The following is an 828987-nucleotide window of genomic DNA, read 5'->3' on the forward strand; positions in this document are numbered from 1 at the left end:
GACGCCTACTCGGCCATCTTCATCCAGGCGGCGGCACAGGGCATCTCGGTGCTGTTCTCCTCCGGTGACTACGGCGACAACACCAACGGTGACCAGAGCACGACGCCGCCCTCGCCGGACTACCCGGCGGCCAACCCGTGGGTGACCGCGGTCGGCGGCACCTCGCTGGCCACCGGCAATGCCAAGGGTTCGAAGGTCTCCTTCGAGCAGGCGTGGAACACGTCATACAACCTGCGGCAGGACGACACCTGGAGCGGCTGGCAGTACCGCTACGGCGGTGGTGGTGGCGTGAGCCAGTACCACGCGGAGCCCTACTACCAGCAGGGTGTCGTGCCGACCCGCTTCACCGGAGTCGACCCGCACCGGGCCTACCCGGACATGGCAGGTGCCGGTGACCCCTACACCGGTTACCTGATCGGTTACCACGACGGCGACGCCGGCAACAACTTCGTGCTGCAGAAGATCGGTGGCACGAGCTGGTCGTCGCCGTGGACCGCGGGCACCCTGGCCCTCGTGGGGAAGCGGGTCGGCTTCCTCAACCCGGCGATCTACGCCAAGGGCCACGCCGGCCTGACCGACGTGAAGGGCAACGCCCTGAAGCACGGGTTCGAGTACAAGACGTCGGGCACGATCGCGACGGTCGGCATCAATTCCCAGCAGGTCCAGAACCAGACACTGGTGTCGGAGCGCGGGTACGACAACCTGACCGGTTTCGGCGTGCCGAGTTCGACGAAGGACTTCGTCACGGCGCTGCGCAAGTACTGACACTGCCGCAGCGACGAGAAGGCGCCACCCGGTTCGTCCGGGTGGCGCTTTCGCGCGCGTGCGGCGGGCGAGACGCCCGGAGTATGCCGATCGCGGTGTATGCCGCGCGCTGGGCATACTGCGGATCCGGCCAGACGCCGGGAGTATGCCGATCGCGGTGTATGCCGCGCGCTGGGCATACTGCGGATCCGGCGAGACGCCCGGAGTATGCCGATCGCGGTGTATGCCGCGCGCTGGGCATACTCCTGATCCCGCGAGGCGCCAGCAGTATGCCAATCGCGGTGTATGCCGCGCGCTGGGCATATTGCGGATCCGGCCAGACGCCGGGAGTATGCCGATCGCGGTGTATGCCGCGCGCTGGGCATACTGCGGATCCGGCCAGACGCCGGGAGTATGCCGATCGCGGTGTATGCCGCGCGCTGGGCATACTCCTGATCCCGCGAGGCGCCAGCAGTATGCCAATCGCGGTGTATCGCGCGCGATGGGCATACTCCTGATCCGGTCAGTCGGCCTCGGCCGCCCCCGTCGAGGCCGTCTTTGTCTCCGGCGTCAGCCAGACCGCTGACAGGGGCGGGATGGTGACCAGCGCGGAGTACGGCTGGCCACCGGCCGGTGTGCCCGACGCATCCACGCCGCCGAGGTTGCCGCGGTTGGCGCCGCCGTACCGCTCGGCGTCGGTGTTGACCAGCTCCGTCCAACGGCCTTCGCGGGGCAGCCCGACCCGCACGTCACGGGCTTCGACGCCGCTGAAGTTGAGCACCGCCGCGACCACGTCGCCGTCGTGCTCGGAGCTGTCGAAACGGAGGTAGGAGAACAGGTTTGCGTCCGCGGCATTGGCGTCGATCCACTGGAAACCGTGCGGGTCGTGATCGAGCTGCCAGAGCGCCGGGTGTTCCTTGTAGAACCGGTTGAGGTCCGACACCAGGTGCGCGACACCCAGGTGCTCGGGGTGGTCCAGCAGCCACCAATCCAGGCTGCGTCCGTCGGCCCACTCCGACTCCTGACCGAACTCGCAACCCATGAAGAGCAGTTGCTTGCCGGGATGGCTCCACATGTTGGCCAGGAACGCGCGCACGCCGGCGAGTTGCTCCCACCGGTCGCCGGGCATCTTGCGCAGCAGCGATCCCTTGCCGTGCACCACCTCGTCGTGGCTGATCGGCAGCACGAACTGCTCGTCCCACGCATAGACGAGCGAGAACGTCATCCGGTTGTGGTGGTAACGGCGATAGATCGGTTGCTGTGCCACGTAATCCAGCGAGTCGTGCATCCACCCCATGTTCCATTTGAAACCGAACCCGAGGCCGTCGTGGCTGGTCGGCCTGGTGACTCCCGGCCAGGACGTGGATTCCTCGGCGATCATCACCGTGCCGGGCATCCGGCGGTATGACGTGGCGTTGGTCTCCTGCAACAACTGCACCGCTTCGAGGTTCTCCCGGCCGCCGTGTTTGTTGGGCAGCCACTCGCCGTCGTTGCGCGAATAGTCGAGGTAGAGCATCGACGCGACGCCGTCCACCCGCAGGCCGTCGACATGGAACTCCTGCATCCAGTAGACGGCGTTGGCGACCAGGAAGTTGCGCACCTGAGGACGCCCGAAATCGAAGATGTACGAGCCCCATTCGGGATGCCAGCCCCGACGCGGGTCGGGGTGCTCGTAGAGCGCCGTGCCGTCGAAGCGCGCCAGCGCCCACTCGTCGGTGGCGAAGTGGCCCGGCACCCAGTCCAGGATGACGCCGATGCCCGCCTGGTGCAGTCGGTCCACCAGGAACCGGAAGTCGTCCGGGTGGCCGAGCCGGGAGTTGGGTGCGTAGTAGCCGGTGACGTGGTAGCCCCAGGACGGGGGATAGGGGTGTTCCATCACCGGCATGAACTCCACGTGCGTGAAGCCGAGCTCGCTGACGTAGGAGACGAGTTCGTCCGCCAGCTCGCGCCACGACTTGCCCTGTCGCCAGGACATCGGGTGGACCTCGTAGATGCTCATCGGGCGCCGGTGCGCGGCGCTCTCGGCACGCTGCTGCAACCACGCGCCATCACCCCACTCGTAGCTCGACGTCGTGACGACCGATGCGGTGGCCGGCGCGGTCTCCGCCTGTCGCGCCAACGGGTCAGCCTTCTCCCGCCAGATGCCGTCCGGTCCGAGAATGTCGTATTTGTAGCGGGTTCCGGCGCCGACGCCCGGCACGAACAACTCCCAGACGCCGCCGCTGAGCCGTCGCATCGGATGGGCCTGCGCGTTCCAGGTGTTGAAGTCGCCGACCAGACGCACGCCACGCGCGTTGGGTGCCCACACCGCGAACGAGGTGCCCTCGACCGCGCCCTGCGGACTGTCGTAGCGATGCAGGTGCGAGCCGAGCACGGTCCACAGCTGCTCGTGCCGCCCTTCGCCGATCAGGTGCAGGTCGATCTCGCCGAGGGTCGGCAGGAAACGGTAGGGGTCGTCGCTGACGTGCTCGACACCGTCGTCGTACGTCGTCACCACGCGGTAGTCGGGCACCTCCGCGGTCGGCAGCGCGCCGCTCCACAGCCCTTCGTAGTCATGCTGCAGGTCGGTGCGGGTCCCGTCCGGTGTCTGGATCTGGACGGTGCGGGCCAAGGGACGGAAAACCCTGACCAGTGCGCTGGATTCGCCGGTGTGCGGGCCGAGCAGGCGGTGCGGGTCACCGTAGCGGCCGGCCAGCAGTTCGTCGGCTACCTCGCGACGTAGGGCGGTGTCCTGTGTGCCGGTGCCCTCAGTGGCGCCTCGGTCATCGGTCATGACGTCGCTTCTCCTCGTCGGCAGTAATCGCAGGATCGCGCTGCGGGGGATGTCGAGCCAGTCCGGCCGGTTGCGGACCTCGTAGACCACTTCGTACCCGGCCTTGTCGATCTCGAACAGCTCGATCAGCCGGCGGTATGACGCCAGGTCGACACCGCTCTGGGCGGCATACCCGTCCAGGAACGCGGTGCGGGCCTGAGTGGCCCAGTCACGGCGGTCGGTGCCCGGCTGGTGGTGCTCCACCGATCCGGCCGCGTAGTCGAAGGACCGCAACATGCCGGCGATGTCGCGCAACGGCACATCGGGTTCGTTGCGTTCGGCCAGTGGCCGCAGCGGCTCGCCCTCGAAGTCGAGCAAGATCCAGCCGCGCTCGGGTGCGTCGAGCGCCTGACCCAGGTGCAGGTCGCCGTGGATGCGTTGCAGCGCAGGCCAATCGGCTTCGGCCGCGGACTCGAGCAGGGCGTCGAACTCGGCTTGCCGGTGATGCAGCTCGGGTACCGCTTCGGCGGCGACGGCGAACCGCCGCCGGATGGCGTCGAGCTGCCGGGCGACCGACTCCGGGCCGCTCGGCGCGACCGGCATGACTTCGGCGAGCTGGTGGTGCACCTCGGCGGTCGCCGCGCCCAGCGCGTAGGCCGACGCGGCGAACGACTCGTTCTCGGCGGCCGCCTCCACGGCCACGCGCCAGGCGTCCCGCACGCCGGGAAGGAACTCCTGGGCGAAGGCCAGATCGCCCTGCGCGCGGCTGCCGTCGGCGAGCGGCCAGTCACCCCGCAGCGAGGCGACCATCTGCGGCACGCGTTCGCTGCCGACCTCGCTGAGCGCCGCCTGCAGGGTGACGTCCGGGTTGTCTCCGGGGTGGATCACCCGGAAGACCTTGATGATCAACGGTTCCTCGTCGGACTCCACGATGATCGAGGTGTTGGACTGCTCCCCGGAGAGAACCTTCGCGGAGCGCACCCGCGGCACCGCGGCATGCCTAAAACCGCTGCCGCGCACCGTGACCGGCGACTTCCGCTGACCGACCGCTCCGCTGTCGACGTCGTGCGTCTCCAGCGCCGCCTGCTGTCCGCCGGTGATCATGGTGCGCAGCAGTGCGTTCACGAAAACCGGGTCGTGGCAGCCGTCGTAGACCCACCGATGACCCAGCGCCGAGTGCTCCATCTCGCCGACGAGGGCGGCCTCCGCACCCGGCAGCGGTGCGGAACGGTAGGTCGTCGGCACCTGGTAGACCACCGGTGCCGGACCGGACTGGTCGAGCACGATGTGGACCTCGACGCCTACCTCGCCGGCCGAGTCGTCGAAGCGGTAGCTGCCCAGCATGGTCAGTTGCGGGTCGCTTCCCTTGCCGACATACCAACGGCGTTCGCCGATCCAGGCGCTGAGCAGTTCGAGTTTCGACGGCACCAGTGAAGCGCCCGCGTGGAGGATCGCCATCGTCTCAGTCCCTCACCGGCAGTTGCAGGGCGAGCCAGAAGAAGTCGCGCGAGCCGAGGGTCAGGGTGAGGGTCGCGTCGTCGTCGACCGGCGGGAAGTGCCCGCCGCCGAACAGGTCTCGCACGCGCACGCCGGCGAACTGCTCCGGCAGCGACACCGTCACCGACTGCGGCCGGCTGGACACGTTGTTGACGCACAGCACCGTGCGCGTCTCGATCTCGTCATCGGGGTCGTCCTCGTCGTGGACGGTGCGGGTGAACGCCAGGATCGCATCGTTGTCCGCCGCCACGGCGCGGTAGTCGCCGATGCCGAAGACGGGATACTGCTTGCGGATGGCGAGCATCTCGCGCACCCAGTGCAGCAGCGAGGAGGTCGACTCCATCTGCGCCTCGACGTTCACGTTGTTGTAGTGGTAGACGAGGCTGGAGATCACCGGCAAGTAGAGCTTGCCGGGGTCGGAGGTGGAGAAGCCGGCGTTGCGGTCCGGCGACCACTGCATCGGGGTGCGCACCGCGTCGCGGTCGGCCAGCCAGATGTTGTCGCCCATGCCGATCTCGTCGCCGTAGTAGAGGCACGGGGAGCCCGGCAGCGACAGCAGCAGCGCGTGGATCAGCTCGGTCTCGGCACGTGAGTTGTCCAGCAGGGTGGCCAGTCGCCGACGGATGCCGACGTTGGCGCGCATGCGCGGATCAGGGGCGTACCAGCCGTACATCGCGGCGCGCTCGTCCGGCGTCACCATCTCCAGGGTCAGCTCGTCGTGGTTGCGCAGGAAAGTGCCCCACTGCGCACCGCGCGGTATGGCGGGCGTCTCCTCCATCACTTCGTTGATGCGGGTGGCCTTCTCGTCCCGCAACGCGTAGTAGAGCCGCGGCATGATCGGGAAGTGGAAGCACATGTGGCACTCGGGTCGCTCCTCGGTGCCGAAGTAGTCCACCACCTCGTCGGGCATCTGGTTCGCCTCGGCGAGCAGCATCCGTCCGGGGTACTCCTCGTCGACCATCGCCCGCAGCTTGGCGATGAATTCATGTGTCTTGGGGTGGTTCTCGCCGTTGTGGCCCTCCTCGATGTAGAGGTAGGGGATCGCGTCCAGCCGGAATCCGTCGATGCCCAGGTCCATCCAGAAGCGGACGATGTCGAAGATCTCCTCGTGCACCTTCTCGTTCTCGAAGTTGAGATCGGGCTGGTGGGAGAAGAAGCGGTGCCAGAAGAACTCCCGGCGGACCGGGTCGAAGGTCCAGTTGGACACCTCGGTGTCGACGAAGATGATGCGCGCGTCGGCATACAGCTCGTCGGTGTCGGACCACATGTAGTAATCGCCGTAGGGCCCCTCGGGATCGGAGCGCGAGGCCTGGAACCACGGGTGCTGGTCGCTGGTGTGGTTGACGACCAGGTCGGTCACGATGCGTATGCCGCGGGCGTGTGCCTGGGACACCAACTCGGTGAACTCCGGCAGCGTCCCGAACTCCGGCAGCACCGCCTTGTAGTCGGCGATGTCGTAACCGCCGTCGCGCAGCGGTGAGGCATAGAAGGGCGGGATCCACAGGCAGTCGACACCGAGCCACTGCAGGTAGTCCAGCCGGTTGATCAGGCCACCGAAGTCACCCGAGCCGTTGCCGGTGGAGTCGCCGAAGGCGCGCACCAGCACCTCGTAGAAGACCGCCTTGCGGAACCACTGCGGATCGTGGCGCAGACCGGGTTGCGGGAGGTTGAAACCTGTAGCGGGCACGATGGATCAGAACCTCCTGAGATGGACGATGTGCAGTGGTTCGGTGTCGGGGCCGAGTCGGACGTAATTGTCCGCACCCCATTGCCAGTCGGCGCCGCTGAGCAGGTCATGGGCGACGAAGCGGTCCCCCGGCGACATACCCAGCGCACCCATGTCCAGTCGCACCGTGGACTCGCGGGTGGCGTGCGGGTCGGTGTTGGCGACCACGATGATCACGTCGTCGCCGTGCTTCTTGGAGTAGGCCAGCATCTGCTCGTCGTCGACGTGATGGAAGGTGATGTTGCGCAGCCAGTGCAGCGCCGGGTGGTCGTGCCGGATCCGGTTGAGCCGGGTCAGGAACGGTGCGAGCGACTGTCCCTCACGGTCACCGCCGGCCTCATAGCGCGACCACTGCCGGTCCTTGTACTGGTACTTCTCGTTGTCGATCTGTTCCTCGGCGCCCGGGCGGGCGACGTGCTCGATCAGCTCGTAGCCGGCATAGATGCCATAGGCCGGCGACAACGTCGCCGCGAGCGCGGCGCGCAGCTTCCACGCGGTCGGGCCGCCGTACTGCATGTACGGCGTGAGGATGTCGTGCGTCGTGGGCCAGAAGCTGGGCCGCATGTACGGCGCCGAGTCGCGCGCGAGTTCCTCGACGTACTCGCGTAGTTCGGCGGCTCCGTTGCGCCACGCGTAGTAGGTGTAACTCTGCTGGAAGCCGACCTTCGCCAGCGTCGCCATCATCGCGGGCCGGGTGAACGCCTCGGCCAGCCACACGACGTCGGGGTGGTCACGGGCGACATCGGCGATCAGCCACTGCCAGAACTCCACCGGCTTCGTGTGCGGATTGTCGACCCGGAAGATGCGCACGCCGTGGTCGATCCACACCTGGACGACCCGGCGGACCTCGGCGTAGATGCCGTCGGGGTCGTTGTCGAAGTTGACCGGATAGATGTCCTGGTACTTCTTCGGCGGGTTCTCGGCATACGCGATCGAGCCGTCGGCGCGCGTGGTGAACCACTCGGGGTGCTCGGCGACCCAGGGGTGGTCGGGGGAGCACTGCAGCGCCAGGTCGAGTGCCACCTCGAGGCCCTGCCCGGTGGCGGCGGCGACGAATGCGTCGAAGTCGTCGAAAGTGCCCAGATCGGGGTGGATCGCATCGTGGCCGCCGTCCGCGCTGCCGATGGCGTAGGGCGACCCCGGGTCCTCCGGTCCGGCCGTGAGGGTGTTGTTGGGGCCCTTACGGTTGGTCTGGCCGATCGGGTGCACCGGCGTCAGGTAGACCACGTCGAAGCCCATCGCGGCGATCGCCGGCAGCCGCTCGGCGGCCGTGCGCAGCGTGCCGGAGACCCAGGTGCCGGTCTTCTCGTCCAGCTGGGCGCCCTCGCTGCGCGGGAAGATCTCGTACCAGGCGCCGGTGAGCGCCCGGTCGCGCTCCACCCACCAGGTGTATGACGCGCTCGGGCTGACCCAGTCGCGCAGGGGTGCGGCCGCCATCACTCGCCGGACCTCGCCGGAGGTGCCGGCCGAGATCCGCGTGCCCGCCGGCTGCTCGCCGTCGCGCAGCCCGGTGACCGCGGCCGTCAGGACGGCAGCGTCGGCGCGGCCGTGGCGCACCTCGCGCAGCGCACGCTCCAGCAGGCGGGCGCCCTCCTCGAGCATGACCTCCACGTCGACCTCGGCTGCGATCTTGATCACGGCGTCGTGGGTCCAGGTGGCGTACGGATCCGACCAGCCCTCGACACAGTAGGACCACACCCCGGGACGGTCGGCGCTCACCTCGCACCGCCAGGCATCCAGCCCGGGGTTGGTGCACGTCATCGGCACGTGATGCACACCGCCGTCGGGGTCGGTCAGCGCCGCTGTCGCGTTCACCGCGTCGTGTCCCTCGCGGAACACCGTCGCGGTCAGCGGAAAGCTCTCACCGACAACGGATTTGGTGGCGAACGCACCGCCGTCGACGGCTGGTCGCACATCGACGACCGGGATGCGCCCGACCGGTCGGAGGGGACCGCCCGACGGCGCCGTGGCTCGGCTGGAGGTCGGCCGCACTGCAGCGGCCGGCTGCTGATCAGTCACCTGAGCGACGCTACACAATGGGCAGCCGTTGCGGACACCTGTCGCGCAGTGACCGCCGGCCGGCGCGCGGCAGGGCCGGAACACCGCGCAGTGAAATTCGCATGCGGGGCGTGCGCCCCTACCATCGGTGACGTGAGAGCCATTCGTCGTTTCAACGTCCGCACCGCTCTGCCCGAGCAGCTGGCCCCGTTGTCGGACCTCGCGACCAACCTGCGCTGGTCGTGGCACCGCCGCACCCGTGACCTGTTCCGGGACATGGACCCGATCGTCTGGGAACGCGTCCACGGCGATCCGGTCGCGCTGCTCGCCGGGCTGAGCCCGCAGCGGCTGGCCGCCCTGGCCGCCGACGCCGAGTTCGTCGCCCGGGTGCGCGCCGCGGCGGACGGCCTGACGACATACCTGACCGCACCCGCCTGGTACGACGAGTTCGGCCAGGAGTGCGGACGCCAGGACCAGCAGGCGCCGGCGTCCATCGCCTACTTCAGCGCCGAGTTCGGCATCACCCACGTGCTGCCGCAGTATTCCGGGGGCCTGGGCATCCTGGCCGGTGACCACCTGAAGTCGGCCAGCGATCTCGGCGTGCCGATCGTGGGCATCGGGCTGTTCTACAAGGAGGGCTACTTCAGTCAGAAGTTGTCCGCCGACGGCTGGCAGTTGGAGACCTACCCGCTGCTGGACCCCGACGACCTGCCGCTGACCCTGCTGCGCGAGGCCGACGGCACTCCGGTGGACATCACCCTCGCCCTGCCCGAGGACCGCATCCTGCACGCCCGGGTCTGGCGCGCCCAGGTCGGCCGGGTCCCGTTGCTGCTGCTGGACTCGGACGTGGAGGCCAATGATCCGTCCGCGCGCGAGCTCACCTCCCGGCTGTATGGCGGGGGCGGCGACCAGCGACTGCAGCAGGAGATGCTGCTGGGCATCGGCGGCGTACGCGCACTGCGTGCGTGGAGCCGGTTGACCGGCGCCGCGGAGCCGGAGGTCTATCACTGCAACGAGGGTCACGCCGGCTTCCTGTCGATGGAACGGATCAGCGAACTGGTCACCTCCCGCGGTCTCGACGTGGACCAGGCCCGCCGCGCGGTGCGGGCCAGCAACGTCTTCACCACCCACACCCCGGTGCCGGCCGGCATCGACCGCTTCGACGCCCAGCTGGTGCGCTCGCACTTCACCGGGTCGGCCGAGCTGGCCGGGGTGCCGGTCGAGCAGATCCTGCCGCTGGGCGCCGAGGACTACGAGGGCGGCCAGGACGGCATCTTCAACATGGCGGTGCTGGGCCTGCGGATGGCGCAGCGCAGCAACGGCGTCTCGCAGTTGCACGGCGTGGTCAGTCGCTCGATGTTCGACCAGCTGTGGCCCGGTTTCGACGACGCTGAGGTCCCGATCACCAGTATCACCAACGGTGTTCACGCCCCGACCTGGATGGATCCCAAGGTCATCGAGTTGGGTCGCAAGTACCTCGGTGAGACCGACGTCCGCGAAGCGATCGGTTGGGACCGGGTGGGCCGCGTGCCGCGTGCCGAGCTGTGGGCCGTCAAGCGTGAGCTGCGTCGACAGCTGGTGCTGGACGTGCGCGAGCGGGTGCGTGCCTCTGCGCAGTTCCGCGGTGCCAGCGACGCCGAGCTGGGTTGGGTGGAGACGCTGCTCGACCCGGACGTGCTGACCATCGGTTTCGCGCGGCGGGTGCCGACATACAAGCGACTGACGCTGATGCTGCGCGACCCCGAGCGGCTGGCCACGCTGCTGCTGGACCCCGAACGCCCCGTGCAGCTGGTGATCGCCGGCAAGTCGCACCCGGCCGACGAGACCGGCAAGAAGCTCATCCAGGAGATGGTGCAGTTCACCGACGACCCCAAGCTGCGGCACCGGATCGTCTTCCTGCCCAACTACGACATGCAGATGGCGCAGGTGCTGATGCCCGGCGTCGACGTGTGGCTGAACAACCCGCTGCGGCCCTACGAGGCCTCCGGCACTTCCGGCATGAAGGCGGCGCTCAACGGCGGCCTCAACCTCTCGATCCTGGACGGCTGGTGGGACGAGTGGTTCGACGGCAGCAACGGCTGGGCCATTCCCTCCGCGGACCCGGCGCACGACACCGGCAGCTCACGGATGGACCCGGAGCGACGGGACGACCTGGAGGCGGCCGCGCTCTACGACCTGATCGAGCACCAGGTCGCGGCCCGCTTCTACGACACCGACACGCAGGGCGTCCCGCAGCGGTGGCTGGAGATGGTCGAGCACACGCTGGCGGTGCTGGGTCCGAAGGTGCTCGCCACCCGGATGGTCCGTGATTACACCACCAGGCTCTACACCCCGGCCGCGATCGCCGGACGCGCCGCCGCCGCGGACGACTTCGGCCTCGCGAAGGACCTGGCGGCATACAGTGCGCGGGCGCGCGAGGCGTTCGAGAACGTGCAGATCGAGCACGTCGAGGCGGACGGCGTCACCGACACCCCGCTGCTCGGCGAACGGCTGACCGTGCGGGCGTATGTCGCCCTCGGTGGGCTACGTCCCGAGCAGGTGCTGGTGCAGGTGGTGCACGGCCGGGCGACCGACACCGACGACCTGCACGACATCGACCTCACCGAGCTCTACCCGGTGGAGGACCTCGGCGACGGCCGGGCCCGCTTCGAGGGGGCCGTGACGCTCAACCGCACCGGTGCCTTCGGCTACAGCGTGCGGGTGCTGCCGCGCCACGCGGGTCTGGCGGACGTCGCCGAGCTCGGCCTGGTCGTCAACGCCTGACGCCGCCCGACCGAGAGGAGCACCCAGCGACCGAGAGGAGTACGCAATCGAGCCGATTTCGTACTCCTCTCGGTCAGTCCCTACTCCTCTCGGTCAGGTCGGCCGGCTCAGGCCGACCGTCCTTCCCCGGCGCGATAGGTGGACAGCTGCGGACTGAAGCTGTCGGCGCTGGCGGCCTGCCAGTCCGCGGCCCACGAGTGCGGCGCACCCTGCAGCAGCTCACCGGGCTGCAACCAGGTGAACAGCTCGGCGTAGCTGCGACTCTCCTGCGGTGAGATGTTGTGCCGCAACATGTGCGGGCTGAGCTCGTGCGGCTCCCGCACGCCCAGCGTCGCCATGATCTGGGCGGCCTGCTCGACGGTCGCCCGATGGTAGCGGTGCACGCGCTCGCTCTTGGTCGGCACGTCGAGCCCACGGGCGCGCCGTTTGCTCTGGGTCGCGACACCGACGGGGCATTTGCCGGTGTGGCACTCCTGCGCCTGGATGCAACCCACGGCCATCATCATGGCGCGCGCCGAGTTGGTGTAGTCCGCACCCTGGATGAGGCGCTTGACGATGTCCGCGCCACCGGCGATCTTGCCGCTGGCGCCCAGCTTGATGTCGTCCCGCAGGCCCGTGCCGACCAGTGCGTTGTGCACCGTCATCAGGCCGTGGGTGAGCGGCATACCGACGTGGTCCTCGTATTCGAGCGGTGCGGCACCGGTGCCGCCCTCCGAGCCGTCCACGATGATGAAGTCGGGCGCGGTGCCGACCTCGCGGATCGCCTTGCAGATCGCCAGCACGTCCCGTCGCGAACCGACGCACAGCTTGAAGCCGGCGGGTTTGCCGCCGCTCAGCTCGCGCATGCGGGCGATGAACTCGATGAGTTCCACCGGCGTGTCGAACACCTTGTGCCGCGCCGGACTGACGCACTTCTCGCCCTCGGGCACGCCGCGGAACTGCGCGATCTCGGCGGTGACCTTGGCCGCGGGCAGCACCCCGCCGATGCCCGGCTTGGCACCCTGGCTGAGCTTCAGCGAGACGCACTTCACCTGGTCGTCGGACGCCTTGTCGCGGAACTGCTCGGGGTCGAAGTCACCGTCCTTGGTCCGCGTGCCGAAATAGCCTGAACCGATCTCCCAGACCAGATCGCCACCGAACTCCTGGTGGTATGGCGTCAGGCCCCCCTCGCCGGTGTCATGTGCGAAGCCGCCGAGCTGCGCACCCTTGTTGAGCGCCCGGATCGCGTTGGCCGACAAGGCGCCGAAGCTCATCGCCGAGACGTTCAGCAGGGACATGTCGTAGGGCTTGGCGCAGTCCGGTCCACCGACCCGCACGCGCGGTGGAGCGTCCGGCTTCTCCAACGGAGCGGTCGAGTGCACCAGCGCCTCGTAACCGGCCTGGTCGACATCGCGCTCGGTGCCGAACGGTTGCTCGCCGTGGGTGCCCTTCGCCCGCTGGTAGATGATCGAGCGGGTGTCGCGGTCGAACGGCCGGCCGTCCCAGTTGCGCTCGATGAAGTACTGCTGGATCTCCGGACGGATGTCCTCGAGCAAGTAGCGCAGATGGCCGACCACGGGGTAGTTGCGCAGGACCGCGTGCTGCCGCTGCGCCAGGTCACGCATCGCCAGCCCCACGATCGATCCCGCGGTCGCCGCGGCCGTCACTTGCTGCCATCGCACCATTCGTGTGCTCCTCGTGTCGTTGTCTTCGGTCATGGTGCCGGGTGACGCTCGAATGTCGCTCGATCGCCCTCCGGCGCCGGACGGCTGCCTCCGTCATCATGGTCGGACTCGGCTGCGTCGTGGGCGACGCCGCCGGGTCCGTACGATGTTCGGGTGCTGCTGCCCCTCACCACTGTGCTTATCGCATTGCTCGCGGTGTTGGCCATTGACGCGGCGTACCTCACCGTGCGCGGCCGCGCGGTCGACAACCCGATGTTCTACCTCGCCTGCGCGGCCGAACTGGCGGTCATCGCGCAACTGGTGGTCGGGATCGTCCGCCTGGGGGACGCCGATGCGCACATGTCCAAGGGGCTGTTCATCGCCTACCTGGCCGGCCTGGTGTGTGTGCTGCCGGTGGCGGGATTCTGGGCGATCGCCGAACGCGAATCCCGGTGGGGGACCGGCGTGCTGCTGGTGGCGACGCTCGGCCTGCTGGTGATGGTCGCCCGGCTGCTGCAACTCTGGAACGGATCATGAACACACTCGACAAGCTCGCAGCGCGCTCCACGAAGCGCGCGGGCGGGAGGACCGGGATCAACAGCGGTCCCGGCCGGATGCTGGTCGCGGTCTACGGCCTGCTCGGTCTCGCCGCGACCGGCCGCTCGATCATGCAGATCGCGCAGACGTGGCCCGACCAGCACCTGCCCTACTGGCTCTCGGCCGTGGCCGCGGTCGTCTACCTGGTCGCGACGGTCGCACTCGCCCGTGGCGACCGGGCCAGCGCGCGGGTGGCCCTGGCCACGATCAGTTTCGAACTCTTCGGCGTCCTCGCCGTCGGCATCTGGTCGTATGCCGACCGGGCCGCCTTCGTGGCACAAGGCAGCGCCGGTGACACGACCGTCTGGTCCAGGTTCGGCCAGGGCTACGGCTACGTGCCGTTGATCCTGCCGATCCTCGGCCTGTGGTGGCTGCGCCGGAACAAGACGCACTGACCGGGCCGGACGATGCAGGAGCGTATGGCGCACAAGGCGACGATGGCCGACATCGCCCGACGGCTCGGCATCTCGCGTGCGGCGGTCTCCTATGCGCTCAACGGTCAGCCCGGTGTCGCGGCCGAGACCCGTGCCCGGGTGCTGGACCTCGCGGTCGACCTGGGCTGGCACCCGAGCGCGAGCGCCCGTGCGCTCAGCGGATCGGGGATCAAGGTCATCGGTCTGGCACTGTCGCGTGCCGCGGAGTCCTTCGCCGTCGACTCGTTCTTCTTCGAGTTCCTGGCCGGGGTCGAGAGCGTGCTGGTCGAGCATGGCTGGAGCCTGCTGCTGCGGGTGATCGGGGACGCGCCGGCGGTCGAGGTGGAGACCTACCGCCGGTGGTGGGGTGAGGGACGGATCGACGGGGTCATCCTGGTCGACGAACGCTATCGTGACGAGCGAATACCGGCGGTCCAGCAGATCGGCCTGCCCGCGGTGCTCTGCGGTGGCCCACGGCAGAGTGGCTCGATGCCGTGCATCTGGACCGACCAGGCCGCCGACAGTGCGCTCATCGTCGACCATCTCGCGGCGCTCGGCCACCGGCACCTGGCGCACGTCAGCGGCCCGCGGGCGTTCGCGCACGAACGGGCCCGCCAACGCGGCATACGCACCGCCGCCCGCCGGCACGGCATCCGCGTCGAGACCGTCGAGGGCAGCTACGCGCCCGACTCCGCCACCGCCGCCGTGCGCCGGCTGTTCGCGGCGCCGGACCGCCCCAGTGCGCTGATCCTGGGCAACGACCACATGGCGGTCGCCGCACTCCGCGCGCTCCGCGAGACCGCGCTGTCCGTTCCCGGCGACGTCTCACTGGTCAGCTGGGACGACTCGCCGTTGACGCGAGCCGTCGACCCGCAACTGACCGCGCTGTCCCGGGACAACCAGGCCTACGGACGGCAGGCGGCCACGGCGCTGCTGGACCTGGTCGCCGGAGCAGACCCGGGACAGGTGCAGGTGCCGCGCTCGCGGCTGGAGGTTCGCGGCAGCAGCGCACCCGTCCGGCCGGCACCCTGACGAAGAGCTGACGAACGAGACTCTTCCCGGCATACACTTAACCGCGTAAGTTGCGACAGCAGAGGAGCATCCCGTGACCGTGCAGTTTCCTGCCGACTTCGTCTTCGGAGCGGCGACGGCGTCCTACCAGATCGAGGGCGCGGTGGCCGAGGGCGGCCGGCGGCCGTCGATCTGGGACACCTTCAGCCACACACCCGGCAAGGTGGAGCGCGGCGAGACCGGCGATGTCGCCTGCGACCACTATCACCGGGTCCCCGAGGACGTGGCGCTGATGCGGCAACTGGGCTTGGACAGCTACCGCTTCTCACTCGCCTGGCCGCGCATCAAGCCGGACGACGGTCCCGTCAACCCGGCGGGCCTGGCGTTCTATGACGAGCTGGTCGACGAGCTGCTGGCCGCCGGCATCGAGCCGGCGGTGACCCTCTACCACTGGGATCTGCCCGAGGCGCTGGAGGACCGCGGTGGCTGGCGCGAGCGCGACACCGCCGAACGCTTCGCCGCCTACGCGGCCGTCGCTGCCGACCACCTCGGCGACCGGGTGAAGCGGTGGATCACCCTCAACGAGCCGTTCTGTTCCTCGATCCTGGGGTATGCCGACGGCGTGCACGCTCCGGGCGCCCAGGAGGGCGAGGGCGCGCTCAAGGCGGCACACCACCTGCTTCTCGGCCACGGGCTCGCGGCGCAGCGGATCCGCTCGTCGGTCCCCGGGGCGCAGGTCGGCATCACGCTCAATCTGGCGTCGGTGCAACAGGTTTCGGAATCGCCTGCCGATCTGGAAGCGGCCCAGCGCAACCTGCTCATCGGCAACCTGATCTTCACCGACCCCGTTCTCGCCGGCAGTTATCCCGAGCTCGGCAAGCAGGTGTGGTCGCCGATCACCGACTTCTCCTGGATCGCCGGTGACGACATGAGCACGATCGCCCAGCCGTTGGACTTCCTCGGCGTCAACTTCTACTTCCCGAGTCGTCCCCGTGCGGTCGCCCACCAGGTGGCGGATCCGGCGCAGCGGGTCGCGTCCGACCTCGGCTTCGAGTCGGTGCTGCACGAGGGTGAATACCTCACCGAGATGGGCTGGCCGGTCGACGCCGGCGCGTTCACCGCGCTGCTGACCTGGCTGCAGGACCGCTACGGCGATGCCCTGCCCCCGATCCACATCACCGAGAACGGCATCGCCTGTCCGGACGTCGTCGGCCCCGACGGGCGGATCGACGACCAGGATCGCATCCGGTATGTCGGGGACCACCTCAAGGCGGTCAAGGACGCGATGGACAAAGGCATCGACATCCGCGGTTACTACGTCTGGTCACTGATGGACAACTTCGAGTGGGCGCGTGGTTACCAGCCCCGCTTCGGGCTGCTGCACGTCGACTACGACACCCTGCAGCGCACTCCGAAGGCCAGCTTCGACTGGTACCGGAACGTCATCGCCACCCACCAGATCCCCTGAGCGAGAGGACCCCATATCGACCGAGTGGACCCGGAAATCGGCCTGATTTCCGGGTCCACTCGGTCATCAAGGGGTCCTCTCGATTGGCTGCTCACGCGCCGACGAGTATGGCGAACGACCCGGCCCGCACCGGCAACTCGTCACCGACGGGGACCGAGGTGCTCGGCAGCTGGTCGGGCCTTTCGTAGCTGCTGTCCCAGGTCAGCTGCCACGTGCTGACGCCGGTCTGCGCGGGCAACCGGACGGCGGTGTCCTGCGCTTGGCCGCCCAGCACCAGCAGGATCCGGTCGTCGTCCACGTCGGAGCCGTCGAAGACGACCTGCAGGACGCGGGTGCGCCCGTCGTTCCACTGAGCCGCGGTCATGATCGAGCCGTCGGCGGCGTGCCAGTGCAACGCTGCCGGTGCGTCGCCGTCGATGGGGTCGCCGGGGAAGAAGTTGCGCTGACGCAGCACCGGGTGTGCGGCACGGAACTGTGTCAGGAACGCCGTGGTGTCGGCCAGGTCGCGCTGCGCGTCGTCGAGATCCCAGTCGTACCAACTGATCTCGTTGTCCTGGCAGTAGGCGTTGTTGTTGCCCTGCTGGGTGCGCCCGAACTCGTCGCCGCCGAGCAGCATCGGCACGCCGGCGGAGACGAACATCGTTGCCAGCAGGTTGCGGACGGCCCGTCGTCTGCCGGCCTCGACGTCCGCACCGGCGGATTCGTGGCCCTCGACGCCGAAGTTCCAGGAGCGGTTGTTGTCGTTGCCGTCGCGGTTTCCTTCGCCGTTGGACTCGTTGTGCTTGCTGTTGTATGCCGTCACGTCGGCCGCGGTGAAGCCGTCGTGCGTGGTGACGATGTTGATCGAGGCCAGGGGCGACCGGGGCGCGAAGAGGTCCCTTGACCCGGCCAGCCGGGTGCCGAGGTCGCTCACGCCGTGACCGGCCTGGCCGTTCCGGTCGGCTGCCAGGTCGGTCAGCCAGAAGCTGCGCACGGTGTCCCGGAAGCGGTCGTTCCAGTCGGCGAACGGCGCCGGGAACTGGCCGGTCCGCCAACCGTGCGAACCGACGTCCCACGGCTCGGCGATCAGCTTGACGCGGGAGAGCACCGGGTCGGTGCGCAACGCCATCAGGAAGGGATGGTCGGGGTGGAACGCATCGTCGGAACCGCGTGCGAGCGCGGGCGCCAGGTCGAAGCGGAAGCCGTCGACCCGCATCTCGGTCGCCCAGTAGCGCAGCGAGTCCAGCACCATGCGAATGGTTTCCGGGTGTCGCATGTCGAGGGTGTTGCCGCAGCCGGTGACGTCGACGTCGTTGCCACGCTCGTCCAGCCGGTAGTAGCCGGCCGACGACAGTCCGCGCCAGGACAATGTCGCGCCGGCATCGCTGCCCTGCTCGCAGGTGTGGTTGTAGACGACGTCCAGGATCACCTCCAGGCCCGCCTCGTGGAGCAGCTTGACCATGCCCTTGAACTCGTGGATCGCGTCCTGCGGAGTGTGCGCCGACGCGTATGCCGGATGCGGGGCGAAGAAGCCGAGTGTGTTGTAGCCCCAGTAATTGGTCAGCCCCCGGCGCACCAGTTCCGGCTCGGAGGTGAACGCGTGCACCGGCAGCAGCTCCACGGCCGTCACGCCGAGTCTGCTCAGGTGCGCGACGGTGGTGGGATGCGCCACTCCGGCATACGTGCCGCGCAGGTGTTCGGGCACGTCCGGCAGCTGTTTGGTCAGCCCGCGCACATGGGTCTCGTAGAGCACCGTGCGGTCCCACGGTGTGTGCGGCGGTCGGTCGTCCCCCCAGTCGAAGCCGTTGCCCACCACCACGCTGCGCGGGACGTATGGCGCACTGTCGCGGTCATCTCGCACGCCATCGTCGCCGGACAGGTCGGCACTGACCGCGTGCCCGAAAACCTCCGGGCGCCAGTCGACTTCGCCTACGATGCCGCGGGCGTAGGGGTCGAGAAGCAGCTTCGCGGAGTTGTAACGGTGGCCGCGGACCGGGTCCCAGGGACCGCGTGCCCGGTAGCCGTAGAGCTGACCCACCCCGATGCCCGGGACGTGGCCGGCCCACATCCCGTGAGCGTGCTCGATCAGCGCCACCCGCCGCTCGGCGCCGATCTCGTCGAAGAGACACACCTCGACGCCGGTGGCGGCGCCGCCATACACGCTGAACTCCACGCCCGCGTCGTCGGCGGTCGCGCCCAGCGGTGGTGGGGCGTCGGGGGAGGTGCGTGCGGTGGCGGTCGGTGTTTCGGGCACCCGCAGAGGTTAGTCGCCCAGCCCGCCGTGACCCCGGGAAGTGCTGGTCGCGTGGCCGGTGAAGTAGCGTGGGTCACATGACAGATCCGACTTCTCTGCCCAACTTCGCCCCGCCCGCCTCGGCGCCGGCCGCGCCCGCCGGCGACGGTCAGCTGCAGGCCCGCGTGATGGCTGCACTGCAGGAGGAGGGCTTCCGCCCCGAGCTCGACGCCGACGGCGACGTCAGCTACAAGGTCGAGGGCCAGCAGCTCTTCGTGCGCTGCGTCGACGGTGAGCCCGCCATGATGCGCGTCTTCGGTCAGTGGCAGATCACCGACGACCTCCCGCAGGACATCACCAAGCAGCTGCTCGCGGCCAACGACGTGTCGTTGAGCCTCAACATCGTCAAGACCGGTCTGGCCAACGGCAACCTCATCGTCACCGGCGAGCACCTGGTCTCCGCGGCCGACGACGTCAAGACGCTCGTGCAGTCGACGACCCAGATGGTGCTGACCGCGGTGCAGCTGTGGCACCAGGCCGTCACCAGCGACGGCCCGCACGCGGCAAACTCGGCCGAGGCTCCCGCCGTCGCCCAGACGCTGGCCAACGCCGCACAGGGCGACGCGTCCACCCAGCAGTAGGACCGCACTGCGCAGGTCAGATCCTCCCGCCGGGGCCGGTGGTGGCGCTAATGTCGGCGTCACCACCGGCCCCGGTGGTATGACACCGAGACAGTTGAGAGCTGGTGAGCGATCCATGAGTACCGATCACGTGCCGGTGGCGCCGGGCAGCGCCGCTGCCGAGCGCAGCCGCCTGGTGGCGATCGCGGTTGCCGTGGTGGGACTGGTGGGCATGTTCGTGGCCCTCCTCGGCTGGACCGGCATCGCTCAGGGTGTCGACAGCACGGCCGGGGCCCCGCCGTGGGTGATCTTCGTGATCGGAGCGGTGATCGTCATCGGCGCCGCTGTCTTCGACCTGGCCGCCGGGTCGCGGTCGGACGTCTACGTGGTTGCCCCGGGGCAGCAGCTGACCGCACTGCAGTTCGTGCTCAACAAGCTCGCGCCGTGGATCATCGTGGCGCTCACCGTCGTGGGCATGATCGCCATCTGGTTGCGGCACCACTGACCGATCGCTCCCACCCGCTTCCGGGTCACTCGCGACCGGTTTGTTACTCACCGGTAGCATGCGGTACGTCACCGGGCAGACGGCCCGCGGCATACGATCGCCGCAGGAAAGGGCGCCGCGTGCGTCCGCCCACGAACGCTGACTCACGTCAGATCTCGCACCCTGAGGGAAGAGGACGATAGACGCATGAACATCGTGGTCTGTGTCAAGTACGTGCCGGATGCGCAAGCGGATCGCACGTTCACCGAGGACAACACGACGGATCGTTCGAACGTGGACGGTTTGTTGTCGGAACTGGACGAGTATGCCGTCGAGGAGGCCCTGAAGATCGTCGAGGGCAGCGACGGTGAGGTCACTGTCGTGACGGTCGGTCCCGAGGGTGCCGCCGACGCGATCAAGAAGGCGCTGCAGATGGGTGCGCACAAGGGTGTGCACGTGCTGGACGATGCGATCCACGGCAGCGATGCACCGGCCACGTCCCTGGTGTTGGCCGAGGCGGTCACGAAGGCCGCCGGCGGCACCCCTGAGTTGGTGCTGATGGGTCTGGCCTCCACAGACGGCACGATGAGCGTGGTGCCGGCGATGCTGGCCGAGCGGCTCGGCCTGCCGCAGGTGACGCAGTTGTCGACCCTGGAGGTCGGCGACGGCGTGGTCAAGGGTCGTCGCGACAGCGACACCGCGTCGGACTCCTTCGAGGCGCCGCTGCCGGCGGTGGTCTCGGTGACCGACCAGATCAACGAGCCGCGCTACCCCTCCTTCAAGGGCATCATGGCGGCCAAGAAGAAGCCGGTGGAGACGTGGTCGCTGGCCGACCTGGGCGTCGACGCCGGGCAGGTCGGCCTGGACAAAGCATCCACCAAGGTCGTCTCGTTCACCGCGCGCCCCCCGCGTGAGCAGGGCGAGATCGTGACCGACGAGGGCGACGGCGGCACCAAGCTGGCTGAGTTCCTCGCCAAGGCCAAGCTCGTCTGAGCCACCGTTCCCGACCGACTTTCTGGAGCAGGTATGACGCTGCGGGGACGGACGAGCCCGCGGGTCCGGCCGGAGCCGGAATACCTGCCAACGACATTGAATTGCAAGGAGTTTCAACATGGCTGAAGTCCTGGTTCTGGTGGATCACACCGACGGGCAGGTCAAGAAGAACACCGCGGAGCTGCTGACGCTCGCCCGTGCGCTGGGTGAACCGGCGGCGGTCTTCGTGGGCGGCAACGTGGAGGCGGCGCGTCCGCGGCTGGCGCAGTTCGGTGCCGGCAAGGTCTACGTCGTCGACAACCCCGACGTGACCGGTCAGGTCGCGGCGCCGTTGGCGGAGGCGCTGGCCGCCGTGGCCGAGCAGGCCTCCCCGGCGGCCGTCCTGCTGCCCACGGGCGGTGTGACCAAGGAAGCGGCCGGCCGGCTGGCGGTCAAGACCGGCGGCGGCCTGATCACCGACGCGACCAACGTGACGGCCGGCGACGACGGTGTGACCACGACGCAGGCGGCGTTCGCCTCCAACTACACGGTGACCTCGGTGGTCACCAAGTCCCCTGCGATCGTGACGGTCAAGGCCAATGCGACGCCCCCGCAGGCATCGCAGGCCGGCGCAACGGTCGTGCCGGTCGAGGTGACGGTGTCGGACGTGGCGAAGGCGGCGAAGATCACCGGCACCGAGGCCAAGGCCAAGTCCGGTCGCCCGGAGCTGACCGAGGCACAGATCGTGGTCTCCGGTGGTCGCGGCACCGGCGGTGACTTCTCGCCGGTGGAGGCCTTCGCCGACACCCTGGGTGCCGCGGTCGGCGCCTCGCGTGCGGCGGTCGACGCCGGCTGGTACCCGCACGCCAACCAGGTGGGTCAGACCGGCAAGCAGGTCAGCCCCCAGCTGTATGTCGCATGCGGCATCTCGGGTGCGATCCAGCACCGTGCCGGCATGCAGACGTCCAAGACGATCGTGGCGATCAACAAGGACGAGGAGGCGCCGATCTTCGAGCTGGTCGACTTCGGCGTCGTGGGTGATCTGTTCACCGTGCTGCCGCAGGCCGACGAAGCGGTCAAGCAGGCCAAAGCCTGACGATCGACCGGCATACCGACGCACTGAGCGGCATACGGATCCAACCTGGATCCGTATGCCGCTCAAGGCATTCCTGCGCCGCTCAGTCCGGGAGGGGCTTGAGGACGAGCCTGCCGCCGGTCCACACCGACTGCGCCTTCGTCCCGCCGGGTTCGGCCAGCTGCACCAACCGCAGGCCGTGTATGGCGCTGCCCTTCGGCGCCCAGAAGACGATCCGGTAGTCGTGGGAGTGCCCCTTCTTCACCAGTGCGCTGGTGAGGGTCTCGCCCTGGCTGCCGAGTCCGGTGTTGCTGCGGCACCGTCGTCCGGAGCCGTCGATGAGCACGAAGGAACGGCGGTCGACATACGCGTCGGCGCCGGTGGCCGTCACGTGCAGCGTGATGTCGATCGCGTCCATGTCGTTGGGCTGGGTGGGCCCGGGCGTGAAGGCGCGGCGTTTCGGGGTGCTCGCCCGCACCGATTGGGAGACGACGCTGTCGCCGTGGCTGATGGTCGCCCCGAACTCCTTGCGGGTGCTGCCTGAGGCCGACAGCTTCGACGCGGCCCCGTCGCAGCCGGTCGCGGGTGCCGTCGCGGACGGGGTCGCCGCGCCAGCCTTCCAGGCCAGGCTGGCCGAGCCGGCCCCGGCGGCGGGCAGGTACCGGACGCTCAGCCGGGTCAGCATCGTGCTCGAGGGCACCAGGAACGCCACCGATCCGGCTGCGGCGTGCGACTCGTCGACCGTCAGCGCCACGAAGCCGTTGTCCAGCGGGTTGATCGGCGGTTGAGCGCAGCTGCGCCCGGCGCGGTCCACCAGCAGGAACTGCGAGTGGTCGACCGCGAAGGTGCCGTTGGTGCGCACGCTCGCCCGGATCGGCACCCGGACCAGCCGGTACCCGGGCTCGTCGGACGGTATGGCGCTGAACTGCGGTGCCCCCGCGCCGACCTGCAGGGCCGACGAGGGGCCGGTCGGCGCGGCCGTCCCGAAGGGCACGGTGTCGCCGGTCAGGGCCGGCGCCGCGTGGGTGGAGCAGGCGGTCGGCGTGGTGGAGGCGGGCGCGGACGGGCTGCTGGTGCCCTGGCCGCCGGAGCCGCAGCCGGTCAGAGCCAGGGCGGCTCCGCACAGGGCCGCGGCCACGGCGCTGCACCGTGCGGACAGGTGGCGGACGGGAACGGGCACGCCGCACAGTCTCGCAAACGCCGCTCCGCGGCGGGTTCACCGGAGGCCGTCGGCCGCCGCGACCGCGCGTACCCTTGACGGGTGAAGTTTTCGGCATACCTCGACCACGCGGCCACCACACCGACCCGGCCGGAGGTCATCACCGCGATCGCCGAGCAACTCGCCACCGGTGGCAACGCGTCCTCGTTGCACACCGTCGGCCGAGCCGCCCGCAGAGTCGTCGAGGAGTCCCGCGAAGACGTGGCGAAGGCGCTCGGCTGCGGTCCCTCGGAGGTCGTGTTCACCTCCGGCGGCACCGAGTCCGACAACCTGGCGATCAAGGGCACCTGGTGGCAGCGCCACGGCGACGACCGGCGACGCAATCGGCTGCTGGTCGGTGCCACCGAGCACCACGCGGTGCTGGACGCCGTGGAGCACCTGGCCCACCACGAGGGCGCGGTCGTCGACTGGATCGAGGTGGACGCCTCGGGCCGCAGTGACGCCGCCCAGGTCCGTCAGCTGATCGAGCGCGACCCGGGTTCGGTGGCGATGGTGTCGCTGATGTGGGCCAACAACGAGGTGGGCACCGTGCAGCCGGTGGCCGAGGTGGCCGCGGTGGCGCACGAATACGGCATACCGATGCACACCGACGCGGTGCAGGCGATCGGGCAGTTGCCGGTCGACTTCGCGGCGTCCGGCGCCGACCTGTTGACGGCGAGCGCCCACAAGTTCGGCGGTCCGCAGGGCGTCGGCGTGCTGCTGGCCCGCCGCGACGCGTCGCTGACGCCGCTCACCCACGGCGGGGGACAGGAGCGCCAACTGCGCAGTGGCACGCTCAACACCGCCGGGATCAGGGGTATGGCGCTCGCGGCGACCCTCGCCACGGAGCAGCTGTCCCAGGAGCAGGAGAAGCTGGCGGCGTTGCGGGACAAGCTGATTCGCGGCGCCCTGGACCTGGGACTGGACATCCGGGTGACCGGTGCGCACGAGGTGGGCGACGTCTCGGCCCGGCTGGCCGGCAACGCGCATCTGCGGATCCCCGGCTGCGACGGGGACTCGCTGCTCTACCTGCTCGACGCCGCGGGGATCGAGTGCTCGACCGGGTCGGCGTGTCAGGCGGGCGTCCCGCAGCCCAGCCACGTGCTGCTGGCCATGGGCATCAGCGAGGACGACGCACGGGGTGCGCTGCGGCTGACCCTGGGGCACAGCTCCACCGACGCGGACGTCGCAGCGTTCCTCGAGACGCTGCCGGCCGCCGTCGACCGGGCCCGCCGAGCACGCTCGGCCAGCAGGGGCGGTCGCTGATGCGGGTGGTGGCCGCGATGAGCGGCGGTGTCGACTCGGCGGTCGCGGCGGCTCGGATGGTCGACGCCGGCCACGAGGTCGTCGGCGTACACCTCGCGCTGTCCCAATCCGCGGCGACGCTACGCGAATCCGCGCGCGGCTGTTGCACGATCGAGGACGCCGGCGACGCCCGCCGGGTGGCCGACAAGGTCGGCATACCGTTCTACGTCTGGGACATGGCTCAGCGGTTCCAGGAGGACGTCGTCGAGGACTTCGTCGCCGAATACACCGCCGGACGCACCCCCAACCCGTGCCTGCGGTGCAACGAACGCATCAAGTTCGCCGCGTTGCTGGACAAGGCGCTCGCGCTGGGCTTCGACGCCGTGGCGACCGGTCACTACGCACAGATCGTCGACGGCCCCGGCGGGCGTGAGTTGCACCGCGCGGTCGACATGGCCAAGGACCAGTCCTACGTGCTGGGTGTGCTCGATGCCGACCAGTTGGCCCGCTCCTTCTTCCCGCTGGGTGACACCACCAAGCCGCAGATCCGCGACGAGGCCGCGGCCCGCGGCTTCTCGGTCGCCAAGAAGCCGGACAGCCACGACATCTGTTTCATCGCCGACGGCGACACCAAGGGCTGGCTCACCCGGCGCCTCGGTGAGCAGCCGGGGGACATCGTCGACACCGACGGGCAGGTGGTCGGGCAGCATGAGGGCGCCTTCGCCTACACCGTCGGCCAGCGGCGCGGGCTCGGCCTGAAGGTGCCGCGTGAGGACGGCGCGAAGCGCTACGTCATCGACGTGCGGCCCGGCACCAACACCGTGGTCGTCGGCACCGAGGACCTGCTCGGCATCGACGTCGTGGTCGGCGATCATGCCCGCTGGTGCGGCCCGGCGCCGGCCGGTGCGCTACACGTCGGTGCCCAATTACGAGCTCACGGTGAGGAATTCGCCGCTACCGCGGTGGCCGACGGAGACCGGGTGACGGTGCGGTTGGACCGCCGCGCGCGCGGCGTGGCGCCCGGCCAGTCCGTGGTGCTGTATGACGGGACCCGCGTCGTCGGATCCGCGACGATCACCGGGACCGACCGCGCCTGAGCGGTCCACCGACGCCGGCGGGGTGTGCGGATCCGGTGCAACCGATGCCGCCCGGGGACCGTCAGGGTGGGGAGGGCGGACACGCCACCGGCTATCGTTGCCGCGGATCGAAGGACCACAAGGGGATCACGCCATGGCTTTGACTGACCACCGCACGATGCGACCGCTGCTGGCGTTCGCCACGATCGGCACCCTGTGTCTCGGACTCGCCGCCTGCGGCGGCAGCGATTCGCCCACGGTCGTCGCGCCGACGGCGGACGGCACCAGCGCGACCTCGACCGCCGACCCGACGTCGCCCAGCACCTCGGCGTCGTCCAGCAGCGACACCTCGCCCGGGTCCTCGAGTGCTCCGTCGAGTCCGTCATCGACCGACACCACCAGCGCCGTCGCGTTCGCGCCCGGACAGTGCATCGACGACACGACCGACTGGCAGGTCATCCCGTGCAGCCGGAAGCACGAGCTGGAGATCATGTCGGTCGTCAAGACGACCAAGGACGCCGACGACATCGTCAAGCGTGGCGTGCTGCGCACCTGGACCTGCAACAACGAGGTGGCGGCATACGTCGGCAGCCCGAGTGGTGCCTTCTCGCGTATCCTCGACCAGGCGGTGCCCGCCGCGGCGGACCCGAATGCGGCCGAGCAGATCGTCTGCGCCATCGGCGTGGCCAAGCCGGACGACTCCGGCTACGAAGAGATCACCTACGGCCTCAAGAACAGGCTCAAGCAGACCGGCTATACCGACTACCGGATCTGCACCAGCGATCGCCCGAGCAAGACCGACTCGCCGCACATCGTGCCGTGCAGCCGGCCGCACAAGGCCGAGACCATCGGCGGCTACGTGATCGGCGCGGCGGACGGCACATACCCCGGCAGCGCGGAGGTCGACAAGCGGGCACTGAAGAAATGTGTGCCGCTGGCCAAGAGCTACCTCGGGGGCACGCGCGGCGACGTGATCGCCGCCGTCAACAGCACCGGCAGGGAAGGCTGGAAGCGGGGTACGACGCTGACCGCGTGTTTCGTGGAGGCCACCCAGGGCACGTTCGGCAAACCGTTGCAGGGCATCAAGAACAAGCCCTTGTCGCAGTACCGCTGACTTCCGTTCCGACCTCGCGAGGCACCACACATGACTGACGCAGTGCCGGCCAGCGGCATCGGCTCGCTCCCCGGCAACGACGTCGAGGGTGCGGCCCGCGCCGTGCGCGAACTGTACGACGGTGACGGCATCCCCTATGTCGTGGAGCTGCCCGGCCGCGGACCGGGCGCGGACCTGATCGGCCGCACCGCGGCACAACTCATCGGCCTGGCAATCGACCTGCAGCCCGCCGGCTGGCGGCTCACCGACGGTGCGGGCCGCGACGCGTCGCGGGCACGCGCCTTCCTGCGCCAGGACCTGGACGTGCTGGCCGAGGTGTATGACGGCTATGCCGGGCCGCTGAAGCTGCAACTGTGCGGTCCGTGGACGTTGGCGGCCACCCTGGCACTGCCGCGGGGCGAGCGTGTGGTCAGCGATGCCGGCGCGACGCGGGACATCGTGCAGTCGCTGGCGGACACTGCGGCAGAACACGTGGCACAGGTGCGCCGGCTGGTGCCGGGCGCCGTACCGATCGTGCAGTGGGACGAGCCGGCGCTGCCGGCTGTGCTGGCCGGCCGTCTGCCGACCGTGTCCGGCTTCGGGCGGATTCGCTCCGTCGACGCCAACGTGGCGCGTGACGGTCTGCTGCACTTGACCGAAACCGTTGCCGGACAAGCAGATTCCCAGGTGCTGCACTGCTGTGCGGCGGATGTGCCGGTTCCGCTGGTGCGTCAGGTAGCCGGCCTGGATCTGGCGCTCGACACCTCGCTGGTGCGGTCCGCGCAGTGGGATGGCATCGCGGAGCTGGTCGAGTCCGGGCGCCGTCTGTGGGCCGGACTGGTCCCGACGGTCCCCGCCCCGGACCGGGCCCGGCCGTCGTTCCAGCAGGTGACCGCACCGTTCACCGAGCAATGGCACCGGGTCGGACTCGAGATGGCGCTGCTCGAACGCGTGATCGTCACGCCGGCCTGCGGACTGGCCGGTGTCACGCCCGCCGACGCCTCGCGGATCGGACGGCTGACCGTCGATGCCGCGCACGCCCTTCGCGACCTGGCGGCACGCTGATCGATTAGGCACGCTGATCGATTAGGCACGCTGATCGAGTAGGCACGCTGATCGAGTAGGCACGCTGATCGAGTAGGCACGCTGGTCGAGTAGGCACGCTGGTCGAGTAGCGACGAAGGAGCGTATCGAGACCAGTGCCGTCTGCGCCATACGGCAGGATGGCAGCCGTGACCGAGATCGACGGCATACCCACAGACGTGCGGCACGAGTGGACCGAGCTCGCCGAGGAGGCGCGCGGTCACCAGTTCGCCTATCACGTGCGCGACGCGCCGACCATCAGCGACGGTGAATACGACGCGCTGATGCGGCGGCTGGGCGACATCGAGGATCGATACCCCGCGCTGCGCACACCCGAGAGCCCGACCCAGCAGGTCGGCGGCGCGATTTTCACCACCGATTTCACCGCGGTCAAGCACGCGGAGCGGATGCTCAGCCTGGACAACGTGTTCAGCGCGGAGGAGCTGGACGCCTGGATCGGCCGCGTTCAGCGCGACGTCGGCGATCAGCCGTTGCATTTCCTGTGCGAGTTGAAGATCGACGGGCTGGCCATCAACCTGACCTACGAGAAGGGCCGGCTGGTGCGTGGCGTCACCCGCGGCGACGGCACCACCGGCGAGGACGTCACCTCCAATGTCCGCACGGTCGAAGGCATTCCGCACAAACTCGCCGGCGACGACATCCCGGACCTGGTCGAGGTCCGCGGCGAGATCTTCATGGGCATATCCGACTTCGAGCAGCTCAACGCCGCGCTCGTGGAGTCGGGCAAGGCGCCGTTCGCCAACCCCCGCAACACCGCTGCCGGTTCGCTGCGGCAGAAGGATCCGCGGGTGACCGCGAGCCGGGCGTTGCGGATGCTGGTGCACGGGATCGGCGCCCGGCGCGGGTTCGACATCCAGCGTCAGTCACAGGCCTACGACCTGCTCCGGGACTGGGGGCTGCCGGTGTCGACCCACTACCGGGTGGTCGACACCGCCGACGCGGTCCAGGCGTATGTCGCCTGGGCCGGCGCCAACCGGCACTCGGTGGAGCACGAACTCGACGGTGTCGTGGTCAAGGTCGACGAGGTGCCGGTGCAGCGCGCGCTCGGTTCGACGTCGCGTGCCCCGCGCTGGGCCATCGCCTACAAATATCCGCCGGAGGAGGTCAACACCAAGCTGCTCGACATCGAGGTCAATGTCGGCCGCACCGGCCGGGTGACACCGTTCGGGGTGATGGAGCCGGTGGTGGTGGCGGGCTCCACCGTCGCCAACGCCACGCTGCACAACGCCTCCGAGGTGAAGCGCAAGGGCGTGCTGATCGGCGACACCGTGGTGCTGCGCAAAGCCGGCGACGTCATACCCGAGATCCTCGGACCGGTCGTGGACCTGCGCGACGGCAGCGAGCGTGAGTTCGTGATGCCGACGCACTGCCCCTCCTGCGGCACCGAGCTGGCCTACGAGAAGGAGGGCGACAAGGACATCAGGTGCCCCAACTCGCGCACCTGCCCGTCGCAGCTGCGCGAGCGACTCTTCAGCCTCGCCGGCCGGAGCGCGTTCGACATCGACGCCCTCGGCTGGGAGGGCGCCGTCGCGCTGCTGGAGTCCGATGTGATCACCGACGAGTCGACCCTCTTCCGGCTCACCCGGGAGCAGCTGGTGCAGGTGCCGGTCTACACGCGGGCCGCCAAGAAGTCCGATCCGGTCGACACGGTCGTCGACGGGAAGGTGTTGTCCGCCAACGGTGTCCGGCTGCTGGACAACCTCGCGAAGGCCAAGGATCAACCGCTCTGGCGGGTCATCGTCGGGCTGTCGATCCGGCACGTCGGGCCGACGGCGGCCCGCGCGCTGGCGACGGAGTTCGGCTCCATCGAGGCGATCCGCACCGCGAGTGTCGAGGAATTGGCGGCGTCCGAGGGCGTTGGCGGAGTCATCGCCCAGGCGGTCGTCGATTGGTTCGATGTCGACTGGCACCGTCAGATCGTCGAGCGCTGGGCCGAGGACGGCGTCCGGATGGCCGACGAGCGCGACGCGTCGATCCCGCAGACCCTCGCCGGGCTGACGGTGGTGGTCACCGGCTCACTCGAGGGTTACTCCCGCGACTCGGCCAAGGAGGCGATCATCGCCCACGGCGGCAAGGCGGCCGGTTCGGTCTCCAAGAAGACCTCGTATGTCGTGCTCGGCGCCAACGCCGGGTCCAAGGCCGACAAGGCGGAGCAGCTCGGCGTGCCCACGCTCGACGAGGACGGGTTCGTCGCGCTGCTCGAGAACGGACCGCCGGGCTCCGAGGACGACGCCCGCTGATCGAGCGTCGTCCTGAGTAGCCCGAGGCGCCGGCCGAGGACGTATCGAAGGGTGCCGGAGCAGGCTGGTCGAGCGTCGTCCTGAGCAGCCCGAGGCGCCCGGCCGAGGGCGTATCGAAGGGTGCCGGAGGAGCGAGGTCGAGCACGCTGGTCGAGTGCCGGAGGAGCGAAGCGGGGGAGGTGTATCGAGATCGAGTGCGCTGGTCGTCTGGGTCGGTGTCGAACGAGCCGCCCGCCCGGACGCACTCCACTGCACTCCGCTAGCGCTCCGTTCCGCTCCATAGGTCCGTTCGGACGACCCGCTCGGCACCGTGGTCGTCGGGTCGGTCTGTGGTCGCGTTTGCATCGTCTGTGGTTGCCTGGATCACGGTCGCCGGCCGTGGGCATATCGGGTGCCGGAGGAGTTCAGTTCAGCACGCTGGTCGAGTGCCGGAGGAGCGAAGCGGGGGAGGTGTATCGAGACCAAGTGATCGATGCTCCGAACCAACCGATGTCACAAGGAGTTTCAGATGAGCGAAGCTGTTCCACTGGACGTGGTACTCGTCCACGTCGACCGCGCGCTGGACGGTATGACGGCAACCCTGCGGGACCTGGGTGACGACCTCGCCAATGCCGAGACGGGCCTGCCTGGTGGCAACACGGCATACCAGATCGTCCGGCACTGCTGCGGTGTCCTGGAGTTCTGGGGCGGTCAGGTGCTCGCCGACCGGCCGATCACGCGGGACCGCCCCGCGGAGTTCACGTCGTCGGGGACGGTCGAGGAGTTGATCGATCTGGTGACGCGGCAGCGCGCGTCGTTCGGTGCCGATTTGCGCGGGTTCGACGGCGACTCGCTGCCCCGCGGGCCGCTGGAGGAGCGCAACATGGACCGCGACGAGGTGCGCACGCAGGGTGGGGTGCTGCTGCACGTCTACGAGGAGCTGGCCCAGCACCGCGGGCATCTCGATCTCACGGCCGACCTCGTGCGTGGTCGCTGAAGGCACCGGACTACTGTCGGGCACGTGAAAGCGCCTGACCTGTGGCCCAGTTCGGCGACTGCCCGGGCTGCCACGCCGTTCGTCGTCATCGGTCTCGCGCTGGTGATCGCCGCAGGGCTGGTGTCCGCGGCGGCAGCACCGACGGCGAGCTATCACAGCAGCTGGGCGGTCGCCTACCTGGTGCTAGTCGCCGGTGTCGCGCAGGGCGTGCTCGGTCTCGGCCAGGCGGTGCTGACCGCAGGCACCGTGCCGCTCGGCATCCGTTGGGCACAGCTGTGCTGCTGGAATCTCGGCAACGCGGCCGTGGTCGCGGGGACCTTGACCGACGTGCGGCCGCTCCTCTATCTCGGATGCCTGCTGCTGGTGGTGACCTTGGTGTTGCTGCTGCGAACCACGACGCACGTGCCGTCGAACTGGCTGGTGTGGACGATGCGCACGGTGGTGATCGTCCTGGTGGTCAGTGTGCCGACCGGTATCGTCCTGCAGGCCCTCACGCACTGACTGCCCCGGCGCGGGCGCTGCGGCGCACCGGGTCACTGCTCCGGATCGACGAGCTTCCCGCTCTTGGCGACTTCGGGGTCAGTGCACGAGGACAGGTCGAAGCAGCACGGGCGCCGCTTGCCGGAGCGCAGCTTGGAGATGCCCACTTCGACGCGACGGTCCCGGGTGACCGGATTCTTCGTCGCGTTGATCCAGCGGACCCATTCCCACCGCGCCATCGGCGTGATGTCCTGCCACGTCTCGGTCAGGTCCGTCGCGTCGGCCAGTGCGGCCGAGAAGTCCTCGGGAACATCGGGTTCCGGCCAGGTCTTGGTCGGCTCGATGCTCAGGCGTACGGCGTCGCCCGCCGCCAGGTCGAGCTCACTGCGCAGCCCCTCGGCGATCGGGATCCAGTGGCCGCGGCGCCCGTCGGGTTCGATCACCGTCGGGTACGGCGCGTCGTTCACCGTGACGGTCGCGGCGATCTGGCCGCGCGACGGCAACTCGGCGCTGGCCTGCGCCGGCAGCCGGACGATCATCCGGTCGCCGATGAACTCGGTCGGAGCAGTACACGTCACAGTGATCGGGTGTGCGTTGGTCGCCATACATCAAGGTTAGGAGAACCGGAGCGGCGGGTCGTGCCGAACGAGCGCACCGCAACCGCACGATGCGCAGAACAGAGTGCGGCCGACGCGGCCTCGACCACGTCTCAGTCGGCGTCGGGGCCGTATGTCGGCGCGTCGCCGGCGGCGCCTGGGTCCACGGCGAAGGCGCGGTAGGCGTCGATGATCATCGAGACGCACTGGTCGAGCTCGAGCAGCGGTGTGTTGAGCTGCAGGTGGTAGAGCGTCGGGTCGTCGATGTCACGGCAGTAGAGGTGCTGCACGTACTTCGCGCGGGCGGTGTCGACCTTCTCGAGGTTCTGCTCCGCCTGCTCGGGGGTGACCTTGCCCTCGCCGAACTTCTCCGCGGCCTTGATGCGTTCCTCGGGGCTGCCGTAGAGACGGATCCGCAACACGTCGGTGCGGTCCTGCAGGGCGGCCGCACCGCCCCGGCCGAGGATCACCGCGCCGTCGGCCAGCGCCTCGCGCATGATGGAGTCGGCTTCGTTCCGGAACTCCTCCGCCGCGGCGCCGTCGGCCGCGGCGATCGCGGCACCACCGCTGATGGTGTCGGCCAGCGGTGCCAGGTTGCGGAAGAACCGATCGGCGAAGCTCAGTTTGCGCTCGCCCTCCTGCGCCTCCTGCAACGACACGTCTAGGTCCGCAGCGACCCGGGCGCTGATCGCCCGGTCCAGCATCCGGAAGCCGAGTCGCTCAGCGACCCGCGGGGCGACGACCCCGCCGCCTGCGCCGTATCCGGACGAGATGGTGATGCCTGGCATGACAGCCTCCTGTGCCTCGGGTGAGAGGACCTGGGTCGACTTCGGGAAGAAACTTTGATTTGCTATCAAGTTGTATCACTGCAGGTGATCAGTGTGGTCCCCGAAGGTATCGGGCGACCTGCCCGAGCCGGGCGAAATGCGCCGAGTGGCGCGAAATAGACTGGCCACCATGTCTGACCTCTCCCGCGACGAGGTGGCCCACGTCGCCATGCTCGCCCGCATACAGCTCACCGACGACGAGCTCGACCGGTTGGCCGGTCAACTCGACCAGATCGTCGGGTTCGTGGCCACCGTCGGCGAGATCACGACCGAGGACATTCCGCCGATGTCCCACCCGCTGCCGCTGGAGAACGTCACCCGCGACGATGAGGTCCGACCGAGCCTGACGCCCGAGCAGGCACTGGCCGCCGCCCCGCACGCGCAGGCCGAGCGGTTCGCCGTGCCGCGCATCCTGGACGAGGAATGAGAGCCGAGAAGATGACCGACTACACCCGGCTCACGGCTGCCGAGATCGCCGACGCACTGGCCGCCGGAGACACCACCTCGGTGGAGGTCACCCAGGCACACCTGGACCGGATCGCCGAGATCGACGGGGACATCCACGCCTTCCTGCAGGTAGACGCCGACGGCGCGCTCGCCACGGCGCGGTCGGTGGACGCCGCGCGCGCCGCGGGGGAGAAGCTCGCCCCGCTCGCCGGTGTCCCGATCGCGGTCAAGGACGTGCTCGCGACCCGGGGGCTGGAGACCACGGCCGGCAGCAAGATGCTGCAGGGCTGGATCCCGCCGTATGACGCCACGGTCGTCGCCAAGCTGCGGGCCGCCGGTATGCCGATCCTGGGCAAGACCAACATGGACGAGTTCGCGATGGGCAGCTCGACCGAGCACTCGGCATACGGCCCCACGCACAACCCGTGGGACCTGGACCGCACGCCCGGCGGTTCCGGCGGTGGCTCCTCCGCGGCCGTGGCCGCGTTCGAGGCGCCGCTGGCGATCGGCACCGACACCGGCGGCTCGATCCGCCAGCCCGCGGCCGTGACCGGCACGGTCGGGACCAAGCCGACGTATGGCGGCGTCTCCCGCTACGGCCTGATCGCACTGGCGAGTTCGCTGGACCAGGCCGGCCCGTGCACCCGCTCGGTGCTCGATGCCGCCCTGCTGCACGAGGTCATCGGCGGGCACGACGTGATGGACTCCACGTCCATCGACGCACCCGTCCCCGCGGTGGTCGAGGCCGCCCGCCACGGCGACGTGTCCGGAATGCGGATCGGTGTCATCAAGGAGATCTCGGGCGACGGCTTCCAGCCCGGCGTCAAGCAGCTCTTCGAGGAGTCGGTGCAGCTGCTGGTCGACCGGGGAGCCGAGGTCGTCGAAGTGAGCTGCCCGAGCTTCGAGAAGGGCCTGGCCGCCTACTACCTGATCCTGCCGAGCGAGGCGAGTTCCAACCTCGCCCGCTTCGACGCGATGCGCTACGGGCTGCGAGTCGGTCCGGAGGGTGTCGACAGCCCGAGCGCGGAGCAGGTCATGGCCGCGACCCGCGAGGCCGGGTTCGGCGACGAGGTCAAGCGCCGCGTCATCCTGGGCACCTACGCCCTCTCGGCCGGTTACTACGACGCCTATTACGGCCAGGCGCAGAAGGTCCGTACGCTGATCGCGCGCGACTTCGCCGCCGCCTACGAGAAGGTCGACGTGCTGGTCACCCCGACCGCGCCGACCACGGCGTTCAAGCTCGGCGAGAAGCTGGACGACCCGATGGCGATGTACCTCAACGACGTCGCGACGATCCCGGCCAATCTGGCTGGCGTTCCTGGCATTTCGATCCCCAACGGACTTGCCGCCGAGGACGGTCTGCCCAGTGGTTTCCAGATTCTCGCGCCTGCCACGAAGGATGAGCGGCTCTACCGTGCGGCCGCTGTCCTCGAGGCGGCACTGCACGACAAGTGGGGAGCACCGATCCTGGCGCAAGCGCCGGCCCTGACAGCAAAGGTGGTGGGCTGATGACCGACGCAGTCGTCGACTACGACGAGGCTCTGGCGACATACGACCCAGTGATGGGCTTCGAGGTCCACGTCGAGCTCAACACCGCGACCAAGATGTTCTGCGGATGCGCGACCGGTTTCGGTGCCGATCCCAACTCACAGGTCTGCCCGGTCTGCCTCGGCCTGCCCGGCGCGCTCCCGGTCGTCAACGGCAAGGCCGTCGAGTCCGCCATCCGGCTCGGCCTCGCGCTCAACTGCGACATCGCATCCTGGTGCCGCTTCGCCCGGAAGAATTACTTCTATCCGGACATGCCCAAGAACTTCCAGACCAGCCAGTACGACGAGCCGATCTGCTTCGACGGCTACCTCGACGTCGAGGTGCCGGCCGCCTCCGGCCAGGGAACGGAGACCTTCCGCGTCGAGATCGAACGCGCCCACATGGAGGAGGACACCGGCAAGTCGCTGCACGTCGGTGGTGCCACGGGCCGCATCCAGGGCGCCGAATATTCGCTCGTCGACTTCAATCGGGCCGGCATCCCGCTCATCGAGATCGTCACCAAACCCATTGAGGGCGCAGGGGATCGGGCACCGGAGATCGCCCGGGCGTATGTCGCCACGCTGCGCGACCTGGTCAAGGCGCTCGGCATCAGCGACGTGAAGATGGAGCAGGGCTCGGTGCGCTGCGACGCCAACGTGTCGCTGCGCCGCAAGGGCGTCGAGCAGCTCGGCACCCGCACCGAGACCAAGAACGTCAACTCATTGCGCTCCATCGAGCGGGCCGTCCGCTACGAGATCAGCCGGCAGGCGGCCATCCTCGACGACGGTGGCTCGATCACCCAGGAGACCCGGCACTGGCACGAGGACACCGGCGTGACCACCGCCGGCCGTCCGAAGTCCGACGCCGACGACTACCGCTACTTCCCCGAGCCGGACCTGGTGCCCGTCGCGCCGTCGGCGCAGCTGGTGGAGGAGCTGCGCGGCACGTTGCCCGAGCCGCCCGCCCAGCGCCGTAAGCGGCTGCAAAGAGACTGGGGCTACAGCGATCTGGAGATGCGTGACGTGATCAACGCCGGCGCGATCGACCTGATCGACGAGTCCGTGGCCGCCGGCGCAACACCCGCCGGCGCGCGCAAGTGGTGGACCGGCGAGTTGGCCCGCCGCGCCAACGCAGAGGGCAAGTCGGTCGAGGACTTCAACGTCACCCCCGCGTATGTCGCCGAGCTCGACGGCCTGATCAAGGGCGGCCGGCTCAACGACTCGATGGCCCGGCAGGTGTTGGAGGGCGTCATCGCCGGTGAGGGCTCGCCGACCGCCGTGGCCGACGCCCGCGGCCTGGAGCTGGTCCAGGACGACAGCGCCCTGGAGGCTGCGGTCGACAAGGTCATCGCCGCCAACGAACCCATCGCCGCCAAGGTCCGGGACGGCAAACTCAACGCTGCCGGCGCGCTGATCGGGCAGGTCATGAAGGAGCTGAAGGGGCAGGCCGACGCCGCCAAGGCGCGCGAGCTGATCCTCACCAAGCTCACCTGACCGGCGAGCGACGCATTTGACGCCGAGTGACGCATTTGCACGTGCGTCACTCGGCGTCAACTGCGTCAGTGGACATCGATTAGGTTCAGGGACATGACTGTCGTGTCGTTGCCCGAGGAGCACTGGATCACCGAACTCGCGGATGTCGACGGGGTGCAGTTCGCCCTGTGGGACATGAAGGATGCTCCGCCGCGGGACGACATCGAGCTGGTGGTGCCGCCGTACATGGGCAATCCGCAGCGGCTGGCTCGGCTGGCCGAGCTGCCGAAGCTGCGGGCGGTGCAACTGGTGACCGCCGGCTTCGAGCACGCGGTGCCCTATCTGCCGGCAGGCGTCGCGCTGGCCAACGGACGCGGCATCCACGACACCTCGACGGCGGAGCTCGCGGTGGGCCTTGCCATCGCCGCGCAGCGCGGCATACCGCAGGCGGTGCGCGCGCAAGAGGACGGTGAGTGGCTGCGGTTGGCGGGTATGCCGTCCCTCGCCGACCGGCGGGCGCTGATCGTCGGTTACGGCTCGATCGGCGTCGCCATCGCGAAACGGCTGATGGCCATGGAGACCGCGGTGACCGCCGTGGCCTCGAAGGTTCGGGACGGTGACGAGCTCGTCACACACGTCCACGGCATCGACGAGTTGCCGCAGCTGCTCCCGGAGCACGACATCGTCTTCCTGATCCTGCCGCTGACCGACCGGACCCGGCACCTGGTCGACGCCGACTTCCTGTCCCGTATGCCGCCGAATGCGTTGCTGGTCAACGTTGCTCGTGGCGGCATCGTCGACACCGACGCGCTGGTGGACGCGTGCGCATCGGGTCGGGTGCGTGCTGCCTTGGACGTTACCGACCCGGAGCCGCTCCCACCGGAGCACCCGCTGTGGCGCACCGAGGGTGTGCTGATCACTCCGCACGTGGGCGGCGCGTCCACCGCGTTCGAACCACGTGCCCTGCGACTGCTGCGCGAAGAGTTGGCCCGCTTCGCGACGGGCTCGCCGTTACGCAACGTCGTGACGACGGGATAGAGGTGTAATGCTCGGTGGCATGAGCCCCGCGACACGTCAGCTGATCCTCGTCCGGCACGCCAAGGCAGCCGACCCCGACAGCGCCCGAACCGACCACGACCGCCCGCTCACCGATCGTGGCCACGCCGACGCGGAGGCGCTGGGGCGCTGGTTCAAGGAGCAGGGCCTGCGGGTGGACCTCGTGCTGTGCTCGACCGCGGTGCGCACCCGGGAGACGTGGGCCGACATCGTCGCGAGCAGTGGCCTGGGTGCGCTCGTCGTCAACGACCAGCGCATCTACAACGCCTCCGTCGACCGGCTGGTGGAGGTCATCGCGGAGGAGGGCGGCCCCTCCCGGTCCATTGCGGTCGTCGGGCATGCGCCCGGTATGCCGGCGCTGGCGGCAACACTCACCGAAGGCTCCACCGCCGATTCGGCCGGGCCGACGCTCGAGGCCGGCTACCCGACCTGCACCGCCGCGGTCCTGGAGGTGGACGCGAAGTGGAAGGCGCTCGCACCGGGCACCGGCCGGCTGGTGGCTGTGCACACAGCCCGGTCGTCGGAGTAACCACGAGCACTCGTCCACGCAGTGGGATCACCGTCCCAGTCCGTGGACGGCGGCGTAGACTGTGGCGATGCCAGCTCTGAGGTCACGGACAACCACTTTCGGTCGTGCTGCCGCGGGCGCCCGCTCGCTCTGGCGCGCGACCGGTATGACGGACAGCGACTTCGGCAAGCCGATCGTCGCGATCGCCAACTCCTACACCCAGTTCGTCCCGGGTCACGTGCACCTCAAGGACGTCGGCGAGATCGTCGCCGAAGGCGTACGCGCCGCCGGCGGCGTGCCGCGCGAGTTCAACACCATCGCGGTCGACGACGGCATCGCGATGGGTCACGGCGGCATGCTCTACTCACTGCCGAGCCGCGAGATCATCGCGGACTCAGTGGAATACATGGTCAACGCGCACACCGCGGACGCGCTGGTGTGCATCTCCAACTGCGACAAGATCACCCCGGGCATGCTCAACGCCGCGATGCGGCTCAACATCCCGGTCGTCTTCGTCTCCGGTGGCCCGATGGAGGCCGGCAAGACCGTCTCGGTGGACGGTGTCGTGCACCCGTCCTCGGACCTGATCACCTCCATCTCGGCCTCGGCAAACGACAATGTCGACGACGAAGCACTCGCCGCGGTCGAGAACTCCGCCTGCCCGACCTGCGGCAGTTGCTCGGGCATGTTCACGGCCAACTCGATGAACTGCCTGACCGAGGCACTCGGCCTGGCGTTGCCCGGCAACGGTTCCACGCTGGCCACCCACTCGGCGCGTCGCGCGCTCTTCGAGCGGGCCGGGCGCGTCGTGGTCGATCTGGCGCGGCGCTACTACGAGCAGGACGACCATTCGGCACTGCCGCGCAACATCGCCACCTCGGCCGCCTTCCGCAACGCGATGTCGCTCGATGTCGCGATGGGCGGTTCGACCAATACCGTGCTGCACATCCTGGCCGCGGCGCAGGAGGGCGAGGTCAAAGACTTCGATCTGGCCACCATCGACGAGATCAGCCGGCGAGTGCCGTGCCTGTCCAAGGTTGCCCCCAACTCGTTCTTCCACATGGAGGACGTGCACCGGGCGGGCGGCATACCGGCGATCCTGGGGGAGTTGCGCCGCGCAGGGCTGCTCGAGCGTGACGTGACCACGGTGCACACCTCGTCCTTCGACCAGTGGCTGGACGACTGGGACATCCGCTCCGGCAAGGCGACCGAGGAGGCCGTCGAGCTCTTCCACGCCGCCCCGGGTGGCGTGCGCACCATCGAGCCGTTCTCCACGGACAACCGCTGGGCCGACCTCGACACCGACGCCGCGAACGGCTGCATCCACGACAAGGAGCACGCCTACACCGCCGAGGGCGGGCTGGCGATCCTGCGCGGCAACCTCGCCGTCGACGGGGCGGTCATCAAGACCGCCGGCGTCGAGGAGGAGCTGTGGCACTTCGAGGGTCCGGCGCGCGTCGTGGAGTCGCAGGAGGAGGCCGTCGAGGTCATCCTCAACAAGATCATCCAGCCCGGAGAGGTGCTGGTCGTGCGTTACGAGGGCCCGGCCGGCGGGCCCGGCATGCAGGAGATGCTGCACCCGACGGCCTTCATGAAGGGCACCGGGATGGGCAAGAAATGCGCCCTGGTCACTGACGGCCGCTTCTCCGGCGGCTCGAGCGGTCTGTCCATCGGTCACGTGTCCCCGGAGGCGGCGGCCGGTGGCGTCATCGGCCTGGTCCAAGACGGCGACCCGATCCTGATCGACGTGGTGAGCCGCACCCTGGAGGTGCAGGTCGACGACGCCGAACTGCAGCGCCGCCGCGCCGAGATGGAAGCGTCCGACCAGCCGTGGCGACCCGTCTCCCGTGACCGCGTGGTCACCAAGGCACTGCAGGCGTATGCCGCCATGGCCACCTCCGCGGACCGCGGCGCGGTCCGTGAGGTGCCGACGCACTGACGGCAGCTCACCGGGCCGGCGCGGACCGGCAACGTCTCAGAGGTCCAGCTTCATCAGCCGGTCGGTGGTCTCGAATCCCATGGACTCGTAGAGCGTGATGGCGACATCGTTGCCGCCGAAGACGTGCAGGGCGAGGCTGCGGTAACCGTTGTCCCGGGACCACTGCTGCGCCTCGCGCATCAGCTGCCGGCCGTATCCCTTGCCGCGTGCATGCTCCTCGACCTGGACCTCGTAGACGAACGCGACGTCCGTGCTCTCGCCGCGCGGTGCCATCCAGAGCCGCCCGAGGCGATGACCGTCGTCGTCCTCGGCGATGAGCACCGCGTGCCCGGGTGAGAGTCTGCCGCCGGGGAAATAGTGCTCGGTCTGCCGATCGAGGTCCTCGGCAGGTCCGCCTCCCATGGTGCGCATCTGCTCGGCATACTCCCGCATGGAGATGGCGATGAAGTCGGGCCGTTCGTCGTCGGTGATCGGTCGTACACGCATGGGCGCACCTTAACCCTGTGCCGGCTGTGATCCACGACACAGATGAGGGCGAAAACCGGCCCGAACGTCTCGAAGTGATAACGAAGATTGAGGGCGGACGACCGCCTGCAGCGAGTATCGTCTACTTGTCGACAATGTGTCGTTCCCGCTGGTCAGAGCCTCAGAAAGGACGATATTGAGCTGTCGAACAGCAGCCGGTCAGGCTGCTTTCGCGTCGTTGGAATGTTCTGCGGTCACGACATAGCCTCGAAAACCCGTTCACCCGGAGGTGCGCTCGGCGTGGCTCCCCATGTGTCGAAAGGCCCACAACATGACGCTGCGATCACGACGCGCAACCGCCGTTGCCGCTGTACTCACCGCGGGTGCGCTGGCCCTCGCCGGCTGCGGCTCGAGCTCGAAGGACGACAAGGGCGCCACCGTGGACTCGCTGAAGAAGGCCGGCAAGGTCGTCGTCGGCATCAACGGTGAGAACCCCTACAGCTTCATCAACAAGGACGGCAAGCTGGACGGCGCGACGATCGCGTTGGACCGCGCGGTCTACAAGGAGCTGGGGATCAACAAGGTCGAGGGCAAGAAGGTCGAGTGGGACGCCCTCATCCCGGGTCTGAACTCCGGTCAGTACGACGAGGTCAGCGCGGGTATGTCGATCCTGCCGAAGCGGTGCGAGAAGGCCGCTTTCAGCTACCCGGAGATCACCTACGAGACGGCCTTCTTGGTGCCCAAGGGCAACCCGAAGGATCTGCACACCATGCAGGACCTCAAGGCCAAGAAGGTCAACCTGGTGACCGAGAACGGCGCCATCGAGCAGGGCTACGCCAAGACGATGGGCATTGCGACCCAAACCGTGGGATCTCCCGAGGAGGGGTTGCAGGCGGTCGAGAGCGGGCAGGCGGACGTCTTCGCGCTGACCGCGATCTCGTTGCGCACACTGGTCAAGACGCAGAACGCCCAGGACAAGGTGGAGGTCACCAAGGCGTTCACGGCGACGGTCGATGGCAAGCTGCAGATCGGTGCCGGCGCGGCAGTCTTCCGCAAGGGCGACACGGAACTGCTGAAGGCCTACAACAAGGAACTCAAGAAGATCATCGACGACCCGAAGCGGTTCAACGAGATCGTCGGCAAGTACGGCTTCACCGAGGCCGAACGGCCCAAGGGCAAGACCACCGACACCGCCTACCTGTGCTCCGGCAAGCTGCCGGATGCCAAGTAGATGATCCGACGGCCGGAGCCCGTCGATCGTGTCTGAGTTCTCGTCGATCGCACCCACGGGTGTCGTCGACACGTTGCAGAACAACTGGTCGGATCTGCTGAGTGGTCTGCGCATCACGTTGGAGTTGTCGGTCTTCGGCGGCATCGTGGCGTTCATCGTCGCGGTGCTGCTGGGGCTGGCCTCCCTGTCCCGATCTGCCGTGCTGCGCGGCGTCTCCCGGGTCATCGTGGAGTTCTTCCGCGGCACGTCCCTGGTCGTGCAACTGTTCTTCTTCGCCTACGTCACCCCGCAGATCTTCGGCTGGGGCTCCCATCTGCTGCTCTTCGGGATCTTCGCCCTCGGGCTCAACTACGGCGCCTACGGTTCCGAAGTCGTGCGCGGGTCGATGAACGCCGTGCCGCCGGGTCAATGGGAGACGACCACGGCCTTGTCGATGCCCTGGATCCTGAAGGTGCGACGGGTGATCTGGCCGCAAGCATGGGCGCTGATGCTGCCGGGGCTGAACAACCTGATGGTCATGCTGGTCAAAGGCACCGCGATCGCCTACTTCATCGGGCTCTACGACCTGACGTACGTCAGTGACGAGTTGCGCAAGGGTGGCGCCGACATGTGGACCGTCTACGGGATCGCCTTCGTCATCTACTACTTCGTGGCGCTCGCCTTCTCTGCAGCCCTGCGCGGACTGGAAGCCCGCGCGCAGCGCAGACTGGGCATCCGGCCATCCCGCACCAAGACCACCCGCGCGACGGCGGAGGCGGTGGCCTGATGCAGTCATCTGTGACGTGGGACTGGAGCATTGCGCACGAAGCGTTCCCCGACCTACTCAAGGCATTCCTGCAAGTGACGCTGGTCGTCACCGTGGCCGCGTCGATCCTGTCGGCCATCCTCGGGCTCGTGTGGGCGGTGGCACTGCGCGAGTTGCCGCGACCCGTGAGCGCGTTGCTCGGCTGGGTGCTGGGCGTCATACGTATGACGCCGCTGCCGCTGCAGTTGCTGATCGTCACCTACGGGATCGTGACACCGTGGGGCTGGCTCGCCCACACCAGCGGACCGGATCAACTCCGACACCGACTGATCATGATCGGGATCGCGGTCTTCTCGGTGCACTACTCGACCTACATGGCCGAGTCCTACCGGGCGGGCATCGAGTCCCTGCCCAAGGGGCAGTGGGAGGCGGCGACCGCGCTGTCCCTGCCACAGCGCCGCACCTGGCGCGCGGTGGTGATCCCACAGGCGCTGCGCGCCACCTTGCCGTCGTTGGGCAACTGGGCGATCGCGATGTTCAAGGACACCCCGTACCTGCTCGCGATCAGCGTGCCGGAGATGGTGTCCGAGGCCAAACGGGTCGGCGGGGCGCACTTCAGCTATCTGGAGGCGTTCACCATCGCCGGTCTGATCTTCCTGGTGGCGAGCTACCCGACCGCCATACTCATGCGCCGATTGGAGAAGAAGCTTGCCTACTGAGATGACCGACGGTCCGGGCGCACCGGACCTGTCCAAGGAGGCGGACCGCCGTCCGCAGGCCCGTCCCGCCGGCAGCGGTGCGGGCACCCCGAGGGTGGCGTTCGACGACGTCGAGAAGCGGTTCGGCAAGAACGTCGTGCTCAACGAACTCAACTTCCAGGTCGCCAAGGGCGAACGGGTGACCCTCATCGGCCCGAGCGGATCGGGCAAGACCACGATCCTGCGCCTGCTGATGACACTGGAGGAGTTGTCCGGCGGCTACATCTACGTCGACGGCGACCCACTCACGCACCGGAAGAACGACGCCGGCAAGCGCGTCGCGATGAAGCCCAAGGAAGTCTCCGCCATCCGCAAGCGGATCGGCATGGTCTTCCAGCAGTTCAACCTGTTCCCGAACATGTCGGTGATCGAGAACATCACCGAGGCGCCGATCCATGTGCTCGGTCAGTCCAAGGACGAGGCGCGGGCGAAGGCCAAGGGGCTGCTCGAGCAGGTCGGCCTCGGTGACAAGGCCGACGAGCACCCGACGCGCCTGTCCGGCGGTCAGCAGCAGCGGGTCGCGATCGCGCGTGCGCTCGCGATGGAGCCGGAGATCCTGCTGCTGGACGAGGTCACCTCGGCGCTCGACCCGGAACTCGTCGGGGACGTGCTGGGCGTACTGCGGGACGTTGCCAACACCACGGACATCACCATGCTGCTGGTGACTCACGAGATGCAGTTCGCCCGTGACGTGTCACATCGCGTGATGATGTTCGACTCCGGCCACATCATCGAGGAGGCCACGCCCGACGCGATGTTCTCCGACCCGCAGCACGAGCGCACCAAGAAATTCCTCCAAGCGGTGCTCTGACTCCTTGGCCAGGTGCTCCTCCTCCGGCTGAGCTCGCGGGCTCGCCCAGCCGGCATCGTCGTACCTGCGTCACGACACCATGACGTCAGCGTCCTCCCGGCTGAGCTCGCGGGCTCGCCGGCCGGGAATCGTCGTTCCCGCGATCCCGACACCATGACGTCGGCGTCCTCCCGGCTCGCTCAGTTCAGCGTGTCCTACGTCACTGTCCGCACTTTGAGACTGCAATCTCAGAATATTGACGCTCCGTGGCGGTCGCACGACACTGGAGCGGTGGCACGAATTCTCGTACTTCCAAGGCGCGCAAGCTGATTCATTCGGCTCGCGCGCTGACCCTCACTGCCCGGACTCCGGGATGAGGGTTTTTTTATGCGCGAGGGTGCTTTCCGACAGTTAAGGACGACAAGGTGACAACGCATACGCCCACCCCGGCAGACATTGCGCCGACGGTCAAGCAACCGGCTGCGCCCCAGGATGTGACCGGTGCGCAGAGTCTCGTGCTCGCGCTCGAGGCGGCCGGCGTCGAGGTCGTCTTCGGGTTGCCGGGCGGGGCGATCCTGCCGGCATACGACCCGCTGCTGGACTCCACCAAGGTGCGCCACATCCTGGTCCGTCACGAGCAGGGTGCCGGCCACGCGGCCGAGGGCTATGCCTCGGCGACCGGCCGCGTCGGCGTCTGTATGGCGACCAGCGGCCCCGGCGCAACCAACCTGGTCACTGCCATCGCCGACGCCTACATGGATTCGGTGCCGATGGTCGCGATCACCGGCCAGGTCAGCTCCAGGACGATCGGGACCGACGCCTTCCAGGAGGCGGACATCCGCGGCATCACCATGCCGATCACCAAACACAGCTACCTGGTGACCGACCCCGCCGAGATCGCCGGTGCGGTCAAGGAGGCGTTCCACATCGCCTCCACCGGACGTCCCGGTCCGGTGCTGGTCGACATCACCAAGGACGCGCTCGTCGGCAAGACCGTCTTCGAGTGGCCCGCCGACATCGGTCTGCCCGGCTATCGCCCGGTGACGCGACCGCACCACAAGCAGATCCGCGCCGCCGCCAAGCTCATCCGCGACGCCAAGCGCCCGGTCTTCTACCTCGGCGGCGGCATCGTCCGCGCCGAGGCCGCGGACGAGCTGCGCGAGCTCGTCGACCTGGCAGGCATCCCGCTGGTCACCACGCTGATGGCTCGAGGCGTCGTGCCCGACAGCCACCCGCTGCACCTGGGCATGCCCGGCATGCACGGATCGGTCGCGGCCGTGACGGCACTGCAGAAGGCCGATCTGCTGATCGCCATCGGCACCCGCTTCGACGACCGGGTGACCGGACACCTGCCGTCGTTCGCCCCCGGTGCCAAGGTGATCCACGCCGACATCGACCCGGCCGAGATCTCCAAGAACCGCGTCGCCGACGTCCCGATCGTCGGCGACGCCAAAGCCGTCATCACCGACCTGATCACCGCCCTGCGTGCCGACCACGAGTCCGGTCGCGCCGGCGACTTCACCGCCTGGCAACAGCGCACCCGCGGCTGGGCGGACACCTACCCCCTGGGCTACAGCCCCGCCGAGAATGCGACGGCGATCCCGCCGCAATACGTCATCGAGCGGATCGGCGCGCTCACCGGGCCCGACGCCGTGTATGCCGCAGGCGTCGGCCAGCACCAGATGTGGGCCGCGCAGTTCGTGCAGTACGAACGCCCGAACGCGTGGCTCAACTCCGGCGGCCTGGGCACCATGGGCTACTCGGTGCCGGCCGCGATGGGTGCCAAGGTCGGCGAACCCGACCGGGTCGTCTGGGCGATCGACGGAGACGGCTGCTTCCAGATGACCAATCAGGAGCTGGCCACCTGCATGATCAACAAGATCCCGATCAAGGTCGCGATCATCAACAACTCCAGTCTCGGCATGGTGCGGCAGTGGCAGACGCTGTTCTACAACGAGCGCTACTCCAACACCGACCTGCACACCGCCGTCGGATCGCGCATCCCCGATTTCGTCAAACTGGCCGAGTCCTACGGTTGCGTCGGACTGCGCTGCGACAAGACCGAGGACGTCGACGCAACCATCGCAAAAGCGTTGGAGATCAACGATGTTCCGGTCGTGATCGACTTCGTGGTCGAGCGCGATGCAATGGTGTGGCCGATGGTCCCGGCCGGCGTCAGCAACGACCTGGTCACCACGGCACGGGCGATGACGCCCGTGTGGGACCGCGACGACGACGCAGAGGGGAGCCGCTGATGGCGCGTCATACCTTGTCGGTGCTGGTGGAGGACAAGCCCGGTGTGCTCGCGCGCATCTCCGGGCTGATCTCCCGGCGCGGCTTCAACATCGACTCACTCGCGGTGGGACCGACCGAGAACGACGAGGTCTCCCGGATGACCATCGTCGTCGACGTCGACGAGACCGCCCTGGAGCAGGTGACCAAGCAGCTCAACAAGCTCATCGAGGTGCTCAAGGTCGTCGAACTGGAGCAGACCGGGTCGGTGCAGCGTGAACTCGTGCTGATCAAGGTCCGCTGCGACGCGGCCACGCGTGCCGAGATCGTGCAGATCACCCAGATGTTCCGTTGCAACGTGGTCGACGTCGGTCTCGACGCGGTGGTCATCGAGGCGACCGGCACCCCCGGCAAACTGGATGCGTTGCTCGAGGTGCTCGACCCCTACGGCGTGCGCGAGATCGTCCAGTCCGGACTGGTCGGTGTCGGCCGGGGCGGCAAGTCCATCACCGACCGCGGCCGCCGCAGCGCTTGACGCCAGCTCGAGCAACGCGCCATACAGTCCTCGAAATACTTTCTGTAGCAATTGAATTCAACATTAGGAGATTCCAGTGGCCGAGATGTACTACGACGACGACGCCGATCTGTCGGTGATCCAGGGCCGGAAGGTCGCCGTCATCGGCTACGGCAGCCAGGGTCACGCTCACGCGCTCAACCTGCGTGACTCCGGGGTCGACGTCCGGATCGGCCTGCGCGACGGTTCCAAGTCCACGCAGAAGGCCGAGAACGAAGGCCTGCGTGTGCTGCCCGTCGCCGACGCCGTCAAGGAGGCGGACGTCGTCGTCATCCTCGCGCCCGATCAGGTGCAGCGCACCCTGTATGCCGAGGAGATCGAGCCCAACCTCAACGCCGGCGCCGCACTCGTCTTCGGCCACGGCTTCAACATCCGCTACGACTACATCAAGCCGCAGGCGGACGCCGACGTGCTGATGGTCGCACCCAAGGGTCCCGGGCACATCGTGCGCCGCGAATACGTCGACGGTCGTGGCGTCCCGGTGGTCGTCGCGGTGGAACAGGACGCCTCGGGCACTGCCTGGGACCTGGCGAAGTCCTACGCCAAGGGCATCGGCGGCCTGCGCGCCGGTGGCATCAGGACGACCTTCACCGAAGAGACCGAAACCGACCTGTTCGGCGAGCAGTCGGTCCTGTGCGGTGGCGCGTCGCAACTGGTGCAGTACGGCTTCGAGGTGCTCACCGAGGCCGGCTACCAGCCCGAAGTCGCCTACTTCGAGTGCCTGCACGAACTCAAGCTGATCGTCGACCTGATGATCGAGGGCGGCATCGCCAAGCAGCGTTGGTCGATCTCCGACACCGCCGAGTTCGGTGACTACGTCTCCGGCCCACGCGTCATCGACCCGCACGTGAAGGAGAACATGAAGGCCGTGCTGGCCGACATCCAGGACGGGTCCTTCGCCAAGCGGTTCATCGACGACCAGGACGCCGGCGCACCGGAGTTCAAGGCGTTCCGGGAGAAGGCCGCCCAGCACCCGATCGAGACCACCGGCAAGAAGCTGCGTGGCCTGATGAGCTGGCTGAAGGACAGCGACACCGACACCGACTACGTCGAGGGCAGCGCGGCCCGCTGAGTCTCTGCTTCGACTCCTCGCAAGGCAACGGGCGGTGGTCGACGAACCAGTTCGTCGACCACCGCCCGTTGCATTGCTCGTCGTCGCCGCGCAGGTCGGCTTGTCGTTCGGCCCGGTGGAGGTGCGCTGTCGCCCGCGTCTCGAACGGCGGGCGTGCGCCGTACGCCGCTGAAACCGCGCTGAAACCGGCGCGAAGCCGGCGCCGCCCACGGTGGCGTCATGAACGAAACCACGACCACTCTCGCCGTGGACGCGACCGGGCTGGTGAAGAGGTTCGGCACACTGCGCGCCGTCGACGGCATCGACCTGCACGTCCGGCCCGGCGAGGTGTATGGCGTCCTCGGTCCCAACGGAGCCGGTAAGACCACCACCCTCAGCATGCTGGCGACGCTGCTGCGGATCGATGCCGGTTCGGCGCGCATCTTCGGCGTCGACGTGCACGACGAGCCGCACAAGGTGCGCCAGCTCATCGGCCTCACCGGCCAGTATGCGTCGGTCGACGAGAAGCTCACTGCCAGAGAAAATCTCGTTCTCTTCGCGCGCATCCACGGACAGCGCAGCGGTATGGCGCGGCGTACTGCCGGGCACCTGCTGGACCGGTTCGCGCTCACCGACGCCGGCGACCGCCTGCTGGAGAAGTTCTCCGGTGGGATGCGTCGGCGGCTCGACCTGGCGGCCAGCCTCATCTCCTCCCCGCCGTTGATCTTCCTGGACGAACCGACCACCGGACTGGACCCGCGCACCCGCGGGCAGATGTGGGACACCATTCGCGATCTGGTGCGGCAGGGGTCGACGATCCTGCTGACGACGCAGTACCTCGATGAGGCCGATCAGCTCGCCGACCGCATCGCCGTGATCGACAAGGGCCGCAAGGTCGCGGAGGGCACCTCGGGGGAGCTCAAGGCGTCGGTGGGCCGGTCGACCCTGGCGGTGCGGCTGGCGGACCCGGACGACATGGACCGCGCCGGTCGCGCGGTCGCCACGGTGCTCGGCCGGCCGACGAGCCGGACGCCGGAGGCCGCGCGGCTCACGGTGCCGATGGAGCGTGCCGACGACGCGGCCGAAGCACTGGTCGCCCTGCGGCACGACGGCATCAGCGTGCAGAAGGTCACGGTGGAGGAGCCCACTCTGGACGAGGTGTTCCTGGCCCTGACCGGTGCGCCGGCCACCGACGACAGCGGCATCGGCAGCGCCGGCGACGACCGCCCGGACGACACCGGGATCGGCACCGACACGGCTGCCCCGCAGCTCGACCGCATGGAGGCCACCCGATGACCATGCTGACCGCCCACGAGGCCTCGCTGCCGGAGCTGCACGCACACGTCAGCACGGGGGAGACGCTGCGGCAGATCCTGCTGATGGCCGGCCGCGCGCTGCGCAAGATGCGGCGCAACCCCGAGCAGTTCTTCGACGTGACGCTCCAACCTCTGCTGTTCACACCGATGTTCGGCTACATCTTCGGTGGCGCGGTGGCAGGCGGCGTCTCGAAGTATCTGCCGCTGCTGATCCCGGGGATCCTGGTGCAGACCGCCCTGACGACCTGTATGGCGACCGGCGTGACGTTGCGGGAGGACATGGAGAAGGGCGTCTTCGACCGCTTCAAGTCGCTGCCGATGTCCCGGGTCGCGCCGCTGGCCGGACCGGCGCTCGCCGACACCCTCCGCTACACCATCGCCACCACCTTGACCGTCCTTGTCGGGCTGGCGATGGGCTACCGGCCCGGTGGCGGTGTCCTCGGCGTGCTGGCCGCCGGCCTGTTGGTGATCGTCGCCGCCTGGTCACTGTCCTGGGTGTTCACCTTCCTCGGCACCATCATGAAATCGGCGCAAGGGCTGCAGGGCATCTCGATGATGGTGCTCTTCCCGTTGACCTTCCTGTCCAACGCCTACGTGCCGACGTCGACGCTGCCGGGCTGGCTGCAGGGATTCGTCCAGGTCAACCCGGTGTCGCACATCGTGTCCGCGTTGCGTTCCCTGGCCAACGACGGCACGGTCGACGGTGAGGTGGGCTGGGCGTTGCTCGCCTGCGCTGCCGTGGTCGCGATCTTCGTGCCGCTCGCGGTCCGGGAGTATCGCCGTCAGCTCTGAGGCAGGCCGGCCAGCCACTCGCGCATCCGCGTGAGCAACGCGTCGCGTCCGGCGCCGGCATACAGCTCCCGACCGGAGGTGTATGCCGGCGCATCGGTCTGTATGGCGAGCGCGGTGGCCCGCTCGCGCGACATGGCCGGAGAGGTGCGCGACACCGCGAGAGCGTCGGACAGGGCGACACCCCGTGCCGCGTGAGCGCGCGCGTCGGCGGTGGTCGCGCGAGCGGCCAGGGCATAGCTCAACCCGAGCACCGCGCAACCGCAGACCGGCAGGTCCACCCGGATCACCAGTGACGCGGGCTGTGCGTTCTCGGGAATCTCGCGCAGGGACGTGATCAGTTTCGTCGCAAGGTCCGGCACGTCGTCGAGCCGGTCGTGCACCGCGTGCCGGATGAGACTGCCGGCCCGGGCCACGGTGACCCACGGTGTCGTGGTCTCCTGGCCCACGAACGGCGCCAGGTGCGAACGCTTCTCGGCGTGCTCCACCGCGGCGCGGTAGCGGCGCAGTCCGGAGTCGACCTGGCCGTTCGCCAGATCCAGTTCGGCGCGGATGGTGAGACCGGTGGTGCCCTCGCCGAAGGAGTCGTCCGCGGCTTCCAGACCGGCGGACTGCAGTTGCGCGGAGGCGCCGGCGAGATCGCCGCGGTGCAGGCGCAGCATCGCGAGGATCCCGCGCATGGAGCTGACATCGCCCTGGGCCCCGAAGCGTTCCAGCAGCGGCAGGAGGCGTTCGGCGCTGGCCTCCGCCTCGACGTATTCGCCTGCGGCCGCTGCGAGTTCGGCAACACGCGACTGGTTGACCAGGCTGCCCCAGAGGCTCTGTGTCATGGCAGGTTCCCCCAGTGCCCGCCGCGCGAGCTGCAGTGCCTCCTCGCCACGCCCGTCGTTCTCCAGGATGTGCGAGGCGAGCAGCATCGCCGTGACGCGCAGCATGGGGTCCGCCGAGTCGGCGAGTTCGAGGGCGTGTTCGGCGTCCAGCACGCTGCCGCCGACGGGGGAGCGGCCGCCGGCGTCCGTCATCAGCCGGCCGAGGGCTTCGACGATGCCGGGATCGGTGGACGGCGGCAGGCGCCGCAACAGCACGAGGGCGCGCAGGCCGCCCGGGCTGCCCACGATGTTGAGGTTGACCGCACCCAGCACCAGGGCCTGGCGGGTGATCTCCAGGTCCGCCGATCCCGGGCGGTAGTGGCTCAACACCCGGATCGCCTCCGCTGCCGGTCCTAAGACCAGTTCGTGGCGTGACTGGACCGACCAGAGTGCACCCAGCGCGCCGAAGAGTGCGGCCACCGCCGGCTCGTCCTCGGCGTCCACGGCGGTGCGCAGCGCAGCGGTGAGGTTGTCCTCCTCGGCGAGCAGGGAACGCAGCGCGGCATCCGGGTCCCGGCCGAACAGCAGCGGTCCGTGCACCCGGCCGGCCTCCGCCGCCCAGGCGGTGACGGCTCGGGCGGCGCTGTCGGTGCGTCCGGTGCGTGCCAGCTGCTCGGTGCCGAACTCCCGCACCGTCTCCAGCATCCGGAACCGCGGCCGCCCGTCACGGTCGGCCCGTCGCAGCAGCGACTGGTCGACGAGGTGCTCGACGATCGTCACCGGGTCGGCATCCGCGCCGTCGGGGCCCAGGTCATCGGCGCCGAGGTCATCGACGCCGAGGTCATCGCCGCCGTTCGGTATGGCGGCGAGCACCGCCGAGGCGGCATCCAGGTCGAAGCCGTCGGCGAATGTCGAGAGGGTCGCGAGTGCCTGCTGCTCGGGCGCGCCGAGCAACTGCCAACTCCAGTCGATGACCGCTTGCAGCGTCCGGTGGCGGTCCGGGGCGTCGCGGGCGCCGCGGTTGAGCAGCGCGAACCGGTCACCGAGGCGTTGCTCGATCTGTTCCACCGACAGCACGTTGGTGCGGGCAGCCGCCAGTTCCAAGGCCAACGGCAGCCCGTCGAGGCGGGCGCACAGGCGCCGGACGACGGCATCGGGCAGCTCGATGTCAGGGCGCACCGAGCGCGCGCGCTGGCCGAAGAGCTGGACGGCGGTGTCCGGGGTCAGCTCCGCGAGCGGATAGACCGTCTCAGAGGACAAGCCGAGCGGCGCCCGGGTGGTGGTCAGGATCCGCAGGTCGGGCAGCAGGGCCACCAAGGCGCGGACGAGTTCGACCGCGCCGTCGAGCACGTGCTCGCAGTTGTCCAGGACCAGCAGGGCCGAACCGCCGGCCAGGCTGCGGGCGATGGCCGTGGTCAGGTCGGTGGGTCCCTCGGTGGTGCGTCCGGCCCGAGTGCTGGCGCCCGTGACACCGAGCGCCGAGGCCACCTCGGCCGCGACGTCCGCGGGATCGGTGACACCGGCCAGGCCGACGAACTGCACCGAACGCTGCAGCGCTCGGCGGCATACCGCGTGCGCCAGCCGCGTCTTGCCCAGCCCGCCGGGCCCGAGCACCGAGGTCACCCGCGAGGTGGTGGTCAGTGCCGTCACGGCGGCGACATCCTGGTCGCGGCCCAGCAGCGGATTGGGCTCGTGCTCGACACCGGTGCGCAGCTGCGGACGGTCGCTGTCCAGCAGTTCACGGTGCACGGCCTGCAGGGCCGGCCCGGGATCGGTGCCGAGCGTGTCGCGCAGCCGGCGGCGGTGCCGTTCGTAGCGATCCAGCGCAGCGGCCCGCGCACCACTGGCCGCGGCCGCGCGCAACAGCGCGGCGAGCACGGTCTCGTCGTCGGCCGCCTCGTCAGCGCATGCCTCGAGTTCGTCCAGGGCCTCCCCGTGGCGGCCGAGCGACGCCAGCGCGAGACCCCGCTCGCGGTGCAGGACGGCGACCAACGGCAGTGTCTCCTGCCGCACGCGATGGACCGGGTCGTCCGTGGCGACGAGGTCCTCGCCGGCGGTCGCGGCCCCGGGCCACAGGGCCAGGCCTGCGTCGGCGTGTTCCAGTGCGGTGGCCGGGTCGCCGTCCCGCGCGGCGCGGCGGGCCGCGGTGGCCCGCAGCCGGACCGCGGTCGCGTCAATCTCGTCCTCGGCGAGGGAGAGCCGGTAGCCGGCCCGCGTGTTGGCGATCGCTGCGTGGCCGAGGGTGGACCGCGCCCGGGAGACCAGGACCTGCAGCGCCTTGTGGGGGTGTTCCGGACGCTGCCGCGGCCACAGATCGTCGATCAGCCGGGCGCTGCTGACGCCCACCCGCGGGTCGCAGCTGAGGGCGCAGAGGAGGCGGCCGATCGCGACGCTGGTGACCGGGGCACCGTCGAAACAGATCTCGGGCAGCACGACCAACCGGACACTCACCCCCGCGAGCCTAGTCGGCGTCGCGGACCGTCCGTGGGTCGATCGCAGCCATCCACATGTTGAGATATGGGTATCGGTGGGCGGACAGCGCAGCGTAGCTTTGGCGGTATGACGCGGAGCCTCTTCATCCTCATCGGCTGCCGCGGCGAGTTCTAGGTCAGCGTCTCGCCGCGGAGAACCCGCGCTGCGCTGACCACTCGCCCACCTTTTGATTTCCGCCTGGCCCGGTTCCATACGGGGGAACACCGGGACCACGCATTCTCGTAAAGGACCGCATCATGACCGAAGAACAGCTGGAAGCCCGTCGCGCCCTGCAAGAGTCCATGGACCTGAGGGACTGACGACCGCCACAGTCGTGTGGATCGGTCGGGGTCGACCCATCCGCGCACGCATCGTGTTCAGCGCTCGATGCGTTTCTCCTGAAAAGGGCCCCGGCTGCGATCCAGCCGGGGCCCTGGTGTGTCCGCGACCGAGCGTGGTGTCCGACATACAAGATTCGAATATCGAATAACGAGACGTCCACTTACGCTGGCGGTATGACGCCAGCTCCCACGCAGACCATCAATCTCGCCGTCATCGGTGGCGACGGCATCGGGCCGGAAGTCGTCGCCGAAGGGCTCAAGGTGCTCGACGCGGTGTCCGAGACCAAGGTCGATCGCACCGAGTACGACCTGGGCGCCCAGCGGTGGCACGCCACCGGCGAGACGCTGCCGGACGGCGTGCTGGCCGAGTTGCGCGGCCACGACGCGATCCTGCTGGGTGCCATCGGCGACCCGTCCGTGCCGAGTGGGGTGCTGGAGCGGAACCTGTTGCTCCGACTGCGTTTCGAGTTGGACCACTACATCAATCTGCGACCTGCCAAGCTCTTCCCGGGCACGTCCTCGCCGCTGGACGTGCAGAAGGTGGCACCCGAGGGCATCGACTTCGTCGTGGTGCGCGAAGGCACCGAGGGCCCCTACACCGGCAACGGCGGTGCGCTGCGCGTCGGCACACCGCACGAACTGGCGACCGAGGTCAGCGTCAACACGCGGTTCGGTGCCGAGCGTGCGGTGCGTGACGCCTTCGCGCGCGCCCAGGCGCGTGACCGCAAGAAGCTCACGCTGGTCCACAAGCACAACGTGCTGACCCACGCCGGCCACCTGTGGCGCCGGACCGTCGAGGAGGTCGGTGCGGAGTTCCCCGACGTGACCACCGATTACGCGCACGTGGACGCGGCCACCATCTACCTGACGACCGATCCCGGCCGGTTCGACGTGATCGTCACCGACAACCTCTTCGGCGATATCATCACCGACCTCGCCGCCGCGGTGACCGGCGGCATCGGGCTCGCCGCGTCCGGCAACATCAACCCGGACCGCACCGCCCCGAGCATGTTCGAGCCGGTGCACGGTTCTGCGCCGGACATCGCGGGCAAGGGGATCGCCGACCCGACCGCGGCGATCCTGTCCGTCGGTCTGCTGCTGGCCCACCTCGGCCACGACGCGGCCGCGCAACGGGTGCAGGATGCCGTCACGGCGGACCTGGCAGCGCGCGGCACCGCACAGCGCTCCACCAGTGAGGTCGGCGACGCCATCGCGGCGCGGCTCTGACGCCAGTCGGTAGGAGGCGGCCCGCCTCGGCCGACCTGTCCACTTTCGGCGACCGTTGCCGGTTGTGCACGCCGGAAGTGCGCCGACCCGTCCACTTTCGGCGACCGTTGCCGGTTGTGCACGCCGGAAGTGCGCCGACCCGTCCACTTTCGGCGACCGTTGCCGGTTGTGCACGGCGAACTCGCCGGCGTGCGTGATGTTCCGGCGACCGTTGCCGATTGTGCACGGGAAACCTGCCCGGACGGGCCGACGGATCGGTCGAGCGGGAAGCTGCCTCGTCGGCATGTGGCCCACGTCACCGCCCGCCGCTGCGCGGCCGGTGGCGTGGGCCTACGCTATTGCTTGGAAGTCCAACCAAACTGAAAGTCACCCGGAGGAAGTCATGGGACTGGAGTTCACGGTCACCGAGCGGACCGACCGCGCGAGCGAAGCAGACCGTGCCAAGGTCCTGGCCGACCCGGGCTTCGGCAACTACTTCACCGACCACATGGTCCGCATCGAGTGGGACGCCGAGAGCGGTTGGCACGACGCGAGCGTCGCGGCATACGGCCCGTTCCAGTTGGACCCGGCAGCGGCCGTCCTGCACTACGCGCAGGAGATCTTCGAGGGCATGAAGGCCTACCGGCACGCCGACGGCTCGGTGTGGACCTTCCGCCCGGAGGCGAACGCCGCTCGATTCGCCCGCAGTGCAACACGGTTGGCGCTCCCGGTGCTGCCCGAGGAAGACTTCGTCCAGTCACTGAAGGAGCTCGTCGCGGTCGACAAGGCGTGGGTGCCCGAGGCCGGCGACGGCGGCGAGGCCTCGCTCTACCTGCGACCGTTCATGTTCGCGTCCGAGGCGTTCCTCGGTGTGCGTCCCGCCCGGAAGGTCACCTATTCGGTGATCGCCTCGCCCGCCGGCGCCTACTTCGGTGGCGACGGCGTCAAGCCGGTCAACCTGTGGATCTCCACCGACTACGCGCGCGCGGGCGAGGGCGGCACCGGCGGTGCCAAGTGCGGCGGCAACTATGCGTCCTCGCTCGCCGGACAGCTGGAAGGCATCGCCGCCGGCTGTGACCAGGCGGTCTTCCTGGACTCCTCGACGCACACCTACATCGAAGAGCTGGGCGGCATGAACCTCTTCCTCGTCTACAAGGACGGACGCATCGTCACGCCGGAACTCACCGGCACGATCCTCGAAGGCGTCACCCGCAGCTCGATCCTCGAGCTGGCCAAGGACCTCGGCCTGTCGCCGGAGGAGCGCCGCATCCCGATCCAGGAGTGGAAGGACGCCGCAGCCGCCGGCGAACTCGCCGAGGTGTTCGCCTGCGGCACCGCCGCGGTCGTGACGCCCGTCGGCGACCTGCGCTGGGACGGCGGCTCCTGCGACCACCGGCGCGAGGGTCACGTCGACGAGGTCGCCGGCAAGATCCGCTCGACCCTGCTGGACATCCAGTACGGCCGTGTCGAGGACACTCACGGCTGGCTCACCCGACTGGCCTGAGCCGCAACGCCGTTCGCACTGCCCCGTGACGCGCCCCCGCCTGGTCGCCAGCGACCTCGACGGCACCCTGCTGCGCCCGGATGCGACCGTATCGCCTCGAACTGCTGCGGCGTGGTCGCGTCTGCCTGAGCTGGGCATTGCGTCGGTCGTGGTGACGGCCCGGCCACCTCGGTGGCTGCACGCGCTCGAAGCCGTCGTCGGAGAGCACGGCGTCGCGATCTGCGCCAACGGCGCGTTCGTGTATGACGTGCCGGGCCGGGCCGTCCGCCAGGCCCATGCGATCGAGCACGAACAGGTGCGTCAGATCGCCGCGCTGTTGCGCGAACACGTCCCGGGTGTCGGTTTCCTGGCGGAACTGGCGACAGGAGTACAGGTCGAGCCCGACTATCCCGGGCTGGACGTCGAGTGGACGCCCGGCGAGGGCAACGAGTGGTTCCCGGACGGTACGGTGCGTGCCCCGCTCGAAGAGCTTGCACCCGACGCGGTCGTCGGCAAGCTGCTCGCCCGGCGCGAGGCGCTGGACGACGAACGCTTCGTCGAGGCCGTCGCCGACGTGCTGGGGGACCGGGCCGTCGTCGTCCAGTCGCACTACGGCGGGCCGGCCGAGATCTCGGCCCCGGGTGTCACCAAGGCCAGCGGTCTGCAGCGCTGGTGCGACGAGCTCGGGATCGACGCGACACAGGTGTGGGCGTTCGGGGACATGCCGAACGACCTGCCGATGTTGCGCTGGGCCGGCACGTCATACGCGATGGCCAACGGGCACCCGGAGGTGCTCGCCGCCGCGGACGAGGTGTGCCAGAGCAACGCCGACGACGGCGTGGCCCAAGTGCTGGAAACGCTGTAAGGACAGCCTTTTCGACGGCCGGTCGAGCGGCGCAGCGCTGTGCCGGGTCCCAGCGCCGTACCGAAGTCTCCCCAGGGTGGGGTTCGGTACGGATCTGGCCCGTTTCTTGTACCGAAGTCTCCCCAGGGTCGGGTTCGGCACGGATCCGGCCGGTCTCCTGTACCGAAGTCTCCCCAGGGTCGGGAAGGGTCCGGGTATGCCGCCGTGGCCTGTACCGAAGTCTCCCCAGGGTCGGGTTCGGCACGGATCCGGCCGGTCTCCTGTACCGAAGTCTCCCCAGGGTCGGGTTCGGCACGGATCCGGCCGGTCTCCTGTACCGAAGTCTCCCCAGGGTCGGGTTCGGTACGCGCGCCCGGCACGCCGCGCCGCCGCCCCCTCAACGCCATCCCGTATGACGAGACGCCGGTGTCATGCCTCGGACGATCGGTGGCAAGCTGTGCACGTGGCACTTCGAGTGACCGCGGTTACCCCCGCATCGGTCATTATCAGCTAGCGCGTCGGACCCGGTCCGACGCGCAACCTCCCGTTACCCCGGGAGGTTTTTTCGTGTCCGGCCCCATCACGGACGGCGCGAGCGAAGGACCGGCCCGGCGTGGCCACCGGAACACCGACGACCCGCTGCACAGCACCGCCTCGAAAGGCGCACCGCATGAACGAACACCCCGCGAAGTTTCTCCCCCGCTTCGCTCCGCCGAATACTTCGCGGGGGCCCCGTAGCGAGTTCCACGTCTACGACACCACCCTGCGCGACGGCGCGCAGCAGGAGGGCCTGAACCTGTCGGTGACCGACAAGCTCGCGATCGCCGCCTACCTGGACGAACTGGGCGTGGGTTTCATCGAGGGTGGGTGGCCCGGCGCCAACCCCAAGGACACCGAGTTCTTCGCCCGGGCCCGCACCGAGCTGCAGCTGCAGAACGCCACCTTGGCCGCGTTCGGCTCGACCCGCCGCGCCCACACGGTCGCCGCGGACGACCCGCAAGTCCGCGCCCTGCTGGACGCGCACACCGACGTCATCACCCTGGTCGCCAAGTCACACTCCCGGCACGTCCGGGAGGCATTGCGCACCACGCCGCAGGAGAACCTCGCGATGATCGAGGACACCGTCAGTTTCCTGACCCGGGAAGGGCGTTCGGTCTTCCTGGACGCCGAGCACTTCTTCGACGGCTACCGCACGGACCCGGCATACGCCCTGGAGGTCGTCCGCACCGCGGCAACCGCCGGTGCGCAGGTCATCGCCCTGTGTGACACCAACGGCGGCATGCTCCCGCCACAGGTGACCGACGTCGTGGGCGAGGTGCTGGCCGGCACCCAGGCCCGGCTGGGCATCCACTGTCACAACGACACCGGGTGCGCCGTGGCCAACTCACTGGCCGCCGTCGCGGCCGGCGCCGACCACGTGCAGGGCACCATCAACGGGTATGGCGAACGCACCGGCAACGCCGATCTGGTGACGGTGGTCAGCAACCTGCAGTTGAAGCTGGACCGTGAGGTCGTCGCACCGGACCGGCTGCGCCGCGCACTACACCTCAGCCACGCCATCAGCGAGGTCACCAACGTCGTGCCCTACGGTCGCCAGCCGTATGTCGGCGCCAGCGCGTTCGCACACAAGGCCGGCCTGCACGCCTCCGCGCTCAAAGTGGACCCCGACCTCTACCAGCACACCGACCCGGCGCTGGTCGGCAACTCCATGCGCACGCTGGTCTCGGACATGGCCGGCCGCGCCAGCATCGAGCTCAAGGCCAAGGAGCTCGGCTACGACCTCACGCACGACCCGGACCTGGCCGCCCGCACCGTCAAGCGGGTCAAGGAGCTGGAGCAACAGGGATGGACCTTCGACGCCGCGGACGCGTCGTTCGAGCTGTTGTTGCGCCAGGAGGTCACCGGCGAGCCGCTCCGCTACTTCGACACCGAGTCGTGGCGCGTGATCATGGACTCCTCGAGCGCGAACGGGCCGTCCCTGTCGGAGGCCACCGTCAAGTTGCACGCGGCCGGTCGCCGCGTCGTGGCCACCGGTGAGGGCAACGGTCCGGTCAACGCCCTCGACCACGCGCTGCGCGAGGCGCTCGCCGATGCCTATCCCGAGCTGGCGGCGTTCGAGCTGATCGACTTCCGGGTGCGCATCCTGGACGCCTCGCACGGCACCGACGCGACCACCCGGGTGCTGATCGAGACCAGCGACGAGCAGGGCAGCTGGCAGACCCTCGGTGTCGCCCCCAACATCGTGCACGCCAGCTGGGTCGCCCTGGTCGACTCCTTCACCTACGGGCTGCTCAAGCGGGGGGTCGACCCGCGCCGGTGAGCGCCGCCGCGTCCTCCACCTGCTCGCACACCGTGTGCAGACGGGTCCGCAGGCGCTGTCCGCGGTCGGCGAATTCCCTTTGCCGACGGACATATTCGGCTTTGCCCTCCGGTGTCTCGATCGGCACGGGCCGATAGCCCAGCTCGGACAGGTCGTATGGCGAGGCCTGCATGTCCAGGGTCCGGATGTCACGAGCCAGTTCGAAACAGTCGAGCACCAGATCGCCCGGCACGGCCGGTGACAGCTTGTACGCCCACTTGTAGAGATCCATGCCGACGTGCAGGCAACCCGGCTGCTCCAGCGCGAGCTGTTGTTCGCGGGTGGGTTGCAGGGTGTTGTGCGGCCGGGCCTCGTCGGTGAAGAACCGGAACGCGTCGTAGTGCGAGCACCGCACCGTATGGCGCTCGACGACCTCGTCGGTGCCCGCGTTGCCCAGCCGCAGCGGCCAGTCCTCGTGCCGTATGTCGCCGGACCGGTAGACCATCGCCCACTCGTGCAGCCCGAAGCAGCCGAGCGTGGCCGGCCGGCCGGCGGTGGCGGCCAGCAACGAGCGCACGAACCGCAGCGTCGCTCCGCGCTTGGCGACAAAGAGGGACGCGTCCAGGGAGGTGACGCCGTCGACCTCGCGGTAGAAGCCGGCGCCGGCATGGTCCGGTGCGTCGTGCAGTCCGACTCCGACACCGGGGTGCCAGCGCCGCAACCGGCTCGGACGGTGGGAGTAATAGGTGAAGAGGAAGTCCTCGACCGGGTGCACCCGACCGCCTCGGCGACGTTGCCGATGACCGGCGGTCAACTCGTCCGCCCGGCGTTCGTGCGCCGCCGCGAGCGGCGCCCAGGCGGCATACGACAGGCAGGTGGACATTCGGCCGATCCTATCTTCGGCGAAGTCGGCGGCCCCGGGCCGCTCGGCTGACTAGAGTGAGCCTGCTCAGTCACCGGGTCCGAGGAGCCACACATGCGCCGCCAGTTCTCCGTCGCCGCAGCCGTCGCGGTGGCCGCCGCGGGCGCCTTGCTGCCGATCGCGGCAGCAGATGCCACCGCACGCCCCGCCACCGCCGTCCGTGCCGCAGCGACGACCACCCCGCCGTGGTACCTCGCGCTCGGCGACTCCCTGGCGGCCGGTTATCAGCCCGGCGCGGGCGACGACAAGACCGGCGGGTATGTCGGAGGGGTGCTGGCACACCTGAAGCAGACCGAGCCCGGCGTGCAACTGGAGAATCTCGCGTGCTCCGGTGAGACCACGATCACCATGCTGAACGGCGGCAGATGCCGCTACCCCGAAGGCAATCAGGTCGACGCAGCCGTCGCCTTCCTCAAGGCCCACCCGCACATCAGCCTGGTGACACTCGACATCGGCGCCAACGACGTGCAGACCTGTGCGACCCAGACCGGCATCGACCTGAAATGCGTCACGCAGGGCATGCAGGACATCACGAAGAATCTGCCGAACATCATGGCCAAGCTGCGTGCCGCCGCACCGCACGCCCGGATCGTGGTGGCCAACTACTACAACCCGTTCCTCGCGGCATGGCTGCTCGGAAACGACGGGCAGACCCTGGCCAAGGCGTCGGTGACGTTGCAGGAGCAGCTGAACGGCATCATCGACGCCGCGGGCAAGGCCGTCGGAGCGCCGAGGGCCGACGTGGCGACCACCTTCTCCAGCACCGACTTCACCGACCTGGTGGAGGTCAAGCCGTATGGCGAGCTGCCGCTCAACGTCGCGCGGATCTGTGAGTGGACCTGGATGTGCTCCCAGCAGAACATCCACGCCAACGACGCCGGCTACGCCGCGATGGCCACGTCCGTCATCGCCGCGATCCCCGCGGCGCCTCCGACGACTCCGACCTCTCCTGCGACGTCGCCGTCCAGCCCGACTTCGCCACCACAGTCCACGACGACCGGCACGGCGACGACCGGCACGGTCACGTCGACAACCACCGGTCCGCCGATCATCACCGACGGCGGGACGGGCGCCAGCAACGACGCGGTGCTGATCGGTGCCGGTGTCGCGGCGGTCGGCGCAGCGGCGGTGGCCGGTGGCGCCTTCGCCCGCACGCGACGTCGGCGCGACTGACGTCCGGCGCCCCCGTAGGCTGGGCCGGTGCGCATCGCGAGATACACCACTGGTGAGGACCCGACCTTCGGACTGGTCGACGGTGCCGGCGAGAAGATCGCCGAGATCTCCGGGGACCCCCTCTACACCAAGATCCAGCTAACCGGCGTCACCACGACCGTCGACGAGGTGCGCCTGCTGTCGCCGGTCATCCCGCGCTCGAAGGTGATCGGCATCGGCCGCAACTACGCCGAGCACGCGGCCGAACTCGGCCACGACGTGCCCGAGCAGCCGCTGATGTTCCTGGTGCCCAACACCGCCGTCGTCGGCCCGGGCGACCCCGTGGTGATGCCCCCGCAGTCGCAGCGGGTGGACTACGAGGGCGAGCTGGCGGTCGTCATCGGCCGGATGTGCAAGGACATCGAGCCGGACGAGGCACGGTCGGTGATCTTCGGCTACACCTGCGCCAACGACGTCACCGCCCGTGACCTGCAGCAGACCGACAAGCAATGGGCGCGGGCCAAGGGCTTCGACACCTTCTGCCCGCTCGGGCCGTGGATCGAGACCGACCTCGACCCGACCCGGCAGCGGGTGGTCACCCGGCTGGACGGCGTGGCCGTGCAGGACGGCACGACCGCCGACATGATCTTCGACGTCGCGTCTTTGGTCTCCTACGCCTCCAAGGCGTTCACCCTGCTGCCCGGCGACGTCATTCTCACGGGGACTCCCGAAGGGGTCGGCCCGGTGCAGCCGGGGCAGCGGGTCTCGGTGGAGATCGCCGACATCGGTGTCCTGGACAATCCGTTCGTGCGGCACGAACCTCACGACGAAGCGGATGACGCCGCCGGCAACGGGGACGCCGCACCCGCGGTGTGACGCGTCCGACGCTGCATCCGGTCGAAGCGACTCGTGCGAGACCTTAGGCTGGAATTCGTGCCTGCTCCGCCGACCCGACCGTCATCGCCGGGTGGACCCGTGCCCGCAGCGGCCTGTGCCGCCGAGGCGCCGATCGGCATCTTCGACAGCGGGTACGGCGGACTGACCGTCGCCCGCGCCGTGCTCGATCAGCTGCCACACGAATCCATCGCCTACCTCGGTGACACCGCGCACGCGCCCTACGGGCCGCGTCCGATCGGCGAGGTGCGGGCGCTCGCGCTCGACTGCCTCGACCGGTTGGTCGACCACGGCGTCAAGGCCCTGGTGATCGCCTGCAACACCGCCTCGGCCGCGGTGCTGCACGACGCGCGGGAGCGGTATGACGTGCCGCTCGTCGAGGTGATCCGCCCGGCCGTGCGCCGCGCGGTGCGCGCCACCACCCACGGCAGGGTCGGGGTGATCTCGACCCGGGGCACGCATCAGTCGCGCGCCTACCCGGACGCGTTCGCGGCCGCACCGGACCTCTATGTCAGGAGCGTCCCGTGCCCGCGGTTCGTGGAGTTCGTCGAGGCGGGCGTCACCGGCGGGCCGGAGCTGCTGGAGTGCGCACGCTCCTACCTGGAGCCGTTGAAGCAGGACGACGTCGACACCCTGGTGCTCGGCTGCACCCACTACCCGCTGCTGACCGGGGTGATCTCCTACGTGATGGGCGACGGGGTGACGTTGGTGTCCTCGGCCGAGGAGACCGCCAAGGATCTCTACCGGGTGCTCGCCGACACCGGCCTGTTGCGGCCGGACACCGCCGGTGCGCCCGGACACTCGTTCACCACCACCGGCGATCCGGACGAGTTCCGCCGGTTGGCAAGGCGATTCCTCGGGCTCGGTCCAGAGTTCGATCACGTTTTCACCGGCAACTTCCGTCGCGGTGTGAAAGTAGAGGAAGTCTCATGAAGCTGACCGTCGTGGGCTGCGCCGGCTCGTACGCCGGCCCGGATTCGCCCGCCTCCTGCTACCTGGTGCAGGCCGAGCGCGACGGTCGCACCTGGAACCTGCTGCTCGATCTGGGCAATGGCGCGCTCGGCACCCTGCAGCGTTTCATCGACCCGCTGTCGATCGACGCGATCGTGCTGTCGCACCTGCACCCGGACCACTGCGCCGACCTGTCCGGGCTGCACGTGGTGCTGCGCTATCACCCCACGCAGCCACAGTCGGTCACCGTCCCCGTCTGGGGGCCCAAGGGGACCGGGTTGCGCGTGGCCCGCGCCGCCGGTGTCACCGACGACGAGGCGAACGACCCCGCGCTGCTGGAGCCCGAGTACGACTTCCGCGATCTCACCGACCGCGGGGCGTTCACCGTGGGCCCGTTCACGGTCACCGCCGTGCGGGTCAACCACCCGGTCGAGGCCTACGGGCTGCGCGTCGAGGCAGACGGCACGGTGCTGGCCTACACCGGTGACACCGACAGCACCCCGGCGCTCGGCCCATTGCTGACCGGCGCGGACCTGGCGTTGACCGACGCCGCGTTCTGCGACGACCGCGACGACGCCGAGGGCATCCATCTGTCCGGCCGTCGCGCGGCCGAGGCCGCCGTCGCCGCCGGTGGCGTGCAGCGGCTGATGCTCACCCACATCCCGGCCTGGAACGACCCCGAGGTATGTCGCAAGCAGGCCGCCGGGGTCTGGCCCGGGGACGTCGAGGTCGCCGAGCCGTTCGCGTCATACCAGATCTGAGCGACTCCCGGCCCGTCAGGCGCTCCGGCGGGCGTCGGTGATTCCCGTGGCGTCGGTGATTCCAGGGCGTCCGTCAACCGCCGCCCTTGGTCTTCTTCACCACCAGCACCACGATCACGACGACGATGATCGCCAGCAGCACCGCGCACGTGATCTTGACCTTGCTCCACGGCCGCCGGCCCTGCACCTCACCGGTCACGCCGTTGATGAAGACCTGGAACGGGCGGCCTTCGAACGTCACGGTCAGTAGCCACACCGGCAGCAGGAGCTGGGCGAAGGTGAGCGTGCGGAACGACGTGCTGACCTGACCGACGCGTTGTTCGTCGCCGCCGATGTCCTGGCGGATGGTCGAGCGGATCTCGTCGTCCATCTGGCCGCGTGCGCCGTCCTCGAACCGCTGCTGTGCGTCCTCGTCATACGTGCGGCTGAGGTGGCCGGCGATGTACTGCGGCGAATAGGGCTGCGCCGACGGGATCGGCCACGGCTCGAGTGCGACGACCTTCTTGTGGTCCAGGCCGGTGTTCGCCGGTTCGAGCACGTCGCGGAAATCGTTGGCCACCCGTCCCGATACCGGCCACCAGTTCGTGCGGGTCTCGGTATGGCGGTTCTCGCCCTCGCCCACCACCACGGTGTAGTGCTCACCGCGCTGACCGGTGTAATCGGTGACGGTCTGCGCGTCATACGTGAAGTAGCTCAGGTAGATGCTGGTGAACGACCCGACCTCGCGGTAGGTCTTGAACTCGCGCGGCGCGAACCACCGACTGTTGATCCACTCGTTGACGGCGCGGTGCGCGGCGGATTCGTCGACCTGGAAGGGGAGCACTCCGTCGATCGGCAGCCGCTCGGGTGCCTGCTGCAGGTCGTTGCGCTGGATCGGTGTCGCGCAGTAGGGGCACTTCGTCGCGGTCAGCGTGCCCTCGAAAGACGTTCTGCCACCACAGTTCTGGCAGACCACCTCCCGGGTGAGTGACCTGGGCCGGTCGTGCTCATCGGCCGCGATGCGCTGCGCCAGGTCGTGCATCGCCGTGCCGAGGTCACGCTTGGTGACGGTGCCCTGCGGCGCCGTCAACGGCTCGGTGTGCCCGCAGGCACGGCAGGCCAGTCGTTGATGGCCGGGGTCGTAGAACAGGTTCGCCCCGCACTGCGGGCAGGGGTAGGTGCGGGTCTGCTCGCTGCGTTGTATCTGTGCCGGGTCGCGCAACGCACCGGGGTCCGGCAGGCGCGCGGGTTGCGGCAGCGGCGGTGGCGTCGGCAGCGGCGGAGGCTGCGGCTGGTCGTCCGTCATCGGTATGACGTCACTCCGCCGGTGGAGCCGGGGGAGCGGGTGGAGCGGCGTCCGGCAGGGGCGGCGGCGTGGGCGCCAGGAGTGGCGCGAGATCGGGCACGGCGGAAGCAGCCGACCACTGCGGCATACCGGCCGTCCACACCAGCGACTCCGGGGTGACGTGACCCGAGGAGCGCAACTCATCGAGCGTGAACGGGCCCTGTTGCTGGCCGTTCACGGCGAGGTAGAAGGTCTTTCCGCCGGGCAACGGCGGGGGAGTGCCGGCCGGTTGCCCGCCCAGCGCGCCGGCCGTCTGACCGGCCATCTGGGCGCCCATCGCCGCACCCATCCCGGCGGCCATCAGCTGGCCCATGGGGCCGCCGCCGGGGTTGCCTGCGGCGGTGACCATGGCCTCGGCAGCCATCGCCTGCTGGTAGCGCTGCATGTCGCCGACATTGCCGGCCCAGCCGGACGCCTCAACGCCCTTGGCGACACCGCGGGTCATCGCATTGGTGATCTCGTCCGGCAGTGAGATGTTCATGGTGATCGCGTCGATGCCCAGGCCGTATTCGTCGTCGACGCGTTCGGCGACGAACTGCCGCAGTTTGTCGGACAGCTCGACCTGCTTGCCCTGCAGGTCGATCACGCCCAGCTTGGTCTCCATGACCATGTCGGAGAAGGCGAGGGTGATGACGCGGCGCAACAGCTCGCCGATCTCGTCGATCTGCACCTGGGAGTCGGTGCCGATGACCTGGCGCAGGAAGATCGCCGGGTCCACGACCCGCACCACGCACAGCCCGTTGGCGCGCAGTTGCACCATCTTGAAGTCCGGATCCCGCACGGTCACGGGATTGGCCGTGCCCCAACGGAAATCGGTCACCGGACGGGTGTTGATGAAGTAGACCTCGCTGCGGAACGGGCTGTTGAAGCCGTGCTGCCAGCCCTGCAGCGTCGCCATGATCGGGAGGTTCTCGGTGGTCAACTCGTACATGCCCGGCCCGAAGCGGTCCGCCAGCTTGCCGGTGTGCACGAAGACCGCTTCCTGGCCCTCGCGGACGATCAGTTTGGCGCCGTTCTTGATCTCGTTGTGGTAGCGCGGGAAGCGCCACGCGAGTGCGGAGTGCGAGTCATCGATCCACTCGATGATGTCGACGAGTTCGCCCCTGATCTTGTCCATGAGTCCCATGCCCACAGCTTAGGTATGGCGGGCGGCCTCCGGAGCCGGGACGCCGTCATCGGGGGCCGGGATCGCCCGGCGCAGATTGCGGCTGCCGCGGCCCAGCAACGGTGCCAGGGCACAGCAGGCCAGGACCGTCGCGCACCCGCCGATCACCGGCTTCACGCCGTACCAGCCGGTCAGCGGCCCGGCCAGGGCGTTGCCCAGCGGCATGCCGACGAACGACACGAGGCTGTCCCAGGAAGCGACCCGGGCCAGCAGATGATGCGGCACCTCGTCCTGGATGGCGGTCTCCCACATGACGCTGAAGAACATCAGCCCCGCGTAGCCGATGAGCCCGGTCACGATGACGGTGTCGAGCCGGCCGGGCCAGACATAGCCCGCCGCCCACAGCGGCATCAGCGCGCAGGCCAGCCAGCCGATGCGCAACGGATGGCGTGGCCGCGCGCGCAGCGCGATGGCGCTGCCGATCAGGCCCCCGGCGCCTTCCGCTGCGGTGATGAATCCGAAGGCGTGCGGTCCGCCGAGATCACGCAGCGCCACCACCTGCACCAGCACCAGCAGCACGCCGTTGGCCACGTGGTAGATCCCCGCGGCGGCGATGCCGGCGAAGAGCCAGTCGCGTTCGCGGATGGTGCGCCAGCCGGCGGCCAGGTCGGCGCGGAAACTGACCCGGACGCCGGTCCGGACGACGGTGCTGCGGATCCGCCATACGGTCGCGCAGGAGGCGAGGTAGGTGAGTGCGTTGATGACGAAACCGGTGGGGGCACCGGCGAATCCGACGACGATCCCCGCCAGTGCCGGCCCGGCGATCATGCTGACGCCCTGCAGCACGCTCAGCAGCGCGTTGGCGTGTTGGCGTTGATCGGCCCGCACCAGAGTGGGCTTGAGCGACTGCATCGCGGGCTGGAAGAACGCGCCCGCGCCGCCGGAGACGATCGTCAGCGGCGCCAGCATCGCGAACGAGGCGTGTCCGGTCGCGAAGACCGCCCCGGTCAGCGCGGCGGTGACGGCGCGCACCAGATCCGACCAGAGCATCACGGTGCGCGGCGACAGCCGGTCGCTCCACACGCCGCCGGCCCGGGTGAATGCGGTGCGGCTGACCATCAGCACGGCCATCAGGTAGCCGAGCTCGCCGACCGATCCGCCGTGCAGCAGGATCCCGACGGACAGTGCGATCGGCTGGAACGCGTTGCCCAGCCAGGACATGCCCTGGCCGACGGCAAGCAGCCGGAAGTCGGGCGAGAGCGCGCCGGCTTCGCGGGATCGGAGCCTCACATCGTCGACGATAGTTTGATGCCAAACAGTCAGTCAACGAACAATTAACCGACGTACTAATCTGTGGGGATGAGCAGGGCGCAGGACTCGGTCGATCTGCATGTCGCGCGATGGGCGGCGTTGTGGGACGGCAACCCGTCCTTCGACGGTGAGGTCGAGGCGGCCATGACGCGGATGCAGTTCCTGCTGCGCCTCAAGGCCCGGCGCGACGCCGCGGCGTTCGCAGGGCACGACTTGACCATGGAGGACTACGGCACACTGCACGAACTGATGGTGCAGCCCTATCCCACCGAGGCGACGCCGACGCAGCTGGCCGAGGCGGTCGGTGTCACCAAGGCGTCGATGACCGGCCGGCTGGATCGTCTGGAGCGCTCCGGACTGATCACCCGCGAGACCGACAGCAAGAACCGTCGCCGCGTCCTGGTCCGACCGACCCGGGCGGGCCGGGAGGCGTGGGACCGTTACGTGCACGCCGGCATGCGCCGCGAGCAGGAGATCCTCGGCGCGCTGAGCGACCGCGAGATGGTGCAGCTCAACGCGTTGCTGCGCAAGGCGGTTCGCGCCCTGGAGTGATGCTTCCTCGGGGCGGCGCAGATCCGCGCGCCGCCGCACGCCGTCCTCCTCCTACCCTTGCTTGCATGAGTGACGACGTGACCCGACATGACGGCCGTGCCCCCGACCAGTTGCGCGAGGTGCGGATCACCCGCAACTGGCTGGACCACGCCGAGGGCAGCGTGCTGGTGGAGTTCGGCAAGACGAGGGTCCTGGTCGCGGCGTCGTTCACGGCGGGCGTGCCGCGCTGGCTGGCCGGGCAGGGCACCGGGTGGGTGACCGCGGAGTACGAGATGTTGCCGCGCTCGACCAACACGCGCTCGAGTCGTGAGTCGCGCAAGGGCAAGGTGGGCGGTCGCACCCACGAGATCTCCCGCCTGATCGGGCGCTCGCTGCGCGCCGTCATCGACACCAAGGCGCTCGGCGAGAACACGATCGTGCTCGACTGCGATGTGCTGCAGGCCGATGGCGGCACGCGCACCGCCTCGATCACCGGCGCGTATGTCGCGCTGGCCGACGCCATCGCCGATGCCCGCGACCGCGGTTTGCTGGCGCCGAAGGCGCAGCCGCTGACCGGGTCGATCGCCGCGGTGAGCGTCGGGATCGTCAAGGGCCGCCCGGTGCTCGACCTGGACTACCCGGAGGACTCGACCGCCGAGACCGACATGAACGTCGTGATGACCGGCGAGGGCGGCTTCGTGGAGGTGCAGGGCACCGCCGAGGGCAAGCCCTTCGACCGTGGCGAGCTCGACACGCTGCTCGCGCTGGCCGAAAAGGGCATCGGGGACCTCACGTCCCTCCAGCAGCAGGCGCTGGCCGCCCCGGCCCGGGAGCGCCGGCGATGAGCGACCGCACGCTCGTCCTGGCCACCCGCAACGAGGGCAAGCTGCGCGAGATGCGGCAACTCGTCGCCGAGACGCCCGAGCTGATCGGTGTCGAGGTCGTCTCGGTCGCGTCGTTCCCGGACGTCGGAGAAGTCGTCGAGAGCGGCGTCACCTTCCTGGAGAACTCCTCGCTGAAGGCGCAGGCCGTGGCAAAGGCGACCGGACTGCCCGCCATCGCTGACGATTCGGGTCTCGCCGTCGACATACTCGGCGGCTGCCCGGGTGTGTTCTCCGCGCTCTGGGCCGGCACGCACGGTGCCGACCAGGCCAACATCGACCTGCTCCTGGCGCAGACCACCGACGTCGCCGTGGAGCGGCTGACCGCGAAGTTCGTCTGCTGCGTCGTGCTCGCACTCCCGGACGGCACGCAGCGTTCGCGGTTCGGCGAGGTTCACGGACGGCTGACGCGAGACCAGCGCGGGGACAACGGATTCGGCTACGATCCGATCTTCGAGTTGCCCGACGGGCGGTCGCTTGCCGAACTGACCGATGCGGAGAAGAACGCCATCTCGCACCGTGGCAACGCGCTGCGTGCGCTGCGGGCCGACCTGACCGAATTGTTGACGCGCTAGGGCTTCACAGCGGCCGGTGCGACGATGGACACGTGGTCAAGGAATACGTCGAAACGATGCAGCCGGCGCAGCCGGGGTCGTCCGGCCGCGGCCGGCTCTCGGCCCTGGGCGGCTTCATCGCCGGTCTGGTGACCGTCGGGTGCGCCGAGTTCCTGGCCGGGGTGTTGCTGCGTCAGGGCTGGAGTGACGGCACGCCGTCACCGGTGCTCGCCGTCGGCGGCGCCTTCATCGACCGGACGCCGCCGTGGCTGAAGACCTGGGCCATCGACACGTTCGGCACCAACGACAAGCACGTGCTCCTCGGCGGGATCGCCGTCGTGCTGGTACTGCTCAGTCTCCTCATCGGCTGGCTGCTGCCGCGTCGATTCACCGCCGCGCTCGTGCTCTTCATCGTGCTGATCGGGGTCGCTGCGGCGGCCGTCACCTCCCGCCCGCACGCCGGCGCCGCCGATCTGGTGCCGTTGCTGGTGGGTGCCGTGGCCGGTCTGGCGACGCTGCATCTGTGGCGCGAGCGGGTGTTGCTGCCGGCGGCCGCCGCCGGCGGTGCTGCCGCCGCGGGCCCGGGGGATCGGCCGAGGTCCGGAGCAGGCCGTCGTCCGGTGCTGCTCGGTGCCGGAGCCGCCGTTGTCGCGGTCCTGCTCGGGTCGGTCGGTCGGGCATGGGGCAACGGCGCCCGGGCCGTGCAGGCAGCCCGCGATGCATTCGTCGTGCCCCGGGTGCCCCAGCCGGTGACGCCGCCGCCGGGTGCGTCGGTGGGTGTGTCCGGCGTGACGCCATACATCGTGCCGAACAGCGACTTCTACCGCATCGACACGGCGTTGGTGGTGCCGCAGGTGGACCCGAACTCGTGGCGGCTGCGGGTCACCGGGATGGTCGACCACGATCTCGAGATCGACTGGCAGACCTTGTTGTCCAAGCCGATGCAGCAGGCGATGGTCACCCTGATGTGCGTCTCCAACGAGGTCGGTGGCCACCTCAACGGCAACGCCGTGTGGACCGGTTGGCCGGTGCGCGAACTGCTCGCCGAGGCGGGCGTGCGCGACGGTGCGGACATGGTCCTGTCGCGCAGCGTGGACGGATTCACCGCCGGTACGCCGATCGAGGCGATGACCGATGACCGCAACGCCCTCATCGCGGTGGCGATGAACGGGCAGGCCCTGCCGGCCGAGCACGGTTTCCCGGTGCGGCTCGTGGTGCCCGGTCTCTACGGCTACGTCTCCGCGACCAAGTGGCTCACCGAGCTGAAGGTCACGACCTATCAGCAGGACCAGGGCTACTGGACTCCCCGTGGTTGGTCGCCGCGGGGACCGGTGAAGACGTCCTCGCGGATCGACGTACCCCACGGCGGCGCCAAACTCGACGCCGGCACCGTCGCGGTCGCGGGCGTCGCCTGGCACCAGCACGTGGGTATCTCGAAGGTGCAGGTGAAAGTCGATGACGGCGCGTGGCAGGACGCCCGGCTCGGCGCCGCCGCCAACGCGGATGTATGGCGCCAGTGGGTCTTTTCGTGGCAGGCGACCTCCGGTCACCACACTCTTACCGTGCGGGCGGTGGACGGTGACGGCAAGGTGCAGATCGCTGCCTTCGCCCCGCCGGCACCGGACGGGTCCACCGGGTACCACTCGATCTCGGTGACCGTGCGCTGAAGTCACCGAGAGGTCGACGGATGTCGCGGGATGACCGTCCGGCGGCATCCGTTGACCACTCGGTGCGATCCGTAGGTCTCGGTCAGCCGCGCAACACGTCGACGAAGTGGTCGACGGCCGGCACCGGGTCGTAGAAGTGGTGCAGCGACGCGCGCCACAGCTGGTAGTCGTCCGACTCCCGGAACCCGACGGTGTGATCGGTGAGCTGCCCCCACTGCACCTGGAGCAGGTATTCGTTCGGTCGCTCGACGCAGCGCGTCAGTCGAAGGTCGCGAAATCCCTTCTGCCTGCTGATGATCGGCACCGCGGCGGCGAAGGCCCGCTCGAACTCTTCCTCCTGGCCTGCCCGCACCGGTAGGACGACCGCCTCGAGGATGGGGGAGACGTCGCGCGGGCGGTCGATCGGTGTGCTCATGGGGGCGCACTCTACGTGCAGCGGTCGCGGTACGGCGCCGGCTGCTGCATGGCACGCTGGTCCCATGACCTCCATCTCACTTCCCGACGGCCGCTCCCTCGACATACAGGTCAGCGGGCCCGATGACGGCCCCGTCCTCATCTTTCATCACGGCACTCCGGGCTCGGTGCTGCCACGGCGGAAGATGGTGGAGCAGGCTGCCGAGCGCGGGCTCCGGCTGGTGACGTATTCCCGCGCTGGGTATGGCGATTCGTCGCGACGCCCAGGACGCACCGTCGCCGACATCGCGGGCGACGTGGCAGCGATCCTGGACCATCTGGGTGCCGAGAAGGCGATGACGGCCGGCTGGTCCGGTGGTGGCCCGCACGCCCTCGCAACCGGCGCCCTGCTGCCCGAGCGCATCACCGGCGTGCTGTCCATCGCGGGTGTGGCGCCGTACGACGCCGCGGGGCTGGACTTCCTCGCCGGTATGGGCGAGGGCAACATCGAGGAGTTCGGAGCGGCCCTCGACGGCGAGCCCGAGCTGCGGCCGCTGCTGGACGGTATGCGCGAGGAGTTGAAGAACGCCACCCCGGCGGCAATCCTCAGCGAACTGAGTACGTTGCTGCCGGAGGTGGATCGGCAGCAGATCACCGACGAGGCCGGCGAGGAGATGGCCGCCAACTTCCGCGAGGCGCTGAAGAACGGCGTCGACGGCTGGGCGGACGACGACCTGGCGTTCACCGTCCCGTGGGGCTTCGACCTCGGATCGATCTGCGTGCCGACGTTCGTCTGGCAGGGGAGTGCCGACCTGATGGTGCCGTTCGCGCACGGCCAGTGGCTGGCCGCGAATGTGCCGGACGCCACGGCGCACCTGCTCGAAGGAGAAGGGCATCTCTCGATCGGCATGGGTGCGATGCCGCAGATGCTCGACGAGCTCCGCGCGACGTGCGGCCGATGAGATTCGAACTCACACTGTCGGGTACCTAAAACCCGTGCCTCCTGCCAGTTGGGCTACGGCCGCTCGGCGCACGAGTCTAGGGTGTCGGCCCCGTCATGCCGCGCGCAGTATCCCGACGAAGAATTCGTCGTCACCCGGCTCGGGTCGCAGGTCGTAGGTCGCGTAGCGCGACTCGAGCCGCCAGCCACCGGCCTCCGCGTCGGCGATGAACTCCTCGGCAGGGTAGCTGCGGCGACCGGAACCACCGTCCTGGTGGAAGCCCACGAGCAGGCGACCTTCGGGTGTCACGACGGTGCGCAATGCCGCCAGGACGGCGCGTTCGGAGTCCTCGGCGAGGAACGTCAGCACGTTGCCGACACACACGATGAGGTCGTATGACGAGGGAAACTCCTGGGCGGCAAGGGAATCGGGACTGACGTCCTCCAGTCGCACCTGCGCCACGGGCAGCGCCGGGTAGGTCCGGCCGGCCTGGGCGAGCAGTTCGGCATCGAGGTCGACCCCATAGGCGTCGTGTCCGGCCGCCTCGAGGGCGGCGGCGATCCGGCCCATCCCACAGCCGGCGTCCAGCACCGTGCCGGACCGGGGCAGCAGGACGTCCGCCAGCCGTGCCTCACCGGTGATGTCGACACCGTCCTTGAGCAGTTGTGCGAACCGTGCGCCGTAACCGTGGTGCCCCTGCTCCCAACGGGACAGATTGCTCATGCAGCTGCCTCCTGCCTCGGGTGCTGCATCCGGCCTGTGCCCATCGATCGCTCGCCACGCCCGCTCATCCGAGCTTCAGCGCCTTGGACAGCGACGCGACGTGCCCGGTGGCCTTGACGTTGTACCGGGCCAGCTCGACCGTGCCCTCCGGGTCGACCACGATCGTGGACCGGATCACACCCACGACGGTCTTGCCGTAGAGCTTCTTCTCGCCATACGCCCCATAGGCCTCCAGGACCGCTTTGTCCGGGTCGGCGAGCAGCGGGTAGGTGAGTGATTCCTTCTCGACGAACTTCGCGAGCTTCTCGGGCTGGTCGGGGGAGATGCCGATCACGTCGTAACCGGCACCCTGCAGGGTGGACAGGGAGTCACGGAAGTCACACGCCTCCTTGGTGCAGCCGGGCGTCATCGCGGCCGGGTAGCAGAAGATCACCAGGTGTGTGCCACGGAAGTCGCTGAGCGAGACCTCCTTCCCGCTGTCCGAGGTGAGTGTGAACTCCGGCGCCTGGTCGCCGATCTCGAGTCGAGCCATCCCTATGACCTCCTGGAAGCTTCCGCCCACGTGTGGGCCGGTGCGAATGTCGTTCGTCATCCGTTATCGTCTCAGGCGAGCCCGACACACGCGGCGCGACCGTGCCGAACGAACTTCGAGCCGAGGAGACACCATGGCTGACAAGGCCCCCGCGAAACCCGCCACGCGTTCCGCCAAGGACATCGAGGCGGACCTCGCGGCGACGCGCGAGCGGCTGGCCGGCACCATCGACGAGTTGGCGTTCCGCGCACAGCCCAAGGAGCTCGCCAAGCGCCAGGTCGAGGACGTCAAGCTCAAGGTCGGCGGCTTCACCCACACTCCGGACGGTCAGCTGGACACCCACAAGCTCGGTATGGCGCTGGGCGGCGTCGCCGTGGTGCTGCTCACCCTGGGCATCCTGCGCCGCGCACGTGGCTGAGCCCGCAGCGGGCAATCTGCCCATCAAGATGCTGCACGACCGGGTGCTGGTGTCCGCCGACGGTGACGGCGGCGAACGCAAGTCCGGCGGCGGCATCGTCATACCTGCGACCGCCTCGGTGGGGAAGCGGCTCGCCTGGGCCGAGGTCGTCGCGGTCGGCCAGCACGTGCGCCAGGTCAAGATCGGCGACCGGGTGCTGTTCGACCCCGAGGACCGGGCCGAGGTCGAGCTGCAGAGCCGCACCTACCTGCTGCTGCGGGAGCGTGATCTGCACGCCGTCGCGGCGCAGCGGGTCGAGACCGGCTCGACCGGGCTCTACCTCTGACCGGCGCACAGGTCTCGATACGCTCCCCCGCTTCGCTCCTCCGCTACCCGTCGATACGCCCGCTCGTCCCTCGCGGGCTACTCAGGACGACGCTCGACCAGCGTGCGGGCTAACTTCCGCGCGGGCTTCCTCGAACGCTCGCACGCAGGCCCGCACGTCGTCCTCGCTGTGCGCCGCGGACAGCTGCACACGGATGCGCGCCCTGCCCTGCGGCACCACCGGGTAGGAGAACGCGATCACGTAGACGCCGCGGCGGAGCATGGCATCGGCGATCTGCGCCGCCTGCCGGGCACCGTCCTCGCCGGGGAACATGATCGGGGTGATCGGGTGACTGCCGGGCAACACCTCGAAGCCGGCCTCCGTCATCATGGTCCGGAAGAGCACCGTATTGGCGTTCAGCTTCTCGCGCTGCTCGCGCGAGTTGCCAGCGATCTCAAGGGCTTTCATCGAGCCGGCGACAACCGACGGGGCGACCGCGTTGGAGAACAGATAGGGCCGTGACCGCTGCCGCAGCAGGTCGACGATCTCCTGGTGCGCCGCGACGTAGCCGCCGGAGGCGCCGCCGAGCGCTTTGCCGAGCGTGCCGGTCACGATGTCGACCCGGTCGATGACGCCGCAGTGCTCGGGTGTCCCGCGGCCGTCCTCGCCGACGAAGCCGACGGCGTGCGAGTCGTCCACCATCACCAGCGCGCCGAACTCCTCGGCCAGATCACAGATCTCGGCCAACGGCGCGTAGTAACCGTCCATCGAGAAGACGCCGTCGGTGACGATCACCGTATGGCGCGCGCCCGCGGCCTGCGCTGCCTCCAGCTGCGCGCGCAGATCGGTCATGTCGGCGTTGTGGTAACGGAAGCGCTTGGCCTTGGACAGTCGTATGCCGTCGATCAGCGACGCATGGTTCAGTTCGTCCGAGATGATCGCGTCCTCTGCCCCGAAGAGCACCTCGAAGATGCCGCCGTTGGCGTCGAAGCAGGACGAGTAGAGGATCGCGTCGTCGGTGCCGACGAAGTGGGCGATCTGTCGCTCGAGGTCCCGGTGCTGGGTCTGCGTGCCGCAGATGAAGCGCACGCTCGCCATACCGAAACCCCACTGCTGCAGGGCATCCCGGGCCGCGGCCACGACGTCGGGGTGGTCGGCGAGGCCGAGGTAGTTGTTGGCGCAGAAGTTCAGTGCGTCGGTGCCGGCGGTCTGCACCTTCGCCGACTGCGGCGTGGACAACTCGCGCTCGTGCTTGGTCAGTCCGGCGTCGTCGATCTCCTGCAGCGTCGCGACGAGCGCGTCCTTGTTGGCGTACATCTCCTAGCTCCAATCCATGACGACTTTGCCGCACTCGCCCGACCGGGCGGCGTTGAACGCGTCCTGCCACTGCTCGGCGGGGAAGCGGTGGGTGATGACCGAGTGCACGGCGTCGGCCAGCGCCGGCGAGGACTGCAGCATCGCACTCATGGCGTACCAGGTGTCGTACATCTCGCGGCCGTAGATGCCCTTGATGGTCAGCATGTGAGTGATCACCCTGCCCCAGTCGATGGCGAACGGGTCACCGGGCAGGCCGAGCATCGCGATGCGGCCACCGTGGTTCATGTTGTCGATGAGTTCGCTGACCGCGGAAGGGTTTCCCGACATCTCCAGGGCAATGTCGAAACCTTCGCGCATGCCCAGGTCGGCCTGCGCGTCGGCGATGCGTTCGCGGGCGACGTTGACCACCCGGTCGGCGCCGGCCGCCTTGGCCAGCTCGAGCCGGTAATCGCTGACATCGGTCACCACGACATACCGGGCACCGACGTGCTTGGCGATGGCTGCGCCCATGACGCCTATCGGCCCGGCTCCGGTCACGAGCACGTCCTCGCCGGCGATCGGGAAGGACAGCGCGGTGTGGGTGGCGTTGCCGAACGGGTCGAAGATCGCACCGACGTCGGGATCCAGGTCGGCCGGCTGCACCCACACGTTGGAGGCCGGTATGACGACGTAGTCGGCGAAGGCGCCGTTGCGGTTGACACCCACCGAGCTGGTGCGGATGCACAGCTGGCGGCGGCCGGCCCGGCAGTTGCGGCACTCGTTGCACACGACGTGCCCCTCCCCGGAGACCCGCTGGCCGACCTCCACGCTGGTGACCCCGGGGCCGACGTCGACGACCTCACCGAAGAACTCGTGTCCGATGATCAACGGTGGCTCGACGGTGGCCGCGGCCCAGTCGTCCCAGCCTTCCAGGTGCAGGTCGGTGCCGCACAGGCCCGCCCGCCATACCTTGATCTTGACCTCGCCGGGCCCGGCGGTCGGCTCCGGTGCGTCGATCAACTCCAAGCCCGGTCGGGCTCCTGTCTTCGCAAGTGCACGCACGCCGGACAGTCTGCTACGCGGCCCTGTCCAGCATGTGAGCGGGGTAACAGGGTGTCGGGTCGGCGGACAACGAAACACTCCGGACCGCAATGCGATCCGGAGTGTGCTGGTGCGCCATCAGGGACTCGAACCCCGAACCCGCTGATTAAGAGTCAGCTGCTCTGCCAATTGAGCTAATGGCGCCCGGTGTCACCGGGCATGAGCGCCTCGGTGCGTGGAAAAACATAGCAGGGACGACCGGCAGAAATGAAATCGAGGGTTGCAGCCGCTAGGTTGCCAAGTCGATGCAGTTGTCGACGCTGTCTGTCGATGCATATTCGTCGATGCACGTCTCTGGCCCCGACCGAAGGACTCCACGGATGTCACTGCTGCTGTTGGAAGACGAAGAAATCGAGCGTCCGAAGGACATACCGGACGTCACCGCGAAGGCGGACTGGAAGATCGCGCTGAAACGCGCGGTCAGCAAGTTCGGCATGGACGGATGCACCGATCTGGCCGCGGCGCTGACCTACCGGTCGATGCAGTCGCTGTTCCCCGGGATCATCGCGGTCCTGTCGCTGCTGAATCTCTTCGGCAACGGGAAGGAGACGGCCAACAACGTCGTCGACAAGCTGGCCGCCATCGTCGGCAAGTCGCCGCACGACAAGTCGCTCGGCACGATCAAGACCTTCATCGAGCACATCACGACCCAGGGCGGCGGCGCGATCGCGTTCGTCGCCGGCGTGCTGCTCGCCCTGAACTCCGCATCGGGTTACGTGCAGGCGTTCAGCAAGGCCGCCAACAAGATGTATGACGTCCGCGAGGGCCGCTCGACGATCAGGCTCAAGGCGTCCCTGCTGCTGGTCACCGCCATCGAGGTGGTGTTGATCCTCGTGGTGATCTTCGCCATCGTCACGACGGGCTCGGTCGCCCAGCAGGTGGGCGACGCCGTCGGGCTCGGCCAGACCGCGGTCACCGTGTGGGACTGGGCCAAATGGCCGTTCGTGATCTTCATCGTCGTGCTGATCATCGGCATGCTCTTCTGGGCAGCGCCCAACGTGCAGAAGACCAAGAAGGACCTCTTCACCTGGGGTGCGCTCATCGGCTTCGTCGTCTGGCTGCTGGCATCGATCGCGCTGGGTGTTTACATCACTCTCAGCCACGGTGCCAGCTACCAGAAGACCTACGGCATCTTCGCCAACGCGATCATCTTCCTGTTGTGGCTGTGGATCACCAACCTCGCGGTGCTGTTCGGTGCGGAGGTCGACGCCGAACTGTTGCGCACCCGCCAGCTCAAGTCCGGTCTGCCGGCGGAGGACATCATCCTGTTGCCGCCCAAGGACGACTCGCAGTTCGCCAAGCTCGACCTCAAGCTCGCCAAGCAGTACGACGCAGCGCACGAACTGCGACTGGAGTCGATGCGCGAGGCGGCCGACGACCCCTACCTCTACGGACGCCCCGCGCTGGCCGCCGGGCGCGCGGCCCAGCTGGTGGGGGAGGCCAGCACGTCACAGCGATCGGGTAGTACTGGACTGGTGGGGCCGCGTGATGCGACGGTGCCACGCGACGAGATCACCAGCGATGAAGAGGTGGGTGCGATGGCCGTGGACGCCGAGGAACAGGCCGCCATCGAGGAGGCGCGCTTGCGGCGCCGCGATACGTGGCTGCTGAAGTCGCAGAAGGCGCGCCGGGTGCGCGACCGACTCGACCGGCAACGGGCCAAGGCAGCGCGCCGCGCGGCGCAGCGCGAGGCCGAGGCCGCCCGGGAGATCAAGATCAAGGAGTCCTACGTCACCCGCGAGCAGCGGTGGGCGTCGGTGGCGAAGGTGCGTGCGAAGTTCGCGTCGCCCGAGACGCCGCAGCGGGACGAGGTCCTCGCCGAGCGTCAGGCGCGGCGCGCGGCATACGAGGCGGAGCTGGCCGACAAGCACGCCGAGGCGGTCCGGTCGCCCCAATCGACCGACCGACCCGCGCCCAAGCATCACCGCAGTGCCACGTCACCCGGACCGTCGGCGCTGCGCACCGAGATCGAGCAGGACCAGCAGGATCGGCGTGATCGGTGGTTCACGCTGCATCCGAGACGACGCGCACAGTGAATCGGCCCTCCGCAGCCCTTTTTGACTCCGGGTCAGTTGGGGTAGACAGGAGGTGGCGGCGTCGGCCTGACGCCGCCGCGAGCCGGTGCTCGCACGCACACGGCCCCAGCGCGGGCCGCGAGATTCGCAGGAGGATGCATGACTGATTCCACGCAGGATCCGTTCCAGGAGGGCCCCGCCGACGGTGGTGCCGACGGCCGACCGGGTGTGCAGGACGGTGGCGCTGACGGTGGTGCGGGCCAGGAGGGTCCGGCCGACGGTGGCGCGTCGGGCACCTCGGGTGTGCAGGACGGTGGCGCTGACGGTGGTGCGGGCCAGGAGGGTCCGGCCGACGGTGGCGCGTCGGGCACCTCGGGTGTGCAGGACGGTGGCGCCGACGGCGGGGCGGGCAACGACAGTTGAGCACTGCCCGCCGCCATGACGACGACCCCGGCACCGGTCTCGGTGCCGGGGTCGCTCAGACCCGTTTGCTCGGCATACCGTTGCAGGAGTTCGCCGAGGAGCACTGGTCGCGCAAGGCGCTGCTGACCCGCGGCGCGAGCGACTTCGGCGACCTCTTCTCCACCGCCGCGGTGGACGAGCTGCTGTCCCGCCGCGGGCTGCGCACGCCGTTCCTCCGGCTCGCCAAGGACGGTGGCACGCTGCCCGAGCGCAGCTTCACCGGTCCGGCCGGTGTGGGCGCGACGATCGCGGACCAGGTCGACGACACCGCCGTATGGCGACAGTTCGCCGACGGGGCGACCATCGTGCTGCAGGCGCTGCAGCGCACCTGGGGACCGATCGGCGACTTCACCCGCCGGTTGGCGACCGAGCTGGGCCACCCGGTGCAGGCCAACGCCTACATCACGCCGCGGCAGAACCGCGGTTTCGACGACCACTACGACGTCCACGACGTCTTCGTGCTGCAGATCGAGGGCAGCAAGCGCTGGATCATCCACGAGCCGGTGCACCCGGCCCCACTGCGTGACCAGCCCTGGACCGACCGCCGCGCCGAGGTGGCCGAAGCGGCGCGCCGCGAGCCGGTCATCGACACGGTGTTGCAGCCCGGCGACTGCCTCTACCTGCCGCGCGGCTGGCTGCACGCCGCCGAGGCGCAGGACCAGGTCTCCGTCCACCTCACCCTCGGGGTGCACGTGTGGACCCGATACGCCGTCGCCGAGCAACTGATGCAGGACGCGCTCGCCCGGCTGCGCGACGACCCGGACGCTCGCCAATCCCTACCGCTGGGTGTCGACGGCCCGGACGACGTGGTGGCGGCGGTGCGCACACAACTCCTGGCCGCACTCGACGAAGCCGACCCGCGCCCGGCCTTCCGGCGTGCCCGCCAAGGGCAGGGACGGCCGGCGCCACTGGGGCCGCTGGCCCAGCAGGCCGCGATCGACTCGCTGGACGAGCGGTCGGCGATCCGGTTACGGCCCGGACTGGCCACCGCACTCGACGGCACCCGACTGCACACCCGCGTGGGATGGCTGGACCTGGACGAAGCCGAGCTGGCGGCCGTCCGCACCCTGCTCGACGGGCAGCCGCGGACCGCATCGGAGGTCGGTCTCGGCCTGGCGCAGCGGCTGCTGCGCGCCGGGGTGGCGCTGCCGACGCAGCCGTGAGCCGCCCGGCGGCGTTCCGTTGCGCGACCGCCGCTCGAGACCGGCACGACGACCCGGCCGGCACCGCGGCACGGGCACACGGCTGGGTGCTGGTCGAGCACCCGGGACCGTGGCCCTTCGGCGGCTTCGCCGAACTCCCGCTGCCCGGCGACGTGATCGGCGAGGTCCGGCAGGCGGCGCTGGCCGCCGGCCTGCGCATCCTGCTCATCCGCCGGCACGGACGCCGCCCGCGCCCGCCTGAGCTCGCCTGGGCCGTCCTGCGGTATGACGCCGACGGCCGCCACCGACAGCAGTGGGGCAGCTGGTCCGACCCGTCAGGTCTGCGCGGCATCGTCGCGGCCATCGATCGCGCCGGCACGGTCGGGCTGCCGCCGGTCTACCTGGTGTGCACGCACGGCATCCACGACGCCTGCTGCGCGATCCGCGGCCGGCCCGTGGCCACCGCCCTGGCTGCCGAATGGCCCGACCACACCTGGGAGTGCAGCCACGTCGGCGGCGACCGTTACGCGGGCAACCTGCTGGTCGCGCCGGACGGCATCTACTTCGGTGAGGTCACCGCGACCACGGCGCCGGCCACCGTCCGCCAGCTGCGCGACGGCCTGGTCGCGGCCGACCATCTCCGCGGCTATTGCGACCTGTCCGCGCCCGCGCAGTACGCCGTCGTCGTGGTGCTGCGGCGGTGGGGCCCGGCCGGCAGGCACGCCATACAGGTGACGTCGGCGCGGCGTGACCGAGACCGATGGACCGTCACGCTGGAGTGCGCGGCGCCGTTACCGGCCCGGGTGACGGCCGTGGTGCGTTCCTTCGCGCAGCCTGCCGCCCGCCTGACCTGCCTGGCGCCGACCGAGACCCGGGGCGTCGCGTGGGAGACGGTGTCCCTGACGTCTCACTGACCAGCCGACCGGGCCGTCGGTCGATCACCGGCCCGGAACAGGCAAGGACCCCGGCCTGCACAGGCCGGGGTCCTTCCGGATGGGGTGAGTGACGGGACTTGAACCCGCGACATTCGCGACCACAACGCGACGCTCTACCAGCTGAGCTACACCCACCATGACCGCCTCTCGGAGGCAGCGCGGACTATCGTACCTGCTCCCCGGGAGTGGTCGTGACAGGGTCAGTCACCGGCGCGGTACTTCGCCGCGATCGCCTTGGCCGTGTCACTGTCCGGGCCGGGCTGCGGCACGAAGACGGCCTCCCGGTAGTAGCGCAGTTCCTCGATCGACTCGCGGATGTCGGCGAGCGCCCGGTGGCCGCCGGACTTGGCCGGCGCGTTGAAGTAGGCGCGCGGGTACCACCGCCGCGACAGCTCCTTGATCGAGGACACGTCGATGATCCGGTAGTGCAGGTGCGACTCCAGCTGCGGCATGTCCCGGGCGAGGAAGCCGCGGTCGGTGCTGACAGTGTTGCCGCCGAGCGGCCACTTGGCCTCCTCGGCGGCGAACTGCCGCACGTAGTCCAGCACCTGTTGCTCGGCCTCGGTCATCGACACCCCGCCGGCCAGCTCCTCGAGCAGACCGCTCCTGGTGTGCATCTCCCGGACGAAGTCGTTCATCTGCTCCAGCGCCGCCTGCGGCGGTTTGATGATGACGTCCACCCCGTCGCCGAGTTGGTTCAGCTCGAAGTCGGTGACCAACGCGGCGACCTCGATCAACGCGTCGTCGGTCAGGCTCAATCCGGTCATCTCGCAGTCGATCCAGACGATCCGGTCGGTGCGTGCCTTGTCTTCGCTCACCCGCTCACTGTAGGGATCGACAGCGGGCGTCGGTGGGCGAGGCCGCGCTGTCGGCATACAGTGCCCCCGTGCTGCCCGCTCCTCGCCCCGATCGGCGTCCCACGCTGCGTCGGTGGCTGATCGTCGCCCTGATCGCGATCTGCTTCGCGCTCGGCGGCCTGGGGATGCTGGTGCTGATCGACGACCAGTCGGGTGTGGTCGCAACAGGCGTCGGGCTGGTGCTGTCGCTGGTCGTGCTCGGTGTGGTCGTCCCGGTCTTCCTGTGGCTGGACCGCTTCGAACGGGAGCCGGCCGGAATGCTGGTCTTCGCGGTGCTGTGGGGCGCGTGCATCGCGACCTTCAGCGCGGCCGTGCTCAACAACGTCGGCTCGATGCTCATCGACCCGGTGACCAGCACCCATCCGTCGGCCGCGGTGTGGGTGGCACCGGTCGTCGAGGAGTCGATGAAGGGCCTCGGACCGTTGTTGTTGCTGCTGTTCCGCCCGCGGGAGATCGACGGTGTCGTCGACGGCATCGTGTATGCCGGCCTCACCGCGGCCGGCTTCGCGGCGGTCGAGGACGTGGTCTATCTCGCTTCCGGTTATGCGCATTCGGGTGACCAGGGGTTGCTGGCGACGTTCGTGGTGCGGGTGGTGATGAGCCCGTTCGCCCACCCGATGTTCACCGTGTGCACCGGCATCGGGATCGGCATCGCCGCCACGACGCCGCACCGGCGGCTGCGGGTTGCCGCGCCCGTGGCCGGATGGTGTTGCGCGGTGACCCTGCACGGCGTGTGGAACCTCGGCGCCGTGCTGTCCCAGCACGGCTGGCTGGTCTTCTACCTGTTGCTGCAGCTGCCGCTCTTCGTCGCGTTCGTGACGCTCATCGTGCTGGCGCGCAAGCACGAGGCCACGCTGATCCGCCGTGAACTCGGTGTGTATGTCGATGCCGGGCGGCTCTCGATGCCCGAAGTCGTCATGTTGTCCTCGATCAAGGAACGCCGCTATGCGCTCGCCTGGGCCGACCGTCACGGTGGGCGGCAAGCACGCCGGGAGATGCACCCACTCCAGGACGTCGCGAGCGAACTGGCGATGGTCCGCGCCCGGATCGACCGCGGCGACTCCAGCGCAGCGGTCGCCGAGTCCGAACGTCACCTGCTGGAACTCGTGGATCTGCTGCGGGTGCGCTTCCTGGACACCGCGCTCTACCGTTATTACGAGGACCGGGGATTGACGGTCTCGTGACGTCTCGCGGCAGGAGTGGTTCGTGGCCGGCTGGAGCAGGCACCCGCACCCGCCGTATGCCGATCGGGTGGCGGCCGGGACGGATCTCGCCGGCCGGCTGACCGCGTATGCCGGCCGTCCGGACGTCGTCGTCCTGGGGCTGCCGCGTGGTGGGGTGCCGGTCGCAGCCGTCGTCGCGGAACGGTTGGGCGCAGCGCTGGACGTGCTGGTGGTCCGCAAGCTCGGGTTGCCCCGCCGCCCGGAGGTGGCGATGGGCGCCATCGCCGGCGCTGGTGCAGGCGTCGAGACCGTCCGCAACACGGCGGTGATCCGGCGGGCCGGCGTGGCGGACATGGAGTTCGCTGCCGTACACGACGCCGAGACGGCGGAGCTGCGCCGCCGGGAGCAGGCGTATCGGGGGAGTCGCCGTCCGGTGGCGGTGGCCGGCCGCACCGTGGTCCTGGTCGACGACGGCCTCGCGACCGGCGCCACCATGCGGGTGGCGGCTCGCGTCATACAGCGGCAGGGGCCGGCGCGGCTGGTCCTCGCCGCTCCGGTCGGACCGCCGGAGGTGTGCGCCGCGCTCGCGTCGGAGGCCGACGAGCTGTGCTGTCCGTGGCAGCCGCGGGACTTCACCGCCGTCGGAGCGGCCTACATCGCCTTCGATCAGACCTCGAACGAGGAGGTGCGGCGGTTGCTTGCCGGAGCAACAGATCGCGGCCCCGCCGGAGGTGTCCGGTAATCTGCGGACCCTTGCCCCCGTAGCTCAGCTGGATAGAGCAAGAGCCTTCTAATCTCTAGGTCGCAGGTTCGAGTCCTGCCGGGGGTGCCAAAAAATGCCGCAGCTTGCTGCGGCTTTTTGGCACCCCCGGCAGAAGTAACAGACGCATCGGACGACCGAGGAACGAGGTCGGACGAGGCGACGACGGGGGTGCACACAGCAGCTTGCTGCGGCTTTTTGGCACCCCCGGGCAGAAGTAACAGACGCATCGGACGACCGAGGAACGAGGTCGGACGAGGCGACGACGGGGGTGCACACAGCAGCTTGCTGCGGCTTTTTGGCACCCCCGGCAGAAGTAACAGGCGGTTCGGGCGGCCGAGGCACGAGGGCGACCGCGGCGCCGACGGGGGTGCACACAGCAGTTTGCTGCTGGTTTGCGGCCGCGGCAGAGCAGTGATCCGGCGCACCGCGGCGGGCCAAGTTGAGTCGCGGACACGGCCACGAAATGATGTGGACGTGTCGGACGACGTCGATGGTGCGCGATTGCTGGCCGCGTTGCAGTCTCTGCGGCGCGGGGTCGATGCGACGGCATACCCCTTGCAACTGACCGGCGTCGATCAGGTCCGTCGGGAGCGGGCGGAGTTGCTCGCCCAGCTGGACGACTACATCCTGCCGCGCGCGTCGGCGCTGGACGCACCGCTGCTGGCGGTCGTCGGTGGTTCGACCGGCGCGGGCAAGTCCACGCTGGTCAACTCGCTGGTCGGCGAGGTCGTCACCAGAAGCGGCGTGCTGCGGCCCACGACGCGGGCGTCCACGCTGATCCACCACCCGGCCGACGCCCGGTGGTTCACCGGGCCGCGGGTACTGCCCGGGCTGGCCCGGCTGACGGGTGAGCAGGCGGAGGACAGCGATCCGGGCACGCTGCGCCTGGTCGCCGGTGACGTGCCCCAGGGGCTGGCCCTGCTGGACGCACCCGACATCGACTCGGTCGTCTCCGCCAACCGCGACCTCGCCCGGCAATTGCTGTCGGCAGCCGACCTGTGGATCTTCGTGACCACGGCGATGCGGTATGCCGACGCCGTGCCGTGGGACCTCCTGCACCAGGCGATCCGGCGCGGCACGTCGGTCGCGGTGGTGCTGGACCGGGTGCCGCTGGACGCGATGGAGGAGGTGCGCGCCGACTTCGCCACCATGCTGATGGAGCAGGGCCTGGGCCAGTCGCCGGTCTTCGCGATCGCCGAGTCCGAGCTCGGGCCGGACGGCCTGTTGCCTGCCGTGGAGGTGGAGCGCATCAACGGCTGGCTGGCGTCGCTGGCGGCCGATCAGCACGCGCGCAGCATCGTGATCCGCCGCACCCTGCAGGGTGCGCTCGAGTCGCTCGACAGCCGCGCCGCGGACCTGGTCGCGGCGCTCGGTGCCCAGGACGACGCGCGCGACGAGCTGCACACCATCGCCCGGGACGGGTATGCCGCCGCCCTGGCGGGCGTTGCCGAGGGTATGGCGGACGGCACGCTGCTGCGCGGTGAGGTGCTGGCCCGGTGGCAGGAGTTCGTCGGCACCGGTGAGGTGTTCCGGCAGCTCGAAGCCGGTGTCAGCCGGCTGCGCGACCGGGTGGGTTCGGTGTTGCGCGCTCGCACGCGGCAGCCCGCCGACGACCTCGGTGCGGCCCTGCAGACCGGGGTGGCCGCGCTGTTGCAGGCGCACGGCGAGAGCGCCGCGATCACCGTGGCGCGGCAGTGGCGCCATACACCCGGGGGAGCGGAGCTGGTGCAGGCACATCCCGAGTTGTCTTCGGTCCCAACGGGTTTCGCCGCCGACACGGAGAAGCTGGTGCGGGCCTGGCAGGACGACGTGTTGGCGATGGTGCGCGAAGAAGCCGGTGGCAAGCGCACCACGGCGCGATTCCTGGCCTTCGGCGTCAACGGGATCGCCGTGTTGCTGATGCTGGTGGTCTTCTCGGCGACTGCCGGATTGACCGGTGCGGAGGTCGGCATCGCCGGCGGCTCGGCGGTGCTGGCGCAGCGGCTGCTGGAGGCGGTCTTCGGCGACCAGGCGGTGCGCACCCTCGCGCGCAAGGCACGCACCCGGCTGCTGGCTCGCGCCGAGGAACTGTATGACGGCCAGCGCGACCGCTTCGACGACGTGCTGACCGAGATCGCGCCGAGCGGCGCATCGGCCGGCGAGCTGCGCGCGGCCATGGTCGAGGTCCGGGCGGCGGACGGCCGCCCTGTTCACCAGAAGTCGGATCGATGATGAGGAGCGAGTCGTTGCGCGGGGCGACCATGCCACCGAAGGTCAGCTGGGCGGATGTCACCGCACGCGCGGACTCCCTCGACGAGGCGTTGACCGTCGGCGGCGCCCACCTGCCGGCCACCGATGTCACCGCGGCACGGCAGGTGCTGGACAAGATCCCGGCGCGACGCGCCATGGTGGGCGGGCGCACCGTCGTGGTGCTCGCCGGGGCCACCGGCAGCGGCAAGTCCAGCTTGTTCAACGCGTTGGTCGCGGAGCCGGTGTCGCGGATCGGCGCACGCCGGCCGACGACCTCGGTGCCGACGGCGGCCATGTGGGGCGACAAACCCAGCGGCGACCTGCTGGACTGGCTGGGTGTCGGCACGCGCCATCAGGTGCCGCGCACGACGCGGCGCGCGGAGCTGCTCGACGGGCTGGTGCTGCTCGACCTGCCCGACTTCGACTCCCGGGTCGCGCAGCACCGCGCGGAGGCCGACCGGGTCATCGAGCTGGCCGACGTCTTCGTGTGGGTCACCGACCCGCAGAAGTATGCCGACGCGGTGTTGCACGACGACTACGTCAAGCGGTTGTCGGGCCACGACGCGGTGTCGCTGGTGGTGCTCAACCAGGTCGACCGGCTCGATCGGGCGCAGATCTCGCAGTGCATCGACGACCTGCACCGGCTGCTGGCCGCCGACGGTCTGGCCGACGTGCCGATCCTGCCGACGTCCGCCGTCCGGGGCTACGGCGTCGACGATCTGGCGGGCACGATCGGGTCGGTGGTGGCCGAGCGCAACGCGGCCGAACAACGGCTCCTGGCCGATGTGCGGGCGGCGGCCACGGCGTTGCGTCACGGCGTCGCGCCGTCCGAGGCCGACCTCGATTCCCAGGACGACTCCGCACTGACCGACGCGTTGTGCCGCGCCGCCGGTGTGCCGGCGGTGGTGGACGCCGTACGCCGTGACTACCGCCGCCAGGCCGAGCATCACGGTGGCTGGCCGTTCACCCGGTGGGTGCATCGGCTGCGCCCCGAGCCGCTGCGGCGGCTGCGCCTCGACGAGGCACACACCATGAACCGCTCGGGCGCCAAGCTGGCGCTCGGCCGCTCGTCGCTGCCCCCGCCCGGTCCGGCCGCGCGTGCCGCGGTCGACGTGGCGACCCGCCAACTGGGCCGGCGCGCTGCCGAGGGTCTGCCCGCTGCGTGGGCGGAGGCCGCGCAGGAGGCGGCGACGCCCGGGGACGAGCACCTGCACGACGCGCTGGACCAGGCCGTCATCGGCACCGAGCTGCACGACAAGCCGCCCGCCTGGTGGTCAGTGGCCTCCGCCCTGCAGTGGGTGTTCGCCGCGGTCGCCCTGGTCGGCCTGGTCTGGCTCGGTCTGCTCGTCGTGCTCGGTATGACGCACGTCGACGCATCCGCGCCGCAATGGTTCGGACTGCCGATCCCGCTGCTGATGCTCGTCTTCGGCGTCCTCGCCGGCGTGCTGCTGGCGTTGATCTCCCGGTGGGCGGCGGCCCGGGGAGCCGAACGCCGCGCGGATCGGGTGCGATCACGGCTGCGCGCGGCGATCGCCGGCGTGGGCGCAGAGCAGATCATCGAGCCGGTCGCGCAGGTGCTTCGATGCCATCGGCGGACCCGCGAGGCGCTGGACGCCGCGGTCCGCTGAGCGGCTGTCCACATCCCGGCGGCAATCCACGCCTCCTCCACAGCGGTCCGCGGGCGGTCTTCCTGCCGACGCGTCGCGAGCCCACTCTGAAGGTCCACATCGACGCACGCGCAGGGCGTGCATCGGCAGACCGGGCGAGCACGCCGGACAGGGGTTCGACATGAACGAGACAAAGGTGACCATCTGCGGCAACGTGGTGGCCGATCCGGACCGGATCACCAGTGGCAAGGGCGACTTCACGACCTTCCGGGTCGCGGTCAACGAGTTCTACCGCGACCAGGCCGGCAACGGTTATGTCGACGGCCGCAGCTCCTTCTACAAGGTCGTGGCGTTCCGCGCGGTCGGGTCCAACGTGCAGCAGTCGCTGAAGAAGGGGATGCCCGTGCTCGTCCACGGCATCTTGCGGATGAGCCAGTGGCAGACGTCCACCGGCGAAAACCGCTCCGCCCCGGAGATCGAGGCGATCAACGTCGGGCCCGACCTGCGCTTCGGCATCTCGACTTATCAGAAGGTGCCCGGCCAGCACCAGCGGTCCGGCTTCGCCGCGACCGCGGGCAGCGGGGAGCGGCCCAGCTGGCGCACGGACGACGCGGTGGCGATGACCGACCCGTGGGGTGGCGCAGCCGGCGACGTGGCCGACGCCGGTGACCCGGCGGACGGCGACGACCTGCCGGCCGCCTCGACCGGGCCGCTGGTGGAGCAGCATGCGAGCTGACTGACGGAGCGGCACGCTCCGGCACGACGATTTCGGTGGCGCGGCCTTGCCCCGATAGCCTGACCCGCATGCCCGAGTTCATCTACACCATGACCAAGGCGCGCAAGGCTGTCGGGGACAAATTGATCCTCGATGACGTCAGCATGTCCTTCTACCCCGGCGCGAAGATCGGCGTCGTGGGGCCCAACGGTGCCGGTAAGTCCACGATCCTGAAGATCATGGCCGGCCTCGACCAGCCCTCCAACGGCGAGGCCCGCCTGTCGCCCGGCTTCAGCGTCGGGATCCTGTTGCAGGAGCCGCCGCTGAACGAGGAGAAGGACGTGCGCGGCAACGTCGAGGAGGGCCTCGGGCAGATCAAGGCCGACCTCGACCGGTTCAACGAGATCTCCGAGGAGATGTCCCAGCCGGACGCCGATTTCGACGCCCTGATGGGCGAGATGGGCAAGCTGCAGGAGAAGATCGACGCCGCCGACGCGTGGGATCTGGACTCCCAGCTGGAGCAGGCGATGGACGCGCTGCAGTGCCCGCCCGGAGACGCCGACGTCACCGTGCTCTCCGGCGGTGAGCGCCGCCGGGTCGCGCTGTGCAAGCTGCTGCTGTCCAAGCCCGACCTGTTGCTGCTGGACGAGCCCACCAACCATCTCGACGCCGAGTCGGTCAACTGGCTCGAGCAGCACCTGGCGTCATACCCCGGCGCCGTCCTGGCGGTCACCCACGACCGCTACTTCCTCGACCACGTCGCGGGGTGGATCTGTGAGGTCGACCGCGGCCGGCTCTACCCCTACGAGGGCAACTACTCCACCTACCTGGAGAAGAAGCAGGAGCGCCTGCAGGTCCAGGGCAAGAAGGACGCCAAGCTGGCCAAGCGGCTGAAGTCCGAGCTGGAGTGGGTCCGGTCCAACGCCAAGGCCCGCCAGACCAAGAGCAAGTCGCGTCTGGCGCGCTACGAGGAGATGGCGGCCGAGGCGGAGCGCACCCGGAAGCTGGACTTCGAGGAGATCCAGATCCCGCCGGGCCCGCGCCTGGGTTCCCAGGTCATCGAGGTCAAGGACCTCCGGAAGGGTTTCGGCGACCGCGTGCTCATCGACGGGTTGTCGTTCACGTTGCCCCGCAACGGCATCGTCGGTGTCATCGGTCCCAACGGTGTCGGCAAGACCACGCTGTTCAAGACCATCGTGGGTCTGGAGGAGCCGGACGACGGTTCGGTCAAGGTCGGCGAGACCGTCGACATCTCGTATGTCGACCAGAGCCGCGCCGGCATCGACCCGGAGAAGACGCTGTGGGAGGTCGTCTCCGACGGGCTGGACCACATCCAGGTCGGCCAGGTCGAGATCCCCTCTCGGGCTTACGTCTCGCAGTTCGGCTTCAAGGGCCCGGACCAGCAGAAGAAGGCCGGTGTGCTCTCCGGTGGTGAGCGCAACCGCCTCAACCTGGCGCTGACGCTGAAGCAGGGCGGCAACCTCCTGCTGCTCGACGAGCCGACCAACGACCTCGACGTCGAGACCCTCGGGTCCCTCGAGAACGCCCTGCTGGACTTCCCGGGCTGCGCCGTCGTCATCAGCCACGACCGGTGGTTCCTGGACCGGGTCGCGACGCACATCCTGGCCTACGAGGGCACCGACGAGAACCCCTCGAACTGGTACTGGTTCGAGGGCAACTACGCGTCCTACGAGGAGAACAAGGTGGAGCGCCTCGGCGCTGACGCCGCGCGCCCGCACCGCGTCACCCACCGACGCCTCACCCGCGACTGAGCTGAGCCTCTGGTTCGATTCTCCGCACGACAGGCACGGGCCCGGCGATTGCTTGCGATCGCCGGGCCCGTGCCTGTCGTGGTCGTCGACGCACCCGGCTCGTGGACTGTCGGCCGCCGAAAGGTCAACGGATGTCGTGAGATGCACGCTTCACGACATCCGTTGACCTTTCGCCGTTGGCACGCGAGCCCGATTGCGGGTTATCCACAGGCCGTCAGCGGGACGCTGCGTGACCCGGGCACTCTGACGGTCATGCACCGTCCACCTGCGCCGCTGCCGGAATCGCTGGGGCCCGCCTTCACCTACCGCGAGGCGGTCGCGCTCGGCGTCACACCTGGCAGGTTGCGGCACCGATCGCTGACCACGCCGACCCCCGGGATTCGACTTTCCGAGGATGACATGGAGGTGAAGGTGCGGGCTGCGGCACTCTGCGGATTACTGCCACCCGGCTCGGCGTTCTCCCACTACACGGCGGCGGCGCTGCTCGGTCTTCCTGCGCCGAACGGCGACCGGCTGCACGTGACGGTGCCGGACGGCATGCGGGTTCGTCGTCGCGGCGTCGTCGAGCACCGCGGCATGCAGCGCCGACAGATGGGATTCGTCGACGGCATACCCAGGACGTCACCTGCCCAGACCTGGCTGGATGTAGCCGCGAGCGCCTCGGTACAGGATCTGGTCATCCTGGGCGACGCGATCACGTATGCCTTTCCCGAGCACGGGGGGAGGCTGCAGCCGCTGGTCGCGAACAACCCCGGTGCGCGGGGGATCCGGCGAGCCCGCGAGGCGGTCGCACTCATCCGCGCCGGGGTGCGGTCCCCGCAGGAGACATTGTGGCGCCTACGTTTTCGGTCCGCCGGGTTCACCGAGCCGAAGCTGAATGAAGATGTGCATGATCTGCACGGACACTGGTTGGGGATGGCCGACTTCGTATGGCGAGCCCAGCGCGTCGTGGTGGAGTATGACGGCGATTACCACTTCACCGTGGAGCAACGTCGCCTGGATCAGGTGCGTCGACGCGCCATGCGGGGCGGCGACTGGAACGTCATCGAGATCAACGGCGCGGACAACCACCAGCCCGCTCCGGCTATGCGCACGATCGGTCGGACTCTCGGCCACGGAAGCTGGCAGAACGAAGCGAGAGGTCAACGGATGTCGTGAGCGCCGGATCTCGCGACATCCGTTGACCTTTCGGTGTGGAAGCCGCTGAAGCCGAGGCGGCTCAGGAGTTCTGGCGGGCGGCGAGCTCCTGGTCCGACAGCAGCACGCAGAATTCGTTGCCCTCGGGGTCGGCGAGCACCGCCCAGCCCCGGTCGGGCTTGCGCAGGTCGTCGACCATGGTGGCCCCGAGGGCGAGCAGCCGGTCGACCTCCTCGTCGCGGGTCAGGTCCGTCGACCGCAGGCAGAAGTGCACGCGGTTCTTGATCGTCTTGGCCTCGGGCACCTTCAGGAACAGCAGGAACGTGTTGTCCGGCCCGATCAGTCCGGCCTCCTCATCGCCCGGCCGCGACGGGTCGTCGTCCTCCAGGTGATAGTCGCCCAGCACCTGGCTCCACCACATCATCTGGGCGTAGGGGTCGGCGGCGTCGAAACAGAAGTTGGCAACTCGTGAAGTCATGGCCGCCATCGTTGCTGCCGGCACCGGCACCGGGCAACCGAGTTTGGGCGCCGACCTCAGCTCTCGGGTCCGTCGGGGTAGACGCAGGTAGCCGGGCCCTGGCCCCATGAGGTCCGGTGACCGCTCGACCGAGGAACTCCATGCACGCTCCATGGACGCTCCGTGGGAATCAGCGGTGCCGCAGCCGGTGCTCCAGGTTGGCCTTCACCATCGGCCAGGTGCGCGCCACGACGCTGTACTGCGCGGTGTCACGCACGACGCCTTGCTCGTCGATGGAGTCGGCGCGCAGCAGCCCTTCCAGCTCCGCGCCGAGTCGCTCGATCGCCGCGCGGGACTGCAGGTTCATCTTGTGTGTGCGGTAGCGCACCGCCTCCACCTGCCAGGTCTCGAAGGCGTGCGTCATCAACAGCAGCTTGCTCTCGGCGTTGGTGCCGGTGCCGTGCACGGACTGCCTGTTCCAGGTCGAGCCGATCTCCACCCGGGGGACCGACGGCACGATGTCCATGAAGGTCGTCATACCGATGACGGCGTCGTCGGCGACCCGGATCGCGGTGAAGGGAAGCATCGTGCCGGCATCCTGCAGCGCCAGCCGCCGGTCGATCTCGGCGCGCATCTGCTGCGGGCGCGGGACCGTGGTGTACCACCGGTCCCACATCTCGCCGTCCGCGGCCGCGGTCACCAAGTCGTCGTGGTGGTCGGGCTGCAGGGGCTCGAGACGGACCAGCCGCCCCGCGAGGGTGACCGGGACGAGAGGGTTCGGGATCGTCATACGCCGATCTCAGCACATCGGACGGGTCACTCCGCGGTGGCGGTGACCGACGAGTCGATGGAGGACGTCGCGCCGCTGCCGGGCGAGTCGCCGGTCATCTGCTCCGTGGCCCGGGTGTCGTCGAAGACGATCATGCTGCCGCCGTAGCACGCGACCCACACCTGGTGGGTGGCGTCGTCGTAGGTGATGCCGATCGGCGACGGGTCGGTCGGCACGCGCTGCACGACCTTCATGTCCGCCGTGCTGATCTTGCTCGCCGACTTGCCGTAGTAGTTGACGACATACAGTGCGGTGCCGTCCTGCGAGATGGTCATGCTGCGCGGCTCCGGACCCGAAACCACTTGCGCCACCACCTTGTCCGTCCCGGTGTCGATCTTGTAGACCCGGTTGGTGCCGCTGGCCGCGAGGTAGAGCGTCCTGCTGTCCGGGGAGAGCACGAGATGTCGCGGGCGGTCGACGGCCAGGATCACATGGTGTTCGCCGGTCTCCATGTCGACCCGGAAGACCTTGTTGCCGTACATCGCGGCCACGTATGCCGTCCTGTTGTCGGGCATGATCACGATCCCGCGCGGCTGCGCAGCCAGCTTGATCACCTTGATCTGATGGGCGGTCGCCCGGTCGATGATGCTGATGGTGAAGTCACACCAGTTACTGATCACGACCTTGGACTGGTCGGGGGTGATGGCCACGAACTTCGGCACGGCGCCGACCTCGATCGCCTGATCCCAGCTCATCGTGGTGGCGTTGAAACGGTAGACGAACCCGCGGTCGAAACCGCTCTTCGGTGAGCACTCGTCCTTGGCGAATCCGCGGAAGCCGGGACCGGACATGACGTAGTTGGACACGTAGGCGTATTTTGCGTCCTTGGTCCACGCCGCCTCGACCGGTCCGCCCTTGGCGATGCCCTTGTGCTCGGGGAAGCCGAACTTCGACAGGTCGATCGAGTCCGGCAGCCGCTTGACGAGCTGGTGTGTCGTGCTGTCGTAGACGGTGATCGAGTGGCTGTAGATCATGTTGTTCGCCAGCACCAGGCCGTGCCCGCTGGCATCCACCGACTTGGGGGTGATGCCGCCGGTGAAGCGGTCGACCCGCCGTAGCCTGGTCTCGGCCGAGGGCCGGTGCTGGACGACCTCCGGCGTGGCGACCCTCGGTCCGGGCGCGGGAGTTGCGGTGGTGGAGCTGACCGCCGGCGCGGTGCCCTTGGCGTCGGCCGCCGACTCCGGGCTGAGTGCCTGCCACACCATGATCACCGAGGTCACCAGGGACACACAGACCAGTGCGGTCAGCGCGAGAGCGATGCGCCGGCGGCGCACGTAGACGCGCTCCTGGCGCCAGTGGGTTCGTTCCCCCATGAGGCCCTTACTCCGTGTCGAGGTCGCGGGTCACTGGACCCATGCGAAAAGCGTATGGCGCAGCCACGCCGATTCCCGGCACTTCGTGCCCACCGGCGAGCCGTCCGATGCGGCCCGCCGCGGGCGGCATACCCGGTCCTAGACTGGTGGACGGCCCGGAGTGAGCCGTTCCCGAGCGGAGAGTCAGTGATGCGAGCAGCCAGCTATTCGTCCTACGCACAAGACAATTCGACGCTGACGGTCGGCGATCTGCCCGACCCCAAGGTCGCGCCGGGGTCGGTGCTCATCGAGGTCCGGGCGGCCGGTGTCAACCCGGTCGACTGGAAGGTCATGGCCGGCTACCTCGACGGACTGATGGACGCGGTCTTCCCGGTGATCCCCGGCTGGGACGTCGCGGGTGTGGTGCGGGCGGTCGGCCCGGACACGCCGGAGTTCGCGGCCGGCGACGAGGTCTACGCCTATGCGCGCAAGGACTCGGTGCACGCCGGCACCTTCGCCGAACTGGTCGCGGTGCCGGCGACGTCCGTGGCGCACAAGCCGGCATCGCTCAGCTTCGAGCAGGCCGGCGGGCTGCCACTGGCCGGGTTGACGGCGTTGCGTGCGCTGGAGGCGACCGGCATCAGCCCGGACGGCGCCGGCCGCACGGTCCTGGTCCATGGCGCATCCGGCGGTGTCGGCAGCTTCGCCGTGCAGCTGGCGGTCGCCGCCGGTGCGCGCGTGATCGGCACGGCGTCCGAGCGCAATCACGACTATCTGCGCTCGCTCGGCGCCGAACCCGTCACGTATGGCGAGGGCCTCGCCGACCGGGTGCGTGCCCTCGCCCCCGAGGGCGTCGACGCGGCAGTGGACTTCGTCGGCGACGTGGAAGACACGACGGTCGCGGTGCTGGCCGAGGACGGCCGGCACGCCTCCATCGCGGATCCGTCCGTGACCGACCACGGTGGCCGGTATCTGTGGGTGCGGCCGGACCACGACGGCCTGGTGACGCTCGCCGAACTCGCCGACGCGGGCAAGCTCACCGTCGAGGTCGCGCAGACGTTCGGGCTGGACGGTGTCGGAGCGGCCTTCGACCGCAGCCGGGAAGGTCACACCCGCGGCAAGCTGGTGATCGTCCCCTGAGCACGGCCGGTCCGGCTACTCCTTGACCCGGACCATGCCCTCCTGGGCGACGGAGCAGATGAGCTTGCCGTCCAGCGAGAAGATCTTGCCCAGGCCCAGCCCCCGCCCGCCGGACGCCGACGGCGACTCCTGCTCGTAGAGCACCCACTCGTCGATCCGTCCCGGCCGGTGGAACCACATCGCGTGGTCCAGGCTCGCCGGGCGCAGCCGCGGGTCGGCCCACACCAGCCCGTGGCGGCGCAGCACCGACTCCAGCAGCGAGTAGTCCGAGGCATAGGCGAGCACCGCGGCGTGCAGCAGTGGGTCGTCCGGCAGCGCGTCGACGGCCTTCATCCAGACGTTCTGGTGCGCTGCATGCTGCCGGCCAGGCACCAGGTAGATGGCGCCCTCGACGGTGCGCACGTCCAGCGCGCGGCGCTTCCAGTGATCCACCGCGGGGTGGTCGATGCCGGCGAGTTCCTCGGCGGTGGTGCGGACGCGGTCCGGGTCGGGGACCGAGGGCATCGCGGCCTGGTGGTCCAGGCCGTCGGCCGGTTCCTGGAAGGACAGGGTCGCCGACAGCAGCGTCTGGCCGTACTGCATGGCGTAGACCCGGCGCACCGAGAAGGAGTTTCCGTCGCGCAGGTTCTCGACGCCGAACTCGATCGGGTGGGTCGAGTCGCCGGGGCGGATGAAGTAGGCGTGCAACGAATGGATGGGACGGGTCGCGAAGCCCGCCGTGGCAACCGTGCGGCCCGCCGCGATGACGCTCTGCGCGAGCACCTGACCACCGAACGCCCGCCCGTGCGGCGTGCGCTGGCTGCGGCCACTGAAGAGTTCGAGGGAGCGTTCGCTCAGGTCCATCTCGGGCGCGCCGTCGGGCGCGGTGATCACCGAGTTGGAACGCGCTTGGCCCACCGACCGCAGGTCGAGCACGTCCAGCAGGTCGTCGACGGGCGGTAGCTGAGGGGTCGTGTCGTCGGAGGTCACCCGGTGAGCGTAACGATCCACCTGGGACGATGACGGCATGGCTGCCAGTCCTCGCCCCTATTACGTCGACGTCCCGCTGCGCTGGTCGGACATGGACTCGCTCGGTCACGTCAACAACGTCCAGTTCCTACGGTTGCTGGAGGAAGCCCGGGTGATCGCGTTCGCCCAGTGGTTCGCGGGGGTCGAGACCGGCCCCGACGGCCGCCCGCCGCTGCTGGTGGCTCGCGCCGAGATCGACTACCTGCAGCAGCTGCACTGGCGCAAGGAGCCGATCGTCGTCGCGATCTGGGTCTCCCAGCTGGCCGGCGCGTCGTTCGACACCAGCTACGAGGTGCGCTCCACGCGCGGGGACGACGCCGTGGTGTACGCCGTGGGGGAGACGACCCAGGTGGTCTTCGACATGGACACCCAGCGTCCGGTGCGCGTCGCGCCGGAGCACCGGGAGATCCTGGCCGCGCACGCGGGGCCGCCGGTGCGGATGAAGCGACGCCCCAAGGGCCACGCATGATGCTGCGGCTGGCGGACGCCGAGGCACGGGCCGACCTGGTCACCTATGTCGGGCGGGCGCGTCAGCTCGACGCGGGCGGCGCGGTGCGGCTGCAGGCGGCCGGAGCCGTGCTGGCGGTCTGGGTGGGGGTGCTGCCCGGTCAGGGGCTGACCGGGGCCGGCACGACCCTCGGGCTGCGGGTGTTGCCGCTGGCCGCACCGGCGCAACTCGACGTGGTCGTGCCGCTCGCCGGGCTCACCGACCGGTTCGCACGCGAGCCGCAGGGCACGGACGTGCCGGTGCCGCCCACGCAGGTGCGGGCCGCCTGGGCGGCCGTGTCGCCACCACAGGCCGGTTGGCGACCCGTCGGCGAGATTCGCGTGCAGGACCTGAACACCGTTGCCGCCCAAGGCATTGCCGAGATCGCGTCGGGTGCGCCGGAAGGGTCCGGCGCCCACGCGGTCGACGCGCTGCGCCGTTCGGTGTGGTCGCGGCCGATGCCCACGGCGGGCGACGTGGAGGGTATGCCGGCAGCGGCGGCCTTCGCGTCATACACGCTGGGTTTCGCGGTGGGCACCACCGCGCAGGTGTATGCCGCCGGCAACTGGCACCGGCTCACCACACCCGTCGGCCACGTGCTGCTGCGCTGATCAGCCGCGGATCCACACCGCCGTATCCGTCGGGACCGCACGCTGCTCGAGTGCCCGGGGGGCCGCAGCGGAGGAGGGTGTATCGAGACCACCTGCACTGTTCACGAGAACCTCGGCGCCCGAAGGCAGTTCGATGTCCGCAGTACCCAAGTTGAGGATCACGCGCACGGTGTTGTCGCCACTCGCGACGTCATACGCCACGACGTCCGGGCCGAGGTCGACCTTCGTCAGCGAGCCCTCGCCGAGGTCGAGCTCACGGCGCAGGCGCAGGAGCTGCCGGTAGAGCTCCAGGGTCGACCCGGCGACGCCGTCTTGCTGGTCGACGGCCAGCTCGCCGTACGACGCCGGCTGCGGCAACCAGGGATCGTCGGTCGGTCCGAATCCGTAGGAGGCGGAGTCCTTCTCCCACGGCATCGGGATGCGGCAGCCGTCGCGGCCGGCCTCCCGGTGGCCGGTGCGCAGGTAGGTCGGGTCCTGGCGGACCTCGTCCGGCAGAGTCGTGTGCTCGGGCAGGCCGAGTTCCTCGCCGTAATAGACGTAGGCGCCGCCGGGCAACGCCAGCATCACGGTGGTCGCCGCGCGCGCCCGGCGCAGCCCGAGGGCGGCGTCCGGCTGCGGATCGCTGGCGAAGATGCCGTTGGGGCGCGGTGCGCCGACCGGCAGCGCCAGCCGGGTCGCGTGCCGCACCACGTCGTGGTTGGACAGCACCCAGGTGGTGGGCGCACCCACCTCGTCGTTGGCCCGGTAGGACCGCGCGATGGCAGCCGTCAGGTCGGCCGCACGCCACGGGGTCACCAGGAAGTCGAAGTTGAACGCCTGCTGGAACTCGTCGGGGCGCACGTAACGGGCCGCCCGCGCCGGCGGCTCGACCCAGGCCTCGGCGCACATCGCGCGATCGCCCGGATAGGAGTCGAGCACCTTGCGCCAGTCGCGGTAGATCTCGTGCACGCCGTCCTGGTCCCACATCGGCGGCGGCGTGTGGTCCTGGGTCATGTCGAGCATGTTCATCGGTCCGCTCCAGTCCGGCAGACCGGCGGCCTTGACCAGCCCGTGTGCCACGTCGACCCGGAAGCCGTCGACGCCGCGGTCCAGCCAGAAGCGCAGGATCTCCTCGAACTCCTCCCGTACGACGGGATTCTCCCAGTTGAGATCCGGCTGCTTGCGGTCGAAGAGGTGCAGGTACCACTGGCCGGGTGTGCCGTCGGGCTCGGTGATGCGGGTCCACGCGTCGCCGCCGAAGACGCTCTGCCAATTGTTAGGTGGTCGTTCGCCTTCCGCGCCGCGGCCGTCGCGGAAGAGGTAGCGCTCGCGCTCCGGCGACCCGGGCGCGGCGGCCAGTGCGGCCCGGAACCACGCGTGCTCGTCGGAGGTGTGGTTGGGCACCAGGTCCACGATGACCCTCAGGTCGTGGTCATGGGCCGCGCGGATCAGCTCGTCCGCGTCGGCGAGTGTCCCGAACAGCGCGTCGATGTCCCGGTAGTCCGCCACGTCGTACCCGGCGTCGGCCTGCGGCGAGGTGTAGAACGGGGAGAGCCACACGGCGTCGACGCCGAGCGCGCGCAGGTAGGGCAGGTGGGCGGTGATGCCCGGCAGGTCGCCGACGCCGTTGCCGTCTGCGTCCGCCCACGACCGCGGGTAGATCTGGTAGATCACCGCACTGCGCCACCACTCGCCGTCCGGGTGGGCGGCGTGCACGAGCTGCGAAGAAGATCCGGTCGAGACAGTCACCCGATCAAGTGTGAGGGCTGCTGTCGCCGGAGAAAAATCCGGGCGATCACTCGTCCCAGGCGTTGACCATCGAGTAGGCAGCGCGGGTCATGTAGTCGCGCAGCATGCCGTCATGGGTGGCGTCCAGCTCCAGGGTGTCGATGGCGTTCATCATGTGCAGCAGCCAGCGGTCTCGCTGGGTCGGTGTGACGGCATACGAGACGTGCCGCATCCGCAGCCGCGGGTGACCGCGTTGCTCGCTGTAGGTGGTCGGGCCGCCCCAGTACTGCTCGAGGAACATCCGCAGGCGGTCCTCCGCCGGGCCCAGGTCCTCCTCGGGATACAGCGCCTTCAACGGCTCGTCCTTCGCCACGCCGAGATAGAACTCGTGCACCAACCGCTGGAAGGTCTCGTGCCCCCCGACCTCGTCGTAGAAAGTGGTCACCAGCGCATCCTCTCAGGTGCCGATCGACGGACCGTAGGGCGGCAGCTGCGGCCCGCGCACCCCGGCCGCGTCGAGCGCCATCTTGGCCCGCTCGCGGATCTCGCGCGCGACGCCGTACTGCTCGTTCGGCACGCAGGTCGCCATGATCCGCAACGTCACCGATCCACTGGTCATGTCCTGTACGCCGGCGACCGTCGGCTCCTCGAGCAGCCGCTCCTTCCAGGGCGACTCGTCGTCCACCTCCGCGGCAACCCGGCGCAACACCTCCAAGGCCTTCTCGACGGGCTGATCGATCGCGATGGGTATGTCGACATACGTCGTTGCGTAGCTCTGCGACTTGTTACCGATGCGCAGGATCTCACCGTTGCGGACATACCAGACGACACCCTCGTAGTCGCGGAGTCGGGTGACACGCAGGGTCACCTCCTCCACCGTGCCGACGGCCTCGCCGGTGTCGATGACGTCACCCACGCCGTACTGGTCCTCCATGATCATGAAGATGCCGGACAGGAAGTCCTTGACCAGGCTCTGCGCGCCGAAGCCGAGGGCGACACCGCCGACCCCGGCCGAGGCGAGCAGCGGCGCCAACGGCACCCCCAGGCGTGCCATGACGGTCAGCGAGGCGATCCCGTAGATGACGATGGTCGCGACCGAACGCAGGATCGAGCCCATCGTCGCGGCCCGTTGCTTGCGGCGCTCGGAGTCGAGGCCGGCCGCCTGCCGCAGCACCCGGCTCGCCCGGTTGGACCGCACCGGCCGCGGCCGGTTCTCCATCGCGTGCACGGTGCGGTCGATCGCTCGCACCACCACCCACCGCAGCACGATGGCACCGACGATGATGCACAGGATCATCAGCGGCGCACCCACGGCCCACTCGGCGGTCGATTGCTTGTCGGCAGCAGCGAATCGGGTAGCGAATCGGAACGGCATGCCTCCATCCTTACGGCCCGGCGTCACGGGGTGGCAAATCGCCTCTGACAGACTGCTCCCATGCCCGAAGCCCCCTCCGAAGCACTCGCTCGTCTCGCCCGCGCTCACGGTGTCGCAACGGAATATTGGGACTGGCGTGGCAATCACGTCACGGTCGCGACGGACACCATCCGGGCGGTGCTGGCGGCGCTCGACGTCGACGCGTCGGACGAGAGCGCCACCGAGCAGGCGTTGGCCGACAAGGAGCTGGAGGCCTGGCGTCGCGTGCTGCCTCCGGTCATCGTGATGCGCGACGGCTGGACGCCGTGGGTTCCGGTGCACGTGCCCGAGGACGACCCGGTGGATGCGCGAATCACCTTCGAGGACGGCACTGTTCGTGACGTGGAGGTCAAGGAGCCGACCGCCGCCGCCCGCGAGGTGGACGGGTTGCCGACCCACGAGGCGACCATCGAGCTCCCCGGTGATCTCCCGCTCGGCTATCACCGCTTGGAGGTCACGTATGGCGCCGGGCGTGACGCCGTGGCCACCGTGATCGTGACACCGGAGCGCCTGGAGTTGCCGGACGCTCTGGCACACGACCGCGCGTGGGGCCTGACCGCACAGCTGTACTCCGTGCGGTCCGAACACTCCTGGGGCCTGGGTGATGCCGCCGACCTGGCCGAGCTGGGCACCTGGGCGGTGCGCCAGGGCGCCGATTTCGTGCTCATCAACCCGGTGCACGCCGCGGAGCCGGTGGCGCCGATGGAGCCCTCGCCATACCTGCCGACGACGCGGCGGTTCGTCAACCCGCTCTACATCCGTGTCGAGGAGGTCCCCGAACTCGGCTATCTGTCGGCGGCCCAGCATCAGCTGGTCGAGTGGCACAGCGACGACGCCCGCCGGCTCAACAAGCTGGATCATCTGGACCGGGACGGCAGCTGGCAGTCCAAGCAGGCCGCGCTGCGGATGATCTATCGCACCGACAGCACCCACCGTCGGCGGCGCGACCTGGAGAGCTTCTGCGAGCGGGAGGGGCAGCCGCTGCTCGACTTCGCCACCTGGTGCGCGATCACGGCCGACCGCGGCACGGCATGGCCGGACTGGCCGGCGGAGCTGCGCGATCCGCGCAGCGAGGCCGTGGCGGCCGAGCGTGAACGACTGGCCGAGGACGTCGACTTCTACTGCTGGTTGCAGTGGATCGTGCAGTCGCAGTTCGTCGACGCACAACGCGAACTCCGTGCCGCCGGAATGTCACTCGGCGTGATCCACGACCTCGCGGTGGGCGTCCACCCACGCGGGGCGGATGCCTGGGCGCTGGGTGACGTGCTCGCCGGCGGTATGTCGGTCGGTGCGCCGCCGGACGACTACAACCAGCTCGGGCAGAGCTGGAGCCAGCCGCCGTGGCGGCCCGATCGGCTGGCCGAGACCGGCTACCAGGCCTACCGCGACCTGTTGCGCACCAGCCTGCGGATGGCCGGCGGGCTGCGCGTGGACCACATCCTCGGGCTCTTCCGGTTGTGGTGGGTGCCGGACGGCAAGAAGCCGCTCGACGGCACCTACGTCCGGTACGACCACGAGGCGATGGTCGGCATCCTCGCGCTCGAAGCGCATCGCGCCGGCGCGGTCGTGATCGGTGAGGACCTGGGCACCACCGAGGACTGGGTGCGCGAATACCTTGCCGACCGTGGGGTGCTCGGCACCTCGGTGCTGTGGTTCGAGCGCACCGACGAGGGCGGGCCGCGCCCGCCGGAGACCTATCGCAGCCTGGCGTTGGCGAGTGTCACTACCCACGATCTGCCACCGACGGCCGGCTACCTGCAGGGCGAGCACATCAGCGTCCGCAATGATCTCGGCCTGCTCACCCGTCCGGTGGAGGAGGAGCGCACGATCGACGCCGAGCAACGTGAGGCGGTGCTGGCGGAGCTGCGCTCGCGCGCGCTGCTGCGTCCCGGTGCGTCGGTCGACGACCAGGTCGACGCCCTGCACAAGTTCCTCACCTGGTCGCCGAGCAAATTGCTCGGCGTCTCCGTCAACGATCTGGCCGGTGACGTCCGCACGATCAACCAGCCGGGCACCGACGAGGAATACCCCAACTGGCGGCTGCCGCTCAGCGGACCGGACCGCAAGCCGACCACGCTCGACGACCTGATGGTGTCGCGGCGCGCCAAACGCTTGATCCGCGCGGTGACTCGGCGCAGCGCGACGAAGTAACGACCCTCGCCGGCTCGGACCCTGGCATCAGTCGGCGGGTGGTGTGAGTGGACCTGCGGGACCCGCACACAACTACTGTCGTCACTTCCTCGCCGAAATCCGACGAAATCAGCGAGGAAGTAACGACAGTAGTGAGTGCAGGGCGCGGTGGCCCCAGCTGACTCAGTCCTCGTCGCGGGCCTGCGCGGTCAGTGCGACACGCACCAGGTCACGGTTCTCGGCGACCAGCCGCACCAGTCCGGCCGGGGCGTCCTGGTGGGCGGCCAGCCAGGTCTCGGTGGCGTCCAGCAGCGCCCGGTCCGACAGCGCGATCGGGTACAGCACGGTCACGTAGTTGGACGCCATCGCGTAGGTCCGGGCGTCCCACACCTCGCGCAGTGCCGCGTGGTAGCGCTCGACATACGGCTCCAGCAACGCGGTGTCGTGCACCCGCCCGAAGCCGAGCGCGACCGCCCGTGCGGTCTCATTCGGCAGCGAGTCGGCCTCCACCAGGTCGTGCCACGCCTTCGCCTTGGCCTCCGCCGTCGGGTATGCCGCGCGGGCACCGGCCGCCCGGGCGATGCCGGTTGCGGTGTTGTCCGTCGCGAGCTGGGCGTCGATCTCCTCGTCCGTCGCCGCACCGGCCGCTGCGAGCGAGGTCAGCAGTGTCCACTTCATGTCGGTGTCCAGCGGCAGACCCTCCAGCACCGTCTCGCCCTGGAGCAATTCGCGCACGTAGGCGACGTCCTCGTCACGGCGGGCGAACCGCGCGAACGCCTGGGTCAGCTGCAGTTGCGCGTCGCTGCCCGGCTCCGCGGCGGACATCAGCTTGCGCAGCGCCGCGGCGACCTCGTCGGCCGCCTCGGCACGATGCTCGGGCCGCAGGAATGACGTGGTGTGACCGAACGCGCCCGAGGTCAGGAACGCGGTCGTGGCGCCGGTGACCTGCGAGATCAGCGTCTGCCGGACGGTGGAGTCGGTCTCGGTGGCGAGCGCGTCGACGCCGTAACGGATGTACTGGCGCGGCGGCAGCTCGCCGTCGCGGGTCATGTCCCACAGGGCGCCGAAGACGACGGCCCGGGTCAGCGAGTCGGTGATCGCCGTCGGGTGGGCCAGCACCGTCTCCAGTGAGCGCGGGTCGAGCCGGACCTTGGCGTAGGTCAGGTCCTGGTCATTGACCAGCAGCAGGTCCGGCATCGGCCGGCCGACCAGCTTCGGGACGTCGGTCAGTGCGCCGTCCAGGTCGACCTCGACCGACTCCTGCGCGGTGAGTGTGCCGTCGGCCAGCGTGTAGCAGCCGATCGCCAGCCGGTGCGGCCGCAGCGTCGGATAGCCCTCGGGCGCGGTCTGCTCGATCTGCAGCGAGGTGATGACGCCGGCGTCGTCGAGCTGGATGACCGGGCGCAGGATGTTGGCGCCCGAGGTCTTCAGCCACAGCTCCCGCCAGGTCGACAGGTCACGGCCCGAGGTCGTCTCGAGCTCGCCGAGCAGGTCGTCGAACGTGGTGTTGCCCCACTTGAACTTCGCGAAGTAGGAACGCAGTCCGGCGACGAACGGCTCGACCCCGACATACGCCACGAGCTGCTTGAGCACCGAGGCGCCCTTGGCGTAGGTGATGCCGTCGAAGTTGGCCTCGACGTCCTCCAGGTGGCGCATGTTGGCGTAGACCGGGTGCGTCGAGGACAGTTGGTCCTGCCGGTAGGCCCACGTCTTCTCCGAGCTGGAGAAGGTGGTCCACGCGGTGTCCCACTCGGTGACCTCCGCCTGGCACCAGGTGGAGGCCCACTCGGCGAACGATTCGTTCAACCACAGGTCGTCCCACCAGCGCATGGTGACCAGGTCGCCGAACCACATGTGCGCCAGCTCGTGCAGCACGGTCAGCGCGCGGCGCTCGATCAGCGCCTCCGACACCTGGGTGCGGAAGATGTAGGTCTCGGTGATGGTGACGCAGCCGGCGTTCTCCATCGCGCCCGCGTTGTACTCCGGGGTGAAGATCTGGTCGTACTTCGCGAACGGGTAGGGCTCGCCGAACTTCTCCTCGAAGAACGCGAACCCCTTCTTGGTGATCGCGAAAAGGTTGTCAGCGTCGAGGTGTTCGCGCAGCGACTTGCGGCAGTAGACACCCAGCGGCACGGTCCCGTTCGCGGCCTGCACCTCGTCACGCACCACGTCGTACGGCCCGGCCACCAGGGCGGTGACGTATGACGACAGACGCGGCGTCGGCTCGAAATGCCAGGTGGCGGCGGGCTCCTGGGTGCCGGTCGGGCCGGTGTAGGTCTGCTCGGCAGCCTCCGGCTCGGGCGTGGGCTGGTTGGAGATCAGCTTCCAGCGGGCCGGCGCGGTGACGGTGAAGGCGAAGGTCGCTTTCAGGTCCGGCTGCTCGAACACGGCGAAGACGCGGCGGCTGTCGGCGACCTCGAACTGCGTGTAGAGGTAGACCTCGTCGTCCGCGGGGTCCACGAAACGGTGCAACCCCTCGCCGGTGTTCATGTAGGCGCCGGTGGCCACGACGGTGAGGTCGTTGGACTCGGCCAGTGCCGGCAGGCTGATCCGCGCTCCGTCGAAAGCCGTTGCCGGGTCGAGGGATTCGCCGTTGAGGGTGATCGATTCGACGGACGGGCCGAGGAAATCGATGAACGTCCCCTGGCCGGCTGCCTCGGTGTCGGTCGCGGTGAACCGCACGCGGGATGTGGTGCGGAACGTCTCGGGCCCGGTGGTGAGGTCCAGGTCCACGTCATACGACTCGACGTGCAGTGAGGCGGCGCGACGCTGCGCTTCCTCACGGGTGAGATTGGTGTTGGGCACTACGAAAGCTCCATCAAGAAAGCTGGGATCGGATGTGCGTCATCCTCGCACGAGCCGGGTGGCAGGATTGAGGCCGTGACCAAAGACGACACTCAGCAGCAGGACCAGCAGCGGCAGCCGGCCGAGATGTTCTTCGACCCGTTGTGCCCGTGGGCGTGGATGACGTCCCGGTGGCTGATGGAGGTCGAGAAGGTCCGCCCGGTCGACCTGACCTGGAGCGTGATGAGCCTGTCGGTGCTCAATGAGGGCCGTGACGACCTGCCGGAGAGCTACCGCGAGATGTTGGACCGTGGCTGGGGCCCGGTGCGCGTGGTCATCGCCGCCGCGCGGGACCACGGCGACGAATACAAGAAGCAGCTCTACGACGCCATCGGCACCCGCCTGCACCCGGGCGGCATGGGCGGCACCGACGAGGGCCAGCGCCGGGCCGTGACGGAGTCGCTCGAGGAGGTCGGGCTGCCCGCCGGGCTGATCGACTTCTACGGCAACGTCCCGGGCGACGAGATCGACAAACTGCTGCGGGCCTCCCACGAACGCGGCATCGGCCTGGTCGGCGAGGACGTCGGCACGCCCGTGGTGTCGTTCGGTGACACCGCCTTCTTCGGTCCCGTCGTGACGCCCGCGCCGAAGGGCGAGGCGGCCGGAAAGCTCTGGGACGGCTGCCTGCTCGTGGCGGGCACCCCGGGCTTCTACGAGATCAAGCGCACCCGCACCGCGGGTCCCGACTTCAGCTGAGGAGCAGCAGGATGCGAGTGCACATCGGCGGCGACCATGCGGCCTACGAGATGCAGCGGGCGCTGGTGAGCTGGTTGGCCGACGAGGGCCACGAGGTGATCGACCACGGTGCGACGACGTATGACGACCAGGACGACTACCCGGTCTTCGTGCTGCGCGCAGCCGAAGGGGTTGCGGCCGACCCGGGTTCGCTCGGCGTCGTCCTCGGCGGGTCCGGCAACGGCGAGCAGATGGCCGCCAACAAGGTGCAGGGCGTGCGCGCAGCACTCTGCTACAACGCCGAACTCGCCCGGTTGGCCCGCGAGCACAACAATGCGCAGGTCATCTCGATCGGCGGACGGTTCAACACCATCGAGGAGGCCCAGGAGATGGTGCGGGTCTTCCTGGCGACGCCGTTCTCCGGCGCCGATCGGCATCAGCGCCGCATCGACATGGTCGCGAAGTACGAGCAGAGCGGTGAACTGCCCGCTGCGAAGTGATCGCGAACCTTATCTCATGGATTTGGCATGGGAGCGGTAAGAAGTCAGTAAATTGTGTCGATCGCCGCGTTGGCCGAGGGTCAGGATTCCCGCATGGCCATCGATCTCTCGCTTGCACCGCGGCGGTTCGCCCGTCCGACGCCGGCGACAGCTCGGCCCGGATCCGACGCCGCCACCGGCGCGCTGGTGTGCCTGGTGCTGCTGCTCGGGCTGGCGACGGTCGTCTGGCCCCATGACGTCACCTACGCGTTGTTCATCCCGGTCGCGGTCGGTGCCCGGATGGTGCTGTCGACGCGTCGCACCGGTGTGGTCTTCGGGGCGATCGGCGCCGTCTACCTGATCAGCGTGGTCGACAGCGGCCGACCCGAGGCGGTCTCCCTGGGACTGGTCCTGGCGGCGACCATGGTCGTCGTCTCCGTGGTCGACCGGCGGCATACGCGGGCAGGTGTGACCGCTGCGGTCGGCGGCTCGATGCTGATGGATCTGCGCGAACGCCTCCGCGTCCAAGGACAATTGCCGATCCTGCCGCAGGGCTGGAACGTCGAGTCCAGTGTGCAGCCGGCGTACGGCGATGCGTTCTCCGGCGACTTCGTGGTCGGCAACTGCCCCAGCCGCGACCGGTTCGATCTCGCCCTCGTCGACGTCTCGGGCAAGGGGTGGACGGCCGGCACGCGGTCGCTGCTGCTGGGCGGCGCGTTCGCCGGGCTGCTCGGCGCCATGGAGCCGGACCGGTTCCTCCCGGCGGCCAACGACTACCTCATGCGACAGGGCTGGTCGGAGGGGTTCGCGACCGCGGTGCACGCCTCGGTCGACCTGGCGACCGGTGCCTACAGCATCGGCTCGGCAGGTCATCCGCCCGCCATGCACTTCCACGCCGGCTCGGGGCGGTTCGCGCCGATCGACGGCGCGTCCGGTGTGGCGCTCGGCATCCTGGACGGGCAGACGACCGACGACTTCGCCCGGGTTGGCGGCCGACTCGAACGCGGGGACGCGCTGCTGTTGTTCACCGACGGTGTCATCGAGCAACCCGGTATGGACCTCATGCAGGGTGTCGACCGGATGCTCGGCCACGCCGACCGGGCGCTCGCCGTCGGTGCTCGTGGCGCCGCGACCCGCATCTGCACCATGGGCAGCGGGGGACTGGCCGACGATCGTGCCGTCGTGGTCATCTGGCGCGACTGACCTCGCACTTCCCAACAGGACCACCGTCGGGACCCCGTCAGGAGACGAGGAAGGGTCCGGGCTGGTGCCCGGACCCTTCCTCGTGCGTACGGCGATCAGAGGTCGCCGAGTCGCTCCTTGGCGGCTTCCTGCGCGCTGTCGACCTTGTCGGCGTACTTGCCGTCGGTCTTCTCGTCGACGGCGTCCCCTGCCTTCTCGACGCCCTCGTCGATCGTGTCCTGGTGTTCCCCTGCGAGTTCGGAAGCCTTGTCCTTCGCGCTGTCGAACAGACCCATCGGAATCTCCTTCGGATTGACGCCGGCAGCCCTGACGCCGACGGCGTTGACCTTTGCACCATGGCACACCCGACGGGCTGCGTCGATACCGGGCGCCGTGTTTCCTACGGATCGGTAACCATGGGAGCGCAGCCCACAAAGCATGGAGCTCAACAGGAGAGGCCGGCGCTGCAGCGCCGGCCTCTCCTGTGGAGCGGGCGACGAGAATCGAACTCGCGTCATCAGTTTGGAAGACTGAGGCTCTACCATTGAGCTACGCCCGCGTGGTCCGCGCGACCGCCGATGTGCGATCCCGTCAACCGAGGCGTTAGCCTACTGCCCGCCCGCAGGCCGACCAAACCGGCTCCGTCCTGTGGGCGGTGATGACGGGGTATGGCGCAGCTTGGTAGCGCGTCCGCTTTGGGAGCGGAAGGCCGCCGGTTCGAATCCGGCTACCCCGACAGCTAGCATGATCTGTTAGTGCGGCGGATGACGTATGTCGCCGCAGCGATGACGGGCTCCGTGTGGCGGAGCCGAACCACCACCATTTTGGAGTCCCTGCAGTGAAGAGTGCCGTCGAGAAGTTGGGTCCGACCCGCGTCAAGCTGACCGTGGAGGTTCCCTACGAGGAACTGAAGCCGAGCGTCGACGAGGCGTACAAGGCGATCGGCGCGCAGATCCAGGTGCCGGGCTTCCGCAAGGGCAAGGTGCCGGCCCGCATCATCGACCAGCGCATCGGCCGTCCGGCGGTGCTGCAGGAGGCGATCAACGAGGCGCTGCCGGGCTTCTACAGCCAGGCGCTGATCGAGAACGAGCTGCGTCCGATGGGCCAGCCGGAGGTCGAGGTCACCGAGGTGCCCGTCGACGAGCAGCAGCCGCTGAAGTTCGACGCCGAGGTGGACACGGCGCCGGAGTTCGAGTTGCCCGATTTCTCCCAGATCACCGTCGAGGTCGACCCGCTGTCGATCACGGACGAGGACGTCGACAAGGAGTTCGAGGCGCTGCGCGAGCGCTTCGGCACGCTGGCCGGTGTCGACCGCGCGGCTGCCGACGGCGACTCGGTCACCATCGACCTGAAGGCCACCATCGGCGACGAGGACATCGACGATGTCTCCGGCATCAACTACCTGATCGGCTCGGGCAACATGCTCGAGGGCCTGGACGAGGCGCTGACCGGGCTGTCGGCCGGCGACAGCAAGACCTTCACCGCGCCGTTGGCCGGCGGGGAGCACGAGGGCGAGGACGCCGAGGTGACCGTCACGGTGCAGGCGGTCAAGGAGCGTCAGCTGCCCGAGCTGGACGACGACTTCGCCCAGATGGCCTCCGAGCACGACACGATCGAGGAGATGCGCGCCGAGGTCTCCGAGCAGGTCGAGCGCGCCAAGCGGTTCGAGCAGGGTGTGCAGGCGCGCGACAAGGCGCTGGACCACCTGCTGGAGACCCTGGACCTTCCGCTGCCGGAGAAGGTCATCGAGGACGAGGTGCACCAGCACCTGGAGAACGAGGACCGCCTCGAGGACGACGAGCACCGTGCGGAGGTCGACGAGTCGACCCGCAAGGCGCTGAAGACCCAGCTGATCCTGGACAAGCTGGTCGAACGCGACGAGGTGCAGGTCGGCCAGGAAGAGCTCATCGAGTACATCGTCATGTCGGCCTCGCAGTACGGCATGGACCCCAACCAGTTCGCGCAGGCGCTGGACCAGCAGGGCCAGGTGCCGGCCATCATGGGTGAGGTCGCCCGCCGCAAGGCGCTGGCATCCGTCCTGGACGAGATCACGGTCGTCGACACCGACGGCAACACCGTCGACCTCAGCGAGCTCGACGACGAGGACGAGGACGAGGCAGTCGACGCCGCCGACGAGGCCGCCGCCGACTCGGACGAGGCGAAGTCCGACGAGGCGAAGTCCGATGAGCCGGAGAAGGACGAGGCGGAGAAGGACGACGCCACCGTCTGAGCCACCTCGGCCACTCGGCGCACGCCGACCCTGGACACCCTGGACCCCTCCCACGCTGCACGCGTGGGAGGGGTTCCGTCATACGGCCTCCTCCGGCGGGTCGACAATTGCGCCGTGGGCGAACATCGCCTGGACCGGGGAGTGAGTTGGGTGCCGCGGGCGTTAGGGTCCAGTGAGATCACACAGCACCACGATTGTCACGACGACGTGTCGCGACCTACGACCAATGCGACCAACGATGGAGACGCGGTGAGCAACGCACAGGAGGTGTCCATGGCCACCGAAGGACAGATGGGCCTGGACGATCAGATCTACAACCGGCTGCTCAAGGAACGGATCATCTTCCTCGGCTCCGACGTCCGCGACGACAACGCCAACGCGATCTGCGCGCAGTTGTTGCTCCTCGCGGCAGAGGACCCCGAGAAGGACATCTGGCTCTACATCAACAGCCCCGGCGGTTCGATCTCGGCGGGTATGGCGATCTTCGACACCATGAACTGGATCCCCAACGACGTCGCCACCGTCGCGATGGGTATGGCGGCCAGCATGGGGCAGTTCCTGCTGTCGGCGGGCACCCGCGGCAAGCGCTACGCGACGCCCCACGCCCGGGTGATGATGCACCAGCCGTCCGGCGGCATCGGTGGCACGGCCTCGGACATCAAGATCCAGGCCGAGCAGCTGGTCTTCATCAAGAAGCAGATGGCGGAGCTGATCGCCGAGCACACCGGCCAGACGGTGGAGCAGATCGAGAAGGACTCCGACCGCGACCGCTGGTTCTCCGCACAGGAAGCCCTCGAATACGGTTTCGTCGACCACGTCTTCGAGCGGTCCACCGACGCACCGAGCCGGAGCAACTCATGACCAACAGCATGGGAGCACAGATGAATTCGCCGTATGCCGGGGTGAGTGCCCCGCAGCCGAGCAGCCGCTACATCCTGCCGCAGTTCGAGGAGCGCACCTCCTACGGCATGAAGCGCTCGGACCCCTACAACAAGCTCTTCGAGGACCGGATCATCTTCCTCGGCGTGCAGGTCGACGACGCGTCGGCGGACGACATCATCGCCCAGCTGATCGTGCTGGAGAGCCAGGACCCCGACCGGGACATCCTGATGTACATCAACTCGCCGGGTGGCTCGTTCACCGCGCTGACCGCGATCTACGACACCATGCAGTACATCCAGCCGGATGTGCAGACGTTCGTCATCGGCCAGGCGGCGTCGGCCGCCGCGGTGCTGCTGGGTGCCGGTGCGCCGGGTAAGCGGTTCGCGCTGCCCAACGCCCGCATCCTGATCCACCAGCCGGCGATGGAGGGTGCCGGCGGCACGGCCTCGGACCTGGAGATCACCGCCAACGAGGTGTTCCGGATGCGCGAGTGGCTGGAGCACACCTGGGCCAAGCACACCGGCCGCACGCCCGAGCAGGTCAAGCAGGACATCGAGCGCGACAAGATCCTGACCGCCGAGGAGGCCAAGGAGTACGGCCTCATCGACCAGGTGCTGAGCAGCCGCAAGGCGTCGGCGCAGTAGACGGCGCGGCAGGGGCGGCGAGCGGGCGAACTTCCGCGGCACGCCGCCGGCCTGCAAAATGTCACATGACGGCTCTCTCGGTGAGCGACGGTGTCTTCGCGCCGTCACTCGCCGAGGGAGCCGTCATTCGCGTCCGGAAGCGTGTGCGACGAAGGGATTGCGCTGTCAGCGGACAGACGTGACTTGATGCGCGACACCGGGTTTCAATGGAACCTGCGACGGCCCGTGCGCGGTAGCGTCGGCCGGACACGGAGCACCACCGATCCGCATCCGCGCGACGGATGCCGGGTAGGACGCCCGCACGACATACAGGCACGACACGCAAGCACGACACACGACTGGAGGGCACGTGGCACGCATCGGAGAAGGCGGCGACCTGCTGAAGTGCTCTTTCTGCGGCAAGAGCCAGAAGCAGGTCAAGAAGCTCATCGCCGGGCCGGGTGTCTACATCTGCGACGAGTGCATCGACCTGTGCAACGAGATCATCGAGGAGGAGCTCGCCGAGACCTCCGAGCTCGGCCTCGAGCAGTTGCCCAAGCCTCGGGAGATCTTCGACTTCCTCGAGCAGTACGTCATCGGGCAGGACGCCGCCAAGCGAGCCCTGTCGGTGGCGGTCTACAACCACTACAAGCGCATCCAGGCGGCCGACCAGCCGGCCGCGACCAAGAAAGACGGTCCGCCGGTCGAGATCGCCAAGTCCAACATCCTGCTGATCGGCCCGACCGGGTGCGGCAAGACCTACCTGGCGCAGACGTTGGCCCGGATGCTCAACGTGCCGTTCGCGATCGCCGACGCGACCGCACTCACCGAGGCGGGGTATGTCGGTGAGGACGTCGAAAACATCCTGCTGAAGCTGATCCAGGCCGCCGACTTCGACGTCAAGAAGGCCGAGACCGGCATCATCTACATCGACGAGATCGACAAGGTGGCCCGCAAGAGCGAGAACCCGTCGATCACCCGCGACGTGTCCGGTGAGGGCGTGCAGCAGGCGCTGCTGAAGATCCTGGAGGGCACCACCGCGAGCGTGCCGCCGCAGGGGGGCCGCAAGCACCCCCACCAGGAGTTCATCCAGATCGACACGACCAACGTGTTGTTCATCGTGGGCGGTGCCTTCGCCGGCCTGGAGAAGATCATCGAGGGACGCACCGGCCGGCAGGGCCTGGGCTTCGGCTCCGACCTGAAGTCGGCCAAGGACCCGATGACCAGCTTCTCCGACGTGCTGCCGGAGGACCTGATGAAGTTCGGGCTGATCCCGGAGTTCATCGGCCGTCTGCCGGTCATCACCACCGTGGAGCCGCTCGACCGGGAGGGCTTGGTGTCGATCCTGACCGAGCCGCGCAATGCGCTGGTGAAGCAGTACGAGAAGATGTTCGACATCGACAACGTCGAGCTGGAGTTCACCACCGACGCCGTCGAGGCCGTCGCCGAGCAGGCGATGCTGCGCGGCACCGGCGCCCGAGGGCTGCGCGCCATCCTCGAGGAGGTGCTGCTGCCGGTGATGTTCGACGTCCCGAGCGACGACGACATCGCCCGCGTCGTGGTCACCCGGGAAGTGGTGCTCGACAACGTCAACCCGACGATCGTGCGCCGCGACGCGACGCCGGCCCGCAAGCGCACCCAGCGCAAGGAATCCGCCTGACGCTCAACGCGACGCGCATCCCGACGCCCGGCCCGGTCCTTGACCGTAGCCGGGCGTTTCGCTGTCCCGGTGGACGGTGAAGCGGACCGCTCGCGAGAGGTCGATGGATGTCGTGAACGCCCGATCTCGCGACATCCGTTGACCGCTCGGCAGCTGACGACGCATCCCGCCCGCTATTTCGGCGCGGCGCCTCGCGTCGTAGTACCCGAATCGCCAGTGAGCCGGATCAGCACCAGGACCGCGACGATCAGCCCGCCCAGTGCGAACGCCGCACCGTAGGGCAGGCTCCGGTCGTTCGTGGGTGCGATCGTCAGCGCCACGACCGCCACCGCGGTCGTGGCGAGGCCGACCGTGATCGTGCGGGCGAGCCACACCGACACGACGGTCCGGTCGATCGGCGCCTGGTCCGGCCCGCTGGCCACCAGTGCAATCGTCACGTGCGCCACGAGCACCAGCCATGCCGCCGGGATCACCCACCACGAGTCGGCCGCCATACCGCTCGTGAGCCACTGCAGGGCCATCGCGACGAGCAGCAGCAGGCCGGCGAAACTGTCGCTGTCGGCCAGCACGACGACGCCCGCGAGCAGGGTCGCGGCCAGGCCGTACCACGACATGCTGCCGACGACATCGGTCACGGCCAGCAGCGCCAGTGCCGCCAGCAGGGCGGTGGCGATGGCAATGGCCCGGTCGCGGTGCAGCTGGACGATGCGCTCCATGCGGGGCAGGAAGTTCATCGGCGCACCACCCGTGGCCGTGGTCGGGCCGACAGGCGGCCCAGCACCGGGTCCAGGCTGCCCGGCCCGCGCCACCGGGTGACGGGCACGCCGAGCCGTTCGATGGCACGGATCTCGCGCTCGCGCTCCAGCAGCCGCAGCCGGGTGGCGACGGCCAGTCCGGCGTCGTCCTGCGGGATGTCACCGGGGAAGCAGTCGATGACGACGACCGTCATACCGCGCTGGGCGAGCTTCGCGGCCAGCGCCAGCGGCATCTGGCTCAGCAGCGGGCTGATCAGCAGCAGCACCGCGCCGGCGCGGAACGGGGTGCGGACGGCAGTGGTGTGGAAGCCGGTGCCGATCCCGCGTTCGATGCCGGCGAGGCAATCGATGATCCGGCGGCGGTGCAGCGCACCCATGCCGACCGGGACACGGACGGGTCGCATCCCGCCGACCGCCTCCAGGCCCACTCGGTCGCCACGGCCCAGGAAGTATGACGCGAGCCCTGCCGACGCGCGCACGCCCAGGTCGAGGGAGCTGGCGGCGTCCGCCTCCGGATCGGCGGTGCTGAAGTCGGCGGACGCGTCGAGCACGATCAGCACTTCGCTGTCCTGCTCGGCGAAGGACGTGCGCACGTGCAGTCGACCGGTGCGTGCGGACACCGGCCAGTGGATGCGCCGGAGCCGGTCGCCGACCTGGAACTGCCGGATGTCGGCGAACTCGGTGCCCTCGGCCTTGGTGTTGCTGCGGTTGAGCCCGATCAGGCCCTGCGGGTGCGGCAGCCCACGGGTGGCATCGAAGGCGGCGGTGTCGGGCAGCGTGCTGACGACCGGACCGGGGAGGCGCACGGTGCCGTAGCGGTAACCGCCCCACGCCCCGAACACGGCGATGCGGGTGCTGAGGAGCTGGTGGGTGCCCCACCGGTCCGGCCGCCAGCGCAGCGTCGACACAGCGTGGCCGGACTCGAGCGGCCCGCAGACGGCACCGGACGCCGGAGTCGTGGTGAGGCCGCGCCGGTCGGCGACATACGCCGCGAACTGCTCGGCACCGTCGGCCTCATCGATCCGTAGCGTCCACGCCTCGGTGCTGCCTTCGACCGGCGAGGTGGTCGAGACCGTGCCGCGGATCTGCGGTCTGCCGCCCGGCCGGGTCGCCAGCGTCCACACGGTGATCACGGCGAGTGGCGTCCCGAGAACGAGCAGGTCCGGCCGACCGAAGCCGACCGCCGCGCCCAGCAGCACGGCCCCGACCAGCGCAGCGCGCAGGAAGGCCGGGGTGATGCGCCACCCCGGATCCGTCTGCGGCGAGAAGGTGCGGTTCGCCACCGGCGTTCAGCCCTTCGCCGTCGCCGGCGCAGGCACGCTGCCGAGCAGTCCGCGGACCACGGACGACGCGGTGACGCCACTCATCCAGAGTTCGGGCTTGATGGTCACCCGATGCGAGAGCACGGCCAGCGCCACGGCTTTGACGTCCTCCGGGGTGACGAAGTCACGGCCCCGGACGACCGCGAGCGCGCGGCCGACGAGCAGGAGCGCGAGCGAGCCACGGGGTGACGCCCCGATCAGCACCTGCGTGTGGTCGCGGGTGGCGGCGGCGAGGCGTACGCAGTAGTCGACCACGGACTCCTCGACCTGCAGCCGTTCGACCGCGGACTGCATGCCGAGCAGCCCGGCGGCGTCGGTGACCGGCTCCAGGGAGATGTCCTCCTGCTGTCGTTGCAGCCGCCGCCGCAACACGTCGGTCTCTTCCTCCGCGGTCGGATAGCCGAAGCTGACCCGGGCGAGAAAGCGATCCAACTGGGCTTCGGGCAGCGGGTAGGTGCCCTCGTACTCCACGGGATTCGCCGTCGCGATGACGTGGAAGGGGTGCGGCAGCCGGAAGGTCTGCCCCTCGACGGTGACCTGACGCTCCTGCATGGCCTCCAGCAGGGCCGCCTGGGTCTTGGGTGGCGTCCGGTTGATCTCGTCGGCCAGCAGCAGCCCGGTGAACAGCGGGCCGTGGCGGAACTCGAAGGTCGCGTTGCGCTGGTCGAAGATGAACGACCCGGTCAGGTCCGCCGGCAGCAGATCGGGGGTGAACTGCGCACGGGCGAAGTCCAGTCCCAGCGTCTGCGCCAGCGAGCGGGCGGCGAGTGTCTTGCCGAGACCGGGGTTGTCCTCCAGTAGCACGTGGCCACCGGCGAGCACGGTCGCCAGCACCAGTTCGAGGGCGTGGCGCTTGCCGACGACGGCCCGGTCGACGCTGTCGAGGATCTGCTCAGCGCGCTCGGTGGTCTCGGCGATGGTCGGTATGACGGTGGTGTGCTCGGTCACAGTGCCTCGATGCGGTTGATGATGTCGTTCACGGTCTGTCTGCTGACCGGTGGTGCCGGTCGGGCCGAGAGGTATTCGGCCAGTCGCGGGTCGGCGTGGGCCAGCAACGCGGCGTCGTCGGGGACCTGCGCGGCGCCGCCCTCCGCGGCACGCAGCCGCAACCGGTCCAGCGCCAGATCCCGCAGGATGCCCTGCAGTCCGGTCGCGCTCGCGTTGGCGCCGGAGTCCTTCGGCACCGACGCATCCTCGATCTGCCGGCGCAAGTAGCTGATCCTGGAGTCCGAACCGGTGCGCATCCGGCGGCCCATCGGGTCGCCCTCCCACTCGGCCGGATCCCAGTCGAGCCGGCGTTCTGCGGCCCACCAGCAGACCGCGAACAGCAGCCCGGCAGCGGCGAGCAGTCCGATCGGCCGGGGTCGCAGCTGCAGCCAGGAGGCGAAGACCCACGTCGCCAGCCAGCAGGCGAGCAGGGTCGCGAAACGCTTCACCCACGTGCGCCGGAGGCTTGAGCCGGAGTCCGGTTCGCGCGTCGTCATACTCGCTCCTGCGTGGCGGGCAGCGAGCTGCGCAGGGTCCGTAGGGCGTCCAGCGCGGCGGTGCGGTGCTCCTCGGTCAGCGGATGCGCCGAGAAACGCGCCTCCCGGTAGAGCGCACCCAATGTGCGCAGCGACGTGCGGTCGACGTCCAGGGCGTTCAAAACCCGGATCGTCAGCTCGGCGGACGTCTCGCTGGGCCGGCGCTCGACGCCGACGGCGGCGACGGACTGCTCCAGGTCGACCCAGCAGGCGACGACGGCGTTGGACGGGGCACCGTCCAGCAGCAGGCCCTCCTGGCGCCGGGCCGCCTCGGCCACCGCATCGAGCACGGCGTCGCCGACGTCCGGCAGCGGACCCTGCAGCCGGGTGCGGCGGCGGTCCCGGAACCGTCGGATCGCGGCCACGACGATGGCGGCCAGCAGCCAGAGCAGACCCAGCAGCAGCAGGCCCAGCACGATGTCCAGCAGGATCGTCCCGAGCGCATTCGCCGCGTGCGAGTTGGCGGGTTGCGCGGACGTCGACTGGCTGCTCCGACTCGCGCCGGGCGGCGTCGGTGGTGTGAACCTGCCGTACCGGATATGGATGTTCGGATCGCGGTCGGGCGCGTGCAGGATCGGTGTGCTCTTGGCCGTGGTGACGACGATGAGCACCATGAGCGCCAGAGCCGTCGCCGCGCCGACGAGCAGCATGCGGCGATCCGGCCGCCGTGGCGGCGTGTCCTCCCCAGAACTCACCGCTCCAACGTAGGACGGGACCGGCGCGTGCGTGGCAGAACGCGTCGGTTTCGTGACGAGGAACTCGCTACTGTCGTTACTTTCTCGCCATGGATGGGCGTATGCCGCGAGGACGTCGCTACTGTCGTCACTTCGTGCGCGGTGGCGGCGGCACCAGCTGCACGTCCCGGACCTCGAGCGCGTCGGCGGCGGCATACTCCAGCGAACCGGTCAGCTTGCCGGCCGCGCGCAGGTCGGCCTCGGAGGCCCGCACCAGCTCCTGCAGCTGAGCGGGAGCGGCAAGGGTCAGCGTCGTCACCTCCGCGCGCATGCCGAGCTTCGCGTCCGACTTCGCCTTGCGGATGCCGGCCAGTGCCTCGCCGACGACCTGCAGCGCCGTCGGGTCGCCGGTCGCGGGGCCGCACTCCTCAGGTGTCGGCCACGCCGTACGGTGCACGGAGCCCGCGTGCCACCAGGACCACACTTCCTCGGTCGAGTAGGGCAGGAACGGTGCGAACAAACGCAATTGGACATCGAGCGCGATGCGCAGCGCAGCTCGGGCGCTCCCCGCCGGCGCGTCGCCCTGGCCGCCATACGCACGGTCCTTGATCAGCTCGATGTAGTCGTCGCAGAACGTCCAGAAGAACGCCTCGGTCAGTTCCAGACTGCGGGTGTAGTCCCACGTCTCGAAATGTGTGGTCGCCTGCCGGACCAGTTCGTGCAGCCCCGCGAGCATCGCCAGGTCGAGCGGGTCGGTCACCGCCGCCGCGAGGTCACCCTCGACCTCACCCATGCCGAGCGCGAACTTGCTGGCATTGAGCAGCTTCATGGCCAGCCGACGGCCGACCTTCATCTGGCTCTCGTCGTATGCCGCGTCCATGCCGAGGCGGCCCGAGGCGGCCCAGTAACGCACGGCGTCGGCACTGTGCTGGGTCAGCACGTCCTCGGGCGTGACGGCGTTGCCCTTGGACTTGGACATCTTCTTGCGGTCCGGGTCCAGGATCCAGCCGTTGATCGCCGCATCGCTCCACGGCACGCTGTCGTGCTCGAAGTGGCTGCGGACCACGGTCGCGAACAGCCAGGTGCGGATGATGTCGTGGCCCTGCGGGCGCATGTCCATCGGGAAGATCTTGGCGAAGAGATCGGCGTCGTTGCGGCCACCGGCGTTGCTCGTCACCGGCCATCCCGACACGATCTGCGGGGACAGCGATGATGTCGCCCAGGTGTCCATGATGTCCGGGTCGCCGACGAATCCGCCTGGCATTCCGCGCTGTTCGGCGGTGTAACCCGGCGGCACGTCGGTGGCCGGGTCGATCGGCAGGGTCTCCGGCGCGGCCGGGATCGGGTGCTCGTGGTCGATCTCACCGTCGGCGTCGAGGGGATACCAGATCGGGAAGGGCACCCCGAAGAACCGCTGGCGGCTGATCAGCCAGTCGCCGTTCAGGCCGTCGACCCAGTTGGCGTAGCGGCTGCGCATGAAGGCCGGGTGGAAGTCGATCTGCTCACCGCGCGCGACCAGCGCCTTGCGCAGGTCGGCGTCCCGCCCGCCGTTGGTGAGGTACCACTGGCGGGAGGTCACGATCTCCAGTGGCTTGTCGCCCTTCTCGAAGAAGTTCGCCTTGCGCTGGGTCGGCTTCGGCTCACCGTCCAGGTCGCCGGACTCGCGCAGCGCGTCGACGATCGCGACCCGGGCGGAATGCACCGTCTTGGTGGCCATGCTCTCGGCATACAGCTGGGCGCCGGGGCCGCCGGCGATCCACGCCGGGGTCTCGCCCTGCAGCCGGCCGTTGCGGGTGATGATCGAGCGGGTGGGCAACTGCAGCTCGCGCCACCACGTCACGTCGGTGAGGTCACCGAAAGTGCAGCACATGGCGATGCCGGCGCCCTTGTCCGGCTCGGCGAGCCGGTGCGCGACCACGGGGATCTCCACGCCGAAGAGCGGCGACGTCACCGTGGAGCCGAAGAGCGACCGGTAGCGCTCGTCGTCCGGGTGCGCGATCAGCGCCACGCACGCGGGGATCAGTTCGGGACGGGTGGTCTCGATGTAGACGGGTCCGTCGCCGTGGTGGAAGGCGACCCGGTGGAAGGCGCCCGGGTAGTCACGAGCCTCCAGCTCGGCCTGGGCGACCGCGGACTGGAACGTCACGTCCCACAGGCCGGGCGCTTCCGCCTGATAGGCCTCGCCGCGCTCGAGGTTGTGCAGGAACGCCTCCTGTGCGACGGCTCGCGATCGGTCGTCGATGGTGCGGTAGGTCTGCGACCAGTCCACCGACACACCGAGCCGGCGGAAGAGCGACTCGAAGGCCACCTCGTCCTCGGTAGTCAGCTCCTCGCACAGCGGGATGAAGTTGGCGCGGCTGATCGGCACCTGGTCGGCCGCCTTGACCGACTTGCCCTCGGCACCGCGCAACGGCGGCGTGAAAGCGGCGTCGTATGCCGCCGAGTGGTCGCCGCGCACGCCGTAGTAGTTCTGCACGCGCCGCTCGGTGGGCAGGCCGTTGTCGTCCCAGCCGAGCGGGTAGAACACCTCCTTGCCGCGCATCCGCTGGTAGCGCGCCACCACGTCGGTGTGGGTGTATCCGAACACGTGACCCACGTGCAGGCTGCCGCTCGCGGTCGGGGGAGGGGTGTCGATCGAGAACACCTGGTCCCGGGGGAGTGACAGCGCGCGCTCGCGGTCGAACGTGTAGGTGTCCTGCTCCCGCCATACAGCCGCCCACTTGTCCTCCAAGCCGTCCACGGTCGGCTTGTCCGGGATCTGGGGTGTGGCGTTGTCGGCGGCGTCAGTCATGCCGCACATGATCCCATCCACCCGTCCGCGCTGCCCAATCGGTTTCGCCTCTACCGCCGGCGACTCTGACGGCCGGATGCACGAGCGACGGTCGCATTCGGCCGTCACTCGTGCATGGGACCGTCAGAGTGCGGTCGGCGCGAGCCGCCACACGACGGGCAATCCCGCCGACCGTGGTGCCGGGCGATACCGTCGGGGTGCAATCTTCGATCACCGGACCACTGTGGAGTGACTAATGCCCGAGGCCAGCGCGGTGCAGCCGTTCGTCGACACCTTCCCCCCGGATGCCGGCACGCGCGTCCCGGACGCCGACTTCATCACGTATGGCGAAGCGCAGCTGCCGTCCGCGCTGATCGAGCTGTGGCGGGCACACGGCCTCGGCTGGTATGGCGGAGGGCGTCTCGCGCTGGTCGACCCGGGCACCTGGATGCCGGTGCTGCAGACCTGGTTCGGTCCGTCCGTGACGAGCATCCCGTTCGCCATCACCAGCTTCGGGCACCTCTACCACTACGACCGCCCCGGCGGAAGCGATCGCATCCAGTGCCTGGACCCGCACTTCCAGCACAACGCGGTGGTCGCCGGGGACGCCACGTCGTTCTTCCGCGAGCACCTCATCGGCTCCACGTCGCACCTGGCCGACCTGCGTGAGCTGCACAAGGCCGCCCGCGACGCCCAGGGTGAGCTGGGCCAGGACGAGATCTTCTACTTCGAGCCGATCCTCGCGCTGGGCGGCCAGGTCAACCTGGACAACCTGCAGAAGGGCAACGGCCCCGAGCACGTCACCGACATACATCGCCGGCTGGCGCCGCGTCACCAGTAGCGCGATCCACGCGGACACCATCAGCTCGTGTGGTGGACCTCCTGCAGGCCGTAGACGGGTGTCGGGATGCCTTCGTAGCGGGCCTTGAGCTGCAGCGCCAGGTAGAGCGAGTAGTGCCGCGACTGGTGCAGGTTGCCGCCGTGGAACCACAGCGCCTCCTGTTGGGTCGGCTTCCACATGTTGCGCTGCTCGCCCTCCCAGGGCCCTGGATCCTTGGTGGTGTCGGAGCCGAGCCCCCACACCTTGCCGACCTTGTCCGCGGTCGCCTGGTCGATGATGTCGGCGACCCAGCCGTTCATCGAGCCGTAGCCGGTGGCGTAGACGACCAGGTCGGCGGGCAACTCGGTGCCGTCCTCCAGCACCACCGAAGTCTCCGTCAGGTGGTCGACGTTGCCGTGCGCCAACTTCACCTTGCCGTCGCACACCAGCTCCGACGCGCCCACGTCGATGTAGTAGCCCGAACCGCGCCGCAGGTACTTCATGAACAGGCCCGACCCGTCGTCACCCCAGTCGTGTTGGAAACCGACCTTCTCCAGCCGGTCGTAGAAGTCCTTGTCGCGCTCGGCCATCTGCTGGTAGAGCGGGATCTGGAACTCGTGCATGATCCGGTAGGGCAGCGAGGCGAAGATCATGTCCGCCTTGTCCGTGGTCACGCCGGACGCGACCGCCCGCTCGGAGTAGAGGTCGCCGAGACCGATGTCCATCAGTGACGCCGACTTCACGATGTGGGTCGAGGACCGCTGCACCATCGTCACGTCGGCGTCGTGCTCCCACAACGCACCGCAGATGTCGTGCGCGGAGTTGTTCGAGCCGATGACCACCACCTTCTTGCCCCGGTAGGCCTCCGGCCCCGGGTGCTGGCTGGAGTGCTGCTGCTCGCCGGCGAAGACGTCCATCCCGGGGAAGCTGGGCAGGTTGGGCTTGCCCGACATACCCGTCGCAAAGACGAGCTGCTTCGGTTCCAGGACGACCTCCTCGCCGTCCTTGTCGACCACGACGCGCCAGGTCTTCGTGTCCTCGTCGTATGTCGCCGACCGCACCGTCGAGCGCGACCAGTAGGGCACGTCCATCACCCGGGTGTACATCTCCAGCCAGTCGCCGATCTTGTCCTTCGGCGCGAACACCGGCCAGTTCGAAGGGAATTGCAGATAGGGCAGGTGGTCGTACCACACCGGGTCGTGCAGGCACAGACTCTTGTAGCGGCCGCGCCACTGGTCGCCGGGCCGGTCGTGCTTGTCGAGCACGACGTGCGGCACCTGCAGCTGGCGCAGGCGCGCACCGAGGGCGATGCCACCCTGTCCGCCGCCGATCACCACGACATACGGCTGGGTGGTGCGCCCGAGCGAGGACTCCTCATCCTGCTTCTTCTCCAGCCACGACTTCCGGCCGCGCGCCAGCTGGTGCTCGACCCCCTGCGGGCGGCGGGTGCCCTGGTTCTCCTCGTGCCCCTTGAGTTCGCGGAGGCTGGTCAGCAAGGTCCAGGCCCGGGTCTCGCCGTCCTGGTCCTTCAGCCGCAGGTGACCCTTCGCCCGGCCGACGGCGGTCTCGAAGGTGATCCAACACTCGATCACCCCACCGGCATCGGCGGGTTCCTCACTGAACTGCCAGTCGGTGGGGTCGGTGCGGTCGAGCGTGTGCTGCAGCAGGTCCCGTATGCCGTCCCGGCCCTCCACGGTCCGGATGTTCCAGGTGAACGACACCAGGTCCCGCCAGAAGCTGTCGGTGGCGAAGAGGCCGGCGGCAGCCTCGACATCGCGCGCCCGCATAGCGGCGTCGAAGGCGGCCAACCAGGCCTCCGCCCGGTGCCGCGGCGTGGTGTGGTCGGTCGCGGCAGCGGGGACGTCCAGGGTCTCGGTCATCGCGCAGGTCCTTTCTCGAGCGACTGTGACCCACAGCACACTCCGCGGCTACGCTGATCGGAAGCGTTGCAGCACGTTGCAACGCCGGTCCGTGGCATCGCCGAAGGAGTTGTGCGTGACCGACTACAACGCCATCGCATTCGGCACCGATCTCGCCGGTTACGCGCGGGAGCTGATGCGCATGCACGACACCGTGCTCGGTGGTGGGCACGCGTCCATGCGGCCGCGCCCGCTGGTGTCGCGCTCATGGCAGCGGGTGCTCGGCTTCGGCCTGGTGCCGGACCGGACCGGCGCCCGCGACCCGGTCTCGCCGGAGCGACTCGAGCGGCTGCGTGCCGCGTCACCGCTGCGGCTGGTGATCGACGACCTGGCGCGAGTCATCGCGAGTGTCGCGGACGCGTCGCACTTCCTGATGGTCGTCACCAACGGTGACGGCGTGATCCTGTGGCGGCGGGGAGACAGCAGGGTGCGGCGGCGCGCCGACGAGCTCGGCTTCAGCGAGGGTGCCCGCTGGACCGAGGCGGAGGTCGGCACCAACGCGATCGGCACCGCGCTGCAGGAAGGCAGTCCGGTCCAGCTCTTCTCCGCCGAGCACTTCGAACAAGCCCAGCACCCTTGGTACTGCACGGCTTTCCCGATCCATGACCCCCGTACCGGCGAGTTGCTGGGCATCGTGGACATCAGCGGACCGGCGCTGACCCTGCACCCGGCGATCAGCGCGCTCGTCGAGACCGCGGTGCTGCTGGCCGAGTCGCTGCTGCGCCGCCACCACGAGGCAGCGCTCGAGCGGCTTCGCCAGGCGGCCGAGCCGATCGTCTCCGCGGCGGGTGGACCGGCGCTGGTCGTCGACGACGCCGGCTGGGTGGCGCACAGCGCGGGAGTCACCACCCGCGATCGCATCGCGGCGCCGCAACACGACAAGCCGCTCGCCGTGCCCGGCCTGGGGCTGTGCCTGCCGGAGCGGCTGGATCTGGGCTGGCTGGTCCGCCCTGCGGGCACCGAACGCCGGCTCGCGGCACATCTGCAGCTGCACCCCCGGCCGGTCGTCGAGATCCGCGCCGACGCCGAGCCGTGGCGGGTGGCGCTGTCCCGCCGGCACGCGCAGATCCTGCAGCAGCTGGTCGCCGCAGGCCCGGCGGGCCTGACGCCATACGACCTGAGCGTGGCGCTGTTCGGTGACGGCGAGCACGTCGTGGCGGCACGCGCCGAGGTCTCCCGGCTGCGGCGCACACTCGGCGCGATCGTCGACGGCAGCCCCTACCGGATCGCCGACGGCGTGCACCTCACCGTCGGCGAATAGGTCTCGATTCGCTCGTTCCTCGCTACTCGACCGGCGTGGAACGCGCGTCCTGCTGCAGATTGACCAACGGCATCACCCGATCGGCGTATGCCGCCAGGGTGTGCTCCTTGTCGTCGTGCTGCAGGTAGACCGCGAACTGGTCGACGCCCAGCTCGCGCAGCTCCTCGATGCGCTTGACGTGTTCTTCCGGCGGGCCGATGACGCAGAAGCGGTCGACGATCTCGTCGGGCACGAACTGGGTGTGTGTGTTGCCGGCCCGTCCGTGCTGGTTGTAGTCGTAGCCCTGCCGTCCGGCGATGTAATCGGTCAATGCCGTGGGCACGCCGGAGGACTCGCCATAGCGGCTGACGATGTCGGCGACGTGGTTGCCGACCATGCCGCCGAACCAGCGGCACTGGTCCCGGGCGTGCTCGGCAGCCTCGGCGGTGCCGTCGGTCACGTATGCCGGGGCCGCCACGCAGATGGTCAGCTGGTCCGGGTCACGACCGGCGGCGCTCGCCGCCGACCGCACCGCGTCGACCATCCAGGCGGTGATCTGCGGATCCGCCAGTTGCAGGATGTAGCCGTCGGCGACCTCACCGGTCAGTTGCAGGGCCTTCGGGCCGTATGCCGCCACCCATACCTTGAGCCGGGACATGGTCGCCCATGGCAGGCGCAGCGTCGAATCGCCATACGACACAGCCTCGCCGGACGCCATACCCCGGATGGCGCCGACGGCTTCACGCAGGGCGGCCAGCGTGCTCGGACGCCCGCCCTCGACCCGGACCGCCGAGTCGCCCCGTCCGATACCGCAGACGGTGCGGTTGCCGTACATCTCGTTCAGGGTCGCGAACAACGAGGCGGTCACCGTCCAGTCCCGGGTGGTCGGGTTGGTGACCATCGGTCCGACGGTGACCCGGCGGGTGCGGTCCAGGATCTGGCTGTAGATCGGATAGGGGTCCTGCCACAGGATGTGACTGTCGAACGTCCAGACGTGGCTGAACCCGAGTCGGTCGGCTTGCACTGCCAGATCGACCACCCGCGCCGACGGGGGAGTGGTCTGCAGGACGACGCCGAAGTCCATCACACGAGGTACTGCGACAGGGAGCGCTTGAGGAATCGGCCGCGACCGGGGGAGCCGGTGAATTCGCCGGCGTGCAGGACGATCTCGCCGCGCGAAAGCACTGTGTCGACCTTGCCGGTGAACTCCCATCCTTCGTAGACGGAGTAGTCGACGTTCATGTGGTGGGTCTGTGCGGACACCGTCTGCTTCGCGGTCGGGTCGTAGAGCACGATGTCGGCGTCGGAACCCGGAGCGATGACGCCCTTCTTCGGATACATGCCGAACATCCGTGCCGGCGTCGCCGACGAGATCTCCACCCAACGCGCCAGACTGATTTCGCCCCTGGTGACGCCGAGGTGCAGCAGGTCCATCCGGTGTTCGACACCCGGCAGTCCGTTGGGTATGGCGCGGAAGTCGTCCTTGCCGAGCTGTTTGTCGGGCACGAAACAGAACGGGCAGTGATCGGTCGCGACCACGGACAGGTCGTTCGTGCGCAGGCCACGCCAGAGCTTGGCCTGCTCCTCCTGCGGTCGCAGCGCCGGCGTGCAGACGTACTTGGCGCCCTCGAAATCTGGTCGTGCCAGATCGGATTCGTCGAGGAAGAGGTATTGCGGGCAGGTCTCGCCGAAGACATTGCGGCCCGCGTCGCGCGCCTCGGTGACGACGTCCACGGCGGCACCGCTGGACAGATGCACGAAGTAGAGCGGCGCGCCGGTGACGTCGGCCATCTGGGTCGCGCGGTTGACCGCCTCCGCTTCGAGGGCGATCGGCCGGGTGAGGCCGTGGTACTTCGGTTCGGTGTGGCCCGCGGCGATGGCCCGTTGCACGATCTGGTCGATGGCGGTGCCGTTCTCCGCGTGCATCATGATGGTCGCGCCGTTGTCGCTGGCGCGATACATCGCCCGGATGATCTGGTCGTCGGTCGACAGGAAGACCCCCGGATAGGCCATGAACAACTTGAAGCTGGTGACGCCCTGGTCGACCAGTCCGTCCATTTCTTTCAGCGACGTCTCATTGACGTCGGCCAGGATCGCGTGGAAGCCGTAGTCGATGCAGGCCTTCCCCTCGGCCTTCGCGTGCCAGGTGTCGACCGCTTCCTGCAGCGAGCCGCCCTTCTGCTGCACCGGGAAGTCGACGATGGTCGTGGTGCCGCCCCAGGCCGCGGCACGGGTGCCGGTCTCGAAGTCGTCGACGCTGAAGGTGCCGCCGAACGGCATGTCCATGTGGGTGTGCACGTCGATGCCGCCCGGCAGGACGTATCTGCCGGAGGCGTCGAGTGTGCGGTCCGCGCTGATGCCGAGCGTCGCGGCGGTTCCCGGTGCGAGCACCGCGGAGATGATCTCGCCGTCGACGAGCACGTCCGCCGGTGCGGCGCCCTGCGGTGAGACGACCTGGCCGCCGCTGATGAGTGTTGTCGTCATACTGTGACTCCTTCGTCCTCCTCGGCGGGTTGCGCCGAATCGTCATACGAGACAGGTGCTTTCGACAGCTTCATCAAGGCGGTGTGTATGACGGCGCCGGCGACCAGGCCGATGATCCAACCGTAGTCCGCGAGCGGCTTCAGGAAGGGGATCATGCCGTCGACCGGGAAGGGCCCGGTCTTGTCGCCCTTGGCATCGACCCCCGAGTAGGACCCGCCGCCGGCCAGGACCGCCGCGACGACGAACGAGCCGACTGCGATCCAGTTCCATCCGCCGCGGAACCAGTAGAGGCCCCGTCCCCGGGTATAGAGGTCGCGCACCACGAGCTTGCGGCGGCGCACGAACCAGTAGTCGGCCAGCAGGATGCCGGCGACCGGGCCGAGGATGGCGCCGACGAAGTTGAGCCAGGTGAAGATGTAGATGCTGGGGTCCGACACCAGTTTCCACGGCATGATCAGCACGGACAGCACACAGGTGATGAGTGCACCGCGCCGGAAGTTGATGTGCCGCGGGACCGCGTTGGCGAAGTCGTAGGACGGACTGACCAGGTTGGCCGCGACGTTCACCGCGAGGGTGGCGATCATGACGGTGGCGAGGGCGAGCAGCGTCCCCACCCAGTTGTCGATGCGGGCGGCCAGCTGGATCGGGTCCCAGATGACCTCGCCGTAGACCTTCTCCGAAGCGGAGGTGACGAACACCGACAGCAGTGCGAAGAAGGTCATGGTGGTGGGCAGCCCGTAGGTCTGACCGAGCATCTGCTGACGCTGGGAGCCGCCGAACCGGGTGAAGTCGGAGATGTTGAGCGACAACGTCGCCCAGAAGCCGATCATCCCCATCAGCGCCGGCCCGAACGCCTTCCAGAACTCGTGACCGTGCAGCGTGCCCGGCTGGGACAGGATGTCGCCGACACCGCCCGCCTTGATCCACATGTAGATCAGCAGGGCGACCGCTGCGACGAGCACGACCGGGGCGGCCCAGTTCTCGAAGTGTTTCAGGGTGTCGATGCCCCGCACGATGATCGCGATCTCGATGAGCCAGAAGACGATGAAGCTGAGCCACTGGGTCCAGGCGAAGTCGCCGATGTGGCCGGCGTTCTCCCAGCCGCTGCCGAACATCTTGCCGGCCAGCAGGAAGATGCCTTCACCGCCGATCCAGGTCTGCACCCCGAACCAGCAGGTGGCGGCCAGAGCACGGATGAGGGCCGGCAGGTTGGCGCCGAAGATGCCGAACGACGAGCGCGCGAGCACCGGGAACGGTATGCCGTACTTCGTGCCACCGTGGCCGTTGAGCAGGATCGGGACGAGGACGATCACGTTGGCCAGCAGGATGATGAAAACCGCTTGCTGCCAGGACATTCCGGCCGCCACGAGTCCGGAGGCGAGGAGCCAGGACGGGATGTTGTGGCTCATCCCCACCCAGAGCGCCGTGTAGTTGTAGGTGTGCCAGGTCCGCTGCGTCACCGGCACGGGCACCAGGTCCTCGTTCGCCAACGCCGGATCGGTCAGGACCCGGGTGTCCTGGAGTTCGACGCGACCGTCGGGGCCTTCGATCTGACCGTCGCGGGCAACTGATGAGGCATCGACGGTCATCGGCAGGGCTCCTTCGCATCGAACGAGAATGCCGGCCACAGTAGCCGCGCCCAGCGTGCTCGAACTCGTGCACGGTGTCACGCATCACAGCCGCTGCGTTGCGTGTTGTATCGCCGCCAAACCGGCCGCACGCGGGCGACGGATCAGGGAGAGTGAGGGGAGCAGACGACCACGATCAACCCCTGCCGGAAAGGCGGTCCGATGCAGTTGATGACGCTGGCCGAGGTGATCGAGCTCGCGGCGAGCCGCGAGGGCCAGCCGGAGGTGGTGCACGGCCACGACCACCTGTCGGACCCCGTCCGTTGGTGCCATGTGGGGGAGGTGCCCGACATCGGCACCATGCTGACCGGCGGCGAGGTGGTGCTCACCACCGGTGCGATGCTCGCCGCCGACGAGGATCAGGTGGAGTATGTCGAGAAGATCTCCGAGGCCGGCGCCACCGCGGTATTCCTCGGCATCGGCCGCACCTTCGACGACGTTCCACGCGCGTTGTTGCGGGCCTGCCGCGCCGCGGACCTGCCGCTGATCGTGATGTGGCGACCGGTCGCCTTCGTCACCATCACCGAGGAGGTGCAGACGACGATCCTCGCGCGCGCCACCAGCCGATCGACGGTGTCGGAGAACGTGCGGGACACGTTGCACCGCTTGACGATCCAGCGTGCTCCCATGCAGGCCCTGGTCGACGAGCTCGCCGGGCTGGCAGGGTGCCCGGTGGTCGTGGAGAACACCGCTCGGCAGGTGCAACTGGCAGCCGGCGAGGCCGGGCTGCGGGAGGTGTTGCGGGACTGGACGCGGCTGTCGCACTACGTGTCGCGCTGCGCCGGAGACGGTGACGTGCACACCACGCCCGACGGCATCGTGGCCGCGACGTTGACCGAGGAGGGCCGCCCGTGGGGCACCCTCATCCTCTTCGCTCATGGTGAACCGGCCGAACGCTCGGAGGTGGTCGCCCGACGCGGCGTCGAGGCCCTCAACCTGCACAAACTGGTCTCCCGTGGCAGCGGCGACTGGCAACGGGAGGCGCAGGGTGTGCTGCTGGCGGATCTGCTCGGCGGGCACGGGGGCGTCGACCTGTTGGAGCTGCGGGCCCGTGCGTCCGGCTTCCGGATCCGGCACAACCGGCTCACCCCGCTGGTCGTGCGGCTGGCCAGGAGCCCTCGGGAGTGCTCGATGCTGCTGGACCGAGCGCGGTCGGTCGCCGGACGGTGCGGCGTCGGGGCGCTGCTCGGTCCGGTGGAGCACGGCACCGTGCGGATCCTGGTGTCCAGTGGTGCCGCCGACCACCCGGTCCGCACCGTGGACGAGTTCGGGCGGCAGCTGTCCGCCGAGTCCGACGGGCGGATCGCGCTCGTCGCGGCCGGGCCGCCGGTGGAGGGCCTGGCCGGGCTGGGCCGGTCGTTCGCCCGTGCCCGGCAGACACTGGAGGTGGCGACGCGGCTCGGCTGGCGTGACACGATCGTCGTCCGGCTGGCCGATCTGCGGCTGCCGGGTCTGGTGGAGGTGCTGGCCGCCAATCACGACGTGCAGGACTTCGTGGACCGCGAGCTGGGCCCGCTGCTGGACAGTCCGGAACTCATCGACCTGCTGGAGAGCTTCATCGCGAACGGCCTCAACAAGTCCTCGACGGCGCAGGCGCACCACCTGTCCCGTCCGGCGGTCTACCGCAGGCTGGACCAGATCACCGAGCGGCTCGGTGTCGACCTCGACGACGTCCGGGCGGTCGCCGGCCTGTATGTCGCCCTGCTCGCACTGCGGGCCCGCGGCCGCTGACCGGCGCTGGTCGAGTAGCCCCATGACGCCGGTCGAGTGCCGACGTCGCTGGTCGAGTAGCCCCATGACGCCGGTCGAGTAGGGCGAGCCGCTAGGCGAGCCCGTATCGAGACCTCGCCATACGACCTATCGCTCGGTGATGGCCGTGTAGGTGTCCGGACGCCGGTCGCGGTAGAACGCCCAGGTGGCGCGCTGCTCGCGGATCGCGTCGAGGTCCAGGTCGCGCACCACCAGTTCCTCGACCTGGTCGGAGGCGACGTCGCCGACGAACGCGCCGCGTGGGTCGGCGAAGTACGACGTGCCGTAGAAGTCGTCGTCGCCGAGCGGCTCGATGCCGACCCGGTTGAGGGCACCGACGTAGTACATGTTGGCGGCGGCGGCGGCGGTCTGCTCCAGCTTCCACAGATGGTTGGACAGACCGCGAGACGTGGCCGACGGGTTGAAGACGATCTCGGCACCGGCGAGGCCGAGTCCGCGCCAGCCCTCGGGGAAGTGCCGGTCGTAACAGATGTAGACGCCGACCTTGCCGACCGCCGTCTCGAAGACCGGCCAGCCGTCGTTGGCGCCCGGCCGGAAGTAGAACTTCTCCCAGAACCCGTGCAGCTGCGGGATGTGCGTCTTGCGGTATTTGCCGAGGTACTTGCCGTCGGCGTCGATCACCGCGGCCGCGTTGAACAGCACACCCGGCTGCACCTCTTCGTAGATCGGCAGGATCATCACCTGGCCGGTCTCCTTGGCGATGGAGCTGAACCGCTGCACGATCGGGCCGTCCGGAATGGCCTCGGCGTACTCGTACCACGCCTTGTCCTGGACCTGCGCGAAGAACGGTCCCATGAACAGCTCCTGGAAGCAGATGACCTGGCTGCCCTGCCGGGCCGCCTCGTGCGCGATCTCCTCGTGCGCGTCGAGCATCTTGTCCTTGTCCCCGCGCCAGTGGGTCTGGAACAGCGCGGCTTTGACAGTGGTCATGGGTGGCCTCCCACGGTGGCTGGGTCAGTGGTGGAAGCGACGCTAATCCTCCGCGGTCATCCGAGGCCCCGTCGTGATGTCACGAGAATCCGCGCCGGTGTTACACCGTGTCGAGAACTACCTCGGCTATGCCGGATGGCGAAGTTGTCGGTTGTCGATCTCCACACGACGATTCCGCTCGGTATGACGATGGCTGCGTTGCGGCGTGCCGTGAGCGCGCAGCGGCGACGCGTCAGCAAGATTTGGCTCAGCAGCGGGCCGGGCAGACCTGGTCGGAACCTACCCACGCCGATTGGCGCCTGGACCGGCCGGCTATACGGATCACCCGAAATGTGTTCGATGAAATGCTAGCCGTTGTCAGTGCCTTCCGGTAAACTGTCAGCAGACGAAAAACCAATGAAGAGAAGGGGATTCATGTCATGATCACTGATCCAGCCGTGATGTGTGACGCCCCTGCTGTGCCCGGTCGTGGCTCCGAGGTGCTGACCGCCTTGGAAGCGGCTGCCGCGGCTTTGGACGAGGTCCCGCGCGTGATCCACCAGCTCGGTGGCGCCGATGAAGACCGACTGGTTTCAGTGTTGCTGCGACTGCACGGCCGATCCGCGCAGGTCGCTATGGTGGCGACCGCGGACGCGGTGGATCGAGGTGCCGTGGCCGACTCGGACTCGGCCAACACCAGCCAATGGTTGACCGCGCACCTTGCCGACGGAGTACCAATCGAACCCAAGACCGTACGGGCCATGTCCTCCGTCGCCGACGCATGCCGGGAACGGAAAAACCAGGTCATCACGGCCGCACTCGTCGACGGGTCGTGCTCGATCGAGTCCGCCAAGACAGCGTTGACGCAGGCGGACAAGGTCGCACCCGTGATACCGACCGCGGACCGGGACGAGATCCTCGGCTGGTTCCTGCAGATCGACCCCACCTTGGGCAGTGAGGGTCTGACCAGGCTGACCCGGCAGATCATCGACCGGTTCGACCCGGACCGACTGTCCAAGGACGACGAGAAGCTTGAGAAGACCGAGTCGTTGACGTGGTCGACGACGGCGACCGGGATGACCCGGCTGGTCGCGGAGCTCTCGCCCGCGAACGCCGCGATCCTGAAAGAAGCGATCAACGCCAAGTCGGCCCCTCGTCCCGCGAAACCCGCAGATGCGGGTCGAGTAACGGCGGAGCAGCGAAGCGGGGGAGCCGGCGTATCGAGACCCGATACGTCCACGGACAAAGCGGACCACCCTGAGGGCACGTCCCCGACCGGCCGGACCGGCGGGACAGGCGAAGCCTTCGGGCTCGGCGCCGACGACACCCCAAAAGCTTCCGGTGAGTCACTACGGGACGAACGGTCACCGGCCAAGCGGCGCGCCGACGCGCTGATGGAACTGGTCGGTGCCGGCGCCCGGGCAGCAACCGGGGAAGGCACCCAAGCCAGTGCCGCCACCGTCCTACTCACCATGGGGTTGCAAGACCTGCTGGCCGGGCACGGCGCCACCACCAGCACCGGCGACCCGATCGATGCCGGAGCCGCCAGACGGTTCGCGTGCACCGCCGACCTCATCCCCGCCGTCCTCGGCGGACCCAGCCAACCCCTCGACGTCGGCCGACGAGAACGCTTGGCCACCAAAGCAATCCGGGCGGCCGTGATCCTGCGAGATGGCGGATGTTCCTTCCCTGGCTGCGACAGACCGCCGGGTTTCTGCGAAATCCACCACGTTCGATCTTGGTGGACCGGCGGCGACACCTCCCTGATCAACTCGGCACTACTCTGCGGTCGCCACCATCAGACCGTGCACCGGCAGGGCTACATCGCCTACATCGACGCCGACGGTGTGCACTGGGTCCTGACACCCGGGCTCATGCAGGGCCACCAGACCGTCGCCGCCTGAGGACACCCTGGCTGAACCGGCACCCTCCGGCTGCCCGATTGCCGATCGGGTAACGACGTGACATTCATCGCCGCGGTTACGGCGGACCGTACCGCTGCCACAACTCGAAGCGGTCTGCCCCTTCGACCGGCTTAGCGTCAAACACGTTCCCGTCGTGCTCGAGTCTGTTCTGCTCGAGCTCGGCAACTGCATACCAACCCGGTCCATAGTCCTCATCCGGTTCATCACGCCGGCCGTCGACCCAGTTGACCTGGTACCAAAGCCACTCGCGCCTCACCCAGAAGATCGGAAAGCTGCGCATGTGGCTCACGTGGGTCGTCAGAAACGCCTCGACATGCCCGCCACGACTCAACTCCCACACTGCATCGCGGAATGGATCCAGCCGGGGATCACGCGGCCAGTCCCCAGGGGACGTCACGACCGCAGTATGCAGTCGATGGAATCGACCCGAAGGCCAACAGTTGCAGCACCGCCGTGTTGCCCGATTACCGACCCGCATCCGGGCGGGCAGTAGAACGTGGCCATTCCGTCGTCTATAGAGCGGATGACGGTCAGCAGGTCTGCGCCGGAATTGACGACAACCGTTTCTTCCGCTGCCAGGTCGGCAGGCAGGTCGAGTGCCTGTTGGGCATCGGTTAGGCAGATTGAGCAGCCCGTGGGAAGGATGACCCAGTTGGCTGCGGCGGCGCCGCGGACCAGCAGGTCCCAGGTGTCATCGCCAGAGACATGAGTGGCCATCATGCAGCTGTCGTCCAGAGAAATGTCTGCCTCACCGTCGGCCGTCTTCACACGGAGCAGGCCGCCCTCGTCGGATGCGACGTGCGGCCGCAGAACAGCGCGCATCTCTGCTTCGCCGCCTTCGGAAGCATCACCACCGGCGAACCCCTGGAAGTAAATAGCGAACGACATGCCCACATACTGACGCCTCAGCGCCCGCAAGCTGGAGCAACCCGCACATTGCGCCGCCGCAAGACGATCGCCTTCGGAGTTCCGTCGGAACCCGCATAGCGAGGTCGGTGTCATCGCCGCGCATGGGCACGCGCCGTCATCGCGCCTCAGCCAGCTGTTCCTTGTAGGTGCTCGCGCGATGTGTCATTGGTGCGTGTCCCCGACCCGCGGTTGGACAAGAAGTCGGGATGCCGGAAATCCGAACAGCCGCCACGACGAGGCTGCCCGCCGTTACTCTCGATGGAGCCGACCCATCACTACGACACGATGAGATGCGATTCATGCCGGAGATTCCTTGCCGCCCCCAGGGTGACAACGGCATCTGCAGCTATCCAGACCGAGTGCTCCTGGTGAACGGCGGGCAGCTCTCAGTGGTGAGCGGGAGGGTCGCAGAAATGGTCCTCCCGGAGTTTGGACCCGGAACAGTCAACGAGCTGGAGTGGATGTCTGGCGAAGAGTACGACGAGGTGGCTGACCTCGTGCTTGACGTGATGCGCAGCCGGAGTCCCCGCGAGAACGAGTTTCGGCCAGCGGCATGGATGCACGAGGAGCTGGAGAACCAGCTGAGCCAGATGGAGAAGCGACTGTCGGAGCTGTCGGTCGAGAACGGCGTGATCGTCCGCTGCTCGTGCGGACACACATGGGTTACCTCGTCATGAGCAGCGATGGGCCTGGCGCCGATGTCAATACCGACGACAATCGGCCAGTGTTACGACAACCCCAGTTTGACGAAGAGATCTACATCAAGGCACTTCCTGACCTGATCGGCAAGTCTCTCGACGCCGCCGACGGCGCGTGCGCCTGGGGTTGACCCCGTTTTGTGGACATCGGGTTAAGCGGCTTCGTCGGCCGCGGTGGTGAGCGTGTTTTCGAAGGCTACTGGGCTGATCTGGCCGAGCGCACTGTGCCGACGTCGATGGTTGTAAACGGTGTCGATCCAGGTGCTGACGGCGGCGATCGCGTCGGCGTGTGTGTCGAATGAGTGTCGCTGGTAGTACTCGGTTTTCAGCGTGGACCAGAATGATTCCTGCTGTGCGTTGTCCCAGCAAACTCCGGTCCGGCCCACGGACAGGCGCACGTCGATCTCCTCGGCCACGCCCGCGAGCTGGGTGGAGGTGTACTGACAGCCTCGGTCCGCGTGGAAGATGACCTTCGCGGTCGGTCCGGTGGCCGGGTCGCGGAAGGTAACCGCGCGACGCAGCGCCTGCTCGACCAGGTCGGTGTGCAGGTTGTCGGCGAAGGCGTACCCGAGCACCCGGCGTGAACACCCGTCACGGACCGCGCACAGGTATAACCAACCCTGTCCGGTCCGCAGGTAGGTGATGTCGCAGGTCCACACCACGTTGAGTGCGCCACGGTCGAACCGGCGCTCGACCAGGTCCGGGATCGCGTGCGGGTTCTGGTCCGCGATCGTGGTGACCGGCCGCCAGGGTCGCGGGCTGATCCCGCGAATATCGTTGGCTCGCATCAGCTTCGCGACCGTCTTACGCGAGACGACCTCGCCGCCGGCGCGCAGGTCCGCCAGAATCCGGGGCGCCCCGTTGACCCCGTCCGAGGCGTCGTGGGCGACCTTGATCTTCACCACCAAGTCAGCACGACGCGCCGCGCGCGGACCGAGCTGCGCGCCGGCTCGGCGGGCGACCCAGGCGTAATACCCCGACCGCGACACGCCCAGCAGATCGGCCATCCGTGCCACCGGTGGCATGTCAGGGGTTGCCTTCTCCGCCTCGATCACTGCGAACGCCTGCTCGGATTCGAGTTCTCGACTGCGAAGAAGGCCGCTGCTTTTTTCAAGAACTCCCGGTCCATCCGCAGCTCGGCCACCTCACGTTGTAACCGGACCAGCTCGGCCCGCTCGTCGGCGTCTATCGCCTCGGGTGAGTCGTCCATCCTCGAACGTTCGATCGCGACCCACCTGCCCAGCAACTGCTCCCCGACACCGATCTCTCGAGCGACCGCCGCGATCGTGCGACCGGTATCGATGACCAAGTGCGCGGCCTCCTGTCGGTACTTCGGGGTGTAACTCTTCCTCTTGGCACCCATAAGGGCATCCTTCCCTGCCAGGCCAATGCCTGACGATCAGGATGTCCACCGAACGGGGTCAACCTCACGCCGCCATCGTGACCGCGGCGTTCTCCATCGCGACGGCATACGGGGCCGCGATCGCTCTGGTCACCCCGAAGGACAAGCAGGCCCCCGGCGTCGTCCTGACCCCGTTCATCGCGCTGGCCGTGGCGGTGACCATCGCCATGGTGGGCAAGGCGGCAGGCATCAGCCTGGGGCCGGTCCATACTGTCGACGAGGCCCGCGACAGCATCCGCACAGCGGTGCGAAAAAAGCGTGTTGCTAGCTGGGTCGCGATCGTGGTGCTGGGGTTCGGGCTGGTTGTCGCAGGATTCGTTCTGAACGCCACCTTTAGCGCGTCCTAGTCATCGCGTGCGCTTCCGTGACGGCGAACCTGCCCCTGTGACTTGTGACTGACGAACACCGCTCGGCGGCGACGCCTGCGCAGCCCGTCCGCAGGAGCCCTTATCGGGTGCGAACTCCGTTGGCTCGCGCCGCTGTCTCGTCCATCGGCGCCGCGGCCGACTACGCCGCTGAGTGGCTGCCCGAGGACGCGGCGCAGGAGACGCGATCAAGCTGAGGATCGAGGCATGACTTCTGAGCGGAATGTTTGGCCGGCCGGGGTCCGGGCACTTCGTCCGCCTGTCACACCGCAAGCGGATCCTCATCTGGCACGCCCTGCCGGGCAGTTTCATCCTTGGCGGTCGCCGTGATCGGGTGGACGATGGTTCCAAGGAGGTTCGCCGTACATGTCCCGTGATTCTTCGCGTTACGCCAACATCGTTGAGGTACCCGACGTCGTCGGTCTGCATGTCCGCGACGCGGCCCGGGTGGCCCACGTCGCCGGCCTCAAGCTCGCGCAACCGGACCCGGATGGACCGCCAATGACTGCTCTGACCTGGCCCGACGATTACTGGATCACCGAGCAACAACCACCTGCCGGATCCAGTTCCAGGCGTTGGGATCCGCTCGTCGTTCACTGGTCGGCCTCGCCGGGCCAGGCCGGTGTTCGCGAGCCGCGACGACCGTCTGCGCCGATAGGCACGCTTACCGGCGAGATCGACCCATCGACGAACCGATAGCCGATCGTCACGCGGAGCGTGCCACAACAGGATCACGGCTCGAAGTGCAGCTACTTGTCGGCACCTTCGTCGTTGTGCCGGCCGGCAATCACTTGGGGTGCGCGCTGCCGGTATGCGCGCCGGATGGAGTCGCTCGTGTCGCCCCATGACCTGAAGAAGTTCGATCGCTTCTCTGACGAGAGCAGCTCCAACCCCCATGCATCGACACCCTTGGTCTCCAGCGCCAAGAGGTGCCGGGCGAGGTCCTCAACGTTCTGCTCCGCTTCACGGTCCTCACCCATGCAGTCGACTTTGAGCTCCAGACGTGAAGCAGTCAACTACCTGTTTCGATTGACGTTCCATGAACGGTGACCCCGCAGGTCAGGACGCTACCCGGCTTCTGCGTGGCAACGGCCGATCCCGTAAGAGCCGTCCGGATTCTTCACCGGGACAGGGGCGTCTTGCGGCACCTGGCAGGCTCGACCCGACGGCAGGCTTGCCTGACGAATGACGCCGACCCGACCAGGAGTTCGATCGTCTCGGCTCCGCACGACGCGGCGGGGAAGGTGCAATCGAGTTGGATACGCACGGGCCGGGCGAATAGACTGACGGCACCAGCGTTCGAGCCGTCATCAGCGGCGAGCTTCCGGAAGAACAGCGCCTGTCGCCCAGTAGAACCGGACGGGACGAGCCCGTCACAGCTCATGCACGAGCGGTCGTATGACGAGAGGCCTTTCGCCATACGACAAGCGAGGTGGTACCGCGGTGCCGGCCCGAGGGGCAGGCGTCGTCCTCGAGCAGGACGAGCCGACCGCGAAAGAGAAGCACTCGCATGACCTATCCGAAGGTCGATCTGACCGCATCCGAACCGCACGGAGTCTCGTCGTCGGCGGACTTCCCGTCGATCGAGAAGGCCGTGCGCGAGTACTGGGCGGCCGACGACACCTTCCGTGCGTCGGTCGAGCAGCGCGAGCCCGGGAAGAACGGCGACAACGAGTTCGTCTTCTACGATGGTCCGCCGTTCGCCAACGGCCTGCCGCACTACGGCCACCTGCTCACCGGCTACGTCAAGGACCTCATCCCGCGCTACCAGACCATGCGTGGCAAGCGGGTCGAGCGCCGGTTCGGCTGGGACACCCACGGGTTGCCCGCCGAACTGGAGGCGATGAAGCAGCTCGGTCTGAAGACCAAGGACGAGATCGTCGAGATGGGGGTCGACAAGTTCAACGCGGCGGCCCGCGCCTCGGTGCTGCGTTACACCGACGAGTGGCGTGAGTATGTCGAGCGGATGGGCCGCTGGGTCGACTTCGACAAGGACTACAAGACACTGAACCCCGACTACATGGAGTCGGTGATCTGGGTCTTCAAGCAGCTCTACGACAAGGGGCTGATCTACGAGGGCTTCCGGGTGCTGCCCTACTGCTGGAACGACGAGACCCCACTGTCCAACCATGAGCTGCGGATGGACGAGGACGTCTACCAGATGCGGCAGGATCCGGCCGTCACCGTCGGGTTCCGTTGCACCAGCAGCACAGTGGATGTCTTGCAGGGCGCCTACTTCCTCACCTGGACCACCACGCCGTGGACGCTGCCGTCCAACCTCGCAGTGATGGTCGGGCCGGACATCGACTACGTCGTCGTCGAGACGGACCTGCCGACCGGCACCGCCCAGCGTTATGTCATCGCGCACGCGCGGCTGGCGGCATACGCCAAGGAGCTCTTCGGTGAAGCCAAGGCCGACCCCGAGCCGTATGTCGTCGCCCGGCTGACCGGCAATGACCTGCTCGAGTCGGTCTATGCGCCGCCGTTCACCTACTTCACCGACCACGACAACGCCTTCCGCGTCGTCCCGGCCGACTTCGTCACCACCACGGACGGCACCGGCCTGGTGCACAGCGCCGGCGCGTTCGGTGAGGACGACATGATCGTCACCGAACGTGAGGGCATCAAGCCGGTCATGCCGGTCGGTCCCGACGGTCGCTTCACCCACCCGGTGACCGAATACGAGGGCATGCTCGTCTTCGACGCGAACCCGCACATCATCGACGATCTCAAGGCCGCCACCAGCGCCGGTCGAGTAGCGGAGGAGCGAAGCGGGGGAGCGTATCGAGACCACGCCGCGGGCCTCGATACGGCCTCGCCTAACGGCTCGCCCTACTCGACCAGCGCGGGGAGCGTCACGCCCGGCACGGTCCTGCTCCGGCGCGAGACCTACGAGCACTCCTACCCGCACTGCTGGCGGTGCCGGAACCCGTTGATCTACAAGGGAGTCAGCTCCTGGTTCGTCAACGTCACGGCGTTCAAGGAACGCATGCTCGCGCACAACCAGGAGATCAACTGGGTGCCCGGCAACGTCAAGGACGGTCAGTTCGGCAAGTGGCTGGCCAACGCCCGCGACTGGTCGATCACCCGCAACCGGTTCTGGGGCAGCCCGGTGCCGGTCTGGAAGTCCGACGACCCGGCATACCCACGCATCGATGTCTACGGGTCCTTCGAGGAGCTCGAGCGCGACTTCGGGGTTGCGGTCGAGGACCTGCATCGCCCCGGCATCGACCAGCTGACCCGGCCCAATCCCGATGACCCGACAGGGAAGTCGACGATGCGGCGGGTCGAGGACGTGCTGGACGTGTGGTTCGACTCCGGGTCGATGCCCTACGGCCAGGTGCACTACCCCTTCGAGAACGCCGAATGGTTCGAGCACCACTACCCGGCCGACTTCATCGTCGAATACATCGGCCAGACGCGCGGCTGGTTCTACACGCTGCACATCCTGGCCACGGCCCTGTTCGACCGTCCGGCGTTCAAGAACGTCATCTGCCACGGCATCGTGCTGGGCAGCGACGGCCAGAAGATGTCCAAGTCCCTGGGCAACTACCCCGATGTGTCCGAGGTCTTCGACCGTGACGGCGCGGACGCGATGCGCTGGTTCCTGATGAGCAGCCCGATCCTGCGCGGCGGCAACCTCATCGTCACCGAGCAGGGCATCCGCGACGGTGTCCGGCAGGTGCTGTTGCCGCTGTGGAGCAGCTGGTACTTCTTCAGCCTCTATGCGAACGCCGCTGGGGCGCAAGGAAGTTGGCGCACCGACTCGGCCAACGTGATGGACCGCTACGTGCTGGCCAAGACCAGGGAGCTGGTCGAGACCGTCCGCATGAACCTGGACGAGTTCAACGTCGCCGGTGCGTGCGACGCGGTGCAGACCTTCCTGGACGTGCTCACCAACTGGTACATCCGCCGGTCCCGCGAACGCTTCTGGTCCACGGGGGGCGCGGACGACGACTCGCAGGCGGCCTTCGACACGCTCTACACCGTGCTGGAGACCGTCTGCCGGGTCGCCGCACCGCTGCTGCCCTTCACCACCGAGCAGGTATGGCGCGGGTTGACCGGTGGCCGGTCGGTCCACCTCACCGACTGGCCGGTCGCCACCGACCTGCCCGCCGACGAGCGACTCGTCGCGGCGATGGACCGTGCCCGCGCGGTCTGCTCGACGACGCTGGCGGTGCGCAAGGCGCAGCAGCTGCGCGTGCGCCTGCCACTGGCCGCGCTGACGGTCGTCGTCGACGACGCCGCGACCCTGGGCGACTTCAGCGACCTGATCGCCGACGAGGTCAACGTGCGCGAGGTGCGACTGGTCGATCTGGCCGAGGCCAGCGAGGCCGACTTCGGCATCGAGCAGAAGCTCACCGTCAACGCCCGCGCGGCCGGCCCGCGTCTCGGCAAGGATGTCCAGCGCGCCATCAAGGGCAGCAAGTCCGGCGACTGGTCCGTCGCCGAGGACGGCACGGTGACGAGCGGCGGGTTGCCCTTGCAGGAGGGCGAATTCACTCTCGTGTCGGTCGTCACCGACCAGGCGCAGGCCGGCCAGGTGCCGGCGATGCTGCCCGGCGGCGGCTTCGTGGTGCTGGACACCGACGTCACCGACGAGTTGCGCATCGAAGGCGTGGCCCGCGACATCATCCGGGCGGTGCAGCAGGCCCGCCGGGACGCCGGCCTCGACGTGAGCGACCGGATCAGCCTCGGCGTGGCCGGCGACGACGACGCCTGGCAGGCGACCGTCACCCACCAGCAGTTGATCATGCGTGAGACGCTGGCGGTGCAGTTCGGGTCGGCGGGGGCGGGGCACGAGCTGCCGGACGCCGTCGACGCCGACCTGGGTGGCGGCAAGCACGTGTCGATCTCGGTCAAGCGCGTCGAGTCTCCCGCGCACGCCGCAACGGGATCTGCGGCAGAGGGGAAGTAGCGATGAAGGTGGCAAGCGGTGTGCTGCTGCGGGCAGCGACCGGTGACGACCTCCAGGGTGTGATCGAGGTCGGCCAGCAGACCTGGCCGGCCACTTACGGGCCGATCGCGGGCGAGGACTACGTCGCGATGGGCCTGGCCAAGTGGTGGACCGCCGACGCGACGATCCCCGCCATACGCGCCGGCCGGGTCACGGTCGCCGAATACGACGGTGACATCGTCGGTATGACGTCCGTCGGGCCGCTCGACGGGCATCTGGCGTTGTGGAAGCTGTACGTGCTGCCGGAGTTCCAGAGCGCCGGCGTCGGCGGCATGCTGATGCGCGCGGCCATCGCCAAGGCGAAGGCCGACGGGTATGACGAGATGGTGCTCTCCTACCTGGACGGCAACGACCACGCGCGCGGCTTCTACGAGCACTACGGCTTCACCGAGACCGGGCGGGAGAGCACCGGCGGCGGTGTGCCCGACTCGGTGTGGATCCACCTGCCACTCGACGACGACCCCGACGCGACGGTGTTGGATGGTGCACATGGCTAGTGGTCGACCCGACGCCGCGCAGCGCGAAGCCGCGCATCAGCTGGAGATCCGCAAGCGGTTGCGGGAGGTGGAGGAGGCGATCCTGGGACGGACGCCCGAGTCCAGCCCGGAGCCGTCGCTCGAGCGCGTGCGCCGCATCATGGAGCTGCTCGGTGACCCACAGCATTCCTTCCCGATGGTGCATCTGACCGGCACCAACGGAAAGACGACCACGACCCGTGCGGTCGAGCGGATCCTGCGCGAGACCGGCCTGTCCACCGGTCGCTTCACCTCGCCGCACCTGCACAACGTGCGCGAGCGGATCGCGTTGAACGGCAAGCCGATCGACCCCGAACGCTTCATCGCGACGTATGACGACGTGCTGCCCTACGTCGAGATCATCGACCACGAGGCCCGCGCGGCGGGGGAGCCCACGACGACGTACTTCGAGATCCTGGTGGTGATGGCCTACGCCGCCTTCGCCGACGCACCGGTCGACGTCGCGATCGTCGAGGTGGGACTCGGCGGGCAGTGGGACGCCACCAATGTCGCCGACGGTGACGTCGCGGTCATCACGCCCGTCTCGTTGGACCACACCCGGCTGCTCGGCTCGACGGTCGAGGAGATCACCCTGGAGAAGCGCGGCATCATCAAGGACGGCGCCATCACCGTCGTCGGCAATCAGGAGCCCGGCGTCGACGAACTCATCGCCGAGCGCGTCGCCGAGGTGGGCGGTTCGGCCAAGCGTGAGGGCATCGACTTCGAAGTGCTCGAACGCGACCAGGCCGTCGGCGGCCAGCAGCTGACTGTCCAAGGATTGGCAGCGGTCTACCCGGAGCTCTACGTGCCGCTCTTCGGCGACCACCAGGCGCACAACGTCGCGACGGCCGTCGCCGCGGCGGAGGCGTTCCTCGGCGGGGGAGAGCGGGCGCTCGACATCGACGTGCTGCGCGCCGCCGTGGCCGATCTCGACTCACCCGGCCGGCTGGAGATCGTCCGGCGCTCGCCGACCGTGCTGGTCGACGCGGCGCACAACGCCGCCGGTATCCGTGCGTTGCGCGACGCACTCAACGACTCGTTCACCTTCGTGAAACTGGTCGGGGTGCTGGCGATCTTCGCCGACAAGGATGCCGAGGACATGCTCTCGACGTTGGAACCCGTCCTGGATCACGTGGTGATCACTCGCAACTCGTCGCACCGCAGCATGCGGCCCGAGGACCTGGGTGCCGTCGCCGTCGAGATCTTCGGCGAGGACCGCGTCGATGTCGTGCCCGGCATGGCCGACGCGATCGACCGCGCCGCGGAGCTCGCCGACGAGGGCGGCGTCGCCGGTGGCGTGCTGGCCACCGGGTCGATCCAGACCGCCGCCGACGTCCGAGCGCTGCTCGGCGTCACTCAGGCATGAGCGCCGGGAGTGGGCTGATCGGCAACGTTCTCGTCCACGGCGTCGGCGACCGTATGACGCGCCGCTTCGCGGGCATCGTCGTCGGGTCGCAGACCGTGGTGGTCTTCCTCGGCGCGCTCGTCGCCTGGGCGATCGCCAAGGCGCAGCACGACACGGCCCACACGTCATACCTGGTGATCGGCCTGGTGCTGGCCGTCCTGTGCGTCGTCGCGGCGGGCACGCTGCGCCGGCCGTGGGGCGTGACGCTCGGCTGGATCGTCGAGATCGCGACGTTGCTCGCGGGTTTCGTGTTGCCGATGATGTTCGTCGTCGGCGTGATGTTCCTGGCACTGTGGGTCACCGCCCTGGTCCAGGGCCGCAAGATGGACGCCTTGACCGCCCGCCACGAGGAGACGCCTCCGGAATGACCTGGTTCGAAGCGATCGTGCTGGGGATCGTGCAGGGACTGACCGAGTTCCTGCCGATCTCGTCCTCCGCCCACCAACTCATCGTCGGGCGCCTCTTCTGGGGCAACGACGGTGGCGGCTCGGCATTCACCGCGGTCAACCAACTGGGCACCGAGACCGCCGTGATCGTCTATTTCTGGCGGGACATCGTCCAGATCCTCAAGCAGTGGGCGCTGTCGGTCGCCGGCAAGGTGCCGCGTTCGGACCCCGATGCCCGGATGGGCTGGTTGGTCATCGTCGGCACCATCCCGATCGGCATCCTCGGCCTGGTCTTCAAGGGCTTCATCGAGGGGCCGCTGCGCAACCTGTGGGTGACCGCCAGCATGCTGCTGATCTTCGCCATCGTCATCGCCGTCGCGGACGCGTCGGTGGACGACCGGGGGCACGGCGCGGATCACGAGGAGGAGCACGGCAAGACGCTCGACGACCTCGACGTCAAGGACGGCATCCGCTTCGGCCTCTGGCAGGCGCTGGCCCTCATCCCCGGAGTGTCCCGGTCCGGCGGCACCATCTCCGGTGGACTCTTCATGGGCTACACCCGCAGTTCCGCGGCCCGTTACTCGTTCCTGCTCGCCATACCCGCGGTCGTGGTGTCGGGGCTCTTCGAGCTCAAGGACCTGCACGGCAGCGACGGCGACGGCTGGGGGCAGATCGCGATCGCCACCGTGCTGGCGTTCATCGTGGGCTACGCCGTGGTGGCGTGGTTCATGCGGTACATCTCGCACCACAACTTCCGGCCGTTCGTCTACTACCGGATCGCGCTGGCCGTCTTCCTCTTCGGCCTGCTGGTGCTCGGCAAGGTCGCGGCATAGCCGCATCCCCGGTCCGCCGTAGCGGACGGCCCCAGCGTGCCCGCCATACCCGGCGTCCGCTTGAATGTGAGCCATGGAACGAACCCTCGTCATCGTCAAGCCCGATGGATTCGCCCGCGGCCTCACCGGCGAGGTCCTGCGCCGCATCGAGGCGAAGGGCTACACGCTGGACACGTTGCAGATCATGACCGCGGACCGTGACCGGCTCGCGCAGCACTACGCCGAGCACGAGGGCAAGCCGTTCTACCAGCCGCTGGTGGACTTCATGGCCAGCGGTCCGGCGACCTTCGCGATCGTGACGGGCGAGCGGGTCATCGAAGGCTTCCGTGCGCTCGCCGGCGCCACCGACCCGACCGGCGCGGCACCCGGCAGCATCCGGGGCGACCTCGGCCGCGACTGGGGCCTGCCGGTGCAGCAGAACATCGTCCACGGCTCGGATTCTCCCGAGTCCGCCGAGCGCGAGATCGGCATCTGGTTCCCGCGTTCCTGAAGCTGGTTCCTGTCCCGCGCGCGTGCATTGCTCGCGACTTTCGCGATCGAGGTGTGGCGGAGGGCGGCGCGCGCGTGCATCGCTCGCGACTCTCGCGGGGACGGTGGTCGCGGAGCGGTCACCGCCTGCCGCTAAGCTCCGCACTGGACGCGAACATGCAGGGAAAGCCGGTGCGAATCCGGCGCTGACCCGCAACCGTGTGCCGACCGGGTGTCATACCCCGTCGGCGAGCCGGAGCACCTGTGCGTCCACCGGCTATCTCGTCGCGGCTCCGCGAGACTGCCCGGCGCACACTTCTGCGGGCCGCGTGATCTCGTGGAAGGCACTCACTCAATGACATCGACTCTTCGCACCCGTGCGGGTCTCACGGGCGCCCTCGCCTTGGCCTGTGTCGGCCTGACCGGCTTCGCGGCGGCCGCACCGGCGCGGGCGGCCCAGCCGGACGGCGCGACCGGGGCACATTTCCTGGCGCAGCAACTGGCCGCCGGTGGCGACCACTTCTCGGTCAGTGCCGGCACCGCCAGCTACGCCGACTACGGCCTGACGATCGACGCGATCCTCGGCCTGGACTCGGCCCGGACCGGACAGTCCGAGGCGCAGCGGGCGGCGGCATACGTCACCAAGAACGCGGCGGCCTACCGCACCGGTGGCGACCCGCACGAGGCGTATGCGGGAGCTACCGCCAAGTTGCTGGTGTTCGCGCAGGCGCAAGGTCTGCCCACCGCCGCCTACCTGAAGGACCTGAAGTCGCTGGAGCAGTCCACGGGGCAGTTCAAGGACACGTCGCAGTATGGCGACTACTCCAACACCATCGGCCAGTCACTGGCGATCGTCGGCCTGATCCGCGCCGGCCAGACCGACGCCAAGGCAGTCGACTTCCTGCTCCAGCAGCAGTGCGCCGACGGTGGCTTCCGGATGACGCTCTCGGACTCGAAGTGTTCGACGGCATCCGGCGACACGGACGCCACGTCACTCGCGGTGCAGGCGCTGGCCGCCGCCGGCGGCCACCAGGCCCAGCTCACCAAGGCGGTCAACTTCATCGCCGGTCAGCAGCAGGCAAACGGCGGCGTCATCGAACCCGCGGCGGTCTCCGGCGCCAACACCAACAGCACCGGACTGGCCGCGGTCGCATTCGCGCTCGCCGGTCGGACGGCGGAGGCGGCCAAGGCCAAGAGCTTCGTGCAGAGCTTGCAGTTCGGTTGCTCCGCCCCGGCGGCGCTGCGAGGCGGCATCGCCTTCGACAAGAAGTCCTTCGACGCGCAGGTGGCCAAGGGCGCCAAGGCGACGCCGGGCGACAAGGAGCACCGGGCCACCGCCCAGGCGCTGCTGGCCTACAGCCAGGTGCCCTACCTGAAGATCACCGCCGGTGGCACCGCCACCGCACCGGCACTGCGTTGCGCACCGAGCGCTCCGACGTCGACCGCGACCGGCACTGCGAGCCAGAGCGCGTCGGCCACCTCCAGTGCCGCCGCGACCTCGACGACCACCGGCCCGCCGATCATCACCGACGGTCCGTCGGCCGGCAACGGCAACACCGTTGTGCTGTTCGCCGGCGCGGCAGTGCTCGGTGGTGCGGCCCTGGCCGGAGCCGGGCTGCGACGCCGACTGCGTTCGGGTCGCTGACCCGCGTCCGGCGCGCTGCAGCCTTCGCTCCCGCTGCGCCGAGCGGACCGTTGTAGTACCGGCAGGACCGGCGTTTCGGAGCACAACTGCCCCGAAACGCCGGTCCTGTCGCTGGTGGACGGTCGTCTCGGTGAGGGACTGGATCTACTTGAGCGCGTCGTCGAGGCCCGCGATGGCCAACTCGAGCAGCTGCGCCAGCTTGTCGCGCTGGTTCGCCGGGACCTGGGCGAGCACGTCGGACTCGACCATGTCGGACTCACGCACCACCTGGCGGAACATCTCCCAGCCGTCGCGGGTCAGGTGCACCAGGATGCGCGTGCGGTTGTCCTGGTCCGGTTCGCGTTCGATCAGCCCGCGCTCGGCCATCCGGTCCAGCCGGTGGGTCATCGACGACGGTGCGACCGCGGCGGTCTCGGCCAGCTGGGACGGAGTCGAGATGTGATCGTCGGCCTCCGCCGCCAGGTGGCGGATGACGGCCCACTCGCCGGCGGTCAGATCCAGGTCGGAGAGGTTCTGGGTGTACCACTGCGACAGGCGCCGGGCCAGGCCGTGGACGGCGGTGACGACGCGCTGCACCTGCTCGTCGCCGCCGGCCTCGACATACGCCGCGACCTCGGCTTCGTAGCGGCTTCGCTCGGTCTTCCCAGTCGGACTCATGATGGTCCATTAGAGCGTATGGCGCACGAGCGCGAGGCAGCGCTGCCGGTTCGTCCCCGGCGGATTAGGGCGGCACCCCGTCCGGCTGATAACCTTGCCTCGCCGTGCAACCGGCCGCGGACCAAGAGCGCCCTGGTGGACATGCCCAGGAGCACCGCGCAACCAAGAGACGAACGGAGATCGCCCACTCATGCCTCTGGACACCGCCACCAAGGCGCAGATCATGACCGACTACGCGACCAAAGAGGGCGACACCGGTTCGCCCGAGGTCCAGATCGCGATGCTCACGCAGCGCATCAAGGACCTGACCGAGCACTCCCGTCAGCACCCGCACGACCACCACAGCCGGCGCGGCCTGCTGCTGCTGGTCGGCAAGCGCAAGCGCATGCTGCGTTACCTCGAGGACGTCGACATCGAGCGCTACCGCTCGCTGATCAAGCGTCTCGGCCTGCGCCGCTGACCATCGCCAGACTTATGCCGACAAGGCGGTTACCCATCCGGTGACCGCCTTGTTGTCGTAGGCGGGTGCTGCCCGCCGGCCCGACAAGGATGCGGCCGACTCGCGGCATACACCCGTGAACGTGTGAAGAACCACGCACAACGACGATGCGTGGACCTCATTGAAAAAGAACAGGAGGGCCCAATGGAGGGTCCAGAGATCACTTTCGCCGAAGCCGTCATCGACAACGGCACGTTCGGCACCCGCACGGTCCGTTTCGAGACCGGGCGGCTGGCCAAGCAGGCAGCCGGTGCGGTCGTCGCCTACCTGGACGACGAGACGACGTTGCTGTCCACCACGGCCGCGGGCAAGCAGCCCAAGGACCATTTCGACTTCTTCCCGCTCACCGTCGACGTCGAGGAGCGGATGTATGCCGCGGGCAAGATCCCGGGCAGCTTCTTCCGTCGCGAGGGTCGTCCGTCGACCGACGCGATCCTGACCTGCCGGCTGATCGACCGCCCGCTGCGTCCGGCCTTTGTCAAGGGACTGCGCAACGAAGTCCAGGTCGTCATCACGGTGCTCGCGCAGAACCCCGACCACCAGTACGACGTGCTCGCGATCAACGGCGCCTCGGCGTCGACGCAGATCTCGGGTCTGCCGTTCTCCGGCCCGATCGGTGCCACCCGGGTGTCGCTGATCGACGGACAGTGGGTTGCGTTCCCCAACTACTCCGACCTGGAGCGCTCGGTGTTCGACATGGTCGTCGCCGGTCGGGTCGTCGGTGACGACGTCGCGATCATGATGGTCGAGGCCGAGTCCAACGAGTCGACCTGGGACCTGGTCAAGAACCAAGGCAAGCAGGCACCGACCGAGGAGATCGTCGCGCAGGGCCTGGAGGCCGCCAAGGGCTTCATCCGGGTGCTGTGCGAGGCGCAGAGCCAGCTGGCCGAGGCCGCCGCGAAGCCGGTCCAGGAGTTCCCCCTCTTCCTCGACTACGAGGACGACACCTACAACGCTGTCGAGTCTGCCGCGAGCGAGAAGCTGCGTGGCCTGCTGTCCATCGCGGACAAGCAGGACCGCGAGTCGCAGCTGGACGCCTACAAGGAGGAGCTCAAGGCCGAGCTCGCCGGGGAGGGCACCCCGTTCGAGGGCCGCGAGAAGGAGATCTCCGCGGCATACCGTGCGGTGCAGAAGAAGCTGGTGCGCGAGCGCATCCTGCGCGAGAAGGTGCGCATCGACGGCCGTGGCCTGGCGGACATCCGTGCGCTGTCGGCCGAGGTCGAGGTGCTGCCGCGGGTGCACGGTTCGGCGCTGTTCGAGCGCGGCGAGACCCAGATCATGGGTGTCACCACCCTGAACATGCTGCGCATGGAGCAGCAGCTGGACACGTTGTCGCCGGTGTCGCGCAAGCGCTACATGCACAACTACAACTTCCCGCCCTACTCCACCGGTGAGACCGGCCGCGTCGGGTCGCCGAAGCGTCGCGAGATCGGCCACGGTGCGCTCGCCGAGCGTGCGCTGATGCCGGTGCTGCCGACCCGCGAGGAGTTCCCCTACGCGATCCGTCAGGTGTCGGAGGCGTTGAGCTCCAACGGCTCGACGTCGATGGGTTCGGTCTGTGCGTCGACGCTGTCGCTGCTCAACGCCGGTGTGCCGCTGCGTGCGCCGGTCGCGGGCATCGCGATGGGTCTGGTGTCGGCCGAGGTCGACGGCAAGACCGAATATGCCGCAATGACCGACATTCTCGGTGCCGAGGACGCGTTCGGTGACATGGACTTCAAGGTCGCCGGCACGCGTGAGTTCGTCACCGCCATCCAGCTGGACACCAAGCTCGCCGGCATCCCCGCCGACGTCCTGGCCGGTGCGCTGACCCAGGCCCGCGACGCGCGCCTGCACATTCTGGATGTGATGCACGAGGCGATCGACGCTCCCGACGAGATGTCGCCGTTCGCCCCGCGCGTCATCGCGGTGAAGATCCCGGTCGACAAGATCGGCGAGGTCATCGGCCCGAAGGGCAAGATGATCAACCAGATCCAGGAGGACACCGGCGCCGACCTGTCCATCGAGGACGACGGCACCGTCTACATCGGCGCCACCGACGGCCCGTCCGCCGAGGCCGCGCGTGCCGCGGTCAACGCGATCGCCAACCCGCAGATGCCCGAGGTGGGCGAGCGCTTCCTGGGCACCGTCGTGAAGACGACGACGTTCGGTGCGTTCGTGTCGTTGCTGCCGGGCAAGGACGGCCTGCTGCACATCTCCGAGGTGCGCAAGCTGGTCGGCGGCAAGCGGATCGACGCCGTCGAGGACGTGCTCAAGATCGGCCAGAAGGTCCAGGTCGAGCTCAAGGAGATCGACCCGCGCGGCAAGCTGTCGCTCGCGGTCGTCGAGGAGAGTTCAGGCTCGGACGCCGCCGCTTCGGACGAGGCGCCGGCAGTCGACGCTCCGACTGCGGACGCAGTCTCGGAGGCATCGTCCGAGGCGCCGGAGTCGCAGACCGACGACGCGTCGGATCGTGAGCCGCGCAAGCGCAACCGCCGTCGCGGCGGTCGCGGCCGTGGCAACGACGGTGACAAGAGCAGCGAGGGTTCGGCGGACGCCGAGCCGGTCGCCGCGGAGGACTGATCCTCCGGTAGCAAGCCGACGACGGCCCGGTCGCACTTCGTGTGCGGCCGGGCCGTTTCGCGTTTCGGGTATGCCAATCGCGGGCTATGCACCGCGCTGGGCATGCTGGAAGTTGCCGGTCGTCGGTCGAGTATGCCGATCGCGGGCTATGGAGCGCGCTGGGCATGCTGCAAATCCCGGCTCAACGGAGATTGCGCCAGTAGGTGTTGATTTAGGGATGCCGGTCGCCTGCAAACACGGCGGATAGGCTCGCTGGTATGACGACCCCGCTGTTGCTGACCTGTCCGGTGGGGCTTGAGGATCTCGTGCGCGGGGACCTGCGCGACCGGGAGGACGTGCGGTCGGAACTGCTCGCGCCGGGTCTGATCCGCTGCGTCGAAGCGCTGACGCCGGACAAATTGCCGGCGATGGTCGACCGTGTGGGCCTGCCACTGTCCGATGACAATTCGGTGATCGCGGCCGCCGAGCTGGTGGGCGTGCCGACCCCGAGCTTCCGGGTGCACGCCAAGGATCCGGGCGCGCGGTCGGAGTGGATTACGCGCATCGAAGCGCTCGGCTGGCGCAACGATCCGAGCGACTGGGTGCTCAACGTCGACGTGGATGGCGGGCGGATCGACCTGGGCTCGTGGCACTGGTCGCGGCGCATCGGGCAGCTCCAGCGTTTGCCGGCGACGACTCCCGGGCCGGTGGCGGCGGGCTTGTTGCGGCTGGCAAAGCTGAGCACCGGCGATGTGCTGCTCGACCAGTGTGCCGGTGTCGGCACGGTGCCGATCGTCGATGCGTTGTTGCGTGGTGGTCCGGCATACAGCATCGATCGAGATCCGGAAGCGACGCGCCTTGCCCACGAGAATGCCGCGAATCTGTCCGTGGGACAGGCGGTTTCAGTGCTCGAGGCGGACGCGACTGATCTTCCCCTCGACGACGGCAGCATCGACCGCGTGGTGAGCGACCTGCCGTTCGGTAAGCGCATCGGCAGCAACGAGCTCAACAAGTCGCTCTACCCGGCGATCCTGCGCGAAATCGAGCGGGTGCTGACCGCCGACGGGCGAGCGGTGCTGCTATCGGACGACAAACGTGTTTTCGCCGAATCTGTCGCGCACGCAAGGGGATTGAAGATCTCGGGGGAGCGCGTGATCCGTTACAACGGCGTCACGCCCACGGCATACATTGTGCGGCGCAGCCGTCGTCCGAAGAGAGGACGGGCGTGAGTCGACATCAGCACGCGCGGGGCGTCCGACTCGGTTTCGCAGACACGCCGCACCATGTCCGTCGATGGGTTGCCGAGCGGATTGGGGGAGAACTCGCCGCCATGACGGACTGCATCGGTGGTATGTCGCCGGGCCCAGCCGCGCGCGTGCGATCTGTCTCGGGCGCAACAGTTTTCGTCAAGGCGTGCGGTCCGGAACTCAACCCCATCACGCCGGAGTTGTTGCGAGACGAAGCGCGGATCCTGGTTGTGCTACCGGACCACCCGAACCTGCCCAGGCTGATCGATGCGTATGACGACGGGCAGTGGGTCGCGCTGCTCATCGAGGACCTGCCCGGCGCAGTACCCGATGTGCCGTGGTCAACCGAGGACCTGCGCCGTGCGAGCGGGGTGCTCTCAGCAGTCCGCCCAGTCCTCGACGGCATCGTCTCGGACTGGGTGGAGCCCGCCCGTGCATCACCGATCTTCAGTGACGGTTGGAAGCTGCTCGCGGATCGGCTCGACCAGGTCGACCCGTGGTGGGCGAAGCATCATGACGAGCTGGCGGCCCACGCGGAGCGGGCAGTCGCATTGATCGACGGGGAAGCGTTGCTGCAGTGGGACGTTCGGGCCGACAATCTGATCTTCGGAGACCAGCGTGATGTGCTGATCGACTGGGGCCAGGTGCGGCGCGGCGCACGCTGGATGGATCACGCGTTGCTCGCGATGGACTGCGCGATGAGCGGCAGCCTGGGGCCGACGGCACTGGAGTTCTTCGCGACGGAGCCGGCGCTCGCCGGTCGTGACCCGGCCGATCTGGTGTCGTTGATGGCGGCGGCCGGGATGACGTTCGCAGCACGTGCCACGGAGGAAGCACCGCCCGGACTGCCGACGTTGCCGGCAACCCGCGCGCGCTGGGCCGACAACCTGCGTCTCGAACTGGAGGCGATCCTCTGACCTCTCGGTCATGGAAATGTGGCGACCTGCCTCACCCACGCGGGCCGTGCCGGAGGCCACGAAGTGAACGCCGCCGACGTCGGCTCGGCAGAACGCCTACAGTGCGGCGCGTGAGTTCCTTGCACCCCACCTTCCGTCCGATGTTCGACGACGTGCTCGCCCGCAACCCCGGCGAGGCGGAGTTCCAGCAGGCCGTCCACGAGGTGATGGAGAGCCTGACACCGCTGGCCGACAAGCACTCCTCGTACGCGCAATGGTCGATCCTGCAACGGATCTGCGAACCCGAGCGCCAAGTGATCTTCCGTGTGCCCTGGGTCGATGACAGCGGCGAGGTGCGCGTCAACCGCGGCTTCCGGGTCGAGTTCAACTCCGCGCTCGGCCCCTACAAGGGTGGCCTGCGCTTCCACCCGAGCGTCAACCTGTCGATCGTGAAGTTCCTCGGCTTCGAGCAGATCTTCAAGAACGCACTCACCGGTATGCCGATCGGCGGCGGCAAGGGCGGCTCGGACTTCGACCCCAAGGGCTGCAGTGACGCCGAGGTGATGCGCTTCTGCCAGTCGTTCATGACCGAGCTCTACCGCCACATCGGCGAATACACCGACGTGCCCGCCGGCGACATCGGCGTCGGTGGTCGGGAGATCGGTTACCTCTTCGGCCAGTACAAGCGCATCACCAACCGCTACGAGTCCGGCGTGCTCACCGGCAAAGGCCTGTCCTGGGGCGGCTCGCAGGTGCGCACCGAGGCCACCGGTTACGGCACCGTGTTCTTCGCCCAGGAGATGCTCGCGGCGAAGGACAGCTCACTGGACGGTATGTCGGTCGTCGTCTCCGGCACCGGCAACGTCGCCCTGTATGCCGTCGAGAAGGTGCACCAGTTGGGCGGCAGGGTCGTGGCCGTCTCCGACTCCAGCGGGTATGTCGTCGACGAGCAGGGAGTCGATCTGGAGGTGCTCCAGGAGATCAAGGAGGTCCGCCGGGGGCGGGTTTCGGAGTATGTCGATCAGGTCGGCAGTCGCGCCCGATTCAGCGCCGACGGATCCATCTGGGACGTCCCGTGCCAGGTCGCGCTGCCGTGCGCGACACAGAACGAACTGGACGAGGCGGACGCCAAAACGTTGGTGTCCCACGGCGTTCGGCTGGTCGCCGAGGGTGCGAACATGCCGACCACTCCGGCCGCTGCTGCCGTCCTGCGCGATGCCGGGGTGCTCTTCGCGCCCGGCAAGGCCGCCAACGCCGGCGGTGTCGCCACCAGCGCGCTGGAGATGCAGCAGAACGCCAGCCGCGACTCCTGGAGCTTCGCGCAGACCGAGGAACGGCTGCAGGAGATCATGCGCAGCATCCACGAGACCTGTGTGACGCAGGCCGAGGCGGTCGGCCACCCGGGGGACTACGTCATCGGTGCCAACCTGGCGGCATACATCAAGGTTGCGGACGCGATGGTGGCGCTCGGCGTCATCTGATCCCGCCGTTCACTCCGGCTGACCGAGCCGCGCCCCGTTCTTCCACAGGGCCGGCATCGGCGCGCGATCCGCGGACAATCCGGACTCCACTCGACGGACGTCCGGAGAACTCGGTGGAGTTCACCGACCGATCGGGCCACCCACCCGGGCAGCGACACCGAGCGCGGAGGCGACTTGCTCCACGTTCGCGGCGACCAGCCCGGCGGTGACCCGGATGTGCGGTGCACGGTGAGCCGCGTCGGTGCCCACCTGGAACGGCGAACCCGCCGCAGCACCAATGCCGTTCGCTGCCAGGCTCTGCAGGGCGGACACCTCGTGCAACACCGGCACCCAGATGTTGATGCCGTCGTCGCCGCCAACAGTGACGCCTTCGGCGTCCAGTGCGCGGACCAGGCCCTGCCGGCGCGAGGTGTATGTCGCCCGTGCCGTCGCCACCTCACCCTGACTCGAGGGATCGGTGAGCAGTCGCAGCAGAAGACGCTGCAGCAGGCGACTGGACCAGCCCTGCCCGAGTTGGCGGCGTTCCTGGATCGGTCCGACCACCCGGGACGGACCGCCGATCGCGGCCAGGCGCAGGTCCGGCCCGTAGGCCTTGGAGAAGCTGCGGACGTGCAGCACCCGATCGGGCAGCAGGCTGCTCAGGCTGACCAGTTCGGTGCCGGCAATCCCGTCCAGGGAGTCGTCCTCGACCACGTGCGCCCCGGTGGGCGCGAGGATGTCCGCGAGTTCCCGGGCTCGCCGGGGGACCAGCGAGACACCGGTCGGGTTCTGCCCGCGCGGTTGCAGCACGACGAGGTCGGCACCGTCGGCGAGCGCCGCCGACAGGCTGGCAGGCACCGGGCCGTGCTCGTCCAGCTCGACAGGGACCGGTCGCATGCCCAGGCTCTCCAACAGGTCGAGAAACGGTGGGAACGCCGGGTTCTCGATGGCCACACGGGTGCCGAACCCGCCCAGCTGCGCGAGGATCGCCGCCACGGCGTCGGTGGCACCGTCGACGATCGTGAGCTGTTCCGGGGAGCAGGGCCAGGTGCTGCGGATGACGTCCCCCAGCTCGGGCACCACCGGGTCGTCCAGATAGCTGTGCAGCGACGAATTGTCACCGAGCGCTCGCAGTGCGTCGCCCCACGACGGCAACAGCCGCGGGTCGGGCACGCCGGTCGACAGATCCAGCGCGAAGTCGACCGGGTCGCCCACCGCCCGTCGATAGCGTCCGCTGGACAGGGGCGTGGCCACCTCGGCGATGAACGAGCCGTGCCGGCCGTCGGTGCGGATCGTGCCGGCGCGGCGCAACGTCGCCCACGCCGAACTCACGGTCGTCGGGGACAGCTGCAACGACTCCGCGATGGTGCGGATCGACGGCAGGCGCACGCCGGGCTCGAGCGCCCCGGACGCCACGGCGCGTGCCACGGCGTCGGCGAGGCCGTGTGCCGTGGGTGCCGTCAGGTGTCTCGCCAGCACATCCATCACTTATGTGACATTACATAATGCCTATTGTGCCGGCAAGTGATGGCACGTAACGTTCGCGGCATGGAACACGTACAGCACTGGATCGACGGGAAACTCACCGCAGGCAGCTCGTCCGAGACCTCACCCGTTCACAACCCGGCCACCGGAGAGCAGACGGCCGAGCTGGCGCTCGCGACGTCGGCCGACGTGGATGCCGCCGTTGCCTCGGCCCGCGCCGCGGCCGACTCCTGGAGCCACACCTCGCTCGCCACACGCACCAAGGTGCTCTTCGCGTTCCGTGAGCTGCTTGCCGCGCACACCGACGAGCTGGCCGCCGTGGTGACCTCCGAGCACGGCAAGGTGCTCTCCGACGCCGCCGGCGAGGTCGCGCGCGGGCTGGAGAATGTCGAATACGCCTGTGGCGTGACAAATCTGATGAAGGGCGAGTTCTCCGAGCAGGCGTCCACGGGAGTCGACGTCTATTCGATCCGTCAACCGGTCGGTGTCATCGCCGGCATCACCCCCTTCAACTTCCCACTGATGGTTCCGCTGTGGATGTGCGCCAACGCCATCGCGTGCGGCAACGCCTTCATCCTCAAGCCGAGCGAGAAGGATCCCTCGGTCTCGCTCCTGCTCGCCGACCTGTGGCGGCAGGCCGGCCTGCCGGACGGTGTCTTCACTGTGCTGCAGGGCGACAAGGTCGCGGTCGACGGCCTGCTGCAGCACCCGCAGGTCGACGCCATCAGCTTCGTCGGGTCCACCCCCATCGCGCAGTACATCTACGAGACCGGCACCAAGGCGGGCAAGCGCGTCCAGGCGCTCGGTGGCGCGAAGAACCACATGATGGTGCTGCCGGACGCGGACCTGGAAGTCGCTGCGGACGCAGCGGTTTCGGCGGCATACGGTGCCGCGGGCGAGCGTTGTATGGCGATCTCGGTCATCGTCGCGGTCGGCTCGGTCGCCGACCCGCTGATCGACGCGATCAAGGAGCGGCTCCCCTCTCTGCGGATCGGTCCAGGTGACCAGGAGGGTTCCGAGATGGGCCCGCTGATCACCGCCGAGCATCGCGAAAAGGTGATCGACTACATCGACCGCGGAGAACAGCAGGGGGCCAAGGTCGTCGTCGACGGCCGGACCGGCCGCAGCGAGAACGGCTTCTTCCTGGGCTGCACGCTGCTGGACGACGTGAGCCCGGAGAACGTCGCCTACACCGACGAGATCTTCGGCCCGGTGCTCGCGATCGTGCGTGTCGACAACTTCGACAAGGGCCTGGACCTGATCAACAGCCACCAATTCGCCAATGGCACAGCGATCTTCACCCGTGACGGTGGTGCGGTGCGACGTTTCCAGCGCGATGTGCAGGTCGGCATGATCGGCGTCAACGTACCGATCCCGGTGCCGGTCGGTTACTACTCCTTCGGCGGCTGGAAGGCCTCGTTGTTCGGCGACACCCACATGTACGGCCCCGAGGGCATCAACTTCTGCACCCGGCGCAAGGTCGTTACCAGCCGCTGGCCCGACCCGGGCAGCTCGAAGATCGACCTGGGCTTCCCGACGAACGCGGACCACTGAGATGACACAGATGACGGACCTCGACCCGGCGGCTGCGCAGCGGGTCAAGGACGACGACCGGAACCACGTCTTCCACTCGTGGAGTGCGCAGGCCCATATCGATGTGTTGCCCATCGCCGGCGGATCCGGTTCCTACTTCTGGGATTACGACGGCAACCGCTACCTGGACTTCTCCTCGCAGCTGGTCAACCTGAACATCGGGCACGGCCATCCCAAGGTCATCGAGGCGATCCAACAGCAGGCGGCGCGGTTGGCGACGATCGCGCCCGCCATGGGCAGCGACGTGCGCGGCGAAGCGGCACGGATGATTGCCGAGCGCGCGCCGGGCGACCTGGACCGGGTCTTCTTCACCAACGGTGGCGCCGACGCCAATGAACACGCGATCCGGATGGCCCGGCTGCAGACCGGCCGGCCGGTCATCCTGTCGGCATACCGCAGCTACCACGGCGCGACCGGGGGAGCGATTGCGCTCACCGGTGACCCGCGGCGCTGGGAGAATGAAGCGACCGGTCAGCCGGTGGTGCACTTCTTCGGCCCGTATCCCTATCGCTCGGCGTTCCACAGCGACTCGCCGGAGCAGGAGACCGAGCGCGCGCTGCAGCACCTGCGCGACGTGGTGCAGTTGCAGGGCCCGGGCACGATTGCCGCGATCATCCAGGAGTCGGTGGTCGGCACCAACGGCATCCTCGTGCCCCCGCCCGGCTACCTGGCCGGCGTCCGTGCGCTGTGCGACGAATACGGCATCCTGCTGATCGCCGACGAAGTGATGGCCGGGTTCGGGCGGTGCGGCGAGTGGTTCGGCATCCAGCACTGGGATGTCGTGCCGGACCTGATCACCTTCGCCAAGGGGGTCAACTCCGGGTACGTGCCCCTGGGTGGTGTCATCCTCGGCCCGCGGACCTACGAGCGTTTCGCCGATCGGGCCTACCCGGGCGGCCTCACCTACTCGGGGCATCCGCTCGGCTGCGCCGCTGCCGTCGCGTCGATGCAGGCCTTCGAGGACGAAGGCATCCTCGACCACGCCCGCAAGCTCGGCGAGACCGTCGTCGAGCCGCGACTGCAGGAGCTGAAGGCCCAGCACGCCAGCGTCGGCGACGTGCGCGGCCTCGGCATGTTCTGGGCGATCGAACTCGTCAAGGACAAGAAGACGCGCGAGCCGCTCGTGCCGTTCAACGCCGCCGGGGAGGCGGCCGCACCGATGGGTGCGTTCGCAGCAGCCTGCAAGAAGGAGGGCCTGTGGCCGTTCATCCACATGAACCGGACCCACGTCGTGCCGCCGTGCACGATCAGCGAGGACGAGCTGCGCACCGGCCTGGACATCATCGACGCCGCGCTCGACGTGGCGGATCAGCACGCCGCCGGCTGATCGAGCGGAGCTAGCCGCCGGGCCCTTCATGACCGAGCCGGAGTAGCTCCCGGCGAACGTTCGCCCGCGCCGCAGCAGTCCAGCGGGCGCGGGCGAACCGGGTCCGATAGACGTCGGGCCGGTCGACCAGCGCGGCCAGGATCTCACCGCGTGCGGCCGCGTAGTCGGCGTCCGGCACGTGTGCGTACTCAGCGCGCACTTGTGCGCAGTATTCGTCGAACCGATCCGCCGGTGCGGCCAGGATCGCCAGGTCGGCATCGGTGAAAACCCCGGCCAACGCACCCGGCAGACCAGTGCCGTGCTCGATCGTCAGCAGGATCAGGTCCTCGACGACCTGTATGTCGCAAGGGTCGACACCCACGTCCGTCAGCACCCTTCGGGCCAGCCGTGCACTGTCGCGTTCCGTCACGCCAGGTGCGGCGTGCACGTCATACACGGCGTCGTGCAACCAGGCGGCGACGCGGGAGAGACGGCGGTCCCGCCCACTGAGGCCCGCACCGAGGCGCTCGAGGGCGGCCAGCATCTCGGACAGGTGCTGCACCGTGTGATAGCGGCGGTGCGGCTGCGCCCACCGGGTCAGCAGCTCGGCGCCGGCACGCCGGGCGACGATCGAGTCCGCCGACGCGGACAGTGCGTCGACGTCGACGACCCATGCGTCCAGCAGTTCGGTGTCCGGCATCCCTTAATCGTCGCGGTTGCCGAAACGGTCCGCCAGCCGGGGATCCGACAGCCACCACGGGCGTTCGGTCTCGGTGTCGTCATCGCTTGCGGTCGCCTCGGCCCGGTCGAGCTCGGCGTCGGTGGCGCGCGCCTCGGCAGCGTCGTGGCGCAACCACTCGATGAAGACCGCCGCGATCATCGGCACCCCGATCGACTCGGCCACGGCGAGCAGCGCGCCACCGGCATACTTCTGGTCCATCGTGTGGCTGAGCCCGTCGCGCAGCGCATCGGCGGCCGGCGCGAAGCCGGGGAAGTGCGGCAGCAGCATGGAGTTCGCGGTCATGACCAGCACACCGGGCACCGCATCGGCGACACCGTCCAGGAACGCCAGGAACGTGCGGACCGGCGGCGTGGCCCACTCCGGCAGCAGGTCGTCGGCGAGCGTCGGCAGCACGTAGAGCAGCCCGACGAGCAGCAACTGCACGATCAGCAGGGTGCCGATCAGCGAGGAACGCACCGCGTGGTCGCCGTACGGTGTGAAGAAGACGGCCAGGATGCCGGCGAGGTCGAGCAGGAAGCTGACCGCGGGAAAGGTCAGCACCCGGACGACGGGGGACCGGAGCGCGCGGTGCACCGCGGTGTGCGATCCACGTGCCGCGGTGAGCAACCGCAACGGGTCGCCGAGCGCCAGCCCCATCGGGGTGACGGTGCCGAGCACCGCGACCTGTGCGGCGAACATCCACAAGAAGGTCTGCCGATAGACGCCGACCGGCCCGCAGGTGACGTAGACCAGCGTGCCCACGCCGACCACCAGGTATGCCGCCACCCGCCACCACGGCCAGCGCACGCCGCGTCGTCGCGCCGCGGACAGCAACCACAGGTAGCCGGCGAGCAGCAGCAGCGCCAGCACGATGCCGACGGGGTCGAAGCGCCAGGCGGTCACCCAGCTGGTGACGCTGAAGGGTGCGGGGGCAAGACCGGTCACCTGAGAAGTATCACCGGGTAACCGCAACGTTTCCTGAGGATGCGGAGTCGGCGCTGTCGCTCGGGGTGCCATCGCCGCCGTCGTCGTGGACGTACTTGCTGCCGCGCAGCAGGCTGGCGATCGCCGCGACGACCATCATCGCCGCGGCGGCACCGAAGACGACGATCAGTCCGTCGTGGAACGGGCCGGACAGCAGGTGCGGGAAGAACTCCTTGCCGGTCAACGTGGAGGCGTTGGCGGCCGGGATCTTGTCCAGCGTGCCGGTCGGACCGAGCAGGCTCTCGATCGGGTTGTAGCCGAGGAAGGCTGCGAACATCGACCCGACCGGAGGCAGCCCGGCGATCTGGTCCGCCACCGAGGAGGGCACGTGCTGGGCCAGCAGACCGGAACGCATGGCGTGCGGCAGGTTCTGGGCGAGGCCGGCGATCATCAACGAGAAGAAGATGCCGATGGACAGGGACGTCCCCGAGTTGAAGAACGTCGCACGCATCCCGGAAGCGGCACCCCGCTCGTGCGCGGGCACGGAGTTCATGATCGCGGTCGTGTTGGGTGCGGAGAACATGCCCGAGCCGATCCCGTTGACGAACAGCAGGGTGGCGAAGATCCAGTAGTCGAAGTTCACCGGGATGAGCAGGAACCCGATGAAGGTCGCCGCGGTGATCAGCAGCCCACCGCTGGCGAACGCTCGCGCCCCGAACCGGTCGGACAGGAAACCGCAGACGGGGCCGGCGATGAGGAATCCGATGGTCAGCGGCACCAGGAAGATGCCTGCCCACAGCGGGGTCGATTCGTAGCTGTAGCCCCGCAGCGGCAGCCAGATGCCCTGCAACCAGATGATCAGCATGAACTGCATGCCGCCGCGGCCGATCGACGCCAGTAGGCCCGCGAAGTTGCCGGCGCTGAACGCCTTGATCCTGAACAGGCTCATCGAGAACATCGGGTTCTCGACCCGGGTCTCGATGACGCAGAAGGCGATCAGCACGAGTGCGCCGCCGATGAGTCCGGCCAGCACCCACGGACTCGTCCAGCCCATGGTGTGCCCGCCATACGGCTGGATGCCGTAGGTGATCGCGACCAGGATCGCGGTGACACCGATCGCGAAGCTCAGGTTGCCTGGTATGTCGAGGCGTCCGCGGCGCGTGGTGCCCAGCTCGTGCAGCGATTTGTAGGCCCACACGGTGCCCAGCACACCGATCGGCACGCTCACCCAGAAGATCGCCCGCCAGTGCCACTCGGACAGGATGCCGCCGATGATGAGGCCGAGGAACGAGCCGGCGATCGCCGCGACCTGGTTGATGCCCAGCGCCATACCGCGCTGGGTGGCGGGGAAGGCGTCGGTGAGGATCGCGGTGGAGTTGGCCATCAGCATGGCGCCGCCGACGCCCTGCACGATGCGCCAGACGATGATCCACATCGCACCGGTGCCACCTCCGGCCGGGTCCAGCGACAGCAGGATCGAGGCGACCGTGAAGACCACGAAGCCCAGGTTGTAGATCTTGACCCGGCCGAACATGTCGCCCAACCGGCCGAGGGTGACCACCAGGACGGCCGACACGACCAGGTAGCCCATCAGCGTCCACAGCAGGTAGCTGATGTTGCCGGCGCCGAGCGGGTCCAGGTCGATGCCTCGGAAGATGGCCGGCAGCGAGATGATCACGATGGAGGAGTTGATGGTCGCCATCAGCACGCCGAGCGTGGTGTTGGACAGCGCCACCCACTTGTAGCGCGGATGATCGGCCTCGAAGCGCCGGCGCGCGCCGCGAGTGCGCTTGCGGCTCTGGCCGGGAGTGGACGGGGCGTCGCGGTCGGGGACGGGGGCTTCGGTCACGTCGGTGTGGGCTCCAGGGTTGCTGTGGTGCTCGGTCGACGGCCACGACAACTGAAGTCATTAGCCGAGGTAACTATCAACATAGCACCAGTATGGAAAATCGTCCTCGGGATGATCCGTTGCCCGGACGCCGCCCGGGCGGGGCGCCTCGAACGTCTAGCCTGACGGGGTGACCACATCGACAGCCGTTGCCGTCATCGGAGCCGCCGGACGCATGGGCAGCGCCGCCTGTGCCGCGATCGAGAACGCCGCCGACTTGACGCTCGTCGGCCGGTATGACGCCGGCGACGCGCTCGGGGACCTCGGCGGCGCACAGGTCGCGGTCGACTTCACCGTCCCGGACTCCTCACCCGCCAACGTCGCCCATTGCGTCGAGCACGGCATACACGCCGTCGTCGGCACCACCGGCTGGACCGCCGAGCGCCTCGAGAAGCTGGAAGAGCAGCTGACAGAGCATGATTCGGTCGGTGTGCTGATCGCGCCGAACTTCGCGATCGGCGCGCTGCTGATGATGTCCTTCGCGCAGCAGGCCGCGCGCTTCTACGAGTCCGTGGAGATCGTGGAGACCCACCACCCGGCGAAGGTGGACGCGCCCTCGGGGACCGCCGCGCGCACCGCGGGGCTGATCGCACGGGCGCGCGCGGACGCGGGGCTCGGCCCGGTGCCCGACGCCACCGCGAGCGACCCCGACGGCGCCCGCGGCGCACAGATCGACGGCATCCGGGTGCACGCGCAGCGGCTGCGTGGTCGCGTCGCGCACCAGGAGGTGTCGTTCGGCGGTGAGGGCGAGGCGCTGACGATCCGGCACGACTCGTTCGACCGGGCGAGTTTCATGCCCGGCGTGCTGGCCGGGGTGCGCGCCATACCCGACCACCCGGGTCTCACCGTCGGACTCGAGCACCTCCTCGGACTGGACTGACATGAGCACCGCGACCGTGACTGTGATCCGCAATGACGTCGACAGCGGCCCCGGCCGGATCCCCGACTGGGCGGCCGCCGCGGGTGTCGCCGTCGACCTGATCAAGGCCGACGAAGGCGAGGCCGTGCCGCGCCGCGCCGACGGACTGGACGCGGTCGTGCTGCTCGGCGGGGGCTTCCTGCCCGACGCCGACGACCGCAAGCCGTGGCTGCCCGCCGAGCGGGCCCTCGTCCGCGACTGCCTGGACCACCGAGTCCCGGTGCTGGGCATCTGCCTGGGTGCGCAACTGCTGGCGCACGTCGGCGGAGGCCGCGTCGAGGGCGACTACGGTATGCCGGAGAAGGGCGTCACCCGCCTGACGCCGCAGGCTGACGCGGCCGATGACGTTCTGTTCCAACCGCTTTCGGGTCGGCCCACGGTCGGCATCGAGAGTCATCGGGACCAGATCACCGAGCTGCCGGACGATGCCCGGTTGCTGATGTCGAGCGAACGGTGCCGGCACCAGGCCTTCCGGCTGGGCGACGCCGCCTGGGCCACCCAGTGGCACCCGGAGTCCAGCGCCGAACGGGTCGCCACCTGGGACGACGACAACCTGCGCACGCTCGGCTTCGATCCCGCGGACGTCAAGCGCGTCGCCCAGGAGCGCGGCGCGGAGCTGGAGCAGACCTGGCAGGCGTTCTTCGGCCGATTCCTCGACGTGGTGCGCGCCCGGGCCGTCGCCCGGCGTGGGAGCGTCATTCGGTGAGTTCCGACCGCGGGGAGGAAAACGTCAGTCGGTGAGTTTGGCGCGCAGCTGGTCGAGTTGGGCCTCGGACCAGCCGACCGACCGCAGCCACCCGGCGACCGAGCCGTACTCCGCGTCGATCGCCTCCAGCACATGCTCGATGGTGTCCGGCCGTGAATGGTGCGCGGTCATCGGCACGTCACGCAGATTGTCGGCGTAGCCGGGCAGTTTCTCCAGCCGCCGCACGATGCGTTCGGTGCGTTCGGTGCTGGCCGCGTAGTCGGCGACGATCGCTTCCCGGGGCACCTCGGCGACCGACAGTGCCATCGCCACCACCGTGCCGGTGCGGTCCTTGCCGGCGGCACAGTGCACCACGGTCGCGCCCTCGCTGGTCGCGATGACGTCCAACGCCGCGGACACCGAGTCCGGGCGCCGGTCCAGGTAGCCGAGGTAGTGACTCGCGCGCGGGTTGTCGTTGCGCTGCGGCTCCTCGGCGTTGTGCCAGGGGAGCACCAGCACGTCGCGCGTGTCGATGTCCTTGTCGTCGGGGAAGAGCGAATGGTGATGGTGCGCAACGGTGTCCAGCGCCCGCAACGGTCCGGGACCGGTGATCCGCAGCTCGACGTCGCTGCGCAGGTCGACGATGTCGGTGACCTGGTGGTCCTGCACCAGCACCTGTATGTCGTGCTCGGTCAGATCCTGCAGATTGTCCGAGCGGACCAGGCGGTGAGGTTGCACGGCGCGACCGTCGGAGGTCGGCAGGCCGCCGAGGTCGCGCATGTTGACCACGCCGTCGAGGTCGATCCAGCAGGGCTGCGTCGCGGAGGGTTTCGTCACGACTCCACCGTAGATCGTCAGCCGACGCCGGCAGCCCGCAGCAGGGCGGCGGTGGCTGCTGCGGCCACGACCACGACCAGGAAGGGCGCGCGCAGCAGCAGGCACACGATGGCGACCGTCAGCCCGGCGGCGCGTGCGTCGACGGTGAGCGACCCGTGGCCCGTGGTGAAGGTCTGCACCGCGATCAACGCCGCCAGCAGCGCCACCGGCAGGTAGTGCATCACCCGGTCGGTCAACGGATGGTCCAGCACCCGCTGGGGCACGACATACCCGGCGAACTTGGTGGCGAAGGAGAGCGCGCTGGCCAGCAGCACGGTGGTCCAGAGATTCATATTTCCTGTGCCGTGGTGACGGTCCGATCCGGCAGGAGACCGGCGGCCACGGCGGCCAGCGCGGCGACCAGCACCGGTATGCCGGACGCGGTGTGCGGTGCGACCAGCAGAGCGATGAGTCCCGCGGCGACGGCGACCAGCTGGGAGCGGCGGGTCCGCAGACGGGACCAGACCAAGGCGCAGAACGCAGCGGGTGCCGCGGCGTCCAGGCCGTAGCGGGCGGGGTCGCCCATGGCGTTGCCGAGCGCGGCACCGACCGCGGACATCAGTCCCCACAGCACGAAGACCGACAACCCCGTCCACCAGAATCCGATCCGCGACAACGCTCGGTCGGATTGGGTGATCGAGACGGCAGTGGATTCGTCGATCGTCAGGTGGGCGGCCAGCGCCCGGCGCCAGCCGGTCGCCTGCAGCAGCGTGCTCACCTGCAGGCCGTAGAAGCCGTTGCGCAGACCGAGCAGCGTCGAGGTGCCGATCGCGCTCGCGCCGGAGCCGCCGGCGCCGATCACCCCGACGAGCGCGAATTGCGATCCACCGCTGAACAGCAGCAGGGAGAGGGCGACCGCCTGCCAGAAGCTGAGGCCGGCGGCGACGGCCAGGGCGCCGTAGCTGATGCCGTAGGCGCCGGTCGCGACGCCGACCCAGATCCCTTTGCGGGCAACGGTTCGGGCCACATCAGTCGGCGCCTCGGATGTGCCGGCGGCACGGTCGGGCCCCACCGTGCTCATGGGGCGTCGGGTCCCTGCGGGGTGCGTCCCTCGGAGTCAGAGGCAGCGTCGGAGGCAGCGTCGGAGTCGGTGAGCGAGGCGGTGAGACGTATCTCGCGGGCGGTGCGACCGTCGGCCGCGACGACCCGGTCGCGCCAGGCGCCGTCCGGCCGCAGACCGGCGGCCGACAGGAACGCTCGCGTCTGGTCGTCGTCGGCCAGCAACCACATCGTCAGCGCGCCGAAGTCACCGGCGCGCAAGGTGTCCACGGCCGCATTGAGCAGGCGGGAGCCGTTGCCGGCCCGGCGGTGCTCGGGGCGCACGCCCAGCGTGTAGATCTCGCCGGTCGCCAGATCGGTGTTGTCGGCGGGGCCGATCGCGACGAAGCCGACGACGGCCGCGCCCTCGGTCGCGACCAGCAGCCGGTGCCGCGGGCTCGGCGGGTTGCGCAGGGACTCGCGCCAGGCGGGCTCGAAGGCCGCCGGGGTGAACGCGGCCGCGACATCGGCGTCGACCAGCGGGCCGTAGGTGTCGCGCCATACGGCTGCCTGCACGTGGGCGACCGCGGGGACGTCGTTCGCGCGGGCGGTGCGGACCCCGGTGTCGCTGGTGGGGGAGTTCATCGGGCCAGCTTTTCATCCCCGCCGACGCGGGCGCGCCCGGGACCGTGCGGCCGCGCTCGCACCGATCGCGCCGGTCTGCGAAACTGCCATGCGTTGTGAGTCTGCTGAAGTCCTCCGGCGTGCGACATCGCCGCCCGCAGTTCCACCCGCTCACCGTGGCGGCGGTGGAGCGCCTGACCGACCGTGCCGTCGCGGTGTCGTTCGACATACCCGACGAACTGCGCGAGACCTTCCGCTTCGAGCCGGGCCAGCACCTGACGCTGCGGGCCACGATCGGCGGCACGGACGTGCGCCGTTCCTATTCGATCTGTATGTCGCGTGCACAGGCGGCCGGGACCGGCCGGTTGCGCATCGCGTCCCAGGAGGTCGACGGGGGCGCGATGTCGGTGTGGCTGAACCAGGTGGTCCGGCCGGGGGACCGCATCGAGGTGCTCGCCCCGTTGGGCGACTTCGTGTGTCCGACGGTCGACACCGAGCGCGAGATCGTGGCGATCGCCGCCGGATCCGGGATCACCCCGGTCATCTCGCTGGTCCGCACCGTGCTGGAGGAGGAGCCGGGCACCCAGGTGACGCTGATCTTCGGCAACCGCACACCGGACAGCACGATGTTCCGTGCCGAGCTGGAGTCGTTGGCGGAGCACTGTGCCGGTCGCTTCGACCTCATCGAGGTCTTCTCCCGGGACAGCTCCGGCGCCCGGGACCCGCTGCTGACCGGGCGCATCGACGGCGCCAAGGTGCGGCAGATCCTGCGACGCACGGGGGTGGCCGTGCCCGAGGTGGACGAGTGGTTCCTGTGCGGACCGATCGGCCTGGTCCACGACGTGCGCACGACGATCGTCGGCGAGGGCGCCGAACCGGCGAGCGTGCACCACGAGGAGTTCTTCCAGGAGCCGGTGCCGGCGCCGGCCGACTGAAGGTGTGCCGCCCGCGGCCTCGAGGTCGCGGGCGGTCAGTCGAAGATCGTGCGGCCGGGGTCCTGCTCGAAGAACGCCCGCGCCAGCGGCCGGTGTGCCGGGATGATCGGCAGACGAGCCGCTTCGTCCTGGGTGAACCACGCCGACTCGGTGACCTCGTCGGAGACGCCCGGGGCGCCCGCGACGACGTGCGCGCGGAAGCACACGCCGAAGATGGCCCGTCGACGACCGTCCGGGTAGACGATCACCACGTCGGGGTTGCTGTATGCCGCCAGCACCGCGTCGACGGCGACGTGCAGTCCGGTCTCCTCCCGCGTCTCCCGCACCGCGGCCTCCGACCAGGTCTCGCCGACCTCGACCCCGCCGCCCGGCAGACACCACAGCCCGTTGTCCTCGCGGCGGGTCAGCAGCAACCGGCCTGCGTCGCCGACGGCGCAACTGGCTCCGGCCTTGATCTCGGTCGCGCCGGCCTGCGCGGAGCCGGCGATGCGCGGGCCGACGTCCACCTGTGCTCGGGGTCTGCGGCGCTCGTAGGTCACCACGGACCAGCCGTCGTGCGGCTCGCGGGACACCTCGTGCCAGATCGGCGAGTCGGTGAGCGGCCAGCCGGGAAACACCGTGTCGCCCTCGGGATCCAGCGGGATCTCGGAGATCAGCATCCGGTCGACGTAGGGCGCGAACAGCTCCCACACCTGTGCGCCGCCGGTGACGAAGAAGTCCTCGTCGCCGGCCAGGAAGAGCGCCTCGTCGACGCTGTGCGCGACCTCGACACCCTCTGCGGACCAGTCGGGGTCACGGGTCAGCACGATGTGCCGCCGGCCCGGCAACAGGCCGTGCGACTCGAAGGTGCGCCGCCCCATCACCATCGGATGACCCATGGTCGCGGCCTTGAAGCCCTTCTGCTCGCCCGGGACCCGCCACGGCATGGTGCCGTCGCGCCCGACGACGCCGTTGCGCGCGACGGCGGCGATGAAGCTGATCGTCATGCGGGGTCCTCGGTGCTCATACCGCGATCGGGGCCTTGATCGTGGGCGCCGCGACGTAGTCCTCGAGCGAGATGTCCGGCAGGTCGAAGGCGTCGATCTCGCGGATCTGCGGGTTGAGCCGCAAGGTCGGCAGCGGACCGGGCTCGCGGGTCAGCTGGAGCCGCGCCTGGTCCAGATGATTGAGGTAGAGGTGCGCATCACCCATGGTGTGCACGAATTCGCCGGGCACCAGGTCGGTCACCTGGGCGACCATCGCGGTCAGCAGCGCGTAGGACGCGATGTTGAACGGCACGCCGAGGAAGATGTCCGCCGACCGCTGGTAGAGCTGGCACGACAACCAACGGCGGCCGTCCTCGGTGGGTCCGCCGACGTAGAACTGGAACATCGTGTGGCACGGCGGCAGCGCCATGTCGTCGACCTCCGCGACGTTCCAGGCCGAGACGATGTGCCGGCGCGAGTCGGGGTTGGTGCGCAATCCCTCGATCAGCCGGTGGATCTGATCGATGGACCCGCCGTCGGGCGTCGGCCACGACCGCCACTGGTGGCCGTAGATCGGTCCGAGGTCACCGTTGTCGTCGGCCCACTCGTCCCAGATGGAGATCTTGCGGTCGTGCAGCCACTGCACGTTGGTGTCGCCGCGCAGGAACCACAGCAGTTCACCGATGATCGAGCGAAGATGCAGCTTCTTGGTGGTCAGGGCCGGGAAGCCGGCGGTCAGGTCGAAGCGCATCTGGTGCCCGAACACCGACAAGGTGCCGGTGCCGGTGCGGTCCTGCTTGCGAGTGCCTTCGGAGATGACCCGATCGAGGAGGTCGAGGTACTGCTTCACGGGAGCAGACGCTATCAGCGGGGCCCGACAGGGCGGTCTCGCAGCACGCGCCCAATGTGATCTAGATCACATTGGGCGCGTGTAACACTTTCCGGCAGCACCCGATGTAACCGTTGATCGCGTCGTCACCCGGACCCCCGAGCGGGTGACGACGCGATCAGTCATTCACCGGGGCGTCGCTGTTCGGCACGCGGAAGGCGACGGCACGCGGCCCGCGGTCGCCGCTAGCCTGGACGCCATGACGCAGCCCTCCGGTAACCCCTTCGGCACGATGATCACCGCGATGGTCACGCCCATGCACGACGACGGTGGGCTCGATCTCGACGGGGCGCAGCGGTTGGCGGCATACCTCGTCGACCAGGGCAACGACGGCATCCTCGTCAACGGCACCACCGGCGAGTCCGCGACCACCACCGACCAGGAGAACGTCGACGTGGTGCGCGCGGTCGCCGAGGCGGTCGGTGATCGCGCGATCGTCATCGCCGGCGTCGGCACCAACGACACCGCGCACTCCGTGGCCGCCGCGCGCAACCTCGCCGCGGCCGGCGCCCGGGCCGCGCTCATCGTCACCCCCTACTACAACCGCCCGCCGCAGGCCGGGGTGCTCGAGCACTACCGCACGGTCGCGGCGGCGACCGACCTGCCGGCGATGGCTTACGACATACCCGGCCGCACCGGCACCGCACTGGCGCCCGACACCATTCGCGCGTTGGCCGAGGTGCCGGGCATCCGGGCGCTCAAGGACGCCAAGGGCGACCTGGCCACGAGCGCGCCGCTGATGCGCGAGACCGGCCTGCTCTGGTATTCCGGCGACGACGCCCTCAACCTGCCCTGGCTGGCCCTCGGCGCGACCGGCATGGTGAGCACGGTCGGCAACGTCGCCAGCGCCCGGCTCGTGTCGCTGCTGCGCGCGGTCACCGCGGGCGACCTGGCGGCCGCGCGCGAGATCAACCACGGCCTGGTGCCGCTGGTCGCCGCCGTCATGAACGTCACCCAGGGCACCATTCAGGCCAAGGCCGCCCTGCGCCTCATGGGCGTGATCGACTCCGACTTCTGCCGGCTCCCACTGGTGCCGGCACCGCAAGAACATCGCGCGATCCTGCGCGATGCCCTGACCGCACAAGGACTGATGTGAGCCATCCCCATCCCGAACTCGAAGAACCCCCCGCACTGCCCCAGGGCGGTGTCCGGGTAGTCCCGCTCGGCGGGCTCGGCGAGGTCGGCCGCAACATGACGGTCGTGGAGTATGACGGCCGGCTGCTCGTCGTGGACTGCGGCGTACTGTTCCCCGAGGACCACCCCGGCGTCGACCTGATCCTGCCCGACTTCGAATACATCCGGGACCGGCTGGACGACATCGACGCGATCGTGTTGACCCACGGTCACGAGGACCACATCGGGGCCGTCCCCTACCTGCTGCGCCTCAAGCCCGACATCCCCCTGGTCGGATCCACCCTGACCCTGGCGCTGGTCGAGGCCAAGCTGAAGGAACACCGGATCACGCCATACACGCTGGCGGTGAAGGAGGGCGGCAACGAGAAGATCGGGCCGTTCGACTGCGACTTCATCGCGGTCAACCACTCCATCCCCGACGCGCTCGCGGTCTTCATCCGCACCGGCGGCGGCAACCTGCTGATCACCGGCGACTTCAAGATGGACCAGCTACCGCTGGACCGCCGGATCACCGACCTGCGCGCTTTCGCCCGTGCGGGGGAGGAGGGTGTCGACCTCTTCCTGACCGACTCCACCAACGCCGAGGTGCCCGGGTTCACCACACCGGAACGCAACATCGCCCCGGCGATCGAGCGAGTCTTCCAGCACGCCGAGCGCCGGATCATCGTCGCGTGCTTCTCCTCGCACGTGCACCGCGTGCAGCAGGTGCTCGACGCCGCGGCGACCCATGGCCGGAAGGTGGCGTTCGTGGGCCGGTCGATGCTGCGCAACATGGGCATCGCGGCCGACCTGGGCTACCTGCACGTGCCCGACGGCGTCCTGGTCGACCTGAAGAAGATCGACAACTTCGCCGACAACCAGATCGTGCTCGTCTCGACCGGGTCACAGGGCGAGCCGATGGCAGCGCTGTCCCGGATGGCGAACGGCGACCACAACACCATCGACATCGGCACCGGCGACACCGTGCTGATGGCGTCCTCCCTCATCCCGGGCAACGAGAACGCCGTCTACCGGGTCATCAACGGCCTGATGCGACGCGGCGCCAGCGTCATACACAAGGGCAACGCGTTGGTCCACGTCTCGGGCCACGCCAGCGCCGGCGAGTTGCTCTACTGCTACAACATCGTCCGGCCCCGCAACGTCATGCCGATCCACGGCGAATGGCGGCACCTGGTCGCCAACGGCGAGCTCGCCGTCGCCACCGGAGTGCCCGCCGAACGCGTGCTGCTCGCCGAGGACGGCGTCGTGGTCGACCTGGTCGACGGCCGCGCGCGCATCGTGGGCGCCGTGCCCTGCGGCTACGTGTATGTCGACGGCTCCCTCGTCGGGACCACCGACGAGACGATGCTGAAGGACCGCCGCATCCTGCGCGACGAGGGCTTCGTGACGATCATCGTGGTGCGCGACGCCGACACCGGCAAGATCGTCAGTGGCCCGGAGATCCAGACCCGCGGCTTCGCCGAGGACGACGACGTCTTCGACAAGGTGCGCCCCAAGCTGGAGGCGGCCTTGGAGGAGGCCCGCCAGAAGGGCATCAGCGACACCTACCAGCTGCAGCAGGTCATCCGGCGCGCCGTGGGCGGTTTCGTCGGAGGCAAGCTGCGCCGGCGCCCGATGATCATCCCGATCGTCATCGACGCGTAGGTCACACCGAGCTCGCCGCTACTGTCGCGAGTTTCTCGCTCGAATCGGCCGCTTTCGGCGAGAAACTCGCGACAGTAGTGACTTAGTCGCGCTGGGTGGTGGCTCTTCGGAACTCCGGCTCGGCGGCGGCGTCGGCGTTCGTCATACGTCCGCCATCGCCGAGAGAGCAGTTGTCGTCGTGATGACGCGCTCATGACGACAACAACTCATCTCTCGATGAGACAGCGACGGGGTCGACAGACGACGAAGGCCCCGGTCCACATGACGTGGACCGGGGCCTTCGGGTTGATCATCACCGCACGGGGACGGTGATCATCAGCTGATCAGATCAAGCCGGCAGGTTGAGGTGCTGGCCGACGAAGATCAGGTTGGGGTCGTTCACGGTGCCCTTGTTGGCCGCGAACAGCGCCTGCCAGCCACCCTTGACGTGGTAGCTCTGTGCGAGCTTGCTCAGGGTGTCGCCGGACTTCACGGTGAAGGTCTTGCCCGAGAGGGCGACCTTCGGCGCGGAGTCGACCTTCTTCGGCGCGGAGTAGGACTTCGTCGGAGCCTGGGCGCGCTCGGCGGAACGCGACACCTTCGGAGCCGTGTAGGTCTTCTTCGGCGCGGTGTAGGTCTTCTGCGGTGCGGCCTGGGGAGCCGGCGCCGGGTTGACGTTCGGCGAGCCGCCGCCACGGGTCAGACCCGCGCGCACGGAGCAGACCGGCCAGGCGCCGGGACCCTGTGAGGCGAGCACCTTCTCGGCGATCGTGATCTGGGCCGACTTGCTCGCCAGGTTGGCGTTGGAGGCGTAGGCGCCACCGCCGAAGGCGATCCAGGTCGAGTGGGTGAACTGCAGGCCACCGTAGAAACCGTTGCCGGTGTTGATGGCCCAGTTGCCACCGCTCTCACAAGCGGCGACGCGGTCCCAGGTGGAGACCGACGCGGCGTGAGCGTCACCAGCGGTGGCGACGCCGGCGGCGGCGAGGGCTGCGGCGGCGGCAACCCCGATGCCGACGACGCGGGTCTTGCTGTTGAGGTTCTTGCTGAGGTTCATTGATTCCTCTCCTGACGTGCGCATACGGGGTTAGCTGTCGGGTCGGGCTGTCAGGTGCCCGGCAGGTTGTCGGCCTGCTCTCACCCCAAGACCGCGTCGCGGCCGAAATGGGTTCCCCATCCTCGTTGTGCCTCCGGGACCATCCCGGATCGTGGTGGCCGCTCAACGAGGTTGTGCGCAGCGGACCACAGGCAAATGGCGGAGTCGTGCCGGGTTGCACTCTCCGTCGATGGATGTTGCTTCGCCAGGGGGACGAAATTTCAACCACCGATCGTCGAAGGTACGTGGTCGCGAGGAGATTTCCAAGTCGAACCGTGACCATTTCGTGACTTTTTTGAGAAGTGTCGCCGGAGTCACACGCATCGTGTTGCTTGCATCACTCCAGTCCCAGTGGTAACAGCACGGGGTATGTCGCGGGTGGGTGACAATGCCGGGGTGTCACATTCGGGCCCTGCCGCCGCTGCGCCGACCCGCCGGACCTGGCGTTCGGGCCGGCGTGGGCGCCGGCATCCGGACCGGCATCGCACCCGGCGACGGGAGGCACACACGGTCGGGTGGTGGGCGCTCGCCGCGGTCCAGGTGCTCGTCGCGGCCGGCGTGTTCGTTCGCTGGCTGGACGTCACCTGGCTCGTGCCGCTGGTCCAGGCGCTGTTCCCGCTCTTCGGCGCGGCCGCGGTCGTCCTGTTCGTCCTGACGACGGCTCTGCGGCACCGCTGGCTGGCCCTCGTGGCGCTGCTGGTCGCCATACCTCCTGTCGGCCTCGGGCTGCTCTCGCTGCGCAGCGACACGGTGGCGGCGAGTGCACACGACGAGGTCGTCATGACCATCAACCTCGAATTCGGCCACGGCGACCCGGCACAGGTCGTGGCAGCGGCACGCAACCAGCACGTCGACACGCTGGTGCTGGAGGAGTGCACGGCACCGGAACTCGCGGCGCTGCGGCGCCACGGGCTCGACGATGTCTTGCCGCACCAGGCGGGTCGGGCCGCGCCGGGCATCCGGGGGACCGTGGTGCGCAGCGTCCACCGGCTCGCGCCCGTCGCCGAACATCCGGGCGGCCGGTTCCCCAGCAGCCCCGACGTGCGGGTGACGACGGCGGCCGGCGACTTCCGACTCCGGGCGGTGCACACGCCGGCCCCGCTGCCGGACATCGTCGACGACTGGCACGCGGCGCTCCGCGCCCTGTCCGTATGGCGCAACGCGCTGCCCGACGATCAGCCGCTCGTGCTGGCCGGGGACTTCAACGCCTCGTCCGCGATGCCGGCGTTCCGCGAGCTGGCCGACGGCCTCACCGACAGCAGCCGGGCCACCGGGTCCGGATGGCGGCGGACCTGGCCGCACAACAGACGGGTGCCGCCGTTCATCCAGCTGGACCACGTGCTCACGCGCGGTTTCGGGGTGGTCTCCGACGGCACGGTGACCATCGCCGGCACCGACCACCTGGGCTACTGGGCGCGACTGCGGGTGGATCGGCCACGCAGCACGCCGGCTACCAGGGCAGCGGCTCGCTGACGTCCCGCGGGTCGGCAGGAGCGGACCACCCCTCGTCGGTGTGGACGTAGGACAGGGACGGCCCGTGCTCGACCAGCTGGCGCACGGCGGCGACGAGCCGGTCGACGTGTTCGCCGGTCGTGGCCAGCCCGAGGCTGGCGCGCACCGCGGTCGCGTCCGCGCCGACCACGGCGTCGCACAGCAGGTGGGCGCAGAACCGGCCGTCGCGCACGGCGATGGCGTGCTCGTCGGCCAGCACCTGCGAGACCAGCGACGGGTCGTAGCCGTCGATCGTGAAGGTGACCACGCCCACATTGGGCCGGTCGCCGAGCACCTGCACGATGCGGACGCCGTCGATCGCGGCCAGCCCGCCGTGCAGTCGCGCGTAGAGGTGCGCCTCGTGCGCCTCGACCGTGGCCCGGTGACTGCGCAGCGTGGCGCAGGACGCTGCGATCGCGATGGCGCCCACGGCGTTGGGCGTGCCGCCCTCGTGGCGCGCCGGGCCGGTCTGCCAGCGGGTGTGGTCGTGCGCCACCCGCGCCGTCGCTCCGCCGGCGGGCAGGTAGGGCTCGGCGGCGTCCAGCCAGTCGCTGCGGCCCGCGAGCACACCGGCGCCGTACGGGGCGTAGAGCTTGTGGCCGGAGAAGGCGACCCAGTCGATGTCGAGGGCAGTGAGGTCGATGCTCACGTGCGGTGCGTACTGTGCGGCGTCCAGCACCGTACGCGCCCCGAACCGACGTGCTACGGCTGCGAGTTCGCTCACCGGCCAGATCTCCCCGGTGACGTTGCAGGCGCCGGTGACGACGACGAGGGCGTGCTGGGCGCCGGATCGCCGCAGGGCCGCCTCCAGCAACTGCACCGCGTGTGCGGCGCTGTCCGGGACCGGCAGTCGGGTGGTGCGGTCGGCCGGCCAGGGCAGCAGGGCGGCGTGGTGGGCCGACTCCCACGCGAACACCTGGGTGTCCGCCGGCAGGCAGTGCGCGAGCAGCCGCAGCGCATCGGTGGTGTTGCGGGTGAAGACGACCTCGTCGCCGGGCCGCGCCGCCACGAACTCGCCGACCTCGGCGCGGGCGGCCTCGAACCAGCCGGTGGTGACCCGGCTGGCGTACCCGGCGCCCCGGTGCACCGAGCCATAACGACGCTGCACCTGCTGGGCGGCATCGGCCACGGCGACCAGGGCCGGCGTCGTGGCGCCATGGTCGAAGTTGGCGTAGTCGGTGACGGTCCGGTGGATCGTGGGCACGCCCAGGTCGGCCGACACCGTCTTCGGCAGACCGTCCGCGACGCGTCGCGGCTCCGGTGAGGAGACACGCGGTATACCGAGCCGGCGCGGTGTGGTGTCCTGCTGGGGGTCGATGGTGATGCTCAACGGCTTGCTCCTCGCCGATCAGGGATCGACGGGGAATGCAGAGCCGATCCGCGCTTGCCGGCGCGTTGTCGCGTCGGCCCGGTCGTCACCCGGAGCACCCCACCGCGGTGGAGGGTTGCCGCTCAGCAAGCCGGGGCTTGACGCTGAGACTCATGACCTGCGGGCCAATCTAGCCGGACGGCCGACGAACGCGCCAACGCCGTCCGAGGAGTGGGAACGCCGCTGCCTCGTGCGCGGCGTGTTTCGCATGGGGCTCATGGGGCTGTCGCGTACGGTGTTTTCGTGGCTACCCGTCCGTCCTCGTCGACCACGACCGCGCGCGCGACCCGGAGCAAATCCGGATCCGGCGCCCGGTCGCGCCCCGCGTCGGGCCGCACTTCGACGCGCCCGCCGGCCAAGAAGGCCACCGGTGCGAAGGCGCGGGCCGGGGGGAAGCCGTCCGGCGGCGGGCTGCCGCTGCCGTTGCGCGCCGCCCGCGGGACCTGGATGGGCGTCGCCCACGTCGCCGGTGGCGCGGCGCGCCGGGTCGGTCATTCCGCCCGTGACCTCGAGCCGGAACTGCGGCGCGACGGTCTCGGCTTCGCCCTGCTGGCCGCGGCCGTCGTCATCGCCGCCCGCGAGTGGTGGGGGCTGACCGGTGCGGCCGGTGACGTCATACACGCGATCGTCGCCGGGACGTTCGGACTCGGCGCGCTGGTGATGCCGCTCGTGCTCGTGCTCATCGGCGTGCACCTGATGCGCTCACCGCGCGGCGACCAGGCCACCAACCGCGTGATGGTCGGTCTCGCGCTCTTCGCCATCGCCGTCTGTGGCGGCACCAGCATCGCCAAGGGCATTCCCCAACCGAGCGAAACCGACGCCCTGCGCGGGGCGGGCGGCATCATCGGCTTCCTCGCGAGCAGTCCGCTGGTGGCCGCCGTGCACACGGCCGGCGCGATGGCGCTGCTGCTGATCCTCGGGCTGTTCAGCGTGCTGGTGATGACCGCGACTCCGGTGACGATGATCCCCGAGCGTCTGGCGACGCTGCGCGCCCGGCTCTTCGAGCACGGCGGGTCGTATGACGACGACCAGCCGGTCGACGCGGTCGCCCAGGACCTGCACGGTGACAAGATCGACGGTGGCAAACGCAAGCGCCGCCGCAAGGTGGCGGCGGACGGCGAGCACGACCCGAGCCTGGACGGCGACGAGGCCTTCGAGCAGGCCGCCACGGTCGCGCCGCGGCGGACCAAGAGCGGCCGCGTCCTGCGCCCCGGTGAGAAGGACCCGGGCAGCGACGAGGTCTACGACGTCGACGAGAAGCAGCCGGCCAAGGGCGCCGGCAAGCCGGCCGGCACCGACCGGGCGATGCCGTTGCCCGGCACCACCGGCACGCCGCCGGAGTCGATCGCGATGAGCCCGCCGCTGCAGGCGCCGCCCACCACGCCGCTGCCCCAGCGGGTCGAGCAGCTCCAGCTGGCCGGGGACGTCACCTACACGCTGCCCGCGAACGACCTGCTCAAGCCCGGCACCCCACCCAAGGCGCGGTCGGCCGCCAACGACCGAGTGGTCGAAGCGCTGACCGACACGATGAACTCCTTCGACGTCGACGCCCAGGTCACCGGCTTCAGCCGAGGGCCGACGGTCACGCGCTACGAGGTGGAGCTCGGCCAGGGCACCAAGGTGGAGCGGGTCACCGCACTGTCCAAGAACATCGCGTATGCCGTGGCCTCCGCGGACGTGCGGATCCTCTCGCCGATCCCCGGCAAGTCCGCGATCGGCATCGAGATCCCCAACACCGACCGCGAGAAGGTCAGCCTCGGTGACGTGCTGCGCAGCGGTGCGGCCCGCGGCAACGACCACCCGATGGTGATGGGCGTCGGCAAGGACGTCGAGGGCGGCTACGTCATCGCCAACCTGGCGAAGATGCCGCACCTGCTCGTCGCGGGTGCGACCGGCGCCGGCAAGTCCTCGTTCGTCAACTCGATGATCACCTCGATCATGATGCGGTCCACCCCGGACGAGGTCCGCATGGTGCTGGTCGACCCCAAGCGGGTCGAACTCACGGCATACGAAGGCATCCCGCACCTGATCACCCCGATCATCACCAACCCGAAGAAGGCCGCCGAGGCACTGCAGTGGGTCGTCCGCGAGATGGACACCCGGTATGACGACCTGGCCGCCTTCGGCTTCAAGCACATCGACGACTTCAACAAGGCCGTCCGGGCCGGGAAGGTGTCGCCGCCGCCGGGTTCGGAACGCGTCATGCAGACCTACCCCTACCTGCTGGTGATCGTCGACGAGCTCGCCGACCTGATGATGGTGGCGCCGCGCGACGTCGAGGAGTCGATCGTGCGCATCACCCAGCTCGCACGTGCCGCCGGCATCCACCTGGTGCTGGCCACGCAGCGCCCCTCGGTCGACGTCGTCACTGGTCTGATCAAGGCCAACGTGCCGTCGCGTATGGCGTTCGCGACCTCCTCGCTGGCCGACTCCCGCGTCGTGCTGGACCAGCCCGGCGCCGAGAAGCTCATCGGCCAGGGCGACGCGCTCTTCCTGCCCATGGGTGCCTCCAAGCCGATGCGCGTGCAGGGTGCCTGGGTCACCGAAACCGAAGTGCAGGAAGTGGTTTCGCACGTCAAGCAGCAGCTGAAGCCGGTTTACCGCGACGACGTGCAGGTGACGGCACCGAAGAAGGAGATCGACGAGGACATCGGCGACGACCTCGACCTGCTGCTGCAGGCGGCCGAGCTGGTGGTCAACAGCCAGTTCGGTTCGACCTCGATGCTGCAGCGCAAGCTGCGCGTCGGCTTCGCCAAGGCGGGCCGGTTGATGGACCTGATGGAGAGCCGCGGCATCGTGGGTCCCTCGGAGGGTTCCAAGGCCCGTGACGTGCTGGTCAAGCCGGACGACCTGCCGACGACGCTGGCGCTGTTGCGCGGTGAGGACCCGCCCGCGGCCGAGCAGCCGTACGACGCGGCGGCCGACGGCGTCTCCGGGGACTCCGGGGAGAGCGAGGACGCGTGGCAGTTGACGGATCGGCGCGACTGATCACGGGCGCGGTTCCCACGCCAGCCGGATGACCCCGAACCCGCGGAGGGCGAAGTGAGCGACCACTCGAGCGACCACGACGACACCAGAGACAGCAACCGTCGTCCCCATGACGTGGACGACCGCACCCAGGAGATCCGCCGCGAGGACCCCTACCGTCCACCGGCGGCCGGATCGATCGGGCCGCCCCGGGACGCGGGCCGTAGCGACGACACGGCGGTCTTCGACGCCCCACCGGCGGCACGTGACGCGCGTGCCTCCGGGAGTTATCCGCCCGCGGGCGGTGGTTACGCCCCGCCGTCCGGCGGCTATCGGCCGGCGCCGGCGCAGCAACGACCGCCGGCATACGGCGCACCGATGCTGCCGGCGGACCGTGGATCCGGCGGTTTCCCGGCCGCCATCGTCGGCGCGGTGGTGGCGACGCTCATCGCGGTGGCGACGTCGTTCGGCGCCTACCAGATCCTGCGAAACCACTCCAGCATCGACAGTCGCAAGCTGCCGGGGTTCGTGACCTACCGGATGGATCTGCTGCCGTGGCCGTCCGGCGGCGGCAGCGATCTGTCCACCGCGTTCGTCGTCGGGGTGCTGATCGTGTTGGTCATCACCGTGCTGCTGATGATGGCGGCGGCGATGTCGACGCGGGCCGGCAACGGGGGATTCGCGCTGTTCCTCGCGGCCTGGATGACGACGGTGATCGCCGGCGGCGTTGCCCGTCCGGTGGCCGGCGCGATCGCCCGGCAGGGTTCCTCATCCGAGGCCGTGTGGCAGACCGATCTCAACGTCGGCGTCCTGTGGGGCGTGTTGTTCGGCTGGATCGCCGCACTGGTGCTGCTCATCGTGCACGCGATGCGGCGCAAGCCGGTCAGCCGGTGAAGCGGTAACCCTGGCCGGGATCGGTCAGCAGGTAACGCGGCCGGGTCGGGTCCGGCTGCCGACGCGTAGGCGTAGAGCAGCTCGGTGAGGCCGTGCGGTCCGGTCGCCAGGACCGCGTGCTGTGCCCTCGGCACCAGCAGGGCCGCTCCGGTGCCCAGCAGGACGAGCGCGGGAGTGGTGACGGAGTAGAGGGCGGCGTAGGTGATCTCCTTGCGGCCCACCGCCTTTCCGAGGATCTCGGGTGTGCGTCCGACCATCAGGCCGGCGATGAAGACCGCGAGGATCGCGACGACCAATGCGCCATACAGTCCGGAGCCGACGCCTCCGGGGCCGATCTCGCCCAGCAGCATGTTGGTGAGCGCACCACCGCCGCCGACGGGACTGAAGGACTCGTGCCACGAGTCGACCGCCCCGGTGGACGTGGCGGTGGTGGAGTTGGCGAACAGTGCCGATCCCCAGACCCCGAAGCGGACTTCCTTGCCCTCCATCGCTCCGGTCGGTGCGGTCGCCGCGCTCTGCTCGGCCCAGGTGATCACGGTCAGCATCGCCGCCCAGAGGAACGCCATGAAGCCGAGGACGGCATACCCCTGGCGCTGGTCACCGATCAGTCGGCCGTAGGTGCGCGGCAGTGAGAACGGGATGAGCAGGATGAGGAAGATCTCGACCAGATTGGTGAAGCCGTTGGGGTTCTCGAAGGGATGGGCGGAGTTGGCGTTGAAGTAGCCGCCACCGTTGGTGCCGAGCAGTTTGATCGCCTCCTGGCTCGAGACCAGGCCGGATTCGATCGTCTGGTGGCCGCCGGCGAGGGTGTCGACCACCTGCGGCGCGGCGAGATCCTGGACCACGCCGCCGGCGAGGAGTACGACGGCGCCGAGCACTGCGATGGGCAGCAGCATCCGCACCGTGCCGCGGGTCAGATCGACCCAGAAATTGCCGATGACACCGGTCCGGCGGGCGACCAGGCCGCGGACGAGGGCGACGGCGACCGCGATGCCGACGGCTGCCGACATGAAGTTCTGCACGGCCAGCCCCAGCGCCTGGACCACCACGCTCGCGCCGGATTCACCGGCGTAGCTCTGCCAGTTCGTGTTGGTGACGAAGGAGATCGCCGTGTTGACCGCGGTGTGCCAGTCCATGGCGGCACCGCGGTCGAGCGGCAGCCGGCCCTGGAAGGTGCACAGTGCCCACAGCGCGACCAGGCTCACCGCGGAGAAGGCCAGCACCGAGACGGCATACCGTGACCAGCGTTGCTGGGACCGGGGATCCACGCCGCTCACGCGGTAGAAGAGCCGTTCGACGGCGAGATCCCTGTCGCTGCTGAAGACTCGAGTCATGTGATCGCCCAGTGGGACGTGCACCAGCGCGAGGGCGGCCACCAGGACGGCGATGGTCACCAGGCCGCTCACCGGTTCGCTCATCAGAACTTGTCCGGGCGGACGAGGGCGTAGACGAGGTACGCCAGAAGCGCGAGCGCGATGCCGCCCGCGACGAGATATTCGGTCATGGATCCCAGCGTTCGCCGGTGTTCCGGCCGGATCCGCCGTGTTGATGCCGTCTTTGCGGGTCTTGACGCATTCTTGACGGCCGGCTGGGCGGCGGCCGGCGGCTATGTCAAGAGTGCGGTGGGACGCACTGCTGACATAGCGCGAGCTGATCCGAACCTGGTTGTCCACAGGCCCGTCACGGCGCAGCTGCGAATTCGCGAGGATCCTCCGATGAGCGCCGCACCGATCCGCCATGACGTCGTCCGTCGTCCGTTGATGTATGGCGCCGAACGCCGCGTCATCGCCGCCGAACTGGCAGCTGAGTGCGGTGGGGTGGTGCACCGGTTGGCGCTGGCGCAGCACGGCATCGACCGGTTCGGGATACGCAGGCGAGGTCGCGGCCGGCCGCTGGTTCAAGGTTGGCGTGCCTCGAGTAGCGGTGGAACCTGCCATGATCCACGCGGCGCAGTGGGGGGTGAGTGACCGGCAGGCCGCGTTGCTCATCTGTCTGCCCCTGCAGCAGCGGCTGACCACCACGGCGCGACTGCAGCTGGCGTGGAGCGGCGTCGAGAGATCGAGGCGGCATGCGTTCCTGGCGGCTGTCATCGGCGACGTCACCGACGGCGCACACTCGCTCGGAGAGCTGGACTTCGCCGGTATGGCGCGCCGAGCCGGGCTACCGGCACCCAGTCGGCAGGCGATTCGCAACGGCCCGAGGGGGCGGCTGTACCTCGACGTCGCCTGGGACGAGGTGGGTCTGGTCGTCGAGATCGACGGCGGGCATCACGCGCTCGCGCTCAACCCGATCGACGACGCACTCCGCCAGAACGACAGGGTCGTCGCTGGTGAGAACGTCATACGCATCCCGGTGCTGGGCCTGCGGCTGGCGCCAGCCGATTTCATGGCGCAGGTTCGCCATACCTACTTCCGGCTGGGCCGGCACTGACGATCGCGGCTATGTCAAGAGTGCGGTGGGGCGCACTCCTGACAAGCCGGGATCCGCGATCAGCCGTCGAGCTCCTCGATGGTCGCGACGCTGGGGCCACGGGTCTGCTGCAGGTCCCGAGCGACCGCTTCGGCGTCGCGCAACACCCGCAGGACGTTGCCGCCGGCCACCTTGGCCAGGTCCTCGTCGGACCAGCCGAGGTCGGCCAGCGCCGCGAAGACCTTCGGGTATGACGACACGTCGCCCATGCCCTCGGGCAGCACCGAAACGCCGTCGTAGTCGCCGCCGACGCCGAGGTGGTCGATGCCGGCGACCTCGCGGATGTGCACGAAGTGCGCGATCACGTCGTCGAGGGTGGCGACCGGCATCGGGTGCCGCTGCGCCCACTGGTCGCAGAACTTCTGGAACGCCGTCACATCCGTGGGCGCCACGCCCGCGTCCCGCGCGGCCTCACCGGCGTCGGTGCGCCACTGGGCACACGCCTGCGACACGAACGGCGGGACGAAGGTCGACATGATCACGCCGTTCTTGTCCCGCAACGTCTCCAGCACGTCATCGGGAGCGTTGCGGGGAGAGTCGCACACCGCCCGCGCAGAGGAGTGGCTGAAGATGACTGGTGCCTCCGAGGCCGCCAGCGCCGCGCGCATCGTGTCGGCGCTGACGTGTGACAGATCGACGAGCATGCCGATGCGGTTCATCTCCCGCACCACCTCGACGCCGAACCGCGAGAGCCCGTCGTGCACCGGCTCGTCGGTGGCCGAGTCGGCCCACGGGTTGTTGTCGTTGTGCGTCAGGGTCATGTAGCGCACGCCCAGCACGTAGAGCATCCGCAGTGTGGCGAGCGAGCTGTCGATCGACTGGCCGCCCTCGGCGCCGAGCAGCGACGCGATCCGGCCGGAGGCGAAGACCGACTCCACCTCGTCCGCGGTGCGCGCCAGGCCGAACGTCTCGGGCCAGCGGCCGATCAGCTGGTGGACGGCGTCGATCTGCTCCAGGGTCTGGGTGACCGCCTCGCTGCCGGGCTGGTTGGACGGCACGTAGACCGACCAGAACTGTCCGCCCAGGCATCCTTCGCGCAGCCGGGCGATGTCGGTGTGGGTGCGGTCGGCGGTGCCCGCCTCCAGATCCAGCTTGTCGAAGTCGTAGCGCACCAGGTCACGGGCGGCCCACGGCAGGTCGTTGTGTCCGTCGATCAACGGGTGCTTCGCCAGCAGGTCACGGACGCGGTCGAGGCTGGGGGAGGTGTCGGTGTTCGCCATACCCGCCATCACATCACGCAAGCGCGGTGCCGCACCGGCCGTCCCATACAGTTGGGTCCATGGAATCCCGCAGCGTCGCTCTGGTCACATTGGGCTGCGCTCGCAACGAGGTGGACTCCGAAGAACTGGCCGGCCGGCTCGCCGGCGAGGGGTGGACGCTGGTGGACGACGCGGCCGACGCGGACGTCGCAGTCATCAACACCTGCGGCTTCGTGGAGCAGGCCAAGAAGGACTCGATCGACGCCCTCCTCGAGGCGAACGACCTGAAGGAGCACGGCCGCACCCAGGCGGTCGTCGCGGTCGGCTGCCTCGCCGAGCGGTATGGCGAGCAGCTCGCCGCCCAACTCCCCGAGGCCGACGCGGTGCTCGGATTCGACTCGTATGTCGACATGTCCAGCCATTTGCGGGCGGTCCTGGGTGGTCACGCGCCCGCCTCCCACACACCGTCGGACCGTCGCAAACTGTTGCCGATCAGTCCGGTGGACCGCCAAGGTTCCGACGTCGCGACACCCGGCCACGGTGACCTGCGCCGGCCCGACGACGTCGACATCGCCTCGCCGGCATCGTCGCCACGCGTCATCCGGGCCCGGCTCGACGGCCGTCCGTGGGCGCCCCTGAAGATCGCCTCCGGGTGCGACCGGCGGTGCGCATTCTGCGCGATCCCCTCCTTCCGCGGCGCGTTCGTGTCCCGGCGCCCGGCCGACGTGCTCGCCGAGGCCAGGTGGCTCGGACAGCACGACGTGCGGGAGGTGTTCCTGGTCTCGGAGAACTCCACGTCCTACGGCAAGGATCTGGGCGACCTGCGACTGCTCGACACGATGCTGCCCGAACTCACTGCGGTCGAAGGCATTTCGCGCGTCCGTGTCTCCTACCTGCAGCCCGCGGAGATCCGCCCCGACCTGCTGGACGTGATGACCTCGACGCCCGGTGTGGTGCCCTACTTCGACATCTCGTTCCAGCACGCCAGTGGTCCGCTGCTGCGCCGGATGCGGCGGTTCGGTGACCGCGAGTCGTTCCTGCAGCTGGTGCAGGAGGTGCGTCGGCGGGCGCCATACGCCGGCATCCGCAGCAACGTCATCGTCGGCTTCCCCGGCGAGACCGACGCGGACCTGGCCGCGCTGGAGAGCTTCCTGATCGAGGCACAGCTCGACGTCGTCGGCGTGTTCGGCTACTCCGACGAGGACGGCACCGAGGCCGAGACGTATGACGCCAAGCTTCCCGAGCGCGAGGTCGCCACGCGGTTGGCGCACTTCCAGACGCTGGCGGAGCAGCTGAACGAGCAGCGTGCCGCGGACCGGATCGGTGAAACGGTCGAGGTGCTGGTCGAGTCCGACGGCACCGCCGACGCCGATGACGGGGAGGTGCGTGGCCGCGCCGGCCAACAGGGCCCGGACGTCGACGGCGAAACGATCCTGCAGGTCGAGCCTGGCGGCGTCGCGATCGGCGACATCGTCACCGCGCGGGTCACCGGCACGCTCGGCATCGACCTGATGGCACGACCTGTATGACCGGCGCCGAACGCCGTGAGCGTCGTGCTGCGGCTCCGGACGACGCCGCCCGGCGCCGCGCCCACACCCGCGAGGAGTTCGAGCGACGCAAGGCCGAGGCGCGCGACGAGTTCGAGCGGCGGCGGGCGGAGTTCGAACGCCGCCGCGCCGCGGGTGAGCCGGTCATCGCACCGCCGATGCCCGATCCGGCGTCCGCGCCGAGCACGGGTGTCAGCAACTGGAACATCGCCAACGCGCTGACGATGTTCCGGATCGTGCTGGTGCCGGTCTTCGGCTGGCTGCTGCTCACGCGCGGTGGTCACGACACGGGTTATCGGATCGGTGCGGTGCTGGTCTTCGCGATCGCGTCGATCACCGACCGCATCGATGGTGATCTGGCGCGGTCCCGCGGGCTGGTGACCGATTTCGGCAAGATGATGGACCCGATCGCCGACAAGGCGCTCATGGGGATGGCGCTGGTCGGGCTGTCGATCATCGGGCGACTGCCCTGGTGGGTCACCGGGGTCATCCTGGTGCGCGAGATCGGGATCACGCTGCTGCGCCTGTCGGTGATCAAGCACGGTGTGCTGCCGGCCAGCCGCGGCGGCAAGCTCAAGACGTTCCTGCAGGCGATCGCGATCGGACTGTTCCTGTTGCCGATCGATGGCTGGTTCGACGTGATCGCCTGGGTCGTCATGCTGGCCGCGCTCGCGGTCACGGTGGCAACCGGTGTCGACTACGTCTTCCGGGCCATCCGGCTGCGCCGCAACAGCGAGCGTTCGCGCCAGCGGCGGGCCCGCCGCGCCGCCCGGCGAAGGGAGTGACACCGCAATGCAGACCGATGCCTTGATCGCCGACCTGGCGCGTCGCGGCGACACCGTGGCCGCCGCGGAGTCACTCACCGGCGGGCTGGTGTGCGCTGCGCTCACCGCCGTGCCGGGCGCCAGCGCGGTGGTGCGCGGCAGCGTGACGTCATACGCCACGGACGTAAAGGCGAGCGTCCTGGGCGTCGACGCCCAGCTGTTGCGCGCCGGCGGTGCCGTGCAGGCCGAGGTGGCCCGTCAGATGGCGCACGGGGTACGACGGCTGCTGGACGCCACCCACGGCATCGCCACGACCGGTGTGGCCGGGCCCGATCCGCAGGACGACGTCCCCGTCGGGCGGGTGTTCGTCGCGGTGGCCTGGGACGACGCGCCCGGCGTGCCGCTGGACGAGGTGCGCATGCTCGACCTGACCGGTGACCGCGGGGCGATCCGTGAGCAGACGGTGGTCCGGGTGCTGGAGCTGCTGGCGCACTGTGCAGTGGGCGGCCGGTAGGAACGGGAGTGGGCAGCTGTGCGCAGCCGCACATCGGAATGTCGGCACGCGGCCCTCGGTTGTACCAGGTGGCCGGCATTTCCGCCTGCCGCACCGAACGGTTGTCGGCGGCGGGCGTTAAGCTGGATCCACGATGAGCAACCGTCGATGTCACTGGGAGGCGCCATGATTCTGCTCCGTCGCGAGCTCGGTGATGTGCTGCGCGGTGTCCGTCGGGAGCAGGGCCGCACCCTGCGCGAGGTCGCGCAGGACGCGCAGTTGTCGCTCGGTTACCTCTCGGAGATCGAGCGCGGCGAGAAGGAAGCATCCTCGGAGCTGCTGGCAGCCGTGTGCGATGCCCTCGGAGTGCCGATGTCGGAGGCGTTGCTGAGTGTCTCCCGGCGACTGGCCGCCGCAGAGGGCGTGGCCGCGCCGGTGCCGTTGCCGGTGCCCGACCCGTCGGCTGTGGTGTCCTCCGCCGCCTGAGTCGGCCGGTCCAATCCGGCTCGCTGCCGGCGTGGCTCAGCCGGTCTGGCAGGCGGGGCAGAAGCCCAGCGTGCGCTGTTCCGGCGGGTCACCGATGGGTCCCTGCCGCAGCAGACGCCCACAGCGCGGGCACGGCTCGCCCGCACGTCCGTATGCCGCGAGGGCTTGCTCGTGTCCCGCGGCGACGGACAGCAATCGGTGGGCGCGCTGCAGCACACCGTCCAGCGCGTCGTCCGGCAGGGCACCGACCTGGGTCCACGGCGAGATGCGTTCGGCGAAGAGTGTCTCGGTCGTCCAGATCGTGCCCAGGCCGGCCAGGTTGCGCTGATCGAGCAGGGCCGCACCGATCGCTCGCGCCGGTTGCCGGCGCAGCCGCGCCGCCGCCACCACCGCGTCCCAGTCATCGCCGAGCAGGTCGGGGCCGAGATGGCCGACCACCCGGCGCTCGTCCCGGGTGGCCAACAGCTCCAGCACGCCCAACCGGTAACCGACGGCCGTCCAGCGATCGGTCGCGAGCAACGCCCGGATCGCCCTGCTGCGCACCGCGGCCGGGGTGATCTCCGCGGTGCGCCGCACTCGCCAGCGGCCCTCCATGCGCAGGTGGCTGTGCAGCGTCATACCGGAGTCGAAGCGGTGCAACAGGTGCTTGCCGCGGCTGACCACCTCGAGCGTGGTCATCCCGTGCAGGGAACGGTCGGCGAGTGACGGCCAGCGCAACTCGCAACCGATCAGCGGTTGCCCGCGCAAGGCATCGTCGAGTCGCGCCGCGGCCCGGCGGACCGCGTCACCCTCGGGCATCACACCTCCTCGCGTCTCGCATCGTCTCAGCGGCGGATGCGCAGGCCCTTCGGCGACACGTGGAAGCCGTTGTCGGTCAACGCGTGTGCCAGCGGGTGATCGGAACCCAGCGCCGGCCTGCCGTCGATGCCCTCGACGGTGAGCCCGCGCAGCCGCGGCGTCCCGCGGCTGTCCGGTGGCAGCACCACGGTCCGGGCCAGCGCCGCGGCTGCCGCGGCCAGGCCCGCGCCGTCGTCGGTGAATGTCAGCACCTTGCGGCCACCTCGTTCGACGTAGAGCACGAGAGCACCCTCGACCAGCACCACCATGGCGCCGGCGCGGCGGCTGGGCCGGTGCTCGGCACCCTCGATCTCACGGTCCGGCCAGGGCAGCGCTGCACCGAACGGGTTGGCCGGATCGGCCGCCGCGAGCACGAACGCCGTCTGCGGTGCGACCGGAGCGACATCCCAAGGATTGCGTGGCGCCGGCACGGTGTGGCCGGCCGCGCGGAGCCGGTCGACCGCACCGGCGCTGCCGAACTGGGCGGCGCCCAGGCCTTCGACGAAATAGCCACGGCGGACCCGCCCGGTCTCCTCGGCAGCGGCCAGCACCCGATAGACGGTCGCGAACCCCCCGGTGACGGACTCGGCCTGGACGGCGCCGCGGGTGACGATCCCGTGCCGGTCGAGCAACACCTCGGCGAGCGCGAAAGCCCTCGCGGTCTGGTCGTCCTCCGGTTGCGGCAGTAATGACCACCTGCCGGAGACCGACGGCGGCGCGGTCCGCAGGGCCGACGCCGGCCGCCCGAGGCCGCCCGGCGAGCCGCGCAGTCCACCGATCCGGCCGTGCCGGCTCTGTCGCGGACCCTGCGCCCGTGCCTTGTGAGCGGTGCGTCCGCCCCCGAGCAGGGCACGCACCGGAGCGAACGTGTCACCGCTGACCCGGCCCGACCAGATGAGATCCCACAGGTACGACTGCAGTTCGGCGTCGCCGGTGCGCGCGTCCGTCGCGTTGACCGCGTCGGCCAGCGCCCGGAAGAAGAACGAACCGCCGCTGTCGAGCGCGGCCAGCATCAGCTGGTGGGCCGGGGTGAGGTCGATGGTGTCGTCCGGCATCGCGAGGGTCAGCGGCGCTGTGTCCGCAAGGTGCAGCGACACCCAGCCGTCGTCGCCGGGCAGGGCCGCGTGCCCTTGCCAGAGCACCTCACCACCGGCCATCAGCTCGTCCAGCATGCCCGGGTGGTATGCCGTCACCCGCTCGGGCAGGATCAGCGTCTCCAGGGCGCTCGCGGGCACGCGTGCGCCGCACAGCTGCTCCACCGCGCGCAGCAGGCCGTCGGCACCGCGCAGTCCGCCCCCGACGCCCTGCCACTGCGGCAGGAAGGACGCCAGCTGCTGCGCCGGCACCGGCTCCACCTCGGCGCGCAGTGAGGCCAGCGAACGACGCTTGATGGTGCGCAGCACCTCCGGGTCGGCGTAGTCGATGCCGTGCACCCCGCCGCCCAGCTCGGTCGGTCTCAGCTCACCCTCGACCAAGCGGCCGGACGTCACCAGGCGGCGCAGCGTGTCGTGCGCGACGGCCCGGCCGATGCCGAGCGCTGCGGCGGCTTCGGTCGCCGGGAACGGCGCGTGCGTGCGGGCGAAGCGGACCACCAGTTCGCCGAGCGGGTCATCGGTGGGCTCCAGGAACACCGCCGGTATGCCGGCGGGCAACGCCACGCCGAGCGCGTCGCGCAACCGGGCGGCGTCCTCGATGGCGGCATGACCGGTGCCCCCGGCCCACGGCACCTCGATCAGCCGGCGGGCGGCGACCAGCTCCCGCAACCACGCGGCGACCTGCCCGCGGCATTCCTGCCGGGTGCGCTGCTCGATCTGCTGCCGGGTGAGCACGCCGAGGACCCGGACCAGGTCGGCGACGTCCTCGGCGTCGCGGCAGTGTCGCTCGGGGACCAGCCGTTGCAGCTGGTCCTCGACCTGGGAGACCACCTCGGCGTCCAGCAGGTCGCGCAAGGAGGCTCCCTCGCCGGAGCCGAGCAGATCGGCCAGCAGCGACGGGTCCAGTGCGAGTGCCGCGGCGCGCCGCTCGGCCAGCGGGGAATCACCCTCGTAGAGGAACTGGGCGACATACCCGAACAACAGGCTGGTGGCGAACGGTGACGGGGTCGCGGTGTCGACCTGCACCACCCGGATCCGCCGGGCCGTGATGTCGCGCATCAGCTGCTCCAGACCCGGCACGTCGAAGACGTCCTGCACGCACTCGCGCACCGCTTCCAGGACGATCGGGAAGGACGGGAAACGGGCGGCGACCTCGAGCAGCTGGGCGGACCGCTGACGCTGCTGCCACAGCGCCTGCCGACGTCCCGGATTGCGGCGCGGCAGAAGCAGGGCGCGCGCCGCACATTCGCGGAAGCGCGCTGCGAACAAAGCAGATCCACCGATCTCGGACGTGACGATCTCGGCGATCTCGTCCGGGTCCTGCACGATCAACTCGAGCAGCTGGGCGGCCGCCGACGCATCGGTGTCGGGATCGGAGTCCGGCAGTCGCAGGACGATGCCGTCGTCGCCGTGCATGGCCTGCACCTCGACACCGAGACGCTCCCGCATCCGCGCCGCGATGGCCAGCGCCCAGGGTGCGTGCACCGGCGCGCCATACGGGGAATGGACGACGACGCGCCAGTCACCCAGCTCGTCGCGGAAGCGTTCGACGACGATCGCCTTGTCGTGCGGGACCTGACCGGTCGCTTCCTGTTGCTCGCGAAGGTAGGCCAAGAGGTTGTCCGCCGCCCACTGGTCGAGGCCGGTGCGGGCGACCCGGGCGCGAGCAGCGTCCTCCGGCAACGCGATGAGCTCCCGGACGAAACCGCCGACGGCGGTGCCGAGTTCGAGCGGTCGCCCGGGCGAGTCGCCGCGCCAGAACGGTAGCTTGCCCGGCTGTCCCGGGGCGGGCGTCACGCGGACCTGGTCGTGCGTGATGTCCTCGATGCGCCAGCTGGTGGTGCCCAGGGTGAACACGTCGCCGACGCGTGACTCGTAGACCATCTCCTCGTCCAACTCGCCGACGCGCCGCCCCGGTCCCTCCCCGGTCGCCAGGAAGACGCCGTAGAGGCCGCGGTCCGGGATGGTGCCGCCACTGGTGACGGCGAGGCGCTGGGCACCACGTCGCCCGCTCAGCGTGCCGGTGATGCGGTCCCACACGATGCGCGGGCGCAGTTCGGCGAAGTCCTCGGACGGGTAGCGGCCGGCGAGCATGTCGAGCACCGACTCCAGGATGCTGCGCGGCAGGCTCGCGAACGACGCGGTGCGGTGCGCGAGCTGCTCGAGGTCCTCGACGGACCAGTCGTCCAACGCGCACATGGCGACGATCTGCTGTGCCAGCACGTCGACCGGATTGTTCGGCACTGCAAGGGATTCGATCATCCCGGCCTTCATCCGGTCGACCACCACGCAGGTCTGCACCAGGTCGCCACGGAACTTCGGGAAGAGCACCCCGCGGCTGACGGCACCCACCTGGTGGCCGGCCCGTCCGACGCGCTGCAGCCCGCTGGCGACGCTCGGCGGGGACTCCACCTGGATCACCAGGTCGACCAGGCCCATGTCGATGCCGAGCTCCAGTGAACTCGTCGCGACCACCGCCGGCAGCCGGCCGGACTTCAGCGCGTCCTCGATCTCGCCGCGTTGTTCCTTGCTGACCGAGCCGTGGTGGGCTCGGGCGAGGACCGCGGGGGCTCCGGAGCTCTGTCCGGCCTGCGCCATCACCTGCGCCGGTGCCCCGGCACCCGAGGAAGTTCTCCGCTCGTTCCTCGCTCCGATACTTCGCGGGGACCCCGCACCACCCTGCGAGACTTCGTGCAGGTCCGAGGCGGAATCGGTGCGCTCGGCCCAGATCTCGTTGAGCCGCGTGGTCAGTCGCTCGGCCAACCGACGCGAGTTGGCGAAGACGATGGTCGACCGGTGTTGTGCGATGAGGTCGACGATGCGTTCTTCGACGTGCGGCCAGATGGATGCCCGCTCGACGGGATCGGAAGCCGGTTCGGTCAGGTCGTCGGCCACCCGGCCGAGCTGGGTGAGGTCGGGCACCGGCACGACGACCTCGAGATCCCACGACTTCTCGGCCGGCGGCTGCACGGTCGTCACCGGACGCCCGCCGGTGAGATAACGGGCGACCTGTTCGACCGGGCGCACGGTCGCCGACAGCCCGATGCGCTGTGCGGGCCGGGGGAGTATGGCGTCCAGCCGCTCCAGGGACAGAGCGAGGTGCGCACCACGTTTGGTGCCGGCGACGGCGTGCACCTCGTCGATGATCACCGTCTCGACACCGGACAGCGCCTGGCGAGCCGCGGACGTGAGCAGCAGGAAGAGTGACTCCGGAGTGGTGATCAGGATGTCGGTCGGGCGCTTGGCGAAGGCCCGCCGCTCGATAGCAGGCGTGTCGCCGGACCGCACCGACACGGTGACGTCCGGCTGCGGCAGCCCGAGCCGGTCGGCCGCGTGCTGTATGCCGACCAAGGGCGACCGCAGGTTGCGTTCGACGTCGACGGCGAGCGCCTTCATCGGCGACACATAGATCACCCGGCAGCGCCGGAGCGCCTCCTCGGGCGCCGGGGTCGCCGCCATCCGGTCGATCGCCCACAAGAACGCCGACAGCGTCTTGCCCGAACCGGTGGGCGCCACGACCAGGGTGTGGTCGCGGTTGCTGATGGCATCCCAGGCCCCGGACTGGGCCGGCGTGGGCGCGCTGAAGGACCCCTCGAACCACGCGCGGGTGGCAGGGGAGAAGCGATCCAGGACGTCATCGGTCATCGAAGTCCTAGCTTCGCATCCAGCGGTGACAGCGGCACTTACCCTGGTCGGGTGAAGCATTCGGAGTATCGCCGGCTGATGACGGACGAGTTCGGGTCGGCATACGCCGCCGTGCTCGGCAACAGCCACGTGTTGCAGACCCTGGGCAACCGGACGGCCGACGAGGCGCTCGCCGATGGCGTGAAGCCACGCGAGATCTGGGAGGCGATCTGCGTCGACCTGCAGATCCCCGAGGAGCGCCGGCTGGGCCGCGACATACCGATCCGTGAGCGTCGCGACGGCTGACGGTCATCCGCTCGGAGTAGGAGCAGCGTCGGTAGGTTCGTGAGTATGGCGGCAGTTGCTGCGGACCGGGTCCGCGCGTGGGATCCCGGCGTGGCCGGGATCCGCGAAGTGCTGCACGCATCCTGGGCGGACCACAGCTACCCGGTACACACGCACGACGCGTGGACCGTGCTCATCGTCGACGACGGCCTCATCGGCTATGACGTGGACCGGCATCGCGACCGCGCCGATGCCGGGATAGGTGTCACGTTGTTGCCCCCGCACGTCACTCACGACGGTCACCCGCTGTCGTCGAGAGGGTTCCGCAAGAGGGTCGTCTATCTTGAGTAGGCGGTGCTGCCGGAAGGGTTGATCGGTCCGTGCGTCGACTCGCCACTTGTGTTGGATTCGTCGTTGCGAGAGTCGGTTTCGCGATTGGACCATGCATTGTCGGCCGGTGAGCGTCTGGCGGCCGAGTCGCATCTCGCACTCGTTGCGGATGCTCTGCGGTGGCATCTGGGCGGCCGCCCGTCAGGCGATCGGGTCGATGCGCCGCGTCGTGCATGGATCGCTCGACAGGCCCGCGACATCCTGGACGCTGATCCGGTGGGTGCGCCGGCGGTCGAGCACTTGGCGACGCTGCTCGGCGTGAGTGCGGCATACCTGATCCGCGCCTTCACGAAGGAGTTCGCCATACCTCCTCATCGGTACGTCACGGGACGCCGGCTCGATATGGCGAGGCGGCGCTTGTTGGACGGTGAGCCGGCCGCGGCGGTTGCCGTGGCCACCGGCTTCTACGACCAGGCGCACTTCCATCGCCACTTCCGGCGCTTGTTGCAGACCTCACCCGGCAGCTATCAGGCCTCGGTCGCCTGACGGTCAATTTCGTACAAGACGGCGTTTGCTGGCGGGCGCACGATGGCGGCATGGATCACGAGAACCACGCCGACCTGCTGATACCGCCCTTCGCGACCAAGATCGCGATCTTGCTCTGTGACGACCTGGCCGCCTGGCAGCGGATGAACGTCACCGCCTTCCTCGCTGCCGGGATCGCGGCCGCGAATCCGGAACTCGTGGGCGAGCCCTATCGCGACGGCGACGGCGGCACCTACCTGCCGTTGCTGAGTATGCCGGTGCTGGTCTTCGAGGGCGGGGTCGCGGAATTGCGGAATGCACGCACGCGAGCCGTCTCCCGCGGCCTGCGGCCGGCGATCTATACCGAGGACATGTTCAAGACGGGGTATGACGCCGCCAACCGCGCGACGACCGCCGACGTGCCGGCGGAGAAGCTGAACCTCGTCGGCATCGCAGTGCACGGGCCGAAGAACGGCGTCGACAAGATCCTCAAGGGCGCCCATCTGCACCCCTGATGCCCCGCTGGCGCGTGCGCAACCTTCGACGTTCGAGACTCGGGTCGCCGCGACACGCCACGCCGAAGATCTTCGTACGAGTGTTCGGGAAACTGCGTTAGGCTCATCCACAAGTCCTCGAACGACGACCCGTTGTCCACAGTGCACGGACGACAGATGCCGGGTTGTCGGTGCGGGGGCCTAGCGTCTGACACGTTCCACAGTTCGACCTGCACTGACGAGCTGCGGACGGTCGCCGGTGGACGCGACCCACCCCACAACTCTCCGAAGGAGTGCCGCACCATGGCAGCAAAGACGGCGAATGCCGGTGACAGCAAGCTGAAGACGCTCGACACCGTCCTGTCCCAGATCGAGAAGGCGCACGGCAAGGGGGCGGTCATGCGACTGGGCGACGACGTCCGTCCGCCGATCGATGTGATCCCCACCGGCGCCATCGCACTCGATGTCGCTCTCGGCATCGGCGGGCTGCCCCGCGGCCGCGTGGTGGAGATCTACGGTCCGGAGTCCTCCGGTAAGACCACGGTCGCACTGCACGCCGTCGCCAATGCGCAGCGCAACGGCGGCATCGCAGCCTTCATCGACGCCGAGCACGCGCTCGACCCCGAATACGCCAAGAAGCTCGGGGTCGATACCGATGCCCTGCTGGTCAGCCAGCCGGACACCGGTGAGCAGGCACTGGAGATCGCCGACATGCTGATCCGGTCCGGTTCGCTGGACATCATCGTGGTCGACTCCGTGGCCGCGCTCGTGCCGCGTGCCGAGATCGAGGGTGAGATGGGTGACAGCCACGTCGGTCTACAGGCCCGACTCATGTCGCAGGCGCTGCGCAAGATCACCGGTGCCCTCAACAGCACCGGCACCACCGCGATCTTCATCAACCAGTTGCGCGAGAAGATCGGCGTCATGTTCGGGTCGCCGGAGACGACGACCGGCGGCAAGGCGCTGAAGTTCTATGCCTCGGTCCGGCTCGACGTGCGTCGCATCGAGACGCTGAAGGACGGCACCGATGCGGTCGGCAACCGCACCCGCGTCAAGGTGGTCAAGAACAAGGTGTCCCCGCCGTTCAAGCAGGCGGAGTTCGACATCCTCTACGGCCAGGGCATCTCCCGCGAGGGCGGCCTGATCGACATGGGCGTCGAGCAGGGTTTCGTGCGCAAGGCCGGCGCCTGGTACACCTACGAGGGCGACCAGTTGGGCCAGGGCAAGGAGAACGCGCGCGGCTTCCTGCGCGACAACCCGGACCTCGCCGATGAGCTGGAGAAGAAGATCAAGGAAAAGCTCGGCGTCGGCCCGCAAGCCGACAAGCCGGCCGAGGAGACCACACCCGTCGTCACCGCGGTCGACTTCTGATCCTCGTCTCGGCCACCGAGCTGGGCGTTTCGGTGGCCGAGACGTTGTCCCGTATGACGACAGACGCTCCACAGGGGAAGCTTCGTTGCATCCATGAATCCCTTTGACAGTGCACCTGATTCGCCGCCCGACTTTGTCGATCCGGCCGATGTCATCGTCGGTCCGTGGGCCGGCTCATCGGCCCACGACCGATCCGGCGACGGCGCCGCGGGCGGCGCAGGGCCGCGGGCGAACGGGCCGCACCGATCGCCTCGACGCGGCGCACACCCCGCCGGCAGCGCACGAGGGCGACGCACGGCCCGGCAGGCACGCGACGATCGTGAGCCGCCACCGGACGCATCCGGAGCGGACGCCGACCCCTCCGAGGTGGCGCGCACCATCGTGCTCCGTCAACTCGCCTCGGCGCCCCGCAGTCGCAAACAGCTGGCCGACACACTGCGCCAACGCGGCTGCACCGACGAGGTGGCCAGGGCCGTGCTCGACCGGCTCGAGGAGGTCGGCCTGGTCGACGACGCCGCCTACGCCGCGACGCTGGTCCGATCGCAGCAGGAGCGGCGCGGTCTGGCCCGACGGGCGATCAGTCAGGAGCTGCGTCGCAAGGGTGTCGACGCCGACGTCATCCGTGAGCAACTCGACACCATCGACGACGAGGACGAGCGGGAACGCGCCCGCGCCCTGGTCGCCAAGAAGCTGCGCGCCATGCACGGCCTCGACGCCCAGGTGCAGGCCCGGCGACTGGCCGGAATGCTTGCTCGCAAAGGATATTCGTCCGCCATCGCGTGGGCGGTCATCCGAGAGGCGATCGCCGACGCCCCGGAACACCAGCCGGACTGAGGTCGTTCGCCGCCCGCTGCGCATTGCGTAACGAACGAATCGTTCGTTATATTCAACGATATGGCCTCCACCCTCGCCACTTCCGTCGGCGCCCAACTGCGCCTGCGCCGCGAACAACGTGGCCTGTCCGCAGCCGAGTTGGCACGTCGCTCCGGTCTGTCCAAGGCAACCCTCTCCGGCCTCGAGTCGGGCCGGGCCAACCCGACGATCGACACCCTCGACGCCGTGGCGATCGCCCTCGGCATACCGCTGACCGACCTGCTGGTGCCGACCGCCCCGACGCAACCACACGTGGTGCGGGCCACGGCGGGCGCGGACGCACCACAACAGGAGATGCTGCGCCGGGTGAGTGGTGGGCATCAGGTCGAGATCTGGCGGCTGCGGCTGCCGGCACACACGACATTCGAGGGAGTGCCCCATGCGACCGGCACGCTCGAGCACCTCATGGTCGCCTCCGGGACACTGTCCGCCGGGCCGAGCGATGATCTGGCCCGGCTCGGGCCGGGCGACCTGCTCGCCTTCCCCGGCGACGTGGCGCATTGCTACCGCACGGCCGCGGAGCCGGCCGATGCCACCGTCGTCATGACCTCTCCAATGATCGGGTGATGCAGATGCTCGCTGTCCTACCGTTGCTCCTCGCCTGGCTGGTCGCCGTGATCAGTCCCGGGCCGGATTTCCTTGCCGTGCTTCGAACTTCAGCTGCGCACGGGCGCTCCGCCGGGCTGCGGGTGGGCCTCGGTGTCGTGTGCGGCATCGCCTGCTGGGCAACTCTTGCGATGTGCGGCCTCAGCGCGCTGCTGGCGCGCTACGAACACCTCTACCTCGTCGTGCGCACCGTCGGCGCGGTGCTGCTGATCGGGTATGGCGTGCACGTGCTGTGGGCCACCCGCAAGACCACCACGGGCGCTGCCGAGACGACACCACCGAGCGCCGGAAAGCATTGGCGGCTGGGCGTCTTCACCAACCTGGCCAATCCGAAGGCACTGGTCTTCTTCGGCGCCCTGTTCGCGACGCTGATGCCACGCCATGAGGCAGCGGCGACCCGCGTCGTCGTGCTGACCGTGATGCTGGCCATGGCCGTCGCGTGGTTCGCGGTGGTCAGCTGGTGTGCCGGTTCCCAGCCGGTGGTTGCGGCATACCGACGGCTGCAGCGGACCATCGATCGGGTCGCCGGTGGCCTCTTCACCGCGATCGGGCTGACGCTCGTCCCGCGCTGAGCTGGCTACCGCCGGCCGACTAGCGTGAGGCGCATGCCCGCCACCCGTCAGCTCATCGACCAACTCACCGACCGGCTCGGCCGCTCCCAGGTGCTGACCGACACCGACATCGTCGCGTCCTACGTGCACGACGAGGCGGAATGGGCGCCGTACAGTGCGCCGCTGGCGGTGGTCCGGGCCACGAGCACTGAAGACGTGCGGGAGACGGTTCGCTGGGCGCTGGAGCATCACGTGCCGCTGGTCGCGCGTGGCGCCGGCACCGGGCTGTCCGGTGGTGCCAACTCGATCGCCGGCTGCGTGGTCGTCAGCCTGGCGAAGATGGATGCGGTGCTCGAGGTCAATCCGCTGGAGCGCATCGCCGTCGTGCAACCCGGAGTCGTCAACGACCGCCTGCGGGAAACCGTTGCCGAGCAAGGGCTCTGGTACCCGCCGGATCCGGCGAGCTCACCGTGGTCGACGATCGGCGGCAACGTCGCCACGAACGCCGGCGGCGTCTGTTGCGTGAAGTATGGCGTGACCCGCGACTATGTGATCGGGCTCGAAGTGGTCACCGGGACCGGTGAGGTGGTCCGCCTCGGGCGACGCACCGCCAAGGGGGTCGCGGGCCTTGATCTGGCCGCCCTGTATGTCGGCTCCGAAGGCACGCTCGGCATCGTCACCGAGGTGACCGTCAAGCTGCGCCCGCTGCCCGATCCTGGCCGGACCGTGCTGGGCTACTTCGACAACATCGTGGACGCCGGTGTCGCGGTCCGCGACGTCGCGGCCCGCGGCCTGACACCGTCGGCGCTGGAGATCGTCGACCGGATCTGCCTGGAGGCCGTCGACGAGATGACTGGCATGGGACTGGCCTCCGAGGCGAACGTGGTGCTCATCGGCAAGGTGGACGAGCCGGGAGAGGCGGGCGTGAGGGCCGCCCGCCAGATGATGGCGGCGTTCGAAGCCGGGGCAGCCACCTTCGTCGCGGAGACCGCCGATGCCGAGGAGGCGGACGCGATGATGGCCGCCCGGCGACTGGCCTACCCGGCGATGGAGCGCAAGGGTTCACTGCTCACCGAGGACATCGTGGTGGCGAAGGAACACGTGCCGGAGATGCTGCGCCGGATCGAGCAGATCTCGCAGGATGTCGGGATCACCATCGCCAGTGTGGCGCACGCGGGCGATGGCAACCTCCACCCGCTGATGGTGGCCGGGCGTGACAACGAGGACGAACGCGAGCGGGCGCAGGCGGCGTTCGACCGCATCATCCACGAATGCCTCGACCTGGGCGGGACCGTCACCGGGGAGCACGGCGTCGGTCTGCTGAAAATGCCGGGCGCCGCCCGGGAGCTCGGCCCGCAGATCATGGCGATGCAGCGCGCGGTCAAGGCGGCGCTGGACCCGCAGGGCATCTTCAACCCCGGCAAGGTCTTCTGAGGTCGGGTCCCGGCAGCCGGGAAATCGGCCCTGTGGACAACGGTTCTGCGACGTGCCCCTCGATTAGCTTCGGGGGATGAGCCGACCGCCGCAGCAACCGATCCCGCCGGTGCCACCGCAGTGGGTCCAGCAGCCCCGGCAGCAGCGGACCCCACCGGGGAGGCCCTGGTGGACCGTCACGGCGGTGTGCCATGCGTCGCACGCGGTGATCTTCGCCGGCGCCGTGTGGGCGTGCATCCACTGGATCAACCGGTCCGGCACGCCGGAGTACCACGCCCAGCACCGAGGCGCCGACCCGGACGGGATGATGCTGGCGCAGTTGGTCGCGCTCGGCGTTGCCGCGGCCGCCGCGCTCGGTGTCGTCTACGCCGTCGTCGGCGTCTGTGTGACGCTGGGCAGATACCAGTCCGGCCCGGTGATGCTGCTGTTGGCCTTCCCGGCGGCAGGCATCACCGCGATGATCGCGCCGGTGGAGCTGTTCCGCGGCCATGATACGGCGGGAGGTTCGGTCATGATGGCCATCATCGCGATCGTCGTCGTGGGCACGCTCGCCGCGGCCATGGCCGTGGGCAAGCCGCAACGACCGAAGCGGTCGGCGCAGATCATGCCGCCACCGCCGGCGCCATACCAGGGGGGTTCGCCCTACCTGCGCCCACCGGGAAACTGACCGGCGTGTCGCTGCGGTGCCGGACCGAACGCGGCGACGCCGTACCCTGTAGGGGTCATGAGCGAGGCAGTGAAGACCTACGAAGTGCGCACCCACGGGTGCCAGATGAACGTCCACGACTCCGAGCGGATCGCCGGATTGCTCGAAACCGCGGGGTATGTCGACCGCGCGGGTCTCGCCTTCGGTGACCGGCCCGAGCAACCGGACGTGGTGGTCTTCAACACCTGTGCGGTACGGGAGAACGCCGCCGGCAAGCTGTACGGCCAGCTGGGACAGCTGCGTCCGGCCAAGGACGCCCACCCCGGCATGCAGATTGCCGTGGGCGGCTGCCTCGCGCAGAAGGATCAGGGCGACATCGTCGAACGCGCGCCGTGGGTCGACGTCGTCTTCGGCACGCACAACGTGGGCTCGCTGCCGGTGCTGCTGGAGCGGGCGCGGCACAATGCGGAGGCCCAGGTCGAGATCCGCGAGTCACTGGAGACCTTCCCGTCGACGTTGCCGACGCGGCGCGACTCGGCATACAGCGGCTGGGTGTCCGTCTCGGTGGGCTGCAACAACACCTGCACGTTCTGCATCGTCCCGTCGCTGCGCGGCAAGGAGAAGGATCGTCGTCCGGGCGACGTGCTTGCCGAGATCCGCGCCCTCGTCGAGCAGGGCGTCGTCGAGATCACCCTGCTCGGCCAGAACGTCAACACCTACGGGGTGGAGTTCGGCGACCGCCTCGCGTTCGGCAAGCTGCTGCGCGCCTGCGGCGACATCGAGGGCCTGCAGCGGGTCCGCTTCACCTCGCCGCATCCGGCCGCGTTCACCGACGACGTCATCGACGCGATGGCTGAGACCCCCAATGTCATGCCGTCCCTGCACATGCCGCTGCAGTCCGGCTCGGACCGGGTGCTGAAGGCCATGCGCCGCTCCTACCGCTCGGCGAAGTTCCTCGGCATCCTCGACCGGGTGCGCGAGCGCATGCCGGAGGCCGCGATCACCACCGACATCATCGTCGGCTTCCCCGGCGAGACCGAGGAGGACTTCGCCGAGACGCTGCGGGTCACCCGCGAGGCCCGCTTCTCGTCGGCGTTCACCTTCCAGTACTCCATCCGCCCCGGCACCCCGGCCGCAGAACTGCCCGACCAGCTGCCGAAGGCGGTCGTCCAGGAACGCTTCGACCGGCTCATCGAGCTGCAGGAGGAGGTTTCCTGGGCGGGCAACCGCGACCTCGAGGGCACCACCGTCGAGGTCCTCGTGTCGCCGGGGGAGGGCCGCAAGGACGCTGAGACCCATCGGATGTCGGGACGGGCCCGGGACAACCGGCTGGTGCACTTCGCGGTGCCGGCCGACGCCACCCGACCGCGCCCGGGTGACCTGGTCACCGTCGACGTCACGTATGGCGCGCCGCACCACCTGGTCGCCGATTCGGGCGCGCAGGGCGGCACCTGGGCGATCCGGTCGACGCGAGGCGGCGACGCCTGGGCGGCGTTGCAGGAGCAGGCCGCCGATGGCACGACCCGCAAACCGGCCGTCTCCCTCGGTATGCCCAGCATCGGTGCGCCGGCGGCATCGCCCGTCGCGAACGGTTGCCGGACCTGCTGATCGAGTAGCCCGTGAGGTACGAGCAGGCGTATCGAGATCTGACGGTCAGCGGCTGGTCGCCAGCGCACGCACCCGCCGGGCCGGTTCGGGCAGCACCGTCCCGCGCGCCCAGATCAGTCCGACCTCACGTGCCGCGTCGATGCCGGTCAGCGCGACGGTGGTGACGCCGGCCGGCAGGTGACGATCGGGTGATTCCGGCAGCAGTGCGACGCCGATCCCGGCCGCGACCAGGCCGGCGACCGTGTCCAGCTCCTGACACTCGACCGTGATCCGCGGCTCGAAACCGACCGTGGCGCAGGCCTCGTCCAGCAGCTGACGCATCCCGAATCCCGCTGCCATCGCGATGAATTCGCGATCGCGCAACTCGCCGAAGCCGACGGACTGGCGTCGGGCGAGCGGATCGGTCAACGGGACGGTGAGCCGGACCTCCTGCCGCAGCAGCCGCCGCCAGCTGACCGGTGCCTCGCGCGGGCGCGGTGACACGATGCCGAGATCGACCGCGCCGGCAAGGACCGCGGCGGTGATCGTCTCGGCGGCGTCCTGGACCAATGCGAAACGCACGCCGGGATCCGTCTGCCGGGTGCGCTGGATCAGCTCGGGCACCAGCCAGGTGCCGAAGGAGTGCAGGAAACCCAGCCGCACGACCCTCGGCCCGTGCGCGGCCAGCTCGTGCACGGCCTGCTCGCCGGCCGCCAGCTCGGCATGTGCCCGGCGCAGGTGCTCGGCATACAGCCGTCCGGCCTCGTTGAGGTGCAGCCGCTTGCCGCGACGGTCGAACAGCGTGCTGCCGAGCCGGCGTTCCAGCCGCGCCAGCCGCCGCGAGAGCGTCGGCTGCGGCATGTGCAGTCGGGCGGCGGCAGCGGTGACGTTCTCCTCCTCGGCCAGCACGATGAACCACCACACCGCATCACGCATGATCCCCACCTTATGTCGCAGACGCATCAAATTGGCGTCCAAGATTCATTTCCGTATGACGACGATCGGCCGTCACCATGGACCGATGACGACCATGCAGCAGCTGCAGCATGCGGCCGGATACCGCCGCGGGGATCGCGGCTACCGGAGGATCACCGCCGCGCTCTTCGCCGCCGGCATGACGACGTTCGTCGCGATGTACTGCGCCCAGGCCGTACTGCCTTCACTGGCCGCGGAGTTCAGCATCAGTCCGGCGGTCTCAGCGCTGAGCGTCTCGGCCACGACCGGCCTGCTGGCGCTGGCGATCATCCCCGCGAGTGCGCTGTCCGAGCGCTTCGGCCGCACCCGGGTCATGACGATCTCGGCCGTGTCGTCCGCGTGCATCGGGCTGATCCTGCCCTGGTCCCCGTCGATGGTCGTGCTCGTCCTACTCCGAGCCCTGCAGGGCGTCGCGCTCGCCGGCGTGCCGGCGACCGCGATGGCCTACCTCGCCGAGGAGGTGCACCGTGCGCATCTGGGTGCCGCGATGGGCCGGTACATCGCCGGCACCACGATCGGTGGCCTGGCCGGCCGCCTCGTCGCGTCGTTCTCGCTGGACGTCACGACGTGGCGCTGGGCCCTGGAGATCGCGGCGCTGGTCGCGCTCGGCTTCACCGTCGTCTTCGTGCGGCTGGCTCCGCCGTCCCGCCATTTCGAGGTCCAGCCGGTGGGGTTGCGCACGACCTCCCGCGTGCTCGCCGCACACCTGCGCACGCCCGCGCTGCTCGGGCTCTTCGCGACTGCGTTCGTGCTCATGGGCGGCTTCGTCTCGGTCTACAACATGCTCGGGTTCCGTTTGCTGGCAGAGCCGTTCGTCCTCTCCGAGGCCGCCGCCGGCTCGGTCTTCCTGATGTACCTGTCCGGCACGGTCTCGTCCGCGCTCGCCGGCCGGCTCGCCGAGCGATTCGGTCGTTCGCGGACCCTGGTCACCGCCGAACTGGTGTCGGCGGCGGGTCTGCTGCTCACCCTGCCGGACAACCTGCCGTTGCTCCTGGTCGGTGTGCTGCTGTTCACGGCCGGCTTCTTCGCCGCGCATGCGACGGCCAGCGGCTGGGTGGGTCTGCTGGCCCGGCGCCACCGCGCCGAGGCCAGCGCGCTGTACCTCTTCGCCTACTACGTGGGCAGCTCCGTGCTCGGCGCGTGCGCCGGTGTGGCGTATGCCGCGGGCGGCTGGACCGCCGCGGTCGGCTACGTCGGTGTGCTCCTCGCGCTCGGTCTGCTCGTCGCCGCGCTGGTCACGCGGCTGGCCGGTCGCGCGGTGCGTTAGCCTGGGGCCATGCAGATCGTCAGCACCGCGTGGCCGCCTTCCCCGGCGGCCTGCTGACGAATCCCCATTTCCATCAGAGCCGCCCGGTCGGGCGGCTCTTGCCGTATGGCGCTCCCGGCCGGGCCACCACCCCGAAGGAGCACACCGTGACCGTCCTCGATGAGACCCCTCGCGACACCGACCTGCACTCCGATGCCTCGTATGCCGCCAGCCGTGCCCGCAGCGAGACGCTGCACGCGGTGATCGACGACCCGCAGGCCCGCGGTCGAGCCGGGTTGCGCGTGCTCACCGGCGACCGGCCGACGGGGCCGCTGCACGTCGGTCATCTCTTCGCCACGCTGCGGTCCCGAGTCGCCATACAGGACAAAGGAATCGAGTCCTACATCCTCGTCGCCGACTACCAGGTCATCACCGACCGCGATAGCGTCGGTGACGTGCACGGGGCCACCCTGGGCCAGCTCGCCGACTATCTGGCCGCCGGCATCGACCCGGCACGATCGACCGTCTTCGCCCACTCGGCGGTCCCCGAGATCGGCCAGTTGACCCTGGCCTTCCTGTCGTTGGTCACCGATGCGGAGCTGCGCCGGAATCCCACGGTCAAGGACGAACTCGCCGCCACCGACGGCCGGCCGCTGTCGGGTCTGTTGCTGACCTACCCGGTGCACCAGGCAGCCGACATCCTCGGCGTGCACGGCACCGTGGTACCGGTGGGGCGCGACCAGTTGCCCCACGTCGAGCAGACACGGGCGATCGCGCGGCGGTTCAACAGCAGGTATGCCGGCGGCGAGGAATACTTTCGGGCGCCGGACGCACTGCTGACCGATCTGCCGGTCGTGCCGGGCCTCGACGGCGCCAAGATGTCCACCAGCCGCGGCAACGGCATCTCCCTCGGTATGACGGCCGACGAGACTGCGTCACGGATTCGCAAGGCGCGCACGGACTCCGAGCGACGCATCAGCTTCGAGCCGGACACGCGGCCGGAGGTGGCCAGCATGCTGCGCATCACCGGACTGTTCACCGGCGAGCGGCCGGACGAGGTGGCGGCACGCATCGGCGACGGGGGAGCGGCAGCGCTGAAACGCGAACTCACCATGGCGGTCAACGACGGACTTGCGGCCCACCGGGCCCGCCGCGCGGAACTGGCGGCGGACCCGGAGTACCTCGAAGAGGTTCTGCGGCAAGGCAATGTGCGGGCCCGGGAGGTCGCAGTGCGCACGCTGGAGGACGTCCACGACCGGCTCGGTCTCCGCCTGTGACCTTGATCGCGTCAGTCGCCCTTGACGTTGACGATCTGCCGCAGCGTGTGCCGGACCTCGACGAGGTCGGCCGCATCCTGCATGACCACGTCGATGTCCTTGTAGGCCTGCGGGATCTCGTCGAGAAACGCATCCGTGTCCCGGTACTCGATGCCGGCCATCGCCTCCCGCAGCTGGTCGGCGGTGAACGTCTTCCGCGCGGCCGACCGCGAGTAGGCCCGCCCGGAGCCGTGCGGCGAGGAGTTGAGAGCCAGCGGGTTGCCCTTGCCCACGACGACGTATGACGCCGTGCCCATCGACCCCGGAATGAGGCCCGGCCGGCCCTCCTCCGCGTTGATGGCACCCTTCCGGGACAACCAGACGTCCTTGCCGAAGTGCCGCTCCCGCTCGGTGTAGTTGTGATGGCAGTTGATCCGCTCCTGCTCCACCACCGGCTCACCGACCCAGTGCGACACGTCGTGGACGACCCGATCCATCATCTCCTCCCGGTTCAGCAGCGCGAAGTGCTGTGCCCACCGCAGCTCCCGCAGGTAGGCGTCGAACTCCGGCGTGTCCTCGACCAGGTAGGCAAGGTCCTTGTGCGGCAGCTGGATCCACCACTTCGCGCATTGCTCCCGCGCCACCTTGATGTGCTGTTGGGCGATCCGGTTGCCGACACCCCGTGATCCGGAATGCAGGAAGAGCCACACCCGGTCCCGCTCGTCGAGGCTGATCTCGATGAAGTGGTTGCCGGAGCCGAGCGAACCCAGCTGTACCTCCCACTTCCGGGAGTAGGAGGCCGGGTCGAATCCGGCGGCCTGCGCCATCGCCCGCAGCTCCTCCAGCCGTGCCCTCGTGTGGTCCCGGCTGATCGTCCGGTTGTGACCGCCCGCGGACAGCGGGATCGACCGCTCGATGCTGTGCCGGACGATCGACCGATCCTGCGGCAGATCACCGGCGGTGAACTGCGTCCGGACCGCGATCATGCCGCAACCGATGTCGACGCCGACCGCTGCCGGAACGATCGCCCGCAGCGTCGGGATCACCGATCCCACCGTGGCGCCGAGGCCGAGGTGGGCGTCCGGCATCAGCGCGACGTGCGGATGGATGAACGGCATCGTCGCCGTGACCTCGGCCTGCTCCCTCGTGTTGTCCTCCAGGAGCGAAGCCCAGTTGAAGAGCCGGTGGTTGATCTTCTCCATGATGAAATCCTCTGCAGTGCACGAAAATGCGGCGTCGGTCGAGGACCGACGCCGCATGGTGAGCTGGTGGTCGGTCAGGTGCTGTTCTCCGGCAGGCGGGGTTCGCCCAGGGTGCGCGCAGGTCGCTCGGTGACTTCGAGCTTCGGATATGTGGGCAACGAAAAAGACGTGCCGTGCACGAAGGCCGCGGCACGCGCGTGGGACACGGCGTGGGTCGAAGCGGTGCTGGAAACCATCGCACCAGAATCGTCGAGGGCTGGGCGGTGCGCAATCGAATTCGCACGCGGGTCGGTCGGATTCGGCTGGGCCGGGCAGCGGGAGGATGCCGCCGTACTCGCCCGGTGGAGACACGGATGCGCCGGGCAGCCGAATCGGCTGCCCGGCGCATCGCGCTTGTCCGGTCGTGTCTCAGCGGTGCCGCAGCTGGCTGAGGATGCCGCCGAAGTCGGGGGTGCCCAGTCCGGTGGCCGGGTTGTACCGGGTCCCTGCGGTGCCGGTGTAGTAGAGGTTGTCGTTGCTCGTGCCGCTGGTGTCCAGCGTGTTCAGAGGGGAGTGCTTGCCCGCGGCCAGGTCGTAGAGCGCCGGGTTCAGGAAGCCGACCCGGTGCCCGAGCGCCTGGTCCATCACCGCGGCACTGCCGTTCAGCTGCGGCGCGACGAAGCTGGTGCCGCCCCAGCCGCCCTGCAACTCGTTGCCCGCACCCGCGCTCGGTTCGTAGAGCAGGTAACCGGTGTAGGGGTCGGCGTCGGCGGACACGTCGGGCTCGGCCCGTCCGGAGTCCTGACCGGTGGTCACGGTGGGGTTGCCGTCGAAGCTCCAGCTCGTCGGTTCCTGGATGCCGCTGACCGTCTGTACGTCGGTCGGCGTCAGGTAGGGCACGACGGAGAAGCTGCCGACCAGACGCCGCTGGTATGACGGGCGGGACTCCAGCTGGCTGTAACCGCCACCGCCGCCGCCGATCTCCTGGACCGCGATGTCGGCCTCGGTCTTGTTGTGCAGCGTCGCCAGCGGTGACCACAGGTAGTCCCAGCCCCAGGCGCGTTCGCCGGTCACCGACACGTTCGCCGACTTGCCGGTCGAGCTGCTGGTCAGCGTGGCCGACCAGGGCAGTGTGGTGCCGCCTGCGGAGGTGATGAACGGGCTGTCCGCCGGTGCGTCGACGGACAGGTTCGTCGTGCCCAGGTCGCGGCTGGCGTCATACGCGCCCTCGTCGCCGGCCGACGCGAAGACCGACTGGCCCTGCGCAGCCATCTCCAAGAACGCTTCGTCGAAAGCCGCCTGATACTGCGGGGTTTCGACCCCGGAGGCGACGGACGCGGCGATGATCGTCTCGGACTCGCCCCAGCTGGCCGACACCGAGTCGGCCGTGTTCTGGCTGGCGGCGGTGAAGAACGCGTCGGCAAAACCGTTGTCGGTGTTGGGCGCCTGGTAGACGGTCACGTTCGCACCGGGAGCCACGCCACCGGACTGCTCCACGTCCAGGTCGGTCTCACCGGTGCCCGCCGCGTCGCTCGGAGCCCCGGGTCCGCCGTCGATGTCCTGCACGCTGACCGTGCGGCCGGTGTCCGGCAGGTGCAGCACCTGCGACCAGAAATATTCGGGCGCACCCTGGTCCAGGGCGGCCAGGGTGACGATGCCGATGGCCTGTCCTGCGCCGGTGTTGCCGGCAGCCTCGGTGTGGGCCAGGCCGTACCGCTGCACGTAGTCGGCGGGCGTGTTGCACGCGGCCGGTAGGCCGGTGAGTGCGGTGCAGTCGATGCCGCTGCCACCGGCGGCGGGGGTGGCGTGAATACCGGAGTTGATGTGCTTGGCGTCTGAGACGAAGGGGCTGTAGTTGGACAGTCCGAGCACCGCGAGCACACTGTCGGCGACCCGGCGCGGCAGCGTGGGTTGTCCCGCGGTGCCGTGGACCGTCTGCGCCGGGATGCGTCCCGTGCCGCCGCGGCCGCGTTGCGCCGGCACCCGGTAGTTGTGCTGCTGCACCGCCAGGGCCTTGTCGAACTGTCCGGCGGTGCCCGAGGCGGCGATGTCGACGTTGTCGGCATACACCGTGGTCTTGATGCCGAAAGAGGCCAGGTACGAGGTGAGTTCGTCGATCGTGCGCTGACTCTGGCCGTACTGTCGGGCGAACTGCGACACGCTCAACTGGTGGCGCATGCCGTGTTCGACCTGCGCCTCGAGGGCGCCCTTGGCGCGTTCCTTGAGGACGAATGACACCTGTTCGGGCGTGCTGGGGTCGGTGTCCCCGAACGCCTTGGCGCCCGGGATGGCGGTGACCTGGGTGCCGGCGGCGACCGGCACCCGGGTGTTGCCCGTGGTGCTGCCGTGGCCGGCGGCGTGTGCCGGGCCGGTGCTGACGCCGGCGGCGAAGGCGAGTGCGAGCACACCGGCGCCCGCGACGGTGGTCGCGGCGCGGGTGGAGGGACGGGTTCTGGGCATGTGGCTGCTCCTCGGGATGGTGCGTCGACAACCAGTCAAGACAGCCAGTCGGCGCATCGGATCGGGACGTCGGATGGGACGTCCTCGCGAACGTAGGCCGAGCACATGTGGCCCACCGGGCGGTGACCGGATATTCACACCGAACTGGCGGCCAACTGGCGGTGAGTTCCCAGGGCCGCATGCGCCATCCGGCGCGCCGGATCTGCTAGTCCGCCGATCCAGCGGGCAGCTGCAGCCAGCCGCTGCGCGTGTGCAGGTGTCCGCCCGCCTGCCAGTGCGCGAGCACGGCATGCTCCAGACGGGTCGATGCGGTGAGATCCGCCGGGTCGGCATACGGGCGGCGGAAGACGAAGTTGCGCACCGACTCGTCCCCGTCGGCCGGTCGGCCGATCGGCTGCCAGCGAGCGCAGAACCGGGCGATGTTGCTGCCCGGAACGAGGTCGAGCAGTTGCTCGTCGAGCAGCCAGCTGTCGCACTGGGCGACCGACACCGGCGGCAGTTCGGGGAAGTGGCGGGCGAAGAACGGCCGGATCCGGTGCAGCGACGCATCGACGTCGCTGGGGCGCAGTGGTCCGCTGTCCGGGATGTGCACGCCGGCGACGACGGAGCCGGTCACCACCGGCACCCCGGCGGCGCGCACGTCGGACGCAGGCGCGTCCAGCCGTTCCAGGTTGGCCTGCAACCGGCCGAAGTCGTAGATCAGCCCGCGCAAGTGCAGGGAGAACCAGTTCTGGACGTGCAGCCCGGTGTGTCCGAAGGTGCGCTCGAAGATGCGCAGGTGCCGTCCGAGGTCGGCCAGGACGGCTCGTGAGGCGCTGTCCGGAATCGCCCGGGATCGATGGAACGCCAACGTGTCCGGCAGCGTGGCAGCGAACGCGACGGGGTAGAGGAAGCGCGCCTCGAGCGGCTCGCGGGCATCCTGTGGATCGAAGACCGCCGGCAGGAACGCCTGTTGCGGAGTGAGGAGCCGGCCCATCCCGGCACGCAGTTGGCCGATCACTGCGGCCACGCGGGCGGTGTATGCCGCATCGCGGCGGATCCGGTCCGCCGCAGTGACGAAGTCGGCCCGGTCCGGCTGCTGGACCGCGAACTGGTCCAGGGCGCGCTGCAGTGCGGGACCGGTGATGCGCGCTCGTACCTGGTCGGCGCTCGGCAGGGAAGTCACCGGCTCATCGTAGGAGGGGCTTTGGGAGACTGGCCGGTATGCCGAGCCAGCACCCGATCGTCGCCGTCGTCGGCGCGACCGCGACGGGCAAGTCCGACCTGGGTGTCGCACTGGCTCACGCACTGGACGGCGAGGTCGTCAACGCCGACGCGTCGCAGTTCTATCGCGGGATGGACATCGGCACCGCCAAGCTCACCGTGGCCGAACGCGAAGGGGTGCCGCACCACCTGCTGGACGTGCTCGACGTGCACGAGGAGGCCACCGTCGCGGCATACCAGCGCGATGCCCGGGCGGCGATCGACGCTGTCCGCACGCGTGGCCGGGTGCCGGTGCTGGTCGGCGGTAGCGGCCTCTACGTGCGTGCGGCCCTGGACGACCTACGCATCCCACCCACCGATGCCGGCGCGCGCGCCCGGTGGGAGGCGCGACTGGACGCGGTCGGCCCGGCGGCGCTGCACGCCGAGCTCGCGGCCGCCGACCCGCCTGCCGCAGCACGCATCCACCCCAGCAACGGGCGACGCATCGTGCGCGCCCTGGAGGTCATCGAACTGACCGGTGCGCCGTTCAGCGCGACCATGCCGCAGCGGCGGTTCGTCGCTCCCGCAGTAGTGGTCGGCCTGCGGACGGACCGGCCGACGTTGCACCGTCGGATCGGCGCTCGCGTCCAGCGGATGTGGCGATCCGGCCTGTTGGAGGAGGTGCGGCGGCTGGACCGCATCGGGCTGCGGGAGGGACGCACCGCGAGCCGGGCCATCGGCTACGCGCAGGCCTTGCAGCAGTTGGACGGCATCCTGACCGAGGCGCAGGCACAGGACCAGACCGCAACGCTGACAAGGAAATTCGCCCGACGACAGGAGTCCTGGTTCGGGCCGGACCCGCGGATCCACTGGCTGCCGTCCGACGCGCCGGACCTGTTGGCGCGGGCGCTGGACGTCGTGCAGGCGGCCGCGGAAGCGTCCGGGGCCGTGACACCGGGATGACGGGACCGGCACCGATGGTCTTGGATGGTCCGGTGACGACCATCAGCTTCGCCAAGGGCCACGGCACCAAGAACGACTTCGTCCTGGTGCCGGTGCTGGACGGCGGCCTCGACCTCACCGCGCAGGACGTCGCGTTCCTCGCCGACCGACGCGCCGGTGTCGGGGGCGACGGCGTGATCCGCGTGGTGCCGGTCGAGCACGCACCCGAGGACGTGCGTGCGGAGGCCGGCGACGCCCGCTGGTTCATGGACTACCGCAACCAGGACGGCTCGATCGGTGAGATGTGCGGCAACGGCACCCGCGTCTTCGCCCGGTACCTGCTCGACAACGGTCTGGAGAGCGGCCACGAGTTCGACATCGCCACCCGTGCCGGGGTGAAGCGGATGACGGTGGTCGACGGAGGGTTCGAGGTGGACCTGGGTGTATGGCGCCTCGCCCGCGCCACCGAGGCCGACGAGCGGGGATCGGACAGTGTGGTGCAGGCGGTCGGCGCCCCGGACCCGGTGCCGGCGCTGAGCATCGACATGGGCAACCCGCACACGGTGGTGGCGTTGCCACCCGAGTTCGACCTGAGCACTCTGGATCTGTCGCATCAGCCGCGGGTCGACCCGGTGCCGGAGCGGGGCACCAATGTGGAGTTCGTCCGAGCGATGGGGCCGGGACACATCGCCATGCGGGTGCACGAACGTGGCGTGGGGGAGACTCAGAGCTGTGGCACGGGAGCCGCTGCGGCCGCCGTCGCCACCTGGTGGTGGGCCGGCCGCCCGACGGACCAGTTGCGCTGGCGGGTCGACGTGCCGGGCGGGCGGCTGGTCGTCCGCATCGAGGGCGATCGGACGTTCCTGTCCGGACCTGCCGTGATCGTCGCCCACGGGACGGTCGAGCTTCCCTGCAGCGGGTGACCCTGCTCTATCGGAGACACGGCTGAGGGTTGGGAGTGACTACCGCGAGAGGTCAACGGATGTCGCGAGCTCCGTCTCTCACGACATCCGTTGACCTGTCACCGGCGACTGCTACGCCGCCAGCGGCCGATCGTCGCGCGGAGACGGAGGAGGGATCACTGCCGGGTGTGACACCGGATCACGGTGTTACACTTGAGTATGCCGACCACGAGACCCCGCCACGCCGTGACCGAGACGCCCGAGGTCTCCGAGGCGCTGCAGGCGGCCGCCCGGAGGTGGCCGCAGGATCGTGACAAGCCAACGCGACTGCTGCGCCACCTGATCGAGGAAGGCTTCAAGAGCATCGATCCTGAAGCCGCCGATCGCGGCAACGACCGTCTCAATGCCTTGCGTCGCATCAGTGGCTCCTACACCGGTCTGTACGAGCCCGGCTACCTCGAAGAGCTGCGGGCGGAGTGGCCTGCGTGATCGCGTTGGACGCAGGAGTGCTCATCGCTTTGTTCGACGCCAACGACGCCCATCACGCAGCCGCCGAAGAGATCTTCGCAGCCAACCCGTCCGAGCCCATGACCATCGGTCCGATCAACCAGGCCGAAGTACTCGTGCGGGCGGCACGAGAGAATCGTGACCAGCAGATGCTGGCCGACCTTCGTGCGCTCGGCATCACCACCACTGCGCTTCCTGACGACGCTGCGACCCGGCTGGCGCGCTTGCGAGCGAACACGCGCTCGAAGATGCCCGACTGCTGCGTCCTGCTGACGGCCGAGCAGACGTCCGCCCGAGTTGCGACCTTCGACGAGGGACTCCAGGAATCCGCCCGCTCCATAGGCTTGACGGTGGTCTGAACGAGGTAGGCAGGCCGGCCTGGCATAGACCCACGACCCGGCGCTGCCCGTCTGCGATCGGCATACGGCACGGCGGACGAATGCATGATCACAGGTGCCCCAGACGCTCTCGGGACTCACTCACCGTTCGGATGCGGGGTCGGTGTCGGGTGTGGGAACTCGACCACACGCCGACACCGGCGCAACCGCTGACGGCCACACCCGGCCCATGTATCGGCCCATGTATCGGCCCACGTGCCGGACCGCTCACCGATCACCTCCCGGCGCCGACCCGCAGGATCCGGAAACCCTTCACGCTGGTGAACCGCTCGGCGGCGTAGCCCTGTTCGATCAGCCATCGTTGCAACGAGTCGGAGCCGAGATTGCGCTGCACCACCAGGTAGGCGGCGCCGTCCGGTGCCAGTCGTGGCAGCCAGGTCGTCAACAGCCGGTGCAGCACGTCCTTACCGACCCGGATGGGCGGGTTGGACCAGATCAGGTCGAAGCGCAGGTCGACGGGGACCTCCTCGGCGCGCACTGCGCGCACGTTCTGCAAGCCCAGCGCGGCAGCGTTGTCCCGGGTGAGACCGAGCGCGCGTTCGTTGACGTCGACGCCCCAGACCTGCGCGCCGGGGGCCAGCAGGCCGAGGCTGAGGGTGATCGGGCCCCAGCCGCAGCCCAGGTCCAGGAAGGTGCCGGTGGCCGGCGGTTGCGGTGCGTTCTGCAGCAGCACCGAGGTGCCCTGGTCGATGCGCCCGGCCGAGAACACCCCGGGCGCCACGTGCACCGCGCGGGTCGCACCCGCCAGCGGCACGTTGATGGTGCGTCGCTCGTCCGCACTCGCCGGGCTGGCGGTGAAGTAGTGGTCGTGCGCGGTGTCGCGTCCGGGCGTGTCGGTCACGGGCCCGAGGGTAGTGGGGTGGTGGAGGCGGCATACACCGGCGGCATAAAGCATTCGCTCCGCATGTTGAACCCTGAGACGATATGGAGAACATGACAGCTCGTAACTTCGCAGGAGGCGCGATGACCGCCCGCTCCCAGGTGCTCGACGGTCGCGCCGAAGCTCTGTCCGCCCACGACGACAACCGCGATCCCCGGTATGATGCCGACGGATTCCTCATCGACGAGTCGTTCGAGTCATTTGACGGTGACCAGTTCGACCGTGACGACCGCGCCGCGCTGCGCCGGGTGGCCGGCCTGTCGACGGAACTCCAGGACGTCACCGAGGTCGAATATCGCCAGCTGCGCCTGGAGCGCGTGGTGCTGGCCGGCGTCTGGGGTGAGGGCACCGCCGAGGACGCCGAGAACTCCCTGCGCGAGTTGTCCGCGCTCGCCGAGACCGCCGGGTCGACCGTGCTCGCCGGCGTGCTGCAGCGCCGGATGAAGCCGGACCCGGGCACCTGGATGGGTTCGGGCAAGGCGGCGCAGCTGCGCGACATCGTCATCGAGGAAGGTGCCGACACCGTCATCGCCGACACCGAGCTGACGCCCAGCCAGCGGCGCGGCCTCGAGGACGTCGTCAAGGTCAAGGTGATCGACCGGACCGCGCTGATCCTGGACATTTTCGCCCAGCACGCCAAGTCCAAGGAGGGCAAGGCGCAGGTCGAGCTGGCCCAGCTGCAGTACCTCCTGCCGCGGCTGCGTGGTTGGGGTGAGTCGATGTCCCGGCAGGCCGGTGGCCAGGCCGCCGGCGGCCAGGGCATGGGTTCGCGCGGTCCCGGTGAGACCAAGATCGAGCTGGACCGTCGCCGGATCAACACCCGCATCGCCAAGCTGCGCCGCGAACTCAAAGGCATGAAGACCATGCGCGACACCAAGCGCGGCTCACGCCGCGCCGGCCACGTGCCGTCGGTCGCCATCGCCGGTTACACCAACGCCGGCAAGTCCTCGATCCTCAACCGGCTCACCGGCGCCGGCGTGCTGGTCCAGAACCAGCTCTTCGCCACGCTCGACCCGACCGTGCGCCGCGCCGAGACGATCGACGGCCGCGGCTACACCCTGGTCGACACCGTCGGCTTCGTGCGGGAGTTGCCGCACCAGCTGGTCGAGGCATTCCGTTCCACCCTGGAGGAGGTCGGTGACGCCGACCTGGTGCTGCACGTCGTCGACGGCTCGCACCCCGACCCGGAGTCGCAGATCACCGCCGTGCGCTCGGTGCTCGCCGACGTCGGCGCGCACGACGTGAAGGAGGTCGTCGTCGTCAACAAGGCCGACGTCGCCGATCCCGAGGTCGTCGACCGCATCCTGCGCGCGGAGAAGCACGCGATCGCCGTCAGCGCCCGCACCGGCAAGGGTTTCGACGCGCTCGCCGAGCTGGTCGCCCGAGAGTTGCCGCGACCGGAGATCCGGATGGAGCTGCTGCTGCCCTACGACCGCGGCGACCTGCTGTCCCGGATCCACGACGACGGCGAGGTGCTGTCCAGCGAGCACACCGGCGACGGCACGCATGTGCACGCCAAGGTGACCCCGACGCTGCAGGCCGACCTCGTCGAGTTCGCCGTCTGAGTCACCCCACGAAGTTTCTCCCCCGCTACGCTCCTCCGAATACTTCGCGGGGGCCCCGAACCTTCATCACGTTGTGACGCACTCCTACATTGCTGGCAGCATCGGGCGGGTGAGTGCTGACCAGACCGCCGAGGGCGCACGCATCGCCGCCTCTCCCACCGCCGACGACCCCTGGCGGCTGTGGGGACCGTACGTCTCCGCCCGCCAGTGGGGGACGGTGCGTGAGGACTACTCCGCGGACGGGAACGCCTGGGACTACTTGCCGTTCGATCAGGCGCACCGGCGCGCCTATCGCTGGGGCGAGGACGGTATGGCGGCGGTCTGCGACCGCTTCGGCTTCCTCAACCTCGGCATCGCGCTGTGGAACGGCAAGGACGACCGGCTCAAGGAACGCCTCTTCGGGCTGACCAACGCCCAGGGCAACCACGGCGAGGACGTCAAGGAGGTCTGGTGGCCGACCGACGCCACGCCGACGCACTCCTACGCGAGCTGGCTCTACCGTTACCCGCAGGCCGCGTTCCCGTATGACGAACTGCGCACGGTCAATGCCCAGCGCAACCGCAACGACCCGGAGTTCGAACTCACCGACACCGGCGTGCTCGCCGACGACCGGTTCTTCGATGTGTCGGTCACCTACGCGAAGTCGTCCCCGACGGACCTGCTGATGCGCATCGACGTCACCAACCATGGCCCCGACGCGGCCGCCCTGCACCTGGTGCCGCAGGCATGGTTCCGCAACACCTGGGCGTTCGGACGGGACGACCGCACCCCGTCGATGCGGCTGGTCGACGGCGCCGTCGAGATGCAGCACGCCTGGCTCGGCACCTACCGGCTCGAAGCCACCGATGGCTCTCGGTCTCGATACGCCTCCGCTAGCGCTCCGGCTACTCGACCAGCGAGCGCCCGGATCCTCTTCTGCGACAACGAAAGCGACAATATGGGGCTCTGGGGTGCCGCAGCACGCACCGACTGCCCCACCAACGGCATCGACCGCGCGATCGTGCACGGCGACCCGTCGGCGACGCGTCCGGACCACGGCACCAAGGTGGCGTTCTGGTGGCAGCTGGACGACATCCGGCCGGGGGAGACCCGGACGGTCCGGTTGCGGCTGACGGCCACCGCGCAGGGCACCGACCCCGAGCCGGCATACTTCGGCGGAGGCGCTGCCGGCGGCTTCGCCGATTTCGATGCCGTCATGGGGGCCCGCGCCGCCGAGGCGGACGAGTTCTACGCGACCGTCATACCGGCGAGTGCGACCGAGCAGGATGCCCACGTCGCGCGCCGCGCCTTCGCCGGCCTGCTGTGGGGGAAGCAGCTCTACCGCTACGCGGTCGGTGAATGGCTGCAGGGCGACCCGGCCGGCCCGCCGCCGCCCCCGCAACGCCGGCAGCGCGGTGCGCGCAACGCCGGCTGGACGCACCTGGACCTGGCCGACGTCATCTCGATGCCCGACGAGTGGGAGTATCCCTGGTTCGCCTCCTGGGACCTGGCCTTCCACACCGTGCCGCTGGCGCTGATCGACCCCGCGTTCGCCAAGGACCAGATCGACCTGATGGTGCGGGAGTGGACGCAGCACCCGAACGGTCAACTGCCGGCATACGAGTGGAACTTCGACGACGTCAACCCGCCGGTACACGCCTGGGCTGCCTGGCTGGTCCATTCGCTGGCCGGCGACGACGATCACGAGTTTCTCGCCCGCGTGTACAGCAAGCTGTTGATGAACTTCTCCTGGTGGGTCAACCGCAAGGACGCCGACGACTCCTACCTCTTCGAGGGCGGGTTCCTCGGGATGGACAACATCGGTCCGTTCGACCGGTCGAAGCCGCTACCGGACGGCATGCGGCTGGAGCAGTCCGACGCCACGAGCTGGATGGCGTTCTACGCGTTGTCGATGCTGCGGATCGGGGTCGAGCTGGCACGGCACGAACGCAGTTGGAGCGCGTCGGTGCGCACTTTCTTCGAGTACTTCCTGCGGCTGGCCCGCGCGATGACCGACTTCGGCAGCACCGGGATCTCGCTGTGGGACGAGCAGGACGGCTTCTACTACGACGCGGTGGTGCGGGCCGACGGCACCGGTGAACGTCTGCCGGTGCGTTCTCTCGTCGGGTTGTTGCCGCTGGTCGCCGTCGAGTCCGTGCACCCGGTCATCGCCCGGCAGCTGCCGGACCTGCTCAGCGAGGTGCACTGGCTGGAGCGTCGCGACACCGGCCTCGCCGACGTCCTGGCACATCACGAGCACCACGACGACCACCGCATCACGCTGTCGCTGGTGCCCCCCGAGCGCCGCGGGCTGCTGCTCGCCCGGATGCTCGACGAGCGCGAATTCCTCTCCTTGCACGGCATCCGGTCGTTGTCGGCGGCATACCGCACGCCGTTGACCGTCGACGTCGACGGCGCGGACTTCAGCGTCGGCTACACCCCGGCCGAGTCCGACAGCGCCCTGTTCGGCGGCAACTCCAACTGGCGTGGGCCTGTGTGGTTCCCGGTCAACTTCCTGCTGGTGGACGCGCTCGCGACGTATGCCGAGGCCTATCCCGGCGAGCGGGTCGAGCATCCGACCGGCTCGGGTGACGAGCACAGCCTGCAGGAGATCACCGCCGACCTGACCGACCGCCTCGTGCAGCTCTTCCGGCCGGACGGCGCGGGGCGGCGGCCGGGTACGCCGAAGTGGTATCCGAGCGGGCCGCTGTGGGACCAGCACCCGACATTCAGTGAGTACTTCGACGGCGACGACGGTTCCGGTCTCGGCGCCACCCACCAGACCGGCTGGACTGCGCTGGTCGCCTACCTCATCTGCCGCGGCCCGGCGCCCGCCACCTGACCGACCCGCCTGTGGATGGTGCGCGCCCGGGGAAGGAGCGACGGCCTACCCTGTGGGGATGCCTGCCGATCTGGATGCCCTGATGCACGCTGCCGTCGGAGGGGTCGGTGGCAGTGACCGGCCGGGGCAGCAGCAGATGGCACGCGCGGTGGATCAGGCGGCGCGGGACGGTTCGCACCTGCTGGTGCAGGCCGGCACCGGCACCGGCAAGTCGCTGGCCTATCTGGTCCCGGCGATCCGGCACGCTGTCGAGACGCATCGGCCGGCGATCGTGGCCACGGCCACCCTGGCGCTGCAGGCCCAGATCGTCGACCGCGACCTGCCCCGCATCGCCGACGCACTCGCCCCGATCCTGGGCCGACGGCCGACCTACGGCCTGGTGAAGGGTCGGCGAAACTACCTGTGTCTGCACAAGATCGAGGGCGGCTACCCCGAGGAGGAGGACTCCCTGCTCGAGGTCGGGGACGTCGATCGGGCCGCGGGGCGGATCGGTGAGGAGGTCGTGCGGCTGCGCGAGTGGGCGCAGGAGACCGACACCGGCGAGCGGGACGAACTGGTGCCGGGAGTCAGCGAGCGTGCCTGGCGGCAGGTCTCGGTCTCCGCCGAGGAATGTCTCGGCTCGAAGTGCCCGATGGTGCAGGAGTGTTTCGTCGAGCGGTCCCGCGCCGCGGCCAAGGAGGTCGACGTCGTCGTCACCAACCACAGCTTCATGGCGATCGATTCCTTCGAGGGCCGGCAGATGCTGCCCGAGCACGACCTGCTCGTCGTGGACGAGGCCCACGAGCTCGTCGACCGGGTCACCTCGACCATCACCGACGAGGTCACCGGCGGGATGATCGCCACCGCGGCCCGGCGCTGCGGCCGGATGGCCGACGCCTCCACCATGCGCGAGGCGGGGGAGTTGCTGCAGGAGCTGCTCAACGGCGTGCAGGAGGGCCGGTTGCTCGGGATTCCCGACAACCTCGCCCTCGCCCTCACGCGGGTGCGTGATGCGGCCCGGTCCGTGCAGAGTGAGCTCAAACCTGCGTCGCCGGCGGACAATGACGCCTCCCGCCAGGTGGCGCGTGCCGCGGTCGACGAGATCTTCGACAACTGCGACCGCATCCTGGAGGGCCGCGAGCTCGACGTCGTCTGGGTGTCGCAGGATCAGCGACGTGGGGCGGTGCTGCGCGTCGCCCCGATGAGCGTCGCAATGCTGTTGCGGGACAAGGTCTTCGGCGACCGGACGGTCATCATGACCTCGGCGACCCTCGAACTCGGCGGGTCCTTCGACTCCGTCGCCGGCACGCTCGGGCTGCGCGGCGAGGGCGGCCCGCAGTGGACCGGCCTCGACGTCGGGTCACCGTTCGATTATCCGCGGCAGGCCATCGCCTACGTCGCCTCCCAACTGCCGCCGCCCGGACGCGACGGTATGTCGCCCGCGGCCATGGACGAGATCGAGACGCTGGTGCGGTCCGCCGGTGGCCGCACGCTCGGACTCTTCTCCTCCACGCGCGCCGCTCGCGCGGCAGCCGAGGAGATGCGCACCCGGCTCGGGGACGACATACCCGTGCTCTGCCAGGGTGACGATCAGATCCGCACCCTGGTGGCGCAGTTCGCCGCCGACCCCCGCACCTGCCTGTTCGGCACCATGACCCTCTGGCAGGGGGTCGACGTGCCGGGGCCGTCCTGTCAGCTGGTGATCATCGACCGCATCCCGTTCCCACGCCCCGATGACCCACTGGCGTCGGCACGTTCGCAGGAGATCGCCCGCCGCGGCGGCAACGGCTTCATGTCGGTGTCGGCCACCCATGCCGCGCTCCGGCTCGCCCAGGGAGCCGGGCGGCTGGTGCGCAGCAGCGCGGACCGGGGTGTCGTGGCCTTCCTCGACACCCGGATGATCACCGCCCGCTATGCGGGCTTCCTGCAGAAGTCACTGCCGCCCTTCTGGCCGACGACCGATCGGGCGCTGGTGCTCAAGGCATTGCGTCGACTCGACGAGACGGCGAACGACACGGGCGCGCAGCCCGTGGCGGAAACACCCGCTGTGACGACGGCCGCCGACGCGGTCGAGGAGGTGGCCGCCGACGAGACACACGACGTGCCGGATGAACTCACGCCGCAGCCCGATCGTGCACAGCAGCCGGTGACGCCGGACCCGGCCCCTTCAGTGCCCGGCTGGACCGCCGAGGACGACGAGGAGTTGCGCGACGGCGCCGACCTCGGGCTCGGTCCCGAAGAGCTGGCCGAGCACCTCGACCGGCCATTGGAGGAAGTGCGAAACCGACTGGTGCAACTGCAGATCGGCTGATCCTTGGCGGCATACGACCGAGGTCACTCGTGGATGATCGCCACCTTCGTGGAGGTCTTGCCGTCCACGGCCGCGGCGAGTTGCGGCACGTAGCGCTTGAGCACCCACGGGATCGACAGCGGGGTCACCATGCTGAACGCCGAGGCGTAGGTGCTGGCCTTTTTGCTGTCGCCGATCGCGCTCGGCACGTAGATGGTCCGGCCCTCCCGGAACGCCTTCGTCTGCTCGTAGAGTCCGCCGAGCTTGGACTTCACGTTCGCCGGGCTGTCCAGCCACACGACGACGTCGAAGTCGATCTCCTTGGTGCGCTCGGCGCTGATCGACCCGCCGAAGGTCTTGCCGCCGATGTCCTCGAACTTCGCCGGGAAGGTGAAGCCGAGTGCGTGCTGCACCTGGGAGCGGATGTCGGACGGCCCGTAGATGTAGGCACCTGCGTAGGGAGTCGCGACGACCGCCGTCTTCCCGACGAACTGCGGATGTGACTTCTTCGCCGCCGCGAGGTCGCCTTTCACGGACGCGACCAGCTGGGCGCCCTCGTCGTGCTTGCCGAGGGCGTCGGCGATCAGCTGCGCGGTCTCGTCCCACGGCGTGCCCCAGTCGACGTGGCCCTTCGGGGCGGCGATGGTGGGCGCCAGCTTGGACAGCTTGGCGTAGTCGGACTGCTTGAGGTCCGAGTAGATGGCGACGATGAGGTCGGGCCGCAGGGTCGCGATCTGCTCGATGTTCAGCTTCTGACTGTCGAGCACCTCGGGCAGGGGTGCGTCGCCCAGCTTCGGCTTCGCCCAGGGGTAGATCTCACCCTTCGCGGCGCCGAGCCAGGAGGTCACGGCCACGGGTACGACTCCGAGTGCGAGCAGCGAGTCCTGCTCCAGCAGGCCGACGCAGACCACCCGCTGGGGTGCCGCGGTGATGGTGGTCGAGCCGTATTTGTGCTGCACGGTCACCGGGAACGCTGCCCCGTCCTGCGGCCGGCCGGCCGCCCCGGGCGAGCCGGCGGTGGCTGCCGCGGCGCCGCCAGAACTGCTGCCGCAGGCGGACAGCAGGGCACTGAGGCCGGTCAGCGCCAGGGCACTGCTGCCGGCGAGGACGTGACGACGGGACGGTTGCATGGTTCTCCTGACCGTGATGAAGTGACGTGGTTAGGGAAGGCTAACCTATAGTCGAGATGGCATCGAACCGACAGGACTGATGTGACCACGCTGGAACGGCGCAGCACAGCGAATACGCTTGCCGATGAAGGACATTCGTCGATATCACCGTCGCCGCACGCAGCGCGCAGCGGCAGCTGGCGCGTCGTCGCGATCCTGGCCATCGCGCTGCTGGGATGCGGCCTGCTCAGCCTGATGATCGGCAACGTGGCCATCAATCCGGTCCGCACCCTGCAGGTGCTCTTCGACCCCGACAGCTCGCAGGCCGCCGCGATCATCCACCAGCTACGGTTGCCGCGCACCGTTCTGCTGTTGGCCGTCGGGCTGGCACTGGGCATCTCCGGTGCGCTCATGCAAGGACAGTCCCGCAATCCGCTCGCGGACCCGGGACTGCTGGGCGTCTCCGAAGGTGCGTCCCTCGCCGTCGTCCTGGCCATCTTCTGGTTGCACATCGACTCGCCCGCGGCCTACGCCTGGTTCGCCCTGCTCGGCGCCGGTGTGACCGCGTGGCTGGTGTTCGCGATCAGCGCGGTCCGGGGCGGCCCGTCGCCGCTGACCCTGGTCCTCGCCGGTGCCGCCGTCAGCGCGCTCGCGTCGGCGGTCATCACCTCCGTCGTCACCGCGAACGTCTCGACACTGGACCAGTACCGCTTCTGGGTCGTCGGCTCGGCGAGTGGGCGCGGCATCGAGGTGTTCTGGCAAGTGGCACCGTTCCTGGTGCTGGGGCTGGTCCTCACGGTCGTCTGCACGCCCGCGATCAACCTCTTGCAGCTGGGTGACGACGCGGCGCGGGCCCTCGGCGTGCGGCCGGGCCTGCACAAGTTGCTCGGCGTCTGCGCGGTGATGCTGCTCACCGGGGGTGCGGTCGCCGCCTGCGGACCGATCGGCTTCCTCGGGTTGGTCGCCCCGCACGTCGCTCGCTTCTGGTGCGGTCCCGACTACCGCTGGGTGGTGCCGTACTCCGGCCTGATCGGCGCGATCGTGCTGAGCCTGGCCGACATCCTCGGGCGCGTCATGGCCGGTGGGGCAGAGGTGCAGGTCGGCATCGTCATGGCGCTCGTCGGTGGTCCGGCGTTTGTCCTGCTCGTGCGTCGGACCCGGTTGGTGCAGCTATGAGATCAGCGATCACGGGTGCGGCCGCCGTTGCGGCACCGCTGCGCCCCGCCATACGACTCGGCCGCACGTCGTGGCGGCTGCATCCCCGGGCAGCGCTGTGTGCAGCGGTCACCGACGCGCTGGTGCTGGCGCTGCTGGTGGTCGACCTCGCCTACGGCGACCTGCGGATCCCGTTCGGCGACGTGGTGCGTGCGTTGCTCGGTGACACCTCGGGCGTCAACGCGTTCATCGTGCGCGACGTCCGCCTCCCCGAAGCGTCGGTCGCGCTGCTCGCCGGGCTCGCGCTCGGATTGTCCGGCGCACTGATCCAGACCATCGCCCGCAACCCATTGGCCAGCCCGGACGTCATCGGCGTCAACGCCGGTGCCGCAGCCGGTGCCGTGGGTTACATCGTGCTCTTCGCGGCCGCCGATTCCGGTGTGGCTTCAGGTGTTTCGGCCGACCTCGGACTGCCGCTCGCGGCCTTCTGCGGTGCGCTGCTGGCCACTGCGTTGCTGTATGCCGCCGGCTGGCGCGGCGGCCTCGACGGTCGCCGGCTGGTGCTGGTCGGCATCGGCATCGCGGCCGCTCTGACCGCCTGCACCTCGTGGTTGCTGGTGACGGCGCGGCTGCAGACCGCGGCGTCGGCGCAGGTGTGGCTGTCCGGGTCGCTCGCCGGCGTGACCGGCACCGACGCCCTCTGGCTGCTGGCCGTGCTGACCCTGGCGGCACCGGTCGCGCTGTGGCAGGGCAGCACACTCGACATCGTCGAACTCGGCGACGACACGGCCCGCGCTCTCGGCATACGGACCACCCGGGCGCAGGCGATCACACTGCTGTGCGCCGTCCTCCTCGCCGCGGTCGCCGTCTCCGCGGTCGGTCCGATCGGCTTCGTCGCGTTCGTGTGCCCGCAGATCGCCCGGCGGCTGGCCGGCACCTCGCGGCCGCCGTTGCTCACCTCCGCCCTGACCGGTGCGGTGCTGGTGCTGGCCGCCGACGTGATCACCCGGCTGTGGCTGACCGCGCTGGCGGTGGGCGTGGTCACCTCGCTGATCGGCGCCCCGTACTTCATCCACCTGTTGATCCGCACGCAAAGGCAGGACACATGAGCCAGACATCCACGGCCGCCCTGGCCGACCGCCTCGCCGCCCCGGCGGCACGGTTGAGCGCAGACAACGTCACCGTCGGGTATGGCGACGAGCCCGTCGTCCACGACGTGTCGTTGCGGGTCCCGGATGGCAAGGTGACGACCATCATCGGGCCGAACGGATGCGGGAAATCGACTCTGCTGCGGACACTTTCGCGGTTGTTGACGCCGACCACCGGACAGGTGATGCTGGACGGCGACCCGATCGGGTCCCGCTCGGCCAAGCAGCTGGCCCGCACGCTCGCGCTGCTGCCGCAGAGCCCGATCGCACCGGAGGGACTGCTCGTCCGCGACCTGGTCGGTCGCGGACGGCACCCGCATCAGCGGTGGTTCCAGCAGTGGTCGCACGGCGACGAGGACATCGTCACCGATGCGATGCGCTGGACCGGCATCCTGGAGCTGGCGGACCGGCCGGTCGACGCCCTCTCCGGCGGTCAGCGGCAGCGGGTCTGGATCGCGATGACCCTGGCGCAGCACACCGACCTGGTGCTGCTCGACGAGCCGACGACCTACCTCGACCTGGCGCACCAGGTCGACGTCCTGGACCTGGTGTGCCGGCTCAACCGGGAGCGCGGAGCGACCGTCGCCATGGTCCTGCACGACCTGAACCTGGCGGTGCGGTTCAGCGACCATCTGGTCGTCATGCATCGCGGACGCGTGGTGGCACAAGGTGATCCGGCTGCGGTGCTGGACGCCGAGCTGTTGCTGAAGGTGTTCGGGCTGGACGCGGACATGGTCGCCGATCCGCGCACCGGCCTACCGATGGTGGTGCCCCGCGGGCAGCGACGCGGTCGGCGCGAGGAAGGCTGACCCGGTCGCCACACGACGCGGTGAAGACCGCAGGACGGGATATCGGCGGTCCCAGGCACACTCTACGGTTAGCGGTATGACGGACGTCCCGCCGCTGGTGCTGATCGCCGGACCGGAGCAGATCCTGGCCGAGCGTGCCGCCAGCAGCACCATCGCCCTGTTGCGCGAGAGCGACCCGCAGGCCGAGGTGGTGCGCCTCGAGGCCGCGAGTTACGAGGCCGGAGAGCTGCAGCTGCACACCAGTCCCAGCCTCTTCGGCGGCAGCAAGATCGTCGTGGTGCGCGACCTGGACGAGGGCCGTGAGGAGCTCATCGCCGACGTGGTCGACGTGGTCACGATGGGGCCGGCCGACGCAACGCTGATCGTGCAGCACAAGGGCGGCGTCCGGGGCAAGAAGGCACTCGATGCGCTGAAGAAGGGCGGCGCGCGGGTCATCGATGCGCCGGCCATCAAGAGCGACCGCGACAAGTCCGCGTTCGTGACCGGCGAGTTCCGGGCCGCCGGCCGCAAGGTAGCCCCCGACGCGGTGCGCGCGCTGCTGGAAGCGGTCGGCAAGGACCTGCGCGAGCTCGCATCGGCTTGCAAGCAACTGGTCGACGACACCCAGGGTGTGGTCACCGCCGAGGTGGTCCAGCGCTATCACGGCGGCAAGGTCGAAGCCACCGGCTTCCGAGTGGCCGACGCGGCGATCAGCGGCAACCTGCCCGAGGCCCTGCGGCTGGCCCGGCACGCGCTCGCCTCCGGGGTCGACCCGGTGCCGATCGTCGCAGTGCTGGCCAGCCAGTTGCGGCAGATCGCCCGGGTGGCCACCGCGGGCCGCGGGCCGTCCGGCGCCCTGGCCAAACAGCTGGGTATGGCGCCCTGGCAGGTCGACCGCGCTCGTCGTGACGCGCAAGGCTGGGACGGCGATCGGCTCGGGCGCGCCATACAGGCGGTCGCGGCGGCGGACTTCGAGGTCAAGGGCGGCGGCCGCGACCCCGTCTATGCCCTCGAGCGGGCGATCATCACCATCGCGACCGAGCGACATCAGTGAATTTGGAAGGCTCCGGCCGAGCTGCGAGGAGTAGAGCCAGACGCGATTTGGGCGGAATCACGCGCCGCTGGTAACTTTGGCTCTTGCGTGCGCGCTCTGGTCGTGCGCGCATGCACGCAGTACCGGCGCGACGACATCGCCCGGGTGTCCCCACGCCCCATCCGTCGCCGCGTCCGTCAACCCTCATTGACAACACATCGTTTCGACCAAGGAAGTACTACACGTGGCAAACATCAAGTCGCAGATGAAGCGGATCAAGACCAACGCGATCCGCACTGAGCGCAACCGTGCCTACAAGTCGGAGCTGCGCACGTGGATCCGGCACACCCGCGCCGCCGTCGCGGCGGGCGACAAGGCCAAGGCCACCGAGATGCTGGCGACCGCGTCCAAGAAGCTGGACAAGGCCGTGAGCAAGGGCGTCATTCACAAGAACCAGGCCGCCAACAAGAAGGCGGCGCTGGCCAAGGCCGTCAACAACCTCGAGGCCTGAACAAACCCCGCGTCACCCGAAGGTCCGGTGCTGCCCTACGGCGGCACCGGACCTTCGTCGTGGGCTCCAGGCGCTGCGGTAACCTGTCCCTCGTGCGGCAGTTGCTTCTTCTTAGCGGGCCGCGTCGACGCTAGGCGGACTTCGGCGCGGCTGACCCCTCCCTGTGCTGAGGGGTCTTTTCCTTGGGTTCAGGACACCGCAGCGCGAGTCCGACGCGCACGCCACTTGCTCACTTGTAAAGGACGAGAACGACGATGAATGACGAGCAGCCCGCACACCGTTACTCCGCCGCCCTGGCGAACGACATCGAACGCACCTGGCAGGACCGCTGGGAGGAGCAGGGCACCTTCCACGCGCCGAACCCTGCCGGACCGTGGGCGGACCGCGCCGCGATCCACGGCCGCCCGAAGTACTTCCTGCAGGACATGTTTCCCTACCCGAGCGGCGCAGGCCTGCACGTCGGCCACCCGCTGGGCTTCATCGCCACCGATGTCTACGCGCGCTATCAGCGCATGTCCGGCAAGAACGTCCTCTACACCATGGGCTTCGACGCGTTCGGACTGCCGGCCGAGCAGTATGCCGTGCAGACCGGCCAGCACCCGCGCAAGACCACCGAGGACAACATCCAGACCTACACCCGGCAGTTGCGGCAGCTGGGGCTGTCCCATGACAAGCGGCGGGCGTTCGCCACGATCGACCCCGATTTCTACAAGTGGACCCAGTGGATCTTCCTGCGGATCTACAACGCCTGGTACGACGAGCGCACCGGCAAGGCACGGCCCATCGACGAGCTCGTCGCTGCCTTCGAGACCGGCGAGGTGTCCACTCCGGACGGCCGGCCCTGGGCGCAGCTGTCCGAGCCCGAGCGGCGCGACGCCGTCGACAACCGCCGACTGGCCTACAAGAAGGAAGTGCCGGTCAACTGGGCGCCCGGGCTGGGCACCGTCGTGGCCAACGAAGAGGTCACCAACGAGGGACTGACCGAGCGCGGCGACATGCCGGTCTTCCAGCGCAACCTGCCCCAGTGGATGATGCGCATCACCGCGTATGCCGATCGGCTGGTCGACGACCTGGACCGGCTGGACTGGCCGGAGTCGGTCAAGTCGATGCAGCGCAACTGGATCGGCCGATCCTCCGGCGCAGCAGTCGAATTCGCGGTCGAAGGGGTGGACGAGTCCATCGAGGTGTTCACCACTCGGCCGGACACGATCTTCGGCACGACCTTCATGGTGCTGGCGCCGGAGCATCCCCTGGTCGAGGCGCTGACCACCGACGCGTGGCCGGAAGGCACTCACGACTCGTGGACCGGTGGCGCGGAGACCCCGGCCGAGGCGGTGACGGCATACCGGCGGGCGGCGTCGCGCAAGACAGAGTTGGAGCGGCAGACCGAGGACGCCAAGGCCAAGACCGGTGTCTTCACCGGATCCTTCGCGACCAATCCGGTGACGGGTCAACGCATTCCGGTCTTCATCGCCGACTACGTGCTGATGGGATACGGGACCGGTGCGGTCATGGCGGTCCCGGCCGAGGACGCCCGTGACTGGGACTTCGCCAAGAAGTACCACCTGCCCTACGTGCGCACCGTGCAGCCCGCGCAGGGACACGACGAGGACACGGCATACACCGGCCATGGCGCCAAGATCAATTCCGCGAACGAGTGGATCTCGTTGGACGGCAAGGAGATCAACGAGGCCAAGCAGATCGTCATCGACTTCCTGGAGCAGCGCGGCGCGGGCCGCGGCACGATCACCTACAAACTGCGCGACTGGCTGTTCAGCCGGCAGCGCTACTGGGGCGAGCCGTTCCCGATCGTCTACGACGAGGACGGTGTGGCGCACGCGCTGCCCGAGACGATGCTGCCGGTCGAGCTGCCCGAGGTGGCGGACTACTCGCCGAAGACGTACGCACCCGACGACGCCGAGTCGATGCCGGAGTCGCCGCTGGACCGCGCGACCGACTGGGTCGAGGTCGAGCTGGACCTGGGCGACGGGCCGCGCACCTACCGGCGCGAGACCAACACCATGCCCAACTGGGCGGGTTCGTGCTGGTATGAGATTCGCTACACCGACCCGGCCAACGGGCAGCGCTTCGTGGATGCCGAGTGCGAGAAGTACTGGATGGGCCCGAACGACACCTCGGGCGACACCGGCGGCGTGGACCTCTACGTCGGTGGCGTGGAGCATGCGGTGCTGCACCTGCTCTACTCCCGCTTCTGGCACAAGGTGTTGTTCGACCTGGGCTACGTGTCCTCCGAGGAGCCGTTCCGCCGGCTGTTCAATCAGGGTTATGTGCAGGCGTTCGCCTATCGCGACCACCGCGGCCAGCCGGTGCCGGCCGCCGAGGTCGAGGAGCACGGCGAGGGTGATCAGATGACGTTCAGCTGGCAGGGCCAGTCGGTCACCCGCGAGTTCGGCAAGATGGGCAAGTCGCTGAAGAACGTGGTGACCCCCGACGAGATGTGCGCCGCGTTCGGTGCCGACACCTTCCGCGTCTACGAGATGTCGATGGGTCCGCTGGACCAGTCCCGGGTGTGGGAGACCCGCGCCGTCGTCGGCGCCCAGCGTTTCCTGCAGCGCCTGTGGCGCAACGTGATCGACGAGGAGACCGGCGCGCTACGGGTCACCGACGCCGCACCGAGCCAGGAGCTGGGCCGCGCGCTGGCCAAGGCCGCGGACGGTGTCGCCAAGGACTATCAGGCGCTGCAGTTCAACACCGCGATCGCCAAGCTGATCGAGTTGAACAACGTGCTCACCAAGGCAGCCGGCGACGCCGGCGCACCGCGCACGGTGGTCGAACAACTGGTCCTGATGACCGCACCGATCGCACCGCACATCGCCGAGGAGTTGTGGTCCCGGCTCGGCCACGCGGAGTCGCTGGCGTTCGAGGCATTCCCGTCCGCCGACGAGGCACTCCTGGTCGACGAGACCGTCACCTGTGTCGTGCAGGTGCAGGGCAAGGTCCGTGACCGCCTGCAGGTGCCGCCCGGGATCAGCGAGGCGGACCTGGAAGCGTTGGCCCGCGAGAGCGAGAAGATCGCGGCGGCGGTGGGCGACAAGCAGATCCGCAAGGTGATCGTGCGGGCGCCGAAGCTGGTCAACCTGGTGGTCGGTTAGTCGTCATGACTGTGGCGGTGGTGACCGACTCGACGGCGTACCTGCCGTCGGGGGTGGCCGCCGCACATGGCATCTCCGTGGTGCCGATGCGCTTGGCCATCGGCGGTGTCTCCTACGACGAGGGTCGCGGCGTCGCGGCGGACGAGGTCGCGCAGGCGCTGCGCGACTTCGTCCCGGTGTCGACGTCCCGCCCGTCGCCGGCTGTCTTCACGCAGCTGTATGCCGCCCTGGCCGACGCCGGGCACGACGCGATCGTGTCGGTGCACGTGTCCGCCCAGATGTCGGCGACGCTCTCCTCGGCGCAGCTGGCCGCCCGTGACGCGCCCGTGCCGGTGACCGTTATCGACAGCGAATCCATCGGAATGGCAATGGGTTTCGGCGTCATCGCAGCGGCCGAGACAGCGGCGTCCGGTGCCGCAGCCGCGGAGGTCGCGACGGCGGCACGGCGTCATACAGCGGCGTCGACGACGGTGTTCTACGTCGACACGCTCGAGCACCTGCGCCGCGGCGGCCGCATCGGCCGTGCGTCGGCGCTGATGGGCTCCGCGTTGGCCATCAAACCGTTGCTGACGGTGTCGAAGGGGCACATCGAGCCGCTGGAGCGGGTCCGCACGACGACCAAGGCGCTGGGCCGACTGGTGCAGCACGCGGTCGAAGCGGTCGAGGTGCTGCACGAGCACGACGATCTCGACGGGGTCGACGTCGCGGTGCACCATCTGGATTCCCGGGCACGCGCCGAGACCCTGATCGAACAGCTGGCCGAGCGGTTGCCGCAGGCGCGCCGGATGCTGCTCGTCGAGCTGGGTGCGGCGGTGGGCGCACACGTCGGGCCGGGCACCCTGGCGGTCGCGGTGACTCCGCGGTTCACCGGACGGACCCGGATCGTCGGATCGTCCGACTGACCGCGTCGGACCACCCATCATCCACAACCCGGCTCGGCAGGTGGGGTTGTCCACAGGCCGTCACCTCGCCGTCGGCGCGAACCCGCTTGTCGAGCCTACTGTTCCGCACATGGCACGCTCACGTGGGGAGGAAGGCACGCCCGACCGGTTGGCGGCGGTGCTCGAGGAGCTGGAGGCGGTACGCCGCGCACCCGGGTGGGTGCCGACCGAGGACTCGGTCGTCGACGAGCCGCGCTCCCGCGTGGCCGAACTTCCTCGTCGCGTCGCTGCCACGCGTCGGGCCGAGCGCGGTGAGCACGCCCGGCGCGGCCGGCATGCCGCCGGTGCGAGTGGTGCGGAGGAGTTGCGGCCACGGGAGCCGTTGCTGCGTCCGCCGGAGCCGCTCATCGGTGCGCAGGTGGCACCGAGCCGGCTGGCGGTCATCGGTGCACTGATCCTGGTCGCGGTCGCGGCCCTGGTCTTCGGTGGGCGCGTGCTGTGGGCGCGAGCCGCCGCGCAACCCCACCCGGCCACCTCGGCACGCTCGGCCTCCTCGCCGGCCGGCACTGAGGTGTCCGGCACGGCGGCACCGGCCGCCCCCATCGGTCCCGCCGCCCGCAACGGATTCGGTGCCGTCGGGACGTCCGGCAGCGCCCCGCCGAGCACTCTGGTCGTGCAGGTCGTCGGTCAGGTCCGCACGCCGGGTGTGGTGCACATCAAAGCCGGGTCGCGGGTGCAGGATGCCGTGTCCGCAGCCGGCGGTGCGCTGCGGGGCGCCGACCTGTCGGCCATCAACCTGGCGCGGGTGGTTGCCGACGGCGAGCAGATCCAGGTCCCCAGGCCGGGGGAGCATCCGACCCCGCCGCCGGGGCCGCCGGCGGCTGCCGGTTCGGGCAGCGGCGCGGGTGCGGCCGGCACGGGCGGTTCGGCTGCCGGGCCAGGGGCACCGGTGGACCTCAACACCGCCGACGAGGCGGCGCTCGAGGACCTTCCCGGCGTGGGGCCGGTGACAGCGCAGCGCATCCTGCAGTGGCGCACCGAGAACGGCCGCTTCAGCACCGTCGACGAGCTCGGCGAGGTCAGCGGCATCGGCGACAAGACACTGGCCCAGCTGCGTCCCCTGGTCACCGTCGGCTGAGGCGGTGTTCGTGCTGACGGACCTGGTGGAGCGGTTGCGCCGCCCGCCGGAGCGCCCGGCCGGCGCCGGTCACGCACTCGACCTGCGATTGTTCACCGCTGCCGCCGTCGGCTGGCCGGTGACCCTCGTCGCGCTGCGGCTGCCTGCGCCCGCCTGCATCGGTCTCGCGCTCGCCGGTGCCCTACTGGCCGTGTCGCTGTTGGTCCGCAGTGGCCGGCGGGCCGCCGGCCGCACGACCGGCATCACGAGGATCGTCGCTGTTTCCACGCCCGGCGTGGAGCACATCGACCGGAGGGGCCGGGTGCTGGACACCGTGGCCCTCGCCGGTGTGGCGGTGGCCCTCGTCGGCGGGTCCACCGCCGGTCACCTGCTGACCCGGCAGGCCGGCACCGTCGATCAGCTCGCCGCACAGCGCGCCACCGTCCGCGTCGAGGCGGTCGTCACCTCCGATCCGCGTCCCGTCGGCGCCGGCCTGCGCGGTCACCAGAGCCTGGTGATCACCAAGCTCTCGGTCCGCCAGGTCATCGGCCGCGGGCTGCGCAGCACTCCGCACACACCGGTCCTGGTGCTCGGTGACGAACGCTGGCTAGGGGTGCATTGGCACGAGCGGGTCGCCGTCCGGGGACGTCTGGCACCGGCGGACCGCGGCGAGGACGTGGCGGCAGTGCTCGCCGCACGAGGACCGCCACAGGTGATCGGCGACGCCGGTCCGCTCTTCCGTGCCGTCGAAGCGCTGCGCGGTGACACCCGCGCCGCCACCGACGGGCTGCCCACCGACCCGCGCGGACTCGTGCCCGCGCTGGTGATGGGGGACACCTCCCGGCTGCCGGCCGAGCTGAACGACGACATGCGCGCCACCGGGATGACGCACCTCAATGCCGTGTCCGGGTCCAACGTGACCATGGTGTTGCTGGCGACCATGTGGGTCGCCGGGTGGCTGCGCATCCGCGGCCGATGGCGGTTGGTGGTGGCGGCGCTGGCATTGGGGATGTTCGTGCTGCTCTGCCGACCCGAGCCCTCGGTGATCCGGGCGGCTGTGATGGGCGTCGTCGGCCTGGTCGGTATGTCGCTGTCCCGCCGCGCGGCGGGTGCTCCGGTGCTCGCGGCCGCGGTGCTGCTGCTGTTGGTGATCGATCCATGGCTCGCCGCGTCCTACGGCTTCGCGCTGTCGACGCTGGCGACGGCCGGGCTGCTCTTCTTCGCTCGGCCGTGGGCGGACCGGATCGGGCGGTTCCTGCCGCGGCCGTTGTCGCCGTTGGCGGAGGCGATCGCCATACCGATGGCCGCCCAGGCGATGTGCGCACCGGTGATCGTGCTGCTGCAGGGGTCGGTGAGCTTGATCGGCATACCGGCCAATGTGTTGGCTGCACCGTTGGTGGCACCGGCGACGATGTGCGGCGTGCTCACCGTGCTGGTCGCACCGGTCAGCGTCGAGCTGGCCCGTCTTCCGGCCTGGCTGGCCGCTGCGCCGACGCAGGGCATCGCCTGGATCGCGCACAGCTGTGCCCGCGTGCCGCTCGGCACGGTGCCGTGGCTGGGCGGCGCCGGCGGTGCGGTGTTGCTGGCGGCGCTGACGCTCGTGGCGCTCTGCACCGGCACGTGGCTGTTGCGCACGCTGTGGGTGCGGCCCTATCTGGCCGGCGCCGGAGCCGTCCTGGCAGCAGCGGCGTGGGCGCCGACGCCGATCAACGGTTGGCCGCCCCCGGGCTGGGTCTACGTCGCGTGCGATGTCGGGCAGGGCGACGGCGGGGTGCTGGCCGCCGGCCCAGGGCATGCGGTGGTCGTGGACACCGGCCCCGAACCGGCCGCGATGGATCAGTGCCTGGACCGGCTGCAGGTCCGTGTCATCGACGCGGTCGTCCTCACCCACTTCCACGCCGACCATGTCGGCGGGCTGTCGGCCGTCTTCGACGGGCGTTCGGTGCACGCGCTCTACGCCACGCCGGTCTCCTCGTTGGCGCCCTCCGGCGGTGATGAGGAGGCGAGCGAGGAGCCACTGGTGCGTGCGGTGGCCGCGCAGCATCAGCTGGCGGTGCAGTCACTGGCCACCGGCGACGTGTTGGACATCGGCGCCGTCCACGCGCTCGTTCTCGGCCCGACCCGCGTGATCCGCGCTGGTTCGGTGCAGAACAACGCCAGCATCGTGCTCGACGTGCGCACGCGAGGTCTGCGCCTGCTGATGACCGGTGACATCGAGCGGGAGGCCGCCGCCCTCATCCTGGCGCAGTTGCGCCGGCTGCCGGCGGCGCCGCCGATCGACGTGTTCAAGGTCCCACACCATGGATCGGCCAACCAGGACGCCGACCTCGAGCGCGCGGTGCGCGCGCCCATCGCGGTGATCAGTGTGGGAGCACACAACGACTACGGCCATCCTGCGCCGCGCACGCTCGACCTGTTGCGCGACAGCGGCTCGACGGTCGAGCGCACGGACCGGGGCGGGGACGTGGCGATCGTCGCGCGCGACGGTGTGCCGCTGGTCGCCCGGCCCTGACGAGCCACCCGGTGCTCAGGAGCAGACGTTCTTGGACCGCGCTGCCTCGCACAGGGCGTCCAGGGTGGCCGACACCGCAGGCACGCGTTGCAGGTCCGGCGTGGTGACGGCATACACCGCCCGGCGTGACGCCGGATCCATCGGCACCGTGACGACACCCGGATTGCCGGCGGAGCGGCGGATCAGGTCCGGCACCAGCGCGACCCCGAGGCCCTCGGAGACCAGCCCGAGCACGGCGACGTAGTCCTCGGTCTCGAACGCGACGTCGGGATTGAATCCGGCCCGCTCGGCCAATGACAACAGGTGGCCACGACAGCGCGGGCAGCCGGCGATCCAGGGCTCACTCGCCAGGTCGGCGAGCTTGACCTTCCGGGACTTCGCCTTCGGGTGGTCCAGCGGCAGCGCGAGCCGCACCTCGTCGTCGAGCAGTTTGCGGGTGACGAAGGAGTCGATGTCCTCCTCGCCGCGTGCCAGGTCGGTGCCCTCATAGGCGAACGCCACCGCCACGTCGCACTCCCCGGAGCGGAGCGCGGCCAGGGATTCGGGCGGCTCGGCCTCGGTGAAACTCACCTGCACGTCGGGGAACCGTTGCTTGACCAGCGCCAGCGCTCGCGGCACCAGCGTCGAGGAGGAGGAGGGAAAGGCCATCAACCGCACGCGGCCCGCCCGCAGGCCCGCGATCGCCGCCACCTCCGACTCGGCAGCATCCAGTGCTGCCAGCACCGGGCTGGCGTGCCGCGCCAGCACCTGGCCCGCCTCGGTGAGCCGCACACTGCGACCCAGCCGCTCGACCAGGACGGTGCCGGTGCGGTCCTCGAGGCGACGGACCATCTGCGAGATGGCCGGCTGTGAATAGCCCAGCGAGGCGGCCGCGGCGGTGAAGCTGCCGTGGTCGCTGATGGCCTTGATGACCCTGAGTCCCGCCGCATCGATCATGATCACGAGGATAACAGCGGGTTATCCACAGGGACGAATTTTCCGTGATTGCTAATCCTTGCGACGGAGTTTGTCCGTCCGCGGATGGATCTGTGGCGAGCGTGTGCGACGTACTGTCGGTGAATGCTGATCTGTGCGGAACTTCTGCTCATGGCGACCAGCCCCGAGGGTGGCCGGCTGACCGGACACGCTCCACTCGATCTGGCACTCTCCGGGGCGGTGCTGTGCGAGCTGGCGGCATACGAGCGGGTTGCGGTGCAGGGCGGCCGGCTCGTGGTCATCGATGGCCGGCCCGGGGGCGACCCCCTGCTCGATCACGCGCTGGCCGTGTTCGTGCAGAAGGCGGGCAAGAAACCGGAACGCGCACTGCCCGCGCTGGCCAAGGGGATGGCCGACCGCGTCTACCACCGGCTGGTCGCCGACGGCGCGGTCCGGCACCAGCCGGGAGGGTTCCTGCGCCCCGAGAAGCATCCGGTCGTCGACCTGGCTGCTCGCGCGACCCTGCTGGACGCCGCCGGACGCGTCCTCGCCGGCACCGCCCGGCCGGATCTGCACACCGGGTCCACGGTCGCACTCCTCGGCGCCGCCGACGCGGTGACCAAGGTGTATGACGCCCGGCAGTTCGGCGTCTCAGGGCGGGAGCTGACCAGACGTGCCAAGGCGGTGGGCGAGCAGGACTGGACCGCGGGCGCGGCGGCGGCGGCGATCAAGAGTGCACAGGCGGCCACGAACGCTGCCCTGATCGCTGCCACCACCGCTGCCACGAGTGCCGCGATCGCGGGTAGTTGAACCGATGTGAGAGCTTTGCCGTTGTGGTGGCCCGCGATCTGACAACCGACCTGACAGCCCTGGCCGAGTTGGTCGCCGGCGGTGGGGTGCTGGCGCTGACCGGCGCGGGGCTGTCCACCGACTCGGGGATCCCCGATTACCGGGGCGCTGACGGCAAGCGCCGTTTCCAGCCGATGACGGCTCAGGAACTGCTCGCCAGCCCCGCCGCGCGGCGGCGTTACTGGGCCCGTTCGTATGTCGGCTGGCCGCGTTTCGCGGCGGCCGAGCCCAACGACGGCCATCGTGCCGTGGCCGCGCTGCAACACGCCGGATTGGTCGGTCCGGTGATCACCCAGAACGTGGACGGACTGCACCAGGCGGCCGGTGCCCGGAACGTGGTCGAGTTGCACGGCAGCCTGACGCACGTGGTCTGCGTGCACTGCGGCGAACGCTACGAACGCTCGACGGTCGACGCCTGGCTGCAGTTGGCCAACCCCGACTTCGACCGGTCGGCGGACGGTCCGTTGCGACCCGATGGGGACGTGGCGATCGCCGAGTCACTGATCGGCGGATTCCGACTGGTGCATTGCGTCGTCTGCGGTTCGGACCTGCTGAAACCCGACGTGGTGATGTTCGGCGAATCCGTGCCCAAGCCTCTGGTGGAGCGTTGCTTCGCGCAGGTCCACGCGGCACGTGCGGTCCTGGTGCTCGGCTCGTCCCTGGCCGTGATGTCGGGCTATCGATTCATCCGCCGCGCCGTCCGGGAGCGCATCCCGGTCGCCGTGGTCACCCATGGCTGGACGCGCGCGACCGACGAGGAGGTGTCGGTGCGCGTCGATGCACCGCTGGGTGAGACGTTGACGGCGCTCGCCGCCGCGCTGACCGGCTGAGCTGTTCCGATCCACGCCTCACACGAAGATCGGGGGCCGCCGCGACGTATGCGGAGGAACGCAGCGGGGGAGAAACGTGGTGGGGTGGTCTAGACCCGGCGCAGGACCGCGGTGACCTTGCCCAGGATCGTCGCATCGTCACCGTCGATCGGGTCGTAGGCGTCGTTGTGCGGCATCAGCCACACCTTGCCCCGGGTGCGCTTGAACGTCTTGACCGTCGCCTCGTTGTCGAGCATCGCCGCCACGATGTCGCCGTTGGTCGCCGTGGGCTGCTGGCGCACCACGACCCAGTCGCCGTCGCAGATCGCCGCATCGACCATCGAGTCGCCGACGACCTTCAACAGGAAGAGGTCACCTTCGCCCACGATCTGCTTGGGCAGCGGGAAGACGTCTTCCACGACCTCCTCGGCGAGGATCGGACCGCCCGCAGCGATCCGCCCCACGACGGGGATGTATGACGCCTCGGGTCGTGCGTCGCCCAGCCCGGTCTCGTCGACGCCCGACTCCTCGGCGCTGCGTACGCTCGAGCCGCCGCGGTAGCCGCGGGTGTCGGTGCCGTCCGGGTCGATGACCTCCATGGCTCGGGGGCGGTTGGGGTCGCGGCGCAGGTAACCCTTGCGCTCCAACATCGTCAATTGGTGCGCCACCGAGCTGGGACTGGTCAGGCCGACCGCGTCCCCGATCTCGCGCAGGCTCGGCGGGTAGCCGCGCCGGTCCACGGAATTGCGGATCACCTGCAGCACCTTGCGCTGCCTGGTGGTCAGGCTCTCTCCGGCGCGATCGGGAAGTTCGTGCACCTGTGCCATCGCTGTCATCTCCTCCTCGGCGAACAGTTCGCTCGAAGCGGCCGGCGAGCGTCCGTGCGGACCGTGGTCCGTGCGGTGAGTGGGTGCTGGATGTGGAGCTGGATCGGCGCCGGCTGTCGGTGCTCGGTGCTTGCCTTGGCTTCGTGAAAACAGCGTATGGGTTTCGGACACAGTTTCCAAACATCTGTACGACGCGTGTCTCGACGATGTCGAACGTCCGTGCTATACATCCGACAGGTGTCCGATCGCACGCTTGTTCGGGCCAGGTCCGTCGCAGGGACGGTGCGCATCCGGTCGCGCCGAGGTTTCAGGAGGAAGAGATGAGTGCAGTGGCACCGTGGGACGTCATGGTCGACCCGCCGGCCGATCGAGCCCCCGAGCCCCCCGAGGTCCCCGAGGGCCGTGGGCGTCGTCGGCACCTGCGGGTGGTTCCGACCGGCCAGGCGGCCAGCGGCGGTGGCGAGCGGGTCGGCGTCCGTGTCGACGCGGCGGATGGCGCAAGCGGGCTGCGGTTGACGGCCCGCGGTCGCCGGTTGCTGGTGGCGCTCGTCGCTGTGGTCATGCTGGTGGGCGGGGGAGCGGCGGCCCGCGCCTGGGCCACCACCTCCGCGCCGGTGACGCACACCGTCACCGTCCACGACGGCGAGACGCTGTCCGAGGTGGCGCACCGCGCCTACCCGTCGATGCCGGTCGCCGACGCGGTCACCAAGGTGGCCCTGGCCAACGACCTCAACGGCCTGCAGGTGGTGGCCGGACAGCAGCTGCGGTTGCCGCGCTGAGTGATTGCAGCGGTGTCCGTGCGCCGCCCCGGTGAGGGACGTGACGCGCGGGTTCCAGGCGCCTGACCAGGGCGTTTCGCGGCATGGCGGACGGCTCTTGCACTTGTGGTGGGACCGGCCTAAGATCCCTATATCTAGTAGTTACACCGATGGGATTCGTCCACATCTAGTCCACATGCCAGAGCGCGTTGTCCCCAGATCGTCCACCGTTCACCCACAGCTTCGTCCACAGGGTGCGGGTCCGTGGCGGCGCATCGTGGGCGGCGTTCCCGGGAGAGGAGTCGACCGTGCATTGTCCGTTCTGCCGTCATGACGACAGTCGCGTCGTCGACAGTCGCACGAGCGAGGACGGCACCTGCATCAAGCGTCGCCGGCAGTGTCCCGACTGCGGTAAGCGCTTCTCGACGACCGAGACTGCGAGCCTCACCGTCGTCAAGCGCTCGGGTGCCAGCGAGCCGTTCAGCCGCCAGAAGGTTTTGGTCGGTGTGCGCAAGGCATGCCAGGGCCGCCCGGTCAGCGAGGACCAACTCGCGCTGCTCGCGCAGGAGGTCGAGGAGTCGATCCGCGCCCAGGGGGCGGCCGAGATCGACGCGCACGACGTGGGTCTGGCGATCCTCGGCCCGCTGCGCAGCCTGGACGAGGTCGCCTATCTGCGTTTCGCCTCGGTCTACCAGGCCTTCGACGACCTCGAGGACTTCGAGGCCGCCATCGCGCTGCTGCGTGCCGAACGTCCGGCGACGGGCGTGGAGCCAGATCACGCCGCGGGCCGCGAACCCGCCGGCGACTGAGGCACGTTCCACGTCAGTCCGCAGCACCACGGCAACACCACTCACCACACAGCAACAACACATCCCGCAGCACAGTCGACCGCCTTCGGGCGGGAAAGGAAGTTGGACATGACCGACACGGCAGACGCGGGCTCGAAGGCGCGACGCGGCAGCGGCGCGCGCAAGGGCCTGACCGTCGAGCGCATCTTCACCACGCCCGGGGTGCACCCCTATGACGAGGTCACCTGGGAGCGGCGCGATGTCGTCCAGCAGAACTGGAAGACCGGCGAGACGATCTTCGAGCAGCGCGGTGTGGAGTTCCCCGACAGCTGGTCGCTCAATGCCTCCACCATCGTCACCACCAAATACTTCCGTGGCGCGGTCGGCACGCCACAGCGGGAGAGCAGCCTCAAGCAGCTCATCGACCGGGTCGTGCTCACCTATGTGCGCGCCGGCAAGGAACACGGCTACTTCGCGACCGACGACGACGCCGAGATCTTCGAGCACGAGCTGACCTGGTCCCTGCTGCACCAGGTGTTCAGCTTCAACTCCCCGGTCTGGTTCAACGTGGGCACCAAGTCGCCGCAACAGGTGTCAGCGTGCTTCATCCTCTCGGTCGACGACTCCATGGACTCGATCCTCAACTGGTACAAGGAAGAGGGCTTCATCTTCAAGGGCGGCTCCGGTGCCGGCCTCAACCTCTCCCGCATCCGCTCCTCCAAGGAGCTGCTGTCCTCCGGTGGCACCGCCTCCGGGCCGGTGTCGTTCATGCGCGGTGCGGACGCGTCCGCAGGCACCATCAAGTCCGGCGGCGCCACCCGTCGCGCGGCCAAGATGGTCGTGCTGGACGTCGACCACCCCGACATCGAGGAGTTCGTCGAGACCAAGGCGCGCGAGGAGGACAAGATCCGCGCGCTGCGTGACGCCGGCTTCGACATGGATCTCGGCGGCAAGGACATCACCTCGGTCCAATACCAGAACGCCAACAACTCGGTCCGGGTCACCGACGAGTTCATGCGCGCGGTCGAGGAGGGCACCTCGTTCGGGCTGCGCGCCCGCAATACGGGTGAGGTCATCGAGGAGATCGACGCCCGCAGCCTCTTCGACAAGATCAACAAGGCCGCCTGGGAGTGCGCCGACCCCGGCCTGCAGTACGACGACACCATCAACGCCTGGCACACCAACCCGGAGACCGGCCGCATCACGGCGTCCAACCCGTGCTCCGAATACATGTCGCTGGACAACAGCTCCTGCAACCTGGCGAGCCTCAACCTGCTGAAGTTCCTGCGTGAGGACGACACCTTCGACGCCGCCACCTTCCGATCAGTCGCCGAGTTGGTCATCACCGCGATGGACATCTCGATCTGCTTCGCCGACTTCCCGACCGAGTCGATCGGTCAGACGACGCGTGACTACCGCCAGCTGGGCATCGGCTACGCCAACCTCGGCGCGCTGCTGATGGCCACCGGCCACGGGTACGACTCCGAGGGCGGCCGGTCGCTCGCGGCAGCGATCACGTCGCTGCTCACCGGCGCGTCGTACAAGCGCTCCGCCGAGCTCGCTGCGATTGTCGGTCCCTACCACGGCTACGCGCGCAACGCCGAGGCGCACCAGCGGGTCATGCGCAAGCACCAGGCTGCCAACGACGCGGTCCGCACCCTCGACGCGATGGACTCGGAGGTCCACCGTTATGCGACCAAGGCGTGGGCCGACGTCGTCGAGCTGGGTGCGCAGCACGGCTACCGCAACGCCCAGGCCTCGGTGCTCGCACCGACCGGCACCATCGGCTTCATGATGGACTGCGACACGACGGGCATCGAGCCGGACTTCTCGCTGGTCAAGTTCAAGAAGCTGGTCGGCGGCGGCTCCATGCAGATCGTCAACCAGACGATCCCGCGGGCGCTGAAGAAGCTGGGTTACCAGACCGAGCAGATCGAAGCGATCGTCGAGCACATCGCCGAGCACGGTCACGTCATCGACGCGCCCGGCCTCAAGCCCGAGCACTACGAGGTCTTCGACTGCGCGATGGGTGAGCGTGCCATCGCTCCGATGGGCCACGTGCGGATGATGGCCGCGACCCAGCCGTTCCTGTCCGGCGCGATCTCCAAGACCGTCAACCTGCCCGAGACGGCCACCGTGGAGGACATCGCCGAGGTGCACCTGGAGGGCTGGAAGCTCGGCCTGAAGGCGCTGGCGGTCTACCGCGACAACTGCAAGGTCGGTCAGCCGCTGTCCGACGGCAAGAAGTCGGCCAAGGCCGCGGAGGCGGAGCCGGAGAAGGTCGTCGAATACCGCCCGGTCCGTCGCCGGCTGCCCAAGCGTCGCAAGAGCGAGACGACCTCGTTCGCGGTCGCGGGCGCCGAGGGCTACCTCACCGCCGGCACCTACGAGGACGGCAAGCTCGGCGAGCTGTTCCTGAAACTCGGCAAGCAGGGTTCGACCCTGGCCGGGATGATGGACGCCTTCTCGATCGCCATCTCGGTCGGCCTGCAGTACGGCGTTCCGCTCGAGACGTATGTCGAGAAGTTCACCAACCTGCGGTTCGACCCGGCCGGCATGACCGATGACCCGGACGTCCGGATGGCCCAGTCGATCATGGACTACGTCTTCCGCCGGCTGGCGCTGGACCACCTGGACTTCGAGACCCGGTCGTTCATGGGCATCCACACCGCCGAGGAACGCGCCCGCCAGCTGGAGACCGGCTCCTACGCCGCCGTGGAGGACGCCTCGGAGGAGGACGTCACCGACGAGTTGGAGTCCTACTCCCAGTCCGTCGGCGCGACCACGCGCCGCGAGGACTCCGCACCGGAGGCCACGTCCGGCTCGAACGCTGACGCCGCTGAGGCCGACTACCGGTCCGGGTCCGGGGCCGCCGACGCCCGCGCCGTCTCCGGTGAGATCCACTCCTCCGCGGAGTTGCTGGAGCGTTTCCAGGGCAAGGCCGCCGACGCACCGATGTGCATGACCTGCGGGACCAAGATGCGCCCCGCCGGCTCCTGCTACGTCTGCGAGGGCTGCGGCTCGACCAGCGGCTGCAGCTGATACACCGACTCCGGCACGTCCGGCATGCGGGCACCACGCCCGAATGCTGGACGTGCCGTGAGTCGCCGACCCGGCCAGTGGGAGACTGCGCCTTGTGAAGGCGCTGCTCCTGGAAAGCATCCACCCGTACGCCGAGTCGATCCTGCGTGAAGCGGGGTTCGAGGTAGAGACCCGCACCGGGGCCCTCGACGAGTCCGAACTGATCGAGGCGCTGCAAGGCGTCGACATCGTGGGACTGCGCTCCAAGACCGAGATCACGCCTACCGTCCTGGAGAAAGCGACGGGGCTGACCGCGATCGGCGCGTTCTGCATCGGCACGAACCAGATCGCGCTGGACGAGGCCGCCGCGCGCGGCATCGCCACTTTCAACGCCCCCTTCTCCAACACGCGCAGCGTCGTGGAGCTGGCGATCGCCGAGATCATCGCGATGGCGCGCCGCCTCACCGAGAAGGACGGCTCGCTGCACGCCGGCGTCTGGGACAAGAACGCCAAGGGTTCGCACGAGATCCGCGGCCGCAAGCTGGGCATCGTCGGCTACGGCAACATCGGTTCGCAGCTGTCGGTGGTCGCCGAGATGCTGGGCCTGCAGGTCTACTTCTACGACACCGACGACAAGCTGGCGATGGGCAACGCGCACCGGTGCGACAGCCTCGACGAGCTGCTGGAGACCGCCGAGGTGGTGACCCTGCACGTCGACGGCCGCTCCGGCAACGCCGGCTTCTTCGGCGCCGACCAGTTCGCCACGATGCGGCCGCGGTCGCTGTTCCTCAACCTCTCGCGCGGCTTCGTCGTCGACTACGACGCACTGCGCGAGAACCTCCTGTCCGGCCACATCGCGGGTGCCGCCGTCGACGTCTTCCCGACCGAGCCGAAGAAGCGCGGCGAGTCCTTCTCCTCCCCGTTGCAGGGCATCCCTAATGTCATCCTCACCCCGCACATCGGTGGCTCCACCGAGGAAGCGCAGGAGGACATCGGCCGTTTCGTGGCCAGCAAGCTGCGCGACTACATCGACCGCGGCACCACCACCCTGAGCGTCAACCTGCCCTCGCTGACCCTGGAGGGTCGCCCCGGCGGCGGCCGGCGGATCACCCACCTGCACCGCAACACGCCGGGCGTGCTGGCCAAGGTCAACAGCATCCTCGCCGGACACGGCGTCAACATCGAGGGCCAGCTGCTGAACACCCGCGGCGAGAACGGCTACGTGGTCACCGATGTCGCGCAGTTGCCCGACGCCGCGATCACCGAGCTGCGCGAAATGCCCGAAACCATCCAGCTGCGCGTCATCGGCTAAACCCCGCGATGCGGTTGGCGATCTCGCCGATCACCGCGTGCGACGTCGCGAGGGTCAAACGCAGGAATCCCGCAGTGCCGCAGGCGGTCCCGTCGGTGCCCAGCACGCCGGTGCGGCGGCCCACCTCGGCCGGTGCGATGCCCGCGCCGCGCAGGTCCAGCCAGTGGATGTAGGTCGCCGCCGGAGGCGTGTACCCGATCGAGGGCGCGTCCGCCATACGGCCGGCGAACAGATCACGGCCGCGCTGCAGGTAGTCGACGAGGCCGTCCAGGTGCGCCACTCCGTCCGGCCCGTATGCCGCCGTCGCCGCGACCGCCCCCAGCGGTGAGGTGCCGTGCCGCACGACGAACGGCGATGCCGCCCAGCGGCGCCGGTGCTCGGCCGAGGTCATGATCAGCTGCGCGCATGCCAGGCCCGGCAGGTTCCAGCCCTTCGATGCCGACACCGCGGTGACGGTGTGGTCCGCGGTGCGCTCGTCCAGCGATGCGTAGGGAAGGTGGTGGTTGCCGGAATAGACCAGCGGAGAATGGATCTCGTCGGAGAAGACCGTCGAGCCGGTGCGTTCGACGACGTCCGCGATCTGCAGCAGCTCGTCACGGGTCGCCACCTGGCCGGTGGGGTTGTGCGGATTGATCAGCACCAGCAGTCCGCCACCGTCCAGGGCCGCGGCGAGCCGCTCGGTGTCCAGCACGAAGCGGCCGCCGACCAGGTCCATCGGCACCGTGCGCAACTCGGTGCCGACGGCGCCGGGAAGTTCGAGGAAGGGCATGTATGCCGGGGTCGGCAGCACCACCGGGGTGCCCGGGTCGACCAGGTGGCCCAGGGTGAAGGCGAAGGCGCCGAGCACGTCGGGCAGCAACTGCACGTGTGCGGGATCGACCGACCAGCCGAAGCGCCGCTGCTGGAAGGCCGCGCACGCGGCGGCGGTCTCCTCGCTCACCGGGGTGGGAAGGTAACCGGTCAGTCCCCGGTCGACCGCGCCGGCGATGGCGTCCCGCACGACGGGCGCGAGCGGCAGGTCCGACTCGGCGATGAACGCCCCGAGCTGATCGCCCTCGGTCACCGACCACTTCACCGAGCCGCGGGCCCGGAACTGGTCGACATCGGTGCTTTCCATGATCTCTTGGATGCCCACGACCTCGAGGCTAGTGGCATCCGCGGCTACGCCGTGCGGTCGCCATACGGGAGTTGCGCACAGCGCGCCGGGCGCGACGGCCCATCCCGTAATCTGGACGTTCGGTCCCTTCCCTCAACCGACTCCGGAGCTGTCAACCACCGTGGCCCTCGCCGACATCACCCGAGACGACGTACTCGCCGCACTCCAGGAATGGCAGTCCCAGGGACGGGAGTCGTTCCTGGCGGCATACGGATTCGAGCAGGACGTGGAGCACGTCCTGCACGAGGCCGGCGCCGTCTATGACGCCCCCGCGATCGCGGCGGCCGCGCACGGTTTCGCACGCGCCGAGTTCGGGCCGCTGACGCCCGTGTCGTTGCCGTCGGCCGACGAGGTCAGCCGTCATCTGACCGCACTGGGCTTCGAGGTCAAGCGCGCCCAGCGCTCCACCACGCCCAGTCCCGGGCGGCAGCGTGACCTGCGCCGGTGGCGGGCGACATACGAGCTGATCAAGGTGGCCGCCAACAACGACCCCGCGGCCCAAACACTGTGGCACCAGGTGGATTCGCTGCGCGAGGTGCGCGTCGCCGAAGCCCGGGAGCTGCTGCGGACACTGGCCGTCGGCCGTGACCTGCACGCCTTCGTCGAGGGCTTCGCGGTCTGGTCGCGCCGTCCCGGTCCCTTCGCCCAGCACGCCTCCAGCCTGCCGACCTGGCTGGGCCAGCTGCGCAACACCGCCGGCGGCTACGAGCGGGACCTGGCCGACCTGCTGGTGGAGACCACGCAGACGCCGCGCGACGACGACGAGGCAGCCCTGCGGATCCGGGCACTGGAGGAATACACCGACGGCAAGCTGGACGGCTCACGGGTGCCGACGGTGCTGTCGATCTTCTGGTCGACCGACGAGGGCAGCGACTGGCCGACGCTGTGGCCGGGCGGTTCCGACCCGTTCCAGACCCTCGGCTGGATGGGCCGTCACCTGAGTCACTCCGAGCGCTACCTCGCCTTCGCGGACCTGTGCCGCAGCTTCGAACCGGACGACCCGGAGTTGGCCGAGCGGCTGATCGGCTACCTCGGCAGCAAACAGTCCTTCATCGGGCTGGGCAGCACGCTGCCGGACATCTGCGAGGAGGCCGCCAGGATCATCGCGGGGTACAAACCGGGGCTGGGCTATCCCGACGCCGACTCCGAGGCGCGTGCCGCCGGTCTGGCGCTGCAGTTGCGCGGGGTCGCCACCCTGACCGTGCGGTCGCTGCACAACCCACTGCGGCAGGCCACCGGGCTGCGACTGCAGGAGACCAATCTGCAGACCCGCACCGGGCAGTCCAAGGACGCGCCCTACCGGGTGGACGCGCACGCGACCTGGGCGCTGCCCGGCGGCACCGGCGCTCCCGGCTTCCGGCTCTGGATCACCCGGTCCGGCGTCGCCGTCGGACTGCACTCCGGCTGGGACGGCCCCGGCTCCGGTGCCCGGCACGAGGAGATCGGCGGCGTCGTCCAGCAGCACCTGCCGGAGGGCATGCGCTTCTTCCACCTGCGCACCACCAGCAGCCCCGACCGGGTCGAGCCGGTGGACCGCGAATACCCCGGCGGAGAGGTGTATGTCGGCCGCTGGTGGCCGCACCCGGAGTCGCTCGGCCGGGCCGACTTCGCCACCGAGATCGTCGACACCGTACGACGACTGGCGCCGCTGGTGGAGGTCATGTCCGGCAAGGAGCCGACGCCGACCGGCCCGGTCGACCTGGACCTGCTCGCCCAGCTGGAACGCTTCGTGGCCGAACGGCCCTACCCCGGTGAGCGGGACAAGTGGCACCAGGAACAACGCCGTGCGCTCGCGCAGGCGCTCGAGCCGTCCGGGCTCGACGCCTTCGACCTGGCGGCGTTCCGGCGGTTGCTGAACGGCCGGGGCTACGGACACCCGGGCGCGCATTCGGTTCTGCAGGCGAGCCTGTCCACCATGGACGCGGCCCGCCTGGACAACTTCGCCCGGTCGCTGAAAGAACTGCTGTGGGGCGACGGCGACGACGTCGCCCGGATCGAACACGTCCTCGGCGACGGTATGCCGGTACCCGGCCTCGGCGAGGCGGTGGTGATGAAGCTCATGGCGGTTGCCCACCCGGGCCGGTACCTGCCGATCCACTCCCTCGGTGGCGCCGACGGCAAGATCGCCGTGGGGCGTGCCGTGGGTGTGCAGCTGCCCGCGATCGACTCCCCGAACCGGGCCCGGCTGCACGTCGTCATCAATGACCGGCTGCGTGCCCGTCTGGAGCCGCTGCTGCCGGGAGACCCTTGGGGCCAGGTGCAATTCGCGCTCTGGCTACTGCACAAGGGCGAGTCCGTCGCCGACCCGGAGCGTGACCTGATCGCGGAGGCGGCGGCCGAGCTGCTCGTCGACGAGGACTTCCTGCGCGAGATTCACGGGCTGCTGGAGGACAAGAAGCAACTGATCTTCTACGGCCCACCCGGCACCGGCAAGACCTATCTCGCGCAGCGGCTGGCGGCCGCCCTCCAACCGGACTCCACCAAGCGCCAGGTCGTGCAGTTCCACCCCTCGACCTCCTACGAAGACTTCTTCGAGGGCTTCCGGCCGCGGCTGGATGCGGACGGGCAGATGGTCTACGAGCTGCGCAAGGGTCCGCTGGCGATGCTGGCCGAGGCCGCGGAGGCCGATCCCACGACGCCGCACATCATGCTGATCGACGAGATCAACCGGGCCAATCTGCCCCGCGTCTTCGGCGAACTGCTCTACCTGCTCGAATACCGCTCCCAGTCGGTCATGACGTCATACCGGCCGGACGAGGGTTTCGAGCTGCCGCCCAACCTGTACTTCATCGGCACGATGAACACCGCCGACCGGTCCATCGCCCTGGTCGACGCGGCGCTGCGCCGCCGGTTCCACTTCGTGCCGTTCATGCCGCACGAGGGACCGATGGAGGGCCTGCTGCGCCGCTGGCTCGAGGCACACGACGGGCCGGTCTGGGTGGCCGGCATCGTCGACCGGGTCAACGACGAGCTGCGGCGTGCGTTGCGCGGACCGCACCTGCAGATCGGGCACAGTCACTTCATGGCAGAAGGGCTGAACGACGCTGCGCTGCAACGGATCTGGACCTACAGCATCTACCCCTTCATCGAGGACCAGTTCTACGGGCGGGAGGACGTGCTGCGGACCTTCACCTGGCAGAGCGTGCTTGAGCGCCACGGACCCGGCGCCCGCGCCGCTGCCGGGGAGGAGCCGCCGCCGGCCGCCACGGCCGTCCCATGAACCAGATCGTCCTGCAGGAGCACAGCCAGAGCGCGCCGATCCGGTTGCAGCCGGCTGCCCGGACCGCGCTGCTCGAAGCCGCGTCGGACAAGATCACCGTCGTCGCCACCGCCGACCCGGATCGGGTGATGCTGCGCACCGGGTCCTGGGTCGGAGCGCTGGCGGTCCCCGGCTGCACGATCCGCGTGCAGCCGCGCGCCCCGATGGAGAACCTCTTCACGATGTTCTCCGCCGGGCTGCCGGCGGACGCCTGGGGGAGTGACGCCGTCGGGTGGGCGGCGGACAGCGAACTCGTCGACGGGGTGGCGGCCTTCCTGCTGCGGGCGATCGACACCGCGACCCGACGCGGGCTGCTGCACGGTTACGTGACCCTCGAGGAGGACACCAGCGTCATCCGGGGCCGGCTGCTGGTCGACCAGCTGGCGACCCGGCCGTGGGCCGCCGCCGCACCGCCCTGCCGGTACGACGAATTCACGCCCGACATACCCGAGAACCGCATGCTGTTGTGTGCCGTCCGGCAGGTGCTGAGCTGGCCGGACCTGCCGCCCCTGGTGCGCCGCGACGGATTGCGGCTGGTGCAACGCTTCGAAGGTGTGGAGGTGACCAGCCCGGACCAGCACCACGACGACCTGCCGATCACCCGGCTGAACGAGCACTACGCCCCGGCCCTGGAGCTGGCCCGTAAGGCATTGGACGGGATCACGATCCGGCACATCGAGGGCGAGCAGACGGCTCACGCGTTCATGATCGACATGGACGACCTCTTCCGTCGCTGGATCACGGTCGAGCTGAGCAACCGGCTGTGGCCGACCATCAACGTGGAGGAGCGCCCGCAGTACGCACTCGACGTGCAGGACCAGTGGCACTTCACTCCCGACCTGTTGCTGCGGCGCGACCTGCAACCGGTGCTGGTCGGCAACGTCGCTTATCACCTGGCCGCGGACCGGCGCGGCGGGTCGGACTTCTACCCGCTGCTGGCGTACGCGTCCGCGCTCGGCCTCGAGGCGGGGCTGCTGATCTACGCCCACGCCGACCAGGCTCCGGCACCCGAGGTCGTGGTCCGCAGCATCGGCACCCGGCTGCTGTGTGTGCCGTTGCGGCTCAACGTGCCGGCGGCCCGGCTGGCGGGTTCGCTGGACACCCTCGCCGAGCTGGTGCGCGTCGTGTCCTACCCGCGCCGGGCGGCATACCCGGGCTGAGCGCCATACTGGGTCGGTGTTCGCCAAACTCGTCCTGGTGCTGTTGATCATCATCGTCGGCTCGTTCGTCTGGTATTTCGTCAAGGGAAAGGTCTCCCACGCGCACCAGCAGGTGCGTGATCGGGCGGTCGAGGGCAACATCGGCCGGGCGATCGCCGCCGGACCGGCGACCAAGCACCTGACGATGATGGGCCGCACGCTGACCCTCGGTGCGGATCCGACACGTGCCGGCGAACTCATAGCCCACATCGTGTCCTCCGATGACCGGGTCACCGACGTGCGGTCCGAGCAGGGCGCGATCGTGATCCAGATCGACGGCTCCTACCCGCGCGCTCGTGCGCAGCTGATGCCGGACCGCACCGTGATCGGGGTCGAGGCGATGACCTGGGAGATGGGGTTCCCGCAGGGCGCGGCGGTGTGGGACCGCATCGCCACCGCGATCAGCCAGGCGGCCGGGCATCAGGGCATCCCGGTCGGGGAGGGCACCCGCGAGTTCGCCAAGGACGAGCACGGATCCGGCAAGCCGGAGGTCTGGACGGTTCGCGTAGCCTGAGGCAGCGTGCCCGCGCGTCGCCGTGAGCACGATCGTCAGCAGGGTTCGAGGGGACCATGAGCTTCGAGGGGACTATGACCACCACCGCAGTGCGCAGGATCGCCCTGGGTGCGGTGCCGGCCGTCATCGCGGCCGGCGCGCTGGCCGGGTGCAACGATGCGGCCCCGACGGTGCAGCCGCCGCCTGCGACCAGCCAGGGCGGCGATCAACCGGTGCCGACCCAGGGCAGCGTCCCTACCCAGAGCAGTGTGCCGACCGACAGCGAGGTGCCCACGGTGTCCGCCGCGCCGAGCTCGGCCACCGGCGACCCGGCGAAGGTGTGCACCGCCGAGGACGACGGTTTCCTGACCCCCGGCGTCCTCGCGCCGAGCACCCGGAAGGCAGCCTGGGGCAAGCCGCTGGAGTTGAGCCAGAAGTATGGCGGCACGGTGACCATCACCCCCCAGGTGCCCCACGCCAAGAAGCCCGCGGACGGTGACATCTTCGGCCCCCCGGACGGCCAGACCAACCTGCTGGTGAAAGTCACCGTCGCGTACAAGTCCGGCGACGACAGCACCATCGCCGGCATCTACTTCACCCTGCGCGACAGCCAGAAGAACCTGTGCGACTACAGCTCGCTGTCCCAGGCCGTGCCGAAGCAGGACCAGTTCGACGACGCCACGCTGAGCAAGACCAGCAGGACCTATACCGGCACCATCGTCTTCGAGGCGCCGGCGGGCCAGGACTACACGAAATACACCCTGCTCTACCGCCCGAGCACCTTCGACAACAAGAGCTCGGACGCGCCGGTCGCGTGGACCGACTGAGAACGGCCGCGCTGAGCGCCGCCGACCAGGAACGCCGTCGCCGGCTGCGCAAGATGCGGCTGGTGGCGACCTCGCTGCTCGTCGCAGCGGCGGTCGTCTTCGTCCTCACCCACGGCCACCACGGCGTCTGGGGCTACCTCAACGCCGCCGCCGAGGCAGCGATGGTCGGTGCCGTTGCCGACTGGTTCGCGGTCACCGCCCTCTTCCGGCACCCGCTGGGGCTGAAGGTGCCGCACACCGCCATCATCCCCGAGCGCAAGGACAGCATCGGCCACAGTCTCGAGGACTTCGTCACCGACAACTTCCTGACCGCGGAGAACGTCCAGCAGCGACTGGCGACCGCGCAGGTGCCGTTGCGTGTCGGTCGCTGGCTGGCCGACCCCGCGAACGCCACCCGCGTGGTGACCGAGTCGGCGCCAGCCCTGGCCAAGGGCATCGGTTCGATCAGCGATGCCGAGGTCGGTGATTTCCTGGGCCGGGTCCTGTTGCCCCGGCTGGCCCGTGAGCCGGTGTCACCCTTGCTGGGCAGCCTGCTCGAGGGTGTGGTGAAGGACGACTCGCATCGCCAGGTCGTCGATCTGGTGGTGCGTGAGCTGCACGACTGGGTCCGGGACAACGAGCAGACCGTGACCTCGCTGATCGGCAGTCGCGCCCCCTGGTGGTCGCCACGGTGGCTGGACGACACCGTGGCGGCACGATTGCACGTCGAGCTGGTCCGGTGGCTGGCCGACATACGGGACACGCCGGACCACCAGGTGCGGCGCGCGATCGACGACCTGCTCGCCAAGCTGGCCGACAACCTGCAGAACGACCCGGCCACAATGGAACGCACCGAGCAGCTCAAGGTGCGCGTGCTGTCGCACCCGTCGGTGGGCGACTCGCTCGTCGGCATGTGGCAGTCGGTCAAGCGGGTGGTCGTCGAATCGCTGGAGGACCCCGACAGCGACCTGCGCGCGCGGCTGGTGCGGGCACTGACCGACCTCGGTGGCCGGATCGTCTCCGATGACGAGCTCCGCGCGTCGCTGGATCGGCGGCTGGGGGAGATCTCCGGGCACGTGGTCACGACCTACGGCCACGAGATCTCCACGGTCATCTCGCAGACCATCGAGCGCTGGGACGGCGACGAGGCGTCGCAGCGCATCGAGCTGCACGTCGGTCGCGACCTGCAGTTCATCCGGATCAACGGCACGGTCGTCGGCGGTCTCGTCGGTCTGCTGATCTATTCGCTGGCGCAGCTGCTCTGACGCCGCGCGGCCGGGTCTCGTCCTCAGTGGGCGTGGCGGGCGGTGCGAACGGTGTGCCGCACGTCGCGCCACACCGAGGTCGCGAGTCGTGGGTCGCCGCGGCCGGCTCGCGACCGCGGGCGCGGTGTTGCGCGTGCCGATGGTGTGCCCGCGAGCCTGCGTGCACCGAATCAGTGCGGGCTCAGGCACTGACCGGGTCTTGCCCACCGGTCTCGTCCACGGGGGTCTTGGTCACCCGGGATCTCGCCCACGGGGGTCTTGGTCACCCGGGATCTCGCCCACGGGGGTCTTGGTCACCTGGGATCTCGCCCACGGTGGGTCTTGGTCACCCGGGCGTTGCTCACCTGGTGAGGCGCCTGACCGCGGACTCGCTGCCGGCGGTCGCGGATCGAACCTGACCAGAGACAAATGGAGCGTCTCGTTCGTCGCACCGGCGTACGGTGCGAAGTGCGGCGTGGCGTGATTGCCGCGAGGGTCGTGCTGCGACGGGCGGTCCGGGCCACGACGCCGATCGTGGCGCGGCTCCGAACGCAGCCCGCAAGGCGGGTCGTAGAGCTGGTAGAGCGGTCGCAACCGTGTCCCGTCGCGTGCGGTGAAGGTGACGCCGTCCGGCCGGGTCGGGTCTCCAACCATGACGAAGGTCCCGCGATGGTGCTCGTCGTGGTGGAACGGGCAGAGCATGATCAGCCGGTCGGCGTCGGTCAGCCCGCCGTCGATCCAGTGGTCGAGATGGTGGCATTCCAGGTGATGCATCGCGAGGCAACCCGGGAAGCGGCACCCGCGATCGCGGTCCTCCAGCAGGCGACGGGTGCGCGCTGGCACGATGCGCTGAGCCCGACCGACGCTGACCGGAGTGCCTTCGGTCTCCCAGACCGGCTGAATCACGCCGTCGCAGAGGATCCGGGCACGCAACGTCGAGGGCAGTGCGCACTGCTTGTGCAGCCACCCCGCGCCCTGAGTGTCGAGATGCAGGTAGACGCGGTAGCGACTTGCCCGCGAATGGCCGAGCGGTGCGCCGGTGTCCAGGGACCGCTGAGCCAACAGGCTCATCGCCTCTCCGAAGGAGGCGCCGCGATGGGTGCGGGACGCGCTGCCGGGGTTGTCGCCGCATGGGGCCGACGGTCGGGACGTGGCGCTGCCCGCGTCGGCCGTCGTTCCTGTCGCGAGGCGGAACAGCGCGTCCTTTGCCTCCAGCAGCGACTGCTCGACCAAGGCACCGATATCGGCAGGTGCGTCGTACGAGAGGAGAAAACGCCCTGCGGCGTAACGCATCTCGAGGCGAGGAGGTGTGGTGGTGGGATCGTGCCGGCTTGGTGTTCGCGCCTGGGCGGCGTCGGTGGCTGCGTCCACCAAGGCCTCGTCGTCGGCTGCGGCGCCGGCCAACAGCGCGCTGCTGCTGCCGGCGTCTTGGGCGTCGGCCGAGTCGGCCGAGTCGGCCGAGTCGTCGGAGTCGTCGGAGTCGTCGGAGTTCGAGTCGGAGTCGGCTGCGTTGCCGTCGGCGCCGGTCTCGAACTCATAGCGGCACAACGTCCTGCGCAACTGCGTCACGGTCGTGTAGGAGGCGAATTCGGCAACATCCGCGTCATACGCGCTCGGGGTGTGCTTGGCGATCACGGCGGCGAGCCCGAGCGTCAGCCGGCCCGCATCGAGCAACCGCTGCATCGTCGGCAAGTCGGAACACCGCTCGGCGATGCGGACGACGTCGTGGGCCGACGACCAAGTCAGACCCGCGTATGCCGTCAGCCAGTGCTCGGGTGAACGGAAACCCACCCCGCACCACAGCTCGTCGGCCAGCACCCGGCGCATCAACGCGACGAGACGGGTATGCCCGTCGTTGAGCTGGGCGCAGATCATCGCCAGCTCGTCGCGCGCCGCCGAGACAGCTTCGGGGAACGCAGGCGTCGGCGACCCGGCGGTGCGAGCCGCATCCGGCGGTGCAGTCGTAGCGCGTTCTTCGATCATGCGTCCAGCGAATCACCGGCCACCGACATCGTCGGACGGAACGGCCCTCACCGGTGCACGACGCACAGCACGTCACGCCCTCGCGTGCACCTGAATCTGCTGGCCGTCCGGGTCGGTGATCGTGACGTGGTCACCGAACTCGGACTCGTGCAGCGCCGTGGTGGCGTCCGCCGCGGCGGCCCGTTGCATGATCTCGGGCAGCGGGGTGGCCGTCTCGAAGCTCAGCTGTACCGCGAACGGCCCTGGTATGACGCGTGACTCGTCTCCGGCAAGGTGCAACCCCACGGATCCGCCCGCTCCGGGGAGGGTGAGCTGGGTGAAGTGCTCGTTCGCCTCGCCGACGAGTGCGAAGCCGAGGGCCTCGAGCAGCCGGCGGTCCGGCGCCTGATCGTCGATGAAGCGGATCGGCGTGACGCGCAGGTCGCCGGCGTCGGGACCCGGTGTGACGCCCGTGCTCGTGTATCCGTAGAGATCGTCGGAGGTGCCGTTGATCGTCAGTTCCTCATCATCGAGGGTGACCGTGATGGCCCGGCCGTAGGCCTCGTCATACACCATCGACCCGGCGGGGTGGCCGTCGTCGCCGAAGCCACCCGCGGTCAGTCGCCGTGCGAGCGCCGGCAGGTCGGACGCTTCGAAACACAGGCTGGTGTGCCCCGGCCGGGCGCCGGTCGCCGCATCCGCCGCACTGTGCAGGGCGACGGTGCCGGCGCGGCCGGCGAGCACGACCCATCCGCCCTTGTCGGCGGTGAGGGCGACGCGCAGCCCGAGGGTGGTCAGCAGACGAGTCATCGCGTCGATGTCGTCGGTGAAGCGGATCGGCTGCACGAAGAGGTTCATCGGGTCGCTCCTGGATCGAGGTAGTCGCGGAGTGCCTGCTCGACGAGGGCCGACAGGCTCAGGCCGTCGTCGATCGCGCGGTGCTTGACCTCGCGGATCAGATCGCCCGGCAGATAGACGTTGAACTGCGCCTTCGCGGGCTTGTTGCTTGCTGGCATGCTAGCAATCTAGACATAGTCGACGTCGCCGTCAAGAGGTGGGACGGCGGCTACCGGCCCCGCGGGTGCTCGCGCAGGTCGAGGACCTGGAACACCTTGTCGAACCGGCGCTCCGCGTCCGGCGCGACGAAATCCGGCAGCCGCCCGTACTCGGTGAAGCCTTCGGACACGTAGAGGTGCTCGGCGCCGGCGTTGTCACCCCGGAAGTCGATCGTGAGCTGCTCGCAGCCGGCGACGCGCGCGGCGTCGATCAGGTGCCGCAGCAGCATCCGGCCGATGCCTCGGCCGCTGAACTCGGCGGCCACCGCCAGCCGTTCCAGGTCGGCGTGCGGCCGTAGGGTGGTGCGAGCGTGGCGGCGCCAATAGCCGAATCCGACCGGATTGCAGTCTGGTTCACCCGCACCGCCGATCGGAGCGCGCGCCACGAGCACGCAGGCGTCCGAGGGGCCGGCTGCGACCAGGTCCGTCAGCAGGTCCCGCATCTCCTCCCGGGTCGGCGGATCGGCCCAGCCGATCGCCGCGTCGGCCCGGACGAGCGTGCCGACCAGTGCCGTCAGTGCGTCGACGTCCCGAGTGCCGACCCGGTCCAGTCGCTCGATGGTGACCGCAGAGTTCGTCATGGGCCCATTGTGTCCGGTGCGGGCTCGGGCACCGACCTCTTCCACCGTCGCCGGTGCACGCCGCTCCTGCACAGTCGTTCCTCGGGCGCCTTCGCTCCCATAACGTTGCGAGGCGTCCATAGTAAGAGACGATTATGTATCAGAAGGTGAGCGGCGCTAGCATCTCGGACAGGTCATGAGTGTCAGCGTCAAGCCCCGGCTCGCTGACCGGCAACCCTCCTCTCGCGGTGGGGTGCCCCGGGTGAGGACCGGGCCACCGGTGCAGATCGCCGTGTGGCAAGCGCGGGCATCACGAAGGTGGGTCCGCCGCCGAAGGCGGCCGTGCGTCGTCATACGGCGATCGAGCACGGAGGTCAAGAACACAGATGAGCACCGAGGCAACTCCCAACTGGTCCTTCGAGACGCGCCAGATCCACGCCGGCCAGAGCGCCGACCCGGCAACGGGTGCGCTCGCGCTGCCGATCTACCAGACCACGTCCTACCAGTTCAACGACACCGACCACGCCGCAGATCTCTTCGGGCTCAAGGAGTTCGGGAACATCTACACCCGGCTGATGAACCCGACCACGGACGTGGCCGAGAAGCGCATCGCCGACCTCGAAGGCGGTGTCGGTGCGCTGCTGGTCTCCTCCGGCCAGGCGGCCGAGACCCTGACGTTCCTCAACATCGTGCAGGCCGGGGACCACATCGTCGCCAGCCCCAGCCTGTATGGCGGGACGTTCAACCTGCTGAAGCACACGTTGCCCAAGCTCGGCATCGAGACGACCTTCGTGGAGAACCGCACGGATGCGGCGAGCTGGGAGTCCGCGATCCGGCCGAACACCAAGCTGGTGTTCGCCGAGACCGTGTCGAACCCGAAATCCGAGGTCCTCGACATCGAACTCGTCGCCGGCGTGGCGCACGCCCACGGGGTGCCGTTGGTCGTCGACAACACGATCGCCACGCCGTTCCTGCTGCGCCCGATCGAGCACGGCGCCGACATCGTGATCCACTCGGCCACCAAATACCTTGGTGGTCACGGCAATTCGATCGCCGGCGTCATCGTCGACAGCGGCAACTTCGACTTCGCCAAGGACCCGGAGAAGTTCCCCGGCTTCAACACCCCGGACGAGGCCTACCACGGGCTGGTCTATGCACGGGACCTCGGCGTCGGCAGTGCGCTCGGCGCGAACCTGGCGTTCATCCTCAAGGCCCGCGTGCAGTTGCTGCGTGACCTCGGCTCGGCCGTGTCACCGTTCAATGCCTTCCTCATCGAGCAGGGCATCGAGACGCTCAGCCTGCGCGTCGAGCGCCACGTCGCCAACGCCCGCGCGGTCGCCGAGTGGTTGCAGGAGCAGGAGCAGGTCGAGTCGGTGCGCTGGGCGTCCTTGCCAGGCAACGAATACTACGAGCTCGCCCAGAAATACACGCCGCTCGGGGCTGGAGCCGTGCTGGCCTTCGAGATCGCCGGCGGCGTCGAGGCCGGCAAGAAGTTCGTCGAGGCACTGACGCTGCACTCGCACGTCGCGAACATCGGCGATGTCCGTTCGCTGGCGATCCACCCGGCGTCCACCACGCACTCGCAGGGTCCGGACGAGGATCGCCTCGCGGCCGGAGTGACCCCCGGGCTGGTCCGGCTCTCGGTCGGCATCGAGCACGTCGATGACATCATCGCCGACCTGGAGCAGGGATTCCGCGCAGCGAAGGGCTAAGTCCCGCTTGAAAGGCCCTGTGCGGCATACGTTCTCGTATGCCGCACAGGGCTCCTTCGCGTCCATCGCGGAAAATTCGGTTGACCGTCTCGACGTACGACGGGGAGCCTGAGCACACACGCACCGGCGGTATATGGCCGCTCCGAGGAGAGGAGTCAGTGATGACAGAAGCCTGGGTCAGCATGCCCGTTCCCATGCACTTCCTCGATCGGAGTTTCCCGTATGTCGCACCACCCGGAGGCCTCCGCCTCCTCCCTTGACGGCACGTCCGTCGATCAACGTTTCGCCTTCGACTATCAGCAGATCGGCGCACTCGCCGCCGACCAGCGCTGGTCGACGTGGGGCAACTGCCAGCCCCTGAGCCGGGGCCCGCAGCCCTGGCCGGACTGGGTCATCACCGACGACGCCGCCGTCGACACCGAGCTCGGTGTGCTCAAGACCGGCAAGGAGGCCGATGTCTTCCTGCTGGAGCGGTCGGCGCCGCTGGACGACCGCAGTGTCGTGCTCGCCGCCAAGCGCTATCGCGATTCGACGCATCGCACCTTCCATCGCAACACCGCCTACACCGACGGCCGCAAGCTGCCCAAGAAGGGCGGCCGGGAGGCGCGAGCGATGGCCAAGAGCACCACGTTCGGCAAGTCGGTGGCCGCCGGCAGCTGGGCGTGGGCCGAGTGGGAGTCGCTGGTGTGCTTCCACCGGGCCGGACTGCCGGTGCCCTACCCCGTGCAGGTCGACGGCACCGAGATCCTGATGGAACTCGTGCTCGGTGACGATGGCACGCCGGCGCCTCGGCTGGCCGCCACCCGGCCGCGGCCGGAACTGCTCGCCTCCCTGTGGTCGCAGGTGTATGACGCCATCAGCGGACTTGCCGCGCTCGGCTGCGTGCACGGTGACCTGTCGGCATACAACCTGCTGGTGGCGGGGGAGCGGCTGGTGATGATCGACCTGCCGCAGACGATCGACCTCTTCGGCAACCCCCACGGCATGGAGATGCTGCAGCGCGACTGCACCAACGTGGCGGCCTCGTTCCGCGCCCGCGGTCTGGACGTCGACGGCGAGGAGCTGTTCGGCGAGGTGGTGGCGCGCGCCGTGTGAAGGGAGAGTTTGCGACAATGGGCGGGATCACCATGACCTCACCCGATTCCACCGCGCCCGCCGGTCGCCGGTCCCGTGGCCGGCGCGGACGCAATTCCGGCCGGCAGGGCGACCGACGACCACCTCGAGAGACTCCGGAGCAGCGCGCGGCCCGCCGTGAGCACCGGCGCACCCTCGTGCCGCAGATCAGCTACCCGCAGCAGTTGCCGGTCAGCGCCGCCAAGGCGGAGATCGCCGACGCGATCCGCGACCACCAGGTCGTGGTGATCGCCGGAGAAACGGGGTCGGGCAAGACGACCCAGCTGCCCAAGATCTGTCTCGAGCTCGGCCGCGGGCTGGACGGCATGATCGGACACACCCAGCCGCGCCGCATCGCCGCACGCTCGGTGGCCGAGCGGGTGGCCGAGGAACTGGACGTCACACTGGGCGAAACCGTCGGCTATCAGATGCGATTCGCCGATCACACCAGCCAGGACTCGCTGATCAAGGTGATGACCGACGGTGTGCTGCTCTCGGAGTTGCAGCGTGACCGCGAGCTGCGCCGCTACGACACGCTGATCATCGACGAGGCGCACGAGCGGTCGCTCAACATCGACTTCATCCTCGGCTACCTGCGCCAGTTGCTGCCGCGCCGGCCGGGCCTGAAAGTGATCATCACCTCGGCGACCATCGACCCGCAGCGGTTCGCCGACCACTTCACCGTCGACGGGCAGCCGCCGGTGCCGGTCATCGAGGTCTCCGGTCGCACCTACCCGGTCGAGGTGCGCTATCGCCCGCTCGTGCGCGAAGAGGGCGAGCTGGAGGTCGACATCGACCAGGTCACCGGCATCACCGACGCGGTGACCGAGCTGTGGACGGAGACGAAGGCTGACGGTGGTCCGCAGGACATCTTGGTCTTCTGCTCCGGGGAGCGCGAGATCCGTGACGCCGCAGACGCATTGACCGGGTTGGAGCTGCCGTCCACCGAGATCCTGCCGCTCTTCGCACGGCTCTCGTCGGCCGAGCAGCACCGGGTTTTCAAGCGGTCGGGCAACCGGCGGATCATCTTGGCCACCAACGTCGCCGAGACGTCGCTGACCGTCCCCGGCATCCGGTATGTCGTCGACACCGGGACCGCCCGCATCTCCCGCTACAGCCAGCGCACCAAGGTGCAGCGCCTGCCGATCGAGCCGATCTCCAAGGCGTCCGCGCGCCAGCGGTCCGGTCGTTGCGGCCGCCTCGCCGATGGGGTCTGCATCCGGCTGTATGCCGAGGAGGACTTCGAGGCGAGACCCGACTTCACCGACCCGGAGATCCTGCGCACCAACCTGGCGTCGGTGATCCTGCAGATGACCTCGTTGGGCCTGGGCGACGTTGCGCGCTTCCCGTTCGTCGAGCCGCCGGACCCGCGGCAGGTCACCGACGGCGTGCGCTTGCTGGAGGAGCTCGGCGCGGTGGAGCAGAGAGGGTCGCAGCGGCGGAAGCTGACGGCGACCGGCCGCACCATCGCGGCCTTGCCGGTCGACCCGCGGATGGCGCGCATGCTGGTCGCAGCGGCGGAGAACGGCTCACTGCGGGAGGTGCTGGTGATCGTCGCCGCGCTCTCGATCCAGGACCCCCGCGAACGGCCCGCAGACGCGCACGCACAGGCCGACCAGTCGCACGCGAGGTTCAAGCACGAAGCCAGCGACTTCCTCAGCCTGCTGAACCTGTGGTACTACCTCAAGGAGCAGCGGAAGTCATTGTCCAGCAGTGCATTCCGCCGCATGTGCAAGCGTGAATATCTGCACTACCTGCGCATCCGCGAGTGGCAGGACCTGCACGCTCAGCTCAAGCGCGTCGCCAAACAGCACGACCTCGCGCCGAGCGACAACCCCGCGGGGGAGGACGCCATACACCAGGCGCTGCTGGCCGGGCTGCTGTCACAGATCGGCCTGCGGGACACCGACAAGCGCGACTACCAGGGGTCACGCGGTGCCCGCTTCTCCATCCAGCCGGGGTCAACGCTCTTCCGGCGGCAACCCGACTACGTGATGTCGGCCGAGCTCGTCGAGACCACCCGGTTGTGGGCACGCACCAACGCGCGGATCGACCCGGCGTGGGCCGAGCGCCTGGGTGCGCACCTGGTGAAACGGCAGTACGCAGAACCACATTGGTCCCGCAAGCAGGGCAGTGTGCTGGCCGCCGAACGGGTCACCCTGTATGGCGTCCCCCTCGTCGCCGGTCGACAGGTCTCCTACGCGAAGGTCGACCCGGAGCTGTGCCGCGAGCTGTTCATCCGCAACGCGCTCGTCGAGGGCGACTGGGAGACCCGGCACGCGTTCTTCCGGGACAATCGGCAGCTGGTCGCGCGCATCGCCGACCTGGAGGCACGCGCCCGACGTCGTGACCTGCTCGTCGGGGACGAGGAGCTCTTCGACTTCTATGACGCACGGATTCCTGAATCGGTCGTGTCCGCAGCGCATTTCGACACCTGGTGGAAGACCGAGAGTCGGAAGAACCCGAAGCTGCTGACTCTCACCGAGGACATCCTGCTGCGCGACGACGCCGACGCGGTCGACGCGACGGACTACCCGAAGAGCTGGCGGCAGGGCGATCTGAAGTTGCGGCTCACCTACCAGTTCGAGCCGGGCTCGGACGCCGACGGGGTGACGGTGCATCTGCCGCTGGAACAGCTCAACCAGGTCGACGACGACGGATTCGACTGGTTGGTCCCTGGTCTGCGGGAGGAGCTGGTCACCGCGCTGATCCGCGCGCTCCCCAAGGCGATTCGCCGCAACTTCGTCCCCGCACCGGATCATGCTCGTCGCGCACTGCCGCAGCTGCACCCGGACGAGGGGCCGATCACTGCGCAACTCGGCGACGCCCTGCGGGCCGCCACCGGCGCAGCGGTCCCCGCGGGCGAGTGGGACTGGTCCCGGGTGCCGGACCACCTGCGGATGACGTTCCGCGTGGAGGACTCGCGAGGCAGGAAACTGGCCGAGGGCAAGGACCTGCCGGCCCTGCAGGAGCAACTCGCCGGCAAGGTGCGAGGTGCCGTGTCGAAGGCCGCCGCGGCCATCGAACGCACCGGGCTGACCACCTGGGATCTCGGCGAGTTGCCTGCGACCTACCAGCAACGGCACGGCAAGCGCACCATCCAGGGCTACCCCTCGCTGGTCGACCACGGCGACAGCGTGTCCCTGCAGGTGCTGCCGACGGCGTCCGAACAGGCGTATGCGACCAAGGGCGGGATCCGGCGGCTGATCCTGCTGAACGTCGATGTGCCGTGGAAGCGCATCGAGGGGTTGTTCACCACCCGGCAGCGCCTCGCGCTCGGCAACAACCCGCACGGCAGCATGCGCGCGTTGATGGACGACGTGCTCGCCGCGGCCGTCGACGACATCGTGGCGCGTGACCTGCCCGACGGCACCGTCCGGGACACGGGCCAGTTCGATGAGGCGCTGCGCGTCGTGCGCCAGCAGATCGCGCCGCGCGTCGTGTCCGTGGTGGAGGCGCTGGCGCCGGTCCTCGACCACGCCCGCGAGGTCCGGCTCGCGCTGGACGCGATGACACAGCCGTCGGTCGCGCAGCTGCGTGCCGAGCTGGAGCAGCAGCTCGCTGCGCTGTTCCACCCCGGCTTCGTCGCCGAGACCGGTCTGACCCGACTGCGCGACCTCGACCGCTATCTGCGCGGCATGCTCGAGCGCATCGCCAAGGCGCCGGGTGACCTGGCGCGGGACCGGCAGCGGTCCGAAGAGGTCGGGGTCGTGGAGGAGGAGCGTCGCAAGCTGCTGGCGAACCTGCCGAAGGCGCGCCATACCGACCCGGATGTCGTGGACCTGCGCTGGCAGATCGAGGAGCTGCGCGTCAGCCTCTTCGCCCAGCGGCTCGGCACGCCCCGACCGGTGTCGCCGCAACGCATCTTCAAGGCCATGGACGCCGTCGAGGACGCCGCTGCACGGTGAGCGGGAATCCTGCCGCGGCCCGCGGCGTTCTCGTGTAGGAAGCCAACAACTCCAGGAGTATGTCGTGCAAGACCCGCGTGAGCTCTACCAGCTCGAGACCGACACACATGCCAGTGCGCTCGGTGCGCACACCATGGTGGTGTCGCTCGGCGGCCTGATCGACGCCGGCAACACCCAACAACTGCTGACTGCCCACTTGCTGGGCAGCCTGGAGCACACGGTCGTCGCGTCCTTCGACGTCGACCAGCTGCTCGACTACCGCGGCCGGCGGCCGGTCATGACGTTCGACCGTGACCGGTTCACCGAATACGCCGACCCGGCACTGCTGCTCTATCGGATGACCGATGCCGAGGGCACGCCCTTCTACCTGCTGGCGGGCCCGGAGCCGGACTATCAGTGGGAGCGGATGATCGAGGCGATCCGGCAGCTCATCCGCCGCCTCGGGGTGCAGCTGGTCGTGAGTGCACAGGGCATCCCGATGGGCGTGCCGCACACCCGGCCGATCGGAATGACCCGGTTCGCCAGCAAGTCCTCGCTCATCCCGGAGAACGAAGCGCTCTTCGGGTCGGTGCAGGTGCCCGGCTCGCTGGACAGTCTGATGCACCTGCGCCTGGGCGAATCCGGCGTGGACACAGTCGGTTTCGCCATACACGTGCCGCACTATCTGGCCCAGATGGACTTCGGTGACGCCGCGGTCGAAGCGCTCAAGGCGATCAGCGGGCTGACCGGACTGGACATCCCCGCGCACGAGCTGGCGGCGCTCTCCGGCCTGCACCGTGCCGAGATCGCCAAGCAGGTCGACGAGAACGACGAGGTCGGTGAGGTCGTCCACGGGCTCGAGGAACAGTACGACGCGTTCACCGAAGGCCTGAAGCGGCAGAACCTCCTGGCCACCGAGATGGCCCAGCTGCCCAGCGCCGACGAGATCGGCGCGGAGCTGGAGAAGTTCCTGCGCGAGGAGGAGCCGGACGACGCCGAGGACCGCGGTAAGGGCCCCGAAGGCCCCGATTTCCTGCGCTAGCTCGACTCCTCACTCGCCCGACGAGATCAGTCCTTGGCCTCGGACCAACGGTGGATGACGCGCGTGTCCGCGACGAAGCGCACCGGCGCGCCGCCGGTCCACCGCCGCGCGGCCGCCTGCAGCGCATCGTCCACGGCCTGCGCGGCCTCCTGGGCGTATGGCGCCGGCGCGTGCACGAGCAGTTCGTCGTGCAGGCACAGCACGATCCGCCCACCGAGCGGCCGCACAGCGTCCCGGACGGTCAGAGCCCACGCCTTGAAGAACTCCGCCGCCGCCCCCTGCACCACGGCGTTGCGGGTGAACCGCCCGACCGCGCGGCGACCCGCCTGATCGGTCGCCGCCCGACCGCGGATGAAGCGGCCGCCATAGGTCAGCACCGGTTCGCCGCGCTCGCCCCGGCCAGCTGCGTCGCGCAAGTGGTGCAACGCCCGCGGGTAGGTGCGTTCCATCCGCCGCAGCGCGTCGGCTGCCGGCCCGGAGGTCTGGCCGTACATCGCGGCGAGGACCGCGATCTTGGCGGCCGGCCGGTCCAGGTGCAGCTGGGCGGCGACGGTGGCGTAGAGGTCGTCCTCCGCCGTCGCCGCAGCGAAGTCCGGGTCGGCGGAAACCACCGCCAGCACACGGGGTTCGACCTGCCCCAGGTCGGCCCGCACCAACACGTGGTCGGGTGCCGCAGCAATGCCCGGGCGCAGCGGAGCCGGCAGGCTGTGCAGCCCGGCGCCGGCCGTCATCCGTCCTGCGCCACCGTCGCAGGCGGTCCAGGTGCCCCGCAGCCGGTCGTCGAGCCCGACGAACCGGTCCAGCCAGGACCAGCCGTAGGTGGTCGCGATGCGTTCGGCCTTGCGCCAGTCGAGCAGCGCGTCCACGACCGGGTGCACGTCTCGGTACGGCGTCAGGTGCCACGCCCGCGTGTCCTCCACCTGGACTCCCAGCGAACGCAGCAGATCGCGCACGTGCGCCGGGTTGCGCAGATCCGTCGTGCCCCGTCCGGGAACGTGCCGCAGGACCAGCTCGTCGCGAGCCGTCCGCAGCCGGGCCGCATGCGCCTCGTTCCGTGGGCGCGGCCCGGCGATCCCGGTGATCAACTGCTCCAGGGTCGTCCGGTCCACCGGCAGCCCGTGCTCACCCAGTTCGACGCAGAGCAACGCGGCCCCCGACTCGCTGGTCGCCGTGCTCACGCCGCGCGGCCGTCGGGACAGCAGCGCCTCCTGCCGGCGGGCTGCCGTGAGGGCACACCTGGCCAACTCCGGTAGCTGCTCACGTCGCCAATCCGACTGGGAACACGAGGCATTGAGGTAGCCGTCCGGGCGGACCACCGCGTCGTCGCCGACCACGTCGAAGAGGTCGCCCATCACCGGCGCCGGCCGACCGTCGGGGTCGAGCCCGGCGGCGACGGCCCAGATCTCCTCCGTGTCCGCCTCGAAGCCGCCCACCAGCAACCGGTGCGCTTCGGTCAGGTCCCAGCAGCGGCGCAGCGTCAGACCGGCTCGGACCAGGGGAGTGGCCGACTGGGCGGCGGACCACCACACCCAGCGTGGCGGGTCCTGGCCGGCTGCACGCTCGCTCGCCCGGACGAAGTCGACCAGCTCGGCCGGTCCGGCGTCGAGGCAACTGCCCTCCGGCCCGACACAGACTGCCCGGTCACCCTGCACCGCGACGGCATACAGCGAACCCCGCACCGGCCCATTGTGCCGTAACGGCCCGGGGTCAATTCGCCGTCGCCGACCACCGCTGGCCGGAGGTGCCGGTGTCCTTGGCCTGGGTGACGGCGCCATCGGTGCCGGTGCAGGTGTACCGTCCGACCGCCTGACCGTCCTGGGTGGAGCTGTAGGGCACGTCGGCGCAGTCGCCCGTCCCCGCGTTCTTCAACTCGTAGGAACCGTCGTCGGCATGCCGGGTCAGCACCCACTTCTGCCGGGCGTCGCTGCTGGCCGTCGCAACTGTCAGGTAGCCGCTGTCCGAATCCGGTGCGGTCAGAGCCTTTCCGTCGACGGTCAGGGCGTACTGGCCGTCCGCGAGCGGCGGCTTCACGACCTCCTGGTCGCCGACGGCGATCGCGAAGACGTGGAACGACGCGTTGGACGGCAGGGTCACCGCGACGACGTCCTTCGCGGGGTCGGTCTGCAGGGTGGAGGTGTAGAGGCGGTACTCGGTCGTCGGGTATGCCGGTCCGTTCGGCGTGTTCTTGCCGAGGGTGCGAATGGCCACCTTGGCGCCGTAGCTGTCCTGCGCCAGGCAGCACCAGTTCGGCATACCGACCGTGCCGGAGTCACTGGTGCCGTCGGCGTAGTAGACGGTCGCCGTGCCGCCGGCCGACCCGCTGGTGCCGGTCCCGAGGAACGCCAGCGCGTTGCCCTTGCCGCTCACCGAGATCGTCTGGCCCTCGCCGGCGACGTTGTCCTTCGTGCCGGGTTGCACGTCGGGCCAGCTGAAGTCGAAGCCGTTGGCGGACACCTTCGCACCCGGGGTGGCTCCGTGCTCGGCCAGTTGCTCGGCCAGCAGGCTCGAGCCGCCGCCGTCGAGGTTGCCGGGCGCCGGATCGGTGGACGAGGTGATCCCGACGTTGTTGTATGCCGCTGCCGTGTCGGCATACGCGACGGTCGTGGTCCCGCGGTCCGTCACGGTCCGGGTCGTGTTGTGTGCCCGGTAGGTGGTCGCCGCCGTGAGGTCCACCGTGCCGGGTGCTGCATCGGCGGGCGGGGTCAGCGTGAACTTCGCCGTGAACGTGGCGCCGTCCGCCAGTGCGGGGCTGCTGGTCGGACCGTCCGCACGCACCGTCCAGCCCTGCGGTGCGGTGATCGCGGTCGACCGCACGGACACCGGCGTGCCGGTGTTGTTGGTGAACGCCGCCGTCACCGGACGGGTCTGGCCGGCGACGGCGGCGTCGAGCGCCTGCACCGACGAGCGGTGCACCAGTTTGTGACCGGCGACGGTCAGCTGACCGGGCTTCGCGTCGGTGTGCACGGTCAGCCGGTAGTGCCGCTGGGCGGGTTTGCCGGCATACGATCCGGCGAGCGCGCTGATCCGGACGGTGACCGGGCCGCGCCCCGACGTCGGTGCGGCCACGTCGAACCGCTGCTGGGCGAAGGCCGTGCGCTGGCTGCGGCCGTCGTCCTCGTGGGTGGTGAACGAGGTGTGGCCGCTGGGGTAGACGTCCAGGTCGAGTTGGCCCGCCTTCTTGCCCTGCGCCCAGTCGGTCGTGCCCTTCGGGAACTGCGGGATCACCGCGCCGGCCTTGACGAAGAGCGGCAGGGTGTCCAGCGGCGCCTGGTAGCCGTTGACCGTCTGACCGCCCTGGTAGATCCGGCCCGTCCAGTAGTCGATCCACCGGCCCTCGGGCAGGTAGATGCCGTTGCGGACCGTGGTGTCGGAGTAGACCGGCGCCACCAGGAAGTCGTCACCGGCGAGGAACTCGTACTTCGCCTTCTCGCCCCAGGTGCTGGGGTCGTCCGGGTAGTCCAGGTAGAGCGGCCGGGTCGGGCCGACGCCGGTCTTCGTGGCGTTCATCGTGTAGGTGTAGAAGTACGGCAGCAGCCGCTCGTGCAGCATCAGGTACTTGCGGTTGATGGAGGTGTAGGGCTCGCCATGGGCGCGGTGGGATCGGAGGGAGTGTCGTTGGCCGGGTCGGTGAACGTGCCGTCCGGCGCGACCTCCACGCGCAGCAGATCGGCGTCCTCGACGGTCACCCGCAGCTTCGCCGCGCCGGCATCGAACACGTAGCGGTTGCCGTCGTGGTGGGCGGCGGTGATGTCCGGGAGGTGGGCGGCTGCGTCGGCCGAGGCGGTCGGCAGCACCGCGACGAGGCCGGCGAAGGCGAGGGCGGCGGTCGCGAGAAGCGCCACCCACTGGCGAAACAGATGATTGATCATGATTGATACTCGGGGGTTTCGATCATTAACACGCGATTTGTCGACTCTAGAGGTTCTGTCCGGTCGATGGGCAGTTCGCGACCGTCGAACCTTTCGTGCGCCGCCGGCGCCGCTGTTCCCGGGCATACGCAGGCCCCCGCACCTGGCTGGTGCGGGGGCCTGCGGCGTTCGTGCCGGCGGGGTCAGTGCTGTTGATCGTTCCCGTCCCCGGAGGGCCGCTCGTTCTGGTTCTGCTGCTGCTGCTGTTGTTGCTGCTGCAGGGCCCACGGGTTCTGGTGCTCGGCCTGGGGATCCACGGCAGGCACCGCCGTGGTGGCCTGCTCGTGGATATCGCCGGTCGGGCCGCCCTGGTCGCCGGTGGGCGACGAGGCATCACCGCCGGACATCGGCAACCCGGAGATCGCCTGGGTCGGCTCCTCGGAGCGATCCGCCGAGCCGTAGCCAGGCTGGCCGCTCGGTGCGGGGTGCTGGTAACCGGGCTGTTCGTATGCCGGCGTCGAGGCCTGGCCGCGCCCGGCCTGCCACTGCGCGGTCCCCTGTTGCACCTGGTCCGAGGAGACACCCTGCGTCGGCGCGTTGTTGAAGTCCTGCTGGCCGCCCGGCTGTGCGTGGCGCTCGTACGGCGACGGCGCGCTCGGCTGTTGCGGCTGACCGTACGGCGCCTCACCGTAGGGCGACTGGTGCGGGGCCGCCGACTGCTGGCCGTACGGCGACGGGTTGCTCTGCTGCTGCCCATAGGGAGAGGACTGCTGTCCGTGCTGCGGCTGCTGGCCGTAACCCGGCTGCTGCGGTTGCTGATAGCCACCCTGCTGGCCGTAAGCCGGCTGGTGAAGGCCCTGCTGGCCGTAGCCCTGCTGCTGGCCGTAACCCTGCTGGCCGTAACCCTGCTGGCCGTAACCCTGCTGCTGGCCGTAACCCTGCTGTCCGTAGGCACCTTGCTGTCCGTACGGCTGCTGGCCGTAGACACCCTGCTGACCGTACGGCTGCTGTCCGTAACCGCCCTGCGGGGTGGCGCTGCCCGGCCCGCCCGACGTGCCCTTCCTGCGGCCGAGCAGGAACACCACGATCAGCCCGATGATGCCCAGGGCGAGCAGGATGCCACCGAGCACGATGCCGATGGTCTGGAAACCGCCGCCGATGGTGTCGGCACGCTTGCCGGCATACAGGTTGCCGGTGTTGCCGGTGCAGGTGACGGTGCCCTTGTCCTGCGAGCTGCGCGCGATCTCGTAGTACTTGGTGCCGTCGGCGGTCACCGAGAAGTCCTTGGTGGGGCGGCCCATCGTCGTCGAGTCGACCTTGCACACGGTCGCGGTGCGGTCCGCCGACTGCGGGCTGTAGACCGAGAACCCACCGCTCATCGACAGGTTGCTGCCGTTGCTGAACTGGGTGAGTTTGACGGTGGAGCCGCTCAGCAGCCCGATGATCAGCAGCACGAGCCCGATCACCGCGACGACCGCGGGCACGGCAAGCAACTTCTTATTGCCCAGGGAGTTCATATGGCGCAACCTAACGCATGTCGATGTCGAAGGGTCCTGAGCGCACGCGCCGGCGGATCAGTCCGACAGCAGCGTCCGGGTCTGCCGTTTGATCCTAGAGAGCATGGCGACCATTCCGCGCATCCGCAGCGGAGAAACCGCCTCGGCGAGTCCGAACTTGAACGGGACATCGTCCGGCACGTCGAGCACCGCCTGTGCCGGCTGGCCGTCCAGACCCGCATGCAGGATGCCCGCGAAACCGCGCGTGGTCGGTGCCTCCTTGGGTGCGTTGAAGAACAGGTGCACATCACCGTCGGTCACCTCGACGGCAAGGAACAACGGTGTCTGACACTCGTGGACCTGCTCCAGCTGGTCGGGGTGGTCGGCATACCGGGCGGGCAGTTCGGGCAACTCCTCGCTCAGCTCCAGCAGCAGCTGCAGCCGGTCCTTCGGGCCGACCGAACCGAAGTCGTCGATCAGTTCGGCCAGCGGCGCGGGCAGGTCGCTCACGCCGCGGGTCCGCCCTGCTCGACCGGCACCCGCACCGCGTTGCCCCACTCGGTCCAGGAACCGTCGTAGTTGCGCACGGTGCCGAAGCCCAGCAGGTGGGTCAGCACGAACCAGGTGTGCGAGGAGCGCTCGCCGATGCGGCAGTAGACCACCACGTCCTCGCCGGGGTCGAGTCGCTGCTCGTCCTGGTAGAGCGCTTCGAGGTCCGCGCGACTCTTGAAGCGACCGTCCTCGCGCGCCGCCTTCGACCACGGCACCGACCGTGCGCCCGGGATGTGGCCGCCGCGCAGTGAACCCTCCTGCGGGTAATCGGGCATGTGCAGCAGCTCGCCGCTGAATTCGCCGGGGGAGCGCACATCGACCATCGCCGTGCCCCGCTCCAGCTCGGCCAGCACGTCCTCCTTGAAGGCGCGCACCGGCGCATCCGCGCGTTCCACGACCGGGTAGTCGGCCGTCCGGGCCGTCGGCACCTCGCGGGTCATCTCCCGGTCCTCTGCCAGCCACGCCGACCGGCCGCCGTCGAGCAGCCGGACATCCTGGTGACCGAAGAGCGTCATCACCCACAGGGCGTATGCCGCCCACCAGTTCGACTTGTCGCCGTAGATGACCACGGTCGTGTCGCGGCCGACGCCGCGCTCCGACATCACCTTGGCGAAGCCGGCTCCGTCGACGAAGTCACGGGTCACGGGGTCGTTGAGATCGGTGTGCCAGTCCAGTTTGAAACTGCCCGGGATGTGGCCGGTGTCGTAGAGCAGCACGTCCTCGTCGGACTCAAGGACGACCAGGTCGGGGTGGTCGCCGGCAAGCTGCTCGGCCAGCCAGCCGGTGGTGACCAGGCGCTCCGGGTGGGCGTATTCGGCGAGCTCGGGACTCGAGTCTGTGGGGTAAGGCATAACGCCACGTTACGCGCTCCGGTATGGCGTCCCGACACGGCTGGCAGGATGGGCGCATGTTCGGCAGCAGCAAGAAGAAGAGCAAGCAGCCCGTCCCGCTCGACAACGGTCCGTTGGGCAGCACGGCGCTGAGCCTGTCGCAGAAGCTGATCACGGTCGGTATCGACGGGAAGGCCGGCTTCGACAGCGCGCACGAGGTCGCCGAGGCCGCCCGGCGCGACTACCCGGCCGACGTGGACCGAGCCATCGACCACGTCGTGTCCCAGCACCGCAAGCTCGCGGCCAGTGCCGGATTCGTCACCAGCCTCGGCGGATTCGTCACGATGGCCGTCGCCCTACCGGTGAACCTAGTCGGCTTCTACCTGATCAACACCCGCATGGTGGCAGCCATCGCCGACCTGCGCGGGTACGACCTGCACGACCAGGGCACCCGCACCGCCATACTCCTGACCCTGGTGGGCGGCGACGCCGACGACCTGCTCAAGAAGGCCGGTGTCGTGAGCACCGGCCGGCTGGCGAACCTGGCGGCCAACCAGCTGCCACCGCCCGCGGTGATGGTCGTCAACAAGGCGGTCGGTTTCCGGCTGGTCGGCCAACTCGGTGACAAGCTGCTGACCAAGCTGGGCAAGGGCATCCCGGTGGCCGGTGGTGTGATCGGCGCCGGCCTGGACGTGTTCCTCTTGCACCGCATCGCCAAGGTCGCCAGGCGGGAGTTCCCGCCCACCGGCCGCGCCCTGCCGGCCGGGCGGAGCTGAGCGTGCCGCGGCTGCCCAAGGTGTCCGGCCTGGCCGGCGTCCGCTGGTCGGCGATGCGCCGGATCTCCGACGCACTGCAGGAGGTCACCGAGCCGGGCGGTCCCTCCATCTCGGTGCGCGTCGCGTCCTTGCCGCGGATGACGAAGGCCGTCGCACGCGGCGAGTACACGGGCGTGAGTGCCGGTCATCTCGGCCTGCTGGCGGCGGCCGCCGCGTACGTCGTCTCGCCGATCGATCTGCTGCCCGAAGCGCTCGTCGGTGTCGTGGGACTCGCCGACGACGCCGTCGTGCTGGCCTGGCTGGCCAAGGCCCTGGTGGAGGACACCGACCGGTTCCTGGCGTGGGAACGCCGGCGCGGCGACACGATCCCGGGTGAGCGCCTGTCCTGACCGGGCGGTCCACATCCCCCTCCGGCCCGGTCACGCATCCACACCCGCGGTGATCGACCGTCCGCGACCCTGGTGCGCGGCCACAGGCTCGCCGTATGACATCCAGCCTGCACGGCATCGGCGAGCTCATCGCCTACCTGCCCTACCAACTCGGATTCCTGCCCCGGGACTGCCTCGTCGTGATCGGCCTGCGCGACCGGCGCACGGTCCTCACGGCGCGGTTCGACCGACCGGACAGCTGCGACGCCGTGGCGTTCGCGAAGCACATCGCCACCACGTTCGGCAGGCACGATCCGGACGAGCTGGTCGTGCTCTGTTACGACGCGTCCGGGGCCGCCGACCAGCTGTTCCTGCAGGAGTTGGGCGACCTGCTGCGCGCAGCCGGCGCAGTGCTGTCGCACGTCGCACATGTGCGGGGCGAGGCTGCGACCTGGCGCGCCGAGCGATGCTCGTGTCACCGCTGCCCGTGCACATGGTCGCCGGTCCCGCCGGCCACCGGCGTCGCACCGGTGGCCGAGCAGGTGCTGCGCGGCGTGACCCCGGCCGCCGACCGTGCCGACCTCGCGCACCGCTTCGACGTGCGCCATCCATTGGTGGCCGCAGCGGTCGGGCATCGGCTCGGCGAGCCGGCCGAGGTGCACAGCGCCGAGGTGCTGCCGCGTGTGCTGCTCGAGCAACAGACGCCCGTGCATCAGCTCCCGGTCGACGTGCTGGCCGACGCCACCACGGCCGTGGCCGCGATCGTGGTCCGCGACCAGGTGCTGTCCTGGCTGATGCCGCAGTTCCTGCCGGCGGAGCTGGTCGAGGCCGAAGCGCCGGTCGATCCGCACCACCTCGGCCTGCCGCCGCTCTGGTTGCGTGAGCTCGATCCGTTCGACGATCCGGTGGACCGCGTCGCCGAGCGACTGGAGGAGTGGGTCGGGTGCATCCCGCAGTCGTGGAGTGTCCCGGTGCTGCTGCTCGCCGCCGCCATCCGATGGGTCACCGGCAACGGGGTGCTCGCGTCCTTCGCTGTCGACCGCGCGCTGCAGGTCGAGCCCGACTGCCGGCTGGCCCAGTTGTTCGACGCGGCGCTGCAGGCCGGGCTGCGCCCGACACCAGCTCAGCAACGGCCTGCCTAAGATCACCCCCACGAAATTCCTCCCCCGCTCCGGCACCCCACGACGTTTCTTCCCCGCCAGTTCCTCCGAATACTGCGCGGGAGCCCGATTCTCTCGGGTCGCTATGTCGCGGGTCCTGGGTGGAACGCCCGACCCGTGAGATGCGCGGGCGACGGCTTCGTCCCGCCCAGACGGTTTTGCTACCGTTGTATCCGTCATGAGTCCCAGCGTTCGCTGACCTTCGCGGCCACGAACACAGCCCCGGCTGGCTGGGCGGCAACCCTCCACCGCGGTGGGGTGCCCCGGGTGAAGACAGGGTCGACCGCGCACGGCGGTCGGCAAGCGCGGGGCCGGCGAGCCCCAAGGGGCACGCAAGGAGTGGGCCGGATGAGCGCCATACGGACGGCGACGACGCAGACCTCACGCACGCCATTACGCACCGGGTCACCGGTGCAGTGGTGCGCACCGCCGCCGGATGCCAACCCCGACGCCCGCGCGATCCGCCTCACCGACGTGCCGTTGGAGAGCGGTGCCGTGCTGCCCGAGGTGGTCGTCACCTTCCAGACCTGGGGGCGACTGTCCTCCCGCGCCGACAACGCCGTGCTGGTCGAACACGCATTGACCGGTGACTCGCACGTCGTGGGGGAGCCCGGCCCCGGGCAGCCGACGGCGGGCTGGTGGCCCGGCCTGATCGGCTCCGGACGGCCGTTGGACACCGACGAGCTGTATGTCGTCGCCGTCAACGTGCTCGGCGGGTGCCGCGGCACCACCGGGCCGGGTTCGCCCGCCCCGGACGGCAGGGCGTGGGGATCGCGCTTCCCGCGCACCACCGTGCGCGACCAGGTGATGATCGAGGCGGCGGTCGCCGACGCGCTCGGCATCGCCGACTGGTTCCTGGTGCTCGGCGGGTCGATGGGCGGCATGCGCACCATCGAGTGGGCCGCCGGTCATCCGCAGCGCACCCGTGCTGCGCTGGTCATCGCCAGCGCTGCACAGGCCACCGGGGACCAGATCGCGTGGGGTCAGGCACAGACGTTGGCCATCACCTCCGACCCCGGGTACGCCGGTGGCGACTACTACGGCACGGGCGTCATACCGAGTGACGGGCTGGGTATCGCTCGCCGGATCGCCCACGCGACCTACCGCAGCGCCGACGAGTTCAACACCCGGTTCGGCACGCGGCCACAGGATCAGGAGGACCCGCTGGACGGCGGCCGGTTCGCAGTGGAGAGCTACCTGGACCACCAGGCCGGCAAACTCGTCGCCCGCTTCGACGCCGGCGCCTACGTGCAGCTCACCGCGGCGATGGCGACCCATGACGTCACCCGCGGGCGCGGCAGCCTGGCGGAGGTGCTCGGCGGCTACCCGGGACTGTTGCGTGTCGCCGCCGTCGACTCCGACCGGCTCTTCCCGGTGGAGTTGTCCGAGCAGATCGTGGCCGCACACGGCCGCGGACGGGTCCGGCTGATGCGTTCACAGCACGGGCACGACGGGTTCCTCATCGAGACCGATCAGATCGCGGCGATCGTCTCCGAGGCCGTGGCCGATGCACGGCGCGAGCAGGTCCGCGTGCCCGTCGCCGGTTGAGCGCCGGCCGGATGTGAGCTTGGCCACCAGGCTGCTCGCCCCGCCGGCGGATCGGTCCGGTAGCGTCGTCGGTACGTCCGAGACGTGAGCGACCCGATGGGAAGAGGTGATCGCGCAGTGGCTGTCGTGGTGGGGTACGTACCGACCAGGGAAGGCGCCGCGGCGCTGCGCCGAGCAGCCGCGGAAGCGGCCGTGCGCCATACCCCCTTGGTGGTGCTGGACTCGGCGCACAGCGAGGGGCAGGACCAGACCCCGGACGCTCGCGCGCAGCTGGCCGAGTTGGCCGACCAGGACGTCAGTTACGAGGTGCGCACCGTCGGTCCCGGCGAGGATGCCACGGAGGAACTCCTGCGCATCGCGGAGGAGGAGTCCGCCGATCTGTTGGTGATCGGGCTCCGGCGCCGGTCGCCGGTCGGCAAGCTGATCCTGGGCGCGAACGCCCAGCGCATCCTGCTGGATGCTGCCTGCCCGGTGCTGGCGGTCAAGCCCGCCGAGTGAGCGGACCGAGCCCCGGAAAGGGGCCGATGGAATGTTCCACGCCCCGAATCGTTTTATAATGGTGTGGAAGCGCTCGTGACCGAGCCGGACCAGCCGGTGTGACGGTCGCTTCGAAACCCCAACCTCGGTCAGCCGTCAACCCCGGACGGCAACGTAGTGGTGTCCGTGCACCTGCGTCCGTGCATCCAGTGCCCGTGCACGGCTGACCGACAGTTTCGGAAGGTAGTTGGTGGACCCAGTGGCGAAGACCCCCGGAGCGCCGGCATTGCCGGCGGAGTTCGCGCACCCGGCGCTGCAGCAGCTGATGGCAGTCGGACAGGCGAACGGCTCGATCGACAGCTCGCAGCTGAAGGATGCCCTGGAGGCCAGTGAGATCGCGCCGCAGCGGATGAAGACCGTGCTGCGTGCGCTGGATGAGCACGGCATCGCCGTCACGCTCGACTCCGAGACCGCCGCTCGTGCCGTGGCGACCACCACCACCCGTCGCAGCACCAGCCAGAAGGCCGCCAAGAGCGCTGCCAAGAAGACCACGGCCGCCAAGGGCGACGACCCGAAGCCGGCGAAGAAGGCCGCCGCCAAGAAGACGGCCGCCAAGAAGAGCGCCGACGACGTCGACACCGACGCGCTCGAGAGCGATGCACCGGACGACGCGATGGATGACGCGAAGCCGGCCAAGAAGGCCGCCGCGAAGAAGACCACCGCCAAGCGGTCCGCGGCGCGCAAGAAGACCGACGACCTCGACGTCGCCGAGGACGAGGCGCCGGACGCCAAGGACCTCAAGGACGACGAGGCGGAGGAGTCCGACGCGTTCGTCATCCGCCAGGACGACGAGGACGACGCACCGGCCCAGCAAGTCGTCACCGCCGGTGCAACGGCCGACCCGGTCAAGGACTACCTGAAGCAGATCGGCAAGGTCGCTCTGCTCAACGCGGAGCAAGAGGTCGAGCTCGCCAAGCGCATCGAGGCCGGCCTGTTCGCCGAGGAGAAGCTCAACGCCGGCGAGAAGATCGAGATGAAGCTCAAGCGCGAGCTGTGGTGGATCGCGCAGGACGGCAAGAAGGCCAAGAATCACCTGCTCGAGGCCAACCTGCGCCTCGTGGTCTCGCTCGCCAAGCGCTACACCGGTCGCGGCATGCTCTTCCTCGACCTCATCCAGGAAGGCAACCTCGGCCTGATCCGTGCGGTCGAGAAGTTCGACTACACCAAGGGCTACAAGTTCTCGACGTACGCGACCTGGTGGATCCGACAGGCCATCACCCGCGCGATGGCCGACCAGGCGCGCACCATCCGCATCCCGGTGCACATGGTCGAGGTCATCAACAAGCTGGCCCGCGTGCAGCGGCAGATGCTGCAGGACCTCGGGCGCGAACCCACTCCGGAGGAGCTCGCCAAGGAGCTCGACATGACCCCGGAGAAGGTCGTCGAGGTGCAGAAGTACGGCCGCGAGCCCATCTCGCTGCACACCCCGCTCGGCGAGGACGGCGACAGTGAGTTCGGCGACCTGATCGAGGACTCCGAGGCCGTGGTGCCCGCCGACGCAGTCAGTTTCACCCTGCTGCAGGAGCAGTTGCACTCCGTCCTGGACACCCTCTCCGAGCGTGAGGCCGGCGTCGTGTCGATGCGTTTCGGCTTGACCGACGGCCAGCCCAAGACGCTCGACGAGATCGGCAAGGTCTACGGCGTCACGCGGGAACGGATCCGGCAGATCGAGTCCAAGACGATGAGCAAGCTGCGGCACCCGTCGCGCTCCCAGGTGCTGCGCGACTACCTGGACTGACGCTTCACCGCTCCCATACGCATCATCGCAGGTCAGCAGCCCTTTTCGGCTGCTGACCTGCGTTATTTCCGGCAGCACAGCGCTCCTAGTCCAGATATTCGTCGTAGAGTGGCCGGGTGTCCCGCCAGCCCGTGACGTTCGACCCGGCCGCCCTGGTGCCGTCCTGGCAGCTGGCGCTGCGCGCCGACCGCAAGAGCCCGCAAACCCTCAAGAGCTACTCCGACGGGGTGCGCCTCTACCTGGCCTGGTGCGTCGAGCAGGCAGCCGAGCCGCTGGACCGGACCAGCCTGCGCGGCTGGGTCAGCGCCCTGCTGGACGGCGGCAACGCGCCCGCGACCGCCCGGTCCCGGCAGTTGGCCGTGCGCCGGTTCACCGCCTGGCTGCTCGAGGAGGGCGAGATCCCCACCGACCCGTTCCTGGGGATCAGGGCGCCCCGGCTGGACACCGGCGTCGTCCAGCCGCTGACCGAGGACCAGCTCCGTGCCCTGCTACACGCCTGTCAGCCACCCCGTGGGGCGACCCCGGCCGAGGCGCTGCGGTACCGCCGGGACGAGGCGATGCTGCGGCTGATGCTGGAGACCGGTGCCCGCGCCGGCGAGGTCGTGGGCCTACGGCTCGCCGACCTGGACCTGCCCGCCGGCACCGCGCTCATCCGCCGCGGCAAGGGCGGCAAGGGCCGGGTCGTGCCGTTCGGGCCCACCACCGCCCGGGCACTGGACCGGTACCTGCGGCTGCGGGCCCGGCACCGCCTGGCCGGCACCGCGCACCTGTGGGTCGGCGACCGCGGCAAGGGGTTCAGCTACGACGCGCTGCACAAGACCCTGAAGCAGCGCGCCGACGCCGCCGGCATTCCCGGGTTCCACCCGCACCTGATGCGGCACACCGCCGCCCACCGCTGGCTGGCCGCCGGCGGCTCCGAGGGCGGGCTGATGGCCGTCGCCGGCTGGACCCGCCCCGACATGCTGCTGCGCTACACCAAGGCCCAGGCAGCCTCCCGCGCTGCGGCGGAGGCGCGCACCCTGAACCTGGGCGAACTATGACCGGGCGGCGTCCGCCGCGCGCGTACGACGGCATGGTCGTTGCGCTCTGGCCCGACCTCGGCGAAGACGATCCCCACTCCTACGACCTCGACTCCATGTACGGACGGCTGGTCACCGACCACCGATTGAACCTCATGACAGGGGAGTGGGAGCCGATCCCCGCGTCCACGACCCGCCCGCTGCTGCGGATCGTCTGCGACGGCGAGCACAACAGGCTCGGTAGTGCACCCATGCTCGCGGAGCTATGGCACACCGATCGCGGACCGTTCTTCATCTCCAAGCTGCCCGGCGCCGTCACCGACCCACCCAACGACCCGGACGACCCTTTCGCACCCCCCAGCGCGGTGCTGCCCCCACGGTTGAGGCGCGAGCGTCGCGCCCAACATCGCGAACCCGCGCCAAGCCAGCAGTGGCACCCAGTTCCGATCACCATCGTGCGCTTGTTCTTGCAAGAGCCGGCCACCGAACGCGCGCACTTGTGGGTGAAGTGCGCGGACCACGGGCCAGCGACCATCGACCGGGCGCTCCTGTACAAGGCCCACCTGGAGGATCAGGCCCGGCGACGAGCAGGACACGACACGCCGCAACCGATGGTCATTCCCCTGCACGACGTACGAACGCTATCCTGAACGCGGCCCCGTTACGAGGGCCGACAATGCGAGTGCCGGTGGCACGCCCAGAGTTGACGCACTGGGAGAAACCACCGGTGAGTCATGCCCGCACCCGAGCCCGCCGAGCGACAGATGATCGCTCGCGTGGCCGCCCACGAATCGTGGGCCAACACCATCAACCGCACCGCACGCACCGCGCCCGCGCGGCAGGCCTTCCTGCGCAAGTTCGAGGACCTCGTCGATCCCGCTCGCCAGCTCCCGGCAGCCGAGCGGGAGCGCCGGGCCACCAACGCTCGTAAGGCACACTTCAGTCGGCTCGCACTTCGGTCGGCCCAAGCCCGTCGGTCCACTGCCCGCCAGCGGGCAGCTTTGGTCGAGCTGGACGAGGCTATGTCGCTGCTCGCGCAAGCCGCAGAGTCGCAAGCTGAATCAGGTGGTGATGGATGGGGCCCCGCAACACATGTGCTCCAACTGCGTGACCCGTCGGGGACGGACATCGACGATGGCGGTGAATCCGAATGAGCAAAGGAGAGCGCCGCCCCGGAGCGGAATCCGAGACGACGCAGAGCGATTCGGCAGCTAACCTCAAGCCCGGTTCAAGTCTAGATTCGGGGTCCGACACGGCGGAGATTGATCCTGCCGGCCTCGAGCAGTACCTCCAGGCGATTTTCACGGATGAGACGGGAACCGCCTTCATTGCCCTCGGCGGCGAACCTCACGCCGTCGGCGGTCGCTATAAGCACCGAAGCTGGAAAGAGCGGAAGTTCGGTTGGCCGCGCCGCTCAGCCAGGCTCGCGAGCGCGGTCCTCGCAGCTTCGCTGGCCGGGGACGACGTGTACATCTGCCCATACTTGATGCAGGGTGGCCAGCGGGCCAAGGGAGCCAGCGTCGCCCGAAGAAGGGTGCATGCCGACATCGACGGCCCGGTCGACCTGAACTTGGTCGACGGCCTGGATGGCTGGGCCATCGCGTCTGGATCGGCCGATCACGGCCACGTGTACGTCGACCTGGAACAGTCCGTGACGGCGTCCGATCACGAGGCTCTGTGCCGCGGGTTGGGCACGTATCTCGGTCACGCGGACGCCAAGGTGTGCGACAACGATTTCCTTCGACCGCCAGGGACCCTCAACCACAAGCCTGTTGCGTTCGGCACCGGCGATGCGGCCCAGGTCGCGTGGCTGGCGCGACCGTCCGGCCGGCGATGGCCTCCGGAGCGTCTTGCCGAGGTGCTCGGCGTGCAGCTGCCCAGCATCTCTGCCCGAGGGCAGCTGTCGGTCACGCATTCGGTCGCGGAGGTGGATGTCGCCAACCTGCCGCTGGGCGTTCGCGATGCGCTGTCCGAGGTCAGTGGCGATCGTAGCGTCGACACGATGAAGGTGGTCGCAGCGTGCGTCGAGGCGGGCCTGACGCTCGAGCAGGCCCGTGGTGCGGTGGCCAGCCGCGATGATCTGGCCGAGCGGCTCGCCGATCGTTCTGACGATGACGTGCTGCGTTGCTGGTCGCGAGTCGCGGGAGGGCACCCGGGTAGTGCCGATGCGGAGACCGTGCACCGAGGGCAAGCCAGGATGGCGTATCGGCTCGCTCAGGAGCACGGGCGTCGCCTGATGCACGTTCACGGCATCGGGTGGCATGTCTGGGACGGCCGCCGGTGGATCGAGGACCACCGGCGCGAGGCGACACGGGCGGTGCTCGATGTGCTGCGGACTGCCTTGGCGGACTCCATCGAGGACAAGGAGTTGCGAAACGACGTGCGGCGTTGCGAAACTGCCTCGGGCTTGGCCGGTGTTCTCATGATCGCCGCAGCCCTGGAGACATTCGCTGTGACCGTCGCGGATCTCGATCCAGACCCGTACCTGCTGAACGTCGCCAACGGCACACTCGACCTGCGGACAATGCAGCTCCGCGCGCACGACCCGGCTGACCGGATCACTAAGGTGACTGCGGCGGATTTCGACGACTGCGCTACCGGGCAGTTGTGGGAGGCATTCCTGGAACGGGTCCTGCCGGACACCGAGGTCCGTGGGTTCCTGCAACGGTACGTTGGCGTAGCCCTCTGCGGCCGAGTCCGCGAACACGTCCTGGCCATCCTCACCGGCACCGGGAGAAACGGCAAAGGGGTGTTTTACGGTGCCGTCGCGGCCGCTCTCGGCGACTACGCGAGCACTGCAGAACCGGACCTGTTCATGCACCGGGAGAACGCCCATCCCACCGGCGAGATGGACCTGCTCGGGCGGCGGTGGGTCGTGGTGTCCGAGTCCGATCGGGGACGCCGGCTGGCCGAGGCCACCGTCAAGCGGCTCACCGGGGGTGATCAGATCAAAGCGCGACGGATGCGGCAGGATTTCGTCGCCTTCGCACCGTCACACACCGCGGCGCTGGTCACCAACCACCTGCCGAAGGTCTCCGGCGACGATCCCGCGCTCTGGGCCCGCCTGAAGGTGATCCCGTTCAGCGTTGTCATCCCGGAAGTCGAACAGGACCCTCAACTGCCCGAGAAACTGGAACGGGAAACCACCGCGATTCTCGCCTGGGCAATCCAGGGATGGCGTGACTACGAGTCCTTAGGCCTCTCGGCACCCAGTGCGGTCCAAAGCGCCACCGACGACTACCACGCAGAGTCGGACCCCATCCAGGGGTTCCTCGACGAGTGCTGCGAGATCGGGCCTGGCTACGTCGTCCGTTTGGTCTCCTGTGGGGTCGCTGGTTCGAGTGGCGTCTAGAGGCCGGCGCTGACGAGATCTCGAAGAAGTCGTTCGGCGAGGCATTGGAAAGACTAGGCTTCCCGGCGGCGAAGGGAGGCGGAGGGATTCGCCAACGTCGCGGCCTTCGTCTGCACACGGAGGGGGGCTGACGGGGTCCATCGCCACGTGGCGTGTGTGGCACGTCCCGGTGTTCGTTCTACACGTGCACATACAAGGCGGTCATACCGTGTGCGCGCCACACACGCCACCGGAGTTCCTGCACGGCGGTGGCCAGCGCAGCACTGCGGCGAGGAGGGCCCAAACAGAACCCGGCCCTCGCCGCACCTGAGCGGCAGAGGCACCGCTCACGCCGCCTGCCGTGATCGGCTGAAGTGTGAGCGACTTGGGACGTGGCTCGTCGTTACCCACCGCTCAGCGACTGGCAGGTGGAGTGTTGCGCTGGATCAGCGACGGTTGTCCCGACGGAGTAATGCCATGGTTCACCCATAAAGACGACCGCGCAGGCGCTGCAGAATCGGCGCCTTGTCACGGCGAGTCGTCGTCGAGGGGCGTGGTCGGCGCAGGTGACCGATGCCGGACGGTTCTACCTCGACTACGGACGCTTCGAACCGGCCACCGCACGGAGCATCGTGGCGGCGCTGTCGGAGGTGGACCGCGAAGCCGGCTCAAACGGGTTGGCAGTTCGCGCGAGCCGCGCGTTGACGACACGGAAGAAGCGGCCGGTGTCCAAGACCAGGGCCGTCCAGGTGCAGGAGGTGTACATGCGTTACCGGGTGCTGGTGACCAGGGTGCAGGTGGCAGAGCGTTGGGTCCGTGCCTCGGACGAGGAAAACGCGGCGGCCAAGGTGCAGGCCGAGTTCGACAAACCGTACGGGTACCTCGGGTCCTGGAAGACGACGACGTCCGAGGTGGAGGTCGTCGAGGCCGAGCAGGTGGCCGGGATCTCTTCGAACCCCCTGTCGCCGGACGGTCCACTGTTGCTGAGCATGAAGGACGCCGCCAGGGCTCTGGGCATCAGCTACGGGATGCTCTACGAGCTGACCAACCGCGGCGACATCGAGCGCATCAGCATCGGTTCCCGCAGGTACATCAGCCGGGAGGCGCTGCTGCGCTTCATCGACGAGCACACCCACCGCGGCTACAACCGGTGACAGGCCGCCCATGGCGGTACGCCGGTCGCGAGTCGCTTCCCCCCGACCCCGGCGCCGGCGGACCGTTTCACGGGCCGAAGCACGGCGCCGTCCTGTCCAGTCTAAGAAAGCCCAGTCACCCGCACTGGCACGGTGGAGCCGACGGTGGTTCCGTTTCCGAGTTGGCCGTAGTAGTTGTAACCCCAACAGTCCACACCGCCCCCAGCAAGCAAGGCACACGTGTGGATGTCGCCCGCACTAATGCTGGCGACCCCGGAGGAAAGCCCGGTCACGGGCACCGGCAAGGTGGAGCCGACAGTCGTCCCGTTTCCGAGCTGGCCGGAGTAATTCGTTCCCCAGCACTCCGCGCCGCCAGTTGTTAGAACTGCACACGTGTGCATGCCACCGACGCTGATGCTGACCGCATTCGATGTGAGTCCCGTCGCCGGCACCGGAGATGAAGCAATAGTGTTACCGATGATTCCCCAGCACTCAACACCACCGCTCACCAGGAGCGCACAGGCATGCGAGTCACCGGCACTCACGCTAGCGACGCCGGACGAGAGTCCTGTCACCGGCACAGGAATCGAGAAGATGTCTCCATATCCCGTCCGGGTGCTGTTGCCGACCTGTCCTACGTTGTTACTTCCCCAGCACTCGACGCCGCCAGTGGTGAGGAGCGCGCAGGTAAATTCCAGGCCACCCCCGGCACTGATGCTGGCGACTCCGGATGAAAGCCCAGTCACCGGCACTGGCACGGTCGAGTTCACGGTGGTCCCGTCGCCGAGTTCACCCCAGTAGTTGGCCCCCCAGCACACAGCGCCGCCCGACGTGAGCACCGCGCAGGTGTGAGCACCGCCAGCACTGATACTGGCCACCCCCGAGGCAAGTCCGGTCACTGGGACCGGAGTTGGTGAGTTATTGGTGGTCCCGTCCCCGAGCTCACCGGACGAGTTGTTGCCCCAGCACTCGACGCCGCCGGAGGTAAGCAGGGCGCACGTATGTTGGGAACCTGCGCTGATGCTGGCGACACCGGATGAAAGCCCGCTTACAGGAGTGCGCGTTCCGTCAGGGCTCACGGAACTTCCACCGAGCTCGCCGAATGAGTTGTCGCCCCAGCAATCGACGCTCCCGTCGACTAAGAGAGCGCACGTGTGCCTTCCTCCGGCGGTAATCTGTTTCACCAGGCCTGGCGATGTTACTGGAATCTGGACAGCGGCGTCCGCCTGTGTGCCGAGCGAATCCTTGACGCCGACCTGAAAGTAGCCCGGGCTGATTGTGGTCGGTGTGCCGCTGATGACCCCGGTTGCCGGGTCGATGCTTAACCCTGCGGGCAGTCCGGTCGCGCCGAAGGTGTATGGCGGCGCGCCACCGACGGCTGTCAGCTGGTAATAGTACGACTTTCCGACTTCGGCCGGTGGTGGCGACCCGTGAATGGTCAGCGGAGTGAAATCGCTCAGCGCAAGGGACTCGGCGGTGATCGCGGCCTGATACAGCGGGTCGCTGTCGGAGTACCCGTTATGCACGTTGACACCTTGGTTCAAGAACGTCGCGGACATCACGGCCTTCATCAGCGGTCCGTCTGGCAGCACAGTCGCGCCTGCAGTTTCCGCGATTACGGTCCCGGTGTCACACACGATGTCGCGGAAGTTGCACACGCTGAGGTATCGCTTGGAACCCTTCCAGTCAGGTCCGTCTGGCAGTCCGCCTAAGATGGGGAATTGAGCGGCACCAACTGGCTTCCTCCACGGGCTCCATTTCAGCGGCAACCGGGCGATTCCGATGTCTGTTCCTAACAAGTCTGGCACCGACCCATATGTTGCTTGTTTGTCTCCGGCCACGCGATCGCCGTCGCCAACGGCGATCACCGCCGACACCCGTGAGAGCACCCGATTGTCGCTGTTGGGATCACTGACGATCCCATTGCCGAACTGTTCGTGCGCGGCGAGGTACTCCACCAGTCGGTGCATCACCATCGCACCCTGTGAGTGACCAGCCAGCACGTAATGCTCATACGGGCACTGTTTGATCCGTGCGTTGAGGAAGCTGATTGTCGCAAGGACTCCGCCATCAATGGATCCGAAGTACGGAGTGGAGGTAGGCGGGATCAGCGTCAGTACGTCAGCTGCCGTGTAAGGCACGGCGTAGAACCCAATCTTGATCACTCCGAGGTTCTCTGAGAACGCGTCGTTGCCCATCGTGTGGTTGAACGTCGAGAGTGCCGAGTTGACGATGTTGCCCATGCCATTGCCTTCGGTGGCGGGCACGCCGGACCCGCGGGCTCCGATGAACACGAAGTTCTGACAGGCGTCTGAGTACGAGTTGAGGTGCGTCAGCACGGTACTGCCACCATCTGCGACCGGCTGCAGGGTTGCAGCTCGACTGGTTGGCACGTCGATCATGGCCACCGTCATGGCAGTGATCAGTACCAGGACCGCTGTCAATAGGCTCCGCACCGGGCGTCGTGTTGCATTCATGAGGCCGATTCCATTCACTTGCGATCGGAAACTCCCTGCATCCAACTCCGCGCCGCCACACAGACGCAGGCTTCTTGCGCACATCGCTCCATAACGCAAGAATGGGGTTGACCCCGTTCGGTGGACATCCTGATCGTCAGGTTTCGGTCTGACAGGGAAGGATGCACTCATGGGTGCGAAGAGGAAGAGTTACACCCCGAAGTACCGGCAGGAAGCTGCTCGCCTGGTGATTGATACCGATCGCACGATCGCGGCAGTCGCTCGGGATATCGGTGTCGGGGAGGCGCTGCTGGGGCGATGGGTCGCGATCGAGCGGTCCCGGATGGACGATCCGCCCGAGGCGATCGGGCCTTGCCCCCGGTTCTTGGACACGGGGTTGGTTATGCCGCGTCAGGCAGGCTAGCGGCGTTTGCTTGCTCGTAGGCGACCGGGGACAGATAACCGCACCACGAATGGCGTCGGCGGTTGTTGTATCGGTGGAGCCACCGGAATAGCTGGCGCCGGCACACTCTCTGGTCTGGCCAACATGAATTGTCTTGCAGGACTTCACGTTTCATCGTCGCGTTGAACGATTCGGCCATCGCATTGTCCGCGCTGGTACCGACCGCTCCCATGGATTGCGTCACGCCCAGTTCCCGGCATGATCGCGCGTAGTCCTTGGACGTGTAGACGCTTCCGTGGTCGGAGTGGAAGATCGCCCCGGCCAGGCTGCCTCGTGTCGCGGCCGCGGCCGCCAGTGCGTCCTGGACGAGTTCGGTGCGCATATGGTCCGCGATCGCCCAGCCGACCAGGCGCCGGGAGTAGCAGTCGATCACCGTGGCCAGGTACAGATTCGACCCGTCAGCGATCGGCAAGTACGTGATATCGCCGACGTACCGGCGATTCGCCTCGACCGCGGTGAAGTCCCGGCGCAGCAGGTCGGCCACCTTCTGATCGGCCGGCTCGGGCACCGTGGTGATCACCCGGCGCCGTTTGCGGTACCCGGCGATCCCGGCCTGGCGCATCACCCTGGCGACCCGCTTGTGATTAACCCGCGACGGTTCCGGTGTGGCCAGACTGTGCGACCGGACCATCGTGCTGCAAGCAGCAGCGGCGTTCGAAGAACTGCCGGGTGAGCCTGGCCAGAGTCGGTCGAGCACGCGTCGGCGCACCACCCGGATCGCTGCCGCACTGGTGACCGCTGGGCTGCTCGCCGGTGGGGGCGTCACCTGGGCGCTCAACCGCGGGAGAGAAGCACACCCGGCCGCGGACCACCGTCCCAGCGGCCAGTCACAGGCGGTATCAGTGCCCGCGGTCGGTGCCGCGGCCACCACTCCCGGTGCGGGCCGGACGAGCACGCCGATGACACCCACCACGCAGCCTGTGCGCACGTCCAAGCCCGCCGCTGCCGTGGGACCGGTGCGCACCGCGATCAAATACTTCAGCCCGTTCGACACCAGCGGGAAACCGGCGGTACATGTCGGCAGCCACGGAACAGGCTCCTGCTTCACACAATCCTTCGTCGACCCGAATGCCTACCGGTGCATCACGGACCAAAGCGCGCTCCTCGACCCGTGCTTCGCGAGTACTTTCGACGCCAGCACCCTGCTGTGTGTGAACTCACCGTGGGACGACGCGGTCCAGCTCACTGTGAACAAGCCGCTACCGTCCGGTGTGGGGCGGTCAAACAGGATACGGCCCCGGATGGGCGCTGGAACTGGATAACGGCGCACGCTGCATCGTCAACCAAGGCACCAGCCCAATTGTCGCCGGAATCACCATGTACTACTCGTGCGACGGTGGCGGCGATGCTGGCGGACTGAATCAGCACGGCAGCACGTGGACGATCGACTACCTGCCGCCGCATTCGACTGGCGTGGCGGAAGTTTCCGTCGCAACCGCATGGGGCGGGTGACCCGCGAAACGCAGGTCGCGCGCCGCGCGCATCCTCGGAGCCGCTGGAGTCGCGGGCGTTGCGGCTGCGTCATACGTGTGAGGTCACACCGAATGTGTCCTTGGCGCGGCGCATCATTGACCCATGACCGCTGTCGTCGCCGCGCTGACACCCGTCACAGGGCAGCACGCAACCGTGTCTGGGCGGACGCCCGGCGCGGCGAGGCCATTCGGTCACGCACTCAGGGCCCGACCTACGAGCGGATCACCCAACGACTCGGCTACGCCAACCGCGGCTCTGTTCCCCGCATCATTCGCAACGCCGTTCACCGGCAGGCCACGTAGTCCGCCAAAGCCGTGGGTGGGTGGGGCGTGGAGGGCATTAGCGGCGGCTGCCGAGCGTTGGGAGGCCGCCGGAGACCGTGCGCACGCTGACGCTGGGAAGCCGTCCCACGTCCGCTCTCGGGGCTCGCGCCTGGCGGATGGGGTGCTGATGTTCCGCACGATTTGTGTCAGGTCGGCGATAGTTTTGCGCGGGCGCTCTGGTGACGTCTGCTGGCCGCGCCGTGGCCGGGCCGCGGGTCCTTGTGGCGCTCCGCCGTGTACTTGCATCGCATGTGCCGGCTTGCCGCGGTAGGGGCAGAAGGCGCCGCCTTTGACTTGGTGGCGCGGCAGCGAGCTGCCTAGTCCGCCGACCATGATGTTCTTGCCGCACTGCGGGCAGAGTGCCCTGAAGTGCGCCGGTCCTGTCCGCTTCACGGGCGGCTTGTGGTTCACCATGAGATGCCGCCAGCCCCAGCGAACAGCTCGGTCGTTGACAACCGGTTGGCAACGGCACTGAACAGATCGGACTCGGTTTCGAAGCTCTGGGTTGGATCCCCGCTCGACGTGTCTCGACGGTATTCCTCCAGGTCCACTAGGGCGTGGAAGCCGCGGAAACCGGAGTAGACGAGCAGCCAGCGCAACTCGCTGGCCGACTGTTCCTTAGCCGCGCTGAACAAGACGTGCAGTCGGGAGTACGTCGAGTTGATGTCGATGAGCTGTTCGACGGGGTCCATGTAGGCGCCGCCGTAGCCGTGCTGGATGAAGGCCCCCACGGGCCCGCAGGTAGTGACGGTGCTGAGACCGTAGCTGTTGGCCCCGTGGCCCGAATGGGACATCACCATCACGCGGCGGTGGCGCAGACTGCGGATGACGAGGTCGACGTCGAAGCTATACAAGGCGAAGGGATCGATGAACGCGTTGCCCCATGACCACCGACCGTAGGTGGCGATGCTGTCCGCTGTGACGGCTCCCAGCGGCGGCATCAGGATGCCTGCTTGCCGCAGCGTCTCAGACATCCCTGTACAGCCGCGTCGTCGGCCGTTCCAAGCGGCGCTGAGCGCTTGGGCAGACGTAGCCGACATCCAGATCCGATCCACGGCGTCGACGCGCTCTTCGACGAGGAGGCGTATGCCGGACATCTCGCCGTCCTCCCAAAACTGCAGCTCCCCGACCGGCACCTCAGCGTTCTGCTGAACCCACCGCCGTGCCTCTTCCGCGATCGGGTCGTGGACGATGAAGTACGACGCCCGAAGCACGTCTTTGCTCTTGAGGTAGGCAAGTCCTTGGACGTCGGCCAGCTCGAAGTCGACGACGCCGTCGGGTTGGGTGACCGTCGCTGCTCCCAGCCTGTGCAGGAGGTCGATGACGACTTCGTGGTCGCCGCAGGTCTGATCCCGGTTGTTCATTGCATCTCCATCCGTTGGGGTTGATGCTCGAGGTTCTCGCCTCGGATGGCAGGCCGAGGGGTACTCAACTGCCCCTCGGGTGGTCAGGCACGTCGTCGGGGCCGATTTGACCGGCGACCTCGACGAGGTGATATCCCAGGTCCTCCAGACGCTGGAGGGGGTCAACTCGACGCCTGTTGACCTTCTCCATGACCTTCACCCACGTGCCGTTGATTTGGGACAGCGAGTCTCCACTCAGCTCGGCTGCCGCATGGATGAGGTTGGGGGGTTTGGGTTGACCAAGGATCAGATATGCGAACAACGCTCCGAGGCGACGTCGTTGCAGGGGCGTCAGCTCGAGCGCGTTGCCGGCAATGTCAGTCCCAACGGTCCCAACGGTCCCAACCGGCTGATGTGTCCACAGCCGCTCGGGACTCTGTTCAGTGTCCCGAGCGATCGGAAGTGGCTCGCCATGGCGCACGCGACGTCGGTACCGAATGGACAGCTCGCACGGTGTGTCTAGATCCCACGCAAGATGCCAGTCGGCCGGTTGCAGGAGGACCTGCGCTCGCGGAGCGAACTCTGCATCGAGCGCGAACACGCTGGCGACCCGCACTCGGGTGCGGTTGCCGTTCTCAAGGATCCATCCCCGCTCTCCAGGTATGAGCCTGGCAAGCGTGCCGGACACGGCCGGATCTCTGCTCCTCAACCCGCATCGAGCCGACCGGCCGATCGTCACTGGCTCGCTCGCCGGGAGTGCCCATGTTCCGACCACTACGTGCGCGATACGCAGTTCGGCTTCGGCGCGCCAACTGCTCTGATCAACCATGGGGTCTCCTCCGCATCGCAGCAGTCTGGGGTAACCGGCAAAAGAGCGCAGAGGAATGCGGATTATTGGGTGCTCGCTGGTCACGGAGCGCGACACTTCCTGTCTCCGGGCGTGCGACCGGGCCGTGTTACGCAAGGTGCGCCCGTTCCCGTTCGCAGATCGTTCCTCGTCGTCACACACAACCGCGCGCGAGTAACCCACGCTGGCCCATTCCAAACGCAGGCGTCCGCGAGTCGTCGACGCTGAGGTCGGACATGGGACACCGTTCTCGCAGATGCATCAGCCGAAATACCACGCTGAGAGACGGCGGGTACTTAGGTTGATTCGTCTACGCCACGCTGTCCTCGTTATTCAGTGCGAGCTGCTCCGCGGACGGCGGGCACCGGAGGGGTGAACTAACTTCCTCGCAACGACACTGCTACGCACGGCGCAAGCGGTGCGATCGGCCCGACGCCCCGCTCTCCGGCGCAGAGGGACGCGTCTTCAGGTGTCGGTGCAGGGAACGATGATGGCCACATGACGGTTGCCTTCGCACTCCCAGCCGTCACCGGGCAGCACCGAAACCGCGCGCTGGCAGCCGCCCGGCGAGCCGAAGCGGTCCGCCTGCGCACGCAAGGGCTCGCCTACGAGGAGATCGCAACGCGGCTCGGCTACGCAAGCCGCGGCACCGTCTACCGGATCGTCAGCCAAGCAGTCCGAGCAGACGTGGCCGAAGCAGCTGAAGAACTACGTCAACTCGAGCTCGCACGGCTCGACGCACTCCAAGAAGCGCTCTGGGATGCGGCGATGAGCGGCGACGTCAAAGCCTGTGAGACAGTCGCTCGGGTCATCCGCGACCGGTGCCAGCTCCTAGGGCTCGCCGCAGGCTCGCCACCATCGCCCGCAGAGCGCACAGTCGTGGATGCCGCCGGTGGTTGAGTGGTTGTTGCCTGTTCTGGGTTGCCAGGCGCGGGAATCAATCGCCGTACGCGCGCTTGATGAGGGCCTGAACTTCGTTCAGCTGCTCAACCGTGACGAGTGAGTACTCGATGCCACCCATCCCAAAGTGCCCGATCTCGGCCACATCGCGCATCACAGTGTCGTTCCACGGCAAGGCCGTCTCCCGAGTAAGCGAGAGGTAGACCAGGACTCGCCCCTTTTGGACCTCGGCGGTGAAGAAGGACCTCTTGCCGCGGTAGTAGCCGATGTACTGCTTCCGAACGCGGCGGGTCACATCCGCGCCCAGCGACTCCCCGAAGCTGTCCAGCGCCTCCCATAGTTCACGGATGAGGCTGCTCTTGCGGCTGAAATGGTGATCGAGTGGGTACTCCTGACCCTTGCGGGGCCCTACCGGTCCACTGGAAGCAGTGCGCTTACCATGCTGCTCAAGGCGCCCTTCGTTTGTCGGTGATGCCTGCCGGCCATCGAGGATGCGCTCGAGGCTCCGCCTCAGCCCGTCGACCGGGACTGACGGGTGCCCGAGGCGCTCGCCGAGCATCTCGAGTAGGGGCGCAGGAGGATCGGTCGCAAGCTCGGATAACGCTCTGCGCACTCGCGTGTCCGTGAACACTCGATCTCCATACGCGGTGAGGGCGCCAGTCTCCGCGGACTCCCGACCTATCAGCCGCAGAAGGCGGACCTTGTCCTGGATCGGGTCCGGGTCTCTCAGGTCCACCTCGAAGAGCAGCTTCTTGTCCATGGCTACCGGCTCGTTCGTCTTGAACACTCGGTACTGCAGACCGTTGGTGAGAACGCACCAGACGACGCCGTCGTTGTTTGCGTAGTTGATGGTCTGGGCGATGAACTTCTTGTCACCGAGATTCTCGCCGATGCCCTTGGCCTCCACGAATAAGCGCGGACCGCTCGATGGTGTCAGGGAATAATCGAGGAAGGTGCCGTCGAAGACCTTGACCTCCCTTGCAACCACCTCGACGTCGCCAAGGTCCCAGCCGAGGGCCGTGAGCAAAGGGTCGATGAGAAGGGCCTTCGTGTTGGCCTCGTTGCCGGCTCCCACATCCTTCAACTTCTCGGCCTTGTTCAACGCAGCCGCCATGACCTCTGCAATCCCCATGGTCGGATCCTAGCTACCCCTTCACTCGTATCGCTTCGAAAGCAAAACGGCACATGGAGCATGTCGCCCATTCGTCGTGAGTGCCCTGAAACGTAGGTCGCCGGGCACTCCATCGGCGTACATTGCGGAGAGCCACCTTCCGGCGAGCGGATCGCTCCCGTCGTGGTGCCGCCCGACTACTACCGCATTCGTACGCTGCGGGTATGCCGTGTCCCTGGCCATGGAAAAGTCCCCGTTGGTGGCCGGGTGAGGTCCCCGCTGGTGGCCATGTAAAAGTCCCCACCCTCTGCTCGTCGTGTCGCAGGTGAGCTGAGGTCCTGAGCGGTGACGGTGGCGGTGTCTAGCCAGTCACTGCCACCGCTCAGGAGCCTCTATTGAAGAACATGAGGGAAGAGATGGACATCATCGCCGCCTACCAGTTGGTGGGTACGTATCGTGGCGCCGCGGAAATCTGCGGCACTACGCACAAGACGGTCAAGCGCGTGGTCGAGCGCGTCGAGGCTGGCGGGGAACGGCCGGTGCGGGCATCCCGCCCGGCGAACTACGAGGCCGTGCGGGACCTGGTCGCTGCAGCGGTCGTGGCCGGGCATGGCCGGGCCAGTGCGAAGCGATTGCTGCCGAGGGCGCGGGCCGCGGGCTACACGGGATCGTAACTTCCGGCGCCTGGTCGCCGAGGAGAAGCAACGGTTCCGGCGCGCGAATGGTCGGGGTCGGCGTCCGGCAAGAATCGACGGATCTAGGCCTACCTTTAATCGATCGGGGTCTTCTGCTGACCCAGAAGGGGACGAGGCGCGAATGTCGAAGTGTCCAGCCATCGCTTTGGCGGTGATGATCGCCGTTGGGCTCAGCGCGTGCGGTGGAGGCGGGTCGAGAGCTGCATCGTCCGACCCGGTCGGAGATCCGTCGGCTATGGAGACCTCTGCGGTGGTGCCGCACCCGAGCCCCTCGACAGCCGATCCCGGCACCACAAAGACGGTAAGACCGAAGGCGACCACGAAAGCACCCGCGGCGACCGCCGCTGTCCGCCGTGCGTCCGCATGCAAGTCGACAGACCGTGCCCTGGTCGTCGGCAGCACCACCGCCGCGACGTTCTCGATCTGCGAGACATCGGCCAGCCGCGCCTACTACCGGGGCCTGACTCCTGCCAACGGTGAATCGGTGGAGGTGGACAACGTCGTGCGTACCTCCAATGGCTGGCTGGTCACCGCACGCGACGGGACGACGTATGCGATCTCCGCAGCGAACATGGTCATCACGCTGACCACGGGCGACCAGGTGACATCGCGAATGGTCAGCTACCAGACGGTTGGTGGTCAGCAGTCTGCGGCGGCAACCCCGGCCCGGCGGGACGCCAACGGTTTCGCTCTCGGCGGGCCGCCGGCACCCACACCTCCGGCGAACTACAACAACCCGAGTCACGCGGACTGCCTGAAGTACCTGAGCGAGTTGCGCGCGTGGTCGGACTACCAGAACCAACACCGACCTGCTGGATCCACCAATGACCTTCCCGGCAGCGGCGACGTGCAGTACCTCTGGAGTGCCTGCCACCTCAATTACTAGGTCGATAGGCCCGATGACCCCAGATGTCGAACAGCAGCTTGAGGCGGTGGAACCGAGACTTCGACAGAGGAGCTCATTCCAGGATATTTCAATGCACAGCGCTTCGACGGATACGCCGGAAAGCCTTGGGATCACTGCGTTTGCACAGCGCTCGAGTCGTCCCAGGTGCTGCGCGACTACCTGGACTGAATCTTCTGCTGCGACTCCTCGCAGCACGCAGAACGGCCCCGGCGAACAAGTTCGTCCGGGGCCGTTCTGCGTGCTGGTCGTCGTCTCCGCGGCTGCCGGTGTGGCCGAAAATGCGTGACTAACTGTTGCGGTTCATGACGTTGGTGACAGTCGGGGGTAGGTGAGGAGGCAGGTCCCTTCGCGACAGGATGAGTGGTGTCAAAGCCGTTCATCACGTTGAGTCAGCAAAGGAACCTGCCCTATGTCCCACCGTAATGCTCCGCTGACCCCCGAAGGTCGTCGCCGACTGGTGCTGCGGTGTCAGCACCGTCCGATCGCGCACGTCGCGGCCGAGGCCAGCATCTCTCGGCAGTGCCTGTCCAAGTGGGTTGGCCGGTACCGGGCTGGTGGCGAGGCCGCCCTGGCGGACCGGTCCAGTGCCCCGGCGTGCCGGCCGACGCGCACCCCGCAGCCGGTGGTCGAGGAGATCATCCGGTTGCGCAAGAAGCACCGCTGGTCCGCGGTCACGATCGCCGCCGAGCTGCGCGCCCAGGGCACCCCAGTCGCCGTGGTCACCGTGACTCGTCACTTGCGCGCGCACGGGCTGAACCAGCGTCGGTGGCTGGACCCCGAAACAGGTGAGCCCAACCGTGAACCGCCTGGCCCGGGCAAGATCGTCGCCCGGTATCCCGGTCACATGATCCACCTGGACGTGAAGAAGAGCGGCAAGATCCCCGACGGCGGTGGCTGGCGGGTCCACGGGCGCGGCTCTGAGCAGGCCAAGGCCGCAGGTCGAGGGCGCCGCCGCGGCGAGCGGGCCGGGTACACCTACCTGCATTCGGCGGTCGACGGGTTCTCCCGGTTGGCGTACACCGAACCGCACGACGACGAGAAAGCCATCACCGCGATCGGGTTCTTGTCCCGTGCCCGCGTGTTCTTCGCCGAACACGGCATCCATCGCATCACGCGCGTGGTGACCGACAACGGATCGTGTTACCGGGCAAACGATTTCAACCGCAACGTGTTGTCTTTCGCGGCCAAGCACCAACGGATCAAGCCCTACACGCCCAAGCACAACGGCAAGGTCGAGCGCTACCAACAGACCCTCGCTCAGGAGCTGTTGTACGCCCAGTCCTGGAACTCAGAGTCCGAGCGTCGCCACGCGATCGGCCGCTGGCTGATCCACTACAACTACCATCGCTCCCACACCACCGCCGGCGGGAAGCCACCGGCCTCCCGCCTCAAGACCGGCGTCACCAACGTCATGACCAACAACAACTAACCGGCAACGGTCGCTGCTTCGGGGCCGGATCGGCCGGAAATGCGTGACTAACCAGCAACGGTCGCTGGTTGGGGTGCCGGCGTGGCCGGAAATGCGTGACTAACCGGCAACGGTCGCTGGTTCGGGCCGGTCCGACGCCCGCGACCGCTCAGCGGCGCCGGTGTATGCCGAACAGGCGCGCCGGCCCGCGGGCGACCCGCGCGACACCACGCCGGAAGACCGCCCGGCCGGACGCCGGCAGCACCGCGGCGGCGATGCGCTGGGGCCACGACTGTTGCCGGCGCACCCCGTCCAGGATGAGCCGGGACTGCCGGTCGATCGTGCTGGGTGAGGTGCCCGGGGCGGCATACCTCTCCTGCTCGAGGGTCGACATCGCCGAGTGCAGTGCCTCCAGCCCGGCCGGGGGCAAGGCGGCGCGGGAGCGGTAGTAGCGCTCGGTCGCGCGCGGGGACCGCTCCTCCTGCGGTGGCGGGATGCCCAGATCGCCGAGCCGGCTCTGCAACACCTGCCACTGCGCCTCGACCGGCCGGTGCTCGCACAGCCGCGCACTGATCGATTCGCGCTGCCGACGGGCGAGCAGGGGGAGCACCAGGGCACCCAGCAGGCCGACCGCCAGCACGAGCAGGACGATCACCAGATTGCCCCACCAGTCGATGTGGTGACCGCCCGCGGCGGTCCGCGGAGCCGTCGACCTCGAAGGGGCCGCGGACGACGAGGACGGCGCCGCCGAGGACGACTTCGGTGCCGTGGACTGCGCCGAGGGGGCATGACCACCGCCGGCCGGGCCGGTGACCGCGGTCGTGTAGCTCGGCGGCGCGCCGGTGCGGTCACCGGGCGTGGGCTCGAAGCGCGTCCAGCCCATACCCGGCAGATACAGCTCCGGCCAGGCGTGTGCACTGGACTGCATCACCGTGTAGGTGTCGTTCGCGGCCGGGTTGCCGGGCAGGAAGCCCAGCGCCATCCGCGCGGGTATGCCGTCCGCCCGGGCCAGCATGATCATTGCCGTCGCGAACTGCGTGCAGTAGCCCTTCTTGGTGACCAGGAAATTGGACAACGGATCGAGCTTCTTGCCGTCCACCCGTTGCATCGGTGCCAGCGTCAGCGAATAGACGAAGTCGCCCGAGCGCAGGTAGTCCTGGATCCGCACGGCCTGGTCGAAGGAATTCTTGCCGCCGAGTCGCCCGGCCAGAGCTCGCACCCGCGCCGCGGACTTCGGGTCGACCTGCAGCGTCGAACCGAACTGCTGCCGGTCGATCCGGAGTCCCGGCTGGTAGGCGTCCTGCTGCGGGATCCGGTAGTCCAACTCGTAGGACTTCACCGACCGGGTCACATACGGCTGTTGGGTGGTCGGGGAGTAGCCCCACTTGGTCTGCCCGAAGTCGCCGGACTCGATCGGGAACGGCACCGGCACGTTCGGCGCGGTCATCGTGTTGTCGGTGACCTGCAGATGCTCGACATACGCGCTGTCCGTGCGGGCCGCACCGGCCGGCGGGGGCAGCGGCTTGCCGTCGGTGCCCATGATCAGTCCGCTCGGCCCGGGGAAGTCCTTCCACTCGCCGTCGGAGTAGGTGCCGCCCGCGGTGACCCGCAGCGGCGGCGGGGACAGGTCGGTGGTCTTGAAGGTGAGGACCGGCGAACCGTCGGTCTTGCGCAGGTCCTTGGCCAGGTTGACCGTGGTGCTGAACGCCACGACCCCGCTGCCGCCACTGCCACCGCGACCGAGCCCCTTCGCGAAGTAGTGCGGGTCCGGATGCGGCAGGAACACCGGCACGATCAGCGCCAACGCGATCGTGGCGATGCCGAGCGCACGCGCCGCCGACGCCAGACCGGTGAGGCCGAGCTGGTCCTCATGCAGGGTCGGGGTGAGCGCGCGCGCCCGCACCGACGACCAGCTGCGGACCAGCACGCCGCTGCCGTGCGCCAGCATCGTCAGCCAGGCCACCGCGAGCAGGATGAAGAACACCGGGTTGAGCGCCGCGCCCGAGTTGGACGTGGACAGCATGTAGATGACCATCATCGGCACGCCGGCCAGCGCCGGCTGCCGTGCAGTCACCGCCAGGAAATCGGTGCCGATCGCCAACCCCGGCACGATGAGCTCGAGCATCATCAGCAGCCCGGGGGTGACCGGGGCCGGCACCGACGACTGCCGCACCGTGTCGTGCGCCTCCTGCACCAGATCCTGTATGGCGGAGATCAGCGTCGAGTCCAGATGGTCGTGGACGTTGAGCAGCAGCACCAGCGCGACCAGCGCGAGCACCTGCACCGCCAGCACCCCACCCGCCGAGGCCCGCGTGGTGCGCATGCCCGCACCGACCAGCCCGACGAAGGCACACAGCAGCAGCAGCATCCACAGCCACGAACCGCCCTCCAGCAAGGTGGTCAACGGCCACAGCGCGACCACCGAGCCCAGCAGCGCCAGCCCCGACTCGCTCCAGCGCGCCCGGGCGATCACAAGGACCCCACCTGCACCAGGGCCTTGTTGGTGACCGTGGCCCATGCCTGCCGGATCGGCAGCTTCGCGTCGACGATCTCAACCCGCCACCCGGCGGCGGCGAGCTGATCGCGCACCCGCAACGCGGCCTCGCTCGGGCCGTCGCCTGCTTCGGCGTCGCGGGCGCCGGCGAAGCTGGCGCTGTCGAGCACGAAGCCGAGCGCGGCGGCGTTCGGCTGGCGCAGCCCGGCCAGTTCGGCGCCGGTGTCGTCGTCACCGGCCGCGACGATCGCGGCGACCAGCCCTCCGGTCGTGACCCGGTCGTGCCCGACGGACAGCACCCGGGTGAAGTCCTGGTCGGTGCCCAGGGCCACGGACGCCAGATCCTCGATCATCTCCGGCGTCGACCGCTCGATCAGGTCGGTGTGGCTCGCCTGCAGCGACTCCCGCGTCACCAGCTGGGTCCGGTAGCCCAGCTCGTCCAGGCGCACCAGGATCGAGGCGACGGCACTCACTGCCCATTCGAACGAGCCGGCCGCACCGGTGCCGCCGTGCGCCGACTCCCGTGGGTCGAGCAGCACCAGGGCGGAGCGCCGCGCGGGGCGGTCCTCCTGGCGCACCATCAGCTCGCCGCGGTGTGCGGTCGCCGGCCAATGGACCTTCCGCAGGTCGTCACCGTCGTGGTAGTTGCGGATGCTGACGTCCTCCTCGCCGTGCAACGCCACCATCTGCGGGGTCTCCCCGTCGTTGCCCACGCCCGACCCGGGCGGGTGCGACGCGCCGAGCGGGACCACCCGTGGCAGCACCAGCAGTTCGTCGGTGCTGTCCAGTGACCCGGTCACGTAGGTCAGCCCGAAGGGGTCGCGCTGCGCCAGGGTCACCGGGCCGAGCGTGTACCGCCCGCGCAGGTGGCTGCGCACGACATACGAGACCTCGCGCGTCGCGCCCGGCTCCAGCCGGGCGACGACGAACCGCGGCCGGTCGCCGAGGACGTAGTCGATGCGTTCCTCGGCCAGGTAGAGCCGGCTGGAGCGCTGGTCGACGTTGGTGAACGTCACTCGCACCTCGGTGCGTTCGTCGGGCACCGCGGTCCGCGGCGTGACCGTGCGGCGCACCTCGATCCGCGGTGCCACGCGGCGGGCGAAGATCAGCGCCAACAGCGCGAGCACGAGCAGCAGCACGCCCACCCGGACGATGTCCTCGAAGCCGAGGAAGAGTCCGGCCGCGGCGAGTACCACGCCCGCGGTGAGGAACCCACGGCCGAGTCCGGTGAACGTATGCCGCCGAGGTCGCGCCATCAGCGCACGCCGGAAGGGACCGCCACGCGTCGCACGATCTCGGCGAGCACTCCGCCGACACCACGATGCAGGTGCTGGTTGTCGCTGGACAGGATCACTCGGTGCGCGAGCACCGGCTCGATGAGTCGCTGCACGTCCTCGGGTATGACGTGGTCGCGCCCGGAGAGGGCGGCCGCTGCCCGAGCCGCGCGCAGCAGTTGCAGTGACGCCCGTGGCGAGGCGCCGAGCCGCAGTGCACTGCTGCCGCGGGTGGCTGCGGAGATGTCGACGATGTATTGCCGCAGGGCGGGGCTGGCGTGCACCTGCGCCACCCGGCGCGCCATCCGCTCGACGGTCGCGCCGTCGGCCACCGGGGTGAGCCGCTCCAGCGGCGACAGACCGCCATGCACGTCGAGCATCTGCAGCTCTGCCCCCGGCGTGGGATAGCCCATCGAGATGCGCGCCATGAAGCGGTCGCGCTGAGCCTCCGGCAACGGGTAGGTGCCCTCCATCTCGATGGGGTTCTGGGTGGCCATCACCATGAACGGTGCGCGCAGCCGGTAGGTGTCGCCGTCGACGGTGACCTGACCCTCCTCCATGCACTCCAGCAGCGCCGACTGCGTCTTGGGGGAGGCCCGGTTGATCTCGTCGCCGACCACGATGTTGGCGAAGATGGCGCCGCGGCGGAACTCGAAGGTGCGGGTGTCCTGATTGAACACGCTCACCCCCGTGACGTCGCTGGGCAGCAGGTCCGGGGTGAACTGGATGCGGCGCATCGGCGAGTCGATCGACCGCGCCAGGGCCTTGGCCAGCATGGTCTTGCCGACTCCCGGCACGTCCTCCAGCAGCAGGTGACCGCCGGCGAGCAGCACGACGACCGCCGTCTGGATGACCTCCGACTTGCCCTCGATCACCGAGGACACCGCCCGGTGGATGTCGTTCGCGACCTGCCGGACATCGTCGATGGTGGTGCTCTGTGCGGTGGCGGCGCCGGTCTCCGGGGTGACGGAGTCGGTGTCGGTGGTGGAGGACATGACTCGATCCTGCCTGATGGGCGCCCACCCTTGGACCTGATTCGGGCAACGACGCGATCCAATCGTTGCGTCCGACTCTACTCGTGCGCCACCGCCCGATCGCGCGCCTGCTCGGCCGGCTGCGCCGGTGTCGTCCCGGCGGCGTTCCACCCGGCGTTCGCGGCCGGCTCCCCACTTCTCCCCACCTTCCGGCGGTGTATGGCGCTCGCCGGCCTGACGGCGCGCAATCGCGCGGAATCCGCGGCGCACTCCCAGCCGGTGAGCACCGTCGCGGAGTCCGAGGAGACCGATCTCGTGAGATTTCCCCCACCCCGCCCCACCGCCGCTGACCTGCGAGAACACCCCAGGATGCGGCGCGGTGGCGACCGATCGGGGCGACAGGTGGGGGGAAGTGGAGTAGAGTGGGGCCAGTTGGTGAGGAGCGGTTCTTCGCGTGCGGCAGAGGAGGAGGTGCGATGCATGTTTCTCGGCACGTACACCCCTCGGTTGGACGAGAAGGGACGACTGGCGCTCCCGGCCAAATTCCGCGAGAAGCTCGCCGGCGGCCTGGTCGTCACCCGGGGGCAGGAGCGCTGTCTCTACGTGTTCGCCATGGCTGACTTCGAGCGGCTCACCGCGCAGATGAGCAATACCCCGGTCACCAACCGAGCGGTTCGCAACTTCCAGCGCGTGCTGCTGTCCGCGGCCTCGGACGAGATCCCCGACAAGCAGGGCCGCGTGACCATCCCCGCGGTGCTGCGTGACTACGCCGGACTGTCCAAGGACTGCACCGTCATCGGCACCGGCAACCGGGTCGAGGTGTGGGACACCGCCGCCTGGAACGACTTCCTCGCTGCCACCGAGGACGACTTCGCCGATCAGGGCGAGGAGGTGATCCCTGGCGGGCTGTTCTGACCCTCGGCCTCCATCCGCTTCTCGGGCGGGCGATTCCGGCACACCTTCCCCGGTGCCGGACTCACCGACTCCGACCGTTCGAGCGGCTGGGGACCAAGGCTCAGAAAGGCCCGTCGGGTTTCGCCATGCAGATATTCACCACGCACACGACCGCGCAGAAGGAGCAGGGTGTGACCGCACGGGGCGCAGCCGACCGGCACACGCCGGTGCTCGCCGCCCGCATCACCGCCCTGCTCGCACCCGCGCTGGATCACCCCGGTGCCGTCTTCCTGGACGGCACCCTCGGCATGGGCGGCCACACCGAGGCGATCCTGTCGGCCTGCCCGACCGTGACCGTCTACGGCGTCGACCGCGACACCGACGCCCTCCGGCTGGCGGGGGACCGGCTGGCGTCATACGGCGACCGCTTCCAGCCCGTGCACGCCGTGTATGACGACGCGATCGAGGCGCTCGCCGAGCGCGGCGTGACCGCGATCGACGGCGCACTCTTCGACCTGGGTGTGTCCTCGCTGCAGCTGGACGAGACCGGCCGCGGTTTCGCCTACCGCGTCGATGCACCGCTGGACATGCGGATGGACCAGACGACCGGCCCGACCGCCGCCGACGTGCTCAACAGCTATTCCGCGGCCGACCTCGCCCGCATCCTGCGCGTCTACGGCGAGGAGCGGTTCGCCCGCAAGATCGCCGCCGCCGTGGTGCGCGAGCGCGAACGCGCGCCGTTCACCGACTCGGCCCGGCTGGTGGAGCTGCTGCGACGGGTGATCCCGGCCGCGTCCCAGCGCGCCGGCGGCCACCCGGGCAAGCGCACCTTCCAGGCCCTGCGCATCGAGGTCAACCGCGAACTGGCCGCGTGGGAGGCCGCGCTGCCGGAGGCGATCGACGCCCTCGCCGTGGGGGGACGGATCGCGGTGCTCTCCTACCACTCGCTGGAGGACCGCATCACCAAACGCAACCTCACCGCCGGCGCCACCAGCACGGCACCGCCGGACCTGCCCGTCGAGCTGCCCGAGCACGCGCCCTACCTGAAGCTGCTCACCCGCGGCGCCGAGCAGCCCCCCGAGCAGGAAATATCCGCCAACCCGCGCGCGGCGTCCGCACGCTTGCGCGCCGCCGAACGTATCCTCCCCACACACCGTGGGGTCCAGCAGTCCAGAATGAAGGGACTCTCGAGATGAGCCAGCTGACCGCCCTCCCACGGCCTGCGACACGGGCCGCCCGACCGGCTCGGCCTGCCTCGCGTGGCGCACGCAGCGCCGCGCCGGCCGCGCCCCGGCTGCGCGTCGTCGAGACCAAGGATGCGGCAGAGCACACCGGTGTCGGGTTCGTCGTGCTGTGCGTCCTGCTGCTGGTCCTCGGGCTCCTCTCGTTGCTGTTGCTCAACACCAACCGCGCGCAGGAGTCGTTCGCGATCGACAAGCTGCAGTCGAAGGCGGCGGCACTGACCGACCAGCAGCAGCAGCTGTCCAGCGAGATCGACGCGCAGTCGGCTCCGCAACAACTGGCGCTGCGCGCGCAGAAGATGGGTCTGGCGCCGGCGGCCAAGATCCGCTACGTCCGCAAGGCCGATGGCAAGGTGCTCGGCGTGGCGAAACGGTCCGGCAAGGACTCCACGTTTACGGTGGGCACGCTGCCGTCGACACCCGCTTCGCGGGCCGCGGGCACGGCCGTCAGCACCGCCTCGGCAGGGTTGCTGGTGTCCAAGCCCAAGACCCTCACGGTGGAGAAGGCCAAGCCCGAGAAGTCGACCTCCGCCGCTGCGGCGAAGGGCGGCAAGACGTCCGAAAAGTCAACGAAGTCAACGAAATCCACGCAATCCACGCAATCCCAGCAGTCCACGGCGCCGGCTTCCGGAGCGGGCACATCCGCCACGTCCCCGTCCTCCGGCACGTCCCACAGCTCGTCCACGAAGTAGCCGACCCTCGCGAGGTAGACAGTGACCACGTCCCGACGCCCCGGTGCGCGCCCGCCGCGTCCCAGTGGTTCGGCTCGGGTGTCGGGGGGAAGCTCCCGCACCACCCCGAGGAGCGGCGCGGGGAAGCGCTCGGCCGGGACCGTCGGCAGCGGCGCGCGCCAACGGCCGGCGCGCGCCGAGGAGCACACCGCACGCAGCCACACCCCGCATGCGGCCAAGGCGTCGACCGCGCCACCGGCGCGGCCGCGTCGTCCCGTCGGGCTCGGCGTCGGCCACCCCCGGCGGCGTGCCCGCCTGCTGATGGTCGCGACCCTGATCGTCTTCAGCCTCTTCGGCGCCCAACTGTTGCGCATCCAGGGCTTCAACGCGCAGAGCGTGTCGCGTGACGCGCTCGCGTCCCGGCTGAACACCTCGGTGCTGCCCGCGTCCCGCGGCTCGATCGTCGGCGCGAACGGCGTGGTGCTGGCGGCCAGCCTCGACCGGGTCAACGTGACCGACGACCCGACCGCGACGGTGACCTACAAGAAGCGGGTCGACGGCCAGGTCGTCGAGGTCGGTCTCGCCGGCGCCGCGATCGACATCGCCGACGCGATCGGTGCCGAACCACAGCCGATCCTGGACGCCATGCAACAGGCCGCCAAACGCAAGTCGCGCTTCACCTACCTGCTCAAGGGCATCACCCCGCAGCAGTGGCGCCAGATCGCCCAGCTCGGCATACCGGGCGTCTACAGCGAGGCCAGCACCGAGCGCGACTACCCGCAGGGCACCTCGCTGGCGCCGTTGCTCGGCTGGGTCAACGGCAGCGGTCAGGGCGGCGGCGGCGTCGAGCAGATGGAGCAGAAGGCTCTCAACGGCACCCCCGGCAAGCACGTCTACGAGCAGGCGCCCGACGGCACGGTGATCGCCACCGGCGACAACCAGGACACTCCGGCGGTGGACGGCAAGGACGTCCAGCTGACCATCGACAACGACCTGCAGTGGTACTCCCAGAACGCCATCGCCGAGGCGGTCAAGCAGTCCGGTTCGCTGTCCGGTGAGGTCGTGGTCATGGACACCCAGCAAAACCTCAAGGCGGTCGCCAGCTATCCCAGCTTCGACAACAACAACGTCGCCGCGGCGCAGGCCGGCGAGCTGCAGTCCAAGCCGTTCACCCAGGCCTACGAGCCCGGTTCGACCAGCAAGGTCATCACCATGGCCGCGCTGCTCGAGCGCGGGAAGTCCACCCCGACCACCCACGTCGTCGTGCCGCCGACCCTGACCCGCGCCGGGGAGACCTTCCACGACGCCGAGAAGCACGGCACCGAACACCTGACCCTGGCCGGTGTGCTGTCGCAGTCGTCCAACATCGGCACGATGATCGAGGGCAGCAAACTCGACAAGGGCACCCTCTACCACTTCATGCGCGCCTTCGGCCTCGGCCAGACCTCCGGCATCGGCTTCCCCGGTGAGTCGCAGGGCGTCTTGGCGCCCTACAAGAACTGGAGCGCCAGCCAGCGCTTCACGGTGATGTTCGGCCAGGGTCTGGCGACGACCGCGGTCCAGGAGGCGTCGGTGTTCGCGACCGTCGCCAACGGTGGCGTGAAGGAGCCGGTCACACTGATCAAGGGCATCGGCACCGACGGCAACTACACCGCGCCGCAGGACGATCGCAAGCCCACCCGGGTCATCTCGAAGTCGACCGCGGACCAGCTCACCAAGATGATGGAGGGCGTGGTCTCCCAGACAGGCACGGCCAAGGCCGCGGGCGTCGACGGCTACTCGGTGGCCGGCAAGACCGGCACCGCCGACCGCTACGACTCCGCGCTCGGGCGCTACAACGGCGTGACCGCGTCGTTCATCGGCTTCGCACCGGCCAAGAACCCCCGCTACATCGTCGCGGTGACGCTGCAGCGGCCGACCAAGGGCAGCCAGTTCGGCGGCGACGTGGCCGGCCCGGTCTTCTCCAAGATCATGGGCTACGCACTGACCAAGGGCGGCGTGCCGCCCACCGGCAAGCAGGCCTCGCTCTACCCGTTGACCTACGAGCCCGCGGGCAGCCGCAAACCCTGAGAAACAGATGATCGCGTTCACCCTCGAAAACATCGCCACGGTCACCGGCGGCACGCTGCACGGCGAGGACCGGCTGGTCGACGGCCCCGTGGTCACCGACTCGCGCGAGGCACTGCCGGGCAGTCTGTATGTCGCCCGCGTCGGCGAGCACGCCGACGGCCACGACTTCGCCGCCCCCGCCATGACGGCCGGGGCCGTCGGGGTCCTGGGCTCGCGGCCGCTGCCCGGCATACCCACCGTCGTGGTCGCCGACGTGCAGCAGGCCTTCGCCGACCTGGCCCGCGCCGTCGTCGACAAGGCGCCGCAGCTGCGGATCATCGGCATCACCGGCAGCTCCGGCAAGACCTCCACCAAGGACCTGCTCGCACAAGTGCTGGCGCCGGCCGGTGAGACCATCGCACCGGTGGGCTCCTACAACTCCGAGGTCGGCGTGCCGTTGACCGTGTGCCGCGTGACGGCCGGGACCCGCTTCCTGGTCGCCGAGATGGGCGCCACCAACATCGGCAACATCGCCTACCTGACCCGCATCGCACCGCCCTCGATCGGCATCGTGCTCAACGTGGGCACTGCCCACGTGGGGGAGTTCGGCTCCGTCGACGCGATCGCGCAGACCAAGGGCGAGCTCGTCGAAGCGCTGCCGGCCTCCGGCCTGGCAGTGCTCAACGCCGACGACCGCCGGGTGGCCGCGATGGCGGCCCGCACCGACGCACGCGTCGTGACGGTCGGCCGCGGCGACGACGCGCAGGTGCGCGCCACCGACGTCATGCTCGACGACCAGGACCGGCCGTCGTTCACGATCATCGGCCTGGACGGTGTCGAGGCGCTGCCGGTGCGGCTCGGCCTGCACGGCGAGCACCAGGTCGGCAACGCGCTGGCCGTCGCGGTCGCCGCGCGCGAGCTGGGCGTCGCGCCGGAGCAGATCGCCGCCGGGCTCGCGGGGGCCCGCCCGGTCAGCCGCTGGCGGATGGAGGTCCACCAGCTGCCCAGCGGCGTGACGCTGATCAACGACGCCTACAACGCCAACCCCGACTCGATGAGCGCGGCGCTGGGCGCGCTGCAGCGGATGGGGCACGGCCGGCGCACCATCGCCGTCCTCGGCGAGATGCGTGAGCTCGGCGACACCAGCCGGCAGGCACACCACGACGTGGGAGCCACCGCGGCCCGGCTCGGCGTCGGTGTCGTGGTGGCCGTCGGCGGGGGAGCCGAGCCCATTGCGGCCGCCGCGCGGGAGGCCGGGGTCTCGGTCCGTCTCGCCGCCGACGTGGAGGAAGCGCACCGGATCGTGATGCAACTCTTGGCGCCGTCAGACGTCATACTCTTCAAGTCAAGTCGTGATTCCGGCCTGCGATACCTCGGGGACCGGATCACTGTCGAGCAAGGTGGGTACCTCCAAGAACATGGACCGACGCATGCGTAGGCCCCGAAACGCGCCTGTCCCCGGAGGTCGGCTCCGGTGAAACTCGTACTCATCGGAGCGCTCGTCGCGCTCGTCATCGGGCTGCTCGGCACCCGGGCGTTCATCAAGCTGGCGGTCCGCAAGGGCTGGGGCCAGTTCGTCCGCGACGACGGACCGACCAGTCACCACACCAAGCGCGGCACGCCCCAGATGGGCGGCACGGTCATCATCGCCGGTTCGGTGCTCGGCTATGCGCTGGCGCACCTGCTCACCTGGGACGCGCCCACGGCATCGGGCATGCTGGTGCTCTTCCTGATGGTCGGCCTGGGCTTCGTCGGCTGGCTCGACGACTGGCTGAAGATCTCGCACCAGCGTTCGCTGGGGCTGCGGTCGGCGGAGAAGCTCGTCGGTCAGACGGTCGTGGCGGTCATCTTCGCGATCCTGGCCACCAAGTTCTCCCGCGGCGGCATCACCCCGGCCAGCTACCACATCTCCTTCGTGCGGGACACCTGGGTCAACCTGGCCGCCGGCGGCACGGTGCTGGGCGTCATCCTCTTCGTCATCTGGGCCAACCTGATGATTGCCGGCACGAGCAACGGGGTGAACCTCACCGACGGGCTGGACGGCCAGGCGACCGGCGCCTCGGTGATGGTGTTCGGCGCCTACGTGCTGATCAGCGTCTGGCAGTTCAACCAGAACTGCCAGTTCGTCACCTCCTCCAAGTGCTACGACGTGCGTGACCCGCTCGACCTGGCCGTGGTGTCCGCGTGCGTCATGGGCGCCTGCTTCGGCTTCCTGTGGTGGAACGCCTCACCGGCCAAGATCTTCATGGGCGACACGGGGTCGCTCGGCCTCGGCGGCGCGCTCGCCGGCCTCGCGATCACCACCCGCACCGAACTGCTGGTGATCATCCTCGGCGGCCTCTTCGTGCTGGAGACGATGTCGGTCATCCTGCAGGTCGGCTACTTCAAGCTGACCAAGAGCAGCAATGGCGGCGTCGGCAAGCGGCTGTTCCGGATGACGCCCATCCACCACCACTTCGAACTGCTGGGCTGGGAGCAGATCACCGTGACGATCCGGTTCTGGATCATCTGCGGCCTGTGCGTCGCCGCCGGCCTCGGAATCTTCTACGCCGAATGGATCGTCGGCGGTGTCTGACGGCGGGTCCGACGAGCCGGATGGCGGCCGGCGTGCACTGACGCACCGGGACGCCGACTGGGCGGGTCTGCGGGTCGTCGTGGTCGGCCTGGGCGTCTCCGGCTTCGCCGCCGCGGACGCGTTGATGCAGCGTGACGCCGTCGTCACGGTGGTCAGCCGCGACTCGGGCGGCACGATGGACAAGCGGGCGCAGATCCTGGAGGTGCTCGGGGTCACCGTGCTCTTCGGCGACGACGTGCCGGCTGCCCCGCCCGAGGGCACCCAGCTGGTCGTCACCTCACCGGGGGTCCCGCCCGCACATCCCTTCCTCGTCGCCGCCGCCGACGCCGGCATCCCGGTGTGGGGGGAGGTCGAGCTGGCCTGGCGGATGCGCCCCGCCGAGGGCGCCGCGCCCTGGCTGACCATCACCGGCACCAACGGCAAGACCACCGTGGTCACCATGCTGGAGTCGATCCTGCAGGCCGCCGGCCTGCGCGCCACGGCCGCCGGGAACGTCGGCACCCCGATCCTGGAGGCGGTGCTGCACCCCGAGCCGTTCCAGGTGCTCGCGGTCGAACTCTCCAGCTTCCAGATCCACTGGTCGGCGAGCCTGTCGCCATACGCCTCATGCTTGCTGAACGTCACGCCCGACCATCTCGACTGGCACGGTTCGTATGACGAGTACCGGCGCGTCAAGGGCCGGGTCTTCGAGCGGACCCAGGTGGCCGCCGTCTACAACGCGCAGGACCCCACGACCGAGCAACTGCTGGTGGAAGCCGACGTCGTCGAGGGTTGCCGCGCCATCGGCTTCACCACCGGCACACCGGCGATCTCCATGGTCGGCGTGGTCGACGACGTGCTGGCCGACCGGGCGTTCATCGAGGACCGCCGCACCAGCGCCGCCGAGCTGGCCACCCTGGAGGACCTGACCGTCGACGGCGTGCCGCCCGCGCCGCACTACCTCGCCGACGCGCTGGCCGCGGCCGCGCTGGCGCGTTCGTTCGGCGTCGCGCCCGCGGCGGTCCGGGACGGCCTGCGCGCCTACCGTCCGCAACCGCACCGGGCGCAGGGTGTCCGCCGGGTCGACGACGTGCTCTACATCGACGACTCCAAGGCGACCAATACCGACGCCGCGCTGGCCTCGGTGACCGCCTACGACGACATCGTCTGGATCGCCGGCGGGTTGCTGAAGGGTGCCGATGTCGACGCGCTGGTGCAGGCGGCGGCGCCCCGGCTGCGCGGTGTCGTGCTGCTCGGCCGGGACCGGGCCCGGCTCGCGGATGCATTGCGCCGACACGCGCCCGATGTCCCGGTGGTCGACGTCGCGAGCGCGGACACTGGGGCCATGGCCCAGGTAGTCCGCGCTGCGCAATCGCTCGCCCGGCCCGGTGACGTGGTGCTGCTGGCGCCCGCGGCGGCGTCGATGGACATGTTCGACAACTACGGAGCCCGCGGTGACGCCTTCGCCGCTGCGGTGCGGGATCTGCTGTGACCTCCACGAGTTCCTCCTCGCAGCCGTTCGACCTGTCGCGGTTCCAGCCCAAGAGCCTGATGCGCCGGCTGGAGTCGCCGGTCGCGCCCTACTACCTGTTGCTCGGTTCCACCGGGATGCTGCTGCTGTTCGGCCTGGTGATGGTGCTGTCGGCCTCCAGCGTGACCTCCTACCAGGCGAGCGGCTCGTCATACACCGTCTTCAAGAACCAGGCGATGTATGCCGCGATCGGTGTCGTCGTCGCGGTGATCGCCACCCGGGTGCCGGTCCGCATCTGGAAGTGGCTGGCACTGCCGGCGTTCACCGGTGCGGTGCTGCTGCAGCTGGCGGTATTCTCGCCGATCGGCCGCACCGTGCAGGGCAACCGCAACTGGATCGGCCTGGGCAGCTTCACCCTGCAACCGTCCGAGGCCGGCAAGATCGCCGTCATCCTGGTCTCGGCGATGATCCTGACCCGCAAGCGCAAGGTGCTCGGGGAGTGGCGGCACGTGGTGATCCCGCTCTTCCCGATGGCGGCACTGCTGCTCGGTCTGGTGCTGCTCGGCCACGACCTCGGCACCACGATGGTGCTGGGCGCGATCGTCGGCGCGATCCTGTTCGTCGCCGGTGTGCGGATGCGCCTGTTCGCCGTCGTCGGGGCCTTCGCGGCAGCCGTCGTCGCGGCGTTCGTGGCGACCAACAGCAACCGCACCGGCCGGTTGGACGCCTGGCTGGGCACCTGCATCAACGCGCACACCCAGGGCTGTTACCAGAAGGTGCACGGCCTTTACGCCATGGCCGACGGCGGCTGGTGGGGTGTCGGCCTCGGCGCGAGCCGGGAGAAGTGGTCGTGGCTGCCGGAGGCGCACAACGACTTCATCTTCGCGATCATCGGTGAGGAACTCGGGCTGCCCGGCACGTTGGCCGTCGTCGCGCTGTATGTCGCCCTCGGCTATGCCTGTTACCGGCTGATCGTGACCAGCAAGGACTTCTTCGTCCGGCTGGCCACCGCCGGTGTGATGACCTGGATCCTGGTGCAGGCAATGATCAACATCGGCTCGGTCACCGGGCTGCTGCCGATCATCGGTGTGCCGCTGCCGCTGGTCTCCTCCGGTGGCTCGGCGCTGGTCACGACGCTTCTCGCGCTCGGCATCCTGATCTCGTTCGCCCGCAACGAGCCGACCTGCAAGGCGGCGCTGGCCGCCCGGCCTGGCGCGGTGACGCGCACGCTGGCGGTGCTGCCGCGGGGCCGCCGCTGAGCGGGTGATCCGCCCGCCCTCCGAGGCGTCCGGACAACTCGCTACTGTCGTCACTTACTCGCCGGATACGCCGCGAACCGGCGAGTGACTCGCAACTGTCGTCACTTACTCGCCGCAGGCACCGCGAACCGGCGAGCAACTCGCAACTGTCGTCACTTTTTCAGGCACGAGGATCATGAGTCAGCCTTCTCCCCGTTTGAAGTCCGTCCTGCTCGCCGGTGGTGGCACCGCCGGCCACGTGTCGCCGCTGCTGGCGACCGCGGACGCGCTGCGTCGTCGCCACCCCGAGGTGCGGATCACCGTGCTGGGCTCGCACGGCGGGCTGGAGGAGACGCTGGTGCCGGAGCGCGGTTACGACCTGCGGCTCATCGACAAAGTGCCCTTCCCGCGCCGACCGAACGCTGCGGCGGTGCGTTTCCCAGTCGCGTTCCGCCGGGCGCAGCGCGACGCCGCCGCGATCATCCGGGAGGCCGGTTCGCAGGTGGTCGTCGGCTTCGGCGGCTACGTCAGCCCGCCGGCATTCCTGGCCGCCCGGAAGCTGCATGTGCCGATCGTGGTCCACGACGGCAATGCGCTGGCCGGGCTCGCGACCAAACTGGGTTCGCGTTTCAGTCCGTATGTCGCCACGGCCTTCTCGGTCACCAAACTGCCGCATGCGCAGGTGGTCGGGATGCCGTTGCGCCGTGAGATCACCACCCTCGACCGGGCCGCGCTGCGCCCGGAGGCGCTGGCCACGTTCGGGCTACGTGACGACCTGCCGACGCTGCTGGTCACCGGCGGATCCAGTGGCGCCGTCCGGATCAACGAGCCGGTCGCGGCAGCTGCAGCCGCCTTCCGGTCCGCCGGCGTGCAGGTGCTGCACGTCACCGGCAAGGGCAAGGAGGTCCCCGTCCCCGCCGGTGGACCGGATGAGGCTGCCTACGTGGTGCTGCCGTATGCCGACCGGATGGACCTGGCCTACGCGGCCGCCGACCTGGTCGTCACCCGGTCCGGCGGCAACATGGTGTGCGAGACATCCACCATCGGGTTGCCGGCGATCTTCGTGCCGTTGCCGGTCGGCAACGGCGAGCAGCGTCTGAACGCCGCCGATGTGGTGGACGCCGGAGGAGCGTTGCTCGTCGACAACGACGACTTCACCGCCGATTACGTTGCGCAGCAAGTGATCCCGCTGGCCAAGGACTCGACGCGACTCGAGGCGATGGCGGACGCAGCCCGTGCCCAGGGTCACGGCGACGCCGACGAGCGCTTCGTGGACATGATCGAAGGGGCCGCCGCGCATGGGTGATGGGACCAACTACCGCTTCGACTTCGCCGCGCCGCTCCCGGCATTGGCGGACATCCCCGCCGCGCACCTGATCGCGATCGGCGGATCGGGTATGTCGGGTGTCGCGCGCCTACTACTGGCCGCCGGCGTGCGGGTGTCCGGGTCCGACCGGGGTGACAGCCCCGTGCTGGAGGAGTTGCGCGCCGCGGGTGCCGAGGTGTGGATCGGTCAGACCGCCGAGAGTGCGGGCCGCGTGCCGCAGGACGCCGTCGTGGTGGTGTCGTCGGCCATCGCGGAGGACAACCCCGAGTTGGCGGCGCTTCGTGCCCGTGGCCTGCGGGTGCTGCACCGTGCCCAGGCGCTCGGTGTGCTGATGGCGGGCCGCGCCGCGCTCGCGGTGGCCGGCGCCAACGGCAAGACGACCACCAGCGCGATGGCCACTGTCGCGCTGCGTGCGGTCGGCGCCGATCCGTCGTTCGCCATCGGCGCGCCGATCGCCGGCATCGGTGCCAATTCTGCCGTCGGACAAGGGGATTCGTTCGTCGTCGAAGCCGACGAGAGCGACAGGTCGTTCGTCGTCTACCACCCGCGGGTGGCGATCGTGACCAGCGTCCGGGATGACCACCTGGATTTCTACGGCACCTCCGAGCGCTTGCAGGCGGCGTATGCCGAGTTCGCCGACACCATCCGCGACAGCGGACTGCTCGTCGCGTGTGCCGACGATCCGGGTGCTGCCGCACTGGCGGCCCGGCATCGTGAGCTGGGCCGGCGGGTGGTGACCTACGGTCGGACCGCCGACGCAGACCTGAGGCTGGCCGATGAGTCGGGGACCGGCTTCGACTGGAGCGGGGCGTTGCTGCCCGCTGCCGGAGGCCGGGTTCCGTTGCGGCTGAAGGTTCCCGGCGGGCACAACCTGCAGAACGCCACCGGAGTCGCGCTGGCGCTCACCGAAGGATTCGGATTGCCGCTGGAGCAGGTCGCCGCAGGCCTCGGCGAATTCACCGGATCGGCCCGCCGGCTGGAGCCTCGGGGCGAGGCCGGGGGAGTGCGCGTCATCGACGACTACGCGCACAACCCCGACAAGCTCGACGCCGCGGTGCGGGCCGGGCTGGGACTGCGTGACGGTGGGCGGCTGATCGCGGTGTTCCAGCCGCACCTGTTCTCCCGGACGCAGCACGCCGCAGCGGGTCTGGCGGCCGCGTTGTCGTCGGCCGACGTCGCCGTCGTGCTCGACGTCTACCCGGCGCGTGAGGCGCCGGTGCCCGGAGTGACCGGGCACCTGGTCGCCGACCAGGTGACCGGTGCGCAGGTCGTCTACGCCCCGACCCTGGACGACGCTCTGCAAGCCGTCCTGGACCGCGCCCACCCCGGTGATCTGGTGATGACGGTCGGCGCCGGTGACGTCACCACGATCGGCCCCCGGCTGCTGTCGGCCCTGGCCGGCTGACCTCACCAACGCGCGAGCGCCGACCACCGGTCGACGTCGACGACGTAGCCGTCGTCGATCAGCGCCTGTTGCAGCCGCTTGCGCGATCCGACGTCAACCCCGGCGTTCTCGTACTTGCGCCGCTGGACCGCAAATGGCTGCGGGTGGTGTCGATGCTGATGCCCAGGCTCCGGGCCAGCGCCTTGGCCGTCGGCGCCCGCCGGCTGGTGTATGGCGCCATGATCTGCAACTCGCGGTCGGTGAACCGGGGACCGCCGGCGTCGCCGTCCGGCCGGGACGAGCGACCGCTCGCCGCGACGGCTGCGATCTGCGCTCTCGTGGCCGCCGCGGTCTGCGATCGCCGCTGCGGCCTCCTGCCAATCGAGGCGCAGCACCAGATTGCGGATGGCGCCATACCCGGCAACCGGGTCGTGACCCAGCGGGTTGGCCGGGTCGATCGTGGTCCCACCCGGGGTGCCGTTGATGCCGAACGCCCGGGCGACGTCGACGGTGGCGTACCAGGCGTACGGCGCGAGCGGGGCGAACTTCTCCTGGTCGGCGAACTGCTCCGGGGTGCCGAGGAAGACCGGCTGGAGGTCGTAGCCGTCCTTGAGCAGGTGCGGCCACCAGCGGAAGTCGTCGACCAGCGCGTGGCGCGCGCCGCACCCGGGTGCGAAGAAGACCAGGAACGTGGGCGGGTCCTGGAACTCCGCGATCGGCAGCGCGTTGCCGTGCACATCCTGCACCGTCAGCGTGCGGATCAGGCGCGCGCGGTGCCGCCGGGCGGCGACGGCGCGCCATACGACCAGGATCGCGGCGACGGCCACCGCGAGCACTGCGGGCAGTGGAGAGCACCAGCCGGCGATCCGGTCGGCGACCACGCTGCTAGGTGTTGCGGTTCATGACGTTGGTGACAGTCGGGGGTAGGTGAGGAGGCAGGTCCCTTCGCGACAGGATGAGTGGTGTCAAAGCCGTTCATCACGTTGAGTCAGCAAAGGAACCTGCCCTATGTCCCACCGTAATGCTCCGCTGACCCCCGAAGGTCGTCGCCGACTGGTGCTGCGGTGTCAGCACCGTCCGATCGCGCACGTCGCGGCCGAGGCCAGCATCTCTCGGCAGTGCCTGTCCAAGTGGGTTGGCCGGTACCGGGCTGGTGGCGAGGCCGCCCTGGCGGACCGGTCCAGTGCCCCGGCGTGCCGGCCGACGCGCACCCCGCAGCCGGTGGTCGAGGAGATCATCCGGTTGCGCAAGAAGCACCGCTGGTCCGCGGTCACGATCGCCGCCGAGCTGCGCGCCCAGGGCACCCCAGTCGCCGTGGTCACCGTGACTCGTCACTTGCGCGCGCACGGGCTGAACCAGCGTCGGTGGCTGGACCCCGAAACAGGTGAGCCCAACCGTGAACCGCCTGGCCCGGGCAAGATCGTCGCCCGGTATCCCGGTCACATGATCCACCTGGACGTGAAGAAGAGCGGCAAGATCCCCGACGGCGGTGGCTGGCGGGTCCACGGGCGCGGCTCTGAGCAGGCCAAGGCCGCAGGTCGAGGGCGCCGCCGCGGCGAGCGGGCCGGGTACACCTACCTGCATTCGGCGGTCGACGGGTTCTCCCGGTTGGCGTACACCGAACCGCACGACGACGAGAAAGCCATCACCGCGATCGGGTTCTTGTCCCGTGCCCGCGTGTTCTTCGCCGAACACGGCATCCATCGCATCACGCGCGTGGTGACCGACAACGGATCGTGTTACCGGGCAAACGATTTCAACCGCAACGTGTTGTCTTTCGCGGCCAAGCACCAACGGATCAAGCCCTACACGCCCAAGCACAACGGCAAGGTCGAGCGCTACCAACAGACCCTCGCTCAGGAGCTGTTGTACGCCCAGTCCTGGAACTCAGAGTCCGAGCGTCGCCACGCGATCGGCCGCTGGCTGATCCACTACAACTACCATCGCTCCCACACCACCGCCGGCGGGAAGCCACCGGCCTCCCGCCTCAAGACCGGCGTCACCAACGTCATGACCAACAACAGCTAGGTGCCCGGTGCAGGGCCACCGCGGCCAGCGCGAGCGCCACCAGCACTCCATTGCGTATGACGGTGCGCACGCCGACCACGTCGTCGCCGAGCCCACCGAAGCAGTTGCACGAGACCGGGGTCGGCCGGCGCCATACCCGCGCGACGAGCACGAGGAAGGCCACGAAGAGCGCCAGGATCCCGATGGCCGGCACCAGCTGCACGGGAGCCGGCACCAGCACCACGGCGAGACCGAGCAGCAGCTCGCACCACGGGAAGGCGCGGGCGAAGCGGATGTCCTGCCAGGTCCACTGCGGCAGACCGAACTGCGAGAGCGTCACCTGGAACGTCGGTGCCGTCCCCAGCTTGAGCAGTCCGCTGCTGACCAGCACGGCCCCGATCAGCCAGGTGCACGATGCACCGATCCAGTCGATCATCGACACACACGTCCAGGCTTCACGCGTCGAATCTTAATGACCGCCGAGCAGTCCCGGCGGCACTCGGCGGAACAGGCCTGGCGGGGCAGCAGACAGGTGGCATACAGCGACCACGGCGCTTCACCGTCAACTACAGGTCGATACTCGCCGGGAGCCGGGAATGCCGCGTAGCATGCCGCAGATGCTGCTTGTGGGTGGCGCCCGTCCGCTCGGCACGGTGTGTCGGCTAGGGGAGTGCCGCCATCAACGTCATCATCATGGTGACTGTGGCCGCGTTCCGGCGTGGAGAACGCAGTCGGCATACTTGCTTGCTTACATCGTCTAACGCTGGAAAGGCCGTTCCTCGTGGCAACTCCGCAGAACTACTTGGCCGTCATCAAGGTCGTCGGCATCGGCGGCGGTGGCGTCAACGCCATCAATCGGATGATCGAGGTCGGTCTCAAGGGCGTGGAGTTCATCGCCATCAACACCGACGCCCAGGCGTTGTTGATGTGTGACGCTGACGTCAAGCTTGAGGTCGGCCGCGACCTCACCCGCGGCCTCGGCGCCGGCGCCGACCCGGAGGTCGGCAAGAAGGCCGCCGAGGACCATGCCGAGGACATCGAAGAGGTGCTCAAGGGCGCCGACATGGTCTTCGTGACCGCCGGCGAGGGCGGCGGCACGGGCACCGGCGGCGCTCCCGTGGTTGCCAAGATCGCCAAGAGTCTCGGCGCGCTGACCATCGGTGTGGTCACCCGCCCGTTCACCTTCGAGGGCCGCCGCCGCGCCAACCAGGCCGATCTGGGCATCAACGCGCTGCGCGAAGAGGTCGACACCCTCATCGTCATCCCCAACGACCGGCTGCTGTCGATCAGCGACCGCAACGTCTCGATGCTCGATGCGTTCCACAGCGCCGATCAGGTGCTGTTGTCCGGTGTCCAGGGCATCACCGACCTGATCACCACCCCGGGCCTGATCAACCTCGACTTCGCCGACGTCAAGTCGGTCATGCAGGGCGCCGGTTCGGCGTTGATGGGCATCGGCTCCGCACGCGGCGAGGACCGCGCGGTGCAGGCGGCCGAGTTCGCAATCTCCAGCCCGTTGCTCGAGGCGAGCATCGACGGCGCGCAGGGTGTGCTGCTGTCGGTCCAGGGTGGCAGCGACCTGGGTCTGTTCGAGATCAACGAGGCGGCCCGGCTGGTGCAGGAGGCCGCGCACCCGGAGGCCAACATCATCTTCGGCGCCGTCATCGACGACGCGCTCGGGGACGAGGTCCGCGTGACGGTCATCGCGGCCGGCTTCGAGGGTGGTGCACCCAACAAGCGCACCGACGAGCGCGCGCTCGGCCAGATCCAGGGCGCGCCGACGCCGCGCCAGCAGTCGCCGGCCGCAGCCGCCGGGGCGATCCCGCAGCAGGCCAAACCGGCCGCTGCGCAGGGTGGCGCCCCGCAGCAGGGCGGCCAGCCGCAGCAAGGCCAGCAGAGTGCCCCGCAGGGTCAGCAGCAGCAGGGCGGCGACGCACCGCAGCAGGGTGAGCCCGAGCAGCCGCAGCCGCCGGCCAACCCGGGCGCGGTCAAGCAGACCCCGAGCAACCGCCCGCCGCGCGAGGTCAGTTTCGACGACGGCCAGGACCTCGACGTCCCGGACTTCCTCAAGTAGTCCGTACTCCGCGTCGTTGTTCGGAGATCTTCGTCAAGACGGGACGACCGATGTGGTGGTGGCGTGACCAGTTGACCGGGCCGGACGGCAGCACCGTCGACGTCGGTTTCACCGACAACGCCGGCGGGGTGAGCACCGGGCCGGTCGCCTCACTCAACCTCGGCGGCGCGGTCGGGGACGACCCCGGTCATGTGCGGCAGAACCGCGCCGCGGTGGCCGCCGCCGTCGGCGTCGCGCCCGGTGACCTGGTGTTCATGCACCAGACACACAGCGACCGGGTCGTCGCGGTCGACGCGCACGGCGGTCGCGACGCGGAGGGCGACGGAGTCGTCACGGCGTCATACGGCCTCGCGCTGGCGGTGCTCGTGGCCGATTGCACACCGGTGCTGCTGGCCGACCCGGCAGCGGGCGTCATCGCCGCCGTGCACGCCGGCCGGCCGGGCATGATGGCCCGCATCGTCGACAACGCACTGGACCGTATGGCGCACCACGGAGCTACCGATCCCGTTGCCGTCGTGGGGCCTTCGGTGTGCGGCCGGTGTTACGAGGTGCCGCTCGCGCTGCGCGAGGAGGCCGCCGCGGTCGCTCCCGAGAGCCGCACGGTCAGCTGGGCCGGCACGCCGGCGATCGACGTCGCCGGCGGTGTCGTGGCGCAGTTGCACGCCCGCGAGGTGCCGACCACCTGGGTGCCGGGCTGCAGCCGGGAGAGCGATCGGCTGTTCTCCTACCGGCGCGACCACCGGACCGGCCGGTTCGCCGGCGTCATCGTCCAACGCAGCCGCGGGAAGATCCCTCATGTCTGACGACGCCCGCCGCAGTCACCTCGCCGCGAACCTCGCCGAGGTGGAGGAGCGGATCGAGCGCGCCTGCGCCGCCGCGGGACGGCCACGCGACGACGTGACGCTGATCGCGGTCACCAAGTTCTTCCCGGCCGCGGACGTGGAGCACCTGGCCGCGCTCGGGGTGCGCGACGTGGGGGAGAACCGCGACCAGGAGGCCGGCGCGAAGTTCGGTCAGCTCGCCACCGAGGTGCGCGAGCGGCTCACCGTGCACTTCATCGGACAGCTGCAGTCGAACAAGGCCGCCCACGTGGTGCGGTATGCCGACGTGGTGCAGTCCGTCGACCGGGCGAAGATCGCCCGGGCCCTCGACAAGGCCGCCGCCGCCCAGGGGCGCGCGCTCGATGTGCTGGTGCAGGTCGACCTGTCCGGTGCCGCCGGTCGCGGTGGTGTCCCTCCGGAAGGCGCCGGCGAGTTGGCGGACCGGGTCGCGGAGTGCGAGGCGCTGCGGTTGCGCGGTCTGATGGCCGTGGCACCGCTGGACGCCGACCCGGCTGAGGCGTTCGAACGCCTGGCGTCGGTGGCGGGCGCCATACGCGCTGATCACCCGGACGCGACCTGGCTGTCGGCCGGCATGAGCGGCGATCTCGAACAAGCGGTCGCCGCAGGCGCGACACACCTGCGTGTCGGCAGCGCAATCCTGGGTTCTCGGCCCGCCGCCCGGTAGCGTCTTCCGCGACCGACCAAACGCCTTCGAGGCAGGCCCCTCGCGGTGAGAAGGAGTGCACGTTCATGGCTGGGAAGCTGCGCGCGACGATGGAGTATCTCGGCTTGGCCGAGGCCGACCCGCACTACCGCGACGACGATTACGCCGGTGAGTGGAGCGAGGAGCACTACGACGAGGCGCAGGACAGTGGTTACCCGGTGGAGGAGAGCCACCGCGAGCCCGCGCCGGTCACCCAGTTGCACACCTCGCCGGCCGCACCGGCACCGCACCGGCAGGAGGCCACCGAGATGAGCCGCATCAACACGATCCACCCGCGCACCTACAACGAGGCCAAGGAGATCGGCGAGAGCTTCCGCAGCGGCGTGCCGGTCATCATGAACCTCTCCGACATGGACGACACCGACGCCAAGCGACTGGTCGACTTCGCCGCCGGTCTGGTCTTCGGCCTGCACGGCACCATCGAGCGCGTCACCAGCAAGGTCTTCCTGCTGTCGCCGCACGGCATCGAGGTCGCTACCAGCGGCCCGGAGGCGGCCCGTCCCAGCGGCCGCGGTCTGTTCAACCAGAGCTGAGCGTCGCGCCGGGCGGCACTGTCACCGGGCTGATGGTCGGTCCAAAGGTCGATGCCGCAGAATGTAGTCATGTCAGCCGTCCTCGCCGTGGTGTCGCTGCTGCTCTACGTCTTCTTCATCCTGCTGCTGGGCAGGCTGGTGCTGGACTGGGTGCAGGTTTTCGCTCGCAGTTGGCGTCCTCGCGGGCCGGTGCTCGTGGTCGCCGAAACCATTTACAGCACAACGGATCCGCCACTCAAGGCGTTGCGTAGGGTGGTGCCGCCCCTGCGACTGGGGCAGGTGCGCCTGGACCTGGCTTTCCTGATCCTGATCCTGGCTGTCTCTTTGCTGCTCAGTATCCTACAGTGAGCACGATATTTATCCGATTGTTGCGGCGAGTGCCGCGGGTCCATCCGGACACGTCTGCTCTCCGTCCTGAAGTTTCAACTGAGGTGCACACATGGCGTTGACGCCAGAAGACGTGGTCAAGAAGGAGTTCACCAAACCGAAGGGTTTCGGTCGTAGCGGTTACGACGAGATCCAGGTGGACGACTTCCTCGACGAGATCGTGGTCGAGCTGCGCCGGCTGAACGCCGAGAACGAAGACCTGACCGGCAAGCTCGAGGACTGCCGTCGCTCGAAGGGCGTTCCCGGTCGCAGCGACGCCGAGGCCGGCAAGGGTTCCCCAGCCGCCGCCGTGCCCGCCCTGACCCCGGTCGGTGGTGGCGACGACTCGGACAAGACGCAGGTCGTCCCGACCGCCAAGGACGCGGAGGCCGCCAAGGCCGCCCGGGCCGAGCTGGACAAGACGCAGGGCGAGTTGAAGACCGCCCAGGACAACCTGAAGTCCACCAAGGACGAGCTGACCCGCACCAAGGCCGAGCTCGACCAGGTCCAGAACGCCCTCGCGGCCGCCAAGAAGGAGCAGGCGCAGCTGGGCGAGCAGCAGGCGGCCGCTGCCAAGGCCGACACCAAGGGCACCCCGCAGGGCGGCGACGTCGCCGCGATCGCCTCGACCGAGGGCGCCGCCGGCGTCATCGCGCTGGCCCAGCGGCTGCACGACGAGCACGTGCGCGAGGGTGAGACCAAGCGCGACCGGCTGATCAGCGACGCGCAGGCCCACCACGACAAGGTCGTCGGTGAGGCCAACGCCAAGCGCGACGAGCTGATCGGCTCGGCACACATTAAGCACGACGAGTTGATCAGCGCCGCGCAGAGCCGGCACGACGAGTTGCTCGCCACCGCGCAGAGCCGGCACGACGAGTTGCTGTCCACCGGTCAGCAGAAGCACGACGACCTGGTCCGCACCGGCACCGAGAAGTCGGACAAGATGGTGCGCGAGGCCGAGGACCGCAAGAACCGCATCCTGGGCGAACTCAACGCCGAGCGCGAGAAGATCAGCGGCAACATCGACCAGTTGCGTTCGTTCGAGGGCGACTACCGCACCAAGCTGCGCGGCTACATCGAGGACCACCTGACGCAGCTGGACCACACGGCTGTCGAGGAGAAGCCCACGTCCAACGACTGACACGACGCAGAAGTCGCCGGGCAGGTGTGCCGATCCGTTAAGGTGAGGCGCCCTTGTCCGGCGATGTTCGTTGTATGCCGGCAGTGTGTCGCTTATCCTGCCCGCATCCAGTTCGGGGGCGGTTACCCGACGCACCGCAAGGCGCACCGGACCGCTGCGAGAGAAGAGGATGCGATGCCCGCCAAGAAGACGGCCGCAACGTCCAGCTCTGTGTCGAAGTCTGCGCCGAAGTCTGGATCGAAAAGCAGGTCACGGGTGACCACCGCGTTGCGCAAGGCCACCGGTGTGGTGGCGAAGGCGACCGGTCGCGACGGCTCCGCCGACTCCGCCCCGAAGAAGGCTGCCGGCATAGCGGCGAAGGCGACGGCCAAGAAGCCGGCTGCCAAGAAGTCGACTGCCAAGAAGTCGGCGGCCCAGGCCGCACCGGCGAAGAAGACGGCCGCGGTGAAGGCAGCCAAGAAGTCGCCGGCGAAGAAGGCGGCGCCGGCGAAGCAGGCCACCGCCAAGAAGGCGGCCGCGACCAAGGCGTCCGCCGCCGCGAAGACAGCACCCACGAAGACGACAACCACGAAGACGACACCGAAGAAGGCAGCACCTCAGAAGGCCGCCGGACAGGCGCGTCATACCACCAAGACCCCGCCGGTCAAGAAGACGCCGGCGACTCAGAAGACGACCGCCGCCGCCGCCAAGGCGGCCCCGACGAAGAAGGCCGCCACGAAAACCACTGCTGACAAGACCACCACGTCGTCCGCACCCCGCAAGTTGAAGGTCCGGGACGACGAATCCCCTTGGACACCCAAGGAACTCGCCGCGGTCCGGGCCGAGCTGGCGGGCGACGTCGAGCGGCTCACCACCGAGCTGAACGGCTTCGAGACCGACATCGCCGGCCTGATCAAGGACAGCGGCGACGGCGCCGGTGACGACCAGGCGGACGCCGGCGCGAAGACGTTCGAGCGGGAGCACGAATACTCCCTCGCGCAGAACTCCCGCGACCTGCTGGAACAATCGGTGCATGCGCTCGAACGCATCGACGACGGCACCTACGGAGTCTGTGAGAATTGTGGCAACGCGATCGGCAAGCTCCGGCTGCAGGCATTCCCTCGGGCGACGCTGTGCCTGACGTGCAAGGCGCAGCAGGAGCGGCGCTGACTCCCGACGATCCTGCCGCCGGGCAGCGCTCCACCGGGACGTCCCAGGACCCGCCGGCGCCCCAGAAGCGACCCTCGGCACAGCTGATCGCGCTGCTCGTCGGCGTGGCCCTGGCCGGGTACGGCCTCGACCAGGGCACCAAGGCCTGGGCGTCCTCGGCCTTGGACCCGGCACACCCTCAGCAGGTGGTCGGCACCCTGCTGCAGCTGCAGCTGACCCACAATCCCGGTGCGGCGTTCTCGATCGCGACCAACGCGACCTGGGTGCTCACGATCATCGCAGCGGTGGTGATCGTGGCGACGATCTTCGTCGCGCGTCGGTTGCGCAGCAAGCCCTGGGCGTGCGCGCTCGGGCTGCTGATCGGCGGGGCACTGGGCAACCTGACCGACCGGTTCGTCCGCGCGCCGGGCGGTGGCAAGGGTCACGTCGTCGACTTCCTGCAGCTGCCCCACTGGCCGGTGTTCAACGTCGCCGACTGCTGTGTGGTCACCGCCGCGTGCCTGATCGCGTTGCTGGCGTTCCTCGGCATCGGCATCGACGGACGCCGTGCCGACGGTGACGGGTCGGACCGGCGGAAGGCCGGTCGGAAGAGCGCCGGCCGTGACGAGGCGGACACCGCCGATGAGTGAGGTCAAGGCTCTCGGCATACCCGACGGGCTCGAGGGCGAGCGCGTCGACACGGCACTCGCCCGCGTGCTTGGCTTCTCCCGCACCCAGGCGGCGCAACTCGCCGCCGACGGCGAGGTGACGGTCGACGGCAAGGTGGTCGGCAAGTCCGACCGGGTCAGCGCCGGGCAGTGGCTCGAGGTGCGTATGCCGGATCGGGTAGGCCCACGGGTCGCCGAGGTGAGGCCGCAGCTGGTGGAGGGCCTGCGGATCGTGCACGACGACACCGAGATCGTGGTCGTCGACAAACCGGCCGGGGTGGCCGCACACCCCAGCGTCGGGTGGAACGGCCCCGACGTTGTCAGTGGGCTCGCCGCCGCGGGCTACCGCATCTCGACCTCCGGTGCGGCCGAACGCCAGGGCATCGTGCAGCGGCTCGACGTCGGCACGAGCGGGCTGATGGTCGTGGCCAAGAGCGAGCGGGCCTACACGGTGCTCAAGCAGGCGTTCCGCGACCGGACCGTCGACAAGACCTACCACGCCCTCGTCCAAGGTCTGCCCGACCCGGTCGTGGGCACCATCGAGGCACCGATCGGCCGACACCCCGGCCACGACTACAAGTTCGCGGTGATGCAGTCCGGACGCGCGAGCGTCACGCACTACGAACTGCTCGAGGCGTTCCGGTCGATGAGCCTGCTCACGATCCACCTGGAGACCGGCCGCACCCATCAGATCCGCGTGCACTTCTCGGCCTTGCACCGGCCTCTGGTCGGCGACCCGCTCTACGGCTCCGACCCGACCGTCGCCAAGCGGCTCGGCCTCGACCGGCAGTGGCTGCACGCCACCGAACTCGGCTTCACGCACCCCGGCTCGGGGGAGTGGGTCACCTTCCACAGTCCCTACCCGCAGGACCTGGCGCACGCGCTGGACGTCGCGAGGGCATGATCGAGTTCGTCATCACGGCGATACTGGGCCTCGGCGGGACGGTGATCGTCTGTCTCTCGCTCGAGACGATCCGCGAACGGCTGGCGGCATACCGGTGTCGGCGAGCCGATGCCGGGAAGACAGTCTCCGTGGCGGCCAAGGTGTCGCTGTCCGGCGGGCGGCTGCGCCGCGCACGACTGAGTCGGGACGGCGATCGGCTGTTGGTACGTACGTGGAAGCGCGTTTTCGCGCTCCCGTTGAGTACCGGTCCGGTTACCTGCCGGATCGTCGAGCCGGCCGGTGACTTTGACGGGCAGTGGCGTTTGGAGCGCTACACCGACCCGGCGCGGCGGGTCGTCGAGGTCGGCGTCCTGGCCGCGGACCGGTCCGTGTTGGCCGTGCTGCGGGAGAAGTCTGCAGTCCGCCGACCCCATCTACCTTTCTGGGCAAGCTGTTTCGCCGGCTTGTGCCTGCTGGGCGCGCTGTTGCTGAGTGTCCTCTATGGCGTCAGTTATGACGCCACGGCAATCGTCCGCGAGGTTAATGACGACGCAAGTTCGTGCTTGGTCGAGTGGACCCATGGCGAGCGGACACGACTCACCCACGTCGACTGCGGCTCGTACGATGCGGGTCAGTCCGGTATGACGGTGCCCATCGTCGCTCAGCCGGAACCGTTTGCTGGTCAAGCCTTTTCGGGCGAACGAAGCGAGATCGTCGGAATCGACAGCACCATGCTGGTGTGGCCGGATTGATCCTCGGTTTCGGTGCGTGGCGTGCGCGTTCTCCACGTCGCACGACCGTCCTCAGTCCCCTTCCGGTTCTCGAGAGTCATCCGGATCAGACGATGAAACGACCCGCGCTGAGCGTGGCTTCCCCCGTCGGTCGTGAGTGGGTGCTGCCGGACACGGTGCTCGGACTTGCGGCGCAGATCACGGGGGTGCAGGGCTGGGACGCTGCTCCGGCGCATCGGCGGACGCAGCCGTCGTCACGGACCGACGTGCTCGACGCGGTGACATCGGTCGCGTGGTGGATGCCCCTCTGCGGGGTGGGGGCAGCGATGCTCGTCGACGTACCCTACGTCCGCACGCTGTTGTGGGCACTGGCCGCAATTTTCTTCGTGGTCGATGTCGTTCGCACGATCCGCCGCTGGATGCAGTTGCACGCCATCTGGAGACTGCCCGTCAGCAGCGAATGGGACGGTGTCGGCCTGCCGGCGCCCGAGGGTTACGCGGTCCTGCTGTGTCTCGGTGCGACCCCGTACTGGCTCGTGAAAGTCGGCGACATGCCGCCGGCCCTGTCCAGATTCCGGGTGCGCGGGCAGTTGAGCGGGGATGTCGTGCACTTGCTGCCTGTCGACAGCGATCACGTGCTGATCGGCCGACCGGAACGTTTCACCGATGAGCTCGCGGAAGCCGTCAATTGCCACCTCCGTGACGTCCTCGAGGAGTTTGACCTCACCCGCGACGGCTGAGCCGGCGTCCATAACCCGCGACGGTCGCGGGTTGTGTGCAGGATCGGCGCGCGTCGCGTGCGTAAGTCGCGACGGTCGCGGGTTGTGTGCAGGATCGGCGCGCGTCGCGTGCGTAAGTCGCGACGGTCGGGAGTTGTGTGCAGGATCGGCGCGCGTCGCGTGCGTAAGTCGCGACGGTCGCGGGTTGTGTGCAGGATCGGCGCGCGTCGCGTGCGTAAGTCGCGACGGTCGGGAGTTGGGCACGCCGACGCTGGTATGACGAGCCACCCCCACCGCCATACCACCCGCCTCATCCGTCACAGGCGAGCGAGTCCTGACGACGCTGTCGGAGGCCCGATCTAGACTCGTCGCGATGTCCGATCCTGCCGCCTCCGCCAACTTCGTGCACCTGCACGTGCACACCGAATACTCGATGCTCGACGGCGCCGCGAACGTCGGGCGGATGTTCCAGGAGGTGGAGCGGCTGGGCATGCCGGCGATCGCGATGAGCGACCACGGCAACATGTTCGCGGCCTACGAATTCTTCGGTGCCGCAAAGGATTCCCCGGTCAAGCCGATCATCGGCATCGAGGCGTACGTCGCACCCAGCACGCGGTTCTCGCGCAAGCAGGAATTCTGGGCGCCGGGCGGCAAGCGCGACGCGAATGTCGACGGTGAGGGCGGCAAGGACGTCTCCGGCGGCGGTCGCTACACCCACATGACGATGTGGGCGCAGGACGCCCCCGGCCTGCGCAACCTGTTCAAGCTGAGCTCGCTGGCCAGCTTCGAGGGCTACTACATGAAGCCCCGCATGGACCGCGAGCTGCTGGCCGAGCACGCCAAGGGCATCATCGCGACCACCGGCTGCCCGTCCGGCGAGGTGCAGACCCGGCTGCGGCTGGGACAGTTCGACGAGGCGCTCGCGGCGGCGGCGGCATACCAGGACATCTTCGGCAAGGACAACTACTTCCTGGAGCTGATGGACCACGGCCTGGACATCGAGCGGTCGGTGCGCTCGGGCCTGCTGGACATCGCCAAGAAGCTCGACATACCGCTGCTGGCCACCAACGACAGCCACTACGTCACCGAGGACCAGGCCGACAGCCACGACGACCTGCTGTGCATCGGCGTCGGCAAGAACAAGGACGACCCGGGTCGCTTCAAGTTCAACGGCACCGGCTACTACCTCAAGTCCGCCGACGAGATGCGCCAGCTCTTCCGCGAGCTGCCGGAGGCCTGCGACAACACGATGCGGGTCGCCGAGATGATCGGCGACTACAGCGAGGTCTTCACCCACGTCGACCGTATGCCGCAGTTCCCCGATGTCCCGGAGGGCCAGACTCAGGCGTCGTTCCTGCGTGAGCGCATCAAGGCCGGCGTCGTCGAGCGGTATGGCGACAACCCGCCGGAGGGCGTCTGGGAGCGGATCGAGACCGAGATGTCGGTCATCGAGCCGATGGGGTTCTCGTCCTACTTCCTGGTGGTCTCCGACATCTGCCAGCACGCCCGGGACAACGGCATCCCGCTCGGCCCGGGCCGAGGTTCCGCGGCCGGCTCCCTGGTCGCCTACCTGACCCGGATCATCGAGCTGGACCCGCTGGAGCACGGGTTGCTGTTCGAGCGGTTCCTCAACCCCGAGCGGATCAGCCCGCCCGACGTCGACCTCGACTTCGACGACCGGCAGCGCGACAAGATGGTGCGTTACGTCACCGAGAAGTACGGCGCCGGCTACACCGCCCAGGTCAACACCTTCTCCACGATCAAGGCCAAGGCGGCGATCAAGGACGCCAACCGCATCCTCGGTTTCCCGTTCAGCCTCGGCGACCAGATCTCCAAGGCGATGCCGCCGGACGTGCAGGGCAAGGGGGTGCCGCTGTCGGCGACCTACGACGAGAAGCACCCGCGGTATGCCGAGGGCGTCGACTTCCGCGCGATGATCGCGGCCCAACCCGAGGTCAAGAAGGTCTTCGACACCGCGCTCGGCCTGGAGGGCAAGATCCGCGGCACCGGCGTGCACGCCGCCGCGGTCATCCTGTCCTCGGCGCCGTTGCTCGACCTGATCCCGATGCACCGCCGGGACAAGGACGGCACCATCATCACCGGCTTCTCCTACCCCCAGTGTGAGGAGATGGGCCTGGTCAAGATGGACTTCCTGGGGCTGCGCAACCTGGGCATCATCGACCAGGCGTTGAAGAACATCGAGGCCAACCGCGGTGAGAAGGTCACCACCGAGACCATCCCGTTGGATGATCCGAAGACCTACGAGCTGCTCGGCCGCGGTGACACGCTGGGCGTCTTCCAGCTCGACGGCGGCGGCATGCGCACCTTGCTGCGGCAGATGGCGCCGACCGGCTTCGAGGACATCACCGCTGTGCTCGCCCTCTACCGGCCCGGTCCGATGGGCGCCAACGCGCACACCGACTACGCCGACCGCAAGAACGGCCGCAAGCCGGTCGAGCCGATCCACCCGGAGCTGAAGGACGCACTGGACGGCATCCTGGGCGAGACCTACCACCTGCTCATCTACCAGGAGCAGATCATGGCCATCGCCCGCGAGCTGGCCGGCTACACCCTCGGCGGCGCCGACCTGCTACGCCGGGCCATGGGCAAGAAAAAGCCGGAGGTGCTGGCCAAGGAGTGGGACAACTTCTCCGCCGGGATGGCCAAGAACGGCTACTCGCCGGAAGCGACCAAGGCGCTGTGGGACGTCATGCTGCCGTTCGCCGGCTACGCGTTCAACAAGTCGCACGCTGCCGGTTACGCCCTGGTGTCCTGCTGGACCGGCTACCTGAAGGCCAACTATCCGGCCGAATACGCCGCCGCGCTGCTGACCTCGGTCGCGGACTCCAAGGACAAGATGGCTATCTACCTGGCCGATACCCGCAAGCTGGGCATCCAGGTGCTGCCGCCGTCGGTCAACGAGTCCGCCCACGACTTCACCGCCGTCGGTGAGGACATCCGCTTCGGTCTCGGTGCGGTGCGCAACGTCGGCGACAACGTCGTCGAGGCGACGGTCCGGGCTCGGGAGACCAAGGGCAAGTTCTCCTCGTTCGAGGACTTCCTGCGCAAGGGCGGCACCGCGGTCTGTAACAAGCGCACCATCGAATCCCTCATCAAGGCAGGCGCTTTCGACGATCTCGGGCACACCCGTCAGGGCCTGGTCGCCATACACGAGACGTATGTCGACTCGCTCGCCGACGAGGCCAAGAAGAGCGAGCAGGGCCAGGAGAGCCTGTTCGCCGGGTTCGGCGACGAGGCGGGTGTCAGCCTGGCGGCGCTGCCGCCGATCCCGGAGATCGAGTGGGACAAGCAGACGAAGCTGGCTTTCGAGCGGGACATGCTCGGCCTCTACGTGTCCGACCACCCACTCTTCGGCATCGAGCACGTCCTGGCGCAGCACGCCGACATCTCGATCGCGAAACTGCGCGGGGACGACGCCCCCAAGGACGGCGCGATGATCACCATCGCGGGACTCATCACCGGGCTGCAGCTCAAGCGCAACAAGCGCGGTGAGCTGTGGGCGATCGCGACGGTCGAGGACCTCGAGGGCAGTGTCGAGGTGCTGTTCTTCGCCAAGACCTACATGACGGTCTCGACGATGCTCAGCCCCGACACCGTCTGCGTGGTCAAGGGCCGGGTCATGGAGCGCGACGACTCGATCTCGTTGTCCGCGCAGGAGATGACGATCCCGGAGCTCAAGGGCGACGTGCGTGGGCCGGTGGTGCTGACCCTGCCGTTGGTGCGGGCCAACAACGGGCTCGCCCACCGGCTCAAGGGTGTCCTCGGCGAGCACCCCGGCGCGACCGAGGTGCACCTGAAACTCACCCAGCCCGGTCGTTCGGTCACCGTGCGGCTCGACGACGGGCTGCGGGTGACCGCCTCACCCGCCCTCTTCGGCGATCTCAAGGCGCTGCTCGGGCCGGCCTGCCTGGTGGGGTAGCACTCACAAGCTGGTCGAGTAGCGGGTGAGGCGCGAGCCCGCGTATCGAGACCGACCCCGATCCGGCCGGATCACCCTTCGGAACGATATGTTTCCGATCATGCAGCGTTATTCGAAGTCGAGCACGCCGTCGCGGCGTCAACTGCTGGCCGCCGGCGGCGGCATCCTGGCTGCCGGCGCGCTGGCCGCGTGCGGTGGCAACACCGGCCGTTCCAGTGGCGGTGGAGGTGGCACCGGCGGCAGCAGCGGCAGTGGCGGCGGCACGATCTCGCAGTGGTACCACCAGTACGGCGAGCAGGGCACCGAGCAGGCGGTCAAGCGCTACGCCGCGGCATACAAGAAGGCCACCGTCGAGGTGCAGTGGATCCCGGGCAACTACGACCAGAAGTCGGCGGCCGCACTGCTGACCGACTCGGGCCCGGACGTCTTCGAATACGGCAACGGCCCGACGATCGACATGATCACCGGCAAGCAGGTCGTCGACCTGACCGACGTCTACGGCGACGCCAAGAGCGACTTCACCCCCTCGCTGCTGGAACGTATGACGTGGAAGGGCAAGATCTACGGGGTCCCGCAGGTCGTCGACATGCAGTTGTTCGTCTATCGCAAGTCGATGCTGAAGGACGCCGGTGTGCAGCCGCCGCAAACCCTCGACGAATTGGTCTCTGCCGCAAGCAAACTCACCACCGGCAAGGTGAAGGGTCTCTTCCTCGGCAACGACGGCGGCGCCGGGATCCTCGCCGGCCCGGTGCTGTGGAGCAGCGGCCACGACTACCTCAAGGATGGCAAACCCGACTTCGCCAACGCAGATGTGGCGGACGCGTTGACCACGTTCCACCAGCTGTTCAGCTCCGGTCATCTGCTGCTGGGCGCGCCGACCGACTGGTCGGACCCGGGCGCCATCACCAGTGGTCTGACCGCGATGCAGTGGACCGGGTTGTGGAACTTCCCGATGCTGCAGGACAAGTTGGGCGACGACTTCGGCGTGCTGCCGTTCCCCGCGATCGGGTCCTCCGGCACGCCGTCGGTCCCGGTCGGCGCCTACGCCTCCTGCGTCAGTGCCAAGGCCAAGGACGTCGCCGCCGCGAAGGCGTTCGTCAAGTGGCTGTGGGTCGACCAGACCGCCGACCAGCTCGACTTCGCACAGAGCTACGGCTTCCACGTGCCTTCGCGCACCAGCCTCATCGGCAAGGCCACCACACTGCAGTCCGGCGAGGCCAAGACCGCGGCCGGTTACCTGAAGAGCTACGGCCACCCGCAGACACCCTTGCTGTGGTCGCCGAAGTCGGCCACCGCGATGACCGACGCGGTCGACAAGATCGTCCGCTCGGGCGCCAACGCCACCTCGAGCCTCGCCGGTGTCGCCAAGGTCGTCGACGCCGAGTTGCGCAGGATCGGTGGCTGAGCCGGCTCTCGGCCCGGCCACCGGCCCGGCCAGCGGGCCGGGCGCCGCAGGGCAGGTGCGGCCGGCCAGTCCGCGCCGCAAGTGGACCGACAGCCCGCACCTGTGGTTCTGGATCTTCGTCGGACCCTTCGTCGCCGGACTGCTGATCTTCGTCGTCATACCCATCCTGTGGAGCGTCTGGCTGAGCTTCTACGACGCCCGGAACACCGTCACCCCCACGCATTTCGTGGGGTTCGACAACTATCGGCGCATGCTGGGCGATCCCAGCTTCCGCTCCAGCCTGCTGACGTTCGTGGTGTTCGCGGCGTTCATCGTGCCGACGACCTTCGTGCTGTCCCTCGCGCTGGCGGTCCTGGTGAACGGGGTCCGGCGCGGCAAGGCGTTCTTCCGGTCGGTGTTCTTCCTGCCGACCGCATGCAGCTACGTGGTGGCGGCGATGATCTGGCGTCATTCGCTCTTCGGCGGCACGGCCGCGGGCATGGTCAACACGGTCCTGGGCTGGCTCGGCGGCCCGCCCATCGCCTGGTTGTCGGTGGTGCATCCGCCGTGGTACTGGCTGGTGCTGGTCACCGTGCGGCTCTGGCTGCAGGTCGGCTTCTTCATGGTGCTCTTCCTCGCGGCGCTGCAGCGGGTGCCGCAACAGCTCTACGAAGCGGCCGCACTCGACGGTGCGACCGGCTGGAAGGCGTTCCGTTACATCACCTTCCCGCAGCTGCGCGCCACGTCGACCGCGGTGCTGATGCTGTTGCTGGTCAACGCGTTCCAGGCGTTCGACGAGTTCTACAACGTGCTATCGACGACGGGAGGCTACCCGCCATACGCCCGACCGCCGTTGGTCTACCTGTTCAACATCGCGCTCGGCAACGGGCAGGATTTCGGTGACGGCAGCGCCGGTGCCGTCATACTCACGCTAATCATCGCGATCTTCGCGCTGCTGCAGGGGCGACTCACCGGCATCGGCAGGCGCGAGGCATGACGACGAACCTCAGCGTCCGCGCCGCGCGTTACCTGGTGCTGACGGTCGCCGCGCTGATCTTCCTGGTGCCGTTCTACCTGCTGCTGCGCGGAGCGCTCTCCAGTGAGGACCAACTGATGGGGATCGACCACTGGACGTGGTTCCCGACGAGCCCGCATTGGTCGAATTTCGCTGACACATTCGACAATTCGACGGTGCCGCTCGCGCGCAGCATGTTCAACTCGCTGGCCATCGCGGTGACCCAGACAGCGCTGGTGCTGGTCATCTCCGGTATGGCGGGTTACGGCCTGGCGCGCTCGACGGTGCGGTACGCGAACGCCGTGTTCTACCTGATCGTCGCGACGCTGCTGATCCCGGCGGCGGTGACCTTCGTGCCCTCGTTCGTGATGGTGTCCTCGCTGGGCTGGGTGTCGACCCTGCGCGGGCTGATCATCCCGGGGCTCTTCCAGTCGCTGGCGACCTTTCTCTTCCGGCAGTACTTCCTGGGCTTCCCCAAGGAGTTGGAGGAGGCGGCACGCATCGACGGAGCCGGACCGATGCGGACCTTCCTCGCGATCGTGATCCCGAACTCGTGGGGGTTCACTGCGGCGATCGCCACCATCACCTTCATCGGCAGCTGGAACGCCTTCCTCTGGCCCCTGGTGATCGGCCAGGACCAGTCGGCGTGGACGGTGCAGGTGTCGCTGTCGACATACATCACGGCGCAGTCGGTCGATCTGTCCGGCATGTTCACCGCCGCGCTGGTGTCGATGGTGCCGTTGTTGCTGATGTTCCTCTTCCTGCAGCGCTGGATCGTCGCGGGCGTGGAGCAGACCGGGATCAACGAGTAGTTGTCTTGCGCAAGCCGGGTTTCAAGAAGTACTCCGGTGCACAACCGACAACGGTCGCCGGTTCGGTGCGCGGATCAGCACGAAATGCGTGCACAACCGGCAACGGTCGCCGGTTCGGTGCGCGGATCAGCACGGAATGCGTGCATAACCGGCGACGGTCGCCGGTTCGGTGGGCGGATCGGCGCGGAATGCGTGCATAACCGGCAACGGTCGCCGGTTCGGTGGGCGGATCGGCGCGGAATGCGTGCATAACCGGCAACGGTCGCCGGTTCGGTGCGCGGATCAGCACGAAATGCGTGCACAACCGGCAACGGTCGCCGGTTCGGTGGGCGAGTCGGCCCGGATGGGTGCACGACCGATCGAGACCGCTGCCGACGTTCCGGAGAACGCACTCGTAGGCTGAGGCGGTGACTTCTCCGCAGCCGCCGCAGGCACGCCGCCAGCCCACCACTCGTAGCTTTCACGGCGACACGTTCGTCGACGACTTCGAGTGGTTGCGTGACAAGGAGTCGCCCGAGGTGATCGCCCATCTGGAGGCCGAGAACGCCTACACCGCAGCCGTCACCGACCGCTTGAAGCCGTTGGCGGACACCATCTTCGGGGAGATCAAGGCGCACACCCGCGAGACCGATCTGTCGGTGCCGGTGCGGATGGGGGACTGGTGGTATTTCACGCGGACCATCGAGGGTGAGCAGTATGCCGTCCACGTGCGCGTGCCGTATGTCGCGAGCGCGGAGCGCCCCGACCCGCAGCCGGGGCAGCCGCTGCCCGGGGAGCAGGTGCTGCTGGACGGCAACGCGGAGGCGGCCGGGCACGACTTCTTCGAGTTGTCCGACCTGGCGGTGAGTCATGACGGCACCCGGGTGGCCGTCGGGCTGGACGTGACCGGCGGCGAGCTGTATGACCTGTCGGTGCGCGAGGTGGCCACCGGGTCGGTGATCGACGACGACGTCCGGCAGATCGGCAACGGGGTGGTCTGGTCGATCGACGGCCGTCACCTCTTCTACACCCGGCGGGACGACGCCTGGCGCGCCCACGAGGTATGGCGCCACGAGCTGGGCACGCCGGCGGACCAGGACGTGCTCGTGCTGCGCGAGGACGACGAGCAGTTCTCGCTGATGATCGGGGAGTCCCGCGACGAGCGCTGGTTGATCGTGATGATTGGCTCCAGCACCACGACGGAAGCGCATCTGCTCGACCTGACCGATCCGACCGGACCGGTGCGTGTCGTGCAGCCGCGGGTGCCGGGTCTCGACTACGACGTCGAGGTCGACGGCGACCGGATCCTCGTCGTGCACAACGCCGACCGCGTCGATTTCGACCTGGCCGAGGCTCCGATCGCGACGCCCGGGCGCGACCACTGGCGCACCGTCATGACCGGTGCGGACGGTGACCGGATCCTCGGCGTCGACGCGTTCGCCGGCTTCGTGATCGTCTCGATGCGGCACGACGGGCTGCGCACCCTGCGGCTGCTGCCCAAGGCGTTCGACGGCATCCTGGCCGAGCCACGCGCCATACCGGTGGAGCCGCAGCTGCATTCGCTCGCGCTGGGCAACAACCCCGAATACGTCACGGACACAGTGCAGTTGGCGCTCACGTCGTGGCTCACCCCCAGCAGCGTGCTCGACTACGCAGCCACCAGCGGCGAGCTCACGCTGCTCAAACAGCGCGACGTGCCCGGCTTCGACCCCCAGCTGTATGTCGAGGAACGTCTGTGGGTCACCGCGGAGGACGGCGCCCGGATCCCGGTGTCGCTGGTTCGGCGACGAGATGTCACCGCCGACGGGAGCAACCCCGGGTACATCTACGGTTACGGCTCCTACGAGGTCTCCGTCGATCCCTACTTCTCCGCGGCACGGCTGTCCCTGCTGGACCGCGGTGTCGTCTACGCGGTCGCGCACATCCGCGGCGGTGGCGAACTCGGCCGCAGCTGGTATGACGACGGCAAGTTGTTGGCCAAGCGCAACACCTTCACCGACTTCGTCGCGGTGTCCCGCGCGCTGATCGACCTCGGCTGGGTGCACCCGGATCGCCTTGCGGCAGAAGGCGCTTCGGCCGGTGGGTTGCTGATGGGCGCCGTCGTCAACCTCGCGCCCGAGCTGTATGCCGCCGTGCACGCCGACGTGCCGTTCGTCGATGCGCTGACCACCATCCTCGATCCGTCGCTCCCGCTGACGGCCGGCGAGTGGGAGGAGTGGGGCAATCCCATCGCGGACGCGCAGGTGTACGCGTACATGAAGTCCTACACGCCCTACGAGAACATCCGCGCGACGCGCTATCCGGCGGTCCTGGCCACCACCAGCCTCAACGACACCCGGGTCTTCTACGTCGAGCCGGCCAAGTGGGTGCAGCAGCTGCGCGCCACGGTGGCGGCCGACCCGGCGCGGCCGATCCTGCTCAAGACCGAACTCGTGGCCGGGCACGGCGGCCGGAGCGGTCGCTACGACAGCTGGGAGCAGGCGGCGTTCGGCTTCGCGTTCCTGCTGGACCGGCTGGGCGCGACCGAACCCAGCGGATCCGGGACGACCAGCACGAGTTAGCGCCCTCGTCAGTGCATGATGAGGACCGGCGACGTGGCGTGCGACAGCAGGTCGACCGCCACGCGTCCGAGGGTGAGTCCCTCGAAGCCGCCGATCCCGCGTGCACCCACGACGACCAGGTCGCTCTCGTGCGACTTGTCGACCAGCGCCCGGGTCGGGTTGCCGTCGACGAGCTCGGTCAGCACCTTCACCCCGGGATGCAGCTCCTGCTGCCCGGCGACGGAGGCCTCGATCTGTGAGCGCGCGGTCGCCATATAGGACTTCCAGTCGGCGCTGCCGAGGCCGGGGTCCTTGGCGTCATCGGGCTGCCAGACGTGCAGCACGTGCAGGTCGGCGCGGGTGCGCTCGGCCTCGGTGAAGGCCCAGGCCAGCGCCTTGCGGCTGTGCGGTGAACGGTCGACGCCGGCGGTGATGCGGCCGTATGCCGCCTCCGACTCCTTGCGAATGACTGCCACCGGGCACTTGGCATGGGCTGCCACTTGATGCGCTGTCTCCCCGAGCGAGGAGATGTGCAGCATGCTGTCGCCGTGCGAGCCGAGCACGACCAGCTTCGCGTGGGTGCTGGCGCGCACCAGAGCCGCGGCCGGGTAACCGTCCGGGTGCGAGGTGGTGATCGGGATTCGCGCGTCCTTCAACAGGACTCGGTTGCGACCGCGGGTCAGCACACGTTCGCCGGCGGCATACAGTTTCTCCGGCTCGGCCCCCATGTTGAAGATCAGATCCGGCCGGTCGTGACTGAAGCCGTGCACGAGGTGGATGGGCGAGTGCGTCGAGTGGGCATAGTCCGCCGCCCAGTCCAGGGCGGTGATCGATGAGGTGGAGGTGTCGATCCCTACGACGACGCTTCCGGGTTGCACTGAGCCTTCCATGGTTGACCTCCGAGTCGACCTTGGGCGGCGGTCGCCGTGACGGTCGACCGTCGTCGCGGGGCGCGCCCCCGCCTCTCTCAAGTTAAGCACTAACCCTGTGCGGACGCTGGTAACGATCTGATCGGCGGCACGGTAATGCCGGGGTACTGCCGGCTGCGGACGGTCACACCTGGGAGAGGGCTCCGCGCAGCCGGGCGGCATACTCGGCCTGCTCACCCTCGGCATACCGCACCCGCGGCCAGAAGAAGCCGCGCAGTCCGTCGCCCTTGGTGCGCGGCACCACGTGGCAGTGCAGGTGGGCGACGCTCTGGGACACCGTGTTGTTCATGGCGACGAAGGTGCCCTGCGCATCCAGCACGTCGGGTATGACGGCCGCGATGCGCCGGACCTCGGCGAAGAACGGCGTGAGCACGGTGTCCGGCAGCTCCGGCAGCGTCACCACGTGGTCGGTGGGTATGACGAGGACGTGCCCCTTGAAGACCGGCCGGTTGTCGAGGAAGGCGACCGTGTGCTCGGTGTGCGCGACCACGTGCGCGCTTGCCTCACCGGTCGCGATCTGACAGAAGACGCAGGTGCTCATGGTGTGCGGAACCCCCGTGTTACGAAGCGAGTTCGACGTCGTTGCGGATGCGCTGCAGCGTCTGCCGCATGCCGGTGGTGAGTTCGCGCTCGAAGCTGTCCTCGCCGCCCAGGAACGTGTCGATCAGCAGCCGGGACACCTTGCTGATGCCGGCTGAGACGTCCCGGCGCTCGATGAGCCGGGTCCGCGTGTTGTCGTCCAGCGGCTCGAGGTCGAAGCTCCAGGTCGCGTGATTCTCCGTCATCTCCCAGGCGATCCGTTTGCCCGGTTCGAAGGCGACGACGGTGCTGCGGGTGGCCCAGACGCGCACGTCGCGCCGGTTGAGGTTGATCATCCTGCTACCCAGGTGAAGCGGTCCGCCGCGGACGATGACGCGGCGGGTCTGCGGGCTCCACCGCGGCATCCGGGACAGGTCGGACGCGATGTTCCACACCTGCATCGGGGTGGCGCTGATCTCGATGGAGACCTCGAGGTTTGCTGACATGCGAATCCTTGCTGCTCCGAGGGCGTTTCGTCCAACCTACCAACCCGACCGCGCCAATTCAGTGCCCATGCTCGTGCACGTGTGTGTCCGAGTGCGTGTCCTCGTGCCGGTCCCGCTCGCGCACCCGCAACCCGCTGGAGATCAGCGCGCGGATCAACTGGGACCCGGTGACCTCGGTCGCGCCGGCGGCGACTGCTGCGGCATACCGGTCCTGGGGCAGGTCGTAGTGGTCGTGATCGAAAAGTCGGCGAGGTATGCCAAGCGTGCCTGCGAATGCGTGGAGTTCGTCGTACGACGCATCGCTGACCAGGTGCGACCAGAGCGTGCCGTGCGCCGGCCAGCTGGGTGGGTCGATGAGCACGGTCACGTGTGGTCGACCCTGGTGAAGCTGAGGCCCGACCGGTTGGTCCAGCCGTGCGTGGCGACGAGGTGCCAGGCGTCCCCGGCGGTGACGTCGATGTCGCGCTGGGTCGACCCGAGCGCGGTCTGTGTACCGCGGTAGCGGAAGAACGCACGGATCCGGTGCGGGCCGGCGGGCACCGTCAGCGTGACTGCCTTGCCCCACCGGACCACGTGATCGTCGCCGTCGAGCTGCACGACCGGCCGCGCCGCGGGACGCAGGAAAAGACTGTTCACCCAGTGCGGGGCGACAGTCACCGTGATGGCGGCATCGGAGGTCATCGACTCGAGGCTAGCCGCTCGGCGATCGCCGGTGTGCCGTGTCGCCGGTGGAGCGCAGAGGGGCCACGTCGCGATGCGAGTTTGCTCACGTCGCGAGACGAACGACCACATGATGGGCGCGGAGGCGCCATGCTGGGGGCCATGTTCGATCACATGCTGGCTTTCGACGTCACCGAGCAGGGACGCGCGGCTTCCGAGCCGTTGCGTGAGGACATTCGCCTGCTCGGCGGGATCCTCGGGGAGGTGATCCGCGACCAGGAGGGCGAGGAGGTCCTCGCGCTGGTCGAGGAAGCGCGAACGCGGGCGTTCGCGGTGCGACGTCGCGAGGAGCACCGCGAGGAGTTCGCGGCCATCTTCGACGGCCTGCCGACCAAGCGCGCGATGAAGATCGTGCGGGCCTTCAGCCTCTTCGCGCTGCTGGCCAACTTGGCCGAGGACCTGCACCGGGAGCGGCGCCGGGCACTGCACGTGGATGCCGGGGAGCCGCCGGTCGACGGTTCGCTCGCGGCGACCTTCGCGAAGCTGGATGCCGCGCAGCTGGACGAGGCCACCGTCGGCGACGCCCTCGGTGGCGCGACGGTGGTGCCCGTGATCACGGCACACCCGACCGAGACGCGCCGCCGCACGGTCTTCCAGACCCAGTCGCGCATCAAGGACGTCATGCGGCAACGGGAGCACGGCAATCTCACCCCGGCCGCCCTGGCGGCGGGAGAGCGGGTCATCCGGCTGCAGATCATCACGTTGTGGCAGACCGCACTGGTCCGGTTGCAGCGCGTCGACATCACCGATGAGATCGAGGTCGGCCTGCGGTGGTTCGAGGCCTCGCTGTTGGAGGTGATGCCGCAGCTCAACGCTCGTGTGCGCGAAGAACTCGGGGCGCGCTACCCCTCGGCCGATCTCGCGAAAGAACCTGTGCTGCGGGCGGGTTCGTGGATCGGTGGTGACCGCGACGGCAACCCGAACGTGACCGCGGAGGTCGTCGCGACTGCGACCGGGCGTGCTTCGCAGACCGCGTTGCAGCACTACCTGCGGCAACTGGAGACACTGGAGGACGAGTTTTCCTTCTCCATCCGAATGACGCCCACGACGCCGGAGCTGCTCGAGCTCGCCGCGCACAACACCACCGACCAGCGCTCGGACGAACCGTTCCGGCAGGTGATCGGCTGGATCCGCGGACGGTTGTCGGCCACCCACAGTGCGTTCTTCGGTGGCTGGTTCGAGGCGGCGGTGGAGGTGCCGGGCGCCGCGCCATACACCACGGCGGCGGAGCTGTCTGCCGATCTGGACGTCATCGACGCGGCATTGCGCAGCGGCTCCGGCGCGCTGATCGCCGACGACCGGTTGCTCGGATTGCGCGAAGCGGTGCGGACTTTCGGATTCCACCTCTACGGACTCGATCTCCGACAGGACTCCGGGATCAACGAGGAGACCATTGCGGAGGTCTTCGCCTGGGCGGGCGTGCACCCGGATTACCTGTCGCTCGACGAGGACGCGCGGGTCGAGCTGCTCACGGCGGAATTGACCAACCGGCGCCCGCTGATCGGTGCGGGTGCGGAGTTCGGCGAGCAGACCACCAAGGAGTTGGCGATCACGGCTGCCGCGGCTCACGCGGTGCGCACGTTCGGGACCGAGGCGGTGCCCAACCACGTGATCAGCATGTGCACCTCGGTGTCGGACATGCTGGAGACCGCGGTGCTGCTGAAGGAGGCAGGGCTGCTGAATCCCGGCGTCGGCGGCGCCGGCGCGACATGTTCGGTCAACATCGTGCCACTCTTCGAAACCATTGAGGATCTTCAGCTTTCGGCGGCCACGATGCGAGCGGTCCTCCAGGTGCCGGTCTATCGGCAACTGGTGGACTCCAAGGGCGGCCTGCAGGAGGTGATGCTCGGCTACAGCGACTCCAACAAGGACGGCGGTTACCTCGCGGCCAACTGGGCGCTCTACCGCGCCGAGCTCGACCTGGTGGAGGCGGCGAGGGAGACCGGCATCCGGTTGCGGCTCTTCCACGGTCGCGGCGGCACGGTCGGTCGCGGTGGCGGCCCCAGTTACGAGGCGATCCTGGCGCAGCCGCCGGGTGCGGTGCGTGGCTCGTTGCGGCTGACCGAGCAGGGCGAGATCATCGCGGCGAAGTATGCCGAGCCGCCGCTCGCGACCCGCAACTTGGAGACGCTGCTGGCGGCCACCATCGAGGCGTCGCTGCTGGACGTCGAGGGCCTGGGTGACGACACCGCGGACGCCTACGCCGCGCTCGACGACATCGCCGCTCTCGCCAAGGATGCGTATGCCGACCTGGTGCACCGCACCGAAGGATTCGTGGAGTACTTCACGACCTCGACCCCGGTGGCCGAGATCGGGGCGATGAACATCGGGTCCCGTCCGTCCTCGCGTCGGGCGACCACGAAGATCAGCGACCTGCGGGCGATCCCGTGGGTGATGTCCTGGTCGTTGTCGCGGGTGATGCTGCCGGGGTGGTACGGCACCGGTAGCGCGCTGGAGAAGTGGGTCGGCGACGACGAGTCACGGCTGGCCACGCTGCGCGGCTACTACGAGCGCTGGCCGTTCTTCCAGACGGTGATGTCCAACCTCGCGCAGGTGATGGCCAAGTCGGATCTCGGCATCGCCGAACGCTATTCACGTCTGGTCGAGGACGAAGCGCTGCGCGAACGGGTCTTCTCCAAGATCGTCGACGAACATCGGCGCACGCTGCAGATGTTCGCCCGGGTCACCGGTCACGAGGACCTATTGTGGGACAACGCGAACCTCAAACGCTCCGTCTTCAACCGCTTCCCGTACCTGGAACCGCTGAACCACCTGCAGGTGGAATTGCTGCGCCGTTACCGCAACGGCGACGACGACCCGCAGGTGCAACGCGGCATCCTGCTCACCATGAACGGCCTGGCCACGGCGCTGCGCAACTCCGGCTGACCGGCCCACGTCGATCGAGCGCCGGCTCGCTGATCGAGTGCCGGGGCAGTGCCGGCTCGCTGATCGAGTGCCGGGGGAGCGGGCGGGGTCCCCGCGAAGTATTCGGAGGAGCGCAGCGGGGGAGAAACTTCGTGGGGTGCCGGAGCGGAGGAGGCGTATCGAGATCAAGGCCCATCCTCACGCGCAGTGGTCGGGATGCGGCCTCGACCCGCGGCCGGATCGCCCGACACGCGAATCCCCGCCAGATCGTGACCAATCCGAGACCGGACGCGGTTCCACGTCGTCGCGTGTCCCTGGAGAAGCAGCCGAAAAGCGTTGACGCACAACGCCAAACGCGGCCAATGGCTGGTGCTCGCGAGGCGCCCCGTGCGGCATACAAAATCGAAAACTGTGCCGCGGGAACGACTTTGCTGCTTGGCACCTGACTGGTTGTGTGTTTGTGTTAGGACGTCCTGCGGGTTCGGCACGCGCAGCACACACCTCGTCAACGACCCGTCGGGAGGCAAAGCCGTGTGGAACTTCCTGGTGGACCGGAAGGCGCAGTTCCTGATCAATGCGTGGAACCACGCTTATCTGGTGATCCTGGCCGTCATCTTCGCGACGGTGATCGCGGTGGCGCTCGCGGTGCTCGTGACGCGGCTGCCGAAGCTGGAGCCGGTGGCCAACGCGGTGAGCGCCATCGGGCTGACCATCCCGTCCTTCGCCCTGATCGGGCTCCTGCTGCCGCTGACCGGCCTGGGCTCCACCACGGCGCTGGTTGCGGTGACCTTCTACGCCGTCCTGCCCATTCTGCGTAACGCGGTGGTCGGCCTGCAGGGAGTCGACCCGCGGCTGGTGGAGTCCGCTCGCGGCATGGGGATGAGCGAGCCGATGACCCTGGTGCGCGTTCGGCTGCCGTTGGCCTGGCCGGTCATCCTCAGCGGCATCCGGGTCTCGTTGCAAATGTGTATGGGGATCGCCGCCATCGCGGCATACGTCCTGGGGCCGGGTCTCGGTGCGTGGATCTTCCAGGGACTGGCCCAGGTCGGTGGCAAGAACGCACTGAACTACGCGCTGTCCGCGACGATCGGGATCGTTGTGCTGGCGCTCATCCTCGATGTCCTGCTGCTCCTGCTGGGGCGGCTCACCACCTCCAAGGGAGTGCGGGTCTGATGACAGCTCTGGAATCCACCACCGAAGCCGGCAACGCAGTCAGCGGTGCGGAGATCCGCCTCGACGGGGTCACCAAGATCTATCGCGGGCAGAAGGCGCCGGCGGTCGACAGCATCAGCCTGACGGTGCCGGCCGGCGAGATCGTGATGTTCGTCGGCCCGTCGGGATGCGGCAAGACGACCACGCTGAAGATGATCAACCGGCTCATCGAGCCCACGTCCGGCACCATCAGCATCGGCGGCGAGGACATCCGCGCCAAGAAGGTCGACGAGCTGCGGCGGACGATCGGCTACGTCATCCAGGGCGGCAGCCTGTTCCCGCACATGACGGTCGCCAAGAACATCGCGATGGTCCCGAAGCTACTTGGCTGGGATGCGTCCCGGATCACGGAGCGGGTCGACGAGATGCTCGACCTGGTCGGGCTGGACCCGGCGAAGTACCGCAGTCGTTACCCGCGCGAGCTGTCCGGCGGCCAGCAGCAGCGCATCGGCGTCGCGCGCGGGCTCGCGGCCGACCCGCCGGTGATCCTGATGGACGAGCCGTTCGGCGCTGTCGACCCGATCACCCGCCAGCGTCTGCAGGACGAGTTGCTGTCGATCCAGCGCGAGTTGCGCAAGACGATCGTCTGCGTCACCCATGACATCGACGAGGCGATCAAGCTGGGGGACCGGGTGCTGATCCTGCAGGAGGGGGCCCGCATCGCGCAGTACGACACCCCCGAGGTGGTGCTCAGCAACCCGGCGAACGAATTCGCGCAGGACTTCGTCGGCGCCGGCTCGTCGCTGAAACGGTTGAGTCTGGCGCGCGTGGCCGACCTCGACCTGAAGATGCCGACAACCGCCACGGTGGGCGAGAAGACCGCCGACGTGCGGCAGCGGGCCGAGGCGAACGGCGACCGTTCGGTCATCGTGCTCGACACGCGCAATCGGCCCAGGGGTTGGCCGTGGGTGCGGCAGCTGAGCGGCGCCGCCATCGTCGACCCCGACCAGGATCCGGTGACCCTGGACACGCGGGCCACTCTCAACGACGCCCTGGACACGATGCTGGTGAGCGGACACGGTGGTGCGATCGTGACCGGTGATCGGGACGCCTACCTCGGGGTGGTCGACTTCAAGACCGTCACCGACTTCATCGAGGCGATGCAGCGTGAGGCGGAGGCCGACAGTGGTCCCGCCGCCACCGGTGACGGCGATGAGCATCCTGCCGAACGAATCTCGATCGCGCCGACCGATGAGGAGCTGGAAGGCGGGCTCGCGCAGTGAGCGTCGACACCGAGGCACCGGTTGTCGACGCTGCCGGTGCCGAGACGGGGGAGAGTCGCGCGCCCGCCCGGATGTCGCGCGGCACCGCGATCGAGCTCTTCGGCATCCCGGTGCTGGTGATCGTCGGGTTCCTGCTCTACGTGTGGTGGCGGCAGACTGCCACGCTGGACTACGTCGAACGCAGCTCGCTGGGATGGACCGCGGTGCGCCTGCAGATCTGGCAGCACGTCAAGCTGACCATCGTGGCCTCGCTGATCGTCGTGGCGATCGCCGTGCCGTTGGGCACGCTGCTCACCCGGCCCGGGGTGAAGTTCCTGGCGCCGGTCGTGGTCGGCGTCGCGAACGCCGGCCAGGCCGCGCCGTCGATCGGCCTGATCGTGCTGCTGTTCATGTGGCTGTCGAGCTGGTCCGGCTTCTGGGTGGCCATCGCCGCGCTGACCCTGTATGGCGTGCTGCCGGTGCTTCGCAACACGATCGCCGGGCTGCAGGGCGTCGACCCGACTCTGGTAGAGGCCGGGCGAGGAGTGGGCCTGTCCGGCATCGCGGTGCTCGTGCGCATCGAGTTGCCGCTCGCGCTGCCGGTCATCATGGCGGGCATCCGCACCGCCCTGGTCCTGGTCGTGGGCACCGCGGCGCTCGCGACGTTCGTCAACGCCGGCGGCCTCGGCGGTGTCATCACCGCCGGCATCACGCTCTACCGCTACCCGGTGATGGTCGCCGGCGCCGTGCTGATCGCGCTGCTCGCCCTGCTGGTCGAGTGGTTCGGTCGGGTGCTGGAGCTGTTGGTCCGTCCGAAGGGGGTCTGATGCGAATCACCTTGCGCCATACAACATCTCGGGGGCGACGCCGCGGGTTGGCGACCGTCGCGGGCGCGGCCGCAATCGCGCTCACCACCTCGGGCTGCCTGGGCCTGGGTACGGCGGGCGGCTATGTGCCATCGGCGCAGTTGGCGGGCGTGCTGACCAACACGAAGTCGTTGAGCGGCGCGTCGGTCGCGGTCGGCTCCAAGAACTTCACCGAGCAGATCCTGCTGGGCAAGATGGCGATCATCCTGCTGAAGTCGGCCGGCGCCACGGTCACCGACCTGACCAACATCCCTGGCTCGGCGTCCGCCCGGCAGGCGATGCTCGACGGTCAGATCAACGTCATGTGGGAGTACACCGGCACCGGGTGGATCACCTATCTCGGTCACGCGAACCCGATCCCCAACGAGCACAAGCAGTATGTCGCGGTGCGCGACGAGGACAAGAAGAAGAACAACCTCGACTGGCTGCCGCCGGCGCCGATGAACAACACCTACGGCTTCGCGGTCACCAGATCAGTGCAGCAGAAGTTCCACATCACCAAGCTGTCGCAGCTGTCGAAGGTGCCGAAGTCGCAGCGGACCTTCTGTGTGGAGTCCGAGCTGATCAACCGCCCGGACGGGCTCAAGGGCATGCTCAAGAAGTATGACGTGCCGCTGGGCAGCGGCGTCCCGCGCAGCAACCTGCGGACCTATCAGACCGGCGCGATCTACGACGCAACCGCGCACGGCAAGTGCAACTTCGGCGAGGTCTTCACCACCGACGGTCGCATCCTCGCGCTGCACCTGAGCGTGCTGCAGGACGACCGCAACTTCTTCCCGAAGTACAACGTGTCGCTCGTCGTCCGGGACAAGCTGCTGAAGAAGTACCCACAGATCGCGAAACTCTTTGCGCCGATCACCAAGAAGCTGACCAACCCGGTGTTGCTGAAGCTGAACGCCGCCGTCGACGTCGACGGCAAGGAGCCCGCCGACGTCGCCTACGACTGGCTGAAGCAGGAAGGTTTCATCAAGTAACAAAGCTGGTTGAGGAGGCCGCAATTGAAGGTCCCTGAGGAGCCCACAATTGAAGGTCCCTGAGGAGCCCACAATTGAAGGTCCCTGAGGAGCCCGTGAGGAACGAGCGGGCGTCTCGAAGGGCCGCCGCTCAAGCGGAGGCCGTCTCGAAACCAGCGCCGGCAACTCAAGCGGGTCGAGTGCCTGGGGGAGCGCAATGGAGGACGGCGTATCGAGACCCCGAAGACCGACGGCCCCGAGCTCAATCCCGTTCGCGTTGACCGCAATCGGGACCCAGCACACCGAAGTGCCACAGGGCGTTGGAGATCCCGATCAGTCCGCAGAAGCCCATGAACATGCCCCACGTCGTGCCGGCATGCGGTATCCCCATGATGCCGAGCACGATCATCGCCACAGACGTGACGAGCTCGAACCAACCGCGCGCTCGTTGTTGCTTCTCCCCTGGCCAATGCATGACTCGATGGTGCATCAGCTCGGCTGTCGTGACAATCACCTACGCAGGCAACTATCGGCCCGGGCACGTCAACCCGCTACCCAGAGGATCCAGGGCGCTCACATCTCGAATGGATTGATGACTGTGAGTCCGGCGGCTTCAAATGGGCTGACGTCACGGGTGGCGACAATGAATTTTCGCGAGTCAGCGATCGCCGCGATGAGCGCGTCGAAATCACCGAGCGCGCGTCCGTCGGCCCTGGTCTTCGCTCGCAGCTTTCCGTAAGCGAACGCAGCCGATTCGTCGAAGGTGAGCACACGGTCGCGAAACAGCGGAAGGACTTCATCCTCGAACCGTTGCGCAGGGTTTACTTTGCGCTTCCCTGTCGGTAGCGCAGCGATGCCGTAGCGGACTTCGGCGAGGCCGATGGTTGTGAGATAGAGGGTTTCGATCGCCTGGGCATCGAGCCAGGTCACCACGGAAGGTGACGGCTGCCGACGCAAAGGCTCGGAGAGCACGTTGGTATCGACGATGATCACGTGAGGTGCAGCGGCTCGCGTGATGTGTGGTCGCGCTCGACCGGCAGATCCACTCCACCTGCCTCAGCGCCGATCGAGACCAGCAATGTTCCCAACCGTTCGCTGTCCGAGGTGGCTTCGTCGAGGATCGCGCGCACCTCAGCCTCAGTGCTTCGACCATGCGCGGCGGCCCGTGCTTTCAGGGCGCGGTGGGTCTCCTCGGACAGGTTTCGGATCGTGATCGCGGACATGACGCTCTCCTCACTGCTATCAATCCATCAACATGATATCAGTTTGGCCAATCCCTTCCACGACGGTCCGACCTACCGCCGCGGCGGCCCGCCGACCAGCACGACTCCGTCCGAGGGAACAATCTGAGCACCCAACGGCAGCAACGAGATCGGCACCATCTTGAAGCTCGCGATGCCCAGCGGTATGCCGATGATCGTGATGCACATGGCGACGCCGGTGATGATGTGTCCGATGGCGAGCCAGAGCCCGGCGAAGACGAACCAGATGATGTTGCCGATCGTGGACGCGGCACCGGCGTGCGGGTCCTTCACGACCGTCCGCCCGAACGGCCACAGCGCATAGTTCGCGATCCGGAACGACGCAATCCCGAACGGGATAGTGACGATCAGGATGCAGCAGATCACCCCGGCGATGACGTACCCCACCGCCATCCAGAAGCCGCAGAGGATCAGCCAGATGAGGTTCAGCAGAGTCCGCATCGCCCCATTGTGTCCTGCATGCTGGTCGAGTGCCGGGGGAGCGCAGCGGAGGAGGTGTATCGAGACCGCGGCCGATGGGTGTTCACGTGAAAAGCGCAGCCCGGGCGATCGTCCGTATGGCGGGGGAGTTCGGCAACGTGAGTGGCGATCCGTTGAGATCGAGCATGCGCAGAGCATGGTGCGTTTCGTAGCCCATGTCCCCACGGTGCAACGGCACGCTGGCGTCCAGCCGCCAGCCGATCTCGTTCATCAGGTGTGCCACATCGTCCCAGAACGCGTCGCGGATCTCCGAAGGACGCAGTGGCTCACCACGTTCGGCTGCGTATGCCGCCCAGCGGGAGTCCGGGCCAATCTGCCAGTCGGCCGCGATGAAGAGCACCGAGATCACCCGAGCGTCCTGGACGAATTCGTATTTGTCGTGGAGGAGTGAGCCTGCAACGGCGTCGAGCAGCTCGTCCTGAGAGTCTCGGCACTGCCGGCCCTTCTTGGTCAGCAGCAGTCGTCCCTTGTTCTTCCGCAGCAGCCCGGCTCGCACGCTCTCCTCGCGCACCAACCGCACCTGTGTCGTGTTCTGCTCGCGGTTGGCCTTGCCGCCATACGAGCGGGTGAATCCGCTTTCCTGCCAGACCCGTTGGACGGTGGCGGGTGGCAGCCAGCCTGCGCTGGTCAGCTGGACACCCTCATCGCTGACCGCGTCCAGCATTGCCTGCCACGGACGAAGTGCCTCCCGTATATCGGCGTCGGTCACCGTGTCGTCGGCGGCGACCGTGAGTGCGCGGCCGGCGACACCAGCGAGTATGTCGACGATGTCGTCGGGGCAGTGGTTGAGGAGGCTGGCGAGTTCGGTTCGTGGCTCGGGCAATTCGGACGGGAGGCCACCAGCATCCGGGGCCTCGAATCCACGAAGAAGCTCTTCTGCGTCGGCACCGACGAACGAGATCGCGTTGTTGGCCTCCGCCACGGAGAACTCGTCGGGGTCGCAGCCCGGGGGAAGCCAGTCGGCATACTGCCCGAGGGCGCCGGTGAGGTGCGTCGGGTCCGGGTCGGCTCGCAGCGCAGCGGCGAGGTCGTTCCAGGTGTGTATGCCGCCGACGTCCTCCGGCGGGCAGGCCCCGCGGCCGCCGGTGCAGCGGGCTGGTGGGTCCTCGTCGGTGGCCGGCCGCACCGACTCGACCTTGAACTCGTGCTTCCAGTTGTCGCCGAAATCGTAGGTGTAACGCAGCCTTTCGCCCGGTTTGCGCAGCACCTGGTCGAGGCGGGCATCGGCTTCGTTGGTGCCGGTGTCGCCTTCGTCCAGGTCGAACTCGGTGACGAAGTAGGGATGGCTACCGCTGACCGCGCCGGGCGCGTCGAACCGGTGCAGGTGCGACTCCGACCAGCCGAACGCCGCCTGCAGGTGATCGTGGACGCCGGTCAGGGTCAGGTCGCCGCGCAGTTCGAGCCGGCGCCAGATCGGGGGGTGCGCGCCGAGGAGGTCGACGCGCACCGTGATCAGTGCGGGGTGCAGCGGAGGGTCGGGCAGGTCGATCTCGGGGTTGCTCTCGAAGAGCGGATCGGTCGCCGCCCCACCCAGTTGCCGGGTCAGCTCGGTGATGAAACCGATGGGATCACCACTGGCCAGGGCCTGGTCGACGAGGGCCTGCATCTGTGGGTCGACGGGTTCCTTGTTCGCCATACGGCCAGTTTGTCAGCCGGTGGGCGATGGCTCACGGAAGCCGTGCCTTGTCGAATTCGCGCTGCAGTCGCGGCCGGCGCCGGTGCTCGTCGCGCAGCTGCGCGATCAGCCGGTCGACTTCACCAGCTTTGGCAGAGCCTTTGGCGAGCTTGCGCATCGTCGCCAGGCGCCGGGCGGCCAATCGGTAGTTGTGCGCGTTCGCCTGGATCAATAGCCCTTCGACGAGCCGTGCGTGCACAGGGAGCGTGGCAAGCGGATCGATCTTGTTGTATGCCGTGACCAGCCGGTCCCAGACGTCCGCGTCGGTCAGGCCGAGCGCGTGGGCCTGATCCCACGCGGCCGGGGTGTCCTTCAGGGTGAGCAGTGTGAAGAGTACGGCGTCCCGTGGGCTCGCTTCGAGAGCCGATGAGACCTGATCGACGTAATCAGGCCAGGAGTTACCTGAAGCGTCATACAACTGGGCCGCGGTGCCTGAGTCTGGCCACCGCCGGAAGACCGTCTCACGGGCTGCCAACAGCTGATCGGGGCGGTGCGTGGCGAGCAGTTCGCACCAGTAGGCGCCACCCTTCTTCGCCTGCCACCCGCGGTCGAAATCGGTTGCTTTCCGGGCCCATTCGATGGCGAGATCGATCTCGCCGATCTCCTCGAACGCCTTGGCGGTGTCGGTCAGCCAGGCAGCAACCTTCTGCTCTCGCGCATGGGTGGCAATGATCGCATCGATGTCGTGATCGAGCACGGCCAGTCGCCGTTCGTTCCACTGGATGGTGAACCAGTCGTGCGTGTGAAAGCTGCTGAGCACGTCCTTGGGACGGGGGCCGAGGCCGGCTGCGACATCGGCCAGCCGTGTGCGGTAGTCGGCGACCCCGCCATCACCGAGCGCGGGTGCGTAAGCAACCGGGTCGAGCTCGAAGAAGTCGCACTCCTGCTCGAACTGGAACTTCATCATCCAGTCGACCAGCTTCTTTGGCGGCACCTGTGCTGCCGCGGCGACCTTGGGGTGCAGCGCGACCAACCGTCGGCATGCGTCGCCGATGATGCCGGCAGAGTCGTCGCAGCGCATGATCACCTTCAGTGCGCTGGCCAAAGCACGCCGTGTCACGTCGTAGGCGTCCTGCGGATCGGCTGTGGGAATTGCGGATTCGAGGATGTCGACGCCCTCGTGCATCTGACCGCCATGCGCGTTGGAGGCGTGGTAGCTGTGCAGGTCGGTTCGGGTGCGGATGAGGGGGAGTACGGCGTCGGCCAGTTCGCTCATTGCTGGTCACCTGTCGTCGGGGCTGTCCAACCTCTCACAGAAAGTTCGAGGTCCGGCAATCAGAAGTCGCCGTCGAGCCACTCGACGGTCTGGCCGGTGACTTGGGCAATGAGCTCGAAATCCCGGTCGACGTGCAGGACCGTCAGCCCCTGTTCTTCGGCTATGGCGGCGATGAGTAGGTCGGCGACTCCCGGTCCGCGATGATGTCCGCGCGCTGCCAGCTCACCCTGCACTTGTATCGCGCGCGACTCAGTGGATGCTGATGTCGGCTCTTGCGGCATCAAGGACAGTGGTGGCACTTCTCGAAGCTGCCGCCAGTCCCGGGCTCCACGTGCGGAATAGCCGATCTCGAGGACAGTCACCGACGCGACGTGTAGCAGTCCGCGTTGTAGGCGCTCCAACCAGAGGTCGATCTCGTGCGAGTCGGCAAGCCTCTGGTATGCCGATTTGTGGACCAGCCATTGCTGAGCGCGGCCGGCCACTACTCCCAGGCTCCGCGCATCACGTCGTCGTCCAGGAGATCGGTAGTTAGTGCCAGTGACCGACGGAGGTCGTCGACGGTCACCGACTCGCCGTTATGCCGGCGAGCGAACTCGTGGGCCTCGCGACGGAGCAACTCGCTGCGAGATATGCCACGGCTGGCCGCCATGGCATCGATTGCTTTCAGGTCGTCGTCGTCGACGTTGCGGATCAGGATGTCAACCATGGATATCACCTCTTAGTCCGATGATATCGGATCGGGTGTGGTCGGCGCAGTCATCACTGGTGAGACCTCCGGTGAGCGAAAGTTGGCTAGGCGAGTGGTGGTCATCCGGACGCCGGCTGCCCGCCGAGCCGATCGGCGAGGTCGAGCTGGGTGGACCGATAGTCGGAAGTGAAGAGCTGCAGCATCTCGTCGAACAAGTCCGGTTGGAAGATGAACGACGGGATCGACAAGTGCTGCCACACGGAGTGGTCCCGGATCACCCACCGAGACCACAGATTGCTCCGGTTGAGCACGTTGACATCGGCGCATGCCTGCCGCCGCGAGTGCACGTTGTCGACGACGCGGGTGAAGAGTATGATCGACGGCTTCGGTGTGGGGACACCGGCCCACAGGCGCACGCCGTTGATGAAAAGCGGCAGGTCCTCGTCCTCGTCGAGCTCGATCTCGTCGTCGAACGCGGTGCGGGCGTGGGCCAGCAGCGCGCCCAGCAGCTGATCGCGGGTGCTGGTGACCAGTGACGGCACGGCCTCGTCATCGGGCGAGGGCAGGGTGCCCCGAACCCCGAGCCCGAGGATCCCGACACCGGCCCGCGCCGGGCCCGTCGCGGAGACGGTGAGCAACTGCGGATGGGAAATCCGGAAACGTCCGCCCTCGAGCACGGTGCGCATCTGGCGGATGGTGTCGGCCGGGTCGTCAGCTCGGAGGTAGACCTCGTCCCACTTGTAGTCGATCCGGATCGTCTGGTGCTCCGGCACGGTCTGGATGTCAATCACCCAGGGGTCGGCCTCGGTGAACCTCGGTATGTAGATCTGCAGGCTGTCGGCCGCGTCGAACATCGTCGAGATGTATGCCGACAGGCGTCGCTCGAACAGCTCCCACGCACCGGTCGGCGACGTCTCGGTCGCCGGCCGCGTCACTCGTTTCGTCATCGCCTCACGGCCTTTCGGCGTCCTCATTTTCGCAGCGACCACTGACATCCCTGTTCGGTCACGGCTGATCGCAACCCTCGACGATCCAGTGCCCCGGACGCTCGGCCACGGCCCGCGCTTCGGCCACCGCGGTCCGCCACAACAGTCCGTCGATGCGGATGCGGCCCAGCGCATTTCGTATGGCGCGAGCTGCCTCCTCCCGCGACTTCCGCTGGTGCTTCACCACGTAGAGCAGCGCAACCGCAGGCGTGCGGTGCTCCGCCCGCGCACAGTGCAGCAGCACCGTGTGTCCATCGCGGCGGAGATCACTCACCGCATCCGCCGCATCGTGCAGGGCCCAAACGAGGTTGGCGTTGGCAGATGGCTCCTCGCTGTCGATGAGCCATTGTTCGAGGTGCGTTGCGACATGTGTCGGTCGGCGGTTGTCGCTGCCGATGCGAGAGAGGGAGACGACCGCGTCGCAACCCAATTCGCTCGCCCGAGGCAAGTCGGCCTCCGTGCCGAGGATGACGCCGTCGTCCGCTGGGAGCGGCACGCCGAGGGTTCTGGTCTCCTGTTGGGTGGTCGCGGACAGCGGCCACTGGTCGTCGCGGATCGGCTGTCCGATGCCGGCGCTCGCGGTCATGAGGGCGAGCCGGATCAGGTCGTGGCCGTGCAGGCCGGGCCAGCCGTGCACGCGCTGTCGCCAGTCGTGGCGGAGTCCGCTCGCGCCATACCGGGCACCGAGCAGGGCGCCGGCGATGGCGGCGACCGTGTCGGTGTCGTGGCCGATCGAGATCGCCAGTTGGAGTGCATCGTTCACGTGATCAGGTGTGGGCCGCTCGGGCATCGTGTGGAAGATCGCCGACCACGCCGCTTGGAGCGCCGTGACGGTGAAATCGTTGGACTTGAAACACTTCGGCTCCTCGCGCTCGGCCTCATCGATCCACTGCGACCACTGGTCCCGCGTTTCCTGGGGCAGCAGATCGAGACCCGACCGTATGTCGAGCCGCCCCTCGAGGATGGCCACTCGCACCGCTTCGGCGTGCAGCACGCAGGATGCAGCAACGAGGGGATCGGCGTGCGTCAGCGCGGCCACCGCTCGCGCTGACGCAGCGGTTGCCTTCCGGTCGTCGAGACGAGTCAGCCCGACGATGCCGTTGCGCATCAGGGCGCCGTTGCCGGCTGCTCGGCTGTGCTTCGCGCTGTAGTCGGCGGCTGCGCGCTGGAACGGGTCCGCCCAGGTGTCGAGGTCGTAGCGGCTCATCGACGCATCCATCGCCGCGCCACCGATCATCAGGTTTGCGGCGCTGATGACGGCTGCCGTCTGGTTGCCGATGTCGGAGGCACCGCGAAAACGCCACTCGCAGAAGCGCTTCGCGATGGGATCGAGCCCGGCGTACGTGCTGAGGTCGGCTCCGGTCGCGGCGACTTGCGCGATGCAGATCGCCATCTGGGTGTCGTCGGACCATTCGCCGGGGGAGTAGGGACCGAGCCCGCCGCCGATCATCTGCGCGGTGCCGGCCGCGATCGCCGGCTTGAACTCATAGGGGACGCCCAACGCGTCGCCGATTGCCTGGCCGAGCAGCACGCCGGCGGCGCGGTTCTTCTGTGTTGCGGAAAGGTTCATCGTTGACCTCCTGAGTATCTTGTCGATATGACAAATAAAACAGAAGTGACAATTATTGTCAAGTCGACTTAAAATGTTGGTATGACGAGCTCAGATCGCCTGGTCGCATGGATCGCTGCTGACATCGTGGCGCTGACGCTGCGCGAGGGCGCGCTCAACGTCGCGCTCGTCCGCCGCAAGGCGAAGGCCGCTCGGGGGCAGTGGGCGTTGCCCGGTGGCTTCTTGTTGCAAGGGGAGTCGGGGGAGCAGGCGGCATACCGCGAACTCGCCGAGGAGACCGGCCTGGACAAGCGTGGAGTGCGGTTGGAGCAGCTGGCGACATACAGCGATCCGCGCCGTGACACTGAGCACGACGAGCGCGTGATCTCCGTTGCCTACCTGGCGCTCGCAGCCAACCTGCCGGAGGCGACCGCCGGCGCGGACGCGGCGGAGTCTTCGTGGGTGCCGGTCGACGAGGCATTGCGGCGACGGTTGGCGTTCGACCACACCCACATCCTGCGGGATGGCGTCGAGCGTGCTCGCGCGAAGCTCGAATACGCCACGCTGGCAACGAGTTTCCTGGATGAGGAGTTCACGATGAGTGAGCTGCGTGCCGTTTACGAAGCGGTGTGGGGCATCACGCTCGACCCGGCGAACTTCCATCGCAAGGTGACCGGCACCGACGGCTTCGTCGAGCCGACCGGGAACATGCGTCGCGGGCGCGGTCGCCCGGCGGCGCTCTTCACGGCCGGTCAGGCGGAGTCGCTCAATCCGCCGATCACACGTTAGGCGGGCCGGAAGTGGCGGTCGAGTAGTCGCACCGTCGCTTCCACATCCAGCTGGCCGGTTCCGGACCGGGCGATCGTCCTGACCAGCTGTCGTGGCGGCAGCACGTGGATGCCGCGCGTGACGAACGATCCGCCGATGAGTGGCCAGTCGGCGCTGACGAAGCACAGCACGCCCGTCACCGGGATCTCGCCGAGGACGCGGCGAACGTGATCCACCTGGATCAGGACTCCGTCGACGAGCCGGTCACGATCCCGGCCGCCGACGGTGAGGCGCTCGGTCCGTGGCCGGAAGAGGCCGCCTTGAACTTTCCGCTCCGGGCGCCCCTTGAAGCGCTTGGAGTCGATGACCCACACTCCGCCGGTTGTGACGGCGAGATGGTCGATGTTGCCGCGGCCGGGGATCCTGCGGTCGTGCAGGATGCCGATGCTGCGCTCGCGCAGGTGGTCCAGTCGCGCGCCGACTAGCTCCTCGCCCTTGGCGCCACGTTCCCATGCTTTCGTGCTCTGTGGCTCGGCCGTCAACGCAGCCGCGACTTGAGCGACGCGGCCGCGGGACGCAACGCGCTCGCGCCGCAGCTGTCGTCGCCGTTCGTATTCGCGCTGGGCGGACTGCCCGGCGACGTCCGACGCGGGGTCGTCGGGATCATCTCGGTGCTGCATGGGTGGAAACTACTGCGCCCGGTTTGACCAGGTGGGAGCTTCACGTTGATCTTGCGGGACGTTCTCGGCCCACTGCGGGTGGGCGAATGTCCTTGCCTTCCACGACGACTCAGGCAATCCTCGGGTTGGTCAATCCAGGAGGAGCATCTTGTGTCTGCTGCCAACAACGTTCCGGGCCACGTTTTCGTTATACATGGCGGTTTGCAGGATGTGACCTGCGATGCGGCGCTGATCCCGACGGACACCGCCTTCGCGGTTGAGGAGCAGTGGTGGACGGTCGTCGGCACAGAGACGCATCCGGAGCGGCCAGCCCAGTGGGCAGATCTCGGATTCGCGCAAGATGCCACGAATGACCGGTTCTGGTTCGTCGACGTGACCGACGACAATGCTGTGTCTGCGGGTGCATCGTTGGTGGCGCGGCTCTCGGCGGCCATGGCGCAGATTGCGGCGCGGCTGCGTGGGGTCCAGGTCGTCAGGGGCAGGGCGAGACATCTGATTGCGATGCCTCTCCTTGGAGCCGGCGGTGGTGGTTTGGGTTCTGACGCAGCAGTCCGGATCCTGCTGGACGGTCTCCAGGAGATCGCCGACGACAGCGGTGTCGACCTGGCGATCGTGGTGCTCCGCCGGGACAGGTTTGAGGCCCTTCAGCGCAAGCGGCAAGCACTGAACCATGGTCCGGACGCTCAGCATTGGGCAACCGCGCAGGAGCTCGGCAAACTCGTTCGACAAGGCGCACTGTCGTTGATGATCGGAGCAGGAGTCAGCATGGGCGCTGGGCTGCCGGACTGGGCCGGGTTGTTGAACGAACTCGCAGCGGACGTGCCGGACCGTTCGATTGTGACCTCGACGATGTTCAAAGATCTCCCCGTGCTCGACCAAGCGGAGCTGCTGGCCCGACTGTTGAAGGACGAGTTCAGCCGGCGGGTCGTGGCGGCAGTCCGTGGCGACGAACCCGCTGCTCGCCTGCCGGCGCTTGGACACTTTCTGCTCGCTGGTCTTGGATGCTCACAAGTTGCCACGACCAACTACGACCTGTTGTATGAGGCTGCGGTCAGGTCACAAGCTGACGCGACGCACCTTTACGCGCTTCCGTATGAGCGCCCCGAGCCGGCATCCCCTTGGATCCTCAAGATGCATGGCGATGCCGAGCACGAAGAGGATTTGGTGCTCAGCCGGAGTTCGTTCGTCGCGTATGACGCACGGCGTCGTGCCGCAGGGTCGGTCTTCCAGACGATGCTGATGACTAGTCACGTGCTGTTTGTCGGTGTCTCACTCACCGATGACAACGTCCTGCGCCTGACGCACGAGGTCACCGGTCTCGTCAGGAATCAGCAGCTCGGCACAGCGCTCGGTCTGGGCGCCAACCCAGCAAAGGCGGAACTCTGGAAGGGCACGCTCAGATGGATCGACGTCAAGTCGCCGCACGGGCTGTCGTGGGCCGAGAAGTTCGACGAACTGGCTTGGCAGGTCAGAGAACTCGAGATCTTCCTCGACTCGGTGGCGCTGTGGTCGGTGCCCGAGCGCAAAGCGCTGGCAGTCGATGTATTGAAAGCGCATTGACACCGCGTTGCCTGGCCCTAGGATCACCTCATTCTGGGTGGAGGTCTGATGAGACAACGTATGGGGACGGCACGACGTGGCGTGACGGCACTCGTGCTCGCAGGAATAGCCGGCACGTCCCTGGTCGGGTGCTCGTCGGGGAGTCAGTCCGCGGCGCAGAGCACGGCAACCGTCACCGTGACGACGTCTGCGTCCGCCGTCACCAAGTCGTCCACAGTCGACAAGACGTCTACGAAATCGTCTGAGTCGCCCGCGTCGGCACCCCCGACGAGCGACCCGCCCACGACATCAGCAGCGCCGCCAGCTCCAACGAGCAAGTCTGCGTCGGCAACGTCAACGACCGACGCACCCGAGGTGTCGGAGAGAACCTCGAGTTCGGTGGAGGCACCCTCTGCGAGCAGTTCGGACTTCGACAAGGCGTGGGCGAAGAAGACTGCCGGCTGGATCGTAGAGGAGATCAAGATTATCGATGGCCGGATCCCGGAAGGCGGGGACATCGGTCTCGCATACTCCAACCTCAGCAAGGAATTCGGTTATCTCGAGGAGGCCGGCATTCCACCTGGCGCGGACGCCGCTTCCTACTCGGCACGACTCAGTACCGCGAAAGACTTCGCCTCGGACGCGTATGATCTCGAGCCCGATGACTACTCCGGTGCATTGGCAAAGTATCTGACCGTCCGAGGCAATACCAAGCCGATCCTCGACGCCGTCAACGCTGCCGTCGGCACCCACTACTCTCTGCCGCCGAAGCCCGCGACATGACGGGTGCGGAAAGCGACGAGTGGGCGGGGGCGCTCGGTGTTGCGACACCGGTACGTTCGTGAACATCAATTTATGAGAAGGGTGTCGGACAGGAATGACCTCTGACGAATCAGCGGATGACGTCCCCGTTCGGTGGGGCGAGGCAGCCGAGTCTCTCGCACGCGACTTGATGATGGACGCCGAGTGGTTCCACATGTGGCAGAACGGACTGATGTGGTGGCCGGGTCCGCTGCCTCAACGGATCCAAGAAGTTGGCAGTGTCGAGCACGACTCGACGGACCGGACGATTGTTCTCGAAGCGACGACAGACGTCTTCTACATCCCCGAGGATGAAGAACTCGGCGCGTACGTTGCCAAGGTGCTCAACGACGACTTCTATTTCGGGTCGTTCTACTGGTCGGACGACGTCCTACGAGTGTCAACTTCGTTGGCGTGGAACAACGACTGCCGCGAGCTGCTCACGGTCTTCCGGCAGGCGTGCCTGCAGCAGACGACGCGGGCGAACCAGGTTGCGCTCGCATATCTCGGCATCGCATCCGAACTCGATCCGGCGCCGCGGTCGCCGTTCCCCGACGCGGAGTTCATCGTCTGCGAGCAGCCTCATCCGACCCAGGGGATGCGATTCGACGTGGACGAGATGCTCACCATCTACGCCGGCGCACAGACAGCGCTGCCGACGCCGGAGAACCTCCCAGACCGTGTCGAAGCGGCCCGCGAGACATCCCGGGAAGTGCTGCACGAGGTCGGCTTCACGTCCAAGCACGGGCCGTCGAATGCTGAATGGTTGACGGATGAGGACATCGACATACTTATTCGTCCCCTGGACGATGCCTCACGCGCTGCCAAGTATGGTCCCGGACTGATTCTGCGGGCACCGGTAATGCCGGCGTCGAATGAGGTGTCGGCGTCAGTCCTCGGCGGAGGAAACAACCGTGCGGTCGGCAATACTTCCCGCGGAGTGAGCCTCTTTGGTCCCGTGGTCTGGGACGAACACTTCGGCATTCATGTGCGCGAGATCCTCGACGCCGCAGCATTGGCCGGCACATCGAACCTGGCGACGCTGATCACGAACGCGGTGCTGCAGCTGGCGGCGAGTGTGCAGGTGCTTCGGCCAGATCCGAGAGCAGCCGACCAGTCGTAGGGAAGGCACAGATTTATCGGCCCAGTCTCCAGCAACCCAGCTGGCTTTCAGCAAGACTCGGCCACATGGTCTCAACGTTCGGCTGGCTCGACACTGACAACGATCAACGACGCAAAATGCTCGAGGTCGTCGACCTCTTCAAGGAGCAGGGGACCGTTGACGAGTTGGGGATCGGTTCGATTCGCGATGCCCTGGCAGGAGCGCTGTTCCCCGGCATCTCCTACGTGCACACTCGCCTGCGGTACGTGCTGTTCATCCCGTGGTTGTTGCAGCGCGCAAGCACAGGCGGCAATCCGGCCGAGATGGCCGCTCAGTTCCGCAAGCTCGAATACCGCCTGATCGAAAGCCTTTTGGCGGGCGGCGAACAGACCGGTGTCATCGGCAACCGGGCACGAGACAAGCTCCGGCGTATGCCGAGCGGCATCTACTGGGGTGCGCTTGGGGAGTGGGGCATCCGCACTGCAGAGTTTTCGGTCGAGGGATATTTCCGTCGGCAACATGATTACCGCGCGTTGGCGAGCCGGACACTACGAGCCGACGACCCCGAAGCCCGCGAGATCATGCCGAGCACCGGCCTCGACCCTCATCTTCCGGAAGCACCGGCGGACCTACTCAAAGCTGCCACGTTCAAGCTGCGCTCGAAGGACGAGCAATACCTGTCCGATCTCATCGCGGCCAAGACGCAGGGTTCGATGTTCGCCTGGCTGATTCACAACCCGCCGCAGGACCTGCCCGACTACTTCTGGGAGATCGACAACCTCGGGGACGCCCCGGAGCAGTTGCGTGATCTCACGGACCATGCGCGACGGTTCCACACGGCGATCTACGGGGCGCTGCTCGTCTACAACCTCCTGCTGGCCCGCAAGAGCGGCCGTGACGAGCTTGTTGCTGACCTCGACGACGCGATCGATGTATGGCGCGACGAGCTTGCCGCCTCCGGGGTCTTCGAAGGCTGGAGCCGACGGGACTGGTGGGCAACGGTGCGCCGCCAGAACCCCCGAATCAATGTGCTCACAGAGCGATTCGTCAACGAGTGGCTGAACCTGATCCGCGTCGACTCCGATGTCGCGACCAGTGATCGTGCCGCCGAGCTGGTGACGACCCGCGAGCGACAGATCAAGGGGGGCCGAGCGCGCCTGGTCAATCAGGGCGCGCTCGACCGGTGGTCCGGTGTCAGCGGGCTCGGCCGACTCGACTACCGCTGGTCGATCGCCAAGCCGTACCTCGCCGACCTCTACGCCGCACGGAGCGCGTCATGAGCTTGGCTCCTGAGTCTCGTGTCCTGCTCACCGACGCGTTGCGACCGCCCGCCGGACACCGGCTCGACGTGGCCGTTGGGACGTCATACTCGCTGAACCTGTCCGCGCTGCTCCTCGCTCCGCTGTCGTTCGCCCTGTTTGAGATGGATGACGCCGAAGACATGGAGAAGGTCCATCCGGTCCGGCTGCTCGAAGCCGCCCGACGGTATGCCGAGCACACCACGGTCTTCTGTCAGGCGGGTGGCATCCACGTCCCGGCCAACTACACCAGCATCCTCACTTTCGTCGAGGATAGCGTGCTCGAAGTGTTGCCGCCCCACGATGATGCGATCTTCCACCCGAAGATCTGGGCGCTGCGATTCGTCGACGACGCCGGCGAGAACCTGCACCGCGTGGTCATTCTCAGCCGCAACATGACACTCGACCGATCCTGGGACACCGCGCTCGTGCTGGACGAGGATGATGCTGGCACCATCCCTGCCGCACCAGCGGCGGACTTTGTGCACGGTCTGCCGGGCCTCGCACTTCGCACGGTGACACAGGCACGTCTCGCCGAAATACAAGATCTGGCAAGGACATTGACGACAGTCCAGCTAATGCCGCCCGAGCCGTTCACCGGCGGCAAATTGCTGCCCATCGGGCTGACCGACGAGCGTGTCTGGCCGTTCCCGGCGACTGCCGACCGGCTCGTTGCCATCAGCCCGTTCCTCACTCGCCCGGCGCTGGGAGCACTGGCCGAGGTCAGCCCGAACCGGATCTTGCTGTCCCGCGCGGAATCGCTCGACCTGGTCGGAGCTCGTGCTCTGGACGGGTGGGACGTGAACGTGTTGCAGCGTCCGGCCGAGGTCGTCCTCGGAGAAGACGATGACAACACGGCGGGCACCAGCCAAGCTGACTCCGCCGCTCTCCGGCCCGACGGCTTCCGTGATGAGCACGACGGTCTGCACGCCAAGACCTTTGTGCTCGATCTGGGTGACCGCGAATCAATGGTGGTCACCGGCAGCGCGAATCTGACCAGCGAGACGTGGGGGACAGGGGTTGAATTCGACGCCGTGCTCACCGGTCCGACATCGGCCTGTGGCGTGGACGCTGCGCTGGACGGCTCACCCGGTTCACCGGGGCTACGCCAACTGTTGCAACCATACGAACCGCAGACAGCGGATGGTGTGGACGACGCGGCGATCGCCAGTTCGTATGTGCTGGAAGACTTCCACCAAAAGCTCGCCGCCGGGCAGCCGACCATCTATATCGCAACGGTCGATCAAGAGACCGTCGATGCCGCGTTCGTCGTCGACCTTCCGTCGGATAACCCTGGTGTCACGAACGTTTGGCCGATCTCGTTACCGAAGGACGGACACGCCAAGCCTCTCGATGCGCGGATCACCTGGCGTATGTCGGGCAAGAGCGTCACACCATTCATCGGCGTCGAGACGACGTATGGCGAGGGCGAAGCCGAGGTGACACGACGATGCGTTCTCAAGGCGACCCTGATGGGGGCCGTGGACGATCGCCGATCGGATGCAGTTTTCGACATCCTGCAGAGCAAGGACGACGTGCTGCAGTACCTCATGTTCCTCTTGGGCGACCCGAGCGTGACGGAGATGGTAGGCGACTCCGATGACCGCGACCGCGGCGGACGGGCATTCGGCTCCGGTGGGTCGGGCGGATCTGCCGCGGCGCTCTTCGAGCCGCTCGTGCGTGCCGTAGGCCGGGACGAGGACGCACTGGCACGTGTTGCCAGCCTCGTCGCCGAACTGCGTGACCACGAAAGAGGCGACGGACTCGTTCCGGACGACTTCGATGAACTCTGGGACATTGTCTGGACCGTGCACCAGGAGGCACGGCGATGACCCAGTCGCGACCGGACACCGAGTCGATCCTCGCCAGTCTCAAGGACTTTCAGCGCTCGACGGTTGACTACGCGTTCGACCGACTGTGGACAGCGGAGGACCAGGTCAAGAAGTTCCTCGTCGCCGACGAGGTCGGGCTGGGCAAGACGATGGTGGCCAAAGGAGTCATCGGCAAGACCATTGAGCACCTGTGGGACACCGACAAGCGGATCGACATTGTCTACATCTGCTCCAACAGTCAGATCGCCCGGCAGAACCTCAGCAGACTCAACGTCGTTGAGGGTTCAGAGATTAAGCACGCCGACCGGCTGACACTGCTGCCGCCGGTCATCCGCAATCTGCGGGCAAACAAGGTCAACTTCGTCTCGTTCACACCTGGCACCTCGTTCAGCGTTGGTCAGGCGCCGGGCCGCGCCTACGAGCGGGTCGTTCTCTATTGGATGCTCGTCGGCTGCTGGGGCAATGCCGTCAAGGCAGCCCGGTGGAAGAGATTCTTCGAGGGCCGGTCCGGGCGTGAGCGGTTCGAAGAGCAGCTCGGATGGTTCGACTCCTCGGTGCTTGACGAGGAGCTGTGCCAGTCCTTCGGCGAAGCCATCGAGGCCGAGACCGGCCCACAGGGTGGGCCGTTGCACGAAGAACTCGAGGCATCCGCGCTGAAGTTCAACTACCTGCGGGGAAAACCAACCCCGGAGGTGGGTGCCGAGCGCGACCGCCTGATCGGGGCATTGCGCGGACTGGTCGCTCGAGCGTCAGTCGAGCACCTGGAACCGGACCTGGTGATCCTGGATGAGTTCCAGCGGTTCAAGGACCTGCTGGACTCCGACGACGAGGGCGCCCAGCTGGCCAACGCGATCTTCGAACATCCCGATGCCAAGGTGCTGTTGCTGTCGGCCACGCCATACAAGATGTACACGCTGCCCGACGAACCCGAAGGGGATGACCACTACCGGGACTTCACCCGAACGGTGCAGTTCCTCGCGGGGGAGGAGCGTGCGCACATCGTCGAGCGTGAACTGCGCACGATGCGGGAGACCCTGCTCGCCGGTGGTGATCACACGGTTGCACGGGAAGCACGGGATCGAGTGGAGCATGAGCTACGCCGGGTGATGTGCCGCACCGAACGACTGGCGTCGACACCATCGCGCGACGGGATGCTCGTCGAAAAGCCAATGCCCGGTGCGAAACTCGCGACCGAAGACCTGCGGTCCTGGCGAACTTTCGATGGCGTCGCGCGGCATGTCGATCACCACGATGTCTTCGAATACTGGCGGTCGGCGCCCTACCCGCTCAATCTGATGGAACGCGGTAGCTACCAGATCCGGAAGAACTTCGAGGCAGCCGCTGAGCGTAACGATCCTGAGCTTCGTGGCCTGTTGAAGGACGGGCGTGGTCTCCTCAAGTGGGAGGAGGTCCGACGGTATGAACAAGTCGATCCTGGCAACGCGAAGCTACGTGGGCTCAGCGAGGACGTGCTCGATCGTGGTGTATGGCGACTCGCCTGGCTCCCGCCATCGTTGCCCTACTACGAGACCGCCGGCGCATACGCCGATCCGGAGGTGCGCAGCTTCACCAAACGATTGATCTTCTCGGCGTGGACGGTCGTGCCGAAGGCGATCGCGGTGATGCTGAGTTATGAGGCGGAGCGTCGGGCGATGGAGGCGGCAGGTCTCACCAGTCGTCGGTATGACGATCGGCCGATCACCCCACCTCTCCAATTTCGAGTCAGTTCAGGTCGGCTCGGGGGTATGCCGGCCCTCGCTTCGGTGTATCCGAGCGTCACGCTGGCCCGGTTGGGTGACCCGCTTGAGATCGCTCGGTCGGATCGTATGCCGATCCCGATCTCGCGGTCCGCGCTCCTTGACGTAGTTCGGGGCCGCGTGCGCGCGGCGCTGTCAGCGTTACCAGATCCCATGGGCAGCGCAGCTGCGGACCAGCGCTGGTATTGGGCCGCGCCATTTCTGTTCGACGATCTGGCCGAGGTCACGGGAAACTCCGAAGTCGTTGCAGCGATGGGCAGTTGGGCAGCACGTGAGACGGACGACTCCGAGAGCGGTGGTCTGGCCCGGCACACCGAGCAGGCGCTCACGATCCGGGCCGAGGATCTTGGGCCGCGTCCGGCGGACCTGGTCGACGTGCTGACATCGATGGCGATCGGTGGTCCAGGCGTCTGTGCGCTCCGGGCGCTTGGCCGCGTCGTGGACGAGGCATTGACGCTGGACGATGTTCAGACCCGTGCTGCGGCGTACGAGGTGGCGCAGGGCTTGCGATCCCTCTTCAACAAGCCGGAGATCGTCGCGGTGTTGAGGTCGGGGGAGGACGACTCCACGTATTGGCGAGCTGTGCTGGAGCACTGTGTGGACGGTTGTCTGCAGTCGGTGCTCGACGAATATGCGCACGTGCTGGTCGAATCCGAAGGCTTGCAGAGTACTTCCACCCACGAGCGGGTGTCGACGATCAGCGAGGTCGTCGTCGAGGCACTGTCGACGCGGTCGGCGACGAACGTGGTCGAGCAGGTCAGCGCGGACGGCGGTCAGATCCGACTCGACGAGCACCGGATGAGCAGTCACTTCGCGGCCCGCTTTGGTCGAACGCAGACCGACGACCAGGCGGCTTTCCGTGAGACAGCGATCAGGGTGGCGTTCAATTCGCCGTTCCGGCCGTTCGTCCTGGCATCGACCTCGGTGGGGCAGGAGGGGCTTGATTTCCACACATACAGCCACGCCATCGTGCACTGGAATCTCCCAGGCAATCCAGTCGACCTGGAGCAGCGCGAGGGCCGCGTGCACCGCTACAAAGGACACGCCGTGCGCAAGAATGTTGCGGCCGAGTTTGCCTCAGCCGCAGTCGAATCCGGTTGCCGCGACCCCTGGGCTGCAATGTTCGAAGCTGCCCAGGCCGCCAAGCGCGATGGTGAGTCTGACATCAAGCCCTTCTGGGTCTTCACCGGAGACGCCGCCATAGAGCGCTACGTGCCCGCGATGCCGCTCAGCCGCGAGCTCCAGCAGTACCGGCGCCTACAGCGCACCGTCGGCGCCTACCGGATGGTCATCGGCCAACCCCGTCAGGACGACCTCATCCGGTATGTGGGCGAGGATGCCTCCTGGCTGAGGATAGACCTCACGCCGTAGGTGGTGGCGAGTGAACCGCTACAGTCCGCGTTGGGTGAGGCTCGACAGTTGTCCGCTCGGTTAGTTCGAAGCTGCGTCTCTGGGTGTGCGAGAACCTGTCGGGGAAGAGATCTGATGAGAGTTTGTGGTGTGAGGCGTCCATTGGGTCAGGAGTGATTAGGCTGCGCACATGAGGAGAATCGCTGTTCTCGGGGGAGTGCCGGTGGGAGGCCGCGATGTACGCGCTTGTTGGCGTCATCCCTCCCACCGGTCCAAGTTCGGAGCTGCGCAGAACCTGGAGACTCGGCGATCAGCTCTAGCTCGCGGAACGCTCGGCCTGAATCAGCTGTGCCCAGCGCCGGTTACGTTCATCAACTAGGGGACATCACTATGCCCAACCTTTTCGACAACATCACGGACGACACCCGCCTTGGTCCGGCGCTGCGCGAGTCCCTCACCGACTTCGACACTGTCGACGTCGCCACCGGGTATCTCGACCTCCGCGGCTGGTCCTCTCTCGCGGACGTCATCGATAACAAGCCCGTACCAGAGAAGGGGGCTCGGCCCGTTGCTCGCGTTCTCGTGGGGATGGTGGCGCCGTCGGACTCGCAGCAGTTGCTCGATCTCCTCCAGGACGAGGTCCAGCCACCCGCATACGGCTCGGATATCCACGACCGGGAGCGTGCGCTCGCGCGTCGTGACCAGCTCGTGAGCCATCTGCGTAACCAGCTGATGCGTGGCCTAGCAACCAAAGATGGGCAGACCACCCTGCAAACTCTTAAGCGGCAGCTGGGTGACGGAGCTGTCGCGATGAAGGTCTTTACCGAGAAGCCTCTGCACGGCAAGACCTACCTGTTCCATGCACCTGCGAAGAAGCACGGCTCACGCTGGGGTTATGTCGGCTCGTCCAACTTCACCGGTGCTGGCCTACACCGCAATCTCGAGCTCAATATCGACGTGCAGGATTCCGACGCCACCGCCAAGCTCGCGACCTGGTTCGACGAACGGTGGGATGATTCGTTCTCGCTGGACATCACTGCGGAAATCATTGGCTTGATTGAGAACTCGTGGGCTGACGAGGAGCAACCGACCCCGTTCGAGGTCTACCTCAAAGTCTGCCACTCCCTCTCCCAGGACGCCCGCGACGGCATGGGGTACGTCCTACCCAAGTCGATGAGCGACCTACTTCTGGACTATCAGGAGAGCGCCGTGCGCACCCTGTCCCGCCGCATCGTCCGACGCGGCGGCACCATGCTCGGGGACGTCGTCGGACTCGGCAAGACCCTGACCGCAGTCGCCACCGCCCTGATGCTGCAAGCTGCCGAGGACTACTCCACCCTCGTGCTCTGCCCTAAGAATCTGCAACCCATGTGGGAAGAGCACCTCGAGGAGTACGACATCAACGGCCGGGTCATTCCGTACTCCATGGTCGACAAGCGACTGCCTGAAGAAAAGCGGTTCAACCTGGTCATTTGCGACGAGTCCCACAATCTGCGAAACAACAGCACGATCGCATACGACGCGATCCACCAGTACGTTCGCCGGAACGGGGCCAAAGTGTTGCTGCTCACCGCGACGCCATACAATCTCGCCTTCACCGACGTCGCCAACCAGATTGGCCTTTACATCGATGAAGACGATGACCTGGGCATCGTTCCCTCGGCGGCCCTAAGTGCTGACCCGAACCTGTCGGCCAAGGTGGACGGCAAGACCAATACCTTGACCGCGTTCCGCTGCTCCGAAGAACCCGAGGACTGGAAGCGGCTCATGAGCGACCACCTGGTCCGGCGCACCCGCTCCTTCATCAAGCGGACCGCGAAGAAGGAGACAGTCGTTGGTCCCGATGGCACTCCCCAGGAGCAGGAGTACTTGCAGTTCGCCAACGGGCAGAAGTTCCACTTTCCTACTCGCGTCGCCACGCCCTTGAGCATTGAGTTCGCCAGCGACGACCCCGCCGCACTAATGGAGAATGACTCCACCCTGGACGCCATCCGAGACCTGATCCTTCCCCGCTATCGACTCGCCGATTACGACAATCTTCGTGCTAAGCACACGGCGGACGACACCCAGAATCTCGCTGACATCCGCTCCGGCCGCGGCAACGTCAGCGGCTTCGTGCGGATCAGCCTCTTCAAGCGTCTGTCGTCCTCCGGGCATTCCTTCATCTTGTCCCTGCAACGCCAGCGCGCCCGCAACGAGCTATTCATCCACGCAATCGACAACCAGCTGCCGATCCCACTCGGCACGTTCAGCGACAAACAGATCAATGTCTCTGACGAAGACATCGAAAGTGACGGCGACCTGCACGGCAGCGTCGCCACCCGCTACAACACATTGGTGAAGTCGCTGCCTGCCAAGACCAAGTGGGTCAGCTCGACCGTGTTCAAGCAAACACTCCGCAAAGACCTTGTCCGAGACAACGACACGATCACCGGGCTGCTCGACCAGTTCGGTAACTGGGACTCAACACGCGACTCCAAGATGAACGTTCTGGTCGACATGCTCACCGACCAGCATCAAGGCGAGAAGGTTCTGGTCTTCACCGAGTACAGCGACACTGCCGAGTACGTCGCGGCCGCGCTTATTGATGCCGGCGTCACCAACGTCGGGATTGCCACCGGCGACACCGACAATCCGGCGGAGGTCGCGCGGCGGTTCTCCCCGGACTCCAACAAGCTGCCCAGCGAATCGGAGGACGAGGTTAGCGTCGCCGAGAACCCGATCGATGTCCTGATCGCGACTGACGTCCTGTCTGAGGGCCAGAATCTTCAGGACAGCCACATCATCGTCAACTACGACTTGCCGTGGGCCATTATTCGCATCATTCAGCGCGCTGGTCGCGTCGACCGCATCGGGCAGAAGTCCGACACGGTCAACGTCTACCTGATCACCCATGAGAAAATCGAGCAGCAGATCCGTTTGCGGCAACGCATCAAAGACCGTCTTGGGGCCGCTGCCGAAGCGTTCGGATCCGACGAGAAGTTCTTTGGTGGTGATCATGAGATCAAGATCCTCGATGACTTTTACAAGGGCCGGGTCTCTGACGACGACAGCGACGATCAAGCTGACGCGGACTCGGTCAGCGAGGCGTGGCTCGTCTGGTCCAACGCACAAGAGCGCCACCCCAAGACCGCCGCCAAAGTGCTCGGGATGCAAGACATGGTCCACTCGACGAGGGCTCGGTACCTCCACGAGAGTCAGGGCAGCGTCACCTGTTATGTCTCCACCGCGTCCGGAGTCGACGCGTTTGCCACCGCCACGGACACCGAGCGACGCATCCTGACTCCACTGGAAGCGCTGCGTATCTTCTGTGCTGACCCCGATACCCCTCGAGTGCCGCCGCGCGCCGACCACTTCGATCGCGAAAAGGCCCTCGTTCATGGGCCGCTCAAGACCGAGACCATTGCTGCCGGGAACCTCAAAGGCATCCGCAAGTGGGCATGGCAACGCCTCGGTGGGACCGTCTTCGGTTCCAAAGCTGCCGAGGCACTCGACGCCCTGCACGAACGGCCCCTCACCGAGCACGCCGTTATGCGGCTGACCCAAGCCCGTCGCAACAAGTACAGCCTCGAAGACCTCGCTGACCTGATCAACCAGCTGCACGGTGAGGACCGGCTCGTCATCGTCGGCACCGACACCGACACCATCAAGATCGTCTGCTCGCTAGGAGTCACCGACGCATGACCAACCCACTGATCGAGCGCGCTGAACAGCACGAGTACCAGCGACTGTTCATCCAGGACCTGAATTGGTCCGCACCTGACCGAGAACCCATCGTCTGCGAGATCGATGGGAGACACGTCACGGCCACCAACGTGTCCCAGTACAAAGGGCTGCGTGTATGGGCCGTCAACGAGAAGCCCGACTCCAAGATCGAGGCCGCCCTCGACCAGTTGATCGCCAAAACCAACACCGACCGGATCGTCATCTTCTATGACGGTGCGGACCAAGTCTGGCGCTGGCCAGTACGCCGAGTCGCTGGCAACGCAACCTTGACCCGGCTGAGTCGTCATAAACACCGCGCTGGTGACACCGACCCACGGTTCGCGGACAAACTCGACATCATCCGTCTCCCGTTTGACGTTAGCCTCGACAGCAACGCCGTTCTGGCCAAGGTCCGGCAAGCTTTCGACGTCGAGGCGCACAACGAGGCGAAGTATGCCTCAAAGCTCATGGCCCGTCTTTATACAGCCATGGAGACGGCATACGCAGACACGGTCGAGGTGAAGACTCGTGATCACCAGATCTCAGTGACTCTCGCCCGGATCCTGTTCCTCATGTTCGCCGACGACACGGCGATGTGGCTCGGCGAGCGACCCGACGTCTTCCAGGACTACATCCGCGATCACACCAAGAAAGACGGCTCGGACATCGGTGTCTGTCTCGGCGAGCTATTCGCCTATCTCGATACGTCAGACGACAAACGTGCGGATGTACCAGAAGAATTCGACGGCTTCAAATACGTCAACGGGGGGCTCTTCCGCGAACCGATCGAGCTTCCGAAGCTAAATGCCGAGTTCCGTCGTGCGATCCTTGATGCTGGAGATCGGGATTGGGCGACGATCAGTCCCGCTATCTTCGGGTCGATGTTCCAGTCCGTCCGCGATCCTCAAACCCGACGCGAGTTAGGCGAGCACTACACGTCTGAAACAAACATCCTCAAAACCCTCAATCCGCTTTTCCTCGACGATCTTCGTGCCGAATACGAAGCCGCTATCAACAGGGAAACGTGGAAGAAGCAGGAGAACTCCCTTAAGGCCCTGCGGGAGAAACTAGGAGCGATCCGATTCATGGACCCCGCTTGCGGGTGTGGAAACTTTATCATCGTTGCCTACCGTGAGCTTCGCGATCTTGAGCTCGCCATCATGGAACGCTTGCAAGTTCTGCCGTCGGGTGAACAGACCACTCAGATCCTCGCCAACGAAGGGCTGAAGGTCACCCTCGACCACTTCTACGGCATTGAGATTGACGAATGGCCAGCTCGTATCGCGGAAACTGCGATGTTCCTCATTGACCGCCAATGTGACCTTAAGCTAACGGCGAGCCTGGGTTGGGCGCCTGACCGACTTCCCATCCAGCGGCAGGCGACCATCGTTGTCGGCAATGCTCTGCGCCGGGAGTGGAGGGATGTCCTTTTGCCTAGCGATAATGTCCTCGTCGCCGGAAACCCCCCGTTCATCGGCCAGTCCCTGCGGACGGATGAGCAGGTCGATGACCTGAAGACCGTCTGGGGCAGCGGCTACGACGGCTACTTCGACTATGTGACAGGCTGGTTTAAGAAGGCAATTGACTTCCTGGCTGATACAAGTGGCGCGCGATTCGCATTCGTTTCTACGAACAGTATTGCCCAAGGGCAGCCAGTCACCGCGCTATTCCGGCCAATATTTGACGCTGGTTGGCGTATCCGCTTCGCACACCAAACATTTGCGTGGACCTCCGAAGCGGCTGAAGCAGCTTCTGTGCATTGCGTTATTACGGGTTTTGATAAGCAGGGGACCTCAAAACCGATACTCTATGGTTATCGAACTATCCGTGGCGAGCCGACTCCAGTGCAAGTAAAAAACATCGGTCCGTACCTTGTGGATGGACCCAACATGTTTGTTAAGAAGCGTTCAACCGTGCTTGCCCCCGACCTTCCGCCGGTCGATTACGGATCCAAGCCGGCTGACGGGAAGAACTTTACTGTAAGAATTGATCAATATGACGGAGTTGTCGCCGATCCAATTGCGGCGAAGTATCTGCGTCCCTACATTGGGGCGAAACAACTGACACACGGGCTAAAGCGATGGTGTCTTTGGCTGCAGGATGCAACTCCAAGCGAGATACGGTCTTCTCCGATTTTGGCAGCGCGTGTCGAAAAGTGCAGAATCTTTCGATTGGCCAGCGAAAAAGCTGCAACACGTGCTCTTGCGGAAACGCCGCACCTGTTCGCCGAACCTCGTGCGACGAACGGTGCCTATTTGGCCATACCTCGACATGTGACTGAGACCCGAGCGTATTTCACGGTAGCTCGATATGATGATGACGTCATCTGCAGCGACGCGAACTTCACAGCTCCTGACCCAGACGGCGTCCTCTTTGCAGTCATTTCTTCGAGTATGTTTCTCGCTTGGCAGGCTGCTGTCGGCGGGCGTATCAAGTCGGACTACCGCTTCGCAAACACGCTCGTGTGGAACACCTTGCCGCTGCCATCAATGGGTGTTCAGACACGGAAAGCGATCATTGACGCAGGACGAGCTGTTCTTGCCGCCCGCAACTTATACCCGGCGCTTTCGTTGGCAACGTTGTACGAGCCGGAAGCAATTCCACCCGAGTTGGTCGCGGCACACCGGTCCCTGGACGAGCTCGTTGACACGGCGTTTGGATCTGACCGCCCTATGCGCACGATGGAGGACCGACAAGCGGTGCTGCTGCGCCGTTATACGGAGATGACCGCTGATTTGTTTACACGGGACGTCAGACGGCGGCGGCGTTGACACTGGGTGCTCAGGATGTGGGTGTTCACCGCTTGAGCGACCGCTAGCGCGTGTGGTGGCCGGGTGACAGTCTTTGAATCATGAAGATTTCGTGCAGCAGCGTCGTCATCGACGGCCGCGTTAAGCATGTCTAATTCGTGTCCGGGATGAAGAGTGACGCTGTCAACGATGCAGCTGAGGAGGCAAAGATCGACTTTATCGAGAAGTCGTTGGCACGTTCAACGAGCGGCCCGGCTGCGACGTCGTCTTCGCTATCGTCGTGTATTACGTCCAGCTTATGCGACTCGTGTCGAGCTAGCGCGTAACAGTGAAGGGTTGGATGAACGCGGTGGGACTTCACGTGACCAGCCAGAGAGTGGGCCCGTTAACCGGGCTGCGTCGAGTCGTGTGCGCCATCAAGGGCGACGACCTGCTGGCGCCGGTCACGGTCATTGTCCCGAGCCATCTCGCTGGCCTGACGGTCCGGCGGGCGCTGGCGCAAGGGCGTCGTGACGGTGCTCCGGGCATCGCAGCCGTCGAGTGCCTGACGCTCGCTGGCCTTGCCGAGCGAGCCGCTGCGCCGTTGCTTGCAGGGCTTGACCGTCAGCCGGCGACGAGTGCGCAGGTCACGGCGCGAGTCCGCGATGCGCTTGTTGCGGAGCCAGGTGAGTTCGGCTCCGTGGCAATGCATCCCGCCACGGCGCTGGCCATTGGTAGGGCGTCGCACGAGCTGCGGCATGCCGATGAAGCGACGTTTGGGACAGTCCGAGACGCGGGCGGGACCTTGGTAGGAGAAGTGGCACGCATCCATCAGTCTGTCTGGGCTGCATTGGCGGACGACTGGTACGACGAGGTCGATCTGCTGCGCACCGCGGCGGACGTCGTCAAGGAAGCGGAAGATCTGCCGCCCGTGATCGTCTACCTGCCCGGCAATCTGCTCCCGGCCGAGCTCGATCTGCTGCGTGCGCTCGGGACGACCACCGACGTTCACGTCGTGCTCGGTCTCACCGGTGACGCGCGTGCCGACGACGGTCCGTGCCGCACCGTCGCAGCGATTATGGGGGAGAGCAGCATCGACATACCCGACGTTGATGTGCCGACCGCGCAGCGCGTCATACATGCTTCGGACGCCGATGATGAGGTGCGAGCAGTCACTCGCGAGGTAATCTCCGCGCTGGAGACTCGTCCGGCACACCGGATTGCGGTGCTCTACGGCAACCGTCGGCCGTATGCCCGGATCGTGCACGAGCAGCTACAGGCGGCCGAAGTCACGTTCAACGGGCCCGGATCTCGGCCAGTCTCAGAGCGGGCCTATGCACGGTTTGTGCTGGGACTGCTAGAGATTCATCGCTCGGGATACCCGCGCGGCGCTGCCTTGCGCACCTTAGCTGAGGTGCCAACCCGAGACGTGCACGGCGAGTCGATCCCCATCGCCACGTGGGAGCGACTGTCCCGCAACAGCGGTGTCGTGGGCGGCGTCGATTGGGACGAGCGGGTGGGCGCGACTATTGCCGATCTGCAGTCGTGGGAGGACCCGCACGGATATATCGAGCAACGCATCGCGCAGGCTCAGGCGCTACGAGACACGATTGCGGCGATCCGCCAGGGTCTCAACGCGGTTGCTAATGCGCCGAATTGGAGCGTTGCCGCCGAGCGTCTGCAGGAGATCGTCACCACGCTGGCACCGGAGAGTGGGCTGCACCGCTTGCCACGCGATGAGCAATACGCGCGTGGAAGCGTGGTCCAGGCGATCAACGGTCTGACCGTGCTCGACGAGTCCGACACCGCAGTGAGCCTGGCGGTCCTGGAGGACGTGCTGACCGCCGAGCTGCAGTCGGCGGCCATCCGCGTCGGCAGGTTCGGCGAAGGCATCTACGTCGGACCGGTCGAATCAGGCATCGGGCTTGATCTCGACGTCGTGATCGTGTGCGGCATGTCCGAAGACATCTACCCCGGTCGGCTCAGCGACGATCCGCTGCTGCCCGAGACCGTGCGCGAGGCAGCGGGACACACACTAGTGACCATGCGTGAGCGCATCGCAGAGAAGCACCGCGCGGTGCTGGCGGCGTTCGCATCGGCAGAGACAGTGATCGCGACCTTCGCGCGCGGCGACCTCCGCCAGCAGACCCAACGCATCCCGAGCCGGTGGTTGTTGCCGAGTATCCGACAGCTGAGTGGGGACGCTTCCGTGGAAGCGACCAAGTTCACCGAGGCAGCTGGACTCGAGGATGTCGCGTCATACTCGGCAGGGTTGGTGAGTGCGAAACAGCTTGTCAACGCTCAGGAATGGCGGCTGCGTGCAGGATTGGTCGACGAGGCCTTCGCCGACGACGCGCTCGCCGCAGCGCGCCAACTACTCGCCGGCAGGAGAGGCGAAGTCGGCGGGCGCTTCGACGGTCTGATCGGCACCGACTCGCAGCGGCCTTCGCCGTTCACCGAGTCCGAGCGCATCGCACCCACCACCCTTGAGCTGTATGCCGACTGCCCACACCACTATTTCGTGCAGCGCATTCTGCGCGTGCGCCCGGTCGAGGACCCGGAGTCGATCGTCGAGCTCAGCCGATTGGATTTCGGAAACTTCATCCACCACTGCTTCGACCTGCTTATCCGCGAGTCAGCAGACAGCGGCACACTCCCCGGGGTCGGTGAGCCGTGGAGTGACCACGCTCGACAGCGGCTGGTCGAGATCGCCGATGCACAGGCAGCGGAGCTGGTCGCCGGCGGACGCGCCGGACACCAGAGGCTGTGGGAGCAGTCGCTGATCGAGTTGAAAGCGATCCTGGCCCGGATGCTCGATGTCGATGACCGGCACCGCGCCGCCCACGACTTGGAGGTGGTCGGCAGCGAGGTGCGCTTCGGTGATGACGGCGAAGAAGCAGTCGAGCTGGATGTTCCCGGAGGTCGCCTGCGTCTGAAGGGTTCCGCCGACAAGGTCGACCGTCGCGCCGACGGGACTCTCGTGGTGACCGACGTCAAAACCGGAAAGGCCAAGTACTACAAGGACATTGGCGAGGATGACCCTGTGCTGGGCGGGTCGCGCTTGCAGCTGCCGGCATACGGATATGGCGTGCGCATGGCGTATGGCGACGAGAACACTTCGATCGAAGCCGAGTATTGGTTCGTCGGAGACGATGCCGGCACCACGCGGGTCCCGCTGCCACTCACCGACAGCGTGGACGCGCGTTATCGGGAGGCGCTCGGTGTCCTTGCCGGGGCCATCGAAGCCGGAGTGTTCCCGCATCGGCCGCCGCAGGATGACGACTTCAGCTGGATCCAGTGCAAATACTGCAACCCCGACGGCCTCGGGTATGGCGAGGTGCGTGCCCGATGGCAGCATTTGCGCGGCACAGCAGCACTTCGGGACCTGGTCGAACTCGTCGAACCGGCAGCGTTGGTCGGGCAGGAGGATGACGCATGAACGCCAATGAGGAGCCCGTCGATCAGCCTGCGCGAGATCGGATCCGCGAGCGCACCGACGAGACGCTCTTCGTGGATGCCGGTGCCGGTTCCGGCAAGACGTCAGCTTTGGTCGGTCGCATCTGCAAGCTGGTGCTGCAGGACGGCATCAGTATCGAGCGGATCGCGGCCGTCACTTTCACCGAGCGTGCCGGAGCGGAGCTCCGTGAACGTCTCCGTGCGGAGTTTGAAAAGCGACGGGTCGACGCCGATTCAGCTGCCGTGCAGGAGGCGCTCGACGGTCTCGACCTGGCAGCCATTGGCACGTTGCACTCCTTCGCGCAACGCATTCTCGTGCAGCACGCCATCGAAGCCGGCATACCTCCGGCGATTGAAGTGCTGGACTCGGTCGGCTCATCGGTGGCTGCTGACTCGCGTTGGCGCACCATGTGGCGGCGCATGCTGGATGACGATGAGATCAGCGAAAGTCTGCTGGCTGCAAGGAAACTCGGTGTCAAGGAGCGTGAGTTACGACAACTGACCACGTTGCTCGGCAATGACTGGGATCTCATCGACTCCCACGTCCTGCAGCACCCGGTGGAGAAGCTGGTCGCGCCAAACATCATTCCGATCGTCGCAGACGCGAGAGCACTGCTGGAGTTGCGCCAACACTGCTCCGATCCGGGTGACCGACTGCTCGGCCCGCTGGCTGAGATCGAGGGCTGGTTGTCCCATCAACCAACGGACACCGATGTCTTTGCGCGGATCAATTGGGTGAAAGCCTGCCCGGACAAGAAGGTCGGCCGGCTAGGGCGCGCAGGGAACTGGACCGGTTGCGATATCAAGGATGTGCGCACCGCCATCGTTGCGCTGAAGACGGACTCCGAGGCGCAGCTCGCGCCGGTCCGGACGGCTCTGCTGCGGAACCTGGTGCACTGGTGCTCGCGAGCGGTGTTGACCGCAGCGGCCGAGCGCCGCAGCAACGGCACACTGGAGTTTCACGATCTGCTGGTGCTGTCGCGCGATCTGCTCCGCAGCAACGCTGAGGTGCGCGCGTCCCTGCACGACCGCTACCAGCGCCTGCTGCTCGACGAGTTTCAGGACACTGACCCGATCCAGATCGAGATCGCTGCCCGTATCGCCGGCGGTGCAGATGCGGACCAGGAAGACTGGCGCGACATCAAGGTGCCGCCCGGGTCGCTCTTCGTGGTTGGTGACCCGAAGCAGTCGATCTATCGCTTCCGGCGAGCGGACATTCGCACCTACCTCGAGGCGCGCGAGGTCATCGGCGAATCGGTGTCGCTGACAACGAATTTCCGCACTGGCACACCGATCATCGACTGGGTCAATGCTGTCTTCAGCCAGCACATCCAGGAGCAGGGCACGCTGCAGCCGGCATACGCGGCACTGACTCCGGTGCGAGCGGGAGCGACAGTTGGCCCGCCGGTCGGAGTGCTCGGCATCGAGCCTCATCAGGATGGCGACAAGTCGATGCCTGTCGCTGCAGTGCGCGAAGTTGAGGCGCGCGAGGTCGCGGCCGTCATACGGACGGCGATGCATGAGGGTTGGACGACACAGAACGAGTCGGGGGAGTGGCGTCCGCTGCGTAAACGCGACATCACGATCCTCATCCCGGCTCGCACGTCGCTGCCGTATCTCGAGGAGGCGCTGGACGAGTCCGGCATCGACTATCGCTCGGACGCCAGCTCGCTCGTGTATGGCGCGCCCGAGGTGCGCGCGCTCTTCGCGGCGGCTCGGGTCGTTGCAGATCCGTCCGATGAGCTGTCGCTGGTGACCGCTTTGCGCTCGCAGCTCTTCGGCTGCGGCGATGACGACTTGTGGACCTGGAAGCGCGACGGCGGATCGTTCAACCTCCGACGCAGGGTCCCAGACGAGTTGGCAGATCACCCTGTCGGGCGTTCGGTCGCGTATCTGCGCCGGCTGCATTTTGACGCGCCCTGGATGTCGCCCAGCGAGGTTCTCGGACGGCTCGCCACTGACCGACGTGTCTTCGAGCTGGCCGGCGATGACGGCCCGCGCGCTCGCGACACCTGGCGGCGATTGCGGTATGTCATCGACCAGGCGCGGGCGTGGGCAGAGGTCGAGCACGGTGGATTGCGAGCGTATGTCGCGTGGGCGGCCGGTCAGGCGCAGGAAGCTGCGCAGGCCTCGGAGTCGCTGCTGCCCGAGTCCGATGTCGACGCCGTACGGATCATGACGGTGCACGCGGCCAAGGGGCTTGAGTTCCCGATGGTCATCCTGTCCGGACTCGCCTCAGCCCCGCTCAACCGCCGCGGTGTGCAGATCCTCTGGAAGGACAAGGACTACGACGTTCGCTTCCGAAACGACCTGGCGACAGCGACATTCGAGGATCAGGCGCCGATCGACGAGCAGATGAGCGCGTTAGAACGCGCTCGGCTCATGTATGTCGCGGCAACGCGTGCCCGTGACCATTTGGTCGTCTCGTTGCATCGGCCATCTAGGCCGTCCGCGAGCAACGCATACCAGTTGGCGGCTTCCGGTGCGGCCGGGTCGGGCGCGATCGCGCTCGACCTGAAGGACGTCCCAGCGCTTGCCCACATGGCGCCGCGAGTGCCCGCCGCGCCACCGCCATACGAAGAGTGGCGTCAGCAAGTGGAGGCAGCGACCGCGCGAACCCGGGTGCCCTGGTCGCAGAGCGCATCGGGCCTTGAAGGAACGGAGCCGGATGCTCGCGTCGGGGAGGACTCGAACGGAGAGATCCGTGACGATGCGCTGCCGCCGGGTGCCGCAAAGGGCGCGCGCAGCATCGATGCGCCGGCATGGGCCAAGGGGCGTGACGGACTTGCGATTGGCCGCGCGGTGCACGGGGCGCTGCAGTCTGTCGACCTTGGCGGAGACGGCTCCGACCTGATGGCGGCAGTGGCTGCTCAATGCGTCGCCGAGGGCGTGACAGCTCACCAACCGCTAGTTGCGGCATTGGCACGGAATGCGTTGACGCACAGCTTGGTTCGCCACGCCGCCGGTCGAAGGAACTGGCGAGAGATGTATGTCGCGACGCCTCTCGAGGGTGGCCAGATCCTGGAAGGAATCATCGATCTCCTCTTTGAGGAAGACGATGGCTCGCTGGTGATCGTCGACTACAAGACCGATCAGGTGCCGGAGGCTGCACTCGCGGCAAGAACCGCTTTCTACAAGCCGCAGATCGATGCTTATCGACGGATGGTTGAGACCGCAACGGGTCGATCGGTGTCGAGATGCCTGCTGCTGTTCCTGCAGGAACATGGCGCATGGGAGCAGTGGATTGTGTAAGCGTGAGAGCTGCGTGCCCGCCAACCAACTATCTATGCCGACTGGGCCGCGAGCTCGCAATCAAGTCTGACCGAGCCTGGGCCCAGTCGGCATTTGGATGCGGCATTCGACTTTGGCGTCTGGAGACGACGAAGTTGGGTGACGACCAGGCGCTGTATTCAGACAACGCAACCATTATCGCGATAAGGCTAGCAGCATGCCCCCGAACCGACCCTCAGATGGTATTGGCGACACCGTAGGAGATGACATCAAATTGTTCGCATCGACGGGCCGCCTAAACTGGGCGCGTCAAAGTTCAAGGTCGACTAATTTGGTCTCGTCCCAACTCCAATACATTGCTCCCTGAAACACGCTGGACTTACTCACGATACCCTCTCTTTCTTTAAGCTCTCGGGTCAGCGGCGACAAACTCCATTCTTTCCCTTCGAATTTAACCTTAGAGTTGCTAACTACCTCGGCGGTTATGGTCGGGTTAGATACGAACTGGATCGTCTCTCCGATGAGTTGGTTCAGTATCTGACGAGAATCGAACTGAATCCCTTGGTTCCAGTTGCTCGCATACTTAAACTTGCTGGGGAGTTCTAACACGTCATCGACGAGTAGGGACACGAGGTACTCCATCCGGCGTTGGATCGACTCGACATTCCATTTCTCGCAATCTATTATGCGGTTTTGGGTCACCTGCAAGCCAGACTGTCCGGCGTACGTGACCTTCTTCTCTTTGAACGCCTTGTTTCCGAGTTCTTGATTGTGCCGAATAAGAGTGATGTTTCCTATGTTGTTGACGAATTCTTGGTGGTCGCTCTCAAATGAATCACCAAGCAAGTCTCTCCACTCCGCGCTAAGTTTTTGCGGCATGATGTGTTCAAGTTGTAGTTTGCTATCGTCCCATGCGGGACGCGATCTTGTGAGTAGCTCTTCAGCGAGGGACAGCAGTAGCCGTGGATAGCTTCTCGATCGACCAAGGTTATAGAAGTTCATGGTCTTCAATCGTGAGCTCAACTCGTCATCATTAGGAACCCGCAACGCGTACTCCACAGAAGAAAGCTGTCCAAATAGCGATTCCGCGATCTCTTCGGACTCCAGCAGTTCGTCAAGGCGCGCCCCGAGGCCAGGAAAGAATTTGTTTTCCGCCTGTGTGAGGCCAAGAATTCTACGTCTTAAGAGATATGTTCTGATTGCTGAGAGTGCGCTGATAAGCTGGGAGGTTGAGAGCTCGCCAGCCTCCGCGCGGGCGAGGAGCTCCGTGAGGTATGAGTATGCTGGCGCGACTCCGATGATGTTGAGATCGAAAAGTATCTTGTTCACTCGAGCGTCGTCAGCCTCCAGGGCGCCACGCGCAAGCGAATACGGGCGCGAAAAGCGGACGAAGCTTTCGAACAGCTCGCTTGCGGGGCGCTCAGAAACGAGTTCCTTGAAGTGTGTGTACAGTTCCTTATAGTTGCTTTCTCGCGCCACCTTATAACTTTTATGCTGGTCTGCTTGCATCCAGTCGCGGATGAACTCAGAGAGTTTTCCGGGGAGTCGCCGCTCAAGTGTTAGCCAGTACTCCTTGTAGAGCGCAGTCTGGGTGCGGGAGTCCTTTCCCATTAGTAAGTAATTGCGGACTAGATCGGCTAGTGACAGCGGTTGTCCTAGCGAGTTCATTGACTCGAATATTTCCTGGGGGTTCTCCCATGGGTTTCGATCCGGTTCGAGACGGATAGAAATCGTACTAAACTTTCGGAGGCCATCCTCGAGGAGTGCCTTCTTTTCCGAATCAGAAAAAGTATCGATTGACCGCCGGAAGAAGAGGTAGTTTTGGTGTACGGTTGAATTCTTTAAGTCTTGGCTAATTTCGCGGCGAAGGGCGAGGAGCTTATACGCTTCCCAGTCTGTCTCGACCTGCTTGAGCTTTATTTTGTATTCAGTGTCGTCGTCCGCGCGCTCATTTTGCAAAAAGTGTCTCTGGATATTTTCTTGGTAGTTTGGATCTGAAATACTGTCCCTCAGTGCCATAAGGAGAAGCATCGTGGTAGTGATGCGCTGCTGGCCGTCCGTGAGTACGTACTTGTCCGGAACTCCAAATCCAGATTCTTCGACGACGTAGACGATACTCCCGAAAAAGTGTTCGGTGTTCGCGCCCGACGAATTCTTTTTGGCGACTCTTTGAACATCGGATAGCAAGACTTTGCAAGTATCGGTTGACCACTCGTAATTTCTCTGATAGGGAGGAATGAAGAAGGTGACGTCATTGTTTGACAGTGACTCAAGTAGGTACGTTGGATTGGCCTTCATTCATATCTCCTTTGGCGAACGACGAGCCGGACGGTGCACGGCTTCATGGTGGGCGTACGAGCGCTGCAGCCGTTCGAATCCTTCCACAAAATGGGTGCCTCATGTTCTTGATGCAGGAAGGGTGGTGTCTTCGGTCGCGCCGATGAGTGACGCTGACCCGTTGCTGTCCCGCAGGGTGCCCTGTTCTGGTGGAAAGCGTAACTGCTGGCTTGGGTTGTATGCTGCTCGTTGCGTAAAGCGCAGATAACGAAGCGCGGACACTCGGGATGCTCGACGACCGGATGCCTGCGCGCACTGCACGCGGAGCGACTGGCGCAACGTGGCGCCCCGTAGCGTATCGACGGGCGCAGCCATCATTGAGTGCTAGACCGGTCCACGTGGTCTGCATGTCGCTCAAAGAGCTCCTTGTGTCCGTGACTGAGGCCGCGCGTCTCGCGCTTCAAGGAATAGCGGCTGGCTGTCTTCGCTCGGGTGCCCAGTGCCAATCGCACCACGCACGGGCGGCACGTATCAGCTGGGTTCTTACCAGCGTTAAGTCGTGACCCTCGTCCGAGCAAGGTCTGACTTGAGTGGACGCGCCTGAAAAAAGCTGTTCTTGGTCATGCAGCCGTGGCTACGACGGGCGTGCACGACGCGCCTGCTTTCTTGAGCCAAGGGTGCGTCAATAGGTGTCCATCCTGCGCCGTGCGTCGGCTACTCGTATTGGCTCCTCGGAGGTCACTCGCGACCTCGCGGTTGCGATCTACTCTTCGGTCATGACCATCGACATCACGGGATGGGTCGGGCAGCAGATCGATGCCGACTCATCGCTGGACGCAGAGGTGGGCCTGCTGGTGCTGGCCGCGCTCGAGGGTAATGACACGCTCGACGACTATCTGGAGCACGGGGACCCTGCGCCTGTCGACGAGCTGAATACCGAAGAACCGGTCGAGCCAGTCGGTGCGTTCCTGAATTCCATTCGCGTTGAAGGCTTCCGAGGCATTGGCGCGCCCGTGCAGGTCGGCTTCCAGCCGGCTCCCGGGCTGACCATCATCGCCGGCCGCAATGGCTGCGGGAAATCGAGCATTGCCGAGGCGGTGGAGGTGGCGTTGACCGGCTCGACATACCGCTGGGCGAAGAAGACCGTGCAGTGGAAGGAGCAGTGGCGCAACCTGCATCAGTCAACGAAGGCCGAGATCGTCGTCGAGATCGCCGAGGAGGGCGAAGGCATCACGAAGGTCGGCGTTGCGTGGGAACCGGGCGAGGAAGCCGTCGACGCGCGCAAGGCCTGGGTCCAACGTCCGGGCGCCAAGCGCGAAACCGGCACCGACTCGCTCGGCTGGAAGGCGCCACTCGACACCTACCGGCCGATGATGTCGTATGACGAGCTCGGTGGCCTCCTCGAAGCGGGACCCAGTGCGCTCTACGACGCGCTGTCGAAGGCATTGGGCGTCGAGCAGCTGAGCGACGCGATCAAACGGCTTGATGCGCGCGTAAAACCCCTCCGTCAAAGGGCATCTGAGCTCAAGAGCCGGCGCTCGGACCTGCAACGGGAAGCCGCAGGCCTAGAGGACGAGCGAGCGGTCCAGGTTGCGGCGCTGCTGAAGAAGACCCAGCCCGACACCGCGAAGTTGCGCGACATCGTCACGGGAGTGCAGATCTCCACGTCGGGTGACCTCGCCGTCCTTCGAAGTTGCGCCAGCATCACGGCTCCCGACATCGGCGAAGTCAGCGAGGCAGTCGCCGAGGTGCGGGCTGCGGTGGAAGCGATGGTCGACGCGGGGGAGAGCGAACTCGCTCAGCGTGCCGGCCGACTCGACCTACGTCGTCGGGCGCTCAAGCTGCACAACGATTTCGGTGACATGCCGTGCCCGGTCTGTGATGGTGCCGAGCTTGATCAGGCGTGGGCCGGAACGAGCCGAGACTTGGTCCGCACCGAGGACGATGCGCTCGGGCAACTTCAGTCGGCGAGGGATCGTGTCGAGACTGCGCGCCTGCGGGCGCGGGACCTTGTGCGGGCACGTCCGGGAGTGTTCAACGGCGAGCATCCACCGAGCCTGGAAGCGGTGTTCTACGACGCGCGGAGTGCCTGGGACCGCTGGCGGGATGCTCCCGCGGCGGACCTGGCACTTGCGCAGCACCTCGAGGACGAGGTGCTCGTCGTTGCTGAGACAGTCACGGAGTTGCGCGAAAAGGCCGTCGCCGAGCTGCAACGCCGTCACGATTCGTGGGCGCCGATCGCCGCGAAGATCGGCTCGTTCTGCGCGGAGTGGGACGAGTGGCTGACCGCGAAGCCGCAGCTCGACTCGCTGACGAGTGCCGTGAAGTGGTTGAAGGACAACGACATACGGCTGAAGAATGAGCGGCTCGAGCCGATCGCGGATGCCGCCCGACACGCCTGGTCGAAGCTGCGTCAGGAGAGCAACGTTGAGCTCGGCTCGTTGACGTTGGCGGGTGCCAGCACGCGTCGCCGGGTGAATCTGTCGGCTGCCGTCGACGGCAAAGACACCGGCGCCCTTTCGGTGATGAGTCAGGGGGAGTTGCACGCGCTGTCGCTGGCGCTCTTCCTGCCGCGGGCGTCGATGCCGGAGTCGCCATTCCGCTTCATCGTGCTCGACGATCCGGTGCAGGCTATGGACCCGTCCAAGGTCGACGGCTTGGTCCAGCTACTCGCCGAGCTTGCCGAGACCCGGCAGGTGATCGTGCTGTCGCACGACGACCGCTTGCCGGCGGCGGCCCGGCGTGCGCGCGTGGGTGCGCGAGTCCTCGAAGTGTCTCGTGGCGCCGACTCCAAGGTCGAGGTTTCAGTTGGGACTGACCCGAGTAGCCGATATCTTCGGGATGCCCGAGCCTTGTTGAGAGACAAGAAGATTCCCGAGGAGACGCTGCGCAAGACGCTCCCTGGGCTAGTCCGATTTGCGGTTGAGTCCTGCGCCCGTGATGTCTTCTTCGAGCGACGACTCGGTCGCGGTGAACTGTTGGCTGACGTCGAGGCGCTGTGGCGGGACAAGCACAGCACCAGCAACCGGGTCAGCCTTGCTGTCTTCGACGAGGTCAAGGATCTCAGCGCTTGGCTCACCCGGGACTATCGCCGGGTCGGCCTCGGCATCGCAACCGGCGGGATGCACAAGGGTCTTGCCGCTGATACCGAGCCGGACCTCGCGGTGGAATTCGCCGAGAAGATGGTCCGGGACATCCGGGACGAGCAAAAGAAGTGACTGCTGTCGCCATACTCGATCAAGCTCGGGCAGTCCTCGACAGCGCGACACCGAGCTGCACGCGCGCCGCGTGCTGGCTGGCTCGATCAGCGCTCGAGGACACGGTGCACGATTTGTTGGTAGCGCGTGCTCGAGAGCCGGGCGAGTCGAGTATGGCGAGCCGGCTCACCTGCCTAGAAGTGGCGTATGAGGATGACCCGTTGATCGCTGAGCGGGCGGAGTTCGCGTGGGCGCGCCTGTCGAACGCGTGCCATCAGCACGCGTTCGAGTTGAGCCCGGCTGCGTCAGAGGTCGCGAACCTCGTCAAGCTCGTTACGCAGCTTGCGGAGGTGGCATCCGCAGACGCGGTTGCTCCAGTGAGGTGAGCATCAATTGAGCGCAGCACGCGCCGACCTGGAAGCGTCGGACCACAGCGTTACAGTCCGAGGCGTGTGCAACAACATCAAGCTCGCAGATCTCGCGAACGTCGCTGACGGGGAGTTCGTGACCGTTGCGGGCGCTTTGCGCCACATGCAACTGAAGCGAAATATGGCTGGCGAATTATGGGCGAGTTTGACGATCGCGGAGCACGAGTCGACTGTGACCGTGTTGGTCTTCGTTCGGACGTTCGCCACGATCGATCGAGAGTCCATAGTGCCTGATCGGCTGGTGCGGGTTACCGGCCGTCTATATCGTCGCGATGACGGGTCGCTTCGAATCTCCGCGTCCACGGTCACACCGCAGCCCGATGTTTGAACTCGAGTCATTTGGATCCTGGGTGTGCGCGAAGCCGAATATCAAAGGCTCCCAGATGGTTTCGGACTAGATCTGCCCAGCCAATAGAGCGCGAGATCGACGTCTCGGGGCTGCCAGTCGGTGCCAGCTTCGCGCGTCGCGAGCGCAAGGCGTTCGACCAGCGCCATGTACCGCCCGTAGCGGCCGGGCTTCGGTGAGAGATGTAGCCCGAGTCGCTCGATGCCTGCTTGGGACCGTCTGTCGTAGACCGCCATGCGAGTGGGTGCGGCAATGAAGAGAACGGCAGAAGCAAGAGCGTCACCGGTGGTGAATCCTGGCAGTCCAGTGAGTTTGGATCTGCCCGCAGCAGCTGCATCCGGAAGGGTGCGAGCCTCGTCCCTGACACAGTTGACGGCTGCACCCGTCACCTCGCGAACTTCCGTATCCGGCCAGGACATCAGCTGAGTGGCCCAACGGGTGCTCGCGTTGAGACGCTTCCACAGAACCACGGCTCCGAGGTCCGCCTTTCCGATCGAGCCAGTGCGGCCGACCCGTTCGATAATCTCTGGCAGTGCATCGTCGTAGGACGGCGAGATGACACGCTCGTATTCGCGTCGCGCAGCAACCAATCGTTCGGCTGCGTCTGGAGGAAGTGATTGGTCTCTGTCCGTCACATCGCACATGTTGGCAGCATCTGGTGTCGGACGGGCGCTGATCGCGGAAGACGAGGCCGGCCACGTGGAAGATTGGAGAAACCATCGGGCCCGCCTTCAGTGCAGAGATCAGCGGTTACCTTCTTCCGACGGCTACCTCGCGCTGACATAACCGAAGCCTGGGCTCCGGCTCATCGGCTCGGACGAGGGCCAGCCGGTGCGCAGAGGCGCTTCTCCGTTGCCGACACCTACTGCTCGGGGGAAGCGACCGCGTCAGAGCGGATGTTAGCTCCTCGTAGGCGAAGTATGTTCCTAGGGTGACCGATCCAGACGCCCGGGTGAGATTCATTCTGAACGGACGCCCTGTTGAGCTCAGCCGCTCGCAGGTCGAGGACCGGCTGAAGGCGGTGGCGCCTGATCCAATTCGGACGCATGCGGTTCGGATCAACGCGGTGTTGTTTCCGGTGCGCCAAGCTTTCGAGGTCGGCAGCGGCATTTCCCGAGACGAGTTCACTTCGCACACGGCTCGCCGGCACCTGGCGGCACTTGGCTTCGAGCTCCACGGCGAGATCGCTTCACGCAACGTCCACTTTGAGGAGTCACCGAGCGCAGCAGCAGTCGAAAGTCCGAAGCCCGTCGTCAGGGATGAGACGTGGCATACGGAAGCGAACGTCCAGGCGGCGGTCGTCCGAGCCCTAGCCACAGATGACTGGAGAATCTTGTCGGTGGCCAATACTGCAACGAAAGAACGCGGCGTCGACGTGATTGCGGAGCGTCGCGGCCGAACGGTGGGCATGGAAGTCAAGGGCTTCCCGAGCCGGAACTACGCCGACGCTGGGCGAGCTTCGGAACGCAAGCCGACTCAGCCCAGCACCCAAGCAGGTCACTGGTACGCAGGGGCACTCCTCGCGGCGATGCGACTCCGAGGACGAGAGCCGGCGTGGTCGAGTGTCATTGCGCTCCCTAACTTTCCGCGGTATCGAGACCTGCATGCCCAGACGGCAGGTTCACTCGCCGCCGCCAAGATCGAGGTCTGGTGGGTGTCCGAGGATGGCGAGGTCACGCGGCCGGCTGAAGGTCAAGAAGCACGGAACCGGGAGTAGTGGATCTCGAGCAGATCGGGATCCGGTTGCTCCGAACGACGTGACGGCACGACACGAAGCAACTGCCCGTGCAACCCTTTCAACCCGTGCTCGAGGAGCGGTCCGTCGATCTCATGCAGGATGTCGTCGCGGACCTCGACGACGAGCTTCGGCGTGACGCCGAGGATGCCTGCGTCATACGCGGCGTGATGGATCTTGCATAGTGCTAGACCATTTCGGACAGCCGCGACTCCAAGCTCGTGCTTGTCCTCGACGATGTGAGCGGCATCCAGAAGCACGCTGTGCTTGAGTTCGCAGACGGCGCACCGCGTGTTGTACGCACGCATGATCATGCTGCGAAACACCGGCTGGTGGAGCCTGCGGGTGGTTTCGGCGCGCAGATAACGACGCATCACCTCCTCGACCTTCGAACCGGTCGACTGAAGGTGCTGCAGGCCGTCGGTAGCCACGACGAACTGATGCAGCGGCCGTTCCTCGTTGATCAGGTAGATCGGGAAGATCGGCTTGTAGATCGCGGTCCCGACTCCCCAGAACCAGATCAGTGGCACACCAAGGTGCATCGCCTCGCGCAACGCCCTGTTCTCTGGGTGGTCTGGGTCCCGGCCGCGCCACTTGTACCGCACCAGACCATCCGGCCCGAGGTCGTCCTCGTACGGCCGTTCAGCGCCCTCCGGCCGGTACGTCGTGCGAATCGACAACGCTGACGAAAGGATCGCCGGCTTGCGGATGCCGCGTTGCGCATCCATCAGCCGAAACGGCTCGCCCCGGAAGCTGAACTCGCCGATCTCCTGCGAGGTCAACGAATCAAGTCCGTCATTGGTCCGGACGCGGAGCCAATCGAGCGCAGCTTCACGCAGCGCAAGATCGTCGGCATCGGACAGCATGAGTGAAGCTTGCCACGAAGCCCCTTCTCAACGGTGCAGCACACGCACATGGCGACTATTCGCCGGCAGGTGAGTCTTCAATGTCCACACCGAAGTTCACCGCGAGCGTCTCCAGCCTGTGTTGGTATCCCTGACCGATCGCTCTGAACCGTGGCGCACCGTTTCGCCAGTAGATCGATGCGAGGAGCATCGAGGTCTCCTGGTCGGCCGCGTCGAGCGTTGCGTGGGCGAGCGAGCGGCCGTCTTGGTCGCGGACATCGAGCTCGATGGCGCCAAGCTGGCCAAAGACGCCTTCGCCGTCAATGGAGGCCGCAAGCATGAGGCGACTCATCGAGTCCAGGCAGTCTGGGCGAATGTGCGCGGCGGCCTGGCCGACCGTGTCGAGCTCCAGATCGACTGTGCCGTCTGGATGTCCGGGTTGGTTGTAGAAGCAGAAGTCGGCATCCTCATTGACGAGCTCATCTCTACCCAGCACGAACGCGACAACGTCGACATCGCCGATCGACGCGGAGTGTGACCACCGGGCCGTGACGGTCAAGGGGGCGTTCGCGACGTCGAGAACACCGCCGCGGGGCAGCTCGGTCACAGCAGTCTCGGCAAGGACCGGAGTCCTGGTCGTGAGTGCATGGACCACCTCGGCCGTCTCGTCCTTCTCCAGCGGTTGCAGCAACTCCGAATCAAGCAGCAGCACGCTGCTGTCCCGGATGCGCGTCCAGCGTCGATCGGCGTCGTGACCCGGCAGAAGAACGGCCGCAGTGACTGATGCCGTCAGGTTGACGGCACAGGCGCCGCCACTGTCGGTAACTCGCTCACGAGTGGACCGTGCTTCGTCGGAGCTACCACCGATGATGATCACCCGGTGCCCGGCCAGCGGCCCGGTCCGTGGAAGGGCCGGCTTCGGCTTCGGAGCCACGACTGGTTTTGTCGGCATTGCCGGGACAGTGTCCTTGGCGGTGCCCGGTTGGATGCCAGGCAGCAGGCGGCGATAGTCGGGTTCGGTGAGTCTGCTTGTGCCATGGAGCTCGGCACGCTTCGACTTGTGGGTCGAACTCGTGTGGTTCGAAACCACCACACTGGTGCGGCTGCTCACGCTGTTCATCACGTCCAGGCCGGCCTCAGTCGCCTCCTCGATGAGCACGGCGCGATCGACGGCTGTCGGGCCGGTGAAGACCACCGTCATACCCTGGCGAAGCGCGTCGCCCGGCGTATGGCGACCGGGGTACTTCCACGAACAGGCGACGCGTGGTGACCGCGGCGGATAGCCGCTTCTCGGGCGCGGTCGCGAAATCGGCAGCTGGAGTTGCAAGAACGAGGCATACGCCAGCGAGTGCCGCGTGACCTCGACCAAGGCACGCACGTCGTCGGCGGCATCGTGCGGGCGAGCCTGCGAGACGCCCCAGTACTGACAGATGGTGCCCAGTTTGAGGTTCGGCAGCGGCAGGTCGAACATCGCGGAGGTCTGCCAGGTGCAGAGCCGTTGGTGACTGGGGAAGTGCTTCACCGCGCGCCCGGCTTCGCTGGACAGGAAGTCCCAGTCGAAAGCGCGCGTTGTGGGCGACGAAGACACGCCCGTCGATGAGCTCGTGGATGTGCTGCGCCACGTCGGCGTAGCACGGAGCGCCTCGCAAGCGTGTGCTGGTGATGCCGTGGATATGCACCGGACCGGGATCGCAACCCGGATCGATCAGTGTCGACCACTCCTCTTCGACCGCTCCTTCGGCGGTCAGCTGTGTGACCGCAACTTGGAGCACCCGATCGTTGTCGGCGTTGAGGCCGGTCGTCTCGACGTCGACCACGGCGTAGGAGTAAGGAAACGCTTCAGCTACTGATCTCGGTAATACCGCCGTTCCCGCCATGTCCGGATCGTAAGCGTCAGATCGCTTGGCACGTGCGGCTTTCGGCGAAACCTTGGTGCGCGCGGGTCCAGCTCCAGGTCAGAAAGCAGCACTCGGGTCGTGCCATTCGGTACCGCAGTTTGTGCATGCCCGGTTGGCGTCTCGGATGACACAGCCGCCGACTTGGACGTTCGACGGCCACGTCTCGTTGTAGTCGGACAGGGGTTCGCCATACGCGATGCTGTTGACGGCGGCGCTGCCGCAGATCGGACAGTTGCCGAGATTCTGCAGTGGCTCAGGAAGGGACATACGTCAAGGCTAGTGACGGGGTGTGACAGTGGGCGGGTCTTTGATCTCGATATGCCGATTCCCCCGCTGCGCTCCTCCATCGTCTACTCGATCCGCGTCGGACCGTGGCGCTCCTCCATCGGTCCGAGGATGAGATCGCCGATGCAGTGATGTTTCTTTTCGGCAACTCCTACGTCACCGGCTCCGTGCTCTATCCCGACGGCGGTTACACACTTCACTGAAGCGATCTGCGCTGCGTCCGGCAGGCCAGCTGCAGCGCGAGACGCGCCTCCGGATCATCCAGGTCGACGCCGAGCAGTTCCTGGATGCGCTGGACGCGGCCGGTGATCGTATTCCGGTGCAGGCCAAGGGCTTCCGCGGTTCGCCGCACCGACGACTCAGCGTCCAGGTATGCCGCAAGCAATTCCCGATCACCACCGCCGAGCGGCTCGAGCAGCGACTCCGCGGCGTGGGTGAAACTGTCGCCGACCGTCCAGGAGAGCATCAGCTGTTCCAGACCCAGGCTGTCGACCGGCAAGAACCAGCCCGAGCGTTCCCGGTCCGCCGCGAGACGTGCTGCGTCAGCCGCCTGAGCAAGCGTGTCCCGCAGCCCCGACGGCCCGTCACCCATCGCCCCCACCCCGGTCGCGATGTCGAACTCGCGGGAGACCCGGCGGTGCAGCTCGTGCAACCCGCGAACCTGTCGGGTGACGCTGGTGTGGTCCGGCGCGTCCGGGAAGGTCAGCCAGCCGACCACGGCACCACCACGCGTCGTCGCATGCGTGTCGAGGTCCAACCGGGCCAGCTCACCGTTGACCAGCCGCAGCAACTCCAGCTGATCGACCCGTCCGCGGCCCGCGATCTCGAACCCCAGGTGATAGCCGCCGGTCGACCATCGACGCGCTCGCATCCGCCGATCCAGTGCGGGGTCAGCGCCTTTGGAGTCCAGGAAGTCCATCAGCAACGCCGCCGAACGAGACACGTCCGCGACCTCATCCACATGGTCGATCAACAGTCGCGCGGCCACCATCGGCATCAGCATCTCGACCGCCGTCCCGAACGCACGCTCCTGCGCAGCTCCGACGTCACGACCGTGCAGCAGCACCCGCAGTCCCTGCCTGCTGGGGCTGGCGACCGGCACCGACACCGCGAATTCGTCACCGGTTCGCACCGTGTCCAGCCACCGAGCCCCGAACGACACGGCCTCCAGCGCCGCGTGGGTCGGAGCCTCGCCGCTGCTTTGCAGCACACCGTCCGGCCCGATCAGTGCCACTGTCCGGCCCAGACTGTTGCTCACATGCCGCAGCAGATCGTCCAGGTCGGTGGCGCGGTATTCGATCGAGCGCACCACCCGCTGCACCGCCCACACCGTCAGCGCATCGCGTGCCTCGATCAGCTGCCAGCACGCGGTGGCCAACTGCGTCGGCCGTGGTGTGTGCAGCACGCACAACCCGATGCGGTGACTCAGCGCCGAAACCCGTTCGTCCACACCGTCGCCCGTCAGCGCGACACCGGTGAATCCGCGGTCGCGGACACGACGTAGCAACGGCTCGAGTCGCCACGTCTCCCGTGGCGCGGGGGAGACCAGGATGGCCAGCGCGCGCTCCACCCGGTCGGGCAGGTCGCTCTCGTCGACCTCGATGACGACCTCGTCCCACACCGTGTCCACCTCACTGAGCACCGTCAACTCCCCGGTGTCCGGATGAGCCAGCAGCGCGCGAAGGCTGAGTTCGGTGCTCACAGTGCGTCCAATCCTTCGAATCCCCAACGAGATGGCCGGGATTCGCGCAGGCGATGCGGTTGCTCCACCCACCACGACGGAGCGGGTATGGCGAGCAGCATCAGGTCCATCGCATGCGTGACGTCCGGCACCTGCAGGATGCGGTGACTCACCCGGTCGAGCACCGCGACGATCACCGGTGAGGACACGAGCAGTTGGCCGTCGCGCAGCACGGCCAGGAACTCCGAACCGGCCACCAGCCGCAGCACGGCGCCGTCCGACCCGGCCAGCTGGAAGGTGGTCAACTCCCGCGGGCCGGGCTCCTGCCGGATGTCGACGACCCGTCCCGCTCCGAGAAGTTGCGCTCCGAGCTGCTCGGCGATCGCTGCCGGGTCGGTTGTCTCCGCACACGCCAGGTAACCGCGGCCCAGACCCAGGGCACGCTCGGTGCCGTCCAGCACCGCGTGCCGGCGCAGGTCGCCCACGGTGAAACCGCCCACCCCGAAGGTGGACCAGCCGCCGCTGCAGGTCGTCGCGGTCCGCAGCACGCGCTCGACATCCGCCGGACGCGCATCGGCGACCAGCGTGACACCGCCGCCGGTCTCGCACGCCACGACGAGACCGGGCAGACCGTCCACCAGCAGCGTGAGCTGATCCAGATCGGGGAACGCCCGCCCAACCAGGTCGGCGTCCACGATGACGCGTCCGTCCGCAGGCAGCAGCGCGGCGACACCGTTGATCCCGGCGCCTTCCGCGTTGCACACCGCACCGGCCCTGGCCCCGATCCATCGCTCGAGCGCCCCGATCACCCCGGCATACGGCTGCAGTCCCGGCAGTTTCTCGGCGACCATGATCGTGGAACCCATGATGGCGACGGCGACGCACGGGGTTGCGTCGTCGAGTTCGTCGACGCCGTGCACGATCACCGGCCACTGCGCGGTGTGCTCGACCATGAGCGCCGAGATGGTCGGTTCGCCCGCCCCGCCGGAGCCGAGCAGCGAGTAGCCATGGCTCAGCGCCGGGAGGTCGGCGTGGTCCAGCGTCAGTGGCACCGTCTCAGGCTATTGGTCGGATCGCCATCTGCTCGACCGGCACGAATGTCTCGTCCAGACCGAACGCGGCTGGTCCGAAGGCAGCCAGGGCCTCCGGCGTCCGCATCAGCTCCGGGGTGGAGATGCCCAGCACCCGCACCCGCTGCCCGTAGCGCAATCCCTCGGTGGTGATCGGTTCGGCCGAGTCACGCTCCACCACACAGATCAGGTCGGGAACGATCGCGACCAGGTCGCCGTCACGCAGCGCCAGCAGGTTCTCGTTCTGGAACCTGATCTCCAGCTCACCGGATGCGTCAGGACCGTCCGCGGAGATCTTCGCGACACCACGAGCGAAGCCCTCCGTGGTGCGCCGCTCGACGTCAGTGACCTTGCCCTCGAACAGCGTCACGACCTTGTTGTAAAGAGTTGGCGCCAGCGCGGATTCGATCGCGTCGAAGGGAGATCGCTTCTGCTCTCGTGCCAGCCGGATCTCCCGGCCCAGGGACAGTGCCATCGACAGCGTGCGCGGCACCGCGGTCCGCCGCACTTCCGCTCCGCTCATCACGTATTCGGCGATGTGCGCGACACCGCCCAGGCGGATGGTGACGCCGCGCGCGAGCCACTCCATCTGCCGGTCATCGTCACCGGTGTCGATCACCACGCGCTCGCCGCGCTCGCCGGCCAGGGCGAGAGGAGAGCCGTGCACGCCATACACCGCGAACGTCTCCATCGACAGCTCCGGGAACGCGCGGCCCATCCCGTCGGCGTCGACCACCGGCAGCCCCCGCTCGGCGGCGACCAGCAGCGGGATCATCGAGTTGATGCCGCCGCACTCGATCGGCATCGTCGCGTCCGCCTTGACCCCGAGGTGTTCCTCGAGCGTCTGCAGCGCCGTGCTCGGCTCGGTGCCGGCCGGCATCTTCTCGATGACGACGGTCGGCGCACCCATCTGCGCGGTCGGTATGACGAGCAGGTCGTCGGACAGGTCGTCGGGGTCGAGCACCGTGATCGACCGGTTGCCAAGGGCATTCGCAACCATCAGTTGGCCGACGTACGGGTCGCCGCCGCCACCCGTGCCGAGCAGTGTCGCGCCGCGAGCCAGGTCCGGCAGGTCGTCCGCAGTCAGTTCCCAGCTTGCTCGGGGTCCCCGCGAAGTATCGGAGGAGCGAAGCGGGGGAGAACTTCGTGGGGTGTAGCTCATGCGGGGACCTCCACGGTTCCGTCGAAGCGGGTGGAGTCCACGTCATACCCGAAGTAACGCGGTCCGACCATCGCCAAGGCCTCGGCGCCGTGCCAGCGCTGGTCGCTGGGTGCCGCAACGACACGGACTCGTTGGCCGTAACGCAGGCCTTCGGTGGTGATGGGCTCACCGGAGTCGTGCTCCAGCAACAGGATGAGGTCAGGAGTCGTGACGCGCACCTCGCCGTCGCGGCGGGCGATGAGGTGCTCGTTCTGGAAGTTCAGCTCCAGCTTGGCCCCCTCACCGGTCACGTGGGCGCGGCCGCGCGCGAAACCGGTCGAGGTCTTGCGTTCGACGTCAGTCACCTTGCCGGCGAAGATCTCCCGGCCACCCAGCACCTCGGCAGCGGCGAGGACCGGATCCGTATTGGCAGCACGGGCTTCGGTGATTGCACGCCCGATCCGCAGGCAGAGCGCCAGCGTGTTGGGCACCATGCTCGCCGCGACCTCGTCACCCTTCATCGGGAAGAGCGAGATCATCACCGAGCAGCCCATCTCGACGCAGGCCGTGCGTGCGATGCGTTCCGCCCAGGTGTTCGTGACCGTCGACAGGACTGCGGTGTTGCCCTTGTCGTCGCCGATCGCCAGGGGAGAGGCGCCCACTCCGGAGAGCGTCGGCAGCACCATCTGCAGCTCGGGGAACGCCCGGCCCATGCCGTCGGCGTCCACCAGCGGCAGGCCCAGCGAGGCCGCCGCAGCGATCGGGATCGTCGAGTTGACGCCACCGGCCTCCGCACAGACGACGTGCGTCACCGGCCGGCCGAGGACCTCCTCCATCGCCCGCAATGGTGCGGTGACCTCGGTCAGACTGGGCACCTTCTCGACCATGACGGTGGGCGCACCCATCATCGCCACCATGGCGACCTGCGCATCGGCAGGCACCTCGTCGACCGTGAGCACAGTGACCGGACCGTGTTCGCGCAGAGCCTGTTTCGCGAGCAGCGCGCCGATGTAGGGGTCGCCACCACCGCCGGTGCCGAGCACGGCAGCACCGCGCGCCAGATCGTCGATCTGGTCGACGTCGAGCTTCCATGTCATGTCTCAGGCCTCCATCTCGAGGTCGCCGACCGCTTTGGCGCGGATGCGCGTCGCGTTGCCCGGCAGGTAGGGGATCGGCACCTCGTCGAAGTCGACGATCGACACCGAGTCGGGACGGGCGCCGGCCGCGATGGCCTTGTCGACCGCCTCCTGGCGCACCTCGTCGAGGATCGCGTCCCGCCGCCCGGGGTCGACGGTGAAGACCTTGTCGATCTCGCCGCCGACCTGCGCGATCGACGCGCCGATGGCGTTGGCGACGGCGTAATTGTCCGGGCGGTGTATGGCGCCGAAGATCGGCAACTCGTCGTCCAACAGGACCGAGCCGCCGCCGACGGCCACGACTGGGATCGGCTCCGGAGAGGTGCGCATCCGGTCGACGGTCTCGGCGATCCGGTCGGCGATGCCGTCGAGCGCTGCCTGCACGAAACTCTGGTCCAGGTGCGCGACGAGGCTCTTGTCACCGATGTCCGCGCGGCCGCTGGCAACAGCGAGATCGGTAGCCGTCAACTGGTTGCCGCCGAACACCAGCGCATCGGACGTCAGGCGATAACCGACCGACTCCGGTCCGACATACGCGGTCTCGGGATTGGCATGGCTGCCGCCGCCGATGCCCAGCGACAACACGTCGGGCATCCGGAAGTTGGTGCGGATGCCGGCGACCTTGACCTCGGTCGTCGTCTCGCGAGGGAAGCCGTTGATGAGCAGGCCGACGTCGGACGTGGTGCCGCCGATGTCGACGACCGCACAGGTTTCCAGGCCGCTCGTGGCGGCGGCGCCGCGCATCGAGTTGGTCGGACCGGAGGCGAAGGTCGCGACCGGGTAGCGGCGCACGTAGTCCTCGTCCATCAGGGTGCCGTCGTTCTGGCTGAGGTAGATCGGTGCCTCGATGCCGTGCTTGCGCACCGCGGCGGTCAGCCCGTTCACGATCGAGACCGCCATCTCACGCAGCGCGGCGTTGATGATGGTGGCGTTCTCCCGCTCCAGCAGGCCGATGCGACCGATCTCGTGGGATAGGGAGATCGCGACGTCAGGCCCCAGTTCGGCGGTGAGGAGCTCGGCGGCCTCGACCTCCAGGTCGTGGTTCACGGGGGAGAAGACCGATGAAATTGCCACGGAGCGAATGCCGTTGGCCGCCATGTCGCCCGCATGCTGTTTGAGTTCCTCGTGGTCGATCGGGGAGATCGGCCGACCGTCGAACTCGTAGCCACCGTGCGCGAGGTAGGCACGTCCGCCGATCGCGGTGCGCAGCCGCTCCGGCCAGTCGACCATCGGGGGCAGCGCCTGGGTCGCAGGCAGACCGAGGCGCAGCGCCGCGGTGGGCGCGAGACGCCTTGCTTCCACCAGCCCGTTGATGAAATGGGTCGTGCCGATCATCACCGCTGTGACGGTGGATGCGTCGAAGGCATGTTCCGCCTGCAGCCCGTCGATGGCCTGCACGATCCCGCTGGTCACGTCGTCCGTGGTCGCGTTCTTCACCCCGGCGAGGACTTTCGTCCCATCCATCAGGACGGCGTCGGTGTTGGTTCCACCGACATCGATTCCGATATGCATTGCTCTCCTTGAGATGTGAAATTCGTTGGTGTCGCGGTGGATCGGCTCAGGCAACCGGCGCCGGCACTCGCTCGTCGGTGGCGGACGGTGTGTGGGACACGCCGATTCCCTTGACCAGTCCGGCTTGGCCGGCCACGACATACAGAACGATTGCGACGACCAGTGACGTGATGCTCGGGATGCCCCATGTCACGTATTTGCCGATCAGCGAAGCGATCGCCCAGATCACCAGCGTCGTCGGGACGACGCGCGGCGCGTTGGCCGGCAACTCCCCGGTCTCGCGGGTGGCGTCGAGGTCCTTGCGCCATACCTTGACCACGAAGTATTCGGCGATCATGATCCCGGCGATCGGCGGGAAGACAACGCCCAGCGTGGTCAGGAACTCGGTGAAGTGCCCGAGGATGCCGGCGGCGGCCAGCACGGTGCCGACGACGCCGAGGGCGACCGTCGTCGCTGCCCGGGGAAGGTTCTGCCGGAACGTCGTCGAGACGAAGTTCACCAGGCCGAGGGCGGAGGAGTAGAGGTTCCAGTCGTTGATCTTCAGCGTGCCGGTGAGCACGATGATCAGGCCGACCACGCCGACCGACGAGGTGATGATCGCGACGATGTTGCCGCTGCCCGCCGCGTGTGCCAACAAGACGCCGGCCAGCCCGATACCGAACTCTCCCAAGGTGACCCCGAGCACGGTCTGCTTCACGACATCGGCGGTCGAACGGTTGTAGCGCGTCATGTCCGCGGTGATGATCGCGCCGACGATCAGGCCGCCGGCGACGATGCCGGTGCCGGTCGACACCGACATGTGCGGCCCGGGAGCAGGTGAGGTCAGCAGCGAGTGGAACGAGTGCTTCGTCAGCTCGGAGATCACCGACCAGCCGACCAGGACGAGGAAGAGCGGCACCGTGACGTTGGCGAGCCATTGCATGCCGCCGAAGCCGACGGCGACGATGGCCGTCACCACGAGCCCGCAGAGCACGGACCAGCCCCACGTCGGCATGCCGCCGCCGATGAGTGCCTTCAGGGACTCCGCGGAGATCTGGGACTGTATGCCGAACCAGCCGATCAGGCTGATGCCGATGGCAAGGCCGACCAGTGAGGCGCCGATCTCCCCGAAGCCGGTCCACCGCGCGAGCAATGCCGTGTTGAGGCCCTCGCGCTGGCCGATGACGCCGACGACGCACATCAGCACTTCGAGGATGACCGAGCCGAAAAGGAATGCCAGCACAGCGTTTCCGAAGGTCATGCCGTAGCCGATGGTCGCGCCGAGCAGGAATTGGGACAGCGCGCTGACCTGCCCGAAGCGTTGGACGGCGATGCCGAACCAGTGGCGGCGATCGTCGGTCCCGACGCGGGAGAGGGCGTTGTCCTCGCCATGAGCCATGCGCGGCTCCTTTCGTGAAGTGAATCTCCACGGTGGAAGCTACGAGGTGGCCATGCGCTGAACAATGGTCACTGCGCACAAAATCTGCACGTGTCTGTGCACTGTGCACTCTTGGTCGACTCGGCGTGGTGTGCGTCGCCCGACGGATGGACGGATGTGGCGAGTTGGCGCGGCCGAGTGTCGCCCAGAAGGGGCTGCGCTACTCGACCAGCGTGTGTGGGTCGGCTCCGTGAGAAGCCCTGGTCGCGACTGTGCGCGGCCAGGGCTTCAACGGGCCTGATGTCAGGACGGTGCGAGCACGAAGCCGCACTGTCCGTAGACCCGCTTGCCGACGGTGCTGTAGGCGTAACCCGGAGGCTGTCCTTCGCCGGCGTCGCCGATCTGCGGAGCGGGATAGTTGTTGAGGCAGACCAGGTTCTTGCCGATGGAGTTGTGCACGACCTCATTGGCGTCGGGGTCGAGCAGGTAGTTGTCGATCAGTGTCACGTTGCCGCCGATGGTGCTGCGGATGGCGCCGAACCACACCGAGGTCAGTCCGATGACCGTGAGGTTGCCGCCGATCACGTCGTCCTTGACCGAGAACGGAATGAAGCCAGGTGGGTTCATGCCGGAGCCGCCGCCGAGCGAGGTGACGCTGTGCCGGACGGTGATCCCGTCGAGCGCGGCGTTGTAGACCCGGTTGAGCCAGACGCTGCCCTTGATCAGGACGGTGGACTGTTCACCGGCATACGGGCCGTTGCCGTCGGGACCGCCGGCGGTGCAGCCGCCGTGCGCGGAGGTGCAGCCCAGACCGATCGAGGAGCCGGGCCAGCCGACGACATTGCGCCGGATGGTGATGGTGGATGGTGCGCTGTCGGCGTCGAGCATGGCGCCCTTACGCACGTTCAGATTGCCCTTGACGGTGATGCGAGCGTGTGCCGGCACCGAACAGTTGCCGGCGACGGTGATGGATGCGTAGGTGCCGGACGGAATGATGCCGCCGTGGCAGGTGTAGGCGCGGGGCCAGTGGTGGTGGGCGCTGTATGGCGCAGCCGACGCCATACCCGCCGGGAGCATCAACGCTCCGGCGGCAGCCAGGGACATCGCGCCTCTGAGCCGCATACTCTTCTTCATGGGTGGAGCCTCCTTTACGGACGGCCGGGTGACGCGGCCGAACCTTTCCGGAGTACGCCTGCTGCCGAGGGTGCCGATGATTTATGCGACACCGGTCCCGGGACGCAATAACGCATGCATCACGCGTACCGCCGGTCTCGGATTTCGCGTCGTTTGAATAGGGATGCTCAGGGTTGCGGCGGCCGCGGACCGGTGGGCCTCGGGTCTCGATACGCGCCTCCCCGCTTCGCTCCTCCAGCGCTACTCGACCCGCGAGGGGTGGCTGCGCCGCGATCTGAGATGGGTGATTGCATACGCCCCGCACGCACTTGGGGTGTGCCACATTCGATTGTCGACAAAGTTCGGAGGGCGGGACCTCGAGATGTTCGCTCGTTCCTCGCGAACTCTCGGCCACCGCAGGAGAAAGGGAGCCGGAAACAACTGTGAGTGAAGCGAACACGACGGTCGGGCACGGCCCGAAGAAGCTGCGTCCACGACACATTACGATGATCACCCTCGGCGGCATCATCGGCTCGAGCCTCTTCGTGGGCTCGTCCAGCATCGTCCACGCGGTCGGCCCGGCCGCCGTGGTCTCCTACCTGGTCGGCGGACTGCTGGTCTACCTGGCGATGCTGATGCTCGGCGAAATGGCCGCGGCCCGGCCGGAGATCGGCTCGTTCATGGAATACGCCCGGGTCGGCATGGGGGACTGGGCGGCATACCTCGTCGGCTGGCTCTACTGGTATTTCTGGGTCGGCGTGCTCGCCTACGAGGCGGTCATCGGCGGTCACACGCTGCACGGCTGGCTCGACTGGTTGCCGTCCTGGCTGTGGTCCCTGCTGCTGCTGGCCGTATTCGTGATCAGCAACCTGATCTCGGTCCGGTCCTTCGGCGAAGCCGAGTTCTGGCTGGCCAGCATCAAGGTCATCGCGATCGTCGTCTTCCTCGTCGTGGGCACACTTTTCGTGCTGGGACTCTGGCCGGACGGTGACTTCGCCGTGCAAAACCTCTGGCAACACGGGGGATTCGCGCCGCAGGGGTTCGGCGCCATACTCACCGGCGTGGCGCTGGTGATCTTCTCCTACTTCGGCACCGAGATCGCCGTCATGGCGTCCGCCGAGTCGGAGGACCCCGCCAAGGGCGTCAAACTCGCGACCGTCACCGTCATCTGGCGCGTGCTGCTCTTCTTCGTCGGGTCCATCCTGATCATCACCATGGCGATCCCGTGGCAAGACCTGCCCGAGGCGACCGGTGTGGCGAACGCACCGTTCACCGTGCTCTTCGAGAAGTTCAACATCCCGGCCGCCTCCAACATCATGGAGCTGGTCATCTTCTCGGCGGTGCTGTCGGTGCTCAACTCGGGTCTCTACTCCGCGTCGCGCATGTTCTCCGCGCTCGCCGACAAGGGCCTGGCGCCGAAAGCCGTGAGTTACAAGGCGAAGAACGGCGTCCCGGTGATCGCAGTCTTCGCCTCGACGATCGGCGGCGTCATCGCCGCGATCGCCAACTTCGTCGCTCCGGGCTCCGGCATCTTCGACTTCATCATGAACTCCGCCGGCCTCGTCGCGCTCTTCGTCTACGTCTTCATCGCGCTCACCCAGCTGCGGCTGCGGCAGAAGATGACCCCGCAGGAAGCGGACGCCCTGCAGGTCAAGGTGCGCTTCTTCCCGTGGCTCAACGCGCTGCTGATCGCCGGCGTCCTGGCGGTCGTGATCATCATGCTGACGACCGACACCGGCCGCACCCAGGTCTGGACCAGCCTAGTCGCCACCGGCGTGCTCGTGCTCTTCTGGCCGGTCGTGCGGCGCAAGCTGCAGCGGATGCGGGCCGCGGACCCGGAACAGGAGTTCGCAGCGGTGGAGTGACCCGAGAATTGGTCCGAAACGCCCACATCCTCGGCCAGAGCGCGCAGACTGGTGAGCATGCAACGCATCTCCCTGGAGGCCCTCGCGCGTCAGCAGCTCGAGCTCGCCGCGACCCACAACGGACACGCCGCCGACACCGTCGTGGGCGGTCACGAGCGGGTGCTGCGGCAGACGGTGATCGGACTGACCGAGGGCGCTCAGCTGTCCGAGCACGAGAATCCCGGGGAAGCGACGGTCTACGTGCTGCGGGGCCGTGTGCGCATGTTCTCCGTGGGCGGGGAGAGCTGGGACGGTCGATCGGGTGATCTGCTGAAGATTCCCGATGCCCGGCACAGCCTTCTCGCCCTGGAGGACACGGCGATCCTGCTGACGGTGGCCAAACGCGGCTGACGGACGGCTACCGCACGTGCCGTCCGGGCAGCACCGCCCAGAGGGCGATGAACGCCGCCGCCGCCACCCCAGCGGCAGTGGCGCCCACGCTCTGCCCGGCGACGACACCGAAGACGAAGAACACCGTGAGCACGATCGTGACCGCGAGCATCGTCAGGCCGGCCTTGGCCAACCGGTCGCCGAAGGTCACCACGACGTCCTTCTCGTGCCGGCGGAACAGCCACCGGTGCGCGCTCACCGGCGCGACCAGCAGGATCACCGAGATCACCGCGCACGAGACCGCGGCGAGATATTGGCCGGTCTGCCAGTGGCTGAGCTGCGAAAAACGTTGCTGGAAGGGCAGAGTCAGCAGGAACCCGGCGAGCACCTGGATGCCGGTCTGCGTGACGCGCAGTTCCTGCAACAGCTCGGTCCAGTTGCGGTCGGCGCGTTCGGCCGGAGTCTCGTCGCGGTCGGCGGTGGGCATGCGTCACGGTATCCGGTCCCGGCGTGGATCAACCAGCCACCGGGCGGTGGATCGTTATCCACATGCCTCGCGCGTGACAGGGGCGGCCATCGGGGGGATGTGGACAACTGTTGATGCCGAAAAGTGTTGTTCTGCAGGCTCATTCGTGAAATACTCGAATACATGGACGACGGGACGCGCGGCAAGGACGAGGGTGCAGTTTGCGTGCTCGACGCCACCGCGGTGCGTGCGTTCCACGGACCGGCTCGACGACGAAATCGCGACCGACGACCCGCTCGATGAACTACGCGCTATCGATGAGCTACGCAACGCACTCAGCGCCCGAGCAGCGCGGCTCGTACTCAGCGAGGCGGACGCCGCGCGGCTGACCCGCGAGACCGCCGTGTTGTCCGGCACCGATCGCTCAGCCGTTGAGAAGGCGATTGCCCCATTGCTGGGCAATGCGTCGACCCAACAGCTGATCCGAGCGGTTCGCGAGCAGACCTATCAGTTGGACCCCGAAGCGATCTCGCGAGTGGATCGGCACCGGTGACCCCACCGGCCCCAGGATCCGCCGGCTGTTCACGCAACCGGGCCCCGGCGACATCGTCGGAATGGACTCCCGCGCACGGCGTTATCCGGGACTGCTCGCGATGCTGATCCTGCTGCGTGACCAGGTGTGCCGCACGCCTTGGTGCGGCGCGCCGATCCGGCATACCGACCACATCCGCCCCCACGCCACCCGTGGCGCGACAATCGAACGCAATGGTGAGGGCCTGTGCGCACGGTGTCACTACGTCAAGGAGCATCCGGACTACGAGGTCACCGGCGATGCCGGTGAAACAACCATTCGCACAGCAGGATTGACGGCACGCAGTCACCCACTTGCGCCGCCAGGGTTTGCCACCGCCCACCGCGTCGCACCCCGAACGCCTGCTGATAGACGTCATCTGGAAACACACCGTGAGCCAGCACGCGATCGACCGCGGCGACCCACGATCGGAGCCGGACGGGCTGTGAGATAGGACTGTCCCGTGGGTGTGCGCGGGGCGGTGGTGGGGATCACGAGTGCGGGGCTGCTCTGTGGCGCGGTTGCCGGCTGTATGTCGACGACGGGCAGCGCGTCCGGGTCCGCCGTGACCAGGACCGTGACGGTCACCCGCGTCGTGACCTCGATCCCCCCGGCTCCGGCGCAGAGCCCGAACTCATCGAGCTCGCCGGCGCTGCCCGACGCCGCTGTCGCACACGCCCTGCAGCTGCTCGCGCAGTTGCCGGTGAAGGGACGAGCGCCCAAAACCGGTTACGACCGCAAGGAATTCGGCACTCGTTGGAGTGACGACGTGAGCGTGCAACTCGGCCACAACGGCTGCGACACCCGCAACGACATCCTGCGCCGCGACCTGACCGACGTCACACTCAAACCGAACACGCACGGCTGTGTCGTGCTGACCGGTGTCCTCGTCGATCCCTACACCCGGACGCGGATCAGCTTCCGGCGCGGCGTCGGGACGAGCAACGCCATCCAGATCGACCACGTCGTTGCGCTGTCCGACGCTTGGCAGAAGGGCGCGCAGCAGCTGACCGCCGAGCAGTGGCAGGACTTCGCCAACGACCCGCGCAATCTGCTCGCCGTCAGCGGCAGCGCCAATGCCTCCAAACGGGACGGCGACGCTGCGACCTGGCTGCCGAAGAACAAGGCCTACCGGTGCACGTATGTCGCCAAGCAGGTGACCGTGAAGGCGGACTATCACCTGTGGGTGACCAAGGCGGAGCAGGAAGCGATGGACCGGATATTGCGGAAGTGCGGCTGAGCGGTGGTCTCGATATGCGGCTCGTGCCTCGCCGCTACTCGACCGGCGTGCGGGTGCGGCTCGTGCCTCGCCGCTACTCGACCGGCGTGCGGGCGCGGCTCGTGCCTCGCCGCTACTCGACCGGCGTGCGGGTGCGGCTCGTGCCTCGCCGCTACTCGACCGGCGTGCGGGCGCGGCTCGTTCCTCGCCGCTACTCGACCGGCGTGCGGGCGCGGCTCGTTCCTCGCCGCTACTCGACCCACTTTCGGCGTAGCGTCTGCTGCATGGCAGGTTCAATTCTCGGGACCAGGGTCCGCCGGGTCGAAGACGCCGACCTGGTGACCGGCGCGACGACCTTCGTCGGCAACCTCCGGTTGGACGGTCTGCTGCACGCGGCGTTCGTCCGATCTCCGCTGGCACACGGGCGGATCCGCAGCATCGACACGGCAGCAGCGGCCGCAGCGCCCGGCGTCGTCGGTGTCTACACCGCCACCGACCTCGCGCTGCCTGCCCACCATGGCTTGATGGTGGTCAACGACAAGGTGCCCAGGCCGCCATTGGCGATCGATCGGGTGCGCTTTGCCGGCGAACCCGTCGCGCTGGTCGTCGCGCGGACTCCGGCCGCAGCGGCGGACGCCGTGGAGCTGGTCGACGTCGACTACGATCCGCTGCCCGCCGCGATCGATCCGGAGGAAGCGCTCTCACCGGATGCCGAGCTGCAGTTCCCAGAGCTGGGCACCAACCTGGTGGCGGGCAATCGCTCGGCGTCACCAGGAGATCCGCTCGATGGCGCGGAAGTGGTTGTGCGTGCCCGGCTGGTCAATCAGCGCGTCGCGGTGGTGCCGATGGAGGGCAACGCCATCGCCGTCGATCCCACCGGCACCGAGGAGCACGATCTCGTCATACACGTCTCGACGCAGATGCCGCACGGGTTTCGGGCGATGGTGGCCACGGAGTTCGGACTGCCCGAAGAACGTGTGCGGGCGATCGCCCCGCACGTCGGCGGTGGCTTCGGCGGCAAGGCGGGAATGATCTCCGAACACGCCGCTGTCATCGGTGCCGCGCGTGCCCTCGGCCGGCCGGTCGCCTGGGTCGAAACCCGCTCGGAGAATCTGCAATCCATGCACGGACGGGGCCAGGTGGGCTACTACGAGCTCGGCCTCACCCGAGACGGCCGGATCACCGGCCTGCGGGCCCGCGTCATCGGCGACGCCGGCGCATGGGCCGGTTTCGGCGGAGCGCTGCCGATCCACATGACCGCGCTCATGGTGCCCGGTGTGTATGACGTCCCGCTGCTCGCGTATGACGCCGCCGCCGTCGTCACCAATACCGCTCCGATGGGCGCCTTCCGCGGCGCCGGCCGCCCGGAAGCAGCCGCACATATCGAGCGGATGATGGACCTGGCCGCCGACGAACTCGACCTCGATCCGGTCGAGTTGCGCCGGCGAAACTTCATCGACACCAACGCCTTTCCGGTCACGACGCTGGCCGGGGCGACATACGACTCGGGCGACTACGACCTTCCACTGCGCGAAGCCTTGCGGCTCGCCGACTACGACGCACTCCGCGAGGAGCAGGCACGGCGCCGGGAGAGGGGCGACACCCTGCAACTGGGCATCGGCGTCGCCGTCTACGTCGAGGTGACGGCGCCCGGCGGCGGTTCGGAGTTCGGCTCGGTGACCGTCCACGAGGACGGGACGGTGACGGTGTCGTCCGGCACCTCCGCGCACGGGCAGGGGCATGCGACGGCGTTCTCGATGCTCGTGTCCGACGCGCTCGGCATACCGATGGACAAGATCAGCTACGTCCAGTCCGACACCGCCGTCGTGCCGCGTGGCGGCGGCACCGGAGGGTCGCGGTCGCTGCAACTGGGCGGCAGCGCGGTCGTGGCAGCCGCGGCCAACGTGCGAGACCAGGCACGCCGGCACGCCGCGACGTTGCTCGAGGCGGCCGTCGACGACATCGTGCTGACCGAGGAGGGCACCTTCGGAGTGAGTGGCGTGCCCGACGCTACGGTCACCTGGACCGAGGCCGCCGGTGCCGCACGGGACGCGGGGGAGCAGCTGGCGGCGGGCCTCGACGTCAACCAGGAGAACTCCACCTTCCCCTTCGGCGCCCACGTCTCCGTGGTCGAGGTCGACACCGAGACCGGGCACGTCCGGCCGCTGCGGCACATCGCCGTCGACGACTGCGGGCGCGTGCTCAACCCGCTGCTGGTCGAAGGTCAGCAACACGGCGGGCTCGCCCAGGGCATCGCCCAAGCGCTCTACGAGGAAGTCGTCTTCGACGCCGATGGCCAGCCGATGACCGGCACCCTGGCCGACTACGCGATGCCGAGCGCGATGGACCTGGTCGACTTCGACACCGCGTCGACCATCACACCGACGCCGCTGAATGCGTTGGGCGCCAAGGGGATCGGCGAGTCGGCGACGATCGGGTCGACGCCCGCGGTGCAGAACGCCGTGATCGACGCCGTCAGTCATGTCGGTGTCCGGCACATCGACCTGCCGTGCACGCCGCAACGCGTATGGCGCGCCGTGCAGGACGCGCGCGCCGGCACGCTGCCGGAGCTGTGGCGTGAGCCGCCGCCGGTGTTCGACGACCTTCCGGTACGTGGCGGCGTGGACAATGCCGCGGGCATCTGAGGAGACTGCTGGGATGAGCGAGCGGATCGACATACTCACCGACGACGGCTCGATGCCGGGCCTGCGCTTCCTGCCCGAGGCCGGCACCGGGCCAGGAGTCGTGCTTTTCCAGGAGATCTTCGGCGTGACCGACTACATCAAGGCACGCGCGAGCGATCTTGCCGACCTCGGTTATGTGGTGCTGGTGCCCGAGATCTATTGGCGCCTGGACGATGCGGAGATCGACGACACCCGCGACGACGTGCTGCAACAGGCGATGGGGCTGATGAACAGCCTCGACTGGCCGACCACCGTCGCCGACGGGATCTGCGCCGTCGCCGCCGCACGCGACGACGAGCACATCGACGGCGGAGTGGGCGTCTTCGGCTTCTGCTTCGGCGGCGGGCTGGCCTTCAACGTCGCCGCATCCACCGACGTGGACGTGCTCGTCAGCTACTACGGCTCGGCCATCCCGGGCCTGCTCGACCTCGCGGACAAGGTGACCGCGCCGAGCCTGCACCATTTCGGACTCGCCGACGACTACCTCACCACCGACACCGTCGAACGTATCCGTGCCGCGGTCTGCCGTGACGGCGTGCGGTTCGAGACGTATGCCGGCGCCGGCCACGCCTTCGACAACCCCGACCCGATGTTCCACCACGCCGAAGCGTCGGCCACGGCCTGGCGCAACACCGTGGACTTCCTCGCGGCCGAGCTTCCGGCGCGGCCGTCATGACCTCGCGGTGGTCGCTGGCCTCGCGCAACTGCGTGCTGAGCATCGGCTCGACGGAGTCGTTCTGCTCGATCGGATCGGTGCAGTCGGCCTTCTCGGTCGGCTCCGTCGGTTCGTTCGCATCCCTGCTGTCCTTCGGTTCGGCGATGTCGATGTTCTCGACCCTGTCCTTCCAGAGCAACACAGCCTTGCTGTCCGCGCAGTCGGACCGGTCGATCCTGTCCTGGCGCTCCGGCGGAACGATCCGCGGTCAATACGCGCAGCGCGAGGGCGGCAGCGCCATACCGCTGGCCGTGACCGTGCTCGCCGCTGGCGCCGCGGCGTGGGTGTGGTGGAGGCTGGGGCGCGCGAAGTAGCGCTGAACGACGAGCGTCAGAAGGCGCTGATGGTGGCGCGACGGATCGTCCAAGTCGTCGGCGACCGCCGTGAGTGACAGTTAGGTTTCGATTCGCTGTGAGCGGCGCGCGCCATTTCGGATGCCGGGGCAGTGCGTCATACCTTGGCGAGTGCAAGTGCTCGAAACCTCGGGGGTATGGCGTGTCCGGTGCAGTGAGTCGACGTGTGGCGATGGGTGCTGCCTTCGCTGCGGCGACGGTGGGTGTGGCCGCGTGCGGCGACCGCCATACGGCCCGGGGCGCGGGCGCCTCGCAGACGACTGCGCCCCTGGACACCGCATCCTCGTCGGCCACCTCGAAGGCGACGGCGAAACCCGCCGACGTGACCGTGACCGGGCTGCAGGAGGGTGCGGTGGCGTTCGGTGCACCGGTCACGCTCGCCGCGTCCGCACCGCTGCGATCGTTCTCGGTGCAGGATGCCGACGGCGCTGCGGTCAAGGGGACCCTGGCTCCCGATGCGCAGTCGTGGGTCAGCGCCGGCCCGATCGGCCCCGGGGCGACCTGGTCCTGGACGGCCGTCACCCCAGCCGGAGCGACCAGCGAGGGCACCGTGACGTCGACACCCGCCACCCGGACGGTTCGCGCGACGGCCAACATCGGTGTGGACAAGGTCGTCGGCATCGCGGCGCCGATCGCGGTCGAGTTCGGCGCCAAGGTCACCGACCGGGCCGCTGTCGAGAAGCACCTGCAGGTGCTGATGCGCCCGGTGGGCTCGAACGCCGCGTGGCAGCCGGCCGTCGGGTCGTGGGCCTGGCTGCCGGACAACGCGCCCAACTCGGCGGTGCATTTCCGGACCAAGGAGTACTGGCCGGCGCACACCGAGGTCCACGTCGTGCTGCCGCTGGCACACCTGGACTGGGGCGGCGGTGTCACCGGCGTGCAAGACCTCGACTGGCACTTCACGATCGGCCGGTCGCAGGTGGTCATCGCCGATGCCCGCACGCACAACATCGTGGTCTACCGCGACGGCGCGAAGGTAGCGACCTACCCCGCGTCATACGGCCTTGACTCAGACCCGCGCCGCAACACCCGGACCGGCATCAACATCGTCACCGACAAGAAGGAGACGATCGAGATGAAGTCGAAGTTGTTCCACTACGACGAGATCGAGCACTGGGCCGTGCGCTTCAACAACAACGGCCAGTTCATCCACGCCAACCCGGACACCGTGCAATACCAAGGGAAGACCAACGTCTCGCACGGCTGCATCAACCTGTCGCCAGCGGACGGCAAGGCGTACTACCAGACCGCGATCTACGGTGACCCGATCGACGTACGCGGCACCAACGTCAAGCTGGCCGACACCCGCACCGAGCTCTACGACTGGGCGTTGTCGTGGAAGCAGTGGCAGGCGATGTCGGCGCTGACTTGAGCGATTGAGCAGACCGGAAGTGGACGGTTCACGTGGCGAGTGTGGCTGTCTCCCAGGCAGAGTCGGGTGCTTGGCGGCACGCCTCGGTGTCGAGCCCGAGCCTGCTGAGTCCACGAAGACTGGGCGCCGAGCGGATCAGACGAGCTAGGTGCACCAGTCGTATGTCGTCGGGCTCGTGGCCGGCCGCGCCGCAGTGAACGCTCCAGTCCTCGCCGCGGACCCCATCCGATTGCCGGGCCACCCACAGGACGGCTCCGCCGCCGTCGACGACGTGCGTGCAAGAGAACACTCGGTGGTCCGGCGGGACCGGGAAGTCCCAGGCCGGATCGACCGCCAGACCGCCCGTGTGCCGGATGGGGACACGCCATCGGCGCGGCTGGACCTCATCGAGTATGTCGGGGGCCCCCGGTTGCCACGCGAACACGCCATTGCGATCGGGCCAGACGATCGCCAGCGCGTCCGGTTTGCGACGGTGGAACCAGCCGGACCACGTGACGGTCTCCCGGAGGGCGGCATCACTGGCTTCCTCGACTGCCACCGGAACTCCGGCCAGGACATCCTCGAGTGCGTCCCCTGGACGGAGGCGAAGCCCGCCCATGATCCGCCGAGCGACGGCATTGAGCGAGTGATGCATGAGGCCGGTGTCGAGACCCGACATCAGCAACTCCGGATGCCCCGTTCGGTGCCCGAGGCCGATCGTGTAAGCGAACGCCGGCATGGGGTCGGGGTCTTCGGGCCCCTCCCAGTCATGGTGATCAGGGCCGTCGCACCCGATGTCATCGGCCACCAAGATGACTTGCCAGCCGTGTTCGAGCACGGTGTCGATGACGCGACGATCCTGCGCGTCGTAGTCCTCGTCGGGCCGGCAGATGTGGCAGTCACAACCTGGTGCCGCCGGTAGTGGCCCGGTCCACTGCTCGTTGTCGGCTGACATTGCGCCTCCTCGATCCGATGACCCCTTTTGTACCGGAGACGAGGCCGGCCACGGAGTTGCTTGTCCACAGGTCAGTTGCGGGCTTGCTCGATGGCGGTCGTCAACGGCCCTCGCCATACCGGGCCGTGCCCGGGCAGGACGGTGTCGGCGTCCAGCCTCGCCAGCGCATCAAGTCCGGCGTTCATCTGAGCCGGGGCGTGACTGAAGAACGCGGGCACGAGTTGCGGTCCGGTGCGCGCGACGATCGAATGGCCGGTGATCAGCGCGTCGCCGGTGACGACGATGCCGGTCTCCCCGAGCAAGTACGCGGTGTGGCCGGACGTGTGGCCCGGACACGCCGCTGCGCGCGGTGCGCCGGGCAGGTCCAACCGCGAGTCTGCCTGCAGCGCTCGGGTTTCCGGTAGCTGGATGCTGGTCCGTGCTCCAGCACGCGCGATCGTGACCGCCCACTTCGCAACACGCGGCCGCCAGCACCGGGAGATGACGTCCCACGTGGTGGCCTGTTCGTGCCGTTCACCCTCGAGCATCGGCAACTCGTGTTCGCCGGCGTAGGTCGGGACCGCGTGCCGCGCCAGCAGCGCCGGTATGGCGCCGATATGGTCGACGTGCGCATGCGTGACGAGCACACCGCGGATGTCTTCGATCCGGTGACCGAGTTGCGCCACCGACGCGACGAGTCCGTCAATGTCCTTCGGATAGCCCGCATCGATAAGCGTGAGGTCTCGGCCGTCACGCACGAGGACCCAGTTGGACGCTATGCCCTCCACGAGGAAGACATTGGTCATGACCTGATGCAGTTTCATGGGTGCGATTGTTCCGCGCGTGTCGGCGTCCGGGACGCGCGGAATCGCAACGAATCTGCACTCGTCAGATGGGCCACGTGCGAGGATGTGATGCTCGGGAAGTTCGTCGCTTTCATCTTTGAGGGCCTACTCGAGGTATGACGGTCTCTCCGGCGTGTCGACTTCGGCACCACAACCGTGTGCGTCACGAGCCCCTTCCGAAAGATGACGGAGCTTTGGGCATCGGGCGGCGAGTCTTGGCTTGCGCTCCAGCCCGCGAAGGCGGACCGACTAGCTCGCAGGTGACGATTCGGTCCGGTGGGAACTACATGAACAGCCGGTAGGGGTAGGCCGCGTCGGGAAGCCCCCGCGTGTGCCCAATGACTCGCGCCAACGTTTGTGAGTACTTGATCGTCACCGGCAGGGGGTCGTAGAGCGCATCGTTGTTCCAGTCCATCTTGGTGAGTTCGAGCACGTCATCGGCGGTGCGCTCTAGCGGCCCCGAGCCTGCGTCACGGGTGATGAGCAGCGGGCTGGGGATGCTCTTGGCGCCTTGGTAGAAGTTGTTGTTCCCGGCTGCTAGACCGATTGCCGTGCCGTTGACGTAGAGCAGGCCATCGCGACCAGACAGGAACTGCAGTGTGCCGCGCTGGACAGGCCAGTTGGCCGGTTGGCTCGGGCCCTGGCCCGGCTTCGCTGCGACCAGGCGAACTCCGCGCCAGGGCGTGCTCGCCTGCACTCGGACGCACTCCACCTCTTCGCAGGCATCCCAAGCGTCGAAGACCCCGTCTACCTCGTCGTCGCGGAAGCGGGTGGTCTTGTGGACGACGATCCTGGTCGGCAGGTTACCGGCGTGGCGGTCCTGGTAGAGCCGAACGCTTCGGCTCATGACGGCCCGCATCTGATCGCGCGTGAGGTGAGGGTTGTCGAGGTCAACACCCTGGCCAACGTCGTACGCCACGAAATCCATGCCGCCGCCGTCGGCGTCAAACACCTGCGAGCAGCACGTGACGAAGGCGTCCGAGGTGCCGCCCCGAATCGCGTACGACAAGCCGACGTATGCCACGTCGGCATCAGTCGTGCGGTGAAGGCGCCACGGTGCGCCTCCTGCCTTGGCGTACAAGGCCATCGACAGGCGCCAGCTGAGGCTGCAGGGGTGCTTGAAGCTGATGGCTTTGTCTTCCCAGACGATCTGCGTAGGGATGCCGAGCGGGGCAGCGAAGGCCTTCAGCTGGTCATGGAGGTCGAAGGCGCCGTCGCTCGACACCTTCCACTGCCGCCACGCTGCGGGCAGCGCCACGATCAAGACGTCCCAGCTCGATCGTGTCGCGGTGAGCTGCCGAGCTGCTTGGGCGAGGGCCGCAGCGATCGCGAAGTGGGGATCCGGAGCGTTGGCGCTGCCCGGGTCGAGCTGGACGATCGAGTTGTCAGCGGGAGTGAGGTCGACTCCGTACACATTCTTGAAGCCGGGGTAGGGCGGGACGTACTTCGGCCGATCCGTCGGTCGATGCTGGCTTACGAGGGTGCCGAGAAATTGTCGCACCCGAGGGTAGAGCGCCGTGGTTGTGATGACCGCGAATCGGATGTCAGCAGTGCCGAAGGAGTCCCGGCTATAGGGACCGTGGGTTTGCAGGCCGCGCAGCGGGTGCTTGTCGCTGCCGCCGTGGCCGAAAGCAAGCAGTGGCTCGTCCAGTAGCCTGTGCGGCGGGAGCCTGCTGTCGATCACCTGGGTAGTCATCTGGCCTCCCGGCTGTATGCGGTGGTCCTACTCAGTACGAAGTGCCCGCCGATCAGGTCTCGCTCGCTGAGGCCGGCCGGCAACACGGATACCTCCGTATGGTCGTGAGGAGCGATGGCCTTCGCCCAGGCGTCGATGATCGCCGCCCACTTCTCATTGCGCCGGTTCACCCAGCGTTCCTTTCGCCAAGCCGAGGCAGGATCTCCTTGCCCCTTGCGCCGATCGGCGGGCGGAAGCGCAGAGACCCAGGTGCGCGGCACGAAGAGGAGCCACAGGACCCCGAGCCGCCACTCGAGTGAGAGCTCGACGGACTCGCCGAATCGGCGGGCCTTCCCGTCGGCTCCGCGCCCAAGCTTCATTGGGCACTGGCCGGTCAGGTCCTCTCCGTACGCCTCCTGCAGAAGCCGTCGCACTTGCGCTTGGCGTTCGTTGTCGGGTCGATCCTTCCGCTCGGTCGTCACGATCAGGCGGTGGCCCGAGTCGCGGATTCGCGCTTGGACGGGGAGGTCCCGGGCGAGTCCGCGAGCCAGCGCCTCATAGATGAGCGCGCGCTCTACCGTAGGCGCGCCCTCGACGGCTGGGTTGATGTCGCACTGCTCGATGGACCCCTCGATTTCGAGCCCCTTGCCGAGGACCTCGACGCTCCCCAAAGCCAGCAGCTGACGCCCCGAGGACACTGCCGCACCCCGCCAGAAGACGTCGTGAAGAGCCTGGCCCATCTCCTTGCGATCCGGAACCTTCGTCAGCGTTGCGCGGAGTGCTCGTGTTGGGGTCTCCAGGACCGGTAGCGCGTTCATCCGCAGGGCTGGCAGGGAACCCCGATCGTGCTGCGGGAGTCCGCTGTCGACCGCACGTGGTTTCGCCTGCAAGCCGTCGACGTAGCCGCGGAGGGCGTCGGGAAGGTCAGCCTGACGCCCGAGAGCGCCCAGAGTTTCGTCGAAGGTCTCGATCCTCACGAAGTAGGCCGACACGCCGCTCGTCGCGCAGGCGTCGAAGAGTTCCTTGACCGGCGCCAGCACCGTCTCCGGTTGGCGGCCCATCCACCACAAGCCAGCGGGGAAGGCGCCCTCAGTGGCTACCGCCTCCTTGAGCATGCCCATGACGCTCGCATCGCGGCCGCTATAGCCCATCACTGCCAGGCCGAAGCGACGGCTGGCGTCCAAGACGGCCTGGCGCATGTTCGCATCCTGCGCCTGCAGCTCCGATTCAAGGTTCTTGAGCTCGCGGTCGCGGAAGTCGCCATGGAGCTTGAAGAGGAACGGGAAGTCGCTATCGCTGAGCGCCAGGTTCGCCTGGCCAGAGTTGCCGAGGTCGGCGACGCCCAGCCGGCTGCGGGTGGAGTCGCCGAGTGTGACCTGGGCTTGCTCAACAGCCTTCTCGATGAGGTCGTCGAAGTTGGTTGTGATGACAAGGTCGGAGAGTCCGGCGGCTACAAAGGCACCCAAGATCCGCTGTCCGTAAGACGGAGACCGGCCCTCGAACAGCGAGCGGAGGTGCTGGCGCCGCGCGCCCGCGTCGGGGAGGGCTAGCTGGAAGGCAACGCTGTAGGCCGAGGGATCCGACAGGGCCGGCATCCCATTGCGGTTGTCGTAATACTCGCGGATGCGGTCCCGGTCCTTCGCCTCGGAGAGGGACAGGCTTTGGCGGACCAGCTGGTGTGCATCGGCGTACATCCTGAGGAGCAGATCCATCATGATGTGGTCGGCAGTCGGCACCTTGGCGGCTGCGCTGGCTCCCGCACCGAGCATCCAGCCGATCTTGGCGCTCTGTACGGCCCATTGCCGGGCGAACGTGCCGTGGTCGACGACCTCGAACGACATCTGTGACAGACCTCCTGGCAGGGCGTAGAAGCGAATAGACGATGAGCCGTCTTCCGCTTGATGCTTCTGACAGTCAGCCAACCCACCTTGCCACGGGGGTGCGACAACTTTGTGGAGATCGGCCGTCGTAGGTGGCGGCCGAGGCCTCGCGCGCAGTCGAACTATCGCCGGACTTCTGTCGGACTGCCGCGATATCAATAGGTATGCACTTCACACTGGACGGCGAGTCATTCGAGCTGACGCCGGAGTTGGTCCGTGCACGGCTCGCGGGCCACGTGCCGGAGGATGTTCGCGAGTACTGGGTCGAGATCGACGGCACCCGCTGGCCGGTAAAGCAGGTCATCTCGCTCGCGACGGGGGTGTCCGATCGGCAGCGCTTCCAGTCGCAGTCTTCGCGTCGTTGGCTTCAGAACCTCGGCTTCACTATTGGCGGCGGAGGCCGACGGGCACCCACGTCTCCCGCTCCTAGCCGCAGCCCCGTGGTGACGACACCGCCCACTGCCGCCGCCCCCGTTCCGGCGGCGCAGCCGGCGGACGTCGTCCTGGTGGGGTGCGTGAAGACGAAGCTCGACCACGGAGCGCCCGCCAAGGACCTCTATGTCTCGGATTATTTCGCGAAGATGCGGAATTACGCCGAAGCGAGTGGTCGGCCGTGGTTCATTCTTTCCGCCGAGCATGGCTTGATCAGCCCCGATGAGTGGCTCGAGCCCTATGAGCGCTACCTTCCCGACACCTCGCGCGAATATCGAACGGCTTGGGGTGAGAAGGTCGCTCAGCAACTGGAGCAGGCGGTTGGCTCGCTGCCGGGCCTGCTTGTCGACATCCATGCCGGAGCGGCCTACGTCGAGTCGGTAGAAGAAGCCCTCACGCCACGTGGTGCTCACGTGCTCGACCAACTCAGGGGCCTCTCCTTCGGCCGGCGCTTGTCCTGGTATCTCCAACACAACGGCATCGGCGGACCTGCCAGCTCGATTGTGATTTCGCAGCTCCGAGACGACGAGACGGCCAGGTCGCTCAGTGACATCATCGCGAGCGGCGGCGCCGATCTCCGCGTGCCGGGCATGTACAGCTGGTGGGTTGACGAGGTTGGCGCGGGCGACCTGACGCGGGGCCTGGGCCACCCCGTCCAACCCGGCCTCATCTACGCCGGTCTGGCTGGCGCAACCCGAAGCGGCGGCGCAGCGTCCTCGAACACCCTCTGGGGTCGGATCGCCACCATGCACCTGGGGAAGAAGCATGAGTTTTCCACCCTCCGACGCAGCCTCGGATCGATCCTCGCCGAGGCCCAAGGACAGCCGACGATCGACGAGGGGCAACTGACTCGGTGGATGCATGCCCATCTCCGGGTGATCCCGATTCCCGTCGTGGACGTCGACACCCTCGATCAGCTGGAATCCGAGATCCTCAAGGAGCTCGATCCTCCTCTCAACCTTGCCAAGGTCCCGAAGACGCCGCTTCGCCTCAGGCTCTCTGCGCTCAGGAAGAAATACGCGGGAAAGAGCGCCCTTGATGGAGGAGACCGATGACACCGCGATGCGGCAGTGACGTGGGACGGTTGCGCACCGCGTCGGGCTGGACGGCGCAGGGAAGAGCCGGAGCTGCAATGACGAACCCGGATGTCTTCAGCGGCTCAGAAATCTTTGGCGTCGATGTGGGCTCAGTCAGACGGAAGGGCGGATTCTCCTGGTCGACCGCTGATGGGGCCCAACGAGGGCAAGACGACCCCAGCCAACTCGGCGATGCCGTTGTGTCCGCGCTCGAGTCAGGCCGTGTTGCGCTGGCCCTCGAGTGTCCTCTTTCGGTTCCTGTGCCAGCTGCCGAAGCCATGGGCTGGGCAGACCTCGGTCGGGCCAGGGCAGGGGAACACAACCGGTCATGGAGCGCCGGCGCAGGTGCGGGTGTCCTGGCGACGGGGTTGGTTCAGCTGCCGTGGCTCCTGCGCTACGTCGCGGACCGATCCACCGTGCACGTCGTCGCGACGACCCAGCCCGATGCGTTCCTCGCTGGGCGAGCCAACCTGCTGATTGCCGAAGCGATGGTGACGAGCGACGGCAAACCCGAGCCAGTCGACGGGCAGCAGGACCACGCCGACGCGCTGGCGGCTGCTCGGAGACTCGCTGAGTTGCTGACGATGGCGGCCTCCGGTGACCTGATCTCGGACGTGTCTTGCCTGCCGCATGTGGCCTTGAACCTGGCGGCGAGCGCCGCCATGCACGCTGGCCTCCTTCTGGACCCAGCCGAACTGCGGCAAGACGTTCTCGTCGCCAAAGCGCGACCGGTCATCAAGTAGCCGAGGAGATTCGAGGCGTGGCCGTCAACATCAAACTCAAGGAGAAGTTCGTGATCGACCGCGCGACCGACTCCATGGGCCGAACCTGGGCGGGCTGGGACGAGGATGCTTCAGACCAGGTCAACTGGGATCACAACCGGGGCCGGCACACCTTCGGGGACCGCGTCGACAACGAGCGCTACGCAACGCTGTCCTACGACGGAAGGATCCGCGTCGTTGCCGAGCTGAGTGGTCGTGAGCAGGAGTCCAACCCTCGCGGTGTTGGCAGAAAGTGGTCATTGGAGGGAAGGGTCCTGCCGCCCGGCGACCCCGTGCGCGAGGCATTCCTTCGTCTGCCAGCTCCAACGGGACGCAACACCATTGCCTACATCGGCGATCCGAGCGGCGTGGCCGATCCGGATGCCTTCCTGCTAACGAACAACCCCAAGAAGTGGGACATGGATCCCGATCTCCTTGCGGACTGGATCCTCGCGACCGCCGCCGGACATTCAGTCGAGGGCAGGTGGTCGACCGGCGGCACAACGAAGAAGATCGTCCCGGGCGATCGCGCCTTCCTGCTCCGTCAGGGCGTACCGGAGCGCGGCATCTTCGCGAGCGGCACATTCACGTCCTCGGTGTTCCAAGCCGAGCACTGGGACGGATCAGGAGCGATCGCCAACTACGCCGACGTCAGCTGGGACACCGTGATCGACCCCGACGATCCGCTCTCGATCGAGAGCCTGCTCGCGGAGCTGCCGGAGGGGCAGTGGGAGCCGCAGGCAAGCGGTACGCAGGTGAATCCTGCCGTCGTGGCGGGGCTTGAGCGACTGTGGTCCGAACACGTCGCGTCGGTAGGTGGCTCACAGGACCCGACGCCACCTACAGGCTCCGTGGGGGAGAGGCAGGGGCGTCGACTCGACGCCATCCTGCGCAAGCAGATCGAGGACCTCGCCCAGGATCGGCTGACGGCTCTCTACGAGTCAGATGGTTGGGACGTCGAAGACCTCCGCTACGGCAATCCGTTCGACGCCAAGGCGACGAAGGGCGGCGACGTGATCTACCTCGAAGCAGAGGGCACGACGACCGCCGGCGAACGGGTCATCGTGACGCGCAATGAGGTGGCGTTCGCCCGTGAGCATCCCGGCGAATGTGTGATCGGCATTGTCGCTGGAATCCGACTAGACAGCGATGGCAATGTCGACGGGGCCAGCGGCGAGCTCAGGCTCTACGCATGGGAACCCGACGACGATGACCTCGTGCCCCTTGAGTACGACTTTTATCCGCCCGATGAACAGCGCCTCGAAGACTGACCAGGGCAGGATCGGGACCCAGGGCAGAAGGCATCACGTCATGCGGGCGATGACCGGTTCGAGTCGCTTGAGCTCCGCCTCGATCTTCCCGAGGGTGCTGTCTGGCGGTAGCTGGAAGCGGGCACCGAACAAACAGGACTGCGCGCTCCTGGCAACCTTCATGCCCCAACCCTTTCCGAGCCATCGCGGGGCACCGGCCGCGACGATCGCCTCCCAATTCGCTCGGTCGACCGGGTCTCCGGGCCGAGCGGCCGTCACGTGCCACGCTCGGCCGTCCCGCGTCGAGCCGTTCTCGTCCAAGATGTGCTCAGCGAACATGGCGTGAAGCTGAGTCCAGTCGAAGTTCGCCGACGTCTCGATGTCGTCCTGACGAAGGCCGAGAAGAACAACGGGGCCGCGCAGCCGTTGCCGATACGGCTTGGTTGGGTCGGGCTTCCACTCGAAGGCCGTCATGCCCTCCTGCAGCTCGGCTGTCACCAGGTGCCCCGGAGAGCGAGAAGACGTCCAGATCCGGACGGCCCACGTTCCGCCACCCGAGGACGGCTCGATGTCGTGCGGGAGTTGGCACCAGCCGTCCAGCTGACGCGATAGCCATGCGATACGTGCGCGAAGGGCAAGCTCCATACCGGGAGCGTCGTCAGGTACATCGTTCCAAACCGTGCCAGCGCCGACTTCTGGAACTAACTGGGGGAGCTGGAGAAGCCACGCCTGCGCAGTGGTGGCCACCCAAGCGTTCGCACTCGAGGCGTAGGCGCGGAGCACCGACTCCCACGTCAGTGACTCCCACGGCCGCGTCCGCAGCAGATTGACTGGCAGCCCATCGAGATGCAGTACGCGGTGAACCTGAGCCGTGGGGAAGGCTGCGACGTAGCGCTCCAATTGCCTGGGGCCGAGATCCGAGAGGAGCTTGACCTCGATAGCAGCAGCGGCAACGCCGCCTTTTACCAGCAGAAGATCCAGGCGATCCGACTTGCGGGCGTCCTGACCGGGGATGACCACCTCGCGCTGGACGGTGTCAAAGGCGACCCCGACGAGCCCCGCCATTGGATCCGGGTCGGTTGCGATCAAGGAGGCCAACAGGTCGCTCCACCGGTTCTCGTTAGCTGCCGGTACCACGAAGGACAGGTCTGGAAGCTCCGCAGCGGGTCTGGTCATGTGCCCACGCTAGGTGTCGGGAACCGCCGCATGTTGCCCTTCGCGACGGCTCCTACAGCCCCTGTGGAAAACTTCCGCGCCGCGGTGCGAAACAGGCAACGATTGCCTCATGTCGACCGAACCGATCCAGCAAGGCGCAGCTGATCTTCACGCCCTGGCCGACGCGGAGTTTGGGCCCTGCTTAATCCGAGATTGCTCGACCTCGGTGTTCGCGATGACAGACCTCGAGGCGCTGGGGGCGCTCCAAACGGGCGCGCAAGCGGGGGCTATGCCCTCGCAGTAGTGGACTGCTTCCAGCTCCTGCCCGCGCGAAAGCCAGGCGAGACCGCTCCTACGGAGACACCAACGCGCCGTCTCGCCCAGTGCTTCTGGCAGGAGCGTCTGGTCGGCTCCTATGCCGCGGCCGACGCCGTGCGTATAGTTGCTAGCGACAGCAGCTGAAGGACTCCGCAGCGCCCGTCACCCGGCGTGGCTCAGGCGTTGATTATTGCGTTACACAAAATGTTGCCCCAGAACGCATGGGGTTGGTTCTCAAGGTATCGAGTCCTCAGCACTGCTGTTCCGAACGTTCGGTTGCCACTTTGTCCGTTTGCTGCTTCGTGCCGGGAGTCGCAGTCAATTCGGCTGAAGGAGCCCGAATGAATCAGATTCCAGCACGAGTCATCATCGTCGATGCAGGCGGGTGGTGAGCTATGCCGAAGAAGCGCTTCGAGGTGGAAGTCCCCGATGGGCAGCACCTCGGCTACTCGCGTGGAACAGACGGGGCGCGGCGCGCGCACCTCTTCCGAGACGACACCAACCAGCTTGTTGGACACGCGGAGCTCTTCGAGGTTGTCGAGGATGAGTGGCGAGCTCCAGATTGGAGGACGGGCCAGTACGCTGCATCGGCGGACGAGGCGCCTCGACGCTGTGCTGAACCGCATCCGGTTGCTGAAGCGCTTGCAGACGCGATCGTTGACTGGATCTCTCCCCACGTCGATGCTGCCGCCGCTCGTGCTGGGGATGCGGTCAGGAACTGGGTCATCGAGACCGTCGTTCCCGCGCTCAAGCCGGCGGCACGGTCCGCTCGGAGCAAAACGACCGGCAGAAGGAAGGGTCATCATCGGGCCGCGTCGCCCGACGTGGCCACCGTTGGCCCGTTGGTGACCGCTCGTTCCCCCGAGCAAGCGGTGGTATCGGTGCCGGCAGACGGTCCAGCCGTGATCAACGATGCGGCACGGGCGCGCCATATTGCTGAGTTGCTCGAAGCGAACCCGGCCCTTCTCGACGAGTTCCTCAAGGTCTTCCCCGGCGCTGAGGCAGCGAATGCCCTCGCCACCGAAGCATTGCCTATGCAGGACGCGACGCCGCCCCTGCGACTGGTCGCTGGTTAGCCCCTGTCGCGGAGTTGCCTGTTCTCGGGCAGGGCCTCTCACGCAACGTTCACCGGCTGCCCCCTCGTTTGGCGGCGGCGCCAGGCGCATAGTGCTGTCCATGGGTACGACCACCACAGTGATCCCCACGGGCGCCATCGAGCATGACGGCATGCTCTGGAAGCCGCGCGAGGGCGCGACCGCGACCGCAGACGAGTTCCTCGCGGCGCGCACCTTGTTCATCCAGCTGAATCACGAGGCGATGTGGAATCCCTGGATCCGTGACGAGCGCGAGGCCGACATTGACTGCGCGGCCGAGATCATGGGCCAGTGGCAGCGGGCCGAACCGGGTCACCGGCATATGACCATCAAGCAGTGGGAGGCCGAGCAGACCCGCCGGGAACGCGCGCGGGAGAAGGAGCGTGCCGAGGACGAAGCACGGCGTGAGCGCGATAAGGAGCGCTACGACGAGCAGCGATTCAACGCCCGTCTCCGCCTGATCGAGGTGCGTTCACGCTTGGACTACGAAATGGCGGAGCTGACTGGCTACCGCGACGGCACGCGGTTCCCGGCCATGGACGCCAAGCGTCGCGAGCAGGGGATTCAGGAACTGGAAGGGAACGTTGAGCGTCTCCAGGCCGAGGTAGACAAGCTGGTGCCCGTTGTCGGCGATCCCGAAGACGTGGTCGACGAGCACGGCTGGCTTCCAAGAGACCGGCGTCAGCACACCTGGTGGTCGTACCGGCTTGAGCGCGAGCGAAATGTGCGCGACCTCAAGGAGAAGGTGCCGGAGCTGGAGACCGCCCTGAAGGCCTGCACCGACAAGGCAGAGCGCCGGGAACACAGGGCCAAGCTGGCCGAGGCCAGTCGGAAACTCGACAGCCTCATTGCAGAGGGACCCTTCGCTGCCGAGGAGATGTGCTCTGAGTGCGCCACGCCAATGGCTCATCACGGATGGGTCTGGCCTCCCGGATCGCCTTGTCCGGCCTGGCCCGGGTGGGCGGCACGAATGAGGGAAGCGCGGCGGATGCTGGAGGAGTTCGCCAAGCGTCGTGAGGCCGAAGCGCTGCCACCGCCGAAGCCCAAACCGCAGCCCCTGGCTGTCGTCCCTTCCGGCCTGCCAATCGCCGAGGTTGTCGCCAAGCTCAGCGAGCTCCAGGCGCGGTACCCAGACGCAGAAGTACGGCGCGGCCGGGCGAATCGGTGGGAACTCTGGGCGCCAGCGCCAGCCGAGTCAGGGACCGACGACTAGTTGCTCGGGTATAGCGCCGCACGCCTCTTCACAATCGCCCGCACCGTCTCGACGTGGATGCCATACGCGCGCGCCAACTCCTTCTTGAACGCGCCTTCACGGTGTCGGCTCACGAGTTCTGCCTGCTGCTCGTCCGAAAGGCGAACCTGGCGTTGCTGGGTCCTAGGGCTGATGTTCGATGCGGATCGTGCGCTGACCTGCGACTTCTTGCCGCTCAGCATCCGCGCTAGCGGGGGAGCGGGGTTCGATAGTTGTCCTGTTAGGTCCACCTGAGCGGACAACGACCCGAGAACGCGAGCCGCACCGACGCGTGATCCTGGGCGGTTGGTGCCGGACAGCTGGCTCAATGCCGACTCGTCCACCTGCGGAGTCTCGTCACGATGGGCGGGGCGCTGCGGAGCAGGATCAGACCGGTGCCGAACGGGAGCATGCGGATTCTCTCAGGCGGCATGACGGACGCGCGCCGGCTCGACCGCTGGACAGAGCGGCTGCCGTAGTCGCTGATGGTGACTGTGTCGGAGCGCTCGTCACGCTCGCCGATGAGGACGGAGAGCTCCTGGAGGTCCTTGGAGGCCGACGCTCCGCCGAGGATGACCTTGACGATCGAGGCGTCCCAGATCGTGCTGGCCGCGTGGTCACCCCATTTGTTGCGCGCCTGTGAGAGTGACTGGAGGACGGGCATCGTGGTGATGCCGGTGCCGCCGCCCTCAGCCATCAGAACTGGGAGGGAGGGGAGCGGGGCGAGGTTGCCGATCTCGTCGAGCGCCAGGAGGAGCGGGGGATCAAGCCGAGCGCCGGTAGAGCCGGCCGCAAGATGTCGGGCGACTTCGGTGAGATCCTCCATGAAGGCAGCCACGAGGGGCCAAGAAGCACCGGCGCCGGCGCCGGTCGCTAGCAGGTACAGCGTTCCGTTCTGCACGAGGAAGCCGCCCGGATCGAACGCGTCGTTCGGGTCGGGACTGACGGCTTCCAGCACCGCCGGATCGGCCAGGCACGCGAGAGCTTGGCTCACCGCCATCCAGATCGAGTCTCGGGTGCGCGGGTCAGCGCTGATCATCCCGTCGAGAGCATCCGCCCAACCCGGCGCGGCTTGGGGTCGGCTGGCGAGGATGCCGACCGCATCGGTCGCAGCTGAGGGCGACAATGACCATTCGAAGAGCGCGCGGGTGGGTAACCGTTCGATCGCGGCCGCGTGGAGCAGGGATTGGAGTGCTGATCTCGCCTTCCCCTCCCAGAAGCCACCTGACTCGACTCCGCCGGCCGACAGACCAGTCGTCGATGCGAGACCGGCAGCGCGGATCATCGCGGTGATCGGTTGTTCACACCCTCGAATTGGGGACCAGCAGACCCCGCTTCCGTCGATGATCGGGAGTCCCGCCGTCAGGTGCTGCGGGTCGAAGACCGCTACAGGTCCGCGTTCCTTGCGGGCCGCAATGGTGGCCACGATGTTGTCCGGGCGGGTGGATGTCGTGACGACGGCACCAGGCGCGTCGAGGATTGCGTTGATGACGAGGTGGAGGCCCTTGCCGGAGCGGGGAGGTCCGATGACCAGGATCGAGTCTTCGACCGAGGCCCAGACCTCTCGGCCGCAGCTGCGCCCGAGCAGGTAGCCGACATCGTCGGGGCGCGGACGGCTGGTCGACGGGCGCAGGGTCTGACCTCGGCGTACCAGCGCTCGCTTCGACGCCACCAGGTCGATGTCGCGTCGGGTGGCGATGCCATCGATCGTGCGAGGATCGTGCTTGGTGCGGTGGCGTAGTCGCGCGATCACGGTCCAGGCAAGCCACCCAGCGATGCCCACCAGCGTGAGCATGGCTGCGACGACAAGCCAGTACGCCGCGGCCGACAGGCCGGGTGCGCCGAGCGCCGTTCCGGGGTGTCCTGGGTCAGTGAGGACACGAAGCCCGCTGGCCATACCTCCGCGGGGACCCGGCGCGCCGGCCAGGACAGCGGCGACCTCTCCGGCGACTCCGAGGGCGAGCCCAAGGCCGAAGAGCGCGATCAGACCCATCAGAGCAAGGTTGACGAGCTCGTCGTTCGCGCTGCGAGCACTCGGGTTCATGCGTGCGCCTCGACCGGGGCGACCGTCAGTGAGGTCAGACCGAGAAGAACCAGCCCTTGGCGTGTTGCGGTCAACAGCGCCGGTGGGAGGTTGATGGCCGCATTGCCGTTGGCATCGGCTTCCTGGCGTGCCACGACGTAGGCGAGAGCGACCTATTCGCCTGGCCGGAAGCCGGCGCCGGCAAGCGCCGGTGTTGCTGTCTCCGGCCCGGCCTCCACGGCATCCGGAGCGGTGCCTTCCGCGGGAGTCTCGATGTCCGAGTACGTCGTGCCGTCAGCCTCGTGGACCTCGACGCGCACCGCAGTGCCGAGGCTCGTGGTGATTTCGTCGAGGACTGACCGGAGGTCGTCCCGTGACAACCTTCGATCTTCAGCGTGCGGCTGGCTGTCGACGCTGACCTCGAGACGGCCCTCGGTGTCGATGTCGAAGCGGACGGTGGGGAGGACGATTGGGACCTTCATAGCCCGAGGACCGATCCGTCGCGACGCGTGCCAGTGATGACTGGCGCCACCCCAGCTCGGTGACTGAGAGCCTCTCGCTCGAGACCGGGCGGGTTGCCGTCGCCGACCTTCTGGGTGTCGAGCTTGTCGAGGATTCCGAGCGCGGAGTCCCTCACCCGGTCGGCCGTCGACTGGACCACCTCGACCGGCGTCTTACCGGGGACGCTGGATGCCCACGTCGAGACGTAGGGGACGGTGTACGACGAGCTGTCGAGCCCGTGCGCAGCGCCGACCATCAGTGCGATCGACTCCGCCTCGACCTCCGCGATTCCGCGGTGCAGGGTCGCGTCGGCGGCGACATCCGTGGAGATCACGTTCTCTCGCGGAGCGTGGAGGAGGATGTGCCCAAGCTCGTGGGCAAGAGTCTTCACCTGGGCGGCGTCGTCCATGTCCATGCGAACCGAGACCTCGCGGGCGAGGAAGTCGGTCAGGCCGTTGGCACCACCGATAGCCGCAGCGGACGAGACGAGCCGAAGCTCGAACCCGAGAGCGGTGATTTGATCGGCGAGACCGTCCCAGAGACCGGCAGGCGCCTGCCCGCGAAGAAGGTTCGGGCGAGGTAGCTCCGGCAGGGGGTCGCCGGCCGTCTGGGAGACGTCCCAGACATGGGCCGGCTTGAGTCCGACGAGCTTCGATCTCACGGTCTCCCCGAACCCTGGCTTCTCGCCACGCGACAGACGACGCCACGACGCCGCATCCGCGGGGTTCGCCGAAGCGAACCTGGCCGTGACCGGCGCGACGATCCCGTACCCGTGTTGGCCCATCTCAACGTGGCGACCCAGGGAGAGCCACTGATGGAAACCAGCTACGTACGTCGGCGTCGGTTCCGGCACGCGCCCCTCCTCGAACGCGGAGTAGTGCTGGACGTAGATCAGCATTGTGTTGTTGAAGCTCCGGGAGCGAAACCGTGCCGCGAAGGTGAGCGCTCGCTTCCAGTCCTCGCCTGTGACCAGCGCGGCAACGGACTCTGACAGCTGGCGCTGGAGCGCTTCGAGTTTGTCTTCGCGGCTTGCTCGGCCGCGGACCTGAGCGGTCATGACGACTGCCCTCCTGTCATCCGGCTGGTGGTGTCGAACAGCTCGAGCTCGGCGGGATGCATCTGGTGCTGCACGACGAACGACCGGTGCTTGATCCGCCACTAGCCCTGACCGGTTCCGAGCGTCGGGATGAGGGACTGCTCGGTCCCAGTGAGCCCGAGGGCGGTCGCGGTGGCGCCGAGTTGGTCGGACTCCTGGCGGTAGACGATCCGTGTTTCGGCGTTTGCCAGCAGCGAAGAGGCGAGCGCTCGCATCGCTGACCCCTGGTCGCCGACGTTGTCGAGGTCGGTGAGCTTGTGAAAGATCAGCTTGTTCGCAATGCCGTAGTGGCGAGCGAGGCGCCAGTGGGCGTCCATCCGTCGCAGCAGTGCGGGTGCGACATGAGGCGCCAGGCTTCGTCGTACACGACCCAGCGCTGGCCGCCGGCGGGGTCCAGAAGGGCGGACTCCATCCATGCCGACGCACAGGTCATGAGGACCGAGATGAGGGTCGCATTCTCGGTGACGCGAGACAGGTCGAGCGAGATCATCGGGAGGGTCAGGTCGAACGTCACCGTCGACGGCCCGTCGAAGAGCCCTGCGAGGTCACCGGCGACGAGCCGACGGAGGGCGTGCCCGACAAGTCGGCCGTCTTCGGTGAGGCGTCCGTCCGGATCATCGGTGCGATCAGGTGCGAGCAGCCTGTCGACGACCGTCGGGAGGACGGGTACGTCGGCGCACCGGACCGTGCGGTCGATCGCGATGTCGACCGCCGTGTGCTCCAGCGGGCTGAGGCGCCGGTCGAGCACGGTCTCGGCCAGGGCTCCAACCAGGTCCCGGCGGCGAGAGGCGATCTGGCTGGACCATTGCGCGTCGTCGAGACCTGAGGGGCGATGGCCCTCGTCCAGCGGGTTGAGCCGGTTGGGCATCCCGTGGCCGAGCGCGATCGCTTGGCCACCCACTGCTTCCGCAACGGCGGTGTGCTCACCCTTGGGGTCGCCGGGCACGTACAGCCGGCGGCCGAACGGGATCGACCGCGTGTAGAGACTCTTGGCGAGGCAGGACTTGCCCGAACCGACGATGCCGGCGAGGACGAGGTTCGGCGCAGTGATGAGTCCCCGGGCGTAGAGGATCCATGGGTCGTAGACGAAGGAACTGCCTGAGTAGAGGTCCTGGCCGACGAAGACGCCCTCACTGCCCAGACCGCCTTCGGCGAGGAAGGGGTAAGCGCCCGCCAGGGTTGCTGAGGTGTCCTGATGGCGCGGCACGCGGAATCGTCCGGGCGTCCGCAGTGCGTCCGGTCCGGGTTCGCCGGCGCGGGGGAGCGTCACGGTCGACCGCTTCTCAGCCGAGAGCTGCTCAGCCTTCCCCTTGGCCTCGCTACGCCGGGCTTCGCGGTCGGCGGATAGGAGGTCTCGCGCGGCTGCTCTGCGTAGCTTGCGGTCGTGCCGACGCTCCCGGCCGGGGGAGACGAGGACAGCTGAGTGGAGCCGGCCTTCCTGCCACCCGGTCACAGCGACATCCCCGGTTGACGCGATGCGCGCTGGACCGGCGCGAGCGACGGATAGTCACGGGTGTCGTAGGCGATCGTCGCCTCGATCTCGTGCGCCCGGTCCACGCATTCGCCAACCTGGTGGATCGTCTCGGCGGCGCGGTGCAGCTCCCAGGACTCCCTGTAGGACGCCGCGCGCCCCGCGTTGGAGTCGCCGTTCATCCATGCCTGCTTGCGAGTCGGTCCATCGTGGAACTGGCCGAGCTGGTGCAGGGACTGGCTCAGCGACGCGAGCGCGGAGCTGATGGACCCGAGCACCGCATAGATCGAGGTCGGATCCTCGATCGAGCGTGTCGCGTGGGCGAGGCCGCGGACAGCTTCACGGAGTTCGTCGGCGTCGGCAACCGGGTCGCGGAAGGTCGGCATCGGTGGCTCCTCGATCGATGGGCTTACTCATCGATGAGGTACGCGGGATAGTCCGCCGTGTCGCCGTGGCAGCACTCGCTGGCCGACCTACCTTTGGCGTGGACGATCTGACGGAGCCTTGCCCGAACTGCGACACCCTGATGCGCTGGGAGACCTCTCACGAGCGCTGCGATGGCTGCGGTTACATCCGGCCCTGCTGTGAGGGTGCGCCCTGCAACTGAGCCGGCTATCCGTCGGCGTCATCGCCGATGTCCCGGCGGCGGACACGGCGGCGCTTGCCGGTCTTGCGCAGCACCGGCCAAGGCTCGCGCACAGCACGACCGTGGCGACGGTTCTTGTGAGGCTTACAGAGCTGGCAGCCCTTGTGCTGCCGATGAGGCGAGTGCGCCATGGTGACGACTCCGATCCGTGAACAACACCCGCCACGGAGGGCGGGGTTGGTGCGGGATCGCGGCCACGACGAAAGGCTACGCCGGACCTCCGACACCGCTGGGGGAGCGGAAGACCCCGCAGGCGTCTCGGGTCACCTGCGGGGTCTGGCCAGAATCCTGGAGTACGCCGCCGGTCGTTGTCCTTGGAAGCTAGATTTTCTCAGGCGGATCCGGCGTCGTCGTCGTTAGATGCTTCGTGCAAGTGGCAGTGCGGCTACGGCAAAGGCCTGGGCCTGTTGTCCCCAGATTCGTCGGGTCTCGCATGATGCCTGAATCGCCGCCTGCTCGATCGCTGCCACGGCGCGCTCGAGCTCGTCGGGATCGCCCGCGCTGACCGCGACGAAGCCCGTTGCCCGGAGCACGCCGTGGCCGGCGGTGAGATCCGCCTCCTGTTGGAGGACGTCCTGGTACTCAGCCGTCTGCTGCGCGTCTTCGATCTGCCCGATCTTCTGCCGTTGGACGGCGTCCGAGATGTACTCCGTCTTCTTCTTGCGGATGTCACGAGCCGCCCGGTCGGTGCGCATCGGTGTATAGAGGAGTGAAAAGGTCCGCCGGATTCCGGACGACAAGAGGAGCGGTGCGAGGAAGCCGGGGAAGACCAGTGACCGGGGCCATTCGCTGATCCAGAGGACGCAGTGGTGCGCCGAGTCGCTGCGGAGGCTGCCCCACGACTCGGTGACCGCGACGGGGCCGGCAGTGGCCAGGTCGCGGCCGACGGCCCCGTGCCGCTCCAGGGCGGCAGCGACAGCTGGGTCGTATGCCGATCGAAGGATGAGAGCCAGGTCGCCGGGCGTGAGCCAGTCACTGGGGGAGAGGTCGGCGGATCGAAGGGCCGCGAGCATCGTCGCCATCTCCTGACGGAGTACGGCGGCAGCGCCACGGTTCCCCCCACCTGCTGCCCGAATTGCGCGGCCGGCGGTCTTGATGTCGAGGGAGATCGAGATGGTGCTCGCGTGACGCTCGCCGGCGGGGCCGGCGCGGTCGACGAGCTCGCCGTACGTCGTCGACGCCCAAGTGTCTGTACGGCTGCCGTGTCGCTCCCACCAGTCGGCGAGGCCCTTGCCGGAGTCGGGGAGCGTTCGCTCCATGACCTGGAGCGACGCCAGTCGCCCGGACCGACATGCGGTCGCGAGCACGCGACCCCAGCTGACGACTCGGCGTTGCTGCTCTGCGGGGTCGAGAAGCACGAAGGCGGGGTGGGCGACGCCGACGACCGCGGTCAAGGTCGCGGCATGCGGGTCCTGAACCATGACGGCGCCGATCTCGGGGTCGACCCATTGCCGGAGCCGAGCGGCGTCGCCCGGAAGGGCGAGCGTTCCTGCCGGGCGCGGCTTGACCACCCGGCGGCGATACAGCAGCTGGCCTCCGGCGGAGCGCCAGAGCCAGCGCGCTCCGATCGGCGCCCATTCGACGACCCTTCGGCCACCGACGCCGATGAACCCGAGTACGACGAAGACGAGGATGATCGGGAAGGTCACGACGACCGCGCCCAGATAGAGGCCGAAGATCAAGGTGCCGGCGGCCATGCTCGCCATGACCAGTTGCGGGCCTGACAGCCCCAGGAGGATCCCGCGCTTGGTGAGGCGCGAGAACTTGACGGGCGTCAGCGACGGTTCGGCGCTGCTCGACGTACTCACTGCCGGTCACTTCCGTCCTGCGGGCTCGGCAAGGGTCGCGTCCGCGACCGGCGGCGGCACCGTAGGTGGTGCCGCTGATTCGTGGGCCTGGGCTTGGCCGCTGGCCTGGGCGGCGACGAAGCCTCCGAGGCGAGGCCCAGCCGCCGCTGCCTCCTTCGACACGACTGCACCCGCAGCGACGGCACCTCCCGTGGCCGCCGCACCGCTCGAGCCGCCCGTCGCCGCTGTTCCGCCGGAACCGCCACTGGCAGAGCCGCCGGAGGCCCCCGGTCCGCCGCCCGCAGCCGGTGTCACCGCAGGGGACCCGCCTGTCGTACCACCGCCGCCGTCCCCGAGGATCTTGGCGGGCTCGCTGCCGGTGCGGCGCGAGAGCGGGATCGGCATCGGCCGGTTGAGCGACGCCTTGGCCTCCTGCTCGGCCGACATCGCGTGGTACATGTCGAAGCCCATGAAGGCGATCGCCTTGTAAGTCAGGTACGGCGCGAAGCCGGCCATCAGCATCAGCACGACACCGGCCATCGGCTGGCTGACGGACTCCAGGTCCGCGTCGATCGGAGCCGACACCTGAGCGGTGGCGAGCAGGAAGATCACCACCAAAACCACCTTCGAGAGGATCATCGCGATCACGAAGGTGGCCCAGCGGCTCAGCCAGGTTCGGGTGTGGTCCCAGCTGGACCCGGCGAGGGCGATCGGCGCAAACACGATCGCGATGAGCAGCAGGGCCTTTCGGATCAGGAGGCTGATCCAGACCACCATGGCACCGACGATGGCGAGGCTAGATAGGAAGATGGTCAGGATCGCGCCCGCGCCGGGGGCGCTGAGGTTGATGGCGCCGAGGCCGGCGGCCAGCACCGCGACCTTGTCGCCCATCTCGTTCATGTTCGTCCCGGCGGCGTTGACGATGCCGATGCAGAGCTGATCGGTGATTTCGAGCGCCGTGCCGACAAGCGCGAGGGCGACGAAGGAGCCCAGGATCGACTTCGCGATTCCGAGCGTGGCTCTTGACAGCGCGGCTGGCTCGCGGCGGATCATGCCGCCGATGACCTGGAGCATGAAGAAGCCGAGCATCACGAAGACCGCGACACCGAACATGATGTTGTAGACCTTCGTGTACTCCCCGCTGGTCACGTCGACGATCGTCGTGGTGTCGATGACCTTCCAGACCGAGGTGAACATCCACTCGGCGGCACCGCCCATGCCCTGAGCGAGCCAGTCGAACGGCGCGGTCACGACGGCGCCGGCCGCGTCTCCGGCGGTGTTGCAGACTTCGTGGATCACCGGCACATCGCAGACACCCATGACGGTTCCTCAGACCTGCTGACCGACGTTCCAGAAGAAGTTCACCAGCGTCACGGAGGCGCCGCAGACGATGGCGGCGCCGACAGCGACGAGCACTCCGAGCTTGCCGCGACCCGCGAGATGTGGGTTGGAGGAGTTCGCTCCCAGAGCCCACACGATGGCCGAAATGATCAGAGCGAGTACGGCGAGGACCAGCCCGACCGTCATCGAGGCTCCGACGATCTTCTTGAGCTGGCCGATCCCCGGCAGACCGTTGGAGTTCGGATCAATCTCGATGTCGAAGGGCAGTAAGAGAGCTGCAGTGAGAAGGTCCATCGGAAGGCTCCTGACGTCGGACGGGCGGACGTCTTAGAGGTGTGCGCCGATGTCCAGCAGCCAGTTCGCCCAGGCCAGCGCGCCGCCGGTCAGGGTGGCACCGCTGATGGCGACGAAGCACCCGAGCTTCGCCCTCTGAGCGGTGTGCCAGCTGCCCGAGCTCGACGCGATCGCCCAGGTCGTTGCTGAGATGACCAGCATGAGTACGGCGAGGACCAGGCCGTAGGTCAGGAGGGCACCGACGATCGCGCGGAGGTCGCCAGCGCCGCCCACGGCGCCGAAGTCTGGGCCGACATCCGTCCGGATCACGTGGGTCGGGACCATGGACATCAGGTGCGGCGCGGCGACCGAACGCAAGGGCGGCCCGGGCTCTTCGACTAGTGGGCCTCTCCTCGATTTCTCAACCGAGGCGGCGCACGGTCATGACTTCACCGGCGAATTCGCCGATCGTTCCGTAGCGGACGACGTCGCCGGTCCGTGGCGCCTGGAGGATCCTGTCCCCGCCGACGTAGATCGCGACGTGGTGCGGCCCGTCGGCGCCGGGATAGCTGAAGAAGACCAGGTCCCCGGGTTGCTTCGCATTCCAGGCGATGCCTCGGCCGGCGTGGATCTGCGAGCCGCTGCAGTCGCTGTCCCCCCAGCGCTCCGACCTCGCTTTCCTCCACTCCGTCGAGATTGGTGCCATCGCGCCGCTGGCGGCGAGCCAGCATCTGGAAGAGATTGTCAAGCGAGGCTTCACCGACCAGGAAGCACAGGAGGCGCTGCGCCTGGCACGCGCGGTCGGTATCAACCTCGACGCCCGCTCGGACGAGCTGAACGAACCCGTGGTGTTCAGCCCGTACGTCTGGGGCACCAAGCAGCTGTCGCTCGCCACGTTCCTCGGCGGTCTGCCGCCCAACGAGCGCGATGCTCTGCTCGGGATGAGTGAGCAGGTGCTGGCCACTCCCGGCCTCCACATGTCGAAGTTGACCGCGAACCCGGCGATCATCCGCAGCGCCCAGAACGTCGGCCTCATCCAGGCGGCCACCGTCAAGTCCGCGACCGGCGCCTCGTCGACCTATGTGTTCTCCCCGCTCCTCGAGGTGGAGGACAACGCGTGCACCACCACGGAGGCCTTCCACCTGCGGAAGCTCTTCGTCGCACACATCCTTTTCGGCCGCGACTCCGCCACCCTCGGTCGTGGCCGGATCGACGACCCCGCGGTGCTCGTCAACGCCCTGCTCCGAAAGGGCGTCGTCGGCCCGGCGACGAACATCGCGACGGACTACCACCTCCTGGAAGCGACCGGTGTCGTCGCCGTCGAGCCAAACGAGGGTGGGCGCGCCTTCCTCCGCCTCGTGAAGCCCGAGATCGCTGAGTCCGCTCTCGCCTGGATTCGCCGCATCACCGACACCTCGGGGACGGCGGACCTCACTCGCGGGCAGCGACCCGCTACGTTCATCACGCCGGAGGACGGCCGGACCACGGAGAGCCTTGGGGCCTCCCACGAGATCATGGTTTCCTCCATCAACGAGCTGCGGAAGGAGATGCAGCGTGCCGCGCGCCGCGACGACCCCTGGGCTTGATGCCGGTGTCCTGGCCGAGATCCGGGTCGCACAGGCCTGGTTCTGGGATGGCTACTACGTACGCCGTGGTGTCGACCTCCAGCACCGCTTCGGCTCGGAGGTCTCGACCGTGACCGACCTGGACGTTCTGGGCTACACGTTCGATCCCTCCCTGACCTGTCACAAGCAAATCGGCGAGGTGAAGACGGGGACGTCCAAGAGCACCCCGCGTCCGCTCGACCGGGCCCTCTGGAGCCGTGGGCTCCGCGAGCTCGTCGGTGCCGAGCGCGGTGAGATCACGACCGCTTTCAGTACCTCTGGCGCCATTCGCGATGCCTGCCGGCGGCTCGGCGTGACCATCCAGAACATGAACGACCTGGAAGCCCGCGAGAACCGGCTGGCCATCGGCAACGTGAACGACGTGGGCTCCCAGGGCGTGACGATGGCTGTGCTGCGCAAGGACGTGCTGTCGTTCGTGAAGTCTGACGCCATGCTGGAGCGCGGCTACTGGTTCCTTCTGTCGGAGGTCTGGTTCCTCGAGCCGTCCGATGCCGTGAAGCGCACGCTCGGCCTCATTCGCGAGCTGGGCAAGGTCTGGCCACCGGACACGCACCTCGACGCAACGCGCGCGGCCCGGTGGTTCTTCGCGGAGGCCATCTCGATCGTCACGCTGAACCTAGCGATCATTGCCGGCGAGGCAAACACCATGGACGCCGCGACGTTCCGCGACATGGCGACCGCCCGTCTTGCAACCGGTGACGTGCCGTTCTACGCCATGCGAAAGCAGGCCGAGCGCGTTGACGAGTACGTCGCCAAGATCTTGAACTCGCTCGATGCGCCGGCCGACGTCCGTACGAGTGCCATGGGCGCCTTCCTGCCAGTCGCTCCCGACTACACCGAGCCGTTGCTCGAGTTGATTTCCCGCCTCGCGGCGGAGGCGGCGGCGACGGCTCGCCTGCCACGTCAGATGGACGCCATGCTTTTCGAGCGGCTCGTCCGACGCCGTGACCTGACTCCCGATGTGCAGGTACGCCTCGGAATGAGCCCCGCGACCGAGCGACAAATCCACCTGACCGCTGCGTTCTTGCGTGGACAGTTCGGAGTGCCCGCGCCCGTCGACAAGGTGCTGACCACAGCACTTGTTACCCGTGATGCCGATGCCGCCATCGACGGCCAGGCCATGCTGTTTGGGCCTCCCAGCTCAAGCGACGGAGCGGTCGCGCCCCGGCACGGCAAGGACGCGGACTGATCCCGTGGTCGGCTCCCTCGCGGGCCGCCTCCCGTCGAGCTCAGGTGTCCTAGACGTAGGGTTCGCTGCCGCGCCTGCGGCGCGCCATGGCGCTGGAGGCCTGGCGACGCGTTCGGTCGCGTGCGGCGCTCGACATCCCTGCCCGTCGGCGCACGCCTGATCAGCGAGTCCGTGGGCCGCACTGGGGCCGCAGGCCAACGAAAAACGACCCCTGACACTGGAAGACGTTGAGAAGTGTCTTCGCAGGTCAGGGGCCGTTTTCAGGCACCTAGCCGGTGGGCGTCACCCACGCGTGACTAGATGTCGTAGTAGAGCTCGAACTCGTGCGGGTGCGGACGGAACCGCAGCGGGTCGACCTCGTGGGTGCGCTTGTAGTCGATCCAGGTCTCGATGAGGTCGTCGGTGAAGACACCGCCCTCGGTGAGGTAGTCGTGGTCGGCCTCCAGCGCGTCCAGCACCGCCGGCAGCGAGTCCGGGACCTGCTCGATGTTGGCGTGCTCCTCCGGCGGCAGCTCGTAGAGGTCCTTGTCCACCGGCTCCGGCGGCTCGATGCGGTTCTTGATGCCGTCCAGGCCGGCCATCAGCTGCGCCGCGAAGGACAGGTAAGGGTTGGCCGACGGGTCGGGGATGCGGAACTCGATGCGCTTGGCCTTCGGCGACGTGCCGGCGATCGGGATGCGGATGCAGGCCGAACGATTCCGGGCGGAGTAGACCAGGTTGACCGGAGCCTCGTAGCCCGGCACCAGCCGGTGGTAGGAGTTGACCGTCGGGTTGGTGAACGCCAGCAGCGACGGGGCGTGCTTGAGCAGGCCGCCGACATACCAGCGAGCCAGGTCGGACAGCCCGCCATACCCCTTCTCGTCGTAGAAGAGGGGCTCGCCGTTCTTCCACAGCGACTGGTGGGTGTGCATGCCCGACCCGTTGTCGCCGAACAGCGGCTTCGGCATGAAGGTCGCGGTCTTGCCGGCTTCGAAGCAGGTGTTCTTGACGATGTACTTGAACTTCATCACGTCGTCGCCGGACTGCAGCAACGTGCCGAAGGTGTAGTTGATCTCCTGCTGTCCGGCGGTGCCGACCTCGTGGTGCGCCCGCTCGACGTTGAGGCCGACTTCGGCCAGCTTGACGCTGATGTCGTCGCGCAGGTCGGAGAAGTGGTCGACCGGCGCGACCGGGAAGTAGCCGCCCTTGTAGCGCGGCTTGTAGCCGAGGTTGCCGCCCTCTTCCTCGCGACCGGTGTTCCAGGCACCCTCGACCGAGTCGATGTAGTAGTAGCCGGCGTTGGCCTTGGTCTCGAAACGGATGTCGTCGAAGATGTAGAACTCGGCCTCGGCGCCGAAGTAGGCGGTGTCGGCGATGCCGGTCGACTTCAGGTAGGCCTCCGCCTTCGCGGCGATGTTGCGCGGGTCGCGCGAGTAGGGCTCGCCGGTGAACGGGTCGACGATCGAGAAGTTGAGGATCAGCGTCTTGTGCTTGCGGTAGGGGTCCAGGTAGGCGCTGCTGGGGTCCGCGATGAGTTTCATGTCGGACTCGTGGATCGCCTGGAAACCGCGGATCGACGAACCGTCGAACATCGCGCCCTCCTTGAGCGCGTCCTCGTCGAGGCTGGCTGCGGGGACGTTGAAGTGCTGCATCACCCCGGGAAGGTCACAGAATCGGATGTCGACGAACTCGACGCCTTCATCCTTGATGAACTTCAAGACCTCGTCGGCCGTGGTGAACATGGATCCTCCATCGCTGTGATGTCTCGCGACGGCTCCGGGCGCCGCGCGTTGCGCACGACTTTACGGGGTGGTCGTTTCCCGGCCATGACCCATATGTTTCGGCCGTGTTACACCGGAAATCGCTCGCCGCGCCATCCTGTATGGCGAAAAGCGCTGTCTCCGTGGCATATTGGCGCCGGCGGCCAACGGTGACCGGGCGCCGCGATCCGCCGCTCACCGTGTGGCCCACGCAACAGTGCGGTGCACACCAGGTGAGACCGGACCGCCGCCGTCTACCCTGGACGACCGTGACCAGTTCTCGAGGGATGAGCGACCAGTCCGGCGGACGATCCCCCGACCAGCCGGCCGACGGTCATCCGGGAGCCGGCCTCGGGTTGCCCGCCGAAGGCCCCGGGTCGCTGGCCCGGCTCGCGCCCCGCATCGTCGCCGTCATCATCGACTGGCTGGTCTGCTCGGTGATCGCCGCCGGTTTCTTCGGCTACAGCTTCGGCGGGGACGGCACCAGCTGGACACCGCTCGTGGTCTTCTTCGTCGAGAACGTCCTGCTGGTCGGGACGCTCGGCTCGACCCTCGGCCATCGGGTGATGGGCCTGCAGGTGTCTCGGGAGTCCGGTGCCCCGGCCGGTCCGCTGCCCGCGCTGATCCGCAGCGTGCTGCTGTGTCTCTTCGTCCCGGCGGTCATCTGGGACAAGGACGGCCGCGGCCTGCACGACCGTTTCGCCGGCACGGTGTTGCGCCGGATCCGCTGAGTCCCGCTCGAACGTGTCCCGCAGGGCTCAGCGCCCGCGGAGCGCCTTGCGGTCCATCCGGGGAGCGTTGCGCGGATCCATGCCCTTGGGGATCGGCGGCTTGGCGGCGCCCAGAGCACGCAACCGCTTGGTCACGGCCTGCACCTCGGCGTCGGTGAGCGTCTTGGGCAGCTTCTTCATCGTCTTGGCCAACTCGCCGAGCTTGACCGTGTCGTCGCCGGCGCCGACGCGCAGCACGTGGACCGGCACCTCCTGGCCGGCGACGCGGCTGACCCGCTTGCGCTCGGACTCCAGCAGCTTACGGGCGCCACCGCTCGGGCCCTCACCGATCAGCACGACGCCCGGCTTGCCGACGGCGCGGAAAACCATGGCGGCGTTGGACAGCTCCGACATACGACGCGCACGACCGGCCTCGGCAGCCACCGGCTCCTGGTCGTACGTCCAGCCGCGCTTCAGACCCTGCAGCGCGGCGCCGGTGCCACCGGCCTGCCCCTCCAGTGCCCCGTATGCCGCCCGCTCGGCCAGCCGGCCGAAGACGATCACGGTCGCCAGCAGGCCGATGATCGCACCGAGGATCGCGGTGTAGATCCAGCTGCTCCAGATGAAGTGCAGCAGCACCATGAAGACCAGCAGGGTGACGACGAACGTCAGCGCCATCCACAACGGGATCTTCGGGTTGTGCTTGACCGACGCCTGGTAGAGCGTCTTGAACTGCGACAGCCGCCCCGGGTTGTCCGGATGCTTGGGTTTACGCGAAAAGCGGGACTTCTTCTCAGGCTGCGTCGACATACCCTCAGGATACGGCTCCGAACACCGCCGGCGGGACCACCTCGCCAGTGCAGCGCCCGGCCCGGTCCAGCAGCCAGCCCATCCGCTTGTGCGGCCGAAGATGCAGCATCGTCTCGGTCGGCACCAGCCCCGGGGCGTACTCGGCGATCTGCTGCTCGATCTGCGCCATGCCAGTGCCTTCGGTACCGCGCACGGTGATGATCAGGTTGGCCTCGCCGGTCACCGACGCCAGCAGCCGCAGCCCACTGATCTGCTGGATACTGGCGATCACCTTGGTCTTGGTGACCGGGGCCGCACGGGCGAACCACGACCAGTCGACCGGGTTGCCGATCACCTCGGGCGCGACGTCGCAGCGGACCGTGACCAGCCGCTCCGCGACCACGCGCTGCAACTGCAGCCGCACCGTGGCCGCCGGCCGGTCCAGCACCCGCGCCAGATCGGCGACGGACCGGCGTGCGTCCAGCGCGAGTGCGGTGATGAGCTCTTGGTCCGGCGGAGCCACCGCACGGTTCACCTGCAGCCCGGGTTCGTCGCCGACCTGGTGCTGCTGGACCACGACCCGCTGGCGCCGGCCGCGGACAGCGCTGCTGCCGCACGACAGCTCCGTAGCACCCGTGCCGCGCTGACGATGGTCAGCGGCCGGATCGTGCACGACCAATTGCGCTGAGCTCAGCCGACTTTGGCGCCCTGTCGCTCGACGAGCGCGGCAGCCTCCTGCCGCGCGGGCGACTCGGCGGCTGCCGCGAGATGCGTCAGGTGGGCCGGCAGCTGCCGGCCCAGCTTGGCCATCGCACCGGCATACAGCTTGCCGGCGCGGTATGACGAACGCACCAGCGGACCGGCCATCACACCGAGGAAGCCCAGATCGGTGGCCACGTCGGACCAGCGCACGAACTCCTCCGGCTTCACCCAGCGGTCGATCGGGTGGTGCTTGGGGGAGGGACGCAGGTATTGGGTGATGGTCAGGATGTCGCAGCCGGCCTCGTGCAGGTCCCGGATGGCCTGCTCGACCTCGTGGTCCTCCTCACCCATGCCGAGGATGAGGTTGGACTTGGTGATCAGCCCGGCCTCCTTGGCCATGGTGAGCACCCGCAGCGACTTCTCGTAGGTGAACGCCGGCCGGATCCGCTTGAAGATGCGCGGCACCGTCTCCAGGTTGTGCGCGAAGACCTCGGGGCCGGCCTCGAAGACCTGGCCGACCAGCTCCGGCTTGGCGCCGAAGTCGGGCGGCAGGATCTCCACGCCGGTGTGGGGGTTGAGCTCGTGGATCGCCCGGATGGTCTCGGCATACAGGCGGGCAGCGCCGTCCGGCTGGTCGTCACGGGCGACGCCGGTGACCGTGCAGTAGCGCAGGTCCATCTCGCGGATCGACTCGGCCACCCGGCGCGGCTCGTCCATGTCCAACGCGGTCGGGCGGCCGGTCGCGATGTCGCAGAAGTCGCAGCGGCGCGTGCACACGTCGCCGCCGATGAGGAACGTCGCCTCGCGGTCCTCCCAGCACTCGAAGATGTTGGGACAGCCGGCTTCCTGGCAGACGGTGTGCAGACCCTGGCTCTTCACCATCTGATGCAGGCCGGTGTATGCCGGGCCCATCTTCGCGGTGGTGCGGATCCACGCCGGCTTGCGCTCAATCGGCGTCTCGGCGTTGCGCGCCTCGACGCGCAGCATCTTGCGGCCCTCAGGTGCAACAGTCACGGGATCCAGGCTACGTCGCCGGGGCACCCGTGGTCACTCCGGGCGGCGCATGTCCAATCGCGTGTCCCCGGTGATGCCGTAGTAGGTCGTCGGGCCGCCGGCGCGTAGCAGCGGATCGGCCGCGAGCGTGTCGAACACACCGGTCTCGACCAGCCGCTCGTCGATGTGAACCCCGACGACCTCGCCCACCACGAACCAGCTGCCGACGGCGGCGCCCTGCGCCGACTGCAGGGGAACGAGCTGGGTGACCTTGCACTCGAAGTTGACCGGTGAGGCCGCCACCCGGGGCGCCGCGACCTCGGTCGACGGCGCAGCCGCCAGACCGGCGGCCTCGAACTCGTCGACGTCATGGGTGGTGGACGTGGCGTTCATGACCTCGGCCAGGTTGCGGGTCACCAGGTTCCAGGTGAACTCCCGGGTCGCGTCACAGTTGGCGACGCTGCCCTTCCAGCCGTTGCTGGAGAAGCCGACCAGTGGTGGCCGGTAGTGCAAGGCGTTGAAGAAGCTGTATGGCGCCAGGTTGCGACGCCCCTGCGCGTCGACCGTGCCGATCCAGCCGATCGGCCGCGGCGCGACGATCGAGTTGAACGGGTCGTGGGCCAGGCGGTGTCCCTCGGACGGGCGGTAGAAGTGCATACCGCCATACAACTACGGCCGGGTCGGTGACCCATCATCCGGCTCCTGGGAGCCGGCGTGGCCGGTGAGCTGTCCGAGCAGGGGCTGCACCAGGTCGACCGGCAGCGGTATGACGACCGAGGACTTGGCGTTGCTGCCGACCTCCATCAGCGTTTGCAGGTAGCGCAACTGCAGCGCGGTCGGGTTGCGGCTCATCACGTCCGCGGCGTCGGCCAGTTGGGTCGAGGCCTGGAACTCGCCCTCGGCGTTGATGACCTTCGCGCGGCGTTCCCGCTCGGCCTCGGCCTGCCGGGCGATGGCGCGCTGCATGCTGCCGGGGATCTCCACGTCCTTGATCTCCACCACGGACACCTTGACGCCCCACGGCTCGGTCTGCTGGTCGATGACCTTCTGCAGGTCCTCGTTCAGGCGTTCCCGCTCCGACAGCAGCGTGTCCAGCTCGGCCTTGCCGAGCACCGCACGCAGTGAGGTCTGCGCGATCTGGGTGGTCGCCGCCAGGAAGTTCTCGACCTCGACGATCGCCCGGTTGGCGTCCATCACCCGGAAGTAGGCCACGGCCGTCACCCGGACCGGGACGTTGTCCCGGGTGATGATGTCCTGCGCGGGCACGTTGAGCGTCACGATCCGCAGGTCGACACGCACCATCCGGTCGACGACCGGGATGAGCAGCGCCAGGCCCGGGTCCTTCATGGTGACCAGCCGGCCGAGCCGGAAGACGACGCCGCGCTCGTACTCCCGCAGGATGCGCACCGACGAGCCGAGCAGTGCGACGAGGACGACGGCCAGGATCACAACGACAGCGATGACGGCTTCCATACCGGCAGCACCTCCCACGCGTGCGGGCGCCGCACGGTCACCGACAGACCGTCCAGCTCCGTCACCACGACCTTGTCGCCGGGGGCGGGCAACGGGTCCTCCCAGCCGTAGACGAGCTCGGCGTGCCAGAGCGCACCGTCGACCGCGACCTGACCCTCGCGGCCCGACCACGAACGCACCACGGCCTTGCGGCCGATCAGCGCCGTCGGTCCGGTGCGCGGCTCCTGGTTGCCCGCCACGATGACTTCGCGCGCCACCACGACCAGCGCGAAGAGTCCCGCGACGGCCAGCAGTGCCGCGATCGGGACCGTCACCCACCATGACGCGCCCGAGGCGGTGAGGATCACCGCGATCCCGCCGGCGGTGGCCAGGATGCCGGCGACACCGAACACACCGGCAGTGGTGACGTGGGCCTCGATGACCAGCAGGGTCACGCCGACCAGGACCGCTGCGACGCCGTACAGGAGCATGTCGATCACCTCGCGGGTGGAGCACGAGGTTGCCGCGTGGAGCAGATGGACCAGCAGGTTCGGCAGCCTTGCCCGTTCCCCTTCCAGGATATCCCTCGGCCGCGATGCGGCACCCGGTCCGCGCTCGGCATACGGTGTCCTGGTGATCGAACTCAAGTCCCCCTCCGAGATCGAGGCGATGCGGCCCGCCGGCCGTTTCGTGGCGTCCGTGCTGAGCGCGCTGCGCGGCGCCGCCGCTGTCGGCGTCAACCTGCTCGAGCTGGATGCGTTGGCGCACAAGATGATTCGCGACGCGGGTGCGCAGTCGTGCTACATCGACTATCACCCCAGCTTCGGCGCGATGCCGTTCGGCAAGGTGCTGTGCACCAGTGTCAACGACGCCGTGCTGCACGGGCTGCCGCATGACTACACGCTGCGCGACGGCGACCTGTTGTCCGTCGACTTCGCCGCCAGCGTCGACGGGTGGGTCTCCGACTCCGCACTGTCCGTGGTCGTCGGCACGCCCGACCCCGAGGATCTGCGCATCATCGACACGACGGAGAAGGCGCTCGCGGCCGCGATCGACGTCGCCCGCACCGGCAACAAGCTCGGTGACATCTCCGCCACCATCGGCGACGTGGCCCGCTCGGCGGGCTACACGGTCAACACCCAGTTCGGCGGCCACGGCGTGGGGCGCACCATGCACGGCGACCCGCACGTGGCCAACGACGGGCGCGCGGGCCGCGGCATGAAGCTGCGCCCCGGCCTGGTGATCGCCATCGAGCCGTGGTTCATGCGCGACACCGACGAGATCTACACCGACCCCGACGGCTGGACGCTGCGCTCGGCCGACGGCTCCCGCGGTGCGCACTCGGAGCACACGATCGCGATCACCGACGGCGACCCGATCGTCCTGACCGACCGCGCAACTCTTCCCGCGTGACGGCTTCCGCCTCGAGTGACGGCGCGATCGGACCGTCGCTCGGTGAAGAAGGCATCACTCGCGGTGGGGTGCCAGTGCCGTTGCCCGGTCTGCCCGGCATCCGGGTGACGGAGGCGACGGCCGACCACGTGCCGGCGATCGTGGCGTTGCTCGCGGACGACGTGCTGGGTCGGGAGCGCGAGGCGGAGGCGACCACCATGTATGACGAGGCCTTCGCGACCATCGCCGCCGACCCGACCGAGCACCTGCTGGTGCTGCTGGACGAGAGCGACGCCGTGGTCGGCACCCTGCAGCTCGGCTTCGTGCGCAGCTTGTCCCGTGGTGGTGCGCTGCGGGCGCAGATCGAAGCGGTGCGGATCGCCGAGGCGCTGCGCGGCCGGGGCGTCGGCCGGGTCTTCTTCGAATTCGTCATCGGGCTCGCGAGGCAGGAGGGCGCCGTGCTGGTGCAGCTGACCAGCGACCTGCAGCGCGAGGGCGCCATACGGTTCTACGAGTCGCTGGGCTTCGTGCACAGTCATGCCGGGTTGAAGCTGGCCCTGAGTTGACCTGGTTGCTTTCCTGACCTGCTGGCCCGTCGGGGGTCGGGACGGGTGGCGGGCCGTTCTCTGCCCTGGGGAGACTTTGGTACGGCGGGGGTCGGGGGTGGCGGGCCGTTCTCTGCCCTGGGGAGACTTTGGTACGGCGGCCAGGCCACCCGACCGGTTGTTTCGTGGCGCGCGGCGTGCCGCCAAGTAGAGTGGCCGGGTCGTCATACCACCCGCAGAGGAGCCAGCCAGCTCGTGTACGTCAAGAGCCTGACCCTGAAGGGCTTCAAGTCCTTCGCCTCGGCGACCTCGATGAAGCTCGAGCCGGGCATCACCTGCATCGTCGGGCCCAATGGTTCGGGCAAGTCCAACGTCGTCGACGCGCTTGCCTGGGTGATGGGGGAGCAGGGCGCCAAGAGCCTGCGCGGCGGCAAGATGGAGGACGTCATCTTCGCCGGCACCGCCGGCCGCGCGCCGCTGGGTCGCGCCGAGGTGACCCTGACGATCGACAACTCCGACGGTGCGCTGCCGATCGACTACACCGAGGTGACGATCAGCCGCACCATGTTCAAGGGCGGCGGCTCCGAATACGCCATCAACGGCACGTCCTGCCGGCTGCTCGACATCCAGGAATTGCTGTCCGACTCCGGCATCGGCCGCGAGATGCACGTCATCGTCGGGCAGGGACAGCTCGACGCGGTGCTGCGCGCGACCCCCGAGGAGCGGCGCGGCTTCATCGAGGAGGCGGCCGGCGTCCTCAAGCACCGCAAGCGCAAGGAACGCGCACTGCGCAAGCTGGACGCAATGGAGGCCAACCTCGCCCGGGTCACCGACCTCACCACTGAGATCCGCCGCCAGCTCGGCCCGCTCGGCCGGCAGGCCGAGACCGCCCGTAAAGCCGCGACCATCCAGGCCGACGTCCGCGACGCCCGGTTGCGGCTCCTGGCCGACGACCTCGCGCAGCTGACCAGCAACCTCGAGCAGGAGGTCGCCGACGAGACCGCCCTGCTGGAGCGGCAGAAGTCCGTCGAGCGGTCGCTGGCCGCGGCGAAGGCGAGACTGGAGCAGCTCGAGCACGAGGCGGCGCAGATCGCGCCGGCGCTGACCAAGACGCAGGAGCAGTGGTTCGGGCTGTCCTCGCTCAAGGAACGCATCGAAGCGACGGCCTCCCTGGCTGCCGAACGGGTGCGCTTGTTGTCCGAGGACGACCAGCACGAGGAGTCCCGCTCGGGCCGCAGCCCCGAGCAGCTGCAGCAGCAGGCGGCCACGGTGCGCGACGAGCACGACGAGTTGCAGCAGCAGATCGCGCGGGCGAAGGTCGCGCTCGAGCAGGCCACTGAGCGGCGTGCCGACCTGGAGCAGGCGCACCAGGCCGAGCAGCAGCGGCTGACCAAACTGGCGCGGGCTGCCGCGGACCGCCGGGAGGGTCTGGCCAAGCTGGAGGGCCAGGTCGGCGCTCGCCGCAGCCGCACCGAGGCACGCGAGTCCGAACTCGGCAGGTTGACGGCGAGCATGGCGGAGGTCGTCGAGCGGTCCACGCGTGCCGAGAAGGAGTTCGCGGCGCTCGAAGCGACCATCGCACAGGACGAGGCCGGCGAGGAGGACCTCGACACCGCCTATGAGGAGGCGCAGGGCAAGCTCGACGCCGTCAAGGAGGCGTTCGAGGCCGCCCGCGAAGAGGAACGCACCGCCGAGCGTGAGCGCACCGGTCACCAGGCGCGGCTGGAGGCGCTCGAGCTGAGCCTGCGGCGCAAGGACGGTGCCGCCCATCTGCTCGGCGCCGAGGGAGCCAGCGGGTTGCGCGGCTCGGTGTCCGAGCTGGTGTCGGTCGAGGACGGCCATGAAGCAGCGATCGCCGCGGCGCTGGGCTGGGCGGCAGACGCCGTGGTCGCCGATTCGTTCGATCAGGCGGCCGAGGCGGTGCAGACGTTGCGCACGGACGACGCCGGTCGGGCCGGGATGCTCTTCCGCGGTGCGACCGCGGAGAGCACGGACTCCTGGCCGCAGCTGCCGCCCGGTGCCCGGTGGGCACGCGAGGTCGTGGGCGCACCTGCCGACATACAACCAACCGTGGAAGCGTTGCTCGACCGGGTCGCGCTGGTGGACTCCGTCGATGTTGCGAAAACCGTTGCGAACATTGGAGATCGGGTCATTGCCGTCACCGGCGATGGCGACGTGTATGCCGCGGGATTCGTCCGTGGCGGCTCGGCCGGAGCACCCAGCCTGCTGGAGATCCAGTCGGCGGTGGACGAGACCCGTGAGCACGTTCAGCAGGCGACCCACCGGCGGGAGAAGGCACAGTTCGCCGCCGAACAAGCGCGGGCGAAGGCCGTCGAGCTGAGCGCCGATGTCGACGCCGCCCTGGAGCGGCTCAACGAGTCCGATGCCCGGATGTCGGCCGTCGCGGAGCAGCTCAGTCAGCTCGGACAGGTGATGCGCGGCGCCAAGGCGGAGCGTGAGCGGCTGCAGTTGCAGCATGCCGAGGCCGAGAAGCAGCTGGCCGCCGGCCGCGAGGAGCTGGCCGATCTGGAGCAGCGACTGGCTGCCGCGTTGGAAGAGCCCTCGGAGGAGGAGCCGACCACCGACGAACGTGACCGGCTGGCGGCCGAGGCCGCCGCCGCCCGCAGCGCCGAGACGGAGCAGCGGTTGTCGTTGCGGACCCGGGAGGAGCGGGCGAAGTCGCTTGCCGATCGCGCCAAATCCCTTGAGTCCGCTGCGCGTTCGGAGATCGAGGCACGAGAGCGTGCGCGTGCCCGCCGGGAGCGTCGCGCTCGCGACGCGCGCGTCGCGGCCGCGGTGCAGACCGGCGCCGGGCACGCGGTCGGCGTCGTGGCGCAGCTGCTCGAGGTCGCGGCGGCGCGTCGTGCGGAGGCCGACCGGATCAAGGGCGAGCTGGACACGGCGCTGAAGGAGGAGCGGGCGCGGGTGACCGCGGTCGGGGACGAGCTGCGCGAGCTGACCGACACCGTGCACCGGGACGAGGTCGCGCGGGCGCAGCAACGGCTGCGCATCGAGACCCTGCAGACCAAGGCGGTCGAGGAGCACGGCATCGACCCGGAGGTGTTGGTCGAGGAGTTCGGTCCGCACCAGCTGATCCCGCACGTGCCGGGGCCCGACGACGACCCGGACGACCTGCCGGAGCCCATCGCGTTCGTGCGTGAGGTGCAGGAGAAGCGGTTGCGGTCCGCCGAGCGCAAGCTCAGCCAGCTCGGCCGGGTCAACCCGTTGGCGCTGGAGGAGTTCGCGGCGCTGGAGGAGCGGCACAAGTTCCTCACCGAGCAGTTGGAGGACCTGAAGAAGTCCAAGGAGGACCTGCTCGACATCGTCGCCGAGGTCGACAAGCGGGTCGAGCAGGCGTTCAGCGAGGCGTTCGAGGACACGGCGCGGGAGTTCGAGGGCGTCTTCAGCCGGCTCTTCCCGGGCGGTGACGGGCGCATCACGCTGACCGATCCGAGCAACATGTTGACCACCGGCATCGAGGTCGAGGCCCGCCCGCCGGGCAAGAAGATCAAGCGGCTGTCGTTGCTGTCCGGTGGCGAGCGTTCACTGGTCGCGGTGGCGTTGCTGGTGGCGATCTTCAAGGCCCGCCCCAGCCCGTTCTACATCATGGACGAGGTCGAGGCAGCGCTCGACGACGCCAACCTGGGCCGCCTCATCACCCTCTTCGAGGAGTTGCGCGACTCCAGCCAGCTGATCGTGATCACCCACCAGAAACGCACCATGGAGGTCGCCGACGCGCTGTATGGCGTCAGCATGCGCGGCGACGGTGTGACGACGGTCGTGTCCCAGCGGATCAAGGACGTACTGCCCGGTGGCGGAGTGCAGGTGGAGACCACGCACAGCGTGACCGAGGGCAAGACGGTCGAGGATTCCGGCATACCGGCGTTGTCGTCGCTGAGCTGAGGCCCACCGTCCTCTTTCGCCGAGGGGACACGTAACGCACTGACAGGACACGAAAATCGGGCCGAATCGGCCCGGTTTTCGTGTCCTGTCAGTGGTTTTGGTGTCCGCTCGGCAAGGAGGGGGAGCGGTCTGGCGACGGCTGGAGCAACCCACCCGTCATACGAGGAGCAGGGCGATCGGACTCAGCCCAGGACGGCCATGGCGTCGATCTCGACGAGCAACTCGGGCTTGGCCAGCGCCAGCATCGTGGTGGTGCGACAGGGCAGGACGGCGTCCGGGCCGAGCCGGTCGCGCAGGAAGCTTTCGTACGCGGCATTCATCTCCGCGAAGTCCTTCGGGTCCGTCAGGTAGACGCGCACCGACACCACGTCCTCCCACGAGGCGCCGCCCGCGGTGAGGATGGCGTCCAGGTTGGCGAAGGTCTGCTGGGTCTGCGCGGTCAGGCCCTCGGCGAGCTTGCCGGTGGCGGCGTCGACCCCGGTCTGGCCGGAGACCTGGACGATGCCGTTCTTGACGACACCCTGGGAGTAGGGGGCCGCCGGGATCGGTGCCTTGTCGGTGGTGATCTGTTGCAGGGGCATTCTCAGTTCCTTTCGGTGGTGGTCCAGTCGGTTTCGATGGCAGCCGTGGCGCGGAGCAGCGCTGGGAGCAACGCGTGCACCTCGTCCCGGCTCAGGATGACGTCGGGCACGGAGATCGACGCTGCCGCGATGATGCGGCCCGCGCCGTCGCGGATCGGTGCGCCGATGCAGTTGATGAAGTCCTCGTGTTCGGCCGAGTCCTCCGACCAGCCCCGTGCGCGGACCTTGGCCAGCTCGGCGCGGTAGGCGTCCGGCGTGGTGATGGTCCGGGCGGTGAAGGCGTGGAAGTCGGTGGCCGCCAGAGCATGTGCGAGTTGACGCTCCGGCAGCTCGCTGGCGAGCACCTTGCCGACGGCCGTGGCATGCAGTGCCGCGACCAGGCCGACCCGCGAATACATCCGCACCGAGCTGGTGCTCTCCACCTTGGCGATGTAGATCGCCTTGGTGTCCTCGTATGCCGCGAGATGAATCGCCTGCCCGCCGGTTTCGCGACCGAGCCGCTCCAGATGCGGTAGCGCGATGTCCCGGATCGCGTGTTGTGCCAAGGAACTCGAGCCGAGCTCGAACAGTCGCGACCCGAGGAAGAACCGGTGATTGGCGTCGCGGCGGACGAAGCGATCCTCCTCCAGCGTGCGCAGGAGCCGCAGCACGGTGGTCTTGTGCACGCCGAGCGAGTCGGCCAGTTCGTCCAGCGACCGTCCGCCGCCGGCGAGTTCGCTGAGCAGTTGCAGTCCACGCGCGAGGCTCTGGCTCATGTCCGCTCCTGGACGATCGGCAGTGCGGGAGAGCAGATACCCTGCGCGCTCACCGACGTCGCGCTCCAGTCAGGGTCGCTCGCGGTCTCCAGCGTGTGGCGTATGGCGGGGCCGGGCAGCTCCGTGGCGTGGTCGCCGGGCACGGCGAGCACGCACGCCGCGCTGAGGTGTCCCAGGCGGAGCCGCTGCGTGGCGTCATACCCCGACAGCAGCCCGGCCAGATAGCCGGCGGCGAACCCGTCGCCGGCGCCGACCGGCTCGACGACCTCGACCCGCAGCGCGGGGACGGCAGTGCTGGTGCCGTCCGGGTCGAGCTCGGTGGCCACGTGCGCGTCGGACTTGATGACGATCCGTGCTCGTGGGCCCAGCAGTTCGCGCACCGCCGTGGGCGAGCTGACACCGAGCGCCGCTTCGGCCTCGTCGGCGCCGAGCAGCACGATGTCGGCGGCACGCAGCAGCGTCAGCAGGTTGTCCGATGCCCGGCCTCGCCACAGCGCCGGCCGCCAGTTGAGGTCGACGCTGAGGGCGAAGCCGTCGGTGTTCCGCGCGGTGATCAGCTGGTCGAGCAGGTCGCTGTCGGAGCCCAGGATGCCCGCGGTGATCCCGGAGGTGTGCACGACGTCGCAGCCGCGGAGCGCCTCGGCCACCATCGGGTCGCCGAGCAGTCGCGCATCCATGGTCGCGGCCGCAGAACCGTTGCGGTAGTAGTACATCCGGCTTCCGGCCGCATCGGCGTCCTTCAGATAGACGCCGGTCGGCCGTGCGTCGTCGCGTTCGGCCAGGACGGTGACCCCGCGTGCCCGCAGGTCACCTTCGACGACGTCGCCGAACGGATCGCGTCCCAGCCGGGAGACCCAACACACCGGTATGCCGAGAGCGGCCAGTGCGCCCGCGACATTCGCCTCGGCGCCGCCGACCGAGCGGTGCAACAGGGTCGACCCCACGAGACCATCGGACAGGTGCGGACGCAGGACGACCATCGCCTCACCGAGGCACAGCACCCGCGCCGATGCGTTCGTCGTCACCGTGCAGCACCTTCCCCCGGGGCATCCTGGAGCTCTTGACGTTGTCTCGGCGGCGATGCTACACAAGGACAACACATCACGCAATGTTCGTTGCGTAATACGCAACGACGAGAGGTAGGGCATGGATCGCGCGGCATGGGAGAGGCTCTCGGGAGAGCGCGTCGACTGGCAGCACAAGGGAATGTCACCGGACTTCTGGGGCCTCACCGTCGCCGAGCTGCGCGCGCGGCGGCCGCGGCTGTCCGAGTTGCCGACCCCGCTGCTGACGCTGTCGCGGCCCGCACTCGATCACAACATAGCTGCGCTCGCATCCTGGTGTGCCGACAGGGGATTCGACCTCGCACCGCACGGCAAGACGACGATGGCGCCGGCGCTGTGGCAACAACAGCTGGACGCCGGTGCGTGGGCCATCACCGTCGCCAACCTGCCGCAGCTCGCGGTGGCCAGGGCCTTCGGCATGCCGCGGGTGATGGTCGCCAATGCGGTGATCTCACCGTTGTCGCTGCGGTGGATCGTCGACGAGCTCGCAGCGCATCCGCAGGACGAGATCTACGTATGGGCCGACGCGGTGCGGACCGTCCAGCTCATGCACGAGGCCCTCGAGGCGCGTGCCGCCGATGCCGGTCCCCGACCGCCGTTGCGCGTGCTCGTCGAACGCGGCGGCACCGGTGGCCGCACCGGAGCTCGGGATCTGCGGACCGCCCTGGAAACCGCTGCAGCGGTGGCAGATTCGCCATACCTGCTGTTGGCCGGGGTCGCCGGATACGAGGGCGCGCTCGCGCACACCGCCGACGACCAGGCGCGCGAGGTGGTGGCGTCCTACTTGCGGGATCTGGCGCAGGTGCACCAGGACCTGCTCGACGGCGGTCGCTACCCGGAGGGCATCACACCGGTCATCACCGCCGGTGGCAGCGCCTACTTCGATGTGGTCGATGAGGTGCTGCGCCCGTTCGCCGACGCCGGCGCCCGGGTGGTGCTGCGCAGCGGTGCGTATGTCGTGCACGACGACGGCTTCTACCGTGGGATCTCGCCGCTCGGACAGCACCCGCGTACCGCCGGCCCGACCTTGCGTGCCGCGATGCACGGATGGGTGCGCGTCAGCTCCCAGCCCGAACCCGGTCTGGCGATCTTCGATGGGGGCAAACGCGATCTGCCCTTCGACGAAGGGCTGCCGGAGGTGCAGTTGCTGCGCCCCCGGACCGCGGGCGACCAGGTCACCCAGCTGGAGGGGATCGAGGTGACCGCCCTCAACGACCAGCACGGCTTCCTGCGCTTCGACGCCGACGCTGCCGCGCCGGTGCGCATCGGCGACGAGCTCCGGCTCGGGCTGTCCCACCCGTGCACGGCACTGGACAAGTGGGTTCTCGTGCCGGTCATCGACGACGCCGACGCGGAGGACCCGGTGGTCGTCGATCTGCTGCGCACCTGGTTCTGAGAAACATTGTCATGACTGCGGATTGGCTATTCCGGGGCGCCCGCGTGATCGACGGGTCCGGCGAGCGGGCGTACGACGCCGACGTCACCGTCGAACACGGCGTGATCACCGGCATTCACCGGGACGGGCACGCAGCCGGTGCGGCACGCCGTGTCGTGGCGGCCGGTGGCCGCGTGCTCGCGCCCGGCTTCATCGACATGCACGCCCACTCCGACGTCCAGCTGCTCGCCACGCCCGACCACACCGCCAAGATCAGTCAGGGCGTGACCCTGGAGGTCCTCGGCCAGGACGGACTGTCCTTCGCGCCGATCGACGACACGACGCGCGACGTCCTGCGCCGGCAGATCGCCGGCTGGAACGGTGACCCTGCCGGCTTCGACTACGACTGGGCCACCGTGGGGGAGTACCTGGACCGCCTGGACCGCGGCATCGCCTGCAACGCCGCCTATCTGGTGCCCCAGGGGACCCTGCGCCTCATGGTGGTGGGGCCGGACGACGTGCGGGCGACGCCGGAGCAGGTGCGCCGGATGAAGGAGCTGCTCGCGACCGGCCTGGACGAGGGCGCGGTCGGCATGAGCAGCGGATTGACTTATCCACCAGGCATGTTCGCCGATGACGCAGAGCTGGTGGAGCTACTCGGCGTGGTCGCGGACAGGGGTGGCTATTACAGTCCGCATCACCGCTCCTACGGCGCCGGCGCACTCGAGGCGTATGCCGAGATGATCGAGGTATGCCGCGCGGCCGGCTGTGCGTTGCACCTGACGCACGCGACGATGAACTTCGAGCCCAACAAGGGCCGCGGGCGTGACCTGCTGCGGCTGATCGACCACGCACTCGACGACGGCGTCGACATCACGCTGGACTCCTACCCCTACCTGCCCGGTTCGACGACATTGAGCGCGATCCTGCCCAGCTGGGCGACGACCGGTGGCCCGGAGGCGTTGCTGCGCAGCCTGGGCGACCCGGCCGTCCGGGCCAGGATCGGCCACGAGATCGAGCAGGTCGGCACCGACGGCTGCCACGGGTGCGTCACCGACTGGCGGACCATCCAGATCAGCGGTGTCGGCGACCCCTCGCTCGGTGACACCGTGGGGCACACGATCGACGAGATCGCCGCGGCATCAGGCCGATCCGCCACGGATGTCTTCTTCGATCTGCTCGTCCGGGACCGCCTGGCGACCACGATCCTGCAGCACGTGGGCCACGAGGAGAACGTGCAGACGATCATGCGGCACCGCACGCACTGCGGCGGTTCCGACGCGATCCTCGTCGGCGATCGCCCGCACCCGCGGGCGTGGGGCACCTTCCCGCGCTACCTCGCGCACTACGTCCGGGAACTCGGCGTGCTCGATCTGGTCGGTTGCATCCACCACTTCACCGGGCGCCCCGCATCCCGGCTGCGGCTGGACCGGCGCGGTCTGGTGCGTGAGGGGTATGCCGCGGACCTGGTGCTCCTCGACCCGGACGTGATCCAGGACACGGCGACGTTCGAGCAGCCCCGACAGCAGGCCACCGGCATCGACTGGGTGCTGGTCAACGGCGTGGCCGTCATGGAGTCCGGGCAGCGGACCGATCAACTTCCAGGGCGCGCACTGCGCCGGACCGACGAAGGGACACGAGCACTGTGAGTGACAACGCGGCAGGAGTGCTGGAGGCGCTGGCACGAGATCGGGTCCTGTCGATCGTGCGGGCGCCGCGCATCGACGATGTCGTGGCGCTGGCCGAGGCGCTGTCGGCCGGCGGCATCCGGGTCCTCGAGCTGACCTTCACCACGCCCGGACTGACCGACCTGCTGCGGGATACCGCGGCGGCCGCTGCACGCACCGGCGCCTTCGTCGGCGCCGGGACGGTGACCAGTGCCGACCATGCGCGGGCGGCCCTGGAAGCGGGCGCCCGCTTCGTCGTCACACCCGGGCTCGGTCGGGACGCCGGTGAGATCGTCCAGGTCGCCCACCGAGCCGGTGCCGCCGCGGTGCTCGGGGCGCTGACCCCCAGCGAGGTGATGACCGCGGTTGCGCTCGGTGCCGACGTCGTCAAGATCTTCCCGGCGCGGGTGGTCGGCCCGACATACCTCTCGGATCTGCACGGTCCGTTCCCCGACGTGCCGCTGGTCCCGTCCGGCGGCATCAACGCGGGCAATGCCCTCGCCTTCCTCGACGCGGGCGCGCTGGCGGTGACCGCAGGCACGTCGGTGGTCGCACCGGCCGATGTCGAGCATGCCCGCTGGGCCGATGTCACGCGCAACGCCGCTGCGTTCTGCGCAGCACTCGACCCGGCGCACAACCCCTCATAAGCGGAGAGATTCATGACAACAGCGCTCCATCCGGTGTCCCTGGCCGCGGCCGACGACACCATCAAGAAGATCCACGAGCCCTGGGCCGGTCACGACACCCAGGCCCTGATCGTCACGGTGATCGGCATCGCGATCATCGTGGCGCTCATCATCAAGATGAAGATGCACGGCTTCCTCGCCCTCACCATCGGCTGCCTGGTGGTCGGCATCGGCTCCGGCATCAGCCTGGAGAACGTCGCCGGCTCGTTCGAGACCGGCGTCGGGGCGGTCCTGGGCAACGTCGGCGTGCTCATCGTGCTGGGTGCCATGCTCGGCAAGCTGCTCGCCGATTCCGGCGGGGCCGACGAGATCGTCGACAAGATCCTCACCGGCGGCAATGGTGCCCTGCCCTGGCGGATGGCCCTCATCGCGTTCATCATCGGCATCCCGATGTTCTTCGAGATCGGGCTCGTGCTGTTGATCCCCGTGGTCATGCTGGCGATCAAACGCTCCAAGAAGCCGGCGATGACCCTCGCCATACCGGCGCTCGCGGGCCTGTCGGTGTTGCACGGCTTCATCCCGCCGCACCCGGGTCCGCTCGCCGCGATCGCCAACCTGCACGGTGACGTCGGCACCACCCTGGCGATCGGCCTGCTGATCGCCATACCGACGGTGATCATCGCCGGACCGCTCTTCGCGATCCTCGCCGCCCGCATGGTGCCGATCGGCGCGGCCGGCGCCGGCGGCAACCTGGTGGGCAGCACCGGCGTCGACCCGACCCAGGACAGTGTCGAGGCGGCGCCGGCCGACGGCGCGCAGCGGGCGACCCGTCGGCCGACGTTCGGCTGGACGATCGCGACCATCCTCTTCCCGGTCGTGCTCATGCTGATCCGCGCGGCCGCCGACGTCTGGATGGACCCGAGCAACGGGATCTATCCGTTCCTGCAGTTCATCGGCGAGCCGGTCGTCGCGTTGCTGCTCGCCGTGCTGATGGCGATGGTGACCTTCGGGACCACGGTCGGCTTCTCCCTCGACACGCTCACCGAGAAGATGAGCGACAGCCTCAAGCCGATCGTCAGCGCCACATTCATCGTCGGCGCCGGGGGCGGTTTCAAGCAGGTGCTGCTCGACGGCGGCACCGGCATCGCCATCGGCAAGATCGCCGTCGCGGCCAGTCTGTCCGCGCTGGTGCTCGGCTGGATGATCGCGGTGCTGATCCGCGTGGCCACCGGTTCGGCCACCGTCGCCACCGTGACGGCCTCCGGCATCGTCGCGCCGCTCGCGGTCGGCCTGTCCTCGACCCATCTGGCGCTCGTCGTCCTGGCCGTCGGCGCCGGCTCGCTGTTCTTCTCGCACGTCAACGACGCGGGCTTCTGGCTGGTCAAGGAGTACTTCGGTATGACGATCGTGCAGACCCTGAAGACGTGGTCGGTGATGGAGACGATCATCTCGGTGGTCGGCCTGGGGCTGACCTCACTGCTCTGGGTGATCATCTAGCGCCCCGGTCGTCATACACGATCCGTCGCGGCATACCGAGCGGACACGATCTGCATCGAGCGGACACGAAAAACCGGCTGAAACACGGTCATTTTCGTGTCCGCTCGGTGCGTTTGTTGTCCGCTCGGTGCTGGGGGGCATCGGGTATGACGAAGAGGTATGGCGCAGGGAATAGCGCAGGCGGTGTCCCCGTTGACATGACCAGTTAGTTAAAATTTGAGGTAATTCGCGAGAAGCATCCAGACAGCAGGGAGTGAGCCACATGCAGTTCGGCGTCTTCACCATCGGTGACGTCACGGAGGACCCGACGACCGGCCGCACGCCGACCGAGGCCGAGCGCGTGCAGTCGATGGTCGCCATCGCCACGAAGGCGGAGGCGGTGGGGCTGGACGTCTTCGCCACCGGTGAGCACCACAACCCGCCGTTCGCCGCGCCGGCCAACCCGCCGATCCTGTTGAGCCACATCGCGGCGCAGACCGAGAACCTCCAACTGTCCACCGCCACCACGCTGATCACCACCAACGACCCGGTGCGCCTGGCGGAGGACTACGCCTACCTGCAGCACCTCTCGGGCGGTCGCACCGACCTGATGCTCGGCCGCGGCAACACCGGCCCGGTCTACCCGTGGTTCGGCAAGGACATCCGCAAGGGCATCCCGCTCGCCGTCGAGAACTACCACCTGCTGCGCCGCCTGTGGCGGGAGAAGTCGGTGGACTGGGAGGGCGAGTTCCGCACCCCGCTGCACGGCTACACGCTCGCGCCGGCGCCGCTGGACGGCGTGCCGCCGTTCGTGTGGCACGGCTCGATCCGCAGCCCCGAGATCGCCGAGCAGGCCGCGTTCTACGGTGACGGGTTCTTCCACAACAACATCTTCTGGAACAAGGAGCACACCCAGTCCATGGTGCGGCTCTACCGGCAGCGTTTCGAGCACTACGGGCACGGCGCCGCCGAGCAGGCCATCGTCGGCCTGGGCGGCCAGATCTTCATGGCGGAGACCGAGGCGGAGGCCAAGCGGATCTTCCGGCCCTACTTCGACAACGCACCGGTCTACGGGCACGGCCCGTCGCTGGAAAGCTTCACCCGCGACACCCCGCTGACCGTCGGCACGCCCGAGCAGGTCATCGAGCGCACGCTGGGCTTCGCCGACTACGTCGGTGACTACCAGCGCCAACTGTTCCTGGTCGACCACGCCGGCCTGCCGTTGGACGTGGTGCTGGAGCAGATCGACATCCTGGGCAAGCAGGTCGTGCCGGTGCTGCGGCGCGAGTTCGATGCGCGGCGTCCGTCGCACGTGCCCAGCAACCCGCCCACGCACGCGTCGCTCGTGGCCGAAGGTCCCGACTCGCCGCACCGCAAGGTGATCAGCGCCACCGCCGGTCTGGAGCAGGAGGCTGCGGTATGACGAACACCCCACGAAGTTCTCCCCCGCTGCGCTCCTCCGATACTTCGCGGGGACCCCGGACGGGGCGCCGCGTGGTCGTGCTGACCGCCGGGCTGAGCCAGCCCAGCAGCACCCGGTTGCTGGCCGACCAGATCTCCGGGGCGGTCGCCGCCGAGGTGAGCGCCCGCGGCGAGGCGGTCGACCTGCGGACGTACGAATTGCGTGAATACGCAGTGGATCTGGCCACCATGATGGCGACAGCGGGTATGCCGACGGCGCGCCTGGACGAGTTGCGGCGTGCGGTCTCCGCGGCCGACGGGCTGGTCGTGGTGACACCGGTGTTCGCGGCCAGCTACAGCGGCGTGTTCAAGATGTTCTTCGACGCGCTGGACGCCGACGCGCTCAACGGTATGCCGGTGATCATCGCCGCCACGGCCGGCACGCCCCGGCACTCGCTGGTGCTGGACCACGCGCTGCGTCCGCTGCTCAGTCACCTGCGCGCCGTCGTGATGCCGACGGGTGTCTTCGCCGCCACCGAGGACTTCGGTGGCGGTGCGGCCGGCCGTGACCTGGCCACTCGCGCCGGTCGCGCGGCGGCCGAGCTCGCCGCGCACGTGGTCTCCAGCGGCGGTGACGCCGTCGCCGGGTTCACCCCGACGAACGCCGGCCGCGACTCCGGGGTCGACGTACCCGCCGAGGTCACGCCGTTCCTGAAGCTGCTCGGTGGTCATTCGGGCTGACCGCCCCGGGCGGGCGGTGACCTAACCTGGGGGAGTGACCACCAGCGAACTGCACCGGGCGCCGGCGGCGGACGACGTGCCACTCGAGCGACGGATCCGTGGACCGCTGCTGGCGGCGGTCGGCGGCGCCGGTGCGATGACGCTGCTGCACTTCTACGATCCGCACCGGTCCGGGTCCTACGGTTTCTGTCCGTTCCTGTCGCTCACCGGTGCCCCGTGCCCGTTGTGCGGCGGTTTGCGTGCGATGAACGACGTGACCCGCGGGCGGGTCGGTGACGCGCTCACCAGCAACGCGGCGGCCGTCTTCATCCTGGTCGTCGGCACTGCGCTGATCGTCCGCTGGCTGATGCGGCGGGCGCGCGGGGATGCCGCCGCGGTGCTGCTCACGACACCGAAGGTCCCGACCGCGATCTTCGCGACCGTCATGATCGCCTTCACCGTCTTCCGCTGGACGCCCTGGGGGCACTGGCTCTACCAGGGCTGACGGCATCCGGCTGCGACCATTGGAAAGGGGCCGGTCACCGAGACGGTGACCGGCCCCTTCCGCGCGTATGGCGTCAGCCCGCGAGGCGGACGATGGCCGCGATGACCGTCCAGACGGTGCCGATGATGCCGCAGATGAAGCCGGCCTGGACCTTGCCGCGACCGCTCAGCATGCCGCCGGAGGAGTCGATCTGCTGCATGGCCTGACGGCCCATGATGATCGCCGGGATGCCGGTGAACAGACCACAGCAGACCAGGCTCAGGATGCCCAGCACCAGGATCAGCGTCGACTTGTCGTGCTCCTGCTGCATCGGCGCACCGTAGGGGCCGCCCTGCTGCGGGGCGCCGTGCTGCGGGGAACCGTAGGGTGCGGCGCCGTACTGCGGCGTGCCCTGGGGTGCGCCGTACTGGGGATCACCCTGCGGTGCGCCGTACTGGGGATATCCCGAACCGTCGCCGGAGCCCTCCTTGGGCTGCTCGCCGTAGCCGCCGGGCTGGTTGGGGTCGTTCGGATAGTTGGTCAACGGGATGATCCTTCTGGTCGGGGTGCGTCCGGACGAGGGTAACGAAGGGCGCAGGGTGGCGCACCTTCCTCGACAACTCGGGCGGCAAGTCGGCGAATCGCCGCGCCATACCAAGGGTTTTGCTTTGGAAATCACAGCTTCGGACGCGACAATCGAGCCATGGTGTGGTTGATCCTGGCGCTCGTTGTCGGTGTTGCGCTCGCAGGGACGGTGATCGGCCTGGTCGCCGTGCCCGCTCGACGCGAGGGCCGTGAACTCCTGACCGAGCGGGCCGAGGGCATGGTCAGCTCGGTGACCGAGCGGCGACGGGGGAAGGTGGAGGCCGACACCGGCGCGGAGTCCGACTCCGGCCACTCGGCAGAGTGACACGCCGGGCGATCCGCGCCGGCGGCGCGATCGCCGCACCCGGGGGTGACACCGCGCCCGGACCGCTGAGCGATTTGGGATGATGTCCGGCGTGGACCAGCTCTGGGAAATCCTTGTCATCATCACGGTCGTCGTCCTCGCCGGTCTCGGCCTGCTCGTCGGCTATCTGCGCGGTGGCGGTAAGAAGTCGGCGCCGCCGGTAGCCCCGCCGCCCGCGCGGGAGGCGAAGACCCGCGGCGCCAATACCTACAAGCCGAGCAGCACGGCGACGATCGACACCGGGAAGGGCGGGGCGCCGCAGCCGCCCGCACCGCAGCAGGAGGAACCACCGGCTGCCGAGGCCGCAACGCCGGCCGACCAAGCGCCGACCGAGGCGGACTTCGCCGCCGCCGAGCAGGCGTTGGCCGAAGCTCCGGCCGAGCCGGGGATCGAACGCCCCGAGTCGGCGCGCGGTCGTATGACGCGACTGCGTTCGCGGCTGGCCGGCTCCAACAATGCGCTCGGCAAGGGCCTGCTCTCCGCGCTCTCGGGCGACCGCTTGGACGACGCGGTCTGGGAAGAGGTCGAGGACACTCTGCTCGGCGCCGACCTCGGCGTCGCGGCCACCACCGAGATCGTCGACGGGCTGAAACGTCGAGTGCAGGTTGAGGGTGCGCCCAGCAGCGAACAACTCGAGCGCTGGCTGCACGAAGAGCTGCTGGCGCAGGTCGGTCCGGACATGGACCGCCGTATTGCCGGCACCCGGGTCGGCGACCGCCCGGCCGTCATCATGGTCGTCGGCGTCAACGGCACCGGCAAGACCACCACCGTCGGCAAGCTGGCCCGCGTGCTGGTGGCCGAGGACAAGGACGTCATCCTGGGCGCGGCGGACACCTTCCGCGCCGCCGCGGCGGATCAGCTGGAGACCTGGGGCGCCCGCGTCGGTGTGCCGACGGTGCGCTCCGACAAGGAGGGCGCCGATCCGGCGGCCGTGGCGTTCGACGCGGTGAAGGCGGGCGCCGAGGGCGAGGTCGACGTCGTGCTGATCGACACCGCCGGGCGGCTGCACAACAAGGTCGGCCTGATGGACGAGCTGGCCAAGGTCAAGCGGGTCATCGAGAAGCAGAGCCCGATCGACGAGTGCCTGCTGGTGCTGGATGCGACCACCGGTCAGAACGGCATGCGCCAGGCGGAGATCTTCGCGCAGGCCGTCGACGTCACCGGCGTCGTGCTCACCAAGCTGGACGGCACCGCCAAGGGCGGCATCGTGGTGCTGGTGCAGCGTGAGCTCGGTGTCCCGGTGAAGCTGGTGGGCCTGGGCGAAGGCGCCGACGACCTGGCGCCCTTCGACCCCGAGGCCTTCGTCAACGCCGTCCTGGACTGAGTCTTCTGATTTCGCTCCTCGCGAGAAGGGTCGGGACGCACACGAACAAGTTCGTTGTGTGTCCCGACCCTTCTCAGTCGTCGCTCCATCGCGAGTGGGCTCGTTCTGCCGTCACCTGACCTGCGCTGTCGCCATACCTGGTCAGGAGTCGCGGAAAGCCTCAGCGGCCTGGTTGACGCGGCGGTCGGCCTGCACCTGCGGGTCGGCCAGCATCCAGCGCACGCCCTTGGCGCCGGCGACGCCGACCCCGCGCAGCAACGCCGCCCCGCCCGGCGGCGTCCGCAGGCCCAGCATCCGGCGGGCGTATGGCGGGAGGGTCCCGATGGCGCCGGCGACCAGGCTCAGGTAGCCCGGCCGTGCGGTCGGTGGCAGGGGCGGCTCCCACAGGATGAAGCGCAGCGCCTCGCGCGCGGCCGGCGTCGCCCGCAGTTGCGGGCGGTATGACGCGAGCGTCTCGCGCAGCGACGCGACGCTGGCTGGAGCGTCGCCGAAACCGAGCCGACTCGACACGGAGCCGATCTGAGCGACATACGTGTCGGCCTCGGCGTCGCTGAGCGTGCTGCCACCGAAGGCGCGATAGCAGGTCAGGAAGCTGTCGGCCTCCGCCGCATGCACCCAGGCCAGCAGGTGCGGATCGTCGGCGCGGTAGTCGACGCCCTCGAAGGTGCCGTGCACTCGCCGGTGGATGCCGCGCACCCGCGCCAGGAGGCGCTCCGCGTCCGGGATGGTGCCGAACGTCGTGGTGGAGATGAAGTTGCTGGTCTGCTGCAGCCGACCCCACGGGTCGTCGCGATAGTTGGAGTGCTGGTCGACCCCGGCCATCGCCAGCGGATGCAACGACTGCAACAGCAGTGCGCGGATCCCGGCGACGAACATGGACGCATCCAGGTGCACCCGCCAGATCGGGTCATCGGGGCTGAACCAGCGCTGCCCCGGCTTGCCCCAGATGCCGTCCGCGCGCCGCTGCGCGTCCTCACCCGCCACCCGCTCGCGCAGTTGTACGGCGGCTCGATGCCGCACCGCGTCGTGCATGCGGCGCACCGGGCCGGGCAGCACGAGGGACGTCATACCGCCATTATGCGCGGCGAGCGAAACCTGCCGGTAACGCACTGCCGAACACGCAACACGGCCGTAACACGCACGAGACGCTGACCGAAACCGGCCGTTGCCAAGGTTTTTCGCATGACCTCCTTGATGCACGGGTTGTCGGCGGCGGCGCCACCGACACTCGACACCGGCAACACGGCCTGGATGCTGATCTCGGCATCCCTGGTGCTCTTCATGACGATCCCCGGGCTCGCGCTCTTCTACGGCGGACTCGGGCGATCACGCGGAGTGCTCAACATGATGATGATGTCGTTCGGAGCGCTGGGCGTCATCGGGATCATCTATGTGCTGTGGGGCTACTCGATGTCCTTCGGCACCCACGACCATCTCGGGATCTTCGCCGGTCCGTTCCAGTTCTTCGGGCTGTCCGGTCTCCTGCCGGGTGAGCCGGGCGGCACCGTGCTGCAGGCGGGCGGCATACCGACGCTGGTGTTCGCCGGATTCCAGTTCACCTTCGCCGCGATCACCGTCGCCCTGATCAGCGGCGCGATCGCCGACCGGGCGAAGTTCGCCACCTGGCTGGTGTTCTCCGGGCTGTGGGTCACCGTGGCGTATTTCCCGCTGGCGCACATGGTCTGGGGCGGTGGCCTGCTCTCCGGATCGGCCGACGGGATCGCCGCCAAACTCTTCGGCACGGCCGGCGGTATGGCGAAAGTGGCCCCCATCGATTTCGCCGGCGGGACCGTGGTGCACATCAACGCGGGCATCGCCGGTCTGGTCCTGGCGCTGCTGATCGGCAAGCGCGCCGGATTCGGCAGCTCACCGATGCGGCCGCACAACGTGCCGCTGGTGATGCTCGGCTCGGGCATCCTGTGGTTCGGCTGGTATGGCTTCAACGCCGGATCCGCCTTGGGCGCCAACGAATCCGCCGCCCTGGTGTGGGTCAACACCACCGTCGCGACGTGCGCCGCGATGATCGGCTGGCTGGTGCTGGAGAAACTGCGCGACGGCCACGCCACGTCGGTCGGTGCCGCGTCCGGCATCGTCGCCGGACTGGTCGCGATCACACCGGCCTGTGGCAACGTCACCCCGCTCGGTGCGATCGGCGTCGGAGCGGTGGCGGGGGTGGCGTCGGCATACGCGATCGGGCTGAAGTTCCGGTTCGGCTTCGACGACTCGCTCGACGTGGTCGGCGTCCATCTGGTGTCCGGCCTGTGGGGCACCCTGTCGCTGGGCGTCTTCGCCCGTGGCACGGGCCTGGCGTACGGCGAGTGGCGCCAACTGGTCGTGCAATTCGCCATCGTCTGCGTGGCGCTGCTCTACACCGGCGTGGTCACCACGGTCATCGGCGTCGCGCTGAAGGTGACGATGGGCTGGCGGATCAGCGCCGAGGACGAGGCCGAGGGCATCGACCAGGCCGAACACGCCGAAACGGCATACGACTTCGGCAGTGTCTTCTCCGCCAGCCGGATCGGGCACCGGCCGGAGCGGCCGGCCCGCACGGCGACCAAGGAAGAGGTGCAGGCATGAAACTCGTCACCGCGATCATCAAGCCGTTCCGGCTCGAGGAGGTGAAGGAGGCGCTGGAGGCCTACGGCATCAGCGGTATGACGGTCAGCGAAGCCAGTGGCTACGGCCGGCAGCGGGGGCACAGCGAGGTCTACCGCGGCGCCGAGTATGCCGTGGACTTCGTGCCGAAGATCCGGCTCGAGGTAGTCGTGGAGGACCTGGACGCCCGCACCGTGGTGGATGTCATCGTCAAGACCGCGCAGACCGGGCGGATCGGCGACGGCAAGGTCTGGGTGCTGCCGATCGAGGATGTCGTGCGGGTTCGCACCGGCGAGCACGGCGACTCGGCTCTCTAGCCGATCGAGTAGCGACTCTCCAGCCGATCGAGTAGCGACGAAGGAGCGTATCGAGATCATGGGCGTCGACCGGGAACGGTTGGACCTGGCCGGCACCCGCGACTTCGCCACGGCCGGGGCGGGACAGCGTCGGCGGGCACGCCTGACGGCATACACCAGGGGAGTGCTGGCACAGGTCTGGCAGGAGGCGCAGCCACCGGCTGCGGGTGTCGCGCTGGCGGTGATCGGCGGCATCGCCCGCGGGGACAGCGGGCCGTTGTCCGACTACGACGTGGTGCTGTTGCACGACGGTCGCGGACCACACGACCTGCCGGGATTCGCCGACCGTGTGTGGTATCCGTTGTGGGACAAGGGGATTCGCCTCGATCACAGTGTGCGCACGCCGAAGCAGTGCCGGGCGACCGCCGCCGACGACCTGACCGCAGCCATCGGGCTGCTGGACATCGAGCACGTCAACGGCGACCCGTTGCTGGTCGCCCAGGTCCGGCAGGACATCGCCCACGACTGGCGGGCGAACTCCCGCCGACGGCTGCCCGAACTGCTGGAGTCGGTGCAGACCCGGCACCGCCGGCACGGCGACCTGACCCACGACCTGGAGCCGGATCTGAAGGAGGCGGCCGGCGGGCTGCGCGACATGACGGTGCTGCGGGCGCTCGCGGCGACCTGGCTGGCGGACCGGCCGCACGGAGCGGTGGACACCGCCTACGCGCGGCTGCTGGACGTGCGGGACGCGTTGCACGTCGTCACCGGCCGCGGGCGTGACCGGCTCACCCGCCAGGAGCAGGACGCGGTCGCCGCGCTGCTCGGCGACGACGACGCCGACGCCCTGCTCACCTCGGTCGTGCAGGCCGGACGCGCGATCGCCCATGCGCTGGAGGACACCGCCCGGCGGGCCGGCCAGTCGCAACGTGCCCGCACCCTGCGGACCGGCCCCCGGCGGCCGGTGCTGCACCCGCTCGGTCACGGCCTCTACCGGCACGACGGTGAGGTGGTCCTCGGCCGCCGCGAGGTCGGTGGTGGTGGTCCGCTGACGGTGCTGCGTGCCGCCGGCGCCGCCGCCCGCCACGGCCTGCCGTTGGGGCCGGCCACCGTCGCGAACCTCACCGATCCGATGCCGATGCCGCCCGCCCCGTGGCCGAAGCAGGTCCGAGAGACGTTCGTGGATCTGCTCGCGGCCGGCGCCGGCCTGCCGCAGGTCTGGGAGACGCTCGACCTGGCCGGTGTCGTGGGTGCCTGGCTGCCGGAGTGGGCGGCGGTGCGCAGCCGTCCGCAGCGCAACCCGGTGCACCGGCACACCGTCGACCGGCACCTCGTCGAGACGGTGGTGCGGGCCGCGGCGTTGCGGCACCGGGTGCAGCGGCCGGATCTGTTGCTGGTCGCCGCACTGCTGCACGACATCGGCAAGATCGCCGGCGTGCACGACCACGCGGTCGAGGGGGCACCGGTCGCCGGCAACGTCGCGCGGCGGATGGGCTACCCGCCGGAGGACGTGCGGACGGTGGAGCTGCTGGTGCGTGAGCACCTCACCGCCGTGGACCTCGCGACCCGCCGGGACCCGGACGACCCAGCGACCGTCCACGCGCTCGTGACGGCCGTGGCGGAACGCGCCGACCTGCTCGAGCTGCTCGTGGCGCTGACCGAGGCGGACGCCCTCGCGGCCGGCCCGCAGGCCTGGACCGCCTGGCGGGCCGAACTCGTTCACCGGCTGGCGCAGCACGGCCGTGCCGCATTGAGCGGCCGGCACTCGGCCGCGCCCGAGTGCGTCGAGCCGCTCGGTGCGCAGATCCGCGCCCGGGTCGGCGCCGGTGCGCCATACGTGCTGGTGACTGCGACCGCATCCGGAGCGATCGTCCGAATTGCCGACCGGGACCGCCCCGGCCTGTTCGCGCACAGTGCCGCCGTGCTCGCGTCATTCGGTATGTCGGTGCGGGCCGCGCGGATCCGCACGACCGGCGGCATCGCGCACAACACCTGGCGGGTGGAGGCGCCGCTGGCCGACCTGCCGGACGCGGAGCAGCTGGGCCGGCGGCTGCGTGAGGGGGTGCCGCGTCGAGAACGGGCGACCGCCCCGCCCCGCCGGGCAGACGGCTCCCCGCCGTCGCGGGCGACGCTCGTGCCGGCCGGCTCCGAGGATGCGCTGGTCATCGAGGTGTGCGCGCAGGACCGTCCCGGTCTGCTCGGCGATCTCGGTGAGACGTTCGCCGCGCACCGGCTCGCCATACGATCGGCGCACGTGGCCACGTATGCCGGCCAAACGCTCGACACTTTCTACGCGGTGCCCGTCGACGGCCGGCCGCCCGCGCCGCCGGAGGTGGCACGCATCATCGCGGCGCTGATCGACGCGTGCGATGGCGCGCCGGCCGGAGGATGAGTCACTGAGCGTCGGTTAACCTTGCCTGCGTGTTCAACAGCCTGTCCGACCGCCTGACGTCGACCTTCAAGAACCTCCGGGGCAAGGGTCGCCTGTCCGAGTCCGATATCAACTCCACCATCCGCGACATCCGGCTGGCGCTGATCGACGCCGATGTCGCGACGCCGGTGGTGCGCGAGTTCACCGGGCGGGTCCGGGAGCGGGCGCTGGGCGCGGAAGTGAGCCAGGCGCTCAACCCCGGGCAGCAGGTCGTCAAGATCGTCAACGAGGAACTCATCGAGGTCCTCGGCGGTCAGACCCGGGAGCTGCAGCTGGCCAAGCGGCCGCCGACGGTCATCATGCTGGCCGGCCTGCAGGGCTCGGGTAAGACGACGTTCGCCGGCAAGCTGGCGCGGCACCTGCGCGACAAGGGGCACTTCCCGGTGCTCGTCGCAGCGGACCTGCAGCGCCCCAACGCGGTCACCCAGCTGGAGGTCGTCGCCGAGCGCGCCGGCGTGCCGTGCTTCGCTCCGGAGCGGGGCAACGAGGGCGGGCACGACGCTGCCACCGCCGAGGGCACCCAGTCGTACGGCGACCCGGTGTGGGTCGCCCAGGCGGGTGTGGGTCAGGCCAAGGTGCGGCAGTACGACGTGGTGATCGTCGACACCGCCGGTCGCCTGGCGGTGGACGAGGCGCTGATGAAGCAGGCGGCCGACATCCGTGAGGCGATCCAGCCCGACGAGGTGCTGTTCGTGATCGACGCGATGATCGGCCAGGCGGCCATCGAGACGGCGCTCGCGTTCCAGCAGGGTGTCGACTTCACCGGTGTCGTGCTGTCCAAGCTGGACGGTGACGCGCGCGGCGGTGCGGCGCTGTCGGTGGCGTCGGTCACCGGGCGGCCGATCATGTACTCCTCGGTCGGTGAGCAGACCAAGGACATCGAGGTCTTCCACCCCGACCGGATGGCATCGCGCATCCTGGACATGGGCGACATACTCACGCTGATCGAGCAGGCCGAGAAGGCCTTCGACCGGCAGCAGGCCGCGGAGATGGCCCGCAAGTTCATGGACGAGGAGGACTTCACCTTCGATGACTTCCTCCAGCAGATGGCGGCCATCAAGAAGATGGGCAACCTCAAGGCGCTGATGGGCATGATGCCCGGCATGGCGGGCATGAAGGACCAGCTGAACGCCCTGGACGAGAGGGAGTTCGACCGGGTCGAGGCGATGGTGCGCTCGATGACCCCCTTCGAGCGCACGCATCCCAAGCAGATCAACGGTTCGCGCCGGGCCCGCATCGCCGGTGGTGCCGGCACGACCGTGTCCGAGGTCAACCAGTTGCTCGAGCGTTTCGGCCAGGCGCAGAAGATGATGCGTCAGATGCGCCGCGGCGGCGGCATGCCCGGTATGCCGGGGATGCCCGGTGGCGGCGGCAAGCGCGGCAAGCAGGTGGCCAAGAAGAAGAAGGGCAAGAGCGGCAACCCGGCCAAGCGCGCCCAGCAGGAGCAGGCGGCAGCGGACAAGGCGACCGCTGCACGCGACAAGGCGATGGGCAGCGCCTTCGGTCAGCAGGAGGAGGAGCAGGACTTCTCCAACCTCAAGCTGCCCAAGGGTTTCGAGAAGTTCCTCGGCCCGGGCGCCGACAAGGACTGAGCCACCGTTCGGGCGAGAAGGTCGCTACTGTCGTCACTTCCTCGCGGGAGAGGGGACTTTCGGGCGAGGGGATCGCTACTGTCGTGACTTTCTCGTGGGAGAGGGGACTTTCGGGCGAGGGGATCGCTACTGTCGTGACTTTCTCGTGAGAGGGGACTTTCGGGCGAGAGGATCGCTACCGTCGTCAGTTGTTCCCGCCGTCGTCGACCGCGCCGTTGTCCAATTTGTAGCGGTCGGCGACGATCTGCAGTGTCCAGGGACCTCGTGCGTGCTCGACGGTGATGGGTCACCGGCAGCGTGCGGCTGCTCGGCGCCGGCGGCTCGAACACGGTGAACGGCACCTGCGGCACCCGCCGGTCGACGAACTCACACCACGTGTTGGTGCGGCCGGCGTAGTAGGTCAGGTCGTGTCCGCCGCATGTCGTCCATGGCGTGTGGCCGGCGACCGCCAGCTTGAAACGGCCGGTGGTGGTGGGGGAGAGCAGGCCGGATACCACCAGGTTCGTCCCTGGGACGTCCGCCGGGATGGCGAGGTGACCGGTGAACGTGCCGTTCGGCCCGGCGGCGCTCCCGGCGAGGGTCAGAACGTGCCCGGCGGAGGACGGCTGCAGCGGAGAACCGCTGGACGTCGTCGGGTCGTCCCCGTGCAGCGTCTGATCGTGCTCGACGACGAAACCCGTTGTGACCACAGGGTATTGATCCCATGGCACCCTGCGGTAGACCGCCACCGGCCAACGCGGGCGTCGATAGTCATGTATGGCGACACTGGTGTCCCCGCGCGCGGGGACCAGATGCATGCCCGCCCGGCGGCCGGAGCACTGCGCCTGGAAGGTGCCGATCAACTGGCTGGTCAGCGTTGCGACGAAGGTCGGCGTCCGACGGTCCACGGCACACTGGACCGCGACTGCTGCGTCCCCGATCACGGTGAAGGGCACCGCAGGCCCCGGGGCGATCTCGTGGATGTCGACGAGCCGGTAGCCCTGCGTGTATGCCGGGAAGTGCGTGCCGTGCACGCGGTTCAAGCCTTCCGGGCTGCGCAGCCAATCGTCGTGCCAGCGTTGCGTGATCACCAGTGATGCGATCGTCAGGACGACGACCAGCGCCGCCGCGACATACGTCCACCGCGGGCGTCGTGCGGGCGGTGGTGCGTCCCGCACATCGGTGAGGGTGGTGGTCGGCCCCGGGGTGGTGGCGAGGTCGCCGAATTCCTCCAGTAGAGACCGTAGTTCGCCGGAGTGCGGGGATGCGCCGGGTAGTTCGTCATACGGGATCGAGCGGAGGGTGTCGGTGACGGACCGGGTGGACAGGCCCAGCGCGCGGGCGGTCTCCCGCTCGTCATGGTTGTCGACGACCTGTGCCAGAAGGACGGCGCGTTGTCGGGGCGAGAGCCGTGCCAGCACCTGGAAACGTCGAGGCGGCTGCGACACGTCGACGCTCCGGGTCGGTGCATCGTGTCGAGCGGCGGCGCGTGCCATCCGCAGCCGCGCGTCGGCGCCGGCCCGGGTCAGGTCGACGTGCTCGCGGCGCATGTCGGCCAGCACCGTGACCACCAGGTGTTCGGCGGTTTCCTGCGCGGCGGTCAGCTGGTAGGCGTCGTGATGCAGATCCTGGGTGCGGGCCGCGATGAACTCCTCGAGCCGCTCGTCCTGGTGCTCTCGCCCCCGCATGCGGCCAGCGTATGCCGCGCCGCCGCGCCGCGGGCTCAGTTCGCAGTGCGATAACGGTCGTAGCGCACCTGCAGCTTCCACGGCCCGAGCGCGTCGCGGACCTGCACCCGCACCGTCGCCGTTCGCGGCGATGAATCGGGGTCGGACGGACTCCCGACCATCGACATCGAACCGAAGGGCAGCTGCGGCACATAACGGTCATACAGCCGACACCATCCGTCGGACGATGCACCGATCGGTGCGCAGTCGGAAAGCACGTCACCGTCGATCGTGACCTTGTACTGGCCAGTGGTGCTGGGTGACAGCAGTGCGTTCATGACGAGTTCGGTGTTCTTCGCCGGGGGCGGGAGCTGCACGGTGGTCATGAAGGTGCCGTTGGTCCCGCGTAAGGTCCGTGTCCTACCGGCGCGGATGGGCGTGGTGTCCGAGTCCGGCGAGCTGAGGTCGAGCTTTCTGTCGTGCTCCACCTCGAAATGGCCTGTGACGACCGGGTATCGGTTCCACGGAACCGGCTGGTAACTCGCCACCGTGATCGCCTGATGCCCGCCGTGGGGAGCTGACACCATGGCTGTTCCGTGCGGGCTGAAGAGATAAAAACGATGGCTTGTCTCCTTGGCGCACGGGTAGGCCTGCAGTCCATCGGCGTCGCGAATGCGTGGCCAGCCCGCCTGGGACGTGGGGTCGAGTCGATCGCAGCCGAGAGCGATGACTTGACCCGAGGAGACGTCGACCGGTCGACGTGCACCGGCCGGAACCCGATGCACGTCAACGAGTTTGTAGCCTTGCACGTAGGCGCGGAAGTGCGTGCCGTGCAATGCGTTGATGCCTGCCGGTGTGTGCAGCCACCGATCATGTGCGACCTGGGACGAGATGGGCGCAGCCGCCGTGATCGCCAGCACCGCAGCTGCGGCGGCATACCGTCCGCGCGAGCGGCGCCGCGACCGCGTGGTCTGCGCCGCGGCGAGGGTCACCGCGGGCTCGGGCCAGGTGGCCTGCTGGGCGAAGTCGGTCAACAGAGCCCGGCACCGGTCGCTGTCCGGCGGCAGTCCCAGCGCCTGACCGGCCTCGGCCTCGGCCAGGCTGACCGCGTTGGCCGGAAGGACCAGCTCACGTGCAGTGGAGCGGTCGTCATACCTCTCGAGCGACCGCAGCAGCAGCACGGCGCGTTGTCGCGGGGACAACCGCCACAGCGCCGTGAAGCGTTCCTCCGTCTGCATAACGGGCGTCGCCGACCCACCGGCCTCCGTTGCACCGGCGGCGAGTCGGGCCATGTGCTGCCGCGCCGCTGTCCCAGCCTGTCCGAGCGCGGCCCGGTCGCGCCGCAGCCCAGCAACGATGGCCGCGACCAAGCGTTCGGCACGATCCTGATCAGCGGTCAGCAGGTATGCCGTGCGGTGCAATTCGGCAGTCCGGGCGGCGACGAACTCCACCAGGTGATCCTCGGACCCACGTTTCCCCCGCATGTGGTCAGCGTATGCCGCACATGTGCCATACCTGCCCGGTTCGGCGCAGAAGTACGGATAGGGTCGACGGTATGGCGATGGACTCCCCGGTGCTGCACGTGACCGGCCAGATCCTGGTCGGTCCCGACGAGGTTCGCGACGAGATGTGGGTGGTGGACGGCCGCATCAGCTGGACCGCGCCGCAGTCGACTGAGAATGCCCAGACGGTGCAGGGATTCACATTGCCCGGGCTGGTCGACGCCCACTGCCACGTCGGGCTGGAGGCGCACGGCGGCGTCGACAAGGCGACGACCGAGCAACACGCACTGCGGGAGCGCGAGGCCGGCGCCCTCCTGCTGCGCGACGCGGGTTCGCCGGTGGACACGCACTGGATCGACGATCGGGAGGACCTGCCGCGCATCATTCGCGCCGGCCGGCACATCGCCCGGACCAAGCGCTACATCCGCAACTTCGCCCACGAGATCGAGCCCGAGGACCTCGTCGCCTACGTGCGGCAGGAGGCCCGCCGCGGCGACGGCTGGGTCAAGCTGGTCGGTGACTGGATCGATCGCGACCGTGGCGACCTGTCACCCTGCTGGCCGCGCGAGGCGCTGGCGGCCGCCATCGAGGCCGCGCACGAAGAGGGTGCCCGGGTGACGGCGCACTGCTTCGGTGAGGAGTCCCTGCTGGACTTCGCAGCAGCCGGCACCGACTGCATCGAACACGCCACCGGACTCCAGCCCGATTCCATCGATCTGTTCGCCCGGCAAGGCATTTCGATCGTGCCGACGCTGGTGAACATCGAGAACTTCCCCCAGTTCGCCGAGGCGGGTGAGGCGAAGTTCCCGGCATACGGCGCGCACATGCGCGACCTCTACGCCCGGCGCTACGACACCATCGCCGCCGCGCACGAGGCCGGCGTGCCGATCTGGGTCGGCACCGACGCCGGCGGGCAACTCCCGCACGGCCTCGCCGCGGCAGAGGTTGCCGAGTTGACCCGCGCCGGCATGACGAACGTCGAGGCGATCAGCGCCGCCACCTGGGGAGCCCGCGAATGGCTCGGCCGGCCGGGGATCGAGGAGGGGGAGAGCGCGGACTTCGTGGTCTACCAGGCGGATCCACGCCAGGACGTCGGCGTGCTGGCCGATCCGCGCCACATCGTGCTGCGCGGCCGCCAGGTCTGACCACGCCGTGCCCGAACATCACGCCGTCGACCCTGGCAGGATGCTCGGGTGAGTTGGCGACTTGCTCCGTTGCGATCCTCCGGACGACGCGTCTGGGTGCACACGGTGCGCCCGGAGGACGTCCCGGCATACCGGACGGCGGTGCAGCAGTCCGCCGCACGCATCGGCGTCTGGAACCCCGTCAACCCCGATGACATCAACTGGCACCTGGAGCGACAGAGTGAGGAACACCGCACGTTCCTGATCCACGCGGCCGACGCCGAGGGCAGCCACGGCATCGTCGGGAAGGTCAATGTCACCAACGTGGTTCGCGGCCGCTTCCAGAGCGGTGTGCTGGGCTACGACGCCTACGACCCGTATGTCGGCAGGGGCTTGTTCGCCGAAGGACTGCGGCAGATCATCAACCTGGCGTTCACCGGCTCACCGCAAGGGATGGGCCTGCACCGCCTGGAGGCCAATGTGCGCCCGGGCAACGCCACCTCGGCCGGCATGCTGCGCTCTCTGGGCTTCCGCCGCGAGGGGCTGGTCCGCGACATGCTGTGGCTGCCGAGCGCGGACGGCGCCGCGTGGCGCGACCACGTCATGCATGCACTGACCCGGGACGAGTGGCCGGCCGCGGCATACGCTCCCTCCAGACCGGTGCGAATGGTGGTGGCTGTCAACGGCGTTCCCGCCTCCGGCAAGTCGACCCTCGCGCCGCGCATCGCCGCCGAACTCGGCCTGCCGCTCTTCGCCAAGGACACCGTCAAGGAGACGATCTTCGACCTCCTCCCGCCGTCGGTGCGGCCGGCCCTGCAGGGCACCGGCGGCGCCGGTTCGCCGCTGGGCCCCGGTGCGAGCGAGCTGGTATGGCGCCTCCTGGCGGCCTCGCCGGTGGGTGGGGTGGTGGAGAGCATCTGGTGGCCCGACGATCACCGACTGGTGAGAGACGGACTGCGCAGCGCCGGCTTCGATCCGCGCACCGTGCCGCACGTGTGGTGCGACCTGCCGATCGCCACCGCGCGCCGTCGGCACGAGGACCGAGTGCGCGCCGGCCGGCGGCACGCGGTCCACGGCGCGGACGCTGCCGTGCAGCTGGATCTCGACTGGGACTGGATCGACCGCAACGCGGGCGCATTCGACTTCGGCCGTCGCATCGACGTCGACACGTCGCGGCCGGTGGACGCCCGCACCGTGACCCGTGCCTCGCTGATCGCACGAGCCGCCTTCGCGGGCTGATCGGGGCAGGCCGAACCCTGGCGGTCGGCGGCCCTACGAGGCGTCGGGTGTGACCGGTTGCTGCTGGGTGATGCAGTGCACGCCACCGCCGCGCGCGAAGAGCGGTCGCGCGTCGACCGTCACCACTCTTCGCCCCGGATAGGCGTCGGCGAGCACGGCGGCTGCCTCCTCGTCGTGGACATCGTCGAACGAGCACGCGATGACCCCGTCGTTGACCACCAGGTGATTGAGATAGCTGTAGTCGACCGGCCCTTCGTCGTCGGTGAGCACGGCCGGCGCAGGCACCTTGCGGATGTCCCATGCGCGACCCGCGGCGTCGGTGGTCTGCTGCAGGGCCGCCTCGATCTCGCGCATGACCGCGTGATCCGGGTGATCCGGATCGCGCTGGTCGTGCAGCAACAGCACTCCGGGGGACGGGATCGCCGCCACGATGTCCACGTGCCCGCGGGTGCCGAACCGTTGGGAGTCGCGGGTCAGACCTCGGGGCAGCCACACCACGTGGGTGGCGCCGATGGTGCGGGCGAGTTCGGCCTCGATGTCCGCCTTGGTGGCGTCCGGGTTGCGTCCCGGGTCCAGTTGCACGGTCTCGGTGACCAGCACCGTGCCCTCGCCGTCGACGTGGAAACCGCCGCCCTCGTTGACGATCGGCGAGTCGATCCGAGGCACCTGCGCCTGCTCCAGGACGTATGCCGCGACCTTCGCGTCCTTGTCCCAGGTCGCCCAGTCCTGCGCCCCCCAGCCGTTGAAGATCCAGTTCACCCCGGCGAGCGCGCCGTCGTCATACACGAACGTGGGGCCCATGTCGCGCATCCACGCGTCGTCCAGTGGAGTGTGGACGACATCGATCCCCGCCGACAGGTAGCGTCGCGCGACGTCGGCGTCCTCGGGGTCCACGACCATGGTCACCGGCTCGAACTCCAGCGCGGCGTGCGCGACGGCCGCCCACGTCGAGCGGGCCTCGTCGGCCTCGGCCGCGGTGTCCCCGAGGGTGTAGCCCTGGGACGGGAAGGCCATCCAGATGCGGTCCTGTGCGGAGGTCTCGCTCGGCATACGTGCAGTCATGCCGCCAACCGTCCCACATCCCGGCACGCCTGCGCCGGGAGGATCGCAAACACACTCAGCGGCCCAGGAACCGGCGAACGATGCCGCGGGTCCTGGGCCGCTCGGTGCCGCTGGGGTCAGGCAGCCGACTCGGCCGAATCGTCCGTCGGCGGGACCTGCTCGGACTGTCGCAAGTCTTCCCGGCTGGTCGGCTTCATCCGCAACGCCTGTTCGGTGAGGTAGCGGACGTAGGCGTAGTTGGTGAAGAAGCCGGGCAGGTAATCGCTCAGTGCGACGAACTCGAGCACCTCGCGGGCCGCTTCGTAACGTGCCGTGGTCATGTCGTCCTGCCCACGGGTGAGCTTGCCGATCTCCTCGTCGATGACCCGGTCCAGCAGCTCCCGGGTGACCTGCGGGCCCTCGGCCAGCTGCGACTCGTGGTGCAGCCACTGCCACAGCTGGGCACGCGAGATCTCAACAGTGGCAGCGTCTTCCATCAGATTGTCGATGGTGAGCGCGCCCCTGCCGTCGACCCACGCGGCCAGGTAGCGCAGCGCCACCGACACGTTGGTGCGCACGCCGTGCAGGCTGATCGTCTGCTGCGTGCCCTCCAGGGAGACCAGGTCGCGTGCCGAGATGCCCACCGCGTGGCGCAGCGAGCGCTGGTCGGTGCGCTCGCCCAGGATGCTGCGGTATGCCGCCAGGCAGGTCTCCACCAGCGCGGGGTGCGCCACCCAGGAGCCGTCGAAGCCCTCGGTCGCCTCCCGCTGCTTCTCGGCGGTGACCTGCGTTAGGGCCCGGTGCCGGGCCTGGTCGTCCTGACCGGTCGGGTTGACCGCGGCCGGACCGCCGATGGCGTAGGCCCACCGCTTGTGGCAGGTGGCCACCAGCAGCTGGGTCAACGACCGCAGGATCGGCGTCGTCATGGTGACCTTGTCGCGGTCCGGCAGCACGAACTCGTTACCACGGTGGGCGAAGGTGCGCACGTAGCTGAAGATGTAGTCCCACCGGCCGGCGTTCAATCCGCTGCAGTGCGAACGGAGTTCGTAGAGGATTTCGTCCATCTCGAACGCCGCCGGCAGTGTCTCGATCAGCACCGTCGCGCGGATGGTGCCCTGCGGTATGCCGAGCTCGCGCTGGGCGAGGACGAACACGTCGTTCCACAGCCGGGCTTCCAGGTGCGACTCGATCTTGGGCAGGTAGAAGTAGGGTCCGGCGCCGTTGTCGATCAACTGCTGCGCGTTGTGGAAGAAGTAGAGGCCGAAGTCGAACAGCGACGCGGAGACCGGCCGCCCGTCGATGGTGATGTGCTTCTCGCACAAGTGCCAGCCGCGCGGCCGCATGATGATGGTCGGGCCGTCACCGTCGGTGGTCAGCGTCGTGCCCTCCGACGAGGTGTAGCGAAGGTCGCCGCGGATGGCGTCATACAAGGTGATCTGGCCGTCGATGATGTTGCGCCAGGAGGGTGCGACGCCGTCCTCCAGGTCCGCCAACCAGGTCGACGCCCCCGAGTTCATCGCGTGTGCGGCCGTGCTCGGGGAGGCGGGGGCGATGAGCTCACACCGGCGGTCGGACAGCCCGGGCGCGGGTGCCGCGACCTTCCAGGTCGGATCGGCACGGATCGCGGCGGTCTCCGGCAGGAAATCCAGGTCGGCGCCGGCGTCGATGTCCTTGGCGCGGCGCCGGCGTTCGGCGAGCAGTTCGGCGCGGCGGCCGGCGAACGCGCCGTCGAGAGTGGCTACGAAGGCAAGCGCTTCCGGGGTCACGATCTGGTCGAAGCGTGCGTGTCGGGTGCCGTGCACCACTGGGGTGCCGTGGGTCTCACACATGACAGGTGTCCTTTCCGGGTTGCGAATTGCCTTGCTATCACGGGGTGTTCGTTGTAAATGCGGTGAAACAGCGGCTCTGGGACTCGGCGTCCGCGCGAAGTATCGGAGCGAGGTACGAGCGGAGAACTTCGTGAAGGGGATTACCCGAGCCTGCGCGGCCGGAGCCAGGTGACCGCGCAGACCCGGGTAAGTGGGGAACCTCAGAACTGAGCGGCTTCGGTGGAGCCCTTCAGTGCGGTGGTGGCGCTGTCGGGGTTGAGGGCGGTGGAGACCAGGTCGAAGTAGCCGGTGCCGACCTCGCGCTGGTGCTTGGTCGCCGTGTAGCCGCGGCTCTCGCTCGCGAACTCCTTCTCCTGCAGTTCGACGTACGCCTTCATCTGCTCGCGGGCGTAACCGTGGGCCAGGTCGAACATCGAGTAGTTGAGCGCGTGGAAGCCGGCCAGGGTGATGAACTGGAACTTGAAGCCCATCGCGCCCAGCTCGCGCTGGAACTTGGCGATCGTGTCGTCGTCCAGGTGCTTCTTCCAGTTGAAGGACGGGCTGCAGTTGTACGCCAGCATCTGGTCGGGGAAGTCCTGGTGCACGGCGTCGGCGAACTGCTTGGCCAGTTCCAGGTCCGGGGTGCCGGTCTCCATCCAGATCAGGTCGGCGTACTCGGCATACGCCTTCGCGCGCGCGATGCACGGCTCGATGCCGTTGCGGACCTTGTAGAAACCCTCGGCGGTGCGCTCGCCGGTCAGGAACTCACGGTCGCGCTCGTCGACGTCGGCCGTCAGCAGGGTCGCCGCCTCTGCGTCGGTGCGGGCGATGATGACCGACGGAGTGCCGGAGACGTCGGCGGCCAGGCGCGCGGCGTTCAGGGTGCGCACGTGCTGCTGGGTCGGGATCAGCACCTTGCCGCCGAGGTGACCACACTTCTTCTCCGAGGCCAGCTGGTCCTCCCAGTGCACACCCGCGGCGCCGGACGCGATCATGTTCTTCATCAGCTCGAAGGCGTTGAGGGGCCCGCCGAAGCCGGCCTCGGCGTCGGCGACGATCGGCACGATCCATTCGTCGACGGTCTTGATGCCCTCGGAGAACTCGATCTGGTCGGCGCGCAGCAACGCGTTGTTGATGCGCCGCACGACGGCCGGCACGGAGTTGGCCGGGTAGAGCGACTGGTCCGGGTAGGTCTGCCCGGCGAGGTTGGCGTCACCGGCGACCTGCCACCCGGACAGGTAGATGGCCTTGAGGCCGGCCTTGACCTGCTGGACCGCCTGGTTGCCGGTCAGAGCACCGAGCGCGTTGACGTAGTCCTCGGTGTGCAGCTTGTCCCACAGCTGCTCGGCGCCACGCTTGGCGAGGGTGAACTCCTCCTGCACCGTGCCGCGCAGCTTGATGACATCGCCGGCGGTGTAGTCGCGCTTGACGCCGGCCCAGCGGGGGTTGGTGTGCCAGTCGTTCTGCAGGGCGGTTTCCTGATCGGTGGTGCTCGGCTGCTGCTGCTCGGTGCTCATAGCTCCTGCGGTCCTTTCGCGATCGGTGGTGCTTCGATGCGTCCAACTTTGGGGTAACCACCAGCCCTGTCGACAGAGAGATCGGGATAAAAAACTGCCAAATTTGCGATAACGTCGTGCCATGCCGCGAGTTTCACTGCCGTGTTCGACGAAGGATGTGTCAAAAACATGACCTCTGTGACACCCGCCTCACCCCAGCGCGATCCGGGTCGGCTGACCCGTCCGCGCGCGAAACAGGCCGTCAAGGAGACGGCCGACGCTCCCGACGCACTGACGGTCGGGCGTCGCGTGCGTCATGTGCGCCAGGAGGCCGGCCGCACGTTGGGTGACGTGGCCGAAGCCGTCGGTATGTCGACCTCGGCACTCTCGCTGATCGAGAACGGCAAGCGCGAGCCGCGCCTGTCGGTGATCTCGGCGTTGGCCGCCGAACTGGACACACCGCTGTCGGACCTGCTGTCGACGGCGCCGCCGAGTCGCCGTGCGGCCCTGGAGATCCGGCTCGAGCGGGCGCAACGCCTTCCGTCATACGAAGCGCTCGGGCTGCCACGGGTGAAGGTGAGTCCGCGGCTGCCGACCGAGGCGTTGGAGGCGTTGGTCGGCATGCACGAGGCCATGGCGTCGGCGCGAGCGGACAGCGCGGCGACGCCCGAGCACGCCCGGCGCGCCAACGCACAGCTGCGCGAGCGCATGCGCGCCGCCGACAACTACTTCGGCGACATCGAGGAGGAGGCCGGAAAGTTATTGGCGGCCATCCACCATCCGGGTGGCCCGATCAGCCGCGCGGCGGTCGACCGGATCGCCGCACACCTGGGCTACAAACTCGTGCACACCTCGGACCTACCCGGCTCCACGCGCACGGTCACCGATCTGCACAACCACCGCATCTACCTGCCGCAACCCGAGGCAGGGCAACATGATTCGCGATCGCTGGCGTTGCACGCGGTCGGGCACCTGATCCTCGGACACCAGCCGCCGGCCGACTACGCCGAGTTCCTGTCGCAGCGGGTGGAGATCAACTACTTCGCGGCGGCGCTGCTGATGCCGGAGCACGAGACGGTCGACTTCCTGCGGCGTGCCAAGGCCGACAAGGACATCGCCATCGAGGACCTGCGCGACGCCTACGCGGTCTCCTACGAGACCGCGGCACACCGCTTCACCAACCTGGCCACGCGGCATCTGGGGCTGCCGGTGCACTTCATGCGGATCAGTCAGGACGGTGTCGTCTACAAGGCGTACGAGAACGACGGCGTGCGCTTCCCCGCCGACCCGACCGGCGCGATCGAGGGACAACGCGTATGCCGCTCGTGGACCGCGCGGCGCGTTTTCGAGCAGCCCGACCTCTCCCAGGCCTACCAGGCCTACACCGACACTCGGTCGGGCACGTACTGGTGCACCGCTGTCGTGGACCGGACCAAGGACGGCCTCTTCGCGGTCAACGTCGGCGTGCCCTACCAGCACGTCAAGTGGATGCGCGGGCGCGAGACGACCGAACGCGCGGTGTCCCGCTGCCCCGACCCGAGCTGCTGCAACCAGCCGCCGGGTGCCCTGGCGGCCCGGTGGTCGGGGCAGGCATGGCCGTCGGCGCGCGTGCACTCACACCTGCTGGCGGCGATGCCGCCGGGCGTCTTCCCCGGCGTGGACGACACCGAGGTCTACCGCTTCCTGGAGCGGCACGCGAGCACCGGAGTCTGACGCGCGCTCAACCGGCAACGATCGCCGGAACGTACGCTGGTTTCGGGTCGAACGCGTACCTCACCGGCAACGGTCGCCGGAACGGACGCTGCGGTCATCACCAACACGGCACCACGGCCCGGCGGGACAACTCCCGCCGGGCCGTTCGCTGGTCGGCCTGTTGTATGACGCTCAGCCGGCCAGGTGATCCCAGCGGGGACGCAATTGGGACCACGGGCCGATGTCGGTGACCGCACCGTCGACGAGCACGACGACCCGGTCGGCCTGGGCCAGCGCGGCGCGCTTGGAGGTGGCGCCGATTACCGTGGTGTGCCGCTCGCGCAGGGCGGCCCACAACTCGATCTCGGTGCTGGCGTCCAGCGCACTCGACACGTCGTCGGCCAGCAGCAACTCGCTCTCCGTCGCCAGCGCGCGGGCCAGCGCGAGACGCTGCACCTGCCCGCCGGACAGTCGCACGCCGCGGTGACCGATCACCGAGTCGGGACCGCCGGCCGCGTCGACGTCGGGTGCCAGTCGGGCCGTGGCGACCGGTCCGGTGAACGGGCGGTCGGAGTGCCCGAGCTGCACGTTGTCGGCGAAGGTGCCGGACAGCACGCGGGGCACCTGCGCCACGTGCGCGACCTGCGCCGGGCGGAGGAAGGCCTGTGCGTCGGCGATCTCCTCGTGGTTCCACTGCAACGACCCGGTGTGGGACAACAGCCCCGCCAGCGAGCCGAGCAGGCTCGACTTGCCCGAGCCGATCTGGCCCAGCAGCAGCACGAACTCGCCGCGCCGCACCGTCAGGTCGACGCCGGACACACCGATCGTCCCGTCGTCGTGTATGGCGCTGAAGTCGCGAACCGTTAGCTCCTGCAACGGGTTCCGGTTGACCGGCGGCGGCGTCGGCGCGGTGCCCTCCAGCAGGTTGATGTCGGGGGACAGGCTGACCAGGTCGACGCCACCGGCGAACCGGCTGGTCGCCTTCTGCCAGGCGCGCGCACCCGGGGCCTCGGTCACCACGGACCCGGCGACCCGGCCGAACCAGTCGAACCCGCTCACCGCATTGGCGACCAGGATCGCGGTCGCCAGGCCCCACACGTCCTCGAAGAAGGCTGCCCAGGCCACGACGACACCCACCTGCACCAGGATGATCGGCACACCGTCGAGGATGGCGCGCACGCGGTGCTCGGAGATCGCCGCATCGACCCGCCCGCCGTCGACACGCTGCAGGTGCCGATGCACCTCGGGCGTGCGCGCGGCCAGCTTGACCGTCCGAGCCGACTCCAACGCCGACACGAGCGCACGACCGAAGTTGGCACGCGACTCCGACGCCTTGGCCGCCGACCGTCCGGCGATCGGCCGGCCCGCGCTCGAGGCGACCGCGGCGCCGACCATCACTCCGAGCAGCACCAGGCCGGCGAGCACGGTGCCACCGATGACGGCGGTCACCACGGCGATCAGCAGGCCGTTGATGAAGTCGACCCACCGGTCGGCATACATCGCGAACCGGTCGGAGTCCAGCGCGCGGCCCATGACCTCGCCCGGTGGGGTCTTGGCCAGCCGGTGACCACGGGTCTGCCCGATGAGGACCGACATCCGGGTGCGCAGCAGCACTTCGACCCACCAGCGCGGGTAACGCCGGATCGCCTCGGACAGCATCACCGGTCCGGCCAGCAGGCTCACCACGAGCAGCACCCCGAGCGTGGTCGGCGTATGGCCGTTCTTCAGGTCTTCGACGGCATTGCCCCACACCAGGCCCGTGACGGCGCCGAGCGAACCCAGCAGTGCCGAGCCGAAGAACAGGCCGATCGCCGTCGCGCCCCACCGTGGGGTGATGCGCAACGCGTGCGCGACGCCGCGGGCCAGGGACGGTCCGTGACCGGGGTCGACGATCTCCGGCGCAGGCCCGGAACGCCGCCGGCCACCGACCTGGTCGCCGTCCGGCGCGCCGCCGTGGTGCTGCTCGGCCCGCTGCTGCTCGTGCTCCTCGACCTCGTGCGCGGCCGACGCCTCGAGCAGGGAACGGAACGGCCCCTCGACCGTGGTCAGCTTCTGTCGCGGACCGCTCTGCACCAGCCGGCCGCGGTCGAGCACGGCCACCTGGTCGGCCCGGGCGATGGTGCTCAGCCGGTGGGCGACCAGCACACCGGTGCGGCCGGCGAGCAGATGCTCCGCAGCGGAGACGACGCGTCGCTCGGTGAGCGGGTCCATCCGGGCGGTCGCCTCGTCCAGCACGACGACCCGGACGTCCCGGACCAGCAGGCGCGCGAAGGCGACCAACTGTTCCTCACCGGCCGACAGGGAGGTGCCGCTGGCGCCCAGCACCGTGTCGAGGCCGTCCGGCAGACCGTCGACCCAGTCGGTCAGGCCGAGCCGCTCGACGGCGTCGACGATCGTCGCACGCGGTATGTCGGCGAAGAGCGCGATGTTCTCGGCCAGCGTGCCGACGAGCAGCTCGGTGCGCTGGGTGACGACGCCGACCGAGGAGCGCAACCGGGCCAGGTCGAGGGTCGTGACGTCGGCGCCGCCGAGGAAGACCATGCCGGCCGGCGGCTCCACCGCCCGCGACAGCAGCGACGCGAGTGTCGACTTGCCGGATCCGGTCCGTCCGACCAGCGCCACCGTGTGCCCGGCAGGGACATGCAACGTGAGGTCCTGCAGTGCGAACGAGCCCTCGTCGTAACTGAATTCGAGGTTGTCCAGGCGTATGTCGAGGGGCGCGTCGGGCAGGGCCGCGCCACCGACCGGCTCGGGTTCGACCGACAGCATTTGCCGCAGCCGGATCAGGGCACCGATGCCGGTCTGCAGGTCGGGCAGGTGCCGAGCGGTCATGTCGATCTGGCCGACGAAGGTCGTGGTCACCAAGAACAGCGTCACCACCGCGGCGATCGACATGCCGCCGCCGGACACCAACGCGATGCCGACCAGACCGACGGCGGCCAGCAGGCCGTGCAGCAGCACGCTGGCCCGCAGGGTCAGCAGCCACTCCAGATCCAGCACACTCTTGAAGCGTGCGTGGATGGTCGCCGACAGGCGGGCCAGCCGCGCGATCGCGAACGGCTGCCCGAGGCTGGTACGCAGGTCGTCGGCGCCGGCGATGCTCTCCTCGAGGGCGGCGGCGTGGTCGGTCCAGGAGATCTCCTCGGCGACCTTGCGGCGGGCGAGCTCGCCCAGCTTGGGCTTGATCACCAGGAAGGTCACGCTGGCGATGGCCGGGAAGAGCAGCCAGGCCGGCCACCAGGTGAAGCCGGCGATCAGCCACATCGGCACCAGCGCGACGAGGGTCTGCAGCAATCGCCATACCTGCTGGCGCAACAGGGTGCCGACCTCGTGCGTGTCGTCGTCGACGCGGTCGAGGACTTCACCGACCGCCTGCTCCGACAACGCCGAAAGCGGTTGGTGCAGAGCGGCGTCCAGCAGGTCGGCGCGCAGCGCCCCCTCGGCCCGGTCGATGATCGAGGCCCAGAAGTAGCGGCCGACGGTGTCGAGGACCGCGCCGCCGACGACGCACACCGCCAGCAGGATGACCAGGGTCCTGGTCGGGTGTGCGGCCAGCCGCCCGGCCACGACGGTGCCCATGGTCTGGGCGACCGTGCCGACCATGAGCACGCTCAGCGTGAAGATCGTGGACAGTCCGGCGAGGCGGCGCCAGCCGAGCTGTCGACGGTGATCGTGTGGGGGAGCGGCCGGCGGCTGGGTGACGGTGCCGTCGGAGGCTCGGGTAGCAGTGGTGGTCATCGCCTGTCAACGCTACGCGGATGCACCGACAGGCGCATGTGGATTTTCGCCGGGGCGGCGCAGATGTGACCAAGCGCACGAAGCGGGCGCGAAATCACCCGGTAGACAGTCGATTTCGCGCCCGCATCGGCACGTCCGTCCCGTCTCGGGACGGTCACTGGAGCTGCACGACCTCCTCGGCCGCCGCAGTGCGGATCAGGCCTTCAGGTCCTCCAGCGAATCGATCTTCATGTACTTCGGGACCGCGATCGTCAACGGCGCGCTGTCGTACCACTTGACGATCTTGGTCAGGTTGTCGCCGTACTTGTCCCAATACGTCTTGTGGGTGGCCGGCAGCCAGGCGTCGAGATAGAGATCGATGTCACCCTTGGCCAGGCCGACGTAGACGGGGCCGGCGTCGGAGATCTGGGTCGTCTTGACCGAGTAGCCCTTGCCCTCCAGGATCTTCTTCCACATCAGTGTGGTCGCGACGTCCTCGTCCCAGTTGATGTAACCGATCCGGATGCTCTTCTTGCCCGGCTTGGCGGTGACACCCTCGGACAACTTGTCGACGAAGCTCTTGTTCGCCTTCATCCAAGCAGCTACACCGGCTTCGGGCTTGCTCTTGTGCTTCTGGAAGACCTGCTCCTCCAGGGGGGCCAGCTCCGCATCGGTCATGTGGAAGTTCTTCAGCATCGCCTCGACCTCGGGGAAGTCGGAGGCGAAGCTCTTGGTGCCGACGGCATAGATGCCGTCGGGCTTGCCCATGGCCCCCTTGGGGTCCTTCAGGTCCTTGATCGGGAACGCGCTGTAGGCCCAGTGCGGACGCCAGAGGGTGACGATGATCGGCTTCTTGTCGTCGACCGCCTTTTTCAGCGCAGCGAGCATCGTGGTGGTGGTCGAGGTCTGCAGGGTCCAGTCCGACAGGCCATAGGCCTTGAGCATCCGCTGTGTCGCCATCGTCAGTCCTGCGCCGGGCTCGATACCGATGATCTTGTGGCCCACCTTCGCACCGACGCCACTGCCGCCGGAGTCACCGCCGGAGCCGCTGCCGGAGTCGTTCGAGCCGCCGGACGACGCCGCGGTGCCGCAGGCGCTGAGCAGGCCGCCCACGCCGAGCGCGGCCAGGCCGCCGAGCACGTTTCGTCGAGTGTTTTCCATCAGTGTGTCTCTCCTCTTTCCGTTCACGTCCACTCGTGTTGGTCTGCGGGCCGGTGCACCTGGGGACGTTCAGCCGGCCGACGGGCTGGTCACCGCTGCGTTCGCGCGGCTGCGGCGGCGTAGCGTGCGCAGCTCGGCGACCAGGCCGAGCTCGCCCTTGCTGAAGCCGTCGGTGACCCGGTCCAGGTAGATCGCCAGGATGACGACCGAGATGCCGGCCTCGGCGCCGATGCCGACGTCCAGTCGGGACAGCGCGGCGAAGACGTTGGTGCCCAGGCCGGGCGCGCCGGTGACACCGGCGATGACCACCATCGACAGCGCCAGCATGATCACCTGGTTGATCCCGGCCATGATGTTGGGCAACGCCAACGGCAGCTGGACGCCGCGCAACACTTCACGCGGTGTCGCGCCGAACGCCTGGCCGGCCTCCACCATCTCCTGATCGACCTGCCGGATGCCCAACTCGGTCAAGCGCACACCCGGGGGCATCGCGAAGATCACCGTGGCGATCACCGCGGTCGCCGCGCCGATACCCATCAGGAACAGGCACGGCAGGATGTAGACGTAGGCAGGCAGCGTCTGCATGAAGTCCAGGACGGGCCGGATCGCGCTGGCCACCCGCTTGTTCCGCGCGCTCAGGATGCCCAGCGGGATCGAGATGACGATCGCGATGATGCTGCCGACCAGGATCTGCGACAAGGTGTGCAACGCAGGTGCGAACTGATCGAAGCCGTCGATCAGCAGGAAGCCGATCACGGTCGCGACGGCCATTTTCCAGCCGCGCGCCAGCCAGGCGATGACCGCGAAGGCGATGACCAAGCCGATGATCGGCGTGTGCACCAGGCCGTCGGCGATCCAGTTCACCGGGCTGTTGAGCACGTTGGCGAAGCCGTCGAAGAAGCCGCCCCAGTGGTTGCCGAGCCAGTCGACGACGTCGTTGGCCCAGTCGCCCAGGTGAATACGTGGCACGACCGTGCTCACAGGGCACCTCCTGTCGTCGCGCCGGCCCCGAAGCCGGGAGCATCATCGGACCTTTCGGTCGTCGGCGCATCGGTGTCACGAGTAGCCGTCTCGTGGCCGTCCACCTGACCGAGCGCGGCCAGCAGCGTCACGCGCGGTATGACGCCGCGCAGCTTGTTCTCGCCGTCGACGACCGGCAGCGGCAGACGCACGCTGGCCGCGGGTGTGAACAGGTGCGCCGCCTGCTCCTCGACCGACACCGCCGTCTCGATCGGCTGCACGAGCGACTCGATGGTCGGCAGCTCACGCTGCGTGGCGACCGTCTCCTCCATCACGTAGCCCTGCAGGGTGCGGTCGCGACCGACGACATACAGGCCGGCCTGCTGATGTTCGCGCATCAGCTTCTGTGCGGCCTTCGGCCCGTTGCCGACGCCGAGGGTGGCGACCGGCGGCTCCATGATCGAGCCGGCGGTGAGCACCCGGGTGCGGTCCACGTCGGCGATGAACTGCGCGACGTAGTCGTTGGCGGGGTCGGTGAGGATCTCTTCGGCGGTGCCGATCTGGACGATCTGGCCGTTGCGCATCATCGCGATGCGGTCGCCAATGCGCATGGCCTCGTTGAGGTCGTGGGTGATGAAGACGATGGTCTTGCCCAGCTTCTGCTGCAGCTCGATCAGCTGATCCTGCATGTCGCGGCGGATCAACGGGTCCAGGGCGCTGAACGCCTCGTCCATCAGCATGATGTCGGTCTGCGCGGCGAGCGCCCGGGCCAGGCCGACCCGCTGCTGCATACCGCCGGAGAGCTCACCGGGCTTGTGGTCCGCCCAGCCGTCCAGGCCGACCAGGCTCAGGGCCTCGCGGGCCTTCTCCTGCCGCTCCTTGTCGCGGACGCCCTTGATCTTCAGTCCGTATGCCGCGTTCTGCAGCACCGTGCGGTGCGGGAAGAGCGCGAAGTGCTGGAAGACCATGCTGATGTGCTCGCGCCGGGTCTGGCGCAGTTGGTTGCCGCCCATCGCGCTGATGTCCGCACCGTGGACGAGCACCTTGCCGGAGGTCGGCGGGTGCAGCCCGTTGAGCATCCGGATGAGCGTCGACTTGCCCGATCCGGACAGTCCCATCACCACGAAGATCTCGCCCTGCTGCACCTCGAACGATGCGTCGATGACGGCGGGTGTGGCGCCATACTTCTCGCGCAGTTCCGCGGCGTCGGCGCCCGCTGCGAGCCGCTTCACCACCTCGTCCGGCCGTCGACCGAAGATCTTGTACAGGTGTTGCGCCTCAAGCACCGACACGCCGATATTCCTCCTGCTGGAACAGTGTGAACCGGCCGGGATGACGGTGGCCGGGCCTCACCACCGGACCATAGATTGGACACATATCCAAATTCTGAAGACGATTGTTACCTGCCGGTGATGAACCGCGACCGGTCCGAACGCAACCTCGCGCAGGGTGTCGACGTCTTTCCTTCAGCAGCTCGGACACGTCAACGAAGGGGCACACATGAACCGTCGGCAGGCTCTGCAATCTCTCGCGCTGGTGTCTTTGGGGACGGCCCTGGCCGGCTGTTCGTCGACCGCCCGCCCCTCGTCCGAACGCACCGGAACGGGCACGAAACCCACTGGGAGCACAGGCGATTCGCGGCAGACCGTGGCTCCGGCCGCCGACGGCGTACTCGCGGTCGACGCGGCCCGGATGACCCCGGGGCCGAATGCCCGCGCCGGTGCGGACCTGACCGACTTCGGTGTGCGGCTGCTGCTGAAGACCGCCACGATCGGCGCGACGGACAACGGCTCGCTCAGCCCCTACTCGGTCTACGCCGCGCTGGCGATGACCGACGCCGGTGCCCGCGGCATCAGCCGGCAGCAACTGGACAAGGCGCTCGGCGGGGATCAGCAGCGGCAGGCGGGCAACGTCACCGCCATCGACGCGGCCGTCGCCCAGGCGGTCAAGGACAGTGATCAGCGCTCCAAGACCGCCGCGGTCGTGCGAGGGGCCAACTCCTTGTGGCCGGACAAGACACTCGCGGTGCGCAAGGACTACCTGCGCGAGCTCGCCACGGGGTATGCCGCGCAGCTGCACGTCGTGGACTACCAGCACGACGCGACCGGCGCGCTGCAGGAGATCAACGGGTGGGTCAGCAAACGTACCCACGGTCTCATCCCGGACCTGCTCTCGCCGGCCCAGGTCACGCCCGCCACCCGCCTGGAACTGGTCAACGCGCTCTACCTGAAGGCGTCCTGGCAGGAGGAGTTCGGCGACCCGTCCGCGCCGCGGCCGTTCACCACGGCCGCCGGCGCGCAGGTGAAGGTGCCGTTCATGACCGCCAAGGCGCTCATGCCGGTGGCGGTGGGGGACAACTGGCAGAGCGTCACCATCCCGTATGTCGGTGGCGGACTCGCGATGACGGTCATCCTGCCCGCGAAGGGCGCGTTCGGCGCCATACGCACCGCCTTGGCGACCGTGCTGCCCAAGGCGGTCCAGGGCAAGGCCGACGGGAAGGTGACGCTGACCATGCCGCCGTTCTCCATCGACACCCGTGCCCAGCTGGTCGAGGCCCTGCAGGCGCTCGGCGTCCGCCGGCTCTTCACCGGGCGGGCGGACCTGTCCGGCATCGCCGGCAACCCGGGCGACATCATGATCGGTTCGGTCACCCACCAGTCCGTGGTGAAGGTCGACCAGCACGGCACCGAGGCCGCCGCGGCCACCGGGGTCGGTATGCAGATCGGTGCCGTCCCCTCGCAACTGCCGAAGCGGATCACCCTCGATCGGGCGTTCTTCTTCGTGATCCATGACACCCAGACGGGTGCGCCGCTCTTCCTCGGGCAGATCGCCGACCCGTCCAAACACTGACCGACCCGTCCAAACACTGACCGACCCGTCCAACATGACCGACCGCGCCACACACTGACCGAGAGGAGCACCGATTGACCGAGCGGAGTACGGATTTCGGTCGATTCGATACTCCTCTCGGTCCGTAGATACTCCTCTCGGTCGGAGGGCCCGCGGGTGCGCACGTCAGCGGAAGACCGCCCGTGATCGTCTGGGTAGTGGTCCGTCGGGCACCGGCCAGCCGCTGTCGCCTACCGCGTGCACCCCGAGATCTCCCAACACTTGCGCGAATTTCGTCGAGTCGAGCGCTTCGCCCCAGTCCCAATGGCCGACCTTCCGCACGTCGGGGTGCCGGACGAGGCGGTCGTCGCGGCGCTTGGCCCGCCATACGGCCTCCTCCGCCTCGCGACCACTGAGCCCGTCGGCCACGCGAAATTTCATCCGGCCGTCGGCTTCGCCGATGATGCCGAGCTGAGGCCAGAAGAAGTCGACTCTGCCGATGAACCCGGCCGCGTCGTCGAAGACGACCTGCAACTCCGGCATCGGCAGTCCCAGCTGGAACATGCGGGTTCGGCTCAGCGATTCCAGCGGAGACTCGGACCGACCGTCAGCAAGACACATCGCCAACTCCGCCATCTTGCATCCGCGCGATCCCTTCGGCAGCGCGCGAGCCTGCGCGAGGAGCGATCCGGCATCGGCCAGCTCACGATGGAGCGCGGCGTCGGCAGTGGTCACGGCCGACTCGAGGCTCCGCTCCCGAGCACTGTCGATGACCGTGCGGTCGATGGTGGTGACCAGCAACGCGTCCACCGCCAGGCAGGTCGGCACGATCGACGTCCGCCGCCGGCGTGCCTGAGGTGACCTCCCGGATCCGCCCGGAGGTTTCGCACACTCGATGAGTTGCGCACTCCGGCCGATCGACGGCAGATCCAAGATCGCTCTGGCCGTGCCGTGACTGAAGATCGGGGGCTTCTTCGCCGCATGGTGCATCGCGATGGCCAACAGGATGGCGCGCTCCTGCTCGTCATGGCGGGTCAGGTCACCCGCCACGAATGCCGCTTGTCTCAGCCGGGTCCACGAGCCGGGGTCCGTCTCGCCATACGGCCCGAGTGTTGTGCTCAGTGCGAGCTTTTCCATGGACGTGGCAGCGAAGAGCGCGCGTAGCCGTCGTACCTCCGCCGCACGTCGACGGATGTAGGACGCCAGCTCGTCGGGATGGAACTTCGACTCGGCGTCCTGCGCCAGGTGTTGGAGGGCGTTCATACGACGACAGCCTGGCGCCGACGCGCTGATGCTCGCAGAAGTTGTCCACAGGCACTGATCGAGAGGAGTACCGAACGACCGAAAGGCGTACGGAATCCGCTCAATTCGGTGGTCCCCTCGGTCAGTTGGTGCTCCTCTCGGTCAGTTGGTTGGCCGCCGATTGGGCAGCCGGCGCGGGCTCTGGCAGAATGAGGCGCGTACCCGTGCGCCCGAAGGCCCTCTCACCGACGGTGCCGCACGCCTACCCCCGAGCAACGGCTCCCCGGTGTGTCCCCACCCCGGTCTCGCCGCTGCTCTCCATCATGTCGAAGGAGACCACACACGTGGCCGTCAAGATCCGTTTGAAGCGCTTCGGCGCCATCCGCAACGCCCAGTACCGCATCGTCGTCATGGACTCGCGCACCAAGCGCGACGGTCGTGCGATCGAGGAGATCGGTCTGTACCACCCCAAGGAGGAGCCGAGCTTCATCAAGCTGGACTCCGAGCGCGCCCAGTACTGGCTGGGCGTCGGCGCGCAGCCGACCGAGCAGGTTGCCGCCATCCTCAAGGTCACCGGTGACTGGCAGAAGTTCAAGGGCGAGCCGGGCGCCGAGGGCACCCTGAAGGTCGCCGCTCCGAAGCCGGACAAGAAGGCTCTCTACGAGGCCGCCCTGGCCGCCGCGCAGAACGCCGCCGACGACTCGGGCAAGGGCTCGGCGACGACCACGCGTAAGAAGGCCGAGCCGAAGGCCGAGGCCAAGACTGAGGAGAGCGCCGCGGTCGAGGCCGACCAGGCTCCCGCAGCCGACGCTGCTGCGGACACCACCTCCGAGGGCTGAGCCCGTGCTGGAGGAAGCGCTGGAGCACCTGGTCAAGGGCATCGTCGACCACGACGAGGACGTGACCGTGCGCCACACCGACGGGCGGCGCGGCGAACTGCTCGAGGTTCGCGTGCACCCGGACGACCTCGGCCGGGTGATCGGCCGCTCCGGTCGCACCGCCTCGGCTCTGCGTGAGGTCGTCAAGGCGCTGGCCGGTGGCAAGAACGTGCGCGTGGACATCGTGGACACCGACCGCTGAGGCCACCACCGCACAGCTGTATGTCGAAGGGGTATGTCGTGAGCATCGCTCGCGGCATACCCCTTCGGCACACCTGCAGCGCATGGGCGGGCCCGATGCGCGGACCTGACTCGACAAGTGCAGTGTTTTGACGCAAACTTCGGGTTCAGGAGCAAAAATCGTCAAAGGAGTGGTGCGTGCGCAAGCATGAGCGGTTCAACGCCATCTTGGAGCGCATCGCGCAGGACGGCTCCATCGACGTCGATCAACTGGTGCACGACTTCGGCGTCTCCCCGGCTACGGCGCGGCGCGACCTGGACGACCTGGCCGACCAGCAACTGATCTCCCGTACCCGCGGCGGCGCGGTCGCCGGGTCGGTCAGCTACGACCTGCCCCTGCGCTACAAGAACGCCCGGCAGTCCGACCAGAAGCGTCGCATCGCCGACCGGGCCGCCGAGCTGATCGAACCGCAGTCGGTCGTCGGCTTCAACGGCGGCACGACGACGACCGAGGTCGCCCGCAGCCTGTCGTCCCGGGCGGACCTGGCGGAGGGGGAGGACGGCGCCCTCAACTCGCTGACCGTGGTCACCAATGCGCTCAACATCGCCAGTGACCTGGCCGTCCGGCGCCAGCTGAAGGTGGTTGTGATCGGCGGCGTCATACGTCCCCAATCCTTTGAGTTGGTGGGCCATTTCGCGCGCCCGGTGATCGAGGCGATGACGATCGACCTGTGCTTCATCGGCGTGGACGCGGTGTCCGCACGGTATGGCGCGGCGACGCGGCACGACGACGAAGGTGAGATCAACCAGGAGATGACCAGCCGATCACAACGGGTGGTGGTGGTCGCCGACAGCATGAAGCTGGGCAAGCGGGCGTTCTGCACGATCTGCCCGCCCGGCCGGATCGACACCCTCCTGACCGATGACGCCGCCGATCCGGTCGTCGTGCGGGAGTTCGAGGCGGCCGGCATCGAGGTGATCCTGGCCTGATCCGCGGCGCCGTTCAGATAGCGCGCAGCAGCCGCTCGACCTCCGCGGCCATCGCGGCGCGCCCGGCAGCCAGGTAGGGCCGCGGATCGACCTTGTCGGTGCCGGCCAGGGTAGTGCGCACTGCCGTCGTGAAGGCGATGTTGAGTGCGGTGCCGACGTTGATCTTGACCATGCCGGCCGCGACCGCGGCACGCAATTGCTCGTCCGGGACGCCGGACGACCCGTGCAGCACCAGCGGAGTGCTGGTCGCATCGCAGAGCGCGGTGATCAGTGCGTGGTCCAGGGAGGCCGACTTGTCGGTCATCGCGTGGCTGCTGCCCACGGCGACCGCGAGGGCGTCGACGCCGGTGGCGACGACATACGCGGTGGCCTCGTCGGGATCGGTGCGCACACCGGCCGCGTGCGCGCTCGCCGGGGCGTCGGGTTTGCCTCCGACATAACCGAGTTCGGCCTCGACGAAGAGTCCCGCGTCGTGTGCGCGGCGGGTGACCTCGGCGGTGGCGGCGACGTTGTCGTCGTAGGGGAGTGCGCCGGCGTCGAACATCACCGAACTGGCGCCGAGGTCCGCCGCGCGCAGCGCGAGGTCGGCGTCGGTGATGTGGTCCAGATGTATGGCGAGTGGGACCTGCGTCGCCCGGGCGACGGCGATGGTTGCCGCCATGATCGGTGCCGGGTCCTGGTGGAACCGGATCGAGTTGTGACTGAGCTGCAGGATGCAGGAGCGACCGGCCGCAGTGGCCCCCGCGGCGATCGCTTCGGCGTGCTCCAGCGTGACGACGTTGAAGGCGAAGACACAGGTGCCCGAATCCTGCGCTCCGACAACGAGATCCGCGGTGGTGGCCAGGGTCATGGCGCAAGCTCCTCGACGACGGTGGTGGCCAGGTGGTGCTGGGCGGTCCGGGGATCGAGCTGGCCGGCGACCGGCATCGCGACAGCGGCGGCCGCCCAGGCGCTCGCCTGGCGCAACCGTGCCGGCCAAGCCGCACCGTCCGCGGTCGCGGCCGCGAGCCCGGCGGTGAAGGCGTCACCGGCACCGGTCGGGTTGCCGGACACCGTGTCGTGGTCGGTGCCCAGGAAACAGCCGGCGGTGGTGCGGGCGACGACACCGTCGGCACCACGGGTGATGACCACCTCCACCGCTCCGAGCTGGTGGAGCGCGTGGGCGGCTGCCAGGCACCCGTCGACGGTGGAGGTGTCCGTGCCGGTGGCGGCTGCCGCCTCGTGGTGGTTGATCTTCAGCAGGTGCGGTGCGGTCGGCAGGGCCGCGGTCAGGGCCGGCCCGTCACAGTCCAGGACGACGACCGTATGGTGCTCGCGGGCGAGAGTGATCAGCTCGGCATACGCGGTCGGTCGCACGCCGCGGGGGAGGCTGCCGGACAGCGTGACGACCGACGCGTCGCGGATAGTGTCGGCGAAAGAGGTTGTGAAGGCCCGCCATTCGTCCGCAGTCAACTCGGGGCCGGGTTCGTTGAGCACCGTCGCCTGGTCGGCAGCGACCACGGTGACCGTCTGCCGGGTCGCCCCGGCGATCGCACTGAATCGGTGATCGATCCCGGCGGCGGCCAGGTCCGCGGTGAGCTCGTCGCCGGCGCTGCCGCCGACCGGACCGGTGACGAGCGCGGGGACCTGCTGCTGATGCAGCACGGCGGCGACGTTGACGCCCTTGCCGCCGGCGCGGCGGCGCACCGACCCGACCCGGTGGGAGGCGCCGGGTCGCAACGCGTCGACGGTGTAGGTCACGTCGACGGCCGGGTTGAGGCAGACCGCGACGATCACGCCGGCGCTCCGGCGGCTCGCCGCGCCAGGATGCCCGCGCCGAGCAGGCCCGCTCGCCCGCCGAGTGGCGAGGTGACCAGCTCGGGCGCGGAGCGCCACGGCATACCGGCGGTGAAGGCGGCGCGCGTCGGCGTCAGCAGGGCGTCGCCGGCCCGGGACAGTCCACCGGCGAGCACGATGCGCGCGGGGTCGGTGATCAGCGCAGCGCACACCAGGCCACGGGCGAGGGTGTCGGTCGCCTCCTGCCACGCTGCGGCCGCGTCCGGGTCCTCGTCGAGGTGCGCGATCACCTCGGGCGCGTCGAGCGTGCGGCCGGTGCGTTCGGCATACAGCCGGCTGACGCCGCGGGCCGAGGAGAACATCTCCAGGCAGCCGAAAGCACCGCAACGGCAACGGGTTCGCAGGTCGCCGGCCGGGATGTGGCCGATCTCGCCCGGTATGCCGGCCGCCCCGCGCACCGGCTGCCCGCCGGAGAGCACCACGGCGGCGACGCCCGTGCCCAGGACCACGATGAGCGCGTCGGTGACACCTTGCGCGGCACCGAGGGTGGCCTCGGCGAGCCCGGCGGCCTGTACGTCGTGGCCGACCGCAGTGGGGGCCTTGACGATGTCTGCCACGATGTCGGCCAGCGGTACGTCGCGCCAGCCGATGTTGCTGGCGTAGCGCGCGATACCGGCCTCGGTGTCGACCACGCCCGGCACCACGACACCGGCGGCGTCGAGCTGCATCCCCGCCGCGCCGGCAGCGGCCGTGCGCTCGTGCGCCAGCTCCCGCAGCGCTGTCAGGATCGCCTCGGGTCCCTGCGCGAACGGCGTGTGCACGGCCTTGCGCAGGTGCTCGCCGCCGTCGGCGTCCAAGACGGCCGCCTTGATCGAGGTCCCGCCGACATCGATCGCGAGGACCGGACCGGACGCAGCCCGGTCGTGGCTCACTGGAGGACGACCGAACGCGTCAACGCCCGCGGCTCGTCGGGGTTCTTGCCGGAGGCCTCGGCGAGCGCGACGGCGACCCGCTGCGCGGTGGTGAGGGCCGCCATCGGGTCGACGTCGCTGCGCACGAAGCGAGCGCCGGTCGCGGCGACCTGCTCGGCCAGGCCGTCCGGCACCGGGCCGAAGACCCAGACGACGGAACGCTCGTCGACGATGCTGATCGGTCCGTGACGGAACTCCATGGCCGGGTAGGACTCCGTCCAGGTCTGGGACGCCTCGCGCAGTTTGAGCGCCGCCTCGTTGGCCAGACCGACGGTCCAACCGTCACCCAGGAAGCTGAACTGCGTCGCGCGCACCAGCTCATCGCCCAGGGGCGCCTCCAATTCGCGTTCGGCGTCGCCGATCGCGCCACTGAGGTCCTCGCCGAGCGCCGCCCGCCACCAGGCGAGGACGCTGGTCGCGAAGCGGGTCTGCACCACCGACTGCTCGTCGGCGAAGCCGAGCAGCACGTGATGGGTGGCCAGCGGCACGACCGGGTGCCCGGCCTCGGTGGTGACGACGGTCGAGCGCTGGTCCGGGCCGAGCCGGCGCAGCAGGTCGATCACCTCGGTCGTCGTCCCCGAGCGGGTGATCGCGACGATGCGGTCGTAGCGGCGGCCGACGGGGAACTGCGAGGCGGCGAAGGCGTCGGTCTCGCCCTGGCCGGCCTGCTCGCGCAGCACGGCGGCCGACTGCGCCATGAACCAGGAGGTGCCGCAGCCGACGACGGCCACGCGTTCACCGGCGGCCGGCATGGCCTCGATCGACTCGGCAGTCGCCGCGACCTCGGCGGCGCGGGCCCACACCTCGGGCTGGCTGGTGATTTCGGCGGCGACGTGCGACACGGTCGGACTCCTTCGCGGTTCGGGATCGCCGATCGTGACGGCGGATGATGGTTTGTGCTCGATAGCCGGTACTTTAACGCAGTTTCGTTCATTGAATGGTGCGGTTGGTGCAACTCGGGCGCGTCGGTGACGCTGCCGCACCGCGTGCCTGGCCCGTGGTGTTCGATGGAGCGCATGGATGACCTGGCGGAACTGGTGCTGACCGATGCCCGCGTGCTGACCCCGGACGGGATCGTCGAGGGTGCCGTGCGGATCGCGGGCGACCGGATCAGCGCGGTCGTCGCCGGTCCCGGACCCGCTGCGGCGCAGGCCGAATCCCTGGCCGGCGCGCTGGTGGTGCCGGGCTTCGTCGACATACACGTCCACGGTGGTGGCGGGCACGACATGAGCGCCTCCGCCGACGACATGGCAGCCGCGGTGCGCTTCCATCGCGGGCACGGCACCACCACCTCGCTGGTGTCCTTCGTGACCGCGCCGGTGGACGCCCTGTGCGAGCAGCTGGGCTGGGCTGCCGACCTGGCCGACGCCGGTGAGATCGCCGGCGCACACCTGGAGGGGCCGTTCCTCTCCCACGTGCGCTGCGGCGCCCAGAACCCCGACCATCTGCGCGACCCCGATCTCGACGCGTTCGCGCGCATGGTCGATGCGGCCCGCGGGCATCTGCGGGTCATCACCATCGCACCGGAGTTGCCCGGCGCACTCGAGCTGATCGACGCTGCAGTCGCTGCCGGCGTCGTGGCCGCGGTCGGACACACGGACGCGTCGTACGAACAGGCCCGTGCGGCCTTCGACCGCGGCGCCACCCTCGCGACCCACCTGTTCAACGGGATGCGGCCGATCCATCACCGCGAGCCGGGGCCGGTGCTGGCGAGTCTGGACGCCGGAGTGCCGTGCGAGACGATCAACGACGGCATCCACCTGCATCCGGCCGTGCTGCGCGAGGTGCTGGCGCGAGGTGCTGATCGCCTGGTGCTGATCACCGACGCGATCGACGCGACCGGTGTCGGGGACGGCGAGTACGACCTCGGTGGCCAACGAGTGTGGGTCCGCGACGGCGCGGCCCGGCTGGCAAACGGCTCCCTGGCCGGCAGCTCGTTGACGATGGACAGCGCTTTCGCGCGCGCGATCCGTGACGGCGTCACGGTGCAGCAGGCAGCGGCGGCGGCCGCCGCCAATCCGGCGCGGGCCATCGGGCTGACCGACCGCGGCGCGATCGTCCCCGGCGCACGAGCCGATCTGGTCGTGCTCGACGACCGGCACGCGGTCCAGCGCGTCATGCGCGCGGGCAGCTGGGCGGATGCGCGCACGGAGGCCGCACGATGACGGCGGGTGACGACTTGGTGGTGGCGCGCATCGGCAAGCCGCACGGGCTCAAGGGCGAGGTCACGGTGCGGGTGCACACCGATGCACCGGAGGAGCGCTTCGTCGTCGGGGCGAGCTTCCGCACCGATCCGGCGGCACGCGGGCCGCTCACGCTGCGCACACATCGACTGCACAACGGCATCCACCTGCTGGCCTTCGACGAGGCCACGGACCGCACGGCGGCGGAGCAACTGCGCGGCACCCAGCTGCTGGTCGACGCGCAGGACGACGCCGACGAGGACGACGCCTGGTACGCCGACGACCTCATCGGTCTGACCGTCGTCGACCCGCAGGGCAGGGAACTGGGCACCGTGGCCGAGTTGCACGACCGGCCCGCGCAGGATCTGCTCGAGGTGCGCCTGGTCGGCGGCGCCACCGGGTACGTGCCTTTCGTGGAGCAGATCGTCCCGGAGGTCGACATCGACGGCGGCCGGATCGTCGTGGACGCACCACCCGGCCTGCTCGACCTGCCCGAGGTATGACGATGCAGCTCGACGTCATCACCATCTTTCCCGATTACCTTGCCCCGCTTGATCTTTCGTTGATCGGCAAGGCGCGCCGCGACGGCCGCATCGAGCTGCGGGTGCACGATCTGCGGGACTTCACACACGACCGGCACCGCACCGTCGACGACACCCCGTACGGCGGCGGTGCCGGAATGGTGATGAAGCCCGAACCCTGGGGTGAGGCGCTGGATCACGTTGTCCGCCAAGCGAATGCGCGCCCCGTGCTGGTCATCCCCGGGCCGGGCGGTGAACGGTTCGACCAGTCCATCGCACGCGAACTCGCCGAACGGGATCACCTCGTCTTCGCGTGCGGACGCTACGAGGGCATCGACGAGCGTGTCTACCAGCGGGCCGCCGATGATTTCGACGTGCGGGTCCTGTCGCTGGGCGACTACGTGCTCAACGGCGGGGAGGTCGCGACGCTCGCCATGATCGAGGCGATCGCGCGGCTCGTGCCGGGCGTCATCGGCAATGCGCACTCCCTCGTCGAGGAGTCCCACGAGGACGGGCTGCTCGAATACCCCGTATACACCAAACCCCAGCACTGGCAGGGGCTGTCGGTGCCGGAGGTGCTGCTCAGCGGTGACCACGGACGCATCGCCTCCTGGCGGCACGAGCAGCGCCTGCATCGGACCGCGGCTCGCCGACCCGACCTGCTGCCGGTCGCTGCGGCGGTCGGTGCCGAGCAGTTGCACCTCGAGGTGGCGACACCGGCCGATGTCGGTGAACTGCTGACCCTGACCCATGCCTGCTGGCTGCTCGAGGGGATCGCCAACCGGTCGCTGGACATCCCCGCGCAGCACGAGACGCTCGCCTCGCTCAGCGCGTCGCTGCGCGACTGGACGACGTATGTCGCCCGGGTCGACGGACGGCTGGTCGGTGCCGTCCGGGGCCGTGCCGGCACGTCGCCCGATGGTGGCACCGACTGGCACATCGGCCGGCTGATGGTCGCTCCCGACCTGCACGGGCGTGGCTTCGGGCGGGCGTTGCTGGACTTCATCGTGCAGGCCGCGCCGGAGGGCGTGACGTCATACAGCCTGCTGACCGGCGCTCGCAGCGAGCGCAACCTGCGGATGTATCGCAAGGCCGGCTTCCGGGTCGTCGCCCGCGACGACCCGGAAGGCACCGTCAGGCTGTCGAAGCGTCGCCGGTCATGCTGAAGTCCAGGTGCGCCGGGACCGGCTCGCCCGGGCGCACCTGACGCCACAGGTCGCCTATCGCGATATCGCCCTCGGCCAGGTCCGGCACCTCGAGCCCGGTCAGCAGGTCGGCGGCCTCCTGGTCGCGGCCGAGTGCGTGGAGAGCTCGCGCCCGCAGCAACCGGGTGCGGCCGTGCTCGCGCAGTGCGGGCGCGGCGGCGTCGATCGCCTGCAGCGCCTCGGCCGGACGTCCGGCGTCCAGCAGCAACTGCAGCTGCTCGGTGAGCAGGCCGCGGGTGTGCGGATCGTGGTGGCGTGCCTCGGCATACAGCCGAGCGGCTTCGTCGGGATCGGTGCACAACACGGCGAGTCCGCGCAGCGCGACCGCCGACGGCTCGGCCGCGACGCTGGCGCGATAGTGATCACGCGCCGACCCGGTGTCCCCGGCGAGGTGCGCGGTGACCCCCAGTGCGTAGGAGCGCCACCAGCCGGTCGGGGCCTGCTCGATGGCCCGCTGCCAGCGGTCGGAGACCAGCGGCAACAACGGCCGACCGGTGGACCCCACCGGTCGGCCGGCGAGCAGGTCGTCGGCCAGCCGGCTGTCGTCGTCGACCTGCGGGAACGGCAGGCCAGCAGGCGCGTCCTGCTCGCGCAGCGCCAATTCGACGCGGCCCCAACCGGATCCGGTGTGCAGACGGGCCCGCGGCGGCTGCGTGGCGGCATCGGCCAGCCAGCGGCCGTGCCAGGCCTCGAGGTCATCGGCGGGTGCCGCGGCGTCGGCGGCGGCCGCGGCGGCGCCCGCCGCCACGCCGAAGTCGCCGGACACCACCTGCGGGTCGAGCGAGGTCGCACCGAACGCCTCGGTCCAGGAACGCTGCGACGACCCCTCGATCACGTCGTGCTCCAGCTGGGTCGCGCAAACACCCGCCTGGATCTCGGCGTACCGCTGGTCGTCGACCAACCAGCGCTGCCAACGCCGCCCACCGGGTGCATGGCCCCACAGGAAGAGCTTCCGGCCGTGCAACTCGTCGGTGGAGGACTGCGCGAAGCCGTGACCGTCCACCTCGACCGAGGTGATCGATCGCCCCCTCTGATCGGCCACGTCGAAGAAGTAATCGGCGGAGGCGGCCGACGCCGCCGGGTAGCTGATGTCTACCGGGCCGTCCGGGTGCGGGACGTCGACCAGGTCCAGCGACCCGCTGTAACTGGTCCGCCATGCCCGGGACGCCCTGGTGAGCACCCGCGTGTGCTCGGTCTCCGGCACCGCGATGTTGGTCCAGTAGTAGAGCGGTTTGGGCTCCGGGTCAGGGTTGACCACGCGGGTGGAGACGATCAGCCGGTCGCCGGCCAGCGTGAGGTCCAGCGCCAGGACGAGGTCGCGGGTGCGCTCCCATTCCCACAGTCGAAGGCCCTGGCCGGTGGGGGAGTCGACCACCGCCGCGTGCATGGGACGGCAGGTGGTGGTCGCGTGGCCGGTGGATCCGAGGTTCCACTCGATGCCGCCGGCGAACCAGGCGTCGGTCAGTGCGAAGCCGGCGAAGCGCAGGCGCGCGGGGACCAGCACCAGTTCACGGTCGTCGCGCAGGTCCCGCAAGGACCACACGCGCCCGCCGAGACCGGGCAGCACGGTGGCGCGCAGGATGCCGTTGTCGAGGGTCACGGCCGGCAGGTCGAGCGGCCGCTCACCCCGGTCGTAGTCGCTCTGCACGCCATACGGCAGGGGAGTGGTCAGCCGTCCGCGGGCGACGCGCTCGCGCATCGCGGCGGGTGCATCGTCGGCGAGCGACGTCGTGGTCATCGCGCGCATCGGGCGGTATGCCGGCAGCGGGCTCTCCGGGCCCACACCGGCTCCGGTGACGGCGAGGCGGGTGGCTCGGACAGCGGTCGGTGCGGCAGAGTCGTTCACGTGCATTCATGCCTCGCAGGTGGTGGGAGTGCCGACGCGGTGCGAACACGGTCGGGTGGGCGGGTTCCGTTGCGAATCTGTGATTGTTTGTGCGTCGAAAGCCGCACATACTGGCAAAACTAATCATATTGTGTGGGCGTGCAGTCGCCGGTCAGCCGACCGGAACCACTCAGGACTGCGCCTTGGCTAGTAACAACTGGAGGTAACGCGGCCATGACTCTCAAAGACTCCACGGTCAACCGGCGTACGGTCATGCGCACCGCGCTGGCGGCCGGCCTTGCGCTGCCGGTCGGGGGCGCGCTCGCCTCCTGCGCCGGTGGTGGCAGCAGCGGCACGAGCGGCGGTGGCAGCAAGGCGGCCACCGGCAAGACATCGGCCGACAACCCGTTCGGTATGGCGGACAAGAGCACCGTCGACGCGGTGATCTTCAACGGCGGCTACGGCACCGACTACGTCGCCTTCGCCGGCAAGGTCGTCGAGAAGAAGCACCCGGGCAGCACGGTCAAGGTGTCGCCGTCGACGCAGATCGCCCAGCAGCTGCAGCCGCGCTTCGTCAGCGGCAACCCGCCGGACCTGGTGGACGACTCCGGCGCCAACTCGATCGGCCTGAACACCATCGCCGGCAAGCTGGAGGACCTGTCCTCGGTGCTGGAGGCGAACAACTTCGAGGGCACCAAGATCTCCGACACGCTCTACCCGGGGGTCAAGGAGCGCGGCCTGGTCGACAACAAGATGGTCGCGCTCAACTATGCGATGACGGTCTACGGCCTCTGGTACTCCAGCAGCCTCTTCGAGGCCAACGGCTGGCAGCCGCCCAAGACCTGGGACGACCTGCTCGCTCTGGGTGCGAAGGCCAAGTCCAAGGGCAAGTACCTCTTCGTCTGGGGCAAGGAAGCCGCCACCTACTACCAGACCCTGGCGATGGACTCGGCAATCAAGGAGGGCGGTGACGAGGTGCGCCTGGCGCTGGAGAACCTCAAGGCCAACTGCTGGTCGCTGCCGCAGATCCAGGGCGTGTTCGGCAAGCTGGAGCAGATCGTCAAGTCCGGCTACATGAAGCCCGGCGGCGCGGGCACCCAGTTCACCGCGGCGCAGGCGCAGTGGAGCAAGGACGAGTCGGCGATCCTCTACCCGTCGGGTTCGTGGATCGAGAACGAGATGAAGTCCCAGACCAAGTCCGGCTTCAAGATGAAGGGCATCCCGGAGCCGACGCTGACCAGCTCCAGCAAGATGCCCTACGAGGCGCTCAACGCCGCACCCGGCGAGCCGTTCATCGTGCCCAGCCAGGGCAAGAACGTCGCCGGCGGCAAGGAGCTGCTGCGGGCGATGCTGTCCAAGGACGCGGCCACCAACTTCGCCAAGACGAAGCTGGCCCCCACCATCGTCAAGGGCACCGTGCCGGCCAGCGGCTTCGGCTCGACCGCCCTGCAGTCGCAGATCAAGATGCTCGACGCGGCCGGCGACAAGGTGTTCAACATCCGCTTCGTCGACCTCTACGGCACCAACCCGGACATGCTGGTCCCCTGGAACAGCTTCCTGTCCGGGCAGTTGGACGCCAAGGGCCTGACCAAGGCGTTGCAGCAGATCACCGACAAGGTGCGCAACGACTCCTCGGTCAAGAAGGTCGAGATCAAGTGACCGGAGTCCCGGTCGCCGCGCCTGCCACCACCCCGACCCGGGGTGGTGGCAGGCGTGTGCGCCCGTCGCGCATCGGCTTCCTGCTGGTGACGATCGGCCTGCCGCTGGTCATCTACCTCGGTCTGGTCATCTGGCCGTTCATCCAGGCGATCTACTACTCGCTGACCGACTGGGGCGGCTTCTCCGCCTCGATGAACTTCATCGGGCTGGACAACTACAGCTACATCTTCAGCGACGACATCTTCCGCAAGACGCTGCGCAACAACATCATCCTGGCGATCGTCGTCCCCTTGCTGACGGTCGTCCTCAGCTTCGTGCTGGCCACCATGGTCACCGTGGGTGGTTCGAACACCGGCGCGGTCCGCGGCCTGAAGGGCTCGAACGTCTACCGGATCGTGTCGTTCTTCCCCTACACCATCCCGGCGATCGTGATCGGCGTCATCTGGTCGCAGATCTACGACCCGTCCAAGGGCATGCTCAACGGCGTGCTGACGCACCTGCCGTTCGGGCTGGGCGATCACTTCGACTCCTTCGCCTGGCTGGGCAACGTGACGACGGCGATGCCGGCGTCCATCTTCGTGATCATCTGGGGTTTCGTCGGCTTCTACATGGTGCTGTTCGTCGCCGCCATCAAGAGCATCCCCGCCGAGCTGTATGACGCCGCCCGCATCGACGGCGCCGGACGTCTGCGCAGCATGTGGTCGGTCACCCTGCCGATGGTGCGCGAGACCGTGCAGACGGCATACATCTATCTGGGCGTGGTGGCGCTGGACGCGTTCGTCTACATGGCGGCGCTGAACCCCACCGGCGGCCCCAACAACTCGACCTACACGATCTCGCAGGACCTCTACAAGACCGCGTTCACCGAGGGCCACTTCGGCCGCGCGAGCGCCATGGGTGTCGTGCTGGCGGTCCTGACCCTCGCGTTCGCGGGGATCGTCTTCGGCGTCAACCGGCTCATCGCCGGGAGGGACTCATGACCTCGAACCTCGACCTGAGCAAGCCGGCCGAGCAGCCGGCGCCCACAGCCGCCGGCGGGCCGCCGCAACGCGGCCGGGCCAACGCGCAGGACCGCAAACGCGAGCCGGGTGAACTCGGCATCGTCATCGGTTCCCACGTGGTGCTGATCTTCTGGACGCTCATCGTCGTCCTGCCGTTGGTCTGGACCTTCTTCTCGGCGACCCGCTCCACCAGCGAGATCTTCGACGGTCCGTGGAAGCTGCCGGAACACTTCTGGCACAACGTCAGCAGCAACTTCTCGGCCGCCTGGAACGACTCCGGCCTGGGCCGGGACCTGCTCAACACCGTCATCGTGGTCACCATCGCGCTGGTCCTGGTGATGGCGCTGGGATCGATGTGCGCCTACTCGCTGGCGCGTTTCCCGTTCCGCGGCAGCCGGTTCGTCTACTACCTGATCCTGGCCGGCAACACGTTCCCGATCTTCCTGGCCATCGTGCCGCTGTTCTTCGTGCTGAAGAACCTGGGTCTGCTCAACACCTTCCCCGGGTTGATCCTGACGTATGTCGCCTTCGCCTTCCCGTTCACCGTGTTCTTCCTCTATCCGTTCTTCCGGGCGCTGCCCGCGGAGATCATGGAGGCGGCCGAGTTGGACGGTGCCGGTGACTGGCGCACCTTCGTGCAGGTCATGCTGCCGATGGCCAAGCCCGGCATCGCGGCGGTGGCGATCTTCAACTTCCTCGGCCTGTGGAACCAGTTCCTGCTGCCGGTGGCGCTGAACACCAATCAGAAGAACTACGTGCTGTCCCAGGGCATGTACAACTTCGTCTCGTCGGCGGGCTACGAGGTCAACTACGGTGCGCTGTTCGCCGGCGTGGTCATCACGGTCGTGCCGGTGTTGATCGCCTATGTGCTCTTCCAGCGGCAGCTGCAGGGTTCGTTGTCCCAGGGGACGCTCAAGTAGCCGGCCGATTTCGCCGACGACCCACCCCTCTGGCAGAATTGCGCGAGCGCCTGACCGGCCCGGCCCCCGCCGCAGGGGGAGTGCGACGGTGGATCTCCACCGGAGCATGTGGCTCACCCACCGGACGGCGCACCCGACCATCATGCAACAGCAGGCGACCTGCGGCGCCCGCGAGGAAGAAGCACGTCATGCACAAGTTCGATGAACTCGACGCCGCGCAGCTGCGCAGCGACATCCCCGACTTCCGCGCCGGTGACACCGTCAAGGTGCACGTCAAGGTCGTCGAGGGCAACCGCTCCCGTGTCCAGGTCTTCCAGGGCGTCGTGATCCGTCGTCACGGCGGCGGCGTGGGCGAGACGTTCACCGTGCGCAAGGTCAGCTTCGGGGTGGGTGTCGAGCGCACCTTCCCGGTGCACACCCCCGTCATCGAGAAGATCGAGATCGCCTCCCGCGGTGACGTGCGTCGCGCCAAGCTCTACTACCTGCGCGAGCTGCGCGGCAAGGCCGCCAAGATCAAGGAGAAGCGCGAGACCCCGGCCAAGCAGGCCTGAGCTCAGCTCCCGTTCGCGTGACCGAAGGCGTGGAGTCCTCTGCCGAGGGCTCCACGCCTTCGGCGTCTGCGGACCCGCCGACGGACCTGCAACCCGAGCCGCGCCACCGGCGCCGCGTGCTGATCGCCGTGCTGGCGGTCGTGGCGGTCCTGGTGCTCGTGCACGGCGTGCTGGTGGAGACCTTCACAGTGCCCTCCGGGTCGATGCAGCCCACCCTCTGGCAGGGCGACCGCATCATGGTCGGCAAGCTGCACGCCCACGACGTGCACCGCGGCGAGGTCGTCGTCTTCGACGGCACCGAGGTCTTCGCGCACCCCGGTGAGGCACCGCCGACCGGTGTGTCCGGCATGCTGCGGTCGGTGGGCGACGCCCTCGGCATACACCTGGGCGAGGTGCTCTACGTCAAGCGGGTGATCGGGATCCCCGGCGACACCGTGTCGGTCGGTCACGACGGTCGGCTGCGCATCAACGGTGCCGTGCAGCGCGAGCCCTACCTGCCGCGAGGTATGTCGGCCAGCACGGTGCCCTTCGTCGTGCGGGTCCCGGCGGGCCACGTCTTCGTGATGGGCGACAACCGGGCCGCCTCGGACGACTCCCGGTCGCACCTGGGCGATCCCGGCGGCGGCATGGTCCCCATCGACGACATCGTCGGCAAGGTGGTGCTGCGCTACTGGCCGATAGGTTCGTGGGGGAGACTCCCAGGGTGACCGACCACCGACACCGGCTCCCGCGCACCGGCGACCTACCGCCCGGCGACCCGCCGAGCGACGACGTGCCGACCGACGTGCCGACCGACGTGCCGACCGACGACAGCGGACCGACCGGCGGGCAGGACCACGTGACGACCCGTCGGTCACGGCGACAGGCCGGCCGGCGGCAGCGCGGCTTCGGTGTCGCGCGGGTGCTGCGCGAGCTCGCCATCGTCGTCGTGGTGGCGCTCGTCCTGTCGCTGGGCATCAAGACGTTCGTCGCACAGTCGTTCTGGATCCCCTCGGGTTCGATGGAGAACACCCTGGTGCCTGGCGATCGCGTCGTGGTCTCCAAGTTCACACCCGGGCCGTTCGCGCTGCACCGCGGTGACGTGGTGGTCTTCCACGACCCGGCGCACTGGCTCGACATACCCAATGCCGAGCGCAGCGGACTGGGCGGCGCCATCGTGTCCGGACTGCAGTTCCTCGGCCTCTACCCCTCCGGTGACAACGACCTGATCAAACGGGTGATCGGCCTGCCCGGTGACCACGTGAAGTGCTGTAACACGCGCGGACAGATCGAGGTCAACGGTGTCGGACTGTCCGAGCCCTATATTTACCCCGGCGGCGGCACCGACCAGAAGAAGTTCTCGGTGACCGTCCCGTCCGGCCGAGTGTGGGTCATGGGGGACAACCGTGGTGACTCCGCCGACTCGCGCTTCCACGACGACGGCACGGGTCGCACCGGTTCGGTGCCCGAGTCCGACATCATCGGCCGGGCAGTCATGATCGTCTGGCCGCTGGACCGGATGAGCTGGCTGAGCAACTACTCCTCGACGTTCGACAAGGTGCCCTCACGATGAGTCAAGACCGGGACGAGGCTGCGGCCGGCCCACAGTCCGCCGAACCCGCTCGGGCCGGCGACGACGGTGCGCTGCCTCCCGGCGCCATACCCGAGGACACCACGCTGCCCAAGAGCAAGTCGCGGTGGTCGTTCGCCCGGGAGCTGACCGTGATCGTGGTGATCGCCCTGGTGCTCAGCTTCCTGGTCAAGACCTTCCTGGCGCAGCCGTTCTACATCCCGTCGGCGTCGATGGAGAGCACGCTCGACATCGGTGACCGCATCATCGTCAGCAAGTTCACCCCGCAGCACTCGCCGCTGCACCGGGGCGACGTCATCGTCTTCGAGGACCCCAAGACGTGGGGCAGGACCCCGCACCACCCGTCACTGCTGAAGCGGATCGTCAAGGACAGCCTGGTCTTCGTCGGGGTGCTCCCCGGCGGCGGCGACCATGTGGTCAAGCGGATCATCGGGATGCCCGGCGACCACGTGAAGTGCTGCACCAAGTCGGGCAAGCTCACCGTCAACGGCGTGGAGATCACCGAGCCGTACATCAACAAGGGCAGCGTCCCGAGCACGATGCCGTTCGACATCACCGTCCCCCCGGACGAGGTCTGGGTGATGGGCGACAACCGCAACGACTCCGCCGACTCGCGGCTGCACGACAACAACAGCGGGGGCAAACTGGGATCGGTGCCGATGTCCGACATCACCGGCCAGGTCGTGGCCATCGCCTGGCCGATCGACCGCATCCACGCCCTCAAGAGTTACAGCAACGTCTTCGCCAAGGTGCCCGATCCGAAGTGACCGCCCGCATGACCTCCCGCACGACGCGCACGACCACGCCGTCCCGCAGCAGCAAGCCGAGCCTGCGGGTCGAACGAGCCCTGCAGCGTGACGGCTACCGGCTGATCGCCGGCATGGACGAGGTCGGCCGCGGTGCGCTGGCCGGGCCGGTGTCGGTGGGTGTGGTGGTCATCGACGAGCGGACCCGCACCGTCCCGCAGGGCGTCAAGGACTCCAAGCTGTTGTCCCCGATGGCGCGGGAGCGGATGGTGCCGGCAGTGCGCCGGTGGGCCACCGACTACGCCGTCGGCCACGCCAGTGCGCAGGAGATCGACGACATCGGCATCATGGCGGCGCTGCGTATGGCGGGCACGCGTGCCCTGGCCGCGCTGCGCGTCATACCCGATCTGGTGGTGCTGGACGGCAATCACGACTGGCTGACCGACCCGCAGCGGGACGGCCTGCTGGCGTTGCTCGACGCACCCGGCGCAGGGCCGGCGACGCCGCCGGTCACCACGATGATCAAGGCGGACATGAAGTGTTCGTCCGTCGCGGCTGCCTCGGTGCTGGCCAAGGTGGAACGCGACGCGATGCTCGTCGGCTTCCACGATGACTTCCCGCAGTACAACTGGGCCGGCAACAAGGGTTACTCGGCACCCGATCACCTGGCGGCGCTCGAGGCGCACGGACCCTGTCCGTTGCATCGCCGGTCGTGGCGTCGCTGCAACGGTGAGCCGCTCGTGCCGGAAGCCGCCGCGGCGGGTAGCGTGGATGACGTGGGACCGGAGAAGGAGCGGGCGTTGTGAGCGAGCGCAGCGAGCGACCGATGGCACGGGCGCACCTCGACACCCGAGGCGCGAGGGGGTCGAGGTGAGCGCCGAGGACCTCGAGAAGTTCGAGACCGAGCAGGAACTCTCGCTGTATCGCGAATACCGTGATGTGGTCAGCCTGTTCAGCCACGTCGTGGAGACCGAACGCCGCTTCTACCTGTGCAACGACGTCGATCTGCAGGTCCGCGGCGAGGGAGCCGGCGTCTACTTCGATCTGCGGATGAACGACGCGTGGGTGTGGGACGTCTACCGGACCGCGCGGTTCGTCAAGAACGTCCGGGTGATCACCTTCAAGGACGTCAACATCGAGGAGCTGCCGCCGCGGGAGATCGAGCTTCCCGACTGAGCCGGCCGGTTGTGCACATCCCTTTCGCCGTCCACAGGGCACGACGACGGGCGTGGTGCGTCACCAGTGCACGGCACAGGCTGGTGCCGGAGGTGATGCCCGATGGCAACCATGCACGACACCGGCAGCCGGGAGCCCGAGCGCAGCAAGGAGCCCGAGCGCAGCAAGGAGCCCGAGCGCAGCAAGCTCGGGCGGCGCGGTGAGGAGGAGGCGGCACGCTACCTGCAACTGCAGGGGCTGACCGTCATCGCACGCAACTGGCGGTGCCGCGAGGGAGAGATCGACATCGTCGCCCTCGACGACACCGGCGATTGCCTGGTCGTGGTCGAGGTCAAGACCCGCACCAGTGAACTCTTCGGCCGGCCGGTCGAAGCGGTGACACCGGTCAAGGCGCGCCGCTTGCGGGTCCTGGCGGCCCGCTGGCTCGCCGACCACCCGATCCACACCTCACGCGTGCGGATCGATGTCATCGGCATGCTGTGTCGTCCGGGTGCCGACGTCCAGATCGAGCACCTGCAGGACGTCGCATGAGATCCGCCCGAAGTTCTCCCCCGCTCCGTCACCCCACGAAGTTCTCCGCTCGTACCTCGCTCCGATACTTCGCGGGGACCCCGACTCGCCCCTCCGATACTTCGCGGGGACCCCATTCGAATCGCGGTGGTTTCGTATGGTTTTAGGGCGCACCCGCAGCGTCGGGGTCACCGGCATCCACGGGTGGGTCATCGATGTCGAGGCGGACGTCGCACCCGGCCTGCCTGCGTTCGTCGTCAGCGGTATGCCGGACGCTGCCTGCAAGCAGGCGCCCGACCGGATCCGGGCGGCCGCCAAGAACTGCGAGCTGGAATTGCCCCGGCAGCGGATCACGGTGAACCTCTCGCCGGCGTCGCTGCCCAAGCACGGCTCGGGTTTCGACCTGGCGATCGCCGTCGCGACGCTGGTCTGTGGCGGCACGATCAGCCGTGCCCTGGTCGAGGGCGTGGTCCATCTGGGCGAGCTCGGCCTGGACGGCACCGTGCGCGCCATACCCGGTGTGCTGCCGGCGGTGCTCGCCGCCGTCGACGCGGGGACGGCACAGGTGGTGGTGCCGGTCGCGAACGCCGCCGAGGCCGCGTTGGTGCCGGACATCGAGGTCGTGCCGATCGACAACCTGGCGGCGTTGGTGCGGCGCTACAGGTGCCTGGCCCGGCGGCGGCCGCTGCCCGAGCCGCCGCCGGTGCCGTCGCGAGCGGCGGTCACGGCTTCGCCTCCGGACCTGGCCGATGTCGTCGGGCAGGACGAGGCCCGCTACGCGTTGGAGGTCGCCGCAGCGGGCGGTCACCACCTGGTCATGGTCGGCCCACCCGGGGCCGGCAAGACGATGATCGCCGAACGGCTGCCAGGGCTGCTGCCCCCGTTGACCCGCGAGCAGGCGCTGGAGGTCACCGCCATCCATTCGGTGCTCGGTGCGTTGCCGGACCAGGTGCTGATCGAGCGGCCGCCCTTCGTCGCGCCACACCACGGCGCCTCCATGCCCGCGGTCGTCGGTGGCGGATCGGGTCGGGTGCGGCCGGGTGCGGTGTCCCGCGCCCACCGCGGCGTGATGTTCCTCGACGAGTGTCCTGAGTTCCGGCGCGACGTGCTGGACGCGTTGCGGCAACCGCTGGAGTCCGGGATCGTGCACGTCGCACGCGCCGACCACGTGGTGACCTTCCCGGCCCGGTTCCAGTTGGTGCTCGCCGCGAACCCGTGCCCTTGCGGACAGAACTACGGCAAGGGGTCGAGGTGCACGTGCGCCCCACAACGCCGACGGGACTACCTCGGGCGGATGTCGGGCCCGTTGCTGGACCGGGTCGACGTCCATCTCACGATGCTGCCGGTGACGCGGGCCGCGCTGGCCGGGCCGCGCGGGGAGAGCAGCGCCCAGGTAGCAGTGCGCGTCGCGGCGGCCCGGGCGCGACAGGCCGCTCGATGGCGGGAGATCGGCCGCGCCCGCAACAGCGAAGTGCCCGGCTCCATCCTGCGATCAGGTCGGTGGCGACTGCCCGGTGACGTGACTCGGGGGCTCGACCGAGCGATGGAGGCCGGCGCGCTCACCTTGCGTGGCTACGACCGTTGTTTACGGGTCGCCTGGACCATCGCGGACCTCGACGGCGCCCCGCGGCCGGAGTTCCGGCAGGTCGAGGAAGCCCGTGGGCTGCGCTCGACGGGAGCAGCGGCATGAAGACCACAGCGAGTTCTCCGCCCACACCTCCCTCCGATACCTCGCGGGGACACCCGACGGACGGTGCCCGGTCACAGGTCCGGGAGGAGGAGCTGCGGGAGAGCCGAGACGCGCGCCTGGCCGTGCGTCTGGCCCTTGCCGCGACCGTGGAGCCGGAGGACCGGACCATGACGCCACGGTTGCGCGGGCTGGACCCGTTCACCGCGTGGGAGCTGGTGCGGACCGATGCCGGCGGCAAGTTCACCCGTGCGGCGGCGCGCCTCAAGGCGCTGCGGCTGGGGCCGCTGGTGGAGCGCACTCAGCAGTTGGGCGCCCGCCTCGTCATACCCGGCGACGACGAATGGCCCGCGGGCGTCGATGATCTGGACTCGCCGCCCTACTGTCTCTGGATCGCCGGGAACGTCTCGCTCGCCCAGACGTGCGAGCGCAGCATCTCGATCGTCGGCGCGCGCGCAGCCACGCCCTACGGCACCCAGGTGGCGGGGGAGTTCGCGCACGGTCTCGCCGAGCGGGGTTTCACCGTGGTGTCCGGCGGTGCTCATGGGATCGACACCGCCGGGCACCGCGGCGCCCTCGCCGCCGGCGGTGTGACCGTCGCCGCGATGGCCTGTGGGATCGACATCGCCTACCCGGTCGCCAACACCCGGCTGCTGCAACAGATCGAGCGGTCCGGCGTGATCGTCACCGAGTTGCCCCCGGGTTCGGCGCCGCAGAAGCAGCGGTTCCTCTCGCGCAACCGGCTGATCGCGGCGATGACCCCGGGAACCCTCGTGGTCGAGGCAGGTCTGCGCAGCGGATCCCGGTCGACCGCGACGGCCGCGGGGCGGCTGGGCCGGCTGCTCGCTGCGGTGCCCGGGCCGGTGACCAGCCCCGCCAGCGCGGGCCCGCATCAGCTGATCCGGGACTGCGGGGCGACGCTGGTCACCGATGTGGACGAATGCGCCGAGCTCTTCGGCGCGATCGGGGACGACCTCGGGCCGGTCAAACGTGCCGAGCCGACCGTCACCGACCGGCTGGACGAACCGGACAAGCGGTTGCTCGACGCCATGCCGGTGATGCGCGGCACCACCGTCGCCAAGCTGGCGATCAGCGCCGGCCTCACCGCACGGGAGGTGACGCGGGGGCTGGCGGCACTGCACGCCGCCGGGTTGGTGGAGCGCATCGAGTCCGGCTGGCGCCGCTCCACCGCGGACCCGGCATGATCGTCCCGGCGCCGCCGGCACGGCGTGTCGATGCCCGCTCGAGTAGCAGGCCCGCGGCTAGCCTGGACATGTCGTGAGCAACGAGAGCACGCTCCCCGGCCGGCCGATCGTCGCCGGTTACGAGCGACACCTGCGATCCGAGCGCGGTCGTTCCCCCCACACCGTGCGCGGATACCTTGCCGACCTGCACGACCTGGCCGACCACCTCCACGCGGCCGGCGTCGACTCCTGGGACGACGTCACCCTCGCCGACCTGCGATCGTGGCTGGCCGCGCTGGACGCAGCCGGAGCCAGCCGCGCGACCCTGGCCCGCCGTTCGGCGGCCGCACGCGGTTTCTTCGCCTGGGCGTCCCGGACCGGTGCGGTGTCCCGCAACCCGGCACAGCGGCTCGTCGCACCGAAGCGGGTCGCGTCGCTGCCGGACGTGCTCCGGCAGGACCAGGCGGCGGCCTTGCTCGACCTGGCCGCGGTGGCCGCCGACGACGCCGACCCGGTCCATCTGCGCGATCGCGCGATGCTGGAGTTGCTGTATGCCGGCGGCATCCGCGTCGCCGAACTCGTCGGACTCGATGTCGACGACGTGGACCGCGGTGACCTGGTGATGCGTGTGGTCGGCAAGGGCGACAAGGAGCGCACCGTGCCATTCGGGCGCCCGGCGCTCGAGGCGGTGGAGGCATGGCTGCGGGCGGGGCGTCCGCACCTGGTCGTGCCCGGGTCCGGGCCGGCGTTGTTCCTCGGCGCTCGCGGCCGGCGGGTGGACCCGCGGGTCGTGCGGGAAGTGGTCCACCGATTGCTGCGGGAGACGCCGGGTGCGCCGGACCTCGGACCGCACGGGCTGCGACACAGCGCCGCGACACACCTCGTCGAGGGCGGCGCCGACATCCGGCTGGTGCAGGAACTCCTCGGACACGCCAGCCTGGCAACCACCCAGGTCTACACACACGTGTCGGTCGAGCGGCTGCGCCGCTCGTTCTCGCAGGCGCATCCTCGTGCCTGACCCGTCGACCCCGCAACCTCGCGTCCGCACGCGACGCGAGTCGCGCGCCGATGCCGGCGCGCACCGCTGCGGTCAGTCGCGTGCGGGACGCCACGCAATGGGGTCTACTTCCGCTATGCACGGTTCCCCTCCGACGCGCGAGGTCCGGTTGATCCGGACGATCCTGATCGCCGCTGTCCTGTTGGCGCTACTGAGTGCGTTGTCGGGATACCTGCTGCACGGCCGCGGCCAATCTGCCGGTGCCAGCTCCGGTAGCCCCGTCGGCGGATCGGCGGCGGCGACCCAGCCGCCGTCCGCGGCGACGCCGACCGCTTCGGCGCAGCCGTCCGCGGCCGCCACCGGTTCGGCGCACTCGGCGACGACCGCCACCGCGGCCATGACCGCGGCGCGGGCCACGAAGACGCCCGCGTCCAGCGTCCCGGTCGCCGTACCCGCCACGGGCGACGGCACGTTCACGCCGGTGCAGGTGCCACAACGCACCAGCGCCAAGACCGGCCGGGTGGTCACCTACCGGCTCAACGTCGAAGGCGGCATGCATGTCGACACCAGCGCGCTCGCCCGCACACTGGGCGCGGCGTTGCTGGACCGGCGCGGCTGGCAGGCCGTGGATCACGTGCGGTTCGTGCAGGTGACTCCGGCGCAGCTGGCCAAGGGCACCAAGGCGCAGCTGACCATCAGCGTCGCCAGCCCGCACCAGGTCGACAAGCTGTGTGCGCCGCTGCCCACCCACGGCGGCACGTCCTGCGCGACCGGGCAGCACGTGATCCTCAACTACAAGTTGTGGGCCGACGGTGTCGTCTACTTCAAGGGCAAGCTCGCCGAATACCGCGAGTACATGGTCAATCACGAGGTCGGTCACGCACTCGGCCACGGCCATCAGCTGTGCTCCGCGAAAGGCGCCTACGCGCCGGTGATGCAGCAGCAGACGCTCGGCCTGCAGGGCTGCAAACCCTGGCCCTGGCCCAAGCGCCCGGACGCGCACGGCACGGCGTAGGACGCATCGGGTCCTCACCCCAGCGGTAGCAACCGCACCCGGCGGTCCTCCACCAACGTCAGCGGATCCCGATAGGCATCCGCACCGACCAGCAGTCCCCAGTGCAGGCACGGCGTCGTGCCGCAGTGGCCGCCCGCGGCCAGCGAGCCGATCGGCTCGCCCCGGGCTTCCACCGTGCCCTTCGGGTCACGGTCGTCCACCGGCTCGTACGTGGTGCGCCTGCCGTCCGGATGTTGTATGGCGACGACTCCCCGCCCGGCGATGACGCCCGAGAACGACACGGTCCCGGCACCCGCGGCCAGCACCGGTTGTCCCTGCGTGCCCTGCAGGTCGACGCCCCGGTGCCCGGCGGCCCACGGCTCCGGCGGCGCGTCGAAGGGATGCACCACGGCGGGCCGGGGTCGCAACGGCCAGCCGAAGGTGCCGGTCGGCGCCGGTTGCGCCGACCCGCCGAACGCCGCCGCCACGGCACTCGCGAATGCGATCACACCCGGCCAGCCTGTCGTCATACGAGCAGAATGCGGCGGGTGCGCGGCCGGTGTGCGTCGCCGACCGTCCACCTGTGGACGGACCGGCGCAGCACCGGGGGATGTGGAGGCGGGTCAGCGTGAACCGAGCGAGGCCACGCGGGTCGCGGCCTCGGTGAGCACCTGCGGCTGCTTGCAGAACGCGAACCGGACCAGCGTGCGTGCGATGTCCGCGTCGTCGCAGAACACCGAGACCGGCACGCCGACAACGCCGCACAGCTCCGGCATCCGCCAGCAGAAGTCCACCGCGTCCGTCGCGCCGAGGGCGCCCAGGTCGGCCACCACGAAGTAGGTGCCCTGGGCGCAGCTGACCGGCAGGCCGGCATCGCGCAGGCCCGCGGTGAGGATGTCGCGGCCGTGCTGCATGGTCCGAGCGAGCGAGGCGAAGACCTCGTCCGGCATCCGCAGGCCGTGCGCGATGCCGGCCTGGAAGGGGCCGCCGGCGGCATACGTGACGAACTGCTTGACCGAGGCGCAGGCCGTCACCAGATGCTCCGGTCCGGTCAACCAGCCGATCTTCCAGCCGGTGGTGGCGAACGTCTTCCCGCCGGAGCTGATGGTGAGCGTGCGCTCGAACATGCCGGGCAACGTCGCCATCGGCACGTGCAGCGCTCCGTCGAAGGTGAGGTGTTCGTACACCTCGTCGGTCACCACGATCGCGTCGTGCTCGCGCGCCAGGTCCGCGATCAACTCGAGTTCGGCGTGGGTGAAGACCTTTCCGGTGGGGTTGTGCGGGGTGTTGAGCAGGACCAGGCGGGTGCGTGGCGAGAACGCCGCCCGCAGCGACTCCTCGTCGATCGCGAAGTCCGGGAACCGCAGCGGGCTGGTGCGGCGGACCGCACCTGCCAGCGCGATGGTGGCGGCATACGAGTCGTAGTAGGGCTCGAAGGTGACCACCTCGTCGCCCGGCTCGCACAGGGCGAGCACCGCAATCGCGATCGCCTCCGTGGCGCCGACCGTCACCAGCACCTGCCGGTCGGCGTCCAGCGACAGGTCGTAGAACCGTCGCTGGTGGTCGGCGATCGCCTCCCGCAGCGGCGGGAGTCCGCGGGCCGGTGGGTACTGGTTCAGCCCCTCGGCGATCGCGTCGCGCGCTGCCTGCAGCACCGCCTCCGGCCCGTCGGTGTCCGGGAAGCCCTGGCCCAAGTTGATCGCGCCGGTGCGGGTGGCGAGCGCGGACATCTCGCCGAAGATGGTGGCGCCGAAGCCCTGCATGCGTGCGATCAGTGGGTCGCGGGTCGGGACAATCATGCTGCCGATCGTATGACGGCAGGCCCGGGCGGCCGGCCGATTCGCGGCGCCGCGCGGTTGTCCCGTATCCTGGAGGCACGACTCGTGTGCGTTGCTGTCAAGGTCTTCCGAGGTTGTCCGCTCGCGGGTCGAATTCGCGCGTCTCACACCGGCAGTTCGATGTATGCCGGGGTGGATCCGCCAGTCCGGCCGGCTCAACCCTGAGCAGGTCGGTCCGGACCCATCGGGGCGCCAGGTTCGCGGGTGCGCCCTACCGGCGTCGTCCGCGATGACAACTGGAAACCCATCTCAGAAAGGACTTCGGCATGGCCGTCGTCACGACCCGTCAGCTCCTCGAGAGCGGCGTCCACTTCGGGCACCAGACCCGTCGCTGGAACCCCAAGATGAAGCGCTTCATCCTCACCGAGCGCAACGGCATCTACATCATCGACCTCCAGCAGTCGCTGACCTACATCAACGACGCGTTCGAGTTCATCAAGCAGACCGTCGCCCACGGCGGCACCATCCTGTTCGTCGGCACCAAGAAGCAGGCGCAGGAGTCGATCGCCGAGCAGGCCACCCGCGTCGGGATGCCCTACGTCAACCACCGTTGGCTCGGCGGCATGCTCACCAACTTCAACACCGTCCACAAGCGCCTTGCCCGCCTCAAGGAGCTCGAGGAGATCGACTACGACGACGTCGCCGGTTCCGGTCGCACCAAGAAGGAACTCCTCGTCCTCAAGCGCGAGAAGGACAAGCTGGCCCGCACCCTGGGCGGCATCCGCGACATGGCCAAGGTGCCCTCGGCCGTGTGGGTCGTGGACACCAAGAAGGAGCACCTCGCGGTCACCGAGGCCCGCAAGCTCAACATCCCGGTCATCGCGATCCTGGACACCAACTGCGACCCCGACGAGGTCGACTACAAGATCCCGGGCAACGACGACGCGATCCGTTCCGTCACGCTGCTGACCCGTGTTGTCGCCGACGCCGTCGCCGAAGGCCTGATCGCCCGCTCCGGTGGCGGGTCCGACGCCGCCGAGGCCTCCGAGCCGATGGCCGAGTGGGAGCGCGAGCTGCTGGCGTCCGAGGACGGCACTGCGCCGGCCGCTGAGACGCCCGCCGAGGCGCCGGCGGTCGAGACGGCCGAGGCTCCGGCCGAGGCCGCCGCGGAGACCACCGCGCAGACCACCGAGTCCTGACCGGTCACCCGCCCGCATCGGGTCGTGCGCGCACGACCCGATGCGGGCGGGTCCTCCGTATGCCGCGACGCCCGCGCCATACGTCCCAGATCTTCCGTTTCACAGTTCATTCGCGAAGGAGCGAAGCACACACATGGCCAACTACACCGCTGCTGACATCAAGGCGCTGCGCGAGCAGACCGGTGCCGGCATGCTCGACGTCAAGAAGGCGCTGGACGAGGCCGACGGCGACAAGGCCAAGGCCACCGAGATCCTGCGGGTCAAGGGCCTCAAGGGCGTGACCAAGCGGGAGGGCCGCACGACCGCCAACGGTCTGGTCACCGCACACGTCGACGGCACCGCCGGCACCCTGCTGGAGATCAACTGCGAGACCGACTTCGTCGCCAAGGGTGAGAAGTTCGTCGAGCTGGCCGACAAGGTGCTCGCGCAGGCTGTGGCCGGCAAGGCCACCGACGCCGAGGCACTGCTGGCCTCCAGCGTCGACGGCGGCACCGTGCAGGACCTCATCGACCAGGCCGGTGCCACCATCGGCGAGAAGATCGAGGTCCGTCGCGTCGGTCGCCTCGAGGGCGAGAACGTCGTGTCCTACCTGCACAAGACCAGCCCCGACCTGCCCGCGCAGATCGGCGTCCTGGTGGCGACCAAGGGCGGCGACGCCACGGTGGCCCGCGACATCGCGATGCACATCGCGGCGTTCAGCCCGACGGTGCTGAGCCGCGACGAGATCGACGCCGAGGTGGTCGAGAACGAGCGTCGCGTCGCCGAGGCGACCGCCAAGGAGGAGGGCAAGCCCGAGGCCGCCCTGCCCAAGATCATCGAGGGCCGCGTCAACGGTTACTTCAAGGAGAACGTCCTGCTCGAGCAGGCGTTCGCCAAGGACTCCAAGAAGACGGTCGCCAAGGTCGCCGAGGAGGCCGGCGCCGAGGTCAGCGGTTTCCTGCGCTTCAAGGTCGGCATCTAGACCCCACGAAGTTTCTCCTCCCGCTTCGCTCGTCCGGATACTTCGCGGGGACCGCGAGCGGGGCGGTCTGACCGGTTGCTTCACTGAGCGGACACATCAAGCACTGAGCGGACACGGAATCCTCCACGGATTCCGTGTCCGCTCAGTGCATTCCGTGTCCGCTCGATCAGGGTGTCGCGGGCGTGATCACCGGTGGTGCGAACCGACCGTCCGGTCGCTCGCCGAGCGCCACCCAGTCGCGGTGGAAGTCACTGCCGGGCGCGACCAGGTGCCGTGCCGACGGATCGGCGACGATGTCCGCCGGCATCGAGATCGCCTGTGAACGCACGTGATCGGTATGCCGAGCCGCCTCGATCGCGTCCCGCAGCGCATGCGCCGCCGGTGTGGCCTCGTGGTCGACGGTGAACAGCCCGAGGTCGTACTCCCGCTCGGGGAAGTCGACCAACCGCCGGTCGATGTCGTGTGAAGACCACCAGGTGATGCCGGTCAGTGTCGGGACGGCCGCGACGGCCTGCACGGTGCGCATGACGAACTGCGGTGCGGCCTCGCGCGGCACATCCGGCAGCGGAGCGCCGACCTCCTGCAGCCACACCGGCCGGTCCGGGGCACCACACGCGCCGGCCAGCCGGGCGAGGTAGGCGGCGTGGGAGGTCGTCGCCGGACCGAGGGGGCCGTCCACCCGTGACGTGCCGTTGAAGACCCACGAGTGCACCGATGACACGTCACCGAGCGTGGTCACGTCGGCCGCGGAGAACGGGTGGTCCGGTGCGTAGAACGCGTCGTCGAAGAGCGAGTGCACCACCCGTTGATCCGCCCGGGCATGCTGGCGTATGGCGCCCAGCAGTTCCTGCGCCCAGGCGGTCGACTGCGGGATCGTGGTGGCGTTCGCCGGCCACAGGTTGTTGACCTCGTTGCCGAGGGTGAACGCGAAGACGTTCGGCTCCGGCGCCAGTGCCCCCACCAACTGCTCGACATACCAACGCAACCCGTCGCGTGCGTCGCGGTCGGTGAAGATGCTGCGCTGATGCCAGGTGAGCACCCACGACGGCAGGAAGTCGAAGCTCGACAGGTGGCCCTGCAGCAGATCCACGCAGACGTCCAGACCGCGCTCCGCGCCCAGGTGTATGACGGTTCGCACGTCGGCCACGGCACGGGCCCGCACCTGGGCACGGTTCGGCTGGATCCACGGCCACACCGGGAAGATCCGCACATGGTCCATGCCCAGCGAGGCGAGGTCGTCCAGATCGCGCGCGACGGCGTCGCGGTCCAGGTCCAGCCAGCTGTGGAACCAGCCCCGCGAGGGCACGTAGTTGGCGCCGAAGCGGAGGGTGCGGCGCGTCGCCGGCGATTCGTGATCGGACACGCAGGCGACTCTAGCCAGCCGATCCGCGGGCAGCCGGCCGAGCCGGTGCCAGGGGAAGCGGTCCCCGACAGCCGCCCGTGCTCTACGGTTTCGTCCGTGAGCAGCTTGGCCGTCCCGGCGCTGATCGCCGTGATCCTGGTGCTGCCGGTCGCGGCGCTGTGGTGGTGGGCCCGCCGGCACCGCGGTATGGGCAGCGAGGCGGACCGCGCGACCTTGCGCACCTTGCACGAGGCGAACCGGGCCGCCCGACCGTTGCGTGAAGGTCTCACCGAAGCGTCCGCGGAACGCGCGGTCCGGTCGCTGCGCCCGCTGTTGACCGCACCGGCGGTCGCGCTCAGCGACGGGCACTCGGTGCTGGGCTGGGACGGTCACGGGCAGACCCACCGGGACGACGTGCTGTCCGCCGCGACCGCGCTGCTGCAGGACGGGCGGGCGCGGGTCGACCGGGTGGTCTGCACCGATCCGGCGTGCCGGCTCCGCGACGTCATCAGCGTCCCCTTGGTCGTCGACGGTTCCGTGGTGGGGACGCTGCACGCGCTGGTGACGGCGGCCGGTGCACCGGTCATCAAGGCGACCCACGAGGTGGCCGACTGGGTCAGCGGCCAGCTGGAGCTCGCCGAGGTCGACCGGCGCCGCTCCGGACTGGCCGAAGCCGAGCTGCGTGCGCTGCGGGCGCAGATCTCGCCGCACTTCATCTACAACGCGCTGACCACGATCGCGGCCTTCGTGCGCACGGACCCGGACCGCGCCCGTGAGCTGCTGCTGGAGTTCGCCGACTTCACGCGCTACTCGTTCCGGCGACGCGGCGAATACACCGCGCTGGCCGACGAACTGCAGTCGATCGAGCAATACCTCACCCTCGAACGGGCCCGCTTCGGCGAGCGCCTGCGGGTGACGTTGCGTGTCGCCCCCGACTGTCTGACGGTGATGGTGCCGTACCTCTCCCTGCAACCGGTCGTCGAGAACGCCGTGCGGCACGGCCTGGAGCCGAAGGCCGGTCCCGGGGAGGTGGTCGTGGAAGCCATCTCCGACGGTGTCGACGTGCGGATCACCGTGGAGGACAACGGGGTCGGAGAGGATCCGGACCGCATCCAGCAGGCGCTGGACGGTGTCACGCAGGCCGATTCGATCGGTCTGTCCAACGTCGACATGCGGCTGCGCGCGACGTTCGGTGAGCAGTACGGCCTGGTGGTCGAGACCGCACCCGGTGCCGGTACAAAGGTGCTGATGCGGGTGCCGCGGTTCGCCGCCAGGGCCCACCCGAACGACGGAGTCGCGCACTACGGGTCCTGAACGGCCGGCTGCATAGACTCCTGGGATGGATGCCGTGCCGGATCACCTGCGGGTGCTCGTCGTCGACGACGAGCCCCCGGCGCGTGGCGAGCTGGCCTACATGATCGAGCAGCTCGACCCGGGCGCCTCGGTGCACGCCGTCGGTTCGGGCGTCGAGGCCCTGCGCGCCCTGGAGACCACGTCGATCGATGCGGTGTTCCTCGACATCGCCATGCCGGGACTGAGCGGCCTGGACCTCGCCCGGGTGCTCGCCCGTTTCGAGCGGCCGCCGGCGGTCGTCTTCGTGACCGCCCACGACGCGCACGCGGTCGAGGCGTTCGAGCTGGACGCGGTCGACTACCTGCTCAAGCCGGTCCGGCCGGCACGGGTGCAGGAGGCGCTGCGCCGCGTACTCGCCCACGACGCCCCGCCCGCGCCGCCGGAGGACGACCCGACCATCCCGGTCGAGCTGGGCGGTGTCACCCGATTCGTGCGCCGCTCGGACGTCCACTTCGTCGAGGCGCACGGCGACTACGTGCGGTTGCACACCGGCGAGGCCACGCACCTGGTGCGCTTGTCGCTCGGCACCCTCGAACACGACTGGGCCAGTGCAGGGTTCCTGCGCATCCACCGCAGCTACCTGGTGGCCACCCGGCACATCACCGAGTTGCGCCAGCACGACCAGCGCAGCGTGGTGGTGATCGACGGTCACGAACTCGAGGTCAGCCGCCGCCGCAGCCGCGAGTTGAAGGACGTGTTGCTGCGCGGGTCGGGGGAGCAGCGCCGGGAGCCGCGATCGTGACCGCAGCCGACGGCCCCGCCCCGCGGCATCGCCCCGACGGACCGGGGCCGCGGGTCCGGGTGCAGCGTCGCCGCAACGCGGCTGCGGACGTGGCCGCGATGAGCCAGGAGATCGACGCGCAGTCGATGCTCGGGGAGGCGTTGCTGCGGTCGCTGATGCGTGCCCAGTTGCGGCTGGCCGCGGTGGTGCTCTTCCTGCTGGCGGTGACGCTCGGCTCCCTGCCGCTGGCCTTCGACGTGCTGCCCGGCATCCGCCGGCTGCACGTGGTCGGCATACCTCTGCCGTGGCTGCTGCTCGGTGTGCTGGTCTATCCCGTGCTGCTCGGCCTCGGCTGGTTCTACGTGCGCTACGCCGAACGCAACGAGGCCGGCTTCATGCGGCTGGTCGGGCGGCCCGGCGCGGGCACAGCGGGCCCGGCGGGCACAGCGGGCGAGCGATGAATGCCGCTGTCGGTCTGACAGCGGTCCTGGCGGTCTCGCTGCTCACCCTGGGCATCGGCGTCTTCGGTGTCCGGGTCTCGCGCACCACCAGCGACTTCTACGTCGCCTCCCGCAGCGTCGGGCCGGTCGTCAACGCCTCGGCGATCGGAGGCGAATATCTCTCTGCCGCCTCGTTTCTCGGTGCTGCCGGCCTCATCCTGGCGCACGGCGCCGACGCGCTGTGGTACCCCGTCGGCTGGACCGCCGGTTACCTCGTCCTGCTGGTGCTGGTCGCCGCCCCGTTGCGTCGCTCGGGCGCCTACACGCTGTCCGACTTCGCCGAGCTGCGGCTGGAGTCCCAGGCGGCCCGCAAGGTGTCCAGCGTGGTGGTGGCACTGATCGGGGTGCTCTACCTCCTGCCGCAGTTCCAGGGCGCCGGCATCACCTTGCGCACCCTCGTCGGAGCGCCGACGTGGACCGGTTCGGTGCTCGTCGCGGTGGTCGTGCTGGTGATCGTGCTGTCCGGTGGCATGCGCTCGATCACGGTGACGCAGGCGTTCCAGTACTGGCTGAAACTCACCGCGTTGATCATCCCGGCCGCCGTCCTGCTGGCCCACTGGCATCGAGCGGGCGGCCCGGCGCCGCACGAACTGCACGTGTCCGACTGGGTCGAGCCGATGCAGGGCGAACACGCCACCTACTTGGTCTATTCGCTGATGCTGGCGACCTTCCTGGGCACGATGGGACTGCCGCACGTCGTGGCCAGGTTCTACACCAACATCGACGGACGCGCCGCCCGGCGCACCACGCTGGGCGTGCTCGGCCTGCTGAGCCTCTTCTACCTGATCCCCACGGTGTATGGCGTCCTCGGCCGCATCTACAGCTTCCGCCTGATCGCGTCCGGGCGCACCGACGCGGTGGTGCTGGAGCTGCCGACCGACATGCTGCACGGTTTCGGCGCGGACCTGCTCACCGGGCTGCTGGGCGCCGGGGCGTTCGCGGCGTTCCTGTCGACCTCGTCCGGGCTGGCCGTGTCGGTGGCGGGCGTGCTCAGCCAGGATGTGCTGCGCGGCCGATCGGACCCGGTCCGGGACTTCCGCCGCGCCACCGCGCTGGTCGTCTCACTGACATTGGTGCTGCTCGTGGTCTCCAGCGGGGTGCCGGTCGCCCGCGCGGTGGAGCTGGCGTTCGCGGTCGCGGCCTCGACCTTCTGTCCCTTGCTGTTGCTCGGCATCTGGTGGCGTGGCCTCACCGCCCCCGGCGCGATCGCCGGCCTGGTGGTCGGCGGCGGCACCTGCACCGCCGCGGTCGTCACCGCGCTGGCCGGCTACCACGCACCCGGACTCGCCGGTCCGCTGCTGGCACAGCCGGCCGCGTGGACCACCCCGCTGAGCCTGCTGGTGATGATCGGCGTGTCGCTGGCCACCGCGGACCGGCGTCCGCCCAGCGTCATGCGCACCATGGTCCGCCTGCACACCCCGGAGCACCTCGACGTCGACCGGGGCAGCTTCGACCCCGAGCGCGGCGCGGGATCGGCCACCGACGCACCGACCGTTCGGCCCGGTGCAGCGACCGTTCGTCGCGGCCGGCGGTGACGTCCGGCGACCATGTGACTCCGCTCACATCATGGAATCCGTCATGGCCACCGCGGCTCGGCTGATGCGAGAAAGCTGGTGACACACGGTGTGTGCCGTGACCATCGCCCGACGTCAGGAGTTCTTCCATGTCCGAGACGACCACCCGCCCGGCACCGGGCGCCCACCTGGCCGATCCGGCCGCACTCGGCCTGGGCGCCTTCGCCCTGACCACGTTCGTGCTGAGCGTCGTCAACGCCGGCATAGTCCCCTCGACCGTGGAGCCCGTGGTGTTCGGTCTCGCCTTCGCCTACGGCGGCGGTGCGCAGCTCGTCGCCGGCATCTGGGAGTTCGCCAAGGGCAACACCTTCGGCGCCACGGCGTTCTGCTCGTACGGCGCGTTCTGGCTGTCCTTCTGGTGGCTGACCGGGCACACCGACCTGTCCGGCGCCGGCTCGGACGTCAACAAGGGCCTGGGCGTCTACCTGCTCGCCTGGGGCATCTTCACCCTCTACATGACCGTCGCCTCGCTGCGGGTCAGCGGCGCCGTGCTGGTCGTCTTCATCCTGCTGACCATCACCTATTTCCTCCTGGCCTTCGGTGAGTTCGGGAACAGCAGTGGATTGACCAAGACCGGTGGCTATGTTGGGTTGTTGACGGCGATCGCCGCTTGGTACGCATCGTTCGCGACGGTCGCGAACTTCACGTTCAAGCGCTCCGTGCTGCCGACTTTCCCGTTGAGCTGAAGGAGCACACATGAGTGACACACCGACCGAGCCCACTCTGTCCAACCTGCTGCACGAGACCCGACGGTTCGAACCCCCGGCCGACCTGGCGGCCGCCGCCAACGTCAAGGCCGACGCGTATGACGCGGCTGACGCCGACCGGCTCGGGTTCTGGGCGAAGCAGGCCGAGCGGCTCACCTGGGACACGCCGTTCGAGGAGGTCCTCGACTGGTCCAACCCGCCCTTCGCGAAGTGGTTCGTCGGCGGCAAGCTGAATGCGGCATACAACTGCCTCGACCGGCACGTGGAGGCCGGTAACGGCGAGCGCGTCGCCTACTACTTCGAGGGCGAGCCCGGGGACACCCGCACCATCACCTACGCCCAGCTCAAGGACGAGGTGTGCAAGGCCGCCAACGCGCTCATCGAGCTCGGCGTCAAGACCGGTGACCGGGTGGCCATCTACATGCCGATGATCCCCGAGACGGTCATCGCGATGCTGGCCTGCGCCCGGCTGGGCGCGCCGCACACGGTCGTCTTCGGCGGCTTCTCGGCCTCGGCGCTGCGCGACCGCATCATCGACTGCGAGGCGCGCATCGTCATCACCGCGGACGGCGGCAACCGCAAGGGCAAGCCGTCGGCGCTGAAGCCGGCCGTGGACGAGGCGCTCACCGAGTGCCCGGACGTGCGCAACGTGCTGGTGGTCAAGCGCACCGGCCAGGACATCGACTGGACCGAGGGCCGCGACCTGTGGTGGCACGACGCGGTCGACAAGCAGTCGCCCGAGCACACCCCGGAGGCGTTCGACGCGGAGCACCCGCTGTACGTCATGTACACCTCGGGCACGACCGGCAAGCCCAAGGGCATCCTGCACACGACCGGTGGCTACCTGGTCGGCACGTCATACACGCACTGGGCCGTCTTCGACCTCAAGCCGGAGACCGACGTCTACTGGACCGCGGCCGACATCGGCTGGGTCACCGGGCACTCCTACATCGTCTACGGACCGCTGGCCAACGGCGCGACGTCGATCATGTACGAAGGCACGCCGGACACCCCGCACCCGGGCCGATGGTGGGAGATCGTCGCCAAGTACAAGGCGACGATCCTCTACTGCGCCCCGACCGCGATCCGCACCTTCATGAAGATCGGCGCGGAGGTGCCCGCCGAGCACGACCTCACCTCGCTGCGGCTGATCGGTTCGGTCGGTGAGCCGATCAACCCCGAGGCCTACGTCTGGTACCGCGACACCATCGGTGGCGGCAAGACGCCGGTGGTCGACACCTGGTGGCAGACCGAGACCGGGATGATCATGATCAGCCCGCTGCCGGGCGTGACCAGTGGCAAGCCCGGCTCGGCGATGAATGCATTGCCCGGTGTCGTCGCAGATGTTGTGGACGACGCGGGTGAGTCGGTGCCGGACGGCTCGGGTGGCTACCTGGTGCTCAGGGAGCCGTGGCCGGCGATGCTGCGGACCGTCTGGGGCGACGACCAGCGCTACATCGACACCTACTGGTCCCGTTTCCAGGGCGTCTACTTCGCCGGTGACGGTGCGAAGAAGGACGAGGACGGCGACATTTGGGTGCTCGGCCGCGTGGATGACGTCATGAACGTCTCTGGGCACCGGTTGTCGACGACCGAGATCGAATCCGCGCTGGTGTCGCACCCGAAGGTCGCCGAGGCAGCGGTCGTCGGTGCGTCCGACGTGACCACCGGTCAGGCGGTCGTCGCGTTCGTCATCCTGCGTGCCAGCGCGGGCGGCGGGGGAGACGACGTGGTGAACGAGCTGCGCAAGCACGTCTCCTCCGAGATCGGCGCGATCGCCCGTCCGCGCAGCATCCTGGTCGTGTCCGAGCTGCCCAAGACCCGCTCGGGCAAGATCATGCGGCGGCTGCTGCGTGACGTGGCCGAGCACCGCGAGGTCGGTGACGTGACCACGCTCGCCGACGACTCGGTGATGGGCGCGATCGAGCAGGGCATGAACGCCTCGAGCGAGAGCTGACCGCAACCGGGCAGAGCACCCGAACGGGTGGCCGGCGCTGCGCCGGCCACCCGTTCGCGCGTGTCAGCGCCGCAACCGGAGGCTGAGCAGCTGGAAGGGCCGCAGCCGGACGGTGATCGAGCCGTCGCGCGTGTCGAGCCCGTCGGGCTCGACCTGATCCTCCAGGAGATCCACCTGCACCACCTCACGGACCGCGAAGGTGGGCTGGATGGTGACCGCGGTGCGTGCGCCGCGCGGTTCGTAGAGCCGGACGATCACATCGCCCGATCCGTCCTCGGCCGGCTTGACGGCCTCCACCGCGGCGGTGCCGCCACCGAGCAGCACCAGCGGCTCGACGGGTGCGCCGGTGATCCGGCGCTCGGGCAGATTGATCCGATACCCGGCCCGCACCGCGTCCAGCACGTGGGGGGCCACGACGAGCGCATAACGTCGACGGTGCCGTCCCTGGTCGGTGCGCGGGTCGGGGAAGCGCGGTGCCCGCAGCAGGGACAACCGCACCGTCGAGAAGGTGCCGCCGCCCGGCGACTCGTGCCGGGTCACCTCGTGGCCATAGGTCGCCGAGTTGACCACGGCCACACCGAACCCCGGCTCCGCCAGGTGCACGAAGCGGTGCGCGCACACCTCGAACCGGGCCGCGTCCCAACTGGTGTTGGTGTGCGTCGGACGCCGCAGGTGCCCGAACTGTGTCTCGTATGCCGCCTCGGTGGCGTGCACCTCGACCGGCAACGCCACCTTCAGCACCGTCTCCCGCTCGTGCCACTCCACCTCGATGGCGCAATCGAGCTGGCGGGCACCGGGACGCAGCGTCATCGTCTGGGTCGCGGTCGAGGCGCCGAAGACGCGACGCACCGTCACCACCGCCGCACCGTCGGCGTCCACGGCGACCTGCAGATCGTCCACGTCGGTCAGATCCCGCACCGTGTTGCGGTAGAACTCGTCGAGATCCCACGCATCCCACTTGTTCGGGAAATCCTGGTGCAGCTGCAGCAGATTCGCCGCGGTGCCCTCCGGTAGGACGTCCCGACCGCCGGCCAGATCGACGAGGGCGGTCACCAATCCGCGGTCGTCGATCGTCACCTGCAACACATCGCTGGTCAACACCAGCGTGCCACCGGCACGCTCCACCCGGACCGCCCGGTCCGCGGCCGTCCCCACGGCCGTCCCCGCGGCCGGCACGGTCGCGGCACCCAGAGGTGGCACCCCGGAGACCTCGAAAGGCGTTGCGTTCACGACGATCTCGTCGTCACCGTGGCCCGCCAGCAATGCCAGTCGGCCGGTGATCAGCTCCTCGAGCTCGGCCTCGGCGGCGGCGTAGTTGTCGGCCGCCTCCCGGTGCACCCAGGCGATCGAACTGCCCGGCAGGATGTCGTGAAACTGCTGCAGCAGCACGACCTTCCACAACCTGCCGAGCTGCTCCACCGGGTAGTCCGCCAGTCCGCGCACCGCAGCGGTGGTGGCCCACAGCTCCGCCTCACGCAGCAGGTGCTCGCAACGCCGGTTGCCCTCCTTGGTGCGGGCCTGACTGGTGTAGGTGCCGCGGTGCAGCTCCAGGTAGAGCTCACCGACCCAGACCGGCGCGTCGGGGTAGTCGGCCTCGGCCCGGGCGAAGAAATCGGCCGGCGCCTCGATGGTGACCTGCGGCGATCCGGCCAGGTCCCCGGTGCGTGCCGCGCGCTGCAGCATCTCGCGGGTCGGGCCGCCACCGCCATCGCCGTACCCGAACGGCACCAGTGAGACGTCCGTCGCGCCCTTGTCACGGAAATTCGTTGCCGCGTGGGCGAGTTCACGTCCGGTCAGCTCGGCCGTGTAGGTGTCGACCGGCGGGAAGTGGGTGAACACCCGGGTGCCGTCGATGCCTTCCCAGCGGAAGGTGTGGTGCGGGAAGACGTTCTGCTGGTTCCAGCTGATCTTCTGGGTCAGGAAGTGCGTGCAGCCGGCCTGCCGGACGATCTGCGGCAGTGCGGCGGAGTAACCGAACGAATCCGGCAGCCAGACCTCGCGGCAGGTGATGCCGAACTTCTCCCGGAAGTAGCGCTGTCCCAGCAGGAACTGCCGAACCATCGCCTCACCGCCGACCATGTTGGTGTCGGACTCCACCCACATGCCACCGGTCGGCACGAAGCGGCCGGCCGCCACGTGCTGTGCCAGGCGCTCGAAGACCTCCGGCCGGTGCTCCTCGAGCCACTCGTACTGCTGGGCGCTGGACATCGCGTAGACCAGCTGCGGGTGCTCGTCCAGCAGCTGGGTGACGTTGGCGACGGTGCGGGCCACCTTCCGGACCGTCTCCCGCACCGGCCACAGCCAGGCGGAGTCGATGTGCGCGTGTCCGACCGCGCTGATCCGGTGGCCGGTGCCGCCGGCCCGCCGGGCCAGCAACGGGGCCAGTTCCGTCGCCGCCGCGCCGGCCGTGCCGGACACGTCGGCCAGGTCGAGCCGATCCAGCGCGCGCCCCATCCCGAGCAGCAGTTCGGTCCGCCGGCCGTCCTCGGCGGGCAGCTCCCGCATCAGGCCGTCCAGCACGTCGAGGTCGGCCACCAGCTCCCAGACCGCGGTGTCCCGCACGCACAGCTGTGCCCGCGCCAGCCGGTAGAGGGGCCGGTCACCGGCCGAGGACTTCTCGCCGAGCTCGGTCGGCAGGAACGGATGCGCTTGCAGCAGCAGGGGATTGGCGGCCGCTTCGACATACAGATCGATGGTGTTGCCCGGTTCGACCGGGATCCAGCCGTTCATCGGGTTGAGGCCCTTCACGACGCTGCCGTCCGGGCGATAGGCGAGCCCCTCGGCCTGGAAGCCGGACGAGTGCGGCGCCCAACCGAGGTCGACCACGACCTCGTGCGGTCCCGCGTCGTCCGCGGGTGGCACCGTCCCCGTCAGGTGGAACCACGTGGTGCCCCAGGCCGGTCCCCACGCGGCACCGATCGGGAAGGCCTCGTAGTGCGCTCGCAGCGCCTGCGCCGGGGCGACCGGCTCGCCCCGGCCTCCGCCGACGTGCCAGGCGCCGACCGTGAGGTCGGCCACCGGCCGGTGCACGGCCGGGCGCAGCCGTTCGGTGAGCACACGGGTGATGCGGTCTTCGATCAGGCTGCGACGGTCGTGCACGGGCAGGTTGCTCCCTCGGGTGCGTCGGGGTGGTGGATCACCGGGTCTGCGGGTCCACCGTGGCGAGTATGTCGGTGTCGTCACCCGCGCGGCTCTTGAGCACCGACAGCAGCCGGTCATGACCCCGCAGGTAGGCGGTGCCCGCGCGCACGCCCCACCCGTAGAGGACCAGCGACCCGGCAGCCACCAGCACCGAGTCCCACGGTTGCGCGATCGTGCCGGTGCCGCCGTAGTTGCCGATGGCCGCGATGCCGTAGGTCAGCACCAGGTAGACCACCAGCCAGATGCCGCCGCTGACATCGCCGGGATCGCGCTGGCCGCGCACGAAGGAGACCGCGAACCACACGAGGCCGATGGCGATCGGGACCAACGTCTTCAGCAGGGTGTCCCACGCGGTCCACAGGATCACCAGCGAGCTGATCATGAAGGCCAACGGCGCGACGACCCGCATGCCGCGCAGCCGTTGGGCGCGACCGCCGAGGTCGACGTTGCGGAAGACCAGCAACGACACGGACCCGATCGAGAAGGTCATCGCCACCAGCGCACTGAGGACGACCACGATGTCGTGCCAGCTGGGCAGCAGCACCATCATTGCGGCACCGAGCACGAAGTTGACGAACATCGCGATGACCGGCACACCGGTCTTGTCGCTGACCTTCATCACGGCGCGCGGGAAGAAGCCGTTCTTGGCCAGGCCGAAGACGTTACGCGCGTTCGCCGCGGTGAAGACGATGCCCGAGCCGGAGGGCGAGATCGAGGAGTCGGCCACCAGCAGCCAGGACAGCCAGGTGAAACCGAGCATCTTCGCCACGTCGGCGAACGGCGAGTCCAGGTTGACGCCGTGCCACCCGCCGGCCGCGGCGAGTTCGCCACCGGGCAGGGAGCCCAGGTAGCCGATCTGCAGGCCGAGGTAGAGCAGCACGCTGAAGAAGATCGTCACCACCATCGCTCGCGGTATGTCGCGCCGGGCGTTGGCGGCCTCACCGGACAGTTCGATGACGTTGCGGAAGCCGGTGTAGGCGAAGACGAGGCCGCCGGAGGCGATGGCGCTGAACGCCGCACTGATGCCGTATGGCGCGAAGCCGTGCGCGGACACGTTGTGCGAGAGACCGCCGGCCTTGCTGCTGGCACCGAACCCGCTGGCGAGCAACAGCAACACGGTGATGATCGGGATGCAGATCTTGACGGCGGTGACGATGTTGTTGGAGCGGGCGAACCACTTGACGCCGAAGTAGTTGACCACGACGAACAGTGCCATCAGCAGCACCGCGACGAGCGTGCCGAGCGTGGTGAGTTCGCCCGCGCCGGAGTCGTACACGCCGTGCCACCACTTGGAGGCGTACTGCACCACGGCGGCCGCTTCACTGGGCGGGTTGGCGACATACGCCAGCCACATCGCCCAGCCGACGATGCTCGCCGCCAGCCGGCCGTTGGAGTAGAGCGGGTAGCGCACCAGGCCGCCGGACTCGGGGCGGACCATGCCCAGTTCGGCGAAGACCAGGGCGATCATCAGCATCAGCGCCCCGGCGATGACCCAGGCGATGATCGCGGCCGGACCGGCGGTCTGGGCGGCATACATGGAGGAGAAGAGCCAGCCGGAGCCGATGACGCTGCCGACACCGGCCGCCATCAACGACCACAGGCCCAGTTCTTTGCGCAGCTTGCGGTCCTCGTTGTCGGCTGCGCCTTGGCGGGAGAGTTCGGTCTGGGTATTCGCAGACATTCCAGCCAGTATGTATCCCCAACGTGTCCGATGGGTCCCACGGGGACTGCCCGGTCATCAGGCGGACGGTGGTTCTGTGGCAGGATCTATCGACCGCTACACCTGTTCTGCCCGGAGGCTGCGCCGATGACCGACCCGTCCGTCCACTCCGAAGCCCCGCAGCGGGTCCTGCTCAAACTCTCCGGAGAAGTCTTCGGTGGCGGCAAGATCGGACTGGACCCCGAGGTGGTCCGCGGTGTCGCCGAGCAGATCGCGGCCGCCGCCCGCAGCGGTGTGCAGATCGCGATCGTGGTCGGCGGCGGCAACTTCTTCCGCGGTGCCGAGCTGCAGCAGCGTGGCATGGACCGCACCCGCGCCGACTACATGGGCATGCTCGGCACGGTCATGAACTGCCTGGCGCTGCAGGACTTCCTGGAGAAGGAGGACATCGACACCCGCGTGCAGACCGCCATCACCATGGGCCAGGTCGCCGAGCCCTACATCCCACGCCGGGCGATGCGGCACCTGGAGAAGGGCCGGGTCGTCATCTTCGGCGCCGGCGCCGGTATGCCGTTCTTCTCCACCGACACCGTCAGCGCCCAGCGCGCCCTGGAGATCCGCTGCGACATGGTGCTCATCGCCAAGAACGGCGTGGACGGCGTCTACACGGCCGACCCGAAGGTCGACCCGACCGCCACCAAGCTGGAGAGCGTGACCTATTCCGACGCCCTGGCCAAGAACCTGCGGATCGTCGACGCCGCCGCCTTCAGCCTCTGCATGGACAACGATCTGCCGATGCGCGTCTTCGGCATGGAGGGCCCGGGCAACATCACCCGCGCGCTGCAGGGTGAGAAGATCGGGACACTGGTCAGTGCCTGAATAGACTCGGCACGACATACCCATTCACTCGTTTCACTGACTCCCAGAAGAGGTCACCCACCATGGACGGCAGCATCGACGACAGCCTGCTCGAGGCCGAGGAGAAGATGGAGAAGGCGATCGAGGTCGCCAAGGAGGACTTCGCCTCCATCCGCACCGGCCGCGCCAACGCCGCGATGTTCAACAAGCTGACCGTCGACTACTACGGTGCGCCGACCCCGCTGCAGCAGCTGGCGTCCTTCCAGACGCCCGAGGCACGCACCGTGCTGATCACCCCGTTCGACAAGGGCGCCATGACCGGCATCGAGAAGGCGCTGCGCGAGAGCGACCTGGGCGTCAACCCCAGCAACGACGGCAACGTCATCCGGATCGTGCTGCCGGCGCTGACCGAGGAGCGCCGCCGCGACTACATCAAGCTCGCCCGGACCAAGGGCGAGGACGCCAAGGTGTCGATCCGCAACGTCCGCCGCAAGGCCAAGGAGGACATCGACCGCGCGGTCAAGGACGGCGACATCGGCGAGGACGAGGGCTCCCGTCACGAGAAGGAGCTGGAGTCGACGACCAAGAAGCACGTCGACGCCGTCGACGAGCTGCTGAAGGGCAAGGAGGCCGAGCTCCTCGAGGTCTGAGGTCGCTCGTCCCCACGAGAGCACACGAGATGTCTGAGCCCAGTTCACGCCGGGCTGCCCGGGAAGCGCGCAGCGAGCCCACACCGGCCGCCGGCGCCCCCGCCGCCCACAACCCGACGCCGCGCGCCGGCCGCAACCTCTATGCCGCGATCGGGGTCGGTGTGCTGCTCGGGCTCATCGTGGTGCTCAGCCTCTTCGTCCAGAAGGAGATCTTCGTCGGCGTCGCGATGGCCGCCGCGGTCATCGGTTGCATGGAGATGCTGCGCGCGATGGCGCACGGTGAGCTGCACCCGCCGGTGATCCCCACACTCGTCGCGGCAGCGGTGGTGCCGCTGGTCGCCTACCTGTGGGGCGCCACCGCGCTCGCGTTCGCCGCCGTCGTGGCCGTCCTGGTCATCGTCGTATGGCGGGCGCTGGGCCACGTCGACGGCATGCCGCGTGACATCGCCGGCGGTGCCCTGGTGACGCTCTACGTGCCCGCGCTCGTCGGCTTCGCGATGCTGCTGCTGGCGCCGGACGACGGGCCCCAGCGCATCGTCGTCTTCATCCTGGTGACCATCTGCAGTGACATCGGCGGCTACATCGTCGGGGTGGTCGCCGGAAAACACCCGATGGCACCGAGCGTCTCGCCGAAGAAGTCCTGGGAGGGTTTCGCCGGTTCGGTGACCGCGTGCGTGGTGGGTGGCAGCCTGGGTGTGGCGCTGATCCTGGACGGACGGTGGTGGGTCGGCGCGCTGCTGGGTGCGCTCGCGGTGGTTGCGGCGACCGTCGGCGACCTGTGCGAGTCGATGATCAAGCGCGACCTCGGCATCAAGGACATGAGCAATCTGATCCCCGGCCACGGCGGCCTGATGGACCGGCTGGACTCCCTGCTGGTCGTCGTTCCGGTCGCCTGGGCCGTGTTGACCCCTCTCGTCGCCGTGAAGTGATGTGACCTGACATGACCGACGACCTGCCCACCCCGAGCACCCGCAAGCCGGTGCCCGGTCAACTGACCTTCACCGCGCCGCGCCGTGGCAAACCGCCGCAGCACCTGGCCGATTTCGACGAGGCGGGCCGCAAGGAGGCCGTCGAATCGCTGGGACACAAGGGGTTCCGCGCCAAGCAACTGTCGACGCACTACTTCGAGCACTTCGTCAGCGACCCGGCGCAGATGACCGACCTGCCCGCGGCGGGCCGCACCGACCTGGTCGAGGCGATGCTCCCCACGCTGCTGACGCCGGTCCGTTCGCTCACCGCCGACGACGGTCGCACCGTCAAACAGGTGTGGCGGCTGTTCGACGGTGCGCTGGTGGAGTCGGTGCTGATGCGTTACCCGGGCCGGGTGACGATGTGCATCTCCAGCCAGGCCGGGTGCGGGATGAACTGCCCGTTCTGCGCCACCGGCCAGGAGGGCCTGACTCGCAACCTGACGACCGCCGAGATCGTCGAGCAGGTCGTGGCCGGTGCCCGGATGCTGCGCGCCGGTGCCGTCGCCGGTGGCGACGAGCAGTCACGACAGGAGTCCCGGGAGGCGCCGCTGCGCGTGTCCAACGTCGTCTTCATGGGGATGGGGGAGGCGCTGGCCAACTACCGGCAGGTCGTCAACGCCATCCATCGTCTCGTCGACCCGGCGCCGGCCGGCCTCGGTATGTCGGCCCGGCACGTGACCATGTCGACCGTGGGTCTGGTCCCGGCGATCGACAAGCTCGCCGCAGAGGGGATTCCGGTCACGCTGGCGTTGTCGCTGCACGCACCGGACGACGAACTGCGCAACGAGCTGGTCCCGATCAACACCCGGTGGACGGTCGATGAGGCGCTCGATGCGGCATACCGCTACTACGAGACGACCGGTCGGCGCGTATCGATCGAGTATGCCCTCATCAAGGACATGAACGACCACGCGTGGCGGGCCGACCTGCTCGGTGAGAAGCTGCGGTCGCGCGGCAAGGGCTGGGTGCACGTCAACCCGATCCCGCTGAACCCGACGCCGGGCTCGAAGTGGACCGCCTCCCGCAAGGGTGTCGAGCAGCAGTTCGTCGAGCGGCTGCGCGCGCACGGCATACCGACGACGATCCGCGACACCCGCGGATCCGACATCGACGGGGCGTGCGGCCAACTCGCAGCATCGACAGCGTGATCCGGCGCCGGCGGTCCCCATGCCCAACCTGATGCTGAGCTGGCAGCAGGCACTCGGCGTCGGCGTGGTGCTCGGCCTGCTGTGGCCTCTGCTGCGGCGGCGTCGGCCCGGGGTGGCCACCTTCTGCCGGGAGGGAGCGATCATCGCGTTCCTCTTCGCCTGCTGGCAGATCCTGCAGCGGGTCACCTCCAGTGACGGCGGTGACGCGATCGGTCGTGCGCACTGGATCGAGCGGGCCCAGTCCGCGCTGTTCTTCCCGGACGAACGCAGCGTCCAGGACCTGATCCTGGGGCACGAGACGATCGTGCGACTGGCCAACCTCTTCTACGCCAGCATGCACTTCACCGGCATGGGCCTCTTCCTGATCTGGCTGTACTTCCGGCACCGCGACGACTACCCGGCGGTGCGCACCACCCTCGCCCTGAGCACGCTCGGCTGTTTCTTCGTGCAATTCCTCGCCGTCGCGCCGCCCCGATTGCTGCCCGGGTATGTCGACACCGCCGAGTTCTACGGGCAGTCGGTCTACAACGCCGGTTTCTCGGTCGACAACTTCGGTGCCATGCCGTCGGTGCACGTGCTCTTCGCGGCCGTGATCGGTTGGTACAGCTGGCGGGTCAGCACCTCGCACTGGCGCTGGATCGGCCCGCTGCACTTCGTGGTGACCGTGTTCGTGGTCGTCGCGACCGCGAACCACTGGTGGCTGGACGGCATCGTCGCCATCGCGATCCTGGTCGCGGCCGCCTGGCTGCGCCACGGCGTCCTCGCGCTCGTGCGACGGCGGTGGCTCACGCGCCGCCCCGCGCTGCCCGGTGCGGCCGAGACGGAGCCGAAAGTGCCGGCTACGGCTCCTTGAGCCGCGCCGCCGGGTGGATCTCGCCGATGACGTAGGGGATGGCCGACCGCTGCGAGATGCCCAACTTGCGCAGCACGTTGCCGACGTGGACCTTGACGGTCTTCTCCGAGATGTAGAGCCGGTCGGCCAACTGGCGGTTGGACAGCCCGTCGACCGCGATGAGCATCGCGATCTCCAACTCCCGAGTGGTCAGCCCCGCGGTGATGTCCTGCGGCGTCGCCTGCTCCACGCGGGCGGTCTGCAGCGCTTCGGCCAGCCGCAGGTGCAGTCGCTCACCGGCGATCCGCGCCTCGTCCAGCGACCGGCGCTGCTCGGCCAGGCCGTCGTCGTCCGGCAGCCGGATCGCGTGCAGTGCCAGGCGCATCCGCTCCAGCTCGGCGGTCATCGTGCGCAGCATCTCGGTGTGGTCGCGCGGCTGGTTGCTGTCCAGCTCGGGGTAGAGCTCGTAGAGGCCCAGGTCGTCGGCGAAGCTGCGGTCCTGGCTCATCTCCCACACCAGCGCCTTGCCGAGCCAGGTCATGGCGCGCACGGTCTCGTCGTCGAAGGTGTCGGGCACGGAATGCTCGATCGCCATCAGGCCGATGACCTCGCCGGTGTCGTGCTGGCGCAACGGCACCACCAGCACGTCCAGGACCGGCCCGTAGTCGTCGCTCCAGCCCATCCGGGCGCGGCGGCCGTCGTCCTGCCGATAGCGGTAGACCCGTCCGGTCGAGCGGATGTACTCCGACAGTCCGTTGGGCCCGAACTGTTGCACGTCCGCGCTCAGGAACTGTTTGTTGTCAACGCAATAGGGGATCGACAAGGTGGTCGGACCGATGTAGTGCCCGACGTAGAACGTGTCCAGCTCGGTCAGCGCGCACATCGCCGCGCGGCAGGCGGCATACCGGGTCATCATGTCGCCGCGGTCGCAGAACCGCAGCCGCCGATCGGCCGCCCGCAGCACGGAGGTCGCGAACGGCGAGAAACTCTCCGCCGGGTGTTCGCGCGACTCGGTCACCTGCGTCTGCCGCCTTCCGTCGGTCCGTGATGCGGTTGCTGTGCATCAGCTATGCGAGCAATTGTGCTGCACGCCGCGTCCACATCGCCGACCAGGTGTAGGGCGCCCGCCATCGGCCGCCCGGCGGCCAAGGCCTGCAGCACGTTCCAGACCGGCAACTGCTCCCTCCAGTAACGCTCGCCGACCAGCACGAGCGGTGGAAGCGGGCCGTCGGCCGGCGGGTAGTAGAGCGCCGTGGCCACCTGGAAGATCTCCTGGACGGTCCCGGCGGCGCCCGGCAGCACGATGATGCCGCCGTTGCAGACCCGCAGCAGGATGTCCTCGCGCAACGCGTTGGAGAAGAACTTCGCCGTCCGGTTGCCGAACGCATTGGGCGGCTCGTGTCCGTAGAACCAGGTCGGGATGCCGAGGCTGCGCGGGGTGCCGGTGTCCTCGGCGACCTGCTCTCGCACCTCGAACGCCACCCGGGCCCACGCCGTGATGTCCGGGCGGAACGACGGCACCTGCGCCAGCCGCGCGACGGCGGGCTCCACCTGTGCCGCGTCGGTGCACAGGGCGCCGAGGTTCGCGGCCTCCATGGCGCCCGGGCCGCCACCGGTCGCCACGATCGCGCCACCCATGGCCAGCTCATGGCCCAGCCGGGCGGCGGCCGTGTAGTCGGCCGAACCGCGGCCGACGGCATGGCCACCCATGACACCGACCACCGTCCGGCCGGCGACGAACTCGTTCAGCGCGTCTCCCACACTGTCGTCGTGGATGGCGCGCAGCAGCGAGGAGTAGACGTCCTTCTCGGGGCTGAGCGACCAGCGGTAGGTGCGTGCGTCCGGCGTGGCGGCATACCCGTTCTCGCGCAGACCGGCATACAGCTCACGCGGCCGGTAGAGACGCGACCGCCAGGGGTCGAAGGGGACGCCCGGGTCCGCCGGGAAGACCAGCGCGCCGTGCAGCCGCAGGTGCCGATGCAGCGTGTCGTTCATCCGACCACCGAGGACCACGACGCCGGTGAAGTCGTCGATGCCGAGCAACTGCGTCTCGACCGCGGTCAGGTCGAGATCTTGCAGTCGCAGGTCGCGCACGGATAACCCGTCGGCGAGCAAACGCCGCAGTTTTGCAAGGGATTCGACCTCGGTGGTGGACACCTGACCGATTCTGCTCGATCCCACCCGCTCGGCCGGAACTGCCAGGTCACGATCCGATCACAGGTCTCGACCCGGCCCAACCGGCTGCGAGAATGGGGCGTCTTCCACACGTCGGATGCAGTTACATCCGGCGACACTCGGGGTAGCGCGAGAGCACTCGCGGAAAGGAAGGACGTCACATGAAGCGCACCACGGTCACGTTCACCATCGGAGCACTTCTCCTCGCCGGAACGGCAGCAGTCGCACCCACGCAGGCAGCAGCCCTCGAACTCGGCCATCGCGCGCCGTCGGTGCGGGTCCCGACCGTCCACCAGGCGACCCCTCGCACCGTCCACCGGGCGACCCACCACACCGCCGCGTCGGCCGATCAGCAGATCACCCGGGCGATCCTCGCCAGCGACTATCTCGGTGCGGTCAAGCCGGCCAACGTGGCCGTCAGCCAGGTGCAGTTCGCCGGTGCCGACCACAGCTGGGCCGGCGCGCTCGCCAGCCCGAAGAACGGCCAGACCGACCCGGCGCAGGTGCTGCTACAGAAGACCGGTGACACCTGGACGGTCCGCGACCTCGGCACTGCTGGTGTCGGCTGCGGCATCGCACCGCAGACGGTGCGTCACGCCCTCGGCCTGCACGGACCCTGCTGAACCTTTGGCTTCGACTCCTCGCGGCACAGGGAGAGGCCCCCGGCGAACGAGTTCGCCGGGGGCCTCTCCCTGTGCCGGTCGTCGTCTCCGCGGCCGTCCGCTCGTCGTTCACTTGCGCCGTCGTGGGCTGTCACCTGCCGCTGGTCCCGAGTAGCCGGGGGAGCGCAGCGGAGGCGTATCGAGACCGAGGCTGTCGTTTCCCTGCCGCTGGTCGAGTAGCCGGCGAGGGACGAGCCGCCTATCGAGACCACCGGTAGCCGCTGGTCGAGTGCCGGACGAGCGAAGCGGGGGAGGTGTATCGAGACCGAGGCTGTCACCACCTGTCGGTAGCTTCGCCGCATGATCACCACCCTCGCCGTCAGCGGCTACCGCTCACTGCGCGACGTCGTGGTGCCACTGAGCCGGCTCACCGTCGTCACCGGCGGCAACGGCAGCGGCAAATCCTCCCTCTACCGGGCGTTGCGGCTGCTCGCGCAGTGCGGCGAAGGTCAGGTCGTCGGCAGCCTCGCCCGTGAAGGTGGCCTGCAATCGGCGCTCTGGGCAGGTCCGGAGTCCCTCGCCGGTGCCCGGCGGGGCGCACCGGTCCAGGGCACCGTCCGCAAGGGCCCGGTGAGCCTGCGGATGGGGTATGCCGGCGACGACTTCGGCTACCTGGTCGATCTCGGGCTGCCGCAACCGACCGGCCTGCCGACCGCGTTCCAGCGTGACCCGCAGATCAAGCGCGAGCTGATCTTCTCCGGGCCGGTGATGCGGCCGGCCACCACGACCGTGCGACGCGTGCGTGGCTCCGTGCAGGTGCGCGACGGGCGCAGCTGGTCCGACGTGACCGACGGGCTGGCGCCATACCGCAGCGTGCTGGGGGAGTATGCCGACCGGCAGCTCGCCCCGGAGGTCGTCGCCGTGCGTTCGACGGTCCGCTCCTGGCGTTTCTACGACGGTTTCCGGGTCGACGCGGGCGCACCGGCGCGCCGACCGCAGGTCGGCACCCGCACCCCGGTGTTGTCCGGCGACGGATCGGACCTCGCTGCCGCGGTCCAGACGATCCTGGAGAGCGGGTTCGGCGACTTGGAACGGACCGTCGCCGACGCGTTCGACGGCGCTCGCCCGCAGGTGCTGATCGCCGACGGCGTCTTCGACGTCGCGATAGTCCAGCCCGGAATGCTGCGACCTCTCCGGGCGGCCGAGCTGTCCGACGGCACACTGCGCTACCTGCTGCTGGCGACGGCATTGCTGACCGTCGAACCGCCGCCGCTGCTCGTCCTCAACGAGCCGGAGACGTCCCTGCACCCGTCGCTCATCCCGCCGCTCGCCCGGTTGATCCGGCAGGCCGCCGGACGCTCGCAGATCGTCGTGGTGTCGCACTCGCAGCCGTTGATCGACGCGCTGCGCGCCGACGACGGCGCAGCGGGTCCGCAGGGTCCGCAGCATCCGCAGCGTCTCGGTGAGGTGGTGCTCGTCAAGGACCTCGGTGAGACCGTCGTCGAGGGACAGGGGATGCTCAGCAGACCGTCATGGGAATGGGGTTCGCGCTGACCGGCGTCGCGTTGCAGACTGGCAGGCATGGCTGACGAACAGACCGGCGTGACGGTGACCGGTGTCGGCACCGTGCGCGTGCCGACCAGTGAGGCGGTGGTGCGGCTGCGCGTGCAGAGCCGGCAGCCGCAGCCCGGAGCGGCGCTGCGCGAGGCGGGTGAGGTCGTCCTCCGCGCCCTCGAGGCGCTGCGTGCGGTCGGCGTGCACGACGGTGACGTGCGCACCGACGCGGTCAGCGTGGCGCCCCATCAGGTGTGGGTGGACGAGGCCGAGCAGGTCCACGGGTATGACGCCGCGCAGTCGCTGCACGTACGCGTCGCCGACCTCGGCCTGCTGGACCGCCTGCTCGAGGAACTCGTCGATGCCTGCGGCACGGCACTGGTCATCGAGGACGTCGCCCTGTCCGGCGAGCCGACGGACGCGGCGCTCGCCGAAGCACGCCACGAAGCGGTGGAGCGCGCGCACACCAAGGCGGCCGACTACGCCCGACTCACCGGTCGCACGCTCGGCCGCGCGCAGTCCGTGGTCGAGGTCACCGGCATGCACCGGCCGCCGAGCCCGCGCGGCCGCGCGATGTTCGCCGAAGCCGCGTCGGCGATGCCGATCGCGCAGGGTCAGGACAGCTCGTCGGTCACCGTCGAGGTGCACTGGAGTTTCGAGTAGCACCCACCCACTTCGCCGAGAGCACCCGGTCAGGGCACGAACGGGTAGCGACGTGCCAACACCGGCAACGCACGCTCGGCGCGCGCGGACAAGGCGCCGTCGAACGCCGCGATGTCGAGCGTCGGGCCGACCGGCTGCGGGCCGGTCCGCTGCGGTCGTCGACGCCAGGTCGCCACCGCCGCGCCACCGTCGAGCAGCACGGCCTGGAACATTCCGTTGCCACCGGGGACGACCAGCGCCAGATGCTCCTCGTCGACCGTCGGCGTGCGATCGGCATACCCGAGCAGGAGCTCGTCGAAGGCAGGCGTCAGCATCGGGCGCAGCGTCGCGCCGGGGTGCGCCTGCCAGCGTTCGACGGTCTCGGGAGCCGCGAAGTAGGCGGTGTCGCCGGCCACCACCTCGACCAGGCCGGCACGGACCGCGTCCCACACGGGCGCGATGTCGCGGTGCAGCAATCCGCTCCACCACCGGAAGTCGGCGATCGTGGCCGGGCCGTGTGAGTGGAAGTAGCGGGTCGCCCATTCGGCGACGTTCAGGTCGCGGTCGATCGGACGGGAGTCACCGATCCACTCGTCGAAGAGCACGAAGCGCTGCTGACGTCCCTCGATCGGTCCGAGCACCAGGTGGGCGCGAAGGCACAGCGACTGCAACAGATGTGCGCCGCGCTGCCCGTCGGTGCCGATGCCGTGCTCCCGCCACCGCGTGAGAAGCTGCGCGCGGGTCAGGCCCGAGCCGCCGGCGAGCTCGTCCGCACTGACGGTCGCGGCACGGTCGATGTCCGCGGCGGTGATGTGCAACTGCTCGTGCCGGCGTCGGGCGGAGCGCAGCGTCGGCGCCGCGTTGAGCGCCAGCATCCAGCGCAGATCCTCGGCAGGCACCAGGTGCAGTGTTCCGCGCATCGGCCAGGACCGGACGATCTGTCCGGCATTGAGGGCCGCGTCGACGTCGCCGACGGTGCCGCCGGCGCGCAGCGCGACCGCCGACCGCGCCGACGCAAGGTCCTGCGCCTGCAGGCAGGTCATCCGCTGCACGACGTCCGTCGCCGTGGAGCGCGCACTCGCCACCAGGCCCTGGGCGATGAGTCGCTGCCTGCTGAGCTCGCGGAGTGGTCCTCGGGTCCGCAGCACGATCCGGTCGGTCATCCGGACAGGCTAGGAGTGTCAGCGGACCGAACCGGTCCGCTGGATCGCGGTGGCCTCGATCCGGAAGTCGTGCGTGCGCAGCCGGTCGATCAGGACCCGGCCCAGCGCGGTGGCGGGCGTCAGCACACCGCCGCTCAGGCCTGCCGGCAACGGGCACCGGTCCCGGGAGACGGCCAGGCTCAGAGCACTCTCACCGAGCATCACCGCCGTGGCCTTGTAACCCGGATCCCCTTGTGCCGCAACAGTGCTCTGGTATGACGCCCCGGACGTGGTCGTCGTGCGCAACGTCGCGGTGAAGTGCCCGGAGTCACGGGACTTCTCGTTCGGTCCGTCACCGGGCGCGGGCAGAGCTCGTTCGACGAGCGGTCGCAGGAGCGGCACCGACATCGCGCCGAACGCTGCGGCGAGCCCACCGGCCAGCGCATAACCGCGCAGACGACCGCGCATGCCGCGTCCGGTGCGTTGGACCTCGCGGTAGCGGAATCCGCGGCCGTAGCCGTGCTGCAGCAAAGCATTGCTGCGCCGGACGAGTCGGGTGTTGTATGTCGCCATCACGAACGGGCCGGTCCACGCACCGATCTCCGGCGCATAGCGGACCTCCGCGCTGTCCCGCCACTCGCCGCTGGGCTCGGCACCGCGATCAGGGCTGAGACCGAACGTGTCGGTGGCCACCCGCCGCTTGCCCTTGTCGGAGCGCACCTGGTCGAGCTGGTGCATCGCCGAGGCGATGGTCCCGCCGCTGATGCCGCCCTTCATCGTCATGTAGAGAGTGGTGTCGCCCAGGTCGCCCGCCCCGTCGGCATGCACCTGCTCGGCCAGCGCCAGGACACCGAGATCGGAGGGGACGGAGTCGAATCCGCAGGAGTGCACGATGCGCGCCCCGGTGTTGTTCGCGAGGTCGTGGAAGCGGTCGATGGACTCGCGGACGAAGAGCACCTCGCCGGTCAGGTCGACGTAGTCGGTGCCCGCCGCGGCGCAGGCCCCGACGAGCGGGAGGCCGTACTTCGCGTACGGTCCGACGGTGCTGATGACCACCCGTGCGCTGTGCGCGAGTGCTTCCAACGATGCCGGATCGGACGCGTCGGCGACCACCACCGGCCAGCCCGCGGCAGCGCCGGGCAGTGCGTCGCGGACGGACTCCACCTTGGCGCGCGTACGCCCGGCCAGCGCGATCCGCAGCCCGTCGGGTGTATGGCGCGCGAGGTGCTCGGCGGTCAGCTTCCCCACGAAGCCGGTGGCGCCGAAGAGAACGATGTCGTGATCACGGTTACTCACGGGTACGACTCTAGGTGCGCCCCGGCCGTCAGGCGAGCCGCAGGTGGGTCTCTGCGACGCGGGTGGTCCGGTCGTGCAGATCGATGAGCTGGGCCTCCAGGGCATCCGGCGGGGGACCGAGACGGGTCACCAGGCGGCAGGTGGCGAATCCCGCGGATGCTGAACGGTATTGGCTCAGCCACTGCGCTGCTGCGGCGGCTTCGTCCGCGGAGGTCGGCGGCCAGAGGAGCTGCGGTGCGCGCAGTCCGCACCGCCACGGCTTCGGGGTCAGCCGGGCGCGACAGGTGTTGTACTTGCGGCACAGGTGCCCGTAGATCTCATCGGTGCCGAGCTGCTCGAACATGGCGGCGGCCTCCGGCGCATCGGGTGCGAGCCCGGCTCCGGTCACCACGACCCGGAAGCCGCCATACGTCTCGTAGACGTGCACGCCGAGCGCCGGGTGCGCCGCCGCGAACGACTCGATGCCGCGCAACGCACGGGATCTCGGGCTGTCGTCGGCGGACGTCCTGCCGCCGAAGAGCTTGCGCAACGACCCGCCGACCGAACGTGCCGCCGGCACATCCACGTCGGCGATGAGCAGGCGGTCGGTGCCGAGCACCTCGGCGCCATACCTGTTGCGCGAGACGATGGCCGCCAGGGCGCCCTCGGCGTCCGGGATCTCCTGCAGGGTCTCCTCCCGCGGCGGCGCCCAACCGTAGGACCCGCGCTTGTCGCGGGCGAGTCCCGCGCGAATCGCCTTGAGACTGTGGGCAAGTCGTTCGTCGGCGACCGCCAGCGCCTCGTCGGCCGATCGGGTCGACCAGCCCCATGCGGTGACCATGCCGGCGCGTGCGACGCGCCAGAACTGCGGCAGTGGCTCCATGGCGGTGCAGCCTAACCGCCATGGAGCCACTCGGGAGCGCGCCGGGTCAGAGCAGGGACCACGCCTCGGAGAGGACGCCGCGCAGCTTCTGCTCGATCTCGTCGAACTCGGCCTGACCGCAGATCAGCGGCGGCGCGAGCTGCACGACCGGGTCGCCACGGTCGTCGGCGCGGCAGTAGAGCCCTGCGTCATACAGCGCCTTGGACAGGAAGCCGTAGAGCACGCGCTCGGACTCCTCGTCGGAGAACGTCTCGCGGGTCTCCTTGTCCTTGACCAGCTCGATGCCGTAGAAGAAGCCGTCGCCACGCACGTCGCCGACGATCGGCAGGTCACCCAGCTTCTCCAACGTCGCGCGGAACGCCGGGGCGTTCTCGTGCACGTGCTGGACCAGGCCCTCCTTCTCGAAGATGTCCAGGTTGGCCATCGCCACGGCGGCGGACACCGGGTGGCCGCCGAAGGTGTAACCGTGCGGGAACATCGTGGTGCCGTGCTTGTACGGCTCGAAGAGCTTGTCGCTGGCGATCATGGCGCCGATCGGGGAGTAGCCCGACGTCATACCCTTGGCGCAGGTGATGATGTCCGGCTCGTAGCCGAAGTCCTTGCAGGCGAAGATCTCGCCGATGCGCCCGAACGCGCAGATCGTCTCGTCCGAGACCAGCAGCACGTCGTACTCGTCGCAGATCTCGCGCACCCGCTCGAAGTAGCCGGGCGGCGGCGGGAAGCAACCGCCGGCGTTCTGCACCGGCTCCAGGAAGACCGCGGCGACGGTGTCCGGGCCCTCGAACTCGATGGCCTCGGCGATGCGGTCGGCGGCCCACCGGCCGAAGGCCTTCGGGTCGTCCCGCAACTCCGGCTGGGCGCGGTAGATGTTGGTGTTGGGCACCTTGAACGCGCCCGGCACCAGTGGCTCGAACATCTCCTTCAGGGGCGGCAGCCCGGTGATCGACAGCGCGCCCTGTGGCGTGCCGTGGTAGGCGACGGCGCGGCTGATCACCTTGTGCTTGCCGGGCTTGCCGGTCAGCTTGAAGTACTGCTTGGCCAGCTTCCACGCGGACTCCACGGCCTCACCGCCGCCGGTGGTGAAGAAGACCCGGTTGAGGTTGCCGGGCGCGTATGACGCCAGGCGCTCGGCCAGGTCGATCGCCGGCTTGTGCGCGTAGGACCAGATCGGGAAGAACGCCAGCTCCTTGGCCTGTGCGGCAGCGGCCTCGGCCAGCTCGGTGCGGCCGTGGCCCACCTGCACGGTGAACAACCCGGACAGACCGTCGAGGTACTTGCGGCCGTGGTCGTCCCAGATGTAGGCGCCGTCGCCCTTGACGATCGTCGGTATGGCGCCACCGGCTCCGCCCTGGTCCTTGGGCTCGTAGACCGACTGCCGGGTGAAGTGGCCCCACAGGTGGTCGCGTGCGGCCTCGGCGCGCGGCGTACCCGCCGGTGTGACGTCGTCGTCGACCTGCGTGGTGGGAGTTGGTGCGGGAGTGGTTGTCATCTCGTTCCCCAGTCGTAGCGTTGTTTGGCGAGTTTCAGATAGACGAAGGTCTCGGTCTCGGTGACACCGTCGATGGTGCGGATCTGGGCGGTGAGCAGGTCCAGCAGGTGCTCGTCGTCGATGCAGACCACCTCGACGAGCAGGTCGAAACGGCCGGCGGTCAGCACGACGTAGGCGACTTCGGGCAGTGTGCTCAACGCATGCTGCACGGGGTGCAGGTCGCCCTTGACCGTCACGCCGATCATGGCCTGCCGGTCGAACCCGACCTGGGCCGGATCGGTGACGGCGACGATCTGCAGCACGTCGGAGTCCAGGAGGCGCTGGACCCGCTGCCGGACGGCTGCCTCGGACAACCCGATCTCGCGGGCGATCGCCGAGTAGGCCACTCGACCGTCGGTCTGCAGCCGGGCGATGATCGCCTTGGAGACGTCATCGAGTGTGGTCCGCGCCACACTGCGGTTCGTCTCGGTCATGCCGCCATAATGCCACGAGTTTCGTGGTCGATCAAGCAATGTCGTTCGAAATCCGTCGCTCGCGGGCCGGTGTGGCTATGCTTTACCCATGGCGCTCAGTGCATTCGACCTGTATTCCGTCGGCATCGGTCCGTCGTCCTCCCACACGGTCGGTCCGATGCGCGCCGCGAAGACCTTCGTCGACGGCCTGGCGGCGGACGGGCGGCTGCAGGACGTCGTCCGGGTGCAGTCGCAACTGTTCGGTTCGCTGGGCGCGACCGGCCACGGTCACGGGTCCGACAAGGCGGTCGTGCTGGGCCTGGAGGGCGAGGACCCGGAGACCGTCGACACCGACACCACGCAGGCGCGGATCGCCGACGCCCGCGCTCGCCATACGCTCCGGCTGCGCGGCAGCCACCCGATCGACTGGGACCCGGACACGGACCTGGTCATGCACCGGCGCAAGTCGCTGCCCGCGCACCCCAACGGCATGCAGTTCGAGGCGTATGACGCACAGGGGGAGGTCGTCGCCTCACACGTCTACTACTCGGTCGGCGGCGGCTTCGTCGTCGACGAGGCCGCCACCGGCGCCGACCGGGTGGTGCTGGACGACACCCGCGTCGAGCTGCCCTTCTCCACCGGCGCCGAGCTGCTGGCGGTGTGCGAGCGCGAGGGCTGCTCCATCTCCGAGGTGATGATGCGCAACGAGCTGTCCTGGCGCACCGCGGAAGAGGTTCGTGCCGGGATGCTGCACCTGTGGTCGGTCATGCGCGAGTGCGTGCAGGCCGGCATCAGCCACGACGGCATCCTGCCCGGCGGCCTGCGGGTGCCACGCCGCGCGCCCGAGCTGCATCGGGAGCTGACCAAGGGCGCGCTGCGCGAGGACCCGCTGCGCGTCATGGACTGGGTCAACCTCTACGCCCTGGCGGTCAACGAGGAGAACGCCGCCGGCGGCCGGATCGTCACCGCGCCGACCAACGGGGCCGCGGGCATCATCCCCGCCGTACTGCACTACTACGTCAACTTCGTGCCGGATGCCGACGACGACGGTGTCGTGCGATTCCTGTTGGCGGCGGCGGCGATCGGGATCATGTTCAAGGAGAACGCCTCGATCTCCGGCGCCGAGGTCGGCTGTCAGGGTGAGGTCGGCTCGGCGTGTGCGATGGCTGCGGGCGGTCTCGCCGAGGTCATGGGCGGTACGCCGTCGCGGGTGGAGAACGCCGCCGAGATCGGGATCGAGCACAACCTCGGCCTGACCTGTGACCCGGTCGGCGGCCTGGTGCAGATCCCGTGCATCGAACGCAACGCCATCGCCAGCGTCAAGGCGATCAACGCCGCACGGCTGGCCGTCAACGGCACGGGAGTGCACACCGTGAGCCTGGACAAGGCGATCAAGACCATGCGCGACACCGGCCGCGACATGTCGGTCAAGTACAAGGAGACCGCTCGTGGCGGCCTGGCCGTGAATGTGATCGAGTGCTGACAAACCACCCACAAAGGAGTGTCTGAATGACCGACAGCCCGCGCGAGCTGCGCAACTTCATTGGCGGCGAGTATGTCGCTGCCGAGACTGACGAGACGATCGACATCGTGGACCCCTCGACGGCGAAAGTCGTTGCCAAGGCGCCTGTTTCGACCCAGGCCGACGTCGACGCGGCATACCGTGCGGCGTCGAAGGCGTTCGGCGAGTGGGGTCAGACGGTCCCCGGTGAGCGGCAGCACGCGCTGTTGAAGTTCGCCGACGCCATCGAGGCACGCGCCGACGACTTCATCAAGCTCGAGGCCGAGAACACCGGCAAGCCCTACGCGTTGACGGCCTCGGAGGAGGTGCCGGTCATGGTCGACCAGTTGCGCTTCTTCGCCGGCGCGGCACGGATGCTCGAGGGCAAGGCCGCCGGCGAATACATGGCCGGACACACCTCGTTCATCCGGCGTGAGCCGATCGGTGTCGTCGGCCAGGTGACGCCATGGAACTACCCGATGATGATGGCGATGTGGAAGATCGCTCCGGCGCTGGCCGCGGGCAACGCCGTGGTGCTCAAGCCGAGCGACACCACACCGGAGACGACGCTGTTGCTGGCCGAGCTGGCCGCGGAGTTCCTGCCGGCCGGCACGCTCAACGTGCTCACCGGTGACCGGGAGACCGGCCGGATGCTCGTGGAGCACCCCACCCCGCAACTGGTCGCGATCACCGGCTCGGTGCGCGCGGGCATGCAGGTCGCCGACTCGGCGGCCAAGGACCTCAAGCGGGTGCATCTGGAGCTGGGTGGCAAGGCGCCGGTCATCGTCTTCGACGACGCGGACATCGAGGCCGCCATCGAGGGGATCGGCACCGCGGGCTACTTCAACGCCGGCCAGGACTGCACGGCGGCGACGCGGGTGCTGGCGGCGCCCGGCATCCACGACGACTTCGTCGCGGCGTTGGCCGAATTCGCCAAGAACGACGCCAAGCTCGGTATGCCGGACAGCGAGGACGCGCTGCTCGGGCCGGTCAACAACGCCAACCAGCTGAAGCATGTGACCGGCTTCCTGGACCGACTGCCCGACAACGCCACCATCGCTGCCGGTGGTCACCGGGCCGGCGGACTGGGTGACGGATTCTTCATCGAGCCGACGGTGGTGTCCGGCCTGCAGCAGACCGACGAGGCGATCCAGCAGGAGATCTTCGGTCCGGTGATCACTGTGCAGCGGTTCACCGACGAGCAGGCCGCGATCGCGTGGGCCAACGACGTGCCCTACGGTTTGGCGTCCTCGGTCTGGACGAAGGACTTCGGCCGCGCGATGCGCGTCTCCAAGGCGCTCGACTTCGGCTGTGTGTGGATCAACACGCACATTCCGCTGGTCGCCGAGATGCCGCACGGCGGGTTCAAGCACAGCGGCTACGGCAAGGACCTGTCGCTCTACGGCTTCGAGGACTACACGCGGGTGAAGCACGTGATGGCGAACATCGAGAGCTGACAGCAGACTCCTCGCTGACCGAGAGGAGCACCCCTGTCCCGAGAGGAGTGCGGAATCGGACCGATTTCGTACTCCTCTCGGTCGTTCGGTGCTCCTCTCGGTCAGGAGAGGCCGGCGCCGAGCGCCAGGCCGAGGAAGGCCGCGAGCAGGGAGACGGCTGCCGTGGCGACGGCATACCGGACGCCCTCGGTGCGGCCCGTGGTCGACCAGAGCCGCGCGGTCTCGACGGCGGCCGTGCTGAAGGTCGTGAAGCCACCGCAGAAGCCGGTGCCGAGCGCCGCCTTCGCAGTCGGCGACAGCCAGCCCGCGTGATGCGTCAGTGCGCCGGTGAGGACACCGAGCAGGAACGACCCGAGCACATTGATGAGGAACGTGCCGACGGGGAAGCCGCCGCGGAACCGCCGGCGCACCTCGGCATCCAGCACGAACCGCGCGGTCGCACCCGCGCCGCCACACAGCGCGATCAGCAGCGTCGTCATACGCGCGCCGCACCTCGTATGGCGGCCGTGGCGCAACGAATGCCCGCCCAGGCGGCCACGGCACCGAGCACGACGGAGCCCGCGACGTACGAAACCGCCTGAGGCCAGGGGAGTTTCGTGGTCTCGACCATGAACGTGCTGTAGGTCGTGAAGCCGCCCAGCACGCCGGTCCCCATCCCCAGCCGCACCAACCTGCGCCGGCCGGTGTCCGCGCCGCTGCGCACCAGTGCCTCGAGCAACAGGCCCAGGACGAAGGCACCGATCACGTTGATGCCGAACGTCGTCCACGGCCAGGACGGCGTCGGCCGGGCGAACGCGTCCTCCAGCAGCGAACGGATGGCGGTCCCGCACGCACCGCCGGCGAAGACGACTGCGAGCAGCCGGACGTCACGGTGCGCGTGAACGGCGGCACCGCGCCGACGGATCGGCGTCAGTGCCACGGCATACCGTCCGACCAGTCGACGATCTGCAGCGGCACCACGATGACCGGCCGGTGCTGGTGGTGGGCGAGCCGCACGGACACCGACTCGCCGAGGAACTCCCGCATCGGGTGCTTGCCGACCCGGGTGCCGACGACGAAGCAGGCGGCGTCGACGGCGCGCGCGAGGTGGGTCAGCGCCCGGTCGGGTCGGCCGGCGAGATAGTGAAAACTCCACGGCACGGTGTCGCCGAGGACGCCGCGCACCTGCTCGGTGAGCGTGTCCGCCGTCACCCGCCATTGCTCGTCGGCGTCGTCCGGGTCGATCGGCGCGTGCCGCACACTGCCGTCAGGGTGCTCCTGCACGACATACCGCGACCGGTCGGCATACCCGAAGTGCACGGCCGGTGCACCGACGGCGCGCGCCATGGTGGCGGCGGTGAGGGCCACCAGCGGTGGCTGCCCCGGTATGACGCCCACGACGATCGGGTGCGCGTGGAAATCGACCAGCCGATCGGGGCTCGGCTGGGGAGGCGGCGCGGCGCTCATCGTGCCCTCCTGGTGGTGCGGCGGGCAGCGCGACCTACCCGTCGGTGTCGACGTGGTAGGAACCATCAGCGGGTGTCGCGGTTCGGGTGTGCTGCCCGCGGCACACGGAGGAAGCAGCCCGGGCGGGATCCATCGCCCGCACCCACCATAGGGCAGCGCCGGGCTACCCCGGGGTAACCCCTGCGGCGGGTCCGGGCCGCCGCGACCGGCGTAGCGTTGCCGCCATGCGCATCGAACACGTCGGGTTCGACCCGGACTTCGTCGACTACCGGGCCGCCTGGGACCTGCAGCGCGAGGTGCACTCGCGCGTCGTCAGCGGCGAGCAGGAAGACACGACGCTGCTGTTGGAGCACGAGCGCGTCTACACCGCCGGCAAGCGCACCGAGCCGCACGAGCGGCCGTTCGACGGCACTCCGGTGATCGACGTCGACCGCGGCGGGAAGATCACCTGGCACGGCCCCGGTCAGCTGACCGGCTACCCGATCGTGCGGCTGCCGGACCCGGTCGACGTCGTCGGGCACGTCCGCCGCCTCGAGCAGCTGATGATCGACACCTGCGGCGACCTCGGCCTGGAGACCGGCCGCGTCGAGGGACGCAGCGGCGTCTGGCTGCCGGCCTCCGGGGGCAAGCCCGAGCGCAAGCTCGGCCAGATCGGCATCCGGGTCAGCCGGGACGTGACCATGCACGGCTTCGCGCTCAACTGCGACTGCGACCTGTCCTGGGCCAATGTCATTGTGCCGTGCGGCATTCCGGACGCCGGCGTCACCTCGCTCAGCGAGGAGCTCGGTCGCGACGTGAGCGTCGCCGAGGTGCTTCCGTTCGTGGAGAAGCGCCTGCCCGAGATCCTGGGATAGGGCGCCGGGTCTCGATACGGACTCGCCCAGGGGCTCGTCCTACTCGACCAGCGGCGCTCAACGGAACGGGTCGTATGGCGTCAGGTCGATCCCCGGTTCGCGGCCTTCGGCGAGCGCGAGTCCCGCGGCGAGGTGGCCGACATACGGCCCCATCGTGAGGCCGTTGGCGCCGAGGCCGTTGGCGATGATCAGGCCCGGTAGCTCGGGCACGGCCCCGAGCAGCGGCTTGTCGTCCGGGCTGACCGGGCGGAACCCGACGCGGGCCTCGAGATAGCCGGCGTCCGCCAGACCGGGTGCCACCTTCAGCGCCTCGGTGAGCACCTCGTGCAACCCGCCGGCGGTCAGGCGGGGGTCCAGACCGGTGCCGGTCTCGCGAGTGGCGCCGACGACGATGCGGTCGGCGAAGCTGAGCAGGTAGTGGACCGACCGCGGCAGCAGCATGGGCCAGTCGCCGGTGGCGGCGCCCGGCAGTTGCAGGTGCACGATCTGACCGCGGACCGCCGTCACCGGTGACCGCAGGCCCAGCGGTTCCAGCAGTTGCGGAGCCCACACCCCCGAGGCCTCGATGACGGCATCGGCGGTGAGCGCCGTGCCGTCCACCTCGACGCCGTCGGCGGTGTCGCTCGCCAGGATCCGGGCCTGCCCGGTCACGATCTTCGCCCCGCGTTTGCGCGCGGCCGCCCAGAGCGCGGCTCGCAGTCGCCGGCCGTCGAGCCGGGCCGCGCCCGGCACCAGGATCACCGGTCCGTCGTGCTGCAGTAGCGGGTGCAGTGCCCGGGCGGCGGAGCCGGTGAGCACCTCGGGCGTTCCGGCGATCGTCGGACCGGCGGTGCGTTGCTGGACCGTCGCGAACGCCGCATCGAGCTCATCGTCGGTCGTCAGCTGCAGCGCACCGACCTGCCGGTAGCCGAAGTCGGCTTCGCCGTCCTCGGCCAGCTGCTCCCGCAGCTGCGCGTAATGCTCGGCACCGACCGCGGCGATCCGGAACCAGTCCAAGTCGCCAGGATGGGAGGTCCACGGGCAGATGATGCCGGCACCGGCCGAGGTGGCCTTTCCGTGGTACTCGGCATCGACGAGAGTGACGTCGGTGCCGGCCCGGGCGAGCGCGTAGGCGGCGGACGCCCCGACGACGCCGCCACCGATGACCACGACTGACTGGACCGCCAAGGGAATGCTCCGTTCGCTAGCGACGCGCCGCACGGGCCACGCAACGCCCGCCCCGTATGCTGTGGACCGCCCGAAAGTACCCCACGAAAGCCAGATTTGTGACCCTGTCCGTTCGTGCCTGCACCGCTTCCGAGTTCCTCGACACCGTCCACCGCGCAGGTCGGACCGTCCCGGTCGAGCAGTCGCCCGAATGGGCTCAGTACGACTCCGTGCTGCCCGGTCGCGAGCACTGGCGTTATCTGGTGGTGGAGGACGACGGCACCCCGATGGCGGCGTTGAGCCTGACCTCGTTCGCGGGCCGCTTCCTGGAGCAGCTGTGGGCCAAGCACGGCCCGATCTGGCTGGACGACGAGCGCACCCCGCAACGGGAGCGCGCCCTGCGGGACACCCTGACGTCATACATTCGCGGCGAGCGGCCGAACGCCGCCGTGCTCCGGTTGCACACTGTGCACCCGGGTGAGGACCTCGTTGACCCGCTGATCGCGATCTTCTACGACCGCACGATCGTGCTCGACCTCACCAAGGACGAGGACCAGCTGCTGTCGGAGATGTCGCAGAGCGGGCGGCGCAACATCCGCAAGGCGCTGAAGAACGAGGACCTCGTCTTCACCGACGACACCGACATCAGTGAGCAGGAGTTCGCCGACGTCATCTACCCGATCTTCGAGGAGACCGGTCGCCGTGGCGATTTCGTGCTGCGCCCGCCGGCGTTCTATTACGAGATGCTGCGGCAGCTCGGCCCGCAGATCTGTCGCCTCTACACGGTGCGGCATCGCGGCACGGTCGTCTCCTGGGCACTCGTCACGGTGTATGACGGCGAGGTCGACTACTACTTCGCTGCCTCGTCGGCCGAGGCACGCAAGCTGCTGGCGGCATACCTGATGGCCTGGGGCACGATGCGCGCCACGAAGGCCGAGGGCGCGACCTGGTTCGACTTCCTCGGCTGCGGGTCGGACCGCTCGCCCTACCTGGACACACTCAACGAGTTCAAGCTCGCGTTCGCCAAGAAGGGCATGATCGACGCGCCTGGGCCCTGGGACGTCGTGCTGCGCCCGAACGTGTTGCGTGCCTATCACGCGCAGCGCAAGGCGATCGCGAGTGTCGGTCGCGCCAAGCAGACCGCGCGCGCGATCGTCGGGGGACTGCCGCGCTCGAAGTCGGACGCGGTCGAGCTGGCCGACACCGCTGCGGGCAGACTCGCCGGAGCCGTGACCCGCGTCGTGCAACCGCCCAGCGCGGCGCCGAAGGTGCTGCCGGTGATCCTGGACTTCACCCTGTCCGGTTATGCCCTGGCCCGCGCGTTCCACGAGCGTTACGGCCTGACCAGCGTCGCCGTCGTGCCGTTCACGACCGGCGCCATCGCGGACTCCTCGATCATCCACGACATCCGCGAAGTGGGCGTCGAGGGCGTGCACGACTACGACCTGCTGTTGCGGGAGATCCGCAAGCTGGCGGCCGAGAACCCTGAGCTGACAGTCATTCCGCTGACCAACCACGACGGCATCGTGCAGGCGCTGTCCGCCAAGCGCACCACGCTGGGCAAGAACGTCGTGGTGCCGCACGAGTCCCCGGAGATGTTGCGGCGGGTCTCGGACAAGAACGACTTCCATGAATTGTGCGCCGCCGCGGGCGTGCCGACCCCGCGCACGGTGGTGCTGGACTTCGCCGACGGCCGCCCGGCCGCCACGGACGTCGACCTGCCGTGGCCGCTCATCGTCAAGCCCGCCGACTCCGGACACTTCGCCGCGTTGCGGATGCCGGGCAAGAAGAAGCTCTACCAGGTGGCCGACCAGCGGCAGCTGGACGAACTGCTCGATCAACTGCACGCCGCCGGGTATGACGGCAGGCTGCTCGCCCAGGAGTTCATCCCGGGCACCGACCTGCTGTCGGTGACGCTCTATCGCGCGCGCGACGGCCGGATCACGCTGGCGCGAGCGTCCGAGGTGCTGATGCAGGACCCGAGGCCGGCATACCTGGGCATCCCGGACGTGCAGATCGTCGCGCCGGTGGGCGACGCGATCGAACTCGGCACGAAGATCCTGGACGAGGCCGACTACCACGGCTTCGCCAATCTGGACGCGATCCGCGACCCGCGCGACGGCAGGGTCGTCTTCTTCGAGATCAATCCCCGTTACGGCCGCAACTGTTACTACGCGACCGCGTCGGGAGCCAACGTCGCCGAGCAACTCGTGGCCGATCTGATCGACGAAAAGCCCGTATCCGCACCGGAACTCGAGGGTGAACTGCTCTACACCACGCTGCCGGTGAAGTTCGTCGAGCAGACGCTGGGTGGCGCCGCCGCCCAGCGGGTGCGCCGGATCGCCGCAGCCGGCCGGGTCGCCGACCCGTTGCAGTATGCCGGCGAGCGCAACCCCAAGCACCGGGTCTACGCCCGGCTCGCGGCGCTGCATCACCGCAAGGCGTACCAGGGCCAGTCGGTCACGCTCAACGTCGAGGACGTGTAGCGGTCAGCCGCGTCCGACGAGCCTGCGCGCGACACCCCGGGCGAGCAGCATGAGCATCGCCCGGTGGGCCTTGCCGACATACAACGTCATCGGGTCGCCGGGGAACACCCCGTCGCCGGAGACGCTCAGGACGTGGTCGCGCAGTGCGCGTAACTGGTCGACGGTGAGTGCGAACGGCGCCTCGTGGTCGTGGAAGCGCGTGAGCACCGGGTGGTCGCCACCGCGGCCGTCGTTCTCCACGTGCGCGCCCAGGACAGTGTGTATGCCGTGCGCCTCGGCCAGGTCGACCATCGCCGTCAGCGACGCCTTCGCCGCCGGTAGGTCGTCGAGGTAGAGACGACCGGGGTAGGCGGTGTCACCGGCGAACATCAACCCGGCAGTTGGATCGATCGTGGTGATCGAGCGTGCGTCGTGTCCAGGGGTCGCGGCCACCAGAAGGGTTCGGTCGCCAAGGTCGAAAGGCGTTGTGCTGGCTGGATTTTCGCTGAGCCCGAAGAATCGGTGCACTGCCGCTGCGTCCGTGTCGACGACCACGGTGTCCGGCCGGTCGAGGAATTGCACGTCACCCTTGACGTGGTCGTAGTGGCCGTGGGTGTGCGCCACCACCAGCGACGGGTTCGGCAGGTGCTTTTCGCCGGCCCACTGCTCGAGCAGCGCATCGACGGTGGCGCGCAGCGGGCACCTGTCGGCACCCGGCACGGCACCGGTGTCCAGCAACAGTGCCCGCGCCGTGCCGCAGACCAGATAGCCGATCGGTGCCTCCGGGTTGACCCGCGACGACTGGCGCAGCGCGAACGTCGCCGCGTCGATCGTGCGGACCTGCAAGGTGGTACGACGCGACCCGGTCCGGGTGACGCACTCCCACGGTGCGTCGAGCGGGTGGTGGTCGCGGAGCACGCCGGCCGGCAGCGGAGTCATGCCGGCATCTTCGCAAATGACCGGGCCTCGCGCACTGCGCAGGCCTGTGGACAACTTCTGCGCGGCGACCGTCGGTCGTGCCACCGTGGCGGGCGTGGACATCACAGCCTCCGACGACTCGCCCCGGCCGCCGGACCTGCCGGGCTACGACGTGCTCGACCTGCTCGGCACGGGCGCGACCGGTGCGGTCTGGGCCGTCCGCGGCCCTGATGGAGTGCGTTTCGCTGCCAAGATTCTCGATGCCCCGCCCGATCAGCTCGACTACGAACTCTCGGTGCTGGAGTCGGTGCGGCACGACCACGTCGTGCGGGTGCAGGACGTGGTGGCCGACCGGTCCACCGACCCGGCGGGCACCGCGATGGTCATGCAGCTGGCCGAGGGAGGGTCGCTGGCGGACACCCTCAGCCGGCGCGACGTGCTGACACCGGGGGAGCTGGTGACGGTGTTGTGCCCGGTGGCTCGGGCGCTGCACGATCTGCACGGCCTCGGGCTGATCCACGGAGACCTCAGTCCGGGCAACATCCTGCTGACCTCGGACGGCAAGCCGCTGATCGCGGATCTGGGCATGTCCCGCCTGGCCGGGCACGCGGGGGAGGAGGTGTGGGCGACCGAGGCGTGGGCCGCTCCCGAGGTGCTGGCCGGCGCCAGGCCCGTCCCGGCGTCGGATGTCTACTCCCTCGGTGCGATCGCTTGGCGGGCGCTCACCGGGGCCGCGCCGGAGCCTGCTGCGCTGCGGCCGCAGCTGGCCGACCTCGCGCCGGAGATCTCCGATGAACTGCGCGATTTGGTGGATTCCGCTCTGGCGCACACCGATTCGGCACGCCCGTTGCCGGGGGAGTTCGCGATCAGGCTGTGGCAGTGCGCGACGCCCGAGCCCGCGCCGGTGCAGGGTTCACCGGCCCGCCGGACGGCGGCCGCCGCGGCGGCACCGGGCAACGAGGGCAACGAGGGCGACGCGCTCACCCGGCGTATCCGCGCGCAGGCTGCTGCCGACCGGCAGGCGGCGCCGGCCGAGCCCGTGCCGGTCGGTCGGCGTCTCTCGCCGCGGGCCCGGTGGCTGCTGGCGGGCGCGGCCGTGCTGGGCGCCGGGTTGGCGCTCGGAGTGACCGGCCTGGGCGGCGGATCCGACGGGCCGGCGCGGTCCGCGTCGACGACGCCCCTGGCCGGGCCGACCGCTCAGGCCGGCACGGCCTCGCGTGAGGCGCGCGCCTCCGCGACCAGACCTCGCGTCCGTGCGTCCACGGCGCGCACCACCGCTGCCGGCGGGCTCGCCGCCGGTTCCGCGCAGGCGCTGGAAGCGCACACGATGGTCATCGTGCAGCGCCTTGTCACGGCGCGCGCGACGGCGTGGGCTCGCGGCGACCAGGGCAGTCTGCGGAGCGCCGAGGTGGTGGGCTCACCGGCATACCGGCGCGACAGCGCCGACCTGCGGGCGGCAGCCACCCGGCGGGTGCGCTACGACGGGCTGACGTTCACCGTCCGGTCGGCGACGGTCCGGCAGGCCACCGGCGATGTCGTGCACGTGGTCGCCCGCATCGACCGATCCGCCTACCACGTGGTGGTGGCGGGGCACCGCCGCAGCGTGCGTGCCGCCACCGGCCAACGCACCGACCTGTCGATCCGGTGGACCGAATCCGGATGGCGGGTGGTGGATTGGGCACAGCCGGCGTGACGCCCGACGTGGCGGCATACAGTCGGGGAGGACCGTCGGCGCAGACGGTCATACCGCCGCGGGATGCTGGGAGGCACACATGGAGATCGTCCGCCACGAGGTCGACAAGGACGCCGACCCGGAGGGACTGGTCTACACCTTCGGCGGTGCCGAGGCGGTGCGGACGATCCGGCCGGGCACGGTGGTGTCGACGTGGACCGCGGACTGCTACGGCGGCCGTGTACGCAGCGTCGACGACATGGCCTCGCAGGTCATGGACACCCGGTTCATCAACCCGCAGACCGGGCCCTTCCACATCGAGGGCGCCGAACCGGGCGACACGATCGCGGTGCACTTCTGCTCGATCACCCCGAGCGTAGACTGGGGTGTGTCCACCACGATCCCGCTCTTCGGGGCGCTGACCGCGACACCGTTCACCGCGATGCTGCACGAGCCGTTGCCCGAACGCACCTGGATCTACGACCTCGATGTGTCCGCCGGGTTGGTGCGCTACCGGGCACTGGACTCCGACCTGACGATCGACCTGCCGATGGAGCCGATGCACGGCACGGTCGGCGTGGCGCCGCCGTTGGGTGAAGTTCGCTCGGCGCTGACTCCCGGCTCCTGGGGAGGCAACATGGACACCCCCGAGATGCGTGGCGGCACTACGTGTTTCCTCGGTGTCAACGTCCCCGGTGCGTTGCTGAGTCTCGGCGACGGCCACGCGCGACAGGGCGAGGGCGAGACGTGCGGTGTCGCCGTCGAGACCGCGATGGACACCACGTTCGTGGTCGAGCTGATCAAGGGCGTCGCCACGCCGTGGCCGCGGCTGGAGGACGACGCGCACATCATGTCGACCGGGTCGACGCGACCGCTGGAGGACGCGTTCCGCATCAGCCACGCCGACCTGGTGCACTGGATCGGCGGTGAGCTCGGCCTGTCGGCGATGGACGCCTACCAGCTCGTCTCGCAGACGGCGCTCACCCCGGTGGCCAACGTCTGCGACGACAACTACACGGTGGTCGGAAAGGTCGCCAAGGCGCACCTACCCGGTTTCACCGCGTACGCCGGGGTGCACGACCGATTGCGTGCGGTGGCTGCGTCGCTCGGCTGAGCGCGATCTGGTCAGGCGTGGCCGGCGGCATACCGCATGGCCGCGTCGATGGTGCTGTGGGTCCACTCGAACCCGCTGTGCTGCAGCACCTTCGGCGCCATACGCGTGCTGGCGAGGACGTCGCCGGCGAACTCGCCGAGCACCACTCGCAAACCGATGGCCGGTGCGGGCAAGAACGCCGGACGGCGCAGTTCGCGGCCGAGCGCCCGCATGGCGTCACGCTGCCGGACCGCGGCGGCGGCCGGCGCTGCGAGATTGACCGGACCCACGATCTCGGGGTGGTCGATCAGGTGCACCAGGGCACGCACCTCGTCGGTGAGCGAGATCCAGGACCACCACTGCCGGCCGTTGCCGAGTGGGCCGGCGAGCCCCAGTCTGGCCAGCGGCAGCACCCGCCCCATCAGCCCGCCGCGGGGTGCGAGCACCAGGCCGGTGCGGGCGAACGCCACCGGGATCCCGGCCGCCGCAGCCGGTGCTGTGGCCGACTCCCACGCGGTGACCAGATCCGGCAGGAACCCGCTGCCCGGTGACGACTCCTCGTCGACGGTCTCCTCGCCCCGGTCGCCGTAGACACCCATCGCCGAGCCGTTGACCAGCCGCACCGGCTCCGGCAGCCGGGTCAGTGCATCGACGACCGTGGTCGTACTGTCCACCCGGGAGTCACGCAGCGTCCGTTTGTATGCCGCCGTCCACCGCTTGTCGCCGATGCCCGCACCGGCGAGATTGACGACCGCCGACACACCGTCCAACGCCGCAGGATCGAGTCGTCCGGCAGCCGGGTCCCATTGCACTTCGTGCGGACCCCGTGCCGGCCGCCGCACCAGCTGGATGACGTCGTCTCCCCGCGCGGTGAGCGCGCGGGACAGTGCCGTGCCGATCAGCCCGGACGAGCCGGTGATGGCGATACGCATGCGTTGCCTCCAGTCCGTGTTCTCCGGCTATGCCGACCGTGTGCCATACCGCACGGTCGGCATAGCCGAAGTCACTACAAAACCTCAGACCTCGAAGGCACCCTCTTCGAGGCGTTCCTTCATCGCCACCAGGAACCGCGCGGCGTCGGCGCCGTCGACGATCCGGTGGTCGTAGGACAGCGCCAGGTAGACCATCGACCGGATCGCGATCGTCTCGCCACCGTCAGCATCGGTCACGACGACGGGCCGCTTGACGACCGTGCCGGTGCCCAGGATGCCGACCTGCGGCTGGTTGATGATGGGCGTGTCGAAGAGCGCACCACGGCTGCCGGTGTTGGTCAGCGTGAACGTGCCACCGCCCAACTCGTCCGGGGTGACCTTGCCCAGACGGGTCCGCTCGGCCAGGTCGGCGATCTTGCGGGACAACCCGGCGATGTTGAGGTCACCGGCATCCCGGATGACCGGCACCATCAGGCCGCGCTCGGTGTCCACGGCGATGCCGAGGTTCTCCTGCGGGTGGTAGACGATCGAGTCGCCCTCGACACTGGCATTGACCTGCGGGTAGGCCTTGAGCGCCTCGACCGCGGCCAGCGCGAAGAACGGCATGAAGCTGAGCTTGACGCCCTCGCGCTGCTCGAACGCCGCCTTGCTGCGCGCCCGCAGCCGAGCGACCTTGGTGACGTCGACCTCGACCACCGTGGTCAGCTGGGCCGACACCTGCAACGACTCCACCATGCGTGAGGCGATGAGCTTGCGCATCCGGGTCATCTTCTCGGTGGTGCCGCGCTTGGCGGAAACCTCCGGCACCGCAGCGGGCTTGGCCGATGCAGGCGATGCCGCCGCCGGCGCGGCGGGCGCTGCCGGGGCGGCTGCGGGCTCCGGCTCGGCCGGCTTCGCCGCCTCGAGCACGTCCTGCTTGCGGATGCGGCCACCGACACCGGTGCCCTGGACCGATGACAGGTCGACGCCGTGCTCGGCGGCCAGCTTGCGCACCAGCGGCGTGACGTATGACGCCGGTTCACGGTCGCCCGAACCAGTGGACGCGGCCTGTGCCGCCGGCGCCGACTGCTGCGGCTTGGGCGCCACCTGCTTCGGTGTCTCCTGCTTCGGTGTCTCCTGCTTCGGTGCCTCCTGCTTCGGTGCCTCCTGCTTCGGTGCCTCCTGCTTCGGTGCCTCCTGCTTCGGTGCCTCCTGCTTCGGTGCCTCCTGCTTCGGTGCCTCCTGCTCGGGGGCCTCGTCCTGGGGCGCCTCCTGCTGCGGGGCCGGTGCCCCGCCACCGGACACTTCACCGCCGACGACGGCCAGGTCCGCCCCGACCGGGACGGTCTCGTCCTCCTGCACCAGGATCTTGGTCAGCTTGCCGGCGACCGGGGACGGCACCTCGGTGTCGACCTTGTCCGTGGAGACCTCGAGCAGCGGCTCGTCGACCTCGACGTCGTCGCCCTCGGCCTTCAGCCACCGCGTGATCGTGCCCTCGGTGACCGACTCACCCAGCGCCGGCATGGTGATCTTCTCGCCGCCGCTGACGTCGCCACCGGACGACGCGGGCGCCGCTGCGGACCCGGATGCCTGCGCGGACTCCGAGGAGTCCGCCGACCCGGACGCAGCCTCCGCCTTCGGCTCGGCTGTCGGCTCGGGCTGCTCGGCGGGCGCGGCCTGATCGCCGGAACCGGAGTCACCGGACGGCGCAGCGGCACCGTCGCCGATGACCGCCAGGTCGGCTCCCACCGGGACGGTCTCGTCCTCCTCCACGAGCACCTCCTGCAAGGTGCCGGCGACGGGAGAGGGGATCTCGGTGTCGACCTTGTCGGTGGACACCTCCAGCAGCGGTTCGTCGACCGCGACCTCCTCGCCGACCTGCTTGAGCCATCGAGTCACGGTGCCCTCTGTCACCGACTCGCCGAGTGCGGGCATTGTCACGCGTTCAGACATGAACTCAAGTCTCCTTGATCTTGGGGCAGATGTGCAGTGAGGCTTGTTCTGCGTTGGCGATGCGAGTCGCAAGCTCCCTGCAACGCCAACGCATCCTAAGCCTCCTGTGCTTGTTCAGAATCAACTTCGGTTATCTCACGCATGTGCGTGCAAAGGCTTCCCGGCCAGCGCCAGGTGCGCCTCGCCGAGTGCTTCGTTCTGGGTGGGGTGGGCATGGATCATCGATGCGACGTCGTCGGGGAGCGCTTCCCAGCCGACGATGAGCTGGGCCTCGCCGACCTGCTCGCCCATCCGGGCGCCGATCATGTGCACCCCGACGACCGTGCCGGTGTCCCCGGCGCGTACGACCTTCACGAAACCCTGCGTCTGCAGGATCTGGCTCTTGCCGTTGCCGCCGAGGTTGTAGTCGTACGTCGTGGTGGAGTCGCCGTGCTTCTCGCGCGCCGCCGCCTCGGTCAGGCCGACCGAGGCGATCTCCGGGTCGCAGTAGGTGACCCGCGGTATGCCGGACTCCTCAATCGGGGTGGGCTCCTTGCCGGCGATGTCCTCGGCCACGAAGATGCCCTGCGCGAAGCCGCGGTGCGCCAACTGCAGGCCCGGCACGATGTCGCCGACGGCATACACGCCGGGCACGCCGGTCCGGCAACGCTCGTCGGTGATCACGAACCCGCGGTCGACGGTGACGCCGGCCTCGGCGTATCCGAGGTCGTCGGTGACCGGTCCGCGCCCGACCGCGACCAGCAGCAGGTCGGCGGTGAGCGTCTCACCGGACTCCAGGGTGACGGTCACCTCGTCGCCCTCCTGCGTCGCCGACGTGAGCTTGGCACCGGTCAGGGCCTTGATCTTGCGCTTCTTGAAGGCGCGCTCCAGTTGCTTGGAGATCGCTTCGTCCTCGGCGGCGACCAGCCGGGGGAGTGCCTCGACGATCGTCACTTCGGAGCCGAATGACGAGAAGACGGAGGCGAATTCGACACCGATGACGCCCCCGCCGAGCACGATGACCCGCGACGGGACGTCCTCGAGGCCGAGTGCCTGGTCGCTGGTGACGATCCGGCCGCCGATCTCGACGCCGGGCAGCGTCTTGGCGTAGGAGCCGGTGGCGAGCACGATGTTCTTGCCGGTGAGCACCCGGTCGCCGACCGTGACGGTGCTCGGTGAGCTGAGCCGTCCGGTGCCTTCGACGAACGTGATGTCGTGCGACTTCACCAGCCCCTGCAGGCCCTTGTAGAGCCGACCGATGACACCGTCCTTGTAGCGGTGCACGCCGCTCATGTCGACCGACTCGAAGGTCGTCCTGACGCCGAACTTCGCGCCGTCACGGGCGCTGTCGGCGATCTCGGCCGCGTGCAGCAGCGCCTTGGTCGGGATGCAGCCGCGGTGCAGGCAGGTGCCCCCGACCTTGTCCTTCTCGACCAGCGCGACGCGCAGGCCCAACTCGGCCGCCCGGAAGGCGCAGGCGTAACCACCGCTGCCCCCACCGAGGATCACCAGGTCGAAGTCGTCGGCAGGTGCCGTCATACTCGGAACGCTCCCTTGCGTCTCGCGATGAATGTCGCTGACACCCTGGCGAAGGTGTCAGCGCCATCTTGGCACCTGCCCCCGCGCGGCGCCGCAGCGGTATGACGAGAGCGCGAAACCCGCGCGAATATGTGGTGGCGGCCACACCTCTCGCCTGCAAGAGTGAGGGCACCACCAAGTGCAAGGAGGCCCTTTCCATGACCGACAAGCACGGACCCAGTGATGAGATGAAGCGGAAGTTCCGCGAGGCGCTGGACAAGAAACACGCACACGGCGGCACCGACGTCTCCGACAAGTCGGCGCACAGCAAAGTGCACGGCGCACATGACGCCGAGACCAGCGCCACCCAGCAGATGTTCCGCCGCAAGTCGGGGTAGTCCTTCGACTCGACTCCTCGCGACAGCAGAGGGACGCCCCACGAGCAAGCTCGTGGGGCGTCCCTCTGCTGTCGGTCGTCGTCTCCTCTGGCGTCCGCTTGTCGTGCGCGAAGGTGGCTCTTGCCTGTCGCCGCTGGACGACTTGCGGTCTCCTGGCCGTCCGCCGGTCGGCTGACGCCCCGGTCAGCTGCGGGACTGCGCCAGCTGCACCAGGGTGCGCACGCCGTACCCGGAGGCGCCCTTGCCGACATACCCGTAGGCGTCGTCGGTGGAGTATGCCGGCCCGGCGATGTCCAGGTGCGCCCACGGCAGCGGTGACCCGTCGGCGTCCTCGCCGACGAAGTCCTGCAGGAACAGCGCGGCGACGATCATCCCGCCCTGGCGCGCGCCGGTGTGCTTGGTGTCGGCGACCAGCGACTTCATGCCCGAGCGCAGGTGCTGCAGCAGCGGAATCGGCCACAGGTCCTCGCCCGCGTCGGCGGCTGCCGCCACGACCTCGTCGCGGGCGGCGTCGACGTTGCCGAGCACCGCGGCGGTCCGGGTGCCGAGCGAGAGCACCGCGGCGCCGGTCAGGGTCGCGACGTCGATCAGCAGGTCCGGCTCCTGCCGGGAGGCCAGCGCGAGCCCGTCAGCCATCACCAGCCGGCCCTCGGCATCGGTGTTGATGACCTCGACCGTCCGGCCGTTCGGCATGGTCAGCACGTCGCCGGGGCGCTGCGCGTCCGAGCCGGTGAGGTTCTCGGCGAGGCAGAGGTAGGTCGTCACGGCCACCGGCAGGCCGAGTTCGGCGATCGCGGCGGTGGCGGCGGCCACCGCTGCCGCGCCGGCCATGTCGCACTTCATGGTGATCATGCCCTCGGCGGGCTTGATGCACAGGCCACCGGAATCGAAGGTGATGCCCTTGCCCACGAACGCCAGGTGCGACTTCGCACGGGCCGGCTCGTAGCTGAGCACGACCATCCGCGGCGGACGGGCCGAGCCGCGACCGACGCCGATCAGCCCGCCGCACGACTCCTTCGCCAGCGCCTTCTCGTCGAGGATCTTGACCTTCACCTTGCTGCCGGCGAAGTGCTCCTTCACCGCGGCCGCGAACGACTCGGGGTAGAGGTCCAGCGGGGGAGTGTTGACCAGGTCCTGCGCCCAGGCGCGCTCGTCCGCCACGACCTGGGCCTGCTGGACGCCGGCCTTGACGGCCTTGTCCTTGGCCAGCGAGGTCAGCACGGTGATCTTGGCGACGGCCTTACCGCCCGCGCCGTTCGACTTGTATGACGTGAAGGCGTACGACCCGAAGAGCGCGCCCTCGGCGACCGCGGTGACCTGTGTTGGACTGCCGGCCGGGAATGCCACGGTGATCGTCTCGGCCTTGCCGGACAGTGCGCGCACGGCGGCACCAGCGGCGCGGCGCAGCGCCTCGGCATCGTCATCGGTCGGTGTTCCGGCCAGACCCGAACCGGTCACCACGACCTGGCCGGCGACGCCGGGGACCCCGGCCAGCTTGATGACCTCGTCGGCGGCGCCGCTGGCCGAGAGCGTCAGCAGGCCGGCGTCCAGGTGCTCCCTGGTCTCGGCGGCGAGCGCCGGTGTGGCGGCGACCTGCGCGTGCTCGCCGTCCTGGACCGCGAGCACGACCAGTGCATCGCTCTTGCTCTTGGCGACCAACTGGTCGGCAACGTTCAGCCTCGGCACGACTTCTTCTTCTCCTGACGGTGGGGTGGATGGCACGACGGGACGACCCGGTGCGACTCGATGGTGGGACTCCGGCGACGATACGCCCTCGTCAGGGCGCTAGCGTGCCGGTATGACCGAGCAGCTCAAGACTTCCCCCTTGCACGATCGCCACGTCGCACTCGGTGCGAAGCTGGCTGACTTCGGTGGCTGGCAGATGCCGATCGAATACCCCGGCGGTGGTGTGCTGCGCGAGCACACCGCGGTCCGTGAGCGGGTCGGCATCTTCGACGTGTCGCACCTGGGCAAGGCCCTGGTGCAGGGCCCGGGCGCCGCCGACTTCGTCAACCGCTGCTTCACCAACGATCTGCGCAAAGTGGCGCCGCCGAAGGCGCAGTACACGATGTGCCTCGACGAGGAGACGGCCGGCGTCGTCGACGACCTGATCCAGTACCTGCGGTCGGACGACGAGGTCTTCCTGGTCCCGAACGCCGCGAACACCGCCGAAGTGGTCCGCCGGATGCAGCAGCAGGCGCCGGACGGCCTGGAGATCACCGACCAGCACAGCGACTACGGCATCATCGCGGTGCAGGGCCCGAAGGCTCCGGAGGTCGTCGCGGCGCTCGGGCTGCCCACCGACCTGGACTACATGTCCTTCGGTGTGGCGCAGTGGGAGGGGCGCGAGGTCATCGTGCTGCGCTCCGGTTACACCGGCGAGAAGGGTTTCGAGCTGGTGCCGCGCTGGGCGGACACCCCGGCCCTGTGGGACGCGCTCGTCGAGGCCATGCAGCCGTATGACGGTCTCCCGTGCGGGCTCGGCGCCCGGGACACGCTCCGCACGGAGATGGGTTATCCGTTGCACGGCAACGAACTGTCGATGCAGATCACCCCGAACATGGCCCGCGCCGGCTGGGCGGTGGGGCGCAGCAAGGACGCCTTCTGGGGCAAGGAGGCGCTCGCCGCGCAGAAGGAGGCCGGCGGCTACCGGCTGACCTGGGGGTTGAAGGCGACCGGCCGGGGCATCCCGCGGGCGCACTGCGAGGTGAAGGACTCCGAGGGCGCGGTGATCGGTGAGGTGACGTCGGGCACCATGTCGCCCACGCTGAAGGTCGGCATCGCCATCGCGCTGATGGACCGCGGCACCAAGGAGGGCGACGAGGTCGTCATCGACGTGCGCGGCCGGGAGCTTCCCGCCGTCGTCGTCAAGCCGCCGTTCGTCCAGACCCAGGTCGACTGAGCGGGACTCAGTCCAGGCCGGCGTCGTGCACCACGATGGCGACCTGGACCCGGTTGTCGGCGTCGAGTTTGGTCAGCACCCGCGACACGTGGGCCTTCACGGTCGGCACACTCATGTAGAGCTGCCGGCCGATGTCGGCGTTCGACAGGCCACGCCCGACCAGTTCGGCGACCTCGCGTTCGCGTTCGGTCAGGGCGGCGAGGCGACGACGGGCGGCGTCATACCCGTCCGTCGCGCCGGCCGTGACCTTCTCGACCAGTTGCCGGGTGACGCTGGGGGACAGGATCGGATCCCCGGCGACCACGGACCGGACGGCGTCCACCAGCCGCTCGGGCGGGGTGTCCTTGAGCAGGAAACCGCTGGCGCCGGCACGCAGCGCCTGCACGATCAGGTCGTCGGAGTCGAACGTGGTCAGCACGATCACGTGCGGCGGATCCGGTTGCCGGACAATGGTGCTGGTCGCTTCGATGCCGTCGGTGCCCGGCATCCGGATGTCCATCAGGACGACGTCCGGGCGCTGCGCCCGCGCCACGGCCACACCGGCGGCGCCATCGGCCGGGTCATCGCTCAGCACGTCGATGTCCGGTGCCCCGCGCAGGATGAGCCGTAGCCCGGCGCGCACGAGCGCGTCGTCGTCGACCAGCAGGACCCGGATCGGCGGCGCGTCAGGAGTCGTCACGGGGCCACGGTAGCCGGGCTCGTACGACGAAGTCGTCCGCGCGGTCACGGCTGGCCGTCAGCTCTCCGCCGACCAGTTCGGCGCGTTCGGTGGCCCCCACCAGTCCCAGGCCCGAGTCCGGCATGTCGCCGGTCACGAACCGGCTGTCCGGGCCCGGCACACCGTTGCGCATGGTGAGCCGCAGGTCGTCGCCGTCCCGGCACAGCAGGATGGAGAGTGGTTGCCCGGGCGCGTGCTTACGGCGGTTGGTCAGCCCCTCCTGCACGATCCGGTAGGCGTTGCGCGAGGTGAGTTCGGTCAACCCGCCGAGGTCGTCGGGCATGGTGAGTTGGACCGGCCCGTCGCTGGATTCGAGGCCGGCGACCAAGGCCGGCAGATCACCGAGCGTGGGCTGTGGCGCGTCGGGGCGGTGCGACGCCGTCATCGGGTCGCGCAGCACGCCGAGCACCTCGCGCAGCTCGGTCAGTGCCGCGTACGCGTTGTCCCGGATGATCGCCGTCGACTCACGCAGCTCGTCCGGCGAAAGGTTCGAGCGGTAGGTGAGCGCCCCGGAGTGCATCGCCACCAAGGAGATCCGGTGGGCCAGCACGTCATGCATCTCTCGCGCGATGCGGGCTCGTTCGGCAACCCGCGCCTGCTCGACCCGCAGGTGCTGGCGGTCCTCGGCGACCGCGAGCTGGCTGCGCAGGTTGTCCACCAGTACGCGTCGTGCACCGATCGCCCACCCGATGGCGACGCACAGTGCGACGGCGAGCGCGCCGATCACCGTGTCGGTGATCCACTCGCTGAAACCGTCGTGCGCGTCGGTGTAGAAGAACAACTGGGAGACGTATCCCGCCACCAGTGCCTCGAGGCAGCACACGAGCGTCGGGCGCCACCGGCGGTGCACTGCCAGGGAGATCAGCGCGATGCACGAGGATGCTGCCGCGACGACGGAGAGCGCGGACAGCGCGGTCACCACGAAGCAGATGCCGAACGGCCACCGGCGACGCCACAGCTGCAGCACGAGGGCAACCACGCCGAGCGCGAGGTCGGCCGCGATCCAGGGGCCCGGGTCGCGGTATCCCCTTGCGCCGCCTGCGATCTGGGCTGCGAGCAGCAGACCCCCGAGCGCAGCCGCCGCGAGCTCGCGCCATACCTCACCCCAGACGTGGCGGCGACGGCTGGTGCCGGGCAGGGCGAGGGTCACGCCGTCAGCGTAGAGCGCCGGCGGACCGGGCCGGCAGAGCCGTCGGTCGCGCGAACGCCATACCAAAGTAGGAGGCAGGTTCCATCCAGCGGCCGATGTGCGGCACCCATCGCGCCGTGCATGGTGGGGACCATGATCGAAGTGGAGAACCTCACCCGCCGCTACGGCTCGTATGCCGCGGTCGACGACGTGTCCTTCTCGGTGCACCCGGGGACGGTCACCGGCTTCCTCGGCCCGAACGGCGCCGGCAAGTCGACCTGCATGCGGATGATCTGCGGACTGACCCCGCCCACCAGTGGCGTGGCGACCGTGCTCGGCAAGCCGTATGCCGCCCTGGGCAACCCCGGCCGGCAGGTGGGTGTGCTGCTCGACGCCGCTGCACAGCACACCGGCCGGACCGGACGGGAGATCCTCACCCTCGGCGCGATCATGATGGGCCTGGACCGGCGCCGTGTCGACGAGATGCTCGAACTCGTCGGACTGACACCGGCCGAGTCGCGTCGCCGGCTGCGCAACTACTCGCTCGGTATGCGCCAGCGGCTCGGCATCGCGCACGCGTTGCTGGGCGACCCGCGGGTGCTGATCCTCGATGAGCCGGCCAACGGGCTCGACCCGGCCGGCATCCGGTGGATGCGCAGTCTGCTGCGCGGCTTCGCCGACGAGGGCGGCACCGTGCTGCTGTCGTCCCACCTGTTGCACGAGATCGAAGTGGTCGCGGACGACCTCGTCGTCATCGGCCGGGGGAAGATCGTCGCCAGCGGCTCGAAGGCGGAACTCATGTCCGACGCGGGGACCACGGTCCGCAGCGACGACGACGCGCGCCTGGCAACCGCCTTGGAGGTCGGCGGTTTCCAGGCGACGCCGCTGAACGGAGGCGGCATCCACACCGATGCGGCACCACGTGCGGTGGGCGCGCTGGCGCTGGAGCAGCAGATCGTGCTCGTCGAACTGCGCGAGGCCGGGTCGGCCGGCCTGGAGGAGATGTTCCTGCAGCTCACGGCGGGCGACGCCCGGGAAGGAGTCGCGGCATGAACACCCGGCCGGACACGACAACCGAGGAACGGGCCGACCGCGCCGCTCCGGCACCACCCCGACCGGCCGCGGCCACGCCCGGCATACCGTTCGGGCGGCTGGTCTCGCTGGAACTGCGCAAGTTGTGCGACACCCGTGCCGGGCGGGTGCTGGTGCTGGTGGTGGCCGCGCTGGTCGTCGGCGTCTCGCTGATCGGTGTCTTCAGCGGCAGCCCGGGCGAGGACAAGAACCTGAGCGATTTCCTCGCGCTGGCGTCGCTGCCGCTGCAGATGGTGCTGCCGCTGCTCGGGGTGCTGGCAGTGACCGCCGAGTGGTCGCAGCGCACCGGACTGGTGACGTTCACGCTGGAACCCCGCCGCGCGCGGGTCGCCTACGCCAAGTGGGCGGCCGGCCTGATCCTCGGGCTGGCGGGCGTGGTACTCGCCCTGATCAGCGCAGTCGCGTTCACCGCGCTGACCGGCGCGCTGCGCGGCGGCGACCAGTCATGGAGTCTCGGTTGGCAGATCATCCTCGGTGTCATCGTCGGGCAGCTGCTCTACATGTCGATCGGTGTCGCCTTCGGAATGCTGCTCCGGAACACGCCGGGCGCGATCGTGGCGTTCCTGATCCTGCCGACGCTCTGGTCGATCCTCGGCAGCTTCTCGTGGTCGGAGTCGGTGGCGAAATGGGCGGACACCAATCGGACCATGTCACCGCTGTATGACGGCACGATGCACGGCGATGACTGGCCGAAGCTGATCGTGTCGTTGCTGATCTGGCTGGCGCTGCCGATGATCGTCGGCATCTGGCGGATGACGCACAGCGAGGTCAAGTCCGCGTAACCGGAGCCGCCCGGTCGGTCACCGGGTCCGCGAAACCCACTGCACTCGGGGGTGCAGTGGGTTTCGCGTGTTCCGGCGGCGACGGTGTCAGCGGTGGTGACTAGGGTTCCGGCCATGAACGATGGCTGGCGGTGGACCTATGAGGACGCACACGGAAGCGCAGTCCGTGGAGTGGAGCTGGTGACCACCGGCTTCCCGACGCAGAGCGACGCCGAGAGCTGGCTCGGTGAGCAGTGGCGCGCGTTGTTCAGTGTGGGCGTGAGCGCGGTGACGCTGCATCACGGTGAGACACGGGTCTACGGTCCGATGCTGCTGACGGCCGGGGGATAGCCCAACCTCGCGGGTCGAGCCATCGCCCGGCGCCGCCGGGTGAGCACTCTCCGGTAGCTCAGATCTTGTCGCCGCGCTTGACGCGCGGCATCGGCCGACGGCCGGCGCGCAACTGGAACGCCCGCATCACCGCGTACGACGCGGTGCCGCGCGGGGGCTCGGTGTGGAAGCGCTCGCGGATCTGTGCCTTGATCCGGCGCACCATCAGGTAGGCGTCGATGATGCCGAGGATGACGACCATCCACACCAGGAAGAACGCCACCATCTGCAGTGACCGGTTGGGCAGCACGGTCAGCACCAGCACGACGAGCATCAGCGGCAGCAGGATCTCGCCGAAGTTGCGCCGCGAGTCGACGTAGTCGCGGATGAACCCCTTGACCGGGCCCTTGTCCCGAGGAGGCAGGGCCTTCTCGTCACCGCGCGCGAAGGCCTCGCGCTGCTCGACGCGCTGCTTGCGGGCATCCTCCCGGGACTGACGCTTGGCGGCCTTGCGGTCCACCGGCACCAGCGGCTTGCGACGAGCCGCCTCCTGCTCCTTGCGGGACGGAGTCGGCCGGCCCTTCTTCGGCGTCACCGCGGAGTGCGTGGGGACCTCCTTGTCGAGCTTGTCGAGCTTGTCGCGCTTTTCCAGGCCCACGGACGTCTGCGTGGTCACGTCGGAGTCTGCTGGGGTCTTGTTGCGGCCGAACACGTGGCACAGTCTACGGGTGCGCAGGCCGTGCCCGACGACGCGGCACGGCCGGTGGATGCGGACCCGATAGCGTGGCGGTGTGACCGACAACCCCACTTCGCCGGACCCGTCCGACCTGACCGCGACCGTGCGGGCACTGATGCCGGGGGTGCGCGCCGACCTGGAGGCGCTCACCCGCATCCCGAGCGTGTCCCTCGACTCCTTCGACCCATCGCACGTGGACGACAGCGCCGAGGCTGTGGCGCAGTTGCTGCGCGACGAAGGGCTCGAGGTGGAGATCGTGCGCGAGGGCGGCCGTCCCGCCGTCATCGGCCGGCTCGCCGCGCCGGAGGGTGCCCCCACCATCACGCTCTACGCGCACCACGACGTCCAGCCGCCGGGGCGGGACACGGACTGGGACACCGCGCCGTTCGAGCCGACCGAACGCGACGGGCGGCTCTACGGCCGCGGCGCCGCCGACGACAAGGCCGGCGTGATGGCGCACGTCGCGGCGCTGCGCGCCCACGGCGGTCGTCCGCCGTGCGGTGTCAACGTCTTCGTCGAGGGCGAGGAGGAGGTCGGTTCCGACTCGCTGGCGACGATCCTGGAACGTCACGGCGACAAGCTCGCGGCGGACGCCATCGTGCTGGCCGACTCCTCCAACTGGAAGATCGGCGTGCCTGCGCTGACCACTTCGCTGCGGGGGATGATCCGGGTCGTGATCTCGGTGCGCACCCTCGACCACAGCGTGCACTCGGGCATGTTCGGCGGCCCCGTACCGGACGCGCTGACCGCGCTGACCCGTCTGCTGGCGTCGCTGCACGACGAGAAGGGCGACGTCGCGGTCGCCGGTCTGGTCAGTGGTGACGCCGCCGACCTGGACTTCGACGAGGCACGGCTGCGTGAGGAGAGCGGTCTGCTCGACGGTGTGCAGGTGATCGGCACCGGCTCGTTCCTGTCCCAGTTGTGGACCCGGCCGGCGATCACCACCATCGGCATCGACGCTCCGGCCGTCGACGTGGCCTCCAACACCCTGGTGCCCAGCGCCCGCGCGAAGGTCTCGATGCGGATCGCACCCTCGGAGGACCCGCGGACGGCATACGACCTGCTGCGCAAGCATCTGATGGACAACGTGCCGTGGGGTGCGCGTGTCGAGGTCACCCTCGACGACGAGGGTGCCGGATTCGACGCGGACGCCGACGGACCGATCTACACGGCGGCACGTTCCTCGTTCCAGGACGCGTGGGACGGCACCGAACCGGTCGACATCGGTGTCGGCGGATCGATCCCGTTCGTGGCGGCGTTCGCCGAGAAGTTCCCCGATGCGGCCATCCTGGTCACCGGCGTGGAGGACCCCGACACCCGCGCCCACGGCGCCAACGAGAGCCTGCACCTCGGTGAGTTCGAGCGGGTCTGCCTGGCCGAGGCGTTGTTGTTGCAACGACTTCCCGGGGCGACGTCGGTTGAGTAGCCCGGGGGAGCACAGCGGAGGAGGGCGTATCGAAACCACCTCTCTCCCGGCGGAAGCAGCGCGGGCCATCGCCCCGCTGCCCGAGGGGTATGCCGAGATCCTCGACCACACCGTCGCGACGCTCAGCGCCGACGGGCGTGTCGAGGCGCTCTGGCTCAGCGGGTCGCTGGGCCGGGGAGTGGCCGACGCCGGCAGCGACCTGGACCTGGTCGTGACCGTCGCGGACGACTCCCGCGACGACTTCGTCACCTCGGCGGCGACGACCTGGGCGTTCCTCGACCCGGTCATCAGCCACGAGATGCCCGGACTGCCCGGAAGTTTCGTGCTGACCACTGCGGACGGATTGCGGGTCGATGCCGTGCTCGAAGCGACGTCTGACATCGCCGAGACGCCATACCGTCATCGGGTGCCGGTCTTCGATCGTCGACACGATGCGTCGCCGCTGCCGACCGTCGTGGATGCCCAGCGAGGGCCGGATGCGCAGCGCATGGAGGCGATCGCGCTCGAGTTCGCGCGGCAGCTGGCGATCTTCCCGGACGCGGTGGTGGCTCGGCACGACTGGCTGCTCGGGCAGGAGGCGGTGCACAACTACCGGCGCGTCCTCTACGAGCTGTATGTCGAGTCCAACCAACCGCTGCCGCCGATGGGCGTGAAGCAGTGGTCGGCGAAACTGACTGCGGCGCAACGCGATCGACTCGCATCCCTGCAGGTGCCTGCGGCTGACGAGAGGTCGGTGGTCGCCGCGATGCAGCAGGTGCAGCGGGTCATCCGGGCCGAGGGGCGAACGATCGTCGAAGTCGCCGGCGCCACCTGGCCGGAGGATGCTGTGCGAGCCGGGCTCGCCCGGTGGCAGGCACGTGGAGTCGACGCCGGGTAACGTCGAGACATGGCACAGGGCAGCTACGTCGAACCGACCTTCGAGCGCGACACGCGCTACATCAACGACCGCATCACGCGCGACAGCGAGCAGTGGCCGGTCCAGCCCGGTCGCTACCGACTCGTCGCCGCGCGGGCGTGTCCGTGGGCCAGCCGGGCCATCATGGTGCGCCGGCTGCTCGGCCTGGAGGACGCGATCTCGCTCGGCCTGTGCGGCCCGACACACGACTCCGACAGCTGGACCTTCGACCTGGACGAGGGCGGCCTCGACCCGGTGTTGCAGATCCCACGGCTGAAGGATGCCTACGACAAGCGCTTCCCGGGCTACCCACGCGGCATCACCGTCCCGGCGATGGTCGACGTGCCCAGCGGGGCAGTGGTCACCAACGACTTCGCCCAGATGACGCTGGACTTCGCGACCGAATGGACGCAATACCAGCGCGAGGGTGCACCCGACCTGTGGCCGGAGGCGCTGCGCGAGGAGATGGCGCCGGTGATGCAGCGCATCTACACCGAGGTCAACAACGGCGTCTACCGGTGCGGCTTCGCCGGCACCCAGGAGGCGTATGACGCGGCATACGACCGCCTCTTCACGGCGCTGGACTGGCTCGAGGAGCGTCTCACGGGACAGCGCTACCTGATGGGGGAGCAGCTCACCTGCGCCGACGTGCGCCTGTTCACGACGCTGGTCCGCTTCGATCCCGTCTACCACGGCCACTTCAAGTGCAACCGGCAGAAACTGGACGAGTTCGACGCACTCTGGGCCTACGCGCGGGACCTGTTCCAGACGCCGGGCTTCGGCGACACCGTCGACTTCGTGCAGATCAAGCACCACTACTACGAGGTGCACCGGGACGTGAACCCGACCGGCATCGTGCCGGCCGGTCCCGACCTGACCAACTGGATGGAGCCGCACGACCGGGCATCCCTCGGTGGTTCGCCGTTCGGAGACGGCACACCACCTGGCCCGATCGCACCGGCCGAACGCGTGCCCGAGGCCAACAACCCGGCGATCGGCCCGGACGGTCTGCTGCGGCACTGACGCCGGCGCTACCGTCGTCCCATGCGGAGCATCCCTGTCGTCATGGACGTGGACACCGGCGTCGACGACGCATGCGCACTGTTGCTGGCCGCCTTGCACCCGGCGATCGACCTGCGTGCCGTCACCTGCGTCGGCGGCAACACCGACGTCGATCAGGTCACCCGCAACACGCTGGCAGTGCTCGAGATCGCCGGCCGTGGCGACGTCGTGGTCGGCCGCGGCGCGGAGCGACCGTTGATCGAGCGGGCCGTCCACGCCCGGCACGTCCACGGAGACGACGGCATGGGGGACCTGGGCTGGGCGCGATCCACACGTGACCCGGACCCGCGTCATGCGGTGGAGCTGTTGCGGGATGTTCTCACCGGCTCGCCCGAACCAGTCACCCTGGTGCCCACCGCGCCGATGACCAACATCGCGCTGCTGGCCCGGACCTACCCCGCGGCGCTGCGCCGACTGGAACGGATCGTCTTCATGGGCGGCGCCGCACAGCGCGGCAATGCCACGGCGTCGGCGGAGTTCAACGTCTTCCACGATCCCGAGGCGACGGCGATCGTGCTCGAGGCGGCGGCCGATGCCGGCATCCCGGTGACGATGTACGGCCTCGACGTCTTCTACGACCCCACGGTGACACGTGACGAGGCCCGCAGCCTGATCGCTGCCGGCGGCGACGCGGCACGGCTCGCCGGCGAACTGGTCGCGTTCCAGTGCGACCGCTTCGGATCCGAGCAGGCCACCATCGGTGACGCGGGTGCGGTGTGCGCCGTCATCGACCCGGAAGGGATCGGCACCACGCCGCTGCCGGTGCGGGTCGAACTGGCCGGCACCTGGTCCCGGGGCCGCACGATCGTCGATGTGCGGGACTGGACCGGCGACCTGGCACACGATCCGCACGGCCGGGCCGACGCCGTCATCGACGTCGCCCTGGAGGTCGATGGCCGCCGGTATGCCGACCTGTGGCTGGACACCGTGCGCCCCGGTGCTTCCGCCACGGTGTGATTCCGTGATGTCAGTCGTTCGGTCGTCATGAACGATTGGTGGCAGCGGGTGACCGCGATGACACCGGCACCGGACCTGCGGGTCACGTGGGCGCTGGCGGTGCTCGCGCTCGCCTGCATCGCCTGGGCTCCGGTATGGCGCCTCAGCCGGCACCTCGTCACGGTCGTCCACGAGGGCGCGCACGGGCTGGTCGCCCTGCTCGCCGGACGCCGCCTGGCCGGCATACGGCTGCACTCGGACAGCTCCGGCCTCACCGTCTCCAAGGGACGCCCCACCGGCGTCGGGATGGTGCTGACCCTCCTCGCCGGGTATGTCGGGCCGGCCGTCCTCGGGCTGCTGGTGACGCTGGGCGTGCACCGGGGTCACGCGATCGGCACGCTCTGGCTGCTGCTGGTCGCGCTCGCCCTGCTCCTGCTGCAGATCCGCAATCTCTACGGACTCTGGGTCGTGCTGGCCAGCGGCGTGGCCCTCTTCGCCGTGACCCGCTGGCTCGGCCCGACGGCGCAGACCGCGGTCGCACAGCTGATCGGCTGGTTCCTGCTGCTGGCCGGGCCGTGGTCGCTCGTCGACCTGCAACGCAGCCGCCGGGCCGGCACGGCACGGCGGTCCGACCCCGATCAGCTCGCCCGCATCACCGGCGTCTCCGGTGCACTCTGGTGGTCCCTGATGCTGCTGGTGTCACTCGGGGCGCTCGCGGCAGGTGCTCGCCTCCTGCTCGGCTGACCCCGACCCGCGGCCGTCACAATGGTCCGGTGCGCGTTGTCATCTGCAGTGACCACTGGGACCACCTGCCCGCCGGCGACATCACCGCCGCGATCGGGCGGGGCTGGCGGGACCGGCGGCCGGAGACCACCGTCGTGCAGCTGCCCTTCTCGTCCGGGGGAGCCGGCTTCGTCACCGCCCTGGCCCGGTCGCTCGACGCGCACACCCCGCCGGCGCACGGTGACACACTGCTGCGCGCGAACGGAGTGCACTACCTCGACGGCGCCCGGCTGATCGATGGAGCCGACTCCGCGCCGCTCGGTGCGGCGCTCGCCGAACTCATCCAGGAGGGTGCTCGGCGCGTCGTCGTCGGCGTCGGCGATGCCGCAGGCGTCGACGGTGGGGCCGGCCTGCTGCGCACGCTCGGTGGCAGTGACGACCTCGAGGTGGCCCTCCCGCGCGCCGTCGAACGCGCCCGGTCGCTCCAGCTCGTGGCGGCATACCGCGAGGACATCGCGCTGCTCGGACTGCAGGGCGCCTCGGCTGCCGCGGTCGACACGCTCGGCTGGACCGGGCAAGAGGCCCAGGACAACGAGCGCCGCATCGGCGAGTTCGCCGCGCGGGTATACCGCATCGTGCCGCCGCCGAAGGACCTGCTGACCGGCAAGGTGCACGCCCTCGACCGGGACCCGGGCAGCGGCGCCGGCGGAGGCGTCGGATTCGCGCTGTCCGTCCTCGGTGCACAACTGCGATCCGGCGCCGACCTGTTCGGCGAGACCGTCGATCTCGCCGGCCACGTGGCCGCGGCGGACCTCGTCGTCGTCGGCACCCGCATCTTCGACTGGCGCAGCCTTGCCCACGACACCGTCGCGACCGCAGTGCAGGCGGCGGCCGCCGCGGCGACACCGGCCATCGTGCTCGCCGAACGCGTCGACGTCGGGCGCCGCGAGACCATGTCCCTCGGCGCTTCCGCGGCATACCCGCTCCTGGACGCCCACAGCCTGCGGCGGGCCGCCAGCCTGGACCACCTGCCCGCCGTCACCGCGCTGGCGCGGCGGGTCGCGGGCACCTGGTCGGCAACCTGAGAATCAGGACGTACCCTGGAGACACAGCAACCCAAGTGGACACGCTGGGAACAAGACCGGCCGGCACCGTGTTGCAGCTGCTGACCGTCATCCGTTCGACCGCAACGAGAAGGACTTGATGCCATGAGCGTCGACACCAACGCTTCTTCGACCACCGAGACCCACAACGTCGAGCTGACCGACGTCGCCGCGTCCAAGGTCAAGAGCCTGCTCGAACAAGAAGGCCGCGCCGACCTGCGCCTGCGGGTCGGCGTGCAGCCCGGCGGTTGCTCGGGCCTGATCTACCAGCTCTACTTCGACGAGCGCACGCTCGACGGTGACCTGGTGCGCGACTTCGGCGGTGTCGAGGTCGTCGTCGACCGGATGAGCGCCCCCTACCTGGACGGCGCCAAGATCGACTTCGCCGACACCATCGAGAAGCAGGGCTTCACCATCGACAACCCCAACGCGGGCAGCTCCTGCGCCTGCGGAGACAGCTTCAGCTGAGTTTTATTGCTTCGGCTCCTCGCAAAACGGCGGGTGGGCTCACCGAACGAGTTCGGTGAGCCCACCCGCCGTTTTGGTCGTCGCCTCCGCGGCCGTTGGGTTGTCGTGCGGGTGGGTTGTCGTGGGCCGTCGCCATGACCGTTGGGTTGTCGTGCGGCTGGGTTGTCGTGGGCCGTCTCCGCGGTCGGTGGGTTGTCGTCCGGTTGGGTCGTCGTGGGCCGTCGCAACGACCGGTTCGACCGTCAATGGGCATCAGGGGACCGGCACACCCTCCACGGCCACCGGACCGTTGAGCGGATTCAGCTCCGCCGCCTGGTCCACCCCGGAGGGCGCGATGACGTCCATCACCTTGGGCACCGTGCCCGGGTCGACCGAGCAGATCGAGGCGGTGTCACCGGAGGCGCACACGCCGAACGAGTACGCACCCGGGGTCGCGGTGAACGCGCGCGCATGATCGGAGCTGTAACCGTCCTGCCCGGCGAGCGCGACCGAGAACGACCATCCCGACCCAGGTGTGCCGAACTGGTCCGCCGGCACCGCGATGGTGATCGTCCGGTTCGCCTGCGACGCCACCACGGCCGACACCGAGCCCGCGGCCCGGCCGTCGGCGTCCACCCACACCGGCGACGCGAAGCCCTGGACCTCCAGGCGCTGACTCCAGGCACTGTCGTCGGCGATCGCGTAGTTGCGGCTCGGGTACGGCGCGGCCGTCGAGGTGGACGAGGCGTCCGGGCGGTGCACGTAGATGTCGAGCAGCTGGGCACCCATCAGGTTGCCGAAGGTCGGCGTCAGCGTGCGCAGCGTGGTGCGCAGATAGACCGTGTCGCCCTGCGTGATCACCTGGAAGCGGGTGAGGTCATACGAGCCGGCGACGAAGTCCGAAGCGGTCGGGTACTGGTAGGTCCCCGGCCCGTTGTCATCACCGGTCGGGTCCGTCACGTCCAGCACCGTGGTGCCGCCGACCAGGTCACCGGTCACCGAGACCTGCGCATAACCCGTTCCCGAATCTGTCGTCGCGGTGACCGTGATGACGTCCGTGCCGAAGCCCACCGGCAGCTGCAGGGAGTAGCTGCCGTCAGCGCCCGCGGTCGTCGACACCGGCGACGAGTAGCTGCCGGTGTCGGTGCCCGCGACGTTGGCGACGACCGTCGCGCCGGGCGTGGTCGAGCCGGTCACTGTCACGGTCCCGCTCACCGTCGAGCCACCGGTGGGTGAGCTGATCGTCACCGGCACGGCGTCGGGTGCGTCATGGGCGACATACCGCTCGGTGGTGATCGACGGACGGTCGTTGATCGAGCCGCTCCACGTGTCGGTGAGCAACCGCAGTAGCTGGGCCTGGGCCCAGGTCAGGGGAGCGGCGGATCCGTTCGCGTGTCCGTTGCGGAAGCCGATCGACGCGGTCGCCGGATCGGAGCCGTATGGCGCGGCCGCCAGGTCATCGGCCGTCCACACCTGCTCGGGCACCAAGCCCACCCCGCTGGCCGAATCGAGCATGAAGTCCAGCTGCGACTGCGCCAACGCCTCGTCGCCGGTCGCCAGGGCCATCTCGGCGCGCTCACCGGACAGCACCGGCCAGACGCCGCCGCTGCCGGTGTCGGTCGTCGGCCACGGCTGCCCGGGTGTGCTGCAGGAGGTCTGCGACGGCTTCGCGCAGTCGCCGTACCCGTCGGCGGTGCCGAGCGAGGCGTCGTTGCCGTAGCGGTAGTAGCCCGTCCCGGTCGCGGTCGGCTGCGCGATCTGCGTGTCGAGCACCCGCAGCGAGTTGCGCACGTCGGCGTCCGTGGCGCTGAGCACGCCCAACCGCACCAGGTCCTGGAACCCGCCGTCCACGACGGCGCGCTGGTCCAGGTCGGGACCGCCGTTGCCGAGGTTGTAGGTGTACGGCGAGTCCGGGTCGCCGTTCTTCGACAACCGGATGAAGTACGGCTTGCTGCTGTAGGGGCCGTTCGAGGTGACGGTCAGGTCCTTCACCGTCCGCTGGAAGTGGTCGGCGGTCGCCTGCCAGAGCTTGGCGTCCGCGGTGTCGCCCTGCTGCTCGGCGATGGTCGCCGCGGCGGTGAGCCCGGCGATCTCTGCCGCGATGGTCGACGGCGAGTAGCCGGACTGCTCCTCCCAGCGCTCACCGGAGGTCCACGGACCGTGCGCGACCAGGTAGTTGGCCGCCGGCTTGATGTGGTCGGTGAACAGTGTCGCGTCCGAGCCGAGCCCGGACAGGTACGCCATCAGGATCGGGTAGGCCGTTTCGTCCAGTTGGTCGCCACCGGTGTCCGGTGCCGGCTTGCCGTTCAGCAGCGAGTTGCGCGGCATGTTGCCGGCCGCCAGTTGCTGCTTGTCGAAGAGGAACCGCGTCGCCGCCTGCGCCGATGCGATGTCACCGTCGGCGAGGAAGCCCGTCGCGGTCTCGTAGAGGTCCCGCGCGAACACCTCCCGGTAGGACCCGAAGTAGACCGGTTTGCCGCCCACCAGGTCACCGGCGCTCACCGCCTGCCCCCAGGGGCTGGCCAGCGACGCGACGGTCGCGCCCGGGAAGGTCTTGTCCTCGCTCGCCTTCAGCACGTTCGCGCTCAGCCAGTACGCCGCGCGCTCCTGCGCCGTCGCCGACCTCGCCGGCTGCTTCAGGCCGCGGTCGTAGGTGCGCCAGGTGTTGGTGTATGCCGCGGCCACGCCGGCGAAGGCGCGCGACACCGATCCGCGCGCCGCGTCGACCGCGCCCTGCTCCGAACGACCGAAACCGAGCGACAGCGTGATGTCCTGCCCGCGGTGCGGCGTGACGTCCTCGGTGGCGACGATGTGCCCGTCCGGTGCGCTGGTGTACGTCGTCCCGAGATCGTGGCCGGCGTCGAGTTGCTGCAGGCCGTCGGAGCCGGTCCCGGCATACCCGACGGACGCGGCGCCGTGCCGGGCGGCGGTGAGCGCCATGAAGGTCGGGACGGCATACGTGCGGTTGGTGGCCTGGCTGACGGTGTCGGTGTCGTGGATGACCGGGACGCCGCCGGTGACGGTGCCGGTGTCGGCTCCGCCGTTGTCGCTGCCGCCGCCTCCGTTGCCGTTGACGTGGGCGTCGAGCCGGGCGTAGACGGACAGGTCGTTGACGTCGAGCCGTGACCCCGGTGTCGCCGAGAGCTTGGTGTGCATCACCACCGAGTCGCGTGCGGGGTCGGTGACGTAGGTGGTCGTGAGCCGGTAGCCGTGCTTGCTCGTGGCGGTCACGGTGCACTTCATCCCGGTGGAGTCGGCCGCAACGGTGTAGCTCAGGTCGCGCGACTGCAGATCGGTGAACGTGTCGCCGTCGGTGACGACGTACTGCAGGGACTGCACGTCGGAGTTGTCGATGGTGGGTTCGTAGACGTCGGACAGCACGCCGTTCGCCACGGTGTACCAGACCTTCGACCCGCCGGCGGCCGTGCCGACGCAGTCCTTGCGCGCCAGGTCGAACCGGCTGAGCGTGCCCGGCCCGCCGGGTGCCGTCGAGGTCTGCGCGTGCGCGGGGGAGTACGGCGCCATCAGGCCGAGCGCGACCACCACCGCGGTGCCGAGGCCGAGAACGAGACGTGCAGGACGAGTCATGGGAGCACCTACTGTCTGTGCGGATCCGGGGAGCGGGCAGGCGGGGAGCGCCGGCCCGCGGACGGAGGCTACTCCTGCCGGACCGGCAGGTGGGGTCTTGCGGGCGGCCGGTGTCAGTCCGTGGGACGGGTGAGGACCAACAGCGCGCCGCCGACCAACGCGGTCACCCCGCAGATCGCCCACACCACGAGGTATCCGTGCAGTGGCGCGTGGTTCTGTGCGGCGTCCGAGTCGATCGACCCGGTGGTGGCCAGCGCGATCGCGAAGAGGCTGCTGGCGATCGCGCCACCGACGGTCTTGGTCATGTTCGTCATACCCGTGACGACGCCGGTATGGCGCGCCGGCGCCGCGGCGGCCGCGGCTGCCGGGAGGCCGGCGACCAGCATCCCGGAGCCGACCCCGGCGATCCCGAGGTTGACCATCAGGGCACCGGTGCTGCCGTGCCGGGGCAGGAAGAGCAGGTAGCCGACGGCGACCAGCAGCGACCCCAGCGCGAGCGCCCCGCGGGCGCCCATCCGCCGGGCGAGCGCCGGCAGCACCACCGCTCCGACGGCGAGGGTGGCGACGTACAACCCGATCAGGGTGGACACGCGGGCTGCGCTGACACCGAGGCCGTAGCCGGTGACCCCGGGTCGGTACGGGCGAAGGTGGACAGCGGGATCTGGGCGCCGAGCACCGAGAAGCCGAAGAAGAACGCCGCGAGCTGGATGGGCGCCTGGGCCCGGCCGAACAGCAGCCGGGTGTCGATCAGCGGCTGCTGCTGCGATCGTTCGAACCGGACGAACCAGCCGAGCACGGCTACCCCGGCCAGCAGCACGAGGATCGCCCACGGGCTGCCCGGTCCCTGCACCCGGACCAGGATCAGCCCCGCCATCAGGCCGACGAGCCCGACGCTGACCAGCGTGGTCCCGCCGGCGTCGAGGCGCTCCTTCGACGCCACCGGGATGCCGGGCACGCCGAACCAGATCGCCGGCACCGCGAGGGTCACGATCACCGCGGGCACACACAGCACCAGGTGCAGCGAGACGTGCCCCGCCAGCCCACCGGCCAGCAGCGCCGTCGCGATCACCGACACCTCCAGCGTGCACACCAGCACAGCGGCGGCCAGCCGGGTCATCTGCTCCTCGCCCTCGGTGCGGCGGTGCACGATCGCGATCTCCAGCGGCAACCAGATCGCGTAACACCCGGCCACCGCCCAGCAGACCAGGAACGTCCAGAAGTCCGGCGCCAGCGCGACGCCCCAGGTGGCGACCGCGGTCACCGCCGTGGAACCGAGCAGCACCTGGCGGTGGCCGACCAGGTCGGCCACCCGCGCCAGCACCGCCACCACGATGGCCGACAGCGCGAGCTGGGCGGCCTCGAACCAGTTGACGTCGGCGTCCGCGATCCCCAGCTCCCGGGCGATGTCGGTGTACAGCGGCGTGTAGAAACCCTGCAGGGCCCCGCTGGCGATCTCCACACAGACGAGGAACCCGACGACGGCGCCGACCCCCGCCAACGGGCGGGTGCGCGTCACGGTCACAGCGCCCGCAGCAGCGCGCGGTACCAGGCGATGCCCTCCAGGTAGGACCGCACCTGCAGGTGTTCGTTCACGTTGTGCAGGCTCTGCCGTTGCGCCTCGCTCATCCGGAACGGGTTGAAGCGGTAGCAGTTGTGCCACACCCGCTGGAAGTGCCGCGCGTCGGTGGCGGCCATGACGACGTAGGGCACCGGGACGACATCCGGGAGCACCTCACGCGTGACCTGCTCGAGCAACTCGAACGCCTCGCCCAGCTCGGCCACCGGGCTCGGGTCCTCGGCCGACCGGACGACCACCTCGATGTCCTCGCCGACCAGCGTGCGCACGCGTTCGACCGCGTCATCGGCGGTCTCGGTGACCGCGACACGCAGGTTCACACCGGCGGTGGCCGTCGTCGCCAGCACGTTGGTCGCCCGTGCTCCCGCGAGTTCGGTGACGGCGTATGTCGTGCGCGTCATCGCGGCGGTCGCGGGTCCGAGCCGGGCGAAGATCTTCGACAGCGGCCGGCGGAACGTCCCGGCCCGGCCGACGAGCGCACCGAGCGGACCACGCACGTGCGGCGCCACGCGCTGCAACATCTCCAGCGCCGGTTCGGGGAGTTGCGCCGGCGCCGGATGCTTCTCCAGCGCCAGGATCGCCCGCGCCAACTTCGCCGGTGCGCTGTTCCGCGGTGGCATCGACGCATGACCACCCTCGGCGCGGGCGACGAGCTCCAGGTCGACGACGCCCTTCTCGGTGAGGCCGATGACCGCGAGCGGACTCGAGACACCGGGGAACGCGCCGCTGACCGCCATACCGCCCTCGTCGAGGACCAGCCACGGCTGCACGGCACGCTCCTGCAACGCGGCGATCGCCGCCTGCGCCGTGGTGCCGTGCACCTCCTCGTCGGCCCCGAACGACAACCACACGTCCTGCGCCGGATGGACACCCTCGCCGATCAGCTCCTCGACCGCGGCGCACACGGCCACCAGTGATCCCTTGCAGTCCAGCGTGCCGCGCCCCCACACGACGCCGTCCACCACCCGCCCGTCGTATGCCGGATGCGTCCACTCGTCACGGGGATCGACCGGCACGACGTCCTGATGGGCCATCAGCACGACCGGACGACTGCTCTGCTCGCCCGGCCAGCGCAACAACAACGCATGGTCCGGCAGGTCGACCTGCTCGCAGGTGCCGAACAGCAGCGGGAAGTGGCTGCGCAGGTCGGCATGCAACCCGTCGAACTCGGCGGCGTCCTTGCTCGCACCGGCCACGGTGCGGCGCCGGACGGCGGCCTGCAAGGCTGCGACAGCATCAGTCATGGCCGGAGTCTAGGCAGCGCGGCGGAGCACCGGCAGCACTTCGGCGGGCGGTGGTCGTCCGGTCCGCGCGCTGCTGTCATAGGTTGGACCCCATGAAGATCGCCGTGACCGGATCCATCGCCACCGATCACCTGATGACGTTCAAGGGTCGGTTCGCCGACTCGCTCGTCGTCGACCAGTTGGACAAGCTCTCGTTGTCCTTCCTTGCCGAGGACCTGCAGATCCGTCGCGGCGGAGTCGCGGCCAACATCTGCTTCGGAATGGCCAACCTGGGCCTGCACCCGGTGTTGGTCGACGCGGTGGGCGAGGACTTCGCCGACTACCGGTCCTGGCTGGAGCGGCACGGCGTCGACTGCGAGTCCGTCTACGTCTCCGAGACCAAGCACACAGCGCGTTTCGTCTGCACCACCGACGACGACATGGCGCAGATCGCCACGTTCTACGCAGGTGCCATGAGCGAGGCCCGCGAGATCGAACTCGCGCCGGTCGCCCGCCGGCTCGGGGGACTGGACATGGTGATGGTCGGCCCGTCCGATCCCGAAGGCATGCGACGGCACACCATCGAGTGTCGTCAGCGGGGCATCCCGTTCATCGCCGACCCCAGCCAGCAGCTGGCATTCGCCGACGGTCCGTTCATCCGCGAGCTCATCAGCGGCGCCGACTACCTGTTCACCAATGAGTACGAAGCCCACATGACCGAGCAGAAGACCGGCTGGTCGGCCGACGAGATCCTGCAGCAGGTCGGCACCCGGGTGATCACCAAGGGCAAGGAGGGCGCGGTCATCCTGCGTCGCGACGAGGACCCGATCGAGGTGCCCGTCGCCCGGGAGGTCGGCCGGGTGGACCCGACCGGTGTCGGCGACGCGTTCCGTGCCGGCTTCCTCGCCGGGCTGACATGGGAGCTGGACCTGCGCACCTGCGCCGAGATCGGCTCCATGTTGGCGACCTACGTGCTGGAGACCGTCGGCACGCAGGAATACGTGTTGCGCAAGCAGGACTTCCTGAACCGGCTCGGCGAGTCGTACGGCGACAAGACCGCCGCCACCGTCGAGCCGCTCCTGGCCTGCCCACGCGGCTGAGGGCGCGCCCGTGCCCGTCGAACCCGCCCCGAGTCGCTGGAACCTCGACGAGCAGCAGCAGGAGGACGTCGCCCAGGACCTGATCGCCGTGGGCGCCGACCTCCAACCGGGGACGTTGCTGGCGGCATACCGGGCGGGCATGTTCCCGATGGGCATCGGCGACGACGGGCGGCGACCCATCGGTTGGTGGTCACCGGTCCGCCGCGGTGTCCTGCTGCCAGGCGACTTCCACGTCTCACGTTCGCTGCGGCGGACGCGGCATCGGTTCCGGCTCACCTACAACACCGCGTTCACCGACGTGGTCGACGCCTGCGCCGACCCGTCCCGCTCGGGCCGCTGGATCACCCCCGACATACGGGCGGCATACGAACAGCTCCACCTGCTCGGCTGGGCCCATTCGGTGGAGACGTGGGACGGCGAAGGTCGGCTCGTCGGGGGACTGTACGGCGTCTGCACCGGAGGATTGTTCGCAGCGGAATCGATGTTTCATCGCGCGACGGATGCGGGCAAGGTCGCGGTGTGGGCGCTGACCGAACTCGTCTTCGGCGACGGCGACCCGCGCCGGCTCATCGACGTGCAGTGGCAGACCGGGCACCTCGCCACCCTGGGTGTCCGGGAGATCCCGCGCCGCGAATACCTGCGTCGGGTGGCGGAGGCGGGGGAGACGCCGCTGCCGCCGTGCTGGGACGACCCAGTGGGCCACGACGGACCGTTCGACACTCTGTAGAGCCGGGATCCCCGGCTCCGCGGCGGCCGGACGGGTCGGCGGCCGGCGAGCGCTGTGCACCCGGCGGGCACCTTTTCGCCGAGTTGGTCGTTGGGACAGTCGAATTGATCCATCCCGAGGGCCTGCCCTGACGTCGACTTCGAATACGACTGGGATAGAGTCTGCATGTGCCCGGATCTGACAAACCCCTCGTGGAATCCGCGCGCCGTTCCCAGCCTGTTGGGCGACGGCGGCGCAGCAAGGTCGCCTTCGGAGGTCTGATAGCCGTCAGCGCGCTGCTGCTGACCGGCTGCACCCCCGTGGAGAAGCGCGGTTACCTACCCAAGGGCGTGACCAGCCTGAGCAAGCAGATCACCGATTTCTGGGTGTCTGCATGGGTCTGGGCGCTCGTGGTCGGCGTCATCACCTGGGCGATGATCATCTACTGCGTCATCCGCTACCGCCGCAAGAAGACCGATGTCGGCCTCCCGCCGCAGCTGGCCTACAACGTGCCGATCGAGATCCTCTTCACGGTCGTGCCGATCTTCATGGTCGCCGTCTTCTTCGGCAAGACCGTGCAGATGGAAAACAAGATGCTGGACACCAGCCAGAAGCCGGACGTCACGGTCAATGTGGTCGGCAAGCAGTGGTCCTGGGACTTCAACTACGTCAACGCGAAGGTCTACGACGCGGGCACCCAGGCCAACATGTCGGCGCCGAACCCGGAGAGCACCATCCCGACCCTCTACCTGCCGGTGGACAAGAAGGTGGAGTTCGTGCTCACCTCGCGGGACGTCATTCACTCCTTCTGGGTGATCCAGTTCCTGCAGAAGATGGACATGATCCCGGGCAAGGTCAACAAGTTCCAGGTCACTCCGACCGAGATCGGCACCTACCAGGGCAAGTGCGCCGAGCTGTGCGGTGCCTACCACTCACAGATGCTGTTCAACGTGAAGGTCGTCAGTCAGTCCGACTTCCAGAAGAAGATGCAGCAGTTGCGTGACCGGGGCAACGTCGGCTTCCTGTCCAATGCGCTGGTCCGGGACTCCTCGACGCTCGAGCAGCAGGCCCAGCAGAAGATGCAGCAGTACCTCCCCCCGGGGATCACTGGCTCTGACATCGTCACCGAAGGAGCGAAGTAATGGCCAGCATCGTCACGCCACGCGTGGGGGACGCCGGTGGCACCGGTGACGCGAACCCCACGACTCCTTCCGCGACCCGGCACCCGGGCCGCACGATCGTCAAGTGGATCACTGCCACCGACCACAAGGTGATCGGCAACCTCTACTTCATCACCTCGTTCGCCTTCTTCCTGATCGGCGGAGTGCTCGCGCTGATGATCCGCGCCGAGCTCGTCTCGCCGGGTCTGCAGATCGTGGAAAACCCCGAGCAGTTCAACCAGCTGTTCACCATGCACGGCACCATCATGTTGTTGCTGTTCGCGACACCGCTGTTCGCCGGTTTCGCCAACGCGATCATGCCGCTGCAGATCGGTTCGCCGGACGTGGCGTTCCCGCGACTGAACATGTTCGCCTACTGGCTCTACCTGTTCGGCGGCCTGATCGCCAGCGCCGGCTTCCTCACCCCCCAGGGTGCAGCCGCGTTCGGCTGGTTCGCCTACGCACCGCTGTCCAACGCGACCTACAGCCCCGGTGTCGGTGGCAACCTGTGGGTGTTCGGTCTGGCGCTGGCCGGATTCGGCACGATCCTCGGCTCGGTCAACTTCATCACCACCATCGTGTGCATGCGCGCACCCGGTATGACGATGTTCCGGATGCCGATCTTCACCTGGGGTGTGCTGATCACCTCGATCCTGGTGCTCGTGGTCTTCCCGGTCCTCGCGGCGGCACTGTTCGGACTCGGCGCCGACCGGATCATGGGGGCGCACGTCTTCGACCCGCAGACCGCCGGAGCGATGCTGTGGGAGCACATGTTCTGGTTCTTCGGGCACCCCGAGGTCTACATCATCGCCCTGCCGTTCTTCGGCATCATCTCCGAGATCATCCCGGTCTTCTCCCGCAAGCCGGTGTTCGGCTACAAGACCCTGGTCTTTGCGACCATCGCGATCGCCGCTCTGTCGGTGAGCGTGTGGGCGCACCACATGTATGCGACCGGCCAAGTGCTGCTGCCGTTCTTCGCGATCATGACGATGCTGATCGCGGTGCCCACGGGCGTGAAGTTCGTCAACTGGGTCGGCACCATGTACGGCGGGTCGCTCACCTTCGAAACACCCATGCTCTGGTCGGTCGGCTTCCTGGTGACCTTCCTGTTCGGTGGCCTCACCGGCGTCATCCTGGCCAGTCCCGCGCTGGACTTCCACCTGTCCGACTCCTACTTCGTGGTCGCGCACTTCCACTACGTGGTGTTCGGCACCGTCGTCTTCGCGATGTTCGCGGGCTGGTATTTCTGGTGGCCCAAACTGACCGGCCGGATGCTCGACGAGAAGCTGGGCAAGCTGCACTTCTGGTTGCTGTTCATCGGTTTCCACACCACGTTCCTGATCCAGCACTGGCTGGGTGTCAAGGGCATGCCGCGCCGGTACGCCGACTACCTTCCCTCCGACGACTTCCAGTGGATGAACGACATCTCGTCGGTGGGCGCGCTGATCCTCGGCATCTCGATGCTGCCGTTCATCTACAACGTTTGGAAGACCTGGCGGACCGCGCCCAAGGTCGAGGTCGACGACCCGTGGGGCTACGGCGGATCCCTGGAATGGGCCACCTCCTGCCCGCCGCCGCGGCACAACTTCGACTCGATCCCGCGGATCCGCTCCGAGCGTCCCGCCTTCGACCTGCACCACCCGCAGGCGGCCTCGTGGACGGTCAAGGCGTCGGAGGACACGCTTGCTCAGCTGGTGGGTCCGGGCGACCGCGGCAACCAGTCGTTGGGTGACAAGCCCGGGAAGGGTGAGTGAATCTCGCCATGAAGGTTGAATTCAAACTCTTCGGCTTCCTCACCATCTTCTTCGTGGTGATGGGCACCATCTACGGGATCGCCACCTATTGGGAGGAGCCAGTCGGCTCCGTCGGGCTCTACCTCTCCGGTGCGCTGAGCGCACTGATCGGTGGCTTCTTCTGGTGGACCGGCCGCAAGATCGATCTGCGTCCGGACGACGATCCGATGGGCGAGCAGAACGACGTCGAGGGCGACTACGGATTCTTCAGCCCGCACTCGTGGTGGCCGCTGTTCCTCGGCGCCTCCCTGGCGATCATCGCTCTGGGTCTGGCGGTGGGCTGGTGGCTGGTCATGCTCGCCGTGCCGTTCGTCGCACTGGCCGCCATCGGCTGGGTCTTCGAGTACTTCCACGGAGAGCACTCCATCTGAGTCAGCACGAAGCGGCCCGTCATACACGATGTATGGCGGGCCGCTTCGCTGTGCAACCCAGTCGGCGACCGTTGCCGGTGACACGCGCCCGCAGGGCACCAGACCCGCCTCAATCGGCGACCGTTGCCGGTGATGCACGCCCGCACCCACCCCACCCGCGCACAGTCGGCGACCGTTGCCGCTTACGCACACCCACGCGGGCCACGCGACGCCCACCTGCGCCGCGCGGGACTCACCCCCAGCCGAGTTCGTGCAGCCGCGCGTCGCTGATGCCGAAGTGATGGCCGATCTCGTGCAGCACGGTCACCCGGATCTGGTGCAGCAGCTGCTCACGCGTGTGGCAGTACCGGGTCAGCGGACCGCGGAAGATGTAGATGCGGTCCGGGAGTTGCCCCAGCCCGTAGCTGGAGTCGCGCTGGGTGAGCGGGACGCCGACGTAGAGGCCCAGCAGGCCGGGTACGCTGCCGGGCTCAGGTTCGTCCTCGACGCTGATCGCGACGTTGTCCAGGCGGTCCAGGAGGTCCTGCGGGATGGTGTCCAGAGCGTCCGCGACCGCGTCCTCGAACTGCTCCGTGCTGAGCTGGATCGGCATGGCTGCAGAGTAACCACCGTCGCCGAACGCGCAACGGCCGCGCTCACCGAGGTCGGTGAGCGCGGCCGTTGCGCGGGATGAGTCTGCCGACTCAGTCCTGTTTGTTGTGGGGTGTCGGGTGACCGTAGGCGTGGGCCGCCCCGATCTCCTCGGCACCTCCGTGCATGTGGCCCGATTCGGCCTCGTCGGGGCGCGATTCGATCTCCTCGGTCGCATGCCCGTCGTGGTGGGCTGCCGCGAGTTCCATCGGAGTCACCGGCTCCACACGGTCCTTGAAGTAGTAGTGCGTCAACCGAGCGCGCAGGCGATCCTTGCGCGCGCTCTTACGAGCGACACCGTGGCTGTCGGTCTCGGAGGTCAGCTCCACCGGGGCGGGGGAGTCGAAGGCGACCAACGGCCACCGCTGGAAGTCGTCCAGCGACTCGTGGGCCTCGAAGAACCGGCCCTTCGCAGTGCGGACCAGGCGCCCACTTTCGCGGCCGTGCAACACCAGGTCACGGTCGGCGCGCTGCAGTGACAGACACAGCCGCTTGACGACCCAGAAGACGATGACCGGCGCGACGATCAGCCCCACTTGGAAGGTGCGGGTGATGTCGTCGATCGACAGGTGGAACTTGATCGCGATGATGTCGTTGCCGCAGGCGGCGAACAGGATGCCGTAGAAGGTGATCGCAGCCATACCCAGGCCGGTGCGGGTCGGTCGGTTGCGCGGCCGGTCGAGGAGGTGATGCTCCTCGTTGTCGCCGGTGACCCACTTCTCCACGAACGGATAGAGACCCATGATCGTCCACAGGATCGGAATCATCAGGATCGCGCCGATCATGATGTTGAAGCTCCAGGTCTTGCCGAAGAGATCGAACTCCAGGAATCCGGGCAACAATCGGAGCGCGCCGTCGGCGAACCCCATGTACCAGTCCGGCTGCGAGCCGGCGGTGACCATCGTCGGCGCGTAGGGGCCATACATCCAGATCGGGTTGATCGAGACCAGGCCGGCGATCAGCGTGGTGACACCGAAGACGACGAAGAAGAAGCCACCGGCCTTGGCCGCATAGACCGGCATCATCGGGAAGCCGACGACGTTCTTGTTGGTGCGTCCCGGGCCGGGGTACTGGGTGTGCTTGTGCACCATCACCAGGATGATGTGCGCGGTGAACAGCCCCACCAGGATGGCCGGCAACAGCAGGACGTGGATGGTGAAGAACCGCGGAATGATGTCCTCGCCGGGGAAACCACCGCCGAAGAGGATGTAGCTGATGTAGGTGCCGACGACCGGGATCGACAGGATGAAGCCCTGCATCGCGCGGATGCCGGTGCCGGACAGCAGGTCGTCCGGCAGCGAGTAGCCGATGAAGCCCTCGACCATGGCAAGCATGGCCAGCAAGAGGCCGATGATCCAGTTGATCTCACGCGGCTTGCGGAACGCGCCGGTGAAGAACACGCGGAACATGTGCAGGGCGATCGAGACCACGAAGATCAGCGCGGACCAGTGGTGGATCTGCCGGATCAACAGACCGCCCTTGACGTCCAGCGAGATGTGCACGGTGGAGGCGAACGCCTGGCTCATCTCGACGCCCTTGAGCGGGACGTAGGGGCCTTGGTAGACGGTCTCGCCCATGCTCGGCACGAACCAGAAGGTCAGGAACGTGCCGCTGATCAGCAGGATGATCAGCGAATACATCGCGATCTCGCCCAGCATGAAGGACCAGTGGTCGGGGAAGACCTTCTTCATCAGGTAGCGCACGCCCTTGGCGGCGCCGGTGCGCTCGTCCATCCAGTTGGCGACGGCGCCGACCGGACCGCCACCACCGGAGGGTGCAGTCATCTTGTCGTCCGCACGCAACGCGTCAGCGGTGCTGCGTGCCCCGTCCTGTTCACTCACTCGGTCGGCGCTCATCAGCCACGCTCCCAGAAGCTCGGGCCGACCGGCTCGTCGAAGCCGTGCGGCGCGTAGAGGTATCCCTCATCGTCCACTGCAATCTTCAACTGGGGAAGCGGTCGCTTCGCCGGGCCGAAGATGACGTGGCAGTCGTTGGTCAGGTCGAACGTCGACTGGTGACACGGGCACAACAGGTGATGGGTGGTCTGCTCGTAGAGCCCGACCGGGCAGCCGACGTGCGTGCAGATCTTCGAGTAGGCGACAACGCCGTTGATGCCCCAGTCACGCTCACGGGCGACCTTGATCCGGTCCTCCTGCAGCGAGATGAGGATGACCGACGCCTTGACCTTCTCGTTGATCGGGTGCTCGGTGTCGTTGATGCCCTCGGGCAGCACGTGGAAGACCGAACCCAGCGTCACGTCGGACAGTCGGATGGCGGTCCCGTCGGGGTCGCGCATCAGGCGACGGGGGCGGGTCACCGGCTTGCCGTTCTTCATCTCCGGCTTGCCGTCGGGACCGAGCACCGGCACCTCGGTGTCCCACAGCGTGGTGCGCAGGTCTTCGACGTCGCCCTTGAACGGTCCCAGGCCGCCGATCAGCTGCAGGCCGAGCGGCACGGCGAACAGGCCGAGTGCACCACCCAGGCTGTACTTGATGAGCGGGCGCCGGTTGATCTGGGAGGACTCCGCACCGTCATTGAGGACGGCGATGGCGCCGGCGCGTGCTTCGTCGTCGGACCGCAGCGTATGACGCTCCTCGATGACCTCCTCGTCGGACATCAGCGTCTTGGCCCAGTGGATCGCGCCCAGGCCGATGCCGAGCAGCGACACCGCGAGCGTCACGCCGAGCGCGACGTGCAGCGCGTGCACCTTGCCCAGGATCGGCAGGGTGATGTTCTCGTCCTCGCCGATGATCGCGTAGGCGACGACGAACAGGACGGTGGCCAGCATGGACAGGCCGAAGAGTGTGGCGACCTGACGTTCACTGCGGCGCGCGGCCGCCTCGTCGTGGTCGCCGAGGCGGTGCACGTGCGGCGGCAGGCCTGGGTTCTCGAACCGGTCCGGCAGCGCGTGGCGGCCGGCGCGGGTGTCGACCGTGCGGCCGGATATTTCGTGGCTCACCGCGTGGTCCGGCGAGCCGGAGGCGGGCAGCGAAGCTTCGTTGTCGTCAGTCATCAGGCAGCCTTCTTACCGAGCCAGACGGCGATCAGGATCAACATGCCGATGCCGATGGTCCAGGCGAACAGACCCTCGGGCACCGGACCCAGGTTGCCCAGGCTCCAGCCGCCGGGGCTCGACTCCGTCTTGACGTTCTGCAGGAACGAGATGATGTCCTTCTTGTCCTGCGGTGACAGGTTGGTGTCGTTGAAGACCGGCATCGACTGCGGGCCGGTCAGCATCGCCTCGTAGATGTGCTTGCCCGAGACGTCCATCAGGTTCGGCGCGTACTTGCCGCGGGTCAGTGCACCGCCGGAGCCGGCGAAGTTGTGGCACATCGCGCAGTTGACGCGGAAGAGCTCGCCACCCTTGGCGATGTCGCCGCCGCCGTTGGTGAGGCTGGCGGCGGGAACTGCCGGACCGTCGCCGAGCGATGCGACGTATGCCGCCAGGTCGGACGTCTCCTGCTGGCTGAACTGGGTGCCGTGCCGCTCCGCCTGCACTCCGGGGGCGGCGAGCGGCATACGGCCGGTGCCGACCTGGAAGTCGACGGCCGCAGCGCCCACCCCGACCAGGGAGGGACCACCGTCGCCACCGGCACCGTCCAGGCCGTGGCAGCTGGCGCAGTTGGTCAAGAAGAGCTTGTGTCCGGCGGCAGCGGCCTGCGTGGTGCTGGACGCGGCGTCGGCGTTCTTGGGAGCGAACGCGGAGTAGAGGCCACCGGTGATGATGAGACCGAGAAGCAACACGATCACGATCGCTGCCGGGTGCCGGCGGCGGGCAACGAGTGAACTCACGAAGTCGTCCTGTCGTCGTTGGGGGAATGGGTGGTCGACATCTTCAGGCAGCCGCCCGTCACTGGAGCAGGTAGATCGTGGCGAACAGTGCGATCCAGACGACGTCGACGAAGTGCCAGTAGTAGGACACGACGATCGAGCCGGTCACCTGGTGATGCGTGAACTTCTTCGCGGTGAACGTGCGGCCGATGATCATCAGGAAGGCCATCAGGCCGCCGGTGACGTGCAGCGCGTGGAAGCCGGTGGTCAAGTAGAACATCGAGCCGTAGGCGTCGGAGTTCAGCGAGATGCCCTCACCGAACATGTTGGAGTATTCGAGCACCTGCCCGGAGACGAAGATGGCGCCGAAGAGGAACGCCAGGACGTACCACTCGCGCATGCCCCAGCTGCCCAGCTGCCACAACTTGCCGTCGCGGTGCGGCTTGCCGGCCTCGGCCTTGAAGACGCCGAACTGGCACCAGATCGAGGAGATCACCAGGATCAGGGTGTTGCCGAAGGCGAAGCCGACCTCGAGGTGACTGGTGCGCTCGGTCCACAGCGGCCCGGCCACGGAGCGGATCGTGAAGTACATCGCGAACAGTCCCGCGAAGAACATCAACTCGCTGGCCAGCCACACCATGGTGCCGACTGCCGTCAGATTGGGTCGACTGACAGGTCCATGACCTGCCGGGATCGGGGAATCGCTCGTATGAGCCGTCGTTGCGGTCGCCACGTCCGCCATTATGGCCCCATCGGGGCAAGTATGCGCGAGCGACCCCCTGACGAGTTCCTTTTCGTAGCAGCGTTTCTGCTCGAATCGCGCCATGAGCGGGTAAAAGGTGCCGTCATACGGGCGGTGTCGTGTGGTGGAACGCCCGGCTGCTGTCGTTCGTGCCCGACCGGGCCAGTAGCATCGGGTGCCATGAGCGAGCGCAGCGAGCGACCGACGGTGCAGGCGAATGGCAGTACCCGACGGAGGAGGGAACTGGCATGAGCGCATCCTCCGCAGTGGTCCCGGCAGGCAAGACATCCGGTGGCGTGCACGAGCTGACCGTCCTGCTCTACAGCGACGACATCGCCACCCGAGACGCAGTCCGGCTGGGCGTCGGTCGTCGTCCGGCCAAGGACGTGGAGATCACCAGCTGGCGTGAGTGCGCGACTCCTGCGGCCGTGGTCGACGCCGTCGACAAGGAGCACTACGACCTGCTCATCCTCGACGGTGAGGCGGCCAAGCTCGGCGGCCTGGGGCTGTGTCGGCAGCTGAAGAACGAAATCTTCGAGTGTCCGCCGGTCCTGGTGCTGACCGGCCGTCCGTCCGACGGCTGGCTGGCGGTCTGGTCGCAGTGCGACGCCGCCGTGCCGCACCCGATCGACCCGCTGACGATCGGATCGGCCATCGCCGACCTGGTGCGTCGCGGGGTCGCTTCCTGATCGACCGCGCCGAGATGGCAGCGGAGTTCAGCTGGCCGGCGCTGCTCAACACCCTGCTGGACGGGCAGGATCTCACCGCCCCGCAGGCGGGGTGGGCGATGGACAAGATCATGTCCGGCGAGGCGACCGGTTCGCAGATCGCCGGTTTCCTGGTGGCGCTGCGGGCCAAGGGCGAGACCGTCGACGAGTTGCGCGGCCTGGCCGACGAGATGATCCGGCACGCGGTGCCGATCACGGTCCCCGGCACGACCCTGGACATCGTCGGCACCGGCGGCGACGGCGCGCACACTGTCAACATCTCGACCATGTCCGCGATCGTCTGCGCCGGTGCCGGCGTGACGTTGGTCAAGCACGGCAACCGTGCCGCGTCCTCGAAATCCGGCGCGGCCGATGTGCTCGAGGCGCTGGGCATCCGACTGGACCTGACGGCGGCGCAGGTGGCGTCCGTCGCACGAGCGGCCGGGATCACCTTCTGCTTCGCGCAGACCTTCCATCCGTCGTTCCGTTTCACCGCACCGACCCGCAGCGAGCTCGGCATTCGCACGGCGTTCAACGTGCTCGGCCCGCTCACCAATCCCGCGGCGCCGCAGTTCGCGTCGATCGGTGCGGCCGACCCCCGGATCGTGCCGTTGATGGCCGGCGTGTTCGCTGAACGCGGGCGCAACGCTGCGGTCTCCCGGGGCGACGACGGTCTGGACGAAGTGACGGTGACGACGACGTCGACGGTGCACTGGGTGGCCGACGGCCGGGTGAGCACTCACACGATCGACCCGCGGGACCACGGCGTGCAACTGGTCGGCATCGAAGCGCTGCGCGGTGGCGACGCCGCGCGCAACGCCGAGGTCGCGCGCGCACTCTTCGCCGGCACGCTCGGCCCGGTGCGCGACGCGGTCCTGCTCAACGCGGGACTGGCGCTCGCCGTCGTCGGCAGCGGGGAGGCCACCGGGCGGTTCGGGCCGTATGACGATCTTGGCGCGGCCCTCGATGCAGGGATCGCGCGGGCGGCCGAGTCGATCGACTCGGGCGCGGCGACCGCCGTGGTGGATCGGTGGGCGGCGACCACCGAGGCTGCCCGCCGGGCCTAGTCGTCCAGTCCGATGGCGAAGGCCGCGCCGAGGTCGCTGTTGGAGTAGGTGCGGAACGCGATGTGCGTCTGTGAGTCCCGCACCCCCTCGACCTTGTTGAGCCGGTCGGCGATGACGTCGGCGAAATCCTCGTGCCGGGCGACCTTCGCGACCGCGATCAGGTCCACGTCGCCGGTCACGCTGTAGACCTCGGCGATGCCGTCGATCTCGGAGATCTCCTGCGCCACTTCGGGGATGCGGTGGACATCGGCCTTGATCATCACGATCGCAGAAATCATGCCCTCAGCTTAATGTCACGGGCACATCTCACGCGGTCGCACGCTGTGGCCGGGTCCGTCGGCGCAACGCGGTGGAGTCCTCGAAACCGAGGGCGTCGGCCTGGTCGATCGTCTCGTCCAGCGACGCCTCGGCCCGCGCCGCGCCGCCCACCGGGCACACCCACGTGCCGTCGATGTCGACGATCCGGACGCCGGGCTGTTCCAGCCACCGCAGGATCTTCTCGGTCTCCTCGTGCGTCGCGGCCGGAACCGGTGCATCAGGCCGCCGGACGTGCTCGGCGCTCTCGCGCAGTGCCGCGATGTAGCTGCGCGGGTCGGTGCGCGGCGGGCACACCGTGGCGCCGGCGAAGCGGCCGTAACGCACGCAGGTGAACTCCCACCCGCCGACCGGCGTCGGCGCGGCGGCGATCAGCTCCGCGCTGGTGGCCAACGGCGTCATACGTTGGGCACGGGCAGCGGCGCGGACCAACGCGAGCATCCGGTCACGAACCACTGCAGCGTCTTCGAAGCGCTGGTCCGCGGCGAGCGTGCGCAACCGATCATCGAGAGCATCGAGCACGTGGTGGCCGTCACCGTCGAGTGCCCTGGCGACGCGCAGCGCGATCTGCGCGTATTCGTCGGGGGACTGCCGGCCGTCGCAGGGGGCGCCGCATCGCCCCATCTCGGCCAGTGCGCATGCCGATCCGGTGCCTCTGCGGGACAACCGGCTGGTGCACTGACGCAGCGGCACGACCTCGTGCACCGCGGCCACCGCCTGCTCGGCGGCGGCCCGCGAGGTGAACGGGCCGGCGTAGGTGCCGCCGTCGTCGCGCACCGCGCGCACGATCGAGAGCCGGGGGAAGAGTTCAGGGGTCAGCTTCAGCCACATCGCCCGCTCGGGATGACGGGAGCGACGGTTGTACCGAGGCTTGTGCTCGGCGATCAGGCGCAGCTCGCGAACCTGCGCCTCCAGGGTGGTGTGGCAGACGATGGGTGTCACCGAGGTGGCCAGCCGCACCATCTCTGCCATCCGGCTACGGTGCTCACTGGCGGTGAAGTAGGTGCGGACCCGGCGCTTGATGTCGATCGAGGTGCCGATGTAGAGCGGTCGGCCGCGCTCGTCCTTGAAGACGTAGACCCCCGGCGCCGAAGGCAGGGCGTCCGCCAGAAAGCGCTTGCGGCGCTGGTCGGGCGTCACCCGTGAGGTGTAGGACCGCAACTCCTCCAGCGTGTGCACGCCGAGATTGCCCACCCGTTCGATGAGCCCGTGCAGCACGTCGACGGTCGCCTGCGCGTCGTGCAACGCCCGGTGGTCGGGGGTGACCCGGGTGCTGAAGACCCGAGCGAGCGAGGACAGCTTGTGGTTGGGTGCTTCGTCGCGGGTCACCAACTGCCGGGCCAGGTGCACGGTGTCGAGCACGGTGTTGCCCGGCCAGGGCAGGCCCTGGCGTTCGCAGTTGACCTTCAGGAAGGTGATGTCGAACCGGGCGTTGTGCGCCACGAGCACCGCATCGCCGATGAATTCGAGGAAGGCCGGTAGCGCGGAGCCGATGTGCGGAGCCGAGGCCACCATGGGGTCGGTGATGCCGGTCAGCACCGAGATGAAGGCGGGGATGGGCTCGCCCGGGTTGACGAGGGTCTGGAACTCGCCGAGCTGCTGCCCGCCGCGCACCTTGACGGCGCCGATCTCGGTGATCTGGCACTCGGTGGCGCTGCCGCCGGTGGTCTCCAGGTCCAGCACGACGAACGTGACGTCGGCAAGCGATGTGCCGAGGTCGTCGAAGGTCGACTGGATCGGGGCCGGCGAGGTCATACGGACGAAGGTATGGCGCAGGTGTGACAGACGTGGTCCGGCGCGCCGCCGTCAACCCGTCAGCAGCAGCAGCGCGACGGTGAGCATGGTGACGCCGACCAGTAGATCCAGCACCCGCCACGTCTGCGGTCGCCGCATCCAGCGTGAAGCGAACCGAGCGCCGTACCCGATGGTGGTGAACCACGCGACGCTGCCGAGGCAGGCACCCACGGCGAACCACCAGCGGCCGGCCGACCCCTGCTGGTTCGCGATGTTGCCGAGCATCAGCACCGTGTCCAGGTAGACGTGCGGGTTGAGGAAAGTGATCGTGAGGGCCACCGCGGCGACGGACCGCCGAGCCACCGGTATGCCGTTCTCCAGCGCGGACGGGTGGCGAGCGGCGAGCAGGGAGCGGATCCCGAACCACACCAGGTATGCCGCGCCGAGCCACCGGCACACGGTCAGCACGGTCGGGTGACTCTGCACGACGACCCCGACCCCGGCGACCCCGGCGTTGATCAGCAGGACGTCACCTGCGATGCAGATCAGGATCACGGTGCCGATGTGTTCCCGGGCCAGACCCTGGCGCAACACGAAGGCGTTCTGTGCGCCGATCGCGACGATGAGGGACAGGCCGGCGAACAGCCCGGTGGCGAAGGCACTCAACATGACGCGGTCACTCTAGGCAACCCCCGATATTCAGACCAGCGAATGTTTCTCACTGACCATTAGCATCGCTTCATGCAGGACGATCAGCTGCACACGTTGGTGGCGGTGGCCGACGAGGGGACGTTCGAGGCCGCCGCGCGCCGGCTGCGGATCACACCATCGGCCGTCAGCCAGCGGATCCGCGCGCTCGAGGTCGCGGTGGGCGCCGTGGTGGTGCAACGCAGTTCGCCGGTGCGGCCGACTGCGGCCGGTGAGGTTCTGCTGCGGCTGGGCCGTCAGCGGGCGGCGCTGGAGAGCGAGGCGCTCGCGGAGCTGGGCCTGGCCGGCGACGGTGGTGAACCGCTGGCCGTCGCGGTCAACGCCGATTCGTTGGCGACCTGGTTCGCAGTGGTGCTCGAGAGGGTGGCTCGTTGGCCGGACGTCGCGCTGCGCCTGCGTGTGGAGGATCAGGCGCACAGTGCGGCGTTGTTGCGTTCCGGCGCCGTGGTGGCCGCCATCACCTCCGATCCTGTTGCCGTCCAGGGATGTTCGGTCAGCCGGCTGGGCCTCATGCGATACCTGCCGCTGTGCACGCCCGAGCTGCGCGAACGGCATCGGCGCGGGCGCACGGTGGACCTGGCCGCGATGCCGCGGGTCCGTTTCAACGACCGGGACGACCTGCAGGAGGCGTTGTTGCGTTCGTATGACGTGCGCCCGACCGGCGCCTTGCACGAGGTCCCGTCCTCGGAGTCGTTCGTGGCCGCGGTGGCGGCGGGCCTCGGCTGGGGCATGGTGCCGGTCGCCCAGGCCGCCGGGCACGTCGACGACGGACGGCTGGTGCCGGTGGTCCGCGGCCATCGCGCGGACGTGCCGTTGTACTGGCAGTCCTGGCGGCTGCCGACCGAGCGGCTCGGCCGGCTCACCACACTGGTTGGGGAAGCGGCACGGAGGGGGTTGTCATAGGTCGGTCCTAGCGTCGAGGTCAACGGTTGATCCATCGGCCACGAGCGAAGAGGTGAAGACATGCGGATCGATTGCGAGACCTGCCCGGTGCGTGAGCGGCACTGCGCGGAGTGCATGGTGACCGCGCTGCTGCAGCTCGCACCGCTGGAGCAACGCCTGGACAGTGACGAGCGACGAGCGGTCGACACCCTGGCGTCGGCCGGGCTGATCACGGCACACGAAGCGGTGACCGCCACTGCGCGGATCGAAAGCTGGAGGCCACTACGGTCGACCGGGTGACGACGGCGGGCCGGCGGGCGATCTCGCGGCGCACGGTATGTGCGGCCGCGTCGGCGTTGGTCGGCGCGCTCGTGACCGGCTGTGGCTCGACGGCATCACCCGGGTCAGCCGGGTCGGACGGGTCGGCCGGTCGTGCCGCCGCGGCGACCCGCACGGTCCGTGCCGGACGCCTCGTGGTGACCGGCGATGTGCCGACACCGCGGCTGCAGTCCGTCGCCCGTGACGCGACCACGGCGGTCGATCGGGTGCGGAAAGTCTGGGGCGCGGGCGCGCTGCCGGACCCGCTGCTGGTGGAGGTGCCCGCCGACGACTCGGGTTTCCGAACGCTCGGCGGATCCGCCGAGTCGGGCGCGCAGATTGCGGCGACGACGACGCCGGACGGCCGTGTCGTCCTCGCGCCGGCGCTGTTCAACCGGGTGACCGAGCAGGGCCGGATCGTGGTGCTGACCCACGAGTTCACCCACGTCACCCTGCACCAGGAGAATCGTCCGGGACTGGCCCGCTGGATCGTGGAGGGGGCGGCCGAGTTCACCGCCTACCACGCCACCGGGCTGTCGGTGTCCCGGCTGACGCCCCAGCTGACGAAGGCGGTGCGGGCGGGGCGGGTCCCCGTCGGGCCGCCATCGGAGGCCGACTTCGACGCCGCACCGCAGGCGGCATACCAGCAGGCCTACGCCTGGTGTGCCTTCCTGGTGGACCGTTTCGGGCTGCCCCGGTTCACCACCTTCGTGCGGTCGGCGCACACCGGCGGCCGGCAGGAGTTCGTGGCGGCCTTCGGGGTGAGCGTCGGCTCGCTGCGGTCGCCGTTCCAGACCTTCCTGCGTGCCGGCAGGTAGGCTCCCCGGCATGGCTGACAGCACCAGGTCCTCCGTGACGATCCAGGCCGCGCCCGCGGAGGTGCTCGACGTGATCGCCGACTTCGACAGCTACCCCGAATGGACCGGCCAGATCAAACAGGCCGAGGTGCTCCGCGAGGACGAGCAGGGGTGGCCGGAGCAGGTGCAGTTGACCCTCGATGCCGGGGTCATCAAGGACACCTACGTGCTGGCCTACACCTGGGATGTCGCAGAGGACGGCACCGGCGTCGTCTCCTGGCAGCTGGTCAAGTCGAGCATCCTGAAGTCCCTGGACGGCGTCTACCGGCTGACCGGGGCGGGCGACACGACGGACGTGACCTACGAACTCACCGTCGACCTGAGCATCCCGGTCATCGGGATGATCCGCCGCAAGGCGGAGAAGACCATCATCGACACCGCCTTGAAGGGCTTGAAGAAGCGCGTCGAAGGCTGATGGCCCCACGCGTTCTGCTGGTCGCGGGACCGGGCGGAGCAGGCGCGTCGACCGTGGCGGCCGCGTTGGCCGACCGGCTCGCCGCCGACGGCCGCGCGGTCACCGTGCTGGACGACGATCCGTACGACGGGGCCGGCGCGCGGTGCCGGCAGGCATCGGTGGTGCGGGGGCCGGAGCACCAGGAAGCCGACCGGCACGCGCTATCGGCTGTGTGGGACTCCCTCGGCGCCGCCGCGGAACTCCTCGATCCGTTGCGCCAGACCCTCACCGCGTCGACCCTGCAGTTGCTGTGGTCCCTGCCGCTCGACCACGGCGCCGACCACACGGTCATCGTCGACAGCGGCACGCGTGGCCCGGAACTCGCGCGGCTGGCCCGAACGCTTCCGGGCACTCTGTTGCGCATGTCCCGGCTCGTGCCGGCGTGGCTGCGCGGCGGCCGGCCGGTGCTGTCCGCGATCGGGGTGGCCAGACCGCATGCCGTGCTGCTCACTCACCTGCAGGAGGCGGCCCGACGGTCGCGCGCCCTACGCCACGCGGTCTGCGGCGCGTCCGGCGGTGCGCTGCTGGTCGCGGGGGAAGCCGCCAAGACGGCGCGGCTCGGGGTCGGTATCGCGCTCAGCGGCGTGCACCTGCGTGGGGTGGTCGGCCTCGGCGACGACGTCGACGACGCACTGCTGCCCGGTGTGCCGCGCCTGCGCGCCGACGCGTCGCCGCCCACGCTGTGGACCGACACCGGCCTCCCGGTGCGCATCGAGCCCGAACACTCGACCGAGGGATACCAACTGCGAATGCTGTTGCCGTTGCATGATTTTCGACAACTCAGGCTGCGGTGGGCCGGCCACAGCGTGACTCTGTCCGCGTGCGGGCACCGGTCGGTCCTCGAGCTGCCGTCCGCGTTGCAGCGGTGCCACCCGTCGAGCGCGCGACTGCGGGACGGCATGCTGGACGTCGCATTCAGTCCGATCCGAGCAGGAGCCTGACGTGACACCCGACGAACCCGCTGACACCTCCGGCGCCCGCAATGGGCAACCGGGGCCGGCATCGGTCGCGGACGAGGCGATGCGGCTCGCCGAAGCGTTCGCGACCTGGGCGCAGAACACCCATCGGGCCACCGATGCGAGGGCGTCGTACGACGCGACGGCCGCGGACCGAGATCCCGGCGACGCTGCTGGGCAGGCGTCGAGCGCCGCCTCCCCCAGCGCCGACCACCACACCGCCGCACCCGGCTGTGACTGTGCGCACGCCCCGGCCGTCGAGGCGGTGTGCCGGATGTGCCCGGTGTGCCGACTCGCCGGCCTGGTGCAGGCCGTCCAACCGGACCTGCTGGACCGGGTGGCCGACCTGCTCGGGATGGTCGCGGGTGGCTTGCGCACCGCCGCCCGGGAGGGCCGCGCCACCGACACCACCGGACCCGCGGCTGGTGATCGTGACGAAGGGATGGACGTGCCGGTGACCGGGGGAGAGGACGACTGAGGTGCGGGCGAGGTACGCGGACACAGGGGTGAAGGAGTGGGCACAGTGACCGAAGCGCAGCCGTCGCTGGCGATCGGCATCGACATCGGCGGGACCAAGGTTGCCGGCGGCCTGGTGGATTCGTCGGGCACGGTCGTCGACCAGGTGCGTCGCAACACGCCGCACCGCACGACCGAGCCGAAGGTCGTGGAGGACCTGATCGTCGAAGTGGTGCAGGATCTGCAGGCTCGTGCCACCGCGGACGTCGTCGCCATCGGCATCGGCGCCGCGGGCTTCGTGGCGGCGGACCGCGCGACGGTGGTCTTCGCGCCGCACCTGTCCTGGCGGCACGAACCGCTACGAGCGGCGTTGCTGCAGCGCCTGGACATGCCCGTCTTCGTCGACAACGACGCCAACGCGGCCTGCTGGGCGGAATACCGCTTCGGCAACGTGCAAGGGGAGTCGCACGTCGTGATGGTCAATCTCGGCACCGGCATCGGTGGCGCGATCGTCGTGGACGGCCGCATCCAGCGCGGCCGGTTCGGCATCGCCGGCGAGTTCGGTCACATGCAGGTGATGCCGGGCGGGCACCGCTGCGAGTGCGGCAACCGCGGATGCTGGGAGCAGTACGCGAGCGGCAACGCGCTGGTGCGCGAAGCACGATCACTGGTCCTGGCCGGTTCACCACTGGCCCACGACCTGGCCGCGAGCGTGGCCGGCGACCCGCGAGAGCTCACCGGTCCGATGATCACCGAAGCCGCCCGTGCGGGGGATCCGACGGCCGCCGAACTGCTGGCCGAGATCGGCGCCTGGCTGGGCACCGGCCTGGCCAATCTCGCCAACGCCTTCGACCCCGGCGCATTCGTCATCGGGGGCGGCGTCAGTGCCGCCGGCAGCATGCTGCTGGACCCGGCCCGTGACTCCTTCCGCCGACATCTCGCCGGGCGCGGTTACCGGCCCGAGGCCCGCATCGTCCAGGCAGCGCTCGGCAACGAGTCGGGCTTCGTCGGGGCAGCCGATCTGGCGCGCACCGCGGTGGCCGAAGCCGCGGCGGGAACGGAGTCACGATGAGCACCGCCGCGCCGGACACCCACCGGATCCGGGTGGCGTCGTACAACGTGCGTGCGCTCAAGCAGGACCGGTCCGCGCTCGTCGAGATCATCCGCACCATCGCGCCGGATGTGCTGCTGTTGCAGGAGGTTCCGCGCCACCCGGTGTCGGGCCACCGAATCGCCGGCTTCGCCGACGAGGTGGGCCTGACGTGGTTCGGCGGCCGCCGCTACCGGATGAGCACGACGCTGATGACCAGCCTGCGGCTGGACGTGCTCGACGCCTGCCACGGAAGCCTGCCGGTGCGCCGGTTCGATGAACCGCGTGGCTTCGGTATGGCGACCGTGCGCCTGCCGGGACACCGCCCGCTCGTGGCGGCCAGCCTGCACCTGTCGTTGCGTGCCGCTGACCGCGCGCCGGAGATCCGCGAGCTGCTCGCCGCGGCCGGCCGCAGTCGACTCCCGATGGTGCTCGGCGGCGACCTCAACGAGGAGCCCGGCGGACACACCTGGCGACACCTGGCCGGCCAGTTGCGGGAAGTCTCCGCGGACCGACCGACCTACTCCGCGCAGCACCCGCATGAGCGGATCGACGCCGTCTTCGCCTCCGCCGGCCTGCCCGGCAGCTCACCCGCGCTGGCGCTACCGGCGGACCGGCTCGCGGCTGCCACCGATCACCTGCCGGTCGTGGTCGACGTGGATCTCAGCGCGCTGGCGGACCTATAGGACGGCGCCGTCGTCGTCGTCGTCGAGATCGTCGCGGTTCTTCGGCGAGCGCATGATCAGCTGGACCACGCCGGCGACGAACACGGCGCAGGCCAGCACCCACCACAACGACTGTGCGTATCGGTCGAAGAAGAAGAGGTAGAGCAGCCAGACCGGCCCGCCGATCAGGCAGCCGGCCATCGCCCAGAAGCCCAGGTCGTCACCGCTGGGCAGCGGCTGGGGCGGCGCCGGCACGAACGTGTCGGCCTCGTCGTCGTCCAGGAAGGACTCGGCACCGCTGGGCGGCATACGCCACTGAGCCGGCATGCCGGCCAACGGCGATGGCGGCGGTGCTGGTGCCGACGGCGGCCGCTCCGGCTCGGGCTGCTCGTCCGCCGCGGACTTGCCGGCCGCGCGGGGGCGCTCGAGGGGCGCCGGTGTGTCGGCGACGGTGAACGACGGGTCGAGATGCTCGATGATCTCGGCGAACCGGCGGTCGATGTCGGTCTGCTCGTCGGGCTCCTCGCGGCCCTCGAGGCTCATGACGACTTCACTGTCGTGCGCACTCTCATGACGACCGCCCAGTCACCCGCTGGATGAACTGCATGGTTTCATCCTCGATGAGCTCGGCATCGTTGTCGAGGGTGGCGACGTGGTAGCTGTCGGTCAGCAAGATCTCGGTCCTGTCGGTGCTGGACACTCGCGCCAGCAGCAGCGCCGAACACTCCGGTGGCACCACGTGGTCCTGCGGGGAATGCAGCAGCAGGAGCGGCTGGGTCACCTGCGGCAGATCCCGGGTCACCTGCGCCCACAGCTGCCGCTGCGACTGCAGGGCCTTCAGCGGGGTGCGGTCGTAGGCGAGCTCCCGCACCCCGGGCTTCTTGATGTCGCCCGCGATGGCTGCGATCGACGGCACGACGTGCTGCAGCAACGGCAGGGCGCGCAGCCGCAGGTCGCTCATCGTGTATGCCGGATTGATCAGCACCAGTCCGTGGATCCCGTGCGGATGCGACTGCGCCGCGAGCGTCGCCAGGGTGCCGCCCATCGACAGGCCGACGGCGACGATCCGGTCACACCGCCGGCGCAACTCGTCATACGCGGCATCGACCTCCGACCACCAGTCGGGCCACGCGGTGGTGTTGAGGTCCTGCCACGTGGTGCCGTGCCCGGGCAGCCGGGGCAGGCGCACGGTGTAGCCGGCGTCGGCGCAGCGCCGCGCGATCGGCAGCATGCTCTGCGGTGACCCGGTGAAGCCGTGGCACACCAGCACACCCGTGGCGGAGCCGTCATGGGCAAAGGGCTCGGCGCCGGGCAGCACGTCCATGGTCGTTCCTCCGTCGAGGGTGGTGCGGGGCTGTGCAGGACATCCTTTCACCTCGCCGGGCGGGCGGTCGCGCCTGTCGTATCCTGCACGCGGACCAGTGAGGTTGTTCAGCTCGAGTGCCAGCGGTCCGGCGGACCATCGGTGCGAAGGAGACGCGGTGTTCTATTGGTTGCTCAAGTGGGTGCTGCTGGGCCCGCTGCTCAAGGGCATCTTCCGGCCCACGGTCGAGGGTGCCCAGCACGTCCCGGAGCGCGGCCCGGTCATCCTGGCCAGCAACCACCTGTCGATCGCCGACTGGCTCTTCATGCCGCTGGTGATCCCTCGCCGCGTCACCTTCGTGGCCAAGGCCGAATACTTCAACACCCCCGGACTCAAGGGCCGGCTGCAGAAAGCCTTCTTCTCCGGTGCCGGTCAGGTGCCGATCGATCGCAGCAGCGGCAGCGCGGCCGCCGGCGCGCTGGCGACAGGGCTGCGCATCCTGCGCGAGGGAGAAGTCTTCGGCATCTACCCGGAGGGCACCCGCTCGCCGGACGGCCGGCTGTTCAAGGGCAAGACCGGCATCGCCCGGATCGCGCTGGAGTCCGGCGCCCCGGTGGTCCCGGTGGGCGTCATCGGCACCGACTTGATCGCACCGCAGGGCAAGCTGTTCGGCCGGATCGTGCGGCCGCACGTGCGCTTCGGGAAGCCGATCGACTTCTCCCGCTACGAAGGCATGCAGGACGACCGCTTCGTGCTGCGCTCGATCACCGACGAGGTGATGTACGAGATCATGCTCCTGACCGGGCAGGAGTATGTCGACGTGTATGCCGCCTCGCTGAAGAAGGGCGGTCTGACGCAGAAGGCCAAGGAACTCGGCGGCGGCGCCGCCGCGCTGGCCACCCAGGCCAAGGACCGTCTGCAGCACCACCGGGACGAGAAGGAGACCGAGCCGGACGAGAAGTCCCAGTAGGCAATACCGCGCGCGGCATACCCACGGGGCGCCCGTACCCTTGGCTCGTGAGCACGACGACCCCTGACACGACTGCCGGCACCTCGTCCGCACCCCGCCTGCTGACCGAGCAGATCGAGTGGCCCACGCTGCCGGCTCTGCAGCAGCCGCGGTGGCCGGACGCGGACGAGGTCCACCGGGTGCGTGCCGAGCTGGCGGCCGCGCCGCCGCTGGTCTTCGCCGGCGAGTGCGACGTGCTGCGTTCGCGGTTGGCCGCCGCGGCCGTCGGCGACGCGTTCGTGCTGCAGGGCGGCGACTGCGCCGAACGCTTCTCCGAGGCGACCGCCGACAACATCCGTGACCGGGTCAAGACGATCCTGCAGATGGCTGCTGTGCTGACGTATGGCGCCAGCACGCCGGTGGTCAAGATCGGCCGGCTGGCCGGGCAGTACGCCAAGCCGCGCAGCAAGGACACCGAGACCCGCGGTGACGTGACGCTGCCGGCGTTTCGCGGCGACATCATCAACGACTTCGAGTTCGATGCGGCCGCCCGCACCCCCGACCCGCAGCGGCTGTTGCGCGCCTACCACACGGCGTCCTCGACGCTGAACCTCGTGCGCGCGTTCACCACCGGCGGATTCGCCGACCTGCGGCAGGTGCACGAGTGGAACCGCGGCTTCATCGCCAATGCCGCCTACTCCCGCTACGAGTCGATCGCCCGGGAGATCGACCGCGCGATGAAGTTCATGCTCGCGTGCGGTGTGGACTTCGACTCCACCCCGCTGTCGGGCGTGGAGTTCTTCGCCAGCCACGAGGCGCTGCTGCTGGACTACGAGCAGCCGCTGACCCGCATCGACTCGCGCACCGGCAACCCCTACGCCGTGTCCGGGCACTTCGTGTGGGTCGGCGAGCGGACCCGCCAGCTGGACCACGCGCACGTCGACTTCGCGGCCCGGATCCACAACCCGATCGGCGTCAAACTGGGCCCGACCGCCGACCCGAACGAGATCGCCCGGCTCATCGACCGGCTCGACCCGCACCGGGAGCCCGGACGGTTGACCTTCATCACCCGGATGGGCGCCGGCAATGTGCGCGACAAGCTGCCGGCGATCGTCCGGCGGGTGACCGAGACCGGCGCCCAGGTCGTCTGGATCTGCGACCCGATGCACGGCAACACCTTCGAGTCGTCGACCGGCTACAAGACCCGCGAGTTCGACGACATCATCGACGAGGTGCGTGGCTTCTTCGAGGTGCACCGCGGACTGGGCACGGTGCCCGGCGGCCTGCACGTCGAGCTCACCGGCAACGACGTGACCGAGTGCCTCGGCGGCAGCGAGAAGATCCTCGACGCCGATCTGGAGAAGCGCTACGAGACGGCCTGCGACCCACGGCTCAACCACCAGCAGAGCCTGGAGCTGGCGTTCCTCGTGGCGGAGATGCTCTCCCAGCGCTGAGCCCGGCGGATCGTCAGCTCCGCAGCCGTCATTCGGCCTGTGCGCCGACGGTGTCGAGGGCGCGGACCTGCAGGTCGGCCGCGGCCGCGAAGGCGGCCATGGATTCGTCCAGCAGGCAGGCGTCGCGCAGCAGCAGCTGTTCGGTGGTGATCCGCTGGGCATCGCGGCGACCGGCCGCGACGGCGTCGAAGAGCGCCGCCGACCTGGTGTAGACGTGATCACGGGCGCGATGGTCCTCGGTGAGCGCGTCCGTGATGGCCTGCAGCGACGCGTGCAACTGCCGGCGCGCTCCGTCCAACGCGTCGGCGTCAGGTCGCAGGCGGTCCCCGGCACCGTCCGCGGAGCGCAGCTGCTCGCTCTCGCGCAGCATCATGCGAGCGCGGTGGACGGAGGCGTCGGCCGCCGCCCGCAGGCCGCGGTGTATGTCGCTGCCGGGTCCCGGCAAGCCGCGCACCGGACGGAGCGCGGCCACCAGGGTCTGGTGGGTGGCGTCGAGATTCCTTGCGGCAGCGTGAAGTTCGCCCTCCGGCTGCGCGTCCTGGTCGGCTGTGGTCAGTCGGCGCAGGGTGCCGTCGGCCAGCGTCTGGACCGCTTGGGCGTGGTCGCGTGCCGCCACCCGGACGACCTGCCAGGAGCGCAGCGGGAAGACGACGAGGACGGTCACGATCGCGACGGCGGCACCGATCGCGGTCTCCTCCAGGCGCAGGCGGAGCAGTGAATCGGAGTATTCGCCGAGCTGGACGTACAGCTGCGACACCATCACGGTGATGCCGACGACCATGAACGCGTAGCTGATCCGCAGCAGGTAGATGCCGAGTCCGATGGCGACCAGCACGGTGAGCACCGCCAGGTCGGTGTGGTGGCCGATCGCGTGCGCCAGCAACGAGCCGATGAGCACCCCGATCAGCGTGCCCACCACGCGCAGTAGCCCTTTGCGGACCTGTTCGAGTGCGTTGTTCGCGCCCATGAACGTGACGAACGCGGCGATCACCGCCCAGTAGAAACGCCGCTCGGACAGCAGGCTGCCCAGGAGTATGGCGCCACTGACCGCGACGCCGATCTGCAACGCGATGCGCACGTTCGGCGCCATACGGACCCGGTCCAGCAGTCGGGGGCCGCGCTCGGTCGACGCACTGGCGCTGACCATCGACGAGCCGGGCAACCAGCCGCCGATGAGCTGGACCGGCGAGGTGAACGCCTCCGGCTCCCCGCAGTCGCTGTCGCGGTCCCCGGCGTGGTCGCCGGGACGGCGCCGCAACGGGTCGGCAGCAACCTGTGACCAGTCCTGAACGCTCGTGGCGAACCGGTGCAGGATGACCCGGCGGTGACGCTCATCGGATCCCTCGATCGCCACGAGTCGGGGCGTGCTCGCATCGCGCACTCGGTCGAACAAGCGGGTGGCGGCGTCGTGGGCTCCGGCGGCGTCGTGCCGGCCGACAGCGGTGAGCGCCTGCCGGACGAGCGTCGCGTCCTGCGGCTGCAGTGCCAGCCGCCCCAGCGTGGCGGCGAACCTGGCCATGTTGCTGAGCGCCTGCTCGGCGTCGAACACGACCCGATGCAGTAGGCGGGCGGTCGCGCCGTCGGGCACGGCACCCGGCACACCGAGGGCCGCGTCGAGCATGAGGGCGGTCTCGTTGAGACGGACGGTGCGTCGTTGCAGGCGGGCATGGGCACGCCGATCGCCCGGGTCGTCCAGGACGTCGACTGCGGTGTCGACCAGCGCACGGGCTCGGCTGCCGAAGCTGCGCCGGATGCGCCGCAGGGTGCGCCTTCGACTGGGGTGGAAGAGCAGCAGCTGGGCCAGGGCGGCGACCGCGGCGCCGACGCACACCTCGGGCGCCAGCCACGCCAGCGTGGCGAACCCGACCTGGCTGCCCAGGAAGAATCCCATGAAGTCGCCCATGAACAGCAACTGGCCGCCGAAGAAACCCCATGGGCCGAAACGGCGCAGGTAGGCCCCGCCGGCCAGGATCGCGGTCAGCAGGGTCAGCGCGACGGCCCGGTGCGCGCCGGTGGCCAGCCCGACGGCGAGCCCGGCGATCATCGGCAGGGGCATCAGCAGGATGGTCAGGTAGAGCCGGCCGACCGAGGGCAGCATCGGCGCCGCGAAGGTGGCCATCATGCAGACCATGGCGCCGACCATCATGCTCATCACCAGCATGGCGTGGTTGCCCGCGGACACCTGCGCGGCGGCGGCGGCCGGCAGGCCGCTCGACGGGTGCTGGAGGGCGCCGGTGAGGTGGACGAAGAGCCGCTCGGCGAGCAGGGCGGCGCCGATGCTGACGACGACCTGCAGCGCCATCCGTAGCCGGTTGAGTCCGGGGTCGGATGCGAGGAACCGGTCGAACCACTCCGTACGCGGGCGGCGCGCAGGGCCGTCCGGGGACGGCTGCGGCTGCCGGCGACGACGTCGCGACGGTGCGAGCTGGCCGAAGACCGCCCCCGTCACGGCTGCACGGAGGACGGTTCGGAAGTCACTTAGGCATCCTATCGGATGCATCCTCCGGTTAGCGGGCCGGTGTCAGACCACGTCGATCGTGATGGTGCTGCCCTTGGCTGCCTGCGTGTCCGCCTTGACCGACTGGCCCTGCACCTGGAAGAGCACCGGCACCAGCAACGGGTAGTGCGTCTTCACCGTGAAGCCGAGTCCTTCCAGCTTGTCCTTGGCCGCCCCGGAACTCATCCCGATCACCTTCGGCACGGTGACCATCACCGGCCCCTGGGAGACGACCAGCTGGATCGAGTCACCCCGGTGGCCGGTGCCGCCGCCGGCGGGAGTCTGGCTGATCACGTCGCCCTTTGCCACCGTGTCACTGTGCTGCTCCGGGCCGAAGGTGACCGTGAAACCCGCGTCGCGGAGGGTCTGCTGCGCGTCCGCCTTCGACTGCCCCGTGACATCGGCGATGTCGATCGGCTGCCTGCCCTTGCTGATCACCAGATCCACCTGGCTGCCGCGCTTCTGCGCGCTGCCGCCCTCCGGGTCGGCACGCACCACCTCGCCGGTGGCGATCTTCTCGTCATACGCCTGGGTGACGGTGCCGACGGCGAGATGGGCCTTGCCGATGGCGGCGCGCGCCGCCGCCTCGGAGCGCCCGACGACCGACGGGACGGTATAGCGCTCAGGTCCCTTGGAGACGGTGAGCGTCACCGTGGAGTTCTTGCGCGCGTCCGCCCCCGCGCCCGGATCCGCCGACACGACGACCCCGCGGGCGACCTTCTCGGAGAAGGCCTGCTGCACCCGCGCGTGCAGCCCGGCGTCCTGTATGGCGCTCACGGCGCGCCCCTGTTGCTGACCTGCGACGGTGGGGACCGCCACCGTGCCGAACGGGCCGGCGGTGAACGCCCACCCGCCGAGGCCGCCCGCGACCAGCAGCACGAGGGCCAGGATCCCGGCCACCCACGGCCAGCGGCGCCGGCCGGTGTGCTCGGGCGGCGGCGGTCCGGTGCGGTCGATCTGCCGGGTGGAGTGCGCCGACAGCGGGCCGGTGTCGTGCTCGCCGGCGGCGCCGGCCGCGACGCGCGGCGTCTCGTCGAGGACCGAGGAGCCCAGCCGGTCGCGGGTGCGGTGCAGTTCGTGCAACATCGCACCGGCGTCGGCCGGCCGGTCGTCGGGATTCTTGGCGGTCGATCGCAGCACGAGTTCGTCGACCTCGACCGGGACGGTGGGCACGGCGTCCGACGGTCGCGGCATGGTGCCGTGCACGTGCTGGTAGGCGACGTTGATCGGTGAGTCACCGGGAAAGGCCTTCTCTCCGGTCAGCATCTCGAAGAGCAGCAACCCGGCGGAATAGACGTCACTGCGTGCGTCGGCGCGACCGGTCTCGACCTGTTCGGGGGACAGGTAGGCGGCGGTGCCCAGCAGTACGTCGCTGTCGCCGGTGAGGGTGTCCGTCGTGACGGCCCGGGCAAGCCCGAAATCGGCAACCTTCACGCCGTGTGCGCCGATGAGGACGTTCTCCGGCTTGACGTCGCGGTGTACCAGCCCGGCCAGGTGCGCCGCATCCAGTGCCCGCAGGATTCCTTCGGTGTATTCCAGCGCCTCGCGGACCGGCAGCGGCGCGTCGCGACGGATCACCTGGCGCAGCGTCTGGCCGCGGACCAGTTCCATCGCCAGGAAGACGAACTCCTCGTCGGATCCCTGGTCGGTCACCGCGACGACGTTGGGATGTGCCAGCCGGGCGGCCGAACGCGCTTCGCGGCGGAAGCGGGCGACGAAGTCGGCGTCCCTGGCCAGATCGGGCCGCATGATCTTCAGCGCGACCTCGCGGTCGAGGCGCTCGTCGAGGGCGACGTAGACCGAACCCATGCCACCGTCGGCGAGGTGCTCGCGCAGCACGTAGCGCTTGTCGATGGTGCGACCGACAAGTGAGGGTGCGGATACTGACACGCTCAAAGTCTACGAAGCTCGGGCTCCGGCGCCGGTCAGGTGACCGGGCGCGCCCCGGGGCGGCTCCGCTCAGAGGCGGTCCATCAGGGCCCGGACGTTCCGGACGTAGTGCTTGGTCTCCGGGTAGGGACCGTGCTGCTGCACCCCGGCCAGCCCCTGGTAGTAGCCGCCGATCGCCTGGTCGAGGTCCTTGGCGTTGCCGGTCAGGTAGCGCAGGATCACCACGCCGGCGGTGATGTTGTCGTGTGCGTCCAGCAGGTCCAGCTCGTGCCCGACCATGCTCGACGCCCATTCGCCGGACTGGGGCAGCACTTGCATGACGCCGACCGCGTTGGCCGGCGAGACGACCCGCTGGTTCCAGCCGGACTCCTGCCAGCTGATGCCGAGCGCGAGGTGTGGGTTGACGCCGTACCGGCGAGCGGTGCGCTCGATCAGTGCCTTGGTCTGCGTGCGGCTGGGGATCGACCGTTTCGCCAATGCGGCGCGGGTCGCTGCGGCGCGTCGGGCAGCCCGTTCGGCGGCGCGGCTGACCGTCCGGTGCTGGGTGGCGCGGTGCGACTTCTCCGGCGTGGTCTTCCGCGAAGTGGTCTTGTGCGAGGAGCTCTTGTGCGAGGAGGTCTTGTGCGAGGAGGTCTTGTGCGAGGTCCTGGTGGCCGCGACGCGGTGCGGGATGCGCAGCACCGACCCGCTGAGCACGCGGTCGGGGTTGCGGATGCCGTTGGCCTTGATCAACGCGGTGAGCGACACCCGGTGGCGCAGCGCAATCGTCGTCAGGTTGTCGCCGGGGCGGACCAGGTATGCCGATCCGGCGCGCACCGCCTTCTTGGCGACCGACGTGCTGCGGCGCGGGTGCAGCCGCGGCGACTTCGACTTCGCCGGCTTGGCGTGCTGGGAGGCCTTCCGGTGATGGCTGTCCGCTGTCGCGTGGATCGCGTGGACGGCGGCGGGCGGGGCGCCGGTGGTGAGCGGGGGCATGGGTCTCCTTGGCCGGGATGGGCGTCGGGATGACGGCTGGTTGTGGCGGATGGGACTGGTGTGACTCGCCAGTCAAACTAGCGGCTGGACGCCGACCGGGGGGCGACCTGCACCGGCCAGGCGTGTCGACGCACGGCCTAGACTTGCCTGCCGTGACTGATGCGACGAGTGACGTGGAGAGCCTGGTCGGCGATTGGCTGTCGATCCCCGAGCTGGGCGACGCCCTCGGCCTGAGCCAACGACAGGCCCGTCGGCTGGTCGACGACAAGGTCGTGCTCGCGCACCGGGTCGGCCCCCACCAGGCACTCTGCGTGCCCGCGGCGTTCGTCGAGGAGGATCACCTGCTGACCGGCATCGAGGGGACCATCACCGTGCTGCTCGACGCCCGGCTCTCGCCGGACGAGGCGCTGACGTGGTTGTTCACGGTCGACCCGACCCTGCCGGTGGAGGGCAGCCCGATCACCATGCTGCAGGCCCACCGCAAGGCCGAAGTGCGCAAGCGGGCCGCCGAACTCGCGTTCTGATCCGTGCACGTGCCTCCGGTCCTCCCGTGACACACCTGGCGTATGCCGCGGTGCTGGTGGGTTGTCTGGTGCTGACGGCGCCCCTGGTGCCGGTCCTGAGGTTGCGGCGGATGCACCGGTGGCGGCGGCTGCTGACCGCGATCGTCTGTGCGGCAACGCCTTTCGTGATCTGGGACCTGTGGGCCACCCATGCCGGGCAATGGCATTTCGACAGCGGTCAGGTGGTGGACGTGCGGTTGCTCGGGTTGCCGCTGGAGGAGTGGGCGTTCTTCCTCGTCATACCGTTCGCGGGCATCGCGAGTTACGAAGCGGTCGGTGCGTTGCTCCGTCGACGCCGTTCGCCGGACGGCCGATGAGTTACACCGTGCTGGCGGTGATCGCGGTGCCCGCCGCGCTGCTGGTCGACCTGGTCATCGTGCGCACCCGGGTGGTGCTCACGCTGCAGTGGTGGCTGGCCTACGCGATCGTCCTGGCCGGACAGTTCGCGGTCAACGGGTGGCTGACCGGGCGGCGCATCGTGACGTATGACGGGTCGGCGATCCTGGGCTCGAATCATCAACGGTTCGTGGGGGATTGGCGGCTCTGCTACGCACCGGTCGAGGACCTGGGCTTCGGTTTCGCCCTGGTGCTGCTCACGATCGTGTCGTGGCGATGGTGGACCGCCAGGGACTCCCGCCCGTCAGCGACCGACTGAGCACGAGGGCGCGCCGGCCGGCCGGGACGACGGCACGTCCCTGGCAGACCTCGAGCCCCCGGCGTTCGATCTCCCGCAGGATCTCCCCGTAGAGGCCGAAGGCGGCACGTAGGCACGGCCGCACGACCGGGTCCACCTCGGTCAGCCCGGGCTCGGCGGCGGCATACAGTGAACGGGCCCGGGCGATCTCGAGACCGACCAGCCGGCGCAGCGCCGGGCTGCTGCGGCCGGTCGCCACACAGTCGCCGACCTCCTGCTCGGTGCCGCCGCACGCCCGAAGATCCTCCAGCGGCAGGTAGATCCGGCCGCGCTGCCAGTCCTCGGCGATGTCCCGGACGAAGTTGGTCAACTGGAAGGCCTCGCCGAGTGCCGCGGCGTGCGGCAGGCCCGCGGCGCTCGCGCCCAGCACCGGCGCCGTCATCTCGCCGATGGCCGCGGCGCTGCCTCGCATGTAGCTGCGCAGGTCGGCCCAGGTGGGATAGCGCGACGTGGTCAGGTCGCGGCGCATGGAGTCGAAGAACTCCTCGAAGAGCCGGGCCGGTATGCCGTGGACGGTCACCGTATGACGCACGGCGATGAGCACCGGGTCGCTCGGAGCGGTCCGGTCGGTCACCGCAGCGAGCACGGCAGATCGCCACTGCGACAAGGCAACCGCCGGGTCGCTGCCGACCTCCGGGGCGTCGACGAGATCGTCGCTGCGCCGGGCGACGGCATACAGCGCCCAGATGTGCGGCCGCCGGCCGACGGGCAGCAGGCTGGTCGCGCGGTAGAAGGAGGTGCCGTGCCGGGCGTTGATGTCCCGGCACGTGGCGTATGCCGCGGCCAGTTGGTTGCTCACCCCAGCACCCGCTGGGCCGCCAGCCGACCGCTGATCAACACCATGGGCACCCCCACGCCCGGCGTGGTGCCCGACCCGGCCAGGGCGAGGCCGGGACCGATCCGGTTCGGTTGCCGGAACGGCCCGCTCTGCCGGAAGGTGTGCGCGCTGGAGAATGGTGTGCCCCAAGGCATTCCGCGATCTGTCCAGTCGGCGGGAGTGATGAAGTGCTCACCGATCAGGTCGGTGACCGGGTAGCCGGCCCGCTCGAGTCGGCGCAGCACGTGATCGCGGTACGGCGTCCGCAGACGCTGCCAGTCGATGGCGGCGCCGTGCCCGTGCCGGGCGGGTGCGGGAAAGAGCGCATAGACCACGTCTCCTCCCGGGGGTGCCAGCGATGGGTCGGTGCGCGTCGGCACCGAGACCAGGAAGCTGAGGTCGCGCATCACGCGGCCGTCGGTGACGTCGTCGAGCGAGCCCCGCACCGAGGCCCCGAAGTGCAGGTGATGGTGTCCGGCGCCCGGCAGTCCGGCCGGCACTCCGGCCGCGAGCAGCACGCAGCTGGGTGACGGGGTGGCGGCCGGCCGGATGGGTGACGGATCGGCCAACAGTGCTGCGGCGTGGTCGGGTTCGCAGGTGAGAACGACGGCATCGGCACGGTGGGTCGCGTGGTCGGTGTGTACCTCGTAACCGCCCGCCGCGGCCCGGACGGCCTGCACCGTTTCACCGAGCCGGAGCCGGACGTCGTGTGCGGCGGCCGCGTGCACGGTGCGGGGCCACCCCGACATACAACGACTGGAAGCTGAACGCCTGCCGCAACCGTTCGTCGTGGAAGAACGACCCGACCAGTCGGTCCATCCTGCCGAGCCCGCGGAGCGCGACCAATCGCCCGAGGGCCGGGCGGGCCAGCGAGTGCACGCCGTCCACGTTGCGGTCGATGAAGTGCGGGAACTCCACGTCGTACAGCCGTTGGACGTGCCGGACGAAGCGGTCGTAGCCGGTGGCGTCCCGTTCGCCGGCGAAGTCGGCGACCACCCGGTGCATGCGGTCGACGTCGGTGTGCATCGGCAGGGTGCTGCCGTCGGGGAAGTGCGCGACGTATGCCGGGTCGATGTCCCGCAGCGTCAGGTGGTCGGTCATCGTTTCCCCGACGGCGGCGAACACTGCTGCGAGCTGGTCGGTTTCGGTCAGCACGGTAGGCCCCAGGTCGAGCCGGTAGCCGTCGACGGTGCCGTCCGGGCAGCGGCCGCCGGGGGAGGGCTGTTGTTCGATCAGGGTCACGTCCACGCCGGCGCCACGCAGATGCAGCGCGGCGGACAGGCCGGCGAGCCCGGCACCGACCACCACCGCGCTTCGCGGGGACCCCGACCTCGTTGCCGTGGACGGCGTCCGGGGCCCGCGGATCACGACGAGCGTGCCGTGGAGATGTCGATCAGGTCGATCAGTGCGGCGCGACCGTCGTCGGTGAGGTGTGCGGAGTCGAGGGCGGTGCGTGCGGCGTCGGCGCATGCTGCGATCAGCTTCTCGGTCTGGTCCACCGCGCCGGTGCGGATGCACTGCTCGCGCAGCCAGGCGAGATCCTCGGTGGTGATCCGCGGATCGCCGAAAACGGCTCGGAAGCGTTGCACGTCCTCGGTGTTCATGTCCTGGAGTGCATACGCGATCAGGACCGTACGCTTGCCCTCCCGCAGGTCGTCACCGGCCGGCTTGCCGGTCTGGTCCGGGTCGCCGAAAACGCCCAGCAGGTCGTCGCGCAACTGGAACGCCTCGCCGAGCGCCAGTCCGTAATCGGACAGGGCCGCCAGGGTGACTTCGTCGGTGCCCGCACACGTTGCGCCGATCAGCAGCGGGTGCTCGACGGTGTATTTCGCGCTCTTGAAACGAATCACCTTGCGAGCGCGTTCGATCCGATCCTCGGTGGAGACCCCGTCCCAGGTCTGCGCCGCCTCGACGACATCGAGGTACTGCCCACCCATCAGCTGGGTGCGCATGGTGTCCAGCACGCGCCGGCCACGGGCGAGTTCGGCGGCCGGCAGGCCGCTGGTCGAGTAGATCTCGTCGGTCCAGTTCAGGCACAGGTCACCGGCCAGGATGGCGCCTGCCTCGCCGAACCGGGTGGGATCGCCGGCCAGTCCGCGCCGGCGGTGGACCTCGGCCAGCCGCCGATGCGCCGCGGGCATGCCGCGGCGCACGTCGGAGTCGTCCATCACGTCGTCGTGGAGCAGCGCGGCGGCCTGGAAGACCTCCAGGGACATCGCCGCGCGCACCAGTGCGTCGCTGTCGCCGCCGCCCACGGCGCGGTAACCCCAGTAGAAGAAGCCGGCGCGCAGCCGCTTGCCGCCGCTGAGCAGCGCGAACACGGCCTCCAGCAGGTCGGCCATGTCCGGCCCCAGTGGGGCGAGGATCCCGGCCTGGGTCCGGCGCTCCGCATCGAGCGCGCGCTGGACGCGTGCCCGTAGGTCGTCAAGGTCGGCGGTGGGCAAGAGATTGTCCTTCCGAATGGTGATCGAGTCGAGCGTAGTCGGCGTACCAGTCCGTAGGCTGAGCGGCATGACCATGCGCCACGACAAGTCCGGGCGTCCGATCCCCGAGTTGCTGGCACAGGACGGCCCGAGCTTCAGCTTCGAGTTCATGCCGCCGCGCAGCGAGCGTGCCGAGGCGGTGCTCTGGAACTCCGTGCGCCGCTTGGAGCAGTTGCACCCGACGTTCGTCTCGGTGACGTATGGCGCGGGCGGCTCGACCCGCGACCGCACCGTGCGCATCACCGGCCGGATCGAGCAGGAGACGACGCTGCGCACGATGGCGCACCTGACCTGCGTCGGGTCCTCGGTCGCCGAGTTGCGTCGTGTGGTGGGGGAGTATGCCGCCGTCGGCATCGCCAACGTCCTGGCGCTGCGCGGTGACCCGCCGGGTGGGCCTGCCGCACCGTGGATCGCCCACCCCGAGGGCCTGGACCATGCCGACAAGCTGGTGTCGCTGGTGCGCTCGCTGGGCGACTTCACCGTCGGCGTCGCGGCCTTCCCGGACAAGCACCCGGAGTCGGCCTCGTTGGCGGAGGAGGCCGACACCCTCGTGCGCAAGGCGGACGCCGGCGCCGCGTTCGCCATCACCCAGATGGTCACCGACGTGGACGCCTACTTGCGGCTGCGCGACCTGGTGGCCGGCCGCGGTTGCGAGCTGCCGATCATCCCCGGGCTGCTGCCGGTGACCGCCGTCGGCCAGCTGCAGCGGCTGACCGAGCTCAACGGGCAGCCGCTGGCCGCCGACGTCGTCTCGCGCATCGGTGCCGCCGGTGACGACGTGGCCGCCGTGCGCCGCGAGGGCATCGCGATCTGCACCGAGCACTCGGAGCGGTTGCTGCGGGAGGGTGCTCCGGGCCTGCACTTCATGACGATGAACAAGTCGACCGCGACGCTGGAGGTCTTCGCCAACCTGCGGCAGAACAGCCTGGTCTGAACCGGGGGGCGCGGCCCAGGGGCCCTGTCGGTGCCCGCGACTAGTGTCACTACATCGAACAAAAGTTCGATGACAGCGATCCGCGAGGAGGCCGCATGCGCCCGCCAGCCCACTCCCTTCCGCCCACGCCGGTCGCCGGGACGGTGCTCGACCTGGTCGACCGCACCCGGGTCGGCCTGTTGCAGGCCTGTCATGCCGACACGGCCGACGAGCGCTACCGGCTGGCACACCTGTCGGCCCTGCGAGCGGCCGCCGCGGTGCTGGCGGCCGATGCGCGGCGGACCCCGGGATCCCGGCCGCGCAACGTCTGGACGGTGCTGCCGACGGTGGCGCCCGAGTTGGCCGAGTGGGCGCAGTTCTTCGAGGGCTCCGCCCGGCGGCGCTCGCAGCTGGAACGCGGCGTCCTCGTGATCTCCACCCGCGAGGCCGACGATCTTGTGCGGCAGGTCGAGACCTTCCTGGAGCTGGTCCTGGCGCACCTGGGGCTGCCGATGTGCGAGTCATTCACCGCCTGCGTCGCTCCGACCGGTGCCGGCTGACCGGCCGGTGGTCCGCCCGCCGGGTGACAACTCGGTAATTGTTGCGGACTCCGGCACCGTTTCCGGGCCGCTTTGTCTAGGCTGGCGCGAAGACAACCGATCCAGCGTGCTGATCCGACCGTGCGGACGGGTTCCGTCGTGGCTCCTGCGGTCTCGTCGATCGTTTTCGATCGCCGGCCCATGGGGCAACTACCGCTAGGTAGCGCGGCGAACTATCCTTGAGGTTGAGATCAGTCGGGGATCAGCCGGCGGGCTCGGTCACCGCGTGGTGGCGACCGAAGAACATTGGGAGGTCAACGTGCCGCTATCGGAGCACGAGCAGCGCCTACTCGACCAAATGGAGCAGGCGCTCAAGGTGGAGGACCCCAAGTTTGCGTCGCACATGGTCGCCCATCCGGGTCGTCGCCGCTTCCGGCGCCGCGTCGCGATCGGCGTCTGCGGTGTGGTCGTGGGGCTGGCACTGGTCATCGTCGGTATGACGATCGCCCAGATCTGGCTCGGTGTCATCGGCTTCGCGGTCATGGTCGCGGCCGGCGCCTATGCCTTCAAGCCCGGCCATGCGCGCGAGTTCGGCACCGTCCAGGAGGACGGCTCGGTCAGTGCTCGTCCCAAACCGCCGTCGCGCAGCGCCGGCACGTTCATGCAGCGACTCGAGGAGCGCTGGGAACGCCGCCGCGGTCAAGGCGGCTGGTGACCGCTGCTGACCGGCAGCTGACCCGTGCACGGCACGGTCGCGGTCTCAGCTGAGCAGGACCCCGGCCACCCAGATCCACGACACCAGCACGGCGGCGGCCAGTTCGATGCCGATGCTGGTCAGCACCGCGCGTACCGTAGCCTTGGTCGCCGCCCGGGCCCGTGCGGCATCCCGCAGCCGTAGCTGCTCGGCGGCGAACACCCCGGCCGGGAAGCCGACGAACAGCCCTACGTAGGGGATGACGAAGAAGCCGATCACCGCGCCGACAAGGCCCGCGAACTTCGCGACGCCGGGCACGCCGACCGCCTTCAACCGCCGGTTCGGGACCAGGAACTGCACCACCCAGCCGATGGCGGCCACGACGACACCACAGCCGAAGACCGCCCAGGACGTGCCCGTGTCGACCTCCCAGGCCCACAGCAGGACGCCCGCGAGGCACAGCAGCAGGCCGGGAAGCACGGGGACGACCAGCCCCAGGATGCCCAGCGTGATCATCGCACCGGCCACGAGGGTCACCGCGTCCACGGGACGAACCTATGCGACCGGCCGGGCGTCATACACCCGGGACGGCATACGAGAACGGCGCACCACAGGGTGCGCCGTTCTCGCAGGAGTAGGGGTGAAGCTCACACGTCGATCATCACACTTCGATCGTGGACTCGCTGTGCAGCCGGTCGGTCTCATCAATCACTTCGTCAGCGATCTCGCGCAGCTTGTCCAAGTGCTCCCGGCCGTGGTGGGCGCAAAAGAGCAGATCCTGGTCGGAGCTGAGGCGGGCACGGATGAAAGCTTGGGCGCCGCAGCGGTCGCAGCGATCGGATGCGGTCAGGGTGGGAGCAACTGCTGTAGTCACGGTAATCATCCTCTCGTTGCGGGTCCTCCCGGTCACCCGGGGGTTTCCGTCGTCGAAGTACTCAACAGTCAATCATGCGAAGGGATTCCCGGCGAAACTTATCCACGGCGTGTGGCGTCCTTCACAATCTTGTGACCTGCGCGGATCCGGTGGCGGCAGCGCATGCCCCGGCGCCGGCGGGGCGGTGGGTGCGTGGTGTCCGCAGTGCGCCTTCGTGGGTTCGTCGGTGCCGGGGGTTAATCTGCCTGCGAGCAAGACCGCCCGGGCGATCGGGCGGCATACCAGCCAGGAGAGCGCCAGTCGTGACCGCAAGTCCGTCCACCACGTCCACGAGCGAATACACCGCACGGCACCTGCAGGTGCTCGAGGGTCTGGAGGCGGTCCGCAAACGGCCCGGCATGTACATCGGTTCGACCGACGGCCGCGGCCTGATGCACTGCGTGTGGGAGATCATCGACAACGCGGTCGACGAGGCACTCGCCGACCGCGGCGACCACGTGCTGGTCACCCTGTATGCCGACGGCTCGGTCGGCGTCGCCGACCGCGGTGCGGGCATCCCGGTCGACATCGAGCCGCGTACCGGGCTGTCCGGTGTCGAGGTGGTCTTCACCAAGCTGCACGCCGGTGGCAAGTTCGGCGGCGGGTCGTATGCCGCTTCCGGCGGCCTGCACGGCGTCGGCGCGTCGGTGGTCAACGCCGTCTCGGCCCGGCTGGACGTCGAGGTGGACCGCGGCGGCAAGACCTACGCGATGAGCTTCCGGCGCGGGGAGCCGGGTGTGTTCAAGGACCCGAAGTCGGGTCCGAGCCCCGACTCTCCGTTCGAGCCGTTCACCGCCGGCAGCGAGCTGCGGGTGGTCGGCAAGGTCAAGCGCGGTGTCACCGGCACTCGGATCCGCTACTGGGCCGACCCGCAGATCTTCCTGCGGGACGCGGAGTTCGATGTCGAGCGACTGATCGGCCGCGCGCGGCAGACGTCCTTCCTGGTGCCTGGCCTGGAGCTGGTCGTGCGCGACGAGCGCGGCCTGCCCGGCACGCCGGGCGAGGGCGAACCGGTCGAGGAGGTGTTCCGCCACGAAGGAGGCATCTCCGAGTTCACCGAGTTCCTGGCCCCCGACCCGGCGGTGACCGACATCTGGCGCCTGCAGGGCGAGTCGACCTTCACCGAGACCGTGCCGGTGCTGGACGCGCAGGGCCACATGACGCCCACGGAGGTGGAGCGAAGCTGCGGCGTGGACATCGCGCTGCGCTGGGGGACCGGCTACGACCAGCGGATGCGTTCCTTCGTCAACGTCATCGACACCCCCAAGGGCGGCACGCACGTCGCCGGCTTCGAGCAGGCACTGCTGAAGGTCTTCCGCAAGCAGCTGGAGACCAACGCCCGCCGCCTCAAGGTCGGCAACGACAAGGTCGACAAGGACGACATCCTCGCGGGCATGACCGCGGTGATCACGGTGCGGCTCGCCGAGCCGCAGTTCGAGGGGCAGACCAAGGAGGTCCTCGGCACGTCGGCGGTCCGGCAGATCGTCAGCAAGATCGTCGAGCGGGAGCTGACCGCGCTGCTGACCTCGAGCAAGCGCGATCTCAAGACGCAGTCGAGCCAGCTGCAGGAGAAGGTCGTCGCCGAGATGAAGGCGCGCATCCACGCCCGCGTTCAGAAGGAGACACTGCGTCGCAAGAGTGCGCTGGAGTCCTCGTCGCTGCCGGGGAAGCTGAAGGACTGCCGGTCCGGCGACAACGACCGCACCGAGCTGTTCATCGTCGAGGGTGACAGCGCGCTCGGCACCGGTATGGCGGCCCGCAACTCGGAGTTCCAGGCGCTGTTGCCGATCCGCGGCAAGATCCTCAACGTCCAGAAGGCGTCGGTCGGGGACATGCTCAAGAACGCCGAGTGCGCCGCGATCATCCAGGTGGTCGGCGCAGGCTCGGGGCGCACCTTCGACCTGGACATGGCGCGCTACGGCAAGGTCATCCTGATGACCGACGCCGACGTCGACGGGGCGCACATCCGCACCCTGTTGCTGACGCTGTTCTTCCGCTACATGCGTCCGCTGGTCGAGGCGGGCCGGGTCTTCGCGGCCGTCCCGCCGCTGCACCGGATCGAGACCACCGCACAGGGCCGTGCCAAGGGCGAGGTCGTCTACACCTACTCCGAGCAGCAGATGCGGCAGGTGATGGCGCAGTTCGCCAAGAAGGGGCGCAACGTCAAGCAGCCCCAGCGCTACAAGGGCCTCGGCGAGATGGATGCCTCGCAACTCGCCGAGACGACGATGGATCCACGCCACCGCACCCTGCGCCGGGTCACCCTCAAGGACGCCGAGAACTCCGAGCGGGTCTTCGAGTTGCTGATGGGCAGCGACGTCGCCCCGCGCAAGGACTTCATCGTCGACTCCGCACGCGAACTCGACCGCGAGCGCATCGATGCCTAGCGACGCTGCGGAGACCATCTTCACCTGGGGTGCGCCGCCGTTGAAGTTCGGTGTGGGGGCGAGCGACGAGATCGGCTACGACCTGCGGCAGTACGGCGTGTCGCGAGTGTTGGTCGTCACCGACCCGGGTGTTGCCGCCAGCGGTGTTGCCGACCGCATCGTCGATGCCCTGCGCCGCTACGACGTCGTCGCCGAGATCTTCGACGGTGTCCACGTCGAGCCGACCGACGACTCGATGCACCAGGCGATCGAGTACGCCGCGGCCCAGGGCCCCTGGGACGGCTTCGTCGCCGTGGGCGGTGGTTCGTCCATCGACACCGCCAAGGCGGTCAACCTGCTGACGACCTTCCCGGGTGAACTCGGCGACTACCTGAACGCTCCGGTGGGCCGGGCCCAGGTGCCACCGGGCGCGCTGAAGCCGCTGATCGCGGTGCCGACGACGGCGGGCACGGGTTCGGAGAGCACCGCCATGTGCGTGCTCGACGTGCTGTCGATGAAGGTCAAGACCGGCATCAGTCACTGGCGGCTGCGTCCGACGATGGCGGTGGTCGATCCGGCGCTGACCATGACGCTGCCGTCGGAGGTGACCGCCTCGGCCGGGATGGACATCGTCTGCCATGCCGCCGAATCGTTCACCGCGAAGCCGTTCTCGTCATACGGCAAGAAGCGGCCGGAGGAGCGGGTGACCTACTGCGGGTCCAACCCGGTGTCCGATGTGTGGTGCGAGCGTGCGCTGACGCTGCTGGCCGGCGCCTTCCGGCGCGCGGTCTCCCACGGCGCCGACGACCAGCAGGCACGGATCGACATGATGCAGGCAGCGACGTTCGCGGGGATGGGTTTCGGCAACGCGGGCGTACACATCCCGCACGCGAACGCCTACCCGATCGCCGGGCAGGTCAAGGACTTCCGGCCGGCCGGTTATCCGGGCGACGAGCCGATGGTGCCGCACGGCATGGCCGTCTCGCTGACCGCGCCGGAGGCCTTCCGTTTCTCCTTCGACGCGGCGCCGGAGCGGCATCTGCGTGTTGCCCGGCTACTGGGGCCGGACGTGCCCGAGCAGGCCGACCCGCGGGAGCAGCTGCCGACGGTGCTGGTCCGGTTGATGCGCGACATCGGGATCCCGAACGGCATCGGAGCGGTCGGCTTCACCGAGTCCGACGTGCCGGACCTCGTGCCGGGCGTGCTGCAGCAGCAGCGGCTGTTGAGCACCTGCCCGAAGGAGCCGACCGAGGACGACATCGCCGGCATCCTCACCCGGTCGATCGCGAACTGGTGACGCTTCCCGCACCGCGCGCGTAACGTCACCGGGTATGGCGACCTGGGACGACGTACGACGGATCGTGGCGAATCTGCCCGAGGTGGAGCTGCGCCCGGCCTGGGGCAACACCATGTGGCGGGTCAAGGGGAAGGGATTCGTGTGGGAGCGCCCGCTGGGAGCCAAGGATCGCGCCGATCTCGGTGACGAGGCGCCCGACGGGGAGATCCTCGCCGCACGGGTGCCGGACGAGGGCGTGAAACACGCTCTGATCGCTGATGATCCGAGTGTCTACTTCACCATCCCGCATTTCGACGGTTATCCCTCGGTGCTGGTGCGCCTGGCGCGCATCCCGGTCGACGAACTCACCGAACTCGTCGTGGAGGCATGGCTGGACCGGGCGCCCAAGAAGCTCGCCGCGGCATACCTCCAGGAGCACCCGATCACGGGTTGACCGCAATCACTCGGGGTGTTTGACCTGCGCCCCGTCGACCCAGACCTGCGCGATGTCGGCCGGGGTCCCGAGCGCGAAGATCTTCGCCAGGGCGTCCTCGGCACCCGCGGCATGCCGGATGCCGACACCGAGCGGCGAATGGTGGTGCGGCGCCACGAGGACCGCGTCGAACCGCTTGCCGATGCTCAAGTCGCCCACCTGCTCCCGCAGCCCGAGCGCGTCGGCGCCCGCCGCCGTGATCAGGTGCAGCAGGTGCGCCGGTGTCAGCGCCACGCCGTCCCCACCGAGCAGACTCTGCAGGAAGTAGGCCTGCAGGCCCTCCTTGAGCAGTGAGAAGCCGGTGCCGCCGCCCACGTCGGTGCCCATCGCCACGCGCACCCCGTGCCGCAGGTGCGCGGCGAGCGGGAACATGCCGCTGCCGAGGGAGGCGTTGCTGGTGGGGCAGTGCGCCACCGACGCCCGGCCCGCCGCCAGCATGCGCAGCTCCGCCTCGGTCGGGTGCACGTTGTGCGCCAGCACGGTGCGTGCGCCGAGCAGACCATGGTCCTGATAGGTCGCCACGTAACTCGAGCCGCCGAAGAGCCTTGCCACCTCGGCGACCTCGGTGACGTTCTCGTTGACGTGCGAGGTGCACCACGCATCGTCGATGTCCTTGTATGCAGCCCCGCAGGCGTCGAGCATCGCCGCGGTGCACGAGTAGGAGAAGCGCGGCGTGACGGCATACCGGATGCGGTCGTGACCCTGCCAGCGCGCGGCGAGCCGGACGGACTCGTCGTAGGCGCGCTCGGGCGTGGTGAGCAGGTCCTCGCGCAACAGCCGGTCGGAGACGACCAGACCGGAGGTCACCCGCAGCCCACGGTGGTGGACGCTGCGGAACAGCGCGTCGACGGCACCGGCGAAGTGTGAGCCGAAGACGAGCGCCGACGTGGTCCCGGCGTCGACCAGGCCGTGCACGAACTCGTCGGCGATCCGGGCGGCGTAGGACCGGTCGTGCAGTTTCGCCTCCTCCGGCAGCGCCGAGTGCTCGAGCCAGTCGAGCAACGGCTTGCCGAGGCCGCCGATCGCCCGGATCTGCGGGTAGTGCACGTGCGTGTCGACGAAGCCGGGCAGCAGCACCCCGTCGCGCAGGTCGACGACCTCGTCGGACGGCGACGCGGCACGTACGGTGTCGAAGCTGCCCCGCGCGGTGATCAGCCCGTCGGTCACGGCGAGCGCGATGTCCGATGCGGCGCGCAGCGTCCCCCCGGTGAACGGGTCGGCCGGCGTGTCCAGCACGGTGGCGCGGTAGACGGTCATCGGGGCACCACCGGACTGGCGAGGTCGGCGAAGCGGCCGACCAGGTCGGCGGCCACGCTCAGCGCGATGGTCGCCGGTGCCTTGCCGGGCAGGTCGGGCAGGCCGATGGGGGTGGTGATCCGCGCCAGCGCGCTCTCGTCGTGACCCTCCTCGGTGAGCCGGCGGCGGAAGCGGGCCCACTTCGCCGACGACCCGATCAGGCCGATGCTGCACAAGTGCGCGCACCGCAGGGCCGCATCGCAGATCGCGATGTCCTCGGCGTGATCGTGGGTCATCACCAGCACGTGGCTGCCGGCGGGCACCTCACCGAGGACGACCTCGGGCACCGGCGCCGGGTGCGGTATGACGGACGCGACCGAGTCGTCGAGCACCGCCAGGCGCTCAGCGGACAGGTGCGCCGGCCGGGAGTCGACCAGATGCAGCTCGACCTCGTGGCGGGCCAGGATGCGTGCCAGCTCGAGCCCGACGTGGCCGACTCCGAAGATGGCAACCGATGGCCGCACGGGCAACGGTTCCAGCAGGATCCGCACCTCGCCGCCACAGCACTGCACGCCGTGCTCGGCAGGCGCCTTGTCGCTCAGCGAGAGCTGCAGCTCCTGTGGCGCGGACGGCGTGCCGGACTGCAGGGCATCCCGGGCGCGGGAGACCGCAGTCTCCTCGAGGTTGCCACCGCCGATGGTGTCGAAGACCGCGTCGGCGGTGACGACCATCTTGGCGCCGGCAGCGCGGGGGGCGTGTCCGCGCACGTCGACGAGAGTCACCAGGACGGCGGCGCGCCGCTGCCGCCGCAGGAGGCCGATGGCGTCATACCAGTTCACGTCATACCGCCGAGGGGACGGGATCCGCAGCGTTGTCCGGGATCGCTTGGGTTGCCACGTCGTGCGGCTCCGTCGAGCGCGCTGACTCGATGGCCCAGTAGACGGCCTCCGGCGTCGCGGGGGACGCCAGGTGCACGCTGATGCCGGCCGGTCCGAACGCGGCCGCGGCCTTGCGCAGCGCCTCGCGCACCGAGAAGGGCAGCATCAGCGGCGGTTCACCGACGGCCTTGGAGCCGTAGATGGCACCCTCCTCGGTGGCGTTCTGGAACATCGTCACGTTGAAGACCTCGGGCATCTCCGAGAAGCTCGGTAGCTTGTAGGTGCTGGCGCCCTGGGTGGTGAGCCGGCCGCGCCCCGGCCCGTCGCCGGCGTCCCAGCGCTGGTCCTCCAGCGTCAGCCAGCCGGCACCCTGCACGAAGGCGCCCTCGATCTGCCCCTTGTCGATCAGCGGCGACAGGCTGTCGCCGACATCGTGCACCACGTCGACCCGGCGGGTGCGGTAGGCGCCGGTGAAGCCGTCGACCTCCACCTCGGCGACGGCCGCGCCGAAGGAGAAGTACTTGAACGGCGAGCCCTGGTAGGTCTCTTCGTTCCACTCCAGGCCCTCGGTGCGGTAGTAGCCGGCGGCGTGCAACTGGATGCGCTGCAGATAGGCGGTCCGCACCAGCTCCTCCCACGGGATGGGCGCGCGCTCGCTGTTCAGTCCGTATGCCGTGCCGTCGGCGAACCGGACGTCCGCCGGTGGGACACCGAGAATGCCTCCGGCGACGACCGCGAGGCGGTCGCGGATCTGGTCGCAGGCGTGCTTGACCGCGCCGCCGTTGAGGTCGGCGCCGGTGCTGGCGGAGGTCGCCGAGGTGTTGGGCACCTTGTCGGTGCGGGTCGGCGCCAGCCGCACCGTGCCCAGCGGCAGCCCGAGCGCGGTCGCGGCCACCTGCAGCATCTTGGTGTGCAGGCCCTGGCCCATCTCGGTGCCGCCGTGGTTGACCAGCACCGAGCCGTCCTTGTAGACGAGCACGAGCGCGCCGCCCTGGTTCATCGAGCTCTTGTTGAAGGAGATGCCGAACTTCACCGGCGTCGCCGCGATGGCGCGCTTGGTGTGCTCGTGCGTGGCGTTGAACTGCTCGATCTCCCGCTGGCGGGCGGCGAAGTCGCTCTCGGTGAGCACCTCCTCCCAGATCCGGTGCAGCCGCTCGATCTGCCGCACCCGCTGGCCGTACGGCGTCGTCTGGTCGGCGGACCGGTAGAAGTTGCGTTGCCGGATCTCCTCACCGGTCAGGCCCAGTTTCGGTGCGACGGTGCCGAGGATGTTCTCGGTGAGCAGCATGCCCTGCGGGCCGCCGAAGCCGCGGAACGCCGTGTGCGAGGTCCGGTTGGTCTTCGCGATGCGTCCGTGCGCCCGGATGTTGGGGATCCAGTAGGCGTTGTCGACGTGGCACAGCGCCCGCGACAGGACCGGCTGCATCAGGTCGAGGCTCCAACCGCCGTCGGCGGTGAAGACCACCTTGAGCGCGAGCAGGTGACCCTCGTCGTCGAAGCCGGCCTCCCAGGTGGACAGGAAGTCCGGTCGCTTGCCGGTGAACTGGATGTCCTGGTTGCGGTTGAGTCGCACGCGCACCGGGCGGCCGGTGAGTGTGGCGCCGAGTGCGGCGATCGCGGCATACCCGTTGGCCTGGGTCTCCTTGCCGCCGAATCCGCCTCCCATCCGCAGACATTGGACGGTGACCTCCGAGGAGCTGACGCCGAGCACGTGCGCTGCGATCTCCTGGGTCTCACTCGGGTTCTGCGTGCTGGAGTGGATGAAGACCTGGCCGGCCTCGTCGACATACGCGATGGAGGCCTGAGTCTCCAGGTAGAACTGCTCCTGGCCGGATGCCTCCCAGGTGCCGCTGAACACGTGCTCGGCGCTCGCCATTGCGGCGTCGGCGTCGCCGCGCGACACGGTCGGCGCGCGGCCCTGGAAGCTCTCCGCGGCGATCGCCTCGGGGAGCGTCACGATGGACGGCAGCTCCTCGTAGTCGATCTCGACCGCTGCGGCGCCGAGGCGGGCGGCCTCCAGGTTTTCGCCGAGCACCCAGCACACCGGGTGCCCGTAGAACATCACCTCGGTGGGGAAGAGCGGCTCGTCGTGGTTGATGTTCGAGTCGTTGACACCGGGCACGTCCTCGGCGGTGAGCACCCGCACGACGCCGGGCACCTGGTATGCCGGAGTCGTGTCGAGCCGGGTGACGAGTGCGTGGGCGTGCGGGGCGGACACCGGGTAGGCGTGCAACAGATCCTTCGTGCGCCCCACCAGGTCGTCGGTGTAGAGCGCCGTGCCGGTCACGTGGCCGATGGCGTCGCCGTGCGGGATAGCTTCTCCGACAACAGGGTTCGCGGGGAGCTGGGACAGCTCGCTCATGCGACACCTTCCTCAGTGGTGGACTCGGCATACAACTTGCGCAGTGAGGTGCCGAGCATGGCCCGGCGGTATGTGCTGCTGGCGCGGTGGTCGTCCATCGGGGTGCCCTCCTGCTGCAGCAGCGCGGCGGCGGCCCGGACGGTCTCGGCCGTCCACGGCTTGCCCTCCAAGGCGGCTTCGACCGCGGTGGCGCGTAGCGGGGTGGCGGCCACTCCGCCGAGGCCGACGCGGGCCCGGCGGACGACGCCGTCCGCGACGTCGACCGCGTAGCCGACGGCGACGCTGGAGATGTCGTCGAACCGGCGCTTGGCGATCTTGTGGAACGCGGTGACACCGGCCAACGGCAACGGGATCCGCACCGACCGGATCAGCTCGTCCGCCGCCCGGACGGTCTGCCGGTATCCGGTGAAGTAGTCCGCGAGCGGCACCACGCGGGTGCCGTCGGGGCCGGCGAGCACGAGCTCGGCGTCCAGCGCGAGCAGTGCCGGGGGCGTGTCACCGATCGGTGACGCGGTCCCGAGGTTGCCACCGATGGTGGCGCCGTTGCGGATCAACCGTGACGCGAACTGCGGGAAGAGCTGGGCCAGCAACGGGATCCGCCCGTCCAGCCGTTGCTCGATCTCGCTGAGCGTGAGCGCTGCGCCGATCTCGACGTGGTCGTCGGTCTCGACGAGGGTCCGCAACTCCGGGAGTCGGTCCAGCGCGACCACGAGCTGCGGACGCGCCGACTTGATGTTGACGTCGACACCCCAGTCGGTGCATCCCGCGACGGGGACGGCGTCCGGGTCGTCGCGCAGGATGCTCAGGGCGTCGCTGAGGGTGGCCGGGCGGACGAACCTTCGGCCCTGGGCGTGGTATGCCGTCGGCACGGCCTCCGGTGCAGGGGAGTTGCGGCGGGCGGCGAGCGCGTCGTCGGCCGGCACGTCCCCGAGCGCGTATGCCGCGTCCCGGATCGGCCGGTATCCCGTGCACCGGCACAGGTTCCCGGAGAGCGCGTGCAGGTCGAAACCATTGGCGCCGTGCTCGCTGCTGTCCGCACCGTGGTCGCCGGCGGTGCGGTCGGGGCGGTAGTACTCGGCCGCCATACTGCAGACGAATCCCGGTGTGCAGTAACCACACTGGGAGCCGCCGCGCACTGCCATCTCCCGCTGCACCGGATGCAGTGCCTCGGCGCTGCCCAGTCCTTCGGCGGTGACGATCTCCTGACCGGCGAAGGCTGCGGCGGGCGGCAGGCAGGCGTTGACGGCCGTCCACCGGGTGCCGCCGCTGTCATCGGGCCGGGCCACCAGGACCGAGCACGCTCCGCACTCACCTTCGGCGCAGCCTTCCTTGGCGCCGGTGAGGCCCTCGGACCGTAGCCAGTCCAGCAGGTTGGTGTGTGGAGCGTCGGTGAACTTGTGGGTTTGCCCGTTGACGATCACATCCAGTGCGGACACGGGGTCAGTCATCAGCGACTCCTTTCGAGCCGGAAGCCGAAGCTGCCGGTCAGGCGGTCGCATGGTTCGGGCGGCTGGTGCCGCGCCGCGATCGGAGATGTCCGATCGGTTATCCATGCAGAACGACCGGACCCGGGTGCTGCGTCAACTCTACGGCTCAACATTTTGTTGAACAAGGATTTTCGGTTCTTCGGTGCGGTGCGGCGGACCTGCGCGGTCAGCCGACCGGTGCGGGGTGCCGCAGGCGTTCCGACGCCTCGGCAGCGCCCCGGGCGAGTGCGCTCTCCTCGACCCGGACCAGGTGGTTGTCCCGGACGACCGCACGGCCGGCGACGAGCACCAGGTCCAGTGGCGGGGGCGCTCCCAGCACCAGTCCGGCGACCGGGTCGGCGATGCCGGCGTGCGCGAGCGTGTCCATCCGCCATACGCACAGATCTGCCTGTTTGCCGGCTTCCACCGAACCGATCTGGTCCGCCCAACCCAGCAGTCGGGCACCTCCGAGGGTCGCGGCCTCCAGCGCCTGCCGCACGCCCAGGGCGGTCGGACCGCCGAGCGCACGAGCGAACAGCACCGCGTGCCGCGCCTCCTCCAGCAGCGAGGTCGCCTCGTTGGACGCGGCACCGTCGACACCCAGTCCTACCGGTGCGCCGGCGTCCAGCAGGTCCCGTGTGCGGCAGACACCGGCGCCCAGGCGGGCGTTGGAGGACGGGCAGTGGGCGACGCCGGTGCCGGTGCGCGCCAGCGTCCCGATCGCGTTGTCGTCGAAGTGGATCCCGTGTGCGAACCACACATCGGGACCGAGCCAGCCGAGCGACTCCATGTAGTCGATCGGCGCCTGGCCGAAGCGCTCGCGGCAGAAGTCGTCCTCGTCGAGTGTCTCGGCCAGGTGGGTGTGCAGGCGTACGCCCCGGTCGCGCGCCAGGCGCGCGGCCTCGCGCAGCAGGTCCGTGGTCACCGAGAACGGTGAGCACGGTGCGACACCGACATGGACCATCGCATCCGGCGACGCGTCGTGATGGGCGTCGATGGCCGCGGCGGTGGCACCGAGGATCTGGTCGATCGACTCGACCACGTGATCCGGGGGCAGGCCGCCGTCGGACCGGCCCAGGTCCATCGAGCCGCGGGTGGCGAAGAAGCGGACCCCGACGTCACCGGCGGCCGCGATCTCGGCGCCGAGCACGTCGCCACCGTTCCGCGGGAACACGTAGTGCTGATCCATCACGGTGGTGCAGCCGGACAGGGCGAGCCGGCCGACACCCGCTGCGGCTGCCTGTCCCACGACCCGCTCGTCGATGGCTCCCCACACCGGGTAGAGCGCCGTCAGCCACTCGAAAAGCGTTGCGTCCACGGCATACCCGCGCGTCGCCCACTGGTAGAGGTGATGGTGGGTGTTGACCAGACCAGGTGTGAGCACGCACCCGGTGCCGTCGATCAGTGCGACGTCCTCGCCGGTGGGGGCGTACCGGCCGGCGGACACCGACCGGATGCGGGACCCCTCGACCACGACGTGGCCGATGGAGTGCTCCGTGCGGTCCGGGTCCATCGTGACGACCGTGGCGCCGTCGATGACGGTCAGCTCGCTCATGGTGTCGTCGCCATCCGGCTGCGTGCGGTGTTCAGCGGCTCCGCCTCCGCGACGAGGTCGTCGAAGCGGTGGCCGGCGATCTTGGCACTCTCCAGCAGGGCGGTCACCAGTTCGTGCTGGGTGGAGTTGTCCAGCCGGGCACGGCCCTGGGCCACCAGTTGCTCGACCGAGTCGGTCTCACGCACACAGGTGACCAGGGGGAAGCCGAACTTCTCGCGGTATGCCGCGGTCAGCGCCGACAGTTCGGCGCGCTCGTCGTCGCGCAACTGGCTGAGCATGATGGCGGCGCGGTCCCGGGACGACGCCTCGCCCAGCTGACCGTCCGCGACCTCCATGCTGCCGAGGTCGGGGTAGCCGGCGATCAGCGAGCGCTGCTTTTCGTCGGAGGCGGAGAACAACGCCTCCTGGAACGACGCCCGCAGATCGGGGGTGTCCTGGAACGGCCGCTGCTCGTAGGCGTCCGCGATGATCCAGGAGTTGCCCTGGAAGAGCGGCTCGAAGGTGTGCACGAACTCCTCCTTGCTCATCGCGTTGACCTGCGCCAGGCCGATGACCGACCCGGTGGGGCTGGTCGCGACCCCGGCGCCGCGGCTGGTGCCGACGTGGAAGAAGACCATGTAGAGCACGAAGGCGGCGATCGAGCCGATGGTGATGCCGGAGCCGAGGAAGACCTGGTAGTCCTTCGGCAGCAGGGTCGCGACGCCGGGCTCGGCCGTCACGAGCATCGCCAGACCGAGAGAGGTGGCCACGATGATGCCGTTGCGGTGGTCGTTGAAGTCGACCTTGCCGAGGGTCTGGATGCCGACGACGGCGACCGTCGCGAACATCGCCAGACCGGCTCCGCCCAGCACGCTGGAGGGTATGCCGGCCACGATGGCGCCGGCCTTGGGCAGCAGGCCGAGGATGATCATGAAGACCGCGGCGGTGGCCACGACGTACCGGCTCTTGATCTTGGTCAGCCGGACCAGGCCGACGTTCTCGGCGAAGCAGGTGTAGGGGAAGGAGTTGAAGACGCCGCCGATGAACGTGGCCAGCCCGTCGGCTCGCAGCGCCCGTGCGACGTCCTCGCCGTCGACCCGCTTGCCGACGATCTCGCCGGTGGCGAAGACGTCACCGCAGGTCTCCACCATCGTGACCAGCATGACCAGCACCATCGAGATGATCGCCGCGAGAGCGAATTTCGGCATACCGAAGTGGAAGGGAGTGGTGACGCCGAGCCAGCTGGAACTGCTGACGGAGTCGAAGTGCGCCTCGCCGGCGAACCAGGCGATCAGGGTGCCGATGGCCAGGCCGAGCAGCACGGCGATCGTCTGTACGAAACCGCGGAACAGCCGCTGGATGACGACGATGACGACGACGGTGCCGAGTGCGAGGGCGAGGGTCTTCCAGCCGCCGGCCGCCAGGTGGTAGTTGCCGCCGGCGTCCTGGCTGAGGACCGAGGCGCTGTAGGAGTGGGTCTTGGGGTCCCAGCGCAGCAGCGCGTCACCGGCGGCGACGGGCAACAGCGAGAAGCCGATGACCGTGATGACCGAGCCGGTCACGACCGGCGGGAAGAAGCGGACGATCTTGCCGAAGTACGGCGCGAGCAGGAACGTCACGACGCCCGAGACGAGCACCGCCCCGTAGATGGTCAGCAGCCCGTTGACGCCGCCGCCTGCGTTGACGCCGATGATGATCATCGGGGACACCGCGGTGAAGGTGACGCCCTGCAGCAGTGGGAGCCGGACGCCGACCTTCCAGAAGCCGATCGCCTGCAGCAGCGAGGCGATGCCGCAGGTGAAGAGGTCGGCGTTGATCAGGTGGATCAGCTGATCGGAGGTCAACCCGATCGCGCCGGCGAGCAGGATGGGGACGATCACGGCACCGGCGTAGAACGCGAGGACGTGTTGGATGCCGTAGACGGCGAGCTGTCCGGCGGGCAGGACTTCGTCGACGGGATGCTTCTGGGTGCGGGGGCGCACTTCCTCGGCGGTGGCAGCAGACATTGCGAGCGGTCCTTCCAGAGGCCCAGGGGGACATCAATGATGAGGTGGCAGGGGCATCTTCGCGCTTCGGCGGCCCGGCCGGGGGAGATTCCGCTGGTCATGCGAGGTGCGGCCGCAACTGAGTGCTTCTCGCTGGGCGTGGGGCCTGGGGAGCCACGCCGTCCGTTCGCTTATACGGAACAAAAATTTCGAGATATGAAATTAATGGCTGCAGACGAGAGTATGCCGTACGTCACATCTTCGTCAACAGTTTGTTGAGAGATGGTGACCGCGCCCAACCGGCTCAGCTGTCGACGCGCACTCGGTTGAGGTAGTTGTAGATCGTGAAGCGGGACATGCCCATGGCCTCGGCCACCGTCTCCGCGGAGTGACGCATCTCGAACGCGCCGCGTTCTTCCAACAGGCGCACCGCGTGCTGCTTCTTGGCGCGGGGCAGCTCGGACAGCTGGTCGCCCAGCTCGCGTTCCACGGTCTGGATCAGCCGCGACAAACCGTCCGAGAGGTCGTGCTGGTCGAGCACTCGGACGTGGATCGTGTTGTCGCGCAATGTGATCGGGATGTCGTCGGACTCCGGAGGGCCGTCCACGACGACCGCGCCGACGCGGTGCAGCAGTGGTTGCAGCGCATCGGCGAGCTCGTCGCTCAGTGTCGGCAGATCGGGCGTCGGCAGCTCGGGCATCGGCGGCTCAGGCATCGGTGCGCTCGATCTGCAGGCTGATCCGCGTGGCGCCGGCGGCGAAGGCCGCGCCGGCCGCGTCGTGGACGGCTTGCAGCAGTCCGTCGCCGGCGCCCTCGACCGTGGTGCCGAGGGGTCCGAGATCGGGGTTCAGGCCGGCGGCGCGCAGCGCGTCGGCGGCCGCGCTGACATGTGCCGGCAGCGCGCCCTCACCACGGAACGGTTCGGTGGTGACCTCGGCGCGCAGCCTCATGAGGTGGCCTCGCCGGCGGTTCTCGCGGCGGCCTTGGCCTGCTTCTTGAACTCACGCACCTTCTGCAGCGACGCCTCGTCCACCACGTCGGCCACCGAGCGGTAGGAGCCGGCCTCGGCATACGGGCCGATCACCTCGCGCCAGCCGTCGGGGGTGACATCGAGTTGTTTGCCGAGCAATGCGGCGAAGATGCGGGCCTTCTGGTCGCCGAACCCGGGCAGGGACTTCAGGCGCTTCAGCAGCTCGGCGGTCGTGTCGGCCGTCGTCCAGATGCGCGATGCGTCGGAGTCGTAGTCCTGCAGGACCACCTGGGCGAGCTGCTGCACCCGGCCGGCCATCGAGCGTGCGTAGCGGTGGATCGCCGGGGGCGTCGAGCACAGGTCGGCGAACTCCTGCGGCTCCTGCGCCGCGATCTCGCCGGGATCGAGAGTGCCCAGCTTGGCGACGATCTTCGCCGGCCCGCGGAAGGCGTGCTCCATGCCGTACTGCTGGTCCAGCAGCATCCCGATCATGAGCGCGAACGGGTCGGTGGAGAGGAGCTGGTCCGCGGTGTCGTCCTGGGCGATCCGGATGTTCGGCATACGAGCAGCGTAGAACGCCGCAGGCCCGGAACTCGATGGCGCGGTGTCCGTCCTTGCTCCTATGTTGACGCTCATGACCACGGACAGGCCTGCGACGACACCCGATCTCGACCCGGCCGGGCGGACGGATCCGCCGGTGGACGCCGACGAGATCGACACGCTGCTCGGCTTCCTGCGTTACCAGCGGGACACGTTCCGCTGGAAGACCGGCGGCTTGACGTCCGCGCAGCTGGCGCAGACGGCGGCGCCGTCGGACATGACACTCGGCGGGATGATCAAGCACCTCGCCCTGGTGGAGGGGTGGTGGTTCCACCAGGTGCTCGTCGGCGCGGACGAACCGCAGCCGTGGTCGTCGGTGGACTGGAAGGACGACCCGGACTGGGAGTGGCACACCGGGGCCACCGATGAGCCGGGCGAACTCGCTGCGCTGTATGAGGATTCGGTGCGAACCGCTGACTCCGGCATCGAGCGCGCGATGTCCGCCGGCGGGTTCGATGCGTTGTCGGTGAAGTCGGACGGGCGCACGGGGAAGCAGTTCACCCTGCGCTGGATCGTCACCCACATGATCGAGGAGTACGCGCGGCACAACGGTCACGCCGACCTCATCCGGCAGTCGATCGACGCGCGGGTCGGCGAATGACCAGTGTGCGCACAGCGACCGAGGCCGACTGGCCGGCGATCTGGCCGATCGTGCGGGAGGTGCTGGCGGCGGGCGAGACCTATACGTTCCCGGCCGCGATGAACGAGACCGAGGCACGCGAGATGTGGCTCGAGGAGCCGCCCGGCTGCACGGTCGTTGCCGTGGACGACGTCGACGGAACGGTGCTCGGTAGCGCGCACATGGGGCCGAATCGTCCGGGGCCGGGCGACCATGTGGGCACGGCCAGCTTCATGGTCGGTTCCGCTGCCCGTGGTCGCGGTGTCGGCCGCCTGTTGGGTGCGTATGTCGTGCAATGGCTACGCGATGAGGGTTATCACTCCGTGCAGTTCAACGCGGTGGTGGAGACCAACGCGGCGGCCGTCGCGCTCTGGAAGTCGTTGGGATTCACGGTGATCGGCACGGTGCCGGAGGCGTTCCGACTGCCAGGCGGCGAGCTGGTCGGGCTGCATGTGATGTATCTGAAGCTGTAGGCCACGTCCTGTGGCCATGTGTTGGTCGAGTGCCGGAGGAGCGCAGCGGCCGCATGCTGGTCGAGTGCTGTGGCCACTCGCTGGTCGAGTGCCGGAGGAGCGCAGCGGCCGCATGCTGGTCGAGTGCCGGAGGAGCGCAGCGGGGGAGGTGTATCGAGACCACCGAAACCGCCCAAGCACGTCAGTCCAGCAAGGCGGCGCGCCATACAGCGCTCGGGACCGGCGCCTTGGCACATGATGACCGCAGCGCCGGACCGTCCTCGCTGGTGACCCCCACCGACCAGGTGCGCCCGTCGACGTGGGTGACGTCGCACGTCCAGGACCCGTCCTCGTCGCGTGTCCCCGATGCCGAGATCGAGCTGAGAGCTGTCTCCGAGATGTGGTGCCGCACAAAGGAGTCGGCGACTTGCAGCGGTGCCCTGAAGCAGCTGCGCCCGCGGTCGTGCAGCGGGGTGGAGAGTTCGGTCGGCACCTCGTGGCGTCGTGCGGCGGCGAGTGCCAGCTCCGCGAGCTCGGGCGTGAGCCGGGCGTAGGTCTGACCGGACGGCAGTGCGATGCCGGTGGGAGAGAACCGGTGGCCGCCGGTGTGCGAACACTCCCACACGGCGTCCGGGTGCTTTGCCGCAAGGTCCAGTGCGACCGGCCGGCCACGCACCGCACAACACACGTCGCGCTTGCCGTTGGTGCAGATCAGCAGAGCCGGGTCGCGGGTCTCCTCGAGTTCCGGCAGCCGCTCGGTGGCGGCGTCCGGATCGTCTTCGAGGAGCAGATTCCACGGCAACGCGAGCAGTTGAGCGGGGTCGTCGATCTCGCCGGTGAGCAGCCACGGGTCGCGGTCGAGACAGCCGGCGATCAGCACGGTGTGTGGCCCGTCATGCCGTATGTCCGCGTGATCGCCCGGACGGCGGATCAAGAGAAGCCGGCCGCCGTGGTCCGCGCAGGCGCGCTCGAGTGCCCGGCCGACCTCGGGCTCCAGGTGGGACTGGGTGATCGCGCTGTGGCCCCAGGGGCCGTTCTGCTCCAGGCACACCCAGAACCGCGCGTAGGAAGCCGTGCCCCAGGCGGGCAGTCCCTCGACGTCCCACTGCATCGAGCAGGCGGACGGCGGTTGCGGGTCGGCGTGTGTCGTCATACCGGTGGCGATCCTTTCGTGGAGTGCAGGCTCCACCCTACGGACGGCGCATCGGCACGGCTGCGCCCGCTGGTCGAGTAGGTGGAGGAGCGCAGTGGGGGAGCTGGCGCTCGCTGGTCGAGTACGTGGAGGAGCGGAGCGGGGGAACCGTATCGAGACCCCGGCACGGGTCCCGCGGCACCTTGTCCGCGCTGTGCACAACCCGTGATCGGGCGGGCGATGTGGACAATGAAGACGTGGCTAAAACTGTTGCTTACCAACCGAACCCACGATATACTCGAACACATGGACGAAGCGACTATGGATACGGTTGAGGGCGGGATTTTCGCGTTCGACGAGTCCGTGGTGCGCGCGTTCCATGACCGGCTCGACGACGGCATCGCCGGTGACACGCTTGAGGAACTACTGGCTGAGGTCCGTGTTCTGGAGGAAGCCAAGAACGCGATCAGTGCTCGGCAGGCCCGCGTGGCCGTCGCAGCGCACCGCCGGCAACGGCAGGTGGACGTCCCGCGTGGGATCAATCGCGCCACGACCGCGCGGAAGGTGGGTGCGGACATCGCGCTGGCGCGGAGGTCGTCCCCGCACGCCGGGTCTCGGCTGCTGGGCGTGGCGCACGCGGTGGTCGAGGAGATGCCCAACACGTTCCAGGCGTTGGCGGCAGGAGTGATCGGCGAACGGGACGCCACCGATCTGGTGGCAGCGACCAGCTACGTGAGCCGGGAGGATCGGGCGAGGGTCGACGCCGCGATCGTCGACGACCTGGCTACCGTGTCGCACCGGCGACTGGTCGCCGCCGCACAAGCGGCCGCCTACCGGGCCGATCCCGAAGCGGCCACGACCCGCCGCGCCATGGCCGAGTCCGAACGCCGGGTCAGCCTGCGACCCGCACCGGACTGCATGACCTGGCTGACCGCGTTACTGCCGGTCAAGGACGGCGTCGCCTGTTACACAGCACTCAAGACTGAGGCTGATGCGAGCGCCACCGCCGACCACCCCGGGGTCAGGTCATGGCCGACACCCTCGTCCAGCGCGTCACCGGACACACACCGGCCGACGGGGTCGGGGTCCACGTCAACCTGCTGATGCCGATCGACACCCTCACCGGCGACATCCCGGCCGAGGTGCCCGGTTACGGACCGATCCCCGCGGACCTGGCACGCGCATGGGTGACAGACCCCGCCCAAGCCGTCACCGTCCGACGCTTGTTCTCCTACCCCGGCACCGGTGACCTGATCGGCATGGAGTCCACCTCCAGGTGCTACACCGGTCTGCTGGCCGACTTCATCGCCTTGCGCGACCGGTCCTGCCGCACCCCCTACTGCGACGCACCGATCCGCCATACCGACCACATCGTGGCCCACGCCACCGGCGGCGCCACCAGCGAACGCAACGCCCAAGGCACCTGCGAAGGCTGCAACTACGTCAAGAACCACCCCGACCACCTGATCGGCGGCGATGCCGGCGAAACCTGTGTCCTGACAGGCGGACTGACCGCCAGCAGCAGACCACCCGCACCACCAGGACACCCACCGCCCACCAGGTCACCGATCGCACGCACGTTGATGAACATCGAATTTCGTCGGCGCACGAAGACGCCATTTACGACGTGCTGACCAACGACGTCACCGGTCGATGTAGAGGCAGAAGGGGTGGCCCGCTGGGTCGAGCATGACCCGAACATCACGCTGCGGCTGATAGTCGCAGAGCACCAGCCGGGCTCGTCATCGGCGAGTGGCCAGCCCAGCAGATCGCGATAGAAGCGCGCGAGGTCCTGCGCGTCCGGTGCGTCACGCACCACTCCCAACCATCCGGTCAATTCCCTGGTGCCGGCCATACCCACTCACTGTGCCAGGGAGCACGGACATGGATCGGGGAGACCGCTACTCGACCGACGTGCCGGGAAACGCGCCACCGATCACTGCAAGCTGACCGGCCGGCGGCACGCCGCTGCCGTCCCGCTTGCCGTCGGCGGCGGGCAGTTCGACCGCGGCACCCGTCGGGCTCGCGGCCCGCGCCGGTGCGGTGCCGGCCCAGGCCAGGACCAACTCGTCCTCGCCGCGCAGGAACCGGTGGCAGCGGACGCCGCCAGTCGCCCGGCCCTTGCTCGGGAACTCGTCATACCGACTCACCTTCACCGACTCCGGCCCGGTGCCCGGCAGCGCGCCCGAGGCTCCCGCCCCGGTGACGACGACCGCCGGAGCGGAGGTGTCGACGATGCCGAACCACAGCGCTCGGGCGCCCGCGCCGAGCTTGACGCCCGCCATACCTCCACCCGAACGACCCTGCGGGCGCACCAAGTCGGCGGCATACCGCAGGAGGTGTGCGTCGGAGGTGATGAAGACCAGGTCCTCCTCGCCGGTGACGACCTCGACCGCACCGACCACGGTGTCGCCGTCCTTGAGTGAGATGACCTCGAACGAGTCCTTGCTGGGATAGTCGGGATTGACCCGCTTCACCACGCCGCGCTGGGTGCCGATCGCCAGGCCCTTGGACTCCGGCGACAGCGACGTCAACGCCAGCGGTTGTTCGCCCTTGGCGAGATCGATGTATGCCGCCAGCGGCGCCCCACCCGCCAGCACGGGTGCGTCGTTGGTGGGTGGCAGCGTCGGGAGGTCGATCGCGTGGAGCCGCACCAGTCGGCCGTCGGAGGTGACCACACCGAAGTCACCGCGGGCGGTCGTGCGCACCCGCGAGGTGACCACGTCGTGCTTGCGGCGCGAGCCGTCGCTGGACAGCGGTGCCGCATCGGTGGTCCGGGCGAGCAGGCCGGTCGAGGACAGCAACACCCAGCACGGGTCGTCCGAGACCTCCAGCGGGGCCGCGGCTGCCGCGGTCTTCGCGCCGTTGCCCTCCAGCAGCACTGTCCTGCGCGGCGTCCCGTGCGTCTTGACGACGTCGGCGAGTTCGGCCGACACCGTTGTGCGCAGCAGCTTTTCGTCGTCGAGGATCGCCTGCAGGGCCGCAATCTGCTCGCGCAGCTCGGCCTGCTCCTTCTCCAGCTCGATACGGCTGAACTTCGTCAGCCGGCGCAGCTGCAGCTCCAGGATGTATTCGGCCTGCGGCTCGGACAGATCGAAGACCTGCATCAGCCGGCCGCGTGCCTCGCCGGCATTGTCCGAACTGCGGATGACCTGGATGACCTCGTCGATGTCCAGGATCGCGATGAGCAGACCGTCGACCAGGTGCAGCCGATCGGTGGCCTTCTGCAGCCGGAACGCCGTGCGGCGGCGTACGACGTCGATGCGGAAATCGACATACACCGTGAGCAGTTCCTTCAGGCCCAACGTGCGCGGCTGCCCGTCGACGAGCGCGACGTTGTTGATGCCGAACGACTCCTCCATCGGCGTCTGCTTGTAGAGCGCCTCGAGCACTGCTTCGGGGTTGAAGCCGTTCTTGACGTCGATGACCAGCCGCATGCCCTTCATGTCGGACAGGTCGTTGACGTCCGAGATGCCCTGCAGCTTCTTGGCCTGGACGAGGTCCTTCATCCGCTCGATGACCTTCTCGGCGCCGACCATGTAGGGCAGCTCGGTGACCACGATGGATTTCCTTCGTGGCGTGAGGCTTTCGATGGTCGCGGTGGCGCGTGTCCGGAAGGAGCCGCGGCCGGTCAGGTACGCGTCGCGGATGCCGTCGAGGCCGACGATGCGTCCACCGCACGGCAGGTCCGGTCCGGGCACGAACTTCATCAGGTCGTCCAGCGAGCAGTCCGGGTGTGTGATGAGGTGGCGCGCTGCGGCCACCACCTCGCCCAGGTTGTGCGGCGCCATGTTGGTTGCCATACCGACCGCGATGCCGCTGGCGCCGTTGACGAGCAGATTCGGGAACGCTGCGGGCAGGACGTCCGGCTGCTGCTCGCTCTCGTCGTAGTTGGGGACGAAGTCTACGGTGTCCTCGTTCAGGGACCTGGTCAGCTCCAGCGCCGCGCCGGCGAGACGGACCTCCGTGTAACGCGACGCCGCCGGACCGTTGTCCAGGGACCCGAAGTTGCCGTGTCCGTCGACCAGCGGCAGCCGCATGGTGAAGTCCTGCGCCTGCCGGACGATGGCGTCGTAGATCGCGGCATCACCGTGCGGGTGGTATTTGCCCATCACCTCGCCGACCACGCGGGAGGACTTGACGTGGTTGCGCTCGGGGTAGAGCCGCATCTCGTCCATCGCGAAGAGGATTCGGCGCTGCACCGGCTTCAGGCCGTCGCGCGCGTCCGGGATGGCGCGGGAGTAGATGACCGAGTAGGCGTATTCGAGGTATGCCGCCTGCATCTCGTCGTCGACGTCGATGTCGACGATGTTCTGCTGCGCATCGTCGATGTACTCGGTGTCGCTCGTCTTCTTGCGCGCCATTACTGCCCTTCGGTGTCCCGCTGATCGCACGGCCTGACCGCACGGTGGTAGCGCCGATCATCTTCTCTCACGCCGTCCGAGCGCTGGGCACCGACACTCGGAACGCGCGCAACCATGCTGCGAGGAGGTACCTAGACCCGAGCTTTGCGCCACCCGGCGGCGACTGCATCGGACTCCGAACAGAACCAGCGCTCGCCCTTCGCGGGTGAGATCTTCGTGACGTTGTAGTACCGCTGACCCGGAACGTGATAGATCCGCTCACCCGAGGAACTGATGTTGCCTTTGATGTTGCAAGCGCCGGTGGAAGTCGTGGTCGCTCGCGGGGGCGGAGTGCGTCGTGTTGTCGTGTGGATCGGTAGGGGAGCGACGCGGCGCCGCGGAGGCACCGAAGTGGCTCTCGGTGATGTCGTCTTCGGTGCAGCGGCGATCGGCTGTCGCGAACGCGGGCGTGATGTCTCGCTTCCGGCGGCCGCCGCAGTGCGTTGTGTGGTCCCGCGAGACTCACTCGATCGGCGGGGCTTCGGCGAGTGTGTCGCCGTAGTGCGCTGAGTGGGCGCAGCGACGACCCGCGTGTGGGTGACCGTGCGCACGACGGTCTGCGTGGGCGTCGCGGCGGCGACGTCCTGTTGCGCGTTGCAGCCCGCGAGAGTCAGCGCACCGACCGTGAGCGTGCCGAGAAGGAGAAGTCGTCGTGCTTTCACGTGCCGCAGTCTAGGGATGAAATCCATTGGGAGTGAACGAAATGTCCAACTACCCGCCAGTCCCGGTCAGCCGTTGACGCGGTCCCGCCATACGAGCCAGTCCTGCAGCACGCCGAAGTCGTAGTCCGGGCCGCCGACCGGGACGGTGAACATCCGCGCGCCCAGGTCGTACAACGGGCGGCCGGCCTCCTCGGCGACGGTCGGCGCGATGCCGTCACGACCACGTCCACCCACACCCACGGAGATCTCGATCTCCTCCAGCGGACGACCGATCGCCTCGCAATGGCCCCGCAACACCTCCACCTTGTGCGCCAGCACCTCGGGGTCGGCGAAGCTGTGCCAGATGTCGGCGTGCTGGGCCACCAGTCGCAGCGTCTTCTTCTCGCCGCCACCGCCGATCAGCATCGGCAGTGATCCGACCGGCCGCGGGTTGAGGGCCCCCAGCCGCGACTCGATGCGCGGCAGGGAGGCAGCGAGGTCGTCCAGCCGCCCACCGGCGGTGCCGAAGTCGAACCCGTAGCTGTCGTAGTCCTTCTCGAACCAGCCCGAGCCCATCCCGAGGATGAGCCGGCCACCCGAGATGTGGTCGACGGTGCGCGCCATGTCGGCGAGCAGATCGGGGTTGCGGTAGCTGTTGCAGGTGACCAACGCACCGAGCTGGATGCGTGAGGTCTGCTCCGCCCAAGCGGCCAGCATCGTCCAGCACTCGAAGTGTTTGCCCTCGGGGTCGCCGGTCAGCGGATAGAAATGATCCCAGTTGAACGCGACGTCCACGCCGAGGTCCTCGGCGCGGCGCACGGCGTCACGGATCTGGTCGTATGACGCGTGCTGGGGCTGGATCTGGACGGCGATGCGCACCGGGCGTGAGGTCATGTCGGTAACACTAGGTGCACGCGCACCACCTCGACGGAAGGACAGTCGTTGCACGAGCAGCTCCGCCAGCTCCGGGACCGGGCCGAGCAGATCGTCGCTGCGGACATGTGGAGTTACCTCAACCGTGGCTCCGGCGACGAGCGCACCGTCCAGGAGGCGCACGACGCCTGGGATCGTTACCGGCTACGACCGCGAGTGTTGCGGGATGTCGCCCAGGTCTCCACCGCCGTCGACCTTTTCGGACGGTGGCGGACGCCGATCGGCGTCGCCCCGACCGCCTTCCACGCGCTGCTGCACGCCGACGGTGAAGTGGCCACCGGCGCGGGCGCGGCCGCCGCAGGCGCCCCGATGGTGGTGTCCAGTCGCGCCACCCGCCGCATCGAGGAGGTCGCCGCGGCGGTCGGCGGGCCGTGGTGGTTCCAGGTCTACCTGATGCGTGAGCGCGCCATCACCGGCGCGCTGATCGAGCGCGCCGCCGCGGCCGGAGCCACCGCGATGGTGCTCACTGCCGACACGCCGTATGTCGGGCACCGCGCCCGCAGTGCGGCCCGCAGCCGGCCATTGCCGTTGTCGGACGAGCAGGCCCTGACGAACATGCGCGACCACCTACCGGCCGACGTCACCGACATCTGGGACGCCATCGACCAGCGCGCCGACCTCTCGCTCGCCGACATCGCCTGGGTGGCGCAGACGTCCGGTCTGCCGGTGCTGGTCAAGGGTGTGCTGCGCGCTGACGACGCGCTGGCCTGCGTGGAGGCCGGCGCCTCGGGGATCTGGGTGAGCAACCACGGTGGCCGACAACTGGACCGCGCCGTACCGACTGCAGCGGCGCTACCGGAAATCGTTGCGGCAGTGGGCGACTCGGTGCCCGTGGTCGTCGACGGGGGAGTGCGCGACGGGTTCGACGCCCTCACCGCCCTCGCGCTCGGCGCGCGGGCCGTGATGCTCGGCCGGCCGATCATGTGGGCGCTCGCCTCCGGTGGCCGGGACGCCGTGTCGGCGACTCTCATCGAGCTCACCGCCGAGCTGCGGCACGCGATGGGTCTTGCCGGCGCGGCGCAATTGGCCGATCTCGCCGGTTCGATGGTGACCGGCCGCTGAGGTCAGTGGACGTTGCCGAACCGCCCGAAGTGCGCAACCTCCCCGAAGTCGCGCCGGCGCACCGACCGGGTGCTGCCCGACGGCGTGGACTCGGCCGGGTGACCCACCGCCACCACCCCGACGATGCCGTGATCGGCGGGTATGCCGAACGCCTCGCGCACTGCATCCAGCCGTTCCACCGGCACCCCGAAGAACAGCCCGCCCAATTCCTCGTCGACGGCACCCAGCAGCATCAGCATGGCCGCCATACCGGTGTCCACGTCCCAGTAGGGGACCGGCCAGTGCTCCTCGCTCCGGTCCTGCCACGGTTTGTCCGCCCGCGCGTAGCGTCGCAGGTAGGCGCCCTTGTCCGAGCAGCAGATGATCAGCACCGGTGCCGCGCTGACCCCGCGCAGCCACGCGTCCGGTGTGCCGTCGTCGGTCGTCGCCGCCCAGAACGCGTCGCGCTCCTCGCCGCGCAGGACCACGAAGTCCCAACCTTGGCTGAAACCCGCACTCGGTGCCCGCACCGCCAGCTCCAGCAACCGCAGCACGGTCTCCTCCGACACGTCCCGGTCCGCATCGAACCGGCGCACCATCCGGCGCCGCAGCACGGCGTCACGCAACTCCATGGCCAGCAGCCTAGGTGCGCCGGCCGCAGCAGGGCGGGGGGTTAGGCTTTCGGCTGGCCGGTGACACATCCGGACCGGCCGACAACGCACATGTGGCGGGCACCAACCGCGCACGCGGTTGCGGCGTCTACTCGGGTATGACGGCGACGATCACCGGGCAGCGCGCTGCTGTCCGCGTCCCACGGGAAAGGTGGCGATGGGTGGCTTCGGGGGAAGCAGCCGTCGAAAGCGCCGTCCGCGAGGTGTATGACGCACACTTCGGACGGCTCGTCGGTTGGACCACGCAGTTGATCGGTGACCGGGACTTGGCCCATGACGTGGCCACGGAGGCCTTTGTGAAGCTGATGACGCACTGGCACACGGTGCAGGACCCCCGCGCCTGGCTCTACACCGCCGCCGCCAACCAGGTCCGCGACCACTGGCGCAAACGCGGCCGGGAGGCCTCGGCATACGAGAAGTACACCGCCGGCAGCGCCCGCGCGGTGGACGTCGCCGACCCCGGGCTCGACCCGGCGACGCGACTGACAGTGCGCGAGGCAGTGGAGTCGCTGCCCGAGCGCTTCCGGCTGGTGGTCCTGCTGCACTACTACGCCGACCTGTCGGTCGCCCAGGTCGCCCTGCAGACCGGCAAGAGCGAAGGCACGATCAAGCGCGACCTGCACGATGCCCGCAAACAGCTGGCCCGACGGCTGGAGGTGTCCCGATGAGTGACGAACGCACGAGCGGGCGGTATGACGGCGGGGAGCCGTCGGCCGAACACGACCCGGTGGCGCGGTTCTTCGCCACTGCGCGGGCCGAAGTGCGCGAGGACCGGGGGACCGACCTGGACTGGCAGCGCATCGTCCGTGGGGCGCGTCGCACGTCCCGACGCCGCAGCCGGTTGGCGTTGCTGTCCAGCGCCGCCGTCGCGGTGCTGGCGATCTTCGCCGTCTTCCTCTGGCAGCAGGACGGCATCAGCGATGGCGTGCACCGCGGCGAAGCCGTCGTCGGCGCGACCGATCAGGTCGTCACCGGCGAGCCGACATCGGCACCGCCCTCGGTGTCCGCCCAGCAGACACCGACCACGGTGCCGGCGAGCTTCGACACCTGGTCGGTCAGCAACGCGGGACTGAGCACGCTCTACGCGCTCGGTTCGCAGACCTGCGGTGGCGACACCTGCCCGGTGCTGTTGCGGTCCAACACCAGCGGCGAGAAGTGGAATGCCGTACACCGGTTCACCGGCACCGACGTCTCGGCGGCGACCGGGCAGGCCGTGCCGCAGATCCAGCCGGTGCGCGCGATCACCCAGACCCGCTTCGCCACGCCGCAGACCGGTTACGTCTTCGGTGGCGACCTCTGGGTGACCCACGACGCCGGTGCCAGCTTCACCAAGATGAGCCACCCCGGCCAGACCGTGCTCGATGTCGAGATCAATCAGAACCAGGCCGTGCTGCTCAGTGCCGACAACTGCGGCCAGGGCGTGTGCAACGGTCCGGTCTACGTGAGCCGTTTCGACCCGGCCAAGAACTCCATCGCCACCGCCGACGCTGAGGTGAAGCCCAGCACGCAGATCAGCGGCGGCACCGTGGTCGTGCAGAACGGCCAGGCGTTCATCCAGCTGACCCCGTCCGACCCGTCCTCCGCGGTCGCGCCGATGCGGCTGGACGACTCGACGCTCACCCGCGTGGATGCACCGCCGGCCTGCCGGGGCGCCTCGCTGCAGGCACTCACCGCAGCCACGAACACCAAGAACCTGCTGTTGTTCGCGCTGTGCGACCCACGCACGACGGCGGACAACCACCTGTCCTACACGATCGTGCGCAGCGATGACGGCGGCAGGTCGTGGCGGAGCATCTCGGTCGGAGCACTGAAGCTGCCGCGTCTCGGGCAGGTGTCGCTGGCAGCCGCAGACAGCCAGCACCTCGTGGCGTCCGCCGGCGGGCCGCGGGAGACGTCCGGAGTGCCGGCCAGCAGTGGCCAGGACAGCCTGATGGTGTCGAACAACGGCGGCCACGGGTTCGGCGCGGCGACCCCGCCGAAGGGTCAGCAGCTGCCGGGCACCGGTTTCGACTGGACGGCCAGCGCCGGGGCCGGGATCGTCTACGCCGTGCCGCGCACCACGCACGGCTTCTGGAGCACCACCGATTTCGGCGCATCGTGGAGCGTGATCGACCCGCGGCCCTGACGCGTCGGCGACCGGACCGCCGACAGTGGCATGCTCGGGACATGGACTCGACCGACGGCGTCGCACCGACCGAGCCCGTGGGTGAGCTGCCACCGGGCTACCCCCGCGACTGGGAGGCCGACGTGGTGCTGCGCGACGGCTCGGTCGCCCAGGTGCGGCCGATCCGGCCCGACGACGTCCGGCTGCTGCAGGAGTTCCACGAGCGCCAGTCCGACGAGTCGATCTACCTGCGCTTCTTCGCCCCGCTGAAACACCTGTCCGACCGCGAGGCGCAGCGCTTCGCCAACGTCGACTACCTCCAGCGGGTCGCTCTGATCGTGGAGGCCGGTGGCCGGATGGTCGGCGTGGCGCGCTACGACCGGTTGACCGGGCCCGACGGGCCGCGCGCCGAGGTGGCCTTCAACATCGCCGACGACTTCCAGGGCCGCGGCGTCGGCTCGGTGCTGCTGGAGCACCTGGCCGCCATCGGTGCGGAGGCCGGCGTGCAGGAGTTCGTCGCCGATGTGCTGCCGCAGAACCACAAGATGATGGGCGTCTTCACCGACGCGGGCTTCGAGATCCAGCGCCGCTTCGACGACGGTGTCATCGCCCTGTCCTTCCGGATCGAGCCCACCGAGCAGTCGCAAGCGGTGCGCGCGGCGCGGGAGCAGCGCGCGGAGGCGCGCAGCATGCGCTCGCTGCTGGCCCCGGCCTCGATCGCGGTCGTCGGTGTCGGCGCTCAGCCCACCGGCCTCGGTCGCAGTGTCTTCGAACACCTGCAGGCGGGCGGCTTCACCGGCACCCTGTATGCCGTCAACCGCAACATCCACCACGAGATCCCCGACGTCACGGTCCACCCGAGTGTCCGGGACCTGTCCGGGCCGGTCGAGCTGGTGGTGGTGGCCGTTCCGGCGCGTGAGGTGTTGCAGGTGGTGCGCGACTGCGCGGCCCGCGAGGTGAAGGCCCTGGTGGTGATCTCGGCCGGCTTCGCCGAAGCCGGCCCGGAGGGGGAGCGGCTGCAGGCGGAGCTGGTCCGCACCGCCCGCCGGCACGGCATGCGCGTCGCCGGCCCCAACTCGTTCGGGCTGATCAACACTCGCGACGACGTGCGGATGAACGCCACCCTGGCGCCCGAGATGCCCGGCAACGGACGCTTCGGCCTCTTCGCGCAGAGCGGCGCCCTGGGCATCGCGGTGCTCGACTTCGCCGACCGCCGCGGACTCGGGCTGACCGACTTCGTCTCCACCGGCAACCGCGCCGACGTCTCCGGCAACGACGTCATGCAGGCCTGGATCGACGACGACAGCACCGCCGCCGTCGGCCTCTACCTGGAGTCGATGGGCAACCCGCGCAAGTTCTCCCGCATCGCACGCCGGCTGTCACTGCAGAAGCCGGTCATCGTGGTCAAGTCCGGCGTGTCGTCCTACGGCGTTCCGCCCGGCCACCGCGTCCGGCCGACCCACACCTCACCGGATGCGTTCAAGTCCATGCTGCGCCAGGCGGGCGTCATACGCGTGGAGAACCTGCACCAGATGTTCGACGTGGCCCAACTGGTGGTCAACCAGCCGATCCCGCACGGGCCGCGGGTGGCGATCGTCGGCAACTCCGACGCGCTGGGCGCGCTGGCCGCGGACAACGCCGTCAGCTGGGGCCTGCAGATCACCCACGGGCCGGTCAATCTGCCCGCCGAATGCACTCCGGCGCAACTGGAGACCGCCGTCGAGGCAGCCTTCGCCGACCCGGACGTCGACAGCGTCATCACGGCCTTCATGCAACCGGCCATCGCCCAGGGCATCGGGCTCGCGGCAGCGCTCGCAACCGTCTCGGCACGGCACCCCAAGCCGTGCCTGACGACGTTCCTCGGCATCAGCGGCGTCACCGACGCACTCTCCGCCCCCGATCCGCGGAGTCAGATCGAGCGGTTCGTGCCCTCCTACGCCGTCCCGGAGGACGGTGTCCGCGCACTCGCGGCGGCCACCCGGTACGGCGAGTGGCGGGCCACCGATCGCGGCGCTCCGGTGCTGCCCGACGGCATCGACCGGGTCGCCGCGGAGCAGCTGGTCGACGCCGTGCTCGAGGCATCACCCGGCGGCCGGGAGCTGACGGCGACCGAGGTCCGCACGCTGCTGGCGGCATACGGCATCGAGGTGTGGCCGCACACGTCGGTGCGCTCCGCCGACGAAGCCGTCCAGGTCGCCGAGCAGCTGGGTTACCCGGTCGTGGTCAAGTCCGTGTCGCCGCTGGTGCGCATCCAGCCGGTCTCCTCCGTGCGCGTCGACCTGGCGAATGCGGACGCCGTGCGCGACGCCTACACCGTGCTGGACGAGCGGCTGGCGCCGCTGCACGCCAATCGGCTGGTCGTGCAACGGATGGCGACTCCCGGCATCCCGTGCATCGTCGCGACCGGCGAGGACCCGCTCTTCGGGCCGGTGGTGCGCTTCAGCCTGGCCGGGGCCCCGACCGAGGTGATGGGCGATCTCGCCTATCGGATCCCGCCGTTGACCGAGGTCGACGTGCGCGAGCTGATCAACTCCGTGCGCGCCGCGCCGTTGCTGCACGGCCGCGGGGGCGGCCTGGCGATCGACCAGGGCGCATTGGAGGACCTGGTCGCACGCATCTCGGTGCTTGCCGAACAACTGCCCGACGTGGCCTCCCTGGAGTTGAATCCGGTCAACACGCATGTCGGGGGCCTCGAGGTGCTCGGCGCGTCCGTGACGCTCGCGCCCCCGGCGGTGCGCACCGATTCCGGACGCCGCTCACTGCCGAGCGCGTACCTGCGACAATGACGGGCATGTCTTCGTCCAGCAAGCAGATCACCGCGTCGGCGCTGCCCACCGGGCTCCTCGCCGACATCGAGCAGGCGGGCTACTTCCCGCTGCTCGTGGCCGATGTGGTCGCCGCCGCGGTCGGCACCGAGAACATCACCTCGCATCTGGTGCACGCGGAGACGACGATCGACAACGAGACGGTCCGACGCCACGTCACAGTCTTCGTGCTGACCGACAGCCGACTGATCCTGGCGCACGCCGACGATCACGCCCCGACACCCGACTCGCCGGTGCAGCACCTGGGGATGGTGGCGACGGCGACCAGCGAGACGGTGCCGTTGTCCTGCGTGCGCGGCGTCATGCTCGGCCGCGTCGTGCCCGACCCCGAGCGGTATGTCGAAGGTTCTTTCGGCCGGGAAGTGACGCTGACCATCTCGTGGGGTGCAGTGTCCCGGGTGGACCTGCTGCCAGCCAACTGTGCGGACCCGACCTGCGACGCCGACCACGGCTACGAGGGCACCATCACCGGTGACGACGTCACCGTCCGGGTCAGCGCGGACGCCGACGGTGACGCCAATCTGCAGCAGGCGCAAACGTTCTCGGCCGCGCTGTCTGCCGCCATCGGACGCTGACGGTGGCGATCAGCGCAGCCGGCACGCCGTCATACGACGCGGGGGGCCTGGCGGGAGTGCTGCCCCGTGTCGTGGCGTCGCTGGGTGGCCCGGACCTCGCGCCGGCGGCGACCCGGGCGCCGCTGCCCCCCGCGCAACGAGCCGTCGTCGTCCTGGCGGACGGGCTCGGTGCGCAGCTGCTGCGGACCCGGTCTGGCCACGCGCCCTTCCTGCGGGTGTCCGCGGCGAGCCAGGATCCCGCCATACCCGGCGTGCTGACCGCGGGTTTCCCCTCGACCACCGCCACCAGCATGGGCACCTTCGGCACCGGCCTGCCGCCGGGTGCCCACGGCCTGGCCGGTTACCAGGTGCGGGTGCCGGGCAGTGACCGGCTCTTCAACGAACTCGACTGGGTCGACGGCCCGGATCCGCAGCAGTGGCAGCCGCATCCGACCGTGTTCGAACGCGCCGGCACCGCCGGCATACCCGTCACGATGATCGGCCCGGCCAAGTTCGACGGCTCCGGCCTGACCACCGCGGCGCTACGTGGCGCACGGTTCTCCGGCGCACGGGACCTTCCGGCGGCGGTCGATGCGGCGGTGCGGGCGGTCCGGGCGACGCCGCGGGCGCTGGTCTATCTCTACTGGGGCGACGTCGACCGCACCGGACACCAGCACGGGTGCGACTCCTGGCAGTGGGGCGAAGCGGTCGAGTTGCTCGACGGCGAACTGCGCCGGCTGCGCACCCTGCTGCCCGACGACACCTCGCTGACGGTGACCGCCGACCACGGCATGGTCGACGTGCCGGACGCGGCCAAGACCGACATCGCGCACGATCCCGAGCTGCGCGCCGGCATCGAACTCGTCGGCGGCGAGCCGCGGGGTCTGCAGCTCTACTGCCGCACCGGCGCCGCCGCTGACGTCGCCGCGACCTGGTCGGCGCGTGTCGGCGATCAGGGCTGGGTGATGACGCGCGAAGAAGCAGCCGCCGCAGGGCTTTTCGGCCCGGTGACGCCCGAGGTGTTACCCCGCTTCGGTGACGTGATCGTGGCCGTGCACGCACCGATCGGCTTCGTCGACACCCGGGTGATGAACTCCCGCATCGTCAGCCTGATCGGCCAGCACGGATCACTCACCGACGCCGAGCAGCACGTGCCGTTCATTCACCTGTCGGCGCGATGAACGCCCCTCGTAGGCTGTCCGACCGTGGCTGAACTCGTCTTCTTCTCCGGCACCATGGATTGCGGCAAGTCCACCCTCGCGCTGCAGATGGACCACAACCACCGCGCCCGCGGACGTCGCGGCCTGGTGTTCACCAAGCTGGACCGCGCCGGCTCCGCGGTGCTGTCGTCACGGCTGGGCCTGTCACACGAGGCGATCGAGGTCGACGACTCCCTCGACTTCTGGGAGGTGGTCGTCGAGCAAGCGACCGGTGGCCGGGTCATCGACTACCTCATCTGCGACGAAGCGCAGTTCTACACGCCCGCCCAGGTCGAGCAATTGGCACGGCTGGTCGACGAGATGAACATCGACGTCTTCACCTTCGGCATCACCGCAGACTTCCGCGCCCAGCTCTTCCCGGGCTCCCGGCGGTTGATCGAGCTGGCCGACCGCACCCAGGTGCCGCAGGTCGAAGCGCTGTGCTGGTGCGGCAAGCGGGCCACGCACAACGCGCGGGTGGTCGATGGCGACATGGTTGTCGAGGGCGAGCAGGTCGTCGTCGGTGACACTGCTCAGGGCAGCCCCGCCGTGGTCGAGTACGAAGTGCTGTGCCGCCGCCACTACATGCGACGGATGACCTCCCACGCCGCACGCGCGCAGTCCTTCTCCGACGAGGTCCTGCCCTTCGATCTCGGCCTGTGCCCGCTGCCGGGCAGCCAGCCGCGAGCCGCCGAGCCCGCTGCCGGAGATTCCGGCTCGCACTTGGCATGATGGGCACATGACACGGGACGGCCGATCGGGCAGGCAACGCCGCCGCGCCGAACGTGACCGGGCCTTCACCGAGCCCGTCCCGCAGCCGTCCCGCACGCGACCGATGCCGCCCGGCCCACGGGCACCACGGACCCGGCCCGCGCAGCGGGCGCCATACCCCTCTGAAAGCGGCAGCGGACCCCTGCCCGCCGCCCCGGACGCCGGTGGCACCAGCCGCCACGACGGCGTGCCGCACGAACGCCCGCACGACGGGGGTCCGCACGGCGACAGCCCGCACGCCGGCCGCGACACCGCGCTCGCGGCCGGCCGTGGCTTCGTGCGGGGCGCGGGAGCGATGGCTCGACTGACGGCGACCGCCAGCAAGAAGACCGTGTATGCCGCCCGCAAGGCCAGCGAGGCCCAAGGTGCGGGGGAGAGCGGTCTGGCGCGGATGATCCAGGTCCACGCCTTCAACTCCGCCGGTGACGCGACGGTGACCATCGGCTTGGCCGGCACCGTCTTCTTCTCCGTCTCCTCGGCGCAGGCCAAGAGTCAGGTGCTGCTCTTCCTGGTGCTCACCATGCTGCCGTTCACCGTCGTGGCGCCCTTGCTCGGCCCGCTGCTGGACCGCTTCCGGCACGGCCGGCGCTGGGCCATCGGCTTCACGCTGGCGATTCGCGCGTTCCTGTGCTGGGTGCTCGCCGGTGCGGTCGAGCGCGACTCGGTGTGGCTCTTCCCGGTCGCGCTGTGTGTGCTGGTGGCGTCGCGTGCCTACCTGGTCACCCGGTCCTCGGCCGTGCCGCGCGTGCTGCCGCCCCAGCTGACGCAGGTGAAGGCGAACGGCCGGCTGTCGCTGGCCGGTGTGATCGGCGCCGGCGTCGCCGGTGCGTTGGCCGGTGGTGCGGCCAAGCTCGGCGGTGCCGCCTGGTCGCTGCGCGTCGGGGCGCTGCTGTTCGCCGTCGGCACCGTGCTGGCCGTCCTGCTGCCGCCACGGGTCGACTCGGCCGTGGGGGAGAAGCCCGCACCGTCCGGCCTGACGACGGGCAAGGCCGCCGGCCGCGGCGTCGGCCCGGCCGTGGTGACCGCGCTGCGTGCCAACACCGGGCTGCGCTGGCTGTCCGGTTTCCTGACCATCTTCCTGGCGTTCCTGGTGCGCAGTCACCCGTTCCCGGGCTGGGAGGGCAAGGAGACGCTGCTGCTCGCCCTGGTGCTGGGCGCCGCCGGCGTCGGCAACTCGGTCGGAACAGTCGCCGGAGCGGTGCTGAAGATCGCCTCCCCGAAGACGATCGTGCTGTCCACGCTCGTCGCCGACGCGGCGATGGTGGTCGTCGCCGCCGCCCACTTCACCGTGGTGACCGCCGTCGCCGTCGGCTTCGTCGCCGGCACCGGGCAACAACTGGGCAAACTGGCGCTCGACTCGCAGATCCAGAACACCGTTCCGGAGCACATGCGCACCAGCGTCTTCGGTCGCTCCGAGACGCTGCTGCAATTCGCCTGGGTCATCGGCGGCATCATCGCCGTCGTCATACCGACCAACGCGTCGCTGGGCATGGTCGTCGCCGCGGTCGTGCTGGTCGGCTGGGCCACCGTCGTGCTGATCTGGAACAGCGGGCGCTCGCTGCCGGTGCCCGGCCGGGTGCGCGCCGCAGCACCGCACCTGCCGGGACACCGCGCGGCGCCGCCGGAGCAGCATGATGAGGCCGAGACGCCCCGCGACGAGGCCGAGACGATCAGCGTGCGACGCAGCGACGTGGCGCGGCACCGGCCACCCGAAGCGGGCCGGAAGCCGACACCGCGGGATCGACCCGGCGGCTGGCGCTAGCCGGCCGGACCCGGTGCGCGCTCAGTCGCGCCCGGGACGACGCCCGAACATGATGTCGTCCCAGCTGGGCACGCTCGGCCGGCCCTTGCGCGCCGTGGTCGGCCGGTCCGGTATGACGGAGTCCGGCTCGGCGTCCTGCGGTTCGTCCACGGGTGCGGTGTCCACCGGGTCGGTCTCGACCGGCCGGCTCTCCGCGTCGCCGGTGTCGGTGCCCGGTGCTGTCTCGGCCGGTTCGCTGCCGTCGTCCGCGGCGTGTTCGTCGGCGGCGTGTTCGTCGGCGGCGTGTTCGTCGGCGGCGTGTTCGTCCTCGGCCGCCACATCCGTCGCCTGCTGCTGCGACTCGGCAGGCTCGTCCAGATCGGCGAAGAGATCGGCGGTGCCGGTGACCGGGTCGTGCCCCAGCCGCTCCACCGAGGGCTTGGCCGCGGCCGGTGCGCTGGTGTCCTGGGTTCCGGCGGCGCCTTCCGCGGCGGCGAGGTCCTCCGGGCGCGGGTGTGAGCCGACCGGCGGTGCCTCGCCGGAGGTGTCCAGGTGCTCGCGCGGCGCCGCGTCCTCGGGGAAGTCGTGCGGTGCGGCCGACCGGCCCTTGCGGCGCCGGTTCTTGGACCGCTCGCGCATGGCGGCCACCAGGTCGACGGGGCCGTCGCCGGGCTCGGCCTGCTGGGCGCCCCCCGTCGAGCCACCATTTGACCCGCCACCCTTCGGCTGGCCGGCCGGCGCGGAGCCGGCCGTGGCGCCCGTCGTGGCAGCAGTTCCACCCGCCGACTGCTGCGGCACCGCGGTGGCGGAGGTCCGGCCGCCGCGCACCCGGCGGACCGACGTCTTCGTGCCGGCGTTGAGACCGCCTTCGGCCTCCACGTCGTAGACCGATGACTCGCGGCCGACGCCGACGGACAACGGACCGGGTGAGCCCTCGTCCTCGCCGAGCCAGCGTGCCTCGTCGTCGGTGGGCTCCAGGGTGCGGCTGCGCACGTCGAAGTGCCAGGTGGCGCGGCGCTGCCGGCCTCCGGCGGGGAAGCTGACCAACACGGTCCAGTCGCCGTCACGTCCGCGCCAGGAGTCCCAGACGACGTCGTCCGCCTCGACACCGCGGCCGTCCAGTCGGTGTTCGACGCGGTCGCCGAAGGTGGTGTCGGCGCGGCCAGCGGATCCGCCGCTCACCGCGAGCTGTCGGGCCAGGCCGGCCACGTGGTCGCGCTCGGCGCGGATCGGGCCCTCGTAGCGGCGGACCTTGTCCACCGTCCATGCCGCGCGTTCGGCGACGTCGGTCACCGAGACGCCGGCGCGCAGCAAGGCCTGCACGTCGCGCGGGCGCAGCTCTTCAGGCACCGGCACCACGTCGACGTCCGCCGAGGGCGCCGGCGCCGCACGACGCAAGGACGCACGCAGGGCGTCGTCGATCGGCACCGTGAAGCGGTCGTCACCGTCCTCGGTGAGAAGCAGGTGTTCGCCGTCGTCATGGACGCCGATCAGTCGCAGCTCCCGCATGTGCGTATCTCCCAGGTACCCGTGGTGCGCCGAGTCCAGCTCGGATCCGTCCGCCGCTGCAGTCTCGCTGCAATCAGCCGCAGCCAACCATGCCACGACGCGCGGTGTGGACCCGGCAGGGCGCGCCGGACGACGGCCAGTGGCCACCTCGTGACGGGCTCATGCCGAGCGTCCGGCGGGCGTCGTAGGCTGGCGTTTGTCGGCCGTCCCGCGCCGGCCCCATTCGCACCTCGCAGGAGCCACAAGATGTCCTCGCCGATCGCGGAGCCCCCCGAGCCGTCCGCGCGACCCGACCGTCCGGAGGCGCCCGCCACCGAACCAGCCAGTCAGCCGACCACCGAGCCGACCACCGAGCGGGCCTTCGACCCCGTGGCTTCGCCCGAGGGCGAGTCCCTGGCCCTCGAGCCGTATGACGCCGTGCTGGTGCTCTCCTTCGGCGGTCCCGAGGGTGAGGAGGAGGTGATGCCGTTCCTGCGCCGGGTCACCGGCGGCCGCGGCATCCCGGACGAGCGGCTCGCCGAGGTCGCCGAGCACTACTACGCCCGCGGCGGGCGCAGCCCGATCAACGACCAGACGCGTGCCCTGCAGCAGGCGATCCGGGCCGAGCTGCGTCGGCGCGGCTACTCGACGCCCGTGCTGGTCGGCAACCGCAACAGCGAGCCGTTCCTGGTCGACGTGCTGCGTGGGGCGCAGGACTCCGGAGCAGAGCGGGTGCTGGTGGTCACGACCAGCGCCTATTCGTCATACAGCTCGTGCCGGCAGTACCGCGAGGACATCGCCGGGGCGCTCGAGCAACTGGCGAATGAGGGCCGCACTTTGCAGGTCGACAAGATCCGGCAGTACGCCACGCATCCCAGCTTCGCCAGGGTCAACGCGCGGCTCGTGACCGACGCCGTCCGCGCCAGCGGCCAGCCGGACGACGACAAGCTGCGGGTCGTGTTCGTCACCCATTCGATCCCGACGGCCATGGACGACACCTCCGGCCCCGGCGACGGCGAGGGCAACCTCTACGAGCACCAACACGACGAGATCGCCCACGTCATCCTCGATGAGGCCGGCATCACCCTCGATCGCAACCTCAGTGGCGCGCTGGTCTATTGCTCACGCTCGGGCCGCCCGGAGCAACCGTGGCTGGAGCCTGACGTCAACGACCACCTGCGGCAACTGGCCGGCAGCGGCATCACCGACGTGGTGGTCGCCCCGATCGGCTTCGTCTCCGACCACATGGAGGTCGTGCACGACCTGGACACCGAAGCCGCCGAGACGGCCGACGAGGTCGGGCTGCGGATGACACGGGTGCCGACGGTCGGCACCGATGCCGAGTTCGTCATGGGCCTGGTGGACCTGGTCGAGGAGCGCGCGGCCGAGGCGCGAGGGGAGCGGGTGGAAGCGATCGCCTGGCCCGGCGAGGCGATGCCGTCGATCTGCGCACCCGGTTGCTGCCCCAACCTGCGCGTGGCCAAACCGGCCGCCTGCGGGAGGGACTGATCCGCGATGACCGCAACGACACCGGAGCTGTCGGCCGACGAGATCGCCGACCTGGAGACCATCGCGTGCACCCTCGCCCGGGAAGCCGGCGACCTCATCGTCGAGGAGCGACCGGACGATCTCGGCGTGGCGGCGACCAAGAGCACCCAGACCGACGTCGTGACCGTCATGGACAAGCGCAGCGAGGAACTGCTGCGCACCCGGCTTGCGACGGCCCGCCCCGGCGACGGGCTGCTGGGCGAGGAGGGCGCCGCACAGCCGTCGCGGACCGGCATCAGCTGGGTCGTCGACCCCATCGACGGCACCGTCAACTACCTCTACCAGCTGCCGGCGTATGCCGTCTCCGTCGCCGCCTGCGTCGGCGACGTGCACACCCCCGGTGCGTGGCGGCCGGTGGCCGGTGCCGTCCTCAATCCCGTGACGGACGAGCTCTTCCACGCGGCCCTCGGCGCCGGTTCGTTCCTGGACCACCGCGGCAGGTCGACCCCCCTGCAGGTGAGCGCCCAGGCCGACCTGGCGCTCAGCCTGCTGGCGACAGGCTTCGGCTACGACGTCGACAAGCGCACGCGGCAGGCAGCTCTGGTGGCCGAACTCGTGCCGCAGGTCCGCGACATCCGGCGAGCCGGCAGCGCGGCGCTCGACCTCTGCTCGGTCGCCGCGGGGCGGCTGGACGGCTATTACGAAGCCGGTCTGCACCCCTGGGACCTGGCGGCCGGGTGGTTGATCGTGACCGAGGCCGGAGGCCTCGTGCAGGGTCCGGCGGGTCGTGCTCCGACCCACGAGCTGGTGGTCGCGGGAGGCGCTGACTTCGTCACACAGCTGTCTCCGATGGTCGACCGCTGAGCGGCTGCGGAACAAACATCGGACCCCGCCTGTTGGGCGGCTGGTCGGATGAGGCAAAATCCCCGGCGGTCCGGGCACAAAACGCGGCTGTTCAGCGTTATTGCGCGCAAGGACACCGAAATTTCCGCCCACGCGTGCGGGCTGGGCGACGAGGAGACGGGAAAAACACGCAATGGCAACAGATTACGACGCTCCACGCAAGACCGACGACGACATCGACAACGACTCGATCGAGGAGTTGAAGGCACGTCGCAACGACAAGAGCACCGCGAATGTCGACGTCGACGAGACGGAGCAGGCCGAAGGCTTCGAACTTCCCGGGGCGGATCTGTCGGGCGAAGAGCTCTCGGTCCAGGTCATCCCACGACAGAACGACGAGTTCACCTGCTCCAAGTGCTTCCTGGTGCATCACCGCAGTCAGTTGGCCAAGGAGGTCGGCGGACTGCCGGTCTGCACGGAGTGCGCGGCCTGACACATGCGGCAGTCGACGGCAGGGACGACTCGAGCCACGAGTCGGCCCTGCCGCCATACGCTCCGGACCGTCGATTCGCGTCGGCGGTCCGTCTGGGGCGACACTGGGAAAGATGACCACGGTCGCTCCGGCGACCGCTGACGTCTTCCCAGCACGATCTCTTCACCACCGACCTCATTCATCCGACAGCAACCACCACAAAGGGGCGCGAGCGCAGTGGCACTCTTCCGGCGCAAGGCCAAGGACACGCAGGCCGACCCGGCCGACGTCGCGACCGACGCCGAGCAGGACATCGACGCCGAGCAGGACGCCGAGCAGGACGCCGAGCACGGTGTCGATGCGGACGTCGAGGAGGCGACCGTCCCCGCTGACGCCGAGGCCGATGCGGCCGACGCGGCCGACCCCGACGCGGCCGGCGATCACGAGGACACGCGCACCCGACTGCCTCGTCCGCACGACCTCGACCGGTCCCACGGTCCGTTCGACCGTTCCGAAATCAAGGAGCTCGACGGACACCTCGACTTCGGTGCCGTTGCGATCGTCCCGGTGGCCGGCATGGAGCTGCGGCTGGACGTCGACGACGCCGGGCAGGAGATCACCGGCATCACCGCTGTGGTCGACGGCGCGGCGTGCCAGTTGCAGGCGTTCGCCGCTCCCAAGAGCCGCGGCGTGTGGGACGACATTCGCGACGAGATCGCCGACAATCTGCTCGCCGGTGGTGGCACGGCCGAGGAGAAGCTCGGCCCGCTCGGGATCGAGCTGCACACCCGGATGCCCACGCAGGGGCCGGACGGCCGCACCACCTACGCGCCCGCCCGTTTCGTGGGCGTGGACGGCCCCCGCTGGTTCCTGCGGGCCGTGCTGTCCGGCAACGCCGCGATCGACGAGGCCGCCGGTGACCAGCTGGTCGAGTTCCTGCGCCGGACCGTGGTGACGCGCGGCAGCGAGCCGCGTGCGCCGCGCGAGATGCTGCCGCTGCAGATCCCGCAGGACGTGCAGGAGCAGGCCGAGGCCGCGGCAGCACAGGACCCCGACGCCACGCCGGATCAGACCGGTGACCGGTCCGACACCGCCGACGACTTCAAGCCGTTCGAACGCGGCCCGGAGATCACCGAGGTCCGTTGAGATGAGCTGGAAGACCTCGTGGGGCAAGGTCGCGGATCGGCTGACCAAGTCGGACGACTCGCTGGAGAACGACGACCTGCAGGAGAGCACCCGCAGGCTGGGCGCCACCCCGATCTGTGACGCCGCCGACCGGTCCATCGCATGTTGTTGCGGCACCGTCCGCAGCGTCAGCCTCCGCCCGCGTGCTGACTCGGTGCCTGCCATGGTCGTCGACCTGGACGACGGCAGCCGCACCATGAACCTGGTCTGGCTCGGCCGGCGCAGGATCGCCGGCATCGAGCCGGGCACCTACCTGAAGGTCACCGGCCGGGTGACCTACCTCAAGGGCACCCCCACGATCTTCAACCCCTCCTACGAGATCAAGCCCGGCGCGAACTGATCACCGGCGGGGTGAGGTCAGCTCGTCGGTTGCGACGCTCGTGCGGCGTCTCACCACGGTCACCCTGCAGCGGGCCGGCACGATCCGCCCCGGCGATCCATGCTGAGCGCGGGGCGAAGACAGTCCACCGAAACGTGTCCACACCAATCGGCAACGCGCTGACATTCAGCCCATGGCAAGGTCTCGCCATACTCACCGAAAGCCGCTGCAGGACTGGAATATTGGGGACTTTTGCGCTGCCTGACCCTTGCGCAAGACATCGAACAAACGTATGATAAAGCATGGGAGCAAATCGGGAGGCCGCGTCGGATGGTCCCCGGTTCGGCGGGTTTCCGGACCCGGTGGATCTGTCGGCGTATGCCGTGCCGGATGCCGGTGGGGTCTTGGCAGGAGTGCCGCCGTGGGTCCGGGCGTGGGAGCAGCGGCGGGGCACGGCAGTGGTTAACCGATCGGGCAGCGTTCTTGGAGCCGGCCGAGGCGAGCCGGTTGACGGTGGCCGCGGAGTCCATCAACCGGCCGGAGAATGCGACCTTGCGGGCAGTGTTCGTGGCCGGCCAGTTGAGCGTCTCGATGCTGGTGACGGTGCTGGCCGAGGTGCCCAAGGCGATGGTCGCCCTGCCGGACGCCCGGCGGGAGCAGGTGCTCGGTTACTACCTGCAGCTGACCCGGGCGGGCAGCACCCGGGCCGATCTGCGTGGCTTGACCAAGCGGATCATCGCCGAGTTCGGGGACGAGCAGCTGCCGGACGCGGAGGAGAGGGCGCAACGCGCGGAGTCACTGTCCTGGCGTGAGCTGCCCAGCGGGTTGAGGGAGATGATCGCAGTCCTGTCACCCGCGCACGCCGCGCAGATGTTTGAGGCGATCACCGCGTTGTCCGCTCCCCGGCCGGGCAAGGACCCGCGGACCGGTGCCGCCCTCCGCGATGAGCGCACCCCGGGCAAACGCCGAGCCGATGCGCTGATGGAGTTGCTCGGGGCGGCCGCACGGTGCGCCGACCCGGAAGCGATGCGGTCCACCGCGAAGGTGATCGTGACGATGGGTCTGGACAACCTGCTGCGTCGACTCGGCAGACAGGGCTTCGGTGTGACCGCGACCGGACAGGTGCTCGACGCCGCCACCGCGCGGCAGCTGGCCTGTGCCGCAGACATCATCCCGGTGGTTCTCGGTGGCAATGGTCAGCCACTGGATGTCGGTCGGGAAGTGCGGCTGTTCACCGGAGCGGTGCGCACGGCGATCATTGTGCGGGACAAGCACTGCACGTTCCCTGGCTGCGACCGGCCGCCGGGGTGGTGTGAGGCACACCACATCATTCCCTGGTGGGCCGGCGGCCCCACCGCCGTCGGTAACGGGACCCTGTTGTGCACGCGGCATCACGGCGTGGTCCACGCCAAGGGATACCTCGCGGTCGTCACCGCCGACGGCGTGGCCTGGGACCTGACCCCCGGCCGGATGAGCAATCTGGCACCGGCGGACCGCCCTGCCGCATGAGCGGTGCCAGGCGCGTCTTGAACGGGTGCCGGATGGCCACGTCATAGGAGGACAGTCGTACATCAGGCGGTTCACCTTCGGGGGCTTTGGCGGACGGGGCCAGCGTCGTGCGGCGTCGGCTATCGAGACACGGCTGAAGCTCGAAAGGGGCCATCTCGCAGGGTCAATTGAGCATCTGAGGCGGTCGCCTGGCCTTTCGCGACCTCCGTTGTCCTTTGACCGCGGACTGTTACGTTCCAGCGGCTCCGAGCAGTTCTGTCCGCGTCAGCGGGAGGTGACGGTGGGTGTTTTGACCAATGCCGGCCAGTCTTTCGGAGTGGTGCCTTCCCGGATGTACACGCCATGTGCGTTGGGGTCGATGACCGCAATGGCGACCGTGGGATCGACTCCGCGAACTCTGTGTATGGCGACTCGATGAATCGGCTTCTCGTCGCAGCCGACGGTGTTGCCGGTCCCCAGCACGTCAAAATCAGTCGGTGCTTCGGGGTTCACCAGGTTGTGTGACCGGAAAGTGTTGCCGTTGAACGTGATCCGGGTACCGCAATCGCCATCGGCGGAGCTCTGCGGCTGCGCGCCGCAACTGGAGACAGCCGCGATCGACAGCAAGGCGAGCACTAGACCCCTTCCGACACCAGGCATCGCCCTCATGCGTTTCAGTATCGCTGTGGGAGCATTCGCGCGGTTGAACGTCACCGAATCGAAATCAGCGGATGGGGAGCAGTTCGCAGCGGTCGACGGTCCACATCAGCTCGCGCGCCCCAGCATCGTCGTTCTCGATGAGCCGATCGATTTCCCGCACGCCCGGGTGGTGACGCGGTGCGCCCGCCCTCAGGCGCGGTGCGCAGCGACGTTGATCACGTGCCCATCAGGGCTTCGGACGAAGAACCGGCGAATGCCCCACGGTTCATCGGTCAGCGGGTGCACGATCTCGTAGCCGCGTCGCTGTGCCGCGTGGTACGCCGCATCGACGTCGTCGACCTTGATGGTCATGACGGAGTCCTCCGGCGCAGTTGCGTCGTGGGTCACGACCTGGACGCATGCGCCCGAGTCCGGAGAGCTGAATCGGGCCACCCAGCCCTGGTTCATGGTCTCCTCTTCCAGGCCGAGGAAACGGAAGAACTCTCTCGCCCGCTCAACATCGCCGGTGTGCAGGTTGGTGATCGCTTCGGTCGCTTTCATCAGCAGAAGGTCATTCACCCGCGGGGGAGTGCGTGCGGATCTGGTCCGCCGGGCGACCGGTGAGTACGGCGCCCAGTGACTGCTCGGCCTCCGGGGTCGCCAGCAGCAGCAGCTCGTCCAGTGCCTCGATCGTGTCGTACTGATCCGGCGCCATCGGCATCTCATCGCGGATGATGCCGACCAGCACGCAGTCCGGCGGCAGCTCCAACTGACCGACCGCGCGTCCGACGTTCGGGCTGTCCGAGGGGACCGTAATCTCCACCATGGTGGCCTTGCCCTGCTGGAACTGGAACAGCCGGACCAGGTCGCCGACACTGACGGCCTCCTCGACCAACGCCGTCATCAACCGCGGTGTCGACACCGCGACGTCCACACCCCACGCCTCGTCGAACATCCACTCGTTCTTCGGATTGTTCACCCGAGCCACCGTGCGGCCGATACCGAACTCCGTCTTGGACAGCAGCGACACGACGAGATTGACCTTGTCGTCACCGGTCGCGCAGACGACGACCTCGCAGGTCTCCACGTTGGCCTCGCGCAACGTCGAGATCTCGCAGGCGTCGGCGAGCAGCCAGGACGCCTCGGGGACCGAGCTCGAGCGGTCCTCGTCGGCATACTTGTCGATGATCAGCACCTGATGATGGCGCAGGATCAACTCGCGGGCGATCGAGCGCCCCACGCTCCCGGCTCCGACGACAACAACGCGCATCTGACGAATCTCCTTGAAAATGCAGCTGTCTCGCGGGTCAGTCGACCGGCTTGGCGGATTTGAGCACGTTTTCGACCTCGTGCACACGTGCGCTGGGCAGGCACAGGTGCAGCAGATCGCCCTCCTGGAAGACCGAGTCGTTGTCGGGCACCATCCCGTCGCCGAGCCGGGTCAGGTAGGCGACGCGCGCGCCGGTCGCCTCCTCGATGTGTCGCAGCGGCGTGCCGACCCAGGACGAGTCCGGCGGCACCTCGGCGATCATCACCTTGCCGCTGGCGTCGGTGTGCACCGGCAGTGCACCCATCGGCAGGATCTTGCGCACGATCTGGTCACTGGTCCACCGCACGGTCGCAACTGTCGGTATGCCGAGCCGCTCGTAGACCTCGGCGCGACCCGGGTCGTAGATGCGGGCCACGACGTGCTGCACGCCGAAGGTCTCACGGGCGACGCGGGCAGCGAGAATGTTGGAGTTGTCGCCGCTGCTCACGGCGGCGAACGCGTCGGCACCCTTGATGCCGGAACGCAACAACGTCTCCCGGTCGAAGCCGATGCCCGACACCCGGCGGCCCTCGAAACTCGGGCCGAGCCGGCGGAAGGCTGCCTCGTCGCGGTCGATGACCGCGACCTCGTGCCCGTGTTTCTCCAGGCTCAGCGCCAATGTGGCTCCCACCCGGCCGCAGCCCATGATCACGAAGTACACGCACTGAACGCTACCGGAGCGGTGGTGCGACGACGTCGGCACGGGCCCTAGACTCACGCGTTGTGTCTGGGACCGGTCGCGCGCTGAAGCGCATCGTGGTGGGTCGCGCCATGCGCAGCGACAAACTGGGTGAAACCCTGTTGCCCAAGAAGCTCGCGCTGCCGATCTTCGCCAGCGACGCGCTTTCGTCGGTCGCCTACGCGCCAGACGAGATCCTGCTGACCCTCGGCCTGGCGGGCGGATCGTTCGCCTTCACCCACTCGTGGCAGATCACCCTCGGTGTCGTCTTCGTGATGGCCGTGGTCGTGGCGTCATACCGACAGAACGTGCACGCCTACCCCTCGGGCGGCGGCGACTACGAGGTGGCCACCACCAACCTGGGCCCGAAGGCGGGACTGACCGTCGCGTCCGCGCTGCTGGTCGACTACACGCTCACGGTGGCGGTGTCGATCTCCTCCGGTGTGCAGAACGCCGCCTCCGCCATGCCGTTCCTGCACGGGCACGAGGTGATCGTGGCGGTCCTGCTGATCGTCGCCCTGACCGCGATGAACCTGCGAGGGGTGCGGGAGTCGGGCAGCTTCTTCGCCATACCGGTATACCTGTTCATGCTCGGGGTGATCGCGCTGGCGATCGTCGGTGTCATCCGCAAGCTGGCGGGCGACCTGCCGTTGGCGGAGAGCGCGAAGTTCACCCTGGCGCCGCAGCCGCACATGGACACGTTGTCCCAGATCGCCGTGGTGTTCCTGTTGCTGCGGGCCTTCTCGAGCGGGTGTGCTGCGCTCACCGGTGTCGAGGCGATCTCCAACGGGGTGCCGGCGTTCAAGAAGCCGAAGAGCAAGAACGCCGCGAGCACGCTGTTGCTGATGGGTTCGATCTCGGTGGTGATGCTGGTGTCGATCGTGACGCTGGCCAACTGGACCGGCATCCACATCCAGGACCCGGACCACCCCGGGAACCTGCTGCTGCACGGCAAGCCGGTGAGCGGTTACACCGAGGACACGGTGCTCGGTCAGTTGTCACACGCGGTGTTCCAGGGCTTCCCGCCCGGCGTCGTCTTCGTCGCCATCGTGACCGGCGTCATCCTGGTGCTGGCGGCCAACACGGCATTCAACGGCTTCCCGGTGCTCGCCTCGATCCTGGCCCGCGACGGCTGGCTGCCCCGGCAGCTGCACACCCGGGGCGACCGGCTGGCCTACTCCAACGGCATCCTGATCCTGGCCGGCGTCGCCATGCTGCTCGTGGTGGTCTACCAGGCCGAACCGACCCGGCTGATCCAGCTGTACATCGTGGGTGTCTTCGTCTCCTTCACCACCAGCCAGATCGGCATGATCCGGCACTGGAACCGCAATCTGCGGCTGGACGACCCGCCCACCTCGCCGGCCCGGATGAAGCGGGCCCGCGTCATCAACGCGGTCGGCGCGGCGATGTCCGGCACGGTGCTGGTGGTCGTGCTGCTGACCAAGTTCACTCACGGCGCCGGATACGCGGTGGCGGCGATGGTGGTGCTCTTCGCGCTGATGGTGCAGATCCGGCGGCACTACACGCACGTCAGCGAGGAGCTGCAACTGTCCGAGTCCGCCGAGGACCAGCTGCTGCCGTCCAGGGTGCACGCTGTGGTGCTGGTCTCCAAGCTGCACAAGCCGGCGATGCGCGCGCTCGCGTACGCGCGCGCCACCCGGCCGTCGGTGCTCGAGGCGATCACCGTCGAGGTCGACCCGGAGGAGACCCGGGCGCTGCAGGAGGAGTGGGACCGCCGCGAGATCCCGGTGACGCTGAAGATCATCGCCTCGCCGTACCGGGAGATCACCCGGCCGATCATCAAGTACGTCAAGACGATCCGGCGGGACAGCCCGCGCGACGTGGTGATGGTCTACATCCCCGAGTACGTCGTCGGCCGGTGGTACGAACAGTTGCTGCACAACCAGTCGGCGCTGCGGCTGAAGTCGCGGCTGCTGTTCACCCCCGGCGTGATGGTCGCCAGCGTGCCCTGGCAGCTGCGCTCCAGCCAGGGCCACGAGATGCGGTATGACGGTCCGGCGCCCGGCTCGGTCCGGAGGGGCCGATGAGCCGCTCGGGCAAGGGTCAGCAGCGCCGGGGGAACCGGCGCGAGCGCGTAGCCGCCCGCGGTGATTCGCTGGTCGGCACCGAGTTCGAGGTCGAGGTCGGTGACGTCGCGCACGGAGGATTCTGCGTCGCCCGGCACGAAGGGCGGGTGCTGTTCGTGCGGCACGCGCTGCCCGGCGAACGCGTCGTCGCCAGGGTCACCGACGGCGGCACGACATCGCGCTTCCTGCGCGCGGACGCCGTGCAGGTGCTGGACGCGTCGCCGCAGCGGCGGGAGGCTCCGTGCCGTTTCGCCGGCCCGGGCGCCTGCGGCGGCTGCGACTGGCAACACACCTCTGCAGCCTTCGGCCGTGAGCTGAAGACCCGCGTGGTGCGCGAGCAGCTGCGGCGACTGGCCGGCCTGGAGTGGGACGGCGCGGTCGAGGCGGTGTCCGGCGACGTGAACGGCCTGCGCTGGCGGACCCGCGTGGAGTTCTCGGTGGCGCCGGATCGCCGGCTCGGCCTGCGCAAGCATCGCTCGCACGACGTCGTGCCCGTCGACGACTGCCTGATCGCGGTGCCGGAGATCGCGGCCACCGGGCTGCTGCAGGAGCGCGCCGAGCCGGGCGTCACCGGCGTCGACGTCGCGGTCGCCGCCGACCGGGAGGTGGTGGCCGTGGACCTGCCGGTGCGCGACGCGGGCGTGCCCGACGTCGTGGAACGGGTGGGCCCGCCCGGGGAGCACACGCGCGACTTCCGGGTGTCGGCGCGAGGTTTCTGGCAGGTGCACCCGGGGGCGGCGGCGACCTTCGTCGGCGCTGCTCTCGACGGGCTCGAGCCGCGGACGGGGGAGCGGGCGCTGGATCTGTATGCCGGGGTCGGTGTCTTCACGGCGTTCCTGGCCGACGCGGTCGGGCCGGCCGGCCGGGTGCTCGGCCTGGAGGGAGACGCCCGAGCGGTGCGCGACGGCGGACCGAACATCGGCGGGCTGGGGCAGGCGACGTTGCAGCGTGCCGACATCGGCACCGGCGACTGGATGATCCCGGTCGACGAGATGCTGGACCGGGTCGACCTGGTGGTGCTGGACCCGCCGCGGTCCGGCGCCGGACGTGCCGTCGTCCGCGACGTGCTGACCCGCGGCCCGCGGCGGGCGGCATACATCGCCTGCGACCCGGCCGCGCTGGCGCGTGATCTGGCGTATGCCGCCGAGTGCGGCTACGAGCTGGTGTCGCTGCGTGCGTTCGACGCCTTCCCGATGACCCACCACGTCGAGTGCGTGGCATTGCTGACGAAAACCCGCTCTGACCTGCGGTGATGCAAGTCGGGGTGTTGGCGCCGGCCCCGAAGATGATCAAGCGATAGACGCAAAGCCGACGTGATTAGGTCGTCGCTTCGATTCCGACAGGCGGCTCCGGCGAACAGCGCCTGACCTGCGGAAACGCAGGGCAGGGGCGGTTCGGTTCTGGTGGTCGCGCGATGCGCTGGCCTCACGGCTCTGCCCGACACCGACGTCGCTCTCCTCTGCGACGGACCCCTCGCCGGCTGAGCGCTCGCGGCCGGCATCCTGTCCGTGTGCCGATAGGCCTCGCACCGCTCGGCAACGCAGCGTGGCGTTGCGTCGCGACCCGGCGACGGCTCGGCGGGGCGCGATCGTCTCGTGCGTTGGCGGACTACGGGAGCTTGGACGCGAGGACGTCGGCCGCCAGGATCTCGGGTGCTGCGCCGAGGAGGTGCTGGTTGGCCATCAGGGCTGCGACGATGGCGCCGTTGGCGTGGGCGTCGCGAGCGGCCTCGTCGGGGAATGCATCGAAGATCCAGAAGGTGTCGGCGTGGGTCCTGACCGCGAACCAGACAATCGTTCCTACTTCTTCGTTGGCGAGCGCGACAGCGCCGGCGAGCAGATCGGCGAGCGCGTCGTGCTGTCCATCGGCCGCGACGATCTTGGCGACGAAGGCATACGGAAGTGATGCGGGTGCGGACATGAGGGGTTCTCCTAGGTGTCGAGGTTTCTTGGTGAAGCGAGTTCAGCGTATGACGAGCAAGGGCAGGTGAGAAGTGGCGTATACGGCAGTATTGCTATTGTTCGCGCCATGCGTATCGGACTGATCGCGATCGACGGCTGCTTCGGTTCGGCTGTCGCGTCGGTCATCGACATCGTGCGGGTGGCCGACGGAGCCCGCGGCGATGTCGACCCGCGGATCGACCCGATCGAACTCGCCATCCTCGGACCGAAACGGAGAGTGACCACGACGGCATCGATGACCCTGTCGGTGGACCACCCGCTGTCGGAGTCCGCAGAGTTCGACGTGGTCGTCGTCCCTGCGCTTGGAACCCTCACGGCCGCCGCTACCAACGACGCCCTCCAGAGCCGAGATGCTCGTTCGGTTATCGCCTCGCTCGGGCGCCTCGACGACGCGACCACCCGGATCGCCGCGGCGTGCACCGGCGTGTTCGCTGTCGCCGAGACCGGACGGATGCATCATCGGCGGGCGACGACCAGCTGGTTCCTGGGGCCGGAGTTCCTGAAGCGCTATCCGACCGTCGCCCTCGATCTCGACACCATGGTCGTGGTCGACGGGAACCTCGTCACCGCCGGCGCCGCGTTCGCCCACATCGACCTCGCGCTCTCACTCGTGCGATCGATCAGCCCCGACCTGGCCCAACATGTCGCCAAGCTCCTCATCATCGACGAGCGTCCGTCGCAGGCGGCCTTCGTCGCCTACGAACATCTCCGGCACGAGGACCCGATCGTCGTCGAGTTCGAACGCTTCGTGCGCGCCCGCCTGGACGAACCGTTCAACGTCGCCTTCGTCGCGCAGTCGCTCGGCACCAGCCGGCGCACCCTCGAACGACGAGTCCGTGCGGCGCTCAACCTCACTCCGCTCGGCTTCGTCCAACGGCTTCGCATCGAACGAGCTCGGCACCTCTCAGCAACCACGGACCTCACCTCCGCCGAGATCGCGCTACGGGTCGGCTACGCGAACGCCGAGACTCTGCGCTCCCTCCTGCGTAGGGAGCGACGCCGTTCCTGACCTATCGCCATGCCTGTAGCCGGTGTCCTAGTGCTCGACTGGAACCACCTCTCAGCACGTCGCGTCGACGCTCCTGCGTCGCCCCTGGACGACCCACTCGACACGCCCGCAGCACAGGCCATGTGACGTGTCCCGGCTTCCCGGACGGTCGGGGTTGGGTGGCTGTGATGTCGCTGCGTTCTCGTCGAGGGGGTCAGCAGACTCGATCAGGGTCGATTGGGATGAGACGCGAAGGCGGTCAGGTCAGGGCGGCCGAAGCCGGCCGGCGAGGTAGCGTCGGTCACGTCGAGGTCTTTCGGATGGATGGCGTAGGAACCTCCATCGTCGGGAGACCTCGACGTCTACCTGCGGACCGACGCGCCCGGCCGACCTACACCCTCATCTGGGAAGAGCCCTTTTGTCGAGTCAGCGGGCGGTACGCCGCCGCAGATCACGTCCCAGCCGATCGGGTTCGGTTCGGGCGAGTGGACCTGTGTCATTGGCGAGTTCGAGAACGGTGACCGCATGGTCACTGTGGCCAAGTGGCGCGACGGCGCGATCGCCGAGGAGTACATCTGGGCCTGACGTGCCCCTTGCGCTGTCGCTCCATGGCGTGGCGACGTGACCCAGAACTCGCCCGGGGTCGCGCCTCAGGCCGCCCTGAGGACGTCGACCAGCGTTGTGGTGGGCCGGCCGATGAGCTGGCCCAGAATCGGGTCGACCAGGTCGAGCGTGCCTTCGGCGATACTGGTGTCGATCGCCGCGACGAAGCCCGCGGTCTCCTCGTCGAGGCCGGCTTGCACCATCGCGGCAACCACGTCGGCCGCCGCAACCGGCTGGTAGACGACCTCGCTGCCAGTGACCTGCCCGAACGCGTCGGCGATGTCGGCGTAGGACAACGCCGTGTCGCCGGTGAACTCGTAGACCTTGCCCTCGTGGCCGTCGGTGGTGAGCACCTTGGCGGCGCCATCGGCGAAGTCCTTGCGAGAGGCGGCGGCGACCTTACCGTCGCCGACAGCAGCAGCGAGTACGCCGGACTCGGCGATCGCCGGCAGCTGGGCCTGGTAGTTCTCGTGATACCAGTTGTTGCGGAGCACGGTGTAGGCGAGGCCACTGGCTGCGAGGTACTCCTCGGTCTGCTGGTGCTCCGGGGCGAGCGGATTGCTGCTCTCGGTGGCCTTGGTCAGGCTGGTGTAGGCAAGGTAGGGAACCCCAGCGGAGGTGGCGGCGTCGATGACGTTGCGGTGCTGGGCGAACCGTTGGCCGACCTCGTTGGACGAGATCAGCAGCACCTTGTCGACGCCGACGAGGGCCTTGCCGAGCGCGTCGGTGTCGGCGTAGTCGGCCACCCGGACCTCGACACCCTTGGCAGCGAGATCGGCGGCCTTGTCGGCGTCGCGGACGATGGCGACGACGTCACTGGGTGCTTGCGTGGTGAGCAGAGAGTCGACGACGAGGCGTCCGAGGGCGCCGGTAGCGCCGGTCACGGCAATGGTCATGAGAGTTCCTTCCACGGGTTCGGTGAGCATGGTCTTTAGGCTTCGCATGTACTTGAACCGTCAACCATCAACGTCTATTCCGGCGGACCGAAAAGGCGCGCCCGTCACTGACCAATCAGCAACTGCATGCGCGACTCATCGTCGCCGCGATGACTGAGCTGCTACAGCTTGGTCATCTTGCCGAAGGGGCTGGCGATGCGTTGCGCGCTCGAGCGGAAGTCGACCGTGACCGCTAAGGCTTCCGTACCGATGACTCGGCCCATGCCGTAGGTGTCGTGACAGACCAGATCACCACAGTCGTACTGTTCGACTTCGGGCTCGACGGCCGGCTGGAAGGGGCTGCTGGTCAGGTGGTGCCGCCGTGCCGGTAAGGAAGCCATCCATGCAGTATGCGCCCCCAGGATGTGAACCCCACCAGATGCAATCCTGGCCGGCTCTACGTCGTCGTGGTCTGACCGCGGTCCGGACCGGGCGTATCATGGATAGCGCAGGGAACGTTTCGTGCGAGGCCGATCAGGCTTCACCTACCCTGCGTCGTCGGCCACGACTCGTGTCGACGGACGCGCGTTCATCATCTTTCCCTGGTGCATGTCGCCGACAACATCTCCACTCTCGCGCACGCCGAATACCGTTCTGGTAGAGGCGCATTCGCTGCTGATTTCCGGGGTCTCCCCGGCCGTCTCGACTTCTAGATTCACGTCTTTCTGTAGCTCCCGAAGGGAGCCCATCATGTTCACAACACCCATCCGCCTGGTTGCCTGCTGGATCGTCTATGGCTGGCCGACACTGACCGGGCCACGGACCCCGACACACCCGATCGAACCACTAGGGCCATCACGTCCCGGAGTGTGGTCCTGATGGCGACTGCCACACCGGTCGCATCGGCCACCACGACCACGCGCTGGAGTCTGAGCGGCACCCGCGACACCGGTCCCTCCGACGGTGCGTGGTGGCCCCACAGCACGGACCTGGCCGCCGAGATCGCCGACCTTGACGTAGCGGTGCACGACCACTTCCACGAGCGGATCGCGCGGATCTCTTACACCCAGGGGCAATGGCCGCTGGCACCCCGCAAGATCTGCACCACACTCGGTATCACCAAGCTCGGCTGGTTCACCCACGCCCGCTACCCCGAGAACATCGACCTGTCCCTGACCGGGGGCACCCGACTGGTCCTGACCGTGATCCCGCCAGGCACCGACGCACACTTCGCGAAGATCGTCCTGGCGGGCTACGGGACCGTGATCAACGACCCCACCCAAGCGGCCGACAAGAACCCCGCCGCACCACCTGAAGGGACTGCCACCTGGGACAACGAAGGCGGCCACCTTGATGACCGCGGTACAGCCCACTACGGGCAGCTCTTCGACTGACCTGTCATCAACGAGGCCCAGCGCAGAAAAGGCGGCAGTCATGGGTAACGGGAGCTCATCTCGTGTGCCGGGCCACGCCCGGGGACCGGACACCGAGGCCACGGCCGGTGTGATCACCCCGCACCTGCGTGGGTGGTTTCACCTGGTGATGACGCCCCTGGCGATCACCGCCGGGATCGTGCTGGTCATCCTGTCACCCGACACGCCAGCTCGGATCGGCGCGATCACCTTCACCGTGACGGCCGGACTACTCTTCGCGACCTCGGCGACATATCACCGCGGCACCTGGACCCCCGCCGTGCAACGCCGGCTCAAGCGCCTTGACCACTCCAATATCTTCTTGATCATCGCCGGCACCTACACACCCTTCGCGCTCATCCTGCTGGACCAGACACAAGCCATCATCCTGCTGTCCCTCGTCTGGGGCGGCGCGATCCTGGGCATGGCGTTCCGGATCTGCTGGATCGGCGCACCCCGCTGGCTATACGTGCCGATCTACCTCGCGCTCGGCTGGGCCGCGATCTTCTACCTCGGCCCTTTCGCTCGAGCCGGCGGGCCCACCGTCATCACCCTCATCGCCATCGGCGGCATCCTGTACACCCTCGGCGCGATCGTCTACGGCACCAAACACCCCGACCCATCACCACGATGGTTCGGCTTCCACGAAATCTTCCACACCCTCACCACGACCGCATTCATCACCCACTACATCGCTATATCGATCGCGACCTACACCAACCCCACCACCTAAGCTCGGCCGATTCGGACCGAGAGCAACCGGCGAACGGTCAACCGCGTGGGGCCAAGTCGAACCGTCACCGTGGGGCCAAACCAACTTGACATAGCCAATGCTCGTTGGCGGCGTCCTCAAGCAGGTCGAACTCGTCAGGGATCTCGTCGGCGAGGTGCCCGTGACCGGCGCACTTTGCTTCGTCGAGGCTGACTGGCCGCTGATTCGGCGGAGCGTTCACCACGCGAGGTGTCCACGCGCTGTGGCCAAAGCGGCTCGCCAAGCTGCTCACCGACGCCGTCGGCTCAGTCGAAGTGGCCGCTGTCCGCGAGCGACTCGCGGCTCACTTCGAGCCTGCCTGACATCCAGGTCGACGTCGTGGACGAGGTCGAGCCGATGGAGGCGCGTGGTGGGAGTGAGTCGGCGCTTTACGAGGTGAGCCAAGGCGCGCTCCAAGAGGCTCGGGGGAGTGCGACGGTACGAGATGTCCATGACGGCCCCTACATCCCGTGTGCGGGCCGCACAGCGCCCTGCGGGGCTGTCGTCCGGGTCGGGGCGAGCGTCTCTGTGCCGCGATCCGTGGTGGGGGTCTTCGATGCCTCCCACTCGCGCGGGTGCATGCCGCTCTGGACGGCGGCGGCGACGAGGTTGGCCAAGGCGTAGGGCTTGTCCTCGGGGACCTGGTCCAGGGCGCACCACGCCAGCGCACCGTGGCCGCTGAGCCAGCTCGCGAAGCCGAGCAAGGAGGCTGGGGCGGCCCGGACCTCGTCGGGTGCGCGCTTCGTCAGGTCGGTCCACAGCACGACGTGGGAACCGGCGTTGCCTCGGTTCATGTCGAGCCAGAGGCGGTCTCGGGTTGGCGTGGACTCGACGGCGACGAGGAGGCGGGCTGCGTCGGCGTCGGAAAGCCGGATGCCGTCGCGCTGGAACCGCTGCATCCGGACGAGCGCCCAGCGCCCCTCAACCTTGGCCGTGTTCTCCCGTGCAGTCGCACGGGTCTCCGGGAGCAACGCCGAGACGGGCTCCCGGTCGCCGACAAGCGACTCAGCGAGAGACTCACGGCTCGCGGCCGGTTGGGCGCGTCCGCTGAGCACGGTGGCCGCGGCGACGGTCTCGCGGGCAGTGTCGGTGCACAGCCCCATGTCGCCGGTGTCGAGATCGGCCCAGCGGGTGTCGTCGGCCCACAGCAGGATCGGCGTACCGATGCCGATGATCCCGAGTCGGGCGGCGAAGTCCTGGCCGACGACGTGGGCCTGCTCCCGGTCGGCGCTGAGACAGACGATGGCGACGTTTGAGTCGGGCTGGGCATAGCGACGGAAGGCGTCGCTGATGGATTGCCAGACGCCGTCGCGGTCGCGGGCGGTGGTGGGGATGTCGACGCGGGCGACGGGGAGGTCGGATCGCAATGGGAGGAACACGATCGACTCTTCGGGCTGGAATCCGAGTAGGTGTGGGATGGCCGCGACCAGCTCGTCGGGGGAGTGTATGGACAGCTTCATGCTGGTCAGGTGTGCTGGCCGCGACGCGCGGCCGGGAGTCGCGTACGGACCTGTCCTTGCGCGCGTTTGCGATCGTCGGAGCCCGCTGACAGCAGGGCGCGGTTTGGGCGCGCTTTGAGTCGCAACGGCCCGCAACCGGCCCCTGACGCCAGCAACCTCTGAAGTCGGCATCGTTGCAGGTCAGCGGCCATTTTCGGGCGTTGGCCGCAGCCGCCCGCAAAGATCCACAATCCTGCGTAACGTCGCCGGTGTGTTCCCGATGACCCACCACGTCGAGTGCGTGGCGATCATCGAGCCGTCCGGCGCTGCTGCGCAGTAGCGTGGTCCTGCGGCCGGCGACGGGCGATTCGGCCACGGCGAAGGGGCGATGCGATGTTCGATCTGGGTCACGGCACCACGCTGATGAGCGACCTGGTCTGCGCGGTGCGTGACGACCAACTGGGGCAGCCCACACCGTGCACCGAGTGGACGGTGGCCGACCTGTTGACGCACATCCACCAGTTCAGCAACGTCTTCACCGCCAATGCGACGAAGACGGCGCCGAACCCGCCGGGGGCGCTCGTCGACGACTGGCGGACGGCGATCCCCGAGGCGCTGGCCGACCTTGCTGCGGCGTGGCAGCGCGAGTCCGCCTGGCAGGGCAGGGTTTCCGCGGGCGGGGTGGAGATGGATGCGGCCGACAATGCCGTGGTCGCAGCCGAGGAGCTGACCGTCCACGGGTGGGACCTGGCACGTGCAACGGGCCAGGCCATGGAGCCGGTGGACAGTCAACTCGACCGCGTCTACGCCTTCTTCGAGGTCTTCGGGGGCGCCCCGTTCGGCCCGCCCGTCGACGCCGCCCCGGACGCCACGCGGCTGGCGCGCGTCATCGCACGCACCGGGCGCGACCCGCAGTGGTCGCCCGCACGCTGACGCGGTCGGCCCCGCCATACGGCCGCCGGCGGTGAGAGGATCGGGGCGTGCTCGCCGGCCGGCGACAGTTAGGCAGACCTTCGCTGATGCCGCGACGCACGCTGTGATTAACTTATCTTGACATCAAGATAAAGCCGTCCATGAGTGCCAGAGACGAAGGAGTCGATGTGAGCACCAACAGCTTCGGGGCGAGGGACACGCTCGCCGTGGGCGAGAAGTCGTACGAGATCTACCGCCTGGACAAGGTCGAGGGCAGCACCAACCTGCCGTTCAGCCTGAAGGTGCTGCTCGAGTGCCTGCTGCGCACCGAGGACGGCGCCAACATCACCGCCGACCACATCAACGCGGTGGGGCAGTGGGACGAGAACGCCAACCCCAGCACGGAGATCCAGTTCACGCCGGCCCGGGTCATCATGCAGGACTTCACCGGAGTGCCGTGCGTGGTCGACCTGGCCACGATGCGCGAGGCCGTCCGCGACCTCGGCGGTGACGCCAAGAAGATCAACCCGCTGGCACCTGCCGAGATGGTGATCGACCACTCGGTGATCATCGACGTGTTCGGCCGCGCTGACGCCTTCGAGAAGAATGTCGAGATCGAGTACGGCCGCAACAAGGAGCGCTACCAGTTCCTGCGCTGGGGCCAGACGGCCTTCGACGACTTCAAGGTCGTGCCCCCGGGCACCGGCATCGTGCATCAGGTCAACATCGAGCACCTCGCCCGCGGCGTCATGGCGCGTGAGTCCGCCGACGGTGTCGTGCAGGCCTACCCCGACAGCTGCGTCGGCACCGACAGCCACACCACCATGGTCAACGGCCTGGGCGTGCTCGGCTGGGGTGTCGGCGGCATCGAGGCCGAGGCGGCGATGCTCGGCCAGCCGGTGTCGATGCTCATCCCGCGCGTCGTCGGTTTCAAGCTCACCGGTGAGATCCCCTCGGGTGCCACCGCCACCGACGTCGTGCTGACGATCACCCAGATGCTGCGTGAGCACGGTGTGGTCGGCAAGTTCGTGGAGTTTTACGGCGAAGGCGTCGCGTCCGTGCCGCTGGCCAACCGCGCCACCATCGGCAACATGAGCCCCGAGTTCGGCTCGACCTGTGCGATCTTCCCGGTCGACGACGTGACGCTGGACTACCTGCGCCTCACCGGTCGCACGGACGAGCAGGTCGCGCTCGTCGAGGCCTACGCCAAGGAGCAGGGTCTCTGGCACGACCCGAGCGTCGAACCGCGCTTCTCCGAGCGGCTCGAGCTGGACCTGTCGACGGTCGTGCCGTCGATCGCCGGCCCGAAGCGGCCGCAGGACCGCATCGAGCTGTCCGTCTCCAAGGAGTCGTTCCGCAAGGTGCTGCCGACCTACGTGTCGCACCACGAGGGCGACGCCGGCACCGCGTCGAGCTTCCCGGCCAGCGACCCGAGCCCGGAGGGCACCACCGAGGGGCAGAACGGTGGCGATCGGCCGGCCGACGAGGGCGCGGGCGCCGACCGCCCGACCCGCAAGGTCCCGGTGACCCTCGCGGACGGCCGCAGCTTCGAGCTGGATCACGGCATCGTGGCGATCGCGTCCATCACCAGCTGCACCAACACCTCGAACCCCTCGGTGATGCTCGCCGCCGCGCTGCTGGCCAAGAACGCCGTCGACAAGGGCCTGACCGCCAAGCCGTGGGTCAAGACCTCGGTCGCTCCCGGCTCCCAGGTCGTCACCGACTACTACGAGAACGCCGGCCTGTGGCCCTACCTGGAGAAGCTCGGGTTCTACCTGGTCGGCTACGGCTGCACCACCTGCATCGGCAACTCCGGCCCGCTGGACGAGGCGATCTCGCAGGCGATCCAGGACAACGACCTGGCCGTCACCGCGGTGCTGTCCGGCAACCGCAACTTCGAGGGCCGGATCAGCCCGGACGTGAAGATGAACTACCTCGCGTCGCCGCCGCTGGTCATTGCCTACGCGCTGGCCGGGACGATGGACTTCGACTTCGAGAAGGACTCCCTGGGCCAGGACGCCGAGGGCAACGAGGTCTTCCTCAAGGACATCTGGCCGGCTCCGGCGGAGGTCGAGCAGGTCATGGCGCAGTCCATCTCCACCGAGATGTTCCGCAAGGACTACGCCGATGTCTTCGCCGGTGACGAGCGCTGGCAGTCGCTCCCGACGCCCGAGGGCGACATCTTCGAGTGGGATGCCGAGTCGACATACGTCCGTAAGCCCCCGTACTTCGAGGGTATGGCGAAGACCCCAGAGCCCGTCGAGGACATTCACGGTGCCCGCGTGCTGGCCAAGCTGGGCGACTCGGTGACCACCGACCACATCAGCCCGGCCGGGTCGATCAAGGGTGACAGCCCCGCGGGCAAGTACCTGCGCGAGCACGGCATCGAGCGCAAGGACTTCAACTCCTACGGTTCGCGGCGCGGCAACCACGAGGTCATGGTCCGGGGCACCTTCGCCAACATCCGGCTGCGCAATCAGCTGCTGGACGACGTCGAGGGCGGCTTCACCCGCGACTTCACCAACGACGGCGAGCAGACGACGATCTTCGACGCCGCGCAGAACTACGCGAAGGCCGGCATCCCGCTGGTCGTGCTCGCCGGCAAGGAGTACGGCACCGGCAGCTCGCGCGACTGGGCGGCCAAGGGCACCGTGCTGCTCGGGGTGCGGGCGGTCATCGCCGAGTCGTTCGAGCGGATCCACCGGTCCAACCTGATCGGCATGGGTGTGCTGCCGCTGCAGTACCCGGAGGGCGAGACCATCGAGTCGCTGGGGCTGTCCGGCACCGAGACCTTCGACATCACCGGGGTCACCGCCCTCAACGAGGGCAAGGACATCCCCCCGACGGTCCACGTGAGCGCGGCCACGGAGGACGGTTCGACGGTGGAGTTCGACGCGGTGGTCCGCATCGACACACCCGGTGAGGCGGACTACTACCGCAACGGCGGCATCCTGCAGTACGTCCTGCGGTCCCTGGTGGACTGAGCCCCGCAGAGTCCGATTGCTCCGACTCCTCGTACGAAGGCGGCCAGGTCCGTCGAACACGTTCGTTCGGGCCCGGCCGCCTTCGTGGTCGTCGTCTCGCGGCCGTCGGCTGATCCCGCCCGAGTGGTCGTGGGCTGCCGCCCGCGAAAATATTTTGCGCGGATCTTCCGTCGGTGGACGTCCTTTACGCAAGACTGAGGGGATCGTCCCCCGTACGGTCTTCAAGGAGTCTGATCATGTCCGATCGTTCCGCGCTGCTCCCCACGGTGCATCTGCCGTCGCCGACCCGCCGCCAGGCGGTGCTGGGTGGTATGGCGGCCGGCGGCGCGTTGTTGTTCGGCGCGCCGGTCGCGTCGGCGGCGTCGCGTGTCACCGCCGCAGCTGGGAGTGAGCGCCACATCCGCTATCACCGGTTCACCGGTGCGCGGGCTTGGGCCCACGGCAAGGGTGCCGGCGTGCACTTCGACCAGCACGGCCTGCGGATCGCCCGCCCGTCCGGCACGCGCGCCTTCGCCGACCCGACGGTCACCGGCGCACCCAGCACGCTGTATGACGTCAGCACGTGGACCTCACCGTGGCGCACCAACGGCTTCGGGCTGACCGAGCTGATCAGCTCCTGGAACGCCGACACCCCGAACGGCACCTGGATCGAGGTCAACGTCCGCGGACATGCCGAGGACGGCACGCTGACCGACTGGTTCGTGATGGGCCGCTGGTGCAGCAACGACCCGGCGCAGGGCGGTGCCATCAACCGTCAGTCGGTCGATGGGCAGGGCACCGACTACGGGACCGTCTGGACCGACACACTGCACATGTATGGCGCCCACACCCTGCAGGACATCCAGTTGCGGGTGCAGTTGCTGCGTCCGCACGGCACGTCGCTGACCCCGACGGTGCGCTTCCTCGGCGCGGTCTCGTCCGCCCTGCCGGACGACGCGACCGTGCCGGTCAGCACGTTCACGCTGGGCCGGGAGCACATTTTGGACGTGCCGACCTTCTCCCAGGAGAAGCACATCGGGCAGTACCCGCAGTGGGACAACGGGGGAGAGGCCTGGTGCTCACCGACATCGTCGTCGATGGTGCTCGCGTACTGGAAGCGCGGGCCCAGCACGGCCGATCTGTCGTGGGTCGATCCGTCATACGCCGACCCGCAGGTCGACTTCGCGGCACGCAACACCTACGACTACGTCTACGAGGGCTGCGGCAACTGGCCGTTCAACACGGCATACACCTCGCGCTACGGGCTCGAGGGCTTCGTCACCCGGCTGCGCAACCTCGCCGAGGCCGAGCCGTTCATCGCCGCGGGGATGCCGGTGATCACCTCGGTGTCGTTCAAGAGTGCGGATCTGGACGGTGCCGGCTACTCCACCAACGGCCACCTGATGGTGCTGGTCGGCTTCACCGCCGACGGCGACCCGGTGATGAACGACCCGGCATCGCACCTGATCGCGGACAACAAGGAAGTGCGGGTCACCTACCAGCGCGAGCAGTTCGAGAACGTCTGGGTCCCGCACAGCGGCGGCACCGTCTACATCAACCACCCGGCGCACCTGAAGCTGCCGCGTGCGCCGCGCGAGGCCAACTGGTGACCGTCAGCTCCCGGTCGCGCTCACCCCAGCGCGATCGGGAGGACGATCGTCACCAGCACCGCCACCACGACGACGACGGTGTCGCGTCGGTGCCACGGTGACGGCTGCGCCCACGTGCGTCGCTGCGCGGTCGCGAAGCCGCGCGCATCCATGGCGAGCGAGAGCTGGGTCGCGCCGCGCATCGCCGAGACGAGCAGCCCGAAGGTCAGGGGCGCGGTGCTCGCGGCCCGCGAGAGGGGGCTGCGGGTCGGCCCGAAACCGCGGATCCGGCGGGTGCGCTGCAGCTGCTCGAAGGTCTCGCCGAGCCGGTCGAAGCGGGTGAGGGAGGCGGCGAACGCCCCGACGAATCGCGCCGGCAGCCGCAGGTTCTGGGCCAGCGCGTCACCGAAGCGCATCGGGTCGATGAATGCCGCGACGATCGCGCCGGGCAGGGCCAGCACCAGGATGCGGCCCGCCGCGACGGTGGCCAGGGACGGATCGTGGCCGCCGAGCAGCCACGAGGACCACCACAGCGAGATCGCGGCGAATCCGACGGCGAGCAGCCGCCACCGCAACGGGCGCCAGCTCGGCACGACGAGGGCCGCCAGCACGGCATACACGGCGACGACGATCACGGCGGCCGACACCCGATCGACCAGGAACGAACCGAGCACGGCGGAGAACCCGAAGGCCAGCAGCGCGAGCGGGTTGGTGCGTGACATGACGGTCTTCATCCGACCGCCTGCCCGCTCTTGAGTTGTATGACGCCGTCCGACCGGTGCATCAGCGCCACGTCGTGCGTCGCGACGCCGACGGTGGCACCGGCGTCCCTGGCCGCCTGCATCCAGCCGACCACAGCCGCCCAGGTGTGCCGGTCCTGCCCGACAGTGGGTTCGTCGAGCAGCACGACGCCCGGGCGGTGTGCGAGGGCGGCCAGCACGGCCAGTCGGCGTTGCTCACCACCGGACAGTTGGTACGGGTTCGCTCCGGCGAGATGGTCCAACCGCATCAACGTCAGCAGTTCGTCCACCTCGACCGTTCGGCCGAGGCGCGTTGCGGTGCACGCGACTTCGTCGCGCACGGTCGTGCGCAGGAAGCCGTGCTCGGGGTTCTGCGGGACGAAGCCGACAGCGGCCGCGATGTCGGCCGAACGCCGCCGGGCGAAGGCAGGTGCGGCGCCCAGCACCCCGCCCGCCGTGGGTTGCAGCAGCCCGGCGAACGCCGCCAGCAGGGTCGACTTGCCGGCTCCCGACGGCCCGACGAGGGCGGACAGCCGGCCGGCTCGCAGCGTCGTCGTGGCACCGTCGAGCGCGCGGTGGGTGCTGCGGCCCTGCAACGACCGCGTGGTGAGGTCGACCCGGAGTGCGTCGGCGCGCAGCTCCGGCCCGGGCGCCGCGGGCGCGACCCGCGCTCGGTCCACTGGGACGGGCTCCGGGTCGGGCGCGTCCGGCATCCACACCCCGGCATCGAGCATCCGGTCCCGGTGCTCGGACACGAAGACCGCGGGAGTGGTGTCCGCGATCACCGTGCCGTGTTCGAGGACGACGACCCGGTCGCAGTGCGGCAACCACGGGCCGATGCGGTGCTCGACGATCACCGTCGTGGCGCCGCTCGCGCGTGCGGCATCCAGCACGCAGTGCCGGACCCGTGCGGCCGATTCGTCGTCGAGCATCGACGTCGGCTCGTCCAGCAGCAGCAGTCCGGGTCGTACCGCGAGGACGCCGGCGAGGGCGAGACGTTGCAGTTCGCCGCCGGACAGCGCCGAGGTCGATCGGTCCGCGTCATACCGCAGCCCGACCCGGTCGAGTCCCTCGTGCACCCGACGCCAGATCTCGTCCCGGCCCAGTCCGAGGTTCTCCGGCCCGAAGGCGACCTCGCGGCCGATGGTGGCGGCCACCAGCGAGTCCGCGGGGTTCTGCAACAGCAGCCCGGTCGGTGCATCGATCTCGACCGTGCCGCTGCGTTGGCCCGGCACCGCGTCGCCGAGCAGACCGGCCAAGGCACGCAGCACCGTCGACTTGCCTGCGCCGCTGCCCCCGGCGAGCAGCACGATCTGGCCCGGGGCGAACGTCAGGTCGAGGTCGCTGACGACCTCGTCACGACGTCCCAGTGGGCGCCAGCCGAAGCCGCGCAGAGTGGCGTGTGCGCCGGTCACACCGCGTTCCGGGCGTGGTGCTCACGACCGGCGCCGAACGCGTCCAGCACACCGGTCGCGGCCAGCGCACGCACCAGCAACCAGCCGAGCACACCGGCCAGGACCGCACCGGACAGCATGGTGCAGCCCAGATAGGCCAGCTTGTAGTTCCAGGTCCACGCCGAGTAGTAGGCGTGCCACTCGTAGAAGATCTCCAGTGCGCCGGCCATCGCGCCGCCGAGTGCGGCCACCACGACACCGAAACGCTTGTAGAGCACCAAGGCGAGCACGACCTCGACGCCGAGCCCCTGCAGCAGGCCGGAGATCAGCGTGCTGGTGCCCCATTGGTTGCCGATCAGCATCTCGACGGCGGCACCGATCAACTCCGCTGCCATGGCCGCGCCGGGCTTGCGCACCACCAGTCCGCCGAGCACGCCGGCGATCAACCATGGCCCGCTCAGCAGGCCGAGGACCGGGGGAGCGGTGAAGAGGGCGAGCGTGCTGATGCCGTTCCATGCCTGGGACCAGGCCCAGAAGACGACGCCGGAGGCGACGCCCAGGGTGGCCACCGTGACCAGGTCGATGGTGCGGTAGGCCAGCAGTGAGGTGGTGGACGCCCGGTGCTCGGGCGCGCTGACAGTTGCCATGTGTGACTCCCTTCGCCGGTGCTAACCGGAGCAGGTTCAAGGGTCTGCGGGCGAGCCGCACTCTCAGCGCCGAAGCGCTCCCCTGTCGGTAGGTGTGTCCTCCAAGGTACCAGCGTCTGCGTGCTGCGGGCGACCGGATGCAACCGGCCCGTGGCCCGGGCGTCCTGACAGGGAGAGCGTCCACCGACGCGTAGACTCGACCGACGCACACCCGACCAGGAAAGGCGCGTACGACGTGGGACTGCTCGACACGATCTCGTCACCCGAGGACCTGCGGCGGATCCCGGCCGAACGCCTGGACGAGCTGGCGGCGGAGATCCGCGAGTTCCTGGTCGACTCGGTGTCCCGCACCGGCGGGCACCTGGGACCCAACCTGGGGGTGGTGGAGCTGACCATCGCGTTGCACCGTGTCTTCGAGTCGCCCTCGGACGCCATCGTGTTCGACACCGGGCACCAGTCCTACGTGCACAAGCTGCTCACCGGCCGGCACGACTTCTCCCAGCTGAAGAAGCAGGGCGGCCTGTCCGGTTACCCCTCGCGCGCGGAGTCCGAGCACGACATCGTCGAGAGCTCGCACGCCTCGTCCTCGCTGTCCTGGGCCGAGGGCATCGCCAAGGCCCGTGTGCTCGGCGGCGAGCCACACCGTCATACCGTCGCGGTGATCGGTGACGGCGCACTCACCGGCGGTATGTCGTGGGAGGCGATCAACAACATCGCGGTCGAGCGCGACCTGCCGCTGGTGATCGTGGTCAATGACAACGAGCGCAGTTACGCCCCGACCATCGGGGGACTGGCCGACCACCTCGCCGCGCTGCGCACGACGCGCAACTACGAGCGGATGCTCGGCTGGGGCAAGACGACGCTCAAGGGCACGCCGGTGGTCGGCGACCTGGTCTACGAAACCCTGCACGGCGTCAAGCGCGGCATCAAGGACATCGTCTACCCGCAGCAGGGCATGTTCGAGGACCTCGGCATCAAGTATGTCGGACCGGTCGACGGCCACGACGAGGCCGCGGTCGAGCAGGCGCTGCGCCGCGCGCGCGCCTTCGGTGCTCCGTGCATCGTGCACGTGATCACCGAGAAGGGTCGTGGTTACCAGCCCGCGCTCGACGACCAGGCCGACCACATGCACGGCATCGGCAAGATCAACCCGGAGACCGGCCTGCCGTTCGAGGTCGCCGGACGGATCTGGACCGACGAGTTCAGCGACGAGATGGTGCGGCTGGGTGCCGAGCGGCCCGATCTGGTCGCCATCACCGCCGCCATGATGATCCCGGTCGGGCTCGACAAATTCGCCGAGGCCTACCCGCAGCGGGTCATCGACGTCGGCATCGCCGAGCAGCACGCCGTCACCATGGCGTCCGGCCTGGCGTACGGCGGCATGCACCCCGTCGTCGCCGTCTACGCGACATTCCTCAATCGCGCCTTCGACCAGATGCTGATGGACGCCGGTCTGCACCACGCCGGGGTCACCTTCGTGCTCGACCGCGCCGGCGTCACCGGTTCCGACGGTGCCTCGCACAACGGCATGTGGGACATGTCGATCTGCTCCATCGTGCCCGGTCTGCGGCTGGCCGCGCCGCGCGACGGCGAGCAGGTCAAGGCCCAGCTGCGCGAGGCGGTCGTGGTCGACGACGCGCCCACCGTGATCCGTTTCCCGAAGGGCGACGTGGCCGAGCCGCTGGCGGCGGTGCGCGCCGACGGCTCTCTCGACGTGCTGCACGACGCGACCGATCCGGAAGTCTTGATCGTCGGTGTCGGCTCAATGTGTCCCACGGCCTTGCAAGTCGCCGAAAAACTTGAAGCGCAAGGACATTCGACACTCGTCGTCGACCCGCGTTGGGTCCTGCCGGTGTCCGACGACGTCGTGCGTATGGCGCGCACGGTGCGCCACGTCGTCGTCGTCGAGGACAACCTGGTCACCTCGGGGATCGGCGTCGCGACAGCGCACGCGCTCGCCGAGGCCGACGTCGCGACCCGGGTGCACACCTTCGGCATACCGAAGGAATATCTCGAGCACGCCTCGCGCGGTCAGGTGCTGGAGGCGATCGGCCTCACCCCGGACGTCATCGGCACGCGGCTGATCGCGCGACTGTCGTCGCACGCGTGAGCGCTTCGACGTCGCAGCTCTGGCAGACCGATGGGTGGCGGCAGGAAGCCACCCGCTGGATCGACGAGTCCCTCGAACGCCGTGGCCTGACGCGAGTTCCGGTGACTCCCCGGCAGCCGCGGGTCCGCGCCTGGTCGACCCAGCTCGTGGTGGACACCTCGGCGGGGCGGGCGTGGTTCAAGGCATGTTCACCGAGCACGTCGCCGGAGCCGTCGATCCATCGACTGCTCACCCGGGTCGCGCCCGACCGGCTGCCGGAGGTGTGGGCATCGCACGAGGACCGCGGTTGGCTGTTGATGCCCGACCAGGGACCGCAGCTGCGCGAGGTCGCCGACGCCGAGACGATCGTCGGACTGTGGTCCGGTGTGCTGCGGCGGTATGCCCGGCTGCAGCGTGCGTCCATGGAGGTGGTCGACGACCTCGTCGCCGCCGGAGTGCCGCGCTGGGATCCGCAGGACCTGGTGGCGCACTGGATCGCGGGGCGTGGCGCCGCATGGCCAGCGGCCGCGGCTCCGTTGCGTGCGGCGGCGAAGCGATTGGCCGCGTCCGAGTTGCCGGACACCATCCAGCACAACGACCTGCACGCCGGCAACGTGTTCTGCGCGGAGGGGTCCGCGGCTGCGATCCACGATTCCCGGTTCTTCGACTGGGGTGACGCGTATGTCGGAAACCCGCTGTGTTCACTACTGATCGCGCTCGCCGGTCCGACACGCCACTTCGGTATGCCGCCCGACCCCGAACGCGATGCACGGTGGGTGCGGGCCTACCTGTCGGCCTGGGCGGACCTGGTGCCGAGCAGCCGGCTGCGGGCGGTCATGCCCGACGCGATGCTCATCGCGCAACTCGCGCGGGTTCGCGCGATGGAGCGGGCACTCGACCGTGGGACGGCGGCCGAACGCGCCCAGTGGGAGCCGCAGATCATCGATCCCGTCGTCCGGCGGATCCTGGCGACCGCCGGCGCCGAGGGATCAGCAAGGCCAGCGCGATGAGCGCACCGAGCGCGGTCTCCACCGCCCGATCGGTGAGCACCGTGCCGATCGGCCGCGGTGCCGACAACTGGCCCATCAGCAGTGCCAGGGGCGTGATGGCAAGCAGCGCGACGGCGTAGTTGCGACCGACCAGCAGCTCAGCCGCCATCTGCAGCACCATGATCAGCACGACCATCACGATCGGCGTGGGATGCGTCTCGAGCAGTGGCCACGCCACGAACACTCCGACCAGGGTGCCGACGACCCGATGCACGCCCCGGATGACCTGCGTATGACGCCGCGGGCCGGTCAAGGTCGCGACGACCGCGACCATCGCCCAGGACGGGTGGGGGCCGCCGAAGCTGGTCGCGACGGTCCCGGCGAGCAGGATGCCGGCCAACAGCCGCGCGACGGTGCCGCGTTGGAGCGGGTCGCGCAGTGTCGCGCCCAGGTCTGCGGACGGGACCACTGCACGTGGCCGGTGCGCGGGCTCGCGCAGTGCACCGATCCGGCCCACCAGCATGGCGAATCCGGCGCTGAGCATCGTCACCGCAGCCGCGACCGGGACCAGGTGGGCCTTGCCCGGGATGGATGCGCAGACCGTGATGCCGGAGACCAGGAAGATGGATCCCGGTGGGTGCCAACGGAACGCCGACGACACCAACTGGCCGGCGACGGCGACGACTGCCGCCCTGTGATCGATCAGCACCAGCACGCCCAGCGGCACGAAGACCGAGATGCCGGTCCGGGCCGCGACACGATGTGCGCCGGCGTGCGGACCGAAGGTGAACGCGGTGCGCAGGGGACCGGTCGCAGCGTCACTCATCGGCATGACAAGGATATCGATGGTTCTGAGGCGTTCGCCCCATCCTGACTGTCGCGCTGCTCACATGGGGGCGCACGCTGGCCGGTGCCGTGCAGGCGCCGAACGCCCTGTCGATTCGTCGATTCCGGTCCCGGACCGGTAGCCTTGTGCCATCTGCTCGTCACGGCTCTCGCCACGAGTTGATCCGCATGTCGAGCACGCTCCATGCGCAGCCCCTGACCACAGGAATCGGCTGGCCAGGCGAGGCAACCGACAAGATTGAAGTTTCGTGACCTCATCGTTCACTGCCCTCGGCGTGCCCTCGCGCCTCGTCGACGTCCTTGCCGCACAGGACATTTCGACGCCCACCCCGATCCAGGCGGCGACGCTGCCGGACTCACTCGCCGGACGCGACGTCCTCGGCCGTGGCCGCACCGGCAGCGGCAAGACCTACGCCTTCGCCCTGCCGCTGGTCGCCCGTCTGCAGCAGAGCCGGACCCAGCGCGCCGCCGGGCGGCCCCGAGCGCTCATCCTCGCGCCGACGCGTGAGCTCGTGGCGCAGATCCAAGACTCACTGCAACCGCTGGCGGACACCGCCGGGATCCGGACGCTCACGGTCATCGGTGGCGTCGGCCAGAACCCCCAGGTGCGCGGATTGCGTTCCGGCGTGGACATTGTGATCGCCTGCCCGGGCCGGCTCGAGGACCTGATCAGCCAGGGGCACTGCTCACTGGCCGCCGTCGAGATCACCGTGCTGGACGAGGCCGACCACATGGCCGACCTGGGATTCCTGCCGGGAGTGCGCCGGTTGTTGAAGCAGACGCCGAAGAACGGCCAGCGGCTGCTCTTCTCAGCGACGCTCGACAAGGCCATCGACGTCCTGGTGCGCGAATTCCTGCGCAATCCCGTGACACACGAGGCGGATTCAGCGCAGTCACCGGTCGCCAAGATGAGTCACCATGTGCTGCACGTCGCCAACCGCGAGCTTCGCGTGCCGGTCCTGGCGGACCTGGCCGCGGCGCCCGGCCGCACCGTGATCTTCACCCGCACGAAGTATGGCGCCAAGGCGCTGGCCCGCCAGTTGAACAAACGCGGCGTGCCGTCCGTCGACCTGCACGGCAACCTCGGGCAGAACGCGCGGACCCGCAACCTCGCCGCCTTCCACTCCGGTGCGGCGAGCACGCTGGTCGCGACCGACGTGGCGGCCCGCGGCATCCACGTGGACGACGTGGCGCTCGTCATACACGCCGACCCGCCCGCCGAGCACAAGGCCTATCTGCACCGCTCGGGGCGCACCGCCCGTGCCGGCGCGGAAGGCACCGTCATCACGCTGATGACCGACGATCAGCGCAAGGACGTGCGCGACCTGACGAAGGCGGCCGGCATCACGCCGACCACCACCAAGGTGGCCGACACCGATCACCCGGTGCTGCGCGACCTGGCACCCGGCGACCGCGTGCTGGTCGACGGCGGGTATGTCGCACCTGCCGCGGCCCAGCAGCAGCCGAAGAGCAAGCAGGGCACAGCATCGCCGTCCGGCGCGCGCAAGACCGGCAGCGGGCAGCGTTCCGGGCGCAACCGGAACAAGAGCCGCCGCACCGTAAATGGTTCCGCAGCACCGAGTTCCGCGCAGTCGGCCAGTGGCGGCTCCGGCAGCAGCCGCCGGTCCAACGGTGGTTCGAGTGCCGGCCGGGTGGCGGGCGGCCGGTCGTCGGCCGGTCGCGGAGCCACTGGCCGGCGGTCCGCCGGTGGCGGTCGCTCCAGTGGCGGTCACTCGGCGGCAGGGTTCAGCTCCGGCCGCCGCTGACCTGCGCGAGTAACCGGCGCGAGTAACCGGCAACGGTCGCTGGTTGGGTCGCCGGTGAACGAATCGGGAACCAGTCAGCCGACCCACTCGCCACGGTCGATGAGGACCTGCCGCAGTATGTCGGCACGGTCGGTCATGATGCCGTCGACGCCGAGGTCGAGCAGTGCGTGCATCTGCACCGCCTCGTCGATCGTCCAGACGTGGACCTGGACGCCGGCGCGATGTGCCCGACGCAGTGTTGCAGCACTGACGACCCGCACCCGGCTGGCCGAGACCGGCACCTGCAGGCAGTCGACACCGCGAAGAGCGTTCTGTCCGAAGGGGACACGCGCCCACTGCGGCGAGCGTCCACCGATCACGAATCGACCGATGACCGACTGGCCGCCGGAGGTGGCCACTGGTCGGGAGAGGCGCCGTAACACAGCGCGGCGGCGGGTGTCCGAGAACGAGGCGATGCAGACCCGGTCATGTGCCCGGTGTCGCTCGATGACCGCCACGAGCGGTTCGACAGCACCGGGTGCCTTGCAGTCGATGTTGACCCGCAGGTGCGGCCACGATTCGAGCACCGCGTCGAGCGTCGGTATCTCCGCCGCGCCGGCGATCCTGGCCTGCCGCACGTAGCTCCACGGCAGCTTCGCCACGACGCCGGTGCGGTCGGTCACCCGGTCGAGCCGATCGTCGTGGAAAGCGATCAACTGCCCGTCCGCGGTCGCGTGCACGTCGGTCTCGACATACCGGAAGCCGAGATCGATGGCCGCCCCGAACGCCGGCAACGAGTTCTCCGGCGCGGCCGGGTGGTCGGTGAAACCGCGGTGCGCCATCGCGATGACGCCGGGATGATCGAAGAATGCGGTCCGCGTCACGGTTGCCCGTGCCGGAGTCAGATGTCGCGGAATGTCTGGATGTCGGCACCCAGCTTGTTGAGCCGGGTGTCGAGCTCCTCGTAGCCGCGGTCGATCACGTAGATGTTGCGCAGCACCGAGACACCCGGGGCAGCGAGCATCGCCAGCAGTATGACGACAGCCGGGCGCAGGGCCGGCGGCGACATGACCTCCGCGGCGCGCCACTTGGTCGGGCCCTCGATCATCACCCGGTGCGGATCCATCAGGTGCACCTTGCCGCCGAGCGCGTTGAGCTCGGTCAGGTAGATCGCGCGGTTCTCGTAGACCCAGTCGTGCAGGGTGGTGGTGCCTTGCGCGTAGGCGGCGATGACCGCGAAGAACGGCAGGTTGTCGATGTTGAGGCCCGGGAACGGCATCGGGTGGATCTTGTCCTTGGGCGCCCGCAGCGGACCGGGCTTGGTGGTGATGTCCACGAGCCGGGTCTTGCCGTTGGCCGAGGCGTATTCGTCGCCCTCGATCTCGTACTTCATGCCCATGCCCTCGAGCAGGGTCAACTCGATCTCCATGAACTCGATCGGCACCCGGCGGATGGTGATCTCCGACTCGGTGACGACCGCGGCGGCGACGAGGGTCATCGCCTCGATCGGGTCCTCGGAGGGGTGGTATTCGACGTCCTTGTTGATCTCCTTGACGCCGTGCACCCGCAAGGTGGTGGTGCCCACGCCCTCGATGCGCACGCCGAACTTCTCCAGCATGAAACACAGGTCCTGGACCATGTAGTTGGGGCTGGCGTTGTGGATCACCGTCTCGCCGTCGTACAGCGCGGCGGCGAACAGGGCGTTCTCGGTGACGGTGTCGCCGCGTTCGGTCAGGATGATCGGCTTGACCGGACGCACCGACGGGTCGACCTTGGCGTGGTAGTAGCCGTGCGAGGCGACGACGTCGAGGCCGAACGCGCGCAAGGCGTAGAGGTGTGGCTCGACGGTGCGGGATCCGAGGTCGCAGCCGCCGGCGTTGGGCAACTGGAACTGGTCGAACTGGTGCAGCAACGGTCCGAGGAACATCAGGATGGTCCTGGTCCGCCGGGCGGCGGTCTCGTCCATGGCGGCGAGGTCGAACTTCGCCGGCGGAATGATCTCCAGGTCACTGCTGTCGGGTAGCCAGCGGGTCTTGACGCCGATCGAGGTCAGCACCTCGGTGATGCGGTTGACCTCTTCGATGCGGGCCAGGTTGCGCAGCGTCGTGCGGCCCTTGTTGAGCAAGGTCGCGCAGAGGCAGGCGACCGCGGCGTTCTTGGAGGTGCGCACGTCGATCTCGCCGGACAGCTTCCGGCCGCCCTTGATGCGCAGGTTGAGGGGCGTGGACGAGGCGACCGCCACGACCTCGGTGTCGAGCGCCTCGCTGATGCGGGCCAGCGTCTCCAGGCTGAGGTTCTGTTTGCCCTGCTCGATGCGGGCGACCGCACTCTGCGACGTTTGCAGCGCTTCGGCGAGCTCGTTCTGGGTGAGCTTCTTGTGCCGCCGCGCGTCGCGGATCAGCGTGCCGACTCGGGAGAGGTAGTCATCGGTCATGCGGCGAGTGTAGCTCACATATGAGATGGAACAGGGCCCCGCGACACGCGATGCGTGTCACAGGGCCCCATTTCGGGTCGATCTACGACGTCCCGTGGTATGACGCGGGTCAGTCCGTGGACCGGACCGAGGCCACCCCCGGCTCGAGGAACCGGCGGCCGGTCACCTTCTCACTGATCCCGGTGCGGTCCAGCAGCGGGGTGACGCCGCCGTTCCAGAACGGGAAGCCGGCTCCGGTGATCATCGCCAGGTCGATGTCCTCGGGCGCCTGGACGACGCCTTCGTCCAGCATCCGTCGCACCTCGTCGGCGAGGGACGACAAGGCCCGCTCGCGGACCTGCTCGGACGTGAGCTCCACCGGCGAGGCCGGCGCCTCGAACAGCTCCAGCACCGTGCTGTCGATCGCCCCGTCGCTGCCGTAGAAGCTGCCGATCTTGGCCTCGACCACCGCGGCCAGGTTGGGCGAGACGTAGAACCGGTCCGGAAACGCGGCGGCCAGCGTCTCGCTGTTGTGCAACGCGATGGCCGGCCCGACCAAGCTGATCAGCATGAACGGTGGCATCGGGGTGAGCCCGGCGAACGCCTGCTCGACGACCTCGATGGGGGTGCCCTCGTCCACGATCCTGCCGGCGTCGCCCATGAAGCGGCCGAGCAGCCGGTTGACCACGAACGACGGGGAGTTCTTGACCAGGATGCTGGTCTTGCCGAGGCCCCGGGAGGTGGCGAACGCTGTTGCGAGCGTGGCGTCGTCGGTCTGGTCGCCGCGGATGATCTCCAGCAGCGGCATGACCGCGACCGGGTTGAAGAAGTGGAAGCCCACCACTCGCTCCGGGTGCGTCAGCTCCGACGCCATCTCGGTGATGTCCAGCGAGGACGTGTTGGTCGCGAGCACGCACTCCGGTGACACGACGGCCTCCACCTCGGCGAAGACCTTCTTCTTGACCGACATCTCCTCGAAGACCGCCTCGATCACGAAGTCGGCGTCCGCGAAACCGTCCTTGCCGGTGGATCCCGACACCAGCGCCTTGAGCCGGTTGGCGCCGTCGGCGGACAGGCGGCCCTTGGCGAGCAGCTTGTCGATCTCGCCGTGCGTGTAGGCCACGCCCTTCTCGACGCGTTCCTGGTCCAGGTCGGTGAGCAGCACCGGCACCTTCAGCTTGCGCGCGAACAGCAGCGCCATCTGGCTGGCCATCAGGCCGGCGCCGACGATGCCGACCTTGGTCACCTTGCGGGCCAGCGACTTGTCCGGGGCACCCGCCGGCCGCTTGGCGCGCTTCTGCACCAGGTTGAACGCGTACAGCCCGGCGCGCAGCTCATCGGTCATGATCAGGTCGGCCAGTGCCTGGTTCTCGGCCTCGAAGGCCTCCTCCCGCGACGCCGTACGCGCTGCGCGCATCAGCTCGATCGCCCGGTATGGCGCCGGCGCCGCCTTCCCGGTCTTGGCATCGGCCTCGGCGCGCGCCTTGTCCAGCGCGCCGTTCCACGCCTCCTCGGACGTGTCCACAGAGGTGCGTTCGACGGTCTCCTCGCCGGTGATGACGCGGGCGGCGAAGGCCAGCGAGTCCTCCAGGAAGGTGACCGGCTCCAGCAGACGATCGGCCAGACCGAGCTCGAAGGCGTTCTTTCCCTTGATCATCCGGTTCTGGGACAGCGGGTTCTTGATGACCAGCTGAGCGGCCTTCTCGGTGCCGATCAGGTGCGGCACGAGGTAGGTGCCGCCCCAGCCGGGCACGAGCCCCAGGAAGCACTCGGGGGTCGCGTAGGCGGGCACGTCGGAGGAGATGGTGCGGTAGTCGGCATACAACGCGATCTCGACCCCGCCACCCATGGACGCGCCGTTGATGAAGGCGAAGGTCGGCACCGGCAGGGCGGTGATCTTGCTGAACGTGTCGTGGCCCGCGCGGGCGATCTGCAAGGCCTGGTCGCGATCGGTGATCGACGGGATGCCGGTGATGTCGGCTCCCACCGCGAAGATGAACGGCTTGCCGGTGATGCCCGCACCGACGATCTCGCCGCGATGGGCGCGGTCGGCGACGGTGTCGAGGACCTCGCCCAGCTCGGCCAGCCCGGCGGGTCCGAACGAGTTGGGCTTGGTGTGGTCGAAGCCGTTGTCCAGGGTGATCAGCGCGAAAGTGCCTGCGCCGCCCGGTAGCTGGACGTCCTGGAGGTGGGCGTGCGTGACGACCTCGTCCACCTGGGGGAGTGTCTGTGTGTCGGTCATCACGCGGCTCCTTCCGACGTGTTCGAGTCCACGCTGCTGACGTAGTCCTGGTGGTGCGGGTTCTCCCAGATGACGGCGCCGCCCATGCCGATGCCGATGCACATCGCGGTCAGTCCGTAACGGACCTCCGGGTGCTCGGCGAACTGACGGGACAGCTGCGTCATCAGCCGCACGCCGGAGGAGGCGAGCGGGTGACCGGTGGCGATCGCACCGCCATACAGGTTGACGCGCTCGTCGTCGTCGGCGATGCCGAAGTGGTCGAGGAACGCCAGCACCTGGACGGCGAAGGCCTCATTGAGCTCGAAGAGCCCGAGGTCGCTGATGTCCAGGCCCGCGTGGTCCAGCGCCTTCTCAGTGGCCGGCACCGGTCCGACGCCCATGACCTCCGGCTCGACACCGACGAAGGCGTAGTTGACCAGCCGCATCCCGACCGGCAGGCCGAGCTCGGTGGCGGCGCGCTCGGACGCCAGCAGACACGCGGTCGCGCCGTCGTTGAGACCGGCCGCGTTGCCCGCAGTGACGTTGCCGTGCGGACGGAACGGCGTCTTCAGCTGGGCCAGATCCGCGACGGTCGTGCCCGGCCGCGGCGGCTCGTCGGTGGTGGCCAGGCCCCAACCCTTCTCGGCGTGCCGCGTCGCGACGGGCACCAGGTCGGGCTGGATCTTCCCGTCGGCATACGCCTGGGCCAGCTTCTCCTGGCTGCCCACTGCGAACGCGTCGCAGCGTTCCTTGGTGATCTGCGGGAAGCGGTCGTGCAGGTTCTCGGCGGTCTCGCCCATGACCAGCGCCGACGGGTCGACCAGTTTCTCGGCGATGATCCGCGGGTTGGGGTCCACGCCCTCACCCATCGGGTGCCGGCCCATGTGCTCCACGCCGCCGGCGATGGCGATGTCGTAGGCGCCGAAGGCGATGCTGGACGCGGTGTTCGTCACGGCGGTCATCGCGCCCGCGCACATGCGGTCGATGGAGTAGCCGGGCGTCGAGGTGGGCAGGCCGGCGAGCAAACCGGCGACGCGACCGAGCGTTAGGCCCTGGTCGCCGATCTGGGTGGTCGCCGCGATGGCGACCTCCTCGACCTTCGCCGGGTCCAGGTCGGGCTGGCGGCGGAGAAGTTCACGAATGCATTTGATGACCAGGTCGTCGGCGCGGGTCTGGGCGTACATGCCCTTCTCCCCGGCCTTGCCGAACGGCGTGCGAACGCCGTCGACGAAGACGACCTCAGAAAGCGTGCGGGGCACGGTGCCTCCCGAGAGTGGGACGAGTTGACGTCTCCGACTCTACGGGACTTGTTACTCGTCAGTAACAGGGGGCCCGCTCGGCGCTGCCAGGATGTATGGCGCCACGACGTCGACCTGCCACGGCCGGGCGCCGAGCTCGGCGAGCTTCTGCCGAATGCTGCTGTCGGTCAACGGATCCGGGGGAGTCCACAACACGCGGCGCAGAGTGTCCGGCGTGATGAGGTTCTCCAGCGGCACGTCGTGCTGCTCGGAGAACTCGCCCAGCCGCTCACGCACGAAGTTCAGTCGGGCAGCCGCCTGCGGGTTGCGGTCCGGCCAGGTGCGCTGCGGGGGAGGCGCATCGCTGCGCACGGTCGCCGGCGGCAGCTCGGCCTCGCTCATCGCCGCCACCCGCGCGATCGCATCGAGCCAGCGGGCGGCGTACCGGGCGGTGCCGCGGCCGGCGGCCCGGGCGCGGCTGCGCGACGAGGTGCGCAGGGACGACCCGACCTGCTGCAGCGCCTCGGCGGTGCGTGGTGCGGCATTGGCCAGCTCGACGATCATCGCGTCCGGCAGTATCCGCCCGGGCGCGATGTCCTGCTCCTGCGCGATGGCGTCACGGACCAGCCACAGCTCACGGACCCGCGCGATCGCCCGCTTGTCCCGGATGCGATGCATGCCCGACGTGCGACGCCACGGGTCGGTGCGCGGCGGGGGCCCGGTGAACGAGGTGAGCGCGGCGAAGTCCTGCAGCGCCCAGTCGAGCTTGCCCTGCCGCTGGAGGTCCTCACGCAACCTGTCGCGCACCGCGACCAGCACCTCGACGTCCAGGGCTGCGTAGTTGAGCCACGGCTCCGGCAGCGGACGCGTCGACCAGTCGACCGCGGAGTGCTCCTTGGCCAGGGAGATGCCCAGGTAGTGCTCGATCACGGCGGCCAGGCCGACGCGCGGCAGGCCGGCCAGGCGCGAGCCGAGCTCGGTGTCGAACAGCGCGTGTGGGTGCAGTCCGACCTCGGCCAGACACGGCAGGTCCTGAGTGGCGGCGTGCAGCACCCATTCGGCGGCACCGATCGCGTCCTGCATCGGCGACAGGTCGGGCAGCGCGGCCGGGTCCAGCAGGAACGTGCCGGCGCCCTCCCGGCGCAGCTGCACCAGATAGGCGCGATTGCCGTAGCGGTATCCCGCGGCGCGTTCGGCGTCCAGCGCCACGGGGCCGTGCCCGGCAGCCACGGCATCGGCGGCACGCTGCAGTCCGCGCTCGTCGGCGATCACCTCGGGTATGCCGTCGGCGGGCGCCGCGAGGACCGGGTATGCCGGCGTTTCGTCCGGGGTGTCCGTCGTACCCTCCGTCGCGCTCAATCCTTCTGTCGTGCCGCGTCCCTCGGCTGCGGGCCGCACTCGCGGCACCCCACGAAGTTCCTCCTCCGCTTCGCTCCCCCGAATACTTCGTGGGGACCCCGCCGCCTCGCTCGGATGCTCGCCTCGGTCGGCGCTCACCGCGTCCCCCTCCTTCGTCGGGAGTCGCGCTTCGCCCTGAGTCCGATAGGTCGCTTGCTTCGCTCGCTCATCGGCGCTGCCCCGGCAGGGCGACGACGCCCTCGGGCAGCGGAGGCAGACCGGCGACGGTCGACAGGAGGTTGGTCCAGGCGGCCAGGTGGGTGCCCAGGTCGTGTCCGGCCGGTGTCCACGACGCACGAATTTCCAGCTCGACGCTGCCGCCGTCCTCGGCGAGCGAACCGAAGCCCTCGGACAGCACGCGGGTGACCGTGCCGGCTTCGGCGCGGAACTCGGCTCCGGCCTCGCGCAGCGAGTCCAGCAGCCAGCTCCAGCCGACCTGGCCGAGGAGTGGATCAGCACCGGTCTCGGCCTCGAGCTCGGCTCGCGCATAGGTGACCAGGCGCCACGAACCCTCCCAGGGCTCAGGGAAATCCGGGTCGTGCAGCACCACGAAACGGCCGGTCGCCAGCTTGGCGTCGTCGGGGTGGACGGTGCTGCAGACATCGGCGGTCATGGCCAGCGAGTAGGGGGCGATCCGCCTCGGGGCAGGCACTTCGGTCAGGCTGATCTCCGGCCGCAAACGCACGCTCTGCAGGTCGCGAACCGCCGCCTGAAAGTCCGGTGCCGTCGCGCCGCCAAGGTCTTGGTTTCCCACGTCTGCCAGCCTAGGTCGTACATCCCTTCGATTGCTGCATCTCGGTCCGGCGGGTCGCCGTGCCGGCGTGCGCGCTGCGGGTCCGTGCGAGGATCGTGCGCGTGACTGCTGCTCCCGACCCCCGCGACAGCGCGCTGGTGCGCGCCGCCCGCGGCCTGCCGACGACACACACCCCGGTCTGGTTCATGCGCCAGGCGGGGCGATCGCTGCCCGAGTACCGCCAGGTCCGGGCGGACGTGCCGATGCTCCAGGCGTGCCGGACGCCGGAGCTGGTCTGTGAGATCACCCTGCAGCCGGTGCGGCGTCACGGCGTCGATGCGGCTGTCTTCTTCAGCGACATCGTGGTCCCGCTCGCAGCGGCCGGTGTCGATGTCGACATCGTGCCGGGGACCGGTCCGGTCGTGGCGCGCCCGGTGCGTACGGCGGCGGACGTCGAGGCGTTGCCGGAGCTGAGGCCGGACCAGGTGCAGGACATCGCGGAGGCGGTGCGTCTGTCGACCGCCGAGCTGGGCGGGACACCGCTGATCGGTTTCGCCGGCGCGCCGTTCACCCTGGCCAGTTACCTCGTCGAGGGTGGTCCGTCCAAGAACCACGAGCACACCAAGGCGCTGATGTACGGCGCTCCCGACACCTGGAACGCGTTGTGTGCCAAGCTCGCTCGCATCTCCGGCACGTTCCTGCGGGTGCAGGCCGCGGCCGGCGCGAGCGCCGTACAACTCTTCGACTCGTGGGTCGGAGCGTTGTCGTTGGCCGACTACCGACGCTTCGTGCAGCCGCACTCGGCCGCTGCGCTGGCTACCGTCGCGGACCTCGACGTGCCGCGCATCCACTTCGGTGTCGGCACCGGTGAGCTGCTGGCCGCGATGGGCGAGGCGGGCGCCGAGGTGGTCGGCGTGGACTTCCGGGTGCCGCTGGACGAGGCGGCCCGGCGGGTCGGGCCGTCATACAGCCTGCAGGGCAACCTCGACCCAGCACTGCTGTTCGCGCCCTGGGAGCCGCTGGAGGCGAAGGTCCGGGAGATCCTGGAGCAGGGCAAGGCCGCCCGCGGCCACATCTTCAACCTCGGCCACGGGGTGTTGCCGAGCACCGATCCGGACGCGTTGACGCGGGTGGTGGAGTTGGTGCACTCGGTGTCGGGCGCTGCGTCGAACTCGACGTCCTGACCGGCTCGTCCAACGGCACGACCAGGTGCCGCAGGAAGAACTGCACGAGCGGGCCGATCGACACCGCGTAGAGCACGGTGCCGATGCCCACGACGCCGCCGAGCAGCCACCCGACGACCAGCACGGTGAGTTCGAGTGACGTGCGCACCAGGCGCAGGCTCAGTCCGGTGCGCAGGTGCAGGCCGGTCATCAGGCCGTCCCGGGGGCCGGGACCGAGCTGGCTGCCGATGTAGAGGGCACCGCCGATCGCGTTGATCACCAGGGCGATCGGCAGCATCACGATCCGCGCCGGCAACGCGTGTTGCGTCGGGATGATCGCCAGTGCGACGTTGGTGGCGATGCCGATCCAGATGGCGTTGGCGATGGTGCCGAAGCCCGGCCACTGCCGCAGCGGGACCCACAACAGCAGGACCGGGATGCTCACCAGGATGACGGTGGTGCCGAGGTCGAGGCCGAGGTGTTGGGCGACGCCGTAGTGGAAGACGTCCCACGGGTCGAGGCCGAGTCCGGCACGCACGAACAGCGCCATGGCCAAGCCGTACAGCGTGAGGCCGGCAAAGAGACGGACCAGCCGGCTGGGCAGGCGTCCGGCGCGCAGTTGTTCGCGGGGCGTGAGCGCGGCGAGGGTCGGCTGCATGCCGTCCAGCATGGCCGACGAGTGGCCCGCAGAAGAAGAGCCACTTGTCGGCAAGTGGCGTGACCGGGCCGACCGAGGAACAAGGTGGCCTTGCCTGACGATGCCACTGCGGGGATTATGGGCCCATGGAGACCCGTGTGTCGGCCCGCCGCCTGTCCGTGCTGCTCGGCCCGCGGGTGGCGGGAGCGCCGGCGTACGGCTGGCTGGCCGACGGCATCCGCCGGCTGGTCGCCGACGGTCGCCTGCTGCACGGCACCCGGCTGCCCAGCGAGCGCGAACTGGTCACGGCCCTGGGCGTCAGCCGCACCACGGTCACCCGGGCGTACGGCGTGCTGCGCGAGCGCGGTTATGCGTCCGCCGTGCGCGGGTCGGGCACCGTCGTGCAGGTTCCGGGCGGGCCGGTCGCCGGTGGCGGCGAGCCGCTCGAGCTCTCCGCGCTGCAGCCGTCCGGCGAGGACGTGATCGACCTGACCTGCGCGGCCCCGGCGGCGACGCCCGGTCTGAATCGCGCGTACGAATGGGCGGTCGAACGGATGCCGTCCTTCATCGCCGGCGCCGGTTACTTCCCGCTCGGAGTGCCGGAGCTGCGGGAGGCGATCGCGACCCGATACGCCGAGCGCGGTGTGCCGACCGATCCGGACCAGATCATCGTGACGACCGGCGCCTTGGCCGGGCTGGCCGCGATCTTCCGGGCGACGCTGCACCGGGCGGATCCGGTGGTGGTGGAGAGCCCGACCTATCCGAACTCGCTGCGCGCGCTGCAGCACGCCGGCGCGCGGGTCGTCGGCGCGCCGCTGGTCACCGAGGCGATCGACGACGTCGCGGGCGTCATACGACGCTCGGGTGTGCGAATGATGGTGGCAATGCCCGATTTTCACAATCCGACCGGTGCGGTGTGGTCCGACGAGGAACGCGCCCGCATCGCGCGCAAGTGGCGATCGTCCGGGGTGACCGGAGTGGTCGACGAGACGATGTCCGACATCTGGCTGGATCGCCCGATCGATGCCCGTCCGATGGCCGGCCACGCACCGGACTGTGTCACGGTCGGCAGCGCGTCGAAGACCTTCTGGGGCGGCCTGCGGATCGGCTGGATCCGCGCGCCACACGCGCTCAGCGGAGCGATCGCGCGGGCTCGGCTGTCGATGGATCTGGGCGCGCCGGTGCTGGAGCAGCTCGTGGTGGCGCGGCTGTTGCGGACCCAGCGGGAGCTGAGCGCGGAGTCGCGGCAGCGCATCACGGACTCGCGCCGCGTGCTGCTCGGCCTTGCCGAGCGCTGCCCGGGCTGGCAAGTGGACGCCCCGGCAGGCGGTCTCAGCCTGTGGTGGCACCTGCCGACCGAGAGCTCGACCGCACTGGTCACGGCGGCCGAACGCCGCGGCGTGCTGCTGGCTCCGGGGTCGCTCTTCGCAGTCGACGGGCGGGGGCTGGAGCGGTGGATCCGCACGCCGTACGCGCTGGACGAGATGACCCTGCGGCGAGCGGCGGACGCGATCGCCGAGGCGTGGTCCGAGGTCGGTATGCAGACCGGAGCTGTCCGCTCGCACTGACAGGGTGCGCGCATGAGTCGCGAATTCTGCTTGGACTGAACGGTTTTCGGACAGCGGCCGGGTGCTCCTACGCTCATGGGTCGCGCGGGTGAGAAGCTGATGGCATGGCTCGTATCGTCATCGTCGGCGCAGGGATCAGTGGTCTGGCCGCTGCCCTGGAAGCAGCTGCTTCCTCACACGAAGTGGTGGTTCTGGAAGGGTCCCCGCAGATCGGCGGCAAGCTCCGGCTGGCGACGATCTCCGGTCACCAGGTCGACGTCGGCGCCGAATCCATGCTGGCCCGCCGACCGGAGGCCCTGGAGTTGCTGGCCGATCTCGATGTCGCCGCTGTGCACCCTGCGCCGGTGCCCGCCTCGATCTGGACCCGGGGCCGGCTGCGGTCGATGCCCCGCGGCACGATGCTCGGCGTACCCGCCGACGCCGACTCGTTGCGCGCACTGCTGACGGACGACGAATTGGACCGGGCGCGTGCTGAACAGCTCGTGCGGCCGGACGGTGACCTGTCGGTGGGGGAGCTGGTGGAGGCCGCGCTGGGGCCGGCGGTGGTCGACCGGCTGGTCGAACCGCTGCTCGGCGGGGTGTACGCCGGCCATGCCCGCCGGCTCTCGGCGGCGGCCGCGGCGCCGGCGCTGCTGACCGCCGCCCGGCACGGACGCGCGCTGACGGAGGCGGCTCGTGCGGCGAGCGCTCGACCGGTCACCGCCGAACCACCCACACCCGTCTTCGCCGGCCTGCGCGGCGGGATCGGTTCACTGCCCAAACACCTGGTGCGGCTCCTGCTCGACCGTGGTGTCACGGTGCGCACCGGGGCCACCGTGCGGGACGTCGCACACGTGGGCAGCCGGTGGCGGATCACCGTGGGGGAGACGCGGTCCCCGGAGTTCCTCGATGCCGACGGGGTGGTCCTCGCAACGCCGGCACGGGCGACCTCACGGTTGCTCGACGGCGTTGCCCCGGACGCCTCACACACGCTCGGCCAGATCGAGTACGCATCGATGGCGATCGTGACCTACGCCTTCGCCACCGACGAATCCGGTGTGTTCGCAGGCAGTTCCGGCTTCCTGGTGCCACCGGTCGACGGTCGCCGGATCAAGGCCTCGACGTTCAGTTCCAGCAAGTGGCCATGGTTGACGGAAGCGGCGCCGGAGGTCAGGTTCGTGCGGGTTTCGATCGGGCGGCACGGCGAGGAGGCCGACCTGCACAAGAGCGATGCCGAGCTGGCTGCCGCCGGTATGGCGGACCTGCGGGCGGCGCTCGGCGGCGACGTTCCGCGACCGGTTGCCGCGCACGTGCAGCGATGGGGAGGGGCACTGCCGCAGTACGCGGTCGGCCATGTGGACCGCGTCGCGGCAGTGTGGGCCGCGCTGGAGCCGTTGGCCGGCCTCGAGGTTGCCGGTGCGGCATACGACGGGGTCGGCATACCGGCGTGCATCGGGACCGGCCGGAAGGCGGCCGGTGCGGTGCTCACCCACCTCGGCGGGCGCTGACCGACCGAGGGACAATGAGGCCATGAGCGACGACCAGCGACTGCGACCCGGTGCCAAGGCGATCAACGAGATCAACGACACCATCCGCTACACGATGTATTCCGCGTTCAAGGCGACCCGCGCGTTGCCGGACGACCGGGAGGGCGCGATCGCCGAGGCCGAGCAGTTCCTCAAGGAGCTGGAGTCCCAGGACGTCGTGGTCCGCGGGACGTACGACGTGGGCGGCCTGCGCGCCGACGCCGACCTGCTGATCTGGTGGCACAGCGCCGACATCGAGCCGCTGCAGGACGCCTACCACCGCTTCCAGTTGACCGAGCTGGGCCGCAGCTTCGATCCGGTCTGGTCCAACGTCGCGGTGCACCGTCCGGCGGAGTTCAACAAGTCGCACGTGCCGGACTTCCTGGTCGACCCCGAGCCGAAGAAGTACGTGTGCGTCTACCCGTTCGTGCGTTCCTACGAGTGGTACCTGTTGCCCGACGCCGAGCGTCGCACGATGCTCAAGGACCACGGTCTGCTCGCGCGCGGCTACCCGGACGTGCGGGCCAACACCGTGCCGGCGTTCGCCCTGGGTGACTACGAGTGGATCCTGGCCTTCGAGGCCGGCGAGCTGCACCGCATCGTCGACCTGATGCGCGACTTGCGCGCCGCCGAGGCCCGGATGCACACCCGCGTCGAGATCCCGTTCTTCACCGGACCGCTCACCCCGATCGGGGACCTGGCACGCCGCTTGCGGTAGGCCTACCCGTCGTCGGTCTGGACGGCTTCGCCCTGACCGACCTTGCTGTGCCGATAGCCGTAGGCCGCGTAGACGATCGCGCCGAGGACGAACCAGACGGCGAAGCGGATCCAGGTCGCCTCGCTGAGCTTGGTGACCAGCCAGATCGAGAACCCGATGCCGAGCAGCGGGGTGATCGGCATGAAGGGCGTCCGGAAGGTGCGCGGCAGGTCGGGTGAGCGGTAGCGCAGCACGATCACCGCCGCGGAGACGACGACGAAGGCGAGCAGGATGCCGATGTTGGTGAGTTCCGCGGCCTCGCCGATCTTGACGAACCCGGCGATGGCGGCCGCGACGACGCCGATGATCCAGGTCGGACGGTGCGGCGACTGGTGCTTGTTGGTCTGGGCGAACCAGGCCGGCAGCAGGCCGTCCCGGCTGATCGCGAACCACACCCGCGAGGCGCCGAGGGTGAAGGAGTAGAGCACGGTGATGATGCCGACGATCGCACCGAGCGCGACGATCTTGGCGAAGACCGTCAGCCCGACCCCGTTGAACGCCTCGGCGAAGGCGGCGCTGTCGGACAGGTGCGTGTAGTCCACCATGCCGGTCAGCACGGTGGCGGCCAGCAGGTAGAGCACCATGGCGATGGCGAGCGACAGGATGATCGCCTTGGGCAGATTGCGCTCGGCGTCCTTGGCTTCCTCCGCGGCGGTGCTCATCGCGTCATACCCGAAGACCGCGAAGAAGACGGTCGCCGCGCCGGTCGCGACACCGGACATGCCGTAGGGCAGGTAGGGCGAGAGATTGTCCGACTTGACGTAGAAGAAGCCCACGACGATGACTGCGAGCACGATCGCGATCTTGACGAAGACCAGCCAGGTCTCGACCTTGGCGCTGGTGCGCATGCCACGGTTGAGCAACCAGGCGACCCCGAGACACAGCAGCACCGCGAAAAGATCGATGTGGTGGCCCGGACCGGTGCCCGGAGCGCCCAGCATCCAGGCCGGCAGATGGATGCCGATCGCATCGAGCAGGAAACTGAAATACTGCGAGACGCCGATCGCGACGACAGCCACGATCGCGGTGTATTCCAGCAGCAGGTCCCAGCCGATGAACCAGCCGACGGCCTCGCCGAGCACGGCATACCCATAGGTGTATGCCGAACCGGCCCGCGGTATCAGCCCGCCGAACTCGGCATACGACAGCGCGGCGCACGCACTGGCGATGCCGGCGATGATGAACGAGATCGAGACGGCCGGCCCGGCATCGTGTTTGGCGACTGTGCCGGCGAGCGCGAAGATGCCGGCGCCGATGATGGCGCCGAGGCCGATGGCAGTCAGTTGCCAGAGACCGACGGTGCGCTCCAGGCCGCTGTCCTCGGCGGCCTCGATCGGTTTGCGTCGAAAGATCCCGGTGGTCCTGGGGATCGGGGTGGGACGGTCCGTCGCCATGGCTTTCCTCCTGTGCCGAATCGGCCCAGCGTGGCACCCGTTCGGGGCGCTGTCGAGGAGGCGCGGCGACGGCCCGCCAGGTTACCGGTCAGTCGCTCCCGGTGGTCGGCGCGAGCTTCAACGACACCGAGTTGATGCAGTAACGCTGATCGGTCGGCGTCGGATAGCCCTCGCCCTCGAAGACGTGGCCCAGGTGCGATCCGCAGCTGGCGCAACGGACTTCGGTGCGGACCATCCCCATCGACCGATCGGAGATCAGCTCGACGTTGTCGTCCTCGGACGGCGCGTAGAAGGACGGCCAGCCGCAGTGGCTGTGGAACTTCGTCGTGCTGCGGAAGAGTTCGGCACCACACGCGCGGCAGTGATAGACGCCCTCGGTCTCGGTGTCGTTGTATTCGCCGGTGAAGGGGCGCTCGGTGGCCGCCTCCCGCAGCACGGCGTATTCGGCCGGCGACAGCTCCGCCCGCCACTCCTCGTCGGTCTTGCTCACCTGGTATGCCGACTGGTCGCTCACGGGGGCGTCCTTTCCGTCGTGGAAGTCCTGTCGTAGTGCACAACAACGCGGCCGCCCGGGACGTTCCCGGGCGGCCGCTGGTCTCGGTACGGGCGCGATCCTCGCCCTACCCGACCGGCGTCATCAATGCACTGCCAGTTTCACGACCTGCGGGTCGTGGTCGGAGTCCTGGTCGTAGAACTGCGAATTGGTGTGCACGACCTGATAGTCGTACTTCGTGGTCAGCGCCGGGCTCACCACGATCTGGTCCAACACCTGACTGTTGCCCTGGTAGTCGTAGGTGTAGCGCTCGTTCGGCGGCAGGGTGTCGATCAGGTCCGTCATCGCGGTCCTGCCCGACCCCTTGAGGATGGCCGCGGTCTGGCTGAAGTTGAAGTCGTTCAGGTCACCCAGAACGACGATGTTCGCGTGCTTGTTCGCCGCGAGCAGGTCGTCGATGAAACCGCGAACGGCGGTTGCCTGGGCGTGTCGCTGCACCTCCGAGGAGCGCTGCGGCGGCTGGTAGCGGCCCATGATGCCGTCGTCGCCGCCCTTGGAGTTGAAGTGGTTCGCGACGACGAACAGCGGCTTGCCCCACCACAGGAACTCGCCGACGAGCGGCTTGCGGGAGTCCTCCCACGCCGAGTTCGTCGGGTCGATCCGGCCGGGGGAGTAGTTGATCGACGCCCACGGCCCCTTCCCGGTGACCGCGACCGAGTTGGTCGACGTGCCACCGGGCTTGTCGACGAACGTCATACCGCGGTCGCTGCGGTAGAGGAAGACCGACCGGATGTTGCCGCCCGGCTGGCCGCCGTCCTGGTCGTTGACCGGGTTGATCCACTTCGCCTGGTATGACGGCCCGCCGGCGGCCCTGATCGCGGCGATCAGCTTGTCCGTGGTCGCGGTGGAGTCCACCGTGCCGTCGTCGGTGGCGCCCGTGTTGTCCTGGATCTCCTCGATGGCCAGGATGTCCGGGGACGCCAGGTTGGTGACGATCTGGCCCGCCAGGCGGTCGAACTTGCGCTGCGGGTCGCTCGGCGCGAGGTTCTCCACGTTGAAGGTGGCGACCGCCGCCTGCCTCTTGCCGGCGGGTTCGACGACGTCGCGGGTGGTGCCGCCGGACTGCCGCTGGCCGGCCTCGGTCGCCATCAGGGTGAAGTTGCCGAAGTTGTAGTCCAGGACGCCGGCGGTGACGCCGGCGTAGCTGTCGCCGGTGTTGGCCGGGGCGATCGAACCCTTGGGCAGCAAGGCATCGGACAGGATCAGTCGCATCGCGTTGGGCGTGTCGTAGCTGCGGTAGAGCACGCCGCCGTCGGGGGTCCATGTGACGTCGGTGGTGTTCGCCGGAACGATGGGGGTCTCGCCGTACGACGTGGCGGTCGGGCCGACGGCCTTGGCGTCGGTCTCCTGGATCCGCATGCCCTCCAACGACTCCCAGAAGTCGAGGGCGTTCATCGCCGGGTCGAGGGTGAGTCCAGCCTGCTCGACGTTGCCCGGCGTGCCCTGTTCGACGACCTGTGCCGGCGGGACGTGCCCGGTCGAGCCGATCTCGATCGCCTCGGGCAGCGGGTTGCCCGAGCTGGTGACCTGGATGTTCGGTGAGCCGAGCTCGGTGGTCGTCAGGTTGCCGTTGGACACGCCCCCGGGCCGGTACTCGGACACCTTGCCGGCGACCGTGACGGCGTCACCGACCTTGACCATGCCGGCTCCGCCGAACACGTAGAGACCCTCGCTGGTGCGCGGGTCGTCGTCCGGGGTCGCCGACTGGATCCAGAAGCCGGCGCTGCCATTGACAGCGGTGACGATGCCGCGCACGTCCTTGACCTGCTGCCCGGTGAGCGGCGACTCGAAGCCGGTGCCCTGGATCTGCTCGATGCTCGAGGACGTGCCGGTGGGTGGCGGCTGGGTGTTGCCGTCGGTGCCGCACACACCCGCCGGTGCCGTGGAGTTCAGGGGATCAGGATCCGCGGCGACGAAGTCCTGGGAGTTGTCGTCGGTGTCCGTGCAGCCGGTCTTGCGGGAGTCCGCCAGCTTGTTGGACATCGCTGGCGCGTTCGAGCCCTCGACATACGACGAGGTGACGGCGCCGTACCCGACGGTGTCGACGGTGGCACCGCCCTGACGGAGCACGACGCTGCCGTTGGACGCGGACATGTTCAGGGTGCCGCTGGCGTCCGGTGCCGGCAGAGCGGGGGCGGAGCCGGTGCCGGCGCCCTCCTGGACGAGGAAGTGGCCCCCTGCCGCGACCGAGCCGCTGAGGGTCGTTGTGCCGCCGCTGTTGCCGCCGGCGGAGTAGTAGGTGAGCGTCCAGCCGGACAGGTCGACCGGGTTCGAGCTGCGGTTGTAGAGCTCGATGTAGTCGTTCTGGTAGGGCGCGCCGCTGTTGCCGCCGCCGCCGTAGACGGCGGAGATGACCACGGAGTCGGAGGCCGCGTGTGCCGGGGTGACGGCCAGGCTCGCGGAGCCGCCGACCGCCAGGGCGGACGCGGCGAGGAGGGTGACGAGTCGTACGCGGGTGACGCGCGTGCGCAAGGGGAGTTGTGGCATGGGGACCTTCCAGGGGTGATGCGAGACGGCGCGATCGCGCCGCGTCCCAGTGACTGTAGGACTCGGCATGGTGCGGTGGGGCGTTGCGCGGTGACGACCTGCTGAACTCGGGGCGAAATCGCCCGTAGGTTGGTCCCATGGCCAAGACTCCAGCGGCACAGGTCGCCGTGGGTGACCGCGAAGTGCGCGTGTCCAGTCCCGACCGGGTGATCTACGACGCCACGGACCGCACGCCGGCGATCAGCAAGCTGCAGGTGTGCGAGTACTTCGCGACGGTCGGCGAGGCATTGATGCGCGCGGTCGGCGAGCGGCCCACCGCGATGGAGCGCTGGCCGAGCGGCTACCGGGAGGGCATGCGGCTGTCCACCGGGTATGGCGACGACGGCGACGGTTTCTATCAGAAGCGCCTGCCGCGGGGAGCGCCCGACTACGTCGAGACGGTCGCCGTGACGTTCCCCAGCGGACGCACCGCACAGGAGTTGTGCCCGACCGAGCCGGCGTCGCTGGTGTGGGCGGCACACATGGGCACCCTGACGTTCCACCCGTGGCCGGTGCGTCGCCCGGACGTCGACCAGCCGGACGAGCTGCGGATCGACCTGGACCCGCAGCCCGGCACCGGTTTCGCCGACGCGCAGCGGGTCGCCGCGGTCGCTCGCGAATTGCTGGAGGAGCTGGGGTTGCGGGGCTTCCCCAAGACGAGCGGCAACCGCGGCGTGCACATCTATGTGCGCGTCGAACCACGATGGAGCTTCGAGGAATTGCGGCACGCTGCCATCGGGTTCGGTCGCGAGCTGGAGCGGCGCGACGGCGGGGTGACGACCAGTTGGTGGAAGGAGGAGCGGGGGAAGCGGATCTTCGTGGACTTCAATCAGAACAACCGGGACCGGACCATCGCCTCGGCGTGGTCCCTGCGCGCCCGTCCTGGTGCACCGGTGAGCACGCCGATGTCCTGGTCGCAGTTGGCCGAGGTCTCGGATCCGCGCGACTTCAATCTGGTGACGGTGCCCGAGCTGCTGGCCGAGGGTGACCCGTGGGCGGACATGAACGACACGGCATACTCCCTCGAGCCGTTGCTGCAGCTGTGGGAGACGCTGCCCGGCGGCGAGCTCAACTTCCCGCCGGACTATCCCAAGATGCCCGGCGAGCCACCGCGTGTGCAGCCGTCGAAGAGGGTGGCCGAGCACTGGGACGCGGACGGTAACCGGATCGAGAAGTAGCCTGCGGCGTGCGTGAGTGGCGACGGTTGCCGGTTGTGCACGGGTTACGGCGCCCGGGGCGTGCGTGAGTGGCGACGGTTGCCCGTCGCCGATCGTTGGACGTCAGTCGACGTGCGTCATTCGAGGGTCGTCAGCACGTCGTCCAGGTCGTATGCCGGAGCCCGGTCGACCTGGGACAGCAGGCACGACTCGGGCTCGCGATCGGGTCGCCAGCGCACGAATCCGACCCCGTGCCGGAAACGCCGGCCCTCCAACTGGTCGAACTTCACCTCGACCACCCGCTCGGGCCGCAGCCGGACAAACGACACGTCCTTGTTGCTGCTGAAGCGGGAGCGATCGGTCTCTCCGTGCACCGCGTCGCCGTCGTCGTCACGCACCACCAGTGGCTGCAGTTCGTCGATCAGTTCGAGGCGGCGCTTGGCCGTGAAGGACACGATGCCGCCGACGTTGCGCAGCGTGCCGTCGTCGTCATACAGCCCCAGCAACAGGGAACCGACACCCTTGCCGCTCTTGTGGATCCGGTAGCCGACGAGCACCGCGTCGGCGGTGCGGGTGTGCTTGATCTTGAGCATCGTCCGCTTGCCCGGCTGGTATGGCGCGAGCTTCGCCTTCGCCACCACACCGTCGAGGCCCGCGCCCTCGAACCTGCGGAACCAGTGCTGCGCGACCGCCGGGTCGTCGGTGACCCGGGTCAGGTGGAAGGGCGCACCCACCGAGCGCATCACCGCCACGAGCGCATCGCGACGTTCCTCGAAGGGCTGATCCAGCAACGATCTGCCGTCGACGACAAGGGCGTCGAAGAAGATCACCTCGGCCGGCGTCTCCTCGGCGAGCTTGCGCACCCGCGACTCCGCCGGGTGGATGCGTTGACTGAGCGCTTCGAAATTGAGCCGGGCAGAACCCCTTTCGCCGGCGCGCACCACCACCTCACCGTCCAAGGCGCACCGGTCGGGCAGCTGCTCACGCACGGCGGTGACCAGCTCCGGGAAGTAGCGGGTCAGCGGCTTGGACCCGCGGGAGGCCAGCTCCACCTCGTCACCGTCCTTGAGCACGATGCAGCGAAAGCCGTCCCACTTCGGCTCGTAGAGGAACCCGCCCTCGACACTGTCCGCGGCCGGCATGGACGTCGTCGCCTTGGCGAGCATGGGGGTGATGGGCAACTCCAGCGGCATGTCCATCCGGCCATTGTGCCCGTCGGCTGCGACGATGACGTCATGGACAGCACTGTGCTCCGCCGGGCCATCGCGCCGGCCGCCGGCGTGACGACCGGTGTCACCGCCGCGGTGGGCGGGGGAACGGTGGGCATCTCCAGCTACTTCGCACGGCAGTTGGTCACGCCGGTCGTGCCGGTGGACGACGTGCCACTGCTCGCCGTCGGTGCCGACCACGTCGTGTTGGCGGCCACCGAAGAGTCCGTCGCACCCGGCCGGTACGGCGTGTGGCAACACGCATTCGAGACACACGCACGCATCGGTGAGGTGCTCGACGTGACCGGTGACCGGGTCACCCGTCGGCTCGACGGCACGGACTTCGGTGAGTTGCGGGCCGGGCAGGTCCGCTTCAACGGCTATTACTTCTGCGGCCCGCCGGCGACCTCCTTGCCGGTGGCGCTGAAGGACATCGAGCTGGACACACCGGTCGGTCCGATGCCCGCCTGGGTGGACCGGGTCGCCGGCAGCGACCGCTGGGCCGTGTTGGTGCACGGCCGCGGAGCCCTGCGCAGCGAGGCGCTACGCGCGGTGCCGGTGCTGCACGAACTGGGTGTCAGCAGCGTCATACCCAACTACCGCAACGACTTCGGCGTGCCACCGTCGAGCGATCACCGCTACCACCTGGGCCTCACCGAGTGGGCCGATGTCGAAGCCGCCGTCCTGTATGCCGCTGCGCACGGCGCCCGCGACGTACAGCTGTTCGGCTGGTCGATGGGCGGTGCCACGGTGCTGCAACTGCTGGACCGGTCGTGGACCGCCGACCTGGTCAGTCGGGTCGTCCTCGACTCCCCGGTGGTGTCCTGGGCGCCGGTGCTCGACTTCCACGCCGGTGCGCACCGGCTGCCCCGGCTGATCCCCCGGGTGGGCGCCCGGTTGATGCGCGGGCCGCTGCGCGCCCGGGCCGCCGGACTGGACGAGCCGGTCGACGTGCGGCTCACCGACTGGGTCCGGCGCGCCGACGAGCTGAGCCGGCCGATGCTCGTGATCCACTCCGCGGTCGACGAATTCGTGCCCTACGCGCCGTCCGCGGCATTGGCGGCGGCGCGCCCGGACCTGGTGTGTCTGCAGACCTGGGACGTCGCGCGACACTGCCGCGAGTGGAACGTCGACCCGGACCGGTGGGAAGGCCTGGTCGCGGAATTCTGCTCGGGCTGAGCGACCGCCCGCTGTGCCATCATGCAGCATGGCGAAGAAGAAGCACGGCGCGAAGAAGCCCGAGCAGGCGGACGACTCGTTCGGCAGTGTGCTGCAGGTCGGCCCCGGGTTCCGGCTCGCCGACCTGGATCCCGCTGCCACGCCTGGCTTCTCGCGCAAGAAGAAGGACGCCGAGAAGGCGATGGACGCGGCGCGCGACGAGATCGACGATCTGCAGGAGCGGCTCTACGCCGGCGGCCGGGACGGCGACGGGCCCGCGATCCTGCTGGTCGTGCAGGGCATGGACACCTCCGGCAAGGGCGGCGTCATGCGGCACGTCGTGGGCACGGTGGACCCGCAGGGTGTGCGGCTGCACGCCTTCAAGGCACCGTCCGCCGAGGAACGGCGCCACCCGTTCCTGTGGCGCATCCGCCGCGAGCTGCCGCGGCCCGGCTACATCGGGGTCTTCGACAGGTCCCACTACGAGGACGTGCTGGTGGTGCGCGTGCATGACCTGGTGCCACCGGCGACCTGGCGCCGCCGCTACGACCAGATCAACAGCTTCGAGCGCTCGGCCAACGACAGGGGCATCCACCTGATCAAGGTGATGCTGCACATCTCCTCCGGCGAGCAGAAGGCCCGCCTGCAGGAGCGCCTCGACCGGCCGGACAAGTACTGGAAGTTCAACCCCGGTGACATCGACGAGCGGGAACGATGGGACGACTACCAGCAGGCCTATCAGGCCGTCTTCGACAAGACCTCCACCGAGCAGAACCCTTGGTATGCCGTTCCGGCCGACCACAAGTGGTATGCCCGACTGGCCGTCCAGCAGCTGCTGCTGGAAGGACTGCGCGGTCTGGATCTGCACTGGCCCAGGCCGGACTTCGACGTCGCCGAGCAGCAGCGACGCCTGGCCGCCACCTGACCAGCCCGTCGCTCAGTCGGTGCCCTCCGCCTGCAGGAGCAACATCGACCGGCTCGGGATGTCCAGGCTCGCGCCCGGCTCGAAGGTCGCGTCCTGGTCGGTCTCGTCGCCGGCCGTGCTCAACGCGATGTGCCACGTGCCGTCATACAACTCGGCGGGGACGGTGAACTCGACCGGCTCGGAGTGACCGTTGAACAGCAGCAGGAAGTGATCGTCGAGCACCTCTCGGCCGCGTTCGTCCGGTGCGCTGATCGCTCGGCCGTTGAGGAAGACCATCAGCGTGCGGGCGTAGCCGTTGCGCCAGTCGAGGTCGTTCATCTCCTCACCGGTGGGGGAGTACCACGCGATGTCGCCGTGGTCGCCGGCGCCCGCCTGATGGGCGTCGCCGTCGAAGAAGCGCCGCCGCCGGAAGGTCGGGTGCTCGGCCCGCAGTGCGATGACCCTGCGGGTGAAGTCCAGCAGTGACTGCTCGTCGTCGTCGAGTTCCCAATCGATCCAGGAGATTTCGTTGTCCTGGCAGTAGGTGTTGTTGTTGCCGCGCTGGGTGCGGCCGACCTCGTCGCCGTGCGCGAGCATCGGCACGCCCTGGCTGAACAGCAGCGTCGCGATGAAGTTGCGTTGCTGACGCAGACGCAGTCGGTTGATCTCGGGGTCGTCGGTCGGTCCTTCGGTCCCGCAGTTCCAGGAGCGGTTGTGGCTCTCCCCGTCGTTGTTGTCCTCGCCGTTGGCCTCGTTGTGCTTCTCGTTGTAGGACACCAGATCGCGCAGGGTGAAACCGTCGTGCGCGGTGACGAAGTTGATCGAGGCGATGGGCCGGCGCCCGGAGTGCGCGTAGAGGTCGCTGGAGCCGCTCAGCCGGGAGGCGAACTCGGCCAATGCGGACGGTTCGCCGCGCCAGAAGTCGCGCACCGAGTCGCGGTACTTGCCGTTCCACTCGGTCCACAACGGGGGGAAGTTGCCCACCTGGTAGCCGCCGTCGCCGAGGTCCCACGGCTCCGCGATCAGCTTGACCTGGGAGATCACCGGATCCTGCTGGATGATGTCGAAGAACGCCGAGAGCTTGTCGACCTCGTGGAACTGCCGGGCGAGCGTCGCCGCCAGGTCGAAGCGGAAGCCGTCGACGTGCATCTCCTGCACCCAGTAGCGCAGCGAGTCCATGATCAGCTGCAGCACGTGCGGGTTGCGCATCAGCAGGCTGTTCCCGGTGCCGGTCGTGTCGTAGTAGTGCGTCTTGTCGTCGTCGACCAGGCGGTAGTACGCGGCGTTGTCGATGCCTCGGAACGCGATGGTCGGGCCCAGCTCGTTGCCCTCGGCGGTGTGGTTGTAGACCACGTCGAGGATCACCTCGATGTCCGCCTCGTGCAGCGCCCGGACCATCGCCTTGAACTCACTGACCTGCTGTCCGTCGGTGCCGGATCCGGCGTATTCGTTGTGCGGCGCGAGGAAGCCGATGGTGTTGTAGCCCCAGTAGTTGCGCAGTCCCTTGTCCACCAGACTGCTGTCCTGGACGAACTGGTGCACCGGCAACAGTTCCACGGCGGTCACGCCGAGGTCGGTGAGGTGATCGATGATCGCCGGGTGGGCCAGGGCGGCATACGTGCCCCGGATCTCCTCCGGCACCTCCGGATGGGTCATCGTCAGGCCCTTGACATGGGTCTCGTAGATGACGCTGTCGTGGTATTCGTGTCGCGGCGGCCGGTCGTCACCCCAGTCGAAGAACGGGTTGATGACCACGGACAGCATCGTGTGTCCCAGCGAGTCGTCCTCGTTGTAGGCCTGCGGGTCCTCGAACCGGTAGCTGAACAGCGACTCGTCCCCGTCGACCTGACCGTCGAACGCCTTGGCATAGGGGTCGAGCAGCAACTTGGCCGGATTGCACCGGTGCCCCTCGGACGGGTTGTGCGGTCCGTGCACGCGGTATCCGTAGCGCTGTCCGTCCTGTATGCCGGGCAGGTACCCGTGCCACACGTGGCCGTCGACCTCCGTCAGGGCTACTCGGGTTTCTTCACCGGTCTCGCTGATCAGACACAACTCGACACCGTCGGCGATCTCGGAGAAGAGCGCGAAGTTGACGCCGGCGCCGTCATACGTGGCACCGAGGGGGTAGGGCTTGCCCGGCCAAATTTCCATAAAGGGCATTGTGGTCCACGGGATTCCGGTCCGACACGGCTACCTTGGGTCAAGTGATCGGTGAGACCGCGCGGCCCGGGACGTGCCGATGGGTGTGAAGGACACTCTGCGACGCGAATTGTCCCGGGTGCCAGGTCTGTTGGGCCTGGCCAGGCTGGCCGCCGGCACGTTCCGGGTGTGCATGAAACACCGGGTCACCGGGCTGGCCGCCGAAGCCGGCTTCTTCGCGCTGCTCTCCCTGCCGCCGCTGATCTTCGGGTTGCTGGGTGCGGTCGGCTACCTCGGGCACTGGCTCGGACCGGACATCGTGAGTCAGGTCACGGCCAACATCGAGCACTACGCGTCCGGCTTCCTCACCGAGCAGAGCCTGCGCGACGTCATCATGCCGACCATCAACTCCGCGCTGAGCGCCGGCCGCCCCGACGTGGTGTCGGTCGGCTTCCTGCTGTCGCTGTGGTCCGGATCCCGGGCCCTCAACGTCATGCTCGACACCGTCTCGATCATGTACGGCCACGGCGGCCACCGGGGGATCGTGCCGGCCCGCCTGCTGAGTCTGTCGCTGTATTTCGGCGGACTGATCTTCGGCGCGCTCGTGGTGCCGCTGATCGTCATCGGGCCGGACATCCTCAGCGGCTGGCTGCCACCCGGCCTGCGCTTCCTGATGGTCTTCTACTGGCCGCTCGTGGGCGGCCTGACGATCCTGACACTCGCGACGTTCTTCCACATCGCCACGCCCGGCCGACTGCCGTGGTTGCGGCATCTGCCCGGCGGCGTGCTGACCCTCGCGATCTGGGTGCTCGCCTCGATGATGTTGCGGTGGTTCCTCGGCCGCTCGGTCGGCGACCACAGTGCCAGCATCTATGGACCGCTGGCGGCAGCCATCGTGGTGATGACGTGGTTGTACTTCCTCGGCATTGCCGTGCTGATCGGCGCGGCCCTCAACGCCGCCTCCGTCAGATTGTGGCGGGCTCCGGAGCGCACGCCGGTGCGCGAGCGGGCGATCGAGTGGATCGGGGACGGTGTGACCAGGCTCAAGGAGCAGACCGTCGAGCCGGAGACCGGCCGCCTCAAACTGCCGGTGACGCGGCTCGATCTGGCCGAGCGGCGCAGGGTGCGCGCCGTACCCGAAACCGACGCGGGAGAGGACACCGCGCCGGAGGAGCCCCGTTTGGATTCCCGGCGCGCGATCGGCTAATGTTTCGGCGCGTGCACGACGCGTTTCGCGTCGGGTTGCAGGCGGACATAGCTCAGTTGGTAGAGCGCAACCTTGCCAAGGTTGAGGTCGCCGGTTCGAGCCCGGTTGTCCGCTCTGGTGCACGGTTCCCGAGTCTCTTCGCGAGGCTCGGGAACCACACCGCACGGTGGAGTGGCCGAGAGGCGAGGCAACGGCCTGCAAAGCCGTCTACACGGGTTCAAATCCCGTCTCCACCTCGTGAACCAGGACTGCCAAAGCGTTCCGAGAGGGTCGTTTTGGAGGTTGGGCAGGGTGTCGGATAGAGTTCTGATCCGTTGCCCCGGCTGACGAAGTCAGGGTTGACAGGCGGACATAGCTCAGTTGGTAGAGCGCAACCTTGCCAAGGTTGAGGTCGCCGGTTCGAGCCCGGTTGTCCGCTCTGCGATTGTTGTATCGCATGTGTTGTCACACATTGGACGATTGGCGCAGCGGTAGCGCGCTTCCCTGACACGGAAGAGGTCACTGGTTCGATCCCAGTATCGTCCACCAGCATGAAGCAGCCCCTGACCTGCGAAAACGCAAGGTTAGGGGCTTCTCAATTTCGGGGGTGCACTACTTCTGCGCTACTTGGGACACGGATCTTAAACGACGTCGGCTGGGTCGTGAGCCGTCCCTCGGCGGGAACAGGTCCGAGTCCGCAGTGGAGACTGAAGCGCTGGTCTTGCCCGCTGTGGGTACCGCCCAACGACCAGGCCATCTCTAACGGGTCCCTTCGCTACTGGCTCAAGGTCGAAGTCCCGCGGCGACGCTTGCGCATCCACGATGTGCACCCTACTGACCCCGGTTCTCGGTCTGGCTGGGCCGGGCAGGAGGGGCCGGTGGATCGCCGTGCAGATGGCAGCCGAACCCACGATGTGCTACAAGCCGGGCGCGCCGCTGGGATGCCGATGCGGCGGCGAAACTGCCGCGGCCTACCGTGACAGGGCTGGGCTCGCGAGGGCTTTCGCCTTAAGGCTTTCCCGGCCCAGCATCCGGAACCGACTACGCGGCGGTATGACGCCTGTCCTATACGACCTTGCGACGGAAACTGCTCCTCCATTCATCGAGTGCCACCACAACGGCCCAGGCCACGCGCCAGCACCTTCACTGACTCCGACTCGTGCTCGCCGATTCGAGACATGGACTTCGTTTGTGCTCAATTGGTCTCGGGGCCAGGAGTTTCGCTGCTGGCACGCTAGTTCAGCGCCACGGTGAAGCGGCTGCCTTGAGCGCGCATAGCCTCTAACCGGTGAATCCCGTTGATCACTTAGCCAGCCGTAGCGCAGATCGGCTCGACGAGGAGAGATCCAAGCGCCCATCGGTCGTCGGCTGCCCACGCGTGGGAGATGCGCTCGATCTGGTCCGTGTCGGGGAACGCGTCCCGTGCGAACAAGTCGAGTGCCGCGCGGTTAACGGTGGGCCAGTCAACGCGCGCCGCCAGTGCTCGAGTTGACCCACGGTAACTAGCTTCCGCTCGAGCCTGGTTCACATCGATCACTACCCATCGTGCGTCGAGCCCGTGCCTGCGGCTTTGACCGGCTCATAGATGCGGCGCGCAACCACGGCCTTCGCACACGAGTGAGACCCCGCTGGGGCCGCGACGACATCACCGTCGTGCCCAAGATCGACCGGGTCGACTTCATAGAGATACGTATTCGGCTGATTCCAAGGCATCGTTCCAAGCACCTGCAGCGGATCGGAACCGTCGAAGCGCGAGACATAGACACGATCGTCGCGATACCAGGAATACAACCTGTAGTTTTCGTCGGGAGCAAAGGTGCGCGGTCGCTTGCCGGTGACAGTCGGCGGGAGTACTTCGGCTCCGACTGCAAGGTCCGTGGGCGAACTGTGAAGCCACATGAGGACAACCTAGAAGCTGACGCTGACAGCGCGCCGGAAGGCCACGGATACGCGGTTTCGGTGGCAGCATGCGTCCGCGGTGGAACGCCACACGTTCAGACGCCGCGCCAAGACCTCGATCCCCAGCTCCATCAGTTGCCGCCGATACGATGGCCAGGAAGAAGCGCCCCGAGCCGGCGGTGCACCGGGCCACAAGGGGGAGAGCATGCCGACCGTCGCGAACCGAAGGTCCAGCCTCAACGCGGCCAAGGGGGCGAAGGACGGCATGACCGCCCGGTCGAACAGCGGCTCGACCAGCCTGACCGCTCCATGCGACACGCAACCGTGCCAAAGGCAACAGGTGACGCGGCAGGTCAGCGAGCAAGGAGACGATCGTGGCCAATGGTGACAGCCTCCCGACCGTGTGGCAACGGCCAGCACACACCATGGTCAAGCATGACATCCTGGTCCGCTACCTCGGTGCGTGGTTTGCCATCTTCGGGCGCAGCCCCTATCACTCGAGCGTCAATATTCTGGATGGGTTCGCCGGACCCGGACAATACGCGAACAATGAACCCGGCTCGCCCGTGCTGACACTGCGGGCGTTGCTCGATCATCAGGCGTTCGCCGGCTTCGGCGACACCCAGTTCACGTTCGCGTTCAATGAGTGGAACAGCGAGCGGTTCGCCTCATTGCAGACCGTCCTCGCCGAGCTTCAGGCAAGCCGAACGCCGTGGCCGAAGAACATAGAGGTAAAGGTCGAGAACCAGAACTTTCAGGAGTTGGCGCGCGGCATCCTCGATGCAATCCCGTCCGGTCACCAGCTCGCGCCGACCTTCGCCTTCATCGATCCGTTCGGGTACAAGGACGTCCCGATGTCGTTGATCCGCGACCTCGTCAGCCATCAGTCCTGCGAACTGTTCATCTACTTCGACTTCAACAGCGTCAATCGGTTCGCGAACGCGGGCAACGTCGACCCCCACTTCACTGCACTGTTTGCTTCCGACGAGTACAAGAACGCGCCCCCGAAGGATCAGGGTCGTGCCGAGTTCATCCACGATCTCTACGAGCGGCAGCTGCGCAAGGAGTGCAACTTCGCCCACATCTGCAGCTTCAAGATGGTCACGAGCACCGGGCATACCGGCAGTTACCTCTTCTTCTGCACGCGGAACGACCAGGCCTACGACAAGATGAAACAGGCGATGTGGGCCCTGGCCCCAGGTGGTGGTTACGAGTTCGATGACAGGCTCGCGGGTCTCCAGGTCCTCTTCGGCGACGATGCCAACACAGGCCCGCTTCAGGACGAGCTGGCTCAGCACTTCGCCGGCCGGACCGTGCCGGTTCAAGAGATCATCGACTACGTGATCACCGAGACGCCGTTTCACAGCGGTCAGGTCAAGATGAAGACCCTCAAGCCGATGCAGGCGGCCGGGCGCATCTCATCGCCCAATCAGAAGAGGAAGGGCACGTTCCCGGATGGGACTCGCATCGAGTTTCCCATCCGGGGCGACTAGAGCTTGTCTAAGCCGGCGCCACAGCCAGTTGCGGCATATCGTCCCAGGTGCGGCCTTCGAGTTGCCGTCCGTTGGCCTTCGGTGTCCGGCCTCCCCACTGCTTGAAGAAGAAGGACACTCCGGCCCGAACACACTGGTCGCGGATGTCCTCGACCCAGGCCGGGTCCATCGGCCGCGCCCGCGGCCCCGATTCGCCGCCGGCGATCACCCAGTCGATGCTCTCGAGGTCCAGCCCCGGTAACGCGGTGAGGAGCGGCTCGCACGACAGGAACCGCGTGGCTGCCGGGACCATGCGGAGGTGGTCGATCCGGTCGGTGACGTCGAACGACTCCACCGACACGCCCATCCAGAGGTTGTCCGGCCAGTCGAGTCTGTCGGAGATCCTCGCTGTACGGTGCGCGCGCTTGGTCAGCACCTGGTAGGTGTGCTGCGGCGTCTCGCGGATCACGTCGAAGACGTCGCGGATGAAGTCGAGCGGCACCTTGGCGTGGAAGAGGTCGCTCATCGAGTTCACGAAGACGACCTTTGGTGTGCGCCACTTCAGCGGTTGTTCCAGTGCGCGTGGATGGATCGTGACGCCGAAGCCGGGGCCGGAGGTCCTGGGGTCGCCGTCGTTCTGGTACTTCTCCGCGCCCATCGCCTTGAGGCGTTTCGCCAGCGCCAGTGCGTAGCAGTTGTCGCACCCGGCGGCGACCCGGTCACACCCGGTGACGGGGTTCCAGGTGACCTCGGTCCACTCGATCGCGCTATTCGTGGCCAACGACTTCACCTCTTCCTTCTGTGAGCGTAGCCGCCACGACGGGGCGACCCGACCTGAACCACCGCACGCTTCAAAAATCTCATCAGACACACGCGTCACTGCCGCGCGATGCCGATCGTTTCATCCGGCGCAAACATGCTCTTGCCCATGACGGCCGAGTCTGAATCCGACTCCACTGTCGCTCACGCGGCGGTGTGACGCACTCGTCGCCGCTATCCGAGCGGGTCACAGCCATACATGAAGAGAGGCCGAGCTGGGTCGCGGGCAAGCCGCCGACAGGCGACAAGTAAGCGACCTGGGAGGCTGTGGTTCGGTTCCCCTACGGTGGTCCCGATCAAGAATCATTCAGGGAGGGCGACGACATGGTGGGACGCGTCGAGTGGGGTGCTCTCGAGGGAAACGAGGTCGAGACCGTTCTCGCGAACCTGATCTACAACGACAACAGTCGCGCGGTCCGCGTGCGACCCGGCCAGGGCGACTTCGGGATCGACATCCTCATCCCCTCGACTGAGGAACCCGTACCGTGGGACATCTACCAGGTCAAGAAGTACTGGCAGAACCTCACGTCAGGTCAGAGGACCAAGATCACCGAGTCGTTCTCCCGCCTCCTCATCGGACTCGTCCGCGAGAACCTGAAGATCAACGACTGGTACTTGGTCACCCCGTTGGACCCAACCGTGATCAAGGACCTCAAGGGCTGGTTCGCAGATCTGCCCGAATCCGCTATCAAGCACGCCAAGAAGCTCAAGCAGAACCCGCTCACCGCCGACGAAGAGGTGTGGGTCCGTGCGTGGCTCGACGCCCCCGGACGCAAGATCGAGTGGAAGGGCCTGCCGTTCTGCGACAACCTTGCGGCAGACTACCCGTACGTCGTTGACTACTACGTTCACGGCGGGCGCCAACGCCTCCGTGACGCCACCGACTCGGTGGCCGGCCTCCTCGCCGGGGACATGAAGGCACGCGAAGCGCTGAACTCGGCTCCAGGGGACGGTTCCGCCGCGCTCCTGGAACCAGTGGAGATGATCGGGCACCTCACCCTCCTAGACGAAGTCCTCGACACAGACCCGCACTACATCTACGGCCACGCGATCAGCCCAACCCAGCCAGACCTTCTTGAGTACGAGCCGAACCTCGTCGCAGCGGCTCAGCGGACCCTGCCGAATGGCAAGTGGCTGACCTTCAAGATCTACCAACGCTCGCCACAGTCCCTCGAAGAGCGACCAATCCCGATCAAGCTGGAGTTCACCTCCGACGGCGGCACCACGGAGATCAAGGACTTCGAGACATGGCAGAAGTACGGCAGGCCGTTCGAAGCACCCGCACGCGTTTCCGTTGACTTGCCTGGCGGACTTGGCGCGACCGATAAGGAAGGCGTCGTCTCCGTACCTGCACTGCACTCCAGTGACAACTACCAGCTACGCATGCGGATCGTCGCCCCGGACGACGAGGTACTCGCCGAACTCGAGTTCAGGATGACTTCCACCGTCGGTCTGGAAAAGAAGGCCGCATTGGCTTCGGGGAAGGACCCGTCAGGAGCGCTGGAGAACAGCGGCTTCTACGAAGCGGGACTCGGAGAAGCGCAGCAGGTGAACTTCACCCTCGAGCCACTCGCCGGACTCGTCGCGGCCAAAGTCCAACAAGCAGTGACGTTCGCACGGCACCTTGAAGCACCTAACCGCATCCAGCTCGCCGGACCTGTTGGGACGTACAAGGACCTCGTCGAACTTGACTGCGCGGAGGGCATGGTTCCGCCGTCGGTCGACCGGTTCGTGTCGTCACTGGCAACCATCCAGATCCGAACGGCCCAGATCATCCAGATCCCCGACATCACCGAGATGACAAAGGGTGACGTGAAGAAGGTCCATCGCGCTGCCGCGCTGATCGATGGGTCCGTGCACATCGCAACCTGGGACCGGGCCCAGATTCACGGCGTTGACCCCGGCACCATCAGCGCTGGCGAGCACCTCCAGATCCAGATGGACATCCCTCTGAATGTCACGATCGACGGGACCGCCTTAGAGCTCGGCACAGTCGAGCAGACCGTCGTGTCAGGAACCGTCGTTTCGGTCGATGGCACAACCGCGGTCCTCGAACCGAACCTCAACGATACGGTGTACGAACGACTGATCGAAGCTCCGCGACCGGGCGATGCGCCCGTGGGCAATGTCGCCGTTCGATGCCGCCCCTACCCGGAGGCTCCGAGCGATCCGGCAGCTGAGTAGCCGGCGCGAGCTGGCCCGCGCCGATCGCTTTCGTCGAGCCTGATCGATCCGCTGTGCCACCGTGCCGGCGGCGGATCCATTGGGGGGTCGAACTCTCTGACCACCCGTCTCGGATACGGCTGAGCCGGTCAGGGTGACGCATCAGCTTCTGCCTTCCGCTCGGCGACCTGCTGGGTGAGAGGTCGAGGCGGAGCTGTCTGGATCTGGAGCCGCAGTTGCTCCCTCAGGTACCCCTCGAGCACCTCCAGGCACGCGAGCGCTGCATCGTGGTGCCGGTACCGGGGGTCGATTAGATAGACGGGGCGTTGGCCGGGTGTGAGGCGGACGATCGAGTCGAAGTTCACAACGAAGTCGAGGTACTCGTCGTTCACAACATGCGTCCATCTGTTCCGCGCCTCGTGAAGGTCCGGAATCTGGGCGTCGAGTTCAGTAAGCGCGTCGCGGAGCGTGGCTTCATCGAAGAAATTGGCGACGGTACTGGTCAGGTCTCGTAGCCGGCCGAGTTCATAGACGTGGTACCAGAGGTCGTTGGCAGGGACATCGGTGAAGTTCACGACTTCTGCCGGCGTCCCCTCTAGCAGCAGCGGCGCGTCGGTCCCCGCAGCCAGGATCCGTTCGCGCTGAAGTTCCAGGCCTCGCCGGACAGCGCGTGTTCCTGACAGGTACCTGGGAACAGCCGTTACGGGGTCCTTCTTCTTGCGTGACATGGCGGTTTCCGTTCAGCGATGGGTGACCAACTTTGCCGCATCCCACCGACGTTGACCTAGCGGATCACGTTGCATGGGCCTCACGCGATCCCGGCAGTAAGCCATCTTGGTCACATGGATCGCGACGGACACGGGCGAGACGCCCACCGCTGACTCCGCGCGACGAGATGCACCCTGTCAGTCGTACGGGGCACCCCGCGTCATGCTGGGCGGATCAGGCGTTGTCGGGTGGTTGCTTAGACGCCGGCGACGTAGGCGGTGAGGAAGTGGACGCCGTGGCGGTCGAGGTTGCCGCGGGCGCGGTCGTAGTGCTCGGTGGTGCGGGGGTCGGCGTGCCGGGCCAGGATTTGCGCGTCGCGTAACGGGACTCCGGCGTCCAGGACATTGGTGATCGCCGCGTGGCGCAGGGAGTGTGGGCTGATGTGTCGTGGGATCGCGGCGGCATGAGCGATGCGGGTGACCATTCGGTATACGTCGCGCCGGTCGACGGGTTTACCGGACAGTGGTCGCAGGATCAGTGGTCCGGTAGTGCGTTGACCGCGGCATGCTTCCAGGACCCGCAGCACCGGGATGGTCAGGGGCATGGTGGCAGGCTTGTTGCCCTTGCCGACCAGATGCAGCACCCGGTATCCGCGCAGGGTGTCGGTGTAGTCCTCGATCCGGACCACCGCGGCCTCTGAGGCCGCGTAGCGCGTTGATGCCGAGCAGATACGCCAGGGCGCCGTGGTGGACGGTGATGGTTTGGGAGACCTGTAGGAACCGGATCAGTTCGAGCCGGTCGAGTCCTTGGGTGCGGGTTTCGTCGCGGTGGATCTTGGGCAGTCGGGCGTACACGGCGGGGTCGGAGCTGATGAGGCCGTCGATGTGTGCGAACCGGAAGTATCCGCGTATGGCGTGCATCATGGTGTTGATCGAGGAGTCCATCAGGCCGCGTTCGCCGAGGCTGCGGATGTAGAGCTCAACGTGAGCTCGCTGGATACGGGTCAACGGTTCCAGGCCGTTGGCTTTGCACCAGGTAAACCATTCCCGTAGCTGGAAGGCGTAGAGCGTGTGCGTCCGCCCGGAGTACCGAGCGAGGAAAGAGACTGCCGCCAACTGGGCGCTCGACATTGTCGCCGGCTGAAACGGCGACATAGTGGTGGTGGACATGGGGGTACCTCGCGGCGACCAGGGACGCATCCGGTGGCGCGTGCCGCCAACGCGGAGCCGGGCACTCGGACACCAACGACGCTACGTTCCTCCGACCGGCGACGCACCCACGAATGTGGCGGCGGTAGGACCCACTGATCGCGGCAGATCCCCGAAGTCGCACGTTATGCGGCAGGCGGTCTATGGAGGGCTCGCGTTGCGTTGTCCGGGGCTCGGTCAGAGGCTGGGTGACCGCATTCGCGGCGTCGGACCGCGATTAGGACGCGACCGAAGGCGTGGCACGTGGCAGGCTGCTGGTTGGGGCAGTCCGATACAGGTGCACTTGGCACACGGCAGGGCACGTCGTGTCCGGGACCGGCGGTCGGGAACGGGTGAGGCCCCTCCATGTAGGTGCGGACGCGGTCCGCGCGTGGAGCGCTGCGCGTGCACGCCGTCTTGAAATATGAGACAGGTGGTGTCTCATATCCGGCCGGGTTGTGCGGGCTCTTTCGATTTCCGCGTTGTTGGTGCGGATCTTCGCCAACCGGCGGAACGCCGCGGAATTATTACGGAATGGTCACGGCCTCGCGGTAAGCGTTGATCGCGAGAGCCGCCGGGGGCTGCCGACGGCCTATGCACGGATACCTGGGAACAGCTTGGGAAACGGCGTCGCATGCGCCATAGTCGGTGACCGTGCCGCCGGCGCTTCGGGGAGTCGGCTGCGTGAACTGGGTGGGGCACTCGGCCCCAGGGCAACGGCGCCCGAGCCCGCATCGTCATCTATTGCAGTCCACCGGAAGGTCCTTTGCCTCATGGGTTCGTACTCCCCGCGCCACCTCAAGCGTGAGCCGAAAGTTCTGAACAAGGTCGGTCGCCGCAGCGTGGCCGTCGTCGCCGCGGGCGCCGTCGTCGTACCGCTGGCCGGCATGGAGAGCGCCTCTGCCGCTCCGAGCGCCGGTCTGGCGCAGGCAGGTCACGTGCAGGCCGCCGGTCACGTCCAAGCCGCAGCGGGTCACCTCGCCACTTCCGTCCGCCTCGGTCCGACTGTGCAGTACGGCTCCCGCGGCGCCGCTGTGAAGACCGTCCAGCGCAAGGTCGGCGGCCTCGCGGTCGACGGCATCTTCGGCCCGCGCACGAAGGCCAAGGTCAAGTCGTTCCAGCGCTCGCACCGGCTTGTCGTCGACGGCATCGTCGGCCGCCACACCTGGACTGCTCTGGGCGGCTACGGCGGTGCGCCGACGACCAAACCGAAGCCGGCACCGAAGTCCAACTCCTCGATCGTGTCGATCGCGATGGGCCTGCGCGGCACGCCGTACCGTTGGGGCGGTACCACCCCGGCCGGTTTCGACTGCTCGGGCTTCACCCAGTACGTCTATCGCCAGGCGGGCAAGAGCATCCCGCGGACCGCGTCGGCGCAGGCGGCCGCCGCGACGCGCGTGTCCAACCCGCGCCCCGGCGACCTCATCTTCTGGGGCTCGCCGGCGTACCACAACGGGATCTACCTCGGGAACGGCAAGATGATCGCCGCCCGTACCCCCGGCACCGTGGTCAGCGTGCAGAACCTGTGGGGCAGCCACTACTTCGCCCGCATCTGAGCTCGGCGCCTAGGCGCCACACAAGGACGAGAAGCCCCATCGGCCCCGGAGGTCGGCGGGGCTTCTCGCCGCCGTAACGCGCGCGGCAATCGGCACCGCGACTTTGCATGTACAGCCATCTCATATGCTGAGATTTACTGAGACGTGTTCGAGTTCGGCGTGTTGTTCGAACAATTTTCGCGTCGTGGATGTTACAAGCCGGTCACGACCGCCCCTTTCGTTGAAATTGCAACACTGGGCCACTTCCGCTCCGCCAGCCCCGCCAATTCACTTGAATCACACCAGTCACAACCGCCACCTGGGCCCATCCGTACCCAGGAATCGCGTCTTTCACAGACGTAGTGGCACCGGCATAGTCAGTGCTCGTGCAGCGCCTGCTTCGGGGAAGGAGTAAGGCGACATCGGGGGATGCCACGGCACGCGTGACATCCCCTTTGCGCGTTTCTGGACTGAATGAGCACCGAGAGGGTCACATGACCACGATCACTACTCCGAGACATCGCAAACCACGGCCTGGCCTGTCAGCCAAGGTCGCCCCGGCGATCACCTCCCGCAAGGGGTTGGTGGTGACTGGAACGCTGCTCAGCGTCCCGGCCACCGCTGCCAGCCTCGTGCAGGCCGCTCCGTCGTATGCCGATCCCGGCAGCGGCACGAGCGGTGCGTCAGGGCAGCGCAGCAGCGCATCGACGAGCGGTGTGCGCACCGCCGCGCCGACCACCGTGGTTACCGTGCGCTACGGATCAACAGGCAGCTACGTCAAAACTGTGCAGCAACGGCTGGGCGGACTGGCGGTCGACGGCATCTTCGGGACACGCACGCTGGCGAAGGTCAAAACCTTCCAAAGCGCGCATCGCCTCGTTGCTGACGGCATCGTCGGACCGTTGACCTGGACGGCCCTCGGTGGCTTCCCGGGCTCGACGCCAACGCCACCCACACCGCCACCGTCGTGCAAGGTCTCCGTGCTTCGGTATGGCGCCACCGGCTCGTACGTCTCCAGCGCCCAGGGCAAGTTGGGCGGGATCGCGGTCGACGGCATCTTCGGCGCCGGCACGCTGTCGCGGGTGAAGTCGTTCCAGAGCAGCAAGGGCCTCGTCGCGGACGGCATCATCGGTCCGATGACGTGGAACGCGCTGGGCGGCTTCCCATGCGGCACCGACCCGACGCCGACTCCGCCACCCCCGCCGTCGACCGGTGAAGGCCTCTCAGCAGTCGTTTCGATCGCCCAGAAGTACCTGGGTATTCCGTACGTCTGGGGCGGCTCCACGCCGTCGCAGGGCTTCGACTGCTCAGGGCTCACGTCATACGTCTACAAGCAGGCCGGCCTCTACATCCCCCGGACGGCCAGCCAGCAGCAGGCGTACATGAAGAGAACCACCAGCCCGCAACCGGGTGACCTGGTCTTCTTCGGCTCACCGGCGACCCACTCGGCCATCTACGCCGGTGGCAACCTGATGATCTCCGCCGACCACCCCGGCACCGTGGTCAAGAAGGAAAACATGTGGACGACGCCCACGAACTACGGCACGTTGCGCTGACGCACCGGCGCGACTCCGGTCCACCCACGCGGCCACGGTCACTCCTTCGAGTGGCCGTGGCCGCGTCTTTGTGGTGAGGACACCCCGAGCCGCGTTGATTGGTATGGCGGGGAGTGCGATTGGAATCGAACCGGACTGCTACCGGTGCGAGCGGGACGGCGAACTGCGCGCCCTCGCTTTGCGACGATGGTGCGCATCGGCGAAGTTGGGTCGTCAGTCTTGACGGCGGTCCGTGAGGGTGCGGATGGCGCAGCGCGCGAGACAGGCCGCTGCCCACCAAGCCACGGCGCTGGCCCCTCGCGCCGCAGTCTGGCGGTGCGAAAGGCCAGCAGGCGAACGTGTGATTCTCATAACGACGACCGGAACCCTTTGAGCCGGAGGCTGTTTGAGACCACGGAGACGGAGGAGAACGCCATGGCGGCTCCGGCGAGCATGGGGTTGAGTAGCCCGACTGCGGCGATCGGGATCGCGATCACGTTGTAGCCGAATGCCCAGAAGAGGTTGCTCTTGATGACGCCGAGGGTGCGCCGGGACAGGCGTATGGCGTCACCGGCCACCCGCAGGTCACCGCGTACGAGGGTGATGTCGCTGGCCTCGATGGCGACGTCGGTGCCGGTGCCCATCGCCAGGCCGAGGTCGGCCTGCGCGAGTGCCGCGGCGTCGTTGACTCCGTCGCCGACCATCGCGACAACGCGTCCGTCTGCCTGCAATCGCGTGACCACGTCGACCTTGTCGGCGGGCAGCACCTCCGCGTAGACGTCGGCCTGGTCGATGCCGACCTGGCCGGCGACGGTGTGCGCGACGCGTTCGTTGTCGCCGGTCAGCAGGATCGGGCGCAGGCCGAGATCGCGCAGCCGGCGGATCGCCTCCGCGGAAGTGTCCTTCACCCGGTCGGCCACCACGAGCACCGCACGAGCCTGCCCGTCCCAACCGACCGCCACCGCGGTCTGCCCACGGCCGGTCGCTTCGTCGAACGCGGCTTGCAACGTGTCGTCGAGATACTGCGACCACTGGTCCAGCAGCTGCGGGCGACCGACCAGCACCGCGTGGCCGTCGACGATGCCCTGCACGCCGAGGCCTTCGATGTTGGCGAAGTCCTCGACCTGGCCGAGTTCCCCGGCTTCGCGTGCCGCGTCGGCGATGGCGCGCGCGATCGGGTGCTCGGAGGCGTCCTCCAGCGCGCCCGCCATACGCAACACGAATGCCGGGTCCTCACCGGCGGCTACGTGCGTGTCAGCGAGGGTCATCTCACCGGTTGTGACGGTGCCGGTCTTGTCCAGCACGATGGTGTCGACGGTGCGGGTCTGCTCCAGCACCTCCGGGCCTTTGATGAGTATGCCGAGCTGGGCGCCTCGGCCGGTGCCGACCATCAGCGCGGTCGGGGTGGCCAGGCCTAGGGCGCACGGGCAGGCGACGATCAGCACCGCAACTGCCGCGGTCAATGCGCCGGCGGCACCGGCACCCGTGATCAGCCATGCTGCGAACGTGCCGACGGCGATGGCGATCACGACGGGCACGAAGATGCCCGAGATGCGGTCGGCGAGCCGCTGGACGGCGGCCTTGCCGGTCTGGGCGTCCTCGACCAGCCGGGCCATCTGCGCGAGTTGGGTGTCGGATCCAACCCGCGTCGCGGCGACCACGAGCCGGCCGGACGTGTTGACGGTTGCCCCGACGACCGCGTCGCCGGCCGCAACCTCGACCGGGAGCGATTCTCCGGTCAGCATGGAGGCGTCCACCGCCGAGCGACCTTCCTCCACGATCCCGTCGGTGGCGATCTTCTCGCCCGGCCGGACGACGAAGCGGTCGCCGACGGCCAACTGTGACACCGGGATTCGCTGCTCGACACCATCGCGAAGTACGGCGACATCACGAGCGCCCAGGTTGAGTAACGCCCGCAGCGCCGCGCCGGCGTTGCGTTTGGACCTGTGCTCCAGGTAGCGGCCGAGCAGGATGAAGGTGATGACTCCGGCGGCAGCTTCGAAGTAGATGTTCGAGGTGCCGTCGCTGCGTCCGATGGTCAGCTCGAAGGGGTGGCGCATGCCCGGCATACCAGCGTTGCCCCAGAAGAGCGCGTAGACCGACCACGCGAAGGCTGCGAGCGTGCCCATCGACACCAGGGTGTCCATGGTGGCGGCGCCGTGCTTGAGGTTGGTCCACGTTGCGCGGTGGAAGGGCAGCGCGCCCCAGACCACCACGGGCGCGGCCAGCGTCAGCGAGAGCCATTGCCAGTTGTCGAACTGCAGCGCGGGGATCATCGCCATCGCGATCACCGGGACGGAGAGTATGGCGGAGACGATCAGCCGGTCGCGCAGCGATGTGAGCGCAGCAGCGGCGTCACGGTCGGCGCCGTCGCTGGTCGAGTCGGCGGTCTCGGGTGCACTCGCGTCAGACGCCAGCGCCGGCTGCGGCAGCTTGGCGCCGTACCCGGCAGACTCGACGGTGGCGACAAGATCGTCGGTGGTGACGGTGTCGCCATACGTGACCTTCGCCTTCTCAGTGGCGTAGTTGACCGTGGCGGTCACGCCGTCGAGCTTGTTGAGCTTGCGCTCGATGCGGTTGGCACACGAGGCACACGTCATCCCGGTCAGGAGCAGCTCGACATCGGTACCTTGGGAGATTTGGTCAGGGACCGCCGCTTCAGTAGCGGTGGTTGTCGGCGAGTCAGTGGTTGTGCTCATCGGCTCCTCCTTTGTCCTCTATTGCGTTGGGTGTCTGGCCCGCCTGGTGCGGATAGCTCCGCCCAGCCGGGCGGAGCTCAGACGAGGGCGTAACCGGCCTCGCGGACGGCCGCTTCGACCGTGTCGTGGGGGACGGGCTTGTCGGATTCGAAGGTCAGCTTGCCGGTGGACAGGTCGACCACCACGTCGCGGACGCCCTCGATCGCGGCGACCTCTTCGGTCACCGATGCCACACAGTGACCGCACGTCATACCCGTGACCGTGTAGGAAGCAGGCGCCGTACCGATCGCGACCGGTTGGGCGGTGTCGGTGGTGTCGGTTGCCTCGGTGCCGCAGTTGCAGGAAGTGCACATGGTGATGGGTGTTCCTCTCGTTGAATTTCTTGGTGGTACGTCTTCAGGTTGGGTAGCTGGACCGCTCGCGAAGGTGGTCCGGGTGTCGCCTGTGGGATGTGGCGTGTTTCGGTTCAGCTGCGGACCAGTCGGGAGATGGCGTCGGAGGCTTCCTTGAGTTTCTCGTCTGCCTCCGGACCGCCCTGGCGTGCCGCGTTGACGACGCAGTGCGCCATGTGCTCATCCAGCAGCCCGAGCGCCAGCCCCTGCAGGGCCTTGGTCATGGCAGAGACCTGGGTGAGGATGTCGATGCAGTACTGCTCTTCCTCGACCATCCGCTGCAGGCCGCGGGCCTGCCCTTCGATGCGTCGCAGCCGCTTCAGGTAGGTGTCTTTGGTCTGGTTCGCGATATAGCTGTGCTGGGAGGTGCCGGCCTGTGGTGGGGCGTCGGCGGTCGTATCGGTCTTGGTCATCGTCGGCCCCTTCGTGGGTGGGATAACAGTCTCAACATCATACCCCCTTGGGGTATTCCTGATTGCTGATCATACATTACCCCCCTAAGGTATAAACGAGTTACGCTCTCACCGACGCAATGTGACGTCGGCGTCGCAATCGGGTTGGTGACCGAGAGCCTTGGGTCGCAGCTCACTTTCGACCCGCCGAAGAGTTCGGCGGCCGCGAGAACCGCGAGCTGTTGCTGTGACTGGGACGATCAGTGGACACGAAGGGAGCAGGTGATGGGCGACTTCGTCAGCATCCTGGCCGCGTTGGGGCTCGTGCTGCTCGCCGCGGTCGTGGTCCTGGTCGCCCACCGCCTGCTCACGGTGGGCACGACCAGTGAACCGGTGGCGCCCTACCTGTCTGGTGCCCGGCCGACGGAGCATGCGTTGTCTCGCTACCACGTGCGCTGGTACACCCTGACGTTGCTCTTCCTGGCTTTCGATGTGGAGATGCTTTTCATGTACGCCTGGGCGCTGGTGGTCGCAGAGATGGGCGCGGGCGCGGTGGTCGAGATGTTCGTCTTCCTCGGGTTGCTGATGGCGGGGGTCGTCTACGCGTGGCGGGAGGGTGCTCTGCGATGGGTTTGAGGACCTCGGCCCAGCGACTACTCGCGGGGTGGGCTGCGCGCCGGCCACATGTACTCCTGGTGACAGCGCCCGGCGGAACTGCCGCGCGGCTGGCGGTCGAGGCACAGGCCCGCGCGCTCGGCGGTGTGCTCACCGGTGAGCCTGCTGACGCGGACGTGCTGGTCGTGGCTGGCTCGTCTGACGGTGAGCTGGCCGACGCGGTTGGGGTGCTGTGGAGTCAGATCCCGGCCCCGAAAGTTCGCGTCGACGTGCTCGATTCCGCGCGTGCGGCAGCGTTGCTGTCGGCCGGGATCCATCGGCTGGCCAGCACACCCGACGCGGGTGCCGAGTCGACTGAGCAGGTCGAACCCATGGGCGAGCACGTCCACCAACAGGAAGCCGAGATGGGACACGAGCACGGCGGTGATGGTGGGCATGGTCACGGTGGGCACACGGATGCTGAGCAGGGCGGTCACGAGCACGGGGGGCATGACCACGGCGGCATGCAGATGCCCGGGGGGCTGATGATGGCCGACCGGGCACCGGACCGGGACGGGCTGAAATTGGATGTACTGCATGTCGCGCTGGGCCCCGTGCTGCCGGCGTGGCCGTCCGGTCTCGTCATCGACGTCGAACTGCAGGGGGACGTGGTGCAGGGCGCGGAGGTACGGGTGCTGGCCGGGGCCGGAGACGCGATGCGATTCTGGGCCGACGGCACCGGGGTGGCGGCCGGGCGCCGCCGGGCGGCGGCGCATCTGGACTCTGTGGGCCGTCTGCTGGAGGTCGCCGGGTGGTCCGGCGCGGCCGATCGGGCCCGCGGGCAGCGCGACGCGCTGCTCACCGAAACTGGCGAGCCGGTGGGCGAGGCGCGAGAGGAGTTACGCCGCCTGCGCCGCCGGGCGGAGCGCTCGTGGGGTCTGCGCCGATCACTGGCCGGGCTGGGTCGTCTTGGCCATGGTGACGTCAGCCGACTCGGCATGTCGGGTCCGGCCGCGCGAGCGGCCGAGCGCGGTGGCGACGTGTGGGCAAGGCTGCAGACCTGGCTGGTGGAGGCCGACCTGGCCCTCAGCAGCGGCCCGGTGGCACCGGCCGAGGGCCCACGCGGGAGGCCTGGCCGCGGCTCGGACGCCTTGGTGGCGGCCGCCGCGCACTTGATGCCCGGGCTGGACCTGGGTGACGCACGGCTGGTCGTGGCGAGCCTGGATCCCGACCCCGACGACCTGCACTCCACCGGGGTCGCCGGCGACCGGGATCCGCATTCAGGTCACGGCGGAAACGGCCATCATGACGAGGGCCCCCACGGCATGCCCGGGGGCACCAACCACCAGCACGACGGGCACGTCGCATGACAAGCCTCGTCCAGCAGGCATCGGCCTGGTCGGTGCTGCCCGCGGTCGCCATTGTGCTGTCGGCGGCGGTGGTGGCCGGCTCGCTGGACGCGGTACTCGACCCGCGGCGCGGCCCGGTGTCTCTGAGGAGACGGGTACTGCGCCCGGTGTATGAGGCATCCCGGTTGCTGCTGGCTCAGCGGCGGTCGACGACGGCACCGGACCGGTTGCTGTGGGGCATCGGTGTACTCACCCCGTTACTGGTGGCGGTGATGATGGCGCCAGTCGTCCCGCTCGGCTCCGCGGTGGTGAGCGACCTGGGTGTGGGATTGGTGTGGTTCAACGCGATGGACGTGCTGCTGTGGGCGGGATGGTGGCTGGCCGGGTGGGGCCCGAACAGTGTGTATTCCCTGGTCGGTGGCTACCGGTTTCTTGCCCAGGCGCTGGCGTACGAGTTGCCGTTGATGTTCGCTCTCACGGCGCCCGCGGTCGCCGCCAGCAGCCTGTCGGTGCCGCAGATCGTGGCCGCCCAGCAAGGTAGGTGGTTCATTGTGCAGATGCCGCTGGCCGCAGTGGTGTTCGCCGGGTCGGTGGCGGCGTTCAGCGCGTGGGGGCCCTTTGCGCACCCGGCCGGAGCGGACATCGCCGGTGGACTGCTGGTCGAGCAGTCCGGGCCGGCCCGGCTGCTGCTGCGGTGGGGGCAGTACGCCCTGCTGGTCGTCGGGTCGGCGATGACCGTGGCGCTGTTCCTGGGTGGCGGGGCAGGCCCGCTGCTGCCTGCCTGGTTGTGGACCCTGCTGAAGAGCGCTGCGGTGCTGGCCGTGTTGTTGGCGATGCGCCACCGGATGCCGGTATGGCGCCCGGACCGGTTGATGCGCCTGGCGTGGCTGGTGGTGTTGCCGCTGGTGCTCGCGCAGCTGCTTGTGGTGTCGGTGCTGGCCGCGGCCGGAGGTGGATCGTGACTCTCGCGGTGTTCATCGTGCTGGCCGTGATTGCGATCGCCTCCGGCGTCGCGGTCTTCGTGGTCGATTCCATGGCGAGGGCGACGTTCGCGCTGGCCGCGTCGTTCGTGGCCGTCGGTGGGGAGCTCATCCTGCTCACGCTGGACTACCTGGGCGTGGTCACCATCTTGATGATGGTCATGGAGATGGCGATCATGGTCGTCTTCATGGTCATGTTCATGATGAACCCGGCCGGGTTGATGCCGATGTCGATGCTGCACAACAAGCGCGGCGCGCTGGTCATCGCGGCCGGCACGTTCGTGCTGCTGGGCGCGGGTGCGGTGCTGGTGCCGTGGCCGGCGCGGCGGGGCGTCGTGCCCGCCGATCCGACCCGGATGATCGGCGAGGCGATCATGGGCCCGCAGATGCCCGTCATGGTCGGCATCTCGGCCGTACTGTTCGCCACCATCGTCTCCGCGCTCGTGCTCGCCGTCCCGCACGGCCGCTACCACCAGACCGATGACCGCGCCGATCGCGGGGAGGCCGGCCGATGACGCTGCAGTTGTTCCTGCTGCTGGCGGCTGCCCTGTTCTCCGTCGGCCTGTTCGGCGCGCTCAGCCAGCAGTCGGTCGTGATGGTGATGATGGGGCTGGAACTGATGGTCAACGCCGTCATCGTCGCCGCCGCGGCGTTCTGGTACTTCCTGGCGCCCTCGGCGCCGGACGGTCAGGTGCTGCTGCTGGTCGTCATCTCCGCGATGACCGTCGAGATGGCCATGGGCTTCGCCGTGGCCACCCTGCTGTTCCGGGCCAGCGACGTCGACATGACCGACATGGCCGCGGAGCTGAAACGGTGAGCGCGCTGCTGTGGGCGCTGGTGCTGCTGCCCGCTCTGGCCGGGGCGGGCCTGCTGGCGGCACCGCTCGGTCCGAGATTGCTGGCCCGGGCCGTCGAGCGAGCGACGCCCGCGGTCGGGATCCTGGTCGCCGCCGGAGTGCTCGGCCTGGGCGTTGCCGCCGCAGCCGTCCGGCCGGCCGCGTCAGCGCCGTTCCTGGCCGGCGACCCGCTCACCCTGGCGGTCGACGGGCTATCCGCCGTCGTCGTCGTCACGGTGGCCGCGGTCAGCCTGCTGGTGCTGGTCTTCTCGGCCGGCGCAATCCGGCACCACCGGTCCCGCTTCTTCGGGCTGATGCTGGTCTTCGTCGCCGCCGTCCTCGTCACTGCCACGGCCACCACGCTGCTCGGTCTGCTGATGGCGTGGGAGGTGATGGGCGCCACCAGTTACGCGCTGATCGCGTTCGACTGGCGGCGCGAGGTGGCGGTCGGCTCCGGCACCACCGCGTTCGTGGTCACCCGCGCCGGCGACGTCGGGCTCTACCTCGCCGCCGGAGCGGCCCTGGCCGTCGGTTCCGGCAGCACGCCGGGGCTGTCGCTGGACCGGCTGGCGCAGCTGCCGTCCCCGTGGCTGCACGTTGCGGCCGCGGGAGTGCTGGCGGCAGCGTTCGGCAAGGCCGCTCAGCTGCCGTTCTCGTTCTGGCTGTCCCGGGCGATGGAGGGGCCGAGTCCGGTCTCGGCGCTGTTGCACTCGGCCGCGATGGTGGCGATGGGCGGCTACCTGCTGCTGCGGCTGCATCCGTTGCTGCTCGCCGCCGGGTGGGCGGCGACCACCGCGGCCTGGGTCGGGGCGGCGACCGCGCTGCTGCTGGGCGCGGTGGCCATCGCCCAGGACGATCTGAAGCAGCTGCTCGCGGCGTCCACCAGCGCCCAGCTCGGGTTCGTGGTGCTCGCGGCGGGCACCACCGGGCCGGGCGCTGTGAGTGCCGGACTGGCGCACCTGGTCGGCCACGCGTCCACCAAGGCGCTGCTGTTCCTGGCCGCCGGGGCCTGGCTGGCCGCGCTGGGCACCAAGTCCCTGCCGGCGCTGCGCGGTGCCGGGCGGGCCTACCCGTGGGTCGGCGTCACCTTCACTGTCGCGGCGCTGGCCCTGGCCGGGGTGCCGCCGCTGACGCTGTGGGCCACCAAGGAGTCCGTCCTCGCGGCCGCCCGCGAGCAATCGATCGCGTTGTACGTGATCGGCTTGGCGGCCGCGGTGGCTTCCAGCGCGTATGCCGGCAAGGCGCTCGCCCTGATCTGGCGTCGCCTGCCGGATCATCCGACGGGCTACGACACCGAGCAGGCAGGCACCCGGCAGGTCGCCTGGGTCGAGCGAATCCCGTTGCTACCCCTCGCGATCGGTGCGGCCGGCCTCGGGGTGCTGGTCGTCCCGGCAGTGTGGGCAGCGGTCGACCCGGACGCGCCGACGCCGACAGCCGCCTCCGTCGGGGAACTGGCAATCTCCATCGTCCTCGCGGTCCTGGTGACCGGCCTCGCGCTGCGCTGGCCGCAGCGCCTACCGGCGCCCGGATGGGCCCGCAGCTGGCTGCATCTGGAGCAGGTTGCGCACGCTGGGGTGCTGCGCCCGACGCTGCGGCTGGCCACCCTACTGGCCCGGGGCGACGCCGCCTTGGAGACGGCGGTGACCGGCACCGGCCACGCGGGCCGACGGCTGGCCGACCACGCCGCGGCGATCGACGACATCGGGGTCGGTGGCGCGCTGCGCGGCGTCGTCGCTGCTGCCCGGCGGGGCGCCGGCGTGGCGCTGCGGCCGCAGACCGGGCAGCTGCACCAGTACTACGCGCAGGCCTCGGTCGGTTTGGCCGTGGCCGTCCTCATCGTCTGGTTGGCGAGGTAACCCGTTGCTGTCCCTGCTGATCTTCGCCCCCGCCGCGGTCGCCGCGGTGCTGCTGCTGGCCCGGGTGCCCGACCGGGCGGCCCTGTGGGCCTGGCTGGTGACCGGGCTGGTCACCGTCGGCCTCAGTGTCGGCATGTGGGCGGCATACCTGCACGGCCACCGGCCGGGCCGGTTCGGGTTCGTCCAGCGGGTGCCGTGGATGCCCGGCGTCGGCTCCAGCTATCACGTCGGGGTCGACGGGCTGAGCCTGCCGCTGCTGGCGCTGACCGCGGTCGTGTTCACCGCGACCGCGGTCTACTCGCTGCGCGAACGGCAGCGGCCACGCTCGTACGCGGCGTTGTTCCTGGCGCTGCAGACCACCAGCCTGGGGGTGTTCTCGGCGCTGGACCTGATCGTGTTCTTCGTCTTCTTCGACCTGTCGATCGTCGGGATGTACTTCGTCATCGCCGGCTGGGGGCACGGCCCGGCGCGGCGCCGGTCCGCGCTGTTGTTCTTCCTCTACACCTTCACCGGGTCCCTGGCCCTGCTGCTGGGGTTCATCGGCCTGTATGTCGCCTCCGACCCGCACACCTTCGACATCGCCGAGTTGGCCGCGCATCCGCCGTTGACCGGGACGGGTCCGGCCGGGCCGCTGGTGCTGGCAGCGATCGCACTCGGATTGGCGATCAAGACCCCGACGGTGCCGTTCCACTCCTGGCTGCCGCCGGCACACACCGACGCGCCGGCGGCCGGGTCGGCGGTGCTGGCCGGGATCCTGCTGAAAATGGGCACCTTCGGCTTCGTGCGGATCGCGATGCCGCTGCTGCCCGACCAATGGCGCACCTATGCCTGGGTGTTCGTCGGGGTGGGCGTGGCCTCGGTCCTCTACGGTGCGCTCGTGGCACTGGCCCAGGACAACTTCAAACGGCTGATCGCCTTCACCAGCGTCAACCACATGGGGTACATCCTGCTCGGGCTCGGCGCCGCCGGCCTTGCCGGTGACGCCCACGCCCGGTCGGTCGCCGTCACCGGTGCCATGGTGCAGATGGTCAGCCACGGGCTGATCACCGCCGCCTTGTTCCTGCTGGCCGGTGTGCTGCTGGACCGCGGCGGCAGCTACGACCTGACCCGGTATGGCGCCCTGGCCGGGCCTGCGCCACGGTTCGCCGCACTGACGACCGTCGCGGCATTCGCGAGCCTGGGGCTGCCTGGCTTCAGCGGCTTCATCGCCGAGTTCCAGATCCTCGCTGGCAGCCTCGGCCCGGCCACACCGGCAGCCGCGGTCGCCGCGCTGGGCATCGTCCTCACAGCCGGCCTCTTCCTGTGGGCTATCCACCGGCTCTTCCTCGGCACACCACGAACCGGACAGGTCGCGTTCGCGGACCTGTCCGCTCGCGAACTGTGGGCCATCGGGCCGCTGCTGGCCCTGTCCGTGCTCATCGGCGTCTTCCCGCAGTCCCTGCTCGGCGTTGTGACGCCCGCCGCGGATCACCTGATCGCGCTGGTCGGCCGGTGACCGCGCACGAGGACCCGGCCGCGTTCGCACCCGAGCTCATCCTGCTCGTCGGTGCCGTGGTCGCGCTGCTGACCGGCTCGTTCGTCCGCCAGGAGCGGCAGTGGAGCGCGCAGCTGGTAGCCGCCGTCGCGCTGGCCGGGTCGCTGGTGGCCGGCGCCACGGCGGGCGCTTCGGGGCAGACGCTGTATGCCGGCAGTTACGCGATCGACGCCGCCACGTTCGCCGCCCGGCTCATCGTGCCCGCCGCGGCGCTGCTCGTGTTGGGCCTGTCTGCCGGGCGGGTGCGCGGCAGCGCCCGGGAGAGCGAGTTCGCAGTCCTGGTGCTGCTGGCCAGTCTCGGTACCATCCTGCTGGCCGGCAGCACCGACCTGCTGTTGCTCGCGGTGGCCTATCTGCTGGCGTCCATCCCGCTCTACGCCCTCGCCGGCTGGGCCCGTGACCCCGCTGGCGCCGAAGGGGCGCTGAAGACCTACCTGTTCGGTGTACTGCTGGGCATCGTCATGTTCCTCGGGATCGCGGTGCTGTTCGGGCTGGCCGGATCCACCTCGTATGCCGACCTGGCCCAGCGCCTGCCCGGCGCCCCACCCGCGGCCCTCGCCCTGGGAGCGGTGGCCGTGTTTGCCGGACTGCTCTTCAAAGCCGGCGCGGTCCCGGTGCACTTCTGGGTGCCGGACGCCGTACAAGGTGCCACCACCGGTGCCGGGGCCTTCCTGACCACTGTCCCCAAAATCGGGGCGCTGCTCGCCCTGTACCGGTTCGTGCTCGTCCTACCCGACGACGCCATCAACTGGCGACTGCTGCTGGCACTGCTGGCCGCGGCCAGCATGACCCTGGGTAACCTCGCCGCCTTCCGGCAGGACGATCCGGCCCGACTGCTGGCCTACTCCACCATCAGCCAGGTCGGCTACCTGCTCATGGTCGTCGTGGTCGCCGATCCGGTCGCCGGCTCCGCACCGCTGGCCGCGCTAATCCTTTATCTGGCGGCATACGCAGCAGCCAACCTCGGCGCGTTCGCCGTCATCGCCGCACGCCCCGGGCCCTCCACACTGACGGACTACCGCGGGCTCGCTCGCCAGAGCCCAGCCCTGGCCGGCGTCCTCGTGGTCAGCCTGTTGGCCCTGGTCGGTACCCCACCCACTGGCGTGTTCACCGGTAAGCTCACCGTCTTCGCCGCCACCTGGGACGGCGGCTGGGCATGGCTCGTGGTCATCGCCGCCGTCAACACTGTCGCCAGCCTCTACTACTACCTGCGTTGGATCGCTCCCGCGTTCGCGCGCCCCGACCCAGCCACCGGACCGGCCGCCGGCCCGTCGGTGCCGGGTAGTCCGCGGGAGGCGCTGGCCTGGCCCGCGCGGTGCGTGATCGCCGCGGCGGTCACCACCGGATGCCTGGCCCTGCTGATCGGCATCGTGGCCGACGGCGTGCTGGACATCGGATCGGCCGCTATCAAGTGGTGAGGACCCAGGCTCGCCGGCAATCCGGCGCATCTGCGCTCTCGGCGGGCTACTTCACGTAGCTGACCACGGCCATCATGCCGCGGTTCGCGCCGCTGGCCGGCCGGGGCCAATGAGAGGCGCACACGAACCCCGCCGCCTGACGGCTGGACCGCGGCCGCTGCCAGGAAAGGGCGGCGGCCGCGTGGGTCTCGGCTTTGGCTCTCGGTGTCGGTGTCTTGGCCATCGACCAGACGCCCAGCATCGATCTCGTCGATGTGCAGATCGCGGCGCCCTTGCCCGTGTATTTGGTCGGCGCTAGGTCGTCGGCTCGGCGAATCAGCGTGTATTGGAAGTTGCCGTAGCCGGCGGTGTTGCCGTTGAACTGGAACGAAGTCAGCCGGAGCCGTTCCCCGGCCTCGTGGCGGCCAGCGAAATATCGCTCGAGTCCGGCCCTGTCCTGAGCGACGGAGCCGATCCGTTGTCCCGGACCGTCGGTGCTGTACCAGTCGAAGCCGTTTCCCTGCCGCGCCCAGATCCGCTGCAAGGTCGGTTGGTCACCGGCGTTGAATGCCCGCACGAACCCGATTACCAGCTTTCGAACTGTCGTGTCCGTGCATGCACCGTTCGACTCGGATCGGGAGGGGTCGTGCGCCGAGGGCGTGTCGGCCGAGCCGCTGGCTGTACAGGCGGCGAGCAGGAGTGCAACAACGGTCGCGATGGCGATCGTGGGGCCGCGGCATATCGGCTGCACGAGTTCCAGTATGACCGCCCCTCGACCGGGCTACTTCACGTAACTGAGCACCGCCATCATCCCGCGGTTCGCGTGGTACGCGTTGTGGCAGTGGGTCAGCCACTGACCGGGGTTGTCCGCGTCGAAGAACACCGACACCGTCTGCATCGGCTTGACGATGACCGTGTCCTTGCGCGGACCCGTCGCCCCGACCTGGAAGGTGTGCCCGTGCAGGTGCATCGGATGCCACATCATCGTGTGGTTCGCGTAGTCGATCCGCACCCGTTGCCCCGCTCGGATGTCGTAGGCGGTGGCAAACGGGTTGGCCTCATCGAATTGCCGGCCGTTGATGCCCCAGTCGTACTTGGCCATCCCGCCGGTCAACGCGAGCGTGTGGACCTGGTCGACCGGGCGGTCGGCAAGCTGCACGGACGGGTCAGCAGTCGCCGAGCCGGACTGGATGACCTTGCCGGTCAACGTCTTCGGCACGCTCGACATTGTCGGGCGAGCCCCGTTCCCGGACGCGAGCACCGCGAAGGTGCGGCCGGCCTTGCCTTCGGCCAGCGCCACGAACGGTACCGGGTGGTCGGGCACCGTGATCAGCGCGTCGACCCGTTCGCCCATCCCCAGCACGATCGCATCCACGCGCTGATGCTTGACCGGGAAACCGTCGGTGTGCGTCAGTGTCATCGGCACCCCGGGCAGGCCGACCCGGTAGGCGGTGTCGCCGCCGGCGTTGATCACCCGCAACCGGATGCGCTGCCCGGGCTTGGCCTTCAACGTGTCCGGGCGCATCGGGTCGCGCCCGTTGATCAGATGCACCGGGTAGGTGACGTCGCCGGCGTCGCCGCCGAGGAAGGGACTGGTCGTGCCGTCACCACCGCCCATCCCGGACATACCCGACATGCTGGGCATCGGCATCCCGGACATGCCTGACATGTCGTGGCCCATGGGCATTCCCTTGGCCAGCTGCGCGGCCTGCTTGGCCGGGGTGCGTCCCTTGATGCCGTCCAGCCAGTCATCCACGACCAGGATCCACTCCTGGTCGTAGGACAGCTGCTCGTGGGGGTCGTCGATGATCAGTGCGCCGTACAGGCCCCGATCTCGCTGCAGTTCCACATGCGAGTGATACCAGTACGTGCCCGGGTGCGCGGTCTTGAAGGTGGCTGTGAATGATCCGCCCGGCTTGATCGCCGGCTGGGTCAGCCCGGGTACGCCGTCTGCGTTATTGCGCAGCGCGAGTCCGTGAAAGTGCGTCGTCGTGGCTTGGTCCAACCGGTTGCGCTGGGCGACCGCGAGGGTGTCTCCGACGCGGGACCGCAGCACCGGGCCGGGCAACCGGTCACCGTAACCCCAGGTGCTGACCTGCTGCCCGCCGATGCTCGCACGCATCGGGGCCGAGGTCAGCGAGGCTCGCACGGTGCGGCCGCCTCCAGGCCGGGCGTCCTCGGCGCGCTGCACGGCCCCGTCGCTGGGTGAGACCCGCACGCCCGACGAGGTCGAGGCAGTCGGGCCGCGTCTGGCATCCCGCGACCCGGAGGAGGTGCATCCGGCCAGAACGCTGGCGCCGGCCGCCACGCTGACGCCGAACAGGCCGCGGCGGGACAACCGGGAAGATTTCGATAAGGCGCTCATAACCCGATCCTACATATACCCATGGGGGGTATTGGCATGGGGTTGCCAGCGCTCCGCAGGGCCGTTCTGGTGGCAGTAGCTGCGAGACCCATTCGTGGGGCAGCCCGGGTGCCGTGACCTGCCTGTTGTGGTTCGTGACGCGGCTGGTTCTGCGCTCACTTGGCCGGCTTCATCTCGTCCTCGACGACCCACTTGTGGTTCTTCATGGTCATGCCGCCGGCGGTGTAGTCCACGACGTAAACGGTCTGATCGGTGGAGCTGGCGATGGTTCCGTGCGCGCCCTTCATCCCGGACATGTGGTCGGTGGTGAGGACCACCTTCGTACCGTTGGCGAGACGTTTGCTGCCGGCGTCCTGGAGTTCTTGCTGGACCACCCACTTGTGGTCTTTGACCATCGCCCCGCCGGTGGTCGGGGTGTAGTTCACTGCGTAGGTGAAGGTGGCGTAGGCGCCAACGACGGACGCGCGCGCACCGTCCATGCCTTCCATGTGGTCAGCGGTCAGGATCACTTTGCTACCGACCGGGTACTTGGGGTCGGACGCCGGCTTCATCCCCGCCGGGACGGGACCGCCGTCACCGTGGTCCATCGCCATCGAGGACGCGCTGGTCGGCATGGAGGATGAGCCCATCGGCATCCGGTCCATCGCGGTACTGGAAGCGTGATGACCCCCAGAGGCAGCGGGGGACGACGAGTTCGAGGAGCAGCCAGCCACCACCGTCAGACTGGCGGCAGCGGCAAGGGTCAGCAGGACACGAGCACGGCGGGTAGGGAACAACGAATTTCTCCTTCAAGGAATCTCTTCTTGCTTGTGTTAACCAGGTGGAACCGACTGGCACAGCGGCCGTTTCGGTCGAGGGGGCGTCTGGCATTTTGCTCATGAGGGGACACGCGAACGACTCTCATTCCGGTCTTTCCGTGGGAGATGGTGGTTCAGCGGATGATCCAGTCTCCGGGTGCTTGGCGTACTCCTGTGTCGCACTGTCGCCCGCCGCTGTCCTGCGCCGATCCAGCAGACGCCGGGTCTTGCCGCGGGGACCGTGCGTGCCTCGTACGAGGAGAGCGGCTGCGGAGGCCACCAACGCCCAGAGCGTCAGAACGCAGACCAGCAGTAACGCCCACGTCCAGCCGGACATGCCGGTGTTGCGCAACCCCATCATGTCGTCCAGGGTGCGCCTGCGATGTTGTGATCAGACCGGCTGAACCCTGAAGAAACGATCAAGAAGCCGCCAGCAGCTGACGTCCGGCGGCAGCGTGTGCGGTGTCTGCGGTGATGATGGAGGCATGGTCGATGCTGCTCGAACGGTGTTGGTGGTCGAGGACGAAAAGGACTTGGCGACCATGGTCGGTTCCTACCTGGAACGCGCCGGGTACGTCGCACCGTTGGTGCACACCGGCCCCGATGCGATCGACACCGCTCATGCCGTGCAGCCGGACGTCATCGTGCTGGACCTGGGGTTGCCCGGTCTGGACGGCGTCGAGGTGTGCCGGCGGCTGCGAACCTTCACCGACTGCTACATCCTGATGCTCACCGCCCGCGCCGAAGAAGTCGACACGATCGTCGGACTGTCCGTCGGCGCCGATGACTACCTCACCAAACCGTTCCGCCCCCGAGAACTGGTCGCACGCGTTCAAACCCTCCTACGCCGGCCCCGGGACCAGGCCCCGTCAATTGCGCAGCCGCGAACCTTCGGATCCTTGACCGTCGATGCGGTCGGCCGACGCGTCACCCTGGCCGGCCAGCCCGTCGGGCTGACCCGCACCGAGTTCGACATCCTGGCGCTACTGACCGCCTCACCTGCGGTGGCGTTCGCCCGTCGCCGGATCATCGACGAGGTGTGGGACCCCGCCTGGGTTGGCGACGAGCACGTGGTCGATGTCCACATCGCGCACCTGCGCAACAAGCTGGCCGACGATCCCGCCGAGCCCCGGTACATCGACACTGTGCGCGGTGTCGGATATCGGATGGTCACCTCATGAAGCGGCCAGCTACGCGCGGTAGTGGTCCGGGCATCGCGACTCGGCTCCTGCTCGCACAGGGCCTGGTCGTCACCTGCGGCGCGATCACCGCCGCCGGTGTCGCCGCGATCGTGGGGCCACCGTTGTTCCATCATCATCTGCTGATGGCGGGGGAGAAGCCGAACACCCCCGAGTTGAGGCATATCGAGCGCGCTTACACCAGCGCCAATACGATTGCGCTCGGCATGGCCGTCCTGATCGCGCTGATCGCCGCTATCGCCGTCACCTGGTATCTGTCCCGTCGGCTGACTCGCCCGGTGGTGCAACTGGCCGCCGTGGCCGAACGCATTTCCGACGGGGACTACACCGCCCGAGCGACGCCGGCGACCGCGGGTCCGGAGCTGGCATCCCTGACAGGGGCGTTCAACCAGGTCGCCGAGCGCCTGCAACACACCGAGGCCACCAGGCACCGACTCCTGGCCGATCTCGCCCACGAGTTGCGCACCCCGATCGCGACGCTGGAGGCCTACCTCGACGGTCTCGACGACGGCGTCACCGGGTGGGGCCCGGAGCCGGCACGGGTCTTTCGAGACCAGATCACCCGGCTGCACCGACTTGCCGAAGATCTCAATGACGTATCCCGTGCCGAAGAAGGAGAACTCGGTCTGGTCCTCAAGCGCACGCCCGTTCAGGTGGTCGTCCAGGCGGCAGTCGAAAGCCTGCGCCCTCGGTACGCCGGCAAGGGCGTGCAGTTGCACAGCGCCATCAGTGACCGCCCTGACGCCGAGGTTCTCGTCGACTTCCAGCGGTTCGCCCAGGCACTGACCAATGTGCTGATCAACGCCTTGCGCCATACTCCACCCGGTGGCGACGTGACCCTCCAGACCACCATCGACACGGTGTCAATACGAATTGCCGTGATCGACACCGGCGACGGCATCCCCGCTGACCAGTTGCCGCACATCTTCGAACGCTTCTACCGCGGGAGCCTCGCGCGGGACCGTGACAGCACCGGCAGCGGCATCGGACTCACCATCTCTCGCGCCATTGCCCGAGCCCACCATGGAACGCTCACCGCCGACAGCGACGGTCCCGGCACGGGCGCACGTTTCACCTTCACCATGCCTCGTCTGCTCCGCCATTGATCTCGTCCCTCACGTACACGCGTCCGCCTGATCGCAGGTGACTGGGGTTGCCCGAGGTCACCTCATCGCGTCGCCGCAGCGACCCATACAGGCAGGCCCATCGAGAACCGGTCCTGCGCAGCTCGCTGCTGTTGATCGCGAATGAAGTTCTGCGCTTCGCTGGCCGTTACAGCTCCCGTCGATGCGGCGGCTTGGGCGAAACCGATGACTATGTCGACCATTGAGGGGTGGATCAATGCGCCGAGGAAGCCCTGGATAGCCACCTCAGCGAAACCGCCATCAAGCAACAGACTCCGGTATTGGCGGGCCGCGCGAGGGCTCGGAATGGAGTCCGCTCGCGCCTGGACGACCGCTCGTGACAGGCCGGCATCGGCCGCATCGATCATGACGCCATCCCAGTCCTGACCGACCAATACGATTCTGCCTCCAGGAGCAAGGACGCGATGCGCCTCGGCCACCGCTCGTCCAGGGTCGGCCAGCATGTGGAACCTTGTCGGCGCGGTACGCCGTCACCGAGCCCTCGGATAACGGTAGATGCTCCGCTACTCCTCGCCGTACGTCCAACTCCGGCTATCGCGATGAAGCGGTCTGCACCATCAAGTTGTCGGGGTCCAGCGCAATGGTTTGGGAAGCTGTGCGGGACATCTCGGCCGCCGCCAGGCCGATGCCGCAGCCCACGTCGATGGCTCGGGTGCGGTGATCGAGGGCTAGGAGTTCGTAGGTGAGGTGTCGGATGCGGATGGCTTCGGGCATCTCGTCCGCAAGGTCGAGCATGCGGATCATCGACGTTGTCTCGTGTCGCTCGGCTGCTGCCGTTGGTGATGGTCTCGTTGACATGACGATCAGGATCGTTCTTAATGTCGACGTGAAGTCAACGGCTGCCGGTTGGACCCTAGGCGAGCTGGCGGCCCGGTCCGGTGTCGCTACGCATGTTCTACGTCATTGGGAGTCCGAGGATCTGCTGTCGCCACAGCAGTCCACCGCTGGCCACCGCCGCTATCGGCCCGATGATGTGTATCGCGTGGCAACGATATTGCTGGCCAAGGAGGCCGGGCTGGGGCTCAGGGAGATCCTAGCGATGACTACCGGATCGGCACAGCAGCGGACCGCCGTCCTCCATGAGCATCGTACTGAACTGCGAAACCGCATCGCGGCAGCCCAAACCTGCCTCGCCCTGATCGAGTGCGCGCTGGATTGCGACCACGAGGACATCGGGACGTGTCCGCACTTTCGTGCCGCTGTCGCGCACCGAGTCACGGCCCTGCAACGCTGACCATGTCTGTGGTCACCACGGGATGCGTCCACCGGTGACCGTGGTTCGTCCCCGCGCGGACTCATCGAGCGGGACTGTGCGCCGGGTCAGCTCCTTGCTAGAAGATGCCGCGCGTACGCAGCCAGGGCAACGGATCAATCGCCCCGCCGCCGATGTGGATCTCCAGATGAAGGTGCGGTCCGGTGGAGTTCCCAGTGTTGCCCGAGTAGGCAACGATTTGGCCTGCGGACACCCGGGCGCCGGGCGCGACCAGTTGCCGCGACAAGTGTGCGTAGATGGCACTAGTGCCGTTACCCACATCGATCGCCACCCGCAGGCCCTCCCCGCCGTTCCATCCGGCGGCAGCCACCACGCCGTCGTGGAGTGCTCGCACCGGCGTACCGATGGGTGCGGCGAAGTCGTCACCTTGGTGATACGTCGAACCGATACCACCGGGTGAGACCCGGGAGCCGAACCCGGAGGTGAATGTTCCGCCGCATCCGGCGATCGCGCACACCCATTCGGGGTGAGGGCGGCCGGTGCTGCGGCTTGTCGTGGGGTGTTCTGCGGGTTGCTTGGTTGCGGTCTCAGGAGCGGGCGTTGGCCTGGCGGCGGAAGGACGCGGCGCGTTCGTGCTGCTGGGCGTGGTCCGAGTCTGGTCCCGGGACGCGGCCCGGTCTCGTGCCGCCGCTGTCATCGGGGCCGTCGTCGACGCGCGCCGATCAGCTGCCGACATGCCCTCTCGCGTTGCTGCGGAATCGACCGACTGTCGTTGAGTCGCGACTGCTGCCGGGCGACCCCCGCTCTGACCAATCAGGCCCAGCGGCGCCGCGCTGGCCGCGACCCCGGCGGCGACCGCGGACGCGGTGGCCGCGGCAACCACCGGTATGGCGACCTTGTGACGAGCGAGCGTGGTGCGTGCGCGGTGACGACCCACCGGGGAGTGCGCGCGGTGTCGCCCTGCGTAGCTTTTCAACGATTTCTACCTCAGCTGATGGACGTGGGCTGCGTAGCCGCATGGGACAGGGTACCGAGCATTGACTGGCCGCACGGCAGCGCCTTGGCGCTCAACCGGATGCGAGAGTCGGCGTGTGTGACCGCGTCGGCCCAGCCATTCTTGACGACATCGGGACAGTTCTACGGGCTATCACGGCTGCTGCCACGTGATCGTGATGATCGGTAGCATCGGCTACGAAGAAACCGAGTCGGATGCTTGACCGTTGGGAGGCGTGGTGCTCAGATCTGTTGCTCCTGAGGGGGTGCCCGCCGTCTCGATGAGGATCGACCGGTCCGACCAGATGCTGTTACTCAGCATCACGGGCGTCGCTGGCCTGGTCGTCGCAATGACGATGGCCATCTTCGGCCTGCCGCCGGTCGACATTCACAGTCCGTTCCACTACGCGGGCATTATGGATCCGCTGTGCGGCGGGACCCGGGCAGCGCGATTGACAGCTCAAGGTCATCTGCAGGCGGCGTGGCGGTATAACCCGCTAGGGATCCTGGCCACGGTAACGGCGGCGTTGGCTCTGGCGCGGTTCCTGGTCGGTCTGGCGACACACCGCTGGATCGCAGTTCGTTGCGCCTGGACCCCGAGACGTCGACGTGTCGCCTACGCCGCCGCGATCGCCGCGATGGTCGTCCTGGAGTTCCGGCAGCAGGGGCGCGCGAGTCTACTGATGCAGCGGCACTGACCCGCCAGGGTGCGGCGTACGACAGGTTGATCAATTTCGAGGCCAGGTGTGTTCGGTAGGTCATTGGGCTTTTCGTTACATGCCGGAGTAGTTGTGCATACCGGCGAAGGTGGACGACAGATTTACCAGGGTGAAGTTGGCCACGACGGCCAGGTATCCAGCTAGAGCGATGTAGGTGGCGCGCTTGGATTGCCAGCCGGCGGTAGCGCGGCCGTGCAGGTGTGCGGCGAAGACGATCCAGACGATGAAGGTCCAGACTTCTTTGGGGTCCCACTGCCAGTAGGCGCCCCAGGCTTCCTGGGCCCAGATGGCTCCGGTGATGAGGGTGAAGGTCCACAGGATGAAGCCGACGATGTTCATGCCGTAGGCGGCGCGCTCTAGAGTCTCAGCGTCTGGAACGACTGCGAGCAGCCGGTGTCCGGTCATGGTGGGGCGGGTGCTGCGGCGGCGCTGGGCCAGTTGTAGCAGGCTGAGCGGGAACGCGATGGTGAAGAATCCGACGGCGCAGATGGCGATGGTGACGTGAATGCCGAGCCAGTAGCTTTGCAGCGCCGGCAAGAGTTGGGCGGCGCCGGTGTAGAACAGCAGCACGGCGGCCATCAGGGCGGCCAGGATCAATCCGGTGACGAATGCCCCGAGCCATTCCCAGTGTCGGCGTCTGGCCAGGGCGGCGTAGACGGTGGCGGCTGCCGCGCTGGCGGCGATGGTGAATTCGTACATGTTGCCGTTGGGCGGTCGCATCACGGTGATGCCGCGGAGCACGACCGCTGCCAGGAGGCAGGCGGCGCCCAGGTACGTGAGGTTGACCGCGACGGCCGCGATTTGCCGGGCGTGCCTGGAGTCGCGGGGGTCGGATGCTGCGGCTGCCGGCGGCGACTGCTCGGGGGTCTCAACGTGACTGTCGGCGGCAGCCAGGTGATGGCTTCCGGACACACTGACCGGCGTGCGGGCCTCAGCCACGATCGCGGCTCCCAGGGGCCGGGTGCGGGCGGCCAGGTAGAGCGCGAAGCAGATCAGGGTGACGGTGAACAGGCCCATGGCGGTGTAGACGGCCAGGTTGGCGTACGGGGCAAGCGCGGGATGGATCATCGGGGTCTCCTGTCGGGGGGCGCCTGACTGGTCAGGCGTGCGATGTGGTCGGCGAGCTCGTGCACCACGGCGGTGAGGGTGGGGTCGGTGCCTTTGGCCAATGCCCCGATGGTCACCACGGCGCCTGGCTTGTCCCCGGCGCTCGGGTCGGGTGTGACGCGGATGAAGACGCGGCGCCGCTTGACCAGCAGGGAGGTGATCAGTCCGGCGGCCGCGGCCAGTGCGGCCAGCAGCGTGAGGGTCTTGCCGGGGGTGTGCCGCACCGACAGGCCGGCCCAGCGAACCGTCCGGTCGAAGCTGATCGAGCCGCGCCCGTCGGGCAGCTGGACGGTCTGCCCGGGTGCCAGGCGAATCAGCAGTGGAGCCCCACCAGGTTTGGTCAGCCGTTTCATCTGGCTGGTGTCCAGCGTGTACACGGACTGTGGTGCGTTGCCGGGGAACAGGTTCCCGGTCCACACCGATGCCACCAGGACCGGGTTGCGCAACCCGGGGAACAGGGAGGTGGGTCCACGAGTGAAGTTCTGGTCGGCGGTGGGCAGGAACAACCCGTCCAGCCCCAGCTCCTGGGGTGCGGCGGTGGTGACTTTGACGACGCCGGTGGACAGGTAGTTACCGTCCTGCGGCAGGAACGGGGTGGCGTCCTGGTAGACGACCGCGCCCTTGGCGTCGCGGACGGTCAGGACCGGTGCGTACCCGTTGCCCAACAGGAACACTTCCGCGTCGCCGATCCGCAATGGGCTGTTGACCGCGATCTGCGCCGGGTGTGGTCGGCCGGTGCCGGTGTCCACGGTGGTGTCGGCCAGAAACTTGCGCGGCTTGCCGAATTGGCTGCCGCCGACCTTGTCTTCGAAGGTGACGTTCATCTTGGTGACGTTCAGGTTGAACGAGGGCAGGTCCGCCGGGTTGACCAGTGGCCCGGCGCTGAACGTGTCCAGGGAGCCCAGTGCGGTGGAGAAGCCGCTGCCTTCGGGAACGATGACATCGGCGCGCCAGCTCCACAGGTGACCGATGGCCACCCCGACGATGACCAGGCACAGGCCGATGTGGAACGCCAGATTGCCGGTCTCGCGCAGGTAGCCGCTCTCGGCGGACAGTGTTGCCGGGTCGTGGCCGTGAACGCGGAACCTGCCGCGGCTCTTCCCGAGTCGGCCGGGCCGGCCGCGCAACGCCTGGCGGGCCGCCCCCAACGCCTGCTCTGCTGACACGGCGGTGACGATGTGGGTGTGTGCGGGAAGGCGGTCCAGTCGGCGCGGTGGCTTCGGTGGCCGGGACGTCAGCGCGCGCAGGTGGACTCGGGTGCGGGGCAGGATGCAGCCGATCAGTGAGATGAACAGCAGCAGGTAGATCGCGGAGAACCACGGGGAGGCGTACACGTCGAAGAAGCCGAGCCGGTCCATCCATGGCCCGCTGCCTCGATGCGCGGCCAGGTACCGGGTGACTTTCCCGGCGTCGATGTTGCGCTGCGGAAACACCGACCCGGGGACAGCTGCGACGGCCAGCAGCAGCAGGAGGAACAGCGCGGTGCGCATGCTGGTGAGGTTGCGCCATACCCACCTGCCCCACCCGAGCGGTCCGAGTCGGGGCTGGCGTACGTCACCGGCGCGTGGCTTCGCGCGGGCGGGTGCGGTGGCCATGATCTACAGCACCGTCTGGAATTGGGACACCAGGCGGGACTGGAGCCAGGTGATCGCGACTTCCCAGACGCCGGTCACCATCAGGGTCCCGACCAGGGCCAGGGCCAGGCCGCCGGTGACCTGGATCGGCCGATGGTGCACGCGTAGCCAGCCGCTCACGCGTCCGGCGCGCTGGTAGGCGCCGGCCATCACGATGAAGGGGACCCCGAGGCCGGCGCAGTACGCGGCGGCAAGGGCGGCGCCGCGGGTCACGGTGTGGGCCTGCGCCGATAGCGGCGCGGCCATCGCGAGGATCGCGGCCAGCGCCGGTCCCTGGCACGGGCTCCAGCCGAGTCCGAAGACCGCCCCCAGTAGTGGTGCCCCGGCCAGCCCGGCGGCCGGTCGCCAGGACGGTGCCCGGGCGAACCGGTTACCGACCCCCAGGAACAGGACGGCCATCAGCAGGACCAGTGCGCCGCCGATCCGCAGCAGCAGCGGCTGGTGGGCCTGCAGTCGCAGGCTTAGCGCGGAGATCGCCACAGCGGTCAACAAGTACACCGCGGAGAAGCCGGCCACGAACAACACCGCGCCCAGGAGCATCGGGGATCGGCGGCGGTGTTCCAGCGCGACGTCGGACAGCCCGGTGATGTAGCCGAGGAACCCGGGCACAAGTGGCAGCACGCACGGGGAGGCGAACGAGACCAGCCCGGCCAGCACCGCCACCGCCAGCGCCAGCAGGAATGGTCCCGCGGCCAGCTGCTGGATCACCGGGTACCTGCGGCCGGTGTGCTGGGGATGACGTCCTGCACGAGCCCGACCAAGGTCGTCGCGTCAACCGGGCCCAGCACCCGGGCGGCGATCCGCCCTTGCTGGTCCAGCACCAGGGTGGTCGGGGTCGCCGGGGCCATCCCGTGCAATGCCAGCAGTGACTTGCCGCCCTCGTAGGCAAGTGACGGGTAGGGGATACGGTTCTTCACGACGAAGGACTGCGCCGACGCCGCCGATTCCTTGATATCCACGCCGACGAACGCGACTCCCGGTCGGGCGGCCCGCAGACGGGTGTAGGCCTTCTTCAAGTCCGGCGTCTCCTGGATGCACGGTGGGCACCAGGAGCCCCACACGTTGACCACGACGCCTCCGGTGCGGCCGGCCAGCGACCAGGTGGCCCCGTCGATGGTCGCCCCGGACAGCTGGAGCGGCTTGCCTCGGTCAGCCTGTGCGATCTGGGCGACGGTTCCGTCGCCGGCGACGTACCCCTTCTGGTCGCCGCCCTGCGCTTGCGCGGCGACCGAGTCCGGGTTGGTGGTGCCGCAGCCGGCCAGCGCACCGGTTCCGGCAAGGCCCAGCACGGCCAGCAGCATGTGGCGCCGGCGCACAGCGGGCCGATTCACGTCAGGCGCCGGGGTGCGCAGCGCAACGACCGGTCCCGGGTGTACAGCCAGCCGATGCAGGCCACGCCGGCCAACGCGAGCACGAACGCGGCCAGTTGCGTGCCGGTCATACCCCACAGTGGCCGCTCGTCGACGGCGCGGGTGGCGTCGGTCATGAGCCGTTGGGTGGCGTACCCGATGACGAACAGGGCGAACACGGCGCCTTCCGGGTGCGGGCGCCGCACCAACAGCCACCAGAGGAAGGCGGCGAGGATCAGGGCACCGACAAGGTCATATGCCGGTGTCAGGTGGTAGCTGCACCCGGCGAAAAACCGTCCGACGTCGGCGCAGGATTCCCCAACGCCTGGGGGGCGCGCGGGGCTGGGGCCGAACCCGGGTGCCAGGTCGGCGCCGAACGGCACCCGGTATGCCAGCGCGAACGCCGAGGTGGTTGGTTTGCCCAGGTGATCGGTGAGCAGCAGGTCGCCAACGCGACCGATGCCGATGGCCAGCGCGATTGCCGGGGCGGCAAGATCCAGCACGAGACGTAGCGGCAGGTGGTTGTGGTGCAGCACCAAGAGGGCCACCGTGATCGCGACGATCAGCCCGCCAAACAGGGCCAAGCCGCCGTTCCAGATCTGTAGCACGCTGCCGACGGAGTCGAACTGGCCGGGGTGAGACAGCACGAAGTCAGCACGGGCTCCCACGATTCCCGCGGGTATCGCCCACAGGATCGCCCGCTCGAGCACATCCCATGGCAGGTCGTTCCGGCGCGTCAGCCGCCGCAGGACCCAGTACCCGACGAAGATGCCCACCGCCGCGAGAAGTCCGTGCGGGGAGATCCCCAAAACTCCCGGCACGGGCCGGTAGCCGATGCCCAGCGCCGGGTTGAGGGATGGCGCGCTCATCGGTTCATGCCTTCGGCTCCGCCCGGCCGGCCAGGATGGCCCCTGCGAACGCAACGACGGCGGCGGTGGGGTAGCCGACGGTCAGGTCGGTCCAACCGGAGGGGTTGCCGCCCATGTGCATCACCGCGTGCACGGCCGCGATGACAAGGCCGATGAGCATCAGCGCCTGGCCGAGCCGCACGAGCCGTCGGTGCCGTCGCCAGCGGGCAGGCATGGACGGTGGGGCAGGTGGGCTGTCGGGCATCCGGGATCGCTCCAGTCTGGGGTGTGTGCTGATATCACCGAGGGCACCGGGCGCTCGGAAGCCGGGGCGCGCCGTGGATCCACGTGTTTGCTCGGCTCGGGCTGCGGACCAGGTTGTTGGAGGGCGTCTAGCGCTTGTCCAGCAGGACACCATCGCCATGCGGTGGGTAACCGCCGAATTGGGATTGCCGCAACCGGCTGACCTCGGCGCGCAGCTGCTCGATCTCCTTGCCTGACACTGGGTCGGCACTGGGGCTCTGGGACCGCCCCGGGCGCATCATCAGCCACATCATCAGCCCCATCCCAACGGGACATGCCAGGACTGGTAGGGCGTACAACCAATTCATCGCTGAGCCTCTCCATGAGTCGTTACGCAAGCACCATACACGAAACAACTAAGTAGATTAGTAGTCGGCCCGAAGCGACACCCTCCGCCGGTGGCGCGACGCCTTCAGTCGGCCGCGCTGGGCATCGAAGCGGCAGCTGCGGGCGTGCCAGTTGGGCAGTAGTCCATCTGGGTCGCCGACGCTGCCGGACCTACTGCCACCGCTACCGGCAGCAGCAGCATCCCTATGGCCGCCGAGGCGACCAGACCAGCGCCGACGCGGCCTAGCGGTCTGTGCGGGTTGATGAGACGACGGACCCTCGCCCCGGCGGTCGAGCCGCCCGCAGCCAAAGCCGCAACTGGCGCGGACGCGCTGCTCAGTGTCAAGAGGGCGTCAGCGAGGGCGAGACGGTTCCCGTCGTGGCCGATAGCCACGTCGTCGGCTAGCAGTTCAACCAACCGCGCGCTCTCGGCACGGGCAGTCGCAAACAGTGGCACCCGAGGGAACGCCTTTGCGGTTGTCTGTGACCACGCGAGAACCAGATCGTGCCGCTGCCGTGCGTGGGCTTGCTCATGGCGAAGCACCAGCGTGAGTTGTTCCTCGGTCAGGAGCCGCAATGCGCCCGAGGTGACGACGATCCGCCGATGGCGCCCGGGCAGGCAGTACACCGCTGGCTGGTCGGCGCTCAGCACTACGGCACCCAGGTCGGGAACCGTCGTGCCGACCAGGTCCAGCGCGGTTCGATGACGGGACCTGCGGCGGCGCGCGTCCGCCAGCACGACGGTGAGGCACCAAGCCAGCCGTCCCAGGACGGTTGTCATCAGGATTGCCCCCGTCGCGGCAGCTACCGCTCCGCCGGGCGACGAGTACTGGGCGCTCAGCGCCATCGCGCATGCGCGCAGTAATTCTGCGAGGCCTCCGCTGACGCTGGCGGTGGGAATCAGGAGGGCGACGCCAGCGAGGGCAACCGCTGCCACGACGGACACGGTCAGGCATTGCCACGCAACAATTGCCAGTCGCGGCGCCCGGTCGCTCCAGCCGCCGGCCAAGAGCATCCAAGGGCCGACCATTGCGGCCATGGAGGCGTAACTCAACAGAACTACCGCCGTGGTCATTGTGCGCCCCCGGAATCAGGACCTGGGCGGTCGGAGCGGGCGGCCTCGAGCAGTGTGCGAAGTTCGGCGGACTCGGCGGGGTCCATTTCCTCTACCAACCGCACCAGCACGGCCGAGCGGTCCTTTGCCTCAGCGAGGGCCTCACCCATCAGCTGTGCGACATAATCCTCCCTGCTGGCCGCAGCGGCGTACAGGTTGACCCGCCCGCGCTTGCGTCGGGTCAGCCATCCCTTGCGAAAGAGGATGTCCATCACCGTCTGCACCGTCGTGTATGCCGGCACCGGGCTGCGCTGGAGTTCCTCCAGCACATCCCGGACTCGGACCGGGTCGCCGAGCGCCCACACTTGGTCCATGATCGCGGCCTCCAGGTCGCCAAAGCGCGGCATCTGCAGGACTCCTTCTCCAGTCGTGGGCTTCTTGCGCACATCCTAAGCGGCTTAGGCAAAAGGTCCGACCCGCCGGGTACATCCTAAGAAGCCTAGTAGAGTGTGCGCGTGTCTCATCTCCAGCAAGCCATCCCAACGACCTCTCCGGCCGCAACCAACCGCTGGACCCGGGGGTGGTTGTGGCTGGCGATCGGTGTGGTACTCGTGATTGTCACCGGCGTGGCAGCCCTAACGTTTGCAGCGCCGAAGTCTCGGTCGGCGGCTGACAGCCAGACGACGGGCGCACAGATCGGCGGAGACCTGCACACGGTCTTTTTCGACGCCGGCAAGCGGTATGTCGGAGGTCATGACGCCGTGGTCACCTCTACCGATGGTGGCCAGCACCTGCGACCGATTGCGTCGTTGGCCGGCGCTGATGCGATGGGCTGGGCCGCATTAGGGAGCAGCCTGCTCGTCGGTGGTCACGCGGGTCTGTTCCGCTCGGTGGATCAAGGAACCACGTTCACCAAGGTCACGGCGCCAGTCTCCGACGTGCACGCCCTTGGCGGCGCCGGAGCAATGCTCTACTTGGGTCCCCACAAGCCGGCTTGTTCGCCTCCGCCGACGGCGGCCGCACCTGGGATCTGCGCACCGCACGCCAAGGGCAGGACTTCATGGGCACCATCCTGGTCGACCCGAAGAACCCCTCCCGCGCCTTCGCACCCGACATGGCAACCGGGCTAATGCGCACCGTAGACGGCGGCCGCACCTGGCATCCCGCTGGCGGCCCGGTCGGCGCGCTGGCGGCCGCCTGGAACCCCGCTGACACCCGCCAACTCGTCGTCGTCGGCATGACAGGTGCAGCTACCAGCCGCAACGGCGGCGCCACCTGGCAACCGTTCAGCGTTCCAGCGGGAACCTCCGCCGTCACCTTCGGCCCCGGCGGCACGGTGCTTGCTGGAGTCCTCCGGGACCAGCGCGCGGTGATCTATGCCAGCAAGGATCAGGGGAAGATGTGGTCGGGAACGGCCAAGTCGGTGCCCCGCACTGGTGGCTGACTGCGAATCAAGCGCCACGAACCCGCAGTTGTGACCGGCCTCCGCACCCAACTGCCGCCCACCGCACCAACCGACGATCACACGAGAGACCCGAGGCGATGACACCGCGGAAATCAAAACCGGACCTGAGTGCCCGACAAGTTCGCCTGGACCAGCTGCGGCGGCAACAGAGCAGCCAGTCCCGCCGACGCACAATGATGTGGGTAGGAGCGGTCGTCGCCGCGCTCGTCGTCGTGGGCGGCGGGGCTTCGTGGGCCGTGCTCGCCAACCGGCCCGCGCAGGTATCACTGGGGGCAGTCAAGACCTACCCGGTATCCCGACCCGGCCATGTCACCACCACGGTGCGGTACCCGCAGACGCCGCCGGTCGGAGGCGACCACGACCCCACCTGGTTGAACTGCGGCATCTACTCTGCGCCGGTGCGAAACGAGAACGCCGTCCACGATCTTGAGCACGGAGCCGTTTGGATCACTTATCAACCATCGCTGCCCGCCGCCCAGGTCAAGGCGTTGCGGGAACTGGTGGGTGGGCAGACGTACCTGACACTTTCGCCGTACCCAGGCCTACCCGCACCAGTGGTCGCGTCGGCGTGGGGTGTTCAACTGCGGCTGCCGAACGCGACCGAAAAGCGGCTGCAGGCGTTCGTGTCCAAGTACAAGCAGGGTCCTCAGACCCCCGAGCCTGGCGCTCCCTGCACCGGCGGCACCGGGTCGCCGGTGAAGTGACGCCTCGGTCCGGTTGAGCACGAGGACGGCTCGCGCATTGACGTGCGGCCCGTCGCGCTGGCCTGGCAGTGCCCCTCGGTCGAGCACGGCTTCGTCACAGCGTCGCGCGCAGACGGGACATTTGAGCAATCTCGGCCCGTTGCGACGTCTCAATCGCGGCAGCGAGAGAGTCTACGGCGGCGTGATGGGTAAGGGGCTGGATGGCCTCGGCCATCGTGACTCCACCACGGTGGTGGGCGATCATGAGTGTCAGGAAGCGTCGGTCCGCGGCCGCGCCGACGAGAGACCGCATCTGGCTGAGCTGCGACTCCGACGCCATCCCCGGCATCCTTGCACCCCGATGTGTCGTTGTCTGACGGACGTGAGTCGTCGGCATCCAGGACATCGGTGGCTGTGTTGAAGCCTGAGGTAACCGCCATTGCTCGAGCCATCCGAACATTTGGCCGGCCTGTTGTTGCTGGGTGCTGATGATGTCGTAGGCGATCGTCCTGATCGTTGGATTCTTGCTCTTGTCCCGGACGATGAAGGCCATCTGGACGGCCTGGGAGTGATGGACCTGCATGTCGCGGGCAAAGCCTGCCTCGGCGCTGTTGTTGTCGGGCACGGCGTGGCCGAGGCGATAACCTATGACGCCTGCTAACAGAGCAGACAGAACAGCTGCCGTGACGCATCCCAGAAGCAGCGCCCGCCAACGAACCGAGGTCGTGCCTGACTGCTTACCCGCGCCCGTTTGCGCGGGCACCGGGTGCAGCGGTGTGCCGATCGAGCTGCCGGGGTCGTCAATGGTCATGGTTTCCGTTCGTGCTGTCGTTTGATTAGTGGAGGCCGTGCTCGTGCGTGGCATGAGTGGCTGGTTCGAGCTGGAAGGTGGAGTGCTCGAGGTCGAAGTGGCCGCCCAGGCAGGCCTGGACCTGGTCCAGCAACTGCGGGGTATGCCCGTCGGTGAAGCAGGAGTCCTCGGCTACCAGGTGCGCGGACAGGGCGGGCAGGTCGGTGGTCACTGTCCACACGTGCAGGTCGTGCACGTCCACCACGTGCTCGACGCCGAGCAGGTGAGCACGGATGTCGTGCAGGTCGACGCCGTCGGGGGCGGCTTCCAGCAACACCCGCCCGGAGTCGCGCAACAACCCCCAGGCGGCGTGCAACATCAGGGCGACCACGACCAGCGACGCGACGGCGTCCGCGCGGGTCCACCCGGTGACCAGGATGACGATCCCGGCGACCACGGTGCCGATGAACCCGTACAGGTCGGTCAGGATGTGCTGGTAGGCGCCCTGCACGTTCAGGCTGGTCCGGTTCGCCCGGGCTAGTAACCACGCGGCGCCGATGTTGACCGCCACTCCGACCAGGGCGACGACCAGGACCGGTCCACCCTGCACAGTGGGTGGGTTGATCAGGCGGCGGATCGCCTCGATGCCGACCACACCGGAGACCACCAGCAAGGTGATCCCGTTGCCGGCCGCGGACAGGATCTCGGCGCGTTTCCACCCGAACGTCCACGCCCCGCGTGCGGGGCGGGCGGCCAGTCGCATCGCCCACAGCGCGGCGGCGATGGCGCCGACGTCGGACAGCATGTGCCCGGCATCGGACAGCAGCGCCAGCGACCCGGATACGAACGCGACGATCACTTCGCCGACCATGAACAGGGCCAGCAGGATCAGCGCGCCGCGCAGGTACCGCCGGTCCGCGTTCGCGGCCACCCCGTGGGCGTGACCACCACCCGGCCCGTGATCATGACCGCCGCCGGAGTCGGAGGTGGCGGGTGTGGTGTGCCCGCCCGTGGCGTCGGGTGCGGCGCCGACGCCGGGGTTGTTGTCGGGTGGTGGGGTACTCACGGAGTCCGTTCGCCGGCCGGCGCGTAGGTGACCGAGACAGCTGGTTGGCAGCAGGAGTCGGCGCAGCCCGGCCCGCACCCGCACCCGGCACCCTCGGCGCTGGCGGAGCCGTCTGCCAGGTCCGGCGCCGGCGCGCAGCCGCAGGATTCACCGCGCCAGGCCCCCACGCCTTCGCGGGTGGCGACGGCGGCGATGACCAACCCGACGATCGGGTCGGCCCACCACCAGCCCAGGCCGGCGTTCAGGAGCAGCCCGGCCAGCAGCACCGCCGACAGGTAGGTGCACAGCAGGGTCTGCTTGGAGTCCGCGACCACCGACCCGGATCCCAGCGCCCGGCCGGTGTGCCGTTGCGCCCAGGACAGAAACGGCATCACCGCCAGCGACAGGGCCGCCAGGACCACCCCCACCGTGGAGGTGTCCGGCGTGCCGGAGCCGGCGAGCGTGCGGACCGCGTCGACGGCCACATAGGCGGCCAGGGCGAAAAACGCCAGCGCCATCAGCCGCAGCGCCTGCGCCTCCCGGGTTTCGGGCATCTTGTGGCGGAATTGCCACAGGATGATCAGCCCCGAGGACACCTCGACCAGCGAGTCCAGCCCGAACCCGATCAGTGCCGAGGACCCGGCGACCCGGCCTGCGGACACGGCCACGACCGCTTCGACCAGGTTGTAGGCGACGGTGGCTCCCGCCAGCAGCTGAGCCCGCCTGCCCAACCGTGCCCGATCGGTCTGTGGTGCTGCTGCGGCCGCCGCGGTCACCGCGGCGCCGCCGCACCGTAGGTCGGGCACAGCGTCACCGCGTCCCGGGTCACTCCCAGCAGCACCTCGGCCTGCCGCAGCAGGTCCAGCAACTCGGGATGTTTCAAGGAGAACATCGAGGCGCGGCCCACGGGCCGGGACGCGACGAGATCACAGTCCTTCAGGCAGGCAAGGTGCGCCGAGACCGTCGACTGCGCCAACCCCAGGTGCGCGGTCAGGTCCACCACCCGGTGCTCCCCGAGCGTCAAGTGCTGCACGATCGCCAATCGGGTCGGGTCACCCAGGCTTTTGAACATGCACGCCGCGGCCGTCAACGCCTCGACCTCCGTCCCGACTGCTAGTGGAGTCACGTCTGCGTGCATTTTCATCGTCATATGTCGATGATAGCGCGTAACGGCGATCCTTATTCTCTGCGCTCAGAGGGCATTGCGTAGCCCGATGGAACTCACCGGTGATGGCACCGGGGCAGTTTGCTGGACTGCTGCCGTGATGCTGGCTGGCTGGACTGGCACAGGCCCAGTCCGCGGATCGTGGCGACGCTCTCGGAGCTGAGCGATCGCAGCAGGCTGGCGAGGACTTGCGCAGCTGACCGAGGGGCTAACCGGGACGCGTCACGACGAAATGCGTTTCCATCCGCTTCACAGCGCGGTGGCCAGGCCCGCCGCGAACAACACGTAGAAGACTCCGGCGCCGGTCAGAGTCTGTGCGGTCGCGCGCCGGGTGCGGATCAGCCAGAGCAGGTAGAGCACGGAGGCCAGGGTGGCTCCGGCCGCCACCACTACCGGACTTGCCCGCCGGGTACGTGATCAGCCGTGATCGTGTCGGGGAGTGTCAGAAATTCGGTGTTTCTGGTCCTGTTAATTGGTACTTCTCTGCGGTGGGCCAGCGACCCTCGAAGACGGTCGCGAACACGTTGAGTGCTGGCTTCAATCTCGTGGTCCCCTGTCGACGGCCTTGGTGCCTTGAGAGATTGGTTTGCGCGTGGGTGCGAGTTGCTCGTACAGATCCTGGCCGACAGGTGCTCATTTCACCGATCCGGCCACTGCGAGATCACCACACGGAGCCGTCCAGCGCGGCCAATTTGTCGGCCAAGACCTTCTGGCGTCCCTCTGCGGACCGCACGTACCGCAATGCTGCCTGCGCTGTGGAGTCGCCAAGGAACAACTGGACATCTGCCACGGTCCCGCCTTGCTGTGCCAGCAATGTGGCGCCGGTTGCCCGCAGATCATGGAAGCGCAGGGTTGGGCACCCCGCGGCCGATCTAGCTGCATACCAGCCGTTCCGCGCTCGCTGCTTGGCGGCTTGCTCGGGTGTCTCGGCGGGCTTTGGGGGAACTTTGCCGTAGAACGTTACCGGGGCGAGGTGTCGTCCGTTCTTCCCTGGAAATAGGAGTCCGTCCTGCCCGGTGACGAATGCTCTCATGTGCCTTTTGAGCGCGGGCAGAACGTTCGGCGGGATGATCTGGTCGCGGATACCAGCTTCGGACTTGGGAGATTTGACGCCGACGCCTTCGACCTTGCTGCGCGTCACCGAGCGACTGACCTGAATCACCTCCGCGACGAGGTTGATGTCACCGCGCCGTAACTCCGCTATCTCGCTGTAGCGAAGTCCGGCCCAGCAACCAAGCAGCAGAATCAGCTCCCACTCGGGGCGAATAGTCGTCAGCATCACTTTGAATTGCGCGCTGGTGGCCACTTGGGTTCGCTTCCGCACTGGTGAGGTGCCGCCTCCACGCACGGCGAATGGATTGACTCTCCCGACCAATGGGCCATGAGCCGACGTAGCGGTGTTCAGCACAGCACGCGCCAGAGAGTACGCGTGCGCTTTCGTGGTCTCTCCGGTAACTCCATTGAGCTTCTTACGCAGAGGGGTGAAGGCGTCATACCAAATGTTCACTTGTGCCGGGGTGATCTCGTCCAGCAGGAGGTAACCGAACGTTGGCTCCAGGTAGTCGGCCAGCAACTGGTGGTAGTGGTCTCGGGTCCGAGGTGCCAACGACTTGCCCGACTTGTTCTTTCGCGAGTCAATCCATGCGGACGCGTACTCCCCGAAGGTAGGGGAGTGGTTCAAATCTGCTGCCATCTCCTCCTGTCTTCGCTGCGCCGGGCTGGTCCAGGTGCTGGTGCTGATCAGTCTGCGTTCTGCTGCTAGCCAGGCCTCGGCGTCGAGGGTTGTCTCGAAGGTGTGATTGGCACGGTGCCGGACTGGCGTGACCGTGCCGGAGGCAGAAATCTTTGTACGGCCGTCAGGGTCGTTGTACCACGCGGTGTAGCGGCCGGAACGCTCCTGGTTGATACGGCCGAACGCGCGCTTGCGAGCCTTCCTGGCAGTCCGTGGCATGGTCCCTCCTGAGTGGATTTTGCACTACTTGTGCACTACTTCGGTGGACAACAGAGGCAACAGTCGTCACCACCTGTCCGCGTCAGAGTTCTGCATCGCCGCAGGTCAGAAGCATTTTACCCGGTAATTGCACGTGCAGCAGAAATCCGAAGTTGAGTGGTTCGATCCCAGTATCGTCCACCAGCACTGAACAGCCCCTGACCTGCGAGAACGCAGTCGGGGGCTTCGTGTTTCTCAGGCACCGCGTGTCTGTCGATTCAGCCTCTCAGCCAAGGAGGCATCTGCTGACGGCGACATGCGAGTCGTGGCGTCAGATCGGTGCCTAGATCGAGCAGGAGGCCCGCACCGGCACTGTGCGCGGACGAAACACTCTTGATCGCCCCGAACGCGGCGTTCGACGAGGGCGCGGAGGGTGTCGCCCTTGTCTGCGATGATCAGGCCGATTCGCGCCCTTCCTCGAGCGTGGCCCCGACGCACTGCTCTTTCCTGCGGTGCGAACCCACGACCTTGGTGACACTGGTGCGGTGCTTGCCGCTCCAGCCGGCGCGATACCGAACGAGATGATGGACCGGCCCGGGCATCTCACCGTCGAAGCCGCGATGCGCTGCCAGCACGTTGCCGACGGCCGCGACGCCGAGAGCGACGCGAAACCGTCCGAACTGGCGCGGTCCAGAGCGGCGCGATCCATCGGTCACGTCCTCGAGCGGCACGAGCACATGGAGCGATGACACAAGTGGACGTCGCCACTCGAGTGAGTCGTCGGTGGAGGAGGATGGCGGGCTCGGCTGCGGTTTGCAGCCGGTCCGCTGCGTCTGGCGCCAGCCCCCTTGTCGGTTGTTGCTGACGATCTTTCTGGGCATTCGGAGCAAGCGGTGCGATCGATCCGATCGCCCCTTGATCCTATCGATGACGGCGACCTAAGCGCCCGGCGCGAGCGTCTTGGCCGCTTCGCTCGCAGGCAAGGACGTACAGCTTCGCCGGGAACATTTGCTATCCGACAATGTTCGTGGTTATGTGCTTGGGACCGGTGTTGACAGCCCGTCCGTGGTTGGCACCCGGACTAGAACCGCCACGACGCGCCCGAGCAAAGGATCTTGTCTTATGGCTTCAGTTCGTCATCGGCCGGTGGTCGTGATCACCGGCGGCAGCGCAGGAGTGGGGCGGGCGTGCGTGCGAGAGTTCGCCGCCGGCGGTTACGACGTTGCGGTCCTGGCCCGCGGGACACAGGGACTCGCCGGTGCGGCCAAGGACGTGGAGTCCGCCGGTGGGCAGGCGCTGACGATCGCCTGTGACGTCGCCGACCATATGGCCGTTGACGCGGCCACCGATCGCGTCGAGGCCGAACTGGGCGAGATCGATGTCTGGGTCAATGTCGCGTTCGTCGGTTCGCTCGCCTACTTCTGGGACACCGACCCGGAGGAGTACCAGCGAATGACGCAGGTCACGTACTTCGGCCAGGTCAATGGAGTCCGCTCGGCGCTTCGGGTGATGCGGCCCCGCGATCGCGGCGCGATCGTCAATGTGTCGTCCGCGATGGCCTACCGCGCCATCCCGCTGCAGTCCGCGTATTGCGGGGCCAAGCACGCCATCAAGGGGATGACCGAGTCGGTCCTGACCGAGCTGCGCGCGACCAGCAGCAACGTCACGATCGGCCTGGTGACGTTGCCAGGTGTCAACACGACCCAGTTCAACTGGAACCTGAACAAGATGCCGCACCATCCGATGCCGGTGCCGCCGATCGTGCAGCCGGAGGTGTGCGCGAGCGCGATCCGGTTCTCCGCCGAGCATCCCCGCCGCAACATGTGGGTCGGGATCTCCACCGCATACACGGTGCTGGGCAATCGCATCGCACCTGCCTTCGCGGACTGGTACCTGGCCAAGACCGGCGTCAACTCCCAGCAGGTCGATAAGGATTATCCGCGGTGGGGGTCCAACGTTTTCGAACCGCAGGACGCCGAGCAGGATCGCGGTGCGCGCGGGGTCTTCAACACCAAGGCGGCCACGCACGATCCGGTGTCGTATGTCGCGAAGAATCGGCTGCTCACCCTGGTCGGTGCGACGCTGGGTGTGGGCATTGCCGTGCTCACGCGGCGGAGCGCTCGGTCCTGATGGGGGAGCGCCTGACTCGCGACGCACAGGGATACGCGCCTATCGGAGCGTACGGCGTCCTTGGTGACGGTCGTGGTGTCGCCCTGCTGGCCACTGATGGGTCGATCGACTGGTGGGCGGTGCCGCGCCTGGATTCGCCGCCTCCGTTCGGGGCGGTTCTGGATCCGGTGCGCGGCGGCCGGCTCAGGCTCTGCCCGACGGCCCCGGAGGCAACGTACGAACGGCGATACGTGCCGCACACCAATCTCATCGAGACGACGTGGACCACCGATCGGGGCCAGGTGCGCGTCACCGACTCGCTCAACTGCGGGCCTGCCGGCGCGCTCCCGTGGGGTGAATTGGCGCGTCGGGTGGAGGGGATCGCGGGTCGAGTCGAGATGGAGCTGCTGGTCCAGCCGGGCGACGGAATGCGCGCCTGGGAGTCCTGGGTCAACGATGACGCACGCGGTCCGATCGTGCACTCGGGTGCCACGATGCTCGGTGTGCGTTGCAGTCCGCAGATCGCGCTCGACGTCACGCATGACCGAGTCCGGGCGAAATTCGACGTAGCAGATCAGGAACGCCGGGTCGTCGGCATCGTCGCCACCGAGAAGGATCCGCTGTTCATGTGCGACGCGGACGCGATCGACCAGCGCATCGAAGTCAGCGCGCACGCCTGGCGCAAATGGGTGGGGACGGTGCACTGGCAGGGAGCCGGCCACGAACAGATCGTGCGTAGCGCGCTGGCGCTGAAGACGCTCGTCATTGCCGACAGGGGCTCGGTCGCCGCCGCCGCGACGACCTCGCTGCCCGAGCGCGTCGGCGGACCGAAGAACTGGGACTACCGATTCTGCTGGATCCGTGATGCCGCATTCACCATCGACGCCCTGTCGACGTTGGGCCTGCAGGAGGAGGTGCATGCTGCGGTCTGCTGGCTGTTGCACGCCATCCACGACAACGGACCCGACGTCCACGTGATGTACACGCTGGACGGTGTCCAGCCGGACGGCGTACGCAAGCCCGACCTGCCCGGCTATCAGCACAGCCTGCCCGTCCAGATCGGCAACAGCGCAGCGTCGCAGACTCAGCTCGGCGTCTACGGAGATCTCTTCGGGACCGTTGCCCGGTGGGTCTTCGGCGGCCACGTGCTCGACGTGGGATCCAATCGTGAGCTGGCCGATCTCGCCGACCGCTGCGCCGACCAGTGGCGCCACCAGGATGCGGGCATCTGGGAGTTGCACACCGAGCAGCACTACACCTCCTCGAAGATGAACTGCTGGCGAGCCCTGGACGCGGCAGCCCGGCTCGCGGAGGCAGGTCACCTGGTGGGGTCGGGGGTGCGCTGGCGGGGCGAGGCCGAACGCATCAGGGAGTGGGTGAACGAGAACTGCTGGTCCACCACCAAGCAGGCCTACACCTTCTATGCAGGAACCGACGACCTGGACGCATCAGTGCTGCTCGGGGCGCAGATGGGCTTCGACACCGGCTCGCGGATGTCCAGCACGATCGACGCACTCGGCGAGGAGCTCGCCGTGGGACCGCTGCTCTACCGATACACCGGGGCCGCCAAGGAAGAGGCGACCTTCACGGCCTGCGGCTTCTGGCGCGTCCACGCGCTGGCGCTGGTCGGCCGGAGCGACCAAGCCGAACAGCTGCTGGCCGGCCTCGACGTGACTGCCGGTCCGCTGGGGCTGATGTCCGAGATGTGCGAGCCGGGCAGCAATCGGCAGCTGGGCAATCTGCCGCAGGCACTGAGCCACCTCAGTCACATCCAGGCGACAGCAGCGGTCCGGCGCGCGCAGACCGGCCGATGACCTCGGTGCGGTGGGGAAGTTCGCCGGTGTGCAGATCGTCTGACGGGCGGTGTGCGGCGCATGGTGGCCGCCCTCGGCCGTCATGACATCGCGAGTTCCACCACCGCACGACGAACAAAGGAGAGGGATGAACACTTCCGATCAGATCGTGTCTGACCTGCACGACGTCCTCGACCGTGCGGGTGAGGATCTCAGGCATGCGCTCGAGCAATCGCTCCGGCTGGCGCACGACAAGGCTCGTGCCGCGCTGGACGCCAAGATTTACGCGGTGTTGGACTGGCCGCAGGATCTGCAGCAGTACGACGCATACCTGCGCAAGTTCATCCGGTGGATCCCTCGACAGTCAGACGATCCGGCGTGGAAGGACACCGCGCCGGAGCACCGGTACGCCAAAGAGGTGAGCATTCGCCTGGCGCACTTCTTCTGGTTGGTCGACCAACAGGTCGCCGACGGCGACGGCCGCACGGTGCAGAGCCGGCACGAGTTCGGGAAGTGGTTGACCCGGTTCGCCGCGGAGTGGGGCAGTTTCCTGGACACGCCGGAGTCGTTCGATGAGACGATCCTGCAGTCCTTCATCCGCGACGCCCCGGAGTACTCCGTCGAGGAATCGTTGGTGAACGGACGGCCGAACTCGCCCAGCGGCTGGATCACGTTCAACCAATTCTTCGCACGTGAACTCAATCCGGGGCTGCGGCCGATCGACTCGCCCCACGACAACCGCGTCGTGACCTCGCCGGCGGACTGCATGTTCAAGCATCGATATGACATCGACGCCGAGTCCAACATCCCCGCCACGACGCTCAAGGAGACCCATACCTACGGCAATATCGCGGATCTGCTGAAGGACAGCGCGTACGCCGACGCATTCGCCGGCGGAACGTTCTCGCACTACATGTTGCCGCCCTCCTCCTACCATCGCTACCACGTGCCGGTCGGAGGCACCGTTCGAGAGTCCTACGTGGTCAGGGGAACGGTCTACATGGAAGTGAACCTGATCGACCACGAGCTTCGGTCCAAGGACAACAGCGAAACCGGGTACGAGTTCACCCAGGTGCACGGTGTGCTTGTGCTGGACACACGCAACTCCCCGAGCGGCGACGTGGGCCTGATCGCGGTGGTTCCGGTCGGTATGTCGCACGTGGCGTCCGTGTCGATGACTGCCGTGCCGGGCACGACACTGGATAAAGGCCAGGAGTTCGGGTACTTCCAGTTCGGCGGGTCGGACATCATCGTGCTGTTCCAGGCGGACCGGAACCCGCAGATCAGCACAGCCGGGCAGCTGCGCCACGTGGGCAGCACCATCGCGCGGATCCAGTGATCCGGCAGATCTGTACGCCTTAGAGAAGAAAATTTTCGGCCACAACCAAAATCACGGCGTACCGACGCCGGAAAAGGAGAGCACGTCATGGCCAATGTGAGCGATTTCGTCATCCAGCGCATCCGGCAGTGGGGAGTCAGCAGGGTCTTCGGGTTCCCCGGCGACGGAATCGGCGAATTCGACGGCGCGCTCGGTGCGGCGCAACGAGACGGGGACGGACTGGACTACATCCGCCCCACCCACGAAGAGATCTGCTCGTTGATGGCGACGGCGCACGCAAAATTCACCGGAGAGGTCGGGGTGTGCGTCGCAACGTCCTCGCCGGGTGCCTTCCACATGATCAACGGACTGTACGACGCCAAGAGCGACAACCAGCCAGTGGTCGCGATCGTCGGGCAACAGGCACTCAGTTCGTTGGGCACCTTCGAGCAGCAGCAGGACAATCTGGAACGCGCGATGGAGGACGTGGCCGTATACGTCCAGACGATCGTCACCCCGCAGCAGGCCCAGGCAGTCGTCGACACGGCTTTCCGGGCCGCCCGAGTACATCTGGGACCGGCGGTGATCGTGCTACCCCACGACGTGCAGGGGATGGACATGCCCGAGCTGGAGCCGGCGAACGGCGTGTCGCGCTCCAGCGCGGTCGCTCCGTCGGTCGACATCGTGCCGCCGGAGGCAGAGATCGCGAAGGCCGCCGAGATCATCAACGCCGGCTCCAAGGTCACCTTCCTGGTCGGGCACGGCGCCAACGGCGCCACCGATGAGATCCTCGAGGCAGCCCGGTTGTGCGGCGCAGGCATCATCACCGCGCTGCGCGCCAAGCAGGTCGTCCCCTCAGACGTTCCGTTCCACACCCAGCAGCTCGGCCTGCTCGGAACCCGGGCCAGTCAGCGTCAGATGGCGGGCTGCGACACGCTGGTGCTGCTCGGCACCAATTATCCGTACGCGCAGTTCCTGCCCGAGACCGGTCAGGCGCGCGCCCTACAGGTCGATCTCAAACCGGAGCAGATGGGCCTGCGCTATCCCACCGAGCTGAACCTGCTCGGAGACGTCAAGCAGACACTGCGCGCCCTCATCCCGCAGTTGACCCAGAAGTCGGATTTGTCCTGGCAGGAAGGTGTCGCTGCGGACATGGTCGAGTGGGAGAATGAGATGCAGGCCCAGGCGATGCTGAACTATCAGGACGGCGTCAACCCGCGGCGCGTCTACTACGAACTCAACAAGCGTCTGCCGGCCAAGGCGATCGTGACCTGCGATGCGGGATCCACGGCCGACTGGTACGGGCACCACGTCCGGCTTCGTGACGGCATGAGCGGCGATCTGTCCGGGCGGCTGGCCAGCATGGCAGCAGCGATGCCCTACGCCACCGCCGCCAAGTTCGCCCATTCGGACCGCAGCGTGGTGTGCACCATCGGCGACGGCGCATTCCAGATGCTCGGCATGAACGAACTCATCACCGTCAAGAAGTACCTGGACAAGTGGCAGACCCCGCAGTTCATCGTCATGGTGCTGCACAACAACGACCTGACTCAGGTGTCGTGGGAGATGCGCACCGAGGACGCCAACCCGTTATGGACGACCTCCCAGGACGTACAGACCGTGGACTACGCGGGATGGGCCGAGCTGTTGGGCTTCAAAGGCATCCGCGTCAAGAGCGACGATGACGTCGCAGCGGCCTGGGACGCTGCATTCGCCCACCAGGGCGTCACGCTGATCGACGCCTACACAAGCAAGAATGTGCCGCCGTTGCCACCCAAGATCACCATGGAATTCGCCAAGAACACGGCCGAGGCGCTATTGCGACGGGATCCCGAGGAACTCAACGTCGTGCGCGATTCGGCCAAGGCCGTCGCCGCCGAAGGCGTCGAGCGGCTCAAGGGGAGGCTGAACATCGGTCAGGACCGAGGCCAGGACGGTGATGCATAGCACTTTTACGGGTGCGCCGGCTCTGACCACGGTGGGACTGCGGTGAGAGCCGGCGGTGCCACCTCGAGTGCGACATCGCCGGACTCCGCCTGCACGTGCGGCTGCTCCGATTCCCGGCTGCCGCCATGCCAATCCAGACAGAGCGCGACGGCGTCGTCATCGAGCGGCCGGTGGTGGCTGTGCTCGTGTAGTTCGGCGATCACCGCCCGCACCACGGCTGCGCTGGAGCAGCCCGCGGTCCGCAACAGCGCGCGGCGGAGCCCGGCATCGCCGAACCGTTGTTTCTTGACCGACCGGGTGGCGTGCACACCATCGGTCACCAGCAGGAGACGGTCACCGGGCATCAACGAGAAGTCGTCGACGGCATACTCGGCGTCTTCCAGCATTCCCAGCGGGTCGTGGGCGGTCAGCCGCGGCTCGTAGACCTGCTCTTCGCGGAGCACGAAAACGCGTGGTGAACCGGCGAGCACCGCGCTGACGGTTCCGTCCCGCTGGTCGATCCGCAGCACCAGCGCACCCACGAAACTCGCGCCCCGGTGGTGGGCGAAGATCGCCTCTCCCGCCAGCCGTGCCTGGTCGGCGGGCGGCAAGCCGGATCTGCGTGCGTTGCGCAGCGCTGCCAACGTCAACGTGCTCAACAGGGGGGTGGGCAGTCCGGCCTGGCGTCCGTCGATGATGCTCAGCACCAGATGATCGCCGTCCTGGCACCAGTCAAAGGTGTCGGCATGTGCGTGGTATGCCGGTTCGAGATGACCGGCCAGCTCGAACTGCGGCGCGCGGGCGCTGCGATCGGGGAGTAGTTGCCACTGCAATTCGGCAGCGAGACTGAGGCGCTGCGAGCGTGCGGCCCGCGCCAGCAGGTCGGTTTGCCCGGCTGCCGCCCGGATCGCGTGCGCCACGGTGTTGGCGAGTCGGGCCAATCCCTCCATCTCCCTGACCGCCGGCGCCGCGGGCAGGGTGAGAGCGAGGACTCCGATCCGATCCCCGCGCACGCTCACCGGCAGCCAGACTGCGGTGCCGCCGTCGGTCGCGGGCGCGGTGCTGGCGGCCTGTAGCATGAAACACCGCCCGGCCGGGCCGGCCGACAGCACCTCGTCACCGGACTGCGGGTGCAACGGCCGCAGCGCGGTCAATTCGTAGTTCGCCAGCAACAACTGGACATCACCGGCACCCAGGTGCTCGCTCAGCAGGCGCCGTAGGACGGGCAGCGCATCGTCCGGTCGCGCCTCCTCCAACTCTGACAGCACCAGTTGGCACAGCTCCGCATTCCGCATGATGGGGCTCATTGTGTCAGTCGCGGGAGCTCGTGTCTCGCACACAACGGTTGCAGCGCACGTGACATAATGCAGGGTGGATGTCCAGTTACCTGGTGGTACGGGTCGCTGGTGCAGTGGACGCAAATGTGGAGCGAAGATGACGACCGCCGAACATGATGGTGCCGACGTGACCTCGATGGCCGCAGCAGTCGCAGCGGAGGCGCAGGATCTGGTGCTGCTGTGGGAGCGCGCCGATGACGGAGCCGCCCCTCGCATCCCGCCCTCGCAACTGCGGGTGCTGGGCGTCGTGGCCCGTTACGGACCCATGAACCTGACCCGGCTGTCCCAGGAAATGGGTTCCATACCTTCCTCGGCCAGTCGCCTGTGTGACCGGCTGGAAGCGGCCGGCTTGCTGGTCCGACAGGTCAGCCCCAACAACAAACGCGAGGTGGTCCTCACGGTGAGCGAGGAAGGTCACCGTCGATTGAACGCCCTGGCGCAGACTCGGGCGGGAGACTTCGCGAGGGTGCTGGACGGCATGAGCCCGCAGAGCCGCGCAGCGCTGCGGCAGGGGTTGGCTGAATTCGGTCGCGCCGTCGCTGCTGAGATCGAGGGGGTGGACCGGGCGGACGGCGACTCTGGTCGCGGCGTCGCTTGATACTCCTCGCGCTCGGCGAGGCACTTCCTTTCGAGGAACACCCTGGTTACAGTTGTCGTATGACAATTATCTGTTCGAATCTGTCGTCGCACGTGATGGACGGCCTGCGGTGACGGACAAGCAACCGACGGTCCAGTCCGTGACGGCACGGGTCTACACCTTCCCGACGGACCAACCTGAAGCGGACGGCACCCTGGCGTGGGATTCGACCACCATGGTCCTGGTACAGGTGCACGGTGCCGGGCAGACCGGTACGGGGTACACCTACGCCGCCGGTGCGTGCGCCGCGTTGGTCGAGGCGGCGTTGTCCGACGCGATCGTCGGGCGGTCGGTGCTGGACGTGTCCGGCGCGTCCGAAGCGATGGTGCGCAATGTCCGCAACATGGGCCGTCCTGGGCTGGCGGCCTGCGCGATCAGCGCGGTGGACACGGCGTTGTGGGATCTGAAGGGCAAACTGCTGGACACGCCGGTGTGCGCGTTGCTGGGTACTATCCACGAGGACGTACCGATCTACGGCAGCGGTGGCTTCACGACATACGACGAGGGCACGGCCCGCGCTCAGCTGCTGCAGTGGGTGCAGGAGTGGCGCCTGCCGCGGGTGAAGATCAAGATCGGCGAATCATGGGGCAACAACGAGTCCCGGGACCTGGCGCGCATCGGGTTCGCGCGCCAGGTCATCGGCGATGACGTGGCGCTGTTCGTCGATGCCAACGGGGGGTACACCCGCAAACAGGCGATTCGGGTTGCGCACGCGATGGCCAAGGACGGTGTGACATGGTTCGAGGAACCGGTCTCCTCCGATGACCTGGCCGGGCTGAAGGAAGTCCGCGATCAGGTCGACATGGACGTGACAGCGGGCGAGTACGGATTCGACCTGGTGTATTTCCAGCGCATGGTCGCCCATGGAGCGGTCGACTGCCTGCAGATCGACGTCACCCGGTGCGGCGGGATCACCGAGTGGATCCGTGCAGCGGCGGTGGCGGCCGCGGCCGGACTGCAGGTGTCGGGCCACTGCGCACCGAATCTGCATGCCCATGTCGCCGCGTCCGTGCCGAATCTGCGGCACCTGGAGTACTTTCACGACCATGTGCGGATCGAGGACTCGGTCTTCGACGGCGCCATGTCCCCGGTCGGCGGTGCGTTGCGTCCGGACCGGACGCGTCCTGGGCTCGGCCTGGAGTTCAAGAGCGCCGATGCCGAGCCATATCTGGTGCATTGATGGAAGGCGTTGACTATTCGGCCACCGCAGTGACCGCTCGTCTGACCGTGCTCCGGCGCGATCTGCTGGGCGGCCGGGGTCCCGGCGCGAGCGATGCGGAGAAGATGGCGGCCACCCGGAACCGGGTCGATGTGGGCGGTATGACGGCAACCCGCCGGCTGGAGTTGTCCGCGCGGCAGACCGCACTGGCGCGTGCCGAGCCGAGCGAAGTCGCGTCGGTTGTCCAGTTGCGCGCAGCAGAAGCGGCGGCCGGTGTCGAGGAACGCACTGGCCGGCTGCGCCCGCGGCCACCCGCAGCCGCCCGTCCCCGCGGCATCAAGTCCGCTGCCGTGGGAATCGCGGGCGTCGTCGCGGCGTGGCTGTTACGGCGGGCATCCCGCAGTTGACGGCACCGGCGCGGCGGCGGTCTGCCGGTCAGATCCCCGCCGCGTTCGCGTAATACTGCTGGTCCTCGCGCCAGCCGCCCTGTCCTTGACCGATGTCGCTGACGTCGGAGACGAACTCGATCGCCCTGACCCACTTGACCATCTTGAACCCCAGCTGGGTCTCCAGCCGGACCCGGATGGGTGCACCGTGCTCGATCGGCAACGGGGCACCATTCATCTCCAGCGCCAGGATGCTCTGCGGGTTGGTGGCTAGGTGCAGCGGGATGGTGCCATAGAAGTACCCGTACCGTCCCTCGCCCTCGGTGAGCCCCTTGTCGTCCCATGCGTAGAACACGACGTGTTTGGCGTCCGCGGTCGGTTCGACCAGTTCCAGGATCGCGGACAGCGGTACGCCGGACCATTGCGCCACCGCGCTCCAGCCCTGGATGCACTGGTGCTTGGTGATCTGGTCGGCCGTGCCCAGCGCGCGCAGCTGCCGCAGCGACAGGCTCACCGGCCGTTCGACCAGGCCACCGACATCGAGCTGATAGTCGGCGAACCCGTTCCGCGCGAGGTCGTTGTACTCCGCTGAGACCGGTGGGTAGCCGTTCACCCGGTGAAACGGGCTGATCTGCGCCTTCGCATAGTGCTCGCGCGAGGTGAAGGCCCGTGAGATGGATTTCTCGAACGGGTTGACCCCCCACCCCAGCGCGCGTTGGGTCGCGCGTGGCCGATGGAGGCTGAAGATCGTCGCGGCGACGTTGACGGCCAGGACGAAGAACAGGGCGCCGAAACCCACCCACAGGGCCAGTGTCTCGTTGTCGTCCCCGGCCAGCACGGCCTTGGTGAACTCGTGTGGCAGGCCGTTGACGATGACCATGAACACGTGGATGACCACGAAGACGGCGAAGGCGCACAGGCCGAGGAAGTGCACACTGCGTGCGCCCTGCTTGCCGCCGAAGATCTTGCCGTACCACGGAAAGCGGGCCAGCACCGACGGAGACATTGCCGCTCCGGAGGCGATCTGTACCGGGGCGAGGACGAAGATCACCAGGAAATAGACCAGCTTCTGGGCGGGCTCGAACGGCTGCCCCGGGATCTTGGCCGGAATCTTGAACTGCAGATAGGTCCCGACCGCGCGGATCGAGTCGGGCACGATCTCCCAACTGCTGGGTATCAGGTAGTGCCAGTAGCCGGTGGCGAAGACCAGCACGACATACACGACACCGGTCAGGATCCAGAACTGGATCGTCAGGAAGTGCCAGTGCCGGCCCAGCCCCAGATTCTTACGCCCGGGCATCGCTATCGCCGGCGACCACGGCTCCTCCTCATCCAGCGACGTCCATGGTCGCCGAGAGTCGGCGCCGTACATTTTCTTGCTCAGCCGTAGCCATTCACGTCCGGGCGGGCAGTCGTCGTGCCAGTAGAGCTTCGGAAATGCCGACAGCACCTCCAGCCCGCTGCGGAACAGCAGAACCATGAAGAAGAGGTTGAGGAAGTGGGTCACCACCACCCACCAGGGAAAGAAGCTCGGCATAGCGTCCTACCTCTGCGTCGGCTGGGTGGCGCCGCTCCCGGCCCGTGACGCCGGGTCGTCGCTCATCGCCTCACCGCTGGCCATCCGTTGGGCCAGGCGTGAGGCCAACGACATGATGGTCAGCGCCGGGTTGGCCGACCCCTGCGTCGGACACACCGATCCGTCGGCGATGAACAGGTTGGGCACCGCCCATGAGCGCTGATTCGCGTCGACGACGCTGGTTTCAGGACTGGAACCCATTCGTGCGCCGCCGACGAGATGGGCGTAGCGATGAATGGTCAGCACGTCCTGGCTTCCGGCTGCGTGCAACAGATCGGTGATCAGCTTGGTCGAGTAGTCGATGTTGGCGTGGTCGTTGTCGCACAATGAATAGTCCATGCGGGCGATCGGGATTCCGTATGGGTCGGTCTCATCGGCGATCGTGATGCGGTTGTCCGGCTGTGGCAGCAGTTCGTTGAGCACGCCGACGGTGGTCCAATGGTTGTAATCTCGCATGTACTCGCGCATGGCTCGACCCCAGTGTCCGTCCGCCAGCACGTGTTCGGCCCATCCGATCGGCAATGGCGACACCGTCTGGATGGAAAATCCGCGCTTGAACCCACGGGAGGTGTCGGTCTCGTAGAACTGCTCGGAGCTGACTTCCGGCGGGGGCGCTTTGTACATCCGCAACTCTTCGGGGAAGCGGCCCGCGGTCTGGGTCGCTCCCTGCACCATGATGTAGCGCCCGACCTGGTCCTCGTTGTTGGCCAGCCCGTTCGGGAAACGCGACGACGTCGAATTCAGCAGCAGCCGGGGAGTCTCGATGGAGTACCCCGCAATTGCGACGAACCGAGCCCGCTGCAGAATCTCCGCCCCGCCGACCTCCTCGTGATACACGACGCCGACGGCCCTGCCCGACGCCTCGTCGATCTCCACGCGTGCCGCCATACAGTTGGACCGTATCTCCACCGCGTGCGCCAGCGCGTCCGGCAGATGAGTGACGTACGGACTGGCCTTCGCATTGACCTTGCAGCCCTGCAGGCAGTAACCGCGATAAATGCAATGCGGCCGGTTTCCGAACGTGCCGTTGACGATCGCCACCGGCCCCACCCGCATTTCGATGCCGAGTTTGAGCGCGCCTTCCCAGATCTTCGACGCCGCAGCCGAGACCGGGTGCGGTGAGAACGGATAGCGGTGCGGCCGCCCCCACGGCCAGTTCTGCCCGGTGACCGGAAGTTCAGCCTCCACCTGCTCATAATGCGAACGCAGGTCGTCGTAGGAGATCGGCCAGTCCGCGCCCACTCCGTCGTCGGTGTAGGTCGAGAAGTCGGACGGGTGGAACCGGGGCGTGTACCCGGCGTAATGCACCATCGACCCGCCGACCCCACGCCCGGAGTTGTTCTTGCCCAGTTCGATGGGGTCTGAGCCGCCGATGATGCGTTTCTGCGTCCAGTACAACTCGTGTGAGCCGGCCTCGTCCGACACCCAGTCGTCGTCCGGATGCCAGAACGGTCCGGCCTCCAGGACGACCACCTTCCAGCCCTCGCGAGCCAACCGCTGGGCGAGGACCGATCCACCGGCTCCGGCGCCGACGATCACCAGGTCGACCTCCTCGGCGGGCTGATAGGTCGCCATGGTGGCCTCGCCCGGCAGTTGCCGGGAGTGCACGTCGAGCAGATATCGCGAGTCGTTGTCCGCGGGGCCCGCTGCACCTTTGAGCAGCCCTCTGAGCAGATCACTCATGTGTCAGTCCGTCCTTCACCGCATCACTGGGATCTTCACTGGTGGCACCGTGGGTTTCGAAAGGTTCGGTGGTGCTGACCGTTCCCCGGCGCATGAAGCCGCGTGGATAGGCAGGCCCGCCGAACCCGATCTCGTTCCAGGCCCACGGGTGCGAATAGAAGCCGGCGAGGATCGCGCGCAGGCAGACGCTCCACGCGCGTGCCACATTGACGTCCGCCCATGGCCCACCGGAGAGTTTGCCCGAGGCAAAGTCGCCCACGACGGATTCAGCTGTGTCCCGGTCGAGTGCGGCGAAGCCGTCGGTGTCGTGCCGGGTGCGCGCGGTATGGTCCAAACCCTGCAGCGTGATGCGCCAGGTCTCGCGGTCGTCGGGCATGTCGGCGTACTGGAAGCCGTCCAGCCTTCCGGCGTGCAGCTTGGCGTCGACGGATTCGGCCACCGGCACGCGCGGTTCGGTGTCCTGGGCCAGCACGATGTCGCAGAATGCACGCAGTGCGGGTTCCTCCTCGGCGCTGAAGAAGCGCAACGGCTCCGGTTCGTGCAGCCGGGCCAGCACGACCTGCTTGGTCGCCGCGTCCCAGGTGTCTACCGCCGACAGCACGTCGAAGTCGGGATAGCGACCGATCATCTGCGGCGTGGTACCGATCTTCTGCCGCGGTAACCACGAGGGTCGGGGCGGTTGCCGGTCCTCGCGCAGGTTGGGCAGGTGTCCAGGGTCACGGAAGTCTGGCACCGGTTCACTTCTCCCTACGCAGAACGGACGCGAGCAGTCCCATCCCGCCCACCATGGACATCAGGCCCGGCGCGGAGATCGGCGGCCCCATCGGCAGGTTGTAGGACCACTGTGACCACCCTCCTGGCTTACGCGCGACGCCGCGGGCGTGGAAGTACTCGCCCGCCAGCCCGTTGAGCGCGAATGCGGCCGACGCCAGCGGAAGGGCGGTCTTGGCCCAGCGCTTGCTGAAGACGCCGCCGACGCCGGCCACGAACAGTGGTGGCGTCAGCAGGATCGGGCTCCACATGACCTTGTTGCCGAAACTTGCCTTGTAGTGCTCCAAGTAGACCTCTACTCCGGTCACGACGGCGGCGACCGCGGTCAGGCCGGATAGGGATCGCTCGAACCTGCCGTGCGACACGTCGGTCAGTAGCCGGTCGAGTAGGTGTTCGGTCGAGCCGGTGGTCTCCATCATGATCTCCATCGTCCAACAGTTTCACGGAAAACATTGTCGTTCGACAAATATCATGCCTTGCTGTCACCCAGCTCACAAGGCCCGCGCCGGGGTCAACGAGTTGTCGGCTCCGGGCTCACGGCAGGGCCGGGAAGCTGCACGCCGACGTGACATCCCGGCAGATCGATGCCGAGGCGGCGACGAAGCTGCTGCGCCTGCTGTACCGCGTCGTCCAACTTCGCAGCGTCCAGGTTCGTTGCCGCGTGGTCCAGTTCGCGCAGCGCCGCGTAGGCGTCGCGGGCGTCCTGGACGACCCGCAGGCAGGACTGGCTCAGCTGCACGTCGGCGGAGCTGGTGGCCGATCGCTGTCCGGTGAGCGAGCTGGGGGAGGGGGAGGTGCCTGCCGAGCCACCGCCGGACGATGCCGGCACGGCGACCTGGTCGCTGCCGCCGAAGAACGCGACAAGGGCACCGCCCCCGATGGCACCGATGACGAGCGCGATCAGCAGAGCCAGGAATCCGCGGTAGTGCCCACCGAGGCGATGCTCGGCCGGGTAGGTGCGCTGCTGCGGTCCGGACGATGCCATACGCGTGCCTTCTTTGTTGCCATAGGGTAATAGTTGCTATTCCGGGATATCACGGAACGTCATCGCACGCAGCATCTGGGCGGTCTCTATGGGCAGTGCGCGCAAGGCCCGTGGAATGCGTGCAGCCGGAATCTATGCCGAGGTCGTCGTGTGGCTGCGATGGGTCATCGTGCTCGGCTGGCTGGCCGCGGTCGGCGCATCGTTGATCCTGCTTCCCGAACCCGCAGCCGGAGGCGAGATGGCCAATTTCCTGCCCACGCACAGCCCGGCGATGGTGGCGCAGCAACGCTCGCTGAAATCGTTCGCAGTCCCGCTGACCACCGGGACGATCGTGGTGCTGCATAAACCGACCGGACTGGCCACGGCGACCCTGGCGGATATCACCCTGGCAGCAACCGCGGTGGATCAGCAGTTGGAGGGCCTGCACCGACCGTACCCCCGCGACCGGGTGCTGGGAGCGCTGCCGATCATCGACCCGCGTGATCGCCGAACCGCGCTGACCTACCTGTACTTCGACCCGAGCGTGTCCGGTCCCAGCCAGCAGCGTATGGCGCAGGCGTATGCCGCCCACTTCCGTTCGGACCCCGGCGTGCAAACCTTCGTCACCGGCGTGGTCCCCGCGCAGAACGCCGAGGCCGAGTACCTCGCCGACAAGATCACCGTGGTCGAGTTGGCGACGCTGGCACTCGTCACAGCGATCGTGGCGGTGACCTTCGGCTCAGCGGTGGCCCCGCTGCTCGCGCTGGGCTCGGCGGCACTCGCCTACCTCGCCGATCAGCGCTTGCTCAGCTGGTTGGCCCGCCAGTCCGGGGTCAGCGTGCCGAGCGAGCTGTCGCCGCTGATCGTCGCCCTGCTGCTGGGGGTGCTGACCGACTACAGCGTCTTTTTCCTGTCCGGTTTCCAGCAACGGTTGCGTGCCGGTGCGCGCAGCAGGGAAGCGGTCCGGTCGACGATCACGCTGAACGCGCCGATCATCGCGGTGGCCGGGCTGACGGTGGCCGCCGGCTGCGGCGCCCTGTACGCCGCGCCGACCAGGATGTTCAGCTCATTCGGCCCCGCCCTGGCCGTCACGGTGCTAGTCGGTGTGGCGACGGCACTGACCGTGATTCCAGCGGTGATGGCCATCGTGGGTCCGTACCTGTTCTGGCCGAGCGGAACCGGTCGACCGTCCGGTAGACGCCACACCTCCGCGGAAACATCGTTGGGCGACAGACAGACCTCGCTACCGGTGCGGATGGTCAGGAGCCGTCTGCGGGCAGCGGCAACCGCGCTGCTGTGCTGCACCGGACTGATCGCGATGGCATGGCCGGTCACCGGCCTGCGGCTCAGCCTGTCGACCACCGGAGTTCTGCCTGCCTCGAACCCGGTCCAGCAGGGGATCCGGGCGATGACCGTCACGTTTCCGCGGGGTAGCTCGTCGCCGACGGAACTGCTGGTCGATGGTCCGGACCTGGCGGGTCAGCGACGTGCCCTGGCTGCGTTCCAGCGTGCCGTGGCCGCCCAGCCGGGGGTGGCGGCCGTGCTGGGCCCCGCCGACGATCCGGTGCCCGGGGCGCACGGCGTCGTCTTCTCCTCCGCAACGGGCACCGCACGCCTGGCGGTGATCTATGACAGCGATCCACTGGGTGCACGCAGCACCCACACCCTGCGGAACCTGACGGCTGACGACGACGCACTGGCCCGGCAGGCAGGCCTGCGGCACGTGCGGTTCTCGTATGCCGGCGAGACCGCGCTGGCTTCGGACATGGCACGGCTGACGTTCCGCAATCTCGCGGTCATCATGGGTGCCGCGATACTCGTCGAGTTCCTGCTGCTGGCCTCCTACCTGCGCGCACTGGTCGCTTCGGCGTATCTCCTGGCCTGTAGCGTCCTGACCGTCGCGGCGGCGCTCGGCCTGACCGTGCTGGTCTTCCAGCACTGGCTGCACGCCCCCGGTCTGACCTTCTACGTGCCGTTCGCCAGCGCTGTGTTGCTGCTCGCACTGGGCTCGGACTACAACGTCTTCGGGATCGGCCGGATCTGGCAGGCCGCGGCGGATCATCCACTGCGCGAGGCGATCGCCATCGCACTACCGCGTTCCACGCGCGCGATCACCGCGGCCGGGTTGACGCTCGCCGGATCGTTCGCCCTCGTCGCGCTCGTGCCGCTGCGAACCTTCGCCGAACTTGCCTTCGCGATGGGCGTCGGCCTGCTGGTCGACACCTTCATTGTGCGATCACTGCTCACGCCTGCGTTGCTGAGCCTGATCGGGCCGGTCAGCGGCTGGCCGGGGCATCGACTGCGCGCCGCTCGGACGCCAGGAAGCCGGAGCTGAGGTGACCGCGCTGCGCAACCGGCTGCGCCGCACGGCTCCGCTGCTGGTCGATCTGCTGATCGCCGTGGTGGTGTTCGGGCTGGCCGCCTGGGGACTGGACTGGGCTTCCCGGATCGGCGCACAGGGCGCGGTCGCGCGCAGCGTGCAGCACTCGCAGCAGTTGACCCAACGACCGCACGTCGGGATCCGCGGATGGTTCTTCGTACCACAAGTGGTGACCGGCCGATATGACGACGTGCACATCACCCTGCACGATCTGCGCCACGGCTCGTTGCGGTTGTCGACCGTCACCGCACGCCTGCAGGGCGTGCACGTGCCCCTGCACGCCGTCGTTACCGGCGGGGTGACGACGATCGTGGTGGAGCACTCACACGAGACGGTCGTCATCGATTACACCGATCTGAACAGATACCTGCGATCACTGGGCAGCAACTTCACGGTGCTGGCCGGATCTTCTGCGGGCCGGCTCAAGATCACCGGGCACGCCGACATTGCGGGCCGGCAGTTCGCAGTGTCCGCGGATGCCACCGTGCAGCCGACCCCGGGGGCCCTGCAGATCCTTCCCGTGCAGCTAGACACCGGCACCACGCTGGACGCCGCCACCCGCGTCCTTCTCGATCGCCGTCTGACGTTGACGATCCCCACTGCCCCGTTCCCCTTCGGGCAGCAGATCACGGCGATCACTCCCAGCAGCCACGGACTCACCGTGCGCGCCGCCGGCAGCGACGTCGTGGTCAAGCTGCCCCGAAAGAGCCGACAATGAGCGCGACGCTGGCGCTGGTCATCGGACTCTCCCTGGCCGCAGCCTTCTCCAGCGCATTGTCAGCTCTCTTCGAGCAACGCGAGGCGAACAAGCAGCAGCGGCTCGGGGGCGCCCGCAACGTTGCTGCGTCCATCCGCAACCTGGTGCAGCGCAAGCTATGGGTGGCCGGGTGGCTCATCAACCATCTCGGGTTCTTCTTCCAGGCCGCGGCGCTCCAACTGGGCTCACTGTCACTCGTGTCCAGTACAGGGCCAACGTGGTCAGCGGTGCGCCGACGCTGCCAATGGCGAGGTCGATCGCCAGCAGGCTACCCACGCCCATTCCGGCGGCGCACGGCGCCCACGCCGGCCACCGCGGGTCACTGTCCAGATCGGTTACCACCAGCACATCCGTACGCCAACTGACGGACAGGCAGGGGCCGTCCCTCAGTTCGTGTTGGAGGCGGTCAACGCGCACGACCTGATCATCAGAGGAGGCAACGCCTGCTCTTCGGCAGTATCCATCGGAGACCGTGATGCTCCCGTGACGAGCACCGAGCGCGCTGCGGGCCAGCTCAAGGATGCGCCCCGTTCGGTCCTGGGGCGTGCTCGATAACTGCGGGCTCCGTCCGCGGCCGATCGCTCCCGCCATCTCCGAGCCGACCATGCGTTCCCTTGTCATTACTGCCTGCTCGACCGATGCCGGTGACATCCGCGGGCGGCTGGTCGGGCCGCACATCGGGTCAATGGGTTGCCGGGATACCAATCGGCACAACGGGCTCGTCGCCTGCCTGCCACGCTGCCGCGCGCTGCGGGGTGACGCTTGCTCAGGCTGACGCCCGTAAGCGTGGGACGCCGACGCGGTATTGGCCGCCTGGTGCAGACGTCGGCGCGGTCTACACGGAAGGACCCGTGGGTACCTTCTGCTGTCCCACGTCTTCTGGTACCTGAGATACCTGCGACACCGGTCCACGTGGAATCAGCGTGTGGGACGCGATTACCGTCGCTTTCACCGCCCGCGCTGTCCAGCGCCGGGCCAGCGTTGTCGTCGGGATGATGAGGTTGGGCGCACGGAGCGTCCGAAAGCACCCAGGTCTCGACCCACTGCTCTGGTTCGTCCTCAAGGTCAGGGTCGAGTCCTCGTGACAGGCGCAGATCGTAGGAGGTGTGGCATTGGATCGTGCAACTGCAGCCATCGCGCCTGGGGTCTTGCAGGCAGTATGTGCCTTCCGCGACGACCGGCGCATCGGCCGCGATCTCGACCGAGCCGGCCAGTGCGTCGGCGGCCAGGTCGTACCGGCGGTACCGGACGGCACAGCCTTCCCGTACCTGCTGGAGGACGTGCGCGCGTAGCCAGGAAAGATCGAACAACGCGCCAACGGCACCGCCACGCTCGCCGTGACTTGCTGTGGGAAGGTGAAAGTCATCCACGTGCGCAACGTGTGCCTCGGGGATCTGCTCGGCCGATAGAGCAGCCACCGGTCTCGTGGCGGTCCCGGCCGCCCCGTCGATGCCCACGAGTACTCGGACCAAGACGTCTTCCGCACTGCACGCCCCGTGCCCAGGGGCGGGATGAACGCCAGCGCCAGGACGAGAACTGCGACCGATAGGTCGATGACGAACACCCGTGGATCCCGACGTGAGTGCCGCAGCCACGCCGGCTGTCACCCGATCCAGCCGCCAGCACAACCAGTCGATCACGACATCCGACGTGCTCCGAACAGGTCGGACGTTGGACGTATTGATGCGGAGGCGTCGGTGACCGGGCGATGCCGCGTTCAGCCACAACTCGGCCGACGGTTCTCGGTCGTGGCCGGCGGGGTGGCGATGGCGTCCTGGATGCCGCTGGTGACGCGGCCGGCGGCGACGAGCTGTTCGGCCACGACCCGGAGTCGGACGTTGTTGTCGTTGGAGTAGCGGCGCAGCACCTCGAACGACTGATCGAGGGTGAGCCCGTAGCGCTGCATGAGCATGCCTTGGGCGATCCCGATGACCTGCCGGGTCCGGAGCGCGTCCTGCAGCCCGTCGTGGCGCCGGGTGATCGACAGCGCGTTGGAGGCGTGGCGGGCGAAGATGCTGGCGATCATCACGTCGGTGTTGTCGAAGGCAGCCCTGGTGTGGGAGTAGAGATTCAGGCCGCCGAGGGTGTGTTCGGGCGTCTCCAGTCGCAGGCTGAGGATCGCGGCGAATCCCAGGTCCACGGCTGCCGGCGCCCATCGTGGCCATCGAGTCTCCACGGTCAGGTCGTCGATGAGATACATTTCCATCTTCCAGATGGCGTCCAGGCACGGCCCCTCGCCGAGTTGGTACTGCAGCGCGTCGGACTTCTCGACCAGTGCAGAGGTGCACGCAGGGGTGTCGACGCTGCCGTCGCTGCGTCGGATCGACACTCCGCATGCATCGCATCCGTCGATCGTGGCGACGGCCAGCTCGGTGATGCGTTCCAGGGTGGGTTGTTCGCCCGCGGTATGCAGGAGTTCTCGACTGATCTCCTCGAAGGAGTTCTGCCGGGCGAGGTCGGCGGCGTCGTGTGCCAGGTCGTCGGCCGGGTCGGAGGGCGCGGGTGAGGACGTCTCGGAGGACATGGGGGCTGCTCCGGCTGATCCGAGGATCCGAGAGGACCCGAAGTGGCAGCACCCCGGTTCTGGAGGTGTCCGAATGACCTGGCTCCCGGCCGGTGCGGTGCGCGCGTGGGCGACCGGCACAGGTTCCGGCCCGGGCCCGCTCATTTTAACCAGGCCGCGGGCGGGCATGGTGCAGGAGGCGGCCACGGGCGGTCCGGCGTCGGCTGCCTCGCGACGTCATGTCTGGCGGAACTCTGGCGTAACGGTTAAGCTGGTGGTATGACGGAGCCGGCCGAGCAGCGCACCGCGCGTGTCATCCCGGCCGCGTGGACGTCGGCGCACCCACGGCAGGAACGTGCCCGAGCACTGGCGGAGGTGCTGCGCGCGCAGATCCTGGATGGTGACTTCGCCGCCGGTGACCGGCTGGACGAAGTAGAGCTGGCCACCCGGCACACCGCCTCGCGGAATGCGGTGCGCGATGCCCTGGCCGTGCTACGCAGCGAAGGACTGATCGCACGCAAGCGCGGAGCGGGCACCACGGTGGCGCAGCCCCGGTACGGCCATGGGCTGGATCGTCTGGAGGGCCTGGGCGAGACGCTGGCCGGCTACGGCACCGTGCGCAACCAGGTGCTGGACGCCCGACGGGTGCACGAGCTGCCGGCGCGGGTGGCCGCACAACTCGGCGTCGAGACGTCCACCGGCGGCGTACGCCTGGAGCGGTTGCGGCTGATCAACGACGAACCGTTGTCGTGGGACGTGAGCTACCTGACGGCCGATGTGGGTGCGGCGCTACTGTCCGCGGACCTGATCGGGACGGATGTGTTCACCCTGATCGAGCAGACCAGCGGGTCCCGGCTGGGACGCGCCGAGGTCACCGTGCACGCGATCGAAGCCGAGCAGCCGGCAGCCCGGTTGCTCCAGATACCCACGGGTTCCGCGCTCTTCGCGATCGAGCGGCTGACCCGTCTCGCCGATGGACGCGCCGTGGACAGGGAGCAGTTGCAGATCCGCGCGGATCGGTTCGCGCTGCATGCGGTCGTGCACCGCGACGCTCGCAGCACAGCAGAGTGATGCGCGGCAACCGTCGTGCCACCGGGTGCTGCGCGGCCCCCACGTGTCGCTGTCCCGAGGAGGACCGGCCATCGCCGACCTGTCGATACTGATCATCGTGGTGCTCGCCGCCTTCGGGCTGGCGGGCGGAATCGGCATCACCGCCATCGGTCCGGGCGGCGTGTTGCCGACGGTCGGGCTGGTGATGTTCACCGACCTGACGCCTGCCCAGGTCGCCGGCACCGCGATCGTCACCCACGTGGCCACCGGCGCGCTGGGCACGGCGGCGTATGCGCGTTCCGGTCAGCTGCGAAGCCGGCAGAGCATGCGGACGGCCACGCTGCTGGCGGTCACCGCGGCGGTCGGGACCCCGCTGGGCATCGTGGCCAACTCGCTGTTGTCGCCACGTGCGTTCGGTGTCGTGCTCGGACTGCTGCTGGCGATCGTGGCGGTCCTGGTCCTGCTGCGGCAGCGGACCGACGAGACCGGTGCCGGCGGTCGCACCCTCCACCATCCGCCCGCGCCGCTGGTCGGCGCGATCGGCCTCCTGGTGGCGCTCGCAGCCGGGATCATCGGCATCGGCGGCCCGATGCTGACGGTGCCGTTGCTGGTCGCGGCCGGAACGGACATGCTCGAATCGCTGGCGGCGGCGCAGGTGCAGTCGGTGATCATCGCCGGCGTCGGCGCGGTGGGTTACGTGGCCCGGGGCAGCATCGACTGGGGACTGGCCATGGTCGTGGGCGTTCCGGAGCTTGCCGGGGTGCTGATCGGCTGGCGCATCGCCCGGGCGCTGCCGACACGGACGTTGCGGACGGCGCTGGTGACCGCCATGTTCGCGCTGGCGCCTTACCTGATGCTGCACGGATGAGATCGGGCGCCGCAGGGCGCCCTCACAACGATCTGGCCACCAGCTCCTTCATGATCTCGTTGGTGCCGCCGTAGATCCGCTGCACGCGCGCGGCGGCATACATCCGCGCGATCGGGTACTCCGTCATGTAGCCGTACCCGCCGAAGATCTGCACACAGCGGTCCACCACCTTGTTCTGGACGTCGGTGCACCAGAACTTCGCCAGAGATGCCCCGGCCGCGTCAAGTTCTCCGGCCAGGTGCCGGGTGATGCAGCCGTCGACGAGGCTGCGCGCCGCGAGGGTGTCCGCCGCGCATTCGGCGAGCACGAAGCGCGTGTTCTGGAAGGACAACAGATCTCGGCCGAACGCTTGCCGTTCCTTGGCGTAGGAGACGGCACAGCGGACCGCCGCTTCGGCCGCTGCCGCCGCGCTAACCGCGATGATGAGCCGCTCCTGTGGCAGCTGCTGCATCAACTGGACGAAACCGTCGCCCTCCCGCTCGCCCAGCAGGTTCGCGGTCGGCACCCGCATGTCGACGAACGACAACTCACGGGTGTCCTGGCCGTGCATGCCGATCTTCTGCAGCACGCGTCCGCGGTGGAAACCCGGCAGGTCCTCGGTCTCGGCGACGATCAGCGACAGGCCCTTGCCGCCCTCCTCGACGCCGGTGCGCGCCACCACGACCAGCAGGTCGCCATGAGTTCCGTTGGAGATGAACGTCTTCGCACCATTGATCAGGTAGTCGTCGCCGTCGCGCACCGCGCGGGTGCGGACCGCCTGCAGGTCGGAGCCGGTGCCCGGCTCGGTCATCGCGATGCCGCCGACCAGGTCACCGGTGGCCATGCGCGGCAGCCACCGCTGCTTCTGTTCCGGGGTGCCGAAGGCGTCGAGATAGTGGGCGACAATCGTGCTGTGCACCTGGTTGCCCCAGGCGTCGTCGGCGGCCAGCGCCTGCTCGATGGCGATGACGGCTTCGTGCGCGAAGGTGCCGCCGCCTCCGCCGTACTCCTGCGGGATGCTCGTGCACAGCAGCCCCGCGGCGCCGGCCGCCCGCCACAGGTCACGGTCGACCATGTGCTGCTCGGCCCAGCGTTCCTGATGCGGCACCACCTCGCGGGCGAGGAAGGTGCGCGCCAGCTGCCGCAGGTCGGTGAGCTCCTCGTCGAGCCAGGGGGAGCGGTAGTCGTCCAAGATCACGAGCGTCGTCCTGCCTCTGGGCGTCAGATACCGCACATGCTAGGTGCGCGGCCGACGATTCGAAGCCGCCGCGATGGGTATGGCGCTGGCATGCTGCCCACACTCCGCCGGGACGCCGGCACGGCCCGGCGGCGGCGCGCGCGGTCGGCACCGGCGCCCCGGCGGGCCGGGGAGCGGCTGTGGAAGGTCGTGACGACGACCGATCACAAGGTCATCGGCAACCTCTACCTGGCGACGTCGTTCGCCTTCTTCATGGTCGGCGGCGTGCTGGCCCTGATGATCCGGGCGGAGCTGTGGGCGCCGGGGCTGCAGGTCGTGCAGAACACCGATCAGTTCAACCAGTTGTTCACCATTCACGGCACGATCATGTTGTTGCTTTTCGCGACACCGCTGTTCGCGGGCTTCACCAACGCGATCATGCCGTTGCAGATCGGCGCCCCGGATGTGGCGTTCCCGCGACTGAACGCCCTGTCCTAGTGGCTCTACCTGCTCGGCGGCATCGAGGTGCTCTCCGGCTTCCTCACGCCCCAGGGTGCGGCGGCCTTCGGCTGGTTCGCCTACACGCCGCTCAGCGGCACGCAGTACTCACCGGAGGTGGGCGGCAACCTGTGGACCATGGGCCTGGTGATGAGCGGTTTCAGCACCATCTTCGGCGCCGTCAACTTCATCACCACGATCATCTGCATGCGGGCCCCGGGTATGACGATGTTCCGGATGCCGATCTTCACCTGGAACGCGCTCATCACCTCGCTGATGGCCCTCATCGCGTTCCCGGTGTTGGCCTCTGCGCTCTTCGGCCTGGCGGCCGACCGGGTGCTCGGCGGTCATGTGTTCGACGCGGCCACCGGGGGAGCGATGCTGTGGCAGCACCTCTTCTGGTTCTTCGGCCATCCCGAGGTCTACATCGTCGCGCTGCCGTTCTTCGGGATCGTGACCGAGATCTTCCCGGTCTTCTCCCGCAAACCGCTCTTCGGTTATCTGACACTGGTTTTCGCCACCATCGCGATCGCCGCCCTGTCGATGACCGTGTGGGCGCACCACATGTACGCCACCGGCCAGGTGCTGCTGCCGTTCTTCGCGATCATGACCATGCTCATCGCGATCCCGACCGGGGTGAAGTTCGTCAACTGGGTGGGCACCATGTACGGCGGGTCGCTGAGCTTCGAGACGCCGATGGTGTGGTCGATCGGTTTCCTGGTGACCTTCCTGTTCGGTGGCATCACCGGCGTCATACTCGCCTCACCGGCCCTGGACTTCAGTCTCACCGACAGCTACTTCGTGGTGGCGCACTTCCACTACGTGCTCTTCGGCACGGTGGTGTTCGCCATGTTCGCCGGCTTCTATTTCTGGTGGCCCAAGCTCACCGGCCGGATGCTCAACGAGCGACTCGGTCAGATCCACTTCTGGCTGATGTTCGTCGGCTTCCACACGACCTTCCTGATCCAGCACTGGCTGGGGGTGAAAGGCATGCCGCGGCGGTATGCCGACTACCTGCCCTCCGACGACTTCCAGTGGATGAACGACATCTCCTCGGTGGGCGCCTTCATCCTGGGCATCTCGATGCTGCCGTTCTTCCTGAACGTATGGCGCACCTGGCGTTCCGCGCCGAAGGTCGAGGTCGACGACCCGTGGGGTTACGGCGGATCCCTGGAATGGGCCACCTCCTGCCCGCCGCCGCGGCACAACTTCGAGAGCCTGCCGCGGATCCGCAGCATCCGGCCCGCTTTCGACCTGCACCATCCCCAGGCGAGCACGGTCCCGCAGGTCCGCGCCGGCTCCGGCGACGACGCCGAACAGGACGCCGAAGAGGACGCCGCACAGGGCGCATCGGGGAGTTCGTCGTCATGAAGCGCCACGCGGCACTGCGCACCGAGACCAGGCTCTTCGCGTTCTGGACCGTATTCTTCCTGGTGGTGGCGGTCATCTACGCATGGTTCACCTACGGCCACGAGCTCGCCGGGACGGCCGCGTTGGTCGTCACCGCGCTGATCTCCGGCGTGCTCACGCTCTACCTGTGGTGGACCGGTCGCAAGACCGACGAGCGCCCCGAGGACGACAGCAGCGGTGAGATCGCAGACACCGCAGGCGATTACGGCTACTTCGCGCCGCACAGCATGTGGCCGCCGTTGCTGGCGGTGACCGCTTCGATCGCCTGCTTCGGGATCGCCGTCGGGTGGTGGCTGGTGCTGCTGGATGTGCCGCTGGCGTTCTTCGCCGTCGTCGGCTGGACGTTCGAACACTTCCGGGACTGAGCGGCGTTGCGATGCGGGACGCCACGTGGTCCGTTGCGAGTTGTCCGTCCAGGGGTACGTTGGAGGCGGAGGTGGAGGCAGTGACGATCGCACCGACATGGAGCGCAGCGGCCGAGCGGGTTGTCGAGGCCGCGACCAGGCTCGCCGCGGTCCGGGCGCGGCTCGAGCGATTGCAGCGCGGTGAGCCGTGCACCGCCGAGGACGTCGCCGCGGCACGCCGGCTCGCCGTGGCGCAGGCGGCATCGCTGGAGCTGGCCCGCGAGCGCCTGCTGCACACACATCGGTCCAGCGCCGCGCGACTGCGCGAGCAGCTGGAGCGCCGTAGCAGCGAGCGGCCGCGACGTTCCTCCGCCGTGGACCCGGCCGTCCGGGAGGGCCCGGCGACGGAGGCCGAGACGGCCCGGTTGCGCTCCGCAGTGGTCGCCATCCTGTCGGCCGGCGGTGGGCTGGACGCCGACGAGACGACCGGGCGGACGGCGTGGTCGGAGAAGCTGGTGGAGCAGTGCCGCGCCGTCGACTGGCGCGGCTGGGCGCGCACCATCTGCGCCATACTCGCGAGCGATTTCCCGCAGGTCCGCGGCGCCGCCGTGTGCGTCATCGGCGACGAGGGCGCCGAGCTGGTGGCGGCGAGCGATCCGTGGACCGCCCGGCTCCAGGAACTCGAATTGCTGTCGGGTGAAGGCCCCTCGACGACAGCTCAGCAGACCGCGCGCACCGTGACCGTGGACGACTTCGCCGCCGAACGCGCGCGCTGGCAGGGGTATGCCTCCGCGACATACGACCACGACGTGCACAGCATCGTGGCACTGCCGCTGCGGGTCGCCGGCATGCACGCCGGCGTGCTGACGGTCTACGGACGCACGGCCGCACCGGACGGCCCGGTGGACCAGCGGGTGGCCTCGGCATTCGCCGGTATGGCGGCGACCGCGCTGCTCTTCGACCGACACGGCGCGTCGGAGGACGTCATGGACGGCGACTGGTTCCGGTTCTACGTGGCCACCGGCGCCACCGCGGCGCGCTTCGGCATCGGGGTGGACGAGGCGGAGGCGCGGCTGCGTGCCCATGCCTTCAGTGCGGGCCTGACCCTGGCGCAAGTGGCCGCGCTGGCGCTGAGCGACCGGCTGGCGCTCGACTGACCGACGTCAGGGTCGCTCGGGTCGCTCGCTGCTCACGTCGTCGGCGGACAACTCCTCGAAGAGGATGAGGGCCCCGCTGGGTTCCTGGGTGTCGTTGCTCATCGCGGTGACGGTGACCCGCAGGTCCACGCTGCGGCCACGCCGGTTCACCGCCGTCACGTGCTGCCCGTAGATGCCGGCGTCCCGGCCCGCGGTCACCACGTCGAGCAACCAGGGCCGCAGCTCCTCGACCGGCAGTCCGCTGTCCAGGCCCAGCAACGGCTGGCCGATCGTCTCGTCCTCGCGCAGCCCCCACAGCTCCTCGGACTGCCCGCCCCAGACCTGGACCATCAGATCGCGGTTGACCACCACCACCGCGGCATCGAGGCTGTTGAAGATCGACTGCATGAAGGCGTTCAGCTGCGTCACGGCGAACGACCGGTCACGCAACTGTTCGTTCGTCAGCTGCAGCTCGTCGTTGGTGGACTGCAACTCCTCGTTCATCGTCTCCAGCTCCTCGTTGGTGGACTGGAGCTCCTTGTTGGTGGTCTCCAACTCCTCGACGGTGGACTGCAGCTCCTCGTTGGTCGACTGCAGCTCCTCGTAGGCCGTCTCCAGCTGACGGTTCGCCGCCTCGACCTCGACCTGGAGGTCGTGGTAGCGGGTGACGTCGGTGAGGGTGATGGACAGACCCAGTGCACCGCCGGCACTGTCCAGCAGCGGCACCATCTGCACGTCCAGGTAGGTGGGCGCAGCGCCGGTGTGCCGCCACGGCACCTCGCGCAGCGCCACGGTGTCCCGGACCTCCAAAGCCGCGGCCATCCGCGGCCCGAGTTCGGCGATCGTGTAGGAGATGTCCAGGTCGGAGAACGGGCGGCCGATGTCCCGCTCGGACAACCCCAGCATCGCCCCGGCCCGGTAGTTGACCAGCGCGAGCTGCCGGTCGGGGCCCACGACGAGTTGGGCCACGGGGCTGGTCATGATCAGCTCGTGCCGCAGCCGGCCGTCCCGACTGGTCATCGGTTCGCGGCCGTACAGCCGCCGGGGTGCGGTGAAGGGTGCATCCGTGGGCGCCGACTTCGTCTTGGCGAAGAAACGCCGCTTGAGGTCGATCGGCTCGAAGGTCGAGGTGTGGTTCAGCAGCATCTCGGCCTTGCCCAGGAACAGCACGCCCTGGCTGCGCAGCGCGAACCCCAGCCGCGACACGACCCGCGACTGCGTCTCGGCGTTGAAGTACATGAGCGTGTTGCGGCACAGCAGGATGTCGACGCGGGAGATGGGCGCGTCGTGTTTGACGTCGTTGCGCCCGAAGATCACGCTGCGCCGCAGATCGGCCGACAACTGCCAGCGCGAGCCGACCTGCTCGAAGTACCGGTCGCGGTAGGGCTGGGGGAGGCCGCGCAGTTCACGCTCGGTGTATGACGCCTGACGCGCGTAGTCCAGCGCGTCCTCGTCCAGGTCGGTGGCGTAGATCTTGACCCGGTCGCGGAACTCCTCGCCGAGGGAGTCGTGCAGCAGCATGGCGACGCTGTAGGCCTCCTGCCCGGCGGCGCAGCCGGCGCTCCAGACCCGGATCGGCGCACCATCGAGGTCGGCGAGCAGGTTGGGCAGCACCTCGTCGCGCAGGTAGTCCCAGGCGTCGGCGTCCCGGAAGAAGCCGGTGACGTTGATCAGGATGGTGTTGAACAGTGAGGTGAACTCGTCCGGTTGCAGTTGCACCAGATCGAGGTAGTCGTCCACGGTCGACACCGACACTTCCTGCATGCGGTGCTTGATGCGCCGGATGAGGCTGGGCCGTTTGTAACCGGTGAAATCGAAAGCGCGGCTCTCCTTGAGGAACTCCAGCAGCCGTTCGAAGTCCGCGTCGCCGTCGGACGCAACCTCATGGTCGGTGGACATGCTCCTCCTGGGTGGCTTCCTCTGCGAGCGGCGTGCTCAGCGGCTGCTCCAGCAGCCGCTGGAGCACGCGAGCGGACCGCCGTGCTTCGGCGGCCTTCTCGAGGAACCGCTGCCGGGACAGCGTATTGCCTCGCTCGGCCGCCCGGTCGGCGAGTTGGTCGCTCAGGGCCGCCTTGTCCTCCAGGCTGCGCAACGCCATCCACAGTGCACTGTCCAGGCTCTCGGACTGCGCGGCCATCAACGCCAGCGAGGACCACGCGTGGCCCACCCGGCAGCGGAACCGCACCAGATCTCCGTCGTGGATCTGGAACAGCGAGCCGTTGCAGTCCGGGCAGGAGAATCCGGCCGCCTGCCCGGGGCGGGCCAGGTCGTTGACCATGTCCGCCAGCTCTGCCGCCGTGCCGATCATGTCCGCACCGACGTTCTGTATGACGCTCGACGGCATGCTCGGGTATGCCGCGTCGTCGGGACTCTGTGCCAGCACCGCTCCGCCGCGTTGCCGGATCGCCTCCATGCCGGCGGTGCCGTCGTCCAGGGCGCCGGAGAGGATGACGCCCACCACGCGCGGACACCACGCGCGCGCTGCGCTGCGGAACAACACGTCGACCGCGGGGCGGGTGCCGTTCTCGTGCGGCCCGCGGGTGATCGTGCTGTGCGCGTCGGTGACCACCAGGTGGTGGTCCGGGGGAGCCACCACGATCCGGCCGTGCTCGAGCGCGTCCCGGTCGGCCGCAGTGACGACCGGCAGGGGACCGGACTTGTCCAGGATCGAGGCCAGCATGCTGGACCCGGACGGCGGCAGATGCAACACGACGAGCACCGCTGCGGGGCAACGTCGGGTCGAGCCGTGCCACGAATTCGCGCAGACTGCCCACTCCTCCGGCCGAGGCGCCGACCACGACGACGTCACGTGTCCCGTCATACGACCCGTCGACCTCAGCACCCGTTTCTGCACCTGCACCGATGTACACCAGTCTCCTCGTGGTTTCCTGACCGGCGCATCCGTGCTCGCAGGCCGATGACGCATCGCCATGACGCATCGGAATGGCGACGTGATCCGTCATACCCCGAAAGGGTGGCCGACAACACTGCGCGCTCGTGCAACGATGGGGTGATGCAGGAGGACGCCGCGCACCGCGCCCGGCAACGGGCCGACGAAGCGCGCCAGCGCGCGCGGGAGGCGGGCGCTCGTGCCGCCGAACTCGCAAGCGGCCCGGGCACCTTCGACGCGACGAGCCTGGCGCGGTCGAAGCAGGCGGTCGAGCGCGCCGCCCGCCTCGCCGCCGAGGGCTACCGGCACGCCGCGGAGGCCGAGCTCTCGGCGGCCCGCACCCACGACTCGATCGCCGAGTCCCTGGAGGAGCGGTGCGAGCAGGACCCGGCGGACAGCCAGCAGCTGCGGCAACAGGCCGCCGACCACCGGGCCTCGGCCGCCGACCACCGCCGCAAGGCGCAGTACGACGAGTCCTCCCGGGAGCAGATCGACCGACGGGGCCGACCCGGCGAGGACCAGTGACCGACCCACGCCGGCCGCGCGGTTTCCCGGCGGCTCCGGCGGGTACACACCGGCGACCATGACTTACCGAGCTGAGAACGCAGACGCCGTCGTGATCGGCGCCGGACCGAACGGACTCGTCGCCGCCAACGCCCTGGTCGATGCCGGCTGGGACGTGGTGGTCGTCGAAGCGGAGGACGAGGTCGGCGGCGCGGTGCGCAGCGCCGAGCTCTTCCCCGGCTACACCAGCGATCTGTTCAGCGCGTTCTATCCCCTCGCCGCGGCCAGTCCGGTCGTGCAGGACCTGGGCCTGGAAGGACACGGGCTGGTCTGGCGCCGGTCGGCGTCACCGGTGGCACACGTCGTCTCGCCGGAGCGCGCGGCCGTCCTCTGGTCCGACGTGGACCGCACCGCGGCGGCGCTGGACGACTTCGCGCCGGGCGACGGCAGTGCCTGGCTGGAGATGTTCGCCACCTACCAGCGGGTGCGGCCGGCCGTGCTCGACGCGTTGTTCACCGTGTTCCCTCCGGTGCGCGCCATCCTGTCGTTCCTGCGACGCACCCGGGTGGCCGGGCTGGCGGACCTGGCACGCCTGGCGATCACGCCGGCGCACCGGCTCGGCGAGGAGAACTTCGCGGGCGAAGGCGGCCGGGTCCTGTTGTCCGGCAATGCGATGCACAGCGACCTGGGTCCGAACGGCGACGGCGGCGGTTTCATGGGCTGGCTGCTGGTGATGCTCGCACAGGATGTGGGTTTCCCGGTCCCGGAAGGCGGCGCCGGCCGGCTCGCCGGGGCGTTGCGCAGTCGCGCGGAGTCCGGCGGCGCACAATTCCGCTGCGGCACGGCGGTCGACCGCATCCACGTGCAGCACGGTTCCGCGACCGGTGTGCACCTGGCAGACGGCACCCGCATCACCGCACGCCGGGCGGTGCTCGCCGACGTGGCCGCCCCGGCGCTCTACACGCAGCTGTTGGCCGGCACCGATGTGCCGGAGCGGATGGCGCCGGACCTGCGCCGCTTCGCCTGGGACCACTCGACCGTCAAGCTCAACTGGGCGCTGGACCGGCCCATCCCGTGGCGCACCCCGGTGCTCGGCAACGCCGGGACGGTGCACCTGAGCGGCTCGGCCGGGACGTTGCTGCGATCCGGACTCCAGTTGCAGGCCGGCGACCTGCCCGAGCAACCGTTCGTCGTCCTGGGACAGATGGCGCGGGCCGACCCGACCCGCGCTCCGGAGGGTTGCGAATCCGCTTGGGCCTACACCCATCTGCCGCAGTCGATGGCGCACGACGAGCAGGCGATCGCGACCGTCATACGCCGTGCGAAGGCTGCCCTCGAAGATGCGGCGCCGGGCTTCGGCGATGCGGTCGTCGGTGAGGTCGTGCAGCGCCCCGCCGACCTGGAGGCGATGGACCGCAATCTGGTCGGCGGTGCCATCAACGGCGGCACGTCGGCGCTCTACCAGCAACTGTTCTTCCGCCCGACACCCGGCCTCGGGCGTCCGGAGACGCCTGTCGCGAACCTGTATCTCGCCAGCGCCGGCGCCCACCCCGGTGGCGGAGTCCACGGGGCGTGCGGCTGGAACGCGGCACGGGCCGCACTGTCCGCGCACGGCAGGCTGGGCGCCGTCCACCGCGCACTCACCCAGACCGCGTGGAACCGGTTGCTGCGCAACAACCCCTGATCAACCCCTGACCCTGGCGGCGCGACGACGTCGCCCGGGACCCGGCTAGGCGCCGTTGCGTTCGGCGATGAGCGCCAGCCGCCGCAGGCACTCCCGGTTGCGCGGACGCAACATCAGCTGCCGCGCCGCGCGGGGCAGGGCCAGGCCCGGTCCCGAGATGACGTCCTCCGCCATCCCGACGACGCACGTGTCGCCACGGTCCTCCAGCGTCAGCCGGACCTCACTGCGTCCCCACGGCCACGCACGCGGTGCGAGCACCAGTTCCCTGCCGGGGACACTGCTCACCGCGTCGGTGTGGTCGTGGATCATCACCGGCCACAGACCGACCGAGTGGTACAGCCGCGCGCGATCCTGCGGCCACCCGGCGTCGACCGCGCGGATGCGGGCACTGCCCACCACCCAGGCGGCATACGACCACCCGTTGCTGAGCACCTCCCAGACGACGGCGGCGGGGGCGTCGATGGTGCGGCTCACCGGACGTGCGGTGATTCGGTCCGGTCGGGGAGTGATCGACATGCGTGTACCTCCTGGGATGCGGCCACCTCATACCCTGGCGTCGAGACGCCGAATCGCGTTGCGCTGCAGGGCCGAGTGGGTACGCCACCGGTCATGAGAGTTGTGGTGACCGGCGCGACCGGCAACATCGGGACTGCCCTCTTGCCCCACCTGCTGCGGGCCGGACACACCGTTCAGGCGGTGGTGCGGCGGCCGGCTCCCGGGTGGCTCGGGCCCGACGCGGTGCGATGGACGGCCCTGGATCTGGCGGACGAGGCTGCCCGCGGGCCGTTCGAGCGACTGTGTCGTGGGGCGGACGCGCTGGTGCACCTCGCGTGGGGATTCCAGCCGATGCGCCGCCCGGATCTGCTCGCCGAATCCGGACCCGGGGCGGCGGGTCGGTGCGTCGACGCCGCGTTCGCAGCCGGCGTGGACCGTGTCGTGCAACTGTCCTCGGTGGCGGCATACCGCCCGCGTACCTCGCTCGACCCGGCCGACGAAGGGCATCCGCTCGGCGGCATCCGGTCCTGCACCTACAGCCAGGACAAGGTGCGGGCCGAAGCGGCGGGGCGCGCGGCCGCGCACCGGCACGACGCGCTCGAACGCCTCACCCTGCTGCGCCCGTGCATGATCGGACAGCGCGCAGCGGGCGGCATGATGCTGCGTTGCTCGCTGCCCGCCATCGTGCCGTCGTGCGCAGTGGACCGGCTGCTCCTGCTGCCGGTCGACCCGGACTTCCGCATGCAACTGATCCACGCCGACGATGTCGCGCTCGCCATCGTCCGGTGCCTCGAGCGGGACGTCGGCGGGGCGTTCAATCTGGCGGGCGACGACGTGCTCGACGGTGAAGACATGGCCAAAGCGTTGCATGCCATGCCTATTCGCGACATGCCGCCGGGCGTTCGCGGACTGGTCGCCGGCGCGTGGGCTGCCCATCTGCACTCGTTGGAGCCCGGTTGGGTCGACATGGCCAACCGGGCTCCGATGGTCAGCTGTGCACGCGCCCACGACGAACTGGGGTGGCGGCCCCGGCACCGGGCGTCCGACGTGCTGGCCGAACTCATCGCCGGTATGGCGGACGGTGCCGGCGCGGACACACCGGCGCTGCGGCCGCGGACCATCCGGGACGGTCTGCGACGTTTCGTCCGTGACGGCACCGTCGCTCGCCGTGCGATGACCTGACCTCACTGGTCGCCGAACAACGGCCGGGTCTCGCCGCGCCGCGGCACGGCGAGGCGGTCCGCGAGTCCGTGCCGGCGCGCACGGGCGATGAAAGCCGAGACCGGAGAACGGAAGACGCGGTAGTCGTCGTGGTGGACCGGCACAACGCGGTCGAGCGGAAGACGGCGGATGGCATCGACTGCCTGCACATCGTCCATCGTCACCGTGCGCAGCAGGACACGAGTGCTACCGCAATGCAGGATGCCTGCGTCGATGGCCGGATACCGCTCGGCAATGGCGTCCAGATGAGGTCCCGTCAGGGTGTCCCCGCTGATGTAGAGGCGCCGGTCCGGACGCCCCGGCACACGGTGGGTCAGCATGCTGCCCATGACCGGCGGCAGCATCCGGCCCAGCAAACCGGTGGCGTGGATCGCGGGCAGCGACTCGACGACGAGCTGCTCGCCGTCGCGCTGGAGGGTCGTGGTCTGCCAGGTCTCCAGCGCCTCCGTGGCGAACCCGCGACGCCCGAGGCGCCGCGCGGCCTGTGGCGTCGTCAGCAGCGGCACCTCCTTGTCCAGCTGTCGCCGTGCGATCCGGTCGAAATGGTCGCCGTGCAGGTGCGAGAGGAGGACCGCGTCGAGCGCCGGCAGCTGCGAGGGTTGCAGAGCAGGATCCACCAGCCGTCGCGACACCAGGCCCCAGCCCAGGTAGGCGAACTGACCACGGCGCAGGAAGTTCGGATCCGTCAGCACGGTGAACGACCCGATGCGCAGGATGGTCGTGGCGTTGCCGACGAAGGTCATCGTGTCCATCGGGCGGTGATACCCGACAGTGGCCGCTGCCACACCACGGTTTGTGGGTAACGCTCTCGGGTAGTTCGTCAGGACCCAAGACACAGGAGATCCGCCCTGATGAGACTGGATGCGTGGAAGAACCTGCAGCAGGCCGGCGACGACTACGTGACCGTCGCGCTGGACACCACCCGTGACGGTCCGGGCGCCGCACACCGCATCGAACTGCGATGGGAGGCCGCCCGCGACGAACTCGCCGCGGCCGGGGTGCCCGATCGGCTGCTCGAGCTGATCGGCAATCGCTTCGCCGTCGTCGATGGACGCACCGGGTCGGTCGGCCGCTGTGTGATCGCCGCCGTGGGCGACGACGGTGACGCGGCGCGGATCGTGCTGGACGTTCCGCTGCCCGAGGCGCCGGACGGCATCGCCGACCGAGGTCCGGTGCCGAACCTGTTGCCATTGCTGCGTTCCGGTCAGCGGTACCCCGCCCATCTGCACGTGAACATCGACCGCGCCGGGGCGGACATCAGCGTGCGGGGACCGCTCGGTGCGGATGCCGGGGAGCACGAGGTGTCCGGCGATCACGACGTGATCCACAAGGTGAGTGCTGGTGAGGCGTCCGAACAGCGGCTGCAGCGCCGTGCCGAGGACTCCTGGGAGCGCAATGCGACCGAGGTCGCCCACCAGGTGGACCGGCTCGCGCAACAGCACCACCCGGCAGTGATCACCGTCGCCGGAGATACCCGTGCCGTCACCGCGCTGCACGCACACGTCAACGAGCGGGTGGCCGCGCTGCTGACCGTCCTGGACACCGGCGGCCGCGCCGACGGCACCGACCAGGAGGCGCAGGAGGCCGCGATCCGCGACGCGCTGGACGCGGCCGTGGCCACCGACGTGGAACAGACCACCGCGCAGCTGTTGCAGGCGGAGGGACGCCAGGACCGGGCCGCACAAGGACCGGACGAGGTGACCCGGGCGTTCGACCGCGGCCAGGTGGAGACCCTGGTATTGACCGACCCACCGCCGGACACCCGCCGTGCCGTCGAGCTCGCCGCCGCTGCGTTGAGGACGGACGCAGCCGTGGTCCTCGTGCCGGCGGAGGTCACCCTGCCGGGCGGTGTGGCGGCGGTGCTGCGCTGGGCGGACGGCGCCACCCCGCACGACTCCGGTCCGAGCATGCCCGGCCACGGTGAGCAGCCCGGCTGGCAACCGTGAGCGGGACACTCGAGGACGATCTTCGCGCCCACGTGGACGGCGAGGTCCGTTTCGACGCCGGCACCCGAGCGGCATACTCCACCGACGCCTCGAATTTCCGGCAGGTGCCCATCGGGGTCGTGGTGCCGCACAGCGTGGAGGCGGGGGCGGCCGCGATCGCGGTGTCTCGCCGGCACCACGCCCCGATCGTGTCGCGTGGTGGCGGCACCAGCCTCGCCGGTCAGGGCACGAACCAGGCGGTCCTGATCGACTGGTCCAAGCACTGCCACCGGGTGCTGGAAGTCGACCCGGACGGGCGCACCTGCGTCGTCGAGCCCGGTATCGTCCTGGACCAGCTCAACCGTGAACTCGCCGGCCATTCCTTGCGATTCGGGCCGGAGCCGGCAACGCACCCCAACTGCACCGTCGGCGGGATGATCGGGAACAACTCGTGCGGTGCGACCGCACAGCGCACCGGCAAAGTGGTCGACAACATCGCCGGCCTCGAGGTCCTGTTGGCCGACGGCACCCGCTTCTGGTGCGGACGCACCACCGACGAGCAGTATGCCGAGATCGAGCGGCACGGTGACCGCCGCTCCGGCATCTACCGTTCGCTGCGGCGGCTGCGGGAGGAGTATGCCGACGAGATCCGCGCGCGGTACCCCGACATTCCGCGGCGAGTCTCCGGTTACAACCTCGACTCGCTGTTGCCGGAGTACGGCTTCGACATCGCCCGCGCCCTGGTGGGCAGCGAGTCGACGCTGGTCACGGTGCTGCACGCGAAGCTGGACCTGGTGCCGGTGCTGCCCGAACGCACCCTGGTGGTCCTGGGTTACGACTCGGTTGCGGCCGCCGCCGACGCGGTGCCGGACCTGTTGCCGTACGAGCCGATCGCGTTGGAAGGTTTCGACCACCGGCTGATCCACGACGAGCGAGTCGAGCACCTCCACGACGACGCCCGGGGGCAGATGCCCGACGGGAACGCCTTCCTGATGGTGCAGTTCGGCGCACAGCACAAGCAGGACGCCGACCGTGCCGCCGCGGCGATGCTGCGCGGCACCGGCCGCGCACCCGAGGACCCGGATGTGTCGCTGGTGTCGGATGCGGACCTGGAGGGCGACCTGTGGGCGGTGCGCGAGTCCGGCCTGGGCGCGAGCGCACATGTCCCGGGTGAACCCGACGCCTGGTCCGGTTGGGAGGACGCAGCTGTCGCGCCCGAGAGACTGGGTGACTACCTGCGGGACTTCGAGGCGCTCTGCCGGCGCTTCGGTTACTCCGACGACGCCGTGCCCAGCATCTACGGTCACTTCGGACAGGGTTGCGTCCACACCCGGATCCCGTTCCGGCTGGCCGACTCCGGTGGAGTGGACGCCTACCGCAGGTTCATGGAGGAAGCGGCGGACCTGGTCGTCTCGTATGGCGGATCGCTGTCCGGAGAACACGGCGACGGTCAGTCCCGCGGCGAACTCCTGCCGCGGATGTTCGGCGACCGGATCATGACGGCGTTCGCCGAGCTGAAGTCGCTGTTCGATCCGGAGAACCTGATGAATCCCGGCAAGCTGGTCACGGCGGACCGGCTGGACGAGCACCTCCGGCTGGGCAGCTCGTGGTCACCGCGACTCGCGGCTTCGCCGGCGTTCGACTATCCGGCGGACGGCGGATTCGTCCATGCTGCCAACCGATGCGTCGGCGTGGGCCTGTGCCGGGCTCCCCAGCCCAAGGACGACGACGACATCATGTGCCCCTCCTACCGGGCGACCCGCGAAGAGGTCCATTCGACCCGTGGCCGGTCCCGGTTGCTCTTCGAGATGTTGCACGGCCACGACGACGGCCCGATCACCGACGGCTGGCGCTCGACCGCGGTCCGGGACGCCCTCGATCTGTGCCTGTCCTGCAAGGGCTGTGCGAGCGACTGCCCGGTCAACGTCGACATGGCGACCTACAAGGCCGAATTCCTGCACCACCACTATCGGCATCGGCTGCGTCCCCGCGCGCACTATGCCCTCGGCTGGCTCCCGCTGGCCGCACGCGCCGTCACGGCCACGCGCAGCGCTCCGATCGTCAACCGGCTCAGTGCGATTCCCGCGGTCCGTCGTCTCGGTGCGAGAGCCGCCGGGGTCGAGGACCGGCCGGTGCCGAGCTTCGCCGCGCGCACACTGCAACAGTGGTTCGCCGCGCGCCGTCCCACCGGCAGCGGTGAACGCGGCAGCGTGCTGCTCTGGCCGGACACCTTCACCAATCACTTCGACCCACAGATCGGGCAGGCGGCGGTCGCGGTGCTGGAGGCGGCCGGCTATCGGGTGCAGCTGCCCACACGCCCCGTCTGCTGCGGACTGACGTGGACGTCGACCGGTCAGCTCGATATCGCGCGGCGGGCGTTGCGGCGCACGGTCGACGCCCTGGCGCCCGCCCTGCACGAGGGTCTGCCCGTCGTCGGGCTCGAACCCAGTTGCACCGCGATGCTGCGCTCGGACGCACCGCGCCTGTTGCCCGACGACGTGGAGGTGCGGCGGTTGGCCGATCAGCTGCTCGGCTTCGCCGAACTACTGCACCAGCACACCGACGGCTGGACACCGCCGGCTCTCGACCAGGCCGAGGCCTTGGTCCAGGTGCACTGCCATCAGCACGCCGACCGCGGTTGGGACGCGGACCGCTCGCTCCTGCAGGATGCCGGCGTGACCGCGCACAACGTCGGCGGATGTTGCGGCCTCGCAGGCAACTTCGGCTTCGAGGCCGGCCACCTCGAGGTGAGCCGGGCCTGCGCCGAGGACCGGCTGTTGCCGGCCCTGCGGGCCGCCGACGACGCGACGGCCGTGCTGGCCGACGGCTTCAGTTGCCGCACCCAGATCAGCACCTTCGACGACACCGGACGCGCACCCCTGCACCTCGCTCAACTGCTCGCCCGCGGATTGCGACCCGCGGGGCACACCACCCGATCCGGCCTTCACCGAGGGAAGTGACGCCATGTCCACTCCACAGTCCACTCCACAGCCGACTCCACCGCCGCAATCGACCGCCGGCGAGCCGCAGGACGACCAGCTCACCGAGCAGTTGGCGATGCTGCGCCGCGCCATCGACGACCAGGGTCCATTGTCCATCCGCGACCTGGCGGAAAACGTTGCGGCGCAGTACTGGGAGAACGGCGTCTTCGAGCAGGCGCTGACGACGGCATTGGCCGACGGGCGGCTGGTCCGCACCACCGACGGCCGCGTCGCCGCACCGTGATCAGGACGACTCGGTGTCGGTCTGCTGATCGATCGCGGGGCCGTCCGACGCGTGCGGTTGTTCCATCGCATTGGCCTCCGAGAGGGCGCCGGCGAGCACCCGGTCCTCGCAGATGACCGTGACGAGCCCCCCGGAGTTGCGGAAGATCTCCTGCCACTTGTTGACGATTTCGTCCGGGTGGACGACCCCGAACTCGTCGTTGACCTGGCGGATCATCGACGCCATCTCGTCGGCGTCCGCATCGGTCTGCTGGGCGGTGGACCACAGGGCCATCGCGTAGTCGTCGGCCGCGTCACCCAGCTTCTGCACCAGGTCGTCGGAGATCGGGATCTGTGCGGAGGGGTGTCCGACATCGCCCGCCGATCGGTCCGGTGTCGGGTCCTCCGGCGACGAATGCTTCGGCGCGGAGTTCGGATCGGTTCGCTGCTCGGTGTGTTCCTCGGTCATGACGGGGTCCTTCGTCGCTTCTCACGGTGCTGCGGAAGTGGTCGCCCTACCCCTTGGCTCACCGACGAATCAGCCGCGCCGGGCTGAGACGCCAGCAGCTCGTGCGCGGCGGTCATCACCTCCGCGACGGTGATGGCGGCCAACCGCGGATCGAGATGGTCGCCGTGTGGGTCGCCGGGCACCGTGGCTCCCCGGCCGTGCCAGAGACAACGATGCAGGTCCCGGTCGATCGCCGGACCCCACAGATCAGGCGACACCGGACCGAACAACGTCACCGACGGTATGCCGAAAGCCGTTGCCAGATGGGCTGTTCCGGTGTCGCCGGAGATGAGCAGACTGCTTCCTGCGATGAGGTCCGCCAGCGCGGGGAGCGGAGTGCGACCCGCGCGCGACTCGGCCGCGGTGCCTCGGCACACGGCCTCGCACAGAGCCCGCTCCGCCGGACCCCCGGTCACCACGACGCGGTGATCGGTCTGCAACGCCCGGGCCACCGCCCGCCAGCGGGGCGCTGGCCAGCGCCGGGATGCCGACGCTGCGCCGGGGTGCAGCACGACCGGCCCGAGTGCGGCCCGGCCGGGGGAGCCCAGCCGTAGGTCGGCAGGGTCGCACGTGCCGCCCGCCCAGCGTGCCAGCGTGCACCATCGCTCGACCTCGTGCGCGCCGTCATCCCAGCTCGGGCCATCGGTGAAATCCGCTGCCGCGCAGGCGAAGCCGACCATCCGGCGCGGCCTCGTCATACCCAGGACGTGGTGGCTGCGCGGGCCGCGACCGTGCAGGTTGACCGCCACATCCGGCCGCCGTGCATCGTTGAGCGGGTCGAGGCCGTGCGCCGGCACCACCCCGTCGACCACGTCCAGCGTCGTCAGCCATCGGCCCACCGCCGGCGGGCAGGCGAGCAGCACGGTGTGCTCGGGGTAGGCACGCCGAAGGCCGCGCAGGGCCGGCACCCCGGTGAGGGCGTCACCCAGCCCCAGAGCCCGCAGTGCCAGGACGACGGGTGCGAAGGAGCGGCCGGTGCCGGCGCGGTGATGGCCCATGACCGGTCGGCTACCCCGTTGCACAGCGGTCCAATCCGACGCTCGGCGGTGTTTGCTGCCGATGTCCCGGGGTAGTGCCCACAGCGACCGTGACAGCAGATCCGTTCATCGCGAAGGAGACCGATCATGGGTGGTGCGGCAGAGGACCGCGCGGAGGCAGCGAAACTGCCGGAGGGAGACGTGATCCGCATCCTGCTGGAGCAGCATGCCCGGATCCAGGACCTCTTCGACGACGTCGCCTCGACGAGCGGCGACCACAAGCAGATGGCGTTCGATGAGTTGCGTGCGCTTCTCGCCGTCCACGAGACGGCCGAGGAGATGATCCTGCGACCGGTGTCCACACCGCTGGCCGGCGACGGGGTCGCCGACGCACGCAACCAGGAGGAGGCGAAGGCCAACGAGGTGCTCGCCGAACTGGAGAAGCTGGACGTCACCTCCAGCGACTTCGACGCCACATTCCGGTCCTTCCGACAGTCGGTCGTGCAACACGCCGAGAACGAGGAGAAGGAGGAGTTCCCGGCGGTGCTGGACCAGTGCGACGCCGACAAGCGACGCAGCATGGGCGAACGGCTCCAGGCGGTCGAGTCGCTCGCGCCCACCCATCCGCACCCGTCGACGGCCGGTTCACCGGTCAAACAGTGGGCGGTCGGCCCGTTCGCGTCCCTGGTGGACCGCACGAAGGATGCGCTCAGCGGTGGTGACCGGTGAAAGCGCTGACCTGGCAGGGCCGCCAGCAGGTCGAAGTCACGGATGTGCCCGAACCCGTGCTGAAGGAACCGACCGACGCGATCGTCCGGGTCACCTCGACCGCGATCTGCGGCTCGGATCTGCATCTGTACGACGTGCTGACGCCATTCATGCAGCAGGGCGACATCCTCGGCCACGAGGTGATCGGTGTGGTGGAGGAGGTCGGCTCGGAGGTGGAGCGGCTGTCCGCCGGCGATCGGGTGGTGGTGCCGTTCAACATCTCGTGCGGCCACTGCTGGATGTGTCAGCACGGGCTGCAGTCGCAGTGTGAGACCACCCAGATGCGCCGCACCGGCAAAGGCGCCAAGCTGTTCGGCTACAGCAGCCTGTATGGCGCAGTGCCCGGTGGGCAGGCCGAGTTCGTCCGGGTGCCGCAGGCGCACTACGGCCCGATCGTGCTGCCGTCGACCGGCGCGGACGAGCGATATCTCTATCTGTCGGACATCCTGCCCACGGCGTGGCAGGCGGTGCAGTATGCCGACGTCCACGACGGTGACACGGTCGCCGTCATCGGGCTCGGACCGATCGGCCAGCTCTGCTGCCGGATCGCCGGTCACCTCGGCGCGCGCGTCATCGGTGTCGATCTGGTCGCCGACCGGCTGGCGACCGCGGGCCGGCACGGTGTCGAACTCATCGACAGGCGGTCGGTCGACGACGTCCCGCAGGCGATCCGTGAGCTGACCGACGGTCGCGGCGCCGACGGGGTGATCGATGCGGTCGGAATGGAAGCACACGGCGACAAGGTCGCCGAGACGGCGGCGGGCGTCGCGAGCCGGCTGCCCTCCGTGGTCGGCAAACCGGTGATGAAGCACTTCGGGCTCGACCGGATGGCGGCCCTGCGGACAGCGTTCGCGGCGGCTCGCCGGGGTGGCACGATCTCGATCAGCGGGGTGTACGGCGGGGCGTTGGACCCGATGCCGATGATCGAACTCTTCGACAAGGGCGTCACCCTGCGGATGGGCCAGGCGAACGTCCGTCGCTGGACCGACGACGTGCTGCCGCTGGTGCTGGAGGAGGACGTCTTCGACCTCGAGCACTTCGCGACGCACCACCTCCCACTCACCGAGGGGCCGGCGGCATACCGGATGTTCCGGGACAAGACCGACGCGTGCCTGAAGGTCGTGCTGCAGCCCTGACGGCGCGCGTTGCTCCGGCCCGGCGGCACCCAGGGGACGCGTCCGTCATGTCCGCGAACCACCCAGCAGCGACCGGGGGAAGCGCTCCAGCAGCGCTGCAGCGTCGTCATACACCTCGGCGGCCCCGGCACTTCGCAGTTCGGACGCGCCGATGCCTCCTCCGGCCAGGCCGATGCAGGGGATGCCCGCCCGCGCGGCGGAGCGCACGTCCCACACGGAGTCACCCACCGCGACGGTGCGGTCCACGGCGAGACCGTGTGCCTGCATCGCCGCGAGCATCAGCTCCGGACTCGGTTTACCCTGCTGCACGTCCTGCGAGGTCGTCGCACCGGCGATGACGCCGTCCGCGCCGATCAAGGGCAGCATCCACTCCAGGTCCGCCGTGCCGCCGCTGGTGGCCAGCGCCACGGTCCATCCCTGAGCCGCGCACCGGCGCAACAGGGCGGGCGCGCCGGTCAGGGCATTGACGCCGTAACGCTCGCGCAGCCGTGCGAAGTGCGCGGCGTGGGCCTGGACCAGGTCCGGTCGGTCCTGCCCGACCAGGTGCTCCACGAGCGCCTCACTAGGGCGTCCGATCGAGCGGTGTATGTCGGCCATCTCGACGCGGAAGCCGTTGTCGCAGAACGCTGCCGACCACGCGAGCACGTGCAGGTAATTGGTGTCGAGCAGGGTGCCGTCGATGTCGAAGACGACACCGGCCCGGCCGGACGCGACAGCCGGTGTCATGCGTGCGCCTCGGGGCGCAGATCGCTCCACGTCCCGCCGGTGTCCTCGGTGCTGCCCAACTCCTCGTCCAGCGCCGCGCACAGCGCGTGCACCGCAACGAGATGGCCCTCCTGGATCGCCGCCGTGGAGTGGGCGGTGACAGCCAGGCATTCGTCAGCCAGTTGTGCCAACGGGTTGGGCAATCCGCCGGTCATCGCCCACACACGCAGCCCGAGTTCGCGGCCCACTTCGGCTGCACGCAGCACGTTCGGGCTGCGCCCGCTGGTCGACAACAGCATCAGGACGTCGTCGGTGCGTCCGTGCGCGGCAACTTGCCGGGCGAAGATCTCCTGGCCGCCGTAGTCGTTGAGGATCGCTGTCACACTGGACGATTCGGCGGACAGGCAGATCGCGGACAGGGCCCTGCGGTCCCGGTCGAACTTGCCCACCAGCTCGGCGGTCAGGTGCTGCGCCTCCGCCGCACTGCCCCCGTTGCCGGCCGCCAACAGGCGGCCGCCGGTCGCCAGAGTCAGCGCCAACCGCGCACCCCAGCCGCGCAGCAAGCCCTCCTGCCGCGCGATCGACGCCGACCCGATCTGCAGATCGTGCAAGTGCTCGGTGAGCCATGGCCATTCAGCAGTCATGGCGGCTGGTTACCCGTCCGGTCAGCGGTTGAACCCGGTGCGCGGCGGACGGCAGGGCCCCACTACGCGACGGAATGACGCGGTTTTGCAGGGTTCCGGCGTGGGTACCTGCCGGGCAACGCGAACCGGAGTTGGAGGACTGACATGCGGATCGGCTACTTCCTGTCGTGCGAGGAGTACACGCCCCACGAACTGGTCGACCAGGCGTGGGCGGCGGCCGATGCCGGTTTCGACTGCCTGTGGATCAGTGACCACTACCACCCGTGGAACGACGAGCAGGGCCAGAGCGCATTCGTCTGGTCGATCATCGGCGCGATCTCCCAGGCGTGCGAGTTGCCGGTGACCACGGCGGTGACGTGTCCGACGCAGCGGATCCACCCGGCCGTGATCGCCCAGGCCGCGGCATCCAGTGCCGTGCTGCTCAACGGACGATTCACTCTCGGCGTCGGGACCGGTGAGGCGCTCAACGAGCACATCACCGGGGAAGGCTGGCCGCACGAGGACGTCCGCCTCGAGATGCTGGACGAAGCGGTCGAGGTGATCCGGCGATTGTGGAGCGGCGAGGTCGTCTCGCACGACGGTCGCTTCTACACCGTCGACACGGCCCGGATCTACTCGCTGCCGGAGGAGCCGCCGCCCATCTATGTGTCCGGTTTCGGTCCGAAGGCCATCGAGCTCGCCGGGCGGATCGGCGACGGCTTCATCTCCACCAAGCCGGATGCCGATGCGTTGCGGCAGTTCCGCTCGGCCAAGGGCCGAAACGCCCCGGCAGAGGCCGGCGTGAAGGTGGCGTTCGCGCCGACCGAGGAGGAGGGGGTCGATCATGCGCACCGGCTGTGGGCCAACGCGGGCGTGCCCGGCGAACTCGCCCAGGTGCTGCCTTCCCCCCAACACTTCGAGCAGGCATCACAACTGGTGACCCGGGAGATGACCGCGAAATCGGTTGCTGCCGGCCCGGATCCGGAGACGCACCTGGCCGCCATACGTCCGTATTTCGAGGCGGGCTACGACACGGTGAACGTCGCGAACATGGGCCCGCACTATCGGGAGATGATCCAGTTCTACGGTTCGGTGATCATCCCCGAGCTGAAATCGGACGAGGACTGAGCGTGCCGCCCGCCGCCGCCGTCGGCGCCCCGGAACCGCGCGGGGTGCGGCTGCGGCTGGCCGACGTCTCGCGGCGGGGACTGGCGGACGGCAGCATCCACCGGCTCGTTGCCGAACAACCCGTGACCGGCATCGCCCTCGACACGGCCGCCGTCGGGGCCGCCCTGTCCGAGGGCGTGTATGGCGAGCAGCTCGCGCAATTCGCCGCGGAGCAGGTGCCGGCCGGCGATGCACTGCTCTGGGCGATGACCGACGACGCCCGTACGGTCTGCGATCTGCTGGCCGCAGTGCATGATTCGACCGCGCGCACCGACGGCCGCGTCTCCCTGGCGGTCGATCCGCGGTGCGCACGCGACACGGAAGGCACGTTGCACGACGCACGGCGGCTACGGACGGTGGTGGGCCGTGACAATCTCTACGTGGGTGTGCCCGCGACCGCGGAAGGGATGTCCGCGATGCAGGCACTGTTGTCCGAGGGCGTCAGCGTGGATGCGACCAACATCTACGGCCTGGAGCGGCTGCGGCAGGTGCTGGCCACAGTGCTGGCCGGGCTCGAACAGGCCGCCGCGCGCGGGCGCGACCTCACCCGCATCTCCGCGGCACTGTCCCTGCGGGTCGCGGACGTGGACGCCGAGGTGGCACGGCTGACCGGCGCCTTCTGGGCGACCTGCAGGCGTGCGGCGCCCGCCCGATCCGCATGGTGTGGGACACCACCGTGGGTGCCGGCCTGCCGGGCGCGGACACGTTGTACGTCGAGCGGATGCTGACCGCCGGTGGCGTGATCGCGCTGTCCAGCGCCACCCTGCGCGGCCTCGCGGACCACGGTGCGCCGTCCGGCGGGACGCACGCGACGTCGTCGGCGGCGGCCGCCGGCGACGTGCTCACGACCGTCGAGCGGCACGGGGCCCGACTGGAAGGCATCGCGGAATCGTTGGAGGACAGGCGGATTCGCGAGCTGAGCGACATCCGCGAGTCGACGCTGCGGGCGCTTCAGGACCGGCTGGCGCAGGTCTCGACCTGACTCAGCCCCGCCGTTGTCCTGCCTCGGCACAGACGGAGCGGGCCGCATCCGCGATCGACCGGGCGTCGATGTGGGCGGCACGCATCAGCTCCTCGGGGGTGCCCGAGGTCGGCATGATGCCAACGGCGAGCTTGTGCACCCGTGGCCGGTCGGCGCACTCCGCCAGCGCCTCCAGGACCGCGTCGCCCAGTCCTCCCTCGGCACGGTGGTCCTCGACCGTCACGATCGCCGAGGTCTCGCCCGCGGCGCGGCGTACCGCCTGCTCGTCGATCGGCTTCACCGAGTAGCAGTCGATGACGCGAGCCGTGATCCCTTCGGCGGCCAGCAGATCGGCAGCCTTCACCGCTTCGTCCACGGTCACGCCGCACGCGATCAGCGTCACCTCGTCCTCGTCGCTGCCGGCCAGCGTGCGGCTGCCGCCGATCCGCACCATCTCGTCGGCGGGGGTGCGGACGGCGGTCTTGCCGCGCAGCACACGCAGGTAGCTGATCCCGCTGCGGTCGGCCATCTGCTCCATCAGGGACGTCACCTGGTTCGCATCCGACGGGTGCAGCACCACACTGCCGTGTATGGCGCGCAGCGAGGCCATGTCCTCCAACGCCATCTGCGACGGCCCGTCGGCGCCGATCGAGACACCCGCGTGCGACCCGCACAGCCGCAGGTCGGCACGAGACACGGCGGCCATGCGGACGAAGTCGTACGCCCGTGCCCAGAACGCGCCGAACGTGGAGGTGAACGGGATCCAGTCGCGGGTGCCGAGTCCGACGGCGGCGGCAGCCATCTGCTGCTCGGCGATGAACATCTCGAAGTAGCGCTCCGGTGCGATCTTCGCGAACTGATCGGCGTGCGTGGAGTTCGACACCTCGCCGTCCAACGCCACGACATCCTCACGGGTGGCTCCCAACCAGGCGAGCGCGGCGCCGTACGCCTCACGGGTGGAGCCGTCGGACCCCACGTCGTACGACGGCCGCTCGTGCTGCGTGGTGGTGAAGCGATGCGGCTCGCGGTCGGTGTCGGGGCGCTGGACGTCGACCTGCAGATCGCGGAAGCCGCCCAGCTCCTGGACGGCGGCAGCGGCATCCGCCAACGGTTTTCCGTGTTTGCCGGGCTGGTCCTCCACGGCGCGGACACCCCTGCCCTTGAGGGTCCGGGCCACGACCACGGTCGGTTTCCCTTTGACCCCGGCTGCGTGGTCGTATGCCGCGTCGATCGCCTGCACGTCGTGACCGTCGACCACGATCGGATGCCACCCGAACGCCGCCGCCCGGTCGGCATACGCCTGCACGTCGTGGCCGAGCATCGTCTCGCGTGTCTGGCCGAGGCGGTTGACGTCGATGATGGCGGTGAGGTTGTCCAGGCCGCGCCAGGCGGCATACTGGAACGCCTCCCAGATGGCCCCCTCGGCCATCTCCGAGTCGCCGCAGAGGACCCACACGCGGTAGGGCAACCGGTCCAGCTCCTTGCCCGCCAGGGCGATCCCGACACCGATCGGCAGACCCTGCCCGAGCGATCCGGTGGCCACGTCGGTCGGTGGCATCCGCGGCGTCGGGTGACCCTCCAGTCTGCTGTCCAGCGTGCGATAGGTGCGCAACTCCTCCTCGTCGATGGCACCGGCCGCGTGCAGCATCGCGTAGTAGAGCGGCGAGGCGTGGCCCTTGGAGAAGATCAGGTGGTCGTTGTGCGGATCGTCCGGGGTCTGCAGGTCCCACCGCAGGTGCCGGCCCAGCAGCACCGCGATCAGATCCGCGGCCGACATCGACGACGTCGGATGGCCGGACCCGGCGCGGTCGCTCATCACCACCGAGTCGACGCGGAGTTGCTGACCGAGTTCGGCACAGAAGTCCAGGTCGGGCAGCGAGTCGGACGGGGGACCGGAAGGTGTTGGCATCGGCGTGCTCCTCTCAGCGACTCCAGGTGAAGCCACCTACCCGGCGGTCACCGGCCGGAAACCGGGCGGCGGTGAACGCATGGCCACCTGCCTGCAGGGGTATGCGCGCAGCATGTCGCCCGTCGTTGTCGTCGACCAAGTGGAAGCTCGTGCGCTGTCGTTCCCGACGGCCGCGGCGCAGAGCGACGGCACGTTGACGTGGGATCACGTCGACGTGGTGACGGTGGAAATCCGGGCCGGTGGGCACGTGGGACTGGGGTGGTCCTACACGTCGCCGGCGGCGGTCGAGATCATCCGGTCGGTGCTGGCGCGTCAGGTGCTCGGGGAGGACCCGGCGAGCCCATCGCGCCTGTGGGAGCGCATGCACGGCGCCTGCCGCAACCTCGGCACGCGCGGTGTGGTCATGGCGGCGATCAGCGCCATGGACGTCGCGCTGTGGGACCTGCGCGGCAAGGGTCTGCGCGTGCCGCTGGCGGAGCTGTGGGGTGTGCATCGCGAGGCCGTACCCGTGTACGGCTCAGGTGGTTTCACCTCGATGAGCACCCGCGACCTCGACCGCCAGGTCCAGGACTGGCTCATCGCCGGATGTTCGGCGGTCAAGCTGAAGATCGGCGAGAACCGCGGGCACGACGTCGCCCGCGACCTCGACCGGGTCGCCCGGGTGGTCAACGCGGTCCAGGACCACGCCCGGACCGGCACGCAGGCCCGTCCGGGTGCGGACGTCCAGGTGATGGTCGACGCGGACGGCGCCTATTCGCGCAGCCAGGCGATGCGCGTCGGTCAGGACCTGGACATGCTCGGGGTCACCTGGTTCGAGGAGCCGGTGTCCGCGGAGGACACCCAGGGCCTGGCGCAGTTGCGGGACGCCCTCAACTGCGACGTCGCCGCCGGCGAGTATGTCGCCGAACTGGCCGACGCCCGGTCGATGAGCGAGGTGGTGGACTGTCTGCAGTTGGACGTGACCCGATGCGGCGGCTTCACCGGGTGGCGCCGGTGCGCGGCATACACGCACGCGGCGCACGTGCCGGTGTCCGCGCACGGTGCGCCGGCGTTGCACCTGCCGCTGGCGATGGCCGACCCGGCCGTGCGGCACGCCGAGTGGTTCAGCGACCACGTCACCGTGGAGGAGCAGATGCTCGACGGTGCACCGATCGTGCAGTTCGGGCGGATGACGGCACCGCACACGTCGTCGCCCGGGCACGGCTACCGGCTCCACGACGTGTCCGCCTTCGCGGTCGACGGCGGCGCCCCGCCGCCCACCGGCACGCACGCCGTGACCTCGCTCGACACGCACCGGCTGCGGCGACGCAGCAGGTAGGACGCGGCGCGAGGCGCAGCACGGCCCGGCGCGTTCGCGGCGGGTTCAGATCCGGTGCTTGGCCGTGCTGGAAAGCACACGGATCCAACGGGAATCACGTGGTAGCGCAGCTGCTCAGTGCTCGCGGAGGGCATCGATGAGTTCGTCCTTGGTCATCGAGGAGCGGCCCTCGATGCCGATCTCGGCGGCACGCTGGTGCAGGTCGTCGACGGTCCAGTCCTCGTACGACCCGTGTTCGCCGCCCTTGCGGCCGACCTCGGACCGCGAGGAGTTCGCCGCGGCGTTCGCGATGCGGGCCGACTTCTCCTTGCTGTTGCCCTCCTCGCGCAACTCCTCGTAGAGCTCGTCGTCCTTGACCGAGGGTCCTGGCTTCTTGTTGCTGGGCATGCGGGTCACCTTCCGTGGGTTGGCGGTTCGTACCGTGGCGCCATACCCGATCGACCGCGTCTGACGCGTGCCACCGGTCGCCGCCGCGGTGTCGCCCCCGGCAGGATCGGGTATGGCGCGAAGATGGACCAGAATCACATCGACGACGTACCTGCCGCCAGCGAGATCGCCGGGCAGGTGACCGCGCAGCACGGCATGATCCGCTCCGCCTTCCACGCAGCCAAGTCCGGATCGGCGCAGCAACAGGAGGCGGCCACCCAGCACCTGTTGCGGCTGCTCGCGATGCACGAGGCAGCCGAGCAGTTGACGGTCCATCCCGCGCTGGCACGTGCCGGTGGTGGCGCGATCGGGGTCGGCGACGATCGGATGGCGGAGGAGGAGCAGGCGGTGCAATTGGCCGAGCGACTGCAGTCGCTGGACCACGGGTCCTATGAGCACAAGATGCAGTTCCGGTTGCTGGAGGAGGCCGTCACACACCACGCGACCAGCGAGGAGACCTCGGAGCTGCCGTTGTTCGGCGACCTGGACGCGACCGAGCGGCTCACCATCGGGCAGGCGCTGCATGCGGTGGCGGCTGCGGTGGAAGGTGACTGCCCGATCGCGTACGGCCCCTTCGCCACCATGGTGCAGGACACGAAGGCCTGGCTGGCCGGATGAGCCGGCCGGCCAGGCCAGGGCCTGACCGGCCGGCCGATCCGGGCTCGTCCCAGGGCTCGTCCCAGGGCTCGTCCCAGGGCTCGTCCTAGGGCCAGGACGGCTCGGTCGACGCGGTGACGATCACCTCGCGCAACTCGACCCCGGCGGGCTGGGCCAATGCGGTCACCACCGCGGCCGCCACGTCGGCGGGGTCCATCAGGTCCGCGTCCGGCCCCGGCCGGTACTGCTCCGGCCGACCGTCGAAGAAGTGGGTGCGCATGCCGCCCGGCACGACCATGGTGACGCCGACGTCACCAGCCAGTTCCATCGTCAGCGCGCGGGTGAAGCCGACGACGCCGTGCTTGGAGGCGCAGTATGCCGTGGCGTCGCCGGCGGGCCGCAGACCCAGGGTGGAACCGATGGTCACCACTCGACCGTGCACCGTGCGCAGCTGCGGCAACGCGGCTCGCACCACGGCCGCAGTGCCCAGCAGGTTGACCGTGAGGACGCGGTCCCATGCGGCGCCCTCGACCGTGTCGAGCGCCCCGCACACATCGGTGCCCGCCGCGGTGACGACTCCCGTCACGTCGCCGTACTCGTCGACGACGCGGCCGACGGCCGCCTCGGTCGCGCGGGTGTCGCTCAGGTCGACCTCGACATGATCGAACTCGCCCTCCGGTGTGTTGATGTCGAGGACGACCGGTCGTCCCCCCGCGCGGAGTACGGCGTGCGCGACGGCCTCGCCGAGTCCGCTCGCGCCGCCGGTCACGATCACCGTGCCGGTCAGGGTCGCGGTGTTCGATCGGGTGTCAGCTGACGTTGTCATGCAGGTTCCTCTCCTGGTGTCGGCGAAGCAGGGATGTGGTCGAGCGGCCGTTGAGGTAGGGAAGGAGCACGACCTGGCCGCCCCATGAACGGACGACCTCTGCTTCGGGAAGTGAGTTGGCGTCGTAATCGCCGCCCTTGGCCCAGATGTCGGGCCGCAGTCGGCGTAGCGCCTCACGCGGATCGTCCTCCTCGAAGACGACCACGTCGTCGACCACCGACAGCGCCCGCAGTAGCCGGGCGCGGTCCTCGACGGACTGCACCGGCCGGCCCGGACCCTTGCGGCGACGGACCGAATTGTCGGAGTTGAGCATCACGACGAGTGAGTCGCCGAGCCGCCTGGCAGCCTCCAGCGAGGCGAGGTGCCCCGCGTGCAGGACATCGAAGCAGCCGCCGGTGGCGACCAGCGTGCCGCCGACCGGGCAGCGGCCCGGGCGGTCTGCGACTTCGGCGGCCGGCGGCGGCCCGGTCCGGTCCCGGAAACCGGTGGCGCCACCCTGGGCCACCCACCGGGAGGCCTCCTGGACACCGTGATGCACGGCCTCCGGCGGGGTGGCGCCGGACGCGAGCGCCAGCGTGATCGTCGCGGACAGGCAGTCGCCGGCGCCGCACGGATCGGCAGCCTCGGCGTCCGGTGCCGGTGCGAAGTACGGCTCCGGTGAGGATGTGGCCAGCCAGGCACCCTGCTCACCGCAGGTCACGCACATCGCGGTCGCCGACCACCGCCGCAGGAGTTCGGCGGCCAGGTGGGCGCCGTCCCAGGTGGAGACGTCTTCAGAGGTCTGCGCAGCGAGCGCGGCGCTCGCCTCGGCCAGATTGGGCGTGACCAGCGTGGCGCCGCGGACCGGTGCCGCGCCGCGCGGATGCGGGTCCCAGACCAGGATCCGTTCCCGGCTGCTGCGGCGCTGGAGCACCGCCCGTAGTTCGGGCTGCGCCGTCATACCGGCGCCGTAGTCGGACACGAGCACCGCATCGGCGCCCAGCACCCGATCGGCGGCCTCGGCGGGCAGTGCGCCCGGGGTGCCGGGTCCGCCCTCGTCGAACCGGGTGAGCGAGTAGCCGCCGGCGCGCACACGGGTCTTGCAGCGGGTGGGTCCCGTGTGCTCCAGCGCGATGACTCGCACCCCCTCGTGCGCGAGCAACCTGCGCAGCTCCGCCCCGGCGGCGTCGTCCGCGAGCGGCGCGATCAGGGTGACCCGGGCGCCGTGGCGGGCGCAGAGCACCGCCGCGAGGCCGGCGCCACCGGGCCCGCTGCGGACCCGGTCGACGTCCACCACCGGTGCGGGGGCGTCCGGGCAGAGGCGGTCGGCATGGCCCTGCAGGTCGCGGTCCAGCACGACGTCGCCCACCACGACCACGTCACGTCCCGGCGTGATGCGCGCCATCACCGGGCCACCGACCCGACCGGGGCGCCGGCTCGTGCCAGCGTCTCCCGGAACACGGTCTCGGTCTGCTCGGCGACGCGGGACCAGGCGTAACGGTCGTGCGCGCGCTCGGCGGCGCGGACCCCGCACAGCCGCAACAGCCGTGGCGAGGAGGTGATGCGGGCGACGGCGCCGGCCAGGGCGACCGGATCCTGGGGCGGGACAAGCAGACCGGTGCTGCCGTCCACGACGCTGTCGAGCAGTCCGCCGACCGCGGTGCCGACGACGGGGCGGCCGCATGCCGCCGCCTCCAGGGGCGTGATGCCGAACGGCTCGTACCACGGGCTGGCGACGACCACGTCCGCGGCGTGGTAGGCGGCGGGCATCTGCTCGTGCGGCACGCTGCCGGCGAACCGCACCCGGCCCAGCACGCCGAGCGAACCGGCGATCCGCACCAGTCGGCGTACTTCGGGGTCGTCCTCCAACTGCGCCGCGGGAGGACCACCGATGACCAGCAGTCGCGCCGTCGGGAGGTGGGCCAACGCCCGGATGACGGTCTCGACGCCCTTGCGCGGCACCAGCCGGGCGACGCTCAGCAACAGCGGGCCCAGGTCGGCCGTGCGCTCCTGGTGCTCGCCCGGACGGAACAGCTCCGTGTCGACACCGCACGGCACCACGCTGGTCCGGGCCGTGTCGACACCGGCCCGTTCGAGTTCGCGCACCTCGTCCGAGCAGGTCGCGATGATCGCGTCGGCACGCTGCCCGATGCGCGTCTCGTCGCCGATGCGGGACGGCGGGCTGGTGTCGTCCGCGCCCTGGTGGCGCCGTTTGACGGTGCCGAGGGCGTGGAAGGTCTGCGCCATCGGTATGCCGGAGGCGTCTGCGGCTCGCATGGCGGCGATCCCGGACATCCAGAAGTGGGCGTGCATGATGTCCGGCCGGCCGTGCCGGGACCAGTCACGTTGCATCCAGTCGGCGAAGGCCGGCATCAGCGGCAGCAGGTCGTCCTTGGGCAGGTAGCGGGCCGGGCCGACCGGGACGTGGACGACCGTCACGCCGGCGAGATCGACCCGTTCGGGCAGGTCGTCCAGGGGACGGTCGCGGCGGGTGTAGACGCTGACGTCGTGGCCGCGTGCCGCGAGATGCTGTGCCAGCGCCGCGACGTGGACGTTCTGCCCTCCGGCGTCGACCCCGCCGAGGGTGGCCAGCGGGCTTGCATGTTCCGAGATCATCGCGATCTTCATGATGTTGCCCCTTCCAGTAGTCGATCCCAGTCGTCCAAAAACCGTGGTAGCCCGAACTTCCCGAGCGCGTGTCGGCGTGCGGCGCGACCGGCTTCGCGGGCGCTGTCCGGATCGTCGATCCAGTGGTCGGCCCGTCGCAGCAGCGCGTCGAGGTCGCTGGAGACCAGTCCGGCGTCCGCCGGCACCGCCGCCGACGCCTCGGTCGTGTCGACGGCGAGCACCGGCATACCCAGCAACATCGCCTCGATGAGCGAGAGGCCGAGGCTGGTCCAGCGGCATACGTGCAGGTAGGCGCGGTGGCGGGGGAGGCGCTCGAGCATGTCGTGTTGCGGCAGGTCGTCGTGCAGTCGTGCGGTCCACGCCGAGAGCCCCAGGGCCGTCGCCTCGGTGGCCAGATCCTGCATGCCCATGCCGTAGACATCCAGCGGCCGGTGCCCGCGCGCCAGCTGCAGCAGGAGGTCCGTCCCGACGACGCGACCACGCCGCACCGGTTCGTTGACGACCGAAGCGAGGCCGGCGTGTTCTCCGGTGTAGCGGTAGCCGGGATCGACGACACCGTGCTCGACCACGGTGGTGGGCGCCCGGCCGCAGTCCCACATCAACCGGTTGAAGTGGGTGACGTGCACGACCGGGATGGTGTGTTGCTCGGCCATCGGGTGGCGGGTCGTGGCGGCAGGACCGCCGGGAGTGTTGTGCTCCAGGTAGAGCGCTGGCAGGTCGGCCCCGGGGACCCGCCCGGTCCACTGCCGGCAGAGCTCCTCCTCGTGCGGGCGCTGCAGGATCACGCAGTCGACATCGGTCCGGCCCAGCTCGTGAACCGGCACCTCACGCACCCGCTCCGGCCAGTCCCAGGTCCGCGCCCGGCCGCGGCCGTCCGGCCCGCGCTGCCCGTCCACGGGTATGACGACCTCGTGCCGACCCTGGACGAAGGACGTCGTCCAGGAGCCGTGCACGTGCCACATCAGGACGCGCATGACACCTCCCGGACCGTCGCCCCGGTCAGTTCGTCGACCGCGGCGACCACCCCGGCGCCGGTCACACCCCGCATGCACGGATGACCGGGGACCGGACAGACACGCGCACGGGAGGCGGCACAGGCGGCGCCCTGGTCACCGAGCAGCACGTGCGGGACCCCCCACGGCCGCCACCGGGCGGCCGGCACCACCGGGGCGAACACCGACACGACCGGCGTGCCGACCGAGGCGGCCAGGTGCGCCGCGCCGGTGTTGCCGGCCACCACCGCGTCGGCCGCGGCGATCACCTGCCGCAGCCGTTGCAGGTCGGTGCGGCCGATGAGATCGGTCACGGCGTCCGCGGCGGTCTGCGCAGCCAGCCCGCTGATCAGCTCCCGGTCACGGTCGTCCCCGGTCAGCACCACGTGCCGGCCTCCGGCCACCAGCGCCTGCACCGCGTCCCGCGTGAGCGCCGGACCGATCTGTCGCGCGGGGACCGAGGCGCCGGGGTGGACCACGACGTAGTGCTCGGGCAGACCCGACCCGTCGACCGGGCCGGGCGTCAGGCGCAGCCGCGCGTCGTCGTGGGCCGGCAGCGGGTATCCGGCGGCCTCGGCGAGGCGCAGCGCGGCGTGCACCTCGTGGCCGCCACGGTCGCCGCCGTCGTCGTCGGTCTCCGGTCCGCCGGGGGCGCACATCCGGCGGTGCCGGACGTCCAGCAGGCTGCCCGGGCCGGCGTCGCTGGTGCCCGCGATGCGCGGGATGCCGGCGAGGCGGCACACCATGGCGGCCGGCAGCGGACTCTGATGGAACGAGGTGAAGATGATTGCTTCGTCGTACTTCTCCCGCAGCCGTCCGACCAGCACGGCCAGTTCACCCGCGAACGTCGAGTGGCAGGGCGCGCCGACCCATGGCGCGTCGTAGGCGAGCGTGTCGGTGACACCCGGCAACAGCGCGGCGGCGGCCGCACCAGCGGTCGAGCTGAGGTAGTCGACCTGCTCGGCACCGGCGGCGATCGCGCGGATGGCCGGGCCGGTCAGCAGCACATCACCGATGCCGTCCATCCGCACCGCGAGCACCCGGGTCATGACTGTGCCCCCTGCAGCACCCAGCGCACGGCCGCCGTCAGGTCGGGCGCGACCTGTGGGGCGTCGTCGACCTCGCCGGCGCGGGTGGCGGCGTTGGGGACCAGCACCGCACGCGCGCCCGCCCGGCGGGCGGCGAGTATGTCGCCCTCGGTGTCGCCGATGACCACGCATTGCCCGGCCGGTATGCCGAGGGCACGCGCCGCTGCCCGGATCATCCCCGGCGCCGGTTTGCGGCAGCCGCAGCCGTCGGATGCACGGTGCAGGCAGGTCTGCCAGGTGTCGAACGGGCCGATCGCACGCTCCACCGCGGCGTTGCGTGCCGCCACGTCGTGCACCGTGCTGCGTCCCTCGCCGACCGCACCCTGGTTGGTGACCACCCCGGTCGCGATGCCCCGCGTGCGCAGCGCGGCGACCGCGTCGGGTGCACCGTCCAGCGGCCGCACCCGCGCCGGGTCGACCGGGCGCTCCTCGTTCTCGATCAGTGTGCCGTCCCGGTCGAAGAGCACCGCCCGGACCGGAAGCGGCCAGGGCTGCGCGTGGCGGTGGCGCCAACGGCCGGTGGCCGCATGGGCGACCGCGGACCACGGGATGAGTGCGGAGGTGACCGCCATCCGGCCGATCTCGGTGGGCGTCCGCGGCCCGGGCACGATCCGGCGCACGGCGAACTCGACGGTCGCCGTCAGCCAGCCGGCCGCTCCGGCAGCGGCGACCCGCCTGCCCCAGGAGGTACGGCCGCACAGCGCGCCGCCGACCGCGACGCACCCGAAGCCCACCGTGAGCAGGTGGCTACGCATCCGGCCCGGTCCCGCGGCCGCCGGGCGGCGCCACGCCGGGCCGTGCAAGCGGCGCATCAGGGCATCGTCGGCGTTGCCCCGCTGCAGCCGGACGCTGATCCATGGTCCGGCCGGTCGCACGGGATGCACGATGACCCGGTCCCCTTGCCGCAGAGACCATCCGGCCCGCTGCAGACGCAGCGCCAGGTCGGAGTCCTCGCGGTAGGCGCGCGGAAAGCGCTCGTCGAAGCCGGACACCTCCACCAGCGCCTCGCGCCGGAACGCCATCTCGGCGGTGATCCATCGAGCAACGGCCAGGCCGGCGGTGTTGCGCTCCCAGTCGGTCGGCCGCCGGTGCTGCGGCAGCGGCACATGGACCACGGCCTGGACACCACCGGTCGTGGTCGGCGCGTCGGCCAGGTCGGCGAGCAGACCCGGCGACCAGTCCGGTGGCACCTCGACGTCGTCGTCGACGAAGACCACCCAGGGCGCCCTGGTGACCTGCCAGCCCAGGTTGCGCGCCGCGGCGGGTCCGCGTGCCGGGCCGGCGACCACGCGGGTGCGGCAGCGCGCGGTGAGCGCGGCGGGGGCCGACAGGGGAGGGTCACCGGCCGGTCGGTCGTCGACGATGACCACCTCGGACGGGGGATGCGCCTGTCCGGCGAGACCGGCCAGAGTCACCTGCAGGCTCGGACGGCCGATCGTGGGCACGACGACCGCGTAGTCGATCGTGCTCTGCGCGTGCTGCGTCATCGGTCGCTCCCGAACAGGTCACGGCGGCGGACGACGTGCGGACCCAGCACCAGCAGGTCGACCGGTGCGGAACCGAAGATCTCCAGTGCCTCGCGCGGGGTGTCGACCATCGGCCGTCCCGCGGTGTTCAGGCTGGTGTTGATGACGACCGGCAGCCCGGTGAGCTGGTCGAACCGCTCCAGCATGTCCGCCAACCGCGGCTTCGTCTCCCGGTCGACGGTTTGGGCCCGGGCTGTTCCGTCAACGTGCGTGACGGCCGGGATGCGTTCTCGCCATTCGTCTTTCACGTCATGGATGAACAGCATGTAGGGACTGGGCAATGGGCCACCGGAGAAGATCTCGCCGGCCCGCTCGCGGCGCACCATGGGCGCGACCGGCCGGAACTGCTCCCGACCCTTGACGTCATTGAGCCGGCGCAGGTTGTCCGGATTGCCGGGGTGTGCCAGCAATGACCGCTGACCCAGGGCGCGCGGTCCGAACTCGCTGCGACCCTCGAACCACGCAATGATCCCATCGTCCGCCAGCGCCTGGGCCACGACACCCGGCAGATCGTCGGGGGTCTCGTACGGGACGGCGGCTCGGTGCAGTTCGGCCGCCAGGTCCGCGTCGGACCAGTCGCGCCCCAGCGCGGCCGTGGTGAAGTCGGCGCCGCCGGTCGCCACGATGTCGTCGGACGCGGCGAGAGCCGCACCCAGCGCTGTGCCGGCGTCTCCTGCCGCAGGCTGCACCCACACCGCGTCGAAGGGCGAGTCGCGCCACAGCCGGGAGTTCGCGACACAGTTCAGCGCGGTGCCGCCCGCCATCGCCAGGTGCGAGGTCCCGGTCTCGCCGTGCAGCCACGAGGCGAGATCCAGCAGCGTCTCCTCCAGACAGGCCTGCACCGAGGCCGCCAGGTCCGCGTGCGGCGCGGACCACTCCTCGTGCGGCGCACGGCGCGGTGCCCAGCGGGTCCAGTCGGGAACCCGCGCGGTGAATCCGCCGCCGCCGTCGGCGTGCATGCTCTCCCGCAGCTCGCGCAGGTGACGGGGACGCCCGTACGACGCGAGTGCCATGACCTTGTATTCGTCGCTGGAGCGCAGGAAGCCCAGATGTTCGGTGAGTGACTCGTAGACCAGGCCGAGCGAGTCCGGAAGCTGTTGCGCCGCAATGACATTCAGCTTCCCATGGTCATAGGCGCCGGCAAGGTGCGAGGCGCTCTCGCCGCGTCCGTCGATCACCAGCACGCTCGTGTGCCGTTCGTCGTCCTGGCCGGCCCGAAGCAGCCCGGCCGACGCTGCGTGCGCGACGTGGTGGGGCACATACCGGAACACCCCGGTGCCGAGGTCGCGGAGTTCGTGGGCGATGAACTTCGGTGCGTGTTCGGCATACCGCTGGCGCAGCCAGTCCCACGGGTCGTCGAGCCCCAGCTCCGCCGCCGGGGCGGCCAGGGCGGGGTCGTAGGAGTAGGCCACCGCGTCGAGGTCGGCCGCCGACAGTCCGGCGCGGTCGAGGCACCATGACATCGCCTCGACAGGCAGCTCCCACGCGGCGAACGGCACCGGCCGTTTGCCGTGCTTGCGGCGACTGAAGCGTTCTTCCTCCGCGGCCGCCACGATCCGTCCGTCGACGACCAGGGCCGCCGACGGGTCGTGGAACAGGGCATTGATCCCGAGCACTCGCATGCCGAGCCGGTACCCCATCGGTATGGCGTCGAATCGTCCGGGCCGATGTCCTACCGCACGTCGTAGCAGTGCGCGCGGGTCGGTCTGCGGTGGGGTCTGACGGTTGACCTGAACGAGCGTCCACGGACTTTCTTTTGATCCGAATCACGTTGTGGCACAATGGAATTGTCCGACCGGACCGCGGTCGCCCCTTGCCGACTTGCGCGGAGGGTGTCAGGGTGAAACCAACGTGCCGGCTCAAGAAGCGTGGTCGGCGTGGTTTCTCGTGGAAGACAAGAGCCATGCCGCACTCAGCAGTCATCAGCAGGTCCTCGCAACGCACCTCGAGCGCCGAGGACATGCTCCGCAAGGCACAACATTCCAACCGCGCCACCGCCGCCCGGTTGCGTCACGAGGTCGTGCTCGACCATGTGGCACTGGCGACCTCCATCGCCCACCGCTACGACCACCGCGGCCTGGAACGACAGGATCTGGAGCAGGTCGCCCTGCTCGGGCTGGTGCAGGCGGTGCGCCGTTACAAGCCCGGCCACGGCTCGGGCTTCCTGGCGTTCGCCGTACCGACCATCACCGGTGAGCTGAAACGGCACTTCCGTGATCACGGATGGGCGGTGCGCCCCCCGCGCCAGTTGCAGGAGCAGAGCCTGGCCGTCCGGTCGTGCGTGGAGAGCCTGGCTCAGGAGCTCGGTCGGGATCCCAGCGCCGCCGAGGTGGCCGAGAGGCTCGGCATCGCGGTGCAGGACGTCGAGCACGCCCAGGCGGTCGACGGTCAGTACGTCGCCCGCTCCATGGACGCGCCGGTGGACCACGACAGCGGTATGTCGCTGTGCGACACGCTGGGCGAGACCTCGAGCGACCTGGCACGGGTCGAAGACTTCGAGGCGCTGCGGCCGTTGCTGCGCAGCCTCAAGGCGCGGGAGCGGCTGATCGTCCGGTTGCGCTTCGTCGACAACCTGACCCAGCGACAGATCGGGCAGCGGATCGGTGTCAGCCAGATGCAGGTCTCCCGGCTGCTCGCCGACATCCTGCTCCGCCTGCGCCGGGCGATGGCAGCCGAGAACGACATCAGCGCAGCATCGTGAGCCCGGGCGCGACGGCTGCCGCTCTCGCCGAGCGGCTGACGGTCGTGCTGCTCACGCACAATTGTGCGAGCTGGATCGACCGCACGCTGGACAGCCTCCTGTCGCTCGGTGTGCCCATCATCGCGGTCGACAATGCGTCCACCGACGACACCGTCGACCGTCTGCAGCGCAGCGGCGTCGAGGTCGTCCGCCTGGCACGCAACCGCGGTGCGGCTGCCCGGAATGTCGGTGCGGAGCGCGCCGGCACGCCATACATCGCCTTCTGCGACGACGACGGCTGGTTCGAACACGCCGGCCTCGAACGCTCGGTCGGCCTGCTGGACCGGCACCCGTCGCTGGCCGTGGTGAACGCCCGGATCCTGGTCAACGACGAAGCCCGGCTCGACCCGATCTCGCGGGAGATGGAGGGCAGTCCGTTGCCGGAGGACGCGGGCATTCCGGGCACGGTGTTGATGGGTTTCATGGCCGGTGCCGTGGTCGTGCGGCGCGAGGCGTTCCTGGACGTGGGCGGTTACGACCCGCGCTTCTTCATCGGCGGCGAGGAGGAGACGGTCGCCATCCCGTTGCTGCGGCACGGTTGGCGGATGCGTTACGACCCACAGGTCGTGGTGCGCCACTACCCGAGCGGGGTCAACGCGCCCCACCTGCGTCACTACGGAGTGCGCAACACCCTGACCACGGCGTGGCTGCACCGCCCGTGGCGGCGTGCGGTCTCCTGGACGTGGTTCATCGCCCGCACGACGCCGTCGTGGCGGACCCTGCTGCGCGGGCTCGGCATGTTCGTGCGCGACGTGCCGTGGATCATGCGTGACCGCACGGTGATGGCACCGGAGCTGGACAGTGCCCTCTGCCTGCTCGAAGCGCGTCGCCGCGCGGCGACACCCAGTCGGCGGCGACACCGCGAGTCGGTGTGGTGAGCGCCGAGAACGCCCGCCCGACAACCCATTTCACGCACCGCTCGTCTTCGGAGGTATCTGATGGCTGACGATCTTCGCACTCTCATCGCACGGCTGGCGGCGCTCGAGGACGCCGCGCGCGTCGTCCCTGCTGCAGCACCGGGCGACCCCAGCGCGGCGGTCAATCCGGACCTCCAACAGGTCATCGACGAGGAGCGGGTCGTCGTCGAGCAGATCCGGCAGTTGCGGACGGCGGCGGTCGCGGCCGGCGATCTGTGACCCAGACGTCGCTGCGGCGCGCCGACACCAGCGAACCGGGCATCAGCCGCCGTCGCGCCGGCCGCGGCTTCTCCTACCGCGACCCGGCGGGTGGGACGGTCGACGCGCAGACACGCGCGCGCATCGAGCAACTGGCCATACCGCCGGCCTGGACCAAGGTGTGGATCTGCGTGGACCCGCAGGCGCACCTGCTGGCGACCGGCGTGGATGCGGCCGGTCGCACGCAATACCTCTACCATCCCGACTGGCGTGCGGCCCGGGACGCCGAGAAGTTCGAGCGAGTGGTCCACCTGGGGCAGCAACTGCCCGGCCTGCGGCGGCAGCTGCGCCGGGAACTCGGGGCATGGGCCGGCGGTCCGCCACCGCGGGAAGCTGTCGAGTCGCTGGCGCTGCTGCTGCTGGACACCGGTTCACTGCGGATCGGCTCGGAAGCCTACGAGCAGGAGAACGGATCCCACGGCGCCGCCACGCTGCTCGTGCAGCACGTGCGGGGTTCCGGCACGGGTGTGACGCTGGAATTCCCGGCGAAGGGCGGCGAGCTCGCCCAGGTGACGGTGCCGGACTCCCTGATGGCGTCGCGGATCGTGCGGCTCACCCGGGACCGTGGCGGGAAGGACTACCTGCTGTCCTTCCATGACGAACAGGGGTGGCATCACCTCACCAGCGCCCTGGTCATCGGGCGGTTCCACGCGTTGGCCGGCGACGAGTTCTCGGTGAAGGACCTGCGGACGTGGGCGGCGACCGTTGCTGCCGCTGAATCGCTCGCGGCCGGGGCCGCGCGTGGGGGAGACCGGGGCCAGCACGTGCGCGATGCGGTGGCCGCCGCTGCCGACACCCTCGGCGACACCGTGGCCGTGGCACGCAACAGCTACGTCGATCCGCGTCTGGTGAGCGCCTATGAGGCGACCGGGCGTACCGTCGGCCGTTGCCGTGGGCCGGTCCTGCAGCACAGCAGCGCGGTCCGCCGCCGGGTCGAACGGCAATTGCTGGAGATCCTGCGCGAGGCGTGACCGATGCGCCTCACCGCGGCGCGCTGCTGTAGCCGGGCCGATCCGCATCGGTGTCGTCGTCACGCGGCTGATCGTCCCCGTCCTGCTGGTCCGACTCGTCGGCGCGCATCGTCGCGTCGTCGTGGCCGCGCAGGACGAACCAGCACAGCAGCACCACGAGCACGCCGAAGATGCACCATGCGATCAGGACGTCGATGCCTCCGTTCTGCGTCATGTTCCCTCCCCTGCGGCGTTGTGCTCCCGTTGGTCGATGCGGACCGTGACCTGGTGGGTGCCGACCTCTGTGACATCGGACCACGGCACCAGGACGGAACGGTTCGCCATACGGCGGAAGAAGGACGTCAGTGGCCACGGCCCGGCCATCTGGCCGCGGCCGTAGCCGAGGCGGTGGGCGTAGCCGGCCTTGCCGATCAGCAGCGCGCTGATGGCGAAGGCCGGTTCGCCGGAGTCCGGCGTGGGAGGTGCACCGGTTTCCAGCCGGACGTCGTGCACCTTGCCGAGGGACCGGCCTGCGGTGTCGACCGCTGCCAGACCCAGTAGGTCGACCGCTCTCATCGCGAGCCTCCGGGGATCGCCTTGACGATGTTGTCGCGTGCCCAGTCGGTGGTCCGGTGGATCCCGAGACCACGCGCGGTCTCACGCAGCCGGATCTCCCGGCGGTTGATCCGTTGCACCTCGCTGAGCGGGATGCGGACCGGGCTTCCGCCAGTGGGGGACAGGCGACGGCCGATGGACCAGATGGCCAGCCCGATGACGCCGCCGACCCGGGGCCCGAATGCCGAGGGGCCGCACAGCAGTGCCTCCAATACGGGTGGGCCGCCGTCGTTCGGGACCCGGAACTCCACGTCGTCGACCTTGCCGACGGGGTCGCCGTCGGCGGAGTAGATCTGCACGTCCAGCAGTTGGCTCAATGCGGCTGCCTGCCACTCCCACTCGGGCATCAGGAACCTCCTCGTGTCCAGAACAGCAGCGGCAGCGTGGCGACGGAGACCACGCCGATGATGGTCAGGAAGATGACGCCCAGGGTGTTCGCCAGCTTCCCGTTCACCCGATCGCCCAGATAGTCGCGGTCGTTGGCGATGATCAGCACCGGCATGAATGTCAGCGGGATGGCGGCAGCACCCAGCACGACGGACATGATGGTGATGGTGATCGGGTCGATGGTGGTCAGCACCACCATCGCTCCGGCGATCAGCGTCAGCAGGCAGATGATGTGGAACTGCGGGGCAGCGGACGGCCGCAGCCATTTGCCCCACGCCCAACCGAAGTATTGTGCGACCGAATATCCGGTGGAGAGAGTGGCTTCCGCACCGGCGGCGAAGGTCGCCGCGAAGAATCCCACCAGCGCGAACGCCAGGCCGACCTTGCCGAAGGCCAACGCGACGGGCAGGCCCACCTCGTCCAGGTGCCCCACGCCCGACCCGAGCGGCTGCAGCACCACCGCGGACGTCGCCATCAGCGCAATGCTGAGCAACCCGCCGAGCGGGAATCCCACGATCGTGTTCACGCGCATCTCGACCATCGACTTGCGGGTCCAGCCCTCCTCCATGCCACCGGAGGAGAAGAAGATGATCTGGTAGGGCACCAGGCAGGCGCCGATCAACGAGACCGCGTAGAAGAAGTAGGTCGAATAGGCCTCCTGGCCCGGCACCGACGGATGCGTCGCGCCGTGCAGCAGCGTCCCCCAGTCGGTGGGGAGCCAGAAGAGGGCCAGCACGAAGACCAGCAGCGCCAGGCCGATGACCCCGAACACGTTCTCGATGGCCTTGAACGGCATACGCCAGATGACGCCCCACATCGCCAAGGCGATCAGCGGCACCCACAGCAGGTAGTTGACGTCGCTGACCAGTTCCAGTGCGAGGCCGACACCGCCGATCTCCGCCGCCAGCGTCAGCAGGTTGAGCACGCAGGTGGCCAGCAGGTTGAACAAGCCGAAGCGCACCCCGAGCCGCTCGCGCACGATGTGGAAGACAGGACGTCCCGCCACCGCGGTCACCCGGCCGGCCATCTCGGCATACACCGTCATCCCGAAGGTCCCGATGACGATCGCCCAGGCCAGCGACATCCCGAAGCGGGCACCGGTGACGCCGCTGGTGACGACGTTGCCGATGTCGAGGAAGCCGCCGATCGCGGTGACCAGCCCGAGAGTGATGACGAAGACGCGCTTCACAGTCCCACCTGCTCCATGCCCTTGAGCGTCTTCAGCGGGGCGGCCAGATCCTTGATCGACTGGGCGACGCCCTGACGATCGTTGCGCCGCAACGCAATTCGTAGGTCTGTCAAGGAGCTGGATGCTGCTTGCAACGGCTTGTCGATCTTGTCCTTGAGCTGGATGGCCGCCTCGGTGGGTGGCTGTCTGCTGTCGTAGGTGCTGACGATGGAGCCGACGTCGTCCTCGGCGTGCGACACCATGGTGTCGGCGTACGCCTTCATCATCTTGCCGTCGTGCCAGGCCTGCGCGCCCGTCCTCGTCGTGGCGACGATGCCGGCGACCGCGCGTGCGGTCGTGCGGGTCTTGGTCTGGTAGTCCGACATCGTCGGCGAGGGCGTGGCGCAACCCGCCAACGCCAGCATCACGGCGCAGGCGACGACCGGCGGGCGCGATCGGCGATGTTCACCGTGCGACATGAGTTGCTGATACCCGCGCTCGGACAAGACAACCGCCAGCCGTCCGGGTGCCGGACCGCGTTTGCCGGTGTCGGTTAGGGGTATGCCGCGGGCGATCCGCCGACCACCGGCGCCGGCACGAGGAGGACACCATGGCAAGCGAATCGGTCGAGCACACCACCACGGACCATGACGAGATCAAGCAATGGGTGCAGAGCCACGACGGTGTCCCGGCCGTGGTGGCGAGCACGCAGGACAAGAGCGGCGGGGGAGTGCTGCGCATCGACTTCCCCGGTGGCTCCGAGGACGGGCTGACCGAGGTCGGCTGGGACGAATGGTTCGAGACGTTCGACAGCCGGGGCCTCGCGTTCCTCTACCAGGCTCGGAAGGCGGACGGGGAGGACAGCACGTTCTGCAAGCTGATCGATGCCGATGAGTGAGCCGGCGTCCGGACCGGCCGGGGGCACCCGCGGCTGTGCGGTCGTGGCGGGCGGCTCCCGTGGACTCGGCCTGCTGATCTGTCGCGAACTCGCCGACCGCGGCTACGAAGTGCACACGTGCGCCCGCTCAGGCGACGAACTCGACCGGATGCGAACCCAACTCGCGGGCGAGGGACTGCAGGTGCACACCACCGTCTGTGACGTCCGGGACGAGCAGCAGACGCGCGACTGGATCTGCGGCGTGGGCGCCGAACGGGTCGAGGTCGCCATCCATGTGGCCGGTGTCATCCAGGTCCTGCCGGCCGAGACGGCCACGGTGGCGATGTACGAGGACGCGATCCGCACGATGCTGCTCGGGCCGATCCACCTGGCGGATGCCGTCCTCGGCGCGATGCGGACGGCCGGCCGCGGACGGATAGGGGTGGTGTCCTCACTCGGCGGGGTGGTCAGTGCGCCGCGCCTGGTGCCCTACGGCGCCGCCAAGTTCGGCGCGCGAGGCTTCTCCGAGGGGCTGTCCGCGGACCTGGCCGGCAGCGGCGTGACCTGCACCACCGTCGTGCCCGGTCTGATGCGGACGGGCGCGCACACCCATGCGCGGTTCCTGCAGCGCGGAGCCGACGACTACCGATGGTTCGCTGCGGGCGCGTCGTTGCCGCTGCTGTCGATCGACGCCGACCGTGCCGCACGGCGCATCGTCGACGCCGTGCTCGCCGGCAAGCCGTGGATCTCACTGACACCGTTGGCCTGGTGCGCCGGCCGGGCACACGGCATCGCACCAGGACTCACGATCCGGTTCACCGGGCTGATCTCCCGGTGCCTGCCCGCGTCGGATTCGTCCGATGAGCAGCGCACCGGCGACCTGGCACCGGGGGCGGTCCTGCGACGCCGCGTCGGATCGGGTGTGCGCCTGCTGACCGCACTCGGCGACCGCGCAGCAAGGAGGAACAACGAATGAACGACACAACCGGACGTGCGCCGGACGAGCAAACCGACGAGCCCGCACCGGACGGGCCGAACGCGGCGGGCGATGCCGGCCGCGAGCGGCAGGTGTCCGAGATCCGCAATCTGCGTGTGCCGGACAACGAGCGCGGACTGCAGATCGACGAAGGCATCCCGCCGGAGGAAGCGGCGCGTCAGGAGGAGGACGGACCGCCGGACGAGTCCGAGGGCACCGCGGTGACCTCCACCTCGCTGCGCGACGACGTGTGAACGGCGCAGAGCGGGGTACTGCGGAACCCGTTGCACCGCAAAACGATTCGAGGGACAAGAAGTTCGCGCTGCGGCGCGGGTAGGGAGTACGTCGTGAGCAACTCGCAGGACCAGCACCGGGCACAGCGGGTGCGGGTGGAGGCGCCGGGCCGGCCGGGAGCCGAACCGGCGCCGGTGGACGAACCGACCACTCCGCGTGAGCCGCTGCCGCCGAAGCCGGACCAGCACGGGCCGGCGCCGACCTCGCCGACCGGACTGCCGCTCGACGTCGAGCCCACCTACGCCGCACAACAGGGCGCCTACCTGACCACGGCCGGTGGCGTGCGGCTGCGCGAGACCGACATCTCGCTCAAGGCCGGACCGCGCGGCCCGATCCTGCTGCGGGACCACCATCTGCGCGAGAAGATCATGCACTTCGACCACGAGCGCATCCCGGAGCGGGTGGTGCACGCGCGGGGTGCTGCTGCGCACGGCCATTTCGTGGCCAACGGGGCCGCCGAAAGCCTGACCTGCGCGGCCTTCCTGCGAGAGGGTGCGCGGACGCCGGTCTTCCTGCGTTTCTCCAACGTCGTCGGTTCGCGGGGATCGATGGACACCGCACGCGACACCCGCGGTTTCGCCACCAAGTTCTACACCGGGGAAGGCGTCTTCGACCTCGTCGGCAACAACATCCCGGTCTTCTTCATCCAGGACGGCATCAAGTTCCCGGACGTCGTCCATGCGGTGAAGCCCAACCCCAGCAACGAGATTCCGCAAGCGCAGAGCGCGCACGACGGCTTCTGGGACTTCGTCTCCCTGCACACCGAGGCGCAGGCGCACACCATGTGGCAGATGTCCGACCGCGGCATCCCGCGGTCCTACCGGATGATGGAGGGCTTCGGCGTGCACACCTTCCGGCTGATCAACGAGGCGGGGGAGACCTCCCTGGTCAAGTGGCACTGGAAGCCGGCGCTCGGGGTGCATTCGCTGACCTGGGAGGAGGCCCAGTTGGCCGCCGGCAACGACCCGGACTTCCACCGGCGTGACCTCGCGGACGCCATCGAGGCGGGCGCCTTCCCCAGCTGGGACCTCGGCGTGCAGGTCTTCCCGGACACCGAGGACCAGATGTTCGAGGGCATCGACCTGCTGGATCCCACCAAACTGGTGCCCGAGGAGCTGGCACCCGTGCAGCTCATCGGGACGATGACCTTGGACGCCAACCCGGTGAACTACTTCGCCGAGACCGAGCAGGTGGCGTTCCACCCCGGGCATCTGGTCCGCGGCATCGACGTCACGAACGACCCGCTGCTGCAGGCCCGGCTGTTCTCCTACTTGGACACCCAGCTGACCCGGCTGGGCGGTCCGAACTTCGAGCAGATCCCGATCAACCGCACGCATGCGCCGGTGAACGACATGCTGCGGGACGGTTTCCACCAGGACGCCGACCAGGGCGGCGCCGCGCCATACCACCCGAACTCACTGGACGGCGGCTGCCCGTTCCTGGCCGACGACAGCTCCGCGGCATACATCGACGTGCCCGAGAAGGTCGCTGAGAGTCATACGGTGCGCGAGCAACCGGCCGGCTTCGACGACCACTACAGCCAGGCGACGCTGTTCTACCGCTCGCTGACGCCGGTGGAGCAGGAACACGTCGCGCAGGCGTACTCGTTCGAGCTGGGCAAGTGCTACGAGCAGGCGGTCAAGGAGCGGGAGGTCGCCTGTCTGGCCAGCATCGACGACGAGCTGACCGAGCGGGTCGCGGCGGCGCTGGGCATCCCGGTGCCCGAGCCGACCGTCGCGCCGGCCGCCGACGTCGAGACCAGTGCGGCGCTCAGCCAGGTCGGGCACGCGTGGCCGGTGGCGGGACGTCAGGTGGCCCTGATCGTGGATGACGACAGCGACGGCGAGGAGGTCGCGCAGGTGCGTGCAGCCCTGCTCGACGCCGGCGTGCTGGCCATCCCGGTCGCGCCCCACGGCGGCGACGTCGCGGGCGTGCCCGCGCAGCGTACCTACCTCACGGCCGCCTCGATCGAGTTCGACGCGGTCGTGCTGTTGACGTCCGCGGCCCCGGCACCCGATGCGGTGCCGAATCTGGACGCCAAGGCCGGATATGACGATGGGCCGGACCGCACCGTCGACCCGCGGGTGGCGAAGCTGGTGGGCGAGTTCTGGCGGCACTCCAAGTCGATCGGCGCCGTCGGCGGCGGCCTGGACGTGCTGCCGGCGGCGGGTGTGGCCGCCGGCGCACCGGGAGTGCAGGTGGGTGAGGCCGCGGTGGTGGCCGAGGCTGTGCTGCACGACCTGCAGCAGCATCGGGTGTGGCAGCGCTTCGGGCCGCAGGGCGGCGCACGGTGATGGAGATCCCGAAGACCGATGCGTTGCAACGCCTCTCGGCCAACGGGGTCGCCGTGTGGCTGGACGATCTGTCGCGCGAACTGCTCGCCGGCGATCTGGACGACCTGATCGAGCATTACTCGGTGGTCGGGATCACCACCAATCCGACCATTTTCGCGTCCGCTCTGGCGCGAGGTGATCGGTACGACGAACAACTGAAACATCTTGCCTTCGAAGGTGTCTCGGCGTCGGAGGCGGTGTTTCGCATCACCACCGACGACGTGCGGTCCGCGTGTGACCGCCTACGGCAGGTGTATGACGCGACCGACCGCCGCAACGGCCGGGTCTCCCTCGAGGTCGACCCGGGCCTGGCACACGACACGCAGGCGACCGTCGCGCAGGCGCGCCGGCTGTGGGAGACCGTCGACCGGGAGAACCTCTTCGTCAAGGTGCCGGCCACGGCCGAGGGCATCCCGGCGATCGAGCAGCTCATCGGCGAGGGCATCAGCGTCAACGTGACGCTGATCTTCTCGCTCAGCCGCTACCGGGAGGTCAGCAACGCCTACCTCGCCGGACTGCGCACCGCCGTGGAGCGCAACCTGAACCTGGCGCAGATCGCCTCGGTCGCCTCCTTCTTCGTCAGCCGGGTGGACGCCGCGATCGACGCGCGCCTCGGCGCGGATGACCGGCAGGACACCGAGGCGTTCCGCGGCCAGGTCGCGATCGCGAATGCCCGGTGCGCCTACCGGATCTTCACCGAGACGCTACGCAGTGCCGACTGGCGCGAGCTGCAGGAGCAGGGCGCCCGGCCGCAGCGGCCACTGTGGGCGTCGACCGGAGTGAAGGACCCCGCCCTGCGGGACACCCTGTATGTCGAGGAACTGGTCGCACCGGAGACGGTCAGTACAATGCCGCTGGCCACTCTGCGGGCGGTGGCCGATCATGGCCGGATCACGACGGACACGATCACCGATCGGTTCGACGCCGCCGACCGGACGGTGCGGACCGCCGAGGACCACGGCGTCGACATGGCGCAGCTCGCCGACCAGTTGGAGCGCGACGGGGTCGGCAAGTTCGAGCAGAGCTGGGCACAGCTCGCGGAATCGGTCCGTGAGCAACTCGGCCGGATGGCGCAGGACGAACGTCGATCAGGCCCGTGACGGCGGGGCACGCCGCGTGATCTAGCGTGCAGCAGGTGACATCGCAGACCGAACCCACCGTGCTGGTCCGCGTGACCGGATCGGTCGGGCGGGTGACCCTGAACCGGCCACGGGCCATCAACGCGCTCACCGCGCAGATGGTGCGGACACTGCACTGCACCCTGGACGCGTGGGCGGTCGACCCCGGCATCACCGCCGTGCTGCTCGACGGCGCGGGCGAGCGGGGCCTCTGCGCCGGCGGGGACGTCGTGGCGATGCACGCCGACGCCGTCAGTGGCGGCACCGGCATCCTGGACTTCTGGCGCGCCGAATACCTGTTGAACGACGCCATCAGCCGCTTCCCGAAGCCGTATGTCGCACTCATGGACGGCATCGTGATGGGCGGTGGTGTCGGCGTCTCGGCCCACGGCAACACCCGGATCGTCACCGAACGGTCACGGATTGCGATGCCGGAGACCGGGATCGGCTTCGTGCCCGACGTCGGCGGCATCCACCTGCTGGCGCACGCGCCGGGGGAGACCGGCACGCATCTGGCGCTCACCGCGGGCCCGCTGGACGGCGCCGACGCCATCGCGCTCGGCTTCGCCGATCACTTCCTGCGCTCCGGCATACTGCCTGACCTGATCGCGGCGGTGGTGGCCGACGGTGTCGACGGCGCCATACAGAAGTATGCCGAAACCCCGCCGCACTCAACGGTGCTGGCGCAGCGCCCCTGGATCGACCAGGTGTATGCCGCCGACACCGTCGAGCAGATCGTCGAGCGACTCGGGCGGCGCACGGAGCCCGAGGCGCAGGCCGCGGCGGAGGCGCTGGCCGGCAAGTCGCCGGCCGCGTTGAAGGCCACGCTCCGCTCGCTGCGGTGGGCGCGCGAGAACGACTCTCTTGCAGCGATGCTCGACCAGGACTTCCGGGCCGTCTCTCATGCGCTGCGCACGCACGACCTGGCCGAGGGCATCCGCGCCCAGGTCATCGACAAGGACCGCACGCCGCACTGGTCGCCGGCCACTCTCGCCGAGGTCGACGAGGCGATGGTGGACGCCTACTTCGCACCCGTGGAGCGCGAACTCGGTCTGCTCGGCAGGTAGCGCAGCGCGCGCGCTGGCCTACGATCGCCGGGTGAGCGAATACACGACGATCCTGGTGGAGCGCGACGGACGCACCGCGACGATCACCCTCAACCGGCCCGAGGCGCTCAATGCGCTCAACTCCCAGGTGATGACCGAGGTCGTCTCGGTCGCCGAGGAGTTCGACCGGGATCCGGGTGTCGGCGCCATCGTCATCACCGGGTCCGCGAAGGCGTTCGCGGCCGGCGCGGACATCAAGGAGATGGCCGATCAGTCGTTCTCGGACGTGCACAACGGCAACCTCTTCGCCGGTTGGGACCGGCTGGCGCAGGTGCGCACGCCGGTCATCGCGGCGGTCGCGGGTTATGCGCTCGGCGGCGGCTGTGAACTGGCGATGCTGTGCGACTTCATCATCGCGGCCGACACCGCCAAGTTCGGCCAGCCGGAGATCACCCTCGGCGTCATACCCGGCATGGGCGGATCCCAGCGGCTGGCCAGAGCGGTCGGCAAGGCCAAGGCGATGGACCTGGTGCTCACCGGCCGGATGATGGATGCGCACGAGGCCGAGCGCTCCGGTGTCGTCGCCCGGGTCGTGCCGGCCGACGACCTGCTGCGGGTGGCGAAGGAGGTCGCCGGCACCATTGCGGGCATGTCGTTGCCGATCTCGATGCTGGCCAAGGAAGCGGTCAACGCCAGCTTCGAGAGCGGCCTGGGCGAAGGGCTGCGGCTGGAGCGGCGGTCCTTCCACGCCGCCTTCGCCACCGATGACCAGAAGGAAGGTATGGCGGCCTTCATCGCCAAGCGCCCGCCGCGGTTCACCAACTCGTAGCTTCTTCCTCGAAATCGCCGGCGCCCTGGCGCAGCCGGGCGAGGATGCGCAGCAACGGTGCCAGGTCGTCGTCGGCCAGTCCGGGCTCGGCGAAGACCGTCTCGTTCAGCTGCCGGGTCGCGGTCAGCGACAGCTCGTGCCCCTCGGGCGTCAGCTCCACCAGGGTGGTGCGCCGGTCGGTCGGGTGCGGCGCGCGCCGGACCAGCCCGGCTCGCTCCAACCGGTCGACGGCGTTGGTGACGCTGGTCGGGTGGACCTGCAGCCGGGCGCTCGCCTTGGCCATCGGCAGCGCGCCGGAACGGGTGAAGTGCAACAGCGTCAGCAGCTCGTAGCGGGCGAAGGTCAGCCCGAGGGGGCGCAGCACCTCCTCGACACGCGCCAGGAAGATCTGCTGGGCCCGAATGATCGAGGTGATGGCGGCCATGCCGTCGGCATACTCACCCCATCCGTGTGCGGTCCACTGTCGGCGCGCCTCGGCGATCGGGTCCTGGGGCAGCGGGCTCGGCATGCCGGTGATTGTTCCACCACCGTCTCGTATGCCGCGTCCGCGTCCTGGATGCCGCCTGACAGTGAAAGGATGATCACACCAATTTCGAACTGTGGAGGGTGACATGAGCGTGCGGGTCTGGGTTGACGGCGAGCTGGTCGACGACAAGCCCAGTGTGCGAGCGTTGGACCACGGCATCACCGTGGGCGACGGCGTCTTCGAGACGGCGAAGGTGGTCGACGGCCGACCGTTCGCCATCGACCGGCACAATGACCGGCTGGACCGTTCGTTGCACGGCCTCGGGCTGCCGTCGGCCGACCGTGATCGGCTGCAGGAGGGCTTCGACGCCGTCCTCGCCGAGCCGCTGGACTTCGGCCGGTTGCGCTACACCGTCACCGCCGGCGAGGGTCCGCTCGGCTCGGACCGCAGTGCCGGCCCGCTGACCTACATCGTGGCCTCGATGCCCGTGGACCGTCCGGCACCGACCACCAAGGTCGTCGTCGTGCCGTGGACCCGCAACGAGCGCAGTGCCGTCGCCGGTCTCAAGACCACGTCGTATGCCGAGAACGTCGTCGCCCTCGCCGCCGCGAAGAAGGAAGGCGGCAGTGAGGCGATCTTCGCCAACAACCGCGGCGAGCTGTGCGAGGGCACCGGCTCCAACGTCTTCGTCGTCGTCGACGGCGAGATCCTCACCCCGAAGCTGGAGTGCGGTCCGCTCGCCGGCATCACCCGGGCGCTGACCATCGAGTGGAGTCGCGAAGCCGGCATCCCGGTGCGCGAGGAGATCCTGCCGATCAGCGTGCTGGACACCGCGGACGAGGTGTTCATCACTTCCTCCACCCGCGACGTGCAGGCCGTCTCGGCGGTCGGCGACCGTGAGCTGGCCGCACCGGGCCCGATCACCGGCAAGGCAGCCGCAGCGTTCGCCGAGGCGTCCGCCGCCGGTCGCGACTGACCGGACGGCCGACCCGGTGCGCGGCGAGCAGGTCGAGGAGCGGTCCGTGGACGACACCGGCGTCCGTGACCGCTTCGCCTGGCGGGCCCGGATCAGGGCCAACCCCACGGCATACATCTTCTATCGCTTCGGTGTCGGGCTGCTCGGCCTGCTCGTCGTCGCCACGGGCATCGTGCTGCTGCCCCTGCCGGGGCCCGGCTGGGTGATCATCTTCGTCGGCATCGGGATCTGGGCGACCGAGTTCACCTGGGCCAAGCGGCTGCTGCGGTTCGCCAAGGCGAAGGTCCAGCTGTGGACCGACTGGATGGGCCGGCAGAACTGGCTGGTGCGGGGGCTGGTCGGCGTGGGCATCGTGGTGCTGGTCGCCGCCTGCTTCTGGCTGGTGTTCCTGGTCAGCGGTGTGCCGGGCTTCCTGCCCGATCAGGCCCAGGAGTGGCTGGGTCGTCTGCCGGGGCTGTGAGCCGCGACCCGATTATGCGCGTGCGCGCGGCGTCGGCTACTGTTGGCGCTCGCAGCACGGTCCGTTCGGCGGGTCGGCGCCGCACCCGGATGTGTAGCTCAGCTGGTTAGAGCGTTCGCTTCACACGCGAGAGGTCAGGGGTTCGAGTCCCTTCACATCCACCGAATTTCCCGGTCCCTGCTCTGCGCCAGAGCAGGGACCGTCTTCGTATGGCGCCCTGGTCAGGCCTCCCCACCGACACGGCGCAGGCTGGCCCGCATGGTTTCCAGGGTCAGCGCGAAGTGCGCCTGAGCGCTCCGATTGGCCGCGTCGGCGGCTCCGTCGATGACATGGCCGACCAGCTCGATGTGCTGGGTCAGGGCGTCGTCGTAGAACTCCTGGGTGTAGGGCTCGGCCCCGAAACCCAGGGTGGCCGCGGCGGTGAGGTGCGCCCCGAGTGACGTCAGGTGCGGATTGCGGGCAGCGGCGGTAATCAGGCCGTGCAGCCGCCGGTCGATGGTGCGTGCCTCGATCATCGAGCCGGCACCGCGGAAGTCCTCGAGCGCCTGCGCCAGTCGGGCCTTGTCATCGGCGGTGCATCGTTCGGCGGCCGCTCGGGCGATCATCCCTTCGACCATGCACCGGAAGTCGTAGAGGTCCAGCAAGCGAGGGATCTCGGTCTCCAGGGTGCGCCGCGCCACGTCCGGCGCGACGTCCTCCCAGGAGGCCTGCGCGACGAAGGTGCCACCGGATCGCCCGCGGCGTGCTTCGATCAGCCCGAGCTCGGTGACCTGCTGCAGCGCTTGGCGCACCGTCACTCTGCTCACGCCGAGCGAGGTGGCCAGTTCGCGCTCCGGGGGCAGGCGTTCACCGGGGGAGTAGGCACCGACGGCGATGGCGGTGACCAGACGGTCCGCCAGCGAGGTCGTCTTGGTCCTCGCCCCGGTGTCCAGCGGGGCGACGACCGCATCGTCCGGCAGTTGCGCTTCACCCGTGGCCACGCCGTCAGTGTAGGCAACGTCAATGCAAAGGTATTGTCATGGGACCTTTTTAGTGGTTCACTCGGTCGCGCCGACCCGAGGAGGACCCATGACGACGACCCACGACACTCGCTTCCCGGCACCCACGACCGAGGGTGAGGTGGACTTCCGCGGCCACCGCACGTGGTACCGGGTGACCGGGGAGGTGCGTCCGGATGCCGAGCGCGCACCCTTGGTGGTGCTGCACGGCGGGCCCGGAGCCGCACACAACTACACGCTGACGATGGCCAACCTGGCCCGTGACGGCCGGGCGGTCATCCACTACGACCAGCTCGGCTGCGGCGGCAGCACCCACCTGCCCGACGCCCCGGCCGAGCTGTGGACGCCTGAGCTGTTCGTCGACGAGGTGCGCAACCTGACCGCAGCCCTCGGCGTCGCGGGCAGCTTCCACCTGCTCGGCCAGTCCTGGGGTGGCATGCTCGGCCCGGAGGTGGTGCTGGCCGACGACTCCGGCATCCGCAGCCTGACCATCTGCGATTCCCCTGCGTCGATGGGCCTGTGGCTGGATGCGGCGAACACGCTGCGGCAGCGTCTGCCGCAGGACGTGCAGGAGACGTTGCTGCGGCACGAGGCCGCAGGCACCACCGATTCCGCGGAGTATGCCGAGGCGATGAAGGTCTTCTACGACCGTCACGTGTGCCGGGTCGTGCCCAACCCGCCGGAGGTCGCCGATTCCTTCGCTCAGATCGAGGCGGAGCCGACGGTCTACCACACCATGAACGGACCCTCGGAGTTCCATGTGGTGGGTTCCCTACGGGAGTGGTCAGTGGTCGACCGGTTGAGCGGCATACGCGTCCCGACGCTGGTGGTCGCCGGCGCTCACGACGAGGCGATGCCCTCGGTCTGGCGGCCCTTCCTGGACCACATCCCGGACGTTCGCTCGCACGTCTTCCCCGAGTCCAGCCACATGCCCCACGTGGAAGAGCCCGACGCCTTCCTCGACGTCGTGGGTTCGTTCCTGCGCGACCACGACTGACAATCCCGCGACCCCGTCCTGCGAAGGCTTCCGATGTCCAGCAACAACCGTCCCACCCTCGGCGAGGGAGAACTCGCCCAATTCGGCTACAAACAGGAACTCAACCGCGGCCTGTCGACCACGGACCTGTTGATCTACGGCCTGGTGTTCATGGTGCCGATCGCGCCGTGGGCCATCTACGGCACGGTCTTCAACGAGGCCAAGGGCATGGTCCCGTTGGTCTATGTGATCGGCATGGTCGCGATGACCTTCACCGCCCTGTCCTACGCCCAGATGAGCCGCGCCTTCCCGATCGCCGGGTCCGTCTACGCGTATGTCGGCCGCGGCATGCATCCGAAGCTGGGCCTCATCGCCGGGTGGACGATCCTGCTGGACTATCTGCTGGTGCCGACGCTGCTGTACGTGTTCGCCGCGGAGTCGATGTCCGGCATCTTCCCGGCCGTGCCGAAGTGGGTGTGGATCCTGGTCTTCCTCGCCCTCAACACCGCCGTGAACTACATCGGCATCTCGTTCACGGCCGTGGTGAACCGCGTCTTCCTGGTCGCCGAGCTGCTCTTCATCGTCATCTTCATCGTGATGGCGGTCGTCGCGATCGTGCACGGCACCGGTGGCGCCCGGGTGACGAGCACGCCGATCTTCAACTCGGCGGAGTTCTCCGCCCCGCTGGTCGCCACCGCCCTGTCGATCGCCGTGTTGTCGTTCCTGGGCTTCGACGGCATCGCCACCCTCGCCGAAGAGAGCAAGGGCGGGCACCGGTCGGCCGGCATCGCGATGATCGGTGGCCTCCTCCTGGTCGCGCTGTTCTTCGTCAGCCAGACCTGGCTGGCCGGCATGTTGGTGCCGGACACCACCTCGTTCCCGGACGACAAGGCGGGCAACGCCTTCTTCGACATCGTCCAATCGATCAGCACGCATGGCTGGCAGATCGCCTTCCTGGCGATGAATGCGCTGGCGGTGGGCATCGCCAACGCCGTCGCCGCGCAGAGCGCGACCTCGCGGTTGCTGTTCTCGATGAGCCGCGACGGGCAGTTGCCGCGGTTCCTGGCTCACATCAACTCCCGGACCAAGGTGCCCGAGCGGGCGATCCTGCTCGTCGCCGGGATCACGCTGGTCCTCGGCGTCTTCTTCGTCGGCCAGATCGGCACGATCAGTTCACTGGTCAACTTCGGTGCCCTCACGTCCTTCCTGCTGCTGCATCTGTCCGTGATGACGCACTACGGCATCCGCAAGAAGTCCACCAACATCCTGCTGCACTGGGTGTGCCCGGTCATCGGATTCCTCATCATCGGCTTCGTGCTGTGGAATGCCGAAGCGGCCGCCAAGATCGGCGGGCTGTCCTGGCTGGCCGTCGGCGTCCTGGTGCTGATCTACTACAGCCGCAAGGGGATCGGCATACTCCCCGAACACCGCGCGGATCCGGAGGGCTGACCATGACGACCACACACCTCATCACCAAGGACCAGGCCCGCGCCGGTTATTCGGCCACCCACGAGCCGGTGCTGTCGGTGCGGCCCGGGACCGGCGAGCGGATCACCTTCGAGACCGACGACGCCGCCTACGCACAGATGGACCAGCTGCGCGACCTGGCGAAGATCACCGCGACGCTGAACCCGGTCACCGGGCCGCTGCACGTGCAGGGCGCGCAACCCGGCGACGCGCTCGCGGTGACCATCCACGACATCGAGATGGCCGACCACGGCTGGTCGGTCTACCTGCCCGGCGCCGGCGCGCTGGCCGGTCCGATGGGCGAGGACTGGTATGTGCGTCGGGTGCCGGTGCGCGAGGGGATCGTCCAGCTCACCGACCGCATCAGCTGCCCGGTGGCACCGATGATCGGATGCATCGGCGTCGCGCCCGCGCAGGGGGAGATGTCGACCGTCATGCCGTCCTATCCCACCGGCGGGAACATGGACCTGGCCGACGCCCGGCCCGGATCGACCGTCTACCTGCCGGTCGAGGTCGACGGCGCGCACCTGGCGATCGGCGACCTGCACGCGGTGATGAGTCGCGGCGAGAGCTCCTTCGTCGCCATCGAGATCGCCGGCCGGGCGACCGTCAGCGTGGACCTGATCAAGGGCATGGCACTGCGCGCTCCCAGGATCGACACCGGTGACGAGATCGTCTGCGTCGGACTGGGCGACCCGGTGCAGGAGTCCATTGTCCGTGCCTACGAGGACCTGTTCGCCGTACTCACCGAGCAGCACGGCTTCCTCCCGGGCGACGCCTACACGGTGATGAGCGCACTGGCGCACACCGAACTCGGCGGGCCCACGGGCTCCACGGCGCCGGACCCGCTGCACCCCTTCCGGGCGATCGGGCAGGTGACCGTGGCCCGCATCGCGAAGAGTGTCATCGCGCAGGCCGGTTAGCGGTCGACCGCAGTCCTCGGGTGTGCCGTCATCGCCCGACGAGCAGTGCGACGTCGAGCACCGCGATCGCCACTGCGGCCACGAACGGCGCGCGACCACGCAGCCGCGCCGCGAGTCCGGCCAGCACGGTGGTCAGCCCGAGCGTCGCCCAGGCCCAGGCCGGCACCGGCGGGCCGGGGCCCAGCACGACGACGGCGGATCCGGCGAGCAACACGATCGGCGCCGCCAGCTGCACCCCGCGGGGGCCGAGCCGCTGCGGCAGGCCTCGGACGCCGCTGCGGATGTCGTCGGCAAGATCCGGCAGCGCGTTGAGCAGGTGTGCTCCGACGCCGAGCAACGCACCCGCGGCCATCGCCCAGCCCGGCGGGTAGCCGCGTCCGGCACGCGCGAGCGTCACGATCAGCGGCAGCGCCGCGAAGGCCACGGCGTACGGCAGCGGCGACCACAGCGTCCGCTTCAGGCGCAGGTTGTACGCCCACCCCGCGGCCACGCCGCAGACCAGATGGACCGAGCCGGCGGGCGCGCCACAGGCGAAAGACGCTGTCACGCACACGATCCCGGCAAGTGCGATCGCCCGCCGGACGGTGGCCGGGGCAACGTCACCGCGGGCCAGCGGCTTGTCCCGCCGCCCGGCGGCACGGTCGCGGCCCACGTCGAGCAGATCATTGGACCAGCCGATGGTCAGCTGTCCCGCCAGCACCGCGATCAGCAGCGGCACGGCCGTGCGCGCGGTGTGGCCGTAGGCGACCGCGAGCAGCGCGGTGACCGCCGTGACCGCCGCTGTCGGTGCCGGGTGGCACGCCGCGAGCAGGGCACCGCCCGGAATGCGCTTCATGGGATTGACAGTAGGAGGCCGGGGTAGGTTCTGGGGGTGAGCCATCTCGCCGCCGTGTCCGCCGTGCTCCCGGAGCACCAGCACGACCAGCAGGAGGTGACGGCCGCCTTCGCCGCCATGCT

733 protein-coding genes, 11 tRNA genes, 6 pseudogenes and 6 riboswitches (1 of these 756 cut by a window edge) are annotated in these 828987 nt (G+C 68.8%); of the genes and pseudogenes, 433 read left to right on the forward strand and 317 right to left on the reverse strand.

Going from position 1 to position 828987, the window contains the following annotated elements; all coding sequences use genetic code 11:
* On the forward strand, positions 1-765 hold the end of the coding sequence (locus ACYVBN_RS02665) for a S53 family peptidase (RefSeq protein WP_460599170.1). The gene continues 1194 nt to the left of window position 1, outside the view; only the last 765 of its 1959 coding nucleotides appear in the window; its start codon lies off the left edge, out of view; it ends in the stop codon at positions 763-765.
* A gap of 502 nt (positions 766-1267) precedes the next feature.
* Here ACYVBN_RS02665 and glgB read toward each other — a convergent pair.
* The 3 genes from glgB to ACYVBN_RS02680 are packed head-to-tail and all read right to left on the reverse strand — an operon-like array spanning position 1268 to position 8738.
* Positions 1268-4954, reverse strand: a complete 3687-nt coding sequence (gene glgB / locus ACYVBN_RS02670; protein ID WP_460599171.1) for a 1,4-alpha-glucan branching protein GlgB — start codon at positions 4952-4954, stop codon at positions 1268-1270.
* A 4-nt stretch (positions 4955-4958) separates the two neighbouring features.
* Positions 4959-6680: a maltose alpha-D-glucosyltransferase gene (treS, locus tag ACYVBN_RS02675; RefSeq protein ID WP_460599172.1), complete on the reverse strand. Its 1722-nt coding sequence runs from the start codon at positions 6678-6680 to the stop codon at positions 4959-4961.
* A 6-nt stretch (positions 6681-6686) separates the two neighbouring features.
* Positions 6687-8738: an alpha-1,4-glucan--maltose-1-phosphate maltosyltransferase gene (locus ACYVBN_RS02680; protein WP_460599173.1), complete on the reverse strand. Its 2052-nt coding sequence runs from the start codon at positions 8736-8738 to the stop codon at positions 6687-6689.
* A gap of 132 nt (positions 8739-8870) precedes the next feature.
* Between ACYVBN_RS02680 and glgP the strand changes: the two genes are divergently transcribed.
* A complete protein-coding gene (gene glgP, locus ACYVBN_RS02685) occupies positions 8871-11480 on the forward strand; it encodes an alpha-glucan family phosphorylase (protein WP_440283512.1) in 2610 nt (869 codons plus the stop codon).
* A gap of 107 nt (positions 11481-11587) precedes the next feature.
* On the opposite strand, the gene ACYVBN_RS02690 is transcribed toward glgP, so the two are convergent.
* A complete protein-coding gene (locus ACYVBN_RS02690) occupies positions 11588-13144 on the reverse strand; it encodes an FMN-binding glutamate synthase family protein (RefSeq protein ID WP_440284124.1) in 1557 nt (518 codons plus the stop codon).
* Between the two features lie 153 nt (positions 13145-13297).
* On the opposite strand from ACYVBN_RS02690, the gene ACYVBN_RS02695 reads away from it, so the two are divergent.
* The 4 genes from ACYVBN_RS02695 (at position 13298) to ACYVBN_RS02710 (ending at position 16612) form a co-directional block, all read left to right on the forward strand.
* Positions 13298-13660: a hypothetical protein gene (locus ACYVBN_RS02695; RefSeq protein ID WP_460599174.1), complete on the forward strand. Its 363-nt coding sequence runs from the start codon at positions 13298-13300 to the stop codon at positions 13658-13660.
* Positions 13657-14115 carry a hypothetical protein gene (locus ACYVBN_RS02700; protein ID WP_440284126.1) on the forward strand — a complete coding sequence of 153 codons (459 nt, stop codon included), beginning with the start codon at positions 13657-13659 and terminating at the stop codon, positions 14113-14115. Before ACYVBN_RS02695 ends, ACYVBN_RS02700 begins: the two co-directional genes overlap by 4 nt.
* A 24-nt stretch (positions 14116-14139) precedes the next feature.
* Positions 14140-15165 carry a LacI family DNA-binding transcriptional regulator gene (locus tag ACYVBN_RS02705; RefSeq protein ID WP_460599175.1) on the forward strand — a complete coding sequence of 342 codons (1026 nt, stop codon included), beginning with the start codon at positions 14140-14142 and terminating at the stop codon, positions 15163-15165.
* 73 nt (positions 15166-15238) lie between these two features.
* Positions 15239-16612, forward strand: coding sequence for a glycoside hydrolase family 1 protein (locus tag ACYVBN_RS02710; protein ID WP_460599176.1), 1374 nt, complete (start codon positions 15239-15241; stop codon positions 16610-16612).
* 91 nt (positions 16613-16703) lie between these two features.
* On the opposite strand, the gene glgX (ACYVBN_RS02715) is transcribed toward ACYVBN_RS02710, so the two are convergent.
* Positions 16704-18845, reverse strand: a complete 2142-nt coding sequence (gene glgX, locus ACYVBN_RS02715; protein WP_460599177.1) for a glycogen debranching protein — start codon at positions 18843-18845, stop codon at positions 16704-16706.
* 77 nt (positions 18846-18922) lie between these two features.
* Here glgX (ACYVBN_RS02715) and ACYVBN_RS02720 point away from each other — a divergent pair, with 77 nt between their 5' ends.
* From ACYVBN_RS02720 to ACYVBN_RS02735, 4 genes are all read left to right on the forward strand, one after another.
* Entirely contained in the window at positions 18923-19465 is a 543-nt protein-coding gene (locus ACYVBN_RS02720) for a hypothetical protein (protein WP_460599178.1), read from the forward strand.
* Between the two features lie 115 nt (positions 19466-19580).
* A complete protein-coding gene (locus ACYVBN_RS02725; protein WP_460599179.1) occupies positions 19581-19949 on the forward strand; it encodes a hypothetical protein in 369 nt (122 codons plus the stop codon).
* A gap of 186 nt (positions 19950-20135) precedes the next feature.
* Positions 20136-20921, forward strand: coding sequence for an electron transfer flavoprotein subunit beta/FixA family protein (locus ACYVBN_RS02730; RefSeq protein WP_460599180.1), 786 nt, complete (start codon positions 20136-20138; stop codon positions 20919-20921).
* Positions 20922-21039: 118 nt separating this feature from the next.
* Positions 21040-21996 carry an electron transfer flavoprotein subunit alpha/FixB family protein gene (locus tag ACYVBN_RS02735; protein WP_460599181.1) on the forward strand — a complete coding sequence of 319 codons (957 nt, stop codon included), beginning with the start codon at positions 21040-21042 and terminating at the stop codon, positions 21994-21996.
* Positions 21997-22078: 82 nt separating this feature from the next.
* Here the strand turns inward: ACYVBN_RS02735 and ACYVBN_RS02740 are convergent, their stop codons facing one another.
* Positions 22079-23155: a hypothetical protein gene (locus ACYVBN_RS02740; protein ID WP_460599182.1), complete on the reverse strand. Its 1077-nt coding sequence runs from the start codon at positions 23153-23155 to the stop codon at positions 22079-22081.
* A gap of 81 nt (positions 23156-23236) precedes the next feature.
* On the opposite strand from ACYVBN_RS02740, the gene ACYVBN_RS02745 reads away from it, so the two are divergent.
* From ACYVBN_RS02745 to ACYVBN_RS02775, 7 genes are all read left to right on the forward strand, one after another.
* Positions 23237-24439, forward strand: coding sequence for a cysteine desulfurase family protein (locus tag ACYVBN_RS02745; protein ID WP_460599183.1), 1203 nt, complete (start codon positions 23237-23239; stop codon positions 24437-24439).
* Positions 24439-25515 carry an MnmA/TRMU family protein gene (gene mnmA / locus ACYVBN_RS02750; protein WP_460599184.1) on the forward strand — a complete coding sequence of 359 codons (1077 nt, stop codon included), beginning with the start codon at positions 24439-24441 and terminating at the stop codon, positions 25513-25515. Before ACYVBN_RS02745 ends, mnmA begins: the two co-directional genes overlap by 1 nt.
* 133 nt (positions 25516-25648) lie before the next feature.
* Positions 25649-26608, forward strand: coding sequence for a septum formation family protein (locus tag ACYVBN_RS02755; RefSeq protein WP_460599185.1), 960 nt, complete (start codon positions 25649-25651; stop codon positions 26606-26608).
* 30 nt (positions 26609-26638) lie between these two features.
* Positions 26639-27652, forward strand: a complete 1014-nt coding sequence (locus ACYVBN_RS02760; RefSeq protein ID WP_460599186.1) for a uroporphyrinogen decarboxylase/cobalamine-independent methonine synthase family protein — start codon at positions 26639-26641, stop codon at positions 27650-27652.
* Positions 27653-27810: 158 nt separating this feature from the next.
* Complete coding sequence (gene ligA, locus ACYVBN_RS02765; protein WP_460599187.1) at positions 27811-29931, forward strand: NAD-dependent DNA ligase LigA; 2121 nt, start codon at positions 27811-27813, stop codon at positions 29929-29931.
* A 508-nt stretch (positions 29932-30439) separates the two neighbouring features.
* A complete protein-coding gene (locus ACYVBN_RS02770; RefSeq protein ID WP_460599188.1) occupies positions 30440-30907 on the forward strand; it encodes a mycothiol transferase in 468 nt (155 codons plus the stop codon).
* A 24-nt stretch (positions 30908-30931) separates the two neighbouring features.
* Positions 30932-31408 carry a hypothetical protein gene (locus ACYVBN_RS02775; RefSeq protein WP_460599189.1) on the forward strand — a complete coding sequence of 159 codons (477 nt, stop codon included), beginning with the start codon at positions 30932-30934 and terminating at the stop codon, positions 31406-31408.
* A gap of 32 nt (positions 31409-31440) precedes the next feature.
* Here the strand turns inward: ACYVBN_RS02775 and ACYVBN_RS02780 are convergent, their stop codons facing one another.
* Complete coding sequence (locus ACYVBN_RS02780; RefSeq protein WP_460599190.1) at positions 31441-31992, reverse strand: YdeI/OmpD-associated family protein; 552 nt, start codon at positions 31990-31992, stop codon at positions 31441-31443.
* 104 nt (positions 31993-32096) lie between these two features.
* Positions 32097-32771, reverse strand: a complete 675-nt coding sequence (locus tag ACYVBN_RS02785; protein ID WP_460599191.1) for a cytidylate kinase-like family protein — start codon at positions 32769-32771, stop codon at positions 32097-32099.
* 169 nt (positions 32772-32940) lie between these two features.
* Between ACYVBN_RS02785 and gatC the strand changes: the two genes are divergently transcribed.
* The 6 genes from gatC (at position 32941) to ilvD (ending at position 39759) form a co-directional block, all read left to right on the forward strand.
* Positions 32941-33237 (forward strand): Asp-tRNA(Asn)/Glu-tRNA(Gln) amidotransferase subunit GatC, encoded by a 297-nt coding sequence (gatC, locus tag ACYVBN_RS02790; protein WP_440281767.1) that lies wholly within the window; start codon positions 32941-32943, stop codon positions 33235-33237.
* Between the two features lie 11 nt (positions 33238-33248).
* On the forward strand, positions 33249-34766 hold the full coding sequence (gatA, locus tag ACYVBN_RS02795) for an Asp-tRNA(Asn)/Glu-tRNA(Gln) amidotransferase subunit GatA (protein WP_460599192.1): 1518 nt from the start codon (positions 33249-33251) through the stop codon (positions 34764-34766).
* Positions 34766-36277: an Asp-tRNA(Asn)/Glu-tRNA(Gln) amidotransferase subunit GatB gene (gene gatB / locus ACYVBN_RS02800; protein ID WP_460599193.1), complete on the forward strand. Its 1512-nt coding sequence runs from the start codon at positions 34766-34768 to the stop codon at positions 36275-36277. The genes gatA and gatB overlap by 1 nt, the downstream gene beginning before the upstream one ends.
* A gap of 93 nt (positions 36278-36370) precedes the next feature.
* Positions 36371-37294, forward strand: coding sequence for a 2-hydroxyacid dehydrogenase (locus ACYVBN_RS02805; RefSeq protein ID WP_460599194.1), 924 nt, complete (start codon positions 36371-36373; stop codon positions 37292-37294).
* Between the two features lie 19 nt (positions 37295-37313).
* A complete protein-coding gene (locus ACYVBN_RS02810) occupies positions 37314-37841 on the forward strand; it encodes a SixA phosphatase family protein (protein ID WP_460599195.1) in 528 nt (175 codons plus the stop codon).
* Between the two features lie 67 nt (positions 37842-37908).
* The gene (gene ilvD, locus ACYVBN_RS02815; protein ID WP_460599196.1) at positions 37909-39759 is read left to right on the forward strand and encodes a dihydroxy-acid dehydratase; all 1851 of its coding nucleotides are present in this window, start codon (positions 37909-37911) and stop codon (positions 39757-39759) included.
* A 36-nt stretch (positions 39760-39795) separates the two neighbouring features.
* On the opposite strand, the gene ACYVBN_RS02820 is transcribed toward ilvD, so the two are convergent.
* Complete coding sequence (locus tag ACYVBN_RS02820; RefSeq protein ID WP_460599197.1) at positions 39796-40245, reverse strand: GNAT family N-acetyltransferase; 450 nt, start codon at positions 40243-40245, stop codon at positions 39796-39798.
* Positions 40246-40555: 310 nt separating this feature from the next.
* Here ACYVBN_RS02820 and ACYVBN_RS02825 point away from each other — a divergent pair, with 310 nt between their 5' ends.
* From ACYVBN_RS02825 to ACYVBN_RS02865, 9 genes are all read left to right on the forward strand, one after another.
* Positions 40556-41455: a type 2 periplasmic-binding domain-containing protein gene (locus ACYVBN_RS02825; RefSeq protein ID WP_460599198.1), complete on the forward strand. Its 900-nt coding sequence runs from the start codon at positions 40556-40558 to the stop codon at positions 41453-41455.
* A 28-nt stretch (positions 41456-41483) separates the two neighbouring features.
* A complete protein-coding gene (locus ACYVBN_RS02830; protein WP_440283770.1) occupies positions 41484-42221 on the forward strand; it encodes an amino acid ABC transporter permease in 738 nt (245 codons plus the stop codon).
* Positions 42221-42919, forward strand: a complete 699-nt coding sequence (locus ACYVBN_RS02835) for an amino acid ABC transporter permease (protein WP_440283771.1) — start codon at positions 42221-42223, stop codon at positions 42917-42919. Before ACYVBN_RS02830 ends, ACYVBN_RS02835 begins: the two co-directional genes overlap by 1 nt.
* Before the next feature lies 1 nt (position 42920).
* Complete coding sequence (gene ehuA / locus ACYVBN_RS02840; RefSeq protein ID WP_460599199.1) at positions 42921-43769, forward strand: amino acid ABC transporter ATP-binding protein; 849 nt, start codon at positions 42921-42923, stop codon at positions 43767-43769.
* Positions 43770-44173: 404 nt separating this feature from the next.
* Positions 44174-46003: an acetolactate synthase large subunit gene (locus ACYVBN_RS02845; RefSeq protein WP_460599200.1), complete on the forward strand. Its 1830-nt coding sequence runs from the start codon at positions 44174-44176 to the stop codon at positions 46001-46003.
* Positions 46003-46515, forward strand: coding sequence for an acetolactate synthase small subunit (gene ilvN / locus ACYVBN_RS02850; protein ID WP_440283774.1), 513 nt, complete (start codon positions 46003-46005; stop codon positions 46513-46515). Before ACYVBN_RS02845 ends, ilvN begins: the two co-directional genes overlap by 1 nt.
* Before the next feature lie 76 nt (positions 46516-46591).
* Positions 46592-47626: a ketol-acid reductoisomerase gene (gene ilvC / locus ACYVBN_RS02855; RefSeq protein ID WP_440283775.1), complete on the forward strand. Its 1035-nt coding sequence runs from the start codon at positions 46592-46594 to the stop codon at positions 47624-47626.
* Positions 47627-47845: 219 nt separating this feature from the next.
* Entirely contained in the window at positions 47846-48901 is a 1056-nt protein-coding gene (locus ACYVBN_RS02860) for a DrrA family ABC transporter ATP-binding protein (RefSeq protein ID WP_460599201.1), read from the forward strand.
* Positions 48898-49713 (forward strand): ABC transporter permease, encoded by an 816-nt coding sequence (locus ACYVBN_RS02865; RefSeq protein WP_460599202.1) that lies wholly within the window; start codon positions 48898-48900, stop codon positions 49711-49713. The genes ACYVBN_RS02860 and ACYVBN_RS02865 overlap by 4 nt, the downstream gene beginning before the upstream one ends.
* Here the strand turns inward: ACYVBN_RS02865 and ACYVBN_RS02870 are convergent.
* Positions 49704-52970: an ATP-binding protein gene (locus ACYVBN_RS02870; protein WP_460599203.1), complete on the reverse strand. Its 3267-nt coding sequence runs from the start codon at positions 52968-52970 to the stop codon at positions 49704-49706. The genes ACYVBN_RS02865 and ACYVBN_RS02870 overlap by 10 nt on opposite strands.
* A gap of 536 nt (positions 52971-53506) precedes the next feature.
* Between ACYVBN_RS02870 and ACYVBN_RS02875 the strand changes: the two genes are divergently transcribed.
* The 4 genes from ACYVBN_RS02875 (at position 53507) to cimA (ending at position 59185) form a co-directional block, all read left to right on the forward strand.
* Positions 53507-54559 carry a 3-isopropylmalate dehydrogenase gene (locus ACYVBN_RS02875; RefSeq protein WP_460599204.1) on the forward strand — a complete coding sequence of 351 codons (1053 nt, stop codon included), beginning with the start codon at positions 53507-53509 and terminating at the stop codon, positions 54557-54559.
* Positions 54560-54941: 382 nt separating this feature from the next.
* Positions 54942-56042: a branched-chain amino acid transaminase gene (locus tag ACYVBN_RS02880; protein ID WP_460599205.1), complete on the forward strand. Its 1101-nt coding sequence runs from the start codon at positions 54942-54944 to the stop codon at positions 56040-56042.
* A gap of 25 nt (positions 56043-56067) precedes the next feature.
* Positions 56068-56886, forward strand: a complete 819-nt coding sequence (locus tag ACYVBN_RS02885; protein WP_440281333.1) for an HAD family hydrolase — start codon at positions 56068-56070, stop codon at positions 56884-56886.
* Positions 56887-57535: 649 nt separating this feature from the next.
* Positions 57536-59185 (forward strand): (R)-citramalate synthase, encoded by a 1650-nt coding sequence (gene cimA / locus ACYVBN_RS02890; RefSeq protein WP_460599206.1) that lies wholly within the window; start codon positions 57536-57538, stop codon positions 59183-59185.
* Here the strand turns inward: cimA and ACYVBN_RS02895 are convergent.
* Positions 59157-60047, reverse strand: a complete 891-nt coding sequence (locus tag ACYVBN_RS02895) for a 3-methyladenine DNA glycosylase (RefSeq protein ID WP_460599207.1) — start codon at positions 60045-60047, stop codon at positions 59157-59159. The genes cimA and ACYVBN_RS02895 overlap by 29 nt on opposite strands.
* 93 nt (positions 60048-60140) lie before the next feature.
* On the opposite strand from ACYVBN_RS02895, the gene ACYVBN_RS02900 reads away from it, so the two are divergent.
* The 4 genes from ACYVBN_RS02900 to ACYVBN_RS02915 all read left to right on the forward strand — a co-directional run bounded on the left by ACYVBN_RS02900 (position 60141) and on the right by ACYVBN_RS02915 (position 63844).
* Positions 60141-61259 (forward strand): SGNH/GDSL hydrolase family protein, encoded by a 1119-nt coding sequence (locus tag ACYVBN_RS02900; protein WP_460599208.1) that lies wholly within the window; start codon positions 60141-60143, stop codon positions 61257-61259.
* Positions 61260-61286: 27 nt separating this feature from the next.
* The gene (locus ACYVBN_RS02905; protein WP_460599209.1) at positions 61287-62114 is read left to right on the forward strand and encodes a fumarylacetoacetate hydrolase family protein; all 828 of its coding nucleotides are present in this window, start codon (positions 61287-61289) and stop codon (positions 62112-62114) included.
* Between the two features lie 99 nt (positions 62115-62213).
* Entirely contained in the window at positions 62214-63065 is an 852-nt protein-coding gene (gene murI, locus ACYVBN_RS02910; protein ID WP_460599210.1) for a glutamate racemase, read from the forward strand.
* Positions 63062-63844, forward strand: coding sequence for an MBL fold metallo-hydrolase (locus ACYVBN_RS02915; protein WP_460599211.1), 783 nt, complete (start codon positions 63062-63064; stop codon positions 63842-63844). The genes murI and ACYVBN_RS02915 overlap by 4 nt, the downstream gene beginning before the upstream one ends.
* 73 nt (positions 63845-63917) lie before the next feature.
* Here ACYVBN_RS02915 and ACYVBN_RS02920 read toward each other — a convergent pair whose 3' ends face one another.
* From ACYVBN_RS02920 to ACYVBN_RS02930, 3 genes are read right to left on the reverse strand one after another with little or no spacing between them, the layout of a single operon-like run.
* Complete coding sequence (locus ACYVBN_RS02920) at positions 63918-65129, reverse strand: hypothetical protein (protein ID WP_460599212.1); 1212 nt, start codon at positions 65127-65129, stop codon at positions 63918-63920.
* Positions 65130-65139: 10 nt separating this feature from the next.
* Positions 65140-66294 (reverse strand): SPFH domain-containing protein, encoded by a 1155-nt coding sequence (locus ACYVBN_RS02925; protein WP_460599213.1) that lies wholly within the window; start codon positions 66292-66294, stop codon positions 65140-65142.
* A 9-nt stretch (positions 66295-66303) separates the two neighbouring features.
* Positions 66304-67563, reverse strand: a complete 1260-nt coding sequence (locus ACYVBN_RS02930; protein WP_460599214.1) for an MFS transporter — start codon at positions 67561-67563, stop codon at positions 66304-66306.
* A gap of 69 nt (positions 67564-67632) precedes the next feature.
* Here ACYVBN_RS02930 and ACYVBN_RS02935 point away from each other — a divergent pair, with 69 nt between their 5' ends.
* From ACYVBN_RS02935 to ACYVBN_RS02950, 4 genes are all read left to right on the forward strand, one after another.
* Complete coding sequence (locus tag ACYVBN_RS02935) at positions 67633-68136, forward strand: MarR family winged helix-turn-helix transcriptional regulator (RefSeq protein WP_460599215.1); 504 nt, start codon at positions 67633-67635, stop codon at positions 68134-68136.
* A 65-nt stretch (positions 68137-68201) separates the two neighbouring features.
* Complete coding sequence (gene rph, locus ACYVBN_RS02940) at positions 68202-68960, forward strand: ribonuclease PH (RefSeq protein ID WP_440281343.1); 759 nt, start codon at positions 68202-68204, stop codon at positions 68958-68960.
* On the forward strand, positions 68957-69571 hold the full coding sequence (gene rdgB, locus ACYVBN_RS02945; protein WP_460599216.1) for a non-canonical purine NTP pyrophosphatase: 615 nt from the start codon (positions 68957-68959) through the stop codon (positions 69569-69571). Before rph ends, rdgB begins: the two co-directional genes overlap by 4 nt.
* Before the next feature lie 32 nt (positions 69572-69603).
* Positions 69604-71217, forward strand: a complete 1614-nt coding sequence (locus ACYVBN_RS02950; protein ID WP_460599217.1) for a molybdopterin-binding protein — start codon at positions 69604-69606, stop codon at positions 71215-71217.
* An 82-nt stretch (positions 71218-71299) separates the two neighbouring features.
* On the opposite strand, the gene ACYVBN_RS02955 is transcribed toward ACYVBN_RS02950, so the two are convergent.
* Entirely contained in the window at positions 71300-71632 is a 333-nt protein-coding gene (locus ACYVBN_RS02955; protein WP_460599218.1) for an antibiotic biosynthesis monooxygenase family protein, read from the reverse strand.
* Positions 71633-71696: 64 nt separating this feature from the next.
* Here ACYVBN_RS02955 and ACYVBN_RS02960 point away from each other — a divergent pair, with 64 nt between their 5' ends.
* Entirely contained in the window at positions 71697-72572 is an 876-nt protein-coding gene (locus tag ACYVBN_RS02960; protein WP_460599219.1) for an alpha/beta fold hydrolase, read from the forward strand.
* Here ACYVBN_RS02960 and ACYVBN_RS02965 read toward each other — a convergent pair.
* From ACYVBN_RS02965 to bcp, 3 genes are all read right to left on the reverse strand, one after another.
* A tRNA-Leu gene (locus ACYVBN_RS02965) sits at positions 72561-72635 on the reverse strand. The genes ACYVBN_RS02960 and ACYVBN_RS02965 overlap by 12 nt on opposite strands.
* Before the next feature lie 30 nt (positions 72636-72665).
* A complete protein-coding gene (locus ACYVBN_RS02970) occupies positions 72666-73274 on the reverse strand; it encodes a class I SAM-dependent DNA methyltransferase (protein WP_460599220.1) in 609 nt (202 codons plus the stop codon).
* 64 nt (positions 73275-73338) lie between these two features.
* Positions 73339-73806 carry a peroxiredoxin gene (gene bcp, locus ACYVBN_RS02975; RefSeq protein WP_460599787.1) on the reverse strand — a complete coding sequence of 156 codons (468 nt, stop codon included), beginning with the start codon at positions 73804-73806 and terminating at the stop codon, positions 73339-73341.
* 133 nt (positions 73807-73939) lie between these two features.
* On the opposite strand from bcp, the gene ACYVBN_RS02980 reads away from it, so the two are divergent.
* Both ACYVBN_RS02980 and ACYVBN_RS02985 read left to right on the forward strand, forming a co-directional pair.
* A complete protein-coding gene (locus tag ACYVBN_RS02980) occupies positions 73940-74224 on the forward strand; it encodes a DUF3618 domain-containing protein (protein WP_460599221.1) in 285 nt (94 codons plus the stop codon).
* 28 nt (positions 74225-74252) lie between these two features.
* Positions 74253-74549: a GroES family chaperonin gene (locus ACYVBN_RS02985; protein WP_440281366.1), complete on the forward strand. Its 297-nt coding sequence runs from the start codon at positions 74253-74255 to the stop codon at positions 74547-74549.
* Between the two features lie 81 nt (positions 74550-74630).
* On the opposite strand, the gene ACYVBN_RS02990 is transcribed toward ACYVBN_RS02985, so the two are convergent.
* The 3 genes from ACYVBN_RS02990 to ACYVBN_RS03000 form a co-directional block, all read right to left on the reverse strand.
* Positions 74631-75845 (reverse strand): PLP-dependent aspartate aminotransferase family protein, encoded by a 1215-nt coding sequence (locus ACYVBN_RS02990; protein WP_460599222.1) that lies wholly within the window; start codon positions 75843-75845, stop codon positions 74631-74633.
* A 3-nt stretch (positions 75846-75848) separates the two neighbouring features.
* On the reverse strand, positions 75849-76886 hold the full coding sequence (tdh, locus tag ACYVBN_RS02995; protein WP_440281351.1) for an L-threonine 3-dehydrogenase: 1038 nt from the start codon (positions 76884-76886) through the stop codon (positions 75849-75851).
* A 107-nt stretch (positions 76887-76993) separates the two neighbouring features.
* Positions 76994-77069, reverse strand: a tRNA-Lys gene (locus ACYVBN_RS03000).
* A 176-nt stretch (positions 77070-77245) separates the two neighbouring features.
* On the opposite strand from ACYVBN_RS03000, the gene ACYVBN_RS03005 reads away from it, so the two are divergent.
* From ACYVBN_RS03005 to ACYVBN_RS03020, 4 genes are all read left to right on the forward strand, one after another.
* Positions 77246-78961 (forward strand): YihY/virulence factor BrkB family protein, encoded by a 1716-nt coding sequence (locus ACYVBN_RS03005; protein ID WP_460599223.1) that lies wholly within the window; start codon positions 77246-77248, stop codon positions 78959-78961.
* A gap of 138 nt (positions 78962-79099) precedes the next feature.
* Positions 79100-79363: a hypothetical protein gene (locus ACYVBN_RS03010; protein ID WP_460599224.1), complete on the forward strand. Its 264-nt coding sequence runs from the start codon at positions 79100-79102 to the stop codon at positions 79361-79363.
* Positions 79360-80565: a cupin domain-containing protein gene (locus ACYVBN_RS03015; protein ID WP_460599225.1), complete on the forward strand. Its 1206-nt coding sequence runs from the start codon at positions 79360-79362 to the stop codon at positions 80563-80565. The genes ACYVBN_RS03010 and ACYVBN_RS03015 overlap by 4 nt, the downstream gene beginning before the upstream one ends.
* A complete protein-coding gene (locus ACYVBN_RS03020) occupies positions 80562-81458 on the forward strand; it encodes a sucrase ferredoxin (RefSeq protein WP_460599226.1) in 897 nt (298 codons plus the stop codon). Before ACYVBN_RS03015 ends, ACYVBN_RS03020 begins: the two co-directional genes overlap by 4 nt.
* An 80-nt stretch (positions 81459-81538) precedes the next feature.
* Here ACYVBN_RS03020 and ACYVBN_RS03025 read toward each other — a convergent pair.
* Positions 81539-81614 (reverse strand) — tRNA-His (locus ACYVBN_RS03025).
* A 65-nt stretch (positions 81615-81679) separates the two neighbouring features.
* Positions 81680-82297: an oligoribonuclease gene (gene orn / locus ACYVBN_RS03030; RefSeq protein WP_460599227.1), complete on the reverse strand. Its 618-nt coding sequence runs from the start codon at positions 82295-82297 to the stop codon at positions 81680-81682.
* Positions 82298-82365: 68 nt separating this feature from the next.
* On the opposite strand from orn, the gene ACYVBN_RS03035 reads away from it, so the two are divergent.
* The 8 genes from ACYVBN_RS03035 to ACYVBN_RS03070 all read left to right on the forward strand — a co-directional run bounded on the left by ACYVBN_RS03035 (position 82366) and on the right by ACYVBN_RS03070 (position 91743).
* Positions 82366-83520, forward strand: coding sequence for a PrsW family intramembrane metalloprotease (locus tag ACYVBN_RS03035; protein WP_460599228.1), 1155 nt, complete (start codon positions 82366-82368; stop codon positions 83518-83520).
* A gap of 22 nt (positions 83521-83542) precedes the next feature.
* Positions 83543-84241 (forward strand): phosphoribosyltransferase, encoded by a 699-nt coding sequence (locus tag ACYVBN_RS03040; protein ID WP_460599229.1) that lies wholly within the window; start codon positions 83543-83545, stop codon positions 84239-84241.
* 13 nt (positions 84242-84254) lie between these two features.
* Positions 84255-84331: transfer RNA gene (locus ACYVBN_RS03045), tRNA-Arg, on the forward strand.
* Positions 84332-84736: 405 nt separating this feature from the next.
* On the forward strand, positions 84737-86473 hold the full coding sequence (locus ACYVBN_RS03050; protein ID WP_460599230.1) for a GTPase family protein: 1737 nt from the start codon (positions 84737-84739) through the stop codon (positions 86471-86473).
* Positions 86470-88119, forward strand: a complete 1650-nt coding sequence (locus tag ACYVBN_RS03055; RefSeq protein ID WP_460599231.1) for a P-loop NTPase family protein — start codon at positions 86470-86472, stop codon at positions 88117-88119. Before ACYVBN_RS03050 ends, ACYVBN_RS03055 begins: the two co-directional genes overlap by 4 nt.
* A 160-nt stretch (positions 88120-88279) precedes the next feature.
* Complete coding sequence (locus ACYVBN_RS03060; protein WP_460599232.1) at positions 88280-88834, forward strand: single-stranded DNA-binding protein; 555 nt, start codon at positions 88280-88282, stop codon at positions 88832-88834.
* 68 nt (positions 88835-88902) lie between these two features.
* Positions 88903-90585 (forward strand): ABC transporter ATP-binding protein, encoded by a 1683-nt coding sequence (gene ettA, locus ACYVBN_RS03065; protein WP_460599233.1) that lies wholly within the window; start codon positions 88903-88905, stop codon positions 90583-90585.
* A gap of 252 nt (positions 90586-90837) precedes the next feature.
* Positions 90838-91743, forward strand: coding sequence for a hypothetical protein (locus tag ACYVBN_RS03070; protein WP_460599234.1), 906 nt, complete (start codon positions 90838-90840; stop codon positions 91741-91743).
* Between the two features lie 61 nt (positions 91744-91804).
* Here the strand turns inward: ACYVBN_RS03070 and ACYVBN_RS03075 are convergent, their stop codons facing one another.
* From ACYVBN_RS03075 to ACYVBN_RS03085, 3 genes are all read right to left on the reverse strand, one after another.
* Positions 91805-92200, reverse strand: coding sequence for a VOC family protein (locus ACYVBN_RS03075; protein WP_460599235.1), 396 nt, complete (start codon positions 92198-92200; stop codon positions 91805-91807).
* Between the two features lie 169 nt (positions 92201-92369).
* Positions 92370-92969, reverse strand: coding sequence for a GNAT family N-acetyltransferase (locus ACYVBN_RS03080; RefSeq protein WP_460599236.1), 600 nt, complete (start codon positions 92967-92969; stop codon positions 92370-92372).
* 26 nt (positions 92970-92995) lie between these two features.
* Positions 92996-94321 (reverse strand): YncE family protein, encoded by a 1326-nt coding sequence (locus tag ACYVBN_RS03085; protein WP_460599237.1) that lies wholly within the window; start codon positions 94319-94321, stop codon positions 92996-92998.
* Positions 94322-94510: 189 nt separating this feature from the next.
* Between ACYVBN_RS03085 and ACYVBN_RS03090 the strand changes: the two genes are divergently transcribed.
* Positions 94511-95440, forward strand: a complete 930-nt coding sequence (locus tag ACYVBN_RS03090; protein ID WP_440280743.1) for an NADP-dependent oxidoreductase — start codon at positions 94511-94513, stop codon at positions 95438-95440.
* A gap of 15 nt (positions 95441-95455) precedes the next feature.
* Here ACYVBN_RS03090 and ACYVBN_RS03095 read toward each other — a convergent pair whose 3' ends face one another.
* Positions 95456-96409, reverse strand: coding sequence for an acyl-CoA thioesterase (locus tag ACYVBN_RS03095; protein ID WP_440280744.1), 954 nt, complete (start codon positions 96407-96409; stop codon positions 95456-95458).
* A 37-nt stretch (positions 96410-96446) separates the two neighbouring features.
* Here ACYVBN_RS03095 and ACYVBN_RS03100 point away from each other — a divergent pair, with 37 nt between their 5' ends.
* Together ACYVBN_RS03100 and ACYVBN_RS03105 are read left to right on the forward strand one after the other, a co-directional pair.
* Complete coding sequence (locus tag ACYVBN_RS03100) at positions 96447-96917, forward strand: acyl-CoA thioesterase (protein WP_440280745.1); 471 nt, start codon at positions 96447-96449, stop codon at positions 96915-96917.
* Complete coding sequence (locus ACYVBN_RS03105; RefSeq protein WP_460599238.1) at positions 96914-97546, forward strand: hypothetical protein; 633 nt, start codon at positions 96914-96916, stop codon at positions 97544-97546. The genes ACYVBN_RS03100 and ACYVBN_RS03105 overlap by 4 nt, the downstream gene beginning before the upstream one ends.
* On the opposite strand, the gene ACYVBN_RS03110 is transcribed toward ACYVBN_RS03105, so the two are convergent.
* From ACYVBN_RS03110 to ACYVBN_RS03120, 3 genes are read right to left on the reverse strand one after another with little or no spacing between them, the layout of a single operon-like run.
* Entirely contained in the window at positions 97547-99274 is a 1728-nt protein-coding gene (locus tag ACYVBN_RS03110; RefSeq protein WP_460599239.1) for a glycoside hydrolase family 13 protein, read from the reverse strand. It abuts the gene before it with no gap.
* A gap of 46 nt (positions 99275-99320) precedes the next feature.
* On the reverse strand, positions 99321-99698 hold the full coding sequence (locus tag ACYVBN_RS03115) for a globin (RefSeq protein WP_460599240.1): 378 nt from the start codon (positions 99696-99698) through the stop codon (positions 99321-99323).
* A 12-nt stretch (positions 99699-99710) separates the two neighbouring features.
* Complete coding sequence (locus tag ACYVBN_RS03120) at positions 99711-100628, reverse strand: mechanosensitive ion channel family protein (protein WP_460599241.1); 918 nt, start codon at positions 100626-100628, stop codon at positions 99711-99713.
* A 60-nt stretch (positions 100629-100688) separates the two neighbouring features.
* On the opposite strand from ACYVBN_RS03120, the gene malQ reads away from it, so the two are divergent.
* Positions 100689-102818 (forward strand): 4-alpha-glucanotransferase, encoded by a 2130-nt coding sequence (gene malQ, locus ACYVBN_RS03125; RefSeq protein WP_460599242.1) that lies wholly within the window; start codon positions 100689-100691, stop codon positions 102816-102818.
* Positions 102819-102980: 162 nt separating this feature from the next.
* On the opposite strand, the gene pepN is transcribed toward malQ, so the two are convergent.
* A complete protein-coding gene (gene pepN / locus ACYVBN_RS03130; RefSeq protein WP_460599243.1) occupies positions 102981-105602 on the reverse strand; it encodes a M1 family aminopeptidase in 2622 nt (873 codons plus the stop codon).
* A 126-nt stretch (positions 105603-105728) separates the two neighbouring features.
* Here pepN and ACYVBN_RS03135 point away from each other — a divergent pair, with 126 nt between their 5' ends.
* The 3 genes from ACYVBN_RS03135 (at position 105729) to ACYVBN_RS03145 (ending at position 107998) form a co-directional block, all read left to right on the forward strand.
* On the forward strand, positions 105729-106337 hold the full coding sequence (locus ACYVBN_RS03135) for a mycothiol-dependent nitroreductase Rv2466c family protein (RefSeq protein WP_460599788.1): 609 nt from the start codon (positions 105729-105731) through the stop codon (positions 106335-106337).
* Positions 106338-106348: 11 nt separating this feature from the next.
* Positions 106349-106816 (forward strand): RpiB/LacA/LacB family sugar-phosphate isomerase, encoded by a 468-nt coding sequence (locus ACYVBN_RS03140; RefSeq protein WP_460599244.1) that lies wholly within the window; start codon positions 106349-106351, stop codon positions 106814-106816.
* A 93-nt stretch (positions 106817-106909) separates the two neighbouring features.
* Positions 106910-107998 carry a PP2C family protein-serine/threonine phosphatase gene (locus tag ACYVBN_RS03145; RefSeq protein WP_440280753.1) on the forward strand — a complete coding sequence of 363 codons (1089 nt, stop codon included), beginning with the start codon at positions 106910-106912 and terminating at the stop codon, positions 107996-107998.
* A 95-nt stretch (positions 107999-108093) separates the two neighbouring features.
* On the opposite strand, the gene ACYVBN_RS03150 is transcribed toward ACYVBN_RS03145, so the two are convergent.
* Both ACYVBN_RS03150 and ACYVBN_RS03155 read right to left on the reverse strand, forming a co-directional pair.
* Positions 108094-108273, reverse strand: coding sequence for an antitoxin (locus tag ACYVBN_RS03150; protein ID WP_440280754.1), 180 nt, complete (start codon positions 108271-108273; stop codon positions 108094-108096).
* A gap of 189 nt (positions 108274-108462) precedes the next feature.
* Positions 108463-108536, reverse strand: a tRNA-Gly gene (locus tag ACYVBN_RS03155).
* Positions 108537-108639: 103 nt separating this feature from the next.
* Here ACYVBN_RS03155 and ACYVBN_RS03160 point away from each other — a divergent pair.
* The 5 genes from ACYVBN_RS03160 (at position 108640) to clpX (ending at position 113372) form a co-directional block, all read left to right on the forward strand.
* Positions 108640-108713: transfer RNA gene (locus ACYVBN_RS03160), tRNA-Pro, on the forward strand.
* Positions 108714-108815: 102 nt separating this feature from the next.
* The gene (tig, locus tag ACYVBN_RS03165) at positions 108816-110207 is read left to right on the forward strand and encodes a trigger factor (RefSeq protein WP_440281236.1); all 1392 of its coding nucleotides are present in this window, start codon (positions 108816-108818) and stop codon (positions 110205-110207) included.
* A gap of 273 nt (positions 110208-110480) precedes the next feature.
* The gene (locus tag ACYVBN_RS03170; RefSeq protein ID WP_460599789.1) at positions 110481-111068 is read left to right on the forward strand and encodes an ATP-dependent Clp protease proteolytic subunit; all 588 of its coding nucleotides are present in this window, start codon (positions 110481-110483) and stop codon (positions 111066-111068) included.
* Positions 111065-111733 carry an ATP-dependent Clp protease proteolytic subunit gene (locus tag ACYVBN_RS03175; RefSeq protein ID WP_440281237.1) on the forward strand — a complete coding sequence of 223 codons (669 nt, stop codon included), beginning with the start codon at positions 111065-111067 and terminating at the stop codon, positions 111731-111733. The genes ACYVBN_RS03170 and ACYVBN_RS03175 overlap by 4 nt, the downstream gene beginning before the upstream one ends.
* Positions 111734-112082: 349 nt before the next feature.
* Positions 112083-113372 (forward strand): ATP-dependent Clp protease ATP-binding subunit ClpX, encoded by a 1290-nt coding sequence (gene clpX, locus ACYVBN_RS03180; RefSeq protein WP_460599245.1) that lies wholly within the window; start codon positions 112083-112085, stop codon positions 113370-113372.
* A gap of 173 nt (positions 113373-113545) precedes the next feature.
* Here the strand turns inward: clpX and ACYVBN_RS03185 are convergent, their stop codons facing one another.
* The 6 genes from ACYVBN_RS03185 to valS all read right to left on the reverse strand — a co-directional run bounded on the left by ACYVBN_RS03185 (position 113546) and on the right by valS (position 120437).
* Entirely contained in the window at positions 113546-114106 is a 561-nt protein-coding gene (locus tag ACYVBN_RS03185; protein ID WP_460599246.1) for a hypothetical protein, read from the reverse strand.
* On the reverse strand, positions 114103-115410 hold the full coding sequence (locus ACYVBN_RS03190) for a DUF58 domain-containing protein (protein ID WP_460599247.1): 1308 nt from the start codon (positions 115408-115410) through the stop codon (positions 114103-114105). The genes ACYVBN_RS03185 and ACYVBN_RS03190 overlap by 4 nt, the downstream gene beginning before the upstream one ends.
* Positions 115411-115416: 6 nt before the next feature.
* The gene (locus tag ACYVBN_RS03195; protein ID WP_440281241.1) at positions 115417-116397 is read right to left on the reverse strand and encodes an AAA family ATPase; all 981 of its coding nucleotides are present in this window, start codon (positions 116395-116397) and stop codon (positions 115417-115419) included.
* A complete protein-coding gene (locus ACYVBN_RS03200) occupies positions 116394-116933 on the reverse strand; it encodes a hypothetical protein (protein ID WP_460599248.1) in 540 nt (179 codons plus the stop codon). The genes ACYVBN_RS03195 and ACYVBN_RS03200 overlap by 4 nt, the downstream gene beginning before the upstream one ends.
* Positions 116930-117667, reverse strand: a complete 738-nt coding sequence (locus ACYVBN_RS03205; RefSeq protein ID WP_460599249.1) for a DUF4129 domain-containing protein — start codon at positions 117665-117667, stop codon at positions 116930-116932. The genes ACYVBN_RS03200 and ACYVBN_RS03205 overlap by 4 nt, the downstream gene beginning before the upstream one ends.
* Before the next feature lie 127 nt (positions 117668-117794).
* Positions 117795-120437, reverse strand: coding sequence for a valine--tRNA ligase (valS, locus tag ACYVBN_RS03210; RefSeq protein ID WP_460599250.1), 2643 nt, complete (start codon positions 120435-120437; stop codon positions 117795-117797).
* 235 nt (positions 120438-120672) lie between these two features.
* Between valS and ACYVBN_RS03215 the strand changes: the two genes are divergently transcribed.
* Positions 120673-121257, forward strand: a complete 585-nt coding sequence (locus ACYVBN_RS03215) for a T6SS immunity protein Tdi1 domain-containing protein (RefSeq protein ID WP_460599251.1) — start codon at positions 120673-120675, stop codon at positions 121255-121257.
* A 20-nt stretch (positions 121258-121277) separates the two neighbouring features.
* Here the strand turns inward: ACYVBN_RS03215 and ACYVBN_RS03220 are convergent, their stop codons facing one another.
* Positions 121278-123116, reverse strand: a complete 1839-nt coding sequence (locus ACYVBN_RS03220) for an NAD(P)-binding domain-containing protein (protein ID WP_460599252.1) — start codon at positions 123114-123116, stop codon at positions 121278-121280.
* Positions 123117-123231: 115 nt separating this feature from the next.
* Between ACYVBN_RS03220 and ACYVBN_RS03225 the strand changes: the two genes are divergently transcribed.
* Positions 123232-124416 carry a sigma-54-dependent transcriptional regulator family protein gene (locus tag ACYVBN_RS03225; protein WP_440281246.1) on the forward strand — a complete coding sequence of 395 codons (1185 nt, stop codon included), beginning with the start codon at positions 123232-123234 and terminating at the stop codon, positions 124414-124416.
* A gap of 22 nt (positions 124417-124438) precedes the next feature.
* Here the strand turns inward: ACYVBN_RS03225 and ACYVBN_RS03230 are convergent, their stop codons facing one another.
* Genes ACYVBN_RS03230 through ACYVBN_RS03240 form a run of 3 tightly spaced genes read right to left on the reverse strand, consistent with a single transcriptional unit; the run spans position 124439 to position 128468 of the window.
* Positions 124439-125479 carry an LLM class F420-dependent oxidoreductase gene (locus ACYVBN_RS03230; protein ID WP_460599790.1) on the reverse strand — a complete coding sequence of 347 codons (1041 nt, stop codon included), beginning with the start codon at positions 125477-125479 and terminating at the stop codon, positions 124439-124441.
* Positions 125479-126879: a dihydropyrimidinase gene (gene hydA, locus ACYVBN_RS03235; RefSeq protein ID WP_460599253.1), complete on the reverse strand. Its 1401-nt coding sequence runs from the start codon at positions 126877-126879 to the stop codon at positions 125479-125481. The genes ACYVBN_RS03230 and hydA overlap by 1 nt, the downstream gene beginning before the upstream one ends.
* Positions 126876-128468, reverse strand: a complete 1593-nt coding sequence (locus ACYVBN_RS03240; protein WP_460599254.1) for an NCS1 family nucleobase:cation symporter-1 — start codon at positions 128466-128468, stop codon at positions 126876-126878. The genes hydA and ACYVBN_RS03240 overlap by 4 nt, the downstream gene beginning before the upstream one ends.
* Before the next feature lie 201 nt (positions 128469-128669).
* Here ACYVBN_RS03240 and ACYVBN_RS03245 point away from each other — a divergent pair, with 201 nt between their 5' ends.
* On the forward strand, positions 128670-130238 hold the full coding sequence (locus ACYVBN_RS03245; RefSeq protein WP_460599255.1) for a PucR family transcriptional regulator: 1569 nt from the start codon (positions 128670-128672) through the stop codon (positions 130236-130238).
* A gap of 126 nt (positions 130239-130364) precedes the next feature.
* On the opposite strand, the gene ACYVBN_RS03250 is transcribed toward ACYVBN_RS03245, so the two are convergent.
* A complete protein-coding gene (locus tag ACYVBN_RS03250; protein WP_440281250.1) occupies positions 130365-131207 on the reverse strand; it encodes a nitrilase-related carbon-nitrogen hydrolase in 843 nt (280 codons plus the stop codon).
* 419 nt (positions 131208-131626) lie between these two features.
* Here ACYVBN_RS03250 and ACYVBN_RS03255 point away from each other — a divergent pair, with 419 nt between their 5' ends.
* Positions 131627-133090 (forward strand): HNH endonuclease signature motif containing protein, encoded by a 1464-nt coding sequence (locus ACYVBN_RS03255; RefSeq protein ID WP_460599256.1) that lies wholly within the window; start codon positions 131627-131629, stop codon positions 133088-133090.
* Positions 133091-133504: 414 nt separating this feature from the next.
* Here ACYVBN_RS03255 and ACYVBN_RS03260 read toward each other — a convergent pair whose 3' ends face one another.
* The gene (locus tag ACYVBN_RS03260; protein WP_460599257.1) at positions 133505-133999 is read right to left on the reverse strand and encodes a hypothetical protein; all 495 of its coding nucleotides are present in this window, start codon (positions 133997-133999) and stop codon (positions 133505-133507) included.
* A 380-nt stretch (positions 134000-134379) separates the two neighbouring features.
* Here ACYVBN_RS03260 and ACYVBN_RS03265 point away from each other — a divergent pair, with 380 nt between their 5' ends.
* Entirely contained in the window at positions 134380-134697 is a 318-nt protein-coding gene (locus ACYVBN_RS03265) for a hypothetical protein (RefSeq protein WP_460599258.1), read from the forward strand.
* 173 nt (positions 134698-134870) lie between these two features.
* Here the strand turns inward: ACYVBN_RS03265 and ACYVBN_RS03270 are convergent.
* Positions 134871-136081, reverse strand: a protein-coding gene (locus ACYVBN_RS03270; protein WP_460599259.1) for an IS3 family transposase whose coding sequence is annotated in 2 segments (ribosomal slippage) — positions 134871-135829 and positions 135829-136081 — 1212 coding nt in all. Because the reading frame shifts where the segments join, the coding sequence is not laid out codon by codon here.
* Between the two features lie 77 nt (positions 136082-136158).
* Between ACYVBN_RS03270 and ACYVBN_RS03275 the strand changes: the two genes are divergently transcribed.
* Positions 136159-136467: a hypothetical protein gene (locus ACYVBN_RS03275; RefSeq protein ID WP_460599260.1), complete on the forward strand. Its 309-nt coding sequence runs from the start codon at positions 136159-136161 to the stop codon at positions 136465-136467.
* Between the two features lie 384 nt (positions 136468-136851).
* Positions 136852-137184, forward strand: coding sequence for a PASTA domain-containing protein (locus ACYVBN_RS03280; RefSeq protein WP_460599261.1), 333 nt, complete (start codon positions 136852-136854; stop codon positions 137182-137184).
* Between the two features lie 50 nt (positions 137185-137234).
* Here the strand turns inward: ACYVBN_RS03280 and ACYVBN_RS03285 are convergent, their stop codons facing one another.
* A complete protein-coding gene (locus tag ACYVBN_RS03285) occupies positions 137235-137465 on the reverse strand; it encodes a hypothetical protein (protein WP_460599262.1) in 231 nt (76 codons plus the stop codon).
* A gap of 530 nt (positions 137466-137995) precedes the next feature.
* On the opposite strand from ACYVBN_RS03285, the gene ileS reads away from it, so the two are divergent.
* The 7 genes from ileS (at position 137996) to ACYVBN_RS03320 (ending at position 146694) form a co-directional block, all read left to right on the forward strand.
* Complete coding sequence (ileS, locus tag ACYVBN_RS03290; protein ID WP_460599263.1) at positions 137996-141403, forward strand: isoleucine--tRNA ligase; 3408 nt, start codon at positions 137996-137998, stop codon at positions 141401-141403.
* A gap of 2 nt (positions 141404-141405) precedes the next feature.
* The gene (locus ACYVBN_RS03295; protein ID WP_460599264.1) at positions 141406-141939 is read left to right on the forward strand and encodes a GNAT family N-acetyltransferase; all 534 of its coding nucleotides are present in this window, start codon (positions 141406-141408) and stop codon (positions 141937-141939) included.
* Positions 141932-143323: a bifunctional folylpolyglutamate synthase/dihydrofolate synthase gene (locus tag ACYVBN_RS03300; RefSeq protein ID WP_460599265.1), complete on the forward strand. Its 1392-nt coding sequence runs from the start codon at positions 141932-141934 to the stop codon at positions 143321-143323. The genes ACYVBN_RS03295 and ACYVBN_RS03300 overlap by 8 nt, the downstream gene beginning before the upstream one ends.
* Entirely contained in the window at positions 143320-143730 is a 411-nt protein-coding gene (locus ACYVBN_RS03305; RefSeq protein WP_460599266.1) for a DUF4233 domain-containing protein, read from the forward strand. The genes ACYVBN_RS03300 and ACYVBN_RS03305 overlap by 4 nt, the downstream gene beginning before the upstream one ends.
* A complete protein-coding gene (locus tag ACYVBN_RS03310; RefSeq protein ID WP_460599267.1) occupies positions 143727-144581 on the forward strand; it encodes an undecaprenyl-diphosphate phosphatase in 855 nt (284 codons plus the stop codon). The genes ACYVBN_RS03305 and ACYVBN_RS03310 overlap by 4 nt, the downstream gene beginning before the upstream one ends.
* Before the next feature lie 73 nt (positions 144582-144654).
* Complete coding sequence (ndk, locus tag ACYVBN_RS03315) at positions 144655-145071, forward strand: nucleoside-diphosphate kinase (protein WP_440281260.1); 417 nt, start codon at positions 144655-144657, stop codon at positions 145069-145071.
* A 333-nt stretch (positions 145072-145404) separates the two neighbouring features.
* Entirely contained in the window at positions 145405-146694 is a 1290-nt protein-coding gene (locus ACYVBN_RS03320; protein ID WP_460599268.1) for a prenyltransferase/squalene oxidase repeat-containing protein, read from the forward strand.
* Between the two features lie 144 nt (positions 146695-146838).
* Here ACYVBN_RS03320 and ACYVBN_RS03325 read toward each other — a convergent pair whose 3' ends face one another.
* Positions 146839-147351 carry a MarR family winged helix-turn-helix transcriptional regulator gene (locus ACYVBN_RS03325; RefSeq protein ID WP_440281262.1) on the reverse strand — a complete coding sequence of 171 codons (513 nt, stop codon included), beginning with the start codon at positions 147349-147351 and terminating at the stop codon, positions 146839-146841.
* A 190-nt stretch (positions 147352-147541) separates the two neighbouring features.
* On the opposite strand from ACYVBN_RS03325, the gene rpsO reads away from it, so the two are divergent.
* From rpsO to gdhA, 5 genes are all read left to right on the forward strand, one after another.
* Positions 147542-147811, forward strand: a complete 270-nt coding sequence (gene rpsO, locus ACYVBN_RS03330) for a 30S ribosomal protein S15 (RefSeq protein WP_440281263.1) — start codon at positions 147542-147544, stop codon at positions 147809-147811.
* Between the two features lie 183 nt (positions 147812-147994).
* Positions 147995-150412: a polyribonucleotide nucleotidyltransferase gene (locus ACYVBN_RS03335; RefSeq protein ID WP_460599269.1), complete on the forward strand. Its 2418-nt coding sequence runs from the start codon at positions 147995-147997 to the stop codon at positions 150410-150412.
* A gap of 257 nt (positions 150413-150669) precedes the next feature.
* Positions 150670-151620 (forward strand): TRM11 family SAM-dependent methyltransferase, encoded by a 951-nt coding sequence (locus tag ACYVBN_RS03340; protein ID WP_460599270.1) that lies wholly within the window; start codon positions 150670-150672, stop codon positions 151618-151620.
* A 101-nt stretch (positions 151621-151721) separates the two neighbouring features.
* Positions 151722-152555, forward strand: a complete 834-nt coding sequence (locus ACYVBN_RS03345; RefSeq protein WP_460599271.1) for a protein kinase family protein — start codon at positions 151722-151724, stop codon at positions 152553-152555.
* 140 nt (positions 152556-152695) lie between these two features.
* Positions 152696-154015 carry an NADP-specific glutamate dehydrogenase gene (gene gdhA, locus ACYVBN_RS03350; RefSeq protein ID WP_460599791.1) on the forward strand — a complete coding sequence of 440 codons (1320 nt, stop codon included), beginning with the start codon at positions 152696-152698 and terminating at the stop codon, positions 154013-154015.
* A gap of 120 nt (positions 154016-154135) precedes the next feature.
* On the opposite strand, the gene ACYVBN_RS03355 is transcribed toward gdhA, so the two are convergent.
* Positions 154136-155479: an aminotransferase-like domain-containing protein gene (locus tag ACYVBN_RS03355; protein ID WP_460599792.1), complete on the reverse strand. Its 1344-nt coding sequence runs from the start codon at positions 155477-155479 to the stop codon at positions 154136-154138.
* A gap of 63 nt (positions 155480-155542) precedes the next feature.
* Between ACYVBN_RS03355 and ACYVBN_RS03360 the strand changes: the two genes are divergently transcribed.
* Together ACYVBN_RS03360 and ACYVBN_RS03365 are read left to right on the forward strand one after the other, a co-directional pair.
* Positions 155543-157033: a CoA-acylating methylmalonate-semialdehyde dehydrogenase gene (locus ACYVBN_RS03360; RefSeq protein ID WP_460599272.1), complete on the forward strand. Its 1491-nt coding sequence runs from the start codon at positions 155543-155545 to the stop codon at positions 157031-157033.
* A gap of 1 nt (position 157034) precedes the next feature.
* The gene (locus ACYVBN_RS03365; protein ID WP_460599273.1) at positions 157035-158399 is read left to right on the forward strand and encodes an aspartate aminotransferase family protein; all 1365 of its coding nucleotides are present in this window, start codon (positions 157035-157037) and stop codon (positions 158397-158399) included.
* 10 nt (positions 158400-158409) lie between these two features.
* Here the strand turns inward: ACYVBN_RS03365 and ACYVBN_RS03370 are convergent, their stop codons facing one another.
* The 3 genes from ACYVBN_RS03370 to ACYVBN_RS03380 are packed head-to-tail and all read right to left on the reverse strand — an operon-like array spanning position 158410 to position 161872.
* Positions 158410-159078, reverse strand: a complete 669-nt coding sequence (locus ACYVBN_RS03370) for an HD domain-containing protein (protein ID WP_460599274.1) — start codon at positions 159076-159078, stop codon at positions 158410-158412.
* A 3-nt stretch (positions 159079-159081) separates the two neighbouring features.
* Positions 159082-160044 carry a cytochrome c oxidase assembly protein gene (locus ACYVBN_RS03375; protein ID WP_460599275.1) on the reverse strand — a complete coding sequence of 321 codons (963 nt, stop codon included), beginning with the start codon at positions 160042-160044 and terminating at the stop codon, positions 159082-159084.
* A 10-nt stretch (positions 160045-160054) separates the two neighbouring features.
* Positions 160055-161872 (reverse strand): MFS transporter, encoded by a 1818-nt coding sequence (locus ACYVBN_RS03380; protein ID WP_460599276.1) that lies wholly within the window; start codon positions 161870-161872, stop codon positions 160055-160057.
* 169 nt (positions 161873-162041) lie between these two features.
* Here ACYVBN_RS03380 and dapB point away from each other — a divergent pair, with 169 nt between their 5' ends.
* Together dapB and ACYVBN_RS03390 are read left to right on the forward strand one after the other, a co-directional pair.
* The gene (dapB, locus tag ACYVBN_RS03385) at positions 162042-162791 is read left to right on the forward strand and encodes a 4-hydroxy-tetrahydrodipicolinate reductase (RefSeq protein WP_460599277.1); all 750 of its coding nucleotides are present in this window, start codon (positions 162042-162044) and stop codon (positions 162789-162791) included.
* A gap of 1 nt (position 162792) precedes the next feature.
* Positions 162793-163536: a type 1 glutamine amidotransferase gene (locus ACYVBN_RS03390; RefSeq protein ID WP_460599278.1), complete on the forward strand. Its 744-nt coding sequence runs from the start codon at positions 162793-162795 to the stop codon at positions 163534-163536.
* A 24-nt stretch (positions 163537-163560) separates the two neighbouring features.
* Here the strand turns inward: ACYVBN_RS03390 and ACYVBN_RS03395 are convergent, their stop codons facing one another.
* The 4 genes from ACYVBN_RS03395 to ACYVBN_RS03410 are packed head-to-tail and all read right to left on the reverse strand — an operon-like array spanning position 163561 to position 166014.
* Complete coding sequence (locus ACYVBN_RS03395) at positions 163561-164352, reverse strand: tyrosine-protein phosphatase (protein WP_460599279.1); 792 nt, start codon at positions 164350-164352, stop codon at positions 163561-163563.
* A 17-nt stretch (positions 164353-164369) separates the two neighbouring features.
* A complete protein-coding gene (locus tag ACYVBN_RS03400; protein WP_440281275.1) occupies positions 164370-164684 on the reverse strand; it encodes an AzlD domain-containing protein in 315 nt (104 codons plus the stop codon).
* On the reverse strand, positions 164681-165412 hold the full coding sequence (locus tag ACYVBN_RS03405; protein ID WP_440281276.1) for an AzlC family ABC transporter permease: 732 nt from the start codon (positions 165410-165412) through the stop codon (positions 164681-164683). Before ACYVBN_RS03405 ends, ACYVBN_RS03400 begins: the two co-directional genes overlap by 4 nt.
* A complete protein-coding gene (locus ACYVBN_RS03410) occupies positions 165409-166014 on the reverse strand; it encodes a GNAT family N-acetyltransferase (protein ID WP_460599280.1) in 606 nt (201 codons plus the stop codon). Before ACYVBN_RS03410 ends, ACYVBN_RS03405 begins: the two co-directional genes overlap by 4 nt.
* Positions 166015-166109: 95 nt before the next feature.
* Here ACYVBN_RS03410 and ACYVBN_RS03415 point away from each other — a divergent pair, with 95 nt between their 5' ends.
* Positions 166110-166928: a ferredoxin reductase domain-containing protein gene (locus ACYVBN_RS03415; RefSeq protein ID WP_460599281.1), complete on the forward strand. Its 819-nt coding sequence runs from the start codon at positions 166110-166112 to the stop codon at positions 166926-166928.
* 35 nt (positions 166929-166963) lie between these two features.
* Here ACYVBN_RS03415 and ACYVBN_RS03420 read toward each other — a convergent pair whose 3' ends face one another.
* Both ACYVBN_RS03420 and ACYVBN_RS03425 read right to left on the reverse strand, forming a co-directional pair.
* Complete coding sequence (locus ACYVBN_RS03420) at positions 166964-167914, reverse strand: dihydrofolate reductase (protein WP_460599282.1); 951 nt, start codon at positions 167912-167914, stop codon at positions 166964-166966.
* 16 nt (positions 167915-167930) lie between these two features.
* Positions 167931-168743 (reverse strand): thymidylate synthase, encoded by an 813-nt coding sequence (locus ACYVBN_RS03425; protein WP_460599283.1) that lies wholly within the window; start codon positions 168741-168743, stop codon positions 167931-167933.
* Positions 168744-168981: 238 nt separating this feature from the next.
* Between ACYVBN_RS03425 and dapA the strand changes: the two genes are divergently transcribed.
* Both dapA and ACYVBN_RS03435 read left to right on the forward strand, forming a co-directional pair.
* The gene (gene dapA / locus ACYVBN_RS03430; protein WP_440281281.1) at positions 168982-169878 is read left to right on the forward strand and encodes a 4-hydroxy-tetrahydrodipicolinate synthase; all 897 of its coding nucleotides are present in this window, start codon (positions 168982-168984) and stop codon (positions 169876-169878) included.
* On the forward strand, positions 169875-171560 hold the full coding sequence (locus tag ACYVBN_RS03435; RefSeq protein WP_440281282.1) for a ribonuclease J: 1686 nt from the start codon (positions 169875-169877) through the stop codon (positions 171558-171560). The genes dapA and ACYVBN_RS03435 overlap by 4 nt, the downstream gene beginning before the upstream one ends.
* A 328-nt stretch (positions 171561-171888) precedes the next feature.
* Here ACYVBN_RS03435 and ACYVBN_RS03440 read toward each other — a convergent pair whose 3' ends face one another.
* Positions 171889-172596 carry a transglycosylase family protein gene (locus tag ACYVBN_RS03440; protein ID WP_460599284.1) on the reverse strand — a complete coding sequence of 236 codons (708 nt, stop codon included), beginning with the start codon at positions 172594-172596 and terminating at the stop codon, positions 171889-171891.
* Between the two features lie 4 nt (positions 172597-172600).
* Positions 172601-172738: riboswitch (cyclic di-AMP (ydaO/yuaA leader) on the reverse strand.
* A gap of 293 nt (positions 172739-173031) precedes the next feature.
* Between ACYVBN_RS03440 and ACYVBN_RS03445 the strand changes: the two genes are divergently transcribed.
* Positions 173032-174108 (forward strand): endonuclease/exonuclease/phosphatase family protein, encoded by a 1077-nt coding sequence (locus ACYVBN_RS03445; RefSeq protein ID WP_460599285.1) that lies wholly within the window; start codon positions 173032-173034, stop codon positions 174106-174108.
* On the opposite strand, the gene ACYVBN_RS03450 is transcribed toward ACYVBN_RS03445, so the two are convergent.
* The gene (locus ACYVBN_RS03450; RefSeq protein WP_460599286.1) at positions 174086-175456 is read right to left on the reverse strand and encodes an aminotransferase class V-fold PLP-dependent enzyme; all 1371 of its coding nucleotides are present in this window, start codon (positions 175454-175456) and stop codon (positions 174086-174088) included. The genes ACYVBN_RS03445 and ACYVBN_RS03450 overlap by 23 nt on opposite strands.
* A gap of 45 nt (positions 175457-175501) precedes the next feature.
* A riboswitch (SAM riboswitch) is annotated at positions 175502-175614 on the reverse strand.
* A gap of 328 nt (positions 175615-175942) precedes the next feature.
* Between ACYVBN_RS03450 and ACYVBN_RS03455 the strand changes: the two genes are divergently transcribed.
* Entirely contained in the window at positions 175943-178483 is a 2541-nt protein-coding gene (locus tag ACYVBN_RS03455; protein WP_460599793.1) for an FtsK/SpoIIIE family DNA translocase, read from the forward strand.
* A 512-nt stretch (positions 178484-178995) separates the two neighbouring features.
* Here ACYVBN_RS03455 and kdpA read toward each other — a convergent pair.
* Positions 178996-180774 (reverse strand): potassium-transporting ATPase subunit KdpA, encoded by a 1779-nt coding sequence (kdpA, locus tag ACYVBN_RS03460; RefSeq protein ID WP_460599287.1) that lies wholly within the window; start codon positions 180772-180774, stop codon positions 178996-178998.
* On the reverse strand, positions 180774-180860 hold the full coding sequence (gene kdpF / locus ACYVBN_RS03465; RefSeq protein ID WP_440281326.1) for a K(+)-transporting ATPase subunit F: 87 nt from the start codon (positions 180858-180860) through the stop codon (positions 180774-180776). Before kdpF ends, kdpA begins: the two co-directional genes overlap by 1 nt.
* A 211-nt stretch (positions 180861-181071) precedes the next feature.
* Here kdpF and ACYVBN_RS03470 point away from each other — a divergent pair, with 211 nt between their 5' ends.
* The gene (locus ACYVBN_RS03470; RefSeq protein WP_460599288.1) at positions 181072-181323 is read left to right on the forward strand and encodes a hypothetical protein; all 252 of its coding nucleotides are present in this window, start codon (positions 181072-181074) and stop codon (positions 181321-181323) included.
* Positions 181292-181786 (forward strand): hypothetical protein, encoded by a 495-nt coding sequence (locus tag ACYVBN_RS03475; RefSeq protein ID WP_460599289.1) that lies wholly within the window; start codon positions 181292-181294, stop codon positions 181784-181786. Before ACYVBN_RS03470 ends, ACYVBN_RS03475 begins: the two co-directional genes overlap by 32 nt.
* 59 nt (positions 181787-181845) lie before the next feature.
* Here ACYVBN_RS03475 and ACYVBN_RS03480 read toward each other — a convergent pair whose 3' ends face one another.
* Positions 181846-183045: a dipeptidase gene (locus tag ACYVBN_RS03480; RefSeq protein ID WP_460599290.1), complete on the reverse strand. Its 1200-nt coding sequence runs from the start codon at positions 183043-183045 to the stop codon at positions 181846-181848.
* Between the two features lie 59 nt (positions 183046-183104).
* On the opposite strand from ACYVBN_RS03480, the gene rimO reads away from it, so the two are divergent.
* The 4 genes from rimO (at position 183105) to ACYVBN_RS03500 (ending at position 186314) form a co-directional block, all read left to right on the forward strand.
* Positions 183105-184553 carry a 30S ribosomal protein S12 methylthiotransferase RimO gene (rimO, locus tag ACYVBN_RS03485; RefSeq protein ID WP_440281289.1) on the forward strand — a complete coding sequence of 483 codons (1449 nt, stop codon included), beginning with the start codon at positions 183105-183107 and terminating at the stop codon, positions 184551-184553.
* The gene (gene pgsA / locus ACYVBN_RS03490; RefSeq protein ID WP_460599291.1) at positions 184550-185356 is read left to right on the forward strand and encodes a CDP-alcohol phosphatidyltransferase family protein; all 807 of its coding nucleotides are present in this window, start codon (positions 184550-184552) and stop codon (positions 185354-185356) included. Before rimO ends, pgsA begins: the two co-directional genes overlap by 4 nt.
* A 7-nt stretch (positions 185357-185363) precedes the next feature.
* Positions 185364-185849: a CinA family protein gene (locus ACYVBN_RS03495; protein ID WP_460599292.1), complete on the forward strand. Its 486-nt coding sequence runs from the start codon at positions 185364-185366 to the stop codon at positions 185847-185849.
* Between the two features lie 165 nt (positions 185850-186014).
* Complete coding sequence (locus ACYVBN_RS03500) at positions 186015-186314, forward strand: helix-turn-helix domain-containing protein (RefSeq protein ID WP_440281292.1); 300 nt, start codon at positions 186015-186017, stop codon at positions 186312-186314.
* A 36-nt stretch (positions 186315-186350) separates the two neighbouring features.
* On the opposite strand, the gene ACYVBN_RS03505 is transcribed toward ACYVBN_RS03500, so the two are convergent.
* Entirely contained in the window at positions 186351-187112 is a 762-nt protein-coding gene (locus ACYVBN_RS03505; protein ID WP_460599293.1) for an Fpg/Nei family DNA glycosylase, read from the reverse strand.
* A gap of 26 nt (positions 187113-187138) precedes the next feature.
* Entirely contained in the window at positions 187139-191890 is a 4752-nt protein-coding gene (locus tag ACYVBN_RS03510) for a DEAD/DEAH box helicase family protein (protein WP_460599294.1), read from the reverse strand.
* A 51-nt stretch (positions 191891-191941) separates the two neighbouring features.
* Here ACYVBN_RS03510 and ACYVBN_RS03515 point away from each other — a divergent pair, with 51 nt between their 5' ends.
* The 11 genes from ACYVBN_RS03515 (at position 191942) to miaB (ending at position 200592) form a co-directional block, all read left to right on the forward strand.
* Positions 191942-192175 carry a DUF3046 domain-containing protein gene (locus tag ACYVBN_RS03515; protein WP_460599295.1) on the forward strand — a complete coding sequence of 78 codons (234 nt, stop codon included), beginning with the start codon at positions 191942-191944 and terminating at the stop codon, positions 192173-192175.
* Between the two features lie 45 nt (positions 192176-192220).
* On the forward strand, positions 192221-192505 hold the full coding sequence (locus ACYVBN_RS03520) for a cupin domain-containing protein (protein WP_460599296.1): 285 nt from the start codon (positions 192221-192223) through the stop codon (positions 192503-192505).
* Between the two features lie 84 nt (positions 192506-192589).
* A complete protein-coding gene (locus ACYVBN_RS03525) occupies positions 192590-193030 on the forward strand; it encodes a helix-turn-helix transcriptional regulator (protein WP_460599297.1) in 441 nt (146 codons plus the stop codon).
* A gap of 50 nt (positions 193031-193080) precedes the next feature.
* On the forward strand, positions 193081-193524 hold the full coding sequence (locus tag ACYVBN_RS03530) for a DUF2000 family protein (RefSeq protein WP_460599298.1): 444 nt from the start codon (positions 193081-193083) through the stop codon (positions 193522-193524).
* A 282-nt stretch (positions 193525-193806) separates the two neighbouring features.
* Positions 193807-194874: a recombinase RecA gene (recA, locus tag ACYVBN_RS03535; RefSeq protein ID WP_440281301.1), complete on the forward strand. Its 1068-nt coding sequence runs from the start codon at positions 193807-193809 to the stop codon at positions 194872-194874.
* Positions 194875-194967: 93 nt separating this feature from the next.
* Positions 194968-195708: a regulatory protein RecX gene (locus ACYVBN_RS03540; protein WP_460599299.1), complete on the forward strand. Its 741-nt coding sequence runs from the start codon at positions 194968-194970 to the stop codon at positions 195706-195708.
* Positions 195709-195768: 60 nt separating this feature from the next.
* Complete coding sequence (locus ACYVBN_RS03545) at positions 195769-196314, forward strand: helix-turn-helix domain-containing protein (protein ID WP_460599300.1); 546 nt, start codon at positions 195769-195771, stop codon at positions 196312-196314.
* Positions 196314-196925: a LysE family translocator gene (locus tag ACYVBN_RS03550; RefSeq protein ID WP_440281304.1), complete on the forward strand. Its 612-nt coding sequence runs from the start codon at positions 196314-196316 to the stop codon at positions 196923-196925. The genes ACYVBN_RS03545 and ACYVBN_RS03550 overlap by 1 nt, the downstream gene beginning before the upstream one ends.
* Positions 196926-196958: 33 nt before the next feature.
* Positions 196959-198338 carry an FAD-binding oxidoreductase gene (locus tag ACYVBN_RS03555; RefSeq protein ID WP_460599301.1) on the forward strand — a complete coding sequence of 460 codons (1380 nt, stop codon included), beginning with the start codon at positions 196959-196961 and terminating at the stop codon, positions 198336-198338.
* A 76-nt stretch (positions 198339-198414) separates the two neighbouring features.
* Complete coding sequence (locus tag ACYVBN_RS03560) at positions 198415-199005, forward strand: hypothetical protein (protein ID WP_460599302.1); 591 nt, start codon at positions 198415-198417, stop codon at positions 199003-199005.
* Between the two features lie 57 nt (positions 199006-199062).
* Positions 199063-200592 carry a MiaB/RimO family radical SAM methylthiotransferase gene (miaB, locus tag ACYVBN_RS03565; protein WP_460599303.1) on the forward strand — a complete coding sequence of 510 codons (1530 nt, stop codon included), beginning with the start codon at positions 199063-199065 and terminating at the stop codon, positions 200590-200592.
* A 45-nt stretch (positions 200593-200637) separates the two neighbouring features.
* On the opposite strand, the gene ACYVBN_RS03570 is transcribed toward miaB, so the two are convergent.
* The gene (locus ACYVBN_RS03570; protein WP_460599304.1) at positions 200638-201507 is read right to left on the reverse strand and encodes a LysR family transcriptional regulator; all 870 of its coding nucleotides are present in this window, start codon (positions 201505-201507) and stop codon (positions 200638-200640) included.
* An 85-nt stretch (positions 201508-201592) separates the two neighbouring features.
* Here ACYVBN_RS03570 and ACYVBN_RS03575 point away from each other — a divergent pair, with 85 nt between their 5' ends.
* Both ACYVBN_RS03575 and trpS read left to right on the forward strand, forming a co-directional pair.
* A complete protein-coding gene (locus ACYVBN_RS03575) occupies positions 201593-202813 on the forward strand; it encodes an MFS transporter (protein ID WP_460599305.1) in 1221 nt (406 codons plus the stop codon).
* 146 nt (positions 202814-202959) lie between these two features.
* On the forward strand, positions 202960-204069 hold the full coding sequence (gene trpS, locus ACYVBN_RS03580; protein WP_460599306.1) for a tryptophan--tRNA ligase: 1110 nt from the start codon (positions 202960-202962) through the stop codon (positions 204067-204069).
* An 11-nt stretch (positions 204070-204080) separates the two neighbouring features.
* On the opposite strand, the gene ACYVBN_RS03585 is transcribed toward trpS, so the two are convergent.
* From ACYVBN_RS03585 to ACYVBN_RS03600, 4 genes are all read right to left on the reverse strand, one after another.
* The gene (locus ACYVBN_RS03585) at positions 204081-205250 is read right to left on the reverse strand and encodes an RtcB family protein (RefSeq protein WP_460599307.1); all 1170 of its coding nucleotides are present in this window, start codon (positions 205248-205250) and stop codon (positions 204081-204083) included.
* 74 nt (positions 205251-205324) lie between these two features.
* Positions 205325-205486 (reverse strand): hypothetical protein, encoded by a 162-nt coding sequence (locus ACYVBN_RS03590; RefSeq protein WP_460599308.1) that lies wholly within the window; start codon positions 205484-205486, stop codon positions 205325-205327.
* 172 nt (positions 205487-205658) lie between these two features.
* Complete coding sequence (locus ACYVBN_RS03595) at positions 205659-207689, reverse strand: S53 family peptidase (RefSeq protein WP_460599309.1); 2031 nt, start codon at positions 207687-207689, stop codon at positions 205659-205661.
* Positions 207690-207894: 205 nt separating this feature from the next.
* Complete coding sequence (locus ACYVBN_RS03600; RefSeq protein WP_460599310.1) at positions 207895-208854, reverse strand: acyltransferase domain-containing protein; 960 nt, start codon at positions 208852-208854, stop codon at positions 207895-207897.
* A gap of 38 nt (positions 208855-208892) precedes the next feature.
* Here ACYVBN_RS03600 and miaA point away from each other — a divergent pair, with 38 nt between their 5' ends.
* The 4 genes from miaA to ACYVBN_RS03620 all read left to right on the forward strand — a co-directional run bounded on the left by miaA (position 208893) and on the right by ACYVBN_RS03620 (position 211581).
* Positions 208893-209834, forward strand: coding sequence for a tRNA (adenosine(37)-N6)-dimethylallyltransferase (gene miaA, locus ACYVBN_RS03605; protein ID WP_460599311.1), 942 nt, complete (start codon positions 208893-208895; stop codon positions 209832-209834).
* A 32-nt stretch (positions 209835-209866) separates the two neighbouring features.
* Positions 209867-210736 (forward strand): diaminopimelate epimerase, encoded by an 870-nt coding sequence (dapF, locus tag ACYVBN_RS03610; RefSeq protein WP_460599312.1) that lies wholly within the window; start codon positions 209867-209869, stop codon positions 210734-210736.
* Positions 210737-210961: 225 nt separating this feature from the next.
* On the forward strand, positions 210962-211204 hold the full coding sequence (locus ACYVBN_RS03615; RefSeq protein ID WP_460599313.1) for a hypothetical protein: 243 nt from the start codon (positions 210962-210964) through the stop codon (positions 211202-211204).
* The gene (locus tag ACYVBN_RS03620) at positions 211201-211581 is read left to right on the forward strand and encodes a type II toxin-antitoxin system VapC family toxin (protein ID WP_460599314.1); all 381 of its coding nucleotides are present in this window, start codon (positions 211201-211203) and stop codon (positions 211579-211581) included. The genes ACYVBN_RS03615 and ACYVBN_RS03620 overlap by 4 nt, the downstream gene beginning before the upstream one ends.
* Positions 211582-211834: 253 nt before the next feature.
* Here ACYVBN_RS03620 and ACYVBN_RS03625 read toward each other — a convergent pair whose 3' ends face one another.
* Positions 211835-212461, reverse strand: a complete 627-nt coding sequence (locus tag ACYVBN_RS03625) for a class I SAM-dependent methyltransferase (protein ID WP_460599315.1) — start codon at positions 212459-212461, stop codon at positions 211835-211837.
* 122 nt (positions 212462-212583) lie between these two features.
* Here ACYVBN_RS03625 and hflX point away from each other — a divergent pair, with 122 nt between their 5' ends.
* The 3 genes from hflX to ACYVBN_RS03640 all read left to right on the forward strand — a co-directional run bounded on the left by hflX (position 212584) and on the right by ACYVBN_RS03640 (position 219176).
* Positions 212584-214065 carry an HflX GTPase family protein gene (hflX, locus tag ACYVBN_RS03630; protein WP_460599316.1) on the forward strand — a complete coding sequence of 494 codons (1482 nt, stop codon included), beginning with the start codon at positions 212584-212586 and terminating at the stop codon, positions 214063-214065.
* A gap of 109 nt (positions 214066-214174) precedes the next feature.
* Positions 214175-216886 carry an MGH1-like glycoside hydrolase domain-containing protein gene (locus tag ACYVBN_RS03635; protein WP_460599317.1) on the forward strand — a complete coding sequence of 904 codons (2712 nt, stop codon included), beginning with the start codon at positions 214175-214177 and terminating at the stop codon, positions 216884-216886.
* A gap of 58 nt (positions 216887-216944) precedes the next feature.
* A complete protein-coding gene (locus ACYVBN_RS03640) occupies positions 216945-219176 on the forward strand; it encodes an ATP-dependent DNA helicase (RefSeq protein WP_460599318.1) in 2232 nt (743 codons plus the stop codon).
* Positions 219177-219199: 23 nt separating this feature from the next.
* Here ACYVBN_RS03640 and ACYVBN_RS03645 read toward each other — a convergent pair whose 3' ends face one another.
* Complete coding sequence (locus ACYVBN_RS03645; RefSeq protein ID WP_460599319.1) at positions 219200-220285, reverse strand: iron-siderophore ABC transporter substrate-binding protein; 1086 nt, start codon at positions 220283-220285, stop codon at positions 219200-219202.
* An 81-nt stretch (positions 220286-220366) separates the two neighbouring features.
* On the opposite strand from ACYVBN_RS03645, the gene ACYVBN_RS03650 reads away from it, so the two are divergent.
* From ACYVBN_RS03650 to ACYVBN_RS03690, 9 genes are all read left to right on the forward strand, one after another.
* Positions 220367-221440 carry a FecCD family ABC transporter permease gene (locus tag ACYVBN_RS03650; RefSeq protein WP_460599320.1) on the forward strand — a complete coding sequence of 358 codons (1074 nt, stop codon included), beginning with the start codon at positions 220367-220369 and terminating at the stop codon, positions 221438-221440.
* Positions 221437-222528, forward strand: coding sequence for a FecCD family ABC transporter permease (locus tag ACYVBN_RS03655; RefSeq protein WP_460599321.1), 1092 nt, complete (start codon positions 221437-221439; stop codon positions 222526-222528). Before ACYVBN_RS03650 ends, ACYVBN_RS03655 begins: the two co-directional genes overlap by 4 nt.
* Positions 222525-223376 carry an ABC transporter ATP-binding protein gene (locus tag ACYVBN_RS03660; RefSeq protein WP_460599322.1) on the forward strand — a complete coding sequence of 284 codons (852 nt, stop codon included), beginning with the start codon at positions 222525-222527 and terminating at the stop codon, positions 223374-223376. Before ACYVBN_RS03655 ends, ACYVBN_RS03660 begins: the two co-directional genes overlap by 4 nt.
* Before the next feature lie 76 nt (positions 223377-223452).
* Positions 223453-224409 carry a DNA polymerase III subunit delta gene (gene holA / locus ACYVBN_RS03665; RefSeq protein ID WP_460599323.1) on the forward strand — a complete coding sequence of 319 codons (957 nt, stop codon included), beginning with the start codon at positions 223453-223455 and terminating at the stop codon, positions 224407-224409.
* A 223-nt stretch (positions 224410-224632) separates the two neighbouring features.
* Entirely contained in the window at positions 224633-224899 is a 267-nt protein-coding gene (gene rpsT, locus ACYVBN_RS03670) for a 30S ribosomal protein S20 (protein ID WP_440282091.1), read from the forward strand.
* 254 nt (positions 224900-225153) lie between these two features.
* A complete protein-coding gene (gene leuS / locus ACYVBN_RS03675) occupies positions 225154-228012 on the forward strand; it encodes a leucine--tRNA ligase (RefSeq protein ID WP_460599324.1) in 2859 nt (952 codons plus the stop codon).
* Between the two features lie 5 nt (positions 228013-228017).
* Positions 228018-228914: a DegV family protein gene (locus ACYVBN_RS03680; RefSeq protein ID WP_460599325.1), complete on the forward strand. Its 897-nt coding sequence runs from the start codon at positions 228018-228020 to the stop codon at positions 228912-228914.
* A gap of 109 nt (positions 228915-229023) precedes the next feature.
* Positions 229024-230031, forward strand: coding sequence for a helix-hairpin-helix domain-containing protein (locus ACYVBN_RS03685; protein WP_460599326.1), 1008 nt, complete (start codon positions 229024-229026; stop codon positions 230029-230031).
* A gap of 4 nt (positions 230032-230035) precedes the next feature.
* A complete protein-coding gene (locus ACYVBN_RS03690; RefSeq protein WP_460599327.1) occupies positions 230036-232522 on the forward strand; it encodes a ComEC/Rec2 family competence protein in 2487 nt (828 codons plus the stop codon).
* A gap of 15 nt (positions 232523-232537) precedes the next feature.
* On the opposite strand, the gene ACYVBN_RS03695 is transcribed toward ACYVBN_RS03690, so the two are convergent.
* The gene (locus ACYVBN_RS03695) at positions 232538-233458 is read right to left on the reverse strand and encodes a LysR family transcriptional regulator (RefSeq protein WP_440282060.1); all 921 of its coding nucleotides are present in this window, start codon (positions 233456-233458) and stop codon (positions 232538-232540) included.
* 123 nt (positions 233459-233581) lie between these two features.
* Here ACYVBN_RS03695 and ACYVBN_RS03700 point away from each other — a divergent pair, with 123 nt between their 5' ends.
* Both ACYVBN_RS03700 and ACYVBN_RS03705 read left to right on the forward strand, forming a co-directional pair.
* Positions 233582-234247, forward strand: a complete 666-nt coding sequence (locus ACYVBN_RS03700; protein ID WP_460599328.1) for a GOLPH3/VPS74 family protein — start codon at positions 233582-233584, stop codon at positions 234245-234247.
* 23 nt (positions 234248-234270) lie between these two features.
* Entirely contained in the window at positions 234271-235116 is an 846-nt protein-coding gene (locus ACYVBN_RS03705; RefSeq protein ID WP_460599329.1) for an SIR2 family protein, read from the forward strand.
* Between the two features lie 89 nt (positions 235117-235205).
* On the opposite strand, the gene lexA is transcribed toward ACYVBN_RS03705, so the two are convergent.
* Positions 235206-235922: a transcriptional repressor LexA gene (gene lexA / locus ACYVBN_RS03710; RefSeq protein ID WP_440282087.1), complete on the reverse strand. Its 717-nt coding sequence runs from the start codon at positions 235920-235922 to the stop codon at positions 235206-235208.
* A gap of 320 nt (positions 235923-236242) precedes the next feature.
* Between lexA and ACYVBN_RS03715 the strand changes: the two genes are divergently transcribed.
* From ACYVBN_RS03715 to serA, 4 genes are all read left to right on the forward strand, one after another.
* On the forward strand, positions 236243-236701 hold the full coding sequence (locus tag ACYVBN_RS03715; protein ID WP_460599330.1) for a hypothetical protein: 459 nt from the start codon (positions 236243-236245) through the stop codon (positions 236699-236701).
* Positions 236702-236988: 287 nt separating this feature from the next.
* Entirely contained in the window at positions 236989-237489 is a 501-nt protein-coding gene (gene nrdR / locus ACYVBN_RS03720) for a transcriptional regulator NrdR (protein WP_460599331.1), read from the forward strand.
* A gap of 108 nt (positions 237490-237597) precedes the next feature.
* Positions 237598-240510, forward strand: coding sequence for a vitamin B12-dependent ribonucleotide reductase (locus ACYVBN_RS03725; RefSeq protein WP_460599332.1), 2913 nt, complete (start codon positions 237598-237600; stop codon positions 240508-240510).
* A gap of 94 nt (positions 240511-240604) precedes the next feature.
* Positions 240605-241801 carry a phosphoglycerate dehydrogenase gene (serA, locus tag ACYVBN_RS03730; protein ID WP_460599333.1) on the forward strand — a complete coding sequence of 399 codons (1197 nt, stop codon included), beginning with the start codon at positions 240605-240607 and terminating at the stop codon, positions 241799-241801.
* Here serA and ACYVBN_RS03735 read toward each other — a convergent pair.
* The gene (locus ACYVBN_RS03735) at positions 241791-242936 is read right to left on the reverse strand and encodes a MalY/PatB family protein (RefSeq protein WP_460599334.1); all 1146 of its coding nucleotides are present in this window, start codon (positions 242934-242936) and stop codon (positions 241791-241793) included. The two genes, serA and ACYVBN_RS03735, sit on opposite strands and share 11 nt — an antisense overlap.
* Positions 242937-243078: 142 nt before the next feature.
* Here ACYVBN_RS03735 and ACYVBN_RS03740 point away from each other — a divergent pair, with 142 nt between their 5' ends.
* The 5 genes from ACYVBN_RS03740 to ACYVBN_RS03760 all read left to right on the forward strand — a co-directional run bounded on the left by ACYVBN_RS03740 (position 243079) and on the right by ACYVBN_RS03760 (position 249979).
* Positions 243079-246177, forward strand: a complete 3099-nt coding sequence (locus tag ACYVBN_RS03740) for an AAA family ATPase (protein WP_460599335.1) — start codon at positions 243079-243081, stop codon at positions 246175-246177.
* Positions 246174-247376 carry an McrC family protein gene (locus ACYVBN_RS03745; RefSeq protein ID WP_460599336.1) on the forward strand — a complete coding sequence of 401 codons (1203 nt, stop codon included), beginning with the start codon at positions 246174-246176 and terminating at the stop codon, positions 247374-247376. The genes ACYVBN_RS03740 and ACYVBN_RS03745 overlap by 4 nt, the downstream gene beginning before the upstream one ends.
* Positions 247377-247392: 16 nt before the next feature.
* The gene (locus ACYVBN_RS03750) at positions 247393-247929 is read left to right on the forward strand and encodes a hypothetical protein (protein WP_460599337.1); all 537 of its coding nucleotides are present in this window, start codon (positions 247393-247395) and stop codon (positions 247927-247929) included.
* 74 nt (positions 247930-248003) lie between these two features.
* Complete coding sequence (locus ACYVBN_RS03755; protein WP_460599338.1) at positions 248004-248735, forward strand: DUF4352 domain-containing protein; 732 nt, start codon at positions 248004-248006, stop codon at positions 248733-248735.
* Complete coding sequence (locus ACYVBN_RS03760; protein WP_440282385.1) at positions 248723-249979, forward strand: DUF445 domain-containing protein; 1257 nt, start codon at positions 248723-248725, stop codon at positions 249977-249979. Before ACYVBN_RS03755 ends, ACYVBN_RS03760 begins: the two co-directional genes overlap by 13 nt.
* A gap of 231 nt (positions 249980-250210) precedes the next feature.
* Here ACYVBN_RS03760 and ACYVBN_RS03765 read toward each other — a convergent pair whose 3' ends face one another.
* The 4 genes from ACYVBN_RS03765 to ACYVBN_RS03780 all read right to left on the reverse strand — a co-directional run bounded on the left by ACYVBN_RS03765 (position 250211) and on the right by ACYVBN_RS03780 (position 253556).
* Positions 250211-251941: an HNH endonuclease signature motif containing protein gene (locus tag ACYVBN_RS03765; protein WP_460599339.1), complete on the reverse strand. Its 1731-nt coding sequence runs from the start codon at positions 251939-251941 to the stop codon at positions 250211-250213.
* A 72-nt stretch (positions 251942-252013) separates the two neighbouring features.
* A complete protein-coding gene (locus tag ACYVBN_RS03770; RefSeq protein ID WP_460599340.1) occupies positions 252014-252778 on the reverse strand; it encodes a hypothetical protein in 765 nt (254 codons plus the stop codon).
* Positions 252775-252936 carry a ribbon-helix-helix domain-containing protein gene (locus ACYVBN_RS03775; RefSeq protein ID WP_460599341.1) on the reverse strand — a complete coding sequence of 54 codons (162 nt, stop codon included), beginning with the start codon at positions 252934-252936 and terminating at the stop codon, positions 252775-252777. The genes ACYVBN_RS03770 and ACYVBN_RS03775 overlap by 4 nt, the downstream gene beginning before the upstream one ends.
* A 50-nt stretch (positions 252937-252986) precedes the next feature.
* Positions 252987-253556, reverse strand: a complete 570-nt coding sequence (locus ACYVBN_RS03780) for a GNAT family N-acetyltransferase (protein ID WP_460599342.1) — start codon at positions 253554-253556, stop codon at positions 252987-252989.
* A gap of 171 nt (positions 253557-253727) precedes the next feature.
* A riboswitch (SAM riboswitch) is annotated at positions 253728-253845 on the forward strand.
* A 76-nt stretch (positions 253846-253921) separates the two neighbouring features.
* Between ACYVBN_RS03780 and ACYVBN_RS03785 the strand changes: the two genes are divergently transcribed.
* From ACYVBN_RS03785 to ACYVBN_RS03800, 4 genes are all read left to right on the forward strand, one after another.
* A complete protein-coding gene (locus ACYVBN_RS03785) occupies positions 253922-255247 on the forward strand; it encodes an O-acetylhomoserine aminocarboxypropyltransferase/cysteine synthase family protein (RefSeq protein WP_460599343.1) in 1326 nt (441 codons plus the stop codon).
* A 222-nt stretch (positions 255248-255469) separates the two neighbouring features.
* The gene (locus tag ACYVBN_RS03790) at positions 255470-256342 is read left to right on the forward strand and encodes a serine protein kinase RIO (protein WP_460599344.1); all 873 of its coding nucleotides are present in this window, start codon (positions 255470-255472) and stop codon (positions 256340-256342) included.
* Positions 256343-256374: 32 nt separating this feature from the next.
* Positions 256375-260268, forward strand: coding sequence for an ATP-dependent RNA helicase HrpA (hrpA, locus tag ACYVBN_RS03795; RefSeq protein ID WP_460599345.1), 3894 nt, complete (start codon positions 256375-256377; stop codon positions 260266-260268).
* A gap of 64 nt (positions 260269-260332) precedes the next feature.
* Positions 260333-261289 (forward strand): PAC2 family protein, encoded by a 957-nt coding sequence (locus ACYVBN_RS03800; protein ID WP_460599346.1) that lies wholly within the window; start codon positions 260333-260335, stop codon positions 261287-261289.
* 26 nt (positions 261290-261315) lie between these two features.
* Here ACYVBN_RS03800 and ACYVBN_RS03805 read toward each other — a convergent pair whose 3' ends face one another.
* The 6 genes from ACYVBN_RS03805 to ACYVBN_RS03830 all read right to left on the reverse strand — a co-directional run bounded on the left by ACYVBN_RS03805 (position 261316) and on the right by ACYVBN_RS03830 (position 268036).
* A complete protein-coding gene (locus ACYVBN_RS03805) occupies positions 261316-262968 on the reverse strand; it encodes a DNA polymerase (RefSeq protein WP_460599347.1) in 1653 nt (550 codons plus the stop codon).
* Positions 262969-262996: 28 nt separating this feature from the next.
* Entirely contained in the window at positions 262997-264838 is a 1842-nt protein-coding gene (locus ACYVBN_RS03810) for an NEW3 domain-containing protein (RefSeq protein WP_460599348.1), read from the reverse strand.
* Complete coding sequence (locus ACYVBN_RS03815; protein WP_460599349.1) at positions 264838-265158, reverse strand: hypothetical protein; 321 nt, start codon at positions 265156-265158, stop codon at positions 264838-264840. The genes ACYVBN_RS03810 and ACYVBN_RS03815 overlap by 1 nt, the downstream gene beginning before the upstream one ends.
* A 182-nt stretch (positions 265159-265340) precedes the next feature.
* Positions 265341-266654: a hypothetical protein gene (locus ACYVBN_RS03820; RefSeq protein ID WP_460599350.1), complete on the reverse strand. Its 1314-nt coding sequence runs from the start codon at positions 266652-266654 to the stop codon at positions 265341-265343.
* 57 nt (positions 266655-266711) lie between these two features.
* Entirely contained in the window at positions 266712-267143 is a 432-nt protein-coding gene (locus ACYVBN_RS03825; protein WP_460599351.1) for a SufE family protein, read from the reverse strand.
* Positions 267140-268036 carry a sulfurtransferase gene (locus ACYVBN_RS03830; protein WP_460599352.1) on the reverse strand — a complete coding sequence of 299 codons (897 nt, stop codon included), beginning with the start codon at positions 268034-268036 and terminating at the stop codon, positions 267140-267142. Before ACYVBN_RS03830 ends, ACYVBN_RS03825 begins: the two co-directional genes overlap by 4 nt.
* A 56-nt stretch (positions 268037-268092) precedes the next feature.
* Here ACYVBN_RS03830 and ACYVBN_RS03835 point away from each other — a divergent pair, with 56 nt between their 5' ends.
* The 11 genes from ACYVBN_RS03835 to ACYVBN_RS03885 all read left to right on the forward strand — a co-directional run bounded on the left by ACYVBN_RS03835 (position 268093) and on the right by ACYVBN_RS03885 (position 279646).
* Entirely contained in the window at positions 268093-268791 is a 699-nt protein-coding gene (locus ACYVBN_RS03835; protein WP_440282370.1) for an EcsC family protein, read from the forward strand.
* A 2-nt stretch (positions 268792-268793) separates the two neighbouring features.
* Positions 268794-269180 (forward strand): YkvA family protein, encoded by a 387-nt coding sequence (locus ACYVBN_RS03840; protein ID WP_440282369.1) that lies wholly within the window; start codon positions 268794-268796, stop codon positions 269178-269180.
* Positions 269181-269275: 95 nt separating this feature from the next.
* Complete coding sequence (locus tag ACYVBN_RS03845) at positions 269276-270301, forward strand: DUF4192 domain-containing protein (RefSeq protein WP_460599353.1); 1026 nt, start codon at positions 269276-269278, stop codon at positions 270299-270301.
* 192 nt (positions 270302-270493) lie between these two features.
* Positions 270494-270631, forward strand: a riboswitch (SAM riboswitch).
* A 36-nt stretch (positions 270632-270667) separates the two neighbouring features.
* Positions 270668-271867, forward strand: coding sequence for a homoserine O-acetyltransferase family protein (metX, locus tag ACYVBN_RS03850; protein WP_460599354.1), 1200 nt, complete (start codon positions 270668-270670; stop codon positions 271865-271867).
* A gap of 117 nt (positions 271868-271984) precedes the next feature.
* Positions 271985-272365, forward strand: a complete 381-nt coding sequence (locus ACYVBN_RS03855) for a universal stress protein (RefSeq protein WP_440282366.1) — start codon at positions 271985-271987, stop codon at positions 272363-272365.
* A gap of 238 nt (positions 272366-272603) precedes the next feature.
* Positions 272604-274142 carry an RNA polymerase sigma factor gene (locus ACYVBN_RS03860; RefSeq protein ID WP_440282365.1) on the forward strand — a complete coding sequence of 513 codons (1539 nt, stop codon included), beginning with the start codon at positions 272604-272606 and terminating at the stop codon, positions 274140-274142.
* Positions 274143-274258: 116 nt separating this feature from the next.
* Complete coding sequence (locus tag ACYVBN_RS03865; protein ID WP_460599355.1) at positions 274259-275182, forward strand: tyrosine-type recombinase/integrase; 924 nt, start codon at positions 274259-274261, stop codon at positions 275180-275182.
* Positions 275179-275811 carry a hypothetical protein gene (locus tag ACYVBN_RS03870; RefSeq protein ID WP_460599356.1) on the forward strand — a complete coding sequence of 211 codons (633 nt, stop codon included), beginning with the start codon at positions 275179-275181 and terminating at the stop codon, positions 275809-275811. The genes ACYVBN_RS03865 and ACYVBN_RS03870 overlap by 4 nt, the downstream gene beginning before the upstream one ends.
* Before the next feature lie 84 nt (positions 275812-275895).
* Positions 275896-276315, forward strand: coding sequence for a hypothetical protein (locus ACYVBN_RS03875; protein WP_460599357.1), 420 nt, complete (start codon positions 275896-275898; stop codon positions 276313-276315).
* The gene (locus tag ACYVBN_RS03880; RefSeq protein ID WP_460599358.1) at positions 276312-278513 is read left to right on the forward strand and encodes a phage/plasmid primase, P4 family; all 2202 of its coding nucleotides are present in this window, start codon (positions 276312-276314) and stop codon (positions 278511-278513) included. The genes ACYVBN_RS03875 and ACYVBN_RS03880 overlap by 4 nt, the downstream gene beginning before the upstream one ends.
* 704 nt (positions 278514-279217) lie before the next feature.
* Positions 279218-279646: a helix-turn-helix domain-containing protein gene (locus tag ACYVBN_RS03885; protein WP_460599359.1), complete on the forward strand. Its 429-nt coding sequence runs from the start codon at positions 279218-279220 to the stop codon at positions 279644-279646.
* Positions 279647-279747: 101 nt separating this feature from the next.
* Here the strand turns inward: ACYVBN_RS03885 and ACYVBN_RS03890 are convergent, their stop codons facing one another.
* Positions 279748-282102: a putative Ig domain-containing protein gene (locus tag ACYVBN_RS03890; protein ID WP_460599360.1), complete on the reverse strand. Its 2355-nt coding sequence runs from the start codon at positions 282100-282102 to the stop codon at positions 279748-279750.
* A 169-nt stretch (positions 282103-282271) separates the two neighbouring features.
* Here ACYVBN_RS03890 and ACYVBN_RS03895 point away from each other — a divergent pair, with 169 nt between their 5' ends.
* Positions 282272-282505 carry a transposase gene (locus ACYVBN_RS03895; protein ID WP_460599361.1) on the forward strand — a complete coding sequence of 78 codons (234 nt, stop codon included), beginning with the start codon at positions 282272-282274 and terminating at the stop codon, positions 282503-282505.
* Here ACYVBN_RS03895 and ACYVBN_RS03900 read toward each other — a convergent pair.
* The 3 genes and pseudogenes from ACYVBN_RS03900 to ACYVBN_RS03910 form a co-directional block, all read right to left on the reverse strand.
* Positions 282483-283151: pseudogene (locus tag ACYVBN_RS03900) on the reverse strand (IS3 family transposase); the annotation flags it as partial. The gene ACYVBN_RS03895 and the pseudogene ACYVBN_RS03900 sit on opposite strands and share 23 nt — an antisense overlap.
* A 1596-nt stretch (positions 283152-284747) precedes the next feature.
* Positions 284748-285704: a hypothetical protein gene (locus ACYVBN_RS03905; protein ID WP_460599362.1), complete on the reverse strand. Its 957-nt coding sequence runs from the start codon at positions 285702-285704 to the stop codon at positions 284748-284750.
* Positions 285705-285768: 64 nt separating this feature from the next.
* Positions 285769-286512 (reverse strand): FHA domain-containing protein, encoded by a 744-nt coding sequence (locus tag ACYVBN_RS03910; protein ID WP_460599363.1) that lies wholly within the window; start codon positions 286510-286512, stop codon positions 285769-285771.
* 516 nt (positions 286513-287028) lie between these two features.
* Here ACYVBN_RS03910 and ACYVBN_RS03915 point away from each other — a divergent pair.
* A complete protein-coding gene (locus tag ACYVBN_RS03915) occupies positions 287029-287430 on the forward strand; it encodes a helix-turn-helix domain-containing protein (protein ID WP_460599364.1) in 402 nt (133 codons plus the stop codon).
* Positions 287431-287467: 37 nt separating this feature from the next.
* Here ACYVBN_RS03915 and ACYVBN_RS03920 read toward each other — a convergent pair whose 3' ends face one another.
* Positions 287468-288562: a DUF5655 domain-containing protein gene (locus ACYVBN_RS03920; protein WP_460599365.1), complete on the reverse strand. Its 1095-nt coding sequence runs from the start codon at positions 288560-288562 to the stop codon at positions 287468-287470.
* Between the two features lie 374 nt (positions 288563-288936).
* Here ACYVBN_RS03920 and ACYVBN_RS03925 point away from each other — a divergent pair.
* The 3 genes and pseudogenes from ACYVBN_RS03925 to ACYVBN_RS03935 all read left to right on the forward strand — a co-directional run.
* Positions 288937-289285, forward strand: a pseudogene (locus tag ACYVBN_RS03925) (IS21 family transposase); the annotation flags it as partial.
* A 186-nt stretch (positions 289286-289471) separates the two neighbouring features.
* Positions 289472-290122, forward strand: a complete 651-nt coding sequence (locus ACYVBN_RS03930; RefSeq protein WP_460599804.1) for a hypothetical protein — start codon at positions 289472-289474, stop codon at positions 290120-290122.
* Between the two features lie 430 nt (positions 290123-290552).
* A complete protein-coding gene (locus tag ACYVBN_RS03935; protein WP_460599366.1) occupies positions 290553-291572 on the forward strand; it encodes an IS481 family transposase in 1020 nt (339 codons plus the stop codon).
* A gap of 148 nt (positions 291573-291720) precedes the next feature.
* On the opposite strand, the gene ACYVBN_RS03940 is transcribed toward ACYVBN_RS03935, so the two are convergent.
* From ACYVBN_RS03940 to ACYVBN_RS03950, 3 genes are read right to left on the reverse strand one after another with little or no spacing between them, the layout of a single operon-like run.
* Positions 291721-294024: a transglutaminase TgpA family protein gene (locus ACYVBN_RS03940; protein WP_460599367.1), complete on the reverse strand. Its 2304-nt coding sequence runs from the start codon at positions 294022-294024 to the stop codon at positions 291721-291723.
* Positions 294021-295301, reverse strand: coding sequence for a DUF58 domain-containing protein (locus ACYVBN_RS03945; protein WP_460599368.1), 1281 nt, complete (start codon positions 295299-295301; stop codon positions 294021-294023). Before ACYVBN_RS03945 ends, ACYVBN_RS03940 begins: the two co-directional genes overlap by 4 nt.
* Positions 295301-296314 (reverse strand): AAA family ATPase, encoded by a 1014-nt coding sequence (locus ACYVBN_RS03950; RefSeq protein WP_460599369.1) that lies wholly within the window; start codon positions 296312-296314, stop codon positions 295301-295303. Before ACYVBN_RS03950 ends, ACYVBN_RS03945 begins: the two co-directional genes overlap by 1 nt.
* A 459-nt stretch (positions 296315-296773) precedes the next feature.
* Here ACYVBN_RS03950 and mraZ point away from each other — a divergent pair, with 459 nt between their 5' ends.
* The 10 genes from mraZ (at position 296774) to murC (ending at position 309143) form a co-directional block, all read left to right on the forward strand.
* Positions 296774-297208, forward strand: a complete 435-nt coding sequence (gene mraZ / locus ACYVBN_RS03955) for a division/cell wall cluster transcriptional repressor MraZ (RefSeq protein ID WP_440282361.1) — start codon at positions 296774-296776, stop codon at positions 297206-297208.
* Positions 297209-297333: 125 nt separating this feature from the next.
* A complete protein-coding gene (gene rsmH, locus ACYVBN_RS03960; RefSeq protein ID WP_460599370.1) occupies positions 297334-298383 on the forward strand; it encodes a 16S rRNA (cytosine(1402)-N(4))-methyltransferase RsmH in 1050 nt (349 codons plus the stop codon).
* Complete coding sequence (locus ACYVBN_RS03965; RefSeq protein WP_460599371.1) at positions 298380-299120, forward strand: hypothetical protein; 741 nt, start codon at positions 298380-298382, stop codon at positions 299118-299120. The genes rsmH and ACYVBN_RS03965 overlap by 4 nt, the downstream gene beginning before the upstream one ends.
* Before the next feature lie 78 nt (positions 299121-299198).
* Positions 299199-301169: a peptidoglycan D,D-transpeptidase FtsI family protein gene (locus ACYVBN_RS03970; protein ID WP_460599372.1), complete on the forward strand. Its 1971-nt coding sequence runs from the start codon at positions 299199-299201 to the stop codon at positions 301167-301169.
* Positions 301170-301176: 7 nt separating this feature from the next.
* Entirely contained in the window at positions 301177-302586 is a 1410-nt protein-coding gene (locus ACYVBN_RS03975) for a UDP-N-acetylmuramoyl-tripeptide--D-alanyl-D-alanine ligase (protein ID WP_460599373.1), read from the forward strand.
* Between the two features lie 36 nt (positions 302587-302622).
* Positions 302623-303723, forward strand: a complete 1101-nt coding sequence (gene mraY, locus ACYVBN_RS03980) for a phospho-N-acetylmuramoyl-pentapeptide-transferase (RefSeq protein WP_440282356.1) — start codon at positions 302623-302625, stop codon at positions 303721-303723.
* Positions 303716-305194, forward strand: a complete 1479-nt coding sequence (gene murD / locus ACYVBN_RS03985) for a Mur ligase family protein (RefSeq protein WP_460599374.1) — start codon at positions 303716-303718, stop codon at positions 305192-305194. Before mraY ends, murD begins: the two co-directional genes overlap by 8 nt.
* Positions 305191-306432, forward strand: coding sequence for a putative lipid II flippase FtsW (gene ftsW, locus ACYVBN_RS03990; protein ID WP_440282354.1), 1242 nt, complete (start codon positions 305191-305193; stop codon positions 306430-306432). The genes murD and ftsW overlap by 4 nt, the downstream gene beginning before the upstream one ends.
* Positions 306433-306628: 196 nt before the next feature.
* Positions 306629-307717, forward strand: coding sequence for an undecaprenyldiphospho-muramoylpentapeptide beta-N-acetylglucosaminyltransferase (gene murG / locus ACYVBN_RS03995; protein ID WP_460599375.1), 1089 nt, complete (start codon positions 306629-306631; stop codon positions 307715-307717).
* Complete coding sequence (gene murC, locus ACYVBN_RS04000) at positions 307710-309143, forward strand: UDP-N-acetylmuramate--L-alanine ligase (protein WP_460599376.1); 1434 nt, start codon at positions 307710-307712, stop codon at positions 309141-309143. Before murG ends, murC begins: the two co-directional genes overlap by 8 nt.
* A 2-nt stretch (positions 309144-309145) precedes the next feature.
* On the opposite strand, the gene ACYVBN_RS04005 is transcribed toward murC, so the two are convergent.
* Positions 309146-310003 carry a TlpA family protein disulfide reductase gene (locus ACYVBN_RS04005; RefSeq protein ID WP_460599377.1) on the reverse strand — a complete coding sequence of 286 codons (858 nt, stop codon included), beginning with the start codon at positions 310001-310003 and terminating at the stop codon, positions 309146-309148.
* A 127-nt stretch (positions 310004-310130) separates the two neighbouring features.
* On the opposite strand from ACYVBN_RS04005, the gene ACYVBN_RS04010 reads away from it, so the two are divergent.
* Positions 310131-311150 carry an IS481 family transposase gene (locus tag ACYVBN_RS04010; RefSeq protein ID WP_460599378.1) on the forward strand — a complete coding sequence of 340 codons (1020 nt, stop codon included), beginning with the start codon at positions 310131-310133 and terminating at the stop codon, positions 311148-311150.
* Here ACYVBN_RS04010 and ACYVBN_RS04015 read toward each other — a convergent pair.
* Positions 311131-311565, reverse strand: coding sequence for a MauE/DoxX family redox-associated membrane protein (locus tag ACYVBN_RS04015; RefSeq protein ID WP_460599379.1), 435 nt, complete (start codon positions 311563-311565; stop codon positions 311131-311133). The genes ACYVBN_RS04010 and ACYVBN_RS04015 overlap by 20 nt on opposite strands.
* A gap of 345 nt (positions 311566-311910) precedes the next feature.
* On the opposite strand from ACYVBN_RS04015, the gene ftsZ reads away from it, so the two are divergent.
* The 16 genes from ftsZ to ACYVBN_RS04095 all read left to right on the forward strand — a co-directional run bounded on the left by ftsZ (position 311911) and on the right by ACYVBN_RS04095 (position 330608).
* Entirely contained in the window at positions 311911-313203 is a 1293-nt protein-coding gene (ftsZ, locus tag ACYVBN_RS04020) for a cell division protein FtsZ (RefSeq protein ID WP_460599380.1), read from the forward strand.
* Between the two features lie 50 nt (positions 313204-313253).
* Entirely contained in the window at positions 313254-314006 is a 753-nt protein-coding gene (gene pgeF, locus ACYVBN_RS04025) for a purine nucleoside phosphorylase YfiH/LACC1 family protein (protein ID WP_460599381.1), read from the forward strand.
* Positions 313999-314709: a YggS family pyridoxal phosphate enzyme gene (locus ACYVBN_RS04030; RefSeq protein WP_460599382.1), complete on the forward strand. Its 711-nt coding sequence runs from the start codon at positions 313999-314001 to the stop codon at positions 314707-314709. Before pgeF ends, ACYVBN_RS04030 begins: the two co-directional genes overlap by 8 nt.
* A gap of 65 nt (positions 314710-314774) precedes the next feature.
* Positions 314775-315281 carry a cell division protein SepF gene (locus ACYVBN_RS04035; protein WP_440281578.1) on the forward strand — a complete coding sequence of 169 codons (507 nt, stop codon included), beginning with the start codon at positions 314775-314777 and terminating at the stop codon, positions 315279-315281.
* Positions 315282-315350: 69 nt separating this feature from the next.
* Positions 315351-315629, forward strand: a complete 279-nt coding sequence (locus tag ACYVBN_RS04040) for a YggT family protein (protein WP_440281579.1) — start codon at positions 315351-315353, stop codon at positions 315627-315629.
* A 91-nt stretch (positions 315630-315720) separates the two neighbouring features.
* Positions 315721-316788, forward strand: a complete 1068-nt coding sequence (locus ACYVBN_RS04045) for a DivIVA domain-containing protein (RefSeq protein WP_440281580.1) — start codon at positions 315721-315723, stop codon at positions 316786-316788.
* A gap of 255 nt (positions 316789-317043) precedes the next feature.
* Positions 317044-317937, forward strand: coding sequence for a TraR/DksA family transcriptional regulator (locus ACYVBN_RS04050; protein WP_460599383.1), 894 nt, complete (start codon positions 317044-317046; stop codon positions 317935-317937).
* A complete protein-coding gene (lspA, locus tag ACYVBN_RS04055; RefSeq protein WP_460599384.1) occupies positions 317901-318566 on the forward strand; it encodes a signal peptidase II in 666 nt (221 codons plus the stop codon). The genes ACYVBN_RS04050 and lspA overlap by 37 nt, the downstream gene beginning before the upstream one ends.
* The gene (locus ACYVBN_RS04060) at positions 318559-319488 is read left to right on the forward strand and encodes an RluA family pseudouridine synthase (RefSeq protein WP_440281583.1); all 930 of its coding nucleotides are present in this window, start codon (positions 318559-318561) and stop codon (positions 319486-319488) included. Before lspA ends, ACYVBN_RS04060 begins: the two co-directional genes overlap by 8 nt.
* Entirely contained in the window at positions 319485-320219 is a 735-nt protein-coding gene (locus ACYVBN_RS04065) for a hypothetical protein (protein ID WP_460599385.1), read from the forward strand. Before ACYVBN_RS04060 ends, ACYVBN_RS04065 begins: the two co-directional genes overlap by 4 nt.
* Before the next feature lie 245 nt (positions 320220-320464).
* Positions 320465-320938 carry a hypothetical protein gene (locus tag ACYVBN_RS04070; RefSeq protein ID WP_460599386.1) on the forward strand — a complete coding sequence of 158 codons (474 nt, stop codon included), beginning with the start codon at positions 320465-320467 and terminating at the stop codon, positions 320936-320938.
* A gap of 352 nt (positions 320939-321290) precedes the next feature.
* Positions 321291-324857, forward strand: a complete 3567-nt coding sequence (gene dnaE, locus ACYVBN_RS04075; RefSeq protein WP_460599387.1) for a DNA polymerase III subunit alpha — start codon at positions 321291-321293, stop codon at positions 324855-324857.
* A 100-nt stretch (positions 324858-324957) separates the two neighbouring features.
* The gene (locus tag ACYVBN_RS04080) at positions 324958-326262 is read left to right on the forward strand and encodes an ABC transporter substrate-binding protein (protein WP_440281586.1); all 1305 of its coding nucleotides are present in this window, start codon (positions 324958-324960) and stop codon (positions 326260-326262) included.
* The gene (locus ACYVBN_RS04085; protein WP_460599388.1) at positions 326255-327238 is read left to right on the forward strand and encodes a carbohydrate ABC transporter permease; all 984 of its coding nucleotides are present in this window, start codon (positions 326255-326257) and stop codon (positions 327236-327238) included. The genes ACYVBN_RS04080 and ACYVBN_RS04085 overlap by 8 nt, the downstream gene beginning before the upstream one ends.
* A complete protein-coding gene (locus ACYVBN_RS04090; protein WP_460599389.1) occupies positions 327235-328068 on the forward strand; it encodes a carbohydrate ABC transporter permease in 834 nt (277 codons plus the stop codon). The genes ACYVBN_RS04085 and ACYVBN_RS04090 overlap by 4 nt, the downstream gene beginning before the upstream one ends.
* A gap of 407 nt (positions 328069-328475) precedes the next feature.
* Entirely contained in the window at positions 328476-330608 is a 2133-nt protein-coding gene (locus ACYVBN_RS04095) for a S9 family peptidase (RefSeq protein ID WP_460599390.1), read from the forward strand.
* 8 nt (positions 330609-330616) lie between these two features.
* Here the strand turns inward: ACYVBN_RS04095 and ACYVBN_RS04100 are convergent, their stop codons facing one another.
* The 5 genes from ACYVBN_RS04100 to ACYVBN_RS04120 all read right to left on the reverse strand — a co-directional run bounded on the left by ACYVBN_RS04100 (position 330617) and on the right by ACYVBN_RS04120 (position 333222).
* Positions 330617-331465, reverse strand: a complete 849-nt coding sequence (locus tag ACYVBN_RS04100; RefSeq protein ID WP_460599391.1) for a universal stress protein — start codon at positions 331463-331465, stop codon at positions 330617-330619.
* A gap of 175 nt (positions 331466-331640) precedes the next feature.
* Positions 331641-332057: an HIT family protein gene (locus ACYVBN_RS04105; protein ID WP_460599392.1), complete on the reverse strand. Its 417-nt coding sequence runs from the start codon at positions 332055-332057 to the stop codon at positions 331641-331643.
* Between the two features lie 19 nt (positions 332058-332076).
* On the reverse strand, positions 332077-332541 hold the full coding sequence (locus tag ACYVBN_RS04110) for an SRPBCC family protein (protein WP_460599393.1): 465 nt from the start codon (positions 332539-332541) through the stop codon (positions 332077-332079).
* 58 nt (positions 332542-332599) lie between these two features.
* Positions 332600-332908 (reverse strand): DUF4031 domain-containing protein, encoded by a 309-nt coding sequence (locus ACYVBN_RS04115; RefSeq protein WP_460599394.1) that lies wholly within the window; start codon positions 332906-332908, stop codon positions 332600-332602.
* Entirely contained in the window at positions 332905-333222 is a 318-nt protein-coding gene (locus ACYVBN_RS04120; RefSeq protein WP_460599395.1) for a hypothetical protein, read from the reverse strand. Before ACYVBN_RS04120 ends, ACYVBN_RS04115 begins: the two co-directional genes overlap by 4 nt.
* A 141-nt stretch (positions 333223-333363) precedes the next feature.
* Between ACYVBN_RS04120 and ppc the strand changes: the two genes are divergently transcribed.
* From ppc to ACYVBN_RS04145, 5 genes are all read left to right on the forward strand, one after another.
* Positions 333364-336147, forward strand: a complete 2784-nt coding sequence (gene ppc / locus ACYVBN_RS04125; protein ID WP_460599396.1) for a phosphoenolpyruvate carboxylase — start codon at positions 333364-333366, stop codon at positions 336145-336147.
* Positions 336148-336657: 510 nt separating this feature from the next.
* On the forward strand, positions 336658-337299 hold the full coding sequence (locus ACYVBN_RS04130; protein WP_460599397.1) for an ABC transporter permease: 642 nt from the start codon (positions 336658-336660) through the stop codon (positions 337297-337299).
* Positions 337299-338561, forward strand: a complete 1263-nt coding sequence (locus tag ACYVBN_RS04135) for an ATP-binding cassette domain-containing protein (protein WP_460599398.1) — start codon at positions 337299-337301, stop codon at positions 338559-338561. The genes ACYVBN_RS04130 and ACYVBN_RS04135 overlap by 1 nt, the downstream gene beginning before the upstream one ends.
* Positions 338558-339367 carry an ABC transporter permease gene (locus tag ACYVBN_RS04140; RefSeq protein WP_460599399.1) on the forward strand — a complete coding sequence of 270 codons (810 nt, stop codon included), beginning with the start codon at positions 338558-338560 and terminating at the stop codon, positions 339365-339367. Before ACYVBN_RS04135 ends, ACYVBN_RS04140 begins: the two co-directional genes overlap by 4 nt.
* Positions 339367-340380: a glycine betaine ABC transporter substrate-binding protein gene (locus ACYVBN_RS04145; protein WP_460599400.1), complete on the forward strand. Its 1014-nt coding sequence runs from the start codon at positions 339367-339369 to the stop codon at positions 340378-340380. The genes ACYVBN_RS04140 and ACYVBN_RS04145 overlap by 1 nt, the downstream gene beginning before the upstream one ends.
* A 241-nt stretch (positions 340381-340621) precedes the next feature.
* Here the strand turns inward: ACYVBN_RS04145 and ACYVBN_RS04150 are convergent, their stop codons facing one another.
* From ACYVBN_RS04150 to ACYVBN_RS04195, 10 genes are all read right to left on the reverse strand, one after another.
* Positions 340622-340873: a hypothetical protein gene (locus ACYVBN_RS04150; protein WP_460599401.1), complete on the reverse strand. Its 252-nt coding sequence runs from the start codon at positions 340871-340873 to the stop codon at positions 340622-340624.
* A 59-nt stretch (positions 340874-340932) separates the two neighbouring features.
* On the reverse strand, positions 340933-341352 hold the full coding sequence (locus ACYVBN_RS04155) for a type II toxin-antitoxin system VapC family toxin (RefSeq protein ID WP_460599402.1): 420 nt from the start codon (positions 341350-341352) through the stop codon (positions 340933-340935).
* Complete coding sequence (locus ACYVBN_RS04160; protein ID WP_460599403.1) at positions 341349-341582, reverse strand: FitA-like ribbon-helix-helix domain-containing protein; 234 nt, start codon at positions 341580-341582, stop codon at positions 341349-341351. Before ACYVBN_RS04160 ends, ACYVBN_RS04155 begins: the two co-directional genes overlap by 4 nt.
* A gap of 72 nt (positions 341583-341654) precedes the next feature.
* Positions 341655-342062: a YccF domain-containing protein gene (locus ACYVBN_RS04165; RefSeq protein WP_460599404.1), complete on the reverse strand. Its 408-nt coding sequence runs from the start codon at positions 342060-342062 to the stop codon at positions 341655-341657.
* An 82-nt stretch (positions 342063-342144) separates the two neighbouring features.
* Entirely contained in the window at positions 342145-343737 is a 1593-nt protein-coding gene (locus tag ACYVBN_RS04170) for a plasmid pRiA4b ORF-3 family protein (RefSeq protein ID WP_460599405.1), read from the reverse strand.
* 31 nt (positions 343738-343768) lie between these two features.
* On the reverse strand, positions 343769-344992 hold the full coding sequence (locus ACYVBN_RS04175) for a DUF6880 family protein (RefSeq protein WP_460599406.1): 1224 nt from the start codon (positions 344990-344992) through the stop codon (positions 343769-343771).
* 59 nt (positions 344993-345051) lie between these two features.
* The gene (locus ACYVBN_RS04180) at positions 345052-345474 is read right to left on the reverse strand and encodes a PIN domain nuclease (RefSeq protein WP_460599407.1); all 423 of its coding nucleotides are present in this window, start codon (positions 345472-345474) and stop codon (positions 345052-345054) included.
* Complete coding sequence (gene vapB / locus ACYVBN_RS04185) at positions 345474-345698, reverse strand: ribbon-helix-helix domain-containing protein (RefSeq protein ID WP_460599408.1); 225 nt, start codon at positions 345696-345698, stop codon at positions 345474-345476. The genes ACYVBN_RS04180 and vapB overlap by 1 nt, the downstream gene beginning before the upstream one ends.
* 101 nt (positions 345699-345799) lie before the next feature.
* Entirely contained in the window at positions 345800-346627 is an 828-nt protein-coding gene (locus ACYVBN_RS04190) for a T3SS (YopN, CesT) and YbjN peptide-binding chaperone 1 (protein WP_460599409.1), read from the reverse strand.
* Between the two features lie 58 nt (positions 346628-346685).
* Positions 346686-348236, reverse strand: a complete 1551-nt coding sequence (locus ACYVBN_RS04195) for an ADP-ribosylglycohydrolase family protein (RefSeq protein ID WP_460599410.1) — start codon at positions 348234-348236, stop codon at positions 346686-346688.
* A gap of 81 nt (positions 348237-348317) precedes the next feature.
* Here ACYVBN_RS04195 and ACYVBN_RS04200 point away from each other — a divergent pair, with 81 nt between their 5' ends.
* Positions 348318-349004, forward strand: coding sequence for an NUDIX hydrolase (locus tag ACYVBN_RS04200; protein WP_460599411.1), 687 nt, complete (start codon positions 348318-348320; stop codon positions 349002-349004).
* On the opposite strand, the gene ACYVBN_RS04205 is transcribed toward ACYVBN_RS04200, so the two are convergent.
* On the reverse strand, positions 349001-349663 hold the full coding sequence (locus ACYVBN_RS04205) for a nuclease-related domain-containing protein (RefSeq protein WP_460599412.1): 663 nt from the start codon (positions 349661-349663) through the stop codon (positions 349001-349003). The two genes, ACYVBN_RS04200 and ACYVBN_RS04205, sit on opposite strands and share 4 nt — an antisense overlap.
* Before the next feature lie 150 nt (positions 349664-349813).
* Between ACYVBN_RS04205 and ACYVBN_RS04210 the strand changes: the two genes are divergently transcribed.
* The 10 genes from ACYVBN_RS04210 (at position 349814) to ACYVBN_RS04255 (ending at position 372484) form a co-directional block, all read left to right on the forward strand.
* Positions 349814-351223: an SIR2 family protein gene (locus ACYVBN_RS04210; protein ID WP_460599413.1), complete on the forward strand. Its 1410-nt coding sequence runs from the start codon at positions 349814-349816 to the stop codon at positions 351221-351223.
* Positions 351224-351601: 378 nt separating this feature from the next.
* Positions 351602-351985, forward strand: a complete 384-nt coding sequence (locus ACYVBN_RS04215; RefSeq protein WP_460599414.1) for a hypothetical protein — start codon at positions 351602-351604, stop codon at positions 351983-351985.
* Positions 351986-352157: 172 nt separating this feature from the next.
* Positions 352158-353126 (forward strand): hypothetical protein, encoded by a 969-nt coding sequence (locus ACYVBN_RS04220; protein WP_460599415.1) that lies wholly within the window; start codon positions 352158-352160, stop codon positions 353124-353126.
* Between the two features lie 65 nt (positions 353127-353191).
* On the forward strand, positions 353192-354385 hold the full coding sequence (locus ACYVBN_RS04225) for a DUF6361 family protein (protein WP_460599416.1): 1194 nt from the start codon (positions 353192-353194) through the stop codon (positions 354383-354385).
* Positions 354382-356235, forward strand: a complete 1854-nt coding sequence (locus ACYVBN_RS04230; RefSeq protein WP_460599417.1) for a phospholipase D family protein — start codon at positions 354382-354384, stop codon at positions 356233-356235. Before ACYVBN_RS04225 ends, ACYVBN_RS04230 begins: the two co-directional genes overlap by 4 nt.
* A complete protein-coding gene (locus tag ACYVBN_RS04235) occupies positions 356232-359363 on the forward strand; it encodes a DEAD/DEAH box helicase (RefSeq protein ID WP_460599418.1) in 3132 nt (1043 codons plus the stop codon). Before ACYVBN_RS04230 ends, ACYVBN_RS04235 begins: the two co-directional genes overlap by 4 nt.
* Positions 359364-359732: 369 nt before the next feature.
* On the forward strand, positions 359733-363026 hold the full coding sequence (locus ACYVBN_RS04240; protein WP_460599419.1) for a helicase-related protein: 3294 nt from the start codon (positions 359733-359735) through the stop codon (positions 363024-363026).
* Positions 363023-365818, forward strand: a complete 2796-nt coding sequence (locus tag ACYVBN_RS04245) for a class I SAM-dependent DNA methyltransferase (protein WP_460599420.1) — start codon at positions 363023-363025, stop codon at positions 365816-365818. The genes ACYVBN_RS04240 and ACYVBN_RS04245 overlap by 4 nt, the downstream gene beginning before the upstream one ends.
* A gap of 307 nt (positions 365819-366125) precedes the next feature.
* Complete coding sequence (locus ACYVBN_RS04250; RefSeq protein WP_460599421.1) at positions 366126-369215, forward strand: PD-(D/E)XK nuclease family protein; 3090 nt, start codon at positions 366126-366128, stop codon at positions 369213-369215.
* Positions 369212-372484 (forward strand): UvrD-helicase domain-containing protein, encoded by a 3273-nt coding sequence (locus ACYVBN_RS04255; protein ID WP_460599422.1) that lies wholly within the window; start codon positions 369212-369214, stop codon positions 372482-372484. Before ACYVBN_RS04250 ends, ACYVBN_RS04255 begins: the two co-directional genes overlap by 4 nt.
* A gap of 288 nt (positions 372485-372772) precedes the next feature.
* Here ACYVBN_RS04255 and ACYVBN_RS04260 read toward each other — a convergent pair whose 3' ends face one another.
* Entirely contained in the window at positions 372773-374761 is a 1989-nt protein-coding gene (locus ACYVBN_RS04260) for a DUF262 domain-containing protein (RefSeq protein WP_460599423.1), read from the reverse strand.
* Positions 374762-375516: 755 nt separating this feature from the next.
* Here ACYVBN_RS04260 and ACYVBN_RS04265 point away from each other — a divergent pair.
* Positions 375517-377958 (forward strand): AAA family ATPase, encoded by a 2442-nt coding sequence (locus ACYVBN_RS04265; protein ID WP_460599424.1) that lies wholly within the window; start codon positions 375517-375519, stop codon positions 377956-377958.
* Between the two features lie 429 nt (positions 377959-378387).
* Positions 378388-378693 carry a hypothetical protein gene (locus ACYVBN_RS04270; protein WP_460599425.1) on the forward strand — a complete coding sequence of 102 codons (306 nt, stop codon included), beginning with the start codon at positions 378388-378390 and terminating at the stop codon, positions 378691-378693.
* Positions 378694-378734: 41 nt separating this feature from the next.
* On the opposite strand, the gene ACYVBN_RS04275 is transcribed toward ACYVBN_RS04270, so the two are convergent.
* Entirely contained in the window at positions 378735-379355 is a 621-nt protein-coding gene (locus tag ACYVBN_RS04275) for a hypothetical protein (RefSeq protein ID WP_460599426.1), read from the reverse strand.
* 287 nt (positions 379356-379642) lie between these two features.
* Between ACYVBN_RS04275 and ACYVBN_RS04280 the strand changes: the two genes are divergently transcribed.
* Positions 379643-380428 carry a hypothetical protein gene (locus tag ACYVBN_RS04280; protein WP_460599427.1) on the forward strand — a complete coding sequence of 262 codons (786 nt, stop codon included), beginning with the start codon at positions 379643-379645 and terminating at the stop codon, positions 380426-380428.
* On the opposite strand, the gene ACYVBN_RS04285 is transcribed toward ACYVBN_RS04280, so the two are convergent.
* From ACYVBN_RS04285 to ACYVBN_RS04335, 11 genes are all read right to left on the reverse strand, one after another.
* On the reverse strand, positions 380404-381312 hold the full coding sequence (locus tag ACYVBN_RS04285) for an HNH endonuclease (protein WP_460599428.1): 909 nt from the start codon (positions 381310-381312) through the stop codon (positions 380404-380406). The genes ACYVBN_RS04280 and ACYVBN_RS04285 overlap by 25 nt on opposite strands.
* 55 nt (positions 381313-381367) lie before the next feature.
* Entirely contained in the window at positions 381368-382492 is a 1125-nt protein-coding gene (locus ACYVBN_RS04290; RefSeq protein WP_460599429.1) for a TerD family protein, read from the reverse strand.
* Positions 382428-383168 carry an exonuclease domain-containing protein gene (locus tag ACYVBN_RS04295; protein WP_460599430.1) on the reverse strand — a complete coding sequence of 247 codons (741 nt, stop codon included), beginning with the start codon at positions 383166-383168 and terminating at the stop codon, positions 382428-382430. The genes ACYVBN_RS04290 and ACYVBN_RS04295 overlap by 65 nt, the downstream gene beginning before the upstream one ends.
* A 78-nt stretch (positions 383169-383246) precedes the next feature.
* The gene (locus tag ACYVBN_RS04300; protein ID WP_460599431.1) at positions 383247-383456 is read right to left on the reverse strand and encodes a hypothetical protein; all 210 of its coding nucleotides are present in this window, start codon (positions 383454-383456) and stop codon (positions 383247-383249) included.
* A 214-nt stretch (positions 383457-383670) separates the two neighbouring features.
* Positions 383671-385176, reverse strand: coding sequence for a PucR family transcriptional regulator (locus ACYVBN_RS04305; RefSeq protein WP_460599432.1), 1506 nt, complete (start codon positions 385174-385176; stop codon positions 383671-383673).
* The gene (locus ACYVBN_RS04310) at positions 385173-386207 is read right to left on the reverse strand and encodes an S-methyl thiohydantoin desulfurase domain-containing protein (protein WP_460599433.1); all 1035 of its coding nucleotides are present in this window, start codon (positions 386205-386207) and stop codon (positions 385173-385175) included. Before ACYVBN_RS04310 ends, ACYVBN_RS04305 begins: the two co-directional genes overlap by 4 nt.
* Positions 386208-386211: 4 nt before the next feature.
* A complete protein-coding gene (locus tag ACYVBN_RS04315) occupies positions 386212-387387 on the reverse strand; it encodes a DUF917 domain-containing protein (protein ID WP_460599434.1) in 1176 nt (391 codons plus the stop codon).
* Positions 387384-388463 carry a DUF917 domain-containing protein gene (locus ACYVBN_RS04320; protein ID WP_460599435.1) on the reverse strand — a complete coding sequence of 360 codons (1080 nt, stop codon included), beginning with the start codon at positions 388461-388463 and terminating at the stop codon, positions 387384-387386. The genes ACYVBN_RS04315 and ACYVBN_RS04320 overlap by 4 nt, the downstream gene beginning before the upstream one ends.
* A 3-nt stretch (positions 388464-388466) precedes the next feature.
* Positions 388467-390014, reverse strand: coding sequence for a hydantoinase/oxoprolinase family protein (locus ACYVBN_RS04325; RefSeq protein WP_460599436.1), 1548 nt, complete (start codon positions 390012-390014; stop codon positions 388467-388469).
* A gap of 46 nt (positions 390015-390060) precedes the next feature.
* Positions 390061-391392, reverse strand: coding sequence for a purine-cytosine permease family protein (locus ACYVBN_RS04330; protein WP_460599437.1), 1332 nt, complete (start codon positions 391390-391392; stop codon positions 390061-390063).
* A gap of 282 nt (positions 391393-391674) precedes the next feature.
* Complete coding sequence (locus tag ACYVBN_RS04335; RefSeq protein WP_460599438.1) at positions 391675-392505, reverse strand: hypothetical protein; 831 nt, start codon at positions 392503-392505, stop codon at positions 391675-391677.
* 422 nt (positions 392506-392927) lie between these two features.
* On the opposite strand from ACYVBN_RS04335, the gene ACYVBN_RS04340 reads away from it, so the two are divergent.
* Together ACYVBN_RS04340 and ACYVBN_RS04345 are read left to right on the forward strand one after the other, a co-directional pair.
* Positions 392928-394349: an amino acid permease gene (locus ACYVBN_RS04340; protein WP_460599439.1), complete on the forward strand. Its 1422-nt coding sequence runs from the start codon at positions 392928-392930 to the stop codon at positions 394347-394349.
* A gap of 57 nt (positions 394350-394406) precedes the next feature.
* Positions 394407-394739: a cupin domain-containing protein gene (locus ACYVBN_RS04345; protein WP_460599440.1), complete on the forward strand. Its 333-nt coding sequence runs from the start codon at positions 394407-394409 to the stop codon at positions 394737-394739.
* Between the two features lie 7 nt (positions 394740-394746).
* On the opposite strand, the gene ACYVBN_RS04350 is transcribed toward ACYVBN_RS04345, so the two are convergent.
* Positions 394747-395205, reverse strand: coding sequence for a DUF6328 family protein (locus tag ACYVBN_RS04350; protein ID WP_460599441.1), 459 nt, complete (start codon positions 395203-395205; stop codon positions 394747-394749).
* 226 nt (positions 395206-395431) lie between these two features.
* On the opposite strand from ACYVBN_RS04350, the gene ACYVBN_RS04355 reads away from it, so the two are divergent.
* From ACYVBN_RS04355 to ACYVBN_RS04385, 7 genes are all read left to right on the forward strand, one after another.
* The gene (locus tag ACYVBN_RS04355; RefSeq protein WP_460599442.1) at positions 395432-395737 is read left to right on the forward strand and encodes a hypothetical protein; all 306 of its coding nucleotides are present in this window, start codon (positions 395432-395434) and stop codon (positions 395735-395737) included.
* A gap of 100 nt (positions 395738-395837) precedes the next feature.
* Positions 395838-396209, forward strand: a complete 372-nt coding sequence (locus tag ACYVBN_RS04360) for an HNH endonuclease signature motif containing protein (RefSeq protein ID WP_460599443.1) — start codon at positions 395838-395840, stop codon at positions 396207-396209.
* 9 nt (positions 396210-396218) lie between these two features.
* The gene (locus ACYVBN_RS04365; protein ID WP_460599444.1) at positions 396219-396995 is read left to right on the forward strand and encodes an HNH endonuclease family protein; all 777 of its coding nucleotides are present in this window, start codon (positions 396219-396221) and stop codon (positions 396993-396995) included.
* A 14-nt stretch (positions 396996-397009) separates the two neighbouring features.
* Positions 397010-399619: a xanthine dehydrogenase family protein molybdopterin-binding subunit gene (locus tag ACYVBN_RS04370; protein ID WP_460599445.1), complete on the forward strand. Its 2610-nt coding sequence runs from the start codon at positions 397010-397012 to the stop codon at positions 399617-399619.
* A gap of 13 nt (positions 399620-399632) precedes the next feature.
* Positions 399633-400334: a dienelactone hydrolase family protein gene (locus tag ACYVBN_RS04375; protein ID WP_460599446.1), complete on the forward strand. Its 702-nt coding sequence runs from the start codon at positions 399633-399635 to the stop codon at positions 400332-400334.
* Positions 400331-400687 (forward strand): hypothetical protein, encoded by a 357-nt coding sequence (locus ACYVBN_RS04380; RefSeq protein WP_460599447.1) that lies wholly within the window; start codon positions 400331-400333, stop codon positions 400685-400687. The genes ACYVBN_RS04375 and ACYVBN_RS04380 overlap by 4 nt, the downstream gene beginning before the upstream one ends.
* Before the next feature lie 211 nt (positions 400688-400898).
* Positions 400899-402098, forward strand: coding sequence for a L,D-transpeptidase (locus tag ACYVBN_RS04385; protein ID WP_460599448.1), 1200 nt, complete (start codon positions 400899-400901; stop codon positions 402096-402098).
* 28 nt (positions 402099-402126) lie between these two features.
* On the opposite strand, the gene ACYVBN_RS04390 is transcribed toward ACYVBN_RS04385, so the two are convergent.
* The 4 genes from ACYVBN_RS04390 to ACYVBN_RS04405 all read right to left on the reverse strand — a co-directional run bounded on the left by ACYVBN_RS04390 (position 402127) and on the right by ACYVBN_RS04405 (position 407372).
* Positions 402127-403032, reverse strand: coding sequence for a DUF4262 domain-containing protein (locus ACYVBN_RS04390; RefSeq protein WP_460599449.1), 906 nt, complete (start codon positions 403030-403032; stop codon positions 402127-402129).
* A gap of 71 nt (positions 403033-403103) precedes the next feature.
* Complete coding sequence (locus tag ACYVBN_RS04395; RefSeq protein WP_460599450.1) at positions 403104-403835, reverse strand: MBL fold metallo-hydrolase; 732 nt, start codon at positions 403833-403835, stop codon at positions 403104-403106.
* 304 nt (positions 403836-404139) lie between these two features.
* A complete protein-coding gene (locus ACYVBN_RS04400; RefSeq protein ID WP_460599451.1) occupies positions 404140-405552 on the reverse strand; it encodes an argonaute/piwi family protein in 1413 nt (470 codons plus the stop codon).
* Positions 405549-407372, reverse strand: a complete 1824-nt coding sequence (locus tag ACYVBN_RS04405; protein ID WP_460599452.1) for an SIR2 family protein — start codon at positions 407370-407372, stop codon at positions 405549-405551. Before ACYVBN_RS04405 ends, ACYVBN_RS04400 begins: the two co-directional genes overlap by 4 nt.
* A 203-nt stretch (positions 407373-407575) precedes the next feature.
* On the opposite strand from ACYVBN_RS04405, the gene ACYVBN_RS04410 reads away from it, so the two are divergent.
* From ACYVBN_RS04410 to ACYVBN_RS04420, 3 genes are all read left to right on the forward strand, one after another.
* A complete protein-coding gene (locus ACYVBN_RS04410) occupies positions 407576-408898 on the forward strand; it encodes a DUF6884 domain-containing protein (protein ID WP_460599453.1) in 1323 nt (440 codons plus the stop codon).
* A gap of 77 nt (positions 408899-408975) precedes the next feature.
* Entirely contained in the window at positions 408976-409662 is a 687-nt protein-coding gene (locus ACYVBN_RS04415) for a hypothetical protein (protein WP_460599454.1), read from the forward strand.
* A 17-nt stretch (positions 409663-409679) separates the two neighbouring features.
* Positions 409680-410951 (forward strand): protein NO VEIN domain-containing protein, encoded by a 1272-nt coding sequence (locus ACYVBN_RS04420; protein ID WP_460599455.1) that lies wholly within the window; start codon positions 409680-409682, stop codon positions 410949-410951.
* 33 nt (positions 410952-410984) lie between these two features.
* On the opposite strand, the gene ACYVBN_RS04425 is transcribed toward ACYVBN_RS04420, so the two are convergent.
* A complete protein-coding gene (locus tag ACYVBN_RS04425) occupies positions 410985-412106 on the reverse strand; it encodes a hypothetical protein (protein ID WP_460599456.1) in 1122 nt (373 codons plus the stop codon).
* Positions 412107-412798: 692 nt separating this feature from the next.
* Here ACYVBN_RS04425 and ACYVBN_RS04430 point away from each other — a divergent pair.
* Both ACYVBN_RS04430 and ACYVBN_RS04435 read left to right on the forward strand, forming a co-directional pair.
* On the forward strand, positions 412799-413479 hold the full coding sequence (locus tag ACYVBN_RS04430) for a hypothetical protein (protein ID WP_460599457.1): 681 nt from the start codon (positions 412799-412801) through the stop codon (positions 413477-413479).
* A gap of 100 nt (positions 413480-413579) precedes the next feature.
* The gene (locus ACYVBN_RS04435; RefSeq protein WP_460599458.1) at positions 413580-414710 is read left to right on the forward strand and encodes a hypothetical protein; all 1131 of its coding nucleotides are present in this window, start codon (positions 413580-413582) and stop codon (positions 414708-414710) included.
* Here the strand turns inward: ACYVBN_RS04435 and ACYVBN_RS04440 are convergent.
* The 11 genes and pseudogenes from ACYVBN_RS04440 to ACYVBN_RS04490 form a co-directional block, all read right to left on the reverse strand.
* Positions 414707-414931, reverse strand: coding sequence for a hypothetical protein (locus tag ACYVBN_RS04440; RefSeq protein WP_460599459.1), 225 nt, complete (start codon positions 414929-414931; stop codon positions 414707-414709). The genes ACYVBN_RS04435 and ACYVBN_RS04440 overlap by 4 nt on opposite strands.
* 122 nt (positions 414932-415053) lie before the next feature.
* Positions 415054-416772 (reverse strand): type IV secretory system conjugative DNA transfer family protein, encoded by a 1719-nt coding sequence (locus ACYVBN_RS04445; protein WP_460599460.1) that lies wholly within the window; start codon positions 416770-416772, stop codon positions 415054-415056.
* A gap of 152 nt (positions 416773-416924) precedes the next feature.
* A complete protein-coding gene (locus ACYVBN_RS04450) occupies positions 416925-417233 on the reverse strand; it encodes a hypothetical protein (protein ID WP_460599461.1) in 309 nt (102 codons plus the stop codon).
* Positions 417230-418309 (reverse strand): ArdC-like ssDNA-binding domain-containing protein, encoded by a 1080-nt coding sequence (locus ACYVBN_RS04455; RefSeq protein ID WP_460599462.1) that lies wholly within the window; start codon positions 418307-418309, stop codon positions 417230-417232. Before ACYVBN_RS04455 ends, ACYVBN_RS04450 begins: the two co-directional genes overlap by 4 nt.
* Positions 418306-419801, reverse strand: a pseudogene (locus ACYVBN_RS04460) (ATP-binding protein). The gene ACYVBN_RS04455 and the pseudogene ACYVBN_RS04460 overlap by 4 nt, the downstream one beginning before the upstream one ends.
* Positions 419798-420205 carry a hypothetical protein gene (locus ACYVBN_RS04465; RefSeq protein ID WP_460599463.1) on the reverse strand — a complete coding sequence of 136 codons (408 nt, stop codon included), beginning with the start codon at positions 420203-420205 and terminating at the stop codon, positions 419798-419800. The pseudogene ACYVBN_RS04460 and the gene ACYVBN_RS04465 overlap by 4 nt, the downstream one beginning before the upstream one ends.
* A gap of 616 nt (positions 420206-420821) precedes the next feature.
* Complete coding sequence (locus tag ACYVBN_RS04470; protein ID WP_460599464.1) at positions 420822-422273, reverse strand: SCO6880 family protein; 1452 nt, start codon at positions 422271-422273, stop codon at positions 420822-420824.
* A 6-nt stretch (positions 422274-422279) separates the two neighbouring features.
* Positions 422280-423572 (reverse strand): conjugal transfer protein TrbL, encoded by a 1293-nt coding sequence (locus ACYVBN_RS04475; RefSeq protein WP_460599465.1) that lies wholly within the window; start codon positions 423570-423572, stop codon positions 422280-422282.
* Positions 423573-423581: 9 nt separating this feature from the next.
* Positions 423582-423887 carry a DUF6112 family protein gene (locus ACYVBN_RS04480; RefSeq protein WP_460599466.1) on the reverse strand — a complete coding sequence of 102 codons (306 nt, stop codon included), beginning with the start codon at positions 423885-423887 and terminating at the stop codon, positions 423582-423584.
* Between the two features lie 33 nt (positions 423888-423920).
* Positions 423921-424217: a DUF6112 family protein gene (locus tag ACYVBN_RS04485; RefSeq protein WP_460599794.1), complete on the reverse strand. Its 297-nt coding sequence runs from the start codon at positions 424215-424217 to the stop codon at positions 423921-423923.
* Positions 424218-424287: 70 nt separating this feature from the next.
* Positions 424288-424572, reverse strand: coding sequence for a C40 family peptidase (locus ACYVBN_RS04490; RefSeq protein WP_460599467.1), 285 nt, complete (start codon positions 424570-424572; stop codon positions 424288-424290).
* Between ACYVBN_RS04490 and ACYVBN_RS04495 the strand changes: the two genes are divergently transcribed.
* Positions 424478-425452, forward strand: coding sequence for a hypothetical protein (locus tag ACYVBN_RS04495; RefSeq protein ID WP_460599468.1), 975 nt, complete (start codon positions 424478-424480; stop codon positions 425450-425452). The two genes, ACYVBN_RS04490 and ACYVBN_RS04495, sit on opposite strands and share 95 nt — an antisense overlap.
* Positions 425421-426680 carry a DNA-binding response regulator gene (locus ACYVBN_RS04500; RefSeq protein WP_460599469.1) on the forward strand — a complete coding sequence of 420 codons (1260 nt, stop codon included), beginning with the start codon at positions 425421-425423 and terminating at the stop codon, positions 426678-426680. Before ACYVBN_RS04495 ends, ACYVBN_RS04500 begins: the two co-directional genes overlap by 32 nt.
* A 296-nt stretch (positions 426681-426976) precedes the next feature.
* On the opposite strand, the gene glnA is transcribed toward ACYVBN_RS04500, so the two are convergent.
* On the reverse strand, positions 426977-428401 hold the full coding sequence (gene glnA, locus ACYVBN_RS04505; RefSeq protein ID WP_460599470.1) for a type I glutamate--ammonia ligase: 1425 nt from the start codon (positions 428399-428401) through the stop codon (positions 426977-426979).
* 287 nt (positions 428402-428688) lie between these two features.
* On the opposite strand from glnA, the gene ACYVBN_RS04510 reads away from it, so the two are divergent.
* Positions 428689-429150: an RDD family protein gene (locus ACYVBN_RS04510; protein WP_460599471.1), complete on the forward strand. Its 462-nt coding sequence runs from the start codon at positions 428689-428691 to the stop codon at positions 429148-429150.
* Between the two features lie 27 nt (positions 429151-429177).
* On the opposite strand, the gene ACYVBN_RS04515 is transcribed toward ACYVBN_RS04510, so the two are convergent.
* Both ACYVBN_RS04515 and ACYVBN_RS04520 read right to left on the reverse strand, forming a co-directional pair.
* Entirely contained in the window at positions 429178-429939 is a 762-nt protein-coding gene (locus ACYVBN_RS04515; RefSeq protein ID WP_460599472.1) for a DUF4191 domain-containing protein, read from the reverse strand.
* A 4-nt stretch (positions 429940-429943) separates the two neighbouring features.
* Positions 429944-430441: an Lrp/AsnC family transcriptional regulator gene (locus ACYVBN_RS04520; protein ID WP_460599473.1), complete on the reverse strand. Its 498-nt coding sequence runs from the start codon at positions 430439-430441 to the stop codon at positions 429944-429946.
* On the opposite strand from ACYVBN_RS04520, the gene ACYVBN_RS04525 reads away from it, so the two are divergent.
* Positions 430424-430606, forward strand: a complete 183-nt coding sequence (locus tag ACYVBN_RS04525) for a hypothetical protein (RefSeq protein WP_460599474.1) — start codon at positions 430424-430426, stop codon at positions 430604-430606. The two genes, ACYVBN_RS04520 and ACYVBN_RS04525, sit on opposite strands and share 18 nt — an antisense overlap.
* A gap of 2 nt (positions 430607-430608) precedes the next feature.
* Here the strand turns inward: ACYVBN_RS04525 and lipA are convergent, their stop codons facing one another.
* The 4 genes from lipA to ACYVBN_RS04545 are packed head-to-tail and all read right to left on the reverse strand — an operon-like array spanning position 430609 to position 433556.
* Positions 430609-431634 (reverse strand): lipoyl synthase, encoded by a 1026-nt coding sequence (gene lipA / locus ACYVBN_RS04530; RefSeq protein ID WP_460599475.1) that lies wholly within the window; start codon positions 431632-431634, stop codon positions 430609-430611.
* A 33-nt stretch (positions 431635-431667) separates the two neighbouring features.
* Positions 431668-432270, reverse strand: a complete 603-nt coding sequence (locus ACYVBN_RS04535) for a flavin reductase family protein (RefSeq protein ID WP_460599476.1) — start codon at positions 432268-432270, stop codon at positions 431668-431670.
* Positions 432271-432282: 12 nt separating this feature from the next.
* Positions 432283-433086, reverse strand: coding sequence for a slipin family protein (locus ACYVBN_RS04540; protein ID WP_440281631.1), 804 nt, complete (start codon positions 433084-433086; stop codon positions 432283-432285).
* Positions 433059-433556 carry an NfeD family protein gene (locus tag ACYVBN_RS04545; RefSeq protein WP_460599477.1) on the reverse strand — a complete coding sequence of 166 codons (498 nt, stop codon included), beginning with the start codon at positions 433554-433556 and terminating at the stop codon, positions 433059-433061. The genes ACYVBN_RS04540 and ACYVBN_RS04545 overlap by 28 nt, the downstream gene beginning before the upstream one ends.
* Before the next feature lie 142 nt (positions 433557-433698).
* On the opposite strand from ACYVBN_RS04545, the gene map reads away from it, so the two are divergent.
* The 3 genes from map (at position 433699) to smc (ending at position 438905) form a co-directional block, all read left to right on the forward strand.
* Positions 433699-434478 (forward strand): type I methionyl aminopeptidase, encoded by a 780-nt coding sequence (map, locus tag ACYVBN_RS04550; protein WP_460599478.1) that lies wholly within the window; start codon positions 433699-433701, stop codon positions 434476-434478.
* Entirely contained in the window at positions 434475-435023 is a 549-nt protein-coding gene (locus ACYVBN_RS04555; RefSeq protein ID WP_460599479.1) for a GNAT family N-acetyltransferase, read from the forward strand. The genes map and ACYVBN_RS04555 overlap by 4 nt, the downstream gene beginning before the upstream one ends.
* 234 nt (positions 435024-435257) lie before the next feature.
* Complete coding sequence (gene smc, locus ACYVBN_RS04560; RefSeq protein WP_460599480.1) at positions 435258-438905, forward strand: coiled-coil domain-containing protein; 3648 nt, start codon at positions 435258-435260, stop codon at positions 438903-438905.
* 182 nt (positions 438906-439087) lie between these two features.
* On the opposite strand, the gene ACYVBN_RS04565 is transcribed toward smc, so the two are convergent.
* The 3 genes from ACYVBN_RS04565 to ACYVBN_RS04575 are packed head-to-tail and all read right to left on the reverse strand — an operon-like array spanning position 439088 to position 441266.
* Positions 439088-439486: a RidA family protein gene (locus ACYVBN_RS04565; protein ID WP_440281636.1), complete on the reverse strand. Its 399-nt coding sequence runs from the start codon at positions 439484-439486 to the stop codon at positions 439088-439090.
* Between the two features lie 2 nt (positions 439487-439488).
* Positions 439489-440241, reverse strand: coding sequence for an IclR family transcriptional regulator (locus tag ACYVBN_RS04570; protein ID WP_460599481.1), 753 nt, complete (start codon positions 440239-440241; stop codon positions 439489-439491).
* On the reverse strand, positions 440238-441266 hold the full coding sequence (locus ACYVBN_RS04575; protein WP_460599482.1) for a sugar kinase: 1029 nt from the start codon (positions 441264-441266) through the stop codon (positions 440238-440240). Before ACYVBN_RS04575 ends, ACYVBN_RS04570 begins: the two co-directional genes overlap by 4 nt.
* Before the next feature lie 121 nt (positions 441267-441387).
* On the opposite strand from ACYVBN_RS04575, the gene ACYVBN_RS04580 reads away from it, so the two are divergent.
* From ACYVBN_RS04580 to ACYVBN_RS04610, 7 genes are all read left to right on the forward strand, one after another.
* Positions 441388-442701, forward strand: a complete 1314-nt coding sequence (locus tag ACYVBN_RS04580) for a type III PLP-dependent enzyme domain-containing protein (RefSeq protein WP_460599483.1) — start codon at positions 441388-441390, stop codon at positions 442699-442701.
* A gap of 11 nt (positions 442702-442712) precedes the next feature.
* Positions 442713-444329 (forward strand): N-acyl-D-amino-acid deacylase family protein, encoded by a 1617-nt coding sequence (locus ACYVBN_RS04585; RefSeq protein ID WP_460599484.1) that lies wholly within the window; start codon positions 442713-442715, stop codon positions 444327-444329.
* Positions 444326-444994: a bifunctional 4-hydroxy-2-oxoglutarate aldolase/2-dehydro-3-deoxy-phosphogluconate aldolase gene (locus tag ACYVBN_RS04590; RefSeq protein ID WP_460599485.1), complete on the forward strand. Its 669-nt coding sequence runs from the start codon at positions 444326-444328 to the stop codon at positions 444992-444994. The genes ACYVBN_RS04585 and ACYVBN_RS04590 overlap by 4 nt, the downstream gene beginning before the upstream one ends.
* Before the next feature lie 12 nt (positions 444995-445006).
* Positions 445007-446470 carry a GntT/GntP/DsdX family permease gene (locus tag ACYVBN_RS04595; protein WP_440281642.1) on the forward strand — a complete coding sequence of 488 codons (1464 nt, stop codon included), beginning with the start codon at positions 445007-445009 and terminating at the stop codon, positions 446468-446470.
* Between the two features lie 262 nt (positions 446471-446732).
* The gene (locus tag ACYVBN_RS04600; protein WP_460599795.1) at positions 446733-447872 is read left to right on the forward strand and encodes an LLM class flavin-dependent oxidoreductase; all 1140 of its coding nucleotides are present in this window, start codon (positions 446733-446735) and stop codon (positions 447870-447872) included.
* Positions 447869-448591 carry an NADPH-dependent FMN reductase family protein gene (locus ACYVBN_RS04605; RefSeq protein WP_460599486.1) on the forward strand — a complete coding sequence of 241 codons (723 nt, stop codon included), beginning with the start codon at positions 447869-447871 and terminating at the stop codon, positions 448589-448591. Before ACYVBN_RS04600 ends, ACYVBN_RS04605 begins: the two co-directional genes overlap by 4 nt.
* Before the next feature lie 34 nt (positions 448592-448625).
* Positions 448626-449075 carry a DUF2752 domain-containing protein gene (locus ACYVBN_RS04610; protein ID WP_460599487.1) on the forward strand — a complete coding sequence of 150 codons (450 nt, stop codon included), beginning with the start codon at positions 448626-448628 and terminating at the stop codon, positions 449073-449075.
* 73 nt (positions 449076-449148) lie between these two features.
* On the opposite strand, the gene ACYVBN_RS04615 is transcribed toward ACYVBN_RS04610, so the two are convergent.
* Positions 449149-449598, reverse strand: a complete 450-nt coding sequence (locus ACYVBN_RS04615; protein ID WP_460599488.1) for a DUF4190 domain-containing protein — start codon at positions 449596-449598, stop codon at positions 449149-449151.
* Positions 449599-449757: 159 nt separating this feature from the next.
* Between ACYVBN_RS04615 and ACYVBN_RS04620 the strand changes: the two genes are divergently transcribed.
* Entirely contained in the window at positions 449758-449964 is a 207-nt protein-coding gene (locus ACYVBN_RS04620; protein ID WP_460599489.1) for a hypothetical protein, read from the forward strand.
* Between the two features lie 82 nt (positions 449965-450046).
* Positions 450047-451327, forward strand: a complete 1281-nt coding sequence (ftsY, locus tag ACYVBN_RS04625; RefSeq protein ID WP_460599796.1) for a signal recognition particle-docking protein FtsY — start codon at positions 450047-450049, stop codon at positions 451325-451327.
* A gap of 141 nt (positions 451328-451468) precedes the next feature.
* Here ftsY and ACYVBN_RS04630 read toward each other — a convergent pair whose 3' ends face one another.
* Positions 451469-452395 carry an oxygenase MpaB family protein gene (locus tag ACYVBN_RS04630; protein WP_460599490.1) on the reverse strand — a complete coding sequence of 309 codons (927 nt, stop codon included), beginning with the start codon at positions 452393-452395 and terminating at the stop codon, positions 451469-451471.
* 114 nt (positions 452396-452509) lie between these two features.
* Here ACYVBN_RS04630 and ACYVBN_RS04635 point away from each other — a divergent pair, with 114 nt between their 5' ends.
* The 4 genes from ACYVBN_RS04635 to ffh are packed head-to-tail and all read left to right on the forward strand — an operon-like array spanning position 452510 to position 458241.
* Positions 452510-453904 carry an ammonium transporter gene (locus ACYVBN_RS04635; protein ID WP_460599491.1) on the forward strand — a complete coding sequence of 465 codons (1395 nt, stop codon included), beginning with the start codon at positions 452510-452512 and terminating at the stop codon, positions 453902-453904.
* Positions 453901-454239, forward strand: a complete 339-nt coding sequence (locus ACYVBN_RS04640) for a P-II family nitrogen regulator (protein ID WP_460599492.1) — start codon at positions 453901-453903, stop codon at positions 454237-454239. The genes ACYVBN_RS04635 and ACYVBN_RS04640 overlap by 4 nt, the downstream gene beginning before the upstream one ends.
* Before the next feature lie 58 nt (positions 454240-454297).
* Positions 454298-456610 (forward strand): [protein-PII] uridylyltransferase, encoded by a 2313-nt coding sequence (locus tag ACYVBN_RS04645; RefSeq protein ID WP_460599493.1) that lies wholly within the window; start codon positions 454298-454300, stop codon positions 456608-456610.
* 29 nt (positions 456611-456639) lie between these two features.
* Positions 456640-458241: a signal recognition particle protein gene (ffh, locus tag ACYVBN_RS04650; RefSeq protein WP_460599494.1), complete on the forward strand. Its 1602-nt coding sequence runs from the start codon at positions 456640-456642 to the stop codon at positions 458239-458241.
* On the opposite strand, the gene ACYVBN_RS04655 is transcribed toward ffh, so the two are convergent.
* Both ACYVBN_RS04655 and ACYVBN_RS04660 read right to left on the reverse strand, forming a co-directional pair.
* Positions 458154-459908, reverse strand: coding sequence for a sigma factor-like helix-turn-helix DNA-binding protein (locus ACYVBN_RS04655; protein ID WP_460599495.1), 1755 nt, complete (start codon positions 459906-459908; stop codon positions 458154-458156). The genes ffh and ACYVBN_RS04655 overlap by 88 nt on opposite strands.
* Positions 459909-459943: 35 nt before the next feature.
* Positions 459944-461371, reverse strand: coding sequence for a SigE family RNA polymerase sigma factor (locus ACYVBN_RS04660; RefSeq protein ID WP_460599496.1), 1428 nt, complete (start codon positions 461369-461371; stop codon positions 459944-459946).
* Between the two features lie 77 nt (positions 461372-461448).
* On the opposite strand from ACYVBN_RS04660, the gene ACYVBN_RS04665 reads away from it, so the two are divergent.
* A complete protein-coding gene (locus ACYVBN_RS04665; protein ID WP_460599797.1) occupies positions 461449-462534 on the forward strand; it encodes an amidohydrolase family protein in 1086 nt (361 codons plus the stop codon).
* 48 nt (positions 462535-462582) lie between these two features.
* A complete protein-coding gene (locus ACYVBN_RS04670; protein WP_460599497.1) occupies positions 462583-463752 on the forward strand; it encodes a GNAT family N-acetyltransferase in 1170 nt (389 codons plus the stop codon).
* A gap of 33 nt (positions 463753-463785) precedes the next feature.
* On the opposite strand, the gene ACYVBN_RS04675 is transcribed toward ACYVBN_RS04670, so the two are convergent.
* The 3 genes from ACYVBN_RS04675 to aceA all read right to left on the reverse strand — a co-directional run bounded on the left by ACYVBN_RS04675 (position 463786) and on the right by aceA (position 468118).
* A complete protein-coding gene (locus ACYVBN_RS04675; protein ID WP_460599498.1) occupies positions 463786-464814 on the reverse strand; it encodes an agmatine deiminase family protein in 1029 nt (342 codons plus the stop codon).
* A 116-nt stretch (positions 464815-464930) separates the two neighbouring features.
* The gene (gene aceB / locus ACYVBN_RS04680; protein ID WP_460599499.1) at positions 464931-466622 is read right to left on the reverse strand and encodes a malate synthase; all 1692 of its coding nucleotides are present in this window, start codon (positions 466620-466622) and stop codon (positions 464931-464933) included.
* 200 nt (positions 466623-466822) lie between these two features.
* Positions 466823-468118: an isocitrate lyase gene (gene aceA / locus ACYVBN_RS04685; RefSeq protein ID WP_460599500.1), complete on the reverse strand. Its 1296-nt coding sequence runs from the start codon at positions 468116-468118 to the stop codon at positions 466823-466825.
* 168 nt (positions 468119-468286) lie between these two features.
* On the opposite strand from aceA, the gene ACYVBN_RS04690 reads away from it, so the two are divergent.
* Positions 468287-469810 (forward strand): helix-turn-helix domain-containing protein, encoded by a 1524-nt coding sequence (locus ACYVBN_RS04690; protein WP_460599501.1) that lies wholly within the window; start codon positions 468287-468289, stop codon positions 469808-469810.
* A gap of 171 nt (positions 469811-469981) precedes the next feature.
* Here the strand turns inward: ACYVBN_RS04690 and ACYVBN_RS04695 are convergent, their stop codons facing one another.
* From ACYVBN_RS04695 to ACYVBN_RS04710, 4 genes are all read right to left on the reverse strand, one after another.
* Positions 469982-473527, reverse strand: coding sequence for an ABC transporter ATP-binding protein (locus tag ACYVBN_RS04695; protein WP_460599502.1), 3546 nt, complete (start codon positions 473525-473527; stop codon positions 469982-469984).
* A 195-nt stretch (positions 473528-473722) separates the two neighbouring features.
* A complete protein-coding gene (locus tag ACYVBN_RS04700) occupies positions 473723-474667 on the reverse strand; it encodes a glycine betaine ABC transporter substrate-binding protein (protein ID WP_440282777.1) in 945 nt (314 codons plus the stop codon).
* Between the two features lie 69 nt (positions 474668-474736).
* A complete protein-coding gene (locus ACYVBN_RS04705; RefSeq protein ID WP_460599503.1) occupies positions 474737-475648 on the reverse strand; it encodes an ABC transporter permease in 912 nt (303 codons plus the stop codon).
* The gene (locus ACYVBN_RS04710) at positions 475645-476919 is read right to left on the reverse strand and encodes a quaternary amine ABC transporter ATP-binding protein (RefSeq protein WP_460599504.1); all 1275 of its coding nucleotides are present in this window, start codon (positions 476917-476919) and stop codon (positions 475645-475647) included. Before ACYVBN_RS04710 ends, ACYVBN_RS04705 begins: the two co-directional genes overlap by 4 nt.
* Before the next feature lie 355 nt (positions 476920-477274).
* Between ACYVBN_RS04710 and ACYVBN_RS04715 the strand changes: the two genes are divergently transcribed.
* Positions 477275-478477, forward strand: coding sequence for a serpin family protein (locus ACYVBN_RS04715; protein WP_460599505.1), 1203 nt, complete (start codon positions 477275-477277; stop codon positions 478475-478477).
* 165 nt (positions 478478-478642) lie between these two features.
* On the opposite strand, the gene ACYVBN_RS04720 is transcribed toward ACYVBN_RS04715, so the two are convergent.
* Positions 478643-479719: a hypothetical protein gene (locus ACYVBN_RS04720; protein ID WP_460599506.1), complete on the reverse strand. Its 1077-nt coding sequence runs from the start codon at positions 479717-479719 to the stop codon at positions 478643-478645.
* A gap of 323 nt (positions 479720-480042) precedes the next feature.
* On the opposite strand from ACYVBN_RS04720, the gene rpsP reads away from it, so the two are divergent.
* The 3 genes from rpsP to ACYVBN_RS04735 all read left to right on the forward strand — a co-directional run bounded on the left by rpsP (position 480043) and on the right by ACYVBN_RS04735 (position 481746).
* Entirely contained in the window at positions 480043-480537 is a 495-nt protein-coding gene (gene rpsP / locus ACYVBN_RS04725; protein ID WP_440282781.1) for a 30S ribosomal protein S16, read from the forward strand.
* A gap of 4 nt (positions 480538-480541) precedes the next feature.
* The gene (locus tag ACYVBN_RS04730) at positions 480542-480778 is read left to right on the forward strand and encodes an RNA-binding protein (protein WP_460599507.1); all 237 of its coding nucleotides are present in this window, start codon (positions 480542-480544) and stop codon (positions 480776-480778) included.
* Between the two features lie 176 nt (positions 480779-480954).
* The gene (locus ACYVBN_RS04735) at positions 480955-481746 is read left to right on the forward strand and encodes a DeoR/GlpR family DNA-binding transcription regulator (RefSeq protein ID WP_440282783.1); all 792 of its coding nucleotides are present in this window, start codon (positions 480955-480957) and stop codon (positions 481744-481746) included.
* Positions 481747-481759: 13 nt separating this feature from the next.
* Here the strand turns inward: ACYVBN_RS04735 and ACYVBN_RS04740 are convergent, their stop codons facing one another.
* The 4 genes from ACYVBN_RS04740 to ACYVBN_RS04755 are packed head-to-tail and all read right to left on the reverse strand — an operon-like array spanning position 481760 to position 485335.
* Positions 481760-482596 (reverse strand): class II fructose-bisphosphate aldolase, encoded by an 837-nt coding sequence (locus ACYVBN_RS04740; RefSeq protein ID WP_460599508.1) that lies wholly within the window; start codon positions 482594-482596, stop codon positions 481760-481762.
* Positions 482593-483522 (reverse strand): 1-phosphofructokinase family hexose kinase, encoded by a 930-nt coding sequence (locus tag ACYVBN_RS04745; protein WP_460599509.1) that lies wholly within the window; start codon positions 483520-483522, stop codon positions 482593-482595. Before ACYVBN_RS04745 ends, ACYVBN_RS04740 begins: the two co-directional genes overlap by 4 nt.
* Positions 483519-484454 (reverse strand): ROK family protein, encoded by a 936-nt coding sequence (locus ACYVBN_RS04750; RefSeq protein WP_460599510.1) that lies wholly within the window; start codon positions 484452-484454, stop codon positions 483519-483521. Before ACYVBN_RS04750 ends, ACYVBN_RS04745 begins: the two co-directional genes overlap by 4 nt.
* Positions 484451-485335, reverse strand: a complete 885-nt coding sequence (locus ACYVBN_RS04755; protein WP_460599511.1) for an SIS domain-containing protein — start codon at positions 485333-485335, stop codon at positions 484451-484453. The genes ACYVBN_RS04750 and ACYVBN_RS04755 overlap by 4 nt, the downstream gene beginning before the upstream one ends.
* A gap of 174 nt (positions 485336-485509) precedes the next feature.
* Here ACYVBN_RS04755 and nagA point away from each other — a divergent pair, with 174 nt between their 5' ends.
* The 3 genes from nagA to trmD are packed head-to-tail and all read left to right on the forward strand — an operon-like array spanning position 485510 to position 488363.
* Positions 485510-486658, forward strand: a complete 1149-nt coding sequence (nagA, locus tag ACYVBN_RS04760; RefSeq protein WP_460599512.1) for an N-acetylglucosamine-6-phosphate deacetylase — start codon at positions 485510-485512, stop codon at positions 486656-486658.
* On the forward strand, positions 486655-487179 hold the full coding sequence (gene rimM, locus ACYVBN_RS04765; protein WP_460599513.1) for a ribosome maturation factor RimM: 525 nt from the start codon (positions 486655-486657) through the stop codon (positions 487177-487179). The genes nagA and rimM overlap by 4 nt, the downstream gene beginning before the upstream one ends.
* A gap of 2 nt (positions 487180-487181) precedes the next feature.
* Complete coding sequence (gene trmD, locus ACYVBN_RS04770) at positions 487182-488363, forward strand: tRNA (guanosine(37)-N1)-methyltransferase TrmD (RefSeq protein WP_460599798.1); 1182 nt, start codon at positions 487182-487184, stop codon at positions 488361-488363.
* Here trmD and ACYVBN_RS04775 read toward each other — a convergent pair.
* Positions 488332-490248, reverse strand: a complete 1917-nt coding sequence (locus tag ACYVBN_RS04775) for a DUF5107 domain-containing protein (RefSeq protein WP_460599514.1) — start codon at positions 490246-490248, stop codon at positions 488332-488334. The two genes, trmD and ACYVBN_RS04775, sit on opposite strands and share 32 nt — an antisense overlap.
* 213 nt (positions 490249-490461) lie before the next feature.
* Here ACYVBN_RS04775 and ngcE point away from each other — a divergent pair, with 213 nt between their 5' ends.
* From ngcE to ACYVBN_RS04845, 14 genes are all read left to right on the forward strand, one after another.
* Entirely contained in the window at positions 490462-491886 is a 1425-nt protein-coding gene (gene ngcE / locus ACYVBN_RS04780; RefSeq protein WP_440282791.1) for an N-acetylglucosamine/diacetylchitobiose ABC transporter substrate-binding protein, read from the forward strand.
* Positions 491883-492866, forward strand: coding sequence for a carbohydrate ABC transporter permease (locus tag ACYVBN_RS04785; RefSeq protein WP_460599515.1), 984 nt, complete (start codon positions 491883-491885; stop codon positions 492864-492866). The genes ngcE and ACYVBN_RS04785 overlap by 4 nt, the downstream gene beginning before the upstream one ends.
* Positions 492863-493807, forward strand: a complete 945-nt coding sequence (locus ACYVBN_RS04790; RefSeq protein WP_440282793.1) for a carbohydrate ABC transporter permease — start codon at positions 492863-492865, stop codon at positions 493805-493807. Before ACYVBN_RS04785 ends, ACYVBN_RS04790 begins: the two co-directional genes overlap by 4 nt.
* Positions 493808-493995: 188 nt before the next feature.
* Positions 493996-494358 carry a 50S ribosomal protein L19 gene (gene rplS, locus ACYVBN_RS04795; RefSeq protein ID WP_440282794.1) on the forward strand — a complete coding sequence of 121 codons (363 nt, stop codon included), beginning with the start codon at positions 493996-493998 and terminating at the stop codon, positions 494356-494358.
* 17 nt (positions 494359-494375) lie between these two features.
* Positions 494376-495065 carry a peptidase S26 family protein gene (gene lepB, locus ACYVBN_RS04800; protein ID WP_460599516.1) on the forward strand — a complete coding sequence of 230 codons (690 nt, stop codon included), beginning with the start codon at positions 494376-494378 and terminating at the stop codon, positions 495063-495065.
* The gene (gene lepB / locus ACYVBN_RS04805) at positions 495062-495910 is read left to right on the forward strand and encodes a S26 family signal peptidase (RefSeq protein WP_460599517.1); all 849 of its coding nucleotides are present in this window, start codon (positions 495062-495064) and stop codon (positions 495908-495910) included. The genes lepB (ACYVBN_RS04800) and lepB (ACYVBN_RS04805) overlap by 4 nt, the downstream gene beginning before the upstream one ends.
* On the forward strand, positions 495907-496695 hold the full coding sequence (lepB, locus tag ACYVBN_RS04810; protein ID WP_460599518.1) for a S26 family signal peptidase: 789 nt from the start codon (positions 495907-495909) through the stop codon (positions 496693-496695). Before lepB (ACYVBN_RS04805) ends, lepB (ACYVBN_RS04810) begins: the two co-directional genes overlap by 4 nt.
* An 8-nt stretch (positions 496696-496703) precedes the next feature.
* Complete coding sequence (locus ACYVBN_RS04815; protein WP_460599799.1) at positions 496704-497480, forward strand: ribonuclease HII; 777 nt, start codon at positions 496704-496706, stop codon at positions 497478-497480.
* Positions 497481-497544: 64 nt separating this feature from the next.
* Positions 497545-497850 carry a DUF2469 domain-containing protein gene (locus ACYVBN_RS04820; RefSeq protein ID WP_440282798.1) on the forward strand — a complete coding sequence of 102 codons (306 nt, stop codon included), beginning with the start codon at positions 497545-497547 and terminating at the stop codon, positions 497848-497850.
* A 102-nt stretch (positions 497851-497952) separates the two neighbouring features.
* Positions 497953-498381 carry a YraN family protein gene (locus ACYVBN_RS04825; RefSeq protein WP_460599519.1) on the forward strand — a complete coding sequence of 143 codons (429 nt, stop codon included), beginning with the start codon at positions 497953-497955 and terminating at the stop codon, positions 498379-498381.
* Positions 498382-498517: 136 nt separating this feature from the next.
* Positions 498518-500050 (forward strand): YifB family Mg chelatase-like AAA ATPase, encoded by a 1533-nt coding sequence (locus ACYVBN_RS04830; protein WP_460599520.1) that lies wholly within the window; start codon positions 498518-498520, stop codon positions 500048-500050.
* Positions 500047-501252, forward strand: a complete 1206-nt coding sequence (dprA, locus tag ACYVBN_RS04835; protein ID WP_460599521.1) for a DNA-processing protein DprA — start codon at positions 500047-500049, stop codon at positions 501250-501252. Before ACYVBN_RS04830 ends, dprA begins: the two co-directional genes overlap by 4 nt.
* A 73-nt stretch (positions 501253-501325) precedes the next feature.
* The gene (locus ACYVBN_RS04840) at positions 501326-502249 is read left to right on the forward strand and encodes a tyrosine recombinase XerC (protein ID WP_460599522.1); all 924 of its coding nucleotides are present in this window, start codon (positions 501326-501328) and stop codon (positions 502247-502249) included.
* 115 nt (positions 502250-502364) lie between these two features.
* Complete coding sequence (locus ACYVBN_RS04845) at positions 502365-503243, forward strand: DUF3152 domain-containing protein (protein ID WP_460599523.1); 879 nt, start codon at positions 502365-502367, stop codon at positions 503241-503243.
* A gap of 14 nt (positions 503244-503257) precedes the next feature.
* On the opposite strand, the gene ACYVBN_RS04850 is transcribed toward ACYVBN_RS04845, so the two are convergent.
* Together ACYVBN_RS04850 and ACYVBN_RS04855 are read right to left on the reverse strand one after the other, a co-directional pair.
* Entirely contained in the window at positions 503258-503752 is a 495-nt protein-coding gene (locus ACYVBN_RS04850) for a M23 family metallopeptidase (RefSeq protein ID WP_460599524.1), read from the reverse strand.
* 93 nt (positions 503753-503845) lie between these two features.
* On the reverse strand, positions 503846-505021 hold the full coding sequence (locus ACYVBN_RS04855) for a pyridoxal phosphate-dependent aminotransferase (RefSeq protein ID WP_460599525.1): 1176 nt from the start codon (positions 505019-505021) through the stop codon (positions 503846-503848).
* 305 nt (positions 505022-505326) lie between these two features.
* On the opposite strand from ACYVBN_RS04855, the gene rpsB reads away from it, so the two are divergent.
* Complete coding sequence (gene rpsB / locus ACYVBN_RS04860) at positions 505327-506199, forward strand: small ribosomal subunit protein uS2 (RefSeq protein WP_460599526.1); 873 nt, start codon at positions 505327-505329, stop codon at positions 506197-506199.
* Between the two features lie 133 nt (positions 506200-506332).
* Positions 506333-507160, forward strand: a complete 828-nt coding sequence (gene tsf / locus ACYVBN_RS04865) for a translation elongation factor Ts (protein WP_440283567.1) — start codon at positions 506333-506335, stop codon at positions 507158-507160.
* Positions 507161-507326: 166 nt separating this feature from the next.
* Here tsf and ACYVBN_RS04870 read toward each other — a convergent pair whose 3' ends face one another.
* The gene (locus ACYVBN_RS04870; RefSeq protein WP_460599527.1) at positions 507327-508523 is read right to left on the reverse strand and encodes a glycoside hydrolase 5 family protein; all 1197 of its coding nucleotides are present in this window, start codon (positions 508521-508523) and stop codon (positions 507327-507329) included.
* 96 nt (positions 508524-508619) lie between these two features.
* Here ACYVBN_RS04870 and ACYVBN_RS04875 point away from each other — a divergent pair, with 96 nt between their 5' ends.
* The 6 genes from ACYVBN_RS04875 (at position 508620) to acs (ending at position 515314) form a co-directional block, all read left to right on the forward strand.
* Complete coding sequence (locus ACYVBN_RS04875) at positions 508620-509816, forward strand: sensor histidine kinase (protein WP_440283565.1); 1197 nt, start codon at positions 508620-508622, stop codon at positions 509814-509816.
* Positions 509817-509841: 25 nt separating this feature from the next.
* The gene (locus ACYVBN_RS04880; protein WP_440283564.1) at positions 509842-510597 is read left to right on the forward strand and encodes a LytR/AlgR family response regulator transcription factor; all 756 of its coding nucleotides are present in this window, start codon (positions 509842-509844) and stop codon (positions 510595-510597) included.
* Positions 510594-511037: a DUF485 domain-containing protein gene (locus tag ACYVBN_RS04885; protein ID WP_440283563.1), complete on the forward strand. Its 444-nt coding sequence runs from the start codon at positions 510594-510596 to the stop codon at positions 511035-511037. Before ACYVBN_RS04880 ends, ACYVBN_RS04885 begins: the two co-directional genes overlap by 4 nt.
* Positions 511034-512611, forward strand: a complete 1578-nt coding sequence (locus ACYVBN_RS04890) for a sodium/solute symporter (protein WP_440283562.1) — start codon at positions 511034-511036, stop codon at positions 512609-512611. Before ACYVBN_RS04885 ends, ACYVBN_RS04890 begins: the two co-directional genes overlap by 4 nt.
* 128 nt (positions 512612-512739) lie before the next feature.
* Entirely contained in the window at positions 512740-513336 is a 597-nt protein-coding gene (locus ACYVBN_RS04895) for an acetate uptake transporter family protein (RefSeq protein ID WP_460599528.1), read from the forward strand.
* Positions 513337-513346: 10 nt separating this feature from the next.
* On the forward strand, positions 513347-515314 hold the full coding sequence (gene acs, locus ACYVBN_RS04900; protein ID WP_460599529.1) for an acetate--CoA ligase: 1968 nt from the start codon (positions 513347-513349) through the stop codon (positions 515312-515314).
* Positions 515315-515377: 63 nt separating this feature from the next.
* On the opposite strand, the gene ACYVBN_RS04905 is transcribed toward acs, so the two are convergent.
* A complete protein-coding gene (locus ACYVBN_RS04905; RefSeq protein WP_460599530.1) occupies positions 515378-518413 on the reverse strand; it encodes an alpha-mannosidase in 3036 nt (1011 codons plus the stop codon).
* A gap of 37 nt (positions 518414-518450) precedes the next feature.
* Positions 518451-520136, reverse strand: coding sequence for an APC family permease (locus ACYVBN_RS04910; protein ID WP_460599531.1), 1686 nt, complete (start codon positions 520134-520136; stop codon positions 518451-518453).
* Between the two features lie 126 nt (positions 520137-520262).
* Between ACYVBN_RS04910 and pyrH the strand changes: the two genes are divergently transcribed.
* The 5 genes from pyrH (at position 520263) to ACYVBN_RS04935 (ending at position 524595) form a co-directional block, all read left to right on the forward strand.
* Entirely contained in the window at positions 520263-520994 is a 732-nt protein-coding gene (pyrH, locus tag ACYVBN_RS04915) for a UMP kinase (protein WP_440282508.1), read from the forward strand.
* A 62-nt stretch (positions 520995-521056) separates the two neighbouring features.
* A complete protein-coding gene (gene frr, locus ACYVBN_RS04920) occupies positions 521057-521623 on the forward strand; it encodes a ribosome recycling factor (RefSeq protein ID WP_440282509.1) in 567 nt (188 codons plus the stop codon).
* Between the two features lie 29 nt (positions 521624-521652).
* The gene (locus tag ACYVBN_RS04925) at positions 521653-522552 is read left to right on the forward strand and encodes a phosphatidate cytidylyltransferase (protein WP_460599532.1); all 900 of its coding nucleotides are present in this window, start codon (positions 521653-521655) and stop codon (positions 522550-522552) included.
* Positions 522553-522563: 11 nt separating this feature from the next.
* On the forward strand, positions 522564-523742 hold the full coding sequence (gene rlmN / locus ACYVBN_RS04930; RefSeq protein ID WP_460599533.1) for a 23S rRNA (adenine(2503)-C(2))-methyltransferase RlmN: 1179 nt from the start codon (positions 522564-522566) through the stop codon (positions 523740-523742).
* Between the two features lie 19 nt (positions 523743-523761).
* Entirely contained in the window at positions 523762-524595 is an 834-nt protein-coding gene (locus ACYVBN_RS04935) for a phosphatase PAP2 family protein (protein ID WP_460599534.1), read from the forward strand.
* On the opposite strand, the gene ACYVBN_RS04940 is transcribed toward ACYVBN_RS04935, so the two are convergent.
* Positions 524582-525592, reverse strand: a complete 1011-nt coding sequence (locus tag ACYVBN_RS04940) for a helix-turn-helix transcriptional regulator (protein WP_460599535.1) — start codon at positions 525590-525592, stop codon at positions 524582-524584. The two genes, ACYVBN_RS04935 and ACYVBN_RS04940, sit on opposite strands and share 14 nt — an antisense overlap.
* Positions 525589-526731 (reverse strand): LOG family protein, encoded by a 1143-nt coding sequence (locus ACYVBN_RS04945; protein ID WP_460599536.1) that lies wholly within the window; start codon positions 526729-526731, stop codon positions 525589-525591. Before ACYVBN_RS04945 ends, ACYVBN_RS04940 begins: the two co-directional genes overlap by 4 nt.
* A gap of 179 nt (positions 526732-526910) precedes the next feature.
* Between ACYVBN_RS04945 and ACYVBN_RS04950 the strand changes: the two genes are divergently transcribed.
* The 3 genes from ACYVBN_RS04950 to ACYVBN_RS04960 all read left to right on the forward strand — a co-directional run bounded on the left by ACYVBN_RS04950 (position 526911) and on the right by ACYVBN_RS04960 (position 529568).
* Positions 526911-527372: a hypothetical protein gene (locus ACYVBN_RS04950; protein ID WP_460599537.1), complete on the forward strand. Its 462-nt coding sequence runs from the start codon at positions 526911-526913 to the stop codon at positions 527370-527372.
* A gap of 339 nt (positions 527373-527711) precedes the next feature.
* A complete protein-coding gene (locus ACYVBN_RS04955) occupies positions 527712-528905 on the forward strand; it encodes an AAA family ATPase (RefSeq protein ID WP_460599538.1) in 1194 nt (397 codons plus the stop codon).
* Between the two features lie 27 nt (positions 528906-528932).
* Positions 528933-529568 (forward strand): SIMPL domain-containing protein, encoded by a 636-nt coding sequence (locus ACYVBN_RS04960; protein WP_460599539.1) that lies wholly within the window; start codon positions 528933-528935, stop codon positions 529566-529568.
* A gap of 29 nt (positions 529569-529597) precedes the next feature.
* Here the strand turns inward: ACYVBN_RS04960 and ACYVBN_RS04965 are convergent, their stop codons facing one another.
* From ACYVBN_RS04965 to ACYVBN_RS04985, 5 genes are read right to left on the reverse strand one after another with little or no spacing between them, the layout of a single operon-like run.
* Positions 529598-530710: a winged helix DNA-binding domain-containing protein gene (locus ACYVBN_RS04965; RefSeq protein WP_460599540.1), complete on the reverse strand. Its 1113-nt coding sequence runs from the start codon at positions 530708-530710 to the stop codon at positions 529598-529600.
* An 18-nt stretch (positions 530711-530728) separates the two neighbouring features.
* Positions 530729-531985 carry a saccharopine dehydrogenase family protein gene (locus tag ACYVBN_RS04970; protein WP_460599541.1) on the reverse strand — a complete coding sequence of 419 codons (1257 nt, stop codon included), beginning with the start codon at positions 531983-531985 and terminating at the stop codon, positions 530729-530731.
* A gap of 28 nt (positions 531986-532013) precedes the next feature.
* Entirely contained in the window at positions 532014-532847 is an 834-nt protein-coding gene (locus ACYVBN_RS04975) for a hypothetical protein (protein ID WP_460599542.1), read from the reverse strand.
* 46 nt (positions 532848-532893) lie between these two features.
* Positions 532894-534336 carry an aspartate aminotransferase family protein gene (locus ACYVBN_RS04980; RefSeq protein WP_460599543.1) on the reverse strand — a complete coding sequence of 481 codons (1443 nt, stop codon included), beginning with the start codon at positions 534334-534336 and terminating at the stop codon, positions 532894-532896.
* A complete protein-coding gene (locus ACYVBN_RS04985) occupies positions 534333-534809 on the reverse strand; it encodes an Lrp/AsnC family transcriptional regulator (RefSeq protein WP_460599544.1) in 477 nt (158 codons plus the stop codon). The genes ACYVBN_RS04980 and ACYVBN_RS04985 overlap by 4 nt, the downstream gene beginning before the upstream one ends.
* Before the next feature lie 88 nt (positions 534810-534897).
* Here ACYVBN_RS04985 and ACYVBN_RS04990 point away from each other — a divergent pair, with 88 nt between their 5' ends.
* Complete coding sequence (locus ACYVBN_RS04990) at positions 534898-536271, forward strand: L-serine ammonia-lyase (protein WP_460599545.1); 1374 nt, start codon at positions 534898-534900, stop codon at positions 536269-536271.
* A gap of 26 nt (positions 536272-536297) precedes the next feature.
* The gene (locus ACYVBN_RS04995) at positions 536298-537746 is read left to right on the forward strand and encodes a gamma-aminobutyraldehyde dehydrogenase (protein WP_440281835.1); all 1449 of its coding nucleotides are present in this window, start codon (positions 536298-536300) and stop codon (positions 537744-537746) included.
* 101 nt (positions 537747-537847) lie between these two features.
* Here ACYVBN_RS04995 and ACYVBN_RS05000 read toward each other — a convergent pair whose 3' ends face one another.
* Genes ACYVBN_RS05000 through ACYVBN_RS05010 form a run of 3 tightly spaced genes read right to left on the reverse strand, consistent with a single transcriptional unit; the run spans position 537848 to position 539192 of the window.
* The gene (locus ACYVBN_RS05000) at positions 537848-538225 is read right to left on the reverse strand and encodes a fluoride efflux transporter FluC (RefSeq protein ID WP_460599546.1); all 378 of its coding nucleotides are present in this window, start codon (positions 538223-538225) and stop codon (positions 537848-537850) included.
* Positions 538222-538665, reverse strand: coding sequence for a fluoride efflux transporter FluC (locus tag ACYVBN_RS05005; protein WP_460599547.1), 444 nt, complete (start codon positions 538663-538665; stop codon positions 538222-538224). The genes ACYVBN_RS05000 and ACYVBN_RS05005 overlap by 4 nt, the downstream gene beginning before the upstream one ends.
* The gene (locus ACYVBN_RS05010; RefSeq protein ID WP_440281838.1) at positions 538656-539192 is read right to left on the reverse strand and encodes a universal stress protein; all 537 of its coding nucleotides are present in this window, start codon (positions 539190-539192) and stop codon (positions 538656-538658) included. Before ACYVBN_RS05010 ends, ACYVBN_RS05005 begins: the two co-directional genes overlap by 10 nt.
* 49 nt (positions 539193-539241) lie before the next feature.
* Positions 539242-539338, reverse strand: a riboswitch (Fluoride riboswitch).
* On the opposite strand from ACYVBN_RS05010, the gene lipB reads away from it, so the two are divergent.
* On the forward strand, positions 539324-540046 hold the full coding sequence (gene lipB / locus ACYVBN_RS05015) for a lipoyl(octanoyl) transferase LipB (protein WP_440281848.1): 723 nt from the start codon (positions 539324-539326) through the stop codon (positions 540044-540046). (Overlaps the previous riboswitch by 15 nt.)
* Positions 540047-540103: 57 nt before the next feature.
* Here the strand turns inward: lipB and ACYVBN_RS05020 are convergent, their stop codons facing one another.
* Complete coding sequence (locus ACYVBN_RS05020; RefSeq protein WP_460599548.1) at positions 540104-541213, reverse strand: NAD(P)/FAD-dependent oxidoreductase; 1110 nt, start codon at positions 541211-541213, stop codon at positions 540104-540106.
* A 98-nt stretch (positions 541214-541311) separates the two neighbouring features.
* On the opposite strand from ACYVBN_RS05020, the gene ACYVBN_RS05025 reads away from it, so the two are divergent.
* Complete coding sequence (locus ACYVBN_RS05025) at positions 541312-543678, forward strand: GNAT family N-acetyltransferase (protein WP_460599549.1); 2367 nt, start codon at positions 541312-541314, stop codon at positions 543676-543678.
* Positions 543679-543681: 3 nt separating this feature from the next.
* On the opposite strand, the gene ACYVBN_RS05030 is transcribed toward ACYVBN_RS05025, so the two are convergent.
* Positions 543682-544596, reverse strand: a complete 915-nt coding sequence (locus tag ACYVBN_RS05030) for an MBL fold metallo-hydrolase (RefSeq protein WP_460599550.1) — start codon at positions 544594-544596, stop codon at positions 543682-543684.
* Positions 544597-544690: 94 nt separating this feature from the next.
* Between ACYVBN_RS05030 and ACYVBN_RS05035 the strand changes: the two genes are divergently transcribed.
* Positions 544691-546268 (forward strand): protein kinase domain-containing protein, encoded by a 1578-nt coding sequence (locus ACYVBN_RS05035; RefSeq protein ID WP_460599551.1) that lies wholly within the window; start codon positions 544691-544693, stop codon positions 546266-546268.
* Positions 546269-546347: 79 nt separating this feature from the next.
* Positions 546348-547361 carry an acetamidase/formamidase family protein gene (locus ACYVBN_RS05040; protein WP_460599552.1) on the forward strand — a complete coding sequence of 338 codons (1014 nt, stop codon included), beginning with the start codon at positions 546348-546350 and terminating at the stop codon, positions 547359-547361.
* Between the two features lie 11 nt (positions 547362-547372).
* On the opposite strand, the gene ACYVBN_RS05045 is transcribed toward ACYVBN_RS05040, so the two are convergent.
* The 3 genes from ACYVBN_RS05045 to lpdA all read right to left on the reverse strand — a co-directional run bounded on the left by ACYVBN_RS05045 (position 547373) and on the right by lpdA (position 551722).
* Positions 547373-548272, reverse strand: coding sequence for an epimerase (locus ACYVBN_RS05045; RefSeq protein ID WP_460599553.1), 900 nt, complete (start codon positions 548270-548272; stop codon positions 547373-547375).
* An 84-nt stretch (positions 548273-548356) separates the two neighbouring features.
* On the reverse strand, positions 548357-550204 hold the full coding sequence (gene sucB / locus ACYVBN_RS05050) for a 2-oxo acid dehydrogenase subunit E2 (RefSeq protein ID WP_460599554.1): 1848 nt from the start codon (positions 550202-550204) through the stop codon (positions 548357-548359).
* Positions 550205-550339: 135 nt separating this feature from the next.
* Positions 550340-551722, reverse strand: a complete 1383-nt coding sequence (gene lpdA / locus ACYVBN_RS05055; protein ID WP_460599555.1) for a dihydrolipoyl dehydrogenase — start codon at positions 551720-551722, stop codon at positions 550340-550342.
* A gap of 197 nt (positions 551723-551919) precedes the next feature.
* Between lpdA and ACYVBN_RS05060 the strand changes: the two genes are divergently transcribed.
* Positions 551920-552099, forward strand: coding sequence for a DUF5302 domain-containing protein (locus tag ACYVBN_RS05060; protein WP_440281847.1), 180 nt, complete (start codon positions 551920-551922; stop codon positions 552097-552099).
* 183 nt (positions 552100-552282) lie between these two features.
* Here ACYVBN_RS05060 and ACYVBN_RS05065 read toward each other — a convergent pair whose 3' ends face one another.
* The gene (locus ACYVBN_RS05065; protein WP_460599556.1) at positions 552283-553785 is read right to left on the reverse strand and encodes a leucyl aminopeptidase family protein; all 1503 of its coding nucleotides are present in this window, start codon (positions 553783-553785) and stop codon (positions 552283-552285) included.
* Between the two features lie 112 nt (positions 553786-553897).
* On the opposite strand from ACYVBN_RS05065, the gene gcvT reads away from it, so the two are divergent.
* Entirely contained in the window at positions 553898-555001 is a 1104-nt protein-coding gene (gcvT, locus tag ACYVBN_RS05070) for a glycine cleavage system aminomethyltransferase GcvT (protein WP_460599557.1), read from the forward strand.
* A gap of 7 nt (positions 555002-555008) precedes the next feature.
* Here gcvT and ACYVBN_RS05075 read toward each other — a convergent pair whose 3' ends face one another.
* On the reverse strand, positions 555009-555680 hold the full coding sequence (locus ACYVBN_RS05075) for a response regulator (RefSeq protein ID WP_460599558.1): 672 nt from the start codon (positions 555678-555680) through the stop codon (positions 555009-555011).
* The gene (locus ACYVBN_RS05080) at positions 555667-556869 is read right to left on the reverse strand and encodes a sensor histidine kinase (RefSeq protein ID WP_460599559.1); all 1203 of its coding nucleotides are present in this window, start codon (positions 556867-556869) and stop codon (positions 555667-555669) included. Before ACYVBN_RS05080 ends, ACYVBN_RS05075 begins: the two co-directional genes overlap by 14 nt.
* Positions 556870-557001: 132 nt before the next feature.
* Between ACYVBN_RS05080 and ACYVBN_RS05085 the strand changes: the two genes are divergently transcribed.
* From ACYVBN_RS05085 to ACYVBN_RS05095, 3 genes are all read left to right on the forward strand, one after another.
* Positions 557002-557901, forward strand: coding sequence for an ABC transporter ATP-binding protein (locus tag ACYVBN_RS05085; RefSeq protein ID WP_460599560.1), 900 nt, complete (start codon positions 557002-557004; stop codon positions 557899-557901).
* On the forward strand, positions 557898-558722 hold the full coding sequence (locus tag ACYVBN_RS05090; protein ID WP_460599561.1) for an ABC-2 transporter permease: 825 nt from the start codon (positions 557898-557900) through the stop codon (positions 558720-558722). Before ACYVBN_RS05085 ends, ACYVBN_RS05090 begins: the two co-directional genes overlap by 4 nt.
* A gap of 114 nt (positions 558723-558836) precedes the next feature.
* On the forward strand, positions 558837-559052 hold the full coding sequence (locus tag ACYVBN_RS05095; RefSeq protein WP_440282205.1) for a hypothetical protein: 216 nt from the start codon (positions 558837-558839) through the stop codon (positions 559050-559052).
* Between the two features lie 58 nt (positions 559053-559110).
* Here the strand turns inward: ACYVBN_RS05095 and ACYVBN_RS05100 are convergent, their stop codons facing one another.
* Positions 559111-559743 (reverse strand): DUF3043 domain-containing protein, encoded by a 633-nt coding sequence (locus ACYVBN_RS05100; RefSeq protein ID WP_460599562.1) that lies wholly within the window; start codon positions 559741-559743, stop codon positions 559111-559113.
* 79 nt (positions 559744-559822) lie between these two features.
* Between ACYVBN_RS05100 and ACYVBN_RS05105 the strand changes: the two genes are divergently transcribed.
* The 7 genes from ACYVBN_RS05105 to erpA all read left to right on the forward strand — a co-directional run bounded on the left by ACYVBN_RS05105 (position 559823) and on the right by erpA (position 566380).
* The gene (locus ACYVBN_RS05105; RefSeq protein WP_460599563.1) at positions 559823-561193 is read left to right on the forward strand and encodes a dipeptidase; all 1371 of its coding nucleotides are present in this window, start codon (positions 559823-559825) and stop codon (positions 561191-561193) included.
* Entirely contained in the window at positions 561186-562070 is an 885-nt protein-coding gene (locus tag ACYVBN_RS05110) for a nucleotidyltransferase domain-containing protein (RefSeq protein ID WP_460599564.1), read from the forward strand. Before ACYVBN_RS05105 ends, ACYVBN_RS05110 begins: the two co-directional genes overlap by 8 nt.
* A 9-nt stretch (positions 562071-562079) precedes the next feature.
* Positions 562080-563111: a glutathione S-transferase family protein gene (locus ACYVBN_RS05115; protein ID WP_460599565.1), complete on the forward strand. Its 1032-nt coding sequence runs from the start codon at positions 562080-562082 to the stop codon at positions 563109-563111.
* Between the two features lie 21 nt (positions 563112-563132).
* Positions 563133-564107, forward strand: a complete 975-nt coding sequence (locus ACYVBN_RS05120) for a nucleoside hydrolase (protein WP_460599566.1) — start codon at positions 563133-563135, stop codon at positions 564105-564107.
* Positions 564108-564134: 27 nt separating this feature from the next.
* A complete protein-coding gene (locus tag ACYVBN_RS05125) occupies positions 564135-564830 on the forward strand; it encodes a M50 family metallopeptidase (RefSeq protein WP_460599567.1) in 696 nt (231 codons plus the stop codon).
* A 29-nt stretch (positions 564831-564859) separates the two neighbouring features.
* The gene (locus tag ACYVBN_RS05130) at positions 564860-565894 is read left to right on the forward strand and encodes a glycerate kinase (RefSeq protein WP_460599568.1); all 1035 of its coding nucleotides are present in this window, start codon (positions 564860-564862) and stop codon (positions 565892-565894) included.
* A 123-nt stretch (positions 565895-566017) separates the two neighbouring features.
* Complete coding sequence (gene erpA, locus ACYVBN_RS05135; RefSeq protein WP_460599569.1) at positions 566018-566380, forward strand: HesB/IscA family protein; 363 nt, start codon at positions 566018-566020, stop codon at positions 566378-566380.
* Positions 566381-566632: 252 nt separating this feature from the next.
* Here the strand turns inward: erpA and ACYVBN_RS05140 are convergent, their stop codons facing one another.
* The 4 genes from ACYVBN_RS05140 to ACYVBN_RS05155 all read right to left on the reverse strand — a co-directional run bounded on the left by ACYVBN_RS05140 (position 566633) and on the right by ACYVBN_RS05155 (position 572767).
* Positions 566633-569947 (reverse strand): glucodextranase DOMON-like domain-containing protein, encoded by a 3315-nt coding sequence (locus ACYVBN_RS05140; protein WP_460599570.1) that lies wholly within the window; start codon positions 569945-569947, stop codon positions 566633-566635.
* 113 nt (positions 569948-570060) lie between these two features.
* Positions 570061-570537 (reverse strand): MFS transporter, encoded by a 477-nt coding sequence (locus ACYVBN_RS05145; RefSeq protein ID WP_460599571.1) that lies wholly within the window; start codon positions 570535-570537, stop codon positions 570061-570063.
* Complete coding sequence (locus tag ACYVBN_RS05150; RefSeq protein WP_460599572.1) at positions 570525-571463, reverse strand: MFS transporter; 939 nt, start codon at positions 571461-571463, stop codon at positions 570525-570527. The genes ACYVBN_RS05145 and ACYVBN_RS05150 overlap by 13 nt, the downstream gene beginning before the upstream one ends.
* A gap of 2 nt (positions 571464-571465) precedes the next feature.
* Entirely contained in the window at positions 571466-572767 is a 1302-nt protein-coding gene (locus tag ACYVBN_RS05155) for a zinc-binding metallopeptidase family protein (protein WP_460599573.1), read from the reverse strand.
* 92 nt (positions 572768-572859) lie between these two features.
* On the opposite strand from ACYVBN_RS05155, the gene ACYVBN_RS05160 reads away from it, so the two are divergent.
* From ACYVBN_RS05160 to ACYVBN_RS05180, 5 genes are all read left to right on the forward strand, one after another.
* A complete protein-coding gene (locus tag ACYVBN_RS05160) occupies positions 572860-573846 on the forward strand; it encodes a carbohydrate kinase family protein (RefSeq protein WP_460599574.1) in 987 nt (328 codons plus the stop codon).
* A 10-nt stretch (positions 573847-573856) separates the two neighbouring features.
* Positions 573857-574573, forward strand: coding sequence for a leucyl/phenylalanyl-tRNA--protein transferase (aat, locus tag ACYVBN_RS05165; protein WP_440281108.1), 717 nt, complete (start codon positions 573857-573859; stop codon positions 574571-574573).
* A 167-nt stretch (positions 574574-574740) separates the two neighbouring features.
* Positions 574741-575694 carry an aa3-type cytochrome oxidase subunit II gene (gene ctaC / locus ACYVBN_RS05170; RefSeq protein ID WP_440281107.1) on the forward strand — a complete coding sequence of 318 codons (954 nt, stop codon included), beginning with the start codon at positions 574741-574743 and terminating at the stop codon, positions 575692-575694.
* Complete coding sequence (gene ctaD, locus ACYVBN_RS05175; protein ID WP_460599575.1) at positions 575694-577466, forward strand: cytochrome c oxidase subunit I; 1773 nt, start codon at positions 575694-575696, stop codon at positions 577464-577466. The genes ctaC and ctaD (ACYVBN_RS05175) overlap by 1 nt, the downstream gene beginning before the upstream one ends.
* 8 nt (positions 577467-577474) lie before the next feature.
* Positions 577475-577876 (forward strand): cytochrome c oxidase subunit 4, encoded by a 402-nt coding sequence (locus ACYVBN_RS05180; RefSeq protein WP_440281105.1) that lies wholly within the window; start codon positions 577475-577477, stop codon positions 577874-577876.
* A gap of 232 nt (positions 577877-578108) precedes the next feature.
* Here the strand turns inward: ACYVBN_RS05180 and ACYVBN_RS05185 are convergent, their stop codons facing one another.
* The 5 genes from ACYVBN_RS05185 to ctaE form a co-directional block, all read right to left on the reverse strand.
* The gene (locus tag ACYVBN_RS05185) at positions 578109-578468 is read right to left on the reverse strand and encodes a metallopeptidase family protein (protein ID WP_440281104.1); all 360 of its coding nucleotides are present in this window, start codon (positions 578466-578468) and stop codon (positions 578109-578111) included.
* 91 nt (positions 578469-578559) lie between these two features.
* Complete coding sequence (qcrB, locus tag ACYVBN_RS05190; RefSeq protein WP_460599576.1) at positions 578560-580362, reverse strand: cytochrome b; 1803 nt, start codon at positions 580360-580362, stop codon at positions 578560-578562.
* Positions 580362-581519: a cytochrome bc1 complex Rieske iron-sulfur subunit gene (qcrA, locus tag ACYVBN_RS05195; protein WP_440283500.1), complete on the reverse strand. Its 1158-nt coding sequence runs from the start codon at positions 581517-581519 to the stop codon at positions 580362-580364. Before qcrA ends, qcrB begins: the two co-directional genes overlap by 1 nt.
* On the reverse strand, positions 581519-582298 hold the full coding sequence (qcrC, locus tag ACYVBN_RS05200; protein ID WP_440283499.1) for a cytochrome bc1 complex diheme cytochrome c subunit: 780 nt from the start codon (positions 582296-582298) through the stop codon (positions 581519-581521). Before qcrC ends, qcrA begins: the two co-directional genes overlap by 1 nt.
* Positions 582299-582356: 58 nt before the next feature.
* Positions 582357-583019, reverse strand: a complete 663-nt coding sequence (gene ctaE / locus ACYVBN_RS05205) for an aa3-type cytochrome oxidase subunit III (protein WP_440283498.1) — start codon at positions 583017-583019, stop codon at positions 582357-582359.
* A gap of 248 nt (positions 583020-583267) precedes the next feature.
* Between ctaE and ACYVBN_RS05210 the strand changes: the two genes are divergently transcribed.
* Both ACYVBN_RS05210 and trpD read left to right on the forward strand, forming a co-directional pair.
* On the forward strand, positions 583268-583708 hold the full coding sequence (locus tag ACYVBN_RS05210) for a response regulator transcription factor (protein ID WP_460599577.1): 441 nt from the start codon (positions 583268-583270) through the stop codon (positions 583706-583708).
* A gap of 14 nt (positions 583709-583722) precedes the next feature.
* On the forward strand, positions 583723-584793 hold the full coding sequence (gene trpD, locus ACYVBN_RS05215) for an anthranilate phosphoribosyltransferase (protein WP_460599578.1): 1071 nt from the start codon (positions 583723-583725) through the stop codon (positions 584791-584793).
* Here the strand turns inward: trpD and ACYVBN_RS05220 are convergent.
* Genes ACYVBN_RS05220 through ACYVBN_RS05230 form a run of 3 tightly spaced genes read right to left on the reverse strand, consistent with a single transcriptional unit; the run spans position 584790 to position 587511 of the window.
* Positions 584790-585071, reverse strand: a complete 282-nt coding sequence (locus ACYVBN_RS05220) for an Lrp/AsnC family transcriptional regulator (RefSeq protein ID WP_440283495.1) — start codon at positions 585069-585071, stop codon at positions 584790-584792. The genes trpD and ACYVBN_RS05220 overlap by 4 nt on opposite strands.
* Before the next feature lie 28 nt (positions 585072-585099).
* Positions 585100-586863 (reverse strand): DEDD exonuclease domain-containing protein, encoded by a 1764-nt coding sequence (locus ACYVBN_RS05225; RefSeq protein ID WP_460599579.1) that lies wholly within the window; start codon positions 586861-586863, stop codon positions 585100-585102.
* Positions 586864-586914: 51 nt separating this feature from the next.
* Complete coding sequence (locus ACYVBN_RS05230) at positions 586915-587511, reverse strand: LysE/ArgO family amino acid transporter (protein ID WP_460599580.1); 597 nt, start codon at positions 587509-587511, stop codon at positions 586915-586917.
* 72 nt (positions 587512-587583) lie between these two features.
* On the opposite strand from ACYVBN_RS05230, the gene ACYVBN_RS05235 reads away from it, so the two are divergent.
* Genes ACYVBN_RS05235 through ACYVBN_RS05270 form a run of 8 tightly spaced genes read left to right on the forward strand, consistent with a single transcriptional unit; the run spans position 587584 to position 593249 of the window.
* Positions 587584-588453: a LysR family transcriptional regulator ArgP gene (locus ACYVBN_RS05235; RefSeq protein ID WP_460599581.1), complete on the forward strand. Its 870-nt coding sequence runs from the start codon at positions 587584-587586 to the stop codon at positions 588451-588453.
* 60 nt (positions 588454-588513) lie between these two features.
* Positions 588514-588732 carry a hypothetical protein gene (locus ACYVBN_RS05240; protein ID WP_460599582.1) on the forward strand — a complete coding sequence of 73 codons (219 nt, stop codon included), beginning with the start codon at positions 588514-588516 and terminating at the stop codon, positions 588730-588732.
* The gene (locus tag ACYVBN_RS05245) at positions 588729-589568 is read left to right on the forward strand and encodes a M35 family metalloendopeptidase (protein ID WP_460599583.1); all 840 of its coding nucleotides are present in this window, start codon (positions 588729-588731) and stop codon (positions 589566-589568) included. Before ACYVBN_RS05240 ends, ACYVBN_RS05245 begins: the two co-directional genes overlap by 4 nt.
* A gap of 10 nt (positions 589569-589578) precedes the next feature.
* Positions 589579-590022: an SRPBCC family protein gene (locus ACYVBN_RS05250; protein WP_440283489.1), complete on the forward strand. Its 444-nt coding sequence runs from the start codon at positions 589579-589581 to the stop codon at positions 590020-590022.
* Positions 590022-591002, forward strand: coding sequence for a hypothetical protein (locus tag ACYVBN_RS05255; RefSeq protein ID WP_460599584.1), 981 nt, complete (start codon positions 590022-590024; stop codon positions 591000-591002). The genes ACYVBN_RS05250 and ACYVBN_RS05255 overlap by 1 nt, the downstream gene beginning before the upstream one ends.
* A 1-nt stretch (position 591003) precedes the next feature.
* Positions 591004-591495, forward strand: a complete 492-nt coding sequence (locus tag ACYVBN_RS05260) for a hypothetical protein (protein ID WP_460599585.1) — start codon at positions 591004-591006, stop codon at positions 591493-591495.
* Between the two features lie 45 nt (positions 591496-591540).
* Entirely contained in the window at positions 591541-592545 is a 1005-nt protein-coding gene (locus ACYVBN_RS05265) for an ROK family glucokinase (protein WP_460599586.1), read from the forward strand.
* Complete coding sequence (locus ACYVBN_RS05270) at positions 592542-593249, forward strand: endonuclease/exonuclease/phosphatase family protein (RefSeq protein WP_460599587.1); 708 nt, start codon at positions 592542-592544, stop codon at positions 593247-593249. The genes ACYVBN_RS05265 and ACYVBN_RS05270 overlap by 4 nt, the downstream gene beginning before the upstream one ends.
* Here ACYVBN_RS05270 and ACYVBN_RS05275 read toward each other — a convergent pair.
* A complete protein-coding gene (locus tag ACYVBN_RS05275) occupies positions 593244-593771 on the reverse strand; it encodes a hypothetical protein (RefSeq protein ID WP_460599588.1) in 528 nt (175 codons plus the stop codon). The genes ACYVBN_RS05270 and ACYVBN_RS05275 overlap by 6 nt on opposite strands.
* A gap of 25 nt (positions 593772-593796) precedes the next feature.
* Positions 593797-594552 (reverse strand): alpha/beta hydrolase, encoded by a 756-nt coding sequence (locus tag ACYVBN_RS05280; protein ID WP_460599589.1) that lies wholly within the window; start codon positions 594550-594552, stop codon positions 593797-593799.
* Positions 594553-594709: 157 nt separating this feature from the next.
* On the opposite strand from ACYVBN_RS05280, the gene ACYVBN_RS05285 reads away from it, so the two are divergent.
* Together ACYVBN_RS05285 and ACYVBN_RS05290 are read left to right on the forward strand one after the other, a co-directional pair.
* Positions 594710-595501, forward strand: coding sequence for a lysophospholipid acyltransferase family protein (locus ACYVBN_RS05285; RefSeq protein ID WP_460599590.1), 792 nt, complete (start codon positions 594710-594712; stop codon positions 595499-595501).
* Between the two features lie 98 nt (positions 595502-595599).
* Complete coding sequence (locus ACYVBN_RS05290; protein WP_460599800.1) at positions 595600-596934, forward strand: class II 3-deoxy-7-phosphoheptulonate synthase; 1335 nt, start codon at positions 595600-595602, stop codon at positions 596932-596934.
* Positions 596935-596962: 28 nt separating this feature from the next.
* Here the strand turns inward: ACYVBN_RS05290 and ACYVBN_RS05295 are convergent, their stop codons facing one another.
* The 3 genes from ACYVBN_RS05295 to ACYVBN_RS05305 form a co-directional block, all read right to left on the reverse strand.
* A complete protein-coding gene (locus ACYVBN_RS05295; RefSeq protein ID WP_460599591.1) occupies positions 596963-599383 on the reverse strand; it encodes an FUSC family protein in 2421 nt (806 codons plus the stop codon).
* Positions 599384-599455: 72 nt separating this feature from the next.
* On the reverse strand, positions 599456-601321 hold the full coding sequence (gene pknB, locus ACYVBN_RS05300; protein ID WP_460599592.1) for a Stk1 family PASTA domain-containing Ser/Thr kinase: 1866 nt from the start codon (positions 601319-601321) through the stop codon (positions 599456-599458).
* Positions 601322-601390: 69 nt separating this feature from the next.
* A complete protein-coding gene (locus tag ACYVBN_RS05305; protein WP_460599593.1) occupies positions 601391-602296 on the reverse strand; it encodes a lytic transglycosylase in 906 nt (301 codons plus the stop codon).
* A 152-nt stretch (positions 602297-602448) separates the two neighbouring features.
* Here ACYVBN_RS05305 and ACYVBN_RS05310 point away from each other — a divergent pair, with 152 nt between their 5' ends.
* Genes ACYVBN_RS05310 through ACYVBN_RS05320 form a run of 3 tightly spaced genes read left to right on the forward strand, consistent with a single transcriptional unit; the run spans position 602449 to position 603514 of the window.
* A complete protein-coding gene (locus tag ACYVBN_RS05310; RefSeq protein ID WP_440283478.1) occupies positions 602449-602820 on the forward strand; it encodes an Rv2175c family DNA-binding protein in 372 nt (123 codons plus the stop codon).
* A gap of 26 nt (positions 602821-602846) precedes the next feature.
* On the forward strand, positions 602847-603176 hold the full coding sequence (locus tag ACYVBN_RS05315; protein WP_460599594.1) for a lycopene cyclase domain-containing protein: 330 nt from the start codon (positions 602847-602849) through the stop codon (positions 603174-603176).
* Complete coding sequence (locus ACYVBN_RS05320; protein ID WP_440283476.1) at positions 603173-603514, forward strand: hypothetical protein; 342 nt, start codon at positions 603173-603175, stop codon at positions 603512-603514. Before ACYVBN_RS05315 ends, ACYVBN_RS05320 begins: the two co-directional genes overlap by 4 nt.
* Here ACYVBN_RS05320 and ACYVBN_RS05325 read toward each other — a convergent pair.
* The 4 genes from ACYVBN_RS05325 to ACYVBN_RS05340 are packed head-to-tail and all read right to left on the reverse strand — an operon-like array spanning position 603453 to position 606814.
* A complete protein-coding gene (locus ACYVBN_RS05325; protein WP_460599595.1) occupies positions 603453-604352 on the reverse strand; it encodes a phytoene/squalene synthase family protein in 900 nt (299 codons plus the stop codon). The two genes, ACYVBN_RS05320 and ACYVBN_RS05325, sit on opposite strands and share 62 nt — an antisense overlap.
* Positions 604349-605119 (reverse strand): phytoene desaturase family protein, encoded by a 771-nt coding sequence (locus ACYVBN_RS05330; protein ID WP_460599596.1) that lies wholly within the window; start codon positions 605117-605119, stop codon positions 604349-604351. Before ACYVBN_RS05330 ends, ACYVBN_RS05325 begins: the two co-directional genes overlap by 4 nt.
* Positions 605055-605678, reverse strand: coding sequence for a phytoene desaturase family protein (locus ACYVBN_RS05335; RefSeq protein ID WP_460599597.1), 624 nt, complete (start codon positions 605676-605678; stop codon positions 605055-605057). Before ACYVBN_RS05335 ends, ACYVBN_RS05330 begins: the two co-directional genes overlap by 65 nt.
* 56 nt (positions 605679-605734) lie before the next feature.
* The gene (locus ACYVBN_RS05340) at positions 605735-606814 is read right to left on the reverse strand and encodes a polyprenyl synthetase family protein (RefSeq protein ID WP_460599598.1); all 1080 of its coding nucleotides are present in this window, start codon (positions 606812-606814) and stop codon (positions 605735-605737) included.
* Between the two features lie 67 nt (positions 606815-606881).
* On the opposite strand from ACYVBN_RS05340, the gene ACYVBN_RS05345 reads away from it, so the two are divergent.
* The 3 genes from ACYVBN_RS05345 (at position 606882) to ACYVBN_RS05355 (ending at position 609020) form a co-directional block, all read left to right on the forward strand.
* A complete protein-coding gene (locus ACYVBN_RS05345; RefSeq protein ID WP_440281454.1) occupies positions 606882-607787 on the forward strand; it encodes a methylenetetrahydrofolate reductase in 906 nt (301 codons plus the stop codon).
* Positions 607788-607882: 95 nt separating this feature from the next.
* Positions 607883-608326 carry an SAV_6107 family HEPN domain-containing protein gene (locus tag ACYVBN_RS05350; RefSeq protein WP_460599599.1) on the forward strand — a complete coding sequence of 148 codons (444 nt, stop codon included), beginning with the start codon at positions 607883-607885 and terminating at the stop codon, positions 608324-608326.
* A 298-nt stretch (positions 608327-608624) separates the two neighbouring features.
* Positions 608625-609020 carry a DUF3040 domain-containing protein gene (locus ACYVBN_RS05355; RefSeq protein ID WP_460599600.1) on the forward strand — a complete coding sequence of 132 codons (396 nt, stop codon included), beginning with the start codon at positions 608625-608627 and terminating at the stop codon, positions 609018-609020.
* A 45-nt stretch (positions 609021-609065) separates the two neighbouring features.
* Here the strand turns inward: ACYVBN_RS05355 and ACYVBN_RS05360 are convergent, their stop codons facing one another.
* Together ACYVBN_RS05360 and ACYVBN_RS05365 are read right to left on the reverse strand one after the other, a co-directional pair.
* Positions 609066-609545, reverse strand: a complete 480-nt coding sequence (locus ACYVBN_RS05360; protein ID WP_460599601.1) for a DUF456 domain-containing protein — start codon at positions 609543-609545, stop codon at positions 609066-609068.
* 115 nt (positions 609546-609660) lie between these two features.
* Positions 609661-609882: a DUF7455 domain-containing protein gene (locus ACYVBN_RS05365; protein ID WP_325547692.1), complete on the reverse strand. Its 222-nt coding sequence runs from the start codon at positions 609880-609882 to the stop codon at positions 609661-609663.
* 293 nt (positions 609883-610175) lie between these two features.
* On the opposite strand from ACYVBN_RS05365, the gene ACYVBN_RS05370 reads away from it, so the two are divergent.
* Genes ACYVBN_RS05370 through ACYVBN_RS05380 form a run of 3 tightly spaced genes read left to right on the forward strand, consistent with a single transcriptional unit; the run spans position 610176 to position 614008 of the window.
* Positions 610176-612299: a DNA gyrase/topoisomerase IV subunit B gene (locus ACYVBN_RS05370; RefSeq protein WP_460599602.1), complete on the forward strand. Its 2124-nt coding sequence runs from the start codon at positions 610176-610178 to the stop codon at positions 612297-612299.
* Positions 612292-613575, forward strand: coding sequence for a hydroxyacid-oxoacid transhydrogenase (locus tag ACYVBN_RS05375; protein ID WP_460599603.1), 1284 nt, complete (start codon positions 612292-612294; stop codon positions 613573-613575). The genes ACYVBN_RS05370 and ACYVBN_RS05375 overlap by 8 nt, the downstream gene beginning before the upstream one ends.
* 34 nt (positions 613576-613609) lie before the next feature.
* Positions 613610-614008 carry an MmcQ/YjbR family DNA-binding protein gene (locus ACYVBN_RS05380; RefSeq protein WP_460599604.1) on the forward strand — a complete coding sequence of 133 codons (399 nt, stop codon included), beginning with the start codon at positions 613610-613612 and terminating at the stop codon, positions 614006-614008.
* A 6-nt stretch (positions 614009-614014) separates the two neighbouring features.
* Here ACYVBN_RS05380 and ACYVBN_RS05385 read toward each other — a convergent pair whose 3' ends face one another.
* The 9 genes from ACYVBN_RS05385 to ACYVBN_RS05425 form a co-directional block, all read right to left on the reverse strand.
* Complete coding sequence (locus ACYVBN_RS05385; protein ID WP_460599605.1) at positions 614015-615304, reverse strand: amidohydrolase family protein; 1290 nt, start codon at positions 615302-615304, stop codon at positions 614015-614017.
* Positions 615301-616122: a xanthine dehydrogenase accessory protein XdhC gene (gene xdhC, locus ACYVBN_RS05390; RefSeq protein ID WP_460599606.1), complete on the reverse strand. Its 822-nt coding sequence runs from the start codon at positions 616120-616122 to the stop codon at positions 615301-615303. The genes ACYVBN_RS05385 and xdhC overlap by 4 nt, the downstream gene beginning before the upstream one ends.
* Before the next feature lies 1 nt (position 616123).
* On the reverse strand, positions 616124-618523 hold the full coding sequence (xdhB, locus tag ACYVBN_RS05395) for a xanthine dehydrogenase molybdopterin binding subunit (protein ID WP_460599607.1): 2400 nt from the start codon (positions 618521-618523) through the stop codon (positions 616124-616126).
* On the reverse strand, positions 618520-619971 hold the full coding sequence (locus tag ACYVBN_RS05400; protein ID WP_460599608.1) for a xanthine dehydrogenase small subunit: 1452 nt from the start codon (positions 619969-619971) through the stop codon (positions 618520-618522). The genes xdhB and ACYVBN_RS05400 overlap by 4 nt, the downstream gene beginning before the upstream one ends.
* Positions 619972-620176: 205 nt before the next feature.
* Positions 620177-621544 carry an amidohydrolase family protein gene (locus tag ACYVBN_RS05405; RefSeq protein WP_460599609.1) on the reverse strand — a complete coding sequence of 456 codons (1368 nt, stop codon included), beginning with the start codon at positions 621542-621544 and terminating at the stop codon, positions 620177-620179.
* Entirely contained in the window at positions 621541-623529 is a 1989-nt protein-coding gene (gene uraD, locus ACYVBN_RS05410) for a 2-oxo-4-hydroxy-4-carboxy-5-ureidoimidazoline decarboxylase (RefSeq protein ID WP_460599610.1), read from the reverse strand. Before uraD ends, ACYVBN_RS05405 begins: the two co-directional genes overlap by 4 nt.
* 283 nt (positions 623530-623812) lie before the next feature.
* Entirely contained in the window at positions 623813-624223 is a 411-nt protein-coding gene (locus ACYVBN_RS05415) for a helix-turn-helix domain-containing protein (RefSeq protein ID WP_460599611.1), read from the reverse strand.
* Complete coding sequence (locus ACYVBN_RS05420; RefSeq protein ID WP_440281941.1) at positions 624216-624458, reverse strand: thiamine-binding protein; 243 nt, start codon at positions 624456-624458, stop codon at positions 624216-624218. Before ACYVBN_RS05420 ends, ACYVBN_RS05415 begins: the two co-directional genes overlap by 8 nt.
* On the reverse strand, positions 624455-625039 hold the full coding sequence (locus tag ACYVBN_RS05425; protein WP_460599612.1) for an HhH-GDP family DNA glycosylase: 585 nt from the start codon (positions 625037-625039) through the stop codon (positions 624455-624457). Before ACYVBN_RS05425 ends, ACYVBN_RS05420 begins: the two co-directional genes overlap by 4 nt.
* A 73-nt stretch (positions 625040-625112) precedes the next feature.
* Here ACYVBN_RS05425 and ACYVBN_RS05430 point away from each other — a divergent pair, with 73 nt between their 5' ends.
* Together ACYVBN_RS05430 and ACYVBN_RS05435 are read left to right on the forward strand one after the other, a co-directional pair.
* Positions 625113-625679 (forward strand): DinB family protein, encoded by a 567-nt coding sequence (locus ACYVBN_RS05430; protein WP_440281939.1) that lies wholly within the window; start codon positions 625113-625115, stop codon positions 625677-625679.
* Positions 625676-626170, forward strand: coding sequence for a GNAT family N-acetyltransferase (locus ACYVBN_RS05435; RefSeq protein ID WP_460599613.1), 495 nt, complete (start codon positions 625676-625678; stop codon positions 626168-626170). The genes ACYVBN_RS05430 and ACYVBN_RS05435 overlap by 4 nt, the downstream gene beginning before the upstream one ends.
* Positions 626171-626351: 181 nt before the next feature.
* Here ACYVBN_RS05435 and ACYVBN_RS05440 read toward each other — a convergent pair whose 3' ends face one another.
* Positions 626352-627302 (reverse strand): sucrase ferredoxin, encoded by a 951-nt coding sequence (locus ACYVBN_RS05440; protein WP_460599614.1) that lies wholly within the window; start codon positions 627300-627302, stop codon positions 626352-626354.
* 285 nt (positions 627303-627587) lie between these two features.
* Between ACYVBN_RS05440 and ACYVBN_RS05445 the strand changes: the two genes are divergently transcribed.
* Together ACYVBN_RS05445 and ACYVBN_RS05450 are read left to right on the forward strand one after the other, a co-directional pair.
* Positions 627588-628385, forward strand: a complete 798-nt coding sequence (locus tag ACYVBN_RS05445; RefSeq protein ID WP_460599615.1) for a DUF222 domain-containing protein — start codon at positions 627588-627590, stop codon at positions 628383-628385.
* Positions 628310-628915 carry an HNH endonuclease gene (locus ACYVBN_RS05450; protein WP_460599805.1) on the forward strand — a complete coding sequence of 202 codons (606 nt, stop codon included), beginning with the start codon at positions 628310-628312 and terminating at the stop codon, positions 628913-628915. Before ACYVBN_RS05445 ends, ACYVBN_RS05450 begins: the two co-directional genes overlap by 76 nt.
* A 95-nt stretch (positions 628916-629010) precedes the next feature.
* Here the strand turns inward: ACYVBN_RS05450 and ACYVBN_RS05455 are convergent.
* The 4 genes and pseudogenes from ACYVBN_RS05455 to ACYVBN_RS05470 all read right to left on the reverse strand — a co-directional run.
* Positions 629011-629136 (reverse strand): annotated as a pseudogene (locus ACYVBN_RS05455) (VOC family protein); the annotation flags it as partial.
* A 46-nt stretch (positions 629137-629182) separates the two neighbouring features.
* A complete protein-coding gene (locus ACYVBN_RS05460; RefSeq protein ID WP_460599616.1) occupies positions 629183-631645 on the reverse strand; it encodes a DNA gyrase/topoisomerase IV subunit A in 2463 nt (820 codons plus the stop codon).
* 131 nt (positions 631646-631776) lie between these two features.
* The gene (locus ACYVBN_RS05465; protein ID WP_460599617.1) at positions 631777-632373 is read right to left on the reverse strand and encodes a sunset domain-containing protein; all 597 of its coding nucleotides are present in this window, start codon (positions 632371-632373) and stop codon (positions 631777-631779) included.
* A gap of 39 nt (positions 632374-632412) precedes the next feature.
* A complete protein-coding gene (locus ACYVBN_RS05470) occupies positions 632413-633219 on the reverse strand; it encodes an LLM class F420-dependent oxidoreductase (RefSeq protein ID WP_460599618.1) in 807 nt (268 codons plus the stop codon).
* 48 nt (positions 633220-633267) lie between these two features.
* Here ACYVBN_RS05470 and ACYVBN_RS05475 point away from each other — a divergent pair, with 48 nt between their 5' ends.
* Complete coding sequence (locus tag ACYVBN_RS05475) at positions 633268-634320, forward strand: alpha-hydroxy acid oxidase (RefSeq protein ID WP_460599619.1); 1053 nt, start codon at positions 633268-633270, stop codon at positions 634318-634320.
* A 2-nt stretch (positions 634321-634322) separates the two neighbouring features.
* On the opposite strand, the gene ACYVBN_RS05480 is transcribed toward ACYVBN_RS05475, so the two are convergent.
* Positions 634323-634931, reverse strand: a complete 609-nt coding sequence (locus ACYVBN_RS05480) for a nitroreductase family protein (RefSeq protein ID WP_460599620.1) — start codon at positions 634929-634931, stop codon at positions 634323-634325.
* Positions 634932-635131: 200 nt separating this feature from the next.
* On the opposite strand from ACYVBN_RS05480, the gene ACYVBN_RS05485 reads away from it, so the two are divergent.
* The 7 genes from ACYVBN_RS05485 to ACYVBN_RS05515 are packed head-to-tail and all read left to right on the forward strand — an operon-like array spanning position 635132 to position 644185.
* A complete protein-coding gene (locus ACYVBN_RS05485) occupies positions 635132-635638 on the forward strand; it encodes an RNA polymerase sigma factor (RefSeq protein ID WP_460599621.1) in 507 nt (168 codons plus the stop codon).
* Positions 635635-637095 carry a beta propeller repeat protein gene (locus ACYVBN_RS05490; RefSeq protein WP_460599622.1) on the forward strand — a complete coding sequence of 487 codons (1461 nt, stop codon included), beginning with the start codon at positions 635635-635637 and terminating at the stop codon, positions 637093-637095. The genes ACYVBN_RS05485 and ACYVBN_RS05490 overlap by 4 nt, the downstream gene beginning before the upstream one ends.
* A gap of 41 nt (positions 637096-637136) precedes the next feature.
* Positions 637137-639860, forward strand: coding sequence for a bifunctional acetate--CoA ligase family protein/GNAT family N-acetyltransferase (locus ACYVBN_RS05495; protein WP_460599623.1), 2724 nt, complete (start codon positions 637137-637139; stop codon positions 639858-639860).
* A 5-nt stretch (positions 639861-639865) separates the two neighbouring features.
* On the forward strand, positions 639866-640474 hold the full coding sequence (locus tag ACYVBN_RS05500) for a DUF5998 family protein (RefSeq protein ID WP_440281925.1): 609 nt from the start codon (positions 639866-639868) through the stop codon (positions 640472-640474).
* Between the two features lie 2 nt (positions 640475-640476).
* Complete coding sequence (locus ACYVBN_RS05505; protein WP_460599624.1) at positions 640477-641634, forward strand: alkaline phosphatase family protein; 1158 nt, start codon at positions 640477-640479, stop codon at positions 641632-641634.
* A 24-nt stretch (positions 641635-641658) separates the two neighbouring features.
* On the forward strand, positions 641659-642384 hold the full coding sequence (locus tag ACYVBN_RS05510) for a thymidine kinase (protein WP_460599625.1): 726 nt from the start codon (positions 641659-641661) through the stop codon (positions 642382-642384).
* Positions 642385-642391: 7 nt separating this feature from the next.
* On the forward strand, positions 642392-644185 hold the full coding sequence (locus tag ACYVBN_RS05515; protein ID WP_460599626.1) for an MFS transporter: 1794 nt from the start codon (positions 642392-642394) through the stop codon (positions 644183-644185).
* 21 nt (positions 644186-644206) lie between these two features.
* On the opposite strand, the gene sepH is transcribed toward ACYVBN_RS05515, so the two are convergent.
* The gene (sepH, locus tag ACYVBN_RS05520; protein WP_460599627.1) at positions 644207-645673 is read right to left on the reverse strand and encodes a septation protein SepH; all 1467 of its coding nucleotides are present in this window, start codon (positions 645671-645673) and stop codon (positions 644207-644209) included.
* A 246-nt stretch (positions 645674-645919) separates the two neighbouring features.
* Here sepH and ACYVBN_RS05525 point away from each other — a divergent pair, with 246 nt between their 5' ends.
* The 6 genes from ACYVBN_RS05525 to ACYVBN_RS05550 all read left to right on the forward strand — a co-directional run bounded on the left by ACYVBN_RS05525 (position 645920) and on the right by ACYVBN_RS05550 (position 651468).
* Positions 645920-647161, forward strand: a complete 1242-nt coding sequence (locus ACYVBN_RS05525) for a ferrochelatase (protein WP_460599628.1) — start codon at positions 645920-645922, stop codon at positions 647159-647161.
* Between the two features lie 6 nt (positions 647162-647167).
* A complete protein-coding gene (locus tag ACYVBN_RS05530) occupies positions 647168-648004 on the forward strand; it encodes an inositol monophosphatase family protein (protein WP_460599629.1) in 837 nt (278 codons plus the stop codon).
* 172 nt (positions 648005-648176) lie between these two features.
* Entirely contained in the window at positions 648177-648476 is a 300-nt protein-coding gene (locus ACYVBN_RS05535; RefSeq protein WP_440281918.1) for a DUF4193 domain-containing protein, read from the forward strand.
* 216 nt (positions 648477-648692) lie between these two features.
* The gene (locus ACYVBN_RS05540; protein WP_460599630.1) at positions 648693-649601 is read left to right on the forward strand and encodes a DUF3710 domain-containing protein; all 909 of its coding nucleotides are present in this window, start codon (positions 648693-648695) and stop codon (positions 649599-649601) included.
* Position 649602: 1 nt separating this feature from the next.
* A complete protein-coding gene (locus tag ACYVBN_RS05545; protein WP_460599631.1) occupies positions 649603-649980 on the forward strand; it encodes an OB-fold nucleic acid binding domain-containing protein in 378 nt (125 codons plus the stop codon).
* 369 nt (positions 649981-650349) lie between these two features.
* On the forward strand, positions 650350-651468 hold the full coding sequence (locus ACYVBN_RS05550) for an HNH endonuclease signature motif containing protein (protein WP_460599632.1): 1119 nt from the start codon (positions 650350-650352) through the stop codon (positions 651466-651468).
* 264 nt (positions 651469-651732) lie between these two features.
* Here ACYVBN_RS05550 and ACYVBN_RS05555 read toward each other — a convergent pair whose 3' ends face one another.
* From ACYVBN_RS05555 to ACYVBN_RS05570, 4 genes are all read right to left on the reverse strand, one after another.
* A complete protein-coding gene (locus ACYVBN_RS05555; protein WP_460599633.1) occupies positions 651733-652083 on the reverse strand; it encodes a DUF6281 family protein in 351 nt (116 codons plus the stop codon).
* Between the two features lie 213 nt (positions 652084-652296).
* Positions 652297-652647, reverse strand: coding sequence for a VOC family protein (locus tag ACYVBN_RS05560; RefSeq protein ID WP_460599634.1), 351 nt, complete (start codon positions 652645-652647; stop codon positions 652297-652299).
* A gap of 10 nt (positions 652648-652657) precedes the next feature.
* Complete coding sequence (locus ACYVBN_RS05565; RefSeq protein ID WP_460599801.1) at positions 652658-653377, reverse strand: potassium channel family protein; 720 nt, start codon at positions 653375-653377, stop codon at positions 652658-652660.
* 16 nt (positions 653378-653393) lie between these two features.
* Positions 653394-654056, reverse strand: a complete 663-nt coding sequence (locus tag ACYVBN_RS05570; protein ID WP_460599635.1) for a potassium channel family protein — start codon at positions 654054-654056, stop codon at positions 653394-653396.
* Positions 654057-654118: 62 nt separating this feature from the next.
* Here ACYVBN_RS05570 and ACYVBN_RS05575 point away from each other — a divergent pair, with 62 nt between their 5' ends.
* Together ACYVBN_RS05575 and ACYVBN_RS05580 are read left to right on the forward strand one after the other, a co-directional pair.
* Positions 654119-656122, forward strand: coding sequence for an APC family permease (locus ACYVBN_RS05575; protein WP_460599636.1), 2004 nt, complete (start codon positions 654119-654121; stop codon positions 656120-656122).
* Positions 656119-657414, forward strand: a complete 1296-nt coding sequence (locus ACYVBN_RS05580) for a class I SAM-dependent RNA methyltransferase (protein WP_460599637.1) — start codon at positions 656119-656121, stop codon at positions 657412-657414. Before ACYVBN_RS05575 ends, ACYVBN_RS05580 begins: the two co-directional genes overlap by 4 nt.
* 355 nt (positions 657415-657769) lie before the next feature.
* Here the strand turns inward: ACYVBN_RS05580 and ACYVBN_RS05585 are convergent, their stop codons facing one another.
* Positions 657770-658081 carry a putative quinol monooxygenase gene (locus ACYVBN_RS05585; RefSeq protein ID WP_035904877.1) on the reverse strand — a complete coding sequence of 104 codons (312 nt, stop codon included), beginning with the start codon at positions 658079-658081 and terminating at the stop codon, positions 657770-657772.
* A 108-nt stretch (positions 658082-658189) separates the two neighbouring features.
* Between ACYVBN_RS05585 and ACYVBN_RS05590 the strand changes: the two genes are divergently transcribed.
* A complete protein-coding gene (locus ACYVBN_RS05590; protein ID WP_003941078.1) occupies positions 658190-659131 on the forward strand; it encodes a GlxA family transcriptional regulator in 942 nt (313 codons plus the stop codon).
* A 629-nt stretch (positions 659132-659760) separates the two neighbouring features.
* Here the strand turns inward: ACYVBN_RS05590 and ACYVBN_RS05595 are convergent.
* Together ACYVBN_RS05595 and ACYVBN_RS05600 are read right to left on the reverse strand one after the other, a co-directional pair.
* Positions 659761-660609 carry an SDR family oxidoreductase gene (locus tag ACYVBN_RS05595; protein WP_460599638.1) on the reverse strand — a complete coding sequence of 283 codons (849 nt, stop codon included), beginning with the start codon at positions 660607-660609 and terminating at the stop codon, positions 659761-659763.
* Between the two features lie 161 nt (positions 660610-660770).
* Positions 660771-660989 carry a hypothetical protein gene (locus ACYVBN_RS05600; protein WP_460599639.1) on the reverse strand — a complete coding sequence of 73 codons (219 nt, stop codon included), beginning with the start codon at positions 660987-660989 and terminating at the stop codon, positions 660771-660773.
* 477 nt (positions 660990-661466) lie between these two features.
* On the opposite strand from ACYVBN_RS05600, the gene ACYVBN_RS05605 reads away from it, so the two are divergent.
* Both ACYVBN_RS05605 and trhA read left to right on the forward strand, forming a co-directional pair.
* Positions 661467-661982, forward strand: coding sequence for a DUF5994 family protein (locus tag ACYVBN_RS05605; RefSeq protein ID WP_460599640.1), 516 nt, complete (start codon positions 661467-661469; stop codon positions 661980-661982).
* A 40-nt stretch (positions 661983-662022) separates the two neighbouring features.
* Positions 662023-662733: a PAQR family membrane homeostasis protein TrhA gene (trhA, locus tag ACYVBN_RS05610; protein ID WP_460599641.1), complete on the forward strand. Its 711-nt coding sequence runs from the start codon at positions 662023-662025 to the stop codon at positions 662731-662733.
* Positions 662734-663212: 479 nt separating this feature from the next.
* Here trhA and ACYVBN_RS05615 read toward each other — a convergent pair whose 3' ends face one another.
* On the reverse strand, positions 663213-664211 hold the full coding sequence (locus ACYVBN_RS05615; RefSeq protein ID WP_460599642.1) for a DUF4192 domain-containing protein: 999 nt from the start codon (positions 664209-664211) through the stop codon (positions 663213-663215).
* 372 nt (positions 664212-664583) lie between these two features.
* Here ACYVBN_RS05615 and ACYVBN_RS05620 point away from each other — a divergent pair, with 372 nt between their 5' ends.
* From ACYVBN_RS05620 to ACYVBN_RS05630, 3 genes are all read left to right on the forward strand, one after another.
* Entirely contained in the window at positions 664584-665123 is a 540-nt protein-coding gene (locus ACYVBN_RS05620) for a DinB family protein (RefSeq protein ID WP_460599643.1), read from the forward strand.
* Between the two features lie 140 nt (positions 665124-665263).
* The gene (locus ACYVBN_RS05625) at positions 665264-668086 is read left to right on the forward strand and encodes an aconitate hydratase (protein ID WP_460599644.1); all 2823 of its coding nucleotides are present in this window, start codon (positions 665264-665266) and stop codon (positions 668084-668086) included.
* A gap of 236 nt (positions 668087-668322) precedes the next feature.
* Complete coding sequence (locus tag ACYVBN_RS05630) at positions 668323-669675, forward strand: C39 family peptidase (RefSeq protein WP_460599645.1); 1353 nt, start codon at positions 668323-668325, stop codon at positions 669673-669675.
* 20 nt (positions 669676-669695) lie between these two features.
* On the opposite strand, the gene ACYVBN_RS05635 is transcribed toward ACYVBN_RS05630, so the two are convergent.
* The 3 genes from ACYVBN_RS05635 to ACYVBN_RS05645 form a co-directional block, all read right to left on the reverse strand.
* Positions 669696-670388 (reverse strand): energy-coupling factor transporter transmembrane component T family protein, encoded by a 693-nt coding sequence (locus ACYVBN_RS05635; RefSeq protein WP_460599646.1) that lies wholly within the window; start codon positions 670386-670388, stop codon positions 669696-669698.
* Positions 670385-671809 (reverse strand): ABC transporter ATP-binding protein, encoded by a 1425-nt coding sequence (locus ACYVBN_RS05640; protein ID WP_460599647.1) that lies wholly within the window; start codon positions 671807-671809, stop codon positions 670385-670387. Before ACYVBN_RS05640 ends, ACYVBN_RS05635 begins: the two co-directional genes overlap by 4 nt.
* On the reverse strand, positions 671806-672435 hold the full coding sequence (locus ACYVBN_RS05645) for an ECF transporter S component (RefSeq protein ID WP_460599648.1): 630 nt from the start codon (positions 672433-672435) through the stop codon (positions 671806-671808). Before ACYVBN_RS05645 ends, ACYVBN_RS05640 begins: the two co-directional genes overlap by 4 nt.
* A riboswitch (TPP riboswitch) is annotated at positions 672426-672529 on the reverse strand. (Overlaps the previous gene by 10 nt.)
* A 141-nt stretch (positions 672530-672670) precedes the next feature.
* Between ACYVBN_RS05645 and dxs the strand changes: the two genes are divergently transcribed.
* Together dxs and ACYVBN_RS05655 are read left to right on the forward strand one after the other, a co-directional pair.
* Complete coding sequence (gene dxs / locus ACYVBN_RS05650; RefSeq protein WP_460599649.1) at positions 672671-674545, forward strand: 1-deoxy-D-xylulose-5-phosphate synthase; 1875 nt, start codon at positions 672671-672673, stop codon at positions 674543-674545.
* Positions 674542-675534, forward strand: coding sequence for an aminoglycoside phosphotransferase family protein (locus ACYVBN_RS05655; RefSeq protein ID WP_460599650.1), 993 nt, complete (start codon positions 674542-674544; stop codon positions 675532-675534). Before dxs ends, ACYVBN_RS05655 begins: the two co-directional genes overlap by 4 nt.
* Here ACYVBN_RS05655 and ACYVBN_RS05660 read toward each other — a convergent pair.
* Positions 675464-676339: an FUSC family protein gene (locus tag ACYVBN_RS05660; protein ID WP_460599651.1), complete on the reverse strand. Its 876-nt coding sequence runs from the start codon at positions 676337-676339 to the stop codon at positions 675464-675466. The genes ACYVBN_RS05655 and ACYVBN_RS05660 overlap by 71 nt on opposite strands.
* A gap of 268 nt (positions 676340-676607) precedes the next feature.
* On the opposite strand from ACYVBN_RS05660, the gene ACYVBN_RS05665 reads away from it, so the two are divergent.
* Complete coding sequence (locus ACYVBN_RS05665; RefSeq protein WP_460599652.1) at positions 676608-678125, forward strand: DEAD/DEAH box helicase; 1518 nt, start codon at positions 676608-676610, stop codon at positions 678123-678125.
* 74 nt (positions 678126-678199) lie between these two features.
* On the opposite strand, the gene ACYVBN_RS05670 is transcribed toward ACYVBN_RS05665, so the two are convergent.
* The 6 genes from ACYVBN_RS05670 to ACYVBN_RS05695 form a co-directional block, all read right to left on the reverse strand.
* Positions 678200-678988 carry a glycerophosphodiester phosphodiesterase gene (locus tag ACYVBN_RS05670; protein ID WP_460599653.1) on the reverse strand — a complete coding sequence of 263 codons (789 nt, stop codon included), beginning with the start codon at positions 678986-678988 and terminating at the stop codon, positions 678200-678202.
* A gap of 17 nt (positions 678989-679005) precedes the next feature.
* Positions 679006-680538, reverse strand: a complete 1533-nt coding sequence (locus ACYVBN_RS05675; RefSeq protein ID WP_440283031.1) for a helix-turn-helix domain-containing protein — start codon at positions 680536-680538, stop codon at positions 679006-679008.
* 109 nt (positions 680539-680647) lie between these two features.
* The gene (locus ACYVBN_RS05680) at positions 680648-682759 is read right to left on the reverse strand and encodes a fatty acid beta-oxidation multifunctional protein (RefSeq protein WP_460599654.1); all 2112 of its coding nucleotides are present in this window, start codon (positions 682757-682759) and stop codon (positions 680648-680650) included.
* Positions 682759-683997: a thiolase family protein gene (locus tag ACYVBN_RS05685; protein ID WP_460599655.1), complete on the reverse strand. Its 1239-nt coding sequence runs from the start codon at positions 683995-683997 to the stop codon at positions 682759-682761. The genes ACYVBN_RS05680 and ACYVBN_RS05685 overlap by 1 nt, the downstream gene beginning before the upstream one ends.
* Positions 683998-684048: 51 nt before the next feature.
* Entirely contained in the window at positions 684049-685335 is a 1287-nt protein-coding gene (locus ACYVBN_RS05690; protein WP_460599656.1) for an HRDC domain-containing protein, read from the reverse strand.
* Positions 685336-685540: 205 nt separating this feature from the next.
* Positions 685541-686128 (reverse strand): DUF3000 domain-containing protein, encoded by a 588-nt coding sequence (locus tag ACYVBN_RS05695; protein ID WP_460599657.1) that lies wholly within the window; start codon positions 686126-686128, stop codon positions 685541-685543.
* Positions 686129-686223: 95 nt separating this feature from the next.
* On the opposite strand from ACYVBN_RS05695, the gene hemE reads away from it, so the two are divergent.
* Complete coding sequence (hemE, locus tag ACYVBN_RS05700) at positions 686224-687291, forward strand: uroporphyrinogen decarboxylase (protein ID WP_460599658.1); 1068 nt, start codon at positions 686224-686226, stop codon at positions 687289-687291.
* On the opposite strand, the gene yczE is transcribed toward hemE, so the two are convergent.
* Positions 687185-687928, reverse strand: coding sequence for a membrane protein YczE (yczE, locus tag ACYVBN_RS05705; protein WP_440283037.1), 744 nt, complete (start codon positions 687926-687928; stop codon positions 687185-687187). The two genes, hemE and yczE, sit on opposite strands and share 107 nt — an antisense overlap.
* A gap of 125 nt (positions 687929-688053) precedes the next feature.
* Here yczE and yczR point away from each other — a divergent pair, with 125 nt between their 5' ends.
* The 3 genes from yczR to hemQ all read left to right on the forward strand — a co-directional run bounded on the left by yczR (position 688054) and on the right by hemQ (position 691698).
* Entirely contained in the window at positions 688054-689475 is a 1422-nt protein-coding gene (gene yczR, locus ACYVBN_RS05710) for an aminotransferase-like domain-containing protein (protein ID WP_460599659.1), read from the forward strand.
* 104 nt (positions 689476-689579) lie between these two features.
* Complete coding sequence (gene hemG / locus ACYVBN_RS05715; RefSeq protein ID WP_460599660.1) at positions 689580-690962, forward strand: protoporphyrinogen/coproporphyrinogen oxidase; 1383 nt, start codon at positions 689580-689582, stop codon at positions 690960-690962.
* Positions 690963-690984: 22 nt separating this feature from the next.
* Positions 690985-691698 (forward strand): chlorite dismutase family protein, encoded by a 714-nt coding sequence (gene hemQ, locus ACYVBN_RS05720; protein WP_460599661.1) that lies wholly within the window; start codon positions 690985-690987, stop codon positions 691696-691698.
* Positions 691699-691700: 2 nt separating this feature from the next.
* Here the strand turns inward: hemQ and ACYVBN_RS05725 are convergent, their stop codons facing one another.
* From ACYVBN_RS05725 to ACYVBN_RS05735, 3 genes are all read right to left on the reverse strand, one after another.
* The gene (locus ACYVBN_RS05725) at positions 691701-693131 is read right to left on the reverse strand and encodes an amino acid permease (protein ID WP_440283041.1); all 1431 of its coding nucleotides are present in this window, start codon (positions 693129-693131) and stop codon (positions 691701-691703) included.
* A gap of 88 nt (positions 693132-693219) precedes the next feature.
* Positions 693220-693645 (reverse strand): peptide-methionine (R)-S-oxide reductase MsrB, encoded by a 426-nt coding sequence (msrB, locus tag ACYVBN_RS05730; RefSeq protein ID WP_440283042.1) that lies wholly within the window; start codon positions 693643-693645, stop codon positions 693220-693222.
* A 123-nt stretch (positions 693646-693768) separates the two neighbouring features.
* Positions 693769-696171, reverse strand: coding sequence for a lamin tail domain-containing protein (locus ACYVBN_RS05735; protein ID WP_460599662.1), 2403 nt, complete (start codon positions 696169-696171; stop codon positions 693769-693771).
* 137 nt (positions 696172-696308) lie between these two features.
* Here ACYVBN_RS05735 and ACYVBN_RS05740 point away from each other — a divergent pair, with 137 nt between their 5' ends.
* Positions 696309-697388 carry a DNA polymerase domain-containing protein gene (locus ACYVBN_RS05740; protein WP_460599663.1) on the forward strand — a complete coding sequence of 360 codons (1080 nt, stop codon included), beginning with the start codon at positions 696309-696311 and terminating at the stop codon, positions 697386-697388.
* 116 nt (positions 697389-697504) lie between these two features.
* Here the strand turns inward: ACYVBN_RS05740 and ACYVBN_RS05745 are convergent, their stop codons facing one another.
* Complete coding sequence (locus ACYVBN_RS05745; RefSeq protein WP_460599664.1) at positions 697505-698566, reverse strand: ATP-dependent DNA ligase; 1062 nt, start codon at positions 698564-698566, stop codon at positions 697505-697507.
* 36 nt (positions 698567-698602) lie between these two features.
* On the opposite strand from ACYVBN_RS05745, the gene ACYVBN_RS05750 reads away from it, so the two are divergent.
* Both ACYVBN_RS05750 and ACYVBN_RS05755 read left to right on the forward strand, forming a co-directional pair.
* Positions 698603-699754, forward strand: a complete 1152-nt coding sequence (locus tag ACYVBN_RS05750) for an alpha/beta hydrolase family protein (RefSeq protein WP_460599665.1) — start codon at positions 698603-698605, stop codon at positions 699752-699754.
* 28 nt (positions 699755-699782) lie between these two features.
* On the forward strand, positions 699783-700658 hold the full coding sequence (locus ACYVBN_RS05755; RefSeq protein WP_460599666.1) for a polyphosphate kinase 2 family protein: 876 nt from the start codon (positions 699783-699785) through the stop codon (positions 700656-700658).
* A 12-nt stretch (positions 700659-700670) separates the two neighbouring features.
* Here ACYVBN_RS05755 and glgX (ACYVBN_RS05760) read toward each other — a convergent pair whose 3' ends face one another.
* Positions 700671-702788 (reverse strand): glycogen debranching protein, encoded by a 2118-nt coding sequence (glgX, locus tag ACYVBN_RS05760; protein ID WP_460599667.1) that lies wholly within the window; start codon positions 702786-702788, stop codon positions 700671-700673.
* A gap of 94 nt (positions 702789-702882) precedes the next feature.
* On the opposite strand from glgX (ACYVBN_RS05760), the gene ACYVBN_RS05765 reads away from it, so the two are divergent.
* From ACYVBN_RS05765 to ACYVBN_RS05785, 5 genes are all read left to right on the forward strand, one after another.
* Complete coding sequence (locus ACYVBN_RS05765) at positions 702883-703983, forward strand: YihY/virulence factor BrkB family protein (RefSeq protein WP_440283050.1); 1101 nt, start codon at positions 702883-702885, stop codon at positions 703981-703983.
* Positions 703984-704024: 41 nt separating this feature from the next.
* Positions 704025-704097: transfer RNA gene (locus tag ACYVBN_RS05770), tRNA-Gly, on the forward strand.
* Between the two features lie 51 nt (positions 704098-704148).
* Positions 704149-704219: transfer RNA gene (locus ACYVBN_RS05775), tRNA-Cys, on the forward strand.
* Positions 704220-704328: 109 nt separating this feature from the next.
* Positions 704329-704401, forward strand: a tRNA-Gly gene (locus ACYVBN_RS05780).
* A gap of 35 nt (positions 704402-704436) precedes the next feature.
* A tRNA-Val gene (locus ACYVBN_RS05785) sits at positions 704437-704511 on the forward strand.
* A gap of 987 nt (positions 704512-705498) precedes the next feature.
* On the opposite strand, the gene ACYVBN_RS05790 is transcribed toward ACYVBN_RS05785, so the two are convergent.
* Positions 705499-705861, reverse strand: a complete 363-nt coding sequence (locus tag ACYVBN_RS05790) for a hypothetical protein (RefSeq protein WP_460599668.1) — start codon at positions 705859-705861, stop codon at positions 705499-705501.
* 374 nt (positions 705862-706235) lie between these two features.
* On the opposite strand from ACYVBN_RS05790, the gene ACYVBN_RS05795 reads away from it, so the two are divergent.
* A complete protein-coding gene (locus ACYVBN_RS05795) occupies positions 706236-707354 on the forward strand; it encodes a three-Cys-motif partner protein TcmP (protein WP_460599669.1) in 1119 nt (372 codons plus the stop codon).
* Between the two features lie 7 nt (positions 707355-707361).
* On the opposite strand, the gene ACYVBN_RS05800 is transcribed toward ACYVBN_RS05795, so the two are convergent.
* Positions 707362-708123: a DUF5131 family protein gene (locus tag ACYVBN_RS05800; RefSeq protein ID WP_460599670.1), complete on the reverse strand. Its 762-nt coding sequence runs from the start codon at positions 708121-708123 to the stop codon at positions 707362-707364.
* Positions 708124-708476: 353 nt separating this feature from the next.
* On the opposite strand from ACYVBN_RS05800, the gene ACYVBN_RS05805 reads away from it, so the two are divergent.
* On the forward strand, positions 708477-710336 hold the full coding sequence (locus tag ACYVBN_RS05805; protein WP_460599671.1) for a hypothetical protein: 1860 nt from the start codon (positions 708477-708479) through the stop codon (positions 710334-710336).
* 128 nt (positions 710337-710464) lie between these two features.
* On the opposite strand, the gene ACYVBN_RS05810 is transcribed toward ACYVBN_RS05805, so the two are convergent.
* From ACYVBN_RS05810 to ACYVBN_RS05820, 3 genes and pseudogenes are all read right to left on the reverse strand, one after another.
* Complete coding sequence (locus tag ACYVBN_RS05810) at positions 710465-711043, reverse strand: hypothetical protein (RefSeq protein WP_460599672.1); 579 nt, start codon at positions 711041-711043, stop codon at positions 710465-710467.
* A gap of 236 nt (positions 711044-711279) precedes the next feature.
* Complete coding sequence (locus tag ACYVBN_RS05815) at positions 711280-711753, reverse strand: tyrosine-type recombinase/integrase (RefSeq protein ID WP_460599802.1); 474 nt, start codon at positions 711751-711753, stop codon at positions 711280-711282.
* A gap of 169 nt (positions 711754-711922) precedes the next feature.
* A pseudogene (locus tag ACYVBN_RS05820) lies at positions 711923-712222 on the reverse strand (site-specific integrase); the annotation flags it as partial.
* A 761-nt stretch (positions 712223-712983) separates the two neighbouring features.
* Here ACYVBN_RS05820 and ACYVBN_RS05825 point away from each other — a divergent pair.
* Positions 712984-713766, forward strand: a complete 783-nt coding sequence (locus ACYVBN_RS05825) for a C40 family peptidase (protein ID WP_460599673.1) — start codon at positions 712984-712986, stop codon at positions 713764-713766.
* Between the two features lie 566 nt (positions 713767-714332).
* Entirely contained in the window at positions 714333-715301 is a 969-nt protein-coding gene (locus tag ACYVBN_RS05830) for a C40 family peptidase (RefSeq protein ID WP_460599674.1), read from the forward strand.
* A gap of 347 nt (positions 715302-715648) precedes the next feature.
* On the opposite strand, the gene ACYVBN_RS05835 is transcribed toward ACYVBN_RS05830, so the two are convergent.
* From ACYVBN_RS05835 to ACYVBN_RS05845, 3 genes are all read right to left on the reverse strand, one after another.
* On the reverse strand, positions 715649-717979 hold the full coding sequence (locus ACYVBN_RS05835; RefSeq protein ID WP_460599675.1) for a heavy metal translocating P-type ATPase: 2331 nt from the start codon (positions 717977-717979) through the stop codon (positions 715649-715651).
* 77 nt (positions 717980-718056) lie between these two features.
* The gene (locus tag ACYVBN_RS05840) at positions 718057-718332 is read right to left on the reverse strand and encodes a heavy-metal-associated domain-containing protein (RefSeq protein WP_460599676.1); all 276 of its coding nucleotides are present in this window, start codon (positions 718330-718332) and stop codon (positions 718057-718059) included.
* A 113-nt stretch (positions 718333-718445) separates the two neighbouring features.
* Positions 718446-718784, reverse strand: a complete 339-nt coding sequence (locus ACYVBN_RS05845) for a metal-sensitive transcriptional regulator (RefSeq protein WP_171157418.1) — start codon at positions 718782-718784, stop codon at positions 718446-718448.
* Between the two features lie 264 nt (positions 718785-719048).
* Between ACYVBN_RS05845 and ACYVBN_RS05850 the strand changes: the two genes are divergently transcribed.
* From ACYVBN_RS05850 to ACYVBN_RS05885, 8 genes are read left to right on the forward strand one after another with little or no spacing between them, the layout of a single operon-like run.
* Positions 719049-719399, forward strand: a complete 351-nt coding sequence (locus ACYVBN_RS05850) for an NADH-quinone oxidoreductase subunit A (protein WP_171157420.1) — start codon at positions 719049-719051, stop codon at positions 719397-719399.
* Positions 719400-719458: 59 nt separating this feature from the next.
* The gene (locus ACYVBN_RS05855) at positions 719459-720727 is read left to right on the forward strand and encodes a hypothetical protein (protein WP_460599677.1); all 1269 of its coding nucleotides are present in this window, start codon (positions 719459-719461) and stop codon (positions 720725-720727) included.
* Positions 720724-721668 carry a complex I subunit 1 family protein gene (locus tag ACYVBN_RS05860; RefSeq protein WP_460599678.1) on the forward strand — a complete coding sequence of 315 codons (945 nt, stop codon included), beginning with the start codon at positions 720724-720726 and terminating at the stop codon, positions 721666-721668. The genes ACYVBN_RS05855 and ACYVBN_RS05860 overlap by 4 nt, the downstream gene beginning before the upstream one ends.
* Positions 721665-722201, forward strand: coding sequence for an NADH-quinone oxidoreductase subunit J (locus ACYVBN_RS05865; RefSeq protein WP_440283725.1), 537 nt, complete (start codon positions 721665-721667; stop codon positions 722199-722201). Before ACYVBN_RS05860 ends, ACYVBN_RS05865 begins: the two co-directional genes overlap by 4 nt.
* Entirely contained in the window at positions 722198-722503 is a 306-nt protein-coding gene (locus ACYVBN_RS05870) for an NADH-quinone oxidoreductase subunit NuoK (RefSeq protein ID WP_440283724.1), read from the forward strand. Before ACYVBN_RS05865 ends, ACYVBN_RS05870 begins: the two co-directional genes overlap by 4 nt.
* Entirely contained in the window at positions 722500-724377 is a 1878-nt protein-coding gene (locus ACYVBN_RS05875) for a proton-conducting transporter transmembrane domain-containing protein (protein WP_460599679.1), read from the forward strand. The genes ACYVBN_RS05870 and ACYVBN_RS05875 overlap by 4 nt, the downstream gene beginning before the upstream one ends.
* A 4-nt stretch (positions 724378-724381) precedes the next feature.
* On the forward strand, positions 724382-725872 hold the full coding sequence (locus ACYVBN_RS05880; RefSeq protein ID WP_460599680.1) for a complex I subunit 4 family protein: 1491 nt from the start codon (positions 724382-724384) through the stop codon (positions 725870-725872).
* Positions 725869-727329 (forward strand): proton-conducting transporter transmembrane domain-containing protein, encoded by a 1461-nt coding sequence (locus ACYVBN_RS05885; RefSeq protein WP_183320236.1) that lies wholly within the window; start codon positions 725869-725871, stop codon positions 727327-727329. Before ACYVBN_RS05880 ends, ACYVBN_RS05885 begins: the two co-directional genes overlap by 4 nt.
* Positions 727330-727375: 46 nt before the next feature.
* Here ACYVBN_RS05885 and ACYVBN_RS05890 read toward each other — a convergent pair whose 3' ends face one another.
* The 3 genes from ACYVBN_RS05890 to ACYVBN_RS05900 all read right to left on the reverse strand — a co-directional run bounded on the left by ACYVBN_RS05890 (position 727376) and on the right by ACYVBN_RS05900 (position 730449).
* Positions 727376-728059 (reverse strand): Cif family virulence factor, encoded by a 684-nt coding sequence (locus tag ACYVBN_RS05890; protein WP_460599681.1) that lies wholly within the window; start codon positions 728057-728059, stop codon positions 727376-727378.
* A 30-nt stretch (positions 728060-728089) separates the two neighbouring features.
* Entirely contained in the window at positions 728090-729673 is a 1584-nt protein-coding gene (locus ACYVBN_RS05895; protein ID WP_460599682.1) for a multicopper oxidase family protein, read from the reverse strand.
* Between the two features lie 155 nt (positions 729674-729828).
* Positions 729829-730449, reverse strand: a complete 621-nt coding sequence (locus ACYVBN_RS05900; protein ID WP_460599683.1) for a YdhK family protein — start codon at positions 730447-730449, stop codon at positions 729829-729831.
* Between the two features lie 506 nt (positions 730450-730955).
* Between ACYVBN_RS05900 and ACYVBN_RS05905 the strand changes: the two genes are divergently transcribed.
* Entirely contained in the window at positions 730956-731651 is a 696-nt protein-coding gene (locus ACYVBN_RS05905; protein ID WP_171157441.1) for a response regulator transcription factor, read from the forward strand.
* A 143-nt stretch (positions 731652-731794) separates the two neighbouring features.
* Positions 731795-732775, forward strand: coding sequence for a sensor histidine kinase (locus ACYVBN_RS05910; protein ID WP_460599684.1), 981 nt, complete (start codon positions 731795-731797; stop codon positions 732773-732775).
* A gap of 62 nt (positions 732776-732837) precedes the next feature.
* On the opposite strand, the gene ACYVBN_RS05915 is transcribed toward ACYVBN_RS05910, so the two are convergent.
* Complete coding sequence (locus ACYVBN_RS05915; RefSeq protein ID WP_460599685.1) at positions 732838-733257, reverse strand: methyltransferase domain-containing protein; 420 nt, start codon at positions 733255-733257, stop codon at positions 732838-732840.
* Between the two features lie 88 nt (positions 733258-733345).
* On the reverse strand, positions 733346-733558 hold the full coding sequence (locus ACYVBN_RS05920) for a methyltransferase domain-containing protein (protein WP_460599686.1): 213 nt from the start codon (positions 733556-733558) through the stop codon (positions 733346-733348).
* Between ACYVBN_RS05920 and ACYVBN_RS05925 the strand changes: the two genes are divergently transcribed.
* The gene (locus ACYVBN_RS05925; RefSeq protein ID WP_460599687.1) at positions 733548-734048 is read left to right on the forward strand and encodes a helix-turn-helix domain-containing protein; all 501 of its coding nucleotides are present in this window, start codon (positions 733548-733550) and stop codon (positions 734046-734048) included. The two genes, ACYVBN_RS05920 and ACYVBN_RS05925, sit on opposite strands and share 11 nt — an antisense overlap.
* Positions 734049-734145: 97 nt before the next feature.
* Here the strand turns inward: ACYVBN_RS05925 and ACYVBN_RS05930 are convergent, their stop codons facing one another.
* Positions 734146-734544 (reverse strand): M23 family metallopeptidase, encoded by a 399-nt coding sequence (locus tag ACYVBN_RS05930; RefSeq protein ID WP_171157447.1) that lies wholly within the window; start codon positions 734542-734544, stop codon positions 734146-734148.
* A 757-nt stretch (positions 734545-735301) separates the two neighbouring features.
* On the opposite strand from ACYVBN_RS05930, the gene ACYVBN_RS05935 reads away from it, so the two are divergent.
* Entirely contained in the window at positions 735302-735718 is a 417-nt protein-coding gene (locus ACYVBN_RS05935) for a DUF2752 domain-containing protein (RefSeq protein ID WP_460599688.1), read from the forward strand.
* Positions 735719-735793: 75 nt separating this feature from the next.
* Here ACYVBN_RS05935 and ccsB read toward each other — a convergent pair whose 3' ends face one another.
* The 9 genes from ccsB to ACYVBN_RS05980 form a co-directional block, all read right to left on the reverse strand.
* Positions 735794-736807 (reverse strand): cytochrome C assembly family protein, encoded by a 1014-nt coding sequence (gene ccsB / locus ACYVBN_RS05940; RefSeq protein WP_460599689.1) that lies wholly within the window; start codon positions 736805-736807, stop codon positions 735794-735796.
* Positions 736804-738441 carry a cytochrome c biogenesis protein ResB gene (gene resB / locus ACYVBN_RS05945; RefSeq protein ID WP_265446233.1) on the reverse strand — a complete coding sequence of 546 codons (1638 nt, stop codon included), beginning with the start codon at positions 738439-738441 and terminating at the stop codon, positions 736804-736806. Before resB ends, ccsB begins: the two co-directional genes overlap by 4 nt.
* A 3-nt stretch (positions 738442-738444) precedes the next feature.
* Positions 738445-739188 carry a cytochrome c biogenesis CcdA family protein gene (locus ACYVBN_RS05950; protein WP_171157454.1) on the reverse strand — a complete coding sequence of 248 codons (744 nt, stop codon included), beginning with the start codon at positions 739186-739188 and terminating at the stop codon, positions 738445-738447.
* Positions 739185-739811: a TlpA family protein disulfide reductase gene (locus ACYVBN_RS05955; protein WP_265446234.1), complete on the reverse strand. Its 627-nt coding sequence runs from the start codon at positions 739809-739811 to the stop codon at positions 739185-739187. Before ACYVBN_RS05955 ends, ACYVBN_RS05950 begins: the two co-directional genes overlap by 4 nt.
* Entirely contained in the window at positions 739808-740698 is an 891-nt protein-coding gene (locus ACYVBN_RS05960) for a prolipoprotein diacylglyceryl transferase (protein ID WP_460599690.1), read from the reverse strand. Before ACYVBN_RS05960 ends, ACYVBN_RS05955 begins: the two co-directional genes overlap by 4 nt.
* Before the next feature lie 4 nt (positions 740699-740702).
* Positions 740703-740912, reverse strand: a complete 210-nt coding sequence (locus ACYVBN_RS05965; protein ID WP_460599691.1) for a hypothetical protein — start codon at positions 740910-740912, stop codon at positions 740703-740705.
* Positions 740913-741069: 157 nt separating this feature from the next.
* Complete coding sequence (locus tag ACYVBN_RS05970) at positions 741070-741234, reverse strand: hypothetical protein (protein WP_460599692.1); 165 nt, start codon at positions 741232-741234, stop codon at positions 741070-741072.
* Positions 741235-741392: 158 nt separating this feature from the next.
* Entirely contained in the window at positions 741393-742346 is a 954-nt protein-coding gene (locus ACYVBN_RS05975; RefSeq protein WP_460599693.1) for a M56 family metallopeptidase, read from the reverse strand.
* A gap of 32 nt (positions 742347-742378) precedes the next feature.
* Complete coding sequence (locus ACYVBN_RS05980) at positions 742379-742768, reverse strand: BlaI/MecI/CopY family transcriptional regulator (protein ID WP_460599694.1); 390 nt, start codon at positions 742766-742768, stop codon at positions 742379-742381.
* Positions 742769-743355: 587 nt separating this feature from the next.
* On the opposite strand from ACYVBN_RS05980, the gene ACYVBN_RS05985 reads away from it, so the two are divergent.
* Both ACYVBN_RS05985 and ACYVBN_RS05990 read left to right on the forward strand, forming a co-directional pair.
* Positions 743356-743805, forward strand: coding sequence for a WD40/YVTN/BNR-like repeat-containing protein (locus ACYVBN_RS05985; protein WP_460599695.1), 450 nt, complete (start codon positions 743356-743358; stop codon positions 743803-743805).
* 98 nt (positions 743806-743903) lie between these two features.
* Positions 743904-744530, forward strand: a complete 627-nt coding sequence (locus ACYVBN_RS05990) for a DUF3105 domain-containing protein (RefSeq protein WP_460599696.1) — start codon at positions 743904-743906, stop codon at positions 744528-744530.
* A 94-nt stretch (positions 744531-744624) separates the two neighbouring features.
* Here the strand turns inward: ACYVBN_RS05990 and ACYVBN_RS05995 are convergent, their stop codons facing one another.
* The 6 genes from ACYVBN_RS05995 to ACYVBN_RS06020 all read right to left on the reverse strand — a co-directional run bounded on the left by ACYVBN_RS05995 (position 744625) and on the right by ACYVBN_RS06020 (position 750170).
* Positions 744625-745320, reverse strand: a complete 696-nt coding sequence (locus tag ACYVBN_RS05995; protein ID WP_460599697.1) for a DUF305 domain-containing protein — start codon at positions 745318-745320, stop codon at positions 744625-744627.
* Between the two features lie 25 nt (positions 745321-745345).
* Positions 745346-746365 (reverse strand): cation diffusion facilitator family transporter, encoded by a 1020-nt coding sequence (locus ACYVBN_RS06000; protein ID WP_460599698.1) that lies wholly within the window; start codon positions 746363-746365, stop codon positions 745346-745348.
* Positions 746362-747150, reverse strand: a complete 789-nt coding sequence (locus ACYVBN_RS06005; protein WP_460599699.1) for a cation diffusion facilitator family transporter — start codon at positions 747148-747150, stop codon at positions 746362-746364. Before ACYVBN_RS06005 ends, ACYVBN_RS06000 begins: the two co-directional genes overlap by 4 nt.
* On the reverse strand, positions 747117-747494 hold the full coding sequence (locus ACYVBN_RS06010; RefSeq protein WP_460599700.1) for an ArsR/SmtB family transcription factor: 378 nt from the start codon (positions 747492-747494) through the stop codon (positions 747117-747119). The genes ACYVBN_RS06005 and ACYVBN_RS06010 overlap by 34 nt, the downstream gene beginning before the upstream one ends.
* A gap of 676 nt (positions 747495-748170) precedes the next feature.
* A complete protein-coding gene (locus tag ACYVBN_RS06015) occupies positions 748171-749460 on the reverse strand; it encodes a tyrosine-type recombinase/integrase (RefSeq protein WP_460599701.1) in 1290 nt (429 codons plus the stop codon).
* Between the two features lie 434 nt (positions 749461-749894).
* Positions 749895-750170 (reverse strand): hypothetical protein, encoded by a 276-nt coding sequence (locus tag ACYVBN_RS06020; protein ID WP_460599702.1) that lies wholly within the window; start codon positions 750168-750170, stop codon positions 749895-749897.
* A 391-nt stretch (positions 750171-750561) separates the two neighbouring features.
* On the opposite strand from ACYVBN_RS06020, the gene ACYVBN_RS06025 reads away from it, so the two are divergent.
* The 4 genes from ACYVBN_RS06025 to ACYVBN_RS06040 all read left to right on the forward strand — a co-directional run bounded on the left by ACYVBN_RS06025 (position 750562) and on the right by ACYVBN_RS06040 (position 756606).
* Entirely contained in the window at positions 750562-751569 is a 1008-nt protein-coding gene (locus ACYVBN_RS06025; RefSeq protein WP_460599703.1) for an SDR family oxidoreductase, read from the forward strand.
* Positions 751569-753362 (forward strand): glycoside hydrolase family 15 protein, encoded by a 1794-nt coding sequence (locus ACYVBN_RS06030; RefSeq protein WP_460599704.1) that lies wholly within the window; start codon positions 751569-751571, stop codon positions 753360-753362. The genes ACYVBN_RS06025 and ACYVBN_RS06030 overlap by 1 nt, the downstream gene beginning before the upstream one ends.
* A 127-nt stretch (positions 753363-753489) precedes the next feature.
* Positions 753490-754680 (forward strand): phosphatidylserine decarboxylase, encoded by a 1191-nt coding sequence (locus ACYVBN_RS06035; protein WP_460599705.1) that lies wholly within the window; start codon positions 753490-753492, stop codon positions 754678-754680.
* 87 nt (positions 754681-754767) lie between these two features.
* The gene (locus ACYVBN_RS06040) at positions 754768-756606 is read left to right on the forward strand and encodes a thiamine pyrophosphate-requiring protein (protein ID WP_460599706.1); all 1839 of its coding nucleotides are present in this window, start codon (positions 754768-754770) and stop codon (positions 756604-756606) included.
* 5 nt (positions 756607-756611) lie between these two features.
* On the opposite strand, the gene ACYVBN_RS06045 is transcribed toward ACYVBN_RS06040, so the two are convergent.
* Entirely contained in the window at positions 756612-757880 is a 1269-nt protein-coding gene (locus ACYVBN_RS06045; RefSeq protein WP_460599707.1) for a PP2C family protein-serine/threonine phosphatase, read from the reverse strand.
* Positions 757881-758019: 139 nt separating this feature from the next.
* On the opposite strand from ACYVBN_RS06045, the gene ACYVBN_RS06050 reads away from it, so the two are divergent.
* The 3 genes from ACYVBN_RS06050 (at position 758020) to ACYVBN_RS06060 (ending at position 760125) form a co-directional block, all read left to right on the forward strand.
* The gene (locus tag ACYVBN_RS06050; RefSeq protein WP_460599708.1) at positions 758020-758520 is read left to right on the forward strand and encodes a MarR family winged helix-turn-helix transcriptional regulator; all 501 of its coding nucleotides are present in this window, start codon (positions 758020-758022) and stop codon (positions 758518-758520) included.
* Positions 758521-758629: 109 nt separating this feature from the next.
* Positions 758630-759739, forward strand: coding sequence for an enolase C-terminal domain-like protein (locus ACYVBN_RS06055; RefSeq protein ID WP_460599709.1), 1110 nt, complete (start codon positions 758630-758632; stop codon positions 759737-759739).
* Entirely contained in the window at positions 759739-760125 is a 387-nt protein-coding gene (locus tag ACYVBN_RS06060) for a hypothetical protein (protein ID WP_460599710.1), read from the forward strand. The genes ACYVBN_RS06055 and ACYVBN_RS06060 overlap by 1 nt, the downstream gene beginning before the upstream one ends.
* 28 nt (positions 760126-760153) lie before the next feature.
* On the opposite strand, the gene ACYVBN_RS06065 is transcribed toward ACYVBN_RS06060, so the two are convergent.
* From ACYVBN_RS06065 to ACYVBN_RS06085, 5 genes are all read right to left on the reverse strand, one after another.
* The gene (locus ACYVBN_RS06065) at positions 760154-761641 is read right to left on the reverse strand and encodes a molybdopterin-dependent oxidoreductase (protein ID WP_460599711.1); all 1488 of its coding nucleotides are present in this window, start codon (positions 761639-761641) and stop codon (positions 760154-760156) included.
* Between the two features lie 6 nt (positions 761642-761647).
* Complete coding sequence (locus tag ACYVBN_RS06070) at positions 761648-763363, reverse strand: GMC family oxidoreductase (RefSeq protein ID WP_460599712.1); 1716 nt, start codon at positions 763361-763363, stop codon at positions 761648-761650.
* Complete coding sequence (locus ACYVBN_RS06075) at positions 763356-764096, reverse strand: gluconate 2-dehydrogenase subunit 3 family protein (protein WP_460599713.1); 741 nt, start codon at positions 764094-764096, stop codon at positions 763356-763358. Before ACYVBN_RS06075 ends, ACYVBN_RS06070 begins: the two co-directional genes overlap by 8 nt.
* A 4-nt stretch (positions 764097-764100) precedes the next feature.
* Positions 764101-764562, reverse strand: a complete 462-nt coding sequence (locus tag ACYVBN_RS06080) for a hypothetical protein (protein WP_460599714.1) — start codon at positions 764560-764562, stop codon at positions 764101-764103.
* Between the two features lie 83 nt (positions 764563-764645).
* Positions 764646-765119, reverse strand: a complete 474-nt coding sequence (locus ACYVBN_RS06085) for a hypothetical protein (RefSeq protein WP_460599715.1) — start codon at positions 765117-765119, stop codon at positions 764646-764648.
* 115 nt (positions 765120-765234) lie between these two features.
* Between ACYVBN_RS06085 and ACYVBN_RS06090 the strand changes: the two genes are divergently transcribed.
* The 3 genes from ACYVBN_RS06090 to ACYVBN_RS06100 are packed head-to-tail and all read left to right on the forward strand — an operon-like array spanning position 765235 to position 768600.
* A complete protein-coding gene (locus tag ACYVBN_RS06090) occupies positions 765235-767433 on the forward strand; it encodes an MMPL family transporter (protein WP_460599716.1) in 2199 nt (732 codons plus the stop codon).
* 1 nt (position 767434) lies between these two features.
* Positions 767435-768196, forward strand: a complete 762-nt coding sequence (locus tag ACYVBN_RS06095) for an LmeA family phospholipid-binding protein (protein ID WP_460599717.1) — start codon at positions 767435-767437, stop codon at positions 768194-768196.
* Entirely contained in the window at positions 768193-768600 is a 408-nt protein-coding gene (locus tag ACYVBN_RS06100; protein ID WP_460599718.1) for a hypothetical protein, read from the forward strand. The genes ACYVBN_RS06095 and ACYVBN_RS06100 overlap by 4 nt, the downstream gene beginning before the upstream one ends.
* Before the next feature lie 1352 nt (positions 768601-769952).
* Here ACYVBN_RS06100 and ACYVBN_RS06105 read toward each other — a convergent pair.
* A complete protein-coding gene (locus tag ACYVBN_RS06105; RefSeq protein ID WP_460599719.1) occupies positions 769953-770759 on the reverse strand; it encodes a GAF and ANTAR domain-containing protein in 807 nt (268 codons plus the stop codon).
* Between the two features lie 258 nt (positions 770760-771017).
* On the opposite strand from ACYVBN_RS06105, the gene ACYVBN_RS06110 reads away from it, so the two are divergent.
* On the forward strand, positions 771018-771809 hold the full coding sequence (locus ACYVBN_RS06110) for a GntR family transcriptional regulator (protein WP_460599720.1): 792 nt from the start codon (positions 771018-771020) through the stop codon (positions 771807-771809).
* The gene (locus ACYVBN_RS06115) at positions 771769-772656 is read left to right on the forward strand and encodes a sulfite exporter TauE/SafE family protein (protein WP_460599721.1); all 888 of its coding nucleotides are present in this window, start codon (positions 771769-771771) and stop codon (positions 772654-772656) included. Before ACYVBN_RS06110 ends, ACYVBN_RS06115 begins: the two co-directional genes overlap by 41 nt.
* A 22-nt stretch (positions 772657-772678) precedes the next feature.
* On the opposite strand, the gene ACYVBN_RS06120 is transcribed toward ACYVBN_RS06115, so the two are convergent.
* Complete coding sequence (locus tag ACYVBN_RS06120) at positions 772679-773833, reverse strand: acyl-CoA dehydrogenase family protein (RefSeq protein ID WP_460599722.1); 1155 nt, start codon at positions 773831-773833, stop codon at positions 772679-772681.
* Between the two features lie 90 nt (positions 773834-773923).
* On the opposite strand from ACYVBN_RS06120, the pseudogene ctaD (ACYVBN_RS06125) reads away from it, so the two are divergent.
* The 3 genes and pseudogenes from ctaD (ACYVBN_RS06125) (at position 773924) to ACYVBN_RS06135 (ending at position 777221) form a co-directional block, all read left to right on the forward strand.
* Positions 773924-775681: pseudogene (ctaD, locus tag ACYVBN_RS06125) on the forward strand (aa3-type cytochrome oxidase subunit I).
* Positions 775678-776085, forward strand: a complete 408-nt coding sequence (locus ACYVBN_RS06130; RefSeq protein ID WP_460599723.1) for a cytochrome c oxidase subunit 4 — start codon at positions 775678-775680, stop codon at positions 776083-776085. Before ctaD (ACYVBN_RS06125) ends, ACYVBN_RS06130 begins: the two are co-directional and overlap by 4 nt.
* Before the next feature lie 80 nt (positions 776086-776165).
* On the forward strand, positions 776166-777221 hold the full coding sequence (locus ACYVBN_RS06135) for a GAF domain-containing protein (protein ID WP_460599724.1): 1056 nt from the start codon (positions 776166-776168) through the stop codon (positions 777219-777221).
* 6 nt (positions 777222-777227) lie between these two features.
* On the opposite strand, the gene ACYVBN_RS06140 is transcribed toward ACYVBN_RS06135, so the two are convergent.
* Complete coding sequence (locus ACYVBN_RS06140; RefSeq protein ID WP_460599725.1) at positions 777228-779099, reverse strand: CheR family methyltransferase; 1872 nt, start codon at positions 779097-779099, stop codon at positions 777228-777230.
* A complete protein-coding gene (locus ACYVBN_RS06145; RefSeq protein ID WP_460599726.1) occupies positions 779083-780132 on the reverse strand; it encodes a chemotaxis protein CheB in 1050 nt (349 codons plus the stop codon). The genes ACYVBN_RS06140 and ACYVBN_RS06145 overlap by 17 nt, the downstream gene beginning before the upstream one ends.
* Before the next feature lie 42 nt (positions 780133-780174).
* Here ACYVBN_RS06145 and ACYVBN_RS06150 point away from each other — a divergent pair, with 42 nt between their 5' ends.
* Both ACYVBN_RS06150 and ACYVBN_RS06155 read left to right on the forward strand, forming a co-directional pair.
* Positions 780175-780615: a hypothetical protein gene (locus tag ACYVBN_RS06150; protein ID WP_460599727.1), complete on the forward strand. Its 441-nt coding sequence runs from the start codon at positions 780175-780177 to the stop codon at positions 780613-780615.
* Between the two features lie 58 nt (positions 780616-780673).
* Positions 780674-782278 (forward strand): phytoene desaturase family protein, encoded by a 1605-nt coding sequence (locus tag ACYVBN_RS06155; RefSeq protein WP_460599728.1) that lies wholly within the window; start codon positions 780674-780676, stop codon positions 782276-782278.
* A 45-nt stretch (positions 782279-782323) separates the two neighbouring features.
* Here ACYVBN_RS06155 and ACYVBN_RS06160 read toward each other — a convergent pair whose 3' ends face one another.
* Positions 782324-782794, reverse strand: a complete 471-nt coding sequence (locus ACYVBN_RS06160; protein ID WP_440283060.1) for an SRPBCC family protein — start codon at positions 782792-782794, stop codon at positions 782324-782326.
* 93 nt (positions 782795-782887) lie between these two features.
* Between ACYVBN_RS06160 and ACYVBN_RS06165 the strand changes: the two genes are divergently transcribed.
* Positions 782888-783955, forward strand: coding sequence for an NAD-dependent epimerase/dehydratase family protein (locus tag ACYVBN_RS06165; RefSeq protein WP_460599729.1), 1068 nt, complete (start codon positions 782888-782890; stop codon positions 783953-783955).
* A 2-nt stretch (positions 783956-783957) separates the two neighbouring features.
* On the opposite strand, the gene ACYVBN_RS06170 is transcribed toward ACYVBN_RS06165, so the two are convergent.
* Positions 783958-784746 carry an MBL fold metallo-hydrolase gene (locus tag ACYVBN_RS06170; RefSeq protein WP_460599730.1) on the reverse strand — a complete coding sequence of 263 codons (789 nt, stop codon included), beginning with the start codon at positions 784744-784746 and terminating at the stop codon, positions 783958-783960.
* Positions 784747-784845: 99 nt separating this feature from the next.
* Here ACYVBN_RS06170 and ACYVBN_RS06175 point away from each other — a divergent pair, with 99 nt between their 5' ends.
* Genes ACYVBN_RS06175 through ACYVBN_RS06185 form a run of 3 tightly spaced genes read left to right on the forward strand, consistent with a single transcriptional unit; the run spans position 784846 to position 789144 of the window.
* On the forward strand, positions 784846-785940 hold the full coding sequence (locus ACYVBN_RS06175) for a baeRF2 domain-containing protein (RefSeq protein ID WP_460599731.1): 1095 nt from the start codon (positions 784846-784848) through the stop codon (positions 785938-785940).
* A complete protein-coding gene (locus tag ACYVBN_RS06180) occupies positions 785937-788879 on the forward strand; it encodes an FAD-binding and (Fe-S)-binding domain-containing protein (protein WP_460599732.1) in 2943 nt (980 codons plus the stop codon). The genes ACYVBN_RS06175 and ACYVBN_RS06180 overlap by 4 nt, the downstream gene beginning before the upstream one ends.
* Positions 788880-788883: 4 nt before the next feature.
* Positions 788884-789144, forward strand: coding sequence for a hypothetical protein (locus ACYVBN_RS06185; RefSeq protein ID WP_460599733.1), 261 nt, complete (start codon positions 788884-788886; stop codon positions 789142-789144).
* Here the strand turns inward: ACYVBN_RS06185 and ACYVBN_RS06190 are convergent, their stop codons facing one another.
* Both ACYVBN_RS06190 and ACYVBN_RS06195 read right to left on the reverse strand, forming a co-directional pair.
* Positions 789145-789591, reverse strand: a complete 447-nt coding sequence (locus ACYVBN_RS06190) for a hypothetical protein (protein WP_440283066.1) — start codon at positions 789589-789591, stop codon at positions 789145-789147. It abuts the gene before it with no gap.
* The gene (locus ACYVBN_RS06195) at positions 789588-790628 is read right to left on the reverse strand and encodes a glycosyltransferase family 9 protein (RefSeq protein ID WP_460599734.1); all 1041 of its coding nucleotides are present in this window, start codon (positions 790626-790628) and stop codon (positions 789588-789590) included. The genes ACYVBN_RS06190 and ACYVBN_RS06195 overlap by 4 nt, the downstream gene beginning before the upstream one ends.
* Positions 790629-790754: 126 nt before the next feature.
* On the opposite strand from ACYVBN_RS06195, the gene ACYVBN_RS06200 reads away from it, so the two are divergent.
* Together ACYVBN_RS06200 and ACYVBN_RS06205 are read left to right on the forward strand one after the other, a co-directional pair.
* Positions 790755-791336 carry a hemerythrin domain-containing protein gene (locus ACYVBN_RS06200; protein WP_460599735.1) on the forward strand — a complete coding sequence of 194 codons (582 nt, stop codon included), beginning with the start codon at positions 790755-790757 and terminating at the stop codon, positions 791334-791336.
* A complete protein-coding gene (locus ACYVBN_RS06205) occupies positions 791333-792511 on the forward strand; it encodes an MDR/zinc-dependent alcohol dehydrogenase-like family protein (protein ID WP_460599736.1) in 1179 nt (392 codons plus the stop codon). Before ACYVBN_RS06200 ends, ACYVBN_RS06205 begins: the two co-directional genes overlap by 4 nt.
* Positions 792512-792556: 45 nt before the next feature.
* Here the strand turns inward: ACYVBN_RS06205 and ACYVBN_RS06210 are convergent, their stop codons facing one another.
* A complete protein-coding gene (locus tag ACYVBN_RS06210; protein WP_460599737.1) occupies positions 792557-793237 on the reverse strand; it encodes an HAD family hydrolase in 681 nt (226 codons plus the stop codon).
* Entirely contained in the window at positions 793234-793860 is a 627-nt protein-coding gene (locus ACYVBN_RS06215) for a D-sedoheptulose-7-phosphate isomerase (RefSeq protein ID WP_460599738.1), read from the reverse strand. The genes ACYVBN_RS06210 and ACYVBN_RS06215 overlap by 4 nt, the downstream gene beginning before the upstream one ends.
* Before the next feature lie 144 nt (positions 793861-794004).
* Here ACYVBN_RS06215 and ACYVBN_RS06220 point away from each other — a divergent pair, with 144 nt between their 5' ends.
* From ACYVBN_RS06220 to ACYVBN_RS06230, 3 genes are read left to right on the forward strand one after another with little or no spacing between them, the layout of a single operon-like run.
* Entirely contained in the window at positions 794005-794967 is a 963-nt protein-coding gene (locus ACYVBN_RS06220) for a TIGR03557 family F420-dependent LLM class oxidoreductase (RefSeq protein ID WP_440283072.1), read from the forward strand.
* 2 nt (positions 794968-794969) lie between these two features.
* Positions 794970-795734, forward strand: coding sequence for a beta/alpha barrel domain-containing protein (locus tag ACYVBN_RS06225; RefSeq protein WP_460599739.1), 765 nt, complete (start codon positions 794970-794972; stop codon positions 795732-795734).
* Positions 795683-795988: a hypothetical protein gene (locus ACYVBN_RS06230; RefSeq protein WP_460599740.1), complete on the forward strand. Its 306-nt coding sequence runs from the start codon at positions 795683-795685 to the stop codon at positions 795986-795988. Before ACYVBN_RS06225 ends, ACYVBN_RS06230 begins: the two co-directional genes overlap by 52 nt.
* Position 795989: 1 nt before the next feature.
* On the opposite strand, the gene ACYVBN_RS06235 is transcribed toward ACYVBN_RS06230, so the two are convergent.
* Entirely contained in the window at positions 795990-797876 is a 1887-nt protein-coding gene (locus ACYVBN_RS06235) for a transketolase family protein (protein WP_460599741.1), read from the reverse strand.
* A 4-nt stretch (positions 797877-797880) separates the two neighbouring features.
* Here ACYVBN_RS06235 and ACYVBN_RS06240 point away from each other — a divergent pair, with 4 nt between their 5' ends.
* On the forward strand, positions 797881-799194 hold the full coding sequence (locus ACYVBN_RS06240; protein WP_460599742.1) for an enolase-like domain-containing protein: 1314 nt from the start codon (positions 797881-797883) through the stop codon (positions 799192-799194).
* A gap of 114 nt (positions 799195-799308) precedes the next feature.
* Here ACYVBN_RS06240 and ACYVBN_RS06245 read toward each other — a convergent pair whose 3' ends face one another.
* Positions 799309-799581, reverse strand: a complete 273-nt coding sequence (locus ACYVBN_RS06245) for a DUF7218 family protein (protein WP_440283078.1) — start codon at positions 799579-799581, stop codon at positions 799309-799311.
* A 123-nt stretch (positions 799582-799704) separates the two neighbouring features.
* On the opposite strand from ACYVBN_RS06245, the gene ACYVBN_RS06250 reads away from it, so the two are divergent.
* Positions 799705-800238, forward strand: a complete 534-nt coding sequence (locus tag ACYVBN_RS06250) for a hemerythrin domain-containing protein (protein ID WP_460599743.1) — start codon at positions 799705-799707, stop codon at positions 800236-800238.
* Positions 800239-800323: 85 nt separating this feature from the next.
* Here ACYVBN_RS06250 and ACYVBN_RS06255 read toward each other — a convergent pair whose 3' ends face one another.
* The 7 genes from ACYVBN_RS06255 to ACYVBN_RS06285 are packed head-to-tail and all read right to left on the reverse strand — an operon-like array spanning position 800324 to position 808878.
* Complete coding sequence (locus ACYVBN_RS06255) at positions 800324-801043, reverse strand: SDR family oxidoreductase (RefSeq protein ID WP_460599744.1); 720 nt, start codon at positions 801041-801043, stop codon at positions 800324-800326.
* On the reverse strand, positions 801027-802427 hold the full coding sequence (locus ACYVBN_RS06260; protein ID WP_460599745.1) for a bifunctional HldE family protein: 1401 nt from the start codon (positions 802425-802427) through the stop codon (positions 801027-801029). The genes ACYVBN_RS06255 and ACYVBN_RS06260 overlap by 17 nt, the downstream gene beginning before the upstream one ends.
* Positions 802427-803650, reverse strand: coding sequence for a glycosyltransferase family protein (locus tag ACYVBN_RS06265; protein WP_460599746.1), 1224 nt, complete (start codon positions 803648-803650; stop codon positions 802427-802429). The genes ACYVBN_RS06260 and ACYVBN_RS06265 overlap by 1 nt, the downstream gene beginning before the upstream one ends.
* Positions 803647-804624 carry a glycosyltransferase gene (locus tag ACYVBN_RS06270; RefSeq protein ID WP_460599747.1) on the reverse strand — a complete coding sequence of 326 codons (978 nt, stop codon included), beginning with the start codon at positions 804622-804624 and terminating at the stop codon, positions 803647-803649. Before ACYVBN_RS06270 ends, ACYVBN_RS06265 begins: the two co-directional genes overlap by 4 nt.
* Entirely contained in the window at positions 804612-805691 is a 1080-nt protein-coding gene (locus ACYVBN_RS06275; protein WP_460599748.1) for a glycosyltransferase family 9 protein, read from the reverse strand. The genes ACYVBN_RS06270 and ACYVBN_RS06275 overlap by 13 nt, the downstream gene beginning before the upstream one ends.
* Complete coding sequence (locus ACYVBN_RS06280; protein ID WP_460599749.1) at positions 805688-807217, reverse strand: HAD-IIIA family hydrolase; 1530 nt, start codon at positions 807215-807217, stop codon at positions 805688-805690. Before ACYVBN_RS06280 ends, ACYVBN_RS06275 begins: the two co-directional genes overlap by 4 nt.
* Positions 807214-808878 (reverse strand): carbamoyltransferase family protein, encoded by a 1665-nt coding sequence (locus ACYVBN_RS06285; RefSeq protein WP_460599750.1) that lies wholly within the window; start codon positions 808876-808878, stop codon positions 807214-807216. Before ACYVBN_RS06285 ends, ACYVBN_RS06280 begins: the two co-directional genes overlap by 4 nt.
* 281 nt (positions 808879-809159) lie before the next feature.
* On the opposite strand from ACYVBN_RS06285, the gene ACYVBN_RS06290 reads away from it, so the two are divergent.
* From ACYVBN_RS06290 to ACYVBN_RS06305, 4 genes are read left to right on the forward strand one after another with little or no spacing between them, the layout of a single operon-like run.
* Positions 809160-809957: a sigma-70 family RNA polymerase sigma factor gene (locus ACYVBN_RS06290; protein ID WP_460599751.1), complete on the forward strand. Its 798-nt coding sequence runs from the start codon at positions 809160-809162 to the stop codon at positions 809955-809957.
* Positions 809954-810874 carry a glycosyltransferase family 2 protein gene (locus ACYVBN_RS06295; RefSeq protein ID WP_460599752.1) on the forward strand — a complete coding sequence of 307 codons (921 nt, stop codon included), beginning with the start codon at positions 809954-809956 and terminating at the stop codon, positions 810872-810874. The genes ACYVBN_RS06290 and ACYVBN_RS06295 overlap by 4 nt, the downstream gene beginning before the upstream one ends.
* A gap of 60 nt (positions 810875-810934) precedes the next feature.
* The gene (locus ACYVBN_RS06300) at positions 810935-811132 is read left to right on the forward strand and encodes a hypothetical protein (RefSeq protein WP_460599753.1); all 198 of its coding nucleotides are present in this window, start codon (positions 810935-810937) and stop codon (positions 811130-811132) included.
* Positions 811129-812142, forward strand: a complete 1014-nt coding sequence (locus tag ACYVBN_RS06305; RefSeq protein ID WP_460599754.1) for a DNA topoisomerase IB — start codon at positions 811129-811131, stop codon at positions 812140-812142. Before ACYVBN_RS06300 ends, ACYVBN_RS06305 begins: the two co-directional genes overlap by 4 nt.
* Positions 812143-812152: 10 nt before the next feature.
* On the opposite strand, the gene ACYVBN_RS06310 is transcribed toward ACYVBN_RS06305, so the two are convergent.
* Genes ACYVBN_RS06310 through ACYVBN_RS06330 form a run of 5 tightly spaced genes read right to left on the reverse strand, consistent with a single transcriptional unit; the run spans position 812153 to position 814770 of the window.
* A complete protein-coding gene (locus ACYVBN_RS06310) occupies positions 812153-812356 on the reverse strand; it encodes a hypothetical protein (RefSeq protein ID WP_440283718.1) in 204 nt (67 codons plus the stop codon).
* Entirely contained in the window at positions 812353-812697 is a 345-nt protein-coding gene (locus ACYVBN_RS06315; RefSeq protein ID WP_460599755.1) for a PRC-barrel domain-containing protein, read from the reverse strand. Before ACYVBN_RS06315 ends, ACYVBN_RS06310 begins: the two co-directional genes overlap by 4 nt.
* Positions 812694-813083, reverse strand: a complete 390-nt coding sequence (locus tag ACYVBN_RS06320) for a hypothetical protein (protein ID WP_460599756.1) — start codon at positions 813081-813083, stop codon at positions 812694-812696. Before ACYVBN_RS06320 ends, ACYVBN_RS06315 begins: the two co-directional genes overlap by 4 nt.
* Positions 813083-814312 carry an NRAMP family divalent metal transporter gene (locus tag ACYVBN_RS06325; protein WP_460599757.1) on the reverse strand — a complete coding sequence of 410 codons (1230 nt, stop codon included), beginning with the start codon at positions 814310-814312 and terminating at the stop codon, positions 813083-813085. Before ACYVBN_RS06325 ends, ACYVBN_RS06320 begins: the two co-directional genes overlap by 1 nt.
* Positions 814309-814770 (reverse strand): hypothetical protein, encoded by a 462-nt coding sequence (locus ACYVBN_RS06330; RefSeq protein ID WP_460599758.1) that lies wholly within the window; start codon positions 814768-814770, stop codon positions 814309-814311. The genes ACYVBN_RS06325 and ACYVBN_RS06330 overlap by 4 nt, the downstream gene beginning before the upstream one ends.
* Before the next feature lie 131 nt (positions 814771-814901).
* On the opposite strand from ACYVBN_RS06330, the gene ACYVBN_RS06335 reads away from it, so the two are divergent.
* The 7 genes from ACYVBN_RS06335 to ACYVBN_RS06365 all read left to right on the forward strand — a co-directional run bounded on the left by ACYVBN_RS06335 (position 814902) and on the right by ACYVBN_RS06365 (position 821764).
* Positions 814902-815189 (forward strand): hypothetical protein, encoded by a 288-nt coding sequence (locus ACYVBN_RS06335; RefSeq protein ID WP_460599759.1) that lies wholly within the window; start codon positions 814902-814904, stop codon positions 815187-815189.
* Positions 815182-816144 carry an SDR family NAD(P)-dependent oxidoreductase gene (locus tag ACYVBN_RS06340; RefSeq protein ID WP_460599760.1) on the forward strand — a complete coding sequence of 321 codons (963 nt, stop codon included), beginning with the start codon at positions 815182-815184 and terminating at the stop codon, positions 816142-816144. Before ACYVBN_RS06335 ends, ACYVBN_RS06340 begins: the two co-directional genes overlap by 8 nt.
* Entirely contained in the window at positions 816141-816398 is a 258-nt protein-coding gene (locus tag ACYVBN_RS06345; protein WP_460599761.1) for a hypothetical protein, read from the forward strand. Before ACYVBN_RS06340 ends, ACYVBN_RS06345 begins: the two co-directional genes overlap by 4 nt.
* Before the next feature lie 93 nt (positions 816399-816491).
* Positions 816492-818732, forward strand: a complete 2241-nt coding sequence (locus ACYVBN_RS06350) for a catalase (protein WP_460599762.1) — start codon at positions 816492-816494, stop codon at positions 818730-818732.
* Complete coding sequence (tal, locus tag ACYVBN_RS06355; RefSeq protein WP_460599763.1) at positions 818696-819871, forward strand: transaldolase; 1176 nt, start codon at positions 818696-818698, stop codon at positions 819869-819871. Before ACYVBN_RS06350 ends, tal begins: the two co-directional genes overlap by 37 nt.
* Positions 819872-819906: 35 nt before the next feature.
* The gene (locus ACYVBN_RS06360) at positions 819907-820956 is read left to right on the forward strand and encodes an enoyl-CoA hydratase/isomerase family protein (RefSeq protein ID WP_460599764.1); all 1050 of its coding nucleotides are present in this window, start codon (positions 819907-819909) and stop codon (positions 820954-820956) included.
* 31 nt (positions 820957-820987) lie between these two features.
* Positions 820988-821764, forward strand: a complete 777-nt coding sequence (locus ACYVBN_RS06365; RefSeq protein WP_460599765.1) for a Clp protease/crotonase-like domain-containing protein — start codon at positions 820988-820990, stop codon at positions 821762-821764.
* Here the strand turns inward: ACYVBN_RS06365 and ACYVBN_RS06370 are convergent.
* Positions 821751-822272 carry a MarR family winged helix-turn-helix transcriptional regulator gene (locus ACYVBN_RS06370; protein WP_460599766.1) on the reverse strand — a complete coding sequence of 174 codons (522 nt, stop codon included), beginning with the start codon at positions 822270-822272 and terminating at the stop codon, positions 821751-821753. The two genes, ACYVBN_RS06365 and ACYVBN_RS06370, sit on opposite strands and share 14 nt — an antisense overlap.
* A 103-nt stretch (positions 822273-822375) precedes the next feature.
* Between ACYVBN_RS06370 and ACYVBN_RS06375 the strand changes: the two genes are divergently transcribed.
* From ACYVBN_RS06375 to ACYVBN_RS06385, 3 genes are all read left to right on the forward strand, one after another.
* A complete protein-coding gene (locus ACYVBN_RS06375; RefSeq protein ID WP_460599767.1) occupies positions 822376-823206 on the forward strand; it encodes an aminotransferase class IV in 831 nt (276 codons plus the stop codon).
* 46 nt (positions 823207-823252) lie between these two features.
* Complete coding sequence (locus tag ACYVBN_RS06380) at positions 823253-823666, forward strand: TIGR02611 family protein (RefSeq protein ID WP_460599768.1); 414 nt, start codon at positions 823253-823255, stop codon at positions 823664-823666.
* An 87-nt stretch (positions 823667-823753) separates the two neighbouring features.
* Positions 823754-823827 (forward strand) — tRNA-Val (locus ACYVBN_RS06385).
* Between the two features lie 60 nt (positions 823828-823887).
* Here the strand turns inward: ACYVBN_RS06385 and ACYVBN_RS06390 are convergent.
* Positions 823888-824646 carry a FadR/GntR family transcriptional regulator gene (locus tag ACYVBN_RS06390; RefSeq protein WP_460599769.1) on the reverse strand — a complete coding sequence of 253 codons (759 nt, stop codon included), beginning with the start codon at positions 824644-824646 and terminating at the stop codon, positions 823888-823890.
* 88 nt (positions 824647-824734) lie between these two features.
* Here ACYVBN_RS06390 and ACYVBN_RS06395 point away from each other — a divergent pair, with 88 nt between their 5' ends.
* Genes ACYVBN_RS06395 through ACYVBN_RS06405 form a run of 3 tightly spaced genes read left to right on the forward strand, consistent with a single transcriptional unit; the run spans position 824735 to position 828030 of the window.
* Positions 824735-825661, forward strand: a complete 927-nt coding sequence (locus tag ACYVBN_RS06395; RefSeq protein WP_460599770.1) for an alpha/beta hydrolase family protein — start codon at positions 824735-824737, stop codon at positions 825659-825661.
* A gap of 33 nt (positions 825662-825694) precedes the next feature.
* Positions 825695-827089 carry an APC family permease gene (locus ACYVBN_RS06400; RefSeq protein ID WP_460599771.1) on the forward strand — a complete coding sequence of 465 codons (1395 nt, stop codon included), beginning with the start codon at positions 825695-825697 and terminating at the stop codon, positions 827087-827089.
* 2 nt (positions 827090-827091) lie between these two features.
* On the forward strand, positions 827092-828030 hold the full coding sequence (locus ACYVBN_RS06405; RefSeq protein ID WP_460599772.1) for an acetamidase/formamidase family protein: 939 nt from the start codon (positions 827092-827094) through the stop codon (positions 828028-828030).
* A 28-nt stretch (positions 828031-828058) separates the two neighbouring features.
* Here ACYVBN_RS06405 and ACYVBN_RS06410 read toward each other — a convergent pair whose 3' ends face one another.
* On the reverse strand, positions 828059-828865 hold the full coding sequence (locus ACYVBN_RS06410) for a UbiA family prenyltransferase (protein ID WP_460599773.1): 807 nt from the start codon (positions 828863-828865) through the stop codon (positions 828059-828061).
* Positions 828866-828987: the final 122 nt, after the last annotated feature.

The sequence above is a fragment of the Flexivirga lutea genome, from assembly GCF_054778955.1.

Coding starts and splice junctions, on each gene's coding strand:
- ettA (WP_460599233.1), top strand. CDS start 88,903: ATGCCCGAGTTCATCTACACCATGACCAAGGCGCGCAAGGCTGTCGGG.
- rsmH (WP_460599370.1), top strand. CDS start 297,334: ATGCAGATATTCACCACGCACACGACCGCGCAGAAGGAGCAGGGTGTG.
- ACYVBN_RS05460 (WP_460599616.1), bottom strand. CDS start 631,645: ATGGCGCGCAAGAAGACGAGCGACACCGAGTACATCGACGATGCGCAG.
- ACYVBN_RS05735 (WP_460599662.1), bottom strand. CDS start 696,171: ATGCCACAACTCCCCTTGCGCACGCGCGTCACCCGCGTACGACTCGTC.
- ACYVBN_RS05445 (WP_460599615.1), top strand. CDS start 627,588: ATGGACGAAGCGACTATGGATACGGTTGAGGGCGGGATTTTCGCGTTC.
- ACYVBN_RS03555 (WP_460599301.1), top strand. CDS start 196,959: ATGCCCGCCACCCGTCAGCTCATCGACCAACTCACCGACCGGCTCGGC.
- ACYVBN_RS02900 (WP_460599208.1), top strand. CDS start 60,141: ATGCGCCGCCAGTTCTCCGTCGCCGCAGCCGTCGCGGTGGCCGCCGCG.
- ACYVBN_RS06300 (WP_460599753.1), top strand. CDS start 810,935: ATGGCTGACGATCTTCGCACTCTCATCGCACGGCTGGCGGCGCTCGAG.
- ACYVBN_RS04405 (WP_460599452.1), bottom strand. CDS start 407,372: ATGTCGTTCGAGGTCGTCGACCACGGCACGTTCGCCCGGCAATGGGCC.
- ACYVBN_RS03845 (WP_460599353.1), top strand. CDS start 269,276: ATGACATCCAGCCTGCACGGCATCGGCGAGCTCATCGCCTACCTGCCC.
- ACYVBN_RS03920 (WP_460599365.1), bottom strand. CDS start 288,562: ATGGGGATTGCAGAGGTCATGGCGGCTGCGTTGAACAAGGCCGAGAAG.
- pgeF (WP_460599381.1), top strand. CDS start 313,254: ATGTGGTGGTGGCGTGACCAGTTGACCGGGCCGGACGGCAGCACCGTC.
- ACYVBN_RS04385 (WP_460599448.1), top strand. CDS start 400,899: ATGGGTGCTGCCTTCGCTGCGGCGACGGTGGGTGTGGCCGCGTGCGGC.
- ACYVBN_RS04815 (WP_460599799.1), top strand. CDS start 496,704: ATGACCTCCCGCACGACGCGCACGACCACGCCGTCCCGCAGCAGCAAG.
- ACYVBN_RS03790 (WP_460599344.1), top strand. CDS start 255,470: ATGTCGCACCACCCGGAGGCCTCCGCCTCCTCCCTTGACGGCACGTCC.
- ACYVBN_RS06090 (WP_460599716.1), top strand. CDS start 765,235: ATGCGTGCAGCCGGAATCTATGCCGAGGTCGTCGTGTGGCTGCGATGG.
- ACYVBN_RS05270 (WP_460599587.1), top strand. CDS start 592,542: ATGAGCACCGCCGCGCCGGACACCCACCGGATCCGGGTGGCGTCGTAC.
- ACYVBN_RS04225 (WP_460599416.1), top strand. CDS start 353,192: ATGGTCTCAACGTTCGGCTGGCTCGACACTGACAACGATCAACGACGC.
- ACYVBN_RS05230 (WP_460599580.1), bottom strand. CDS start 587,511: ATGTTGAGTGCCTTCGCCACCGGGCTGTTCGCCGGCCTGTCCCTCATC.
- ACYVBN_RS04040 (WP_440281579.1), top strand. CDS start 315,351: ATGTCAGCCGTCCTCGCCGTGGTGTCGCTGCTGCTCTACGTCTTCTTC.
- malQ (WP_460599242.1), top strand. CDS start 100,689: ATGCCCGAAGCCCCCTCCGAAGCACTCGCTCGTCTCGCCCGCGCTCAC.
- ACYVBN_RS05750 (WP_460599665.1), top strand. CDS start 698,603: ATGGACAGCACTGTGCTCCGCCGGGCCATCGCGCCGGCCGCCGGCGTG.
- ACYVBN_RS06405 (WP_460599772.1), top strand. CDS start 827,092: ATGACGACCACACACCTCATCACCAAGGACCAGGCCCGCGCCGGTTAT.
- ACYVBN_RS05125 (WP_460599567.1), top strand. CDS start 564,135: ATGAACGATTGGTGGCAGCGGGTGACCGCGATGACACCGGCACCGGAC.
- ACYVBN_RS04655 (WP_460599495.1), bottom strand. CDS start 459,908: ATGCGGGGGCGAGAGCACCAGGACGAGCGGCTCGAGGAGTTCATCGCG.
- ACYVBN_RS03870 (WP_460599356.1), top strand. CDS start 275,179: ATGACCGGGCGGCGTCCGCCGCGCGCGTACGACGGCATGGTCGTTGCG.
- ACYVBN_RS05585 (WP_035904877.1), bottom strand. CDS start 658,081: ATGTCCGCACCCGCATCACTTCCGTATGCCTTCGTCGCCAAGATCGTC.
- ACYVBN_RS04620 (WP_460599489.1), top strand. CDS start 449,758: ATGGTGTGGTTGATCCTGGCGCTCGTTGTCGGTGTTGCGCTCGCAGGG.
- ACYVBN_RS05660 (WP_460599651.1), bottom strand. CDS start 676,339: ATGAGTGACGCTGCGACCGGTCCCCTGCGCACCGCGTTCACCTTCGGT.
- ACYVBN_RS04415 (WP_460599454.1), top strand. CDS start 408,976: ATGACGAACCCGGATGTCTTCAGCGGCTCAGAAATCTTTGGCGTCGAT.
- ACYVBN_RS02970 (WP_460599220.1), bottom strand. CDS start 73,274: ATGAGCAATCTGTCCCGTTGGGAGCAGGGGCACCACGGTTACGGCGCA.
- ACYVBN_RS06025 (WP_460599703.1), top strand. CDS start 750,562: ATGGCTTCAGTTCGTCATCGGCCGGTGGTCGTGATCACCGGCGGCAGC.
- ACYVBN_RS03320 (WP_460599268.1), top strand. CDS start 145,405: ATGACATCGACTCTTCGCACCCGTGCGGGTCTCACGGGCGCCCTCGCC.
- ACYVBN_RS02735 (WP_460599181.1), top strand. CDS start 21,040: ATGGCTGAAGTCCTGGTTCTGGTGGATCACACCGACGGGCAGGTCAAG.
- ACYVBN_RS03745 (WP_460599336.1), top strand. CDS start 246,174: ATGAACCAGATCGTCCTGCAGGAGCACAGCCAGAGCGCGCCGATCCGG.
- uraD (WP_460599610.1), bottom strand. CDS start 623,529: ATGTCTGCTGCCACCGCCGAGGAAGTGCGCCCCCGCACCCAGAAGCAT.
- ACYVBN_RS06115 (WP_460599721.1), top strand. CDS start 771,769: ATGCGGTCGTGCACCGCGACGCTCGCAGCACAGCAGAGTGATGCGCGG.
- ACYVBN_RS03895 (WP_460599361.1), top strand. CDS start 282,272: ATGGGTGCGAAGAGGAAGAGTTACACCCCGAAGTACCGGCAGGAAGCT.
- ACYVBN_RS03360 (WP_460599272.1), top strand. CDS start 155,543: ATGGAACACGTACAGCACTGGATCGACGGGAAACTCACCGCAGGCAGC.
- ACYVBN_RS05320 (WP_440283476.1), top strand. CDS start 603,173: ATGAGTTACACCGTGCTGGCGGTGATCGCGGTGCCCGCCGCGCTGCTG.
- ACYVBN_RS04660 (WP_460599496.1), bottom strand. CDS start 461,371: ATGCGGGGGAAACGTGGGTCCGAGGATCACCTGGTGGAGTTCGTCGCC.
- ACYVBN_RS04630 (WP_460599490.1), bottom strand. CDS start 452,395: ATGACGTCCCTCGTGCTGCCCGGCCCGGTGCGCCGCATGCACGACGCG.
- ACYVBN_RS04925 (WP_460599532.1), top strand. CDS start 521,653: ATGTCTGAGCCCAGTTCACGCCGGGCTGCCCGGGAAGCGCGCAGCGAG.
- ACYVBN_RS03530 (WP_460599298.1), top strand. CDS start 193,081: ATGGATCACGAGAACCACGCCGACCTGCTGATACCGCCCTTCGCGACC.
- ACYVBN_RS06165 (WP_460599729.1), top strand. CDS start 782,888: ATGAGAGTTGTGGTGACCGGCGCGACCGGCAACATCGGGACTGCCCTC.
- ACYVBN_RS03835 (WP_440282370.1), top strand. CDS start 268,093: ATGTTCGGCAGCAGCAAGAAGAAGAGCAAGCAGCCCGTCCCGCTCGAC.
- miaB (WP_460599303.1), top strand. CDS start 199,063: ATGAGCGAGGCAGTGAAGACCTACGAAGTGCGCACCCACGGGTGCCAG.
- ACYVBN_RS04490 (WP_460599467.1), bottom strand. CDS start 424,572: ATGGCACCAATCTCGACGGAGTGGAGGAAAGCGAGGTCGGAGCGCTGG.
- ACYVBN_RS04375 (WP_460599446.1), top strand. CDS start 399,633: ATGAGCGAGCGGATCGACATACTCACCGACGACGGCTCGATGCCGGGC.
- gatA (WP_460599192.1), top strand. CDS start 33,249: ATGACCGACTACACCCGGCTCACGGCTGCCGAGATCGCCGACGCACTG.
- ACYVBN_RS04975 (WP_460599542.1), bottom strand. CDS start 532,847: ATGGAGCCACTGCCGCAGTTCTGGCGCGTCGCACGCGCCGGCATGGTC.
- ACYVBN_RS02875 (WP_460599204.1), top strand. CDS start 53,507: ATGACGCCAGCTCCCACGCAGACCATCAATCTCGCCGTCATCGGTGGC.
- ACYVBN_RS03420 (WP_460599282.1), bottom strand. CDS start 167,914: ATGACGATCAGCTTCATCGCCGCCGTCGCGCGCAACGGCGTCGTCGGG.
- ACYVBN_RS03585 (WP_460599307.1), bottom strand. CDS start 205,250: ATGGAGAAGATCAACCACCGGCTCTTCAACTGGGCTTCGCTCCTGGAG.
- ACYVBN_RS02925 (WP_460599213.1), bottom strand. CDS start 66,294: ATGGGACTCATGGACAAGATCAGGGGCGAACTCGTCGACATCATCGAG.
- ACYVBN_RS06030 (WP_460599704.1), top strand. CDS start 751,569: ATGGGGGAGCGCCTGACTCGCGACGCACAGGGATACGCGCCTATCGGA.
- ACYVBN_RS03815 (WP_460599349.1), bottom strand. CDS start 265,158: ATGATCAATCATCTGTTTCGCCAGTGGGTGGCGCTTCTCGCGACCGCC.
- ACYVBN_RS03725 (WP_460599332.1), top strand. CDS start 237,598: ATGACCGACACGGCAGACGCGGGCTCGAAGGCGCGACGCGGCAGCGGC.
- ACYVBN_RS06190 (WP_440283066.1), bottom strand. CDS start 789,591: ATGACCGAGGAACACACCGAGCAGCGAACCGATCCGAACTCCGCGCCG.
- ACYVBN_RS03950 (WP_460599369.1), bottom strand. CDS start 296,314: ATGTCCTCCACCACCGACACCGACTCCGTCACCCCGGAGACCGGCGCC.
- rimM (WP_460599513.1), top strand. CDS start 486,655: ATGACGGCGGGTGACGACTTGGTGGTGGCGCGCATCGGCAAGCCGCAC.
- ACYVBN_RS04535 (WP_460599476.1), bottom strand. CDS start 432,270: ATGCACTTCTACCGCCCGTCCGAGGGACACCGCCTGGCCCACGACCCG.
- ACYVBN_RS06375 (WP_460599767.1), top strand. CDS start 822,376: ATGAGCGTGCGGGTCTGGGTTGACGGCGAGCTGGTCGACGACAAGCCC.
- ACYVBN_RS04245 (WP_460599420.1), top strand. CDS start 363,023: ATGACCAACCCACTGATCGAGCGCGCTGAACAGCACGAGTACCAGCGA.
- ACYVBN_RS02805 (WP_460599194.1), top strand. CDS start 36,371: ATGACTGTCGTGTCGTTGCCCGAGGAGCACTGGATCACCGAACTCGCG.
- ACYVBN_RS04145 (WP_460599400.1), top strand. CDS start 339,367: ATGCGAATCACCTTGCGCCATACAACATCTCGGGGGCGACGCCGCGGG.
- ACYVBN_RS03810 (WP_460599348.1), bottom strand. CDS start 264,838: ATGCTGCACGAGCGGCTGCTGCCGTACTTCTACACCTACACGATGAAC.
- ACYVBN_RS02935 (WP_460599215.1), top strand. CDS start 67,633: ATGAGCAGGGCGCAGGACTCGGTCGATCTGCATGTCGCGCGATGGGCG.
- ACYVBN_RS05965 (WP_460599691.1), bottom strand. CDS start 740,912: ATGCCTGCCCGCTGGCGACGGCACCGACGGCTCGTGCGGCTCGGCCAG.
- ACYVBN_RS05910 (WP_460599684.1), top strand. CDS start 731,795: ATGGCGGGGGAGAAGCCGAACACCCCCGAGTTGAGGCATATCGAGCGC.
- ACYVBN_RS04240 (WP_460599419.1), top strand. CDS start 359,733: ATGCCCAACCTTTTCGACAACATCACGGACGACACCCGCCTTGGTCCG.
- ACYVBN_RS03200 (WP_460599248.1), bottom strand. CDS start 116,933: ATGACGACGCGCGAACCGGACTCCGGCTCAAGCCTCCGGCGCACGTGG.
- ACYVBN_RS04895 (WP_460599528.1), top strand. CDS start 512,740: ATGTCCGAGACGACCACCCGCCCGGCACCGGGCGCCCACCTGGCCGAT.
- ACYVBN_RS05185 (WP_440281104.1), bottom strand. CDS start 578,468: ATGCCGATCCAGCTCAGCACGGAGCAGTTCGAGGACGCGGTCGCGGAC.
- ACYVBN_RS03755 (WP_460599338.1), top strand. CDS start 248,004: ATGACCACCACCGCAGTGCGCAGGATCGCCCTGGGTGCGGTGCCGGCC.
- ACYVBN_RS05450 (WP_460599805.1), top strand. CDS start 628,310: ATGGCCGACACCCTCGTCCAGCGCGTCACCGGACACACACCGGCCGAC.
- ACYVBN_RS02810 (WP_460599195.1), top strand. CDS start 37,314: ATGAGCCCCGCGACACGTCAGCTGATCCTCGTCCGGCACGCCAAGGCA.
- ACYVBN_RS04390 (WP_460599449.1), bottom strand. CDS start 403,032: ATGTCAGCCGACAACGAGCAGTGGACCGGGCCACTACCGGCGGCACCA.
- ACYVBN_RS04675 (WP_460599498.1), bottom strand. CDS start 464,814: ATGACTGCACGTATGCCGAGCGAGACCTCCGCACAGGACCGCATCTGG.
- ACYVBN_RS03405 (WP_440281276.1), bottom strand. CDS start 165,412: ATGAGCACGGTGGGGCCCGACCGTGCCGCCGGCACATCCGAGGCGCCG.
- ACYVBN_RS04495 (WP_460599468.1), top strand. CDS start 424,478: ATGCCTCGGCCGGCGTGGATCTGCGAGCCGCTGCAGTCGCTGTCCCCC.
- lexA (WP_440282087.1), bottom strand. CDS start 235,922: ATGGCACAGGTGCACGAACTTCCCGATCGCGCCGGAGAGAGCCTGACC.
- ACYVBN_RS05490 (WP_460599622.1), top strand. CDS start 635,635: ATGAGTGACGAACGCACGAGCGGGCGGTATGACGGCGGGGAGCCGTCG.
- ACYVBN_RS04315 (WP_460599434.1), bottom strand. CDS start 387,387: ATGAGCTACACCCCACGAAGTTCTCCCCCGCTTCGCTCCTCCGATACT.
- ACYVBN_RS05000 (WP_460599546.1), bottom strand. CDS start 538,225: ATGACGACGCTGCTGATCGCGCTGTGTGGCGGCGCGGGTGCGACCGCG.
- ACYVBN_RS05615 (WP_460599642.1), bottom strand. CDS start 664,211: ATGAAGCTGTCCATACACTCCCCCGACGAGCTGGTCGCGGCCATCCCA.
- ACYVBN_RS05595 (WP_460599638.1), bottom strand. CDS start 660,609: ATGACCATTGCCGTGACCGGCGCTACCGGCGCCCTCGGACGCCTCGTC.
- ACYVBN_RS04255 (WP_460599422.1), top strand. CDS start 369,212: ATGAACGCCAATGAGGAGCCCGTCGATCAGCCTGCGCGAGATCGGATC.
- ACYVBN_RS05330 (WP_460599596.1), bottom strand. CDS start 605,119: ATGTCGGGGTGGCCCCGCACCGTGCACGCGGCCGCCGCACACGACGTC.
- ilvN (WP_440283774.1), top strand. CDS start 46,003: ATGGCGCGTCATACCTTGTCGGTGCTGGTGGAGGACAAGCCCGGTGTG.
- ACYVBN_RS06130 (WP_460599723.1), top strand. CDS start 775,678: ATGAAGCGCCACGCGGCACTGCGCACCGAGACCAGGCTCTTCGCGTTC.
- ACYVBN_RS02730 (WP_460599180.1), top strand. CDS start 20,136: ATGAACATCGTGGTCTGTGTCAAGTACGTGCCGGATGCGCAAGCGGAT.
- ACYVBN_RS02700 (WP_440284126.1), top strand. CDS start 13,657: ATGAACACACTCGACAAGCTCGCAGCGCGCTCCACGAAGCGCGCGGGC.
- ACYVBN_RS05990 (WP_460599696.1), top strand. CDS start 743,904: ATGACACCGCGGAAATCAAAACCGGACCTGAGTGCCCGACAAGTTCGC.
- ACYVBN_RS03255 (WP_460599256.1), top strand. CDS start 131,627: ATGATCACTGATCCAGCCGTGATGTGTGACGCCCCTGCTGTGCCCGGT.
- ACYVBN_RS03300 (WP_460599265.1), top strand. CDS start 141,932: ATGGCTAGTGGTCGACCCGACGCCGCGCAGCGCGAAGCCGCGCATCAG.
- ACYVBN_RS03910 (WP_460599363.1), bottom strand. CDS start 286,512: ATGGTTGATCAGAGCAGTTGGCGCGCCGAAGCCGAACTGCGTATCGCG.
- ACYVBN_RS04335 (WP_460599438.1), bottom strand. CDS start 392,505: ATGAAGAAGAGTATGCGGCTCAGAGGCGCGATGTCCCTGGCTGCCGCC.
- dprA (WP_460599521.1), top strand. CDS start 500,047: ATGAAGACCACAGCGAGTTCTCCGCCCACACCTCCCTCCGATACCTCG.
- ACYVBN_RS06285 (WP_460599750.1), bottom strand. CDS start 808,878: ATGCGAGTGCTCGGGATCAATGCCCTGTTCCACGACCCGTCGGCGGCC.
- sucB (WP_460599554.1), bottom strand. CDS start 550,204: ATGTCTGAACGCGTGACAATGCCCGCACTCGGCGAGTCGGTGACAGAG.
- ACYVBN_RS05480 (WP_460599620.1), bottom strand. CDS start 634,931: ATGGAGTTGCGTGACGCCGTGCTGCGGCGCCGGATGGTGCGCCGGTTC.
- ACYVBN_RS06290 (WP_460599751.1), top strand. CDS start 809,160: ATGCCGCACTCAGCAGTCATCAGCAGGTCCTCGCAACGCACCTCGAGC.
- ACYVBN_RS05840 (WP_460599676.1), bottom strand. CDS start 718,332: ATGTGCACTTCCTGCAACTGCGGCACCGAGGCAACCGACACCACCGAC.
- sepH (WP_460599627.1), bottom strand. CDS start 645,673: ATGCGGGAGCTGCGACTGATCGGCGTCCATGACGACGGCGAACACCTG.
- ACYVBN_RS03440 (WP_460599284.1), bottom strand. CDS start 172,596: ATGAACCTCAGCAAGAACCTCAACAGCAAGACCCGCGTCGTCGGCATC.
- ACYVBN_RS03355 (WP_460599792.1), bottom strand. CDS start 155,479: ATGGATGTGCTGGCGAGACACCTGACGGCACCCACGGCACACGGCCTC.
- ACYVBN_RS05525 (WP_460599628.1), top strand. CDS start 645,920: ATGTCCTCGCCGATCGCGGAGCCCCCCGAGCCGTCCGCGCGACCCGAC.
- ACYVBN_RS04455 (WP_460599462.1), bottom strand. CDS start 418,309: ATGACCGCTCAGGTCCGCGGCCGAGCAAGCCGCGAAGACAAACTCGAA.
- ACYVBN_RS04105 (WP_460599392.1), bottom strand. CDS start 332,057: ATGAGCACCTGCGTCTTCTGTCAGATCGCGACCGGTGAGGCAAGCGCG.
- ACYVBN_RS04080 (WP_440281586.1), top strand. CDS start 324,958: ATGCAGCGTTATTCGAAGTCGAGCACGCCGTCGCGGCGTCAACTGCTG.
- lepB (WP_460599518.1), top strand. CDS start 495,907: ATGAGTCAAGACCGGGACGAGGCTGCGGCCGGCCCACAGTCCGCCGAA.
- ACYVBN_RS04230 (WP_460599417.1), top strand. CDS start 354,382: ATGAGCTTGGCTCCTGAGTCTCGTGTCCTGCTCACCGACGCGTTGCGA.
- ACYVBN_RS04960 (WP_460599539.1), top strand. CDS start 528,933: ATGGCTGACGAACAGACCGGCGTGACGGTGACCGGTGTCGGCACCGTG.
- ACYVBN_RS06210 (WP_460599737.1), bottom strand. CDS start 793,237: ATGACACCGGCTGTCGCGTCCGGCCGGGCCGGTGTCGTCTTCGACATC.
- ACYVBN_RS06040 (WP_460599706.1), top strand. CDS start 754,768: ATGGCCAATGTGAGCGATTTCGTCATCCAGCGCATCCGGCAGTGGGGA.
- ACYVBN_RS05350 (WP_460599599.1), top strand. CDS start 607,883: ATGCGCCCGCCAGCCCACTCCCTTCCGCCCACGCCGGTCGCCGGGACG.
- ACYVBN_RS04445 (WP_460599460.1), bottom strand. CDS start 416,772: ATGAACCCGAGTGCTCGCAGCGCGAACGACGAGCTCGTCAACCTTGCT.
- ACYVBN_RS03060 (WP_460599232.1), top strand. CDS start 88,280: ATGAACGAGACAAAGGTGACCATCTGCGGCAACGTGGTGGCCGATCCG.
- ACYVBN_RS06155 (WP_460599728.1), top strand. CDS start 780,674: ATGACTTACCGAGCTGAGAACGCAGACGCCGTCGTGATCGGCGCCGGA.
- ACYVBN_RS06060 (WP_460599710.1), top strand. CDS start 759,739: ATGGAAGGCGTTGACTATTCGGCCACCGCAGTGACCGCTCGTCTGACC.
- cimA (WP_460599206.1), top strand. CDS start 57,536: ATGAACGAACACCCCGCGAAGTTTCTCCCCCGCTTCGCTCCGCCGAAT.
- ACYVBN_RS03770 (WP_460599340.1), bottom strand. CDS start 252,778: ATGAACCTCTTCGTGCAGCCGATCCGCTTCACCGACGACATCGACGCG.
- ACYVBN_RS03055 (WP_460599231.1), top strand. CDS start 86,470: ATGATGAGGAGCGAGTCGTTGCGCGGGGCGACCATGCCACCGAAGGTC.
- ACYVBN_RS04320 (WP_460599435.1), bottom strand. CDS start 388,463: ATGACATGGAAGCTCGACGTCGACCAGATCGACGATCTGGCGCGCGGT.
- yczE (WP_440283037.1), bottom strand. CDS start 687,928: ATGCAGCCGACCCTCGCCGCGCTCACGCCCCGCGAACAACTGCGCGCC.
- ACYVBN_RS05835 (WP_460599675.1), bottom strand. CDS start 717,979: ATGAGCACAACCACTGACTCGCCGACAACCACCGCTACTGAAGCGGCG.
- ctaE (WP_440283498.1), bottom strand. CDS start 583,019: ATGGCGGACGTGGCGACCGCAACGACGGCTCATACGAGCGATTCCCCG.
- ACYVBN_RS02860 (WP_460599201.1), top strand. CDS start 47,846: ATGAACGAAACCACGACCACTCTCGCCGTGGACGCGACCGGGCTGGTG.
- ACYVBN_RS04690 (WP_460599501.1), top strand. CDS start 468,287: ATGACCTCTGTGACACCCGCCTCACCCCAGCGCGATCCGGGTCGGCTG.
- trhA (WP_460599641.1), top strand. CDS start 662,023: ATGGGTAACGGGAGCTCATCTCGTGTGCCGGGCCACGCCCGGGGACCG.
- ACYVBN_RS04790 (WP_440282793.1), top strand. CDS start 492,863: ATGACCTCGAACCTCGACCTGAGCAAGCCGGCCGAGCAGCCGGCGCCC.
- ACYVBN_RS03975 (WP_460599373.1), top strand. CDS start 301,177: ATGATCGCGTTCACCCTCGAAAACATCGCCACGGTCACCGGCGGCACG.
- ACYVBN_RS03540 (WP_460599299.1), top strand. CDS start 194,968: ATGAATCCCTTTGACAGTGCACCTGATTCGCCGCCCGACTTTGTCGAT.
- ACYVBN_RS04640 (WP_460599492.1), top strand. CDS start 453,901: ATGAAACTCGTCACCGCGATCATCAAGCCGTTCCGGCTCGAGGAGGTG.
- ACYVBN_RS05915 (WP_460599685.1), bottom strand. CDS start 733,257: ATGCTGGCCGACCCTGGACGAGCGGTGGCCGAGGCGCATCGCGTCCTT.
- ACYVBN_RS03345 (WP_460599271.1), top strand. CDS start 151,722: ATGACGGACTGCATCGGTGGTATGTCGCCGGGCCCAGCCGCGCGCGTG.
- ACYVBN_RS03085 (WP_460599237.1), bottom strand. CDS start 94,321: ATGGGGGAACGAACCCACTGGCGCCAGGAGCGCGTCTACGTGCGCCGC.
- ACYVBN_RS04430 (WP_460599457.1), top strand. CDS start 412,799: ATGCCGAAGAAGCGCTTCGAGGTGGAAGTCCCCGATGGGCAGCACCTC.
- ACYVBN_RS04580 (WP_460599483.1), top strand. CDS start 441,388: ATGGATCGCGCGGCATGGGAGAGGCTCTCGGGAGAGCGCGTCGACTGG.
- ACYVBN_RS04935 (WP_460599534.1), top strand. CDS start 523,762: ATGCCCAACCTGATGCTGAGCTGGCAGCAGGCACTCGGCGTCGGCGTG.
- ACYVBN_RS05545 (WP_460599631.1), top strand. CDS start 649,603: ATGAGCTGGAAGACCTCGTGGGGCAAGGTCGCGGATCGGCTGACCAAG.
- ACYVBN_RS04275 (WP_460599426.1), bottom strand. CDS start 379,355: ATGTGCGATGTGACGGACAGAGACCAATCACTTCCTCCAGACGCAGCC.
- rph (WP_440281343.1), top strand. CDS start 68,202: ATGAGTGACGACGTGACCCGACATGACGGCCGTGCCCCCGACCAGTTG.
- ACYVBN_RS06250 (WP_460599743.1), top strand. CDS start 799,705: ATGGACCAGAATCACATCGACGACGTACCTGCCGCCAGCGAGATCGCC.
- ACYVBN_RS03150 (WP_440280754.1), bottom strand. CDS start 108,273: ATGGGTCTGTTCGACAGCGCGAAGGACAAGGCTTCCGAACTCGCAGGG.
- ACYVBN_RS04090 (WP_460599389.1), top strand. CDS start 327,235: ATGACGACGAACCTCAGCGTCCGCGCCGCGCGTTACCTGGTGCTGACG.
- gatC (WP_440281767.1), top strand. CDS start 32,941: ATGTCTGACCTCTCCCGCGACGAGGTGGCCCACGTCGCCATGCTCGCC.
- ACYVBN_RS04400 (WP_460599451.1), bottom strand. CDS start 405,552: ATGACTACCCAGGTGATCGACAGCAGGCTCCCGCCGCACAGGCTACTG.
- ACYVBN_RS05160 (WP_460599574.1), top strand. CDS start 572,860: ATGAAGATCGCCGTGACCGGATCCATCGCCACCGATCACCTGATGACG.
- ACYVBN_RS05725 (WP_440283041.1), bottom strand. CDS start 693,131: ATGGCGACGGACCGTCCCACCCCGATCCCCAGGACCACCGGGATCTTT.
- ACYVBN_RS04850 (WP_460599524.1), bottom strand. CDS start 503,752: ATGACGACAGGCTGGCCGGGTGTGATCGCATTCGCGAGTGCCGTGGCG.
- ACYVBN_RS05385 (WP_460599605.1), bottom strand. CDS start 615,304: ATGACCGTCTACCGCGCCACCGTGCTGGACACGCCGGCCGACCCGTTC.
- ppc (WP_460599396.1), top strand. CDS start 333,364: ATGTTCGATCACATGCTGGCTTTCGACGTCACCGAGCAGGGACGCGCG.
- ACYVBN_RS06035 (WP_460599705.1), top strand. CDS start 753,490: ATGAACACTTCCGATCAGATCGTGTCTGACCTGCACGACGTCCTCGAC.
- ACYVBN_RS04065 (WP_460599385.1), top strand. CDS start 319,485: ATGATCGAGTTCGTCATCACGGCGATACTGGGCCTCGGCGGGACGGTG.
- ACYVBN_RS04880 (WP_440283564.1), top strand. CDS start 509,842: ATGGATGCCGTGCCGGATCACCTGCGGGTGCTCGTCGTCGACGACGAG.
- dapA (WP_440281281.1), top strand. CDS start 168,982: ATGACGCAGCCCTCCGGTAACCCCTTCGGCACGATGATCACCGCGATG.
- ACYVBN_RS03475 (WP_460599289.1), top strand. CDS start 181,292: ATGATCCACGCGGCGCAGTGGGGGGTGAGTGACCGGCAGGCCGCGTTG.
- ACYVBN_RS04720 (WP_460599506.1), bottom strand. CDS start 479,719: ATGAACGCCCTCCAACACCTGGCGCAGGACGCCGAGTCGAAGTTCCAT.
- ACYVBN_RS04030 (WP_460599382.1), top strand. CDS start 313,999: ATGTCTGACGACGCCCGCCGCAGTCACCTCGCCGCGAACCTCGCCGAG.
- ACYVBN_RS05115 (WP_460599565.1), top strand. CDS start 562,080: ATGGCACAGGGCAGCTACGTCGAACCGACCTTCGAGCGCGACACGCGC.
- ACYVBN_RS06315 (WP_460599755.1), bottom strand. CDS start 812,697: ATGAGAGCGGTCGACCTACTGGGTCTGGCAGCGGTCGACACCGCAGGC.
- frr (WP_440282509.1), top strand. CDS start 521,057: ATGGACGGCAGCATCGACGACAGCCTGCTCGAGGCCGAGGAGAAGATG.
- ACYVBN_RS04045 (WP_440281580.1), top strand. CDS start 315,721: ATGGCGTTGACGCCAGAAGACGTGGTCAAGAAGGAGTTCACCAAACCG.
- ACYVBN_RS03170 (WP_460599789.1), top strand. CDS start 110,481: ATGGCCACCGAAGGACAGATGGGCCTGGACGATCAGATCTACAACCGG.
- ACYVBN_RS06235 (WP_460599741.1), bottom strand. CDS start 797,876: ATGCCAACACCTTCCGGTCCCCCGTCCGACTCGCTGCCCGACCTGGAC.
- ACYVBN_RS04175 (WP_460599406.1), bottom strand. CDS start 344,992: ATGAGCGAACTGGCCGACGCCGTACTCCCCCTCATCCGCACCCGAACC.
- ACYVBN_RS03660 (WP_460599322.1), top strand. CDS start 222,525: ATGAGCCAGACATCCACGGCCGCCCTGGCCGACCGCCTCGCCGCCCCG.
- ACYVBN_RS04165 (WP_460599404.1), bottom strand. CDS start 342,062: ATGCGGACTCTGCTGAACCTCATCTGGCTGATCCTCTGCGGCTTCTGG.
- ACYVBN_RS04235 (WP_460599418.1), top strand. CDS start 356,232: ATGACCCAGTCGCGACCGGACACCGAGTCGATCCTCGCCAGTCTCAAG.
- ACYVBN_RS03075 (WP_460599235.1), bottom strand. CDS start 92,200: ATGACTTCACGAGTTGCCAACTTCTGTTTCGACGCCGCCGACCCCTAC.
- ACYVBN_RS03470 (WP_460599288.1), top strand. CDS start 181,072: ATGAGCGCCGCACCGATCCGCCATGACGTCGTCCGTCGTCCGTTGATG.
- ACYVBN_RS05090 (WP_460599561.1), top strand. CDS start 557,898: ATGAACACCCGGCCGGACACGACAACCGAGGAACGGGCCGACCGCGCC.
- aceB (WP_460599499.1), bottom strand. CDS start 466,622: ATGTGTGAGACCCACGGCACCCCAGTGGTGCACGGCACCCGACACGCA.
- ACYVBN_RS03140 (WP_460599244.1), top strand. CDS start 106,349: ATGCGAGTGCACATCGGCGGCGACCATGCGGCCTACGAGATGCAGCGG.
- ctaD (WP_460599575.1), top strand. CDS start 575,694: ATGGCCAGCATCGTCACGCCACGCGTGGGGGACGCCGGTGGCACCGGT.
- ACYVBN_RS04370 (WP_460599445.1), top strand. CDS start 397,010: ATGCGGCTCGTGCCTCGCCGCTACTCGACCGGCGTGCGGGTGCGGCTC.
- ACYVBN_RS05960 (WP_460599690.1), bottom strand. CDS start 740,698: ATGAGCGCGCCATCCCTCAACCCGGCGCTGGGCATCGGCTACCGGCCC.
- ACYVBN_RS03930 (WP_460599804.1), top strand. CDS start 289,472: ATGGAGACCTCTGCGGTGGTGCCGCACCCGAGCCCCTCGACAGCCGAT.
- ACYVBN_RS04325 (WP_460599436.1), bottom strand. CDS start 390,014: ATGCATATCGGAATCGATGTCGGTGGAACCAACACCGACGCCGTCCTG.
- ACYVBN_RS03550 (WP_440281304.1), top strand. CDS start 196,314: ATGCAGATGCTCGCTGTCCTACCGTTGCTCCTCGCCTGGCTGGTCGCC.
- ACYVBN_RS06410 (WP_460599773.1), bottom strand. CDS start 828,865: ATGAAGCGCATTCCGGGCGGTGCCCTGCTCGCGGCGTGCCACCCGGCA.
- ACYVBN_RS06170 (WP_460599730.1), bottom strand. CDS start 784,746: ATGGACACGATGACCTTCGTCGGCAACGCCACGACCATCCTGCGCATC.
- ACYVBN_RS04475 (WP_460599465.1), bottom strand. CDS start 423,572: ATGGGTGTCTGCGATGTGCCGGTGATCCACGAAGTCTGCAACACCGCC.
- valS (WP_460599250.1), bottom strand. CDS start 120,437: ATGACTGACGCCGCCGACAACGCCACACCCCAGATCCCGGACAAGCCG.
- ACYVBN_RS03285 (WP_460599262.1), bottom strand. CDS start 137,465: ATGGGTGAGGACCGTGAAGCGGAGCAGAACGTTGAGGACCTCGCCCGG.
- ACYVBN_RS03145 (WP_440280753.1), top strand. CDS start 106,910: ATGGCCATCGATCTCTCGCTTGCACCGCGGCGGTTCGCCCGTCCGACG.
- ACYVBN_RS06200 (WP_460599735.1), top strand. CDS start 790,755: ATGGGTGGTGCGGCAGAGGACCGCGCGGAGGCAGCGAAACTGCCGGAG.
- ilvD (WP_460599196.1), top strand. CDS start 37,909: ATGCCAGCTCTGAGGTCACGGACAACCACTTTCGGTCGTGCTGCCGCG.
- resB (WP_265446233.1), bottom strand. CDS start 738,441: ATGGCCACCGCACCCGCCCGCGCGAAGCCACGCGCCGGTGACGTACGC.
- ACYVBN_RS03240 (WP_460599254.1), bottom strand. CDS start 128,468: ATGACCGTCGATGCCTCATCAGTTGCCCGCGACGGTCAGATCGAAGGC.
- hydA (WP_460599253.1), bottom strand. CDS start 126,879: ATGACGACAACACTCATCAGCGGCGGCCAGGTCGTCTCACCGCAGGGC.
- ACYVBN_RS06100 (WP_460599718.1), top strand. CDS start 768,193: ATGAGCGCGACGCTGGCGCTGGTCATCGGACTCTCCCTGGCCGCAGCC.
- ACYVBN_RS04300 (WP_460599431.1), bottom strand. CDS start 383,456: ATGTCCCTTCCTGAGCCACTGCAGAATCTCGGCAACTGTCCGATCTGC.
- ACYVBN_RS05375 (WP_460599603.1), top strand. CDS start 612,292: ATGCCTAGCGACGCTGCGGAGACCATCTTCACCTGGGGTGCGCCGCCG.
- ACYVBN_RS03655 (WP_460599321.1), top strand. CDS start 221,437: ATGAGATCAGCGATCACGGGTGCGGCCGCCGTTGCGGCACCGCTGCGC.
- ACYVBN_RS05620 (WP_460599643.1), top strand. CDS start 664,584: ATGTTCGATCTGGGTCACGGCACCACGCTGATGAGCGACCTGGTCTGC.
- ACYVBN_RS05380 (WP_460599604.1), top strand. CDS start 613,610: ATGGCGACCTGGGACGACGTACGACGGATCGTGGCGAATCTGCCCGAG.
- ACYVBN_RS06185 (WP_460599733.1), top strand. CDS start 788,884: ATGTCCACTCCACAGTCCACTCCACAGCCGACTCCACCGCCGCAATCG.
- ACYVBN_RS03785 (WP_460599343.1), top strand. CDS start 253,922: ATGAGCACCGAGGCAACTCCCAACTGGTCCTTCGAGACGCGCCAGATC.
- ACYVBN_RS02990 (WP_460599222.1), bottom strand. CDS start 75,845: ATGTACGCCAACAAGGACGCGCTCGTCGCGACGCTGCAGGAGATCGAC.
- ACYVBN_RS05975 (WP_460599693.1), bottom strand. CDS start 742,346: ATGGCCGCAATGGTCGGCCCTTGGATGCTCTTGGCCGGCGGCTGGAGC.
- ACYVBN_RS02865 (WP_460599202.1), top strand. CDS start 48,898: ATGACCATGCTGACCGCCCACGAGGCCTCGCTGCCGGAGCTGCACGCA.
- ACYVBN_RS05935 (WP_460599688.1), top strand. CDS start 735,302: ATGAGGATCGACCGGTCCGACCAGATGCTGTTACTCAGCATCACGGGC.
- ACYVBN_RS03685 (WP_460599326.1), top strand. CDS start 229,024: ATGGCACGCTCACGTGGGGAGGAAGGCACGCCCGACCGGTTGGCGGCG.
- ACYVBN_RS05625 (WP_460599644.1), top strand. CDS start 665,264: ATGAGTGCCAGAGACGAAGGAGTCGATGTGAGCACCAACAGCTTCGGG.
- acs (WP_460599529.1), top strand. CDS start 513,347: ATGAGTGACACACCGACCGAGCCCACTCTGTCCAACCTGCTGCACGAG.
- pyrH (WP_440282508.1), top strand. CDS start 520,263: ATGACCGACCCGTCCGTCCACTCCGAAGCCCCGCAGCGGGTCCTGCTC.
- ACYVBN_RS05180 (WP_440281105.1), top strand. CDS start 577,475: ATGAAGGTTGAATTCAAACTCTTCGGCTTCCTCACCATCTTCTTCGTG.
- ACYVBN_RS03915 (WP_460599364.1), top strand. CDS start 287,029: ATGACGGTTGCCTTCGCACTCCCAGCCGTCACCGGGCAGCACCGAAAC.
- ACYVBN_RS05235 (WP_460599581.1), top strand. CDS start 587,584: ATGCAGGACGATCAGCTGCACACGTTGGTGGCGGTGGCCGACGAGGGG.
- ACYVBN_RS05680 (WP_460599654.1), bottom strand. CDS start 682,759: ATGACCGACACACAGACACTCCCCCAGGTGGACGAGGTCGTCACGCAC.
- ACYVBN_RS06265 (WP_460599746.1), bottom strand. CDS start 803,650: ATGAAGATCGCGATGATCTCGGAACATGCAAGCCCGCTGGCCACCCTC.
- ACYVBN_RS03875 (WP_460599357.1), top strand. CDS start 275,896: ATGCCCGCACCCGAGCCCGCCGAGCGACAGATGATCGCTCGCGTGGCC.
- ACYVBN_RS02720 (WP_460599178.1), top strand. CDS start 18,923: ATGACAGATCCGACTTCTCTGCCCAACTTCGCCCCGCCCGCCTCGGCG.
- ACYVBN_RS03295 (WP_460599264.1), top strand. CDS start 141,406: ATGAAGGTGGCAAGCGGTGTGCTGCTGCGGGCAGCGACCGGTGACGAC.
- gatB (WP_460599193.1), top strand. CDS start 34,766: ATGACCGACGCAGTCGTCGACTACGACGAGGCTCTGGCGACATACGAC.
- ACYVBN_RS05675 (WP_440283031.1), bottom strand. CDS start 680,538: ATGACCGATGACTACCTCTCCCGAGTCGGCACGCTGATCCGCGACGCG.
- ACYVBN_RS04260 (WP_460599423.1), bottom strand. CDS start 374,761: ATGAAGGCCAATCCAACGTACCTACTTGAGTCACTGTCAAACAATGAC.
- ACYVBN_RS03175 (WP_440281237.1), top strand. CDS start 111,065: ATGACCAACAGCATGGGAGCACAGATGAATTCGCCGTATGCCGGGGTG.
- ACYVBN_RS04345 (WP_460599440.1), top strand. CDS start 394,407: ATGCAACGCATCTCCCTGGAGGCCCTCGCGCGTCAGCAGCTCGAGCTC.
- ACYVBN_RS05980 (WP_460599694.1), bottom strand. CDS start 742,768: ATGCCGCGCTTTGGCGACCTGGAGGCCGCGATCATGGACCAAGTGTGG.
- ACYVBN_RS05810 (WP_460599672.1), bottom strand. CDS start 711,043: ATGTCACGCAAGAAGAAGGACCCCGTAACGGCTGTTCCCAGGTACCTG.
- ACYVBN_RS04985 (WP_460599544.1), bottom strand. CDS start 534,809: ATGACCGAGACGAACCGCAGTGTGGCGCGGACCACACTCGATGACGTC.
- ACYVBN_RS03400 (WP_440281275.1), bottom strand. CDS start 164,684: ATGAATCTCTGGACCACCGTGCTGCTGGCCAGCGCGCTCTCCTTCGCC.
- hrpA (WP_460599345.1), top strand. CDS start 256,375: ATGACCTCACCCGATTCCACCGCGCCCGCCGGTCGCCGGTCCCGTGGC.
- ACYVBN_RS04190 (WP_460599409.1), bottom strand. CDS start 346,627: ATGACGAAACGAGTGACGCGGCCGGCGACCGAGACGTCGCCGACCGGT.
- ACYVBN_RS04585 (WP_460599484.1), top strand. CDS start 442,713: ATGACTGCGGATTGGCTATTCCGGGGCGCCCGCGTGATCGACGGGTCC.
- ACYVBN_RS05920 (WP_460599686.1), bottom strand. CDS start 733,558: ATGATCCGCATGCTCGACCTTGCGGACGAGATGCCCGAAGCCATCCGC.
- ACYVBN_RS02895 (WP_460599207.1), bottom strand. CDS start 60,047: ATGTCCACCTGCCTGTCGTATGCCGCCTGGGCGCCGCTCGCGGCGGCG.
- qcrB (WP_460599576.1), bottom strand. CDS start 580,362: ATGAGCGCCGACCGAGTGAGTGAACAGGACGGGGCACGCAGCACCGCT.
- ACYVBN_RS04015 (WP_460599379.1), bottom strand. CDS start 311,565: ATGATCGACTGGATCGGTGCATCGTGCACCTGGCTGATCGGGGCCGTG.
- ACYVBN_RS03335 (WP_460599269.1), top strand. CDS start 147,995: ATGGAGGGTCCAGAGATCACTTTCGCCGAAGCCGTCATCGACAACGGC.
- ACYVBN_RS03715 (WP_460599330.1), top strand. CDS start 236,243: ATGAGTGCAGTGGCACCGTGGGACGTCATGGTCGACCCGCCGGCCGAT.
- pgsA (WP_460599291.1), top strand. CDS start 184,550: ATGACCGGCGCCGAACGCCGTGAGCGTCGTGCTGCGGCTCCGGACGAC.
- ACYVBN_RS02820 (WP_460599197.1), bottom strand. CDS start 40,245: ATGCGTGTACGACCGATCACCGACGACGAACGGCCCGACTTCATCGCC.
- ACYVBN_RS04195 (WP_460599410.1), bottom strand. CDS start 348,236: ATGAACCTTTCCGCAACACAGAAGAACCGCGCCGCCGGCGTGCTGCTC.
- ACYVBN_RS03105 (WP_460599238.1), top strand. CDS start 96,914: ATGATGCTGCGGCTGGCGGACGCCGAGGCACGGGCCGACCTGGTCACC.
- hemQ (WP_460599661.1), top strand. CDS start 690,985: ATGAGCGACGACCAGCGACTGCGACCCGGTGCCAAGGCGATCAACGAG.
- qcrA (WP_440283500.1), bottom strand. CDS start 581,519: ATGACTGACGACAACGAAGCTTCGCTGCCCGCCTCCGGCTCGCCGGAC.
- ACYVBN_RS05845 (WP_171157418.1), bottom strand. CDS start 718,784: ATGACCAAGACCGATACGACCGCCGACGCCCCACCACAGGCCGGCACC.
- ACYVBN_RS03245 (WP_460599255.1), top strand. CDS start 128,670: ATGCAGTTGATGACGCTGGCCGAGGTGATCGAGCTCGCGGCGAGCCGC.
- mraZ (WP_440282361.1), top strand. CDS start 296,774: ATGTTTCTCGGCACGTACACCCCTCGGTTGGACGAGAAGGGACGACTG.
- ACYVBN_RS03765 (WP_460599339.1), bottom strand. CDS start 251,941: ATGATCGAAGAACGCGCTACGACTGCACCGCCGGATGCGGCTCGCACC.
- ACYVBN_RS03570 (WP_460599304.1), bottom strand. CDS start 201,507: ATGCGTGATGCGGTGTGGTGGTTCATCGTGCTGGCCGAGGAGGAGAAC.
- ACYVBN_RS05970 (WP_460599692.1), bottom strand. CDS start 741,234: ATGATGTGGCTGATGATGCGCCCGGGGCGGTCCCAGAGCCCCAGTGCC.
- ACYVBN_RS05605 (WP_460599640.1), top strand. CDS start 661,467: ATGGCGACTGCCACACCGGTCGCATCGGCCACCACGACCACGCGCTGG.
- ACYVBN_RS05895 (WP_460599682.1), bottom strand. CDS start 729,673: ATGAGCGCCTTATCGAAATCTTCCCGGTTGTCCCGCCGCGGCCTGTTC.
- ACYVBN_RS03560 (WP_460599302.1), top strand. CDS start 198,415: ATGAGCCGACCGCCGCAGCAACCGATCCCGCCGGTGCCACCGCAGTGG.
- ACYVBN_RS05740 (WP_460599663.1), top strand. CDS start 696,309: ATGGCCAAGACTCCAGCGGCACAGGTCGCCGTGGGTGACCGCGAAGTG.
- ACYVBN_RS05850 (WP_171157420.1), top strand. CDS start 719,049: ATGGGCGACTTCGTCAGCATCCTGGCCGCGTTGGGGCTCGTGCTGCTC.
- ACYVBN_RS04600 (WP_460599795.1), top strand. CDS start 446,733: ATGCAGTTCGGCGTCTTCACCATCGGTGACGTCACGGAGGACCCGACG.
- ACYVBN_RS04440 (WP_460599459.1), bottom strand. CDS start 414,931: ATGCTGAGCGGCAAGAAGTCGCAGGTCAGCGCACGATCCGCATCGAAC.
- ACYVBN_RS03100 (WP_440280745.1), top strand. CDS start 96,447: ATGGCTGCCAGTCCTCGCCCCTATTACGTCGACGTCCCGCTGCGCTGG.
- metX (WP_460599354.1), top strand. CDS start 270,668: ATGAGCGCCATACGGACGGCGACGACGCAGACCTCACGCACGCCATTA.
- ACYVBN_RS06255 (WP_460599744.1), bottom strand. CDS start 801,043: ATGACAACGTCAGCTGACACCCGATCGAACACCGCGACCCTGACCGGC.
- ACYVBN_RS06050 (WP_460599708.1), top strand. CDS start 758,020: ATGACGACCGCCGAACATGATGGTGCCGACGTGACCTCGATGGCCGCA.
- ACYVBN_RS02825 (WP_460599198.1), top strand. CDS start 40,556: ATGACGCTGCGATCACGACGCGCAACCGCCGTTGCCGCTGTACTCACC.
- nagA (WP_460599512.1), top strand. CDS start 485,510: ATGGATGACCTGGCGGAACTGGTGCTGACCGATGCCCGCGTGCTGACC.
- ACYVBN_RS05465 (WP_460599617.1), bottom strand. CDS start 632,373: ATGGATTTCATCCCTAGACTGCGGCACGTGAAAGCACGACGACTTCTC.
- ACYVBN_RS04350 (WP_460599441.1), bottom strand. CDS start 395,205: ATGCCCACCGCCGACCGCGACGAGACTCCGGCCGAACGCGCCGACCGC.
- ACYVBN_RS04955 (WP_460599538.1), top strand. CDS start 527,712: ATGATCACCACCCTCGCCGTCAGCGGCTACCGCTCACTGCGCGACGTC.
- ACYVBN_RS05635 (WP_460599646.1), bottom strand. CDS start 670,388: ATGAAGACCGTCATGTCACGCACCAACCCGCTCGCGCTGCTGGCCTTC.
- ACYVBN_RS02985 (WP_440281366.1), top strand. CDS start 74,253: ATGCTGCACGACCGGGTGCTGGTGTCCGCCGACGGTGACGGCGGCGAA.
- ACYVBN_RS05060 (WP_440281847.1), top strand. CDS start 551,920: ATGACCGACAAGCACGGACCCAGTGATGAGATGAAGCGGAAGTTCCGC.
- ACYVBN_RS06085 (WP_460599715.1), bottom strand. CDS start 765,119: ATGGCATCGTCCGGACCGCAGCAGCGCACCTACCCGGCCGAGCATCGC.
- ACYVBN_RS04395 (WP_460599450.1), bottom strand. CDS start 403,835: ATGAAACTGCATCAGGTCATGACCAATGTCTTCCTCGTGGAGGGCATA.
- ACYVBN_RS05825 (WP_460599673.1), top strand. CDS start 712,984: ATGGGTTCGTACTCCCCGCGCCACCTCAAGCGTGAGCCGAAAGTTCTG.
- ACYVBN_RS03695 (WP_440282060.1), bottom strand. CDS start 233,458: ATGATCGATGCGGCGGGACTCAGGGTCATCAAGGCCATCAGCGACCAC.
- ACYVBN_RS02770 (WP_460599188.1), top strand. CDS start 30,440: ATGAGCGAAGCTGTTCCACTGGACGTGGTACTCGTCCACGTCGACCGC.
- ACYVBN_RS04120 (WP_460599395.1), bottom strand. CDS start 333,222: ATGACCTCCGATGCCGCCATCACGGTGACTGTCGCCCCGCACTGGGTG.
- ACYVBN_RS04465 (WP_460599463.1), bottom strand. CDS start 420,205: ATGCCGACCTTCCGCGACCCGGTTGCCGACGCCGACGAACTCCGTGAA.
- ACYVBN_RS03545 (WP_460599300.1), top strand. CDS start 195,769: ATGGCCTCCACCCTCGCCACTTCCGTCGGCGCCCAACTGCGCCTGCGC.
- ACYVBN_RS05365 (WP_325547692.1), bottom strand. CDS start 609,882: ATGATTACCGTGACTACAGCAGTTGCTCCCACCCTGACCGCATCCGAT.
- ACYVBN_RS02960 (WP_460599219.1), top strand. CDS start 71,697: ATGACCTCCATCTCACTTCCCGACGGCCGCTCCCTCGACATACAGGTC.
- ACYVBN_RS04540 (WP_440281631.1), bottom strand. CDS start 433,086: ATGGAAGCCGTCATCGCTGTCGTTGTGATCCTGGCCGTCGTCCTCGTC.
- ACYVBN_RS05345 (WP_440281454.1), top strand. CDS start 606,882: ATGACCATGCGCCACGACAAGTCCGGGCGTCCGATCCCCGAGTTGCTG.
- ACYVBN_RS05645 (WP_460599648.1), bottom strand. CDS start 672,435: ATGGCAACTGTCAGCGCGCCCGAGCACCGGGCGTCCACCACCTCACTG.
- gdhA (WP_460599791.1), top strand. CDS start 152,696: ATGTTCGACGACGTGCTCGCCCGCAACCCCGGCGAGGCGGAGTTCCAG.
- ACYVBN_RS03120 (WP_460599241.1), bottom strand. CDS start 100,628: ATGCCGTTCCGATTCGCTACCCGATTCGCTGCTGCCGACAAGCAATCG.
- ACYVBN_RS03220 (WP_460599252.1), bottom strand. CDS start 123,116: ATGACCGAGACCCTGGACGTCCCCGCTGCCGCGACCGACCACACCACG.
- ACYVBN_RS03250 (WP_440281250.1), bottom strand. CDS start 131,207: ATGACCACTGTCAAAGCCGCGCTGTTCCAGACCCACTGGCGCGGGGAC.
- ACYVBN_RS05095 (WP_440282205.1), top strand. CDS start 558,837: ATGAACGATGGCTGGCGGTGGACCTATGAGGACGCACACGGAAGCGCA.
- ACYVBN_RS06260 (WP_460599745.1), bottom strand. CDS start 802,427: ATGGCGCGCATCACGCCGGGACGTGACGTGGTCGTGGTGGGCGACGTC.
- ACYVBN_RS04360 (WP_460599443.1), top strand. CDS start 395,838: ATGCTGATCCTGCTGCGTGACCAGGTGTGCCGCACGCCTTGGTGCGGC.
- ACYVBN_RS06310 (WP_440283718.1), bottom strand. CDS start 812,356: ATGACGCAGAACGGAGGCATCGACGTCCTGATCGCATGGTGCATCTTC.
- ACYVBN_RS03370 (WP_460599274.1), bottom strand. CDS start 159,078: ATGCCGGACACCGAACTGCTGGACGCATGGGTCGTCGACGTCGACGCA.
- ACYVBN_RS03905 (WP_460599362.1), bottom strand. CDS start 285,704: ATGAACAACCGGGATCAGACCTGCGGCGACCACGAAGTCGTCATCGAC.
- ACYVBN_RS04595 (WP_440281642.1), top strand. CDS start 445,007: ATGACAACAGCGCTCCATCCGGTGTCCCTGGCCGCGGCCGACGACACC.
- ACYVBN_RS03310 (WP_460599267.1), top strand. CDS start 143,727: ATGACCTGGTTCGAAGCGATCGTGCTGGGGATCGTGCAGGGACTGACC.
- ACYVBN_RS03080 (WP_460599236.1), bottom strand. CDS start 92,969: ATGACGATCCCGAACCCTCTCGTCCCGGTCACCCTCGCGGGGCGGCTG.
- ACYVBN_RS05280 (WP_460599589.1), bottom strand. CDS start 594,552: ATGGACGTGCTGCCCGGCGCCGAGCCCTTTGCCCATGACGGCTCCGCC.
- ACYVBN_RS04700 (WP_440282777.1), bottom strand. CDS start 474,667: ATGGAAAACACTCGACGAAACGTGCTCGGCGGCCTGGCCGCGCTCGGC.
- ACYVBN_RS03780 (WP_460599342.1), bottom strand. CDS start 253,556: ATGACGAACTCTGCGGTCACCATCGAGCGACTGGACCGGGTCGGCACT.
- ACYVBN_RS05790 (WP_460599668.1), bottom strand. CDS start 705,861: ATGTGGCTTCACAGTTCGCCCACGGACCTTGCAGTCGGAGCCGAAGTA.
- ACYVBN_RS03595 (WP_460599309.1), bottom strand. CDS start 207,689: ATGCCCAGAACCCGTCCCTCCACCCGCGCCGCGACCACCGTCGCGGGC.
- ACYVBN_RS05440 (WP_460599614.1), bottom strand. CDS start 627,302: ATGACGACACACGCCGACCCGCAACCGCCGTCCGCCTGCTCGATGCAG.
- ACYVBN_RS03005 (WP_460599223.1), top strand. CDS start 77,246: ATGTCACTGCTGCTGTTGGAAGACGAAGAAATCGAGCGTCCGAAGGAC.
- ACYVBN_RS03575 (WP_460599305.1), top strand. CDS start 201,593: ATGACGACCATGCAGCAGCTGCAGCATGCGGCCGGATACCGCCGCGGG.
- ACYVBN_RS05045 (WP_460599553.1), bottom strand. CDS start 548,272: ATGCGTATCGCCATCACCGGCTCGTCCGGGCTGATCGGCACGGCACTG.
- ACYVBN_RS03640 (WP_460599318.1), top strand. CDS start 216,945: ATGCCTGCCGATCTGGATGCCCTGATGCACGCTGCCGTCGGAGGGGTC.
- ACYVBN_RS06345 (WP_460599761.1), top strand. CDS start 816,141: ATGAACGACACAACCGGACGTGCGCCGGACGAGCAAACCGACGAGCCC.
- ACYVBN_RS05155 (WP_460599573.1), bottom strand. CDS start 572,767: ATGACTGATGCTGTCGCAGCCTTGCAGGCCGCCGTCCGGCGCCGCACC.
- ACYVBN_RS06370 (WP_460599766.1), bottom strand. CDS start 822,272: ATGCCGAGCCCGCTGCCCCAGGACCCGATCGCCGAGGCGCGCCGACAG.
- aceA (WP_460599500.1), bottom strand. CDS start 468,118: ATGAGCACCGAGCAGCAGCAGCCGAGCACCACCGATCAGGAAACCGCC.
- ACYVBN_RS03505 (WP_460599293.1), bottom strand. CDS start 187,112: ATGCCCGAGGGTGACGCGGTCCGCCGGGCCGCGGCGCGACTCGACGAT.
- ACYVBN_RS05515 (WP_460599626.1), top strand. CDS start 642,392: ATGACACGGGACGGCCGATCGGGCAGGCAACGCCGCCGCGCCGAACGT.
- ACYVBN_RS06270 (WP_460599747.1), bottom strand. CDS start 804,624: ATGCGCGTCCTGATGTGGCACGTGCACGGCTCCTGGACGACGTCCTTC.
- ACYVBN_RS06015 (WP_460599701.1), bottom strand. CDS start 749,460: ATGCCACGGACTGCCAGGAAGGCTCGCAAGCGCGCGTTCGGCCGTATC.
- ACYVBN_RS05435 (WP_460599613.1), top strand. CDS start 625,676: ATGACCAGTGTGCGCACAGCGACCGAGGCCGACTGGCCGGCGATCTGG.
- ACYVBN_RS03820 (WP_460599350.1), bottom strand. CDS start 266,654: ATGAACTCCCTGGGCAATAAGAAGTTGCTTGCCGTGCCCGCGGTCGTC.
- ACYVBN_RS04570 (WP_460599481.1), bottom strand. CDS start 440,241: ATGAGCCAGAGCCTCGCGCGTGGACTGCAACTGCTCAGCGAACTCGCC.
- ACYVBN_RS03775 (WP_460599341.1), bottom strand. CDS start 252,936: ATGCCAGCAAGCAACAAGCCCGCGAAGGCGCAGTTCAACGTCTATCTG.
- ACYVBN_RS06395 (WP_460599770.1), top strand. CDS start 824,735: ATGACGACGACCCACGACACTCGCTTCCCGGCACCCACGACCGAGGGT.
- ACYVBN_RS02725 (WP_460599179.1), top strand. CDS start 19,581: ATGAGTACCGATCACGTGCCGGTGGCGCCGGGCAGCGCCGCTGCCGAG.
- ACYVBN_RS04965 (WP_460599540.1), bottom strand. CDS start 530,710: ATGACCGACCGGATCGTGCTGCGGACCCGAGGACCACTCCGCGAGCTC.
- ACYVBN_RS06275 (WP_460599748.1), bottom strand. CDS start 805,691: ATGACCCGGGTGCTCGCGGTGCGGATGGACGGCATCGGTGATGTGCTG.
- ACYVBN_RS02835 (WP_440283771.1), top strand. CDS start 42,221: ATGCAGTCATCTGTGACGTGGGACTGGAGCATTGCGCACGAAGCGTTC.
- ACYVBN_RS05470 (WP_460599618.1), bottom strand. CDS start 633,219: ATGACCTCACGCCCGGTGCGCATCGCCGTCCAGATCCAGCCCCAGCAC.
- ACYVBN_RS05010 (WP_440281838.1), bottom strand. CDS start 539,192: ATGAGCGCCGCGCCGCCTCCCCAGCCGAGCCCCGATCGGCTGGTCGAT.
- ftsY (WP_460599796.1), top strand. CDS start 450,047: ATGTCCGGCGTGGACCAGCTCTGGGAAATCCTTGTCATCATCACGGTC.
- ACYVBN_RS05860 (WP_460599678.1), top strand. CDS start 720,724: ATGACAAGCCTCGTCCAGCAGGCATCGGCCTGGTCGGTGCTGCCCGCG.
- ACYVBN_RS03185 (WP_460599246.1), bottom strand. CDS start 114,106: ATGAACTTCCTGCCCCGCATGGAGCGCATCGTCCAGCTGCACCGCGAC.
- ACYVBN_RS04135 (WP_460599398.1), top strand. CDS start 337,299: ATGACAGCTCTGGAATCCACCACCGAAGCCGGCAACGCAGTCAGCGGT.
- ACYVBN_RS02785 (WP_460599191.1), bottom strand. CDS start 32,771: ATGCCAGGCATCACCATCTCGTCCGGATACGGCGCAGGCGGCGGGGTC.
- ACYVBN_RS03590 (WP_460599308.1), bottom strand. CDS start 205,486: ATGGTTTCCAGCACCGCTTCGACCCACGCCGTGTCCCACGCGCGTGCC.
- ACYVBN_RS05530 (WP_460599629.1), top strand. CDS start 647,168: ATGACCGCAACGACACCGGAGCTGTCGGCCGACGAGATCGCCGACCTG.
- glgX (WP_460599667.1), bottom strand. CDS start 702,788: ATGGAAATTTGGCCGGGCAAGCCCTACCCCCTCGGTGCCACGTATGAC.
- ACYVBN_RS03510 (WP_460599294.1), bottom strand. CDS start 191,890: ATGACCGATGACGTCCTGGATCGCTTCTCCCCTGCCACCCGCGCGTGG.
- ACYVBN_RS06110 (WP_460599720.1), top strand. CDS start 771,018: ATGACGGAGCCGGCCGAGCAGCGCACCGCGCGTGTCATCCCGGCCGCG.
- ACYVBN_RS04830 (WP_460599520.1), top strand. CDS start 498,518: ATGGTTTTAGGGCGCACCCGCAGCGTCGGGGTCACCGGCATCCACGGG.
- ACYVBN_RS04035 (WP_440281578.1), top strand. CDS start 314,775: ATGGCTGGGAAGCTGCGCGCGACGATGGAGTATCTCGGCTTGGCCGAG.
- ACYVBN_RS05560 (WP_460599634.1), bottom strand. CDS start 652,647: ATGAAAGCGACCGAAGCGATCACCAACCTGCACACCGGCGATGTTGAG.
- ACYVBN_RS04205 (WP_460599412.1), bottom strand. CDS start 349,663: ATGCAGCACCGAGATGATCCCGACGACCCCGCGTCGGACGTCGCCGGG.
- ACYVBN_RS05500 (WP_440281925.1), top strand. CDS start 639,866: ATGTCTTCGTCCAGCAAGCAGATCACCGCGTCGGCGCTGCCCACCGGG.
- ACYVBN_RS04110 (WP_460599393.1), bottom strand. CDS start 332,541: ATGTCAGCAAACCTCGAGGTCTCCATCGAGATCAGCGCCACCCCGATG.
- ACYVBN_RS04170 (WP_460599405.1), bottom strand. CDS start 343,737: ATGGCGAACAAGGAACCCGTCGACCCACAGATGCAGGCCCTCGTCGAC.
- ACYVBN_RS04845 (WP_460599523.1), top strand. CDS start 502,365: ATGCACGGTTCCCCTCCGACGCGCGAGGTCCGGTTGATCCGGACGATC.
- ACYVBN_RS05755 (WP_460599666.1), top strand. CDS start 699,783: ATGGCGAAGAAGAAGCACGGCGCGAAGAAGCCCGAGCAGGCGGACGAC.
- ACYVBN_RS06175 (WP_460599731.1), top strand. CDS start 784,846: ATGAGACTGGATGCGTGGAAGAACCTGCAGCAGGCCGGCGACGACTAC.
- ileS (WP_460599263.1), top strand. CDS start 137,996: ATGACCTATCCGAAGGTCGATCTGACCGCATCCGAACCGCACGGAGTC.
- glgB (WP_460599171.1), bottom strand. CDS start 4,954: ATGGCGATCCTCCACGCGGGCGCTTCACTGGTGCCGTCGAAACTCGAA.
- ACYVBN_RS03455 (WP_460599793.1), top strand. CDS start 175,943: ATGGGCGTCGCCCACGTCGCCGGTGGCGCGGCGCGCCGGGTCGGTCAT.
- tsf (WP_440283567.1), top strand. CDS start 506,333: ATGGCCAACTACACCGCTGCTGACATCAAGGCGCTGCGCGAGCAGACC.
- recA (WP_440281301.1), top strand. CDS start 193,807: ATGGCAGCAAAGACGGCGAATGCCGGTGACAGCAAGCTGAAGACGCTC.
- ACYVBN_RS03680 (WP_460599325.1), top strand. CDS start 228,018: ATGACTGTGGCGGTGGTGACCGACTCGACGGCGTACCTGCCGTCGGGG.
- ACYVBN_RS04410 (WP_460599453.1), top strand. CDS start 407,576: ATGCACTTCACACTGGACGGCGAGTCATTCGAGCTGACGCCGGAGTTG.
- ACYVBN_RS05240 (WP_460599582.1), top strand. CDS start 588,514: ATGCGGATCGATTGCGAGACCTGCCCGGTGCGTGAGCGGCACTGCGCG.
- ACYVBN_RS03390 (WP_460599278.1), top strand. CDS start 162,793: ATGAGCACCGCGACCGTGACTGTGATCCGCAATGACGTCGACAGCGGC.
- ACYVBN_RS04290 (WP_460599429.1), bottom strand. CDS start 382,492: ATGACGGTGGTCTTCACCGGCCCGACAGCCGTCGATCGCGCCGTGCTC.
- ACYVBN_RS04695 (WP_460599502.1), bottom strand. CDS start 473,527: ATGACCACCACTGCTACCCGAGCCTCCGACGGCACCGTCACCCAGCCG.
- ACYVBN_RS03260 (WP_460599257.1), bottom strand. CDS start 133,999: ATGTCGTTCGCTATTTACTTCCAGGGGTTCGCCGGTGGTGATGCTTCC.
- ACYVBN_RS06220 (WP_440283072.1), top strand. CDS start 794,005: ATGCGGATCGGCTACTTCCTGTCGTGCGAGGAGTACACGCCCCACGAA.
- ACYVBN_RS05925 (WP_460599687.1), top strand. CDS start 733,548: ATGCGGATCATCGACGTTGTCTCGTGTCGCTCGGCTGCTGCCGTTGGT.
- ACYVBN_RS05745 (WP_460599664.1), bottom strand. CDS start 698,566: ATGGACATGCCGCTGGAGTTGCCCATCACCCCCATGCTCGCCAAGGCG.
- ACYVBN_RS06245 (WP_440283078.1), bottom strand. CDS start 799,581: ATGCCCAGCAACAAGAAGCCAGGACCCTCGGTCAAGGACGACGAGCTC.
- ACYVBN_RS04265 (WP_460599424.1), top strand. CDS start 375,517: ATGACCATCGACATCACGGGATGGGTCGGGCAGCAGATCGATGCCGAC.
- ACYVBN_RS03880 (WP_460599358.1), top strand. CDS start 276,312: ATGAGCAAAGGAGAGCGCCGCCCCGGAGCGGAATCCGAGACGACGCAG.
- ACYVBN_RS03340 (WP_460599270.1), top strand. CDS start 150,670: ATGACGACCCCGCTGTTGCTGACCTGTCCGGTGGGGCTTGAGGATCTC.
- xdhB (WP_460599607.1), bottom strand. CDS start 618,523: ATGAGCGAGCTGTCCCAGCTCCCCGCGAACCCTGTTGTCGGAGAAGCT.
- ACYVBN_RS04285 (WP_460599428.1), bottom strand. CDS start 381,312: ATGCTGTCCGATGCCGACGATCTTGCGCTGCGTGAAGCTGCGCTCGAT.
- ACYVBN_RS04515 (WP_460599472.1), bottom strand. CDS start 429,939: ATGTCGACGCAGCCTGAGAAGAAGTCCCGCTTTTCGCGTAAACCCAAG.
- dnaE (WP_460599387.1), top strand. CDS start 321,291: ATGTCCGATCCTGCCGCCTCCGCCAACTTCGTGCACCTGCACGTGCAC.
- hemG (WP_460599660.1), top strand. CDS start 689,580: ATGGCTCGTATCGTCATCGTCGGCGCAGGGATCAGTGGTCTGGCCGCT.
- lpdA (WP_460599555.1), bottom strand. CDS start 551,722: ATGACGGCACCTGCCGACGACTTCGACCTGGTGATCCTCGGTGGGGGC.
- ACYVBN_RS04160 (WP_460599403.1), bottom strand. CDS start 341,582: ATGTCCGCGATCACGATCCGAAACCTGTCCGAGGAGACCCACCGCGCC.
- ACYVBN_RS05995 (WP_460599697.1), bottom strand. CDS start 745,320: ATGACCATTGACGACCCCGGCAGCTCGATCGGCACACCGCTGCACCCG.
- ACYVBN_RS06340 (WP_460599760.1), top strand. CDS start 815,182: ATGAGTGAGCCGGCGTCCGGACCGGCCGGGGGCACCCGCGGCTGTGCG.
- ACYVBN_RS06330 (WP_460599758.1), bottom strand. CDS start 814,770: ATGTCGCACGGTGAACATCGCCGATCGCGCCCGCCGGTCGTCGCCTGC.
- vapB (WP_460599408.1), bottom strand. CDS start 345,698: ATGGTTGACATCCTGATCCGCAACGTCGACGACGACGACCTGAAAGCA.
- ACYVBN_RS02705 (WP_460599175.1), top strand. CDS start 14,140: ATGGCGCACAAGGCGACGATGGCCGACATCGCCCGACGGCTCGGCATC.
- ACYVBN_RS06400 (WP_460599771.1), top strand. CDS start 825,695: ATGTCCAGCAACAACCGTCCCACCCTCGGCGAGGGAGAACTCGCCCAA.
- ccsB (WP_460599689.1), bottom strand. CDS start 736,807: ATGATCCATCCCGCGCTTGCCCCGTACGCCAACCTGGCCGTCTACACC.
- ACYVBN_RS03230 (WP_460599790.1), bottom strand. CDS start 125,479: ATGGACTTCGGCGTCGTCCTGCAGACCACTCCCCCGTCGGCGCGGGTG.
- hflX (WP_460599316.1), top strand. CDS start 212,584: ATGACCGCCCGCTCCCAGGTGCTCGACGGTCGCGCCGAAGCTCTGTCC.
- ACYVBN_RS02880 (WP_460599205.1), top strand. CDS start 54,942: ATGGGACTGGAGTTCACGGTCACCGAGCGGACCGACCGCGCGAGCGAA.
- ACYVBN_RS06065 (WP_460599711.1), bottom strand. CDS start 761,641: ATGCCGAGCTTCTTTCCCTGGTGGGTGGTGGTGACCCACTTCCTCAAC.
- ehuA (WP_460599199.1), top strand. CDS start 42,921: ATGACCGACGGTCCGGGCGCACCGGACCTGTCCAAGGAGGCGGACCGC.
- ACYVBN_RS05210 (WP_460599577.1), top strand. CDS start 583,268: ATGAGCGCATCCTCCGCAGTGGTCCCGGCAGGCAAGACATCCGGTGGC.
- ACYVBN_RS04645 (WP_460599493.1), top strand. CDS start 454,298: ATGGGCGTCGACCGGGAACGGTTGGACCTGGCCGGCACCCGCGACTTC.
- ACYVBN_RS05550 (WP_460599632.1), top strand. CDS start 650,350: ATGCCGGTGGGGTCTTGGCAGGAGTGCCGCCGTGGGTCCGGGCGTGGG.
- kdpF (WP_440281326.1), bottom strand. CDS start 180,860: ATGACCGAATATCTCGTCGCGGGCGGCATCGCGCTCGCGCTTCTGGCG.
- ligA (WP_460599187.1), top strand. CDS start 27,811: ATGGCAGCCGTGACCGAGATCGACGGCATACCCACAGACGTGCGGCAC.
- ACYVBN_RS05250 (WP_440283489.1), top strand. CDS start 589,579: ATGGCTGACAGCACCAGGTCCTCCGTGACGATCCAGGCCGCGCCCGCG.
- trpD (WP_460599578.1), top strand. CDS start 583,723: ATGGCAGCGGAGTTCAGCTGGCCGGCGCTGCTCAACACCCTGCTGGAC.
- miaA (WP_460599311.1), top strand. CDS start 208,893: ATGCCGAGCCAGCACCCGATCGTCGCCGTCGTCGGCGCGACCGCGACG.
- ACYVBN_RS04425 (WP_460599456.1), bottom strand. CDS start 412,106: ATGACCAGACCCGCTGCGGAGCTTCCAGACCTGTCCTTCGTGGTACCG.
- ACYVBN_RS02920 (WP_460599212.1), bottom strand. CDS start 65,129: ATGACGGACGACCAGCCGCAGCCTCCGCCGCTGCCGACGCCACCGCCG.
- ACYVBN_RS04330 (WP_460599437.1), bottom strand. CDS start 391,392: ATGGCTCATGGCGAGGACAACGCCCTCTCCCGCGTCGGGACCGACGAT.
- bcp (WP_460599787.1), bottom strand. CDS start 73,806: ATGGCTCGACTCGAGATCGGCGACCAGGCGCCGGAGTTCACACTCACC.
- ACYVBN_RS05420 (WP_440281941.1), bottom strand. CDS start 624,458: ATGAGGCTGCGCGCCGAGGTCACCACCGAACCGTTCCGTGGTGAGGGC.
- ACYVBN_RS06105 (WP_460599719.1), bottom strand. CDS start 770,759: ATGTCCTCCGAGACGTCCTCACCCGCGCCCTCCGACCCGGCCGACGAC.
- ACYVBN_RS03495 (WP_460599292.1), top strand. CDS start 185,364: ATGCAGACCGATGCCTTGATCGCCGACCTGGCGCGTCGCGGCGACACC.
- ACYVBN_RS02780 (WP_460599190.1), bottom strand. CDS start 31,992: ATGGCGACCAACGCACACCCGATCACTGTGACGTGTACTGCTCCGACC.
- ACYVBN_RS04990 (WP_460599545.1), top strand. CDS start 534,898: ATGGCGCTCAGTGCATTCGACCTGTATTCCGTCGGCATCGGTCCGTCG.
- ACYVBN_RS06010 (WP_460599700.1), bottom strand. CDS start 747,494: ATGACGATGAAAATGCACGCAGACGTGACTCCACTAGCAGTCGGGACG.
- rpsO (WP_440281263.1), top strand. CDS start 147,542: ATGCCTCTGGACACCGCCACCAAGGCGCAGATCATGACCGACTACGCG.
- ACYVBN_RS05305 (WP_460599593.1), bottom strand. CDS start 602,296: ATGCCCCCGCTCACCACCGGCGCCCCGCCCGCCGCCGTCCACGCGATC.
- ACYVBN_RS04200 (WP_460599411.1), top strand. CDS start 348,318: ATGACGAGCTCAGATCGCCTGGTCGCATGGATCGCTGCTGACATCGTG.
- ACYVBN_RS04060 (WP_440281583.1), top strand. CDS start 318,559: ATGAGTGAGGTCAAGGCTCTCGGCATACCCGACGGGCTCGAGGGCGAG.
- ndk (WP_440281260.1), top strand. CDS start 144,655: ATGGAACGAACCCTCGTCATCGTCAAGCCCGATGGATTCGCCCGCGGC.
- ACYVBN_RS04950 (WP_460599537.1), top strand. CDS start 526,911: ATGAAGCGCACCACGGTCACGTTCACCATCGGAGCACTTCTCCTCGCC.
- ACYVBN_RS05805 (WP_460599671.1), top strand. CDS start 708,477: ATGGTGGGACGCGTCGAGTGGGGTGCTCTCGAGGGAAACGAGGTCGAG.
- ACYVBN_RS04380 (WP_460599447.1), top strand. CDS start 400,331: ATGACCTCGCGGTGGTCGCTGGCCTCGCGCAACTGCGTGCTGAGCATC.
- ACYVBN_RS02760 (WP_460599186.1), top strand. CDS start 26,639: ATGACTGACGCAGTGCCGGCCAGCGGCATCGGCTCGCTCCCCGGCAAC.
- murC (WP_460599376.1), top strand. CDS start 307,710: ATGGGTGATGGGACCAACTACCGCTTCGACTTCGCCGCGCCGCTCCCG.
- ACYVBN_RS04295 (WP_460599430.1), bottom strand. CDS start 383,168: ATGGCGGGAACGGCGGTATTACCGAGATCAGTAGCTGAAGCGTTTCCT.
- ACYVBN_RS04220 (WP_460599415.1), top strand. CDS start 352,158: ATGGACGCCGAGTGGTTCCACATGTGGCAGAACGGACTGATGTGGTGG.
- ACYVBN_RS06140 (WP_460599725.1), bottom strand. CDS start 779,099: ATGTCCACCGACCATGAGGTTGCGTCCGACGGCGACGCGGACTTCGAA.
- ACYVBN_RS05085 (WP_460599560.1), top strand. CDS start 557,002: ATGATCGAAGTGGAGAACCTCACCCGCCGCTACGGCTCGTATGCCGCG.
- ACYVBN_RS04565 (WP_440281636.1), bottom strand. CDS start 439,486: ATGCCCCTGCAACAGATCACCACCGACAAGGCACCGATCCCGGCGGCC.
- ACYVBN_RS03520 (WP_460599296.1), top strand. CDS start 192,221: ATGGCGGCAGTTGCTGCGGACCGGGTCCGCGCGTGGGATCCCGGCGTG.
- kdpA (WP_460599287.1), bottom strand. CDS start 180,774: ATGAGCGAACCGGTGAGCGGCCTGGTGACCATCGCCGTCCTGGTGGCC.
- ACYVBN_RS05225 (WP_460599579.1), bottom strand. CDS start 586,863: ATGACCTCGCCGGCCCCGATCCAGTCGACCTTCGACGACCTCGGCACA.
- ACYVBN_RS05040 (WP_460599552.1), top strand. CDS start 546,348: ATGGAGATCGTCCGCCACGAGGTCGACAAGGACGCCGACCCGGAGGGA.
- ACYVBN_RS06195 (WP_460599734.1), bottom strand. CDS start 790,628: ATGGGCCATCACCGCGCCGGCACCGGCCGCTCCTTCGCACCCGTCGTC.
- ACYVBN_RS03325 (WP_440281262.1), bottom strand. CDS start 147,351: ATGAGTCCGACTGGGAAGACCGAGCGAAGCCGCTACGAAGCCGAGGTC.
- ACYVBN_RS05600 (WP_460599639.1), bottom strand. CDS start 660,989: ATGGCTTCCTTACCGGCACGGCGGCACCACCTGACCAGCAGCCCCTTC.
- ACYVBN_RS05425 (WP_460599612.1), bottom strand. CDS start 625,039: ATGCCGAACATCCGGATCGCCCAGGACGACACCGCGGACCAGCTCCTC.
- mnmA (WP_460599184.1), top strand. CDS start 24,439: ATGCGGGTGGTGGCCGCGATGAGCGGCGGTGTCGACTCGGCGGTCGCG.
- ACYVBN_RS03890 (WP_460599360.1), bottom strand. CDS start 282,102: ATGAATGCAACACGACGCCCGGTGCGGAGCCTATTGACAGCGGTCCTG.
- ACYVBN_RS02755 (WP_460599185.1), top strand. CDS start 25,649: ATGGCTTTGACTGACCACCGCACGATGCGACCGCTGCTGGCGTTCGCC.
- rlmN (WP_460599533.1), top strand. CDS start 522,564: ATGACCGACGACCTGCCCACCCCGAGCACCCGCAAGCCGGTGCCCGGT.
- ACYVBN_RS05905 (WP_171157441.1), top strand. CDS start 730,956: ATGGTCGATGCTGCTCGAACGGTGTTGGTGGTCGAGGACGAAAAGGAC.
- ACYVBN_RS06320 (WP_460599756.1), bottom strand. CDS start 813,083: ATGCCCGAGTGGGAGTGGCAGGCAGCCGCATTGAGCCAACTGCTGGAC.
- rplS (WP_440282794.1), top strand. CDS start 493,996: ATGCACAAGTTCGATGAACTCGACGCCGCGCAGCTGCGCAGCGACATC.
- ACYVBN_RS04890 (WP_440283562.1), top strand. CDS start 511,034: ATGAATGCCGCTGTCGGTCTGACAGCGGTCCTGGCGGTCTCGCTGCTC.
- ACYVBN_RS05120 (WP_460599566.1), top strand. CDS start 563,133: ATGCGGAGCATCCCTGTCGTCATGGACGTGGACACCGGCGTCGACGAC.
- ACYVBN_RS03480 (WP_460599290.1), bottom strand. CDS start 183,045: ATGGCGAACACCGACACCTCCCCCAGCCTCGACCGCGTCCGTGACCTG.
- ACYVBN_RS03935 (WP_460599366.1), top strand. CDS start 290,553: ATGTCCCACCGTAATGCTCCGCTGACCCCCGAAGGTCGTCGCCGACTG.
- ACYVBN_RS05400 (WP_460599608.1), bottom strand. CDS start 619,971: ATGACTGACCCCGTGTCCGCACTGGATGTGATCGTCAACGGGCAAACC.
- ACYVBN_RS05430 (WP_440281939.1), top strand. CDS start 625,113: ATGACCACGGACAGGCCTGCGACGACACCCGATCTCGACCCGGCCGGG.
- rpsB (WP_460599526.1), top strand. CDS start 505,327: ATGGCCGTCGTCACGACCCGTCAGCTCCTCGAGAGCGGCGTCCACTTC.
- ACYVBN_RS03645 (WP_460599319.1), bottom strand. CDS start 220,285: ATGCAACCGTCCCGTCGTCACGTCCTCGCCGGCAGCAGTGCCCTGGCG.
- ACYVBN_RS04995 (WP_440281835.1), top strand. CDS start 536,298: ATGACCGACAGCCCGCGCGAGCTGCGCAACTTCATTGGCGGCGAGTAT.
- ACYVBN_RS04635 (WP_460599491.1), top strand. CDS start 452,510: ATGACCTCCTTGATGCACGGGTTGTCGGCGGCGGCGCCACCGACACTC.
- ACYVBN_RS03215 (WP_460599251.1), top strand. CDS start 120,673: ATGCCCGAGGCCAGCGCGGTGCAGCCGTTCGTCGACACCTTCCCCCCG.
- ACYVBN_RS06145 (WP_460599726.1), bottom strand. CDS start 780,132: ATGGCGATGCGTCATCGGCCTGCGAGCACGGATGCGCCGGTCAGGAAA.
- ACYVBN_RS04605 (WP_460599486.1), top strand. CDS start 447,869: ATGACGAACACCCCACGAAGTTCTCCCCCGCTGCGCTCCTCCGATACT.
- ACYVBN_RS03410 (WP_460599280.1), bottom strand. CDS start 166,014: ATGAACTCCCCCACCAGCGACACCGGGGTCCGCACCGCCCGCGCGAAC.
- ACYVBN_RS03700 (WP_460599328.1), top strand. CDS start 233,582: ATGCTGATCTGTGCGGAACTTCTGCTCATGGCGACCAGCCCCGAGGGT.
- ACYVBN_RS03945 (WP_460599368.1), bottom strand. CDS start 295,301: ATGGCGCGACCTCGGCGGCATACGTTCACCGGACTCGGCCGTGGGTTC.
- ACYVBN_RS02980 (WP_460599221.1), top strand. CDS start 73,940: ATGGCTGACAAGGCCCCCGCGAAACCCGCCACGCGTTCCGCCAAGGAC.
- ACYVBN_RS04435 (WP_460599458.1), top strand. CDS start 413,580: ATGGGTACGACCACCACAGTGATCCCCACGGGCGCCATCGAGCATGAC.
- leuS (WP_460599324.1), top strand. CDS start 225,154: ATGAATGACGAGCAGCCCGCACACCGTTACTCCGCCGCCCTGGCGAAC.
- ACYVBN_RS03305 (WP_460599266.1), top strand. CDS start 143,320: ATGAGCGCCGGGAGTGGGCTGATCGGCAACGTTCTCGTCCACGGCGTC.
- ACYVBN_RS05535 (WP_440281918.1), top strand. CDS start 648,177: ATGGCAACAGATTACGACGCTCCACGCAAGACCGACGACGACATCGAC.
- ACYVBN_RS02915 (WP_460599211.1), top strand. CDS start 63,062: ATGAAGCTGACCGTCGTGGGCTGCGCCGGCTCGTACGCCGGCCCGGAT.
- ACYVBN_RS03090 (WP_440280743.1), top strand. CDS start 94,511: ATGCGAGCAGCCAGCTATTCGTCCTACGCACAAGACAATTCGACGCTG.
- ACYVBN_RS05630 (WP_460599645.1), top strand. CDS start 668,323: ATGTCCGATCGTTCCGCGCTGCTCCCCACGGTGCATCTGCCGTCGCCG.
- ACYVBN_RS05255 (WP_460599584.1), top strand. CDS start 590,022: ATGGCCCCACGCGTTCTGCTGGTCGCGGGACCGGGCGGAGCAGGCGCG.
- ACYVBN_RS04665 (WP_460599797.1), top strand. CDS start 461,449: ATGGACTCCCCGGTGCTGCACGTGACCGGCCAGATCCTGGTCGGTCCC.
- ACYVBN_RS04910 (WP_460599531.1), bottom strand. CDS start 520,136: ATGTCTGCGAATACCCAGACCGAACTCTCCCGCCAAGGCGCAGCCGAC.
- holA (WP_460599323.1), top strand. CDS start 223,453: ATGACGGACGTCCCGCCGCTGGTGCTGATCGCCGGACCGGAGCAGATC.
- ACYVBN_RS05580 (WP_460599637.1), top strand. CDS start 656,119: ATGAGCCGCTCGGGCAAGGGTCAGCAGCGCCGGGGGAACCGGCGCGAG.
- ACYVBN_RS03965 (WP_460599371.1), top strand. CDS start 298,380: ATGAGCCAGCTGACCGCCCTCCCACGGCCTGCGACACGGGCCGCCCGA.
- ACYVBN_RS04980 (WP_460599543.1), bottom strand. CDS start 534,336: ATGACAACCACTCCCGCACCAACTCCCACCACGCAGGTCGACGACGAC.
- ACYVBN_RS05870 (WP_440283724.1), top strand. CDS start 722,198: ATGACGCTGCAGTTGTTCCTGCTGCTGGCGGCTGCCCTGTTCTCCGTC.
- ACYVBN_RS05590 (WP_003941078.1), top strand. CDS start 658,190: ATGCGTATCGGACTGATCGCGATCGACGGCTGCTTCGGTTCGGCTGTC.
- ACYVBN_RS06160 (WP_440283060.1), bottom strand. CDS start 782,794: ATGTCGATCACTCCCCGACCGGACCGAATCACCGCACGTCCGGTGAGC.
- ACYVBN_RS06080 (WP_460599714.1), bottom strand. CDS start 764,562: ATGGAGATCATGATGGAGACCACCGGCTCGACCGAACACCTACTCGAC.
- ACYVBN_RS04740 (WP_460599508.1), bottom strand. CDS start 482,596: ATGACCCTGGCCACCACCGCGGATCTCGTTGTCGGAGCGCAGGATTCG.
- glnA (WP_460599470.1), bottom strand. CDS start 428,401: ATGTTCACCACGGCCGACGAGGTCTTGAAGTTCATCAAGGATGAAGGC.
- erpA (WP_460599569.1), top strand. CDS start 566,018: ATGAGCGTCGACACCAACGCTTCTTCGACCACCGAGACCCACAACGTC.
- ACYVBN_RS05275 (WP_460599588.1), bottom strand. CDS start 593,771: ATGAGCCTCGAGGGCCGCGAGGAGCCCGACGAGCAGACCGACATCGAC.
- ACYVBN_RS06280 (WP_460599749.1), bottom strand. CDS start 807,217: ATGACGCAGCACGCGCAGAGCACGATCGACTACGCGGTCGTCGTGCCC.
- ACYVBN_RS04480 (WP_460599466.1), bottom strand. CDS start 423,887: ATGGACCTTCTCACTGCAGCTCTCTTACTGCCCTTCGACATCGAGATT.
- rimO (WP_440281289.1), top strand. CDS start 183,105: ATGGAATCCCGCAGCGTCGCTCTGGTCACATTGGGCTGCGCTCGCAAC.
- ACYVBN_RS04010 (WP_460599378.1), top strand. CDS start 310,131: ATGTCCCACCGTAATGCTCCGCTGACCCCCGAAGGTCGTCGCCGACTG.
- ACYVBN_RS04825 (WP_460599519.1), top strand. CDS start 497,953: ATGGCAACCATGCACGACACCGGCAGCCGGGAGCCCGAGCGCAGCAAG.
- ACYVBN_RS05140 (WP_460599570.1), bottom strand. CDS start 569,947: ATGACTCGTCCTGCACGTCTCGTTCTCGGCCTCGGCACCGCGGTGGTG.
- ACYVBN_RS04485 (WP_460599794.1), bottom strand. CDS start 424,217: ATGTCCATGGTCCCGACCCACGTGATCCGGACGGATGTCGGCCCAGAC.
- ACYVBN_RS03365 (WP_460599273.1), top strand. CDS start 157,035: ATGACACAGATGACGGACCTCGACCCGGCGGCTGCGCAGCGGGTCAAG.
- ACYVBN_RS05495 (WP_460599623.1), top strand. CDS start 637,137: ATGGACTCGACCGACGGCGTCGCACCGACCGAGCCCGTGGGTGAGCTG.
- ACYVBN_RS02955 (WP_460599218.1), bottom strand. CDS start 71,632: ATGAGCACACCGATCGACCGCCCGCGCGACGTCTCCCCCATCCTCGAG.
- ACYVBN_RS06070 (WP_460599712.1), bottom strand. CDS start 763,363: ATGAGTGATCTGCTCAGAGGGCTGCTCAAAGGTGCAGCGGGCCCCGCG.
- ACYVBN_RS04450 (WP_460599461.1), bottom strand. CDS start 417,233: ATGAAGGTCCCAATCGTCCTCCCCACCGTCCGCTTCGACATCGACACC.
- ACYVBN_RS03500 (WP_440281292.1), top strand. CDS start 186,015: ATGATTCTGCTCCGTCGCGAGCTCGGTGATGTGCTGCGCGGTGTCCGT.
- ACYVBN_RS02690 (WP_440284124.1), bottom strand. CDS start 13,144: ATGGTGCGATGGCAGCAAGTGACGGCCGCGGCGACCGCGGGATCGATC.
- yczR (WP_460599659.1), top strand. CDS start 688,054: ATGGAGACCCGTGTGTCGGCCCGCCGCCTGTCCGTGCTGCTCGGCCCG.
- gcvT (WP_460599557.1), top strand. CDS start 553,898: ATGACCGAGCAGCTCAAGACTTCCCCCTTGCACGATCGCCACGTCGCA.
- ACYVBN_RS04855 (WP_460599525.1), bottom strand. CDS start 505,021: ATGATTGTCCCGACCCGCGACCCACTGATCGCACGCATGCAGGGCTTC.
- ngcE (WP_440282791.1), top strand. CDS start 490,462: ATGACTCTCAAAGACTCCACGGTCAACCGGCGTACGGTCATGCGCACC.
- ACYVBN_RS06045 (WP_460599707.1), bottom strand. CDS start 757,880: ATGCGGAATGCGGAGCTGTGCCAACTGGTGCTGTCAGAGTTGGAGGAG.
- ACYVBN_RS05030 (WP_460599550.1), bottom strand. CDS start 544,596: ATGACTCCGCTGCCGGCCGGCGTGCTCCGCGACCACCACCCGCTCGAC.
- ACYVBN_RS05405 (WP_460599609.1), bottom strand. CDS start 621,544: ATGAGCGAGCTGACCGTCATCGACGGCGCCACGGTCGTCACGATGGAC.
- ACYVBN_RS03280 (WP_460599261.1), top strand. CDS start 136,852: ATGTCCCGTGATTCTTCGCGTTACGCCAACATCGTTGAGGTACCCGAC.
- ACYVBN_RS03135 (WP_460599788.1), top strand. CDS start 105,729: ATGTTCTTCGACCCGTTGTGCCCGTGGGCGTGGATGACGTCCCGGTGG.
- ACYVBN_RS06215 (WP_460599738.1), bottom strand. CDS start 793,860: ATGACTGCTGAATGGCCATGGCTCACCGAGCACTTGCACGATCTGCAG.
- ACYVBN_RS06335 (WP_460599759.1), top strand. CDS start 814,902: ATGGCAAGCGAATCGGTCGAGCACACCACCACGGACCATGACGAGATC.
- ACYVBN_RS05220 (WP_440283495.1), bottom strand. CDS start 585,071: ATGATTTCTGCGATCGTGATGATCAAGGCCGATGTCCACCGCATCCCC.
- ACYVBN_RS03010 (WP_460599224.1), top strand. CDS start 79,100: ATGACTGATTCCACGCAGGATCCGTTCCAGGAGGGCCCCGCCGACGGT.
- ACYVBN_RS03830 (WP_460599352.1), bottom strand. CDS start 268,036: ATGCCTTACCCCACAGACTCGAGTCCCGAGCTCGCCGAATACGCCCAC.
- rdgB (WP_460599216.1), top strand. CDS start 68,957: ATGAGCGACCGCACGCTCGTCCTGGCCACCCGCAACGAGGGCAAGCTG.
- trmD (WP_460599798.1), top strand. CDS start 487,182: ATGCAGCTCGACGTCATCACCATCTTTCCCGATTACCTTGCCCCGCTT.
- ACYVBN_RS04545 (WP_460599477.1), bottom strand. CDS start 433,556: ATGCTCCTGTACGGCGTCGCAGCGGTCCTGGTCGGCGTGACCCTGCTG.
- ACYVBN_RS05415 (WP_460599611.1), bottom strand. CDS start 624,223: ATGCCTGAGCCGCCGATGCCCGAGCTGCCGACGCCCGATCTGCCGACA.
- ACYVBN_RS03070 (WP_460599234.1), top strand. CDS start 90,838: ATGCACCGTCCACCTGCGCCGCTGCCGGAATCGCTGGGGCCCGCCTTC.